The 908,774-nt window shown below is 67.8% G+C and carries 905 protein-coding genes, 8 tRNA genes, 2 pseudogenes and 1 riboswitch (1 of these 916 cut by a window edge); of the genes and pseudogenes, 392 read left to right on the top strand and 523 right to left on the bottom strand.

Going from position 1 to position 908,774, the window contains the following annotated elements; genetic code table 11:
• Positions 1-1,015: the 3' portion of a DUF3488 and transglutaminase-like domain-containing protein gene (locus D7252_RS00890; protein ID WP_120773680.1), read on the top strand. Its footprint begins 1,250 nt before the window's first position; 1,015 of the gene's 2,265 nt are visible here — the last part of the coding sequence; its start codon lies off the left edge, out of view; its stop codon occupies positions 1,013-1,015.
• A 3-nt stretch (positions 1,016-1,018) separates the two neighbouring features.
• On the opposite strand, the gene D7252_RS00895 is transcribed toward D7252_RS00890, so the two are convergent.
• The 12 genes from D7252_RS00895 to mpaB form a co-directional block, all read right to left on the bottom strand.
• Positions 1,019-1,909 (bottom strand): rhodanese-related sulfurtransferase, encoded by an 891-nt coding sequence (locus D7252_RS00895; protein WP_120773681.1) that lies wholly within the window; start codon positions 1,907-1,909, stop codon positions 1,019-1,021.
• A gap of 37 nt (positions 1,910-1,946) precedes the next feature.
• A complete protein-coding gene (locus D7252_RS00900; protein ID WP_120773682.1) occupies positions 1,947-2,681 on the bottom strand; it encodes a hypothetical protein in 735 nt (244 codons plus the stop codon).
• Positions 2,678-3,406, bottom strand: coding sequence for an ABC transporter permease (locus D7252_RS00905; RefSeq protein ID WP_120773683.1), 729 nt, complete (start codon positions 3,404-3,406; stop codon positions 2,678-2,680). Before D7252_RS00905 ends, D7252_RS00900 begins: the two co-directional genes overlap by 4 nt.
• Complete coding sequence (locus D7252_RS00910) at positions 3,403-4,125, bottom strand: ATP-binding cassette domain-containing protein (RefSeq protein WP_251050547.1); 723 nt, start codon at positions 4,123-4,125, stop codon at positions 3,403-3,405. The genes D7252_RS00905 and D7252_RS00910 overlap by 4 nt, the downstream gene beginning before the upstream one ends.
• Positions 4,112-5,812 (bottom strand): daptide biosynthesis intramembrane metalloprotease, encoded by a 1,701-nt coding sequence (gene mpaP / locus D7252_RS00915; RefSeq protein ID WP_308162431.1) that lies wholly within the window; start codon positions 5,810-5,812, stop codon positions 4,112-4,114. The genes D7252_RS00910 and mpaP overlap by 14 nt, the downstream gene beginning before the upstream one ends.
• Entirely contained in the window at positions 5,799-6,626 is an 828-nt protein-coding gene (mpaM, locus tag D7252_RS00920) for a daptide-type RiPP biosynthesis methyltransferase (RefSeq protein WP_120773685.1), read from the bottom strand. The genes mpaP and mpaM overlap by 14 nt, the downstream gene beginning before the upstream one ends.
• 64 nt (positions 6,627-6,690) lie before the next feature.
• On the bottom strand, positions 6,691-6,810 hold the full coding sequence (mpaA3, locus tag D7252_RS20500) for an MpaA3 family daptide-type RiPP (protein WP_308162432.1): 120 nt from the start codon (positions 6,808-6,810) through the stop codon (positions 6,691-6,693).
• Between the two features lie 27 nt (positions 6,811-6,837).
• On the bottom strand, positions 6,838-6,963 hold the full coding sequence (gene mpaA2 / locus D7252_RS20560; RefSeq protein WP_374225751.1) for an MpaA2 family daptide-type RiPP: 126 nt from the start codon (positions 6,961-6,963) through the stop codon (positions 6,838-6,840).
• Between the two features lie 42 nt (positions 6,964-7,005).
• Positions 7,006-7,137: an MpaA1 family daptide-type RiPP gene (gene mpaA1, locus D7252_RS20295; RefSeq protein WP_259461028.1), complete on the bottom strand. Its 132-nt coding sequence runs from the start codon at positions 7,135-7,137 to the stop codon at positions 7,006-7,008.
• A gap of 5 nt (positions 7,138-7,142) precedes the next feature.
• On the bottom strand, positions 7,143-8,327 hold the full coding sequence (mpaC, locus tag D7252_RS00925) for a daptide-type RiPP biosynthesis dehydogenase (RefSeq protein WP_120773686.1): 1,185 nt from the start codon (positions 8,325-8,327) through the stop codon (positions 7,143-7,145).
• On the bottom strand, positions 8,324-9,607 hold the full coding sequence (mpaD, locus tag D7252_RS00930) for a daptide-type RiPP biosynthesis aminotransferase (RefSeq protein ID WP_251050549.1): 1,284 nt from the start codon (positions 9,605-9,607) through the stop codon (positions 8,324-8,326). Before mpaD ends, mpaC begins: the two co-directional genes overlap by 4 nt.
• Positions 9,604-10,629: a daptide biosynthesis RiPP recognition protein gene (mpaB, locus tag D7252_RS00935; RefSeq protein ID WP_120776727.1), complete on the bottom strand. Its 1,026-nt coding sequence runs from the start codon at positions 10,627-10,629 to the stop codon at positions 9,604-9,606. Before mpaB ends, mpaD begins: the two co-directional genes overlap by 4 nt.
• 234 nt (positions 10,630-10,863) lie before the next feature.
• Between mpaB and D7252_RS00940 the strand changes: the two genes are divergently transcribed.
• Positions 10,864-10,951 (top strand) — tRNA-Ser (locus D7252_RS00940).
• Positions 10,952-11,002: 51 nt separating this feature from the next.
• Here D7252_RS00940 and D7252_RS00945 read toward each other — a convergent pair.
• The 8 genes from D7252_RS00945 to D7252_RS00980 form a co-directional block, all read right to left on the bottom strand.
• On the bottom strand, positions 11,003-11,614 hold the full coding sequence (locus D7252_RS00945) for a GNAT family N-acetyltransferase (protein ID WP_120773688.1): 612 nt from the start codon (positions 11,612-11,614) through the stop codon (positions 11,003-11,005).
• A 17-nt stretch (positions 11,615-11,631) separates the two neighbouring features.
• Entirely contained in the window at positions 11,632-12,273 is a 642-nt protein-coding gene (locus D7252_RS00950; RefSeq protein WP_251050554.1) for a phosphatase PAP2 family protein, read from the bottom strand.
• Between the two features lie 31 nt (positions 12,274-12,304).
• Positions 12,305-13,690, bottom strand: a complete 1,386-nt coding sequence (locus D7252_RS00955; RefSeq protein ID WP_374225752.1) for a multidrug effflux MFS transporter — start codon at positions 13,688-13,690, stop codon at positions 12,305-12,307.
• Between the two features lie 90 nt (positions 13,691-13,780).
• Positions 13,781-14,944, bottom strand: a complete 1,164-nt coding sequence (locus D7252_RS00960) for a cystathionine gamma-synthase (RefSeq protein ID WP_120773690.1) — start codon at positions 14,942-14,944, stop codon at positions 13,781-13,783.
• 60 nt (positions 14,945-15,004) lie between these two features.
• Positions 15,005-16,393, bottom strand: a complete 1,389-nt coding sequence (locus D7252_RS00965; protein WP_120773691.1) for a cystathionine beta-synthase — start codon at positions 16,391-16,393, stop codon at positions 15,005-15,007.
• 78 nt (positions 16,394-16,471) lie between these two features.
• On the bottom strand, positions 16,472-17,449 hold the full coding sequence (locus D7252_RS00970; protein WP_120773692.1) for a carbohydrate ABC transporter permease: 978 nt from the start codon (positions 17,447-17,449) through the stop codon (positions 16,472-16,474).
• On the bottom strand, positions 17,446-18,585 hold the full coding sequence (locus tag D7252_RS00975) for a carbohydrate ABC transporter permease (RefSeq protein WP_120773693.1): 1,140 nt from the start codon (positions 18,583-18,585) through the stop codon (positions 17,446-17,448). The genes D7252_RS00970 and D7252_RS00975 overlap by 4 nt, the downstream gene beginning before the upstream one ends.
• 99 nt (positions 18,586-18,684) lie before the next feature.
• Positions 18,685-20,004, bottom strand: coding sequence for an ABC transporter substrate-binding protein (locus D7252_RS00980; RefSeq protein WP_120773694.1), 1,320 nt, complete (start codon positions 20,002-20,004; stop codon positions 18,685-18,687).
• 281 nt (positions 20,005-20,285) lie between these two features.
• Here D7252_RS00980 and D7252_RS00985 point away from each other — a divergent pair, with 281 nt between their 5' ends.
• A complete protein-coding gene (locus D7252_RS00985; RefSeq protein WP_120773695.1) occupies positions 20,286-21,287 on the top strand; it encodes a LacI family DNA-binding transcriptional regulator in 1,002 nt (333 codons plus the stop codon).
• Between the two features lie 81 nt (positions 21,288-21,368).
• On the opposite strand, the gene rplL is transcribed toward D7252_RS00985, so the two are convergent.
• The 3 genes from rplL to D7252_RS01000 form a co-directional block, all read right to left on the bottom strand.
• Complete coding sequence (gene rplL / locus D7252_RS00990) at positions 21,369-21,746, bottom strand: 50S ribosomal protein L7/L12 (RefSeq protein WP_120773696.1); 378 nt, start codon at positions 21,744-21,746, stop codon at positions 21,369-21,371.
• Between the two features lie 48 nt (positions 21,747-21,794).
• Positions 21,795-22,283 carry a 50S ribosomal protein L10 gene (gene rplJ, locus D7252_RS00995; RefSeq protein ID WP_120773697.1) on the bottom strand — a complete coding sequence of 163 codons (489 nt, stop codon included), beginning with the start codon at positions 22,281-22,283 and terminating at the stop codon, positions 21,795-21,797.
• Between the two features lie 314 nt (positions 22,284-22,597).
• On the bottom strand, positions 22,598-24,391 hold the full coding sequence (locus tag D7252_RS01000; protein WP_120773698.1) for a glycoside hydrolase family 15 protein: 1,794 nt from the start codon (positions 24,389-24,391) through the stop codon (positions 22,598-22,600).
• Positions 24,392-24,461: 70 nt separating this feature from the next.
• On the opposite strand from D7252_RS01000, the gene D7252_RS01005 reads away from it, so the two are divergent.
• Complete coding sequence (locus D7252_RS01005; RefSeq protein WP_120776729.1) at positions 24,462-25,826, top strand: glucose-6-phosphate dehydrogenase; 1,365 nt, start codon at positions 24,462-24,464, stop codon at positions 25,824-25,826.
• 81 nt (positions 25,827-25,907) lie between these two features.
• The gene (locus D7252_RS01010; RefSeq protein ID WP_120773699.1) at positions 25,908-26,588 is read left to right on the top strand and encodes a YqaJ viral recombinase family protein; all 681 of its coding nucleotides are present in this window, start codon (positions 25,908-25,910) and stop codon (positions 26,586-26,588) included.
• Between the two features lie 34 nt (positions 26,589-26,622).
• On the opposite strand, the gene D7252_RS01015 is transcribed toward D7252_RS01010, so the two are convergent.
• Positions 26,623-27,501, bottom strand: a complete 879-nt coding sequence (locus tag D7252_RS01015; protein ID WP_183055126.1) for a LysR family transcriptional regulator ArgP — start codon at positions 27,499-27,501, stop codon at positions 26,623-26,625.
• Positions 27,502-27,571: 70 nt separating this feature from the next.
• Here D7252_RS01015 and D7252_RS01020 point away from each other — a divergent pair, with 70 nt between their 5' ends.
• Positions 27,572-28,237: a LysE/ArgO family amino acid transporter gene (locus tag D7252_RS01020; RefSeq protein ID WP_120773701.1), complete on the top strand. Its 666-nt coding sequence runs from the start codon at positions 27,572-27,574 to the stop codon at positions 28,235-28,237.
• 48 nt (positions 28,238-28,285) lie between these two features.
• Here D7252_RS01020 and D7252_RS01025 read toward each other — a convergent pair whose 3' ends face one another.
• The 6 genes from D7252_RS01025 to D7252_RS01050 form a co-directional block, all read right to left on the bottom strand.
• Positions 28,286-29,083 (bottom strand): amino acid ABC transporter ATP-binding protein, encoded by a 798-nt coding sequence (locus D7252_RS01025; RefSeq protein WP_120773702.1) that lies wholly within the window; start codon positions 29,081-29,083, stop codon positions 28,286-28,288.
• A complete protein-coding gene (locus D7252_RS01030) occupies positions 29,070-29,741 on the bottom strand; it encodes an amino acid ABC transporter permease (RefSeq protein ID WP_183055127.1) in 672 nt (223 codons plus the stop codon). The genes D7252_RS01025 and D7252_RS01030 overlap by 14 nt, the downstream gene beginning before the upstream one ends.
• 3 nt (positions 29,742-29,744) lie before the next feature.
• Positions 29,745-30,566 (bottom strand): transporter substrate-binding domain-containing protein, encoded by an 822-nt coding sequence (locus D7252_RS01035; RefSeq protein ID WP_120773703.1) that lies wholly within the window; start codon positions 30,564-30,566, stop codon positions 29,745-29,747.
• A 205-nt stretch (positions 30,567-30,771) separates the two neighbouring features.
• Positions 30,772-31,461, bottom strand: coding sequence for a 50S ribosomal protein L1 (gene rplA / locus D7252_RS01040; protein WP_120773704.1), 690 nt, complete (start codon positions 31,459-31,461; stop codon positions 30,772-30,774).
• Between the two features lie 11 nt (positions 31,462-31,472).
• A complete protein-coding gene (gene rplK / locus D7252_RS01045; RefSeq protein WP_053097443.1) occupies positions 31,473-31,904 on the bottom strand; it encodes a 50S ribosomal protein L11 in 432 nt (143 codons plus the stop codon).
• A 189-nt stretch (positions 31,905-32,093) separates the two neighbouring features.
• On the bottom strand, positions 32,094-33,128 hold the full coding sequence (locus D7252_RS01050; protein WP_308162533.1) for a WYL domain-containing protein: 1,035 nt from the start codon (positions 33,126-33,128) through the stop codon (positions 32,094-32,096).
• 87 nt (positions 33,129-33,215) lie between these two features.
• Here D7252_RS01050 and D7252_RS01055 point away from each other — a divergent pair, with 87 nt between their 5' ends.
• Positions 33,216-33,614 carry a VOC family protein gene (locus tag D7252_RS01055; RefSeq protein ID WP_120773706.1) on the top strand — a complete coding sequence of 133 codons (399 nt, stop codon included), beginning with the start codon at positions 33,216-33,218 and terminating at the stop codon, positions 33,612-33,614.
• A gap of 147 nt (positions 33,615-33,761) precedes the next feature.
• On the opposite strand, the gene nusG is transcribed toward D7252_RS01055, so the two are convergent.
• From nusG to poxB, 4 genes are all read right to left on the bottom strand, one after another.
• Positions 33,762-34,865, bottom strand: a complete 1,104-nt coding sequence (nusG, locus tag D7252_RS01060; RefSeq protein WP_120773707.1) for a transcription termination/antitermination protein NusG — start codon at positions 34,863-34,865, stop codon at positions 33,762-33,764.
• Positions 34,866-34,907: 42 nt separating this feature from the next.
• Positions 34,908-35,168 (bottom strand): preprotein translocase subunit SecE, encoded by a 261-nt coding sequence (gene secE / locus D7252_RS01065; protein ID WP_120773708.1) that lies wholly within the window; start codon positions 35,166-35,168, stop codon positions 34,908-34,910.
• A 40-nt stretch (positions 35,169-35,208) separates the two neighbouring features.
• Positions 35,209-35,281, bottom strand: a tRNA-Trp gene (locus D7252_RS01070).
• A 189-nt stretch (positions 35,282-35,470) separates the two neighbouring features.
• Positions 35,471-37,195, bottom strand: a complete 1,725-nt coding sequence (poxB, locus tag D7252_RS01075; RefSeq protein ID WP_120773709.1) for a ubiquinone-dependent pyruvate dehydrogenase — start codon at positions 37,193-37,195, stop codon at positions 35,471-35,473.
• Positions 37,196-37,344: 149 nt separating this feature from the next.
• Between poxB and D7252_RS01080 the strand changes: the two genes are divergently transcribed.
• The 3 genes from D7252_RS01080 to D7252_RS01090 are packed head-to-tail and all read left to right on the top strand — an operon-like array spanning position 37,345 to position 39,763.
• Positions 37,345-37,983: a DedA family protein gene (locus tag D7252_RS01080; RefSeq protein ID WP_120773710.1), complete on the top strand. Its 639-nt coding sequence runs from the start codon at positions 37,345-37,347 to the stop codon at positions 37,981-37,983.
• Complete coding sequence (locus D7252_RS01085; protein WP_120773711.1) at positions 37,980-39,119, top strand: sensor histidine kinase; 1,140 nt, start codon at positions 37,980-37,982, stop codon at positions 39,117-39,119. The genes D7252_RS01080 and D7252_RS01085 overlap by 4 nt, the downstream gene beginning before the upstream one ends.
• On the top strand, positions 39,107-39,763 hold the full coding sequence (locus tag D7252_RS01090; protein ID WP_120773712.1) for a response regulator transcription factor: 657 nt from the start codon (positions 39,107-39,109) through the stop codon (positions 39,761-39,763). The genes D7252_RS01085 and D7252_RS01090 overlap by 13 nt, the downstream gene beginning before the upstream one ends.
• 74 nt (positions 39,764-39,837) lie before the next feature.
• On the opposite strand, the gene D7252_RS01095 is transcribed toward D7252_RS01090, so the two are convergent.
• The 6 genes from D7252_RS01095 to gabT form a co-directional block, all read right to left on the bottom strand.
• On the bottom strand, positions 39,838-41,202 hold the full coding sequence (locus D7252_RS01095; protein WP_120773713.1) for an NAD-dependent succinate-semialdehyde dehydrogenase: 1,365 nt from the start codon (positions 41,200-41,202) through the stop codon (positions 39,838-39,840).
• Positions 41,203-41,227: 25 nt separating this feature from the next.
• Positions 41,228-42,694 (bottom strand): NAD-dependent succinate-semialdehyde dehydrogenase, encoded by a 1,467-nt coding sequence (locus D7252_RS01100; RefSeq protein WP_120773714.1) that lies wholly within the window; start codon positions 42,692-42,694, stop codon positions 41,228-41,230.
• Positions 42,695-42,722: 28 nt separating this feature from the next.
• Positions 42,723-44,267 carry an APC family permease gene (locus tag D7252_RS01105; protein ID WP_183055128.1) on the bottom strand — a complete coding sequence of 515 codons (1,545 nt, stop codon included), beginning with the start codon at positions 44,265-44,267 and terminating at the stop codon, positions 42,723-42,725.
• Positions 44,267-45,151, bottom strand: a complete 885-nt coding sequence (locus D7252_RS01110) for a universal stress protein (RefSeq protein ID WP_120773715.1) — start codon at positions 45,149-45,151, stop codon at positions 44,267-44,269. The genes D7252_RS01105 and D7252_RS01110 overlap by 1 nt, the downstream gene beginning before the upstream one ends.
• Positions 45,151-46,554 carry an NAD(P)/FAD-dependent oxidoreductase gene (locus D7252_RS01115; protein ID WP_120773716.1) on the bottom strand — a complete coding sequence of 468 codons (1,404 nt, stop codon included), beginning with the start codon at positions 46,552-46,554 and terminating at the stop codon, positions 45,151-45,153. Before D7252_RS01115 ends, D7252_RS01110 begins: the two co-directional genes overlap by 1 nt.
• 76 nt (positions 46,555-46,630) lie before the next feature.
• On the bottom strand, positions 46,631-47,992 hold the full coding sequence (gabT, locus tag D7252_RS01120) for a 4-aminobutyrate--2-oxoglutarate transaminase (RefSeq protein WP_120773717.1): 1,362 nt from the start codon (positions 47,990-47,992) through the stop codon (positions 46,631-46,633).
• Between the two features lie 95 nt (positions 47,993-48,087).
• Between gabT and D7252_RS01125 the strand changes: the two genes are divergently transcribed.
• Entirely contained in the window at positions 48,088-49,596 is a 1,509-nt protein-coding gene (locus D7252_RS01125) for a PucR family transcriptional regulator (RefSeq protein WP_120773718.1), read from the top strand.
• Between the two features lie 108 nt (positions 49,597-49,704).
• On the opposite strand, the gene D7252_RS01130 is transcribed toward D7252_RS01125, so the two are convergent.
• Complete coding sequence (locus D7252_RS01130) at positions 49,705-51,147, bottom strand: XRE family transcriptional regulator (RefSeq protein WP_120773719.1); 1,443 nt, start codon at positions 51,145-51,147, stop codon at positions 49,705-49,707.
• Positions 51,148-51,322: 175 nt separating this feature from the next.
• Between D7252_RS01130 and aceA the strand changes: the two genes are divergently transcribed.
• The 3 genes from aceA to D7252_RS01145 all read left to right on the top strand — a co-directional run bounded on the left by aceA (position 51,323) and on the right by D7252_RS01145 (position 54,906).
• Positions 51,323-52,663 (top strand): isocitrate lyase, encoded by a 1,341-nt coding sequence (gene aceA / locus D7252_RS01135; protein ID WP_120773720.1) that lies wholly within the window; start codon positions 51,323-51,325, stop codon positions 52,661-52,663.
• A 35-nt stretch (positions 52,664-52,698) separates the two neighbouring features.
• A complete protein-coding gene (gene aceB / locus D7252_RS01140) occupies positions 52,699-54,354 on the top strand; it encodes a malate synthase A (RefSeq protein WP_120773721.1) in 1,656 nt (551 codons plus the stop codon).
• A gap of 120 nt (positions 54,355-54,474) precedes the next feature.
• Positions 54,475-54,906, top strand: coding sequence for a hypothetical protein (locus D7252_RS01145; RefSeq protein ID WP_120773722.1), 432 nt, complete (start codon positions 54,475-54,477; stop codon positions 54,904-54,906).
• A gap of 19 nt (positions 54,907-54,925) precedes the next feature.
• Here the strand turns inward: D7252_RS01145 and D7252_RS01150 are convergent, their stop codons facing one another.
• Positions 54,926-55,444 carry an Lrp/AsnC family transcriptional regulator gene (locus tag D7252_RS01150; protein ID WP_120773723.1) on the bottom strand — a complete coding sequence of 173 codons (519 nt, stop codon included), beginning with the start codon at positions 55,442-55,444 and terminating at the stop codon, positions 54,926-54,928.
• Positions 55,445-55,549: 105 nt separating this feature from the next.
• Between D7252_RS01150 and ald the strand changes: the two genes are divergently transcribed.
• The 7 genes from ald (at position 55,550) to D7252_RS01185 (ending at position 65,010) form a co-directional block, all read left to right on the top strand.
• On the top strand, positions 55,550-56,644 hold the full coding sequence (gene ald / locus D7252_RS01155; protein WP_120773724.1) for an alanine dehydrogenase: 1,095 nt from the start codon (positions 55,550-55,552) through the stop codon (positions 56,642-56,644).
• 68 nt (positions 56,645-56,712) lie between these two features.
• Positions 56,713-57,966, top strand: a complete 1,254-nt coding sequence (glp, locus tag D7252_RS01160) for a gephyrin-like molybdotransferase Glp (protein ID WP_120773725.1) — start codon at positions 56,713-56,715, stop codon at positions 57,964-57,966.
• Positions 57,963-58,553, top strand: coding sequence for a molybdenum cofactor guanylyltransferase (locus tag D7252_RS01165; RefSeq protein ID WP_120773726.1), 591 nt, complete (start codon positions 57,963-57,965; stop codon positions 58,551-58,553). The genes glp and D7252_RS01165 overlap by 4 nt, the downstream gene beginning before the upstream one ends.
• A 193-nt stretch (positions 58,554-58,746) precedes the next feature.
• On the top strand, positions 58,747-60,141 hold the full coding sequence (locus tag D7252_RS01170) for an MFS transporter (protein ID WP_120773727.1): 1,395 nt from the start codon (positions 58,747-58,749) through the stop codon (positions 60,139-60,141).
• Between the two features lie 12 nt (positions 60,142-60,153).
• Positions 60,154-61,710 carry an FAD-dependent oxidoreductase gene (locus D7252_RS01175; protein ID WP_120773728.1) on the top strand — a complete coding sequence of 519 codons (1,557 nt, stop codon included), beginning with the start codon at positions 60,154-60,156 and terminating at the stop codon, positions 61,708-61,710.
• Positions 61,707-63,800, top strand: a complete 2,094-nt coding sequence (locus D7252_RS01180) for a molybdopterin oxidoreductase family protein (RefSeq protein ID WP_120773729.1) — start codon at positions 61,707-61,709, stop codon at positions 63,798-63,800. The genes D7252_RS01175 and D7252_RS01180 overlap by 4 nt, the downstream gene beginning before the upstream one ends.
• A gap of 10 nt (positions 63,801-63,810) precedes the next feature.
• Complete coding sequence (locus D7252_RS01185; protein WP_120773730.1) at positions 63,811-65,010, top strand: pyridoxal phosphate-dependent aminotransferase; 1,200 nt, start codon at positions 63,811-63,813, stop codon at positions 65,008-65,010.
• A 34-nt stretch (positions 65,011-65,044) separates the two neighbouring features.
• Here the strand turns inward: D7252_RS01185 and D7252_RS01190 are convergent, their stop codons facing one another.
• The 13 genes from D7252_RS01190 to D7252_RS01255 all read right to left on the bottom strand — a co-directional run bounded on the left by D7252_RS01190 (position 65,045) and on the right by D7252_RS01255 (position 77,307).
• A complete protein-coding gene (locus tag D7252_RS01190) occupies positions 65,045-65,446 on the bottom strand; it encodes a VOC family protein (RefSeq protein WP_120773731.1) in 402 nt (133 codons plus the stop codon).
• 49 nt (positions 65,447-65,495) lie between these two features.
• Positions 65,496-66,641, bottom strand: a complete 1,146-nt coding sequence (locus D7252_RS01195) for a UDP-N-acetylmuramate dehydrogenase (RefSeq protein ID WP_251050557.1) — start codon at positions 66,639-66,641, stop codon at positions 65,496-65,498.
• Positions 66,641-67,039 (bottom strand): MaoC/PaaZ C-terminal domain-containing protein, encoded by a 399-nt coding sequence (locus D7252_RS01200; protein ID WP_120773732.1) that lies wholly within the window; start codon positions 67,037-67,039, stop codon positions 66,641-66,643. Before D7252_RS01200 ends, D7252_RS01195 begins: the two co-directional genes overlap by 1 nt.
• Positions 67,039-67,497 carry a MaoC family dehydratase N-terminal domain-containing protein gene (locus tag D7252_RS01205; RefSeq protein WP_120773733.1) on the bottom strand — a complete coding sequence of 153 codons (459 nt, stop codon included), beginning with the start codon at positions 67,495-67,497 and terminating at the stop codon, positions 67,039-67,041. Before D7252_RS01205 ends, D7252_RS01200 begins: the two co-directional genes overlap by 1 nt.
• Before the next feature lie 38 nt (positions 67,498-67,535).
• The gene (locus D7252_RS01210; RefSeq protein WP_120773734.1) at positions 67,536-68,738 is read right to left on the bottom strand and encodes a glycerate kinase; all 1,203 of its coding nucleotides are present in this window, start codon (positions 68,736-68,738) and stop codon (positions 67,536-67,538) included.
• Positions 68,739-68,849: 111 nt separating this feature from the next.
• On the bottom strand, positions 68,850-70,433 hold the full coding sequence (locus D7252_RS01215; RefSeq protein WP_120773735.1) for an SLC13 family permease: 1,584 nt from the start codon (positions 70,431-70,433) through the stop codon (positions 68,850-68,852).
• Positions 70,430-71,089 (bottom strand): response regulator transcription factor, encoded by a 660-nt coding sequence (locus D7252_RS01220; RefSeq protein WP_120773736.1) that lies wholly within the window; start codon positions 71,087-71,089, stop codon positions 70,430-70,432. The genes D7252_RS01215 and D7252_RS01220 overlap by 4 nt, the downstream gene beginning before the upstream one ends.
• Position 71,090: 1 nt before the next feature.
• Positions 71,091-72,647: a cell wall metabolism sensor histidine kinase WalK gene (locus D7252_RS01225; RefSeq protein ID WP_120776733.1), complete on the bottom strand. Its 1,557-nt coding sequence runs from the start codon at positions 72,645-72,647 to the stop codon at positions 71,091-71,093.
• Positions 72,640-72,942 carry a hypothetical protein gene (locus tag D7252_RS01230; protein WP_120776734.1) on the bottom strand — a complete coding sequence of 101 codons (303 nt, stop codon included), beginning with the start codon at positions 72,940-72,942 and terminating at the stop codon, positions 72,640-72,642. The genes D7252_RS01225 and D7252_RS01230 overlap by 8 nt, the downstream gene beginning before the upstream one ends.
• 395 nt (positions 72,943-73,337) lie before the next feature.
• A complete protein-coding gene (locus D7252_RS01240; RefSeq protein ID WP_120773738.1) occupies positions 73,338-74,135 on the bottom strand; it encodes a sulfite exporter TauE/SafE family protein in 798 nt (265 codons plus the stop codon).
• 37 nt (positions 74,136-74,172) lie between these two features.
• On the bottom strand, positions 74,173-75,720 hold the full coding sequence (locus D7252_RS01245) for a tripartite tricarboxylate transporter permease (RefSeq protein ID WP_120773739.1): 1,548 nt from the start codon (positions 75,718-75,720) through the stop codon (positions 74,173-74,175).
• A complete protein-coding gene (locus D7252_RS01250) occupies positions 75,720-76,289 on the bottom strand; it encodes a tripartite tricarboxylate transporter TctB family protein (protein WP_251050559.1) in 570 nt (189 codons plus the stop codon). Before D7252_RS01250 ends, D7252_RS01245 begins: the two co-directional genes overlap by 1 nt.
• 1 nt (position 76,290) lies before the next feature.
• On the bottom strand, positions 76,291-77,307 hold the full coding sequence (locus tag D7252_RS01255) for a tripartite tricarboxylate transporter substrate binding protein (RefSeq protein ID WP_120773740.1): 1,017 nt from the start codon (positions 77,305-77,307) through the stop codon (positions 76,291-76,293).
• Positions 77,308-77,470: 163 nt separating this feature from the next.
• Between D7252_RS01255 and D7252_RS01260 the strand changes: the two genes are divergently transcribed.
• Entirely contained in the window at positions 77,471-78,688 is a 1,218-nt protein-coding gene (locus D7252_RS01260) for a PAS domain-containing protein (protein WP_120773741.1), read from the top strand.
• Between the two features lie 79 nt (positions 78,689-78,767).
• Here the strand turns inward: D7252_RS01260 and rplQ are convergent, their stop codons facing one another.
• From rplQ to D7252_RS01465, 42 genes are all read right to left on the bottom strand, one after another.
• A complete protein-coding gene (rplQ, locus tag D7252_RS01265; protein ID WP_120773742.1) occupies positions 78,768-79,331 on the bottom strand; it encodes a 50S ribosomal protein L17 in 564 nt (187 codons plus the stop codon).
• Between the two features lie 32 nt (positions 79,332-79,363).
• Positions 79,364-80,353, bottom strand: coding sequence for a DNA-directed RNA polymerase subunit alpha (locus D7252_RS01270; RefSeq protein ID WP_120773743.1), 990 nt, complete (start codon positions 80,351-80,353; stop codon positions 79,364-79,366).
• A gap of 148 nt (positions 80,354-80,501) precedes the next feature.
• A complete protein-coding gene (gene rpsK, locus D7252_RS01275) occupies positions 80,502-80,900 on the bottom strand; it encodes a 30S ribosomal protein S11 (protein WP_120773744.1) in 399 nt (132 codons plus the stop codon).
• A 32-nt stretch (positions 80,901-80,932) separates the two neighbouring features.
• Entirely contained in the window at positions 80,933-81,307 is a 375-nt protein-coding gene (gene rpsM / locus D7252_RS01280) for a 30S ribosomal protein S13 (protein ID WP_102191678.1), read from the bottom strand.
• Between the two features lie 129 nt (positions 81,308-81,436).
• Positions 81,437-81,553: a 50S ribosomal protein L36 gene (gene rpmJ / locus D7252_RS01285; protein ID WP_022893853.1), complete on the bottom strand. Its 117-nt coding sequence runs from the start codon at positions 81,551-81,553 to the stop codon at positions 81,437-81,439.
• Between the two features lie 82 nt (positions 81,554-81,635).
• The gene (gene infA / locus D7252_RS01290; RefSeq protein WP_017201569.1) at positions 81,636-81,857 is read right to left on the bottom strand and encodes a translation initiation factor IF-1; all 222 of its coding nucleotides are present in this window, start codon (positions 81,855-81,857) and stop codon (positions 81,636-81,638) included.
• A gap of 157 nt (positions 81,858-82,014) precedes the next feature.
• A complete protein-coding gene (locus D7252_RS01295) occupies positions 82,015-82,677 on the bottom strand; it encodes a thioredoxin domain-containing protein (RefSeq protein WP_120773745.1) in 663 nt (220 codons plus the stop codon).
• Positions 82,677-83,528: a type I methionyl aminopeptidase gene (gene map / locus D7252_RS01300; RefSeq protein WP_120773746.1), complete on the bottom strand. Its 852-nt coding sequence runs from the start codon at positions 83,526-83,528 to the stop codon at positions 82,677-82,679. The genes D7252_RS01295 and map overlap by 1 nt, the downstream gene beginning before the upstream one ends.
• 10 nt (positions 83,529-83,538) lie before the next feature.
• Entirely contained in the window at positions 83,539-84,135 is a 597-nt protein-coding gene (locus D7252_RS01305) for an adenylate kinase (protein ID WP_120773747.1), read from the bottom strand.
• On the bottom strand, positions 84,132-85,454 hold the full coding sequence (gene secY / locus D7252_RS01310; RefSeq protein WP_120773748.1) for a preprotein translocase subunit SecY: 1,323 nt from the start codon (positions 85,452-85,454) through the stop codon (positions 84,132-84,134). Before secY ends, D7252_RS01305 begins: the two co-directional genes overlap by 4 nt.
• A gap of 128 nt (positions 85,455-85,582) precedes the next feature.
• Positions 85,583-86,269 carry a 50S ribosomal protein L15 gene (gene rplO / locus D7252_RS20180; protein ID WP_120773749.1) on the bottom strand — a complete coding sequence of 229 codons (687 nt, stop codon included), beginning with the start codon at positions 86,267-86,269 and terminating at the stop codon, positions 85,583-85,585.
• A complete protein-coding gene (gene rpmD, locus D7252_RS01320; protein ID WP_046013417.1) occupies positions 86,269-86,454 on the bottom strand; it encodes a 50S ribosomal protein L30 in 186 nt (61 codons plus the stop codon). Before rpmD ends, rplO begins: the two co-directional genes overlap by 1 nt.
• On the bottom strand, positions 86,454-87,146 hold the full coding sequence (gene rpsE / locus D7252_RS01325) for a 30S ribosomal protein S5 (protein ID WP_308162433.1): 693 nt from the start codon (positions 87,144-87,146) through the stop codon (positions 86,454-86,456). The genes rpmD and rpsE overlap by 1 nt, the downstream gene beginning before the upstream one ends.
• 20 nt (positions 87,147-87,166) lie before the next feature.
• Complete coding sequence (gene rplR, locus D7252_RS01330; protein ID WP_120773751.1) at positions 87,167-87,526, bottom strand: 50S ribosomal protein L18; 360 nt, start codon at positions 87,524-87,526, stop codon at positions 87,167-87,169.
• 2 nt (positions 87,527-87,528) lie between these two features.
• Positions 87,529-88,065: a 50S ribosomal protein L6 gene (gene rplF / locus D7252_RS01335; RefSeq protein WP_120773752.1), complete on the bottom strand. Its 537-nt coding sequence runs from the start codon at positions 88,063-88,065 to the stop codon at positions 87,529-87,531.
• Positions 88,066-88,071: 6 nt separating this feature from the next.
• The gene (rpsH, locus tag D7252_RS01340) at positions 88,072-88,470 is read right to left on the bottom strand and encodes a 30S ribosomal protein S8 (RefSeq protein ID WP_120773753.1); all 399 of its coding nucleotides are present in this window, start codon (positions 88,468-88,470) and stop codon (positions 88,072-88,074) included.
• 152 nt (positions 88,471-88,622) lie between these two features.
• A complete protein-coding gene (rplE, locus tag D7252_RS01345; protein ID WP_120773754.1) occupies positions 88,623-89,213 on the bottom strand; it encodes a 50S ribosomal protein L5 in 591 nt (196 codons plus the stop codon).
• Positions 89,213-89,572 (bottom strand): 50S ribosomal protein L24, encoded by a 360-nt coding sequence (gene rplX / locus D7252_RS01350; protein ID WP_120773755.1) that lies wholly within the window; start codon positions 89,570-89,572, stop codon positions 89,213-89,215. Before rplX ends, rplE begins: the two co-directional genes overlap by 1 nt.
• A gap of 3 nt (positions 89,573-89,575) precedes the next feature.
• Positions 89,576-89,944 (bottom strand): 50S ribosomal protein L14, encoded by a 369-nt coding sequence (gene rplN, locus D7252_RS01355; RefSeq protein ID WP_025102399.1) that lies wholly within the window; start codon positions 89,942-89,944, stop codon positions 89,576-89,578.
• A complete protein-coding gene (gene rpsQ / locus D7252_RS01360; RefSeq protein ID WP_120773756.1) occupies positions 89,941-90,258 on the bottom strand; it encodes a 30S ribosomal protein S17 in 318 nt (105 codons plus the stop codon). The genes rplN and rpsQ overlap by 4 nt, the downstream gene beginning before the upstream one ends.
• Positions 90,258-90,575, bottom strand: coding sequence for a 50S ribosomal protein L29 (gene rpmC, locus D7252_RS01365; RefSeq protein WP_067121112.1), 318 nt, complete (start codon positions 90,573-90,575; stop codon positions 90,258-90,260). The genes rpsQ and rpmC overlap by 1 nt, the downstream gene beginning before the upstream one ends.
• Complete coding sequence (gene rplP, locus D7252_RS01370; RefSeq protein ID WP_120773757.1) at positions 90,575-90,994, bottom strand: 50S ribosomal protein L16; 420 nt, start codon at positions 90,992-90,994, stop codon at positions 90,575-90,577. The genes rpmC and rplP overlap by 1 nt, the downstream gene beginning before the upstream one ends.
• Complete coding sequence (gene rpsC / locus D7252_RS01375) at positions 90,994-91,752, bottom strand: 30S ribosomal protein S3 (protein WP_120773758.1); 759 nt, start codon at positions 91,750-91,752, stop codon at positions 90,994-90,996. Before rpsC ends, rplP begins: the two co-directional genes overlap by 1 nt.
• Entirely contained in the window at positions 91,752-92,150 is a 399-nt protein-coding gene (gene rplV / locus D7252_RS01380) for a 50S ribosomal protein L22 (protein WP_120773759.1), read from the bottom strand. The genes rpsC and rplV overlap by 1 nt, the downstream gene beginning before the upstream one ends.
• Positions 92,151-92,175: 25 nt before the next feature.
• Positions 92,176-92,457 (bottom strand): 30S ribosomal protein S19, encoded by a 282-nt coding sequence (gene rpsS / locus D7252_RS01385; protein WP_017201589.1) that lies wholly within the window; start codon positions 92,455-92,457, stop codon positions 92,176-92,178.
• A 12-nt stretch (positions 92,458-92,469) separates the two neighbouring features.
• Positions 92,470-93,309 carry a 50S ribosomal protein L2 gene (gene rplB, locus D7252_RS01390; protein WP_120773760.1) on the bottom strand — a complete coding sequence of 280 codons (840 nt, stop codon included), beginning with the start codon at positions 93,307-93,309 and terminating at the stop codon, positions 92,470-92,472.
• Positions 93,310-93,329: 20 nt separating this feature from the next.
• Positions 93,330-93,653 carry a 50S ribosomal protein L23 gene (gene rplW / locus D7252_RS01395; RefSeq protein WP_046013406.1) on the bottom strand — a complete coding sequence of 108 codons (324 nt, stop codon included), beginning with the start codon at positions 93,651-93,653 and terminating at the stop codon, positions 93,330-93,332.
• Complete coding sequence (rplD, locus tag D7252_RS01400) at positions 93,650-94,333, bottom strand: 50S ribosomal protein L4 (protein ID WP_120773761.1); 684 nt, start codon at positions 94,331-94,333, stop codon at positions 93,650-93,652. Before rplD ends, rplW begins: the two co-directional genes overlap by 4 nt.
• A 2-nt stretch (positions 94,334-94,335) precedes the next feature.
• Positions 94,336-94,995 carry a 50S ribosomal protein L3 gene (gene rplC / locus D7252_RS01405; RefSeq protein ID WP_120773762.1) on the bottom strand — a complete coding sequence of 220 codons (660 nt, stop codon included), beginning with the start codon at positions 94,993-94,995 and terminating at the stop codon, positions 94,336-94,338.
• A gap of 8 nt (positions 94,996-95,003) precedes the next feature.
• Positions 95,004-95,312 (bottom strand): 30S ribosomal protein S10, encoded by a 309-nt coding sequence (gene rpsJ, locus D7252_RS01410; RefSeq protein WP_017201594.1) that lies wholly within the window; start codon positions 95,310-95,312, stop codon positions 95,004-95,006.
• Positions 95,313-96,138: 826 nt separating this feature from the next.
• The gene (locus tag D7252_RS01415; RefSeq protein WP_120773763.1) at positions 96,139-96,351 is read right to left on the bottom strand and encodes a hypothetical protein; all 213 of its coding nucleotides are present in this window, start codon (positions 96,349-96,351) and stop codon (positions 96,139-96,141) included.
• Between the two features lie 140 nt (positions 96,352-96,491).
• Positions 96,492-97,682 carry an elongation factor Tu gene (gene tuf / locus D7252_RS01420; protein ID WP_120773764.1) on the bottom strand — a complete coding sequence of 397 codons (1,191 nt, stop codon included), beginning with the start codon at positions 97,680-97,682 and terminating at the stop codon, positions 96,492-96,494.
• Between the two features lie 148 nt (positions 97,683-97,830).
• Positions 97,831-99,948: an elongation factor G gene (gene fusA / locus D7252_RS01425; protein ID WP_120773765.1), complete on the bottom strand. Its 2,118-nt coding sequence runs from the start codon at positions 99,946-99,948 to the stop codon at positions 97,831-97,833.
• 90 nt (positions 99,949-100,038) lie between these two features.
• Complete coding sequence (rpsG, locus tag D7252_RS01430) at positions 100,039-100,512, bottom strand: 30S ribosomal protein S7 (RefSeq protein ID WP_028502477.1); 474 nt, start codon at positions 100,510-100,512, stop codon at positions 100,039-100,041.
• A gap of 5 nt (positions 100,513-100,517) precedes the next feature.
• Positions 100,518-100,886 (bottom strand): 30S ribosomal protein S12, encoded by a 369-nt coding sequence (gene rpsL, locus D7252_RS01435; RefSeq protein WP_046013400.1) that lies wholly within the window; start codon positions 100,884-100,886, stop codon positions 100,518-100,520.
• A gap of 237 nt (positions 100,887-101,123) precedes the next feature.
• Positions 101,124-101,771 (bottom strand): spermidine/putrescine ABC transporter substrate-binding protein, encoded by a 648-nt coding sequence (locus D7252_RS01440; RefSeq protein ID WP_183055129.1) that lies wholly within the window; start codon positions 101,769-101,771, stop codon positions 101,124-101,126.
• Between the two features lie 60 nt (positions 101,772-101,831).
• Positions 101,832-102,260: a hypothetical protein gene (locus tag D7252_RS01445; protein WP_251050561.1), complete on the bottom strand. Its 429-nt coding sequence runs from the start codon at positions 102,258-102,260 to the stop codon at positions 101,832-101,834.
• A gap of 71 nt (positions 102,261-102,331) precedes the next feature.
• On the bottom strand, positions 102,332-103,465 hold the full coding sequence (locus tag D7252_RS01450) for an ABC transporter (RefSeq protein WP_120773767.1): 1,134 nt from the start codon (positions 103,463-103,465) through the stop codon (positions 102,332-102,334).
• A 120-nt stretch (positions 103,466-103,585) separates the two neighbouring features.
• Entirely contained in the window at positions 103,586-103,738 is a 153-nt protein-coding gene (locus D7252_RS19885) for a hypothetical protein (RefSeq protein ID WP_183055130.1), read from the bottom strand.
• A gap of 49 nt (positions 103,739-103,787) precedes the next feature.
• Entirely contained in the window at positions 103,788-104,696 is a 909-nt protein-coding gene (locus tag D7252_RS01455; RefSeq protein WP_120773768.1) for a sugar ABC transporter permease, read from the bottom strand.
• A complete protein-coding gene (locus tag D7252_RS01460; protein WP_120776737.1) occupies positions 104,696-106,300 on the bottom strand; it encodes an ABC transporter permease subunit in 1,605 nt (534 codons plus the stop codon). The genes D7252_RS01455 and D7252_RS01460 overlap by 1 nt, the downstream gene beginning before the upstream one ends.
• A gap of 66 nt (positions 106,301-106,366) precedes the next feature.
• Complete coding sequence (locus D7252_RS01465) at positions 106,367-107,575, bottom strand: extracellular solute-binding protein (protein ID WP_120773769.1); 1,209 nt, start codon at positions 107,573-107,575, stop codon at positions 106,367-106,369.
• 188 nt (positions 107,576-107,763) lie between these two features.
• On the opposite strand from D7252_RS01465, the gene D7252_RS01470 reads away from it, so the two are divergent.
• On the top strand, positions 107,764-108,252 hold the full coding sequence (locus tag D7252_RS01470; protein ID WP_120773770.1) for a YajQ family cyclic di-GMP-binding protein: 489 nt from the start codon (positions 107,764-107,766) through the stop codon (positions 108,250-108,252).
• Between the two features lie 2 nt (positions 108,253-108,254).
• Here D7252_RS01470 and D7252_RS01475 read toward each other — a convergent pair whose 3' ends face one another.
• Both D7252_RS01475 and D7252_RS01480 read right to left on the bottom strand, forming a co-directional pair.
• Complete coding sequence (locus tag D7252_RS01475) at positions 108,255-109,376, bottom strand: site-specific integrase (protein ID WP_120773771.1); 1,122 nt, start codon at positions 109,374-109,376, stop codon at positions 108,255-108,257.
• Positions 109,351-110,016, bottom strand: a complete 666-nt coding sequence (locus tag D7252_RS01480; protein WP_120773772.1) for a helix-turn-helix transcriptional regulator — start codon at positions 110,014-110,016, stop codon at positions 109,351-109,353. The genes D7252_RS01475 and D7252_RS01480 overlap by 26 nt, the downstream gene beginning before the upstream one ends.
• Positions 110,017-110,131: 115 nt before the next feature.
• Here D7252_RS01480 and D7252_RS01485 point away from each other — a divergent pair, with 115 nt between their 5' ends.
• The 9 genes from D7252_RS01485 (at position 110,132) to D7252_RS01530 (ending at position 116,784) form a co-directional block, all read left to right on the top strand.
• A complete protein-coding gene (locus tag D7252_RS01485) occupies positions 110,132-110,314 on the top strand; it encodes a helix-turn-helix domain-containing protein (protein WP_120773773.1) in 183 nt (60 codons plus the stop codon).
• Between the two features lie 5 nt (positions 110,315-110,319).
• Positions 110,320-111,153, top strand: coding sequence for a hypothetical protein (locus tag D7252_RS01490; protein ID WP_120773774.1), 834 nt, complete (start codon positions 110,320-110,322; stop codon positions 111,151-111,153).
• A 966-nt stretch (positions 111,154-112,119) separates the two neighbouring features.
• Positions 112,120-112,440 carry a WhiB family transcriptional regulator gene (locus D7252_RS01500; protein WP_183055131.1) on the top strand — a complete coding sequence of 107 codons (321 nt, stop codon included), beginning with the start codon at positions 112,120-112,122 and terminating at the stop codon, positions 112,438-112,440.
• Entirely contained in the window at positions 112,440-112,778 is a 339-nt protein-coding gene (locus tag D7252_RS01505; protein ID WP_120773777.1) for a hypothetical protein, read from the top strand. The genes D7252_RS01500 and D7252_RS01505 overlap by 1 nt, the downstream gene beginning before the upstream one ends.
• A gap of 289 nt (positions 112,779-113,067) precedes the next feature.
• Positions 113,068-113,364 (top strand): hypothetical protein, encoded by a 297-nt coding sequence (locus tag D7252_RS19890; RefSeq protein ID WP_183055132.1) that lies wholly within the window; start codon positions 113,068-113,070, stop codon positions 113,362-113,364.
• A 242-nt stretch (positions 113,365-113,606) separates the two neighbouring features.
• Entirely contained in the window at positions 113,607-114,869 is a 1,263-nt protein-coding gene (locus tag D7252_RS01515) for a phage major capsid protein (RefSeq protein ID WP_120773779.1), read from the top strand.
• 137 nt (positions 114,870-115,006) lie between these two features.
• Entirely contained in the window at positions 115,007-115,645 is a 639-nt protein-coding gene (locus tag D7252_RS01520; protein WP_120776738.1) for a DUF3800 domain-containing protein, read from the top strand.
• 90 nt (positions 115,646-115,735) lie between these two features.
• Complete coding sequence (locus tag D7252_RS01525; protein WP_147406676.1) at positions 115,736-116,332, top strand: hypothetical protein; 597 nt, start codon at positions 115,736-115,738, stop codon at positions 116,330-116,332.
• Positions 116,333-116,358: 26 nt separating this feature from the next.
• On the top strand, positions 116,359-116,784 hold the full coding sequence (locus D7252_RS01530) for an AlpA family transcriptional regulator (RefSeq protein WP_147406677.1): 426 nt from the start codon (positions 116,359-116,361) through the stop codon (positions 116,782-116,784).
• Positions 116,785-117,004: 220 nt separating this feature from the next.
• Here D7252_RS01530 and D7252_RS01535 read toward each other — a convergent pair whose 3' ends face one another.
• Positions 117,005-117,433, bottom strand: a complete 429-nt coding sequence (locus D7252_RS01535; protein WP_120773782.1) for a hypothetical protein — start codon at positions 117,431-117,433, stop codon at positions 117,005-117,007.
• Positions 117,434-117,774: 341 nt separating this feature from the next.
• Here D7252_RS01535 and D7252_RS01540 point away from each other — a divergent pair, with 341 nt between their 5' ends.
• Positions 117,775-118,404, top strand: coding sequence for a GntR family transcriptional regulator (locus D7252_RS01540; protein ID WP_120773783.1), 630 nt, complete (start codon positions 117,775-117,777; stop codon positions 118,402-118,404).
• A gap of 7 nt (positions 118,405-118,411) precedes the next feature.
• On the opposite strand, the gene D7252_RS01545 is transcribed toward D7252_RS01540, so the two are convergent.
• From D7252_RS01545 to D7252_RS01570, 6 genes are all read right to left on the bottom strand, one after another.
• A complete protein-coding gene (locus tag D7252_RS01545) occupies positions 118,412-119,416 on the bottom strand; it encodes an alpha/beta hydrolase (RefSeq protein WP_120773784.1) in 1,005 nt (334 codons plus the stop codon).
• 39 nt (positions 119,417-119,455) lie between these two features.
• A complete protein-coding gene (locus tag D7252_RS01550; RefSeq protein ID WP_120773785.1) occupies positions 119,456-120,499 on the bottom strand; it encodes a hypothetical protein in 1,044 nt (347 codons plus the stop codon).
• Positions 120,500-120,564: 65 nt separating this feature from the next.
• On the bottom strand, positions 120,565-121,938 hold the full coding sequence (locus D7252_RS01555) for an FAD-dependent oxidoreductase (RefSeq protein WP_120773786.1): 1,374 nt from the start codon (positions 121,936-121,938) through the stop codon (positions 120,565-120,567).
• A 58-nt stretch (positions 121,939-121,996) separates the two neighbouring features.
• Positions 121,997-123,058 carry a polyprenyl synthetase family protein gene (locus D7252_RS01560; protein WP_120773787.1) on the bottom strand — a complete coding sequence of 354 codons (1,062 nt, stop codon included), beginning with the start codon at positions 123,056-123,058 and terminating at the stop codon, positions 121,997-121,999.
• A gap of 47 nt (positions 123,059-123,105) precedes the next feature.
• A complete protein-coding gene (locus tag D7252_RS01565) occupies positions 123,106-123,765 on the bottom strand; it encodes a ubiquinone/menaquinone biosynthesis methyltransferase (RefSeq protein ID WP_251050826.1) in 660 nt (219 codons plus the stop codon).
• A gap of 56 nt (positions 123,766-123,821) precedes the next feature.
• Positions 123,822-124,385: a hypothetical protein gene (locus D7252_RS01570; protein ID WP_120773789.1), complete on the bottom strand. Its 564-nt coding sequence runs from the start codon at positions 124,383-124,385 to the stop codon at positions 123,822-123,824.
• A gap of 54 nt (positions 124,386-124,439) precedes the next feature.
• Between D7252_RS01570 and D7252_RS01575 the strand changes: the two genes are divergently transcribed.
• The gene (locus D7252_RS01575) at positions 124,440-125,693 is read left to right on the top strand and encodes an isochorismate synthase MenF (protein ID WP_120773790.1); all 1,254 of its coding nucleotides are present in this window, start codon (positions 124,440-124,442) and stop codon (positions 125,691-125,693) included.
• 1 nt (position 125,694) lies between these two features.
• Here the strand turns inward: D7252_RS01575 and D7252_RS01580 are convergent, their stop codons facing one another.
• The 5 genes from D7252_RS01580 to arfB all read right to left on the bottom strand — a co-directional run bounded on the left by D7252_RS01580 (position 125,695) and on the right by arfB (position 130,248).
• Complete coding sequence (locus tag D7252_RS01580) at positions 125,695-126,537, bottom strand: polyphosphate kinase 2 family protein (RefSeq protein ID WP_120773791.1); 843 nt, start codon at positions 126,535-126,537, stop codon at positions 125,695-125,697.
• An 18-nt stretch (positions 126,538-126,555) separates the two neighbouring features.
• Positions 126,556-128,223 (bottom strand): 2-succinyl-5-enolpyruvyl-6-hydroxy-3-cyclohexene-1-carboxylic-acid synthase, encoded by a 1,668-nt coding sequence (gene menD / locus D7252_RS01585; RefSeq protein WP_120773792.1) that lies wholly within the window; start codon positions 128,221-128,223, stop codon positions 126,556-126,558.
• On the bottom strand, positions 128,220-128,570 hold the full coding sequence (locus tag D7252_RS01590) for a PLD nuclease N-terminal domain-containing protein (RefSeq protein WP_120773793.1): 351 nt from the start codon (positions 128,568-128,570) through the stop codon (positions 128,220-128,222). The genes menD and D7252_RS01590 overlap by 4 nt, the downstream gene beginning before the upstream one ends.
• Positions 128,571-128,621: 51 nt before the next feature.
• A complete protein-coding gene (locus tag D7252_RS01595; RefSeq protein WP_120773794.1) occupies positions 128,622-129,674 on the bottom strand; it encodes a sorbosone dehydrogenase family protein in 1,053 nt (350 codons plus the stop codon).
• A 133-nt stretch (positions 129,675-129,807) separates the two neighbouring features.
• The gene (gene arfB, locus D7252_RS01600; RefSeq protein ID WP_120773795.1) at positions 129,808-130,248 is read right to left on the bottom strand and encodes an alternative ribosome rescue aminoacyl-tRNA hydrolase ArfB; all 441 of its coding nucleotides are present in this window, start codon (positions 130,246-130,248) and stop codon (positions 129,808-129,810) included.
• A 310-nt stretch (positions 130,249-130,558) separates the two neighbouring features.
• Here arfB and D7252_RS01605 point away from each other — a divergent pair, with 310 nt between their 5' ends.
• Positions 130,559-131,938, top strand: a complete 1,380-nt coding sequence (locus D7252_RS01605) for a hypothetical protein (RefSeq protein ID WP_120773796.1) — start codon at positions 130,559-130,561, stop codon at positions 131,936-131,938.
• 82 nt (positions 131,939-132,020) lie between these two features.
• Here the strand turns inward: D7252_RS01605 and D7252_RS19895 are convergent.
• Positions 132,021-132,096: transfer RNA gene (locus D7252_RS19895), tRNA-Met, on the bottom strand.
• A gap of 176 nt (positions 132,097-132,272) precedes the next feature.
• A complete protein-coding gene (locus D7252_RS01610; protein WP_120773797.1) occupies positions 132,273-133,280 on the bottom strand; it encodes a YafY family protein in 1,008 nt (335 codons plus the stop codon).
• Positions 133,281-133,341: 61 nt separating this feature from the next.
• On the opposite strand from D7252_RS01610, the gene D7252_RS01615 reads away from it, so the two are divergent.
• Both D7252_RS01615 and D7252_RS01620 read left to right on the top strand, forming a co-directional pair.
• Positions 133,342-134,418 carry an ABC transporter ATP-binding protein gene (locus D7252_RS01615; RefSeq protein WP_120776739.1) on the top strand — a complete coding sequence of 359 codons (1,077 nt, stop codon included), beginning with the start codon at positions 133,342-133,344 and terminating at the stop codon, positions 134,416-134,418.
• On the top strand, positions 134,415-135,194 hold the full coding sequence (locus D7252_RS01620) for an ABC transporter permease (protein WP_120773798.1): 780 nt from the start codon (positions 134,415-134,417) through the stop codon (positions 135,192-135,194). Before D7252_RS01615 ends, D7252_RS01620 begins: the two co-directional genes overlap by 4 nt.
• A gap of 96 nt (positions 135,195-135,290) precedes the next feature.
• Here D7252_RS01620 and D7252_RS01625 read toward each other — a convergent pair whose 3' ends face one another.
• From D7252_RS01625 to D7252_RS01640, 5 genes are all read right to left on the bottom strand, one after another.
• Entirely contained in the window at positions 135,291-136,676 is a 1,386-nt protein-coding gene (locus D7252_RS01625; RefSeq protein ID WP_120773799.1) for a DUF6716 putative glycosyltransferase, read from the bottom strand.
• On the bottom strand, positions 136,673-137,545 hold the full coding sequence (locus tag D7252_RS20185; RefSeq protein WP_215110879.1) for an N-acetylneuraminate synthase family protein: 873 nt from the start codon (positions 137,543-137,545) through the stop codon (positions 136,673-136,675). Before D7252_RS20185 ends, D7252_RS01625 begins: the two co-directional genes overlap by 4 nt.
• Before the next feature lie 96 nt (positions 137,546-137,641).
• Positions 137,642-138,805 carry an acylneuraminate cytidylyltransferase gene (locus D7252_RS20190; RefSeq protein WP_215110881.1) on the bottom strand — a complete coding sequence of 388 codons (1,164 nt, stop codon included), beginning with the start codon at positions 138,803-138,805 and terminating at the stop codon, positions 137,642-137,644.
• The gene (locus D7252_RS01635) at positions 138,802-140,166 is read right to left on the bottom strand and encodes a polysialyltransferase family glycosyltransferase (protein ID WP_120773800.1); all 1,365 of its coding nucleotides are present in this window, start codon (positions 140,164-140,166) and stop codon (positions 138,802-138,804) included. The genes D7252_RS20190 and D7252_RS01635 overlap by 4 nt, the downstream gene beginning before the upstream one ends.
• The gene (locus D7252_RS01640; protein ID WP_120773801.1) at positions 140,163-141,173 is read right to left on the bottom strand and encodes a glycosyltransferase family 2 protein; all 1,011 of its coding nucleotides are present in this window, start codon (positions 141,171-141,173) and stop codon (positions 140,163-140,165) included. The genes D7252_RS01635 and D7252_RS01640 overlap by 4 nt, the downstream gene beginning before the upstream one ends.
• Positions 141,174-141,284: 111 nt before the next feature.
• Here D7252_RS01640 and D7252_RS01645 point away from each other — a divergent pair, with 111 nt between their 5' ends.
• Together D7252_RS01645 and D7252_RS01650 are read left to right on the top strand one after the other, a co-directional pair.
• Positions 141,285-142,199, top strand: a complete 915-nt coding sequence (locus tag D7252_RS01645; protein ID WP_120773802.1) for a hypothetical protein — start codon at positions 141,285-141,287, stop codon at positions 142,197-142,199.
• A gap of 4 nt (positions 142,200-142,203) precedes the next feature.
• Entirely contained in the window at positions 142,204-142,503 is a 300-nt protein-coding gene (locus D7252_RS01650) for a DUF4229 domain-containing protein (RefSeq protein ID WP_120773803.1), read from the top strand.
• A gap of 20 nt (positions 142,504-142,523) precedes the next feature.
• On the opposite strand, the gene D7252_RS01655 is transcribed toward D7252_RS01650, so the two are convergent.
• From D7252_RS01655 to D7252_RS01665, 3 genes are read right to left on the bottom strand one after another with little or no spacing between them, the layout of a single operon-like run.
• Positions 142,524-143,498 carry a 1,4-dihydroxy-2-naphthoate polyprenyltransferase gene (locus D7252_RS01655; protein WP_120773804.1) on the bottom strand — a complete coding sequence of 325 codons (975 nt, stop codon included), beginning with the start codon at positions 143,496-143,498 and terminating at the stop codon, positions 142,524-142,526.
• Positions 143,499-143,546: 48 nt separating this feature from the next.
• On the bottom strand, positions 143,547-143,837 hold the full coding sequence (locus D7252_RS01660; protein WP_120773805.1) for a DUF4287 domain-containing protein: 291 nt from the start codon (positions 143,835-143,837) through the stop codon (positions 143,547-143,549).
• A gap of 15 nt (positions 143,838-143,852) precedes the next feature.
• Complete coding sequence (locus D7252_RS01665) at positions 143,853-144,215, bottom strand: cupin domain-containing protein (protein ID WP_120776740.1); 363 nt, start codon at positions 144,213-144,215, stop codon at positions 143,853-143,855.
• Between the two features lie 45 nt (positions 144,216-144,260).
• Between D7252_RS01665 and D7252_RS01670 the strand changes: the two genes are divergently transcribed.
• Positions 144,261-145,286 (top strand): DUF5937 family protein, encoded by a 1,026-nt coding sequence (locus tag D7252_RS01670; RefSeq protein WP_120773806.1) that lies wholly within the window; start codon positions 144,261-144,263, stop codon positions 145,284-145,286.
• A gap of 11 nt (positions 145,287-145,297) precedes the next feature.
• Here D7252_RS01670 and D7252_RS01675 read toward each other — a convergent pair whose 3' ends face one another.
• Positions 145,298-145,756, bottom strand: a complete 459-nt coding sequence (locus D7252_RS01675) for an Lrp/AsnC family transcriptional regulator (RefSeq protein WP_120773807.1) — start codon at positions 145,754-145,756, stop codon at positions 145,298-145,300.
• A 73-nt stretch (positions 145,757-145,829) separates the two neighbouring features.
• Here D7252_RS01675 and D7252_RS01680 point away from each other — a divergent pair, with 73 nt between their 5' ends.
• Entirely contained in the window at positions 145,830-147,269 is a 1,440-nt protein-coding gene (locus tag D7252_RS01680; protein WP_120773808.1) for a DUF6421 family protein, read from the top strand.
• 99 nt (positions 147,270-147,368) lie between these two features.
• A complete protein-coding gene (locus tag D7252_RS01685) occupies positions 147,369-148,010 on the top strand; it encodes an SDR family oxidoreductase (RefSeq protein WP_120773809.1) in 642 nt (213 codons plus the stop codon).
• 7 nt (positions 148,011-148,017) lie between these two features.
• On the opposite strand, the gene D7252_RS01690 is transcribed toward D7252_RS01685, so the two are convergent.
• Positions 148,018-149,538 (bottom strand): MFS transporter, encoded by a 1,521-nt coding sequence (locus D7252_RS01690; protein ID WP_251050564.1) that lies wholly within the window; start codon positions 149,536-149,538, stop codon positions 148,018-148,020.
• Between the two features lie 95 nt (positions 149,539-149,633).
• On the opposite strand from D7252_RS01690, the gene D7252_RS01695 reads away from it, so the two are divergent.
• On the top strand, positions 149,634-150,701 hold the full coding sequence (locus D7252_RS01695) for a low specificity L-threonine aldolase (protein ID WP_120773810.1): 1,068 nt from the start codon (positions 149,634-149,636) through the stop codon (positions 150,699-150,701).
• A 35-nt stretch (positions 150,702-150,736) separates the two neighbouring features.
• On the opposite strand, the gene D7252_RS01700 is transcribed toward D7252_RS01695, so the two are convergent.
• Positions 150,737-151,342, bottom strand: a complete 606-nt coding sequence (locus tag D7252_RS01700; RefSeq protein ID WP_120773811.1) for a DUF4916 domain-containing protein — start codon at positions 151,340-151,342, stop codon at positions 150,737-150,739.
• Between the two features lie 70 nt (positions 151,343-151,412).
• Here D7252_RS01700 and D7252_RS01705 point away from each other — a divergent pair, with 70 nt between their 5' ends.
• Entirely contained in the window at positions 151,413-152,069 is a 657-nt protein-coding gene (locus D7252_RS01705; protein WP_259461029.1) for an alpha/beta hydrolase, read from the top strand.
• Here D7252_RS01705 and D7252_RS01710 read toward each other — a convergent pair whose 3' ends face one another.
• On the bottom strand, positions 152,070-152,345 hold the full coding sequence (locus D7252_RS01710) for a hypothetical protein (RefSeq protein WP_120773813.1): 276 nt from the start codon (positions 152,343-152,345) through the stop codon (positions 152,070-152,072).
• 330 nt (positions 152,346-152,675) lie between these two features.
• On the opposite strand from D7252_RS01710, the gene D7252_RS01715 reads away from it, so the two are divergent.
• The 5 genes from D7252_RS01715 to D7252_RS01735 all read left to right on the top strand — a co-directional run bounded on the left by D7252_RS01715 (position 152,676) and on the right by D7252_RS01735 (position 161,033).
• On the top strand, positions 152,676-154,292 hold the full coding sequence (locus D7252_RS01715; RefSeq protein WP_120773814.1) for an ABC-F family ATP-binding cassette domain-containing protein: 1,617 nt from the start codon (positions 152,676-152,678) through the stop codon (positions 154,290-154,292).
• Positions 154,293-154,338: 46 nt separating this feature from the next.
• Entirely contained in the window at positions 154,339-158,943 is a 4,605-nt protein-coding gene (locus tag D7252_RS01720; protein WP_120773815.1) for an ATP-dependent helicase, read from the top strand.
• Between the two features lie 36 nt (positions 158,944-158,979).
• Positions 158,980-159,771, top strand: a complete 792-nt coding sequence (locus D7252_RS01725; RefSeq protein ID WP_120773816.1) for an EI24 domain-containing protein — start codon at positions 158,980-158,982, stop codon at positions 159,769-159,771.
• Complete coding sequence (locus D7252_RS01730) at positions 159,771-160,544, top strand: DNA-formamidopyrimidine glycosylase family protein (RefSeq protein ID WP_120773817.1); 774 nt, start codon at positions 159,771-159,773, stop codon at positions 160,542-160,544. The genes D7252_RS01725 and D7252_RS01730 overlap by 1 nt, the downstream gene beginning before the upstream one ends.
• Before the next feature lie 81 nt (positions 160,545-160,625).
• Entirely contained in the window at positions 160,626-161,033 is a 408-nt protein-coding gene (locus D7252_RS01735) for a DapH/DapD/GlmU-related protein (protein ID WP_120773818.1), read from the top strand.
• Positions 161,034-161,055: 22 nt separating this feature from the next.
• Here the strand turns inward: D7252_RS01735 and D7252_RS01740 are convergent, their stop codons facing one another.
• Both D7252_RS01740 and D7252_RS01745 read right to left on the bottom strand, forming a co-directional pair.
• Positions 161,056-161,715: a response regulator transcription factor gene (locus D7252_RS01740; RefSeq protein WP_120773819.1), complete on the bottom strand. Its 660-nt coding sequence runs from the start codon at positions 161,713-161,715 to the stop codon at positions 161,056-161,058.
• A complete protein-coding gene (locus D7252_RS01745) occupies positions 161,708-162,925 on the bottom strand; it encodes an ATP-binding protein (protein WP_120773820.1) in 1,218 nt (405 codons plus the stop codon). The genes D7252_RS01740 and D7252_RS01745 overlap by 8 nt, the downstream gene beginning before the upstream one ends.
• A 113-nt stretch (positions 162,926-163,038) precedes the next feature.
• On the opposite strand from D7252_RS01745, the gene D7252_RS01750 reads away from it, so the two are divergent.
• Genes D7252_RS01750 through D7252_RS01765 form a run of 4 tightly spaced genes read left to right on the top strand, consistent with a single transcriptional unit; the run spans position 163,039 to position 166,520 of the window.
• The gene (locus tag D7252_RS01750; protein WP_183055134.1) at positions 163,039-164,622 is read left to right on the top strand and encodes a PspC domain-containing protein; all 1,584 of its coding nucleotides are present in this window, start codon (positions 163,039-163,041) and stop codon (positions 164,620-164,622) included.
• Complete coding sequence (locus D7252_RS01755; RefSeq protein WP_183055408.1) at positions 164,619-164,966, top strand: hypothetical protein; 348 nt, start codon at positions 164,619-164,621, stop codon at positions 164,964-164,966. Before D7252_RS01750 ends, D7252_RS01755 begins: the two co-directional genes overlap by 4 nt.
• A gap of 48 nt (positions 164,967-165,014) precedes the next feature.
• Positions 165,015-165,761, top strand: a complete 747-nt coding sequence (locus tag D7252_RS01760) for a LysR substrate-binding domain-containing protein (RefSeq protein WP_120773822.1) — start codon at positions 165,015-165,017, stop codon at positions 165,759-165,761.
• A gap of 42 nt (positions 165,762-165,803) precedes the next feature.
• A complete protein-coding gene (locus D7252_RS01765) occupies positions 165,804-166,520 on the top strand; it encodes a glutamine amidotransferase-related protein (RefSeq protein WP_120773823.1) in 717 nt (238 codons plus the stop codon).
• A gap of 12 nt (positions 166,521-166,532) precedes the next feature.
• On the opposite strand, the gene D7252_RS01770 is transcribed toward D7252_RS01765, so the two are convergent.
• Both D7252_RS01770 and D7252_RS01775 read right to left on the bottom strand, forming a co-directional pair.
• On the bottom strand, positions 166,533-167,000 hold the full coding sequence (locus D7252_RS01770; RefSeq protein WP_120773824.1) for a glutaminase: 468 nt from the start codon (positions 166,998-167,000) through the stop codon (positions 166,533-166,535).
• Positions 166,997-168,211: a cation:proton antiporter gene (locus D7252_RS01775; protein WP_183055135.1), complete on the bottom strand. Its 1,215-nt coding sequence runs from the start codon at positions 168,209-168,211 to the stop codon at positions 166,997-166,999. Before D7252_RS01775 ends, D7252_RS01770 begins: the two co-directional genes overlap by 4 nt.
• 84 nt (positions 168,212-168,295) lie before the next feature.
• On the opposite strand from D7252_RS01775, the gene purU reads away from it, so the two are divergent.
• The gene (gene purU / locus D7252_RS01780) at positions 168,296-169,147 is read left to right on the top strand and encodes a formyltetrahydrofolate deformylase (RefSeq protein ID WP_120773826.1); all 852 of its coding nucleotides are present in this window, start codon (positions 168,296-168,298) and stop codon (positions 169,145-169,147) included.
• A gap of 142 nt (positions 169,148-169,289) precedes the next feature.
• On the opposite strand, the gene D7252_RS01785 is transcribed toward purU, so the two are convergent.
• Entirely contained in the window at positions 169,290-170,336 is a 1,047-nt protein-coding gene (locus D7252_RS01785) for a nitronate monooxygenase family protein (RefSeq protein ID WP_120773827.1), read from the bottom strand.
• A gap of 123 nt (positions 170,337-170,459) precedes the next feature.
• Here D7252_RS01785 and D7252_RS01790 point away from each other — a divergent pair, with 123 nt between their 5' ends.
• Together D7252_RS01790 and D7252_RS01795 are read left to right on the top strand one after the other, a co-directional pair.
• A complete protein-coding gene (locus D7252_RS01790) occupies positions 170,460-170,732 on the top strand; it encodes a DUF6412 domain-containing protein (RefSeq protein ID WP_120773828.1) in 273 nt (90 codons plus the stop codon).
• 63 nt (positions 170,733-170,795) lie between these two features.
• Entirely contained in the window at positions 170,796-171,554 is a 759-nt protein-coding gene (locus D7252_RS01795; RefSeq protein WP_120773829.1) for a membrane protein insertase YidC, read from the top strand.
• Between the two features lie 188 nt (positions 171,555-171,742).
• On the opposite strand, the gene D7252_RS01800 is transcribed toward D7252_RS01795, so the two are convergent.
• From D7252_RS01800 to D7252_RS01810, 3 genes and pseudogenes are all read right to left on the bottom strand, one after another.
• The gene (locus tag D7252_RS01800; protein ID WP_120773830.1) at positions 171,743-172,660 is read right to left on the bottom strand and encodes a DMT family transporter; all 918 of its coding nucleotides are present in this window, start codon (positions 172,658-172,660) and stop codon (positions 171,743-171,745) included.
• An 87-nt stretch (positions 172,661-172,747) separates the two neighbouring features.
• Positions 172,748-173,459: pseudogene (locus tag D7252_RS01805) on the bottom strand (SDR family oxidoreductase).
• A gap of 103 nt (positions 173,460-173,562) precedes the next feature.
• Positions 173,563-173,910, bottom strand: coding sequence for an ATP-dependent DNA ligase (locus tag D7252_RS01810; protein WP_120773831.1), 348 nt, complete (start codon positions 173,908-173,910; stop codon positions 173,563-173,565).
• 73 nt (positions 173,911-173,983) lie between these two features.
• Here D7252_RS01810 and D7252_RS01815 point away from each other — a divergent pair, with 73 nt between their 5' ends.
• The 3 genes from D7252_RS01815 to D7252_RS01825 are packed head-to-tail and all read left to right on the top strand — an operon-like array spanning position 173,984 to position 175,392.
• Positions 173,984-174,352 (top strand): hypothetical protein, encoded by a 369-nt coding sequence (locus D7252_RS01815; RefSeq protein ID WP_120773832.1) that lies wholly within the window; start codon positions 173,984-173,986, stop codon positions 174,350-174,352.
• A 33-nt stretch (positions 174,353-174,385) separates the two neighbouring features.
• Positions 174,386-174,889 carry an FHA domain-containing protein gene (locus tag D7252_RS01820; protein ID WP_120773833.1) on the top strand — a complete coding sequence of 168 codons (504 nt, stop codon included), beginning with the start codon at positions 174,386-174,388 and terminating at the stop codon, positions 174,887-174,889.
• The gene (locus D7252_RS01825; RefSeq protein WP_120773834.1) at positions 174,886-175,392 is read left to right on the top strand and encodes a CinA family protein; all 507 of its coding nucleotides are present in this window, start codon (positions 174,886-174,888) and stop codon (positions 175,390-175,392) included. Before D7252_RS01820 ends, D7252_RS01825 begins: the two co-directional genes overlap by 4 nt.
• A 49-nt stretch (positions 175,393-175,441) precedes the next feature.
• On the opposite strand, the gene D7252_RS01830 is transcribed toward D7252_RS01825, so the two are convergent.
• The 6 genes from D7252_RS01830 to D7252_RS01855 all read right to left on the bottom strand — a co-directional run bounded on the left by D7252_RS01830 (position 175,442) and on the right by D7252_RS01855 (position 182,022).
• Positions 175,442-176,530 carry an alcohol dehydrogenase catalytic domain-containing protein gene (locus D7252_RS01830; RefSeq protein WP_120773835.1) on the bottom strand — a complete coding sequence of 363 codons (1,089 nt, stop codon included), beginning with the start codon at positions 176,528-176,530 and terminating at the stop codon, positions 175,442-175,444.
• An 11-nt stretch (positions 176,531-176,541) separates the two neighbouring features.
• A complete protein-coding gene (locus D7252_RS01835) occupies positions 176,542-177,252 on the bottom strand; it encodes an HAD family hydrolase (RefSeq protein ID WP_120773836.1) in 711 nt (236 codons plus the stop codon).
• Positions 177,249-178,388: a TIGR03364 family FAD-dependent oxidoreductase gene (locus tag D7252_RS01840; RefSeq protein WP_120773837.1), complete on the bottom strand. Its 1,140-nt coding sequence runs from the start codon at positions 178,386-178,388 to the stop codon at positions 177,249-177,251. Before D7252_RS01840 ends, D7252_RS01835 begins: the two co-directional genes overlap by 4 nt.
• Positions 178,385-180,085, bottom strand: coding sequence for a phosphonate ABC transporter, permease protein PhnE (phnE, locus tag D7252_RS01845; RefSeq protein WP_120773838.1), 1,701 nt, complete (start codon positions 180,083-180,085; stop codon positions 178,385-178,387). The genes D7252_RS01840 and phnE overlap by 4 nt, the downstream gene beginning before the upstream one ends.
• A 68-nt stretch (positions 180,086-180,153) precedes the next feature.
• Positions 180,154-180,981 carry a phosphonate ABC transporter ATP-binding protein gene (gene phnC / locus D7252_RS01850; protein WP_120773839.1) on the bottom strand — a complete coding sequence of 276 codons (828 nt, stop codon included), beginning with the start codon at positions 180,979-180,981 and terminating at the stop codon, positions 180,154-180,156.
• Between the two features lie 111 nt (positions 180,982-181,092).
• Complete coding sequence (locus D7252_RS01855; RefSeq protein WP_120773840.1) at positions 181,093-182,022, bottom strand: phosphate/phosphite/phosphonate ABC transporter substrate-binding protein; 930 nt, start codon at positions 182,020-182,022, stop codon at positions 181,093-181,095.
• 167 nt (positions 182,023-182,189) lie between these two features.
• Between D7252_RS01855 and D7252_RS01860 the strand changes: the two genes are divergently transcribed.
• The gene (locus D7252_RS01860) at positions 182,190-182,933 is read left to right on the top strand and encodes a GntR family transcriptional regulator (RefSeq protein ID WP_259461030.1); all 744 of its coding nucleotides are present in this window, start codon (positions 182,190-182,192) and stop codon (positions 182,931-182,933) included.
• A gap of 305 nt (positions 182,934-183,238) precedes the next feature.
• Here the strand turns inward: D7252_RS01860 and D7252_RS01865 are convergent, their stop codons facing one another.
• Positions 183,239-184,381 (bottom strand): sensor histidine kinase, encoded by a 1,143-nt coding sequence (locus D7252_RS01865; protein ID WP_120773841.1) that lies wholly within the window; start codon positions 184,379-184,381, stop codon positions 183,239-183,241.
• A gap of 227 nt (positions 184,382-184,608) precedes the next feature.
• On the opposite strand from D7252_RS01865, the gene D7252_RS01870 reads away from it, so the two are divergent.
• Positions 184,609-185,265: a response regulator transcription factor gene (locus tag D7252_RS01870; RefSeq protein ID WP_251050566.1), complete on the top strand. Its 657-nt coding sequence runs from the start codon at positions 184,609-184,611 to the stop codon at positions 185,263-185,265.
• A gap of 42 nt (positions 185,266-185,307) precedes the next feature.
• On the opposite strand, the gene D7252_RS01875 is transcribed toward D7252_RS01870, so the two are convergent.
• On the bottom strand, positions 185,308-186,171 hold the full coding sequence (locus D7252_RS01875) for an EamA family transporter (RefSeq protein WP_120773842.1): 864 nt from the start codon (positions 186,169-186,171) through the stop codon (positions 185,308-185,310).
• Between the two features lie 109 nt (positions 186,172-186,280).
• Here D7252_RS01875 and D7252_RS01880 point away from each other — a divergent pair, with 109 nt between their 5' ends.
• The 3 genes from D7252_RS01880 to D7252_RS01890 are packed head-to-tail and all read left to right on the top strand — an operon-like array spanning position 186,281 to position 189,611.
• Positions 186,281-187,582, top strand: a complete 1,302-nt coding sequence (locus tag D7252_RS01880; protein WP_120773843.1) for a M18 family aminopeptidase — start codon at positions 186,281-186,283, stop codon at positions 187,580-187,582.
• 35 nt (positions 187,583-187,617) lie between these two features.
• Complete coding sequence (locus D7252_RS01885; protein ID WP_120773844.1) at positions 187,618-189,060, top strand: cytosine permease; 1,443 nt, start codon at positions 187,618-187,620, stop codon at positions 189,058-189,060.
• On the top strand, positions 189,057-189,611 hold the full coding sequence (locus D7252_RS01890; RefSeq protein WP_259461031.1) for a cysteine hydrolase family protein: 555 nt from the start codon (positions 189,057-189,059) through the stop codon (positions 189,609-189,611). The genes D7252_RS01885 and D7252_RS01890 overlap by 4 nt, the downstream gene beginning before the upstream one ends.
• A 44-nt stretch (positions 189,612-189,655) precedes the next feature.
• On the opposite strand, the gene D7252_RS20300 is transcribed toward D7252_RS01890, so the two are convergent.
• Together D7252_RS20300 and D7252_RS20305 are read right to left on the bottom strand one after the other, a co-directional pair.
• On the bottom strand, positions 189,656-190,066 hold the full coding sequence (locus D7252_RS20300; protein WP_251050569.1) for an MBL fold metallo-hydrolase: 411 nt from the start codon (positions 190,064-190,066) through the stop codon (positions 189,656-189,658).
• Between the two features lie 65 nt (positions 190,067-190,131).
• Positions 190,132-190,365 (bottom strand): annotated as a pseudogene (locus D7252_RS20305) (MBL fold metallo-hydrolase); the annotation flags it as partial.
• A 75-nt stretch (positions 190,366-190,440) separates the two neighbouring features.
• Here D7252_RS20305 and D7252_RS01900 point away from each other — a divergent pair.
• Together D7252_RS01900 and D7252_RS01905 are read left to right on the top strand one after the other, a co-directional pair.
• On the top strand, positions 190,441-190,965 hold the full coding sequence (locus tag D7252_RS01900) for a TetR/AcrR family transcriptional regulator (RefSeq protein ID WP_120773846.1): 525 nt from the start codon (positions 190,441-190,443) through the stop codon (positions 190,963-190,965).
• A 62-nt stretch (positions 190,966-191,027) separates the two neighbouring features.
• Complete coding sequence (locus tag D7252_RS01905) at positions 191,028-192,083, top strand: alpha/beta hydrolase (protein WP_120773847.1); 1,056 nt, start codon at positions 191,028-191,030, stop codon at positions 192,081-192,083.
• A gap of 25 nt (positions 192,084-192,108) precedes the next feature.
• Here D7252_RS01905 and D7252_RS01910 read toward each other — a convergent pair whose 3' ends face one another.
• Positions 192,109-193,482: an aminotransferase class V-fold PLP-dependent enzyme gene (locus tag D7252_RS01910; protein ID WP_120773848.1), complete on the bottom strand. Its 1,374-nt coding sequence runs from the start codon at positions 193,480-193,482 to the stop codon at positions 192,109-192,111.
• Positions 193,479-194,147, bottom strand: a complete 669-nt coding sequence (locus D7252_RS01915; RefSeq protein WP_120773849.1) for a TetR/AcrR family transcriptional regulator — start codon at positions 194,145-194,147, stop codon at positions 193,479-193,481. The genes D7252_RS01910 and D7252_RS01915 overlap by 4 nt, the downstream gene beginning before the upstream one ends.
• Positions 194,148-194,225: 78 nt before the next feature.
• Between D7252_RS01915 and D7252_RS01920 the strand changes: the two genes are divergently transcribed.
• The 6 genes from D7252_RS01920 (at position 194,226) to D7252_RS01945 (ending at position 201,099) form a co-directional block, all read left to right on the top strand.
• A complete protein-coding gene (locus tag D7252_RS01920; protein ID WP_120773850.1) occupies positions 194,226-195,269 on the top strand; it encodes an agmatine/peptidylarginine deiminase in 1,044 nt (347 codons plus the stop codon).
• A gap of 86 nt (positions 195,270-195,355) precedes the next feature.
• Positions 195,356-197,065 (top strand): amidase, encoded by a 1,710-nt coding sequence (locus D7252_RS01925; RefSeq protein WP_120773851.1) that lies wholly within the window; start codon positions 195,356-195,358, stop codon positions 197,063-197,065.
• A 46-nt stretch (positions 197,066-197,111) separates the two neighbouring features.
• Positions 197,112-197,963 (top strand): tryptophan 2,3-dioxygenase, encoded by an 852-nt coding sequence (locus tag D7252_RS01930; RefSeq protein WP_120773852.1) that lies wholly within the window; start codon positions 197,112-197,114, stop codon positions 197,961-197,963.
• The gene (locus D7252_RS01935; RefSeq protein ID WP_120773853.1) at positions 197,963-199,012 is read left to right on the top strand and encodes an amidohydrolase; all 1,050 of its coding nucleotides are present in this window, start codon (positions 197,963-197,965) and stop codon (positions 199,010-199,012) included. Before D7252_RS01930 ends, D7252_RS01935 begins: the two co-directional genes overlap by 1 nt.
• 1 nt (position 199,013) lies before the next feature.
• Positions 199,014-200,267 (top strand): kynureninase, encoded by a 1,254-nt coding sequence (locus tag D7252_RS01940; protein WP_120773854.1) that lies wholly within the window; start codon positions 199,014-199,016, stop codon positions 200,265-200,267.
• A complete protein-coding gene (locus D7252_RS01945) occupies positions 200,257-201,099 on the top strand; it encodes a PaaX family transcriptional regulator C-terminal domain-containing protein (RefSeq protein ID WP_120773855.1) in 843 nt (280 codons plus the stop codon). Before D7252_RS01940 ends, D7252_RS01945 begins: the two co-directional genes overlap by 11 nt.
• On the opposite strand, the gene D7252_RS01950 is transcribed toward D7252_RS01945, so the two are convergent.
• Positions 201,068-202,069, bottom strand: coding sequence for a LacI family DNA-binding transcriptional regulator (locus tag D7252_RS01950; protein ID WP_120773856.1), 1,002 nt, complete (start codon positions 202,067-202,069; stop codon positions 201,068-201,070). The two genes, D7252_RS01945 and D7252_RS01950, sit on opposite strands and share 32 nt — an antisense overlap.
• Before the next feature lie 163 nt (positions 202,070-202,232).
• Here D7252_RS01950 and D7252_RS01955 point away from each other — a divergent pair, with 163 nt between their 5' ends.
• The 4 genes from D7252_RS01955 to D7252_RS01970 are packed head-to-tail and all read left to right on the top strand — an operon-like array spanning position 202,233 to position 207,676.
• Positions 202,233-203,525 (top strand): ABC transporter substrate-binding protein, encoded by a 1,293-nt coding sequence (locus D7252_RS01955; protein WP_120773857.1) that lies wholly within the window; start codon positions 202,233-202,235, stop codon positions 203,523-203,525.
• Positions 203,497-204,450, top strand: a complete 954-nt coding sequence (locus D7252_RS01960) for a carbohydrate ABC transporter permease (protein WP_374225782.1) — start codon at positions 203,497-203,499, stop codon at positions 204,448-204,450. Before D7252_RS01955 ends, D7252_RS01960 begins: the two co-directional genes overlap by 29 nt.
• Positions 204,447-205,325: a carbohydrate ABC transporter permease gene (locus tag D7252_RS01965; protein WP_120773859.1), complete on the top strand. Its 879-nt coding sequence runs from the start codon at positions 204,447-204,449 to the stop codon at positions 205,323-205,325. The genes D7252_RS01960 and D7252_RS01965 overlap by 4 nt, the downstream gene beginning before the upstream one ends.
• A 29-nt stretch (positions 205,326-205,354) precedes the next feature.
• Positions 205,355-207,676 carry a beta-glucosidase gene (locus D7252_RS01970; RefSeq protein ID WP_251050571.1) on the top strand — a complete coding sequence of 774 codons (2,322 nt, stop codon included), beginning with the start codon at positions 205,355-205,357 and terminating at the stop codon, positions 207,674-207,676.
• Here D7252_RS01970 and D7252_RS01975 read toward each other — a convergent pair.
• Positions 207,673-208,167, bottom strand: coding sequence for an FBP domain-containing protein (locus tag D7252_RS01975; RefSeq protein WP_120773860.1), 495 nt, complete (start codon positions 208,165-208,167; stop codon positions 207,673-207,675). The genes D7252_RS01970 and D7252_RS01975 overlap by 4 nt on opposite strands.
• Before the next feature lie 309 nt (positions 208,168-208,476).
• On the opposite strand from D7252_RS01975, the gene D7252_RS01980 reads away from it, so the two are divergent.
• Positions 208,477-208,824, top strand: coding sequence for a hypothetical protein (locus tag D7252_RS01980; RefSeq protein WP_183055137.1), 348 nt, complete (start codon positions 208,477-208,479; stop codon positions 208,822-208,824).
• 15 nt (positions 208,825-208,839) lie between these two features.
• On the opposite strand, the gene D7252_RS01985 is transcribed toward D7252_RS01980, so the two are convergent.
• Complete coding sequence (locus D7252_RS01985; RefSeq protein WP_120773861.1) at positions 208,840-209,241, bottom strand: hypothetical protein; 402 nt, start codon at positions 209,239-209,241, stop codon at positions 208,840-208,842.
• A 191-nt stretch (positions 209,242-209,432) separates the two neighbouring features.
• Between D7252_RS01985 and D7252_RS01990 the strand changes: the two genes are divergently transcribed.
• Positions 209,433-209,618, top strand: a complete 186-nt coding sequence (locus tag D7252_RS01990; RefSeq protein ID WP_120773862.1) for a CsbD family protein — start codon at positions 209,433-209,435, stop codon at positions 209,616-209,618.
• Between the two features lie 33 nt (positions 209,619-209,651).
• On the opposite strand, the gene D7252_RS19900 is transcribed toward D7252_RS01990, so the two are convergent.
• Entirely contained in the window at positions 209,652-209,816 is a 165-nt protein-coding gene (locus D7252_RS19900) for a hypothetical protein (protein ID WP_183055138.1), read from the bottom strand.
• A gap of 122 nt (positions 209,817-209,938) precedes the next feature.
• Here D7252_RS19900 and D7252_RS01995 point away from each other — a divergent pair, with 122 nt between their 5' ends.
• The 9 genes from D7252_RS01995 (at position 209,939) to D7252_RS19805 (ending at position 216,788) form a co-directional block, all read left to right on the top strand.
• Positions 209,939-210,205 carry a Rho termination factor N-terminal domain-containing protein gene (locus D7252_RS01995; RefSeq protein WP_120773863.1) on the top strand — a complete coding sequence of 89 codons (267 nt, stop codon included), beginning with the start codon at positions 209,939-209,941 and terminating at the stop codon, positions 210,203-210,205.
• A 7-nt stretch (positions 210,206-210,212) separates the two neighbouring features.
• Positions 210,213-211,301: a YbdK family carboxylate-amine ligase gene (locus D7252_RS02000; RefSeq protein ID WP_120773864.1), complete on the top strand. Its 1,089-nt coding sequence runs from the start codon at positions 210,213-210,215 to the stop codon at positions 211,299-211,301.
• Positions 211,302-211,682: 381 nt separating this feature from the next.
• Positions 211,683-213,080 carry an MFS transporter gene (locus D7252_RS02005; RefSeq protein WP_120776745.1) on the top strand — a complete coding sequence of 466 codons (1,398 nt, stop codon included), beginning with the start codon at positions 211,683-211,685 and terminating at the stop codon, positions 213,078-213,080.
• 58 nt (positions 213,081-213,138) lie between these two features.
• Positions 213,139-213,834 carry a DUF899 family protein gene (locus D7252_RS02010; RefSeq protein ID WP_120776746.1) on the top strand — a complete coding sequence of 232 codons (696 nt, stop codon included), beginning with the start codon at positions 213,139-213,141 and terminating at the stop codon, positions 213,832-213,834.
• A 44-nt stretch (positions 213,835-213,878) separates the two neighbouring features.
• Positions 213,879-214,688, top strand: a complete 810-nt coding sequence (locus tag D7252_RS02015; protein WP_183055370.1) for an endo alpha-1,4 polygalactosaminidase — start codon at positions 213,879-213,881, stop codon at positions 214,686-214,688.
• A gap of 86 nt (positions 214,689-214,774) precedes the next feature.
• Entirely contained in the window at positions 214,775-214,972 is a 198-nt protein-coding gene (locus D7252_RS02020; RefSeq protein WP_120773866.1) for a hypothetical protein, read from the top strand.
• Between the two features lie 78 nt (positions 214,973-215,050).
• Entirely contained in the window at positions 215,051-215,722 is a 672-nt protein-coding gene (locus D7252_RS02025) for a hypothetical protein (RefSeq protein ID WP_120773867.1), read from the top strand.
• Complete coding sequence (locus tag D7252_RS02030) at positions 215,719-216,306, top strand: hypothetical protein (protein WP_120773868.1); 588 nt, start codon at positions 215,719-215,721, stop codon at positions 216,304-216,306. Before D7252_RS02025 ends, D7252_RS02030 begins: the two co-directional genes overlap by 4 nt.
• Positions 216,303-216,788, top strand: coding sequence for a hypothetical protein (locus D7252_RS19805; RefSeq protein ID WP_147406678.1), 486 nt, complete (start codon positions 216,303-216,305; stop codon positions 216,786-216,788). Before D7252_RS02030 ends, D7252_RS19805 begins: the two co-directional genes overlap by 4 nt.
• On the opposite strand, the gene D7252_RS02035 is transcribed toward D7252_RS19805, so the two are convergent.
• On the bottom strand, positions 216,675-217,940 hold the full coding sequence (locus tag D7252_RS02035) for a hypothetical protein (RefSeq protein ID WP_147406679.1): 1,266 nt from the start codon (positions 217,938-217,940) through the stop codon (positions 216,675-216,677). The genes D7252_RS19805 and D7252_RS02035 overlap by 114 nt on opposite strands.
• A 133-nt stretch (positions 217,941-218,073) precedes the next feature.
• Between D7252_RS02035 and D7252_RS02040 the strand changes: the two genes are divergently transcribed.
• From D7252_RS02040 to D7252_RS02050, 3 genes are read left to right on the top strand one after another with little or no spacing between them, the layout of a single operon-like run.
• Positions 218,074-219,117, top strand: a complete 1,044-nt coding sequence (locus D7252_RS02040) for an iron-containing redox enzyme family protein (protein WP_120773870.1) — start codon at positions 218,074-218,076, stop codon at positions 219,115-219,117.
• On the top strand, positions 219,114-219,323 hold the full coding sequence (locus D7252_RS02045; RefSeq protein WP_120773871.1) for a CDGSH iron-sulfur domain-containing protein: 210 nt from the start codon (positions 219,114-219,116) through the stop codon (positions 219,321-219,323). The genes D7252_RS02040 and D7252_RS02045 overlap by 4 nt, the downstream gene beginning before the upstream one ends.
• A gap of 1 nt (position 219,324) precedes the next feature.
• Positions 219,325-220,128: an SDR family oxidoreductase gene (locus D7252_RS02050; protein WP_120773872.1), complete on the top strand. Its 804-nt coding sequence runs from the start codon at positions 219,325-219,327 to the stop codon at positions 220,126-220,128.
• A gap of 15 nt (positions 220,129-220,143) precedes the next feature.
• On the opposite strand, the gene D7252_RS20195 is transcribed toward D7252_RS02050, so the two are convergent.
• Complete coding sequence (locus D7252_RS20195; protein ID WP_215110883.1) at positions 220,144-221,916, bottom strand: ABC transporter ATP-binding protein/permease; 1,773 nt, start codon at positions 221,914-221,916, stop codon at positions 220,144-220,146.
• Between the two features lie 90 nt (positions 221,917-222,006).
• On the opposite strand from D7252_RS20195, the gene D7252_RS02065 reads away from it, so the two are divergent.
• Complete coding sequence (locus tag D7252_RS02065) at positions 222,007-222,714, top strand: TetR/AcrR family transcriptional regulator (protein WP_120773874.1); 708 nt, start codon at positions 222,007-222,009, stop codon at positions 222,712-222,714.
• Here D7252_RS02065 and D7252_RS02070 read toward each other — a convergent pair.
• The 3 genes from D7252_RS02070 to D7252_RS02080 form a co-directional block, all read right to left on the bottom strand.
• Entirely contained in the window at positions 222,658-223,812 is a 1,155-nt protein-coding gene (locus D7252_RS02070; RefSeq protein WP_120773875.1) for a hypothetical protein, read from the bottom strand. The two genes, D7252_RS02065 and D7252_RS02070, sit on opposite strands and share 57 nt — an antisense overlap.
• 80 nt (positions 223,813-223,892) lie before the next feature.
• Complete coding sequence (locus tag D7252_RS02075) at positions 223,893-224,552, bottom strand: response regulator transcription factor (RefSeq protein WP_120773876.1); 660 nt, start codon at positions 224,550-224,552, stop codon at positions 223,893-223,895.
• Positions 224,549-225,721 carry a sensor histidine kinase gene (locus D7252_RS02080; RefSeq protein ID WP_183055140.1) on the bottom strand — a complete coding sequence of 391 codons (1,173 nt, stop codon included), beginning with the start codon at positions 225,719-225,721 and terminating at the stop codon, positions 224,549-224,551. Before D7252_RS02080 ends, D7252_RS02075 begins: the two co-directional genes overlap by 4 nt.
• Positions 225,722-225,899: 178 nt before the next feature.
• On the opposite strand from D7252_RS02080, the gene D7252_RS02085 reads away from it, so the two are divergent.
• Positions 225,900-226,787, top strand: coding sequence for an aminoglycoside phosphotransferase family protein (locus tag D7252_RS02085; RefSeq protein WP_120773878.1), 888 nt, complete (start codon positions 225,900-225,902; stop codon positions 226,785-226,787).
• Positions 226,788-226,911: 124 nt separating this feature from the next.
• A complete protein-coding gene (locus D7252_RS02090; protein WP_120773879.1) occupies positions 226,912-227,862 on the top strand; it encodes a manganese catalase family protein in 951 nt (316 codons plus the stop codon).
• 12 nt (positions 227,863-227,874) lie between these two features.
• On the opposite strand, the gene D7252_RS02095 is transcribed toward D7252_RS02090, so the two are convergent.
• A complete protein-coding gene (locus tag D7252_RS02095; protein ID WP_215110885.1) occupies positions 227,875-228,471 on the bottom strand; it encodes a helix-turn-helix domain-containing protein in 597 nt (198 codons plus the stop codon).
• A gap of 69 nt (positions 228,472-228,540) precedes the next feature.
• On the opposite strand from D7252_RS02095, the gene D7252_RS02100 reads away from it, so the two are divergent.
• Both D7252_RS02100 and D7252_RS02105 read left to right on the top strand, forming a co-directional pair.
• Positions 228,541-229,530 carry an NAD(P)/FAD-dependent oxidoreductase gene (locus D7252_RS02100; RefSeq protein WP_120773880.1) on the top strand — a complete coding sequence of 330 codons (990 nt, stop codon included), beginning with the start codon at positions 228,541-228,543 and terminating at the stop codon, positions 229,528-229,530.
• The gene (locus D7252_RS02105; RefSeq protein ID WP_120773881.1) at positions 229,527-230,189 is read left to right on the top strand and encodes a cyclopropane-fatty-acyl-phospholipid synthase family protein; all 663 of its coding nucleotides are present in this window, start codon (positions 229,527-229,529) and stop codon (positions 230,187-230,189) included. The genes D7252_RS02100 and D7252_RS02105 overlap by 4 nt, the downstream gene beginning before the upstream one ends.
• Before the next feature lie 90 nt (positions 230,190-230,279).
• Here the strand turns inward: D7252_RS02105 and sigJ are convergent, their stop codons facing one another.
• Positions 230,280-231,185 (bottom strand): RNA polymerase sigma factor SigJ, encoded by a 906-nt coding sequence (gene sigJ / locus D7252_RS02110; protein ID WP_120773882.1) that lies wholly within the window; start codon positions 231,183-231,185, stop codon positions 230,280-230,282.
• An 86-nt stretch (positions 231,186-231,271) separates the two neighbouring features.
• Between sigJ and D7252_RS02115 the strand changes: the two genes are divergently transcribed.
• The 3 genes from D7252_RS02115 to D7252_RS02125 all read left to right on the top strand — a co-directional run bounded on the left by D7252_RS02115 (position 231,272) and on the right by D7252_RS02125 (position 233,230).
• Positions 231,272-232,225 carry an NAD(P)-dependent oxidoreductase gene (locus D7252_RS02115; RefSeq protein WP_120773883.1) on the top strand — a complete coding sequence of 318 codons (954 nt, stop codon included), beginning with the start codon at positions 231,272-231,274 and terminating at the stop codon, positions 232,223-232,225.
• Positions 232,226-232,236: 11 nt separating this feature from the next.
• Positions 232,237-232,506: a hypothetical protein gene (locus tag D7252_RS02120; RefSeq protein ID WP_183055141.1), complete on the top strand. Its 270-nt coding sequence runs from the start codon at positions 232,237-232,239 to the stop codon at positions 232,504-232,506.
• A 106-nt stretch (positions 232,507-232,612) separates the two neighbouring features.
• Positions 232,613-233,230 (top strand): GyrI-like domain-containing protein, encoded by a 618-nt coding sequence (locus D7252_RS02125; protein ID WP_120773885.1) that lies wholly within the window; start codon positions 232,613-232,615, stop codon positions 233,228-233,230.
• 394 nt (positions 233,231-233,624) lie between these two features.
• Here D7252_RS02125 and D7252_RS02135 read toward each other — a convergent pair whose 3' ends face one another.
• Positions 233,625-234,428 carry an inositol monophosphatase family protein gene (locus D7252_RS02135; protein ID WP_120773887.1) on the bottom strand — a complete coding sequence of 268 codons (804 nt, stop codon included), beginning with the start codon at positions 234,426-234,428 and terminating at the stop codon, positions 233,625-233,627.
• A gap of 137 nt (positions 234,429-234,565) precedes the next feature.
• On the opposite strand from D7252_RS02135, the gene D7252_RS02140 reads away from it, so the two are divergent.
• Both D7252_RS02140 and D7252_RS02145 read left to right on the top strand, forming a co-directional pair.
• A complete protein-coding gene (locus D7252_RS02140; RefSeq protein ID WP_120773888.1) occupies positions 234,566-235,468 on the top strand; it encodes a dihydrodipicolinate synthase family protein in 903 nt (300 codons plus the stop codon).
• Between the two features lie 43 nt (positions 235,469-235,511).
• Complete coding sequence (locus D7252_RS02145) at positions 235,512-236,339, top strand: zinc-ribbon domain-containing protein (protein WP_120773889.1); 828 nt, start codon at positions 235,512-235,514, stop codon at positions 236,337-236,339.
• A gap of 21 nt (positions 236,340-236,360) precedes the next feature.
• Here the strand turns inward: D7252_RS02145 and D7252_RS02150 are convergent, their stop codons facing one another.
• Positions 236,361-236,729: a hypothetical protein gene (locus D7252_RS02150; RefSeq protein WP_120773890.1), complete on the bottom strand. Its 369-nt coding sequence runs from the start codon at positions 236,727-236,729 to the stop codon at positions 236,361-236,363.
• A gap of 123 nt (positions 236,730-236,852) precedes the next feature.
• Between D7252_RS02150 and D7252_RS02155 the strand changes: the two genes are divergently transcribed.
• Positions 236,853-237,704, top strand: a complete 852-nt coding sequence (locus tag D7252_RS02155; protein WP_120773891.1) for a MerR family transcriptional regulator — start codon at positions 236,853-236,855, stop codon at positions 237,702-237,704.
• Between the two features lie 124 nt (positions 237,705-237,828).
• Positions 237,829-238,146, top strand: coding sequence for an HNH endonuclease (locus D7252_RS02160; protein WP_259461032.1), 318 nt, complete (start codon positions 237,829-237,831; stop codon positions 238,144-238,146).
• 4 nt (positions 238,147-238,150) lie between these two features.
• Here D7252_RS02160 and D7252_RS02165 read toward each other — a convergent pair whose 3' ends face one another.
• The 18 genes from D7252_RS02165 to D7252_RS02250 form a co-directional block, all read right to left on the bottom strand.
• Positions 238,151-238,351, bottom strand: coding sequence for a hypothetical protein (locus D7252_RS02165; protein WP_120773893.1), 201 nt, complete (start codon positions 238,349-238,351; stop codon positions 238,151-238,153).
• Between the two features lie 192 nt (positions 238,352-238,543).
• Positions 238,544-239,353 carry a DUF1206 domain-containing protein gene (locus tag D7252_RS02170; RefSeq protein ID WP_120773894.1) on the bottom strand — a complete coding sequence of 270 codons (810 nt, stop codon included), beginning with the start codon at positions 239,351-239,353 and terminating at the stop codon, positions 238,544-238,546.
• Positions 239,350-240,033: a phosphatase PAP2 family protein gene (locus D7252_RS02175; RefSeq protein ID WP_120773895.1), complete on the bottom strand. Its 684-nt coding sequence runs from the start codon at positions 240,031-240,033 to the stop codon at positions 239,350-239,352. Before D7252_RS02175 ends, D7252_RS02170 begins: the two co-directional genes overlap by 4 nt.
• An 87-nt stretch (positions 240,034-240,120) precedes the next feature.
• Positions 240,121-240,792 carry a response regulator transcription factor gene (locus D7252_RS02180; RefSeq protein WP_120773896.1) on the bottom strand — a complete coding sequence of 224 codons (672 nt, stop codon included), beginning with the start codon at positions 240,790-240,792 and terminating at the stop codon, positions 240,121-240,123.
• Entirely contained in the window at positions 240,789-241,973 is a 1,185-nt protein-coding gene (locus D7252_RS02185) for a sensor histidine kinase (RefSeq protein WP_120773897.1), read from the bottom strand. The genes D7252_RS02180 and D7252_RS02185 overlap by 4 nt, the downstream gene beginning before the upstream one ends.
• Before the next feature lie 20 nt (positions 241,974-241,993).
• Positions 241,994-242,839 (bottom strand): ABC transporter permease subunit, encoded by an 846-nt coding sequence (locus tag D7252_RS02190; protein ID WP_120773898.1) that lies wholly within the window; start codon positions 242,837-242,839, stop codon positions 241,994-241,996.
• Positions 242,836-243,762 carry an ABC transporter ATP-binding protein gene (locus D7252_RS02195; protein ID WP_120773899.1) on the bottom strand — a complete coding sequence of 309 codons (927 nt, stop codon included), beginning with the start codon at positions 243,760-243,762 and terminating at the stop codon, positions 242,836-242,838. The genes D7252_RS02190 and D7252_RS02195 overlap by 4 nt, the downstream gene beginning before the upstream one ends.
• A gap of 115 nt (positions 243,763-243,877) precedes the next feature.
• The gene (locus tag D7252_RS02200; protein ID WP_120773900.1) at positions 243,878-244,753 is read right to left on the bottom strand and encodes an arginase family protein; all 876 of its coding nucleotides are present in this window, start codon (positions 244,751-244,753) and stop codon (positions 243,878-243,880) included.
• A gap of 187 nt (positions 244,754-244,940) precedes the next feature.
• Positions 244,941-245,564, bottom strand: coding sequence for a DUF1684 domain-containing protein (locus D7252_RS02205; RefSeq protein WP_120773901.1), 624 nt, complete (start codon positions 245,562-245,564; stop codon positions 244,941-244,943).
• A gap of 55 nt (positions 245,565-245,619) precedes the next feature.
• Entirely contained in the window at positions 245,620-249,804 is a 4,185-nt protein-coding gene (locus D7252_RS02210; RefSeq protein ID WP_120773902.1) for a PQQ-dependent sugar dehydrogenase, read from the bottom strand.
• 108 nt (positions 249,805-249,912) lie between these two features.
• Positions 249,913-250,794: a sugar phosphate isomerase/epimerase gene (locus D7252_RS02215; RefSeq protein ID WP_120773903.1), complete on the bottom strand. Its 882-nt coding sequence runs from the start codon at positions 250,792-250,794 to the stop codon at positions 249,913-249,915.
• Entirely contained in the window at positions 250,791-251,993 is a 1,203-nt protein-coding gene (locus D7252_RS02220) for a DUF993 family protein (protein ID WP_120773904.1), read from the bottom strand. The genes D7252_RS02215 and D7252_RS02220 overlap by 4 nt, the downstream gene beginning before the upstream one ends.
• A 4-nt stretch (positions 251,994-251,997) precedes the next feature.
• The gene (locus tag D7252_RS02225) at positions 251,998-253,203 is read right to left on the bottom strand and encodes a Gfo/Idh/MocA family protein (RefSeq protein ID WP_120776748.1); all 1,206 of its coding nucleotides are present in this window, start codon (positions 253,201-253,203) and stop codon (positions 251,998-252,000) included.
• 41 nt (positions 253,204-253,244) lie between these two features.
• Positions 253,245-254,024, bottom strand: coding sequence for an ABC transporter ATP-binding protein (locus D7252_RS02230; RefSeq protein WP_183055142.1), 780 nt, complete (start codon positions 254,022-254,024; stop codon positions 253,245-253,247).
• Positions 254,014-254,778, bottom strand: a complete 765-nt coding sequence (locus tag D7252_RS02235) for an ABC transporter ATP-binding protein (RefSeq protein ID WP_183055143.1) — start codon at positions 254,776-254,778, stop codon at positions 254,014-254,016. Before D7252_RS02235 ends, D7252_RS02230 begins: the two co-directional genes overlap by 11 nt.
• The gene (locus D7252_RS02240) at positions 254,775-255,917 is read right to left on the bottom strand and encodes a branched-chain amino acid ABC transporter permease (RefSeq protein WP_251050574.1); all 1,143 of its coding nucleotides are present in this window, start codon (positions 255,915-255,917) and stop codon (positions 254,775-254,777) included. The genes D7252_RS02235 and D7252_RS02240 overlap by 4 nt, the downstream gene beginning before the upstream one ends.
• The gene (locus D7252_RS02245) at positions 255,901-256,785 is read right to left on the bottom strand and encodes a branched-chain amino acid ABC transporter permease (protein WP_120773906.1); all 885 of its coding nucleotides are present in this window, start codon (positions 256,783-256,785) and stop codon (positions 255,901-255,903) included. The genes D7252_RS02240 and D7252_RS02245 overlap by 17 nt, the downstream gene beginning before the upstream one ends.
• A gap of 10 nt (positions 256,786-256,795) precedes the next feature.
• Complete coding sequence (locus D7252_RS02250; protein ID WP_120773907.1) at positions 256,796-258,031, bottom strand: amino acid ABC transporter substrate-binding protein; 1,236 nt, start codon at positions 258,029-258,031, stop codon at positions 256,796-256,798.
• A 125-nt stretch (positions 258,032-258,156) separates the two neighbouring features.
• On the opposite strand from D7252_RS02250, the gene D7252_RS02255 reads away from it, so the two are divergent.
• A complete protein-coding gene (locus D7252_RS02255; RefSeq protein ID WP_120776751.1) occupies positions 258,157-259,176 on the top strand; it encodes a LacI family DNA-binding transcriptional regulator in 1,020 nt (339 codons plus the stop codon).
• A gap of 224 nt (positions 259,177-259,400) precedes the next feature.
• Entirely contained in the window at positions 259,401-260,600 is a 1,200-nt protein-coding gene (dinB, locus tag D7252_RS02260) for a DNA polymerase IV (RefSeq protein WP_120776752.1), read from the top strand.
• A gap of 21 nt (positions 260,601-260,621) precedes the next feature.
• Here the strand turns inward: dinB and D7252_RS02265 are convergent, their stop codons facing one another.
• Positions 260,622-261,158 (bottom strand): alpha/beta hydrolase, encoded by a 537-nt coding sequence (locus D7252_RS02265; RefSeq protein WP_120773908.1) that lies wholly within the window; start codon positions 261,156-261,158, stop codon positions 260,622-260,624.
• A 381-nt stretch (positions 261,159-261,539) separates the two neighbouring features.
• On the opposite strand from D7252_RS02265, the gene D7252_RS02275 reads away from it, so the two are divergent.
• The 3 genes from D7252_RS02275 to D7252_RS02285 all read left to right on the top strand — a co-directional run bounded on the left by D7252_RS02275 (position 261,540) and on the right by D7252_RS02285 (position 263,368).
• A complete protein-coding gene (locus D7252_RS02275; protein WP_120773910.1) occupies positions 261,540-262,610 on the top strand; it encodes a LacI family DNA-binding transcriptional regulator in 1,071 nt (356 codons plus the stop codon).
• Between the two features lie 83 nt (positions 262,611-262,693).
• Entirely contained in the window at positions 262,694-262,897 is a 204-nt protein-coding gene (locus D7252_RS02280) for a hypothetical protein (protein ID WP_120773911.1), read from the top strand.
• A gap of 144 nt (positions 262,898-263,041) precedes the next feature.
• A complete protein-coding gene (locus tag D7252_RS02285; RefSeq protein WP_120773912.1) occupies positions 263,042-263,368 on the top strand; it encodes a hypothetical protein in 327 nt (108 codons plus the stop codon).
• 24 nt (positions 263,369-263,392) lie between these two features.
• Here the strand turns inward: D7252_RS02285 and D7252_RS02290 are convergent, their stop codons facing one another.
• Positions 263,393-263,770 (bottom strand): helix-turn-helix domain-containing protein, encoded by a 378-nt coding sequence (locus D7252_RS02290; RefSeq protein ID WP_259461033.1) that lies wholly within the window; start codon positions 263,768-263,770, stop codon positions 263,393-263,395.
• 73 nt (positions 263,771-263,843) lie between these two features.
• On the opposite strand from D7252_RS02290, the gene D7252_RS02295 reads away from it, so the two are divergent.
• Complete coding sequence (locus tag D7252_RS02295; protein WP_120773914.1) at positions 263,844-264,254, top strand: RidA family protein; 411 nt, start codon at positions 263,844-263,846, stop codon at positions 264,252-264,254.
• Between the two features lie 83 nt (positions 264,255-264,337).
• Here D7252_RS02295 and D7252_RS02300 read toward each other — a convergent pair whose 3' ends face one another.
• Positions 264,338-264,844, bottom strand: coding sequence for a hypothetical protein (locus D7252_RS02300; protein WP_120773915.1), 507 nt, complete (start codon positions 264,842-264,844; stop codon positions 264,338-264,340).
• A 40-nt stretch (positions 264,845-264,884) separates the two neighbouring features.
• On the opposite strand from D7252_RS02300, the gene D7252_RS02305 reads away from it, so the two are divergent.
• Positions 264,885-265,154, top strand: a complete 270-nt coding sequence (locus tag D7252_RS02305) for a hypothetical protein (protein ID WP_120773916.1) — start codon at positions 264,885-264,887, stop codon at positions 265,152-265,154.
• A gap of 13 nt (positions 265,155-265,167) precedes the next feature.
• On the opposite strand, the gene D7252_RS02310 is transcribed toward D7252_RS02305, so the two are convergent.
• Positions 265,168-265,533: a helix-turn-helix domain-containing protein gene (locus D7252_RS02310; RefSeq protein WP_120773917.1), complete on the bottom strand. Its 366-nt coding sequence runs from the start codon at positions 265,531-265,533 to the stop codon at positions 265,168-265,170.
• 92 nt (positions 265,534-265,625) lie between these two features.
• Here D7252_RS02310 and D7252_RS02315 point away from each other — a divergent pair, with 92 nt between their 5' ends.
• Complete coding sequence (locus tag D7252_RS02315; RefSeq protein WP_120773918.1) at positions 265,626-266,480, top strand: SDR family oxidoreductase; 855 nt, start codon at positions 265,626-265,628, stop codon at positions 266,478-266,480.
• A 103-nt stretch (positions 266,481-266,583) separates the two neighbouring features.
• On the opposite strand, the gene D7252_RS02320 is transcribed toward D7252_RS02315, so the two are convergent.
• On the bottom strand, positions 266,584-267,891 hold the full coding sequence (locus D7252_RS02320; protein WP_215110889.1) for an Nramp family divalent metal transporter: 1,308 nt from the start codon (positions 267,889-267,891) through the stop codon (positions 266,584-266,586).
• A gap of 98 nt (positions 267,892-267,989) precedes the next feature.
• Positions 267,990-268,925 (bottom strand): dihydrodipicolinate synthase family protein, encoded by a 936-nt coding sequence (locus tag D7252_RS02325; RefSeq protein ID WP_183055144.1) that lies wholly within the window; start codon positions 268,923-268,925, stop codon positions 267,990-267,992.
• Between the two features lie 128 nt (positions 268,926-269,053).
• On the opposite strand from D7252_RS02325, the gene D7252_RS02330 reads away from it, so the two are divergent.
• Both D7252_RS02330 and D7252_RS02335 read left to right on the top strand, forming a co-directional pair.
• Entirely contained in the window at positions 269,054-270,082 is a 1,029-nt protein-coding gene (locus D7252_RS02330; protein WP_120773920.1) for a LacI family DNA-binding transcriptional regulator, read from the top strand.
• 91 nt (positions 270,083-270,173) lie between these two features.
• Positions 270,174-270,908, top strand: coding sequence for a CPBP family intramembrane glutamic endopeptidase (locus D7252_RS02335; protein WP_120773921.1), 735 nt, complete (start codon positions 270,174-270,176; stop codon positions 270,906-270,908).
• Between the two features lie 115 nt (positions 270,909-271,023).
• Here the strand turns inward: D7252_RS02335 and D7252_RS02340 are convergent, their stop codons facing one another.
• The 3 genes from D7252_RS02340 to D7252_RS02350 all read right to left on the bottom strand — a co-directional run bounded on the left by D7252_RS02340 (position 271,024) and on the right by D7252_RS02350 (position 273,397).
• Positions 271,024-271,599 (bottom strand): NADPH-dependent FMN reductase, encoded by a 576-nt coding sequence (locus tag D7252_RS02340; RefSeq protein ID WP_120773922.1) that lies wholly within the window; start codon positions 271,597-271,599, stop codon positions 271,024-271,026.
• A gap of 131 nt (positions 271,600-271,730) precedes the next feature.
• Positions 271,731-272,885 carry an epoxide hydrolase family protein gene (locus D7252_RS02345; RefSeq protein WP_251050576.1) on the bottom strand — a complete coding sequence of 385 codons (1,155 nt, stop codon included), beginning with the start codon at positions 272,883-272,885 and terminating at the stop codon, positions 271,731-271,733.
• A 53-nt stretch (positions 272,886-272,938) separates the two neighbouring features.
• Positions 272,939-273,397 (bottom strand): GNAT family N-acetyltransferase, encoded by a 459-nt coding sequence (locus D7252_RS02350; RefSeq protein WP_183055145.1) that lies wholly within the window; start codon positions 273,395-273,397, stop codon positions 272,939-272,941.
• Positions 273,398-273,588: 191 nt separating this feature from the next.
• On the opposite strand from D7252_RS02350, the gene D7252_RS02360 reads away from it, so the two are divergent.
• Both D7252_RS02360 and D7252_RS02365 read left to right on the top strand, forming a co-directional pair.
• Positions 273,589-273,942 (top strand): hypothetical protein, encoded by a 354-nt coding sequence (locus D7252_RS02360; RefSeq protein ID WP_120773925.1) that lies wholly within the window; start codon positions 273,589-273,591, stop codon positions 273,940-273,942.
• 73 nt (positions 273,943-274,015) lie between these two features.
• Positions 274,016-274,348: an NIPSNAP family protein gene (locus D7252_RS02365; protein WP_120773926.1), complete on the top strand. Its 333-nt coding sequence runs from the start codon at positions 274,016-274,018 to the stop codon at positions 274,346-274,348.
• On the opposite strand, the gene D7252_RS02370 is transcribed toward D7252_RS02365, so the two are convergent.
• Positions 274,338-275,120, bottom strand: coding sequence for an SDR family oxidoreductase (locus D7252_RS02370; protein WP_120773927.1), 783 nt, complete (start codon positions 275,118-275,120; stop codon positions 274,338-274,340). The two genes, D7252_RS02365 and D7252_RS02370, sit on opposite strands and share 11 nt — an antisense overlap.
• 77 nt (positions 275,121-275,197) lie before the next feature.
• Here D7252_RS02370 and D7252_RS02375 point away from each other — a divergent pair, with 77 nt between their 5' ends.
• Entirely contained in the window at positions 275,198-276,067 is an 870-nt protein-coding gene (locus D7252_RS02375; RefSeq protein ID WP_120773928.1) for a sigma-70 family RNA polymerase sigma factor, read from the top strand.
• Between the two features lie 27 nt (positions 276,068-276,094).
• On the opposite strand, the gene D7252_RS02380 is transcribed toward D7252_RS02375, so the two are convergent.
• Positions 276,095-276,733 carry a TetR/AcrR family transcriptional regulator gene (locus D7252_RS02380; RefSeq protein WP_120773929.1) on the bottom strand — a complete coding sequence of 213 codons (639 nt, stop codon included), beginning with the start codon at positions 276,731-276,733 and terminating at the stop codon, positions 276,095-276,097.
• Positions 276,734-276,828: 95 nt separating this feature from the next.
• On the opposite strand from D7252_RS02380, the gene D7252_RS02385 reads away from it, so the two are divergent.
• Positions 276,829-277,611 carry an alpha/beta fold hydrolase gene (locus D7252_RS02385; protein ID WP_120773930.1) on the top strand — a complete coding sequence of 261 codons (783 nt, stop codon included), beginning with the start codon at positions 276,829-276,831 and terminating at the stop codon, positions 277,609-277,611.
• 36 nt (positions 277,612-277,647) lie between these two features.
• On the opposite strand, the gene D7252_RS02390 is transcribed toward D7252_RS02385, so the two are convergent.
• A complete protein-coding gene (locus D7252_RS02390; protein WP_120773931.1) occupies positions 277,648-278,268 on the bottom strand; it encodes a DUF2867 domain-containing protein in 621 nt (206 codons plus the stop codon).
• 88 nt (positions 278,269-278,356) lie between these two features.
• On the opposite strand from D7252_RS02390, the gene D7252_RS02395 reads away from it, so the two are divergent.
• The 3 genes from D7252_RS02395 to D7252_RS02410 all read left to right on the top strand — a co-directional run bounded on the left by D7252_RS02395 (position 278,357) and on the right by D7252_RS02410 (position 281,352).
• On the top strand, positions 278,357-278,932 hold the full coding sequence (locus D7252_RS02395) for a TetR/AcrR family transcriptional regulator (RefSeq protein ID WP_120773932.1): 576 nt from the start codon (positions 278,357-278,359) through the stop codon (positions 278,930-278,932).
• A 107-nt stretch (positions 278,933-279,039) separates the two neighbouring features.
• A complete protein-coding gene (locus D7252_RS02400; protein WP_120773933.1) occupies positions 279,040-279,729 on the top strand; it encodes a uridylate kinase in 690 nt (229 codons plus the stop codon).
• A gap of 255 nt (positions 279,730-279,984) precedes the next feature.
• On the top strand, positions 279,985-281,352 hold the full coding sequence (locus D7252_RS02410; protein WP_120776754.1) for a D-alanyl-D-alanine carboxypeptidase family protein: 1,368 nt from the start codon (positions 279,985-279,987) through the stop codon (positions 281,350-281,352).
• A gap of 64 nt (positions 281,353-281,416) precedes the next feature.
• On the opposite strand, the gene D7252_RS02415 is transcribed toward D7252_RS02410, so the two are convergent.
• The 8 genes from D7252_RS02415 to D7252_RS02450 all read right to left on the bottom strand — a co-directional run bounded on the left by D7252_RS02415 (position 281,417) and on the right by D7252_RS02450 (position 290,230).
• Entirely contained in the window at positions 281,417-281,743 is a 327-nt protein-coding gene (locus D7252_RS02415; protein WP_120773935.1) for a metal-sensitive transcriptional regulator, read from the bottom strand.
• A gap of 7 nt (positions 281,744-281,750) precedes the next feature.
• Positions 281,751-284,006 carry a heavy metal translocating P-type ATPase gene (locus D7252_RS02420; protein WP_251050578.1) on the bottom strand — a complete coding sequence of 752 codons (2,256 nt, stop codon included), beginning with the start codon at positions 284,004-284,006 and terminating at the stop codon, positions 281,751-281,753.
• Positions 284,007-284,278: 272 nt separating this feature from the next.
• Positions 284,279-284,554, bottom strand: a complete 276-nt coding sequence (locus D7252_RS02425) for a YHS domain-containing protein (RefSeq protein ID WP_120773936.1) — start codon at positions 284,552-284,554, stop codon at positions 284,279-284,281.
• A 35-nt stretch (positions 284,555-284,589) separates the two neighbouring features.
• Positions 284,590-286,860, bottom strand: coding sequence for a cation-translocating P-type ATPase (locus D7252_RS02430; protein WP_120773937.1), 2,271 nt, complete (start codon positions 286,858-286,860; stop codon positions 284,590-284,592).
• Positions 286,861-286,928: 68 nt separating this feature from the next.
• Positions 286,929-287,894: a heavy-metal-associated domain-containing protein gene (locus D7252_RS02435; RefSeq protein WP_120773938.1), complete on the bottom strand. Its 966-nt coding sequence runs from the start codon at positions 287,892-287,894 to the stop codon at positions 286,929-286,931.
• Complete coding sequence (locus D7252_RS02440; RefSeq protein ID WP_120773939.1) at positions 287,891-288,103, bottom strand: heavy-metal-associated domain-containing protein; 213 nt, start codon at positions 288,101-288,103, stop codon at positions 287,891-287,893. The genes D7252_RS02435 and D7252_RS02440 overlap by 4 nt, the downstream gene beginning before the upstream one ends.
• A gap of 163 nt (positions 288,104-288,266) precedes the next feature.
• Positions 288,267-288,764 (bottom strand): universal stress protein, encoded by a 498-nt coding sequence (locus D7252_RS02445; RefSeq protein WP_120773940.1) that lies wholly within the window; start codon positions 288,762-288,764, stop codon positions 288,267-288,269.
• Between the two features lie 35 nt (positions 288,765-288,799).
• Complete coding sequence (locus D7252_RS02450; protein ID WP_120773941.1) at positions 288,800-290,230, bottom strand: MFS transporter; 1,431 nt, start codon at positions 290,228-290,230, stop codon at positions 288,800-288,802.
• A 274-nt stretch (positions 290,231-290,504) separates the two neighbouring features.
• Here D7252_RS02450 and D7252_RS02455 point away from each other — a divergent pair, with 274 nt between their 5' ends.
• The 4 genes from D7252_RS02455 to D7252_RS02480 all read left to right on the top strand — a co-directional run bounded on the left by D7252_RS02455 (position 290,505) and on the right by D7252_RS02480 (position 293,559).
• Positions 290,505-290,900 (top strand): hypothetical protein, encoded by a 396-nt coding sequence (locus tag D7252_RS02455; RefSeq protein ID WP_120776756.1) that lies wholly within the window; start codon positions 290,505-290,507, stop codon positions 290,898-290,900.
• Complete coding sequence (locus D7252_RS02460) at positions 290,881-291,690, top strand: hypothetical protein (RefSeq protein ID WP_147406681.1); 810 nt, start codon at positions 290,881-290,883, stop codon at positions 291,688-291,690. The genes D7252_RS02455 and D7252_RS02460 overlap by 20 nt, the downstream gene beginning before the upstream one ends.
• Before the next feature lie 5 nt (positions 291,691-291,695).
• Complete coding sequence (locus D7252_RS19905) at positions 291,696-292,715, top strand: hypothetical protein (RefSeq protein WP_183055146.1); 1,020 nt, start codon at positions 291,696-291,698, stop codon at positions 292,713-292,715.
• 214 nt (positions 292,716-292,929) lie between these two features.
• Positions 292,930-293,559, top strand: coding sequence for a hypothetical protein (locus tag D7252_RS02480; protein ID WP_147406682.1), 630 nt, complete (start codon positions 292,930-292,932; stop codon positions 293,557-293,559).
• Positions 293,560-293,931: 372 nt separating this feature from the next.
• On the opposite strand, the gene D7252_RS02490 is transcribed toward D7252_RS02480, so the two are convergent.
• The 7 genes from D7252_RS02490 to D7252_RS02520 all read right to left on the bottom strand — a co-directional run bounded on the left by D7252_RS02490 (position 293,932) and on the right by D7252_RS02520 (position 300,854).
• On the bottom strand, positions 293,932-294,288 hold the full coding sequence (locus D7252_RS02490) for a cupin domain-containing protein (protein ID WP_120773947.1): 357 nt from the start codon (positions 294,286-294,288) through the stop codon (positions 293,932-293,934).
• A 281-nt stretch (positions 294,289-294,569) separates the two neighbouring features.
• Entirely contained in the window at positions 294,570-295,100 is a 531-nt protein-coding gene (locus D7252_RS02495) for a TetR/AcrR family transcriptional regulator (protein ID WP_183055147.1), read from the bottom strand.
• 38 nt (positions 295,101-295,138) lie between these two features.
• Complete coding sequence (locus D7252_RS02500) at positions 295,139-296,782, bottom strand: amidohydrolase (protein WP_120773949.1); 1,644 nt, start codon at positions 296,780-296,782, stop codon at positions 295,139-295,141.
• A gap of 5 nt (positions 296,783-296,787) precedes the next feature.
• Positions 296,788-298,248: an APC family permease gene (locus D7252_RS02505; protein ID WP_120773950.1), complete on the bottom strand. Its 1,461-nt coding sequence runs from the start codon at positions 298,246-298,248 to the stop codon at positions 296,788-296,790.
• A 34-nt stretch (positions 298,249-298,282) separates the two neighbouring features.
• Positions 298,283-299,434 carry an NAD(P)/FAD-dependent oxidoreductase gene (locus D7252_RS02510; protein WP_183055148.1) on the bottom strand — a complete coding sequence of 384 codons (1,152 nt, stop codon included), beginning with the start codon at positions 299,432-299,434 and terminating at the stop codon, positions 298,283-298,285.
• 2 nt (positions 299,435-299,436) lie between these two features.
• The gene (locus D7252_RS02515; protein WP_120773952.1) at positions 299,437-299,634 is read right to left on the bottom strand and encodes a ferredoxin; all 198 of its coding nucleotides are present in this window, start codon (positions 299,632-299,634) and stop codon (positions 299,437-299,439) included.
• Between the two features lie 17 nt (positions 299,635-299,651).
• On the bottom strand, positions 299,652-300,854 hold the full coding sequence (locus tag D7252_RS02520) for a cytochrome P450 (RefSeq protein WP_183055149.1): 1,203 nt from the start codon (positions 300,852-300,854) through the stop codon (positions 299,652-299,654).
• A gap of 140 nt (positions 300,855-300,994) precedes the next feature.
• On the opposite strand from D7252_RS02520, the gene D7252_RS02525 reads away from it, so the two are divergent.
• A complete protein-coding gene (locus tag D7252_RS02525; protein ID WP_120773954.1) occupies positions 300,995-301,597 on the top strand; it encodes a TetR/AcrR family transcriptional regulator in 603 nt (200 codons plus the stop codon).
• Between the two features lie 149 nt (positions 301,598-301,746).
• Here D7252_RS02525 and D7252_RS02530 read toward each other — a convergent pair.
• Both D7252_RS02530 and D7252_RS02535 read right to left on the bottom strand, forming a co-directional pair.
• Positions 301,747-301,837, bottom strand: a tRNA-Ser gene (locus D7252_RS02530).
• 63 nt (positions 301,838-301,900) lie between these two features.
• Positions 301,901-302,947 (bottom strand): hypothetical protein, encoded by a 1,047-nt coding sequence (locus D7252_RS02535; RefSeq protein WP_120773955.1) that lies wholly within the window; start codon positions 302,945-302,947, stop codon positions 301,901-301,903.
• A gap of 108 nt (positions 302,948-303,055) precedes the next feature.
• Between D7252_RS02535 and D7252_RS02540 the strand changes: the two genes are divergently transcribed.
• On the top strand, positions 303,056-303,832 hold the full coding sequence (locus D7252_RS02540) for a hypothetical protein (RefSeq protein WP_120773956.1): 777 nt from the start codon (positions 303,056-303,058) through the stop codon (positions 303,830-303,832).
• Positions 303,833-303,853: 21 nt separating this feature from the next.
• Here the strand turns inward: D7252_RS02540 and cydC are convergent, their stop codons facing one another.
• Genes cydC through D7252_RS02560 form a run of 4 tightly spaced genes read right to left on the bottom strand, consistent with a single transcriptional unit; the run spans position 303,854 to position 309,610 of the window.
• A complete protein-coding gene (gene cydC, locus D7252_RS02545; RefSeq protein ID WP_120773957.1) occupies positions 303,854-305,524 on the bottom strand; it encodes a thiol reductant ABC exporter subunit CydC in 1,671 nt (556 codons plus the stop codon).
• Positions 305,521-307,155 (bottom strand): thiol reductant ABC exporter subunit CydD, encoded by a 1,635-nt coding sequence (cydD, locus tag D7252_RS02550; protein ID WP_120773958.1) that lies wholly within the window; start codon positions 307,153-307,155, stop codon positions 305,521-305,523. Before cydD ends, cydC begins: the two co-directional genes overlap by 4 nt.
• Entirely contained in the window at positions 307,152-308,180 is a 1,029-nt protein-coding gene (cydB, locus tag D7252_RS02555; RefSeq protein ID WP_120773959.1) for a cytochrome d ubiquinol oxidase subunit II, read from the bottom strand. The genes cydD and cydB overlap by 4 nt, the downstream gene beginning before the upstream one ends.
• A 14-nt stretch (positions 308,181-308,194) precedes the next feature.
• Entirely contained in the window at positions 308,195-309,610 is a 1,416-nt protein-coding gene (locus D7252_RS02560; protein ID WP_120776757.1) for a cytochrome ubiquinol oxidase subunit I, read from the bottom strand.
• 146 nt (positions 309,611-309,756) lie between these two features.
• Between D7252_RS02560 and radA the strand changes: the two genes are divergently transcribed.
• A complete protein-coding gene (gene radA / locus D7252_RS02565; protein ID WP_120773960.1) occupies positions 309,757-311,121 on the top strand; it encodes a DNA repair protein RadA in 1,365 nt (454 codons plus the stop codon).
• Between the two features lie 38 nt (positions 311,122-311,159).
• On the opposite strand, the gene D7252_RS02570 is transcribed toward radA, so the two are convergent.
• From D7252_RS02570 to D7252_RS02585, 4 genes are all read right to left on the bottom strand, one after another.
• Positions 311,160-311,570 carry a dehydrogenase gene (locus D7252_RS02570; protein WP_120773961.1) on the bottom strand — a complete coding sequence of 137 codons (411 nt, stop codon included), beginning with the start codon at positions 311,568-311,570 and terminating at the stop codon, positions 311,160-311,162.
• Positions 311,571-311,914: 344 nt separating this feature from the next.
• Complete coding sequence (locus D7252_RS02575; protein ID WP_120773962.1) at positions 311,915-312,559, bottom strand: hypothetical protein; 645 nt, start codon at positions 312,557-312,559, stop codon at positions 311,915-311,917.
• Positions 312,560-312,568: 9 nt separating this feature from the next.
• On the bottom strand, positions 312,569-313,072 hold the full coding sequence (locus D7252_RS02580; RefSeq protein WP_120773963.1) for an amino-acid N-acetyltransferase: 504 nt from the start codon (positions 313,070-313,072) through the stop codon (positions 312,569-312,571).
• 102 nt (positions 313,073-313,174) lie between these two features.
• Positions 313,175-315,703, bottom strand: a complete 2,529-nt coding sequence (locus D7252_RS02585; protein ID WP_120773964.1) for an ATP-dependent Clp protease ATP-binding subunit — start codon at positions 315,701-315,703, stop codon at positions 313,175-313,177.
• Between the two features lie 222 nt (positions 315,704-315,925).
• On the opposite strand from D7252_RS02585, the gene D7252_RS02590 reads away from it, so the two are divergent.
• The 4 genes from D7252_RS02590 to D7252_RS02605 are packed head-to-tail and all read left to right on the top strand — an operon-like array spanning position 315,926 to position 318,181.
• Entirely contained in the window at positions 315,926-316,543 is a 618-nt protein-coding gene (locus tag D7252_RS02590) for a DUF2975 domain-containing protein (protein WP_147406683.1), read from the top strand.
• A complete protein-coding gene (locus D7252_RS02595; protein ID WP_120773966.1) occupies positions 316,543-317,175 on the top strand; it encodes a DUF2975 domain-containing protein in 633 nt (210 codons plus the stop codon). Before D7252_RS02590 ends, D7252_RS02595 begins: the two co-directional genes overlap by 1 nt.
• Positions 317,175-317,948, top strand: coding sequence for a hypothetical protein (locus tag D7252_RS02600; protein ID WP_120773967.1), 774 nt, complete (start codon positions 317,175-317,177; stop codon positions 317,946-317,948). The genes D7252_RS02595 and D7252_RS02600 overlap by 1 nt, the downstream gene beginning before the upstream one ends.
• Positions 317,945-318,181: a helix-turn-helix transcriptional regulator gene (locus D7252_RS02605; protein ID WP_120773968.1), complete on the top strand. Its 237-nt coding sequence runs from the start codon at positions 317,945-317,947 to the stop codon at positions 318,179-318,181. The genes D7252_RS02600 and D7252_RS02605 overlap by 4 nt, the downstream gene beginning before the upstream one ends.
• A gap of 150 nt (positions 318,182-318,331) precedes the next feature.
• Here the strand turns inward: D7252_RS02605 and D7252_RS02610 are convergent, their stop codons facing one another.
• Positions 318,332-318,682 (bottom strand): YbjQ family protein, encoded by a 351-nt coding sequence (locus D7252_RS02610; RefSeq protein ID WP_120773969.1) that lies wholly within the window; start codon positions 318,680-318,682, stop codon positions 318,332-318,334.
• Positions 318,683-318,784: 102 nt separating this feature from the next.
• On the opposite strand from D7252_RS02610, the gene D7252_RS02615 reads away from it, so the two are divergent.
• Positions 318,785-319,132, top strand: coding sequence for a hypothetical protein (locus D7252_RS02615; protein WP_183055150.1), 348 nt, complete (start codon positions 318,785-318,787; stop codon positions 319,130-319,132).
• Between the two features lie 152 nt (positions 319,133-319,284).
• Positions 319,285-320,718 carry a dicarboxylate/amino acid:cation symporter gene (locus D7252_RS02620; RefSeq protein ID WP_183055151.1) on the top strand — a complete coding sequence of 478 codons (1,434 nt, stop codon included), beginning with the start codon at positions 319,285-319,287 and terminating at the stop codon, positions 320,716-320,718.
• A gap of 71 nt (positions 320,719-320,789) precedes the next feature.
• Here the strand turns inward: D7252_RS02620 and D7252_RS02625 are convergent, their stop codons facing one another.
• Both D7252_RS02625 and D7252_RS02630 read right to left on the bottom strand, forming a co-directional pair.
• Positions 320,790-322,520 (bottom strand): sodium:proton antiporter, encoded by a 1,731-nt coding sequence (locus tag D7252_RS02625; protein WP_120773971.1) that lies wholly within the window; start codon positions 322,518-322,520, stop codon positions 320,790-320,792.
• A gap of 38 nt (positions 322,521-322,558) precedes the next feature.
• Complete coding sequence (locus D7252_RS02630) at positions 322,559-322,873, bottom strand: MerR family transcriptional regulator (RefSeq protein WP_120773972.1); 315 nt, start codon at positions 322,871-322,873, stop codon at positions 322,559-322,561.
• Between the two features lie 126 nt (positions 322,874-322,999).
• Between D7252_RS02630 and D7252_RS02635 the strand changes: the two genes are divergently transcribed.
• The 4 genes from D7252_RS02635 to D7252_RS02650 all read left to right on the top strand — a co-directional run bounded on the left by D7252_RS02635 (position 323,000) and on the right by D7252_RS02650 (position 325,177).
• A complete protein-coding gene (locus D7252_RS02635; protein ID WP_120773973.1) occupies positions 323,000-323,422 on the top strand; it encodes an Hsp20/alpha crystallin family protein in 423 nt (140 codons plus the stop codon).
• 81 nt (positions 323,423-323,503) lie between these two features.
• The gene (locus D7252_RS02640) at positions 323,504-323,731 is read left to right on the top strand and encodes a DUF2795 domain-containing protein (RefSeq protein WP_120773974.1); all 228 of its coding nucleotides are present in this window, start codon (positions 323,504-323,506) and stop codon (positions 323,729-323,731) included.
• A gap of 74 nt (positions 323,732-323,805) precedes the next feature.
• Positions 323,806-324,846: an LLM class flavin-dependent oxidoreductase gene (locus D7252_RS02645; protein WP_120773975.1), complete on the top strand. Its 1,041-nt coding sequence runs from the start codon at positions 323,806-323,808 to the stop codon at positions 324,844-324,846.
• Between the two features lie 121 nt (positions 324,847-324,967).
• Positions 324,968-325,177, top strand: a complete 210-nt coding sequence (locus tag D7252_RS02650; RefSeq protein ID WP_120773976.1) for a methyltransferase — start codon at positions 324,968-324,970, stop codon at positions 325,175-325,177.
• 88 nt (positions 325,178-325,265) lie between these two features.
• Here D7252_RS02650 and pheA read toward each other — a convergent pair whose 3' ends face one another.
• The gene (gene pheA, locus D7252_RS02655; RefSeq protein WP_120776759.1) at positions 325,266-326,216 is read right to left on the bottom strand and encodes a prephenate dehydratase; all 951 of its coding nucleotides are present in this window, start codon (positions 326,214-326,216) and stop codon (positions 325,266-325,268) included.
• A gap of 130 nt (positions 326,217-326,346) precedes the next feature.
• Between pheA and pgm the strand changes: the two genes are divergently transcribed.
• Complete coding sequence (gene pgm, locus D7252_RS02660; RefSeq protein WP_120773977.1) at positions 326,347-327,990, top strand: phosphoglucomutase (alpha-D-glucose-1,6-bisphosphate-dependent); 1,644 nt, start codon at positions 326,347-326,349, stop codon at positions 327,988-327,990.
• A gap of 67 nt (positions 327,991-328,057) precedes the next feature.
• Here the strand turns inward: pgm and D7252_RS02665 are convergent, their stop codons facing one another.
• Both D7252_RS02665 and D7252_RS02670 read right to left on the bottom strand, forming a co-directional pair.
• Complete coding sequence (locus D7252_RS02665; RefSeq protein WP_120773978.1) at positions 328,058-329,155, bottom strand: glycerate kinase; 1,098 nt, start codon at positions 329,153-329,155, stop codon at positions 328,058-328,060.
• Positions 329,156-329,264: 109 nt separating this feature from the next.
• On the bottom strand, positions 329,265-330,272 hold the full coding sequence (locus tag D7252_RS02670; protein WP_120776760.1) for a LacI family DNA-binding transcriptional regulator: 1,008 nt from the start codon (positions 330,270-330,272) through the stop codon (positions 329,265-329,267).
• A 138-nt stretch (positions 330,273-330,410) separates the two neighbouring features.
• Between D7252_RS02670 and galT the strand changes: the two genes are divergently transcribed.
• The 3 genes from galT to galE are packed head-to-tail and all read left to right on the top strand — an operon-like array spanning position 330,411 to position 333,869.
• Positions 330,411-331,637, top strand: coding sequence for a galactose-1-phosphate uridylyltransferase (gene galT, locus D7252_RS02675; protein ID WP_120773979.1), 1,227 nt, complete (start codon positions 330,411-330,413; stop codon positions 331,635-331,637).
• A complete protein-coding gene (gene galK, locus D7252_RS02680) occupies positions 331,634-332,842 on the top strand; it encodes a galactokinase (protein ID WP_120773980.1) in 1,209 nt (402 codons plus the stop codon). The genes galT and galK overlap by 4 nt, the downstream gene beginning before the upstream one ends.
• Before the next feature lie 49 nt (positions 332,843-332,891).
• The gene (galE, locus tag D7252_RS02685; RefSeq protein ID WP_120773981.1) at positions 332,892-333,869 is read left to right on the top strand and encodes a UDP-glucose 4-epimerase GalE; all 978 of its coding nucleotides are present in this window, start codon (positions 332,892-332,894) and stop codon (positions 333,867-333,869) included.
• A gap of 20 nt (positions 333,870-333,889) precedes the next feature.
• Here galE and D7252_RS02690 read toward each other — a convergent pair whose 3' ends face one another.
• Genes D7252_RS02690 through D7252_RS02705 form a run of 4 tightly spaced genes read right to left on the bottom strand, consistent with a single transcriptional unit; the run spans position 333,890 to position 337,954 of the window.
• On the bottom strand, positions 333,890-334,273 hold the full coding sequence (locus tag D7252_RS02690; RefSeq protein WP_120773982.1) for a RidA family protein: 384 nt from the start codon (positions 334,271-334,273) through the stop codon (positions 333,890-333,892).
• 58 nt (positions 334,274-334,331) lie between these two features.
• Positions 334,332-335,063 carry an IclR family transcriptional regulator gene (locus tag D7252_RS02695; RefSeq protein ID WP_183055152.1) on the bottom strand — a complete coding sequence of 244 codons (732 nt, stop codon included), beginning with the start codon at positions 335,061-335,063 and terminating at the stop codon, positions 334,332-334,334.
• Between the two features lie 4 nt (positions 335,064-335,067).
• On the bottom strand, positions 335,068-336,696 hold the full coding sequence (locus D7252_RS02700; protein ID WP_183055153.1) for an amidohydrolase family protein: 1,629 nt from the start codon (positions 336,694-336,696) through the stop codon (positions 335,068-335,070).
• A gap of 7 nt (positions 336,697-336,703) precedes the next feature.
• Positions 336,704-337,954 (bottom strand): amino acid aldolase, encoded by a 1,251-nt coding sequence (locus D7252_RS02705; RefSeq protein ID WP_251050580.1) that lies wholly within the window; start codon positions 337,952-337,954, stop codon positions 336,704-336,706.
• Between the two features lie 88 nt (positions 337,955-338,042).
• On the opposite strand from D7252_RS02705, the gene D7252_RS02710 reads away from it, so the two are divergent.
• Both D7252_RS02710 and D7252_RS02715 read left to right on the top strand, forming a co-directional pair.
• Complete coding sequence (locus D7252_RS02710) at positions 338,043-339,002, top strand: sugar kinase (protein ID WP_120773986.1); 960 nt, start codon at positions 338,043-338,045, stop codon at positions 339,000-339,002.
• Positions 339,003-339,012: 10 nt separating this feature from the next.
• Positions 339,013-339,615 carry a bifunctional 4-hydroxy-2-oxoglutarate aldolase/2-dehydro-3-deoxy-phosphogluconate aldolase gene (locus D7252_RS02715; RefSeq protein ID WP_120773987.1) on the top strand — a complete coding sequence of 201 codons (603 nt, stop codon included), beginning with the start codon at positions 339,013-339,015 and terminating at the stop codon, positions 339,613-339,615.
• 87 nt (positions 339,616-339,702) lie between these two features.
• On the opposite strand, the gene D7252_RS02720 is transcribed toward D7252_RS02715, so the two are convergent.
• The gene (locus D7252_RS02720; protein WP_120773988.1) at positions 339,703-341,058 is read right to left on the bottom strand and encodes an MFS transporter; all 1,356 of its coding nucleotides are present in this window, start codon (positions 341,056-341,058) and stop codon (positions 339,703-339,705) included.
• A gap of 135 nt (positions 341,059-341,193) precedes the next feature.
• Here D7252_RS02720 and D7252_RS02725 point away from each other — a divergent pair, with 135 nt between their 5' ends.
• Positions 341,194-341,913, top strand: coding sequence for a transcriptional regulator (locus D7252_RS02725; RefSeq protein ID WP_183055154.1), 720 nt, complete (start codon positions 341,194-341,196; stop codon positions 341,911-341,913).
• A gap of 22 nt (positions 341,914-341,935) precedes the next feature.
• On the opposite strand, the gene D7252_RS02730 is transcribed toward D7252_RS02725, so the two are convergent.
• From D7252_RS02730 to D7252_RS02745, 4 genes are all read right to left on the bottom strand, one after another.
• Positions 341,936-343,276 (bottom strand): MFS transporter, encoded by a 1,341-nt coding sequence (locus tag D7252_RS02730; protein WP_259461034.1) that lies wholly within the window; start codon positions 343,274-343,276, stop codon positions 341,936-341,938.
• 26 nt (positions 343,277-343,302) lie between these two features.
• Positions 343,303-344,232, bottom strand: coding sequence for a polysaccharide deacetylase family protein (locus D7252_RS02735; RefSeq protein ID WP_120773990.1), 930 nt, complete (start codon positions 344,230-344,232; stop codon positions 343,303-343,305).
• 39 nt (positions 344,233-344,271) lie between these two features.
• On the bottom strand, positions 344,272-345,408 hold the full coding sequence (locus D7252_RS02740; RefSeq protein ID WP_120776762.1) for an ROK family protein: 1,137 nt from the start codon (positions 345,406-345,408) through the stop codon (positions 344,272-344,274).
• A gap of 288 nt (positions 345,409-345,696) precedes the next feature.
• Positions 345,697-347,220, bottom strand: a complete 1,524-nt coding sequence (locus D7252_RS02745; protein WP_120773991.1) for an HNH endonuclease signature motif containing protein — start codon at positions 347,218-347,220, stop codon at positions 345,697-345,699.
• A gap of 154 nt (positions 347,221-347,374) precedes the next feature.
• Between D7252_RS02745 and D7252_RS02750 the strand changes: the two genes are divergently transcribed.
• Positions 347,375-347,899 carry a GNAT family N-acetyltransferase gene (locus tag D7252_RS02750; RefSeq protein WP_120773992.1) on the top strand — a complete coding sequence of 175 codons (525 nt, stop codon included), beginning with the start codon at positions 347,375-347,377 and terminating at the stop codon, positions 347,897-347,899.
• Positions 347,900-348,077: 178 nt separating this feature from the next.
• Here the strand turns inward: D7252_RS02750 and D7252_RS02755 are convergent, their stop codons facing one another.
• Positions 348,078-349,529, bottom strand: a complete 1,452-nt coding sequence (locus D7252_RS02755) for a gamma-aminobutyraldehyde dehydrogenase (protein ID WP_120773993.1) — start codon at positions 349,527-349,529, stop codon at positions 348,078-348,080.
• A gap of 99 nt (positions 349,530-349,628) precedes the next feature.
• On the opposite strand from D7252_RS02755, the gene D7252_RS02760 reads away from it, so the two are divergent.
• The 3 genes from D7252_RS02760 to D7252_RS02770 are packed head-to-tail and all read left to right on the top strand — an operon-like array spanning position 349,629 to position 351,884.
• Positions 349,629-350,096 carry an Lrp/AsnC family transcriptional regulator gene (locus tag D7252_RS02760; protein WP_120773994.1) on the top strand — a complete coding sequence of 156 codons (468 nt, stop codon included), beginning with the start codon at positions 349,629-349,631 and terminating at the stop codon, positions 350,094-350,096.
• Positions 350,097-350,121: 25 nt separating this feature from the next.
• The gene (locus tag D7252_RS02765; protein ID WP_120773995.1) at positions 350,122-351,525 is read left to right on the top strand and encodes an FAD-binding oxidoreductase; all 1,404 of its coding nucleotides are present in this window, start codon (positions 350,122-350,124) and stop codon (positions 351,523-351,525) included.
• The gene (locus tag D7252_RS02770; RefSeq protein WP_120773996.1) at positions 351,522-351,884 is read left to right on the top strand and encodes a cupin domain-containing protein; all 363 of its coding nucleotides are present in this window, start codon (positions 351,522-351,524) and stop codon (positions 351,882-351,884) included. Before D7252_RS02765 ends, D7252_RS02770 begins: the two co-directional genes overlap by 4 nt.
• A gap of 115 nt (positions 351,885-351,999) precedes the next feature.
• Here D7252_RS02770 and D7252_RS02775 read toward each other — a convergent pair whose 3' ends face one another.
• From D7252_RS02775 to D7252_RS02795, 5 genes are all read right to left on the bottom strand, one after another.
• Complete coding sequence (locus tag D7252_RS02775; protein WP_120776763.1) at positions 352,000-352,869, bottom strand: site-specific DNA-methyltransferase; 870 nt, start codon at positions 352,867-352,869, stop codon at positions 352,000-352,002.
• Positions 352,870-352,976: 107 nt separating this feature from the next.
• Positions 352,977-354,026, bottom strand: coding sequence for a biotin/lipoate A/B protein ligase family protein (locus D7252_RS02780; protein WP_120773997.1), 1,050 nt, complete (start codon positions 354,024-354,026; stop codon positions 352,977-352,979).
• 52 nt (positions 354,027-354,078) lie between these two features.
• Complete coding sequence (locus tag D7252_RS02785; protein WP_120773998.1) at positions 354,079-354,816, bottom strand: DUF1684 domain-containing protein; 738 nt, start codon at positions 354,814-354,816, stop codon at positions 354,079-354,081.
• A 193-nt stretch (positions 354,817-355,009) separates the two neighbouring features.
• The gene (locus tag D7252_RS02790) at positions 355,010-355,873 is read right to left on the bottom strand and encodes an alpha/beta fold hydrolase (RefSeq protein ID WP_120773999.1); all 864 of its coding nucleotides are present in this window, start codon (positions 355,871-355,873) and stop codon (positions 355,010-355,012) included.
• Positions 355,874-355,907: 34 nt separating this feature from the next.
• Entirely contained in the window at positions 355,908-356,645 is a 738-nt protein-coding gene (locus D7252_RS02795; protein ID WP_120774000.1) for a copper homeostasis protein CutC, read from the bottom strand.
• A 169-nt stretch (positions 356,646-356,814) separates the two neighbouring features.
• Here D7252_RS02795 and D7252_RS02800 point away from each other — a divergent pair, with 169 nt between their 5' ends.
• Positions 356,815-358,143 (top strand): MFS transporter, encoded by a 1,329-nt coding sequence (locus D7252_RS02800; RefSeq protein WP_120776764.1) that lies wholly within the window; start codon positions 356,815-356,817, stop codon positions 358,141-358,143.
• 72 nt (positions 358,144-358,215) lie between these two features.
• Entirely contained in the window at positions 358,216-358,599 is a 384-nt protein-coding gene (locus D7252_RS02805; RefSeq protein ID WP_120774001.1) for a hypothetical protein, read from the top strand.
• 43 nt (positions 358,600-358,642) lie between these two features.
• Here D7252_RS02805 and rocD read toward each other — a convergent pair whose 3' ends face one another.
• From rocD to D7252_RS02840, 7 genes are all read right to left on the bottom strand, one after another.
• Positions 358,643-359,821 (bottom strand): ornithine--oxo-acid transaminase, encoded by a 1,179-nt coding sequence (gene rocD / locus D7252_RS02810; protein WP_259461035.1) that lies wholly within the window; start codon positions 359,819-359,821, stop codon positions 358,643-358,645.
• A 17-nt stretch (positions 359,822-359,838) separates the two neighbouring features.
• Positions 359,839-360,732, bottom strand: a complete 894-nt coding sequence (ddaH, locus tag D7252_RS02815) for a dimethylargininase (protein WP_374225753.1) — start codon at positions 360,730-360,732, stop codon at positions 359,839-359,841.
• A gap of 184 nt (positions 360,733-360,916) precedes the next feature.
• Positions 360,917-361,912 carry an NAD(P)-dependent alcohol dehydrogenase gene (locus tag D7252_RS02820; protein ID WP_120774003.1) on the bottom strand — a complete coding sequence of 332 codons (996 nt, stop codon included), beginning with the start codon at positions 361,910-361,912 and terminating at the stop codon, positions 360,917-360,919.
• Between the two features lies 1 nt (position 361,913).
• Entirely contained in the window at positions 361,914-362,129 is a 216-nt protein-coding gene (locus D7252_RS02825; RefSeq protein WP_120774004.1) for a helix-turn-helix transcriptional regulator, read from the bottom strand.
• Complete coding sequence (locus D7252_RS02830; protein ID WP_120774005.1) at positions 362,129-362,563, bottom strand: hypothetical protein; 435 nt, start codon at positions 362,561-362,563, stop codon at positions 362,129-362,131. Before D7252_RS02830 ends, D7252_RS02825 begins: the two co-directional genes overlap by 1 nt.
• A 93-nt stretch (positions 362,564-362,656) precedes the next feature.
• Positions 362,657-366,433: a proline dehydrogenase family protein gene (locus D7252_RS02835; protein WP_120774006.1), complete on the bottom strand. Its 3,777-nt coding sequence runs from the start codon at positions 366,431-366,433 to the stop codon at positions 362,657-362,659.
• A gap of 81 nt (positions 366,434-366,514) precedes the next feature.
• Positions 366,515-367,078, bottom strand: coding sequence for an acyl-CoA thioesterase (locus D7252_RS02840; RefSeq protein ID WP_120776766.1), 564 nt, complete (start codon positions 367,076-367,078; stop codon positions 366,515-366,517).
• Positions 367,079-367,208: 130 nt separating this feature from the next.
• On the opposite strand from D7252_RS02840, the gene D7252_RS02845 reads away from it, so the two are divergent.
• A complete protein-coding gene (locus D7252_RS02845) occupies positions 367,209-367,715 on the top strand; it encodes a GNAT family N-acetyltransferase (protein ID WP_120774007.1) in 507 nt (168 codons plus the stop codon).
• Positions 367,716-367,751: 36 nt separating this feature from the next.
• On the opposite strand, the gene D7252_RS02850 is transcribed toward D7252_RS02845, so the two are convergent.
• The 4 genes from D7252_RS02850 to D7252_RS02865 are packed head-to-tail and all read right to left on the bottom strand — an operon-like array spanning position 367,752 to position 372,349.
• On the bottom strand, positions 367,752-368,903 hold the full coding sequence (locus D7252_RS02850) for an acetyl-CoA C-acetyltransferase (RefSeq protein ID WP_120774008.1): 1,152 nt from the start codon (positions 368,901-368,903) through the stop codon (positions 367,752-367,754).
• Positions 368,904-368,938: 35 nt separating this feature from the next.
• Positions 368,939-370,594 carry a cytochrome b/b6 domain-containing protein gene (locus tag D7252_RS02855; RefSeq protein WP_120774009.1) on the bottom strand — a complete coding sequence of 552 codons (1,656 nt, stop codon included), beginning with the start codon at positions 370,592-370,594 and terminating at the stop codon, positions 368,939-368,941.
• A 5-nt stretch (positions 370,595-370,599) separates the two neighbouring features.
• A complete protein-coding gene (locus D7252_RS02860; protein ID WP_120774010.1) occupies positions 370,600-371,571 on the bottom strand; it encodes an electron transfer flavoprotein subunit alpha/FixB family protein in 972 nt (323 codons plus the stop codon).
• 1 nt (position 371,572) lies between these two features.
• Complete coding sequence (locus D7252_RS02865) at positions 371,573-372,349, bottom strand: electron transfer flavoprotein subunit beta/FixA family protein (protein ID WP_120774011.1); 777 nt, start codon at positions 372,347-372,349, stop codon at positions 371,573-371,575.
• 139 nt (positions 372,350-372,488) lie between these two features.
• Here D7252_RS02865 and D7252_RS02870 point away from each other — a divergent pair, with 139 nt between their 5' ends.
• Genes D7252_RS02870 through D7252_RS02880 form a run of 3 tightly spaced genes read left to right on the top strand, consistent with a single transcriptional unit; the run spans position 372,489 to position 373,940 of the window.
• Entirely contained in the window at positions 372,489-373,025 is a 537-nt protein-coding gene (locus tag D7252_RS02870) for a MarR family winged helix-turn-helix transcriptional regulator (protein WP_120774012.1), read from the top strand.
• Position 373,026: 1 nt separating this feature from the next.
• The gene (locus D7252_RS02875) at positions 373,027-373,497 is read left to right on the top strand and encodes an SRPBCC family protein (RefSeq protein WP_183055155.1); all 471 of its coding nucleotides are present in this window, start codon (positions 373,027-373,029) and stop codon (positions 373,495-373,497) included.
• Positions 373,494-373,940 carry a YdeI/OmpD-associated family protein gene (locus D7252_RS02880; RefSeq protein ID WP_120774014.1) on the top strand — a complete coding sequence of 149 codons (447 nt, stop codon included), beginning with the start codon at positions 373,494-373,496 and terminating at the stop codon, positions 373,938-373,940. Before D7252_RS02875 ends, D7252_RS02880 begins: the two co-directional genes overlap by 4 nt.
• Before the next feature lie 27 nt (positions 373,941-373,967).
• Here the strand turns inward: D7252_RS02880 and D7252_RS02885 are convergent, their stop codons facing one another.
• The 4 genes from D7252_RS02885 to D7252_RS02900 are packed head-to-tail and all read right to left on the bottom strand — an operon-like array spanning position 373,968 to position 378,435.
• Entirely contained in the window at positions 373,968-374,744 is a 777-nt protein-coding gene (locus D7252_RS02885; RefSeq protein WP_120774015.1) for an enoyl-CoA hydratase-related protein, read from the bottom strand.
• Positions 374,745-374,781: 37 nt separating this feature from the next.
• Positions 374,782-375,684 (bottom strand): 3-hydroxyisobutyrate dehydrogenase, encoded by a 903-nt coding sequence (mmsB, locus tag D7252_RS02890; RefSeq protein WP_120774016.1) that lies wholly within the window; start codon positions 375,682-375,684, stop codon positions 374,782-374,784.
• Positions 375,681-376,874 (bottom strand): acyl-CoA dehydrogenase family protein, encoded by a 1,194-nt coding sequence (locus D7252_RS02895; protein ID WP_120774017.1) that lies wholly within the window; start codon positions 376,872-376,874, stop codon positions 375,681-375,683. The genes mmsB (D7252_RS02890) and D7252_RS02895 overlap by 4 nt, the downstream gene beginning before the upstream one ends.
• Positions 376,875-376,914: 40 nt before the next feature.
• Positions 376,915-378,435 (bottom strand): CoA-acylating methylmalonate-semialdehyde dehydrogenase, encoded by a 1,521-nt coding sequence (locus D7252_RS02900; RefSeq protein ID WP_120774018.1) that lies wholly within the window; start codon positions 378,433-378,435, stop codon positions 376,915-376,917.
• Positions 378,436-378,851: 416 nt separating this feature from the next.
• On the opposite strand from D7252_RS02900, the gene D7252_RS02905 reads away from it, so the two are divergent.
• Positions 378,852-379,436, top strand: a complete 585-nt coding sequence (locus D7252_RS02905) for an antibiotic biosynthesis monooxygenase (protein ID WP_120774019.1) — start codon at positions 378,852-378,854, stop codon at positions 379,434-379,436.
• Positions 379,437-379,493: 57 nt separating this feature from the next.
• Here D7252_RS02905 and D7252_RS02910 read toward each other — a convergent pair whose 3' ends face one another.
• Together D7252_RS02910 and D7252_RS02915 are read right to left on the bottom strand one after the other, a co-directional pair.
• Positions 379,494-380,264, bottom strand: coding sequence for a GNAT family N-acetyltransferase (locus tag D7252_RS02910; RefSeq protein WP_120774020.1), 771 nt, complete (start codon positions 380,262-380,264; stop codon positions 379,494-379,496).
• A gap of 37 nt (positions 380,265-380,301) precedes the next feature.
• Positions 380,302-381,432 carry an ROK family transcriptional regulator gene (locus tag D7252_RS02915; protein WP_120776767.1) on the bottom strand — a complete coding sequence of 377 codons (1,131 nt, stop codon included), beginning with the start codon at positions 381,430-381,432 and terminating at the stop codon, positions 380,302-380,304.
• A gap of 166 nt (positions 381,433-381,598) precedes the next feature.
• Here D7252_RS02915 and xylA point away from each other — a divergent pair, with 166 nt between their 5' ends.
• Both xylA and xylB (D7252_RS02925) read left to right on the top strand, forming a co-directional pair.
• Entirely contained in the window at positions 381,599-382,789 is a 1,191-nt protein-coding gene (gene xylA / locus D7252_RS02920) for a xylose isomerase (RefSeq protein WP_120774021.1), read from the top strand.
• Between the two features lie 7 nt (positions 382,790-382,796).
• Entirely contained in the window at positions 382,797-384,107 is a 1,311-nt protein-coding gene (gene xylB, locus D7252_RS02925; RefSeq protein WP_120774022.1) for a xylulokinase, read from the top strand.
• 118 nt (positions 384,108-384,225) lie between these two features.
• On the opposite strand, the gene D7252_RS02930 is transcribed toward xylB (D7252_RS02925), so the two are convergent.
• The 5 genes from D7252_RS02930 to D7252_RS02950 all read right to left on the bottom strand — a co-directional run bounded on the left by D7252_RS02930 (position 384,226) and on the right by D7252_RS02950 (position 390,160).
• Positions 384,226-385,203, bottom strand: coding sequence for an aldose 1-epimerase family protein (locus D7252_RS02930; protein WP_120774023.1), 978 nt, complete (start codon positions 385,201-385,203; stop codon positions 384,226-384,228).
• Positions 385,203-386,717: an L-arabinose isomerase gene (araA, locus tag D7252_RS02935; RefSeq protein WP_120774024.1), complete on the bottom strand. Its 1,515-nt coding sequence runs from the start codon at positions 386,715-386,717 to the stop codon at positions 385,203-385,205. Before araA ends, D7252_RS02930 begins: the two co-directional genes overlap by 1 nt.
• A 10-nt stretch (positions 386,718-386,727) precedes the next feature.
• The gene (locus D7252_RS02940; RefSeq protein ID WP_120774025.1) at positions 386,728-388,311 is read right to left on the bottom strand and encodes a xylulokinase; all 1,584 of its coding nucleotides are present in this window, start codon (positions 388,309-388,311) and stop codon (positions 386,728-386,730) included.
• Positions 388,308-389,027, bottom strand: a complete 720-nt coding sequence (locus tag D7252_RS02945; RefSeq protein WP_120774026.1) for an L-ribulose-5-phosphate 4-epimerase — start codon at positions 389,025-389,027, stop codon at positions 388,308-388,310. Before D7252_RS02945 ends, D7252_RS02940 begins: the two co-directional genes overlap by 4 nt.
• A gap of 92 nt (positions 389,028-389,119) precedes the next feature.
• The gene (locus D7252_RS02950) at positions 389,120-390,160 is read right to left on the bottom strand and encodes a LacI family DNA-binding transcriptional regulator (RefSeq protein ID WP_120774027.1); all 1,041 of its coding nucleotides are present in this window, start codon (positions 390,158-390,160) and stop codon (positions 389,120-389,122) included.
• 57 nt (positions 390,161-390,217) lie between these two features.
• On the opposite strand from D7252_RS02950, the gene D7252_RS02955 reads away from it, so the two are divergent.
• Positions 390,218-391,057 (top strand): NAD(P)-dependent oxidoreductase, encoded by an 840-nt coding sequence (locus tag D7252_RS02955; protein ID WP_120774028.1) that lies wholly within the window; start codon positions 390,218-390,220, stop codon positions 391,055-391,057.
• A 157-nt stretch (positions 391,058-391,214) separates the two neighbouring features.
• Here D7252_RS02955 and D7252_RS02960 read toward each other — a convergent pair whose 3' ends face one another.
• Positions 391,215-392,240: a LacI family DNA-binding transcriptional regulator gene (locus D7252_RS02960; RefSeq protein WP_120774029.1), complete on the bottom strand. Its 1,026-nt coding sequence runs from the start codon at positions 392,238-392,240 to the stop codon at positions 391,215-391,217.
• Between the two features lie 173 nt (positions 392,241-392,413).
• On the opposite strand from D7252_RS02960, the gene D7252_RS02965 reads away from it, so the two are divergent.
• The 4 genes from D7252_RS02965 to D7252_RS02980 all read left to right on the top strand — a co-directional run bounded on the left by D7252_RS02965 (position 392,414) and on the right by D7252_RS02980 (position 397,464).
• Positions 392,414-393,712 (top strand): sugar ABC transporter substrate-binding protein, encoded by a 1,299-nt coding sequence (locus D7252_RS02965; protein ID WP_120774030.1) that lies wholly within the window; start codon positions 392,414-392,416, stop codon positions 393,710-393,712.
• A 61-nt stretch (positions 393,713-393,773) separates the two neighbouring features.
• Entirely contained in the window at positions 393,774-394,679 is a 906-nt protein-coding gene (locus D7252_RS02970) for a carbohydrate ABC transporter permease (protein WP_120774031.1), read from the top strand.
• A 5-nt stretch (positions 394,680-394,684) separates the two neighbouring features.
• A complete protein-coding gene (locus D7252_RS02975; protein WP_120774032.1) occupies positions 394,685-395,599 on the top strand; it encodes a carbohydrate ABC transporter permease in 915 nt (304 codons plus the stop codon).
• On the top strand, positions 395,596-397,464 hold the full coding sequence (locus D7252_RS02980) for a glycoside hydrolase family 127 protein (RefSeq protein WP_120774033.1): 1,869 nt from the start codon (positions 395,596-395,598) through the stop codon (positions 397,462-397,464). Before D7252_RS02975 ends, D7252_RS02980 begins: the two co-directional genes overlap by 4 nt.
• Positions 397,465-397,640: 176 nt before the next feature.
• On the opposite strand, the gene D7252_RS02985 is transcribed toward D7252_RS02980, so the two are convergent.
• From D7252_RS02985 to D7252_RS03015, 7 genes are all read right to left on the bottom strand, one after another.
• Entirely contained in the window at positions 397,641-398,678 is a 1,038-nt protein-coding gene (locus tag D7252_RS02985; protein ID WP_120774034.1) for an ABC transporter permease, read from the bottom strand.
• Positions 398,675-399,754, bottom strand: coding sequence for an ABC transporter permease (locus D7252_RS02990; protein WP_120774035.1), 1,080 nt, complete (start codon positions 399,752-399,754; stop codon positions 398,675-398,677). Before D7252_RS02990 ends, D7252_RS02985 begins: the two co-directional genes overlap by 4 nt.
• Positions 399,751-401,352, bottom strand: a complete 1,602-nt coding sequence (locus D7252_RS02995) for a sugar ABC transporter ATP-binding protein (protein ID WP_120774036.1) — start codon at positions 401,350-401,352, stop codon at positions 399,751-399,753. Before D7252_RS02995 ends, D7252_RS02990 begins: the two co-directional genes overlap by 4 nt.
• Before the next feature lie 84 nt (positions 401,353-401,436).
• Positions 401,437-402,441, bottom strand: a complete 1,005-nt coding sequence (locus D7252_RS03000; RefSeq protein ID WP_120774037.1) for a substrate-binding domain-containing protein — start codon at positions 402,439-402,441, stop codon at positions 401,437-401,439.
• 178 nt (positions 402,442-402,619) lie between these two features.
• A complete protein-coding gene (locus D7252_RS03005; RefSeq protein ID WP_120774038.1) occupies positions 402,620-404,167 on the bottom strand; it encodes a sugar ABC transporter ATP-binding protein in 1,548 nt (515 codons plus the stop codon).
• Positions 404,167-405,186 carry a LacI family DNA-binding transcriptional regulator gene (locus D7252_RS03010; protein WP_120774039.1) on the bottom strand — a complete coding sequence of 340 codons (1,020 nt, stop codon included), beginning with the start codon at positions 405,184-405,186 and terminating at the stop codon, positions 404,167-404,169. The genes D7252_RS03005 and D7252_RS03010 overlap by 1 nt, the downstream gene beginning before the upstream one ends.
• 221 nt (positions 405,187-405,407) lie before the next feature.
• Positions 405,408-406,667 (bottom strand): D-arabinono-1,4-lactone oxidase, encoded by a 1,260-nt coding sequence (locus D7252_RS03015; protein WP_120774040.1) that lies wholly within the window; start codon positions 406,665-406,667, stop codon positions 405,408-405,410.
• A 76-nt stretch (positions 406,668-406,743) separates the two neighbouring features.
• Here D7252_RS03015 and D7252_RS03020 point away from each other — a divergent pair, with 76 nt between their 5' ends.
• From D7252_RS03020 to D7252_RS03040, 5 genes are all read left to right on the top strand, one after another.
• Complete coding sequence (locus tag D7252_RS03020) at positions 406,744-407,790, top strand: LacI family DNA-binding transcriptional regulator (RefSeq protein WP_120774041.1); 1,047 nt, start codon at positions 406,744-406,746, stop codon at positions 407,788-407,790.
• Positions 407,791-407,884: 94 nt separating this feature from the next.
• A complete protein-coding gene (locus tag D7252_RS03025; RefSeq protein ID WP_120774042.1) occupies positions 407,885-409,219 on the top strand; it encodes an extracellular solute-binding protein in 1,335 nt (444 codons plus the stop codon).
• Positions 409,216-410,175, top strand: a complete 960-nt coding sequence (locus tag D7252_RS03030) for a carbohydrate ABC transporter permease (protein ID WP_120774043.1) — start codon at positions 409,216-409,218, stop codon at positions 410,173-410,175. Before D7252_RS03025 ends, D7252_RS03030 begins: the two co-directional genes overlap by 4 nt.
• The gene (locus D7252_RS03035; protein ID WP_120774044.1) at positions 410,175-411,086 is read left to right on the top strand and encodes a carbohydrate ABC transporter permease; all 912 of its coding nucleotides are present in this window, start codon (positions 410,175-410,177) and stop codon (positions 411,084-411,086) included. The genes D7252_RS03030 and D7252_RS03035 overlap by 1 nt, the downstream gene beginning before the upstream one ends.
• A gap of 79 nt (positions 411,087-411,165) precedes the next feature.
• A complete protein-coding gene (locus D7252_RS03040; RefSeq protein ID WP_120774045.1) occupies positions 411,166-412,689 on the top strand; it encodes an alpha-N-arabinofuranosidase in 1,524 nt (507 codons plus the stop codon).
• Positions 412,690-412,768: 79 nt separating this feature from the next.
• On the opposite strand, the gene D7252_RS03045 is transcribed toward D7252_RS03040, so the two are convergent.
• Positions 412,769-415,102, bottom strand: a complete 2,334-nt coding sequence (locus tag D7252_RS03045; protein ID WP_147406685.1) for a S1 family peptidase — start codon at positions 415,100-415,102, stop codon at positions 412,769-412,771.
• Between the two features lie 319 nt (positions 415,103-415,421).
• On the opposite strand from D7252_RS03045, the gene D7252_RS03050 reads away from it, so the two are divergent.
• On the top strand, positions 415,422-415,856 hold the full coding sequence (locus tag D7252_RS03050; protein ID WP_183055156.1) for an META domain-containing protein: 435 nt from the start codon (positions 415,422-415,424) through the stop codon (positions 415,854-415,856).
• Between the two features lie 8 nt (positions 415,857-415,864).
• Here D7252_RS03050 and D7252_RS03055 read toward each other — a convergent pair whose 3' ends face one another.
• From D7252_RS03055 to D7252_RS03075, 5 genes are all read right to left on the bottom strand, one after another.
• The gene (locus D7252_RS03055) at positions 415,865-416,998 is read right to left on the bottom strand and encodes a bifunctional 2-methylcitrate synthase/citrate synthase (RefSeq protein WP_120774048.1); all 1,134 of its coding nucleotides are present in this window, start codon (positions 416,996-416,998) and stop codon (positions 415,865-415,867) included.
• A gap of 91 nt (positions 416,999-417,089) precedes the next feature.
• On the bottom strand, positions 417,090-417,998 hold the full coding sequence (gene prpB / locus D7252_RS03060; protein WP_120774049.1) for a methylisocitrate lyase: 909 nt from the start codon (positions 417,996-417,998) through the stop codon (positions 417,090-417,092).
• On the bottom strand, positions 417,998-419,524 hold the full coding sequence (locus D7252_RS03065; protein WP_120774050.1) for an MmgE/PrpD family protein: 1,527 nt from the start codon (positions 419,522-419,524) through the stop codon (positions 417,998-418,000). The genes prpB and D7252_RS03065 overlap by 1 nt, the downstream gene beginning before the upstream one ends.
• A complete protein-coding gene (locus tag D7252_RS03070; RefSeq protein ID WP_120774051.1) occupies positions 419,521-420,219 on the bottom strand; it encodes a GntR family transcriptional regulator in 699 nt (232 codons plus the stop codon). Before D7252_RS03070 ends, D7252_RS03065 begins: the two co-directional genes overlap by 4 nt.
• A gap of 94 nt (positions 420,220-420,313) precedes the next feature.
• Entirely contained in the window at positions 420,314-421,279 is a 966-nt protein-coding gene (locus D7252_RS03075) for a DMT family transporter (RefSeq protein ID WP_120774052.1), read from the bottom strand.
• A 39-nt stretch (positions 421,280-421,318) separates the two neighbouring features.
• Between D7252_RS03075 and D7252_RS03080 the strand changes: the two genes are divergently transcribed.
• From D7252_RS03080 to D7252_RS03105, 6 genes are all read left to right on the top strand, one after another.
• Positions 421,319-421,855, top strand: a complete 537-nt coding sequence (locus tag D7252_RS03080; RefSeq protein WP_120774053.1) for a CGNR zinc finger domain-containing protein — start codon at positions 421,319-421,321, stop codon at positions 421,853-421,855.
• Positions 421,856-422,072: 217 nt separating this feature from the next.
• Complete coding sequence (locus D7252_RS03085; protein WP_120774054.1) at positions 422,073-422,651, top strand: glucose-6-phosphate isomerase family protein; 579 nt, start codon at positions 422,073-422,075, stop codon at positions 422,649-422,651.
• A gap of 9 nt (positions 422,652-422,660) precedes the next feature.
• A complete protein-coding gene (gene xylB, locus D7252_RS03090) occupies positions 422,661-424,151 on the top strand; it encodes a xylulokinase (RefSeq protein WP_120774055.1) in 1,491 nt (496 codons plus the stop codon).
• On the top strand, positions 424,127-425,116 hold the full coding sequence (locus tag D7252_RS03095) for an NAD(P)-dependent oxidoreductase (RefSeq protein WP_120774056.1): 990 nt from the start codon (positions 424,127-424,129) through the stop codon (positions 425,114-425,116). Before xylB (D7252_RS03090) ends, D7252_RS03095 begins: the two co-directional genes overlap by 25 nt.
• A complete protein-coding gene (locus tag D7252_RS03100; RefSeq protein ID WP_120774057.1) occupies positions 425,113-426,051 on the top strand; it encodes a shikimate dehydrogenase in 939 nt (312 codons plus the stop codon). The genes D7252_RS03095 and D7252_RS03100 overlap by 4 nt, the downstream gene beginning before the upstream one ends.
• On the top strand, positions 426,051-427,019 hold the full coding sequence (locus D7252_RS03105) for a phosphotriesterase (protein ID WP_120774058.1): 969 nt from the start codon (positions 426,051-426,053) through the stop codon (positions 427,017-427,019). The genes D7252_RS03100 and D7252_RS03105 overlap by 1 nt, the downstream gene beginning before the upstream one ends.
• A 55-nt stretch (positions 427,020-427,074) precedes the next feature.
• Here D7252_RS03105 and D7252_RS03110 read toward each other — a convergent pair whose 3' ends face one another.
• The 4 genes from D7252_RS03110 to D7252_RS03125 form a co-directional block, all read right to left on the bottom strand.
• On the bottom strand, positions 427,075-428,079 hold the full coding sequence (locus tag D7252_RS03110; RefSeq protein WP_120774059.1) for an ABC transporter substrate-binding protein: 1,005 nt from the start codon (positions 428,077-428,079) through the stop codon (positions 427,075-427,077).
• 88 nt (positions 428,080-428,167) lie between these two features.
• A complete protein-coding gene (locus D7252_RS03115) occupies positions 428,168-429,202 on the bottom strand; it encodes an ABC transporter permease (protein WP_183055157.1) in 1,035 nt (344 codons plus the stop codon).
• Entirely contained in the window at positions 429,202-430,704 is a 1,503-nt protein-coding gene (locus D7252_RS03120) for a sugar ABC transporter ATP-binding protein (protein ID WP_120776769.1), read from the bottom strand. Before D7252_RS03120 ends, D7252_RS03115 begins: the two co-directional genes overlap by 1 nt.
• A 152-nt stretch (positions 430,705-430,856) precedes the next feature.
• The gene (locus D7252_RS03125) at positions 430,857-431,777 is read right to left on the bottom strand and encodes a sugar phosphate isomerase/epimerase (protein ID WP_259461036.1); all 921 of its coding nucleotides are present in this window, start codon (positions 431,775-431,777) and stop codon (positions 430,857-430,859) included.
• Positions 431,778-431,916: 139 nt separating this feature from the next.
• Here D7252_RS03125 and D7252_RS03130 point away from each other — a divergent pair, with 139 nt between their 5' ends.
• Entirely contained in the window at positions 431,917-432,918 is a 1,002-nt protein-coding gene (locus D7252_RS03130; protein ID WP_120774061.1) for a LacI family DNA-binding transcriptional regulator, read from the top strand.
• Between the two features lie 22 nt (positions 432,919-432,940).
• Here D7252_RS03130 and D7252_RS03135 read toward each other — a convergent pair whose 3' ends face one another.
• Genes D7252_RS03135 through D7252_RS03145 form a run of 3 tightly spaced genes read right to left on the bottom strand, consistent with a single transcriptional unit; the run spans position 432,941 to position 435,662 of the window.
• On the bottom strand, positions 432,941-433,360 hold the full coding sequence (locus tag D7252_RS03135; protein WP_120774062.1) for an RbsD/FucU family protein: 420 nt from the start codon (positions 433,358-433,360) through the stop codon (positions 432,941-432,943).
• Positions 433,361-433,402: 42 nt separating this feature from the next.
• A complete protein-coding gene (locus tag D7252_RS03140; RefSeq protein ID WP_120774063.1) occupies positions 433,403-434,380 on the bottom strand; it encodes an aldo/keto reductase in 978 nt (325 codons plus the stop codon).
• A complete protein-coding gene (locus D7252_RS03145) occupies positions 434,367-435,662 on the bottom strand; it encodes an L-fuconate dehydratase (protein WP_120774064.1) in 1,296 nt (431 codons plus the stop codon). The genes D7252_RS03140 and D7252_RS03145 overlap by 14 nt, the downstream gene beginning before the upstream one ends.
• Before the next feature lie 124 nt (positions 435,663-435,786).
• Here D7252_RS03145 and D7252_RS03150 point away from each other — a divergent pair, with 124 nt between their 5' ends.
• The 3 genes from D7252_RS03150 to D7252_RS03160 all read left to right on the top strand — a co-directional run bounded on the left by D7252_RS03150 (position 435,787) and on the right by D7252_RS03160 (position 438,598).
• On the top strand, positions 435,787-436,647 hold the full coding sequence (locus D7252_RS03150; RefSeq protein WP_120774065.1) for a fumarylacetoacetate hydrolase family protein: 861 nt from the start codon (positions 435,787-435,789) through the stop codon (positions 436,645-436,647).
• Positions 436,644-437,396, top strand: coding sequence for an SDR family NAD(P)-dependent oxidoreductase (locus D7252_RS03155; protein WP_215110890.1), 753 nt, complete (start codon positions 436,644-436,646; stop codon positions 437,394-437,396). Before D7252_RS03150 ends, D7252_RS03155 begins: the two co-directional genes overlap by 4 nt.
• 230 nt (positions 437,397-437,626) lie before the next feature.
• Positions 437,627-438,598 (top strand): hypothetical protein, encoded by a 972-nt coding sequence (locus D7252_RS03160; protein WP_120774067.1) that lies wholly within the window; start codon positions 437,627-437,629, stop codon positions 438,596-438,598.
• A gap of 190 nt (positions 438,599-438,788) precedes the next feature.
• Here the strand turns inward: D7252_RS03160 and D7252_RS03165 are convergent, their stop codons facing one another.
• The gene (locus D7252_RS03165) at positions 438,789-439,754 is read right to left on the bottom strand and encodes an amidohydrolase (RefSeq protein WP_120774068.1); all 966 of its coding nucleotides are present in this window, start codon (positions 439,752-439,754) and stop codon (positions 438,789-438,791) included.
• 46 nt (positions 439,755-439,800) lie between these two features.
• On the opposite strand from D7252_RS03165, the gene D7252_RS03170 reads away from it, so the two are divergent.
• A complete protein-coding gene (locus D7252_RS03170) occupies positions 439,801-440,478 on the top strand; it encodes a FadR/GntR family transcriptional regulator (protein WP_120774069.1) in 678 nt (225 codons plus the stop codon).
• A 43-nt stretch (positions 440,479-440,521) separates the two neighbouring features.
• On the opposite strand, the gene D7252_RS03175 is transcribed toward D7252_RS03170, so the two are convergent.
• Entirely contained in the window at positions 440,522-441,196 is a 675-nt protein-coding gene (locus tag D7252_RS03175; protein WP_120774070.1) for a transaldolase family protein, read from the bottom strand.
• Between the two features lie 113 nt (positions 441,197-441,309).
• Here D7252_RS03175 and D7252_RS03180 point away from each other — a divergent pair, with 113 nt between their 5' ends.
• The 6 genes from D7252_RS03180 (at position 441,310) to D7252_RS03205 (ending at position 445,952) form a co-directional block, all read left to right on the top strand.
• Positions 441,310-442,272 (top strand): ribokinase, encoded by a 963-nt coding sequence (locus D7252_RS03180; RefSeq protein WP_120774071.1) that lies wholly within the window; start codon positions 441,310-441,312, stop codon positions 442,270-442,272.
• 9 nt (positions 442,273-442,281) lie between these two features.
• The gene (gene rbsD / locus D7252_RS03185; RefSeq protein ID WP_120774072.1) at positions 442,282-442,686 is read left to right on the top strand and encodes a D-ribose pyranase; all 405 of its coding nucleotides are present in this window, start codon (positions 442,282-442,284) and stop codon (positions 442,684-442,686) included.
• A gap of 1 nt (position 442,687) precedes the next feature.
• On the top strand, positions 442,688-443,503 hold the full coding sequence (locus D7252_RS03190; RefSeq protein ID WP_120774073.1) for a GntR family transcriptional regulator: 816 nt from the start codon (positions 442,688-442,690) through the stop codon (positions 443,501-443,503).
• Positions 443,504-443,829: 326 nt separating this feature from the next.
• Positions 443,830-444,336 (top strand): hypothetical protein, encoded by a 507-nt coding sequence (locus D7252_RS03195; RefSeq protein WP_120774074.1) that lies wholly within the window; start codon positions 443,830-443,832, stop codon positions 444,334-444,336.
• A gap of 22 nt (positions 444,337-444,358) precedes the next feature.
• Positions 444,359-445,417, top strand: a complete 1,059-nt coding sequence (locus tag D7252_RS03200) for a PLP-dependent cysteine synthase family protein (protein WP_120774075.1) — start codon at positions 444,359-444,361, stop codon at positions 445,415-445,417.
• Positions 445,418-445,436: 19 nt separating this feature from the next.
• Positions 445,437-445,952 carry a glycine cleavage system protein R gene (locus D7252_RS03205; RefSeq protein WP_120774076.1) on the top strand — a complete coding sequence of 172 codons (516 nt, stop codon included), beginning with the start codon at positions 445,437-445,439 and terminating at the stop codon, positions 445,950-445,952.
• Here D7252_RS03205 and D7252_RS03210 read toward each other — a convergent pair.
• Positions 445,939-446,628 carry a FadR/GntR family transcriptional regulator gene (locus D7252_RS03210; RefSeq protein WP_120774077.1) on the bottom strand — a complete coding sequence of 230 codons (690 nt, stop codon included), beginning with the start codon at positions 446,626-446,628 and terminating at the stop codon, positions 445,939-445,941. The two genes, D7252_RS03205 and D7252_RS03210, sit on opposite strands and share 14 nt — an antisense overlap.
• 165 nt (positions 446,629-446,793) lie before the next feature.
• Between D7252_RS03210 and D7252_RS03215 the strand changes: the two genes are divergently transcribed.
• The 4 genes from D7252_RS03215 (at position 446,794) to D7252_RS03230 (ending at position 451,288) form a co-directional block, all read left to right on the top strand.
• Positions 446,794-448,029 carry an aminotransferase class V-fold PLP-dependent enzyme gene (locus D7252_RS03215; protein ID WP_120774078.1) on the top strand — a complete coding sequence of 412 codons (1,236 nt, stop codon included), beginning with the start codon at positions 446,794-446,796 and terminating at the stop codon, positions 448,027-448,029.
• Between the two features lie 84 nt (positions 448,030-448,113).
• Positions 448,114-449,421, top strand: coding sequence for a sugar ABC transporter substrate-binding protein (locus D7252_RS03220; protein WP_120774079.1), 1,308 nt, complete (start codon positions 448,114-448,116; stop codon positions 449,419-449,421).
• Positions 449,422-449,423: 2 nt separating this feature from the next.
• On the top strand, positions 449,424-450,371 hold the full coding sequence (locus D7252_RS03225; protein ID WP_120774080.1) for a carbohydrate ABC transporter permease: 948 nt from the start codon (positions 449,424-449,426) through the stop codon (positions 450,369-450,371).
• Positions 450,368-451,288 carry a carbohydrate ABC transporter permease gene (locus tag D7252_RS03230; RefSeq protein WP_251050584.1) on the top strand — a complete coding sequence of 307 codons (921 nt, stop codon included), beginning with the start codon at positions 450,368-450,370 and terminating at the stop codon, positions 451,286-451,288. Before D7252_RS03225 ends, D7252_RS03230 begins: the two co-directional genes overlap by 4 nt.
• 91 nt (positions 451,289-451,379) lie before the next feature.
• On the opposite strand, the gene D7252_RS03235 is transcribed toward D7252_RS03230, so the two are convergent.
• The 3 genes from D7252_RS03235 to D7252_RS03245 form a co-directional block, all read right to left on the bottom strand.
• The gene (locus tag D7252_RS03235; RefSeq protein WP_120774081.1) at positions 451,380-452,393 is read right to left on the bottom strand and encodes an aldo/keto reductase family protein; all 1,014 of its coding nucleotides are present in this window, start codon (positions 452,391-452,393) and stop codon (positions 451,380-451,382) included.
• A 114-nt stretch (positions 452,394-452,507) separates the two neighbouring features.
• The gene (locus tag D7252_RS03240) at positions 452,508-454,022 is read right to left on the bottom strand and encodes a DUF4407 domain-containing protein (protein WP_120774082.1); all 1,515 of its coding nucleotides are present in this window, start codon (positions 454,020-454,022) and stop codon (positions 452,508-452,510) included.
• Between the two features lie 89 nt (positions 454,023-454,111).
• On the bottom strand, positions 454,112-454,684 hold the full coding sequence (locus D7252_RS03245; RefSeq protein ID WP_120776771.1) for a TetR/AcrR family transcriptional regulator: 573 nt from the start codon (positions 454,682-454,684) through the stop codon (positions 454,112-454,114).
• 66 nt (positions 454,685-454,750) lie between these two features.
• Here D7252_RS03245 and D7252_RS03250 point away from each other — a divergent pair, with 66 nt between their 5' ends.
• Positions 454,751-455,431, top strand: coding sequence for an NAD(P)H-dependent oxidoreductase (locus D7252_RS03250; RefSeq protein ID WP_120774083.1), 681 nt, complete (start codon positions 454,751-454,753; stop codon positions 455,429-455,431).
• Here D7252_RS03250 and rlmN read toward each other — a convergent pair.
• Positions 455,380-456,669, bottom strand: coding sequence for a 23S rRNA (adenine(2503)-C(2))-methyltransferase RlmN (rlmN, locus tag D7252_RS03255; protein WP_183055158.1), 1,290 nt, complete (start codon positions 456,667-456,669; stop codon positions 455,380-455,382). The genes D7252_RS03250 and rlmN overlap by 52 nt on opposite strands.
• Before the next feature lie 125 nt (positions 456,670-456,794).
• Between rlmN and D7252_RS03260 the strand changes: the two genes are divergently transcribed.
• Together D7252_RS03260 and D7252_RS03265 are read left to right on the top strand one after the other, a co-directional pair.
• A complete protein-coding gene (locus D7252_RS03260) occupies positions 456,795-457,433 on the top strand; it encodes a bifunctional 4-hydroxy-2-oxoglutarate aldolase/2-dehydro-3-deoxy-phosphogluconate aldolase (RefSeq protein ID WP_120774084.1) in 639 nt (212 codons plus the stop codon).
• Positions 457,433-458,182, top strand: coding sequence for a sulfite exporter TauE/SafE family protein (locus D7252_RS03265; protein WP_120774085.1), 750 nt, complete (start codon positions 457,433-457,435; stop codon positions 458,180-458,182). The genes D7252_RS03260 and D7252_RS03265 overlap by 1 nt, the downstream gene beginning before the upstream one ends.
• Positions 458,183-458,191: 9 nt before the next feature.
• Here the strand turns inward: D7252_RS03265 and D7252_RS03270 are convergent, their stop codons facing one another.
• Entirely contained in the window at positions 458,192-459,022 is an 831-nt protein-coding gene (locus D7252_RS03270) for an NAD(P)-dependent oxidoreductase (protein WP_120776773.1), read from the bottom strand.
• A 70-nt stretch (positions 459,023-459,092) separates the two neighbouring features.
• Entirely contained in the window at positions 459,093-459,851 is a 759-nt protein-coding gene (locus D7252_RS03275) for an SDR family NAD(P)-dependent oxidoreductase (protein ID WP_120774086.1), read from the bottom strand.
• A gap of 111 nt (positions 459,852-459,962) precedes the next feature.
• Between D7252_RS03275 and D7252_RS03280 the strand changes: the two genes are divergently transcribed.
• A complete protein-coding gene (locus tag D7252_RS03280) occupies positions 459,963-460,697 on the top strand; it encodes an aminoglycoside 3'-phosphotransferase (RefSeq protein ID WP_120774087.1) in 735 nt (244 codons plus the stop codon).
• A gap of 42 nt (positions 460,698-460,739) precedes the next feature.
• Here D7252_RS03280 and D7252_RS03285 read toward each other — a convergent pair whose 3' ends face one another.
• The 3 genes from D7252_RS03285 to D7252_RS03295 form a co-directional block, all read right to left on the bottom strand.
• Positions 460,740-461,519 carry an energy-coupling factor transporter transmembrane protein EcfT gene (locus tag D7252_RS03285; RefSeq protein WP_120774088.1) on the bottom strand — a complete coding sequence of 260 codons (780 nt, stop codon included), beginning with the start codon at positions 461,517-461,519 and terminating at the stop codon, positions 460,740-460,742.
• Positions 461,516-462,967, bottom strand: a complete 1,452-nt coding sequence (locus tag D7252_RS03290) for an ABC transporter ATP-binding protein (protein WP_120774089.1) — start codon at positions 462,965-462,967, stop codon at positions 461,516-461,518. Before D7252_RS03290 ends, D7252_RS03285 begins: the two co-directional genes overlap by 4 nt.
• Positions 462,968-462,969: 2 nt before the next feature.
• Entirely contained in the window at positions 462,970-463,632 is a 663-nt protein-coding gene (locus tag D7252_RS03295) for an ECF transporter S component (RefSeq protein ID WP_251050586.1), read from the bottom strand.
• Positions 463,623-463,734, bottom strand: a riboswitch (TPP riboswitch). (Overlaps the previous gene by 10 nt.)
• Positions 463,735-463,816: 82 nt before the next feature.
• Here D7252_RS03295 and D7252_RS03300 point away from each other — a divergent pair.
• On the top strand, positions 463,817-465,241 hold the full coding sequence (locus tag D7252_RS03300; RefSeq protein WP_120774090.1) for a D-alanyl-D-alanine carboxypeptidase: 1,425 nt from the start codon (positions 463,817-463,819) through the stop codon (positions 465,239-465,241).
• Positions 465,242-465,308: 67 nt separating this feature from the next.
• Here the strand turns inward: D7252_RS03300 and D7252_RS03305 are convergent, their stop codons facing one another.
• The 3 genes from D7252_RS03305 to D7252_RS03315 all read right to left on the bottom strand — a co-directional run bounded on the left by D7252_RS03305 (position 465,309) and on the right by D7252_RS03315 (position 470,675).
• Positions 465,309-467,579 (bottom strand): ABC transporter ATP-binding protein, encoded by a 2,271-nt coding sequence (locus tag D7252_RS03305; protein WP_120774091.1) that lies wholly within the window; start codon positions 467,577-467,579, stop codon positions 465,309-465,311.
• Complete coding sequence (locus D7252_RS03310) at positions 467,576-469,303, bottom strand: ABC transporter ATP-binding protein (protein ID WP_120774092.1); 1,728 nt, start codon at positions 469,301-469,303, stop codon at positions 467,576-467,578. Before D7252_RS03310 ends, D7252_RS03305 begins: the two co-directional genes overlap by 4 nt.
• Before the next feature lie 310 nt (positions 469,304-469,613).
• On the bottom strand, positions 469,614-470,675 hold the full coding sequence (locus tag D7252_RS03315) for an enoyl-CoA hydratase/isomerase family protein (RefSeq protein WP_120774093.1): 1,062 nt from the start codon (positions 470,673-470,675) through the stop codon (positions 469,614-469,616).
• A 112-nt stretch (positions 470,676-470,787) separates the two neighbouring features.
• Between D7252_RS03315 and D7252_RS03320 the strand changes: the two genes are divergently transcribed.
• Positions 470,788-472,893 (top strand): ATP-binding cassette domain-containing protein, encoded by a 2,106-nt coding sequence (locus tag D7252_RS03320; protein ID WP_120774094.1) that lies wholly within the window; start codon positions 470,788-470,790, stop codon positions 472,891-472,893.
• A gap of 103 nt (positions 472,894-472,996) precedes the next feature.
• On the opposite strand, the gene D7252_RS03325 is transcribed toward D7252_RS03320, so the two are convergent.
• On the bottom strand, positions 472,997-473,446 hold the full coding sequence (locus D7252_RS03325) for a hypothetical protein (RefSeq protein ID WP_120774095.1): 450 nt from the start codon (positions 473,444-473,446) through the stop codon (positions 472,997-472,999).
• A gap of 134 nt (positions 473,447-473,580) precedes the next feature.
• On the opposite strand from D7252_RS03325, the gene D7252_RS03330 reads away from it, so the two are divergent.
• Positions 473,581-475,023 (top strand): HNH endonuclease signature motif containing protein, encoded by a 1,443-nt coding sequence (locus tag D7252_RS03330; RefSeq protein ID WP_120774096.1) that lies wholly within the window; start codon positions 473,581-473,583, stop codon positions 475,021-475,023.
• Positions 475,024-475,047: 24 nt separating this feature from the next.
• Here the strand turns inward: D7252_RS03330 and D7252_RS03335 are convergent, their stop codons facing one another.
• The 10 genes from D7252_RS03335 to hemE all read right to left on the bottom strand — a co-directional run bounded on the left by D7252_RS03335 (position 475,048) and on the right by hemE (position 483,704).
• Positions 475,048-476,382: a glutamate-1-semialdehyde 2,1-aminomutase gene (locus D7252_RS03335; protein WP_120774097.1), complete on the bottom strand. Its 1,335-nt coding sequence runs from the start codon at positions 476,380-476,382 to the stop codon at positions 475,048-475,050.
• A gap of 8 nt (positions 476,383-476,390) precedes the next feature.
• Positions 476,391-477,368 carry a porphobilinogen synthase gene (hemB, locus tag D7252_RS03340; protein ID WP_120774098.1) on the bottom strand — a complete coding sequence of 326 codons (978 nt, stop codon included), beginning with the start codon at positions 477,366-477,368 and terminating at the stop codon, positions 476,391-476,393.
• Positions 477,365-478,159: a uroporphyrinogen-III synthase gene (locus tag D7252_RS03345; RefSeq protein WP_120774099.1), complete on the bottom strand. Its 795-nt coding sequence runs from the start codon at positions 478,157-478,159 to the stop codon at positions 477,365-477,367. Before D7252_RS03345 ends, hemB begins: the two co-directional genes overlap by 4 nt.
• On the bottom strand, positions 478,156-479,151 hold the full coding sequence (gene hemC, locus D7252_RS03350; protein ID WP_120774100.1) for a hydroxymethylbilane synthase: 996 nt from the start codon (positions 479,149-479,151) through the stop codon (positions 478,156-478,158). Before hemC ends, D7252_RS03345 begins: the two co-directional genes overlap by 4 nt.
• Before the next feature lie 8 nt (positions 479,152-479,159).
• Complete coding sequence (gene hemQ, locus D7252_RS03355) at positions 479,160-479,837, bottom strand: hydrogen peroxide-dependent heme synthase (RefSeq protein WP_120776775.1); 678 nt, start codon at positions 479,835-479,837, stop codon at positions 479,160-479,162.
• 47 nt (positions 479,838-479,884) lie between these two features.
• Positions 479,885-480,160: a hypothetical protein gene (locus D7252_RS03360; protein ID WP_120774101.1), complete on the bottom strand. Its 276-nt coding sequence runs from the start codon at positions 480,158-480,160 to the stop codon at positions 479,885-479,887.
• Positions 480,147-480,554 carry a phage holin family protein gene (locus tag D7252_RS03365; protein ID WP_183055159.1) on the bottom strand — a complete coding sequence of 136 codons (408 nt, stop codon included), beginning with the start codon at positions 480,552-480,554 and terminating at the stop codon, positions 480,147-480,149. Before D7252_RS03365 ends, D7252_RS03360 begins: the two co-directional genes overlap by 14 nt.
• Before the next feature lie 2 nt (positions 480,555-480,556).
• The gene (locus D7252_RS03370) at positions 480,557-480,976 is read right to left on the bottom strand and encodes a hypothetical protein (RefSeq protein ID WP_120774102.1); all 420 of its coding nucleotides are present in this window, start codon (positions 480,974-480,976) and stop codon (positions 480,557-480,559) included.
• Between the two features lie 140 nt (positions 480,977-481,116).
• Positions 481,117-482,658, bottom strand: a complete 1,542-nt coding sequence (hemG, locus tag D7252_RS03375; RefSeq protein WP_120774103.1) for a protoporphyrinogen oxidase — start codon at positions 482,656-482,658, stop codon at positions 481,117-481,119.
• Between the two features lie 23 nt (positions 482,659-482,681).
• Entirely contained in the window at positions 482,682-483,704 is a 1,023-nt protein-coding gene (gene hemE / locus D7252_RS03380; RefSeq protein WP_120774104.1) for a uroporphyrinogen decarboxylase, read from the bottom strand.
• 71 nt (positions 483,705-483,775) lie between these two features.
• On the opposite strand from hemE, the gene D7252_RS03385 reads away from it, so the two are divergent.
• Positions 483,776-485,113, top strand: coding sequence for a glutamyl-tRNA reductase (locus D7252_RS03385; protein WP_120774105.1), 1,338 nt, complete (start codon positions 483,776-483,778; stop codon positions 485,111-485,113).
• 32 nt (positions 485,114-485,145) lie between these two features.
• Complete coding sequence (locus tag D7252_RS03390; RefSeq protein WP_120774106.1) at positions 485,146-485,760, top strand: HhH-GPD-type base excision DNA repair protein; 615 nt, start codon at positions 485,146-485,148, stop codon at positions 485,758-485,760.
• Between the two features lie 2 nt (positions 485,761-485,762).
• On the opposite strand, the gene D7252_RS03395 is transcribed toward D7252_RS03390, so the two are convergent.
• Complete coding sequence (locus D7252_RS03395) at positions 485,763-486,914, bottom strand: epoxide hydrolase family protein (protein WP_120774107.1); 1,152 nt, start codon at positions 486,912-486,914, stop codon at positions 485,763-485,765.
• Between the two features lie 109 nt (positions 486,915-487,023).
• Here D7252_RS03395 and D7252_RS03400 point away from each other — a divergent pair, with 109 nt between their 5' ends.
• The 3 genes from D7252_RS03400 to D7252_RS03410 are packed head-to-tail and all read left to right on the top strand — an operon-like array spanning position 487,024 to position 489,459.
• Complete coding sequence (locus D7252_RS03400; RefSeq protein WP_120774108.1) at positions 487,024-487,875, top strand: metalloregulator ArsR/SmtB family transcription factor; 852 nt, start codon at positions 487,024-487,026, stop codon at positions 487,873-487,875.
• A complete protein-coding gene (locus tag D7252_RS03405) occupies positions 487,872-488,465 on the top strand; it encodes a dihydrofolate reductase family protein (protein ID WP_120774109.1) in 594 nt (197 codons plus the stop codon). Before D7252_RS03400 ends, D7252_RS03405 begins: the two co-directional genes overlap by 4 nt.
• A 28-nt stretch (positions 488,466-488,493) precedes the next feature.
• Positions 488,494-489,459 (top strand): YafY family protein, encoded by a 966-nt coding sequence (locus D7252_RS03410; protein ID WP_120774110.1) that lies wholly within the window; start codon positions 488,494-488,496, stop codon positions 489,457-489,459.
• Positions 489,460-489,469: 10 nt separating this feature from the next.
• Here the strand turns inward: D7252_RS03410 and D7252_RS03415 are convergent, their stop codons facing one another.
• Positions 489,470-490,855 carry a glycine--tRNA ligase gene (locus D7252_RS03415; RefSeq protein ID WP_120774111.1) on the bottom strand — a complete coding sequence of 462 codons (1,386 nt, stop codon included), beginning with the start codon at positions 490,853-490,855 and terminating at the stop codon, positions 489,470-489,472.
• A gap of 125 nt (positions 490,856-490,980) precedes the next feature.
• Here D7252_RS03415 and D7252_RS03420 point away from each other — a divergent pair, with 125 nt between their 5' ends.
• The gene (locus D7252_RS03420) at positions 490,981-492,450 is read left to right on the top strand and encodes a peptide MFS transporter (protein WP_120774112.1); all 1,470 of its coding nucleotides are present in this window, start codon (positions 490,981-490,983) and stop codon (positions 492,448-492,450) included.
• Here D7252_RS03420 and D7252_RS03425 read toward each other — a convergent pair.
• The gene (locus tag D7252_RS03425; RefSeq protein ID WP_120774113.1) at positions 492,431-493,129 is read right to left on the bottom strand and encodes a GNAT family N-acetyltransferase; all 699 of its coding nucleotides are present in this window, start codon (positions 493,127-493,129) and stop codon (positions 492,431-492,433) included. The genes D7252_RS03420 and D7252_RS03425 overlap by 20 nt on opposite strands.
• Positions 493,130-493,208: 79 nt before the next feature.
• Here D7252_RS03425 and D7252_RS03430 point away from each other — a divergent pair, with 79 nt between their 5' ends.
• A complete protein-coding gene (locus D7252_RS03430) occupies positions 493,209-494,648 on the top strand; it encodes an MFS transporter (RefSeq protein ID WP_120774114.1) in 1,440 nt (479 codons plus the stop codon).
• Here D7252_RS03430 and D7252_RS03435 read toward each other — a convergent pair.
• The 6 genes from D7252_RS03435 to D7252_RS03460 form a co-directional block, all read right to left on the bottom strand.
• Positions 494,634-495,050 carry a hypothetical protein gene (locus D7252_RS03435; RefSeq protein WP_120774115.1) on the bottom strand — a complete coding sequence of 139 codons (417 nt, stop codon included), beginning with the start codon at positions 495,048-495,050 and terminating at the stop codon, positions 494,634-494,636. The genes D7252_RS03430 and D7252_RS03435 overlap by 15 nt on opposite strands.
• Complete coding sequence (locus D7252_RS03440) at positions 495,050-495,991, bottom strand: serine hydrolase (RefSeq protein ID WP_259461037.1); 942 nt, start codon at positions 495,989-495,991, stop codon at positions 495,050-495,052. The genes D7252_RS03435 and D7252_RS03440 overlap by 1 nt, the downstream gene beginning before the upstream one ends.
• Positions 495,992-496,069: 78 nt before the next feature.
• Complete coding sequence (locus D7252_RS03445) at positions 496,070-498,034, bottom strand: M13 family metallopeptidase (protein WP_120774117.1); 1,965 nt, start codon at positions 498,032-498,034, stop codon at positions 496,070-496,072.
• A gap of 43 nt (positions 498,035-498,077) precedes the next feature.
• Positions 498,078-499,424 carry a hypothetical protein gene (locus D7252_RS03450; protein WP_120774118.1) on the bottom strand — a complete coding sequence of 449 codons (1,347 nt, stop codon included), beginning with the start codon at positions 499,422-499,424 and terminating at the stop codon, positions 498,078-498,080.
• On the bottom strand, positions 499,421-500,482 hold the full coding sequence (locus tag D7252_RS03455) for an NAD(P)-dependent oxidoreductase (protein ID WP_120776777.1): 1,062 nt from the start codon (positions 500,480-500,482) through the stop codon (positions 499,421-499,423). The genes D7252_RS03450 and D7252_RS03455 overlap by 4 nt, the downstream gene beginning before the upstream one ends.
• The gene (locus tag D7252_RS03460; protein WP_120774119.1) at positions 500,479-501,336 is read right to left on the bottom strand and encodes an MTAP family purine nucleoside phosphorylase; all 858 of its coding nucleotides are present in this window, start codon (positions 501,334-501,336) and stop codon (positions 500,479-500,481) included. Before D7252_RS03460 ends, D7252_RS03455 begins: the two co-directional genes overlap by 4 nt.
• 131 nt (positions 501,337-501,467) lie before the next feature.
• On the opposite strand from D7252_RS03460, the gene D7252_RS03465 reads away from it, so the two are divergent.
• Positions 501,468-502,670 (top strand): molybdopterin-dependent oxidoreductase, encoded by a 1,203-nt coding sequence (locus D7252_RS03465; RefSeq protein ID WP_120774120.1) that lies wholly within the window; start codon positions 501,468-501,470, stop codon positions 502,668-502,670.
• On the top strand, positions 502,670-502,924 hold the full coding sequence (locus tag D7252_RS03470; RefSeq protein WP_120774121.1) for a hypothetical protein: 255 nt from the start codon (positions 502,670-502,672) through the stop codon (positions 502,922-502,924). The genes D7252_RS03465 and D7252_RS03470 overlap by 1 nt, the downstream gene beginning before the upstream one ends.
• Here the strand turns inward: D7252_RS03470 and D7252_RS03475 are convergent.
• Genes D7252_RS03475 through D7252_RS03485 form a run of 3 tightly spaced genes read right to left on the bottom strand, consistent with a single transcriptional unit; the run spans position 502,886 to position 504,920 of the window.
• Positions 502,886-503,554, bottom strand: a complete 669-nt coding sequence (locus D7252_RS03475; protein WP_120774122.1) for a bifunctional 2-polyprenyl-6-hydroxyphenol methylase/3-demethylubiquinol 3-O-methyltransferase UbiG — start codon at positions 503,552-503,554, stop codon at positions 502,886-502,888. The genes D7252_RS03470 and D7252_RS03475 overlap by 39 nt on opposite strands.
• Entirely contained in the window at positions 503,551-504,225 is a 675-nt protein-coding gene (locus tag D7252_RS03480) for a DUF2064 domain-containing protein (RefSeq protein WP_120774123.1), read from the bottom strand. Before D7252_RS03480 ends, D7252_RS03475 begins: the two co-directional genes overlap by 4 nt.
• Complete coding sequence (locus D7252_RS03485; protein ID WP_120774124.1) at positions 504,216-504,920, bottom strand: glycosyltransferase family 2 protein; 705 nt, start codon at positions 504,918-504,920, stop codon at positions 504,216-504,218. Before D7252_RS03485 ends, D7252_RS03480 begins: the two co-directional genes overlap by 10 nt.
• Before the next feature lie 121 nt (positions 504,921-505,041).
• On the opposite strand from D7252_RS03485, the gene D7252_RS03490 reads away from it, so the two are divergent.
• Both D7252_RS03490 and D7252_RS03495 read left to right on the top strand, forming a co-directional pair.
• A complete protein-coding gene (locus D7252_RS03490; protein WP_120774125.1) occupies positions 505,042-505,761 on the top strand; it encodes a response regulator transcription factor in 720 nt (239 codons plus the stop codon).
• Positions 505,761-506,897: a sensor histidine kinase KdpD gene (locus D7252_RS03495; protein ID WP_183055160.1), complete on the top strand. Its 1,137-nt coding sequence runs from the start codon at positions 505,761-505,763 to the stop codon at positions 506,895-506,897. Before D7252_RS03490 ends, D7252_RS03495 begins: the two co-directional genes overlap by 1 nt.
• Before the next feature lie 8 nt (positions 506,898-506,905).
• Here the strand turns inward: D7252_RS03495 and D7252_RS03500 are convergent, their stop codons facing one another.
• Positions 506,906-507,463 (bottom strand): DUF1992 domain-containing protein, encoded by a 558-nt coding sequence (locus D7252_RS03500; protein ID WP_251050588.1) that lies wholly within the window; start codon positions 507,461-507,463, stop codon positions 506,906-506,908.
• 92 nt (positions 507,464-507,555) lie between these two features.
• Here D7252_RS03500 and D7252_RS03505 point away from each other — a divergent pair, with 92 nt between their 5' ends.
• A complete protein-coding gene (locus D7252_RS03505; RefSeq protein WP_120774127.1) occupies positions 507,556-508,878 on the top strand; it encodes an MATE family efflux transporter in 1,323 nt (440 codons plus the stop codon).
• Positions 508,879-508,884: 6 nt separating this feature from the next.
• On the opposite strand, the gene D7252_RS03510 is transcribed toward D7252_RS03505, so the two are convergent.
• The gene (locus tag D7252_RS03510) at positions 508,885-509,538 is read right to left on the bottom strand and encodes a TrmH family RNA methyltransferase (protein ID WP_120776779.1); all 654 of its coding nucleotides are present in this window, start codon (positions 509,536-509,538) and stop codon (positions 508,885-508,887) included.
• A gap of 113 nt (positions 509,539-509,651) precedes the next feature.
• Here D7252_RS03510 and D7252_RS03515 point away from each other — a divergent pair, with 113 nt between their 5' ends.
• The 6 genes from D7252_RS03515 to D7252_RS19910 are packed head-to-tail and all read left to right on the top strand — an operon-like array spanning position 509,652 to position 513,494.
• On the top strand, positions 509,652-510,950 hold the full coding sequence (locus tag D7252_RS03515; RefSeq protein ID WP_374225754.1) for an Nramp family divalent metal transporter: 1,299 nt from the start codon (positions 509,652-509,654) through the stop codon (positions 510,948-510,950).
• A gap of 21 nt (positions 510,951-510,971) precedes the next feature.
• A complete protein-coding gene (locus tag D7252_RS03520; RefSeq protein ID WP_120774129.1) occupies positions 510,972-511,274 on the top strand; it encodes a hypothetical protein in 303 nt (100 codons plus the stop codon).
• A 14-nt stretch (positions 511,275-511,288) separates the two neighbouring features.
• Positions 511,289-511,918 carry a metal-dependent transcriptional regulator gene (locus D7252_RS03525; protein ID WP_120774130.1) on the top strand — a complete coding sequence of 210 codons (630 nt, stop codon included), beginning with the start codon at positions 511,289-511,291 and terminating at the stop codon, positions 511,916-511,918.
• A 53-nt stretch (positions 511,919-511,971) separates the two neighbouring features.
• A complete protein-coding gene (locus D7252_RS03530) occupies positions 511,972-512,760 on the top strand; it encodes an HAD-IIA family hydrolase (RefSeq protein WP_120774131.1) in 789 nt (262 codons plus the stop codon).
• 3 nt (positions 512,761-512,763) lie between these two features.
• Positions 512,764-513,333, top strand: coding sequence for a YdeI family protein (locus D7252_RS03535; RefSeq protein ID WP_120774132.1), 570 nt, complete (start codon positions 512,764-512,766; stop codon positions 513,331-513,333).
• Positions 513,330-513,494, top strand: a complete 165-nt coding sequence (locus D7252_RS19910; protein ID WP_183055161.1) for a hypothetical protein — start codon at positions 513,330-513,332, stop codon at positions 513,492-513,494. Before D7252_RS03535 ends, D7252_RS19910 begins: the two co-directional genes overlap by 4 nt.
• 9 nt (positions 513,495-513,503) lie before the next feature.
• On the opposite strand, the gene D7252_RS03540 is transcribed toward D7252_RS19910, so the two are convergent.
• The 3 genes from D7252_RS03540 to pyrE are packed head-to-tail and all read right to left on the bottom strand — an operon-like array spanning position 513,504 to position 516,176.
• Positions 513,504-514,652, bottom strand: a complete 1,149-nt coding sequence (locus tag D7252_RS03540) for an anhydro-N-acetylmuramic acid kinase (protein ID WP_120774133.1) — start codon at positions 514,650-514,652, stop codon at positions 513,504-513,506.
• 40 nt (positions 514,653-514,692) lie between these two features.
• On the bottom strand, positions 514,693-515,598 hold the full coding sequence (locus D7252_RS03545; RefSeq protein ID WP_120774134.1) for an ROK family protein: 906 nt from the start codon (positions 515,596-515,598) through the stop codon (positions 514,693-514,695).
• Positions 515,595-516,176 (bottom strand): orotate phosphoribosyltransferase, encoded by a 582-nt coding sequence (pyrE, locus tag D7252_RS03550; RefSeq protein WP_183055162.1) that lies wholly within the window; start codon positions 516,174-516,176, stop codon positions 515,595-515,597. The genes D7252_RS03545 and pyrE overlap by 4 nt, the downstream gene beginning before the upstream one ends.
• A 54-nt stretch (positions 516,177-516,230) precedes the next feature.
• Here pyrE and D7252_RS03555 point away from each other — a divergent pair, with 54 nt between their 5' ends.
• The 8 genes from D7252_RS03555 (at position 516,231) to D7252_RS03590 (ending at position 524,063) form a co-directional block, all read left to right on the top strand.
• On the top strand, positions 516,231-517,079 hold the full coding sequence (locus tag D7252_RS03555; protein WP_120774136.1) for an exodeoxyribonuclease III: 849 nt from the start codon (positions 516,231-516,233) through the stop codon (positions 517,077-517,079).
• Between the two features lie 3 nt (positions 517,080-517,082).
• Positions 517,083-517,892 carry a Cof-type HAD-IIB family hydrolase gene (locus tag D7252_RS03560; protein WP_120774137.1) on the top strand — a complete coding sequence of 270 codons (810 nt, stop codon included), beginning with the start codon at positions 517,083-517,085 and terminating at the stop codon, positions 517,890-517,892.
• 66 nt (positions 517,893-517,958) lie between these two features.
• Complete coding sequence (locus D7252_RS03565; RefSeq protein ID WP_120774138.1) at positions 517,959-519,230, top strand: sensor histidine kinase; 1,272 nt, start codon at positions 517,959-517,961, stop codon at positions 519,228-519,230.
• Positions 519,227-519,988 carry a response regulator transcription factor gene (locus tag D7252_RS03570; protein ID WP_120774139.1) on the top strand — a complete coding sequence of 254 codons (762 nt, stop codon included), beginning with the start codon at positions 519,227-519,229 and terminating at the stop codon, positions 519,986-519,988. Before D7252_RS03565 ends, D7252_RS03570 begins: the two co-directional genes overlap by 4 nt.
• Before the next feature lie 17 nt (positions 519,989-520,005).
• Positions 520,006-521,178 (top strand): benzoate/H(+) symporter BenE family transporter, encoded by a 1,173-nt coding sequence (locus tag D7252_RS03575; protein WP_120774140.1) that lies wholly within the window; start codon positions 520,006-520,008, stop codon positions 521,176-521,178.
• A gap of 142 nt (positions 521,179-521,320) precedes the next feature.
• Positions 521,321-522,217: an ABC transporter ATP-binding protein gene (locus D7252_RS03580; RefSeq protein ID WP_120774141.1), complete on the top strand. Its 897-nt coding sequence runs from the start codon at positions 521,321-521,323 to the stop codon at positions 522,215-522,217.
• On the top strand, positions 522,214-523,308 hold the full coding sequence (locus tag D7252_RS03585; protein WP_120774142.1) for an ABC transporter permease: 1,095 nt from the start codon (positions 522,214-522,216) through the stop codon (positions 523,306-523,308). Before D7252_RS03580 ends, D7252_RS03585 begins: the two co-directional genes overlap by 4 nt.
• A gap of 167 nt (positions 523,309-523,475) precedes the next feature.
• The gene (locus D7252_RS03590; protein ID WP_120774143.1) at positions 523,476-524,063 is read left to right on the top strand and encodes a nitroreductase family protein; all 588 of its coding nucleotides are present in this window, start codon (positions 523,476-523,478) and stop codon (positions 524,061-524,063) included.
• A gap of 34 nt (positions 524,064-524,097) precedes the next feature.
• Here D7252_RS03590 and D7252_RS03595 read toward each other — a convergent pair whose 3' ends face one another.
• Positions 524,098-526,257: an ATP-dependent Clp protease ATP-binding subunit gene (locus tag D7252_RS03595; protein ID WP_120774144.1), complete on the bottom strand. Its 2,160-nt coding sequence runs from the start codon at positions 526,255-526,257 to the stop codon at positions 524,098-524,100.
• A gap of 58 nt (positions 526,258-526,315) precedes the next feature.
• Positions 526,316-527,512: a bifunctional phosphopantothenoylcysteine decarboxylase/phosphopantothenate--cysteine ligase CoaBC gene (coaBC, locus tag D7252_RS03600; protein WP_120776780.1), complete on the bottom strand. Its 1,197-nt coding sequence runs from the start codon at positions 527,510-527,512 to the stop codon at positions 526,316-526,318.
• An 86-nt stretch (positions 527,513-527,598) separates the two neighbouring features.
• On the opposite strand from coaBC, the gene D7252_RS03605 reads away from it, so the two are divergent.
• Positions 527,599-528,300, top strand: coding sequence for an NRDE family protein (locus D7252_RS03605; RefSeq protein ID WP_120774145.1), 702 nt, complete (start codon positions 527,599-527,601; stop codon positions 528,298-528,300).
• Positions 528,301-528,326: 26 nt separating this feature from the next.
• Here D7252_RS03605 and D7252_RS03610 read toward each other — a convergent pair whose 3' ends face one another.
• On the bottom strand, positions 528,327-529,307 hold the full coding sequence (locus tag D7252_RS03610; RefSeq protein ID WP_120774146.1) for a GlxA family transcriptional regulator: 981 nt from the start codon (positions 529,305-529,307) through the stop codon (positions 528,327-528,329).
• A gap of 88 nt (positions 529,308-529,395) precedes the next feature.
• On the opposite strand from D7252_RS03610, the gene D7252_RS19915 reads away from it, so the two are divergent.
• Both D7252_RS19915 and D7252_RS03620 read left to right on the top strand, forming a co-directional pair.
• Complete coding sequence (locus D7252_RS19915; RefSeq protein WP_183055163.1) at positions 529,396-529,569, top strand: hypothetical protein; 174 nt, start codon at positions 529,396-529,398, stop codon at positions 529,567-529,569.
• A 50-nt stretch (positions 529,570-529,619) separates the two neighbouring features.
• The gene (locus D7252_RS03620; RefSeq protein WP_147406686.1) at positions 529,620-530,138 is read left to right on the top strand and encodes a hypothetical protein; all 519 of its coding nucleotides are present in this window, start codon (positions 529,620-529,622) and stop codon (positions 530,136-530,138) included.
• Here D7252_RS03620 and D7252_RS03625 read toward each other — a convergent pair.
• Positions 530,131-531,372, bottom strand: coding sequence for a glycosyltransferase (locus tag D7252_RS03625; protein WP_120774149.1), 1,242 nt, complete (start codon positions 531,370-531,372; stop codon positions 530,131-530,133). The two genes, D7252_RS03620 and D7252_RS03625, sit on opposite strands and share 8 nt — an antisense overlap.
• A gap of 15 nt (positions 531,373-531,387) precedes the next feature.
• Positions 531,388-532,602: a glycosyltransferase gene (locus tag D7252_RS03630; protein WP_120774150.1), complete on the bottom strand. Its 1,215-nt coding sequence runs from the start codon at positions 532,600-532,602 to the stop codon at positions 531,388-531,390.
• A 121-nt stretch (positions 532,603-532,723) separates the two neighbouring features.
• On the opposite strand from D7252_RS03630, the gene D7252_RS03635 reads away from it, so the two are divergent.
• On the top strand, positions 532,724-533,311 hold the full coding sequence (locus D7252_RS03635) for a hypothetical protein (protein ID WP_120774151.1): 588 nt from the start codon (positions 532,724-532,726) through the stop codon (positions 533,309-533,311).
• A gap of 24 nt (positions 533,312-533,335) precedes the next feature.
• On the opposite strand, the gene D7252_RS03640 is transcribed toward D7252_RS03635, so the two are convergent.
• Positions 533,336-533,947 (bottom strand): YafY family protein, encoded by a 612-nt coding sequence (locus tag D7252_RS03640; RefSeq protein ID WP_251050590.1) that lies wholly within the window; start codon positions 533,945-533,947, stop codon positions 533,336-533,338.
• A gap of 957 nt (positions 533,948-534,904) precedes the next feature.
• On the opposite strand from D7252_RS03640, the gene D7252_RS03650 reads away from it, so the two are divergent.
• Both D7252_RS03650 and D7252_RS03655 read left to right on the top strand, forming a co-directional pair.
• Entirely contained in the window at positions 534,905-535,381 is a 477-nt protein-coding gene (locus D7252_RS03650; protein ID WP_120774153.1) for a MarR family winged helix-turn-helix transcriptional regulator, read from the top strand.
• Complete coding sequence (locus tag D7252_RS03655) at positions 535,378-536,058, top strand: hypothetical protein (RefSeq protein ID WP_120774154.1); 681 nt, start codon at positions 535,378-535,380, stop codon at positions 536,056-536,058. Before D7252_RS03650 ends, D7252_RS03655 begins: the two co-directional genes overlap by 4 nt.
• Before the next feature lie 35 nt (positions 536,059-536,093).
• Here the strand turns inward: D7252_RS03655 and D7252_RS03660 are convergent, their stop codons facing one another.
• Together D7252_RS03660 and D7252_RS03665 are read right to left on the bottom strand one after the other, a co-directional pair.
• Positions 536,094-536,504: an MmcQ/YjbR family DNA-binding protein gene (locus D7252_RS03660; protein WP_120774155.1), complete on the bottom strand. Its 411-nt coding sequence runs from the start codon at positions 536,502-536,504 to the stop codon at positions 536,094-536,096.
• A gap of 41 nt (positions 536,505-536,545) precedes the next feature.
• Positions 536,546-539,539, bottom strand: a complete 2,994-nt coding sequence (locus tag D7252_RS03665) for a glycoside hydrolase family 38 C-terminal domain-containing protein (RefSeq protein WP_120774156.1) — start codon at positions 539,537-539,539, stop codon at positions 536,546-536,548.
• A gap of 110 nt (positions 539,540-539,649) precedes the next feature.
• On the opposite strand from D7252_RS03665, the gene D7252_RS03670 reads away from it, so the two are divergent.
• Positions 539,650-540,681 carry a LacI family DNA-binding transcriptional regulator gene (locus D7252_RS03670; protein WP_120774157.1) on the top strand — a complete coding sequence of 344 codons (1,032 nt, stop codon included), beginning with the start codon at positions 539,650-539,652 and terminating at the stop codon, positions 540,679-540,681.
• A 222-nt stretch (positions 540,682-540,903) separates the two neighbouring features.
• Here D7252_RS03670 and D7252_RS03675 read toward each other — a convergent pair whose 3' ends face one another.
• A complete protein-coding gene (locus D7252_RS03675; protein WP_120774158.1) occupies positions 540,904-542,214 on the bottom strand; it encodes a glycosyl hydrolase in 1,311 nt (436 codons plus the stop codon).
• Between the two features lie 212 nt (positions 542,215-542,426).
• On the opposite strand from D7252_RS03675, the gene D7252_RS03680 reads away from it, so the two are divergent.
• From D7252_RS03680 to D7252_RS03690, 3 genes are read left to right on the top strand one after another with little or no spacing between them, the layout of a single operon-like run.
• Positions 542,427-543,728, top strand: coding sequence for an ABC transporter substrate-binding protein (locus D7252_RS03680; protein ID WP_183055164.1), 1,302 nt, complete (start codon positions 542,427-542,429; stop codon positions 543,726-543,728).
• 41 nt (positions 543,729-543,769) lie between these two features.
• Positions 543,770-544,657, top strand: coding sequence for a carbohydrate ABC transporter permease (locus D7252_RS03685; protein WP_120774160.1), 888 nt, complete (start codon positions 543,770-543,772; stop codon positions 544,655-544,657).
• On the top strand, positions 544,654-545,583 hold the full coding sequence (locus tag D7252_RS03690; RefSeq protein ID WP_120774161.1) for a carbohydrate ABC transporter permease: 930 nt from the start codon (positions 544,654-544,656) through the stop codon (positions 545,581-545,583). The genes D7252_RS03685 and D7252_RS03690 overlap by 4 nt, the downstream gene beginning before the upstream one ends.
• Before the next feature lie 73 nt (positions 545,584-545,656).
• Here D7252_RS03690 and D7252_RS20310 read toward each other — a convergent pair whose 3' ends face one another.
• The 3 genes from D7252_RS20310 to D7252_RS03705 all read right to left on the bottom strand — a co-directional run bounded on the left by D7252_RS20310 (position 545,657) and on the right by D7252_RS03705 (position 549,630).
• Positions 545,657-546,862: an endo-beta-N-acetylglucosaminidase H gene (locus D7252_RS20310; RefSeq protein ID WP_251050592.1), complete on the bottom strand. Its 1,206-nt coding sequence runs from the start codon at positions 546,860-546,862 to the stop codon at positions 545,657-545,659.
• 72 nt (positions 546,863-546,934) lie between these two features.
• The gene (locus D7252_RS03700; protein WP_120776782.1) at positions 546,935-548,575 is read right to left on the bottom strand and encodes a fucose isomerase; all 1,641 of its coding nucleotides are present in this window, start codon (positions 548,573-548,575) and stop codon (positions 546,935-546,937) included.
• Between the two features lie 71 nt (positions 548,576-548,646).
• Positions 548,647-549,630: a LacI family DNA-binding transcriptional regulator gene (locus D7252_RS03705; protein WP_120774162.1), complete on the bottom strand. Its 984-nt coding sequence runs from the start codon at positions 549,628-549,630 to the stop codon at positions 548,647-548,649.
• Between the two features lie 129 nt (positions 549,631-549,759).
• On the opposite strand from D7252_RS03705, the gene D7252_RS03710 reads away from it, so the two are divergent.
• Entirely contained in the window at positions 549,760-550,329 is a 570-nt protein-coding gene (locus tag D7252_RS03710; protein WP_120774163.1) for a hypothetical protein, read from the top strand.
• Here D7252_RS03710 and D7252_RS03715 read toward each other — a convergent pair.
• On the bottom strand, positions 550,277-550,861 hold the full coding sequence (locus D7252_RS03715) for a TetR/AcrR family transcriptional regulator (RefSeq protein WP_120774164.1): 585 nt from the start codon (positions 550,859-550,861) through the stop codon (positions 550,277-550,279). The two genes, D7252_RS03710 and D7252_RS03715, sit on opposite strands and share 53 nt — an antisense overlap.
• Positions 550,862-550,959: 98 nt before the next feature.
• Here D7252_RS03715 and D7252_RS03720 point away from each other — a divergent pair, with 98 nt between their 5' ends.
• A complete protein-coding gene (locus D7252_RS03720) occupies positions 550,960-552,366 on the top strand; it encodes a GH1 family beta-glucosidase (protein WP_120774165.1) in 1,407 nt (468 codons plus the stop codon).
• Positions 552,367-552,387: 21 nt separating this feature from the next.
• Here the strand turns inward: D7252_RS03720 and D7252_RS03725 are convergent, their stop codons facing one another.
• The 7 genes from D7252_RS03725 to D7252_RS03755 all read right to left on the bottom strand — a co-directional run bounded on the left by D7252_RS03725 (position 552,388) and on the right by D7252_RS03755 (position 561,230).
• Positions 552,388-554,865 carry a hypothetical protein gene (locus D7252_RS03725; RefSeq protein WP_120774166.1) on the bottom strand — a complete coding sequence of 826 codons (2,478 nt, stop codon included), beginning with the start codon at positions 554,863-554,865 and terminating at the stop codon, positions 552,388-552,390.
• A gap of 89 nt (positions 554,866-554,954) precedes the next feature.
• Entirely contained in the window at positions 554,955-556,388 is a 1,434-nt protein-coding gene (locus D7252_RS03730; protein WP_251050594.1) for an extracellular solute-binding protein, read from the bottom strand.
• A 4-nt stretch (positions 556,389-556,392) separates the two neighbouring features.
• Complete coding sequence (locus D7252_RS03735) at positions 556,393-557,346, bottom strand: carbohydrate ABC transporter permease (RefSeq protein WP_120774167.1); 954 nt, start codon at positions 557,344-557,346, stop codon at positions 556,393-556,395.
• Positions 557,346-558,341: a carbohydrate ABC transporter permease gene (locus D7252_RS03740; protein WP_251050596.1), complete on the bottom strand. Its 996-nt coding sequence runs from the start codon at positions 558,339-558,341 to the stop codon at positions 557,346-557,348. Before D7252_RS03740 ends, D7252_RS03735 begins: the two co-directional genes overlap by 1 nt.
• Before the next feature lie 260 nt (positions 558,342-558,601).
• A complete protein-coding gene (locus D7252_RS03745) occupies positions 558,602-559,201 on the bottom strand; it encodes a class II aldolase/adducin family protein (RefSeq protein ID WP_120774168.1) in 600 nt (199 codons plus the stop codon).
• Positions 559,198-560,481, bottom strand: a complete 1,284-nt coding sequence (otnK, locus tag D7252_RS03750) for a 3-oxo-tetronate kinase (protein WP_120774169.1) — start codon at positions 560,479-560,481, stop codon at positions 559,198-559,200. The genes D7252_RS03745 and otnK overlap by 4 nt, the downstream gene beginning before the upstream one ends.
• A complete protein-coding gene (locus D7252_RS03755) occupies positions 560,478-561,230 on the bottom strand; it encodes a DeoR/GlpR family DNA-binding transcription regulator (protein WP_120774170.1) in 753 nt (250 codons plus the stop codon). Before D7252_RS03755 ends, otnK begins: the two co-directional genes overlap by 4 nt.
• Before the next feature lie 70 nt (positions 561,231-561,300).
• On the opposite strand from D7252_RS03755, the gene D7252_RS03760 reads away from it, so the two are divergent.
• From D7252_RS03760 to D7252_RS03770, 3 genes are read left to right on the top strand one after another with little or no spacing between them, the layout of a single operon-like run.
• Positions 561,301-562,731 carry an FGGY family carbohydrate kinase gene (locus tag D7252_RS03760; RefSeq protein ID WP_183055165.1) on the top strand — a complete coding sequence of 477 codons (1,431 nt, stop codon included), beginning with the start codon at positions 561,301-561,303 and terminating at the stop codon, positions 562,729-562,731.
• On the top strand, positions 562,728-563,591 hold the full coding sequence (locus tag D7252_RS03765; protein WP_120774172.1) for a hypothetical protein: 864 nt from the start codon (positions 562,728-562,730) through the stop codon (positions 563,589-563,591). The genes D7252_RS03760 and D7252_RS03765 overlap by 4 nt, the downstream gene beginning before the upstream one ends.
• A complete protein-coding gene (locus tag D7252_RS03770; protein ID WP_120774173.1) occupies positions 563,588-564,229 on the top strand; it encodes an arylsulfatase in 642 nt (213 codons plus the stop codon). The genes D7252_RS03765 and D7252_RS03770 overlap by 4 nt, the downstream gene beginning before the upstream one ends.
• Positions 564,230-564,232: 3 nt before the next feature.
• Here D7252_RS03770 and D7252_RS03775 read toward each other — a convergent pair whose 3' ends face one another.
• Entirely contained in the window at positions 564,233-565,783 is a 1,551-nt protein-coding gene (locus D7252_RS03775) for a beta-N-acetylglucosaminidase domain-containing protein (RefSeq protein ID WP_120774174.1), read from the bottom strand.
• 30 nt (positions 565,784-565,813) lie between these two features.
• Between D7252_RS03775 and D7252_RS03780 the strand changes: the two genes are divergently transcribed.
• The 7 genes from D7252_RS03780 (at position 565,814) to D7252_RS03810 (ending at position 573,074) form a co-directional block, all read left to right on the top strand.
• Positions 565,814-567,595 carry a hypothetical protein gene (locus D7252_RS03780; protein WP_120774175.1) on the top strand — a complete coding sequence of 594 codons (1,782 nt, stop codon included), beginning with the start codon at positions 565,814-565,816 and terminating at the stop codon, positions 567,593-567,595.
• The gene (locus tag D7252_RS03785; protein WP_120774176.1) at positions 567,592-569,439 is read left to right on the top strand and encodes an MBL fold metallo-hydrolase; all 1,848 of its coding nucleotides are present in this window, start codon (positions 567,592-567,594) and stop codon (positions 569,437-569,439) included. Before D7252_RS03780 ends, D7252_RS03785 begins: the two co-directional genes overlap by 4 nt.
• Entirely contained in the window at positions 569,436-570,464 is a 1,029-nt protein-coding gene (locus D7252_RS03790; RefSeq protein WP_120774177.1) for a LacI family DNA-binding transcriptional regulator, read from the top strand. The genes D7252_RS03785 and D7252_RS03790 overlap by 4 nt, the downstream gene beginning before the upstream one ends.
• A gap of 4 nt (positions 570,465-570,468) precedes the next feature.
• Positions 570,469-571,128 carry a phosphotransferase family protein gene (locus D7252_RS03795; RefSeq protein ID WP_120774178.1) on the top strand — a complete coding sequence of 220 codons (660 nt, stop codon included), beginning with the start codon at positions 570,469-570,471 and terminating at the stop codon, positions 571,126-571,128.
• A gap of 121 nt (positions 571,129-571,249) precedes the next feature.
• Entirely contained in the window at positions 571,250-571,654 is a 405-nt protein-coding gene (locus D7252_RS03800; protein WP_120774179.1) for a VOC family protein, read from the top strand.
• Between the two features lie 53 nt (positions 571,655-571,707).
• A complete protein-coding gene (locus D7252_RS03805) occupies positions 571,708-571,950 on the top strand; it encodes a hypothetical protein (RefSeq protein WP_120774180.1) in 243 nt (80 codons plus the stop codon).
• An 11-nt stretch (positions 571,951-571,961) separates the two neighbouring features.
• Positions 571,962-573,074, top strand: a complete 1,113-nt coding sequence (locus D7252_RS03810; protein WP_183055166.1) for a hypothetical protein — start codon at positions 571,962-571,964, stop codon at positions 573,072-573,074.
• Positions 573,075-573,092: 18 nt separating this feature from the next.
• Here D7252_RS03810 and D7252_RS03815 read toward each other — a convergent pair whose 3' ends face one another.
• Positions 573,093-573,749 (bottom strand): response regulator transcription factor, encoded by a 657-nt coding sequence (locus D7252_RS03815; protein ID WP_120774181.1) that lies wholly within the window; start codon positions 573,747-573,749, stop codon positions 573,093-573,095.
• A complete protein-coding gene (locus tag D7252_RS03820) occupies positions 573,746-575,137 on the bottom strand; it encodes a histidine kinase (protein ID WP_147406687.1) in 1,392 nt (463 codons plus the stop codon). Before D7252_RS03820 ends, D7252_RS03815 begins: the two co-directional genes overlap by 4 nt.
• A 108-nt stretch (positions 575,138-575,245) precedes the next feature.
• On the opposite strand from D7252_RS03820, the gene D7252_RS03825 reads away from it, so the two are divergent.
• Positions 575,246-575,896: a DedA family protein gene (locus D7252_RS03825; protein ID WP_120774183.1), complete on the top strand. Its 651-nt coding sequence runs from the start codon at positions 575,246-575,248 to the stop codon at positions 575,894-575,896.
• A 10-nt stretch (positions 575,897-575,906) separates the two neighbouring features.
• On the opposite strand, the gene D7252_RS03830 is transcribed toward D7252_RS03825, so the two are convergent.
• Positions 575,907-576,317 carry a MerR family transcriptional regulator gene (locus D7252_RS03830; RefSeq protein WP_120774184.1) on the bottom strand — a complete coding sequence of 137 codons (411 nt, stop codon included), beginning with the start codon at positions 576,315-576,317 and terminating at the stop codon, positions 575,907-575,909.
• A gap of 135 nt (positions 576,318-576,452) precedes the next feature.
• Here D7252_RS03830 and D7252_RS03835 point away from each other — a divergent pair, with 135 nt between their 5' ends.
• The 3 genes from D7252_RS03835 to D7252_RS03845 all read left to right on the top strand — a co-directional run bounded on the left by D7252_RS03835 (position 576,453) and on the right by D7252_RS03845 (position 578,661).
• Positions 576,453-577,172 carry an SDR family oxidoreductase gene (locus D7252_RS03835; RefSeq protein ID WP_120774185.1) on the top strand — a complete coding sequence of 240 codons (720 nt, stop codon included), beginning with the start codon at positions 576,453-576,455 and terminating at the stop codon, positions 577,170-577,172.
• A 186-nt stretch (positions 577,173-577,358) separates the two neighbouring features.
• Positions 577,359-578,228: a hypothetical protein gene (locus D7252_RS03840; protein ID WP_120774186.1), complete on the top strand. Its 870-nt coding sequence runs from the start codon at positions 577,359-577,361 to the stop codon at positions 578,226-578,228.
• A 16-nt stretch (positions 578,229-578,244) separates the two neighbouring features.
• Complete coding sequence (locus D7252_RS03845) at positions 578,245-578,661, top strand: hypothetical protein (protein WP_147406688.1); 417 nt, start codon at positions 578,245-578,247, stop codon at positions 578,659-578,661.
• A gap of 15 nt (positions 578,662-578,676) precedes the next feature.
• Here the strand turns inward: D7252_RS03845 and D7252_RS03850 are convergent, their stop codons facing one another.
• Positions 578,677-579,600, bottom strand: a complete 924-nt coding sequence (locus tag D7252_RS03850; protein WP_120774188.1) for an alpha/beta fold hydrolase — start codon at positions 579,598-579,600, stop codon at positions 578,677-578,679.
• A gap of 164 nt (positions 579,601-579,764) precedes the next feature.
• Here D7252_RS03850 and D7252_RS03855 point away from each other — a divergent pair, with 164 nt between their 5' ends.
• The 5 genes from D7252_RS03855 (at position 579,765) to D7252_RS03875 (ending at position 586,532) form a co-directional block, all read left to right on the top strand.
• A complete protein-coding gene (locus D7252_RS03855) occupies positions 579,765-580,727 on the top strand; it encodes an ROK family protein (RefSeq protein WP_120774189.1) in 963 nt (320 codons plus the stop codon).
• Positions 580,720-581,298: an SIS domain-containing protein gene (locus D7252_RS03860; protein WP_120774190.1), complete on the top strand. Its 579-nt coding sequence runs from the start codon at positions 580,720-580,722 to the stop codon at positions 581,296-581,298. The genes D7252_RS03855 and D7252_RS03860 overlap by 8 nt, the downstream gene beginning before the upstream one ends.
• On the top strand, positions 581,295-583,901 hold the full coding sequence (locus D7252_RS03865; protein ID WP_259461038.1) for an alpha-mannosidase: 2,607 nt from the start codon (positions 581,295-581,297) through the stop codon (positions 583,899-583,901). Before D7252_RS03860 ends, D7252_RS03865 begins: the two co-directional genes overlap by 4 nt.
• A complete protein-coding gene (locus D7252_RS03870) occupies positions 583,898-585,754 on the top strand; it encodes a hypothetical protein (protein ID WP_183055167.1) in 1,857 nt (618 codons plus the stop codon). The genes D7252_RS03865 and D7252_RS03870 overlap by 4 nt, the downstream gene beginning before the upstream one ends.
• Positions 585,755-585,833: 79 nt before the next feature.
• Positions 585,834-586,532, top strand: a complete 699-nt coding sequence (locus D7252_RS03875; protein WP_120774192.1) for an alpha/beta fold hydrolase — start codon at positions 585,834-585,836, stop codon at positions 586,530-586,532.
• A gap of 7 nt (positions 586,533-586,539) precedes the next feature.
• Here the strand turns inward: D7252_RS03875 and D7252_RS03880 are convergent, their stop codons facing one another.
• Positions 586,540-587,577: a Gfo/Idh/MocA family protein gene (locus D7252_RS03880; protein ID WP_120774193.1), complete on the bottom strand. Its 1,038-nt coding sequence runs from the start codon at positions 587,575-587,577 to the stop codon at positions 586,540-586,542.
• Positions 587,574-588,563 carry a Gfo/Idh/MocA family protein gene (locus tag D7252_RS03885; RefSeq protein ID WP_120774194.1) on the bottom strand — a complete coding sequence of 330 codons (990 nt, stop codon included), beginning with the start codon at positions 588,561-588,563 and terminating at the stop codon, positions 587,574-587,576. The genes D7252_RS03880 and D7252_RS03885 overlap by 4 nt, the downstream gene beginning before the upstream one ends.
• Before the next feature lie 109 nt (positions 588,564-588,672).
• On the opposite strand from D7252_RS03885, the gene D7252_RS03890 reads away from it, so the two are divergent.
• Genes D7252_RS03890 through D7252_RS03905 form a run of 4 tightly spaced genes read left to right on the top strand, consistent with a single transcriptional unit; the run spans position 588,673 to position 592,519 of the window.
• Positions 588,673-589,833, top strand: coding sequence for a PP2C family protein-serine/threonine phosphatase (locus D7252_RS03890; RefSeq protein WP_120774195.1), 1,161 nt, complete (start codon positions 588,673-588,675; stop codon positions 589,831-589,833).
• A complete protein-coding gene (locus D7252_RS03895) occupies positions 589,830-591,797 on the top strand; it encodes a glycosyltransferase (protein WP_120774196.1) in 1,968 nt (655 codons plus the stop codon). The genes D7252_RS03890 and D7252_RS03895 overlap by 4 nt, the downstream gene beginning before the upstream one ends.
• Positions 591,778-592,110 carry an STAS domain-containing protein gene (locus D7252_RS03900; RefSeq protein ID WP_120774197.1) on the top strand — a complete coding sequence of 111 codons (333 nt, stop codon included), beginning with the start codon at positions 591,778-591,780 and terminating at the stop codon, positions 592,108-592,110. Before D7252_RS03895 ends, D7252_RS03900 begins: the two co-directional genes overlap by 20 nt.
• The gene (locus D7252_RS03905; protein WP_183055168.1) at positions 592,100-592,519 is read left to right on the top strand and encodes an ATP-binding protein; all 420 of its coding nucleotides are present in this window, start codon (positions 592,100-592,102) and stop codon (positions 592,517-592,519) included. Before D7252_RS03900 ends, D7252_RS03905 begins: the two co-directional genes overlap by 11 nt.
• Before the next feature lie 12 nt (positions 592,520-592,531).
• On the opposite strand, the gene D7252_RS03910 is transcribed toward D7252_RS03905, so the two are convergent.
• The 4 genes from D7252_RS03910 to D7252_RS03925 are packed head-to-tail and all read right to left on the bottom strand — an operon-like array spanning position 592,532 to position 596,539.
• Positions 592,532-593,401: a dihydrodipicolinate synthase family protein gene (locus tag D7252_RS03910; RefSeq protein ID WP_120774199.1), complete on the bottom strand. Its 870-nt coding sequence runs from the start codon at positions 593,399-593,401 to the stop codon at positions 592,532-592,534.
• On the bottom strand, positions 593,398-595,047 hold the full coding sequence (locus D7252_RS03915; protein WP_120774200.1) for a tripartite tricarboxylate transporter permease: 1,650 nt from the start codon (positions 595,045-595,047) through the stop codon (positions 593,398-593,400). Before D7252_RS03915 ends, D7252_RS03910 begins: the two co-directional genes overlap by 4 nt.
• A complete protein-coding gene (locus D7252_RS03920) occupies positions 595,044-595,562 on the bottom strand; it encodes a tripartite tricarboxylate transporter TctB family protein (RefSeq protein WP_259461039.1) in 519 nt (172 codons plus the stop codon). The genes D7252_RS03915 and D7252_RS03920 overlap by 4 nt, the downstream gene beginning before the upstream one ends.
• Positions 595,563-595,570: 8 nt before the next feature.
• Positions 595,571-596,539 (bottom strand): tripartite tricarboxylate transporter substrate binding protein, encoded by a 969-nt coding sequence (locus D7252_RS03925; RefSeq protein WP_120774202.1) that lies wholly within the window; start codon positions 596,537-596,539, stop codon positions 595,571-595,573.
• A 149-nt stretch (positions 596,540-596,688) separates the two neighbouring features.
• Here D7252_RS03925 and D7252_RS03930 point away from each other — a divergent pair, with 149 nt between their 5' ends.
• Positions 596,689-597,990 (top strand): cytochrome P450, encoded by a 1,302-nt coding sequence (locus tag D7252_RS03930; RefSeq protein WP_120774203.1) that lies wholly within the window; start codon positions 596,689-596,691, stop codon positions 597,988-597,990.
• 37 nt (positions 597,991-598,027) lie between these two features.
• On the opposite strand, the gene D7252_RS03935 is transcribed toward D7252_RS03930, so the two are convergent.
• The 6 genes from D7252_RS03935 to D7252_RS03960 form a co-directional block, all read right to left on the bottom strand.
• Positions 598,028-598,687, bottom strand: a complete 660-nt coding sequence (locus tag D7252_RS03935; protein WP_120774204.1) for a GntR family transcriptional regulator — start codon at positions 598,685-598,687, stop codon at positions 598,028-598,030.
• A gap of 49 nt (positions 598,688-598,736) precedes the next feature.
• Complete coding sequence (locus tag D7252_RS03940) at positions 598,737-599,165, bottom strand: heat shock protein transcriptional repressor HspR (RefSeq protein ID WP_120774205.1); 429 nt, start codon at positions 599,163-599,165, stop codon at positions 598,737-598,739.
• Between the two features lie 33 nt (positions 599,166-599,198).
• Positions 599,199-600,182, bottom strand: coding sequence for a DnaJ C-terminal domain-containing protein (locus D7252_RS03945; protein WP_120774206.1), 984 nt, complete (start codon positions 600,180-600,182; stop codon positions 599,199-599,201).
• 7 nt (positions 600,183-600,189) lie between these two features.
• Entirely contained in the window at positions 600,190-600,849 is a 660-nt protein-coding gene (locus tag D7252_RS03950) for a nucleotide exchange factor GrpE (RefSeq protein ID WP_120774207.1), read from the bottom strand.
• A gap of 2 nt (positions 600,850-600,851) precedes the next feature.
• Complete coding sequence (gene dnaK, locus D7252_RS03955; protein WP_120774208.1) at positions 600,852-602,720, bottom strand: molecular chaperone DnaK; 1,869 nt, start codon at positions 602,718-602,720, stop codon at positions 600,852-600,854.
• Between the two features lie 713 nt (positions 602,721-603,433).
• Positions 603,434-604,189: a phosphotransferase gene (locus D7252_RS03960; RefSeq protein WP_120774209.1), complete on the bottom strand. Its 756-nt coding sequence runs from the start codon at positions 604,187-604,189 to the stop codon at positions 603,434-603,436.
• 52 nt (positions 604,190-604,241) lie between these two features.
• On the opposite strand from D7252_RS03960, the gene D7252_RS03965 reads away from it, so the two are divergent.
• The 14 genes from D7252_RS03965 to D7252_RS04030 all read left to right on the top strand — a co-directional run bounded on the left by D7252_RS03965 (position 604,242) and on the right by D7252_RS04030 (position 617,621).
• Positions 604,242-604,856, top strand: coding sequence for an HAD family phosphatase (locus D7252_RS03965; RefSeq protein ID WP_120774210.1), 615 nt, complete (start codon positions 604,242-604,244; stop codon positions 604,854-604,856).
• A 17-nt stretch (positions 604,857-604,873) separates the two neighbouring features.
• Positions 604,874-605,551, top strand: coding sequence for a sirohydrochlorin chelatase (locus D7252_RS03970; protein ID WP_120774211.1), 678 nt, complete (start codon positions 604,874-604,876; stop codon positions 605,549-605,551).
• 147 nt (positions 605,552-605,698) lie between these two features.
• Positions 605,699-607,420, top strand: a complete 1,722-nt coding sequence (locus tag D7252_RS03975; protein WP_120774212.1) for a nitrite/sulfite reductase — start codon at positions 605,699-605,701, stop codon at positions 607,418-607,420.
• The gene (locus D7252_RS03980) at positions 607,417-608,172 is read left to right on the top strand and encodes a phosphoadenylyl-sulfate reductase (RefSeq protein WP_120774213.1); all 756 of its coding nucleotides are present in this window, start codon (positions 607,417-607,419) and stop codon (positions 608,170-608,172) included. Before D7252_RS03975 ends, D7252_RS03980 begins: the two co-directional genes overlap by 4 nt.
• On the top strand, positions 608,169-609,122 hold the full coding sequence (cysD, locus tag D7252_RS03985; protein WP_120774214.1) for a sulfate adenylyltransferase subunit CysD: 954 nt from the start codon (positions 608,169-608,171) through the stop codon (positions 609,120-609,122). Before D7252_RS03980 ends, cysD begins: the two co-directional genes overlap by 4 nt.
• Positions 609,122-610,435, top strand: coding sequence for a sulfate adenylyltransferase subunit 1 (locus tag D7252_RS03990; protein ID WP_120774215.1), 1,314 nt, complete (start codon positions 609,122-609,124; stop codon positions 610,433-610,435). The genes cysD and D7252_RS03990 overlap by 1 nt, the downstream gene beginning before the upstream one ends.
• Before the next feature lie 68 nt (positions 610,436-610,503).
• The gene (locus D7252_RS03995) at positions 610,504-611,571 is read left to right on the top strand and encodes an ABC transporter substrate-binding protein (RefSeq protein ID WP_120774216.1); all 1,068 of its coding nucleotides are present in this window, start codon (positions 610,504-610,506) and stop codon (positions 611,569-611,571) included.
• On the top strand, positions 611,571-612,425 hold the full coding sequence (locus tag D7252_RS04000; protein ID WP_120776785.1) for an ABC transporter ATP-binding protein: 855 nt from the start codon (positions 611,571-611,573) through the stop codon (positions 612,423-612,425). Before D7252_RS03995 ends, D7252_RS04000 begins: the two co-directional genes overlap by 1 nt.
• On the top strand, positions 612,415-613,335 hold the full coding sequence (locus tag D7252_RS04005; RefSeq protein WP_120774217.1) for an ABC transporter permease: 921 nt from the start codon (positions 612,415-612,417) through the stop codon (positions 613,333-613,335). Before D7252_RS04000 ends, D7252_RS04005 begins: the two co-directional genes overlap by 11 nt.
• Entirely contained in the window at positions 613,332-614,228 is an 897-nt protein-coding gene (gene cobA, locus D7252_RS04010; RefSeq protein ID WP_120774218.1) for a uroporphyrinogen-III C-methyltransferase, read from the top strand. The genes D7252_RS04005 and cobA overlap by 4 nt, the downstream gene beginning before the upstream one ends.
• Before the next feature lie 35 nt (positions 614,229-614,263).
• Entirely contained in the window at positions 614,264-615,649 is a 1,386-nt protein-coding gene (locus D7252_RS04015; protein WP_120774219.1) for an FAD-dependent oxidoreductase, read from the top strand.
• On the top strand, positions 615,646-615,963 hold the full coding sequence (gene fdxA, locus D7252_RS04020) for a ferredoxin (RefSeq protein ID WP_120774220.1): 318 nt from the start codon (positions 615,646-615,648) through the stop codon (positions 615,961-615,963). Before D7252_RS04015 ends, fdxA begins: the two co-directional genes overlap by 4 nt.
• Before the next feature lie 4 nt (positions 615,964-615,967).
• Positions 615,968-616,897 carry an NAD(P)/FAD-dependent oxidoreductase gene (locus D7252_RS04025; protein WP_259461040.1) on the top strand — a complete coding sequence of 310 codons (930 nt, stop codon included), beginning with the start codon at positions 615,968-615,970 and terminating at the stop codon, positions 616,895-616,897.
• Positions 616,898-616,940: 43 nt separating this feature from the next.
• Positions 616,941-617,621 carry a hypothetical protein gene (locus tag D7252_RS04030; protein WP_120774222.1) on the top strand — a complete coding sequence of 227 codons (681 nt, stop codon included), beginning with the start codon at positions 616,941-616,943 and terminating at the stop codon, positions 617,619-617,621.
• Positions 617,622-617,637: 16 nt separating this feature from the next.
• Here the strand turns inward: D7252_RS04030 and D7252_RS04035 are convergent, their stop codons facing one another.
• The gene (locus D7252_RS04035) at positions 617,638-618,099 is read right to left on the bottom strand and encodes a DUF3817 domain-containing protein (RefSeq protein WP_120774223.1); all 462 of its coding nucleotides are present in this window, start codon (positions 618,097-618,099) and stop codon (positions 617,638-617,640) included.
• A gap of 93 nt (positions 618,100-618,192) precedes the next feature.
• Here D7252_RS04035 and D7252_RS04040 point away from each other — a divergent pair, with 93 nt between their 5' ends.
• Entirely contained in the window at positions 618,193-619,110 is a 918-nt protein-coding gene (locus D7252_RS04040; protein WP_120774224.1) for a helix-turn-helix domain-containing protein, read from the top strand.
• Positions 619,111-619,152: 42 nt separating this feature from the next.
• Here the strand turns inward: D7252_RS04040 and D7252_RS04045 are convergent, their stop codons facing one another.
• On the bottom strand, positions 619,153-620,343 hold the full coding sequence (locus D7252_RS04045; protein WP_120774225.1) for an MFS transporter: 1,191 nt from the start codon (positions 620,341-620,343) through the stop codon (positions 619,153-619,155).
• 391 nt (positions 620,344-620,734) lie between these two features.
• Here D7252_RS04045 and D7252_RS04050 point away from each other — a divergent pair, with 391 nt between their 5' ends.
• Entirely contained in the window at positions 620,735-621,625 is an 891-nt protein-coding gene (locus tag D7252_RS04050; RefSeq protein ID WP_259461041.1) for an RIO1 family regulatory kinase/ATPase, read from the top strand.
• Between the two features lie 182 nt (positions 621,626-621,807).
• A complete protein-coding gene (locus D7252_RS04055) occupies positions 621,808-623,196 on the top strand; it encodes an MFS transporter (protein ID WP_120776786.1) in 1,389 nt (462 codons plus the stop codon).
• Between the two features lie 30 nt (positions 623,197-623,226).
• On the opposite strand, the gene D7252_RS04060 is transcribed toward D7252_RS04055, so the two are convergent.
• Complete coding sequence (locus tag D7252_RS04060) at positions 623,227-623,874, bottom strand: TetR family transcriptional regulator C-terminal domain-containing protein (RefSeq protein ID WP_120774226.1); 648 nt, start codon at positions 623,872-623,874, stop codon at positions 623,227-623,229.
• A gap of 76 nt (positions 623,875-623,950) precedes the next feature.
• Between D7252_RS04060 and D7252_RS04065 the strand changes: the two genes are divergently transcribed.
• Entirely contained in the window at positions 623,951-624,868 is a 918-nt protein-coding gene (locus D7252_RS04065) for a S9 family peptidase (protein ID WP_120774227.1), read from the top strand.
• On the opposite strand, the gene D7252_RS04070 is transcribed toward D7252_RS04065, so the two are convergent.
• Genes D7252_RS04070 through D7252_RS04090 form a run of 5 tightly spaced genes read right to left on the bottom strand, consistent with a single transcriptional unit; the run spans position 624,816 to position 631,443 of the window.
• A complete protein-coding gene (locus D7252_RS04070) occupies positions 624,816-625,811 on the bottom strand; it encodes a C-terminal binding protein (RefSeq protein ID WP_120774228.1) in 996 nt (331 codons plus the stop codon). The two genes, D7252_RS04065 and D7252_RS04070, sit on opposite strands and share 53 nt — an antisense overlap.
• Complete coding sequence (speB, locus tag D7252_RS04075) at positions 625,808-626,791, bottom strand: agmatinase (protein ID WP_120774229.1); 984 nt, start codon at positions 626,789-626,791, stop codon at positions 625,808-625,810. The genes D7252_RS04070 and speB overlap by 4 nt, the downstream gene beginning before the upstream one ends.
• Entirely contained in the window at positions 626,788-628,401 is a 1,614-nt protein-coding gene (locus tag D7252_RS04080) for a thiamine pyrophosphate-dependent enzyme (RefSeq protein WP_308162435.1), read from the bottom strand. The genes speB and D7252_RS04080 overlap by 4 nt, the downstream gene beginning before the upstream one ends.
• An 18-nt stretch (positions 628,402-628,419) precedes the next feature.
• Entirely contained in the window at positions 628,420-630,093 is a 1,674-nt protein-coding gene (locus D7252_RS04085; protein WP_120774231.1) for an amidohydrolase, read from the bottom strand.
• A 3-nt stretch (positions 630,094-630,096) separates the two neighbouring features.
• A complete protein-coding gene (locus tag D7252_RS04090; protein WP_120774232.1) occupies positions 630,097-631,443 on the bottom strand; it encodes an MFS transporter in 1,347 nt (448 codons plus the stop codon).
• Positions 631,444-631,634: 191 nt separating this feature from the next.
• On the opposite strand from D7252_RS04090, the gene D7252_RS04095 reads away from it, so the two are divergent.
• The gene (locus D7252_RS04095; protein ID WP_120774233.1) at positions 631,635-632,585 is read left to right on the top strand and encodes an Lrp/AsnC family transcriptional regulator; all 951 of its coding nucleotides are present in this window, start codon (positions 631,635-631,637) and stop codon (positions 632,583-632,585) included.
• 15 nt (positions 632,586-632,600) lie between these two features.
• On the opposite strand, the gene D7252_RS04100 is transcribed toward D7252_RS04095, so the two are convergent.
• Together D7252_RS04100 and dcd are read right to left on the bottom strand one after the other, a co-directional pair.
• Entirely contained in the window at positions 632,601-633,110 is a 510-nt protein-coding gene (locus D7252_RS04100; RefSeq protein ID WP_120774234.1) for a hypothetical protein, read from the bottom strand.
• A gap of 1 nt (position 633,111) precedes the next feature.
• Complete coding sequence (gene dcd, locus D7252_RS04105; RefSeq protein WP_120774235.1) at positions 633,112-633,717, bottom strand: dCTP deaminase; 606 nt, start codon at positions 633,715-633,717, stop codon at positions 633,112-633,114.
• A 78-nt stretch (positions 633,718-633,795) separates the two neighbouring features.
• On the opposite strand from dcd, the gene D7252_RS04110 reads away from it, so the two are divergent.
• Positions 633,796-633,869, top strand: a tRNA-Gly gene (locus tag D7252_RS04110).
• Between the two features lie 6 nt (positions 633,870-633,875).
• On the opposite strand, the gene D7252_RS04115 is transcribed toward D7252_RS04110, so the two are convergent.
• Together D7252_RS04115 and D7252_RS04120 are read right to left on the bottom strand one after the other, a co-directional pair.
• Positions 633,876-634,424, bottom strand: a complete 549-nt coding sequence (locus D7252_RS04115) for a DUF1508 domain-containing protein (RefSeq protein WP_120774236.1) — start codon at positions 634,422-634,424, stop codon at positions 633,876-633,878.
• A gap of 57 nt (positions 634,425-634,481) precedes the next feature.
• A complete protein-coding gene (locus D7252_RS04120; RefSeq protein WP_120774237.1) occupies positions 634,482-635,300 on the bottom strand; it encodes an NAD(P)H-dependent oxidoreductase in 819 nt (272 codons plus the stop codon).
• A 134-nt stretch (positions 635,301-635,434) separates the two neighbouring features.
• Here D7252_RS04120 and D7252_RS04125 point away from each other — a divergent pair, with 134 nt between their 5' ends.
• Positions 635,435-635,992 carry a TetR/AcrR family transcriptional regulator gene (locus tag D7252_RS04125; RefSeq protein ID WP_183055169.1) on the top strand — a complete coding sequence of 186 codons (558 nt, stop codon included), beginning with the start codon at positions 635,435-635,437 and terminating at the stop codon, positions 635,990-635,992.
• A gap of 75 nt (positions 635,993-636,067) precedes the next feature.
• Here D7252_RS04125 and D7252_RS04130 read toward each other — a convergent pair whose 3' ends face one another.
• Complete coding sequence (locus D7252_RS04130; protein ID WP_120774239.1) at positions 636,068-637,567, bottom strand: arylsulfatase; 1,500 nt, start codon at positions 637,565-637,567, stop codon at positions 636,068-636,070.
• 84 nt (positions 637,568-637,651) lie between these two features.
• Positions 637,652-638,545, bottom strand: a complete 894-nt coding sequence (locus D7252_RS04135; RefSeq protein WP_120776787.1) for a formylglycine-generating enzyme family protein — start codon at positions 638,543-638,545, stop codon at positions 637,652-637,654.
• Between the two features lie 116 nt (positions 638,546-638,661).
• On the opposite strand from D7252_RS04135, the gene D7252_RS04140 reads away from it, so the two are divergent.
• Positions 638,662-639,960, top strand: coding sequence for a sodium:proton antiporter (locus D7252_RS04140; protein WP_120774240.1), 1,299 nt, complete (start codon positions 638,662-638,664; stop codon positions 639,958-639,960).
• 31 nt (positions 639,961-639,991) lie between these two features.
• Here D7252_RS04140 and D7252_RS04145 read toward each other — a convergent pair whose 3' ends face one another.
• Together D7252_RS04145 and D7252_RS04150 are read right to left on the bottom strand one after the other, a co-directional pair.
• On the bottom strand, positions 639,992-641,158 hold the full coding sequence (locus D7252_RS04145; RefSeq protein ID WP_120774241.1) for a MalY/PatB family protein: 1,167 nt from the start codon (positions 641,156-641,158) through the stop codon (positions 639,992-639,994).
• A gap of 55 nt (positions 641,159-641,213) precedes the next feature.
• Positions 641,214-642,053 carry a sugar nucleotide-binding protein gene (locus D7252_RS04150; RefSeq protein ID WP_120774242.1) on the bottom strand — a complete coding sequence of 280 codons (840 nt, stop codon included), beginning with the start codon at positions 642,051-642,053 and terminating at the stop codon, positions 641,214-641,216.
• Between the two features lie 90 nt (positions 642,054-642,143).
• Between D7252_RS04150 and D7252_RS04155 the strand changes: the two genes are divergently transcribed.
• Both D7252_RS04155 and D7252_RS04160 read left to right on the top strand, forming a co-directional pair.
• Positions 642,144-643,514 carry an APC family permease gene (locus tag D7252_RS04155; protein ID WP_120774243.1) on the top strand — a complete coding sequence of 457 codons (1,371 nt, stop codon included), beginning with the start codon at positions 642,144-642,146 and terminating at the stop codon, positions 643,512-643,514.
• Positions 643,501-643,719 carry a multidrug transporter gene (locus D7252_RS04160; RefSeq protein ID WP_120774244.1) on the top strand — a complete coding sequence of 73 codons (219 nt, stop codon included), beginning with the start codon at positions 643,501-643,503 and terminating at the stop codon, positions 643,717-643,719. The genes D7252_RS04155 and D7252_RS04160 overlap by 14 nt, the downstream gene beginning before the upstream one ends.
• 2 nt (positions 643,720-643,721) lie before the next feature.
• Here the strand turns inward: D7252_RS04160 and D7252_RS04165 are convergent, their stop codons facing one another.
• The 3 genes from D7252_RS04165 to D7252_RS04175 form a co-directional block, all read right to left on the bottom strand.
• A complete protein-coding gene (locus D7252_RS04165; RefSeq protein WP_120776788.1) occupies positions 643,722-644,294 on the bottom strand; it encodes a cysteine hydrolase family protein in 573 nt (190 codons plus the stop codon).
• A 78-nt stretch (positions 644,295-644,372) separates the two neighbouring features.
• A complete protein-coding gene (gene corA / locus D7252_RS04170; RefSeq protein WP_120774245.1) occupies positions 644,373-645,389 on the bottom strand; it encodes a magnesium/cobalt transporter CorA in 1,017 nt (338 codons plus the stop codon).
• Between the two features lie 37 nt (positions 645,390-645,426).
• Positions 645,427-646,710, bottom strand: coding sequence for a serine hydrolase (locus D7252_RS04175; protein WP_120774246.1), 1,284 nt, complete (start codon positions 646,708-646,710; stop codon positions 645,427-645,429).
• A gap of 92 nt (positions 646,711-646,802) precedes the next feature.
• On the opposite strand from D7252_RS04175, the gene D7252_RS04180 reads away from it, so the two are divergent.
• Both D7252_RS04180 and D7252_RS04185 read left to right on the top strand, forming a co-directional pair.
• Positions 646,803-647,117 (top strand): DUF2470 domain-containing protein, encoded by a 315-nt coding sequence (locus D7252_RS04180; RefSeq protein ID WP_120774247.1) that lies wholly within the window; start codon positions 646,803-646,805, stop codon positions 647,115-647,117.
• Positions 647,118-647,183: 66 nt separating this feature from the next.
• Complete coding sequence (locus D7252_RS04185) at positions 647,184-647,831, top strand: heme oxygenase (biliverdin-producing) (protein ID WP_120774248.1); 648 nt, start codon at positions 647,184-647,186, stop codon at positions 647,829-647,831.
• A gap of 14 nt (positions 647,832-647,845) precedes the next feature.
• Here D7252_RS04185 and D7252_RS04190 read toward each other — a convergent pair whose 3' ends face one another.
• On the bottom strand, positions 647,846-649,243 hold the full coding sequence (locus tag D7252_RS04190) for an ATP-dependent RecD-like DNA helicase (RefSeq protein WP_183055377.1): 1,398 nt from the start codon (positions 649,241-649,243) through the stop codon (positions 647,846-647,848).
• A gap of 115 nt (positions 649,244-649,358) precedes the next feature.
• Between D7252_RS04190 and D7252_RS04195 the strand changes: the two genes are divergently transcribed.
• Positions 649,359-650,429, top strand: coding sequence for a hypothetical protein (locus D7252_RS04195; protein ID WP_120774250.1), 1,071 nt, complete (start codon positions 649,359-649,361; stop codon positions 650,427-650,429).
• A gap of 9 nt (positions 650,430-650,438) precedes the next feature.
• On the opposite strand, the gene D7252_RS04200 is transcribed toward D7252_RS04195, so the two are convergent.
• From D7252_RS04200 to D7252_RS04285, 17 genes are all read right to left on the bottom strand, one after another.
• Positions 650,439-652,385 (bottom strand): cytochrome c oxidase assembly protein, encoded by a 1,947-nt coding sequence (locus D7252_RS04200; protein WP_120774251.1) that lies wholly within the window; start codon positions 652,383-652,385, stop codon positions 650,439-650,441.
• A 155-nt stretch (positions 652,386-652,540) separates the two neighbouring features.
• The gene (locus tag D7252_RS04205) at positions 652,541-652,828 is read right to left on the bottom strand and encodes an HU family DNA-binding protein (RefSeq protein ID WP_120774252.1); all 288 of its coding nucleotides are present in this window, start codon (positions 652,826-652,828) and stop codon (positions 652,541-652,543) included.
• Between the two features lie 287 nt (positions 652,829-653,115).
• Positions 653,116-653,421 (bottom strand): 30S ribosomal protein S14, encoded by a 306-nt coding sequence (gene rpsN / locus D7252_RS04210; RefSeq protein ID WP_042540535.1) that lies wholly within the window; start codon positions 653,419-653,421, stop codon positions 653,116-653,118.
• 2 nt (positions 653,422-653,423) lie between these two features.
• Positions 653,424-653,594, bottom strand: a complete 171-nt coding sequence (gene rpmG, locus D7252_RS04215; protein ID WP_046014935.1) for a 50S ribosomal protein L33 — start codon at positions 653,592-653,594, stop codon at positions 653,424-653,426.
• Entirely contained in the window at positions 653,594-653,830 is a 237-nt protein-coding gene (gene rpmB, locus D7252_RS04220) for a 50S ribosomal protein L28 (RefSeq protein ID WP_120774253.1), read from the bottom strand. The genes rpmG and rpmB overlap by 1 nt, the downstream gene beginning before the upstream one ends.
• A 191-nt stretch (positions 653,831-654,021) precedes the next feature.
• Positions 654,022-654,765: a DNA-3-methyladenine glycosylase gene (locus D7252_RS04225; RefSeq protein WP_120774254.1), complete on the bottom strand. Its 744-nt coding sequence runs from the start codon at positions 654,763-654,765 to the stop codon at positions 654,022-654,024.
• 1 nt (position 654,766) lies between these two features.
• The gene (locus D7252_RS04230) at positions 654,767-656,521 is read right to left on the bottom strand and encodes a hypothetical protein (RefSeq protein ID WP_251050600.1); all 1,755 of its coding nucleotides are present in this window, start codon (positions 656,519-656,521) and stop codon (positions 654,767-654,769) included.
• Positions 656,511-657,317, bottom strand: coding sequence for a TIGR03943 family putative permease subunit (locus D7252_RS04240; RefSeq protein WP_308162436.1), 807 nt, complete (start codon positions 657,315-657,317; stop codon positions 656,511-656,513). Before D7252_RS04240 ends, D7252_RS04230 begins: the two co-directional genes overlap by 11 nt.
• Before the next feature lies 1 nt (position 657,318).
• On the bottom strand, positions 657,319-658,365 hold the full coding sequence (locus D7252_RS04245) for a permease (protein ID WP_183055170.1): 1,047 nt from the start codon (positions 658,363-658,365) through the stop codon (positions 657,319-657,321).
• The gene (locus tag D7252_RS04250; protein ID WP_120774257.1) at positions 658,362-658,778 is read right to left on the bottom strand and encodes a Fur family transcriptional regulator; all 417 of its coding nucleotides are present in this window, start codon (positions 658,776-658,778) and stop codon (positions 658,362-658,364) included. Before D7252_RS04250 ends, D7252_RS04245 begins: the two co-directional genes overlap by 4 nt.
• A 354-nt stretch (positions 658,779-659,132) precedes the next feature.
• Complete coding sequence (locus tag D7252_RS04255; RefSeq protein ID WP_374225756.1) at positions 659,133-660,032, bottom strand: metal ABC transporter permease; 900 nt, start codon at positions 660,030-660,032, stop codon at positions 659,133-659,135.
• Positions 660,029-660,859 carry a metal ABC transporter ATP-binding protein gene (locus D7252_RS04260; RefSeq protein WP_120774258.1) on the bottom strand — a complete coding sequence of 277 codons (831 nt, stop codon included), beginning with the start codon at positions 660,857-660,859 and terminating at the stop codon, positions 660,029-660,031. Before D7252_RS04260 ends, D7252_RS04255 begins: the two co-directional genes overlap by 4 nt.
• Positions 660,856-661,872, bottom strand: coding sequence for a metal ABC transporter solute-binding protein, Zn/Mn family (locus D7252_RS04265; protein WP_120774259.1), 1,017 nt, complete (start codon positions 661,870-661,872; stop codon positions 660,856-660,858). The genes D7252_RS04260 and D7252_RS04265 overlap by 4 nt, the downstream gene beginning before the upstream one ends.
• Positions 661,873-662,012: 140 nt before the next feature.
• Positions 662,013-663,695, bottom strand: coding sequence for a glycoside hydrolase family 13 protein (locus tag D7252_RS04270; protein ID WP_120774260.1), 1,683 nt, complete (start codon positions 663,693-663,695; stop codon positions 662,013-662,015).
• Positions 663,696-663,749: 54 nt separating this feature from the next.
• Complete coding sequence (locus D7252_RS04275) at positions 663,750-664,631, bottom strand: carbohydrate ABC transporter permease (RefSeq protein WP_120774261.1); 882 nt, start codon at positions 664,629-664,631, stop codon at positions 663,750-663,752.
• On the bottom strand, positions 664,631-665,572 hold the full coding sequence (locus D7252_RS04280; protein ID WP_251050601.1) for a carbohydrate ABC transporter permease: 942 nt from the start codon (positions 665,570-665,572) through the stop codon (positions 664,631-664,633). Before D7252_RS04280 ends, D7252_RS04275 begins: the two co-directional genes overlap by 1 nt.
• A complete protein-coding gene (locus D7252_RS04285; protein ID WP_259461042.1) occupies positions 665,569-666,906 on the bottom strand; it encodes an ABC transporter substrate-binding protein in 1,338 nt (445 codons plus the stop codon). The genes D7252_RS04280 and D7252_RS04285 overlap by 4 nt, the downstream gene beginning before the upstream one ends.
• A 102-nt stretch (positions 666,907-667,008) precedes the next feature.
• Between D7252_RS04285 and D7252_RS04290 the strand changes: the two genes are divergently transcribed.
• Positions 667,009-668,229: an ROK family protein gene (locus D7252_RS04290; protein ID WP_120774263.1), complete on the top strand. Its 1,221-nt coding sequence runs from the start codon at positions 667,009-667,011 to the stop codon at positions 668,227-668,229.
• 40 nt (positions 668,230-668,269) lie between these two features.
• Here D7252_RS04290 and D7252_RS04295 read toward each other — a convergent pair whose 3' ends face one another.
• From D7252_RS04295 to D7252_RS04310, 4 genes are read right to left on the bottom strand one after another with little or no spacing between them, the layout of a single operon-like run.
• A complete protein-coding gene (locus D7252_RS04295; RefSeq protein ID WP_120776791.1) occupies positions 668,270-669,610 on the bottom strand; it encodes a dihydrolipoamide acetyltransferase family protein in 1,341 nt (446 codons plus the stop codon).
• Positions 669,611-669,635: 25 nt separating this feature from the next.
• A complete protein-coding gene (locus D7252_RS04300; RefSeq protein ID WP_120774264.1) occupies positions 669,636-670,658 on the bottom strand; it encodes an alpha-ketoacid dehydrogenase subunit beta in 1,023 nt (340 codons plus the stop codon).
• Complete coding sequence (locus D7252_RS04305; RefSeq protein WP_120774265.1) at positions 670,613-671,740, bottom strand: thiamine pyrophosphate-dependent dehydrogenase E1 component subunit alpha; 1,128 nt, start codon at positions 671,738-671,740, stop codon at positions 670,613-670,615. The genes D7252_RS04300 and D7252_RS04305 overlap by 46 nt, the downstream gene beginning before the upstream one ends.
• A gap of 9 nt (positions 671,741-671,749) precedes the next feature.
• Positions 671,750-672,850, bottom strand: a complete 1,101-nt coding sequence (locus tag D7252_RS04310) for a histidinol-phosphate transaminase (protein WP_120776792.1) — start codon at positions 672,848-672,850, stop codon at positions 671,750-671,752.
• 102 nt (positions 672,851-672,952) lie between these two features.
• On the opposite strand from D7252_RS04310, the gene D7252_RS04315 reads away from it, so the two are divergent.
• Positions 672,953-673,357 carry a phage holin family protein gene (locus D7252_RS04315; RefSeq protein WP_120774266.1) on the top strand — a complete coding sequence of 135 codons (405 nt, stop codon included), beginning with the start codon at positions 672,953-672,955 and terminating at the stop codon, positions 673,355-673,357.
• A gap of 18 nt (positions 673,358-673,375) precedes the next feature.
• On the opposite strand, the gene D7252_RS04320 is transcribed toward D7252_RS04315, so the two are convergent.
• From D7252_RS04320 to D7252_RS04340, 5 genes are read right to left on the bottom strand one after another with little or no spacing between them, the layout of a single operon-like run.
• Positions 673,376-673,780 (bottom strand): PIN domain nuclease, encoded by a 405-nt coding sequence (locus tag D7252_RS04320; protein WP_183055171.1) that lies wholly within the window; start codon positions 673,778-673,780, stop codon positions 673,376-673,378.
• Complete coding sequence (locus D7252_RS04325) at positions 673,777-673,995, bottom strand: type II toxin-antitoxin system VapB family antitoxin (protein ID WP_120776793.1); 219 nt, start codon at positions 673,993-673,995, stop codon at positions 673,777-673,779. Before D7252_RS04325 ends, D7252_RS04320 begins: the two co-directional genes overlap by 4 nt.
• Positions 673,996-674,036: 41 nt before the next feature.
• Positions 674,037-674,339: a hypothetical protein gene (locus D7252_RS04330; RefSeq protein WP_120774268.1), complete on the bottom strand. Its 303-nt coding sequence runs from the start codon at positions 674,337-674,339 to the stop codon at positions 674,037-674,039.
• Positions 674,306-675,334 carry a hypothetical protein gene (locus D7252_RS04335; RefSeq protein ID WP_120774269.1) on the bottom strand — a complete coding sequence of 343 codons (1,029 nt, stop codon included), beginning with the start codon at positions 675,332-675,334 and terminating at the stop codon, positions 674,306-674,308. The genes D7252_RS04330 and D7252_RS04335 overlap by 34 nt, the downstream gene beginning before the upstream one ends.
• A complete protein-coding gene (locus D7252_RS04340) occupies positions 675,331-675,597 on the bottom strand; it encodes a hypothetical protein (protein WP_120774270.1) in 267 nt (88 codons plus the stop codon). The genes D7252_RS04335 and D7252_RS04340 overlap by 4 nt, the downstream gene beginning before the upstream one ends.
• A 177-nt stretch (positions 675,598-675,774) precedes the next feature.
• Between D7252_RS04340 and D7252_RS04345 the strand changes: the two genes are divergently transcribed.
• Both D7252_RS04345 and purB read left to right on the top strand, forming a co-directional pair.
• Entirely contained in the window at positions 675,775-676,224 is a 450-nt protein-coding gene (locus tag D7252_RS04345) for a low molecular weight protein-tyrosine-phosphatase (protein ID WP_251050969.1), read from the top strand.
• Positions 676,225-676,247: 23 nt separating this feature from the next.
• Positions 676,248-677,630, top strand: a complete 1,383-nt coding sequence (purB, locus tag D7252_RS04350) for an adenylosuccinate lyase (protein ID WP_120774271.1) — start codon at positions 676,248-676,250, stop codon at positions 677,628-677,630.
• 99 nt (positions 677,631-677,729) lie between these two features.
• Here purB and D7252_RS04355 read toward each other — a convergent pair whose 3' ends face one another.
• The 3 genes from D7252_RS04355 to D7252_RS04365 form a co-directional block, all read right to left on the bottom strand.
• On the bottom strand, positions 677,730-679,190 hold the full coding sequence (locus D7252_RS04355; protein ID WP_183055173.1) for an MFS transporter: 1,461 nt from the start codon (positions 679,188-679,190) through the stop codon (positions 677,730-677,732).
• 62 nt (positions 679,191-679,252) lie between these two features.
• Positions 679,253-679,609, bottom strand: coding sequence for a hypothetical protein (locus D7252_RS04360; RefSeq protein ID WP_120774272.1), 357 nt, complete (start codon positions 679,607-679,609; stop codon positions 679,253-679,255).
• The gene (locus D7252_RS04365) at positions 679,606-680,298 is read right to left on the bottom strand and encodes an acyl-CoA synthetase (RefSeq protein ID WP_120774273.1); all 693 of its coding nucleotides are present in this window, start codon (positions 680,296-680,298) and stop codon (positions 679,606-679,608) included. Before D7252_RS04365 ends, D7252_RS04360 begins: the two co-directional genes overlap by 4 nt.
• A 305-nt stretch (positions 680,299-680,603) precedes the next feature.
• Here D7252_RS04365 and D7252_RS04370 point away from each other — a divergent pair, with 305 nt between their 5' ends.
• Entirely contained in the window at positions 680,604-681,533 is a 930-nt protein-coding gene (locus D7252_RS04370) for a hypothetical protein (RefSeq protein WP_120774274.1), read from the top strand.
• On the opposite strand, the gene D7252_RS04375 is transcribed toward D7252_RS04370, so the two are convergent.
• Positions 681,521-682,357 (bottom strand): sulfurtransferase, encoded by an 837-nt coding sequence (locus D7252_RS04375; RefSeq protein ID WP_120774275.1) that lies wholly within the window; start codon positions 682,355-682,357, stop codon positions 681,521-681,523. The two genes, D7252_RS04370 and D7252_RS04375, sit on opposite strands and share 13 nt — an antisense overlap.
• An 80-nt stretch (positions 682,358-682,437) precedes the next feature.
• On the opposite strand from D7252_RS04375, the gene ribA reads away from it, so the two are divergent.
• The 3 genes from ribA to D7252_RS04390 all read left to right on the top strand — a co-directional run bounded on the left by ribA (position 682,438) and on the right by D7252_RS04390 (position 684,011).
• Entirely contained in the window at positions 682,438-683,097 is a 660-nt protein-coding gene (ribA, locus tag D7252_RS04380) for a GTP cyclohydrolase II (protein WP_120774276.1), read from the top strand.
• Positions 683,097-683,555 (top strand): MarR family winged helix-turn-helix transcriptional regulator, encoded by a 459-nt coding sequence (locus tag D7252_RS04385; RefSeq protein WP_120774277.1) that lies wholly within the window; start codon positions 683,097-683,099, stop codon positions 683,553-683,555. Before ribA ends, D7252_RS04385 begins: the two co-directional genes overlap by 1 nt.
• A gap of 102 nt (positions 683,556-683,657) precedes the next feature.
• Positions 683,658-684,011 (top strand): helix-turn-helix domain-containing protein, encoded by a 354-nt coding sequence (locus D7252_RS04390; RefSeq protein ID WP_120774278.1) that lies wholly within the window; start codon positions 683,658-683,660, stop codon positions 684,009-684,011.
• A 71-nt stretch (positions 684,012-684,082) separates the two neighbouring features.
• Here the strand turns inward: D7252_RS04390 and D7252_RS04395 are convergent, their stop codons facing one another.
• The 4 genes from D7252_RS04395 to D7252_RS04410 form a co-directional block, all read right to left on the bottom strand.
• Entirely contained in the window at positions 684,083-684,679 is a 597-nt protein-coding gene (locus D7252_RS04395; RefSeq protein ID WP_120774279.1) for a ClpP family protease, read from the bottom strand.
• Positions 684,676-685,290 carry a ClpP family protease gene (locus D7252_RS04400; protein ID WP_120774280.1) on the bottom strand — a complete coding sequence of 205 codons (615 nt, stop codon included), beginning with the start codon at positions 685,288-685,290 and terminating at the stop codon, positions 684,676-684,678. Before D7252_RS04400 ends, D7252_RS04395 begins: the two co-directional genes overlap by 4 nt.
• A gap of 78 nt (positions 685,291-685,368) precedes the next feature.
• Positions 685,369-685,767 (bottom strand): hypothetical protein, encoded by a 399-nt coding sequence (locus D7252_RS04405; protein WP_120774281.1) that lies wholly within the window; start codon positions 685,765-685,767, stop codon positions 685,369-685,371.
• 127 nt (positions 685,768-685,894) lie between these two features.
• Entirely contained in the window at positions 685,895-687,376 is a 1,482-nt protein-coding gene (locus tag D7252_RS04410) for an MATE family efflux transporter (protein WP_120774282.1), read from the bottom strand.
• 294 nt (positions 687,377-687,670) lie between these two features.
• On the opposite strand from D7252_RS04410, the gene chvE reads away from it, so the two are divergent.
• The 16 genes from chvE (at position 687,671) to D7252_RS04490 (ending at position 705,827) form a co-directional block, all read left to right on the top strand.
• On the top strand, positions 687,671-688,825 hold the full coding sequence (chvE, locus tag D7252_RS04415; RefSeq protein ID WP_120776796.1) for a multiple monosaccharide ABC transporter substrate-binding protein: 1,155 nt from the start codon (positions 687,671-687,673) through the stop codon (positions 688,823-688,825).
• Between the two features lie 67 nt (positions 688,826-688,892).
• Positions 688,893-690,434 carry a multiple monosaccharide ABC transporter ATP-binding protein gene (gene mmsA / locus D7252_RS04420; protein ID WP_120774283.1) on the top strand — a complete coding sequence of 514 codons (1,542 nt, stop codon included), beginning with the start codon at positions 688,893-688,895 and terminating at the stop codon, positions 690,432-690,434.
• Positions 690,431-691,609, top strand: a complete 1,179-nt coding sequence (gene mmsB / locus D7252_RS04425; RefSeq protein ID WP_120774284.1) for a multiple monosaccharide ABC transporter permease — start codon at positions 690,431-690,433, stop codon at positions 691,607-691,609. Before mmsA ends, mmsB (D7252_RS04425) begins: the two co-directional genes overlap by 4 nt.
• A gap of 37 nt (positions 691,610-691,646) precedes the next feature.
• Positions 691,647-692,825 (top strand): ROK family transcriptional regulator, encoded by a 1,179-nt coding sequence (locus tag D7252_RS04430; protein WP_120774285.1) that lies wholly within the window; start codon positions 691,647-691,649, stop codon positions 692,823-692,825.
• Complete coding sequence (locus D7252_RS04435; protein WP_374225759.1) at positions 692,822-693,613, top strand: ATP-binding cassette domain-containing protein; 792 nt, start codon at positions 692,822-692,824, stop codon at positions 693,611-693,613. The genes D7252_RS04430 and D7252_RS04435 overlap by 4 nt, the downstream gene beginning before the upstream one ends.
• 335 nt (positions 693,614-693,948) lie before the next feature.
• Positions 693,949-694,863, top strand: coding sequence for a DnaJ domain-containing protein (locus tag D7252_RS04440; RefSeq protein WP_120774286.1), 915 nt, complete (start codon positions 693,949-693,951; stop codon positions 694,861-694,863).
• Positions 694,864-695,001: 138 nt separating this feature from the next.
• A complete protein-coding gene (locus D7252_RS04445) occupies positions 695,002-696,006 on the top strand; it encodes a LacI family DNA-binding transcriptional regulator (RefSeq protein WP_120774287.1) in 1,005 nt (334 codons plus the stop codon).
• Positions 696,007-696,029: 23 nt separating this feature from the next.
• Positions 696,030-697,301: an extracellular solute-binding protein gene (locus D7252_RS04450; RefSeq protein WP_120774288.1), complete on the top strand. Its 1,272-nt coding sequence runs from the start codon at positions 696,030-696,032 to the stop codon at positions 697,299-697,301.
• Between the two features lie 4 nt (positions 697,302-697,305).
• A complete protein-coding gene (locus tag D7252_RS04455) occupies positions 697,306-698,202 on the top strand; it encodes a carbohydrate ABC transporter permease (protein ID WP_120776798.1) in 897 nt (298 codons plus the stop codon).
• On the top strand, positions 698,199-699,041 hold the full coding sequence (locus D7252_RS04460; RefSeq protein ID WP_120774289.1) for a carbohydrate ABC transporter permease: 843 nt from the start codon (positions 698,199-698,201) through the stop codon (positions 699,039-699,041). The genes D7252_RS04455 and D7252_RS04460 overlap by 4 nt, the downstream gene beginning before the upstream one ends.
• Before the next feature lie 15 nt (positions 699,042-699,056).
• A complete protein-coding gene (locus D7252_RS04465; protein WP_120774290.1) occupies positions 699,057-700,073 on the top strand; it encodes a glycoside hydrolase family 130 protein in 1,017 nt (338 codons plus the stop codon).
• A 4-nt stretch (positions 700,074-700,077) separates the two neighbouring features.
• On the top strand, positions 700,078-702,114 hold the full coding sequence (locus D7252_RS04470; RefSeq protein WP_120774291.1) for a hypothetical protein: 2,037 nt from the start codon (positions 700,078-700,080) through the stop codon (positions 702,112-702,114).
• Between the two features lie 78 nt (positions 702,115-702,192).
• Positions 702,193-702,849, top strand: a complete 657-nt coding sequence (locus tag D7252_RS04475) for a histidine phosphatase family protein (protein ID WP_259461043.1) — start codon at positions 702,193-702,195, stop codon at positions 702,847-702,849.
• A gap of 81 nt (positions 702,850-702,930) precedes the next feature.
• The gene (locus D7252_RS04480; RefSeq protein WP_120774292.1) at positions 702,931-703,353 is read left to right on the top strand and encodes a Fur family transcriptional regulator; all 423 of its coding nucleotides are present in this window, start codon (positions 702,931-702,933) and stop codon (positions 703,351-703,353) included.
• A 66-nt stretch (positions 703,354-703,419) separates the two neighbouring features.
• Positions 703,420-704,871 (top strand): catalase, encoded by a 1,452-nt coding sequence (locus tag D7252_RS04485; protein WP_120774293.1) that lies wholly within the window; start codon positions 703,420-703,422, stop codon positions 704,869-704,871.
• A 155-nt stretch (positions 704,872-705,026) separates the two neighbouring features.
• The gene (locus tag D7252_RS04490; protein WP_120774294.1) at positions 705,027-705,827 is read left to right on the top strand and encodes an alpha/beta fold hydrolase; all 801 of its coding nucleotides are present in this window, start codon (positions 705,027-705,029) and stop codon (positions 705,825-705,827) included.
• 56 nt (positions 705,828-705,883) lie between these two features.
• On the opposite strand, the gene msrA is transcribed toward D7252_RS04490, so the two are convergent.
• On the bottom strand, positions 705,884-706,426 hold the full coding sequence (gene msrA, locus D7252_RS04495) for a peptide-methionine (S)-S-oxide reductase MsrA (protein ID WP_120774295.1): 543 nt from the start codon (positions 706,424-706,426) through the stop codon (positions 705,884-705,886).
• Complete coding sequence (msrB, locus tag D7252_RS04500) at positions 706,423-706,914, bottom strand: peptide-methionine (R)-S-oxide reductase MsrB (RefSeq protein WP_120774296.1); 492 nt, start codon at positions 706,912-706,914, stop codon at positions 706,423-706,425. The genes msrA and msrB overlap by 4 nt, the downstream gene beginning before the upstream one ends.
• 153 nt (positions 706,915-707,067) lie before the next feature.
• Here msrB and D7252_RS04505 point away from each other — a divergent pair, with 153 nt between their 5' ends.
• Positions 707,068-707,985 carry a DUF808 domain-containing protein gene (locus tag D7252_RS04505; protein WP_120774297.1) on the top strand — a complete coding sequence of 306 codons (918 nt, stop codon included), beginning with the start codon at positions 707,068-707,070 and terminating at the stop codon, positions 707,983-707,985.
• 84 nt (positions 707,986-708,069) lie between these two features.
• Here the strand turns inward: D7252_RS04505 and D7252_RS04510 are convergent, their stop codons facing one another.
• Entirely contained in the window at positions 708,070-708,396 is a 327-nt protein-coding gene (locus D7252_RS04510) for a type II toxin-antitoxin system PemK/MazF family toxin (RefSeq protein ID WP_120774298.1), read from the bottom strand.
• Positions 708,393-708,599 carry an antitoxin MazE-like protein gene (locus tag D7252_RS04515; RefSeq protein WP_120774299.1) on the bottom strand — a complete coding sequence of 69 codons (207 nt, stop codon included), beginning with the start codon at positions 708,597-708,599 and terminating at the stop codon, positions 708,393-708,395. The genes D7252_RS04510 and D7252_RS04515 overlap by 4 nt, the downstream gene beginning before the upstream one ends.
• Before the next feature lie 256 nt (positions 708,600-708,855).
• Between D7252_RS04515 and D7252_RS04520 the strand changes: the two genes are divergently transcribed.
• Positions 708,856-709,383: a GNAT family N-acetyltransferase gene (locus D7252_RS04520; RefSeq protein WP_120774300.1), complete on the top strand. Its 528-nt coding sequence runs from the start codon at positions 708,856-708,858 to the stop codon at positions 709,381-709,383.
• 155 nt (positions 709,384-709,538) lie between these two features.
• On the opposite strand, the gene D7252_RS04525 is transcribed toward D7252_RS04520, so the two are convergent.
• Both D7252_RS04525 and D7252_RS04530 read right to left on the bottom strand, forming a co-directional pair.
• Entirely contained in the window at positions 709,539-709,718 is a 180-nt protein-coding gene (locus D7252_RS04525; RefSeq protein WP_120774301.1) for a hypothetical protein, read from the bottom strand.
• A 51-nt stretch (positions 709,719-709,769) separates the two neighbouring features.
• Positions 709,770-710,147 carry a DUF4406 domain-containing protein gene (locus D7252_RS04530; RefSeq protein ID WP_120774302.1) on the bottom strand — a complete coding sequence of 126 codons (378 nt, stop codon included), beginning with the start codon at positions 710,145-710,147 and terminating at the stop codon, positions 709,770-709,772.
• 56 nt (positions 710,148-710,203) lie between these two features.
• Here D7252_RS04530 and D7252_RS04535 point away from each other — a divergent pair, with 56 nt between their 5' ends.
• Entirely contained in the window at positions 710,204-710,953 is a 750-nt protein-coding gene (locus tag D7252_RS04535; protein WP_120774303.1) for a DeoR/GlpR family DNA-binding transcription regulator, read from the top strand.
• 105 nt (positions 710,954-711,058) lie between these two features.
• On the opposite strand, the gene D7252_RS04540 is transcribed toward D7252_RS04535, so the two are convergent.
• The 3 genes from D7252_RS04540 to D7252_RS04550 form a co-directional block, all read right to left on the bottom strand.
• Complete coding sequence (locus D7252_RS04540) at positions 711,059-711,922, bottom strand: Ig-like domain-containing protein (protein WP_147406689.1); 864 nt, start codon at positions 711,920-711,922, stop codon at positions 711,059-711,061.
• A gap of 217 nt (positions 711,923-712,139) precedes the next feature.
• On the bottom strand, positions 712,140-713,312 hold the full coding sequence (locus D7252_RS04545; protein WP_120774305.1) for an exo-beta-N-acetylmuramidase NamZ domain-containing protein: 1,173 nt from the start codon (positions 713,310-713,312) through the stop codon (positions 712,140-712,142).
• A gap of 4 nt (positions 713,313-713,316) precedes the next feature.
• A complete protein-coding gene (locus tag D7252_RS04550) occupies positions 713,317-714,183 on the bottom strand; it encodes a MurR/RpiR family transcriptional regulator (RefSeq protein WP_259461044.1) in 867 nt (288 codons plus the stop codon).
• Positions 714,184-714,332: 149 nt separating this feature from the next.
• On the opposite strand from D7252_RS04550, the gene D7252_RS04555 reads away from it, so the two are divergent.
• From D7252_RS04555 to D7252_RS04570, 4 genes are read left to right on the top strand one after another with little or no spacing between them, the layout of a single operon-like run.
• Positions 714,333-715,616 carry an ABC transporter substrate-binding protein gene (locus D7252_RS04555; RefSeq protein ID WP_120774307.1) on the top strand — a complete coding sequence of 428 codons (1,284 nt, stop codon included), beginning with the start codon at positions 714,333-714,335 and terminating at the stop codon, positions 715,614-715,616.
• 58 nt (positions 715,617-715,674) lie between these two features.
• Complete coding sequence (locus tag D7252_RS04560; protein ID WP_120774308.1) at positions 715,675-716,631, top strand: carbohydrate ABC transporter permease; 957 nt, start codon at positions 715,675-715,677, stop codon at positions 716,629-716,631.
• Complete coding sequence (locus D7252_RS04565) at positions 716,631-717,548, top strand: carbohydrate ABC transporter permease (protein WP_120774309.1); 918 nt, start codon at positions 716,631-716,633, stop codon at positions 717,546-717,548. The genes D7252_RS04560 and D7252_RS04565 overlap by 1 nt, the downstream gene beginning before the upstream one ends.
• A 10-nt stretch (positions 717,549-717,558) precedes the next feature.
• Positions 717,559-718,536 carry a serine hydrolase gene (locus D7252_RS04570; protein ID WP_259461045.1) on the top strand — a complete coding sequence of 326 codons (978 nt, stop codon included), beginning with the start codon at positions 717,559-717,561 and terminating at the stop codon, positions 718,534-718,536.
• 24 nt (positions 718,537-718,560) lie between these two features.
• On the opposite strand, the gene D7252_RS04575 is transcribed toward D7252_RS04570, so the two are convergent.
• Entirely contained in the window at positions 718,561-719,331 is a 771-nt protein-coding gene (locus D7252_RS04575) for a MerR family transcriptional regulator (protein ID WP_259461046.1), read from the bottom strand.
• A 62-nt stretch (positions 719,332-719,393) separates the two neighbouring features.
• On the opposite strand from D7252_RS04575, the gene D7252_RS04580 reads away from it, so the two are divergent.
• The 5 genes from D7252_RS04580 (at position 719,394) to D7252_RS04600 (ending at position 723,351) form a co-directional block, all read left to right on the top strand.
• Positions 719,394-719,834 carry a DUF6194 family protein gene (locus D7252_RS04580; RefSeq protein WP_120774311.1) on the top strand — a complete coding sequence of 147 codons (441 nt, stop codon included), beginning with the start codon at positions 719,394-719,396 and terminating at the stop codon, positions 719,832-719,834.
• A gap of 7 nt (positions 719,835-719,841) precedes the next feature.
• The gene (locus D7252_RS04585) at positions 719,842-720,387 is read left to right on the top strand and encodes a putative immunity protein (RefSeq protein ID WP_120776801.1); all 546 of its coding nucleotides are present in this window, start codon (positions 719,842-719,844) and stop codon (positions 720,385-720,387) included.
• 84 nt (positions 720,388-720,471) lie between these two features.
• Positions 720,472-721,149, top strand: coding sequence for a response regulator transcription factor (locus D7252_RS04590; RefSeq protein ID WP_120774312.1), 678 nt, complete (start codon positions 720,472-720,474; stop codon positions 721,147-721,149).
• Positions 721,142-722,461: a cell wall metabolism sensor histidine kinase WalK gene (locus D7252_RS04595; RefSeq protein WP_120774313.1), complete on the top strand. Its 1,320-nt coding sequence runs from the start codon at positions 721,142-721,144 to the stop codon at positions 722,459-722,461. The genes D7252_RS04590 and D7252_RS04595 overlap by 8 nt, the downstream gene beginning before the upstream one ends.
• 71 nt (positions 722,462-722,532) lie before the next feature.
• Complete coding sequence (locus tag D7252_RS04600) at positions 722,533-723,351, top strand: hypothetical protein (protein WP_120774314.1); 819 nt, start codon at positions 722,533-722,535, stop codon at positions 723,349-723,351.
• Between the two features lie 129 nt (positions 723,352-723,480).
• Here the strand turns inward: D7252_RS04600 and D7252_RS04605 are convergent, their stop codons facing one another.
• The 18 genes from D7252_RS04605 to D7252_RS04685 form a co-directional block, all read right to left on the bottom strand.
• Positions 723,481-725,274, bottom strand: a complete 1,794-nt coding sequence (locus D7252_RS04605; RefSeq protein ID WP_120774315.1) for a SpaA isopeptide-forming pilin-related protein — start codon at positions 725,272-725,274, stop codon at positions 723,481-723,483.
• Positions 725,275-725,536: 262 nt separating this feature from the next.
• Entirely contained in the window at positions 725,537-728,068 is a 2,532-nt protein-coding gene (locus D7252_RS04610) for a LuxR C-terminal-related transcriptional regulator (RefSeq protein WP_120774316.1), read from the bottom strand.
• A 76-nt stretch (positions 728,069-728,144) separates the two neighbouring features.
• Complete coding sequence (locus D7252_RS04615) at positions 728,145-728,345, bottom strand: hypothetical protein (protein WP_120774317.1); 201 nt, start codon at positions 728,343-728,345, stop codon at positions 728,145-728,147.
• A 164-nt stretch (positions 728,346-728,509) separates the two neighbouring features.
• The gene (locus D7252_RS04620) at positions 728,510-729,184 is read right to left on the bottom strand and encodes a class F sortase (protein ID WP_120774318.1); all 675 of its coding nucleotides are present in this window, start codon (positions 729,182-729,184) and stop codon (positions 728,510-728,512) included.
• On the bottom strand, positions 729,168-729,908 hold the full coding sequence (locus D7252_RS04625; RefSeq protein WP_120774319.1) for a hypothetical protein: 741 nt from the start codon (positions 729,906-729,908) through the stop codon (positions 729,168-729,170). The genes D7252_RS04620 and D7252_RS04625 overlap by 17 nt, the downstream gene beginning before the upstream one ends.
• Before the next feature lie 53 nt (positions 729,909-729,961).
• Positions 729,962-731,320, bottom strand: coding sequence for a glycosyltransferase (locus tag D7252_RS04630; RefSeq protein WP_120774320.1), 1,359 nt, complete (start codon positions 731,318-731,320; stop codon positions 729,962-729,964).
• A 15-nt stretch (positions 731,321-731,335) separates the two neighbouring features.
• Complete coding sequence (gene wecB, locus D7252_RS04635; protein WP_120774321.1) at positions 731,336-732,496, bottom strand: non-hydrolyzing UDP-N-acetylglucosamine 2-epimerase; 1,161 nt, start codon at positions 732,494-732,496, stop codon at positions 731,336-731,338.
• 100 nt (positions 732,497-732,596) lie between these two features.
• Positions 732,597-733,148 (bottom strand): exosortase/archaeosortase family protein, encoded by a 552-nt coding sequence (locus D7252_RS04640; protein WP_183055174.1) that lies wholly within the window; start codon positions 733,146-733,148, stop codon positions 732,597-732,599.
• The gene (locus tag D7252_RS19920; RefSeq protein WP_183055175.1) at positions 733,145-733,333 is read right to left on the bottom strand and encodes a hypothetical protein; all 189 of its coding nucleotides are present in this window, start codon (positions 733,331-733,333) and stop codon (positions 733,145-733,147) included. Before D7252_RS19920 ends, D7252_RS04640 begins: the two co-directional genes overlap by 4 nt.
• 206 nt (positions 733,334-733,539) lie before the next feature.
• Entirely contained in the window at positions 733,540-736,011 is a 2,472-nt protein-coding gene (locus D7252_RS04645) for a LuxR family transcriptional regulator (protein WP_120774323.1), read from the bottom strand.
• Between the two features lie 458 nt (positions 736,012-736,469).
• A complete protein-coding gene (locus D7252_RS20200; protein WP_215110892.1) occupies positions 736,470-738,989 on the bottom strand; it encodes a LuxR C-terminal-related transcriptional regulator in 2,520 nt (839 codons plus the stop codon).
• 112 nt (positions 738,990-739,101) lie between these two features.
• Complete coding sequence (locus D7252_RS04655) at positions 739,102-740,811, bottom strand: alpha-amylase family glycosyl hydrolase (RefSeq protein WP_120774324.1); 1,710 nt, start codon at positions 740,809-740,811, stop codon at positions 739,102-739,104.
• Positions 740,808-742,109, bottom strand: a complete 1,302-nt coding sequence (locus tag D7252_RS04660) for a glycoside hydrolase family 36 protein (RefSeq protein WP_120774325.1) — start codon at positions 742,107-742,109, stop codon at positions 740,808-740,810. Before D7252_RS04660 ends, D7252_RS04655 begins: the two co-directional genes overlap by 4 nt.
• Positions 742,106-743,215: a Gfo/Idh/MocA family protein gene (locus D7252_RS04665; protein WP_120774326.1), complete on the bottom strand. Its 1,110-nt coding sequence runs from the start codon at positions 743,213-743,215 to the stop codon at positions 742,106-742,108. The genes D7252_RS04660 and D7252_RS04665 overlap by 4 nt, the downstream gene beginning before the upstream one ends.
• The gene (locus D7252_RS04670; RefSeq protein ID WP_120774327.1) at positions 743,212-744,270 is read right to left on the bottom strand and encodes a zinc-binding alcohol dehydrogenase; all 1,059 of its coding nucleotides are present in this window, start codon (positions 744,268-744,270) and stop codon (positions 743,212-743,214) included. Before D7252_RS04670 ends, D7252_RS04665 begins: the two co-directional genes overlap by 4 nt.
• Positions 744,271-744,293: 23 nt before the next feature.
• The gene (locus tag D7252_RS04675) at positions 744,294-745,217 is read right to left on the bottom strand and encodes a carbohydrate ABC transporter permease (protein ID WP_120774328.1); all 924 of its coding nucleotides are present in this window, start codon (positions 745,215-745,217) and stop codon (positions 744,294-744,296) included.
• Positions 745,214-746,242, bottom strand: a complete 1,029-nt coding sequence (locus D7252_RS04680) for a carbohydrate ABC transporter permease (RefSeq protein WP_120774329.1) — start codon at positions 746,240-746,242, stop codon at positions 745,214-745,216. The genes D7252_RS04675 and D7252_RS04680 overlap by 4 nt, the downstream gene beginning before the upstream one ends.
• The gene (locus tag D7252_RS04685; RefSeq protein ID WP_259461047.1) at positions 746,239-747,627 is read right to left on the bottom strand and encodes an ABC transporter substrate-binding protein; all 1,389 of its coding nucleotides are present in this window, start codon (positions 747,625-747,627) and stop codon (positions 746,239-746,241) included. Before D7252_RS04685 ends, D7252_RS04680 begins: the two co-directional genes overlap by 4 nt.
• Before the next feature lie 105 nt (positions 747,628-747,732).
• Here D7252_RS04685 and D7252_RS04690 point away from each other — a divergent pair, with 105 nt between their 5' ends.
• Positions 747,733-748,905 carry an ROK family transcriptional regulator gene (locus D7252_RS04690; RefSeq protein ID WP_251050604.1) on the top strand — a complete coding sequence of 391 codons (1,173 nt, stop codon included), beginning with the start codon at positions 747,733-747,735 and terminating at the stop codon, positions 748,903-748,905.
• 43 nt (positions 748,906-748,948) lie between these two features.
• The gene (locus D7252_RS04695) at positions 748,949-749,176 is read left to right on the top strand and encodes an RNA-binding S4 domain-containing protein (RefSeq protein WP_120774332.1); all 228 of its coding nucleotides are present in this window, start codon (positions 748,949-748,951) and stop codon (positions 749,174-749,176) included.
• Positions 749,177-749,204: 28 nt separating this feature from the next.
• On the opposite strand, the gene D7252_RS04700 is transcribed toward D7252_RS04695, so the two are convergent.
• A complete protein-coding gene (locus tag D7252_RS04700; RefSeq protein ID WP_251050605.1) occupies positions 749,205-750,170 on the bottom strand; it encodes a DMT family transporter in 966 nt (321 codons plus the stop codon).
• A 33-nt stretch (positions 750,171-750,203) separates the two neighbouring features.
• On the opposite strand from D7252_RS04700, the gene D7252_RS04705 reads away from it, so the two are divergent.
• Both D7252_RS04705 and D7252_RS04710 read left to right on the top strand, forming a co-directional pair.
• A complete protein-coding gene (locus tag D7252_RS04705) occupies positions 750,204-750,803 on the top strand; it encodes a TetR/AcrR family transcriptional regulator (protein WP_120774333.1) in 600 nt (199 codons plus the stop codon).
• Positions 750,804-750,917: 114 nt separating this feature from the next.
• On the top strand, positions 750,918-751,436 hold the full coding sequence (locus D7252_RS04710; protein WP_251050987.1) for a cyclodeaminase/cyclohydrolase family protein: 519 nt from the start codon (positions 750,918-750,920) through the stop codon (positions 751,434-751,436).
• Positions 751,437-751,468: 32 nt separating this feature from the next.
• On the opposite strand, the gene D7252_RS04715 is transcribed toward D7252_RS04710, so the two are convergent.
• From D7252_RS04715 to D7252_RS04735, 5 genes are read right to left on the bottom strand one after another with little or no spacing between them, the layout of a single operon-like run.
• Complete coding sequence (locus tag D7252_RS04715; protein ID WP_120774335.1) at positions 751,469-753,907, bottom strand: glycosyl hydrolase 2 galactose-binding domain-containing protein; 2,439 nt, start codon at positions 753,905-753,907, stop codon at positions 751,469-751,471.
• Positions 753,908-753,953: 46 nt separating this feature from the next.
• Entirely contained in the window at positions 753,954-756,119 is a 2,166-nt protein-coding gene (locus tag D7252_RS04720) for an alpha-galactosidase (RefSeq protein WP_215110894.1), read from the bottom strand.
• A 48-nt stretch (positions 756,120-756,167) separates the two neighbouring features.
• Entirely contained in the window at positions 756,168-757,523 is a 1,356-nt protein-coding gene (locus D7252_RS04725) for a sugar ABC transporter substrate-binding protein (protein ID WP_120776805.1), read from the bottom strand.
• 53 nt (positions 757,524-757,576) lie between these two features.
• Positions 757,577-758,572, bottom strand: coding sequence for a carbohydrate ABC transporter permease (locus D7252_RS04730; protein WP_120774336.1), 996 nt, complete (start codon positions 758,570-758,572; stop codon positions 757,577-757,579).
• Positions 758,573-758,601: 29 nt separating this feature from the next.
• Positions 758,602-759,543 (bottom strand): carbohydrate ABC transporter permease, encoded by a 942-nt coding sequence (locus tag D7252_RS04735; protein WP_120774337.1) that lies wholly within the window; start codon positions 759,541-759,543, stop codon positions 758,602-758,604.
• Between the two features lie 231 nt (positions 759,544-759,774).
• On the opposite strand from D7252_RS04735, the gene D7252_RS04740 reads away from it, so the two are divergent.
• The 5 genes from D7252_RS04740 to D7252_RS04760 all read left to right on the top strand — a co-directional run bounded on the left by D7252_RS04740 (position 759,775) and on the right by D7252_RS04760 (position 765,476).
• Positions 759,775-760,929, top strand: coding sequence for an ROK family transcriptional regulator (locus D7252_RS04740; RefSeq protein WP_259461048.1), 1,155 nt, complete (start codon positions 759,775-759,777; stop codon positions 760,927-760,929).
• A 221-nt stretch (positions 760,930-761,150) separates the two neighbouring features.
• Complete coding sequence (locus D7252_RS04745; protein WP_120774338.1) at positions 761,151-762,626, top strand: FAD/NAD(P)-binding protein; 1,476 nt, start codon at positions 761,151-761,153, stop codon at positions 762,624-762,626.
• Positions 762,627-762,641: 15 nt separating this feature from the next.
• Positions 762,642-763,865, top strand: coding sequence for an MFS transporter (locus D7252_RS04750; protein ID WP_120774339.1), 1,224 nt, complete (start codon positions 762,642-762,644; stop codon positions 763,863-763,865).
• 80 nt (positions 763,866-763,945) lie between these two features.
• Positions 763,946-764,650: a spermidine synthase gene (locus D7252_RS04755; protein WP_120774340.1), complete on the top strand. Its 705-nt coding sequence runs from the start codon at positions 763,946-763,948 to the stop codon at positions 764,648-764,650.
• Between the two features lie 67 nt (positions 764,651-764,717).
• Positions 764,718-765,476, top strand: a complete 759-nt coding sequence (locus tag D7252_RS04760) for an MBL fold metallo-hydrolase (RefSeq protein WP_120774341.1) — start codon at positions 764,718-764,720, stop codon at positions 765,474-765,476.
• Positions 765,477-765,526: 50 nt separating this feature from the next.
• On the opposite strand, the gene D7252_RS04765 is transcribed toward D7252_RS04760, so the two are convergent.
• Positions 765,527-766,135, bottom strand: a complete 609-nt coding sequence (locus D7252_RS04765) for a small multidrug efflux protein (protein WP_120774342.1) — start codon at positions 766,133-766,135, stop codon at positions 765,527-765,529.
• 204 nt (positions 766,136-766,339) lie between these two features.
• Here D7252_RS04765 and D7252_RS04770 point away from each other — a divergent pair, with 204 nt between their 5' ends.
• Together D7252_RS04770 and D7252_RS04775 are read left to right on the top strand one after the other, a co-directional pair.
• On the top strand, positions 766,340-767,098 hold the full coding sequence (locus tag D7252_RS04770; RefSeq protein WP_120774343.1) for a MerR family transcriptional regulator: 759 nt from the start codon (positions 766,340-766,342) through the stop codon (positions 767,096-767,098).
• The gene (locus D7252_RS04775) at positions 767,091-767,825 is read left to right on the top strand and encodes a GPP34 family phosphoprotein (RefSeq protein ID WP_251050607.1); all 735 of its coding nucleotides are present in this window, start codon (positions 767,091-767,093) and stop codon (positions 767,823-767,825) included. Before D7252_RS04770 ends, D7252_RS04775 begins: the two co-directional genes overlap by 8 nt.
• A 22-nt stretch (positions 767,826-767,847) precedes the next feature.
• On the opposite strand, the gene D7252_RS04780 is transcribed toward D7252_RS04775, so the two are convergent.
• Positions 767,848-768,603 (bottom strand): MerR family transcriptional regulator, encoded by a 756-nt coding sequence (locus tag D7252_RS04780; RefSeq protein WP_120774344.1) that lies wholly within the window; start codon positions 768,601-768,603, stop codon positions 767,848-767,850.
• Positions 768,596-769,861 (bottom strand): MFS transporter, encoded by a 1,266-nt coding sequence (locus D7252_RS04785; protein ID WP_120774345.1) that lies wholly within the window; start codon positions 769,859-769,861, stop codon positions 768,596-768,598. The genes D7252_RS04780 and D7252_RS04785 overlap by 8 nt, the downstream gene beginning before the upstream one ends.
• A gap of 103 nt (positions 769,862-769,964) precedes the next feature.
• Between D7252_RS04785 and D7252_RS04790 the strand changes: the two genes are divergently transcribed.
• Positions 769,965-770,831, top strand: a complete 867-nt coding sequence (locus D7252_RS04790; RefSeq protein WP_120774346.1) for a helix-turn-helix domain-containing protein — start codon at positions 769,965-769,967, stop codon at positions 770,829-770,831.
• Here D7252_RS04790 and D7252_RS04795 read toward each other — a convergent pair.
• Positions 770,804-771,283 (bottom strand): hypothetical protein, encoded by a 480-nt coding sequence (locus D7252_RS04795; RefSeq protein WP_120774347.1) that lies wholly within the window; start codon positions 771,281-771,283, stop codon positions 770,804-770,806. The two genes, D7252_RS04790 and D7252_RS04795, sit on opposite strands and share 28 nt — an antisense overlap.
• 160 nt (positions 771,284-771,443) lie before the next feature.
• Here D7252_RS04795 and D7252_RS04800 point away from each other — a divergent pair, with 160 nt between their 5' ends.
• From D7252_RS04800 to D7252_RS04810, 3 genes are read left to right on the top strand one after another with little or no spacing between them, the layout of a single operon-like run.
• Complete coding sequence (locus D7252_RS04800; protein WP_120774348.1) at positions 771,444-772,121, top strand: DUF998 domain-containing protein; 678 nt, start codon at positions 771,444-771,446, stop codon at positions 772,119-772,121.
• Positions 772,122-772,155: 34 nt separating this feature from the next.
• On the top strand, positions 772,156-772,524 hold the full coding sequence (locus tag D7252_RS04805; protein WP_120774349.1) for a YciI family protein: 369 nt from the start codon (positions 772,156-772,158) through the stop codon (positions 772,522-772,524).
• Positions 772,521-773,753, top strand: a complete 1,233-nt coding sequence (locus D7252_RS04810; RefSeq protein WP_120774350.1) for an RNA polymerase sigma factor — start codon at positions 772,521-772,523, stop codon at positions 773,751-773,753. Before D7252_RS04805 ends, D7252_RS04810 begins: the two co-directional genes overlap by 4 nt.
• A 95-nt stretch (positions 773,754-773,848) precedes the next feature.
• On the opposite strand, the gene D7252_RS04815 is transcribed toward D7252_RS04810, so the two are convergent.
• Complete coding sequence (locus tag D7252_RS04815; RefSeq protein WP_120774351.1) at positions 773,849-775,012, bottom strand: PLP-dependent aspartate aminotransferase family protein; 1,164 nt, start codon at positions 775,010-775,012, stop codon at positions 773,849-773,851.
• A 94-nt stretch (positions 775,013-775,106) separates the two neighbouring features.
• On the opposite strand from D7252_RS04815, the gene D7252_RS04820 reads away from it, so the two are divergent.
• From D7252_RS04820 to D7252_RS04830, 3 genes are all read left to right on the top strand, one after another.
• Entirely contained in the window at positions 775,107-775,847 is a 741-nt protein-coding gene (locus D7252_RS04820; RefSeq protein WP_120774352.1) for an AraC family transcriptional regulator, read from the top strand.
• A gap of 125 nt (positions 775,848-775,972) precedes the next feature.
• Positions 775,973-776,701, top strand: a complete 729-nt coding sequence (locus D7252_RS04825; protein WP_251050609.1) for a haloacid dehalogenase type II — start codon at positions 775,973-775,975, stop codon at positions 776,699-776,701.
• 68 nt (positions 776,702-776,769) lie between these two features.
• Entirely contained in the window at positions 776,770-777,087 is a 318-nt protein-coding gene (locus D7252_RS04830; protein ID WP_120774353.1) for an NIPSNAP family protein, read from the top strand.
• A 134-nt stretch (positions 777,088-777,221) separates the two neighbouring features.
• Here D7252_RS04830 and dnaB read toward each other — a convergent pair whose 3' ends face one another.
• Positions 777,222-778,595 (bottom strand): replicative DNA helicase, encoded by a 1,374-nt coding sequence (dnaB, locus tag D7252_RS04835; RefSeq protein ID WP_120776809.1) that lies wholly within the window; start codon positions 778,593-778,595, stop codon positions 777,222-777,224.
• A gap of 671 nt (positions 778,596-779,266) precedes the next feature.
• Between dnaB and D7252_RS04840 the strand changes: the two genes are divergently transcribed.
• Complete coding sequence (locus tag D7252_RS04840; protein WP_251050611.1) at positions 779,267-780,232, top strand: hypothetical protein; 966 nt, start codon at positions 779,267-779,269, stop codon at positions 780,230-780,232.
• 323 nt (positions 780,233-780,555) lie between these two features.
• Here the strand turns inward: D7252_RS04840 and rplI are convergent, their stop codons facing one another.
• From rplI to rpsF, 4 genes are all read right to left on the bottom strand, one after another.
• The gene (gene rplI, locus D7252_RS04850) at positions 780,556-781,008 is read right to left on the bottom strand and encodes a 50S ribosomal protein L9 (protein ID WP_120774355.1); all 453 of its coding nucleotides are present in this window, start codon (positions 781,006-781,008) and stop codon (positions 780,556-780,558) included.
• Between the two features lie 11 nt (positions 781,009-781,019).
• Entirely contained in the window at positions 781,020-781,274 is a 255-nt protein-coding gene (gene rpsR / locus D7252_RS04855) for a 30S ribosomal protein S18 (RefSeq protein WP_017829850.1), read from the bottom strand.
• 68 nt (positions 781,275-781,342) lie between these two features.
• Entirely contained in the window at positions 781,343-781,864 is a 522-nt protein-coding gene (locus D7252_RS04860) for a single-stranded DNA-binding protein (protein ID WP_120774356.1), read from the bottom strand.
• A gap of 5 nt (positions 781,865-781,869) precedes the next feature.
• Positions 781,870-782,238 (bottom strand): 30S ribosomal protein S6, encoded by a 369-nt coding sequence (rpsF, locus tag D7252_RS04865; RefSeq protein WP_120774357.1) that lies wholly within the window; start codon positions 782,236-782,238, stop codon positions 781,870-781,872.
• Between the two features lie 252 nt (positions 782,239-782,490).
• Between rpsF and D7252_RS04870 the strand changes: the two genes are divergently transcribed.
• Positions 782,491-783,195 (top strand): hypothetical protein, encoded by a 705-nt coding sequence (locus tag D7252_RS04870; protein WP_251050613.1) that lies wholly within the window; start codon positions 782,491-782,493, stop codon positions 783,193-783,195.
• Between the two features lie 56 nt (positions 783,196-783,251).
• On the opposite strand, the gene D7252_RS04875 is transcribed toward D7252_RS04870, so the two are convergent.
• A complete protein-coding gene (locus tag D7252_RS04875) occupies positions 783,252-783,854 on the bottom strand; it encodes a GNAT family N-acetyltransferase (protein WP_259461049.1) in 603 nt (200 codons plus the stop codon).
• A gap of 120 nt (positions 783,855-783,974) precedes the next feature.
• Here D7252_RS04875 and D7252_RS20315 point away from each other — a divergent pair, with 120 nt between their 5' ends.
• Complete coding sequence (locus D7252_RS20315; RefSeq protein WP_251050615.1) at positions 783,975-784,592, top strand: hypothetical protein; 618 nt, start codon at positions 783,975-783,977, stop codon at positions 784,590-784,592.
• Positions 784,593-784,703: 111 nt separating this feature from the next.
• Positions 784,704-785,093, top strand: coding sequence for a hypothetical protein (locus tag D7252_RS20320; RefSeq protein WP_251050616.1), 390 nt, complete (start codon positions 784,704-784,706; stop codon positions 785,091-785,093).
• 223 nt (positions 785,094-785,316) lie between these two features.
• Here D7252_RS20320 and D7252_RS04885 read toward each other — a convergent pair whose 3' ends face one another.
• Positions 785,317-786,648 (bottom strand): GAF domain-containing protein, encoded by a 1,332-nt coding sequence (locus D7252_RS04885; RefSeq protein WP_120774359.1) that lies wholly within the window; start codon positions 786,646-786,648, stop codon positions 785,317-785,319.
• Between the two features lie 176 nt (positions 786,649-786,824).
• On the opposite strand from D7252_RS04885, the gene D7252_RS04890 reads away from it, so the two are divergent.
• From D7252_RS04890 to D7252_RS04915, 6 genes are read left to right on the top strand one after another with little or no spacing between them, the layout of a single operon-like run.
• The gene (locus tag D7252_RS04890) at positions 786,825-787,118 is read left to right on the top strand and encodes a hypothetical protein (protein ID WP_120774360.1); all 294 of its coding nucleotides are present in this window, start codon (positions 786,825-786,827) and stop codon (positions 787,116-787,118) included.
• Complete coding sequence (glgX, locus tag D7252_RS04895) at positions 787,115-789,328, top strand: glycogen debranching protein GlgX (RefSeq protein ID WP_120774361.1); 2,214 nt, start codon at positions 787,115-787,117, stop codon at positions 789,326-789,328. Before D7252_RS04890 ends, glgX begins: the two co-directional genes overlap by 4 nt.
• A complete protein-coding gene (gene treY, locus D7252_RS04900) occupies positions 789,325-791,673 on the top strand; it encodes a malto-oligosyltrehalose synthase (protein ID WP_120774362.1) in 2,349 nt (782 codons plus the stop codon). The genes glgX and treY overlap by 4 nt, the downstream gene beginning before the upstream one ends.
• On the top strand, positions 791,670-793,412 hold the full coding sequence (treZ, locus tag D7252_RS04905; RefSeq protein ID WP_120774363.1) for a malto-oligosyltrehalose trehalohydrolase: 1,743 nt from the start codon (positions 791,670-791,672) through the stop codon (positions 793,410-793,412). The genes treY and treZ overlap by 4 nt, the downstream gene beginning before the upstream one ends.
• A 52-nt stretch (positions 793,413-793,464) precedes the next feature.
• Positions 793,465-793,788: a FitA-like ribbon-helix-helix domain-containing protein gene (locus tag D7252_RS04910; protein ID WP_120774364.1), complete on the top strand. Its 324-nt coding sequence runs from the start codon at positions 793,465-793,467 to the stop codon at positions 793,786-793,788.
• A gap of 10 nt (positions 793,789-793,798) precedes the next feature.
• Positions 793,799-794,167: a PIN domain-containing protein gene (locus D7252_RS04915; RefSeq protein ID WP_183055177.1), complete on the top strand. Its 369-nt coding sequence runs from the start codon at positions 793,799-793,801 to the stop codon at positions 794,165-794,167.
• A gap of 31 nt (positions 794,168-794,198) precedes the next feature.
• On the opposite strand, the gene D7252_RS04920 is transcribed toward D7252_RS04915, so the two are convergent.
• Genes D7252_RS04920 through D7252_RS04930 form a run of 3 tightly spaced genes read right to left on the bottom strand, consistent with a single transcriptional unit; the run spans position 794,199 to position 797,768 of the window.
• A complete protein-coding gene (locus D7252_RS04920; RefSeq protein ID WP_120774366.1) occupies positions 794,199-795,626 on the bottom strand; it encodes a CCA tRNA nucleotidyltransferase in 1,428 nt (475 codons plus the stop codon).
• Positions 795,627-795,678: 52 nt separating this feature from the next.
• Positions 795,679-795,972 carry a hypothetical protein gene (locus D7252_RS04925; RefSeq protein WP_120774367.1) on the bottom strand — a complete coding sequence of 98 codons (294 nt, stop codon included), beginning with the start codon at positions 795,970-795,972 and terminating at the stop codon, positions 795,679-795,681.
• A complete protein-coding gene (locus D7252_RS04930) occupies positions 795,969-797,768 on the bottom strand; it encodes a glycoside hydrolase family 2 protein (protein ID WP_120776811.1) in 1,800 nt (599 codons plus the stop codon). The genes D7252_RS04925 and D7252_RS04930 overlap by 4 nt, the downstream gene beginning before the upstream one ends.
• 137 nt (positions 797,769-797,905) lie before the next feature.
• Between D7252_RS04930 and D7252_RS04935 the strand changes: the two genes are divergently transcribed.
• Positions 797,906-798,367 carry an ASCH domain-containing protein gene (locus tag D7252_RS04935; RefSeq protein WP_120774368.1) on the top strand — a complete coding sequence of 154 codons (462 nt, stop codon included), beginning with the start codon at positions 797,906-797,908 and terminating at the stop codon, positions 798,365-798,367.
• Between the two features lie 36 nt (positions 798,368-798,403).
• Here D7252_RS04935 and D7252_RS04940 read toward each other — a convergent pair whose 3' ends face one another.
• The gene (locus D7252_RS04940) at positions 798,404-799,459 is read right to left on the bottom strand and encodes an LLM class flavin-dependent oxidoreductase (RefSeq protein WP_120774369.1); all 1,056 of its coding nucleotides are present in this window, start codon (positions 799,457-799,459) and stop codon (positions 798,404-798,406) included.
• Between the two features lie 29 nt (positions 799,460-799,488).
• The gene (locus D7252_RS04945) at positions 799,489-801,012 is read right to left on the bottom strand and encodes a methyltransferase (RefSeq protein WP_120774370.1); all 1,524 of its coding nucleotides are present in this window, start codon (positions 801,010-801,012) and stop codon (positions 799,489-799,491) included.
• Between the two features lie 97 nt (positions 801,013-801,109).
• Here D7252_RS04945 and D7252_RS04950 point away from each other — a divergent pair, with 97 nt between their 5' ends.
• The 5 genes from D7252_RS04950 to D7252_RS04970 all read left to right on the top strand — a co-directional run bounded on the left by D7252_RS04950 (position 801,110) and on the right by D7252_RS04970 (position 807,135).
• Positions 801,110-803,311 carry a DUF6049 family protein gene (locus D7252_RS04950; protein ID WP_120774371.1) on the top strand — a complete coding sequence of 734 codons (2,202 nt, stop codon included), beginning with the start codon at positions 801,110-801,112 and terminating at the stop codon, positions 803,309-803,311.
• A complete protein-coding gene (gene murJ / locus D7252_RS04955) occupies positions 803,304-804,920 on the top strand; it encodes a murein biosynthesis integral membrane protein MurJ (protein ID WP_120774372.1) in 1,617 nt (538 codons plus the stop codon). Before D7252_RS04950 ends, murJ begins: the two co-directional genes overlap by 8 nt.
• 90 nt (positions 804,921-805,010) lie before the next feature.
• Positions 805,011-805,985, top strand: coding sequence for a thioredoxin-disulfide reductase (gene trxB, locus D7252_RS04960; RefSeq protein ID WP_120774373.1), 975 nt, complete (start codon positions 805,011-805,013; stop codon positions 805,983-805,985).
• A gap of 67 nt (positions 805,986-806,052) precedes the next feature.
• On the top strand, positions 806,053-806,376 hold the full coding sequence (gene trxA / locus D7252_RS04965) for a thioredoxin (RefSeq protein ID WP_120774374.1): 324 nt from the start codon (positions 806,053-806,055) through the stop codon (positions 806,374-806,376).
• A 111-nt stretch (positions 806,377-806,487) separates the two neighbouring features.
• Positions 806,488-807,135, top strand: coding sequence for a GNAT family N-acetyltransferase (locus D7252_RS04970; protein WP_147406690.1), 648 nt, complete (start codon positions 806,488-806,490; stop codon positions 807,133-807,135).
• A 32-nt stretch (positions 807,136-807,167) separates the two neighbouring features.
• Here D7252_RS04970 and D7252_RS04975 read toward each other — a convergent pair whose 3' ends face one another.
• The 12 genes from D7252_RS04975 to rpmH form a co-directional block, all read right to left on the bottom strand.
• Positions 807,168-807,698, bottom strand: coding sequence for a GrpB family protein (locus tag D7252_RS04975; RefSeq protein WP_120774376.1), 531 nt, complete (start codon positions 807,696-807,698; stop codon positions 807,168-807,170).
• A gap of 1 nt (position 807,699) precedes the next feature.
• Positions 807,700-808,035 (bottom strand): tryptophan synthase subunit alpha, encoded by a 336-nt coding sequence (locus D7252_RS04980; protein ID WP_120774377.1) that lies wholly within the window; start codon positions 808,033-808,035, stop codon positions 807,700-807,702.
• A gap of 9 nt (positions 808,036-808,044) precedes the next feature.
• Complete coding sequence (locus D7252_RS04985) at positions 808,045-809,493, bottom strand: sugar porter family MFS transporter (protein ID WP_120774378.1); 1,449 nt, start codon at positions 809,491-809,493, stop codon at positions 808,045-808,047.
• A gap of 62 nt (positions 809,494-809,555) precedes the next feature.
• Positions 809,556-810,521 carry a ParB/RepB/Spo0J family partition protein gene (locus D7252_RS04990; protein ID WP_120774379.1) on the bottom strand — a complete coding sequence of 322 codons (966 nt, stop codon included), beginning with the start codon at positions 810,519-810,521 and terminating at the stop codon, positions 809,556-809,558.
• Entirely contained in the window at positions 810,521-811,396 is an 876-nt protein-coding gene (locus D7252_RS04995) for a ParA family protein (protein ID WP_251050620.1), read from the bottom strand. Before D7252_RS04995 ends, D7252_RS04990 begins: the two co-directional genes overlap by 1 nt.
• 2,293 nt (positions 811,397-813,689) lie before the next feature.
• Positions 813,690-814,169, bottom strand: a complete 480-nt coding sequence (locus tag D7252_RS05000) for a GNAT family N-acetyltransferase (RefSeq protein ID WP_183055178.1) — start codon at positions 814,167-814,169, stop codon at positions 813,690-813,692.
• A gap of 450 nt (positions 814,170-814,619) precedes the next feature.
• Positions 814,620-815,246, bottom strand: a complete 627-nt coding sequence (gene rsmG / locus D7252_RS05005) for a 16S rRNA (guanine(527)-N(7))-methyltransferase RsmG (protein WP_120774381.1) — start codon at positions 815,244-815,246, stop codon at positions 814,620-814,622.
• Between the two features lie 42 nt (positions 815,247-815,288).
• The gene (locus D7252_RS05010) at positions 815,289-815,780 is read right to left on the bottom strand and encodes a R3H domain-containing nucleic acid-binding protein (RefSeq protein WP_120774382.1); all 492 of its coding nucleotides are present in this window, start codon (positions 815,778-815,780) and stop codon (positions 815,289-815,291) included.
• A complete protein-coding gene (gene yidC / locus D7252_RS05015) occupies positions 815,777-816,844 on the bottom strand; it encodes a membrane protein insertase YidC (protein WP_120774383.1) in 1,068 nt (355 codons plus the stop codon). Before yidC ends, D7252_RS05010 begins: the two co-directional genes overlap by 4 nt.
• A 3-nt stretch (positions 816,845-816,847) precedes the next feature.
• Positions 816,848-817,198: a membrane protein insertion efficiency factor YidD gene (yidD, locus tag D7252_RS05020; protein WP_120774384.1), complete on the bottom strand. Its 351-nt coding sequence runs from the start codon at positions 817,196-817,198 to the stop codon at positions 816,848-816,850.
• Positions 817,195-817,551, bottom strand: coding sequence for a ribonuclease P protein component (gene rnpA / locus D7252_RS05025; RefSeq protein ID WP_120774385.1), 357 nt, complete (start codon positions 817,549-817,551; stop codon positions 817,195-817,197). Before rnpA ends, yidD begins: the two co-directional genes overlap by 4 nt.
• Positions 817,552-817,557: 6 nt before the next feature.
• Positions 817,558-817,695, bottom strand: a complete 138-nt coding sequence (rpmH, locus tag D7252_RS05030) for a 50S ribosomal protein L34 (RefSeq protein ID WP_013584598.1) — start codon at positions 817,693-817,695, stop codon at positions 817,558-817,560.
• A 440-nt stretch (positions 817,696-818,135) separates the two neighbouring features.
• On the opposite strand from rpmH, the gene dnaA reads away from it, so the two are divergent.
• The 12 genes from dnaA (at position 818,136) to D7252_RS05090 (ending at position 831,366) form a co-directional block, all read left to right on the top strand.
• Complete coding sequence (gene dnaA / locus D7252_RS05035) at positions 818,136-819,404, top strand: chromosomal replication initiator protein DnaA (RefSeq protein WP_374225783.1); 1,269 nt, start codon at positions 818,136-818,138, stop codon at positions 819,402-819,404.
• A 492-nt stretch (positions 819,405-819,896) separates the two neighbouring features.
• Positions 819,897-821,039, top strand: a complete 1,143-nt coding sequence (dnaN, locus tag D7252_RS05040; RefSeq protein ID WP_120774387.1) for a DNA polymerase III subunit beta — start codon at positions 819,897-819,899, stop codon at positions 821,037-821,039.
• A gap of 67 nt (positions 821,040-821,106) precedes the next feature.
• Positions 821,107-822,327, top strand: a complete 1,221-nt coding sequence (gene recF / locus D7252_RS05045) for a DNA replication/repair protein RecF (RefSeq protein ID WP_120774388.1) — start codon at positions 821,107-821,109, stop codon at positions 822,325-822,327.
• Positions 822,324-822,827, top strand: a complete 504-nt coding sequence (locus D7252_RS05050) for a DUF721 domain-containing protein (protein ID WP_120774389.1) — start codon at positions 822,324-822,326, stop codon at positions 822,825-822,827. Before recF ends, D7252_RS05050 begins: the two co-directional genes overlap by 4 nt.
• A 118-nt stretch (positions 822,828-822,945) precedes the next feature.
• A complete protein-coding gene (gyrB, locus tag D7252_RS05055; RefSeq protein ID WP_183055179.1) occupies positions 822,946-825,030 on the top strand; it encodes a DNA topoisomerase (ATP-hydrolyzing) subunit B in 2,085 nt (694 codons plus the stop codon).
• A gap of 123 nt (positions 825,031-825,153) precedes the next feature.
• A complete protein-coding gene (gene gyrA, locus D7252_RS05060) occupies positions 825,154-827,703 on the top strand; it encodes a DNA gyrase subunit A (protein WP_120774390.1) in 2,550 nt (849 codons plus the stop codon).
• Entirely contained in the window at positions 827,700-828,104 is a 405-nt protein-coding gene (locus D7252_RS05065) for a DUF3566 domain-containing protein (protein ID WP_120774391.1), read from the top strand. The genes gyrA and D7252_RS05065 overlap by 4 nt, the downstream gene beginning before the upstream one ends.
• A gap of 130 nt (positions 828,105-828,234) precedes the next feature.
• The gene (locus D7252_RS05070) at positions 828,235-829,500 is read left to right on the top strand and encodes a sensor histidine kinase (RefSeq protein WP_120774392.1); all 1,266 of its coding nucleotides are present in this window, start codon (positions 828,235-828,237) and stop codon (positions 829,498-829,500) included.
• Positions 829,488-830,177, top strand: a complete 690-nt coding sequence (locus D7252_RS05075; protein ID WP_120774393.1) for a response regulator transcription factor — start codon at positions 829,488-829,490, stop codon at positions 830,175-830,177. Before D7252_RS05070 ends, D7252_RS05075 begins: the two co-directional genes overlap by 13 nt.
• Entirely contained in the window at positions 830,174-831,106 is a 933-nt protein-coding gene (locus D7252_RS05080) for a DUF4097 family beta strand repeat-containing protein (protein WP_120774394.1), read from the top strand. Before D7252_RS05075 ends, D7252_RS05080 begins: the two co-directional genes overlap by 4 nt.
• An 86-nt stretch (positions 831,107-831,192) precedes the next feature.
• Positions 831,193-831,269 (top strand) — tRNA-Ile (locus D7252_RS05085).
• A gap of 24 nt (positions 831,270-831,293) precedes the next feature.
• Positions 831,294-831,366: transfer RNA gene (locus D7252_RS05090), tRNA-Ala, on the top strand.
• Positions 831,367-831,427: 61 nt separating this feature from the next.
• Here the strand turns inward: D7252_RS05090 and D7252_RS05095 are convergent.
• Positions 831,428-832,375, bottom strand: a complete 948-nt coding sequence (locus tag D7252_RS05095) for a helix-turn-helix domain-containing protein (protein ID WP_120774395.1) — start codon at positions 832,373-832,375, stop codon at positions 831,428-831,430.
• 126 nt (positions 832,376-832,501) lie between these two features.
• On the opposite strand from D7252_RS05095, the gene D7252_RS05100 reads away from it, so the two are divergent.
• A complete protein-coding gene (locus D7252_RS05100; RefSeq protein WP_374225761.1) occupies positions 832,502-833,959 on the top strand; it encodes an MFS transporter in 1,458 nt (485 codons plus the stop codon).
• A 36-nt stretch (positions 833,960-833,995) separates the two neighbouring features.
• On the opposite strand, the gene D7252_RS05105 is transcribed toward D7252_RS05100, so the two are convergent.
• A complete protein-coding gene (locus D7252_RS05105) occupies positions 833,996-834,886 on the bottom strand; it encodes a sigma-70 family RNA polymerase sigma factor (protein WP_120774396.1) in 891 nt (296 codons plus the stop codon).
• 134 nt (positions 834,887-835,020) lie between these two features.
• Between D7252_RS05105 and D7252_RS05110 the strand changes: the two genes are divergently transcribed.
• Together D7252_RS05110 and D7252_RS05115 are read left to right on the top strand one after the other, a co-directional pair.
• Complete coding sequence (locus D7252_RS05110) at positions 835,021-836,349, top strand: FAD-binding oxidoreductase (RefSeq protein ID WP_215110898.1); 1,329 nt, start codon at positions 835,021-835,023, stop codon at positions 836,347-836,349.
• 73 nt (positions 836,350-836,422) lie between these two features.
• Positions 836,423-837,565: an AI-2E family transporter gene (locus D7252_RS05115; RefSeq protein WP_120774397.1), complete on the top strand. Its 1,143-nt coding sequence runs from the start codon at positions 836,423-836,425 to the stop codon at positions 837,563-837,565.
• 18 nt (positions 837,566-837,583) lie between these two features.
• On the opposite strand, the gene D7252_RS05120 is transcribed toward D7252_RS05115, so the two are convergent.
• The 5 genes from D7252_RS05120 to D7252_RS05140 all read right to left on the bottom strand — a co-directional run bounded on the left by D7252_RS05120 (position 837,584) and on the right by D7252_RS05140 (position 841,444).
• Positions 837,584-837,973: a hypothetical protein gene (locus D7252_RS05120; protein WP_120774398.1), complete on the bottom strand. Its 390-nt coding sequence runs from the start codon at positions 837,971-837,973 to the stop codon at positions 837,584-837,586.
• A gap of 78 nt (positions 837,974-838,051) precedes the next feature.
• Positions 838,052-838,906, bottom strand: a complete 855-nt coding sequence (locus D7252_RS05125) for an NAD(P)-dependent alcohol dehydrogenase (RefSeq protein WP_215110900.1) — start codon at positions 838,904-838,906, stop codon at positions 838,052-838,054.
• A 257-nt stretch (positions 838,907-839,163) separates the two neighbouring features.
• A complete protein-coding gene (locus D7252_RS05130) occupies positions 839,164-839,676 on the bottom strand; it encodes a DUF3253 domain-containing protein (protein WP_120774400.1) in 513 nt (170 codons plus the stop codon).
• A 79-nt stretch (positions 839,677-839,755) separates the two neighbouring features.
• Entirely contained in the window at positions 839,756-840,322 is a 567-nt protein-coding gene (locus tag D7252_RS05135; RefSeq protein ID WP_120774401.1) for a hypothetical protein, read from the bottom strand.
• Positions 840,323-840,424: 102 nt separating this feature from the next.
• Entirely contained in the window at positions 840,425-841,444 is a 1,020-nt protein-coding gene (locus tag D7252_RS05140; protein WP_183055180.1) for a LacI family DNA-binding transcriptional regulator, read from the bottom strand.
• 190 nt (positions 841,445-841,634) lie between these two features.
• Here D7252_RS05140 and D7252_RS05145 point away from each other — a divergent pair, with 190 nt between their 5' ends.
• Positions 841,635-847,664: a GH92 family glycosyl hydrolase gene (locus D7252_RS05145; protein ID WP_120774403.1), complete on the top strand. Its 6,030-nt coding sequence runs from the start codon at positions 841,635-841,637 to the stop codon at positions 847,662-847,664.
• 80 nt (positions 847,665-847,744) lie between these two features.
• Here the strand turns inward: D7252_RS05145 and D7252_RS05150 are convergent, their stop codons facing one another.
• A complete protein-coding gene (locus D7252_RS05150) occupies positions 847,745-848,194 on the bottom strand; it encodes a hypothetical protein (protein ID WP_120774404.1) in 450 nt (149 codons plus the stop codon).
• Between the two features lie 132 nt (positions 848,195-848,326).
• On the opposite strand from D7252_RS05150, the gene D7252_RS05155 reads away from it, so the two are divergent.
• Entirely contained in the window at positions 848,327-848,749 is a 423-nt protein-coding gene (locus D7252_RS05155; RefSeq protein WP_120776816.1) for an NUDIX hydrolase, read from the top strand.
• 3 nt (positions 848,750-848,752) lie between these two features.
• Here the strand turns inward: D7252_RS05155 and D7252_RS05160 are convergent, their stop codons facing one another.
• Both D7252_RS05160 and D7252_RS05165 read right to left on the bottom strand, forming a co-directional pair.
• Entirely contained in the window at positions 848,753-849,274 is a 522-nt protein-coding gene (locus tag D7252_RS05160; protein WP_259461051.1) for a YbaK/EbsC family protein, read from the bottom strand.
• Positions 849,271-849,777, bottom strand: coding sequence for a DNA helicase (locus tag D7252_RS05165; protein ID WP_120774405.1), 507 nt, complete (start codon positions 849,775-849,777; stop codon positions 849,271-849,273). The genes D7252_RS05160 and D7252_RS05165 overlap by 4 nt, the downstream gene beginning before the upstream one ends.
• A gap of 170 nt (positions 849,778-849,947) precedes the next feature.
• Here D7252_RS05165 and D7252_RS05170 point away from each other — a divergent pair, with 170 nt between their 5' ends.
• The gene (locus D7252_RS05170; RefSeq protein ID WP_120774406.1) at positions 849,948-850,505 is read left to right on the top strand and encodes a peptidylprolyl isomerase; all 558 of its coding nucleotides are present in this window, start codon (positions 849,948-849,950) and stop codon (positions 850,503-850,505) included.
• 21 nt (positions 850,506-850,526) lie between these two features.
• Positions 850,527-851,423, top strand: coding sequence for a rhomboid family intramembrane serine protease (locus tag D7252_RS05175; RefSeq protein ID WP_120774407.1), 897 nt, complete (start codon positions 850,527-850,529; stop codon positions 851,421-851,423).
• Between the two features lie 158 nt (positions 851,424-851,581).
• Here D7252_RS05175 and D7252_RS05180 read toward each other — a convergent pair whose 3' ends face one another.
• Positions 851,582-851,821, bottom strand: a complete 240-nt coding sequence (locus D7252_RS05180; RefSeq protein ID WP_120774408.1) for a cell division protein CrgA — start codon at positions 851,819-851,821, stop codon at positions 851,582-851,584.
• 67 nt (positions 851,822-851,888) lie between these two features.
• On the opposite strand from D7252_RS05180, the gene D7252_RS05185 reads away from it, so the two are divergent.
• From D7252_RS05185 to D7252_RS05190, 3 genes are read left to right on the top strand one after another with little or no spacing between them, the layout of a single operon-like run.
• Positions 851,889-852,683, top strand: a complete 795-nt coding sequence (locus D7252_RS05185) for a class E sortase (RefSeq protein ID WP_120774409.1) — start codon at positions 851,889-851,891, stop codon at positions 852,681-852,683.
• 28 nt (positions 852,684-852,711) lie between these two features.
• Positions 852,712-852,867 carry a hypothetical protein gene (locus D7252_RS19925; protein ID WP_183055181.1) on the top strand — a complete coding sequence of 52 codons (156 nt, stop codon included), beginning with the start codon at positions 852,712-852,714 and terminating at the stop codon, positions 852,865-852,867.
• Positions 852,864-853,496, top strand: coding sequence for an aminodeoxychorismate/anthranilate synthase component II (locus D7252_RS05190; protein ID WP_120774410.1), 633 nt, complete (start codon positions 852,864-852,866; stop codon positions 853,494-853,496). The genes D7252_RS19925 and D7252_RS05190 overlap by 4 nt, the downstream gene beginning before the upstream one ends.
• A gap of 55 nt (positions 853,497-853,551) precedes the next feature.
• Here the strand turns inward: D7252_RS05190 and pknB are convergent, their stop codons facing one another.
• The 7 genes from pknB to D7252_RS05225 are packed head-to-tail and all read right to left on the bottom strand — an operon-like array spanning position 853,552 to position 862,448.
• On the bottom strand, positions 853,552-855,264 hold the full coding sequence (gene pknB, locus D7252_RS05195) for a Stk1 family PASTA domain-containing Ser/Thr kinase (RefSeq protein ID WP_120774411.1): 1,713 nt from the start codon (positions 855,262-855,264) through the stop codon (positions 853,552-853,554).
• 44 nt (positions 855,265-855,308) lie between these two features.
• On the bottom strand, positions 855,309-857,051 hold the full coding sequence (locus D7252_RS05200) for a serine/threonine-protein kinase (RefSeq protein ID WP_251050627.1): 1,743 nt from the start codon (positions 857,049-857,051) through the stop codon (positions 855,309-855,311).
• Positions 857,048-858,502, bottom strand: coding sequence for a penicillin-binding transpeptidase domain-containing protein (locus tag D7252_RS05205; protein ID WP_120774413.1), 1,455 nt, complete (start codon positions 858,500-858,502; stop codon positions 857,048-857,050). The genes D7252_RS05200 and D7252_RS05205 overlap by 4 nt, the downstream gene beginning before the upstream one ends.
• Positions 858,499-859,884, bottom strand: a complete 1,386-nt coding sequence (locus D7252_RS05210; protein ID WP_120774414.1) for an FtsW/RodA/SpoVE family cell cycle protein — start codon at positions 859,882-859,884, stop codon at positions 858,499-858,501. Before D7252_RS05210 ends, D7252_RS05205 begins: the two co-directional genes overlap by 4 nt.
• On the bottom strand, positions 859,881-861,203 hold the full coding sequence (locus tag D7252_RS05215) for a PP2C family serine/threonine-protein phosphatase (protein ID WP_120774415.1): 1,323 nt from the start codon (positions 861,201-861,203) through the stop codon (positions 859,881-859,883). The genes D7252_RS05210 and D7252_RS05215 overlap by 4 nt, the downstream gene beginning before the upstream one ends.
• Before the next feature lie 7 nt (positions 861,204-861,210).
• Positions 861,211-861,735, bottom strand: coding sequence for an FHA domain-containing protein (locus D7252_RS05220; protein ID WP_120774416.1), 525 nt, complete (start codon positions 861,733-861,735; stop codon positions 861,211-861,213).
• Positions 861,732-862,448 carry a DUF3662 and FHA domain-containing protein gene (locus tag D7252_RS05225; protein WP_120774417.1) on the bottom strand — a complete coding sequence of 239 codons (717 nt, stop codon included), beginning with the start codon at positions 862,446-862,448 and terminating at the stop codon, positions 861,732-861,734. The genes D7252_RS05220 and D7252_RS05225 overlap by 4 nt, the downstream gene beginning before the upstream one ends.
• A 144-nt stretch (positions 862,449-862,592) precedes the next feature.
• Here D7252_RS05225 and D7252_RS05230 point away from each other — a divergent pair.
• Positions 862,593-862,675 (top strand) — tRNA-Leu (locus tag D7252_RS05230).
• A 119-nt stretch (positions 862,676-862,794) separates the two neighbouring features.
• On the opposite strand, the gene D7252_RS05235 is transcribed toward D7252_RS05230, so the two are convergent.
• The 9 genes from D7252_RS05235 to D7252_RS05275 all read right to left on the bottom strand — a co-directional run bounded on the left by D7252_RS05235 (position 862,795) and on the right by D7252_RS05275 (position 871,072).
• Positions 862,795-863,217: a hypothetical protein gene (locus tag D7252_RS05235; RefSeq protein ID WP_120774418.1), complete on the bottom strand. Its 423-nt coding sequence runs from the start codon at positions 863,215-863,217 to the stop codon at positions 862,795-862,797.
• A 26-nt stretch (positions 863,218-863,243) separates the two neighbouring features.
• Positions 863,244-864,233: a hypothetical protein gene (locus D7252_RS05240; RefSeq protein WP_120774419.1), complete on the bottom strand. Its 990-nt coding sequence runs from the start codon at positions 864,231-864,233 to the stop codon at positions 863,244-863,246.
• Positions 864,230-864,838: an RNA polymerase sigma factor gene (locus D7252_RS05245; RefSeq protein WP_183055182.1), complete on the bottom strand. Its 609-nt coding sequence runs from the start codon at positions 864,836-864,838 to the stop codon at positions 864,230-864,232. The genes D7252_RS05240 and D7252_RS05245 overlap by 4 nt, the downstream gene beginning before the upstream one ends.
• 31 nt (positions 864,839-864,869) lie before the next feature.
• Complete coding sequence (locus tag D7252_RS05250) at positions 864,870-865,322, bottom strand: hypothetical protein (RefSeq protein WP_120774421.1); 453 nt, start codon at positions 865,320-865,322, stop codon at positions 864,870-864,872.
• A gap of 137 nt (positions 865,323-865,459) precedes the next feature.
• Complete coding sequence (locus D7252_RS05255) at positions 865,460-866,746, bottom strand: family 1 glycosylhydrolase (RefSeq protein WP_120774422.1); 1,287 nt, start codon at positions 866,744-866,746, stop codon at positions 865,460-865,462.
• Positions 866,747-866,753: 7 nt separating this feature from the next.
• A complete protein-coding gene (locus D7252_RS05260) occupies positions 866,754-867,623 on the bottom strand; it encodes a carbohydrate ABC transporter permease (protein ID WP_259461052.1) in 870 nt (289 codons plus the stop codon).
• Positions 867,620-868,576, bottom strand: a complete 957-nt coding sequence (locus D7252_RS05265) for a carbohydrate ABC transporter permease (protein ID WP_120774423.1) — start codon at positions 868,574-868,576, stop codon at positions 867,620-867,622. Before D7252_RS05265 ends, D7252_RS05260 begins: the two co-directional genes overlap by 4 nt.
• A 64-nt stretch (positions 868,577-868,640) precedes the next feature.
• Positions 868,641-869,903 carry an ABC transporter substrate-binding protein gene (locus D7252_RS05270; protein ID WP_251050629.1) on the bottom strand — a complete coding sequence of 421 codons (1,263 nt, stop codon included), beginning with the start codon at positions 869,901-869,903 and terminating at the stop codon, positions 868,641-868,643.
• 134 nt (positions 869,904-870,037) lie between these two features.
• Positions 870,038-871,072 (bottom strand): LacI family DNA-binding transcriptional regulator, encoded by a 1,035-nt coding sequence (locus D7252_RS05275; RefSeq protein WP_120774424.1) that lies wholly within the window; start codon positions 871,070-871,072, stop codon positions 870,038-870,040.
• Positions 871,073-871,193: 121 nt separating this feature from the next.
• Between D7252_RS05275 and D7252_RS05280 the strand changes: the two genes are divergently transcribed.
• The gene (locus D7252_RS05280) at positions 871,194-871,661 is read left to right on the top strand and encodes a heme-binding protein (protein WP_120774425.1); all 468 of its coding nucleotides are present in this window, start codon (positions 871,194-871,196) and stop codon (positions 871,659-871,661) included.
• Between the two features lie 118 nt (positions 871,662-871,779).
• On the opposite strand, the gene manD is transcribed toward D7252_RS05280, so the two are convergent.
• From manD to D7252_RS05300, 4 genes are all read right to left on the bottom strand, one after another.
• Positions 871,780-873,009 carry a D-mannonate dehydratase ManD gene (manD, locus tag D7252_RS05285; RefSeq protein WP_120774426.1) on the bottom strand — a complete coding sequence of 410 codons (1,230 nt, stop codon included), beginning with the start codon at positions 873,007-873,009 and terminating at the stop codon, positions 871,780-871,782.
• Between the two features lie 76 nt (positions 873,010-873,085).
• Positions 873,086-874,483, bottom strand: a complete 1,398-nt coding sequence (locus D7252_RS05290; protein WP_120774427.1) for an MFS transporter — start codon at positions 874,481-874,483, stop codon at positions 873,086-873,088.
• Positions 874,484-874,538: 55 nt separating this feature from the next.
• A complete protein-coding gene (locus D7252_RS05295; protein WP_120774428.1) occupies positions 874,539-875,543 on the bottom strand; it encodes an L-idonate 5-dehydrogenase in 1,005 nt (334 codons plus the stop codon).
• The gene (locus tag D7252_RS05300) at positions 875,540-877,030 is read right to left on the bottom strand and encodes a mannitol dehydrogenase family protein (RefSeq protein WP_251050631.1); all 1,491 of its coding nucleotides are present in this window, start codon (positions 877,028-877,030) and stop codon (positions 875,540-875,542) included. Before D7252_RS05300 ends, D7252_RS05295 begins: the two co-directional genes overlap by 4 nt.
• 79 nt (positions 877,031-877,109) lie before the next feature.
• Here D7252_RS05300 and D7252_RS05305 point away from each other — a divergent pair, with 79 nt between their 5' ends.
• The 4 genes from D7252_RS05305 (at position 877,110) to D7252_RS05320 (ending at position 879,115) form a co-directional block, all read left to right on the top strand.
• On the top strand, positions 877,110-878,072 hold the full coding sequence (locus D7252_RS05305) for a LacI family DNA-binding transcriptional regulator (RefSeq protein WP_120774430.1): 963 nt from the start codon (positions 877,110-877,112) through the stop codon (positions 878,070-878,072).
• 109 nt (positions 878,073-878,181) lie between these two features.
• Positions 878,182-878,415, top strand: a complete 234-nt coding sequence (locus D7252_RS05310; protein ID WP_120774431.1) for a hypothetical protein — start codon at positions 878,182-878,184, stop codon at positions 878,413-878,415.
• Positions 878,412-878,675, top strand: coding sequence for a hypothetical protein (locus tag D7252_RS05315; protein ID WP_120774432.1), 264 nt, complete (start codon positions 878,412-878,414; stop codon positions 878,673-878,675). Before D7252_RS05310 ends, D7252_RS05315 begins: the two co-directional genes overlap by 4 nt.
• A gap of 2 nt (positions 878,676-878,677) precedes the next feature.
• On the top strand, positions 878,678-879,115 hold the full coding sequence (locus D7252_RS05320; protein WP_120774433.1) for an SRPBCC family protein: 438 nt from the start codon (positions 878,678-878,680) through the stop codon (positions 879,113-879,115).
• A 43-nt stretch (positions 879,116-879,158) separates the two neighbouring features.
• Here D7252_RS05320 and D7252_RS05325 read toward each other — a convergent pair whose 3' ends face one another.
• Both D7252_RS05325 and D7252_RS05330 read right to left on the bottom strand, forming a co-directional pair.
• Positions 879,159-879,848: an aspartate/glutamate racemase family protein gene (locus tag D7252_RS05325; RefSeq protein WP_120774434.1), complete on the bottom strand. Its 690-nt coding sequence runs from the start codon at positions 879,846-879,848 to the stop codon at positions 879,159-879,161.
• An 8-nt stretch (positions 879,849-879,856) separates the two neighbouring features.
• Complete coding sequence (locus D7252_RS05330; protein WP_183055183.1) at positions 879,857-880,678, bottom strand: shikimate 5-dehydrogenase; 822 nt, start codon at positions 880,676-880,678, stop codon at positions 879,857-879,859.
• Between the two features lie 537 nt (positions 880,679-881,215).
• Here D7252_RS05330 and D7252_RS05335 point away from each other — a divergent pair.
• Positions 881,216-881,422 carry a cold-shock protein gene (locus D7252_RS05335; RefSeq protein WP_046014597.1) on the top strand — a complete coding sequence of 69 codons (207 nt, stop codon included), beginning with the start codon at positions 881,216-881,218 and terminating at the stop codon, positions 881,420-881,422.
• Positions 881,423-881,523: 101 nt separating this feature from the next.
• Here D7252_RS05335 and D7252_RS05340 read toward each other — a convergent pair whose 3' ends face one another.
• The 3 genes from D7252_RS05340 to D7252_RS05350 form a co-directional block, all read right to left on the bottom strand.
• Positions 881,524-882,189, bottom strand: coding sequence for an HAD hydrolase-like protein (locus tag D7252_RS05340; RefSeq protein WP_120774436.1), 666 nt, complete (start codon positions 882,187-882,189; stop codon positions 881,524-881,526).
• An 80-nt stretch (positions 882,190-882,269) separates the two neighbouring features.
• Entirely contained in the window at positions 882,270-882,965 is a 696-nt protein-coding gene (gene nucS, locus D7252_RS05345; protein WP_120774437.1) for an endonuclease NucS, read from the bottom strand.
• Positions 882,966-882,974: 9 nt separating this feature from the next.
• Complete coding sequence (locus D7252_RS05350; RefSeq protein ID WP_120774438.1) at positions 882,975-884,201, bottom strand: MFS transporter; 1,227 nt, start codon at positions 884,199-884,201, stop codon at positions 882,975-882,977.
• 60 nt (positions 884,202-884,261) lie between these two features.
• Between D7252_RS05350 and D7252_RS05355 the strand changes: the two genes are divergently transcribed.
• Positions 884,262-885,323, top strand: coding sequence for a LacI family DNA-binding transcriptional regulator (locus D7252_RS05355; RefSeq protein WP_120774439.1), 1,062 nt, complete (start codon positions 884,262-884,264; stop codon positions 885,321-885,323).
• Between the two features lie 6 nt (positions 885,324-885,329).
• On the opposite strand, the gene D7252_RS05360 is transcribed toward D7252_RS05355, so the two are convergent.
• On the bottom strand, positions 885,330-886,829 hold the full coding sequence (locus tag D7252_RS05360) for a hypothetical protein (protein ID WP_120774440.1): 1,500 nt from the start codon (positions 886,827-886,829) through the stop codon (positions 885,330-885,332).
• A gap of 121 nt (positions 886,830-886,950) precedes the next feature.
• On the opposite strand from D7252_RS05360, the gene D7252_RS05365 reads away from it, so the two are divergent.
• Genes D7252_RS05365 through mnhG form a run of 6 tightly spaced genes read left to right on the top strand, consistent with a single transcriptional unit; the run spans position 886,951 to position 893,233 of the window.
• Positions 886,951-889,911, top strand: coding sequence for a Na+/H+ antiporter subunit A (locus D7252_RS05365; RefSeq protein WP_120774441.1), 2,961 nt, complete (start codon positions 886,951-886,953; stop codon positions 889,909-889,911).
• Positions 889,911-890,441, top strand: a complete 531-nt coding sequence (locus D7252_RS05370; RefSeq protein WP_120774442.1) for a Na(+)/H(+) antiporter subunit C — start codon at positions 889,911-889,913, stop codon at positions 890,439-890,441. The genes D7252_RS05365 and D7252_RS05370 overlap by 1 nt, the downstream gene beginning before the upstream one ends.
• Complete coding sequence (locus tag D7252_RS05375) at positions 890,438-891,991, top strand: Na+/H+ antiporter subunit D (protein ID WP_120774443.1); 1,554 nt, start codon at positions 890,438-890,440, stop codon at positions 891,989-891,991. Before D7252_RS05370 ends, D7252_RS05375 begins: the two co-directional genes overlap by 4 nt.
• On the top strand, positions 891,988-892,581 hold the full coding sequence (locus tag D7252_RS05380) for a Na+/H+ antiporter subunit E (protein ID WP_120774444.1): 594 nt from the start codon (positions 891,988-891,990) through the stop codon (positions 892,579-892,581). Before D7252_RS05375 ends, D7252_RS05380 begins: the two co-directional genes overlap by 4 nt.
• The gene (locus tag D7252_RS05385) at positions 892,578-892,847 is read left to right on the top strand and encodes a monovalent cation/H+ antiporter complex subunit F (RefSeq protein WP_120774445.1); all 270 of its coding nucleotides are present in this window, start codon (positions 892,578-892,580) and stop codon (positions 892,845-892,847) included. The genes D7252_RS05380 and D7252_RS05385 overlap by 4 nt, the downstream gene beginning before the upstream one ends.
• Positions 892,844-893,233 carry a monovalent cation/H(+) antiporter subunit G gene (gene mnhG, locus D7252_RS05390; RefSeq protein WP_120774446.1) on the top strand — a complete coding sequence of 130 codons (390 nt, stop codon included), beginning with the start codon at positions 892,844-892,846 and terminating at the stop codon, positions 893,231-893,233. The genes D7252_RS05385 and mnhG overlap by 4 nt, the downstream gene beginning before the upstream one ends.
• 61 nt (positions 893,234-893,294) lie before the next feature.
• On the opposite strand, the gene D7252_RS05395 is transcribed toward mnhG, so the two are convergent.
• The 6 genes from D7252_RS05395 to argG form a co-directional block, all read right to left on the bottom strand.
• Positions 893,295-894,056, bottom strand: coding sequence for an alpha/beta fold hydrolase (locus D7252_RS05395; RefSeq protein WP_120774447.1), 762 nt, complete (start codon positions 894,054-894,056; stop codon positions 893,295-893,297).
• Between the two features lie 30 nt (positions 894,057-894,086).
• Positions 894,087-896,771 carry a penicillin acylase family protein gene (locus D7252_RS05400; protein ID WP_120774448.1) on the bottom strand — a complete coding sequence of 895 codons (2,685 nt, stop codon included), beginning with the start codon at positions 896,769-896,771 and terminating at the stop codon, positions 894,087-894,089.
• A 127-nt stretch (positions 896,772-896,898) separates the two neighbouring features.
• Positions 896,899-898,725 (bottom strand): YhgE/Pip family protein, encoded by a 1,827-nt coding sequence (locus D7252_RS05405; RefSeq protein WP_120774449.1) that lies wholly within the window; start codon positions 898,723-898,725, stop codon positions 896,899-896,901.
• Positions 898,722-899,390: a hypothetical protein gene (locus D7252_RS05410; protein ID WP_183055184.1), complete on the bottom strand. Its 669-nt coding sequence runs from the start codon at positions 899,388-899,390 to the stop codon at positions 898,722-898,724. Before D7252_RS05410 ends, D7252_RS05405 begins: the two co-directional genes overlap by 4 nt.
• 17 nt (positions 899,391-899,407) lie before the next feature.
• The gene (locus D7252_RS05415; protein ID WP_120774450.1) at positions 899,408-900,040 is read right to left on the bottom strand and encodes a TetR/AcrR family transcriptional regulator; all 633 of its coding nucleotides are present in this window, start codon (positions 900,038-900,040) and stop codon (positions 899,408-899,410) included.
• Positions 900,041-900,165: 125 nt separating this feature from the next.
• A complete protein-coding gene (gene argG, locus D7252_RS05420; protein ID WP_120774451.1) occupies positions 900,166-901,599 on the bottom strand; it encodes an argininosuccinate synthase in 1,434 nt (477 codons plus the stop codon).
• 141 nt (positions 901,600-901,740) lie between these two features.
• On the opposite strand from argG, the gene D7252_RS05425 reads away from it, so the two are divergent.
• Positions 901,741-902,448 carry a ZIP family metal transporter gene (locus D7252_RS05425; protein WP_120774452.1) on the top strand — a complete coding sequence of 236 codons (708 nt, stop codon included), beginning with the start codon at positions 901,741-901,743 and terminating at the stop codon, positions 902,446-902,448.
• 23 nt (positions 902,449-902,471) lie between these two features.
• Here the strand turns inward: D7252_RS05425 and D7252_RS05430 are convergent, their stop codons facing one another.
• From D7252_RS05430 to D7252_RS05455, 6 genes are all read right to left on the bottom strand, one after another.
• Entirely contained in the window at positions 902,472-902,861 is a 390-nt protein-coding gene (locus D7252_RS05430; protein ID WP_183055185.1) for a hypothetical protein, read from the bottom strand.
• Positions 902,862-902,957: 96 nt separating this feature from the next.
• Positions 902,958-903,701: a hypothetical protein gene (locus D7252_RS05435; protein ID WP_120774454.1), complete on the bottom strand. Its 744-nt coding sequence runs from the start codon at positions 903,699-903,701 to the stop codon at positions 902,958-902,960.
• Positions 903,698-904,681 carry an ABC transporter ATP-binding protein gene (locus D7252_RS05440; RefSeq protein WP_183055186.1) on the bottom strand — a complete coding sequence of 328 codons (984 nt, stop codon included), beginning with the start codon at positions 904,679-904,681 and terminating at the stop codon, positions 903,698-903,700. The genes D7252_RS05435 and D7252_RS05440 overlap by 4 nt, the downstream gene beginning before the upstream one ends.
• A complete protein-coding gene (locus D7252_RS19930; protein ID WP_183055187.1) occupies positions 904,678-905,337 on the bottom strand; it encodes a hypothetical protein in 660 nt (219 codons plus the stop codon). The genes D7252_RS05440 and D7252_RS19930 overlap by 4 nt, the downstream gene beginning before the upstream one ends.
• An 806-nt stretch (positions 905,338-906,143) precedes the next feature.
• Complete coding sequence (locus tag D7252_RS05450; RefSeq protein ID WP_120774457.1) at positions 906,144-906,767, bottom strand: GNAT family N-acetyltransferase; 624 nt, start codon at positions 906,765-906,767, stop codon at positions 906,144-906,146.
• Positions 906,764-908,221, bottom strand: a complete 1,458-nt coding sequence (locus tag D7252_RS05455) for an MFS transporter (RefSeq protein WP_120774458.1) — start codon at positions 908,219-908,221, stop codon at positions 906,764-906,766. Before D7252_RS05455 ends, D7252_RS05450 begins: the two co-directional genes overlap by 4 nt.
• 60 nt (positions 908,222-908,281) lie before the next feature.
• Here D7252_RS05455 and D7252_RS05460 point away from each other — a divergent pair, with 60 nt between their 5' ends.
• Positions 908,282-908,740, top strand: a complete 459-nt coding sequence (locus D7252_RS05460) for a helix-turn-helix domain-containing protein (protein WP_183055188.1) — start codon at positions 908,282-908,284, stop codon at positions 908,738-908,740.
• Positions 908,741-908,774 lie beyond the last annotated feature (34 nt).

Consider the following 908,774-nt stretch of genomic DNA (forward strand, 5'->3'; position numbering starts at 1 on the left):
CGTGGAGTTGCCGGAGATCATCCCGCGTCTCGCCGAAGAGGTCACCGCCGCGGCGTCGAGCGACTACGACCGGCTGGTGGCATTGCAGAACTGGTTCCGGTCCCAGTTCGTCTACTCGCTGGAGACACCGGTCGACGAGGGCTTCGACGGAACGGGGGCCGACGCGGTCGCCGAATTCCTCGACGTGCAGTCGGGATACTGCGTGCACTTCGCCGGGGCCTTCGCCCTGATGGCGGAGAGCCTCGACATGCGCGTGCGCATCGTCGTCGGGTACCTTCCCGGATCGCTCACCGACGAGAAGCGCGGTGAGGAGTCGGTCTTCTCGGTGACGAGCGACCAGCTGCATTCGTGGCCGGAGGTGTTCTTCCCCGGGGTGGGGTGGGTGCCGTTCGAGCCCACCGCATCGCTGGGCGTACCGACCGAGTTCCAGACGGGCGCCACCGCGGGCGGAGAGACCGGCGGCCCGGCATCGCCGGCTCCCACTTCCGCGCCCCAGACCGAAGAGACATCGGGACCCGAGATCGAACGCGGGGATACCGAAGACGCGGAGGGAACCGCGGGTGAGCTGCGACAGCTCGACCCGACTCCGGTGGTGCTCACGTTCACCGGCATCCTGGTGGTCCTGCTCCTGCCCGCCATCCTTCGCCGCATCGAGCGCGGGCTGCGGATGAGCCGTGCGCGCCGCGGCGACGCGGGAGCGGCGTGGGCCGAACTCCGCGACACCCTGAGAGACCTTCACCTGCCGGTCTCGGATGCCGACTCTCCACGGATGCGCGGTGCGTCGCTCGTGCGCGAGAGCGCGGTCGATCCGGCGGCGATGCGCGTACTGACGGATGCCGTCGAGCGGGCGAACTTCGCGCGCTCCGCGGAGGACGGAGCCGATCTGGCCGCACCGCTCGCCGTCGTGCTCGCGGGTCTCGTCAGGAGTGTCGACCGTCCCACGCGGATCCACGCGCTGCTGCTGCCGCGCTCGTTGTTCGTGATGCGCGGAGCGGATGCCGTCCTGCCGGCCTGACGGTCAGGCCGCGTGTTCGGCGCAGGGAACGGCGTCGCAATCGCCGCAGACGACGAACTGTGCACGGCAGGACAGGTCGGTGCAGTTGGCCGTGCGGTTGGTCGGCGTGCCGCATCCGACGCAGTGCCCGACAACCTGGGCCTGATCGGAGAACTCGATGGAACCGCGCTTGTCGAAGACGTAGAGCGAGCCTTCCCACAGGCCCTCGTCGCCGTACTTCTCCCCGTACCGGACGATTCCACCCTCGAGTTGATACACCTCACCGAAGCCGCGGGCCGTCATCAGGCTCGACAGCACCTCACAGCGGATGCCACCCGTGCAGTAGGTGACCACCGGCTTGCCTTTGAGGTCGTCGTAGGCGCCCGAGTCGAGGAGCGCCACGAAATCTCGCGTCGTCTCGGTGTCGGGGACGACCGCGCCGCGGAAGCGTCCGATCTGCGCTTCGAGCGCGTTGCGACCGTCGAAGAACACGACGTCGTCGCCCCGTTCGTCGACGAGCTCGTGCAGGGCCTCGGGGGTCAATCGGATGCCACCGCCGACGACGCCGTGCTCATCGACACGCAGCTCCCCCGGGGCACCGAACGACACGATCTCGTCGCGCACCTTGACGCTGAGCTTGGGGAAGTCCAGGCTGCGGCCCTCCCCGTCGACACCGGTTCCGTCGCTCCACTTGATGTCGGCATCTTTGAATGGCGCATACGAGCGGAACGAACGCGCCCACTTCTTGAGCGCACGGATGTCGCCGCCGAGCGTTCCGTTGACGCCGTCCTTCGAGATGATCAGCCGGCCACGCAGGCCGAGCGCCTCGCCGAGGTCGCGCTGCCACAGCCGGACGGCCTCCGGGTCCGCGAGGGGCGTGAAGGCGTAGAAAAGGACGATCTTGGGTGTTGCCACCTAGGGATACTACGTCGAGTTCGCGGATGCGTGGCCGCTACCTCACGTCGCGGTTCATGAATGTGATCCCTCCCGCCAGAAGCGCGGCGAGCACCCAGCCGGCCGACACCAGGGCAGCCAGAGAGCTGCCGAGGCGGTCGTCGGGCAGGACTCCCACGGCGGTCACATCGAACCGGAAGGCTTCGAGCAGCGCAAGGACGGGGAGGTAGACGGCGCCGGCGCTCCAGAACGTCACGACGAGCATCGCCACGCCCATCGACATGGAAGCGACGAACAGGGCGACGAGATGAGCCTGCACGATCATCCCCAGTCCCATTCCCCAGAGGCCCGCAACGGCACCGACCGCGAGTGCGCCTGCGATGGACGACCAATCCACCGGGACAGTCCCCATGACGAGGGCGAGGGCTGTGTGACCACCAGCGAGACCGACGAGCGAGACGACCGCTCCGCCGAGCGCCGAGACGGGCAACCTGACGAGAAAGGTCGTCCATCGAGGCTGCAGCATCAGGCGCTGAGCGACGACACCATCACGCCGGTCGATGGTGTATCGGAACGAACCGTAGACGGCGGCGAGAACAGCGCCGTAGGTCGTGAGCACCGTGCCGAACGGCGCGGCGAGCGCCTCTCTGACCTCGAGCGGGGAATCCGCGAATTCCGGCGTGATGGTCATCGCCAACGACAGCGACAGCAGCAACGCCGCCGCACACACCCCGAGCAGGACGACGTCACCCGCCAAGCTGCGCGCCTGAGCTCGAAGAGCCCTGCCGATCACGCCCCCCTCCTGCGTCCCCGAACCCACGCGACCGCGACCAGGCCGACGGCCCACGCGAGCCCGACTGCGAGGGCGGGCCCGAACTGGAGCAGCCGACCCTGGTACCCGGGAACGCTCAAGGCAGCGAGGGCCAGACCGGGCGAGAATTTCGCCACCTCCGGAACTGTGCGCAACAACGCGAGCTCCACCGCCATCGGGAAAGCGAGAACGATGACCGCGGTCAGATAGTAGTTCCGAGCGATCCAGCCGATGGCGCCTCCGATGAGTGCGCCGAGGATCGCACCGGCCAGCGCCCCCGCATACGTTCGCCAGGCTTCCGGGGTGAGAGCGAGCGACATACCGTTCCGGCTCAGGATGAAGCAGACGCCCGCTGTCCACAGCGCCGAGACACAGACCGAAAGCGCGATCGCCACCAGCGCTCCCGCGACAAGTTTTCCGCAGAACGTACGACGGAAACCGACCCCGGTGAGCGTTCTCTCCATCGAGGCGTAGTAGTACTCGCGGGTCACAGCGTATGCACCGACGAACGCCGCCGAGATGGCGGACCAGGCGAGCGGCTCCAGCAGGCGGCTGGTGGCCGCGCCGGGCTCGAGGCCCGCGAGGTCGAAGCGCGAGCCGTCAGAGAAGAGCACGAACGCGGGCATGAGGAAGGCGACGAAGTAGATCGCCACGATGGACAGTCCGCTCACCGAACGCAGCACTTCGCTGCGAATCCCTCCCCTCATGCCAGCGCTCCTTCCACGAGATCGAAGTACTTGCTCTCCAGCGAATCGGCTCCGCTCGTCACGAGGTCGCCGAGACGCCCGGCGAAGAGCGCCCGCCGCTTGATGATCACGACCTCATCCACGACCTGCTCCAGCTCAGCCAGTTGATGGCTGGCGACCAGCACGGTTCCGCCGGCTTCGCGATAGCCGCGGAGGAATCTACGAAGCCAGCGGATGCCGTCCGGGTCCAGCCCGTTCGCAGGCTCGTCGAGGATGAGGGTTCGAGGCGATCCGATGAGGGCTGCCGCCAACCCGAGCCGCTGGGCCATCCCCGTCGAGAAGGTCTTCACGCGGCGGTGGGCATCGGAGGCGAGGCCCACTTCCTCGAGCACCTCGGCGACGCGGCTGCGCGGTGCGCCGGTCGCGAGTCGGGAGATCTCCAGGTGCCGCCGCGCAGTGATGCCCACTTCGAAGCCGAACCCGTCCATGTGGACACCGACGTGCGATGCGGGATTGTCGAGTGCGGAGAACGGCACGCCGTCGACGAGGCTGTCACCGCTCGTCGGCGTGAGCAAGCCGACGAGGGCTCGCAACGTGGTCGATTTCCCTGCGCCGTTCGGGCCCAGAAGCCCGACGATAGACCCCCGCGGCACGACGAACGACAGCTCCTCGACCGCGACCCGCCCGCCGTACTTCTTCGTGAGTCCTCGGACTTCAATCGCATGATCATTCATCGTCATCCCTTTCCTGCTTCTCCTTCTCGTTCTGCAGCCCTGACAGCGGCACCGTCACGCCGGTCGCCCAGAGGCTCTGCCACAGACTTCCCACGCCGAGCTCGACTCGCGCCTGCCCCGCGGAAGGCAAGATCCCGACCCCTGCGGATACGTCCACGCCGGCAACGACCGCCGCGGGAACCGACACACCTTCCGCCGCCACGGGAAACAGAGCATCGAGTGGAACCTTCGTCGGTTGCGGTCGCTGCGGGGTGACTGTGCCGTCACCCACCTGCTCATTCGCGAGAAGGCCGGTGTTCATCAGTACGACGCGGGCTCCCTCCGGCACGTCCGACTGGGCCTTCCCACCTGTGCGCACGAGGACCACACGGTCACCGTCAGTGATGAAACCGAGCGTGGTCACCAGGGGCACCGGAATCGAGGCTCCTGCGATCACGCCGCCGGCGACCAGGGCGGAGATGACGGCGAAGAATCGGGGGCGGGAAACACTCGACCGGAGGACTCGATGCAGCGCCCTGACGAGGATCACGATGCCGACGAGGACGACCACGGCTTCCAGTGCCACCACGAGCAGACCGAGAGCCGGCCCGCCTCCGGCGAGCGCCCTGCCGATGCGGGCGACGGCGAACAGCACCAGCGCGATCGGGGCGAGGAGGCTTGCAAGACCGAACGGGACGCTCCACCACCTGTCCACGTTCTTGCTCAGCTGCGGCCCGCCGAACAGGAAGCGGGTCAGGGAGTTCGCGCCGTCACGAATCGCTCGCCCCCGGAGATTCGGCTCGTCCAGTGCGCTCATCAGCGCGATGTAGCCGTCGAACCGCACGAACGGGACCAGATTGACCACGACGATGGCGATGCAGGACAGCGCGAGAAGCAGGAGGGTGTGGTCGACGGCCGGTTGAGGAAGCATCAGCGCGGCGAGGAGCGCGATCGCAGCGACGACGGCGTGCACTGCAGGTCCTGCCAGTGCGACGGCGACGCGTTGCCAGCGGCCCGGGAGGCGCCAGCCATCCGTCACATCGACGAAGAATGCCGGAGTGAGGTAGAAGAGCATGAAGCCGGCCCGGCGGGGTCTTCCGCCGAACCTCGTGAGAGTGAGTCCGTGCGCAGTCTCGTGAAGCAGGGTCATCAATGACAGTGCAGTGACGAGGATGACGAGGTCCGGTAGCGGCAGCGGCCGACTGAGGACGTTCAGCAGGTCTCTCACCTGCAGGATCGCGGCCACGAGCCCGAGGCACATCAGGACGGCAACTGCTGCCTGCAGCGGTCGACGTGACAGTGGGAAGACCAGGCGATCCAGACGGCGGAAGATGGCGGGCGCGCGGAGCGTGGCGATCTGCACGGTGAAAGGTGGCCGATAGGTCACTCGTCCGGGTGGGAGGTTCGTGTCACCTTCGAGAAGTCCACTGGCACGGAACCGCTGGACCAGGTGAAGGAAACTCTCCATCGATTCGGAGGCGGCGAAGCGCCTGTGCAGATCGCGCAGCCCGGTCTCGCCATCCATCGCTGTCAGCAGATCGACGACCGTCCGCGAGACCCTTGATGTGGGCACGTCATGGTGCACCGCAATCCACATACCCTCGTCTGCGGCTTCCTCGAACGCGACGCCGACAGCGAGAAGCGGGCGGGCGTCCGCAGTGAGTGGAGCGGAAGAGAGGGGCTTTCGTCGGCGAGCGGAACTAGGAGGAAGCATCGTCGCGCACCCCTCCCCGGCGTGCCGCGCACACCGTCTTGAGGAGAACGATGTCCACCCCGCGATGTGCTCGAATGGGAGAGATCTCGGGTGCGGCGAAGCCGGCGTCGACCAGCTCGTCCGAGAGCACCTCGGGGCTGAGCACTCGCAGGCGACTCGTGAACACCGTCACTTCGCGGCCGTCCGCGATGTCGGAGGCACGAACCCAGTTGACGAGACGCGCGGCGCCATCCTCCTCCATCTGCTGCGAGAACACGTAGGTCTCGTCCCCACCCGGCCCGGGGACGCTGATCTCTTCGTCTCTGGGCACTGCAAGGCTCGCCGCCGAGGCGCCTGTCGCGACGGTGAAAGCGAAGACCCCGTCAACGGCAAGGTGGCGTTGCACACTCGCGTAGAGGCGCGACCTTCCCGGACGGTCGAGCAACGTGATGGATGTCGCACCGATGACGACAAGCCCGTATCGACGCTCCAACGAGAAGTCCCGCATGTCCGCGACGGCACACTCCAGCCCCGCCTCATCCGGCAAGGCCCGACGGAGGTGAGCGAGCATGTCGTCGGAGAGATCGATCGCGGTCACCCGCCTGCCGGTTCTCACCAGGGGGACCGTCAGCCGGCCACCTCCTGCGGCGACGTCGAGAATCGGCCCCGCGGTATTTCTCGCGAGCGCCAGCACCTCTCTGATCTCCGCACGGTCGCAACCCACCAGCCGCTCGTAGAAGTCTGTGCCCGCTCCTGCGTACAGGTCTTGCTCCCGGGCAGCCGCCCCCGCCGTGTCGAGCCGCGCCGATATGGCGTCGGTGATCGAACCTGACATTCACTCATCACCTCTCATCGGGACCAATGGGGTGCGGGCGACCAGACCGCCCGCACCCCCTCGGTCAGGTCGCGATCGCTGCCGCACCACCGACGATGGTGATGATGTAGCTCACGTGCTCCCACCATTCAAGCGGCGCGTCGATTTGTTCGAGTTCCACGAACTCGAGCGATTTCTTCTGCAATTCCCACCTCCTTGCTGGCGGCCATTCCTACGTCAAGGCCAGGATTCCGATGATCACGCCCACGGCAAATCCTCGAACGAAATCATCGGTGTCATTCAGTGCTTCCATCGCCTCGAGTTCAGTGAACTCGAGCCTCGGCGACACAGCTTGCATCGCCTACCTCCTCTCTCCGTCTCGATCTCGGTCCCGGCGGGATCACGTCGCAGCGGCCGCGCCGATGCCTATCAGCACCAGCGCGCCAATCGCGCCTTTGTAGAAGCTCTCCCAACTGGGCGCTTCCATCTCGTCCAGTTCTTGGAACTGGATCTTCTCTACCCTTGTGTTCATTCGATTCACCCCCTTCGAACGGAATAGGAAGGTCGGCCGCCTTCGCCGACTTTCTGTCGGCTCCAGTGGGAATCACGGAGCACATCGCAGAAGTCTTCCGCCACGAGTTCGGCGAGCATCGGTTGGCGATTTCCCCATGCCTTCTCGGTGGCCACCGCGATACGGCAGATATGGTCGGCGTTCGGCGCTCTCGGAATGGGAATTCTCCAGCGTCGGATGAGGGCGGATATGCCCTCGGCTGGGTCCAGGGGAAGGTCCGCTCGTTGCGAGACGCCTGCCCAGAAGTTCTCGAGGCTCTGCCGATCACCCCACCGTCTGTCTCCGGAGCAGATCCGGCGCCAGACCGCAGCGATCACGGCTGCCGTCGCGACCATCTTGCGAATCCCGAGCAGGAACGAGACTTCGTTCGCCACGTACCAATGACGGGCACTGTACGGGTCTCGGCCCCGCAGAGCAGCGGTGCGCTGGGTGGCCGCACTCAGACGCGCGAGGCGCAGTCGTCCCGAAGCAGAAGCCGAGTCACGAGTCGCCGACTCGAGGAGAGCGCGCCCGAGAGCGACGGCATCGCTGTTCCCTCTCGGGCTTCTCTGTGAACTCGTGGATGCGCCCGCCAGACGGAGAAACGCCTCCAGCGCTCCCTCTTCGACCATGTCGGGCGTGAGAGTGCTCAGGTTGAGCGAATCGATGATGGCATGGCGCGGTCGCAGGGAACGTCCGACGATGAGCCGATGGCCTTCTTCGTTGGTGACGACGCCGACGCTGTTGGTTTCCGACGAGGTGCCCAATGTCGTCGGAACTGCGACGATATCGATGGGCGGCGGAGCATCGGGCAAGAAGGTCAGCGCCGACCGTGCGGCATGCCCCACGACGTAGTCGAGCACCCGCCCTCCGGCGAGCGCAAGAGAGGCGATCTTGCCGACGTCGAGAACACTGCCTCCGCCGACAGCCACGATGACGTCAGGCCGCCAGCGAGCGATCTTCCGTGCGATCGCGACCGCGATCGTGATGTCTGCTGACGACGCGTCGACCTCTATCCTCCTGGCCGGGCAACTCGCCAGGAACGGGACGGTGAGCGCCGCATCCGTGATCACGAGGGTCTCACGCCCTGCAGTGAGGCGCTCAGCCACTTGAGAGGCCACCCCGTGCCCGTGCCAGAGTGTGGGAACCCTTCCTGCAAATCCCGAGGTCACGCGAACTCCCCCTGGACCTGCGCCAGCCCGGCCCGCACAGCCGAATCCACTTCGAGTAGATCGCTGGCGGTGAATCCATACGCCGGAATCAGCCCGATGGAGCTCGGCCCGGGCTGCACGAGGACGCCGTTCTCGGCGATGGCGGCGACCACTCGGAGCACCTCGAGCCCGGAGAGCGGCGTTTCATTCTGGTGTCGAAGCCCCAGTCCGAGAAAGCAGCCACGTCCTGTCATCTCCGTCACGACACCGTCCGTCTTCCACGATCTCGCCAGGCGCAGCAGCTCCGCCGCAAGGGCTCGCGTGGTCGATTCCACGTCGATACGGCGAAGTTCGTCGATCACCGCGACAATGGCGGCCGCACAGGCCGGCGTTCCCGCTTGTGTCTCACCGTGGACGAAGGTCCAGCCACCGCGGACGAATTCGGAAGCGACACGGACCCCCACGAGGAGCGCCGCTGCCCCCATCGCGCCGTTGGTCAACGCTTTCGACAGGATGAGCACATCGGGTCCGGCAGCCCATTCGTCGGTGGCGAGCATCGACCCCGTGCGGCCGAACCCTGTGGCCACCTCATCCGCGACGATGAGGAACCCGTACTCGTCGCGCAGGGCGAGAAGGCGATCTATGAACACGTCCGACAGTGCGTGTGCACCGCTGCCCAGGATGGGCTCGACGACGATAGCGGCCACTCTGGAGCCTTCACGCTTCAACAGCGTTTCCAGCTCTTCTCCGTCGTCATCGTGCGCGACGTGCCTCACCGACCGGCGGTCGACCGAATAGACGGATTGCAGCAGTGCGTCTCCGCTCAGCGCGTGGCTGCCGTACATGGTGCCGTGGTAGCTGCCTGACAGACCGACGATGAGCGAACGGGACCTGGCGCCTTTCTGGAACCAATACTGTCGTGCGAGTTTCATCGCGGCGTCGTTGGCCGCGCCGCCCGACGTGGAGAAGACGACCCGGCTGTATCTGGTCGGGTCCGCGAGTTCGATGAGAGCATCCGCCGCAACTTCCGCGTACCGGTGCGGCGCTCTGAACAACGACAGGTAGGAGGCGTCGTGAGTCGCTTTGCTCACGGCTTCGGCCACCGCGAGGTTCCCAAAGCCGAGTGGAACATTCCACAGTCCGCTCGTCGCGCACAGACGTGTGGTTCCGTCAGCGAATTCGATGCGATGCCCGGCGGCGGAGACGGCGACACGATCACGCGTGAAGCTCGCGTCTGCAGGGAGCATCGAGGTCCAGAGCGCATGAGGGACTCTCGACGTCCGCTCTCCTTCGACCATCATGAGGCGTCGACTCGCCTTCCGAAGTGGGCGTCGAGCGCGGCGACAGCTTCGAGGCACAGCACGTTCGCCACAGGAGTACGCACACGAAGCTGCCGAGCCACTCGCTCGACCGCGATCTCCAGCGTGCTCGAGGTCTGAGTGGCGGCCACCACCGTGGCCGTCGACGGCGACAGCAGCTGGCGGCGCAGAGTTCGGGTGTCTGCGAACACGAAGCCCTCTGCCGTTTCCAGCAGGAATGGATCCGCGGTCAGCGGCTCGGCATCGGCGAGACCGTCGTCGAGAAGGGACCACCCGAATCCCGAGATCTTTGCGGCCCCGTTTGCAAGCCGGAGCATTTTCATGAGGTCCGTCGCGTTGAGGTACCGTTCGATCCGTTCGCGATTGCGCCCGTCATCCGTGAGCACCTCTCGCGGCGCACGATCTCCCCACGCCACGGCACGAGGGAGCGGGAGGGCGAGCAAGGCCAGCAGCTCGTCGACGCCGCCGAGGACCTCGCCCTGTACACCGACGCTGACCCTGCCTTCCGCGCTCACTCTGATGGCGGTCGGCTTCTCGAGCTCACCCGGTCTCGCCAGGGCGGCGCGATCCGCGAGGAGAACGCGCGGGTCGATCAATGCCGACGGAAATACTCCGGTTCGACGAGCCAGTTCGGCGTCGTCGAGAAAAGCCCGCCAGCTGGATGCGTCGAGGATGCACACTGCGGTGGGACCGACGATATGGACGAATGCCGCAGCGACATACTCCTGGAGTTCCACACCGCGTTCACCGATGAACAGCTCGTCGCCGACCTCATTCAGGGCGCCCCGGTACCGCACGACGCGGGCACGCCCCGCGAACGGTCCACTCTCCGCAGGCAGAAGAATCACGTCCTCCGCGCCTGCCACCTCCTCGACACCTTCTGCCGTGGCCCCGTTGTCGACCAGGAACACCCGCGGATACGACTCTCGGGCTCCGGTCAGCCATTCGCGCAGAGCCCGCGGTCCCACGAGTTCCGGCGCGGTCCCCTCTGCGTCTTCTCGCATCATGCGCCGCCTCGCGTGCGTCGCGCCCAGCTCGCGCTCCCCTGCATGCTTCCTCCCGCTGTCATAGCTCATCTGGCCTCGATACGTCCTCGTATGAGGCTATAGAGAAGCCCTACAAGGTGCAATATTCTGCGCGCAGGTCTCGCTGTCGAGCGCGCGTCGCGTCGGCACCCGCACCGGATGACCTGTCACTGCCCACCCGAGCCATCGGATAGGATGGACAGGTTGTTACCTGGTGACGTGTCCGAGCGGCCGAAGGAGCACGCTTGGAAAGCGTGTGTTGTGCAAGCAACCGCGGGTTCGAATCCCGCCGTCACCGCCAGAGAAAAAGGGCCCCGCATCAGCGGGGGCCTTTTCTGCATCGACCGGAGCGTCAGTCTCCGGCAGGCTGGAAGCGCACGCCGTAGCTCTGCGCGCCCGGAGCGGCGGGGAGCCGCGTCATTCCGAGACGCTCGTAGAACGCGGCAGCGCCGACGTTGTTCGGGTCGATACCCAGATGCAGCCCGGACACGCCTCGCCTCGTCAACTCGGCGAACAGCGTCTCCATCAGTCGGCGTCCGAGGCCTTGACCCTGCGTCTCCGGCAGGAGATCGATGTGCAGGTGAGCGGGGTACTCGGCCGCGTTCGGCTCGATGCCCGGCATCCGGGTGTAGCCGTAGTCGACCATGCGATCTTCCCGCGTGACGATCTCGGCCGGTCGGGGGTGGGCCGCGCTGCGCGTAGGCCACCATTCGTCGCGGAACCACGTGTAGAACGCATCCGTGTCGTCGGTCGCCACGATGTAGCCGATGGCGCGGCCGTCATCGGTTTCCACCACCCAGGCGAGGTCCGGATGCCGCTCGACGTAGGGGACGGCGAAGAGGTCGCCCCAGAGGCTGTCGTCGCTCAGGATGCCCGTCGCGTCGCCGCCCGCATCCGCGGTCTGCACACAGATCTCGGACACGGCGGCGCGATCTGCGGGGCGGTAGGGGCGGATGCTCGACATTGCGGACTCCTCGGGATCTATCGGGGCGCCGTCAGCTTATCGGCCGACATATCCTGCTGCGGCCCCCGCGCCCACGGCAGGAGCCAGGCGCCGAGCACCAGAACAACACCCGCGCCCACGAGCGCTCCACCCAGGGTGTCGGTCGCCCAGTGCACCGACAGGAACGTGCGCGAAAGGGCCATCCCGAGAATCCAGAGAGCGCCGAGGAGCGCCGTCCACACTCGGGGAAACAGGATCCAGAACACGAATGCGACCGTTGCGGCGTTGGCTGCATGACCAGAGGGGAACGAGCCGTAGTCGCTCAGCACCAGCATGTCGTCCGGTCGAGCGCGGCCGAAGAGCTGCTTCAGCAGCTGCACCACACCCGCGCTGACGGCGAAACAGATCGCGGCGAAGATGGCACTGCGCCATTGCCGTGTGAGCACAAGGGTGAGGATCGCCAGCAACGGCACCCCGAGGATGGCCACCCAGCCGCCGCCGATCCAGTCCATCGCGAGCGCGAAGGAGAGCATCCAATCGCCGCGGATGCCGGCGATCATCTGGTTCCACCACTGATCGAACCCGGGGGGCTCGGAGTAGCCGAACACGATCGCGGCGCCCAGCGCCGTCGCGAGGACGAGGCAGCCGACACCCCACCACAGCAGCATTCGCCTGTTCATCGTCTTATTCTGGCTGATGAATCCTGAACACTCAGGGATTGAGCATCGCCACAGTCCGCGGACGGACGATCAGCCACAGCGCGAGGATGCCGATCACGGCGCATCCCACCATGACCGAGGCCATGGTCGTCGCAGTGATGCCGGCATCATTGGACACCCATCCGACAACCGGCGACACCAGACCCGCGACACCGAAGTTCACCGCGCCGAGGATGGACGCCGCCGTCCCCGCTGCCTTCCCGTGACGGTCCAGCGCCAGCACCTGCACGTTCGGGAAGGTGAAGCCGCACGCGGTCATGAAGACGAACAGCGGCACGACCGTGCCCCACAGCCCGAGGCCGAGCTGGTCGGTGAGGATGATCGTGACGCCCGCGAGCAGCATCACGCCGGTCGAGTATGCGAGCACCCACTGCGGCCCGAACCGGGCGGCCAACCGAGACGCGGCCTGCACTCCCGCGACGACGCCGAGCGAGTTGACCGCGAACAGCAGGCCATACTGCTGGGCATCGAGGCCATGCGTCCCCTGGAACAGGAACGGAGATGCGGAGAGGTACGAGAACAGACCGGAGAAGGTCATGCCGCCGATGACCAGCACACCCAGGAACACCCGGTCGGAGAGCACTGAACGGTACCGCTGCAGCATGGTCGCGCCGCCGCGGTCCTGTCGTCGCGCGACGGGGAGCGTCTCCGGAACGAAGAGGACGGCCGACACCAGCATCACGATGCCGTAGGCGGCGAGGAAGCCGAAGATGCCCCGCCACGGCATCAGCGTCAGCAACCAGGAGCCGATCAGGGGGGCGATGACCGGCGCGACGCCCGAGACCAGAGCCAGCCGCGACAGCATGACCACCAGCCGGCGACCGCCGAACAGGTCGCGGACGATCGCCATCGCCACCACGCCACCCGCCGCCGCACCGATGCCCATCAGCACGCGCGCAGCGCTGAGCAGGGCCAGATCCGGCGCGAACGCCGCGCCGAGGCTGGCGAGGACGTGCAATGCCGTCACCGCGATCAACGGAACCCGTCGCCCGACCTTGTCACTGAGCGGTCCGACCACGAGCTGCCCGACCGCGAAGCCGATCATGGTCCCGGTGAGCGTCAGCTGGATCGCGGCCGCAGTGGTCTGGAAATCCTCCTCCAACACCGGGAATGCCGGGAGATACAGGTCGATCGTGAACGGCCCGAGCGCCGTGAGCGCCCCGAGCAGCACGATGTAGAGCGTCCGGCGCCCGTGCGAGAGCGCGTCGCCGGGGTGAAGCATGATGGGCGCCGTCGAGGGGTTCGCGCCGAGTGTCCGGATGGCGCCCGTCGCCGTGGACGTGCGGATGCTGCCGGTGACGGTGCGGATGCCGCCGGTGGTCGTGCGGCCCGGCTGCGGGGTCGAAGGAGTGGGGCCAGTGTGGGGAGCGTCAGGCACGACGGTCCTTCCGAATTCAGGAGGCGTGCGTGGTCGAAACGATTCGGCCAGGGGAAGCGTCCATGCTATCGGAGTCCGCAGGTGCGGGAATCAGTGAGCGAGCCGAGCGACCCGTGCGAGCCCTTCGTCGAGATCGGCGATCAGGTCGTCGACGTCTTCGATGCCGACCGAGAGCCGCACCACGTTCTCCGGAACGGCGAGCGCGGTGCCGCGCACCGACGCGTGGGTCATCTCCGGCGGATACCCGATGAGGGATTCCACGCCGCCCAGCGACTCGGCGAGCTGGAAGAGCGAGGTGCTCTCCGCGAATGCCCTCGCCGCGTCGGCTCCGGCGGCCAGCCCGAGTGACAGCATCCCGCCGAAGCCGCTCATCTGCCTCGCGGCGATGTCGTGTCCAGGGTGCGAGGCGAGACCGGGGTAGAAGACCCGCTCGATCTCATCGCGTCCCGCCGCCCATTCGGCGATGGCCTGCGCGTTGGCCGAGTGCTGACGCATCCGCACGGCCAGAGTCTTGATGCCGCGTGTCGTCAGCCAGGCGTCGAGCGGCGCCGAGACCGCACCGACAGCGAACTGCTGGAACTTCACCTGATCGAAGAAGCGCTCGTCGCCGAACACCACCGCTCCTCCGAGCACGTCGGAGTGCCCGCCGAGGTACTTGGTCGTCGAGTGCACGACGAGGTCAGCCCCCAGTGCGAGAGGCTGCTGGAGAGCGGGCGACGCGAAGGTGTTGTCCACCACGACGATGGCCCCCGCCGCGTGCGCGACCTCGGCGATCTGCGCGATGTCGACGACCTTCAGCAGGGGGTTGCTCGGAGTCTCCAACCAGATGATCTTCGTCTCCGGGCGGATGGCCGCGCGGATGACGTCGACGTCGGCGAGCTCGACGGTCGTGGTCTCGATGCCCCACGGCGTGAGGACCTTGGTGAGCAGACGGTACGTGCCGCCGTACACGTCGTTGCCCAGCAGCACGTGATCGCCGGGCTTCAGGATGCCGCGCAGCAGCGCATCTTCGGCGGCGAGTCCGGATGCGAAGGAGAGCGCACGGGACCCGCCCTCGAGCGCCGCGAGCTGCGTCTCGAGGGACGAACGCGTGGGGTTGCCGGCGCGGTTGTACTCGTACCCCTCGCGGAAGCCGCCGATGCCGTCCTGCACATGGGTCGAGGACTGGTAGATCGGCGGGATGATCGCGCCGGTCGTCGGGTCGGGCGCCTGGCCCGCGTGGATGGCTCGGGTGGCGAAGGCATGCTCGGACATGACCTCAGCCTACGACCGGGGCGCGCGCGGCATCCGTTCCTGTTACGTCCCGCGTCGTCGTCACCGCGACAGGTACGCCAGCAGGTCCTGCCGCGTGAGCACCGTGTGCGGCTTGCCATCTTCTGTCACGAGCAGCGCGTCGGCATCGGCCAGCGCCGCGCGCGCCTGTGCGACCGACGCGTGGATGCCGATCAGCGGGAGCCGCTCGCCGACATGGTCGCCCACGGCGTCCGTCGGGTTCGCGTCTCCGCGGAACAGGAGGTCGAGCAGCCCCTTCTCGTCGACGGTGCCGACGACCTCGCCCATCATCACGGGCGGCTCGGCGCTGAGGACGACCAACTGGGACACGTCGAACTCGGTCATCATCGCGATGGTCTCGAGCACGGTGTCGCTGGGGTGCGCGTGCACGAGGTCCGGAATCGCGGAGTGCGGTCCTCCGGCCCGACGATGCGCTCGAGCCGTGAGCACATCGGCGACGGTCTCGCCCTCCTCCACGTCGCTGAAACCGTAGGAGCGCATCCATCCGTCGTTGAAGATCTTGCCCAGGTAGCCACGGCCGCCGTCGGGGAGCAGGACCACCATCACCGCGTCCGCGGGCAGGTCTCGTGCGGTGCGGAGCGCGCCGACGACCGCCATGCCGCTGGAGCCACCGACGAGGATGCCTTCCTCCCTGGCCAGGCGCCGTGTCATCGCGAAGGCTTCGGCGTCGCTCACCGCCACCACCTCGTGCGGAACCGTGGGGTCGTACGCCCCCGGCCAGATGTCTTCGCCCACCCCCTCCACCAGGTAAGGGCGACCGGTTCCGCCGCTGTACACGCTCCCCTCGGGATCGACGCCGATGATGCGGACCCGATCGTCCGAGACGTCGCGGAGATAGCGCCCGGCGCCGGTGATCGTGCCTCCGGTCCCCACTCCCGCGACGAAGTGGGTCACGCCGCCGTCGGTGTCGCGCCAGATCTCCGGACCCGTGGTCTCGTAGTGGCTGCGCGGCCCGTTGGGGTTCTCGTACTGATTCGGCTTGAACGCACCGGGAATCTCGCGCGCCAGGCGGTCGCTCACGCTGTAGTACGACTCCGGGCTGTCCGGCGCGACCGACGTCGGCGTCACCACGACCTCAGCGCCGTACGCCCGCAGCACGTCGATCTTGTCGGCGCCGACCTTGTCCGGCACCACGAACACGCACGCATAGCCCCGCTGTTGCGCGACCAGCGCCAGACCGACACCGGTGTTCCCGCTGGTGGGTTCGACGATCGTGCCGCCGGGCCGCAGATCGCCGGCCTTCTCTGCGGCATCGATGATCCGCCGAGCGATCCGGTCCTTCGCGGAGCCCCCGGGGTTGAGGTACTCGAGCTTCACGAGCACCGTGCACGCGACACCCTCTGTGACGTGCTGGAGCTTCACCAGGGGCGTGTCGCCGACGAGGTCGACGATGGACTCTGCGTACTTCATGACTTCAGGGTACGGCGGCGGATGCCGCGGGTGGGGACATGTTGCACCCGCCCGCGGCTTCCCCCATGCACCGGAGGGTCAGCCCTTGGTCGAGCCGGCCAGCAGTCCGCGAACGAAGTAGCGCTGCAGGGCGAAGAACACGATCAGCGGAACGATGATCGAGACGAACGCTCCGGCGGTCAGCAGGTACCAGCCCTCACCGCGACCGGTGATCTCGGCCAGGACCTTCGTGATCGGCGAAGCGGCGCCGTCTGCGAACACCAGAGCGACGAGCAGATCGTTCCAGACCCACAGGAACTGGAAGATCGCCACGGATGCGATCGCCGGCATCGTCAGCGGCAGCACGACCCGGAAGAAGATCTGGCCACGGGAGGCACCGTCCACTCGCGCCGCCTCGATGATCTCGCCCGGAATCTCCGACATGAAGTTGTGCAGCAGATAGATCGCCAGCGGAAGCGCGAACATCGTGTGCGCGATCCACACCTGGGCGTATCCACCCGACGCATTCAGGCCGGTGGTCGTCTGCAATCCGAACAGGTTGATGCCGGTCGAGAACGACGTCAGCAGCGGCACCAATGCCATCTGGATCGGCACGATCTGCAGGGCGAAGACGAAGATGAACAGGGCGTTGCGGCCCTTGAAGTCGATCCACGCGAACGCATACGCCGCCATCGCCGCGATCATCAGCGGGATGAGGGTAGCCGGGATCGTGATGACGATCGAGTTGAAGAACGACTCCAGGATCGTCAGCTGCGTGGTTCCGGACTGCAGCACCGCCACATAGTTGTCCAGGGTGAACTCCGGGTTGGTGAAGGCTTCCCACCACCCGGAGCTGTCGATGTCGTCACGCGGCCGGAACGAGGAGATGAACAGACCCAGGGTCGGGATCGTCCACAGCACCGCGATCAGGATCGACGCTGCCGTGGCCCACGGGCGACTGAGACGCTTGCGCACGCGACCCGCAGAGGCGTCGAGGCGTCCCCCCGTGGTGATGGCCCTTGTGCTCGCGGCATCCGCCGTGGGCTCGGCCGTGCCGGAATTCGTCGAGGTGGTCATCGGATCTCCCGCTGCTTCTTGAGCTGGCGTGCGTTGTAGATGACGATCGGCAGCACCAGGATGAACAGGATGACGGAGAGCGCGGCACTGCGTCCCGCCTCGAACTTGGAGAACTGGGTGTACATCTCGTTGGCGAGCACCGAGGTTCCGTAGTTTCCACCGGTCATCGTGCGAACGATGTCGAAGACCTTCAGCGAGGCGATCGAGATCGTCGTCAAAACGACGATGAGGGCCGGCCGGATCGACGGGATCGTCACAGACCAGAACCGCTGCCACGCGTTGGCGCCGTCGAGTTCGGCCGCCTCCAGCAGTTCCGCCGGAACGCCCTTGATCGATGCCGAGAGCACGACCATCGCGAAACCGGTCTGCACCCAGATCAGCACCACGATCAGCGCCAGGTTGTTCCACGGCTCGTTGAGGAGGAACTGCTGGGGTTCGCCGCCGAACCAGACCAGGATCTGGTTGAGCAGACCGATCTGCTCGAACTCGGGACCGCGGTACGTGTACACGAACCGCCAGATGATGCTGGCTCCCACGAACGAGATGGCCATCGGCATGAACACGAGCACCTTGTAGATCTTCTCGCCGCGCGTGCGGTCGATGAAGACGGCGTAGGCGAGACCGATCAGCGTGGAGAGAGTCGGCACCAGCAGCACCCACACGATGGTGTTCACCACCGAGGTGACACCGTCTTCCTGCGTGAAGATCCAGATGTAGTTGGCGAAGCCGACGAAGTTCTGTCCGGTGGAGTTCCAGAACGAGGAGTACACCGTCTGCAGCGACGGAAGGATGAGTCCGACCAGCAGCAGCAGCAGCGCTGGCGCCATGAACGCGACGAGTTGGATCAGGTAGCCCGCGCCGTCGCGGGACCGGTAGTCCAGGAAGAAGAACAGCGCGCCGACCGCGACCGCCACTCCCATGGCCCAGTAGTAGGAGTTGAAGAACCACATCACCGCGAGCGGGATGAGAAGACACATCGCCAGCCGGATGCCGGTGTACAGCGCGCCCTTGCGCGGTGCGATGTCCACGAGAAGCAGGATGGCGACGACGACCACCGCGAAGGCGATGACCACCACCAGGGCCTGCAGGATCGGCGGGAGCGTGCCGATCCATTGGAAGAATACTGTCGCGTTCACGGATGCCCCTTCGTCACGCGTGCGGGATCTGCGGTCCGCACGAACGCGTGGGGACCGTGAGCGAGAAGGGCCGCCCCGCAGGGCGGCCCTCCTGCTCGATCAGCTGGCGGGCCAGCCGGTCTCGATCTGCGTGAGGACCTCATCGGTCGACGTGCCGTTGATCCAGGCGACGATGCCCTTCCAGAACGTGCCAGAGCCGACGGCGCCGGGCATCTGGTCGGAACCGTCGAAGCGGAAGGTGACCTCTTCGTCCTGGAGCAGCTTGATGGACTCCTGGAGGATCGGGTTCTCGACGGCTTCGATGTCGATGCCCTTGTTCGCCGAGGTCACACCACCGAGCGCGAGTCGGCTGTCTGCCCACTCCGGGCTGGAGAGGTACTCCAGCACCTTCTGGGTCGACTCGTCTTCGCTGAACGCGCCGACGATCTCGCCGCCACCGGTGATCATCGTCTCGTCTGCGCTCTCACCCGGGGTCATGAAGGCCCACACGTCGCCGTCTTCGGCGACGTTGGTGCCCTCGGGGAAGAAGCCGGAGAGGAACGATGCCTGGTGCGTCAGCGCGCATTCGCCCGCGGCCACCTTGGGAGCGACGTCACCGAACGCGGTGGAGTTGATCGAGCGCACGTCACCGAGACCGGCGTTGACGTACTCCGGGTTCAGGAGGATGGTGCCGACCTGCTCGAAGGCTTCCTTGATCTGCGGGTCGGTGAAGGGGATCTCGTTCTCGACCCACTGGTCGTAGACCTCGGTGCCGGAGTTGCGCAGCACGATGTCTTCGACCCAGTCAGTGCCGGGCCAGCCGGTGGCGACACCGGACTCGAAGCCCGCGCACCACGGTGCGGCACCGCTCTTCTCCTTGATGGTGTCGGTGAGGGCGATCATCTCGTCCCACGTCTTGGGAACTTCGACGCCCCACTCCTGGAACTTCGTCGGGGAGTACCAGATCCAGCCCTTGACGCTCGCCATCAGCGGCGCGCCGTAGAACTCGTCCTCGTAGGTGCCGAACTCGACCCAACCTTCGGTCCAGTACTCGTTCGCGTTCTCCTCGACCGCATCCGGTGCCGGCTTCAGCAAGTCGCGGGACGCGTAGTCCGCGAACAGGCCGGGCTGCGGGAAGATCGCGATGTCGGGCGGGTTCCCGCCCTGTGCGCGGGTGCCGAGCTGCGTCTCGAAGTCCTGGCTCCCCTCGTACTTGATCTCGATGCCGTTCTCTTCTTCCCAGTCCGCCCAGGACTCCTGAAGGAGTTCGGCCTCGGCGTCGACGATGGTGCCGTAGATCGTGACGCTCTTGTCGTCGTCACCCCCGCCACCTCCACCCTCGGGTGCACCGCCGGGTGCCCCGCATCCGGCGAGCGCGACGCCCGCGACCCCCAGCAGGGCGAGCGGCATGAGCCGCCGGGAACGCTGTGACAGAGTCATGTGAATTCTCCTCTTCGAGTACAAGGCCCCCTCGCCCGACGCCACCCCTGGTGTCGGTGAGGAACCGATTCCAGGCCAACCTACTTGGCTTCCGCTCCCCGACACAACAGTGCAGGGTCACAAGCTCGCAACCTTTCGCCCTCGGGAAAGGTTCGCCGTGGGAGCGCTCCCTCGGTGAGCGTATGGAACCGGTTCCCTTTCGCGTCTCGAACGGATACGCTGACACCCGTCACGCGTGGCGACGTCGCCCGAGCGCCGCGCGACCAGGTCGAGGAGGACCGATGAGCACGATCGCCGATGTCGCGGCACGTGCCGGCGTGTCGAAGGCGACGGCGAGCCGTGCGCTCAGCGGACGAGGCTACGTCTCCGAGACGACCCGTCGCCAGGTGGCGGATGCCGCCCGCGATCTCGCCTACGTCGCGCACTCCTCTGCGACCAGCCTCGCCACCGGCAGAACACAGACCGTCGGCGTGGTCATGCCCCCGGTCGACCGCTGGTTCCACGCCGAGCTGCTCGCCGGCATCCAGGAGTCGCTGCTGGCGCTCGAATACGACCTCTCGCTCTACGGCGTGCCGGAGAGCTCCCCCGCCAGGGAACGGCTCTTCGAGCGCATCCTCCCCCGCCGGCGGTTCGACGGGATCATCGCCGTGGGCATCATGCCGAGCACGGTCGAACTCGAACGCCTGCAGCGGTCGGGGCCGCTGGTGTGCGTCGGCCCTCACGCCGAGGAGTCCGACGCCGTCGGGATCGACGACTCCGCGGCCGCCCGCATCGCCACGGAACACCTGATCGAACTCGGGCACACCGCCATCGCGTTCCTCGGCGGGTCGACGGATGCTGCCACGCTGAGCGTCGGCGACGCCCGCCGCCTCGCCGGTTACGGCGAGGCGCTCCAGGCGGCGGGTCTCGGCGCCCACGCGCGCGTCGCCGGTGCTCTGCCGACGATGCCGGGCGGGTACGCCGGGGCGGCCGGGCTGCTCGGCGATCGGAGGAACCGACCCACGGCCATCGTCGCGGTGTGCGATGAGGCGGCGATCGGTGCGGTGATCGCCGCGCGGAGCCTCGGCATCGCCGTGCCGACCGAGCTGAGCGTGGTGGGTATCGACGACCACGAACATGCCGAGATGTTCTCGCTGACCACGATCGGGCAGTCGCCCCGGGAGCAAGGGCATGAAGCGGTCCGCCTGCTCACCCGCCGGATGGCCCATCCGGATGCACCGCTGGAGCCCGCCGCCGCAGCATCCGCCCTGGTGATGCGCAGTTCGACCGCCGCTCCGCGTTGACCCGGGCTCGGCGACCCGCGCCCGAACGCACGAAGGCCCCGGGACGAACCCGGGGCCTTCGGTGAAGCGGTGAGACGCTGATTACTTGAGGGTAACCGTGGCGCCTGCTGCCTCGAGGGCTTCCTTCGCCTTCTCGGCGGCTTCCTTGGTCGCGCCTTCGAGCACGGCCTTGGGGGCACCGTCGACGACGGCCTTGGCCTCGCCGAGACCCAGCGAGGTGAGCTCGCGGACGGTCTTGATGACCTGGATCTTCTTGTCGCCAGCAGCCTCGAGGATGACGTCGAAGGAATCCTTCTCCTCGACCTCTTCGACAGCTCCGCCGCCTGCGCCGGCAACGGCGACGGGGGCAGCAGCGGTGACCTCGAACTTCTCCTCGAACGCCTTCACGAAGTCGTTGAGCTCGACAAGGGTCAGGCCAGCGAACTGCTCGAGCAGCTCCTCAGTGGTGAGCTTCGCCATGATGTATCTCCTAATAGATGGGGTTTGTGAGAAAAGATCGCCGGCCGCTCACGCGGCTTCGGCGGTCTCCAGCTTTTCGCGAAGCGCGTCGATGGTGGCCGCAGCCTTGCCCATCGTCTGCTTCATCATTCCCGCAGCCTTCGCCAGCAGAACCTCACGGCTCTCGAGCGCGGCGTACTTGTTGACCTCGTCGGCGGAGAGGGCGTTGCCCTCGAAGACGCCGGACTTGATCACGAGAAGCGGGTTGGCCTTGGCGAAGTCACGCAGAGCCTTGGCGGTGGCGACGAAGTCACCGTGCACGAAAGCGACGGCCGACGGACCCTTGAGGTCGTCATCCAGCGCAGTGATCCCCGCTTTGTTCGCGGCGATCTTGGTCAGCGTGTTCTTCACCACGGCGTACTCGGCGTCCTGACGGATGCTGTTACGCAGCTCCTTGAGCTGGGCAACCGTCAGACCGCGGTACTCGGTCAGCAGGACGGCGTTCGAGTTCTCGAATGACTTCGTGAGCTCGGCGACCGATGCATCCTTCTGCGTCATGGTCACTCCTTGGTGTGTACGAGGCGCCGCACGGTGGTGGGGCGCCGACCTGGACCACCTGCAGAAAGAAAAAAGCTCCGGCGCAAGCGCACGGAGCTTTGAGAAGTTCGTGACACCTGCGCGGGACCCTGCTTCTGCAGAGCTTCGATCGCCTGACGTTTGCACGCACGACGATGACCAGCGGTCTTCGGTTGGTACAACTCTACCTCACCGCATCCGCCCTCCCAAATCACCGCCGTGCTCCGGTCGCGCTTCTGCAGCCACCCGGCGCTGAGAGAGGTGCAGAAGTGCGACGGAAGCGATGTCGGCGACCGTCAGTGACGGTCCGCTGCGCGACCGGTGTGACCGGCCAGCGCGTCTGCGGCGCGGATGAGCGTGAGATGCGAGAGAGCCTGCGGAGTGTTCCCGGCCTGACGATCATGGGGCACGTCGTACTCCTCGGCCAGCAGCCCCAGATCGTTCACCATCGCGAGGAGTCGGCGCATCAGATCCTCGGCGTCGGCGATGCGCCCGCTCGCCGCATACTGCTCCACGAGCCAGAAGCTGCACGCGACGAACGGATGCTCATCGCCGGGGAGTCCGTCGACCCCGCTCTCCGTGCGGTAGCGGAGGACGAAACCGTCGCGCAGGAGCGTGCTCTCGATCCGCGCGACCGTGGCCAGCATCCGCGGATCATCGGCGGCGCAGTAGCCGACCTGAGGCAGCACGAGCAGGGAGGCATCCACCTCTGCGGAACCGTAGTGCTGGACGAAGTATCCGCCGTCCGGGTCGACCCCTGCGTCGTCGATCTCCCGCCGAAGCGCATCGCGTGCGGCTTCCCATCGCTCCGCATCGCCCGCAAGCCCGTGCTCCCGGACAGCACGCACACCGCGATCCAGTGCGGCCCACATCATCACGCGGGAGTGTGTGAACCGCTGCGGTTCGCCGCGGATCTCCCAGATGCCGTTGTCCGGTCGGTCGAGCCCCGCGGTCACGCGCTCCACCAGGGCGCGCTGGAGAGGCCAGGAGAACGGGCCCTCCTCCAGGCCTGCGAGCCGTGCCGCCTCCAGTGCCACGAGGACCTCGCCGATGACATCGCCCTGGTACTGGTCGACGGCGCCGTTGCCGATCCGCACCGGCGCGGCACCCTCGTAGCCGGGGAGGCTGGTGAGCACCCGCTCTGCCAGGTCGCGCTCCCCCGCGATGCCGTACATGATCTGCACCTCGCTCGGCTCGCCGGCGATCGCTCGGAGCAGCCACTGGCGCCACTCGTGGGCCTCGGCGAGAAAACCGTGGGAGATGAGCACTTCGAGGGTGAGCGCGGCGTCGCGCAGCCAGACGTAGCGGTAGTCCCAATTGCGGGAACCACCGAACTCCTCGGGCAGCGAGGTGGTCGCTGCGGCGACGATGCCCCCCGTGTCACGGTTGGTCAATGCGCGGAGCACGAGCAGCGACCGGACGACCTCATCGCGATGCGGACCGTCGTGGACGATGCCGCTCGCCCATTCCCGCCACCACGTCTGCGTCGCCGTGAACGCGGCCTCCACGTCGAGCGGCGCCGGCGGTTGCTCGTGCGAGGGGAACCAGCTCAGCACGAGGTCGCAGTGCTCGCCGGCTTCGATCACGACGCTGCCGTGATGCGCGTGATTCTGGGCGGTGAGGCGCGTACCGCGGACGATCACGGCCTCCGGACCGGCCGCCGCGTGCAGAGCCGGCGCCGAGTGCGTGCCCACCTGCCGCACCCAGGGCAGCGAGCGCGAGTAGTCGAAATGCAGGCGCAACTCGGTGACGAACTCCACACGACCCGAGATTCCCACGATCCTTCGCACGACGTCGGTGCGGTCCGGCTCCAACGGCATGAACTCGTGGACTTCCGCGACGCCATCCGCGCTGTTCCAGCGCGTGACGAGGACGAACGTGTCAGAGAGATAGTGCCGTTCCGCCGTCGCGTCGGCGTCGCGCGGCCGGAGACTCCACCGTCCGTTGCTCGGCTCGCCGAGAAGCGCACCGAACAACGAGGGCGAGTCGAACCGGGGCAGGCAGAGCCAATCCATACTCCCTTCGCGAGAGACGAGAGCGCCGGTGCGGCAGTCGCTGAGAAGGGCGTAGTCCTCGATCGGTGCAGGCATTTGCTGATTGTGGCATGCGCGTTCGAGAGGACACATGCGCGGGCGACAGGTCAGCGATTACGGTGGTGCCATGACGGATGCGACCACGCTCGTGATCTTCGGTGCCGGCGGAGACCTGACATCCCGGCTCCTGCTTCCCGCTCTGGGCCAGCTGCTGACCCGTGAGCCCTCCCGCACGGTGCGCGTCGTGGGAGCCGATCGGGAGGAGCTGACCGATGCCGACTTCCAGACCGTCGTGCGGAGCGCCTTCGCGACCGTCGACGCCCAGAAAGCAGCATCCCGTGTGGAGGTCGAGTACCGCCGCACGGACATCACCAGCGCCGAGGACCTGACAGCTCTGTTCGGCGGATTCACAGGCCAGGTCGCGCTGTACTTCGCCGTGCCGCCGTCTGTGGCCGAGAAGTCCGTGCAGGTCATGACCGCCGAGATGCTCCCCGAGGGCGCGGTCCTGGTCATGGAGAAGCCGTTCGGCATCGACGAAGCGAGCGCCCGCACGTTGAACCGGACCCTCACGTCGCTGGTGCCCGAGAACCAGGTGTTCCGGGTCGACCACTTCCTCGGCAAGTCGACGACGCTGAACCTGCTGGGCGCGCGCTTCGCCAACCGACTGTTGGAACCGCTGTGGACGGCGGAGAGCATCGAGTCCGTGGACATCGTCTACGACGAGGCTCTCGCGCTCGAAGGCCGCGCTGGCTACTACGACGGGGCGGGCGCCTTGGTCGACATGATCCAGAGCCACCTGCTCCAGGTGCTGGCGGTGCTCGCGATGGACGAGCCCGCCACCCTCGACGAGATCGACTTCCGCGAGGCGACCAGCGCCGTCCTGCGGGCCACTTCGGTCTGGGGTGACGACCCGGTGTCCGCTTCACGCCGGGCGCGCTACACGGCCGGAAACGTGCAGGGCATCGACAAGCCCTCCTATGTCGACGAGCCGGGCGTCGATCCGGAACGCGGCACCGAGACTCTCGCGGAGGCGACCTTCGAGGTGCGCAACGCACGCTGGGCCGGGGTGCCTTTCCGACTCCGCTCCGGGAAGGCGCTCAGTGCGCCGGCGACCGAGATAGTCGTGCGCTTCCGTGCCGTGCGACACGTCCCCGCAGGCCTGACGGGCTCGGCAGACGGCGCCGTGCTGCGCTTCTCCCTCGGACCGGATCGGGTCTCCCTGGAACTCAACCTCAATGCCGCGGAAGACCCCTTCGAACTCGAACGGGCCACTCTCTCGGCAGAACTCGGCGAGGGCGCGTTGAAGGCCTACGCCGAAGTGCTCTCCGGCATCCTGGACGGCGATCCCCTGCTGGCCGTGCGTGGCGACGCCGCCGAGCAGTGCTGGCGGATCGTCGAACCGATCCTGAAGGCCTGGCGGCGTGGAGATGTGCCGCTCGAAGAGTATGCCGCCGGGTCTTTCGGGCCCGAGGGATGGTCGCCACGACACTGAAACCCGGTTCTCGGCGTCGGTCGATGCTGCGGCACGGCGTGTATGGACATCGACGTCGGCGGACGGGGTTAGGGTCGAGGAGTGAACCCCGAACTCGCCGCACGCATCGTCGCGGACTCGCGCGACCGGGTGGCATGGATGCGTGCGCGCTCTCGGGGGATCACCGCGACGGATGTCGCCGGGCTCACGAGCGAGAAGTCGATCGCGCGCGCGGCTGACGCCAAGCTCGGCGGGGGCCCGCGGTTCGGTGGCAACGCGTACACCGATCACGGTCGACGCCGTGAGCCGGAGATCGCCGCGTGGGTGGCCGCGACCCACGGCATCCTGCCGTCTTCCGCTCTCTTCCGCGCCGAGGTCGAGCACCGTCACCTCGCCACCCCCGACGGCGTCGCGGTCGACTCGGTCGGCCGGGTCAAGCTCGCCGAGATCAAGACGACGAACAAGCCGTGGAGCGGCATCCCCCGCACCTACCTCCGTCAGGTGTGGTGGCAGCAGCACGTGCTCGGAGCGGAACGCACCCTGTTCGTCTGGGAACAGCACGAAGACTTCTCGCCGATCCATGACGAACCCCGGTGCGTGTGGATCGACCGCGACGATCGCGAGATCGCGAAACTCGTCAGCCTCGCGACCGACCTCATCGACGAGCTGTACCGTCGCACCACCGGTCAGCAGCCGCCCACGCGTATCACCGACGCCGCGGCCAGCCGCCGCGAGCAGCTGCGCGAACGCGACACCTTCCGCGCTCTCGCGCTCGCCGACTGACGCACCCGTTCAGGCGGTACGGGTCCGGCCCCGCCTACCGCTGCAGAACACGCTCCGCTTCGGCGGCGATCTCGCGGGCGATCGAGTCGAGGAGATCCGAGGTCAGGTTCCACTGCTGCCAGTACAGCGGCACGCGCAGCGCCGCTCCTCCCAGCGGCACGAGGCCCGCGGGTTCCTGAAGCACGGGCAGCATTCCCCAGCCGAGGCCGAGTTGCACCGCAAGGGCGTAGTCGTGGGACGCCGGGACGTAGTGTCGCGGCACTTCTTGATGCGCGACCTTCCGAGAGCGCAGCCACTCATGCTGCAGGGTGTCGCGTCGATCGAAATCCACGAAGGGAGCACGGCTCAGCGCCTCTCGCGTCGCGCCGTCGGGAAACCAGCGTCGCGCGAACTCGGGAGCCGCCATCGCCCGGTATTCCAGAACGCCCAGCGGCGCCGCGGAGCAACCGGCGACCGGGTCCTTCTCGCTCGTGACCGCCGCCATCACGGTGCCGGATTCGAGCAGCCGCGCCGTGAAGTTCTGATCGTCCCGGTGGAGGTCGAAGTCGATCGCGCGGTCGGCGGAGAGCCGCGCGAGCGGCGCGAGAAACCACGTCGCCATCGAGTCGGCGTTCACCGCGAGCGGGATGCTGATGCGCGAGGCGCCCGCGCCGTCCTCCAGCCCGACGCCGGCGAGCGCGTCCTGCTCGAGCAACGCGATCTGTCGGGCCAGTCGGACCACCGCCTCACCCGCCGCGGTCAGCGTGACCGGCTTCGTGCGCACCACGAGGATGCGGCCGAGCTGCTGCTCCAGAGACTTGAGACGCTGACTCACGGCCGACGGTGTGACCTGCAGGCGCCGGGACGCGGCATCCAACGTCCCCTCATCGGCGACGGCTGCCACGGTGGCCGCCAGTTCGGGATCGATTCTCACATCAATGATGCTAATGGTTCGGTAGGAATCTTCGCTGGTGCTCATGTCTCTGTCTTCCTAACCTGGAACGATGTTCTCGGTTCTCGCCGGCTTCGGCCTCGGCCTCTCACTGATCGTCGCCATCGGCGCTCAGAACGTCTTCGTGCTGCGTCAGGGCATCCGCCGTGAACATGTGCTCGCCGTGGTCGCCATCTGCGCCCTGTCGGACGCTGTGCTGATCGTCGCCGGTGTCGCGGGCCTGGGTCTCGTCATCTCAGCCGCACCGTGGTTGATCGTCGTCGCCCGCTGGGCGGGGGCCCTGTTCCTGCTCGCATACGGCCTGCTGGCCGCCCGTCGCGCATGGACGGGAGGCGACAGCGTCCTGGACGGGGAAGGAACGGATGCCGCGGACGTGACGAACGCGGCGGCTGCGTCCGGCACCTCGACGCTCACGCGCACGCGCCTCGCACCTGTGATCCTCACCGTCCTCGCCCTCACCTGGCTGAACCCGCACGTCTACCTCGACACGGTGCTCATGCTCGGGTCCATCGCGACGACTCACGGCGAGGGACGCTGGCTCTTCGCCGCGGGGGCTGTCGCCGCCAGCCTGCTGTGGTTCACGGCGCTCGGCTTCGGTGCGCGCTACCTGGGCCGCTGGCTGCGCACGCCGCGTTCCTGGCGCGTCCTCGACGGCATCATCGCCGTCGTGATGATCGCACTCGCCGTGAGCCTGGTGCTGCCGGTGCTGGGCGGTTGAATCCCTGGACGAGCGGATTCAGGTCGATCCGGCCAGAAGTCGATCGGGTCAGGGGCCGTCGAGCTGACCGCCGTCGAGCGGACGCATGATGCGCGTGAGGAACCGCCGCGTGCGCTCGTGCTGCGGATTCGTGAAGACCTGCTGCGGGCTGCCCTGCTCGACCACTGCACCCTCGTCCATGAACAGGACGTGATCTGCGGCCTCCCGGGCGAAGCTCAGCTCGTGGGTGACGACGGCCATGGTCCACCCCTCATCCGCGAGCTCTTTGATGACCAGAAGCACCTCGCCGACGAGCTCCGGGTCGAGCGCGCTGGTGGGTTCGTCGAACAGCAGCAGATCCGGCTTCAATGCCAGCGCACGCACGATGCCGACACGCTGCTGCTGCCCACCGGAGAGCTGGTGTGGACGTGCGTTCTCTTTGTCGGACAGGCCGACACGGGCGAGAAGCTCTCGCGCCTCGGCCACGACCGCGTCCTTGGGCCGGCCGTGCACCCGCCAGGGCCCTTCGATCACATTCTCCAGCACGGTGAAGTGCGGAAAGAGGTTGTGGTGCTGGAAGACCATCGCCGAGCGGTCGCGAAGTGCGATTCGCTGCTTCGGGGAGGGCCGAGAGCTGAAGTCGATATCCGGGCCGTCCGCGACCGTGACGGTGCCGGCATCCGGCGTCTCGAGACCGTTGAGCGAGCGTAGGACGGTGGTCTTCCCCGAGCCGCTCGGGCCGATGAGCACGACGACCTCACCGCGATGCAGCGTCAGATCGATACCCCGGAGCACCTCGTTGTCCCCGAAGCTCTTGCGCAGACCGCGCGCGGTGAGCAGCGGTTCTGCGGATTCAGTTGGTGACACGGCTGTCGAGTCTCCTCTCCAGGGCGCTCTGCCCCGTCGAAAGCACCAGGCAGATCACCCAGTAGACCAGGGCGGCCGCCAGATACACCACCATCACCTGGTACGACGTCGCCGCGATCTGCTGCGTCACCCGGAACAGCTCGGTGACCAGGATCGTGGAGGTCAGCGAGGTGTCCTTGACCAGCGAGATGAAAGTGTTCGACAGCGGCGGCACCGACACCCGCGCAGCCTGCGGGAGGATGATCCGCGTGAGCGCGCGCGCGCGGTTCATCCCGACCGTGTACGCCGCCTCCCACTGCCCCTGCGGAACGGACAGGATCGCCGCGCGGACGACCTCTGCACCATAACCGCCCACGTTGAGCGACAGTGCCACGATCGCGCTCGGCCAGGGATCGATCACGATTCCGAGCGCCGGCATGCCGTAGAAGATCACGAAGAGCTGGACCAGGAGCGGCGTACCGCGGATCACCGAGATGTAGAACCGGGCGATCCCCGACAGCACCGGGTTGACCGAGATGCGCATCAATGCGACACCGATGGCGAGGACGAGCCCGAGCGCGAACGAGATGATCGCCAACGGAATCGTGCTCACCAGTCCCGCCAGGGCGATGGGCCCGAGCGATTCGAGGAACAGCTGCCAGGGGTCTACGGGGTCCACGGGCTACTCGGTGACGTCGGCGCCGAAGTACTTGTCGCTGATCTCGGCGAGGGTGCCGTCGGCGCGGAGCTCCTCGAGGGCGGCATCCACGGCCTCGACGAGGTCTGTCTTGTCCTGGGCGAACACGAACGCCTGCTCACCGGCATCCTCGGTCTCCGCGGCGATCTTCAGACCGGTCGGTCCGTCGGTCTGCTCGTAGTCGAGGAACGTGAGCTTGTCGTTGATGGTCGCGTCCACGCGGCCCTGACGCAGCAGGGCGACTGCCTGCGCCCACCCCTCCACCGCTTCGACCTTCGCACCGGACTCGGTGGCCAGCTCGTTCCAGTTGCTCGTGAGCGACTGCGCGGTGGTCTTGCCGGCGAGATCGTCGAAGGAGCTGATCGAGTCGTCATCCTCCGCGACCACGATGACGCCGGGAGACACCGTGTACGGGGCGCTGAAGAGGTACTCCGCTTCGCGCTCGTCGTTGATGGTGACCTGGTTGGCGATGACGTCGAATCGGCCGGCATCGAGGCCGGCGAAGATCGCATCCCACTGCGTCTCCTCGAACTTCACGTCGAGGTCGAGTTTCTCGGCGACGGCCTCGATGATCTCGACGTCGTAGCCGGTGAGGTCGCCGGTGCCGCCGTCGCCGTGGAAGCTGAACGGTCGGTAGGTGCCTTCGGTCGCCACCGTGAGCGTGCCCTCGGACACGAGACCGAAATCGGACGCCGACGAGCCGTCGCCGCCCGCTCCGGAGTCGGTCGGCGCGTCGGATCCGCTGCAGGCGGTGAGGGCAGCGGCCGTGAGGACGAGTGCGGTGGCGGCGATGAGGCGACGAGACATGGGGCGGGCCCTCCCGGGGTGCTGAGTGCGCGATGCTGTGGCGCGATGCAAGGAACCCACCCACAGTACGCGCCTGCCGCCGAGAGTCCACATCGGTGACGCCGGATGTCGCCGCGAACCACCGAGGATGCAAAAATGCCCCCGCCGAGGCGGGGGCATTTCCGAGTATGAACTCGTCAGCCGGTGGGCTGATGGTGTCTCAGCGTCAGATCGCGTTGACGTCCAGCGGGATGCCGGGGCCGAACGTGGTCGACACCGCACCCTTCTGGATGTAGCGGCCCTTCGAGCTCGACGGCTTGAGGCGGACGATCTCCTCGAGCGCTGCATCGATGTTCTCGTTCAGCTGCTCGGTGGTGAAGGATGCCTTGCCCACGACGAAGTGCACGTTGGCGTGCTTGTCGACGCGGAACTCGATCTTTCCGCCCTTGATCTCCTCGACGGCCTTAGCCGCGTTCGGGGTCACGGTGCCGGTCTTCGGGTTCGGCATCAGACCACGCGGGCCGAGCACCTTGCCGAGACGGCCGACCTGGCCCATGAGCTCCGGGGTGGAGACGGCCGCGTCGAACGCGGTCCAGCCGTCAGCGACGCGCTGGATCAGCTCGGCGCCACCGACCTCGTCGGCGCCGGCGGCGATCGCTGCCTCAGCAGCGGGGCCCGTGGCGAAGACGATGACGCGGGCGGTCTTACCCGTGCCGTGCGGGAGGATGACGGTGCCGCGCACCATCTGGTCGGCCTTGCGAGGGTCGACGGCGAGCTTCAGCGCGACCTCGATGGTCGAGTCGAACTTCGCCGAACCGGTCTCCTTCGCGATGGCGACTGCCTCGGACGGGGTGTAGAAACGGTCTGCCTCGATCTTCTCGGCGGCAGCCTTGTAAGCCTTGGACTTCGTAGCCATGATTATTCTCCTCAGCCCTCGACCGTGATGCCCATGGAACGGGCGGTGCCGGCGATGATCTTCGAGGCGGCCTCGATGTCGTTCGCGTTCAGGTCGGCCTGCTTGGTCTCGGCGATCTGGCGGACCTGGTCCTTGGTGATCTTCGCGACCTTGACCGTGTGCGGGGTCGAGGACCCCTTCGGCACGCCTGCGGCCTTCTTGATGAGCTCCGCCGCCGGCGGGGTCTTCAGGATGAACGTGAAGCTGCGGTCCTCGTAGACGGTGATCTCGACGGGGATGACGTTGCCGCGCTGCGACTCCGTCGCGGCGTTGTACGCCTTGCAGAACTCCATGATGTTGACGCCATGCTGACCGAGCGCGGGGCCGATCGGCGGCGCCGGGTTGGCGGCACCGGCGTTGATCTGAAGCTTGATCAGGCCGGTCACCTTCTTCTTCGGTGCCATTCTCTTTCCTTTCATCGAAGCGGATGCCGGAGCTTCCGTTTCTCCCGCGAACCCGGCATCTCCGGGCTGCGGTCGTCTGCGCGCGCCGAAGCGGCACACAAACCACGTAAGTCTACCCGACTCCCCGCTCTCCCGCGACCTGCACGGGGCCCCCCTCCGTCCTCCTCCCCCTCGGCCGCGCCGGCGAGGTCAGGAACGCCGCCGCCGGGGCGCACCCGGCTGTGTCTCTGGCCTCGCATCCTCGGGATCCGCGGTGCGGTACAGCGCGATCATCCGCTCACCGAGCTCACGGAGGGCGACGCGCACGGCGTCCGGTTCGATGACCTCGGCCACCCCGGTCCACCCCGCCAGCTGCTCGGCCAGGGCATCGGTCCGCTGCGCGCTGATCTCCATCGGCACGCGGCCGTCGTCGTTCGGAGGTTCATCGAGCATCCGCGCCTGTGCACCGAATCGATCCGCGATCGCCTTCACCGCCCACGGCTCCACGTGCACTGTCGCGTGCACGGCACCCCGCATCCCTTCGACCCGTTCGACCATCTCGGCCCACGCCCGCCCTCGGTCGAAGTTCGCGGGTGCGGTGCCGGGCAGCGACAGCATCCGAAGCTCGGTGATGCGATCGACGCGATACGTCCGCATCCGCGCGGCATCCGCGGCGTCGGTGCCCGCCGCCGCAGGCGCGGCGATCAGGTACCAGCGCCGCCCGCGGCTGCCGACCATCAGGGGCACGAGCTCCGTTTCGGCACCCCGCGAGGTGCCGTCGTATCGCACGCCCACGCGGAAGCCCCGCGCGATCGCGTCCTGCAGCGTCGACACGGCGGCCGGCGGCGAATCGTCATCGACCATGCCCCATGGCGCATCTCGGACGGTGGCCTCCGCCACGCGCTGGGCACCTTCGCGGAAGGACTCCGGCACCGCCCTGACGAGTTTCCGCATCGCGGCGATCCGCTCCGGTGTCGCGGCCCCGCTCTGAGCGAGTGCGACGAGCAGGGAATTCACCTCCCCACGGGTGAGTCCCGTGAGATCCGTGCGCGCACCGCCGATGAGGCGCCACCCGCCTCCCCTGCCGCGCGTCGGATAGATCGGCACGCCGGACATCGCCAGGGCTTCGAGATCTCGTCTTGCCGTCGGAACCGACACCTCGAGGGCGGCCGCGAGCTCGGCGGCCGTGATGTGCGGGCGTCCCTGCAGCAGCAGAAGTGCCTGGATGAGGCGGTCGGCTCGGATGTCACACCCCGTTTTCTGAAGTGATCAGTAGGTGAGCACTTCACCTCCAAGGATAGAAGAAACACCCCCCTTCAGAAGGAGAATCTCATGTTCCGTGGATTGGCCAATCTCAACCTCGTCGCCGAAGACATGGCGGCCGCCGTCGCCTGGTACTCGACGGTCTTCGACTCCCCTCCCTACTTCGTCCGCCCCGAGCAGGGACCCGTGCAGTACGCCGAGTGGCGCTTCGGCGACGATGAAGACGAGTTCGCGCTGATGGACGCCCGATTCCGCCCCGTTCTCGCGCAGCCCGGTGGCGCGCTGATGAGCATCCATGTCGACGACGTCCGCACCACCGTCGATCGCCTCCTCGATCTCGGCGCTGCACCGTTCGATCCGGTGACGCAGCGTGGCGAGGGGTGGTGGTCGGCATCCGTCAGCGATCCGTTCGGCAACCTGATCGGCCTGATCCAGAGCCCTCACTGGGCCGCACAGCACGGCGGTTGAGCCTACCTCCGCGTTCCGGTCGCACTTCGCGCCGCCTCAGGGCACGCAGGACGGCCTAAACTGCGACCGGAGCCCGGGAAGACACGACCGCCCGCACACACGAGAACGGCCGCCCCCGAAGGGACGGCCGTTCTTGAGAAGCGTGGGTCAGACCATCTTGGTGACCTGGTCGAACGACAGCTCGACCGGGGTCTCGCGCTCGAAGAGTGAGACAAGGACGGTGAGCTTGCCGCTCTCCGGCTTGATCTCGCTGATCGAACCCGGCAGGCCCGCGAACGAGCCTTCCTTGATGGTGATGGTCTCGCCGACCTCGAAGTCGACCTCTGCCGGCAGCGGACGAGCCACAGCGAGCCCACCCTTGGAGGCGATGTTCTTCGCCGTCGGGAGGTCCTTGACCTCGACGAGGGACTTCAGCATGTTGAAGGCCTCTTCGAAGCGCAACGGCGTCGGGTTGTGAGCGTTGCCCACGAAGCCGGTGACACCGGGCGTGTGACGCACGACCGACCAGGTGTCTTCGGTGAGCTCCATGCGCACCAGCACGTAGCCGGGGATGCGCACGCGGGTGACCATCTTGCGCTGGCCGTTCTTGATCTCGACGACATCTTCCATCGGGACCTCGACCTGGTAGATCTCGTCCTCGACCTCGAGCGTCGACTTGCGCTGCTCGATGTTGGCCTTCACCTTGCGCTCGAACCCGGCGTAGGAGTGGATGACGTACCACTTGCCGGGGAGCATGCGCAGGTCCATGCGGAACGCCTCGTACGGGTCTTCCTCAGCGTCCTCGTCAGCCTCACCTTCGGCGGCGGCATCTTCGTCGGCCTCGCCATCGGCGGCGGCGTCTTCGTCGGCGGCGTCGACCGCGTCGGCGTCATCCGCCGGAGCGTCGTCGTCGCCGTTCACGTCGGGGCCGTCGTACGGGGCGACTTCATCAGCCGCCGCAGCTTCGTTCTCTGCGGCCTCTTCGGCCACGGAGTCGTTGAGGACCTCTGCGGCAGCCTCGGTCTCGGCCGTTTCGTCCAGGTTGAGGGCGTCGTTCACGATCGCATCAGCCTCCGGGTCGTCGATGTCGATGTCGATGTCATCTTCGATGCTCTCCTCGTCGTCGTTCTCGACGTGGACGGCGACGTGCTCGGCCGGGGTGACCGAGAGCTCCTCCGCGGCGAGGACGTTGCCCTCCTGAGCCTCGTCCTCTTCGCTGGACTGCTCTGCGGCGGTCGCCCAGTCGGCGTCGTCGGAATATCGTTCAGACACGTTGTTTCTTCTCCATAGCTGCGGCGTGAGCCGCGGGCGTCATCAGTCGGGGATTCCGAAAACCCAATGCGTCACGAACGCGAACAGGGTGTCCAAGCCGTAGACGATGCCCATGACGATCACGACGAAGACGAGCACCACCGCGGTGAACTTGAACAGCTCCTTGCGAGTCGGCGTGACGACCTTGCGCAGTTCGGAGATGACCTGACGGATGAACAGGGCGATGCTGCCGAAGAAGCCGAGCTTCTTCTCACGGGTAGCGCCGGCCGCGGCCAGCTCGCCGCGCGGTTCGTCCTGATCCATCCTGAATGTACCTTTCGTGTGTCAGCGTTGCGCTGACGCGCAGGGCGGACAGGAATCGAACCTGCAACCTGCGGTTTTGGAGACCGCTGCTCTGCCAATTGAGCTACCGCCCTAGAGACTGTGAAGCCTCGGGGGTGTCCTCTCCACTCTGCCACCGAACTGCGACCGAAAGGTCCCAGGCACGGCGAAAGAATGCAGACAACAACTGCTGAACCAGCATACGGCATCCTTCCGGTGAAGCCGAACGGGGGCCGGGTGAGACTTCCCAACCGCCCGTCATGCCGGCAGGTGCCGCGGGGTCATCAGAAGAGTTGACGCCAGTTCGCGCGCGCGAGGTCCAGCAGTTCATCACCGCGACCCGACATGACGGTGCGGATGGCGTAGAGCGCGAAACCCTTGACCTGCGCGGCCTCGATCGCCGGCGGCATCGACAGCTCCTGCCGCTCGGTGACCACGTCGAGCAAGGCGGGCCCGTCGTGTGCGAGCACTTCGCGGACGGCGTCCGGAAGGTCCTCACTGCGCTCCACCCGACGCGCGAAGATTCCCATCGCCTCCGCGATCGCCGCGAAGCTGGGGTTCTGGAGTCCGGTCGCGTAGGTGACCAGGCCCGCGGCCTTCATCTCGAGCTCGACGAAGTTCAGAGAGGAGTTGTTCACCACGACCGTCTTCACGGGCAGGCCGTTCTGCGTGAGGGTCAGCAGCTCCCCGAGCATCATCGAGAGCCCGCCGTCCCCGGCGAGGGCCACGACCTGACGCCCGGGATGGGCGACCTGCGCCCCGATGCCGTGGAGCAGCGCGTTCGCCATCGATCCGTGGGTGAACGACCCGATGAGCCGGCGGTTCTCCGTCATCGACAGGTACCGGGCTGCCCACACCGTCGGGGAGCCGACATCGGCGGTGAAGATCGCATCGTCGGATGCCTGCTCGTCCAGCAGGCGTGCGAGGTACTGCGGGTGGATCGGGCGATCGCCCTTCGTCGGCACCGCGAGTTCGTCGAGCTTCGCCCGGGTCTTCCGGTAGTGCGCGATGGCGTCGTCGAGGTGGCCGCGGTCGTCCCTGGATGCCAACCGCGGGAGCAGGGCTTCTGCTGTGGCCCGCACGTCGCCGACGAGACCCAGATCGAGTGGATGCCGCTTGCCGAGCTGCTCGCCGCGGATGTCGACCTGGATGGTCGTGGCGTGCTCCGGATAGAACTGCTCGTAGGGGAAGTCACTTCCCAGCACGAGCAGCGCGTCGGCAGCCTCCATCGCTCGGAAGCCGGACGCGAAGCCGAGGAGGCCGGTCATCCCGACGTCGAAGGGGTTGTCGTACTCGATGAATTCCTTGCCGCGCAGCGCATGCACGATCGGAGCGCCGAGTCGGTCTGCCAGGGCGATGACCTCGTCGTGCGCTCCTTCGACGCCGGCGCCCGCCAGGATGGTGACCTTCTTCGCGGCGTTCAGCAGCGTCGCGGCCTTCTCGAGCTCGGCGCCGCTGGGAACGACCACGGGACGCGTCCGCTCGATCACGACACTGCGATTGTCGTCGATGTCGGAGAGGGCCACGTCTCCGGGGATGACGAGGACGGCGACGCCCCGCTTCTCGATCGCGGCTCGCATCGCGATCTCCAGCAGGCGCGGCATCTGCTTCGGGTCCGCGACGTACTCGACGTAGACGCTGCACTCGCGGAACAGCTCCTGCGGGTGCGTCTCCTGGAAGTATCCGGTGCCGATCTCGGTCGTCGGGATGTGTGCGGCGATCGCCAGGACCGGCACGCGCGAGCGATTCGCGTCGTACAGGCCGTTGATCAGGTGCAGGTTGCCCGGACCGCAGGAACCTGCGACGACGGCGAGCTGCCCGGTGGTCGCGGCATCCGCGGCGGCGGCGAAAGCCGCGGCCTCCTCGTGCCGCACGTGCACCCAGCGGATCGTCCCGTCCTTGCGGAGCGCGTCCGTGAAGCCGTTCAGCGAATCGCCGGGGAGCCCGTACACGTGCTCGATCCCGTTGGCGTGCAGAGTCTTGACGATGTTCTCAGCGACATTGGCCATGCTCCGACCCTACGCCCGGGCACCGGCCACGGCGCCGGTCCTGCCGAGACCACCGCACCGCGACCCGGCACCAGTATTACGGTTTTCCCCACCGTGCCGGGGTGCCATCCGCAGTGACGCCCGCGGCATCCGTCCGTAGCGTCGAGAGCATGGACAGCTCCGGGAATCTGAACGTCTTCGCCGAATGGGCGATCTCTCTCATGGAAGCTCTCGGCAGCGTGGGCGCGGGTGTGGCCGTCGCGGTGGAGAACCTCTTCCCGCCGATCCCCAGCGAGGTCGTCCTGCCGCTCGCGGGCTTCACCGCGAGTCAGGGGTCCATCGTGCTGTGGGAGGTGCTCCTCTGGACGATCGTCGGCTCGGTGGTGGGCGCCCTGGCGCTCTACGGTCTGGGCGCCTGGCTGGGTCCCGTCCGGCTCCGGCGAATCGTCGACCGGATGCCGCTGATGAAGGTGAGCGACGTCGATCGGGCCGACGAGTGGTTCGCCCGACACGGCAGGAAGGCGGTCTTCTTCGGGCGAATGATCCCGATCTTCCGCAGCCTCATCTCGATCCCTGCAGGAATCCAGCGGATGCCGCTGCTGCAGTTCACCCTTCTGACGGCAGCGGGCAGCGCCATCTGGAACACCGTGTTCGTGATGGCCGGGTTCCTGCTCGGTGAGCAGTGGCACCTGATCGAGCAGTATGCCGACGTTCTGCAGATCGTCGTCATCGCGACCGTGGTGATCGCCGTGTGCGCGTTCGTCCTGGTCAGGATCCGCCAGCGGACCCAGGGCACAATGGAGACATGACGTCTCCCGCCGCCGACGTCCCGCACCCCCGCCCGATCGGGCGGGACGTGGTGCGGATGCTCGTCGGCACGGCGGCGGGCGTGGGGATGCTGGTGCCGACACTGGTCGCCCTCGTCACGGCACCGCGACAACCCGCCCCGTGGGTCGTGCGAGCACTGGCGAGCCGGCTCACCTGGTCGGACGGCGTCCCGCGTCCGAGCGCGCCTCCGGCAGCCAGAGTGCGCGGGCTGCTCGCCCTCGTGGCACTGCTGCAGCTCGTGGCGCTGTGCATCCTCGTCCTGCTCGTGATGGGCGCGACCGTCAGCGTGCAGATGCTCGCGGCCGCAGCGACCGGCGGCCCGGTCGCGTTGTTCAGCGCCGCCCCTGGTCGGGTGACCTGGACCACCGTCGGCTTCTTCGTGCTCCCGGGTCTCGTGCTGCTCTTCCTCGGGCTCTCCGGGCTCGGCGGCATCGGCTGGCTCGAGCGGCGCGCGTGGCAGTCCTTCCAGCGCCCCGGAGCGGGCGAGCTCTCACAGGAGGTCGTGCGGCTGCACGCGACGCTGGACGAGGTCGTCGCGGCCGTCGATGCGGAACGCCGACGCATCGAGCGGGACATCCATGACGGAGTCCAGCAGCGTGTGGTGGCGCTGTCGATCCTGCTCGCCCGCGCGGAGCGAGCCGATGACGCGGACTCCCCCGGACTCCTGCGCACGGCACGGGCGGAGACTCAGCACATCCTCGACGACCTCCGCGGTGTGGCCTGGCGCACCTACCCGGCGATGCTGCAGCGCGACGGGCTCGTCGTCGCTCTGCAGGCTCTCCGGGACCGTGTGGCGATGCCGGTGCACCTCGACGTCGATGCGGAGGGCATCACCGCGGACCGCGCCGCCGAGACCGCCGCATACTTCGTCGCCAGCGAAGCGGTGACCAATGCGATCAAGCACGCTGAGGCCAGCGCGATCCACATCCGCGTGCACGGCGAGGCCGGCCGGCTGACGGTCGTCGTCGAGGACGACGGCGTCGGCGGCGCCGACCCGTCCGGGCCCGGGCTCTCGGGCATCGCCACCCGGGTCGCCGCCCGCGACGGCCTGCTTCGGGTGCGCAGCCCGGCGGGCGGCCCGACCACCATCGAGGCGGTGATCCCGTGCGCATCGTGATCGCCGAGGACTCTGCGCTGCTGCGCGAGGGCATCGCGCAGCTGCTGACTGCCGAAGGCCACCAGGTGGTCGCTGCGGTGGCCGACGCCGACGCGCTGATGCGCGCGCTGGGTGTCGAGGAGCCCGACCTGGTGATCGTCGACGTGCGGATGCCGCCGGAGTACGTGGACGAGGGCATCCGCGCCGCGCTCCAGATCAGAGAGCAGCATCCCGACGTCGCCGTCCTCGTGCTGTCGCAGCACGTCGAGCGGCGCTACGCCCGCGAGCTGCTCGACGGGCGCGGAGGCGTCGGGTACCTGCTGAAGGACCGGATCTCGGACATCTCCGGATTCCTCGACGCGATCGTGCGGGTCACGGAAGGGGGCGTGGCCTTCGACCCCGAGGTCATCCGCCGACTCATCGCCGACCGGTCCGGTCCCGATCCGCGCCTGTCGGCATTGAGCGAGCGCGAGAGCGCCGTGCTCGAACTCATCGCCGAGGGGCACAGCAACGCCGCGATCGCCGAGCGTCTGCACATGAGTCAGAGCGGTGTCGAGAAGCACATCAACACCATCTTCACGAAGCTCGGCGTGGCCTCCGGCTCCGGGGTCAACCGGCGCGTTCTCGCAGTCCTCGCGCACCTCGATCAGTCGGGCGACGACTGACGGCGCGCACCCGCTCGATCCGTGCACAGACGGAGGAAGGGCGGATGCCGAGCACCCGCCCTTCCTCTTCCGGGTCAGCCGATGCGGATGAGCTTCTTGTTGACGAACTCGTCGGCCGCGAGGTGTCCGAGTTCGCGCGCCGTACCGCTGCGCTTGATACCGCCGAACGGCAGCTCCGGGCTGTCGGCGAGGACGAGGTTCACGTAGACCATGCCGGCCTCGATGCGGTCGGCCACGCGCTCGGCCTGCTCGGCATCGGTCGTGAAGACGTAGGACCCGAGCCCGAAGGTGGTGTCGTTCGCGAGGGCGACCGCCGCATCCTCATCGGCGACCCGATAGACGACCGCAGCCGGGCCGAAGAGCTCTTCGCGGTACACGTTCATCGCCGGAGTGACGTCGGCCAGCACCGTCGGCGCGAAGAACGCCCCCTCCCGGGTTCCGCCGGTGAGGAGGGTCGCACCCTGTTCGAGAGCCTGGTCGATCTGCTTCTGCAGGTTCTCCGCCGCCGCTTCCGAGGAGACCGGTCCGAGCACGGTGTCTTCGAGCATCGGGTCGGTCGCTTCGATCGCACCCATCGCCGCGGTGAACTTCTCCACGAACGTGTCGTACAGCTCGTCGACGATGATGAAGCGCTTGGCCCCGTTGCACGCCTGACCGTTGTTGTCGAGGCGGGCATCGACGCCGGCCTGCACCGTCGCGTCGAGGTCGTCGGTGGACAGGACGATGAAGGGGTCGGACCCGCCCAGCTCCAGCGCGACCTTCTTGAGGTGGCGTCCTGCGACCTCCGCGACGGCGGCACCGGCGCGCTCCGACCCCGTGAGCGAGACGCCCTGCACGCGCGGGTCGGCGATCATCTTCGCGATCTGCTCGTTCGTGGCCAGGACGTTCTGGTACGCACCGGGCGGGAAGCCGGCCTCGTCGTAGATCGCCGCGATCGCGGTCGACGACTCGGGGCACTGCGGTGCCGGCTTCAACAGGATCGTGTTGCCCACGATCAGGTTGGGAGCTGCGAAGCGCACGATCTGGTAGGCCGGGAAGTTCCACGGCATGATGCCGACGAGCGGTCCGAGGGACGAGCGCCGGATGATCGCCGACCCCTCTCCGAGGATGTCGATCGGCTGGTCGGCCATGATCGACTCCGCGTGGTCGGCGTAGTACTCGGCGATGTCGGCGGCGAAGTCGACCTCTCCGAGGGCTGCCTCGCGGGGCTTGCCCATCTCCCGGACGAAGATGTCGGCGAGCTGTTCCCGGTGCTCCCGGTGCAGTTCCGCGACCCGGCGAACGAGGGCAGCCCGTTCGGCGACGGTCGTCGAACGCGACCACTCGCGGTGCGCACGATCGGCGGCCGCGACGGCCTCTTCGATCTGCGCGTCGGTGAAGGTGTCGAAGGAGGCCAGCGTCTCTCCGGTGGCGGGATTGACGACGGTGTAGTCGGTCATGTCATGTCCTCTCGTCGGATACCGGTCAGGAGACCGGGATCAGTGTGTACTTGGTGGACAGGTACTCGTGGATGCCCTCGAAACCGCCCTCGCGCCCGACACCGGACTGCTTCACCCCGCCGAAGGGGGCGGCCGCGTTGGAGACGACGCCCACGTTGAGACCCATCATGCCGGTCTCGAGCTTGTCGATCATCCGCTGCCCGCGCTGCAGGTTCTCGGTGAAGACGTAGGAGACGAGCCCGTACTCGGTGTCGTTCGCGAGCCGCACGGCCTCGTCCTCGGACTCGAAGGTGGCGATGGCGAGCACCGGACCGAAGATCTCCTCCCGGAGAATCGCCGATCCTGCCACGACGTCGGTGAGGACGGTCGGCTCGTAGAACGTGCCGGTGCCTTCGACCGCTTTGCCGCCGGCGAGAAGAGTCGCTCCGCGCTCGACGGCGTCACCGACCAGTTCGGCCGCTTTGGCGACGGCACCCGCATCGATGAGCGGGCCGATCGCCACGCCCTCTTCCGTGCCGCGACCGATCTTCATCTCGTTGACCCGGTCGGTGACGCGACGGGCGAACTCGTCAGCCACATCGACGTGCACGATGAAGCGGTTCGCCGCCGTGCAGGCCTGGCCGATGTTGCGGAACTTCGCCGCGAGGGCGCCGTCCACCGCCTTGTCGAGATCGGCGTCGTCGAACACCACGAACGGCGCGTTGCCACCGAGTTCCATCGACACCCGGAGCACGCCCTCCGCGGCCTGTGCGATGAGCTTGCGGCCGACCTCGGTCGATCCGGTGAAGGAGAGCTTGCGCAGACGCGGGTCGGCGATGATCGGTGCCGACAGCGCCGACGACTTCGAGGTCTGCACGACGTTCACGACACCGGCGGGGAGGCCCGCTTCCACGAGCAGCTTCGTGAAGAACATCGTCGTCAGCGGGGTCAGGGCCGGTGGCTTGATCACGACCGTGCACCCGGCCGCGAGCGCCGGAGCGATCTTGCGCGTCGCCATGGCGAACGGGAAGTTCCACGGCGTCACGAAGAACGACGGTCCGACCGGTCGCTGCGACACGACCATGTGCCCGGTGCCTTCCGGGTTGATGCCGTAACGGCCGCTGATGCGCACGGCCTCCTCGCTGAACCAGCGCAGGAACTCGCCGCCGTACCCGACCTCGCCGCGCGCCTCGGCGAGCGGCTTGCCCATCTCGAGCGTCATCAACAGTGCCAGGTCCTCCTTGTGCACCTGCACGAGGTCGAAGGCCCGACGGAGGATCTCGCTGCGCACCCGCGGTGCGGTCGCCGCCCAGGATTCCTGGGCTTCGACAGCGGCGTCCAGCGCGCGGATGCCGTCGGCCGGCGTCGCGTCGGCGATCGTGCGGATGACGGAGCCGGTCGACGGGTCCTGCACGTCGAAGGTGCCGCCGGTCTCGGCATCGGTCCACTCGCCGCCGATGAAGAGGCCGGTGGGGATGCTGTCGAGCAGGGTCTGCTCGGACTGAGTGCTCATGGATTCTCTTTCTGTGAGAGGAAGGTGGTCAGCGGCGGCGACGGCTGGGAGGAGCGTCCATCGCCAACGTCTCGCCACGGAAGAAAGCGGGGCGACGGATCGCCTGCCAGATCATGATCGCGATGCCGACGACGATGACGGTGACGCCCAGGACGAACACCAGCCCGAGGCCGCCGATGCTCGACCCGCTGCCATAGGCCGGATCCATCGAGTCGACCAGGGTGGTCACGAACAGGACCGCCAGGATGCCGCCGCCGACGAGCGGGAACAGGAAGGTGAAGAAGAAGTTGCGCGCGGAGTCGAACCACTGCTTGCGGAAGTACCAGACGCACGCGAAGGCCGTGAGCCCGTAGTAGAAGCAGATCATCATGCCGAGCGACAGGATCGTGTCGGTGAGGACGTTCTCGCTGAGCAGACGCATGACCGCGTAGAACGCCGACGCCACGACCGCGGCGACGATGGTCGCGTATCCCGGTGTGAAGAACCGAGGGCTCACGCGCGCGAACTTCGGCGGCAGGGCGCCGTAGTGCCCCATGGCGAGAAGGGTGCGCGCCGGGCCGACGGCGGTCGACTGCAGGGACGCCGCCGAACTCGAGAGCACGGCGAGAGACACCAGGAAGGCGAGCGGGCCGAGAACCGGATCGGAGAGCGCGAAGAAGACGTTGGCGGAGATGTCTTCGTTCGCGAGCCCCAGCGCTCCCGTGCCGACGCCGGCGAACATGATGAGGCCGATCGACAGCAGCAGGTAGAGGCTGACGACGATGACGACGGTCAGCATCGCCGCGCGACCCGGGGTCTTCTCCGGGTTCTTGGTCTCCTCGTTCATGGTGAGGACGACGTCCCAGCCCCAGAAGATGAAGATCGACAGCGACAGACCGGCGGCGAACGCGCTGAAGGAGGGGACCTCGAACGGGTTGAACCACGACCAGGAGAACGCGGTCGGCTCCGGTGCCTCGCCGTTCACGGCCTTGACGATGGCGACGACGGCGAACACCACGAGGACGACGAGCTGGAAGCTCACCAGGATGTACTGGAACTTCTGCGTGGTCTGCATGTCGCGATAGGACACGAGCGTCGCGCCGAGCATGAACAGCAGGCACACCACCACGTTGATGAAGGGGTTGAACGCGAGGTCCGCGATCTCCGGATTGCCGGTGAGTTGTGCGATCAGGAGGAAGAGGAACTCCACGGCGATGCCGGCGAGGTTCGACAGGACGATCACGGTCGCGGCGATGAGCCCCCACCCGGTCATCCAGCCGATCCACGGGCCGAATGCGCGCACGCCCCAGGTGAACGAGGTACCCGAGTCGGGCATCGCCCGGTTGAGTTCGCGGTAGCCGAAAGCCGTGAGGAGCATCGGGATGAAACCGACGAGGATGATCGCTGGCACCTGGGTACCGGCGACGGCGACCGTCGGGCCGAGCGATGCCGTCAGCGTGTACGCGGGGGCGATCGTGGAGATGCCGATCACGACGGCGCCCACGACGCCGACGGCACCCGCGCGCAGGCCCTTGGTGGAGATGCCGGTGGTGACTCCGGATTCGGGCGCCATCGCCCGGTTCGAGCTGCTCATCAGCGGACTCCTGCTTCGGCGCGGGTGCGCGGGACGACGATCATCGGGACGGGCAGTTCGTGCAGCATCTTCGCTGCCGTGGAACCCAGGAAGAGACGGCGCGGCTGCGCCAGGCGGCTGGAGCCGACGAGCACGACTTCTCCGGGCGACCACGAGAGATGCGCGACGGCGTCTTCCACACTGTCACCGGGGGCCTCCTCGACGACGGCGTCGAGCCCTTCGGGGAGCAGTCCTCTGGCGACTTCCAGCACGTCCTGCGCATGGGTGTCGCCGACGACGCGGATGGCGCCCGTGTCGAGACCGGGCGGGACGTCGAACGGGACCAGAGAGACCAGTCGCAGCCCGACGCCGCTGTCGGCCGCGAGGGCCACCGCTTCGTCGAGCAGCGCCTCCGCCCCCGGCCGAGTGCCGACGGCTGCGGTGACGCGCGGGATGACGTGGTCGTCCTCCTGCGCGCTGCCGGCCGGCGCCAACGCCACCGGGATGGTCGACGAATGCAGCAGTTCGGAGGCGACGCTGCCGAGCCGGTGCCGACCGAAGAGGCCACCGCCCGCTGCGCCGACCACGATCAGTCGTGCGCCGAACTCCTCACCGGCGGCGATCAGCCCTTCGGCGAACGACTCGCCGAAGCGCACGTGTCCGCTGCGAGTCAGTTCCTGCGGGAGACGCACGATCGCGTCGCCGAGCCATTTCTTCGCCTGCCCGCGGATGTGCTCCTCGTAGGCGCGCTCCGGCGGGACCGCGGCGCTGCGAGTGCCCTCGTTGGGGAGCACGATCACCAGGTGCAGGGTCGCCCCGAGACTGCGGGCGAGACGGGCGCCCAGTGCGGCAGCATCCGCTCCGGTGTCCGTCGCGGTGTACCCGACGACGATCGAGCCGGGCATCACTCGCCGCTTTCGGTGCCGCCGGCGTCACGGATCGCTGCGACGATGTTCGATGCGGCCAGCTGCCCCATCCGGATCGCGCCGTCGACGTGCTGGTAGCCGGCGCCCGCCAGGTCGCTGCAGGCGAAGTGGATCGGACCGACCGGGGTGCGCAGGTCGGCGCCGTACCGGTGCAGACCTCCCATGTCGAAGCTCGCGGCGTAGGCGCCGCGGGTCCACTCTTCGCTGCCCCAGTCGCTCTCGTAGTACACGACCGGGTTCTTCGCCTCGGGCCCGTAGTAGTGCGACAGCGACTCCAAGATGCGCTCCTTGCGCTCCTCGGCGGAGAGCTCGAAGACCCCGTCGGCGTTCGCATCCGACACGAACGCGACCAGGGTGCCGCGCTCGTCGCCGTGGTTGGAGTTGTCGTAGGCCTCGTGGGCGAGCTCGTACGGGCTGAACGCTGTGCCGCTCAGTCCCTGCTCGCGCCAGAACGGACGGTCGTAGACCGCGTGCACCTTGATCACGAAGCCCATCGACAGGTGCTGGTGCATCTGGTGCTGACGCCGGGGCAGCGGCGGGACGAACGAGATCCGGCTGTAGAGCACCGGGGCGTGGGCGAGGATCGCGTACCGCGCACGGACGGTCAGCTGGTCGGTCGTGGCGGTGACCTGTGTCGTCGCCGAGCCGGTGGACGCGTCAGCCCATTCCAGGGTGCGCACAGGCTGGTTCAGCAGCACATCGTCACCCAGTCGCTCGGCAAGACGCTCCGGCACCTGCTGCAGTCCGCCCACGACGCGCTTGTCGAGGATGAAGTCGGCGTCCACGAGGTTCGAATACGAACCTGCGGATGCCGCCATCAGCAGCGACTGCAGCAGCGAGAACGTGTGCGTCGGCTTGGTGAGCATCGCGGTACCGGTGGCGAACGCCAGGTTGCGAACGGCTTCGTCGTCATCGGTCTGTGCACGCAGCCAGGCGTCCCAGGTGACGGAGTCCCATTCCTCGGCCTTCGGGTGCGCCCAGGGACGATCCGGATCGATCTCGGAGACCATGGTGTCGAGCTTCTCGGTGATCTCGGCGATCGCGGCTTCGGTGGCCGGCGCCACGGGGAACATCTCTCCGGTGAAGCGGTGCGCCTCACCGTCGGGGCCGACGTAGACGCTGTCGCCTTCGCGGTAGCGGCTGTAGGTCTCGAGCCCGAGGTCCTCGATCGCGTCCTTCAGCGCCTCCTGATCCGGGGAGACCCACTGGCCACCGATCTCGAGCATCGCCCCCTCGATCACATCGGTCCACAGTCGGCCGCCGACGCGGTCGCGCGCTTCGAGGACCGCGACGGAGAGTCCGGCCTTCCGCAGGTCGTTCGCCGCGGTGAGCCCGGCGGCGCCGGCGCCGATGATCAGTACGTCGCGTGTGATCTCAGACAACTGCAACTCCTTTGTAGGGGGATGTGCCGACCGCGACCCGATATCCCCCGATACGGGTCGCGGCCGGACGTGGGTGTCAGGCCGCGGCGAGTGCCGCGGCGACGATGTCGAGTCCCTCGTTCAGCAGATCGTCGCCGATCGCGAGCGGAGGGAGGAAGCGGATGACGTTGCCGTAGGTGCCGCAGGTGAGCACGATGACTCCCTGAGCGATGCACGCCTTCGCGACCGCGGCCGTGAGCGCGGCATCCGGCGCGTTGGTCTCCGGCTCGACGAACTCGGCGGCGATCATCGCCCCGTGTCCGCGGATGTCGCCGACGCGTGCATCGCCCTCCTGGATGGCGGTGAGGCGCTGCGTGAGGATCGCGCCGATCTCGCGGGCGCGCTCGATGACGCCGTCGTTCTCGAACACGTCGATCGCGGCGAGCGCTGCGGCGCAGGCGATGGGGTTGCCGCCGTAGGTGCCGCCGAGGCCGCCGGCGTGGGCGGCATCCATGATCTCGGCGCGGCCGGTGACAGCAGCGAGCGGGAGACCGCCGGCGATCCCCTTGGCGGTGGTGATGAGGTCGGGTTCGATGCCGAAGATCTCGCTGGCGAACATGTGGCCGGTGCGGGCGAATCCGGTCTGGACCTCGTCGGCGATGAAGACGACGCCGTTGGCGCGGCACCATTCGACGATCGCCGGAAGGAAGCCGTCGGCTGGAACGATGAAGCCGCCCTCGCCCTGGATGGGCTCGATGATCACGGCGGCGAGGTTGTCGGCGCCGATCTGCTTCTCGAGCTGCAGGATCACCCGGGCCGCAGCCTCGTTGCCGTCGAGTCCATCGCGGAACGGGTACGACATCGGCGCACGGTAGATCTCGGGCGCGAAGGGACCGAAGCCGCTCTTGTACGGCATCGACTTGGCAGTGAGGGCCATGGTCATGTTCGTGCGGCCATGGTAGCCATGGTCGAAGGCGACGACCGCCTGGCGGCCGGTGTGCTTGCGGGCGATCTTGATCGCGTTCTCGACCGCCTCGGCGCCCGAGTTGAACAGGGCGCTCTTCTTGGCGAAGTCCCCGGGGGTGACTCGGTTGAGCGCCTCGGCGACCTCGATGTACGACTCGTAGGGCGAGATCATGAAGCAGGTGTGGGTGAACTGCGCTGCCTGCGCGGCGACGGCGGCCGCGACCTTGGGGTGCGAGTTGCCGACGGTCGTGACGGCGATGCCGGATCCGAGGTCGATGAGCGAGTTGCCGTCGGCATCCACCACGACGCCACCGCCGGCCGCGACTGTCGCGACAGGCACCGTGTGGCCGACTCCGGCGGCGACGGCATCGGCCTTGCGCGCGAGGATCTCGGCGGAGCGGGGCCCGGGGAGCTCGGTGACGAGGCGGCGCTCCTGGGGGAGCTCGGGTCCGCCGAGGGGAACTGCAACAGCTGTGGTGTCGAGGAGTGCCATGGACGCGAGCGTACGGTGGCGCAGAACACCACCGCACTCACCGACTTGTACAATCTGGGGAGAGATCTCGCCCGAATGTACAGGATGGACGTGCGATGACCGCCACCGACGAGCCGACGCTGCGTGCGCTGCTTCGACGACGCGACCTCGGTCTGGTGCTCGTCTCCGATGAGATCGACCTTCCGGACGGCGCGCTCGAACGGCCGTTGCGCTGGGTGCACAGTTCCGATCTCGCCGACCCGACCCCGTTCCTCTCCGAAGATCTCGCCCTGCTGACGACCGGCAAACAGTTCGACGACGCGGTCGACCCCGACGGCTACGTCGGACGGCTCACCGACCGCGGCGTGCGCGGACTCGGATTCGGCACGGAGGTTCACCGCTCCGGCATGCCCGCGGATCTGGTCGCCGCCTGCGCCCGCCATGGGATGCCGCTGTTCGAGGTGCCCTACCGCACACCGTTCATCGCCGTCGCCCGCGCGCACTCCGAGACCATCGCGGCGCAGGCGTACGCCCGGCGGTCCTGGGCGTTGGACACTCAGCGCGCGCTCGCTCTGGCAGCACTTCGCCCGCACGGCCTCGACGCGACCGTCGCCGAGCTCGGCAGGCGCCTCGGAGTCTGGGCGGGAATGTTCGACGCGGCCGGGGCGGTGCTGCTCGCCCATCCCCGTGACGCCGTCGCACCGGCGGTGCTCGACGAGCTCGCCGATCGCGTGGACGAGATCCTCACGCGAGGGCTGGAAGCGGGTCAGTCACTCACCATCGGCGACCAGACCTTCATGCTCTTCACCGTGGGTCGCGGCGGTCATCTGCGCGGGGTGATCGCGTTGGCGATCGAGGCGCTCGACCCGGAGGCGCGCGCGGTGGTCACATCGGTGATCGCGATGGCGGGGCTCGCGATGGAGCAGAGCGAGCAGCTCGCACGCAGCCGTCGTCGCCTGCACGCGCAGCTGCTCCGCTCCCTCCTGTCCGACGACCCGTCTCTGGCCCGGCGGGTCCTCGGAGCCCTTCCCCCCGCGCCGATGGTCGTCGCGGTGGCGGCCGACGCACCGGCCGGTCCGCTCACCGACTGGTGGGAGCGGCACCGGGCCGAGCAGTCCACGCCGTACTTCCTCGCCGAATCCCAGGAGGGGGTGACCGTCTGCCTTGCCGCTGCCGACGAACCCCTCCTCGATGAGGTCGCCGCGCGCTTCCGCATCCGCATCGGCATCTCCGAACCGGAGTCGTACAGTTCCTTCTCCCGCGCGCACGCGCAGGCGCTCACCGCACTGCGGCAGCAGGGCGAGCAGGGCGCGGTCCGATATGCCGACACGGTCGGGTCGAGCATCCTCACCGCTCTGGCGACCGACGAAGCGCGCCTCGTGGCGGAATCGCGCCTGGCTCCGCTCCGAGAGCACGACACCCGCAGCGGATCCGAGCTCGAGCATTCGCTTCGCACGTGGCTGGAACACGACGCGCGCTTCGAGTCGGCGGCGGCATCCTTGGGCGTGCATCGACACACGCTGCGGTCCCGCATCGCCCAGGCGGGGGCTCTGCTCGGCATCGACCTGTCGACCTTCCCCGCGCGCGCGGAGCTGTGGACGATCCTGCAGACCGCCCGCGACTGACGCGCGGTCAGCGGCACAGTTGTCGGGAGATGTCACGGATGTCGGGCCGATGCACGGCGTGTCGCCCTGCATCCGTGAAATCTCCCGACATCTGTACCCACGGCCCCCTCAGCGCGGGGCGTGGGCCTCGAGGAACTCGTACACGTCGGTGGTGTCCACCCCGGGGAACGCCCCGGTCGGCAGAGTCGCCAGAAGGGTGCGCGGAGTCTTCACGTTCGGCCAGGAGTTCTCCCGCCAGCGCTCCTCGAGCTCAGTCGGAGCGCGGCGGCAGCACACCTCCACCGAGTGCTTCGATACGCCGCGGTGCGGGGTATCGCGACCGACGAACCACTTCGTGTCGTCGAAGCGCACGCCCACGCTCACCGAGTGGAGCCCCTCACTCGACGCCTCGACGCGGGCCGTGCACCAGTAGGTGCCGTTGCCGGTGTCGGTGTACTGGTAGTACGGGTTGAAGCGGTCGTCCTCGTCGAAGACGACCCGGCTGGTCCAGCGGCGGCAGCACATCTGCCCCTCGATCGCGCCCAGGCGGTCGGTCGGGAAGTTGACGTCGTCGTTCTCGTAGGCCTTGGTGATGGTGCCGGATTCGTGGACCTTGAGGAAGTGCACGGGGATGTCGAGGTGTCGCGTCGCCAGGTTCGTGAAGCGGTGGGCCGCCGTCTCGTACGACACCGAGTAGGCGTCGCGCAGATCCTCGATCGAGATGGCTCGCCGCGACTTCGCCTCCTGCAGCAACGGCGCCACGTGGGCCTCGGGGATCAGCAGCGCACCGGTCAGATAGTTCGTCTCGACCCGCTGGCGCAGGAACTCGGCGTAGCTCCGCGGCTCCGAGTGCCCGAGCATCCGGCTCGACAGCGCCTGGAGCACCGCCGTGCGAGCGTCGCCCTTCGTCTGCACCTGACCCGAGAGGTAGAGACGGCCGTTCGCCAGATCGGCGACACTGCGGGTCGTCTGCGGCAGATCCGGCGCGTAGTGCAGGGTGAACCCCAGATAGGCGGCGATCTCGGATGCCGTGCGCTGGGTGAGCGGTCCGCCGGAGTGCCCGACCGCGGCGAGTATCTCGGATGCCTTCACCTCGAGGTCCGGGAAGTGATTGTCCTGCCGGCGCATCAGGTGACGCAGCTCCACGTTCGCCCGCCGCGCCTCCTCGGGCGTCGCGGCGCGTTCGTCCTTCAGACGGTCGATCTCCCCCTGCAGGGCCAGCAGCGCCCGGAGAGCATCCGTCGGCACCGACTTCGCGATGCGGAACGGCTCGATGCCCAGCGCCTGGAACGTCTGCCCCTTCATCGCGCGTTCCAGGGCGATCTCGAGCGCGCTGCGCTCATCCAAGGGCTCCCCCTCGATGAGAGCGTCGATCGTGACGCCGAGAGCGCGCGCGATCGCCTGTAGCTGCATCAGTTTCGGCTCACGCTTGCCGGTCTCGATCATCGAGAGCTGACTCGGGGCGCGGTCGACCGCGGCGGCGAGGTCTTCGAGCGTCATCCCCCTCGCCGTGCGCAGGCGACGGATGCGACGCCCGATCGTGAGCGCGTCGGTTTCCTCGGTGACGTCCATGGCACCCTCTTCGGTCGGATCGATGAAGCAGAGCCCGATTCTGTCACGGAAACAGAAATACGGGCGATCTTCTCCTCCGTATCGGTCGAAGCGAGCGGAGAAGTTGACACAGAGTGGATGCCACGCAGCGCTGAACGCTCGACAGGCTCAGCGACCATCTCACCGAGGAGACACGATGACGAACACCGCACACACCCCCACCCCTCGTCCCGTAGGTCTGCGCGCCGGCGACCAGGTGCAGACGGCGGCGGAGCTCCGGGAGATCTGGGAGACCGACCCGCGTTGGGACGGCGTCGAGCGCACGTACACCGCCGAAGACGTCATCCGCATCCGAGGCTCCGTCCGAGAGGAGTCGACGCTCGCCCACCGGGGTGCGGAGAACCTCTGGAACCTGCTGCACACCGAAGACTACGTCCGGGCGCTCGGCGCCTACGCCGGCGGTCAGGCCGTACAGCAGGTGCGCGCGGGCCTCAAGGCCATCTACCTCTCGGGATGGCAGGTCGCCGCCGACGGCAACCTCGCCGGCCAGACCTATCCCGACCAGTCGCTGTACCCGGCGAACTCGGTGCCCGCCGTCGTCCGCCGCATCAACAACGCCCTGATCCGACAGGATCAGCTGGAGCACGCCGAGGCCGTCGCCGGCACGGGCCAGATCACGCAGGATTGGCTGGCGCCCATCGTCGCGGATGCCGAGGCAGGCTTCGGCGGCCCCCTCAACGCCTATGAGCTCGCGCAGTCGCTCATCCAGTCGGGTGCTGCCGGCATCCACTGGGAAGATCAGCTTGCCAGCGAGAAGAAGTGCGGACACCTCGGCGGCAAGGTGCTGGTGCCCACACAGCAGCACATCCGCACACTGAACGCCGCCCGCCTCGCCGCGGACGTCGCCGGCGTCCCGACGGTGATCATCGCCCGCACCGACGCACTGGCCGCGGACCTGCTCACCAGCGACGTCGACGAGCGGGACCAGCGATTCACCACCGGCGAGCGCACCCCCGAGGGCTTCTACCGCATCCGCCGGGGGATCGAATCGGTCATCAGCCGAGGGCTCGCCTTCGCTCCGTACGCCGACCTGCTGTGGGTCGAGACGGGCGAACCCGACATCGCGCTGGCCCGCGAGTTCGCGACCGCCATCCACGCGCAGTTCCCTGGCAAGCTCCTCGCCTACAACTGCTCGCCGAGCTTCAACTGGAAGCGTCATCTGTCGGATGCCGAGATCGCCACGTTCCAACAGGAGCTGGCCGACCTCGGATACAAGTTCCAGTTCATCACCCTGGCGGGCTTCCACGCCCTGAACCACTCCATGTTCGACCTCGCCCGCGGCTACGCCGAGCGCGCCATGAGCGCCTACGTGGAACTGCAGGAGGCGGAATTCGCCGCCGAATCCGACGGCTACACCGCCACCAAGCACCAGCGCGAGGCGGGCACCGGCTACTTCGACGTCATCTCCACCGCGCTCAACCCCGACAGCGCCACCCTGGCCCTCGCCGGCTCCACCGAGACCGCGCAGTTCCACTGACTCCGTCCGCACCTCTTCGAAAAGGACTGAAGATCATGACCACTCCCACCACCACCACCGCCCAGACCCATCAGGGCCCGGCGATCACGATCACCGGACCCCTGCGCGACCGGTACGACGAGACCCTCACACCCGAGGCCATCGCCTTCCTGACCGAGCTTCACCATCGGTTCGCATCGCGCCGACACGACCGCCTCGCGGATCGGATGCGCCGGCGCTTCGAGATCGGCAACGGCCACGACCCCCGCTTCCGGGACGACACCGCGCACATCCGTGCGGACGCGCAGTGGCAGGTCGCAGGCGCAGGCCCCGGACTCGAAGATCGCCGCGTGGAGATCACCGGGCCGACGGATCCGAAGATGACCATCAACGCTCTGAACTCGGGTGCGCGAGTGTGGCTCGCCGACCAGGAGGATGCGACCAGCCCCACCTGGAAGAACGTCATCGAGGGGCAGCTGTCCCTGCGCGACGCGATCCGCGGCGAGTTGTCCTTCATCTCGCCGGGGACGGACTCCACCCCGGGTAAGGAGTATCGCGTCACCGCCGAGCGCACCCCCACGATCGTGATGCGTCCGCGCGGCTGGCATCTGCCGGAGAAGCATCTGGCCTTCACTGACCGCGCAGGGCGCCGCACCGCCGCATCCGGTTCGCTGGTGGACTTCGGCCTGTACTTCCTGCACAACGCCGAAGCGCTCATCGCGGCCGGCCGCGGCCCTTATTTCTACCTCGCCAAGCTCGAATCCAGCGAGGAGGCGAAGCTGTGGGATGACGTGTTCTCCTTCAGTGAGGAGTATGTCGGGATCGCCCACGGAACCATCCGGGCCACGATCCTCATCGAGACCCTGCCCGCCGCGTTCGAGATGGACGAGATCCTCTATGAACTGCGCGACCACTGCGCGGGGCTCAACGCCGGGCGGTGGGACTACATCTTCTCCATCATCAAGAACTACCGCGGCCGGGGTGCCCGTTTCGTCCTCCCCGACCGCAGCGAGGTGACGATGACCGTGCCGTTCATGCGGGCGTACACGGAGCTGCTGGTGCAGACCTGCCACAAGCGGGGCGCCTTCGCCATCGGCGGCATGAGCGCGTTCATCCCGAATCGTCGCGACCCGGAGGTCACCGCGCGCGCTATCGAGAAGGTCTCCGCCGACAAGAAGCGCGAGGCCGGCGACGGCTTCGACGGCACCTGGGTCGCGCACCCCGACCTCATCCCGACCGCGCAGGCGGAGTTCGACGCGGTGCTGGGCGATCACCCGAATCAGATCGATCGTCGACGCGACGAGGTCGACGTGCAGCCGCGCGACCTGCTGGATCTGCATATCGGGCGTCCGATCACCGCCCAGGGCGTGCGCGACAACGTCTCGGTGGCGATCCGCTACCTCGAGGCGTGGTTGCGCGGCCTCGGCGCAGTGGCCATCGACAACCTGATGGAGGATGCCGCGACGGCGGAGATCAGCCGGTCGCAGGTGTGGCAGTGGATCCACCAGGACCGCACGACGGAAGACGGCACGCCCATCACCGTCGAGTACATCGAGGGGCTGATCGCCGAGGTCCTCGGCACCGTGGAGCGACGTGCGGGCGACCGCTTCGACGATGCGGCCGAGGTCTTCCGAGACGTGGCGTTGCGGGAGGAGTTCCCCGCGTTCCTGACACTCGGCGCCTACAGCCGCTTCCTCGTCGACGAGGACTGATCCTCCCGAGGAAGAGCCCCCGGGCGCCCGCAGACCCGCGGGTGACCGGGGGCTCATCCTCTGCCATCGTGCGACGACTCGACATGGCCGCGCGCCGTCTGAGCGGCGTAGCCTGAGATCATGACCGACGTCTGGAACGGCGTCGCCGACGAGTTCCTGCACCTGTACCCCTCCGGAACGCGATTGCTCGCGGTGGCCGGCCAGGACGCGGAGCGCTCTCGCCATGCGGCGGACGCCGTCGCCACGGCGCTCACCGGAGCGGGCCAGCAGGTCGAGCGCGCTCACGCCGACGGTGACGAGGCTGCCCTCCGTGCCGACGTCATCGCCCCGTTCCGCCAGGCTCCGCGGACGGACCGTGTGCTCGTCGTCTCCGGCCCGGCGGCGTTGCTCAGCGAGAGCGCCCGCGGAATGTGGAACTTCACCCTGTGGCAGCTCGTCGGCAACGAGGCTCCGCACAGCGTGGCATCGGCCCTGGTCGACGTGACCGACCCCGAGAATCCGGTCCGACGGTTCGCGGACTACTGCGCCCTGCCTGCGTCGTTCGGGGCCTGACCTCGCTCCTCCGGCCGATTCAGTGGAACGACGCGGCCACGGAGTTGCGGTGGTAGTCGAACACGATGCTCGTGCGCGTGGAGGCGACACTGCTCTGGGCGGAGAGGTGTTCCAGCACGAACTCGCGCATCTCCGAGGAATCGGCGACCGCGATGTGCAGCAGGAAGTCGTCTTCACCACCGAGGAAGAACACCTGGATGACCTGCGGGAGCGCGCGCACGCGGTCGGCGAATTCGACGATGCTCTCCCGCCGCGCACTCGGTCGCAGACTCACCCCGATCACCGACTGGAGTCCGGCGCCCAGCTTCCGCTCGTCGACGCTCGCGTGGAAACCGGTGATCACGCCGCGGTCGACGAGGGCTCGCAGCCGCGCGTGCGCCGTCGACGGCGCCACACCGAGGTGGCCGGCGAGTTCGGCGTTCGTCATCCGCCCGTCGGCGGTGAGCAGCTGCACGATCCGGGCGTCGATGGGATCCAGCGCCGGCGCCCGAAGAGTGTTCGCCGTCGGGCCTGCAGACGTCGTCTCCATGCGAATCATTATTCAGGATGGCGGCCCAGAGCGAATCATCTTCACTGAATCTGTTTCACCGCCGACGTTTCTGCGATCCTGGTGGCATCCAGCTCACCCAGCCATGGAGGATCGATGAAGATCGGCGTACCCACCGAGGTCAAGAACAACGAGAACCGCGTCGCGCTCACGCCCGCCGGCGCAGACCGCCTCGTCAGCGAGGGCCATCGCGTGCTCGTGCAGGCAGGAGCGGGTGTCGGTTCCCGCATCGATGACGAAGCGTACCGCGCGGCCGGAGCCGAGATCGTGCCGTCGGCGGCGGACGCGTGGAACGGCGCCGACCTGGTGCTCAAGGTCAAGGAGCCGGTCGCACAGGAGTACGACTTCCTCCGCCCCGATCTGACGCTGTTCACGTATCTGCACCTGGCCGCCGACCGCCCGCTGACGACCGCGCTCGTGGATGCCGGGACGACCGCCGTCGCCTACGAGACCGTGCAGCTTCCCGACCGCTCCCTCCCCCTGCTCGTGCCGATGAGTGAGATCGCCGGTCGGCTCTCCGTCACCATGGGTTCGTACTCCCTGCTCCGCTCCAACGGCGGTCGCGGCATGCTGCTCGGCGGCATCGCCGGCACACCCCGCGCGAAGACCGTGGTGATCGGCGGGGGTGTCGCCGGTGAACACGCGGCCGCCAACGCGCTCGGCCTCGGCTCCCAGGTGACCGTGGTCGACGTCTCGCTGCCGCGGCTGAGGGAACTCGAGCACCGCTACGGCGGCGCACTGGAGACGCGCGCTTCGAGCCGCTACGTCATCGCCGAGGAGCTGGCGACGGCCGACCTCGTGATCGGATCCGTGCTGATCCCGGGTGCTGCGGCCCCCAAGCTCGTCACAGACGACATGGTCTCCACGATGAAGCCGGGTTCGGTGCTCGTCGACATCGCCATCGACCAGGGCGGATGCTTCGAAGGGTCGCGACCGACCACTCACGACGACCCCACCTTCGCTGTGCACGACTCGATCTACTACTGCGTGGCCAACATGCCCGGCGCCGTTCCCGAGACGGCGACGCGCGCGCTGACCAATGCGACCCTCCCCTACGTCGCGGCCATCGCCGGCAAGGGCTGGGAGCGCGCAGCATCCGACGATCCCGCACTCGCGAAGGGACTCAACGTGCACGACAGACGCATCACCCTGGATGCCGTCGCGCAGGCGCACGGGTTCGCCGGCTCCTGAGGGGCTCGCCCTTCGACTCCGCACGTCGCCGAAACTTCGCCGAAACGTCGCCGCCGTACGTTGGGCAGATGGCGCATACTCCGCCGGTCGACGCGGTGCCCGCATTCGCGGTCGACCACTACGTTTCCGGCGTCCTGGCCGCCGCCGCGCCGCTGCCACTCGAGCGCGTCCTCGTGACCGAGGCGGTCGGACGCACTCTGGGCACCGCGAGCAGCGCCCTCCTGCACATCCCGCCCTTCGATAACGCGTCGATGGACGGCTTCGCCGTGCGCTTCACCGATGTCGCCGAGGCGTCGCCTGACCACCCGGTCGCCCTGCGCGTCGTCGCCGACGTCGCCGCCGGCAGCGCCACCGACCCGGTGCTCGACCCGGGAACGGCCGCGCGCATAATGACGGGCGCGCCGGTGCCCGCGGATGCCGACACCGTAGTCCCGTTCGAAGGGACCGTCGGGGGCTTGTCCGACTCGCTCCGGGAAGCGGTCGTCGCCGATGCGCCCCGCTTCGTCGGCGCGCACATTCGGCGACGGGGTGAAGATCTCCGTGCCGGCGCCGAGGTTCTCCCGGCCGGCACACTGCTGGGTCCCCTGCAGATCGCGGCCCTCATCGCCGCAGGCGTGAGCCACGTGGAGTGTCGGCGTCGGCCGCGGACTCTGATCGTCTCCACCGGCGCGGAACTGGTTTCTCCGGGTGCGGAGCCCGGCACCGGACAGATCCCCGATTCGAATTCCGCTCTGCTGGCGCTGCTCGCCGCCGATGCCGGAGCCGAGGTGGTCGGATGTCGGCGAGCGGACGACGATCCGGCGACCTTCCTCTCCCTCCTCGACGATGCCCCGGCAGTCGACGTGGTCATCAGTTCGGGCGGCCTCAGCGCCGGCGCATTCGAGCCCGTCAAGCTCGCCCTGGACGGCATCGTCGCGTTCGAGAAGATCGCCATTCAACCGGGCAAGCCGCAGGCTTTCGGTCGACTCCCCGGTGGCGCACTGTTCTTCGGCCTTCCCGGCAACCCGGTCAGCGTCGCGGTGTCGTTCGAAGCGATCGTGCGTCCGGCGCTGCTCGCCCTGCAGGCGCGCACGCCGGTGCACCGGCCCACGCTGAAGCTGACGGCGGCCGTGCACTGGCGCTCGCCCCTCGGCAGACAGCAGTATCTGCCGATCACCGTCGACCGATCCGACTCCTCGTGGCGGGTGCGCCCCGCGACACCCGGCGGCTCCGGGTCGCATCTCGTGGGCGGCCTCGGCCGTGCGGAGGGCTATGCCGTCATCCCGCCGGAGATCACATCCGTGCGTCCGGGTGATCTCGTCGACACCCTGCTGACCTCATGACGGCGCGCCCCGCCGCACCGGATCCGTGGCACGCCCGGGTCGGCGTCGTACTCGCCGGTGGGCGCGCGACCCGCGTCGACGGAGAAGACAAGGCGATGTTCGAGGTCGACGGGGTGCCGTTGCTGGCTGCCGCGGTGACGGCGCTGTCCGCGTGCGACGAGATCCTCATCGTCGGTCCGCGCGCCGGGCGTCCTCGGTTCGACGACGTGCGCTGGATTCGTGAGGATCCGCCCTTCGCCGGACCCGTCGCCGCCCTGTCATGCGCGCTCGCCCACACCGGTGCCGCCGAGCTCCTGGTCCTGCCGGCCGATCTGCCCGGTGCATCAGACGCCGTCGCCCTGCTTCTGGATGCCGACCTCGGCGAGAACGGGGAGGGTGTCGTGCTGGTCGACGATTCCGGCATCCCGCAGTGGCTCACCGCGCGCTATCGGACAGCGGCCCTGAGCGCAGCGATCGCCTCAGCGGACTGGGCATCCGTGCGGGGTGTGGCCACACGTCTGCGTCTGCGCCAGCTGCCCGCCCCGGCGAGCGCGACGCGTGATGTCGACACCTGGGACGATCTGCGGCTCGCGACGAAGTCCGTCTGACCTCGCCACCTGGCGTCGCAGGACGGATGCCGTGTTACGACCGTGTTTCGTCGTTCTCTTCCGGGCGAGGAGGTCCCGGTGATCGAGATGTGATGTCCCCGTAAAGACCCCGCCGCACGACCGGAACACCGCCCCCTTAGCGTTACCGATACGCGAGCTCGCGTGCAGATCGAGATACGCCTGGAGGTCAGCCATGGCAACGCCCACCGACAGCATGAGCGTCACGAGTTCCCCGGCCGATGCGCTGGTCACCCGACCCGGGCGGTGGCTCGACGGCTGGAACGCGGAAGACGCCGAGCAGTGGGAGTCGCGGGGCCGGGCGATCGCGAAGCGCAACCTCGGCTGGTCGATCTTCGCCGAGTTCCTCGGTTTCGTCATCTGGCAGCTGTGGAGCGTGGTCGTCGTCATGTTGCCCGCGGCCGGGTTCTCCCTCACCAGCGGCGAGCAGTTCTGGCTCATCTCGGTGCCGACGCTCGTGGGCGCCACGCTGCGCATCCCGTACACCTTCGCGGTCGCCCGATTCGGTGGCCGCAACTGGACCATCGTCTCCGCGGGACTGCTCCTGATCCCCGCCATCCTCCTCGGCATCGTCGTGCAGAATCCGGGCACCCCGTTCGGAGTGCTTCTGCTGGTCGCCGCGCTCGGCGGCATCGGAGGCGGCAACTTCGCCAGCTCCATGGCGAACATCACCTACTTCTTCCCGCAGAAGGAGAAGGGCTGGGCTCTCGGCCTCAACGCCGCCGGAGGCAACCTTGGCGCTGCGGTGGCCCAGTTCACGGTGCCGATCGTGGTGACGCTCGGCGCGGTCGGAACCCTCAATCTCCCTCTCGCCGGGTGGCTGTGGGTCCCGCTCATCCTCGTGGCGATGTGGGGCGCGTGGAAGTACATGAACAACCTGTCCACCGCGAAGACCGACTTCGCCGGGGTGGCGGCGGCCCTGCGCGAGCCGCACCTGTGGATCATGGCGTTCCTCTACATCGGCACGTTCGGCTCCTTCATCGGTTTCGCCGGCGTCTTCCCCAAGTTGATCGCCGACCAGTTCCCGGAGTTCTCCACTCTGTCGATCGGCACGGCCAGTGTGTCGCTCGCCTTCCTCGGAGCGCTCACCGCCTCGCTCGCCCGCCCGTACGGTGGCCGGCTCGCCGATCGCCTCGGTGGAGCACGGATGACGATCGCCGCGTTCGGGTTGATGATCGTGGCGACGATCGCGCTGATCATCACCATGCCGGTCGGCAACTTCTGGCTGTACCTCGGCCTGTTCCTGGTGCTCTTCCTCGCGACCGGCATCGGGAACGGGTCCACCTATCGAATGATCCCCTCGATCTTCGCCGCCCGCGGAGCCGCGCTGGCCAGCTCCGAGCACGCGGTCTCCACGCAACGTCAGGGTGCGGCATCCCTCGGCATCATCTCTGCGATCGGCGCGTACGGCGGCTTCCTCATTCCCCAGGTCCTGAATGCCTCGCAGACGATCACGGGCGGGTACGCGGCAGCCTTCTGGGGGTTCGTGGGGATGTATTCGGTGATGGCCACGCTCACGGCCGTGATCTACCTGATCCCCCGCGCCTCTCTCGACCGACGCATCGTCTGAGGCGAGGACCGGATGCAAGACACTCTCGCGCATCGCGTCGTGCTGATCGGCTTCGGCCCGGTCGGCGCGCGGTTCGCCGAGGAGATGCTGCCGGCAGTGATGCAGGGCCGTGTCGATCTGACGATCATCGGCGCGGAGACGCACGACCCCTACAACCGGATCATGATCGCCGAGTATGCAGCGGGCGAGATCGGACGCGAGGCCCTCACCACCGCCGACACCGCCGATTTCGTCACGGCCGGAGCGCGGGTGGTCCGGGGGCGGCGGGTCGTCCGGATCGACCGGGCATCCTCCACCGTCGTCCTCGATGCCGACGAGCGGGTCGCCTACGACCGGCTCGTCATCGCGACAGGTGCCCGCTCGAACGTCCCGCTGCTGGACGGCCTGGAGAGAATCGACTCCGACGATCGCAGCGTCGATGATGCCCTCACGGCCGGCGTGTGCGTCGTCCGCTCCCTGGAGGATGCCGAGCGCGTGCGCCGCGTCGTCGCTGCGGGCGGCCGCGTGGTGGTGCTCGGCGCCGGTGTTCTTGGCATCGAGTTCGCTCTGCTGCTCGCGGAAGGCGGCGCCGCCCCGCATCTGGCACATTTCGGACCGATCCCGATGCCGCGCCAGCTCGATCGCGGTGCCGCACACGTCCTCACCGGCGCCCTGGATCGGGCGGGCGTCACCGTGGTGCCGAACATGCGAGCCGAAGCGATCGCGACGCACGAGGTCGACGGCATCCGTTCGTTCCGCGCCCTGATCTCCAGCGACGGCCGACGAATCGAGGGCGACCTCCTCGTGCTGTCGTGCGGCGTCCAGGCGCGCAGCGAGCTCGCGGCGGAAAGCGGCCTGCGCGTCGGCCGCGGCATCCTGGTCGATGACCATCTGCGGTCGTGGACGGATGCGCGGATCCATGCGATCGGCGACGTGGCGCATCTCGCCGATCCCGAGAAGTACGCCCACGACCGGGAAGTGCCGGGCGGGCCGTCCGGTCTCATCGGTCCCGGCTGGCGTCAGGCCGACTGGTTGGCCACGGCGATCGTCACCGAACTCGCAGGCGACGAGCCGCAGCCGTTCACTGAGGACATCCCCGGCGTCGTGCTGATGAAGGCGAGTCAGGTCGACCTGGTCTCCGCCGGCGAGGTCCAGCTCGATCCCTTCGCGCCGACACCGCTCGGCGAAGAGCCCCGCGAGGTGGCGCTCTGGGCCGACCCCCGACACGGCACCTACGTGAAGATGACGACGACGGCGGGCGTGCTCGACGGGTTCGTCGCCGTCGGGATGCCGAGGGCCGCCGCGGAACTCGCCGTGCTCTACCAGCGCCGCGGGGAACTCCCCAGTGACCGGTCTCTGCTGCTGCGCATGGACTCCGCCGAGGCGTCGCTGCCCGTGCCGCAAGGACGCGATGCGACCGTCTGCATGTGCAACGCGGTCACCGTCGGGCAGATCGAGGATGCCGTCGCCGAGCACTCCTGCCTCACGGTCGAGGACGTCGGCGCCTGCACGCGCGCGGGCACCGGATGCGGCGGATGCCGCGCCCGCATCGCCGAGATGCTCACTCGGCTCGAGGTCGCCCCCTCATGACCGCGCTCCCGACATCGACGCACTGTCCGTACTGCGCGCTGCAGTGCGCCATGACGCTCACCCCCACCCCCGCCGATCGTGTTCCCGTGGAGGTCTCCGGTCGTGAGTTCCCCACCAACCGCGGCGGTCTCTGCAAGAAGGGGTGGACGGCCGCCGAACTCCTCGCGCGAAGCGACCGGATCACCGCTCCGCTGCTCAAGCAGGACGACGGCTCCTTCGCCGAGACCTCCTGGGAGGAGGCCCTCGATAGGATCGCTGCCGGCGTGCGTCGGTTCACGGCCGAGAGCGGGACGGACGCGATCGGAGTGTTCGGCGGCGGTGGCCTCACGAACGAGAAGGCTTACCAATTGGGCAAGTTCGCCCGCATCGCCCTGCGAACCCGCCTGATCGACTACAACGGGCGGTTCTGCATGTCGTCGGCGGCGGCGGCCGCCAACCGCGCGTTCGGGGTGGACAGGGGCCTGCCGTTCCCGCTCGCAGACCTCGACACCGCCGACACTCTGTTCGTGCTGGGCTCCAACATGGGCGACACGATGCCCCCGTTCGTGCAGCACATGCAGGGTGCGAGGGCGAGCGGTGGATTGATCGTGGTCGATCCACGGCGGTCCACGACAGCCCGGCTCACGGCCGACGGCGCCGGCACACACGTGCAGCCGGTGCCCGGGACCGATCTCGCCCTGCTGCTGGGGATGACGCACGTCGTGATCGTCGAGGAACTCTACGACCGCTCCTATGTGGACACCCGCACCACCGGCTTCGAGGCGCTCCGTCGCTCCGTCTCCTCGTGGTGGCCGGCGCGCACGGAGTCCGTCACCGGCGTCCCGGCCGACACCGTCCGTGACCTCGCCCGGCGCCTGGCCGGATCCTCATCCGCATACATCCTCACCGGACGCGGCGTCGAACAGCACGTCGACGGCACCGACACCGCCACCGCCGCGATCAACCTGGCACTGCTGCTCGGGCTGGTCGGACGACCCGGATCGGGATACGGGACGCTCACCGGACAGGGCAACGGCCAAGGCGGGCGGGAGCACGGCCAGAAGTCCGATCAGCTTCCCGGGTATCGCAAGATCACCGACCCGGCGGCACGGGCGCACGTCGCAGCGGTGTGGGGCGTGCCCGCGGACACCATCCCCGGCCCCGGCCTCCCGGCCGTGGAGCTGCTCGCGAGATGCGGTGTCGACGAGGGTGTGCGGATGCTGCTGGTACACGGGTCGAACGTCGTCGTCTCGGCGCCCGATGTCTCCCAGGTGCGCGCGGCGCTCGGTCGCCTCGACCTGCTCATCGTCAGCGACTTCTTCCTCTCCGAGACGGCGCAGCTGGCCGACATCGTGCTGCCGGTGCTGCAGTGGGCGGAAGAGGAAGGAACGATGACCAACCTCGAAGGGCGGGTCCTTCGCCGGCGCCGCGCCCTCCTCCCTCCCCCCGGCGCCCGCAGCGAACTGTGGATCATGCGCGAGCTCGCCGCACGCCTCGACGCTCCCGGTGTCTGGTCGACCGATCCCGCCGAGGTCTTCGACGAGCTCGCCCGCGCATCCGAGGGCGGACTCGCCGACTACTCCGGTCTCTCGCATGCTCTCCTCGACACCGGGATCGCCGCGCATTGGCCGTATCCCTCAGGTTCCACGGGCACGCCGCGGCTCTTCGAGGAGCGGTTCGCGCACGACGACGGCCGCGCCCGACTCGTCTCCGTGCGGGCCCGAGCCCCGGAGTCGCCGCGGGGCGCGGAACTCAGCCTGATCACCGGGCGCATCCTGACCCACTATCAATCCGGAACCCAGACCCGGCGTGTGACCGAACTCAACGGGCCTCACCCCCGGCTGGTCGCGCAACTGCATCCGCTGACCGCCCGCGATCGCGGTGTCGCCGCCGGAACGCGCGTGCGAGTGGCGAACGGGCGCGGGGCGGTCGAGGCAGATGTCGAACTCAGCGACGACATCCGTCCGGACACCGTCTTCCTGCCGTTCCATTACGCCGGCGCCGAGAGCGCCAACCTGCTCACCAGTTCCGCGACGGACCCGCTCAGCTCGATGCCGGAGTTCAAGCACGCCGTCGTCACCGTCGACGCGATCCCGGCCGGCGCCGAGTAGCATTTGCAGGGTGACCGAACGCGCTCCTCTCTCCCGCAAGCTGTCCGCCATCGCCGAGTCCGCGACCCTCAAGGTCGACGCCAAGGCCAAGGCCCTCAAAGCCGAGGGCAAGGACGTCATCTCCTACGCGGCCGGCGAGCCCGACTTCTCCACGCCGCAGTTCATCGTCGATGCCGCTGCCGAGGCGCTCGCCGACCCGGCGAGCTACCGGTACACCCCGGCGCCCGGCCTCCCGGCGCTGCGCGAAGCCATCGCCGCGAAGACGCTCCGCGACTCGGGCCTCGAGGTCTCGCCCAGCCAGGTCATCGTCACCAACGGCGGCAAGCAGTCGGTCTATCAGGCCTTCCAGGCGGTGGTGAACCCCGGCGACGAGGTGCTGCTCCCGGCTCCGTACTGGACCACCTACCCCGAGGCGATCCGCCTTGCCGACGGCACGCCCGTCGAGGTCTTCGCCGGGGCCGATCAGGACTACAAAGTCACCGTCGAGCAGCTCGAGGCCGCGCGCACCGAGCGGACGACCGTGCTCGTCTTCGTCTCTCCCTCGAACCCCACCGGCTCGGTGTACACCGCCGACGAGACGAAGGCGATCGGCGAATGGGCGCTCGAGCACGGCATCTGGATCGTCAGCGATGAGATCTACCAGAACCTGACTTACGAAGGCGTCACCGCGACCTCGATCGTGCAGGCGGTTCCCGAGGTCGCGGGCCAGACGATCCTCGTCAACGGTGTCGCGAAGACTTACGCGATGACCGGGTGGCGGGTCGGCTGGATGGTCGGCCCCGCCGACGCCATCAAGATCGCCGGCAACCTTCAGTCGCATCTCTCGAGCAACGTGAACAACGTCGCGCAGAAGGCCGCCGTCGCCGCACTCAACGGCCCGCAGTCCGAGGCTCAGCAGATGCGCGAGGCCTTCGACCGCCGGCGGCGACTCATCGTTGCCGAGCTCTCGAAGATCGAGGGGCTGGTCGTGCCGAACCCGCTCGGCGCTTTCTACGTGTACCCCGATGTGCAGGGCCTGCTCGGCCGCACGTGGGGTGGAGTCACCCCGACGACCTCGCTCGAACTGGCCGACCTCATCCTCGACCAGGCAGAGGTCGCCGTCGTTCCCGGTGAAGCCTTCGGCCCCTCCGGCTACCTCCGCCTGTCGTACGCCCTCGGCGACGACGCCCTGCTCGAGGGTGTGCAGAGACTGCAGCGCCTCTTCTCCTGAGAGTTCTCGCTCGCCCTGTGCGACGGCATCCCCCTCAGCTTTCCGGGTGGTACCCGATGAGCCAGCGGATGCCGTAGCGATCGGTCACCGTGCCATCGAAGTCACCCCAGGGTCGCTGCTGCAGCGCATCGATCACGCGCCCGCCCTCGGCGAGCGCGTCGAACCAGCGCGTGAGAGTCGCGGCGTCGGCCGTTCCCAGAAGTGCGAGGAACATGCCGCTCATCTGCACCGCATCGCCGTCGGCCCCGGCATCCGCGCCGCTGAGCGCGACGGCCCCTTTCAATTCCCCGTGGGCGACCGCATCGCCGGGTCCGTCATGGCGACCGGCGTGGGCATAGTCGAGGATCTCGAGATCACCGCCGAACACGGACTGGTAGTGATGCAGAGCCTCAGCGGCGTTGCCGGGGAAAAGCAGGTACGGGGTCGGGGCGCTCATGCCGCGAGTGTAACCGTCGGCTCCGACGTCGACCAGAGTCCGACGTCGCCTAGAGTTCGACGCCGACCAGCACCGGCTCCGGTTGCAGCACGAGGCCGAATTCGGCGTGCACCCTGCTCTGGATGAAGCGCGCCAGCTCGGCGACTTCTCCTGCCGTCGCACCGCCGCGGTTCGTCAGAGCGAGAGCGTGCTTGGTCGACACCGATGCCCGAGACCGCGGGAGCTTGAAGCCCTTGCGGATGCCGGCCTGCTCGATGAGCCAGGCCGCGCTCACCTTGACGTCCGGCGCCTCGATCTTGGTCTGCGGCACGAGCCCGTCGTAGGAGGCCAGAGGGATCACGGTCATCGCGTCGAGATCGGGCGCCACCGGCCAGCGGGGGCACTCGGGAGGCAGTGCGCGCGCCACGCTCTCCGAGACGATCGCGTTCTGGAAGAACGACCCCACGCCGTGGGTGTCGGGATCGTCGGCATCCAGCAGCATCCCTTTGGACGCGCGGGTGGCGAGGATTCGCTCGCGCACCCAGCCGAGTGGCACGGGGGCGTCGTCGGACAGCCCGAGAGCGCGTCGCAGCTGCTCTCCCCGCACGACGCGCTGGTCGGCGACGAGCAGATCGAAGGTGACCGAGAGGATGACGGCCCGGCGCTGCGGTTCGCTTCCGTAATGGTGCTTGAGCACGGAGGTGCGGAATCCCAGACCGAGGTCGGATGCCGGGACGGTGGAGATCTCGCCGGTCGTCTCATCGATCAGGTCGACCTCGACCAGAGTCTCCTGGATCTCCTGCCCGTACGCGCCGATGTTCTGCACGGGCGCCGCACCGACGGTGCCCGGGATGCCGCTCATCGCCTCGAGGCCGGCGTAACCGCGTTCGACGGCGTAGGCGACGAGGTCGTCCCACCCGTGGCCCGCTTGCACGCGCAGCCGGATGCGCCCGGCGTGCGGCGAGGGAACCTCGTCGATGCCCTGCGTCCGGACCCGGATGACCGTTCCCTCGAAGGTTTCGTCGCCGACGAAGAGGTTCGACCCGCCGCCCAGCACGAACCACGCGTCGCGCCGCGCCCAGACGTCGCGCAGCGCGTCGACGAGCTCAGCGGTCGTGGTCGCCTCCAGCATCCGCTCGGGCGCGGCACCGGTGCGCAGCGTCGTCAGCGCCGACAGCCGGACCGGCTCGATCGTCCGCACCTCGGTCACCGCCATCAGACGGCGACGCGCAGCTGCGCCTTGACGAGGACGGTCGTGTCGCCCGTGGTGACTTTGAGGTCGATACGAGCGGAGTTTTCGTCGACGGCGCCGACTGTGGCGATGACGTGCACGTCGGCCCCGTCCGTCGCGTCGACGACGACCGGCTTCGTGAAGCGCACGCCGTAGTCGAGGATCACGGCAGCAGGGTCGAGGGCGCTGACGACCGCGGAGGAGGCGATTCCCATCGTGAGCATGCCGTGCGCGAGCACGCCCGGCAGGCCCACGGACGCGGCGACATCATCGCGATAGTGGATCGGGTTGAAGTCTCCGGATGCTCCGGCGTACCGCACCAGGGACTCGCGAGTGAGGTGAACGGTGCGTTCGGCAACCACTTCTCCGACGGTGTAGCCCATCAGGCGGCCTCTCCTTCGTCGGCCCCGACCAGCAGGACACTGGTGGCCGTGACCACATGGGCGCCGTCGGCATCGGTGATCTCGGCTTCGCTGGTGATCATCGCGTTCCCCGCCATCATCCGGATGCCGGTGACCCGCAGCCGACCGGTGAGCTCGTCGCCCGCCACGATCTGCTGCGAGTACCGGAAGCGCTGCTCGGCGTGGATCGTGCGGGCGAGCTCGATCCCCGAGTCGGGTTCGGCGAGGAGCTGCTGCAGCGTGTGATCCTGCACCACCATCGCGAACGTCGGTGGAGCGACCACATCCGTGAAACCGGCCGCGCGGGCCGCTTCGACATCGGTGTGCTGGGGGGCCTCGGCGAAGACGGCTCGTGCGAACTCGCGCACTTTCTCGCGTCCGACCAGGTAGGGGGCCGTCGGCGGGAACTCCCGGCCGACAAGATCTTGGTTCACTGCCACCCCTCGATCCTACCGAGGGGTGGCAGTGAACCGCCCGCTCAGGCCGCCCTGGCCGACATCGCCGAGCCCAGCAGCACCATCCGCATGCTCCGCTCCGCAGCATCGCGCAGCAGCGCTTCCCCCTGTTCCACCGCCTGCGCCAAGGGCATCGGCACCGTGATGATCGAGGCGATCGCGTCGATCCCGATATCGTGCACGTCCGGGGCGCCCTGGCCGAGCGAACCGGCGATGCCGAGCACCGGAACGCCGGCGACGCGCGCGCGCATCGCGATCTCCGCCGGAACCTTTCCGCGTGGGGTCTGAAAGTCGATCGCCCCTTCGGCGGTGATCACCAGGTCCGCAAGGCCCATCAATTCATCGAGCGCGTGCGGAAGCAGGCCGCTGTCGAGCAGCACCTCGAAGCGCGGCGCGAGGCGGGCGCCCAGGACCGCTGCCAGACCGGCGCCGAGTCCACCGGACGCGCCGGTTCCTCCTCCTGTGCGCACGTCCAACGCGGCCCCGAATGGACTCTCGTCTTCCAGAAGAGCAGCCCAGCTGTCCAGGGCGGACGCGAGCTGTTCGACCTGTTCCGGGGTGGCGCCTTTCTGCGGCCCGAACACCCGGGCGACTCCCCGAGGTCCGCACAGCACGTTGTGGATATTGCACGCGAGTACGATCTCGACCTCACCGATACGCGGATGGAGGCCCGCGAGGTCGAGACGGACCGCATCTCCGAGGTGGCGCCCGCCCGGTGCGATCGGACGGCCCTCCCGATCGAGGATCCGCGCTCCGAGGGCTACCAGCGCTCCTGCGCCGCCGTCGCTGGTGCCGGAGTCGCCGCATCCGACCACGATCCGCTGCGCCCCACTGTCGAGAGCGGCGACGATCAGCTCGCCGACGCCGCGCGTGGTGGTCTCGCCCGGGTCGCGCTGATCGCGCGGCACCAGGCGCAGCCCGGCCGCCGATGCCATCTCGACGACGGCGGTTCCGGTCGCATGTCCACCGAGCCGAGCCCAGTGCGCATCGACCGTCGCGCCGACCGGCCCCGTGACAGCGACCGGAACGAGCTCGCCACCGGTCGCCTCCGCGAGCGCGGCGGCGGTGCCCTCTCCACCATCGGGGACGGGGAACTCGTCGACCCGCACACCGGGGATGACGCGGCGGACGCCTGCGGCGATGGCCTGAGCGACCGCCTGGGCGCTCAGACTCTCCTTGAATCCGCTCGGTGCGACCAGGATTCGCTGGGGGATGTGGATGGACATGGTTCCTCCTTCTGCGCCCTCGGGGCGACGAGGCCCGAAAGGGCACGACGAGCACCGGTGCACCGGCGGTGCACGCGGAGAGAGTACGGATTGCGGTGAGACGGGAGCGCGTCAGCGCAGCAGCGGCAGCCCCATCAACGGCCAGATCCACAGCGCGAAGGCGGCGACCATCAGGAACATCGCCGGCGCCAGCAGCACGGAGAGCCGACGCAGATCGCGTCGCGAGAACCCGCCGGAGATCACATCCGGGTCGGCGAACATGGCCACCGGCTTGGCCGAGCTGGGGAGGGTGTGGCAGAAGCCGGCTGCTGCGGTCGAAGCCAACGCCGCCGCCATCGGGTCGACGCCGAGGGTGGGTGCGAGGGCGATCACAACGGGGATGATCGCCGCCGAACGGGCCGATCGCGAGGGGATCAGCAGGTGCGCGGCCGTCGAGATCGCGATGACGGCGAGCACGAACGTCACGGCACCCGATGCGCCCAAGCCCTGGATCGGCGCAAGGGCGGACGTGCTCAGCCAGGTGGCCGCGCCGGTGCGGGTGAGAGCAGACGCCAGTGCCAGCGTCGCGGCGAGGAACAGCAGCAGAGACCAGGGCACGCGTTTGATCGCCACGGGGAAGGTGGTGCAGCCGATACCGGGCGTCACGGCGGCGACCGCCCCGAGGAGGGCGACGAGAGCCGGCGGAAGGTGGTGCAACGGCTCGGTGCTCCAGAGCGCGATGACTCCGATGAGCAGGATCGCCGCGCGCCGCTCGTCCGCACTCAAGGCACCGGTGACCGTCGCCGAAGCGGACCGCTCGATGTCGACCGGATCGACGCGCAGGGGGGATCGACGATCTGCGCGATCCGTGAACCGCCAGAGGATGATCTCGCACGCGACGTGCGACGAGACGATTGCCAGCGGCAGTCCGAGCCAGAGCCACCCCAGGAATGTGAAGCCTGCTTCGCCGGAGGCCCGCAGCAGCTGGTCGGTGATGATGTGCGCACCGGCGCCGAGGAGAGACCCGACGGCAGACAGGAGCACGACCGTCGGCATCAGCAGCGAGAGCGCCCTGATCACACGCGCTCGGCCGGGAAGCACCCCCGAGACCGCCGTGAACACCGGCACGGCCAGCGCTGCGCGACCCGATGTGGCTGGTACGGCGAACGCGGTCAGCATGAGGGCGACGGTCGTCAAGTGGAAAAGGCTCCGCGGTCCTCGCGCGAAGCGCAGCAGATGCGAGGCTCCCCGAAGGGCAAGCCCCGATGAGGCGACCCCGGTGGCGATCACGAAAGCTCCGATGAGCAACCAGATCGTCTCATCGCCGAGGGAGGCGAAGAACGTGCTCGCCGGCAGCACACCGGTGACGATGAGAGCGATGGCCGCGAGGAAGGCGACGAGGGTGTCATCCAGCCGGGTCGCGCTCCACGCCCAGACCGCGAGGAGGAAGACAGTGACGGTCACGGCGATCGGGAGGGTCATCCCTCCCGGGTCGCCGGATGCCGGCTGCGCCTGGGCGGCCATCACGACGAAGCCGATCAGGATCGCCGCGATGATGGCGAGGCGGATGACGAGGCCGGGGTTCGGTGCAAGGAGGGCCCGGCGCGGTGCGGTGGTGCGCGGCGCCAGGGAGGGCATCGAACGCTGAGGCGGCACGGTGGCGAATCGGGCTCGTTCGGCACCGCCCGCTCGGATGCTGTCCGTGTGGGTGCTCATCGGAATCGGTATCCCGCCCCGCGGACCGTCTCGATGCGGTCTGCGCCGATCTTGCCGCGCAGAGCGCGCACGTACACGTCGACGACGTTGGAGGCGGGATCGAAGTCCATTCCCCACACGTGCCCGATCAGCTGGTCGCGCGACAGCACCTGCCCTGCGTTCTGCAGGAACACCTCGAGGAGGGCGAACTCGCGAGAAGTGAGCTCACGCATGTCGCCGGCCACGGTCACGGTGCGCGCACGCACATCGACGCGAACATCCTCGTGTTCCAGCACCGGACCGGCCGACCGGCCTTCGCCGTCACCGATGCGCAGTCGCACTCGCGCGGCGAGTTCGGCGAACTGGAAAGGCTTGGTGACGTAGTCGTTCGCGCCGCTCTCCAAGCCTCGTACCGTGTCGATGACGGAGTCCCGCGCGGTCAGGATGATCACCGGAGTCGCGACGCCCTCGCCGCGGAGATTGGCGAGTACATCGAAACCGTCCATCCCACCCAGACCGATGTCGAGCAGCACGAGGTCGAACATCCCGCCGCGGGCCATCAACAGGGCGGTATGGCCGTCGGCGGCTTCCGACGTGTCGTATCCCGCCGCACGCAGACCGCGACGGACGAAGGATGTGATGTGGGGATCGTCTTCAGCGATCAGGATGCTGCGCATCTCACTCGTTCCTCTCCGTTTTGGGGCCGTTGCTCACGCCGGCGGGCGCGGGGATGTCGATGCCGAACGTCGCGCCCTCCCCGAGGACGCTGTCGACCCAGGCCGAACCGCCGTGCCCGTCGGCGATCGCGCGCACGATGGCGAGGCCCAGGCCGGATCCGCGACGCACACCGGTGCTGTCCCCGCGAGCGAAGCGCTCGAAGATGCGCTCGGCATCGGCGGCCGCGACGCCAGGACCGGTGTCACGCACCCACAGTCGAAGTCGCCGCTCCGCGCCTTCCCCCTCGAAGCGCGAACCGATGTCGATCCGGTCCCCTGGTTCTGTCACCTGCACGGCGTTCGCCGTCAGTTGCAGCACTGCCTGCGTGACGCGTTGCGGGTCGAGGGCCGCGCTCCCCTCGGCGATCTCCATCAGCTGCCAGCGACGGTCGCCCAGCGCTTGCGCCTTCGCCTCGATGTCGAGGGTGAGGGTCGCGACCTCGCAGTTCGCGATGCGCACGAAGTCGGACTGCTCTGCACGAGCGAGCACCAGCAGGTCGGTGACGATACGGCTCATCCGATCGAGCTCACCGCTGACCAGGCGCAGGGTCTCTGCCCGTTCCTGGGGATCCTCGCTCAGCAGCTCGAGCTGTCCGCGCACGATCGTGATCGGAGTACGCAGCTCGTGGCCCGCATCGTCGACGAAGCGCTGCTGCGTCGTGTGCAGGGTTTCGAGCCGGTCGAGCATCTGGTTGAACGTCGTGGCGACCGCGGCGATGTCGTCGGTCCCCTCCACGGGAACGCGGGCGGTCAGGTCGTGCTCGCCGATATCCCGCGCCACCCGATAGACCTCTCGCACCGGGGCGAGGATCTGACCGGCGACGAGCCAGGCGACCCCGGAGCTCAGGAGGATCCCGAGCAGCGCGACCCAGGCGATCGTGGTGAAACTGGCGTCGACCTGCGAACGCGCGTTCTGCGTGTAGTTCACGATGACGAGAGCGCCCTCCCGATCCCCGGCGGTGAACTCCAGTCGCCCCCACCGCAGCGGCCCGGTCTCGGAGGTCTCCAGAGCGCCGGACGAGGCGCTGGTGCCCAGCAGCCGGCTGATCAGTGCGGCACCGCCCGGCACGGACGACAGATCCGTCGGCTCGGTCGCTTCGACTCGCCCGTCGGCGACGGAGACCACTTCACCGTCGACGCTGGCGACCACGACCTCGTCCTCATGTACCGACTGGCGCACGACATATTCGGTGAGCATCGCCTCCGGGGTCGCGTAACCGCTTGCCGCGGCATCCTCGGCGAACCGGGCGAACTCGGCGGCCTCCTGCTCGATCTGCGTGTTGGCGGTCTCCTCGACGCCGGCGAGGAAGATGCTGCGGCCCATGAGCCCCACGGCGATGAGGGTGATCACCGTACTCAAGATGATCCACAGGGTGATCCTCCAGCGGGCGGGGAGCGTGCGAGGGCGCAGGGTGCGCAATGGTGCCCCGGTGCGCGCCGCGGCCGACGAGTCCTTCTCCGCGCGCTTCGGCTGTTCCGTCGGGACGACCTCGATCGGCAGGGTCGGCGCGTCAGTCATCGTCGCCGCCGTCATCATCATCATCGTCATCGTCGTCGGGTTGCGGAGCCGGTGCGGGAGCCGGAGCGGGGGCCGGTGCCGGAGCGGGAGCCGGTGCCGGAGCGGGAGCCGGGGCGGGAGCCGGTGCCGGGGTGGGTGTCGCCGTCGGCTCGGCCGGGGCGAGCTGCACCACGAGCGGCTTCGACGGAATCTGCGGCGACGACGGCATCTGTGCCAGGGCGATGCCGCCCACCGCGAAGATCACCGGGATGGCGATCAGTGCGCCCGGGATCAGGATGCGTCGTGCGTTGCTCATGACACCATGATGGCGGTCGCGCATGATGCCCGGATGAGCCCTGGATGAAGATTGCTTCATACAACGGTCATGAGTCTCTCGCGGGAGAGCACGGGCTCGCCGTTGACGGGGTCAGCCCCTGCGGCGGCAGGGTATCTCGTCGGAGTCGTTGTCCCGTCGTCGCTGGTTGCGCAGCTGACCGGAAGCGTGCTCTACGGCCGTTCGTGGCCAGGGGGCACGCGCGGTTGGCTCGTCGGAGTGATCGCCTTCGTGGCTGTTGGCCTCGCGTCGGCGGCATTGACGAAGCAAGGAAAGGCCCCGCATCACCGGCTTTTGGGTCTCCAGAAAAGCTCGCTCAAGCAGAACGCACAGTGATCGGATCCAACCACGTCGCGCTCGTCGACACGGGCGCGTGGTCAATCCTTCCGGCGCCCTCTGATCGCTTTCATGGTCATCTGCACGGCGATGACCGCGAGGTATGCCGCGAAGAGCATGTTCCCTGCCGCGGGATCGACGATCGTCGCCAGCCAGGCTCCCAGAGCCGTCGTCGTGCATGCGGACACACCGATGATCGCGGCCGCGGCCAGGTCGACGTTGCGATGCCGGATGTTTCCGACGGTGCCGGAGATCGCCGTCGGGATCATCATCAGAAGCGATGTGCCTTTGGCGATCAGGTCGCTCGTACCGAACGCCAGCATCAGCACCGGCACGACGATCACTCCCCCGCCCACGCCGATGAGTCCCGCGAGGATGCCGGTCCCCACCCCCACGGCCACCAGGGCGATGCCGGTGAGCCAGGTGAGCTCGAACACGGCATCCCGGGAAGGAATGACGAGCAACAGGCTGACGATCACCACCACGAGGAACCCGACAAAGCCCCACCGCAGGGCTGTCTGCGAGATACGTGGCAAAAGACGCGTACCGATCTGCGCTCCGACGACCGCGCCGGCTGCGAGAACGAGCGCCGGGATCCAGGCGACGGAGCCCGACGCAGCGTAGGAGATGACACCGACGCTCGCCGTCGGGATGATGGCTGCCAGAGAGGTGCCCGCTGCGAGGCGCTGGTCGAACTGAAGAAGCAGCACCAGCAGCGGGACGATCACGGTGCCGCCGCCGACCCCGAAGAGTCCGGAGAGGAGGCCCGCGATCAGTCCGATCCCGATGAAGGCGGCATAGGCTCTGGGCCCTCGGCTCAGGGCCTGTGCGTCACTCACCGGATCAGCCTACTCGCGGCCTCCTCCCCTCCCGAACTCAGACCTCCGAGTCCGCTTTGATCGGCACCGAGATCGACTCGGTCAGGGCCTGCTCGTACCGTCGCTGCTTCCGGCGCAGCCACAGCCCGCCGATGATCAGAACAGCCAGCACGCCGTAGGCGACGGCGGCGAACGGCTGCATGACCAAGGTGCTCAGGTCGCCCTGACTCAGTTGCAGTGCCTTGCGCAGCTGCTCTTCAGCCATGGGTCCGAGGATCATCCCGACCACCAGAGGCGCCACCGGATAGCCGTACCGCCGCATGAAGTAACCGAGGATGCCGACGATCAACAGGATCACGATGTCCGACGGCGAGCTGTGCAGCGCGTACGCACCGAAGACGGCGAACAGAAGGATGCCGGCGTAGAGGTACGGACGAGGGATCTGCAGCAGCTTCACCCACATGCCGACGAGGGGCAGGTTCAGCACGATGAGGATGAGGTTGCCGATGTAGAGGCTTGCGACCAGCGCCCAGACGAGGCCTGACTGGCTCTCGAACAGCAGCGGCCCCGGTTGGATGCCGTAGGACTGGAAGGCGGTGAGGATGATCGCAGCGGTCGCCGTGGTCGGCAGTCCCAGCGTGAGCAGTGGTACCAGGACGCCGGCGGCTGCCGCATTGTTGGCCGACTCCGGGCCGGCGACTCCCTCGATCGCACCCCGACCGAACTCGTCGCGGTGCTTCGACAGCTTGCGCTCGGTCGCGTACGACAGGAAAGTCGCGACATCCGCGCCACCGGCGGGGATCGTGCCGATCGGGAAGCCGATCGCGGCTCCGCGCAGCCAGGGCTTCCACGACCTCCGCCAGTCGGACCTGGTCATCCACGACCGCCACCCGCGGGTGACGGGGATGACGTCGACCGTTCCGTGCCTCAGCCGGGCGGCGATGTAGAAGGTCTCCCCGACGGCGAACAGGCCGACGGCGACGAGGACGATGTCCACACCGTCCGACAGTGCCGGCAGGCCGAGGGTGTAACGCTGCTGCCCCGAGAGCCAGTCGGTGCCGACGAGGCCGAGGAAGAGCCCGACACCGAGCGAGAGCATGCCCCGAGAGATCGAACTGCCGATCAGGGCGCCGACGGTGATGAAGGCGATCACGATGAGGGCGACGTAGTCCGCCGGGCCCAGGTTCACCGCGAACTGCGCGAGCAGCGGAGCCAGCAGCGTCAGGCCGAGCGTCGCCAGGGTTCCGGCGATGAAGGATCCGATGGCCGCGGTCGCGAGCGCGGCGGCCCCACGCCCCATCCTGGCCATCTTGTTGCCTTCGATCGCCGTGACGATCGAGGCCGACTCCCCCGGTGTGTTGAGCAGGATGCTGGTGGTCGAACCGCCGTACATGCCGCCGTAGTAGATGCCGGCGAAGGTGATGAGCGCCGCAGTGGGGTCCAGGGTGTAGGTGAGGGGAAGCAGCAGCGCGACCGTCATGGCGGGGCCGATGCCGGGGAGCACACCGACCGCGGTGCCGACGAAGACGCCGAGGAACGCGAACGCGAGGTACTGGGGCTGAAGCGCGGTGGCGAAGCCCTCCATGAGCAGAGTCCAGCTGTCCATCAGAACATCCTTCCGAGCCAGCCGAGCGCAGGCCCCCACGGCAACGACAGACCGAGCAGGCCGCCGAACACGATCTGGATCACGAGTGCGACGACGATGCCGACCAGGAACGCCACCCACCACCGCTTGGCGGAGAGCGACCACGCGACGCCGCCGAAGAGCAGGGCGGCGGCCGGAGCCCAGCCGAGCGGTTCGATCAGAAAGAGGTGCGCGACCACCAAGCCCGCCAGCTTGGCGAGAGTGGTCCAGTCGGTCGGCAGGCTCTCGTCGATGTCCTCCGCCTCTTCCGGACCCCCTCGGTCACCGCGCAGCACACCGACGAGCACGGCGACCGCGGATGCCAGCAGAAGGGCGGCGACGAAGATCGGGAACACTGTCGGACCGGCCTTCATGCCGACCGGGACATGGATCAGGAAGATGCCGACGACGGCGAAGACGCCGAGCGCGACCATGATTGCGGCGAACACCAGCTCGCCGATGGGGGCGGAACGAGCGCGGTGTACGGGCCGGCCGTGATGGTCGGCCCGCACACCCCGCTTCTCGGCCCCCGGCGATGCGGGGACCGTCATGTCACTGCACCAGACCGATGTTCTTCAGCGTCGCGGTGACTTCCTCGATGTCGCCCGTGAGGAACTCATCGAATTCCGCCCCGACGAGGAACGCATCGGTCCAGCCCTTGGTCTCCAGCTGCTCCGTCCACGCGTCGGACTCGTGCAGTTCGGTGACGACGCGTACGAGCTCGTCCTTCTCACCGTCGGAGATGTCGCCGGGCGCGATCACGCCGCGCCAGTTGGTGAGAACCACGTCATAGCCCTCCTCCGTGATGGTGGGGACGTCCGGCAGCTGGGAAACGGGCTCCTCGCTCGACACCGCCAGTGCGCGCAGAGCGCCGCTCTCGATGTGCTGGGCGAACTCGCCCACGCCCGAGATGCCCGCGGCGACCTTGCCGCCGAGGAGAAGCGGGACGGCCTCGCCACCGCCGGAGTTCGGGGTGTAGTTCAGCTTCTCCGCGATCTGAGCGCCGTCGAGACCCGCCTCCTCGAGCATCAGCCCGGCGAGGATATGGTCGGCGCCGCCGGCGGATCCACCGGTGATCGTGACGGACTGGCCGTTGTCCACGACGTCCTCCACGAGATCCTCGAGCGTGTCGTACTTCGAGTCGTCCGGGACGACCACGACCAGTGGCTCGTCCGTGAGGCGGGCGATCGGCGTGGTGTCCTCGATCCGCACCGCGGAGGCGTTGGTCTCGACCGCGCCGACCATGACGAGCCCCATCACCATGAGCGTGTTCGGATCCTTCTCGTTGGCGAGCTGCGCCAGGCCGACGGTTCCGCCGGCGCCGCCCACGTTCGTCACGGGCGCGGACTTCACGATGTCGTCCTCGGTCAGCACCTGCGACATGGCGCGGCCCGTCTGATCCCAGCCTCCGCCGGGGTCCGCGGGGACGATGAGGGAGACGTCGGTCACGGTCGCCGCTTCCGCATCGCCTCCATCGTCGGTGGATGCGCTGCCGTCGGCGCACGAGGTCAGGGTGAGTGCGGCCACCGCCGCCAGGGCGGTGAGGACTCCGATGCGTGTGTTCTTCATGTGCGCTCCTCCTTGAGCGTTCGTGGTGCTGTTGCTCCACCCTGGAAGGTCGGGAGGCGCCGTTCAACCTTCGGAAACCATTGGTCGGAGTTTCGGAACTATTGGTCGCAACCCGTGTCCTTCCTCGCTCGCGCCGCGCTCGGTGAGGGACGACAATGAACAGGTGGCCTCGAAGATGACGCTGCGCGTGCAGTTGCTCGTGCTGCAAGCGCTGATCGTGTTCCTGGTGACCCTCGCGACCGGGATCGTCGCCGGGGCGTTCCAGGAGCAGGCTCTCCGCGAGGCGTACAAGGACCGGATGCAGGCCGTCGCCCAGTCGATCGCCGCGTTGCCGGTCGTGCTGTCCGCCTTCGATGATGAGCAACCGGCGACCACCATCCAGCCCATCGCCGAGGTGATCCGCGAGGCCTCCGATCTCGCCTATGTCGTCGTGGCCAACGAAGACGGCATCCGCTATTCGCACCCGAATCCCGATCGCATCGGTGAGAAGGTCTCCACCGATCCCTCGATCCCGCTCGCCGGGGAGGTGTATGTCGGCACACAGACCGGAACGCTGGGCACTTCCTGGCGAGTCAAGGTCCCCATCCGTGACGGCCAGGGCGAAGTGATCGGGACCGCGTCCGTCGGGATCCTCGAGTCTGAGCTGAATGAGGAATTCACCGCCAACCTGGCCTGGCTGATCTCGGCGATGCTGGCCGCTGCGGTGCTCGGAGTGTTCGGTTCCGCCTGGGTCACCTCGATCATCCGCCGCCGTATCTACCGTCTGGAACCTCACCAGATCGCCGCGCTCGTGAAGAACCAGGAGACCACGCTTCATGGGCTGAGCGAAGGCGTGATCACCGTCGACGGGTCCGGGCGGATCACGCTCGCCAACGACGCGGCAGCACGCTTCCTCGGCCGCGACGCTGCGGAACTCGACGGCGCAGCAGCCGCCGAGGTGTTGGGCGATGAGCTGACCAGAGTGCTCCGAGAGGGCGAGTCGGCCGGGCGGCCCGTGATCGTCGGCCCGCACGTGCTGGTCGCCCGCAGCACCGGCACCGAAGGCAGCAGCGGCGACATCGGGGCGACTCTGCTTCTTCGCGATCACACCGAGCTGCACGACGTCGTCCGCCGCGTCGAGGCAGCGGACGCGATCATCGCGTTCCGGCAGCGACTCGGCCTCCCCAAGGGACTCAGCGCCGAGACACTCGACCGCGTGTCGACCGCGCTTGCTGCGCGCCCGGCTGCCTCAGCGACCGAGATCGGCGAAGACCTGGACATCTCGCGCGTGAGCGCCCGCCGGTACCTCGAGCACCTGGCCGCTTCCGGCCGGGCCACGCGCGCGCTGGACTACTCGACGAAGGGCCGACCCAGCACCCGTTACCGGGCGAACGATGTCTGATCGGCACGCGTCGTCGCACTGATGCACGAAAAAGCCCGCCACCCCCCGAAGGGGCAGCGGGCTTTCGTGGAAGAGATCCTTACTCGGACTTCTTCTCCACGGCGTCTTCGGCGGCAGCCTCGGCTGCTTCGCCCTCGGCCTGCGACTCGGCGCCGGCGTCAGCGGCCGGCGCTTCCTCGACGGATGCTTCCTCGGCGGGAGCTTCCTCGGCGGGGGTCTCCTCAGCCGGCTTCTCCGCCTTGGGGGCGGATGCTGCCTTCTTCGTCGACTTCGCCTTCGGGGTGACGGGCTCGAGAACGAGCTCGATCACGGCCATCGGAGCGTTGTCGCCCTTGCGGTTGCCGACCTTCGTGATGCGGGTGTAGCCGCCCTCACGCTCGGCGACCAGCGGTGCGATCTCGGTGAAGAGGGTGTGCACGACACTCTTGTCACCGATGACGGACAGCACACGACGACGCGCATGCAGGTCGCCACGCTTGGCGAAGGTGATCAGACGCTCGGCGAGCGGACGCAGGCGCTTGGCCTTGGTCTCGGTCGTCTTGATCGACTTGTGAGTGAACAGAGCCGCCGCGAGGTTGGCGAGCAGCAGGCGTTCGTGGGCGGGGCCGCCTCCGAGGCGGGGTCCCTTAGTGGGCTTGGGCATAATCGTCTAGCTCCTGGTCAGAGAATCGGGTATCAGAAGGACTCGTCTTCGCTGCCGCCGTAGAAGTGGGCGCCGTCGAAACCGGGCACCGAATCCTTGAGCGACAGACCGAGCGAGATGAGCTTGTCGCGCACCTCGTCGACCGACTTCTGGCCGAAATTGCGGATGTTCATGAGCTGCGTCTCCGACAGGGCGACGAGCTCCGAAACAGTGTTGATGCCCTCACGCTTGAGGCAGTTGTACGACCGGACCGACAGGTCGAGGTCTTCGATCGGCATCGACAACTCACTGGAGTTGACGGCCTCGACCGGCGCCGGGCCGATCTCGATGCCCTCAGCCTCGACGTTCAGCTCGCGAGCGAGACCGAACAGCTCGGTGAGCGTCTTGGCGGCCGAAGCGACGGCGTCGCGCGGGCTGATCGACGACTTGGTCTCGACATCGAGGACGAGCTTGTCGAAGTCGGTGCGCTCACCCGCACGGGTGGCCTCGACACGGTAGCTGACCTTGAGGACCGGCGAGTAGATCGAGTCGATCGGAATCTGACCGGCCTCGGCGTACTCGTTGCGGTTCTGCGTCGCCGAGACGTAGCCACGGCCACGCTCGATCGTGAGCTCGAGCTCGAACTTCGCGGTCTCGTTGAGAGTCGCGATGACGAGCTCGGGGTTCTGGACCTCGACACCGGCCGGAGCCGAGATGTCAGCGGCGGTCACTTCGCCCGAACCGGTCTTGCGCAGGTATGCCGTGATCGGCTCGTCACGCTCGGACGAGACGACGAGCTGCTTGATGTTGAGGATGATCTCGGTGACATCCTCCTTCACGCCGGGGATGGTGCTGAACTCGTGCAGCACACCGTCGAGACGAACGCTGGTGACAGCGGCGCCGGGAATCGACGACAGCAGGCTGCGACGAAGCGCGTTGCCGATCGTGTATCCGAAGCCGGGCTCCAGGGGCTCGATGATGAACCGGCTCCGGTTCTCGACGATCTTTTCCTCGGTGAGTGTGGGACGCTGTGCAATGAGCACTCTGTGTTCCTTTCGATCACATGACCGCTATATGACATGTGGGTAATGAGGTCTTGAATTGTGAAGTTCGATGCCCGACCCCTGAGCGCGTCAAAGGCGGGCGTCGAGCCGCCCGGACCGTGAGGTGCGGGCGGCTCGACAAGCCGTGTCAGACGCGGCGGCGCTTCGGCGGACGGCAGCCGTTGTGTGCCTGCGGCGTCACGTCCTGGATCGAACCGACCTCGAGGCCGGCAGCGGTCAGCGAGCGGATCGCGGTCTCGCGGCCCGAGCCCGGACCCTTCACGAAGACGTCGACCTTCTTGACGCCGTGCTCCTGCGCCTGACGGGCAGCCGACTCGGCGGCCAGCCCAGCGGCGTAGGGGGTCGACTTGCGGGAGCCCTTGAAGCCCACGCCACCCGACGATGCCCAGCTGATGACAGCGCCGGACGGGTCGGTGATCGAGACGATCGTGTTGTTGAACGTCGACTTGATGTGGGCCTGGCCCAGCGCGATGTTCTTCTTTTCCTTGCGGCGCGGCTTGCGCGCGGCGGCCTTGGGTGCAGCCATGAAAGTGTTCTCCTAGTCCCTGGGGGCCGCGCTTAGCGGGCCTTCTTCTTGCCTGCGACGGTGCGCTTCGGGCCCTTGCGGGTACGGGCGTTGGTCTTGGTGCGCTGACCACGGACCGGGAGACCACGACGGTGGCGGATGCCCTCGTAGGAGCCGATCTCGACCTTGCGGCGGATGTCTGCGGCGACCTCGCGGCGCAGGTCACCCTCCACCTTGTAGTTGCCTTCGATGTGGTCGCGGAGGGTGATCAGCTGCTCGTCGCTGAGGTCCTTCACGCGGATGCTCTCGTCGATCTCGGTCGCCTTGAGGATCTCGACCGAGCGGGTACGGCCGACGCCGTAGATGTAGGTAAGGGCGATCACCACGCGCTTGTCGCGCGGGATGTCAACGCCGGCAAGACGTGCCATGCGGTTCTCCTGAGTTTGGTGGAGGTGTGGAGCAGGATCGGTGCTCGGGCCTCCGACCCGAGGTGTCCCCCGTTCTCACGGGATCTGATCCTGCCGCTTCGTATTGAGTTGTGTTTTTCTGAAGAGTGATCAGCCCTGGCGCTGCTTGTGGCGCGGGTTGCTCTTGCAGATAACCATGACGTTGCCGTGGCGGCGGATCACCTTGCAGTGATCGCAGATGGGCTTGACGCTGGGGTTGACCTTCATGATTTTTCCTGTTCGCTGTCTTCGTACTGTGTGGATCCCTGGGCGAGCCTGCGGACCCAGACAGCCGTTACTTCTCGACCGATCAGCGGTAGCGGTAGACGATACGGCCGCGGGTCAGGTCGTAGGGGCTGAGCTCCACGACCACGCGGTCTTCAGGGATGATGCGGATGTAGTTCTGCCGCATCTTTCCGGAGATCGTTGCAAGGACCTTATGTCCGTTGCTGAGCTCAACGCGGAACATCGCGTTGGGCAGAGCCTCGGATATGACGCCCTCGATCTCGATGACACCGTCTTTCTTAGCCATAGCCTCGCTGACGCTTCTGCAGACCGGTCGATCTGCGGTGGGTGGGTGGTGTGTTGGTGCCGCGCTTATCGGACACGCCGAATCAGGGCGCAAGGCACCAAAGATCTATGGTATCCGACCGCCGGGTATCCGGCAACTTGGGCCACAGGGCTCAGGTTCAGCCGAGCAGCTTCTCCAGCTCGGTGATCTCGCCCGCCTGGAGGTCGAGACGCTTTCCGTTGACCTCGACGGTGGGAGTGCCGGCGATCTCGTTCTGCTGGGTCTGGTCTCCGACGAAGTCCATGTAGGTACCGTCGGCGATGCAGTCGGCCGCGGCACCTGCGCCCGCCTGCTCGGCGAACGCGGCGAGCTCGTCATCGCTGAGACCCGGAGTGTTCTCCGCCGGCTGGTTCGCGAAGAGGAGGTTGAAGTAGTCGAGCGTCGCCTCAGGCGCGTTCTCCGCCACGCAGTACACACTGCCTGCCGCGCGCGTCGAGAAGTCCGTGTTCTGTGAGAAGCGGTCGAGGATCGAGACGGGGTGGATGTTCAGCGTGATCTTGCCGTCCGCCGCCGCATTCTGCAGAGCCTCGCCGTACTGCTGCTCGAAGTCGCCGCAGATGGGGCACATGAAGTCCACGTACGTGTCGACCTCGTCCTCAGCGTCGCCGAACGAGATAGCACCCGTTTCCTCGTTGATGATGTCGCTCTTCGGAGCGGCGCCGGGTGCGGTGGCCTGGTTGTTGAGGAACACCACGAGACCACCGAGTACGACCAACACCACGACGACGGCGATCGAGATGCCGATCGCGAACCAGTTGGTGTTGCTCTTCGCCGCTGCCATTACTTTCCGATCTCTCGAGGCTCGACCCCGAACGGGGCGAGTCCGGCTTTTCCGCCATCGGGCGCAGTCAGCACCCAGATGCCCCCATCATGCAGGGCCACGCTATGTTCCCAATGTGAGCCGTCTGTCCCGTCCACGGTGGTGACGGTCCAGTCGTCTTCCTCGACGTACGTGGCCTCACCGCCCGCTGTCACCATCGGCTCGATCGCCACGACGAGCCCTGGCTTGACCTCTGCGCCCGGGTCGGGAGTCCGGTAGTTGAACACACTGGGCGCCTCGTGCATCTTGCGGCCGATTCCGTGCCCGACGTACTCGCGCAGGATGCCGTAGGTGTCCCCCGACACCGCTGAGGGACCCTGGGCCTCGATGTAGCCCTGGATGGCGGCCCCGATGTCACCGAGGTGGGAAGCCGATGCCATGGCGGCGATTCCGGCCCAGAGCGAGCCCTCTGTGACGCGGGACAGCTCCTCGCGCTGAGCGACCAGCTGCGGTCGCTCCGGATCCGGTACGACGACCGTGATGGCGCTGTCGCCATTCCATCCCTGGAACTGCGCACCGCAATCCACGGACACGATGTCGCCGGGCTGCAGCACGCGATCCCCCGGGATGCCGTGCACGACCTGCTCGTTCACCGACACGCAGATGGTGTGGTGATAGCCGCGGACGAGCTGGAAGTTCGACTCGGCCCCTCGCTCGACGATGGCGCGGTTCGCTGCGGCGTCGAGCTCGAGCGTGGTGACTCCGGCCCTGATCAGTGGGCGAACAGCATCGAGTGCCGCCGCCGTGATGAGGCCGGGCTCGACCATGGCTCGTATCTGAGCCGGGGTCTTGTAGATCGACCGGCGGAACATCCGGGTCCTCTCAGGCCGCGAGACGCAGACCGCGAGCGGCCAGTGCTGCCGAGATGCGCTCGGTGATCTCATCGAGCGAGCCGACGCCGTTGATGCGGTCGACGATGCCCTTCTCGCTGTAGACCTCGATGATCGGCGCGGTCTCGTGCTCGTAGATGTCCAGACGATGCGCGATCGCCGCGTCGGTGTCATCGGAGCGTCCCTGCTCGGCAGCGCGCAGGCCCAGGCGGGTCAGGCTCTCTTCGCGAGGAACATCCAGCAGGATGACGGCGTCGAGCGCCTCACCGCGGCTGTTCAGGAAATCCTCCAGGTGCTTCACCTGTGCGGTGTTGCGCGGGTACCCGTCCAGCAGGAAGCCGTTGGCGGCATCATCCTGGGCCAGGCGATCGCGCACGATCTCGCTGGTGAGCTCATCCGGCACCAGATCGCCCTTGTCGAGGATCGCCGTGACCTGCTGGCCGAGCGGCGTCCCCTCCTTGATGTTCGCGCGGAAGATGTCGCCCGTCGAGACGACGGGGATGCCGTAGGACTCGGCGATGCGCACGCCCTGCGTGCCCTTGCCGGAGCCCTGCGGTCCGACGATGAGAAGACGAGCGGATGCTGTCATCGGAGAAGCCCTTCGTAGTGACGCTGCTGCAGCTGTGCATCGATCTGCTTCACCGTCTCGAGGCCGACGCCGACGATGATGAGGATCGAGGCGCCACCGAACGGGAAGTTCTGGTTGGCGCCCACAGTGGCCAGAGCGATCAGCGGGATGAGCGCGATCAGACCCAGGTACAGCGAGCCGGGAAGCGTGATACGCGTCAGGACGTAGTCGAGGTACTCGGCGGTCGGACGACCCGCACGGATGCCGGGGATGAAGCCGCCGTACTTCTTCATGTTGTCGGCGACCTCGACCGGGTTGAACGTGATCGCGACGTAGAAGTAGGTGAAGCCGATGATGAGAAGGAAGTACACCAGCATGTAGATCGGGCTGTTGCCCGTCGTGAAGTTGGCGCTCACCCAGGTGACCCACGCTGCGGGCACGGAGCCGTCCTGCGGGGTGTTGAACTGCGCGATCAGTGCCGGGATGTACAGCAGCGAGGACGCGAAGATCACGGGGATCACACCCGCCATGTTCACCTTGATGGGGATGTACGTGTTGGTGCCGCCGTAGGTGCGACGACCGACCATGCGCTTGGCATACTGCACGGGGATGCGGCGCTGCGACTGTTCGACGAAGACGACCAGCCCCATGACCACGATGCCCATGGCCAGGACGAGGAGGAAGACCTCGAAGCCCTTGGTCTGCCAGATGAGACCCATGGCGCCGGGGAACGTCGCGGCGATCGAGGTGAAGATGAGGAGCGACATGCCGTTGCCGATGCCGCGCTCGGTGACGAGCTCGGCGAACCACATGATGAGCCCGGTACCCGCTGTCATCGTCATGATGATGAGCAGCTGCGCCCACCAGACGTCGTTGGTCAGCAGCTGCTGGCACGCGGCCAGGTCGGTCGACCCGAAGAGTTGACCGCTGCGCGCCACCGTGACGAGAGTCGTCGACTGGAGCAGCGCGAGAGCGATGGTGAGGTAACGCGTGTACTGCGTCAGCTTGGCCTGGCCGGCCTGGCCTTCCTTGTGCAGCGCCTCGAAGTGCGGAATCACCACGCGGAGGAGCTGGGTGATGATCGTCGCGGTGATGTATGGCATCACCCCGAGCGCGAAGATCGACAGCTGCAGCAGTGCGCCACCCGAGAACAGGTTGACGAGGCCCAGCAGACCCTCGGTGCCCGCGTTCGCAGCGAGACACTCCTCGACGTTCGGGAAATTCACGAACGGCGCAGGGACGTTGGAACCGAGTCGGTAGATCGCGATGATGGCGAGTGTGAAACCGATCTTCCGACGCAGGTCGGGCGTGCGGAAGATCCGCGCGATGGCGCTAAACAAGAACGTTCCTCCTGAAAGGTTGCCGGTTCCCGAAGGACGGCTGAAAGACCAGGGTAACTCAAACCGAGACCCCGGGCCGTGTAACCACAAGAGGGGCCGGAGAATCTCCGGCCCCTCTTGTGTGGTGGTTACTTGACGGAACCGCCCGCTGCCACGATCTTTTCCTCGGCAGAACCCGAGACCTTGTCGACCGAAACGGTGAGCTTCACGGCGATGTCGCCGTTTCCGAGAACCTTGACCTTCTCGTTCTTGCGAACGGCACCCTTGGCGACGAGATCGCCGATGGTGACATCGCCACCCTTGGGGTACAGCTCCGCGAGCTTCTCCAGGTTCACGACCTGGTACTCGACGCGGAACGGGTTCTTGAACCCGCGCAGCTTCGGGGTGCGCATGTGCAGAGGCATCTGCCCACCCTCGAACCCGACGCGAACGGTGTTGCGAGCCTTGGTGCCCTTCGTGCCGCGACCGGCGGTCTTACCCTTGGAGCCCTCACCGCGACCGACACGGGTCTTCGCGGTGTTGGATCCGGGGACCGGACGCAGGTGGTGCACCTTGAGCACGCCGGGGCGGGATGCCGGAGCATCCTTCTTCGGCGCAGCCTTCTTGGCTGCCGGCTTCTTGGCAGCGGAGTCGGCCTTCGCGTCGGAAGCGGCGGACGTGGCCGACGCCTTCTTCGCAGCGGGCTTCTTCTCGGCGGCGGCCTTGGGAGCCGCTGCCTTCTTCGCTGCCGGCTTGTCAGCCGACTTCTTCTCAGCGGCAGCCTTGGGAGCCGCAGCCTTCTTCGGGGCCTTCTCGGCCTCGTTCTTCTCAGCCATTAGTCGATCTCCTCAACCTTGACGAGGTGGGCGACGGTCTTGACGTAGCCGCGCGTCTGCGCGTCGTCGGGGCGAACGGTGCTGTCACCGATGCGCTTCAGACCGAGGCTGCGCAGCGTGTCACGCTGGTTCTGCTTCTCGCTCACCTTGGACTTGACCTGCGTGACCTTGAGGCGCGAAGCCATCAGGCACCTACCTTCTGTGCGGCGATGGCGTCAGCCTCCGCACGGACGAGACGCGCCGGTGCGACCTGGTCGAACTCGAGGCCACGACGTGCGGCGACCGCACGGGGCTCCTCGAGCTGCTTCAGGGCGGCGACGGTCGCGTGCACGATGTTGATCGTGTTCGACGAGCCGAGCGACTTCGACAGCACGTCGTGGATGCCGGCGCACTCGAGCACGGCGCGGACGGGACCACCGGCGATAACACCGGTACCGCCTGCGGCCGGACGAAGCAGCACCACACCGGCGGCTGCCTCACCCTGCACGGGGTGCGGGATCGTGCTGCCGACGCGCGGAACGCGGAAGAAGTTGCGCTTGGCCTCTTCGACACCCTTCGAGATCGCCAGGGGCACCTCGCGGGCCTTGCCGTAGCCGACGCCCACCAGACCGTTGCCGTCACCGACGACCACGAGAGCGGTGAAGCTGAAGCGACGACCACCCTTCACGACCTTCGAGACGCGGTTGATGGTGACCACGCGCTCCAGGAACTGGTTGTCTCCACGGTCGCGCGAGTTGCGGTCGCGGCCGCCACCCTGGTTGCGATCGCGCCCGCCGCCGCGGCGGCCCTCGCGAGCAGGCTCACCCTGGGTCGTACCGGCGGCCGTCTCGGAGACGACCGGGGCCGTCTCGGGAGCGGCAGCAGCCGTTTCGGTCACTTCATTCTCCTTGTTGTCACTCACAGTGCCAGACCCCCTTCGCGGGCGCCGTCGGCGATGGCGGCGACACGACCTGCGTAGCGGTTGCCGCCACGGTCGAACACAGCCTCGGAAACGCCTGCGGCCTTCGCACGCTCGGCGAGGATCTCGCCGACCTTGCGAGCCTTGGCGGTCTTGTCACCGTCGAGCGAGCGCAGGTCGGTCTCGAGCGTCGAAGCCGACGCAACGGTGAAACCCTTGCTGTCGTCGACGAGCTGCACGAAGACGTGGCGAGCCGAACGGTTGACGACGAGACGCGGACGCGCCTCGGTGCCGACGACCTTCTTGCGAAGGCGGGCGTGACGACGCGCGCGGGCGTCAGACTTTGACTTGAGAGCCATGGTTACTTACCACTCTTTCCGGCCTTGCGACGCACGTTCTCGCCGGCGTAGCGCACACCCTTGCCCTTGTACGGCTCGGGCTTGCGGATCTTGCGGATGTTGGCAGCTGCCTCGCCGACAGCCTGCTTGTCGATTCCGCTGACGGTGAGCTTGTTGGTGCCCTCGACCGTGAGCGTGATCCCGGCGGGCGGGTCGATCAGGACCGGGTGCGAGAAGCCGAGGGCGAACTCGACCGAGCTGCCCTTCTGAGCCACGCGGTAACCGGTGCCGACGACCTCGAGACCCTTGGTGTAGCCCTGGGTCACGCCGATGATGTTGTTGCTGATGAGCGTGCGGGTCAGGCCGTGAAGCGACCGGGACTCGCGCTCGTCGTCGGGACGGGAGACCAGAACCTGGTTCTCCTCGATCGCGACCTCGATGGGTGCGGACACGGTGAGGTTGAGCTCACCCTTGGGTCCGGAGACCTTGACCTGACGGCCGTCGACCGAAACGGTCACGCCGGCAGGCACGTCGATGGGAAGTCGTCCAATACGCGACATGTTCGATTACCACACGTAGGCGAGAACTTCTCCGCCCACGCCCTTCTGCTCTGCCTGACGGTCGGTGAGAAGACCGGAGGAGGTGGACAGGATGGCCACGCCGAGGCCGCCGAGGACCTTGGGGAGCTCCGTCGACTTCGCGTAGACGCGAAGGCCGGGCTTCGAGACACGCTTGATGCCGGCGATGGAGCGCTCACGGTTGGGACCGTACTTCAGCGACAGGGTCAGGTTCGTTCCGACGCGAGCGTCAGAAGTCTCCCAGCCGGCGATGTAGCCCTCCTGCTGGAGGATCTCAGCGATGTGCGTCTTGAGCTTGCTCGACGGCAGCGTCACGGAGTCGTGGTGCGCCGAGTTCGCGTTGCGCAGACGGGTCAGCATATCTGCGACCGGGTCTGTCATTGTCATTGTTGTTTTCCTTTGTTCATGAGGTTCCGGCTGCCGTTACACGACAGACGGCCTGCGATGACACGCAATCTTCTATTATGCCTTACCGCGGGGAACCCGCGGAATCCGGCCGTTGAGCGAGCGGATGCTCGCCCAACGGCCGGAGAGAAGTGTTACGCCTTCGCGTCTTCCGAAGCGAACGGGAAGCCGAGGTGGCGGAGCAGTGCCCGACCCTCGTCATCCGTCTTCGCGGTGGTGACGACAGTGATGTCGAAACCACGAACCCGGTCGATCTTGTCCTGATCGATCTCGTGGAACACGCTCTGCTCCTGGAGACCGAAGGTGTAGTTGCCGTTGCCGTCGAACTGCTTGCCCGAGAGGCCGCGGAAGTCGCGGATACGGGGCAGAGCGAGCGAGACGAGACGATCGATGAACTCCCACGCGCGGTCACCACGGAGGGTGACGTGCGCGCCGATGGCCTGGCCCTCGCGCAGCTTGAACTGTGCGATGGACTTGCGGGCCTTCGTGACGATCGGCTTCTGGCCGGTGATCTTGGTGAGGTCGTCGACCGCACCATCGATCACCTTGCTGTCGCGAGCTGCCTCGCCGACACCGGTGTTCACGACGACCTTGACCAGTCCGGGGATCTGCATGACGTTCGAGTAACCGAACTCTTCCTGCATCGCCTTCTTGATCTCGGCGTTGTACTTCGCCTTCAGGCGGGGCTGGATCTTGCCAGCCACCGCGGCGTCGGTGGTTGCCATCAGAGGTCCTTACCTGACTTCTTCGCGTAACGCACGCGGACGGTGCGCTTGACGCCGTCCTTGGTCTGCTCCTCGACCCGGTGTCCGACCTTGGTCGGGTTCTTGGTCGAGGGGTCGACGAGTGCGACGTTCGAGATGTGGATGGAGGCCTCGACGGTCTCGAGGCCACCGGTCTTGGTGCCACGCTGCGTCTGACCGACGCGAGTGTGCTTGGTGACGTAGTTCACGCCCTCGACGATGACGCGGTTCTTGTCGGCCAGGATCTCGAGGACCTTGCCCTGCTTGCCGCGATCGCCGCCACGCTCCTGCGTCGCACCGGTGATGACCTGAACCAGGTCACCCTTCTTGATCTTCGCCATGACTTAAATAACCTCCGGCGCGAGCGAGACGATCTTCATGAACTTCTTGTCGCGAAGCTCACGACCGACCGGTCCGAAGATACGGGTGCCGCGGGGCTCCCCGTCGTTCTTCAGGATGACGGCGGCGTTCTCGTCGAACTTGATGTACGAACCGTCGGGACGGCGCGTCTCCTTCTTGGTGCGGACGATGACCGCCTTGACGACGTCGCCCTTCTTGACGTTGCCGCCCGGGATCGCGTCCTTGACGGTGGCCACGATGGTGTCACCGAGACCCGCGTAGCGGCGGCGCGAGCCACCGAGAACGCGGATGGTGAGCAGTTCCTTGGCGCCGGTGTTGTCGGCGACCTTGAGACGGGATTCCTGCTGGATCACTTGGCCTTCTCCAGAATCTCCACCAGACGCCAGCGCTTCGTGGCGCTCAGCGGGCGGGTCTCGTTGATCAGGACCAGGTCGCCGATGCCGGCGGAGTTCGCCTCATCGTGCGCCTTGACCTTCGAGGTGCGGCGGATGACCTTGCCGTAAAGCGGGTGCTTCACGCGGTCCTCGACCTCGACCACGACGGTCTTGTCCATCTTGTCGCTGACGACGTAGCCACGACGCGACTTGCGGTACCCACGGGCACCCGCATCGCGCACGTCATGTGCTGCGTGCTCAGCCTCGACGGCGGCTTCCTTCTTGGTGGCCATCACTCAGCCTCTTCCTTCACGGCGTCGTCAGCGGCATCCGCTTTCTTCGCCTTCGACTTGGTCGCCTTCTTCGCCGGAGCCTCGACCGGAGCGGGCGTCGCACGGATGCCCAGCTCGCGTTCGCGGATCACGGTGTAGAGACGCGCGATGTCGCGCTTCACAGCGCGGATGCGGCCGTGGCTCTCCAGCTGGCCGGTGGCCGACTGGAAACGGAGGTTGAAAAGCTCCTCCTTGGCCTTACGCAGCTCCTCGACGAGGCGCTGGTCTTCGAACGTGTCGAGCTCTGCCGGAGCGAGCTCCTTGGTGCCGATCGCCATTACGCGTCGCCCTCCTCGCGCTTGATGATGCGTGCCTTGAGCGGCAGCTTGTGAATTGCTCGGGTCAGTGCCTCACGAGCGAGTTCCTCGCTCACACCGGCGACCTCGAAGAGGACGCGACCCGGCTTGACGTTGGCGACCCACCACTCGGGAGAACCCTTACCGGAACCCATGCGGGTTTCGGCAGGCTTCTTCGTGAGCGGACGGTCAGGGTAGATGTTGATCCACACCTTTCCGCCACGCTTGATGTGACGGGTCATCGCGATACGAGCGGACTCGATCTGACGGTTGGTCACGTAAGCAGGCGTGAGCGCCTGGATGCCGTAGTCGCCGAAGGAGACCTTCGTGCCACCGGTGGCCTGGCCATCACGCTTGGGGTGATGCTGCTTGCGGTACTTGACCTTGCGGGGAATAAGCATCAGGCAGACGCTCCTTCTGCGACGGGGGCCTCGTTGCGAGGTCCGCGGCGACGGTCGCCACCGCGGTCGTCACGACCACGGGACTTCGGCGCGTTGGCCTGCTCGCGTGCGAGCTCCTTGTTGGTGAGATCGCCCTTGTAGATCCAGACCTTCACACCGATGCGGCCGAAGGTGGTCTTGGCCTCGTAGAAGCCGTAGTCGATGTTCGCGCGGAGCGTGTGCAGCGGCACACGACCTTCGCGGTAGAACTCCGACCGGCTCATCTCGGCGCCGCCGAGACGGCCGGCGACCTGGATGCGGATGCCCTTGGCACCAGCGCGCTGAGCGCCCTGCATGCCCTTGCGCATCGCACGACGGAACGCCACACGAGCAGAGAGCTGCTCGGCGACACCCTGTGCGACGAGCTGAGCGTCGGCCTCGGGGTTCTTGACCTCGAGGATGTTCAGCTGGATCTGCTTGCCCGAGAGCTTCTCGAGGTCGCCGCGGATGCGCTCGGCCTCGGCTCCACGACGACCGATCACGATGCCCGGACGGGCGGTGTGGATGTCGACGCGGACGCGGTCACGGGTGCGCTCGATCTCGATGTTCGAGACACCGGCGCGGTCGAGCTGCGTCTTGAGCAGGTTGCGGATCTTGATGTCCTCGGCCACGTAGTCGGCGTACCGCTGACCCGGCTTCGTCGAGTCAGAGAACCAACGCGAGACGTGGTCCGTCGTGATGCCGAGGCGGAAGCCGTACGGGTTTACCTTCTGTCCCATTACTTGCTCGCCTTCTTGTTGCTGTCGCCCGCAACGGCCGGAGCCGCCGGAGGCGTCGAGAGCACGACCGTGATGTGGCTCGTGCGCTTCTTGATCTGGAAAGCGCGACCCTGTGCACGGGGACGGAAACGCTTGAGCGTCGATCCCTCGTCCACGTACGCGTTAGCCACGTACAGGTCCTGCTCGTCGAGGTACTCGCCGTCACGATCCGCCTTGACCTGCGCGTTGGCCATGGCCGACGCGACAAGCTTGTAGATCGGCTCACTGGCGCTCTGCTGTGCGAACTTCAAGATCGCCAGAGCCTCCTGGGCCTGCTTGCCCTTGATGAGCGCGACGACACGACGAGCCTTCTGAGGGGTCACGCGGATGTGTCGCACGCGTGCGATGGACTCCACCATTTCTCTCTCCTCTATCGCCACCGCGTCAGCGGCGGCGGCCCTTCTTGTCGTCCTTCTCATGGCCGCGGAAGGTGCGGGTGGGCGCAAACTCGCCCAGTTTGTGACCGACCATGGTCTCGGACACGAACACAGGAATGTGCTTGCGTCCGTCGTGGACCGCGATCGTGTGACCCAGCATTGCCGGGATGATCATGGACCGACGGGACCAGGTCTTGATGACGTTCTTCGTGCCGGCTTCGTTCTGCACGACCACCTTGCGAAGCAGGTGCTCGTCGACGAAGGGGCCCTTCTTAAGACTGCGAGGCATCTTCTCTTACTCCTACTTACGCTTCTTGCCGGCGTTACGACGACGCACGATGTACTTGTCGCTTTCCTTGTTGGCGTGACGGGTACGACCCTCAGCCTGGCCCCAAGGAGTGACGGGGTGACGACCACCGGACGTCTTACCCTCACCACCACCGTGCGGGTGATCGACCGGGTTCATCGCGACACCACGGACAGTCGGGCGGACGCCCTTCCAGCGCATACGGCCGGCCTTGCCCCAGTTGATGTTCGACTGCTCGGCGTTGCCCACCTCGCCGATGGTCGCGCGGCAGCGCGCATCGACGTTGCGGATCTCGCCCGAGGGCAGACGCAGCTGGGCGTAAGGGCCGTCCTTGGCGACGAGACGGACGGATGCTCCGGCCGAACGCGCCATCTTCGCGCCGCCGCCGGGGCGGAGCTCGATCGCGTGGATGACGGTACCCGTCGGGATGTTCTTCAGCGGCAGGTTGTTGCCCGGCTTGATGTCCGCGCCGGCACCCGACTCGATGACGTCACCCTGCTTCAGCTTCGCCGGCGCGAGGATGTAGCGCTTCTCGCCGTCGAAGTAGTGCAGCAGCGCGATGCGTGCCGTGCGGTTGGGGTCGTACTCGATGTGAGCGACCCGTGCGTTGACGCCGTCCTTGTCGTTGCGACGGAAGTCGATGACACGGTACTGACGCTTGTGTCCGCCACCGATGTGACGGGTCGTGATGCGGCCCTGGTTGTTACGACCACCGGTCTTCGAGATCGGGCGCAGCAGCGACTTCTCCGGCGTCGATCGAGTGATCTCGGCGAAGTCAGCCACCGACGAGCCGCGACGGCCCGGGGTCGTGGGCTTGTACTTGCGAATAGCCATTATTGTCCTTATCCCCCGGATCAGCCGATTGCCGTGAAGATGTCGATGGTGCCCGACTTCAGGGTGACGATGGCGCGCTTGGTGTCCTTGCGCTTGCCGGTGCCGAAGCGGGTGCGGCGAGCCTTGCCGACGCGGTTGAGGGTGTTGACCCCAGCGACCTTGACGCCGAAGATCTTCTCGATGGCGAGCTTGATCTCGGACTTCGAAGCGCGCGGGTCCACGAGGAACGTGTACTTGCCCTCGTCGATCAGACCGTAGCTCTTCTCAGAGACGACCGGCTTCAGGATGATGTCGCGCGGGTCCTTGTTCAGAGCCGTCTGGAGAACAGATGCCTGCTCGCTCATGCGGAGACCTCCTGGTTGTCAGCCTTGCTCACGATGCCTGCATTGACCTTCATCGAAATGAAGCCCTCGAGAGCGGCCTGGGTGAAGACGATGTCGTCGGAGACGAGCACGTCGTAGGCGTTGAGCTGGTCGAACGTCAGGATGTGGACGTTGCTGAGGTTGCGCATGCTCTTCAGCGCCAGCTCGTCATCGCGCACGATGACCACGAGGACGTTCTTCGACGTGGCGACCTGCGAGAGGAAGCTGACGGCGGCCTTGGTCGAAGGCGCACCGTCGGTGCCGAAGGAGTCGATCGCGTGCAGGCGGTCACCACGGAAGCGGTCGCTGAGCGCGCCCAGCAGGGCGGCGGCGATCATCTTCTTGGGTGTGCGCTGCGAGTAGTCACGCGGCTTCGGGCCGTGGACGATGCCACCGCCGGTCATGTGCGGCGCGCGGATCGAGCCCTGACGGGCGTTACCCGTGCCCTTCTGCTTGAAGGGCTTGCGGCCGGCACCGGAGACCTCACCACGACGCTTGGTCGAGTGAGTACCCTGGCGAGCGGCAGCGAGCTGCGCGACCACGACCTGGTGGATGAGCGGAATGTTCGTCTTGACGTCGAACAGAGCGGCGGGAAGCTCGATGGAGCCTGCCTTGGTGCCGTCTGCCTTGAGGACGTCGAGCGCGAGAGTGGAGTCAGCCATGATCAGGCACCCTTCACTGCGTTGCGGACGTAGACGATGCGGCCACGAGCACCGGGGACGGCGCCCTTGACGAGCAGCAGACCCTTCTCGATGTCGACGGCGTGCACCGTGAGGTTGAGGACGGTCACGCGCTCGCCACCCATACGGCCGGCCATGCGCATGCCCTTGAAGACGCGGCTCGGGGTCGACGATGCGCCGATCGAGCCGGGCTTGCGGTGGTTGCGGTGCGAACCGTGGGATGCCGAGACGCCCTTGAAGTTGTGGCGCTTCATGACACCCGCGGTGCCCTTGCCCTTGCTCGTGCCGACGACGTCGACGAGCTGGCCGGCTTCGAAGGTGCCATCCACCGTGAGTTCCTGACCGAGCGTGTACTCGGCAGCATCCGCGGTGCGGATCTCGGTGACGTGGCGGCGCGGCGTGACGCCGGCTGCTTCGAAGTGAGCCGTGAGGGGCTGGTTCACCTTGCGCGGGTCGATCTGGCCGTACGCGATCTGCACGGCGTTGTAGCCGTCCTTCTCGGGGGTGCGGACCTGGGTGACCACGTTCGGTGCCAGTTCGATGACGGTGACGGGAACGAGCTTGCCGCTCTCGTTCCAGACCTGGGTCATGCCGAGCTTCGTGCCCAGCATTCCCTTGGAAACCTTGGAGTTGATGTCAGCCATGTCGAACCTCAGAGCTTGATCTCGATGTTGACGTCGGCCGGGAGGTCGAGACGCATCAGCGAGTCGACAGCCTTCGGCGTCGGGTCGACGATGTCGATCAGACGCTTGTGGGTGCGCATCTCGAAGTGCTCGCGGCTGTCCTTGTACTTGTGCGGCGACCGGATGACGCACACGACGTTCTTCTCGGTCGGAAGGGGCACGGGTCCGACGACGGTCGCACCCGCACGGGTCACGGTGTCGACGATCTTGCGTGCGGACGTGTCGATGACCTCATGGTCATACGACTTCAGGCGAATGCGGATCTTCTGTCCCGCCATTGTCTGCTCTCTCTCTTTAAGCGTCTTACCGTCCTGGGCCGGGTGACCCTGGGGCATTGGACGCACGTCGGCGCTGTTCGCGCCTCGGCACGAGAACGGCTCTTGCGAGTCGATCTGCTGCACCACTGTTCTTGTGTCAGCCGCGCACCTCGCGGCGCGCGGATTCCGACCTTCGCCGCGCACGGCGAACCTCCTCGGAAGAAGGTGTCCGGGGATTTGCTCTGCTACCCGCGGCCTAGAACCCTGCACCGTCCCGAAGGAGGCGCCGTCTATGCACTGCCCTGGCAGTGATCCATCACGCGCACAGCGCAGACGGAATATCGAACCTGTCTATTCTGCCACGGCTGATTTCACTTCTGCAAACCCGGGCGTGTCGCGCCACGGCCGAAGCCTCTGAAAGCGCGTCCTGACAGGTCAGATCGCCCGGGAGAACGGGGTGAGGCATCCCCATGCCTCACCCCGCCCGGGGAAGGCGTCCAGTGCGAGGGGGCACACTGAACGCGAGGATGCCGACGTGAAGGGACGCCGCCATCCTCGACCGTGGGCGCGGCGGAAGACCCGCCGCGCAGGCAGGGTGACGCTCAGGCGCACAGAGTGCGCGCGTCGCACGATGATCCCCAAGATCGCTTATCCCCAGTTTGTACGCGGAAGCCGCGTGTTTCGGGCGCCGAACCCCTTCGGCATACCCCGACCGCAAGATCCCCAGGCGGTCTCGATCATCCTACGTGGTCCGGTTCGTCTCGCGCGACTCCGGCACGAAGATTCCGCCACTCACACGAAAGCGGCGGTCCGCCGACTGGGGACCGCCGCTTTCGTTCGCGTCGGGTTACTGGTTGCCGACCGACTTGTCCGCGGCGTCGCGGATCTCATCGATCTTCTCCGCCGCGCCCGGGGCGAGCTTCTTGGCGAAGTCGGCGACGCCATCGAGGACCTTGTCGCTGATGTCCTCCGCCTGCTCGCTCTTGACGGCCTCGGCGATCTTGTCCTTGTTCTGCTCGTAGACGTCCTTGCCCTTGTTGACAGCGTCGTCGATACCCATGCTGATCCCCTCTGAGGTGTGGTGCCGACGGAAGAGCGTCGGCCACAATCATTGTGCACGGGCGGTCTGGGAAAACGGAACCCGGCAACGACAAAGGGGCCGGACCCGAAGGTCCGACCCCTTTGCGAGGAAGCAGATGCTTACTTGATGATCTTCGTGACCGTACCGGCGCCGACGGTGCGTCCACCCTCACGGATGGCGAAGCCGAGGCCCTCTTCCATGGCGATCGGCTGGATCAGCTCGACCGTCACGTCGGTGGTGTCGCCGGGCATGACCATCTCGGTGCCCTCAGGCAGCGTGATGACGCCGGTGACGTCCGTGGTGCGGAAGTAGAACTGCGGGCGGTAGTTCGTGTAGAAGGGGTTGTGACGGCCACCCTCGTCCTTGGACAGGATGTACGCGGTACCCGCGAAGTCGGTGTGCGGCGTGACCGAACCCGGCTTCACGATGACCTGGCCGCGCTCGACATCTTCACGCTTCGTGCCACGGAGCAGGAGACCACAGTTCTCGCCGGCCCATGCCTCGTCGAGCTGCTTGTGGAACATCTCGATACCCGTGACCGTGGTCTTGACGGTCGGACGGAGTCCGACGATCTCGACCTCGGAGTTGATCGCGAGGGTGCCACGCTCGGCGCGGCCGGTGACGACGGTTCCACGACCGGTGATCGTGAAGACGTCCTCGACAGGCATGAGGAACGGCTTGTCCTTGTCACGCACGGGGTCGGGAACGTTGTTGTCGACGGCCTCCATGAGGTCGAGGATCGACTGGACCCACTTCTCGTCGCCCTCGAGGGCCTTGAGAGCGGAGACGCGGACGACAGGAGCGTCCTCGGCGAAGCCCTGCGAGGCGAGGAGCTCGGAGACCTCGAGCTCGACGAGCTCCAGGATCTCCTCGTCGTCGACCATGTCGGCCTTGTTCAGCGCGACGAGCAGGTACGGCACGCCGACCTGCTTGGCGAGCAGAACGTGCTCACGCGTCTGAGCCATCGGGCCGTCAGTGGCGGCGACCACGAGGATCGCGCCGTCCATCTGAGCTGCACCGGTGATCATGTTCTTGACGTAGTCGGCGTGGCCGGGAGCGTCAACGTGCGCGTAGTGGCGCTTGGGGGTCTCGTACTCGATGTGCGAGATGTTGATGGTGATACCACGCTGGCGCTCTTCCGGCGCCGAGTCGATGGAAGCGAAGTCGCGCTGCACGTTGGTGTCAGACGGGAACTTGTCAGCAAGCACCTTCGAGATCGCTGCGGAGAGCGTGGTCTTGCCGTGGTCAACGTGACCGATGGTTCCGATGTTGACGTGCGGCTTGGTCCGCTCGAACTTGGCCTTAGCCACTGGGTCCTCCTCAGGACGTCGTGTAGAGGTGACCGGGCACTGGTTTGCGACCGGTTCTCTACGGGTGTGAATCTCAGTTTAGTAGAGAGGGAATGTGAAGTTGTAGGGGACCTGGGAGCCGGACCGGAGCCCGACTCCCAGGAAGTGATTACTCGCCGCCCTGGTGCTTCTGGACGATCTCGTCCGCCACGGCCCGGGGAACCTCAGCGTAGCTGTTGAACTCCATCGAGTAGACGGCGCGACCCGAGGTCTTCGAGCGCAGGTCGCCGATGTAGCCGAACATCTCGGACAGCGGCACGTGTGCACGGACGACCTTGACGCCTGCGGCGTCTTCCATCGACTGGATCTGACCACGACGGGAGTTCAGGTCGCCGATGACGTCGCCCATGTACTCCTCAGGCGTACGGACCTCGACGGCCATCAGCGGCTCGAGCAGCGCCGGGCTGGCACGACGGAGAGCCTCCTTGAAGCCCATGGAACCGGCGATCTTGAACGCCATCTCCGAGGAGTCGACGTCGTGCGCCGCACCATCGACGATGGTCGCCTTGACGCCGACGATCGGGTAGCCCGCGAGGACACCGACGTTCATCGCGTCCTGGAAACCGGCGTCGATCGAGCCGATGTACTCACGGGGGATGCGACCACCCGTGACAGCGTTCACGAACTCGTACGTCTTTTCGTCGTCGAGGTCGAGCGGCTCGATGTTGAACTGGATCTTGGCGAACTGACCCGATCCACCCGTCTGCTTCTTGTGGGTGTAGTCGTGCTTCTCGACGGCCTTGCGAATGGTCTCGCGGTAGGCCACCTGGGGCTTGCCGACGTTCGCCTCGACGTTGAACTCGCGCTTCATGCGATCGACGAGGATGTCGAGGTGCAGCTCGCCCATGCCCTTGATGGTCGTCTGACCGGTCTCGGGGTTGAGTTCCGTGCGGAAGGTCGGGTCCTCTTCAGCGAGCTTCTGGATGGCGACACCCAGCTTCTCCTGGTCGGCCTTGGTCTTCGGCTCGATGGCGACCTCGATGACGGGCTCCGGGAAGGTCATCGACTCGAGAACGACGGGCGACGCCGGGTCGGTCAGGGTGTCACCGGTGGTGGTGTCCTTCAGGCCGATGACAGCGTAGATGTTTCCGGCGGTCACCGAGGGAACCGGGATCTCCTTGTTGGCGTGCATCTGGAAGATCTTCCCGATGCGCTCCTTCTTGCCCTTGGTCGAGTTGATGACCGCGGAGCCGGAGTCGAGCTGACCGGAGTACACACGCACGTAGGTCAGACGACCGAAGAACGGGTGCACCGCGACCTTGAACGCGAGGGCCGCGAACGGGTCCTTCGCGTCGGGGTGACGCTCGATGATCGTGTCGTAGTCCTTGGGGTCGTGCGCTTCGATCGAACCGACGTCGAGCGGGTTCGGCAGGTAGTCGACGACCGCGTCGAGCATCGGCTGGACGCCGCGGTTCTTGAACGCGGATCCGCAGAGCACCGGGTAGATCTCGGAGGCGACCGTCAGCTTGCGGATCGCGCCCTTGATCTCGGCGACGGTGAGCTCTTCGCCACCGAAGAACTTCTCGAGCAGCGCGTCGTCGGTCTCGGCGACGGTCTCGAGGAGCTGCTGACGGTACTCGTCTGCCTTGTCCTTGAGGTCGGCCGGGATCTCCTGGATCTCGTAGGAGGCTCCCATGGTGACGTCACCCTTGGAGTCACCCGCCCAGACCAGTGCGCGCATCTCGACGAGGTCGATGACGCCGATGAAGTCGTTCTCCGAGCCGATGGGCAGCTGGATGACCAGCGGCTTCGCACCGAGGCGGTTGATGATCGTGTCGACGGTGAAGTAGAAGTCCGCGCCGAGCTTGTCCATCTTGTTGACGAAGCAGATACGGGGAACGTTGTACTTGTCGGCCTGACGCCACACGGTCTCGGACTGGGGCTCGACGCCCTCCTTGCCGTCGAACACGGCGACAGCGCCGTCGAGGACACGGAGCGAACGCTCCACCTCGACGGTGAAGTCCACGTGACCGGGGGTGTCGATGATGTTGATCTGGTTCTTGTTCCAGTAGCAGGTCACGGCGGCAGACGTGATCGTGATGCCGCGCTCCTTCTCCTGTTCCATCCAGTCGGTGGTCGAGGCGCCATCGTGCGTCTCGCCGAGCTTGTGGTTGACGCCCGTGTAGAACAGGATGCGCTCGGTCGTCGTGGTCTTGCCGGCATCGATGTGGGCCATGATGCCGATGTTGCGGACCTTGCTCAGGTCGGTGAGCACGTCTTGTGCCACAGGAGTGTCCTTATCTTTTCGTGCAGTGGTGCTGCGCGGAGGGGGGTGACAGGCTCAGGAACCGGATGGCTCCTGAGCCCGTCGAAGGTTTTACCAGCGGTAGTGAGCGAACGCGCGGTTCGACTCGGCCATCTTGTGAGTGTCTTCACGGCGCTTGACCGCGGCACCCAGGCCGTTCGACGCGTCCAGGATCTCGTTCTGGAGACGCTCGGTCATCGTCTTCTCACGACGACCCTTGGCGTAGCTCACGAGCCAGCGCAGCGCGAGGGTGTTCGCGCGGTGCGGCTTGACTTCGATCGGAACCTGGTAGGTCGAGCCACCGACGCGGCGGCTGCGGACCTCGAGGGTGGGGCGCACGTTGTCGAGCGCCTTCTTGAGGGTGGCGACAGCATCCTGGCCGCCGTTCTTCGCCTCGACGCCGCGGAGGGCGCCGTAGACGATCGACTCGGCCAGCGACTTCTTGCCGTCGACGAGGATCTTGTTCACCAGCGAGGTGACGATCGGAGCGCCGTATACCGGGTCGTTGACGACGGGGCGCTTAGGGGCGGGACCCTTACGAGGCATCTAACTCAACCCTTCTTCGCACCGTAGCGGCTACGAGCCTGCTTACGGTTCTTGACTGCCTGGGTGTCCAGGGCGCCACGGACGATCTTGTAACGCACACCGGGGAGGTCCTTGACACGACCGCCACGGACGAGCACCAGGGAGTGCTCCTGCAGGTTGTGGCCCTCACCGGGGATGTACGCCGTGACCTCGGCCCCGTTGCGGAGCTTCACACGAGCGACCTTGCGCATCGCCGAGTTCGGCTTCTTGGGGGTGGTGGTGTAGACGCGGGTGCAGACCCCGGCCTGCTGCGGGTTCGACTTCAGGGCAGGCGTCTTGGTCTTGGTGACCTTCGGCGAGCGACCCTTGCGAACCAACTGCTGAATGGTTGGCACGTTCTCTCCTCATAGTGCTGCACGGTGACAGCGTGATGGGTTTCACATCATGCCCCACCGGCAGGCCGGAATCGACGTGCCTTTGGTGTGGTGGGTATGCCGTGGGGGCGGACCGGCAAGGTGCCGACGCCCAGCGCGCACGTCGAGACGTGCACACACCTGACCAAGTGTAATGGTGCGTAACCTGGGGGTCAAATGATCGGCGGCCTCGCGCGACCGCGCGAGCGGCGAAGCGCGCTAGAGCGCGTCGGGGTCGAAGGGCGAATCCAGCGACTGGGTCAGTTCGGCCAGCAGCGCTTCGATCTGCGGCTCCACATGCTGTGAGATCGCCGCCTGGATGTGCAACCGGTGGCGCAGCAGGATGGCGCAGATCTCGCGGCCGACCATGTTGGCGTACTCGTCCGCGAGCGCTACCTCCTGGCGGAGGGCGGCCTTCGCCTCCTCGGTCAGCGGCGGGAGGGGCGGCAGTTGCGCCGCGGCGTCGTCGGCGAGCTCGGCGATCGTGAACAGGAAGGGCGCTCCGGGCACAGGCTCCGGGTCGAGCGGCAGCCCGTCGAACTCCGGATCCAAGTTCTCCGCCGGCCGGTAGCTGCGCGCCCGATTGCGTGCCGCCTGGTGATCCAACTCACGCTGAAGCACCGGAAGGTTTCGGGCCGTGTAGTCCGCGACGGCGTGGTCGACGATGGTCTTGATCCGCGTCGAGAGTCCGTGCTGCACGCCGTGCGGGGTGTTCGCCCCGATGCCGGCGGCGGAGAGGATCGGCGAGCCCAGGCATCGGCGGCACGGCGCGACACGTCCCCGGTGGGTGGCCGGCTCCCAGCGCGGCACCCAACGCAACCAGGACTCCACGGCCTGGTCCACCTGCGTCTCCAGCGAGCGCTCCACAGGTTCAGCGTACGGCGCGTCGGCTTCCGCCGCGGCGATTTCCTTCGGGACGGCGGGGCGTCATTCCTCCTCGTCGCGTTCCCACGGCCATCGCGGCTGCGCGGCCTTGGTGCGCCGCAGAGCGATCCCGCCCCATGCGGCGATCGCCGCCGCGAGCAGGAGAGCGACGCTGGCACCGCCGCGCACGAAGTCCCCCGCGACGGCCGTGGCGATGACGGCGTTCCCCGACCCGATCATCACGGCCAGCCAGATGCCCACGAGATGCACCAGTCCTGTGACGAGTGCGATGGCGAACGCGGACGTGAAGGACGGATGCGGCGTGCGCAGGGTCGACCACGACATCGCGGCGAACGCCACGATGCCCGACAGCATCCCGATGACCCCCGGCGCAGGCCCGAGTCCTGGCATCGCGATCAGATCGGCATCCGTCAGGAGACTGACCGCGCCGAGCCCGAACACCGCGAGCGCGAAGAAGCCGATGGTCGCCAAGATCAGCGCCAGGACAGCCGAAACCCCCGCGGACTCGGGCCCGCGGGGGTTCGGCGTGGTGGAGTTCGTGATTACCGCGCCAAGGTCGGGCCGGCTTCGAGGGTGCGCTCATACTCACGCTGCGCCTCGTCGTTCAGTTCGGTCTTGCGGGCACCGCTGCGCGCCACCCAGGCGCCGAACCAGATCGTCAGCTCGCGTGCGAACACGAAGGCCGCGATCGCCAGTGGTGCGAGCAGCTGCTCGCCGACCAGGTCGAGCCCCTCGGTGGGAGTCAGCTCCCAGAACGGCGCCTCGAACAGCTGACCGAGGATGTGGCCGGCGTAGGCGATGATGCCGACGATGATGCCGAAGACGACCCAGAGGCCCCAGCGGCCCCTGTTGATGATCGCGCCGAGCAGCCAGAAGCCGAGGAAGAACACCACGACGGGCGTCCAGTAGCCCCAGGTCATGAGCGGGGCGACGAGCGCCTCGCCGATGTTCTCTCCCGTGACGTCGCCGGCCAGTGCGCCGAGGCCCAGGGTGGCTGCGAGGTAGAGGATGGCGAAGGCCAGGGTGGCGAGGAGTCCGATCGCACCGGCGGTGCCGCGGTTGCCGCGGTCGCGCGGCGGCTCCGGGGCCTGCACGAAAATGGGCTGGGGCGTCTGCGAGGCCGGCGCCCAGGTGGGCTCCGACGGGACGACCCGTGTCTCGGTGTCATCGGCAGACGATGCGTAGGCGGCATCCGCAATGCCCGAGTCCTCGTGATGCCGCGCGGTGGGCGGGACGTAGGCGCCATTCGCATAATCGCGGTCCGTGCTGTCGCGATCGCTGTGGTCGCGGACCGTGTCGACGCGGGCAGTGCTGTCGCGATCGGTGTTGTCGCGGTCGGTGTTGTCGCGGTCCGAGTCGTCTCGGGAGACGGCGCCGCCGGCGACCGGTGCGACGAAGATCGGGCTCGCGTCGGACTCGCCGGAGGCACGGGTCTCGCTGGACGGAGCCGAGGAGTCCACAGGGGACGGCGATGAGAACAGGCCGGGGTGTTCCCGCTCGGCCGCTTCGAACGCGGCGAGATCGGGGTCGACCGGCTTGTTCGCCGGAGCTTCGGTCGTGCCGCCGGGGACGTCTGCACCCGCTGCGGCGGCGGCATCGAGACCGGCGTTGGCGTTGCCGACGACCTCGTCGACGTCTGTCGGCTTTTCGGGCTTGGTACCCTCGGGGTCACTCATGGGGTGCGCCTCTCGTCGATATGTGCACTGCGAGGCTACCGCCGCGCGCACGACCGCTCCCGGAGGCGTGCCGACGTGTCGTCATTCGGCCCGGATTCCCGGCCCTCCGGGCATCCGGATTCAGGGAAGGGCGCTGCGCAGCGCGTCGCCGGCGAACTCCGCGAGGAAGGGCACCAGGGGAAGCGACAGCCACAGGAGAGCTCCCACGATGCCGGCGCAGAGCACTCCGACGAACCAACTCAGTGCGAGGTTCCGCTCCGCCACGCGTGCCATGCCCCTCACCGTACGACCGCGGCGGACGACTTCCCGTCCGCAACGCCGATCAGCCCTTCGTCGCTCCGGCTGTGAGGCCTCCGACGATGTATTTCTGCAGGAACAGGAAGAGGATCATGACCGGGATGGCGGCCATGACCGCGCCGGCCGAGAACGCCGACCAGTCGGCGTAGCGGGGGTTCGCGACGAGCTTGGTGAGACCCACGACCAGCGTCTGCTGCTCGACATCGACGAGGATGACGCTCGCGATCACGTACTCGTTGACCGTTCCGATGAACGACAACAGGCCGACGACGGCGAGGATCGGCGCGACGAGGCGCAGGATGATCGTGAAGAAGATCCGTGCGTGGCCGGCGCCATCGATGCGCGCCGCCTCGTCGATCTCCTTCGGGATGGTGTTGAAGAACCCGTACATGAGGTACGTGTTCACTCCGAGCGCGCCGCCGAGGTACACGAGGATGAGCCCCGTGTGCGTGTTCAGTCCGATGTCCGGGAACCAATCCCCCAGCGTCGACATGAGCAGGAAGATCGCGACGACGGCGAGCAGCTGCGGGAACATCTGCACGACCACGATCGTGACGAGGCCCACTCGACGTCCGGCGAAGCGCATCCGAGAGAACGCGTACGCGGCGCAGGCGCCGATGAACACCGTCACCGCACCGGTGATGACCGCCACGACCAGGGTGTTCAGGAACCAGAGCCCGTACGGATTCTGCGGGTCGCTGAGGATGCGCACGTAGCTGTCGATGCCGACGGCCGAGAAGAGTCGATTCGAGCCGGTCAGGGTTCCCTGCGGATTGAGCGAGGCGGAGACCACGTACAGCAGCGGGAAGAGGGCGAAGGCGCTCACGATGATCGCCACCACGTGGCGCCATCCGGTGTCGGCGAACCATGCGCCGGCACTGCGGCGGCGCGGGGCACGGCTCTTCGCTGCGGGGGCGAGGGTGTCGGTGCTCATCAGTTCAGCTCCTCGAGGGCCTTGGTCTTGCGGAAGCTCACGATGGAGATCGTCGCGACCACGATGAAGATCAGGATCGTGAAAGCGGACGCCAGCCCGTAGTCGCGGGACTGACCGGTGAACGCGACCTTGTAGACCATCGAGATCAGAATGTCGGTGTGTCCGACCGGTATGGACACGTCGCTGAAGCGCGGCCCGCCCTTGGTGAGCATGTAGATCAGGTTGAAGTTGTTGAAGTTGAACGCGAACGACGAGATCAGCAGCGGCGCGACGGTCACCAGCAGCAAGGGCAGCTTGATGCGGCGGAAGACCTGCCAGGGGTTCGCGCCGTCCATGACGGCCGCTTCGTTCACGTCATCGGGAATTCCCTGCAGTGCCCCCATGCAGACGAGGAACATGTACGGGAAGCCGAGCCACAGGTTCACCAGCAGCACCGAGACCTTGGCGAGCGTGGGGTCGGTGAGCCAGGGAATGGATGCCCCGCCGAAGATCACCTGGTTGATGAATCCGAAGCTCTCGTTCATCATGCCGGCCCACACGAGTGCCGACAGGAACGCCGGGAAGGCATACGGGAGGATCAGGATGATCCGGTAGCCGTTGCGGAACCGCATCCGGGTGTTGTTGAACACCAGTGCCAGCAGCAGCCCGAGGAAGAAGGTCGAGGCGACCGAGATGAGGGCGAACGCGAACGTCCACACGGTCACCGAGATCAGCGGGCCGCGGATGGTGGGGTCGCTGACGGCGCGCACGAAGTTGTCGAAGCCGACCGTCGTCTGCCAGCCGGGCAGCAGCTCTTCGCCGCCGTCTGAGGTGAAGGCGCCCGTGCCGATGTCGGAGTAGACGGTTCCGGTGCGGGTGTCGGTGATCGCATCGGCATCCGCATCGACCTCGAGCGTGGAGACGTACAGATATCCGCTCTGCCCGTCGGGTGCGCGGAGGCTGCCGTCGTTGGGATCATCGCTGAACGGGACCGACAGCGTCTCGAGCTCTTCGGAGAGCGTGAACACGGTGGCGAGCGGGAGGGTGGTCCACCCGTCGACCGAGACCGCCTTTCCACCCTCGAAGTCCGCGTCGACCTCCTGCAGAGGCTGGTCGGCCGTGCCGAGGAGCGCGTCACCGCTGTCGGGGTCGGTGACGAGAAGGCCGTATTCACCGAACTGCTCGACGACTGTCACGGGGTAGGTGGGCGAGTCCTCCACGCGCTCCTGAGCCGAGGCGAGGAGTGAGGAGATCGCCTGGTCCTTGGTGCCGTTGTGACCGGTGCCGTAGTTCGTGAACCCGATGTATCCGGTATAGAGCAGCGTGAACACCTGGAACACCACGAGGAAGATGATGCCGGGGGTGAGGTACTTCGCCGCGATGCGCTTGCGAGAGAAGTACAGATAGTTGACGAGGACGGTGACCACGACGACGAGGCCGAGGATCAGCCATTCCTTGTGCATGAACAGCACGAAGGCCGCATACACGGCGATCGCGTCCACGATCGCGAGCAGGAGGATCTTCAACAGCATCCACCCGATCGGGCCGGAAGCTGCCTCTGCGATCTTCGCCGCCTGTCGCTGCCGCGGCGTCGGAGGAGTTGTGGGCTCAGCGGTGTCTGTCATGTCGTCCCCGTCATGGTCCTGCCGGGATGGGCGCGCGCCCATCCCGGCAGGGTTCGTGCTTGATCGTTACTTGATCGCGGCGGTCACGTCGTCGACGAGCTTCTGCCACGTCGACTTCGGGTCTTCGCCGTTGATGATCGCTGCCTCTGCGACGCCCCAGAACTCCCAGACGGAGCCCATCGCGGGGATGGCCGGCATCGGAACCGCGTCGGTACCGACGGCCTGGAAGCCGGCGATGATCGGGTCGGATGCTGCGGTGTCGGCAGCTGCGGTCAGCGCGGGCAGGATGTTGCCGGCCTCGAACAGGTCGAGCTGCACGTCTTCGGTGCCGATGTAGTTGACGAGGAAGTCGTTCGCGGCGACCTTGTTCTTCGACTCGGCGCTGACGAAGAAGCCCTTCACGCCGGCGAACGGCGAGGCGGTCTCGGCGGTCGGGCTGGGGATCGGGTCGATCTCGACGTTGATGCCGGCCTCCGTCGCTGCGCCGACATTCCAGGGGCCGGTCAGCCAGAAGGCCGCCGTGCCGTCGAGGAACTGCTGCTTGGCGATCTCGCCGTCGATGTCGGTGTTGAGCGTTCCTGCCGTGCCCTGGGCACCGAGCCAATCGGCGAAGGCGAAGCCGCCCTCGCTGCCCAGCTGCAGGTCCGCGGAGTCGTAGCTGCCCGAATCGTCGGTGCCGAAGACCGGAGCACCGAAGGCGGTCTGGAAGGGGTAGAGGTGGTACGGGTTGCCCTCTGCGCCCTGCTCGACGACGAAGGTGCCCTTGGCGATCATGTCGTCGAAGCCGGAAGCGGGTTCGGGGACGAGGTCGGCGTTGCGGAGCACGGCGATGTTCTCGACGGCGTACGGCAGCATGTAGACCGTGCCGTCGTAGGTAGCGGCCTGGAGAGCAACCGGCAGGTAGTCCTCGGAGCTGTCACCGAGCTCGAGGGGCGCGACGACACCGTTGGTGGAAAGCTCGCCGAGCCAGTCGTGGGCACCCATGACGACGTCCGGGCCCTTGCCCGTCGGCACCTGCTGGATGAAGTCGTCTTTCATGTCGTCGACGGACTTGCCGACGAGATCGACCGCGACGCCGGTCTTGTCCTTGTACGCATCCGCCGCGCTCTGCAGGGCGTCGACGCGCTCGGCGTCCACCCAGACGGTCAGCTTCCCGCCGCTCTCGGCGCCGGACGAGTCGTCACCGCTGGTCCCGGTGGAGCAGCCGGCAAGCGACAGAGTCGAAATGATGGCGATGGCGCCTGCGGCGACGATGCCCCTCTTGTTCACCTTCATTGGTGTGTGCCTCTCTCGATGCTGTTGTCCTGCAAGTACTGCAAGCGCTTACAGTATGCCTCGATTTCGGCTGCTCCCCCAGTGAATGAGAGCGTCGATATCAACCTGTGACCAGGAAGCTGCGGCAGGCAGGTCATGAAAACGCTTCCACGAGTCCGCGAGAACGGCAGGCTCGCTACACTTCCTGTATGGCTGACAGTTCCTTTGACATCGTCTCGAAAGTGGATCACCAGGAGGCGGAGAACGCCCTCAACCAGGCCCGCAAGGAGATCGAGCAGCGCTACGACTTCAAGGGCACCGGGGCATCGATCGCCTGGAGCGGCGAGTCGATCCTGATCATCGCGAACTCCGAAGAGCGGGCCAAGGCCGTGCTCGACGTGTTCCAGACCAAGCTCATCAAGCGCGGCATCTCACTCAAGAGCCTCGAGTCGGGCGAACCCTTCGCCAGCGGCAAGGAGTTCCGCATCGTCTCGACGATCAAGGACGGCATCTCCTCCGAGAACGCGAAGAAGATCAGCAAGATCATCCGCGACGAGGGCCCCAAGGGCGTGAAGAGCCAGATCCAGGGCGACGAGCTGCGCGTGCAGTCCAAGAGTCGCGACGACCTTCAGGCGGTCATGGCTCTGTTGCGAGGGTCCGACCTCGAGGTCGACCTGCAGTTCATCAACTACCGATAGAGCTACGTCCTGACCAGGGGTTTTCCTGTTTCAGTCCGCAGGGAGTCCGCAGGAGGCTCGATTTCTGCCATGAACGCGGCGGTCGCAGCTCGGGTCCGGTCCTCCGCGGACGGCCATAGGTGCGAATACACGTTCAGCGTGATCGACGGCTGAGCATGACCGAGAGCGCGCTGCACGGTGACGACATCGCACCCGTTCGCGATGAGGTTTGACGCGAACGTGTGACGCAGCGCGTGCAGCGTCACGTCCTCGGGGAGCCCCGCGGACGTGCGGATGCGGCGCCATTCTTCGCCGGCGTTGTTCCGATGCCACAGGCGGCCGAGCGACGTCCTGAACAGCTGCTCCCCCGGGCTTGTGAGCACCATCGTCGCAACGTGCGCCGACAGAGATCTCGTCAGACCGTCGGGAACGAAGATCGTGCGCTCACTGCCGGCCTTCGGGCCGACGAGCGTCGCGGCCTTGTTCGTTGAGCCCTGCGCCTGGCGACGGACGTTGATAGTCCGCCCGAGGAAGTTCACATCGCCGAGCTGCAGCCCGGCCGCCTCGCCGAGACGCAGGCCCGCGAACAGGCACACCTCGACGAACGGCCGGAAGTCTCCGGCTGCAGCGAGCACCGAACGCACCTGATCGGCGTCAAGCACCTTCATCGCTGCGTCGGCGCGCCGCGCACGAGGCCCGCGAACGCCGTCCGCAGGGCTGGCTGGGATCACCTTGTCGCGCACCGCGGCGCGGAAGGCCATCTGCACATAGTTCAGTCGCGTCCGGATCGTCGACGGCGCCAGCCCCCGCTTCCGCTCAGCAGTGACCCACGACAGCACCTCTGATGGCTTCACACCGCCGATCGGCGCATCCGCCCACGGGACGCTCCGCACGGCCGTCTGCGCGGCTTCCCGCGTCCCAGGCGTCCAGGACTGCCGGTCCATCCATTCGCGCACCCAGACCGCCCAGAGGACGCGGCCGGCTCGGGGATCCACGTACTGACCCGTTACGACGGATGCCGTCACCTCATCGAGCCACCTCTGCGCATCGCGTTTCAGTGCGAAATGCCGTGCGTGCTCCCTACCGGCGTCATCCCGGTACCGAGCGCGCCAGACCCCGTCAGTCCTCTGCTTGACGCTCGCCATCAGGCCATCTCCCCTTTATCAGTTTCGTAGCCGCGGCTTCGGCTTCGAGAAGATCCGGGGTGGGCTGACGGTTCTCTGACCGGCGCGGATGCTTCGCGTTGATCTCTGCGATCACGTCCGCGAGATTCGGGTTCGTGGCAGCCACTCTCCTCATCGCGTCGACGATCGAGTTCATTCGTGTCTGGTAATCCGCGATGATGTCGACGGTCTGAGCCATTTGGTCGAGCATCATCGTGCGCATCTCAGCGCGCCCCTCCTCCTCTCGGGCGAGGAGCCGGGTAAGGCTGTCGAATGGATCGAGACCATCGTCTTCCGACGTCGAATAGGCCATGAAGAAGACGGCACCCGGAGGCATCCGGAAGACATGCGAGAGGGCGTACATCTCAGCAACCCGGAGCGGTCGCGCGCCGGACTCCAGCTTCGCGATCGTCGACTGATGGAAATCGAACCCGTAGTCTCGGACCTTCTCTGCGAGCTCTTTCTGGGACCACCCGCGCTCCTCACGCAGCATGCGGAACTTATCGCACATGACGCGTTCGAGATGGAGCATCGACGCTCGACCCGATGCAGCGCCAGCATCGCGCAGCTCGTCCATCTGCGCCTGTAGCAGGCGTATGTAGTCGTCGTTCTCTTCCGTCATGTCCCCCAGCGTATGGAAGAGTCAAGCAATTCCACAAGGGGATGATATTGAGACTTGACGGGAATACTCGGTCTATCCCATGATGGGATCAGATCGATTCCGAGAAAGGATTATCATGGAAGACAAGCTGCTGTTCATCCCCGAGGTGGCCGACCGGCTCCGGAGGTCGCCCGATCAGATCCGGTGGATGATCGCCCAGGGCACCGCTCCGAGGCACGCGAAGATCGCTGGCCGGATCGTCTTCAAATCATCCGATGTCGAGGCGTTCATTGATCAGGCGTTCGAGGTCGCGAAATGAGACCGGTGACGAAGGAAGCCCCCGGCGCTGCTGGAACAGCGGCCGAGGGCGAAGATCAGAAGCCCGCCAAGGATTCGATCTGGGGCAAGGCTACACGCCGGGCTCGCGCCGGTGCAGCGACCCCTGGCACGATCGCCGCTGATCGCCGCGTCGCGATCGCCGACGGCGCGGACTGCGAGGCGACGATCCACCAACGGCCGCGACAGAGCACATCTACCCGTCGAGTTGCTCGCATCACGGATGCCGTGGTCGGACTGCCGATGATTGTTCGGCGTACGACCGTCGGGCGCCGTGCGCTCGTCTGGCGAACCGCAGACGGCAAGTGGTGGCGCAAGGGCGGCGTGGTCCAGATCCGGCAGCAGAGCAGCGGAGAGCGCGCATTCGTGCTCACCCTGTTCAAGGGCGCCAACGCGCAGGACGCACAATTCCTGACCGACATCGTCCGAGATGCGCGCAACGGGATCGCACTCGAGCTGTGGAGCCGCACCGAAGCCGAATGGGCCGACGAGATGACCTTCCTCTTCGATTCCTCCCGGCCATACTGCGATCCCTACACCTCGCACGACTACAGCGCCCCCGCTGAGGTATGCGCCGAACCGCTCTGTCGACACCCGTGGCACGGAGAGGCCGAGATAGTTCACGAACTCGATTCGGTCGGAGGAGAAGCGTACTCAATCACCATCTGCCGGCTGGACTACGAAGAGGAATGGTACGTCGACGTCGACGTACATCAGTCCGACTTCTCGCCTAGCCAGTTGCTCGGCTTCGTGAATGACCTGCAATGGATGCGCGCAGAGTGCGAGAAGACGAACGCCACCAAGATCAAGGAGCAGGAGTAATGATGGGCGCAGGCCTCGCCAAGGCGGCGTACGTGGCCGCCGCCCGAGCTGGAACGGACCACGCGCCAACTCGAGTCCTCGTATTCATGGCTCTCGTCGCGCTCGATGCCGACCCGGAGCCGAGCTACTTTGGCGGCCGCATCGCTCTCGCAGAGTCGCTGGGTGCCCCCTCGACGACCAGCGGATTCCGCGCTGTCGACCGAGCGATGGCAACGCTGTCGAAGCTCGGACTCACCGCGGTGGCCAGCAAGGGAGCTCCCGGTCGACACACCCGCTATCTCCTCCGCGATGGCACCGGTTCACCACTCTCCGCGGACACACCACGCTCACCGTCGGGCGTTGCACGAACAGACCACGCTGACCGTGTTGTGAATAACTCGGAACACACCACGGTCAGCGGCAGAACACACCACGGTGAGCTGTCAGAACACACCACGGTGAGCGTGGACCTGAGGAAGAGGGAGGAGAAAGAGGAGGAGACGCGCGCGAGCGCGCCCGCCCGAACCTGTCGACGGCATCCCAGCTGGGAGCACAGCGAACCGTGCCGGGCGTGCGCGATCGATCGCCGAGCTGCGGAGTCTCAGACCCTCGCGCAGACTCGCGGAACGATGAGCGAGAGACGCACCGACTGCGGAAATGGGAAGCATCGTCGATTCCCGGACGGCACCTGCATGCTCTGCGAGGACCGAGACCCGTTGGCGGACATCGCATGAGCGCCGTCAGCGAAGCGTACGCGGACCTCGGCGGGGGGCTGCAGAGTGCGCACACCCCTGCCGTCCGCCAGACGGACCCCAGGGGTGCGCACAGTCGCGTACCCCGTGGTGAGGTGCGCTCGGCGCAACCCGCTCTATGGGGTGGCGATTCACCACCTCCAGGCATCTGTGCGGACCACCTGTTCGATCCGGTGTCGGGCTGGTGCGGGTGCGGCATCCGCGACGACGGGAAGATCGCCGAGGGCTCCCCCGCATGGCGCGCAGCTCTCGAGCGGAAGATGCCGGAGGCGACACGGTGAGAGGCGGACAGCAGCTGGAGCAGCTGACTCAGCGGATGCTGACCAGCACTCCGGCATGCGCCAACGACGGCAGGTTCATCGAAGACAACCCGGACCCCGCGACGACGACCGCCCTGCGCCGCGTCTGCTTCGGATGCGACCTCCTCGCCGCCTGCAACGCATTCGCGAAGTCCGCGAAACCCGAAGCCGGATTCTGGGCCGGCACCGACTACTCGACCCGCCGACTCGGTCGACCGCCGAAGGAAGCTGCAGACGCAGCAGGAAGCAGGAGCTGATGACCACGGAGGGCTACCTGGTCGAGTACAAGGGCTACGAGTTCTACATGGCTTTCGACGACGCCGACTCGGTCGAGACGACCACGCTCGCTCCCACGCTCCGCGTCATCACGGGGCCCTGGAAGACCTGGCGGCTAGACCCCGGCACCGCGCCCGACTACGTCATCACACTGCGCCGCTCAGTCGCGCCGGGCAACCCAAGCGCGGAGCACCCCGCCGGTAACCTCACAACAGCCGAGAGTCAGACCGACGGATGGGTCCTCCTCGTCGACGAGAACGGACGCCTCGAGAAAGCTCCGATCGGCTATGCGGTCTACCAACGCCTTCCGCAGGGGTAGGGGCCATGCAAATCTCTATGGCAACACCCTCCCGCAGAGCACCGGTAGTGATCCAGCCCCCTCCCGGTGGCCATGTCCCATGTCCCACGTGTCCCACCTTCTCAACACGAGGGCACCGGCGGCCGCGGACGACGCGTCGTGCCGCACCATGGCGCGCTTACGGGCGGTGCCAGGTGCGTCGGCCGTCCGGCGAAAAGGTGGGACACAAGGTGGGACACAAGGTGGGACACAAGGTGGGACACAAGGTGGGACACAAGGTGGGACACAAGGTGGGACAGGAAGGATCGACATGATGGACAACCAACCGAGCACGAACGCTCTCCTCCGCGAGCAGCTCGGGCTACTCTCTCGGCACGCTGATCCATCGGCAGTCGCCGCGCTGACAGATCAGCTCGCCGCGTCGGCGCGCAATCATCCGGCCGACACGGTTGCTCGCGCCGGCGTGACCGTCGCCGGCGCCATCGAATCGCTCGCGAAAGACCGGACCTCAACCGAGGCGCGAGATCGCCTGAAAATCGGCCTTCGCGTCCTCCGAATCGTGTCGATAGAAAGTCCACCACGGACCGACGATGGCGCGTTAAGCTGATGCCAACGCAACTCGTTCGAGGCACCATCCGGCATCCAGCCGGCGCCCCCCGGAGAGACGCTTCCGGCGCTACCAAGCCCCCGTCGCGAATCTCCCGGCGGCCCCCGCCCAGGATCCCCGAGAAGCCCCGAGTGCGAAGCGGCAGAGACACATCACGCGACCCACGCTGCGTGACCGCCTCGCCGCGATCCCACCGCATCCGCGCGACTCTCCGCGCACCGATCCTTTGAGGAGTTCATCCCATGTCCGCACGCATCAAGGACTTGCAGCAGCAGATCACCGACGCATCCATCAAAGCCCTCGCCATCACCGAGGACCGCACGGTATTCAAGTCTCACGAGGAGCGGCTCGCTGCTCTCACACCCGTTGAGAAGCAGATCGACGCGCTGAAGGAGGAGCTCAAGAACCTCCAGTACGTCGAAGCGCAGAAGCGCTCGGTCAGCATGGACGCTCTCGGTGGACTCGACGAATCGCCCGAGCGCAGCTACGCCGGCGCCGACACGCGCAGCGCATTAGGGGCCGCAACCAAGTCCTGGGGCGAGCGGATCGAGCGGGTAATCCACCAGCGTGCGCAGCTCGCAGGCGGCGCCAAGGCGCTCATCAACGGCACGATCGATATCCCGAGCGTCCTCCGCGAGGTCGTACAGATGCAGGGTCGACCGACCTCGCTCCTGCAGCTGATCCCGCGGCGGCCGAAGACCTCAGGAGATGGTGCCGACGGCAACCACGGCAACACGTTCAGCTACCTCCGGCAGACCGCCCGCGATCTGAACGCCGGATCAGTCCCCGACGGTGCGAAGAAGCCGAACTCCGGCATCACCTTCGATGACGCCGAGGACCGCTATCGCGTCTACGCGCACCTCACCGAACCGATGCCGAAGCGCTTCCTCGACGACTATCGGAACCTGATCTCGATCCTGCAGCTGCAGCTCGGCCAGGGCCTCCTGGAGTCGCTCGAGCGAGACATCCTCTTCGGCACCGGCGTGCTCGTCCCGGAGGTCGTCGACGCGAACGGCGTCGTAATCACACAGGGCGAGGATCCCGTGCTCGGCATTCTCAACACCCCCGGCACCCTCACCGAGGACTGGGAACCCGGCTCCACACCCCTGCAGCAGCTAACGAACGCCCGCTACGCCCTCGAGGACACGTTCGTCACGCCCAACGCGTGGCTCATCAACTCGAAGGACTGGCAGGCGCTCACGCAGCTGCGCGAGGACGGCGCGACGGGCGCGCTGCTGTTCGGCTCCGGCCGCACGTCGATCGATCAGTTCCTCGGCGAGTACGACCGCATCATCACCCCGCTGATCCCGCAGGGGCGCGCGCTGCTCGGCGACTTCACCCAGACCGAGCTGCTCATCCGCGAGGACGACCACCTCGACATCGACGGCTCCGGTCCCCTGTTCGACCGCAACCAGGTCAAGTTCCGCCATGAGGGACGCTACGGCTTCGCCACCACGAAGCCCTCCGCGTTCATCGAGGTCGAGCTCGACGACCCAGGAGCGTAACCCAGGCCCGGCTTGGCCCTGCAGTGCGGGGACTTCTCACCCCCGTAGCCAGCCGACCGCGCGGCCCCCTGTCCCACTCCTGGCAGGGGGCCGCGTCTACGCCAAGCCCAGCAATTGCCCGCGATAGAGTGCGATCCGTGGCCCGCATCTATCTCTACGCCGACGAAACCGGCAACCTCGACTACAACAACACGTCCGAGTCGGGGTTCTTTGGATTCGGCACGGCCACATTCCCTGACGGGCACGGCGCAGAGCTGTGGGCCGGTCTGCAGCTGCGCGCTGGGCTCAGCGCCAAGGGCCTCGACCTTCCCCGTGGGTTCCACGCGAAGAACGACAGCACTCCTACGAAGAACGAGATGTTCGAAGTGCTCGGCGAGCTCGGTCCCCGATTCGACACCACGTTCCTCTACAAGCCCAACGCATACGGGAGCGTGCGAGCCCGCGGAGATATGTACCTCTACAAACTCGCCTGGTACCTCCACTTCAAGGAGATCGCCCATCGCGTCTCAAACCCCGGCGACACGATCGTCGTAGTAGCAGGAAGCTTCGGAACCAAGAAGCGTCAGACGCAGGCGCGGGCGGCACTCACGGACGTCTGCGACCAAGTGAACCGCGACATCGAGCTGTGCGTCTGGGAAGCCGCAACTTCGTGGGGATTGCAGGTTGCGGATTATGCGCTCTGGAGTACGCACCGGGCGCTGCAAGGCAAGGGTGGCCAGTGGCACGACCAACATGTAAAGCCCACCTTGCGGACAGTGTTTCGCCCCTGGGGGTAAGAGTGTGCCAGCTATCCCGAAAGGGAAGAGGACCCCTGGACCTCTTTTCGCTGGCACCGCCAGAGTACACCAGATCAACGACAATGCCTCGTGTCGGAAGCGAGCCCTACGATATCTCTCATGACAGACGAAACGGCAAGGGCGCTGCGCGACGCGATCGCGGCTGAGAGCGCGGCAGAAGCTCACGCGGACGAGCTGAAGCGGGAGTGCCTCGAGAAGATAGCTGGTGAGCTTCCAGCTCGAGCCGAGGCGATCGCAAGGCGGCTGGCTCAGGAGCAGCCGGACGTTACGAAGTCACTCGGCCGCGACGGAGTCGCGCAACTTCGAGTAGACGTCTCACACGCTGCGACCGAGCTTGGCGAGCAATTTGTGGCCGCGATCGATGAGATCGAGTGGCCAGCGAAGACTTCGACCTTCGACAAGATCTCCCCGCGCCACATCCATGCCGCGCTGTTCGGTCGGTTCTTCCGCGAGACGGGGTCTCTCGCGGCGGCGATCGCGTCCCACGGGTACTCGTTCGGCGAGAAAGACATCAAGGTGGCGATCTTGCCGCAGGAGCTGTACGAGGAAAAGAGCTTTACCTCCGTCGCCGGCGCCCTGGAAGACCTGGCGCGCGCGCGTGCGGCGACAGCGTCTGCCCGCAAAGAAGACGACGAAGCTACGGTGTCTGATCTATGGGGGAACTGAAGCAAGGGGATGGCGAAGTTCCCGCGATGGCATCGGAGCCTTCCGACGCCGCATGGCGTGAGTTCGGGGATCTCGCAGCGGCCGCACTGGTGCGACTTGCCGAGCGAGATGCGGCCCAGTCGGGAACGGACATGACGCGTTCTGAACGAATCACGGCGGCCGCGATCATCATGCGTGACGCCGTAGAGGAGATGGGGGCAGCGGAACCTGCCAGTCACCCACCGATCCATAGCGGTGAGCGGCGTGCGCCGATACTAACCACACGTGATGCGGCGAAGTACTCGGGTCTCGCCTACCAGACGTTCCGCAACCTGCTCGCCGCAGGCAATGGACCGAGGCGATTCAAGCAGGGGCGCTTGAACGTCTTCTACGCGGTCGATGTCGATGGATGGCTGGCAGGCCGAGTCACGGATCCTGATGCAGCTACGATCGGAAAGCCCGCTCGGTTCTGAGTCCGCAGAAAGTCCGCAGAATGCTCCACCAGTACCGACTCCTCCCATCAGCAGACACCCACAGATCCGCGAGAATCCGGGCCTCACACCGCTAGCCATCGTCGACCATCCATCCCGGTGCGATTCATCAACTACCGGTAAAGCTACCCGCTGACCTGGGGTTTCCGAGGAGATCCTTCTCGGCGGGCCGAAGACCCAGGATGCGCCGAGCGCCGCGCCGTCACCCGTTGGGGCTGTAGATGAAGCCCGATATGCCGCTCACATCGGCGGATACTCGAGTGGTGGAAGCGTGGTTGATAGTGCTGGTGAAGCAGACCGAAACACTGTTCGCCGCGATCCCCGACGCCTCACAGGTCCCCGACGTCGCCCCAAAAGATAGAACCTGATACACGCTCGTGATGACCTGGCTGGAAGTGCGGTTGCGCACGATCGTGGCAGCCTGAACATAGTTCCCGCTCCTCACAAGGCATGCTTGCGCGCTCACCGCGGGCCCGTTGCTCGTCGGGCCGCAGTTCCAGTTTGACGGCGCACTGAACCCGCCGGGATAGGGCTGCCAGTTGCCGGTCGGAGCAGCGCTGGCTGGCTGAGCCGTGAAGACCCCGACGAGCAGGAGGACGACAGCTGCGAGGGCGGTAGAACGCTTCTTCATGTCAGCACCTTTCGTGGACTTCTCCGGTCCGTCGGGTCAAAGATATCGACCGACGGGAGCCGAGCGCTGTCCCCCTTTCGGCCTACATGCCTCGTCACCCGCGCCTCGGAGGGTCACCCGTCGCTGAACCGTGACCGCGGCCCCTCCCCCGCCGCACTACGCACGCGCACCTCCATCACTACTGAGTGTCCCCACAGAAACACTCAAAGCACCTCCTCCGGATACGGCACTTCCCCCAGCGCCCCCGTCTTTCGTCGGCCGCCTTTCGCATTCGTGGTGAAGTGGGCCCTTCCGGGCGCAACAGGCGCGCCCGCGTGACGCATTCAACGGGGAGCGAGTCTGTGAACAGACGAACGAAGAACAGTGGTACCGACAAGCGGCTACTCGCCGACGAAGCGTTCCGCTACATCGGTGCTCGGATCCTCGACGGCGCCTTGCCGGCGGGGCAGCGCATTCGCGACCTCGACGTCGCCGAGCACCTCGGCCTTTCGCGCACCCCGGTGCGCGAGGCACTGCAACGCCTGGAGCGCCTCGGCATGGTGAGCATGTACCCGAGTCGCTACACCGAAGTCACCGCGGTGACGGAGGACGTCACCGCGCAGGCGCTGGCCTTCGCCGGATATCAGGCCGGCATCGCCGCCCGGACGGCCGTCCCCCGCCTGACCGCGCCACAACGTGAATACCTCGCGGCCCTCGTGCAACCGATGTGCAGCGCGCTCGACGGCAGCGAGCCGGCCGTCGACGCTCGCTGGAGTGTCTTCTCCTACCTCGGAGAGCACTGCGGCAACGTGCCGCATCGTGCCCTGATGGCAGAGTCCGCCCTGGCGATCCGCCGGAATCTCCGCGAGTGGTCGGTGCCTCCGGAGGACGAGCGACGGATGCGGGAGATCTACGCCGACTTCCGTGACGCTGTGCTCGTCGGCGACGGCGTCGAGGCCGAACGTCTCGCCCGGGAGATGCACTACCTCTGACGAGCGTTCAGGTCACCGCGCGCCAGCCGGTGACCCAGTGCGCGAGCCTCCGATACGCGTCTTCCCTCGCCGCCCGTCGGGAGAGGAAGACGTCGTGCAGCGCTCCGTCGATCCGCTCCACCGTCACCGAGGGACCGAGCCGCAGCGCCGCGCGGGCGATGTCGTCGACGACGAGCACGGAATCGGCGGCGGTCAGTTCGTCGGTCCAACGCGTCGGGGGCACGAAGCGCGCCGAGAGGAGTACGCAGACCGGAGCGGGGATGGACAGCCCGTCCGCCACCGCCTTGTGACCGGAGAGGATCGCGTGCAGCCACCCGGCGTACACGGCCATCGTCTGCGCAGGTCGCCACACCGGATTCACGTCCATCGGATCATCCGGGTCGGCGACCATCTGCTGCGCCCTCGTGTAGAAGCCAAGGTCTATCTGCGGGGCGACATCCAGCGGTCGGACCCGCGCCTGGAACTCGACCATCGGCGCGATCGCTGCCCGCACCGGAGCCACCTGGAACTCCAGCCACGGGCTGTTCAGGATGACGGCATCCGCCGCTTTCGGATGCCGTGAAGCCCACAGGCTCAGCGTCAAGCCGCCCGTCGAATGCCCGAGAAGCACCAGCCGGCGCCCCGAGGTGCCTTCCGCGGAATGCCCCATCGTCGCAAGGGCCGCGGCGATGTCCTGGTCGTACGTGGCCAGGTCGGCGACGTAGCCCGGGGTCTGCCCCTCGCGGAGGCTCCGGCCGTACTTCCGCAGATCGAGCGCGAAGAAGCGCGCCCCTCGCGCAGTCCAGAATCGGGCGAGGCGCTTCTGGAAGAAGTAGTCGGACCAGCCGTGGATGTAGAGCACGTCGACGCCCTCCAGCATCGGCCGGAGACCGCGCATCCGCTGCCACCGACTGTGCTCCTCGGGCAACGCCCGCACGAGAGTCGCGACGACCGGGCCCTGCTCGTCGGCTCCGAGGTCGAGGGTGAGCTGCTCGAACTCGTCGCCGAGAACATCAGGCACCCATTCGTCCATGCGTCCCTCCCGAACGTCTCGCTGCGCGGATCGGTCGACTCACGGCGCAGCCGGACGGCCCACCGTGTAGTTCTGCACAATCAGCTCAGCCACGGGCGTGAGGTCGCGGACCCCCGAGCCTTCGTAGGTGGTGAGTCGGATCCAGTCAGGACCCACCCGAAGGTCGAGGACCGGGCGGTCGAACTCATCGGTGCCGGACAACGCGGCATCCGCTCCCTCGACATCCACCTCGCTCCCACCCTCGATCCGTTCGAAGGCCCAAGCGCCTCCCGGCAGGGTCGTGACCATCAGGTATCCCTGCGACTCGTACTCACTCTCGCCGGACGCGTAGTAGCAGATCCGCGCGCCGTTGACGGTCTGGTACACCTCGGACGGGATGCCCCAGCCGCCGAAGGTGTCGATGAGGAACACCTCCGTGTCGAGCTCGGTGGCGAGCTCATCGGTGGTGAGGAACCGGGCACAATCCGCGCCGACGATGTCGCTCGGCGGCAGTTCCACGTCTTTCACGGTCTCCGTCGCCGAAGCGCCGAGACGCCGAAGAGCGGCAGCGATGGGCTCCGCGTCGTCCGCCGTCAGCTCGGGATCGGCCACTTGGCCGGAGACCAGGATGTCGCCGTCGATGACCTGGAAGAAGCACATCCCACTCTCTTCGCACCGGGCCTCTTCACCCCAGTAGCCGCCGCGATTCGCAGCCCCCTCCGTCACCGCCTGCGCGCCGGGAAGAATGGTGACTTCCCAGCTGCGTTCCTCGTCCCCCGCGGAGCACGCCACGCCGCCTGCCCGCGAGAAAGCGTGACGCGCCGGCCCGGGGTACCAGTTGGGCATGGAGACGCTGGACAGGGCCGCTTCGACCTCGCCGGCCACCTCTCCGACCAGCGGCGCCATCTCGGCGGCCACGTCATCGCAGGTGACGTCGAACGCCGTCTCCGGCTCCACGATCGGCTCCGGTGTCGGTGTCGGTGTGGTCGCCGGATCGGCGGATTCCGATGTCGACGGCGTGGGCTCCGGCTCGGGCGTCGGCGCACAGCCCGACAGCAAGAGCAGCGCCACCGCACTGAAGACGAGGAGAGAACGCGGTCGCATGCCCTCAGCTTAGGAGTGCGCTCCCCGAGAAGCGGGAGCGCACCGCAACGATCCGGTGAAGCTGGTCACTCACCGCGCGAGACGCGCACCATCTCTTCGCGGGGAACGACCTTGACCCTGGCCCGCTCCTCCGGCGCGCCCAGCGCGACCTCGTGCTCGTCGAGGCGATGCCAGCCCTCCACGTCGGTCCACTTCACACCGCGCTCCTGCAGAAGCGCCGGGATCGACTCCTCCGAGGGGTCTTCCGGACGCCACCACGAACCCTGGTCGTTGATGATGTGCCGCACGGTCTCCATCGCATCGGACTTGGTGTGACCGATGAGTCCGACCGGTCCGCGCTTGATCCACCCGGTCGCGTAGATGCCGGCAACGTTCTGGTTGGAGTCCTTGGCGAGCACCTGCCCCTCGCGGTTCGGGATGACGCCGTGCTTCTTGTCGAACGGCACACCCGGGAGCGGGGACCCGAAATAGCCGATCGCCCGATATAGCGCCTGGATCGGCACTTCACGCATCTCGCCGGTGCCGACCGCACCTCCTTGCCCGTCAGGCCGGGTGCGCTCGTAGACGAGCGCCGCGACGCGACCGTTCTCGTCCTTGCGAACCTCGACCGGACGCGCCCAGAAGTGCAGGTGCAGCCGCCGCGACGCAGTGCCGCCCGCGTTGTTCACCGAGTCGCGTTTGCGCCACGACTGCAGGATCCGGTCGATGACCATGACCTGCTTGTTACTGGCGACGGCATCCTTCGAAGCCTCGTCGTAATCGAAGTCCTCGTCGTAGACGACCATGTCGACATCACGCAGTTCGCCGAGCTCGCGCAGCTCCAGAGGTGTGAACTTCACCTGCGCCGGACCCCGACGACCGAAGACATGCACGTCGGTGACAGCGCTCGCCTTGAGGCCTTCGTAGACGTTCACCGGGACCTCGGTGACGAGGAGATCCTCCGCGTGCTTCGCCAGCATCCGCGAGACGTCGAGGGCCACGTTGCCGTTGCCGATCACGGCGACGGATGCCGCATCCAACGGCCATTCGCGCGGGACGTCGGGGTGGCCGTCGAACCAGCTCACGTAGTCCGCTGCCCCGTAGGACCCGACGGCGTCCATGCCCGGGATGTCCATGGACGTGTCGCGGATCGCACCGGTGGCGAAGATCACGGCGTTGTAGTGGCGCTTGAGGTCTTCGAGGGTGATGTCCTCGCCGAAGCGGACGTTGCCGAACAGGCGGATGTCGCCGCGGTCGAGCACTTCGCGGAGCGCACCGATGATCCCCTTGATGCGGGGGTGGTCGGGTGCGACGCCGTAGCGGACCAGGCCGTACGGTGCCGGGAGCTGCTCGAACAGGTCGATCGAGACGTCGAACTTGCGCTCCGCCTTCAGCAGGATGTCCGCGGCGTAGATGCCGGCGGGGCCTGCGCCGACGATGGCCAGTCTGAGCTTGGTCATGGAGGTCCTTTCGTATGCCGTCGCATCCGTCGCGCGACCGTCAGGCCGCCCGTGCAGATCAGCTGGAGCGGTCGGCGAGGGTCTCGGCGAATCGGGTGAGTGCGTCGCGCACGGTGCCGCGGGGAAGCGGTGCGAGCGCATCGACCGCATCCCGGGTCCAGGTGTGCGCGAGTTCGAGGGTCTTCTGGGTGACGGCGTGATCTCGCAGTTCGGTCAGCGGCCCGTCGAGGATGGCCGGGTCGGCGCCGTCGGCGATGCGGGCGACGCCGTCGTCGATACGTGCGGCGAGGTCGGCGGAAGCCGCGTCGGACTCGGCCTTCAGCAGCAGATACGGCATGGTCGGAACACCGGCGCGCAGGTCGGTGCCCGGCACCTTCCCGGTGTCTTCCGGCTTGGCCGACAGATCGATGACGTCGTCGAGCAGCTGGAACGCGACACCGATCTTCTCGCCGTAGCCGCGCATCGGCTCTTCATACTCGCTGGACGCGTTGGAGAAGATGACACCGGCCTGCGTCGCCGCGGCGATCAGCGAACCGGTCTTGTCGGCGAGCACCTGGATGTAGAAATCGATGGGGTCGTCGTCGGGCTGCGCACCGATCGTCTCGTGCATCTGACCGAGCACGAGGCGCTCGAAGGTGTCGGCCTGCAGGCGGATGGCACGCTCGCCGAGCCGCGACATGAGCTGACTGGCGCGGGAGAACAGGATGTCGCCGGTCAGGATGGCGATGCTGTTTCCCCAGACGGCGTGCGCGGCCGGCACCCCCCGCCGACGATCGGCGCCGTCCATGACGTCGTCGTGGTAGAGCGAGCCGAGGTGGGTGATCTCGAGTGCCTTGGCGACATCGATGACCTCGTCGGTGTTGCCGTCGCCCAACTGCGCGGCGAGCAGGGTCAGAACGGGTCGGATGCGCTTGCCCCCGGCCTCGTAGAGGTACCGGCTGGCTGCGTCGGCGAGGGGGTCGGCGACGCGCACGTCCTCCGCGAGACCCGTCTCGACCCGCTCGAGGCCGTTCTCGATTTCTCGGGCCACACGGCGGGCGGCGGGGCCGATGAAGACGCGGTCGCTGAAGCCGAGACGGCTCGCCAGTCGCGAACCCGGCGCGATGGGGCTCGAAGTCACGGTCTCAGCCTACCTTCGTCGTGTGCGGCGATCTGCGCCCGAGATGTTCACTCGGGCTTGCGTGCTCTGTGCAGGGCGACGATGCCGAACGACAGGTTGCGGTACGCGACGTCGGTCCAGCCGGCCTCGCGGATCCAGGCGGACAGTCTCTTCTGGTCGGGCCATTCGCGGATCGACTCGTTGAGGTAGTCATACGCGTCGCCGTTCGTGCCCGCCACACGGGCGACCCGCGGCAGCACCTGCGAGTTGTAGAAGCGGTATGCCCCGCGGAAGAACGCGCCCGGAGGTGTGGAGAACTCGTTGATGACGAGGCGCCCGCCCGGCTTCGCGACTCGAAGCAGCTCCCGGAGGGCCTTCTTCGGCTCGTTCACGTTGCGCAGGGCGTATGACATCGTGACCGCATCGAACTCTGCATCGGCGAACGGCAGGTCGGTGGCATCCGCTTGGACGAACGAGAGATTGCGCATCGTTCCGTGGCGGCGCTGCCCCTCGGCGAGCATTCCCGGGGAGAAGTCGGCGGCGACGACCTGAGCGCCGCTCCGCGCGAGGGATGCCGACGACGACGCGGTTCCCGCACCGAGATCGAGGATGCGCTCACCCGGTTTCGGAGCGACGGCGCGCGTCGTGGCGGCGCGCCACAGGGCGTCGTTCCCGACGGTCATCGCCGTGTTCGTGCGGTCATAGCCGGCAGCGACCTGGTCGAACATGCCGCTGACGCGCGCAGGGTCCTTGCCGAGATCGGCGCGGTTCTTCTCGTTCGAAGTCACGGGTTCAGTCTAGGCGCGAGGCCCAGCGCTTCCAGCCGGTCGAGCCAGGGGTCGGCCGTGGCGTCGTCGAACGGGGCGACGCGGGCGCGAACGCGCTGTTCGAGGTCGAGGGCGAGTGCTTCCAGGCGGGTCATGACATCGGCCGGATAGCCGTATAGCGCGCTGTGCTCCTCCCACTCGTCGCGGTCGTCGACCCACGTGCCACGGTCCCCCTCGACCCGCACGACGTCGAGGTCCATGTCGATGCCGGTGGCCAGCAGCGGATCGTCCGACCACCGGATGTCCCACCCGAGGTCGATGTAGATGCGCATCCCGCGAGGGTGATCGCGGTTGACCGTGAGGGCGAAGTCGGTCTGCCTGGGCACGAGGGTGACATCCGGCGCCTGTGCGATGAACTCCGCGCCGGGGCGCGCACTGTGCCACCCGACGGGCTGTCCGATCCAGTCACCCCACTGATCTGCACCGAGGTACACGCTCTCATGGCGCCAGTGCGGTGACCCGTCCCATTTGCGCCACTGGAAGATCATCTCGGTGCCGGTTTCGGGACGTGCATCGCTCATCCGCCCACCCTAGACGGCCGCTCCCCCGCCACCGCCGCGGCCTAGGCTGGAGGCGTGCATTACACCCACCTGGTCGTGGAGACCCGAGAGATCGACCCGGTCGAGGATCTCCTGGCCTACGCGGACCCGTCGCGTCCTCTCGCGTGGCTGCGGCGCGGAGACGGAATCGTGTCTGTCGGCGAGCCGTTCGCGGAGATCCGACCACCGGCAGGAGCCGACGTGTCGCGCGCTGCCGCCTTGGCGACCTTCTGGCGAGGCATGGCCGCCGAAGCGGAGATCGATGACCCGATCGGCCTTCCCGGAACAGGTCTCGTCGCCTTCGGAGCATTCACGTTCGACGAGGAATCGGCCGCCGACAGCGTGCTGATCCTGCCGACGCAGATCATCGGACGCCACGGCGGACGGTTCTGGCGGACGCGCATCCGCCTCGCCACCGACACCCGACGCGCTGAGGAGCTCCCCACGCAGCCCTACGGACCGCACTGGGCCGGGACGGTCGGCCCGGGCGCGCAGAGCCCCCAGGGCTACCAGGACTCGGTACGCCACGCTCTCGCCCGCATCGCCGACGGTGAAGTCAGCAAGGTTGTTCTCGCGAGAGACCTCACCGGCAGCATCCCCGCCGGTTCCGACCTCCGTCGTCTCGTGCGTGCGCTCTCGAGCGGCTACCCCGACACCTGGGCGTTCGCCGTCGACGGCCTGATCGGCGCGAGCCCCGAGACCCTGGTGACCGTTCGCAGCGGCACGGTGACCGCGCGGGTGCTCGCCGGGACGATCGGCAGAGGCGCCGACGCGGATGCCGACACCGCGGCATCCGCCCACCTCGCGTCGAGCACCAAAGACCTCGACGAGCACCAGTACGCCGTGCAGAGCGTGCTCGCCTCGCTCCGGCCGCATACGCGCGCCCTCGCTGCGAGTGAGCAGCCCTTCCTCCTGAAGCTGCCGAATCTGTTCCACCTGGCCACCGACGTCGAAGGCGAGCTGGCAGACGGCGAATCGGCGCTCGATCTCGTGCGCGTTCTGCATCCGACCGCCGCCGTCGCGGGCACGCCCACCCCCGCAGCGATCGCCGCGATCCGCGACCTGGAGCCGTTCGACCGCGGCCGCTACGCGGGCCCCGTCGGATGGGTGGATGCCGCCGGCAACGGCGAATGGGCGATCGCGTTGCGGTGCGCGCAGTTCACGACCGCCGAAGACGACATCCGCGTCACCGCGTACGCCGGCGCCGGGATCGTCGCCGGCTCGGATCCGGAATCCGAACTGCTCGAGACGCGCGTGAAATTCCGCCCCCTGGTGGACGCGCTGGCCTGAGTCAGCTGGCGGCGAGGCGCTTCTTCTCGGCCTCGACGTCGAAGTCCGCCACCGGCCATTGCGGGTCGATGTCTTCGAGGGCGGCGAGCAGCAGTTCCTGCACGGCGAGGCGCGCGTACCACTTGGCGTTCGCCGGCACCACGTGCCAGGGCGCAGCCTCGGTCGAGGTGCGCTCGAACACGGCCTGGTAGGCGTCCATGTATCGCGGCCACAGCAGACGTTCGTCGACGTCGCCCGGGTTGTACTTCCAGTGCTTGTCGGGGCGTTCGAGCCGCTTCATGAGCCGCTCCTTCTGCTCGTCGGCGGAGATGTGCAGCATCACCTTGATGATGCGGGTGCCGGATGCCGCCACTCTGGCTTCGAACTCGTTGATCGCGTCGTACCGGCGCTCGATCTCGGAGGGGTCCGCGAGTTCGCGCACCCGACCGATCAGAACGTCTTCATAGTGGGAGCGGTCGAAGACGCCGATGAAGCCGGGCTCCGGGAGGCGCTTCTCGACGCGCCACAGGAAGTCGTGGGCTCGCTCCTCCTCGGTGGGCGCCTTGAACGCGGCGAGCGATATCCCCTGCGGATCGACAGCGCCGACGACGTGCCGCACGATTCCGCCCTTGCCCGCGGAATCCATCGCCTGCAGTACCAGCAGCACGGAATCGGCGTCCGTCTCCACCCGACTCTCGGCGTACAGGCGCTCCTGCAGCTCGTTCAGCTTCTCGAGGCCCGCGGCGAGGTCTTCTGCACCGTGCGCCTTGCCCTTGTCATAGCCGGGCTTGCTGTCGGGGTCGAGGTCAGCGAGGCGGAACCCGTCGTCGATCCGCAGCAACTGCGTCCAGGAGTGCGCGTTCATACGCTCATCCTGCCAGCGTCACCGCGCCAGCGGGACCTCGATGAGCTGGCGTCCGCCGCGGGGCGCGGTCAGCGCCTGGTCGAGCGCCGTGCGAGTCGTGATCTGCTGATAATCCCAGCCGTACGCGAGCGCGAGTTGTTGCAGCTGCACCGAGTGGGGTGTGTAGAACGCGCGATCGAGATCGGTCGGGCTCGCGGATGCTGCGACCTCGAGCGAATCGAAGATGGTCCCGCCGCCGTCGTTCCCGACGATGACCTGCAGCCTCGGTGCGGCCTCGTCCGGCGGAAGCAGCAAGGCACCGACATCGTGCAGGAACGCGAGATCGCCGAGAAGCACCCGCGTGACGCCGGGGGCCCCAGCGGCCTGACTGGCGAGAGCGATGCCGGTCGCGGTGGCGATGGTCCCGTCGATCCCGGCGAGCCCACGGTTGGCGTGCACCGGCACCTTCTTGCCGCCGAGCACGCCGTCGGCCACGCGGACCAGTCGGGACGAACCGAACATCAGTCGGTCGTGCGGCCAGGTCGCCCGCCAGACGGCGTCGACCAGGAGCTCGCGGTCGAGCGGCCGGCGCACCGCGTCCAGTTCGGCCTTCACCGCCTCACGGCGGGCCGCGAAGTCCGTGGAGGCGAGTCCCTCCGGATCGGGAGCGTGCTCGCTGAGGTCGACGGCCTCTTCGGCGGATGCCGCGAGCCACGCTCCGAGCCACTCCCGGTCGGCTGCGCCGGACTCGACGGTCACCGCAGGGACTCCCCGGGTGCGGCCGTTGAGGTCGAGTTGCTCGCCGCCTCGATGCACGGCGACGACCTCGACCTCGGCGCGGGAGAGGAGGGCGGCGACTTCCCGGCTGAGTGTCGGATGCCCGAGCACCACGGCCCGCTGGATGCGGCCGCCGAGATCGTCGCGCCGCAGGAGGCGGCGGTAGCCGTGGACGAGCTGCCGCCCGAACCGCGCGCCGCTGACGACCTCCGCGATGAGTGGCCAGCCGCCGTCGTGGGCGACCTGCTCCGCGTCGGGGCCGGCGTCGGCGCCGGCGATCACGACGGTCAGCGGACCGCGGGCGAGGGGGAACGGTGCCGCGGCGGGCGGACGGGGCGCGTCGCCGGCGACCACGGCGACATCGGGTGCCTCGCCGGAGAGCGGCTCCCGGGACGGCAGGTTCAGGTGGACCGGACCACCGACACCCGGCAGATGCCGCTCGACCTGCCGCTCCCCCACGGCCGTGGCGACCGCGAGCGCGCCGAGCCCGTCCCAGCTGCCCTCGCCGGGGACGGGTGCATCGATCTGCGCGCGCACGAATCGATCGAAGATGCCCTCTTGGATGGTGGCCTGGTTCGCTCCGACGCCTAGCAGCTCGGGCGGCCGGTCCGCTGTGAGGAGCAGGAGCGGCACGCCGGAGTGGTAGGCCTCCATGACCGCCGGCAGCAGGTTCGCCACAGCCGTTCCCGAAGTGCAGATCACCGCGGCCGGCACACCCGTCTCGCGGCCGATGCCGAGCGCCGTGAACCCCGCTACCCGTTCATCGATGCGAACGTGCACGCGCAGTACTTGAGCGTCGGCGGAGCGGACCGCGGCGAGCGCGAGCGCCTGGGAGCGTGATCCCGGAGAGAGGACGATGTCGCGTACGCCGTGCGCGACGAGTTCGGCGATCAGGGTTGCCGCAGCACCCGTCGCCGGAGATGAGGTCACGGGCGCGGATCCGCGGTGGGAGGTTCGTCGGTTTCGTCGTCGAGGCGAGCGAGTTCCTCTTCGAGGCGGCGGATGCGGGCATCCTGCTCGGTCTTGCTGATGCTCTGCAGGAAGGCGGGGTCGTCGTCGGGTGCCACCTCGCGGCGCGCTCCCTTGTCGTTCCCGCGGCGGCGGCCGATGGTGAACCAGAGCACCCCGCCGATCACGGGGATGAGCACCACGATCGCGATCCACGCGGCTTTGCGGACGCCACGATGCCGCGTCGGCGGCTGCACGGCGCAGTCGACGATGCTGAACACCCAGAACACCGCGGCCAGGAAGCCGCCGATGATCAGTAGTCTCGCCACCCTTCCAGTGTAGGCGCGTCAGGGAACCCGCGGGTTCCGCGGACGCAGACGTCAGTCGCCGTCGAGGCGGATGATCCGGTCGTCGCCGTCCGACGGACTCCCCCGCCCGTCGGTGTTGTTCGTGAGGACCCATACCGCGCCGTCGGGCGTGACGACCACGTCACGCAGCCGACCATAGTCTCCGACGTGTCGTTCCGTGTTCGTCGTGGGGTCGTCGAGCGGGACGACGCGGAGACGCTCACCCCTGAGGTTCGCGATCAGGACCTCGGAGGACGTGACGGCGATACCGCTGGGACTGGCGGCGTCGGGCGCCCACTGCTGTACCGGGTCGATGAAGTCGTCGTCCTCCGCGATGCCTTCGACGATCGGCCAACCGTAGTTGCCTCCTGCCTCGATCACGTTGAGCTCGTCCCACGTGTCCTGCCCGAACTCGCTCGCGTACAGCACGCCCTCGGCGTCCCAGCCGAGCCCCTGCGGGTTGCGGTGGCCGTAACTGTAGACGGGCGAGTCGTCGAAGGGGTTGTCGGCGGGCACGTCGCCCTCCGACGTGAGGCGCAGGATCTTGCCGGAGACGGCATCCAGGTCCTGTGCGCTGTCGCGGTCTCCGGCATCACCGGTCGTGACGTACAGCATTCCGTCGGGGCCGAAGGCGATGCGTCCGCCGTTGTGATTGCCCGCCGAGGGGATGCCGTCGATCACGGTCGTCGGGCGACCGAGTGTCAGCCCCCCGGCTTCTCCGCCGATGTCGCGCCTTTCGAGGCGGTTGCCGTCCTGCGCGGTGAAGTACGTGTAGAGCCGTCCGTCACTCACGGCGAGCCCGAGCAGACCACCCTCGCCCCCGGCCGCGACGCCTTCGATGCGGGCGACCTCGCGCGTCGTGCCGTCATCGCCGAGTTCGAGGATGCGGCCGCTGTCCCGTTCGCTGATCAGAGGAGTGCCCTCGTGGAAAGCGATCGACCACGGGGCGTCCAGGTCTTCGGCGACCGTGTCGGCGGCGGGCGGCGGCTCGGGCGGCATCGCGGACGCGCAGGAGGCCAGCGCCAGGACCGATACCGCGGCGAAGACGGCGGCGGACCGGCGGCGAACCGGGGCGAAGCGACTCATGTCTCCATCCAACGCTGTCTTGCCCTCCGTGGGAAGGGCGGCCCCGCCGTTCGGCAGGCCCACTCGGCTGGCTGCGTGGAGGCCCACTCGGCGGGCGGCGTGGCCGTAGCGATCGAGGTCTCGTGTCGAGCGTTCAGGAGTCGCGAGGCGGCCGGCGCAGCTGCTTGACGTCGGTGCGCCGTTGCTTCGCCTTCAGGCGTCGCTCCTTCGACCCTCGGCTCGGCTTTGTCGGTCGTCGCGATGGCCCCGGCGGTTGGAGCGCTTCGGCGAGGAGGATGACCAGCCGCTCCCGCGCCGCCTCGCGGTTGCGGAGCTGCGCGCGGTGCTCGGATGCCGCGATCGTCAGCACGCCGTCCACCAAGCGGTTGCCGAGCCGAGCGAGGAGTCGATCGCGCTGCGCCGACGACAGGGCGGCCGAGTGAGCGGCGTCCCACACCAGCTCGACACGCGAATCCGCGGTGTTCACGCCCTGACCGCCCGGGCCTGACGACCGCGAGAACCGCCACGACAACTCCGACTCGGGGAGGGTGACCCCCGAGGTGATCCGGAGGCCCGGGCGGTGGGAAGCGGGCATGCCTCCATCATCCCTCGTGGAGCGCCTCCACGGGCTCCCTCGTGGCATCGCTCGGGATGGTCGGCACAGGTGTCGGAAGAACGGACGGATGCCGGGCCGATGAGCGGCATGTCGCCCTGCATCCGTGATTTCCCCCGACATCTGTACTGCGACGCGCCCTGTCCACCAGGTGAACGCCGACACCGCCTGCTTGAAGGCTTGATGAACACCTGGGTGCACCCATGCACCGCCGGCCCGCGCGCTCCTAGGTTCAAGATGGGTAGGGCGACCGCCCGCCCGATCGGGTTGTCTCAAAACTGGGGATGCACACATGGGAATCAGGAAGACGACGGGCTGGGCCGCTGCAGGACTCGCTGCCGTGATGATCGCGGCGCCGCTGCCCGCGCTCGCCGAGGACGCGGACGCCGCCACCGGCACGCTCACGGTCACGCGGTTCGACGACCGCTACGCCGACGGGCTCTACGACACGACCAAGACGGCTCCGGGCGGAGACGTCGACCGGCTGAACACGTCGCACGCGGCGCAGCTCATCGACGTCAACGGCACCCGGCACTACCTCAGCGCGGACGAGGACGGGCTGTACCGATTCACCGACGTTCCGGTCGGCCCGGCGAAGCTCTACCTCGGCTACCCCAACAACCCTCCCGGCGAGGTGCTGTTCGACGCGACGGGAGCGACGGACGCCACCCAGATCACGCGCCTCGCGACGGCCGAGTACTTCGGACCGCAGGGCGTGCTCGACATCACCATCGACGAGGACGGTGAGGAGCGCCTGATCGGCATGTCGGCTCTGCGACTCGTCGCCGACGTCGTGAACGCCGACGGCACGCCCACCGCAGGACTGGCGACCGTGGAGCTCGGCTCCGGAGACGACTGGTACCCCGCGACGGAGTACAGCTTCCAGCCCGGCACTTACGAGGCGTTCCAGCCTTCGGGCTACGTCCGCCACCTTCCCGGCGAGCTGGGTGTGCGCGTGACACCTCCCGCGGGTTTCCAGGTGGCCGAGGTCACGGCGGGCGACGTCAACGCGTTCACGGTGACCGAGCGCGACGGCGCCTACTGGTTCTCCTCCACGCAGGTGCTGAACTACTTCTGGAACCCGGCGTTCACCGTGACGCTCGAGCCGGTTCCCGACAAGCACAAGCCGACGGCGACGCTGGTCTCCCCGACGACGGCCGGTCCGTTCCGGGCGCTGTCGGTGCAGGTGGATGCCACGGACGACACCGGTCTCACGCGCATCGTCGCGAACATCTACAAGGACGGCACTCTCGTCAAGAGCACCCAGAGCGCGGTGAGCGGAACGAGTGCGTCGCACACGGCGACGGTGACACTGCCCGACGGGGACTACACCGTGAAGTACAACTCGCAGGACGCGACGGGCAAGATCTCCAAGACCACCTCGTTCGCATTCACCATCGACGCCACGGCTCCCAAGGCGACGGTCAAGTCCGGAGAGAAGTTCACACTCGGAGCGGATGGCGTCTACGACCTCGTGAGCTTCAAGCTGTCGGATGCCGGCAAGATCGACAAGGTCTCGATCAACGGCAAGGTCAAGGACCTCACGAACAACGCCTGGTCCGACGTCAACTTCATCAAGCCGGGCACCTTCGGCGCGGTCGAAGGCACCAACACGCTGGTCGTCTACGACGTCGCCGGCAATACCCAGACGACCACGTTCACGCTGAACTGACCGCCTGACCGCCTGACCGCCTGATCGGACGACAGAGCCGCGATCCCGGGTTACACGGGGTCGCGGCTCTTTCTGCTGCCAGTGGACGCGACGGCGGGAGTCGAACCCGCAACGCCACCGGATATGAGCCGGGGCCCGGGACCGCCCGGATCGCCGCGATGAGGATGACGCTACCGGTCCCCGACCCAGGGCGCCAGGATCGTTGCCTGGGATAACCCCATGAGTCAGACGATGACGTCGCGTTCCAGGGGCCGCGCGCCCGATCGAGGCGTTTCGTCTCGTCGCTTCGCTCCTCGCTCAACGAACAGGGTGGGTCGAGGCGTTTCGGTTTTCGCTACGCGCCACTGCGGGGTGGCGCGCTGCGGGGCGGCGGCGCGGGCGCGTCGATCGCGCGCAGCAACCGCTGCACCGCTTCGCGCAGCTCCGCGCGGTCGGGCTCAGGGAAGGTCATCGCGTACTCGACGCCCTCGGGAATCCAGAGGAAGGCGTACATCGCCTCGCGCCAGTCCGAGCCGCCGATCGGCCACCGGGTGTGGTCGGGACCCTCCGCCGTCGCTCCCTGCGACCATGGGCCGAAACGCTCGTGCATCTCAGCGAGCGACAGCTCCATGACGGCATCTCCTTCGACCTTCTGCGGTGACCAGGACGAGGCGATGAGCACGCGCTCCTCGATCTCGGCCTCCGTGATGTCGCGTCGCGGGAACAGCACGCGGGTGTGCTCGACCGACGCGATCCGGTCGACGCGGAAGGTCCGCCAGTCCGCACGGTCGAGGTCCCAGCAGAGCAGGAACCACTTGCGTCCCGAGGGCGCCAACGCGTGCGGCTCGACACGGCGGATGCTCTCCTCGCCCGCAGCATCCACGTACCGCATCCGTAATCTCTCGGTGTCACGAGTGGCCATGGCGATCTCGCCGAGCACGACCGGCGAGACGACCGGCGCATCACCGATGCGCGGGGGCTGCACGGATGCCGCGAGCGCATTCACTCGCTGGCGAAGCGCCGACGGCAGCACCTGCTCGAGCTTCGCCAGGGCGGTGAGTGTGACCTCCGGGCCGCCGACAAGCTGCTGGGTGGCCGCGACGCGGAGTCCGATCGCCATGGTGACGGCCTCGTCGTCGGTCAGGAGCAGGGGCGGTACGGCACTCCCGGCCTCGAGTCGATAGCCGCCGGCGGCTCCCGGCGACGACTCGACCCGATAGCCGAGTTCGCGCAGCCGGTCCACGTCGCGGCGTACGGTGCGCTCTGTCACGCCGAGCCGTGCCGCAAGCTCGGTGCCCGGCCAGTGGCGGTGCGTCTGGAGAAGGTTCAGGAGTGCGAGCGCTCGGGTGGTCGTATCGGACATGCGTCAAGATTGCCAGACATCGCGGACAGGATCTGTCCGCATGGCTTCGTACTCTCAGTCCATGACGAACCAACCCATCATCGAAACCGAGGGCCTGACCAAGGTCTTCACCGTCAAGAAGACGCCGGTGCACGCGGTCACCGACCTCTCCTTCGCCGCGACAGCCGGAGAGCTCGTCGCGTTCCTCGGCCCGAACGGTGCCGGCAAGTCCACCAGCCTCCGGATGCTCACCACTCTCATCCCGCCCACCTCCGGATCAGCCAGGGTCGTCGGCCACGACATCCGCACGGATGCCGCCGGCGTGCGTGCGCGCATCGGCTATGTCGGCCAGCTCACCAGCGGCAGCTTCTCGCAGCGGGTGCGCGACGAACTGCTCAGCCAAGGCTCCTTCTACGGGATGTCCAAGCGCGACAGCGTCCGCCGGGCAGACCAGCTGATCGAGTCGCTCGACGTCTCGTCCTTCGCGACGCGCACCGTGCAGCAGCTCAGCGGCGGTCAGAAGCGGCGGCTCGACATCGCCCTCGGACTCATGCACGCCCCGCCGCTGATCTTCCTCGACGAACCCTCGACCGGACTCGACCCGCAGAGTCGGGCCAACCTGTGGGAGCACATCCTCGACCTCCGCACCCAGCACGGCACGACCGTCTTCCTCACCACCCACTACCTGGAGGAAGCCGACCGCTACGCCGAACGCGTCATGGTCATGGACAAGGGGCGCATCATCGCGGACGACGACGCCACCGCCCTCAAAGCGACCCTGGCGGGCGACGTGCTCACCTTCGGCTTCGCGGATGCCGCGGCGGCAGCGAGCGCCCAGCCGATCGTCGCGCGGCTGAGCACGGCAGAGGTCTCGCTCGACGGCGACGCGGTCTCGCTCGCAGTCCCCGACGGTGACGCGCTGCTGCCTGTGATCGTGCGTGAGCTCGATGCCGCCGGCATCCTCGTCCGCCGCGCGACGGGCGTGCCGCCGACCCTCGACGACGTGTTCCTCGCACTGACCGGTCGCACCCTCCGCGAGGCCGGGGAAGGGACGGATGCCGCAGGCGAAGCATCCGATCCCGGCGCGAGCACGGCTGACGCCGACCAGAGCGCCGCGACCGCGGCATCCGACACCCGCAAGGCAGGAGCCCTCTCATGACCGCTGACAACACGTTGGTGCGCCCGAACCTCGCACGCGACACCAGGAATGTCCTGACACGCGAGCTGAAACCCGTGGTCCGCGACCCGTTCACGCTGATCTTCAGCCTGCTGCAGCCGCTGGTGTTCCTCGGGCTGTTCGCTCCGCTCCTGATCGGCGGGTCAGGCGAACCGGCCGGCGAGACGCTGGCGTGGTTCGTGCCCGGAGTGCTGGTGATGATCGTGCTGTTCGGCACCGGCGCGACCGGATCGAACCTGCAGTACGAGATGATGACCGGATCTCACGAGCGGACGCTCGTCGCCCCACTCGCCCGCTCGTCGCTGCTGATCGGCCGCGCGCTCAAGGAGATCGCGCCCATCGTGATCCAGGCGCTGGTGATCGTGCTGATCGCCTGGCCGTTCGGCTTCGCCGCCGACATCCCCGGCCTGCTCATCGGACTGGCGCTGCTCGCCGTCTTCGGCGTCGGCCTCGGCTCGCTGTCGTACTCGCTCGCACTCGCGACGAAAGACCGCGAATGGCTGTTCTGGGGTGTGCAGCAGGCACTCATCTTCCCGCTGCTCATCCTGTCGGGGATGCTGCTGCCGCTCGACGACGCCCCGGAGTGGATGCGGGCCGTCGCGGCGGTCAACCCGGTGAACTGGGTCGTGCAAGCCGAACGTGCCCTGTTCGCCGGTGACCTCGGAGACGTGACCGTGCTCTGGGGCTGGGTGTCGGCGCTCGCCGTGGCGGTCGTCGGACTCGTCGTCGGGGTGCGCGCGATCCGCCGCAGCAGCTGATCCGGCGGCCCGGTGCGCCGTTGTGCTGGGAAAACCCGGATGCAGCGGCGCACCGTCGACGCGCCTCCGTTTCTCACCCGAGGATCGGGAGCGACCTCAGCGCCGGATCGAGTCGTGGAACGGGTTCGGCTCGAGCGTGTAGTCGGTCGAGGCGTCGGCCCAGGTTCCCAGGTCGGTTGCCTGACCACGCCGACGGAAGGCAGCGAGGGCCTTCGTCGCCGGAGCGCCCAGAGCCAGCGCCGCAGCCCCCACGACCGACCGCTCCTCGGATCCGAGCACACTGGAACGCTGCCAGGCCTCATGCGCCGCGCCGCCCCGGGCAGCGGGCACCCGACGCGCCGGCAGCGCGCCGGACCGGCGAAGCGCGACGAGTTCCTGCACACGGTCCCACCAGTTCGACTCCGCCTCGGAGTGGAAGTAGTTGTCGCGCAGCCAGTCGGAGTGCGGATGCCGGAACCGACCCGCGATCACTTCGCTCCGCCCGCCGAGCAGCCCGCTTCCCACGAACACCGTGTTCAGGAGGCTCTTGCTCACCCCAAACGAGTCGAGCGCGATCACCGGCACGTCGACGGCGGTGGCCTCGATCGCGGCGGTCGAGCTCACTGTCACCAGCCCGGCGGCCGTCTCCAGGGCGGACGCCATCGAGTCGTACGAGAACACCAGGTTGTCCGGGCGCCTGCTCGGCAGGAACTGCGCGTACGGGTCGCGCTCGAGGTGGGTCTCGGACTCTCCGGGCCGTGACCGCAGCTTCACCACGACGCGACGGTCGGGGTCGGCCTCGGCAGCGCGAACGAGAGTGGCCGCGATCTCTGCACGCTCTTCCCGGGCGACCGGGACGAGCGCCTGCGCCGCGAAGACGATATCGGTGGCCGGAGGCCGCACGGCGACCGGCTGCTCTCGACCCACGGCCACGGCCACGCCACCCGAGCGGCCGGCCATGGCGTCGACGCGGACACGCTCCGGGCGCAGCATCCGCTGCTTCCGGGCGAAGGGAAGGGTCGCCAGCGCCGTCGGCATCGACACGCCGATGCGGCGTCCGAGTTCGGCGAAGGCGCGGGTCTCGCGATGCGAGTGCACCACCAGCAGGTCCGTGTGCCTGCGGTATTCCAGCGCCCCGCGCTGCGCGGGGATGGCCATACCGGGAAGTCCGGAAACCGTCACGGGACGATGCGTCAACGAGTCGATCACCCGTCCCATCAGCCGCACGAACGGTCCCCGGCCGGCGAGCAGCACCACGTCCGGTCGCTGCCCTTCGAGCCATCCGGCCGCTCTGGCGAAGTCGATGCGGGTGACATCCTCAGGCTGCACCCCCGTGCCGGCGAGCGCCGTGCGCTGCTGCTCGACGCTGGCCGTCAACGGTGTGCGCACCAGCAGCAGGTGAGGCCGGAGCCCCGGCACCGAGCCCATCAGCGCGGCGGCCCACTTCACGAAGGAATCGGCATCCGCGATCGCGACGACGCGGAGGCCGGCGGCATCCGTCATGCGGGAACGCGGCGGAGCTTCGCCATCGGCGCGCGCTCGCTGTCGAACACGCGCTTGACGCCGTCGCCGAGGGCGCTCTCGATCACGCGGATGTCACGCACGAGGTGCTCGAGTCCGGCCGGCTCGAGGGATGCCGCGTGGTCGGAGCCCCACATGGTGCGATCGAGCGTGATGTGGCGTTCGACGGCGACGGCGCCGATGGCCACCGCTGCGAGGGAGATCTGCAGTCCACGCTCGTGGCCGGAGTAGCCGACGGGGATCCCGGCGTAGCGGTCGCGCAGCGTGGCGATCACCCGCAGGTTCGCCTCTTCCGGCTCCAGCGGGTAGGTGGAGGTCGCGTGCATCAGCACGACGCGGTCGGTGCCGAGGGTGTCGAGCGCGCGGTCGATCTGCTCGATCGTCGACATGCCGGTGGACAGGATGACGGGCTTGCCCGTCTCGCGCAGCGCGACCAGCAGGTCGGTGTCGGTGAGGCTCGCCGAGGCCACCTTGTGGGCCACGACGTTGAGGTCTTCGAGGAACGCGACGCTGGGCACATCCCACGGCGAGGCGAACCAGTCCAGGCCGAGCATCGTCGCGTGGTCGCCGATCTCGACGTACTCGTCGCGACCGAATTCGACCCGGCGGCGGTACTCCAGGTACGTCATCGTGCCCCAGGGGGTCTCCCGCGGGACGTCGCGCATGTGCTCGGGAGTGGAGATCTCCGGGGTGCGCTTCTGGAACTTCACCGCGTCGGCGCCGGCACGCGCGGCGACGTCGATGAGACGCTTGGCGATGTCGACGTCACCGTTGTGGTTCAGGCCGATCTCGGCGATCACATAGGCGGGACGGCCGCCCCCGATCACTCGCGAGCCGATGCTGACAGTCATGATTCCTCCGGTCGTCGAACGTGGGGCAGAAATGCCTTCCCTCCTGACTACGGGCCGATGGTGAACACCGCGCAACAGGAGGGTTACCGGAGTCGGTCAGCTCGACAACACCCGTTCGATGAGCTCCCGCACGGCACCCTCTCCGCCGCGTCGACGCAGCACCACCCGCGCCTCCTCGAGCACGAGTGGATGCGCGTTCGCGACGGCGATCGGCCAGCCGACGATCCGCAGAGCCGGGAGGTCGTTGACGTCGTTGCCGAGGTAGGCGACGTCGCCGAGATCGAGATCATGCTCGCGGGCCCATGCGCGAAGCGCCGCCTCCTTGTCGTCGATGCCGTGGAGGACGGGAACGCGCAGCTTGTCCGCCCGCGCCCGGACGACCGAGTTGACCTCGGTCGAGAGGATGAGCATCGGCACCCCGGCTCGGCGGAGCAGTGCCACTCCCATGCCGTCTTCACGGCTGACCCGTACCCGTTCGCCGCCGTCGGCATCGATGATCGCCGTGTCGTCGGTGTGCACACCGTCGAAGTCGGTCACCACCGCCCGCACCGGGATCGCCTGCGGCGCTTCATGGAGGGCAGCCAGAGAGCGTGCGATCCGGAGCTGCTGCTCGTCGTCGATCTCGATCGCTGTCCACTCCGGCACCTCCACGATGCGGGTCCGGCCGAAGAAGCGGTGCCGACTTTCGCGGAAGCCCTCAGCCCGGAAGACGTAGAAAGCGCCCGTCTCGAGGTGGTGCGGCTCGCGATCCTGACGTCGAGGCCGATGCGCGGCGTCGTGGTTGATGGCGAGCGCCCCTCCGTCGTCGCCGTGCCGCCAGAGGAAGCCGTACGTCTCGAAGGCCGCGAACGCACTGTCGGCACGGTCGGCTCGCACCTCTTCGACAGCCTGCCCGAGAGCGTCACTGGGGATGAACGGCGACGTCGCCTGCAGGAACGCCACCACCTCGAACCGCTCGCCCTGCTGCTCGAGCTGGTCCAGCGCATGCAGGATCGCGCTCTCCGAGGTGGCGGTGTCGCCGGAGATCTCGGCGGGGCGACGGATCACCCGTGCGCCGGCCGCGGTGCTCACCGCCGCGATCTCATCGTCGTCGGTCGACACCACGACCAGGTTGATTCCCGCCGCGGCGGATGCTGCGCGCACGGCGCGCTCGACCAGCGGCACCCCACCCACTCGCTGCAGGTTCTTCCGGGGAACCTGCTTCGATCCGCCGCGCGCCGGAATGATCGCCACCGTCTTCATCTCGATCGTCATCGTCATCTCCCTCTGATCGCCCGCCACGCCCGCCCGGCTCGGCGTCGCGCTCCGATGGCGGTCAGACGCCACTCCTCCATCCTTCCCACCCCTCCCGCGGGGCGCAGCATCCGTTCCCAGATCTTCTCCCTCGGAGCGTCGGGAAGCCGCAGCTCGGACAGTCGCCGAGGGCTGAAGTAGCGGTCGCGCTCGGCGGGATCCAGTGCAGCGAGCAACTGCTCCGCCCGCGACCTGAGGTGACCGGCGATCTCCGGCTGCATCGCGTAGCCGACGGCATCGATCAGCAGCTGGAGTCGATCCGGCTCGGTGTACGGTGACCGCTCCCGGGTGATCGCATCGACGATCGTGGCGGGGATGCGATTGCTGTTCTCGAAGGGGGTGAGCATCCGCAGTACCGTCTCGGTGCCGGCTGCGCCGATCGCTCGACCGAACAGGGTGTGCACCGTGGGGAGCGCGGTGGAGAACCCCGCGACCACCGCCACCGCGTCGAGCCGCTCCGCCAGCAGCTCTGCCGCGAGCGGACCGCGATACTCGACGAACTCGATGCCGTGTGTCGTCGCCCGTTCACGGATCGCGTCGGTGAGCAGGGGCGGGGCGGCCGGATGCGGTTTGAACACGATCCGCTCCGGAGACCATCGAGCCGCTCGGTCGATCATGTCGCCCTGCAGAGCGATCTCCTCGGCGGGACTCATCAGGCCGAGGGCCGACAGATATTGTCCGAGCACGAGGACCGTCGAGCGCTCCGCGTCTGCTTCCGGTGTCGGCTCGCCGGCATCGGTCTCCCGCAGGCTCGCGGCGAACCGCTCCGGAGGCACCGGGACGAGTTCGGCCGTGGGCGACCCGACCAGCGGACGCACGCCGGGGACGACGTCGGCATGCACGACTCGTTCGATGCGTGCGGCCACGGTGTGCGGCATCCGCACCCGCATCGGCGAGTACGTCATCAGCCCGTCGCCGATGATCGCGATGCGCGCCTGCGGGAACAGCGACATCAGAGTGCGTGCGGGGGCGACCTGCGGACTCTGTACGAACAGTTCCAGATCGTGCGGGTCCAGATCCCAGGCACGGATGAAGAGGCGCTCGAGGACCAGGAGGTCGGCCTCGGCCGGCTCCCACGAACTCGGATGCAGGGGCCCGACGACGTCGTCGAGGTTCTCGATGCGGTCGAACCGTGCCCGGAGAGAGTGCAGGGCCGGATCTGCGGCGATCCCGACCGTGGTCTCCGGAACCCGCGACGACGTGAACGGTACGAGGATGCGCTCGCCGACACCGCCCGACGGGCCGCTGTCGCCGAGGAGCCCGGCGTCGATCGCGGCTGCGGCCGTGGCGAGTCCGTAGGCGCTGTGCAGCGCGAAGAGCTGGGTCATGCCGTACGCCCCGCCTGCCGGAGGGTCCGTGCGAGCACCCGGCGGCGCGGCCCGTCGAAACGACCGAGCACGGCGGCCACCTCCGCATCCGGGAGCGTGCCGAGCATCTCACGGATGCCGGTCCGCATCTGCGCACGCAATGCCGGCCGCATCCGTCGCGAACGCACGAGGTGGTGGGAACTCAGTGCGAGTGCCGTCCACACGGCCTTGGCGCGGAACCGCTCCGCCTCCGGGTCGGCCTCGACGATCTCGAGGACCTGATTCATGGCCTTCGCGAAATCGAGTTGACGACGATCGTGCGCCTGCGTCAGCGAGTTCGCCACACCACGCCGGTAGAGCAGCGCGGGTGCGTCGACCACCGCGAACGAGTCCGCCTGAAGATGCAGGCGCCAGATCCACGGGCGATCCTCCGCCGTGAAGAGACCGGGCGGGAACTCCGCCAGCCCGCGGTCGATGATCCGGCGATGGAAGATCCCGGCCCACGCGTATGGGTAGTCCACCATCGTCGACTCGTTCTCGGGCAGGATCGCCTCCCGCGGCGAGACGCTCCGCTCACGCCAGGGGTGCGGTGCGCGCACGAGGGCGCGCCGCCCTCCGGTGACGGTGACATGGTCGGTCCGCAGGAAGTCGCACCCCAGTTGGGCGAGGCGCCCGGCCAGCACCTCCAGCCGCTTCGGCTGCATCCAGTCGTCGCCGTCGAGGAAGCAGAAGGCCTCGCCCTCGACATGCGCGAGGCCCTGGTTGCGGGCACTGGCGAGACCGCGCGGCGTCGGATTGCGCACGACCTCCGCGTGCTCGAACCGCTCGGCGTAGCGCCGCATGAGCAGACCGGTGTCATCGCGCGAGCCGTCGTCGATCGCGACGAGCTTGAGCGCCCCGGGATCGTCGAACTGACGGGTGAGGGTCTCGAGCGTCGTCGCGATGTACTCGCCGGCATCCTTGGCGGGCAGGATGACGGTGACCAGGGGTGTGCGCACGGATCTCCCGGGGGTGGACGGTGTGGGCATCGTGCCATTCGTTCGTTGCCGGACGGGGACGCGGAGGTGAACGCAGGGTGTCGTGGGTCCACCCGTCCACCGGACGTCCTCGGTTCGCGTCGACGCGTCCGATCCGCGACCATGGACACCATGCTGTGGCCCTTCGGAACGACCTGGCGCCCGGTGCGGCAGAAGCGGCGCGACACCGTGGATCTGCGCTGGCTGAGCGCGCGCTCCTGGACTCAGCGGTGGTACCCGCAGGGCGTCGACCTCGGCCTCTGGCACGGCCGGCGCACTCTCGCCGTGAGCTGGTTCCGACAGGACCGGTCGCGGAAGCACCTGGCCTCGAGGATCGCGTTCGTCGATCTGGAGCGCTCACGCCACCTGGACGTCTTCCTCGCGGTCGAGGATGGCGACGGCGAACTCCTGCCCGCGCCGATCCACGCCGGCGGCCTCGCCTGGTTCGACGACCGATTGTTCGTCGCGGCGACCGGGCAGGGCATCTGGGAGTTCGACCTCTCCGACATCCGGCGTGTGCGCGGCCAGGTCGCCCGGCGTCTCGCTGGTGCTCGCACCCGCGGCTGGCGCGCGACGGCGCTGGTCGTCGTGCGCACGCGCGTGCATCCGGTGGCTCTGCGCTGCTCGTACCTCGGGCGCGTCTTCGACGACCGCGGCGAACCACTGCGCCGGGTCCTCATCGGCGAGTACCGTACCGACGAGAAAGGCCGGATCGGCGAGTTCTCGATTCCGGACGGAGAGGACTCCGGGTTCGTCGAACAGGACCGCTTCTCCCCCGGCATCCCCTCGATGCAGGGCGCCGTCCGCTCGGGTGACCGGTACTTCGTGTCGCAGTCGGATCGGATGCAGCCGGGAATCCTGTGGAGCGGAAGCCGCGGGGCGCTCGAGCGCGATTCGTTCCGCCTCCCCGTCGGATGCGAGGACCTCGCGCTCGACATCGACGCAGGGCTGCTCTGGTCGCTCGGCGAGCATCCGTGGCGTCGCGTGGTGCGCGGCATCCCCCTCGCCCGCCTCGGTGTCGACGCGAACGTAGACTGAGGGAGTGAAGAAGCCCGCACCTCTCCTCGTCTACACCGTGCTGCGACTGCTGGCGTTCCTCGTCCCGCTCGCGATCCTGTGGTTCTTCTTCCCGATCTTCCGCGAGTTCTGGTGGTTGGCAGCGGTCTTCGCCGCGCTCATCGGCATGAGCATCTCGCTGCTCTTCCTGCGCACTCCGCTGTCTGACGCCTCGTCACGCCTGCACGAGCGGCGAGCGACGCGAACGTCGGGCCGCCAGGCAGATGCGGATGCCGAGGACGACGCGATCGACCGCGACGGCGACGAGCCTTCAGCGAAGGACTGACGCGGACTCGTGCACTGCGTTCAGGCGGCGAACGCCCAGAAGAGCGCGCCGGCGTAGAGAAGCGACGTCAGCGAGGTCAACGCCAGAGCGACGACGAGCTCGCGCGGCTGACGGTAGGTCCAGACGATCAGGATGGCGGGCAGTCCCGCGAGCAGCGCCAGGAGCGCGAGCCACGCGATCGGGAACAGCAGCGCGAGGAACGCGGCGATGCCGAAGGGCACCAGCACGAAGAGCGTGAACAGCACCTGGGTCGCGCGGCGACCGATCAGCACCGTCAGCGTGCGCTTGCCGACCTCGCGATCCTGGTCGATGTCGCGAAGGTTGTTGGCCAGCAGCACCGCACAGGCGAACAGTCCCGCCGCGATCGCTCCGAGCCACGCCTGCTGCGGCAGCTCGAAAACCTGCACCCAGGTGGTGCCGAGCGTGGCCACGAGCCCGAAGAAGACGAAGACGAAGACCTCGCCGAGACCGTAATAGCCGTAGGGGCGCTTGCCACCGGTGTAGAACCACGCGGCGACGAGACACGCGGCGCCGACACCCAGCATCCACCATTGCCCCGTGCGCACCACGATCGCGATGCCGACGGCCGCGGCGAGCGCGAAGAAGACCAGTCCGATGATCAGGACCGTCCTCGGGTTCACCCTGCCGGATGCCGTGAGACGCGCGGGTCCCACTCGATGGGCGTCCGTGCCCCGGATGCCGTCGCTGTAGTCGTTGGTGAAGTTGACGCCGATCTGGAGCAGGACGGCGACGGCGAGGCACGCGAGCGCGATCACCCAGTGGAACTCGGGCCCCGTGCTGCGCGCTGCGCCGGTGCCGATGACGACGGGTGCGACGGCGAGCGGCAGCGTGCGAAGTCGAGCGGCTCCGATCCAATCGGATGCCGTGACGGGCCCTGCTTCGACGACCGGACGCTTCGCCGGGTTGCCGCTGGTGCGCGCGGGCGCACGCTTCACGGTCGTGCTCTTCTTCTTGCGCTGAGAGGATGCTGCCACGCAGGGAATCCTACTGCGACGGGACCGCGCCCCCTGTCCGAGACCGGATCAGGCGTTGGGGTTGCTGTCCTTCCCATCGAGCCAGAGCGTGTCGGAGGCATCTCCGTGCGTGCCGTCCTTCCCGACGTGCTTGCCGCTGATCTTCGGCCCCTTGAGGATCACGTGCACCATCGCCTGGGCGTGACCGTGCCCGAGGCCGTGGTCCTGCTTCAACCAGTTCAGCACCACCGTGGATTTGGTGCTCTCGTCGAACCCCTGTTCTTGCGCCAGCGCGATGAACTGGCGCGGTGTGAGGCCGGTCTGGGTCTCGACCTTGTCGAGGTATGCCTGGAAGGACATGGTGTCTCCTGCTCTTCAGTCCTCGTCGAGGAATGTCTGGATGATCGTGGGTGAGGCGTGGATGCCGATGATCTTCAGCACACCGTCGCCGATGTTGATGAATTTGTGCGGCGTGTAGGCCGGCCCCGTGGCGGTGTCTCCGGGGCCGGCGACGAAGTCCTCCTCGCCGATCGTGATCCGAGCGGTGCCTTCGAGGACGACCCAGGTCTCGGAATAGGGGTGCCAGTGCAGTCCCGGCCCCTCGCCGGGCTGATTCTCGACGTAGAAGTACGACAGATCCGCGCCGTGTTCGGCTCCGACGAACTTGCGGCTGCGGCCCGTGCCGATGCGGATGCCGGCAGCAGCGACGATTCCCGGGAGGGGTGATGTGCTGTTCATGTCTTCAGTCTCGACAGCCACAGCACGTCCCTCTATAGTTTCGCTGTGAGTCGAAACTCCGCTCCGATCGAGGGCCGGGAGCACCCTGATCACCGCGTCGAGTTCCATCTCAGCCCCGGCGACATCCAGGCGGTGCGCTTCGGCATCTCACCCGGGCACGAGTTGGCGCACGCCGTGCGCGTGCTGCTGCGACCCGAACAGCATCCGCTGCAGTGGGGGTGGCTCCGAGCCGTGCGCGACCGGCTGCCCGAGCGCAGCTTCGGCCTCCTCGCGGCAGTGATCGGCGACGACGGATACATGCCCGATTTCCTCACCGCCGCGCCACGGTGGGACATGACTCCGGATGCCGAGCTCGACGCCCTCCGCGGCGCCCCGCTCCCCCCGATGCGCGTCGACTTCGGCAAGATGGTGCAGCGTTCGAGCGGGGCGAGACAGCAGGCGCTCGCGAGGATGCAGGACGACCCGGGTCGCGCGCGCACCCTCATCGCCGACGCCTGGTCGGAGGTGTGGGAGTCGACGCTCGCCCCGGTGTGGCCGCAGCTCGAACGGTTGCTGCGCGCCGACATCGCCGTGCGCGCCCGCACCATTGCGACCGCCGGCATCGGGAGCATGGCCGGCGGCCTGCATCCGCAGGTGACCTGGGGTGAAGGAGCGGTGCGCGTCTCGCTGCGCCGTCACAGCGAGCAGGTCGACTGCCGCGGCAGCGGACTCGTGCTGGTGCCCTCGGTGATGTCGTCCTGGGGATGCATGGTGCTGACGGAGCCTCCCGCGCAGCCGACGCTCTTCTATCCGGCGCGCGGCGTGACCGCAGGGTGGGCTCGGAACGCGACCGAGACCACCGCCGCCCTCGCCGCCCTGCTCGGACCGGCGCGCGCGGACATCCTTCTGCGCGCGGGGACGTCGCGGACGACGTCGCAGGTTGCCCGCGACACTTCGATCGCCCTGTCCACCGCGTCGCACCACCTCACGGTGCTCCGCGACGCCGGACTCATCCACAGCGAACGCGACGGCGCCAGAATGCTCCACCTGCGCACACCCCTCGGCGAGGCCATGGTGGGTGCTTCGCCCTGACGCGAGACCGACTACTGATCCGCGGGCACGGGAATGATCGGTCGATGCTCGTAATAGGTCTGCAGCACGACAGTGGTGCGGGTGCTGACATTGGCTGCGGTGCGGATGTCGCGCACCAGCTCCTCGAGGGCACGCGGAGAAGCGACCCGCACGAACAGCATGTAACTGGCGTCTCCGGCGATCGAATGGCAGGCTTCGATCGCATCGAGGTGCTCGAGAAGCTCGGGCGCGTTGTCGGGCTGAGCAGGGTCGAGGGGGGTGATCTCGATGAAGGCCGACAACGGAGTCCCCACCTTCTCGGGGTCGAGGATCGCGCGGTAGCCGGAGATCACACCGCGCGTCTCGAGGCGCCGGAGGCGAGACTGCACGGCCGAGACCGAGAGGCCGACGGCGTCCGACAGGTGCGACAGGGTCGCCCTTCCGTCGCGAGAGATCTCCGCGATGATCGCGCGGTCGACGGAATCGTCCATGGATGTAAGATTATCGTCAGTATTCCGTTATCGCCGGAAAGTTTCCGGTGTGCCTCGAGGATCGGAGGTCCCGATGTCCATCTTCACCGCCAACAGCTCCGCTGCACAGGCCATCGTCGGCGAACCCGAGGTCGTCGAGGACGCGTCGATCGCCGCGGAAAGCGCCGCCTGGGCTCAGCTCAAGGACGCCGCAATCGCGATCCGCGAACTGCAGGTGAAAGACGGCTCGATCCCCGACGGTTCGCACCACGCGACGGCGCGCGAGCTGGTGGCCGCGATCACGGGTGGCATCCGTGCCCTCGCGCCCGCCTTCCCGCACGATGCCGAGTACCTCTCAGCTTCCGTCGTCGACTTCGAGCGCTGGGCCCGCGAAGGGTTCGGCGTTCCCGACTTCCTCGATTCGCTCCTGGCCTTCCAGCCCCAGCAGCACCGTGTCGACGGCATTCGTCACCTCGTCGTGTTCCCGATGTACACGCAGAACGGATCCAGCGACCGCCTGGTCGAAGCGCTCATCGTCGAGACGATCTGGCCGGAGTTCATCTCCGCTCTCGAAGCAGGGGACTACGGCAACAAGCTCTTCGTCTCGCTGCGACTGATCGACTTCACGCCGGGCTACGACACGAACTCCGCGGTGCTCTTCCCCGAGACGGTCGCGATGCGTGAGATTCCGACGTTCACATGGGGTGCGATCTTCCAAGACCGTGAAGCGGCCCGCTACCGCCGTGTCACCCGCGCCGCCGCGGAGATCACCAAGCTCGATCTCCCGGAGCGTGCGGCCGAGATGCTCGACGACCAAGCCCTCACCGAGCGGGCGTTCGTGATGTGGGACATCATCCACGACCGCACGCACATGCGCGGCGACCTCCCGTTCGACCCGTTCATGATCAAGCAGCGGATGCCGTTCTTCCTGTACTCGCTGGAGGAACTGCGCTGCGACCTCACCGCATTCCGCGAGTCGGTGAAGATCGAACGGTCGCTCTCGGCACGCGCCGAGGCCGACGATGACCTGACGCCGTCCGAGCGGGAGATGCTCGAGCACGCCGGCCTGGTGCAGTACGCCGTGATCTTCGACCGGATCTTCCGCTTCGCGATCACGGGTTCGCGTGTGCGCAACTACGACGGACTCGGCGGGCAGCTGCTGTTCGCGTGGCTGCACCAGCGCGGAGTGCTCCACTGGACCGACACTCAACTCGCGTTCGACTGGGACGGAGTACCGGACGCGGTCGTCGCCCTGGGCGATGCGATCGACGAGTTGTACTGGCGTTCGATCGACCGGCCCAAGACCGCGCACTGGCTCGCTGCCTACGACCTGGTCCGGAGCGTCCTCACCCCGCACCCCGCGTCGAACTGGGCTCGGGGCCTGTCGGATGACATTCTCTCCGGCGCACCGAAGGGCTTCACCGACGCCGTGCTGGACGACGAGTTCCCGCTGTCGATGTTCTTCGAAGCTCTCGACAAGAAGATGAAGCCCGTGATCGCGTCGACCGTCGGCATCCGCGGTACCGACGACTGAGCCGATCTCGCCGCAACTTCTGCGGCCGATTCCACCTTTTGCGGCCACAGCCGACGGGATCGGCCGCAGAAGTTCGGACTATCCGCGAAAGTTGACCCTATGAACTTCGCTGACCGCACCATCGTCCTCGCCGGGGCCACCAGCGCATCCGGTCTCTCGGTCACCCGTGCCTTGGTCGGCGTCGGCGCGCGGGTCGTCGCCACGGGGCGCTCCGCTGAGCGTCTTGCCCCGCTGAAGGACGCCGGCGCGGCCGTCGAGGTCGCCGATGCGACCTCGCTGTCGTCGATGACGGATCTCGCCCACCGCCTCGGCGCCGTGGATGCTGTCGTCCCGCTCGTGGGCGGGTGGCGCGGGGGCGGCGGTCTCACCGGACAGTCGGACGACGACTTCGCCGCCCTTCTCCCCGCGCTCGCTGCGGTGCGCGCGACCAGCCGCGCATTCGACGACGCTCTGCGCGCGTCGGAGGCGGGGCGGTTCGCCATCGTGTCGTCGACGGCCGTAGGTCGCCCCCTCGCCGGCGGCGCGAACTACGCAGCGGTCAAAGCGGCCAGCGAAGCGTGGACGAGGGCCGTCGCGCAGGGGTATGCGAAGGCGGCGCGAGACGCGGAGGCACCGCTTCGCGCGGCATCCGTCGTCTTCCGCGTGAAGGCGCTCGACCCTGAGGTGCTCGCCCCCGCGATCATCTCCCTGTGGGACGAGGATGCCGCGCAACTCAACGACCGGATCATCGACCTCGGCTGACTCGCGGCTAGCCTCGACGGTCGGGGATCTCAGGCGGCTGCCCCCGCAACGGCGGAGGAGCGTCGAAGACCCGTTCGCCAGCCTTGATCTCTCTGGCTGTTGCGCTCCCCGACTCTGCGTCGACCGCTGCCCCCGCCGGAGCGTCGGCACCGGCGTCGTTCGCGGCGGAGTCCGGACCTCCCGTCGGCGTGGCGATCTCGTCCTGCGGGTTCTGCTCCGGCGCCGTCGCATACAGCTCGGTGAGCCGGCGGTACGAGCGGGTGAAGAAGGCCAGCGTCGCGGCCACCACCATGATGAGTCCGGCGAACAGGCAGATCAGCGCGATACCGCGTGCTTCCCCCTCACCGAGCAGCCACCCCCACTGCTGCTGCCCTTCGCGTGTGTTCATGTACGGGATGATCAGGAACTCGGCGATGGGAGCGATGAGGAACGCGGTGATGGGAGCGGCGGCGGCCTCCATAGCCGCCGCGACGCCGAAGACGCGCCCCTGCCGCTCGTACGGCACGACCTTCTGGATGACGGTCTGCTCCGCGGCTTCGACGGGCGGCACCAGTGCCATGTAGAGCCACATGCCGATCACGTACAACGGCCACCATTCGCGCAGCATGAAGACCGCGCCGAGCAGGCCCATCGCGATGACGACGAGCAACATCGTGCGCATCGGCTTGGGGCCGAGTCCGAACTTGGCGACCAGCCCGCCGCCGATGAGGAAACCCGTCGAAGCGAAGGCGAGCGCGAAGCCCCACGTCTGTGCGTCGAACAGCGTGAGCCCGTACGGGTCCATCAGCGCCATGTAGACCCCGCCGATGAGGTTGTTGAACGTGGAGAAGACGATCAGCGCGAACAGGCCGGGCGCGAGCCGGATCGCCTGCACGCTGCCTCGGAAGTCGAGCGCACTCGCGCCGTTCGGATCGGGCTTGGGCGTTCCCTCGGGAATCCGGATGAACAGGAGGTGCGCGAAGGTGAGCGCCATGGCCGCGATGGCGATCGCCAGAGTCCATCCCATGCCGAGGAAACCGATCGAGAGCCCGGAGAACACGCTGGTCACCAGGAACGCGAGGCCCTGCACGGTGCCGACGAGCCCGTTCGCGTTCACGCGCTTCTCTTCGGGGATGAGCAGAGTCACCGTCGTGGACAGCGCGATGTTGCGCAGCTGCTCGATCACCCCGCCGAACAGGATGACGCCGGAGAACAGCCAGAACCACGGCCCGCCGAGGTCGAGCAGGGCCGATTCGGGCTGCCAGAGATAGAGGAGCCCCGCGATCAGGAACGCCACGGCCGAGATGACGCTCGACAGCAGCATGACCCGGTGCTTGCGGTGGCGGTCGACGATCGTGCCGAAGAACATCGCGAAGAACGCGACGAACAGCATGTACGCGCCGCCGATGATGCCGGTGGCGAGCACCGACTGGGTCTCGATGTAGACCCAGAAGGTGAGGGCGAACCAGAGAAAACTCGTCGTCACGTTGGCGATCAGCGTGTTGACGAGGACGTTCGCGAAAGCAGTGCTTGCTGCGGTGCGCTCCATGCCTAAGAGGGTAGGGCGACCCTCCGACATCCGATAGACCTCGGCCTCGGTCCGCTCGAGCCGCCCGCGCTGCCCCGGGGCAATAGGCTTGTGCGGTGAGCCATACGCATGACCCCGCGATCCGGGGATTCGCCAGTGACAACTACTCCGGCATCCACCCCGAGGTCCTCGCCGCGATCAGCGCGGCGAACGGCGGTCACCAGGTCGCCTACGGCGAAGACGCCTACACGGCGCGGCTCCAGGAGGTCTTCCAGGCGCACTTCGGTGAGGGCGTGCAGGCCTTCCCCGTGTTCAACGGCACGGGCGCGAACGTCACCGGCCTGCAGTCGATGCTGCCGCGCTGGGGCGCCGTGATCGCCGCGTCCTCCGCACACATCAACGTCGACGAGGGCGGTGCTCCCGAGAAGATCGGCGGATTCAAGCTGCTCACCGTCCCCACCGACGACGGCAAGCTCACCCCGGAGCTCATCGACCGCGAGGCCTGGGGGTGGGGCGACGAGCACCGTGCGCAGCCCTTGGTCGTCTCCATCACGCAGTCGACAGAACTCGGCACGCTCTACACGGCGGATGAGATCCGCATCATCGCCGACCACGTGCACGACCGCGGCATGAAGCTGCACCTCGACGGCGCCCGCCTCTCCAACGCCGCGGCCGCGCTCGATCTGCCCCTGCGTGCTTTCACGCGCGATGCCGGCGTCGACGTGCTCAGCTTCGGCGGCACCAAGAACGGCGCGATGCTGGGCGAGGCCGTGGTCGTCCTGAACCCGGCGGCATCCGACGGACTCGTCTACTCGCGCAAGTTCAACATGCAGCTCTCCTCGAAGATGCGCTTCGTGTCAGCGCAGCTGATCGCGTTGCTCGAAGGCGACCTGTGGCTGCGAAACGCCCGCCACGCCAACGCCATGGCCGCACGGCTGCGTTCCGCCGTCGAGGCCGGCATCGTCGAGGGCTCCATCCGCGGTGTCTCCTTCACGCAGACGACCCAGTCGAACGGTGTCTTCGCGACGTTGCCCGACGGCGTCGCCGACCGGTTGCGCGAGTCCTTCCGTTTCTACGACTGGGATGCCGCCCGCAACGAGGTGCGCTGGATGTGCAGTTTCGACACCGAGGAGTCGGACGTCGACGCGTTCGTCGCTGAGCTCTCGCGCCTGACCGGCGCCTGACCAGCACCGGAGCGCGACGGCCAGCTCACCGGGGCTCAGCGCAGCAGTCCGAGGTTCGCGAGAGCCAGGCGGATGAGCGTGCCTCGTCCGCCCTCCATCTCCGCGGCGACGGCGTCGGATGCGGCGGCCTCCGGCGGGAACCAGGTGACTTCGAGCGCGTCCTGGCGAGGCTCGCACGTGCCGGTGACCGGCACGACGAACGCCAGGGACACCGCATGCTGCCGATCGTCGTGGTAGGCGCTCACGCCCGGGATCGGGAAGTACTCGGCCACCGTGAAGGGCAGCGGCTGCGGCGGGAGCAGGGGGAAGGCCATCGGCCCGAGGTCGTTCTCGACGTGACGGAAGAGAGCATCCCGGATGGTCTCGCCGAAGCGGACGCGCCCGGAGACGATCGTGCGGGTCATCTCCCCCATCGGCGTCGAGCGCAGCAGGATGCCGATCTCTGTCACCTGTCCGGAGCCGTCCGTGCGCACCGGGATCGCCTCGACGTACAGCATCGGGAGGTGTCGCCGCGCCTCCTCGAGCTCGACGTCGCTGAGCCAACCCGGGTTGGAACCGGGTTGCGGAGTGTTCGCCTCACGGAACGCGCCGAGACCTTGGTCTTCGGGTTCCGGCTCGGGATCAGGTGTGCGGACCGACATGCCTCCTTTCTACCAGCCGCACCTCCGGTCCGACATGGGGCGTGTCGGACTCCGCTGGCAGGATGAGAGTGTGAGCGAGAACCTGATCATCGACGACGGTGCGACCAGATGGTCGTCGGACGAACGTGGGCGCATGCCGCTGCTGGTGCTGCTGCACGGCTACGGCGCGGACGAACATGACCTCTTCGGTCTGATCCCTCATCTTCCCGAGGGGATCGCGGTGGCCTCCGTCGCCGCCCCTCTCGCGCCGCCGTGGCCGATGCCGGGGCGCTCCTGGTATCCGATCGAAGGCCTGGAAGGGCGCAGCGCGCACGCGGTGACCGCCGCCGCCGAAGCGTTCCTCCGCTGGCTCGACGCCACAGCGGGCGACGCGCCTTCCGTGGCGCTGCTCGGGTTCTCACAGGGAGCGGCGGTCTCGCTGCAGGCACTTCGTCTGGCGCCGGAGCGCTTCGGCGCCGTGGTGGCCCTGAGCGGGTACGCGACACCCGGCGACCTTCCGCACGACGAGACCCTCGCCGAGCTGCGCCCGCCGGTCTTCTGGGGGCGCGGCACGAACGACGACGTCATCCCCCCTGAGCTGATCGACCACACCGCGCAATGGCTGCCGGATCACTCCGAGCTGTCCGGTCGCGTCTACACCGGTCTGACCCACAGCATCTCCGAAGACGAACTCGCCGACGTGCGACTGTTCCTCACGAAGTGGCTGGACGGCCTCGAAGCATCCTGATCAGCGACCCGGATCGGGGTCGTCGGCGAGCGGTTCGTCGGTGGGCAGTTCGTCCGTCGACTGCTCCCCCGCTCCGGGCTCGCCACTCGGCGACTGAGCGAAGGCCCCGCTGAAAGCTGCACCGAAAGCCGTGCCGATCGCGACGCCGATCCCGAGGCCGAGCCCCCAGTTGTCCATGGCGAGGCCACAGCCCACGCCGATGCTCATCCCCAGAGCGAGACCGATCGCGAACCCTGACCGCGTGCGCATCTCATTCGGGCTCATGTCTTCTCCCATGTCTCCACGCTAGGAGCACCCGCGAGGCACGGCATCCCCCGCACGGCGGATCTCCGAGCGACACCCCGGGGTTGCGAACTCTCGACACGCCCGGGTATCGTCATGGAGTCCTGTCCGCCGTGTCTGGAAGTCCTTTGATCTGATTCGTCGCCTCCGCGCCCTTCTTTCCGCGCGCTGACCCGACGAACCCTCGACACGCTCAGGGAACCACCCCGGCCAGGAATCGGCCCGCTTGGTGACCCGCTCCTCGAGGACCGCTCCGCCCGCTCCGGCCACCCGGCCGACCGAGGCTCCGGTGTCAGTGCGACCTCGCACTCGACAGGAGACACCATGTCACACCCCACCTTTCACCAATCGATCGTCCTCGATCGCGTCACATTCACCTGGCCCGACGGCACCACCGCCCTCGACGGCGTCTCCGGAGCGTTCGGCACGGGGCGCACCGGCCTCGTCGGCCGCAACGGCGCAGGCAAATCGACTCTTCTGAAGCTGATGGCCGGCGAACTCGACCCGACGTCGGGCGTCGTCGCGGCGTCCGGCGAGATGGCGTATCTCCCGCAGCGATTGACGCTCGACGTCGACCGACGCGTCGCCGACCTCCTCGGCGTCTCGGACGCGCTCGATGCCGTGCGTGCCATCGCGGCCGGCGACGCCGACCCCGCGCACTTCGACGCCGTCGGCGACGACTGGGACATCGAGGCGCGCGCCGAGGCTTCGTTGGCGGAGGCGGGTCTGGCCCCGGAGTTCCTCGACCGGACCGTCGGCGAACTCTCGGGCGGGGAAGCGGTGCTCGTCGCCATCGCGGGAATCCGCCTCGGGGGCGCTCCGATCACGCTGCTCGACGAGCCGACCAACAACCTCGACCGCCATGCCAGGGCGAAGCTCGCGACGATGGTGCGCGCCTGGAAGGGCACGCTCATCGTCGTCAGCCACGATCTGTCTCTGCTGGAGCTGATGGATGACACGGCCGAGTTGTACGCGCAGACCCTGAGCGTCTTCGGAGGTCCGTATTCGGAGTGGCGCGCCTGGCTCGACTCCGAGCAGGATGCGGCGAAGCAGGCGGAGGTCTCGGCCGCGCAGACGCTGCGCAAGGAGAAGCGGCAGAGAATCGAAGCGGAGGTGAAGCTCGCCCATCGCGCCCGCACGGCGAAGAAGGCGGAGATCGAGAAGCGGGTTCCGAAGATCGTCGCCCACGGACGCAAGATGGCGGCCGAGGTGTCCGCCGGCAGGCTCCGCACCGAGGTCGGCGCCAAGGAGGATGCTGCGCGCACGGCGCTCGATGCGGCAGGGCGACGCGTGCGCTCGGATGACTCGATGAAGATCGAGCTCCCCGACCCGCAGGTCTCCCGCGCGCGGCGCATCGCGATGCTCGGGGGCGAGGAGCGGTCGTGGGTCATCCAGGGCCCGGAACGCACCGCCCTGATCGGACGCAACGGCGCCGGCAAGACGACGCTGCTCGAGAAGTTGGTGGCTGCGGACGTCACCCCGACCGTGGGCGGGCTGCGTGCGGAGCGATTCACCGATCGAGTGGGCTATCTGCCGCAGCGGATCGACGGACTGGATGAGAGCCGTTCGGTGTTCGCCAACATCGCCGACGTGGCCCCGGAGGTGCCGGAGAAGGAGTTGCGCAACCGACTCGCGCGATTCCTCATCCGCGGCGCGACGGCAGAGCGCCCGGTGTCGGCGCTCTCCGGCGGCGAGCGCTTCCGTGTCGCGCTGGCGAAGCTGCTGCTCGCCGACCCGGCTCCGCATCTGGTGGTGCTGGACGAGCCGACCAACAATCTCGACCTCGACACGGTTGATCAGCTGGTCGAGGCGCTTCGCGCTTACCGCGGTGCCGTGCTCGTGGTCAGCCACGACGACGCGTTCCTCACCCGCCTCGACCTCGACCTGACGCTCGAGATCAGCGCGGACGGCTCACTCGAGGAGGGCATCGTCGTGGGGTGAGACGAATCCCGACCCCGATGTCGGCTGCCTCGACCAAGATGGAGGGATGAGCGATGTGCTCGAACGCTTCACCCCCGCCACGCACGACTGGTTCCAGGGGGCGTTCCCCGCGCCCACTCCTGCCCAGATCGGCGCGTGGGACGCGATCTCGGCGGGAAAGCACGCACTCGTCGTCGCGCCGACAGGGTCGGGAAAGACCCTGTCGGCGTTCCTCTGGGCGATCGACAGCGTCTTCCGGGAGCGCATCGAGCACGCGGACGCGGCGCCGCAGAAAGACCGCTCGCGCACACGCATCCTCTACATCTCGCCGCTGAAAGCACTCGGCGTCGACGTCGAACGCAACCTCCGTTCGCCGTTGATCGGCATCGGACAGTCCGCCAGAAGGCTCGGCTTGCCGGCACCGTCGGTCACCGTCGGTGTGCGATCCGGCGACACCACCTCGAGCGATCGGCGCAAGCTGGTCTCCGATCCTCCCGACATCCTCATCACGACGCCCGAGTCGCTGTATCTGATGCTCACGAGTCGCGCGGGCGAGACCCTGCGAGACGTGCACACGGTGATCATCGACGAGGTGCACGCCGTCGCGGCCACCAAACGCGGCGCGCACCTCGCGCTGAGCCTGGAGCGGCTCGACGCTCTGCGCCGGTCGCATGGCACAGAGGCGGCCGCGCAGCGCATCGGTCTGTCGGCGACCGTCCGGCCGATCGACGAGGTCGCCCGGTTCCTCGGCGGCTCGGCACCGGTCGAGATCGTCGCCCCACCGGCATCGAAGACCTTCGAACTCGGCGTCATCGTCCCGATGGACGACATGACCAACCCTCCTCCCCCACCCGGCACCTCGTCCGACGCTTCCGGCGGCGACGCGGAGTACACCGAGGTCACCGGCTCCGTCTGGCCGCACGTCGAAGAGGCGATCGTCGATCGCATCCTCCAGAACAACTCCACGATCGTCTTCGCCAACAGCCGCCGCCTCGCCGAGCGGCTGACCGGACGCCTCAACGAGATCTACTCCGAGCGGATCGGCGTGCCCGTCCCCGAAGCATCCGTGCCCGCCCAGATGATGGCGCAGGCCGGTGCGACGGCGGGCGCCGACCCCGTGCTCGCGAAGGCGCATCACGGTTCCGTCTCCAAAGAGCAGCGGGCGCAGGTCGAAGAAGAACTCAAGTCCGGGATCCTGCGCTGTGTCGTCGCGACCAGCAGCCTCGAACTCGGCATCGACATGGGTGCCGTCGACCTGGTGATCCAGGTGGAGGCACCGCCGTCGGCCGCGTCGGGTCTGCAGCGCGTCGGACGCGCCGGGCACCAGGTGGGCGAGATCAGCCGAGCGGCGCTGTTCCCCAAGCATCGTGGTGACGTCCTGCACACCGCGATCGTCACCGAGCGGATGCTGCAGGGCAAGATCGAGGCGATCCAGGTGCCGCGGAATCCCCTCGACATCCTCGCCCAGCAGACAGTGGCGGCGAGCGCGCTCGGAGCCATCAGCGTCGAAGAGTGGTTCGAGACGGTTCGCCGGTCTGCACCCTTCCAGTCACTGCCGCGGTCTGCCTACGAGGCGACGCTCGACCTGTTGGCCGGACGTTTCCCCTCCGACGAGTTCGCCGAGTTGCGCCCGAGACTCGTCTGGGATCGCGACGCGGGCACCCTCACCGGGCGGCCGGGGGCGCAGCGGATCGCGGTGACGAGCGGTGGCACCATTCCCGACCGCGGCCTGTTCGGGGTGTTCGTCGCCGGTGAGACGACCGGCGCCAGGGTCGGGGAGCTCGACGAGGAGATGGTCTACGAGTCCCGCGTCGGCGATGTGTTCACTCTCGGCACGACCAGCTGGCGCATCGCCGAGATCACGCACGACCGTGTCAACGTCATCCCCGCCTACGGCCAGCCGGGCAAGGTGCCGTTCTGGCACGGCGACGGCATCGGCCGACCGTTCGAACTCGGCGAAGCGCTCGGCAGATTCTCCCGCGAGGTATCGGCCGCCACCCCTGAGAAGGCTGCGCAGCGCCTCATCGACGCCGGCCTCGACGAGCAGGCCAGAGCGAACCTGATGGCACATCTCACCGAGCAGCGGGAGGCCACCGGAACCCTCCCGACCGACCGCACCCTCACGGTCGAGCGCGGTCGCGACGAGGTGGGCGACTGGCGGGTCATCCTGCATTCCCCCTACGGGATGAAGGTGCACGCGCCGTGGGCTCTGGCGATCAACGCCCGCGTGCGTGAGCGACTGGGGGTCGAAGGGTCGGCCGTGGCGAGCGATGACGGCATCATCGTGCGTATCCCGGATGCCGAGGCGGAGCCTCCGGGGGCCGAACTGTTCGTGTTCGACCCGGAAGAGCTCGAACACCTCGTCACCCAGGAGGTCGGCGGCTCCGCGCTGTTCGCCTCCCGGTTCCGCGAATGTGCGGCGAGAGCTCTGCTCATGCCCCGCATGAACCCGAACAAGCGCACGCCGCTGTGGCAGCAGCGACAACGCTCCGCGCAACTGCTCGAGGTCGCCCGGCGGCATCCGACGTTCCCCGTGATCCTCGAGACGCTGCGTGAGGTGCTGCAAGACGTCTACGACCTGCCGTCGCTGCGACGACTCGCGACGTCGATCGCCGATCGGCGCATCCGCCTCGTCGAGACGCAGCCGGGGCAGCCGTCGCCGTACGCACGGGATCTGCTGTTCGGGTACGTCGGAGCCTTCATGTACGAGGGCGACTCGCCACTCGCCGAGCGCAGGGCCGCCGCGCTGTCGGTCGACCCCGCTCTGCTCGGCGAACTCCTCGGCACGGTCGAGCTTCGAGAGCTGCTCGACCCGGAGGTGATCGCCCAGTTCGAACGCGAGGCGCAACGCCTCGACCCTGAGCGCCGCGCCCGTGGGATCGAGGGCGTCGCCGATCTTCTTCGACTGCTCGGCCCGCTCGACGCCGACGAGGTCACGGCACGCCTCGACCCCGACACCGTCGGCGAGAGCACGGCAGCCGATCTGCTCGATGACCTGATCACCGCTCGGAGGGCGATCCGGGTGACGATCTCCGGTGTGGGCCGCGTGGCGGCGATCGAAGACGCCGGACGCCTGCGCGATGCGCTCGGCGCGGCCCTCCCGACCGGCATCCCCGTGGCTTTCCTCGAACCTCTGGCCGACCCGCTCGGCGACATCGTGGCCCGCCACGCGCGCACCCACGGACCCTTCACGACGGATGCCGTCGCCACCCGCTTCGGCATCGGCGCGGCCGTCGCCCGACACACCCTGCAACGTCTCGAGAATGCCGGCCGCCTCACCAGCGGGTACTTCCTGCCGGAAGCGACCGGTCCTTCGACGGGCACCGGCGCGCACGAGAACATCGAGTGGTGCGACACCGAGGTCCTGCGGCGCCTCCGTATGCGCTCGCTCGCAGCGATCCGGGGCTCGGTCGAACCCGTTTCCCCCGAGGCGTACGCGCGGTTCGTGCCCGACTGGCAGCATCTGGGCAGGCCTCTGGAGGGCCTCGACGGTGTGATGACCGTGATCGAGCAGTTCGCGGGCGTGCCGATTCCCGCGAGTGCCTGGGAATCACTGGTCCTTCCCTCCCGAGTGCGCGACTACACCCCGGAGATGCTCGACGAACTGACGACCGCCGGCGAAGTGATCTGGTCGGGGCATGGCACCCTTCCCGGGCGCGACGGCTGGGTCTCGATGCACCCCGCCGACCTCGCCCCGTTTACCCTTCCGGAGCCCGACCCCGAGGTCGCGAGCGACTCCCTGGAGGCACGCCTGCGCAGTGCGCTCCAGGCCGGCGGCGCATACTTCGCCAGCCAGTTGAAGGAGATGGCCACGGCCGACAACGAGCAGTCCGTCCTGGAGGCCCTGTGGTCGCTGACGTGGTCGGGCCACGTCACCAATGACACGTTCGCACCCATCCGGTCTCTGCTCGCCGGCGGCTCCCAAGCCCACAAGGTCACCCGGCGCGCTCCCCGTGCACGCACCTACCGGGGCATGTCACTCACGCGCACCGCACCACGGCCGACGTCGATCGGCGGGCGCTGGTCGCTCCTCCCGACGGCTGAGAGCGATGCCGCCCGCCGCGCGACCGTCACCGCCGGGCTTCTCCTCGACCGCTACGGAGTCGTGACCCGTGGCGCCGTGCAGTCCGAAGGCATCCCCGGCGGATTCGCGCAGGCGTACCGGGTGCTCGCGGGATTCGAGGAAGCGGGGCACTGCCGCCGTGGGTATGTGATCGAAAGGCTCGGAGCGGCGCAGTTCGCCGCATCGGCGACCGTGGATCGCCTGCGGACATACGCCGGGCTGGCCGACCCCCCGCCACGGAATGCCGTCACCCTGGCCGCCACAGACCCGGCCAACCCCTACGGTGCCGCGCTCGGCTGGCCCAAACGCGACGACGTGTCGCATCGTCCCGGCCGTAAAGCCGGTGGCCTCGTGGTGCTGGTCGACGGCGCACTGGTGCTCTACCTCGAACGCGGCGGACGCACCGTGCTGTCGTTCAGCGACGACACCGATGTGCTGCGCGCCGCGGCATCCGATCTCGCGGGGACCGCCCGCGCCCGCCGGCTCGACACGCTCACGGTCGAGAAGATCAACGGCGAGGGTGTGTACGGGACCGAACTGGCGATCGCCTTGCAGGAGGCCGGCTTCGTCGTCACCCCGCGCGGCTACACCCTGCGCAAGGCCGTGTGACGCGGGATACCACTGCTCACGCCTACGCTGGGAGCCATGATCCGCGAGTTCAGCATCGGCGTCCGTACCCTGTTTCGCGGATTCGGGCTGTGGCGCACTCGCCCCGGGCTGATGAACCTCGGCCTGATCCCCGCCGTCATCACCGTCATCCTGCTCGCGGCCCTGCTGCTTCCGTTGATCCTCAACATGGGGTCGATCACGACCTGGGTGACACCCTTCGCCCAAGGATGGACCGAACCGTGGCGGGGTCTGGTGCGCGGAGCGATCGGCTTCGTGATCATCGTCGCGGCGCTCGCGCTTTCCAGCGCGACATTCACCGCCCTGACCCTCACCATCGGCGACCCGTTCTACGAGCGCATCTGGCGTGCGGTCGAGGTCGACCTCGGTGAGGCCCCACCCGCCGAAGGCGGCAGCTTCTGGACGACTCTCGGCGAGGGACTGCGACTCATCCTGCTGGGTATCCTGATCGCGATCACGGTGCTTCTCTGCGGCCTCATACCGGCGATCGGTGGCATCCTCGGGCCGGTCACCGGCGTGATCCTCACCGGCAGACTCCTCGCAAGGGAGCTCACCGGGAGGGCATTCGACGCACGTGACCTCTCGCCCGCCGCCCGGGCCTCGCTGTTCTCCGGCAGTCGGGCCCGAGTGCTCGGTTTCGGGGTCGCGACGCAGCTCTGCTTCCTCATCCCGGGCGGCGCTGTCCTGGTCATGCCGGCCGCCGTCGCGGGGAGCACCATGCTGGCCCGCGACATGCTCACGCGCCGCGCGCCGACACCGTCGACACCGCCACCTCCCTCGCCGCCTTCCCCCGGCACTGGAGGACACTGATGCCCGAAGGCGATACCGTCTTCCGCACGGCGCAGCGCCTGAACGACGCACTTGCCGGCGGCGAGGTCACGCGTTTCGATCTGCGTGTCCCCCGGTTCGCGGCGCTCGATCTGACCGGCCAACCCGTCCACGGCGCCGCGTCGCGCGGAAAACACCTGCTGCTTCGCATAGGCGACAGCACGGTGCATTCGCATCTGCGCATGGACGGCGCATGGTTCCTCTACCGCCCTGGCGAGAAGTGGCGGCATCCGGCATTCAAGGTGCGCGCGATCGTCGGGACGGCCGAGCGTGAAGCCGTCGGCGTCGACATCGCCGAGGTCGAAGTGGTGCCGACCCGCGACGAAGACCAGCTCGTCGGATATCTCGGCCCCGACCCCCTCGCACCGGACTGGGACATGGCCGAAGCGATCCGTCGTCTCAGCGGCGATACGCGCAGCATCCACGTCGCCCTCCTCGATCAGCGAAATGTCGCCGGCTTCGGCAACGAATACGCTGCTGAACTGCTGTTCCTGCGCGGGATCCTCCCGACCACACCGACTCCTGAGGTCGACATCGCCGCCCTTCTCGAGCTCGGGGTACGAACCATCAGAGCCAATCGAGATCGCTCTCGGCGCACGTTCACCGGCATCAATCGTCCGGGTCACGCCGCGTGGGTATACGGTCGGGCCGGTCAACCCTGCCGACGCTGCGGAACAAGAGTCCTCCGGGGGGAACTCGGCGCCGATCCGACCCGTGAACGCCTCACTTTCTGGTGCCCGTTCTGTCAGCGATGACGATCATCCATCCGCGGGAATGAATCCGCGGCAGGCGTGGTTGTTGATATATCCGGAGAACTCCGGAACACGGGAGGAAACGTGGGCAAGAACTACGTCGACATCGAGAACGACCAGGGCGCGACGCTGCGGTATCGCAAGCACGCCAATGGCCGCGGTCTCGTCGCGCACGGCGCGAAGGTGCATCCGAAGGCACACATCGAAGCGGGCGCGTACATCGAACCAGGAGCACGCATCGGCGCCGGGGCGACGATCGCGCGTGGAGCATGGGTGGAACCGGATGCCGTGATCGGCGAAGGCGCGCACATCGACGCACACGCGCACATCGGCCAAGGTGCCGCAGTGGGCGACAACGCGCACGTCGGTGTCCGCACCGAGGTGGGAGCAGGCGCACGGATCGTACGCGGTGCACGAATCGGAGACGACGAGACCGTCGCCGCCGGGCTCACCGTCGCGACGAACCCGAAGGGTCTGTGGCTCGCGGCCTGAGCCGGCAGCTGCGGCTGGTCGCTTACAGGAGGCGGCGTTCCGACGCCCAGACGGTGAGTTCGTGCCGGGAAGACAGCTGAAGCTTGCGCAGCACGGATGACACGTGCGTCTCGACCGTCTTGATCGAGATGAACAGCTCGGACGCGACCTCTTTGTAGGCATACCCGCGAGCGATGAGCCGCATGACCTCCTGCTCGCGCGCGGACAGACGGTCGAGTTCGTCGTTCGCCGTGGCGATCTCTCCTGCGACAGCGCCGAAGGCATCGAGCACGAAGCCGGCGAGACGCGGTGAGAACACCGCGTCTCCGCCGGTGACCGCGTGCACGGCGCGGCTCACTTCACCTCCGGACGACCCTTTCGTGATGTACCCGCGCGCGCCCGCCCGGATCACCCGGACGACATCGGCGGCTGCATCCGACACGCTCAACGCGAGAAAGCGGGATGCCGTCGGCGCCGAGCCGCGGATGACGGCTTCGCCGCCGGTGGAATCCTCTCCCGCCCCGCCCGGCAGGTGCACGTCGAGCAGGACGACGTCGGGATGCGCCTCGGCGATCACAGCGATCGCGGAGGGCACGTCGGCCGCCTCACCGACGACCTCGATGCTCGTCTCCAGGTCGGCACGGAGGCCTGCGCGGAAGATCGAATGGTCGTCGACGATCACGACGCGGATGCTGTCAGCCACGGCTCTCCCGTTCCTGGAAGGTGCTCGTGGTGATGTGCAGATGCACCTCGGTGCCGTTCGCCTCACTGCGAACGGTCCCCGAGCCTCCGGCCCGTCGCATGCGCCCGACGATGGATTCCCGCACGCCGAGGCGGTCGCCCGGGACATCGTCGAGTCGGAACCCCGCGCCGCGGTCGCGGACGAAGACATCCACACCCGTGGCGCTCCCTTCGATGTACACCGAGATCTCGCCGCCGGCGTGACGTGCGGCGTTCAGCATCGCCTCTCTGGCTGCGGCGGCCAGCTCCCCGCTCGCCCGTTCGGCGGAGAGCCCGGCGGAGACCACGTCGATCCGCACCGGGTAGTCGAGTTCCAAGCCACCTGCGTAGTCGCGGAGATCCGTCGCGAGGTCGCTGTCTGCCGGAGCATCGCCGTCGTACAGCCACGCGCGGAGCTCCCGCTCCTGCGCTCGCGCCAGCCGCGCCGCCTCACTGGACGCCCCCGCTCTGTTCTGGATCAGCGCGAGGGTCTGCAGCACGGAGTCGTGCAGGTGCGCGGCCATCTCGCTGCGCTGCTCCTCGCGGATGCGACGCACGCGCTCACCCGCGAGGTCACGCCACCGCGGGATCATCGTCGACAGGATGACGGCGAGGAGACCCGCGAGCGGAACCAGCACGAGGGCGACCCCGACGCTCGCGCCCGGGCGCGCCAGCAGGAGAGCGAACATCAGCCCCAGGAGCGCAGTCGCAAGGACCCGCACCGTCATGGTGTGCCGTGGCCCTCGAGCGGTGTCGGTGCTGTCGATGAGGGTGGCCCAGAGACCGGCACCGGTCGCGAACGCGACGGTGCCGCCCACGACCACGGCGGCGGCATCCGAGGGGATCGTCCCGCTCAGCCAGTCGGTGCCCCCGCGCCAGAACAGCACGAGGAGCGTGCCGACGACGGCCGGGACGAGCAGCAGCCAGGCCACCGGCATCCGTCTGGTCGGGCTGGCATCCCCGTCCTCCCATGAAGTGAACATCCAGCACCAGGTGTAGAGCAGGATGCCGGCTCCCCCGCACAGCGCGAGGCCGATGAAGAGCGCCCGCACCATCCACACCCGAGCGCCCAGATGACGCGCGAGCCCGGCGCTCACACCCGACACCAGACATTCCCGGTCACGGGTCAGCGGCGGGCGCGGCGGGGCGGCCACACGAACAGGTCGCACCGAGACGCGGGCCGAAGAGGACATGTCGCCATCCAACCATCCACTGCACGGGTTCGGGGTCCACCCCTGCGAGGATCAGGGGCCACTCAGGGGTTCACCCCATGGTCGCGCCCCGCGGATACCGTCAGGATCGAAGCATGACGATCCCCACTGCGCCACCGCCTCCTGCCGACCGCGCCGACTCCGGCGTCGGCGCGCCGCCGACGCCCCCGTCGTCGGGTCGAGAGGTCCCGCAGGGCGCCGAGCGGTTCCTGCTGTGGGTGGCCGGCATCGGCGTGGCCCGCTCCGAAGGATGGCTGGGCGGCGTGGCGGCCGGTATCGCCGCGCGGCTGCGGATCGACCCGCTGATCGTCCGCGGGGTGCTCGTCGTCGCTGCTCTCTTCGGGCTGCCGGTGATCTTCCTCTACGCACTGGCGTGGGCGCTGCTGCCCGACCTTGACGGGCGGGTGCACGCTCGCGACCTGCTGCAGCGGAACTACCAGCCGGTGCAACTCGGCATCCTTGGAACGGCAGTCGTGGGACTCCTGCCGACCGCTCCCCTCACCGGCCGTCTCTTCGGCCTCGGCTACGACAGCTGGTCGGCGTTGTCGACGTTCGGCTGGATCGTCGGGCTCGTCATCGTCGGTGCCCTGCTCTTCCTGATCGTGCGTGCTGCGCGCCGCACCCCGGGTGCCTCTGCGCCTGATCTGCCGGTGGCTTCCGCAGATCACGCGGCCCCGGGCGCGTCCGTCCCCCTCCGCGGTTCGGGTACCGCCGAGGGGGCGGACGCCACATTCGCGGCCGCGCCCGTCGCATCGGATGCCGCTTCCGACGCCGCTTCCGACGCCTCCGTGCCACCGTCTCCCCCTGCTCCGCTGCCGTCGGGAGTCCAGGACCCCGCCGACATCGCCGCATGGCGCGCGCAGCACGCCGCCTGGAAGGAGCAGGATCAGGCCTGGCGGCGCGAACAGCAGGATGCCGAACGCGCCGTTCGCGACCGGTTGCGACAGGAACGCCATGCCGCCGCCGCCGTGTTCGCCGCAGAAGCCGCCGAGCGTCGGCGCATCCGCCGCGCATGCAACCCGCGCGCCGGCTTCGCCTTCGTCGCGGCAGTGATCGGACTGGCCATCGTCGCGGGTGCCGGCATCGGGCTCTGGAGCGATGCGAGCACCGGCGTCGCCGCCGCCCTCGGTCTGCTCACTGCGGCCCTGGTGCTCTCGCTGGGGATGATCGTCGCGGGCGCCTTCCGTCGGCGGAGCGGCTTCCTCGCCTTCGTGACGCTTCTCACGCTCGTGGGTGGGCTGGCAGCGGGAGCGGTCTCGTCGACTCAGGGCCTGACGCTCGGCTACGCCTCCGTCTCGAACAATGCCCCCGCGGACATCCGTCAGCCGTTCGGCGACCTGTACATCGCGCTGAATGCGCACGACGGAGCACCGAGACCGATCACCGTGGAGAAAGGCTCCGGCCCCACGCACATCTCGGTCGAATCCGGTGTGCAGCTCCAACTGCGGGCCACCTCGGCCACACCGACGACGGTCAGCTGGACTCGCATCGAGTGGCCGAGCCAGACCATCATCGACAGCGGTGTCTGGACACCAACCGAACGCCTCGGCGAATCGGTCGTCGTCGAGGCCGTCTCCTCGGAGCGCACGCCCACGACCACCGTGCAACCGGTGACCATCGAACAGAACAGCGGTGACATCTCCGTCATCATCATGGAACCAGCAGAGGACGAGCGATGAGCACCCAGGAGACGACCACCGACACGATCACCGCGCCACGCACCCGGTGGGCCGCCATCATCTGGGGAGTCCTGTTCGCCGGCATCGCTGCGGGCTCCCTCTGGCTCATCGCCGACGACGACCGGCGCGCCGGGGTCACGGACTGGGTCACCACCCTCACGCCGGCGACCATCACCACGCTCGCGATCCTGGGTGTCGGCGTGCTTCTGTTGGTGGCCGGAGCCGCCGGCCTCGTCCGTCGCGCTCAGCACCGCGCGCCCGCCGCCCCCGCGCCCGCCGTCCCCGCACCCGCGCCCGCCCCCGGCGCCCCAGCGCCGACGCACAGCCCGTTCGCCGCGGAGTGACCGCTCCCCCGAGGGCCGGCACCCGCCCGGCCGAGTAGCCTGGACCACATGGCGAACGGACGACGACCGGCGAAGCGGGCCGGCAAGGGCACACCGGTACGCCGGAACAAAGCCGCCCCCGCCGAGCGGTTCCCGCCCCGGAAGCCCGGGCAGAAGACGGCCAAGAAGAACGAACCGGTCGTCTTCGATGCCTCCCCCGAGTCCGAAGAACCCCGCACCTTCCGCCTCGGTGTCGTCCCCGGCGCCACCCCGGGGAAGTGGATCGGCGCCTGGAAGCAGCGGATGCCGCAGGTGCCGCTCGAACTCATCCCGGTGGACCCTGCCGAGCAGCGAACCGCCATCGACGCGGTCGACGCGGCCCTCGTGCGCCTGCCGCTCGACGATCCCTCGCTGCACATCATCTCGCTCTACGACGAGGTCTCCGTGGTGGTCGCCGCCGTCGACTCTCACCTGATGGCGGCCGAAGAGCTCACCGCCGCGGATCTCGAGGGCGAAGTCGTGATCGCGCTCACCGACGATGTCCTCGGCCCCGTCGACCTCCCGGGGACCACGGCGGCCCGATTCGCCGCCCTTCCCACCGACGAGGCGATCGCCACCGCGGCGACCGGAGTCGGCATCGTGATCGTGCCGATGTCGCTGGCCCGCCTGCACCACCGCAAGGACGCCGATCAGCGGCGACTCGTCGACGGCCCGCTTTCGACCGTCGCCCTGGTCTGGCCGCGTGAGCGCACCACACCCGACGTGGAGACTTTCGTGGGCATCGTCCGCGGCCGCACCGCGAACTCGTCGCGGTGACGCCGGCGCAGGAGCACCCTGCGCGATCGTTAGAATCTCCTGATGGCCTCGCTTCTCTACGTCTGCGTGCGACCCGAGACCGGGGCGGCGGATGCTGAGCACGCCTCCTTCCGGCGCGCACTCGGCGTCGACGTGGTCGATCGGCTCGATCTGCTGCAGACGTCACTCGATCCTGCCCATCTGCGGGGCTATCGCGGGATCGTCGTGGGAGGCTCGCCCTTCAATGTCACCGACGAGGAGAAGTCCCCGGTGCAGGCGCGCGTCGAAGCGAACCTGGAGGCGCTCGCCCGCGCCGCGATCGCCTCGGACATCGCCGCCTTCTTCACCTGCTTCAGCATCGGTGTCGTCACGCGGATGCTGGGCGGGACTGTCGTCACGGACATGCCCGAGTCCGCCAGCGCGACGGTGATCGACACCACTCCCGAGGGTTCCGCAGACCCGGTCTTCGGCCCGAGCGCACCGGCGCTGACCGTGTTCACCGCCCACAAGGAGAGCGCGATCGACACCCCGCCCGGCGCTGTGCTGCTCGCGACGAACGCCGCCTGCCCGGTGCAGGCCTACCGCGTGGGAACCCACCTCTACGCGGCGCAGTTCCACCCCGAGCCCACGCCGCGCGACTTCGCCGACCGCATGACGTTCTACCGCACGACCGGCTACTTCGACCCGACGGAGTTCGATCGGGTGCAGGGGCAGGTGCTGGCGGCATCCGTCACCGAGGGTGCCGCACTCCTGCGTCGCTTCGCCGAGGCGTTCGGCTGATCCGGCCGCGACTCAGGCGCCGGAGCCGAGCAGCAGCGGCACGCGCTCACGGAGGTAGTCCGCCAACGGCATGAACCCGCCCGCCGCGCTCCACCGCACCGACGGCACCCCGTCCATCATGGCGAGCGGACCGGACGAGCCCCCGGCATCCACCGCGGCGACGTCGATCACACTCCACCCCACGTGGACGACGTCGCCCTCGCCGAATCCACCGCGAAGCGCCTCGGCCCGACGCTCAGCCCTGGCACGCGCCGACTCCGCCGTGTAGCCCCGGCGTCCGGGATCGGCGGCGCGGAGCACTTCCGCCGTCGACAGCACCTTCGTCTCGGTCAGCAGCAGTACGCCGAGGTGCCATGCCGATCCGACGGGTACGATGCGTCGGCCCCCCCAGCGCGATTCACGCTGCTCGCCGAGACCTTCGCGGGGTGCACCAGCCAGGTCGCGCGCAGCCTGCGCCAGGAGATCGGATGCGGTCGTCACAGTTCTCCCTGCGGCACCTCACGAGGCGGCGGTGGGCCGACGAACAGCTCCGGCTCGCCTCGCAGCGTCATGCCGATCAGCGGATACAGGAGGACCGACAGCATCCCGGCGCCGACGAGCGCGGCTGCGGTGCCCGTGTCGAGCATGTCCTGGTCGACACCGATCGCGGTGACGGCGACGATGATCGGCAGCCCGGTCGCGGCGAGCAGTCCTAGAGAGGCGCGATCGCGCACCGACGACCCCGCCGGCGCAGAGAGCTGGGCCGCCGACCCGCGGATGATCAGCAGCGCGATCAGGAAGACCGGCACCAGGCCGAGCGCGGCGGGGGAGGTGACAAGCGCCTCGAGGTCGAAGGTGACTCCGGTGTAGAGGAAGAAGATCGGGACGAGGAAACCGAACGCGATCGCCTCGATCTTGCTCTCGATCTCCTCCGCATCCTTCTGGGGCGCTCGCGCCATGATGATCCGCCACACCGCCCCCGCCACGAACGCACCGAGCAGCATGTCGAGGTCGAGCATCACGCTGAGGCCCACCAGCGCGGCGATCAGCAGCACCACGAAACGCACACCGAACTGGTCGGATGTGTGCAGCGTCGCACGGACGAACCGGTGCAGTCGTCCGTGCGGCATCCGGTGGGCGACGAGCACGGTGAGCCCCGCCAGCACCACGAAGGCCAGCAGAACGGCGGTTGCGAGAGGTGTTGCGCGCGTGCTCAGGAAGATCGAGATCGCGATGAGGGGCAGGAATTCTCCCACGGCGCCCACGGCGCTGATGGCCTTTCCGAAAGGCGTCCCGAGCTCTCCGGCATCGCGCAGGATCGGCATCAGCGTGCCGAGCGCCGTGGAACTCAGCGCGATGCCGATGACGACCATCCCCTCCCCGGGGGCGAAGAAGAAGCCGACCCCGATGCCCAGGATCACGCTGAGGAGCCACCCGAGCGACGCGCGCGCCAGCGGTTTCCCGGACACGGCGCGGAAGTCGATCTCGGACCCGGCGACGAAGAACAGCACCGCGAGTCCGAAGTCGCTGAGCTTCTCGAGAAGCTCGCCCGGCTCGACCCAGCCGAACACTGCAGGACCGACGAGGATGCCGAGCAGGAGCTCGAACACGATGATCGGCACCCGTACGATCCGACGCATTCCTCGGGCGAGGAGCGGCGCAGCGACAGCCAGCAGGGGGATCAGCACCAGGGCCACGTCGCTCGCTTCCACGGTCTCAGAGTAGCGAGTCGGTGGCGCGATTCGCCCGCCCGCCGCATCCACGGCAGAATCGATGCACACCCTCGAGGAGCCCCCATGTCACAGCCCGATACCGCCCGCCTCCTGATCGCCTGCGATGATCAGCCCGGCATCGTCGCGGCGGTCGCCGGAGTGCTCGCCCAGCACGGTGCCAACATCATCTCGCTCGACCAGCATTCGACCGACTCCGAGGGTGGTCGCTTCTTCCAGCGCACGGTGATCCACCTGGATGGCCTCGCCGCCGCCCGGCCTGCGCTCGAGGCGGACCTCTCCGTCGTCGCCGAGCGTTTCGGCATGGAGTGGTCGCTGCACGACGTCGCCCGGCGCAAGCGGGTCGCGATCTTCGTCTCGAAGTACGACCACTGCCTGATGGAGCTGCTGTGGCGCACGCAGCGCGGACAGCTCGACGTCGACATCACCATGGTCGTGTCCAACCACCCCGACCTCGCCGGCGCCGTGCGGTCGTTCGGCGTTCCCTTCGTGCACATCCCGTCCGGTGACAAGGCGGCCATGGAGCAGCGTCAGCTGGAACTGCTCCAGGGCAACGTCGACCTCGTCGTCCTGGCCCGCTACATGCAGATCCTCACCGACGACTTCATCGGGCGGCTCGGCGCCCCCGTGATCAACATCCATCACTCGTTCCTGCCCGCGTTCATCGGCGCGAACCCCTATGCGCGCGCCAAGGAACGGGGCGTCAAGCTGATCGGCGCGACCGCCCACTATGCGACCGCCGACCTCGACGAAGGACCCATCATCGAGCAGGACGTCACCCGCGTCACGCACTCCGAGTCGGCGGCCGAGCTGCAGAACCGCGGCGCCGATGTCGAGCGCCTCGTCCTGGCCCGTGCCGTGCAGTGGCACGCCGAGGACCGCGTGATCGTCCACGGGAAGTCGACCGTCATCCTGTAGAGACGTCGTTCCGGTCAGGCCCGGCGCTCTTCCAAGCCCGCTGGCCCCTTCGGGTCGCAGTTCTGGCCGTCTGACGAGCCTGGAAGCGGCGAAAACTGCGACCGGAACCAGCGGGTCGCGGCAGAAACTGCGACCCGAGCGACTAACGACCGTCCGGCACCCCGGCGAGAAGCTCCGCGAACACGGCGGCGGCAGTCTCCGCTGTGGCGAGCGGAGCGGCCTGTCCCATCCACAACGACTGCATCTCGCTCAGCCCCTGCTCCCCCGCGGCGGCGCGGAAGCGGCCGGTCAGCCAGTTCTGCATCGGGAACGGAGCGATCGTGCCGCTCGCCTCGATCGCCCGCACCGTTCGGTTGCGGGCGCCTCGCGCGAGCCGGCCGCTCATCGCCCGAGTGAGCACCGTCTCATCGGCGGCTGTTGCGCGAATCGCCGCCCGGTGCGCGTCGGTGGCCGCTGATTCGACGGTGGCGAGGAACGCGGTGCCGACCTGGACACCGGAGGCTCCGAGCGCCATGGCCGCAGCAACGCCCCGCCGATCGGCGATGCCGCCGGCGGCGATCACGGGCACATCGACCGAATCGACCACCTGCGGCACGAGCGCGAAGGTGCCGACGAGGGAATCCTCGGCGGGGCGAAGGAAGGACACGCGATGCCCCGCCGCTTCCATGCCGGTCGCGACGATCGCATCGACGCCGCCCTCGGCGAGCGCGACCGCTTCAGCGACGGTGGTGGCCGTTCCGACCACGCGGATGCTGCGGCGTCGAGCCTCGTTGATGAGCTCGGCGGACGGGACCCCGAAGACGACGCTGAGCACCGCGGGAGCCACGTCCCAGATGGCCTCGAGCTGCTCGTCGAGAGGCGGCAGGTACCGTTCCGGCCGGGCAGGCACCTCGACGCCGACCGCTTGGAAGAAGGGCTCCAGCGCCTGAGCGAACATGGTGTGCTGCGGGTTCGGGACGACCTCGTCGCCCCGGGGCAGCCAGATGTTCAGTCCGAAGGGCCGGTCGGTCGCGGCGCGCAGCGCGGCGCCGGTCGCGCGGATGCGGTCGGCGTCGTAGCCGTACAGCCCATAGGAGCCGAAGCCACCCGCGTCGCTCACGGCGGCGGTCAGTGCCACGGACGAGAGCCCGCCGTACGGGCCGAGGAGGATCGGATGCTCGACGCCGAACAGGGCGCGCAGGTCACTCATGCTTCGAGGCTAACCGGGACCGGGCGCCCGGGCGCCGTTTCGAACCGCGCGCCCGGGCCCGCCCTGGCGTCGAACGCGACCGTTCGCACGATTCGGAACAGCGGGAACTGTTACCCTCGCTGCATGAGCGAGTGGTTCGGGCAGGTGATGAGTTTCGTCGCGACCGCGCTCGGGCTCGTCGCGATGCCCGATGCCGCGGCCCTGGGTGTCGCGATCGCGCTCCTCGCCGTGACCGCTCTCACGCTCGCCGTCGTGCTGAGCGTGCGCCAGGTCCCCCGCGCCGATGAGCCACATCCGTTGCGCGCCATCGACGTCGGGGCGCTTCTCACTCAGAGCGATCCGGATGCCGCCGGGCATCCGCGTCCGCGGGCGCCGGGAGTCGCGGCCGCCGCGTAGTCCGTTCGTACGGGATTGCGCGGCCTTCGCCGACCCTTCCCCTTTCGTCTCGAACGGACACTCATGGACCCCTTTGCCTTTCCCCCTTTCGCCGCGCTCCTCGATGCCGCCTACGGTGCGCTGCTCGGCCTCTCCGACCTTCTCGAACCTCTCGCCGAAGCATCCGCTGCCGCCCTCGCCGTGGTGCTGGTGACGCTGCTGGTGCGGGCTCTCCTCATCCCCGTCGGCATCTCGCAGGCCAGGGCGGAGCAGACCAGAGCGCGCCTCGCGCCGCGGCTGCGCGAACTTCAACGCCGCTACAAGAAGAACCCGGAGCGCCTGCAGAAGGAGACTCTCGCGCTGTACCGCGACGAGAACACGTCGCCGTTCGCCGGGATGCTGCCGGTGCTGGCGCAGGCCCCGGTGCTGGGCATCCTCTACACGCTGTTCATCCGGCCCGACATCGCCGGTCACGCGAACGAGCTGCTGACGCAGGAGCTGTTCGGCGCACCTCTGGGAACGAGCCTGGTCTCGGCGGTGTTCGGCGGAACGGCCGATCTCGCCACCCTCGCCGTCTTCGGCGCGCTCCTCGCCGTGATCATCGCCGTCGCCGAGGTGACGCGCCGGGTGTTCCGCCCTGCGCCGGTCGAGGGTGACGATTCGCCGCTGAGCTCTCCCGCGATGCTGCGAGCCATGTCGGCCCTGCACTACCTGACCGCGGTGTTCGCGGTGTTCGTTCCGCTCGCCGCCGCGCTGTACCTCACCGTGACGGTCATCTGGACGCTGGTGCAGCGGGTCATCCTGCGGCGACGGTTCCCGCTTCCCACGCCCGTCCGGGCGTGAACACCATCGCGCTTCCGGGATGAGTGCGGCAGGATGGGCTGATGTCGCAGCGTGGGGGCGGCATCGGGATGAGCGGAGGCAGCGGCACCTTCGAAGTCGTCCCCGACGGGCTGACCCCACCCGGGGAATGACCCGCATCTCGGAGAACGTGTACGCCGAGTAGACGCGACCGGCGACCGAGCGCGCTTTCAGTCGGGCAGTGGGATGGGGGCGGTGAACGGCCCGGCCTCGTCGTCGCGTCGACGCTCACGCCGGACGCCGAGGGTGGTCCCGACGCTGGCGGCGATCACGAGCGCCACGGCCAGCATCCGCAGCACCGTCGCATCCTGCCCGAGGATGAGCCAGCCGGCGAGGGTCGCGAAGGCCGGCTCGAGACTGAGCAGCACACCGAACACCCGCTGGGGCAGGCGTCGCAGCGCCGCGAGCTCGAAGCTGTACGGAATGACGGATGAGAGCACCGCTGTGACGGCGGCGAGCAGAAGCAGCTGCATGTCGCCCGCGACGACGGACACCGTCGGGACGCCGACCGGCAGCAGGAGCACAGCCGCGACCACCAGGCCCATCGCCAGCCCGCTGTTGCCCGGGATGAGGGCGCCGACCCGCGCGCTCATCCGGATGTACATCACCCAGAACCCGGCCGCCACCAGCGCGAAGGCCACGCCGAGCGGGTCCAGCGGATCCGAGCCGATCACGCCGTCGACGCCGAGCAGCGCCATCCCCAGGAGAGCGACACCCACCCAGACGGCGTCGCGGAGGCGGCGGGTGAGGACCGCGGCGAGCACGAGCGGTCCGAGGAACTCGATGGCGACGGCGGGTCCCAGCGGGATGCGATCGATCGCCGCATAGAAGAACCCGTTCATCGCGGCCAGCGAGACGCCGAAGAGCGTCGCTGCCAGCCACTGCGAGCGGGACCAGCGCCCGGGACGCGGGCGCACGATGACCACGAGCAGCAGTGCCGCGATCGCGACTCGCAGAGACGTGACGCCCCACGGGCCGAGCACCGGGAACAACTGCGCCGCGACGGCGGCTCCGAACGGAAGGGAGAGGCAGGAGGCGACGACGAGTGCGACTCCGACGAGGGAACCGGATGCCGCGGGCTTCTGCACCCGCCCAGCCTATGCGGCGACGACGGGCTGTGCGGAACGGGGAGCGCCGCCGACCGGCGAGCGCTCCCCGTCAGAGACGTCTGGGCGTCAGAGCGGCTTGCCGCCGGTGACCGCGACCACCGTGCCGGAGACGTACGACGACTCCGCCGAGGCCAGGTACACGTACGCACCGGCGAGTTCCGCCGGCTGTCCCGCGCGCCCCAGGGGTGTGTCCTCGCCGAAGGTCGCCAGCCGTTCGGCATCCCAACCGGTCGCGGGGATCAGCGGCGTCCAGATCGGGGAAAGCCGCGCGTGCCGTGAACAGCAGCCCGACGAGGTTGGTGTCGAAGACCCGGCGCATCCGCTCGGTGGAGAGCTTGTCGAAGCTCTCGATGTCGTGCTGATAGCCGGCGTTGAGCACGAGGATGTCGAGACCTCCGAACTCGCGGCGGGTCTCGGCCACGATGTCCGTCGCGAACGACTCGTCGCGCACGTCGCCTGCCAGGCTGAGGCCTTTGCGCCCCGCTTCGCGGACCAGGGCGAGGGTGTCGTCGGCGTCCTTCTGCTCTTCCGGCATGTGGGCGATCGCGACGTCGGCACCCTCACGGGCGAAGGCGATCGCGACGGCCCGGCCGATGCCGGAGTCGCCGCCGGTGATGAGTGCGCGGCGACCTTCGAGGCGTCCGTGCCCCACGTAGGACTCTTCGCCGTGGTCGGGCCCCGGTCGGGTCTCGTCGGTCAAGCCGGGCTGATCCTGCTGCTGGGCAGGGAAACCCTCTTCGCGGTGCGCGGTCCGGGGGTCGGGGGTGCTGTCGGTCATGCTCGCTCCTCGTCTTCTCGATGCGTCACGCATCTCGATGTCGTGGTCGGAGCCTTCCCGACCGCTCTGATCGACGGCAGGGGGTTGACAGCAACGCGGGAGGTCAGCCCTGGGGTGCGCCCGCCGACTCGGTTGCGCCGGGGTCTTCGGCGACCTCGGAGGGCTCCGGAACCACGTACAGACCGCTGGGCGCGTTCGCCGTGAATGCCAGCGCTTCGATCCATGCACGGTTGATCGACGGCTGTCGGCTGCCGAAGTACTTGAAGACCAGCGAGCTGCCCGGCTGAATCCAGACGGTGGTGCGCCCGCCGCCGACACTCGCGTCTTCGCGCCAGCTGAACGGGAAGGGCTCACCACGACGCAGCTTGGCCGTGATGACGAGCTGAAGGTGCGTGAGAGCGCGATCCTCGATCTCGGTCTTCACTCCACCTTCGTAGATGAACTTTCCCATGTGCTCCTCATTCGGCTCTACGGGCGTCCCGGGCAACTTGTCCGAATCGTTCCCTGTAAGTAGCGTATGGCCTATGGGCATGCTGTACTACGGCGACGCGAAGAATCCGATCCAGATCGATGATCTGGCGTTGGCTCACCTCAAGGTGGTCATCGCGACCAAGCTTCGGCGGAACGAGAGTTTCACCCTGTCGTGGCGGCATCCGGAGGGAACGCCCGTCGGAAGATCCACGATCTGGTTGCATCCGTCGATCCCGCTGCGCTTCGTGTTCGACGAGCCGGTCGCGCCGGAGCTGCGCCCCGAATGGATCACCACCATGGCTCAGTCGGCGAACTCCAGCGGCGGCATCAACCTGGTGACGGTCGATCCGACATTGAGCGCCACACCGGCGGCCCCGATCGACGAAGTCAACCCCTTCAGCGCATCAGCCGCAGCCCTCTAGGCTGGTGATCCCGACTCCGAGGAGGGCCTTGCCATGAACGCACGACACATCGACGATCGCCCCGATGAGGGCAACACCCCGACCACCACCCACGCGGAGTGGGGCGCCGGCAATCCGCTGCTGCGCATCACGCGCGACGGTGAGCGCATGGAGTTCCCCCTGGATGCCGAAGTCGTCCACATCGGCTCCGCCGCAGGCAATGAGCTCCGACTCGCCGAGACCGACCCGGTGCACGCCACGGTCACCCACGACGACCGCGACGAGTACGTGCTGACGCTGCACGGCGCGGGCGAGATGAACGCGAACCCCGGTGCGGATGCCACCCACCCCGGCGACGCGACCCAGACTCTCCGCACGGGCGCCCGGTTCACCGCGGGTCCGTGGACTCTCGTGTTCAACCGCGAGGAGTTCGCCGATCACGGCCGTCCGTTCGGCGGACGCAAGGGCGGGGAGTACTCCGACCAGCCACTGCAGAACCCGCGCCCGGATTACGACCAGGGCTCCCCCGCTCCGGCCGAAGACTCCCGCGACTCGTGACAGCGGATGTCGCCCGCCTCAGCGAGCTCGCGCAGTCGCGCGGACTGCGCGTCGCCGTCGCGGAATCGCTGACGTCGGGACGGCTCGCCAACGCCGTCGGCGCCGGGGAATCCGCCTCGGAGTGGTTCGCCGGGGGTGTCGTCGCATATTTCACCGATGTGAAGGAGCGCGTGCTCGGCCTGACGCCGGGCACCGATCCGTGCTCGGCGGAATGCGCCCAGCAGCTCGCCACCGGTGCCCGCAAGCTCCTCGACGCCGACATCGCCGTGTCGACGACGGGTGTCGGCGGCCCGGGGCCGGAGGGCGGACACCCGCCGGGCACTGTCTACCTCGGCTGGGCGACCGCCGACGGCGCGGGCCACCGCCGCCTCTCTCTCACCGGCGAGCCGGATGAGGTCATGGATGCCAGCGTCGAAGCGGCACTGCGCCTGCTCGCCTTCCATGCCGAAGGCCTTCGTCCCGCGGGCCCGCGCCGCGGTGAAAGCAGCAGCCCCGCCTCCTGAGCTCCGCCCTGCACCGTGGCCGTGACCGGCTGCACGCGGGAGCGTGGCGTCAGCGCCCGGGGACCAGTCCGATCCGGGGCGGTGCTCCGGGCGCTGCGGCCTCGACGAGCGCGGCATCGATGTCGAGGAGCGGGCGGACCGCACCGACGGCATCGGCGAACGGATACGCACGGCCCCGCCCGGCGAGGAAGGCCACGGCCTCGGCGAGTTCCGCTCCGGTGTAGTTGTGGATGCCGGCGACCGTGACCAGTCGGCGCACGATGCTCTCGGCGTTGAAGGGCACCGGGTCACTCGGGAACACACTGCCGACGAGCACGACCGTTCCGCCCACTGCGACTCCTTCGAGCGCCTCGGCGACGGCGTGGCCCGACGCCTCGATGACCACGTCCGGCTCTCGATCGATCTCACCGGCTCCGAACCGCGCGGACAGTGCCCGCCGGTCGGGGTTCGGGTCGAGGACTTCAACTGCGGCGCCGTGTTCCGCGGCGATCGCGGCCGCCGACAGTCCGACCAGCCCTGCGCCGTGGATGCGCACCGCGGCACCCTCGAGATCGCGATCCCGCCCCGCGCGGGCCACTGCCGCCCACGCGGTCGCCGTGGCACATGATGCCGGCGCCAGCACGGATGCCGGCAGAGCTTCCGGAACCCGAACGATGGCGGTGCCGTCCCGCAACTGCACGTGCGTGGCGAAGGCTCCGGTGAGATCGCCGTGGGTGCCCACGCGGTCATGCCCGTATTTGCCGAGCTTCCGACACTTCTGCGGCATCCCCTGCAGGCAGCGGTCACAGTTCGCGCAGGAGATCGTCACCGACCACACCACGCGATCGCCGATGCGCAGCGGGGTCCCGTCGACGGCGAGTGCGCCGGCATCCCCCGTCGCGATCACCCGCCCGACGCTTTCATGTCCGAGCACCAGCGGAGCCGGAGCCGCACGGCGGCCCTGCACGGTGTGCACGTCCGAGCCGCAGATCGTCGACATCTCCACCGCGACAAGCACGTCACCGTCTGCGAGCGCGACGCCGGGCACCGCGATCGTCTCATGCGGGTGCCCCTCGCCCACCCACACCATGGCCGTCGCCGCAGGACGCAGAGTGACATCTCTGCGGTGGCCGGGGGGACGGATCAGCAGCGTGCCCATCTCGCGCCGCCTCAGGAAGACGCGACGAGTCGGAGCAGGCCGCGCTCGGCGAGCACAGCGCGAAGCGCGGTCACGTCGTCCAGCACGGCATCCGCACCGGCCGCACTGAGTGACGGCCGGTCGTGGGCTCCGCTCAGGACACCGGCGACGAAGCCGGCGCCGGCCCGACGACCGGACTCGACATCGCTGACGGTGTCGCCGACGACGGCCACTGCGGCGACGGCAGAGGCCCCCGTGCGAAGGAGCGCCGTGAGCACCAGATCCGGCGCGGGACGCCCTCGACCGGCATCCACCGGCGACAGCACGAGATCGACCAGACCGTGCCAGCCGAGGCCGTCGATCAGAGCGTTCCTGGTCACGGGGGCGAATCCGGTCGTGAGCACGACGGTGAGGCCGGCATCCTTCAGCCCTTGGATGGCGTCGGCCGCACCGGGGATCTCGGCGACACCCTGCTCCGCGACGATCTCCGCGTAGGCGCCCTCGAACGCGGCCGTGGCGCGCTCCGCAGCGGCGACATCGCCGCCGGCGAGATGCGTGAACACATCGATCTTGGACTGTCCCATGGTCACGCGCACGTGGTCGAGGGCTTCCTCCCACGGCATCCGATCGGCGACACCGGTGCGCTCCGCAGCGCGCTGGAACGCCTGCTCCACGACGCCGTCGTCGAGCACCGTGGTGCCGGCCATGTCGAGGACGACGAGTTCGAGCGGAATGGTGGTCATGATGTTCCTTCCATAGCGGGTGCCCACCCGAAGGCGGCGGTGAGATTCTCTTCGGCGAGCCCCAGACCCGTTGTCATTCCGATACCTGTCGTCGCTGCCAGGACCAGCGCGCCCTCATCTCCCCGGTCGATGAGGAACTCCTGCGGGCCCTTGGCGTAGACGCCCTGCCACCGCTCGAGCACGCGCGGCGTCGGCATGTCGAACAGCGCCTCCGCCTCGGCGAGGAAGGCGGAGAACGCCGCCTCCGGCTGAAACGGCGGTGGCGTCACGGCGGTCGCGTGCGAGTCGCCGATGATGAGAGTCCCGTCCGGCAGCTGCGTGTACATCTGATTGAGGTCGAGCGCGGCCAGATCCGGGCGCTCGACGTGCAGGCGCTCACGCAGGACTGCGCCTTCGGGGGTGCCCGCGAAGCGTCCGTATCGCACCAGAGACCAACCGGTGAGGAGCGGAGCCATGAGCGGATGCGGCACCGTCACGGCCGCGCGCATCATGTCCAGTGCACAGCGGACGATGCCGTGCCGTTCGGCGACCTCGGGCAGCAGCTGGTCGAGGTCGTGGCCTGCCGCGACGACGATGTTCTCGCTGCGGATGATGCCGCGCGTGGTGTGCACGGCTTCGGTCGACAGCGACGAGACGGCGGTGCGGAATCGGAAGTCCACGCCGAGAACTGCGAGATGACGCACGATGGCGGATGCCGCGGAACGCGGATCCGTCTGCAGGTCGGTCTCGATGTGCGCGCCGCCGCGGAGCCCTTCGCGGCGGAGCGGGGCCGCGCGCAGAAGCTCGTCGACGTCCAGCATGCGGATGCCGCCGTCGCGCGAAGCCGCTTCGAGCACGGCGATCTCGTCGTCGTGGCGCGCCGCGACCAGGGTGCCCGATTCACGCAGCCAGAAGCCGGCGTCGACGGAGAGCCGCAGCCACAGGTGCCGCGAGGTGTCGGCATAGCGCCGCGCCTCGCCGCTCTGCGCGCCGATGCAGAGGTGACCGAAGTTGCGGATCGTGGCGCCGACCGGGGCATCGGCCCGATCCACGACGATCACCCTCAGCCCACGGCGGACCGCCGCGTAGGCGGCGCCGAGCCCCACGATCCCCGACCCGACCACGACCAGGTCCGCCGTGTCCTGCGCGCCGCTCACCGGAACACCTTCCTCATCCACATCGCCAGCCCTTCGACGACGAGCACGGTGACGAGGATCATCAGCACGATCGCCGTCACGGTCTCGTATCGTGAGCCCTGGCTGGCATTGAGCAGGTAGTAGCCGACCCCGCCGCCACCGACGATGCCGAGGATCGTGGCGGCACGGATGTTCGTGTCGAGCATGTAGAAGCTGTGCCCGATCAGCGCCTGCATCCCCTGCGGGACGGTGGCCGAGGCATAGGTCTGGAGACGTGTGGCGCCCACGGCGCGCAGGGCGCGTTCCGGTCCGCCGGCGACCTCTTCGAACGAGTCGGCGATGAGTTTGCCGAGCAGTCCGATGCCACCGAAGGCCAGCGCGATCACGCCCGCTTGCGGACCGAGTCCGGTGATCACCACGAGGACGATCGCGAGGATGAGTTCGGGAACACCGCGGATGCCGACCAGCAGGAACCGGGCCGCTCCGCGCGCGCCCGAGCTGGGCGCGACGTTGCGGGCCGCGAGCGAGCCGAGCACGATCGACGGCAGGAGCGTGAGCACCGTCGCGGCGAGGGCGATCGCGACCGTGTCGCGCATGGCCTCCAGCATGGCGGTGGCGTCATAGCTGCCGAAGGACGGGGGCCAGAACTTGGACGCCACCTCGGGGAGCTTGCCCCAGAACGTGAAGAAGTCGAGCCAGTTGATCTGGCTCACGACGATGCTTCCCACCACGATCGACACGGCCAGGATGCCGGCGATCGTGTGACGCACACGTTGCACGGTCCACGGGCGGCGCACTGCCGTCTCCGGGTTGGCCGCCCATGCCGGGCGCGTGGCGGCGGATGCCGTCGCGGCGGTCTTCAGCCGGGGGTGCAGCAGGCGGTCGATCCAGGAGCGGGTCTGCTTCTGCCGGCCCAGCATCGCTCCTCGCACCATGCTGGAGACGATCTCCATCACGATGCAGAGGATGAAGATGACCACGGCGATCCCGAGACCTTTGCCGTAGTTGAGCGCCTTGAACGCGTACGACATCTCCAGGCCCAGCCCCGCGACGCCCACGTAGCCGAGCACGACGCTGCCGCGCAGATTGATGTCGTTGCGGTGGAGCACGGTGGCGACCCAACTGGGCAGCACCTGCGGAAGGATGCCCGCCGAGAACTCCTGCATCTTCGACCCGCCCGCGGCGCGGATCGCGAGCCGCGGGCCCTCATCGATCTGTTCGATGGCATCGGCGAACATCTTCGAGATCATGCCGATCGAGTGGATGCCGATAGCAAGGATGCCCGGGAGCGTGCCGAGCGAGAACATCAGCACGAACGCCATGGCGAGGACCACATCCGGAAGGGAACGGGTGAGCACGCCGATGAACCGCGCGGCGGCACGCCAGCCGTTGCCGGGCGTCGTGTTCGACGCGGCGAGGTAGGCGATCGGTACCGACAGCACCGCGGCGAGGAGGGTCCCTACGAGCACGAGCCCGACGGTCAGCGCGATCAGCCAGGCGAGATCGGCGGGTTCCGGGAAGGACAGTCCGCCGACGCGGGCCATGAAGTTCTCGGCATTGCCCCAGCTCTGCGCCATCGCGGGGAGCGAGATTCCGACCTCGTTGACCGCGAAGACGCCGACCACGACCAGCGCGACCAGGGTGAGCGATGCGGCGATCCGCTCGGGCGAGACGGGCCGCTTCGGCGCACGGTCGGCGACGCCGCCACGGCCGTGCATGCCGGTCCCGTGGCTGCCAGATCCTGTCGACGGACCGCGGGTCCCCGACCTCGCATCGCGCACGACGGTCATGGCGTCGCCATCTCAGCCGCGGCATCCGCCAACTCGAGCGTCAACGCGGCCATCTCGGCGGTCGTCGTGGCGACCCGCCCGTAGATCTCCATGACCTCGGCCTTCGTCAGGTCCGTGGTCGGGGTGTTCAGCACCACTTCGCCGTGCCGGAGGCCGACGATCCGGTCAGCCCAGCTGATGGCCAGGTCGACCTGGTGAAGACTGCAGACCACGGTCAGGCCCTCGTCTGCGGCGATCTCGCGGATGAGAGCCATGACCTGGTCGCTCGACTCCGGGTCGAGGGAGGCGACGGGCTCGTCGGCGAGCAGGATGTCGGGCTTCTGCATGAGCGCGCGGGCGATGGCCACACGCTGCTGCTGTCCGCCGGACAGAGTGTCGCTGCGCTGGTAGGCGCGGTCGAGCAGGCCCACTCGGTCGAGATGTGCAAGGGCCGTGAGCTTCGACGCCTTGGAGTAGCCCCAGAGCCCGAGCCGCGGTCCGCGGACGCCCGAGAGCGAACCGGTGAGCACGTTCTCCAGCACGGTGAGCGAGGGGACGAGCTCGAACTGCTGGAAGATGAAGCCGACGCGACTGCGCAGACGGCGCAGCGCCTTGCCCTTCAGTGAAGGGACCGAGGAGCCCAGGACCTCGACCGTTCCCGCCGTCGGGATCTCCAGTCCGTCGATGTGGCGGAGCAGGGTCGACTTGCCGGAGCCGCTCAGGCCCAGCAGCACGACGATCTCGCCCTGCGAGACCTGCAGCGATGCGTTGTGCAGCGCAGTGGTCGAACCGAACGTCTTCGTCACGCCCTCGAGGCGGATGAGGGGATCGGATGCCGCGTTCATGGTTTCTCCTAGGACTCGTGGGGAAGCGGTTCCCCGGTCGTTGAGCGAGCGAAGCGAGACGAAACGCTTCCGGTCGTTTCGTCTCGCTCGCTCAACGACCGAGGAGACGGATCAGCCCTGGCACTGCTCGGCTTCGGTTTCCTTGCAGATGTCGCGGATCAGGTCGTAGTAAGCGTCGTCGACCGGCTTCGTCTCGTAGAAGACGCTGCGGAAGCCTTCGGAATCGGCGCTGTCGATGCCGGCGGCGATGATGTCGTCGATCGTGACCTCGGCGAGACCGTCGATCAGCATCTGGGACACCTCGTCAGGAAGAGCCGAGGAGTACACCAGAGGTGCGCCGGGCACCATCGTCTCGTCGATGACCTTCACGGCGTCCGACTTCTCGACCTCGGAGTCCTCGGCGAAGCCCGCCTCGCACTCGACACCTTCGCCGGTCTTCTGGACGCTGACGTCGTGCTTGCCGGCGAACACCGGGGTGATGTCGGCCTTCGGGTCGATGTCGGCCTCGAGCAGGTTGAACGACGGGAAGAGATAGCCGGAGGTCGACGACGGATCGACGAAGCAGACCTTCTTACCCTTGAAGTCGGCGATGCTCGAGATGTCGCTGTCCTTGGGGACGATCGCCTGCGAGTAGTACCCGGGCTCCTGACCCTCTTCGGTGACGATCGAGGAGATCGGCGTCAGTTCCGCGCCGTTGTTGGTGGCGGTGACGTACGTGAAGCCGGAGAAGGATGCGACATCGACCTTGCCGGCAACCGCAGCCTCGATGAGCGCGGCGTAGTCGGTCGACTCGTGGTACTCGACCGTCTTGCCGCTGATCTCGGCGATGTAGTCCATCAGGGGCTGGTAGTTCGTCTCGGTGTCGACCGAGTCGGGGACGACGCCGAAGACGAGGGTGCTCTCGTCGACCGCGAAGCCGCTGCCGGAGGAGGAGTTTTCCGACCCGGCGGTGTTGGTGGCCTCGGCCGTGCCGGAACAAGCAGCCAGGCCGAGTGCGAGGAGCGCGACGCCGGCGAGGGCGGGAAGAGCGCGAAGCTTCATGAGGACCTTTCAGGGGTGAGGGGTGATCCAGAGAAACTCTCGCAGAGGCGAGATCGAGAAATATACCTAACTTGGAAGTGTTCAACGGTCGTTTACCCAGGATTCGCCTGAGTGAACACGGGCGGAACGGGCGAGCAGACAAACGAATGGTCAAGTAATCTACCTATGTGGCCGAAGCTGTGTACACCCAGATTGCCGATGACCTTCGCGCACAGATCACCGCAGGCGCACTCCGCCCCGGCGACGACGTGCCGACCGAGGCGGAACTCGCCGAGCGATGGCACACGTCGCGCGGCCCGATTCGCAACGCTTTGGCAGCACTGCGCGGCGAGGGGCTCATCGAGACCAGCCGCGGTCGCCCCGCGCGCGTGGTCGCGCGGAAGGCGAATCAGGCTGTGGACGTGTCCGTACCGTTCACGGCCTGGGCGAGGGAGCTCGGCGTCACCCCCGGGGCGCAGACGCAGGAGCTGAGCCTGCGTCGCGCGGGCAGCATGGCAGCTGCGCTCGGCGTGGCGCCCGAGGACACCATCGTCAGCGTCGTGCGACTGCGACTGCTCGAAGGACGCCCGACGATGCTCGAACGCCTCAATTACACCGAGGTCGTGGGAAGGCAGCTGTTCGACGTGAACCTCGACGACGTCTCGATCACGCAGTACCTGTCATCCGTCGGTCACCCGATCGTCAGCCTGCAACACGTCATCGACGCCGTTGCGGCGGACGAACAGGATGCCGCACTGCTGCGCGTCCCTCGGGGCACCCCCATCCTGCGGCTGAGTCGCACCTCTCGCGACGCGGAGGGACGCATCTTCGAGGCGTCCGAGGATCGGTACCTCAGCGAGGTCGTACGCTTCACCGTGGCGGCATCCGGGATCTCGAACGATGGCCACTACATGCGGGCGGTGGGCGGCTGACCCGGCGACCGGCTCGTACTCCGGACTGTCCTGAGGGACGTCCTCCCCCGGGCAGCGGAGAGCTGCGGTGCCGACATACGGCGGAAAGAAAAGGCGATCGCGAGCGCGCAAGTGTTTCAGAAGCCAGAAAGACCGCGCTCGCGATCGCAGCGCTGGGGACGCTTTATTCTGGGGAGCCTTCAGGATATTTCCGCCGAGGGCTCTCTTTACAGAGACGAACGTCGAGACTCAAGTGGACTTTCGTCCAGTGTTTGACGGCGGCGGGGCCGGAGTCTCGCGGTATTCCCTCAGTTTAGCCGTCGTCGTCACGCGATCGGCAGACGCGCCGACACTTCCCAGTGCTCGTCGACTTCGCCGGCGCTGAATTCTCCGCGCGCGCCGAGCACGCGCTCGGCCATTCGCCCGAGACCCGTACTGCTCGACGAAAGTTGACGCCGCGGCGTGGTCGGAAGCGGACTCCGCAGCGTGAGGGCCGCCGTGTCATCGTCGAGGTCGAGTCGGATGAGGACTTCACCGGGTCCGGCGTACTTCAAGATGTTCGTCGCCGACTCACGGACGATGCGCGCCAACACGATCTCCGCGGCGCGCGGTATGCGCTCATCGCGGGCGTCTCCGACGATGCGCACGGAATGTCCGGCCGATTCGAACTCCTGGCGCGCCTCATCGATCGCGTCGGCGAGGTCGCCGGTCTGCATTCCGGCCGAACGGGGTCCGTCGTCGGCGATGTCGATGACGAACCGGAGGTCGGCCATCGCCTTGCGCGCTGCCACGCGGATCGCTTCCCGCGAGCCGAGGCTCGTCTCCGGGTCTTCGAGCATCTGCACGTGCAGAGCCACCACAGTGAGGTGGTGGGCGATACTGTCGTGCAACTCGCCGGCGATCCATCGTCGCTCGGCGAGAACTGCCTGTCGTTCCTGTTCCGTACGTTCCGCGAGCTCGAGCTCCAGGCGCCGCCCGCGAGCGGAGGCGATTCGAAGCGCGAAGCCGACGGCACCGGCAACTGCGGCGAAGATGAGGAAGAGGCCGACGTTCACATCGACATCGGCGTCGCCGTTGGCGACAACCGCCGCTGCGACCAGAAAAGCGCCGGTGTACGACAGGATCAACGAGGTCCACCCCAGCCTCATGACCAGACCGGCCGCCACAGCGGCGGCGGTCAGAACCTGAGACTCGGAACCTACGAGAAAAGACAACGCGAACACGACGCCGAGGGCGCCTGTCGCGATGAGGGGATTCCAGATATAGAGAGCGAAAACGGCTGTGGAGGAAATGCTCACCAGTACGGCGAGCGGACTCACACCCGGAGTCGCAAAGAAGGAGATGAGGTCGAGGACGATGGTGATGGAGATGATCGCCAGGATGACGATGCGCTCTACAGCGCTGAGCCTTTCGCCTCGGCCTAACCGGAGTGCATCTGCAGAATCCCCGGTCGTGTGGTCGAAGGCCATGGTTCACTATCTCCTATTCGCCAGGTACTCTAGCGGACGAGACCAAAAAACTTGCCAACCTGCTGCCAGAAAGTCATAGCGTTCACCTCTCTTTGCTAGTCGAACGTCGAATGCGATACCCCATCTTCTCGGCGATCAAAACTGAGCACATCTGTCTCAAGTTCAGACCTCGCTAGCCAAAGGTCTACGTCTCCGCGATCGAAAGCCACCGCCGTTAGGCTTCCTCCATGCCTGATATCCGTGTCGTGATCGTCGACGACGACCCCTTGGTCCGATCTGCGCTGTCGCACTTCGTCTCCCGCGACCCGGAGATCACCGTCGTGGCGCAGGCGGAAGACGGTCTCGAGGCGATCGAGACGGTGGAGCGCGAACAGCCCGACATCGTCATGATGGACGTGCAGATGCCGGAGATGGACGGCATCACCGCAACGCGGGCGATCGTCGATCGGTGGCCCGACGTGCGCGTGCTCGCCGTCACGACCCTTGACGGCCGTGACACCGTGCTCCCCATGCTGAGCGCCGGCGCATCCGGCTACCTGCTGAAGGATTCCACCGCGGAGGAGATTCTCGCGGGGGTGCGCGAGGTACACAGCGGAGCGAGTTCCCTGTCGCCGCGGATCGCGTCCATGCTGATCCGGCACGTGCGCGACACCGAACCGGCCGCCGTGGACACCGCGGCGCTGGAGCCGCTGACGGAGCGCGAAGCAGAAGTGCTCCAGTGCCTCGCGAAGGGCATGTCGAACGCGGAGATCGCGCGCACGCTCATCGTGTCCGAGGGGACGGTGAAGGCGCACCTCGGCCGGATGATGTCGAAGTGGCACCTGCGCGATCGCGTGCAGATCCTCGTCACGGCTGCGCATGCCGGGCTCGTGAGTTTCCGCTGACCGGATACCGGCTCCTCGACCCGTCTCCGGCGCCACGCCTCGTCAGACGGCCAGCAGAACGATCCCGAGCACCACGACCAGCGATGCACCGATCCGCCAGCCGGGTCGCGATTCACGCAGCGCGAACACGCCGAACAGGCTCACCAGCACCACGCTGACCTCGCGCAGCGGCGCCACCAGCGCGACGGGCGCGATCTGAATGGCGTTCAGCACGAGGATGTACGACAGCGGCGAGAGGATGCCGAAGGCGAGGATCCGACGCCACTGCGTGCGGCCGAGCGCCCACACGGCGCTCCAGCGCCGACCCACCGCCAGAGAGTAGAACGGCACCTGCAGCAGTGTCGTCCCCACCATGAACGCGACCGGTGAGACGTCCCAGGTGCGCACGACGTGCGCGTCCCAGATCGTGTAGACCGCGATGGCCACCCCGGTGAGCAGCCCGAACAGCAGCCCTGGGTCGATGCGACGCGTGGCTTCGCCGCGTCCGCGATCGACCAGGCCGATGGCCACGACACCGACGATGATGGCGGCGACTCCGACGAGAGCGACCGGGGAGGGCCTCTCCCCGAGCAGCAGCACGGCCACGATCACCGACAGGAACGGTCCGGTGCCGCGAGCGGTGGCGTAGACGGTCGACAGGTTGCCCTCACGGTAGCCGCGTTGCAGCACGGCCATGTACAGGACGTGCAGCACGGCCGATACACCCACCCCGAGCGCGAACGAGCCGAGGTCGTCGGTGCCGAGACCGCCGGTGAACGGCACGACCCCGATCCAGACGATGACGCTGCTGACCGCGCCCCACCACAGGAACGGCGATCCCGCGCGACTGACACCGTGGGCGATGATGTTCCAGGCGGCGTGCGCGACGGCGGCCCCGAAAACCAGGGCAAACGCGAGAGCAGACACGAGGAGACACCTTAGTCGAGGCGAGCGAACGCCCCGCAGACCGCAGGGCAGGATCGTCCCGATACCGCGACTACGCTCGAATCACGCCCCGTCTTCAGGAAGGCCCCGCATGCCCGTCACCCCGGTCGCACTCGCCCATGCCGACGATCTCGCCGATTTCGTAGCCGCCTCCCCGTCGAGCTATCACGCCGCCGCCGAGGTCGCCCGCCGATTGGAGGCGGTCGGCTTCACGCGGCTGCGCGAGGAGGAGGCCTGGCCGACGCAGGCCGGAGGCCGCTTCGTCGTGGTCCGCGATGGTGCGGCGATCGCCTGGGTGGTGCCGACGGATGCTGCGCCGACGACACCCGCCCACATCTTCGGCGCACACACCGACTCCCCCGGCTTCAAGCTCAAGCCGCAGCCGACGACCGGATCCCGCGGCTGGCTCCAGGCCGCGGTCGAGGTGTACGGCGGACCACTGCTGAATTCCTGGCTCGACCGGGAACTGCGCCTCGCGGGTCGCCTCGCGCTCGCCGACGGCCGTGTCGTGCTCGCCGACACCGGCCCACTGCTGCGCCTTCCGCAGCTCGCCATCCATCTCGATCGCACCGCCAACAGCAGCCTGGCCCTCGACAAGCAGACCGAGACGCAGCCGGTGTGGGGCCTGGGCGAGGCAGCCCAGGCCGACATCCTCGCCGAGCTCGCGGCATCCGCGGGCATCGGTGCATCCGACATCCGGGGGTACGACGTGGTGCTCGCGGACTCCGCCCGCGGCGCCGTCTTCGGCAAGGACGATGCGTTCTTCGCCGCCGGCCGACTCGACGATCTCGCCTCCGTGCACGCGGGCCTCGTCGCCCTCGAGGCTCTCGTCGACGCCGGTACCTCCGACGGTGCGAAGGGAGCCCCGATCGCCGTGCTGGCCGCTTTCGATCATGAGGAGCTCGGCTCAGCCTCCCGCTCCGGTGCCGCCGGCCCGTTCCTGGAGGACGTGCTGGAGCGGGTCTACGCGAATCTCGGAGCTGATGGATCCGCGCGCCGCCAGGCCTACGCCTCGTCGTGGTGCCTCTCGAGCGACGTGGGCCACTCGGTGCACCCGAACTACGTCGCCAAGCACGACCCCGTGGTGCAGCCCGTGCTCGGTTCCGGCCCGATCCTCAAGCTCAACGCCAACCAGCGTTACGCGACAGATGCCGTGGGCACGGCGTCCTGGCGAACCTGGTGCGAGCGTTCCGGCGTGCAGCCGCAGGAGTTCGTCTCGAACAACGCCGTGCCGTGCGGTTCGACGATCGGTCCGATCACGGCCACCCGTCTCGGCATCCGCACGGTCGACGTCGGCATCCCGATCCTGTCGATGCACTCCGCCCGCGAGCTCGCCGGGGTCTCCGACCTGCACGATCTGACTCGCGTGACCGGGGCGTTCTTCGTCGGCTGAGCCCGACGCCGCCCAGGCGGTGCCAAGATGTGCTCATGACGGACATCAAGCCGGCTCTCATCGAGCGTGCGGGCATCGAGATCATCCCCGAATCCGAACGGACGGCCCGACCGCGCGATCTCTTCTGGCCGTGGTTCGCGGCGAACGTGTCGGTGTTCGGCATGTCGTACGGGTCGTTCGTGCTCGGTTTCGGCATCTCCTTCTGGCAGGCGACCCTGGTTTCGGTCATCGGCATCGTGGTGTCGTTCCTGCTGTGCGGGCTCATCGCGATCGCGGGCAAGCGCGGCTCCGCGCCGACCATGGTGCTCTCCCGCGCGGCCTTCGGCGTGCAGGGGCAGAAGGTCCCCGGAGTCGTCTCGTGGCTGACCTCGATCGGGTGGGAGACCTTCCTCGCGATCATGGCCGTGCTCGCCACCGCCACCGTGATCACACAGCTCGGCGGTGACGGCGACAGCATCGCGCTGAAGATCATCGCGACGGCGATCGTCGCGGCGCTCATCGTCGCGGCGTCCGTTCTCGGCTACCACACCATCATGCGGATGCAGTCGGTGCTCACCTGGATCACCGGAGTGGTGACCATCCTGTACGTCGTGCTCGCGGCTCCCCGCATCGACCTCGCAACCGTCATGGCCCTTCCGGCCGGTGGACCCGGCCCGGTGATCGGCGCTCTCGTGATGGTGATGACCGGATTCGGGCTGGGGTGGATCAACATCGCCGCCGACTGGTCCCGGTATCAGAAGCGCACGGCATCCGACGGAGCGATCGTCGCGTGGAACACGATCGGCGGCTCCCTCGCCCCGGTCGTCCTCGTCGTGTTCGGACTGCTGCTCGCGGGATCGGACCCCCAGCTGATGGAGGCCATCGCCGGTGACCCGGTGGGCGCTCTGGCGACGATCCTGCCGGTCTGGGTGCTCGTGCCGTTCCTCCTCACCGCCGTGCTGGCGCTGGTCTCGGGCGCCGTGCTCGGAATCTACTCGTCGGGGCTGACGCTGTTGAGCCTCGGCATCCGCATCCCCCGCCCGACCGCTGCCGCGATCGACGGCGTGATCCTCACGATCGGAACAGTGTTCGTCGTCTTCTTCGCGACCGACTTCCTCGGACCGTTCCAGAGTTTCCTGATCACCCTGGGCGTGCCGCTGGCCTCGTGGGCCGGGATCCTCATCGCCGACATCCTCCGCCGCCGGAAGGACTACGACGAGGACGCCCTGTTCGACAGTCGCGGACGTTACGGCGCCTGGGACTGGACCTCGATCGTCACGATGGTCGTGTCCAGCGTCATCGGGTGGGGTCTGGTGGTGAACAACTTCGCCGATGCCGCCCCCTGGAACAACTGGCAGGGCTACCTGCTGTTCCTGATCGGCGGGCGGGACGGCGAATGGGCGTACGCGAACCTCGGAGTCTTCGTCGCTCTCGTGCTGTCGTTCCTCGTGACCTACTTCGCCCGGGCGGCGAAGATCCGCCGCCAGGAGAACGCGTGAGCCCTTCGGCGAGCTGGTTGGTCGTCATCGATCCGCAGACCATCTTCGCCGCGCCGAACTCCGCCTGGGGGTCGCCGTTCTTCGCCGAAGCGATGCCCCGCATCCGGGCGCTCGCCGCGGCGTTCGGCGAGCGCGTCGTGGTCACGCGGTGGATGCCCACAGCCGACCGATCGACGTCGTGGGGTGAGTACTTCGCTGCGTGGCCGTTCGCCGATCGTCCCGCCGACGATCCTTTGTTCGACCTCGTACCGGATGCGGCGGACCTCTCGCCGCATCCGACCCTCGACCGGCCGACGTTCGGCAAGTGGGGGCCGGAGCTGGAGGCGATCGTCGGCCGTGGCGGTCACATCGTGGTGGCCGGCGTCGCGACCGACTGCTGTGTTCTCTCGACGGCTCTGGCGGCAGCCGACGCCGGTGCGCACGTCACCGTGGTCGCCGACGCGTGCGCCGGGTCGACGCCCGAGAATCATGCCGCCGCGGTGCACGTGATGGGCCTGTACCCGCCGCAGATCACGATCAGCGATACAGCAGCGGTGCTCGCGGACCGCTGAGGTCGCGCGCTCCTCAGCCGACGCTCCGCAAGGGGCCGGGACGGTCAGCCCGACTCGCGCACGGCCGCGGCGATGTCGGCGGGCGAGCCGTGCCAGGGGGCGCCGTGCCCCGGCAGCACCCACGACGCCGGCACCTGGGCGAGTCGATCGAGCGACGCGCGCGCTGTCTCCGGCTCATCCGTGAAGGGTGCGGGCTGGGCGCCGACGCGTCCGGTCAGCACATGGCGGGTGGTGAGCGCGTCGCCCACGAAGACCACGTCGGCGGCGGGGACGTGGATGGCGATGCTTCCCGGCGAGTGTCCCGGCATCCCGATGACCACAGGCGCTCCGGGGAGGTCGAGCACGTCTCCATCGGCGACTTCGACGACCGTGCCGACCTGGCGCGTTCGCAGCGCATTCTTGCGGATGCTGTAGGCGAAGAACCCGAGGGTCGCTCCGAGTCTCGCAGGACCCATCGCGGTCTTCGGCTTCTCCCGGTGCGGACGCGATGGGCGTCGTCCGCGTGGATGAAGACCGGCACCCCGGCCTCGCGGCGCAGACGCTCGGCGAAGCCGATGTGGTCGCTGTCACCGTGAGTCAGCACGACACCGCGGATGTCGGCCATCGGTCGCCCGATCTCGGCGAGCGTGCGCTGCAGGTCGTTCCAGTGTCCGGGAAGACCCGCATCGATGAGGGTGATCCCCTCCGGCAGGTCGACCAGGTAGGAAGCGACGATGTCGTTGCCGAGGCGGTGGATGTGCGGGGCGAGCTTCATGGTTCCTCCAGATGTTTGCAATGGCTACGTTACGTAGCTATCATGGCTAATGTCAATAGCCATGAAGGAGTTGCCATGCCGACACCCGATCGCACGTCGCTCGCACAGATCGTCACCGCCGGGCGGCAGATTCTCGATGCCACCGGGCCGGCCTCCGTCACGATGCAGGCGGTCGCGACGCGCGTGGGAGTGCGTGCACCCTCGCTCTACAAGCGCGTCCGTGACCGGGATGCCCTCCTCGCGGCCGTCGCGGAAGCCGTGATCGACGACCTCACCGCGCACCTCGACGAGGCCGGCGAAGGCCTCGCCGACCTCGCTCGGGAGTATCGCGCGTTCGCGCACCGGCATCCCGAATCGTTCCGGCTCATGTTCACCGACGCCGCGCCCTATGCGGCACTGCAGCGGTCGGCGACACCGATACTCCGTGCCGCCTCCGCCCTGGTCGGAGACGACGAGGCCCTCGACGCCGCCCGGCTCTTCACAGCCTGGTCGACGGGCTTCCTGCAGATGGAACTCGCCGGTGCCTTCCGGCTCGGCGGCGACGTCGACCAGGCGTTCGACTACGGGCTGCAGCGACTCATCGCCGGACTGACCGCCTGACACGCAGCATCGACGAGCCGCGGACGCCGCGGTTGCTGGCACACTGATCGGTGGGAGGGTCCATGAGCACTGCGCCGCGCGCCGAAGAATCCGATCGACCGAAGAAAGCCCGCCGACCCTGGCACCGCACGAAGATCGCCATCGCCGCCGTCGCCGCCGTCGCGGCCCTGGTCGCGATCATCGGCTCCCTCACTCCCTGGCCCTCGGCGATGGTGATCCGCGCCGTCTTCACCAAGGGCGGCGACGAGACCGCGGCCGAGATGGACAAACACGTCCCGGAGACGAAGCTCACCGAGCGCCTCGACGTGGGGTACGGCGACGCGGGCGCGGACACCACGATGGACGTGTTCCGTCCGGCAACCGCCAGCGAGCCCCTGCCCACCGTCGTCTGGATCCACGGCGGCGCGTGGATCTCAGGGGCGAAGGAGAACGTCGACCCCTACCTCCGGATCCTCGCCGCCGAGGGCTACACCACCATCGGCGTCAATTACACGATCGGCCCGGAAGGCGTGTATCCCCTCGCCGTGCACCAGCTCGACGATGCCCTCGCCTACATCGACGAGCACGCCGACGAGCTCGGCGTCGACCCGGACCGCATCGTGCTGGCCGGCGATTCCGCGGGAGCACAACTCGCCAGTCAGATGGCCACGCTCATCACCAACCCGGACTACGCCGACATCATGGGAATCAGTCCCTCGCTCGCTGCCGACCAGGTCGTCGCGACCGTGCTGAACTGCGGCGTGTACGACCTCGCCCGGCTCGCCCAGCTCGACGGCATCGCCGGCTGGGGATTCAAGTCGGCGATGTGGGCGTACTCCGGGACGCGCACCTGGGCCGAGGATTCCACCGGAGCCACGATGTCGACCGTCGACTGGGTCACCGCCGATTTCCCGACCACGTACATCTCGGGCGGCAATGGAGACGACCTCACCTGGCTGCAGTCGATCCCGATGGCGCAGCGGCTGGAAGACCTCGGCGTCGACACCACGACGCTGTTCTGGCCCGCACACCACGAGCCTGAGCTTCCCCACGAGTACCAGTTCCACCTGGACATGCCGGACGCACGGACGGCACTCGAGAAGACAGTCGAGTTCCTCAACGCGCACACCGGCCGCTGACGGCATCCGACGGGGGCCCGGCGCGCTACTTCATGGTGTCGAGGATGCCCACCAGGTCGTCGAAGGTCGTCAGCGGATTGAGGATGGCGAAGCGGGTGTTCGGACACCCGCGGTGCGAGCTCGGCACCACGAAGGCACGTTGGGAGTCGAGCAGCGCCGCGGACCAGCGGTCGTAGTCGACGCGCTCCCAGCCGTCTCGCTCGAACACGACCACGGACAGTTGCGGGTCGCGAACGAGCCGCAGCTCGGGCCGGCGTGCGATCTCCTCGGCGATCTGCTTCGTCAGCGCTATGGTGCCGCCCACGGCTTCGCGATAGGCGTCCACCCCGTAGGTCGCCAACGAGAACCACATCGGCAGGCCGCGGGGGCGACGGGTGAGCTGGATCGAGTAGTCCGAGGGGCTGAACTCGTCGGCCTCGGTGAGAGTGTCGAGGTATTCGGCATGCTGGGTGTGGGCCCGGCGTCCGTCGGCGGGGTCGCGGTAGATGAGCGCACAGCAGTCGAACGGGGCGAACAGCCACTTGTGCGGGTCGACGATCACCGAGTCGGCGCGCTCGACACCCGCGAAGATCGGTCGCGCCTCCGGCGAGAGCATCGCCGTGAGGCCGTAGGCGCCGTCGATGTGCAGCCAGAAGGCGAACTCGTCCTTGAGCGCGGCGATACCGGCGATGTCGTCGACGATGCCGAAGTTCGTCGAGCCTGCGGTGACGACCACCGCGCAGACCTCGTCGCCGTGCTCGGCGAGCGCCTCCCGGACGGCATCCGCTCGCAGCACTCCGTCCTCTCCGGCCTGCACCAGCACCACGTCGGCATCCATCACCTTCGCGGCGGACTTGTTCGACGAATGCGCTTCGACGCTGCAGACGATCTTCCAGCGCGGAGGGAGCTCCTTGCCTGAGCCGACCAGCCGGGCCTTCGCCGCCTCGCGCGCCGCGACGAGCGCGGACAGATTGCCGATCGTGCCGCCCTGCACGAACACGCCCCCGGCCGTGTCGGGGAGCCCGAACTCCCGTGCGAGGAACGAGAGCACCTCGTTCTCGGCGTGCACCGCGCCCGCGCCTTCCAGCCAACTGCCGCCGTACAGTCCGGATGCCGACACGACGAGGTCGAAAGCGATGGCCGCCATGGTCGGCGCCGTCGGGATGAACGACAGATACAGCGGATGACTCGTGGTCAGGCACGCCGGCGCGAGGATGTGCTCGAACACGCTCAGCGCGCGGTGCGCCCCCAACCCGCTGTTCGTGATCGTGGCGCCGACCAGCCGATGGAGCTCGGCTTCGGTCTGCGGTTTGTCCAGCGGGACGTCGGTCGCCAGCATCCGCCGACGCGAATAGTCGAGCACGGCGTCGACGATCGCGGTCGATTCGGGCGAAGCGGCGTGCATGCGGTCGGCGCTCATGGTCGGTCCTCACTTTTCGAGATGGCAGGTGCCCCGAGGGGACGCGTGGAGGCGGCGGGGAGTTCTGGTCGGTCGAGCGCGGCCGAGACGGTTCGTCTGGCGAGATCCGCGCGGTCCTGTGGTGCCCATTTCACGAGTGCGTGGGCGCTCATCCCGTCGACCATGGCGAGCAGCATCCAGGCTGCCGAGGAGGGATCGACGAGCGCATCGTCGGCGGATGCGGCACCGGCGATCACCTCGTGCAGGCCGCTCTGCCACCGGTCCATCTCGGCGCGGACCCGTGCTCCGAGAGGCTCGTTGCGCACACCCAGCGCCCAGGCCTGCACCCAGATCAGGGCGACGTCGTCGCGCGCGTCATCGAGCAGGGTCTCCACGAGCCGCTGCAGTCCGGACCGCAGGCCCTCTGCAGGCGAGAACGCGGCGAGGACCTCGTCGCGTTCGGCGGCGACGATGGCGCCGAACACCTCGGCGACGAACGCGTCCATGACCGGTCGGTAGTGGGCGACGAGGGCGGGGGTCACACCGACACGGGCGGCGACCGCGCGCACCGTGAGGCTCTCTATCCCGCTCTCCTGCGCCAGGGCGACGGCGCCCTCGACGATCGAACGCTCGCGCTCTTCGGGTGGCATCCGCCGCGGAGCGGGTGCTCTTGACGTGGTGTTCATCGAGGGATACCGTAGCACTCGTTGATCACCTGTTCAATAGCTCGAGGCTCAGCGGGGATCAGCAGCGAGGAGATCACGATGAGTTGGCGCATGCCTGCGGAGACCGCACGCCACGACCGCACCTGGATGGCGTTCCCCGCCGAGGGTCAGACGCTGGGCGAGACCGCCGCCGAACGCGAAGAGGGCTACGCGACCTGGACGGCCGTCGCTCATGCCGTCGCCGAGTTCGAGCCGGTGTCGATGCTCGTCGACCCGGCAGAGGTCCCCCGCGCACGGCGGATGCTCAGTGGCAGCATCGACCTGATCGAGGCGCCCGTGGACGAGTTCTGGATGCGCGACTCCGGACCGACCTTCGTCGTGGACGACGCGCGCCCCGACGTGTTGGGCGCCGTCGACTGGATCTTCAACGGCTGGGGCGCACCCGACTGGGCCGAATGGCACAAGGCCGCCGAGCACGCACGCATCGTCACAGGCGCTGTGGGAGCAGAACTCGTCAGCTCGACGCTCGTGAACGAAGGCGGCGGCATCCACGTCGACGGGGAAGGAACCGTGCTCCTCACCGACACGGTCCAGCTCGACCCCCGCCGCAACCCGTTCGCCGATCGGTCGCGCGTCGAAGCCGAGATGGCACGGACCCTCGGAGCGACGAAGGCCATCTGGCTGCCGCGAGGACTCACCCGCGACTACGACGACTTCGGAACCAACGGCCACGTCGACATCGTCGCAACCCTGGCTGCCCCCGGACGCCTGCTGCTTCACGATCAGCGGAATCCTGAGCACCCGGACCACGCCGTTTCCCGCGAACTGCGCGCCCACCTCGAGCAGCAGACGGATGCCGCGGGGCGACGCCTCGACGTCGTGAGCCTGCCCGCACCCACGATGCTGCGCGACAACGAAGGTTTCGTCGACTGGAGCTACGTCAACCATCTGGTCACCAACGACGGCGTCATCGCCTGCGGCTTCGGCGATGAGAGGGCGGATGCCGAGGCGCGCGACCTGCTCGCCGGCGCGTACCCCGGACGCCGCGTCGTCAGCGTCGACGCACGACCGCTGTTCGACCGCGGCGGCGGCATCCACTGCATCACCCAGCAGCAGCCCGCCCTCCCCAGCCCCGGTCGCTGAGGGCTCCTGGCCGCGACGTTTCGTCTCGCTCCGCTCGCTCAACGACCGACACGCCCCACGGCTCGCCCTCTCCGGAAGGACCTCCCATGTTCGACGTCGTCGAAGCCACCATCGCCGAGCTCCGGCACGCTCTGAAGACGGGCGCGACCTCCGCGGTCGAACTCGTGGATGCGTATCTCGAGCGCATCGAGGCCTACGACGGCGCCGATACTGCCACGGCGTTGAACGCGGTCGTCCTGCGGAACCCGGCCGCACGTGACGAGGCCGCCGCCTCCGACACTCGCCGGGCGCAGGGTGAGACTCGTGGCCCACTCGACGGCATCCCGTACACCGCGAAGGACAGCTATCTCGTGGCGGGCCTCACGGCGGCTGCGGGCAGCCCGGCGTTCGACGACCTCATCGCCCAGCGCGACGCCTTCACGATCGAGCGTCTGCGCGCGGGCGGTGCGATCTGCCTCGGATTGACGAACATGCCGCCCATGGCCAACGGCGGCATGCAGCGCGGCGTCTACGGCCGGGCAGAGAGTCCGTACAACGCCGACTTCCTCACCGCGCCGTTCGCCTCGGGTTCGTCCAACGGCTCCGGCACCGCCACGGCCGCGAGTTTCGCCGCCTTCGGTCTCGGCGAAGAGACCTGGTCCAGCGGCCGCGGTCCGGCGACCAACAACGCCCTGTGCGCGTACACACCGTCCCGTGGGATCATCTCGACCCGCGGCAACTGGCCGCTCGTACCGACGATGGATGTGGTCGTGCCGCACACGCGGACCATGGCCGATCTGCTCGAAGTACTCGACGTCATCGTCGCCGACGACGCCGATACGCGCGGAGACTTCTGGCGGGTCCAGCCGTGGGTGCCCATCCCCGCCGCATCCTCGATCCGGCCCCGGTCCTACCCGGCACTGGGTCGCGACGCCTCTCTCGTCGGGGCTCGGATCGGCATCCCCCGGATGTACATCAACGCCGATCCGGATGCCGGCACCGCCGCGTCGGGCGGAATCGGCGGGCCGACCGGCCGCCGGATCGAGACGCGCGCGTCGGTGGTCGAGCGCTGGGAAGCAGCCCGCCGCGACCTCGAGGCAGCCGGTGCGACCGTGGTCGAGGTCGATTTCCCCGTCGTGTCGAACTACGAGGGCGACCGCCCCGGAGCTCCGACCATCGCCACCCGCGGGCTGGTCGCTCCCGAGTATCTGCACCGGGAGATCATCGACCTGTCGGCCTGGAGCTGGGAGGACTTCCTGCAGGCCAACGGCGATCCGGCGCTCGACACTCTCGCGAAGGTCGACGGGTCGACGATCTTCCCGCACCCCGACGGCGCCCTCCCCGACCGCTACACCGGGTTCGACGACGACATCGCCGAGTATCCGGAGTGGGTTCGTGCGAACCCGGGAGCGGGCCTCTCCGACATGCCCGAGCTCGAAGCAGGGCTACGAGGCCTCGAAGAGACGCGACGCCTCGACCTCGAGGCCTGGATGGACGACCTCGGTCTCCACGCGGTGGTGTTCCCTGCGGTCGCCGATGTGGGACCGGCCGACATGGACACGAACCCCGCATCGGCCGACCTCGGCTGGCGCAACGGCACGTGGATCGCCAACGGCAACCTGGCTGTCCGCCACCTCGGCATCCCGACGGTCACCGTCCCGATGGGCCTGATGAGTGACATCGGCATGCCGATCGGCCTGACCTTCGCCGGCCGGGCGTACGACGACGAAGCCCTCCTGCGGCTGGCCGTCGCCTTCGAGGCGAGCGGGGCACCGGGGATGCGCCGCACATCGCCGCCCAGGACTCCTGCGCTCTGACATTTCATATCTATGACGCTCGCCACCGAAGTGATATGTTCGGCGGATGAGCGAAGAGAACGAGCGCGCCCTCGAGTCCGGCATCGTCACGGATCTGTCGGGGAAGATGACCTACGGCTCGTATCTGGCCCTCGACCAGCTGCTCACCGCGCAGCATCCGGTCAGCGACCCCGAGCATCACGACGAGATGCTGTTCATCATCCAGCATCAGACCACCGAGCTCTGGCTCAAACAGCTCCTGCACGAGCTGTCGTCCGCCCGCCGGCTGCTCGCCAGTGACGACCTCCGCGAAGCACTGAAGCGCGTCGCGCGCGTCAAGCGCATCCAGGACGTGATGACGCAGCAATGGGCGATCCTGGCCACTCTCACTCCGACCGAGTATGCGCAGTTCCGCGGATCCCTCGGCAACTCGTCCGGATTCCAGTCCGTCCAGTACCGCGCGGTGGAATTCGCGCTCGGCAACAAGAACGAACGGATGCTGCAGGTCTTCCGCGACCACCCCGCGAACCTCGCACTCCTGACCGCGGAGTGGGAGAAGCCCACCCTCTACGACGAGTTCCTGCGCTTCGCCGCCCGCCGCGGGCTGCCCGTCCCGGCGGAGATCCTCGAGCGGGATGTGCGCGAACCGTACCGCGAGACGCCCGCGCTGGTGCCGGCCATCCGCGAGATCTACCAGAACCATCAGGAACACTGGGACCTCTACGAAGCCTGCGAGGACCTCGTCGACCTCGAGGACAACTTCCAGTTCTGGCGCTTCCGCCACCTCAAGACCGTCGCCCGCACGATCGGCATGAAGGTCGGCACCGGCGGATCGAGCGGCGTCGGCTTCCTGCAGCGGGCACTCGATCTGACCTTCTTCCCCGAGCTGTACACCGTCCGCACCGAGATCGGCCGCTGATGCACGCGGCGACCTACTTCGACGGCGAGGGATGGCGCGACGGGGTCCTCACCGTCGACGACGAGGGGCGGATGCTGCTGCGCGCGGAGAATCCGTCGGCGGAACTCCCTCGGCTCGACGGGGTCGTCGTCGGCGGGTTCACCGACCATCACGTACACCTGCAGCTCGTGGATGCGACAGCACTGGCGGACTCCGGGCTCGGGCGCGTGGTCGACCTCGGCGGGGACCCGGGTGTGCTCCGTGAGCTGCGGTCGAAGGCCCGAAGGGCGGAGCGTTTCGTCTCGCTCCGCTCGCTCAACGACCAGGAGGCCGAGCAGCGATCGTTGCGCGAGGAGCCACGCGACGAGACGCAAGACAGGAGACCCACGATCGAGTTCGCCGGCGCGTTCCTCACGCCGCCCGGCGGCTACCCGTCCGACCGCGCCTGGGCTCCGGCCGGCTCGTTCCGGGAGATCGCCGACGAGGCAGCAGCCGTGGCGGCGGTCACCGAAATGGCGGATGCCGGAGCATCCTGCATCAAGGTCGCCAGCAATCGTGCGGCCGGCCCGGTGTTCGGCGACGCGCTGATCCGCGCCATCGTCGCCGCTGCGGGCGCACGTGCACTCGGGGTCGTCATGCATGCCGAAGGTGCCGGCGAGGCAGAGCGTGCAGCGCGTCTCGGCGCGACGACACTCGCCCACGCTCCCTTCACCGAGCGCCTCGACGATGACGAGATCGCGGAGCAGGCGGCCTCCGTCTCCTGGATCTCGACCCTCGCCATCCACGACGGCACCGACCGCGCGACGGCTGTCGACAACGTCGGTCGTTTCCACGCTGCCGGCGGCACGGTCCGGTACGGCACCGACATGGGCAACGGCCCGACACCGGTGGACCTGCATCCGGGTGAGATCGCCGCGCTGCACGAAGCGGGCATCGCCGGTCCCGCCCTTCTCCGCGTCCTCGCTCCCTGCGACGCGCTCGACCCGGCTTCCGTCCTGCTGCTTCTCCCCCACGCGGATGCTGACCCGCTCTCCGCCCGCCGCCTCGCCCCCTCCGATCTGAAGGTGTGACATGACCGACCTCCGCGACACCGCCCTCCTCGCGACCGCACGCTCGCTCGATGCCTCCGATCCGCTGGGCGAGTACCTCGGCGCGTTTCTCGACGCTCCGGGTGTGACCGCGTATCTCGACGGCAACTCACTCGGTCGACCCCTGCGTGACACCCCCGACAGGCTCGCCGCCTTCGTGCGCGAAGACTGGGGCACGCGGCTCATCCGCTCGTGGGACGAACAGTGGATGATGCTGCCGATGGAGCTGGGTGACCGCATCGCCGACGTCGCGCTCGGCGCTGCGGCGGGGCAGACGGTCGTCGCCGACTCGACGAGCGTGCTCATCTACAAGCTGATGCGCGCCGCGCTCGACGGATCCCGACGCCCCGGCTCCGTGGACCGCACCGAGATCGTGATGGAGCGGGGCAACTTCCCCACGGACCGGTTCCTGGCCGAAGGCGTCGCCGCGGAGACCGGCATGACGCTGCGCTGGCTCGACCCTGACCCCGTCCACGGCGTGACCGTCGCCGACGTCGAGGCCGTGCTGTCGGAGCGCACCGCCCTCGTGTCCCTCAGCCACGTCGACTATCGCTCCGGAGCACTGGCCGACATGCGCGCGATCACGGCGACCGTGCACGACGCCGGCGCCCTGATGATGTGGGACCTCTGCCACTCTGCGGGACTCATCCCGATGCACCTCGATGACTGGGGTGTCGACATCGCCGTCGGCTGCACGTACAAGTACCTCAACGGCGGACCCGGTTCACCGGCGTTCGCGTACCTCCGCCACGACCTGCACGGTCTGCTGCGCCAGCCGATCCAGGGCTGGTGGAGTGCCGCGGACATCTTCGCGATGGGCCCGGAGTACGCGCCGGCGGGCGATATTCGGCAGTTGCTGAGCGGCACACCGCCGGTGACGTCGATGCTGGCGATGCAGGGGATGCTGGACCTCATCCAACAGGCGGGCATCGACGCGGTGCGGGCGAAGTCGACGTCGCTGACGGAGTTCGCGATCCGCGCTTTCGACGACGTGCTCGCCCCGCTCGGAGTGCGGCTGCTCAGCCCCCGCGACGCGGCTCTGCGCGGGGGGCACGTGACGATCGGCCACCCCGACTTCCGAGACGTCACCCGACGGCTCTGGGCGGACGGCGTCATTCCCGATTTCCGCTTTCCCGACGGCATCCGCCTCGGGCTGTCCCCACTCAGCACCTCGCACGTCGAGACCGTCACCGGGATCCTCGCCGTGCGCGATGCCCTGGAGTCCGATGATCGCTGACCCCGTCCCCGGCGCCGTGCTGGATGACATCGACGCCCGTCCTGGCAGCACGTCCTCCCTGCTGCGGACGGTCATCGGGCTGTTCCTCCGCCCGCTCGGCGGATGGATCTCGGCGGCCGACCTGGTCGCCCTCGCCGGCGATCTCGGCATCTCCGCGGCTCGGGCACGCACGGGGATCACGCGACTGAAGCAGAAAGGGCTCCTCCTCCCGGAGCGCGACGAGACCATCGGCTACCGCCTCGATCCGGCGGCGCTGCTGATGCTGGAGCGGGGAGACCGGCGCATCTTCGAGATGCGCGAGATGACGGATGCCGACACCTGGTGCCTCGTGTCGTTCTCGATACCGGAGAGTGCGCGCAGCATCCGTCACCAGCTGCGGCGTCGTCTGCAGTGGATCGGCGCGGGCATCGTCTCACCGGCGCTGTGGATCTGCCCGGGGCATCTCCAGGACGAGGCTCTCGAGATCATCGACGACCTCGGTGCACGCGACTGGGTGACGCTGTTCGAGGCCTTCGCTCCCCTGCCGTCCGGCTCGCTGGTGGACGCGGCTGCACAGTGGTGGGATCTGACGGCGCTGCGTGCCGAGCATCTCGCGTTCCAGGATTCCCTGAACGATCTCCCCACTGAGCCCTTCGCCGCGTACGTGCACCTCATCGACCGCTGGCGGGTGCTCCCCTACACCGATCCTGGCCTGCCACCGTCGATGCTGCCTGCGGACTGGCCAGGCCGCCGCAGCTTCGACGAGTTCGCGCGGCGATCGGCCGCACTGCAGGGCCCTGCCTGGGAGCACGTGCGGGCCCTCACCTTCCCGGCGGCGCCGTCGTCGCCCTGACCACCAACCGCGTCGGCAGGATGACGTGCGTCTGCTCGATCTCCTGACCCGCGAGCAACGTGAAGACCATGTCGGCGGCGACGGCCCCGAGCTTGCGCATCGGCTGCTGGATGGTCGTCAGCGGCAGTGCGCGTCGCGAGGCCTCCGGCACGTCGTCGAAGCCGATGACCGAGAGATCCTGCGGCACGCGCAGCCCCAGCTCCTGGGCGACCTCGACGACCGCGATCGCGGAGAGGTCATTCGCGGCGAAGACCGCCGTGGGTCGCGCTTCGGTGGCGAGCATCCGCCGAGCCGACTCCCGTGTCGCGGCGAGTTCGTAACGCCCCGCCCCCACCAGCGCCGGATCGACGGGGATCCCGGCATCGGACAGCGCCCGACGATACCCGGCATCGCGGAGCCCGGCCGAACGCAGATCGGGGCGACCGGCGAGGAACCCGATCCGGCGATGACCGAGCTCGATGAGGTGCCGGGTGGCCGCGAGCGCGCCGCCGAAGCTGTCGGATTCGACCGTCGGCAGATCTGCGCGCCCGGTGTGCGGATCGATCGCCACGACGGGGATCTCGGTCGCGGCGCTGACCACCGTCGGGGTGACCATGATCGCGGCATCGATCAGCGTGCCGGACAGCCGACTGAGGGACCGCCGTTCCCACCCGTCGCCCGCTCCATGGTGTGAACCGCTGTAGGCCAGCAGATCGAACGCGGTGTCGTGCACCGCGGACCCGACCCCTTTCAGGATCTCGGCACTGAACGGCTCGAAGTCCGCCAGCAGCACCCCGATCACGCCGGTCCTGCGCGCCCGCATGCTGCTGGCCACGAGGCTCGATTCGTAGCCGAGCTCGCGCACGGTCTCGAGGACCCGCCGAACCGTGGAGTCGGCGATTCCGTATCGACCGTTCACGGCCTTCGACACGGTCGACACCGACACCCCCGCCGCCTTGGCGACATCGTGGATCGTCGTTCGTCCGCTCATGTCTGGTCAGCGTAGACCCCTGAGGTCCTCATCTGGAAACTGTTTTCGAAAACGTTTGACGACTCCGACGGACCGCAGAAGACTGCTCCCACCGCGGTCTCACCTGAGCCGCCGCGGGCGCCCGCATCGTCGCGGCGCGCAACTCGATGAGGAGAACAATCACATGAACAGCAGAAGGCTCCCCCTCGCCTCCGCCGCGGCTCTCGCGGTCGGGGCGCTCGCACTCTCCGGCTGTACGGCCTCCGACTCCGGTTCCGGAGAGGACGGATCGGCCAGCATGACCCTCTGGCACAACTCGACCACCGGACCAGGCGTCGAGTTCTGGGAGGCGACCGTCGCGGACTTCGAAGAGGAGAACCCCGGCGTCAGCATCGAGATCCAGTCGATCCAGAACGAAGACCTCGACGGCAAGCTGCAGACCGCGCTCAACTCCGGCGACGCTCCCGACATCTTCCTGCAGCGCGGCGGCGGCAAGATGGCGGCCATGGTGAAGGCCGGCCAGCTCAAGGATCTGACGGACGCGATCGAAGGACCGGCCGCGGAAGAGATCCCGGATGCCGCGTACTCCGCGAACAGCCTCGACGACAAGATCTACGCGATGCCGGTCGCCGTGCTTCCCGGTGGACTCTTCTACAGCCAGGATCTCTTCGACGAGGCGGGCATCACCGAGACGCCGACCACTGTCGACGAGCTCACGGAGGCGACCGAGGCCCTCCGCAGCGCCGGCGTCGAGCCCGTCGCCCTCGGTGCGAAGGACGCCTGGCCGGCAGCCCACTGGTACTACTGGTTCGCGCTCCGCGAATGCAGCCCCGAGACTCTGGCGAAGGCCGCCGACGAGATGAGCTTCGACGACGAGTGCTGGGTTCGTGCCGGCGAAGATCTGGAGGAGTTCGCCTCGACCGAGCCGTTCAACGCGGGGTTCCTCACCACCCCGGCGCAGCAGGGCGCCGGCAGCTCCGCAGGACTCATCGCCAACCACCAGGCGGGTATGGAACTCATGGGCGCGTGGAACCCGGGCGTGATCGCCGGGCTGACGCCGGACGAGAAGCCGCTCCCCGACCTGGCGTGGTTCCCGTTCCCCGAGGTCGAGGGCGGCGACGGCCTCCCCGGTTCGATGATGGGCGGGGTCGACGGGTACTCCTGCTCGGTCGACGCGCCTGACGCCTGCGTCGATTTCCTGAACTACATCGGCACGTCGGACGTGCAGACGGCGTACTACAAGGCTTTCAACGCTCCTCCGGTGAACACCGTCGCCCAGGAAGCGGTCACGGAGCCGTACCTGCAGACGATCCTGGAGGCATACAACGCGGCCCCGTACGCGTCGCAGTGGCTCGACACGGTCTACGGACAGAACGTCGGCAATGCGCTGAACGTCGCCGTCGTGAACATGCTGGCGGGGAAGGGCACTCCGGAGGACATCGTCAAGGCTGTCAAGGATGCTGCCGCGAAGGCGTGAGGTAGGGGCCCGGCTGGAGGTCATCCTTCTGGTCGGGCCCGCCCTCCTCGTCTTCCTCGCCTTCGTGATCTTCCCCGTGCTGATGGCCGCGTACTACGGCTTCTTCAGCTGGCAGGGATACGGCCCCGCGACGGACTTCATCGGCCTGAAGAACTATCTGACGATCCTGCAGGATCCGCTGTTCCACGACGCTCTGGCCCACAACGGCATCATCCTCGTGATGTCGCTGGTCCTGCAGGGCCCGGCCGCGATCCTGCTCGCGCTGCTGCTGAACCGGCGCATGCGCGGTCAATCGCTCATCCGCGTCCTGATCTTCGTGCCGTACGTGATCTCGGAGGTGGTCGTCGGAACGGGTTGGAGTCTGATGCTCCAGACCAGCGGTGCCCTCAACGCGCTGCTGACGAACATGGGATTGGGCTTCCTGGCGAACGACTGGCTCTCGGACCCCGACATCGCCATCTGGACCCTGATGGCGATCATCACCTGGAAGTACGTCGGCTTCGCCGTCATCCTCTTCCTCGCAGGGCTCCAGGGCATCCCGGAGGAGCTCCATGAGGCCGCGGCCATCGACGGCGCGTCCTACTGGCAGATCCAGCGCCGGATCACCCTCCCCCTGCTCGCACCGACCCTGCGGATCTGGGCGTTCCTGTCGATCATCGGCTCACTGCAGCTGTTCGACCTCGTCTACATCATCTGGGGGCAGTACATCGCCTCCACCGCCGGCACCTCCACGATGGCGACCTACATGGTGTCCGAGGGGCGCAATGCCGGGAACTTCGGCTTCGGAAACGCCGTCGCCGTCGTGCTGTTCCTGATCTCGCTCGTGGTGGCGCTGATCTACCAGCAGGCCGTGCTCCGACGCGACACCGACGGAGCGCTCACCGGAGCCGGCGCGGGCACCGCCAAGAAGAGGAAGAACCGATGACCGCCACATCCGTACTCGTCACCCAGCGGCTCGACGGCCGCCGTCGCGCACGGCCACGACTGCCGTGGGCCAACCCCGCGGTCTATGTCGTCGCGGCGGTCGTCGTGGGTCTGATGCTGGCCCCCATCGCCTACATCATCATCGGCGGATTCCGCACGAACGCCCAGATCACGACCGATCCAGCCGGACTCCCCCAGCCGTGGGTGCTCTCGAACTACGTCGACGTGCTCACGGGCGGCATCTTCTGGCGGCAGGTGCTCAACTCGCTCATCGTCGCCCTCGCGACGACCATCGGCGTCGTCGTGCTCGGGTTGATGGCGGCCTACGTCCTGGCCCGCTACCGATTCGTCGGACGAGGCGTCCTCTACGCGTTCTTCGCCGCGGGACTCATGTTCCCGCTGACGGTGGCGATCACCCCGCTGTACATCGTGGTGCGCAACCTGGGCTTGATGAACTCGCTGGGCGGAGTGATCCTGCCCCAGATCGCGTTCGCCCTGCCGACTACGATCATCATCCTCGTGCCGTTCCTCCGCGCGATACCGGATGAGATCCAGGAGGCGGCCTTCATCGACGGATGCAGCCGACTCGGATTCTTCTGGCGGATGGTGCTGCCGCTGTCGCTGCCGGGCGTCATCACCACCGGCATCCTGGCCTTCATCGGGAGCTGGAACGGCTACCTGCTTCCGCTGTTCATCCTCAACGACGCGGCAGCCTTCACCCTGCCCCTCGGCGTGCAGTCGTTCGCCTCGCAGTACTCGGTCGACACGGCGAAAGTGCTGGCCTTCACCTCACTGTCGATGATCCCGGCGCTGATCTTCTTCAGCGTGTTCGAGCGGCGCATCGTCGGCGGTCTCACCGGGGCGGTCAAGGGATGAACGGCAAGACCCTCAGAACAGAGAGAACCATGAAACAGAGCACCGTGTCAGAGCAGAGCATCCGCCTGTTCTCCCCGCGCGTCGAGGCGCTGATCGCGCAGATGACCCTCGAGGAGAAGCAGGCGCAGCTCGTCGGCTTCTGGGTCGACCAGGGCGATGAGGTCGTGGCTCCTCTCGCCGGTGAGATGAAGAGTTCCACGAGGTACGAGGAGGCCGTGGCGAATGGCATCGGGCACCTCACGCGCGTCTACGGCACGCGACCGGTCGACCCGATCGAGCGCGCCCGTTGGCTGTGGGCGGAGCAGGCGCGACTGCAGCGGGAGACGCGCCTCGGTATCCCGGCGATCGTCCACGAGGAGTGCCTCACGGGTCTCGCCGCCTGGAAGGCCGCGACCTTCCCCACACCGCTCGCGTGGGGTGCGTCGTTCGACCCGGATCTCGTCGCCGAGGCCGGGGCCGCCATCGGCGAATCGATGCGAGCGTTGGGCATTCACCAGGGCCTGGCGCCGGTGCTCGATGTGATCCGCGATCCGCGTTGGGGTCGGGTCGACGAGTGCATCGCCGAAGACCCGCTCGTGGTCGGTTCGATCGGGACCGCCTATGTGCGGGGCCTGCAGTCCGCGGGCGTCCATGCGACCCTGAAGCACTTCGTCGGCTACTCCGCCTCGCGCGCCGGTCGCAATCACGCACCTGTGCACGCCGGACCGCGAGAGATCGAGGACATCCTGCTCCCGCCGTTCGAGATGGCGATCCGCGAGGGCGGGGCTCGCAGCGTGATGAACTCGTACACCGACATCGACGGCATCCCTCTCACCGCAGACCCGCGGTACCTCACGGGAGTGCTGCGCGAGCGCTGGGGATTCGACGGCGTCGTCGTCTCGGACTACTTCGCCGTCGACTTCCTGCGGAGCATGCACCGGGTGGCGGCCGATTCCGCGGATGCGGCGCGGCTCGCGCTCAGCGCGGGCGTCGATGTCGAGCTCCCCTCCCCCGATGCCTACGTGACGCTTGCGGAGCAGGTGCGCGACGGCAGGATGCCGGAGAGCACCCTCGACCGTGCGGTCGGGCGCGTGCTCTCGCAGAAGGAGGAGTTGGGTCTGCTGGATGCCGACTTCAGCAGCCCGCCGACGTCGATCGACCTGGATGCTCCGGCCCACCGTGCGATCGCCCGGCGCCTCGCCGAGGAATCCGTGGTGCTGCTGAGCAACGACGGAGTGCTTCCTCTCGCGGCCACGACGCGCTCACGGATCGCCGTGATCGGGCCCAACGCCGACAGCCCCGAGGCGTTGATGGGCTGCTACTCCTTCGTCAACCACGTGCTCGCGCATCACCCCGGCGTGCCCGCCGGCATCGCGCTGCCGACGGTGCTCGAGGCGCTGACCGCCGAGTTCCCGGATGCCGAGATCACCCACGCTCCCGGCGCAGATGTCGAGGGCTCCGACCGCACCGGGATCCCCGTAGCTGCCGCTCGCGCGTCCGAGGCCGATGTCGCGATCGTCGTGGTCGGCGACCGCGCGGGCTTGTTCGGCCGCGGCACCGTCGGCGAGGGGAACGACGTCGAGACCCTGGAACTTCCCGGCGTGCAGCGCGAACTCGTCGAAGCGGTCGTCGCCACCGGGACCCCGGTGATCCTCATCGCGATGACCGGGCGGCCATACGCCCTGGACTGGGCGCTTCCGCGGCGAGCGGGTGCCGTCGGGACGATCGTCGGTCTCGGCGCAGTCAATTCGGCTGCTCCTGAATCGACCGTCGACCCGTCGCGACCCGCCCACCCTGCTGCCGTGCTCCAGGCTTTCTTCCCGGGCGAGGAGGGCGGGCCGGCGATCGCCCGCCTCCTCAGCGGCCGCGTCTCACCGTCCGGACGCCTCCCGGTATCGCTGCCGCGCTCTGCCGGCGCGCAGCCGTACTCGTACCTGCACCCGGTGCTCGGCGGGCGAACCGACGTGACCAGCGCCGACCCCACCCCCGCCCGGCCGTTCGGCTTCGGGCTCGGCTACACGACCTTCGCGCACGAGGATCTGACGGTGGCACCGACCGCCACGGCCGGCGACATCCTGCGCGTCACCGTGCTGGTGCGCAACGTCGGCACCCGGGAAGGCGCCGACGTCGTGCAGCTCTACGCGCATGATGAGGTCGCCAGCGTCACCCGCCCGGTGGCGCAGCTGATCGGCTTCCGCCGCATCAGCCTCGCCGCAGGGGGCGAGGAACGCGTGACTTTCGACGTGCCGCTCGAGCGCCTCGCGTTCACCGCGGCCGACGGCATCCGAAGAGTCGAAGCCGGCAAGGTCCGGCTGTGGGTGGGCGAGGCGTGCGACCACGAGGACGCGGTCGCCGTCTTCGACATCGTCTAGGCCGTCTGCCCTGCCACCTCGGCGAGGAAGCCGGTGACGTGCTCCTGCAACCGCAGGATGCGCATGTCGCGAGCCAGCTCACGGTCGTACCCCTGGTAGGCGAGGGGCGGCAGCATCCGGACGTTTCGGGAACAGCCGAACTCGGCGCAGACGAGGTTGCCGATGGAGTCGCCCTTGCGGCCGGCCGCGCCCGCCTTTCGCGCGACGAAGAGCTGCACGTCGTCGCGGAGGGTGACGTCTTCGCACCACGAGCATTGCGCGCGAGCGAGCACGCGCTGCTCGGCACGCTGCAGCACCGCACCGACCGGGGCGGCGTCGACCCAGGCGACGACGTACGCGCGACGCGGGAGCTTGGGGTCGGTCCAGCCGAGAAAGTCGAGCTTGTCGAACTCGATGTCTGCGAAGGCGGCGGGAAGGTGGACGTCGGAGACCTCCTTGCGGGAGGCGTTGAGGAAGGAGGCGCGGATGTCGCGCTCGTCGATGGGACGCATGAGAAGAGGTGCTTTCGGAGTGGTCGCCGCACGGGCGAGTCGATCAGGATGAGGGGCTCCGGCTCGGATGCCGGGTACGACACAGCGCCGGGGACGGGGGTTCCGCCTCCGGCTGGTCCTCAGCCTCTGTCCGCGGCGCTGAAGGCGCCTGCGGCTCCGTTCTGCGCCCGAGGGGCGCTCATCGACGACAGCACCCGGCGAGCCTACACCCCTTTGTTTCACTCCGTGTCGATGCGCTTTCCACCGGCGCGAAGGCCGACCTACGCTTTCGGAAACGCCGATTCCGGCCGACCATCTGAAGGAGACCACGTGTCCACGCCGCTGAACCACCTTCCGCCCCTCTCGGTGCGTGAGCGTTCGGCGTGCATGTGCGAGCACGGAGATCGGTGCTCGTCGTTCGCGCCGGGCCATGCGCTGCATCTGATTCAGGCACGCATCGCCGCGGCCACTCCCGCTGAGTGGGTGGACGGCATCGTCGAATCCGCGGATGCCGTGTCCGGCGATCTGGTCGTTCGTGGACTGGACGGCCGAGCTCACGCGCTCTGGAACGGATCCGGTGCGGCGCTCGAGGCTCCGACCGGCTCGCCCGTGGCGCTGCACCTGCGCTACGGCGTGCTCAGCGTCGGGCGCACGCAGTTCAACGTCGCCGGGGAGTGATCTTCGGCGTGCGTCTCAGGCGCTCGCCATCATCATGTTCTTCACGTTCATGCACGCCTCCATGCACGCCTGGCACGCCTGAGCACACATCTTGCAGACCTCGCTGTGGTCGGCGTGCTCCATGCACTCGTCCATGCACATCTGACACAGCGCGATGCACGCGTCGAGCATCGCCATCATCGAGGCCGGGGTCATGCCCTGCATCCGCATCATCGATCGCATCATCGTGTTGCACATGTCCGCACAGTTCATGCACGCCGGCGCACAGTCCATCATCTGCGTCGAGCAGACGGTGCAGGCCTGCTCGCAGGCCGAGCACGCGTCCATGCACGCCTGCAGCACGGACATGTCCATCATCGCCATGTCGGGCATCGATTCCATGTTCTTCGACATCGCGCCCATCATCATCGAGTCCATCGCACACCGCTTCCTTCGTCGAGATCCGCGGGCAGGACCACCCGCCTGGCGCCAGGCTAGTCGTTCACCCGGGCGACGTCGATGGCGTCGGACGCTGGCACGCGGAATATCGATTGTCAATCCCGTGGCCGTCCGGGGAATGGTTTGCGAAGGTATGAGTGTCAATGATCCGTCGATGAGAGGAGCCCCACATGAGTGGTGCAGATGACATCAAGAACAACGCCGAAAAGCTGGCCGGTAAGGCCAAGGAAGGCGTCGGAAAGGCTACGGACAACGAGCGTCTCGAGACCGAAGGCCAGACGGACCAGGCGAAAGCCTCGACCAAGCAGGCCGGCGAGAACATCAAGGACGCGGCCAAGAACGTCTTCGACAAGTGAAGTCCGCCGGCGGGCGTACCTCACCTGGTGGGGCTACGACCGCCGGCTTTCGCTGATCGCTCGGATCACCCAGGCGATGACAGCGATGGCGAGCAGAACCAGCCCGACCCATAGCAAGAATTGAAGCGACTGCACGAGCCCACCGGTGATCGCCAGAATGATGGCGATCACGATGACGATGATCAGAAGAATGTTCATCAGTTTTCCTTCCGGAGGGGCATGGCACGCCCATTTGGTGGGCATCAACGTAGCCGCGCGCGTGCGGCCCCCGGAGGGGGTTGACTCGGCCCGTTCACGGTGCCATCGGGAGGAGCGACATCATGCCAGGATCACGGAACAATTCGTTGAAGGACCCCGAGCTGTACGAGGAGCTCCGCGAGGATGGAGCGTCCAAGGAGAAAGCGGCACGTATCTCCAATGCCGCCGCGAAGCAGGGGCGCAGCACCGTCGGCCGCAAGGGCGGAAAAAGCGGCGACTACGAAGACTGGACCGTCGCCGAGCTGCGTGGGCGAGCCAAAGAATTAGGACTGACCGGATACAGCGGAAAGCGGAAATCAGAGTTGATCTCCGCGCTCAGGAACCACTGAGCTGGCGATGACTCGATTCGGCATCGAGGAGGAGTTCATCCTTCTCGACAGGGACGCCCTTGTCCCCCTTTCCATGACGCCCGCCACACGCAAGAGCCTTCTGGGGATTGAGCCCGCCGGTCGCGTCACCACCGAGTACCTCGCCTGCCAGTTCGAGTCCGCCACAGACCCGCTGCATACGAGAGCGGGTGCCGAAGAGCAGTTGCGCGCATTGCGCAGCGAGGTGGGTCGGCTTGCTCGGGCACAGGGAGTGATCGCCGCCGCGACCGGGAGCCCGTTCACCACCACGCGCGCCCCGATGATCTCGCCGTCTGCGCACTATGACGATGTGTCGCATCGGCTCGCGCACCTCACCCGAGAGCATGAAGTCAACGGCCTCCACGTCCACGTCGAGGTCCTTGACCCGGAGGACCGCATCTGGGCACTCAACCGCCTTCGAGGGTGGCTTCCGGCGCTGCTTGCCCTCACCGTCAACAGCCCGTTCGCGAACGGCGTCGACGCGGGGTTCGCGAGCTGGCGGACCATGTTGATCCGCAGATTGCCGTCGTCTTGGTGCCCACCGCGGTTTCAGGACTACGACGCTTACGACGCGTACCTCCGACAGTTGCTTTCTGTGGGCACCATCGGGGAGGCGACCTCGCTCTCGGCCGCGATTCGGGTCTCCGAGCGGTATCCGACGGTGGAGGTGCGGGTCTTCGATGCCCAACTCGAGCCTGCGGACTCGGTGCTCGCGGCCCTTCTCTGCCGTGCGCTCGTGCTGTCCGACGATTCGTCTCTCACGAGCGACCACATCGACGGCATCGACGCCTCGCTGTGGTCCGCTGCCCGCTCCGGAATGGACGCGCGCATCATCGACCCCACGACCGGTGAGGTCGCCGACGCCTGGCAGGTCGTAGAGCGGATGCTGACAGCGAGCGCCCCGGCGCTACAAGAGTTCGGCGACGAGGAGTTCGTCGCCGCCGGAATCGAGCGGCTGCGCGCGCACGGCACCGGGGCCGTGCGGCAGCGGCGGGCGTTCGAAGCCGATGGAACGCTGGGGCTGGCTCGGCTGTTTGAAGCCGGGACCGCGACGGCCAATGAAGCCGCTCCCGGATAGCATTCCGAACCACTCAAGTCGCCACGCCGAACCCCTAAAGCCGCCGTTGAGTCAACGTAAATTCCGCTCGGATCCCACTGAACATCCGCCCCGGAGTACTTAATCTCGTTCCAAGCCCACCTTTGCTCACCATGCGGGGCGCGGAGTCCCTACCTTGTGAACACGGCATCCGGCAGGTGCCGCGACCAACAGGGATTGGAGCTTCGAGAAGATGCTCGGCACCATGATGTCGATGATGCTCTTTCTGCTGGTATTCCTCACCCTCGCTGATCCCGCGCGAAGAAGACAAAAACGCGACCGAACGAACAATCGCGACTAGCTGATCCGGTGGCCCTCGGCGGAACCGGCCCCGACGTCTCCAGCCGGGAGTATCGTCAGCCTGTGGCCTCCTTCGCCCCTCTCCAGCGGCTCGTCATCTCGATCGCCGTCCTCGCCTCCTTCGTGACCTTCCTCGACGGCACCGTGGTCAACGTCGCACTGCCCGCGATCAGTGAAGACATCGGCGGCGGAATCACGACGCAGCAGTGGGTCGTCGACGCTTACCTCATCACGCTCAGCGCCCTGATCCTGCTGGCAGGGTCGGTGTCCGACGCGTACGGCCGGGTGCTGGTCATGCGCATCGGGCTCATCGCCTTCGGCGTGGCATCCGTCGCCGTCGCAGCGGCCTTCGATCCGGTGACGATGATCCTCGCGCGCGCGGCTCAGGGCGCGGCCGGAGCTCTGCTCGTGCCGAGCTCGCTGGCGCTGATCACGGCGACCATGCGCGCCGACGTGCAGTCGAGAGCCATCGGCGTCTGGACGGCCTTCACGACGGGGGCGATGCTGGTCGGTCCGCTGCTCGGCGGGCTCTTCGTCGACTACCTCTCGTGGCGCCTGGTGTTCCTCATCAACGTCGTTCCCATCGCGATCACGCTGGTGCTGCTGCAGCGGCTTCGCCTCCCGAAACACGAGCGCCGTGTGAACGTCGACTGGTGGAGCGGAGCACTCTGCGCACTCGGACTCGGCGCCGTCGTGTTCGCTCTGATCGAGCAGCCGAACTTCGGGTGGCAGTCGCCGGCCATATGGCTGCCCGCCCTCGTCGGAGCCGTGCTGTTCACCCTGTTCCTGGTGCGTCAGCGCACGTCCGCCGCGCCGCTGATGCCGCTCTGGCTGTTCCGTGTTCGCGACTTCGGCTGGGGCAACCTCGCCACCCTCTTCGTCTACGCCGCACTCTCACTCAACGGCTTCGTCGTCGGCGTCTATCTCCAGCAGGGCGCCGGCCTGAGTGCGACCGCCGCGGGGTTGGCCAGCCTGCCCATGACCATCCTGATGATCCTGTTGAGCTCGCGTGCCGGAGCGTGGGCCGGACGCTGGGGGCCGCGCATCTTCATGACCGTCGGTCCTCTGGTGATGGCAATGGGCGCGCTGATGCTGCTCACGGTGGCTGCCGACTTCGACTACTGGTGGCAGGTGCTGCCGGCGATGATCGTGATGGGCCTCGGACTCTCGCTCACGGTGGCTCCACTGACCGCGGCGATCCTAGGTGCTATCGACGAGGATCACTCCGGCATCGCCTCCGCCGTCAACAACGCCGTGTCCCGCGTCGCCGGACTCCTCGTCATCGCGTTGCTGTCGACCATCGTCGGCGGCTCGCTCGACCTCGACGGCTTCCACAACGCCGCCTGGGTGACCGCGGCGCTCCTCGTGCTCGGCGGTGTCGTGTCGTGGATCGGTATCCGCCGCAACCCGAAAGAACCCGCAGCGGCCGATGCGGCGGCATCTGTTCCCGAACCGCATTGACCGTGTCGGTGGCCGCGCGCACACTGGAGGCACCGCTCCCCAGCCGCCGGAGGTCACCGTGAGCACAGTCCAGACGCCCCTTCCGCCCATCGTCGACGCAGAGACGTGGCAGCGCGAACTCGAAGCACTGCGCATCAGGGAGAAGGCTGCGACTCGAGAGCTCGACGCGATCGCTGCGGAGCGGCGACGCCTGCCGATGGTGCAGCTGCCGGAGTACACCCTCGTCGGCGCCGAGGGTCCTGTGCGGCTCGCCGACGTCTTCGACGGGCACTCGCAGCTCATCGTCTACAACCACATGTGGTCCGACGGCAACGAGTGGCAGTGCCCGGGGTGCACCGGCTTCACGTCGCAGTTCACCCGCCTCGACGACCTCGAGCGCTACTACGACGCACGCTTCGTCATCGTCACCAACGGTCCGATCGACGAAGCTCTCGCGTACCGTGCGCGCGTCGGCAACACGATGTCGTGGTATTCGAGTGCCGACAGTTCATTCGGGTCGGATGTGGATGCCCCACCGAACGCCGGGTTCGCGGTGAACGTGTTCCTCCGTGACGGCGACACCGTGTACCGCACCTGGCACACGAACGGCCGCGGCACAGAGCGTCTGAGCCACCTGCACGGTCTGGTCGACCTGCTCCCGTACGGCCGCCAGGAGGAATGGCAGGATGTTCCGGCGGGGTGGCCGCAGCACCCGACGTACTCTCAGGGTATGAGTTCGAAAGAGGTCGCGGAGTTGTACGGAGCCTCCCGCTGAGCCGCATGCTCCGGGTCGCGGCGTTGTCGGTGTCGACTGTCGTCATGCTGACGGCCTTCACCGGATGCCTGGCGACCCCGGCTTCGCCATCGCCCGCATCGTCGACGGACCCGAGCTCCGCCGCGGGCGTTGCACTCCCACCTGTCGGCGCGATCCCCGACTATCAGCTCGGGGGTGCATACGACCCCGCGCCAGGGGTCGGGATCGTCGGGCGAGATCGGTCGGAGACGCCCGCCTCCGACGCGTACTCGATCTGTTACGTCAACGGCTTCCAGACCCAGCCCGGCGAACTCGGCGAGTGGCCCGCCGAACTGCTGCTCCACCGCGACGGCGAACCGGTGTTCGACCCGGACTGGCCCGACGAGGTGCTCCTCGACACGTCCACCGCCGACCACCGTGACCAGATCGCCGCGGGGATCATCCCGTGGATCGCAGGCTGCGCGGATGCCGGCTTCGACGCGGTCGAATTCGACAACCTCGACTCGTACACCCGCTCCGGCGATGCACTCTCTTTCGACGACAACCTGGCATTGGCGACGCTGCTGGTCGATACGGCGCACGCGACGGGTCTGGCGGCCGGGCAGAAGAATGCGGCAGAAGATGCGGTCGCCCTTCGAGAACAGGCAGGCTTCGACTTCGCACTGACCGAAGAATGCGCCGTGTTCCGAGAATGCAGCGTGTACACCGACGTGTACGGCGACGCGGTGATCGACATCGAGTACACCGACGCCCTGCCTCGACCGTTCGCCGAGATGTGCGCCGACGAGGAATCGCCCGCCTCGATGGTGCTGCGCGACCGCGACCTCGTCACCCCGGCCGATCCCGCCTACGCGTTCGAGACCTGCACGGGCTGACGCCCAGGCGCGCCTCCGCCTGTCAATGGGCGGGCGGCCGACGGGGAGATGCGCCATGCTGGACCTTCGACGAGAGAGGACCTCCCATGAGCGGCCCCAGCCCCTACCCCGAAGATTCCGGGCCCTTCGACGCTGCCGCGCAGACACCTGCCGGCGAGAAGGTGTTCACGGCAGACGACGGCATCGACCACGAAGCCGGCGAGACGGATCCGCTCGAACAGGGCGACGAAAGCGGCCACGAGCAGGACGACGCACAGCGCGACCAGCCCTCCCCCGGCGCCTGAACGACGAGGGCGCACGCCCCTCACAGACCAATCCCGCATGGCGGCAGCGCCGACGACGGCCGGGGCTAGGCTGGCGTCGTGACGAGGACGCGTGGGGTCGCCGATGCGCGCAGCACGGCGGGTGCTGCCCGGCGAATCGCGCTCCGTCGTAGAGCGATCCCCTTCCTGGTCGGTATCGCCGGAGTCATCGTGCTTCTCGCGGTGTTCATCGGCACGGGCGGTCTTGCAGATGGCGACACCGTTCCCGCGGTCGTGCCGATCGGCACGGAAGCGCGCACATCGCTGTACACCGCCACCGTGATGGATGCTGAGGTCACCGACGCCGTCGAGAGCCAGTTCCTCGAAGCCGAGCCAGGCGAGATGCTCGTGGTTCTGACACTCGAGATGGAGAACCTGTCCGGCCACGCCATCGGCCTCGAGCGTTCGGCCGACCGCGTGGAGTCGAGGATGATCAACTCGGGCGAACCCCTGCTCGAGCTCTCCGGTGTGACCCCGACCGGGCCTGCGCGTTCCTGGCGCGCCGATGACACCGCGCCCGCGGTCATCCTTCAACCGGGGGTGCCCGCCGAAGTGAAGATCGCCTGGTCGGTCGCGGATGACGAGCTCGACGACGCCGTGTCGGAGAAGGCGGTGCGCCTGAACGTGTATGACGCCGTGGAGCAATCGGGTCAGGTGATCCTGTCGGCATCCACGACCACGTGGCGTCGAGCCGAACTGGGCGCTCAGATCCCGCTGGCGGTGAGTCGGTGAGCGTCCGGGGCGCGAAGCTCCCGGCGGCCGCACGGGTCGCACCGTGGCTGGTCGGAGCAGCGCTCGTCGTCGCTGCCGGTGCCGTGACAGCGATGACGCCGCTGGCGGCCGCGCTCTTGGATCCGTTCGCCGTGCGAGGCGCGGCCGGCGACCCGATTCAGTCCCGCACCCTCGTCGCGGACGTGCGGGACCTGTCGTTCGCCGACCAGGTCACGGTGTCGGACGCCGACTGGACCGCTGACGGCAACTGGCTGGTGGTCGGGCTGACGGTGTCCGCGCCGACCACCGAGGTGGATGCCGCGATCGGCGTTGCCAGCCTGGAGATAGACGGCCGCGTCTACCAAGCGAGCGAACGCCCCTCGACGTCGCTGGTCGATGTGGATCTCCGCGTGGGCACCGAGACCGTCGGGGTGCTGGCCTTCGAGTTGCCCGACGACATCGAGAGCGGGACCGCCGAGCTGAAGCTGTCGGGGCGCTATCCGACTCCGGAACTCGACGACGTGGTCGCTTTCTCCGTCGACCTCGACGCGGCCTCGACCCGGCCGAGCATCGAGCTGGAACCGCCGCACCTGGGATCGCCATGACCTGGTGGCAGCGGCAACGGCTCGCACTGACCGCGCTGGCCGTGGCCGCGGTGGCGGTGGTCGGAGTGCACGTATGGCTCGACGTGCTGCCCGCGGCCGAGAGCAGCACCCAGATCATGACCGCTGAGAACGGCCGCGCCGAGATCGCCGGCCAGACACTCACCCTGAGCTCCGTGCGCTGGGGCGAGTTCGAGGCTCCCGACGGTTCGCGAACGATGAGCATCCGACTCGATTCCGACGGCGGCCCCGATGCCGAATCGTGCGGGCTGTTCACGCTCGCCGAGGTCGAAGGCGATCGTGTGTGGAGCAATGCGCGTACGGGGCTCGATGTTCCTTACGATGCGGGAGCGTCCTACTGCCAGGAGGAGTCAGGGCCCTACGTCATCCTTGCGGTCTTCGTGCTGCCCGATGGCGTTGACGGCCCGTTCCAGCTCGAGGTCCCGGGAGCCGACCGGAGCGCCCGGTTCGCTGTCGACCCCTGACGCGCGCGTGCCCATCGCCGCTTCCGGGCGACCGATGACGGCATCGAATCCCGTCGCGATGATGGCGACGCGGAGTGGTTCCGCGATCGTGGCCACAGCCACCAGGATGAGCGGGAGGAATGCCGACCAGAACGCGGTCTCGTGTCCGCCGATGAGCTGCAGCACCGTGCGCGACCCCAGCCCCTCCGCCGCTGCCCAGAGCGCGTAGGCGAGCGCCGTGCATCCGAAGACCACCGGCCCGCCCCTCCAGACCAGTGCCACAGCCGCCCAGAGCTCCTCGAAGCGCCGCATCACCACCTTCCTGAGCCGTGAGGCCGTGCCGCTCGGCGCGCCGTCGATGCGACGGAGGACGATCGGAGTGGCGTCGAAGGATGTGCCGTAGATGACACCGGCGACCGTGAGCCAGGCGGCGGGCACGACGACCGCAGCGACGATGATGCCGAACAACCACAGGGATGCCTCCCACAGGGCCGCCACCGGCACGATGTTCGCGGCGAACCAGTCGCCGAGGTCCTGCAACCGGATGAACCCCGCGCGGCCGGCGATCCAGTCCTGAGCCCGCGCCCACCACTGTCCCACGAGCGTGACCAGCATGAACGTCCACAGCAGTTCGGCGTAGGCGGCGAGCGCCACCGTCCACGACGGCAGCCGTTCACCGAATCGGGCGAGGACGAGCCGTGCTGCGAGGGCGACGACGAGCACCACGACCGGTAGCAGTCCGACGGCGACGATCCCCCCTCGATCGCCGAGCTGCTCAAGGTCGTAGCCGGCGTCGCGGAGGGCGATGCTGCTGGCGATCCGGAAGAACTCGATGAGATCGGCGTCCAACATGCCCCAGGCGGCATAGAAGATCGAGAACGGCAGGATCGCCGTCAGCGTGGCGTGGGCGAATTGACGGTGACCTCCGTCACGATCCGGCGAACGGTGTCGCAGCGACGACTGCACCGTGAGATACATGGCGACGTACGAGATCAGCCGGGCAGCCACCGCGAGCGGCAGGAGAAGCAGACCGCCCAGCGTGGTGAGTCCGCCGACGAAGCCCGCGAGCTGCACGAGTAGCTGATGTGCGGCCTCCCCACCCAGGTACCACGCGGCGAGCGCAGGCCAGTGCCGTGCGAGGATGCGCCCGAATGTGCGGAGGGCCTGGAGCATGCCCCCACCGTAGCGGTCGCGCGTGGTCGGACAGCGCTGCATGCCCCTCCGGCGTGCGCGCGTCAAGACCCTTTGATTCCCCGGTTCCCTGGGCCAGGATCGAGGCGTACGCACCGATGGGAGCCCCCGAAACATGACCGCATCCGCCCTCGTCTCTGACACCCTCGTCCCCTTCCGCGCCCGTGGATCGTTGAGCGATGCGATTCTCACGCGCCTGCGCGGAGACGGAGACGACTCCGATCACTCGGCTCTCGCCGCCGACGCTGTCGCCGCCAGCAGCGACATCCTCCGCGATGACGACATCCAGCTCGCTCTGTTCCTCCTGTACGCCAGTGCGTACGGGTCGCTCCCGCAGCTCGACGCGGAGCTCGAGTGGGACCCGGAGCTGATCGCGACACGGCGCATCCTGGAGGACGCCTTCGAGCGGACTCTGCGCGATGTGGTGCCGATGCCGGACCTCCCCGAGCCGACCGTCGACGCCGTCGGCCGGGCGCTGTTCGCACTGGCCGCCGCCGACACCGGGCCGAGCCTCTCCCGGTATATCGCGAAGAAGGCGACCAAAGAGCAGGCCGAGGAGATGCTCATCCTGCGGTCGGTCTACACCCTGCGTGAAGCCGACCCGCACTCGTGGGCGATCCCGCGGCTGGAGGGACGTGCGAAGGCCGCGCTCGTCGAGATCCAGTCCGACGAGTACGGCGGCGGGCGACCACATCGCGTGCATCAGGAGATCTTCGCGGCTGCCATGCGCGCCGCCGGACTCGACTCCACGTATGGCGTCTATGTCGACGACGTGCCGGCGATCAGCCTCGCCTCGTTCAACATGATGTCGCTGTTCGGACTCAACCGGCGGCTCGTCGGTGCGATCGTCGGGCACCTCGCCGCGTACGAGATGACGTCGTCGATCCCGTGCCGGCTGTATGCCGACGGTCTTCGCCGCCTCGGCTTCCACGAGGACGTCGCGGACTACTTCGCGGAACACGTGGAAGCGGACGCCGTGCACGAGCAGATCGCGGGGCGCGACCTCGCCGGAAGCCTCGCCGAGGACCACCCGGAGCTCCTGTCCGACATCATGTTCGGGGCCTCGGCCTGTCTCCTCGTGGACGGCTGGGTCGGTGGCCACATCCTGGACGCCTGGTCGGCAGGCTTCTCGGCTCTGCGTCAGGAGGCCGCATCGTGAGCACGGGGCACGAGCCGACGACGATCACCCCCTATCCCGACGGCCCGTTGCTGGTGAGGGGGGAGATCGAGCTGCGCACGCCGGAGGGCGAACTCATCCGGCCGAACCGCCGCACGATGGCTCTGTGCCGGTGCGGGCTCTCCGTCATCAAGCCGTTCTGCGACGGCACCCATAAAGCCGCGGGATTCCGCACCGAGGAGGACTGAGATGAACACCGAAATCGAACCGCGCCGAGCCATCGTCACCGGCGCCGATTCCGGCATCGGCCGCGCGGCCGCGGTCGCACTCGCCGCGGCGGGCCTGGACGTCGGGATCACCTGGCACAGCGACAGCGAGGGCGCCGAGGCGACGGCAGCGGAGGTGCGCAGCCACGGCGCCAGGGCGGTGCTCGCCCAGCTCGACGTCTCGGACATCCCCGCCTGCGGAGACGTGATCGATGCGCTGGCCGATGAACTGGGCGGGCTCGACGTCTTCGTGAACAACGCCGGGACCGGCACGAACACCCCGTTCCTCGAGATCACCCTCGAGGAGTGGAACCGGGTGTTCGACACCGACCTCACCGGGGCCTTCATCTGTCTGCAGCGCGCGGCCCGCCGAATGGTCGCCGCACGCCGTGGTGGCCGCCTGATCGCCGTGACGAGCGTGCACGCGCATCAGCCGATGGTCGGAATGAGCGCGTACGACGCCGCGAAGCACGGCCTCGACGGTCTGATGAAGAACCTCGCGCTGGAGTTGGGCTCGGCGGGAATCAGTGCGGTGAGCGTCGCCCCGGGCGAGATCGCGACGCCCATGACGGATCAGACCGACACCGATGCCTTCGCGGAGGACCGACCCGGGATCCCCCTGGGCCGACCCGGCGATGCACGGGAAGTCGGTGCGCTGATCGCGTTCCTGGCGTCCCCGGAAGCGGCATACATCTCCGGAACGTCCATCGCGATCGATGGCGGCATGCTTCAGATGGGCCCGCAGGCAGGAGCAGCCGTGCAGAGCCACGACTGGCGGAGCGTCTGACGCGCGCCGCTGACATCAGCCCCGCCGGACCATGGCGCGGATGCTGATCGCGAGCGCGACGGCGCACCACACCGTCAGAACGACGAAGTCGCGCCAGCCGGCGGTATAGGTGTCGGCCAGCAGCCCGGCTCTGATGAGATCGGCGGCCGGTCGGAACGGCAGCACGTCGTGGACCGCTTGGAACCAGTCGGGAAGCTGGCTCGCGGGGAAGGTGACCGGCGAGAAGAGCATGACGAAGAACACGAGCACCTGGGTGACGAGCTGCGTGAGCATCGGTGGCAGGGTGACGGCGATCGCGTAGCCGATCCCGGTCGCGGTCACGGCCGTCAGGGCGGATGCGACCAGGAGAAGCGGCCAGTCGATGGAATAGCTGAAGCCGTACCGCAGCTGTGCCACGATCACGGAGACGGCGACGCCGGGCAGTGAGACGGCGAGCCACACGGTCAGATCGGCGAGGAGGACGAGAGCCCGCGGCACCGGCAATGCGCGCAGATACGTGAAGGTGCCGCTGGTCCGCGCCTGGGCGACCCCGGTCGCGACCATCACGAGACCGACGATCATGAGGAGCACCGTGGGAGCCCCGGTGGACAGGAACTGCGCGGTCGCGGTGTCGATGCCCGGGATCAGCAGGCCGAATCCGATGATGATCCCGGCGGCGAGCACCGACTGGACGACGATGACGAACGGAAGCATGGGCCCCACCTGCGCCATCGTCCAGCGCAGCAGCGCGCTGTAGCCGACCCAGACTCCGGCGTGCGGCACGACCGTCGCGTGTGCGGTGGGGCGTGAGGCGGTCGCCTGCTCGGTCATCAGTCGTCTTCTTTCTTCCGGGCGATCGCGCGGGTGTCGGCGGATGCTGTGGCGGCGAGATAGGCATCTTCCAAGGTCGCGGGGGCCAGCGCATAGCTCTCGACGCGATCCGCCCTTCGGAGCTCTGTGGCCCAGCGGACCGCCGCTTCGGCGTCGACGGCCGAGAGCGTCAGCAGCACCCGTCGGCCCGCGCGGACGGCGCGTGATCGGGACCGATATGGCCGACGGCGACACGGACGGGTCCTCGCCCTCGGGGTGCAGAGAGAGCTCGAGTTGCAGATCCTGGTCACCCGACCCCCGGAGACGGCTGGGGGATCCCGTCGCGACGACGGCACCCCGATCGAGCACGACGAGGGAGTCGACGACGCGCTCGGCTTCCACGACGTTGTGGGTGACCAGCAGCACCCCTGCACCCTCGTCTCCGAGGCGGCGAACGATCTTCCACAGGCGTCGACGTCGCGCCGCGTCGACGTCGTTGGTGGGCTCATCCAGGACGACCAGCGGCACCGGGGCGACAGCGGCCATCGCGAAGGCGGTGAGGCGTCGCACACCCCCGGAGAGGTCGCCGTCGGGGGTCGCTCGACGGTGGAACCACTCACCGATGTCGAGCTCCTCAGCCAGTCGTCGTGCTGATGCTCTGGCGTCGCTGCGTGACATGCCCCGCAACCGGCCGGCGATCTCGATCGCGGCTTTCGGAGTGAGACCGTCGAGCGGCGCCTGCGCCTGGGGCTGGAGCGCGACGCGACGGCGTGCGGCGGCTGGGGCCGCGACGGCATCGATGCCCGCCACACGGATCGATCCGCTGTGCGGTCGCAGCAGGCCGACGATCTGCGAGACCAGCGTCGTCTTGCCCGCACCGTTGTGCCCGAGCAGACCGACCACCTGCCCCGCGTCCACTCTCATCCCGATCCCTGCGTTGGCCACGACCTTGCCGAATCGTCTCGTGAGGTCGTCTACTTCCAGCACTGCTTCGTTCATCGCGACCGCATTCCATTCGCATACCGTTGGTATTTCACATACTGACGGTATCCGAATACTCACGGTACGTCAATCAATAGAATGAACAGCATGGATCCCCGCCGATCAGCTCCCCGCTCGCCGCGAACCCGCGCGGAACGCCAGCGCGAGACGCGCGAGGCGCTCGTCATCGCGGCACGGGAATCCTTCGCCCGGGACGGCTATCACGCGGCGAGCTTGGAGGGCATCGCCGCCGACGCCGGATTCTCCAAGGGGGCCGTCTACTCGAATTTCGAGGGCAAGGCCGCCCTTTTCCTCGCGGTGATGGACGACAACCTCGAGAAGCTCCGCGGCTCAGGGTGGGACCCGCTGTCGGCCGTCGAAGCAGACGGCACGGGGGAACCGAAACCTGCCCAGGACCCGCACGCCGCCCGATTGGTGCGAGGAATCGGCCTCGCAACGCTGGAGTTCATCGCGACGGCCGCTCGGGATGACGATCTCATCTCTGCACTCCGGGAGCGGATGCAGGTGATGATCGGGGCGTACGAGCGTCTCGCCACGGAGGCACGGCCGGCCGGCGAGAACCTTCCTGCCGACGACGTCGCCCGGCTGATGACCGCCCTCGATCAAGGCGTTTCGGTGCTGGCACTCAGTGGAATCACCTCGATGGACACCGACCTGATGCGCGCGGGACTTCGCCGACTCTCGGATCCCGCCGCCGCCGCATCCGACCCGGCCCCGGAGCGGCACGACGGGCCGGTGTCATTCCCCGGTGTGGAGCTGGTGCATCGGCTGATCCGTGAGGCCGACGGCGCCTGACCCGGAAGCATTCTTGCGAGCACCTGCCGGGGGAACGGGAGCACTTCGGTGCATCGTGTAGCCCCAGGCGGCGAGACCGAGGAGCGGGCCCCAGAGCCAGAACGGGAACATCAGCAGCAGGAACGACGTGTCACCCATACTGCCGGCCCCCTCCAGCACGAATTCGATGCCCGCGGCCGTGAACAGGACGCTCACCACGCTCGCCGGGATGAGGGCAAGAGCAACCGGGACAGGCCGCCCTCCGACACCCGCCAGGAATCGCGGGAACCGCTCCCCCCACCGCATGATCAGACCAAGCGTCAGCACGCCGCCGACGAGCATCGCCAATCCGAGCGCCAGGCCCAACAGGCGCACCGCCGGGTCCTCCGAGAAGACGTCGCCGCCCCCGCCGAACAGCGGCCAGGGCGTGAGCCAGGTGGCGCGGACGAAAGCGTAGGGCACGGCACAGGCGGCGGCGACCAGGGTGATCGGAGTGCGATGACGGAGGACGAACCGCGCGAACACGCTGCGGGAGCCAGATGCGTCGCTGATGGCCCAGACGAGGAGCCCGGCCGCGGCGATCACATGGGCGAGCGCGAGCAGCATCTGCGGGAGGATGCCGGCCATCGCGCCGAACACAGACGGCACCAGCCGTCCCGCCTGAAGGTTGACGACAGCGAAGATGAGGAGGCCGGTCGCCGCCGCGGCAAGCGGCAGGCCCACCCACGGTCGACGGATCGCGGTGAGGGTGATGAGCACCACGATTCCGACGATGACGACCATCGCGAAGGTGTACCCCGCAGCCGGGATCACCCCTCCGGGCATCGTGACAGCAGCCAGCACGCCGCCGATGAGGCCGGTGACCCGCAGGGCGCGGCTCGCACCTGCATGTTTCGCGTCTCGACCGGTGGCCAGGGCGATGATCGAGACCGCGATCACGGCGAGTGCACCCGTCAGGGACACGGCGAGTTCGACACCACTGCCCAGCCGACCGATCAGACTCTGCGGGAGGGCGTCGAGGAAGCCGGGGACGAACATGCGCACGAGGCTGACGATCGCGATGGTGAGGCCGCTGACCGCGGCGGCGAGGAGGGCGAGATTCTGACTGCGAATGGACATGATCCCACGCTAGGAACGCGCCCTTCGAGGCACATCGCCCGCGAGGGTGTGATCGCCGCCCGCGCGGGTGATTCCCCGGCTCATCCGCCGGGGCGCAGCACACCCGTCTCGTATGCCCAGATGACCACGTGCACCCGATCCGGGACACCGAGTTTGGCGAGTACGGCTTTCACGTGAGTCTTCACCGTGTTCGCCGAGAGGAACAGTTCCCGAGCGATGTCATCGTTGGACGCGCCGGTGGCGAGCGCGCGCGCGACGTCCTGCTCTCGTGCGCTCAGAAGGGCGAGAGGATCGCCGGATGCCGTGACGGGCGGCGGTCCGGAGCGCACGAAGGCGATCAGCGCCGCCGTCGCCCTCGCCGACATGACCGACTCCCCGGCGGCTACGGCGACCGCCGCGTCGGCGAGGTCCGCCGCGCCGGAGTCCTTCGTCAGAAATCCGCTGGCGCCCTCCCGGATGGCGGCGAAGACATACTCGTCGAGGTCGAAGGTGGTGAGGATGAGAACTCGAATGGATGGCCGCACCCGCAGCACCTCACGGGTGGCGGCGATCCCGTCCATCTCCGGCATCCGGATGTCCATCAGCACGACATCGACACTGTTCGCGCGCACGTGTTCGATGGCCGCCTCACCCGAGGCGACGGCCGCGACGTGGGCGATGCGCTCGTCGCGCGCGAGCATCACCGCGACGGCTTCACGGAACAGAGCCTGATCGTCGACGATCAGCACACGAACGCTCATCCGACGCTCCCTTCGGTGGGCAGGTCCACTGTGACGACCCATCCGCCGGAATCGCCTTCTTCTGCCGTGAGCGCTCCACCCGCGAGCCGGACGCGCTCGCTGATGCTGACGAGACCGACCCCGCTGCCCAGATCGCTCCTGGTGGGTCCCTGTCCCCCGTCGTCGGCGATCCTGGCGAGGACGGCATCCGCTTTCCACTCCAGACGCACGTCGACGCGCACCGGGGGCGTCGCATGTCGAACGGAGTTCGTGAGCGCCTCCCGCACCGAGTGATGCAGCGCGACGGCAGCATCCGGGCGGAGCTCCGTTCGCGCACCCGACTCCTCGACGCGCACATCGACCGACGGGCTGCGTACGCTCGCGAAGAGCGAGTCGAGCGATGCCACGGTGGGGAGCGGCTCTCGTGGCGCGTCGTCTGCGACGACCGACCGCATGCCCCGAAGCGCTTCCCGACCCGTGTCGATGACGGTGCGCAACGCGGCTCGACTGATCTCCGGATCCTCATCGCGCAGGGCCTGCGCGACCTCCGCCTGCGCGATCATGACGGTCATCGAATGGGCGACGATGTCGTGCAGGTCACGGTTGATCCGAATCCGCTCGTCGGCGATGGCCTGGGAGACGCGCGCCGTCAGCCGCTCCTGCGCCTGCACCCGACGCATCCTCACCAGCAGCCCGATCGCCCATGCCGCAGCGATCGCGCCACTGAGTCCGACGAACGCACCCACCCGCAGCATGGGGTCTTCGAACTGCGTCTCCGCCGCTGCGACGACCAACGCGCCGAACACGCCACTGGCGAGGGCGACGGTCCGAAAGACCCGTCCCGTCTGGATCGCGACCTGCGCGATGACGAGCAGATAGGCGGCAGCCGAAGGAAGCAGCGCGCCCGAGATGGCGCGGATACCGGGCACGAGGACGAGCGCGCACATCACGGCACTGGCGACCGCGATGGCGAGGACGGGCCGCCGCACCGCGACCAGGGAAGCCAGGTGGAGAAAGACGTACAGAATCGCGGTGAGCGCGACGATCGGCACCGCAGGGCGGGCGGACGGGTCGGTCATCAACGCGATGGTCGAAGGCAGAAGAATCACCAGTGCGATGAGTGCGACGACGGTGTCGATGCGCGGCCACGCGCGCCAGCGGTGACGCGCTGGCGGGGTCTCGGGCGACATGGCCCTCATGTTCTCATGCGCTGACCCGCTGCGGATCGCCCGCACGGGTGAGATCTCTCGAGTCGGTTCGAGACGTCGCGTCGTGCGCTAGCTTCGAAAGGACCATGCGAAACCTCACTGCACGCTTCTCGGCGCCGGCTCTTCTCCTCCAGATCGGAAGCGGCGAGGTCGAGCGGCCGTGATCGACTCCCCGCTGGTCGAAGCTCTCATCGCCGAGCAGTTCCCCCAGTGGCAGGATCTGCCGGTCCGGCAGGTGCTCCCCGGCGGCTGGGACAATCGCACGTTCCGGCTCGGCGACGACCTCAGCGTGAGGTTGCCGAGCAGCGAAGGGTACGTGCTGCAGGTCGAGAAGGAGCAGCGCTGGCTTCCCGTCCTCGGCCCTCGACTTCCGCTCGCGATTCCGGAGCCGGTCGGCATCGGGCGAGCGAGCGAGCGGTTCCCGCATCCGTGGTCCGTGTACCGCTGGCTGCCGGGCCGGCCGCCGGAGCGGGAACAGGTCGCCGACGATGTCACGCTCGCGGCAGCGCTGGCCGATTTCCTCGTCGCACTGCAAAGAGCGGATGCCGCGGGCGGGCCGCTCCCGGGACCGCACAACTTCCTGCGCGGCGACTCCCCTCGGGTGTACGAGGCGGACACGCTTCGCGCCATCGAAGCCCTCGGCGCCACGATCGACGCGCCCGCCGTGCGCGAGGTCTGGCAGGCCGCGACGGCGACGACCTGGCAGGAGCCTGCGGTCTGGTTCCACGGCGACGTGAGCGAGGGCAACCTTCTCGTCGACGACGGCGGCCGGCTCAGCGCGGTCATCGACTTCGGGACGGCAGGCATCGGAGATCCGGCCTGCGACCTCGTGGTCGCGTTCACGACGATGCGCGGCGAGGCCAGGGAGGCCTTCCGCGAGCACCGCGGACTCGACGGCGACACGTGGGCGAGAGCACGGGGCTGGGCGATCTGGAAGGCGCTGATCGTGGCCGCAGGCTTCGCCGGCTCCCATTCGCCCGAGTCCGAGGTGCGGCGCGCGCGACGCACGATCGACGAGGTGCTCGAGGACCATCGACGCACGCGCTGAGCAGCGATCCCGCTTCGCGACCGAATACTAGGGCTTAACGCGGGATCGGTCGAGGGGGGTCTGAACGACGTGCCGCGAGGCGCACCATGGGCACACAACCCATCAACGCCACCGGAGGAGCGACATGTATTTCCACGTTCAGGAGTTCATCAACGAGATCGCACAGGACGAGCCGGATCCCGCCGCGGCCAACGCACTGCAGGAAGGGCTCGGCGGTCAGTTCGGCGAGATGCGAACGATGATGCAGTACCTGTTCCAGAGCATCAACTTCCGGGGACCGTCGGCCAAGCCGTACAAGGACCTGATCCAGGGGATCGGCACCGAGGAGATCAGCCACGTCGAGCTCATCGGCACGACCATCTCGCGGCTCCTCGACGGCTCACCCGAGTACAAGGGCAAGCCGACCGATCCGGTCGACAAGCCGGGATCGGGTGGCGCAACGCCCCTGAACATCGCGCTCGACACGAGCAACATCCACCACTACCTCGTGGGCGCACAGGGTGCACTTCCCGTAGACGCCGCCGGTAACCCATGGATGGGCAGCTACGTCTACAACTCGGGCAACCTCGTGCTCGACCTTCTCTACAACCTGATGCTCGAGTCCACCGGACGTCTGCAGAAGTGCCGCCTGTACGAGATGACCGACAACAAGATGGCGCGGAGCACGATCTCCTACCTGATCGTGCGCGACCAGGCTCACGAGAACGCCTACGCGAAGGCGCTCGAAACCCTCGGAGTGAGCTGGCGTACCGCGCTGCCGATTCCGAAGACGAATGCCGAGAAGTTCCCTGAGGTGAAGAAGCTTCTCGACCTGGGACTGCACAGCAAGCAGTACTCGTTCGACCTCACCTCGCAGTCGGAGGCCGGGAAGATCTTCCAGGGTGCGTCGCCGTCGAACGATGGGACGATGCTGGACGCGACAGAGCAGGCTCCGGTCGGCGCTCCGATGACGATCTCCCCCGCGCGGCTCGAAGAGTTCTCTCCCGGTGCGGATGCCGACCTGCGAGCGCTCATCGAGGCGACCGCAGCGATGGAGATGGCCGACATCGACGAGACGTTCGGCCGCATGAAGTGATGTGGAACGGGGTCAGGAGCGATCTGGCCCCGCAGTAGAGGAGGGGCGAGCGCGGAGATGGATGCGCTTGCCCTCCTTGCTGAAGATCGACAGCACCTCGGCCGGTCCCGCCCCGGTCGCCGACAGCCAGTGCGGAACCCGCGTGTCGAATTCCGCGGCTTCCCCGGGCCCCAAGGTGAGATCCTGCTCCCCCAGCACGAGGCGAAGATGCCCCGAGAGCACGTACAGCCATTCCTGCCCGTCGTGCACCTTCGGGTCGGGGACGGCGGTGATCCCGGCCGGGTTGGCGGGGAAGGTGACCTTGTAGGTCTGCACGGGGCTGGTGTCGGGCGACAGCGTCTCGTACCAGGTCTCGCCGCTCCGCCGGGTGGTGCGCGTCACGCGGGGGTCCGGCGCCTTCCGCGGAACGATGTCGTCGAGTTCGAGGCGCAGGGCGTGAGCGATGGGGACCACCAGTTCGAGGTTCGGTGCGCGCTTACCCGCCTCCAGTCGCGACAGGGTGCTCGACGAGATGCCGGTCGCCTCCGACAGCTCGGCGAGCGTCATGCTGCGCTTCTGTCGCCAGCTCTTCAGACGCGGTCCGATGAGAGCAAGGGATCCATCGGGCACGACACCCTCCTTTTTGCCATTTCAGCACTGTTATTTGTCAATACGGTATCAGGTCTGCACTCTGGAAACATGACCCACCACTCCGCAGCATCCATCCCCGGCCTCACTTCTTCGAGCTGGGACGTCATCATCCTCGGCGGTGGCGCCGCCGGCCTGAGCGCCGCCCTCATCCTCGCTCGCGCTCGCCGTCGCGTTCTCGTACTCGACGCTCAGGAGCCGCGCAATCGGTTCGCGCCCCACATGCACGGAGTGCTGAGCCGCGACGGCTACTCCCCTCTCGATCTGGTCGCTGACGGCTACCGCGAGGTGCGCGCGGCGGACGGCGTCATCGAGAACGCGCGCGCCGTGGAGGCACGCGCCCTCCCCGAAGGATTCGAGGTCGTCACCGACACCGGTGCCCGCATCACCGGACGCCGCCTCATCGTCGCGACGGGGTCCCGCGACGTGTTGCCGGACATCCCCGGCCTGAGCGAACAGTGGGGTCGCGGTGTCGTCGCCTGCCCGTACTGCGACGGATACGAAGCATCCGGCCGCGCAATCGGCGTACTCCTCGGGTCGACGATGGGTGTGCACAAAGCACACATGTTGCGCTCCTACTCGAGCGACATCACGGTGTTCACCGCATTGACGGGGCCGCTCCCCGACGCGGAACGACGGGTCCTCGAGCAGCGCGGGATGCGACTGGAGGACCGGGCGGTCAGCCATGTCGTCACCGACGGCGACCGATTGACCGGGCTCGCCCTGTCTGACGGCGAGATCGCGCCGGTCGACGTGGTGTTCGCCGAGCCGACGCTGGTCGCGCTCGACGAGCCGTTGCGGCAACTCGGCGCAGCGACCACCGAAACACCTCTCGGCCCGTGGACTGCCGTCGACGCCTTCGGACGGACGAGCGTTCCCGGGGTCTGGGCCGTCGGCAACTCCGCCAACCCCGGTGCGCTGGTTCCGATCGCGATGGGCTCCGGCGCGACCGCGGCGCTGACCGTGAACGGCGAGTTCATCGCCGAAGAGGTGGCTGCAGCATCCGCTTCGCTCACCGAAGATCAGGAGGTTCACGCATGACGCACGCACATGATGACGCGATCACCGACCCGGAGGAGTTCTGGGAGACGCGGTACCTCAACCGGCGCGGAGAGAGCGGGCGAATGTGGAGCGGTCGCGTCAATGCGACCATCGCCCACCAGGTCGCCGACGTGACCCCCGGCACCGCACTCGAGCTCGGAAGCGGCGAGGGGGCGGATGCCCTGTGGCTCGCGGCCGAGGGCTGGACGGTGACCGCGGTCGACATCTCGGGCAGGGCTCTGGCGGTCGGGGCCGCCGAGGCCGAGCGGCAAGGACTCGCCGACCGCATCGAGTGGGTGCAAGCCGATCTGGCCACGTGGCAGCCACCAGCCGAGTACGACCTGGTGACGTCCGCATTCCTGCACTCCCCCGTCGAGTTGCCGCGGGAGGCGATCCTGCGCCGGGCTGCGGCCGCCGTCGCACCGGGCGGACGGCTGCTCGTCGTCGGCCATGGCGCCTTCCCGCCCGGATCGCATCCCGAGCACGACGTCGAGGATGCGCCACCGCTGCCGACCCCCGACGAGGTGCTCGCAGCGCTCGAACTCCCCCGCGGCTGGGAAGTCGAGACGAACGCGCTCGTCGACCGGGTGGCGAAGTGGCGAGACGGAACTGATGTGACGCTGACCGACAGCGTGCTGCGGGTGCGGCGAGTGCGATAGCCGGCTCCTCACGTCTTCCGGTCGCAGTTCGCGCCGTCATACGCGCGCGGAAGCGGCGAAAACTGCGACCGGAAAGGCCGGGGGTAGCCGTCAGGCGCCGAGCAGGGCGTACATGTCGCCGACCTCGCCCAGGTGGCCGAGCTTGTCGGGGTTCAGCTGATTCGTCAGCATCGTGATCGCGCCCGGCTCGACGTGCACGGTGAGGACGGAGAGCACCCGGCCTTCGGCGTCACGAGCGATGAGTCCGTGTTCTCCGTTGACCACCACCGGTTCGAGGGTGACTCCGCGCGCGTCGGCGACGCGGGCGAGACCGAGAAGGAACCGTGCGACATTCACCGCGCCGGTGATCGGCTTACGGATGGCAGGAGCGCGTCCGCCGCCGTCACCGAGCGCGACGACGTCGGGCGCGAGCGTGGCGACGACGGCGTTCACGTCACCAGAACGAAGGGCAGTGGCGAAGGCCGCCATGACTCGGTCACGCTCATCCTGCGTCGCATCGAACCGCGGTTTCCCTCCGTCCAGACGCTGGCGAGCCCGACGCATGAGCTGTCGGCAGGAGGCGTCGGTCTTACCGACGATCTCGGCGATCTCGGTGTAGTCGAGGTCGAAGGCGGAACGCAGCACGAAGACGGCTCGTTCCGTCGGGCCGAGACGCTCGAGCAGCGTGAGCACCCCGACCGAGAGCGCCTCGTCGTGTTCCAAGCGGTGTGACGGGTCATCGTCGTCGACGAGCAGCGGCTCCGGAAGCCAGGGTCCGACGTAGACTTCGCGCACCCGCCGCGCCGAGCGGAGCGCGTCGATCGCGAGCCGGGAGGTGACGGTCGTCACGTAGGCGTCCATGTTGTCGATCGGGCCGCTCTCCGACGACCGCTGATGCATCCGCAGGAACGCGTTCTGCACGACGTCTTCGGCTTCGACGACGCTCCCGAGCATCCGGTACGCGATGGAGAACATCAATCCGCGAAGGTGAGGAGCCGCCACATCGAGAGTCGCCATGGGCTCATGGTGGCACAGCGCGATCCCGCGGTGTCACGTTTCGACCGCGTCGATCGTCGGAGGGGATGAGAGAGAAGAGGACACTCATGAAGATCTTCATCGCCGGAGCGACGGGAGCCATCGGCTCCCGACTCGTTCCCCTGTTCGTCCGCGCTGGACACGACGTCGTCGGCACTTCCCGCAGCGCTGCGCGCGCACGAACGGTGGATGCCACGGGCGGACGCGGCATCGTTCTCGACGGTCGCGATCTGACCGCCGTGCGCGACGCCGTGCACGACGCCCGCCCCGACGTGGTGATCCACCAGTTGACCTCCCTTTCGACCGGGCTCGACTACAAGCACTGGGACCGGGGCTTCGCCGAGACCAACGATCTGCGCACACGAACCACGGATGCGCTCGTCTCGGCTGCGGGCGAGGTCGGGACCGAGCGGATCATCGTGCAGAGCTACACCGGTTGGACCAACGAGCACGTCGGCAGCCTCGTGAAGACCGAGGAGGATCCTCTCGAACCGAACCCCTCACCGGCATCGCGACGCACGCTGGCGGCGGTCGCTCATGCCGAGCAGGCCGCGGTCGCCGGCGGCGGCATCGCGCTCCGGTACGGGACGTTCTACGGACCGGGCCAGGCCATCGGACACGGCGGGCAGGTCGTCGAGTCGATCCGCAAGCGCCGTCTTCCGATCGTCGGAGACGGCGCGGGGGTGTGGTCGTTCCTCCACGTCGATGACGCCGCCACCGCCACCCTCGCCGCGACGACCCGCGGCGAGCGCGGCATCTACAACATCGTCGACGACGAACCCGCCGCCGTATCGGAGTGGCTGCCTGACCTGGCTCAGGCCGTCGGCGCGAAGCCTCCGCTCCGCGTCCCCGCGTGGGTCGCACGCGCCCTGATCGGCGAGTTCGGGGTCGCCCAGATGACGACAGCCCGCGGATCGTCGAACCAGAAAGCGAAGACGCAACTGTCCTGGGAGCCGCACTACGCGACCTGGCGCGACGGATTCCGCACGGGCCTGGGTTCGCCGGTCGCGGTGGGTCGGTGACGGATGTGACCGTGGAGATCGCCCTCCTCCCCGACCCGGTCTGGCCGGTGATCGTGCTCGCGCTGATCCAGCTGGTCGACGGGATGCTGAGCCTTCGGCCGGTTTCGTTCATCGCCCGGTGCTTCGAGGCGGTCAACTGGCCGCGGCCGCTGTGGTGGATGATGCCGGCGGTGAAGTTCGCGGCCGTCGCCGGGCTCATCGCCGGCATCTGGATCCCTTACCTCGGCATCCTCACCTGTGCGGCTCTCATCGCGACAGCAGGCTTCTGTTTCGTCATGTGAGGCGGGCGCATCTTGCCGCGGGTTCCGGTCGCAGTTTGTGCCCTCATGGGCGCGGGGAGACGGCGAGAACTGCGACCGGAACCACTGGAGTACATTCGGGAGCACCATGCAGAAGGTCGACTTCAAGAAACAGATCGACACGTACAGCGCGACCCGCGGACGGTTCGATGTCGTCACCGTCCCCGCGATGCAGTTCCTGATGATCGACGGCCACGGTGACCCGAACACGTCTCAGGCATATGCGGATGCTCTGGCGACGCTGTATCCCGTCGCGTACAGCCTGAAGTTCCTCAGCAAGAACGACCTCGGCCGCGACTACACCGTCATGCCCCTGGAGGCACTGTGGTGGGCCGACGACATGGACTCGTTCACCGCCGTCCGCGACAAGTCGCAGTGGCATTGGACAGCGATGATCATGACGCCGGAGTGGATCACGCCGGAGCACTTCGAAACCGCGCGGGAGCGCGTCGAGCACAAGGGAGGCGCCCCGGCCCTCGACGCGATCCGCCTGGAGACGCTCGATGAGAGCCTCTCGGTGCAGACGCTCCACATCGGTGCGTACGACGACGAAGCACCCGTCCTCGATGCGCTGCACCACGAGGTCATCCCCGCGCACTCGTTTCGGATGACTGGCAGGCATCACGAGATCTATCTCAGTGATCCCCGCCGGACTGCGCCGGAGAAGCTGAAGACGATCCTTCGCCAGCCCGTGGCCGCCGCATGACGTCGCGCCGGGCGCCACGGCCCGGTGCGGTATCACTGCAGCGAGCACACGCCGGAGAAGACCGAGTTCGTCTTCGACTCCATCCTCGGGTCACGACGCATCGAGGGCACGCACACGGTCTGGATCGACGCCCACGGCCCATCCACGGTCCTGCGGCACGAAATCGTGGCGGTCCTGCCCCTCCGCCTGCGACTGGTGTGGACCGTCGTCGTGCGGCCGCTCCATGATTCGCTGCTGGAAGACCTCCTTCACGGAGCGCAGGTCCGGGCCGGCGCCTCCTCCGACGCACCCCGCTGGTCTCTTTGGGTCCGACTTCTTCGACGGCTCTCCCTCGACGTGCGGGGCGTAACGTCACCGGAGGACAGACGGCCCGCCACGGAAGGATCGACGACGGCTATCCGGGAGTGACGTCGCGCTGCCCAGCGGTGTCCACCAGGTTCAAGATCTCCTCCACTGTGCGCGGGTGACCGACGATGACGAGGTCGCCGGTGGAGTCCGTGTGCACTCGGGCTCCTGCTTCCGCCGCGATCAGTGCGCCTCCCACCAGGTCCCAGGCGGCGTTGCGATAGGCGACGATGGCTCCGAGGCGACCGGTGGCGAGCAGGCCCCAGTCGGCCGAGGGCGCCCAGGTTCGCAGAACACGTTTGGTCTGCCGCTCGAGCGCGGCAAACATCCTGTTCCGGCGATCGTCGTCATGACCCACGCCGTATCCCTGGGTGAGCGAGACAGTCGTATGCGCGAGCGCTTCCGCCCCGGTGAGGAGAAGTCGCTGGGCGGGCCCTCCCTCTCTGGAGAGCCACGCACCCTCCTCGATGATCGCCCAGTACGTGCGCCGTCGTGGAGAGTCGTGCACCACCGCCATCACTGGGGCGTCGCGATGGCAGAGCGTGATGCAGACGCCGTACACGTCGAGTCCGAGGACGTAGTTGTTGGTGCCGTCCAACGGGTCTATGAGCCAGCGATACTCTGACTGCTCGGCGCCTTGTTCGCCTTCTTCTTCCCCGAGTATCGAGTGATCGGGGTAACGAGCGGCGATGGCGGCGACGATGCCACGTTCGGCTTCGCGATCGACATGTGTGACCAGGTCCGTTCCGTCGCCTTTCGACTCGACTCGTGCCTGCTCCCGCTCGGCGACCGCGAACTCACCGGCATCCCGCGCCAGCCTGATAGCGAGGTCGGCGGCGCTTCGGATGTCCATGCGGCCCACAGTAGCGAGTCGGTGCCGGGCGAACGGCGGTTGACGGCGTGGGTCCGACTTCTTCGACGGCTCTCCCCCCGACGTGCGGGGCGTAAAGTCGCCGGAGGACAGACGGCCCGCCTCGGAAGGATCGACGAATGACGGTGTTCACCGGATTGAGCGCGTTTCCCCTCGCCCCGCTCGTTGACGACGCGATCGATGACGCCGCGTTCACGAAGCTGGTCCGTCGGCTCGCGTCGGCCGGTGTCGACTCGATCACCGCGCTGGGATCGACGGGCTCGTACGCATACCTCGACGCCGAGGAGCGCGCCCACGTCGCGAGGCTCGCCGTGGACAACGCCGGGTCCGTTCCGGTCTTCGTCGGGGTCGGTGCCCTGCGGACGTCGCACGTGTTGAAGAACGTCGAATCCGCGGAACGAGCGGGCGCAGCGGGCGTGCTCCTCGCGCCCCTGACCTATCAGCCGCTCACACCGGAAGACGTGTTCGAGCTGTTCCGGACCGTCACCGAGAACACCGACCTCCCGGTGATCGTCTACGACAACCCGCGCACGACGCACTTCACGTTCACGAACGAGCTCTACGCCCGCATTGCAGAGCTTCGTGGCATCGGGTCGATCAAGATTCCCGGAGTCCCCGCGAGTCCAGCGGATGCTCGTGAGCACGTCGCATCCATCCGCGCGGTGATTCCCGAGCACGTGACGATCGGCGTGTCCGGCGATGCCTCAGCAGTGGCCGGTCTGAGTGCCGGATGCGACGCCTGGTATTCCGTCATCGGCGGCACGCTCCCGGAGCTTGCGGTGAGCCTGACCCGCGCTGTGCAGCAGGGACGCATCTCCGACGCGGTGGCAGAGACGGAGCGATTGGGCCCGCTGTGGGACCTGTTCACCGAGTTCGGCGGCAGCCTGCGCGTCGCCGCCGCGATCGCCGAGCACCTCGGCCTCGCCCCGCACCGGTGCCTGCCGCTGCCGATTCAGGGGCTCGACGACGCCCAGCGTGCTCACGTGACTGCCGTGATCGATCGACTCGCTCTCGCCGATTGACTGCCGCATCAGCAATGTCGGCAGCTGCGATTAGCGTCGCCGTGTGCCAGAGCCCGTGCAGCAGTGGTGGGCGAGAAGACAGTTCTCGCGGGGCGTCGCCGTGCCCTACGAGGTGGGCACGTTCCGCACGGCGTGGGCGGCGTACCCCGAGCTGATCCGCCAGTACCACCCCGAGCTCAATCACGGCGTGGTTCTTTCGCAGGTGCCGCTCGCCGCCGACGTGCTGCTCTGCTGGGAATGCAGCGTCGGGCATCGGTTCGCCGCGACGCCGACGGAGCAGCGCGAACGCCCCGGTCGTGTGCGCCGGCAGTCGGCCTGGTGTCCCGAGTGCTCCCGCCTCGCCAGACCGCAGCCGGTGATCCTCGGCGAAGCGCGAGCGATCCCGAGACGATCGCCGAAGCCCGCACCCGCGGTGTGCACGAAGACGCCGGATCTCCCGAAAGGCACCGCGTTCTTGAGCGCGTGCGCACCGAAGCCGGCATCTGCGGCAGAAGAGAGACTGCGCGCGGCGCTGGCCGACCGGCTGATCTTCAGCAACGGGGTGAACGCCGTCAAAGTCGCGCGTCCGTTCTTCCGCCATACCGAGGTCTGGCCGGACATCCTGCTCCCGGAGCTGCGAGTCGCGATCGAGTACGACACCATCGGGCGACACGGTCTCGAGCACGTCGGCAAGCGCGAGGAGACAGACCGCCGCAAAGACCGTGCACTGCGGAGCGCCGGGTGGGAGGTCATCCGCGTTCGGACGGGCACGCTCGAGCTGCTCGGGCCGTTCGACCTGCAGATGGCCGTCAGCGCGAAGGGCGTGAGCCGCATCGTCGACACTCTCCGCGAGATCAGAGGCTCGCTGATGGTCGACGCCTATGTGCGGTAGCCGAGCGGTCAGTCGGTCGCCTCAGCCGCAGAAGGTGGAGACCGAATCCTTGAGCTGCTCGACCGCCTCGATCGCTTCCGGCGACTGCAGGTCGTCGATGCCGGCGAGTTGCTGAGAGCCCGACCGGATGAGGTCACCCAGCTGACCGCCGACATCGTCGGCGGCGCCGTCCAGAGTCGTGACGAGTTGGTCACGAGCCGACTTGACCTGCTCCTCGGTCGCCTCTCCCTGGCCGAGCGCGCTCTCGTACTGACCGTAGGCGTCGTCGAAGGTCGCACAGACCTCATCCACCGGCACCCCGGCCGCATCGCCGGCCATCTGGGCGACCTGCGAGCATCCGGTGAGCAGACCGGCGACGAGGACGATCGGAACGAGGGCGAGTCGGCGCATGACTCGAGGGTAACCGCGCGACCTGAGTGCACGCGGAGCCGACGCCACAGGATGCTGCCTCCACGAACGGTTCGTCCAGCACTCGGGTCTCCCGTTGACCCTCTCACTGTGTCAGGGTGAAACGTGGTCTCCATCATGTACAACATCGGAGAGTTCGCGGCTCACGGGCGCGTGAGCGTGCGGATGCTGCGGCATTATGACGCGATCGGGCTCCTGAAGCCCGCGCGCGTGGAGGAGCATTCCGGGTATCGGCGTTACGAGCCCGGGCAACTCAGACGGCTGTTGCAGATCGTCGAGTTGCGGGACCTCGGGTGCTCTCTGGAGGACGCCGCCGAGGTCCTCGGCGCCCCCGACGAGAGCGACGCTCTTCGCGTCGTGCTCATGCGTCGGCGCGCAGAGCTGGAGGCGTCCCTTGCCGCAGATGAAGCACGGCTCGCGCGTGTGACGGCGCGACTCTCCTCACTCGAAGGAGAACCACCCATGTCTGAACTCATCTTCCGCACCCTGGAACCCGTAACGGTCTACGCAGCCCGTGGCACCGCCCCGGGTATGGGGCCGGAGAACGTGTCACCGGTGATCGATCGCATCCTTCCCCCACTGGAGGCCGCGTTGAAGGAGTCGGGCGTCGACTACAGGGAGCCCGGGATCTTCTGGTACGAACCGATCGAGGGAACGGAGGATCTCGGCGTCAACGTCTCGTGGATCGCCGGCGAGAATCCGCAGCCCGGGGGCGGGTGGGAGGTCGTCGATCTTCCCGGGGCCGAGCGCGTCGCGGTGTGGAGATACGAGGGTGACATGCCGGGCATCGGCCGCGCCTGGCACGAGTTCATGGTGGCGATGGCCGCCGCAGGGTGCGAGCCGGTCGGGCCTTCCCGGGAGGTGTACCTCGACGCCGAGGGCCCCCAGACCGAATGGGTCACCGAACTGCAACAGCCTGTCAGGACGACGTCGGACGGTGTCGCGACTGACGGGTGAATGCCCGCGCGCGGAGTGCCTCGCCGCGGCAGCGAGGCACTACGGTGAGCATGTGTCTCCTGGTCGCAAGTTCCCTGCGAAGAGGTCACCTGCGACCAGCGCCAGGTACGCCAAGCGCCGGAAAGTGCGTTTGGCGCGTGTCGACAATGACCTCACGGCCGACGAATGGGCGAGCATCCGCGACGCGTGGGGCGGCTGCGCTTACTGCCAGGTGACGGGTGTCGCCATGCAGCGCGATTGCATCATGCCCGTCTCTCGCGGTGGCCGCTACACCTTGGCGAACGTGGTCCCCGCCTGCGCGTCCTGCAATGCGAGCAAACACAACGGTGAGGTCACCGCGTGGCTTCGCCGGAAGAAGTTGGACGAGCGAACCTTCCTCATCCGCCAGGCGACGATTCTGAAGGCGCTCCTCGCGGCAGACGATCCAGGTCTCGCGAGCTGACCCGTCAGCGACGAATCGAGCGAATCGCAGCGATCAGGATGCCGAACGCAAAGACGGGGACCGCGCCGAAAACCGACCGCCAGTTCCCGTTGAGGACCGGGATTCCGATCGCGACAAGCACCCCGATCACGAAGATCGAGATGATGATGGCGCGCCACAGCGTGTCCGTCGTCGTTCTGGTCGTCGCCCGTTCCGATTCGCTCATGACTACAGTCTGTCTCTTCGCGACCGGCATGGATGTAGGCCGTTCGGCGGACAACGGCCCGGAGTTCTCGGGCCCGCATCCGCAGCCCGACCACGGCACACTTGTCGGGGGTTTTCACGGATGCCGGGACATACGCCCCGTGCCGGCCTACAGGTGTGAAAACTCCCGACAGGTGTACCCGTTCGCCGGCGATCACATCTTCGCGTAGCGCGCGCGGGCGAAGCAGTACGCCCCGTACAGGGCCAGTCCGGCGCCGACGGTCCACAGGATGAACGCGCCGAAGGGCAGCCCGGCCAGGGTGCGAAGCCCTGCATCCAGTCCCCCGGCCTTCTCGGGGTCGTGCGTGAATGCGGCGACGACGAAGAGCACGCCGGTCACCGCGACCGCGATGCCCTTGGCGATGTAGCCCGCGATTCCGAGGGCGATGATGCCCTTGCGTGCCGCGCCGGCGGGAAGCTGCAGCTGCTTGGTGAAGGCCCGGGTCACGCCACGCACGATGAACGCGATGCCGACCGCGGCGACGATGAGCCCGACCAGGACGAGGAGCGCCACGCCGGCAGGCGCAGCCAGCAACTGAGCGCTGAACGACTGCGACGATTCGGAGGACTGCGACTGGCCGCCCAGCGCATACACCAGGGCGGTGCCGGCGATCGCGAGGTAGGCGACGGCCGTGCCGATGAACTTGATCCGGAGCCCCCACTTCTTCTTCGAGTCGGGGTTGCGCTCGATCAGCGCCTCGGCGATCTGCCACACCGCCAGGGCCAGGAGTCCGAGGACGATGACCCACAGCAGCGCGACGCCCGCCGGTGATTGCTGGATCTGCTGCAGCGCACCACCCTGGTCGGCATTGCCGCCTCCCCCGGTGGCGATCGAGATCGCGATGAACCCGATCAGGACATGCAGGATGCCGAGAACGACGTAGCCGACGCGGGCGAGCGTTCGGAACACGGTGGAGTCCTGAGCCGCGCGGGCCGTGGACTTCGCGGAATCAGTGGAGTTCATGAGGTCGTGGACCCTTCGATCGTTGATGCGCGGGAAGAGGCGACAGCGCGTGCGGCGTGCCGGTCGCGCGCTGCTTCGACAGCGACCCAGACGAGCGTCGCGACAGCGATGCCCTCGAGCATCCCCGCCACCACGTCACTGAGCCAGTGGGCGTGAAGGTATGTGCGGCTCCACATCATCGTGACGACCCACACCGCCCCCGACGTCCACACGTACCAACGCCGGAGCACGAGACCGAGGATGACGACGACCGTGGTCGCCACCGCCGTGTGCCCGGACGGGAACGAGGTCGCGACGCTCTCGGCCAGCGAATCCGAGGGGCGCGTGCGTCCGATCACCGCAGCCATCGTCGCTCCGATCGCCACGACGGTGACCATCGCGATCGCGAGGGTGGCAGCATCCCACCGCCGTCCGCGCCACAGGAGCAGCAGGATCAGCACGGCCCCGACGATGATCATGCCGATCGTGCCGCCGACGACGGCGGGCACCCAGGCGACGACCAGTCCGATCTCGCCGGTGGCGGCATCCATCAGATCGTGCCACCAGATGTCGACCGCGAGCGGCTTGTGGTCATCGAGCGCGACGACGACACGGAGAACCACGAAAGCGACGCTGGCGGCGATCCCGATCAGGAGGCCGACGGACCGAGCCCGGGCGCTCGGAACATCGACCGCGCTCACGAGGTCAACTCCATCGTTTCGGGTTCACGATGCGCCTTTCGCCGTCTTGATCCTATCCAGCCGAGACCGGCGAAGCGGGCATCTCGCTCACCCGCCGACGACCCCCAACTCGTACGCTCGGATGACCACGTGGACGCGGCTTCGGAGGTCGAGCTTCGAGAGCACTCTGCCGACGTGAGCTTTGACGGTTGATTCGCTCAGGTGAAGGGCCGCCGCGATCTCCGCGTTGCTCTCACCTCGCCCGATGAGCACGAAGATCTCGCGCTCACGCGGAGTGAGAATCGACAGCGCCCCCTCGGCGTCGTCCTCCCGACGTGCTCCGAAGTGCGGTCCCGCGATCTCGATCAGCTTCGCCGTGATGCGCGGAGACACGACCGCGTCTCCCGAGTGGACGGCGAAGACCGCCGAGATCAGCTCGTCCGGGCGGGTGTCCTTCAGAAGGAAGCCCGCCGCCCCGGCCTCGAGCGCGCCGAAGGCGGCATCGTCCAGGTCGTAGGTCGTGAGAACGAGCACGCGCGTGTCGGGGAGCACGTCCGTCAGCTGCCGTGTGGCCTCGATCCCGTCGAGCACGGGCATCCGCACGTCCATCAGCACCACGTCGGGGCGGAGGCGCCGCGCGGCGCCGATCGCCTGCAGTCCGTCGGCCGCCTCGCCCACGACCGTCAATCCCGGCGCAGCATCGAGCACCAGGCGCAGACCGTAGCGGACGAGTTCCTGATCGTCGACGAGAAGAATGCGGATGCTGTCTGTCGCACTCATTCGTCCTCCCAGTGCAGGTGTGCGCAGACCCGCCAGCCGCCGCCTTCGCGAGGACCGATCTCGAGAGATCCGTCGAACATGGCCACCCGCTCCTTCATACCGAGGATGCCGCGACCGGCGTCCTGCTGGTCGAGATTTCGTGACACCGACGCCGCGGCGTCTTCGACGCGAATGGTCACGTCGTGCTCCGCCCATTCGAGTGCGACCGAGACGGAATCGACGCCTTGCGCGTGGCGGAGCACGTTGGTGAGCGACTCCTGCACGATCCGGTAGACGGTGATGCCCACTGCGGGGTCGGCCGTCGCCGTTCCTGTCTCGGCGAACTGCACCGGCAGTCCGGCCGCCGCGAAACCGTCCACCAGTGCGGCGATCTGCGTGGCATCCGGCTGCGGTGCGTGCGACGGCTCCGTCGGCTCATCCGGCTGGCGGACCGCGCCGAGTAACCGACGAACCTCGCCGAGGGTGCGCCGACCTGTCTCAGCGACGCGGGCGATCGCGATCTTCGCTTCGTCGGGGCGCTCATCGGCGGCAGCGCGAGCACCGTCGGAGATCGCGATCATCACGGTCAGGCTGTGCGCGATCACGTCGTGCATCTCCCGTGCGATGCGCTCGCGCTCACGTGCGACGGCGATCTCCGCCAGCTGCTCCCGCTCACGAGAGAGCTGTTCGGCCCGCTCCACGAGTGCGTCGAGGGAGCGTCGCCGCTGCCCCGCGCTCGTCCCGAGCAGGGCGGTGATGAGGAGCACGGCGGCGATCGCGCCGAACACCACCAGCCCGTCGACGAACGGGTCCCTCGGCGTCACCGGCGGGGATCCCCACAGCGACGGCCCCCGCGCCAGCCGCGCGGTGAAGGTCGCTGCCCCCAGCACTCCGAACGCCATCGCTGCGCCGAACCAGCTCCACGCTCCGACCGCCGTTCTCGTCGCAGCGACGCGATACAGGGTGATCACGACGAGGATCGACTCCGCGCCGGTTCCGACCGCGAGGGAGAAGATCGTCAGCAGCAGCGCTGCCGCCAATGCCACCCTCGGATGCCGACGGCGCACGACCAAGACGCCCACACCGCAGACTGCCGACCCCGCGGAGATCCACAGCGGCGTGCCGAAGCGCGGCTCGGCCGAGATCACGAGCAGGCTGACGGCCACGAGGAGATAGCTTCCGGATGCCGTCGCGCTCAGCATCCGCCGCTTCCGACCGGAGTTCAGGCGTCCCTCCGACGAAGCGCGATCAGCCCCGCGGTGAGCGCGACAGCCGCCCACGCCATGGCTGTGATCCACCCGGCGGCCGGGCTGAGGTACTGCTGAGTCGCGTCCGCGAAGCCGAGCGACGGGTCTCCGAGCCGCACCATCGAATCGCCGGCATGCGACAGCAGATACAGCCGAACCGTGCGGACGAGCTCGGAGGTGGGAAGCACCGACAGGAGCACGGGACCGAGCAGCGTCGTACAGAACACGACCAACGATCCTCCCACCGCCGAACGGAGCAATGCGCCGACGCCCAGACCGAACACCGCGCACAGTCCAACATAGATCGCGCCTCCGACCAGAGCGAACGCGAACCCCGGCGCCGCGAGGTCGGTCTCGATCCCGAAGCCGGAGTACAGCGGATAGGTAATGGCCCAGGAGCCGAACACCGAGATGAGGGCGGTGACGACCATCACCGGGAAGACCACCACTGCTTTCGCCGCGAGAACGAGGCCTCGGCGCGGGGCGGCGATCAGCGTGGGTTGGATCGTCCCCGAGGAGTACTCCGAGGTGATCGCGAGGACACCCAGGACACCGGCGATGATCTGACCGAACAGGAGCGTTCCCAGAGTGATCGAGTCGAGGGTGAAGGCGACGGAGGCCACCGAGGGGACGCCGGCGGATTCGAGCGTCAACACGAACAGGAGGCTCACCCCGATACCGAAAGCGAGCAGGGCGGCGAGCAGGAAGCCGGTCGAGCGCAGGCTCATCAGCTTGACGAACTCCGACCGCACGACGTTGGCGAAGCGCAGCCGGTCGTCAGCCTGGACGTACGTGGAACGCTGCAGGGTGGGGGTGGTCATCGGTCGACTCCCGTTCGTGAGGGTGTTGAGCGGTATTCGACCGCTCCGGCGGTCAGGGCGATGTAGGCGTCTTCGAGGCTCCCGGAGAGGGAAGCGACCTCGTAGAGGACGACCCCCGCCGTCGCGGCGGCGTTCGCGACCTGTTCTGGCGTCAGCCCGGTGACGTCGACGGCCCCGTCCGTGCGGGGCACCACGGTGACTCCCGGTGCGGCGAGCGCTGCCGTCAGGCCGGCGAGATCATGGGTCCGCACGCGGACAGCAGACTCGGTCACTTCCGCGATCACCTCACTGATCGGTCCGTCCGCCAGGATCCTGCCTCTGCCGATCACGATGAGGTCGTCGGCGGTCTGGGCCATCTCGCTCATCAGGTGTGAGGAGAGCAGGACGGTGCGGCCCTCGCCCGCCAGCCGACGCATGAGCTGGCGCACCCAGAGGACGCCCTCGGGGTCGAGCCCGTTCACCGGCTCGTCGAGGATGACGGTCGCGGGGTCGCCGAGCAGCGCGGCGGCGATGCCCAGCCGCTGTCCCATCCCCAACGAGAATCCGCCCACACGCTTGCCCGCCACGGCGTCGAGGCCGGCCATCCCGATCACCTCACGCACCCGCGCGGTGCCGATGCCGTGGGTCAGCGCGATGGCCTGCAAGTGCTTGTAGGCGGTGCGCCCCTTGTGTGCGGCCTTCGCATCGAGCAGAACGCCGACCTCCCGTAGCGGTGCGGCATGTCCGGCGTACGGACGTCCGTTCACCTCGACGACTCCGGACGACGGCCGATCCAGGCCGACGATCATCCTCATGGCCGTGGACTTCCCGGCCCCGTTCGGACCCAGAAACCCGGTCACGCGTCCCGGTCTCGCTGTGAAGTCGACGCCCTCGACGGCGACCTTGTCCTTGTAGCGCTTGGTCAGCGCGCGTGCTGTGATCATGTGAGATCCCTTCCGTCGGCACTCACGCTAAGACGGAGCCATCGGCCGGCACATCGGACGGCGGTACTCACTTCCCGACCACCCGGTACTCAGGTACCGGTGGTGCGCCTTTAACTCACGCGGGCCGTGCGGATTCGGCGATGTGCGACAACAGCCCGAGGGCGGTTTCACGCAGGGTGCCGTCCGGGTCGAGCGACGGATCGTAGGAGGCCAGCGTGGCGGATCCGACAGGCACGGCGCTGGCGGTCCGAGCGACGATCTCGCGCACGTCCTCAGCGGAGAATCCGCCGGGCGCTGCGTAGTCGTTCGCGGGGGCGATGGAGGGGTCGTAGACGTCGAGGTCGACGTGAAGATGAACGACATCGGCACGTCGCACCAAGGCCTCCAGGGCGGCCGACAGCGCGTCGGGCTCTGTCGCTTCGCCCACCGAGAGCACGGACACTCGCGACGCATCCAGCACCAGACGCTGCGCCTCCGTCAGGTCACGCGCCCCGATGTGGATGACGTTCTCTTCCGGAAGCGCCCGGAATCCGGGAATGCGCCCGGTTGCGGCCTGCCAACATCGCCCGACCGCCATGGCCAGGCCCTGACCGTCGAGGAATCCCGTGCCATCCTCATCCGGGGTGTTGAAGTCACCATGAGCATCGAGCCAGACGAGTCCGACCCGCTTCCCCTCGGCGGTCAACGCCGCGAGAGCCCCCACGGTCGCGTTGCAGTTCCCGGCCAGCACCAGCGGCAGTGAGCCACGCTGCCGGGCGTTCGCCACCTGTTCTGCGAGGGCGCGCTGCAGCTCGAATGCGGTTCGGAGTTCGGACCGCCACGAGGAGGTGGGCTCGACCTCCGTCTCCTGCACGACGAATCCACGGCTGTGCAGCATCGGCGCCGCGCCCGCCGCGCGCAGCGCACGGGGCCCGGCCCCCATGCGCTGGTCGTAGTGACCCGAGTCGTACGGGGAGTAGAGGAGCTGAACCGAGGAGAACCGCTCAGGCATGCGATACTCTAGGCGAGGCCGTGGGCGACCGAGTCTGGAGACGCGTTTCGTCTCGTCGCTGCGCTCCTCGCTCAACGACCGAAAGCGGGCGCTGCGCTCCTCGCTCGACGACTGAGCACCGGTCGTTGAGCGAGCGGAGCGAGACGAAACGCCCCGAGCACCATCACATCAGGGCGCTGCGGTGCACTCAGGAATAGAGCTCGCCCACGGGCACCGCCACCGGGAGCACATTTCCCGGCGGAGCGAGCGGGCACGCCCACGCCGGATCGTAGGCGCACGAGGGGTTGTAGGCGAAGTTGAAGTCGAGCACGATCGTGCCGTTCACGGCATCCGAGCCGAGATCGGCCCCCTTGATCGTGTCGATCAGATAGCGCCCGCCTCCGTACGTGCCGTCCGGCTTCCCGGCGAGCGTGTCGCGCACCGGGATGAACAGTCCGCCACCGTAGGACCTCAGGCGCCAGACGTCGAGCGAACCGGCATCCGGGATCTCGACTCTGCCGATGCGCTCGAACGGCACGACACCGTCGGTCCCCGTCTCGAAGTCGAAGCCGGCGGGCTCGGCGGGGAGTATCGGCAGTTCGAAGCGCCACTGCGCGTCATACGACGCGATCGGCAGCCCTTCGAAGAGCGTTCGATCGGCATCCAGCAGCGGGGTCGCCGGGTGCCACAGCATCAGGTCATCCCGTTCGATGCGCCAGAGCTCGTGCGCTTCCTCGGGATCGTCCGCACGACGCACCGCGTCGTACAGGGCGAACACACGACGGCGCCAGTCGACGACCTCCGTGGCGATCCGTGCGGAGGCGTCTGTCATGGGCCCCAGGCTACGCGGGCATGGGCGCCGTGGCGGCACCCATGCCCGCGGTGCACTATCCGGCGGCCTTGAGGGTGAAACGAACGGTGCGGGCGTTCCCCGCCACGTCGTACACGATCAGTGTGTTCTCACCCGCGACGGCACCGAACGCGCCAGGCGTCACGGCGTTGAGATCCGACCAGGCGTTGTCCGAGAGATCCTTCGCCACACCGTTGAGCGTGAGGCGGTCGATCTTCCCGGCATCGTGGAGCTTGAACGACACCTTGCTGTAGACGCCTTCGGCACCGACCGTGAACTCGGCGCCGGGCTTCACCGTCGCGGTGGGAGCCGTGACGTCCAGCGTGAAGCGGACGGTGGTGGGGTTTCCGGCCACGTCGTACACGATGAGCGTGTTGGCCCCGGCGACAGCCCCGAACGTGCCGGGCACGACGCCGTTCAAGTCGGACCAGACGTTGTCCGTCAGATCCTTCTCGACGCCGTTCAGCGTGAGACGGGCGATCTTCCCCTCATCGTGGAGCTTGAACGACACCCTGCTGTAGACGCCGTCTCGACCGACCGTGAACTCCGCGCCGGGCTTCACGGTCACCGCCGGAGCGGTCGCATCGGCCGCATCCCCCGTGACCGACAGGTCGCGGAGGCGTCCGAAGTTGTCGAAGGAGCCGAAGCCCACCCGGCCCGTGCCGAAGGTGTCGTCGTTCGCGGTCATCAGTGGCGCATCGAGCCCATCGACGTAGACGGCGATGTCGCCCGTCTCGACGCACCGCACGACACGGACGTCATGCCATTCCTCGTCCGTGACCGCCGGCGGTGCGCCGACAGTGCCGTCCCACTGGTCGTCGATCCGCTCGCGGTCGGCCTTGTTCACCTTGAAGATGCCGTTGTGCGGGTAGATCGTGTTGTCCTGCGAGAGGTGGGCGTAGTAGTACTCCGTGTCGGACTGCCATCCGAAGACGATGATGACGTCGCGGTTGTTCACCGACGCTTTCTCGTCGAGGCGCACCTGACCCTTCAGGTCGAAGGAACCCAGTTCCGGCCCGTCGGTCAGGACGGCGTATTCGAACGGTCGACGGATGCCGTCATTCGGGTTCGTGCCCGCCTCGGTGAGAACCACCTCGTCACCCGGGAAGTCCCACTTGGCGGGGGTCCGGGGCGCCCAGTCCTCGGCGCTCGTGACGTCGGTGATGACAGTGCCGTCCGGCGTGCACGGGGGCGCTGTGGGCGGCTCTGGCGTCTCGGCCTTGTACAGCGCGTACTGTGCGGCGATCTGCTCAGCCGTCGGCACCTTGTCGAGCAGCATCACGTCGTCCATCCGCCCGTTGAAGGGGTTGGATTCGCGGGTGTTCTGCGGGAAGCTTCCGCCGATCTTGATCCCGGCGGGCGCGGTGTCGGACGTCGCTCCTTCGCCCCACGGGTTGGATGCCGTGTAGTCGCCCTCGAGTTCCTCGCCGTTCATGAACAGACGCATCTCTCCCTTGGCGAAATCGAAGGTCGCGGCGAGGTGAACCCATTGCCCTTTCTTCAGGATCTCGTCCCACGGAAGGTCCGCAGCGAAGGTCCACGAGCCTGCGCCGTCGACGCGTCGCCCGAGAGCGACGAGCTTGAGTTCGCCGTTCACGGTGATGACTTCGAGCAGGGCCCGCACCGCATGGCCGTCGGATGTGCCGGTGAGTACACCTGCCAGGCCGATCGCGTTGTATCGGTCGTCGGGGTTCGCCGTTCCGGAGTTCAGCGCAGGGTGATCGCCGGTCGGCTTGAACCAGCCCATGACGGAGATCTCCTCCGCGCCGGCGAGCGGCTGGAGAGAGTCGACACCGGATGCGTCGTAGACCCCTGCCTTCCAGTCGTCGTTCGACGCGGTGCGCGGACTCATCTGCTGCGTCTGCAGCGCTTCTCCGGCACCCGGGTAGGCACGATCGGCCACCCGCATCTCCACACCGCCGTTGACGAGCGAGATGTCGGTGCCCGATCGCCCCTGATCGACCTCGATCGAAGGCTTCGCCGCATCCGGGTGGTCGAAGTCATGGTGGGTGACGAGGTTCGACGCGAGTGCGGGAAGGACGAACGGTGAGCTCGGTTCGTCGACGCTCCGCGCTCCGGTGACCTTCCAGATCTTCCCGTTCGCCTTGGACACGAGGTAGAGCTCGCCGTCGGCATCCGACCCGAACCGCAGATCGACGCGCTTGTCTCCGACGAGATCCTGGAACGTCGTCTCCACACCGTCATGGAACACCCGGAGCTGTTGGATGGTGGCGAGGTCGTCGATGTCGCCGTCGTTTCGCACCATCTCATCGGCCTGGGTCGACAGCACCCATCCACGCACCAGATCGGTGAAGAGGTAACGCCCCTGCAGCTCCGCGATGTCGCCGCGGTAGACGAACCCGCCGTTCACGGCGACGCCGGCATCGCCGGTCTGCCCAGGATCGCGATTGTGGTCGTATGCCGCCACCGGATACGTGAAGCCGTTCTCGGCGTCGTCCGCCGGGAGCGGGAAGATCTGCCGGTTGTCGGCGAGGAACGAGCCCTCCCGCACCGACCAGCCGAAGTTGTCCCCCGGTTCGACGGCGTAGACGGATTCGACCTGCCACTCGCCGATGTGGGCCATGTACATCGTGTGGTCGCCCGCGGGGTCCCAACTGATGCGGTGCGGGTCGCGCATGCCGACGGCGTAGATCTCCGGCAGGGCGTCGGCCTCCTCCACGAACGGATTGTCGGCGGGCACGCCGTACTCGCCGTTCGCGCTGTCGTCGCCGGTGGGGTTCACTCGCAGGATCTTGCCCTGCGGAGTGGCCAGGTCCTGCGGGTTGCCGTTGCCGACACCGTTCCCGCCGTCACCGACGAGCACGTACAGGTTGCCGTAGTCGGCATCGCCCGAAGACACCGTGGGGTTGAACGCGATCTGCTGCACCGTGTGCACTCGGCCGGCGAACGGGATCCGCATCAGCTCACGCTGCGTGCCGGCGAACGTCTCGGCCGCGGGGTCATCCGCCTTCCATTCGGTGATGACGCTGTGGAACGCCGTGTTGCCGAAGGCCGGGAAGTCGGGGGTGTCCTCGGTCAGTGCGGTGCCACCCTCGGTGTGCACGGTGTAGAACAACCCGTTGTCGGCGAAGTCCGGGTGGAACTCGGCCGATCCGAGCCCGGTGCCCAAGCCGGCGCTGTTGTGGAAGTTGTCGATGAATTCGTTCCGGACGTTGAGATACGGCACATGCGCACCGGACTCCTTGTCGACGAGATAGAGGATGTCGTTGTTGTCGGGGACCATCAGTCGCCCCGAGCCGTCCGGAACCTCGTCGAGATGGGTGATCCGGTTGTGGCGCACGAGACGCTGATCCTGTGTCGCCGGTGTGGTCGTCGACTTCGGAAGCTGTGCGAGCTCGGTCACCTCGATGCCGAGGTCCGCGAGAGCGGGGTCGGGCAGCGGGTTGAGGAGCGGTTCGTTCGCCGTCCCGCCCGGAGCGCAGTCACCCGGGTTGCCGGTGGCGATCGCGAGGTTCTCGCCGGTGTTGTCGACGGCGACGTCGTCGAGCAGCAAGCGCCCGGCGCTGGAGGCACCGTTCTTCCAGAAGAAGCGGTCGAGCGCTCCGTTCACCGCCTGGCGGAAGCCGAACTGCTGCTCGGTGCCTTCGGGAAGCCGGGTGATCTCCTCATAGGGTCCGCCCTGGCTGTACACCGACACCTTGTCCGCCGCGTTGTCGGCGACGATCCAGACGCACTGCCACGCGTCTCGCGACCACACGCCGGCCGGCTTGAAAGCGCCCGCGTCACGGACACGCAATACGTCGTCGTTCTGGTTGTTCACGTAGGCACGGCTGTTGACGTAGTCATTCGGCGCGTCCACGTCAGTGAGCCCGAAGGAGGTGTCCACGCTGCCGGTGCGCAGGAACCGGAAGAAGAGCGTGCCGGTGTCGCCCTCGGCGATGGCCGGGATCGCACGATACGACTGCTGCCCGCCTCCGACGGATTCGACGACCTGATTGTTCCCGTTCAGCGGGTCGGCGATCACCTTGGGCGCGGCGGACGACGTCCAGCCGTCCTGTCCGTGGAGAGCGATGCGCTCGTACTGTTCGAAATCGATCACCTCGGTGAAGGGTTCCGCCGCCGCCGCGGGCGCAGCGGCGAGCAGTGCCCCGGCGATGGCCATCGTGGCCACCGCCGCGATACTGCGCCGCACACCGAATCCCTGAGGGGGTGGGGCGGATCGGCCGTTCGAGCTCGTGGATCGCGTGGTCTTGTCGTGCATCAGAAACCTCTCAACGTCATCGTCGTGCGGTTGTCGTGCCGATGGGTCCTGCCATCTCCCCGGGGCGGCACTGCAGCGGGGCGAGCGAGGGGGCGGTGTCGGGTCGGGTCACCCGCCGCCGGAGGCGCCGAGGAAGGGCGAGACGCTCTCGCCGAACGCATCCGCTGTCCGCCGGACGACGGTCTCCGGGTCGCCGGCCCAGATGTCCGCGTTGAAGATCTCGACCTCGATGTCACGGTCGTATCCGGTGGCGATGACCGCTTCCGTCAGACTGCGGAAGTCGATGACCCCGTCGCCCGGGTAGTGCCGACTCAGCAGCACGTCCGCAGGGAGCGGCGTCTTCCAGTCGCAGACCTGGTAGGTCGCGATTCGCCCTTCGCGGCCCGCGCGAGCGATCTGTGCGAGCACATCCGGATCCCAGAAGATGTGGAAGGTGTCCACCGCGGCGCCCACCACCTCCGCATCGAAGTCGCCGGCGATGTCGAGCGCCTGTCCCAGTGTCGAGACCACGCAGCGATCGCTCGCGAACATCGGATGCAGCGGCTCGATCGCCAGTGTCACGCCGGATGCGGCCGCGTGGGGCGCCAGCTCACCGATCGCGTCGCGAACCCGCTCGCGCGCGCCGGCGATGTCTCGTGAGCCCTCGGGAAGCCCTCCGGCGACGAGGACGAGAACGGCCGTGGAACCGGCCGCACCCGCCTCGGCGAGCGCGGCGGTCTCATCGATCGCCACGCGGTTGTCGTCGATCGACGTGCGGCGGATGCTGCCCTCTGCGGCGGTGAAGAAGCCGCCGCGGCAATGCGTGGTGAAGCGCAGTCCGGAGTCGCTCAACATCGATGCCGCCGTTGACAGTCCCACCGCGTTCACGGGTTCACGCCAGAGCCCGATCGCCTGCACGCCGACGCGTCGTGTGGCGTCCAGCGCGGTGCGGAGGTCGGCGTGCTTGATCGTGGCCTGATTGATCGAGAGCCGAGGATCGGGGGCGTTCATGCCGACACCCCGTTCAGACGGAGCATGCCATGCCAGCGTTCCGCGGCGAGGTCCGGCTGCTCCAGTGCCCGGGCGGAGTTGGCGAGCTCGACGATGCGGGAGAGGTGCGGGAGGCTGCGCGCGGAGTGGAGGCCGCCGACCATCTGGAAGGCCGGCTGGTGCCCGTTCAGCCACGACATGAACGCGACACCGGTCTTGTAGTAGAACGTCGGGGCGGCGAAGATCTGCCGACTCAGCTCCTCGGTGGGGCCGAGGATCTCCAGGTACCGGTCGGCGTCGTCGGTGTCCAGCGCCTGGATCGCCGCCGAAGCGGCGGTGGTGAGTGCCGCGAACGCGCCGAGCAGGGCATCGGAGTGGCGGCGCGGCGCGGCGGATTCGCTCGTGGGCTGCTGCGCCTCGGGAACGTCGGCCCCACCGATGAGGCCGACGTAGTTGAAGTCGTCGCCGGTGAACATCCGCACGGTGTCGGGCAGCCGGTCGCGCACCGCCACCTCGGATGCCGCATCCAGCAGGCTCATCTTCACGCCCGCGACCTTGTCGGGGTGCTCTTCGATGATCTCGAGCAGCACATCGGATGCGGCACGCCAATCGACGGAGCCGAAGTATCCTGCGAGCGCCGGATCGAACGCGGTGCCGAGCCAGTGGAGGACGACCGGAGTCGTCGCAGCGTCCAGGACCTCGCGGTACACCCGGCGGTAGTCATCCGCCGACTCCGCCACCCGCGCCAGGTGCCGTGATGCCATGAGGACGGGACCCGCGCCCTGCTCCTCGGTGAAGTGCAGCTGCGACTTGTAGGCGTCGATCACCTCGTCGAGGGATATCCGCTCGTCGTCGACGTGGTCGGTGTTCACTCCGACGACGACTGATCCGCCTTCTTCCTGCGCGACCTTCGCGGAGCGCGAGATCAGTTCGCGCGTGGCCACCGCGTCCAGCCCCATGTTGCGCTGTGCCGTGTCCATCGCATCCGCGACGCCGAGACCCCAGGAGTACGCATGGCGACGGAAGGCGAGAGTCGCATCCCAGTCCACGTCGGCCGGACGCCCCGGGGTGTTGTCCGCGTGCACCTGGGGGACGACGTGGGCGGCGGCATACGCGACGCGACTGCGCAGCGCGCCCGCGGGTCTGGTGTACTCCGGGGCATCGGCGAGTTCTGCCTCGGTGGTCAAGCCATCCGAAGCGAGCAGCGTGAGGCGAGCCATTCGATCAGTCCAGCGTCAGAGGGTTCAGGTCGACCTTGCGCCCCTCGCGCGCGGACTGCAGCCCGGCCTCGGCCAGCTGGACGCCGCGCGCACCGGCGAGCAGGTCGAACTCGTAGTCCGTGCCGAGCACATACGACTCGAGGAACTCCTCCCATTGCTGACGGAAGCCGTTCTTGAAGACGTCGTTCGTGGGGACATCCGCCCAGTCCGCGTCGTAGTCGTGGTCGTCGGCGAGGTCGGGGTTCCAGACCGGCTTCGGTGTCGCGTTGCGGTGCTGGATCTTCGCGCCGAACAACCCGACCACCGCCGATCCGAGGGTGCCGTCGACGTGGAACTCGACGAGCTCGTCCCGGTGCACGCGGACGGTCCAGGAGGAGTTGATCTGCGCGACAACCCCATCCTCCAACTCGAAGATGCCGTAGGCGGCGTCCTCGGCGGTCGCGGTGTACGGTTCGCCGTTCTCATCCCACCGCTCCGGGATGTGCACCGACGCCTGCGCATACACGCTCTTGACCTCGCCGAACAGGTTCTCGAGCACGTAGTTCCAATGCGGGAACATGTCGACGATGATGCCGCCGCCGTCCTCGCTGCGGTAGTTCCAGCTCGGGCGCTGCGCCGGCTGCCAGTCACCTTCGAAGACCCAGTAGCCGAACTCTCCGCGCACCGACAGGATGCGGCCGAAGAACCCGGAATCGATGAGCCGCTTGAGTTTCTGCAGTCCCGGGAGGTAGAGCTTGTCGTGGACCACTCCGGTCTTCACACCGGCGTCGCGGGCGAGGCTCGCGAGCTCCAGAGACTCCGCGAGTGACTCGGCCGTCGGCTTCTCGGTGTAGATCGTCTTCCCTGCGGCGATCGCCTTCCGAAGAGCCGCCGCGCGAGCCTTCGTCACGAGGAAGTCGGCGTAGATCTCCCAGCGGGGGTCGGCGAGCGCAGCATCCAGATCCGTCGTGTAGTCGGAGATGCCGTGGCGCTCGGCGAGCTCAGCCAGCTTGGCTTCGTTGCGTCCGACCAGCAGCGGGGTCACCGTGACCCTCGTGCCGTCGGAGAGCTCGATGCCGCCCTCGTCACGGATCGCGAGGATCGAGCGCACGAGGTGCTGACGGTAGCCCATGCGACCGGAGACGCCGTTCATGATGATGCCGATTTCGCGGGTCGCGGGGAGCGCCGGGGGAGGGAGAACCTGCGTCGAGGCGGTGGTGGTGACTGACATCTCGTTCCGTTCTTCGATCATGAGTGTTCTGTGCGTGCGCGTCAGATGCCGGTGCCCGGCGAGGTCGCCGAGGCATCGTCGGTGGTGGCCGGCTTCCCGCCGAGGTACAGCGCCGCGAGCGTGGGGTCCGCGAGCAGCTCCGGCGCGGGACCGGAGATGTGCACCCGCCCGAGGTCGAGGACGCAGCCGATGTCGGCGGTCTCCAAGGCCCGGCGTGCGTTCTGCTCCACGAGCAGAACGGCGGTGCCGGCGTCCCGCATGCGGGCGACCTGCTCGAAGACCTTCGCCGTCGTCTTCGGGTCGAGACCCATCGACGGCTCGTCGAGGAGCACGACCTTGGGGCTCACCATGAGCGAGCGGGCGAATTCGACCTGCTTCTGCTGTCCGCCGGAGAGGAGCCCGGCCAGCTGCTTCCACCGCTCCCCCACGATGGGAAAGAGGTTCTGCACGAATTCGACGCGCTCCTGCACCACCTTCTGGTCCTTGACCGTGAAGGCGCCGAGCATGACGTTCTCGCCGACGGTCATCTCGCGGAACACGCTGTGTCCCTGCAGGACGTGGGCGAGCCCGTTCTCCAGCATCCGCTGCGGCCCGTGCCCGGTGACGTCCTGCCCATCGATGCGGATGCTGCCCGAACGCGGCTTCAGCATCCCGCTGGCGACCTTCAGCACGGTGGATTTTCCGGCCCCGTTGGGCCCGACGAGGCAGACGACGGACGCGGGCGGGACGACGACGGTGAGGCCTCGGAGGACCAGTGCCGCGCGACCGTATCCGGCCTCGATGTCTCGCAGTTCCAGCAGGTTCGTCGACTCAGACTCCAAGGTATGCCTCCAGAACTCGTGGATCCTGCTGAATGATCTCGGGGGTGCCCTCGGCGATCGGACGGCCGCGGTCGAACACGACGACGTGATCGCAGAGGCTCATGACCATCTCCATGTTGTGTTCGACGATGATGAACGTCTTGCCCTCATCGTTGAGCTCCCGCACCAGGGTGGCGATGCGCCCGATGAGTGCGGGGTTCACGCCACCGGCCGGCTCGTCGAGCATGATCGTGTCGGGTTCGCCCATGAGGACCCCCGCCAGCTCGAGCAGCTTCTGCTGGCCGTAGCTGAGGTTGCGGGCCTCGGCGTGCTCGAGGTGATCGATGCCGACCCGGCGCAGCCAGCCTCGTGCTCGCTCGAGTTCATCCGGGTCGTTCGCCGAGCGGAGCTGCTGGCGGATGCTCGTGCTGCGCACGGCCACCAGCAGGTTCTCCATCACCGTCATCCGCGGGAAGACGCGGCACAGCTGGAAGCTGCGTCCGATCCCCGTGCGCGCGATCCGGTCGGGTGACTGCCGAGTGATGCTGCGGCCGCGGTATCTGACCTCGCCGGAGTCGGGTTTGATCATGCCGGTGACGCAGTTGAAGAAGGTCGTCTTGCCCGAGCCGTTCGGCCCGATCAGTCCGTTGACCTTCCCCTCCTGGAATGTCACCGATGCTGCGTCCACGGCGGTGACGCCGCCGAAGGACTTGGTCATCTCTACCGTGCTCAGGCTGTCCTGCAGCACGGTGCCGTGTGCGGTGCGAGCATTCATGATGTCGTCTCCTCTCCGGACGCGTTCGTGCGTCGTGGGGACTCCTGGGCGGCGCTTCGGACGGCGTTCTGTTCGAGCAGCTCTCCCGCCGTGACCTCCCGGATGGAGGCCGCATTCGACGACCGTGTGAACAGGCCTTTCACCGCCGGGATGATGCCGTCCGGCATGAAGAGGACGACGACTCCGAGCAGGATTCCGGTGGCGATGAGGTGGAACTGCGTGTCGCCGAACTCGAGCTTGAAGTACTCGAGTGCGACGCCGACCACGACCGCACCCAGCAGCGGACCGAAGAGGTTGCGCACTCCGCCGAGCAGGGCCATGAGCACCATGTACGAGCCGATGAGGATGGAGAACTGGAAGATCGGATCCAGGTCGCCGAACCACAACGCGTAGAGTCCGCCGCCGAGCGATACGAACAGCGCCGAGAGGATGTACGCGATGAGCTTGTACCGGGTGGTCGGGACGCCGAGGGACTGCGCCTTGTCCTCGTCCTCGCGGATGGACTTCAGTGCGGTGCCGAATTTGGACCGGTCGATGATCCACCAGACGACCAGCGCGAAGACCAGGAGAGCCACGAACAGGTAGTAGAAGACGCGGTGGTGCTCGGGACGCAGCATGTCGGGGAACGGACGCGGGACGTTCAGTCCCTCGGAGCCGCCGGTGACGTCGCGCCAGCTCTGGAAGACCAGCAGCATGATCAGGACGAAGGCGATCGACACGATCACGAACGACGCACCGCGCACCCGCAGCGCCGCGATGCCGATGGGGATCGCGATGACGGCGACGAGGATCGCGGCGACGATCCACGCGACGAATCCGGGGAGCGCCAGGTACTTGATCAGGAGCGCGGTGCCGTAGGCGCCGAGTCCGAAGTAGGCGGCGTGACCGAGGGAGATGTATCCCGTGAAGCCGCCCATGAAGTTCCACCCCGTCGACAGCACGGCGTAGTTGAGGATCACGACCCCGGCGGACAGGATGTACGGGTTCGGTGCGATGGTGGGGAAAGAGAGCACCAGCACCGCTCCGACGATCAGGAGCGCGATGGTCACCCACTTCGCTGCGGGCCGCCTGCGAGGTGCGGGCGGCGCGATCACCACCGTCTCGGTGGCGATCGGCTCTCTGCTAGAAACGCTGGGCAAGACGACCTCCGAAGAATCCTTGCGGGCGGAACATGAGCGTCGCGAACAGTGCGACGTAGAAGACCGTCTGCGCCCAGGTCGGTCCCAACGGAAGTTGCAGCAGGCTCTGTGCGATCCCGAGGACGAGAGCCGCGATGGCGGCACCGGGGATGCTGCCGAGTCCGCCGACGACGATGATCGCCATCAGCGGGCCGATCCAGTGCCAGTGCAGCGAGGGGTAGATCGTGGCGTCGAGCGAGAGCGCAGTGCCGCCGATCGCCGCCGTCGCGAGCCCCAGGCCGAACCCGTAGCCGGCGACGCGGTCGGTGTTGATGCCGACGAGTCGCGCAGCCTCGGGATGCTGGATGGTCGCGCGGAGGGCCTGTCCGAACCTCGTGTACTTCAGGAGGACGAAGAGCCCCGCGAGAGCGAGAGCGGCCAGTCCGAACGCGATCAGCTTCACGACCGGCACCTGGGCACCGAAGAAGTTCAGGCTCTCACTCGCGTACGGCAGAGGGATGCGGCGTTGGGTGCCGGTGAACAGGAAGCCGAGCGTCCCCTCGATCACCAGCGCCACGGCGAAGGTGAGCAGCACCGACATCATGGTCAGCGTGAGTGGCTTCAGCCTCGACACCAGCAGCCGCTGCATCAGGACGCCGGTCACGAAGAACAGCGGCACCGTGACGATGAGCGACACCAGGGGGTCGATGCCCGTCTGCTGGTTGAACCACCAGGCCAGATAGGCCGCCAGGATGAGGAAGGCGGAGTGCGCGATCATCACGACGCGCATGATTCCGAAGTAGAGGGTGAGCCCGGCCGCCAGGAGGGCGTAGAGCCCTCCCAGCAGGATGCCGAGGATCAGACTTTGCAGCAGCAGTGCTCCACTCACGATGTGCGGATCACCACGCCGGCTTCGGGAAGAGGAAGTCGGCTTCCTTGACGTCCTCGGGGAGGACGATCAGAATCTCGCCGTCGATCCACTGCTGCATGAGGTGCGCGCCCGTGGGCTTGCCGGTCTCATCCCAGCTGAGCGGTCCGACCACGGTCTCGACCTCGTTGTCGCGCAGCCAATCGATGAGCTCCTGCTGGCACTCACCCTGCTCGGCGCAGCCGACGGCCTCGACCGCCGCCGCCACGACCTGACCGGTGGTGTAGGCGTTCGCCTCGTCCTCCGACGGCGGATTGCCGTGCATCTCGGTGTACTTCTCGACGAACTCGACGTTGCTGGGGAACTCGGACTTGGGCGAGTAGCCCGTGGGGGCGAGGATGCCCTCGGTCGCGCCGCCGATCGCTGCCGCGAACTCCGGGTTCGTGGGTGCGGTCGAGAAGGCGGCGAGCTCGGGCTGATAGTCGAGCTGCTGGAGGGCGATGATCAGGTTGACCGCATCCTGATACTGGGTGCCGCCGATCACGATGTCCGCGTCCGACTGCGCGATCTTCGCCGCGATGGTGGAGAAGTCGGTGGTGTTCGGCGGGTAGACCTCGTTGACGAGGATCTCGACCCCCGCCTCCTCGAGCTTGTCGCGGAGGCCGTAGGCGGTTCCCTGTGCGAACGGGTCGTCCATCGCGGCGACGGCCGCCGTCTCGGGACGCTCGCCCTCGGGGAGAGCGAGAAGGTAGTCGGCGAGGTTGTTGTAGTGGTCGTTCGCGATGGCGGGTGCGGCGTAGAAGAGGTTGTCGAATCCCTGTTCGAAGACCTCTTCGGCGGCTCCGGCCGGCTCGACGAACAGCATCCCGTACTCCTGCGCGACGCGGGCGGACGGCACCACCAGTCGGGTCGAGAAGGGGCCGAACACCAGATCGACGCCGTCTTGTGCGATCAGCGACTCGTAATCCGAGACGACCCGATCGGCGTTCGACTGGTCGTCGAGGATCTTCAGTTCGACCTGGCGGCCGAGAAGCCCCCCGTTTTCGTTGACGATGTCGCGCCAGGCCTCATAGCCTCGCTCGACACCCTTGCCCGGTTCGGAGAAGTCGCCGGTGAGCGGAAGCGAGATGCCGATGACGATGGGGTCGTCGGTGCCACCCCCTTCTGCCTCGCCGGCGGTTCCGGAACAGGCCGTAACCGTGAGTGCGGCGATCGATACCAATCCGATCGCCGCGGCAATCCGTCGACCGTGTCGGGGTGCAGTCATCCGAGTCTCCTACGTCATCGTAGCGAAAGCGCTTTCGTAAGCGCTTCCGCCACTATAGTTGCGCTAAGGAACGAGAGCAACCCTCAACGCCATCCGCGTCGATTTTGCTCGCAGGGGGAGGTTTCGTGAAGCGTGAAGGTGCGCCGCGACTCATCGACGTGGCCGAGGCCGCAGGCGTGTCCCTGGCCAGCGCATCGCGGGCGATCACCGGGGGCTCTGGCATATCCCCCGAAGTGGCCGCACACGTCCGTCGCATCGCGCAGCAGCTCGGATACGAACCGAACATGCATGCGCGCGGGCTCGCCGGCGGCCTGGTGCCCACGATCGGCCTCGTCGTCCATGAGATCGGCGACCCCTACTTCGCCGACATCGCCAGCGGGGTGATCCGCAGCGCGACGCTCGAGAACAGGTCGGTCCAGATCGCCCAGGCCGAGCGGACCCCCGGGAGCGAGCTCACGCAGGTCAAGGCACTGCTTCGCCAGCGAATCGGCTCGATCATCATCGCGGGCTCCGGCTACGCCGACGCGAGCAATGAGAAGGGGATGGCCGACGCTCTCGTGGAGTTCACGATGGCGGGCGGGCGGGCGGCCGTGATCGGTCGCCACCACCTTCCCGTCGACTCGGTGCTGCCCGACAACCACCGCGCCGGCGCCTCGGTCGGAAAGCACCTGGCTCAACTCGGACACCGCCGCATCGGCGTCGTCGCGGGCCCGCTCGAACTCAACACCGTCTCCGACCGCATCGCGGGACTGCGCGAAGGCACGAGCGATGCCGACGTGGAGTTGACCGTGGTGTCGCAGGCGTTCACCCGCGAGGGCGGCATCGCCGGAGCGCGCGAGCTGCTCGACCGCGACCTCACCGCCATCGTCGGCCTCAACGACGCGATGGCGATCGGCATCTTGAGCGAACTGCGTCAGCACGGCATCCGCGTGCCGGAGGACGTCTCCGTCGTCGGATTCGACGACATCGCCGTCGCGGCGGATGTCGCTCCGGCGCTCACCACGGCACGCATCCCCATGTTCGACATGGGCCAGCACGCCGTCTCGCTCATCCTCCGCCCCGCGAGCGACGAGGCGCGGACGATCGAGACCACGCACGAGCTCATCGTGCGGCAATCCTCCGGTCCGCCCCGCCCCGCTCGCTGAGCCAGCCCCCCTCGGTCGTTGAGCGGACCCGCCACTCGCTCGTTGAGCGAGCGAAGCGAGACGAAACGCCCCACCCCTCCGTCGTTGAGCGGCGTTTCGTCTCGTCGCCGTGCTCCTCGCTCGACGACCGCGGGGGGTCCTCGCTGCGCTCCTCGCTCAACGACCGAGAAGCGGCCGGGATGTCCCTGGTGCGTGCGACGATCTCCTCGACGACGGGAGGCGCGATGCACGGAGAAGCCACCGTGCTGCACGCCGACCTCGATGCGTTCTACGCCTCGGTCGAGCAGCGCGATTCGCCGGCGCTGCGAGGCAGACCCGTCATCGTCGGCGGTGGAGTCGTCCTGGCGGCGAGCTACGAGGCGAAAGCCCGCGGAGTGCGCACCGCGATGGGTGGGCGTCAGGCACTTCGGCTGTGCCCGGACGCGGTCGTCGTCCCGCCGCGGATGGATGCTTACTCCCAGGCCAGCCGCGATGTGTTCGCCATCTTCCGTGACACGACACCACTGGTCGAGGGCCTGTCGATCGACGAAGCCTTCCTCGAGGTCGGCGGTCTGCGACGACTCGCGGGCACGCCTGAGGAGGTGGCGATGCGGTTGCGCGAGCGAGTGCGCACCGATGTCGGGCTCGCGATCTCGGTCGGAGTCGCGCGCACCAAGTTCCTCGCCAAGGTCGCGAGCGCGGTGAGCAAACCCGACGGCCTGCTCGTGGTGGCGCCCGAGCGCGAAGAAGCGTTCCTGCTGCCCCTGCCCGTCGAGCGCCTCTGGGGCGTGGGGGCCGTGACAGCCGAAAAGCTTCACGGGCTCGGCATCCGCACCGTCGGTCAGCTCGCGGAACTCGAAGCGGCGACCGCCGAACGCATCCTGGGCAAGGCGGTGGGCGGGCACCTGCACGCGCTCGCCCGCCTGCGCGACCCGCGCCCGGTCGACACGACGCGCCGCCGCGGGTCCATCGGGTCGCAGCGCGCTCTCGGAAGCAGACCGCGGTCGGTCGACGAGCTCGACCTCATCCTCACGCAGATCGTCGATCGGCTGGCGAAGCGGCTGCGCGACGGTGGCCGAGTCTGCCGCACCGTGGTGCTACGGCTCCGCTACGGTGACTTCTCGAAAGCGACAAGGTCGCGCACCGTTCGCATGCCGACGGATCGCACGGAAGTCCTTCTCGGGATGGCGCGGATGCTGCTCGCTGCCGCACAGGCCGAGATCACGGAGCGTGGGATCACCCTCATCGGCATCTCCCTCTCGCATCTCGATCGCGCCGATCAGGTGCAGCCCGAACTTCCGATCGACTGGGATGACGACGGGGAACGCATCGACACGGTGCTCGATGCCGTACGCGATCGTTTCGGTTCGGCATCCGTCGCCCGCGCGGCTCAACTCGGGCGCGACCCAGGCTGGTCCTCCCCCGTGCTGCCCGAGCACGAGTGACCGCGACGGTCCTTCGGACCCTCAGCGGATCAGTCGATCCAGCAGCTCGAACGTGTCGAAAGGTTGGTCGTGATCGCCGAAGTGACCGTCGTTGCGAATGATCTGGGTGCCGCCGAGATGGTCGAACATCAGCCGCCCCTGGTCGGCGTCGCAGCCGTACGGGTCGACGACGGAGTTGAGGAAGACGAAGTCACCGCCGAGGGCACGGATGCGGCCCCAGTCGTACTCTTTCTGCAACACCGGCTCATCGGAGTCGCCGAGTTGCGTCGCATATCCGGCGACCAGGACGGTCTGGGCGATCGGGGCCTGGAGGTTCTCCACGAGCGCGAGCAGCAATGCGGCGCCGCCGGAGTGTCCGATAAGCACCGTCTCGGCGTCGAAGTCGTGGGCGGAGAGCACCGTCGGCAGGAACTCTGCGATCGGCTCGACGTTGATGCCGGGGTGGTGCGGACGCTCGACGCGGTAGCCCCGTCCGGTCAGCGTGCGGTCAAGCCACGGGTACCACACCGCGTCAGGATTCCCGCCGGTGCCGTGGAAGATGATCGCGTTCTTGGTCATCGCCTGATCGTAACCGCCTGGAGCGGTCTGCACTGATGTGCCCTTGCGGCTTCTATACCGGTACAGTACCGTGGCCTCTGTACCGATACAGAAAGGGTAGGACGATGGAACATATGGTGATCGCAGTCCTCGACGAGACGAATCGTCGCGCATCTTCGCGGACGCACTCTCTGCAAGAAGCGCGCAGACGTCAGGCGCTGTCCGACCGCACGAGGCACTATGCCACCCAACGTCGACGGGCGACCCGCGACCGCATCCGAATCGCCTTCGCTGCAGCGCTCCGGCGCGCAGCGCGTGCCATCGAACCTGCTGCGCCCTGTGCGTGCCCTTCGCCCGCCCAGGTCACCTGAAAGGCAGGGCACAATGGACCAGGGAGGTGCGATGGCACGCGTCACGCTGCAGACGGTCGCCGACGAGGTCGGTGTGAGCCGGATGACGGTGTCGAACGCATTCTCCCGCCCCGACCAGCTCTCCGCCGAGCTCCGCGAGCGGATCCTGAAGACGGCCGAGAGGCTGAACTACTCAGGTCCGGATCCCTCCGCTCGCGCGCTGGCGCGCGGGCGCACCGGGGTGATCGGCATGCTGCTCACGGAATCGCCCCGCGATGCATTCACCGATGATGTCGCGGTGGGGTTCGTCGGTGCGGTGGCGGGCGAGCTGGCCGATGCCGGGTACTCACTCGTCCTGCTGCACACGGAGTCGCGCAGTGGTGTCGTGCCTGTCCGCGATGTCGCGATGGATGCCGCGATCATCTTCTCCTGCACGCCTCGCAGCGCCGAGGTCTCGATGTTGCTCGAGCGACAGATCCCCTTGGTTTCGGTCGAAGGAACACCGATCGAGGGTGTCCCGCTGGTGCAGATCGACGATGAGGGCGGTGCGTACGCCGCCGCCAAGCACATCGCGGAGCTCGGGCATGCGGACGTCGTGCTCGTCGTCACCACGGTCGATGTCGACGATGAGCTCCTCGAGCCGTCCCATATCGCCGAAGCGGAGCCGACCATCGCGGGTCGCCTGACGGGATGGGGCCGGGCACTGACGGAGGCTGGCCTCCGCCCGCGTGTCGTCGGCACTCCCACATCGACCATCGACGACACGCTGCGGGCGCGGATGGGGCGGATGCTCGATCATCCGCCGAGCGCCGTGCTCACGTTCTCCGACCTCGCCGCGATCGAGGTCATCGATCAGGCCGCCGCGCGCGGCATCTCCGTGCCGGACGACCTGTCGGTCGCCGGCTTCGACGACAACCCGTTGGCGGCACGCGTGTCTCCCGCGCTGACGACCGTGCGTCAGGACACTCACGGCAAAGGCGTCGCCGCGGCGAGCGTTCTGCTCGCCCTGCTCGACGGCCGAGAAGCCCCCGCGCGGCAGTCGCTCCCCACGGAGCTCGTCGTCCGCGATTCGACGCGTGGTCGTCTCGCCGCGAGCTTGCACTCGCCTCGGCTCGCTGACTGAGCATCCGGGCAGCGCCGCAACCACATCGACGGCGCGTTGACAACCCCCTGGCTGCCCGACGCATCACGCGGAAACCTGGCGACATGGCACACCCCGACGACATCAAACAACCGCTTGACCACCTGCCTCCGCTCGACGAGCGCGATAAAGCGATCGAGATCGAAGAGCCGAACTACCCGACCTCGGAGCCTCCGACCGGGACCACGCACGCGTCGCCCGACACGGCTGCCGAGCCGGACAAGCCGAATCGTCACGGCGTCGACAAGCTCCCGCCGACCTCCCGTTGAGCCCGACCCCGCCGTTGTGCACGGTCGCGACGGCGAGCGACGGACCCAGCACTGGCCGTGGCTCTGCGTCCTTCCCGTTTACCAACTGTCGGGCGCCGAGGCAAGGGGCGTGTCAAGGGATCTGCAGTGTTCTAGAACGGAGATATGCAGACGATCATGTACGCCGGAGACGAATATCTGACCGGAGACGAGATCGCCTACGCGCTCTTGAACTACAGTCGCGCTCTGGGGGAAGAGAATCACGCGCAGGTGGTCGAGATTCCGGTTCGCGAAGAAGACGGCTCGATAGCCAGGGCGAAGTTCCTGATCGGGCCGGCAAGCCAGATCGTCGCGAAGTCCACCCCTGGTCACGGCCCCGAGCTCGAAGATGAGGAACTGGTCCGGCAGCTGAAGGAGTTGACGCGCAACGTGGAGTCTCCGAGAAGCCTGCCGATGGAGGCTCCTGAAAACCCGACGCCCGACGTCGACTGAGGCGCCGCCGCGGCGCCCGTCTGCCTACACCGTCTCGTCGTCGAACCGACGGCGTGCGTCCTCGATCAGAGGCATCTGTGTGTCCGCCCATTCGAGGATCGCGTCGATCGGACCCCTGAGAGTCTTTCCCAGCGGCGTGATCCGGTATTCGACGGCGATCGGGCGCGTGCCGACGACCTCCCGCTCGACGATGCCGTTGCGCTCGAGGCGCCGCAGGGTCGCGGTCAGAGATTTCTGGGTGACGGCGGGGATAGCGCGCCGGAGTGGGCTGAATCGCAGAGGCCGCACGCACAGCTCGTTCAATACTGCGAGCGACCACTTGTCGAGCACTTGATCGAGCAGCTCCCTGTGCGCAGCAGCGATGGCGAGTTCGCGAAAATCGTCTGTGGTGGTATCCGTCACGCCCCCTAGTCTCGTTGAAGTTCCCGCGGGATACCAGGTAGTCATGAGGTACTCACCTATTCGAGGAGCAGCCATGACCGTTCATCTTTCTTCCCCCGCCGCGCTGATGCAGGGCGTCCCGTACCACCACGTCGCGGTCGCGACCGGCACCCGGCACGTCCACGTCTCGGGGCAGATCTCTCGACTCGCCGACGGCGCGCACGTCGCTTCGGACGATCTTGCCGGCCAGGTGGCGCAGGCGCTGCGCAACACCCATGCCGGATTAGCGAGCGCGGACGCGAGTTTCGACGACGTCGTGCGCCTGACCTTCTACGTCACCGGCTGGAGCCCTGAGAAGATCGGGGACTTCATGGCCGGAGTGGACTCCGTGGCGGCGGAGGTCGGACTTCCGCTCCCGATGCCGCCGGCATCTCTGATCGGCGTCGACTATCTCTTCGAGCCCGACGTTCTCGTCGAGGTGGAAGCCACGGCCGTCACGGACTGAGGCCGCGACGCCCGGGCCGAGCGGGCTACGAGTGGGCGCGGCCCGCCCGACGGACGCAAGACCGACTTCGACCAGCGGTTTCGTCACTGCTCCCAAAAGGGTCGGGCGCGGGCCGCGAGCTCAGGCACCATGCTCGCGTCGATGGTCACACGCGTCTCGGCGATGCCGAGTGCCGGCGATTGCATGACCAGCTCGATCGCCCCGGCCGGCGGAAGGGGCCACAACCACAGGTGGTCCGCCGAGGAGTACGTGCTCCCTCCTCCGCCGCCTCCTTGCTCCCGACGGCTGAGGGTGTGCCCATCGGGTTCGACCATCGGGTCGACGCCGCCGAACCACGGGGACGGGTCGGTCACGACCTTCTCGCCGTCTGCGAGCACGGCGCCGAATCGCAGTCGACCGGCCACGTCGACGAGGCCCCCTTGCGACATGTACCCCATGAAAGTCCCGCACAGCTGGTTCCACTCGGTCAGGGGGAGGCCGTTTCGGCGGAGGCGCCGCTCCACCCGGAGCTGGACGCCCTCGCGGTAGACGTCGATGCCGACGAGCGCGAGCGCGAGGTGCTCCGGGCGCGACCGGACCGCCGAACCCATTCACGTAGTGCTTCCGTCTGCGAGTCCGTAGTGTTCAACCATGGATGAGACGAGAGTCCCCGAAGTCACTCGCGGCTATCGCGTGGTCGCCTGGATCGTCGCCGTGCTCATCGGCGCAGCTGTCGGCGTCGGACTGGGACTTCTCACGCAGCAGGTCTGGACCGGCATCATCGGAGGCGCGGCCGCCGTTGCGCTGATCGGTCTCTCCATCGTCTTCGCCGCTCGCCGAGAGGGTCGAGGAACCATCGAGGGCGCCCCGCCGTGGACCGGCGACGCGGGCGTACGACACCACGGCGGCGGATCGCTCTGACGTCGGGGAACCGTCAGCTCGGTTTCGTGATGTCGTCGGCGTTGTCGATGATCCATCCGAGCAGAGGGAGCATGACCTCCATCAGCTCCCGCCCGCGAGGGGTGAGGCTGTACTCGACCTGCGGGGGAACCGTCGAGAACGACTCGCGCGAGACCAGCCCATCGGCGGTGAGTGTTCTCAGAGTCACCGAGAGCATCTTCTCGCTGATGCCTTCGACCTCACGGCGCAACTCGCCCCAGCGTTTCGTCTCGTCGGAGAGCGCGTAGAGAACGAGTACTCCCCAGCGGCTCATCACGTGATCGAGCACAGATCGCAGAGGGCAGTCCGCGGTGAAGACTCCGGACCGAGTTGCACGCAATTCCGCAAAACTAACCGTCACGTATGCACCCTACCAAAAAGTGGGTACCCGCCGCCTGGAATGCGGGTCGAGCAGATGACCTTGAGTCCAGGGAAGCACTTGAAAGGAGCCTCATGACAATCCTCGTCACCGCCGCCAGCGGCAACCTCGGTCATCTCATCATCCGCGCCCTCATCGCCCGCGGCACGGCACCAGCGCAAATCGTCGCGGGTGCCCGCACACCCGGCAAGGCAGCCGATCTCGCCGACCTCGGAGTACGTGTCGTCCCGTTCGACTACGACCAGCCCGACACCCTCGCGGCCGGGCTCCAGGGCGTCGAGCGGCTCGTCCTCGTCTCCGGCCCCGAGGTCGGAAACCGCGCGGCGCAGCATCAGAATGTCATCGACGCTGCGAAGAACGCAGGGGTGAGCGCGCTCGCCTACACGAGCGTCTACCAGGCGACGACGAGTCCGCTGCCCCTCGCCGGGGAGCACGCGGCGACGGAGCACGCGCTGGCCGAGGCCGGGATCCCCCACGTGCTGCTTCGCAACGGGTGGTACATCGAGAACTACGAACCCGAGATCGAGCGCGCCCGCCGATCCGGCATGATCGCGGCCGCCGTCGGCGATGGCCGCGTCGCTGCCGCAGCACGGGTCGACTACGCCGAGGCTGCCGCTATCGCGATCGCTGACGACACTTATCTCGGCCGCACGCTCGAGCTCGTCGGAGACCATGCGTTCTCCTACCGGGAACTCGCGTCCGCGATCGGTGTTCTCCTGGGCACTGACGTGACCTACCAGCCTTTGACGAGCGAGCAGCTGGTAAATGCCCTCCGCGACGCAGGTCTCGACGAGGGAACCGCAGGTTTCGTCGCCGGACTCGACGCCGGGATCGCCGCCGGTGCGCTCGACTCGACGGATCGCACTCTGGCGGGGATCCTCGGTCGACCGACCACCTCGCTGATCGACGGACTCCGCGCCGCCGTCTAGTTCAACGCCGACGTCCTGCGGCCGTCGAGGAATCGTTCTCGTCCTGTGCGGGTGGGTCGCCAGGCCGTCTCCGATAGCGGCATCGTCATCTCCACGCGCCCACTCAGGCGATCAGTGTCAGGAACAGCCGGACGGAGAGGGCCAGCACGGCGAGCAGGCCGATCACCCCGGCGGCGTTCTGCCACCAGGCGTTGCGCATGTCCCCCATGAGCTTCACGCGGTTGGCCATGATGATGATCAGCGCCGCAAGCACCGGGGCGACGAACACGGTGAGGGCCTGGGCGATGACGATCAGCTGCACGGGCGACTGCTGGAACGTGATCGTGACCAGGATGCCGAAGGCGAGGATGCCGGCGCTGACGAGCTTTGCCGTGATCGAGCTGGACGATGCTCCGCGGCCGAGACTGTCGGAGAGCATGGTTCCTCCGGCCGTGGCGTTGGCGATCATGGACGAGAACGCGGCACCGAAGAAGCCGACCGCGAAGACAGTCGAGCCGACGGGGCCGGCCAGCGGTTCGAAGATCCCGGCGAGGGCGACGATGGTCGGTGCGGCCTCACCGGTGCGCCCCAGCACGGATGCCGCGACCACGATGACCAGCGCGGTCATGATTCCGGGGGCGACGATGCCTGGAATGGTGTCGACGATCGTGACGTCCCGGTAGTCGGCCTCGGTGCGGCCCCGTTCTTTCGTGCCGTAGGCCGTGTAGAAGGCGGCGTTGATGGAGAAGTTGGTGCCGACGAGCGCGACGATCAGCAGCCATGCGCCGCCAGGGAAAGTCGGAAGCAGTCCGACGCCTGCGGCGGCCCAGTCGGGGTTGGAGATGAACGCCGAGGCGATGAAGGCGATCGACATCAAGGCCACGGCGACGACGAGCACCTTCTCGACGACGCGGTAGACATTGCGCAGCAGCAGGAGCGCTGCGACGGCCGCGGTGCAGATGACCGTCCACATGATGGGGCTGCCGCCGAAGAGCATCGACAGTCCGAGCCCGGCCCCGACCGCATTGCCGACCGAGAAGCAGAGCGTGATGAGGAAGACGCCGATGCCGGCCAGCACACCCACCCATCCTCCGAGATGCTCCTTGATCGACGAGATGAGCGATGCGGGCGACTTGATGCCGAGCCGCACCGCCATGTCGGTGAGGAAGATCATGAGAATCGTCGAGACCACGATCACCCAGATCAGGGCGTACTGGTAGCCGCTGCCGGCCTGGACCGCAGTCGTGAGATTGCCGGGTCCGAACTGCCAGGCGCCGGCGACGAACGCCGGACCGATGAGGGCCATGTGCTGCCAGAACGGGCGCCGCTGCTTGCGTGAGGTGACGATGTTCTTCATCGTCTCAGTGGAGACCCTCCCGTAGCCAGTGCCGGGTGTGGTGGAGGCGTGTCGGGCCGTGGTTCGGTCGTTCATGATCGTGTCCTTCGAGTCGTCGTTGACTGCAGGGTGTCGCCCACTCGGGCGCGGGAGCAGAGGGGGCGGGGCGGCCTTGAGCCGCCCCGCCTCGGTCGTCAGGCGGGGACGGCGACCTTGCCGAGTTCCGCCAGCGCAAAGGCGTCCGCGATCTCGGATTCCGCTCCGTCTGGGAGGGGAAGGAGCGGGGTCCGCACGGTGGCGTGATCCAGGATGCCGCGCTGCACGAGGCCCCACTTCAGCGCGACGGTGCCCTCCATGTGCGAGCCACGGTGGTAGACGTTCTGGGTCACCGGCAGCAGGCGTTCGTGGATGGCGTGCGCTGCCTCGTAGTCGCGCGCCTTGCCTGCCGCGATGAGTTCGATGAGGGGCTCCGGGGCGACGTTGCCGTAGCCGACGAGCAGCCCGTCGACGTCGAACATCGTCGGGAGCAGGTACTCGTCGTGGCACGACAGGATCTGCAGCTCGGGGTATGCGGCGCGCAGCGCAGGGATCTCGGTGTACCAGCGGCGCATGTTCCGTACGCCGTTCTTCGTGGCGAACACGCCCTCTTGCCCGGCGATCTCGAGCTGGGTGTCGAGGTCGTAGGTGGCCTTGGTGTTGTCCGGGTACTGGAAGAGAATGAGCGGCAGGCCGGACTCCTCGTGGATCTCGCGGTAGCGGGACTGCGGGGCACCCTGCTGGTAGCCGAAGCGCAGCCAGCCGTGCGAGGGGTAAACGAGTCCGGCAGCGGCCCCGGCCTCGACGGCGGCCCTCGCCTCGAGAGCGGCCGTCTTGTTGCCCTCCTTGGTGATGCCGGCGATCACCGGGATGCGGCCGTCGGTCGACGCCACGAATGCCCGGATGACGTCGAGCTGCTCTTCCTCAGTGAGGAAGGTGCCCTCCCCGGCGTGGCCGAGGACGACGAGACTCTTGACGCCGTCGATGGATCCGAGCCAGGAGCCGAGGCGTTGGATCGCGTCGTAGTCGACGGCGCCGTCCTCGGTGAACGGGGTGACGGGGGCGGGGTTGAGGCCGCGGAGGTCGAGGGTCATGATCGGTCCTTTCCTTGGAGCTTCTTTGCTGCAGCTTCTCGGCTTCGAGAGGGTGGGAACGTTCGCGGGAACGTTTGCAGGAACGATTGCAAGTATTATCGAAGAAGCCGGGGCTGTCAACACCCCGGTTGTCCGAGATCAAGGGGGATGCCGTGGAGCCGGAACGACACGTCGTCACACTCAAGGACGTGGCCGCAGCGTCCGGAGTCAGCATCTCCACCGTCAGCCGCGTGCTCGACGATCGCACTCCCCCGTCACGTTCCTCCACCGCCGAGAAGGTCCGCCGTGTCGCCGACGAACTCGGCTACCGTCGCAACATGTTCGCTTCGGGGCTGCGCCGCGGAGCCACCGGGACCATCGGCGTCCTCGTCCCCCGCCTCACCGACCACGTCATGGCGCTGATGTTCGAAGCCGTCGAGCGCACCGCCCGCGCTCGCGGCGCGTTCGCTGTGGTGGCCACGTGCGGTGACGACCCGGTGGAGGAGCGCCGGGCGACAGAGACGCTCCTCGACCGGAACGTGGATGGTCTCGTACTCGCGACCGCGCGACTCGACGACACGCTTCCGGCGTCTCTCCGCGAGCGTGGAGTGCCGCACGCCCTTGTGCTCCGCACCGATGGGGTCAGCCCTTCAGCGCTCGGCGACGATGAGGCAGGCGGGTATTTCGCCGCCCGGCACCTCGTCGACCTCGGACATCGCGACATTGCCGTCATCACGGGGCCGTGGTTCACCTCAAGTGCCCGGGACCGCCTCGCCGGTGCGCGCCGCGCACTCGCTGAAGGCGGCATCGACCTTCCTGACGCGCGGGTGATCTCCACCGGCTACGGCATCGAGTCGGGTCACATCGCAGGGCGCATGCTTCTCGCCGAAGCCGCATCTCGTCCGACCGCGATCTTCGCGGCAAACGACAATCTCGCGATCGGAGTCGTCGCGGCAGCATCCGCCGCCGGCCTGACCGTGGGACGAGACCTCTCGGTCGTGGGGTACAACGACATCCCGCTCGCGGCCATGCTGCCCGTGCCGCTGACATCGGTTCGCACAGCGTTCGACCAGATCGCGGCCAGTGCACTCGACCTGCTGGAAGGGCCGGCGGAGTCGCTCACCCGAGCACTGCCCACCCTCATCCCGCGGTCATCCACAGCCGCGCTGCGAGGCTGATCCTCGCCGCCGTCGCACGGGCCGCCCTGCGACGGCAACGGCTGGGCAGAGCGTTCACGAACACGTCGCTGCGGCCCGGTAGGGTGCGCGGGTGACAGCTGATCGTTGGCAGGCGCTCGGATTCGGCGCGGCAGTGCACGTCCTGCGCTTCGGCGTGATCATGGGAGCCCTCGCGTTCGCGCCGCTTCTGGGAATCTCGGGCTGGTACCTGGGACTGTTCGCCAACCTCGCCTGCGTCTTGTTCGCCGTCGTGCTGGTGACCGTGCGTGGCCTGTGGCGCGTTTCCGGTCTGTTCTCGGCGTGGCGAGGGAGGACCGCTGCATTGCTCCTCGTCCCGTTCATCATCGAGGTGCTGCTGTGGGTGGTGCCCAACGGTCTCGTCGAGCGACCGCCCGGGTTCGGGCTCTGGGCCCTCACGCTGTTGCTCGTCGGTGTGAACGAAGAACTCATCAGCCGTGTCGTCGTTTTGGAGCGGATGCGGCGCTCCTTCGCTCCCGCCAGTGCCGTCGCGCTCACCGGCGCCCTCTTCGGCCTGCAGCACCTCTCCGCCTTCGCGACGACCGGCCGCGGAGTTGACGACGTGCTCCTCAACGTTCTCGTCTCCGCGTGCTACGGCATCGGCTTGGCGGCCTTCCAGTACCGATTCCGCTGGGTGCTTCCGCTGATCCTCATCCACGCGGCCACGGATTTCACGACGATCCTCTCCGCGAATCCCCTGCCAGACCCGGTGGTCGCGATCACATGCCTGGCGTTCCTCGCGACCGCGGCTGTGATCCTGCGCCCTCTCGTCAGTAAGAAGCTGGCCGGGGCGCCGCGCCTGGCGTGACGGCCCGCGAGAAGTACGGTCATACGCGCGAGGTGGGCTCCGGCGGCTGATCGAAGAACAGGTCACAGAGCGGCGCGAGGGTCGCATCCGGGAACTTCGCCTGGCGCGGAGCCGCTCAGGCCTCGGTCGACCGGGGCAACACCGTGAGCACACGCTGGATGTGATCACGGAACTCCTGCATGTAGTCCCGCAGGAACTTCTCCGTCCCGGGGTTCGTCACCGAGCCGTCCGCAGAGTAGTCCTCCCCTGCGAACTGGATGTATGCCTCGGGAGCAGTCATCTGGCGCGCGTTGCAGAAGCTGAGCACTCCTCGCAGGCTCTGCTGCGCGACAGCCGTGCCGATCGAGCCGACCGATGCGCCGATGACCGCAGCAGGAATGTGGTCGAAGGAGTTCTGTCCCCATGGTCTCGAAGCCCAGTCGATCGCATTCTTGAGCCCGCCGGGTATCGAGCGGTTGTACTCCGGGGTGACGAACATCACCGCATCCGCCGACGCGATCGCCTCCTTCAAAGCCACGGCGACCGCGGGATAGTCCTCGTCGTAGTCCTGGCTGTACAGCGGAAGGTCTCGGATCGGGATCTCGAAGAACTCGAGATCATCGGGGGCGAGCCCGATGAGCGCCGTCGCGAGGGTGCGGTTGATCGAAGTCGATGAGAGGCTTCCGACGAAGTAGCCGACGCTGTATGCCATGACAGATCCTCATTTCCGGTGACGGTGACGGTGACGGTGACAGTGAGATCAGTCTCGTCCGAGCGCGCTGTCGAGTCCAGTCCCCGGCGACACGAGCGTGACGCGCCGTCTACGGAATCCGCTCCCGTGGGTTACCGCAGCGATCGGAAGAAGGTCCGTATGTCGCCGACCAAGAGATCGGGAACTTCCATGGCCGGGAAGTGACCGCCTCGATCGAACTCCGACCAGTGCACGACGTTGTCGTCGCGCTCGGCGATGGTTCGGATGCCGAAGTCGCCGGGGAACACGGCGACTCCCGAGGGCACTTCCGACCGTGCCGTCTGCTGCCCCCAGGCCGCCCTGCCCTCACGGTACAGCCGTGCCGACGAGGTGGCGGTGCCCGTGAACCAGTAGACACTGATGTTCGTGAGCAGCGCATCGCGATCGACGGCCTCCTCGAGTGACGCAGCACGAGGATCGGTCCACTCCTGGAAACGGTCCACGATCCACGCCAGTTGCGCGGCCGGCGAGTCGGAGAGGCCGACGCCTACCGTCTGGGGTCTCGTGGACTGCACGATTGCATAGCCCGACCCCTCCTCCATCTGCCGCTGCAGGGCGCCGAGGCGAGCTCGTTCCGGCTCTGTCATGCGCGCGAACTCCTCCGGGTCCCCCGATGGGAACCCGAGGCCGCCGTTGACGTGCACGCCGACGACCCGCTCGGCGTCGAATCGCCCGAGCAGGGGCGAGATCACCGCACCGGAGTCGGTGCCCTGGGCGCCATATCGTTCGTAGCCGAGTCGGTGCATGAGTTCCGCCCACGCGTGAGCGATGCGCGCCATGTTCCAGCCGGCCTCGCGCGTCGGCCCGGAGAACCCGAACCCGGGCAATGACGGGATGACGACATGGAACGCATCAGCCGGATCTCCGCCGTGGGCAGCAGGAGCGGTGAGAGGTCCGATCACATCCATGAACTCCACGATCGATCCCGGCCATCCATGCGTCAGGATCAGTGGCATGGCATCCGGTTCGGGCGATCGCACGTGAAGGAAGTGGATGTTCTGCCCGTCGATCGTCGTGGTGAACTGCGGGAACTCATTGAGTGCCGTCTCGTGTCGCCGCCAGTCGTACGTCGTGCGCCAGTACTCGGCCAACCCGCGCAAGTAGCTCGAGGGCGTGCCGTAGCCCCACCCCACGCCCTCCAGCTCGTCAGGCCAGCGAGTCCTCGCCAACCGATCATTCAGATCGTCGAGGGCCGACTGCGGGATATCGACGTGGAACGGGCGGATTCCGATGCTCTGTGTGGCCATGGTCATGACACTACGAAGCATTCAGGACAGGTCCTGTCCTGAATGAGACGCGGTCAGAACCCGTCGGCTTCGGAGGTTCGAGAATAGCGACTCACCCACAGCCCGGGAACCGGCTCGAAATCCGATTCGTGCAGGAAACCGAGGGACTCGTACAGCGCGCGAGCGGGTACATTGTCACGCCCGGTCGACACGACCGTCCGGGGGGCGAGGGACATGACCTCCCTCACCAAGGCGGCACCGAGGCCTTGTCGGTGATGTGACGGACTGATCATGAGACGGTCGAGGTCGACCACTTCCTGGTCGAGCGCGTATCCCACTGCACCCGAGATCAGGTGGCCGTCGAATGAGGCGATCCATTCCAAGCCAGACGAGAGCAAGTCCGACTCCGTCTCATGCAGCGGCGGAATACGGCTGTCACCGATCAGTTCCGCTTCGACGGCATATGCACTGTGCTGAATCGCGAGCAGCTCGGAGGCGTGATCGCGGACTTCTTCCGCTGTCAATCTGCGCATGCACATGGTCCAGTACTCCGGTAGCGGTGTCATCTCTTACGCGAACAGGCGATGACGGTAACCTTCGGCGACCGCTGAGGCGCGGTCCCGGAGGCCGAGTTTGTCATAGATGTACTGCCGGTGCGTCCTCACATTGTCTCCGCTTCGTCAAGGGGTTCCGGCGCCGTCGTCGTCCGTCTTACCGTTTCGGTATGGCTATCGAAGTGAACCGACCTGCCCTGAAGCACGCTCGTTCGCTCGTCCGCGACGGCAAGGTCGTCAGAGACGAGCGTGACGACTGGTCCGAGGCGGCGCCCAGCGCCGAAGAAGAGAACGAGTTCATCGAGGAGCACGGGTGGACTCAGTTCTCGCACTGGCACCTCGGCGTCGACAGGAGCGTGAATCCCGAGACGAAACAGGCCTACAGCTTTCCCTTCGGCGACTTTCGCAAGGTGCGTCGCTCGGGTGTCATCTCGGCGGAGAGCCGCGCCGGACAGTATGACCACACCGAGATCAGGGATGAGCTGCGCAAGCTTCTCGAACTCATCGACTCCTCGGATGACTGACTCACGGTGCCCGCTTCGGTGAACACACCGTTGCGCGTCGAACCGATCTCGGCGCCCTGAGAAGATGAATGACATGATCACCGTTCACCTGCGCTACGAGATCGACCCGGACAAGCTCGACGACTTCACCGAATACGGACGCACATGGATCCGACTGGTGGCGAAGCACGGGGGAAACCACCACGGCTATTTCCTGCCGAGCGAGGGCGACAGCGACGAAGCATTCGCACTGTTCACGTTCCCTTCCCTGGCTGAGTACGAGCGGTACCGCATGGCGTCGAAGACCGATCCCGAATGCGTGGAGGCGTTCGCACTGGCGCGCCGGACCCAGTGCATCCGCCGTTACGAGCGCCGCTTCCTCAGCCCCGTCTTCTCCGCAGACGACGGCGGAGACTTCACGCTTTGATGAGTGCGGTCTGCGGCTTGTCGAGATAGCTTTTCCAGGTGCCGGAGCCGCGTTGGGCGTCGGGGCCGGCGAGGTTGTCGCCGGCTCGATATGCACGACCGATGCCGCCCGGCAGGCGGATAGGGAGGCGTCCGCGTCGCAGGCCTGCACCCGTGGCGTCTCGGAACGCGGAGACCAGCTGGGTGACGTCGAGCACCTCGGGGCCTGCGAGATCAGCAACGCGCCCCGCCGGCGCGCCGAGCGCGAGCTCAGCGAGACGTGCCGCGACCTCGTCACCGTCGACCGGTTCGAAGCGCAGTCCTCCGGGAACCGGGAGGATCGGCATCCGTGCCATGCTGCGGGCGACGGGAAGGACGAAGTCGTGCAGCTGGGCTGCACGCAGAACCGTCCACGGCACCCCCGACTCGGCGATCGCCTGTTCGGCCGCGGCCTTCGCCCGGAAATACCCGATCGGCATCCGGTCGGCGCCGATCACCGAGATGAGCACAAGGTGCTTCACTCCCGCCTCGCGAGCGCCCCTTGCGAGGTTCCGTGCCGCGATGTCGTCGCCCTTGGCCCCGCCGGCCAGGTGCAGGACGACGTCGACGCCGTCCAGTGCTGCGGCGAGTCCGTCCCCGGCTACCGTGTCCGCCACGACATGCTGGATCGCGGGAACGTCGGGGCGCGCATGCCGCGACACGATGCGGATGTCTCGACCAGCCGCACGCAGGAGCGGGACGACGCGGCTGCCGATGTTTCCTGTGCCGCCAGTCACGAGCAGCGGTGCGTTCATGGTGATGTTCCTCTCATGTCACAACCGAGGGTTTTCCCTCGTCGACATATTGACGAACGAACTCGAGGAGATGTGACATGACCGACCAGAGAATTCTTGCGAGACGCTTCGAGACCGAGCGGCCGCGGCTGCGAGCGATCGCCGCACAGCTGCTGGGCTCGTCCGCAGACGCCGATGACGCGGTGCAGGAGACCTGGCTGCGACTCGAGCGCGTGGACGACGAAGACATAGACAATCTCGAGGCATGGCTGACGACCGTGGTCTCGCGCGTGAGCCTCGACATGCTGCGCGCCCCCCGACGCAAACGAGAGCACTCCTGGCAGGTCGAAGAGTGGCGCGACGAGCCGGCTGCGCTGGAGGACGACCCCGCCGAAATCGCCGCGGCGAGCGATCGCGTCAGCGTCGCACTGCTCGTGCTGCTGGAGATCCTCAGTCCGGCAGAACGCATCGCATTCGTGCTTCACGATGTCTTCGGCCAGTCGTTCGAGGAGATCGCCGTCGTGCTCGATCGTTCGCCCGCAGCCGTTCGCCAACTCGCCTCCCGAGCACGGCGGCGCGTGCGCGGTGCCGAGGAGCCCGCACGCCCGAACCGCGAGAACGGCCGACGCATCGTGAATGCCTGGCTCGCCGCAGCACAAGACGGGAACATCGGCGCACTCGTCGAGCTTCTCGATGACGGTGCAGTACTGCGTGCCGATTACGGCACGTCGATGCAGCTCGTCGAGGGCGCCAACGCGATCGCGGAGCAAGCTGCACTCGCGGGGCGTCTCGCGGCACATTCGACGCCGATCCTGATCGATGGGCGTCCCGGTGTTGCGGCAGTCCTCGCCGGAACAATCGTCTCGATCATGGCGTTCGACATCGTCGGCGACAGCATCATGCGGCTGGAAGTTCTCGCCGACCCCCGACGGATCGAAGCGCTCGGGGTGGACCAGATCCTCCACTGACGACATGGGATGCCTGCTCGGAGCGACCTAATTCACGCTCCCGTATGCGGCGAGGAACACGCGTACCGCTTCGGCTGCGTGGTGCGATTGCGCAGATGCCGTGGGGATCGCGCCGTCGCCGAGCAACATCGCTTCGTTGATCGCAGCCGCCAGCACGAGCCAGTTGAACGTGCGCGCCGCGAGTTCCGGATGCGGCGCGACGAGCAGGCCGTTATCGGCGAGCCCGGAGATCAGGGCGGTAAGAGTGCGGATGGACCGCTCCGGTCCGTTCTCGGAAAGCGCTGCGGCCAGCTGTGGGAATCGACCTACCTCGCCGATCACCAGCCGTCTCAGCTGCATCAGCCGCGGAGTCAGGACTGCCCGGAGCTGTTCCTCGGCGTATCGGGTGAAATACGGGGCAAGCTCGGAGGGCACTGCGGGCGGGTTGCCGAGCGCCGCGAGCGTGTCGCCGGCTCCGGTCGTCATCGACGTCACCAGTTCGACGAACAACCGGTCCTTGCTGCCGAAGTGGTTGTAGACGGTCTGCTTGCTCACCCCGGACTTCTCGGCGAGTTCATCCATGCTCACGCCGGTGTAACCGTCTCGGAGGAACTGGACCTCGGCGGTATCGAGGATCGCGCGGTGCTTCCGAGCGGAGCTTGATTCGGGACGCGCCTGGTCGGCCATTTCCCTCACCTCCGGGGTTGATGTTTTGGACTATCCAGTCTATGTTTTCACAACAAGACTCATCAGTCCAATCTGTGCGAGAGAATCGAGGACGCATGTCCAGCTTCACAACGACCGCGATGAATGACCGAGTCGCCTTCGATCACCGCGGTTCCGGGCCTGCGATCGTGTTCGTCGCCGGTGCCGGACCATGGCGCCAGATCGACCCGACGACAACTCGCACCGCCGAGCTTCTCGCGGAACGCGGCTTCACGACGATCGTCTATGACCGAGTGGGTCGGGGAGAAAGCATCGCATCGGGGCCGATCGGCATGGACAGGGAACTGGCTGCGATCGCCGCGATGATCGAGACGGCAGGTGGTCGCGCAATCGTCTGCGGACATTCTTCCGGATGCGCGCTCTCGCTGCGCGCAGCCGTCGATGGTTTCGGCGTGGCGGGACTTGCCCTCTGGGAGGCGCCGCTGGCACCTCCGGACAGCGGCGCGCGAGAACTGTCGGAGGAGCTCCGCGGACTTCTCGCTCGGAATCGCCGGGACGAAGCGCTGGCGCTGTACATGCGGGACATGCCGCCCGAGATCCTGGAGATCGTCACCTCGATCCCGGCGATGATCGACCAGGCCGACAGCCTTCAGCCGGATGCGGACGCACTCGCATGGGCGGAATCAGCGCCGCATGAGGAACTCTTCGCAGGCATCGTCGCGCCGGTCATCGCGATGATCGGCACTTCGAGCTACGACGACGTGATGGTTCCCGCTGCCGAATCGATCGTCTCGTCGATCCCTCAGGCGAGCTGGACACGCGTGGCGGGAGCGGAGCACGACTGGGAACCTGAAGCGATGGCCGAGGCGCTCGCTTCCTTCGCGGCAGCGACGCGATGAGCGCTCCGGTCTCCGCGCACCGGTTCCCCGGCATCCTCAGGCACGCGGGTCGGCGAATCCGTCGACGTGAGGATCGACCTTCCGCAGCGAAGGTGCCGACTCGTGTCCGAAGTCGGCGCTCGAGCGATCCAGCGCAGCCGCTCGTCGTGATTGATCAAGGTCGCATGCCTTGACCGCATCCCGAAGCACGCCGGGCACCAGCCGGCGATGCACAAGGGAAAGCACCGTCCAGAGGATGCGTCCGACGCCCCGGTCGTAGCGCACGAAAGTGGTCAACGCCACGCGTCCCTCGGAAGTCCTGACCACGAGATTGGCGCTGATGAGCCGGGACTCGGTTTCAAGGCGGATCCACCGCTCACCCCGCTCTGCGATCCGCCACCCCGCGACGGTATGAGGCGATCGCGCGCTCATCAGACGAAGACCGAGCAGGCGGCGCCAGATGAACCTCTGAGCGGGGCTCGGGATGTCGCCGAACATCGCTCTGGCCCAGCGCTCGGGGGAAGCGTCGGCGTGCGTGGGCATCGAGAACGTGTCGGCGTAGTCGGCGTCCGGCAGCGAGCTCAACGCTCGATCGTCCTCGGGGATCGCGGTCATCCCGACGGCACGGGTCAGCGCAGCTGCCGCGCGCCGGCCGCGGCTGTGCTCCGTCTGCTTCATGCTCGGGAGTCCCCTCATCGTTATACGCAGCTGTATAACGATGACGGTAGCAGAGGTTGTACGCTGGCGTATAGATCGAGATCAGAGGATGGGAACACTCATGGGGGCACTCCGCACACCGCGTGACACCTGGGTGGAAGAGGGTCTGCGCGCGTTCGCAGAAGGCGGTGCGGATGCCGTGCGAATCGAAGCGCTGGCCAAAAGCATGGGAGTCACCAAGGGTGGCTTCTACGGATACTTCCGCGACAGGGAGTCCCTGCTCGAGGCGATGCTCGACAAGTGGGAACAAGAGAGCACGGATGCAGTACTCGAGCTCATCAGCGACGAGGGCGATCCGAGGACCAGGATCCAACGCGCGGGCAGGCTCACCTTCTCAAACGACCGCTTGCGGCCTATCGACCTCGCCGTCCGCAACTGGGCTCGCCACGATGAACGCGTCGCCGAGCGTCTGCGACGTGTCGACAGCCGGCGGATGGAGCTACTGCGCGAGATGATCGGCGCGCTCTGCACAGACCCGGACGAAGTCGAAGCCCGAAGCCTTCTCGCGTTCTGTCTGGCCATCGGCGAGCACTTCCTCGCCGCGGATCACGGGAGTCGCGCGAGGTCGGAGGTGCACAGCCGCGCAGCGGCGATCATCCTCAGTGCCGACGCCGACAGAAAATGAGGAAGCCGTAGCCGGGTGGTGTCGACCGTCTGGACCCGCGCAGCCGCAGACACCTGCAAGGAGCTCGCCTCGGCTTTCGCAGGCGCAGCGAAAGCTAGCCTGAGAGGATGAGTGCTCGACAAGCCAGTGTCCGTGACATCGCCCAGCGCCTCATCGCTGTCTCCGATGGTACGAACATGAGAGTCGCGATCGATGGACGCACCGCCTCTGGGAAGACCACGTTCGCAGACGAGCTCGGCGAAGAGCTTGCGGCTCTCGGACGCACGGCCATTCGCGCCTCCGTCGACGGTTTCCATCGCCCGCGGGCCGAACGCTACCGTCGCGGCCGCATGTCAGCCGAAGGCTACTACCGAGACGCTCGAGACCACGACGCGATCGTCTCGCTGCTGCTTCGACCACTCGCGCCCGGCAGCGACCGGCTCATCCGAACGCAGTCCTTTGACCTGGCGAGCGACGAGCCGCTGAACGAGGAGCCCCAGCTGATCGACGCCGACGCGATCCTCATCGTCGATGGAACCTTCCTCCAGCGCCCCGAACTGGCAGAGCACTGGGACGCTGTCATCTTCATCGACACCGATCCCGCTCTCTGTCTCGAAAGAGGCGTGCAACGCGACGCCGACGGCCTCGGAGGGCAAGCGCCGGCCCGACTCTCCTATGAGAGCCGGTATCAGCCGGCATACGAGCTATACGAGACCGAAGCTCAGCCCGAGCGCACCGCCGATGTGCTGGTCGACAACAACAACCCGGCAGATCCCCACACCACGATTCGTCCCGATGGGCGGCTAGGCCCGCCGTGAACACGGAGTACCTCATGGGCGTGCTCGGACAGGGCGAGATGGCGGCACCCCGCGCCCTGGGCACGCTCACCGAACGCGAGGTGCTCACCGAAACGACCGGTTGGGCCGTAACGGCGTCTGGCAGCACCGCGGCATCTTCGAGATGGCTCGACAGCGTGTCCCCCGAACGGCCGATACCGAGGGCAGCGGACATACGCGAGGATGGCCTTTTCTGAGGATTACGAGCGACAGGTGGGGCGCGATGCGGGGCTCTCGATGACGGCACCCGATCAGTCGGTGGACGGGCTGTCGGATTTCGCTGAGCTCATGGCGCACGACCAGGAGCTCAGCGGTGATCGGATCGATCCCGCGGTGCGCAGAAAACGCAGGCGACGAGGGCTCATCATCACCGCCGCCTGCATCGTCCTGCTGCTGGCCGCGACCGCAGGCTACGTCGGGTGGGCTCTCACGGCACCGGTGAATCCGCCCGCGGTGACCACCCGCACACCGCAGGCCCCGGTCGGCGACACTGTTGCCATCGCGACACCCACGGCCGCGGCAACAGCTGTCAGCATCACCGGCGGCGACGCCTATCTGGGCGAGGCGGCAAGCGGGACCTGGTCGGCGACAGGGTCGGGCGAACCGCTCCCCATCGCGAGCATCACCAAGCTCGTCACCGCCCTCGTCATCCTCGACGCGGCGCCGCTCACCTCCGCCGACGACCCCGGGCCGACCATCACGTTCGGCAAGTCCGACCACGATCTCTACGACCAGTACTACGTGCAGGGCGCGACCATCGCTCCGATGCCCACCGGCACCTCGATGTCGCTGCACGATGCGCTGGCCGTCATGCTCATCCCCTCCGCGAGCAATTACGCCGAGGCGCTTTCATCGCGGATCTTCGGATCGCAGAACGCGTTCCTCGGCGCGACGCAGAACTGGCTCGCATCCCACGGGCTCACTGGAACGACGGTCACAGAGCCGACGGGCATCAGTCCGCGCAACATGAGCACGCCCGCCGACCTGCTGGCCATCGCGAAGCTCGCCGCCGCGCATCCGGCGATCGCTCAGATCGTCGCCACCCCGTCGGTCTCGGTCCCCGGCGCCGGCCAGCTGTACAACACCAACGGCCTCCTCGGCACCGCCGGGATCACGGGGCTGAAGACCGGGAACCTGGGCGAGGGCACTCACAGCCTGCTGTACACGTCGACACTCGAGGTGGGCGCGGCCGACCCGCTTGCGATCACCGGCGTCGTCCTCGGGGGATCGTCGCGCGAGTCAGTGAACGCCACCGTGATCGCCACACTCGAAAGCATCCGCTCCGGTTTCCACGAGGTGTCCGTCGCGACCGATGGTCAGGAGGTCGGGTCGATCTCGACACCCTGGGGATCCACCGCCACGCTGGTCATCGGAGAGAGCGCATCGATCTTCACCTGGTCGGACACGCCGATCGAGCTGACGATGGACATCGAAACCCCGCCCACGTACCGCGACGGCACGGTCGTGGGAAGTGTCACCTGGACAGCCGGGCCGAACACCGTCACCGCTCCCGTGAAGATCGCGGGGAACATCGACCCACCCACCGAGTGGTGGAGACTCACTCACCCATCCGAGCTCGGCTCCTTGACGGATGCCGGGGACTGATACGGTCTCGGCCGAAACTCCTCCAGCGTGCTGAGCATCGGGGATGAAGCGTCTGGGTGATGCTTCAGGAGCGAACGAGACGTGTGATGGCGTCGGTCGCTTCCTTGATCTTCGCGTCCGCGCTGGCGCTGTCCATCCGAGCCGCGTCGACGACGCAGTGTTTGAGGTGGTCGTCGAGGAGTCCGACGGCGACCGCCTGCAGGGCGCTGGTGAGTGCGCTGATCTGCGTGAGGATATCGATGCAGTACTTTTCCTCATCGACCATCTTCGTGATCCCGCGCGCCTGGCCCTCGATGCGGCTCATGCGGTTCAAGTACTTCGCCTTGTCGGTGATGTATCCGTGCTCGTGTGCGTCGGTGGTCGTGTGAGTGGTCATGTCCACGTCCTTCATTCTGTGGTCAGGGGTCAACGGTCAAGGAGTGACCGTGTGTGCTTGCCTCGGGTGTGAGGTCGATGCGTCGCAGCAACTGGGCGTTGAGGGCGACGACGACGGTCGACAGGGACATCAGGATAGCGCCGACAGACATCGGCAGGACGAAGCCGACCGGGGCGAGCACGCCGGCGGCAAGCGGGACTGAGAGGAGGTTGTACCCGGCTGCCCACCACAGGTTCTGCTTCATCTTGCGGTACGAGGCACGGGACAACTCGATCACGGAGATCACCGACCGCGGGTCGGAACTCGCGAGGATCACTCCGGCCGAAGCGATGGCGGCATCCGTTCCCGCCCCGATGGCGATGCCGACGTCGGCCTGCGCGAGAGCGGGAGCGTCGTTCACGCCGTCGCCCACCATCGCGACCTTCTTTCCCTCGGCCTGCAACTCCGCGACCTTGGCCGACTTGTCCTCGGGGCGTACCCCGGCGAAGACGCGGTCGATGCCGAGCTCGGCAGCCACCGACTCGGCTACGGCCTGGGCATCACCCGTGATCATCACAACCTCTACGCCGAGGCGATGAAGCGCGTCCACCGCCTGCTGAGATTCGGGACGCACTTCGTCGGCGAGCTTCAGGCCTCCGACGACCTCGCCGTCGACGACCACGTGCAGGATGATGGCGCCTTCGCCGCGCCACTCGTGCGCGGCTGCGATCTCCTTGCCGCCGATCTCGTCGAGGAGCTTCGGTCCTCCGACCCGCACCTCGCGGCCGTCGACGGTCGCCGTCACGCCGACTGCGGGCGATGAGGTGAAGCCGGACGCCTGCGCGACGGCGACACCCTTGTCCTTCGCTGCCCGCACGATGGCGCGCGCCAGCGGGTGCTCACTGTCAGCCTCGGCCGATGCGGCGAGAGCCAGCAGTCGGTCGGCGTCGACAGCTGCCGTCGCATCGACGCCCGTGACCGTCGGCGCTCCCTTGGTCAGCGTGCCGGTCTTGTCGAACAGGACGGCATCGACTTTGCGCATGCTCTCCAACGCCAGGCGGTCCTTGATGAGCACACCGCCGCGGGCCGCGCGCTCCGTGGCGATCGACACCACCAGCGGAATCGCGAGGCCCAGCGCGTGCGGGCAGGCGATGACGAGCACGGTGATGCTGCGTACGACGGCAGCATCCGGGTTGCCGACGAGGGTCCAGACGAGCGCCGTGAGTGCGGCCGAGAGCAGAGCGAACCAGAACAGCAATGCCGCGGCACGGTCGGCGATCCGCTGCGCGCGAGAGGACGAATTCTGAGCCTCGGTGACCAGGCGCTGGATGCCCGCCAGCGCTGTGTCCGCGCCGATGGCCGTGATCTCGATGCGCAGCCCCGAATCGGTCGCGACCGTCCCCGCCGTGACGGTGTCGCCGGAGGTGCGGGTGACCGGACGCGACTCGCCGGTCACCATCGACTCGTCCATCGCAGCGGATCCGTCGATGATGCGGCCGTCTGCCGGGACGCTGCCTCCGGGGCGTACGACGACGACATCGCCGACGACGAGGTCGGCGGGTGCGACCTTGACGATCTCATCGCCGTCGAGTCGCTCAGCCTCGTCGGGAAGGAGGGCGGCGAGAGAGTCGAGCGCCGAGGTCGTTTGCGCGAGCGAGCGCATCTCGATCCAGTGCCCCAGCAGCATGATGACGATGAGGAGGGCGAGTTCCCACCAGAACTCGAGCTCATGATGAAGGATGCCGAGGGTGGCGCCCCACGATGCGAAGAACGCCACCGTGATGGCGAGGCCGATGAGGAGCATCATCCCGGGCTTGCGCGCCTTGAGCTCGCTGACAGCGCCGGTGAGGAAAGGCCAGCCGCCCCACACGTACATGACCGTGCCCAGCACCGGTGCGATCAACCGCGCCCAGCCGGGCACGTCGTATCCGAGGATCATCGCGAACATCGGCGAGAACGCCACCACGGGTACCGCGATGAGGAGATTGATCCAGAACAGACGTCGGAACTGCCCGACATGGTCACCATGTCCGCCATGGCCCTCATGGCCCTCATGGCCCTCATGGCCACCATGGCCACCATGCCCCTGATGCCCGGCATGCCCGGAATCACCGGCATGCCCGCCGTGGCTGCCGGTCCCCGCATGGCCGCCATTGCCCACATGACCGCTGCGCGCTTCGTGACCGCCATGGTCCCGAAGGCCGCTGCGCTCTTCATCGCCGCCGCCGTGGCCGGTCTGATTCTGCTGGTCGTGGGCAGCGGATGTGGGCGTTTCGTCGTGCACGTGCGGCTCAGACATGAGACTTCTTCCAGGGGCTCGCGACCGTGAGACGGTCAGGCTTTGCGGAACGGGCGGGTTGTCCGATCGCCGACGTCATCAGCACTGGCATCAGCCGACTCCTCGTCCTCACTTGCAGTTGGGCACGCATCTAGGGTATACCCCGTGCGGGTATTGGTCCACGTGCTCTCATTTACGCGTGCGGTGATTGTGTGACCTGGTGGCCGGACACCGGGCAAGTCACTCCGCGGGGCTCACGGCACCTGAGGATGGCCGTGAACCCCGCGCCCGTGTCAGGCCATGTTGGCGGCGTATTTGGCGGGGTCTGAGTCGAAGGCCGGCCCGCATCCGGCGCAGCAGAAGTAGTAGCGCTCGCCCTCGTGGTCCCGGAAGAGCCCCACGGCTTCCGCGGCCTTCTTGCTGACAGGGCTGCCGACCATGACCGGGCAGGTCGTCAGGTCGTCACTGGTGCCGCCTGCCAGCAGGTTCGCACGCCCGTTTCCTGCCGCGGCAGGGTTCGGTGCGCTGGTGCTGCAACAGCTGGCGGTGGCCTCGGTGTCGTTCGTCATGCTGGGCGATTCCTCTCTCATTTCTTCGGGGAGCGTCACTGCTTGGCGACGCTCTTGAACCCGCGCAAGCGCAGGCTGTTGCCGACGACGAAGACGCTGGACAATGCCATCGCTGCGCCGGCGAGCATGGGGTTGAGCATTCCTAGAGCCGCGACGGGGATGGCCGCGACGTTGTAGGCGAACGCCCAGAACAGGTTGGTCTTGATCGTTCCGAGGGTCTTGCGCGACAACCGGATCGCATCGACAGCACTTCGGAGGTCGCCGCGCACCAGGGTGATGTCGGACGCTTCGATCGCGACATCCGCTCCCGTCCCCATCGCCAGTCCGAGATCGGCCTGGGCAAGGGCGGGGGCGTCGTTGACACCGTCCCCGATCATCGCGACCGTCTTTCCTTCGCGCTGCAGCCGGGTGACGACATCCACCTTGTCCTTCGGAAGAACTTCGGCGATGACCTCCTCGATTCCCACTTCTGCGGCGATCTGCCGGGCCACCGCTTCGTTGTCGCCGGTGAGCAGGATCGGGGTCAACCCGATCTCTTTGAAGCGAGCGATCGCCTCCGCGCTACTGGGCTTGACGGTGTCGGCCACGACGAGGACGCCGCGTGCCTGCCCGTCCCAACCGACCGCGACGACGGTCTTGCCCTCGCCCTCGGCGCGGGCCTTCGTCGCGGCGAGCTCGCGGCTCAGCTTCTGCGACCACTCGGCCAGGAGCGAATCACGACCCACGAGAACAGCGTGGCCGTCGACGATCCCCTGAACTCCCTTGCCTTCGATGTTCGCGAAGCCCTCCGGCGTCCGCAGCGCGCCGACTTCTTGGGTCGCCCCCTTGGCGATCGCCTGCGCGATCGGGTGTTCCGAGGCATCCTCCAGCGCACCGGCCAGTCGCAGCAATTCCCCGCGGTCCACGCGATCTTCCGTGAACACGCCGACGAGCGTCATCTTGCCCGTGGTGACCGTACCCGTCTTGTCCAGCACGACGGTGTCGATCCTGCGGGTGGATTCCAGTACCTCCGGGCCCTTGATGAGCACGCCCATCTGCGCGCCGCGTCCGGTGCCGACCAGCAGGGCGGTGGGCGTCGCCAACCCGAGGGCGCACGGGCACGCGATCACCAGCACGGCGACCGCCGCCGTGAACGCCGCCGTCACCGGGAATCCGGCGCCCAACCAACCGCCGAGCGCGACGAACGCGATCACGATGACGATCGGTACGAACACTCCCGAGATCCGGTCAGCGAGCCGCTGCACCTCCGCCTTCCCGGTCTGTGCATCCTCGACCAGCTGGGCCATCTGTGCCAGCTGGGTGTCGGAGCCAATCCGGGTCGCGCGGACCACGAGCCGACCTCCGACGTTCGCCGTGGCACCGGTGACGGTGTCACCTTCCGCGACCTCGACCGGGACTGCTTCGCCGGTGAGCATAGAGGCGTCGACGGCCGACGTGCCGGAGACGACGACACCATCGGTGGCGATCTTCTCCCCGGGGCGCACGATGAACTCATCACCCACCTGCAGATCCTCGACGGGGATCTTCGTCTCCACACCCCCGCGCAGCACGGAGACTTCTTTCGCGCCGAGCTCGAGAAGCGCACGCAGGGCCGCGCCGGCCTGCTTCTTGGAGCGCTTCTCGAAGTACCGTCCAGCGAGAATGAACATCGTCACCCCGGCGCCCACCTCGAGGTAGATGTTCGCCGCCCCGTCGGAGGGCGCCAACGCGAACTCGAACGGGTGCGTCATCCCGGGCGTGCCCGCTGTGCCGAAGAACAGTGCGTACAGCGACCACAGGAAAGCGGCTGAGGTCCCCATCGAGATCAGGGTGTCCATCGTCGCCGTGCCGTGCTTGAGGTTCGTCCATGCCGCCTTGTGGAACGGCCACGCCGCCCACAGGATCACGGGAGCGGCCAGTGCCAGCGAAGCCCACTGCCAGTATGTGAACTGCAACGCGGGGATCATCGCCATCGCGATCACAGGCACCGTCAGCACGATCGCGCCGATCAGCCTGTTGCGCAGCGACAGCAGTTCCGGATCCGCATCGTCGGCATCACCGGTCGTCGCGGAATCCTTCTTCGTGCCCTTCGGGGCCGGCAACACTGCGGAGTACCCTGTCTTCTCGACCTCGGTGATCAACACCGCGGGGTCGTAGCCGTCAGGGACCGTGATCTTCGCCTTCTCCGTCGCGTAGTTGACGGTGGCAACGACACCCTCGAGCTTGTTCAGCTTCTTCTCGATCCGCATCGCGCAGGAAGCGCAGGTCATACCGCCGATCTCCAACTCGACGCCTGACCCCACGCTCGGGGGTGCTGATGTACTCATGTGCTTTTCCTTCTCTTTGCTCTGGTGGAGGGGCTGTAACCGTCAGCGGGAGTGGAGATGAGGCTGGGTCAGTGCCCGTCCTCGTGCGACCCGCTGCCGGACTCTGTCGCGCCGTCATCCTGGTGCGCGGCCTCGAGGACGAATTCGGCGGTGTGCACCTGACCGTCGACCTGGAAGTCCAGGTACAGCAGATAGCGGCCCGCGCTCGGCGCCTCGGCTGCGAACGCGATCTCCGGTCCAGACGTTTCTCCGGCTTCCGGCTCGTCGCCTTCGGCATGCACGTGCAGGTAAGCCAGGTCGCCGTCTCGCAAGGCGACCAGGTGACCGAATGCCCCCAGATACGGTTCCAATGTCGTGACGGGCTCACCCTCACGCGTGACGGTGAGAATGAGATCGCTCGCCGACCCCGCTTCGAGGTCACCGTCAAGGGAGACGGTGAAGCCATCGACGTGTGCGACCCGAGTCGGCTCCGGCACCACAGGAGTGAAATCGCCTGCGACCTGGACGGTGCGGGTCAGGGTGAGCGAGGGCGCATCCGTGCCTGCCGGCGTGAAGTCGGCGAAGACGCGGTACGTGCCGGCCTCAGTCCATTCCCATGGCAACGACCACGTTCCGGTGGACTCGTCCAGCGTCGGGTGGACGTGGCGGAACTCGCTCCCGTCCGATCGCGCCACGATGAGATGCAGGTCCTTGTCGTGCGCAGTCGCGTACTCGGTGACCGGCGTTCCTGCGGCGTCCTGGATCTGGAAACTCAGCTCACCGGCCGCTCCCACTTCCGTCGGAGCGTCGACCGGCGACAGGACGTACCCGTCGATGCTGAGCGAAAGGCCCTTCAAAGCGGCCGCTGCCGCGTGGGCCGAATCTTCGGTCGCTGTCGCCGGCGTCCCGTGATCGCCATGATCCTTCATCTCCGCACCTTTCGTCCATTCGCCGACGACGCTCGCCGGCACGATGACCTGCGCAAGCCCGAAGGCCCCACCGAAGGCCACGACGAGCCCGAGGCCGTAAACAGCGAGTCGTGCGCCGGCGTTCATACCGTCCGCACCGCCGAGTATCCTGCTTCCGCTACGGCGGCCAGGATCTGCGCATCGTCAAGGGCCGCTGAGCCGGTGACGACGAGCTTGCCGGTCTGGGCGCTCACCTGGATGTCGTCGACACCGGGCACTTCTGCCACTTCCTCGCGGATCGACATCTCGCAGTGCCCGCACGTCATCCCCGTCACCTGAAACTCGTTCGTCGTCACGATTTCTCCTACTCTCGTTGGAATTACCCCTAGGGGGTACTTGTATCAAGCGTATACCCGCGCGGGGTATTCCACATGTCTCTTTCTTTCTGCGGGGAGCTCACTGCCGGATCTGTCGCGCATTTCTACGCGGCAGATCCGGCACGAGCGCAGGCGTCGCTCCTTACTGGGCGGGTGCGGTCTCACGGGTGCTGCGGCGAGCCACAGCGACGTCGTCGGACGGAATCACGAGGGTGGGGCGAGTGGCATGGTGGAGCACATTTGCGGAGGTGCTCCCGAGCAACGTCGCCTTGATTCCCCGCAGACCTCGAGATCCGAGGACAATCAGATCGACGTTCAGTTCTTCGGCGGCGTCGACGATGGCCTCCGAGGCAGTGGCCATCGTGGACGAGATGAGTGGATCGGCGTTCAGGCCGAGGTCGCGGGCCAGCTGCGCGCCATCCGCAGCGATCTTCTCCGACACGTCAAGCGCTGCAGCGTCGAGCCCCTTCAGCTTCTCCAGTGCCGGATGGCCCTCGAGGTGAGCGGCGAAGCCTTCGAGAGGTTGGCGGGCATAGAACACGACGGTGGTGGCGCCCGGGAACAGTCCGGCCACCGTGTGTATCGCGCTCTGCGCATTCCGCGATCCGTCGTACGCGATGAGCAATTTCGGGGAAGACATCAGTATTTCCTCACTAATCATTGGTTGGGCGGTCGCTAGACCGAGATGGTCTCGTCTGAGGTGACCGCAGCAGTCCTGGGCTTTGTCATGGTGATGGCCGTGATGATCGCGCCGAAGAGCGCAAGCATCGCTGCGCCGATGAAGGCCGCCGAGTACCCCTGGGTGAGTTCCACCTTGGAGGCGTCGGTGCCGGCAATGCCGTAGACGATCGCCGTGAGCACGGCAAGCCCGAGCGCGGATCCGATCTGGTAGCTGGTACTGACCAGGCCCGAGGCGACGCCGGTCTCCGCCGGAGGCGCCGCGTTGATGGCTGTGCCGAGCGAAGGGACGAAAGCGAGCGACATGCCGAGCGCGGCCAAGAGCGAGGCGGGCAGCACATCCACCACGTAGTTTCCGTCCGGGCGGACGAAGGCCAGCCATGCCAGACCTCCCGCTAGCAGCAGGAGGCCGCTGACGATGAGCGACTTCGCGCCGAATCTCTCCTGGAGCCGCGGCGCCAGAGCGATCATCACGAGGACGACCAGGCCGGTCATCGGAAGCAACGCGGCACCCGCGGCGAAGGCGCTGGCGCCGAGAACCTGCTGCAGGTACAGGTTCAGGAAGAACCACATCGACACCCAGGCGGCACCGAGCATCAGCTGTGCGCCGTTCGCGGCCCCGAGAAGAGGCGCGCGGAGCAGGCTGAGGCGCAGCAGCGGATTGCGGCTGCGTGCCTGGATGATGACGAAGATCACCAGCAAGACGATTCCTGCGGCGAGCATGCCCAGGGTCGACCAGGTGAGCCAACCGACCTCCGGAGCGTTGACGACGGCGTACACGACGGCGGCCAGTCCGACGGTCACGGTGACAGCCCCGGCGATATCGATCGAACCCGTCGCTCCTCGGAAAGTGCGAGGAAGGGCTGTCGCTGTGAAAGCGAGCACGAACAGCGCGATCGGAACCGTGACGTAGAACACCCACGGCCAGCTCACGTACTCGGTCAGGACGCCTCCGAGGAAGACGCCCGCGGTGCCGCCGATCGGAGCAGCCGCTCCGTAGACGGCGAACGCCTTGGGAAGGTCGGACGTCCCGCCGAACAGCATCATCAGGAGGGTCAATGCGGCAGGGGCGATCATCGCGGAGCCGGCGCCTTGGATCGCGCGACCCGCGATCTCGACACCCACGTTGCCGGCGGCTCCCGCCATGATCGAGCCGACGATCAGGACCAGCCAGCCGAGCACGAAGATCTTGCGTGCCCCGAACGCGTCAGACAGGCGGCCTCCCAGCAGCAGCAGTCCACCGAAGGCGACGACGTAGGCGTTGAACACCCAGGACAGCGATTCCGGGGTGAAGCCCAGAGCGCGCTGGATATCGGGCAGGGCGACGCCGATGATCGATGTGTCCATGATGACGACGAACTGCGCAGTGGCTATCAGTACGAGACCGAGCCACCGCTTCCCTCGTGACATGGGTACGGGTGTGGACATGTTTCATTCCTCCTCTGAGGCTGCGCCGGACTGTCCGGTCGCGGTGTAGCCTATACCCATAGGGGGTACCCGTGTCCTGCAATCTCATCGGAGCCAGAGAGCACACGCCCTCGTCCGCGAAGGAGACGACGAGCTCACTGCGTTGAGCATCGCTCGAGCTGAGATTGATGATCTTGCAGTGTCGACGTAGTGGGTTTCTAGTGGCACAACCGTAGCCTTCCCAGTGTCACCGGAGTAGAGTGTGACTACGAGTCACGGAAGAGGAGGTCGGATGATGAGCGGCAAGACGATCGCGACGGCCACGAAGCACAGCGCGCACAAGAGAGTGATCAAGCTCGACGTTCGCGAGGTCACCCGTCGCCTGAACGCGGCGCTCGGCGGCACGCTGGTCTCCACCCTGGCAGGTTCCAAGGACACGAAGGCTTCGTACAAGTGGGCCAAGGAAACCGGCCCCCAGCCGGGTCCCGAGGTCGTGAAGCGTCTCGTGTTCGCATACGAGCAGTGGCAGAAGGTCGCCGAGGTCGAAGGCGAGCACGTCGCTCGCGTCTGGTTCATCGGCGCGAACCCCTGGCTCGAGTACGACACCCCGATTATGGCCATCCGAGAGGACCGCCTCAAGGACGTGGGGAACGCCGCCCAGGCCCTAATCGATGACAGCTTCAGTGGCTGAGCCGGGCACACGGCGCATCTGCCAGGACACCGGACTCGCACTCGTTGCGGGTCCGGTGTCCTCGTTCCGGATCGCCCGAGAGTCGTACGGGGCACTCGCGCCGAAGCCTCGAGAAGCCAGCGATGACCCCGGCAACTGGAGTCGCTACGACACCATCGGACGAACCATCTACAGCAGCGCTGACCGCGTCACGGCGTTCATGGAACTGCTAGCGACCTACCGCACCGACATCAACGCCGAACGCCGCGCGCTGCAGCCGGCCGCAGATGCCATGGGGAAGAGCCTCGACGACTACTGGAACGAGATCGTCACCGAATGGGACGAGTCTGATCACATGAAGGCCTCATGGCTCCCCCGCACCTTCCGCGATGGACGTGCGCTGTACACGATCAAATATCCGGATGGCTGGTGGATCGACGCCTCAGCAACGGAGACGATCGCTGCCATCCATGACCTCTTCACCGGCCCCTGGCCCACAAAGGACGGCGAGTCAGAGAAGCCGCTCACGCTGTCCGACCTCACCGGGGACGACCGTGTGCTCACCACAGCGATCGCCGCCGCGATTCGAGAGCACGTCCAGCTCGACGATGGCACGTTGCCGCTCGGCATCCAGTTCCTCTCCAAGCACGGCCGCCCGGCGGACGGGTCTGGTCTGTGCTGGGCGTACTGGATGCGTCAGGTCGACAGCGGACTGGACGAGCCAGCGAAGGTGATCCGCACCGAGCCGATCCTCGATGACGACGCGGCCTTCAAGGCGGCTCAGGTGCTCTGCAAGATCAAGTCACGGTGATCGCGATGGAACTCGAGGTCACCGTCACGCCACGCGAGACCCATGTGTGGGCGCCGCGGCCCCAAGCAGCGCAGGATCTGCGTCGGGAGCTCACCGATGCAGGCTACCTCGTGCGCGACGCTGACCCGTGGGGTCTGGACGCCGCAGGTCTCATCCCTGACGGCGAGCACCTAGAGTTCGACCGCGCCCGCATCTTCGATGTCGGCATCGGCGCTGATGCGAACGCGACCCTGAATGCGCTGGTCGACTCCGGTCACACGCTCATCTGGCATCGCTGGCAGACACGCCTCTCTCGGAAGGCCTGGGGTGTCCCCGTAGCGATCCCTCGCCGAGGTCGACCCCGCGCCGGAGGCATTGAGAGAGCCACGCACTTCGGCACCAAGGTGCGCAGCAACGTCGGCCTCGGCCTGAAGATCTCCCGCGACACATACGCGACCATCAACAAGCGATCCTCAATGCCTCGCTGGTCCCGGGATGACAACCCGGAGGCGTGGGACCGGGAGAGTCGCTTCTTCGACGACGACGAGCACCGCATCCTCACCGATGAGTGGTGCGAAGCGCACCAGGCAGACGTGCTGGCGAACTTCGACATGAACATGGCCCATTTCGCCTCGCTTGACCCGGTCGAGTTCGAAACCACTCTGCAGCTGGCTCTCGACGGCCACCCGGACATGGCCGAGGTGACAGATCTCACTGAATGGGTTGGCGTGCCTGGGGTCTACATCATGGTGCTCGACGAGTACCGGCAGGTCTACGTCGGTGCTTCATCCGAGTCCGCGGGGATCGCCAAGCGCATCCGCCAGCATTGGACCAACCAGAAGCAGTTCGACCGACTCATCTTCGGCAGCGTGAAGACATCGATCCTGTCGATCGACAGCTTCCGGGCCCTGGACACCACGCGCATCTTCGCCATGATGACCGGGGACTACTTCAACGAGGAGATCTCCGTCCTCGCGCAGTTTCCACCGAAGTTCGCTCTAACGCGGAGATCGCTGAGAGTCTCCACTACGCGGAAGGGACAGTGAAGGCCGATATTCGTCACATCAACCAGCTCTGGAACGTCGAAAACCGACTTCAGGTTGTTCTTCGCGCCACCGAGCTCGGGATCATCAGCCTCTAGCCCAGCCCTGCGGATCACGATCGTGACCCCAGGGCTATGAAGCCCTTCACTAACGTGCGTTGGAACGTAGCGTGATGGAGCGGTTCAATCTCTGAACGGCAAGACACGGAGGAGCAACGATGAAGCTTAAAACCGCTGTAGTGGGCGTAGTCACCGCGCTCGCCCTTGGCATGTTGGGATCACCCGCACATGCCTCGGAGCCATTGCCGGACGATTCGATGTTCTTCTCATCAGAGGATCTCAACGAGATGGCACCGAACGGAGGTGCCGCGCTCGACCCAGACGTGTTCCTGCAGGGATTGGAAGAGCTCGAGGCTTCGCCTGCACACAGAAATGAGATCACGGAAGACGGATACACGTTCTATCAGTACGTCGTCCCGGAAGGATCACTGACCCTGCCGAGTGCTGCTGATGTGCGCGCCGCAATCGAAGCGGATTCGGCTGCTGAGGTCCCGAGTGACGTGATCACACCGTTCCTGGAAGTTCGCTTCTCGGGCATCAAGATGGCCGTCGGGTTCAACACCGTCGACCAGCAAGCTCTCGCCGCTGGTGGCGGGGCTGCGGTAGCCGCCGCGCTTTGCCTGATTCCAGCTGTGGGATGGGCAGCGTGCACCGTCATCGGCATCGTCGTAGGGGTAGCGACGACGTATCTCGTCGCCAACGGGATTTGCAGCGGTGGCCGGACCCTCTGGTGGTATGACGTCGACGGCGGATCTGTGATCAACTGTCGTTCATCCGCACCGTTCTGAGCAGTCGACTGAAAGGACTCTCCATGCGTTCATGGCTGATCTACATCATTCTCGTCGTGGCTGCGATTGCGGCCCTGGCGCTGCTTGCAACCTCCTTCCCATCGGTAGCCTCAGGGGTGTTCCTCATCGGGACTCCGATTGTCGTGGTCGCCGCAGGGCTGGGCGCTAAATTCGTCCAACGCAGGAACAAGTCCGCGCGCGCCAGGACGTCATAAGCCGAGGCGCAGACAAAGAGCTAACGGCACCCACGAGTCCTTCTCGTGGGTGCCGTCGTCATGTCCAAAGCAGTGAAGCACGCGACGTTAGCGGCGTGTGGTCTTCTGCACGGGTTAATGGGACCGTGCGGAAGTCACGCTATTCGAGGCATGCGCCTCAAACCGCGAGGTCGACGGGACGTCGGTCTCCTCGGGTATTCGGAGTGCTGATCACCAGAAACCGCGTTCCCGCGGGCCCGGGGTTGAAGAAGCGGTGTGCGAGGCCGGACGGAATCTCGACGCCCTGTCGGGCGGCTAAGTCGACCGCGCCCTCGGCAGTCTGCATCTGAGCGGTTCCCTCGAGCACGTAGAAGAACTGCGTCGCCGTGTCGTGCACATGCCACTCTTCACCGGCGCCGGCCGGCACTCGCTCCTCGATCACGGACAGCCCGGGGCTGTCGAGCAGTCGCCACCCATCGGATACCTCGCCCCAGATGTAGTGATCAGCGGTGGTGACATCGACAGGTTCGGGCATTCCTCGATCCTCGCAGACGCGTCTACTTTGCAGACGCTCGCGCCTCGTGATCCCGCTTGAGCACTGATCAGACGCCGGATACCTACTCAGCCCCATCTCACTTCAACGTCTGGCCCTTTGGCCACGATAAGACCACTTATCCGGACTATCGGCGCAGGCGACAGAGGTGAAAATGATCACCTGCCTTGACCGAGAAAAGAGTTACCCAGGACGGTTCGAACCGCCGCTAGAAAGCGGGCGGCGAACCTAGGCACGGCCCTGCCACAGGTGGATGATGTGGCTCATGAAACGGATTCGCCCCGGTGGACGGCCGTTTCGATCATCGTGAGAAGCTCGAGCCGGATGAGGTGCAGTTCCTTTGCGTCGATGTAGCCCTCCGCGGCCGCGGTCGCAGCGCCTTCTGCACTGTGGCGGATCACGAGCGATCGGCGTTGCTCGACCCCGTCACTGTCGAAGGCGCGGCGCCACCTGTCTGCATCATCGCGAAGCACGTCGATCGCAGCGGGCGTCTCGTTGAAAAGTGGCGCGAGCGCGCTGGGGGCGAAGATTCGCGCCGCCTCAGCGCTGTCGCCGGTGAGCGCGCGGACGTACGCGGACAACAGCACGCCACCACCTCGGTCGGGCTCCTCGACCAGCTGGTGAACCACACTCCAGAGACGGTCGACCACCTCCCGGCAGACGGCGGCGCGAAGCTCTTCCTTGGTGGCGAAGTGATAGAGCAGGCCGCCTTTGGAGACCCCGGCGGCGGCGGCGATCTGCTCAAGGGTCGCCGCATGTCCGCGTTCGACGAACAGCTGCTCAGCCGCCGCCACGATTGCAGGTCTGGTAGATGGTCTCGGCATGGGGCGAATCAGTGCTCCGGGGCGGTCCACACCCGGCTGCCACCCACGTAGGTCGACACGGGAGAGATCGTATGCAGGTCGAGCGGCGGAGTGGCGAACGGGTCGCGGTCGAGAATGGTGAGGTCAGCGAGCATTCCCGGTGAGATCGAGCCGGTCCGATCCCAACGATTCACGTACGCCCCTCCTGCGGTGTAGGCGGTAAGCGCCTCGGCAAGGGAGAGCCTCTGCCGCTCGATGAAGACCGGCGCGTCAGGTCCACACCCCGGTGCGACGCGGTTGACAGCGACATGAATGGCGTTGATCGGCGAGGGGTCGCTGACGGGCCAGTCACTCCCTGCTGAGAGCCTGGCTCCCGCCCGGGTGAGGTCGGCGAAGGGGAACTGCTGGTCGGCCCGTTCCGCTCCGATGAGCGGGATGCACAGGTGGTCCATCTGCTGTCCGTGAGCGGCCCACAGCGCCTGGATGTTCGCGGTGACGTTCAGTGGGGCGAATCGCGGAATGTCATCCGGTCGCACGGATTGCAGGTGAGCGATCTGGTGACGGAACAGCTTTGACTGGGACGCTGTCTCGAGCGCATCGAGCACCTCTGTGAGCGCCCGGTCGCCCATGGTGTGGAAGTGCATGTCGAACCCGGCAGCCTGCAGCTCATCGACGACCTCGAGGAGGACGTCCGGAGCGATGAGGGAGTCGCCCACGATATCGGTGGGAAGCCCGGTGACATCGAGATAAGGGGCGTGCATGGCGGCCGTGTGATTCTCGGGGATGCCGTCCTGCATGATCTTAACCGTGCGCGTGGTGAAGAGTCCTGAGGCCGCTTCCCTTTTCGCAACCATCCCAGGGATCTGACCGGTACCGAGTGCCGGATCGTAGAACAGGGCACCGTTTACGCGAGCCGTGAGGCGGCCCTCGGCTGCAGCGCGCCGGTAGGTGTCATAGACGTCCGCAATGTCCCCGAAACTCCCGACGAGCGCGTCCTGCCAGCCAGTGACGCCGTGTGCGTGCAGAGTTCGCTGCGCTGCGATCAGGGCGGTGTCGAGATCCGAGGGCGTCGGCGTCGGCTTCACGCCTTCGAGCAGCGCCATCGCAGCCTCGTGCAGCACTCCGGTGGGAGCGCCGGACCGGTCTCGTTCGATGCGTCCTCCGACCGGGTCCGGCGTGGCGGAGGTGATGCCGGCTAGGTCGAGGGCGGCGGTGTTCACCCACACGGCATGCTCGTCGCGCACCACCAGCGCGGCGGGACGGTCGCGGCAGATGGAGGCCAGAACTTCTCTGCGAGGGCCACCGTCAGGGAAGGCTGCGAAGGTCCATCCGGCCCCCGTCACCCATGGTCGGTCTGGATGGGTGCTCGCGTACCTAGCGATCTCGTCGAGGAACTGCTCCGCAGTATCCAAGGCATGCAAGGTGCATTCCTGCATGTGTACGCCCGCCATCACGGGGTGGACGTGCGCGTCCTGGAAGCCGGGCAGAAGGAGCCCTTCGCCGACGTCGATGACTTCTCCCGCAGAGGAGGTGAGTTCGTCGATCGCAGCTGGCGTGTGCGCGACCGCGATCATCACCTCGCCCGCGACGGCGACGGCGCCCGTCACCGGCGAAGCCATCCCCGCGGTCCAGTAGGAACCGCGAAACACGACATCGAGGGGCGACGAAGCCATAGCGGTCATACTCCTTCGACGTATTCGACCGTCTGAGCCGACGGCTCCGACTCGACGGATCGGCGCGATCGGCGACGGGTCAGACTGCCGATGAACGCGGCGACGAAGACCACCGCGGGGGTGAGCACCACGATGGTGTTCAGGGTACCGCCGGCTCCGGTCAGCAGTTCGATGTTGAGGATCATCATCACCAGGACCCCGATCAGCAACGCGGCGGCGATTGCGGCGATAACGCTGAACAGCACGCGGCGCGCCGTGGTGATGTCTGGACGGGGACGGGCGAAGAACACCGCGACGGCGATGGAAGCCAACGCCATCAGGCAGATCAGTCCCAGGGTTCCCGGGCTGGAGAACCAGACTGTCAGCTGTAGGTAAGGGTCCAACCCGAGCAGGCCGAAGATCAGCACGAACGCGGCAGTGACGAGGCCTTGGACGTTGCCGAAGGACGGCGACCGGTACTTGTGGTGCACACGCATTGCCAGACGGGGAAGGATGCCGTCGGAGCCCATGGAGTGTCCGTAGCGGCTGACGGCGTTGAAGTAGGCGATTCCTGAGGCGATTGAGCTGGTTACGAGGAGCGCCTGGGCGGTCAGTCCTGCCCACGGCCCGAGGTAGTAGTCCCCGATGATGTAGATCAGCGCCGTCGGGTTCTCGCCGATTGCTGCGGCCAGATCTGGGACGCTGAACGCTTGAGCAATGGCCCACGCCACGAAGCAGTAGAACACGGCGAGGAACACCAGTGAGATGACCGTGGCCCGCGGGATGGTCCGCGCGGGGTTCTTCGCTTCCGCGCGGTAGATGGTGGTCGACTCGATGCCGAAGTACGCACCGAACCACACCAGAGCCGCGGCGGCCATACCGGGGGTGAACACGTTGGAAGGCTCGAAGGATGCGAAGCTGAGCTCCGCCGGGCCGGTGCGAGCCAGCACGGCGAAGGCGATCACGACCAGAATGCCGACCTCGGCGACGAGGAGCAGCACCAGCACTTTGACGCCGACGTCGATGCCACGACGGCAGACGTACCAGATCAGTGCCGTGATGATGAGGCCGAGAACCCACCAGGGAACGTCGATACCGGTGCTGACAAGGATGAGATCTCGTGTGGTCGCACTGACGATGCCCATCCCGCCGATGTTGATGGTGAGATACGCGGTGATGGCCAATGCGGCCGCAGCGGTTCCGGCCGCCGGTCCAAGTCCTTCGCCGATGTAGGCGTAGAACGTGCCGGGTTTGGCGACGAAGCGGGTCATCGCGAGGATGCCGACGACGAACATGGCCAGGACAACCCCGGCGACGAGGAACCCTGCGGGGGCACCGATGCCACCGACGAGGAACCCGATCGGGCCGTATCCGGCGATGAGGCTGAGCGGCGCGGCGGCCGCAACGACGATGAGGGCGATGCCGCCGGCGGTCAGCACCCCTGACTTGAGGGTGACGACGGGGACAGGGGAATCTGCTTGAGTCATGACGTGCTCGACAATCTGGATCGGGTAGTGAATGTCAGCGGATAGGAGTGGACGCGGCGTGCTGTTCGACGTCGGCCCGGGCGGCCATGAAGCCTTGGGGGTGATTGATGGCGACGGCACCGACGAGTTCGCCGTCGACGAGATAGCGGGCAAGAAGCCCGGGCTTGGGCCCGGACCCCGCGGTCACCTCGATGTCAGAGATCTGCGGGTCGACGTGCCCGATTCCCTGCAGCAGGCTGCCGTGCTGCATCGACCAGAAATACGGCGGTTCGAGGAACGGTGTGCGGGTTCCGGCGGCGAGGTCGACCGCGATATGACGGCCATGCGACCGCGCCGTGGTCCAGTGTGCCGATCGCATCACGGAGCCGTCGAACCCGATCCAACTGACACTGTCCCCTGCGGCCATCACGCCTGAAGCGGACGTGTGCAGGCAGGCGTCAGTACGGATCGTGGCATCGTCAGCGAGCAATCCGCTGTCGCTGAGCCACGCTGTGTCGGGGTGGGAGCCGATTCCCGCGACGACCAGATCGGCGCGGAGGGTCGTCCCGTCCGTGAGGTGGATGTGGGCGGGTTGTCCGGCGTGAACGTCTGCGACCGTCCCGTTGGGGATGAGCGTCACGCCGGCGTCGGTGTGGAGGCGGTTGAGGAGATCCGAAGCGGCTTCTCCGAGGCGGTTGCGGAACAGGGCGTCTTCACGGAACACGAATGTGGTCTGTACGCCCGCGCTCACCAGCGACGCCGCCAGTTCTGCCCCGACGAACCCGCCGCCGACGACAACGGCCGAGCTCGCGGCGGCCACCGCCTGCCGCAGACGACGACTGTCCTGCAGCGAGTGCAGGGCATGGACCTCATCGGAGACCCACGCGGGCCGGTGTGGGCGCGATCCCGGAGCAAGCACGAGCTCGTCGTAGCTGAGGTCGCCTCCGCTGGTGTGCAATAGCCGGTCTCGGACGTTCGCGCCGAGCGCGGTGCCGAACACGACGTCGATGCCCGCGCCCTTGAGCTCCTCCGTGCCGCCGCTGACGGCTCCGGTGCCGCTCAGCGCTTTGGACAGCGGAGGGCGCTCGTACGGGACATCGCGGTCCTTGTCCAGCACGGTGATCGCGCGGGTTTCGTCAAGCTGTCGGAGTTGCTTGGCGCAGGTGAGGCCAGCGGCACCTGCCCCGACGATGACCGTCCTGGTCATGGCTAGCTCTGAGCCCATGCCAGCGCTTGCGCCGGGCAGATCGCGATGGCGGCGTCCGTGGCTTCCACGTCCGCGGGATCCACATCGACGGTACGCAGCCGCACGAGGCCGCTGTCGTCGAGGTCGAACACGGTCGGTGCGGTGTTCGTGCAGATTCCCGCGCCGATGCAGCCTTGTGTATTGGGATTGAGAGTAGGCATGAGGGTTCCTTCGGGGTTCAGACGGCTTCGGGTTCTGGAGCGCGATGCACACGCAAGGGCAGTTGCTGTTGCACCGCCAAGTACGGGGCGGTGGCAGCTGCGGCGGGGTCCTGGTGCTCGATGCGCTCCCAGCGCCGCGAAGTCGCGAGGAGCATCTCCTCGAGTTCCATGACCGCGAACATCCGGCCCATGCAGAAGTGGCGTCCGACTCCCCAGTTCAACGGCATCCGCCCCGAGCGGCCGATGTCGAATCTGTGAGGGTCGGTGAAGACGCGCTCGTCGCGGTGCGCGGCGCCGATCAAGGCGAAGACGTGATCACCTTCGCGCACCGGAACGTCGTCGATCTGGGTATCAACGGTCGCGACGCGGAAGATCCATGCATCGCCCGGGCGGTACCGAGCGGATTCGGTCACTGCTGAAGACGCCAGCTCAGGGTTCTCCCGCAGCCGCTGCCACTGGTCGGGATTCTGCGCGAACGACCAGAACATCAGCGCCGCGAGGATCTGCGTGGTATCCGTGCTGGCGGCCAAGAGCGTGACAAGGGCCGAGCGGATGTCGTTGGCGGTGACGTTTCCGGCCGCCTGCTGGGCAAGCAGATGGTCAATGACGTTGCTGTCCGGCGTGCCAGGCGTGTGGATCGCGATCAGGTCGTCGACCCAGTTCGTCAGCTCGGTCCACGCGAGAGTGACATGCTCGCCAAGTGTGGGGTCCATCTCGAACACTCGGACGGACTCTTCGGAGATCCGGCTGATGAAGCCACCGTCCGCGATCGGATCCACGCCGAGCAGGCGAGCGAACACTCCCGCCGGAACGTCGCGGATCAGTTGGTCGACGAGCTCGACTTCTGTTGCGTCACCGATCTCGTCGAGTGCCGCCTCGATGTCGGATCGCACATCGTCGCGCATCCCTGCGACCCGCGCCGGGGTGAAGAACGAGCCGATCGCTGCACGCAGCCGTGTGTGTGCAGCGCCCTCGACATAGTTCACGCTGCTCTCGACGAGATCACGGAACGTCACGTCTTCCACACCCGAGTGATCGAACAGCTCGAGCAGACCGGTGCTGAAGTCGGTGTTCCGCAAGAGAGCGGAACTCGCGTCGTAGCCGATCACCTCGATCCCGCGCTCCGTCCGCAGGACATTCGTCTCGGGGGTCACCCGCTCCCACGGAATCCAGGGCGTCTCGACCAGCTCATCGACGGTGAATGCTTCGTGTGAAACCATCATTTCCTCCTTGAAATATGACAGTGTCATATATAAGCACGGTTGCGAGGCATTAGACAAGACTTGTAACAAGCGATTTACATCCGCGACACACTGCGGATCGCGTCGGTCGACGCCGACGAAGGGAAACGAGGACCCGAGTGCCAAAGATCGTGGACTACGAAAAACGACGCGAAGAGCTGGCTACAGCTCTGCTCGAGGTCCTCGCGCGGGACGGGATCGAAGGCGTCTCCGTCAGGAGCGTTGCCGCACACGCCGGCTGGACTCGCGGGGTCATATCGCACTACTTCTCAGACCGTGACGAGCTGCTGCTGTACGCCTACCGACTCGCCCTGCAGCGTGAGCATGCCGCAGTCGAGAGCCACGAAGGTGATCCGGTCGCCGCGCTCATCGCCCTTCTCGTCCGCGCCCTCCCCATCGACGAAACGAGCTCACTCGACTACCGCATATTCCTCGGTCTGCTCGGCCGCCTGGCTGATCGACCCGACCTCGCCGCCTCACTTGCGACGGATCACGCCGAATACGAAGCGACGGTCCTCAAGGCCGTTCGTCTGGCCATCGAGACCGGCGCGATCCGCAGCGCACTTCCCCCTGAGTCGCTCGCACACATGCTCTCCGTTTACGTCGACGGCCTCACAGTCGGATGCGCCATCAACCCAGAGCAGATCTCCCCGGCAAACCTCGAAGAGAAGATCGCCTCTTTCATCCGCGCACTGACGCAAGCGAGTGCGGCCACCCACTGACGGCCCGCCCCTCACGTTGGCGCGACACTACGCGACGGTTCCGTTGGGTAGATCACCGCGCAGTTACCGCTGCGTTACCGCTGGCAGGCAAGCGAACATGACGAAGGCCCCGCATCCCAGTGTTTCCAAGGGAGTCGGGGCCTTCGTGGTGGCGGTGACGGTGGGATTTGAACCCACGGTAGGGGGTTACCCTACACAACTTTTCGAGAGTTGCACCTTCGGCCGCTCGGACACGTCACCGCGGAATAGCTTACGCGAGAGCGGCCGGGCGCGCGAATCGGCCTCTCCCCAGGGACCTGCGCCTCACCAGGCTGCCGCAACCTCAGCGTGCGTGCGCAGGATGCCGTCGGTCGACCCGGCGGGTGCCCGTCCGATGCCGCATTCCGTCGCGACGCCGAACTCCGGCGCGAAGGCCGCGGCGGCGGCGATCCGCTTGGCCGCACCGTCGGCGCCGTCTTCGCGGTGAACGAGCCCGAGATACAACTCCTCCACCGGGGCCAGATCGGCGAGCGGAGCGAAGTAGTCGGCGTCGTCGCGTCCGATCGGCACGGGCAGGTGCAGCCACGTGAGCGGACGGGCGGATGCCGCCACCACGGCGTTGGCGTAGCGCACGAGGTTTCCGGCATCCGTCGGTTCGATGAAGTGCTTCTCACCCGCGTCTCCGTAGCAGAGGTGCACGCCCACCTCGACGTCGACGGGCACGGCGTCGACCAGCGCCGCGAGGCGCGACACGAGTCCGTCGAACGGGTCTCCCGGCCACCACGCCTCCATGACGCTGCCGTATCCGGCCGCCCGCTCGATGATGCCCATCTCGCTGGCGACATCCCACTGCACGGCGAGGTCGTCGCGGGGGATCGCGGCGAGGATCTCGTCGAGCTCACGGAGGATGGCTGCGGTGTACACGGGCTCGATCGCGGCGCGGTCGTCGCCGTGGAAGAATGATGAGATGACCGCGAGCGGCGTCGGCAGCGACACCTGGAAGCGGATGCCGGCGGGCACGGCACCCTCCTCACGAAGCCGTACGAAGATCGCATAGGACTCGATCGCCGCCGACGCGTAGCCCAGGGGCGGAAGCTCGAGGGCTTCCGCAGCCGCCCCTTCCGCGATGCGCACGCCGCGTGCGTCGATGCCGGCGGGGAACGGGATCGGCTGGTCGCCCACCCGCTCGATGCCGTCAGCCTGGCCGAGGACGTCCGGCTGGAACATGATCCAGTGGAACCTCTTCCCGACCTCGCCGTCGGGGAGGCGGCGGAGGTGCGTGCCGAGCGTTTCTGCGGCAGTGCGCATGGTGGTCTCGGCATCGTCGAAGTTCACGCTGCCCACGAGAAGGGCGCCCTGCGGCTGAGTCATTCACCCAGGGTATCGGCGCTTGCCATCCCGGTCCTGCCCCGCGACCTCCCGCCCTCCGGCGGGCGTCCGAGTTAGCATGGCCTCAGCACCCGAAGAAAGGATGCGCAGATGGCCTTCCTCACCTCCGACGCCCTCGCCGACACCGGCTACGTCGTCCTCGACGACGAGGTCGTCGCCGTCGATCCGGCAGAGTGGCTCGATCTCGAGTACGTGCGGTGGCGTTCTTCGGGCGTGACCCGCTTCGCCCCGCTCACGAGCTACGCGGGTGACGTCGACTGCAACGGCTTCTGGAATCACACCCCGCCCCGCACCGACAAGGACGGTGTCTGGATCCCCTCGCAGGTGGCGACCGCCCCGAGCCTGCAGCGGTGGGCCCTCGAGCCGGGCGCCGGCGTCGGCCGCTGCCGCGTGATCGAACTGCAACCCAATGAGTACGCCGACGCGATCTACAATCTCCACCAGGACGACAACAACCGCCTCAACGAAGAGGGCACCGGCTGGGTGGTGCGCGGGTTCTTCAACCTCTCGGACGACGCCGATTCGATGCTGATCCTGCGGGCCGACCGGTTCGATCCGGCCACCGAGATCCGACTGCCGCTTCGCGCGGGATCCCGCATCATCGTCGACACGCAGCGCTTCTGGCACGCAGTCTGGCACCGGGGCACTGCCCCGCGCTACGCACTGATCACGTCGTGGACGAGCGGTCCCGAGCTCGACGCCTACATCGCGGTGCACCACGGCGACGCGCATCCTGCCACCGTTTCGCTCGACCCGCAGTTCGTCAACGACGCTCAGGTGGAACTGCACCGGCGGATCGAGGAACGCCGCCGCGCCTTCGAAGCACAGGGCATCGTGATGGAACCACCCACCCCGCTCAACCGCTGAGACAGCTCCGCCACGGCGCACTCAGACCGTTCGCCCTGCCTCCAGCCTCACCGTGCGATCGACCATGCCCTCCGGCGGTGCGACGTGCGAGATCAGCAGCACAGATCGCTCCCCGGTCGCACCGAGCAGATCACGCAGCAGCGCATCGGATGCCGCAGGGTCGACGCCCGCCGTCGGCTCATCCAACACCAGCACGGGGAAGCCGCGCAGCAGCGCACGGGCGAGTGCGATGCGCTGCGCCTGCCCGCCCGACACCAGGATGCCGCGGTCGCCGACGCGCGCGTCCAGCCCGCCGCGCTCACGCACCCACTCCCCCAGACCGACCCGGTCGAGCACCTGCATGAGTTCGTCATCGGTCGCCGTGTCGCGTGCGAACAGCAGGTTCTGCCGGATGTCCTCGTCAAACAGTTGCGGGCTCTGTTCGCACAGCCCGACGGTGCGCCGAAGCGCGGGGCCGGACATCGCGGTCGCGTCCCGCCCGTCGAGCAGATACTCGCCATCCGCCCTCAGGAACCCGACGAGCACCGCGGCGAGCGAACTCTTGCCGGCACCGCTCGGACCCGCGACCAGCACACGTTCGCCGGGGCGCAGATCGAGGTCGACGCCGTCCAGCGCTGAGGCGCCGCCCGGCCAGTCGGCCCGCACGCCGCGCAGCCGCACACCGGGTACGCCTGCGATCTCGGCATCCTCGCCTTCGTCGCCTCGAAGCTCGGCCGGCCTGTCGGCGGGCAGCACGTCGACGATGCGTTCGGCGCTCGACCGCACACTCCGCCAGGATGCCGCCGCCACCGGCACCGCACCGAAGACCTCGAACACCACCATCGGCACGAGCACCGCGACCGCGAGCCAGGGGCCGTCGATCGCACCGGTGACGAGGCCTGGCGCCGCGGCGGCGAGCGCCCACGCCGACGCGGCTCCCGCGACCGCGGAGACGATGCCCGCCGCAAGGGCCTGCGCGAGAGAAGCTCGTGAGACGACTCGTCGCAGCGCAGCATCCGCCTCCGCGATACGTGTGCGCGCCTGCGCCTCTGCGCCGTATGCCAGGAGAACATCGAGGCCACCGAAGTAGTCGACGAGGGCGGCCGAGAGATCGGCCCGCCGGGCGGAGACCACCGCTTCCGCGCGGGATCCGAAGACCCAGCCGAGACCGATCGAGCCCGCCGCAGCGACGAGCAGGCAGACAGCCAGGGTCACGGCGGCCGGAGGCGAGACGAAGGCGATGAACCCGACCGCGCCGACGGCGACCACACCCGCCACGGCGAGCGGCTGCACCACACGGAGTGGAAGGTTCTGCAGGTTCTCGACGTCGTCGACGAGCGCGGCGAGCATCCGACCCCGGTCCGTGGTGCCGAGGCCGGCAGGCGACAGCGGAGTGAGCCGGCGCACCATGTCGGCACGCGTGGCGGCGAGTTGTCGCAGAGCGGCATCGTGGCCGCTGAGCCGTTCCAGATACCGCGTCACCGCGCGCGAGACCGCGAAGAATCGCACACCCACAACCGCAATGGACAGCGGAACGAGAGAGTCGACGATGGAGGCGCTGACGATCAGCCAGCCGCTGACGGCCAAGAGGCTGACGGCAGCGGTCGCCGACAGCACCCCCCAGATCAGACCGGGAAGGAACCGGCGGATCGGCGGTTGGGCGAGGCTCAGCGTCGCTCGCACCCTGGATATCTGAACGGATCGAGCGGTCATACGCGCACCCCCAACCCGATCACCTGGTCGGCGATCTCCCGCGCGGACCGCCGGTGCGAGACGAGCAGGATCGTCGCTCCGGCATCCGCCCGCTCCCGCAACGACTGCCACAGGCGACGTTCGGTGTCGGCGTCGAGCGCACTCGACGGTTCGTCCAGGGCGAGCACCCGACCGGGAGCAGAGGCGTGCCGATACAGCGCCCTCGCGACGGCGACCCGCTGCGCCTGGCCGCCCGACAGTCCGCTGCCCTGCACGCCGAGCATCCGATCCGCGCCGATCGTGTCGGCGCACGCGGCATCCAGCGCGGCGCGGATGCCGTCGGCATCGGGCGTCGGATCTCCGAGCGCCACATTCTCGCCGACGGTGCCGCGCAGCAGGCCGGGCGATTGCCCCGACCAGGCGAGCCACTCCGCGGGCGAGAGCTCGCGCACATCACGATCGGCGAAACGAGCGGCGCCGTCGAAGTCCACGGCGCCGCGCAGCGCCGCGAGCAGACTCGATTTACCCGCACCGCTCGGCCCTTCGATGAGGGTGATGGTTCCGGGTGCGGCCGTGAACGTCACAGCAGGCAGGTCGCGAACCCGCAGGTCTGCCACGACCAGGGCCGGGTCGCCGGCTCCCTCGTTCAACGACCGGGACGAACCGTCGCCGACTCTTTCGCTCAACGGCCGGGGAGAAGAGGCCTCGCCCGCCGCATCCAGCACCTCGAACACGTCCTCGGTCGCCGCCACGCCCTCTGCTGCCGCGTGGAACTGCACCCCCACTTGGCGGATCGGCAGGAACGCCTCGGGCGCGAGCAGCAGCACGAAGAGCCCGACTTCGAGCGACAGGTCACCGGCCAGCAACCGGAACCCGACGGCCACAGCGATCAGCGCGACCGCGAGTGAGGCCAGCAGCTCCATCGAGAAACCCGACAGGAACGAGAAGCGCAGCACCTTCATCGTCTCGCGGCGGTAGTCATCGGCGGTCGACTCGATGCGGTCGGCGGCCCGCCGCTCCCGGCCGAAGAGTCGCAGCGTCGAGAGCCCCTGCACGGTGTCGGCGAACCGTGATGCCAGCTGCTGCAGCGTCTGCCACTGGCGCTTCTGCACGGTCCGCGTCGCCATGCCGATGAGGATGAGGAACAACGGGATGAGGGGCAGGGTGACCACGGCGGTCAGCCCGCTCGGCCAGTCCTGCCACCACATGACCGCGACCAGCACGGGCGTCGCGATCACGGTGAGCACCAGTTGGGGGATATAACGTGCGAAGTACGCGTCCAGCGCCTCCAGCCCGTGTCCTGCGGTCACCGCGAGCGCTGTCTGGTTCCGCTGCGACAGCCACCCTGGCCCGAGCCGGCCGACGGCGGCGATCAGCGCAGAGCGCAGTTGCGCGCCGGTCTTCGCCGCGGCACGCGTGCCCGCCGCATCCGATGCCGCGATCAAGATGCCGCGCAGCAGCGCCGCTGCCAGCAGCCAGACCGGGGATGCGGTCACATCCCGCCCGGCGAGGGCGCCGGTCACGGCATCCGTCAGAAGCCAGGCGAAGGCCACCGTCACTGCCGTCTGCACCATACCGATCAGAGCGGATGCCGCGAGAAACCCCCGTGCCGCACCGGCGTACCGCAGAAGTCGCGGATCGACGGGTTTCATGCGTGCGCCGGCGCACCCTCGATGGAGCTGCGTGTCACCCGCTTGCGGAAGATCCAGTAGGTCCACGTCTGGTACGCGAGCACGAGCGGCAGGGCGATCAGCGCGGTCCAACTCATGATCTGCAGCGTATACGGCGTGCTCGACGCATTGGCGATCGTGAGGCTGTACGCGGGGTCGATCGTCGACGGCATGACGAAGGGGAACAGCGCACCGAACAGCATCACGACCGCCAGCATCACGGTGGCCGCGCCCGCGGTGAACGCCCGACCGTCGCGGCCGAGAACCGAGAAGACGACGGCGGCGATCAGGCAGACCGCGGCGAGCGCGCCCGCTGCGAGCACCATCCACAGCAGCGGCGCCTCCCGCTGCAGTGCGATGACCGCTGTCCACAGGACCGTCGTGGCCGCGGCGAGAATCGTCGGCAGGGCCGCGATCTTCACGAGCCGCCGCGCATCCTCATGCACCTGGCCGTCGGTCTTCAGTGCGACGAAGAGCACCCCGTGCAGGAAGAACACCAGCAGGGTGGTGATGCCGACCACCAGCGCGTACGGGTTCAGCAGCGCGAAGAAGCCTCCGACATAGATGTGGTTCTCGTCGATCGCGACGCCCTGGACGATGTTCCCGAACGCCACGCCCCAGAGGAAGGCCGGTACAGCGGAGCCGATGATGATCATCCGGTCGAAGCGTCGCTTCCACGCCGCGTCCTCGCGCTGATGCCGATATTCGAAGGAGACCCCGCGCAGGATCAGCGCGAGCAGGATCAGCAGCAGCGGGAGATAGAACCCGCTGAAGAGAGTGGCGTACCACTCCGGGAACGAGGCGAAGAGCACGGCGCCGGCGACGATGACCCAGGTCTCGTTGAGATCCCAGACCGGTCCGATCGTGTTGATGACCTGTCGGCGGGAGACATCGTTCTTACCGAGGAACGGCAACGACATGCCGACGCCGAAGTCGAAGCCGTCGAGCACGAAGTAGCCGACGAAGAAGAAGGCGACGATCCAGAACCAGAGTGTGGCGAGATCCATGATGCTCCTCCCCCTCAGTAGACGACCGACGGCAGTTGGGCCGTCTCGTCGTGTGGTTGTTCTTCGGTGTCGGGCCCCTTCTGCGCGGCCCGGATGATGAGGCGGATCTCGACGATGGCGAGAGCCGCGTAGATGGCGGTGAACGAGATGAGCGAGATGAGGACCTCGACCCCGCTGACGCCCGGCGAGACGCCGTCCTGCGTGGTCATCAGACCGAAGACGATCCAGGGCTGCCTGCCCATCTCGGTGAAGACCCAGCCCATGATGTTGGCGCCGAGCGCGAGCGGGAACGACCAGATCGCGAGCTTCCACATCCACGCGGTCGGCGGCTTCTTCGCGCCCTTGCGGGTGAGCCACAGACCGGCGACGGCGACGAGCGCTGCGGCGATGCCCAGGCCGATCATCCAGCGGAACGCCCAGTAGGTGACCCAGAGGATCGGGGCGAACTCGGTCAGTCCGGTCGCGGCGAAGGTCTCGGCGTATTCACCGTTGAGGTCGTTGATGCCGTGCACGCAGGCGTCGAGGGAGTGCGTCGACAGGATCGACAGCAGGTACGGCACCCGGATCGAGAAGAGCTCCGAGCTGCCGTCGGGGGTGCCGAGGGTGAACAGACTGAACGAGGCGTCGTACCCGCAGACGGTGTTGAAGGTGGCTTCGGCGGCGGCCATCTTCATGGGCTGCGCCGCGTACATCGCCAGGCCCAGCTGATCACCGGTGAGCAGTACGCCGGCGGTGGAGACGAGCATCGCCCAGAGGCCGAACTTCAGCGAGATGCGCATCGTGTCGAAGTGCTGGCCCCGCGCGAGGTGCCACGCGGAGACGGAGATGACGACCCCGGCGGCGAACATCAGCGCGCCGAAGATGGTGTGCGGGAAAGCGGCGAGCGCGACGGGGTTGGTCAGCAGGGCCCAGAAGTCGGTGAGCTCGGCACGGTTCGTCTCCGGGTTGTAGATGTATCCGACCGGGTTCTGCATGAACGCGTTGGCCGCGATGATGAAGTACGCCGAGAGGATGCTGCCGATCGACACGCACCAGATGGTGGCGAGGTGCAGCTTCTGCGGAAGCTTGTCCCACCCGAAGATCCACAGTCCGATGAAGGTCGCCTCGAAGAAGAACGCCAGCAGCCCTTCGAAGGCGAGCGGGGCTCCGAACACGTCGCCGACGAAGCGCGAGTAGTCCGACCAGTTCATGCCGAACTGGAACTCCTGCACGATGCCGGTGACGACCCCCATCGCGAAGTTGATGAGGAAGATCTTCCCGAAGAACCTCGTCAGGTGCAGGTACTGGACCTTGCCGGTGCGCACCCACGCGGTCTGGAAGATCGCAGCCACCAGGGCCATGCCGATCGTGAGCGGGACGAACAGGTAGTGGTAGACGGTGGTGAGACCGAACTGCCATCGGGAGAGGATGAGCGGATCGAGCCATTCCATGAGGATCACCTGTTCTGTCGGACCGGTTGCGCGGCCCCGTTGCCCTCTCTTCGATTATCCCGGCGCCGTCGCCGGCGACGAAGGAGATCCGGCGGGAAAATCCCCTGGTTGATAGGGATGTCAGATGCCGCCGATAGCCTGGCTGCATGGCCACCCGCAAACCCGCTCCCCCCGCCTACGTCTGCACCGAATGCGGGTGGACGACGGCGAAATGGGTCGGCCGCTGCGGGGAGTGTCAGCAATGGGGCACGGTCCAGGAGCAGGCCGCGCAGACGGGCATCCTCCGACGCGTCACCGCGCTCGCCCCGACCGCCGATCGCGCCGCGCGCCCCATCACGCAGATCACCACGCAAGACGCTCCCCGGCGCACGAGCGGCGTCGGCGAGTTCGACCGCGTTCTCGGCGGCGGGATCGTGCCGGGGGCGGCGATCCTGCTCAGCGGCGAACCGGGCGTGGGCAAGTCGACGCTCCTGCTCGAGGTGGCGGCGCAGGCCGCCCGGTCCGGACGACGCGTTCTCTACGCGAGCGCCGAGGAGTCGCCGGGGCAGGTGCGACTGCGCGCCGAGCGCACCGGGGCACTTCACGACGAGCTGTATCTGGCGAGTGAGACCGACCTCTCGACGATCCTCGGCCATATCGACGAGGTGAAACCCGAGCTCGTGATCGTCGACTCGGTGCAGACCGTGTCGTCTTCCTTGACCGACGGCGCAGCCGGTCAGCCGAGTCAGGTGCGCGAGGTCGCGTCCACGCTCATCCGGGTGGCCAAAGACCGCGACCTGCCGATCATCCTCGTCGGACACGTCACGAAAGACGGTCAAGTGGCCGGGCCCCGTGTGCTCGAGCATCTCGTCGATGTCGTCTGCCACTTCGAGGGCGACCGACAGACGTCGTTGCGCTTCATCCGCGCGCTCAAGAACCGGTTCGGCCCGACCGACGAAGTGGGGTGCTTCGAGATGACCGGTGACGGGATCGCCGAGGTCCCCGACCCGTCGGGCCTGTTTCTCTCACAGGCCACCGCCGAAGGCACCTGTGTCGCGATCTCGCTCGAGGGTCGCCGGGCGCTGCCCGTCGAGGTGCAGGCGCTGACCGTGGTGACCACCGCTCCGAACCCCCGTCGCGTGGTGCACGGCCTCGATGCGTCGCGGGTCGCCATGGTGCTCGCCATCCTCGAACGACGCGCGCACATCAAGACGAGCAACCTCGACGTGTACGTCTCGACCGTCGGAGGGGTGCGCTTCACCGAGCCTGCCGCCGACCTCGCGATCGCGATCGCCGTCGCCGGGTCCGTCCAGCGCACGTCGGTCCCACGAACGGTCGCCGCGGTGGGCGAACTCAGCCTGGCGGGCGAGATCCGCCCCGTGACGCAGTCCGCCCAGCGACGCTCCGAGGCGGCACGTCTCGGGTACGAGCAGGTCGTCGACGATCGATCGAAGACTCTTGTCGGCGCTCTGGGCGACGTCCAGGCGCGACACCCTCGCCGCCGCGACGAGCGAGAGATCCCGCCGTTCTGATGCAGACGTGACGCGGCCCGTGCTCGGGCGACCGGGTGCTACGCGTCGAGCGCCTTGAGCAGCTCGACAGGATCCGCCTGCATGGGGTGGGGCCCGGCGATGTCGAGGAACACGGTCGTGATGGGGTGGGCGGCGAGGAACTTCCGCAGCCAGTCGGCCGTGTAGATGCCCACGCCGGGCGGAAGGTTCTCGGGCTTGTTCTTCGCGTCACTGAACAGCAGGAGCGCGAGATCGCCGGTGTTCGGGTCGCGGTAGGTCCAGACCTCACCGCTGTCGCGAGGGTTGTCCCGCGCGCCGGGCTTGATCAGCGGGACGATGGTCGTGCCATGCCGCAGCGCCAGCGCGACCGCAGCGACGTCCTGCTTCTCCAGGGCCAATGCCAGAGCATCCGACCGAAAATCCTCCGGTGCCGGCTTCTTCTTGGCGGGCTTCGCCTTCTTCGCTGCCATGAGTCCAGCTTATTCAGCGCAGCGATGGCCAGGGACATCCCGTCGCCGAGACGATAAGGGGCCCTCTCGAGTCATCCATTGGGGACTGGGGTACTCGAGAGGGCCCTCGGACTCTCGAGCGGCGGTGTCGAAGCGCTGGGGACGCTGTAAGTTCGACGCCATTGGGGATGGCTTATGCCGCTGATGCGGAGAGTCGCTTCAATGGTATCCCAAAGAATGCGCGGTGTCTGCCCCGCGTGCTCACAAGGCCCGCAGTCGCCGCGATCCGCATCAGCACGGGCGAATGACGATGAATTCCGAAGGCGGCAAGGGCCGTTCGCTGCGGGTACGAGCCGTACGCCTGGTCAGTGAAGCAGGATCTGCTTGGTCGTCGCACTCGTGAACCCGCCGATGGACACGGCCACGTGGTACGACGAGCCACCGGCAGGAGCACGCTGACGGTTCTCCTGATCGCACGTCTCGACGCTCGAGCGGGTGCGATCCCAGGTGACGGGCTCCTTGCTGGTGACGGTCGTCCCCGCAGCCAGCGTCGCGATCATGCTGCTCGGGTTCTCCTGGCAGTCGGTCGAGCGCCACCACACGTCGGACCCGCTCGACACCGTCATCACCTGCGTTGTCGAACCGACGTCGATCGTGCAGTCCGTCGTGCCCTTGTTCTTCAGCGAGATCGACAGTTTCGGCAAGGCATCCGCCGCGTAGGTGTCCGAGTCAGTCACCGCCGTCACCTCGACGTCCTTCGCCGCGCAGGCGACGATCGCAGGCGTCTGCTCCGCTGCAGGTGTCGGCTCAGGCGAATCGGTTCCCGGGCTCTCGTCGGGTGTCGGCGACGGAGACTCCGATGCGGAGGGCGTCGGATCGGACTCGGCGGCCGCCCCGGCCCACGGCTGAGCGACCAGCAACCACACGCCCACGCCGATCGCGGCGAGTACCAGGATCAGGCCGCCGACGACCGCAAGTCGTCGACGGCGGTACACGGCTCGGGAGGGCATGCTTCCAGGTTAGTTCAGCCTCTTGAGCATCCTGGTGTTGCCGAGCGTGTTCGGCTTCACATGCGCGAGGTCGAGGAACTCCTCCACACCGGCGTCGCCACTGCGCAGCAGCTGCGAGTACACGTCGGGGTCGACGACCTGTTCCCCGATGGGCGTGTATCCGCGGCGGCCGAAGAAGTCGACTTCGAAGGTGAGGCAGAACAGTCGCGTCAATCCGAGCGCTCGGGCAGTCGCTTCGAGGTGGTCGACGATGCCGCGGCCGACGCCGTGATGAAGCCAGTCGTCACGCACGAGCAGGGAGCGGACTTCGCCGAGATCCTCCCAGATCACGTGCAGGGCCCCGCATCCGATCAGTTCGCCATCCGCCTCCGCGACGACGAACTCCTGCACGGCGCCGTACAGGACGGCGAGATCCTTGCCGAGCAGGATCCTCTTCTCGACGAGCGGCTGCAACAGATTCCGGATGCCGGCGATGTCGGCGCTGCGCGCCGGCCGGACGATGTACTCGCTCACGGGTCAAGCCTAGAACCCGCCGCCTCCGGAGGGCCTGAACACGGGCCGGACACAGGAAAGGGCGGATGCCGAAGCATCCGCCCTTTCCCGTATGTCGCGAGGTCACTCTCCGCTGGCGACCGCCAGATCGGGGGTGCCCGAGATGGCCCCGCCGGTGTTCACTCCGACGGACACCTTCTCTCCGCGCGGACCGTGCTCGAACAGGAACTGGCCGTCTGCAGCATCCACCTTGACGTGGTCGCCGGGGTTGAGCTCGCCGTGCAGGATCTTCTCCGACAGGCGGTCTTCGACCTCGTGCTGCATCGCGCGACGCAGCGGACGCGCACCGAGCGACGGGTCGAACCCGATCTCGATGAGACGCTCCTTCGCCGCCTGCGACAGCTCGATCGTCATGTCGCGGTCGAGCAGACGCTCGCCCAGGCGCTTGGTGAACAGATCCACGATCTGCACCAGCTCCGGCTTCGACAGCTGCGGGAACACGATGATGTCGTCGACACGGTTGAGGAACTCGGGCTTGAAGTGCCGCTTGAGCTCTTCGTTCACCTTGCCCCTCATCCGGTCGTAGCTGGTCGAGTCGTTGCCCTCGACCTGGAAGCCGACCGGGCCACCCGCGATGTCGCGGGCACCGAGGTTCGTGGTCATGATGATGACGGTGTTCTTGAAGTCCACCACCCGACCCTGACCATCGGTGAGACGACCTTCTTCGAGGATCTGCAGCAGCGAGTTGAAGATGTCCGGGTGGGCCTTCTCGATCTCATCGAAGAGCACCACGCTGAACGGCTTGCGGCGCACCTTCTCGGTGAGCTGACCGCCCTCTTCGAATCCGACGAACCCGGGAGGGGCACCGAACAGACGCGAGACGGTGTGCTTCTCACCGAACTCACTCATGTCGAGCGAGATCAGGGCGGCTTCGTCGTCGAACAGGAACTCGGCGAGAGCCTTGGCGAGTTCGGTCTTTCCGACGCCCGTGGGGCCGGCGAAGATGAACGAGCCCGAAGGACGCTTCGGGTCCTTGAGTCCGGCGCGCTGGCGACGGATCGTCTTGGACAGAGCGGCGATCGCCTCTTCCTGACCGATGACGCGCTGGTGCAGGGCCTTCTCCATGAAGACGAGACGGCTGGTCTCCTCCTCGGTGAGCTTGAACACCGGGATGCCGGTGGCCTGAGCCAGAACCTCGGCGATCAGACCCTCGTCGACGACGGCCGACGTGGCGACGTCGCCGGCACGCCACTGCTTCTCGAGGCGCAGGCGCTCCGCAAGGAGGCTCTTCTCCTCGTCACGCAGGGATGCCGCCTTCTCGAAGTCCTGCTCCTCGCTGGCGACTTCCTTCTGCTCGCGGACCTTGGCGATCTTCTCGTCGAACTCCCGCAGCTCGGGCGGGCTCGACAGGATCGACAGGCGAAGGCGTGCGCCGGCCTCATCGATCAGGTCGATCGCCTTGTCCGGAAGGAACCGGTCGGAGACGTAGCGGTCGGCGAGGTTCGCCGCGGCCACGATCGCGCCGTCAGTGATCTGCACCTTGTGGTGCGCCTCGTAGCGGTCGCGCAGCCCCTTGAGGATGTTGATCGCGTGCGGCAGCGTCGGCTCGTTCACCTGCACCGGCTGGAAGCGACGCTCGAGTGCAGCATCCTTCTCGAAGTGCTTGCGGTACTCGTCGAGCGTGGTCGCACCGATCGTCTGCAGCTCTCCGCGGGCGAGGAGCGGCTTCAGGATGCTGGCGGCGTCGATCGCGCCCTCGGCGGCACCGGCACCCACGAGGGTGTGGATCTCGTCGATGAAGACGATGATGTCGCCGCGGGTGCGGATCTCCTTGGTGACCTTCTTCAGGCGCTCCTCGAAGTCTCCGCGGTAGCGGGAACCGGCGATGAGCGAGCCGAGGTCGAGCGAGTAGAGCTGCTTGTCCTTCAGCGTCTCTGGCACATCACCCTTGACGATCGCCTGGGCGAGGCCCTCGACGACAGCGGTCTTTCCGACGCCGGGCTCACCGATCAGGACCGGGTTGTTCTTGGAACGACGGGAGAGGATCTGCATGACCCGCTCCGCCTCCTTCTCGCGGCCGATGACCGGGTCGAGCTTGTTGTCGCGCGCGGCCTGGGTCAGGTTGCGACCGAACTGGTCGAGCACCGCGGAGCCGCCCTGCGTGCCGGCGGGCGAGTCGTTGGTCTGCGCGCCGACGGATGCGGTCTCACGACCCGGAGCGCCGGAGAGCAGCTGGATGACCTGCTGGCGGACCTTGTTGAGGTCGGCGCCGAGCTTGACGAGCACCTGCGCGGCGACGCCCTCGCCCTCGCGGATCAGGCCGAGGAGGATGTGCTCGGTGCCGATGTAGTTGTGGCCGAGCTGCAGCGCCTCGCGGAGGCTGAGCTCGAGCACCTTCTTGGCGCGCGGGGTGAACGGGATGTGACCCGTCGGCTGCTGCTGCCCCTGGCCGATGATGTCCTGTACCTGCTCACGCACGGCGTCGAGGGAGATGCCGAGGCTTTCGAGGGCCTTGGCGGCGACGCCTTCACCCTCGTGGATGAGACCGAGCAGGATGTGCTCGGTTCCGATGTAGTTGTGGTTGAGCATCTTCGCCTCTTCTTGGGCGAGGACGACCACTCGACGGGCTCGGTCCGTGAATCTCTCGAACATGCTGTGACTCCTTATTCGCACGGGGCGAAGCGCTGATGCCGGTGACGGATCTCTGCGCCTGTACATCGAGAGTAACCACCGCCCGGCGGGTGTATGCCCGTGTTCGCCCTGGGCATAGCGGCGTGACAACGTGCCGTTTCTGCCGCGCAGGGTTGACGGGGTTTATCGACAAGCGTTATGTTAACGATTATCGCTAACAACGACTATCGATAAGGAGTGATCGTGACTTCGACCGAGCAACGGACATTGACCCGTGGCGACACCGCCGCGCTGGTTGCTTTCTGCATCGCGGGCCTCGCCATCGCGGCGAACTTCGTCGTGTACTCGATCTTCCGCATCGTCGAACTGGCCCGCGGAACCGATGTTCCCGTCATCGTCGAGTTCGTCGGGCAGCCGGTGCAGGCGCCCCTCGGCGACGGGACCGACACCATCACGCTCGGCCTCGATGAGGCGACCATCACCGCGGCCCAGCTTCCCCCGATCGCCGCCGTACCCGGCATCATCGGCCAGGTCAGCCAGATGATCACGATCATCGTGGTCATCGGCTGCCTGATCCTGTTGGCACGGAGCACGCTCAGCGGTCGCGTCTTCAGCCGTCGCAACACGGCACTCGTGATGACAGCGGGGATCACCGGTCTCGTCGGCTTCGCCGCCGTGCGGTTCTTCGAGAACATGCTCGCCAACGCGACCGTATCCGTGATCACCGACAACGCGATCGAGAACTCGATCATCACCGTCGAACCCGTGGCGTTCATCCTCGCCGCGTTCATCATCGCGGTCATCGGCACGGCCTTCGTCATCGGCGACAAACTGCAGCGCGAGACGGAAGGGCTCGTCTGATGACGACGACATCGAACCGGTCGGAGAAGGCGGATGCCGTCACCGTCATGTTCCTCAGCGCTGCCGCACTGGTGATCGTGGGCATCGCCACGCAGCTCCGAATCCTCAGCACGTTCCGCGACGTCGGCATCGCCTGGTCGATCCCCATCGACGAGCAGCCGATATCCGCGACCACCAACTCCGGCGCGGTGACGATCGAGGGCATCGCGCAGCACGCGATGGTCTTCGCCACCGACGTCAACCCGGTTTCCGTCGCCGCCATCATCGGAGCGATCGCGCTCTGGGCAGTCGCTGCCGTCGTGGTGATCGGTGCCGTGGCCCTCGTCGCCTGGAACCTGCTTCGAGGGCGGGTGTTCGTCCCTGGCAACGCACGCGCATTCGATGCGATCGGCTGGACCCTCGCGGCAGCTCCCGTACTCATCGTGATCCTCGAGACCATGGGCCGGAACGGGGTCACCGCCGCGCTCGGGATCGGAGCCGGCGAACCCGTGCACCCGCTCGAGTTCTGGTCGGTCCTGCCGATCTTCGGCGCGGGTGTCGCGACGGGTCTCATCGCGGTCGCCTTCCGCCGCGGCATCCGGATGCGGCAGGAGAAGGACCTTCTCGCGAAGGACACGGAAGGACTCGTCTGATGCTCACCTTCGGATCATCCGAACTCTGGCCGTCGCTGGCGAACATCGGCATCGCACTGGTCGTCACGGCAGCGATCATCGCGGTCGTCGTCTGGCGCGGCAAGAAGCGCGGGAGCCGCACCATCGCGTTGGATGCCGCACTCACGGTTTCGGGTTGGTGGGTGATCATGGCGGTCGTCGGCGCCCTGTTCATCGTCATCAAGGCGTTCTCGGTCAGTTGGGCGGAACTCGACGGAACCACCAATGTGTGGGTGGACTGGCCGGCCGCGCTGCCCTGCTCCGAGTTCGGCGACAGCGATGACACGATACTGACGTGCGGGGGCGAAGCCCTCACCCGATTCACGGTGGGCAACGCATCGCTCGGACTCCGCCTTCTCGCCGCTGCCGCGCAACTCAGCACGCTCGCTCTGTCGACGATGCCTGCCGTCATCCTGATGATGATCTGCTTCCAGACGCTGCGCGGACGCACTTTCTCGCGCACCGTGACGCGGGCGTTGAACGGTGGCGCGATCGCGGTTCTGCTGATCGGCGTCGCCGCCGACCTTCTTCAAGGAATCGCCGCCACCACGGCCCTGCGGGAGGTCTTCCCTTCTGACAGCGAGTGGTTCCCGTCGGCCTATCAGCTGACCGTCACCCCGCTGCCCTTCGTCGGCGCCCTCGCCCTCGCCGCCCTCGCCGCGGTGTTCCGCGAAGGGTCGCGCCTTCAGCAGGAGCGGGAGCACCTGCAACGGGAGACGACGCGCCTCCAGAAAGACACGGAGGGCTTGGTATGAGCCCGGCCGAGAACGACGAGGAGTTCACCGGCATCCACTGCCGGCTCGACGAGCTGCTGGCCGAACGCGGGATGACGCTCACCGAGCTGAGCGGGCTGGTGGGGGTGAGCATCGTGAATCTGTCGGTGCTGAAGAACGACCGCGCGCGGGCGATCCGCTACTCGACGCTCCGTGCGATCTGCGACGCCCTCCACTGCGAGGTGGGCGAACTGCTGGTGCTGGCGCCCCGCTGAGCACCGGTCGCAGTTTCGGCCGGGTGCGGAGAGCTCCGGTCGCAGTTTCGGCCGAATTCCGTGGCCTGAGGCGGCACGGACTGCGACCGGAAGGAGAGCGGACGCGGCGGCGGGAACTGCGACCGGAAGCCGGCAGCCGATCCCTGAGGGTCAGTGCGCCGCCGGTGCGGACGGCGCCGGCGGCTGCAGCGGCTCGACGACCACGGCTGTGCCGTACCCGCACACCTCGCTGAAGGTGCCGATCGATCCGGTGTCGAACCGCATCGCGACGACGGCGTTGGCGCCGCGCTGCTGCGCCTCGACCCACATCCGCCCCATGACGACCTGGCGGCTCTCGTACATGACCTGGGTGTACTCCGGGATCTCGCCGCCGCCGAGGGCCCGGAACCCCGCGGTGAAACTCTGGCCGAAGTCGGTCGAGCGCACCGTCAGCCCCATGACCTCTCCCAGCACGCGGGTGATGCGGTAGCCGGGAACGTCGTCGGTCGTCACTATGAACATGACCACATCGTCGCAGAGCGGGCCCTCCGGCGGGAAGGGGTGGGCATCTCTCCCCATGCAACCCCCTCTATGAATTCTCTGTGGAGCGTTAGCGTGAGCATCATGATCATCAACGACCGGAACCCGCGCACCTCGACCCGCCTCCTCCTCGCCCTTCCCATCGCCGCACTCGCCTTCTCCCTCGCCGCGTGCGGCGGCTCGAGTCGCCCCTCCGAAGGGGAGGTCGCCAAGGGACTCGTGCAGTTCTTCGAGTCGCAGGGGCAGGCCGACCTTCTGACCGAGGATGCCTCCGAATGCCTCGCCGAGTACCTCGTCGACTCCGAGCTGAGCAACGAGACCCTGACGTACCTCGCGAACGGCGAGGACAAGCAGAAGGATGAGGCCGACAAGGACCTCACGACGAAGATCATCCAGGAACACGCGCAGGAGTGCACCACCGCTCCCGAGTAAGACCGTCCGACGGCGGGACCGAAGGATGACGGATGCCGTGAGCATCCGTCATCCTTCGTCATATCGGCCCTCGGAATGAAACGGCGCTCCTAGCGTTAGGCGTTATGGCGTGCACTCGGCGCGCCGCGTCTTTTCCTGGAGTTCCCCACCACATGAGCACCACCGCACGCGCCCAGAAGGCGCCAGACACCCGCGGCCCTGTCCGGAAGCTGCTGACCTCGTTCGGCTTCCAGATCCTCGCCGCCCTCGTCCTCGGCATCGCCGCCGGTCTGATCGCCCGCCAGCTCGGCGCGACAGCGGACAGCCCGAACGGCCTGTCCGCGACCCTCGACACCATCGGCAGCTCGTACGTGACGCTGCTGCGCGCGGCCGTCGTTCCGCTGATCTTCACGGCGATCGTCGCCAGCATCTCGAACCTGCGTCGTGTTCAGAACGCCGCACGCCTCGCCGGCCAGACGCTGCTGTGGTTCGCGATCACCGCGTTCATCGCCGTCAGCATCGGCATCGCGCTCGGCCTCGTCATCCAGCCGGGCAACCGCGCCGGCGAGGGCCTGGAGCCGGGCGAGCCGTACACGGTCGGCACCTGGTGGAACTTCCTTCTGGGTCTCATCCCGCAGAACTTCCTCGGGCTCTCGGTGAGCAGCTCGCTGGACCCCGAAGCGGGATCGGTGACCTCGTCCGTCAGCTTCAACATCCTGCAGGTCATCGTCGTCGCCGTCGCCGTCGGCATCGCGGCCCTCAAGGCCGGCAAGAAGGCGGAGCCGTTCCTCGCGTTCACCGAGTCGCTGCTCAAGGTCATCCAGCGCGTGCTGTGGTGGATCATCCGCATCGCCCCGCTCGGCACCTTCGGCCTCATCGGCGCCGCTGTCGTCGAGTACGGGTGGGAGAAGCTCGCCTCGCTCGCGTGGTTCGCGGCGGCCGTCTACATCGGCCTCGCGCTCGTCATCTTCGTGGTGTACCCGCTCCTTATCAAGACCAACGGCCTGTCGATCAAGCAGTACTTCTCGGGTGTGTGGCCCGCGGTGCAGCTGGCGTTCGTCAGCCGCTCGTCCATCGGCACCCTGCCGCTCACCGAGCGCGTCACCGAGCGCAACCTCGGCGTGCCCCGGTCGTACGCCTCGTTCGCGGTGCCGTTCGGCGCGACCACGAAGATGGACGGCTGCGCCGCCATCTACCCGGCCATCGCCGCGATCTTCGTCGCACAGTTCTTCGGCATCGAGTTGAACATCGTCCAGTACCTGCTGATCGTCGTGGTGTCGGTCGTCGGCTCGGCCGCCACGGCGGGGACGACGGGTGCCACCGTGATGCTGACGCTCACCCTGTCGACGCTGGGCCTGCCGCTCGAGGGCGTCGGACTGCTGCTCGCGATCGACCCGATCCTCGACATGGGCCGTACCGCGGTCAACGTCGCCGGCCAGGCACTCGTCCCGACGATCGTCGCCAAGCGCGAGGGCATCCTCGACGAGGAGCTCTACAACGCACCCCGCGAGGGCCTGCCCTTCGCGGACGACTCGGGCGAGGAGAGCGCCGACGACGCACCGGAGACGGATGCTGTCACCGGCAAGGAGCCGGTCGGCACGCGCTGACCTCCGACCGCTTCACTGGAGCGCCTCGTCCCGTTCTCGGGGCGGGGCGTTCGGCATCCGGGGGTCGCGCGCTACGCCCGCCCGTGGTGCTTGGTGGCGCTGCGGGTGTCGAGAGCGAGTTCTTCGGCATCCATCGCCGTCAGCAGCTCGCGCATGACCTCTTCGTCGAGGTTTCCGGCGTTGCGCTCCGCAAGCACGATCTCGCGCCGCACCTGCAGCCAGCCTCGGGACAGCGCGGCCAGTTGTTCGTAGGACGGCCGACCGGCGACATCCGACACCTCCTGCGCATCGTCGGTGTCCTTCTCCACCCGGGTCATGCGCTGCGTGAACGCGTCGAACATGTCCATGTCGACGGACCCGTGTTCCGCCTCCCACTCCGTGCGCTTCGCGGCGAGGAACGCCCTCCCCGCCTCGCGGCTCTTCTCCCGCACGGCGGCCAGCGCGAGTTCGTCCTCCGCGTGGTCGGCATCGCTGGCGATCCCCAGGCGGGTGATCAGCAGAGGCAGCGTCAGACCCTGGAGCAGAAGCGTCGCGACCGTCACGATGAAGGCGACCACCACGATCGCGTGCGAGGCTTCGTCATCCAGCGCCGCGAGGTCGGCGGCGGCCAGTGCGGTCGCCAGCGTGACGACGCCGCGCATCCCCGCCCAGGAGATGACGGCGTTGTCCTTCCAGGTGAGCTGCAGTCCGGCCATCCGCTCGCGGACGACGTGCGAGCGCAGTTCGTCCGTGCTGAACTGCTGGAAGCGCACGACCTGCTCACGGCGTCGGTCGAATTCTCCGGAGGCGATGCCGCGGTCCAGGCGAGCGAGTCGGCGCCGATCCTGGAAGTTGGACCAGGCGCTGGTCGGGTAGATGTACAGCGGGCGCACGACGATCACGACCAGCAGTACCGCCCCGGAGAGCAGGAGGATGTCTCCCACCGACTCGCTGCCGAGGTCGCTGAGCACACGGGGGAACTGCAGACCGATGTAGGCGAACACGAAGCTCTCCAGCAGCAGGTCGGCCGACAGCCACAGCGGCGCCTCCTGCTGACGCGTGGTGTAGTCGGTGCGCGGCGCGTTGTAGCCGACGTAGAGCCCCATCGCGACGACCCCGAGCACTCCCGACCCCAGCAGATGCTCCGCGATCGCATAGGCGCCGAACGGGGCGAGCAGCCCGAAGGTGCCGATGACGACCGGGTCGCTGATGCGCATGCGCAACTGATGCAGCACGACGCCGAAGACGAGGCCGACCGCGACGCCGACGCCCACGGCGAGCAGGAACTGCCAGATGCCGTCCCAGACGGTCAGAGTCGCGCCGGCCAGGATCGCCGCGAACACCCGGTACAGGGTCAGCGAGGTCGCGTCGTTGATCAGGCTCTCCCCCGAGAGCACCGTCATGATGCGCCGCGGGAGCCCGAGCTTGCGACCGATGGCGGCGGCGGAGACGGCATCCGGCGGCGCGACGATCGCTCCCAGCAGCAGCGCACCGGGAAGGGTCAGCGAGGGGAAGATCCACCAGGCGACGAAGCCGACGGCGAGGGCGGTGAGCAACACCAGCGTGACGCCCAGTCGTCGGATCTGCGGCAAGCTCCGCTTGAACCCGACGAACGAGACGTCGAGCGCCGCCGAGTAGAGCAGCGGTGGCAGCACCAGATTGAGCAGGAGGTGCCCGTCGATCTCGAGTTCGGGGACGAACGGCAGGAAGGATGCCGCGAGCGCCACGATCGTGACGAGAAGAGGTGCCGGCCACCCTCGCCATCGGGCGACGGCCGCCACGGCGACCGATCCGACGAGCACGTAGAAGATCCCGGCATCCATGGAGGAAGCGTAACGCGGCGGTGGCGTGCGACCGGGGCTCAGACCGACGACGATCCGTCCTGCGATGATCGCGGGGTCGGGGCGTCGAGCGCTTCGCGCAGGTCGGCGTTCTCGTCCTGCAACTCGAGGACACGGGCGATTCCTGCGATGTTGAGTCCGTCGTCACGGAGTTGCGCGGCACGGCGCAGTCGCTCGACGTCGTCGTCGCTGTAGCGCCGGGTGCCGCCGTCGCTGCGTGCGGGAGTCAGCAGGCCTTTGCTCTCGAACAGGCGGAGGGTGGCCTCAGGCAGGTCGACCAACTGGGCAGCGACGGCGATGCCGTACAGGGGTGTTCGCGAGTCACGACGCTCCATGCTGAGAGTTTCCTTGGATCGAGTTGCGAGATGGGCTGTGCTTGTTCTATAACAAATCTATACCCAGTGATGCAGATAACCTGCATCCAATCACAGCCCACCCGGGCCGCACGAAAGGAGAACCTCATGGCAATGACCTTCGACCCCTTCAGTCAGCTCGATCGCTTCGCCGCGAGCGTGCTGGACTCCGTTCGCGCACCCCGGCTGATGCCGGTGGACCTGTACCGCGACGGCGACCGCTACATCCTGCACGCCGACCTTCCCGGGGCTGATCCGGGTTCGATCGACGTCGGCCTCGACGGCGGCCAGCTGACGATCCGCGCCCAGCGCACCGCGGACAGCCGAGAGGGTGTCCGCTGGTTGGCCCGCGAGCGCGGCGCCGGTTCGTTCCTGCGTCAGTTCTCGCTGGGCGAAGGCATCGATCTCGAGGGCATCAGCGCGTCATACGAAAGCGGCGTGCTCTCGGTGATCATCCCGGTGAGCGAACGCGCCAAGCCCCGCAAGATCGCCGTGGAGTCCGGCGAACAGCGCCAGGCCATCGACGCCTGACCCCCGCTCCCCCGGGTGCCGGGGGACGGCATCCGTGGCCGTCCCCCGGCACCCCGCCCCTTCGAACGGAAAGGAAGTCCCATGCCCCTCTCCCCCGCGCTCCACCGCTTCCTCGCCGACATGGAGTATCCGGCGACGCGTGACGATCTGCTGCGCGAGGCCGCGCGCGACGGCCTCAGCCGCGAGGACCGCGCACTTCTGTCGGAGCTCCCCGAGCAGAGCTACAGCGCCGCCTGGCATATCCGCTACCGGCTGGCGAGCCCCTCGTTCGCTGACGTGTTCGCTCCGTCGTCTCCAGTCGTCGCCTGATCGGAAGTCGGAGATCGCACAGCTCCACCCCCGCGACGGGAATGCGGCGCCCCGCCGGCCGGTTACACCGGGAGATGTCTGAACTCGCTCTCTCCGTCCTCGACCTCGTCCCGGTGTCCACCGGCCAGACCAGCGCCGAGGCGATCGCTTCCTCCCTCACCCTGGCGCAGACGGCCGACCGGCTCGGCTATCGCCGCTACTGGTTCGCCGAGCACCACAACATGCCGGCTGTGGCCTCCACGACTCCCCCGGTCCTCATCGCCGCGGCGGCGTCGCGCACGACCCGGCTGCGCCTGGGCTCGGGTGGGGTGATGCTTCCGAACCATGCCCCGCTGATCGTCGCGGAGCAGTTCGCCGCACTCGAGGCCATCGCTCCCGGCCGCATCGACCTCGGTCTCGGTCGCGCCCCCGGAAGCGACCCGGTGATCACGCAGTTGCTCCGAGGTTCGGGCACGACGAGTGACGTCGAGCAGTTCCCCCGGCATGTGCAGGACATCGCCGCGCTGGTCTCCGGCGAGGGCGCGACGGTTCGCTTCACGTCGGGCGGCGAGTACACCGTGCGGGCGACTCCGGCACCGGTCGGCGCCCCGGAGATCTGGCTCCTCGGCTCAAGCGACTACTCAGCCCAGCTCGCAGCTTCCCACGGTCTGCCGTACGTCTTCGCCAATCACTTCTCCGGTCAGGGTCTGGAGCGGGCGCTCGACCTGTACCGCACGGGATACCAGCCGAGCGAGGCGCATCCGCAGCCGCGCACGTTCCTCACGGTGAACGTGGTCGCCGCGCCGACCGCCGAGGAGGCAGAGGCCCGCGCTCTGCCGCAGCTGCGCATGATGGCGCGGTTGCGACTGAACAAGCCGCTCCTCGCGTTGGAGACGGTCGAGGAGGCCGCCGCCGCAGAGACGGATGCCGCCACCGACCAGGCCATCCAGGCCGCGCGCTCGCGCTGGTTCGTCGGCACCGGCGACACGGTCGCGGCAGAACTGCGGGCATTCGCCGAGAAGTACGGCGTCGACGAGGTCATGCTCTCCCCCGTCGCTGCGCCGTACGAGTCCGAGCCTGCCGACAGCGCTCCCGGCCGCACCCAGACGCTGGAGCTCATCTCCGCGGCACTCTGAGGGATCGGCACTCTGAGGGATCGGCACTCTGAGGGCTCGACGGTCGCGGGCAACACCCCTCCGGGGGTGGCGACTCCGGCGCGCACGGCGTAGCCTCGGCCTCAGCGGAAGGAGTTCGACGATGAGCACCACCAGGACACTCGCCCTCTGGGTCGCCTACGGACCCAACGGAGTGGCCGGCAGCATTCGCCACGACGACAACGGCTATGTGGTCACGATGGCGGGATCGGATGCTGCCACCGGCACCTACCCGAACCTGGCGTCCGCGAAGGGCGCCCTGCACTCGCACATGCCGCCCGGCAGCGCCTGGCCGCAGTTCCAGGAGCACTGAGTCCGAGCTCTGCTCGACCACGATCCCGCGGGTCGACGGCCCGGGATCGGCCGTGCCCGGCCGACCGCTGCGGGTCAGCCGTGCCGGTTCACTGCTCGGGTTCGCCGGAGAGGATGCCGCGCAGCCAGTCCCGGGCCTCGACGAAGATGTCGTCCGAGTACCGCTCGGGATACTGCACGATCTGCCGGTCGGCGCGCGGGTACGAGCCGAGGAACACGACGCGTGGGCTGAAGCGCCGGATGCCGAGCAGCGCGTCCGCCATCCGTTCGTGCTCGATGTGGCCGTCGGCGTCGATGACGAACCGGTAGCGACCGAGTTCGTCGCCGATGGGCCGCGACTCGATCAGTGACAGGTTGATGCCGCGGGTCGAGAACTGTTCGAGCATCTCGAGGAGGGATCCGGGGTGATCGTGCGGGAGCTCGACGATCAACGAGGTCTTGTCCGCACCGGTGGGAGACGGCGGTGCCGTCGTGCGCGTGACGAGCACGAAGCGCGTGACGGCCTGCGCGTTGTCGCCGATGCCTTCGGCGAGCACCTCCACGTCGTAGTGCGTGACGATACCGGGGGCTGCGATGGCCGCCTGCGCGGGAAGTGAACCGTCGAGCACGCCGATGGCGGATGCCACGTTGCTCGCGGCCGGGATGTGCGAGTGCGACGGCACGTGCTCGCCGAGCCAGCCGTGACACTGGGCATATGCGACCGGGTGCGCCGCGATGACGCTCACCTGGTCGAGGGTGGTTCCCGGGGCGGCGACCATCACGAAGTTGACCGGGACGAGGTACTCCCCGATGATCCGCAGACCGGGGAGCGTCGCCAGAGCATCCTGGGTGGTGGACACTCCGCCCTCGATGGAGTTCTCGATCGCGATCATCGCCGCGTCGCTGCGCCCCTCGAGCACGTCGGCGAGCGCCTCTCCGACGTTGTGCACGGGGCGCCACTCGTGACCGCGAGCCTCGGCGACCTGGTCGAGTGCCGCTTCCGTGAAGGTTCCGGCAGGGCCGAGGTAGCTGTAGGTGCGGCGTTCAGTCACGGCGTTCAGCCTATCCCTCGTCCTTCCTCCCCACAGACTTCCTCGCACAGGCTCTCTCGCCACAGACGGTCGCCGCAGACCTGGGCGATATATCTCAGCCGCGGATGCGATCCTGCGCCGCAGGGGGCAGACTGAGAATATGACGAGCCGTGCCGGCCTCCCCGCGGAGGAAACTGACCTGATCGACGTCGACGAGCTGATCGCCGCATACTACGACCGCGTGCCGAACCCGGAGGTTCCGGCCGAGCGGGTCGTGTTCGGCACCAGCGGTCACCGAGGATCCTCGCTGTCGAACAGCTTCAACGAGACGCACATCCTCGCCACCACGCAGGCGATCGTCGACTACCGGGCGTCTCAGGGCATCACCGGCCCCCTGTTCCTCGGTCGCGACACCCATGCGCTCTCTCTGCCGGCGGAGCGCAGTGCGATCGAGGTGCTGCTCGCGAACGGCGTCGACGTGCGCGTCGACTCTCGCGACTCGTGGGTCCCGACGCCCGCCCTCAGCCATGCGATCCTCACCCACAACCGCCGCACCGACACCGCCACCACCGGGCAGGCCGACGGCATCGTCGTGACGCCGTCGCACAACCCGCCGCGCGACGGCGGCTTCAAGTACAACCCCCCGCACGGTGGGCCGGCCGACACGGATGCGACGGGGTGGATCGCCGACCGCGCGAACGAGCTGATCGCGAAAGGCCTCGAAGGAGTGAAGCGCGAACGCTTCGCCGACGTCGACTGGGATGCGATCACCGGCTACGACTTCCGTGATGCCTACGTGCGCGACCTGGCCACGATCATCGACATGGATGCCATCCGCCGCGCGGGCGTGCGCATCGGCGCCGATCCGCTGGGCGGAGCATCCGTCGAGTACTGGTCGCTGATCGCCGAGGTTCACGACCTCGACCTCACTGTGGTCAACCCGGATGTCGACCCGACGTGGCGCTTCATGACGCTCGACTGGGACGAGAAGATCCGCATGGACCCGTCCTCCCCCTCGGCGATGGCGTCATTGGTCGAGAAGAAGGCCGACTACGACGTGCTCACCGGCAACGACGCAGACGCCGATCGACACGGCATCGTCACCCCGGATGCCGGTCTGATGAACCCGAACCACTACCTCGCCGTCGCGATCGACTACCTCTTCTCGCATCGTTCGCAGTGGCCGCGTGATGCGGCCGTCGGCAAGACCCTGGTGTCGTCGATGATCATCGATCGCGTCGCCGAATCCCTCGGACGTCGACTGCTCGAGGTGCCGGTCGGGTTCAAGTGGTTCGTGCCCGGACTGCTCGACGGGTCGGTCGCGTTCGGCGGCGAGGAGTCCGCCGGTGCCTCCTTCCTCCGCCACGACGGGTCGGTGTGGTCGACCGACAAGGACGGCATCCTTCTCTGCCTGCTTGCCGCCGAGATCATCGCGGTGACGGGCAAGACGCCGTCCCAGCGGTACGCCGAGCTCGAGCAGGCCTTCGGATCATCTGCGTACCAGCGGGTCGATGCACCTGCGACACCCGAGCAGAAGGCGACGCTGTCGAAGCTGGCACCGGATGCGGTGACGGCGACCACCCTCGCGGGCGAGGAGATCTCGGCGAAGCTGTCGCACGCACCCGGCAACGGCGCGGCGATCGGCGGCCTCAAGGTGCAGACCGAGCATGCGTGGTTCGCCGCCCGCCCCTCCGGTACGGAAGACGTCTACAAGCTGTACGCCGAGAGTCTGCGTGGCCCCGAGCATCTCGCCGAGGTGCAGGCCGAGGCCCGCGCGGTGGTGTCGGCAGCACTCGGCAGCTGAACGGAGTCGCTCGACGCTCGTCGAGCCGCGGCTCAGCGGGTGAAGCGCTCTGCGGGCGAAATGCGGCTCAGCGGGCGAAGCGCTCTGCGAGCCCGGCTCCGGCCGCATGAAGCCAGCGCGCGGGTGCGGCGAGAGAGTTCTCGGCACTGCCGGCGAGTTCGGTGAGGGAGACCGCTGCGGCGAATCCCGTGGTGTCGGCATCCGCCGTGATCCGCCCCGCGACGAGCGCCACCGGCACGCCGGCCGCCCTCGCGATATCGGACACGAAGGACGGGACCTTGCCCGCCGCCGACTGCCCGTCGAACGACCCTTCCCCGGTCACGACGACGTCGGCGTCACGCACCGCGGCATCCAGCCCCACCAGCTCGGCGACTTCGGCCGCACCAGGGGTCAGGGTCGCGCCCCACAGGTGCAGCGCGAAGCCGGCACCTCCGGCGGCTCCCGCCCCGGAGATCGTCGGGTCAGCGGGGACCAGGGCGGCAAGGCGCGCGAGGCCGGCGTCGGCTCGCGCGATGTCCTCGTGGCCGAGCCCCTTCTGGGGTCCGAACACGGCCGCCGCACCGGCGGCGCCGAGCAACGGGTTCGTGACGTCGGTGAGCACCACCGCTCCGCCATCGGGAAGGCCCCGCATCTCCTCGAGGTCGACGGACGCCAGGTCGTCCAGCCCGCGCGCACCCGGTGCGATCAGTGCGCCGGCCGCGTCGAGGAACCTGCCCCCGAGCGCGGTGAGCAGACCGACGCCGCCGTCGGTCGAGGCACTCGAGCCGATGCCGAGGGCGAGCCGGTCGACGCCGTGGTCGAGCGCGGCGACGATGGCCTGGCCGAACCCGGTCGTATCGGCATCCCAGGGGCGGCGCTCGTCGCCCAGCAGTTCGATCCCTCTCGTCGACGCGAGCTCCACCACCCCGGTGCCGTCTGCGAGGAGGAGCCAGTACGCCTCCACATCCTCACCCCGCGGTCCGGTGACGGTGACCGGCATCAGGCGCGCGGTGTCGTCGGCCGCCGCAAAAGCGGCGACCGTGCCCTCCCCGCCATCGGCCATGGGACGCAGCACGATCTGCGAGGTCGCGGCGACGGCTCGCCACCCGGCGGCCACGGCGGATGCCGCCTCCGCCGCGGTGATGGAGCCCTTGAAGCTGTCCAGAGCGACGACGACCCGAGTCATGACGGCATCCGGGTCCTGGTTCGCGACACGGAGTACGGGCGGGGAACAGGAGCGTCGTCGATCACACCCGAGAGTCTAAACGGCCGGGTGCAGCTGCACCCGACGCGCGTCAGCGGCGGGCGGCGCTCCGACGCTCGATGAGGTGCGTCGGGATGATGTCCGGTACCGGATCCGCGGCGGCTCCGGCGGCTCCGGCGGCTCCGGTGGCTCCGGTGGCTCCGGTGGCTCCTGCGGCTTCGATCTCACCGACCAACGCGTCGACGGCGGCGACCGCCAGCGCGGCGAAGTCCTGCCGGATGGTCGTCAGCGGGGGACGGTAGTTGGCGGCATCCGGCACGTCGTCGAACCCGATCACGCCGACATCCTCCGGTACCCGCCTGCCGTTCTCCGCGAGCGCACGGATGAGTCCGAGCGCCATCTGGTCGTTCGCGCAGAAGACGGCGGAGGCCTCGTCGAGCTCGACGGCGGCGGCGAACCCGGATTCGGCCGTCCAATCGCCGCGGATCGGGGGCAGCGGTTCGATCCCGGCCGCCTCGAGCGCCGCCCGCCACCCGCGCTCGCGTTCCGCCGCGGCGAACGAGTTCTCGGGGCCCGCGAGATGTCGGACGCTCTCGTGCCCCAGTTCCAGCAGGCGCCGGGTCGCCGCGGCCGCGCCGCCCGCGTGATCGCTGTGCACCGCCCGGGACCCGTCTCCGGCCGGAGCATCGACCACGACCAGTCGCAGACCCTCCGGTCGATCGTCGGCGCGGGCCAGCGCGGACGCCTCGTTCAGCACGATGGCGCCGTCCACCCCCTGATCCTGCAACCGCACGAATGCTTCGGCCACGGATCGGCCGGCGGTGACCAGGAGCAGGGCGTACCCGCGGACCTCGGCGGCTTCGGCGGTGGCCTGCAGCATCCGCGAATTGCCGACGGTGGCGAGCGTCGTCACGACCAGGCCGATGGTCTGGGAGCGTCCGGTGCGCAGGGCGCGGGCCGCGCGGTGCGGGCGATAGCCCAACTCTGCCATCGCCTGCTCGACGCGCATCCTGGTGTCGGGATCGACCCGGGGACTGTCGTTCACGACCCGCGACACGGTCTGTCCCGAGACGCCCGCCAACGCGGCGACGGCGGCCATCGAGACGCGACCGGTGGCGGGGCGCCCGTACGAGCGCCGCGCGCGGACCGATGGGTCGCGGCGTTCCTCCGTCATCGGCATCCTCTCGGTCTCAGCTGAATGTTGACGTTATCACGCTGATGCGCCTACCATGTTTACGTGAACACGCCCGATCTTCCCGCCCTTCGCGCAGAGACACTCGCCGCCGGAGTCGTCAAACGCGCCACGACACTCGCCGACGGTCGCGACCTCATCTACTACGACGACCCCGACACCAACCTCGGCGCCGAGCGCGCGGTCGATGCCCGCATCCTCGATCCGCGACCGGGCACCGCTTCCATGCGCCTCGACATTCTCACCGGCGACTGGATCACCGTCGCCGCGAACCGGCAGAACCGTGTCATGATGCCGAGCGCTTCCGCCGACCCGCTGGCCCCGCAGACCCCCGACAACCCGTCCGAGGTGCCGTCGCGCTATGACGTGGCCGTGTTCGAGAACCGCTCCCCGGCGTTCGGCCCGGCGCTGACCGAAGCGTTCGGCACCGTCCCGGAAGCGGCGAACCCACCCCGTGGCCTCGACGACCTCGCCGCCCTCGGCCTCGGACGCACCCGCACCTCCGTCGGCCGCTGCGAGGTCGTCTGCTTCAGCCCGGAGCACTCCGGCTCATTCGGCACGCAGACCGTCACCCGCGCACGCACCGTGATCGAGGCCTGGGCAGACCGCACGGCCGCCCTGTCGACCATGCCCGGCATCGAGCAGATCTTCCCGTTCGAGAACCGCGGGGAAGCCATCGGAGTGACGCTCCCGCATCCGCACGGCCAGATCTACGCCTACCCGTACGTGACACCGCGGACGACGCGCCTGCTCGACTCCATCGACCGCACGGCTCCCGACCTCTTCGCGCGCATCCTCGAGTTCGAGCAGGGATCCGAACGGGTGGTGTTCCGCGGTGAGCACTGGACGGCCTTCGTGCCGTTCGCCGCACGCTGGCCTCTCGAAGTGCACCTGATGCCGCATCGTCAGGTTCCTGACTTCGCAGCGACGACGGATGCCGAACGCGACGAGCTCGCTCCCCTGTACCTGCGCCTGCTGCGTGGCGTGGACGCACTGTACGACACCCCGACCCCGTACATCGCCGCCTGGCATCAGGCGCCGGTGAACGTCGGTCGCGACACGGTGCGCCTGCACCTTCAGCTCACCAGTCCCCGCCGCGCCGCGGACAAGCTGAAGTTCCTCGCCGGGTCCGAGGCCGCGATGTGGGCCTGGGCGGCTGAAGTCACCCCGGAGCAGGGCGCCGCTCGCATCCGCGAAGCGATCGAGCGCGCGTCCGCGCCCGCGACCGAGGAGTCTCCGGGCACGTCGACCGGGCAGGAGGCCTCCGCATGACCGACACGCAGGATGCCGTCCGCGCCCTGTTCGCCGAACTCACCGGCCGCGAGCCCGACGGCGTGTGGTCCGCGCCCGGCCGGGTCAACCTCATCGGCGAGCACACCGACTACAACGACGGGTTCGTCCTCCCCTTCGCCATCCCGCATCGCACGGTCGCCGCTGTCGGCCTCCGCGACGACGATCGCGGACGCGTGCGTGTCGCCTCGACCTTCGCCGAGGATCCCGTGGAGGTCGGGCTCGACGAGCTGGACGACCTGTTCCCTTCCGCCACCGCGACCGCCGACGCCTCCCGCGTTCCCGAATGGGCGGCGTACCCGCTCGGTGTCGCCTGGGCGCTGCGGCAGGCAGTCAGGGGCATCGGTGCCACGGGAGCCTTCCGCGGAATCGACATCGCGATCGCCTCGGATGTGCCCGTCGGGGCCGGGCTCTCCTCCTCGGCGGCGATCGAGGGCGCCACGGCATCCGCCCTCAACGACCTGTGGAGCACCGGGCTCGACCGCACGGCCCTGGCTCGCGTCGGCCGGCGCGCCGAGAACGAAGCTGTCGGCGCCCCGACCGGGATCATGGACCAGATGGCGTCGATGCTGGGCGAAGCCGACGCCGCCATCTTCCTCGACTGCCGCTCTCTCGAAGCGAACCTCGTTCCGCTCGGGGTCGCCGAAGCCGGTCTCGCGATCCTCGTGATGGACACGCGCGTGAAGCACGCGCATTCGACCGGCGGCTACCGAGAGCGGCGCGCGTCCTGCGAACGCGGCGCCGAGATCATGGGCGTCCCGGCGCTGCGCGACGTGTCGGTCGACGACCTCCCCCGCGCGCAGGAGCTGATGGACGACGTCACCTTCCGACGCGTGCGCCACATCGTCACCGAGAATCAGCGGGTACTCGACACCGTCCGGGTGCTCCGCGAGCAGGGGGCGCGAGCGATCGGCGACCTGCTCGTCGCGTCGCACGCCTCGATGCGCGACGACTTCGAGATCTCGGTGCCCGAACTCGACACCGCCGTCGATGCCGCCCTGGCCGCGGGGGCATTGGGGGCGCGGATGACCGGTGGGGGTTTCGGTGGAGCCGCGATCGCGTTGATCGAGCAGGATGCCGTGGCCGACGTCTCGGATGCCGTCACCACGGCTTTCGCAGCATCCGGCTTCACGGCCCCGCTGCTGTTCACCGTCATCCCGTCCGCGGGTGCGCATCGCGACGCCTGACAGAATGAGTGATCGAGCCGCGACGGTCATGCGGCAGGAAAGGGAAGCAATGTCCTGGATCGTCACCGGCGGCGCCGGCTACATCGGAGCCCACGTCGTCCGTGCCCTCGCCGACGCCGGCCTCACCCCTGTCGTGCTCGACGACCTCTCCAGCGGAGTCGGGACCTTCGTGCCCGAGGGCGTGCCCTTCGTGCAGGGCAGCATCCTCGACCGCGATCTCGTCGAGAAGGCGCTGCGCGAGCATGACGCGGACGGCGTGATCCACGTCGCCGGGTACAAGTACGCCGGGGTCTCCGTGCAGCGTCCACTGCACACCTACGCGCAGAACGTCGAAGGCACCAGGGTGATCCTCGAGGCGATGGAAGCCGCGGAGGTTTCGAACATCGTGTTCTCGTCGTCGGCCGCCGTGTTCGGCACGCCCGACGTGGCCCTGGTCGAAGAAGACACCGCCAAGCGGCCCGCGAGCCCCTACGGTGAATCGAAGCTCATCGGTGAATGGCTGCTGCGGGATCAGGCCGTCGCGACCGCGGACTCCGCGCATCCGCTGCGGCACACGTCTCTGCGGTACTTCAACGTCGTCGGATCAGCCGACCCGACGGTGTACGACGTGAGCCCGCACAACCTCTTCCCCATCGTGTTCGAAGCACTGATCGCGGGCAAGACACCCAAGATCTTCGGCGACGACTACGACACCGAAGACGGCACGAACGTGCGCGACTACGTGCACGTCGGCGACATCGCGGCAGCGCACGTCGCCGCGGCCCAGCGCCTCGCCGGCGGCCAGTCGATCGAACCGGCCTACAACCTGGGTTCCGGAGACGGTCTCAGCGTGAAGCAGATCATGGACGCCGTGGCCCGCGTCACCGGCATCGACTTCGAGCCCGAGATCGGCCCGCGCCGCCCCGGCGACCCCGACCGTATCGTGGCCACCGGGGAGCTCGCGGCCCGCGACCTCGACTGGAAGATGCGGTACTCGGTCGACGAGATGGTGCGGACGGGCTGGGAGGCGCGGCGCAACGCAGGCTGAGCCGCGCTCGGCCCGTCGCGTCAGGCCTGCGGCAAGGCGGCGACGACGTCGATCTCGACGAGGATGTTCGCCAGTTGCGAGCCGACCGTGGTGCGCACGGGGTACGGCGCGGTGAAGAACTCCTCGTAGGCCTCGTTGAACGCCTCGAAGTCGGCGAGGTCCTGCAGGTGCACCGTCGACTTCACCACGTCGTCCATGGTCAGGTCGTGCACGGCGAGAACCTTCTGGATGTTGCGGAGCACCTGACGAGTCTGGTCGCCGACGCTGTCGGGCACGGCATGGTCGTTCGACGCATCCTGCGGCCCGAACCCGGCGGTGTACAGGAATCCGTTCGCAACGACCCCGTGGCTGTACGGGCCTGCGGGGTTGGGGGCGCCCTCGGCGTGGTAGCCAGTCTTCGGCATGATGTGTTTCCCTTCGGTTGGTTTCGGCTGGTTTCGGACGGATTCGGGTCGGATGGGTCTATCCCAGTTCGCGGGAGATCTCGGCGGCGGTCTCGCGCAGCATCGGAACGCGCTGTTCGAGCTCGGCCAGGCTCTGCGCGACGCGCAATGCGGTGATGGACAGCGCCCCCACCACGCCGGCGGAGGAGACGATCGGAACGGCCACGCAGGCCACGAAGTCCTCGAACTCCGCGTCGTCCGCGGCCCAGCCCCGTCGGGCCGCCACCGCAAGGTCGGCATCGAGCGCGGTGCGGCTCGTCAGCGTGTTCGCGGTGTATCGGCGCCAGTCGCAGTCAGCCAGCACAGCATCACGTCGCTCGACGGGCAGCGCGGCGAGCACGGCCTTGCCGATACCGCTGCAGTAGGGCCGGACCGACGCCCCGACACGGGAGTACATGCGCATCCCGCCGGCATCCTCGACCTTGTCGACGTAGACGATCTCGTCGCCGAGGAGGGCGGCGACATGCACGGTGTTGCCGACGATGCCGTGCAACCGTCGAACATGGGCGTAGGCGGCCCCGCGCAGGTCGAGCTGCTCGAGCGCCGCGCCGCCGAGCGCGGCCAGACGCATGCCGACGACGAATCGGCCGTCGGCATGTCGGCGCACGAAACCGACCTGTTCCAGGCTCTGCAGCTCCCGGAACATCGTCGACCGATGGATCCCGAACTCCTCCGCGAGTTCGGCCACGGTGCGAGGCTCCGCGGCGACCGCGGTCAGGATGGCGGCAGCCCGCTCCACACTCTGCGACATCCGCTCACACCCCTTCCGTGGTGCGTCGCAGCCCGCGGCCAGGCATCGCGCCGGTGAGCTCGCCGTCTGCGAGGACTCGAACGCCGGCGACGAACACGTCGTCGATGCCGATCGCTCGGCCTCGCGGACTCTCGTAGGTCGCCGTGTCGGTGACCGCGTCTGGGTCGACGAGCACCACATCGGCGACGGAACCGGGTACCACCGCACCACGTCGCCCCAAACCGAAGCGCCGGGCCGGCAGCGTCGACAGATGGTGCACGGCCTCGGCCCAGGTCCAGGTGCCCCGCTCGCGGACGTACCCCCGGAGGTACGCGGCGAAGGTGCCTGCGGCACGCGGATGCGGGTGGGCGCCGATGAAGATCCCGTCCGAGCCGCCCATGTGCGCCGGATGCGCGAAGATGCGGGCCAGCTCCGAGTTCGGTCGCGGGTGGCGGACGGCCATGACGGCGCTGCACTCCAGACCGGATGCGGCGAGCACGTCGAGGGCGAAGTCCATCGGCGATGTCCGTGCCCGGTGCGCGGCGGCACGGAGCGTGAGCCCGTGCGCCCAGGCGTACTCCGGTGCCGCGATGTGAGCGAGGGTGACCATGTCGGGCCAGTCGGGCCCGAGGCTGGCACTGGCGGTGGCTCTCGCCGCGCCGGCTTCGCGCAGGACGGCACGCTGCGCGGGATCGGCGAGGACGGCAGCGGCTTCGCGCGCCGGGAGCAATGACACCTCGGGCGGCAGCAGCGGCATGCCCAGGAGCGTGCAGCCGCGGACGTACGGGTAGGCGTCGAACGTGGCATCCACTCCGGCGGCATCGAGCTCGGCGAGCTGGCCGAGCAGGATGTCGGCGTCGGCGTGGAAATGCGAGACATGCACGGCAAGAGGTGCGGCAGCTTCCGCTGCCGCACGGCGGGCTATGTCGGCCATCTCGGAGATGCCGACGGCCGTGTTCGCCTCGTATCCTCCGCGCATGTGGGTGACATAGACACCTCCGGCGCGAGCGACGGGCACGCAGAGGTCCGCGATCTCCGCGCCATCCTGGAAGACGCCGGGGACATAGTCGAGTCCGGTGGACAGTCCCAGGGCTCCGTCGGCCATACCCCTTTCCACGAGTGCCGCCATGCGCCGCCGCTCCTCAGGCGTCGCGGGGCGGTCGGCGCGTCCGCACACCTCGAACCGCACGGTTCCCGCGGGGATCAGATACCCGGCGTTCAGCGGGGACGCGCCGTCGACGCCCTCCAGATACGCGTCGACGCCGCCGCCGCGATACGTCGGGTGCGGGCCGTTGATCGCGGCGAAGTATTCGGACGCGTACGCACCGTCACCCGGCGCATACGACACCCCGTCCTGACCGACGATCACCGTCGTCACTCCCTGGCGAAGGAGCGTTCCGGTGACGTCGGGATCGGACAGGAGAGCGTCGGCGTGGGAGTGCGCGTCGACGAGGCCGGGAAGGACCAGGCGGCCGGATGCATCCACCACGGCATCCCCGGGCTGGAGGTCGACGTCGCCCACGCCGACCACGACTCCGGCCTCGATCGCGACGTCCGCGCGCACGAGGCCGTCCGCGCGCACGAGGCCGTCCGCGCGCACGAGGCCGTCTGCGACGACAACGGATCCGCCGCGAAGGATGGTTCGGCCTGTCACGTTCGCCTCAGAAATAGGTTCGGACGAGATCGATGACCAGGTCGGACTCGGCGGACTCGACGACGGGCAGCACCCGCCACTTGTCGAATGCGGTGCACGGGTGCGAAAGACCCAGCCGCACGACGGAACCGATCGGGAGCGGCTGGTCGGACCGCACGTACGAGTGCTGGTCGTTCATCGCGGACACCTGCGCGGCCAGCGAAGACCACGGCCCTGTCAACTCCGCAGCCGCCGCGCGCGGAATCGGCAGCCCCTCGTCGTAGGGGAGGTCGCGCTTGCCGCCGTCGACGAGCGCGAGCCCGGGCTCCGGGCTCGACACGACGCGAACGAGCGCATGCATCGCATTGACGAACTTCGGAGCGCCATCCACTCCGTCGCTTCCCTCGTCGAAAGGCGAGATCCCGCGGTAGAACCCGTCGTCGTGCACGATGTAGGCGCCCGAGCGCAGCACGAACCGGGTGCGCTCATCGCGCTCCGCGTCGGCCCACACCTCCGCCACGATGTCGAAGTAGGCACTGCCGCCGGCGGTCACATACAGGTCGCCGTCGCCGTACAGCGGGGTGATTTCGGCATGCAGGTCGAGCTGCGCCATCAGATAGCTGCGCACGGCGGCGACCGTGTCCGGCGACCGGTCGTGTCCGAGGCTGCCCTCGTAACCCGCGACGCCGGCGAGTCGCAGGACCGAGGACTGCGCGATCCGTTCCGCGATACGCACACCTTCGTCGACGGTGCGCGCTCCGGTCCGGCCGCCTGCGGCACCCAGCTCCACGCACACGTCCACTGCCCGCGATGCGCCTGCGGCGAGCAGTCCGCGCTCCATCGCCTCGACGGTGACGAGGGAGTCCGCCCAGCACACGAAGCGGAACCCCGGGTCGCTCAGCTCCTCGGCCAGCCAGGCCAGGGACCGGGGGTCGACCGCAGCGTTGGCGAGCATGATCGAATCGAGTCCGAGATCGCGCCCGGTGCGGACCTGCCCCATGGTGGCGAGCGTGATGCCGAAGGCACCGGCATCCGTCTGCCGCTTCCAGAGCACGGGAGCCATGGTCGTCTTGCCGTGCGGCATGATGTCGAGCCCATGTTCCGCACACCAGCCGGCCATCGTCGCGACGTTCGCCGACATGGCCGCATCGTCGAGCGCGATGAGGGGCGTCCAGAATTCGCTGAGCCGTGGGCCGGTGGCCAGGAACTCGGCGGGCGTCATCCCGATCGCGCGTGCGGGGAGCCCCTTGTCTCTCGCTGTCAGAAGCTCATCGTCCATAACGGCCATTCTGATCCCTTCCCTCGTGGTTGTGCAAATGTCGCAACCTCGGTTGCACGATACGCACACCGGTGGTCATCATGAAGACATGCCGGATCGTTCTTCCCCCCGCCTGATCACCATCGGCGAGACCATGGCCCTCATCACGCCCTCCCGCGTCGAACCACTCGCCACCGCGACCGACGTGCGGTTGCTCATCGGCGGCGCGGAGTCGAACGTCGCGACACACGCCGCGCTCCTGGGCGTTCCCAGTGCCTGGGTCAGCGCCGTCGGCGACGACGCTCTGGGTGTGCGCGTCCGCGACGGCGTGGCGCAGCACGGAGTCGACGTCCAATGGGTCAGCAGCGATCCTGCTGCCCGCACCGGGGTCTATTTCAAGGACCCCGGAAACGGCGTGCTTTACTACCGGCAGGACTCCGCCGCCTCCCGCATGAGCCCGGAGAGCATCGCCGACGTGCCCCTCGAGCAGGCCTCGGCCGTGCATATCTCCGGCATCACGCCCGCACTGTCGACCTCGTGCGCGGCACTCATCGACTCGATCATCGATCGGGTCGCGCCAGGTCCCGGCATCCTCAGTTTCGACGTCAACCACCGGGCCGCACTCTGGGCATCCGGTGAGGCGGCGCCCGCTCTGCTCAATCTGGCCCGTCGCGCCGACCTCGTGTTCGTCGGGCTGGACGAAGCCGAAGGGCTCTGGGGCACGGCCGACGCCGATGCCGTGCGCGCACTCATCCCCCAGCCCGCCCGCATCGTCGTCAAAGACGGCGATGTGGGTGCGACCGAGTTCCACCGCAGCGGCGCGGGCGGCGACACCGACCTCCACACGGATGCCGACGTGCGCACCTTCGCGCCCGCCATCCGGACCGAAGTCGTCGAAGCAGTGGGCGCCGGAGACGCTTTCGCCGCCGGATACCTCGCGGCGCTCCTCGACGGTGCCACCGCCGCCGAGCGTCTCGTCGCCGGGCATCGCCGCGCCCATCTCGTCTTGCAGTCCACCAGTGACCTCATCCCCGATGACCACGGAGATCTTCTCCCCGATGACCACTGAGAGGTCAGCTATGACAGACAACGCCGCTTTCGACGACATCCTCCGTGAAGCTCCGCTGATGGCCATCCTGCGCGGCATGGGCGTCGAGCGCACCCTCGCCGTGGCCACGCGCGCCTGGGATCTGGGCATCACCGCCGTGGAGGTGCCCGTGCAGACCTCCGTCGACGTCGAGGCGCTGCGCGTCCTCGCCGCAGCGGCGCGCGAACGCGGCCTGACGGTGGGGGCGGGCACCGTGGTGACACTCGAGCACGTTCGCCAGGCGAAGGATGCCGGAGCCGCCTTCACCGTGAGCCCCGGGTTCGACCTCGACATCGTCCGCGCCTCGCACGAGGCGGGGATGCCTTCGCTTCCCGGTGTCGCCACGGCGTCCGAGGTCCAGCAGGCGCTCGGCGCCGGGCTCACCTGGCTGAAGGCCTTCCCCGCCTCCCTGCTGGGCCCCGGCTGGTTCCCCGCGATGCGTGGTCCGTTCCCGGGCGCGAGGTTCGTCGCGACCGGGGGGATGGATTCCTCGAACGCACGAGAGTTCCTGGATGCCGGTGTTCGGGTCGTCGCCGTGGGATCCGCACTCGAAGACGAGAAGCAACTTCCCGCCCTGGCGGCGCTCATCCGCTGAGCGGCGTGACCGATCCGGGACGGAGCAAGCGCCCGTCCCGGATCGGTCATCGTCACGTCGATCGTCACCCGCAGTGGGTCCGCCGGCTCAGGCCGGCGTCTTGATGGTCGATGTCGCGGCAAGCTCGTGCAAGCGCCCGGCGCCCTCGACATCCGGTCGGACCGACGCCAGGAGCGTGGCGATCACACCGACGATCGAGATGACCGCCGCGTAGATCACCACGGGCCAGATGGCACCACCGGCGGCGGCGACCAGCGCGACACAGATGAGCGGAGCGAGTCCGCCGCCGAGTGTGTTGGACAGCTGGTAGCCGAGGTTGACACCTGTCGTCCGCGCCTCCGGGTCGAACATCTCGACCAGCATCGTCGCCAGCGTCGCCTGCATGGCCACACCGAACACGACGAACCCCAGAATCTGGCCGAGCCAGATCAGCCACATGTTGCCCGTGTCGAAGAGCGCGAAGGCCGGGTAGACCATCGCGGCGAAGCCCAGGCATCCGATGATGTAGACGGTGCGACGGCCGATGCGATCCGAGATCGCACCCCAGAGCGGCGCGACGACGATCTGCAGCAGACCGACGATCATGGTCCCCGCGAAGCCGAACCAGACGGGCGTCTCGTGGTCGGCCAGCATGTAGGTGAGGCCGTAGGTGAGCACGACATAGCCCGCGATCGACTGCGGAAGACCGATGAGGATTCCCATGATGGCGTTCTTCGGGTGCCGGAACACCTCGACCAGCGGGTTGGCCTTCTTGCCCGCCGCAGCCACCTGCAGCGCCTGGGTCTCGGTGAACTCCTCCGACTCCTCCAGCTGGCGCCGCAGCAGCACGGCCGCGATCGCAAGCACGATGGAGAGCACGAACGGGATGCGCCATCCCCACTCCAGGAACCACGACTCGGGGGCGAGTCCGAGACCTGCCATGAGTCCGCCGGAGAGCACGTTCGCGATGCCCGCACCACTGATGAGGAAGGCTCCGTAGAGTCCGTGCTTGCCGGTCGGCGCGGCCTCGACGACCATCGTCGCCGCGCCGCCCATCTCGCCACCGACGAAGAATCCCTGGAACATGCGGAACGTCAGCAGGAGAAGCGGCGCCACGATACCGATCACCTGGTCGGAGGGGATCAGGCCGATGCCCGTGGTGGCGAGACCCATGCCGATGACGGTGCTCATCAGCACCACCTTGCGGCCGACCCGGTCGCCGATGATGCCCCAGATGATGCCGCCGACCGGGCGGAGGAAGAATCCGACGGCGAAGGTGGCGAAGGAGTTCAACTGGGCGATGAGCGGATCGTTCGAGGAGAAGAACACCGCGGGGAAGACAGCCGCGGCGGCGAGGCCGTACAGGTAGTAGTCGTAGTACTCGATCAGAGTGCCGATCGAGCCACCGGCGATCGTCTTGCGCTGCCTGCGGGTCAGACCGCCCTTCGGGGTGACAGTCGTCATCCGAGCCTCCTTGCTTCGGTCGGGCTGGGCGGGTGTGAACAGCCTCGACGATCCTGAATGATTGTCGATAAGCTAGCAGGGAGACGAACGATCTGTCTACGCGATGAACTTTTTGTCAGATTGGATGCCGCGACGATGACGACGCCGAACACGGAAGACCCCGGCGTGATGGCCGTGGGCGAGATCACCCCCGGGACCTTCGAAAGCGCAGAAGAGGTCCTCCGCCTGTACGGCCCCGTGATGCGAGCACTCGCCACCGCCGCCGGACCGTCGGTCGAGGTCGTGCTCCACAACCTCGACGGTGCCGACATCGATCTGGGGCACACGATCATGGCGATCGAGAACGGTCACGTGACCGGACGCAAGGTCGGCGGGCCGTCCACCTCCCTCGGTCTGGACGTCATGAAGCACCGACAGAAGAACCATGACGCGTTCGGCTACGCCGGATTCACGCCAGACGGACGAGAACTTCGCTGCTCTTCGGTCTACTTCCACAACTCCGCGGGCGACATCATCGCGTCGCTGTGCATCAACGTCGACAACAGCCGAATCCAGCAGGCGCGGAGTCTGCTGGATGCCCTGCTGCCCGCTGTCGAGCACTCCGAGACGGCACCCCGTGAGCACTTCGGCGAAGACCTCGTGTCGGTGATGGCATCGATGATCACCGACACCATCGCCGAGATCGGGCGTCCCGTCGACCAGATGTCCAGAGACGACAAGATCGCCGTGCTCGAGCGTCTCGATCAGCGGGGTGCGACGCAGATGCGCAAGTCGGTCGAGGCGATCGCGCAGCGTCTCGGCATCTCACGGGTGACCGCGTACGCCTATCTCGAGGAGGCCCGCGCCCGCGGATGAGGTGACCGTCCGGGCTGTCGCCTCAGCGCACGTCTCGCGAGCGGATCGGGTACAGCCAGAAGCAGAGCCAGGCGAGCGTTGCGAAGCCGAGCGGGACCACCGCGAGCATCAGACGGATGCCGCCGTCGACGGCATCCGGCTGCACGTCCTCGAGCCTGGCATCGAACCCGGATGCCGTCAGCACCCAGGCCGCGACCACCGCCTGCAGCACGACCGAACCACGCACCACGAACCCGTTCACGCCGAAGTAGGCGCCTTCGCGGCGGTGGCCGGTGCGCGCGGCGTCCTCGTCGATGATCTGTGCGAGCATCACCTCAAGCAGCTGCAGCAGACCGCCTACGCCCACACCCACTCCGACGCCGACAAGCACCGCGCCGAGGACGTCCGCCGCGAAGAGGAAGCCGAGGACCGTCACACCGCAGATGGCGACGCTCCACAGCACCGCGGTCCGCGGGCTCGTTCGTCGCACGACCGCGCTCCACAGCACGATCGAGGGGATCGCGGTGACGAAGATCGCACCGAGCAACAGGCCGGCCTGGCCCTCCGGCACCCGCAGGGAATAGCGCACGTAGAAGGGGACTGCCGCGAGGATCACGGCGAGCGCCGTCTGGACGAACAGGGAACCGAGCACGTAGGGCACGAAGGCGCGGTTGCGGAACGTGTAGCTCAGCTGGTGACGCCAGCGCATCGCCTCGGCGGCGGCTTCCGGAGCGCGTCGCTCGATCATTCCGCCGAGGAACGACCAGCTGAACAGCACCAGACACACCCCGCTGAGCACGAGAGCCATGCCCGGCCACCCGATGGTGCCGTAGAGCGCAGGGGCGCCGGCCGTGCCGAGCACGATGCCGAGGATCGCGAAGATCTGCCGTGGCACGTTCCCCCGGGACCGCTCCTCCGTGGTGCGGAAGATCTCGGGAAACAGCGCCGAGATGTTCAGCACCACCACCACGAAAGCCACGTCGTAGACGGCGACGATGACCAGGAACCAGACGATGAGGCCGGCCACGGGGAGGTCGGGTGGCATCCAAACCAACGCGAAGGCGACGACCAGCGGCACGACGCCGATGCCGATCCAGGGAACCCGCCGCCCCCAGGAGGTTCGCACGCGATCGGAGAGTGTTCCGACGATCGGATTCAGGATCGCATTGAGGATGCCGTGGCCGATCATCGCCGCCGCCACCCAGCCGGCGGGCACGGCGAGATGGGAGACGTAGAAGTAGACGACGAAGGCCGAGAAGGTCTGCGACATCAACTGCGTCGGGAACCCGGAGAGACCGAACGCCATCGACTGCGCTCGCGACGGCGCAGCATCCAGTCGGCGGTCGCGTAGTCGCTCGCGCAGTCGCTCGTGCAGCGAGGTCACCGGGTGCGGCTCTGCGGGAGTCCGCTTCACTGCGGCCGGTCCCGCTGCAGTCGGCGAAGATCGCGCCAGCCCACCCGCACGAGTGACTCGTCGACCATTGTCTGGAGCACGACGGAGTCGGACAGGAGGCGCAGTTCGTATCCGCGCTTCGCTGCGCCGATGTCGACCGCGTGGCGCAGTTCCTCGTCGTCGACCATCGGATGCAGGTAGATCTCGGTGACACCCGCCGGCACCGCCCGCAGCAGAGCGACGAAACCATCGCGGATCTGCTCGTAGCTCTCCTCGTCGGGCGTGCCTTCACCCGCGAGCTCGAAGGGATGACTCCACAGCCGGTCGATGATCTCGACGCCGAGGGAGTCTGCCACCGCGGCAGCCCCGTCGAGTTTCGCCTGGAGCGCGGGGTCGGCTCCGGTGTCGTCCATGCTGCGCGGGAGGCGGAAGGGAAGTCCGTGACGGACGGCGACGTCGAACACCTGACGCATGAAGTCCCGGCCCGTGGCCAGCCCGTAGACGGAGCCCATGTGATTGTCGAGGTGGGTCACGTCGACACCGGCGTCGAGTGCGGCCTGCAGCTGAGCGGCGATCTCGGCGGCGACGTCGTCATCGGTCGCGTTCGTTTCGACGGCGGCGACGGCCGTCGGGAAGAAGCCGTGCTCGTCGACGAGACTCGTGCACGTGCCGGTCAGCGGACGCCAGCGGTACCGCGTCCATTCGCTGGTGAGGACCAGGTGGACGCCGACGTCCAGGTCGGTGCGCGAGGCGGCGAACGCGAGGGCCTCCGGCGACCAGCCGCACGGGACCATGATGGTCGCCGAGTCGATACGTCCGGCGGTGAGCAGGTCGATGATGGCGGTGTTGGCGGCGTGACACATGCCGAAGTCGTCGGCATTGAGGATGATGGCGCGCGCGCCCGGTGGGAGCCCGAGTCGGTCGGCGAGATCGGAGGTGGGCGTCATCGGCGACTCCTGTCGGGTCCTGTCGGTCCTGTCGGGCGATCAGCGGCCGGTGCCGGCGGACGGCGTGAGGATACGGGTGAACAGCGCGGCGCGGAGGGTGGATGCGGCCTCGCCGATGGCCCCGACCAGTGGCGCTTCGGGGCCGAACGACGAGGCGACGAACCTCAGGGGCAGTTGGGCCGCCAGGCTCTCGGCGTAGCGCTCGATGGCGTCGCGGAGAACGGGGTGGGCGGCGTCGCCGCCGAGGACGAACGCTTCAGGGTCGAGCACCAGTCCGACACTGCCCGCGACGAGCACGATGCGCTTGGCGACCTCGGCCACGAGTCGTCCGGCGGCTTCGTCCCCGCGTCCTGCGGCTTCGAGGTGGGTCAGCAGGGGAGCGTCGACGTCCAGGCCCAGCCCGAGGGCGAGGTCTCCGACCACCGCCTCGTTGACGATCGGGGCGCCGATGGGGAGCGGGGTCTGCGGCAGGTACATCACTTCACCGGCAACGCCCGAGAAACCGCGGTGCAGCGCACCGTCGAGCACGATGCCCGCTCCGAGGGCGTCGTCGAGAACGAGGAGGGCGAAGCTGGCGAATTCGCCGCCGACTCCCGCGGTGAGCTCTGCCAAGGCTGCGAGGTTGACGTCGTTCTCGACGCGGACGGGGCAGTCGAGGGTCGCTCCGAGGGTGCCACGGAAGGCGCCTCCGTCGGGGCCGAGGTCGTCGCGGATGCCGCCGTCGGGCGTGACGATTCCGGGGACGCCGACGACGACCAGATGCACGGGTGCGTTCGCGGGGCGGCATCCGTCGATGAGGGCCGCGATGTGTGCGACCCGGTCTTCTCCTGCGGGGAACGCCGCATGCTGTTCCGCGCGGACTGCTCCGGTGGCGTCGACGAGTGCGACGTGGGCGGCATGGTGATCGATGTGCACGGCCGCCGCGAACCCGAGCCGCGGGTGGAGTTTCACGCGCCCGGCGGCAGGTCCCCGGGTGTCGCGGTCGACCCCCGCCGCAGCGATGGCGCCGGCGCTGTCGAGCATCCGAATGACCTGAGTCACCGCGGTGCGGGAGAGTCCCGTGGCAGCCATCAGTTCGGTGCGCGTCTGGGCTCCGCTCCGTGCGAGGGACTCCAAGACTGCGCGGCCGTTCAGGGTGCGGAGCAGGCTCTGCGGTCCCGCGAGTGGTCTTGACAAGATGATCCCTCGGTCGACGTCTCGCCCAGCCTGCCACACCGGGTCGCCGGCCTGCCAGACCGGGTCGCACACGTCGGGACTTCGCGTGGCGCGTGGGCCGTGGCGCGTGGGACGTGGGCCGAGGGCCGTGGGCGGAGGGCCGTGGCGCGTGCGACGACGTGCCGGGGGCGGACGGACGGGTACCTGGCTTGGCGTGCTGGGTGCGAGCGACATGCGCGGTGCGGATGGACGGGTACGCAACTGGCGTGCTGGGTGCGCGCGCGGGCGGGCGTGGGGTGCGACGTGTACCTAGCTGGCGTGCTGGGTGCGTGCGCGGGCGTGGTCGTGGATGTGGTCGTGGGTGTGTCGTGGTGTGCGCCAGCGTTGGTGTGGGTCCCACCAGGCGGGTCCGCGGACGGAGGGGATGCCGTTGTGCATGCGGATTTCCCACCCTGATGTGTCGAGGGTGCGGTGGTGGTGCCAGCACAACGCGACCCCGTTGTCGGTACTGGTCGGCCCGCCTCGGGCGTGCTCTTGGACATGGTGGATCTCACACCAGGATGCCGGAACATGACACCCCGGGATCAAGCATTCTTTGTCTCGGAGGGTGATCGCGCGCCTCTGGTGGACGGTGAAGATCCGTTCGGTCGATCCGATACCGATGATCCGCCCTTCCGGGTCGAACAGCACGCGCTGCACCGTGCCCCCGCAGGCGGTGTGTCGGGCGGTGCCGACGGTGACCGGGATGTCGGTGCCGTCGACGTGGGCCCACCCGCGCCCGGTCGCATAATCCTCCGCGGTGACAGACACCACGAGGGTCGGGGCGGCACCACCGAGGCGGGGCATCTCGTCGTGGCGGGCCGCGATACCGAGCGCTGCGGCGAGGGCGTCGTGCTGTTTCTGTGCGCGGGTTCTCGTGTCGACCATTCCCCCCGGGTCGCCGGCGGGAAGGTCATCGCCGGCCAACGCAGTCCGATCATCGGACCCGGCAGCATCGTCATCCGCACCGTCGCCGGAGCGTGCGAAGTGCACGCCGGGCAAGGGTGGTCCGTCGACCTTCGGGTTCAGATACGCGTCCCAGATGCGCTGCAACTGGGCGGCGACTTCGGGGAGCAGGCGCCCGCTGAGGGGGATGAGGCCATCTTTCGCGCGCCCGAGGCTGACCCCGCGGCCGCGCATCGCGATGTCTTCTGCGGGTTCGGCACCATCGGGGTCGAGATACGCCAGGATCACCCGCGCCAACAACCGCAGATCCTCCGGCGTCGCCGCCGGCGCCACATCCGCATCCCCGTCCGCCTTATCCGCATCGGCATCGGCATCGGCATCGGCATCGGCATCGGCAGCCTGGTGGAGTCCGCGGGCGAAGTCAGCCAACTGCGCATCCGCCCGCAACCGGTCTTCCGGGCTGATCCGCCGCCCGGCCTGCAGCAACGGCCCCGTCGCCGCCAACAACCCCTCGACCCCGATCACCCCGTCCAGCAGCGCCTCCCGCAACTGCGGCCACCGGGCAGGCAACGGCGCCCCCGAGGTGAACTCCACATCCCGCTCCACGACCTTCGCCGCCCTCACCACCCGCCCCGCACCCGCAGCATCCGTGCGCACCACCCGCTGCAGCACCTCGTTCATCGACCGGCACCCGAAGCCCCCAGGAAACTCCACATCCGCCGACGCGACCGTCTCGACCACCACCGCATCCACCCGCCGCGCCACCTCACCCGCGACCCGCAACAACTCCACCTTCTCGACATCACTCAACCCCGCCACCACCTCCGCATGCAGCACCCGGTCAAGGTCGACACTGACCTGCCCGAGGGATCCGATGAGGTTGTCCATACCCCCTATCCAACCCACCACCACCGACATTCAAACCCGAAAAACCACCAGATCAGGGGAGTATTCTGGCATACTTCAGAAACCCACTAACCCTCCACAACCCACCCACAAACCCGACCCACCCACACACGCGCACCCTCACTACTCTGGACGAATGACAGCCGTGCAGATCCGTGACGCCGTGTCCCGCGACGCCGACGACATCGCCTCGATCCACGTGCGCTCTTGGCGCGCCGCCTACCGCGGACTCATCGACCAGGAAGTCCTCGACGCGATGTCGATCGCCGATCGCACCGAGGGATGGCGGCGCATCATCGCCGAGCCGCTCCCCTCGACGCTCGGCCTGCTGGTCGCCGCCCGGGATGCCGCGGTCGTCGGATGGACGTCCTTCGGCTCGGGGCGTGACGATGACGGCGCAGGAGACGGCGAGGTGTACGGCATCTACGCAGATCCCGATGCGTGGTCGACCGGCGTCGGGCACGCTCTGCTCGCGGCAGCAGAGTCACGCATGACGGATGCCGGACACAGCCGCGCATACCTGTGGGTGCTCGACGGCAACGACCGCGCGGACATCTTCTACCAGCGGCACGGCTGGGTCATCGACGGTGCGACGAGAGTCGAACAGCGCCCGGGGCTGACCCTGCCGGAGCACCGGCGGGTCAAGCTGCTCCCGCGCTGACCCGCCGATGTCGCGTCAGCGCTGATCGCCCGCCTTCGCGCGGGCGCTGATCACCCGAGGCCTCGCCCGTCGCGCACCCTCGTCGGCCGCACCCTCGTCAGCCGCGCCCACAGCCCCGCACCCTCGCCCGCCCCGCAGCTTCAACCCGCACCCCCGCGACCAAGCCCCCACCCGCGCCTCAGTCCAGCGCGCTCATCACGTGCTTGATCCGCGTGTAGTCGTCGAAACCGTACTGCGAGAGGTCTTTGCCATACCCGGAATGTTTGAAGCCGCCGTGCGGCATGTCGGAGACGAACGGGATGTGGGTGTTGATCCACACGCATCCGAAGTCCAGATCGCGCGAGAACCGCATCGCCCGCGCATGATCTGTCGTCCACACCGATGCGGCGAGCGCGTACGGAACGTCGTTGGCCATCTCGAGCGCCTCTTCCTCGGTGTCGAACGGCTGCACGGTGAGTACGGGCCCGAAGATCTCCCCTTGCACGACCTCGTCGTCCTGGCGCACCCCCGAGACGATCGTCGCCTCGTGGAAGTAGCCGCGCTCGCCCTGTCGGTGCCCGCCGGTCTCGATGGTCGCGTGTGCGGGGAGGCGGTCGATGAACCCCGACACCTGAGCGAGCTGTGCGGCGCTGCTCAACGGGCCGTAGAGCACGCCGTCCTCTTCCGGGCCGCCGGTGCGCGCATCCGCCTTCGTCGTTTCCACCAGCGCCCTGACGAACTCATCATGAAGAGAGGAGTGCACGAGCACCCGGGTCGCCGCCGTGCAGTCCTGCCCGGCATTGAAGAAGGCTCCGTTGACGATGCCCTGCGCCGCCTTCTCGACCGACGCATCCGGGAACACGATCGCCGGAGCCTTGCCGCCGAGTTCCAGATGCACGCGCTTGACGTCGTTCGCGGCCGAGCGCGCGACCGCCATCCCGGCTCGCACCGAACCCGTGATCGCGACCATCTGCGGCGTCGGATGCTCCACCAGCGCGACACCGGTGTCGCGGTCGCCCAGGACGACGTTGAAGACCCCCGTCGGTGTGTGCATGGCGACGATCTCGGCGAGCAGCAGCGTGGTGAGCGGCGTCGATTCGGCGGGCTTCAGCACCACCGTGTTGCCCGCGGCGATCGCCGGCGCGATCTTCCACACCGCCATGTTCAGCGGATAGTTCCACGGTGCGACCTGGCCGATCACGCCGACCGGCTCGCGCCGCACGAACGACGTGTGACCGGCGAGGTACTCTCCCGCCGCTCGACCTTCGAGACTTCGGGCGGCGCCGGCGAAGAACCGGAGCTGATCGATCGACTGCATGATCTCGTCGGCGACGAGGTTCGCGCGCGGCTTGCCCGTGTCGCGCGACTCGAGGTCGGCGAACTCCTCGGCGCGGGCCAGCATCTCGTCGGCGATGCGGAACAGAGCGAGTTGCCGGTCGGCGGGGGTCGTGTTGCGCCACACCGGAAAAGCAGCGGATGCCGCGGCGTAGGCAGCATCCACGTCTCCCGGCCGGGAGAGCGGGATCGCGCCGTAGGCTGCTTCGGTGACCGGGTCGATGAGCGGCATCTGCCCCGTGCCGCCGGCGGGGACGAAGCGTCCGCCGATGAAGTTCTGCAGCGGCGCGGAGTCCTTCAGGAGGGTGCTGAGCATGGCGTCAGCGTAGCGCCGCCATCACGAATACGGAAGTCATTTCGACACCAAACAACGGAATCGGTTGCTTGCACGGATCACGCCTGTCAATATCGACATATGAGCACGAAGCCGAAGCAGCCCGCACTGGATGACATCTCGAAGCGGATCGTCGAGCTCTTGCAGGAGGACGGCCGCCGGCCCTACGCCGAGATCGGCCGCGAGGTCGGACTCAGCGAAGCCGCGGCCCGCCAGCGCGTGCAGCGGATGACCGAGTCGGGCATCATCCAGATCGTCGCAGTCACCGACCCGATGCAACTCGGCTTCCACCGCATGTCGATGATCGGCATCCGCGTCTCCGGCGACCCGCGCGCGATCGCGGAGGAGCTCACCAAGATCGACGAGCTGGCGTACGTCGTCGTCACCCTCGGCACTTTCGACATCCTCGTCGAAGCGGTGTGCGAAGACGACGAGCACCTGATCGACCTGATCGCCACCCGTATCCGCACCATTCCGGGAATCGCGCACACCGAGAGCCTCCTGTACGCCGGCCTCTACAAAGACCTCTACAACTGGGGCACGCGCTGACGCGCGGCAGACCACGGAGATCACCATGGGAACCACCGTCTTCGAACGCCGCCGACCCGCGGATGCCGTCATCGAAGCCGCCCTGAAGGACACCTCTCTCGGGGTGTTCTGGCTCGAGGACGTCGCTCGGCCCGAGCATCCGCCCTTGGCCGGCCACCTGACCGCCGATCTGGTCGTGGTCGGTGGCGGGTACACCGGCCTGTGGACGGCACTGCGCGCCAAGGAGCGCGACCCCGAGCGTCGCGTGGTGCTGCTCGAGGCGTCGCGGGTCGCGTGGGCGGCATCCGGTCGCAACGGCGGATTCTGCGAGACGAGCCTCACCCACGGCCACGAGAACGGGGTGAGCCGCTGGCCCGAAGAGATCGACCGCCTCGAAGAGATGGGTTCGGAGAACCTCGACGGCATCGAGCAGACCATCGCACGCTACGACATGAAGACCGACTTCGAACGCACGGGTCAGCTGGCCGTCGCGGTCGAGCCGCACCAGGTGGACTGGCTCCGCGAAGAACCCGGTTTTCTCGATCGGGATGCGGTGCGCGCCGAGGTCCACTCCGACACGTTCCTCGCCGGGGCCTGGGATCGCGACGGCTGCGCGATGGTGCACCCGGCGAAGCTGGGCCTCGAGCTCGCGCGGGTCGCGGAGGAGTTGGGCGTGGAGATCTTCGAGCACAGCCTCGTCCGCGGAATCGAGGGCGACGGATCCGGCCCGATCACTCTGACCACGGCGGGTGGGCGGGTGACGGCGGATGCTGTCGCCCTCGCGACGAACGTGTTCCCGTCTCTCCTCAAGCGCAACCGCCTGATGACCGTCCCCGTCTACGACTACGTGCTGATGACCGAACCGCTCTCGGCGGAACAGCTCGCCTCGATCGGCTGGTCGAACCGCCAGGGCCTGGCCGACAGCGCGAATCAGTTCCACTACTACCGCCTCACCGCCGACGACCGGATCCTGTTCGGCGGCTACGACGCGGTGTATCACTACGGCGGCAAGGTCCGACCCGAATACGAAGACCGCATGGAGAGCCACCGCAAGCTCGCCTCGCACTTCTTCACGACCTTTCCGCAGCTGGAGGGCCTGGCGTTCACACATCGCTGGGCCGGAGCGATCGATTCCTCGAGCCGGTTCTGCGCGTTCTTCGGCACCGCCCGTCGCGGCCGAGTGACCTACGCCACCGGATTCACCGGCCTCGGCGTCGGCGCGGCCCGATTCGCTGCCGATGTCATGCTCGACAAGTTGTCCGGCGAAGAAACCGAACGCACTGAGCTGCGAATGGTGCGGGAGAAGCCGATCCCCTTCCCGCCGGAGCCCGCCGCCTCTATCGGAGTGAACCTCGTGCGCGCCTCGATGGACCGGGCCGATCACAACCAGGGCAGACGCAACCTCTTCCTGAAGACGCTCGACGCCGTGGGCATGGGGTTCGACTCGTGAACGGTGCGGCCGCCGCCGGGCTCCGACCGGGAACGGCGACGGATGCCGCAGCCCTCGACCTGGTCCACGCGCCGCTGCCGTCCGATGAGGTGATCGCCGGGACGCCGACGACGGCGACGCGCATCCTCAGCACCCTGGGCGACACCGAGATCGGCGTCTGGGAGATGACCCCCGGCACAGCATCCGATGTCGAGGCCGACGAGGTGTTCGTCGTTCTCACCGGGCGCGCGACGATCGCGTTCGAGGACACGACCCTGCCCGCGATCGGGATCGGCCCGGGGTCGGTGGTTCGCCTGGTCGAGGGGATGCGGACGGTCTGGACCGTCACAGAGACCCTGCGGAAGGTCTACGTCGCCTGACGCACCTGGCTGGCGCGGCATCCGCGGTACACCTGCCGGGCGTTTTCACGGACGTCGGCCCGGATACCCGGTTTTGGCCCGACATCCGTGACTTCTCCCGACAAGTGTGTCGGTGTCAACCGAGACGCGTCACTTCGGCGTGCGGCATCCGCTCGCTCATCACCCGGACCGCCTCGGGATTGTCGTCGACGAGCACGGCGTCGCGGCCCAGCGCCGAAGCCACAGCCCCTGTGGTGCCGCTGCCCGCGAACAGGTCGAGCACGCGGTCGCCCGGTCTGCTCGACGCGGTCACGATGCGACGGAGGATGCCCTCGGGCTTCTGCGTCGGGTAGCCCGTCTTCTCGCGGCCGGTCGTGGGCACGATCGTGTGCCACCACACGTCGGTGGGCAGCTTGCCGCGCGCTGCCTTCTCGGCGGTGACGAGTCCCGGCGCCATGTACGGCTCGCGGTCGACCTCCTCCGAGTTGAAGACGTACGTCCGCGGGTTCTTCACGTAGACGAGGATCGTGTCGTGCTTCGTGGGCCAGCGACGACGGGACTTCGCGCCGTAGTCGTAGGCCCAGATCAGCTCGTTGAGGAAGCACTCGCGCCCGAACACCGCATCGAGCATCACCTTCGCGTAGTGCGCCTCGCGGTAGTCGAGGTGCAGGTACAGCGTGCCGTCATCGGCGAGGAGACGCCACGCCTCCTCCAACCGGGGCATCAGGAACACACCGTAGTCGTCGAAGCTGTCGTCGTAGGTGCGCAGCATCCCGCGGACCCGCTCGTACTCATGCCCGTGGAAACCGTGGCGGACCTCGGATGCCGCGTCGCGCTCCACATCGTCCGCCGTACGCCGCGCCGTCACCACCTGACGCTCCTGCGCGCGCCCGGTGTTGAAAGGCGGATCGAGGTAGACGAGTGTGAAGGATGCCGAGGGCAGACTTGCGGCGACCGCGAGGTTGTCGCCCTCGAGGATCGTGACGGCGCCCGGAACCTGCGGCATGAGCGTCGGAGAATCGCGCTTCCGTCGGCCGGAATCGACCGAATCGACCGATTCGGCCGAAGCTGCGGCAGTCGTCCGAGTTTCGGATCCGTCCGTCGACAGGTCGGTCACGGCACCCGTTGCAGCCATGCGTCGGTCGCGAACTTCGACTCCACGAGCGCTTCGGCGGCAGCGTACTCGTCGGGGGTGATCGTGCCCGCCTCCGCGTCGGTGAGCGAGCGGAACGTGTCGATGAAACGCTCGATGATCTCGGCCCGGGTGAGCCCCGTCTGGCGGCGCAGCGGGTCGACGCGCTTGGCCGCCGAGGTCGTGCCCTTGTCGCTGAGCTTCTCCCGGCCGATACGCAGCACCTCGGTCAGCATCTGGCCGTCGATGTCGTACGAGAGGGTCGCATGGTGCAGCACTCCCCCGTTGGCGAGACGCTTCTGCGCGGCGCCGCCGATCTTTCCGGTCGGGCTGGCGATGTCGTTGAGCGGCTGGTACACCGCGTCGATCCCGAGGGAGCGCAGCGCCTGCAGCACCCAGTCGTCGAGGAACGCGTACGAGTCGGCGAACGTCATGCCGGCGACGAGGGATGCCGGAACGTACAGCGAGTAGGTGATGATCTGCCCCGCGGCCATGAGCATCGCTCCGCCACCGGAGATGCGGCGCACCACGTCGAACGAGTGTCGCGCCGCGCCCTCGGGGTCGACCTCGTTCTTGTACGACTGGAAGGATCCGATCACGACGGCCGACTCGTCCCACTCCCAGATCCGCAGGGTCGGACGGCGACGTCCTTCTCCCACGCGCGTGGTGAGCACCTCGTCGAGAGCGAGGTTCATCCGCGGAGAGACGGCGCGGTCGTGCACGATCTCCCAGTCGAAGTCGCGCCAGCCGGGAGCGGTCACCAGGGCACGGCGCACCGCGGTTCCGACGGCTTCCGGCGTGAACCCGAGCAGCTGCGCCCCCTCGGGCAGGGCGCCGCGCACGGCCGCCGCGATCGCCGTGGCATCCGCTTCCACGGGCAGCCCGTTCACCGCCGCGTTGATGTCATCGAGCGCGGTGTCGGGCTCGAGGAAGAAGTCGCCGGCGAGACGGAAGCGGGCGATCCTGTCGTCCTCCACCTCGAGGTCGACGACGACGAGCTTTCCGCCTGGGACCTTGTATTCACCGTGCACGCCTCCAGCTTAAGCCGCGCAGGGCCGGAGAGGCGGGAGGAAGGGCTGCTTCTCAGCCGCCGAGCACCACGACGCGCTCCCCCGCGCGTATCGGGGTCGAGTACCGGTTCTCGGCCGGCGGCAACGGGCAGATGAACTGATCGGAGAAGGCGCAGGGAGGCAGGTACGCCCGCGTGAAGTCGATGACGGCGGAGCCGTCCGCCGTCGGCTCCTCGAGAGCGAGGAAGCGGAAGCGGTACGTCTCGAGGCCGTTTGTCCCATCGGCGAACACCGCCCGAAGGACACCCTTCGAGTTGCGGGTCGCCGTGAGGGTGTGCGGTGCGCCCGCGAGCTCGAATCGGAACCGACCTGCGACCGCTGTCTCCCGCGTCTCGCCGTCGACCGCGCTGACCAGCATCCGCTCCCCGGGGGTCTCCTCGAAGGTGGCGGGCAGCCGCCACCGTTCGTCGGGCGCGTAGGCGTCGATGGCCGTGAACCACTGCCGTTGCGGGCGGGCGGGGTCGAGCACGCGCAGCGCGAGCGTTCCGTGCCGGTTGAAGACCCGCAGTTCCCGCCGTCCGATGCGGATGCTCTCACCGCCCCTCAGGGTCACCGTCTCGCCGTCGATGCCGAGGTCGGTCCCCCGGATGCCGCCGTCGCCGGTCAGCGCCCAGAGCCCGGGGATGCCGTCGACCGCCGCCGGCATCGTGATGAGCCAGTTCGTCGACTCCAGCGCGGAAGGTCCGTACTCCGACCCCGCGAGACGTTCGCGCTCCGCATGCCACTCGCGCCATTCGCTCACGAAGCTCATCCGGCCCCCTCACCTCACCGCGGAATGATGATCCGAATGTAGGGCGAGCGCGCGGTCGGGCGCGCGGATGACGTCACGCGCATTCACCGCACGTCATGCGGCGACTTCGGAGGAAACATCGCGGGCGCCCGGATGCCGTCGGCCGTCGCCGGCCGCTGCGACCAGCTCTCTTCGCGATCAGGGCTGGTCGGGGTCAGGGCTGGTCGCGCCGAGCGATGCGTCGATCGAGCCACGCGAGCACGTCGGCTCGCACCTCGTGCTGCTGAGTCTCGTTGAAGATCTCGTGGCGCGCGTCGGGGTAGACCAGGGTGGTGACGTCGGAGAGACCTGATCGGGTGCGGTACTCGTCGGCGAGCCTGTGCACACTGCGCGGTCCGCCGACCGGGTCGTCGCGGCCGACGAGGAGCAGCACCGGGATGTCTCGTCCGAGGTTCCTGGCGGGCCGTCCGTACAGGCGCGCGGCCTCGATCGGCCCGAACAGCTTCAGCAGCGGCACATCGGTGGTGAGCGGATCGTCACCGAACGACTGCCAGATGGCGGGATCGCGGCTCAGCCACTCGAAGCCGGTGGCGTCGAGCCCCGCCCACCGCGCGTTCAGCGGGGCGGCGTTGAGAGAACCCGGCATCCGCAGCGCCGAGCCCGAGAGGATGACGGCATCCCACGCCTCCGGGTGATCGTTGACCAGCATCTGCGCCAGGAACGAGCCCCACGAGTGGCCGAGCAGGACGAGGGGAAGATCGGGGTTCTCGTCGCGGATGATGCCTGTCAGCCGCCAGATGGCATCCTTGGCCGCACGGAGTCCACCCTTCCCGAGGCGGCCGAGCTTGGCAGGGCCACCGTGCTGGCGGATGCCGGTGCGGCCGTGACCGCGGTGATCGTCGGCGTAGACGGTATAGCCGGCGCCGGTGAGGTCCTGCACCAGCGCCGCGTAGCGACCGGCGTGTTCGCCGACCCCGTGCAGCAGCTGGACCACGCCGCGCGGGGTCGTCGAGGCCGGGTGGACGTCATAGACGATGACGACGCCATGGGCGTCGGTGAATTCGCGGGTATCCGTCACGGGGAGAGCCTACCGACGGTTGGCATGCGGCACCTCACCGGCCGAGCGCAGCGCAGACGGCGAGCGCGGTGGCGTGATCGGTCACCTCGTACCCTCCGACGCCGTCGGCGGCCGATCCCATGCGCACCCCGCCGGTCTCGCTCACCGCGCGTTTGGCGGAGAAGTGGATCGCGTCGACACCGATCGCCGCGAGCGCCGGGGCGCTGACGGCATCCACGCCGCTCCCTGCCATGATCTCGATGTCGCCCTCCGCGGCGGCGACGAGCGCACGAAGGGTGTCGATGCCGCCGATGGCGGTGGATGCGCCCCCGGAGGTGAGGATGCGCCGGAGTCCGAGACCACGGGCGGCGTGCAGGGTGGCGAGGGGGTCGACGGTCATGTCGATCGCCCGATGCAGCGTGACGGATGCTCCGCTCGCGGCATCGCGCAGGCGACTCATCGCCTCGACATCCAACAGGCCGCCGGCGTCGAGGGCGCCGATCACGACTCCCTGGGCGCCGGCCCCGATCGCGCGGCGGACATCGCGCTCGGAGACGGCGAGCTCGTCGGCGTCGTAGTGGAAACCGCCGGCGCGGGGGCGGATCAGCACGTGCACCTCCGGTCCGTCGGCACCCGCCGCCTCGAGCGCGAGTTCGAGTGTGGCGGGTGACGGGGTGAGGCCGCCGAGGGCGAGGGCCGACGCGAGTTCGACGCGCGCGGCACCGACGTCTGCGGCGATGCGCACGCCCGCGGGGTCCTGCACGGCGATCTCCAGGGCGAGCGTTCGATTCACCTCTCCATTGTGCCGCCCCTGGCCTCTCCCCACCTCTTCGCCGAGAGATTGGATAGCCTGGAAGAGCAATGTCCGCGTCCGAAGAGAACCTGCCCCCGCTCGATGCCGAGCCCGCGGTGCATGGTGGATCGAGCGCGACGAGCGGGCGGGTGATCGAGCCATGAGCGCCATGTTCCGCTCCTTCGCGAACGTGAACTACCGCATCTGGTTCTTCGGCGCCCTGGTGTCGAACGTCGGCGGCTGGATGCAGGCCACCGCCCAGGACTGGGTCGTGCTGACCGAACTGACCGACAACGACGCCGCCGCCATGGGCTTCACGATGGCCCTGCAGTTCGGCCCGCCCCTGGTGCTCGTCAGCCTCACCGGGTGGGTGGCCGACCGCTTCGATCGGCGCCACATCCTCTTCGTCACGCAGGCCGGACTTCTCGCACTGGCCGTCGCCGTCGGAGTGCTGCTGCTCGGCGGAGTGATGACGCTGCCGATGATGTTCGGCTTCGCACTCGCGTTCGGAGTCGTGAACGCGTTCGACGCTCCGGCGCGGCAGGCCTTCGTCTCCGACATGGTGTCTGCGGGCGACACCTCCAACGCCGTCGCCCTCAACTCGGCATCCTTCAACCTGGCGCGCATGATCGGCCCGGCCGTCGGTGGACTCCTGATCGTGGCCATCGGCTCCGGCTGGGTCTTCATCGTCAACGCGGCGACGTTCCTCGCGATGATCCTCGCCCTGATGCTGATGCGGCAGAGCCTGCTCGCCCCCCGCCTGAAGAACCGCAATCGAGGCGGCCTGGCGGCCGGCTTCCGGTACGTCTGGGCGCGCAGCGATCTCCGCGTCGTCTTCGTGACGGTGTTCCTCGTCGGCGCCTTCGGGATGAACTTCCCCATCTTCGCCTCGACGATGGCGATCGAATTCGGGTCGGGCGCCGACGGGTACGGCGTGCTCAGCTCCATCCTCGCGATCGGGTCTCTCGCCGGCGCCCTGCTCGCGGCCCGGCGGGACCGGGCGCGCGTGCGGGTCGTGATCCTCGCCGCCGGGGGCTTCGGCATCGCCGCGTTCGTGTCGTCCGCGATGCCGACCTATGCCTCGTACGCCGTCACGCTGATGTTCACCGGGTTCATGATCGTGACCCTGCTGACCACGGCGAACGGCTACGTGCAGATGACCACCGACCCTGCTCTTCGCGGACGCGTGCTCGCCCTGTACATGGCGGTGATCATGGGCTCGACACCCGTCGGTGCGCCCATCGCCGGGTGGGTGGCCGACACATTCGGCCCTCGGGCGGCGATCATGCTCGGCGGAACTGCGGGCCTCGTCGCCTGCGCGATCGGCGCGGTCTGGGTGTTCTCCTCCGGCCGCTTGCATCGCGACGAGAACCGGCGGTTCCTGCTCACTCTCGACGAGACGCGCCCCCTCGACATCATCGACCGGCCCGACCCCATCGAATTCAGCGACGAGGCGGCCGTCACCACACCCATCCGCACATCGAAGAAGAGCGACTGACGCTCCCGCACGAACAACGGTGCGCTTGTCAACACCCTTTGCCGTCGGCGTCCCGGATCGTAGGGTCTTCGCATGGACGAGAACATGGAAAGCACCCCGCACCCCCAGGATCCCGCTGAAGGCGCTCCCGGCGTCGACACGAGCACGGAAGACGAAGGCCACCAGGGTGGCGACGAAGGCGCCATCCAAGGCGATGCGTCCCGTGGCGAGTCGACCGGAGGGGCGATTCAGGGCGACGCCAGTTCGCACGACGGTCTGGTCGCAGACGGTGAGGGCGGCGCCATCCAGGGAGACAGCTCCCGCGGCGAGTCCACCGGCGGCGCCATCCAGGGCAGCTCAGGCCCGGGGGACGCTCCGCTGGGCGGCCACGAGACCACCGAGAACCAGCTCGGGGCAGACAACGCCGCAGAAGAGGATTCGCTGAAGACCCTCGACCCGGACTCCCCTCCGGCCTGAACCGATTCCGAGCCGGCCCCGCCAAGGGCCGACTCGGAGGGCTTCAGGCTCCGAGCACGAGCTTGAGCTGCTCGACCGCCCAGTCGATCTCCGTCGCACGGATGACCAGGGGCGGTGCGATGCGGATGGTCTGGCCGTGGGTGTCTTTGACGAGCACGCCGCGCGCCAGGAGCTTCTCCGCGATCTCGCGACCGGTCCCGCGAGCGGGATCGATGTCGACGCCGGCCCACAGCCCTGCGATGCGGATGGCCGTGACGCCGTGTCCGACGAGCGGCTGCAGCGCCTTGTCGAGGTGGGCGCCGAGGGCGCGCGCACGCTCCTGGAACTCACCCGATTCGAGCATCTCGACCACACGCAGCCCGACGGCTGCGGCGAGCGGGTTGCCGCCGAACGTCGAGCCGTGCTCGCCGGGGCGGATCACGCCGAGCACGTCCGCGTCGCCGACGACGGCGGAGACGGGAAGGATGCCGCCGCCGAGCGCCTTGCCCAGCAGATACAGGTCGGGCACGACGCCTTCGCGATCGCACGCGAACGTCTCGCCGACGCGCCCGAGGCCGGACTGGATCTCGTCGGCGATGAACAGCACGTTCTTCTCGTCGCAGATCTCACGGATGCGGCGGAGGTATCCCTCCGGCGGGATCACGACTCCCGCTTCGCCCTGGATCGGTTCGATGAGCACGGCCGCCGTGTCGTCGGTGATGGCGGCGGCGATCGCATCCGCATCTCCGTAGGGGACGACATCGAAACCGGGCGTGTATGGCCCGAAGTCGTCACGCGCTGACTCGTCGTCGCTGAAGCTGACGATCGTCGTCGTACGTCCGTGGAAGTTGCCGGCAGCGACGATGATGCGGGCGCGCCCGTCGGCGATCCCCTTGGACCGGTACCCCCAGGCACGGGCGACCTTGATGCCGGTCTCGACCGCTTCGGCGCCGGTGTTCATCGGCAGCACCATCTCTTTGCCCGCCAGTTTCGCGAGCTCGGCGGCGAACATCTCGAGACGATCGCTGACGAACGCGCGGCTGACGAGCGTGACGCGGCCGAGCTGCTCGGTGAGGGCTGCGACCAGAGCCGGATGCCGGTGGCCGAAGTTCACCGCCGAGTAGGCCGAGAGCAGGTCGAGGTACCGCTTGCCCTCGACGTCGGTGAGCCAGGCGCCCTCTCCGCGGGCGATGTTCACCGGCAGCGGGTGGTAGTTGTGCGCCACGTGCGGTTCAGCCGTCACCGCTGCCGGCAGGGTCGTCACTTGGCACCGCGGAGTTCGAGCGTGCAGCACTTGATGCCGCCGCCACCGAGGAGAAGCTCGGAGAGGTCGACCATGATCGGGTTGTAGCCCCGCTCGCGCAGCTGCTGCTCGAAACCCTTCGCCCGCGGGGAGATGACCACGTTGTAGCCGTCGCTGGAGGAGTTCAGTCCGAACACCGATCCGTCTTCGTCGGAGACCAGGATCGCCTCGGGGAAGCGCTCTTCGAGGATCGCCCGGCTCGCGTCGTCGAAAGCCCCGGGGAGGTACGCGATGTTGGCGCGCTCCGGGCCGCCGTTCTCGACGCCCTGCACCGGGTCGAGCACCGCGATCGCGGTGTCGAGGTGGTAGAACCGGGGATCGACGAGGTTCAGCGAGAGCACCTCGCGGCCGAACACCTCGCCCACCTCGCGGTGGCTGTCACCGGTCGAGCGGAATCCGGTACCGGCGAGGATCACGTCGCCGACGAGGAGGAAGTCGCCCTCACCCTCGTTGACCTCCTCGGGGATGACCGTGTCGTAGCCGGCGTCGCGGAACCAGTCGGCGAAGGCCGGGGACTCGCCCTGGCGCTCGACGAAACGGAACTTCGGGACGTAGGCGCGGCCGTCGATGAGGAACCCGCCGTTGGCGGTGTAGACCATGTCGGGGAATCCGGCGAGCGGCTCGATCAGTTCGACCGTGTGCCCGAGCTCGACGTAGAGATCGTGCAGTTTCTTCCACTGCTCGACGGCCTTGGCGGTGTCCGTGGGCTTGCTCGGCTCCATCCACGGGTTGATGGAGTAGTTCACGGTGAAGTGGGACGGCTCGCACATCAGGTAGTGGCGACGGTGCGCCGTGCGAGCGGGGCCGGCGGTCGTGGTCTCCGACGTGGTCATGGTGTTTTCGAAAGACATGGGTGCTCCTCGGAACAGGGCGCGGCGGACGCTGTCCAGGGGCCCGGCGGTCCTTCGACCCGCTGCTCCTTCGAGCAGGCGCGGGGAAGATGCGACTCGGGCACGCCACCGTCCATTGTGGCACCCGCCCCCTGTACGTCGCCAGGGGGCGGGCGTGAGGGGCCGGCCACGAGCGGATTCCGCCTCACTCCGCGCGGACCACCACCTTGCCGACCGTGTGCCCGGCCTCGATGTGCGCGAGGGCGGCGGACGCCTTGGCGAACGGATACTCGCGCTCGATCACGGGCGCGATGCGGCCGTCTGCGGTGAGTTCGAGGAGTTTGGCGAGGATCTCCGGCCGCGGTGTGGCGACGAAGGAGCGGATACGACGCGAACCGATCGAGAGGAATCCCGCCTGGAGGATACGGGGGATCGGCCCCAGCACGCGACCTCCGTCCCCTCCTACCAGCACGATGGTGCCGCCAGGCGAGACGAGCCGCTGGAGTTCTCGCAACGGCAACCCGCCGGCGATGTCGATGATCGCGTCGAAGCGCTCCGCGGGCAGGTCGGCCAGCGGCGACTGACGGTGGTCGAACGTGCGGACGGCACCGAGGTGTTCGACGAGTCGCGCATTGCGCTCACTGCAGCTCGCCCACACCTCCGCGCCCCGAAGCGCCGCGAGCTGCACGGCGAACGTGCCGACGCCTCCGGAGGCCCCCAGCACCAGAATCCTCGACGTGCGGCCCGCGCGCAGTCCTACGCCGGCGAGGTCGAGCGCCTGCCATGCCGTGCCTCCGGCGACGGGGAGGCACGCGGCGACGGCGTGCTCGACGTCCGGCGGGATCGGCACCAGCCGCGAGGCGGGTGCCCGCACGTAGGTGGCGAGTCCACCGCCGTACTCAAGCTCCCCGACGACGTCTTCGCCGATCTCGGCGCCGACGACGTCCCGCCCGACAGCGACGACCGTGCCGGACACCTCGATGCCCCGCACCGGATGCTTCGGCCGTGTCAGGCCGAACACGGGTCGCACGAGAAGAGGATCTCCGAGCAACAGGTGCACATCGCCGGCGTTCAGCCCGGTCGCGTGCACCCGCAACACCACCTCGCCCCGGCCAGGGACGGGAACAGGAATCTCTTGAAGCGTCACTCCGGCGGCGGGCCCGTAGGTGTCGCGACGCCAGGCGTTCATCATCTCGGTCATGTCAGTTCTCCGGGTACTGGAAGAGGTCGTCGAGTCCGACGCCGAAGGCGCGGGCGATCTGGAACGCGAGTTCGAGCGTGGGCGAGTAGCGCTCCTGTTCGATCGCGATGAGTGTCTGTCGGGTCACGCCGACGGTGCGGGCCAGCTCGGCCTGCGTCATCCCGGCGGACTCACGATGGGCGCGGATACGGTTGGAGACCAGTGTCGGTCTGACCATCAGATGAGCCCTCGGCGGTACGCGATGACGCGAGCGATGCCTCCGACGATCGCGGCGACCACGAAGCCGACGAACATCGTGGTGGCAATCCAGAACACGTCGGCACCGAAACCGCAAAGCGCGATGACGCCGAGGCCGGCGATGACGACGAAGGCCTGCTCGACGCGGCTCCCCATGCGGCCGATGTCACGATCACGGATGTCGGAACGGCCGACGCCGTCCGGGTCCTTCGCTCCCGCGATCATGCCCCAGAGGATGCTGAGAATGATGCTCGCGACGATGCTGCCGCCGATGACCCACAGCATCAGCGGGAACCAGTCGACGGCCGTCACCGGGCCGCCGGCAGCCTGCTGCAGGACCAGTACGACATAGGCGAGGAGCGTGAGGGGGCTCACGACGAGGCCCGCCCAGGCGTTGCGTTCTTCGTAGACCATGATGCCTCCGATGTAAAAGATTGTTGACACGCTCAGAGTAGGCCTGCTGGCTCACGTGTGTCAAGAATCTTTTACATCAGAGCGGCGCGACTCTCAGATCACCTCACTGAAGGTCCGATCCGGGTTCCCGTAGCGGTGCGCGGTGATCGTTATCGACTGCTCGTGCACGAACGGCAGCAGTTCGATGCGCCCGGCCGCGGTCACCTCGCCGTCGTAGACCGCGAGGTCGGGGTCCCCCTGCGTCGCCGCCGCCAGAGCTGCGTGAGCTGCAGCGACCGCATCGCGGGGGCCGACCAGACGCACCCTGTCGCTGCCCGGGTCCGACGCCGACCCGTGGGCGTCCGCCCCATTCGAGCCGGGCCCGCTCGAGTCCGGCCCGCTCGAGTCCGGCCCGCTCGAGTGCGAGTCCGAGTCGGAGACGAGTCGCCGCATCCGTCGCATCCACTCCTCATCGCTCTCGAGGAACACCACGGCATCGAGATCACCGAGCGCGCGCCGCACCTCGGCCGGCAGCCCTGTGGGCGTCGAAAGCACGAAGTCCGCACCGGCTCGCACGCCGGCGATCACGACCCGCAGCAGATCCTGGAGGTCGGCGTCATCGGTCGCACGGATCTCGACGGGCACCGGTCGGTAGCGCAGCAGGTTGCGTTCGACGCCCAGGTGCGACACGTCGCGCACCTGGCCGAACTCCCGATCCCAGGCGAGAGCATCCGACAGCGCCGAACGGCGCAGCCACTCGAACGCTTCGTACTCGAGCGACGGCTGAGCGGATTCGATCAGGGCGGTGATTCGCGAGTCGAGGCCACGGAGGTGCAGGGTGCTCGACGCCGCTCCCCCGGGTCGCGAACGCCAGGAACCGAGCCCGATCAGATAGTTGGGTCCGCCTGCTTTCGTGCCCGGCCCCACCGACGAACGCTTCCACCCGCCGAAGGGCTGGCGCTGCACGATCGCGCCGGTGATCCCCCGGTTGACGTAGAGATTCCCGGCCTGCACGTGCTCCAGCCAGTGGGCGAGGTCGTCGGGGTCCTGCGTGTGCAGGCCGGCGGTCAGCCCGTAGGCGACGGCGTTCTGCAGCTGGACGGCCTTCGCGAGCGTCGGCGCATGCATCACGCCGAGCACGGGCCCGAAGAACTCCTCCATGTGGAACCGCGACCCCGGCTGCACGTCGACGCGGACGCCGGGGCGCCAGAGTCGCCCGCTGCCGTCGTCTTCGGGGGCGAGCGATGGCTGGACCAACCACTTCTCGTCGCCTTCGAGTTGCGTCAGCGCCCAGGCGAGCTTGCCGTGCGGCTTCTCGATCACGGGACCGACCTCGGCGAGTGGGTCCGTGGGCCAGCCGACATGCAGCGAGCGCACCGCGTCCGCCAGCTGCCGGGCGAACCGCTGCGAGCGGCCCACCGGACCGACGAGGATCGCCAAGGATGCGGCGGAGCACTTCTGCCCCGCGTGACCGAACGCGCTCTTGACGAGGTCGGCGACGGCGAGATCGAGGTCCGCCGACGGGGTGATGAGGATCGCGTTCTTGCCGCTCGTCTCGGCCAGCAACGGCAGGTCGGGTCGCCACGATCGGAACAGCGCTGCCGTGTCCCATGCCCCCGTGAGGATCACGCGATCGACGGCATCGTGGGTGATGAGCGCTCGACCGAGGTCACCTTCTTCGATGTCGACGAGGGCGAGCACGTCGCGCGGTACGCCCGCCTGCCACAGGGCCTCCGCGATGACGGCCGCGCACCGCCGGGCCTGCGGGGCCGGCTTGAAGATCACACCGGATCCGGCGGCGAGCGCGGCGAGCACTCCTCCGGCCGGGATCGCGAGAGGGAAGTTCCACGGCGGGGTGATGACGGTGACCTTCGCGGGCACGAACGCCGCACCGGCGACCGCATCCAGCTCGCGTGCTTTCGCGGCGTAGTAGCGGGCGAAGTCGACCGCCTCGCTCACCTCGACGTCGGCTTCGGCGAAGATCTTCCCCGTCTCGGATGCCGCCACCTCGATCAGTTCACCGCGGCGGGACTCGAGTGCCGCGGCCGCGCGCAGCAGTACTTCGGCGCGCTCTGCCGCGGGGCGTCCGCCCCACGCGGGGGCAGCGTCGCCGACCCCCTGGACGATGCGCTCCAGAGCGGCGGAGTCGTCGACCAGAGCTGTGGCGAGGGTGTCGTCGCCGGCGGTGGAGTCGCGGATGCTGTCGCGCACCGCCCGCGCCCAGTCCCGGTTCACGGGGAGCGCGGGGTCGCTGTCTGCGGTGTTGGTGAAGCCGGGTGCACCACCGGCATCCTCGCCGACCTCTCGCGCCGAGTAGACCGCCGTCTCGAGGTAGGCCTCGGCCCCGGTGTCGTCCGAGCCGCGGGAGATGCCGAGCACCGCCTGGGTGAGATCCGTCTCCGGCACGGGATCGACGGGTGCTGGGCGCAGCGACTCGTGCACCGGCGCCAGGCGGTTCTGCGTGCGACGCGGGCCGATCCACAGCGACGGGTCGTTCGAGCGCTCGAAGGCGTCGAGGAAGCGATTCTGCTCGCGGGTGAACAGCGTCTCGTCGTGGTCGAGCTGGAACGCCGCCGACAGGAAGTTGTCGGCCGACGCGTTCTCTTCGAGGCGGCGCACCAGGTAGCTGATGGCGACGTCGAATTCGGCCGGCGCCACCACGGGCACATAGAGCAGCACTTCCCCGACCTCGCGCGAGACGGCCTGCACCTGCCCCTGGGCCATTCCCAGCAGCATCTCGAACTCGATGGCCTCGCGGACACCTCGTTCACCGGCCAGCAGCCAGGCGTAGGCGATGCCGAAGAGGTTGTGACCGGCGATGCCGAGCCTGACGGCGGCGGTGTGCTCCGGGCGCAGGGCCCAGTCGAGGCAGCGCAGGTAGTTCGCGTCGGTGTCGAGCTTCGAGTCGTACGTCGCGACCGGCCAGCCGTGCAGTTGCGCCTCGACGTTCTCCATGGCGAGGTTCGCACCCTTCACCAGGCGCACTTTGATGGGTGCCCCGCCGTGCGCGACGCGGTCGTCCGCCCAGGCGGTGAGTTCCTGCAACGCGGGCAGCGCGTCGGGCAGGTAGGCCTGGAGCACGATCCCGGCTTTCAGCCCCTGCAGCCGCGGGTCTTCGAGGATGCGCGTGAAGACCGCGATGGTGAGGTCGAGGTCGCGGTACTCCTCCATGTCGAGGTTGATGAACGTCGTCTCCCCCAGGGCTCCCGGGCCCGTCGAAGGGCTCGCAGCGGTCAGGTAGAGCGGCATCAGCCGATCGACGACCTGATCGACAACCTCGTCGAAAGCCCACATCGAGATGTGACTCATCACGGCCGACACCTTCACCGACACGTAGTCGACGTCGGTCCGGCGGATCAGATCGTGGATGCCGTCAAGTCGGCGCTTCGCTTCGGCCTCACCCAGCACGGCTTCACCGAGGAGGTTGAGGTTCACGCGCACCGCACCGGCCCCCGGCGCAGGCGTGCGGATCTTCTCGAGCGCCGGGCCGAGCTTGGTCGGCCGCGCATCGACGATGAGATGCCCGACCATCTCGCGCAGCACCCGCCGCGCGATCGGCACGACCGGTGAAGGCAGGATCTGCGCCACACCGCCGCCGAGGCGGACAGCCGAACGGAGGTACCAGGGCAGGAACTCCGGCACGATCGGCGCGATCCGGTGCAGCTGCGCCGCTGCGGCCGACAGACTCTCGGGGCGCATCACCCCGTCGACGAAGCCCAGAGTGAACGGCAGGCCGTTCTCGTCCTGGAGCACACCGGCGAGGCGTGCAGCCGCGGGGTCGACCTCGGCCGCCGCGGCCTCGATCACCCACCGACGCGCAAGCTCGACGGCACGATCTGCAAGGGAGGAGGATGCCACGGCATCCGACGGCGCTGACGACGACTCTGCCATGAGGTCAACCCTAAGTCGCGTTGCCCGTCATGGCGCGCAGGCGGCCCGGTTCGTGGGCGGTCGAGTCGCAGCGCCGGCGACTCAGTCGACCCAGACGCTCGGCGCGGGCATTCGGACAGGCGGAAGAGCGGAGGCCGCAGCCCAGTCGTGCACCCACGGATCGATCTCCGGGAGGCCCTCCGGCTTGCCGACCGCGGCGAAGAGCTCGTCGTGGCTGACGGTGCCGCCGGTGCGGCGCAGCATCCGCGCCCGCACGATCGCTTTGGCATAGACCTCTCCGTCGACGACCGCCCGGTGCTCCATGAAGAGGGCCTTCTCGTCGTGCCCGATGAAGCGCGTCTGCACCTCGAAACGCTGCCACAGCTGCAGCGACTTCCGGAATGTGACCGTCTCGCTGGAGACGACCGCGTACCAGCCGCGTTCGTTCATCGCGGCGAAGAGGCCGGAACGGATGAGCTGGTCCCAGCGCCCCAGGTCGAACAGGGACAGATAGCGGCCGTTGTTCATGTGGCGCAGGATGTCGATGTCGGTCGGGAGCGTCGTCAGGCGGATCCTGCCGACGGCCGTCGGATCGAGCGTCTTTCCTCGTCGCACGCGGCGGCGAGCACGGAGGATCACGAGGAGGGTGCGCCAGATCACGTTCACGAGGATCGATCGTAGCCATCGATGCACGATCGGCGAACTTCATTGTCTGAATCCTCCAGCGGTTCGACACGGCGCAAACCGATATACCGCTCGATTTCTTGATCGCCGATGCCGCGCGTAGAGTCGCGGCATGAGCGCCGAAGCCCAGCCAGAAGTCATCGTCCGTCCGGTCCGTGATGTGGATGCGGAAGCCCTCGGTCGCGTGCATGCCCAGTGCTGGCACGAGACCTACGACCACCTGATCAGCAAGGCAGCGCTCGAGAAGGTTTCCCCTCGGCGCATGGCCGAGCTGTGGACGCACTGGGCCGCACAGGGCCCCGACTTCAAGATGAGCGCCGCGCTCGTCGACGGTGAGATCGTCGGCTTCGCAGGCTCGGGACCGGCGCGCGACAAGGACGCCCCCGCATTCCGCGAGCTCTACTTCATCTACCTGCTCGACGCGTGGCACTCGACCGGCATCGGTCAGAAGCTCTTCGACGCCGCCGTCGAGAAGGAAGAGCCGCTCTACCTCTGGGTCGCCGAAGACAACCCCCGCGCACACCGTTTCTACACGCGCAACGGCTTCACGCTCGACGGAGCATCGCACACCGAACCTTTCCTGGGTGAGACGCTCACCGAGGTCCGCTTCGTCCGCTGATCACGGCCACGCCTTCGCTTCCGGCGGCGCGTTCTGTCAGAGCCGTTCGAGGATCGTCACGTTGGCGACCCCGCCGCCCTCGCACATGACCTGCAGGCCGTAGCGTCCGCCGGTGCGCTCGAGCTCATGCAGCATTGTCGTCATGAGCCGTGCGCCGGTGGCTCCGATCGGGTGACCGAGTGCGATCGCGCCACCGTTGACGTTGACCTTCTCGTGCGGGACGTCGAGTTCGCGCATCCAGGCGAGCACCACGGAGGCGAAGGCCTCGTTGACTTCGAAGAGATCGATGTCGCCGACGATCATGCCGGCACGTTCCAGCGCGTGCCTGGTCGCCGGGATCGGTGCTGTCAGCATGAGGACCGGGTCGTCACCACGTACGGCCATGTGGTGGATGCGGGCGCGCGGGGTGAGTCCGTGGTCTTCCACTGCCCGCGCGCTCGCGACGAGCACGGCGCTGGAGGCGTCGCTGATCTGAGATGCCACCCCCGCGGTGATCCGACCGCCCGGCCGTAGCGGCTGCAGTCCCGCCATCCGTTCCAGCGACGTGTCACGCCGCACGCCCTCATCGTGGGCGAGACCGTTCAACGGAGCGATCTGGCTCGCGAAGCGACCCTCATCCTGCGCGACGGCCGCCCGGCGATGACTCTCCAGGGCGAACTGCTCCATCTCGTCACGCGAGATGTCCCACCGCTCGGCGATCAGCTCCGCCCCACGGAACTGCGAGGTCTCCTGCCCCCCGTAGCGCGCCAGCCACCCCGGCGACTCAGCCTGCGGTGTCGTGAAACCGAAGGGCTCGCCGACGACCGCCGAGGAGGAGAGCGGCACTTGCGACATGTTCTGCAACCCGCCGGCGATCACGACGTCGCTCACACCGCTCATCACCGCCTGCGCCGCGAAATGCACCGCCTGCTGACTCGACCCGCACTGACGGTCGATCGTCACGCCCGGGACATGCTCGGGGAATCCGGCCACCAGCAGCGCCGTGCGGGCCACGTTGCCGGCCTGCCCGCCGATCGCGTCGATCGTCCCGAGGATGACGTCGTCCACCACTCCCGGATCGATGCCCGTGCGTTCGACGAGGGCACTCAGGCTGTGCGCGCCGAGATCAGCCGGATGGATGCCGGAGAGCGAGCCGCCCCGCTTGCCGACCGGCGAGCGAACCGCGTCGACGATGTATGCCTCTGCCATGTCTCTCTCCTGACCTCGTCTGAGGATGCTGGGTGTCAGCGTCCCGACACGTTGCCGAACACCTTCGCGATCGGTGCGAGCACGAGCGGCCGCGCCGCGACCCACGCGATCGCCACCACGACCAGGGATGCGACGAACACCCAGAAGCCCGTCCAGGTGACAGCATCCTGCAACGCGTACATGTGGTTGAGGTTCCGCAGGAAGCCGGTCAGCATCACCAGCGCCACGTGGGCGATGATGAACGCCACGAAGTACAGCATGATCGGGAAGTGCAGGGCACGAGCCCACTCGACCGGATACGCCCTCGAGAGGCGCTCGGCCTTCTTCGGCCACAGGCCGGACATGCGGAAACCGGTGATCGCCGCCAGCGGTGCCGCGATGAAGACGGTGACGAAGTACGCGAGCTGCTGCAGGCTGTTGTAGTTGTTCCAGCCGTTCTCGTGCGGCCAGTCGAACGAGACGTACTGCAGTGCGGCGGACAGCGCGTTCGGGAACACCTCCCAGCTGGTCGGCACGATGCGCACCCAATGACCGGTCACGAACAGCAGCACCACGAAGGCCACGCCGTTCACCAGCCACAGGATGTCGAGCGCCTGATGGAACCAGAGGGTGAGGCTGATCTTGCCCTTCTGCTTTCCGCGGGGGGCCCAGAACACGGTCGGTCGCTTCTCGGTGCGCACCCGCAGCCCTGACCGGATGATCAGCACGATCAGGAACATGTTGAAGAAGTGCGCCCAACCGACCCACGGCTCGAATCCCGGCTCGACCGAGATCGCCGGCTCGTACTCACCGGGGAATGCCGCGAGGAAGTCCTGCATGAACGGGACGCTCAGCAGCGTCCGGACGAACGCGATCGCGGCGGCGGCGATCAGACCGAGAGCAGCAGCTCCCACGAGGGCCGCGATGGCCTGGGGCCACGTCGGTCGGCGGCGGTCGGATGCCGGGGCGGCGGTGTACCGGCGCGGTGCACGACCGTCCCACACGGTTCGCGTCCACGGCAGCGGCGTGTCGACGTCGGCGGCGGGTGCGTGCACCACGGCCGTCGTTCTCGGCTGAGTGGGGGCGGCAGCGGCGTCGGTTGCGGTGTCGGGTGCGGTGCCGGTTGCGGTGGTGGGTGCTGTTGCTGTCGCTGTTGCGGCATCGGTTGCGGTTGCGGTTGCGGTTGCGGTTGCGGTTGCGGTTGCGGTTGCCAGCAAACTTCCTGCGGGAGGCCAGGGCTCCCCACCCGGGACTCGGGGAAGTCCGCGGCGAGCCGACACCCGCGCCGACGACACCTCTGCCACCGAAGCCTGCGCGGTCGGGGCCTGCGCGGCAGGGGCCTGCGCCGCAGCCACCAGCACCTCCTCCGCGGCCACACGAGGGGCCGACGTCGCGGCGGCCGGAGTGGGACCGTCACCCCGGACTCCCGCATCCGCGGGGGGCCACGGCTCGCCGCCAGGAACGCGGGGCAGCCCGCGCCGCACACTCGTGGAACCTCCTCGGCCCGAGTTCGCCGGGGATGCCGGGGTCGCCGCAGCAGCGACCGATGCAGCATCCGTCGTTCCCGAAGCTACGGGGAGGGTGGCGGTGGTGGCGGTGGGGGCGGTGGCGGCGACGGAACCGTCTCCCAGGACGCCTTCCGCATCTGCGGGAGGCCAGGGCTCGCCACCGGGGACACGCGGGAGACCGCGCCTCAGCATCCGCGTCGCCATCGCGGCTACTTCTTCCGCGCCTCGAGCGCCGCGATGATCTGCGGGACCACGGTGAACAGGTCGCCGACGATGCCGAAGTCGGCCACATCGAAGATCGGGGCTTCGCCGTCTTTGTTGATCGCGACGATGGTCTTCGACGTCTGCATGCCGGCGCGGTGCTGGATGGCCCCGGAGATTCCGAGAGCGACATACAGTTGCGGCGACACGGACACACCGGTCTGCCCGACCTGATACGACTGCGGGACATACCCGGCATCGACGGCTGCGCGCGAGGCGCCGATGGCCGCACCGAGGGCATCGGCGAGCTGCTCGACGAGCGCGAACTTCTCCTTCGATGCCAGACCGCGCCCGCCAGACACCACACGAGTCGCACCGCGGAGATCCGGGCGAGAGGACGCGACCTCGACGGTCTCCACCGGTCCGGCGGTCGCCACGACGACGCCGGACGGCGTCACCGACAGCTGCTCGACCGTCGGTGACGCGACGGCTTCCGCTCGGGCGTCGACCGCTCCCTGGCGCACCGTCACCACGAGCGTGCCGAACGTCGCGGCGGCATCGACGAGATAGGACCCGCCGTAGACGGAATGGTGGGCCACGATGCCCTCATCGTCACGCGACACACCCACGGCATCGACAGCCAAGGCACTCTTCGTGCGCACGGCGAACCGTCCCGCCACGTCGCGCCCGGTGATGGAATTCGAGACGAGGACGGCATCCGGCCGCAGCTTCTCGAAAGCCGCCTGGAGCGCGTCGACGATGGGGACGGTGAGTGCTCCGGCATCCGCCTCCGCGGTGAGCACGACGGATGCTCCGGCCGCTGCGGCCTGCGCGACGGCACTCTCGCCACCGCCCGCCACCAGCGCGACCGGGGTGCCGATGGTCGCGGCGGCGCCGATCAGGGCGGCGGTGCTGCTCGCCACCTCGCCGGAGGGGTCGAGGTCGATGAGCACCAGGATCGGGTTCTCGAGGGAGGTCATCTCACACCAGCCTGTTCTGCACGAGGTACTCGACGAGTTTCTCGGCGGCGTCGCCTTCGTCGGTCATCTTCACTCCGGCGGCCCGCGGGGGTTTCTCCGACACTGCGGTCATGATCGTCCGGGGTGCCGCGCCGGGGTCGGCCGACACGTCGAGATCGGCGAGGGAGAGCACCTCGAGCGGCTTCTTCTTCGCCGCCATGATGCCCTTGAAGTTCGGGAACCGCGCGTCGGGCAGCGCTTCGGTGATCGAGATCACCGCGGGAAGCGGAGCCGAGACCTGTTGTGCGCCGGCATCCGCGGCGCGCGTACCGGAGATGCCGTCCGCGGTGATCTGCACGGCGGTGAGCGCCGTCGCCTGCGCGAAGCCGAGGTGCTCGGCGAGCATCGCGGGGATGACGCCGCCCGAGCCGTCCGTCGACAGGTTTCCGGTGATCACCAGGTCGGGTGCGCCACGTCGGATCGCGGCGGCCAGCACCTCTGCGGTGAGTCCGAGGTCGGCGCCGACCAGCTGCTCGTCCGCGATGTGCACGGCAGATCCGGCACCGATCGCGAGCGCGCGACGCACCGATGCCGTCGAGGTCTCCGGGGCCATCGAGAGGGCCACGACCTCGGTGCCCTCGTTCTTGTCGGCGAAGCTGAGGGCGACCTCGAGGGCGCGCTCCGTGATCTCGTCGAGCACCAGGTCTCCGGCCGCACGATCGGCAAGGCCTGTCTCGAGGCTCAGCTTGCGATCGCCATAGGTGTCCGGCACCTCTTTGACCAGGACGAAGATCTTCATCGATTGCTCCTCACGACTGCTGCAATTCTAGACGGCGATACTGAGTTTCACAGCCACTGCGACTGAGGCCCAGGGCGATGTCGACGCCGGGGCGCGCGCCGCCGCCGGGTCTCGCCCCTGCCCCCGCTACCGTGGAGTCGTGGTCCGATCCCGCCCGCTCCCGATGGATCCGCTCGCCGAGGCGAAGCGGCAGTGGCTCGCGCACGGCTGGACGGACGCCGCCGACGGAATGGCCGTGGTCACGTCCGTGATGCGAGCCCAGCAGCTGCTGCTCGCCCGGGTCGACGCGACCCTCAAGCCGTTCTCCCTGAGCTTCGCCCGCTATGAGGTGCTGCGCCTGCTGGCGTTCAGCCGGGCGGGCAGCCTTCCCCTGTCGAGCGTGGTCGCTCGACTCCAGGTGCACGCGACGACCGTGACGAGCACAGCCGAGCGTCTCGTGCGCGACGGCCTCATCGTGCGCGAACCGCACCCGCACGACGGGCGCGCAGCGCTTCTCACCCTCACCGATGCCGGACGCGACCTCGTCGAGCAGGCGACGGAGACTCTGAACGCCGAGGTCTTCGCTGATCCGGGACTCAGCCGCGACGACGCCGCGGAACTCGTCGCGATCGTGGCACGGATGCGGAAGAACGCGGGTGACTTCACCGACCCGCGTCCCCAGCCCGAGGCGCTCTGAGGTGGCACAGTTCATCCTCGAGACGATCGTCGCTGCGCCGCCGGAAGACGTGTTCGCCGCATCGCTCGACCCCGAACTGCACCTGCGGACGATGGCCCGGTACGGCGAGACCATGGTGGAAGCGCCCGCCGGTGGCGCTTTCGCCGAGGGCTCGACCGTGACATGGCAGGCACGACACTTCGGCATCCGGTTCCACCTTCGCTCGGTGGTGTTCGACATCGATCCGCCGCGGGCGTTCTCCGACCGGCAGATCGCAGGGCCGTTCGGCGCATTCCTGCACGAGCATGCGTTCACAGAGCATCCGGTCGGTACGGTGATGCGCGACACCGTCACCTTCCGGTCGCCTCTGGGACTCATCGGGCGGATCGTCGACGCCCTGGTGATGCGCGCATACCTGGGGCGCCTCATCGCGGAACACAATGCGGTGCTCGCCGCCGAGGTCGAGGGCCGCGGGCGTACCCTGTCGGGATGAGTGAACTGCGCCTGCACACCGTCCTGGTCGGCCGCGGCCCGGGAGCGGCGATCCTGCTCAGTGACGAGCAGGTCGCGTCCCTCGGCGCCGGCAAGTCCTTCCCTGTCGTCGTCACCATCGCCGGACGCACCGCCCGCCTGCGGCTCGCACGCATGAGTGGCGAGAACATGATCGGCTTCAGCAAAGCGATCCGCACCGATCTGGACGTCGAGATCGATCACGAGGTCGACGCCGTGATCCGGGTGGACTCCGCCGAACGCACCGTCGACGAGCCGGAACAGCTCGCCGCGGCGCTCAATGCCGAGCCCGCATTGCGCGCCGCTTTCGACGCCCTGTCGTACACGGCGCGCAAGGAGCACGCGCGCAGCATTGCCGACGCGAAACAGGAGGCGACCCGCGAGCGCCGCATCGCGAAGATCGTGGAAGGCCTCCGCGGCACGTAGCTCACGCGACCTCATCGGACCGTGACCTCATCGGTTGACGAACTTCGGTGGCCGCTTCTCGCGGAAGGCCGACATCCCCTCTTTCTGGTCCGCTGTGTCGAAGAGGGCGGCGAACGCCTTCTTCTCGTGCGCGAGACCGTCGGACAGGGTCGTCTCCATCGCGGCATCCAGTGCGGCCTTGGCGGCGTAGACCGACGGCAGCGACCTCGACGCGATGGTCTCGGCGAGCTTCTCGGTCTCGGCGAGCAGGTCGGATGCCGGCACCACCCGCGACACCAGGCCGGAGCGCTCGGCTTCTTCGGCGCCCATGAACCTGCCCGAGAGCACGAGCTCTGCCGCCTTGTAGTAGCCGACGGCGCGGATGAGTCGCTGCGTGCCGCCCATCCCCGGAATGACGCCGAGGTTGATCTCGGGCTGCCCGAACTTCGCCGTATCGGACGCGAGGATGATGTCGCACATCATGGCGAGTTCACAGCCGCCGCCGAGGGCGAAGCCGGACACGGCGGCGATCACCGGGGTGCGCACAGCGGCGAAGTCGCTCCAGACACCGAAGTGGTCGGTCTCGAGCATCCGGGCTGCCGACATGCCCTCCATCTCCTTGATGTCGGCGCCGGCGGCGAACGCCTTCTCTGAGCCGGTCACCACGATGGCGCCGACGCCGTCGTCGCGGTCGAAGGCGAGGGCTGCGGCCGTGACCTCTTCGGCGAGCCGGCCGTTCAAGGCATTGAGAGCCTCCGGACGATTCAGCGTGATCCAGCCGACTCGTCCGCGCTGTTCGACCAGGATCGTCTCATACTCGGTCATATCGCCCTCTCCGTCGTGGTGGTGTTCAGTATCTCGCTCAACGACCGGGGCCAGACGCTCTGCCGTCGCGGATATCCGTGATGATGCCCGAGAAATCCCGACCGGCGCCGTCGCCCGCGGCGAAGGATGCGTAGATCTGCTGGGCCAGCCGCCCCATCTGCGCGTCCGTCGAGGTCTGCTCGATCGCCTGCAGCGCGAGACCGAGATCCTTCGCCATCAGCGCCCCGGCGAATCCCGGCTGGTAGTCGCGATTCGCGGGACTGGTCGGCACCGGACCCGGAACGGGGCAGTTCGTGGTGATCGACCAGCATTGCCCGGAGGCCTGGGACACGACATCGAACAGCGCCTGGTGTTCGAGCCCGAGGCGCTCCCCCAGCACGAACGCCTCAGCGACGGCGATCTGCGAAACCGCGAGGATCATGTTGTTGCACACCTTGGCCGCCTGACCGAGCCCCGGGCCCCCGCAGTGCACGATGCGCGTGCCCATCACCTCGAGCAGCGGGAGAGCGGCGGCGAAGTCGTCGTCCGAGCCCCCGACCATGAAGGCGAGAGTGCCCTTCTCGGCGCCGACGACCCCGCCAGACACCGGGGCATCGATGTTGCGGTGCCCGGCGGCGAGCGCGAGAGCGTGAGCGGCTCTGGCCTCGTCGACGGCGATCGTGGACGACTCGATGAACAGGGTCCCTGGCTGCGCGGCGGCGAGCAGTTCCGTCCGGTAGGCCTCGATCACATGCTTACCCGCCGGGAACATCGTGATGACGACGTCCGCGTCGGCGACGGCATCCACCCCGCTCGCTGCCACGGGGATACCGGCAGCCTGCGCAGCCTCGACGGCCGCGGGCACGAGGTCGAAACCGTGAACCTCGTGCCCCGCGGCGACGAGGTTCTTCGCCATCGGCAGGCCCATGTGACCGAGCCCGAGGAAGGCTACGCGTGTCATGACGCACTCCGCATCGACGACGATCCGGCGGGACGGAGCATTTCGCGCCCGACGATCAACCGCATGATCTCGTTGGTCCCCTCGAGGATCTGGTGCACTCGAAGATCGCGGACGACCCGCTCGATGCCGTAGTCCTGCAGGTACCCGTAGCCGCCGTGCAGCTGGAGCGCGCGATTCGCGACGTCGAAGCCGGCATCGGTGGCGAAGCGTTTGGCCATGGCGCAGCGCATCGTCGCGTCTGGCGCCTGCTCGTCGACGGCCTGCGCACCGTCGCGCACCATCAGGCGCGCGGCCTGCAGGTCGGTGCGCATGTCCGCGATGGCGAACAGGATCGACTGCTTCTCGGCGAGCGGCTCCCCGAAGGCGACCCGTTCGTGCACGTACTGCACCGCCCGGTCGAGTGCCCACTGCGCCCCACCGAGGGAGCAGGCGGCGATGTTGAGCCGGCCGCCGTTGAGCGCGGACATCGCGATCGCGAACCCCCGACCCTGGTCACCCAGGAGAGCGGATGCCGGAACCCGCACTCCGTCGAGGATGACCTGCCGGGTGGGTTGCGCGTGCCAGCCCATCTTCTTCTCGGGGGCGCCGAAACTGAGCCCGTCGGCGTCGCCGGGGACGAGGAACGCGCTGATCCCTCGCGCACCGCTGCCGTGTTCTCCGGTCCGCGCCATCACGACGTAGACGGCGGCCTCGCCTGCCCCGGAGATGAACTGCTTGACCCCGGTGAGCACGTAATCGTCGCCGTCGCGGACCGCGCTGGTGGCGATGTTCGCCGCATCCGATCCGGCACCCGGTTCCGTGAGGCAGTACCCGCCGAACTCCTGCATCGCCGTCAGCGGAGGAAGCCATGTTCCGCGCTGCTCGTCGTCGCCGTAGGTGTCGATCATCCAGACGACCATGTTGTGGATGGAGATGTATGCGGCGACGGCGGTGTCCCCCTTCGCCAACTCTTCGAAGATCGCGACGGTGTCGCTGCGACTGAGGCCGCTGCCGCCGAACTCCTCGCGCACGTATATACCGCCGAGGCCGAGTTCGCCGCCGCGATTGAGGGATTCGCGGGGAAACAGGTGCTTCTCGTCGCGCTCAGCGGCGTACGGGGCCAGTTCGGTCTCGGCGAACTCGCGGACGGCGTCGAGAATGGCTTCCCGCTCTTCGGCGGTGGTGGTGGTGGTGACGCTGGTGATTGTCATTTCCGTGTCCTGGTTCGTGGGGATCAGCGCATCGTGAGGATCAGTGCATGGTGGGGATGACGAAGCTGGCGCCAGCCGAGGGGCCCTGCGACTCTCGGAGCGAGCTGGACGGCCACCGGCTCGTGACCGTCTTGGTCTTCGTGTAGAACCGGAAGGCGTCTGCGCCGTGCTGATTGAGGTCGCCGAATCCGCTGCGTTTCCAGCCCCCGAACGTGTAGTACGCGATCGGCACCGGAATGGGGACGTTGACGCCGACCATGCCGACCTCGACCCGGGCCACGAAGTCGCGGGCCGCATCCCCGTCGCGGGTGAAGATGGCGACGCCGTTGCCGTATTCGTGCTCGGATGCCATCCGGAGCGCTTCTTCGTAGTCGGCGGCGCGCGCGATCACCAGAACCGGACCGAAGATCTCCTCTCGGTAGATCGCCATGTCGGTGGTGACGTGGTCGAACAGCGTCGGGCCGAGGTAGAAGCCCTCCTCATAGCCGTCGACGCGGAAGCCCCGCCCGTCGGCGAGGAGGGTTGCTCCCTCGTCGATCCCCTGCTGGATGTAGCCCTCGACGCGCTCGACGGCCGCGCGGGTGACGAGCGGCCCGTAGTCGACGTCGGCGGACAGCGAGGGACCGATCCGCAGCTGCGCGACCCGCTCCACCAGCTTCGCCGCCAGCGCGTCGGCGGTCTCCTGCCCGACGGGGACGGCGACCGAGATCGCCATGCACCGCTCGCCTGCCGAACCGTAGCCCGCGCCGATGAGAGCGTCGGCGACCTGGTCGAGGTCGGCATCCGGCATCACGATCATGTGGTTCTTGGCCCCGCCGAAGCACTGGGCACGCTTGCCGTTCGCTGCGGCCGTGGAGTAGATGTATTCGGCGATCGGCGTCGAACCGACGAACCCGATGGCCCGGATGCGGTCGTCGGCCAGCAGCGCGTCGACGGCCTCCTTGTCGCCGTGCACGACGTTGAGCACGCCGGCGGGGAGCCCCGCCTCGAGGAACAGCTCAGCCAGGCGGACCGGCACGGAGGGATCGCGTTCGCTCGGCTTGAGGACGACCGCGTTGCCTGCGGCGAGGGCGGGACCCGCTTTCCACAACGGGATCATCGCCGGGAAGTTGAATGGCGTGATCGCCGCGACGACCCCGAGCGGCTGACGCATCGAGTACACGTCGATCCCGGCACCGGCTCCCGTCGAGTACTCCCCTTTGAGGAGATGCGGCGCTCCCGCCGCGAACTCGATCACCTCGAGGCCGCGCTGGATGTCACCCTTCGCGTCGTCCACGGTCTTGCCGTGCTCGCGGGACAGCAGCTCAGCGAGAGGCGTCATCTCCCGCTGCACCAGGTCGAGGAAACGAAGCAGAACCCTGGCCCGCTTCTGCGGGTTCGTCGCGGCCCATGCGACCTGGGCTGCTTCGGCGTTCGAGATCACGTTCTTGACCTCTTCGGCCGAGGCGAGCGGCACCACCGCCTGCACGGCGCCGGTGCTGGGATCGAACACGTCTGCGAAGCGACCCGAGTCAGGAGTGAGGTGCGAACCGCCCACGAAGTGCGGGATTGTGCGTGTCATTGTGTGATGTCCCTTCGTACCGTCGTTGGCACAGTGGAAGTCTACTCCGGGATCCGAATATTTACTAGGACGCCCTTCTAAATCACGTGCGCCGACGTTCATCGCCGCCTCCGAGATGTTTGCGCCGCGTTCACCACCCGTCTATGTCGGCCGATTAGAACTGCATATGCGCGGACAGAGACTCAGACCGGATCGGGGCAGTCACAGCATCCGCGCCACGGTGAGCATCTCTTTGCTCCCGTTGCGGTGACAACACCGCGAGACCCCCGCCGAATCGGGTCGGCGGGGGTTCTCCTTGTCTGGCGGCCGCGGGAATCCGACGTGTCCCGGCCGAAATAGAATCGACGATGCGCCGTGACCCTGGCGCGCCCACCACAGCGCCCGAGATCCGGGTCGCCCGTCGCAGAGGACTGCCCGTGTCCGAACCCATCACCGTGTCCATCCGCCGCGAAGTCGACCCCGAGAGCATCGCCGAAGCGACCGCCTGGGTGCAGACGGGGCTGAACCTCGCCGCGAAGTATCCCGGCTTCCTCGGGTCCGGCTGGGTGCGCGCCGGCGAGGACTCGCAGGTCTGGCACATGCTGTACCGGTTCGCGAACGAGGAGTCCCTCGTGGCCTGGGAGACCTCCGAGGAACGCGAGGGGTGGCTGTCGAAGGGGCAGGGCTTCGTGCGCAGCGAGCGATCGAAGCGTCGCACCGGCATCGAGGGCTGGTTCGACGAGCCGTCCACCGGCACGATCACCGTCCCGGTCGCGGATGGCACGACGACGACGGTCGCCATCGGCACCGCACCGCCGCGCTGGAAGCAGGCGGTTTCGATCTGGCTCGGGTTCTTCCCTCTCAACGTGGCCTTCACCTATGCGCTGAGCCCGGTCCCCGGGTGGGACACGCTGCCGATCTGGCTGCGCGTGCTGGGTATGACCCTCGTACTGACGCCGATCATGACCTACTGGGTGCTCCCATGGGTCACCCGGATGCTGCGAGGGTGGCTCGCGCGCTGATCGAGGTCGCGTGGTGAGCGGGTCACCCCGAACGCCGCGTTCCGTCGACGCGGTGCGTCACGCCGGGCGCTCCCACAGCCAGGGAACGGTCTCGGTGACCTTCACGAGGCCGGCACGCTCGAGAATGGGCCGGGATGCTTCCGTCGAGTCGGAGTGGATCCAGCGGACACCCCGCGACATCATCGAACGCACCCGTGCGGCGGTGAGCGCGCGGTAGATGCCGCGACCGCGGTACTCGGGGAGAGTCGCCCCGCCCCATACGCCGGCGAACGCGGTTCCGACGACGGGTTCGATGCGCCCGGCGCTGACGATGAGTCCGTCGGCCTCCGCCACCCACACCTCGACGGATCCACCGTCGCGGTGTTGCTGGAGGATCGCGGGCAGCATGCGCTCGGCCTTGGGGTCGCCACCGAAGACCGAATCCTGCATGTCGAGCGCCGCCCGGATGCCATCGGGCGTAGTGACCTTCCGCACCGTCACGCCGTCGGGAACCTCTGCGGCGACGAGTGTCGACGCATCGCCGAGCATCACCGACTCCGCCTCGTCGGCGACGAAGCCTGCCGCGGTCAGGGCATCCGCGAGACCGGGAGCATGATCGTGCGTTCGGGTCTTCCACTCCGCGTTGCGGATGGAATCGTCCTCCGCCAGGAGAGCGGCCACTTCGCTGACGCGCCGGACCGGATCGTCGAGCTCCTGATACGTGACGAAGAGGTGCCCGCCGTCGAATCTGGCGATCCACAGAGGGCCGCGGCGTTCGACATCGGCAGCGCCGTGCATCTCCGCTTCGGTCCGGAGTCGGGTGTCGTATTCGGCAAGCAGGTCGGACATCGACTCAGGTTAGCGGCGGCAGCCTCGACCAGACGCGTCAGATCACCCCGGCCGACGTGAACGCGATCTCCGCAGCACCCAGGAGGAGCCGATCGGCGGCGAGGGATGCCGGAAGGATGCGCAGCCCCTCCACGTTCTCCGCCATCGCACCGGCGGCCACGGCTTCGGCGAATCCTTCCGGGTCGAGCTCCTCGAGCTGCGCGAGGAACCCGCCGAGCACCACGACAGACGGGTTGAGGATGTTCACGGCGTCCGCGATCGCCTGCGCGAGGAGCCCGCGCTGACGCAGGCTCTCCTCGCGGACGGGGTCATCGTCGGATGCTGCCGCGAGCGCGTCCGCGAGGGTCGCGTCGTCGGCGACGCCGAGTCCGAGCACGTCGAGGAGCCTGGTGCGGCTGACCTCGTCTTCGAGGACTGTCGCGCTCCCCGGGCCGACCCTGTTCTGGCCGAACTCCCCGGCGTATCCTCCGACTCCGCCGACGGGCGCGCCGTGCACGATGATCCCGCCGCCGATCCCGGACGGCCCGCCGTTGAGGTAGACGACATCGTTCGCACCCTCGGCCGCGCCGAACAGGTGCTCGGCGAGCGCACCCAGACTCGCGTCGTTGCCGACGGCGACCGGGAGACCGGTCGCCCTGGCGATGAGATCGCCCAGCGGAGCATCCGTCCACCCGAGGTGCGGCGCGTTGCGCACCAGACCGTCCGCGGCTCGGACGAGACCGGGGACCGCGACTCCCACGGCGACGAGTCGCGCATCCGCCAGTGCACCCTGACGCCAGCGGTCGATGACGTCGGCCACGAGTTCGGCGACATCCGCTGCCGTCAGCACGGATGCCGATTCGATCCGCTCGCGCACCGCGGTCGTGCGTGCAAGGTCGATCGCCGCGATCTCGACCGCATCGATCTCCGGGTTGACCGCGATCACGACGGTGTTCGGTGACGCTTCGACGACGGGCGACGGGCGGCCGACCCGACCGACTGAATCCGGCTCGCGTTCGACGACCCAGCCCTCGCTCACCAGTTCGGCGACCAGATCTGCGATCGTCGACCGATTCAACCCGGTCGCGCTCGTCAGCTGCGCGCGGGATCGGGACCCGCCCACATGCACGAGCCGCAGGACCCTGGCCAGGTTGCGCGCCCGCACTCCGTCGCCGGACTCTCGCGGCATCGCCGTCCCGCCGACCGCGATCGAAGCATCCGTCGTCGTCACATCGCCCTCGCATTCGGTTCGGCGTCCCAGTCTAGGAGGCTGGACATCGCCTTCTCCAGGTTATATGTTGTTGCTCACAACATTTCTGCAGCGCGCGCCGCGCGGCACTATGCGAAGGAGCATCATGAGCCTCACCCCGACCCGCGACGACAAGTTCTCGTTCGGCCTCTGGACCGTCGGCTACAACGGCGCCGACCCCTTCGGCGGGCCCACTCGTCCGGCCCTCGATGTCGTGCACGCGGTCGAGAAGCTCGCTGAGCTGGGTGCCTACGGCCTGACCTTCCACGACGACGATCTGTTCGCCTTCGGCTCCACCGACGCCGAGCGGCAGACCCAGATCGACCGCCTCAAGGGCGCACTCGACGACACCGGCCTCATCGTGCCGATGGTCACCACCAACCTCTTCAGCGCCCCCGTCTTCAAAGACGGCGGCGTCACCTCCAACGACCGTCAGGTGCGGCGTTTCGCCCTGCGTAAGGTGTCCCGCCAGCTCGACCTCGGCGCCGAACTCGGAGCCAAGACGTTCGTCATGTGGGGCGGCCGCGAGGGTGCCGAGTACGACTCGGCGAAGGACATCCGGGCAGCGCTCGAGCGCTACCGCGAGGCCGTGAACCTGCTCGGGGACTACGTCACCGACAAGGGCTACGACATCCGCTTCGCGATCGAGCCGAAGCCGAACGAGCCGCGCGGCGACATCCTCCTGCCGACGCTCGGACACGCGATCGCCTTCATCGACTCCCTCGAGCGCCCGGAGCTCGTCGGCGTCAACCCCGAGGTCGGACACGAGCAGATGGCCGGTCTGAACTTCGCCGCCGGCATCGCCCAGGCTCTGTACCACGGCAAGTTGTTCCACATCGACCTCAACGGCCAGCGCGGCATCAAGTACGACCAGGACCTGGTGTTCGGCCACGGCGACCTGCACAACGCGTTCGCCCTGGTCGACCTGCTCGAGAACGGCGGCCCCGGCGGGGTGCCTGCCTACGACGGCCCGCGGCACTTCGACTACAAGCCCAGCCGCACCGAAGACGAGAAGGGCGTGTGGGAGTCGGCGTCGGCGAACATGCGCACCTACCTGCTGCTGAAGGAGCGGGCGGCCGCTTTCCGCGCCGACCCCGAGGTACAGGAGGCTCTGGCCGCCGCCCGCGTCGATGAACTGACGACCCCGACCCTCAACCCGGGCGAGAGCTACGACGACTTCCTCGCCGACCGCAGCGCGTATGAGGACTTCGACGCCGACGCCTACTTCGGCGGTCACGGCTTCGGATTCGTGCGTCTGCAGCAGCTGGCGACCGAGCACCTGCTCGGCGCGCGCTGATCATCTGATGGCCCTCGTTCTCGGCGTCGATTCCTCGACGCAGTCGTGCAAGGTCATCGTGGCGGATGCCGCGACCGGTGCGGTGGTGCGCACCGGCCGCGCGCCGCATCCCGACGGCACTTCGGTCGACCCGGAGGCGTGGTGGCACGCCCTGAAGGCCGCGATCGCGGATGCCGGCGGGCTCGACGACATCGAGGCGTGGGCCATCGGCGGGCAGCAGCACGGCATGGTCGCGCTCGATGCCGAGGGGCGGGTGATCCGTGACGCGCTGCTGTGGAACGACACACGATCAGCGGATGCCGCGTCCGACCTCGTCGTCGAGTTCGGCGCCGAGACTCTGGTTCAGCGGAGCGGGCTCGTGCCCGTGGCCTCCTTCACCATCTCGAAGGTGCGCTGGCTGCGCGATCACGAGCCGGAGAACGCTGCACGGGTCGCCGCCGTGGCCCTGCCGCACGACTGGCTCACCTGGAGGCTCCGCGGGTTCGGGCCGGTCGGGGCGGATGGGGCTTCGCGCGGGCCGATCCTCGACGAGCTCGTCACCGATCGCTCCGACGCGTCCGGTACCGGTTACTGGAACCCGGCGACCGGCGAGTACGACCGCGACCTGCTCACCGCCGCACTCGGCCACGACGCGGTGCTCCCCCGGGTGCTCGGCGCCGATGAGTCGGTGACGGATGATGCGGGTCGGCGGGTCGCTCCTGGCGCGGGAGACAACGCCGCGGCGGCACTCGGCCTCGGCGCGGGGCCCGGTGACGTCGTCGTCTCGATCGGCACCAGCGGAACGGTCTTCGCCGTCAGCGAGACGCCGTCCGCGGATGCATCGGGAATCATCGCGGGGTTCGCCTCTGCCGACGGGCACTTCCTCCCGCTGGTCTGCACTCTCAATGCGGCCCGCGTGCTGGACGTGACAGCGGCGCTGCTCGGGGTCGACCACGCGGAGTTGAGCCGACTCGCGCTGGCCGCGCCCGCAGGCGCTGCGGGACTCGCGCTCGTGCCGTATTTCGAAGGCGAACGCACACCCAACCTGCCCGATGCGACCGCGACGCTGAGCGGCATGACCCTGGCGTCGACGACGCGCGAGAACCTCGCGCGCGCCGCGGTGGAAGGGATGCTGTCCGGCCTCGGCGCCGGTCTCGACGCGCTGCGAGAGAGCGGGGTACCGCTGCGGCGGGCGCTGCTGATCGGCGGAGGGGCCCAGTCGCCCGCCGTGCGAACAATCGCGCCGGAGGTCTTCGGCATCCCGGTCGAGGTGCCCGCCGCCGAGGAGTACGTCGCGCTGGGCGCTGCGCGCCAGGCGGCATCCGTGCTCTCCGACTGACCTGCGTCCCGGTCGCAGTTGCTGTCGCCGGCGCTCCCGGCGCTTGCGTTCCGGTCGCAGTTGCTGCCGCTCGGAGGGCCGCGAGACGGCAGAAACTGCGACCGGAACAAACGGAGCCCTACACCGCCCGGATGCTCCAAGCCGCGGCGTGCGTCGCTCCCGGCGCGAGAGTCACGAGGTCGGCACCCGAGTTGAAAGCATCCGGGGGGCACGTCATCGGCTCCACCGCGAGGCCGATCCGGTGCGTCGACGGCTCCGCGGGGGTGTCGGCGGTGTGTACCTGCACCCAGGGGCAGCGTTCGTCCCAGGTCATCGCCACTCCGGTGCCGTCATCCGTCACGAGCCGCACCTCTGCGAGACCGTCGGTGCGCTGCAGTCCAGTGAACGCGTGGTCGATGAAGACGTCACCGATCGGGCGAGCGTTGCGGAAGTCCCACTCCGGATGCTCCGACACCGACTCGACCGCGATCGGGCTCAGCCGGTCGGGGGTGACCGTGAGGACCTCGGATGCGGGGAGCGTGAGGGTCCACGCGTCGAGGCGTTTCGTCTCGTCGCTGCGCTCCTCGCTCAACGACCGGGAGAGGCTGCGCTCCTCGCTCAACGACCGGGGGCCCGCCACGAGATACGGATGCGGACCGGTACCCCAGGGCGCGGCATCCGCCCCGATGTTGCGCGCGGTCACCGTCTGCGTCAGGCCATCCTCAGAGAGGCGATACTCGGTCTCGACCTCGACACGGAACGGGTATCCGGTCTGCGGCTCGATCACCGCGGCGAGCACCACCCGATCGTCGAGCACGAGACGGTCGGAGAACTCCGTCCAGGCGAGCAGACCGTGGAGGGCCTGACCGCGCTCCGGTTCGGTCAGCGCGAGCTGGTGCTCGCTTCCCTCGAAGCGGTACCGCCCGTCGACCACCCGGTTCGGCCACGGTGCGAGCGTCGTGCCGCGGTATCCGGGGCGCACCTCATCGGCGTCGAACGGCACGACCAGGTCGCGTCCCTCGAAGGTGAGCATCCGCAGTGTGGCACCGACGCTCGCGATCGCCGCCTCGTAGCCGTGCGCGGCGAGGCGCAGCTGGCGTCCGGAACGTGGGAGCATCACAGTCCCTGGGCGAGGCGGTAGTAGGCCTGGTTCCAGCGCACCTGCTTCTGGAACTCCGGCAGTGTCGTGCTGTCGTCGATCACGAGCAGCTCGACCTCCGCCATCTCGGCGAAGTCGCGGAACGCCTCGATCCCCACCGCGGTCGACATGACGGTGTGGTGTGCGGCCCCCGCGGTCAGCCATGCGGCAGCGCTGGTGTTGAAGTCGGGCTGCGGCTTCCACACCGCACGCCCCACCGGCAGCTTCGGCAACGACGCCCGCGGCGGGACGTTCTCGACGACGTTGGCCGTCAGACGGAATCGGTCGCGCATGTCGCTCAGAGCCACGACCACCGCAGGCCCGGGGTCTGCCGTGAAGACCAGACGCACCGGGTCGTCCTTGCCGCCGATGCCGAGCGGGTGGACCTCCAGCGTCGGCTTCGCGGTGGTCAGCGAGGGCGACACCTCGAGCATGTGCGCGCCCAGGATGAGCTCGTCGCCGGGAGTCATGTCGTAGGTGTAGTCCTCCATGAGGCTCGCCCCACCGGGGAGGCCGGCACCCATGACGTTCGCGATGCGGACGAGGACAGCGGTCTTCCAGTCACCCTCCGCGCCGAAACCGTACCCTTCAGCCATCAGGCGCTGCACCGCGAGTCCGGGCAGCTGCTTCAACGCACCGAGGTCCTCGAACGACGTGGTGAAGGCGCCGAAGCCGCCCTCCTCGAGGAACGAGCGCAGGCCGAGCTCGATCGCGGCACCGTCCCGCAGCGACGAGTGCCGATCGCCGCCGACGCGGAGTTCCGCAGCCACCTCGTACAGCTCTTCGTACTCGGCCACGAGCGCGTCGATGTCGGAGTCGGATGCCGCAGCGACGGCATCCGCCAGCTCGTTCACACCCCACGTGTTCACCTGCACGCCGAACCGCAGTTCCGCCTCGGTCTTGTCACCCTCGGTGACCGCGACGAAACGCATGTTGTCGCCGAAGCGGGCGAGCTTCAGCGAACGCGACGCGGCGAGACCGGCGGCCGCCCGCTGCCAGGTGCCGAGTTCACGGCGAACCCGGGGGTCGCTGGCGTGCCCGACGATCGTCTTCCGCGGAACGCCGAGGCGCGTCTGGATGTACCCGAACTCCCGGTCGCCGTGCGCGGCCTGGTTCAGGTTCATGAAGTCGAAGTCGATGTCGGCCCAGGGCAGTTCGACATTCGCCTGCGTGTGCAGGTGCGCGAGCGGCTTCTGCAGCGCGTCGAGACCGGCGATCCACATCTTGGCGGGGCTGAACGTGTGCATCCAGGCGACGAGCCCGATCACCCGGTCGTCGGCGTTCGCCTCCAGGGCGGTGCGCTTGATGGCGGCGGCATCCGTCAGCACCGGCTTCCAGACGACCTTCACCGGCACCTCGGACGACTCATCGAGGAGACGCGCGATCTCCTGCGACTGTTCGGCGACCTGGGCGAGAGTCTCCGGGCCGTAGAGGTGCTGGCTGCCGGTGAGGAACCAGACCTCGTAACCGTCGAGGGAGGTGGTGAGAGCCATGGTGCGCCTTTCAGAGGGATGTGACGGCGGCGGCCTCGATGGCGAGGCCCGCCCGGTAGCGGTCGAGGTAGGACGCGAACCCGGCGACGTCGGCCGGATCCGGATCGACGGTGGCGAGCGATGCCGCGGCGAAGACGTGCCGCGCGAGGTAGTCGCCCAGCGAGAGCTCCTCGGCGTGGGAAAGGTAGGACGCGAGCACCGCGATCCCCCACGCCCCGCCCTCTGCAGCCAGCTCGCCCACGACGACGGGAGCGTCGAGCGCTCCGGCGAGGAATCGTTGCGCGACGCCGGCCGTGCGGAACATCCCCCCGTGCGCGAACATCCGGTCGAGGTGCACGCCCTCCGCCGCCAGCACGTGCATACCCAGGGCGAGGGTGCCGAAGACGCCGTAGAGCTGCGCGCGCATGAAGTTCGCGAGCGTGAAGGCGCTGTCCGGTGTCCGCACGAACAGCGGACGCCCTTCGGTGAGGCCCGCGATCGGCTCCCCGGCGAGGTGGTTGTAGGCGATCAGGCCCCCGGCATCCGCTTCGCCCTCGAGCGCTTCACGGAAGAGCGCGTCGAACACGGCATCGTCGCTCAGCGGCTGACCGGCCGCGACGGCGAAACGGGTGAACAGTCCCGCCCAGGCGGCGAGTTCGCTCGCGCCGTTGTTGCAGTGCACCATGGCGACGGCATCACCCGCCGGCGTGGTCACGAGATCGAGTTCGTGGTGCACCTCGGCGAGCGGATGCTCCAGGACGACCATCGCGAAGATGCTCGTCCCGGCGCTGACGTTCCCCGTACGCGGGGCTACCGAGTTCGTCGCCACCATTCCGGTTCCCGCGTCGCCCTCGGGCGGGCAGAGAGGGATGCCGGGTCGCAGCGCACCCGTCGGATCGAGCAGTGCGGCCCCCGCGGCGGTCAGTTCGCCCGCCGCGGCTCCGGCAGGGAGCACGGTGGGAAGAAGGTCCGCGAGAGGGAGCGGCAGCCGGTCCCCGGCCTGCGCGTCGTAGGCCCGCAGCATCCGCTCGTCGTAGTCCCGTGTCGTCGAATCGATGGGGAACATGCCCGAGGCGTCGCCGACGCCGAGGACTCGTTCGCCGGTGAGCCGGTGGTGCACGTGGCCGGCGAGCGTGTTCACTGCGGCGATCTGCCCGATGTGCGGTTCGGAGTCGAGGACGGCCTGATGCAGGTGGGCGATCGACCAGCGCAGCGGGATGTTGACGCCGAAGAGATCGCCCAGCTCGGCGGATGCGGCGCCGGTGTTCGTGTTGCGCCACGTGCGGAACGGGACCAGCAGCTCGCCGCTCTGGTCGAAGGCGAGGTACCCGTGCATCATGGCCGAGATCCCGATGGCGCCGAAGGTCTCCGGACGCACGCCGTGCTGCGCCTCGGCATCCGCGGCGAGCTCGGCGTATGCCGCTTGCAGGCCCTGCCACACCTCGTCGAGATCGTAGGTCCAGAGGCCGCCCTCGAGCCGGTTCTCCCAGGCGAACGATCCGGTCGCGAGCACCTCCGTGGCGTCGGATCCGATCAGGCAGGCCTTGATCCGGGTGGAGCCGAGCTCGATGCCCAGGCTCGTCCGGCCGTCGCGGATGTCATCGGTGCCACTCATCGCCGCGCGTCCTGACTCTGGCCGTACACGTTCTGATATCGGTCGTACAGGCTGTCGATCGCCTGCTGCGGAATCGGGATGAGCGGACCGGCTTCCCGGGCGAGGTGCACGGTGCGGGCGACGTCTTCGACCATGACCGCGGCTTTGACGGCATCCTTCGCGTCGGCTCCGATCGTGAACGGCCCGTGATTCTGCATGAGGACCGCCCGGGAGCGGTGCCCGCTGAGCGTTTCGACGATCCCTCGCCCGATGGAGTCGTCGCCGATGATCGCGAACGGACCGACCGGAATCGGACCCCCGAACTCATCCGCCATGGCCGTGATCACGCACGGGATCTCCTCACCACGGGCGGCCCAGGCGACGGCGTAGGTCGAGTGCGTGTGCACGACACCGCCGACATCGGGCATGTTGCGGTAGACGTAGGCATGCGCGGCGGTGTCGCTCGACGGGGAACGATCACTGCCCGGAGTGCCCGGGATGACGCCGCCGTCGAGGTCGCAGAGGATCATGTTCTCCGGGGTCAACTCGTCGTACGAGACACCCGACGGCTTGATCACGAACAGATCTGCACCCGGGACTCGTCCGGAGACGTTGCCGCCGGTCCAGACCACCAGGCCGTAGCGGACCAGCTCGCCGTGCAGGCGGGCGACGTCGGCGCGGACAGCGGCGATGGCTTCTTCGACGGCGGGGCTGAAGGTGGGGGCTTCGTTGCTCACAAGGACCTCAGGGGTTGGCTACCGGTCACTGTGACCGGTCACAGAAGTGTGTCACGCCGCCTCCTCGCCCGTCAAGGACTCGCGTGGTCCGCTTAGCGGGGCGGGGCGACCGAGGCGCGCGAGATCAGCACCGGTGCGACCGGCGCCAGAGCGGATGCCGCGGAGCCCGGGACTGTGGGGCCGGACCCGGCGGGGGCGACCCCACCCACGACCGCGTCGATCGCCCGGCGTGCGAGCTCGTCGAAGTCCTGTCGCACGGTGGTGAGCTTCGGCCAGTAGTAGGCGGCGTCCGGGATGTCGTCGAAGCCCACGACACTGAGGTCCGCCGGCACCGAGAGGCCGGCCTCCTGGAGCCCGCCCAGCAGCCCCAGCGCCATCTGGTCGTTCGCGGCGAACACCGCGGTCACCCCGGCAGTGCGGATGTCGGATGCCGCGGCGTAGCCCGAACCGGCCGACCAGTCGCCGACGATGACGGGCCCCGCCGGGAGCCCCCGCGCAGCGAGCTCGGCGGCGAAGCCCTCGGCGCGGGACTCCGCCTCGAGCCAGTCCGGCGGGCCGGCGAGGTGCGCGATGCGGGTGTGCCCGGCATCCGCGAGTGCGGCGACCGCCAGCCGGGCACCCGCGGCCTGATCGACCGAAAGCCCCCGTGCTCCCTGTCCCGCCGAGTGCAGCGTCACCACCGGAACCCCGATCCGCAGCGCGTCCAACGCGTGGAGGGTGCGGGCATGCGGAGCGACGACGACGATTCCCTCCACCCCCTGCGCGATGAGGTGGTCGACGGCCGAGACGACCGCCTCGGCATCCCCCGCGTCGGCGAATGCCGCGCTGACCCAGTAGCCCGACCCTCGGGCCGCGGCCTCGAGCGCCGCGATGCTGCGCGAGGGCCCGTACTGCAAGGCGTCGGAGGCCAGCACGCCGAGCGTCCGGGATCTGCGCGTACCGAGTGCCCGGGCGGCGTTGTTCATCCGATAGCCGAGTTCCGCCATCGCCGACCGCACGCGCTGTTGAGTCGCGGCGGCGACGTCCGGGTGGTCGTTGAGCACTCTCGACACCGTCTGGCGCGACACTCCGGCGAGCGCCGCGACGTCTCGTACGCCGACGGTGCGGTCCGGGGTGCTGCGCGACTCACTCACGCGGTTGAGTGTACGACGCCCGGCCCTTCCTACTCGTCGACGTGGCACTCTGGTGACATGCGCATCGCTCTCACCGGATCATCGGGCAAGCTCGGCCGCGTCGTCGCTCGCGAACTGCGGTCGAACGGCCACGACGTCATCGGCATGGACATCTCGGGCACCCGCGGGCCGGGTTTCGTCCAGGTCGATCTGACCGACTACGGCCAGGTCATCGACGCCTTCACGGCCGTCGGAGACCAGCATGACGGCGTCGACGCGGTCGTGCATCTCGGTGCGGTGCCGGCCCCCGGCATCCGGACCGACGTGGCCACCTTCCACAACAACATGCCCGCGACGTTCAACGTGTTCTGGGCGGCCGTGCGGCTCGGCATCCGTCGCGTCGTCTACGCGTCCAGCGAGACGGTGCTGGGCCTCCCGTTCGACGTGCCGCCGCCGTACGTCCCGGTCGACGAGGACTACCCCGCGCGCCCCGAATCGGTGTACTCGCTGGTGAAGACGCTCGAGGAGCAGCTGGCCACCGAGCTCGTCCGCTGGCATCCGGACCTGTCGATCACGGCCCTGCGATTCTCGAACGTGATGAACCCGGAGGACTACGCCGAGTTCCCCTCCTTCGACGCGGATGCTCAGCGGCGCAAGTGGAACCTGTGGGGGTACATCGACGCCCGCGACGGCGCCCAGGCCGTGCAGCGTGCGCTCGAGGTGGCCGCCCCCGGGTTCGATCGGTTCATCATCGCGGCCGCCGACACGGTCATGTCACGTCCCAACGCCGAGCTGCTCGCCGAGGTCTTCCCCGACGTGCCCGTGCGGCGGGAGTTCGGTCCGAACGAGACGCTGCTGTCGATCGACAAGGCGCGGCGGATCCTCGGTTTCGACCCGCAGCACTCCTGGCGGGACTAGCCTCAGGCCGTCCGGTCGCAGTCGGGTTCCTCCCCGTGTTCCGGTCGCAGTTGCGGCCACTTCAGGGGCGATATGACGGCCGAAACTGCGACCGGAGCACGGCAGGGCGGTCCTTCGACGGCAGATACTGCGACCGGAGCGACCCCCGGAACCGCGACTACCGGCGGGCGATCGTCGACCCGCGGATGACCAGCCGCACGGGCAGGTGATGCGACCCCTCGCCGATGTCGACACCGTCGATCGCGTCGAACACTCGCTGCGCAGCCTGTCGTCCGAGCTGCTGCAGGTTCGCGTCGATGCTGGTGAGCTCCGGGCGGGCATTGGTGGCGAGCACTTCCCAGTTGTCGTAGCCGATCACGGCGAGATCGTCGGGCACGGAGCGTCCCAGATCTCTCGCCGAGTCGAGCACCCCGCGGGCGATCTGGTCGGAGCCGCAGAAGATCGCATCGATGTCGGGATGCCGCTGCAGCAGGAGCGCGCCGGCATCCCTCCCCCAGTGCTCGGTCCATTCCGACAGCATCGGTTCGCCGACCAGTTCGAGCCCCGCTTCGGCGAGCGCCGCTCTGGCTCCGGCGAGACGGTCCTGCGCCGCGGCGTAGGACGGCTCCCCGGAGATGTGGGCGATGCGCCGCCGGCCGCACGCGAGCAGATGCTCGATCGCGAGGCGTCCGCCGGCGTAGTTGTCGGGAGTCAGGGACAGGTCGCGCGGATCGTCTGAGGGCGCGTAGGCGTAGACGACCGGAACCGGAAGATCCTGTCCGAGCGACGGGCGCGGATCGGTCTGGCGCCCCACCACGATGATGCCGTCGACGCGGCGGCTGAGCAGCTCCTTGAGGTGGTGCTGTTCGCGGATGGCATCGCCACGGGCATCACAGAGGAAGACGTTGACGCGTCCCGCTCCGAAGGCATCTTCCGCCCCCATGAGGATCGGGATCATGAAGCGGCCTTCGAGGTCGCTGGTGAGCAGGCCGACGGTGCCGGTGCGTCCGGCGAGCAGCCCCCGCGCCATCGCGTTGGGAGTGAACGCCAGCTCATCGGCGGCGGCGAGCACGCGGGTTCTGGTGGCCGCCGCGACGTCGCCACGATCGTTGAGCGCCTTGGAGGCGGTCGCGATCGACACCCCGGCCCGACGCGCGACATCGCTGAGCGTCGCTGCCTTGCTTCCTGATTCGCCGCCTGCCATCGCACCCCCTGAGCGTTGCTGAAAGGTTATCGGAGCGATCCTTGACCGCTGCCACCATTCACGATATACCTTTTCGAAAGGGGTTTCGGAGTTTTCGAAACGGGCCCCTCAACCAGACAACGCCGTCGCTCGGCGACAGCATCCGCTCACCGAAGAGTCCAGGAGGCCATCCCATGCACACCACCCGACGCCGTGCGTTCCGACGCACCGTCACCGCCCTCGCCGCCACGGCGCTGCTCGCCGCACCCCTCGCGGCGTGCGCCTCGGGCGCCGGCGCCGAAGGTCAGGGCGAACCGATCACCGGGGAGGGTGTCGACGACGGGACCACGCTCACGCTGTGGACCCGCGCCCCCATCGAGCGTCAGGCGAATCTCCTCGTCGACGCCTACAACGCCTCGCACGAGAACCAGGTCGAGCTCACCGTGGTCCCCAACGACGACTACGTCGCGAAAGTCGGCGCCGCCGCCGGCTCCGGAGGCCTCCCCGACCTGTTCGCCGCCGACATCGTGTACGTGCCGAACTGGGCGCAGCAGGGTCTGTTCGCCGACATCTCCGAACAGATCGACGGCCTCGACTACAAAGACGAGATCAACCAGGGCCATCTGGCAGCCGGCACCGTCGACGACAAGGAGTATGTGCTGCCGTTCGCCCTCGACCTCTCGATGCTGTTCTGGAACAAGGAGCTCTTCGCCGAGGCCGGACTCGACCCCGAGAAAGCGCCCGCCACACTCGACGAGTTCGCCGATGCCGCGAAAGCCGTCCAGGCGCTGAACAAGCCGGACACCTACGGCACCGCGACCGGACTGAACTGCGGCGGCTGCCTCGTCTTCACCTGGTTCCCCTCGGTGTGGGCCTCGGGCGAAGAGGTCATGAACGAGGACGGCACAGAGGCCCTGCTGGCGGGAGACGCCGCGCAGGAGGTCTACGACACCTGGGCCGATCTGCAGGAGTCGGGCGCCGTGCTGCCGAGCTCCACCGACGAGGCAGGACCGACGTGGACCGCCGCGTTCAGCGAAGGAAAGGTGGGCGTGATGCCGTTCCCCGCGACGCTCCTCCCCTCGATCGAGTTCGACGCAGGCGTGGCCGGCATCCCCGGGGTCGACGGCGGCGTCTCCACGTTCGTGGGAGGCGACGGCATCGGCATCTCGAAGGACTCCGAGAAGGCCGCCCAGGCGTGGAACTTCCTCGACTGGATGATGTCGGAGGAGGCTCAGGTCGAGGTCCTCGCGAAGGACGGGAACGCCGTCTCACGTGGCGACCTCGCCGACAACGAGTACGCGGCGGAGGATCCGCGACTGGTCACCATCAACGAGGTCGCCGCGGAAGGCAGCACGCCCGTGGCACTGAACTTCCAGCAGGCGTTCAACGCCCCGGGGAGCCCCTGGCTGACGCTCATCCGCAACCAGGTGCTCGACGGCGAAGACACGGCCGACGCCGACAACGACGAGATCACCGCGATCCTCTCGCAGTGATGACGCCGGTGGGGGCGGCGCCGCTTGCGCCGCCCCCACCCCTCGACGGAAAGAGAACGAGATGACCTCGACTGCACCTCCGCTGCGCCGCCGACGGCGCCGCACCGGACTCGGCGGACCCGTGCAGGGGTGGCTGTATGCCGCACCGACGGCGATCTTCGTGGCCCTGCTCTTCGTGGTGCCGCTGGTGCTCGTGCTGCAGATGTCGGCATCCGAGTGGCCCCTGCTCAGCGGCAACCAAGGACCCAACTTCCCCGAGAACTACGTGGATGCCGTCAACCACCGCCTCTTCTGGGACTCGATCCGCTTCACACTGCTGTACACCCTCATCACGACCGTGATCCTGATCGGTCTCGGCCTCGGGCTCGCACTCCTGGTGCAGGAGTCGACCAGATGGAAGGGGTTCCTGCGCACGGCATTCCTCATCCCCAGCGCGCTCGGCCTGGCCTCCGCTTCTCTCCTCTTCTACGTGCTGTACTCACCGATCGCCGGCCCCTTCGCCGACCTCATGAAATCGTGGGGCGTCACCTTCCTCGGCACGCCGGAAGGCGCCCTGTGGTCGACGATCTTCCTGATCGTCTGGCGCTACGCCGGGTTCTACATGCTGCTCATGCTCGTGGGACTCCAGGGGATTCCCGACGACATCTACGAGGCCGCCCGCATCGACGGAGCGAGCCGCTGGCAGACCTTCCGCGACATCACCGTGCCGCTGCTGAAACCGACGTTCGCGCTCACGACCGTGATGTGCGTGACGGGTTCGCTGCTGGCGTTCGAGCAGTTCTACATCCTCACCAAGGGCGGTCCGGACAACAGCACCATGACCGTCGTGCAGCTCATCTACAACGTCGCCTTCCAGGGGCAGAACAGCCTCGGCATCGCCGGTGCACTCTCGGTGATCGTGCTGCTCGCCCTCATCGTCATCAACGTCTTCCAGTTGCGCGCCTTCCGGCGTCCGGATGAGAGCTGAATCCCATGTCGCAGAATCGAACGCTGTCGCAGAATCAGACCCTCACACGCACGATCGTCGCGCCGAACTCGCAACCCACGACACCGCGCTACCGGTCCAAAGCCGCCCGTGTCGTCTACGGCATCCCGTACTGGGTGTTCACCACCGCGCTCGCGGTGATCTTCCTCTACCCGCTCATCTGGACAGGCGTCTCGTCGGTCAGCCCTCTCGCGGGCACCAGCCAGACCGACAGCTGGGGGTTCGGCAACTACGTCGCCCTCGCCGAGTATCAGGCCGGCATCTGGGTGTACCTGGGCAACTCGTTGTTCGTGTCGGTGCTCACCGTCGCACTCACCCTGTTCATCTCACTGCTGGGCGGCTACGCGTTCGCCCGGTTCTCGTTCCCGGGGAAGAACGCGCTGTTCCTGCTGACCCTCGCCATCCTGATGGTGCCGTACGCCACCCTGCTCATCCCGCTCTACGTCATCCTCAACGCCGTCGGGCTGCAGAACTCGCTCGTCGGGGTCGCGCTGGTCATCACCATGTTCCAGCTGCCGTTCTCGATGTTCATGATGCGCATCTCCTTCGAGTCGATCCCGAAGGAGATGGATGAGGCCGCGATGGTCGACGGATGCTCCAGCTGGGGCGCCCTCTGGCGAGTGCTGCTGCCGGCGGTCAAGCCGGGCCTGGTGACCGTCGGGCTGTTCGCGTTCCTCACGGCGTGGAACGACTTCATGGCTCCCCTGATCCTCATCAACGACACCAACCGGATGACGCTGCCGCTCGCGGTCGCCAACCTCCGCGGACAGGTGCAGGGTGTCGTCGACTACGGCGCGACCGAGGCCGGCGTGGTCGTCCTGGCCCTCCCCTGCATCCTGCTCTTCCTGATCCTCCAACGACACTACGTGCGCGGCTTCATGTCCGGCGCCTTCAAAGGATGACGATGTTCGACACCACTGCACCGGCCGCCCCTGTCGTCCCTTCGCGCGGCCGACTCCGACCGCTCGGTCTCTCCGAGGTCCGCATCGTCGGAGGATTCTGGGGGGAACGCCAGCAGGTCAACGGCACGGCGACCCTCGACCACATCGAGTCCCGCCTCGAGTCCGAGGGCTGGCTGCCGAACTTCGACCTCGCCGCCGCGGGCGTACTGCCCGAGGGGCGCCGCGGGAGGGAGTTCGCAGATTCCGAGATCTACAAATACCTCGAAGCTCTGGCCTGGGAGATCGGACGGACGGATGCTGCGGCCGACTCCGCTCTGGAATCACGGTTCCGTGGCGTCGTCGACAGGGTGGCGGCCGCTCAGGAGCGGGACGGGTACCTGAACACGCGGTTCGGGCGGCCGGGGCAGGGTGCACGGTGGTCCGACCTGGAGTGGGGGCACGAGCTGTACTGCCTCGGGCATCTCTTCCAGGCCGCGGTCGCGCGGCACCGCACCCGCCCTGAGGCAGACGACGGTCTCGTGGAGATCGCCCGCCGGGCTGCCGAGCTGGTGTGCCGGGAATTCAGTGCCGACGGCAGGGACGCGGTCTGCGGCCACGCCGAGGTCGAAGTCGGACTCGCCGAGCTCGGGCGCGCCCTCGTCGAGCCGCGGTTCCTCGAGCAGGCGGCACTGTTCGTGGAGCGACACGGCCGCGGTTCGCTGGGCGAGATCGAATGGGGACAGGAGTACTTCCAGGACGATGTGCCGGTACGCGAAGCCGAAGCGCTGCGGGGGCACGCCGTGCGCGCGAACTATCTGTCGGCCGGGGCGACGGACGTCGCTGTCGAGGGATCGGATGCGGCACTGCTGAGCGCACTGCGGGGGCAATGGGATCGCACGGTCGAGCGGCGCACATACGTCACCGGCGGACAGGGCTCTCACCACCAGGACGAGGCCTTCGGAGCGGATTGGGAGCTGCCCGCCGACCGGGCGTACTCCGAGACCTGTGCGGGCATCGGCTCGATCATGTTCTCCTGGCGCCTGCTGCTCGCAACCGGCGAGACGCGGCACGCCGACCTCATCGAGCGGACGCTGTTCAACGTCGTGGCGACGTCGCCCGGGTCGGATGGGCGCTCCTTCTACTACGCCAACACGTTGCATCAGCGGGTTCCCGGGGTGGAAGCCGACCCGGAGGGCACGTCCAAGCGCGCCTCATCGTCGCTGCGGGCACCCTGGTTCGAGGTGTCGTGCTGCCCGCCCAATGTGGCCCGCACCTTCGCCAGCCTCGCCGCCTACGTCGCGACCGCTGACGACGACGGCGTGCAGTTGCACCAGTACGCGCCGGCACACGTGCGGACGACACTGCCCGACGGGCGGGTCGTCGCGTTCGATGTCGACACCGGCTACCCGGTCGATGGCGGCATCCGCGTGACGGTCGTGGAGGATGCCGCATTCACACTGACGCTTCGCGTGCCGACATGGGCCGAGGGTGCCGTGCTCCGGGTGCAGGCGGCCGGTGACGTCACGGAGCAGGTGGCGGAGCCCGGTACCTGCGATGTGCGCCGTGAGTTCCGTGCCGGCGACGTCGTCGAGCTGCAGCTGCCGATCGTGGCGCGGACGACGAACCCCGACCCGCGGGTGGATGCCGTGCGCGGATGCGTCGTGATCGAACGGGGTCCCGAGGTGCTGGCACTGGAGTCGCTCGACTTCGGAGCGGACGTCGTCGATGCGGTCGTCGCCGGGCAGCCGGTCGACCGCGAGGGCCGGGTACGTCTGCCGCTGCGGCATCGCTCGTCCGGCGAGGTCGCGGACGCCGCGCTCGTGCCGTACCACGAGTGGGCGCGCCGCGGACCCTCGACGATGCGGGTCTGGCTCCCGACGAGCTAGCCGTGACGGCAGGTCGCCGTCTGCCTTGCGGTCGCCGTTTCGGCCACTTCGTTCAGCCCCGGTCGCAGTTTCGGCCGCTTCGAGGATGTCGAGACGACACGAACTGCGACCCGAACCGCGTCGCCCGCTCGGCAGACGGCACGAACTGCGATCGGAAGCCGGCCATCCCGGCGCCGCTACTCCTTCTTGCGGGTCACCGCCCGCTGCAGCAGCACGAACACGAGCAGGATGCCGCCGGTGATGATGGTCGTCATCTCCGGCGGGATGCTGCCGTCCCGGGTGATGAGGACGTTCATGAGCCCGAGCACCAGCGCACCGACGACCGACCCGAGCACGTAACCGTACCCGCCGGTCAGCAGCGTCCCGCCGATGACGGCCGCGGCGATCGCGTCCAACTCCCAGCCGATGCCGGTGATGTTCTGTGCCGTGCCCAGACGTGCGGTGTAGAGGACGGCGGCGATGCCGGCGAGTGATCCGCTGATGACGTAGACCATCACCTTGGTGCGGGCCACCGGCAGCCCCATCAGCAGCGCCGAGCTCTCCGACCCGCCGATCGCATAGACGGTGCGGCCGGTGCGCGTGCGGTGGAGGACGAAGAACGCGGCGAGCACGACCAGAACCGCGACGATCACGGCCGGGGTGATGACGAGGTCGTTGACCTTCGGGCCATCGATGACCTTCAGCTGCGTTCCGATCCAGCGGATGGGCGAGTCTTCTCCGAGCTGCTCCGGCTTCGTGCTGAGGAGCGAGGCGAGGCCGCGACCGAGGAACATCATCGCCAGGGTCGCGATGAACGGCTGCACGTTGAAGTACCGGATCAGCACACCGGACACGACTCCGAAGAGGGCGCCGATCCCGACCATGGCGACCATCACGGCAATGGCGTTCCATCCCGCGTTCGCGAGCATCACCCCCGCGAGAGACGAGAACGCGATGATGGAGCCGACCGACAGGTCGATGCCTCCGGTGATGATGACGAAGGTGAGCGCCACCGCGAGAACGATCAGGTGGGCGTTGTTGATCAGCAGGTTCGACAGCGTGCTCGCCTGCACGATGCGCCCGTAGGCGACCTCGCCGTAGACGATCATGCCCACGAAGATGACCACCGAGGCGAAGGTCGGCAGGACCGACGGGTTCGCCTGGATCATGCGGCGGATCCGGTCGGGGACACTCACGGACTCGTTGCGCGCCGAGGGTGCGATCAGGGCCGTCATGCCGGCACCTCCTCTTTCGGGGTCTCCTGCGTCGGTGTCGAGGGCGTGACCCTTCGTCGAGTGCGGAACCAGCTTCGTACGCGCTCGGACTGCAACAGGCAGAGCACCACGATCACGATCGCCTTGAAAGCGGGCGTCGCAGATGACGAGATGCCCAGGAACAGCACCGTCTTGTCGAGGGTCGCGATGAGCAGTGCGCCGACGAAGGCGCCGCTGAGCGAGAACTTCCCTCCCGCGAGAGAGGCGCCGCCGATCACCACTGCGAGGATCGCGTCGAGTTCGAGCTGGTAGCCCGTCCGGGAGGTGTCGACCGTCATCACCGTCCCCACCGACATGATGCCGGCGATGCCCGCGAGGATTCCGCTCAGCACGTAGGTCGTCAGCAGCAGTCCCTTGGGCTTGATGCCCGCCATGCGGCTGGCTCTGGGGTTGATCCCGATCGCTTCGATCATGAGGCCGAGCGCGCTGCGGCGCACCACCCAGCCGACGATGAGCACGATGAGGACGGCGAGGATGAAGACCACGGGGATGCCGATCAGGTATCCGTTCGCGATCCACCGGAAGGGGTCGTTGGACGCCGCGGTGTTCCGCCCGCCCGTGATCACCTTCGCGATGCCGCGGCCGGCGAGCATGAGCACCAGCGTCGCGATGAACGGCTGCAGCCCGACGTACGCGACAAGGATGCCGTTCACCGCGCCGAGCACGGCGGTGATCAGCAGCGCGAGGCCGACGGCGGCGAAGGCGGCGCCCGCAGATCCGGAGTCGCCGGCAACGCTCAGGAACTCCATCGACACCGCACCGGCGACCGCCATCAGCGATCCGACGGACAGGTCGATGCCGCCGGTCGCGATGACCAGCGACATCCCGATGGCGATCATCATGATGGGTGCCGCTTGGCGCAGGATGTCCACGAGGTTGCCGACGAGGTTGCCGTTGTTCGGATTCACCGACAGCGCGAGGTACGTCGGGTCCTTGAGCACGTTCAGCGCCAGCAGCGCGAGGATCGCGACGATGCCCCAGAAGAACGGCTTGTGGATCAGTTCACGCCACAGTGATGTGCCGGATGCCGTGGTCATCGTGCCTCCTCGGTGATGTGGGCGATCGTATCGGGCGCCGCGCCGTCGGTCTCCTCGAGCGTCTCGGCGGCCGCTGCCACACCGTGAGCGGCGATCACGTCGATGATCTCCTGCGCCGTGACGTCTGGTCCGTTCTGGATCTCCCCGATCTTGCGGTGATCCTTGAGCACGACGATGCGCTCCGCGAGGCGGACGACCTCTTCCAGCTCGGAGGAGATGAACACCACGGCGACGCCTTCCTCGGCGAGCGCGGCGACCGCTTCCTGGATCTCGGCCTTGGCGCCGACATCGATCCCTCGCGTCGGCTCGTCGAGGATCAGGAGGTCGGGCTCCGTCGCCAGCCAGCGCCCGAGCAGCACCTTCTGCTGGTTGCCGCCGGAGAGATTCTTGATCGCCCGGTTGGGGTCGGCGGGTCGCACATTGAGTTCGACGATGTACTTGTCGACGATGGCGTCCTGCTCCTTGCGCGACATCGGCCGCGCCCAGCCGCGCTCGGCCTGTACGGCGAGGATCATGTTCTCGCGAACGGTGAGGTCGGCGATGATGCCCTCGTCACGACGGTTCTCCGTGGAGAACGCGATGCGCCGGGCAAGGGCGTCAGCCGGCGACTTCAGGTCGGTGCGGCGCCCCTTCACCGAGATCGTGCCCTCGTCGGTGCGGTCGGCACCGTAGAGGAGCCGGGCGAGTTCGGTGCGTCCGGAACCGAGGAGGCCGGCGAAACCGACGACCTCTCCAGGGCGGATCTCGAGGTCGGTGGCCTCGACCGCTCCGCTGCGGGCGATGCCGGATGCCGAGAGGACGGGCACTTCGTCGGGATCGCGGGGAGCGCGACGACGGTTTCCTCCGAGGGATGCGAGAGTGTCGAGATCTTTGCCGATCATCCGGGAGATGAGGTCGTGTCGGCTGAGCTGGCGGGTGAGGTACTCCCCCTCGTATCGTCCGTTGCGAAGCACCGTGAGACGGTCGCTGATCGCGTAGATCTGATCGAGGAAGTGGGAGACGAAGAGGATCGCGACGCCCTGGTCGCGGAGGGTGCGGATGACGGTGAAGAGGCCGTCGACCTCGGCGGCATCGAGGCTCGAGGTCGGTTCGTCGAGGATCAGCACCTTCGCCTTGATCGCCATCGCCCGGCTGATCGCGACCAGCTGCTGCAGGGCGATGGAGAGGGCGGACAGCGGCTTGTGCGTGTCGAGATGCTCGAGTCCGAGACGGGCGAGGGCATCGGTCGCCGCGCGGTGGGTGGCGCGCCAATTGATGCCGAAGGGCCCACGGACCTCGTGCCCGAGCATCACGTTCTCGCCGATCGAGAGGTTGGGCGCGAGATTGACCTCCTGGTACACCGTGGAGATCCCTGCCTCCTGCGCATCCGCGGTGCCGGCGAAGCGCCGCTCCGCACCGGCCACGAGGATCGTTCCGGAGTCGATCTGGTAGACCCCCGTGAGGGCTTTGATCAGTGTCGACTTGCCCGCGCCGTTCTCGCCCATGAGCGCGTGGACTTCGCCGGGGAACAGGCGGAAGTCGACACTGTCGAGGGCTTTCACCCCCGGGAACTCGATGGAGATCTCGCGGAGCTGGACGAGGGGTGGTTCTTCGGTCATCGCTGTCTCTCAGTCTCGGAGAATCCGAGGTGGCGGAGATCCTCCGCCACCTCGGGTCGACGCCGGATCGCTCCGGCAGACGATTCAGTACTTGCGGTCGGCCAGAACAGCCTTGGCCGCTTCTGCGGAATCGAACTCCTCGCTCGGGACGACGATGTACGACTCGACCTCTTCTCCTTCGAGCGCCTTCTCGACGACCTCGAGCGCGGTCTCCCCGAACAGCGGGTTGTACTCGTGCACGTAGCTGAGCTGACCGTCGGCCAGGGCCTGCATGGCGTTCTTGGTTCCGTCGATGGTGGCGATCTTGACGTCCTCGCCCACGACCAGACCCGCTTCCTCCGCTGCCTGCGCGGCTCCGAGCCCCATCTCGTCGTTCTGCGCGAAGACCAGCTGGATGTCGTTGTTGTTGGCCTTCAGCATCGTCTCGAAGACGCTCTTGCCCTCTTCAGCCGACCAGTTCGCGGTCTGCGCGTCGAGCTTCGTGAGCGCAGCGTCACCGAGGCCCTCGTCGAAGCCGGTGTTGCGCTCGTTGACGACGCCGACACCCGCGGGGCCCTCGAGCACGACGTACTTGCCGCCGTCGGGGAAGGTGGACGCAGCCCAGGCGCCGACCTGCTTGGCGACCTCGACGTTGTCGGGGGCGATGCGGGTGACGTAGAGGCTGTCGTCGTCGGGCTCGATTCCTCGGTCGAGCAGGATGACCGGGATCTCTGCTTCCTGCGCGCGCGTGAGCGAGTCCTCCCAGCCGGAGGCCTCCGTCGCGGAGAGCAGGATCACATCGACACCCTCGTCGACGAACGACGTGAACGCGTCGATCTGCGACTTCTGGTCGAGGTTGGTGGCGGGGGCGTACTTGAGCTCGTACCCGGCATCCTCCGTGAAGGTGTCCTGGATGTTCTGCTCGTTGGCCTCACGCCAGGCCCCCTCGGGCCCCACGGCCACGAAGCCGACGGTCGTCAGCTCCTCGGAGCCGCCGTCACCGCCGGAGCCACCGTCTGTTCCGCCGCCGGAGCAGGCGGCCAGGCCGATCGTGAGTGCGCCGACCGCGACCAGGCCGAGCGCGGTACGGATGCGCGTGTGTACGGACATGTTCTCCTCCTTGAGACGCCGGGAACGCTCCGGCAACCGGGGACCGCCTTGGTCCCTTCCGTGATTGCAGGACACGGTGTGACCCCTGTCCTGCGGCGATGTTACCGGGAACAATTCACGGAACACAAGAGAAGTCCGTCAAGACGGTGATAATCGTGACCTGTGGGAGTGTTACCGATCACACTTGGTCGGACGGTGCCGGATCGGCGGCGATCATCTCCACGACGCTGTCGACCGTGACGCCGGGCCCGTTGCTGAGCTCGCCGATCTTCTCGCGGTCCTTCAACACGAGGATGCGGTCGCTCAGCCGAACGACCTCCTCCAGTTCCGACGAGATGAAGACGATCGCGACACCGTCGGCGGCCAATTGACTGATCCGTCGCTGGACCTCGAGCTTCGCGGCGATGTCGATGCCCCTCGTGGGCTCGTCGAGGATCAGCACATGGGGGCGGGTCGCGAGCGCGCGAGCGAGGAGCACCTTCTGCTGCGCCCCTCCCGAGAGCAGCTTCGCCGGACGGTCGAGATCCCGCGGGTCCAGATGCAGGGTCTCCACGAAAGCGTCGACGAGCGCGGCCGTCTCTGCGGGTCCGATCGGATGCGTCCACCCCCGGAGCGCCTGCAGGGAGAGCACGATGTTCTCCCTGGCGGTGAGGTCGCCGATGACCCCCAGGGTGCGCCTGCTCTCGGCAGAGAACGCGATGCGATGGCGCAGCGCCACCGACGGGCTGCGCAGATCCACACGCTCGCCCTCGACCCAGACCTCTCCGCTGTCGGCCCTCACCGTCCCGCTCAGCAGCGATGCGAGCTCGGTGCGCCCGGAGCCGCGCAGACCGGCCAATCCGACGATCTCGCCCCGCTGGACTTCGATGTCGGTCCTGTCGAGTTCGCCGCGTCTGCCCAGCGCCGACGCGCGCAGCATCGGCTGCCCGTCCGACGCGTAGTGGTGCGCCTTGCGCTCCGAGGTGAGAGCGCGCAGACCGTCGAGATCCTTCCCGAGCATCTTCGAGATCAGGTCCGCGCGCTCCAGATCCCGGGTGGCGTACTCGCCGATTCGTTTGCCGCCGCGCAGCACCGTCATCCGATCGCTGATCGCGAACGCCTGCTCGAGGAAATGCGAGATGAAGAGGATCGCCACCCCGCGCTCCCGCAGCCCCCGGATCACGCGCATGAGCGTGGCCACCTCCGCCTGGTCGAGACTGGAGGTGGGCTCATCGAGCACGAGCACCTTCGGCTCGTCGACGACGGCCCTGGCCAGCGCGACCAGCTGCTTCTGGGCGGGTGACAGCAGCGACAGCGGCGTGCGAGGGTCGAGGTCATCCAAACCCAGCCAGGCCAGGGCTTCCGCGGCATCCGCCCACGTGCGCCGCCAATCGATGCCGAAGAACCCCCGCCGCTCGCGCCCGAGCATGACGTTCTCCGCCACGTTCAGGTTCGGGCTGAGCTGTGCCTCTTGGAACACGGTCGCGATCCCGGCCGCCCGGCTCTCCGCCACGCCGGCGAAGCTGCGCTCCTCACCCGCGACCCTCACCACACCGGCCGCCGGTGTGCGAGTGCCGGTCAGCACGGCGATGAGCGTCGACTTCCCGGCGCCGTTCTCCCCCATGACGGCGTGGACCTCGCCCGGGAAGAGACGGAAGTCGACGCCGTCGAGCGCACGCACTCCGGGGAAATCGACGGTGATGCCCTCGAGGACCACCACCGGCTCAGCCGTACGAAGGCGGTCCATCAGGGCACCCGCCGCGGAGGAGCTGATGACGCGCGCGGGACGATCTCCGTCGGAATGCGCGTGAGCGGCGGAATCTCGCGCCCCTCGATCGCGGCGCGGAGCATCTCCACCACCGCGACACCCAGCGCGTCGAAGTCCTGACGGACCGTCGTCAGCGGGGGCAGGAAGTGTCGGGCGAGTGGCACGTCGTCGAAGCCGACGACACTCAGGTCGCCCGGCACATCGAAGCCCTTGTCGTGCAGGCCGTGGATGAGACCGATCGCCATGTCGTCGTTCGCCGCGAAGATGGCCGTGTAATCGGGGAGCCGGTTCAGACCCATCGCGAAGTCATAGGCGAAATCCGCTGTCCAGTCGCCGACGACGATCGGTCGTTCCCGGATGCCCCACGACTTCGCCCGCGAGTGGAAGGCGCGCTCGCGCGCTCGCGCATCCAGCCAGTCCAGCGGGCCGGAGATGTGCAGGATGTCCCGGTGCCCCAGCGCCACCAGGTGATCGACCACGAGGGTCGTGCCCGCGTGCTGGTCGATCGACACCGTGAGGAAGGTCGGATCGGCATCCGCCTTCACGACCAGCATCGGCACGTTGATGGCGATCCTGCGAAGGGCAGCGACCGACGAGGAGCGTGGAGCGATCACGCAGAGCGCGTCGACACCCTGGGTGATGAGGTTGTCGACGGCATCCTGGGGCGAGAGCCCGTCGTTCTCGTGCAGCGCGATGGGGGTGACCGAGTATCCGGCCGCGCGGGCGGACAGTTCGACCGCACGCAGGATGCTCGTGGGGCCGAAGGCCACGGCACTCTCGACGATCACGCCGATGCGCCGGGTGCGTTGCGTCGCCAGCGCCCTCGCGACGAGATTGGGGCGGTAGTCGAGCTCTTCGATCGCCTCGAGCACGCGTCGACGAGTGTCGGGCTTGATGTTGGGATGGTCGTTGAGCACTCGCGACACTGTCATGTGCGAGACACCGGCGATCGTGGCGACCTGCCGGATGTTGGGCTTGTCCGAGCCGACGTTCACCATGCGCACCTCCGTCGGCCTGCTGGGCGATGTTACCGAGAACACGCGGCCGCGTGCAATCGGTCGCGTCGGCTCGCGGTCGCAGTTTCGGCCATGTCACGCTGCTCCGGTCGCAGTTTCGGCCGCCCTGGCTGCATCGAGGAGGCAGAAACTGCGACCGGAACCGGAGCGGATGCCGAGGAGCAGGCCAGAACTGCGACCCGAGCGGGCCGGTTCGGCCCTTGCTACAGTCCGAGCCGCTCCAGGTACGGGTTCACCAGGCGGCGCTCCGGGTCGAAGCGCCGGGCGAGCGCGGCGAAGTCATCCCACCGCGGGTAGCGCGAGCGCACCTCGGCGGGGTCGAGCGCGAACACCTTGCCCCAGTGCGGACGCGCCGTCGCCGGCAGTGCCGCCTCGATCGTCGGAAGCAGGGCCCGCACCGCAGCCTCCTCGGGCTTCCAGGTGAAGTGGAGGCCGACGGCATCCGTCCCGTATGACGAGCTGAGCCACAGATCGTCTGCCTTCACCGTGCGGATCTCGTTCACGAGCAGCAGGGGCGCGATCTGACCCGCGAGCGTGCGCACCGCCTGGATCGCTGCGACCGCATCGGCACGCGGCACGAGATACTCGCTCTGGATCTCCGCCCCGGCCGACGGGGTGAAGTCGAGCTTGAAGTGCGGCAGGCGCTCGAACCACGGGCCACCCACTCCCTGCTGCTCGGTGCAGGCGATCGGATCGACACCGAGGATCGGATGCCGTTTGCTGGTCGCCGGTTCGGCACCGAGCCGCTCGAACAGCGACTCCCGCGCTGCCTCGTGCGCCTCGGGCAGGCGCTGCTTCACCCAGATCTGGTCGGCGATGTCGGTGCGCTGCCACGTCGAGAAGATGCTCACGCTGGTGCCCACGCCGGTGACCTCGTCGAGGCCGGCGAGGATCGAGTCCCAATCCGGATGCTCGAACACGTGCTGGGCGATCGCGTAGGTCGGCTCGACGTCGAGTGTCACATCGACCACCGCGCCGAGGGCTCCGAGACTCACCACTGTTCCGTCGAAGTCGGCGTCGCCGCGGTGCAGGGCTCGCGTCTCGCCGGCGGGCGTGACGATCGTGAGGGCGCGCACCGCACTCGCCAGCGAGCCGATCACATCACCCGAGCCGTGGGTGCCGGTCGCGACCGCGCCGGCGACGGAGATGTGCGGCAGTGAGGCCAGGTTCGACAGGGCGAGTCCCTCGGCTTCGAGCAGCGGGGCGATGTCGCCGTAACGCATGCCCCCGGCGACGCGCACGGAATCCCGCGCCGGACTCACCTCGAACACGGGCGGGAGCTGGTCCAGCCCGATGAGCACCCCGTCGGTGTCGGCCACGTCGTTGAAGCAGTGCCTCGATTCGAGCATCCGCACCGCACCGCCCTGCGCGAGCAGTGCCCGCAGGTCGTCGAGCGTCGAGGGGTGCTCCACCCGTGCTGCCCGATACGTGAGGTTGCCCGCCCAATTGCGTTCGATGCCCATGGCGCCATGATAGCCAGGAGACCGTTTCGTACATCGATGTAGCGCGGGCCCCGAAGCGCCCGGCTAGGCTGACCGGATGACCGCGATGCCGCTTCCCCGAGCGACGATGAAGGACGTCGCCGCTCTCGCCGGGGTCTCGCCGAAAACCGTTTCCAACGTCGTCACGGGGACGGTGGCGGTGCGCGAGGAGACGCGCGCCAAGGTCCAGGAAGCGATGGCTCACCTCGACTTCGTCCCCAATCTGAGCGCTCGTGGACTGCGGAAAGGACGCTCGGGGATCATCGCGGTCGCACTGCCGGATCTCGCCACCGCATTCTCGGCGGAGCTGGTGCACCGCATCGTCGAGGCCGCCCATGAGCGCGGTCTCGCCGTGCAGGTGGAGGAGACCGCGTCGTCGCCGCAGCGCGAGAGCGAACTGGTCGCGCGAGCCAGAGCCCACCTCGTCGACGGGCTCATCCTCAACCCGATCCGCCTCGAAGACAGTGTGTTGAAGTACTCGAACCGACTGCCCCCGCTCGTGGTCATCGGCGAGGTGGAGCAGCACCGCGCCGATCACGTCCGCATCGACAGCCGCGCGGCCGCGGCGGATGCCACGCGACACGTGCTCTCCCGCGGCGCGACGCGCATCGCCGTCGTGGGGGCCGACAGCGACCCGTCGGTGGCGACCGCCACCAGCAGGCTCCGCCTCGAGGGGGTCCACGACGCGCTGCGCGAAGCCGGCATCTCGCGTGACCCGGCCCTCGAGATCAACCGACTCCCGTGGTCGATGGCGGGGGGCGCCGAGGCCATGCGCGTGCTGCTCGAGCGGCGGGTCGCGTTCGACGCGATCGTCGCCTTCACCGACTCGCTGGCTCTCGGTGCGCTGCACGAGTTGCACGACCACGACATCCGCGTGCCGGACGACGTGATCATCACGGGCTTCGACGACGTCGAGTTCTCGAAGTTCACGTCGCCGTCACTGACGTCGGTGGCGTTCGACCGACACGAGTTCGCCGAGGCGGCCCTCACTCTGCTCGAGTCGCGCATGGATGACCGCGGCTTGCGCCCTCGGTCGGTGACGCTGTCGCACCATCTGCTCGAACGCTCGAGCACTGCCGGTCGTCCCCGCGGCTACCGCCCCTGACGCGCCGGGCACGCGGTTCCGGCGAAACGCTTGCGCTCGGATTACTACGATGTAATGATGGGGCAACCCGCCCACCGGTCACGAAGGAGTGACGATGACGCCCCCGCTCGATCTGTCCCGCAGGCAGTTCCTGACTGCCACCTCGCTCGCCGCCGGCGCAGCTCTGCTCGCCGGCTGCGCTCCCGGCACCACCGCCTCCGCCACCCAGACGCTGCAGTTCTGGCATCTGCTCAGCGGTGGCGACGGTGTCACGATGTCGCAACTGCTCGACGAGGTCAACGGCGCCCAGAGCGCCTTCCGCATGCGCCCCACCGTCCTCGCCTGGGGCACCCCGTACTACACGAAGCTCGCCATGGCAGGAGCCGGCGGCCGCGCCCCGGACGTCGCGATCATGCACGCCACACGCACGGTCGGCTGGGCCCCGGGCGGGCTGCTCGACCGCTGGGACGTCGACAAGCTCGCGTCGCTCGGCATCGAGGAGTCGTCCTTCCCGAAGCCGATCTGGGAGAAGGGCTTCGTCGGCGAGGGCATGTACAGCATCGCTCTGGACGCGCACCCCTTCGTCATGATGTTCAACACCGACATCTGTGACGCTGCCGGTGTGCTCGACAGCGACGGCAAGCTCGCCGAGACCTCCTCCCCCGAGGAATTCGTCGAGCAACTGCGCACGGTCGGAGGCTCGGCCGAGGGACACGCACTCTCGTTCGGCTACCTCGGTGACGGCGCGCAGATGTGGCGCCTGTTCTACACGTTCTACTCGCAGCACGGTGCCGCGATGGAACTTCCGATCGGCGGCAAGGCGGTCATCGACAAGGAGGCCGCCGTCGAGTCGCTCACGCTGATGCAGACGCTCCTCGACGGGGAGATCGCTCAGGCCCAGGCCGACTACGGCAGCGCGATCGCCGAGTTCTCCACCGGCAAGAGCGGGATGCTGTTCACCGGTGTCTGGGAACTGCGCACCATGCAGGCCGCCGGCATCCCGTTCGACGCCACGATGATCCCGAACCTGTACGGGACACCGGCCGTCTACGCCGACTCGCACTCCTTCGTGCTTCCGAACCAGACGAACGCCGATCCGGTCAAGCGCGACCTGACCTACGAGTTCGTCGCCGACATGCTGAAGAACTCCTTCGGCTGGGCCGAGGCAGGGCACATCCCCGCCTACCTCCCGGTCACCGAGTCGCCCGAGTACTCCGAGCTCATCCCCCAGGCCAACTACGCCGAGGCGGCGCAGCACGTGGTCTACGACCCGACCGCGTGGTTCACCGGCTCCGGATCGAACTTCCAGTCCGAGTTCGGTGCCGCAGTGCAGGAAGTCCTGCTCTCGGGCGCCGACCCGGCCGCGGCGATCGATCGCTTCGAAGCACGCGTCAACACTCTGCTCCGACAGCCGAACCCGGCCGATCCCGAAGGGACGTTCACGTCATGACGACCACGACCACGGCCACAGACTCCACACGGACCATCGTCACCGGATCGAAGAAGAAGGCCACGCCCGACCGCCGTGCCGGCTCCCGCAATCGCGAGCAGCTGATCAGCTGGGCCTTCCTGGCACCCTTCCTCATCGCCTTCCTGCTGTTCCTCGTCTGGCCGATCATCCACGGCATCATCCTCAGCTTCACCGACCAGTCCCTCACCGGTGCCGGCGGAGCCTTCGTCGGCTTCGCGAACTACACCGAAGCGCTCAGCGACCCCAAGATGTGGCAGTCGCTCGGGAACACCGTCTGGTTCACCCTGCTCTCCACCGTTCCGCTAGTGCTCATCGCCCTCGTGATGGCAGCACTGGTGGACCGCGGCATCCCCGGTCAGTGGCTGTGGCGACTGTCGTTCTTCATGCCGTTCCTGCTCGCTTCGACCGTCATCTCCCAGATCTGGGTCTGGATCTTCAACCCGCAGGTCGGTGCGGCCAACAACATCCTCGAGGCGTTCGGACTCGAACCGCTCGCCTGGCTGCAGAACCCCGACACCAACATGATGTCGATCGTGATCGCCACGGTCTGGTGGACGGTCGGGTTCAACTTCCTCCTCTATCTGGCGGCGATGCAGAACATCCCGCCGCAGCAGTACGAGGCGGCGTCGCTCGATGGCGCGGGCCCGTGGCGCCAGTTCTGGTCGATCACGCTTCCCCAACTCGGGCCGGCGACCGTCCTGATCCTGATCCTGCAGATCCTCGCCTCGCTGAAACTGTTCGACCAGGCGTACCAGATGCTCGGCGGGGTCGCGAGTGACACCACCCGCTCGATCGTCCAGTACATCTACGAGGCCGGATTCGTCAGCTACCGGTTCGGCTACTCTGCCGCCATCTCATACGTGTTCTTCGCCATCATCGTCATCCTGGGCGTCGCGCAGGCCCTGATCATGCGCCGCCGGAAGGAGCAGCTCTGATGTCCACCGCCACCGCCACCCGCACCGAGGCGATCACCAACGCGAAAGCGCGCGGTCCTCGCCACTCGCACCTCCCCGGCCAGAAGCCGTTCGGGCCCCTGCGCATCACCGCGTTCGTCATCCTGCTGATCATGGCCATCGGCTGGCTGCTGCCCTTCCTGTGGGCCGTCGCCACCGCCTTCAAGACCGAGACGGATGCCGCATCCGGCGACCCGGGCTGGATCGGGCAGAGCGGCCCGACGATCGAGGCGTTCACCGCGATCCTGTCGCAGGGCAACGTCTACGTCTGGGCCTTCAACAGCCTGTGGACGTCGGTCGCGATCACTCTGATCACCCTGACGATCTCGGCGCTGGCCGCCTATGCGTTCTCCCGGTTGGACTTCACCGGTCGCAAGTGGCTGTTCGTCGTCATCATCGCCTCGATCGTGGTCCCGCCGCAGGTGCTGATCATCCCGCTGTTCTACGAGATGCTCGCCTTCAACCTCATCGACACGTACTGGGGTCTGATCCTGCCGCAGGTCGTCGCACCGGCGATGGTGTTCATCCTGAAGCGGTTCTTCGACGCGGTCCCGATCGAGCTCGAAGACGCCGCCCGCGTCGACGGCGCCGGACGACTGCGCATCTTCTGGTCGATCGTGCTGCCGCTGTCGCGCCCGATCATGGCGTCCGTCGGCATCTTCGTCTTCATCGCCGCGTGGAACAACTTCCTCTGGCCGTTCCTCGTCATCAACGACACCACCCTGATGACGCTGCCGGTGGGACTCCAGACCGTGATCAGCGCCTACGGCGTGCAGTACGCCCAGGTCATGGCGCAGGCCGTGCTCGCGGCGCTTCCGCTCATCGTCGTGTTCCTCATCTTCCAGAAGCAGATCGTCAAGGGAGTCGCGACCAGCGGCTTCGGCGGTCAGTAATCCCCACCGCAGTCCCGCCCCGGGGCGCATGCCCCGGGGCGCATCCGTCCCCACCCACGGCCCACTCCTAAGGAGAGCTATGTCTCAGGCCCGCATCACCATCGACCGCGACTTCACGATCGCCGACGTCCCCCGGAGGCTCTTCGGGTCGTTCGTCGAGCACATGGGTCGCTGCGTCTACACCGGCATCTACGAACCCGGCCACCCCCAAGCCGACGAGCGCGGATTCCGCCAGGACGTGCTCGCGCTGGTGAAGGAGATGGGTCCGACCGTGATCCGGTACCCCGGGGGCAACTTCGTCTCCGGGTACCGGTGGGAAGACGGCGTCGGCCCGGTCGAGGACCGCCCCGTGCGCATCGACGGCGCATGGCACACGATCGAGACGAACGCCTTCGGCCTCCACGAGTTCATGGACTGGGCGAAGGATGCCGAGGTCGAGGTCATGGAGGCGATCAACCTCGGCACCCGAGGTGTGGAGGAGGCTCGCGCGCTCGTCGAGTACGCGAACCACCCCTCCGGCACGTACTGGTCGGACCTGCGCCGCAAGAACGGTGCGGAGAAGCCGTTCGACATCAAGTTGTGGTGCCTGGGCAACGAGCTCGACGGTCCGTGGCAGATCGGCGGCAAGACCGCGGCCGAGTACGGGCGCCTGGCCCAGGAGTCCGCCAAGGCGATGAAGCTGGTCGACTCGTCGATCGAGCTCGTCGCGGTGGGTTCGTCGGCGCGGTCGATGCCGACGTTCGGTTCGTGGGAGCACACCGTGCTCACCCACGCCTACGACGAGGTCGACTTCGTCTCGATGCACGCCTACTACCAGGAGCACGACGGCGACGCCGAGTCGTTCCTCGCCGAGTCCGTCGACATGGATGCGTTCATCGAAGGCGTCATCGCCACCGTCGACGCGGTCAAGGCTGCGGGGAAGCACACCAAGCAGGTCGACATCTCGTTCGACGAGTGGAACGTGTGGGACCAGGTGAAGTACAACGACGTGGAGGCCGGCGAGATCGCCAAGGCCGGGTGGCGGCAGCATCCGCGGCTCATCGAGGACACGTACTCGGTGACGGATGCCGTCGTCGTCGGCACCCTGCTCAACAGCCTGCTGCGTCACGGCGACCGCGTGAAGATCGCCAACCAGGCGCAGCTCGTCAACGTGATCGCCCCGATCCGCTCCGAAGAGGGCGGGGCCGCATGGCGTCAGACGAGCTTCTGGCCGTTCGAGCGGATGGCGCGTCTCGCGAAGGGACGTATCCTGCGTCTCGCGGTGTCCGCGCCGCAGATCGAGACGAAGCGCTACGGCGGTGTGGATTCGGTGGATGCCGCCGCCACCTACGACGAGGAGACGGGCCGGGTGGTGCTGTTCGTCGCCAACCGCTCCCTCGACGAGGAGAGCGACCTCACGGTCGACCTGCACGGGCTGAGCGGTCTGCGGGTCACGAACGCCGAGACCCTGACGATTCCCGAAGGCGGCGACCGCCACACCGCCAACCTCGAGACCACGCCGGACAGCGTGCACATGGTGCCGCTCGCCGGCACCGAGGTCGTCGACGGCGCCGTCCGTGCGAAGCTGCCGCCGCTGTCGTGGTCGGTGATCGAGCTCGCCTGAGCCCGGAACAGGAAGAAGCCCGGTATCAGTCGATACCGGGCTTCTTCGTGTCAGACGTCAGGCGTCAGACGTCGAGGTGTCAGACCTCGAGCATCTTCCGACGACGCACCGCGAGCAGCATTCCAGCGGACAGCAGCGCAAGGGCGAAAGCCCCGGCCGTGAGCGGGACGAACATGTCGACACCCGTCTCAGCGAGTCCGCCGTCGTCGTCCGGTGCGGCACCGCCGCCACCGCCGACGCCGCCGTCACCCTCGCCGCCGTCACCCTCGCCGCCGCCACCGGCGCCCGGTGCGGCCAGCACCGCGAACGCCAGGGTGGTCGCAGCGGAGGAGACGTCGTCGACACTCTGCGTTGCCGCGACCGAGTAGTCACCCGATTCGAGAGCGGCACCGAAGTCGACGCTCCATGCACCGTCGACGACGGTCGCCGTGAAGACACCGCTCGCCGCGTCGAGCGCGCTGAGCTGTGCGGAGGTGGGCTCTTCGCCGGTGAGCTTCACGGTGACCGTGGCGCCGTCGATACCCGTGCCCGAGAGCTGCGTCGGTCCACCGTCATGCGGGAACGTGTCGCCGTCCTGGATCGAGGTCACAGCCGGAGCGACCGGAACGACCTTGAAAGCTGACGTCGCTTCCGGAGAGACCTCCGCGAGGCGGGTCTGCGTGACGACGATGCTGTGCGAGCCGTAGCCCAGGTCGACCCCGGTGACCGTCCACTCGCCCGTGGCGCCGACCGTGGTCGTGCCGAGCTCGTTGCCCTCAGCGTCCTCGACGACGATGCCCGCGGTCGGGAGACCGGTGCCGCTGATCTGCGTGACCGTCGCGGTGACCGTCGAGCCGTCAGCCGGCGAGGTGATCACCGGTGCGACGAGCGGAGCGGGAGCGACGAGCACGTTGATCGTGGTCGCCTCGGACTGGCTCATGCCGTTGACCGAGGTGATCGAGATCGTTGCCGGGCCCAGGTTGACCGGGCCTGCGAAGGAGAACTTTCCACCCTCGACAGCCACAGTCTGCGGCTCAGCGGTTCCGGTCTGCGTGACGGTCACCTCGGTGGCGCCGGGAGCGGTGCCGGTGACGGTCTGTCCGGGGGTGACGGTCGCGCCGTCGGCCGGGCTGGCGACAGCAGGAGCGTCGAGGTCGAGCGCGACCTCGTAGCCGCCGGTCTTCGGAAGCGCCGTCACGAGGGACGCTGCCCAGGTGAACTGCTCTGCGCCGGTGTCAGGATCTGCCGGGGAGCCACCACTGATGACGCCGACGGCCTTGTTGCCCTGGAAGACCGCTCCACCGGAGTCACCGGGAGCTGCCAGCGTGTCGCTGGAGAAGCCCTGGACGAACTGTCCGCCGATGTTCGCCCAGCCGTTGAGGATGTCGTCCGAGCCGATCGCTCCGGTGGTGAAGCCGGTCGTGCGGCCGCTCTTGGAGACGGCGCCAACCTGCGGAGCGCCGGCGGACTTGATGGGAATGGTGCTGGCTGCGAGCGAGTCGAGCGCTGCTCCGGCCGTCGTCCAGTCGGTCACGGCGGGAAGAGGGTTCCAACCACCCGCGGCGTCGAGGTCGATGACCGAGATGTCGGTCGCTTCGGTGTCTCCGGCCTCTCCGGGTTCGTTGCCCGTGCTGCCGAACTGCGCGAAGCCGTAGGTTCCGAGAACCTCGGGGTCGGCCGGGAGGACGAAACCTTCGCCGCCGACGGCCGGCTCCTCGCCGGGGACGGTCAGCGTGGTGAACGCGTACTTGTTCCAGTCGTCGTCGAACGCACAGTGACCTGCACTGAGCAGAGCCGGGGTGCGGCCGGGTCCCCAGGCAGCGAAGCCGACGGAGCAGGCTCCACCGATGAGGTCGGCGTCAGTCACGGTGACGTATCCCTGACCGCCGACGACGTCGCCCTCGGCGAACTTGGTCAGAGTGGACGCTGCGGTCGCGACCTCAGCGATTTCCACTCCGGACGTCGAGGAGAATTCCTCGGCGAACTTCTCCTCGGCGGCTGCGCCTTCCGGCGCGGTCTCCTCGGTGACGACGACGACGCCCTCTTCTGCGGCGTTGTCACCGACGGCGACGACTTCCACACCGCTCTCAGCGGCTTCCTCCACAGCGTCGAGGAGCTCGACGGGAGGCTGCGCGGCGGGAGCCTTGGCCGCCGGGGCAGCCTTGAGCGCCTCGGCCTGAGCCGGCGCTTCGGTCTCGGCCGGCGCTGCCGGCGCTTCGGTCTCGGCCGGTGCCTCGGTCTCCGCCGGCGCGGTGGGCGCTGCGGTCTCGGCCGGGGCTGCCGGTGCGGCGGTCTCCGACGTCGTTGCCGGATCGACCGGCTGTCCTGCCGTGTCGTCGGCGAACGCCGGAGTCGAGACGAAGAGCCCCGACAGGGCGATCGTCGCGGCGGCGGTCAACGCCAATGGGCGTCGTGCTGTCCTTCTGTGCTTCATGTGATGTGGGTCCTTGCTCGTCACGGATCGTCGTTTCACCTGACAGCGGCTGCGCGTAGATACGCGCAACCGGCCTGCGTCCCGGTCGAGGGCGCATAGTGCGACGCTGGTTCCCCCGAGCAGCAGAGATCCCGCGCCTCAGTGGGGTGCAGGATCAACCGAAATACTAGTCAGCGAATGCACAGGAAAGCGAGCGTTTTCACCGGAAGTTCATAAGAGATGGGCAGATCTGCCCACTTTGCTCCACCGAATCGAGGAAAACAGGAAGAAAAGACTCCTTCCCGATTGCTGCAGAGGTGCGGCGACTAGCATGGCGGTCATGAGCCGACACTTCGCACGAACCATCCTCGGCGTGACGATGCTCGGCATCCTCGCCCTGACCGCCACCGCATGCGCGCCGGCATCCGACGGCGAAGGCACCGCCCCCACTTCCACACCCACGGATGCTGCGACGTCTGGTGATGCGGCCGCGGACCTCGTGGGCATATGGGGTGATGAGGCCACGGGGAAACCGCATCTCGAGTTCACCGCCGACGGAGCTGTCCGCGGCAGCGACGGCTGCAACCGCATCGCCACGACGTACACCGTCGAAGGCGACCGCATCGAGCTCGCGTCCTTCGCATCGACCCTCAAGGCGTGCATGGGAGTCGACGACTGGCTGCGCGGCGTCCGCGCCGCCGAACTCGACGGCGACCTCCTCATCGTCCTCGACTCTTCGGGCGGACGACTCGGAGAGCTCCCGCGCGCGAACTGACCGGCGGCTCAGCCCTGGATGTGCCGCTCGTCGGGACCGTCGTAGTGCGACAGCGGACGGATCAGCGCGTTCGCCCCGGCCTGCTCGATCACGTGCGCCGTCCACCCCGTGACCCGCGCCGCGACGAACAGCGGCGTGAAGGTGAGGGTGTCGAAGCCGATCAGGTTGTAGGCGGGCCCTGACGGGTAGTCGAGGTTGGGGTGGATGCCCTTCCGCTCGACGAACTCCGACTCCAGCGCGTCGTACAGCGCCGCCACGTCGGTCTTGCCGTAGTGCTCGACGAGCGTGTCGAGTGCGGCCTTCATCGTCGGGACGCGGGAGTCGCCGCTCTTGTAGACGCGGTGGCCGAAGCCCATGATCTTCCGCTTCTCGGCGAGCGCCTTGTCGAGCCAGGCCGTGACGTTCGAAGCCTCCCCGATCTCGTCGAAGATGTGCAGCACCGCTTCGTTCGCCCCACCGTGCAGCGGGCCCTTGAGCGCACCGATCGCGCCGACGACCGCCGAGTACAGGTCGCTGAGGGTCGAGGTGATGACCCGCGCGGTGAACGTCGACGCGTTGAAGGAATGCTCGGCGTAGAGGATCATCGAGCGGTTGAACGCGTCGACGACCACCGGGTCCGACTCTTCACCGAACGTCATCCAGAGGAAGTTCGCCGAGTAGTCGAGGTCGTCTCGGGGCGCGATGATCTCCTCACCGCGGCGGCGCCGCTGCCCGTAGGCGACGATCGCCGGCAGCGCGGCGAACAGGCGGATGCTCCGAGCGAGGTTCTCTTCGGGGGTCGCACTCGCGTCGAGGACTGAACGGGACGCGGCGGCATCCGAGGCCCCGATGAGGCTCACCGCGGTGCGGACCTCGTCCATCGGGTGGGCGTCGAGCGGCACCAGGTCGATCGCCGCCTTGACGTTGTCGGCGAGGGCACGGTGCGTGCGCTCGGTCAGTCGGAACGCCGCCAGCTCCTCCGCCGTGGGCAGCTCGCCGTGCCAGAGCAGATACGCCACGGCCTCGAACGACTGCGTGGCGGCGAGCTCCTGCACGGGGTAGCCGCGGTAGAGCAGGCTGTTGGTCTCCGGGTTGACCTTCGAGATGGCCGTCGTGTCGACGACGACGCCCGCGAGGCCCTTCTTGATGTCCGGCTCGGTCATGGTCACTCCTTCGTGTCTTTCGGTCGTCGAGCGAGGAGCGAAGCGACGAGACGAAACGTGCTGCGAGAGCGTTTCGTCTCGCTTCGCTCGCTCAACGACCGGGGGTGTCGATGGTGAAGTTGAAGACGCCGGAGTCGAAGTGGTTGTACGACTCGTAGTCGATGAGTTCGTAGAGATCGGCGCGGTGCTGCATCTCGCCGAGCTTCGAGGTCAGATGCCCCTCGTCGTTCAGCGTATCGAGCGCACGCCCCGCGGCCCCCATCGACAGTCGCAACAGCGACACCGGCCAGATGACCATGCGCACGCCGGCACTCTGCAGCTGTGCGGTCGAGAACAGTTCGCTCTTGCCGAATTCGGTCATGTTCGCGAGGATCGGCACGTCCAGCGCATCCGCCATCGCCTCGAACTCCCCGAGGGTGCGCATGGCCTCCGGGAACACCGCATCCGCTCCGGCATCCACGAGCGCTTTCGCTCGATCGATCGCCGCATCGAGACCGTCGATGGCGCGGATGTCGGTGCGCGCCATCAACAGGAAGTTCTCGTCGCGCCGGGCGTCGGCCGCTGCGCGGATGCGCTTGATCGCCGTGTCCTCATCCACCACGGTCTTGCCGTCGAGGTGGCCGCAGCGCTTCGGATTGACCTGGTCCTCGATGTGCATGCCCGCCAGGCCGGCATCCTCGAGCTCCTGGATCGTGCGGGCGACGTTCATCGGCTCACCGAATCCGGTGTCGGCGTCGACGATCGCGGGGAGATCGGTCATGCGGGCGATCTGCTTGGCGCGGCCCGCGACCTCGGTGAGGGTCGTGAGCCCGATGTCGGGAAGGCCGAGGTCGGCGGCGAGCACGGCACCGGAGATGTACACCCCCTCGAACCCCTTCTGCTCGATGAGTCGGGCACTCAGGGGGTTGAACGCGCCGGGGAAGCGCAGCAGCTCACCGGTCGCGAGGCGCTCGCGGAAGAGTCGACGCTTCTCGGCGGGAGTGACGGTCGAGTACAGCATCAGAACAGACCCTTCGGCGCCGCGGCACCCTCGAGCAGTCCCGCCTTCGCGACGATCGACAGCTCGCCGACCTCCGCCGCCGTGAGCTCGGGCAGCCGCTGCACGAGCGCGAGGAAGCGTTCGATCTCGGCGGACTCGAGCACGGGCGCCGCCAGCAGGCGGAACTTCGCGATGTAGTTCTCCCGCGCGAACGGACGAGCGCCGAGGGGATGGGCGTCGGCGACGGCGATCTCCGCGACGACGGTCGAGCCGTCGGTCAGGTGGACCTCCACGCGTCCGCCGAACGCCTTCTCCGCGGGGTCTTCGGAGTGGTAGCGGCGCGTCCACTCGGCATCCTCGGCGGTGGTGATCTTGTGCCACAGCGCGACGGTGTCTTCCCGAGCCGCCCGCTCCGGCGCGTACGAGTCGACATGGTGCCAGCCGCCGTCCTGCAGGGCGACGGCGAAGATGTACGGGATCGAGTGGTCGAGCGTCTCGCGCGACGCCGTCGGATCGTACTTCTGCGGATCGTTCGCCCCCGAGCCGATCACGTTGTGCGTGTGGTGACTGGTGTGCAGCACGATCGCTGCGATGTTGCGCGGGTCGCGGAGTCCGGGGTTCTCCGTGCCGAGCCTGCGCGCCAGGTCGATCCACGCCTGCGCCTGATACTCCGCCGAATGCTCCTTCGTGTACGAGTCCAGGATCGCGCGCTTCGGCTCCCCCGGAGCGGGCAGCGGCACCTCATACGCGGCATCCTTGCCGTCGAGCATCCAGGCGATCACACCGTCTTCGCCTTCATAGATCGGCGCGGGGCTGGTCTGCCCGCGCATCGCCCGGTCGACCGCCTCGACGGCCATCTTGCCGGCGAACGCGGGCGCGTGCGCCTTCCACGTCGAGATCTCGCCCTTTCGGCTCTGCCTCGTGGCGGTCGTCGTGTGCAGGCCCTGACCGACGGCCTGGTAGATCGTCTCGACGTCGAGACCGAGAAGGGTGCCGATGCCGGCAGCGGCCGACGGGCCGAGGTGGGCGACGTGGTCGATCTTGTGCCGGTGCAGGCAGATCGCCCGCACCAGGTCCATCTGGATCTCATAGCCCGTCGCGATGCCGCGGACGAGCGCGCGGCCGTCCTTGCCGGTGTGCTGGGCGACCGCGAGGATCGGCGGGATGTTGTCGCCGGGATGCGAGTACTCCGCCGCGAGGAACGTGTCGTGGTAGTCGAGTTCGCGCACGGCGACGCCGTTCGCCCAGGCCGCCCACTCCGGGCTCGTGCGCCGGTCGAGGGCTGCTCCGAAGAGGTTCGCGCCGATGCCGCCGGTCGACACGCCATGGCTGAACGCCTGGGCGCGAGCGGCGTTGATCGGCTCGCGAGTGAGGGATGCCGCGGCGACCGCCGCATTGTCGATGATCCGGTTGATGATCATGTCGACGACATCCTGGTCGACGCCCACCGGGTCGGCGGCGACCTCGGCGATCTTCCAGGCCAGCTGCTCGGAGCGTTCGAGGTTCTCGTCGCTGCGGTGAACGCGGACGTGATGGGTGACGGTCATGACTTTTCCCTACTGGTCGAGGAGTGAGCGGAGCGGTCCGAGACGTGTTCGGTCAGTGTCTCGAGGATGCCGGCGAGAGCGTTGTGCAGGTGCACGTGCGTCGCGTGAGCGGCGAGGTCGCCGTCACGGGCGGCGAGCGCGTAAGCGATGGTGCCGTGTTCGGCGGCGGATGCGGCCAGCCGCGCGGGCTTGTCGCGCGCCATCCGCCGAACGCGCACGAGGTGTGTGCGCACGGTCCGGAGGGCGGAGGAGATGTAGTCGTTGGCCACCGCGGTGTCGAGAGCGGCATCGAAGCGAGCGATGAGAGCGTAGTAGTCGTCTCGCCCGTCGGCGACGGCGAGGTCGACCCGGGCGAACTCGTCGGCGAGAGCGGCGAAGACCCGCGTGTCTCCGCGACTGGCCGCGAGGCGAGCGGAGGTCTCCTCCAGTGCGCGGCGGATCTCGAAGAGGGAGCGGATGTCTTCGGCATCCAGGTCGGCGACCACGGTGACGCGCGGCGACTGCTGCACCACGAGGCCGTCGGCGGCCAGGCGTCGCAGCGCCTCGCGCATCGGCGTGCGGCTCACGCCCAGACGTGCGGCCTGCTCGACCTCGCCCAACACGGTCCCGGCCGGGAGTCGTCCCGACTGGATGCCGTCGAGCAGGCTCGCATAGGCGCGGTCGCTCGCGGAGCTGCGTGCTGGTGCCAGGGTCACGCCCTCAGTGTATACATACTGCGGATCGTTCGTGGCATTGAGGGGGGTTCAGCATACTGTCGTATACATTCGGGTTCTTCCGTCATGCTGCAGGTCACGGGCGCGGCTGAGGCTCCTCGACCGGCGCAGGCTCCCCCAGCTTGACCACGATGACCCCGGCGAGAACGAGCGCGCCGCCGAGCGCTTGCAGCAGATCCGGCAGCTGACCGAGCAGCAGCCACCCGAACAGCATCGCGGCCACCACCTCGGCGAGCGCGACGAACGACGCCAGGCGCGACCCCAGCATCCGGGTGGAGGCGATGCCGAGCACGTAGGCCAGCGCAGTCGCCAGCACGCCCATCGCCAGGACGGGTACGAACCACGGCACGCTGCCGAATCGATAGACGATGTCGTCGGTGGTCCAGGCGATGGGGAGCACGCCGACGAGTCCCGCCGCAGTGAGGCCGAGCGCCCCGAGGAGCAGCCCCGATCCGGCGAGCGCCAGCGGCGGCATCCCCGTGTCGGCTTTGGCGGAGAGCAGGAAGTAGGTGGCGGCACCGACCATCGCGCCGAGTGCCCACAGGATGCCGGGGATGTTCGCGTCCGCTCCGGTGACGATGTCGAGCATGAGCACGAGGCCGACGAACGCGATGACGGCACCGAGGATGCTGCGCCGGCTGGGCCTTTCCCCTCGGCGGATCCAGAGCCACAGCACGACGGCGATCGGTGCCGTGTATTCGATGAGGAGCGCGATGCCGACGTCCATCACCGCCACCGCCTGGAAGTAGAACAGCTGCGTCGCCGCCACCGCCAGGAGACCGTACGCGGCGATCATCCCGATGTTGCGGCGGAGCAGGCTCCAGCGCCCGCGCAACGACAGGATCATCGGGATGAGCAGCACCAGTGCGGCGACCCAGATGCGGGCCATCACTGCAGCTCCCGGCGTCCAGCCGGCGTCGATGAGGCCGCGCGCCCAGCCGCCCGACATGCCGAAGGCGAAGGCTGCACCGATCGCGAGCGGCAGCCCGAGGCGCACACCGTGCGCGGCCGTTCGGGCCTTGTCATCTATCAGACTGCTCATGAGATGTGACGCTACGCGCATCCGTTGTAAGATGTCAACATGATCTTCACAGATGACACGGAGGAGGCCCTGCGGGCGGCCGTCTGGCTCGTGAACTCCGCCGAGGCCCCGGAGACCCTGGCAGATCTCGGCGACCTGGACAGATTTCTCACCGCGTTCCCCTACACCGGACGCCTCGACCGCGACGAGCACGAACTGCGTGCACTCCGCTCCCTCCGTCCCCGCCTGCGCGCGATGCTGTCGGCTCCGCGTGACGAGATGGTGCCACTCGTCAACGCCGCGCTCGCGCAGGTTCCACTAGCCCCGCGGCTCGTGCGCCATGACGACACCGACTGGCACCTGCATGCCGTCGACGACGATCGCCCGCTCGCCGAACGAGTCCTCATCGAGACCGCGATGGCGCTCATCGATGTGATCCGCGCCGATGAAGGATCACGCATCTCGGTGTGCGACGACGACACCTGCCTGGCGCTCGCGCTCGACCTCTCCCGGAACCGTTCGAAACGCTACTGCTCCGCCACCTGCGCGAACCGCAACGCCGTCGCCGCGTACCGCGCTCGCCGCGCCGGAGCCTGACCCCCGCCAGCAGTTCCGGTCGCAGTTTCTGCCGCCTTACTTCCGTTCCGGTCGCAGTTTCTGTCGCCTCCGAGCCGATCAGACGGCATCAATCGCGACCGGAACCGGCACCGGGGCTCACCCAGCGGAGACCGGTCTGGACGCAACCTGTCATCACAGGTACAGTGAACCTGTCATTACAGGTTGCGCAGCGCCGCAGCATCCGCAAAGGAGCACGATGCCCGAATTCCAGAGCCCGCCGATATCCCCCCTGGCGATCGCCTTCGATGCCGAGAAGCTGACCTTCCTCCCCGAGGGCCCCACCCTCACCCGCCGGATGTCCGACCTCGAGGGCCTCTTCCTCGACACGGACGCGTGGGCCGCCGCCGCCCAAGGCGATGACCCGATCGTGTACACCGTCGTGAGCTCCCCCGTCCCGGAGGTCGACCGCGAGCTCCCCCAGTCGATCACCACGATCATGCCCGGCGACACGGCGGGCGAACTCTGGATGACCAAGGGGCATCAGCATCCGAATCACCAGGGCGAGATCTACCTGGCACTGAAGGGCCGCGGGGGGCTGCTCATGTTCGACGGGGAACGCACCGAGTGGCTCGACATGCTGCCGGGCACCATCGGCTACATCCCTCCCGGCTGGGCGCATCGCTCGGTCAACACCGGGGAAGAGCCCTACTCCTTCCTCGCCGTCTATCCCGGCGGCGCCGGCCACGACTACGGCTGGGTGCTCGAGCACGGCATGGGATCGCGGGCCTATCGCCGTACCGACGGTGCGGTAGACCTCCGCCCGTACTCGAAATAGGCTCCGCGCATGATCATCGCCCACGACCTGGGAACGACCGGCGACAAGGCCTCCCTCCACCACGACGACGGACGGCTGGTCGCCGCGGTCACCGTGCCGTACCCGGCGCACTTCGCCGCCGGTGGCATCGCCGAACAGGATCCGGCGGACTGGTGGGATGCCGTCGTCCGTGCCACACGCGACCTGATCGCCCGCACAGGCACCTCTCCGGCCGACGTGGCGGGCCTCGTCGTGAGCGGGCAGATGATGGGCGCGGTCCTGCTCGATGCCGACGGTGAACCCGTCCGGCCGGCGATCATCTGGGCCGACACCCGCGCCGGCGCTCAGCAGCGCGAACTCGAGCAGGCGCTCGGCGCGGAACGCGCCTACGGGATCCTCGGGCACCGACTCAACCCGACGTACTCTCTCGAGAAGATCATGTGGGTGCGCGACAACGAACCCGACACCTGGGCCCGCGTGCGCCGGGTCTGCGTGGCGAAGGACTTCATCGTCCTGCGTCTCACCGGCCGCCTGGCCACCGACCGCTCGGATGCTTCCGGCACGAACGCCTACGACCAGCGCGCCGGCACCTGGTCTGCCGACGTGCTGCACGCGGCCCGTCTCGACGCGGCCCTGTTCCCGGAGATCCTGGAGTCGACGGCCATCGCAGGCGGACTGACGGATGCCGCCGCCGAAGCGCTCGGCCTCCCCGCGGGTGTACGCGTCGTGATGGGCGGCGGAGACGGCCCCCTTGCCGCCGTCGGCTCTGGCATCGTGGCACCCGAGGACGGTGCCTACGTCTGTCTGGGCACTTCCTCGTGGATCTCGTTCGCCGCGGACGCGCCTCTGCATGACCCGGCGATGCGGACCTTCACCTTCGACAACGTCGTACCGGGCTCCTTCGTGCCGACGGCGACGATGCAGGCCGGCGGAGCATCCGTGCAGTGGATCGCCGAGGCGCTCTCCCCCGATCCGACGCGCCCCGAGACGGGCCGGCTCACGGCAGAGGCCGCAGGCGACCTCGACACCGACGACCTCTACTTCCTTCCCTACCTCCTCGGTGAGCGCTCTCCGCTGTGGGACCCGGACGCGCGCGGCGCGTTCGTCGGCCTCGCCCGTCACCACTCCAGGGCGCACCTCGTGCGTGCCGTACTGGAAGGAACCGCGTTCAACCTGCTCACCTGTCTGCAGGCGTTCCGGGACTCCGGCGCCGTCATCGACCGCATCGACGCCGTGGGCGGCGGGGCGCAGAGCGACGCGTATCTGTCGGTGCTCGCCGACGTGTGGGGCGTACCGGTGCGTCGCCGCACCATCGTCGAAGAGGCGAACAGCCTCGGGGCTGCGGTCACCGGCGCGGTCGGCCTGGGGCTCACGGATTTCTCGGCCGCCCGCGCCCTCAGTGAGGTCACGGCGGAGTTCGTCCCGGATGCGGCACGCCACGCGGTCTACGCCGAGCGTCACGCGCGGTTCGCCGACGCGTACGCGGCGTTGGCACCGTGGTTCGCCGGACGGCCGCGCTGATGGGTGTGATCCTCGTGACCAGCCGCTCCTTCTCCGACGGCGATCTCGACCTCGTCGGCAGGGCGGCGCAGGCGGGGCACCGCATCCTCCGAGGACCGGCCCACCACGACCTCGACGAGTTGCGACCGCTGCTCCACGGCGCCGACGCCTGGATCGCCGGCACCGGGGCCGTGACCGACCAGCACCTCGGCGCAGCGCCGAAGCTCAAGGTCGTCGCCCGCTACGGGGTCGGAACCGAGTCCGTCGATCTTGACGCCGCCCGCCGCCGCGGCATCCCTGTCACGAATACCCCCGGCGCCAATGCGGATGCCGTCGCCGATCACGCGGTCGCGCTGATGCTCGCTGCGCTCCGCTTCGTCTCGGACGGTGACCGTCGGGTCCGCGCCGGCGACTGGGGCGTGCGTCGCGGACGCGAGCTCGGTGCAGCGGTCGTCGGCATCGTCGGGTTCGGCCGGATCGGCCAAGGCGTCGCCCGGCGGCTCGCGGGGTTCGGACCGCGCATCATCGCCACCGATCCTTTCCTTCCCACCACCCTGATCACCGCGAACGGCGCCGAGCCCGTCGATACGGACGAGTTGTTCCGCATCGCCGACGTCATCACGCTGCACGCACCAGGGGGCCGGCTGCTCGTCGACCCTGCCCGGCTCGCCCGCACGCCCCGAGGTACCGTCCTCGTGAACACGGCCCGCGGGGACCTCGTCGACGAGGCGGCTGTCGCGGAGGCGCTGCGCGAGGGCATCCTGTCCGCCTATGCGGCCGATACGCTCGACGGCGACACCGCGGCGCACGACAGCCCGCTGCTCGCCGCCGACCTCGCCGACCGAGTGATCGTCACTCCGCACCTGGGCGCGCAGACCACACAGGCCGTCGACAACATGGGCGCGCTGTCGCTCGACGATGTGATCGCCGTGCTCCGCGGCGGTGAGCCCCTCCATCCGGTGACCATCAGCGAGGAGCCCCGATGACCGCCACTGCCCCGCCCGGCGCCGCCGACCACATGGGATTCGTCGGCGTCACGACGGCCTCATCGTCGATCATGAAAGTGTTCCCCCTCTGGGCCGACATCCTGGGGCTGCCGACGCGGACGCTGATCGGCCACGACCTGCCGATGGATGCCGAGCCGGCGCAGTACCGCGCGATGGTCGAGCAGATCCGCGACGACCCGCACCACCGCGGCGCCCTCGTGACCACGCACAAGATGAATGTCTACGCGGCAGCATCCGACCTCTTCGATGAACTGGACCCGTTCGCCGTATCGTGCGCCGAGATCTCGAGCATCGCCAAGCGCGGCCCCCTCCTGTCCGGCCGCGCCAAAGACCCGATCACGGTCGACCTCGCCCTGAACGACTTCCTTCCTGCCGACCATTTCTCCCGCACCGGTGCCGAAGTCGTCATCCTCGGCGCCGGCGGATCGGGGACGGCTCTCAGTTGGGCACTCGCCGAGCGCGACGATGCGCCCCGCCGGATCACCGTGACCGCCCTGACTCAGCCACCACTCGACCACTTGCGCGAGGTGCACCGTCACCACGGAACGCGCGAAGGGCTGATCGACTACGTCGTGACCGCGACGCCCGCGGACGCCGACGCCGTGGTGGCCGCCGCTCCCCCGGGTTCCCTCGTGGCGAATGCGACCGGGCTCGGCAAAGACCGCCCCGGCTCGCCGCTGACCGACGCCGTCTCCTTCCCCCGTGACGGGTTCGCGTGGGAGTTCAACTACCGCGGCTCGCTCGAGTTCCTCCATCAGGCCAGAGCGCAGGAGCAGGCGAGATCGCTGCACGTCGTCGACGGCTGGCGCTACTTCATCCACGGCTGGTCGCAGGTGGTCGCCGACGTCTTCGAACTCGACCTCACACCCGAGATCGTGGAGCGCCTCGCGGACGCCGCGGAATCGGTGCGCTGATGCCCGTCGTCCGGACGGTGCGGGGCGACATCGCTCCCGCCGAACTCGGTCGCGTCGACTATCACGAGCACCTCTTCCAGGTGTCGCCGCTGTTGCCGGGAGACGAGCTCGACGACGAGACCGCGTCGGGCGAGGAAGCGGGACTGCTGCGGGCGAGCGGGTTCGAGACGATGGTGGATGCCACGCCGTTCGGCCTCGCCCGCGACCCGGCGGCGCTGGCACGGATCAGCGGGGCGACCGGTCTGCGGATCGTCGCGACGACCGGTCGTCACCGCGAAGCGCACTACGGCGCCGAGCATCCGATGCAGGTCTGGACGGTCGAGCGCCTGACGGCGATGTTCGTCGCCGACATCACCCGCGGCATGCCCGCCCTCGACGCGGCCGTGTTCGAGACTCCCGATGTGCCCCTCGCCGTCGCACCAGACGGACGCCCCGTGCGCGCCGGGATGCTCAAGGGCGGCGTCGATTACTGGCGTATCAGTCCGTTCGAACGCACCACTCTCCTCGCTGTCGCCGCCGCGCATCGCGCGACCGGCGCGCCCGTGATGGTGCATCTGGAGTTCTGCACCGCCGCGCACGAGGTGCTCGACCTGCTCGCGGCCGAGGGCGTGGCATCCGATCGTGTCGTTCTCGCCCACGCCGACCGCGACCCCGACCCTGGGCTGCACGTCTCTCTCGCCGAACGGGGCGCCTACCTCGGCTACGACGGCTTCGCACGCCAGCGCACCCGCTCGGATGCCGAGCTGCTCGCGTTGACGGCCGCCGTCGTCGAGCGGGGCGCCGGCGACCGCGTCGTGCTGGGCGGCGATGTCGCTCGGCGCTCTCGCTACGTCGCGTACGGCGGGATGCCCGGACTGGCGTACCTCGGCGAACGGTACCTCCCCCGGCTCCGAGCCGCGGTCGGCGACGAGGCGGTCGACCGGATGCTGGCCGCCAACCCCGCGCGCCTGCTCACCCTCTCGGCCTGACATCCGGCCGGACGAAAGGCCCCTCACCCGAAGGTGAGGGGCCCGTATCACCGAGTCACTCGTAGAGGACTGCGGCGATCTCTTCGTCTTCGATGTTGTCCTTGTCGTACCAGTAGGAGCCGGTGTCGTAGAACTCGTCGACATCGTCGCCGTTGGCCGCATCATAAGCCGCCTGGACGACCTGTTCGCCGATGCCGATCGGGTCCTGCGTGATGGCGCCGGCCATGGTGCCGTCCTTGATGGCGTTGATCTGCGCGGCGCCGGAGTCGAAGCCGACGATCGTGATCTTGCCCTTCTCGAGGCCCAGCTCGTTCACCGCGTTGACGACGCCGATGGCGGAGCCTTCGTTGGTGCCGTAGATCCCCTTGAGGTCCGGGTGCGCGGCGAGCAGCGTCTTGGCGATGTCGGCCGACTTCAGGTGGTCGCCGTCGCCGTACTGGATGTCGACGATCTCGACGTCGGGGAAGTCGGCTTCCATCTTCTCGACGAACCCGTCACGACGCTCGACACCGGTCGAGTTGATGTTCGAGTGACCGACGATCGCGACCTCGCCCTCGCCGCCGATCAGCTCGGCCATGTGCTCGGCGGCGAGCGCACCCGCGACCTTGCTGTCGGTCGCCGACAGGCTGAGTCCGACGTCACCGTTGCACGGCGCATCGAAGTACACCACGGGGATGTCCTTCGACTTGGCCTGCTCGAGGGGCGCCACGCACGCCTCGGGGTCCAGGGCCGCGTAGGCGATGGCATCCGGGTTCTTGTCGATGGCGGTGGTGAGCATCTCGAGCTGCTGCGCGATCTCGGTCTCCGCCGCGGGGCCTTCGAACGTGATCTTGACGCCGAGCTCGTCGGCCTTCTGCTCCGCGCCCGTCTTCACGGCCTGCCAGAACTGGTGCTGGAAGCCCTTCGAGACGAGAGCGATGTACATCTCGCCGTCGCCGCTGCCGCTGTCACCGCCGCTGCCGCCTTCTTCGATCACGTCGCCGCCGCCGGCACAGCCGGCGAACACCAACGCGGAAGCGGCCACGAGTGCCGCAAATGCGGTCTTCTTGCCGTATTTCATGGAAACTCCATTGTTCTGTGAATGCCGGCCGGAGCCGACGGGGTGGGACATCTCGGGTTCCTCTGTGTGCAGGACAGGGGTTCAGGGGTCAGGTGCGCTGGCGGTTGCGCAGCGAGTCGAGGAAGACCGCGAGCAGCACGACGACGCCGACGACGATGTTCTGCCACTCGGGCTGGATCGACATGATGCGCAGACCGTTGACGAGCACGCTCATGATCAGGGCACCGATGACGGTGCCGAGGATGGATCCTCGGCCGCCCAGCAGCGAGGTTCCGCCGATGATGACGGCGGCGATCGCCTGCAGTTCGTAGCCCATGCCGATCTGGGGCTGGGCCGAGTCGAGGCGGGCGGCGATCACGATGCCGGCGATGCCGGTGAAAGCTCCGGCGAACATGTAGATGAGGATCGTCCAGCGGCGCGTGTTCACGCCGGAGAGGCGCGTGGCCTCTTCGTTGGAGCCGATCGCGAACGTGTAGCGCCCGAGCAGCGTCTTCGACAGCACCAGCCAGGCGACGACTGCGAGGAGTGCGGTGATCAGCACGGCGTTCGGGATGCCGGGGATGATGACCCCGAGGGCGATCTTCTTGAAGTCGGGGGCCGATGTCGAGAAGTAGATCGGCGAGACGTTCGAGATCACGAGGGCGAGACCGCCGGCGATCATCATCATCGCGAGCGTGGCGATGAACGGGGGAAGCCGGAGGAACGTGATGTTCACGCCGTTGACGAGTCCCATCAGCACACCGGTGAGGATGCCGCCGATCACACCGACCCACACCGGAAGCCCCATGTTGGTCACGAAGACACCGGTCATCACCGCGCAGAGCGCCATACCGGTACCGATCGAGAGGTCGATGCCGCCGGTGATGATGACGAAAGTGGTGCCGAGTGCGAGGATGCCGATCACCGCGGTCGACAGCAGCACGGTGGCGATGTTGCTGAAGGTGAAGAAGTTCGGGCTGGCGATCGAGAAGAAGATCACCAGGACGATGAGGGTGCCGAACGCCAGCGACTGCTGGACCTGGCGCTTCAGGAACGCCCCGATGTCGCGCTTGTCGGTGTTCTCGTTCACCGCGGTCTGGATGATCGTCGTCGTCGACGATCCGGGCTGCTGCGGGGTGCTCATCAGTCTTCCTCCCCGTGGGCTGCGAGTTGCATGATCTTCTCCTGGCTGGCTTCCTCGTTGCGGAGCGTGCCGGTGATACGACCGTTCGCGAAGACCGCGATGCGGTTCGCGACACGGAGGATCTCCGGCAGCTCGGATGAGATGACGATGATGGACTTCCCCTGATCAGCGAGCTGCTGCATGAGGCGGTAGATCTCCTCCTTAGCTCCGACGTCGATCCCTCGGGTCGGCTCGTCGAAGATGAGGATGTCGCAGTCGCGCATCAGCCACCGGGCGATGACGACCTTCTGCTGGTTGCCTCCGGAGAGCAGCTTCACGACCTGATTGACGGAGGGCGTCTTGACCCGCAGCTGCTGCACGTACTCCTTGGTGCGGTTCTTCGCCTTGGCGTCGCCCATCCAGCCGATGCCGTTGGCGTACGACCCGAGAGAGGCGAGAACGGTATTGAAGGTCACGTCCTGTTCGAGCATGAGCCCCAGGAGCTTGCGGTCTTCCGAGAGGTAGCCGACCCCGTGCTTCACGGCATCCGCTGGTTGGCCGATGCGCACGGTCTTGCCGGCGATCGCGATCGTTCCGCCGTCGCTGTGGTCCGCCCCGATGACGGCTCGCGCGGTCTCGGTGCGTCCGGCGCCCATGAGCCCGGCGAAGCCGAGGATCTCGCCCTTGTGCAGCTGGAACGACACGTCTTTGAGCAGGTTCTTCGTGGTCAGCCCCTGCACGTCCAGGACGATCGGATCGTTCAGGTGCTCGCGCGCCTGCGGCCGCGTGCCCTCGTCGATCACACGGCCGACCATCATCTCGATGATCTTCGGGATGGTCGCGTCGGCCCGGTCGAGTGATCCGATGTATGCGCCGTCTCGGAGCACTGTCACGCGATCAGCGAGTCGGCGGAGTTCGTCCATCCGGTGGGAGATGTAGACGATGCCGGTGCCCCGCGCCTTCAGCTGCTCGATGAGCACGAACAGCGTCTCGACCTCGGTGTCGGTGAGTGCCGATGTCGGTTCGTCCATGATGAGGACCTTGGCGTTGAACGACAGCGCCTTGGCGATCTCGACCATCTGCTGCTCAGCCACGGTGAGCTCGCCGACGAGCTGGCGCGGGTCGAGCCGGATGTCGAGGCGCTGGAGGAGTTCGGCGGTCTGCGCGTTCAGCTTGCGCTCGGACAGGAACGGGCCGGATGTGGGTTCACGACCCACGTAGATGTTCTGCGCGACCGTCAGGTCGGGCATCAGGTTGAGCTCCTGATGGATGATCGTGACACCGAGCTCCTGCGCCTGGAGAGGGCTGGTGAGCTCGACCTCGCGACCTTCGAACCGGATGGTGCCCTCGTCTTTGGTGTAGATCCCGGAGAGGATCTTCATCAGCGTCGACTTGCCGGCGCCGTTCTCCCCGACGAGGACGAGCACTTCTCCGGCACGCACTTCGAGGTGTACGTCCTTGAGCGCCTGCACACCGGGGAACCCCTTGCTGATGCCCTCCACTGTGAGGATGGGGTCGCTCATGTGCTCACCTGCTTCCTTGAAGGTCGTGTTGCGATCCGTCGATGCCAATCGCAGTAAACATCGGATCAATTCTGCGGCTTGGATCGGTTTCGCGCAAGTTGTATCTAAATGTATCTAACGACTTCCCGGTTGGGAAGACCTGTAATGACATCTCAGTGAAGCCGGATGCTCTCGACCGCCACGAGCTTGTCCCGGATGTAGGCACTGGCGTGTGCACCGAGTTCGTCGTTGTCGGTCCAGAGATTCCGCCAGATCCCGAGCATCCGACTGAGATCGGGAGCGACCACGGCGGAGGAGAACGATTCGAAGACGATGGGCCCGTCGTAGCCGATCCGGCCGAGCGCCTTGAAGAACGTGTCGAAGTCGACGGTGCCCGTGCCGAGGTACCCCCGATGACTCTCGCCGATGTGGACGTAACGCAGCGCCGGCGCCGCATCCAGAACCGGCGCGAACATATCCGACTCCTCTATGTTCATGTGGTACGTGTCCAGGTGGATGCCGAGGTTCGGCCGGTCGATCTCGGCGAGGTAGGAGAGCGCTTGGCGAGCGGTGTTCAGCACGTTCGTCTCGTAGCGGTTCACCACCTCGAGCGACACCGACACCCCGCGCTCAGCGGCGTGGTCGGCGACTCGCGCGATGGCCCGACGACTGCTCGCGAGGCCCTCCGGGGTGGCGGGGGCCATGTACTTCTGCATGGCGCTGTAGATCACGCCGCAGAAGTGGCGCCCACCGAGTTCGGCCAGCACGTCAACCGCCTTGATCAGCAGCGCCTCCCCCGCTGCCACGATCGCGGGGTCGGAACTGGTGACATCGGTCTTCTCCGACAGTCCGAGCGAGGCGCTGACGTCCAGACCGTGTTCGGCGAGAGCGTCTTTCGCGGCGGCCACGTCGAACGCGAACGGGTCCATCAGCGGGAACTCGATGAGGTCGAATCCCGCCTTCTTGGTCTGCTCGACAGCGAGACGGATGCCGTCGGCATCGAAGTCTCCGGTCCAGACGAGTCCATGGCAGCCGATGTTCATCGAGACCTCTCCGGGCGGGTGTGCGGCACCATCGCCTCCGCGACTTGGCACGTTCCAAGTCAACTGCGAGCCACGCTACGTCGCAGTCCGACCTGGTGTCAAGAGCTTTCTTGGCACGTTGCAATCGCTGAGCTAGCCTGGGGGACGCCGCTGCATCCGCTGCCGTCGGCCTGAAGACGAAGGAGCCGTCATGCCCGCGAGCGTCAAAGACGTCGCCGCCCTCGCCGGAGTCTCGTCCTCGACCGTCTCCAACTATCTCAACCACCCGCACGTGCTGGGTGCTGCGAGTCGCGAACGAGTGCGAGCGGCGATCGAGCAGCTCGGGTACGTTCCGAACGAGTCGGCGCGTCAGCTGCGCGCCGGATCGAGCAAGGCCCTCGCGCTCATCCTCCTCGACGCCTGGCTTCCGTACTTCAACGAGTTGTCCCGCGGCGTCGACGATGTCGCGCGAGAAGGCGGCTGGTCACTGTTCTTCAGCAACAGCAACCGCGACAGCGCGCAGGAGAGCCGCAACATCGACATGTTCGAGGCCCACCGCGTGCAGGGCATCGTCATCTATCCGCTGGGAGACGTGGTGCCGCGTCTCGAGCAGCTCGCACAGCGCGGCATCCGGTCCGTGGTCGTCGGGCCGATCCGAGATTCACCCACGGTGGCGTCCGTGCTCTTCGACGATCGAGGCGGGGGCCGGCTCGCGGGCGAGCATCTGCTCTCGCTCGGACGGCGCCGGATCCTCTTCCTCGGCAGTGCGGCCGTCGATCAGTCCAACGACCGGCTGGCAGGAATCCAGGATGCCGTGGCCGACACCGACGCGACGATCACCGTGACGGACGTGGCGCATCTCGCCACCGAGGACGGATTGCGCGCGGCCGAACAGATCATCGCGCTGCCGGAAGCGGAGCGTCCCGACGCCGTCTTCGCGGCGAACGACCTGGTGGCACTCGGCGTGCTCACGCAGCTGCTGCGGCACGGCATCCGCGTGCCGGAGGAGATCGCGCTCGTCGGCTTCGACGACGTCGATCAGGCGCATCAGGGTGTCGTGCCTCTCACGAGCGTGCGCCAGCCCGGCTACGCGATCGGTCGTGCCGCCGGCGCCGCGCTTCTGCAGCAGCTCGCCGACCCCACCGGACCCCCGCCGGCGACGACGCCGTTCCCGGCGGAGCTCATCGTGCGCGAGTCGACGGTCGGGCGCTGAGCTGCGAACGCGTCGGCAGGCATCACGCCGACGCGTGACCGACGACGCCCTTCCGCAGCAGCGCATTGCCGTACTTCCTCGTCTCGCCCGTTCGCACCATGAGGTACGCGCTCTTCGCGACCTCGTAGTACGCGAAGCGCTCGACGAACCGGGTCGTGTCGATGCCTGTGCCGGCGGCCTTCATCAACTCGCGCTGCACGTCGAGCACCTCGCCGTCGGCGGAGGTCATCAGGTCGATTCCCGGCGCATCGTCGAGCGGCAGGACAGAGCGGATCGCGGCCACCACCTCCGGCGTGCTGGTTCCGGGAAGATCGATGACGCGCGCGCCCAGACCCCAGGCCGGGAAGTGCGCGTCGGCGATCACGACGGCGTCCGAGTGGCCCATCCGATCGAGGTGCAGCAGCAGCTCGCCGGTGAGCAGGGGGTGGATTCCTTCGAGCACGGTCGCTCCTTCGCGTTCGGGGTGAGATCGATCGTGGGAAGCTCAGCCGGGGATGAGCCGCTCGGCCGCCAGGTGCTCCCAGAGCGCAGTCGAGATCTCCCGGGCAGCGTACTCCGCATTCTGCTGGAGCTGCGCGGGACGGCTTCCGCCCACGACGACCGATCGCACCTCCGACGCCTGCAGCGGGAACTGGATAGCGGCCGCCGGCAACGGGACTCCGTGCTGGTCGCAGATCGCGGCGATGCGCACGAGGCGGTCCCACAGCTCGTCGGGCAGCTGACCGTACTCGTACCGGCCGTCGCGGCGCGGCACGCTCGACGCCAGCAGACCCGAGTTGAACACGGATGCCGCGACGATGCCGGTGTCGCGCTCCCGGCACGCGGGCAGGACCTCGGCGGCTGCGGGCTGCTCGAGCAGCGTGTAGCGGCCGGCCACCATGATCAGGTCGAGGTCGGCCGATCGCACGGCCGCGGCCAGAGCATTCGACACCATCGATCCGATGCCGATCGCTGCCGTCTCGCCCTCGCTGCGCAACTGCTCCATCGCGGGCAGCGCCTCGGCGAGCGCGAGATCGAGATCGTGGCGCTCTGGGTCGTGCAGGTACAGCAGGTCGATGCGGTCGATGCCGAGGCGCTCGCGCGACTCGTCCAGGCTGGTGCGGATGCCGTCGGCCGAGAAGTCCCACACCCTCTGCAGATCGTCCGGCACGTGGAAGTCATTGGCGGTGTCGAGGCCACCGTCGTGCGCGGGATTGGGACGCAGCAGGCGGCCGACCTTGGTCGACAGCACGAACTCGTCGCGCGGCTTCGTCTGCAGGAATGCCCCGAGTCGGCGCTCGGACAGGCCGAGGCCATAGTGCGGAGCGGTGTCGAAGTAGCGGATGCCACCCTCCCACGCCGCCTCGAGCACAGCCCACGCCTCGTCGTCGGTCAGCGGGCGGAAGAGGTTGCCGACGTTCGCGGCGCCGTATCCGAGCGCGGGGATGTCGAGGCGGGGAGCCCGCGCCTCAGGCGCCGACATGGGCACCCGTCCAGGTGTAGGTCGAGACGCTGTCGGCCTTCATCTCCATACCGGTGCCGGGGGCCGAGGGCGGCATGTAGGAGCCGCCCTGGATGTCGGTGGGTACGACGAAGTGCTCGTGCAGGTGGTCGACGTACTCGATCATCCGGCCATCGCGGCTCCCGCTGACGGCGATGAAGTCGAACATCGACAGGTGCTGCACCGCCTCGCAGAGTCCGACGCCACCCGCGTGCGGGCACACCGGCACTCCGAACTTCGCGGCGAGCAGCAGGTTGGCGATGTTCTCGTTGACGCCAGCCACCCGCACCGCGTCGATCTGCATGACCGAGATCGCGTCGGCCTGCAGCAGCTGCTTGAAGATCATCCGGTTCTGTGCGTGCTCGCCGGTCGCCACCCGGATCGGAGCGATGCCGCGGGCGATCTCCGCATGCCCGAGGATGTCGTCGGGGCTGGTGGGCTCTTCGACCCAGGCCGGGTGGAACTCGGCGAGCGCGTTCACCCACTCGATCGCCTCCGACACCTCCCAGCGCTGGTTCGCGTCGATCGCGATGGGGAAGTCGGGTCCGCAGACCTCGCGCGCCTTGCGGAAGCGACGGATGTCGTCATCGAGGTCAGCGCCCACCTTGAGCTTGATCTGTGTGAAGCCGTCGGCCATCGCCTCCCGCGCGAGGCGCTCGAGCTTCCCGTCGGAGTAGCCGAGCCAGCCGGGACTCGTCGTGTATCCGGGGAATCCTGTCGCGAGAAGCTGCTGTTCCCGTTCGACTCGTCCCGGTTCGGCGGCACGCAGGATCGCGAGCGCGTCGTCACGGGTCAGCGCATTGGTGAGGTAGCGGAAGTCGACCAGATCGACGAGCTCCTCGGGTGTCATCCTCGCGAGCAGCTGCCAGAGCGGGAGCCCCGCGCGCTTGGCCTTGATGTCCCACAGGGCGTTGATGGCCGCGCCGATCGCCATGTGCATCACGCCCTTCTCGGGGCCGAGCCAGCGCAGCTGCGAGTCGCCGATGATGTCTCGGAACGTCGTGCCCATGTCCGCGAGCAGCGGCTCGAGCTCGCGACCGACCAGGTGTCCGGCGAGGGCGTCGATCGCTGCGACCTGCACGTCGTTGCCTCGACCGATCGTGAAGACGAACGCGTGGCCGTCGATGCCGTCCTCGGCGTCGGTTCGCACGACCACGTACGCCGCCGAGTAGTCGGGGTCGGGGTTCATCGCGTCGGACCCGTCGAGGCTGAGCGACGTGGGGAAGCGGATGTCGGTGGTGTCGAGGGCGACGATGCGGCTCACGGAATTCCTCTCGCTGCACGATGGGATGTCGTCGTGCGGATCACTTGGAGTGTAAACATCGGATGTCTATACTGTCAACGAGAAGCGCCGTCGTGAGGCGGCATCCCGACCGATCAGGAGAATCATGAAGTTCGCGCGGCTCGGCACCCCTGGGACCGAGGTCCCCGTCCTCGTGGAGGGCGATCGCTACCTCGATCTCCGCTCTGTGACATCCGATGTGAACGGCGACTTTCTTGCCGGCGACTTCCGCTCCCGTGTCGCCGCGGCGCGCGACGCCGGCGAGCTCCCCGAACTGACGGGAGCCGGCGCACTGCGCGTCGGAGCCCCGATCGCCCGGCCGAGCGCCGTGATCTGCATCGGGATGAACTACGCCGCCCACGCTGCCGAATCCGGTTCGGAGCCGCCGAAGATCCCGATCATCTTCCTGAAGACCCCGAACACCGTGGTCGGGCCCAACGACGCGGTGACCATCCCCCGCGGCAGCGAGAAGACCGACTGGGAGGTGGAGCTCGGCATCGTGATCGGAGCCCGCGCCTCCTATCTCGACTCCCCCGACGAGTCGATGGCGCACGTCGCCGGCTTCGTCCTGGCCAACGACGTCTCCGAACGCGCCTTCCAGATCGAGGTGTCCGGAGGGCAGTGGTCGAAGGGCAAGATCGCTCCCGGATTCAACCCGACCGGTCCGTGGCTCGTCACGCCCGACGAGATCGACCATCATGTGCTCGGGCTGCGGAGTTTCGTCAACGGCGAGCCCCGGCAGGACTCGAACACCAGCGACATGATCTTCTCGGTGGAACACCTCGTTCACCACCTGTCGCAGTACGTGGCGCTCGAGCCGGGCGACCTCATCCTCACCGGCACCCCGCAGGGCGTGGCCCTGTCCGGCAACTACCCGTACTTGACCGCGGGAGACGTCGTCGAGGTCGAGATCGACGGCTTGGGTCGTCAACGACAGGAGTTCGTGGCATGGGAGGCGCAGCGATGAGCGGCACGCTGGAGGGACTGGTGGCCATCGTCACCGGCGGAGCATCGGGGATCGGCGCGGCCGTCGCCCGCCGACTGCACTCCGACGGTGCGGTGATCGCCGTGCTCGACCGCGACATCACGGGTGCGGATGCCGCGTTCGCCGCCTTCACCGCCGACGTGTCCGACCGGGCGAGCGTCGACGCTGCCGTCGACGCCGTCGCGGAGAAGTTCGGTCGCGTCGACATCGTGGTGAACAACGCCGGCGTCGGAGCCCAGGGCGACATCGCCGCGAACGACGACGACGAGTGGGCACGCGTGCTGTCCATCAACGTCACCGGCATCGCCCGGGTGACCGCGGCCGCGCTGCCCTGGCTGCGGAAGTCTCCGGCGGCGGCCGTCTGCAACACCGCATCCATCGCATCGACCACGGGCCTGCCGCAGCGGGCGCTGTACAGCGCATCCAAGGGCGCCGTCTCCGCGCTGACCCGTGCGATGGCCGCCGACCATCTGCGGGAAGGCATCCGAGTCAACGCCGTGAACCCTGGCACCGCGGACACCCCGTGGGTCGGTCGGCTTCTCGACGCGGCATCCGACCCCGCCGCCGAGCGCGCGGCCCTCGAAGCACGGCAGCCGCACGGACGCCTGGTGAGCCCGGACGAGGTCGCCGCGGCCGTGGCCTACCTGGTGTCGCCCGCCGCCGGTTCCACCACGGGCACGTTCATCGAGGTCGACGGGGGCATGGCGCAGCTGCGCCTGCGGCCCGAGTAGCCCCGCGCGCGTCTGCGCCCGCCCTTCCGGTCGCAGTTGCCGCCGGTTTACAACCGTCACTTCCGTTCCGGTCGCAGTTGCCGCCGGTTCTCCACTTCCGCGACGGCCGAAACTGCGACCGGAACGCCCGACGACGCGCAGCGGACGGCAGAAATTACGACCGGAAGCCGCGAACACTATTCCTGTGGATAACGGAAACGCGGCATCCGCACACCTGCCATCGTGACGCCATGCCGCACCCTCGCCCTCTTCCTCCGCACCTGGGATCGCTCTTTTCCGTACGCGAAGCCCAGAAAGCCGGCATCGATGCCGGCCGGCTTCGACGCGCCGACCTTCGAACCCCGTTCCGCGGCGTGCGCGCCACGTCGACCACAGCTGACGACGACGTCCTCGATCCATTCGAGCGGCAGCGCGTCGAACGGCGCATCCGCGCATATGAGTACGGTCCGCGCCTCCGTTCGCACCAGTTCCTGAGCCATGAGAGCGCCGTTGCCCTGTGGGGCGGCCCCATGCCGTTGACTCTCATCGGAGGGCGACCGGCGGATGGTCGTGCGCTCCCGGTGCATGTCAGCACCCTCGGCGACGGCCCGCTCGTCCGCGTTGTCGGCGTGCAGGCGCACCGACAACGCGCCGCGTCCACTCGCCTCGTCGGGGCGCCCGGTCTGGTCGTCGCAAGCCCTGAAGACACGTTCGCGGCGCTTGGTCGATGGGAGCTCATCCATCTCGTCGCCCTGGGCGACTTCTTCTGCCGCGCCTGGCGGACAGGGCACGGTCGCCCGGATGCCGGCAAGAGTCCGCACTCAACCGTGGCCCGACTGCGTGCAGCGATCGACGATCACCGCCGGACCGGAGCGAATCGTCTGCGCCAGGCGCTCGAGCTCATCCGGGAGGACTCGTGGTCGCCGCGCGAATCCGAACTGAGGTGCCGCATCGTCGGGGCCGGACTCCCGGAGCCGGAGCTCAATCGCGACATCTATGACGCCGACGGTCGCTTCCTCGGCTGCTTCGATCTCACGTATCCCCGACACAAGGTCGCGATCGAGTATCACGGGATGCTGCACGCCGGACGCTATGCGGAAGACGTCGAGCGGATCGCCGCGCTCCGCGCCGCCGGCTGGACGGTGATCGAGGTCACCAGCGCGCTGTTCGCGCGACCCGACGAGCTGATCGCCCGGATTCGCCACGCGCTCGCGGCCGGCTGACCCTGCTCTCCGGTCGCAGTTGCTGCCGCCGCACCGTCGCCCCCTGGCGCTCCGGTCGCAGTTCCTGCCGCTGCACCGTCGCCCTCTGGCGCTCCGGTCGCAGTTGGTGCCGCTGCACCAGCCTCAATCCGGCAGAAACTGCGATCAGAGGTACCAAGCCCGGCCGACCGAAACCACGACAAGCGGCGCCTCACGCCCCTCGCAGCCACCCGAGGATGCCACGGCGCGGACGCTCCTGCTCCACCGGACGCACGGCGCCCACGCGGTAGAACTCCTCCGCGTTGGTCCACATGATCGCGGCACGGTCGTGGCTGCGGTCCCGCGCCCAGGACGCCACCATCCCCGCCCAGCGCGTTCGGGCCGTCGGCTGATAGGTGTCGGAGCCGTCGGCGGGCGCGTAGGGGTCGTCGGGCTCAGCGGGGCCGATCACCGACACCGGCCAGTCGCTGCCCCACATCAGCCGTTCCGTGCCGAACGCGTCGACAGCGGCATCCAGGAACGGTTCGATCTGCGCGCGGCTCCACGATCCGCCGGCTTCGGCGGGGAGCCCCGAGAGCTTGCAGAACGCGTTCGGATGCCGTGCCAGTTCGGTCAGGTCGCGCACCCATTCCGGGGTCGGCGCGTGCGGAGCATCCGCTGTCCCGACGTCGGGCTTGCCGAGGTGGTCGAGCACGATTCGCAGGTCAGGGATGGCGCCGGCAAGGCGCGCGATCTCCGGCAGCTGCTCCGCTCTGATACAGGCATCGAAGCTCCACCCGCGCGCGGCGACCTCGCGCGCACCGGTGACGAAGTCGGTCGACATGGCGAGCCCGTCGTGGTCGTCCTGCAGGTCATGACGGACGCCGACCACGAGCGGGTGGGTCGCCAGTTCTTCGAGGTGCGTGATGGTGTGGACGCCGCGGTCGAGACGCGCACCGGCGACGATGCCGATCACACCGAGATCGTCGGCGAGGGATTCGACCCAGCGCACCTCACCGAGGAAGTCCTCTTCCACGGTGCCGGCCTGCACGAACACCACCTTCTCCCCCGTCGCGTGCTCGATCCGGGCGTGCTCGAGCTCCGTTCCCGCGAAGAGCGCGGCGAGAGGTCCGTCGAGCCACGGATAGCGCAAGAGCTCCGGATCCCACAGGTGCAGGTGCGAGTCGAGTGCGTACATGAGTACATCCTGCCTCAGACATCCGATCAATCGCTAGGATGACCCCATGGCCGTGACCGACGAGGCGATCGAGAAGATCAAAGCGATGATCGTGTCGGGCGAGCTCTCTCCCGGCGACCGCCTCCCTCCGGAGAAAGAGCTGTCGGAGCGGCTCGGCCTGTCGCGCAACTCGATGCGCGAGGCGGTCAAAGCGCTGGAAGTCATCCGAGTTCTGGATGTTCGCCGCGGTGACGGCACCTACGTGACGAGCCTCGAGCCCCACCTCCTGCTCGAAGCGATCTCGTTCGTGGTCGACATGCACGACGACGGCTCGATGCTCGAGATCTTCGCTGTGCGGCGGATGCTCGAGTCCCAGGCGACCGGTCTCGCCGCCACACTCGGCACCGCGGAGGCGATCGCCGACCTCGAACGCGAGATCGATTCGGTTGACGCGTCCGTCTCGATCGAGGAGCTCGTGGAGCACGACATCCGCTTCCACCGGGACATCGTGCGCATGGCGGGCAACTCGTACCTCGCCAGCCTCATCGAGCATCTGAGCAGTCAGACGGTCCGGGCGCGTGTCTGGCGTGGGCTCACGGAGGGCGGCGCCGTGGAGCGCACGCTGTCCGAGCACCGCGCGATCGCGGAGGCGATCGCCCGACGCGACCCCGGCCTCGCGACCTCTCTGGCCACCGCGCACATCGCCGGCGTCGAGCGCTGGCTTCGCCAGGCGGCATCCGCCTGATCCGGGAGGGCGCCATCCGCGAGGGCGCCGTCCCCCGCAGCCGTCAGGCCCCGAGCCGACCCATCGCCGCGTCGAACTCGACGGCCGAGCTGTCACTGACCTCGTGGAAGAGCATCCGCTCGATGACGTCCGGTGCGGCGGTGAAGTAGGGCACTCCGCGGAGGCGCAGGGCCACGATGTCGGCGGGCGACCGCAGCGAGGCCGCCAGCACGTTCGTGTCGCTGCCCGCACAGACGTCCTGCATCCGTGCGATCACGTCTTCGGCACTGCCCTCTGCCGACGGTCCGGCATCCCGCATCCGCCCGAGGTAGGGCGCGATGTACCGCGCGCCGATGCTCGCGCAGGCGAGCGCCTGCGCGACGGAGTACACGGCCGTGACCAGCACGGTCGCACCGTCGCGGACGAGAGCGGATGCCGCGGCGAAGCCCGCTGCCGTTGCAGGGACCTTCACCACCACCTGCTCCCCCAGGCCGCGGATCGTCTCGGCGTTGCGGAGGAAGGATGCCGCATCCTCGCCCCAGGTCTGGAAGAAGATCTCCCGCGCCCCCTCCGACAGCCAGCGCGCGTAGAGATCGGGGATCTCGGCGGCTGTCCTCCCACCCCGCTCGAGGATCGTCGGATTGGTGGTGACGCCGTGCACGACGCCGGCATCCAGAAGCCGGGAGACGCGCTCGATGTCTGCACTGTCGACGTAGAGCCGGGGCGCGATGGCCGTCATCGGGATCTCCTCACGGGCAACCTGTCGTTACAGGTTGGGGTTCGGCTAATGTAATGACAGCCACGGACGATTGTCAAAGGCGCGCAGTGCTGCCGAGGAAGATCAGGAGCGACATGACCCCCGCACACCCCGGAGATCGCTCCGGCGTCGTCATCGTCGGCAGCGTCACCGCCGATGTGACGACCTTCTCCCAGCGGCTCCCCGCTCGGGGCGAGACGATCCTCGGTGATCAGTTCACGCTCATGCTCGGCGGGAAGGGTGCCAACCAGGCGGTCGCCGCCGGACGCTCCGGCGCCCGCACCAGCTTCGTCGGCTGCGTCGGCGACGACCTGTTCCACGATCTCGTGGTCGGCGGGCTCAGCGAAGCCGGCGTCGACCTCACGCACCTGCGCACCGTTCCCGGGCCCACCGGCATCGCCCATATCCGTGTCGACGCGTCGGCGCAGAACGACATCGTCATGGTGCCCCTGGCCAATGCCGCCCTGAGCACCGAGCAGATCGACGCGGCACTCGCCGCGCTCGCGCCGACGACATCGGTGCTGCTGACCCAGCTCGAGACGCCGTCCGCCCTCACCGCGCACATCACGGCGCGGGGGCGCGAGCACGGTATGACCGTCATCCTCGATCCCGCGCCCGCCGCCGAACTCGCCGCCGAGATCTGGCAGAGCGTCGACATCGTCACCCCGAACGAGACCGAGGCCACCCTGATCAGCGGCATCGAAGTGACGGATGCCGCGTCCGCTGCCCGCGCCGGACGCTGGTTCCTCGACCAGGGCGTCGGGGCCGCTGTGATCACGCTCGCCGGACAGGGTTCCTGCGTCGTGACCTCGGAGGGAGCATCCGTCGTCCCGCCCTTCCCCGTCGAGGCCGTCGACACGACCGCGGCAGGCGACGCCTACGCCGGCTACCTCGGTGCCGCGCTCGCCAACGGCAGATCCCTTCCGGATGCTGTGCGCCTGGCGACCGCCGCCGGCGCGCTGACCGTCACCAGGCAGGGCGCCTCGCCGAGCCTGCCGCATCGGGCCGAGGTCGATGTCTTCCTCGACGCCCGTGAATCCGCACCCGTGACGAACTGAAGGGGACTCATGCGCAAGTCAGCCACCACGATCAATCCCGCCCTCTCCCGCGTCATCAGTGAGACCGGGCACACCGATCTGCTCGTCGTCACCGATGCCGGGCTGCCCATCCCGCCGGGGGCCGAGCGCATCGACCTGGCCTACCGACCCGGCGCACCGGCGTTCCTCGACGTGCTCGACACCGTGCTGGCCGAACTCGTGGTCGAGGGGGCGACGGTCTCGGCCGAGGTGGCCGAGAAGAGTCCGCACATCCTCGAGGCGCTGCGCGAGCGGTTCGACCGCTTGGGCATCGACATCCATCTGGTCCCGCACGTCCAGTTCAAGTCCCTCACCCACGGTGCCCGCGCGTTCGTGCGCACCGGCGAGTTCACACCGTACGCGAACGTCATCCTGCACGCGGGAGTGGCGTACTGACATGGCGGGAACCGTCGCAGACACGATCGATCGGCACTCCGCAGCCCCGATGTACGACCAGCTGCGTCAGCTGATCGTCGACGGCATCGCACGGGACGGGCTCCAGCCGGGCGATCCCCTGCCGGGCGAGCACCGCCTGTGCGAGCAGTACGGCATCTCGCGCACCGTCGTGCGCCAGGCCCTGGCACAGCTCGAGCACGAAGGTCTCGTCGAGCGGGTCAAGGGGAAGGGCACGTTCGTCTCGCGGCCCCGGACGAGCGAGAGCCTCGTGCACACGCTCGTGGGACTCTACGACGACGTGGAGCGTCGCGGCGGTCATGTGCACAGCGATGTGCTGCGCCACGAGCAGACCACAGCCGACGACGAGATCGCCGTCGCCCTGGAGATGCCGGTCGGGTCGCCCGTCGTCGCTCTGGAGCGCCTGCGCCACGTCGACGGCGAACCCTGGTCGTTGTCGACGACCTGGATGCCGGATGCCGTGGGCGCCGTCACCCTCGGCGCCGATCTCGCCGAGGGGTCGCTGTACCGCCTGCTCGCCGAGAACGGGATCGTCGCGACGCACGGCGTCCGCTCGGCCGAGGCGACCGTCGCGACGCACGAACAGGCGCAGCTCCTCGGGGTCAGTGCGGGTTCGGCGCTGCTGCGGCTGCGCAGTGTGAGCCGGAGCGCGGACGGCACTCCGATGGAGTACTTCGTCGCGTATCACCGTGGCGATCGCTCGCGCTTCGAGTTCCAGTTGCAGCAGGAGCAGTCGCAGGCCTCGTTGCTGCACGTCGATGGCGCCGGCGGCACCTCGCCCGCCGGTACTGTCGGCTGAGACGCCGAGCAGCAGGGGGACGCATGATGACCGACACGAATGGGGCCGGGGCAGAGCCGGAAAGGGTCATCCCGCCCCCGCCACCAGCCCCGGTCGGCGCAGGACTGCCTGGCTCGACCTTCCCGCCGGTCACGCCACTCGCACCCCCACTCAGCGGGCCGCCGGCTCCGCCCGGGCCCCCGACGCCACCCTTGCCGCCGTACGCGGCGGGGTATCCGTCATCGCCGCCGCCGGGACCGCCGGGGTCTGGCACGCACCCGGCGAGCAGTCTCCCGCCGGGTCCGCCGCCGGCATCCGGTTCGAATCGACTCGGGATCGTCCTCGCGGTGATCGGCGGATTCGTCGTACTGTCCGTCGTCGGTGTGGCGGTGGTCGTCGGAATGCTGCTCGCGGCCCGCGAGGAGCCCGCAACAGCGCCCCCGCCGTCGGTGATCACGGAAGACCCGGCTGCTCCCCCCGCCGACCCCGCCGACCCTGCGGAGCCCGCGGAGCCTGCGGAGCCCGACGCCTCGTACATCGAGGCGCAGCTGGAAGCGAAGATCAACGAATACAAGAGACTGCGCGGTTCGGGAGCGCTCTGGGAGAGCATCCCCGACAACGAGTACAACCGCACCGCCGTCTCGGCGTTCCTGTACCTGCTGACCGACATGAAGGTCGCCACGATCTGGGGCGTGACCGACGAGCAGGCGCAGGAGTACGAGGAGCGGATGCTGATGCTCGAGGAGCGTCTGCTCGCCGAGGAACCGCTCGGCGACGACATCACCATCACGCTCGAGGACGAGGTCTTCACCTACGACGGCGATACCGGCGAGGGCGGCTACACCCCGAAGTGACCGCAGGGGATACGCTCGAGCGGTGACCTCCTGGACCAGCGCTGCGATCGTCCTGCTGGAAGCCGACGCCAACCGCAGCGCCGACACGCACCTGCACCTTTTCCCGTTGCCGCCCGAGTGGGGCATCGACCTGTATCTGAAGGACGAGTCGGTGCATCCGACCGGCTCGCTGAAGCACCGCCTCGCGCGCTCCCTGCTCCTTTACGGTCTCGTGAACGGCCGCATCCACGAGAACACCACGCTCGTCGAATCGTCCAGCGGTTCGACGGCCGTCTCCGAAGCATATTTCGCGCGGATGCTGGGGCTGCCGTTCGTCACAGTCGTTCCCCGTTCGACGAGCCGGGAGAAGATCGAGCTCATCGAGTTCTACGGCGGACGCTGCCACTACGTCGACCGGGCCGAGGACATGTCGCCCGAAGCGCAGCGCCTTGCAGACGACTGCCACGGTCACTACCTCGATCAGTTCACGTTCGCGGAGCGGGCGACCGACTGGCGCGGCAACAACAACATCGCCGAGAGCGTGTTCAGCCAGCTCGCGCAGGAGCGGCATCCGATTCCGACGTGGATCGTCGTCGGAGCCGGCACCGGCGGCACGAGCGCGACGTTCGGCCGCTATGTGAAGTACCGGATGCACCCCACACAGATCGCCGTCGTCGACCCGGAGGGGTCCGCGTTCTACGACGGCTGGGCAGGCACTCCCGATGCTCCGGCCGGGCGTCCGAGCCGCATCGAGGGCATAGGTCGCCCGCGTGTGGAGCCGTCGTTCGTCCCCGGCGTGATCGACGAGATGCTCCGCGTCCCGGATGCCGGGTCGATCGCTGCGATCCGGATGCTGCGCGAGCGCACCCTGCACTGGGCCGGAGGCTCGACGGGCACGAACCTGTACGGGGCGTTCCAGCTGATCGCGCGTATGCGCGCCGCCGGGGAGACGGGCAGCGTCGTGACGCTGATCTGCGACAGCGGCATCCGCTACGCCGGCACGTACTACTCCGACGAGTGGGTCTCGGAACAAGGGTGGGACCTCGCCCCGCATCGCGCGCGGCTGGAGTCGTTCCTGGAGACGGGCACCTGGGACGAATGACCCTCGCTACGCTGGCCGCATGACTACTCTGATCCTCACCGTCGCCGGAGCCGACCGCCCCGGCCTGGTCGCCGCCGTCGCCGATGTCGTCGATGCGCACGGAGGCAACTGGGAGAACAGTTCTCTGGCCGAGCTCGCGGGCACCTTCGCCGGAGTGATCGAGGTTTCGGTCGCCGTCGAGCGCGCCGCCGAGCTGGAGTCGGCTCTGCGTTCGCTGCAGGGACAAGGGCTGCTGACCCTCGCTGTCCTCACCGGGACCGCCGAACCGGCCACCGACGACGAACAGCTCCTGAGCATCCAGGTGCTCGGCAATGACCACCCCGGCATCGTCCGCGAAGTCTCGGCCGTGCTGAGTGCGCACGCCCTCAGCATCGAGGAGCTCGCCACCGAGACCCGCGATGCCGCGATGGCGGGCGGCCGGCTGTTCGAAGCATCCGTCACGGCGAAGGTTCCGGCATCCGTCGATCTCGAGAAACTGCGTGCAGACCTCGAGAAGCTGGCGGCCGAGATTCAGGTCGACATCACGCTGGGGTGACCCCATCGGTGTACCGGCGCACCCAATACTCCGTGTAGGCGACGTGCGATGATGCTGCCGCAGAGGCAGCCACCGGGTCGGCGTCGGCCAGCCCGCGCAGGATCGCGCGGTGCCCGGCATCCGAGTGCAGTTTGAGTTCGGCGGCGTCACCGGCATCCGGGATGCGATACGCCCGCGACCGCGACCGCAGCACGTCGATCAGGCTCGTGAGCGCGTCATTGCCCGCGACCCGCGAGATCGTCATGTGGAACTCGTGGTCGAGCCGCGAGTGGTCCTCGAAGTCGTCGCTCGCCTCGATCTCATCAAGCACCCGCCCCAGCGTCTCGACGGTGTCGGTGTCGATGCGTGCCGCGGCGAGCGCCGCCGCGTGCGGCTCGAGCACGCGGCGCAACTCCGTGAGTTCAAGCACTCCGGCCATCGGCAGCAGGCCGACCGTGAGAGACAGGCTCCCGATCAGGTCGGCGGCACGCAGGTCACTGACATAGCTGCCCGACCCGTGGCGCGTCTCGAGCACACCCAGGGCGGCCAGCATCCGGATCGCCTCACGCAGTGACCCGCGCGAGACGCCGAGCCGTTCACAGAGCTCGCCTTCGCTGGGCAATCGGTCCCCCGGGCGGAGCGCCCCATCGGCGATGAGCGCCCGCAACCCGTGCAACGCCGTGTTCAACGCGCCCATCGTCGTCCTCCCTGACGTCAGCTGACTCTTCGTGAAGTCTGTCGGAAGTCGACCGTGACCCCAATTCGTATGACAACTCTGTCATATTCTCAGAAAAAGCTCGCGCGATGCCACCCGCTATGGCAAAGTTGTGCAACAACTCGCCCCACGCACTGATGAGGATCCATGCAGGCCACCGCTTTCCCCGCACCGCTCCGACTGAAGTCGTTCGATCGCGCGCGGGACGCCTGGCCGCTGGATCCGGCGATCGTCCACCTCAACCACGGATCGTTCGGCGCGGTGCCTACTGCGGTCGTCGACTACCAGAACTCCCTCCGCGCTCAGGCCGACCAGAGCCCGGTCGGCTGGTTCCCCCGCATCGGCGAGCGCGTGGGCGAGGCGCGAGAGAAAGTGGCTCCGTTCGTCGGTGCCCGCGCAGAGAACAGCGCCTTCGTCCCCAATGCCTCGGCGGCCGCCACCGTCGTCTACAACGCCCTCCGCCTTGCTGTCGGCGACGAGATCCTGGTCACCGACCAGGGCTACGGGGCGGTGACGATGGGCGCCCAGCGCCTCGCCCGCCGATTCGGTGCGACCGTTCGCGTCGTCGAGCTTCCGCTGCTCGCCTCCGACGACGAGGTCGTCCAGCGGTTCGCCGATGCACTCACCGCGCAGACCCATCTGATCGTCGTCGATCAGATCACCTCCCCCACGGCTCGCGTCCTCCCGACACGGCGCATCGCTGAGACCGCTGCACTCCGGGGCGTGCGCACCCTCGTCGACGGGGCCCACGCGCCGGGACTCATCCCCGATGCGGCCGCGGCGGCGGGCGGCGACTGGTGGTTCGGAAACCTGCACAAGTGGCCCTGCGCTCCGCGGGGATCCGCGCTCCTGGTGACGGAGGCGCACGACCGCCACGACCTCTGGCCGCTGATCGACTCGTGGGCGGCATCCGAGCCCTTCCCGGTGCGGTTCGACACCCAGGGCACGATCGACGCGACGACCTACCTGAGCACCCCGGCGGCGATCGACTTCATCGAGCAGGAGTTCGGTTGGAACGAGGCCCGGGCCACTCTGGCCGAGCGGGCGGATGCCGGCGCCGAGCTCATCGCCGACGCGCTGCGACCGCTCAGCGACGAAGACCCCCTGACCCCGCTCCCCTCGCCCGTGCCGTCGATGCGACTCGTGCGCCTGCCCCAGGGCCTCGGCGCCTCGCGCGAAGATGCCGACGAGCTGCGGATGCAGCTGCTCGACGAGATCGGTGTCGAGACGGCGTTCACCAGCTTCCGCGGCATCGGCTACTTCCGCCTCTCCGTGCATCTGTACACCGAGGCATCCGACATCGAGGCGTTCGTCGACCGCGGCATCCCGGCGGTCCTCCGGCGTGCCGGCATCCGCTCTGCCGAACCCGTCACCATCACCTGACCCACCCGAATCACCCACCGGAAACGCACCACCCCACCCGAATCACCCGAACCCTGCACCATCCACCACATCGAGAGGCACATCGTGAAGAACAAGATCTTGACGACAGCGGCGGGAATCGGCACCGTCGCCGTCCTCGCGCTCACCGGCTGCTCCGCCGGCGGCGGCCCGTCCGCCGACGGCACCGTCACCCTGCAGATGGTCGAGAGCCTGACCAACCCCGCCCGTACCGACCTGATCCGCGGTCTCCTCGACGAGTTCGAGAAGGAGAACCCGAAGATCAAGGTGAACCTGGTCTCGCCACCCACCGAGCAGGCTGACGCCAAGATCCAGCAGATGCTGCAGTCGGGCAAGGGCGTCGACCTGCTCGAGGTGCGCGACATCACCGTCGGTCCGTTCGCCAACAACGGCTGGCTGTACGACATGGGCGACGACGTCAAGACGTGGGACGGCTGGGACGCCCTCACCGAGAACGCTCAGGCCGCGTCGGTCGCGGAAGACGGCAAGACCTACTTCGTCCCCTACGGCTTCTACGGCCTTTCACTGTTCTACCGCACCGACCTGGTCGAAGAGGCCGGCTTCGACGGCCCGCCGCACAGCTGGAAGGACCTGCTGGAGCAGGCATCCGCCATCCAGGACCCGTCGAACAACATCTACGGCTACGCGTTCCGCGGCGGACCGAACGCGAACAGCAACGTGGTCGCCGCGATCGAGGCGTACGTCATCGACGACCTCAACGTCGACGACGCTTTCCTGATGGAAGACGGTTCGACGATCTTCGCCGCGCCGGAGGCTCAGGACGCGGTCGACGACTACTTCGAGCTCTTCAAGAAGGCATCCCCGCCGTCCGCCGTCTCCTGGGGCTACCCGGAGATGGTCGCCGGCTTCACCAACGGCTCCACCGCCTTCCTGCTGCAGGACCCCGAGGTCATCGCGACCGTGCAGGACTCGAACCTCACCGAAGACCAGTGGGACACCGCCCCGCTTCTGGTCGGACCGACCGGGAAGGCCGCGCAGCCGCTGGCCGTCGCCGGCTGGGGTGTCGCCGAGAAGAGCCAGAACAAGGAAGCGGCCGTCAAACTCATCGAGTTCCTGTCGTCGGCCGAGCCCGCCACCGAGTTCGCCCAGGCGAACAGCCTGGTGCCGATCATCGCCGACGCGGCGGACGACGAGTTCTACTCCTCGGGCCCGTGGACGAGCTACGTCACCATGACCGAAGACCCGGAGACTTACATCAACGTGCGCCAGCCGCGCGGCGTGAGCTGGTGGACCGAGTGGATCCAGAAGTCCGACGAGGATGTGCAGCGCGTCCTCCTCGGCGACATGAGCACCAGCGACCTGCTGGCGTCGTGGGATGAGTTCTGGACCGAGAAGTACGCGGAGCAGGGCTGACCGTGGCCCGCACCGTCCGTGAAGGAGGCTCCGTCGGCACTGCCGGCGGGGCCTCCCCGGCATCCCGTCGGCGTCCGTTCCGAAGCCGCCAAGCGCTGACCCTCCTGGCGTTCCTCACGCCGGCGATCATCTTCGTGTGCTGGTTCACCTACTGGCCGATGCTGCAGGGTGCACGCATGGCCTTCCACGACTGGAACCTGTGGGACCTCACGTCGACGCCCTTCGTCGGCTTCGAGAATTTCGTCACCGTGTTCCAGGACCCGTCGTTCCCGGTGGTGGCGTGGAATTCGGTGCTATGGGTCGTCGGCTCTCTCGTCCCCCAGCTCGTCATCGGATTCCTCATCGCGCTGGCCCTGCGCAAGCGGTTCCGGTTCCGCGGCGTCTACCAGGCTCTCGTCTTCTTCCCGTGGGCGGTCTCCGGATTCCTCATCGGGATGCTGTTCCGCTGGATGTTCAACGCTGAGTTCGGAGTCGTCAACGACCTGCTCATGAAGGCGGGGCTCATCGACGCGCCACTTCCGTGGCTGGCCGATCCGAAGCTCGCGATGTTCGCGGTGATCGTCGCGAACATCTGGTACGGCGTGACGTTCTTCGCGATCATGATCCTCGCGGCGCTGCAGTCGGTGCCCGAAGAGATGCTGGAGGCGGCGAGCATCGACGGTGCCGGCAAGGCCCGCCAGCTCTTCTCGATCATCATCCCGTACATCTCGATGACGCTGCTGCTCACGGTTCTGCTGCGCGTGATCTGGATCTTCAACTTCCCGGACATCATCTACGCGATGACCAACGGAGGCCCGGCGAACCAGACCCACATCGTCACGACGTGGATGATCAACTACACCCAGCAGGGCAACTACGGCATCGCGAGTGCGATCGGTCTGATCGTCGTGGCGTTCCTGTTCGTGTTCTGCGCGTTCTATCTGATGGCGATGCGGAGGGTCCAGCGATGACCATGACCGGAATATCCACGCCGGCGCCGCCGTCGTCCGAGACCCGCCGGATCACCGTTCCCGAGGGTGCCGCACGGGGGTCGTCGAAGCCGCGCGTCACGGTCGGCGGCGTGATCCGCGTCGTCGGGCTCGGGCTCTGGCTCATCATCACCCTGTTCCCGCTGTATTGGATCGCGCTGACGTCGCTCAAGTCGTCCGGCTCCATCAACGCGTATCCGATCGAGTACTGGCCCAGTGAGCCGACGCTCGCGAATTACACCAGCCTGTTCGAGCAGAGCTCGTTCGGCGTCTTCCTCGCCAACTCCGCTCTCGTGGCCGTCGTCGGTGGCGCGGTCGCGACGCTCATCGCCCTGCTGAGCGCGTATGTGCTGGCACGGTTCGAGTTCCGGGGCAAGGGCGCGATCCTCATCGCCTTCCTGCTGACGCAGATGATCCCCGCGTTCATCGCGCTGGGACCGCTGTACGCGATGATGACCGACCTGGGTCTGGTCGACACGAAGCCCGGGCTCATCCTCGTGTACATCGCGATCTGCATCCCGTTCTCGACGGTGATGCTGCGCGGGTTCTTCGAGAACGTCCCTGACGCGCTCGAAGAGGCAGCGATGATCGACGGGTGCTCCCGCCTCGGCGCCCTTTTCCGGGTGCTCGTCCCCGTGATGACGCCCGGCATCATCGCCGCGTTCATCTTCAACTTCGTGAACTGCTGGAACGAGCTGTTCCTGTCGGTGGTGCTGATGAACACCGACGCGAACCGTACGGTCCCCTCGGCGTTGAACGGCTTCATCTCGACGTTCAACATCGACTGGGGCTCGATGAGTGCCGCAGCGGTCCTGACGATCCTGCCGACCATGGTGATGTTCGCGCTCGCGAGCAAGTGGATCGTCCAGGGCCTGACGGCCGGAGCGGTGAAGGAGTAGCCGTCACCTGCTTCCGGTCGCAGAAAAGCTCCCATCCGCCCGGCAGATGGGAGCTTTTCTGCGACCGGAACGTGTCGTCAGGAGTCGGGTGTCAGACCAGACGCTGCTTCGGAGAGACCCCGTACGTGTGCTCGGCGTCACGGTTGACCGTGTCGCCCAGCGCGGTGTCGATGGCGGCAAGGGTGTCGGCGTCGAGCTTCACGCCCGAGGCCTTGACGGTCTCGGCGAGCTGCTCCGGACGGGATGCTCCGACGAGCGCAGCGGCGACGTTCGGATTCTGCAGCACCCAGGCGATCGCGAGCTGCGGCATCGACAGGCCCGCCTCCTCGGCGATCGGCTTGAGCTTCTGCACGCCCGTGAGGATGTCGTCCTGCAGGAAGCTCTTGATGAAGTCGGCGCCGCTGTGCGGGTCGGTCGCGCGCGACCCCTCGGGCACCGGCTGACCGGGGAGGTACTTGCCGCTGAGGACGCCCTGCGCCATCGGCGACCAGACGATCTGCGAGATGCCGAGCTCTTCGGATGCCGGGACGACCTTGCCCTCGATGACCCGCCACAGCATCGAGTACTGCGGCTGGTTCGAGATGAGCTGGATGCCGAGCTGCTTCGCCAGCGCGTGGCCTTCGCGCAGCTGCTCCGCCGTCCACTCGGAGACGCCGATGTAGAGCGCCTTGCCCTGACGGACGACGTCGGCGAACGCCTGGAACGTCTCCTCCAGCGGCGTCTCGTAGTCGAACCGGTGCGCCTGGTAGAGGTCGACGTATTCGGTGCCGAGGCGCTTCAGCGAGCCGTTGATCGATTCGAGGATGTGCTTGCGGCTCAGGCCGGTGTCGTTGGGGCCCTTCGGGCCGGTCGGGAAGTAGACCTTGGTGAAGATCTCCACGCCCTCGCGGCGCTGGCCTTCGAGCGCCTTTCCGAGCACGACCTCCGCCGCGGTGTTCGCGTAGGTGTCGGCCGTGTCGAAGGTGGTGATGCCGGCTTCGAGCGCCGCATGGACCGTCTTGACGGCTGCGTCGTCGCCGACCTGCGAGGCGTGGGTGACCCAGTTGCCGTAGGTGATCTCCGAGACCTTGAGACCGCTGTTACCGAGATAGCGATAGTTGACCATGATTCCACGCTACTGCTTCGGATGCGGGTGGAGGCCAGGATTCCGTGACCGGTCTCAGGTGACCTGAGCGGATGCGCCCGAGAGTCTCCCGGACTCCTGCGTCGCCGGGGTGGCTCAGGTCGCCTGAGCCGAAGCCGCCGGTGGCGACGGCGTCACCGGCGTCGTCACTATGTCCGCGCGGTCTCGGAACCCCTCGGCGGTCACCTTGTCGAGCGCGACCTGCCGGCGGATGGCGGCGGCCTTCTCGTACAGGCTCGGGTCGCCGTAGCTGGTGAGCACCTTCACCAGGACGGGGAGCAGCTCGATCATGAAGAACAGCGCGGCGATCAGGATGTGCGCCCACAGGATCGTCGGCTCCTTCTCGCTGAGTCGGTTGAGACCGCTGATCTGACTGAGGAGGCCGACAGCTCCGGCGTTGCCCTGGGCCACGGCATCAGCCCTGGCGTTGTACGCGGCGAGCGCCTGGTCGTACGAGTCGCGCGCGGCAGGGAGTTGCGACTGTGCCTGCTCGCGGTTCTGCGACTCGGACGACGAGGTGTTCTCCTTTGCGGCGGTGCCGGCGGCGGCGAGCTCTTCGTTCGCCGTGCGCAGCTGCGCGGCGAGGGCATCGTAGGTCTGCTGCGCCTCGGCGAGCTGCGCCTGGGCGGCATCCGAACTGGCGCCTTCGCCGTTGACCCCGGTGCAGCCCGGCACGGTGCCCGCACCCTCGCCGGTGAGTTCGCACTGGTACAGCGCCCGCGCCTGGTCGATGACGGCCTGCTGCTCGGTCATCTTCGCCGTCACGTCGTCGACCGTGGCCTGTGCCGCGGACTCCGTCGCCGACGACGACTCGGTGCCGGCGACGATCCCCGTCGCGGCCTGGTTATCCAGTTCGGCGACCCGAGCGGTTGCCGCGTCGAGAGCGATCTTCTCCGGGCCGGTCTCCAGCGCCTCCTGGTCGGACTGCGACTGCGTGATGTTGGTCGCCGCGACCTCGCGCGCGATGTCGTTGTGGAAGATCTGCAGCACGAGCGGCTCCGCGACCACGAAGCCGATGATGGCGGCCATGATCACACGCGGGATGGCGAGACCGATGAGCTTGAAGACGTTGCGCGTCGAGGTCATCGTCGACGTGAGGAACCGGTCGAGGTTGAAGATGATGAGCGCCCACACCATCGCCAGCGGCACGGCGAGCCAGATCGCCGCCTGCACGCCGGTCGTGAGCGCGAACAGCATCGAGATGGCGGAGACGAGCGCGGTGCCTGCGAGCACGAAGAACATCTGCACGAATCGGGGTGTCTCACCGGGAACGCGGTCGAGGATCTCGCCCTCGGCCCCGCCGAGGATCGCCAGCGTGCGAGCGCGGGAACCGGGAGTGCGGGGAGGACGCGGCTTGCGGACACGCGGTTCCCGGACACGCGGTTCGCGGACGGGCTTCTCTGCGCGTGGTGCTGCGGCGGCAGCGTCCGGCTCGGCGGACGCCGGGGTCGCCTCGGAGCTCGCGGAGTCGGCGAGCGGCTCCGAGTCGGAGCCCGAGGGCTCGAACTCGCGCAGGAAATCGAGATCGTCCGTGTCAGCGTTCGGGTCGCTGTCGAGGATGATCCGACCCTGCGAGTCGAAGCGACCCGGTCGGTGGGCGGAATAAGGCATCCCACCAGAGTAGAGAACGGTGTCTGTGGGTCCCGTGGAAGAGTGCTCGGAGTCGCTCCCAGGAACACGTCTGCCCCGGGCGTGGAGGCTCAGCTATCCCCGAGGACCCGATCCACGGTCGAGCCGAACGCCGCGAGCGCCGCGTCGAGCGTGAAGTGGCCCGCCGCGGCGAGGGTGCCCAGCCCGTGGATGAGGCCCCACAGCGCCACGACATCCTCGGGTCGGTCGAGTCCGACGGCCACCGCCGCATCGGCGAGTACGCTCTCGAGTCCGTCGATCAGCGGCGCCATGGTCGCCGTCGGGGACCCGGGAACGCAGACGGTCGGGTCGTAGATCGCATCGAACGCATGCGGATGCTCGATCGCGAAGCGCACATAGGCCGCGCCCCCGTCGACCAGCGCGCTTCGCGGAGAGTCTGCTGCGCCGACGGCCGCGCGCACCTGAGTCAGCAGGTCCGCCATGCTCCGCTCGGCAAGAACCTTGAGCAGCCCCAGCCGGTCGGCGAAGTGGTGGTAGGGCGCGTTATGGCTGACATCGGCGGTCCGCGCGACCTCACGGAGGCTGATCTCGGCCGCCGGCATCCGCTCGAGCAACTGCATCGCCGCATCCTCCAACGCCCGTGGGAGGTCCCCGTGGTGATACCCGCCCTTAGAACTTGACATGAGCAACATTCTCTCCTATCTTGACAGTGTCCACCAGCTTGACACTGTCCAGATTGGAAAAAGCTCATGACCGCTCTCGTGATCGACGGCCACCCCGACGCCCGCTCTCTGACCGCAGCTCTCGCCCAGCGCTACGCCGACGCTCACGGCGGCGCCCGGGTTCTGGCGCTTCGCGACCTCGACTTCGACCCGCATCTGCGCTTCGGCTACCGCGAGCGGATGCTGCTCGAGCCTGATCTCGCAGATGCGAAGCGCGCTCTCGCTGAAGCAGACACCGTGGTCGTCGCGATGCCGCTCTGGTGGGGCTCGGTGCCCGCGGTACTCAAGGGATTCTTCGATCGAGCGCTGCTTCCGCAGCAGGAGTACCGCTACACCAAGCTCGGGCTGCCGCAAGGACTTCTGTCCGCCCGTCGGGGTCGTCTGCTGCTGCTCGCCGACACCCCCTGGTTTGCGGCACCGTTCACCGGACTGCCCGCTCAGACCCAGGTCGCCCGCAACACGATGCGACTGTGCGGCATCCGATCTGTGCGCACCCACCGGATGCTGGGCGTCAAAGACGCGTCAGAGGCGACCATCGCGCGTTGGCTCGACCGCGCCGCCCAGCTCGGAACGAAAGACGCCCGAGCCGCTGTCGCATCTTCTCCGCGGTCCGAGCCGGAATTCGCGGCTTCCTCGCGACCGGAAGCCTCGAACGGTCAGGCCATGGCGGCGGAGGCAGCCTCGTCCTCGGTCGTCGCGACCAGTTGACCGCATGCCCCGTCGATCTCCTTGCCGCGTGTGTCGCGGAGAGTCGTCGGGATGCCGGCGTCGTTCAACCGGCGTACGAACTCGTTCTGGGCTTCGCGCGTCGACGAGGTCCAGATCGATCCGGGGGTCGGGTTCAGCGGAATCGGGTTCACGTGCACCCAGCCGCGGCCGCGCTCGTTGAGCTTGTCGGCGAGGAGGTCCGCGCGCCAGGCATGATCGTTCATGTCCTTGATGAGGGCGTACTCGATCGACACCCGGCGTCCGGTCTTCTCGTAGTACTCGCGCGCCGCGTCGAGGGCCTCGTCGACCTTCCATCGCGAGTTCACCGGGATGAGCTCGTCGCGGAGATGATCGTCAGGCGCGTGCAGCGAGAGCGCGAACGTGATGGGGATGCCCTCGTCGGCCAGCTTCTTGATCGCGGGAACCAGCCCGACGGTCGAGACGGTGATGCCTCGAGCGCTCATCCCGAGGCCGTCCGGCTGCGAGGCCACCATGCTGCGAACCGCATCCATGACGCGCTTGTAGTTCGCCAGCGGCTCACCCATGCCCATGAAGACGATGTTCGAGACGCGCTCCATGCTGTGGTCGTCGGACTTCTTGCCGCCGAGCCCACCCTCGGCGATCAGCCGGTTCGCCCGCACGATCTGCTCGATGATCTCGGCCGTCGACATGTTGCGGGTGAGCCCCGCCTGGCCGGTCGCACAGAAGGGGCAGTTCATTCCACAACCCGCCTGGCTCGACACGCACAGCGTGATGCGCCCCGGGTAGCGCATGAGCACCGACTCGACCAGCGCGCCGTCGTGCAGTCGCCACAGGAACTTGATCGTGTCGCCCTTGTCGGTCTCGAGGCGCCGCACCTCGGTGAGCAGCGGCGGGAGCATGCCGGTGACGAGCTCTTCCCGGATGCCGGCGGGCAGATCGGTCATCTCGGCGGCGTCGGACGTGTAGTGGCGGAAGTAGTGCGTGGAGAGCTGCTTGGCCCGGAATCCCGGCAGCCCCAGCTCCTTCACCTTCGCGACACGCTCGTCGGGAGTGAGGTCGGCGAGGTGCACGGGAGGCTTGCCCCGCTTGGGACTGGCGAACTGCAGCAGCGGACGCCCCTCGGCATCCTTCTGCTGGGTCCAGCCTTCGGTCTTCGGGCGCACCTGCGCCGGCTTGGTGGATCGCACTTCCCCCGAACGGGACGACGCGGGCGCTGTCGCGGGGCGCGTCTCGCGCGTGCGGGGAGAATCGGTCATGGATACCAGGGTACGCGGTGACGGGTGGGAGCGGCCTGGGTCGGCTGTCGCGGCAACGGCGAGCGAGGTTGTCCGTACAGGTGGCCGTCCGCGAGAATGGACACACCCCACCCCAAGGAGCTTCGATGTCCGACCGTCTCGACCGCGCCCGCACCACCGGCATCCTCGCCGTACTCCGGGCACCATCCCCCGAAGCAGCGCTGGAGGCGTCCGAGGCGATCATCCGCGGCGGGGTCACGGGCATCGAGGTGACGTTCTCCACTCCTGACGCGCCGTCGGTGATCCGTGAGCTGATCGCGCGACACGGCGACACGGTCTATGTCGGAGCAGGCACCGTGACCGCTCCGGAGCAGGCGACTCTCGCCGCGGATGCCGGCGCGGAGTTCCTCGTCAGCCCCGGGACTCTCCCCGCCCTGACCCGTGCGATGCTCGACACCGGACGCGTCGTCATGACGGGAGCGATGACGCCCACCGAGGTGATGGCCGCTCTAGAGCTCGGTGTCGACGTGGTGAAGATCTTCCCCGCCTCGCTCGGCGGTCCGTCGTACCTGGGTTCGCTGCGCGGACCGTTCCCGGACGCCCCGCTCATGCCGACCGGCGGGGTGACCCCCGACAACCTCGCGGCCTGGTTCACGGCCGGTGCGGTGGCCGTGGGCGCCGGCGGCGACCTGGCGAACGGCGCCTCCATCGCAGCAGCCGACTGGGCTGACCTCGAGCAGCGCGCCGCCCGCTTCAGCGCGGCCCTCGCCGCCGCGAAGGGGTGATGCCCGACCTGCTGCCCTGGGCCTGGGCGGCGCTCGGGCTGGCCGCGGTCACGATCGGCATCTCCAAGACGGCGCTTCCCGGCGGCAGCATCCTCGCCATCGCCCTGTTCGCGGCGGTACTCCCGGCTCGCACGTCGACGGCCGCGATGCTTCTGCTCCTGATGGTCGGCGATGTCTTCGCCTTGATCACGTACCGTCGCCACGCGCATTGGCCGACTCTGCTTCGTCTCGCGCCCGCGGTGATCGCCGGTCTCATCGCCGGGTTCGCGTTCCTCGCGCTCGCCGGCGACGGGATCGTCCGGCGCGCGATCGGCGTGATTCTGCTGCTGATGATCGCGGTGACCCTCTGGCGGCGATGGCGACAGGACAGAGCGGATGCGGTGGCGACCGCACGCGGCGGCATCCTGCTGTCCGGCGTCTACGGCACCCTCGGCGGGTTCACCACGATGGTCGCGAACGCCGGCGGTCCGGTGATGTCGATGTACTTCCTCGCCACCCGCACCCCCGTGCAGGTCTTCCTCGGCACCTCGGCCTGGTTCTTCGCGATCATCAACCTGATCAAAGTGCCGTTCCTCGCCGGACTCGGACTGTTCGAGGGACAGGTCCTGCTGATGGATGCCGTGCTCGCTCCCTTGGTCGTCGTCGGCGCGCTCGCCGGCATCCGTCTCGCGAAACGGATGGATCAGCGCCTTTTCGACCGCATCGTCATCGTCCTGACCGTGCTCGGCGCCCTCTACCTGCTGTTCTGACTGCCGCGCTCAGTCGAGGAAGATATCCGGGAACAGGGCGTTGTCGGGGGTACCCGGGATGGCCGCGTACCCGGAGAAGTCGGTGATGCCGTCCGCCTCCAGCACGTCCTCCACGATGAGGGAGCGTCCGCTGTAGGTGTCGGCCGGCTTGAGCAGCACGGAGTACGCGGCATCCGCGTAGATGTCGGCCGTGCGGCTCGCCGCCATGACCTTGTCGCCGCCGAGGAGGTTCTGCACGGCCGCCGTCGCGATCGTCGTCCGGGGCCAGAGCGTGTTCGCGGCGATGCCGTCTCGGGCGAACTCTGCCGCCAGCCCGAGCGTGACCATGGTCATGCCGAACTTCGCGAGCGTGTACCCGGTGTGCGCTCCGAGCCATTTGGGCGTCGGGTTCAGGGGCGGGGAGAGCGAGAGGATGTGCGGGTTCTGCGCATCCTTCAGCATCGGAACCGCGGCACGCGAGAGCATGAAGGTGCCGCGGACGTTCACGTCCTGCATCAGGTCGTACTTCTTCGCGTCGAGGTCGAGCGAGCGCGACAGGTCGATGACACTGGCGTTGTTGATGACGATGTCGATGCCGCCGAACTCGCCCTGCGTCTTCATCACCGCCTCGGTGATGTGGTCGTCGTCGCGCACGTCGCCGACGATCGGCAAGGCCTGCCCACCCGCTTCCCTGATCAGTTCGGCGGCGCTGTGGACGGTGCCTTCGAGCTTCGGATGCGGAGTGTCGGTCTTCGCGAGCATCGCGATGTTCGCACCGTCTCGGGCCGCGCGCAGTGCGATCGCGAGGCCGATGCCACGGCTGCCGCCCGACATGAGGATGGTCTTGCCTGCCAGTGTCATGAGTTCTCCTTGGTTCGGTGCGTTCCGGTCGCGGCTCATCCTGCATCCGCACCGGAAAAGCGTGCGGGGTCTACTTCGGTGCCATCCGGATGGCACCGTCGAGTCGGATCGTCTCGCCGTTGAGGTACGGGTTGGCCACGATGTGCTCCACGAGGGCGGCATATTCGTCGGGGCGGCCGAGGCGCGAGGGGAAGGGCACCTGCTGACCGAGCGAATCCTGCGCCGCCTGAGGCAGCCCCATCAGCATCGGCGTCCCCATGATCCCGGGGGCGATGGTGCACACGCGGATGCCGTGACGTGCGAGTTCGCGGGCGACCGGCAAGGTCATCGCGTGCACTCCGCCCTTGGATGCCGCGTAGGCGGGCTGCCCGATCTGCCCGTCGAACGCGGCGACGCTCGCGGTGTTCACGATCACGCCGCGCTCCTCGTCCTGCAGGTCGTTCTTCGCGATCACGGCGGCTGCCTGCGACAGGACGTTGAAGGTGCCGACGAGGTTGATGCGGACGACCCGCTCGAAGTCGGCGAGCGCGACCGGATTGCCGTCGCGGTCGAGCACCTTCGCGGGCGGCGCGATGCCGGCGCAGTTGATCACGACACGCAGCGGTGCCGCGGCCTGAGCTGTGGCGACCGCGGCGTGCACGTCTTCTGCGCTCGTGACGTCGGCGGCGACGAAGAGTCCGCCGAGTTCGTCGGCGATCTCCCCCCCTTTCGACGAGGCGAGGTCGACGATGGTGATGTGCGCGCCAGCAGTGGCGAGTCTGCGCGCCGTGGCGAGGCCGAGGCCGGAAGCCCCGCCCGTGATGAGCACGCCCTGTTCGCTGATCTGCATCTGAAGTTCTCCCTCGAACGTCGACGTGCGGCTCGCTGTCGTGAAACGCAGTCTCAGCCTACGTGGTCTCGGGTGCGCGCCAGAAGCCGAGTGCTGCGCCAGGATGGAACGATGTCGATCCCCGCCGAAACCGTCGTGGTACCCGAGCAGGTCCGCCTCCTCGCGCACGGCGCCGACCTCGTCTGCGTCTGGCACAACAACCTCGGGGGCCTGACGTTCCGAGCCACGGGGGCCGATGAGCCTTTCTACATCAAGTGGGGCCCGAGGAACGCCGAGTCCACACTGGAAGACGAGGCCGAGCGCCTCACCTGGGCATCTCGGTGGATCACCGTGCCCACCGTCCTCGACCACGGTCACGACGACACCCACGAGTGGCTGGTGACCGCCGCGGTCGAGGGTCTCAGCGCCGTGGATCCCGTCTGGGTGGCTCAGCCCGAGACGGCCGTTCGGGCCGTGGGGGCGGGCCTTCGGGTGCTCCACGACAGCCTCCCGGTGGCGGTGTGCCCCTGGGACTGGAGCGTCGCCTGGCGCATCGCGAACGCAGAGGAGCGCGGCATCGAGATACCGGCTGCCCTGCACACCCCTCCCCCGATCGATCGCCTGGTCGTCAGTCATGGCGACGCCTGCTGCCCGAACACTCTCCTGGATGCAGAGGGCCGCCCGCTCGCACACGTCGACCTGGCCCTGCTCGGGGTCGCCGACCGCTGGGCCGACATCGCCGTCGCCGCCATGAGCACCGAATGGAACTACGGGCCCGGCTGGGAGGACACACTCATCGAGGCGTACGGCGTCGAGCCCGACCGCGAGCGCCTGGCCTACTACCGAGACCTCTGGAACGCGGGCTGAAAGGCACCCTCCGCGTCGCGTGGCCGGCAGGCCACCGCTCCTTCAACTCCAGACGAAGCGGAAGGTGCCCAGAGCCGCAGCCGCAGTGAGCGCCAGCACCATGATCATGGCCCCGCCGAGCAGCGCCCCGCCATCGCGTGGATGCAGCCGCGACGGTCGTGACCAGGTGCGCGGAATGTCTGACCCGAAGCCCCGCGCTTCCATGGCGAGAGCCAGCTTCGAGCCGCGGCGCACGGCGAAGACCAGCAGCACGAAGGCCATGGAGAAGAACCGCCGAAGCACCCCGCGGTCTCCGACACCGCGTGCGCGGCGGGCGAGACCCATGGTGCGCCAGTCATCGAGGAACAGTCCCAGCATCCGGGTGCCGGCGAGGATGCCGAGAACGAAGCGACTGGGAAGCTTCGCCACCTGCGAGAGAGCATCCGCGAGCTGCGTCGGGTCGGTCCCGCCGAACAGGAGGATCGTCGGCAGACCGAGCGCGATCACCCGCAGGCTCACGGCGATCGCCAGCGAGATCGAGTCGTCGCTGATGGTGGCGAAGCCGAACGTCCAGTAGACCTCGCCCGCCGGTTCCGCGTACAGCAGCATGCTGATCCCGGCTACCGGCGCGAAGACAGCGATCGGCAGCAGCCGTTTCAACACGGTGATCAGACGCAGCCCGGTCAGCGGGAGACACAGAAGCTGAAGGGCGATCGCGACGAGGGCGCTGACGATGTCGATCGATGCGAACAGCGGCACCGAGAGGAGCACGGCGAGCACGATCTTCGTCACCGGATTGACGCCGTCCAGCCACACCGACCGTGCTGTCTCGGTCACCGTCACGATGCGGTCTCCAGTTCGATGCGGTGTCCGCCCAGGTGCCGGATCACCGCGTCGTCGTGCGTGACGGCGACGATCGAACGACCTCGGGCGATCTCCTCCTGCAGCAGGGCGACCAGGGAGATCCAACCGCGACGGTCCTGTCCGAACGTGGGTTCGTCGAGAACGATGATCTCGGGTGCGCCTGCGAGCACCGTGGCCACAGACAAGCGTCGTTTCTGGCCCCCCGAGAGCGTGAAGGGATTGGCCAGAGCGAGCGAGGTGAGGCCGAGACGCTCCAGCAGCTCGTCCACGACAGCATCCGTGCGTGCCTTCGTCCACCCGAGCGCGCGCGGCCCGACAGCGAGTTCGTCACGCAGGGTCTGGGCGAGGAACTGATGCTCCGGCTCCTGAAACACCATCCCGATGCGGGTGAGCAGTTCGCGGGATGTCCAACGGATGGGTCGCAGACCGCGGCGCCCAGCGAGTTCCGGCGCTGCGCGCACCTCACCGGTGTACTCCGGGATGAGGCCGGCGAGCGTCAGCGCCAGGGTGGACTTGCCCGTGCCGTTGGCGCCGGTGATCACCGTCGCGTTCGCGCGCGGTACGTGCACCTCGAGACCCGATCGCACGGCGACGCCGGGCTCGCGGGCGACCGAGAGGTCGGACGCCGAGAGCGCGTCGGATGCTGTCACCTGCTCCAGCACGGGCAGGTCGATGCCACGGCCCGGCACCCAGACGCCGGCATCGGCGAGTGCGGCGCCGTGCTCGCCGAAGACCCGGTCCGGCGCCCCGTCCGCCAGGAGACCTCCGTCCGCGGCGAGCACGATCACCCGAGTCATCAGGTCGACCCAGATCGGGGTCCGATGCTCGACCACGACGAGCGTGGCGCCCGTCGATGCGACAGCGCGTTCGACGCTCGCCCGCACCTCGCGCACACCGTCGGGGTCGAGGTTCGCTGTCGGCTCATCGAGCAGAAGAAGGCCGGGGCGCATCGCCAGGACTCCGGCGAGCACGAGCCGTTGCTTCTGACCTCCCGACAACGCCTTCGTCGGCCGTTGCAGCGGCACATCGAGGCCGACCGCATCCATCGCCTCGCTAACGCGTCCAGGGATCTCGGACGCCGGAACGCCGAGATTCTCGCAGCCGAAGGCGATGTCATCCGCGACCTTGGACAGGACGATACCGGCATCCGGATCCTGCAGAACGAGCCCCACCTCGCCGCGGCGCGACTCGGGTGCGGCGCCATCGACCAACAGGGTGCCGGTCCGATCGCCTTCGTCGGCATCGCCCAGCACACCGGCCAGGCCCGCGAGCAGGGTCGACTTCCCTGCCCCCGATGCGCCGAGGAGGAGCACCCTCTCCCCGGGTTCGATGGAAAAGCTCACGTCGGCGACCGCTGGGCGCTTCCGTCCGGCGTACCTCCACCCCCAGCCCGCCGCCTGCACGCGGGCCGGGGATGCCACGGTCATGCTCAGACCTCGCGCATGTGCTCTCGCCCGACGGCGAAGCGGCTGAGGGCACCTGTGACCGCCAGCGCCCGCACCAGCAGCCAGCCGACGAGGCCGGCCAGGATCGCACCGGAGATGACGACGCACACCAGGTAGATGGTGTTGAACTCGAACGACTTCAGGATGTTGGGCGAGCTGCCGTAGAAGAGCTCGAAGATCCACGCGGCAGCCGCCGCGCCCATCCCCGCGAGCGCGGCGACGACGATCCCGAAGCGGCGGTAGAGGAACAGGGCGAAGATGAGCTCCGCGCCGAGCCCCTGCACGAGACCGGAGAGAACGGTCGAGATGCCCCAGACGTTGCCGATCAGCATCGAGACGATTGCTGCGACGAGTTCGACGACCAGCGCGGCACCGGGCTTGCGGATGACGAGGCCGCCGACGACTCCGCCGAGCAGCCAGATGCCCACAGCGATCCCGCCGAGTCCCGGCGTCAGCGCGTCGGCCGCGCCGAACCATGCATAGCCGATCGTGTTCCAGCCCCAGAAGACGAGGCCGATCGCGACACCGAGAACAGCAGCGACAACGATGTCGACGACGCGCCAACGCCAGAGCTGCGGGTCGCTCAGCCCTCGATGCGTCGTGGCAGAGACCCGATCCTTGGCGGACGGGGACGTGGATGTACTCATCTGAACTCCTCCCTGCGCTGGCATTACCCAGATCAGGTTCGACGGTCGAAGCGCGATTCGCTCCCTCTCAGCCCGGCTCGCCGGACTCCCGTGGTTGTGCTGACGATACTACCGCGGACACGACACCCCGTGTCGCGGCGGCCCGCGCAGCAGATTCTCGCCCGGGATTCGGTACCGTAAGCGAGTGACCGCCCCAGATCCCGTCGAGGATGCCACCGCCATCCTTCAACCTGACGCCCGGTGGGCGGACGACGAGGTCCCCGCGACGGCACTGACCTGGGTCGACCCGGCCGCTGTGGCCGCGCATTCCCCCGGCGCGACGCTCGACGAGACCGCGAAGAGCGAGAAGGTGGTCAGCGTCATGAGCGGAGCACGGTTGCAGCCGCCGCTCGCCCGTCCAGGCGTGCTCATCCCCCTCGGCCTGCTGGCGACGCTGGCCGTCGCTTACACCGGGACGACGCTGCTGTGGCCGCTGCACGAAGTCGCGCCCACCGTGCAGGCGGTCGGGTTCGAGACGATACCCGCGCCCGCCGCGGCGATGACCTGGCCGGCGCAGGGCAGCGCCTCCGTGGGTATCGCCGGGGTCGGCGCCTCGGCATCCGCCGCCGAAGCCGTGAGCATCGCGAGCATCACGAAGGTCGTCAGCAGCCTCATGGTGCTCGATCGGATGCCGCTGGCGCTCGGCGAACAGGGCCCCGAGTTCTCCTTCACCTTCGGCGACAGCATCGACTACTGGAACTACCGCCGGGCCGATCAGTCCGCGCTGGATGTTCCGGTCGACGGCGTGCTCACCGAGTACCAACTGCTGCAGGGCACTCTGCTGGGATCGGCCAACAACTACATCGACCGTCTGGTGGCGGAGATCTGGGGATCCGAAGAGGAGTTCGCCAGTGCCGCCGCGATCTGGCTGAATGACCGGGGTCTCGACGGCATCACCGTGGTGACGCCGTCCGGCTTCGACGAGCGCAACGTGGCGACACCCGAGGCGTTGATCGACCTCGGCGAGTGGGCCATGAAGAACCCGGTGTTCGCCGAGATCGTCGGCACGAAGTCCGTCGATCTGCCCGGCGCCGGACGGGTCGAGAACACGAACGGGATGCTGGCCGACCCTGGAGTCGTCGGCATCAAGACCGGCACCCTCGTCGGCTGGAACCTGCTCACGGCGAAGGACGTGCAGATCGACGACACCACGGTGCACCTGTTCGCCGCGGCCCTCAATCAGGACGACGACAAGCAGCGCCTCGCCGCGACGCGCTCGTTGTTCGCCGAGATGGAGGCGGCGCTGCAGGCACAGGAACCTGCGGTCGCCGAGGGCACGATCGTCGGCGAAGTCACCACCGTGTGGGGCGAGAAGGTCGACGTCGTCACGGATGCCGATGCCGAAGTCGTGCTGTGGAACGGCGCCATCGCGACGGCGACTCCCGTTTTCGAGTTGGGCGACGAGACGGCGGAGGGCGCAGAGGTGGGGTCGCTGACCACCGCCGGGCCGATCGACACGACCACCACCGCGCTCACCCTCGCAGAGGAGCTCGAGGGGCCGAGCCCGTGGTGGCGCCTGACCCATCCACTCGAACTGCTCGGCATCGACGCCGACGCCGACGGATCGTGACGCCCGGTCGCTGAACGTGAGACGCCCCGCTCCGGCTGACCGGGGCGGGGCGTCTCACTGGGGGATGTCAGGCCCGAGAGCCCGAATCGTCTGCCCCGTCTTCGATCACGGCCTTGGCGGCCGCGGCTTCTGACGCCGGCGCCTGGGCTCCGACGGTGACGCCGCGAACCGCGTCACTCGCCTGTTCCTGTGCGCTGTCCGACCCGTCAGCGTCGCCGGTGACGACGACAGGCGTCGTCCCGGTGAGAGCTTCTTCAGCGTCGATGTCCGTCGCCGCCTGCTCGAACTGCGACTGGTACAGGCGCCAGTACGCACCCTGCGCGGTGATGAGCTCGTCGTGCGTGCCCTTCTCGACGATGTCACCGTGCTCCATCACGAGGATGAGGTCGGCGTCACGGATGGTCGACAGTCGGTGCGCGATCACGAACGACGTGCGCCCGTGACGGAGCGCCGCCATCGCGTGCTGCAGCAGCAGCTCGGTGCGGGTGTCGACCGCCGACGTGGCCTCGTCGAGGATGAGGATCGACGGCTGCGCGACGAATGCCCGCGCGATGGTGATGAGCTGACGCTCACCTGCGGAGACGTTCGAGGCGTCTTCGTCGAGCACGGTGTCGTAACCCTCGGGAAGAGCGTGCACGAATCGGTCGACGTAGGTCGCCTTCGCCGCTGCGAGAACCTCTTCGTCGGTCGCGGTGGAGCGACCGTACCGGATGTTCTCGCGGATGCTGCCGGCGAACAACCACGGGTCCTGCAGCACCATGCCGGTGCGGGAGCGCAGGTCGTCGCGGGTGATCTCCGAGATGTCCTGCCCGTCGAGCAGGATGCGGCCGCCACTGAGCTCGTAGAACCGCATGATGAGGTTCACGAGCGTCGTCTTGCCCGCGCCCGTCGGACCGACGATCGCGACGGTCTGCCCCGGCTCCACCCGGAACGACAGATCGTTGATGAGCGGACGCTCGGGCGTGTACGAGAACGTGACGTTCTCGAACTCGATGACACCCTTGCCGTCGGCGAGTGCCGGAGCATCCGAATCGTCGGCCTCCTGCTCATCGGCGTCGAGCAGCTGGAAGACCCGTTCGGCCGACGCGGTGCCGGACTGCACGACCGCGGCCATGCCACCCAGCTCCGACAGCGGCTGCGTGAACTGCTGCGAGTACTGGATGAACGCCTGCACGTCACCGAGTCTGAGCTGCCCACTGGCGACCATCAGACCGCCGAGCACGGCGATTCCGACGTAGCTGAGGCTTCCGACGAACATCATCGCCGGCATGATGATGCCGGAGAGGAACTGCGCCTTGAAGCTGGCCTGGAACAGCTCTTCGTTCTCGACCTGGAACTTGTCCAGCGCGTCTTTCTCGCGGCCGAAGACCTTCACGAGCGCGTGGCCCGAGAACGCCTCTTCGACACGAGCGTTCAGCCGGCCGACCTTGCGCCACTGCGAACCGAACGCCTTCTGCGACCGCGGTCCGATGACGCCGAAGATGACGGCCATCAGCGGGAGCGTGACGAGCGCGACGAGCGCCAGCTGCCACGAGATCGTGAACATCATGAACAGGACGCCGATGACCGTGAGCACCGAGGTGAGCGCTCCCGACAGCGATTGCTGCATCGTCTGGGTGATGTTGTCGATGTCATTCGTGACGCGCGAGATCAGCTCGCCGCGCTGCACCTTGTCGAAGTAGGACAGGGGCAGGCGGTTGATCTTCGCCTCGACCGCCTCACGCAGGCGCCACATGGTGCGCACCATGATGACGTTGATGACGTAGCCCTGGATCCAGGTGAGGAAAGCCGCCGCGACGTAGATCGCGAGGACTGCGGCGATGATCCATCGCAGCGCACCGAAGTCGACGCCGTCACCGACGCGGAAGTCGCCCAGTGCTCCGACCTGGTTGGCGAAGTCGGTCTGCCCCGCGCCGTTGAGCGCATCGACGACGACGTTCTGCGGAGTCCCCGCGGGGAAGCCGGGGAAGTCGCCGTTGGGCTGACCGAGCTGGATGGAGATGAATCCCTTGTAGACGAGGTTCGTGGCCTCGCCCAGGACTTTCGGTGCCGCGACCGTCAGCACGACTCCGATGGCGCCGAGGATCGACACGAAGATGAACCACACCGCCGACGGCTTCAGCAGCCCGATCATCCGCGCGAAGCTCGGCCCGAAGTTGTCGGCCTTGCCGGGTGCGACGCTGTCCCAGTCGCCGGAGTTCTGGCGCGCCTGTTCGGCGAGCTCCAACTCGTACTTCTCTTCTTCGGTCAGTTCCGGCTCGACGACCGCGGTCGTCGAGCGATTCTTCCTGGACCGAGCCTCTGCGCCCTTCGTGGGGCGCTTCTCGTTCTCGCTCATGCGTCCGCCCCCAGCTGCGATTCGACGATCTCTCGGTAGGTCTCGCTCGTCTCCAGCAGCTCCTGATGGGTGCCGGCGCCGACCATGGTCCCGCCGTCGAGGACGATGATGCGGTCGGCATCCGTGATGGAGGAGACGCGCTGAGCCACCACGATCTTCGTGACGTGCGGCAACTCGCGCCACAGTGCTTGGCGCAATCGGGCATCCGTGGTCAGGTCGAGGGCCGAGAACGAGTCGTCGAACACGAGGATCTGCGGCTGGTGCACGATCGCACGCGCGATCGCGAGTCGCTGGCGTTGCCCGCCGGAGACATTCGTGCCGCCCTGCGCGATGCGCGACTCGAGTCCGTCGGGCATCTCCTCGACGAAGTCGCGGCCTTGCGCGATCTCGAGCGCGTGCCAGAGCTCTTCGTCCGTTGCTTCTTCTCGCCCATAGCGCAGGTTCGAAGCCACCGTCCCGGTGAAGAGGAACGGGCGCTGCGGGACCAGACCGATGCTGTCCCAGAGCGCCTCGACGTCGGCATCGCGCACGTCGGTGCCGCCGACGTGCACGGAACCGCCGGAGACGTCGAACAGGCGCGGGATGAGGGAGACGAGCGTGGTCTTGCCTGAACCGGTGGAACCGACGATCGCGACCGTCTCGCCCGGCTGAGCGGCGAAGCTGATGCCCTTGAGCACGGGGGCGTCGGCTCCGGGGTAGGTGAACTCGACGTCATCGAGCGCGACAGAGCCCGGTGTCGGGAAAACGGTGACGCCGTTCTCCGGGCGGACCATCGTGGACTCCGAGTCGAGCACCTCGCCGATGCGCTCGGCCGAGACCGCGGCGCGCGGAATCATCATCGCCATGAAACTCGCCATGATGACGCCGCCCATGATCTGGCCGATGTACTGCATGAAGGCGAAGAGGGTGCCGACCTGGACAGTGCCGTTGTTGACCTCGATGCCGCCGAACCAGATGACCGAGACGACCGTGACGTTGAGGATCAGCATGAACAGCGGGAACAGCAGCACGAACAGGGAGCCCACCTTGCGACCCACCACCATGATGTCGGTGTTGGCCCCTCGGAAGCGTTCCTCTTCGATGCGCTCCCGGACGAACGCGCGGACGACGCGGACGCCCGTGAGCTGTTCGCGCATGATGCGGTTCACGTTGTCGAGCTTGCCCTGGTAGGTGCGGAACAGCGGAACCATGCGACCGATGACGAGCGCGGCGAGGATCAGCAGCAGCGGCACGGAGACGGCGATCAGCCAGCTGAGGCCGACATTCGTCTGGACGGCGAAGATGATGCCGCCGATCGCGAGGAGGGGCGCAGTGACGAGCATGGTCGCGCCCATCATCGCGAGCATCTGCACCTGCTGGACGTCGTTCGTGTTGCGCGTGATGAGTGAGCCGGCGCCGAACTGCGAGACTTCGCGCTCGGAGAAGCCGCTGACCTTGCCGAACACGTCGGCGCGGATGTCGCGCCCGGCGCCCATCGCAGCCCTGGCGGCGAAGTAGGTCGCGGTCACGGAGGCGACGATCTGCCCCAGCGACACGGCGAGCATGAACAGACCTGTGTTCCAGATGTAGCCGGTGTCGCCCATGGCGACACCCTTGTCGATGATGTCGGCGTTCAGGCGGGGGAGGTACAGGGTCGCCGCCGCACTGGCGAGCTGGAAGACCAGCACACCGAGCAGGAGCCACCTATAGCGAGACAGGTAACGGAGGAGGATTTTTCCCAGCACAGGCGCACTTTCTAGGAAGGGTGGAACGGCGGATTTCTCGGCAGACGGATGCCGACCGACAATCGGCCACACCAAAGGGTGCCACGAAGCGCGGACATTCGTATCCCTCTTGAGGCGTACCTTCGCTGACAGCGAACCATTTCGCCTGCGGCCAGCGGTTTCTAGACCGGGACGAAGAAGTCGAGCCCACACAGTTGGCGGGGATTTTCACACTCCGCGGGCCGATTCGGGATGTTTCATCCGACATCCGTCAACACTCCCGACACGTGTACCGAGCGGTCTGACAGTTGTCCGCGGGCGACGCCCGGACTCAGAAGAGCGGATGCTCCGGCACATAGTCCCGCGCGGCCGCACCGGCATCCGCCGGCAGCTCGGCGAGAGTCGGCGGATCCCAGCGCGGAGTGCGGTCCTTGTCGACCAGCTGCGCGCGGATGCCCTCGACCAGGTCCGGATGCTCGTTGACGAACCAGAGCACGCGTCGGTATTCACCCTCCAGCGCTTCCCGCAACCCGGCGGCCTCGCGGGCCTCGCGCACGGCATCGAGCGTGACCACGAGGGCGGTGGGAGCGAGCCCCTCCAGGACGTCGGCGGCGGCCGCAGCATCCGGAGCCTGCGATGCGCGCAGCCGCTCGACGATCCCGACGACGTCGGGTGCCGAGAACGCCTCGTCGATCCATCCCTGCGATGCGGGAAGCCGGCTCGGATCCGGCGTCTCGTCGAAGAGCAGCACGATCTCGCTGGGCCCGGTCGGATCGGCACGGTAGGCGAATGCCTCACGAAGAGCGTCGAGCCGTTCGGACGGCACGAAGTGATCGGCGAAACCCAGGTGCACCGCATCCGCCCCGCTCATGCTCGCGCCCGTCAGTCCGAAGTACTCGCCGAACCGACCGGGGGCCCGGCCCAGCAGCCAGGTCCCACCGACGTCGGGCGTGAAACCGATGCGGGTCTCCGGCATGGCGAGCTTCGAGCGCTCGGTGACGATGCGGATGGCGGCGTGACCGGCCAGGCCGATCCCGCCACCCATGGTGATGCCGTCCGCCAGCGCCACCACCGGCTTCGGATACTCGGCGATCAGCGCGTTCAATGCGTATTCCGCCCGGAAGAACTCCGCGGTCCGCTCCGCCTGCCCCGCGACGATCTGCCCATGCAGCGCCCGCACGTCGCCGCCGGCGCACATCCCACGCTCCCCCGCCCCGTCGATCAGGACGATCTGCACGTCTGTGTCGTCGACCCACGCGGTGAGCGCCTGAGTGAGGAGTTCGATCATGCCGAGATCCAACGCGTTGATCGCCTCGGCACGGTTGAGGGTGAGCCTCCCGAGGGCCCCTTCCGTGCGGACGAGGACACGGGGCGCGGAGGTCGAATCGGTCACGGATGCCAGGCTACTCCGTCGCCCCGACGGCCCGGCATCCGCACGAAATACGCGATCCGAGCGCTTTTCCGGCAGGATAGGGGGAACTGTTCATTGCAACGAGAGGTCGCGGATGCCCGACGGACAGGTGCTCGAGTTCACGAATGTGACGAAGCGCTTCAATGAGGTGACCGCTGTCTCGGACTTCTCCGCACGCGTCGAGCCCGGTGCTGTCACCGCCTTCCTCGGCCCGAACGGGGCGGGCAAGACCACATCGCTCCGGATTCTGCTCGGCCAGATTCGCGCGACGTCCGGAACGGCCACGATCGGTGGCATTGCATATGCGGAGCTCCGTCAGCCGCTGCGCACGATCGGTGCAGTGCTGGAGGAGACGGCCTACCGGCCGCGGCGCACCGCCAACCGCCAGCTCACGATCGCGGCGAAAGCCAACGGCATCCCGCTCTCGCGTGTCGACGAGGTGCTCTCGCTGGTCGGCCTCGAAGGAGAGGGCGATACGCGCATCGGCGGGTACTCGCTCGGCATGCGCCAGCGGTTGAGCGTCGCGCACGCCCTTCTCGGTGATCCCGGGGCGCTCGTGTTCGACGAGCCCGCCAACGGGCTCGACCCTGAGGGCATCCGGTGGATGCGACTGCTGATGCGGCGCCTGGCCGACGAAGGCCGGACCGTCCTCGTCTCCTCCCACCTTCTCAGCGAGGTCGAGCAGGTCGCCGACAACGTGCTCGTCCTGTCCAAGGGGCACCTCGTCCTGGCGAGCGGCATCGAGAAACTCGCCGACCCGAACGCAGGATCCGTCGTGGTCGACGCCAGCGACCGGGGCGCGCTCACCTCCGCCCTGTCGGCAGCCGGATTCGACGTCGAGGTGCTGCGCTCCGGGCTCACCGTGCGAGGTGGCGACGCCGGAACGGTCGGCGCCGTCGCCGCTGCAGCCGGCATCGCCCTCAGCACACTCGTGCAGCGAGGGCCCACCCTCGAGGACGTCTTCATGGACCTGGTGCGCGGCGGCAAGCTCAGGCCGCGCGTCGAATCCGCCGCATCACAGCTGATGGCCCCGGAGAGCTCTGGCTCGGTGGCCACTGTCGCGATCGGCGCGGACAACGAGGGTACGGCGGACTCGGATGAGGCTTCCGACGCGTCGAAGCTGCCGGATGCGACAGCCGCGTCGCACGACGTCAGCAGCGACACGGACGGCGGGGCACCGAGTTCTGAGAAGACGCCGCTCGCTGATCACGCTTCGGTCCAGGTCAGCCTGGTCGAGGAGATCACCGAGAGGGCGTCCGCGACGGAGGCGACCGTCGAGCAGGACGCCGGATCCACGACAGCGAGGTCGTTCGACGAGATCCTCTTCGGTGCGGCCTCCGACACCGCCGAGACACCGGCGCCCGAGCAGGCGCACCACAGCCTCGCAGCGGTCTTCGAGGAGTCTGAAGCACCCGCGGAGTCGGCGACAGCGGAAGAGCCGGTACCGGTCGATGAGGGCGTCGGCGTCGGTGACGCGACCGACGAGACCGCGCGGGTCGACGAGACCGGTGCAGTCGACGAGACCGGTGCGGTCGACGCAGCCCTCGCGGTCGATGAGGCCGGCACTACCGACGAGACTGTGGCGGTCGACGAGGCACCTGAAGCCGGCGAGGCCGGCGAAGATGATGAGTCCGGCGAGGCCGACGACGACAGCAACCCGACAGACGACGGCAGCCTGACGACGGGCGAGATCGAGTCCGTGGGGGTGGAGTTCTTCGCCGAGCTCGACGAGACGGATGCTCCCGGCGAAGCCGAGAGCGAAGCCGGGGGCGAAGCCGAGAGCGAAGCCGGGGATGCAGGCGACGCCGACAGCGACGCACCGGGGGCAGCAGAGCGTGCGGACTCGATCGGAGACAGCCCCACGCAGGAGGGCGAGGACGACCCTCGCTCCGCCGCCGTGACCTCGATGCTCGCCGCCGCCGCTCGCGCGTATTACGACGACGAGCCGAAGGACTATCCGCTCGGCGGCGCAGAGTCGTCGGTGGACGGCGGCGCGTCGCACGAGGGTGCAACCACCGACGACGGCCGTCAGTGGAGCGTCGCATCGACGGGCGTGATCGACACGGTCTCGAGCGCCGAGGCGGTCGAGACTTCAGAGGATCACGAACCGCACGACGAGCACGACCCTCACAACGAGCACCATGAGCACAACGAGCACAACGAGCACGACGAGCACGACGGTGACCATCACCCGCAGTGAGCGCGTTCTGCGCTGACGACAACGCCCTCCCCACCCGAAGGTGGCGGAGGGCGTTCCGTTGTCAGGATGCCGTTGTCAGGATGCCGCAGTCAGGATGCCGCAGTCAGGCCGGCCGTGGGCGGATGACCGGGCGACGGCTTCCTTTCGACACAGGGACCGGGGCGGTCGCGACGATCTCTTCGACAGTGGTCGGTTCGTCGGAGACGTCGAGTCGAAGGGCATGGGTGAGGGCGAGACCGTGCCGCGTGGTCAGGATCAGCCGACCATAGTGCTCGTCGCCCTCGAGGTCGATCACCACGCTGGGGCGGCGACGGCGGATGAGCACGAAGTCGAGACTCCCCGCCGCCTTCCAGCTCCCCGCGGCGAGGACGCCGGGGATGTGCGTACCCGGGTTCGGCACCCCGCGCAGCCACGTCCAGGCATCTTCGATGAGCTGCACCTTGGCGATGGTCTCGCGCGCGACGCGAACATTCTGCCGATGGAAGGTGGCGGCACGCTCGATCGGGGAGAGCACGATCTCCAGTTGCGTCTGATCCAACAGCAACGTCACCATGCCCCCAGTCTGCCAGCGCGGGCCTTCCCGTTGTCTGGAAGTTGCTCACAGGAAAGCAACGATCCGTTGTGGCGCGCCCCGTGTTGCACAAATCGCCTCTTTCGGTATTCGAACATATGTTCTATACTAGAGGCATGGCCACCCACTCCGACGACACCATCGAGCAGCGTCGCGAGCTGCTCGATGCGTGGGTCGAGAAGCGGCGTCAGATCGCCATCATGGAGGCCGAAGCGTCGACGCTTCTCGCTGACCGCGTGCGCGATCTCGACGCCGACGTTCGGGAGCACCCGCATCACCGGGAGGCGATTCATCGGTCGATGATCGCCGAGTACTCGGCCGCCGGCCGTGTCGCCAAGGGCAGCGTCGAGTACGCGTTTTCCGACGCCTACTTCCTCGACGATGCGCACCCGGCCATCCGCGAGTCCTTTGGTCGCGGCGACATCACCGCCGCGCACGTGCGAGAGATCGTTCGGGCAGCGATGATCGTCCGGCAGGCGGTTCGTGAGGGGCGGGCCGTTCCCGAAGCCCTGAGTCTCTACGACACGGCGGCTCTCGTGGTGGCCGAGCGCGAAACTCCGGGTCGCACACGAGCGATGGTGCGTCAGATCGCTGCGTCCCTCGCCGGCGAGACGCTGAACGATCGCCATCGCCGAGCCCGCGGCGAGCGTTCGGTCACGATGCGTTCGCTCGATGACGGCCTGGCCATGCTGCAGATCGTGCTCCCCGAGCACCTCGCCGCCGCCATCCTCGACCGTCTCACCCGGCTCGCTGAGAAGCTGATCGCCACCCGCGACGATCACACGCCTGCTCTCACTTCCGACGCCCTCGATGCTGGACCAGACCCGATCTATCTGCACGATCTGGCGCCCGACGACCCGCGCCGCGACGATCCCGCCCTCAACGAGCACCGGTTCGATGACCACGTGATCTTCGGAGAAGACGGTACCTTCACCCTCGATCCGTGTTCTCCCGACCTTGAGCACCTGCCGTCCGACGAGCGCACCGTCGACCAGGTTCGCGCCGATCTGCTGAGCGACCTCCTCCTCACGACCGATCCGTCCGAGGCGAACGGCACCGGGCTCGACGGGGTGCAGGCGCGGGTGCAGGTCACCATCGCCGCTTCTTCCCTGATCGGTGCCGATGATCGCCCCGCAGAGCTCGATGGCGTCGGCCCTCTGCACCCCGACATCGCCCGAGATCTCGCAGGTCGGTGCCGCGGATGGTCGCGCCTGTTCCTCGATCACTCCGGCATGGTGACCGCCACCGACACCTACTCCCCCACCGAGGCGATGCGGCGGCACTTGCGTGCCCGAGATCAGCACTGCCGGTTCCCCGGGTGCCGTATGCCCGTCCATCGCTGCGAGATCGATCACAATCACGACCATGCCAAGGGCGGCAGAACTTCGACAGACAATCTCAGTCACTTCTGCATCGGGCACCACACGTTGAAGCATCCCGATATCCACGAGCGATATCGATGGACCGCCCGACAACTCCCCGGCGGGGACATCGAGTGGATCAGCCCGATCGGGCGCAGCTACACCGATGCAGCGCCGCGCAGAGTCATGTTCGTCTGAATAGCCGCCGCAGCCGCACCGGTCTCACGCCGGAGCAACGGCGACGGCAGCCGCCGCGGCCGCAGCCGCGGCTGGCAGGGCCGCTTCGATGATCTGAAGCTCCTCGTCGCCGTGCGCAGCCGTGAGGAACCACGCCTCGAAGACACTCGGCGGCAGCGCCACACCCTGCTCCCGCATCGAGTGGAAGAACGGCGCGTAGCGGAACGACTCCTGCGCCTGCGCTTCGTCGTAGTCGCGGGGAGCAGAAGCACGGAAAGACGCGTTGAACAGACTGCCGGCCTTCGCCACCGCGTGGGTCACTCCCGCGTCCGCGAGAGCCCGATCGAGCGCCGTGGCCAGCCGCGAGGATGCCGCATCCACGGTCGCGTACACCTCCGGCGTCGCCCCGCGCAGCGTCGCGAGCCCCGCAGCGACCGACAGCGGGTTCCCCGAGAGCGTCCCCGCCTGATACACCGGCCCGAGCGGCGCGAGAAGATCCATGATCTCCGCCCGACCGCCGAGCGCGGCCAAGGGCATCCCGCCGCCGACGACCTTGCCGAAAGCGATGATGTCGGGCACGTACTCCTCCCCCGCAGCAGCCTGCAGCCCCCAGAACCCGGCAGCATGCACGCGGAACCCCGTCAGGACCTCATCGAGGATCATCAGGGCACCGTGGGCGTGCGCGGTGTCTGCGATGAGGCGGTTGAACCCCGGCAACGGCGCGACGACGCCCATGTTGGCAGCCGCCGCTTCGACGATGACCGCCGCGATGCGGTGCCCGTGCTCGGCGAAGACCGCGGCGAGAGCATCCGGGTCGTTGTAGCCGATGACCAGCGTCTGTGCGGCGATCGGCCCCGGGACCCCCGCGGACCCGGGAAGTGCCAGCGTCGCCACGCCGGAACCCGCCTGAGCCAGAAGCCCGTCCGAATGACCGTGGTAGTGCCCCGCGAACTTCACCAGCAGATCGCGACCGGTCGCCCCGCGCGCCAGGCGGATCGCGGTCATCGTCGCCTCGGTGCCCGTCGAAACCAGACGCACCCGCTCCACGGGGCGAACGTCGCCGAATCGGACACGATCCGCGATCAGGGTCGCCAGTTCGACCTCACCCTCGGTCGGAGCGCCGAACGACAGTCCTCGCGCTGCGGCCTCCTGCACGGCCGCCACGACCTCGGGATGCGCGTGCCCGAGGAGAGCCGGCCCCCATGAGGCCACCAGGTCGACGTACCGCCGGCCGGAAGCATCCGTGACCGTCGCTCCCTTCGCCGAGGCGAGGAACCGCGGTGTGCCGCCGACGGAGCCGTAGGCGCGCACGGGCGAGTTCACCCCACCGGGGATGACTGCCCTGGCAGCCGAGAACAGGTCGTCATTGCGGTCGGTCATCAGACTCCTCAGTCGTCGAGCCAGCGGGCAGCCTCGGTCGCCCAATACGTCAGCACCGCGTCCGCGCCCGCTCGGCGAATGGAGAGCAGCGACTCCAGGATCGCGGCACGACGGTCGATCCAACCGTTCGCCGCGGCGGCCTCGATCATCGCGTACTCGCCGGACACCTGGTACGCCCACACCGGGACGTGCACCGTGTCGCGCACCTCGCGCAGAACGTCGAGGAAAGACATCGCCGGCTTCACCATGACGATGTCGGCGCCTTCCGCCTCGTCGACGACGGCCTCACGCACGCCCTCCCGACGGTTGCCGGGATCGAGCTGATACGTGCGGCGGTCGCCCTGCAACTGCGAGTCGACGGCCTCGCGGAAGGGCCCGTAGAACGCACTCGCGTACTTCGCGGCGTACGCGAGCAGCAGCGCGTCCGTGAAACCCTCCGCGTCGAGAGCGGCGCGGATGACGGCGACCTGGCCGTCCATCATCCCCGAGAGCCCCAGCAGCTGCGAACCGGCGCGCGCCTGGGCGAGCGCCATCGATGTGTAGCGTTCGAGCGTCGCATCGTTGTCGACCGCCCCGTCGGCGGTGAGAACTCCGCAGTGACCGTGGTCGGTGAACTCATCCAGGCAGAGGTCGGTCTGCACGACCAGCGCGTCGCCGACTTCGGCGGCCAGCGCCTCGGTCGCGACATTCAGGATGCCGTGCGGATCATCCGCCCCGGACCCTCGCGCATCGCGCACAGCCGGAACACCGAAGAGCATCACGCCGCCGACACCGGCCTCCGCAGCCTCCACAGCTGCGGCGCGCAGCGAATCGACCGAGTGCTGAAGGACGCCCGGCATCGAACCGATCGCGGACGGCTCGGTCAGCCCCTCGCGGACGAAGAGCGGTAAGACCAGTTGCGCCGGCCGCACCGACGTCTCGCGCACGAGGTTGCGAACCGCCGGCGACTGACGAAGACGCCGCAGCCGGACTTCCGGGAAGCTCACGGCGCGAACTCGTCAGCGGAGTGCGGGAGCGTGAACTGCGAGACGGCGTCGATCAGCGCATCGACGGTCTGCTTGTCTGCGACGACGGAAACCGACAGGCCCGCCTTGCGCGCGTCCTTCGCCGTACGCGGGCCGATCGCGGCGAGAAGGGTGTCGTCGGGGATGTGCGGGAACTGCGCGCGCACCTGCTCCGCCACGGAGCCACTGGTGATGAGGATGGCGTTGATCCGGCCGTTCTCGACGTCGCGCCGGATGCGCTCGGTCACGGGAACTCCGACGGTGCGGTAGGCGACGACGCTCGCGACGTCGTGCCCGGCCTGCGAGAGCAGCTTGCTGAGCACGGGCTTCGCGATCTCGCTGCGGAGGGCGAGGATGCGGCGGGGCTGCGTCTCCAGAGCGATCAGCTGCTCCGCCATCCCCTCAGCGGAGTTGTCCTGGTCGGGAACCAGCGCGACCTCGTACCCCACGGCCTGCAGAGCCGCCGCCGTGGTCTCGCCGACCGCAGCGATCTTGGTCGAACGGGGAACCACCGCGCGATGCGCGAACAGCACGTCGACGGTGGTCGCGCTCGTGACGGTCAGCCAGTCGAACGCCCCTGCAGCCAGCTGCTCCAGCGCGACGTCCAGACCCGCCTGGTCGGTCGTCGGCGCGAAGTTGATCAGCGGAGCCACCACCGGCACGGCTCCGTGGGAACGGAGGCTCGCGGCGACGCCATCACCCCAGGGGCCTCCCCGGGGCACGAGGATGCGTCGTCCGTCCAACGGTCGGTCCTGCTTCGAATCGGGTGTCATGAGGAATGCTCTCGGGAGACGAGTCCAGCCGCCCCTTGATCGAGCAGCCGACGGGCAAGAGTGAACCCGAGCTCGCGTGCTGCGCGCATCGGGTCTGCACCATCGGCAGTATCCGCTCCATTGCCACTGCCGTTCCGACGAATATACTCCCCGCTCAGCGGTTCCGTGACGTCGAGGCCGATCCTGTTACTGCCGTCGGGTGCGTAGACCACCGTCCTGACGCGGATCGACCCTTCTTCGACGACCGCGTGTGCGGCCATCGGCGCCTGGCATCCGGCGTCGAGGCCTTCCAGGACTGCGCGCTCGACCGTGATCGCCAGTCGAGTGTTCCAGTCGTCGAGTTCGGCGAGCGCGGCGAGCAGGTCGGCGGGAGCATCCGCTCGCGTCTCGACGGCGAGCGAGCCCTGCCCTGGGGCGGTCGGCCACTCGGCGAGCCCGAGCTCCTCGCGTTGCAATGGCGTGTTCGTGTCGAGCCGCGACAACCCCGCGGCCGCGAGGATCACCGCATCCAGCTCTCCCGACGCGACGCGTGCGAGGCGGGAGTCGACGTTGCCGCGGATGTCGACGACCTCCGCATGCGGTGCACGGCGATGCACCTGGGCGATGCGGCGCGGCGACCCGGTGCCGACGGTGCTGCCGGGCGCCAAGTCGTGCAGCGCGACGCCGCCGCGGGTGAGGACCACGTCTCGCGCGTCTTCTCTCGTCGGAGTCGCGGCGATCACGAGTCCGGCCGGGATGGCGGTCGGCAGGTCTTTGAGCGAGTGCACCAGGAAGTCGCACTCGCCCGCCAGCAGCGCCTCGCGAAGCCGGGTGGCGAAGATTCCCAGACCGCCGATCTCCGAAAGAGAGGCGCGGTTCGTGTCGCCTTCGCTGGTGATCGGGACCAACTCGACAGGGCGCCCCGCGATCTTCTCGAGGGCGGTGGCGACATGACCGGACTGCGCCTGCGCGAGAGCGCTGCGGCGGGTGCCCAGACGGATCGGGATGCTCATCCGCGCGCCTACTGCAGCACGTCCGCGATCTCGTCGAAGCGCAGGCGGCGCCCCGTGTAGAAAGGCACCTCCTCCTTCACATAGAGACGCGCATCGGTGTAGCGGAGATCGCGCATGAGATCGACGAGTTCCGTGACGTCATCGGCCTCGAGCGGGAGCAGCCATTCGTAGTCGCCGAGCGCGAACGCAGCGACGGTGTTGGCGATGACGCCCTTGAAAGCCGCCCCCTTGCGACCATGGTCGGCGAGCATGCGGCGGCGGTCCTCTTCGGCCGCCAGGTACCACTCGGGAGTGCGAACGAAGGGGTACAGGCAGAGCCAGTCCTTCGGCTCCACCCCGCGGAGGAAGCCGGGAACGTGCGACCGGTTGAACTCCGCATCGCGGTGCACGCCCATGACGTTCCACACGGGGATCAGCGAGCGAAGAAGGTCGGTCCGGCGCAGGCGTCGCAGCGCCTTCTGCAGCTCTTCGGCGGTCTCACCATGGAGCCAGACCATGAGGTCCGCGTCAGCCTTCAGTCCGGACACATCGTAGAAGCCACGCACAGTGACGCCGGAGTCTTCGACGTGAGAGACGATCGTCTCGAGTTCCGTCGAGTCGTTCTCGGTGACGGGCACCCCGGGATCGCGTCGCCAAACTGCCCACAAGGTGAAGCCGGACGGGTTCTCTTCGCGCTCTTCGGACATGTCTCCAGTCTGCCCCTTTCGCGCGGGAGCCGCGAATGCGCGAGTCGTCAGCGGGCGACCGCGCGGGCGATCGCCCACACGACTCCGCCTACCACCGCCGCGATGCCGACAGCGGCCGCGATCGCCGCGATCGGGTTGCGATCGGCGAAGACACGAGCATCGGCGACGGCGCGAGTCGACGCCTGCTCCACGCGCCGCGGAATGTTGCCCTTGATCTCGATCGCGGCCAGGGCGGCCTTCAGTTCAGCGCGCGCCGACTCACGAGGATCGAGGATGCCTGCCGGGACGACGGTGCGGGGTAGCAACGGCTCAGAGATTGTCATTGCCGGCCTCCTTCACGATTCGGATGTCCTGCGCGACAGCCTGTCCCGGGTTCTCGCGAGCGAGGACCTTGCGGAACTTCAGGATGCCGAGCAGGGCGAACAACAGGACCACGACGAGGAGGATGCCGAGCACGGCGACTGCCGACAGCCAGACCGGCCACCAGGAGGAAAGCCCCGCGATGGCGAAGACGAGGATGACCGGCACCGCCCAGAACAGGAAGAACAGCGCGATGAGGAACCAGACCGAGCCGATTCCGGCATCCTTCGCCGTCTTCGAGATCCAGACCTTCGCCGCGTCGATCTCTGCCTTGACGAGCTTGGTGACGAGTTCGGGCAGGTCGCCCAGAACGGTCAGCAGACTGTCGTCGGCGCGATCCCGGTATCCGCGAGCCATGATCAGACGCCGGGCTTCTTCGGAGCCGGCTTCTTGCTCGTGACGCTGGCAGTCGTGGCACCGGCGCCGGCGGGACCGGCGTTCCGGGACTTGGCTTCCTCGACCGCATCCTCCGTGGCCTCGGATACGTCTTCTGCGGCTTCCTTGCCGGAGGAGATGACGGCGTCGAGCTTCTCGCCCGCGCTCCCCTCGCCCGTGACCGACTTGACGACCTTCACGGCCCCGGTCCACAGGACCCCGGGGACAGCGGCGGCCTTGTCACCGACGAAACCCTTGACCTTGTCGACCTGATCCTGCACCTGGTCCGTGTTCCAGACCTTCTGCCACTGCGTCTTCAGCTGCTCGTAACGCTCCTGTCCTGCACGAGTGCCGAGCACGTAGCCGACGCCGAGTCCTACGACGAGTCCGATTTTCCCCTTCATGGGGTCTCCTCACGTTGTTCCGGCCTGATTCGCCCTATGCGGACGATGATCGAAGGTCTGCTCCCCCGGTCAGGTCTCCAGCGTAGCCCCGTATGCCGATTTCGGCATCTGTACCGCCAGGGGTTGACACCGGCGATTCATCAGTGCCAGAGAAGGGCTCGACGGAGGCGGTCGGCCTCGTCCTTCGCGTCCGGGATCACCTGCGCCAGACCCGTGCCGGCAAGCCAGGAGCCGACCGCCGCGAGACCGGGCGCGGCCTGTACTGCGGCGCGCGCGGCGGCGCGGCGTTCACCCGATCCGATGATCGAGGCCGGCTGGGACTGCACGAAACGGGAACGGTGCGCGGCCACGAGCGTCTCCGCGCCGAGCGGCACTCCGAGCAGAGCGGACGCCTCGCGCAGTGCGAGGGCGGCGGCGGCATCGTCGTCCAACCCGGCGGTGGCCGCAGCCTCTCCCTGAGCGCCGAACGACACCCGTACGACGTGGCGATCGCCCGCAGCGTCACGAACCCAGCTCCACTTCGCCGTGGAGTGAGTCAGCGCCTTCGCCGTGTGACTGCCCGGCACCGTCAGGACGCCCGTTCCCCGAGGGGCACCCTGCAGCCGTGGTGCACGGAGAAGCAGGGTGATGATCTCGACCTCTGGTGACGACGACGATTCGGCGGCGGCGAGCGCAGGGACCACGGGTGCGAGAAGGGAGCGGGCAGCGGATTCGGCGGTCGCGACGATGACGGCATCCGCCGTGAGGTCGACGAGCTCGGGTTCGGACTCCGGATCTGCTTCCGGATCTGCTTCCGGTTCTGCCCCCGACTCGATCGCCGTCTTCGCCGCGATCCGCCACGTCGCGTCGGTCTTCGCGATGCTCTGCACCTCGACGCCGGTGCGCACGTCCGCACCCAGCTGGACCAGGTCGGCGACGAGCGCGTCGACGAGCACGCCCATCCCGCCGCTGAGCCCCTCGACGGCAGCGCCCGGCGCCTTCGCCTCGGTCGGGCCGGCCGTGGCGCGCGCCGCCGCCTCCGCGCGGAGAGCCTGCACCGCACCCGACAGCGATCCGACGCGAGTGAGTGCCGCATTGAGCCCCGGAGCCGCGACATCCACATCGACGTCATCCGGGGAGGCGGAGTAGACGCCCGTCGTCACCGGTGCGACGAGCCGGTCGCGCACCTTGTCGCCCATGCGTGACGAGACCAGCCTGCCGAGGCTGAGCTGGTGTCCGATGGTCAACGGAGGACGTACACGGTCGAGATACGCGCGCCAGGCACCCGACCAGCCGATGATCCGCCGGACGTCATCCTGAAACGGATTGCCCGGGATGCCGAGGATGCCTCCGACCGGCAGCGGTGCCGCTCCCACGCCGGGGATTCCCGCCAGCCACGCCTTCCCCGCATCCGGGGCGACGATCCGGTCGGTGAGGCCGAGTTCGCCCAGGAGCTCGCGAACGTGTCCGCCGCGGGTGGCGTAGCTCTCGGCGCCCGCATCGACGACGACACCGTCGAGTTCGACCCGACGGATCGCACCGCCCACGGCATCGGCCGATTCGAGCAGGGTCACGCGCATGCCGACCTTCGCGCACTCACGGGCGGCGATCAGTCCGCCGACGCCGCCGCCGATGACGACGACGTGCTTCTCGGCGGCGCGGGCAGCCAGTTCGGGGGGCGCAGCTGAGGGTTCGGCGGTCATGCCGTCAATTCTTCCACTCGGGGTCAGGTCGAGTGGACGAGTTCGACGATGCGGGTGAGCTGATCGGGGTCTGTCTCCGGAGGCACCCCGTGCCCGAGATTCACGATGTGCGCGCGTGCCGCACGGCCGCGCTCGATCACGTCGCGCACGTGCGTCTCCAAGACGGGCCATGGAGCTGAGAGCAGCGCGGGATCGATGTTGCCCTGCACGGTCACGTCCGGGCCGAGGAGTGCCGCCGCCTCATCGAGCGGCTGGCGCCAGTCGACACCGACGCCGTCGGCCACGCCGCCCAGGCGCATGTCGGCGAGGAACGGTCCGGTGCCGACTCCGAAGTGGATGGTCGGGATGCCGATGCCCTCCAGCGCCGCATGCGAATGCGGGGCGACGAAGGCGCGATAGTCGGCCGGGTTGAGAGAGCCCGCCCAGCTGTCGAAGAGCTGGACCACGGATGCGCCGGCGTCGCGCTGCGTCTCCAGGAAGCGTCGCGAGACCCGCGCCAGCCATCCGGCGAGGCGGTTCCAGGCGTCGGGGTCGGCGTGCATCATCGCTCGAGCGCGCAGGTGCTCCTTCGACGGGCCGCCCTCGACCAGGTAAGCGGCGAGGGTGAACGGGGCGCCGGCGAACCCGATGAGCGGGGTGTCGCCGAGTTCGGCGGTCACGATCCGCACCGCTTCGGCGATCGCGGTGCCATCGAGCGAATCCGGGTCGATGGCCGTGATCCGATCCACGTCGGATGCCGAGCGCACGGGGTTCGCGAAGACCGGGCCGCGTCCTGGTTCGATCTCGACGTCGACGCCGGCGAGCCGCAGCGGGATGACGATGTCGCTGAAGAAGACCGCGGCGTCGACGCCGTGTCGACGCACGGGCTGCAGGGTGATCTCGGCCGCCAGATCGGGGGTGAGGCAGGCATCCAGCATCCGCGTTCCCACCCGCAGTTCGCGATATTCGGGCAACGACCTCCCGGCCTGACGCATGAACCACACCGGGGCGTGGGCAGGACGGGAGCCGGCGAGGGCGCGCAGCAGCGGGGCGTCGGAAAGGGCCATGCTCTCATCCTCCCATCCGGTTGTTGTGAGCCTGCGGAGATACCCCGCCGGGGCTCGGGTAGAATCGACGGGTGCTGCTGTGTGTCACGGCGAGTCACAAGACCGCCTCCTTCGAATTGCTCGAACGCCTGAGCCGCACCCCCGACGACGTCGCCTCCACCGTGGTGGACATGACGCCGTGCGTGCAGGGTGCGGTGGTTCTCGCGACCTGCAACCGGTTCGAGGCGTACGTCGAGATGGACGAACCCGTCACCGCCGCCGGCGCGATCGGCGTCGAAGCCGTGCTCGAGGCCGTCGAGTCGGTGACCGGCGTCTCGGCCGAGGAGTTCGACGGCGCGTACGAGGTGCACTCGGGGCGCCGAGTCGCAGAGCACCTCTTCTCCGTGGCATCCGGCCTCGAATCGGTCGTCTCCGGCGAGGGCGAGATCGCCGGCCAGGTACGTCGCGCGCTGAAGTCGGCCCGCACCGACGGCACCACCTCTCCCGAGCTCGAGCGCCTCTTCCAGCGCGCCAGCCAAGCGCAGCGCAAGGTCAAGAACGTCACCGCGCTCGGTCGCGCCGGTCGCTCCCTGGTGCGCCTCGCGCTGGAGCTCGCCGACAGCCGGATCGCCGACTGGTCCACCGAGCGCGTGCTGCTGGTGGGCACGGGCGCCTACGCCGCCGTGACACTCGCCACCCTGCGCGAGCGCGGCGCTGCCGACATCTCGGTGTACTCCCCGTCCGGCCGTGCCGAGGTGTTCGCCGCGAAGCACGGCATCCGCCCGGTCGCAGCCGCCGACTACGCCCGGACCGCCGCGCACTCGAGCCTGCTGATCACCTGCACCAGCGCGACCGAGCCGGTCCTCGGCCCGGAGCATCTTCGACTCCCTGCGGCCATCGAAGCCGTCGGCTGCCCCGTCGGCCCCTCGATCGGCTCGAGCACGCATTCGACAGGTTCACCGTCGCGACTGGTCGTCGACCTCGGTATGCCGCGGAACGTCGACCCCGCCATCGCGTCGCTCGAGGGCGTCGCTCTCCTCGATCTCGAGACGATCCGCCTGCACGCTCCGCTCGAAGAACTCCAAGCGACGGATGCGGCGCGCACCGTCGTGCGTGAGGCCGCAGACACCTTCCACGTCGTCGGGGCCCGACAGAGCGTGACTCCCTCGATCGTCGCGCTGCGCTCGCACATCTTCTCGCTGCTCGACGCCGAGATCGGTCGCGCTCGTGCTCGCGGCGACGAAGACGGCCGCGTGGAGCAGGCTCTCCGTCACCTCGCCGGAGTGCTGCTGCACACGCCGACGACCCGCGCCCACGAACTCGCCGCCGCCGGCCGCGCCGACGAGTTCACCGCCGCCCTCGCCGCCCTGTACGACATCGCGCCGGCGAATCCGGTGTCCGAACTGGGTTCGGAATCGTCGATCGCCTGACGAGTCGGCGCAGCCGGTGCGAAAATGAAGCCATGGCTCTTCACATCACCGGCGACACCGCTGCCGATGCACTCCTGACCGACAACCCGCTGGCTCTGCTCGTCGGGATGCTGCTCGATCAGCAGATCCCGATGGAGACGGCGTTCGCCGGTCCGCTCAAGATCGAGCAGCGCACCGGAGCGACGGATGCCGCCACCATCGCCGCGATGGAACCCGACGAGTTCCTCGAGGCATTCCGGCAGGCTCCGGCCGTGCACCGCTTCCCCGGGTCGATGGCCACCCGCGTGCAGACACTGTGCCAGACGCTCGTCGACGACTGGGGCGGCGATGCGGCAGCTCTCTGGACCGAGGGCGACCCGTCCGGTGCCGAGGTGCTGAAGCGACTGAAGGCGCTCCCCGGATTCGGTGAGCAGAAGGCGAAGATCTTCCTGGCACTGCTGGGCAAGCAGTACGGGTTCAGCGGCCCGGGATGGCGCGAAGCCGCCGGCGTCTACGGTGAGGAAGGTTCGTTCCGCAGCGTCGCCGACATCGTCTCGCCCGAATCGCTGACGAAGGTGCGGGAGCACAAGAAGGCGATGAAGGCGGCGGCGAGAGCAGAGGCGACGGGCGAGACCGAAGCCCTCCCTGTGCCGAGCGAGCAGAGCTAGCCTCAGCGGAGCTCCGCGAAGAACTCCCGGATGTCGCCGGCGAGAACCTCAGGACGCTCCAGCGCGGCGAAGTGGCCGCCCTCCTCGAAGCGGCTCCAGTGCACGATGTTCGAGTTGTCGCGCTCCGCGAAGACCCGGATCGTCTGGAAGTCGTCCTTGAACACCGCGACCCCGGTCGGAGCGGCGTTGATCTGCGGCTCGGCATCCTCGCCGCCGTCAGCACGCGCGTTCTCGAGGTAGCTGCGGCTCATTCCCGATGCGGCGTTGGCGAACCAGTTGACGCTCACCTCGAGAAGGATCTTCTCCAACGGCACCAGGGACGTTCCGTTGCCGAAGGAGTTGAACAGCTCGCTGTAGGCGAGGAGCCCGACAGGGGAATCGCTGATGCCGACGGAGACCGTCTGTGGGCGCGACGCGTTCATCGTGTTGTAGCCGCCCACCGACTGGAACCACTGCATGTGCTCGAGCCCGGCGTAGTCGGCCGGCTCCAGCTTCTCGAACTCGGACGGGTCGCCCGAGGGGAACGAGAACAGCTGCAGCACGTGCAGCCCGAGAAAGCCCGCGGGGCTGAGCAGCCCGAGTTCGCGGGCGACCATCGCACCGTTGTCGGAGCCGTGGATGCCATAGCTGTCGTAACCGAGGGCACGCATCAGTCGGTCATAGGCCGCCGCGACGCGTCCCACCGTCCAGCCCGGAGACGCGAGCGGCTGCGAGAAGCCGTAGCCGGGAGCATCCGGGATCACGACGTCGAAGGCGTCCTCGGCCCGCCCGCCGTACGCCACCGGGTCGACGAGGATGTCGATCATGTCGAGATAGTCGACGCTCGACCCGGGGTAGGTGTGGGCCAACAGCAGCGGAGTGGCGCCCGCGTGCGCGGAGCGGACATGGATGAAGTGGACGGTCTGCCCGTCGATCTCCGTCTCGAAATGCGGGACGGCGTTGATCCGCTCCTGGGCGGCCGCCCAGTCGAAGGACCGCCAGGCGGCGATCGCCTCGCGAAGGTACGAGTTCGGGGTGCCGGCATCCCAGTCGTCCGTGGGTGCGGGCTGCGGAAGGCGGGTGCGGGCGAGGCGGTCGTGTAGGTCGGCGACCGCGGCGTCGGAGACGGAGACGAGGAAGGGGCGGATGCTGAGGGAGGAGGTTGTGTTGTTCATGTCTCCGACGATATGAGACTAATAGGTCGGATATGTTCCTAATCAGTTGGACCGACCCGTTCAAAATAGTCATTGACAGGAATATTCTTTTGCGCGAATACTTGACACCATGATCGAATGGCTCACGGCACTCGCCGATCCGGCACGATGGCGAATCGTGCTGCTCCTGGCCGACCGCCCGCAATCGGTCGGCGTCATCGCCGAACTCTCCGGACTACGCCAGCCGCAAGCCAGCAAGCACCTCCAGACCCTGGAACGCGCAGGAGTCGCGGTGTCGCGGCGCAGCGGACAGCGGAGGATCTATGCGCTCGAACCAGAGGCGCTGCGCGCGCTGGCCACCGAGATCGCTCGAATCGGCGAGCGCGCAGCGTCCGGTCGCGTGCAGTTCGACCAGCACTCGGCCGCCGTCGTAGCCGAGACCGAAGCCGCCGATCGCGACCGCTGGGCGGACGGTCGCGAGTACGTCTTCCGGCGCCCCCTCGTGGCTGACCTCGCGACCACCTGGGAGCATCTCACCGAGCCGGACCTTCTGCGCCGGTGGTGGGCACCCTCGGGTCTGCGATTGGCTCACATCGAGTTCGGCACGCGAGTGGGCGACCCCATCGCCCAGGTGTACGTCGACGCTGCGGACACGCGTGGAACCGGCGTCGTCGTCGGTGAGGCGACCGGCGTGATCGACCACGTCGCGCCGCACTCCCGCATCGACTTCACCCTGTCGCCTCGGCTGGCCGACGGTACGATCGGTTTCACCGGTCATTACCGCTGGGACATCGCCGACGCCGACGAAGGCACGCAGCTGGAGGTCCGCCTCCTCCTCGACGACACCGTCATACCGTCCGCCGAGTTCGTCGCCGGGATCGAGCTCGGTTGGAACGAGTGCCTCGACGAACTGGCGGCGCTTCTGACCGCGGCCACATCATCCACCTCCACCTCCACCTCCACCATGAAGGAATCGCAATGAGCACCAACGAACGTCGCGTCGTCGCGAACATCGCCCTGAGTCTGGACGGTTTCTACCAAGGGCCGGGAGACCCGGCAGACATGTCCTGGCTCATGCCCTATGCTCTCAGCGACGTCTCCCGTGACCATCTGACCGGCCTCTGGCAGAACGCGACGACCGCCCTGCTCGGTCGCACGAACGCCGAAGGATTCTTCGCGTACTGGCCCACGGTCGCCGACGATGAGAACGCAGACTCGCGAGACCGCGCATACGGAGCCTGGATGCGCGACGCGGAGAAGGTCGTGCTCTCACGATCCCTCGAATCGGCACCCTGGTCGAACGCCCGGGTCTTCGACGAACCCGCCGCCGACGTGGTCGCCCGCCTCAAGGGCGAACCAGGCAGCGACATCGTCGTCTTCGCCAGCGTCAGCGTGATCAGGGCCCTCCTGGCGGCCGACGTCGTCGACCGCCTCTCACTGACGGTGTTCCCACAGATCCTCGGCGGCGGCGCGCGTCTGTTCGACGGCGAGATCCCGCCATCAGCGTGGACGCTGGCGAGCGCGGAGTCGGGCGACGGCGTCGTGGCCCTGACATACGACCGAGTTCGCTGATCGCGACCGCCGACCGGACCGAGTCCTCATGACCGACCCCACCGCCCGCCTCCTGTCTCTGCTCTCGCTCTTGCAGACCGGTCCGGAACGCTCTGGACGCGACCTGGCCGAGCGCCTCGGAGTCTCGACGCGCACGATCCGCCACGACGTGGACCGCCTGCGCGACCTCGGCTACCCGGTGGATGCCGCACGTGGCCCCGTGGGCGGCTACCGTCTCGGCGCCGGCGGCAAGCTGCCACCCCTGCTGCTCGACGATGAAGAGGCCGTGGCGGTGACGGTGGGCCTGCGCGCCGCCGCGGGAATCGCCGGAGTCGCCGAGTCGGGGGCGCGGGCCCTCGCCAAGCTCGAACAGGTGCTGCCCTCCCACCTGCGCCCCACCGTCGACGCACTGCGATCGAGCGTCGACAGGGCGCCCGAGAACAACGACACAGATGCGCCCGATCCGGAAGTCGACGCCGCGACGCTGCAGGCCATCGCGGGTGCCATCCGGAACACGGAGTGGCTGCGCTTCGACTACCAGGATGCGCAGGTCCTGGTAGAGCCGTACCGGCTGCTCACCTGGCATCGGCGCTGGTACCTGGTGGGGCGAGACCCGCAGACGGATGAGTGGGCGACGTACCGCGTCGACTGGATGACACTGCGGATGCCGACGCGGCGGCGCTTCGACCCGCAACCCCTTCCGGGCGGCGACTACACGGCGTTCGCGATGCGCACGATCGCCGTGAGCGGGTGGGTCGTCCACGCGCGGTTGCGCATCGATGCCCCCGCCGAGGCCGTGCTCGACCGGATCCACGCCGCCGTCGGTGTCGTGGAGCCGGTCGACGATGAGCACTGCATCCTCGTCACCGGCGCCGACAGCCTCGATACGGTCGCCGCGTACATCGGGATGCTGATGATGGACTTCACCGTCGAATCGCCGCCGGAGCTCATCCCTCGTCTGCAGGTTCTCTCCGAGCGCTACGCCCGCGCGGTCGCCGGCTCTCCGCGCCCCTGAGCTCCGGCGGTCAGGCGCCCTTCAGGCGCTCCGCCAGGTAAGCGTGCAGCCCGTCGATCGACACGCGCTCCTGTGCCATCGTGTCGCGGTCGCGCACGGTGACGGCACGGTCGTCGAGCGAGTCGAAGTCGACCGTCACGCAGAACGGGGTGCCGATCTCATCCTGTCGGCGGTAGCGTCGCCCGATGGCGCCGGCATCGTCGAAGTCGACAGCCCAGGAACTGCGAAGCGTGTCGGCGACCTCGCGCGCGAGCGGAGACAGCTTCTCGTTGCGCGACAACGGCAGCACTGCAGCCTTGACCGGGGCGAGGCGCGGGTCGAGCTTGAGCACTGTGCGCACGTCGGTGCCCCCCTTGGCGTTGGGCACCTCCTCTTCGCGGTACGCATCGACGAGGAACGCCATCATGGCCCGGGTGAGGCCGAACGACGGCTCGATCACGTACGGGGTATAACGCTCGCCGGTGGCCTGGTCGAAGTAAGTGAGGCTCTGGCCCGACGCTTCGCTGTGGCTGGAGAGGTCGTAATCGGTGCGGTTGGCGACGCCCATGAGCTCGCCCCACTCCTTGCCGACGAAGCCGAATTTGTACTCGACGTCGATCGTCCCGGCGGAGTAGTGCGCCCGGTCATCCTCGGGCACATCGAACTGACGCATGTTCTCGGCGTCGATACCGAGATCGATGAACCAGTTCCAGCACGCCTCCACCCAGTGCTCGAACCACTGCTGCGCCTCGGCGGGAGGGGTGAAGAACTCGATCTCCATCTGCTCGAACTCGCGCGTGCGGAAGATGAAGTTACCGGGGGTGATCTCGTTGCGGAAGGCCTTGCCGACCTGGCCGATGCCGAACGGCGGCTTCTTGCGGCTCGCGGTGAGCACGTTCGAGAAGTTGACGAAGATGCCCTGAGCCGTCTCGGGACGCAGGTAGTACAGGCTGGATTCGTCGTCGACCACGCCGAGGTACGTCTTGATCAGACCCGAGAACGACTTCGGCTCGGTGTACTGGCCCTTGGTGCCGCAGTTCGGGCACGGCACGTCGAGAAGACCGTTCTCGGCCTTGCGTCCCTTGCGCGCCTCGAAGTCCTCGACGAGGTTGTCGGCGCGGAAGCGCTTGTGACACTGCAGACATTCGACGAGCGGGTCGGTGAAGGTGGCGACGTGACCGGACGCTTCCCACACCCGCTTGGGCAGGATGATGCTCGAGTCGAGGCCGACCATGTCGCCACGGCCGCGGACGAAGGTCTGCCACCACTGGCGGCGGATGTTCTCCTTGAGCTCGGTGCCGAGGGGACCATAGTCCCAGGCCGATCGCGAACCGCCGTAGATCTCACCCGCTTGGAACACGAACCCGCGGTGGCGGGCGAGGGCGATGACCTTGTCAAGACGGGACTGTTCGGCCACGGTGGCTCCAATGGTCGGCTGTGGGAGAACCCGTGAGCACGGGCATCTCCAGTGTATCCGCGCGAAAGCTGCCTGCTTGAGCCTCCGACTGGGACCCTCAGCCGGTCGGAGGGTACCGTCGATGCATGAACACCGAGCAGCCGACCCGTCACACCCGCGACGAAGACACCCGCTTCTTCGGCCAGCCTTGGTCGCTGGTGCATGTCTTCGGCGTCGAGATGTGGGAGCGGTTCAGCTTCTACGGCATGCAGGGCATCCTGCTGATCTACCTGTACTACTCCGTCACCGACGGCGGACTCGGCATCCCTCAGGCGATCGCCGGCGGCATCGTCGGCGCATACGGCGGCTCGGTCTACCTGGCGACCATCCTCGGCGCCTGGCTCGCCGACCGGCTCTTCGGGTCGGAGCGCGTCCTGTTCGCCAGCGCGATCGTGATCGTCGCCGGCCACCTCGCCCTCGCGCTGATCCCCGGTGTGCTCGGAGTCGGTGTGGGCCTCGTGCTCGTGGCCCTCGGATCGGGTGGGCTCAAGGCGAACGCCACATCGGTGGTCGGCAGTCTCTACAGCGCCGACGACACCCGACGGGACGCCGGCTTCTCGCTGTTCTACCTCGGGATCAATCTCGGGGCATTCCTCGGCCCCATCCTCACCGGGCTGCTGCAGTCGTCGCTGGGCTTCCACTACGGCTTCGGCCTCGCCGCCATCGGCATGACGCTTGGACTGGTGCAGTATTCGTTCGGTCGCCGCGCCCTGCCCGACACCGCTCGACAGGTGCCGAACCCGCTCCCCTCCTCGCGATATCCCCTGGTCGCACTCATCGCTGCAGCGGCCATCGCGCTGATCGTCGTGCTCGTGCTGCTCGGCGTCATCCGCGCAGACAACCTGTCCCTCATCGTCATCCTCGGCACCGTGGTCGCCGCGATCGCCTACTTCGCCGTGATCCTCGGCAGCCGACGGATCGACAGCACCGAACGCTCCCGCGTCTGGGGATTCCTCCCGCTGTTCGTCACGAGTGTGGCCTTCTGGTCGCTGTACCAGCAGCAGTTCACCGTGCTCACCGTGTATTCCGACGAGCGCCTCGACCGCAACCTGTTCGGCTGGGAGATGCCGGTGTCGTGGGTGCAGTCCATCAACCCGATCTTCATCATCATCCTGTCGGGCGTCTTCGCCGCCGTCTGGACGCGTCTGGGCGCACGCCAGCCGTCGACCCCGGTGAAGTTCGGCCTGGGCGCGATGATCATGGGAGCCGCGTTCCTGCTGTTCCTGCCGTTCGCGGGAGGAGGGGCGAACTCGACGCCGCTGCTGGCGATCGTCGGCATCCTCTTCGTGTTCACGGTGGCGGAGCTGCTGATCTCGCCCGTGGGGCTCTCCGTCACGACGAAGCTCGCGCCTGCCGTCTTCCACACACAGATGGTGGCGCTGTTCTTCTTGTCGGTGGCCCTGGGCACCGCGATCTCGGGCTGGCTCGTGCAGTTCTACGACGCCGACAACGAGGTTCCCTACTTCTCGATCCTCGGCGGTATCGCGATCCTCGTCGGCATCGGCCTGCTGCTGTCCGTCAAGCCGGTGCTGCGGCTCATGCGCGGGGTGCGCTGAACAGGTACCCTCTGGCCACGTCGAAGCCGGTGATCTGCAGGCCGCGGGCGAGCAGGCCCTCCATCTGAGCCCGCAGGCGCGTGCGCCACTCGTGGGCCGCGGCGGGGTCTGAACCGCGCAGAGCCTCGATGTCAGCGGGGATCTCGAGAGTCTCGGCCACCGCCTCGTCGGCGGGAGCCTTGGCGATGTCGGCAAGCGCCCACTCGACGTCGAGGCGATCGCTCTCATCACCGGCATCCCCGCCGCCGAAGATTCCGTAGCGGTTCACCGAGTAGCCGGTCACTCTCGCTCCGAGCACGCTCAGGAAGAAGTGGGCGTTGCGGGCGACCAGCGGATCGAACGTCCAGGTGATGCGCCCCACGTCGCGGGAGAACGCCCACTGACGCTGGTGCTCCTTCAACTCACGCCCCCAACCGCGCCCACGGTATTCGGGCAGAAGCGCCGTGATGTGCGAGTGCATCGCACGCCGGCCCGGCTCACCGAAGAACGCGATCGACGCGCCGACCATGTGTTCGTCGCCTCCTTCGCCGTCGAAGAGGCCGACGACGTAGTTGCCTGACTGCTGCAGGGCGCGCAGGGTGCCGGCATCGACGACGCGCTGCGGACCCCGGATGGAGTCGAGCAGGCCCTGCGCGTCGATGATGAGTTCAACGGTGTCGAGATCACGGATGGTTCGCACGAACCCAGTCTGCCCCTCCTCGCCGCGTTCGAGGAATCGTCCGGCCCCGAGTCCGGGAGAACGCCGATAGCCTGGATCGGTGAGTGCGAGTGACGACAGGGCAAGAAGGCGTCTCTCCCGAACCTCGCCGAAGTGGGCGATCGTCGCCGTTCTCGCCTTCGCCGGCCTGTGCTCCTCGTTCATGTTCACCCTCGTGGTGCCGCTCCAGGCAGAGCTGCCTCAGCTGTTGAACGCCTCGCGCGAGGACACCACCTGGGTCGTCACGATCACGCTGCTCGTCGCCGCAGTCGCCACCCCGATCTCGGGCCGTCTGGGTGACATGTACGGCAAGCGACGCGTGGTGATCGTGCTGCTGGTCCTGCTCATCGTCGGGTCGGTCATCGCGGCGGTGTCGGCATCCATCGTCGGCGTGATCATCGGGCGCGCTCTGCAGGGTGCGGTCACCGGCGTCGTACCGCTCGGCATCGCGATCATGCGTGACGTGCTGCCGACCAACCGTCTCGGAACCGCCGTCGCCCTGATGAGCGCCACGATGGGCGTCGGCGGCGCGATCGGGATGCCGGTGGCAGCCCTTCTCGCCCAGAATGCCGACTGGCACATGCTGTTCTGGCTCGCCGCGGCACTCGGCGGCGTGGGGCTCGCCCTCGTCGTCGCGGTCATCCCCGAGGACGTGCTCCGGTTCCCCGGTCGCCTGGACGTGCTCGGCGCCCTCGGCCTCGCGATCGGTCTGACCGGTGTGCTGCTGTTCGTCTCACGCGGTGCGGAGTGGGGCTGGGCCGCGCCGCTCACCCTCGTCTGCGGCGTGGGCGGACTCGCCGTCCTGCTGCTGTGGGGCTGGTATCAGCTCCGCACCGACGATCCTCTCCTCGACCTCCGGGTCGCCGCCCGCCCTGCGGTGCTGTTCACCAACATCGCCGCGATCGGCATGGGCTTCGCGCTGTTCGCCTCCAACGTCACCTTCCCGCAACTGCTCGAACTGCCCGCAGACGGAGGCGGGTTCGGTCTGGACATGGTCGCAGCGGCGCTCGTGATCATGCCCGCCGGTCTGGTGATGATGGTGATCTCCCCGCTGTCCGGCTGGCTGGAGCGCACCGTCGGCCCTCGTCCGCTCTTCACCGTGGGCGCCGTCGCCATCGTGCTCGCCTACGTGTTCGTCCTGCTCTGGTCCAGCGAGGTGTGGCACATCCTCATGGCGAACCTGCTGATCGGTGTGGGCATCGGGTTCACGTTCGCCGCCATGCCGATGATCATCATGCGATCGGTCCCGACGAACGAGACCGGGGCATCCAACGGACTGAATGCGCTGTTCCGCTCGGTCGGCACGTCCGGCGCCTCCGCCGTCATGGGCGGGGTTCTGGCCGCGATGAGCGTCGAGGTCGACGGAGTCGCCGTGCCCACTCGAGCAGCATTCGAAGTCTGCTTCTGGCTCGCCATCGCCGCGGGGATCATCGCCGTGGTGCTGTCGCTGTTCATCCCGAAGCAGCGCTCCACCGAGCAGCATCCGTCACTGCCGAGCTGACTCCGAGATCGTTCGCGGGTCGGGGTCGCCGTCTCGCGGCGGGCGAAGGCGCGCGGGGATGGGCCACTCGAGCACGAACTGCGCGGTCGCCGGCCGGGTCATGTCACCGAAGTCATCCAGCTTCACCACGATCCTGCCCGGCGCTCCGGCCTCGTCGGGTGTCACTTCGAGGATGCGCACGCGCAGGGGGCGCCGGCCTTCACCGTCGAGCATCCACGGGTCGGCGAGCCAGGCGATTCCGTGCTCTTCGAGAGCATCTTCGGCGTCGAGCCATTCGGTGGGTTCAGAGACCTGACGCCCGAGCACATCGACCGCGACCCACTCGTCGCCGTGCGGATGGATCCAGCCGAGCAACTCACCGTCGTCACGGCGGTGCGGGGTCCAGTCGGTGGTCGGTGCCATCAGTGCGTGTACTCCATGAGTTCGACACCGAGCACGCGGAACGCGTCGTGAGCGCGCAGTCGATGTGTGATCGACAGATCGTCGAAGCAGACGATGAGCGAGTACGCGACTCCCGCCCTGGGCCCCGCGAGCACCCCGGCTTCGGCGCGCACCCCGCGGTCCCGACCGGTCTTGTTGACGAAGAGGAGGCCGTGCTGGTCATGATCGTGCGCGAACGGGTCGAGTCCGGTCGAGGCGCCGACCAGACTGAGGTCGTTGTTGAGGCCGAGCCACTCCGAGACCTGCGCACTCACCGCGGCGTCGACGGCCTGGGAGTTGACCAGCGCCGAGAAGAGACCGGCGAGCTCACGCGCGGATCCGACGGCAACCTGCGGTGCATCGTCAGGCCCCCGATGGTCGCGGAACCGGTCGAGCAGAGCCGTGTGCCGCAAGCCCAGCGATTCGATGCGTTCGCGCACCCGGTCGTGCCCGACCTTGTCCAGCAGCACATTGACCGCGACGGGGTCGCCCGACGAAGCGGCCAGCACCGCGAGGTCTTCGAGCGGAAGCGCCGGAGCGTGCAGGTGCCGCCACACCCCCGCGGTCTCCACCGCCTCGACGCTGGACCGCTCCACGATCTCGAACGGATCGAGGGTGCCGCCCTCGAAACCGGCGGCCACCTCCACCAGCAGGGGGACGACCCCCAGGCCCGCGATCGGCAGGGTCACGTGATCGTCACCCGCCAGCACATGCATGTGTGTGTCGAGGTCGACCACGTGCACCGAGACCTGCGCCCCGGACTCCGTCAGATCTTCCAGCGAGCGCAGAGTGGAGGGGAAGGACCGGCGTTGTGGTGCCGCGCGACGTGGCAGGCGCCGGCCGGCGCGCTGCGACCGCCGCCCTTCCGCCCGGGCCGGGGCAGAGGACTTGCGGGACCCATCGAAAGGCTCGGGAACGCTCACTCGTGATCCTTCAGGAGAGGAGATGTGCCGATATCGTAACCCCGCCGACGAGTGGGAACCCGTGAGTGCGTCGATCGGTCACCAGATGGTCACCCGCGACTCCTCCGGCAGCCATAGGGCGTCTGCATCCGTCACCTCGAACGCCTCGTAGAAGGCGTCGATGTTGCGCACGATCTGGTTGCAGCGGAACTCGTTCGGAGAGTGCGGGTCGATCGTCAGCAGTCGCAGGGTCTCGGCCTCGCGGCTCTTCTGCTGCCACACCTGCGCCCAGGAGAGGAGCAGCCGCTGCACACCCGTGTACCCGTCGATGACCGGCGCCTCCCCGCCCTCCAACGACAACTCGTACGCCTTCAGCGCGATACCCAGACCTCCGAGATCCCCGATGTTCTCGCCGATCGTGAGGGCGCCGTTCACATGGTGCTCCGCCCCCAGCCCCTCGGGGACGAGCTCGTCGTACTGCGCGATCAGCGCTTTCGTGCGCTCTTCGAACGCCGCACGATCAGCATCCGTCCACCAGTCCTGAAGCCGACCGTCGCCGTCGTAGCGGCTGCCCTGATCGTCGAACCCGTGCCCGATCTCATGGCCGATCACCGCGCCGATCCCGCCGTAGTTCGCCGCGGCGTCTCGGGAGGCGTCGAAGAAGGGGTACTGCAGGATCGCCGCGGGGAAGACGATCTCGTTCATCGAGGGGTTGTAGTAGGCGTTGACCATCTGCGGCGGCATGTGCCACTCGTCGCGATCGATGGGCTTCCCGACCTTCGCGACATGACGGTCGTGCTCGAAGATCGCGGCACGACGCACGTTGCCGAACAGGTCGGCGCGGTCGATCGTCAGGCTCGAGTAGTCGCGCCAGACCGTGGGATGCCCGATCTTGGGCGTGAACGCGTCGAGCTTGGCGAGCGCCCGCTCACGGGTCTCGGCCGTCATCCACTCGAGGTTCGTGATGCTCTGCCGGTAGGCCTCGACGAGATTCGCGACGAGTTCGTCCATCGCAGCCTTCGCCGTCGGCGGATAGTGCCGCTCGACGTACACCTTGCCGATCGCTTCGCTCAGCGCCCCCTCGGTGACCGAGACGCCGCGCTTCCAGCGCTCGCGGATCGTCGGCACTCCGGTGAGCTCGGTGCCGTAGAACGAGAAGTTCTCCTGCACGAAGTCGTCGGTGAGATACGGAGCAGCGGCGTGCACGACCTGGGCACGCAGCCACGCCTTCCAGTCGTCGAGGCGGTCGACGCTGAGGAGCGAGCCGAGACCCTCGAGGAAGCTCGGCTGCGAGACCACGACCTCGTCGAAAGCGTCGGGGGCGGACGGGGCGACCGCGTCACGCCACGGGGTCAGGTCGACACCGGCGAGTTCCTGGATCTCGTTCCAGGTCTTCAGGTTGTAGGTCGCCACCGCATCGCGGCTCTTCACGTTGTCCCAGTGGTGTCCGGCGAGCTCGGTCTCGAGGGCGATCGCCCGGTCGGCCTGCGCCGCGGCATCGGTCACCCCGGCGAGCTCGAGCAGACGCTCGAGGTGTGCGCGATAGGCGGCGCGGGTGTCGACGAAGGTGTCGAGGCGGAAGTAGCTCTCGTCGGGCAGCGACAGGCCGGACTGCACGAGAACCGGGACGTAGCGCTCGGGGTTGCCGGGATCGCCGTCGACGTAGAACCCGATCAGGTGTGCACGGCCGTCGCGATCGTACGCTCCGACGGTGCGGAGGAAGGCGGGGATGCCGTCGATCGCGTCGACCTCGGCGAAGGTCTCGGCGAGAGGCGTGGCGCCGGCGGCGGCGATCCGGTCGGTGTCCATGAAGCTGGCGAACATGTCGCCGATCTTCCGCGCGAGAGTGCCGTCGTCGGCATCCTGCGACTCTTCGATGATCGCCCTGACGTCTTTCTCCGCCTGCTCGGCGAGGAGGTGGAATGCGCCCCAGCGCGCCTTGTCTCCCGGGATCTCCGTGCGCGCGAGCCAGTTGCCGTTGACGTGGCGATACAGGTCGTCCTGCGGGCGGATGTCGGAGCTGAACTCATCAAGGGCGAGGCCCACGGGAAGAACGTCAGTCATGCGTTCCACCCTATGACCCCGCGCAGACACCGCACCCGACGGCTCACCACCCGGTGTGCAGCAACGACTGCACGACGATGGCGAAGACGATCTGCACGCCGAGCAGCCAACGGCGCGTCGATGGGCCGAACAGTGCGAGTCCGAGGGTCGCCCACGGCACGAACGGCAACCAGATCCGCTCGACCTCCGCCCTGCTCATGTTCGACAGGTCGGCGGCGAGCACCATGAGCCAGCCCGCCGCTGCCAACAGCAGCACCACCCGGTTCCGGGTGCGACGCGCTTCGGACCGCGCGCCGACCATGCCCGAGCCGACGGCCGCGATCGAGGCGCCGATCGCCGGACCGGCGCTCACGGCGAACGCGGCGAGGTTGCCCCACAGCCAGTACTGCGGGGGCCGCCGGGAGGCGACTCCGTCCCAATAGCGCTCCTGCAGGACGGGAAAAGCCTCCCACCAGCTGAAGCCGTTCACCGCGAACAGCAGCACCACGCCGAGGGCGGATGCCGCGGCGATCGGCAGCGGAACCCAGGACCGCCCTGCCACCAAGACGGCGACGGCCAGGATCCCGAGCAGCGGCAGGCCGTAGGACAGCATCACGCAGTACCCGAGCAGCAGGCCGGCGAGGATCGACCAGCCGACGCGCCGACTCGCCCGTGCGGCGGTGGCGAGCGCCAGCGCGGCGATCCCCCAGGCCGCGACAGCCATGAACATGCCGTCACCGGATACCGCCACCCAGATCGCGGCGGGGCTGAACACCAGGAAGGGAGCAGCACGTCGGGCGGATTCCTCCGCCCCGAGCGCCCGCAGAGCGATCATGACAGCCATGACGGTGGTCGCTCCGAGCAGAAGCACCACCGTGCCGGCGGCGAGCGCGCTGCCCAACCCCAGACGCGCGAGGACGACGAAGAACAGCAGAGCGCCGGGCGGATGACCGGCGATGTGCACAGGCCAGTTGTCGCTGTGGGCGTAGGGGATCCGCTCGACATACTCCCGGAGCGTCGCACCGAAGTCGTCGACCTCCCGCGCCGTGCCGAGATACTCGTACCGGTGGTCGAGGATGGTGCCGATACCGTCGAGCCCGTCGACCGTCGCGAGCGCGAACAGCCACAGCGCCGAAGCCGCGAAGGCGATCAGCAGCAGTCGCCCCCATCGCGCGGATGCCGCCAGTCGAGGCCCCCAGATGATTCCGGCGATGCCCAGTGCGACCGCGAGCGCGGTGCCCGGCCCGAGCCGTGGCATCCATTCGGCGTGGAGGGGCGGGAACGACTTCACGCGCACGTTCCAGCCGGTCAGAGCAGGGACTGCGATCGCCGCCGTGATGAGGGCGAGCGCCGCGGCCACTCCCCACACCGCCGCCTTGGATCCTGGCCGCTCCAGCCCGGGCGCGCTCATCCGGTCGCCTTCTCGCGAAGCGGTGCGCGCGCGAACTCGCGGACCCCCTCGTCGAACCCGATCTCTGCGGTCCACCCCAACTCGGCGCGGATGCGATCGGCGGATGCCGTGATGTGCCGCACATCGCCCAGACGGAACTCGCCCGTTCGCAGGGGTGTCCGCTGCCCGAACGCCGCCGCCAGACCGTCGGCGAAGTCGCCGATCGTGTGCGGCACCCCCGTTGCGACGTTGAAAGCGCGCGCCGTCTCGGGCTCGATCGTTCCGGTCCAGTCGAGCGCGGCGAGGTTCGCGCGGGCGACATCGCGGACGTGGATGAAGTCGCGGCGCTGATTGCCGTCTTCGAAGACGCGCGGAGACTCGCCGCGCTCCAGTGCCGAGCGGAACAACGACGCGACCCCCGCGTACGGAGTGCCCTGCGGCATGTCCGGTCCGTACACGTTGTGATAGCGGAGCATCGCCGCGCGGCCACCGCCCTGCACCCAGGCGCGGGCAAGCAGCTCCTGCTCGAGTTTCGTCGCCGCATAGACGTTTCGTGGGTCGCATGGCTGCTCCTCACGGATCGAGATCGGCTTCAGAGCCGCGCCCGTGCGAGCGGAGAGCGGCTCGAAACGCCGGGCCTCGAGGTCGGCTCTGGTGCGGGGTGGAGGCTGAACGGGGCGATCGTCGTCGAGGTAGAGACCCTCCCCGTAGACGACCATCGACGAGGCGAGCACCAGGCGCTGCACCCCCGCGTCGGCCATCCCGGCGAGAAGGACGGCTGTGCCGAGAGAGTTGGAGGAGACGTAGTCCGGTGCATCGCCGATGCCGACCCCGAGACCGACCTTCGCCGCCTGATGACAGACCGCGTCGACGCCCGCGAGCGCACGCCGGACCGTGTCGTCGTCGCGGACGTCCCCGTGCACGAGCTCGATCTCCGGCCGAGGAGCACCCATGGCGGGATGCACGTCGGGGCGCAGGGAGTCGAGCACGCGCACGCGCCACCCCGCGGCGAGCGCCTCGCCGACGACCGCCGAACCGATGAAGCCGGCGCCGCCCGTGACCAGGAGCACGCCGCTCATCCGCGCGACCACAGGAGGGCGTCGACCACATCCGGGGCCAGCTTCGGCTCGGGAGAGCAGTGCGACGGAATCGCATCGATGATCGCGGCGACGGCGGCGCTGAGACGCGGCTGCGCCTCAGCCATCACGGCGAAGACCCGTTCCGCGGTCGCGGACGTGTCGGTGTCACCCTCGCCGCGCTCGGTGTCGGTGTCGGTGACGATCGCGAGGTTCACATGCGCGAAGCCGACTTCGGCGGCGAGCGCCGCTTCGGGCAGCTGCGTCATGTTGACCAGGTGCGCGCCCATCGCGCGGTGCCAGTCGGCCTCTGCCGCGGTCGCGAACCGTGGCCCCTGAATGACGACGCTCGTGCCACCGGGATGCACGCGCTCGCCGAGGTTCCGGAGCGCCTGCAGCGCGATCCCGCGGAGCTCCGCGTCATAAGGCTCGGCGAACGGCAGATGCTGCACGCCGATGCCGTCCTGGCCTCCGTCGAAGTAGGTGTCGGGTCTGCCGTGCGTCCGGTCGATCAGCTGATCGGTGAGCACGAAGTCGCCGGGACGCAACGGATCGGTGAGTCCGCCGACGGCGTTGGTCGACAGGAGTATCCGCGCGCCCAGCCGACGCAGACCCCACAGGAGCGGCCGCGGATCGACACGGTGCGGCGGCACGCGGTGCCCCGCGCCGTGCCGAGGCGCGAAGGCCACGCGACGGCTGCCCAGCCGCCCGGTCACGACCTCCGGGATCTCCCCCCAGGGCGATTCCCGCGGCGGGAGGACCGCTCGATCGGCGAGGTCGAGTGTCTGGAATCCCGATCCTCCGATCACGGCGAACTCGACATCCGGGCCATCACCGTTGCGCGCTGCATCCGTCATGCACCCAGACTGCGCGAGCGGCGGACGTGGCGGCGGGTGATTTTCTTACACCGCGGTGACATCTCACGCCCGTCACCGTTCTGTAAGGGGATCGCGGTCCCAGACTTCGCCTCCCTTCCCATACTGGGGGCATGAGCAACGCTCGCACTCCCGACTCCGTGACCGAGAGGCTGTCCCTCGCGCTGCAGGAGCGATCGGGGCGCGTCCGCGAGGCCCTCGGCTCCCCTGTCCGGACGACGCGCATGGCGGTCGTCGTGGGCCGCCTGCTCGGGCTCGGCTTCGCGATCTGCTTCGTGACGGGTGTGTACAGCCACCTGCTGCAGGATCCGCTCCCCTGGCTGCCGCTGCCCGTGGGGCCGGCGTATCTCTATGCCTCGACGCAGGGCACGCATGTCGTCGTGGGGTCGGCGCTCATCCCGCTCGTCCTCGCGAAGCTGTGGATCGTCTTCCCGAGGCTCTTCACCTGGCCGCCGGTGCGCAGCCTCCCCCATCTCCTCGAACGGGTGAGCGTGGCCGTGCTCGTCTCGACCGCACTCATGGAACCCGTCACGGGGTTGCTGAACAGCCTGCAGTGGTACCCGTGGGGTTTCTCATTCCGTCGCACGCACTTCGCTCTCGCCTGGGTGCTCATCGGGGCACTGGTGGTGCACATCGCCGTGCATCTCCCGGCCATCGCGAGAGCATGGCGAGCGGATGCCGCTGACGAGAGTGGGACGAAGAAGACGCCCGAGGAGCGCGCGGACATCTCGCGGAGGGCCTTCCTGTGGGGCGTGGGTGGGAGCGGTGCACTGCTGGGAACCGCAGCCGTCGCGCACGCGACGACACCGATCGGGCCGTTCAGCCTGAAGAGTCCTCGGTCGCGCATCGGCAGCCCCCAGGACCTGCCGGTCAACCGATCCGCACGCCAAGCCGACGTCACGGCGCTCGCGCTCGATCCCGGCTGGCGTCTGCATCTCGCCGCCGGAGACGCCGCCGTCGCGCTCACGCTCGCCGACCTCGACGCCCTGCCGCAACGGACCGAGGTTCTCCCGATCGCCGGCGTGGAGGGGTGGACCGTCGATGCGACGTGGCAAGGCGTGCGACTTCGGGATCTGCTCGCACTCGTGGATGCTCCGGCCGACGCGACGATCCGCTTCCGCAGCATGCAGCGGCGCGGGGCATTCCGTGAGACGACGATGCCCCCGGCCTACGCCCGCGACCCGCGCACCCTCGTCGCCCTGCGCGTCAACGGCGAGCCACTCGACGTCGACCACGGGTATCCCGCCCGCGTGATCGCCCCGGGAAGACCGGGCGTGCTGCAGACCAAGTGGCTCGAATCCATCGAGGTCGCCTGATGCGCGCGACTCGCTTCGTCCTCGCCGCCGCCGGTGCGCTTCTTCTCGGATGGGGTATCTGGCTGATGCTCAGCCGACAGGATCTCGACCAGCTGGCCAGTGCCGCGCTCTGGCTCATCGCGGTCGTCGTCGTGCACGACGGGCTGGTCGCGGCGATCGGCGCCGTGCGTCATCGGCGTCGGCGGGGGCGGGGGCGAGGGCGTCCGCGAGGGCGATCACACCGCGCGGGAGAGGCGAACGAAGGCTCGATCTGAGACGGCCCATTCCTCGATGAACCTCAACCCCGTGTCCGTGACTCGGTCGCGCAACGCCGCGGCACCGATGTCGTGCCAGGGGAACGGCGAGCTCGAGCGCCCATCCTCATCGACCACGGTGGCCTCGAATCCACGGTCGACGTCCGGGTCGGGGTCGACCTCGACGACGATGGTGCCGCGCGACGAGATGATCTGCGCGCAGCGCGCCAGCAGCACCGCCGGATCCCCGCCGATGCCGATGTTCCCGTCGAGCAGCAGGAGCGTCTCCCACGAGCCCTCCTGCGGAAGAACATCGAACACCGACAGCTGCAGAGCAGGGAGACCGCGCTCTCTGGCGTGTTCGACCGCGGTGTGCGAGACGTCGACTCCGAGCGCGAGCAGGCCGGCGCGGATCGCCGCGTGCAGGATCCGGCCCGGGCCGCAGCCGACGTCGAGCAGAGGGCCACGAGCGCGCGAGATCACCGAGTCATCCGCCGCATCCGCCGCAGCGAGGAAGCGAGCGATCTCGACGCGCCGCCCGGCTCCCGCCGCGAGTTCGACGAGGCGGAGTGTGCCGCCGCCGTTGCGGAGCGCCACATCGTAGGGCGCATCACCGCCGGCGCCGAAATGCGCTACCCGCGGGGCGCTCATGATGCGCCTCCTCGTCGGTCGATCCCCAGCTCCACGAGCAAGGTCGCGAGATGACCCCCGCGTGGCAGGCTGTCGGACACCGCCCGCAACGACTCGATGTCGTCGATGTCCGTGAGGGGCGGAGCATCCGTCACGCGCAGCCACGCATCGGCGAGGCGCTCACGCTGCCGCGCCCCCGTCTCCACCGAGGACATCGGCACGCCGCGCACCAGGTCGCCCCGCGATCTGCCGCCGAGTCTGCACGGCGAGAGATCGTCGAGACCCAGCAGCCAGAACCCGCCGTCGTCGGCAGGGCCGAACCAGCCGTCGATGTCATCGGGCCACTCCTCGGCGAAGCTCCGCAGAAGCAGCGGATCGACCTGGGGCGTGTCCATGCCGATGAGCAGCACGCGTCCCGCACACTCCTCGACCGCGGCGGCGATGCGTTCGTCCAGGCCGCCATCGACCTGCGGAATCGATCGCATCCCGGCGCGCACCGGAACGTCGCCCTGAGCGCAGACGACGACGGGCAGTCCCGACGCCTCGGCGGCGTCGAGCGTGTCGGCCAGGCTCGCGGCAGCGACACGGGCGGCGTCCGCCAGGGTGAGCGGCGGATGCAGCCGCGTCTTCACTCGGCCCGGGAGGCACTCCTTCGCCATCACCATGATGGTCGTCGTCTCGCTCATGCCCATGTCCGGCTCCTTGCCCCTGCGTGTCCCGCCCCGCCGGCGTGCCGTCGCAGCATCCGCTGCATGTCGGCCACCGCCGTGATGGTTCCTCGTACCGTGCCGGTGACCTTGGAGCGCCCCAATCGCGGCCGGTAGTCCACGTCGACCTCCCCGATTCGCAACCCCTCCTGCCAGGCGCGCAACAGCAGCTCGAGCGGGTAGCCGCTGCGGCGATCCTCCAATCCGAGAGCCAGGAGTTGCTCTCGTCGCCCGGCGCGGAACGGGCCGAGATCGCGCACGGGCAACCCCGTCCGGCGTCGCACCGACGCGAGCAGCACGCTGTTCGCGAACCTGGCGTGCACCGGCCAGGCTGCGGCACTCACCACGCGGCGCCGACCGAAGACGAGGTCGCTCTCGTCGCGGTGGACCGGCCCTGCGACCCGGTCGATCTGGCTGAGATCGAACGAACCGTCGGCATCGCAGAAGACGACGACGGGAGCGGTCGCGGCGCAGAGCCCCGCGTGCACCGCGGCACCGTAACCGCGCAATGGCGCCTCCACGACCAGCGCCCCCGCGTCGCGGGCGACCTCGGCCGATCCGTCGGTGGATCCGTTGTCGACCACTATCGCCCTGACGTCTCGCGGGAGCGCGGCGAGCACGCCGGGGAGTGCGGCCGCCTCGTTCAGGCACGGCAGGACGACGTCGGTGCGGATGCTCATACCGAGACGCTAAACAGCATGGCCGCCGCCCGGCACGCGAAGTCCTTACGAACCGAGGAAGGATGCCCCTGGAGGCCGGATTCGCCCCCGCGCGGCGACAGCCCGAACCTACGATGGGACCATGTCCCAGCCGCCCGCGGAGTCCGCCGAGCTCACCGACCGTCGCGTGCTCGTGATCGAGGACGACGCGATGGTCAGCGAGGTCGTGCACACGTATCTCCGCGCCGCGGGCTACCTGGTGGACAGCGCGACCGACAGCTTCTCCGGCCTCGCCGCGGTCGCCGAACTCTCCCCCGATCTGATCGTGCTCGATCGGATGCTGCCGGGTTTCGACGGTGCCGAGGTGTGCCGCCGCATCCGGGCCGTCTCGACCGTGCCGATCATCATGCTCACCGCCCTCGGATCCGAAGACGACCGCATCGACGGTCTGGAAGCGGGCGCCGACGACTACATCGTCAAGCCGTTCTCACCGAAGGAGCTGGTGCTGCGCGTCACGTCCGTGCTGCGGCGGAGCCTGCCGGAGTTCGCCCGAGAGGCCCCGTTCGACCTCGGACCCTTCCATCTCGATCCTTCTGCACGGATCGTGACGAAGGACGGCGTGACGCTGGAGTTGTCGGTGCGGGAGTTCGATCTGTTCTGCTTCTTGCTGAAGCATCCGCGGCAGACCTTCGACCGGTCCACCCTCCTGCGCAGCGTCTGGGGGTGGGAGATCGGCGACCTCTCGACGGTCACCGTCACGACCCGGCGGCTCCGCGAGAAGATCGAGGAGGACCCCGGCAACCCGGCGGTGCTCGTCACGGTCTGGGGAGTCGGCTACCGCCTGGAACTGGGAGGCCCCTGATGCCCTTCGCCGACGTCGCCGCGATCGCCGGCATCGCGCTCGCGTGGGCCCTTCTGATCGGCGGTCTCGGGCTCCTCGCCCTGTGGATGCTGCGCCGACGCTCCCTGATGCTGCAACTGTGCGTCGTCATCGTGGCGGTCGTGGGGTCGTTCGCCGCCGGGGTGCTCGCGGTGGCCGAGGCGATGTACATCTCGCAACACGACCTGCTGGTCGTCGTGGTCGTGACGGCCATCTCCGCGGTGGTGGCACTGGCCGTGGCCGTGCTGCTGGCGACCCGACTCGTGCGCGGGGTCCGCTCCCTCCAGCAGCTGACGCACTCCGTCGGTGACGGCGAACGACTCGACGGCACCCGCGCGCCCGTGGTGAACGCCGACTTCGCGCGCGTCGCCCAGGAGCTCGTCGCCACCAGCGAGCGTCTCTCCGCCGCCCGAGAAGAGGTGCAGGTCCTCGACCGCTCGCGGCGGGAGCTGATCGCCTGGATCTCGCACGACCTGCGGAGTCCGCTCGCGGGACTCCGCGCGATGACCGAGGCTTTGGACGACGGCCTCGCGGACGACCCCGCGCGCTTCCACCGGCAGATGCGGCGGCAGGTCGATCACATGACCGATCTGGTCGACAGTCTCTTCCAACTGTCGAAGATCACCTCGGGCACGCTCGTGCTCCGGCCCGAACCGATGTCGCTGCACGATCTGGTCAGCGACGCGGTCGCGGAGCTCGCTCCGATCGCCCGCGCCAAGCAGGTCACGCTCATCGAGCTCACCAGTCCCGATCACACCGTCGTCGGCGACTCGAGGGAGTTGTCGCGCGTGATGATCAACCTCCTCGCCAACGCCATCGAGCACACGCCGACCGGAGGGACCATCCGCACCAGCACCGCCCGCGAGGGCGAGACGATGGTGCTCTCGGTCGAGGACTCCGGAACGGGCATCGCCGACGACGATCTGGCACGCGTGTTCGAGCCGGGCTGGCGCGGCACCGACGCCCGCACCCCGGGGGCCGGCATCCACGGCACCAGCGGGGCGGGGCTCGGGCTCGCGATCGCCCGGGGCATCGTCGAGGCGCACGACGGAGTGATCAGCGCCCATCGCGCCGACGGCGGTTCCCGGTTCGACGTGCGCCTTCCCCAGGCGATGTGACGGCAGACTCAGCGCTGCCGACGCGGGAAGCCGAGACGGCGGCGACGAGGCGGTTCGGGGTCGGATGCCGCGGGTCTGGCGGCCCTGCGCTGCGCCCATGCTGCGACGGTCTCCTCGATGTCGCGCGGTGCCGTGACGACCGGAGGTCCGCCCTGGAGTTGTCGGCGCGCTTCGATCAAGCGACGGTTGAAGTCCTCGAGCACGTCGCGCACATCCGCCTCGCGGCCGAGCAGGTCGAGCTGGTCGTCGAGCTCCCGATCCTCGTTGCGCAGCAGAATGGCGGGCGGGCCGAGTCCGGTGAGGTTCTCGGTCTCGATCTTCCGACGGATCCACCAGTCCGGGTCATGGTGGTCACCGAGGCCCTCGAGGGGCTTTCCGGCGCCGGGCAGATCGTCGAAGTCGCCGCGGCGGATCGCCACCTGGATCGCGCTCTCGATGAAGGCGGCTCGATCGACAGCGGCAGCAGACCCGGGGGCAGCGCCGGCCTCTTCGTCGGACTCACCCGCATCCTGCGGGGCCTGCTGACGAGCGCGGTACCGCGCCGCCGCTTCCCGTGGGTCTGTCATGATGCACCTCCGCAGCATCCGATACCTCCCATGTTACGAGCGACGTCCCGCGGCCGCGCGGGGGAGTCGGCGGCACGCCATAGGCTCGGAGGATGACCGCGCGCCTGTCCCTCAATCGAGAGATCCTGCGCCTCGCCGTCCCCGCGCTCGGGGCCCTCATCGCCGAACCCGCGTTCCTCATCGTCGACGCCGCGCTGGTCGGCCACCTGGGTACGACGCCCCTGGCGGGGCTCGGAATCGCCGGCGCTGTCCTGCAGACCATCGTCGGACTCATGGTGTTCCTCGCGTACTCGACCACCCCGGCGGTCGCGCGACGTTTCGGTGCCGGCCGACCAGGCGAAGCCGTCTCCGTCGGGGTCAACGGCATGTGGCTCGCGCTCGGTTTGGGCTCCGTCCTCGCCGTCATCGGCGCCGTGTCCTCCCCGTGGCTCGTCTCGCTGTTCGGTGCGGGAGAGGCCGTCGCCGCCGACGCGGAGGCGTACCTGGTCATCTCGATGTGGGGCCTGCCCGCGATGCTCATCGTCTTCGCCGCAACAGGGCTGCTGCGCGGCATGCAGGACACGATGACTCCCCTGTGGATCGCCGGTCTCGGCTTCGGGGCGAACGCACTGTTGAACTGGGTGTTCATCTACGGTTTCGGCTGGGGCATCGCCGGCTCCGCCGCCGGCACCGTCGCCGCCCAGTGGGGCATGGTCGCCGCCTACGCGCTGGTCGTCCGCCGCCTCGCCACACGGCACAGCGCATCGCTGCGAGCTCAGCGCGACGGCATCCGCAGCACCGCGACCTCCGGCGGATGGCTGTTCCTGCGCACGGTGAGCCTTCGCGTCGCCCTGCTCGCGACGGTCGCGGTCGCCACCGGCATCGGCACCGAAGAGCTCGCCGGGTGGCAGATCGTCTTCACGATCTTCTCGGCGGCGGCCTTCGCCCTCGACGCGCTGGCCATCGCCGCCCAGGCCCTCATCGGCAAAGAGCTCGGCGCCGGAGACGAACGGCAGGTGCATCGGGTGCTCGGGCGCACCGTGGCGTGGGGCGTGTGGTTCGGAGTGATCGTCGGCGCCCTGATCGCGGCGCTCTCCGGAGTGCTCGGCATCGTCTTCACCGGCGACCCCGAGATCGCGGCGCTCGTGCAACCGGCGCTGCTCGTGCTGGCGGTCGCCCAGCCGGTCGCCGGCGTGGTGTTCGTGCTCGACGGAGTGCTGATGGGGGCCAACGACGCCCGCTACCTCGCGATCGCCGGCGTCCTCAACCTGGTGCCGTTCCTTCCGGTGCTGTGGCTCATCGTCACGCTCGGGGTCGACGGCAGCACCGGTCTGATCTGGCTCGGCGTCGCGTTCTTCGGCGTGTACCTGCTCGCGCGTCTGGCGACGCTCGGCTGGCGGGTGCGGTCGGGCCGCTGGCTCTCCGCCACCGCCTGAGCAGACCTACGGTCGCTTCGCGTACCTGCGGCACCACTCGTACATGATGACGGCCGCGGCGGCGCTCGCATTGATGGATCGGGTCGACCCGTACTGCGTGATCTCGACATGAGCGGATGCCGCGGCGAGCGCCTCGGCCGACAGGCCCGGCCCTTCCTGACCGAACAGCAGCACGCATCGCTCGGGGAGGTCGGCGGCGTCGACGGGCACGGACCCCGGGACGTTGTCGACCGCGATGATCGGGAGGCCTTCTCGCGCCGCCCAGGCCGCGAACACCTCGACGTCTTCGTGGTGCACGACGTGCTGGTAGCGGTCGGTGACCATCGCACCGCGTTTGTTCCAGCGGCGTCGCCCGATGATGTGCACCGTGTCGGCGAGGAACGCGTTCGCGCTCCGCACGATCGAGCCGATGTTCATGTCGTGCTGCCAGTTCTCGATGGCGACGTGGAACGGATGGCGTTGCGTGTCGAGGTCGGCGACGATCGCCTCCATCCGCCAGTAGCGGTAGCGGTCGATGACGTTGCGGGTATCGCCGGCCGCGAGCAGTTCGGGGTCGAACTCGTCCCCCTCCGGCCATGCGTCCGCACCGCCGGGCCAGGGACCGACGCCGTATCCCGGCTGCGCGGCAGACCCACCGCGCGTCGGGGATTCGCCGGGCATTCGTGCCTCGGCGCGAGCCTCCGGGGTCTGATCGTCCATCTGCCCAGGCTATCCGCCGGCCCAGGTGTCGAAAGCACCTTTAGGCATACCGAAAAATCGAGTACGGTTTCGGTGTGCCTAAAAATCCTGCACCATCGTTGACGACCTCGTCGACCGCACCAGCCCGCCCGCGCGCGCCGCGGGTGCTGTGGCTCCTGGGCCCGGCCCTCGTGGCCGGCGTGGCATACCTCGACCCGGGGAACGTCGCGAGCAATATGACCGCCGGCGCCCAGTACGGATACCTGCTCGTGTGGGTCGTCGTGGCCGGCAACGTGATGGCCTGGCTCATCCAGTACCTCTCCGCGAAGCTGGGCGTCGTCACCGGCCGCAGCCTGCCGGAGATGCTGGGCACCCGGTTGAAGCGCCCGTGGGTTCGCCGGGCGTACTGGCTGCAGGCCGAGCTCGTGGCGATGGCGACCGACCTCGCCGAGGTCATCGGCGGGGCCGTCGCGCTGTATCTTCTGTTCGACATCCCGCTGCTGCTGGGCGGCCTGATCACCGGCGCCGTATCGATGATCCTGCTCGCGGTGCAGAGTCGGCGCGGCGCCCGCCCTTTCGAGTTCGTCATCGTCGGACTGATGCTGATCATCACCGTCGGCTTCGTCGCCGGCGTGTTCGTGGCGCCGCCGGATCCCGCAGGTGTGCTCGGCGGCCTCGTGCCGCGCTTCGACGGGACCGGATCAGTGCTGCTGGCCGCATCCATTCTCGGCGCGACGATCATGCCGCACGCGATCTACGCCCATTCCTCACTGACCCGTGACCGCTTCGGCGCCGCGACCGCCCACATCGGCGACGAGGCGGTCCGCACCGAGACGTCGCGTATCCGACGGCTTCTCACCGCCACCCGGTGGGACGTGTCGATCGCGATGGTCATCGCCGGTTCCGTGAACCTCGCCATCCTGCTCCTCGCAGCCGCCAACCTCGCCGGTGTCGAAGGCACTGATTCGCTGGAAGGGGCGCACGCGGCCCTGTCCGCTGGGCTCGGCCCGGTGGTCGCGACGTTCTTCGCGGTCGGGCTCCTCGCGTCGGGGCTGGCGTCGACCTCCGTGGGCGCCTACGCCGGTGCCGAGATCATGCACGGTCTGCTGCGCGTTCGCATCCCCCTGCTGGCACGCCGGCTCGTCACCCTGATACCCGCGCTGGTGATCCTCGGAATCGGCGTCGACCCCACCCTCGCACTGGTCCTGAGCCAGGTGGTGCTGTCGTTCGGCATCCCGTTCGCGCTGATCCCCCTGGTGGCACTCACCGCACAGCGGCGCACACTCGGCGCGTGGACGAACCGCCCCTGGACCACGGCGGCGGGCATCACGGCGTCCGTTCTGCTGATCTCGCTCAACGGCGCGCTGCTCTGGCTGGTGCTCAGCGGCGCGTGAGGCCCGGATAGGCTCGACGACATGCCTGCCGAAACCGCCCGCCGCTCCGTCCGCATCCTCACCTGGATCGGTATCGCGACGGGTGTCGCCGGGGGCCTGCTCGTCACCTTCCCGAACGCACTGCCGGTGGGCGGCCCCTGGGTGCAGCTCGCCCTCGGCATCGCCACGCTCGTCCTGGCATTCCGCGCCCGCAAAGTCGGCATCGCCGAGATCCCAGGGTTCGACGGCCGCCTCTCGCTCCTCGCCGCACTGCTCGGCTTCCTCGTGGTGTTCTTCGCCGGACAGGTCGCGTTCGTCCTCCTCGTGGCCGCAGCGGGCTCCTGATTTACACTGGGCTGGTGGCATCCCCGGCGGCAGACGACTATCTGAAGACCGTCTATGCGCACACCGAGTGGCAGGATGCGCCGATCACCCCGTCGGTTCTCGCCGCGAAACTCGGCATCGCCCCTTCGTCGGTGACGGAGATGGTGAAGAAACTGGCCGCGGCCGGCCTGGTCTCGCATGTGCCTTACGGCGCGGTGCGACTGACGGAGGCCGGCACCCTCCGCGCGCTCGCGGTGATCCGCCGCCACCGTCTGATCGAGACCTGGCTGGTGCAGGAGTTCGGCTACGGGTGGGACGAGGTGCATGACGAGGCGGAGATCCTCGAGCACACGATCAGCGACCGCCTGCTGGAGGGCATCGACGCACGCCTGGGCCGACCGCGGTTCGACCCGCACGGCGATGCGATCCCCGATGCCGCCGGTACCGTCGACCGGGTCCCGTTCGTGCTGCTCGCCGACGCACCGGGCGATCATGTCGGACGGGTGCTCCGTGTCGACGACCGCGATCCGGAGCTGCTGCGCACGCTGGAAGCGGCGGGCGTGACCGTCGGAACCGAGTTGCGCGTCCGCGCGACCGGACTGTCCATCGGCGAGCACGAGATCGACATCGAGGGTGCGTCCGGCGCCGTGTGGATCACCGCCTGACCCCGATTCGAGGCGGCGTACACCACGTCACCGGCTCCCTCTAGGCTGTGCACATGGGACACCGCGACGACATCGAATGCTGGCTCACCGACATGGACGGCGTGCTCGTCCACGAGAACGACGCCGTGCCGGGAGCATCCGAACTCCTCGCCGGGTGGGAAGCCGCCGGCATCCCGTACCTGGTACTCACGAACAATTCGATCTTCACCGCACGTGACCTCGCCGCCCGCCTGCGCGCAAGCGGGCTCACCGTGCCGGAAGATCGCATCTGGACATCGGCGCTCGCGACCGCCGACTTCCTCGCACAGCAGCTCCCCGGCGGCTCGGCGTTCGTCATCGGCGAGGCCGGCATCCTCACCGCCCTGCACGAGGCCGGCTTCATCATGACCGAGACCAAGCCCGACTTCGTCGTCGTCGGCGAGACGCGCAACTACTCGTTCGAGGCGATCACCAAGGCGATCCGCCACATCAACGCCGGGTCGCGCTTCATCGTCACGAACCCGGATGCCACGGGCCCGAGCGCCGACGGTCCGATGCCCGCCACCGGCGCGATCGCGGCTCTCATCACGAAGGCCACGGGCAAGGAGCCGTACGTGGTCGGCAAGCCCAACCCGATGATGTTCCGTTCGGCCTTGAACAAGATCGGCGCCCATTCGAAGAAGACCGGAATGATCGGCGACCGGATGGACACCGACATCGTCGCCGGCATCGAGGCGGGCCTGCACACCGTGCTCGTACTCACCGGAATCAGCGACGAGGCCGAGATCCAGAAGTACCCTTTCCGCCCCGACGAGGTCGTGGACTCGGTCGCCGATCTGCTTCCCACAGCGTACGAGGGCTGACCGATGGGCGTTCTCGATGACGGCGAGCGGGTCACTGCGGCGGATGCTGCGGACTGGCGCTCCTGGCTCGAGGACAACCACGCGCGAACGGCGGGTGTCTGGCTGCTGAGCGTGCGCGGCAAAGACACCGGCGGTGTCGGCTATGAGGATGCCGTGCGACAGGCACTCTGCTTCGGCTGGATCGACGGGCCCGTGCGGACGTTCGACGATCAGACGGTGGGCCAGTGGTTCTCACCGCGACGCCCCACCAGCGGGTGGGCAGCGACGAACAAGGCGCGCATCGCTCTGCTCGAGGCGGAGGGCCTGCTCGCACCGGCCGGAATGCGGGCCCTCGATCTCGCGAAGGCGAACGGCTCATGGACGATGCTCGACGGCCCGGAGGCCGGAATCGAGCCCGACGAACTGGCCGCGGCCCTCGACGCTGTTCCCGCGGCACGCGCGAACTGGGACGCCTTCCCCAAGTCGGTCAAGAAGTTCGGACTCACTCACATCGTGACGGCGAAGAAGCCGGAGACCAGATCGGCCCGCATCGCGAAGATCGTCGCGGATGCCGCGGAAGGGAGACGCCCATGAATCAGAGCGACGTGCTCTTTCTCGTCATGTTCCTGATCCTGCTCAGCACGCTGGTGGTGTTCGTCGTGCAGTTCGTGCGCTCGCGCCGCGGGCGCGGTTCCGACGACGGGCGCGGCGGATGGTGGGAAGGCCCGTGGGACGAAGACGACCAGAAGCGCTGACGGCGCTCCTCAGTCGAGGGCGAGGCTGCTCACCGCGGCCACCGGCTCGGGCAGGCGAAGCGGCCCTGCGCCGGGGGTGATCGTCCCGAGGATGCGGGGTGCGCGTGCGCCGGTGGCGGATGGCAGTACGGCCGGGACACCGTGCAGGGTGCACCATCCGATCAGTGCGAAGAGAATCGCTTCCTTGCTGTCGACGGATGCGCCGAGCTCATCGGCGAGGACCACCTCGACCTCGGGAAGGGCGGCTCGCAGGCCGTCCATGATCAGCGGGTTGTGGCATCCGCCGCCCGACACCGCGAGGTAGCCGACACCGGCGGTGCGCACGTCGCGGGCCACGGCCTGCACCGTGAGTTCGGTGAGGGTGCGGACCAGGTCGGGCGTCGAGATCTCTCTACCTGCTGTGTGGGCACGGACATAGTCGAGGTGGAAGTGCTCCTTGCCCGTGCTCTTCGGCGCGGGGAGGGCATAGTACGAGTCATCGAGAAGCGCCGCGAGCAGCGACTCGTCGATGGCGCCGGTGCGGGCGATGGCAGCATCCGCGTCGTAGCTCCGCGCGTTGAGGGCCTCTGCGGTGACGACCGCGTCGACCAGCGCGTTCGCCGGACCGATGTCGTACGCCGACACGGCTTCGCCCACGATGGTGATGTTGGCGATTCCGCCGAGGTTCACTGCCGCGGAGACACCTGCGCGTCCGCGTAACAGCAGCTCGTCGAGGAAAGACACCAGTGGGGCCCCGTGCCCTCCGGCGGCGATGTCGCGGATTCGCACATCGGACACGACCGGGGCACCGACTGCCTCGGCGATCCAGGCGGGCTGTCCGATCTGCAGGGTGCCGCGGGCGTGGTCGCCTTCGACCCAGTGAAAGACGGTCTGTCCGTGCGTGCACACCGCGTCGACGCCACCCACGGCCGCAGCGGCATCGGCGGCCACCTGTGCGAACGCCTGCCCGATCAGGGTGTCGAGTTCGCACACCTCCGCGAACGTGGTCGGGCTCGGAGGCAGAGCGGCGACCAGGCGAGTGCGCAGCTCGGGAGCGTACGGGTGGCTGCCCTCGTGCAGAACGGTGCCCCGCAATGCGCCATCGCTGACGGTGAAGTCGACCACGGCGACGTCGATGCCGTCGTGAGAGGTGCCCGAGAGCAGTCCGAGTACACGCATGGAGGATCCTTACCGCGAGTGGCTGAGGAGGAGCGGCGCGCTACCGCAGCAGCACGAGGGCGGCGGCGCCGATGAGCGGTCCCTCGTCGCCCAGCCCGGAGCGGACGACGCGCGCCCGACGAGAGTATTCGTGGGCGGCGCTCGCGGTGAGCGCCTGCTGCACGAGGTCGATGTAGTCGGTCGAGACGCGCGAGAAGCCGCCGCCGATGGCAACGGTGTCGAGGTCGACGAGGGTCGCGGCATCCGCCAGCGCCTCCCCGACCGCCTTCGCCGATCGCTCGATCGCCGCGCGAGCGACGGCGACCCCGGCCGACGCGTCACGCGCGAGGTCTTCGCCGGTGGCACCGTTCCACCCCTGCTGCTGCGCCCACGCCGCGCTGGCTGGGCCGGAGGCGATCTCCTCGAGAGTCAGCCCGCCCTCGCGGCGCACCTGCCCGAGGTGGCCCGCGTTGCCTGTCGCGCCGGGGATGTACGCGCCGTTGACGACGAAACCGCCGCCGACGCCCGTCGAGACGACGATAGAGAGCGAGGCACCGGCATCCTGCGTCGCCCCCAGCCACGACTCGGCGAGGGCCAGCGCTCCACCATCGTGTCCGAGGACGGTCGGGACATCGCGACCCAGACCGGCGGATGCCGCGACGCGCACAGCATCCGCAAGGCCGAAGCCGTGCGCCAGCGGCATGTTCACGGGCATGATCGCCCCGGCGATGCGGTCGATGGGGCCGGCGCTTCCGGCACCCGCTCCGACGATCTCGCCGCCGTCGGGGAGTGCGGCGAGCGCGTGCGCGACGATGGCCTGGACGGCGGCGGTCAGCGACTCAAACGTCGCCTCGCGCCCTGTCGCCTGTCGGCTGCGGCTCCCCGCGACGAGGGCGCCATCCTCTCCGACGAGCGCAGCCTCCATCTTCGTGCCGCCGACGTCGACGGCCAGAGCGTAGCGAGTCACTGCGGGTCGAGTCCGAGGTCGTCGAGGTCGAAGGCGGCCCGCCATTCGAGCCCCTCGGCTTCGATCGCGGCCTGGGCTCCGGTCTTGCGGTCGACGATCACGGCGACGGCGACCACCTCAGCACCCTCTCGGCGCAGAGCCTCGACGGCTTTGAGCGCGGATTGCCCGGTCGTGGAGGTGTCTTCGAGTACGACGACGCGCTTGCCCTTGACGTCGGCGCCCTCGATCTGACGCCCGCGTCCGTGATCCTTGGGCTCCTTGCGCACGACGAACGCATCCAGCGGGCGATCGGCGGCGACCGAGGCGTGGAGCACGGAGTTCGCGATCGGGTCGGCGCCGAGGGTGAGCCCGCCGACGGCGACGATGTCGAGGTCTCCGATGAGGTCGAGCATGATGCGCCCGATCGCGGGAGCCGCACGGTGGTCGAGGGTGAGCTTTCGCATGTCGACGTAGTACGTCGCCTTCTTGCCGCTGGAGAGGGTGAAGTCGCCGTGGAACACCGCCTCATCCTTGATCAGGTCGAGGAGGGACTGGCGGTCTGTGTCGAGTGCGGTCACGGCATCCAGTGTAGAAGGCATGGGGGCCGAATCACGCGGCGAGTCGGTGTCGGACGCCGCAACTAGGCTGGGCACATGCGCTTGGCAACCTGGAACGTGAACTCCATCCGCACCCGCGTCACCCGCACCGTCGAATTCGCCGTCCGCGAAGACATCGACGTGCTGGCGATGCAGGAGATCAAGTGCAAACCCGAGCAGTTCCCCTACGGACCGTTCGAAGAGGCCGGCTATCACGTCGAGGTGCACGGGCTGAATCAGTGGAATGGCGTCGCGATCGCGAGCCGCCTCCCGATCACCGATGTGCGCACGGCGTTCGACGGCATGCCGGGCTTCGCGAAGGGCCACGAGGGCCCGGATGCTCCGCTTGAGGCGCGCGCGCTCGGAGTGCTCGTCGACGGCGTGCGCGTATGGAGCCTGTACGTGCCCAACGGCCGTTCGCTCGACGACCCGCACTACGTCTACAAGCTGCACTGGCTCGAAGAGCTGAAGAAGGCGACGGCCGCCGAGCTCGCGGCGAACCCCGACCTGCCGCTCGCACTGGTGGGCGATTTCAACATCATCCCGTTCCCTCACGACAACGGCGACCCCGCCATCGTCGAAGGAGTGTCGACGCACGTGTCGCCGCTCGAGCGCGCGGCGTTCTTCGCCTTGGAACAGGCCGGCGTGACCGACGTGGTGCGCCCGCTGCTTCCCGAGGGCTTCACCTACTGGGACTACCAGCGCCTCAAGTTCCCCCGCAACGAGGGCATCCGCATCGACTTCGTGCTCGGCTCCCGCACGCTCGCCGACGCCGTGACCGGTGCGTCGATCCATCGGAACGAGCGCAAGGGCGGGCAGCCCAGCGACCATGTGCCGGTCGTCGTCGACCTCGACTTCGGCGGGAGCGTCGACGAAGACGACGACCTCCCGATGATCTTCTCCTGACTCATGCCCGTCCGGCTGATCGCCACCGATCTCGACGGGACCCTGCTCGATTCGGCCTCCGCGGTGTCGGCTCGCACACGCCGCGCGTTGGATGCGGCGCGCGCACGCGGAATCCACGTCGTGCCGGTCACCGCCCGCCAGCCGATCGGTCTGCGCGCGATCGCCGCTGATGCTGCTTTCGAGGGGTGGGCACTCTGCAGCAACGGCGCCTACGCCGTGCACCTGACCGACGGGCGGATGCTGTTCGCCGAAGAACTTCCGGCCGAGACGATCCGCACGCTCGTCGAAGCGCTGCGCGCCAGCATCCCCGGGCTGTTGTTCGCCAGCGTGCGCGAGGGTGGTGAGACGTTCGTGGCGCAGCACGGCTACGCGGAGATCGCCGACCTGTCCGACCACAAGCGCGATCCGAAGACGATGGGCGGGGTGCCGCTGGAGAAGGTGCTCGCCGCTCCCAGCCTGAAGCTCGTGATCCGGCATCCGGAGCTCGCCCCGGCCGCGCTGTTCGACATCCTCCGCTCTCTCGGTCTGACCGGATTCGAGGCCACGCTGTCAGGGGCTCCCTTCGTCGAGGTCATGGCCGAGGGCGTGACGAAGGCCACCGGGCTCGCACGACTGTGCGAGCACCTCGGCATCGACCGCGCCGACGTGGTCGCGTTCGGCGACGCGCTCAATGACGTCGAGATGCTGCGGTGGGCAGGTCGCGGCGTCGCGATGGCCGGCGCCGAGCCGCTGGTCAAGGACGCGGCCGACGAGACCACGACCTCGAATGACGAAGACGGGGTCGCACGCGTGGTCGAGCGGTTGCTCGGCTGACGCCGGCACTCGCCGATCCGCCGCGCGGGGGATGCCCCCGGCATCCGCTCCCCATACGGTGGGAGGATGCCCGCCGCAGACTTCCACCGCGCCCCGACGGCCCGAGAGAGCCGCAGCGACATGACCCTCGCGGTCGTGCTCTTCGTCGGAGCGATCCTCAGCGCAGCGCTCTCCGCGATCTCCGAGATCTACGGCGACGAGCAGGCGGAACTCTGGACCGCCCTCGTCTACGCCGGCTTCGCCACCCTCCCGCTGGCTTTCCGCCGACGCTGGCCCGGGCTGGTGGCGATCGTCATCGCTCTGGCGTACTTCACCGCGGTCACGATCCGGGTCCCGGAGATCTATGTCGGCAACATCGCCATGTTCATCAGCCTGTACTCCGTGGGCGCCTGGATGAACGACCGGCGGCGGGCACTGCTCGTCCGCGTCGGGATCATCGTCGGCATGTTCGTCTGGCTCCTCATCACCATGTACCGCGACGCGATCAGCGAGGCGGACAAGGCCGACGTGGTCGCCGGAGCGATGTCGCCGTACGTCGCCTTCATGCTCATCCAGATCCTGTTGAACCTGCTGTACTTCGGCGGCGCGTACTACTTCGGGGAGCGCTCATGGATCGCGGCCTCCGAACGCGCCGTGCTCGAGCAGCGCACCGTCGATCTGGAGCGCGAGCGCGAGGTCACCGCTGCCCAGGCGGTCGCGCTCGACCGGGTGCGCATCGCCCGGGAGCTGCATGACGTCGTCGCCCATCACGTCTCCGTCATGGGCGTCCAGGCGGGAGCGGCACGCCTGGTGATCGAGCACGATCCCGAGCAGTCTGCACGCATCCTCGCCGGCATCGAGGCATCGGCGCGCGACGCCATCCACGAGTTGCGCCAGCTGCTCGAGACGCTGCGCACTCCCGGTGACGCGACGGCCGACGGCCCCTCCACCCTCACCCTCGATGACATCGCCGAGCTGACCCGTGCGTCCACCGAAGCCGGACTCCCGACGGAGTATTCGGTCATCGGCGAGCCTCTGCCGGTCCCGTCGATCGTGGCCGTGAATCTGTACCGCATCGCGCAGGAGTCGCTCACGAACGCCCGCCGTCATGCCGGTGCCGGTGCGACGGCCGACGTCCGGGTGCGCTACGACGACGACGGGGTGGAGGTGGAGATCGTGAACACCGGACGAGCGGTCGGCGCGCTGCGCCCCGGCCTCGGTCAGCTCGGCATGCGTGAGCGGGCCGCAGCATCCGGGGGAACGCTCGAAGTGACTCCCCGCCCGCTCGGCGGCCTGCGGGTCCGCGCACGCGTCCCTCTGCCTGCCATGGCCTCGGCCTCGGCGAGGAGCATCTCATGACGGACCAGCCGATCCGCGTGCTCCTGGTCGACGATCACTCGATGCTGCGTGCCGGGTTCCGCACCATCCTCGACATCCAGCCAGACATCACGGTGGTCGGCGAAGCCGCCACGGGAGCGGATGCCGTGGCGCAGGCATCCGCCCTTCAGCCCGACGTGATCACGATGGACGTGCAGATGCCGGATATGGACGGCATCGAGGCGACCAGACGCATCGTGGCCGACCCGACCGTGAATGCCGCGATCGCGATCGTCACGACCTTCGACCAGGATGACTACCTCTACCAAGCGCTGGATGCCGGCGCCAGCGGCTTCCTGCTCAAGAACGCGGGAGCCGAAGACCTGATCGCCGCCGTACGGGCGTTGGCCGCCGGCGACGGGATGCTCGCACCCGAGGTCACCCGCCGCGTGCTGGCACGGTTCGCCGCCGCATCCGCCCCCGCCCCCGCCCCCGCCTCGGCTTCTGCCGCAGCCTCGGCTTCGGCCCCTCCGGTCGCACCCGCCGCCGCCCGCCCCCGAACCGACCCGGCACGAGCTGTGACCGGACCGACCAGGACCCCGCTCCCCGAGCCGCTCACCGACCGGGAGGCTGAAGTGCTGACGCTCCTGGCTGACGCACGCAGCAACGCCGAGATCGCCGGCGCGCTGTTCATCGGCGAGGCGACCGTCAAGACCCACGTCTCGCGCATCCTGCAGAAGCTCGGCGCGCGCGACCGCGTGCAGGCGGTCGTGCTGGCCCACCGGATGGGCCTCGCCTAGCCGATACCCTCGGATCCATGCCTGACCGCGTTCCCCTGTCCCGCCCGATCCTGGCGGGAGTCGTCACGGCGCTCGTCGGGTTCACCAGCTCCTTCGCCGTGGTGCTCACCGGGCTCGACGCCGTCGGGGCGAGCCACGCGCAGGCGGCGAGCGGACTCCTCGCCGCGAGCCTCACGATGGGGCTCGCCTGCGTGGTCCTGGCGTGGCGGTACCGGATGCCGATCACCGTCGCATGGTCGACGCCCGGCGCGGCACTCCTGGTCGCGACCGGCGCTGTGGAGGGTGGGTGGTCCGCCGCAGTCGGGGCTTTCCTCTTCGCGGCCGGCTTGATCCTGCTCACCGCGCTGTGGCCGACACTCGGCGCCCTCATCGCCCGCATCCCGCCGTCCATCGCGCAGGCGATGCTCGCCGGGGTTCTGCTGCCGCTGTGTCTCGCGCCGATCACCGGCATCGTCGCGAACCCGTGGGGCGTCATCCCCGTGGTGCTCACCTGGCTGCTCTTCGCCCGCCTCGCTCCTCGCTGGGCCGTGCCGCTCGCTTTCGTCGCGGCGACCATCGTCGTCTCCGTCGCGCTGATCGGCGAGGGAACACCGTTCGACCCGGCTCTCCTGCTCCCCCGGATCGAGCTCACGGCACCGACCTTCACCCTCGGTGCACTCGTGGGACTGGCCCTGCCGCTGTTCATCGTGACCATGGCGTCGCAGAACGTCCCCGGCATCGCGATCATGCGCAGCTTCGGCTACGAAGTCCCGTGGCGGCCGGCGATGCTCGTCACCGGTGTCGGCACGGCTCTCGGCGCCCCCGCCGGAGGACACGCGATCAACCTCGCCGCGATCAGTGCGGCACTCGCCGCTTCACCGGACGCCGATCCCGACCCGAAGCGCCGCTGGGTCGCGGGGGTCTCCACCGGCGGGTCATACCTGGTGCTCGGCGGGTTCTCCGCCGCGTTCGCCGCACTCGTCACTCTCGCGCCGACGGCAGTGATCCCCGCCGTGGCCGGACTCGCCCTGTTCGCGGCGTTCGGGTCATCCGTGCAGCAGGCGATCGACGACCCCGGCGAACGCCTCTCCGCGGTCGTCACCTTCCTGGTCGCCGCATCCGGGATCGCGGTGCTCGGCGTGAGCGCCGCTTTCTGGGCCCTCGTCGCAGGCCTCGTCGTTCGCAGTGTGCTGCACGCCGGGCGACGCTGAGCCTCCGGCGGGCCCAGAGCCATCCCGCTCCGTCCGTCGTGGGGAGGACGGCCCAGGATCAGTCATAGGGGGGATGCCACCGGGTACGCCGCGTCCCTAGCCTGAGAACATGCGATGCACTGAGCGAACGGAGTGAGCCGAAGTGACGACAGGAAAGCTCGAACTGACGGGCATCACCAAGAGCTACGGCTCGCGACGCGTGCTCGATGACGTGTCCTTCACGGTCGCCCCCGGGCGGCTGACGGGGTTCGTCGGCGGCAACGGTGCGGGCAAGACCACCACCATGCGGATCATCCTGGGGCTCCTCACCTCCGACGGCGGACGCGTCGACCTCGACGGCACACCGATCACGACGGCCGACCGCCGGCGTTTCGGCTACATGCCCGAAGAGCGCGGCCTCTACCCGAAGATGAAGGTGCTCGAGCAGATCGTCTACCTCGCGCGCCTCCACGGGTTCAGCAAGACGGATGCCGCAGATCGGGCCACGGCGCTCCTCACCGAGCTGGGTCTCGGCGAGCGCTTGGACGACACGATCGAGTCGCTCTCGCTGGGCAACCAGCAGCGCGCGCAGATCGCCGCCTCCCTCGTGCACGACCCTGAGGTGCTGATCCTCGACGAGCCGTTCTCCGGGCTCGACCCGCTCGCCGTCGATGTGGTCGCCGGCGTCCTGCAGTCGAGCGCGGCCAGGGGCGCCTCCATCCTCTTCTCCTCGCACCAGCTCGACGTCGTCGAGCGGCTCTGCGACGACCTGGTCATCCTCGCCGGCGGCACGATCCGCGCGGCGGGGCCCCGTGACGCGCTGCGCGCCGAACACGCCAGCGACCGGTACGAGCTCGTCTCGGCCGGCGACGCCGGATGGTTGCGCACCGAGCCCGGTGTCACCGTCATCGACTTCGAGGGCGGCTATGCACTGTTCGACGCGGACGGGGCGGAGACCGCGCAGCGCGTGCTGCGATCCGCCGTGGAGCGCGGCGACGTCGCCAGCTTCGCACCCAAGCATCCCTCGCTCGCCCAGATCTTCAAGGAGGTCATCCAGTGAACGCATCGACGCCCGCACCTCTCCGTTCCTCCAACGGCATCTGGCTCGTCGCGGAGCGCGAGATCGGCTCCAAGCTGCGTAGCAAGACGTTCCTGATCTCCACCGGCGTCCTGCTGCTGCTCACCCTGGCCGGAATCGTGATCGGCGGTTTCGCGAGCAAGAACACCGATGCGATGCCCGTCGCCGCCACCTCGCAGACCGCGGGTGTGGTCTCGGCGTTGCCGAACACCGAGGTCATCGAGGTGTCCGACAAGGCAGAAGCCGAAGACCTGATCCGATCGGAAGAGGTCGAGGCGGCCGTGCTTCCCGGAGACGGAGCGACGGGCTTCACCATCGTCGCTCTGAAGGACGCGCCCACCGGTCTGGTGTCGGCGCTGTCGCAGGCACCGGCGATCGAGATCCTCGAGCCGGCGACGACGAATCCCGGGCTGAGGTACCTGATCGCCCTCGCTTTCGGCGTCGTGTTCATGGGGGCTGCGGCGACATTCGGCGGCACCATCGCCCAGAGCGTCGTCGAAGAGAAGCAGACGCGCGTGGTCGAGGTTCTGCTCTCCGCCATCCCCGCGCGCACGCTCCTCGCCGGCAAGGTCATCGGCAACACGATCCTCGTGATGGGTCAGATCCTCGCCCTGGCTGCGATCGCGACGATAGGGCTGATCGTGACAGGTCAGCGGGAGGTGCTGTCGACTCTGGGGGCGCCGATCATCTGGTTCGCGGTGTTCTTCCTGTTCGGGTTCATCCTGCTCGCGGCACTGTTCGCCGCCGCGGCGTCCTTGGTCTCCCGGCAGGAGGACATCGGCGCGACCACGACCCCGATCACGATGCTGATCATGGCCCCGTACGTGCTCGTGATCCTCTTCAACGACAACCCGCTGGTGCTGACGATCATGTCGTACGTGCCCTTCTCGGCCCCGGTCGGGATGCCGATGCGGCTGTTCGTCGGCGAGGCGCAGTGGTGGGAGCCGCTGCTGAGCCTGGTGATCCTGCTTGCCAGCTGCGTGGCCGCGATCGTCATCGGCGCGAAGATCTACGAGAACTCGCTGCTGCGGATGGGTTCGCGCGTGAAGCTCCGTGAGGCGTTGCGCGCCTGACACCGCGTCATCCGTCGCGTGAGGCCCCTGCCTTCCCAGGCAGGGGCCTCACCCTTTCGCCCGCAGCCGAGCCCACGTCGCAGGGAATATGCATGCACATACATGCGTTCGAGCCCCCTGTACGCCGGACGAAGGAGTCCGATCCACTCCCTCCGAAAGGCACTTCTGTGAGCACGCCCGTGATCGACCGCACCGCCCCGACCGAGCACCCTGTCCTCGACGTTCTCGCCGGCCGCTGGAGCCCCCGCGCCTACGATGCGCAGAACCCGATCGACGAGGCGAAGCTCGCCACCGCTCTCGAGGCCGCCCGCTGGGCACCGTCCGCCTACAACATGCAGCCCTGGCGCTTCATCGTCGCCCGTCGCGGCTCGGCGCTCCACGCTCAGGTCGTCGACGCGCTGGTGGGCTTCAACCAGGCGTGGGCCGACAAAGCCGCGGTCCTCGTCGTCGCGATCGCCGAGACCGCGAGGGAAGACGGCGCCCCGATCACGCACGCCGTGTACGACCTCGGTCAGGCCGTCGCGCACTTCTCGGTTCAGGCGCACCACGACGGTCTCGTCGTCCACCAGATGAGCGGCTTCGATCCCGAGGCGATCCGTGAGTTCGCCGACCTCGAGCCGCGCTTCGTCCCGACCACCGTCGTCGCCGTCGGCGAGTTCGGTGACGTGGAGACCCTGCCGGAAATGCTTCAGGAGCGCGAGGTCGCGCCGCGCGTACGCCGCCGCATCGACGAGACCGTGATCCTCAGCGCCTGAGCCGCGCCGGCGCGCTACGCGGCGGCGCCGCGCCCTACGCGGCGCCGCCGGTCAGCACGAGCCCCGAGCCGTCGGCGGCGACATCGACCCGAACGGTGTCGCCGTCGTGAACCCCGCCGGAGAGCAGCGCCGTCGCCAGCTTGTTCTGCACTTCGGACTGGATGAGACGGCGCAGCGGGCGGGCTCCGAACATCGGGTCGTAGCCGCGTTCTGCCAGCCAGGAGCGGGCGCCAGGGGTGACCGCGAGCGTGAGCCGGCGATCGCGGAGGCGCTGGTGCAACTGGTCGACCGACAGCTCCACGATCTGAGCGAGGTCATCTTCGGTGAGCGCGGCGAACATGACGATGTCGTCGAGGCGGTTGAGGAACTCGGGTCGGAAGGCCTGCCGGACGAGTGTCATGACCTGCTCGCGCTTCTCGTCGGGCGAGAGCACGGGGTCGATGAGAATCGGCGAGCCGAGGTTCGACGTGAGGATCAGGATCACATTGGTGAAGTCGACCGTGCGGCCCTGCCCGTCGGTCAGGCGCCCGTCGTCGAGCACCTGCAACAGGATGTCGAACACCTCGGGGTGCGCCTTCTCGACCTCGTCGAGCAGGATCACGCTGTACGGACGCCGCCGCACCGCCTCGGTCAACTGACCGCCCTGTTCGTAGCCGATGTAGCCGGGAGGGGCACCGACGAGCCGCGACACCGAGTGCTTCTCGCCGTACTCCGACATGTCGATGCGCACCATGGCGTGCTCGTCGTCGAACAGGAACTCGGCGAGCGCCTTCGCCAACTCGGTCTTGCCGACACCGGTCGGACCGAGGAAGAGGAACGAACCCGTCGGACGGCCCGGGTCGCTGATGCCCGCGCGCGACCGCCGCACAGCATCCGACACCGCCTTCACGGCATCCTTCTGCCCGATCAATCGCTTGCCCAGCTCGTTCTCGAGGTGGAGCAGCTTCTCGCTCTCACCCTGCAGCAGACGACCGACGGGGATGCCGGTCCAGGCGGCGATCACAGCGGCGATGTCTTCTTCGGTGACCTGCTCGTTGACCATGCGACCTTCGGACGAGGTCGTCGCCTCGGCCTGCTCGGCTTCGGCGATCTCGCTCTCGAGGCGCTTGATGGTCTCGTACTCGAGCTTGGATGCGCGGGTGTAGTCGGCCTCGCGCATGGCCAGGTCGCGCTGCGTGACCGCATCGTCGAGCTTCTTCTTGAGATCGCCCACGCGGTTCAGGCCCTGGCGCTCGCGCGCCCAGCGCTCCTCGAGGGCGGCCAGCTCGCGCTCCTGCTCCGCCAGCTGCTCACGCAGGGTGCCGAGACGCTCTTTCGAGGCGGCATCCTTCTCTTTCTTCAGAGCGAGCTCTTCCAGCTTCATGCGGTCGACCTGTCGCTTCAGCTGGTCGATCTCGACCGGGGACGAGTCGATCTCCATCTTCAGCCGCGACATCGCCTCGTCGATGAGGTCGATGGCCTTGTCCGGCAGCTGGCGCGCAGGCAGGTACCGGCTCGAAAGTGCCGCCGCGGCGACCAGCGCACTGTCGGCGATCGTCACTCCGTGGTGGGCTTCGTAGCGACCCTTGAGACCACGGAGGATCGCGATGGTGTCCTCGACCGTCGGCTCACCGACGTACACCTGTTGGAAGCGTCGCTCGAGAGCGGCATCCTTCTCGATGAACTCGCGGTACTCATTCAGCGTGGTGGCGCCGATCAGGCGCAGCTCCCCGCGGGCGAGCATGGGCTTGAGCATGTTGGATGCCGCCACCGACCCTTCACCGCCGCCGGCGCCCATGAGCACGTGCAGCTCATCGATGAAGGTGATGACCCGGCCGTCGGACTCGGTGATCTCCTTGAGCACCTGCTTCAAGCGCTCTTCGAACTGCCCGCGGTACATGGCGCCCGCGACGAGGGCCGAGATGTCGAGGGTGACCAGTTCCTTGTCTTTGAGCGACTCGGCGACGTCGCCGGCGACGATGCGCTGGGCGAGACCTTCGACGACGGCCGTCTTGCCGACGCCGGGCTCGCCGATCAGGACCGGGTTGTTCTTCGTGCGCCGGGTGAGCACTTGGCTGACCCGCCGGATCTCGCTGTCGCGCCCGATCACGGGGTCGAGCTTGCCCTGACGCGCGCGGTCGGTGAGGTTGATCCCGAACTGCTCGAGCGCGGACTGCTGGTCGCCGCCTGCGGCGCCGGTGTGCGGATTGCTCATGCGTCCCTCCTGAGGAAGCTCCCTCTGAACAAAGTTGAGTGTTGTTGACTCAAGTTTATCATCGGTCTCGGATCATGTTCCAGATCGCCGCGGCGACGCGACGTTTCGAGCCGGATGCCGAACCCGCCACACGTCCGTCGGTGCCGAGGATGTGCACGGCGTTCTCCGCGCTCTCGAAGCCGCGATCCCAACCCACCTCGTTCACCACGAGGAAGTCGACACCCTTCCGCTGCTGTTTGCGGCGAGCGCGGGTGAGCAGCTCGCTCTCGTCCCGCGGCGTCTCGGCGGCGAACCCGACCACCACCTGCCCGGGGCGACGCGCATCGACCAGGGCCGCCAGGATGTCCTCGTTCTCGACCAGTTCGATCGACGGGACCCCACCGGACTCCTTGGTGAGCTTGCGATCGGCCACGGTGACGGGGCGATAATCCGCCACGGCCGCAGCCATCACGACGACATCGGCGGCGGAGGCCTCTTCCTTCATCGCCTGCGACAGCTCTGCGGCGGTCCCGACGCTGACGACCCGGACCGACGGATGCTGCGCCACGGCGAGCACATCGCCCGAGACGTTCGCGGTCACCAGGGTGACATCGGCGCCGCGGGCCGCCGCCTCCGCCGCGAGCTCGACGCCCTGCCGTCCGCTGGAGCGATTGCCGAGGAAGCGCACCGGGTCGATGGGCTCGCGCGTCCCGCCGGCCGACACCACCACCTGGAGACCCGCGAGGTCTCCGGGCGACAGCAGGGCCTGTGCGGCATCCGCGATCTCTTCGGGCTCCGCCATCCGCCCCGGACCGCTGTCGCCGCCGGCGAGTTCGCCGTCTGCCGGACCGACGACGCGCACGCCGCGCTCACGGAGGGTCGCGACGTTCGCGCGCGTGGCCGGATGCCGCCACATCTCGGCATGCATCGCCGGAGCGATCAGCACCGGCGATTCGGTCGCGAGAAGCGTCGTGCCCAGCAGGTTGTCGGCGAGGCCGGCTGCCATCTTCGCGATGGAGTTCGCGGTGGCCGGTGCGACGATGACGAGGTCGGCGGCCTGCCCCAGGGCGACGTGGCGCACCTTCGCCACGTCATCGTGAACGCTCGTGGTGACCGGATGCCGGCTGATCGCCTCCCAGGTCGGCAGGCCGACGAAACGCAGGGCGTCCTCTGTGGGAACCACCGTCACATCGTGACCGGCCTTCGTGAGCAGGCGCACCAGGTGCACGGACTTGTAGGCGGCGATACCGCCAGTGACTCCGACGACGATGTTCACGGTTCTGATTCTGCCCCACCCTGCCCCGCCGAGGGCCATCACCTTCTCCACGACGGACGAGTTCTTCGCGACTTAGACTGGCGGATGTGTGCACCGTGGTGATCGACGTCGATGATTCCGGTTCGGCCCGTCTGCTCGCCGTCCGCGACGAAGACCCGCTGCGGGAGTGGGATGCTCTCGGGGCCTGGTGGCCGGAACGGTATCCGGGAGTGATCGGCATCCGTGACCGCCGAGCGGGCGGCGCCTGGCTCGCCGCGGACCCTGCGCAGGGACGTCTGGCCGTGCTGCTCAACCGCGCGGATGTCCGTGACCTGCCCGAGGCCCGCGCAGAATCCCGCGGCTCTCTCGCCCTCCAATCCGTCGCGGGGCGATCGCCGAAGGGCCCCGTGCCGATGCACGGCTTCAACCTGCTCGAAGTGGGCCCGACCAGGGCGAGAGTGTTGTCGTGGGATGGCGTCGACCTCCGCGAGACGCCGGTCGGCTCGGGCACGCACATGATCGCCCACGACGATCTCGATGACGCCGCGACCCCGCGCATCGCGACATGGCTGCCCAGATTCCGCGCGTTGGGCCCCGCGTCCGCCAGCGCGGACTGGAGCAGCGAGTGGGTGTCGCTGCTGGCGGAATCCGCCGCGCTCTCCCCCGAAGACGACCGCGCGATCATCCGCGACAACCGTCCGCACGGCTATCCCACCCAGTCACTGCTCTACTGCGTGGCGACCGTGACGGGGCACGGCGTCGAGGTTCGCGACGTCACGCTCCCCTCACCCGCGCACTGGCCCGCCTGACACTCGCCCCTCCGGTTGGGGGGGCATCACGCCGCGGGAGCATCGGCCACGGGCTCGTCGATGCACGAGAAGCGCGTCCGGTACGCGGTCGGCGTGAGCCCGAGCACCCGCGCGAAGTTCTGGCGCAGCACGGCCGCTGAGCCGAAGCCGCACTCGTCGGCGATCTGCTCCAGGGGCAGGTCGGTGCGCTCCAGCATCCGCTGCGCATGGATGATGCGCTGACGAGCGAGCCATGCGGCGGGTGTCGCGCCGTACTCGGCCTTGAACCGCCGCGCGAAAGTCCGTGGCGACATCAGCGCTCGCGCGGCGAGCTGGTCGACGCCGAGATCCTCACGAAGATGCTCGACCGCCCAGTCGGCCACTGCGGCCAGGGAATCGCTCGGGACCTGCGGGATGGGCCGGTCGATGAACTGGGCCTGCCCGCCGTCGCGTTGCGGGGGGACGACCATGCGCCGCGCGATGCGGTTGGTGAGCTCGGCCCCGACCTCCTGACGCAGCAGGTGCAGGCAGGCGTCGATGCCCGCCGCCGTACCCGCGCTGGTGATGATCTTTCCGTCCTGCACGAAGAGCACGTCGGCGTCGATCTCGATCTCCGGGTACATCCGCGCCATCAGATCCGAGTACATCCAGTGCGTGGTCGCGCGACGCCCGTCGAGCACGCCGGCGGCGGCCAAGATGAACGATCCGCTGCAGACGCTCATCACCCATGCGCCGCGGGCGACGGCGTCGCGGGCGAGATCGAGCAGCAGCGGGTCTATCAGCGACCAGCTCTCGCGCGGGAGTGGGCAGAACACGACGAGGTCGGCCTCGTAGGCGAATGTCAGGTCGTGCTCGACATTGAGGGAGAACCCGATCTTGGACTGCACCACTCCGGGAACCGGAGCGACGATGCGGAAGTCGAAGTTCGGCACTCCATCCGCCGAGCGGTCGAGCCCGAACGCTTCGCAGGCGACGCCGAACTCGAACGGGGCGAACCCGTCCTGGATGACACAGGCGACCGTTTTCATCAGAACTCCCGGGGTTTGGCAGATTTCCTTCGATTGGCGTCCATTCTGCCACTCGTGGCGGTTCGACGTCGACCGTAGCGTTTCTGCCATGATACTCATCATCGCTCTTCTGGCCCTCGCCGCGTGGGCCACCGTCGCCACCGTCGCCACCGTCGTCGAACTGCGCCGCGACGGGCTCCGCCGCACTCCCACGGATTGGAGCCGCGTCGCCGCCCGCGATGACGCGCTCCGGCGCGCAGAGTCGAGCCACGGCTACCGCTGAGACGGAACAGGGACTCCCGAAGGTCACGCCACCCGGCTACGCTCGGCGTCATGAGCGAGCCCCAGCAGCCTCCCGTCCCGCCGCACCTGCCAGCGACGCCGCAGCATCCAACCGGGCAGCCGGGCGCGGGCCAGCAGCCAGGCGCAGGCCAGCAGCCGGGCGCAGGTCAGCAGCCCGGCCAGCATCCGCAGTACCCCGGCCAGATGCAGGGCCAGCATCCCGGATATCCCGTTCAGACCCCCGCACCGAGGTCGGGTCGCGAAGGGAGAGGGCTCGGCCTGATCGCCGTCCTGATCGCCGGGGCCACCTTCGCCCTCAACCTTCTGGTCTCGCTGCTGGCACCGCTGCTCTACTCGTCGGCCGGCGGATTCGAGACCTTCAACGCGGTGAGCGGCGTCGTCGCCGTCGTGAGCTTCCTGGCCTATGCGGCAGCGCTCGTCCTCGGACTGCTCGCCGTGAAGCGCGCCGGTTCCCCGCTGCTCGCAGGTGTCGCGATCGGTATCGCGGGCGCGGGCCTGCTGGGCCTCGTGGTGAACTTCGTGGCCTCGTTCTTCTACCGTTTCATGTGAGCGAGCGGGCTCCGAGCACTCGCTCGTAGACCTCGATCATCGCGGCGGTGCGTGACGACTGCCGGAAAGCGGCTGCCACTTCGGGAACCGGCGCCGGTGCGACGCCGGCGGAGATGTCGGATGCCGCGCGCCGCAGCGTTGCCGCGAGCGCTGCCGTCCGCTGCGCTTCACGCGTCTTACCGTTCACCGCATCCTCGGCATCCGGCACGCTCCACAGCCCGCCGCCGAGTTCCGCGGCGATGTCCGGGTCGCAGATCACGGCGGGTGTCCCGAGGGTCGCGGCTTCGAACGGGGTCATCCCCTGGGTCTCGAAGCCGATCGACGTCTGCACGAGCGCGTCGGCGGCGGCGATGCGTGCAAGCGTCTGCGGGTACGTCAGACGCCCCGCGAAGCGGACACCCGAGCGCCCGCCCACGATCTTCTCCGCCGCCGCGCGCTGTGCACCCCCGCCGATGATCTCGAGTTGCGCGTCGATGCCGGACGCGACGAACGCCTCGAGGAACGGGAGGAGTCGCTTCTCCGGACTCATCCGTCCCAGCCAGACGAAGCGCGGACGGCCGGGCTCGCGATCAGTCGGTGCGTTCGCGACGGTGGCATCGCGGACGTCGTCATCGATGCCGTTCCAGATGACGTCGACCGGCACGAAGACCTCGTGCTGCTCCAACCGCCGGGCGAAGTGCGTCGACGGTGCGGTGACGGCCGAGGCGCCGACAGCGAGGCCGCGCAGGAACGCCCAGCCGTCAAGACCTCGCACCGGAGCGCCGATCCCGCGCATCGCAGCACGTCGCCACAGGTTGAGGACGGCGAGCACGGGGCGATGAAGCGGAGTGACTGCGGCGATCCCCACGTCCACGCGGTTGTGCATCGTGTGGACCACGGGGATGCCGTGGCGTCGGGCGAAGCGGTGGCCGATGAACGCCCCCCAGAAGTCGGCTTGCACGTGCACGAGGTCGACCGGCGGTCGGTGTGTCATCTCCCTGTCGAGGAAACGATCAGTGCGGCGTCCGGGCCAGCTCATCGAGTACTCGCGGTCGATGGTGATCGGGAGGGACGGCAGGTCGAGGTTCGCCGCCGACGGCGATGCGGGCATCGACGCGCGCGACCCGTGCATCTTCGGCGCCACGACGGTGACCGTGTGACCGGCGCGTTCGAGGAAGTCCCGCTGCAGCCGCATCGACACCTGCGCTCCGCCCAGGGAGTCGAGGTGCTGATCGCCGAAGAAGACGATGTGCATGTCGGACTGCTCCGCCTACTCGGGAAGCGGCTCGCCGCGGTACAGCGCCTCGAAGGTGTCGAGGGTGCGGTTGATGTCGTGAATCGCCACGCCGTCGAGCGACGCCCGCTGCATCCGCTCGTATTCCCCGGGCGATGCGGTGAGCACGTCCGTCAGGCGCGCGGCGAGCTCGTCGACGTTCCCCGGTTCGAACAGGTGGCCGTTCTCCCCGTCGTGCACCAGGTGCGGCAGGGCGACGGCGTCGGCGGCCACGATCGGCAATGCCGAGGCCATGGCCTCCATGGTCGCGATGGACTGCAGTTCGGCGATCGACGCGATCACGAACAGGCTGGCGCGCGACAGCAGCGCCCGCAGGTCTTCGTCGCTCGTACGACCATGGAAGACGACGCGATCCGCGAGCCCGAGCTGCTCGGCGAGGTGCTCGAGCTGCTTGCGCTGATCGCCGCCGCCCACGATGTCGAAGGTCGTGTCGAGTGCCGGGTCGAGCTTCGTCATGGCCTTGAGGATGACCTCGACCTGCTTCTCGGCGGTGAGGCGACCGACGAAGATGATGCGGTTCTTGTCGCGCGGTGCGATCACCGGGGTGTACTGGGTACGGTCGATGCCGCAGCTGACGGGGATGACACCTTCGACTTCGACCGTCTTCTCGAGGAAGTCGGCTGCGCGGCGGGTGGGAGTGGTTATCTCGCGCACCATGTCGAAAGTGCGCTTGGCATCCGCCCAGGCGAACTTCAGGATCAGGTTGTCGATGAAGTCGGGAAAGATCGAGTGGTCGAGGATGTTCTCGGCCATGACGTGGTTCGTGGCGATCACCGGGATGCCACGCTCGTGAGCGATGTGGGCCAATCCTCGCCCGATCACGATGTGCGACTGGATGTGCACGATGTCGGGCTGCACCCTGTCGAGCACGATACGTGCGTAGTGCTTCGAACGCCACGGCCAGACGAACCGGAGCCAGTCGTGCGGCGCCCAGCGCACCGACGGCAGACGGTGCAGGGTCATCGGTTCCTGCTCGATGACCTCGGTGCGCGGCTCAGCACGACGGTACGCCTGGTTGGGCGCGACGACGTGGACATCGTGACCACGCTGGACCAGACCGGCAGCGAGCCTCTCCGCGAAACGCGCGGCGCCGTTGATGTCAGGGGCGAACGTGTCGCAGCCGAGCAGGACTTTCAACGGACGGGGCGCGGGTTCCGCAGAACTCGTCGGGTCGGAGGGAGAGGAAGACATTCTGCCTTACGGTACGGCGGCCAAGGGAGCCCGGCGGGCGCTGGCCACTCTACCCGAGGGGCCTGCCGAGTCAGCCGAGGCGTACCGGCATCCCACAGGCTCACGGATTAGCGTGGAGGACATGCGACTGACTGCCGACGCCGATCCGCGGCTGTGGATTCCCGTGACGGACTCGCTGGGCTGGCGGGGGCGACGGCACCGCAAAGCGGCTATCCGGATGCTGCTGGGGCAGGTCAACGCGGCCGTCGGTGCGACCGAGCGGCCGGGTTCGCGCTTCGGTGCGTGGGCGATGAGTCAGGCGGCGCCGATGCTCATGAAGCAGGCGAACGGTCGAGTGCTGGTGTGGACGTGGAAGGCGGAGCCCGAGCTGATCGTCGCCATGGCATCTGCACAGGCCCTCACGCCGGAGCTCCGCATAGCTCGCGCGTCGATGCCGATGGAGCACGACGACACCCAGTCGTTTCCGACCCGGCTCGGAGTGGGCGAGAAGCTGCTCGTCCCCCTGCCCACCTCCGAGAAGTCGCCCCCGTTCGCGACCTATACGTGGGACACCGGCACGCATCTGGTCACGCTCACGGCTGTCTGCAGCGACCGGGAACGATTCGGGACGGTGACCGCCGCCCTCGACGACCTCGCCCGCAGCATCCGCATCGCCGATGACCTCACAGGCGGGGAGTCACACGAGGTCTTGCGGCTCGACCCGGCCTGAGCCTGGCGCCTTCGCGTTGCTTCGTCATTCCGGCTCGGCATAGCGGGTGGCGATCGCAGCCGCTCGGTCTCGGAGAGTCGCGCGTAGTTCTGGCGGCTCGAGAGCCTCCGCGCTCATGCCGAGCTGCCAGACGGCCCATACCGCATGACGGAGGTCTTGGAAGGTCACATGCATTCGAAGCCAGCCGTCCGGGTCCCGGGTTTCTTCCAGGATGGCGACCGCCGTCTCGGCGATTTCGTCCCGTCGCAGCGGGTCGGCGCGAACCACGGCGGTGAGCGCGGCGTCGCCGGCACGGAACCGCGTTCCTCGCGCCCGCCACAGCTCTTCGAGGTCGACGGAGAGGGTCCGTCGAGCCGGCTCGACGAGTTGCTCGGCGTCGAGGATGCGCGACAGTCGGTAGGTGCGGTCTTCTCCGTCGACGGTGGCGAGGAGGTAGCCCGTGTCGCGCACGGTGACGAGCCCGATCGGGTCGACCGTGCGCCGGATGGGCTCTCGATCCGGCGCTGCGTAGCGGATCCGCAGCCGACGGCCGTCGAGGACTGCCCGACGGACCTCGCCCATGATCGGTTCAGGGATGACCTTCAACGCCGTCGGTATCGGCTTCACTGCCGGCGTGCGGTACGCGGTGAGCGCCAAGTTCAGTTGGTCGAATTTCGGAGGAGGTGGGGGCAGCAGCAGCGGAAACTACTCCTCACAGACAGCTAGCGCCGGCGGATTCGTCAGCACCCCGACGTACTATGGGGTCGATAGCACGAACCGCGAAACCTACACAGTCAAGGTCACTATTGGCGGCGTTACCGGCACAGACAGCGCGAACTGCGACTAGGGGTTCTCATGAAAGAATCTGATTGGACGGAATCTCCAAATGCTCGCCCCGGCGAGCCGCTTCGCTCGTGGCTCGTACCGACGGACGTCGTTGAGCATGATGCTCGCTCGGTCGTGGTCTTTTCAGATGCTCGGGGTCCGCTCGCTCGGATCATCGCGCGGGAACCGCTGTCTCTCGAAGATCAGGTGGCCCTCGGGCGGCTAAATTCCTTCTGCGTGGCGCAGTGGTACGAGCCCGTCGTGACCATGCTCAAGGAACCTCACATTGACCCCGCCGTTGCCGACTTCTTCGAACCGCTTCTGACGGGTCTTCGATAAGGATCAGGATCACATAGCACTGAACGGGAGTGCCGCGGGAAATCCCAGGGCACTCCCGTTCAGCCGTTCTCCGTTCAGCAGTCTTGGAAGGCCGAGACAGTTCTGTCCCGGCCTTCAGGCATCGACCTGTACGTCCATCGGGCGTGGCCCAAACGGACAGCAACACGCGGCGATAAGGCCCGTCGATGACGACACCCGCGCCGGCGTCTCAGGAACGCATGCTCAGCGGCTGGAAATTCAACCCGGGGCCACCGACATTCAGACCCGGTAATCCCCAGATCAAAGCAATATTTTGGTATTTCACAGTCCCACGCCAACAGTGGTCGCCTGACAGGCAGAAGACGCGCCGGGCGACCACAGCAACCGAGACTCAGAGTCGGCCATGATCATCCGCGCTCTGCATTCCGTCAAACTAGTGAAGTTAGGTAACTATGTAGTATGATCTCAATCATGTATTCGCTCCTCCTCGACCGCCTGCTGCAGATCGGCGACCTCTTCCAGCGCGACATGGCGCGGGCGTTCGAGGGAACCGGACTCACGACAGCTCGGGTTCACTTGCTCTGGATGCTGCAGCACGCCGGCCCGTCGACGCAGCAGACCCTCGCCCGACTGTGCGAGGTCACTCCGCGCAACATCACCGGTCTCGTCGACGCTTTGGAGCAGTCGGGTCACGTGCGTCGGAATCCTCATCCGACCGACCGTCGTGCCGTGCTCGTCGAGTTGACCGACAGCGCCGCAGAAATCATGACTCGGATGCAGCGCGAGCACGCCGAACTCAACGACACACTGCGGGCATCCGTCGATCCCGACGACCGCGCGGCGGTCGAACGCGGCATCACGGCCATCGCCACACACCTCGAGGACCTGGTGACGGCGGCCGCTGATGAGAAGACGGCGGACGCAGCCGCGAAGAAGAGCGCCCCGTGAGCACCGAGATGGAGACGCGGCGGGCGCAGCATCCCACTCGCACAGCGCGAGCTCTCAACTTCCTCCACCGCGCGTGGATCGCCGAACTCCGCGTCTACTCCAGCGTCGGTCGAGCGATCGCGCGCCGCCCCGCCGTCCCGGCTGGCGCCACCGGCATCGGCTACCACCAGCCGGTGCTGACCGTCCTCATCATCTTCATCGTGCTGTCCGCAGTCGAGATCCCGATCCTCGACCTCATCGTCCACCAGTGGCCCGCCGTTCGCATCCCCATCCTGATCCTCGGGATCTGGGGGCTCACCTGGATGATCGGGCTGCTCTGCGCCATGCTCATGCGTCCGCACGCCGTGGGGCCTGACGGCATCCGTGTCCGGAGCGGTCTGGAGATCGACGTCCCCGTGTCGTGGGACGACATCGCCTCGGTGGCGATCGCGAAGCGCGTCGACGAGCCGAAGCAGCCGCGGATCACCGAGATCAGCCCCGAGGACGGTTTCGAGTATGCGGAGCGGATGCAGGACGAGACGAACATCGAGATCGAACTCGAACGCCCCGTCAGCATCCGACTGCCGGGACTGCACCCCCGCGGCGGCGCCCACCCGGTCACCCGGATCCGCCTCTGGGCCGACGACCCGCGCGCGTTCCTCGCTGCCGCCCGCCCCTTCCTGACCGCCCCTTCCTGACCGCTGCCGCCTGAACCTACGCAACGACCCGACGGTCATTCCCAGCCGTGCGCGCTGAGCCACTCCTTCGCGACTCGCGCCGGCGCGCGCGTCAGCCACGCATCGGTGATGAGCTCGACCACGCGCTCCTGTGCCACCTTCTCGAGAGGCACGAGCACTGCCGGATAGCCGTCGAAGTGCGGGATGGTGAAGACGATGTCGGGCTCGGCGGCGAGCAGGGCCTCTTTCTCCTCCACACTCGCCACCCGCACGGCGAGCACGTCCCCTGCCGGCCACTCGCGCCCGAGCTCGTCGAGCTGCCGTCGATCCGTCGCGCTCGGACCGCGCAGCCAGGCGAACTGCCCGCTGCGCAGGCGCCAGGTCGCTTCCCCGGTGTGCCCGCCCGTGCTCTCGGTCACACCGGGGAGCGCCAGAGCGATCTCGCGCACGTCGTCGACGCTGACCATCGGGCCATCGTCCCGCGAACGCCAGACGTCCGCAAGACGCGTCAGCGGGCGATGCGAACCGTCCTGACCTCGAACGGCCGCAGCCGCAGCTCGCCACCGCGACGAGGCTCGTCCAGCTCATCCTCGATGAGGCTCACCTCTCGCAGCTCGCGGTGTGGGAACCCGACCGTCAGGGCGCCGACCGTCCGCCTCCCGAGCGACTCGTAGACACGCACGATCACGTCGCCGGAGCCGTCATCGGCGAGCTTCACCGCGGACACGATGATCCCCTCGCCGTCGACGGACACCAGCGGCTCGACCTCGCGCGCGCCCCGGATGACGGTCGGCGTCGCATTCATCCGGATGCCTTCGGTCGTCGCAATCGCCGCATCCGCCCCGATCACGAAGCCGACCTCGATCTCGTGGTGCCCATGGTCGGTGTCCGGGTCGGGGAAGCGCGGTGCGCGCAGCAGCGACAGTCGCACCGTCGTGGTCACCGCCTCGCCCTCGACGTCACGCGTCGTGTCGTACCCGTAGATCGAGTCGTTCACCAGAGCGACACCGAAGTCCGCCTCGCGCACGAGCACGAAACGATGCATCGAGGTCTCGAACTTCGCCGCCTCCCAGCTCGTGTTGGTGTGCGTGACGCGCGCCTGGTAGCCGAACTGCGTCTCGGCTTCGGTGTGCGAGGCCTGGATGTCGAGCGGGAAGGCCAGCTTGAGCAGCTTCTCGGTCTCGTGCCAATCGATGTCGTTGCGCAACAGGACGGTGCGCCCGCCGGGCGTGAGCAGGATGGTCTGCTGAATGGTCGACTCCGAGAACACGCGGGTGACCACCACTGTCGCGACGCCGTCGACCACGGAAGCTTCGATCGACGACACCTCGGTGAGGTCTTCGACGCTGTTGCGGTAGTACTTGTCGATGTCCCATGCGTCCCACATGTTCGGGAAGTCCTGATGCAGCTGGAACAGGTTCGCGGCGCGACCTTCGGCGACGGCCTCACGCCCGCTCGCCCGATCGACAGCCGAGACGATCAGCCCCTCCGCCGAGATGAGGACCGACACGAGGTCGTTCTCGAGCCGCCATCCGCCCGCCTCTTCGGTGAGGGTCACCGGCGTCTCGGCGCGCTCCGGAACCCAGGAGGCACCCAGCGCACGTCCTCGGCCGACGGACGTGGGCTCGAAGAGCAGCTCCCGGTCGCCTTCGCCCGCGAGCGAGCGGCGCGCAGCCACGGCGATCTCCTCGGCATCCGACAGCACGTTCGTGAGAACCTCGACGGCCTCGCGATGCACCCAGGCGATGGACGTGCCGGGGAGGATGTCATGGAACTCATGCAGCAGCACGATCTGCCAGAGCCGATCGAACTCGCTCTGCGGGTAGGCGGCGCCGGTGCGCACGGTATCCGTCGCCGCCCACAGCTCGGCCTCGATGAGCGCATGCTCGGCCCAACGGTGCAGCGCCTTGGTCGCGTGCTGGCTGGTGAGCGTGCCGCGATGCAGCTCGAGGTAGAGCTCCCCGACCCAGACAGCCGGGTGCGGCAGTTCGGCACGAGCGGCCTCGAAGAACGCGTCCGGATGCTCCCACACGACCTTCGCGCTGCCCTCGAGGTCCTGCAGTCGGCGAGCGCGACCGGTCATCTCGCGCGTGGTGCCACCGCCGCCGTCACCCCAGCCGACCGGGGCGATCGAGCGGGAGCTCAGCCGGTTCTCCTTGAACTGGCGCGACGCCTTGGCGACCTCCATGCCACTCAGCTGCGAGTTGTAGGTGTCCATGGACGGGAAGTGCGTGAACACCTGCGAACCGTCGATGCCCTCCCAGAGGAAGCTGTGGTGCGGGAAGACGTTCTGCTGGTTCCAGGAGATCTTCTGCGTGAAGAACCACTCGAACCCCGCGCGGCGCATGAGCTGCGGGAGCGCGGGCGAGTACCCGAAGCTGTCAGGCAGCCAGACGCCCTTCGAACGGATGCCGAACTCCCGCTCGAAGAACCGCTGCCCGTGCGAGAACTGACGCACCAGCGACTCCCCCGTCGGCATGACGGTGTCGGATTCGACCCACATGCCACCCAGCGGCAGGAACCGCCCGTCCGCGACGGCGGCCTTGACCCGCTCGAAGACCTCGGGGCGATGCTCCTTCAGCCAGGCGTACTGCTGAGCACTGGACATTCCGTAGAGGAAATCGGGCTGCTCGTCGATCAGCGCGGTCATCGACGAGGAGGTGCGCGCCACCTTGCGGATCGTCTCGCGCAGCGGCCACAGCCACGCCGAGTCGATGTGCGCGTGACCGATGGCCGAGATGCGGTGTGCGCTGGCCTCCGCGGGAGCCGCGAGGACATCTGCCAACTGCGCACGGGCGGCCCCGGCGGTCTCGGTGATCCGCTGCAGGTCGAGCGCGTCGAGCGCGTCGTCCATCGACTGCAGGATGCGCATGCGGCGAGGAGAGGTGGCAGGCAGCTCGGCCTGGAGCCCGAACAGCACTTCGAGGTCGAGGGAGAGTTCGAAGACCTCCTCCTCGAACACCGCCAAGTCGATGCGACGCGTGCGGTACAGCGGCTCCGGGGAGGACGTCAGGATGTCGCCCTCCTGGGTGGGCAGGAAGGGGTGGTAGTCCAGCAGCACGGGGTTCGCCGCCGCCTCGAGATACAGCTCCACCGGCTCCTCGCCGTGCGCGCTGTCGGCGATCGGGACCCATTGGTTGCGCGGGTTGATGCTCTTCACCGGCGAGCCGTCTGGGCGGTAGGCGAGCGCCTCGCACTGGAAGCCGGGCATGTTGATGTCGAAGCCGAGGTCGATGACGGCTTCGACGGGGCGTCCTGCCCATTCCGCAGGGACGTGTCCGCTCAGGCGGAACCAGGTGGTCCCCCACGCCGGCCCCCACGGTTCGCCGACCCGGGCGGGCGAGTATTCGAGCGCGAGTCCCTCGGCGACCGGAATCGGTTCGCCGGGCAGCTGGTGCACCTCGACGGTCAGCGGAACGGAGTCCGAATGGATGGCCGGGCGGATCCGCTCATCGAGCACCCGCGTGACGCGGCCGACGGTGAGCGAGGTGTCATCATGCATGGAAATCAGTCTCCGGCTCGACGGTGAGGCACTAAAACGGTCTAGTGAGCGATTCTAAGGCACATGCACGCGCCTCGACCCAGACTAAAACGATCAAGTATGGTGATGCTATGACTCCGGCGAAGCGCGTCACGATCGCGGACATCGCGCGCATGGCGGGCGTCTCTCCCGGCGCGGTCTCCTTCGCTCTCAACGGTCGGCCCGGGGTCAGCGACGACACGCGGCAGCGGATCCTGACGATCGTCCAGGAGAACAACTGGCAGCCGAGTTCCGCGGCCCGCGCTCTCGTGGGAGCCCGCGCGAACACGGTCGGGCTGGCCCTCGCCCGCCCGGCGCGCTCACTGGGATCCGAGGCGTTCTTCACGGACCTCATCGCCGGCATCGAGTCACGCCTGTCGGAGAGCAAGGTGAGTCTCCAGCTGCGGCTCGTGGCCGATCTCACCGAGGAGATCGACGTGCATCGGCAGTGGCGGTCGTCCAACCAGGTCGACGGGATCATCCTCATCGACCCGCGCGATGACGACCCTCGCGGGGCGCACATCGACGCACTCGACGCCCGTGCTGTCATGATCGGCTCGAAACCGGCACCGGCCGGAGCCGTGCCCAGCGTCTGGATCGACGACGGAGACGTCGCCGAGACCCTCTTCTCGTATCTGGCCGCACTCGGACACACGCGGATCGCGTATGTCGCCGGCCCTGAGGATCTCGAGCACACGCGCCTCCGTGCCGATGTGCTCACCGGCATGACCGCCGACGGCGTCGAGGGCGAGGTCATCACCACCGACTTCTCGCCGGCGCGTGCGTCCGCCGTGACACGCACGCTGCTCAGCGGGCGCCGTCGACCGACCGCCATCGTCTACGACAACGACGTGATGGCCGTGGCCGGGCTCCGCGTCACGCAGGAGATGGGTCGCGTGGTACCCCGCGACGCCTCGCTCGCCTCCTTCGACGACTCGGTCATCGCGGGGCTCATCAACCCGTCGATCACGGCGATGACTCGCGACACGTTCCAGCTCGGCGAGCAGGCGGCCACTCTGCTCCTGCAGCAGATCGACGCCGGCACGACTCTTCCGAGCATGGGGGGACCGACCCCCACGCTCAGCGTCCGGGAGAGCACGGCTCCGCCGCTGTCGGGGGCCTGAGGGGCCGCGCGTCGCGGGCGGCGCACGCGAACGCCGCTGTCGGCGATAAGCGCTTTTCCTAAGCGCGGGACTTGAAGATTGCGAAAGGCCGATCTTCTCTCATTCAGGCGCGTTCGTATCCTCATCCCGGCCCACCCGGGGACTAGCACTGTGCGGTGCACCAGCTGTCCGGCCGAGGCCCGCAGGCTTTCGGCTATGTCAAGCTTTTATGGGCCCCACGCCTCAGGGCTGCACGACCGTGTTGACCGAGCCGTACCGCTCGACCCCCGACGCGGCGGCCTCAGGGCGCACGAGACGACGGATGCCGCGAGCGGCGAGAGCATCGGCATCGTCCGCGGTCCGCGACGTGACGAACGCGGGGTCGAGACCCTCCGTGCACGCATCCACCCAGGCCTGGAACACAGCACCGCCGGGGCTCAGCGCGGTGCGGCTGGTCGGCAGATCGTGCTCATCCACGTCGATCACGATCGCGGTCTCTCGCGCCGGCGCGGCGACTCGCTCACGAAGCTCCGGGATGATCTCGGCAAGACGCCGTCCGATCGGTTTGGCCTCGCCCTCGCTGTCGATCAGACCGAGCGAGTACTCCAAGTCGGGGAAGTCGCCGAGGTCACGGCTGACGTCGTGCGAGCACCACCAGGTCACACCCCAGAGGTTCTGCGTACGCACCGTGGAGCGCACCGTCGCCTCGAGGAACCCGGGCATCTCCGCCGGCTCGAGACAGTTCGACGGCGCACCGACCTCCTGCAGCCAGATCGGGCGGTCGGCATCCGTCGCGAAGGCACGTGACACCTCGATCAGGTACTCGGCGTGACGATCGGAGGCCATGGATCGGCCGCCGTACCGCTGGGCTGTCCCGTTGAAGATCCAGGAGTGGATCGTCGTCATGGCCCCCAGGCGGGAGGCGTGCGCGGGTGTGAAGCCGTGCTGGTCCATGTACCAGACCGCGTCGTACTCGCTGTGGACGTGCGGGCGGCCCGGGGCTGCCACCGCGGCGGCGTCGAGCAGCGTCGTGATCCAGCGCTCCGCTTCGTCGGCCGTGACCGGCCAGGGCGACGGGTGCGTCTCGGCGGAGAACTGGTTCGTCTCGTTGCCGAGGGTCAGCCCGAGGAAGTTGGGGGCGTCGCGCAGCGTCTCGCCGAGTCGCCCGACGAGCGCGACCTGCCCCTCGAGGGCCTTCGGATCGGTGAACATGTTCCGGTCGTGCCAGGTGTGCAGCCAGGCGGGCACGAAGTCGAAGCTGGACAGATGGCCTTGGATGACGTCGACGCTCGCGTCCATCCCGAACTCGCCCGCGATGTCGACCGCGGACCGGACGTCATCGAGCGCTTTGCCCCTGATCAGGGTGCGATTGGGCTGGAGGATCGTCCACAGCGGAAAGATCCGGACGTGGTCGAGACCGAGTTCTGCCAGTGCGGCGAAGTCCCGGCGCACGTCGTCAGGCGTGAAGTCGAGCCAGGAGTGCATCCAGTCCTTCGACGGCGTGTAGTTCGCCCCGAATCTCACCGGAGCTTCCAGTGCGCCGCGCTGCGTCATCCGTCCGACCTTTCCGAGGGGACCCCGTGCCGGGGTTGCGTCGGATCACTATAACGCTTGAGTTCCGTAGCTGCATCCGCACCGTCCTGGAGCGTGTCGATCGGCGACGGCCACCTTGACACGGGCACGCCAGGGTGCTTTCATCTGCTAAAGCGCTGTAGTCCATGACGGACTCCCCTGCGCCGATTCGCCCGCCTCGAGGAAGAAGCACGATGAAAGTTCCCACACGCATTGTCGCTCTGGCAGCATTCACGATCGGCGCCCTCGCGCTGACCAGTTGCACGGGAGGTGGGGAGACCACCGGCGCCGGCGGCCCCATCGACACCTCCGGGGAGTTGAGCGGAACCATTCAGTTCCAGACGTGGTCGCTGAAGAACGAGAAGTTCACGCCCTACTTCGAATCCGTCATCGACGCCTTCGAAGAGGAGCACCCCGAGGTCACCGTGGAGTGGCTCGACCAGCCCGGAGACGGCTACCAGGAGAAGATCCTCAGCCAGGCGAACGCCAACACCCTCCCCGACGTGCTGAACCTGCCGCCGGACATCGCCTACCCGCTGGTGGCGGCCGGCAAGCTCGTCAACCTGGAGGAAGCGGACCCCGACCTCAAGGCGCAGTACAACGCGGGCGCATGGGATTCCTACAGTCAGTACCCGGGCGTCGAAGGCACCTACGGCCTGCCGTGGTACCTCTCCAGCGACGCGTCGTGGTGGAACCTCGAGCAGCTCGCGCCCTTCGGTGTGACCGAGGAGAGCCTCCCGACGACCGTCGACGAGCTTCTCACCCTCGCGCAGGACGTCGCACAGGAGTCCGACGGCAAGGTGCAGCTGCTGTCCTCCATCCCGGCGCTCGACACCTTCACGTCCGCAGGCATGGAGGTCATCGACGAGGAGGGTGAGTTCGTCTTCAACACCGACGAGGCCGCCGCGATCATCGAGAAGTTCGCCGATGCCTACGCCGCAGGGGCCATGCCCGCCGAAGCTCTCACGGGCGACTACGGCGGAAACGCCGAGGCGTACATCCAGGAGAAGGTCGCATTCACCACCGGAGGCACCGGCTTCACGACCGACCTCGCGAAGGATGCTCCGGCACTGCTCGAGAACACCGTCGCGACGCAGCGACTGGGCATCCCGCCGCTCTACGTCCAGGGACTGAACGTCTCGGCGGAGTCGGACAACAAGGAGGCAGCCCTCGCGTTCGCGGAGTTCGTGACCAACGAGGAGAACCAGGTCGAGTTCTCCACCCTCGCCGTGGGCACCGCCCCGGGCACCGCCGGTGGCGGTGACGCGGTGGTCGACAACATCGCCTCCTCGGTCACCGATGAGAAGCAGCTCGCCGCCATCGACACCGTGTTCACCGCGATGGAGGACGCCAAGGCCACCCCGTTCCAGTGGACCTCCGACATGGCGACCTACATGACGCAGCAGATCGCCCTCGCGATCAACGGCGAGGCGGACGCCAAGGGACAGCTCGACAAGATCGTCGAGTACGCCAACGCGAACCGCGTGGACCAGTAAGCCGTGCACGCGAACACCAGCACCCGGAGCGGGAGACGACGATGAGATCGCATAAGTGGTTCACGCCCTGGCTTCTACTCGCTCCTGCGGTCATCTGGGTGCTGGTGTTCGCGCTCTGGCCGTTCCTGAACACGGTCATCCTGAGCTTCACCGACGCCCGCCCCCTGCGCACGCCTGCGTTCGTCGGCGGCTCGAACTACGAGCGCATGTTCGGCGACGAGATGTTCTGGAACGCGCTGACCACCTGCATCATCTACGTGGTCGTGTGCGTGCCGCTGCTCACGGTCCTTCCGCTGCTGCTGGCGCTGCTCGTGCAGAAGAACCTTCCAGGGATCTCGTTCTTCCGCACCACGTTCTACTTCCCGGTCATCGCGTCGGTCGTGGTCGTCGCTCTCATCTGGACCTGGCTGTTCGACAGCCGCGGCATCGTCAATCAGACCCTGGAGTTCCTGGGCATCGTCGACAAGCCGATGGCGTTCCTCGTGGATCGCTGGCTACTGCTGGGCTGCGCCATCCTGCTCACAGTGTGGAAGGGGCTCGGCTACTACATGGTCGTGTACCTCGCCGCCCTCGGCAACGTCGGCAAGGAGCTGCACGAGGCGGCGATGCTCGATGGCGCCGGCGCCTTCCGACGGTTCCTCTCGGTGACGATCCCGTCGGTCCGCGGCGCGATGCTCCTCATCGCCATCCTCATCGCCGTCTCCGCGATGCGGGTGTTCGCCGAGCTCGATGTGCTCTCCAAGAGCACGGGAGGCCCCGGCGGCTACGACATGTCGCTGGTGATGCTGATCCGGCAGGTGGGCTCCGGGCTCAACGGGAACATCGGCTACGCCTCGGCCATCAGCGTGGCACTCTTCCTGCTCACCCTGATCCCCCTGGCTGCGATCGCGTTCATGAACCGCGAGAAGAAGGCGAAGGTTTCCGCATGACCACGCTGACCAAGCCCCCAGCCGACAACGCGCAACGCTCGGAAGATTCCAAGGCCACCCGTGAGCGCGTGTTCCGTCGCCGCGGTTCCGGGGACTTCAGCAAGCCGACGCTCGGAGGCCTGATCGGCCGCTACGCCCTTCTGGTTTTCGTGCTGGTGCTGGTCATCGGCCCGTTCATCTGGCAGCTGTCGACCTCGTTCAAGGGGCCGCAGGAGAACATCTACTCTTTCCCGCCGAATCTGATCCCCACGGACCCGACTCTCGAGAACTACGCGACGGTCGCCGACATCGTGCCGGTCTACCTGTACGCGTGGCACTCCCTGCTGGTCTCGGTCGGAACCGTCATCAGCAACGTCGTACTGGCCACGCTCGCCGGCTATGCGCTGGGGTGCATGAGGTTCCGCGGCAAGTGGATCGTGATGGCCATCCTGCTGTCCACGCTGCTGTTCCCCGGAGAGGTCACGGTCACGAGCAACTTCCTGACGATCCGCGCACTCGGCCTCGCCGACAACCTCTGGGGCGTGTTCCTCCCCGGGGCCATCAGCGCGATGAACGTGCTGCTCGTCGCCACGGCGTGCCGCATGATCCCCAAGGACGTGCTGGATGCCGCCACCGTCGACGGCGCGACCACCTGGCAGCGCATCCGCCACATCGTCTGGCCGAACATCCGCGGCATGGTCTCCGTCGTCGCGATCTTCGCCTTCATCGGCGCCTGGGACGACTACCTCTGGCCGCTGATCGTCCTCTCGGACCCCGCGAAGTACACCCTGACCGTCGGCATGGCCTACCTGAACAGCAGCTTCTCCGTCGACCCTCGGCTGATCGCTGCCGGCACGATGATCGCACTCGTCCCCATCGTCATCATGTTCTCGTTCACGCAGCGGTTCTTCTTCAAGGGCGTCCAGGAGGGCGCCGTGAAGGGATGACGCGAAACCGAGAGGGACAGCGAAAGAAGGGGGCGGATGCCGCAGCATCCGCCCCCTTCTCCCTGCTCGGTGGCTACTTGCGCGAGAGTGTGAACACCACCTCGGTGACGTTGCCGGCGACATCGGCGACCTCGAGGGTGTTCTCGCCCAGGACGGCACCGAAAGCGCCCGGCTTCACGAAGTTCAGATCGCTCCACTCGTCGTCGGTCAGGTCCTTGGGCACTCCGTTGAGAGTCAGCCCGTCGATCTTGCCGGCGTCATGCAGAGCGAAGCTCACGCGGCGGTACTCGCCGTCTGCGCCCTTCGTGAACCGCGCCCCTTCCTTGACGGTCACCGTGGGCGGAGTGGTGTCGGCCGACGCCCGGTAGACGGTTGCCCGGCCGTTGAGCTCCTGCGTGATGCCGGACAGATACGCCGAGTGGTCGCCGCCCGTCAGGTTGTAGGCGACGTAGATCCCGTAACCGTCATCCACGGTCCGCGCCGCGAAGTTCGCGGCGGTCGCCGCATCGGTGTTGACGAGGTCGATCGCCGCCGCTCCCAGGCGAGCAGTGTCCTCCAGGCCGGGCACAGTCGGGGCGTCGTACGTCGGGTAGTACGGGTTCCACGCGTAGTCGATCGTGCCGGACGCGTCGAACCGCGCGAAGTCGGTCGTCGTGTACGACGGCCCGATCGCATACAGGCTGATGATCTTGTCCGGTCCCAAGCGGTCCCGGAGAGCGGTCGCCAACCATCCGAACGACCTGTCGTTGGGCTGTGGCGTACCGTTCGCGCCGTAGTTCGTCCACTCGTCGTCGAAGTCGATGCCGTCGAGACCGTACGTCGTGACCGCGTCGGCCAGTTGCGCGGCGAACGCGTCGGCGGCCTCGAACGAGGTGAAGTTCGCGAAGCCCGCCCCCTGGTGGTTGCCGAGCACCGAGAGCAGAACTTTCGTGCCCTGCGCCTGAACGGGACGAATCTGGTTCTCCGCGTCCTGCAGCGTCTCGGTGACCCGCTCGTTGAAGTGGAGGTAGGCGTTCTGGCCGTCGTAATTGATGTTGGCGGCGAAGATCATCGCCATGTCGATGGCTGCTTCGCCCGATCCCTCGAGCGTGTAGTCGGCCACGTTGGCTAAATCGTTCGAGTTGACCTCGACGTAGACGGCGAGCTTCGGATCAGTCGGCTCTTCGTCGGCCACCGCCCCCGCCGACCCGGCGAGAATGCTTGCGGCGACCGTGGCGAGGGCAGCCGCTGATGCGAGCCCTCGTCGATACGGGCGGGGATGGGCGTTCCGTTGACTCATGACAGATCGTCTCCTTTGGCGCTTCGATCACAACCAGGCCGCAACACCGCGGCCTGGCTGCGACTATAGCGCTTAAGCTCCGATCTCGACATCCCCTACGAGGTTCACCCTGATGCCCATGCCCGCGAACATCGCCGCCTTCGCGATCAGCGCCTTGTCTGCAGTCTCGGCGTCGGGCGCGTAGACCAGTTGCGCGTGATTCGCCTTGTGACGGGCCATGAACTGGTCGCGCGAGATGCCGTGCAGCACGACATGCGCGATCGGCCACTCGGGGTTCGTGGCCTCCTTGCGACGCTGGGTCTCGTCGTCCGGCAGTTCCACGACGGTCGCCCGGAAGATGTCAGCCTGCAGGATGCCCTCGGCGATGAACACCCGAGACAGCACGATCTCACCCGGCTTCGACACCCCGTTGATGGTGGCACCGCCCGCCGGGAAGAACACGTGCCCCTGACGCCACCCCTCGGCGTTCTGCCATCCACCCAAGTGCGAGGCGGGGACCGATCCAGAGATCTCGTAGACCCAGACGAACTGTCCGTCGAAGTCTTCACCCCAGCGGACGTCGTGCAGGGTGTTGTCGGGCACGAGCCCCATCGCGCGCCAGACCCGGTCGGTGACCAGCGCGTCGACGGCGACGCCCTCGTCGGCCTCGTTGAAGTGCGGGAAGGCCCGGCCTTCGTGCAGCACGCGCGATCCATCACGAGAGGTCACCGGCGGACGCTCCGTGGAGTTCAGGATGCCCTCGGCAAGGTCGGACGCCGGCACCAGATCCTTCAGCCCCTGCTGATATTGGATGCCCACGGCGTCGAGTCCGAAGTCATCGGCGATGCGGAGTGCGGCGATGTACATCTTCAGCTGCCACTGCACCTGCTCCCGGGTGAGTTCCGTCGCGGCATCCTCGCCGTACCGGAAGGTCATGCCCTTCTCGATGAGCCAGTCGTAGGCGGCATCCGCTTCTTCTTCGCCGACCTCGAGCATCTCGGCATAGAGCGCCGACTGCGAGAGGCGCTCTTTGTAGATGCCGGTCTCGTTGAGCAGCTCGTCGTCGAAGATCGCGTTGTACATGCCCATGCAGCCCTCGTCGAAGACGCCGATGATGGCCTTCTCCGCGAGCAGTTCCGCAGCGAGCGCCTCCCCCAGCTGTTTCTCGGGACTGTCGGGCAGTTCGGGGAGCGCGCGCACGTGGGAGGCGTCGTGCGTGATCGTGCCCTTCTCGGTCCATTCCTCGATGCCTGCCCGGAACCATTCGTCCCGGAAGTCGACCGACCAGATCGTCGCGTACGGCTTGTCCATCTTGGTGAGACCGGCGTTCAGGCCCAGGAGTCCGACGAGGCCCGGCCAATCGCCCGCGAAGTTCGCGACGGTGAGAATGGGGCCCTGGTGCGTGCGCAGGCCTGCGAGAACGTGATGCGAGTATTGCCAGACCGCTTCGGCGACGATGAGCGGAGCATCCGTCGGGATGTTCTTGAAGACGTCCAGGCCCATGCGCTGACTCGAGATGAATCCGTGGCCGGTGGCAGGGTCGACGTCGTTGGCACGGATGACATTCCAGCCGAGATCGTTGAAGACGCCGATGACACCCGCTTCCAGCTCGACCTGGACGGGCCAGCCGCCCGTGTTGGCGGCCTCGCGCAGGTCGCCCGACGCGATGAGATAGGCGGTCTTCGGGGCAGAAGCCGGACGGGATGCCGGAGCCGGCACGGTGTAGGTGGTCATGAGCGACACTGTACGCGAAATCGATTTCATGGCACAAGGAACTGACCACTCGACCTCCGCACAGCTCTGATTCAGCGCCGCGTACTGGCCGGCCGCACCTCGTCGCGCAACACGATGGTTCGCGCCGGCTGGGTGTCACCCTTGATGCGTTCGAGCAGCATCTGAGCCGCGGTCACTCCCATGTGACGAGCCGGAAGTCGCACCACTGTCACCGCATTCGGGGACAGCGTCGTGAACGGCAATGAGCCGATCACAGCCACCCCCACCTGCGGCGGCGTGAGGCCATGCTCGCTGAGCACCTGGATCGCACCGACACCGATGAGATTGTTGCCGGCGACGACCGCGTCGGGTGGCTGGGGCAGCGCGAGGAGCTCCTCCATCGCGGCGCGACCCCCTTCGACGCGGAAGGTGGCGAAGCGCGCAAGCGCATCCAGCTCCTCGGAGGGAAGCGCACCGTCGAGCGTCGAACGCCATCCCGCCGCGCGCTCGGCGGCCGTGTCGATGTGCTCCGGACCACCGATGTAGGCGATGCGACGATAGCCGGCATCGAGCAGTTCCTTCGTCGCCGACGCTCCGGCGACGCGGTTGGCCATCACGACACCGTCGATGTCATAGTTCGTGCGACGATCGACGGCGACCACCGGCCGCCCGGTCGCGAGGATGCCGTCAAGGCTGGACGTCTCGGATGCCGTGGCGATGATCACGCCGGACATGTTCTCCGCGACCGCGATCTGCAGGTACGTCGCCTCCTTCTCCGTCTGCGAATCGGAGTTGCAGAGCACGACCGAGTAGCCGGCCGCCGACGCCGCATCCTCGACGCCGCGGGCCATCTCGGTGAAGTACGGGTTCTCGATGTCGGGAATGACGAGAGCGATGACCTCCGAGCTCTGCCGCCGAAGCGTGCGCGCGGTGCGGTTGGGAGTGAAGTTCAGTCGCGCGGCTGCCGCTCGGACGGCGACGACCTTCTCTTTCGACACGGGCGTGCCGTTGAAGACGCGAGACACCGTTGCGGGCGAGACCCCCGCGAGCGCTGCGACGTCGTAGATCGTGGCCATGCATCCTCACTGCCTGTCCGACCGCGCCGAACGTGAGGCAACAGTATCGCGCGGGCCCGTACACACCATTGCGCCTCACCGTACGGCGGCGTATGGTGAGCACGTACGCGACCGTATGGAGGCAGAGCGATGATCCGCAACCTCGCAGTGAACGCGACCCGCGCCCACGTCCGGCGGTGGGTCGGACGAGCCGAGGTGCCGCCTGCTCTGGCGTCCCTGGCCACCCTTCCGGGCTACCACTACGTCGACGCCTTCACCCTCGACTGGGAGGGCGCCGACGAGTGGACTGCCGGAGAGTGGGCACGCGCCATGTTCGAGGACGATCGCCCCATCCTCGCGCGCGCTGCGACTCGGGGGCTGCTCGGCGTGATGCTGAATCGGCCCGACCCGAGAGGACTGATCAATGGATTCACGATCGCATTGCCCGACCGTGCAACGCTGCGTGGAGATGTGCGGTCGAACCTCAGCGCCGATCAGATCGTCGTCAGTGTGACGCCCGCACAGGTCTCCCTGGTCACGGCCGTCCGCCACAACACCCCGATCGCCAAGGCGATCTGGACGGTCGTCTCGAACCTGCACCGGTCGTTCGCGCCACGAGTACTGCGGTACGCGGCCACAGAGCTTCGCGGCCTCAGCGGCTCCCGCGTCAGCGCGGGTCAGGGAAGAGGTCGTCGAGGAGGCCGATCGTCGATCGCATGAGGCGTCGGTGCTCATCCGGCGTCGAAGGCATCAGCGACGGAAGCGACGCCTGCAGCCGGATCAGCCCCAGCCACATCGCGTACATCTGAGTGGCACGGTCTCTCGCTGTTCGCTCAGGAAGACCCGTGGCGGCGAACGCCTCGGCCATGAACGCGACCCGTCGGGCACTGACCTTCTCGAGGACTTCTGCGACGACAGGGTCATCCGCTCGATGAAGGAGGTCGACCTCCGACCGGTCCTGCGATACGTTCGCGAACGCGCGTTCGAACAGGGCGCGGAGCTGCGCGCGAGGATCGTCGATCCGGGCGACGCCATCGATGATCTCTTCCGTCTCGATGAGCCAGAGGTCCAGGACCGCCGCGAGCAGTTCGCCCCGGTTCCGGAAATGCCAGTAGAAGCTTCCTTTGGTCGCACCGAGCCGCACGGCGATGCGTTCGATCACGACAGCATCCACCCCGGACTCGCCGAACATCTCGAAACCGGTGCGCGCCCAGTCATCGCGTCCGAGCTTCGCCTTCCCCTCCTGCGCCATGTCAGTACGGTACCGTACGGCCACGTCGTCCGGTTCGGTCCTCACGCCGCTCGGAATCGCTTGTGGCAACGATCCCACATCTGCGCCAGACTGAACGCATGACTGCCTTTCCCGCCGACTTCCTCTGGGGTGCGGCCACCAGCGCCTATCAGATCGAGGGGTCCCTCGACGTCGACGGTCGGGGACGCTCGATCTGGGACACCTTCGCCGAACAGCCCGGCGCGATCGAGGGCGGCGGCGACGCCCGCGTCGCCTGCGATTCCTACCGGCGCTGGAAGGACGACCTCGAAATCCTCAGCGAACTGGGCATGAAGGCCTACCGCTTCTCCCTCGCCTGGTCGCGGATCATGCCCGACGGGCGCGGTCGCGTGAACTCCCGCGGGCTCGACCACTACGAGCGGATCATCGACGAACTGCGACGCCGGGAGATCGAGCCGATCGTCACACTCAACCACTGGGATATGCCCGAGGCTCTGATGGCGGACGGCGGCTGGATGGGCCGCGGAACCGTCGACGCGTTCACGGAGTACGCCGTGGCGGCATCCGAACGTCTCGGCGATCGCGTCGACTGGTGGGTCACGCAGAACGAGCCGTGGATCATCCAGCTGCTCGGGTACCAGCTCGGCCTTCACGCACCAGGGATCCACGATCTGCGCGGCGCCGTCACCGCCGGTCACCACCTTCTCCTCGCCCACGGCAGAGCCGCTGATGCCATGCGAGCTTCCACGACCGGGAACATCGGTGTTGCCCTCAATCTGCTGCCCTGCGTGCCTGCCACGTCGAGCGCCGCCGACGCCGACGCCTCCTGGGGTTCGGACGGCTATGTCAACCGCTGGTTCCTCGACCCGCTGCTCCGGGAGGGCTACCCGGACGACATGCGCAGGCATTGGGAGCGAGCGATCGGCGGTTCCCTTGACGACGTCATCCTGGCCGGCGATGAGGCCGCGATCGCCGGTCGCAGCGACTTCCTCGGCATCAACTTCTACACGCACCGGGTGATGGCAGCGGCAGAACCCGGTCCGCGGCATCCCTTCCCCTGGCAGGTCGTCGGCTCGACGGGTGAGGTCGAGCGTACCGACGAAGGAACCGAGATCGTGCCCGACGCCTTCCGCGACCTGCTCATCCGCGTGCACCACGACTACCCCGGCGTTCCGCTCATCGTGACGGAGAACGGTGCGATCTCGGGCGACTCCCCCACCCACGACGGCGAAGTCCACGATGTCCGGCGCACGCGGTACCTGCGGTCGCACGTCGCGGCGATGGCCGAGGCGATCGAGGCGGGCGCCCCGGTGGTCGGCTATACGCACTGGTCCTTGCTGGACAACTTCGAATGGGCGCTCGGCTACCGACCGCGCTTCGGCCTCGTCTACGTCGACTTCCGAACCGGCGAACGCATCGTCAAAGACAGCGCCCGCGAGTTCGCGCAGATCGTGCGCGACGTCGGGCTGACGCAGCAGGCCGCCGCACGAGGACCACAGGTGGACAGCCTGGGCGCCTTCGGCTGACAGCTCCGGCCGTCGACGCCATCACCGGCCGGGGATCACGACATCGGCGACGCCGAAGGCCGCGACCTCGACCGTGTGCGGACCGGCATCGCCGTCCACCCGGATCTCCGCCGTGACATCCGACTCCGAGATGTTGCGCACCCGCACGCAGACGTCTGCGCCGACCGGTCGGAGTTCGACGAGCAGAGCCTCGGCGGGCGAGACGCGGATCGGCGGCGCCGGCATCGCGGCCGGCGCGACAGGCAGGTGCCGGGCCTGCAGCGGCTCCAGCAGGTCGCGTCCGTACCGGCCCACATCCGCGGCAGTGACCTCGGCGACCGGGCGGAAGCGGTAGCGGAATCGACGCGTGATCTCCTGGCGCGCCTGGAAGTTCGTGAAGTGCAGGTTGTTCATCAGCCAGCTCCCGATCTGACCGAACGACACGTCGAGCTGCTCCGCCCACTTCCCGGTATGGAAACCGCCGACCTGCACGAGCGGCGCGTCCATCGAACCCCACAGCATCCCTCTGCCCGTGCCGGTGATGCCCACCGCATGCTGGATCGAATACCAGTCCTTGCTGGTGTCCGGCAGCTGTTCGCGATCGGCCTCGAACACCGCGCCCGCCGTCTCGAGCAGGAAGCGCGGGTGCCGGACCTCGAACGGGAACGCGACGAAGACGCTTTCCGGCTCGAAGCGCTCCGGCTTGGTGAGCCAGACGTCGAGTCCGATCTCCGCACTCTCCTCCGCAAGCACCAGGGTCGTGACCACCTTCGGGATGCCGGCCGTCGCGGTCTCCCAACTCACCTCGGTGACGGATCCGAAGCGCTTCACGCGCACCTGCCCATCCCCGACCGCGATCTCGTGCCGGAAATCGGGCCCCGGATGCTCGGGATGGAACAGCTTCGGCGACTCGACGATCATCGGATGCACCGAGCCGTCGACGACCCGCTCGTCCACCAGCGCGCCGAGCGGACTCGAAGCGGTCGCATCCACCAGCTCCCGACCGTCGGTGCTGTCGATCAGTGAGACGATGCCACCGCGTGCGGGATCGACGATCACCCGGTAGCGTCCGACGGCGATCGGCCCCCGCACGACCTCTTCCACCGGCGCGTCGGGCGTCGGCGCGACGAGGATGCCGAACGGCCCCACGTCGGCGAGCAGACGTGCCCGCCGGACACCCGACACCTCCACATCGACGACCTCCGTACGCCGCGACTCGGTCGGGTTCACGACGACGATCGCATCGGCGACGGCGGTGTCGGCGACGGCATCCACTCCACCATCGCCATCCGCCCCCACGTACCGGAACCACCCCTCGATGGCGAGGTCTCGTGCGTGATCGAAGGCGTCGTAGGCGAATCCTGCCTTGGCGTTGTGGTGCGAATGACTCAGGGTCGAGTGCGGCTTGGAGTACGTCTCCCAGCTCCCCCAGGTGTGCTCGCCGTAGAGGAGAAGCTGCTCGTCGATGTGGCCCATGGTCTGCGCCACCTCCTCCGAGGAGCGGTGACGCACGGGTCCGCGGCGGTAGCCGAGAACATCGAAGCCCGGGCGACTCCGGTCTCCGGCGAGCCGCGCCAGCGACAGGGAGGCCTGTGCCGCCCGCGCGAAGCTCCGGGCCTCGCGATACACCGCCACCTCGCGAGCCGTCGATCCGTGGCCGTGGGACCACCAGTCCGCCCATTCGCCGCGAACCGTCGGGACCGGCAGATCCGTCGCCTGCTCTTCGAGGTCGTCGAGCGCCTCATCGATCGTGGCTGTGCGCATCAGCAGTTCCGGATGCCGGGCGTTCCACGTCCGCACCACCTCGAGGAAGAGCGCGGTCGGCCAGCGGTTGTCGTTCCCCGCGTGCACGACCGCCGTGGTCCACGGATAGTCGTCGCGGCTCTCCAGGTCGCGGACGAAGTCCTCGATGTGCTGCTCAGCTCTGTCCGCGTCGCCGTCGACGATCCCCCACTCCTCGCCGAAGCCGTAGTGCGTGGACAACCAGACGAACACGCGCCTGCCTGAGGGCGCCTCCCACCAGAACCCGCTGGGCTGGACGAAGGGAGCCCGGCCGTGATCCGGATTCAGCGCCATGACGAGTCGTCCGATGCCGGCATCCCGCATCTGGTCGACGGTGCCCCACGAGAGCCCGTTCACGTCACCGTGCTGCTGCGTGCGCACCTCGATGCCGAGGTCGCGGATCTTCGCGAGCTGCGCATAGGCGGCGTCGAACTCGAACGTGCTCGGCAGCTGCGTCATGTTCAGGTACCCGCCGGTGACCGACACGGTGCCGGACTTCGCGAGCGCGGCCAGCCGTTCCTTCTGCGCCGGGCTCGCGGTGCGCAGGAAGTTCAGCACAGGTCGTGCGACTTCGAAGGTCCAGCGAAAGCCATCCGGTCCGTCCGCGGGCGATTCCGCCGCGAGCTCGAGCACGCGGTCGACGATGCGGGCGTGCTGCGCATCGATGATTCGCGGGCTGTTGGTGTAGCCGACGTCGTGGTGGGTATGTCCGATGAGAAGGATCTGTCGGATCGTCATCGTGTCTCTCGCCTGTTCTTGTCTGTGTGCGGTCCGTGCGCGGAAAGGGCGGGCCGACCGAAGTCGACCCGCCCCGGGGTGCGGGAGGATCAGCCCGCGGTGGCGTTCTCGTATGCCCGCATCGCTGCCTGCTGCGCGTCGGCGAGCGCCTCTTCCGGTGTCTTGTCACCGAGCAGGGCTGCGGTGACGGCGTTGTTCAGCTCGTTCTGGATCTCCTGACCCGCGGGCGACGACCCGAACGACTGTCCGTAGTCGACGACCTCGTAGAACGTGGAGATCACCTGGTCGAAGCCGGCGTTGCCGGTCTCGACGACGAACTGCTCGCGGATCGCCTGGTCGGCAGCGGGCGACCCGGTGAACAGACCGGTGTTCAGCCCGCCCTCGTCCTTCAGGGTCTGCGCACGCGCCTCACCGGCGGCCATCCAGGCGTCGTCCGAGGTCAGGTTCACCATCCAGGCGCACGCACCTGCCGGGTTCTCCGCCCCCATCGGTACGACGAACGCCGTGCCGGATGCCACGGAGAAAGGCTCGCCGTTCGAGTCGCGGAACGGCACCGCCTCGATGTCGATCTGGTCGGCGTACGGGCCGAGCACGTTCGGGTACCACTGCGCATTCACCTGTGCGCCGACCTGACCGGCGACGTACTGGTTGTTGTCACCGAAGGTGTCGAACGAGTCGGTGAAGCTCTTCACCCCAGCGAAGCCGCCCTGGGCGTCGGTGATCTGCTTGAGGAGCTCGATGCCGGCGATGTTGCTCGGGTCGTCCAGTGTCGGAGCGCCCTTGTCGTCGTTGAGCTGGCCGCCGGTCGCGAGGAGCCACAGACCGCTCTGCCCGGTCGCGACCGGATCGAACCCGAGACGCGAGGGAACACCGCCGGACTCCTGATAGATCTTTCCGATCGCCTCGAGCAGCACGTCGGGCTTCGACGTGTCGAAGTCCTCGGGACTGACGCCGGCCTCGTCGAGGACCTTCTTGTTCACGATGATCGCCGGCGGCTGATAGAACTGCGGCACCGCCCAGATCTCGTCCTCGTAGGTGACGTCGTCCACGACCGAGGGGTACCAGTGCTCGTCAGGAGTGACGTCCTGCTCGGCGAAGCACTCGTCGAGGGGCATGATCAACCCTTGCGCGGCGTAGGTCGTGACGTAGCGGCGGTCCATCTGCACCACGTCGGGGACGTCGCCGCTGGCGATGCGGGTGGTGAACTTCTGCGCGTCGAATGCCGTCGCGTCGAGATCGATCTCGAGGTCGCTCAGCTGCTCGGCGGCGTGGTCCATCCGGGAGGTTCCGACGTCGTCGGCGTTCTCGAACCCCCAGGCTTTCAGCGTGCCGGTGGGCTCGGCACCGAAATCGGCATCGCCGCCGCCTTCGGCAGCCCCTCCACCGGAGCATCCGGCGAGCACGATTGCGGATGCCGCGGCCATCGCGGCGAATCCCAGAATGCGCGTGCGCATGTCGTTCCCTTTCGATTGGGGCGGGGCGATGCCGCCGCCGGGGTCTTGCTGGTTGGTGAGATGCGTCATGACTTCAGCCCTTCCGGCCCTGGGTCGCCACGCCCTCGATGAAGTAGCGCTGCCCGAAGGCGAACAGGATGAGCATGGGGAGTGTGACGATCAACGACGCCACCATCACGTACTGGTAGTCGCCGTGGCCGCCCGCGGTCGGGCTGTACTTGGTCATCGCGTAGGCGATGCCCAGCGGAGCCGTGAACTCGTCGACCGACCCGGCGTTGAGATAGATCAGGGCGGCCTGCAGGTTGTTCCAGCTCGCCTGGAACTCGAACAGGAAGACGATGATGAACGACGGGATCGACAGCGGCATCGCGATCCGCCAGAAGAGCCCCCAGTAGCTCGCACCGTCGAGACGCGCAGCCTCGAACAATTCCTTGGGAAGACCCAAGAAGAACTGTCTCTGCAGGAAGATGTAGAACGCCGAGCCGAAGAGGTTCATCCCCCACAGCGGCACCCAGGTGCCCAGCATCCCCGTCTCTTTCCAGATGAGGTAGATGGGGATCATGGTGACCGCGCCGGGCAGCATCATCGTGGCCAGCACGAGACCGAACAGCACGCCTCGCCCCGGGAACCGGAAGTACGCGAACCCGAACGCCACGATCGAACTCGAGATCGCCACGGCGCCCGCGGCCAGCAGCGCGATGGCGACGCTGTTCCACATCCAGCTCAGCAGCGGCAGCTGGTTCCACACCTCGACGTAGTTCTCGGGCATGAAGGTCTTCGGGATCAGCGAGTTGTCGAAGACCTCTCCGCGGGGCTTGAAGCTCGCCGCGAGGAGCCAGAGGAAGGGATAGAGGAACAGCAGCCCGAATCCGATGAGCACGATGGCCAGGACGATCCGACCGACCAGCGTCTTGGGCTGCGAGACGGCTCGTCGCCATCTCGAGCGCTTCGGCACGGTGATGTTCCTGGTCTCTGACTCCAGCCCCGGCACCGCTGCGGGAGGCACCTGCCGCAATGAAGACGACATCAACGGTCTCCCTCGTAGTAGACGAATCGGTTGCCGAACTTCACCTGGATGACGGTGATGACCATGATGATGACGAAGAGCAGCCAGGCCATCGCCGCGGCGAAGCCGAAGTTGAACTGCCGGAAGGCCTGCTGGAACAGGTAGATCGCATAGAACAGCGACGCCTCTGGCGAAGAGTTGCTCTGATCTCGCCAGAACAGCAGATACGCCTGGTCGAAGATCTGGAACGCCGCGATCGAGAGCACGATCACGTTGAAGAACATCGCTCCGGAGATCATCGGAAGGGTGATCGAGAAGAACTTGCGGATGGGACCTGCGCCGTCGAGCGATGCCACTTCGTAGAGCTCTGTCGGCACGTTCTTCAGAGCTGCGAGGAAGATGACCATGGTTCCGGCGACCGTCCACAGCGTCATGATCACGATGCTCGGCTTCACCCAGTCGGGATCGACGAGCCACTGCGGTCCCTGGATGCCGAAGAGGCGGAGGAACTGGTTGATCGCACCGGAGTTGCCGTTGAGGAGGAGGAAGAAGACGGCGGCCGTCGCGACTGCCGGGGTCATCTTGGGGAGGTAGTACAGCGTGCGGAAGAACCCTGCACCCTTGCTCACCCGGTTGAGGAGCATCGCGAGGATCAGAGCGAAGATGATCTCCAGCGGCACCGCCATGACCACGTAGAAGAGGGTGTTGGCGAGCGAGACGCCCACGCGGGGATCCTCGAACAGCCGCGCATAGTTCTCGAGGCCGATCGGGCGCGCCGTGTTGGTCGCCAGGTTGTAGTTGCTGAACGAGATGTAGAGGCTGTAGACCATCGCGCCGGCCGTGAAGACCAGAAACCCGATGAGCCAGGGGGTGATGAACAGGTAGCCGGCCAGCGCTTCGCGCTTGTTGTAGTGCTGCTTGACCTTCGGCGCCTTCGCACGGCGTCGCCGCCGCCCGCTTTGATCCTTCTTGGCGACGGTCAGAGTACGAGTCTCCGAGTCGGATCCGAGGCTCATCGCCCACCCTCTCTCACAGAGGGGCGCAAACGGTTCGTGTCTGCCATGTCGCTTCTCCTGTTGGCCTGTGGCATCGTTACCACATGGCTGTGACTATACGGGTCGAGTTCCCCTCCTCGCAAGCAATAGTGCTGTTTCATGCCGCGATGTTAGATGCCGGGCAGAAGTTACTGAGCACCCTTGCGCACGCCGACCGCGATGTGCTTCCCGGGAGCGGGCGGCGATGAGCGCGAGTACGGCCATGACCACGGGTACGGCGATCACTCCCAGGCGGTCGCGGGGTCGAGCGTCCTGGCCACATGGCCCTGCAGGGTGAGCGTGAGCTCAGCCGCAGCCTCGAGCTCTTCGCAGAGGTCCACAGCGCGGTCGATGTCGGTCGCGCAGACCAGGCTGCCGTGGTTGGCGAGCAGCAGGCAGTGGCTGCGCGATGCCGCCGCTTCGACACCTGCGGCGAGCGCCGCAGACCCCGGCGCCGCGTAGTCGACGAGCTCGACGCGTCCGAGCATCCGGATCCGGTAGGGCGTATACGCGGGGAGGGGGTCGTCGTCGCCCGCTCCCGCCAGGCACGACACGGCCGTCGCGGCGCGGGAGTGCAGGTGAACCACGGCCTCGATGTCCGGACGTGCGCGATATGCGGACAGGTGCATCGCCCATTCCTTCGTGGGTGTGGGGCCGGCGAGACGCGCGCCCGCCACATCGAGCACGGCGATCTCGTCGACGGTGACGCGGCCCATGGCGGATCCGGTGGGTGTGATCAGGATTCGGTCGCCGACACGCACGCTCGCATTGCCGGAGCTGCCCGGAGAGAGTCCCGCCGCGGAGAGCGCGCGGCACGCGTCCACCAACCGCTCCGCACTCATGACTCGTCCTCCACCCAGGCGCCCCCGAAGAGGTGCTCGTCACCGAAGTTCCCCGATTTGAAGCAGAGGTCGAGCTCACGGCCATCGGCATCCGTCGCCGTGGTCCACGCCACGCCGGGAGCGACGACCCTGCGCACCCGGAGGGTGGCGACACCGAGCGCTGCGGCGACAGCGCCGGATGTCTCGCCACCGGCCACGAGGATGCGGCGGACGCCGTGGCGTTCGACCGCGCGCACGGCGATCCGGGCGAGAGCGTCTTCGACGAGTTCGGCGGCGCGTTCGCGGCCCCAGTGCTGCTGCGCACGGCGGACCTCGCCGGGGTCGGCGGTCGCCGAGATCAGCGGGACACCGGATGCTGTGTCCGCGAGCGCTGTGTCGATGAAGGCGAGGGCAGCGGCGACGACGACATCCGCGTCGAGCGCGAGCGCGTCCACATCGAGGGTGAACGGCGGGCCGTCGTGGGCGGCGACCTGGGCCCGTGTTCGCTCGGAGCCGCTTCCGGACAGGATGAGCGACTCACCGTGCGGTGGCCGGTGCGGCGCGGGTGAGGTCGCAGTGCCGATCTGCCGCGCGAGTGCCACGGCGAGCCCTGCCGCACCACCGAGGAGCACACCGTCGGTGGCGGACTCTTCCGCGAGAGTGCGCGCGACGGCGTCGAGGTCAGCATCTTCCACGGCGTCGAGCAGCACGTGGCGCACACCGTCGGCTCGGAGATCGGCAAGCCGACGGGAGACCTCCTCCGCCCCCCGATGCACCTCTTCGATGCCCACCGATGCGACGGTATGCGGTGTCTGCCGGCTCAGCACCCGGACGAGGTCCGGATCGCGCATGGGGGTGAGCGGATGCTCTGCGAGCGACGATTCGGACAGCAGCCGGTCGCCGACGAAGAGGTGACCGCGATGCATCGTTCGCCCGGCGGCGGGGGTGGCCGGTGTGCCGACCGAGATCGCGCCCTGAGGCAGTTGGGCGAGTAGTGCGTCGGCGACCGGGCCGATGTTGCCGGCATCCGTCGAATCGAAAGTCGAGCAGTACTTCTGATAGAGCCGGCGCGCTCCCCACCGGCGGAGCACATCTGCGGCGGCGATGCTCTCCGCCACCGCCGCCGCGACCGGTGCGGTACGGGACTTCAGCGCCACGATCACGCAGGACGCGTCCGGAGCTTGCTGCGCATCCGGCACGCCGATCCGGATCACGACGTCGAGGCCGGCCGCTCCGACGCCTGCCGCGACATCGCACGCTCCGGTGATGTCGTCGGCGATGACACCGAGCTCGATGCTCATCCCGCGATCCTGATCTCGACCCCGGCGTCTTCGATGCGCGCCAGCGCTTCGGCGTCGGCGCTGGAGTCGGTGATCAGTGCGTCGATGAGGTCCAGGCCTGCGATGCGCACGGCCGCGCGCTGAGTGAGCTTCGTACCATCGGCGAGCAGAACGACCCTGGCGGACTGCTCCGCCAGCACGCGCTTGATTGCCGCGTCCAAGGCATTCGCCCCCCAGAGACCGTCGGCACCGACCGCGGTGGCCGAGAGGAAAGCGACGTCGCAGCGCACTCCGCGCAGCAGCTCCTCGGTCAGGGGACCCGCGAAGCTGCGGGTGTCCGGCTGATAGTGCCCACCTGCAGCGATGAGACGCGGAGACCCCGCCCTGGTGAGCGCCTCGATGATCGGGAGGGAATGCGTCACGACGGTGCTTCGAGGGAGCAGCGGGACGAGCGCGGCGACGGTCGTGCCGGCGTCCAGCGCGATCATCTCAGCGGTGGCCGCCTCCGCCGCGGCGAGCTCCGCGATGGCCTTCTTCTGCGCGGCACCCAGGGCGTCGCGGCCTTCGAACGGCACGCCTCCCGAGACGACGGTCGCCCCACCGGCCACCCGGCGCACGGTTCCCTGCTCTTCCAGCATCCGCAGATCACGCCGCACGGTCATCTCGGAGACTCCGAGTTCCTGGGCAGCGGCGATCGAAGACAGATAGCCGTCGGCGGCGATCCGCTTCTCGAGGTGAGCGCGGCGTTCGGGGGCATCGGTGTAGCGCATGGCGTCCTTCCGTCATGGCAATTATCGAACACATTTGCCTTTTCTGTTCAAAATGTCACAAACTGGGCGGGTGACACTCGTCCTGGGATTGGACATCGGCAGCACGACGACGAAGGCTGCCCTCGTCGACGTGACCGATGCGGTGACCGTCGTGCGCGTCGCCCGTCGCCCGACCCCGACGAGTGTGAACGAGCTCATCGAGACCGCCGCGGCGGTCTCGCGCGAGTGCCTCGCCGCCACGGGCGCGCCGGTCGCGGCTGTCGGCATCGCCTCGATGGCCGAGAGCGGCGCGGCCCTCGATGGCGAAGGTCGCCCCCTGACGACCTTGCTGCGGTGGAATCGCCCCGTCGACCGCGCCCACCTCGCCACCTTGCTGACCGCGCACCCGTCGCTCCCGGTCGACACCGGAGTTCCCCCGACGACCAAGCCGGCCGCGGTCACCCTGATAGCCCTTCGTGACGAAGACCCCGAGATCCACAACAGCATGCGCCACTGGGCAGGCGTCGCCGACCTCGTCGCTCATGCGCTCACGGGTGTGCGTGCGACCGATCACACCCTCGCAGCGCGGACCATGCTCGCCGGACGCGGAGACGCCTGGAACACCGAGATCGTCGAGAACCTGGGTCTGCGAGAGCACATGCTGCCGGCACTGCGCGCGCCGGGCGAACGCGTCGGCCACACGTCGGCGGAGGCCACCACCTTCGGCCTCGGCCCGGGAACGCCCGTCTACGTCGCCGGCCACGACCACACGGTCGGAGCATGGGCGGCAGGCGCACGTGGTCCAGGAGACGCCGCGGATTCCCTCGGCACATCCGAGGCGATCGTGCGCATCACCGATGCCGTCGACATCGCGCGGGCGGTCGCGGAGGGCTACTCCGTCGGCAGCACCGTGGACGGGAGGGGCACGACCATCCTCGGGGGCTCCCCCGCGTGCGGCGCCCTGCTCGCCGAGTGGGACACCGAGCATCCCGCCGATCACCTGACCCAGCGACTCGCGGCTCTCACACCCGAGTCGTGGTCGGCCTCGTCGATGATCGTGCTGCCGTACCCATCCGGGCGACAGTGCCCGGCGCCTCAGCCGCACGCGTGGCTACAGGTCTTCGGAACGGGCGACGCCGAGGAGCGGACCCGCGGGGTGCTGCAATCGCTCGTCGCACACGCCCGGTGGATGCGAGAGACGGCGGATGCACTGGCCGGCTCACCCACTGCTTCACTCACCTTGATCGGTTCGCTCGCTCTGCACGTCCCGGTCTGGGCGCCGCTCGCTGCGGCATCCGTCCCCTCCGCGTTCCGGTGCACGACCGGCGAGCCCGTCGCTGCCGGCGCCGCCCTGCTCGCCGGGGTTCGGGAAGGCATCGCATCGCCCGACGCCTCGATCCTTCCGCGCGGCACGGTGCGCCCGCTCCACACGCCCGACGGCGATGGCGACCATCGACGGTTCCTCGCGGCCGTCACCAGCCAACTCGTCACGACACACGTCACGTCACAAGGAGAACCATGACAACGCTCGATGCCATCGCCCGCCCCTCCGGCGCCTTCGCCATGGTCGCCATGGACCAACGCGAGAGCCTCCGGCACATGTTCGACGTGGCGGGACACGGCCGCCCGGCTGACGAGGTGCTCATCGACTTCAAGGTGGCGGTCGCCGAGGAACTCGCGCCCCACGCGTCCGGCTTCCTCGCTGATCGACGGTTCGGTTTCGACCGTGTGCGCGCGGCAGTTCCCGACTCGACCGGTCTGATCCTGGCCGTCGACGCGCTGGAGCAGGCCGACGGCGGGCCCGTCGAAGACACCGGACTCGACTTCGACGCCCTGAGCGACCTTCCCGATCAGGTCGACGCCCTCAAACTCCTGCTCATCTGGCGGCGCGACGCACGGCGCGACGACCGCGTGGCTCTCGCTGCGCGATTCGTCGAGGCGGCGCGTGAGCGGGGAGTGCTCTCCGTGCTGGAGCCCGTCGTTCGCGCCGCCCCCGGCGAGACGGGCTTCGACCCGGATGCCGCGATCCGTGAGGCTGCGCGCGAGCTCTCGGCGCTGTATCCGGATCTCTACAAGGCGCAGGTCCCGTTGACGGGCACCGGCGTCGAGGCCGAGCAGCGCGCCGCGAGCGCCGCGCTGAACGAATGCATGACCGGACCGTGGGTGGTGCTGTCGCAGGGCGTGGAGCGGGAGCGATTCGCGGATGCCGTGCGCGCCGCGTGCCTCGAGGGAGCGAGCGGCTTCCTCGCCGGACGAGCCTTGTGGAGCGATGTCGTCGGCAACTCCGACGTACGCGGCGAGTTGCGGGCGCGTTCGGTCGACCGGCTCACCGCGCTCGCGGAGATCGTCGACACCCACGCCCGTCCCTGGCAAGACGCATGAGCACGCGCGTCGGCGTCCTGCACACCGTCCCTGCGCTCGTGCCCGTGTTCCACGGACTGCTGGCCTCGGAGCGGGAGGACACGGAGGTCGTTCACATCGCCGACCCGACGCTCCTGTCGCGGGCGGTCGCCGCCGGCATCACGGCAGACGTCGAGGCCGACCTTCGGGTGCACCTCGCCGCGCTGCGAGACGCCGGAGCAGCCGCGGTGCTCGTGACCTGCTCGTCCATCGGCGAGGCGGCGGTGGATGCCGCGGCCGCGGTCGGGGTACGACTGGTGCGTGTCGACGCGGCGATGGCGCGCGCAGCCGTCGAGCGGGCCTCGGCCGGCTCTGGGCGCATCCTCGTGCTGGCCACCCTGCCGGCCACACTCGGTCCGACCGGCCGGCTGGTGCAGGCCGAGGCTGTCGCCGGAGAAGGCATCGAGGTCACCGCCGTGGTGGTCGAGGATGCTGCCGCCGCCCGCGCAGCGGGAGACCTCGCGCAGCACGATCGACTCATCGCCGAGGCCATCGAGAAGGCAGGTGACGTCGACGTGATCGTGCTCGCTCAGGCCTCCATGGCGACGGGCGCCGGGGGCGACGCCCGGGTGCTCACGTCTCCCGAGTCCGGCACCGCGGACTTCCTGCGAACGGTGTGAGCGTCAGCCGCGGTCGAGCACCGCACGCACGAAGGCGGGGATGACGTCTGTCGCGACTTTCGCGGCGTGCTCCTCGGCCCGGATGAGCGCCGCTTCCACGGCGGCAGCATCCGCCCCGGGCAGCCTCTCCCACAGGTCGAGTGCGCGGAGTCCGGCATCCGCCATGTCTTGCGCGGCTCGCAGCCACGGTGCGAGCGACCGTGCCGGCTCCTCCTCGGACAGGTGCGGATTCTGCCACTCGCCGAGCCGCCGCCGCAGCTCCACGGCCGCACCGGCAGAACCCGCCAGAACTTCTTCCGTCGACGCGGCGAGCGCGGCATCCATCGGCGCAGACGGAGGCCACGACGACAGCGTTCGCACGAGCGGCGCGAGCTGCGCGGCCTGCGCGTCCGCGACCAGCGGCAGAGCTGACACCGCACTTCGCGACGGCGAGTACCCCTCGGGGTTCCAGGCCCAGTCCGCGAACGCGGCGATACCGAAGCCTCCGGGCGCGTACTCGACCATCGGGTTCGTCCATGCGCCGCGGAGCCCCGATCCGGCGACGTCCGCCGCCCGGCCGGTGAGCGGCCCGAGGAACGCGCGCCCGCGGTCGAAGTCGTTCACCGGGAAGTTGTCCCAGAGCACGATCCGATCGCCGAAGACCTCCGCCGCGGCGTCGATGTCGTCACGAGAGATGTCGCCGACCACGATGTCACGGCCCGTCCACCACACGAGCACCCCGTCCGGCAGGCCGGAGGCGAAGGCGGTGCGGTAGTCCGACGCCTGCACGCCCGCGTAGTCCATCGGAACCACCAGCAGATCGCCACCGAGACTCTGGCCCACCGACTCCGCGAACCGGCGGATCGTCAGCGCGTGAGCCTCCCCGAGTCCCGCACCGTGGTCGCCGAATCGGTCTCGATCGGCGGCGTTCGTCGGGGCGGGCGGGACGTCGTCGAACAGCAGGGCGACATCGGGAATCCCGGCATCGAGCAGCTGAGTCGCCTTGGCGGCGAGACGGTCGTGTTCGGCGTCGTCGGAGAACACCATCGACCCCGCCGGATGCAGCGCGATGACGACGTCGACCCCCTCATCCCGGCCGACCCTGGCCAGCTCGACGAGCCGCGCCAGGTCGTCGTCCGGATACGGCTCCCGCCAGCGTTCGCGATGATACGGGTCGTCTTTGGGTGCGTAGACGTAGGAGTTGAGCTTCAGTCGCCCGGCGAGGCGCAGGGCAGCGAGTCGCTCGTCGTGCGACCACGGTTCACCGTAGAAGCCCTCGATGATGCCTCGACGCGGGAGCGTGGGCGAATCCTCGATCCGCACGGTCGGCACGCGCCCTTCGGCGTCGGCGAGCTGCGCGAGGGTGGCCCGCGCGTGCCGAAACCCGCGGTCGGCCGAGGCGTCGATGGCGACACCCGAAGCATCGACGTCGAGGCGGTACCCCTCGGGCGGGATCGTGTCATCCACGCGCTCGGTGATCGTGAGGTCGACGAGCGGGTGACGCGCTTCACCTCCGGAGAGGAGACGGGGAAGCGGGAGCAGGGCGAGGTGATGGATCACGGCATCGGCGTGCATGTGGGAACGTTATCACATAGAATTCTGGACATGGAAGCCGCCCCCTCGATGACGAGTGACACCGACCGGCGAACGATTCGCGGAGCCGACTACACCCTCTCCTGGCGCATCGGCGCCCGCGGGCTGGTGCGCTCCCCGTACTTCGAGTTCGCAGACGGGCAGGGCGCGCGCTGGATGCGATTGAGCGCACTGTCCAGCATCCACACCCGCGCGGCCAGGGATGAGGCCATGCGGGTCTTCGAACCGGAAGTGCGCGAAGAACCCGACGCTGTCATCGTGACGGTCCGCACGGAGTCGAGCGCCTGGCGGGACCGGATCCTCGAGATCCGCTGCACCCGCGAGGGCATCGAGGTGACGCTCGAGGCCGAGGGCGAGGGCGACCTCACCGATGTCACGCTGCTCGGCGGCGACGGCATCCTCCCCACCGGCGCGAGCGGCACGTTCCGCTCCGGGTTCGATGCGCAGTCGCTGTCGGTGCCCAGCCCGACCGAGCCCGTCGCGTTCATCCGGCCGATCTGGTCGGCCGCGTCGGTCGGGGTCGTGGGGGACGCGGATCCCGGGCGGCTCAACGGCATCTTCTCACCGCCGCCGCTCGCTCTGGCCTTCGGCCGAAGCCCCGCCACCGACCCGTTCACCCCGGGAGACGGTCCATGGCTGGCGAGTTGGCTGCGCGACGCGGTCCAGCGCCTCACGTTCACGATGATGCGTTTCGACCCGGTCGACGACGGCGCCCTGCTGCGCCTGACCTACGACGGGCACACGACCGTCTCGGGCCGGTGGCGTTCGCCGACGGTGGTGATCCGCCCGACTGCCACGCCGACCGACGCGCTTCTCGAATATCGCGCCGACCTCATCCGGCACGGATTCGCCCCGGAAGACCCCATCCATACCCAACGTTGGTGGCTGGAACCGATCTTCTGCGGCTGGGGAGCCCAGGTCGCGCGCGGCGGTGAACCGGCGCCGGAGCTCTGTCGTCAGGAGATCTACGACGAGTTCCTCGAAACGCTGGACGCCGCCGCGCTCGACCCCGGAACCATCGTCATCGACGATCGCTGGCAGGCGGAGTACGGCACGGCCGAGCCCGACACCGAGGCATGGCCCGACATGCGGGGATGGATCGACCGCCAGCACGCCGCCGGGCGCAAGGTCCTGCTGTGGTGGAAGGCCTGGGACCCCGCCGGGCTCCCGCCAGAAGAATGCATCACGGATGCTGCGGGGCGACCGGTCGCCGTCGATCCCGGCAGCCCTGCGTACACGGCTCGCCTCGCGCGGATCGTGGAGCACCTCCTCTCGCCGGACGGGATGGACGCCGACGGGTTCAAGGTCGATTTCACCCAGCGCACCCCGAGCGGAATGACGATGAGGTCAGCGCCGGACAGCGACGGGCCGTGGGGCATCGCGGCCCTGCACCGACTCGTCGCACACATCCATGACACCGCGACCCGCATCAAGCCGGACGCCCTGGTCATCACGCACACCGTGCATCCGTCGTTCGGCGCCATCGCGGGCATGATCCGCACCAACGACGTGCTCGAACATGACACCGCAGGCCGGCCGGTGTCCGTGGCAGCGCAGTTGCGCGCTCGGCACGAGATCGTCGCCGCGGTGCTGCCGCAGCATCCTGTCGACACCGACCAGTGGCCGATGCCGAGCCGCGACGAGTGGCTCGACTACGCGCGGGCTCAGGGTGGTTTCGGCGTCCCGGCTCTGTACTACCTGGAGCGGGTGGGCGAAACCGACGAGCCGATCGACATCGAGCATCTCGCCGAGATCGGACGCGTCTGGGAGCGCTATCGAGAGACCCTCGCGTGACCGCGACACAGATCGCCCGAGGTGTGTGGCGCATCGACGACACGTGCCACGTCTATCTGCTGACCGACCCGGATGAACCGTTCGGTGCGCGCGACGCCGTAGCCATCGACTTCGGCGCCGGACGGGCATTGGAAGACCTCGACGGACTCGGCATCCGTCGGGTCACCGACGTCCTGATGACGCACCACCACCGCGATCAGGGGCAGGGGCTCCCGCTCGCGGTCGAGCACGGGGCGCGCATCCACGTGCCGCCGGTGGAGCGCGAACTGTTCGACCGGGTGGAGGAGATGTGGGAGGGGCGCTCCCTCGACAATGACTACAACCTGCGTCAGGACCGCTTCTCGCTGCTCGAGTCCGTGCCGGTCCATGCGACCGTCCCGGAGTATCGGGAGCTCCTGGTCGGGCCGGTGCGAGTGCGCGTGGTCCCGACACCCGGTCACACGATCGGATCCGTCAGCTATCTGCTCGAGCGCGACGGCGAGGTGATCGCCTTCTCCGGCGACCTGATCTACGCCCCGGGCAAGGTGTGGTCCCTCGCGGCGACCCAGTGGTCGTACACGCAGAACGAGGGACCGGCGATGACGGCCCTCAGCGCGCGGATGCTGGCACGGGAAGGCGTCACGCGGTTGGCCCCGTCGCACGGCGAGGTCATGGGCGACGCGGTTCGAGCGCTCGACCTGCTGGCCGACACGATGCAGGAGTATGTCGACTCACGGCGCTCCTATCCCTGGGATCTGATGGCGCGCCTCGACGATCCCTTCGTGCCGCTCACCGAGCATCTGCTCATGAACCGCACGTCGATGTCGTGCTCCTATGTCGTGCTGTCCGAGAACGGCGAAGCGCTCATCGTCGACTACGGGTACGACATGACGACCGGCCTCGTCCCGGGCCAGGAACGCGCGAGTCGGCGGCCGTGGCTCGCGTCGCTGCCGGCGCTTCGGCGCGACCACGGCGTCACCCGCATCACCGTCGCGCTGCCCACGCACTATCACGACGATCACATCGCGGGGATGCCGCTGCTGCGCGACGTGGAGGGCACCGAGCTGTGGATTCCGGAGAACGTCGCGCCGACCATGGCGGACCCCTGGTTCGAAGACCTGCCGTGCCAGTGGTACGACCCGATCGTCGCCGACCGGGTGCTCGCACTCGATGAACCGTTCACATGGAACGAGTACACCTTCACCGCCCACGCCCAGCCCGGACACACGCTCTACGCGGTCGCGTACTCCTTGGAGATCGACGGCATCACCGTCATGTTCACCGGCGACCAGCAGGAGGGACTCGGCGGACGCGACGGGCGTCGCGACATCATGAACTATCAGTACCGGAACCTGTTCCGGTTGGGTGACTACGCGCAGAGCGCGGCGCTCTATCGCAGGATCGGGCCGGGGCTGATGGCGAGCGGGCACTGGGAGCCACGCCGCGTCGATGACGAGTACCTCGACTACCTGGCCGACTCGGGACGGACGGTGGATGACCTGCACGAACGCCTGCTGCCGCTCGCCGACGTGGGGATCGGCCCGGACGGGCAGGCCGCACGGCTCCTCCCCTACCGGCGTGCCGCGGTCGTCGACGAGCCCGCCGTCTATTCGGTGCGGCTGCGCAATCCGCTCGCGGAACATGCCGAAGCCCGAGTGTCGCTGGTGTTGCCAGTAGGCTGGCGCTCGTCCCGGCGCGAGATCGATCTTGCGCTCGGACCCCATGAGGAGGCCGACGTGCAAGTGACTGTGACACCGACTTCCGCCGGGCGGCGACACCGCCTCGCGATCGACGTGACGATCGGGCACCTGCGTCTCGGTCAGCATGCGGAGGCTCTGCTCGACGTCACGGAAGCGCACTCGTGAGCGACCGGCCGCGCCCGCCGATCGAGCGACCGACCATTCGAGAAGTCGCGCTCGCCGCGGGGGTCTCCCGTTCGACCGCCTCCCGCGCGCTGTCCGGCAACGGGTATGCCGCGCCGGAGGTGCGCGAGCGCGTGCGCGCCGTGGCGAAGGAGATCGGCTACGTCGTCGACGTCACGGCCCGCAGCCTCAAGCAGCGCACCAGCCGATCGGTCGGTCTGCTCGTCTCCGACCTCCGCAACGTCTTCTACGCGGAGCTGGCGTCCGGCATCGGCGAAGAGGCCCGCGCGCACGGCCGCACCGTGGTGCTCGTCGACCTGCGCGGCAACAGCCCCGACGAGCTCGAGGCGGCCGAGACCCTCGTGGGTTCCCGGGTATCGGGTGTGATCGCGACGCCCGTCTCGGGTGAATTGAGCGCGTATCTGAGCCGCATCGGCGTGCCGCTCATCGAAGTGGACCGCCGGTTCGATGCCGAGGGCACTGATGCGGTCGTGGTCGACAACCGGGCGGCGGCGCGCGACACGACCCTGCGACTGCTCGACGCGGGGCACCGCCGCATCGCCCTGCTCATCGACGAGACCGAGTGGACGACGGGTGACGAGCGTCAGCGCGGGTACCTCGACGCGCTCGAAGCCCGAAAGGTGCGGTCCGACGAGACGCTCATCGTGCAGGCGGGCTGGGATGCCGAGGAGGCGAAGGCTGCGGCCCTCGCGATGCTCTCGCGTCCCGATCGCCCCACGGCGGTCTTCGCGGCGAACAACGTGCTGACCGAGGGGACCTGGCGCGCAGCATCCGATCTGGGTCTTCGCGTACCCGACGATGTCAGTGTCGTGGGCTTCGACGATGCTCCGTGGATGAGCATGGTGCAGCCCGGCATCTCCACCCGGCTGCAGAATGCCGGGGCCTTGGGCGCCACCGCGCTGCGCGCTCTGCTGGAGCGGATCGAGACGCCGGATGCACCCGTGCGCACGATCGTGATGCCGACGCTCTTCCTCGACCGCGGATCGGTCGCCGCGCCCGCGGAGTGATCTCATGCCCGCCGACCGGATCCTGCAGGGCGCCGTCGGCCAGGTGCGTCTCGTGGAACGGGACGGCCGCACGCTCCTGGAGAAGCGGATGCCGGATGCCCGGCGTCACGACACCGAGGTGCGAGCGCTGCAAGCGTTGCAGGGGTCCGGCCTTCCGGTACCGGAGTTGGTGTCCGTCGAACCGGGCGCCATTCTGATGACGCTGCTGCCCGGCGAACGACTGGACGCGGGCAGCGCCGGTGAGCGTCTCGCACGGCTTCGCGCGTCGGCGCCGGTGCTGCGCCGCCTGCACGAACTGCCACCGCCTCCCGGGTTGGCACCGGCACCCGACGACGAACTCATCGTGCGGCGGTATCGGGCCGCCGGTGGCCCACCGGTGCCGCTGACGATCCCGCCATCGCAGAGTCCGGCGTTCTGTCACGGCGACTGGACCGACGGGAACGTGCTGGCCGTCGGTCGCGAGATCACCGGGTTCATCGACTGGGAAGCAGCGCACGTCGGCGATCCTCTGCGCGAACTGTCGCGTGCCGCCTGGGGTGCATCACGGAAGGATCCGCGCTCGTTCGATGCCCTGGTCGATGCGTATGGGGCCGACCGTGAGGCCGGGCCGCCGGAGTATCTGGAAGAGCTGACCGCTGATCTGGAGGGGTGGACGCAGGGCTGACGCCGAGAGGGTTGTTCGCGCGTGCGGATCTCGGCGAAACCGGCCGAGTGACGAGCCCCCTCTGGGTCACGCCGATGAGCGAGCGGACTGACAGACTGACCACGCGGCGGGATTTCATCACGTGGAGATTTGGGTCGACGATCTGTCGACCGCTCGCGCCGAGTGGGGCTGGCTGCTGCGGGCGCTCGACTTCACGCGCGAGACCGACTGGCCCGAGGGCGAGTCCTGGGCGGCCGGAGGCGCATATCTCACGTTCACCACGTCGCCGAACATGACGCCGACGACGCACGATCGCAGGGCGCCCGGCGTGAACCACCTCGCGTTCACAGCGCCGTCTCGAGACCGGGTGGACGCGATCATGTCCGGCGCCGAGGAGCACGGTTGGCGACCTCTGTACCAGGACCGGTACCCGCATGCGGGCGGACCGGACCACTACGCCGGCTGGTTGGAGAACTCCACCGGCTTCAAGGCCGAGGTCGTCGCGGAGGACGCTTCGCCGCGAACGGAGAAGCCGAAGCATGTCTGAGGGCGGATATTGCATCTTCGCGCGGCCTGCTCGGGACCACCACGACGAACTTCTTGCAGGCCGGCGCCGAGGTGCAACCGCTCGCCCTCGCGCCTGTCGGCTCCGTCGACCGCATCATCTTCACGCTGCTGGCAGGTTCCGGCGGAGCAGAAGAACTGCAGCGGATCGAGAAGCAGCTGTCCGCCTGGTCCGAGCTACCCGATCCACCCCGAATCATCGATGCGTCGACGCCGCACGACGAAGTCGCACTGCGCGTTGACGGAAGATCAGAGCACTCGCGCCGCCCTGCGCCGTGAGGCAAGCTGGCATGACCATGACCATCGCCGATGAGTTGCTGCGAGGACCGCGAGGACGTCGGCTGTGCCTCGCATACGCCACCAGGATGGACGAGCAGCTGCGTGTTGCCGTGTTCTGGCTCGGCCACGAACTCGATCCGCATCCGGGAACGATCATTCGCTTCAGAGGCGAAGACGACGCCGAAGAGGTCGAAGAGGTCCAAGACCCCGCTTTCACCGAAGCCGAGGTCGCTGAGTTCATCCGAGGGCTTGATCTGACCTCGATCTCCGCGGATGCTGCCCGCGAGGCGATGTGCGAGACGGTGGACCACGCGCGGTACTGGCAGGAACCTGACGGCGACGATGCAGTGGCCGCGCTGCCGGCGGTACGCGACGCGCTGTCATCGATTGCCGCCCGACTGGTCACCGTCCTCCCCGACCTGACAGCGCCGTCTGCACCGGCTCAGTGGGCGGTCGATTGGCGCGTCGCCTCGGACAGCGCACCCATCGAACGGTCCCCCGCTGCGCTTCTCGCCGCGTGGACCGTAGAGCAACGGGAGGACGAGGAGCGGGCCGCCTGGGAGCGTCCCAGAGACCCGCACGCCAACTTCTCAGGAACATGGTGGTCGGTGCCGTACCAGCTCCTCGCTACACGAACGAACGTGATGGATGCACTCCAGCTGGTCGAGGATTCTCTCGGCTGGGAGGTGGCGACCGTCATCCCGGTGCGCGGAACGGGGCGAATTCTCGAGCTCCGAACGGCCGACGACTGGGCGGGCCTGTGCCGCGAGTACCCCATGGAGGTGACAGCTTCTCGTCGCCACGACTGGTTCCGTGTCACGGGCCGCGACGGCACGTGGCTCATCCCTGATTGGGAACGGGTCGCCCAGCAGTGGGATGCCGTCCACCTCACGACGCTGGCCTATCTTTCCGCGGCCACGAGGCTGATCGAGGTCGATACCGAACGCGCGACCGTCATCGCCGGGTGGGGTCCGGACGCCACGGTCTGGTTGACCGACGTCGCACGCGAATGGCACGAACCACGTCAGCAGTGGAGACGAGTCGAGGGCGAGAACCTCTGGGCGCCGGAAGAGGTCGCCACCTCAGGACGCTCGGAGCGACCGATGCCTACGGCGCCGGCCTAGGGGCGACTCGAGCCTCCGTCATCCCGCCTCGACGAGGCCTGCGCGGTGCGCGAGGACGGCCGCTTCTACCCGGTTGCGAACGCGCAGCTTGATCAGGATGGCGCTCACATAGCCTTTGACCGTGCCTTCGACCAGGTGCAGACGGCGACCGATCTCGGCATTGGAGGCCCCAGCCCCGATGAGCGCGAGCACCTCGCGCTCACGATCGGACAGGACAGACGCTGCTTCGCGTGCCTCGGTGCTGCGGATCCGGTCCCCCTCGCGGTATGGGGCGATCACGTGACGCGCGATGACAGGCGAAAGGTACGCTCCGCCTGCCGCGACCGCACGAACCCCGGCGATGAGTTCTCGAGGATCTGCCGCCTTGAGGAGGAAGCCGAGCGCCCCGTCCTCGAGAGCGCGCTCGACGTAGTCGTCCTCGCCGAAGGTCGTCAACATCACGACGCGCGTGGCCGGCGCAGTGGAGCCGATCTCGGCGGCGGCGCCAAGGCCGTCAAGGCCGGGCATGCGGATGTCGAGCACGGCGATGTCGGGACGATACCTTTGCACGCCACTGATGGCCTCGTGCCCGTTCGTCGCCTCGAACACGACCTCGATATCTGGGTCAGATTCGAGAATCGCCCGCACACCGGCGCGCATCATGGCCTCGTCATCGGCGATCAGCACGCGAATCATGTCGCCCCCAACAGCATCTTCTCAACCAGCACACCATGGATGAAGCACAGCCGATATGTGGCGTCGGTGAAGTGCAGCCAGCCATCGCGCGCTGCGAAGTACTCGCACTGTGCGCCATCGGGAGCCGGGGGCTCGGTAACGACGGGGACGGGGCGGGGCGTACCGCCGGGGAGTACCGTCGCGAGCTCGTCGCGCGTCGCGCCCAAGTGGATCTCGTCGTACACGTCCGACGAGATCGCCGTCTGCGTGACCGTGATCGCTTGCACCACGATGAATCCGACGAGCGCGAGCGCGATGATCGCCGCGGGGAAGGCCGCGGTCTGCAGGAGACGGCGCCGCGCGGAGTGCGCGTTGGTTCGCACGCCGAGATCCGTCACGCCCGTGTCGGGGCGCCGTGGTTGGAGGGATGCGCGCAGTCGCAGCTCGAACCCGGTGTCGTCGGGGCCGGCGTCAATGGTCGCGCCGAGAAGTTCCGCGCGTCTCCGCAGGCTCGGGATACCGTGGCCCCCGCCCGGCGACTCAGTCCGCGTCAAGCGCGTCGAGCGCACGCGGACGATGACTTCGTCCGGCTCGCCCGGCATCACGCTGATGCTGACAGCGGAGCCTGGCGCATGGCGTGCGGAGTTTGTGAGGCCTTCGCGAACTGTGCGCACGACGAGTTCTGCGACGAGCGGGTGCGCCATGGAAAGAGTGGACCGGTCGACGTCGGCGTTGATGGTGATGCCCGCCTCGCGCGCGCCCATCACCAGTGCGTCCAGCCCATCGGCGCCGATGGGGTCAAGCCGGCCTGGACCATCATCCGGTCTGGTCATCTCCACGACATCGCGAAGTCGGCCGCTTGCGCGCACCGCCGCTTCCCGCAGCTCGCGGAAGCGTTCGAGCTGCCGCGGACTCAGATCACGCTCCAGCTCGAGCGCTCCCGCCTGTACCGCGATGAGGGCAAGCTCATGGCCGATGGTGTCGTGGAGGTCGTCGGCGATTCGCGCGCGCTCCTCGGCCTGAGCACGGTCGGCCATGAGCGTCACATCCGCTGTGCGCTGTTCGGCCCGCAATAGACGGTATCGGCCGAACCACCACGGCGAGACGATGGTCAACAGCGCGATAGCCACACTCGTCATCCAGTCTCCGAGGGGCGCGCTACCGGGAACGACGAACGACATAGGAAGAGAGAAGGCGAAGACCATCGAGAACGCCACGACTGCCGGAGCGAGTGCGGCCATGCGACGCCCGACGAGGTAGGCGGCGACGCCGGCCGGGACGAGGATGAGGACGAGCGGCGAGTCGCCCCAGCGAGCCATGGGCAAAGCGGTGGACGTCGCGACGATCAGGAGCACGACGCCAAGGGGTGTCGGCCACGCCCATTCCTTCACACGATCTCGTCGAAGCACGCTCTCATCCTAGGAACCGCAGCACTGCGACATACCTGACGAAAGTAAGGCGCACACCTGCCTTCGGTGGGATGCTCCGACCAACGGGCGGCCCGTACCGTCACAGGAATGGACCTGATCGGACTGCTCACCACTATCGTGACCGACCTCGCGGCATCACCGTGGATCTACCTCGTGGTGTTCGCCGTGTGCGTGATCGATGGGTTCTTCCCCCCGGTGCCCAGCGAGACCGTCGTCGTGGGAGCGGCGACCATCTCCGTGGCCACCAGCGAGCCTCACCTGCTCCTCCTCATCGGTGCCGCAGCGGCTGGAGCGATCGCCGGGGACAACATCGCCTACCAGCTCGGGAGGGCGCTCGGAACAGAACGCTTCACATGGATGCGCACGAATCGCGTCGTGTCGGTGGTCACGTGGGCCCGAAGAGGCCTCGATCAGCGCGGAGCCGTCCTCATCTTCGCCGCCCGCTACATCCCGGTCGGCCGCATCGCCGTCAACATGACAGCCGGAGCGACCGCCTATCCGATCCGGCGATTCCTGCCGCTCTCTGTGGCGGCGGGCATCACATGGGCCGCCTACTCAGCGATCTTCGGCATCTTCACCGGGCAATGGCTGCACGACCAGCCACTCCTAGCCATCGCGATAGCCATCGTTTTCGCGTTGCTTGTCGGCGCTGTCATCGACATCGTCATCCGCCGCTTCATCGGCCGCGGCGCGGTGACTTCAGAGCAGCATGAGATCTCCGGTGCACGTCTGCCCTGAGACGCATGGTCTATCTTCGAGCCCGGCCAGGCTCGTGAGGTGACCACGCGGGCGAACGAAGCGCCGGGCAGTGCTCAGGCGTGGGGTGATGCGCGATGTGGATCATGCTGTCGAGCGCATCACGAGCGGCGGCGAGTTCTTCCATCGCCCTGCTGATCCGGAGCCGCTCGGATTCGAGCAGCTCGAAGATCTCCGGCGATGCGGTCGCGGTATCGACGCACGGCAGGATCTGCAGGATCGTGCGGCTCGGCAACCCGGCGGTGAAGAACTGCTGGATCAGGCGCACGCGTTCCACAGCGGAGGCCGGATAGGTGCGCTGACCGGAGTCGCTGCGCTCGGACGTCAGCAGTCCCTGCTCTTCGTAGTAGCGGAGTGCTCTCGCGCTCACCCCGGCCTCTCGGGCCACATCGCCGATGCGCATCCGTTCCCCTCCTCTGTCCGGTCACGACGTACACGCGGACTTGCCCTTGACGTCAACGTCAAGGTTTAGCGTAAGCGATACCGGCGGCACACAGGTCGTCGGATGCCGAATCGCTCGAATGGAACACGAACCCGCATGCACATCACCGACCAGATCGCCCTCGTCACGGGAGCCAACCGCGGCATCGGCCGCCAGTTCGTCCTCGAACTCCTCGACCGCGGCGCGGCCAAGGTCTACGCGACCGCTCGGCGCCCCGAAACGCTCGATTTCAACGACGCCAGAGTGGTGCCGCTGCGCCTCGACCTGCTCGATCATGAGTCGGTCGTCGCTGCGGCTCGAGCAGCGCAGGACGTGACCATCGTCGTCAACAACGCCGGAATCTCCACCGGTGCCGAGCTCGTGACCGGCGATCTCCGCGACATCCGCCGAGAGATGGAAACGCACTTCTGGGGAACTCTGGATGTGATCCGCGAGTTCGCTCCCGTTCTCGGCGCACACGGCGGCGGGGCGATCGTGAACATCCTCTCCGCGCTGTCCTGGTTCGCAGCGCCCGGAACCGGGTCCTACGCCGCTGCCAAGGCAGCCGAATGGAACATGACCAACGGCGTGCGACTCGAGCTGGCTGCGCAGGGAACGCTCGTCCAGGGAGTCCTGCTCGGCGCCGCGGAGACCGACATCGCCGCCGGGTACGACGGGCCGAAGATCGATCCGCGCGACGTGCCGCGCACCTCGCTCGATGGTCTCGAGGCCGGCTCGATCGAGATCATCGTCGACGGCTGGACGGCCATGGTGAAAGCCTCCCTGGCTAGTGACCCTGCCCCGTTCTATGAAGAGATGGTGCGGCTACTCGCCTGAGCGGCCGGGCCGGCGTGCTCAGGCGCGCCGGCCTGGGTCGGTCGGACCAATCGCCATGCCGAGCCCGGGCCTATCGACCAATCGATCCTCGACGTCGAGGCGCAAGCGGATGGCGAGGGGCCGCGTCTCGCTCTGAATACCGGGAGCCTACGCCAACCTTCCACTCGACGAAGCACCACACCTGGGATGGATGTTTCCCCGACGCTCAGCCTCGAGCCGACCTACCTGACCCGTGAGCGCGAAAGCGAGTCCGACCTCGCAGTCTGGGAGACGGAATCGCCCGCGGTCGCCGCCTACATCCAGCCGGTGGCCGCGGGCGCCCGCATCTACACCGTATTGGCCGACCAGTCCGCACCGACACGATACGACTACGAGTTGGACGTCCCAGAGGGTACGACCTTGCGCGAAAACGCACTCGGCTTCATGATCTTGGACCCAAACGGCAACAGCCTAGGTCAACTGCACTCGCCATGGGCTAGAGACTCCTCCGGAAGAGAGCTCCGCACGGGGTACGAGTGGGAGGACGGCACGCTCACCCAAGTTGTCGATCTCTCCAGCCCCGGTATCGACTACCCGGTTTTGATGGATCCTGCGTGGTCTTACACTCACACGAAGAACATTACGAACCGCACACCGTCGGAGATCAGGAGCAAGCTTCTGAGTTGCTTCAACTGCTACTTTCCTGTCGAGGGGGCCCCCGACAAATTCCCGTCGTTCAAACTGTACCTCCCCCTTGTCGTAAGGCTTTTCGTCGCTTCTCCAGTCACGTGGGACTTCAGTTGCTACATGGACACGCATCATTACGAGACTCAGGGCAACCTGTCCTGGTTCGGGTACCGATTCCTCGCCTCCTCCACGCACGTAGACGGCCAGGGATCGTCGATCGCGTTCGATTTCAATCCGCATTGGACCACCACGGACCCGACCATCCGCACTCAATTGGTTGTTTCTGCGTACATCGTGAATGATGACCCTGTTGGGCTGGGCCAGCCTGCGTACACCATCGCTGCCACTTCGACCTGGAACGGATTCGCTGCAAACCTTGACTTCAGTTGAATCGCCGATGAGGCCCATGAAGCCCTCTCTCTGGCGCATATGGCTCTTGTCCGGCTCCGTCACGGTGGGAGTCATGGTGCTCGGTGGGGCGGTCGCCGGCCCTTTCGGCTTCGCGATCATGGCGATGGGAGCGCTGTTCCTCAGCGTGCCCCTCGCGATCGTTGCTGGCGGCACTTCCCTCTTGTCTAAGCGTGGAACGCGACGATCCGACCTCACCTCCCTCGTTGCTGGCTGGCTTGCTGCCCTGCTCGCAGGGGCAGGCATCGCTGCGGCAATCGCAGCCTTACCCGGGAACGCCACCTCCGATTTGACTCCGTTCCTGACATGGCTCTTACTCCTGCTCCCGTTCGCCCTGCTCGGCGCGGGGATCGCCATCAGCGCTTGCCTGCGGCGGTGGCGCCGTTTCACGAAAGGCACCCGCTCCGGCGCTTGACTACCGCAGGTTGCGTTACGTGCGCGCTTCCTCGGCGAGCTGGTCATCAAGGTCGGCCAAATCGCCGCGAGTCCGCTCCATCAGCCTCGGAGTGAAGCGAATGATCTGCATTGACAGAACAGCGTCAGCTTCGACCGAACCGAGTCCGAACGCATCCTGCACCGCCTCCCGAGTCGCATCCCGATCACCGTTCACCTCCGCACAGACGGCGAGCAGCTCATCGGCCCGATCGAACACCGCGACATATGCGGCGAGGATCGAGCGGCGCATGCGCAGCTCCCTGGCGGCAGCGGTCTCCGTCGCGACATCGAGCAGCGCGGCGGCGACGGCATCCGGATGCGTCAGCGTCACGTAGTGACCACCGGGCACCTCGATCGGCTCGACTCCCAGCCGGTCCCGGATCTGTCGGCGCATGAACGGCGCGGGGAAGAACCGGTCATCGGCCGCCAGGATCGCGCGCGTCATGACTTTCGGATGCTGCGCCCCCGGCCACGGCTCAGACAGCCACTCTCCCTGCTGGTCTCGCTCTCGTGCGCGGGCTTCGTCGACCAACGGCGCCGGCACTCCCTCGAAGAAGGCCACCGCAGGATCGCTGTCGATCTCCTCCTGGTCGTGCCCGGTGGCGGTCCACCACTCACCGAAGGACTCCCCCGGCAGCGGGATCATGGCGGCGAGATAGACGAGTCCCGCGGCGTCGACCGCCTCGCACACGAGCGGCGCCGTGAACCCGCCGAGCGAGTGACCGACGACGATGACATGCCCGCGCTCTCCGACGGCATCCGCCACCACACGCACATAGTCGTCGAGTCCCGCCGCCGGATCCTCGATCGGCAGGTCGACGGCCACCACCTCGTGATCGGCAGCCTCCAGCAGCGGAGTGACCCGATGCCAGTCCCAGGCCGTCGAGCCGCCACCGTGTATCAACGCGAACGTCGCCATCCGATCCTCCGTCTGTTGCGCCTACGACAGCATGGCCTACACGTAAACGCAAGAGAGCTGCGCGCGTTCTCGCGAACAGAGAGCTTTGCAAACATGTGGGAACGATGTCACACTGTCTGTGAACGGTGGACGCACACCGCGGACACGGCAGGCCGGAGGAACGAATGGCAACGCAACGGAGCGTGCTGGCGCTCGACATCGGGGGCACGAAACTCGCCGTCGCCGTCGTGACACCGGACGGCCGCACACATGCTTTCCTGTCGGAGCCGACAGAGAAGCACCGCGGGCCCGAGGCGATCATCGCGCACCTGTTCGACATGGGACACCGCAGCATCGCCACGGCCGGCCTCGGCGCTCCGTCCTCGGTGGGCATCAGCTGCGGCGGGCCGCTGGACGCTGGCGCCGGAGTTCTGACGCATCCGCTGCATCTTCCCGGATGGATCGACATCCCCATCGTGGCCATGGCGGCGGCCGAGTTCGGCGTCCCCGCCGTGGTGGAGAACGACGCCACCGCAGCGGTGCTCGCCGAGCACCGCTTCGGGGCTGCGCGCGACGCGGAGATCGCGCTCTACCTGACCCTCTCCACGGGCGTCGGCGGCGGCTCCATCATCGACGGACAGCTCCATCGCGGCGCCGCGGGCAACGGAGGCGAGTTCGGCCACATCACCGTGCGCCCCGGCGGTCGGGACTGCCTGTGCGGGCGACGCGGATGCCTGGAGGCGTATGCCTCCGGCACGTCGATCGCCGCACGCGCGAACGAGCTGCTGTCGACCACAGACCGACCTTCCGCCCTGCGCGACCTCTCCGTCGTCCGCGCGGAAGACGTCTCCGCCGCGGCCCTCGCCGGCGACGCGCTCGCCACCGAGCTGTGGCAGGAGACCACCGACGTGCTGGGCCAGGCGGTGACCGACCTGGTCAACCTCTTCGAACCGCACGTCGTCGTGCTGGGCGGCGGCGTCACCCGCTCCGGGTCCCAGCTCCTCGATCCCGTGCGCGCCATCGTGCACACCACCGCCATGCCCCCTGCCGCGCGTGCCACCGTGACGCTCGCCGGCCTCGGTGACGAGGTCTGCGTCGTCGGCGCCGGTGCGCTCGCCCTCGACCTCCTGGAGGAATCCTTTGTCTGATTGGCTCGAGAACCAGCTCGACGCCCATATCCGCACCGCGACGGATGCTGCACAGTTGCTGCCCTCCGTGCGGGCGGTTGGAGCCGTGCTCATCGACGCGTTCGAGCGCGGCGGCACGCTGTACACGCTCGGCAACGGAGGAAGCGCCGCCGACGCCCAGCACTTCACCGGCGAGGTCATCGGACACTACCGTCGCGACCGACGCCCGCTGCCCGCGGTGACCCTGACGACGGACGCCACAGTGTCGACCTGCATCGCCAACGACTACGCCTTCGAGGACATCTTCTCCCGTCAGGTCGAGGCCCTCGCCCGCCCGGGTGACGTCGTGGCAGCCTTCACCACCTCCGGCCGGTCGCAGAACATCATCGACGCGCTGTCCGCCGCTCGGGCGAACGGCGCCACCACACTGCTGTTCGGCGGGGGCGACGGCGGCCCGTCACTGGCGCTCGCCGACCATGTGCTGCTCGCACCGTCAGACCAGACCCCGCGAATCCAGGAGTTGCACACCTTCCTCCTGCACGCGCTGTCCGAGATTCTGGACGCCTGGGCCGCGGGCGAGGAGCCGACGTGAGTACTGCCGAGAGCACACCCGACCCGAGTGCACCGATCGCCAACGCCCCGTCGGGGGCGCAGCCGGAAGGCCTTCCCCGCGGCGTGCGGCCGGCCGCGACCCCCGACCGCACCCTCCACATGATCGGCAACGCGCACCTCGACCCGGTGTGGCTGTGGCCGTGGCAGGAGGGATACCAGGAGGCCAGGGCGACGTTCGCGAGCGCTCTCGACCGGATGGACGAGTACCCCGACTTCGTGTTCACGTGCGATCAGATCGTGCTGCTGTCGTGGGTCGAGGAGCAGGATCCCGTCATGTTCAGCCGCATCGCCGAACGTGTCGCCGAGGGCCGCTGGGTCAACGTCGGCGGTTGGTGGGTCGAGCCCGACTGCAACATGCCGATGGGCGAATCGTTCGCCCGCCAGGGCCTCTACGGCCAGCGATTCCTCCAGTCCCGCTTCGGGCGGATCGCCACGGTCGGCATGAACGTCGATCCGTTCGGGCACAGCGTCGGCATCCCCCAGATCCTCCGCGGGCACCGTATGGACTCGTACACCTTCCTGCGCCCCGGCCCGCACGAGGGCGACCTCGACGAGACGCTCTTCCATTGGGAGTCTCCTGATGGGTCGCGCGTGCTCGCCTACCGGATCCCGTTCGAGTACTGCAGTCCGCCCGGAGACGTCTCCGGACAGACGGAGAAGTCCCTCGGCCAGCTCGACCGGTCACTGGGCTCGATGATGGTCTTCTACGGCGTCGGCAACCACGGCGGCGGACCGACGAAGGCGAACATCGACTCGATTCACCGCTACGACCGGATGGGCACCTTCGGGAGGATGACGATGTCGTCACCGCGCACGTACTTCGACGAGATGCTCACCCGCGGCGAGGGTTTCCTCGACGCGCTTCCCATCCGTCGTGACGACCTGCAGCACCACGCACCCGGGTGCTATTCGGCACACTCGGGCATCAAGGCCTGGCAGCGCAAGGCACAGCACGCGGTGCTCTCCGCCGAGCGCTGGGCCGCGGTCGAGGTCGCTCTCGGCGCCGAGGATTCCCCGCGCGGCGACCTCGAGCGGGCGTGGAAGCAGATCCTGTTCAACCAGTTCCACGACATCCTGCCAGGGTCCGCGATCGAGTCGTCCTACGACGACGCCCGCGACCAGCTCGGCGAGGCCATCGCCATCTCGAAGCGCATCATCACCCGCGCACACAACCGCATCGCGCGCCGGATCGACATCCCCATGGATGCCGCCACGCAGCCGCTCGTCGTCTTCAACCCGCATCCGTGGGCGGTCTCGACCGACGTCGACTTCCAGTTCGGTGCCCAGCCGCACGGCGTCCGCGTGGTCGACGACCAGGGCGTCGAGGTCTTCTCGCAGGCGACGCAGTCGACCGCGACCACCGGGGACCGCAGCCGCGGCGCCGTCACGTTCCGTGCCGAACTGCCCGCATTCGGGTACGCGCTGTACCGCCTGTTGCCCGGCCCCGCCCTCCCTCGCGCCTCCTCCCTGTCGGTGTCCGAAGACGGCACCGTCATCGAGAACGCGCACCTGCGCGTCGAACTCGACCCGCAGACCGGCGACGTGATCTCGCTGCGCGATAAGACCACCGGCGTCGACCCGCTGGTCGGCACGCAGGGGCAGCCGCGAACGGCGGTATGCGACGACCCGACCGACACCTGGGGTCACCGGGTCATCTCCTACGCGTGGCCAGGAGCGGCGATGACACTCGACCGCATCGTGGTGCGCGAGACCGGACCGCTGCGCTCACGCGTGCGAGTCGAGCGTTCCTGGGGCGCGAGCACTCTGGTCGAGGAGTACCTGCTGGGGCACGACTCCCGGGAACTCCGCGTCGACGTCACGCTCGATTGGCGCGAGAAGGCGCACCTGCTCAAGCTGCGGTTTCCCGTCGGCCTCGACGACCCGTCCGCCACGTACGAGGTGCCCTACGGCACGATCGAGCGTCCGGTCGACGGCGCGGAAGAGCCGGCGCAGTCCTGGGTCGATCTCACCGGCACGGTCGGCGGCACGTCCGCCGGACTGACGGTCGTCGCCACCACGAAGCACGGGTGGGACGTCTCTCCTCGTGGCACCGCCGGGATGGAGACGGCGAGCATCGGCATCACCGCGGTGCGCAGTCCGGTGTACTCCTGGCACGACCCGCGGCTGCTCGACCCTGACGGGATCTACTCGTTCCAGGATCAGGGTGTCCAGAGGTTCAGCCTCGAGCTCATCCCCCACGCGGGTGACTGGCGCAGCGCGCAACCCACTCGACGAGCAGCCGTGCTCGGCGCTCCCGTTCGCGCGCAGCAGGAGTCGTTCCACCCCGGCGATCTCGCACCCCGCTCGAGCTTCGCCGACGATGGCGCCGGTGCCGTGATGGTCACCGCGATCAAGGGCAGCGAGGATGTGCCGGCTGCGGGAGCCGCGGACATCATCGTCCGTGCGGTCGAGACGACCGGGCGACCCGCGACGGCGCGCATCGCGTTGCCCTTGATCGACCGGACGATCGAGGGCGAGTTCCGGGCGCATCAGGTCCGCACCTTCCGCATTCCGCTCGCGCCGGATGCCGAGATCGTCGAAGTCGATCTGCTCGAGTGGCCACTGGGCGAGCCGCCGGTGTGAGCGGGACGATCAGCGCTCGGATGCTGACCACCGAGATCCTGGATGCCGACCCCGCCGACTTCCGGGTCGATGTGAGGGCCGCCGGGGACCTCCGTCACATCTCGGTTCGATATGACGGCATCGCTCCTGCGAACGCGGCCCTGCGGGTGTCGGTCCGCGTGCCCGATGCGTCGAGTCCGTGGTGGCTCATCCCAGGCCTCTTCTACGGCGACAACCGCCCCGCCGACAACGACCGACCGTATCCGCGGTTCGAGGTCGCCCCGCGCGCCGACGGTCGGGGCGACGCGTTCATCAGCGACGAGTGGCATTTCCGATCGGACCGGGCGGCGACCCCGGTGGTCTTCGTCTGGCCCGACCGCTCGCTCCCGGGATTCGCGCTGTCTGCGCCGCCGGTCACCTCCCTCGGACTCACCGGTCTGGGTTTCGCCGCCGAGGGTGGCGAGGCGATCCTCAGCGCCACGTTCCCGGCACGGGAGTTTCCGGTCACCTACTATGGCGACGCCGAGCCACGCGACCCGGAGGTGCTGCGGCATCGCTTCGCCTCGGGTGACGTCGTCGCGATCACCGTCCGGCTGCACGAGCTCACGCCGGATCGTCATGACTACACGCGGGTGCTGCGGGAGATCCGCGCCGACAGCATCCGTTCGTCACCCCTCCGACCCTGGATGGACATCCCGTCCGCTGCCGCGCTGAGTGCGGAGGGCCTTCACCGCTGGCACTACGACCCCGATCCGGGCGTGCTGCTGGAGACCGTCGGCTTCGATCGTGAGGTCTCCGGGCGCGACGGCCACCCGGTCGATCGGCAGGCGATGCACGTGGGCTGGGTGTCCGGCATCCCCTGGGCCTACGCGATGCTCCGTCACGCCGAGCGGACCGACGACAGTGCGCTGCGGGAGTCCGCTGTGCGCGTCATCGACTTCTGCACCGCCGACCTGTCGCCCAGCGGCACGTTCTGGGGGGTCTGGTACCGAGATGGCGGGTGGACGCAGAGCTGGACGCCCCACCGCCGCGGGCTGCACGGTCGCACTCTCGGTGAGGGGACCCAGTTCCTCATCCGCGCGGTCGCTCTCTCCGAGCGCGACGAATGGCGGCGCGCGGTGATCTCCAATCTCGACGCGGTGGTCGCCCGACAGCGGGAGGACGGAAACCTCGGCAGCATCCATCACGCCGAAACCGGCGAAGTGCTCGTCTGGGACGGTTCGGCGGGTCTCGCCTGGGTGGGTGCCCTGGCCGAGGCGGCGGACTGGGACGAGCGCTATCTCGCCGCCGCCGTGCGTGCGGGCGAGTGGTACGCGCGTCTCGTCCTCGAGGAGGCGCTTCACGGAGCCCCCGAAGACGTCGACCGGGCGGGCACCAGTGAAGACGGGTACGTCGCGGTGATGGCCTATATGGCGTTGCACCGCGCCACCGGCGATGCGCACTGGCTCGATCTCGCCCGCCGTGCCGCCGACTTCGCGCTGTCATTCCGGTACACGTACGACGTCGAGTTCCCGGCCAGCTCGATGCTCGGGATGTTCGACTTCGGCACTCGAGGAGCCGACCAGGCCTCGCCCTCGAATCAGCATCTCCACGCCTACGGACTGGTGATGACCCGAGAGATGCTGCAGCTGGCGGATGCCCTCGGCGACCCGCACTATCGTGAGCGGGCCCTGGAGTCACTCGCCTGCTTCCGGCAGTTCGTCGCTCGTTTCGACGGCGACTTCAACGCGTATCGCGGCATGGTCACCGAGCGGTACTACCAGACCGAGTGTTTCCAGCCGAAGGGGATGCTGCTCACGCTCTCGCACGCGTGGAGCGCCGGCGTCCTGCTGCTGGGCTGTGAAGACGCGATCGCCGCCCACGTCACGGACTGAATCGCGAACGCCTCCTGTCAAGCCCCTCGGCGGGTGTCGCCGCTCGCCGCAGGATGGGGGCGACCCCGAAGGAGGCGCGATGGACGTCATTCTGGTGCCCGGCCTGTGGCTGGACGGTTCGTCGTGGCAGGACGTGTCGGCAAAGCTGCGTGCGGCGGGTCACGTACCGCATCCGTTGACGCTTCGGGGACTGACCGCACGCACCGCCGACCGCTCGGGGGTGATGCTCGCCGATCACGTCTCCCTCATCACGAACACCATCGACCAGATGGGCGGACCGGTGGCACTCGTCGGACACGCGGAGGCGTGCGGCCTGGTCCACGCAGCCGTCAATCGTCGCCCCGATCGCGTGGCCCGCGCCTTCCACATCGGCGGTCTGCCGAGCGCGGACGGGACCTACGTCTTCACGGGATTCGCTGCCGAAGCGCACCGCGAAACCGCCGACCTCGAGCGCCGGTGCACGCACGATGCGGCCTTGGCAGCCCTGCGCGAGCGTCAACGAGCGGGATACGGCAACGGCATCGACTCTCGACAGCGCCTGACCGATGAACGGCGCTTCGATGTTCCAGCCACCGTCGTCGCCACCCAATACACGACGGATGACGTGCGGCGCTGGACGACGGAGAACGACGATCCCGCGCGCGAGTTGACCCGCATGCGTGACCTCACCCTCATCGACCTCCCGGCAGGGCACTGGCCTCAGATGGAGTGCTGTGACGACGTCGCGCGCATCATCATCGAGGCCCTCCCGACGGGCACGCACTCGGCCGCCGCGTGACCCGAGGTCAGGCGATCGCCTGCACGCGTGCCGCGTTGCGGACCTCCACGACGGTCTTGTTCTCTGCGGACTCGTAGGCGGCGAGGATGACGCCGAGCACGTCGATGCCTTCGACGTGCGTCTGGATCGGGCGACGTCCGTCGCGGAGGCACTCGGCGAAGTGCGCGACCTCCGCGGCGAACTCGTGCACGGGTTCGAACGTCGTGGTCACCGGGTCTTCCCCGCGCACTCGCGAGACGAGGGTGGTGCCGTCCGAAGTCAGCGACCCCTTCTCTCCCACGAGCGAGAACTTCTCGGTCCCCACCGCCGCCTGGTACGCCCAGCTGGTCGTGACGTGACCGACGACGCCGTTGTCGTACCGGACGAGCACCTGGGCCGAGTCTTCGCCCTCCATGAACGCCAGCCGGTGGCGCGACAGGATCGCCGTCACCTCCAGGGGCGTTCCGCCGGCGAGATGCTGCAGCAGGTACAGCGGGTGGTAGCCGGTGTCGATGAGTTCGCCGCCGCCCGCCGTCGCGGCGTGCGCCCGCCAGCCCATGCTCTCGACTGTGAAGTCGTTGAAGAAGCTGTCTGTGGTGCGCACCTCGTACACGCGACCGAGCACCCCACTCTCGACCAGTTCCTTCGCGGCGGCGACAGCCGGGAGGAAGAGCTGATTGTGTGCGCACATCACGGTCACGCCGCTGCGTTCGACAGCGGCGGCGATCGCCTCCGCCTCCTCGAGCGTCAGGCACAGCGGCTTCTCGCACAGCACATGCAGTCCGGCATCCGCGGCGGCGATGACAGCCTCCGCGTGGAGATGGTGTGGCAGGCAGATGTCGACGGCATCCAGACCGCCGTCCGCGATCATGTCGCGATAGTCCCTGTAGATGCGTACGTCCGCGTCATCGCCGCGTCGCTTCTCGGCGTTCGCCACCACCGGGTCTGCGATCGCCGCGAACGTGACGGTGTCGGGATTGCGACGGTAGCCCGCCACGTGCGCGCCGGCGATGCCGCCGGCGCCGATGAGGCCGATCCGGACCTTGGCGGTGGTGGAGGTGGTCATGACTGTCCTTTCCCTGCTTCGGTGGATGCTGCCTGATTCGCGGCGACCACGAACCGGGTGAGATCGATGGCGGCCTGAAGGTTCTGCGTGGTGTCGGCATCGCCGCGGATCGCATCGACCCAGAGCTCGAAGGGACTGGCCGCGGCCGCGTCGAACGGCACCGGCGTCCACTCCTCGCCGAAACGACCGCCCTTGGCGATGAGCGTCTCCTGGCCGAAGCCGTACAGCAGCGACGCGTCGGTCCCGCGCAGTTCGAGCGCGAAGGAGCCGGGCGTCGTCACGAAGCTCGCCTCTGCGACTCCGAGCGCCCCGCCCGGATAGCGTGCGACGACGACGGCGTTGTCCTCGACGGCGCGGCCTGTGACGTGGCCGTACGCCGCGGTGATCAGGTCGGGGTGCGCGCCGAGGAAGCGCTGCACGAGATATGCGGGGTGACAGCCGAGGTCGGCGAAAGCTCCGCCGATGGCCGCGACGGGGTCGGCGAAGCGCTCGGGCAGCCATCCGCCGAGCCACCCGTCGTGCGCCATGCGCACCCGGGCGTAGGTCAGGTCGCCGAGAGCGCCTGCCTCGATCAGTCGCGTCGCCGTCGTGACGACGGGTTCCGCAAGCCGGGGAAGGGAGACGGCGAGAGCCACCCCCTGCTCGCGCGCGGCATCGACGAGTGCCGCCGATTCCGCGACGGTCGGGGCGAGGAGCTTCTCGGTGAACACGTGCTTTCCGGCGGCGATCGCCCGACCGATCACGTCGGTGTGCTCGTTCGTCGCCGTCGTCACTGTGATGGCGTCGACGTCGGAGCGCGCGAGGAGAGCATCCAGGCTGCCGGCACGGTCCACATCCAGCCGCTGGGCTCCCTCGATCCCGCGTTCGACATCCGGGTCCCAGGCGGCCACCAGACGTGTGGCCGGGTGCTCGGTCGTCTCCCTCGCATAGTCGTCCGCATGGACATGCCAGAAACCGACGACGGCGACGCCAATGGTGTCAGTCAAGAATCACTCCTTCGTGAGAATGTGGCAACGTTACCATGTGCTCCCAGACTGCCCGAAGGATCGCGGCGCGTGCCAGGATGAAACGAGCTGACCGGGGAGGGTGAAGCCGATGTTCGACGAGCGAAGACGACAAGAAGCACTCGAGGAACTGGGGATCCTCGATACACCGCGCGACGAGCGCATCGATAGAGTGGCACGACTGGCCAAAGAGATGTTCGGTGTGCCCATGGTGAGCGTCTCGCTACTCGACCGTGACCGGCAGTGGCGCAAGACCGAGATCGGCCTCGGCGGATCGGAAGCTCCTCGCCAGGATTCGTTCTGCGACTACACCGTCCGACAGGACCGCACCGTGGTCATCGAAGACGCCAGCACGACCGACATCTTCGCCGACAACCCGTTCGTCATGGGCGACCCCCACCTCCGATTCTACGCCGGACATCCGCTGCACGCCCCGGGCGGAGAGCCCATCGGGACGCTGTGCGTGCTCGACACCAAGCCGCACACTCTCTCGGACGCGCAGCTCGGTCTGCTCCGCGATCTGGCCTTCTGGGTGCAGACCGAACTCGCCAACGACGCCGAGCTCGACCACGCCGCTGTGATCCAGAGCGCACTCCGCCCGCACACCCATCCCGAGATCGACGGCTACACGATCGCCGGCGGCGCCGCCTCCCTGGGCCGCCTCGCCGGCGACTACTACGACCTCAACGTGCACCGCGGAGCACTGCGCATCACACTCGCCGATGCGATGGGCAAGGGCACCGGCCCGGCGCTGATCGCCGCCAGCGTGCGTGCGTCGTTGCGCACGGCTCCGGATCGCACGCTGGCCGAAGCGATCGCCGACGCCGACCGACTGCTCGAGGAAGACCTCGCCGACACCGCGATGTTCGTCACCGCGGTGCATGCGGAACTGCAGCCGAAGACGGGCGAGCTGCAGGTCATCGACGCCGGCCACAGCTTGGCCTTCATCGTGCGGGCGGACGGCTCGTGGGAGCATCTGCGCTCCACCAGCCTGCCACTCGGCATGGGGATGGGACTGGATCCGCCGGAGGTGCGCGCACCACGCACCACGCACCTCGGACCCGGCGATGCCTTCATCTGCTGCAGCGACGGACTCCTCGACGTGCTCGATCCCGATGATCCGTTCGCGCACGTCTACCGCGTGTTGACGACCCTCGGCCCGGACGGGGCGATCCGAGAGGCGTTGCGGCTGGCGAGCGACGACCGGGCGACCGACGACATCACCGTCGTGGTGGTGCGGAGGGATCGGTGACCGCCCGCTTCGCGACGATCCGCGTCCTGGCGCTGCTGTCCGTCCTGCTCGGGGTCAACTACGTCGCCTGGCGATGGCTCGAATCCGTGAACTGGTCGGCGTGGTGGATCGCGGTCCCGCTCGTGATCGCGGAGACGTACAGCCTGATCGACACCTTCCTGTTCTGCCTGACGATGTGGCGTGCCCGCGAACGTCCGGCGCCGGTGTCGCCTCCACAAGGCACCGTCGACGTCTTCATCGCCACATACAACGAGCCGATCGAACTGGTCATGACGACGGCGCGCGCCGCGCGCCGCATCGCCTACCCACATTCCACCTGGATCCTCGACGACGGGTCACGTCCCGAGCTCGAAGCCGCAGCCCGCGAGGCCGGCGTCGGCTATCTGACCCGCTCGGAGGATTGGGAGGGGAAGCCGCGGCACGCCAAGGCGGGAAACCTCAACAGCGCGCTCTTCCAGACCGACGGCGAGTTCCTGCTGATCCTGGACGCCGACCAGATCCCCGACCCGCTCATCCTGCACCGCACCCTCGGCTACTTCGCCGACGACCCGGCAGTCGCGGTCGTACAGACCCCGCAGTGGTTCTTCAACGTCGACGAGGCAGACCCCCTCGGGGCCCAGGCTCCCCTCTTCTACGGTCCGATCCAACAGGGCAAAGATGGCTGGAACGCCGCATTCTTCTGCGGATCGAATGCCGTGCTGCGGCGCGAGGCCCTCATGCAACTCGGCATCATCGGGTACGTGCGCACCGTCACCGATTCGGCGGCCCGCGCGCTGAAGGCCGCCGAGACGCTGATCACGCGCGAAGCCCAGGCCGCGAAAGACGGCAACCTCGGGCTGGAGCTCAGCGCCCTGCGCATCGCGATCACCCGTGGACGCAAAGACCTCGCCGCCGGCCAGCCGGTCTCGGATGTCGCGGATCGCGTACGACAGGCAGTCGATCACGCCTCCCGCATCCTGGTCGCGCAGGACCTCGATTCCATCCGCGCCGACCTGGAAGAGATCGGCCGACTGCCGCTGCAGCACGACGCCGAGCTCGATTCGGTGATCGTCGACGAAGCGGGGCTCGACGCGCTCGCGGCATCCCACCTGTCCCCGGTCACCGCGGTCGACGCCGTTCGGGGCCTCCTCGACGAGCTGCGCCTGGATCGGGGCGCCGAGGCGCAGCCGATACTGCCGCTCGCGACGATCTCGGTCACCGAAGACATGGCCACCGCGATGCAGCTGCACTCGCTGGGCTGGCGCAGCGTGTATCACCACGAGATCCTGGCCAAGGGGCTCGCGCCGGAGGATCTGCGGACGATGCTCACCCAGCGCCTGCGATGGGCGCAGGGCACCCTGCAGGTGATGCTGCGCGACAATCCGCTGGTCAAGCGCGGACTTTCGGCCGGCCAGCGCCTGATGTACTTCGCCACGATGTGGAGCTACCTGTCGGGGTTCGCAGCGATCGTGTACCTCGCCGCGCCCGTCGTCTATCTGGTCGGGGGCATCCTGCCCGTGACCGCCTGGTCGGTCGACTTCTTCGTCCGGTTCCTCCCGTACTTCATCGTCAACCAGGTGCTGTTCCTGGTCATCGCGAAGGGCGTGCGCACCTGGCGCGGGCAGCAGTATTCGCTGGCCCTCTTCCCGGTGTGGATCCGCGCCTGCTGGACGGCGTTCGCGAACGTCGTGTTCGGGCGACCGCTGTCGTTCGCGGTGACGAAGAAAGACGGTCGTGACACCCGCGGCGTGCCATGGCGTGAGATCTGGCCGCAGTTGACGGCCATCGCCGTGCTGAGCATCGCCCTGGTCATCGGAGTGATCCGTGTGTTCGCCGGCACGGCGGACGGCATCGGGACGCTGGTCAACACCGCATGGGTCCTCTACGACCTCCTCGTCCTCAGCGTGATCATCCAGGCCGCGCGGTATCGCGGACCTTCCGCACAGATCCTCGAAAAGGAGTCGAATGAACATCACCACGGATGACAGAGGCGGATACGCCGTCATCGCGATCGCCGGCCGCTTGACGGCATCCGGCGCCTCCCTGCTGCGCAACGCTGTGAGCGACCTCGTCACCGCCGGGCAACCACGAATCGCGGTCGATCTGAGCGGGACGGAATTCGTGGACTCCTCCGGACTCGGTGCGCTCATCGGCGGCCTCAAGAGCGCACGGGTCGCGGGTGGAGATCTGCGGATCGCAGCGGTGCCGGATGCCGTGCGCACGGTGCTGCACCTCACGAACCTCGATCGGGTGCTCCGGGACTACCCCACGCCGGACGCGGCGTTCGATGAACACTGACCAGCCGGGCTTTCACATCGACGGACCCGCCGGGCTCGCCATGGTCGATCGCGCGCTCGACCAACTCGACCTGCTGTGGGCACGCAGCCCTGAGGTCTCGGCGGAGGACCGGACCCTCTTCACCCTGGCGGTGAGCGAGGTCGCGACGAACGTCGTCCAGCACAACGGGACGGCTCCGGTGACGATGACCGTGGACGTGCGGGTCGCGGGTGACGTCCTCTGCGCCGACATCACGGACTCGGCCCCGCCGGCATCGATCGAATGGCGGGACGTCGCGATGCCCGACGCGGACAGCGAGAGTGGCCGAGGGCTCGCCCTCGCGCGGGCCGCACTCGACGAGTTCAGCCACACGTTCGACGAGCACGGAAACACCTGGACTCTGCGGCGCCACCTCACCCTGGCGAGCTGAGCGTCAACACCCTCAGCGGTACGCGGCCACGACCTGTGCCACCGCGGCGCGCTCGGCCTCCGTCGGCTCGGCGATCGCCATCCGGCAGTGCGTGTCCACGACATCGAGGACGCGATACGCCTCCTTCATCCGCGCCATGTCGCCGCCGATGAGCGACACCACGTCGTCGACCGCGTCCTGGGCGGCGGCGATCGCGAGCGTTTCTCCGGAACGCCCGGCATCCGCCAGCGCCCGGAACGGCTTCGGCGTGACGGAGGAGACCCCCGAGACCACACCCTGCGCACCGACCTCGACCGCCGCGATCAGATCACGGTCGGCTCCGGTATAGAGCTCGAAGTCGGCGGGCACCGCGGCCCGGTAGGCGGCGATGTCGCCGAGCGAGAGTTCGCTGATCTTCGCACCGACGACGTTCGGCAGCGCCGACAGACGCACCAGCAGCTCGGGCGACACCGGATTTCCACTTCGGGCCGGGTAGATGTACACGTACAGCCGCCCGTCGCCGACGGCATCCGACACCGCGCGGTAGTACTCGAAGATGGCGTCGTCCGCGGACGGAAGGTAGTACGGGGTGAGGGCGGCGAACTCCGTGGCGCCCAGCTCTCGCGCGGTGCGGGTCAGACGCACGGCCTCGAACGCGCTCGGTCGCCCGACATGAACGATCACGCGCATCCGGTCCTTCAGCTCGTCGAGTGCGGCCCCGACCAGAGCCGCGAACTCCTCAGCATCCACAGCGGGGAACTCGCCTGTGGTGCCGAGGACGAACGCCCCCTCGTTACCCGACTTGCCGACGAACCGGAAGATCGCACGCGACCCCTCGAGATCGAGGGTCCCGTCGCGGTGGAACGCAGTGGGGACGGCGGTCAGGATGTCGTAGCGGGTCACTTCTTGTTCTCCTTGGAGTTCTTGCGGGACGTGCGGCGGGTGGGCGCTTCGACGTTGCGGACGGTCGAGGTGAGCAGGTCGGGGTCGGCGGCGAGTTCACCGTGCGCCTTCTCGATCTGCACGACGCTCTCGGTGTGGAGGATCGAATCCGCCAGCGCAGCCCGCTCGGCCCGCGGCCTTCGCGCGGCACGGATCGCCGGCATCACGATCGACAGGATCGCCAGTGCGAGCAGGATGATGGCGATCGGGCTGACCACCTCGAAGAACGGCCGCGTCGGCAGGATGGCCAGCGTCCTGGCGAGGTTCTCCTCGGCGAGCGGGCCGAGGAGAAGCCCGAGCACGACGGGGCCGGCGGGGACCTGCATGCGCTTGAACAGCACGCCGATCACACCGAAGACCAGCATCGTCACGACCGTGGAGAGGCTGTTCGACGTGGCATAGGTGCCGATGATGCAGAAGATCAGGATGCCGCTCCACAGATACGGTTGCGGCACGTCGAGAAGCTTCACCATGCCCTTCATGCGCACGAGGCTCAGCACCAGCGACAGGATCGTCGCGACCAGCATGATCCCGACGATCGACACGACGAGGTCGGGCCGGTTGGTGAAGAGCGTCGGGCCCGGCGTGATGCCCCAGATGATCATGGAGCCGATCATCACCGCCATGACCGAGTCGCCGGGAATACCGAGCGCCATGGTCGTGGTGAGCGATCCGCCGAGGGTCGCGCTGGATGCGGTGTCACTGGCCGCGACGCCCTCGATCGAGCCCTTCCCGAACATCTCGGGATGCTTCGAGACCTTCCGCGCACGCTCCCAGCCGATGAGTCCGGCGATGTCTCCGCCGGCGGCCGGGATGAGCCCCACTCCGAGGCCGACCGCACCGCCGACGGCGGTCGCGCGTCCGCTCTGCTTCAGCTCCGAGCGGTTCGGCCACCAGCGCCCGAGACTCGAGATCGGTCGCACGTTCGAGGCGCGATGAGTGAGCAGCTGATCGAACAGTTCCGCGATACCGAAGAGTCCGATGATGACCGCGATGAAGTTCACGCCTTCGACCAGTTCGAGCACGTCGAACGTGAAACGCTGGTCGGCGGTCGCGGCGTAGGTGCCGACGGTGCCGAGCATCAGCCCGAAGAGCCCGGCGAAGATGCCCTTGAGCATCGACTTCGACGAGATGCCGATCATGATGGCGATGCCGAAGACGACGAGGGCGAACAGCTCCGGCGACTTGAAGTAGTCGCGGGCGAAGCTGGCGATGGGCACCGCGGCGACGGCGAACAGCACGAGCGAGGCGAGCATGCCGACGGCCGAGACGAGCGCGGAGATGGTGAGCGCCAGGCCGGCACGACCCTGCTTCGCCATGGGATAGCCGTCGAGGGTGGTGGCGATGGATGCCGGCGTGCCCGGGGTGTTGATGAGGATCGAGGGCACCCGGTCACCGAAGTTGGCGGCGACATAGATGGTCAGGAGTACCGCGAGTCCCTGCACCGGTTCGAGCGTCATGGTGAAGCCGGCGGCGAGCGCCACCGCCATCGTCGCGGTGATGCCGGGGAAGGCCCCGACCATGAAGCCGAGCACGAGCCCGACGAGCATGTACAGCAGGATGGAGATGTCGAGGAGCGAGTTGAGCCCCTCCATGAGTGCGTTCACAGCGGAATCCTCAGGAGCATTCCGAACACGATGTAGACGAACGCCGTGACGGAGACGCAGTAGATGACGAGGCTCACCCAGCGGCGGTGGCCGTAGACGACCATCAAGGCGGCCATGAGCAGGGCTGCGGCGATCGGGAAGATCTCGATGCGGTAGCCGAAGAGGATCACGGAGCCCAGCGACCACAGGGCGATGAAGGCACCGGTGATCCCGAGAGTGGCGACGACGCGGACGTACCCGCCCGGCTGGATGCGCTCGAGATCTTCCCGCCCGGGCGCCGGGCGGGTGAGGGCGACCGCGAGGATCGCGAGGGCGACGACGACGCCGCTGACTCCGATGACCATGGGCCAGAAGCGTGCGTCGATCTGGCCGGCCGCCGCCTCACGACGCAGCGGGATCTGCGTCGTGAGGAACAGGTATCCGGCGGTGAAGGCCAGAGCGGCGACGCCGAACGTGATCTCGAGCGGTCGCGAGGCAGGTGCCCCCTGATGCTCGTCCGGTACGGCGGCGTTCACGGGATGCCTCAGCCCAGGAGGTCTTGGAACAGCGTGAACTGCTCGTCGACGTAGGTGGTCCATTCGGCCGAGTCGCGGTAGACGACCAGGTTTCCGGCATCCTTCTGGAACTGCTGGTACGCGTCGGAGTCGACGGCCTCCTTCACGGCGGCCTCGAGCTTCTCCTTCACGTCGTCGGGCAGACCCTTCGGTGCGTAGATCCCGCCCCAGCCACCGAAGGCGACGTCCTCACCGAGGGCTTCTTCGACCGTGGGAACGTCTGCGGCGTCGGGGTGCCGCTCACCGTGCATGACGCCGAGGATGCGGACTGCTTCGCCCTGCGCGAGCGCTTCTCCGAGTCCGGAGACAGCGGCGACGGTCTCACCCGATGCTGCAGCCGCGACAGCGGTCGCGCCGCCGTCGTAGGGCACGGGGGTGAATTCGGCTCCGGTGGCTTCGCCGAGTCCGACGGTCGCGGCCTCCCAGATGGAACCGGCGCCGGAGTTCGCGACAGTCACGGCCCCCGACTCCGCCTGTGTGACGAGGTCTTCGAGGGACTCGATACCGCTGTTCGCGCCGACGGTGATGACGCCGGGGGCGAGCATGATCTGACCGAGCAGATCGAAGTTCTCGGGAAGCACGTCGGCGCTCTGAGTCGTGTTGAGCATCGCGATCTCGACGGGCGCGAAGCCGATGACGTATCCGTCCGGGTCCTGAGAGCCGACGTACTCCATGGCGAGCGCTCCGGCAGCCCCGGGCATGTTCTCGGGGATGACGCTCACGCCGAGGATCTTCTCGAGCTCGGTGGCGAGGGCGCGCGAGGACAGGTCGGATCCCCCGCCCGGGTTGGCCTGGATGATCAGGCGGATGTCCTTCTCGGGGAAGGACGACTCCGCGGTGTCACCCTCTTCGACCTTGGTGCAAGCCGACAGAACCAGAGCGGTGGCGGCGAGAGCGGCGATGGCGGCGGCCGCTCGAGTGATGCGCGTGCGGGGCATCTTTGCTCCTCTACGTTGATCGACCGTGTTGTCGACATCGCGAGAATAGCAGTGTTGACTGTTAACAGTCAACACTGGTACGACTAGCACAGATGGAGCTACATCGCCTCCCCCTGGAACGGTTTCGGGCAGGCTGGCACCGTGAAGGCATGACAGATCTTCTGCGCGATGACTCCCTGTCCCTGCTGACTCGCGGCTACGGTTTCGGCGCGCGCATCTGGCAGCGCGTTCACACCGGCGCACGGTCGGCTCCCATGCGCCTGCTCGGACGCGAGGCCTTGTTCGTGCGGGGAGCCGAAGGCGTCAGTCTCTTCTACGACGAGTCGCGCATTCGCCGCCACGGCGCGATGCCGGCGTTCGTGCAGGAGACGCTGTTCGGCCACGGCTCGGTGCACAGTCTCGACGGCGACGAGCACCGCCACCGGAAATCCACGTTCCTCGACGTGGCCTACGAAGACGCCCAGGTCGAACGACTGACGCCGCACCTGGAGCGCGAGTGGCAGGCGGAGCTCGACGCGTGGGCCGACGGCACCAGCCAGCGCAGCGCCTACGACGCAGCCGTCGGCGCACTGGGGCGCGCCATCATGCGCTGGGCGGGGCTGCCGGGGACCACCGCCGCCAAGACTCGTTGGGCGGAAAGACTCGCACAGGTCGTCGACGGCTTCGGCACCCCCTACTCCCCGAGCTTCCTTATGGCGGTGTTGAACCGCGGTTGGTCCGACCGTCATGCGATGCACCTCATCGAGGCGGTGCGTGCGGGTGAGCTCGAAGCCACGGAGGGCACCGCTCTGCACGAATGGGCCTGGCACCGCGGAGAGGATGGCGCTCTGCTGTCGCCGCGACTCGCGGGCATCGAACTGCAGAACGTGCTGCGACCGACGATCGCGGTCGCGCGTTTCGTCGCCTTCGCGGCGAAGGAGCTGCACGACCGTCCCGAGTGGCGCGCACGGATCGCGGTCGAGACGGAAGAGCGTGGCGCGCTTGTCGGCGGCCCCCTGGCCACTGCCTTCGCGCAGGAGATCCGCCGTACGGCACCCTTCGTGCCGATGCTGCCGGGATGGGCGATCACCGACATCGAGCTCGACGGTGAGCAGGTCTCCGCCGGCGGGCGGGTCGTGCTCGACATCCTCGGGACCGACACGGATGCGCGCTCGTGGCGGCACCCGGAGAAGTTCGACCCGGAGCGTTTCGTCGGCCTCGACGACTACGAGGCACTCCGGGTGTTCATCCCCCACGGCGGCGGCGACGTGGCCACCGGACACCGCTGCCCGGGCGAGAAGCTCGCGATCGCGGGTCTCGCCGCAGCGGTCGCCGCGATGAGCGACCCCCGCGTGACGATCCTCGACGACGGACTCGACGTGAATGAGAGGCGGCTTCCGACGAAGCCGCGGTCGGGCGGGCGCGTGCGCGCCGCGGGGGCGACCGGGGAATCCCGCTGCCCGTTCCACTGAGTCAGCGGTCCGGGGCGCGTCAGCGGTCGGCGTCGCGTCAGCGGTCCGCGATCTCGCTCAGCATTCGATCCCTGGCTCCGTCGAGGTGGGCCGACAGCACGGCGGCCGCCTCTGCCGGTTCACCGACGCGCATGACCTCCATGAGCCGCGCATGATCGGAGGCCGACTCGTGCAGATCCTCGTCGTGATTGATCGTGACCTCCAGGAGAGCGGCGAAGGTGGGTGAGTACTGATCCCACGCGCCATGCAGACGCGGATGGTCGGCGAGTGCGTAGATCTCGGAGTGGAACTCGAGGTCGGCTGTGACGAAGGCGGCGTGGTCACCGGCATCCGCTGCTTCGCCCATACGGGTGACGGCCGCAGCCATCGCCCCCCATCGCGCGTCATCCTCGACCCGCATCGCGCGAGACAACGCGAGTTGCTCGAGAGCGCCCCGCAGGCTGTAGAGCTGGTCGACATCGTCGCGCGTGAGACCGGTGATGTACACGCCGCGCGGGCGCTGCACCTCGACGAGCTTCTCGAAGCTGAGCTGGGTGAGCGCATCGCGGATAGGACCGCGGCTCACGGCGAACTCCTCGGCCAGCGCCTCTTCGGTGAGGCGGGCGCCCGGGGCGAGGTCTCCGCGCACGATCCGCTGCCGCAGCACCTGGGCCACCTGCGCGCCGAGGGATTCGCCCCGCTTGACGGTCTGGCTCACGGTGACCTCCTGTTAACTGTTGACAGGATACACACCTGGTGCCGACACTCTAGTCGCGGTCGCGCGGGTTCCAGAGCACGACGTCGGTGGAGCGGCGCATGCGGCGGCCGGACGCCATCGGGAAGACTCCCGCGGAACCTGCCGCGAACACCCGCACGCCCGGGCGGTTCTCGCGCTCCGCCCGCAGCGCGCTCTCAAGGGCCGAGATGCGGCCGCGCAGCATCCGGTTCTCATCCTCGAGGTCGAGCAACCGCGCGATGGCGGGAAGGCTGACCCCCTCGGAGGAAAGATGGGCGACCTGTCGGAGCTGTTCGATGTTGCGGGTCGAGTAACGCCGCGACCCGCCGGACGTGCGCCCGGGCACGACGAGTCCGATCCTGTCGTACTGCCGCAGAGTCTGCGGGTGCATGCCCGCGAGCTCGGCCGCCACGGCGATCGCGAACACCGGGGTGTCGGCGTCGATGCCTCGCTCAGCCACGGCACCCCACCCCCGCCCCGGTGTCGCGCATCGTCATCGTCGGGCCTTCGCCATCAGGTCGGCGCGAGGGTTCTCGGCAGGCTCGAGAGCATGGAACTTCTCGAGCGCTTCGCGGGCCGCTTCGTCGAGGTGCGTCGGCACGGCGACCTGGAGCTCGGCGAGCAGGTCGCCGGTGCCCTTCGACGTCGTGACACCGCGGCCCTTGACCCGCAGCACCCGCCCGGAGGGGGTGCCCGGCGCGACGCGCAGCTTGACCACGTCGCCACCGAGCGTGGGCACCTCGATGGTTGCCCCGAGGGCGGCTTCCGTGAAGGTCACCGGCACGACGACGCGAAGGTTGAGACCCTCGCGCGTGAACACCGGGTGCGGACGCACGGCGATCTGCACGACGATGTCGCCGCTCTCGCCGCCGTCGGGCGAGGGACGACCTCGCCCGCGCAACCGGATCTTCTGCCCATCGGCGACGCCGGCCGGGATCTTCACTTTGAACGGCTTGCCGTCTTCGCCCTGCAGAGAGATGGTCTCGCCCTGCACCGCGGTGACGAAGTCGAGGGTCGTTCGGGCGGTGACATCGGCGCCCTTCTGCGGACCGCCGAAGCCCCGGTAGCCGCCGGACGTCTGCCCGAAGCGACCGGAGCCGAAAGTCCCGCCCTGACCCTGGTTGAACATCGCGAAGATGTCTTCGAAGTCGGCGTTCTGCGCCCGGCCCTGCTGACCGAATCGGCTGAACACGTCTTCGAAGCCGCCGGCGCCCGCGCGGCTCGCCGTGAAGCGGGCGCCCGAGCCCATCGCGCGGATCTCGTCGTATTCCTTGCGCTGGTCGGCGTCGGAGAGCACCGAGTACGCCTCGCTGATCTCCTTGAACTTCGCCTCGGCCGCAGCATCCCCCTGATTGGAGTCTGGGTGATACTTGCGGGCGAGCTTGCGATACGTCTTCTTGAGATCGGCGTCGCTGACGTCCTTCGCGACCCCGAGGGTCTTGTAGAAGTCCTTGTCGAACCAATCCTGGCTGGCCATCGATCCCCTACTCGGCAGGTACGGCGACGACGACCTTCGCGGGACGCAACTCGATGTCACCGAGGCGGTAACCGACCTCGACGACCTCCAGCACCGTGGTCTTGTCGGTGCCCGGGGTGGGCTGCTGGAAGATCGCCTCGTGACGCTGAGGGTCGAACTCCTCGCCCTTCTCGCCGTACGAGACGACACCCAGGCGCTCCACGACGGCGCGCACCTTGCCGGCGATCACGGCGAAGGGCGTACCCTCCACGAGGTCACCGTGCTGAGCCGCGCGGTCGAGGTCGTCGAGCACGGGGATGAGCCCCTTCGCGGCCTCACCCTTCGCACGTTCGATCTCGACCTGGCGCTGCTCTTCCGTGCGTCGCCGGTAGTTGGCGTATTCAGCCTGGAGGCGCTTGAGGTCGTTGAGCAAAGTGGATTCGAGGTCAGCGAGGACAGCGTCTTCTGCTGCCGCCTCCCCGGTCTGCGTCGCACCGAGGATGTCGTCGACCGTGAGGTCTTCCGGCGCATCGGCGACAGGGCTCTCGTCGGAGCCCTCTGCCGCAGCGGCCTCGGTGGAGTCAGCGTTGCCGAGATCCGGCTGAGGGCCGGACGCCTGCGCGCCCGACCCCTCGCCCTGACCTTCGACAGGCTCGGGGGCCTGATCGTCGAAGTTCTTGTCCGTCATGGTTACTTCTTCTCGTCCTCGTCGTCGACAACCTCGGCGTCGATGACGTCTTCCTCGGAGGAGGAAGCGTCGTCGGCCGTGGGGGCCTCACCGTCGGAAGGTGCACCGGCTGCAGCATCCGTCTGCGACGTGGCGTAGAGCGCCTCGCCGATCTTGGACTGCGACTGGCTCAGTTTGTCGAAGGCGGTCTTCACGGCCTCGTCGTCGTCACCGGCGAGAGCCGTCTTCAGAGCGTCGACATCGGCCTTGACCTCGGTCTTGACCTCTTCGGGCAGCTTGTCGTCGTTCTCGGTGAGGAGCTTCTCGATCGAGTACGCCATCGTCTCCGCCTGGTTGCGGACCTCAGCGGCCTCGCGGCGCTGCTTGTCTTCGGCGGCGTGCTCCTCGGCCTCGCGGACCATGCGCTCGATGTCTTCCTTCGACAGCGACGAGCCGCCGGAGATGACGATCGACTTCTCGGTGCCGGTGCCCTTGTCCTTCGCGGACACGTGCACGATGCCGTTGGCGTCGATGTCGAACGTGACCTCGATCTGCGGGATGCCACGGGGAGCCGGGGCGATACCGGTCAGTTCGAACGTACCCAGCGGCTTGTTGTCGCGGGTGAAGTCGCGCTCACCCTGGAACACCTGGATCGCGACGGACGGCTGGTTGTCGTCTGCCGTGGTGAAAGTCTCGCTGCGCTTGGTCGGGATGGCGGTGTTGCGCTCGATGAGCTTGGTCATCATGCCGCCCTTGGTCTCGATACCGAGGCTCAGCGGGGTGACGTCGATGAGCAGCACGTCCTTGCGCTCACCCTTGAGGACACCGGCCTGGAGGGCCGCGCCGACGGCGACGACCTCGTCCGGGTTGACGCCCTTGTTCGCTTCCTTACCGGTCTCGCGCTTGACGAGTTCGGCGACGGCAGGCATACGGGTCGAACCACCGACGAGCACGATGTGGTCGATCTCGCTGACCTTGATGCCGGCCTCGCGGATGACATCTTCGAACGGCTTCTTGGTGCGGTCGAGGAGGTCCTTGGTGAGGTCCTCGAACTTCGCGCGGGTGATCGTCTCGGAGAGCGACACCGGGCCGGACTCCGTCAGCGACAGGTACGGGAGGTTGATGCTGGTGCTGGTCGAGGAGGAGAGTTCCTTCTTCGCCTGCTCCGCTGCTTCCTTGAGACGCTGCAGCGCGATCTTGTCGCCGGAGACGTCGACACCGGAGGTCTCTTTGAACTGCTTGATCAGGAAGTCGACGACGCGCTGGTCCCAGTCGTCGCCACCGAGGCGGTTGTCACCGGAGGTGGAGCGCACCTGGATGGTCGAGAAGTCGTCGTCCTTGCCCACCTCGAGGAGGGAGACGTCGAACGTTCCACCACCGAGGTCGAACACCAGGATGAGCTCGTCTTCCTTACCCTTGTCGAGGCCGTAAGCGAGAGCGGCCGCGGTGGGCTCGTTGATGATGCGCAGCACGTTGAGGCCGGAGATCTCGCCGGCTTCCTTGGTGGCCTGACGCTCGGCGTCGTTGAAGTACGCGGGAACGGTGATGACGGCGTCCGTCACGGTGTCGCCCAGGTAGGACTCGGCGTCGCGCTTGAGCTTCATGAGGATGCGCGCGGAGATCTCCTGCGGCGTCCACTTCTTGCCGTCGACGTCGAAGCTCCAGTCGGTGCCCATGTGGCGCTTGACCGACGAGATCGTGCGATCGACGTTGGTGACGGCCTGGCGCTTCGCGGTCTCACCGACGAGCACCTCGCCGTCTTTGGTGAAGGCGACAACGGAAGGGGTGGTGCGGAAACCCTCGGCGTTGGCGATGACCTTGGGCTCGCCACCCTCGAGGACGCTGACGACGGAGTTGGTGGTTCCGAGGTCGATACCGACAGCACGTGCCATGTGTTTTCTCCTTTGTTGAAAGTCTGAGCGGATCGGAAATCCGGAGCGAACAGGGAAACCTGAGTCGCGATGACTCAACTGTACTCCGGAGGTCGAATGCTGTCAAACGAAGTTGATAGGAGACGGCTCAACTTTGCTCAAGCCACGGTACGACGTCAGAAGGGTGGCGTGGTGTTGTCTTCGGTGAATGTGACGGTGTTCGGGGGTGGAGGTTTGTCGATGTAGAGGCGGCCGCTGGGGCTGGTCCAGGCGTAGAGGCCGTCGGTGAGGGGTTCGACGTGCCAGTGCCATGAGCCGGTGCCGCGTCGGCGCGCCGATTCGAGTCGGCGGCCGACCCGAACGCACTCCCGGAGGCGCTGCCCTCGGCATCCGCCTGATCCCGCGCCGCCTGATCCCGCGCCGACTGATCCCGCGCCGACTGGTCTCGCGCCGCCTGCCCTTGCACGGTCTTCGCCATCGCGCTGAGCCGTTCGAACGCCCCATGCACGAGCGCGGCGGGCCCGAGGAGGCCGAGCTCTGCCATCCCGTCGGGGCGGTCTTTCACCCAGACGCCCCGCTTCTTGCGGGCATGCTTGTGACGGTCGTCGATCGGCCTGGCCTGAAAGCGTTGACTCTGACACTGTGGCAGGCGGGAGAACTGAGACATGTTGTCCATCGGAGCTGCAGCAGCCCGTCAGGCGCGGATGACCGATCCTGAGCATTCTTCCGGATGCTCAGGATCCTCCTTCCACCAGCGCCCGGGTCCACAGCGCCTGATGCTCTCGCACGTAACGCAGAGCATTCGTCCACTGTTCGCCGTGGCCATCGGCGTACATCGACGCCCACGGCTCCAGCCCGGTCGAGGAAGCCCGTTCCAACAGCGCCAGCATCGCCGCGGTCCTCTGCTGCATGGCACCGGGGAGCGCTTCGCGCATCGACCGGTCCGCTCCGTACCCGGCGATCAGAGCAGCCAGATCTCGTGCCGCGCTCTCGGGCTCACGGTCGACGTCGGACAGCGTGAACGCCTGCGCGGCGTACGCCAGATCCCACAGGCGAGTGCTGGGCGCGGCAGCATCCCAGTCGATGAAGACCCAGCGCTCGCCCCTGACGAGGTTCCAGGGGGCGAGGTCGTTGTGGCAGACGAGCTCGTCGCCCGGCGCAGGAATCGCGGTGAGCCAGGACGCATCTTTCGGCGGCGCATAAGAGGCGCTGGCCTGGTGGATGCTCCGGATCAACGCGCCGACGCGCCGCAGGTCACTCGTCATCAGCGGGGCGTCACCCAGAGCCAGGGTTCCCGGCACGAACTCGATGACCTGACGACCCTGCTCATCGCGACCGCGCGGCTCCGGGGCATCGACCCCGTGCGCCCGAAGCGCCGTGACGAAGTCGTGCACACTCGGTGTCGCCGCAGACCACTGCTTGCGCACGGTGCCGCCGACGCGCACGACCGCGCCGCTCGCATTGCCCCCGGTGAGCACCTCTTCGTCCATCCGTCGACGCTAGCGCGTCCCCGGACCGCCCGGACCCCGGCAAGATGGACCCATGATCCGCGCCGTGCTCTTCGACCTCGATGGCGTCATCCGCCATTTCGATCATGACCCCGCCCTGGAGGGGCGACACGGACTCGAGGACGCAGCACTCGCGCAGGCCGCGTTCGCCGCGCCGCTCATCGACGAGGTCACGACCGGACGCATCACGCGCGCCGAGTGGATCCGGCGCGTCGGCGAGCAGACGGGTGCACCGGAGGCCGCCGAAGAATGGGGGCGCACGCCCTTCCGGGTCGATCGCGCGATGACGACCCTGGCCGACGAACTCCGGGCGCTCGGCGTCACCTGCGCCATCCTGACCAACGGCACCGACACCATCGCGGAAGAAGTCGAAGCCTGCGGGCTCACCGACCATTTCGACCCGATCTTCAATTCCGCCGACATCGGCCACACCAAGCCCGACCCTCGTGCATTCGCGCACGTCGCGCAGGCGCTGCAGATTCCCACCGACGAAATCTTCTTCACCGACGACTCCCCCACGAAACTCGCCGGTGCCGACGAGTTCGGCATGCGCACGCACCACTTCACCGGCGTCCGCAGTCTGCGGTCAGCGCTCCGGGACGCGGGACTCCCGGTCGCTCCCGTCTCCGAAACACACCCGTCACAGTGACCCCTTAGAGTCGCATCATGCCTCGGCCCACCCTCCTCGCCGTCTCCCACGGCACGTCCGACGCGGACGGCGCCCGAGCGATCGCCGAACTCGTTCACGCCGTCGCCGAGCGGCTATCCGACGTCGACGTGCGAGCCGCGTTCGTCGACGTGCAGGAACCGGATGCCGTCGACGCTCTCGCCGCCGTCGTCGGCCCGGTCGTGATCGTGCCGCTCCTGCTGTCGAGCGGGTTCCACGTGCACCACGACCTGCACGGAATGGCCGACCCGAGAGCGGATGCCGTCGTCGCCGCGCCCCTGGGACCCGACCGGAGGCTCGCCGCCGTGCTCGCGGAGCGACTGCCCCCGGCGTCCGACCAGCCGGTGATCCTGGCCGTCGCCGGGTCCCGCGACCCTCGATCGTTGACGGATGCCGAAGCCATGGCCACCGTGCTCCGCGAGCACCTCGGCCGGCGGATCGAACTCGCCTATCTCGCCGCGCGCCAGCCCGATCTGCCGACCGCTCTGGCGGAGCATCCGGATGCCGTCGTCTCGACCTATCTCCTGGCTCGCGGCTACTTCTTCGACCTCGCCGAGCGGGTATCGGCCGACCGGCCGCTCGCCCTGCCACTCCTCGACGGCGGGCCGGTCCCTGGAGCCCTCGTCGACCTCGTGGTCGCGCGCTACGAAGAGGCCGTGGATCGCCTCAGCGACTGAGCACTCCCCTCCGACGCGCCGCACCGTGTCAACGGTCCCGCACCAATGTGTCGCAGCGTGACGCTCGCTGACGCCCCGTGTCATCGAGGTTCTTGAACTGCGTCCAGGCTTCTACTTTGATCCGAAGCCATCCCAGGGAGCAGGGTCATGACCATTCAGCAGCCGACGCCGATCCGCGGTGCCCGCACGCGCACCAATCGCGCGCCGACCAAACCGCACGGCCAGTGGGCGGTCGACGGCCACGAGCCGCTCAACGCGAACGAGGAGTTCAAGCTCGCCGACGACGGGCTCAACGTTCGCGAGCGCATCGAAACGGTGTACGCACAGGGCGGCTTCGCCTCGATCGACCCGACCGACCTGCACGGGCGGTTCCGCTGGTGGGGTCTCTACACCCAGCGCAAGCCGGGCATCGACGGCGGACGCACCGCCCAGCTCGAACCGCATGAGCTCGAGGACGAGTACTTCATGCTGCGGGTCCGCATCGACGGCGGGCAGCTCACCACGCAGCAGCTCCGCGTGATCGGTGAGATCTCCACGGAGTTCGGGCGCGATTCCGCCGACCTCACCGACCGCCAGAACGTGCAGCTGCACTGGGTGCGCGTCGAAGACGTTCCGGAGATCTGGCGGCGCCTCGAAGATGTCGGCCTCAGCACCACCGAAGCCTGCGGAGACGTTCCGCGCGTGGTGCTCGGCTCTCCTGTCGCCGGCATCGCCGACGACGAGCTCATCGACCCGACGCCGCAGATCCGTGAGATCACCGACCGCTTCCTCGGCGACCCGACGCTCGCGAACCTGCCCCGCAAATACAAGACCGCGATCACCGGGCACCCCAGCCAGGATGTCGTTCACGAGATCAACGACTGCGGGTTCGTCGCCGTGGAGCATCCGGAACTCGGCGTCGGCTACGACCTGTGGGTGGGCGGCGCCCTCGCCGCGGTACCGCGACTGGGCGAACGTCTCGGGGCCTTCGTCGCTCCGGATCGCGTGGCCGAGGTCTGGCACGGCGTCACGCAGATCTTCCGCGATTACGGCTACCGTCGGCTGCGGAACAAGGCCAGGCTGAAGTTCCTGCTCGCCGACTGGGGGCCCGAGCGCTTCCGCGAGGTGCTCGAGACGGAATACCTCGACCGTCCGCTTCCCGATGGCCCCGCCGCACCGAAGCCGAAGGGGCAGGGCGATCACGTCGGCATCCACCGGCAGAAGGACGGCCTGTTCTACGTGGGCGCGGCACCCCTGGTCGGTCGCGTCTCGGGCACGATCCTGACCCGTCTCGCCGATCTCGCCGAGGTGCACGGGTCGCACCGCATCCGTACGACCCCGCATCAGAAGCTCCTCGTCCTGGACGTGCCCGAGGCGGAGGTCGAGGCTCTCGTCGACGGGCTCGACGCTCTCGGCCTCTCGGCCCGGCCGAGCCTGTTCCGTCGGGGCACCATCGCCTGCACGGGCATCGAGTACTGCAAGCTCGCGATCGTCGAGACCAAGGTCAACGCCGCAGACGCCATCCGCCAGCTCGAGGAGCGGCTCGGGGCGCTGGAGCCGGAGATCGGCCGCCCCGTCACCATCCATGTGAACGGATGCCCGAACTCGTGCGCGCGCATCCAGGTCGCTGACATCGGACTCAAGGGTCAGCTCATCACCAATGCGGCCGGCGAACAGGTGCCGGGATATCAGGTGCACCTCGGCGGAGGACTCGCCAGCCAGGACCGCGAGGAGGCCGGCCTCGGGCGCACGGTGCGTGGCCTCAAGGTCACGGCCGACGGCATCGCGGACTACGCCGAACGTGTCATCCGCCGCTATCTCGCCGACCGTGAGCACACCGAGACGTTCGCCCAGTGGGCGCACCGGGCCGACGAGGAGGCGCTGCAATGAGCATCCCGATCTCATCGACCGTCCGCGCGACCCGTGCGTCTCGCCGCTCCGTGGACGAGCTGCGCGCGCTCGCGGAACGGGGAGCGGTCGAGTTGCGCAGCCGGAAGCCCGGCGAGGCGACCCCCGCCGAGGTCATCGCGTGGGTCGCCGAGAACTTCGACGTGTCGCAGACGACGGTGGCCTGCTCGATGGCGGATGCTGCACTGCCGCACCTGGTCGCGCAGGGCCTTCCCGGGGTCGACGTCCTCTTCCTCGACACCGGCTACCATTTCGCCGAGACGACCTTCACCCGCAACGAGGTCGCCCGCACCCTGGACGTCCGCATCGTCGATATGAAGCCCGCGCAGACGGTGCAGGAGCAGGATGCGGCACTCGGCCCCGACCTCTTCGCGCGCGACCCCGGCCGGTGCTGCGCGCTCCGCAAGGTCGAACCGCTGCAGCGGTCGCTCCGCGACTACGAACTGTGGTTCACCGGCGTCCGGCGTGAAGAAGCCCCCACCCGCGCCGACACCCCCCTCATCGCCTGGGATGAGCGAAACGGCCTTGTGAAGGTCAACCCGGTCGCCGCCTGGAGCTTCGACGACCTCATCGACTACGCGACCGTGCATGAGGTTCCGGTGAACCCGCTGATCGCGAACGGCTACCCGTCGATCGGCTGCGCCCCGTGCACGAAGCCGGTCGCCGAAGGAGAAGACCCCCGGTCCGGCCGCTGGGCCGGCCTGGCCAAGACAGAATGCGGGTTGCACCTATGAGCACACCGATCACGGAGGGCGTTTCGTCTCGCTCCGCTCGCTCAACGACCGGGGACGCAGGCCTGTCCGCGCTCGACCTGCTCGAGGCCGAGGCCATCCATATCATCCGTGAGGTCGTCGCTGAATTCGAGCGCCCCGTGCTGCTGTTCTCCGGCGGCAAGGACTCCGTCCTCGTCCTGCATCTCGCCACCAAGGCGTTCGCGCCAGGGCGCGTGCCCTTCCCTGTGCTGCACGTCGACACCGGCCACAACTTCCCCGAGGTGATCGCCTTCCGCGACGAGACCGTGGCCCGGCTCGGCATCCGGCTGGAGGTCGCGAGCGTGCAGTCGTACATCGACGACGGCCGACTCGCCGAGCGGCCCGACGGCACCCGCAACCCGCTGCAGACGCAGCCCCTGCTGGACGCGATCGCCACCGGGAAGCACGACGCGGTCTTCGGTGGTGCTCGCCGCGACGAGGACAAGGCCCGCGCCAAGGAGCGCATCATCTCCCTGCGCGACGAGTTCGGTCAGTGGGACCCGCGCAACCAGCGACCGGAGCTGTGGAGCCTCTACAACGGCCGCCACCTCCCGGGTCAGCATGTGCGCGCCTTCCCGATCTCGAACTGGACCGAACTCGACGTCTGGCGCTACATCGAGCGCGAAGGCATCGCGCTGCCGCCGCTCTACTACGCGCAGGAACGCGAGGTCTTCCGCCGCGACGGCATGTGGTGGGCGATCGGCGAACACTCGCGGCCGCGCGCCGGCGAGCAGACCGAACGCCGCGTGGTCCGCTACCGGACCGTCGGCGACATGAGCTGCACGGGCGCCGTGGAATCGGATGCCGCCGACACGGCATCCGTCGTCGCGGAGATCGCTCGATCGACCCTCACCGAGCGCGGTGCGACGAGAGCGGACGACCGCATCAGCGAAGCCGCCATGGAGGACCGCAAGAAAGACGGGTACTTCTGATGAGTGACACGATCACCGACACGACGCTGTTCCGGTTCGCCACTGCCGGGTCGGTCGACGACGGGAAGTCGACCCTCGTCGGACGGCTCCTGCACGACGCGAAGGCGATCCTCGCCGACCAGCTCGCTCAGGTCGAGACGACGTCACGGCAGCGGGGCTTCGCGCACGGCGACTTCGACTTCGCCCTGCTGACCGACGGTCTGCGCGCCGAACGCGAACAGGGTATCACGATCGACGTCGCATACCGTTACTTCGCCACCGACCGACGCAGCTTCATCCTCGCCGACTGCCCGGGACACGTGCAGTACACCCGCAACATGGTCACCGGTTCTGCCACCGCTGACGCCGTGATCGTGCTGGTCGACGCCCGCAAGGGGATCGTGGAGCAGACTCGCCGCCACCTCGCCGTCGTGTCCCTCCTCCGCGTCGCGCACGTGATCATCGCGGTCAACAAGATCGACCTCATCGACCATGACGAAGACCGTTTCGTCGAGATCGAGCTCGAGGCGGCGCGCGTGGCCGAACAGCTGGGACTGCACGGCATCCACGTGCTCCCCGTCTCCGCGTTGGAAGGCGACAACATCGTCGACCGCTCTGTGCGCACGCCCTGGTACGACGGTCCGACGCTGATCGAGCTGCTCGAGGCGCTTCCGCGTCAGGATGAAGCGGATGCCGCCGCATCCGCTTTCCGCCTTCCGGTGCAACTCGTGCTTCGTCCGCAGGGCGGACTCTCCCCCGAGATCGACCGGGCCGACGCCGAGGACTACCGCGACTTCCGTGGCTTCGCCGGCCGGATCGCGGCCGGAGCGGTGCGCGTCGGCGACCGCGTCGACGTCTTCCCCGGCGGACTCGAGACGACCGTCACCGGCATCCATGTCGCCGGAGAGGTGGCGGATGCCGCCATCGCACCGCAATCCGTGACGCTGACCCTCGCCGACGACGTCGACGCGGCGCGAGGAGCAGTGATCGCTGCGAGCGGCACCGCGCCGACCGGGACCCGAGAGGCCGTGGTGGAGCTGTTCCACCTTGATCCGCGGGCCGTGACCGGCGGCACCAGAGTGCTCGTCAAGCACGGAACCGCGACCGTGCAGGCCCTCGTCACGGAAGTTCTGTCGCGACGCGACCTCGAGACCCTCGACCTGCAGGAGGCGAGCCTTCTCACCGCGAACGAGATCGGACGCGTGCGGTTGCGGTTCGCCGCCGATCTGCCGCTCGAGCCGTACGCGCGCGACAGGTCGAGCGGCTCGCTGCTGCTCATCCACCCCGCCGACGGGGCCACGCTCGCCGCAGCGACCGTCATCGACGACCACTGACCATCCGCACCACCGACCATCCGCACCACCGACCATCCGCACCACCGAAACGCTGAGGAGGCGAAACCGTGAAGACACTCCGCACCACGACACTCACTGCCCTGGGACTGAGCGCGATGATGCTCGCCGGCTGCGCCTCCGCCTCGGCGACCGGCAACGCGGGGGGAGAATCCGACACCCTGGACGAGGTGCGTGTGGGGTACTTCGCGAACGTCACCCACGCGCCGGCACTGGTCGGTCTCTCCGAAGGGCTGTTCGATGAGGCACTGGGCGGTGTGGATCTGACGACGGAGGTGTTCAACGCCGGCCCTGCCGCCATCGAAGCACTGTCGGCAGGCGCGATCGACGCCACCTATATCGGCCCCAACCCGTCGATCAACACGTTCATCCAGTCCGGAGGCGCGTCGGCGAAGATCATCGCCGGCGCCACCTCGGGCGGCGCGGCTCTCGTGGTGCGCGAGGGCATCGACGAGCCCGAAGATCTCGAGGGGGCGAACATCGCGACTCCGCAGCTCGGCAACACGCAGGATGTCGCGCTCCGCAGCTGGCTGGCCGAGGAGGGCTTCGAAACCTCGACCGCGGGGGCGGGAGACGTGACGATCACACCGACCGAGAACGCACAGACGCTCACGCTCTTCCAGCAGGGCAAGCTCGACGGCGCGTGGCTGCCCGAGCCGTGGGTCTCGCGGCTCGTCGTCGAGGCGGACGCTCACGTCCTCGTCGACGAAGCAGACCTCTGGGCCGACGGCGCATTCCCGACCACCGTGCTGCTCGTGCGGGCGGAGTTCGCCGCGCAGCATCCGGAGATCGTCGAAGACCTGCTCGCCGGGCACGTCGCCGCGGTGTCCTGGCTCGATGAACATGCCGACCAGGCCCCCGCCGTCATCAACGACGTGCTGGAGGAGGCGACCGGCAAGCCGCTCGCCCACGACGTGCTCGCCCGCGCCCTGGAGAACGTGTCCTTCACCGTGGATCCGCACGCGGAGACGTTCGAGACTCTCGTCGCCGACGGCCTGGCGGCCGGCACTCAGAAGGAAGGCTCGATCGACGGACTCTTCGACCTGCGGGCACTCAACGCGCTGCTCGAAGAAGACGGCCAGGAACCCGTCTCCGCCGCAGAACTCGGAGAGCAATGATGAGCGCGGCAACGGGGCAGGCACTGCCGCACCAGGTATCCGCGACGGGCATCACCGCCCTGCGTCCGAGCTTCGACGGCGTGACGCCGCCGGCGATCACCGCGCCCGCGGTCGACCCGGCCGTGCGGCTGTCGAAAGTCACGAAGCGCTACGGCTCGGGGCCGCTCGTCCTCGACGACGTGTCCCTCGACATCGCTCCGGGCGAGTTCGTATGCCTCCTCGGCGCCTCCGGGTGCGGCAAGTCCACGCTGCTGAACCTCATCGCGGGCCTCGAACCGCTGACTTCCGGGGCGATCGACACCAGTGCCGCGTCGCCAGGGGCGGCGGTCATGTTCCAGGAGTCGGCTCTCATGCCGTGGCTGACCGCGCGCAAGAACGTCGAGCTCGCCCTCCGGCTGCGCGGTGTCCCCCGCGGCGAGCGCCGTGAAGAGGCGCAGCGGCTGCTCGCGACGGTGAACCTCGAAGAGGCGGGCGACAAGCGGCCGCACGAGCTGTCCGGAGGCATGCGTCAGCGGGTCGCGCTCGCCAGGGCACTGGCTCAGGATCGACCGGTGCTCCTGATGGACGAGCCGTTCGCCGCACTCGACGCGATCACCCGCGATCTCCTGCACGAGGAACTCGAGCGGGTGTGGCGCGCCACCGGCCGCACCATCGTCTTCGTCACCCACAACGTGCGCGAGGCCGCTCGTCTCGGCCAGCGCGTCATCCTGCTCTCGAGTCGTCCCGGCCGCGTCGTCGGGGAATGGCGGGTCGCCGCCACCACCGGCCGACGCATCGAATCGCCCGAGGTCGCCGCCCTCGCCACCGAGATCACCGCAGAGCTGCGAAAGGAGATCCGCCGCAATGCCTCCTGAAACCACCGCACCCGCACGGGCGACCGCACCGGTCGAGACGAAGGACGCCGACGACCTGCGCACGCTCTCCGCCGGCCTCGATCGGCTTCAGAGCGCCGAAGGTGATCGGCGTCCGCGATGGCGCGCCACCGTGTCGAAGGTGCTGCCCCCGATCGTCCTGTTGCTGGCGCTCGTGGCGGCGTGGCAGTTCGCCGTCGTCATCGCCGCTCCGCGCCCCGACATCGCCCCCGGTCCGGTGCACGTGGCCGGGGCCTTGGGCGACGCATGGGAGTCCGGCCGCCTGCAGGAAGCGGTGCTCACCAGTCTCGAGCGTGGCGTCATCGGCTTCCTCATCGCGATCGCGATCGGAACTCCCCTGGGGCTGCTCCTCGCCGAGTGGAAGCCGCTGCGCCGTGCCGCAGGCCCCCTCATCTCCGGGCTGACGGTGCTGCCGTCGGTCGCGTGGGTCCCCGCCGCCATCATCTGGTTCGGACTGTCCGACGCCACGGTCTACTTCGTGATCCTGATGGGCGCGATCCCCTCGATCGTCAACGGCCTGCTCTCCGGCATCGATCAGGTGCCGCCGCAGTTGCGCCGGGTCGGGACGGTGTTGGGCGCGAGCCGTTGGCAGCTCGCCACCGTCGTCGTGCTTCCGGCGGCGCTGCCCGGCTACGTCGCGGGGCTCAAGCAGGGGTGGGCGTTCTCCTGGCGGTCGCTGATGGCGGCGGAGATCATCACCGTCGGAGGCTCCATCGGGTTCGGGCTCGGATCGATGCTCAATCAGTCGCGGGAGCTCGCCGACCTCGCCAGCGTGCTCGGTACGATTCTGCTGATCCTCGCGATCGGCATCCTGATCGAGCTGGCCATCTTCGGTCCGCTGGAACGACGGATGCTGCGCAGCCGCGGTTTCGTCGTGGGAGGCGACCGATGACCGGAACAGTCACACTGGTGGGCGCGGGCCCCGGCGACGCCGGCCTGCTCACCGTGCGCGGACTCCGCGCCCTGCAGGACGCCGATGTCATCGTCGCCGACCGGCTCGGCGCCCGCGCCGTCCTCGACCAGCTGGCCGCGGACGGGGTGCAGCTCTCCGCCGAGGTGATCGACGTCGGCAAGCTGCCCGGTCACCACCCGGTGCCGCAGGACGGCATCAACGCCCTGCTGGTCCAGCTCGCCTCCGCCGGTCGCCGAGTCGTGCGACTGAAGGGCGGCGACCCCTTCGTCTACGGCCGCGGTCGTGAAGAGCAGCAGCACTGCGAGGATGCCGGAATCCCCGTCGAGGTCGTGCCGGGGGTCACCAGTGCCGTGTCGGTGCCGGCCGTTGCGGGAATCCCGTTGACGCACCGCGGCATCGCGGCATCCTTCACCGTCCTCAGCGGACACGACCAGATCGATCAGGTTCCCGGCGGCAGCGACCATACGGTGGTGCTGCTGATGGGCGTGAACACGCTCGGGCACTCCGCGCATGTGCTCAGCGCGGGCGCCCGCGGCGTCGACTGCCCGGTCGCGATCACCGAAGACGGGTACGGCGAGCGCGAGCGTGTCACCATCGGCACACTCGGCACGATCGCGCATCTCGCCGCCGGCCGTCAGGTGCGCTCGCCTGCTGTGGTGGTCGTCGGCGAGGTGGTGCGGTTGAGTCCGCATGCGGCATCGGCCCTGTCCGGGTCGGCGCCCGCCGCTGATCGTGCGCCGCGACCGCACTGGGCCGACGCTCTCGATGCCGGGCTCGCCGTCGACACCGGGCTGATCCAGGCAGTCGATTCTCTGTCACCGGCATCCGCCCGCCGCTCTCCGCTCACCTCACTGTTCTCGCGCTCCCGCTGACCCTGCGCCCCTGACCCGCCCTCCGAAAGGCCGTCATGACCTCCTCCGCTCCTGCCCTGCGCGTCGCCATCGTCGGCGCCGGGCCCGCCGGCATCTACGCCGGCAACCTGCTCGCCAACGCGCACGCCGGTGTCGAGATCGACCTGTTCGAGTCTCTCCCGGCGCCCTACGGGCTGATCCGCTACGGCGTCGCCCCCGACCATCCCCGCATCAAAGGCATCGTGAATTCGCTCCACGAGATGCTCGACGCCTTCCCTTCCGAAGGTGCCGCCAGGCGCACGATCCGGTTCATCGGCAACGTCGAGGTCGGTCGGGACATCGCCCTCGACGAGCTTCGCGAGCGCTACCACGCGGTCATCCTCGCGACGGGTGCGATCCGCGATGCCGCGCTCGACATCCCCGGCGTCGACCTCCCCGGCTCGTACGGTGCGGCCGACTTCGTGGCCTGGTTCGACGGCCACCCCGACGTGTCCCGCACCTGGCCCCTCGATGCCTCGTCGGTCGCCGTGATCGGAAACGGCAACGTCGCCCTCGATGTCGCCCGGGTGCTCGCCAAGCATGCCGTCGATCTGCGCACCACCGAGGTACCGGACAACGTCCTCGCCGGTCTCGAGTCGTCTGCGGTGACCGACGTGCACGTGTTCGGTCGTCGCGGTCCTGCCGACATCAAGTTCACGCCCATCGAGCTCCGGGAGCTCGGCGAGGTGAGAGACGTCGACCTCGTGGTCCACGGCGAGGACTTCGACGGTGTGGATGCCGCAACCGCCCCGACGAACCAGCTCAAGGTGATGCTGCGGACGCTGAACAGTTGGCGTGATCGCCCCGTCGGCGCAGCATCCCGTCGGCTCCACCTGCACTTCTGGCACCGCCCGGTCGAGATCATCGGTGAACGCGAGGTCGAGGGCATCCGCTTCGAGCGCACCCGGATCGAGAGTGCGGGAACGGATGCCGGCAAGCTGGTCGGCACCGGCGAGTTCCGCGACTACGCGGTGCAGGCGGTCTATCGTGCCGTGGGCTACTACGGCACGAGAGTGGCGGGAGCTCCGTTCGACGAGGCCCGCGGCGTCGTCCCGAACGACGGCGGTCGGGTCGATGGCGAGGCCGGGCTGTATGCGACGGGGTGGATCAAGCGCGGCCCTGTCGGACTCATCGGGCATACGAAGTCCGATGCGCTCGAGACCGTGACCCACCTGGTGGCGGATGCGGCGGCGGGGATCCTCACGTCCCCGGCCGTGGAGGGCGATGTGCTCGATCTGCTCGACGCCCGCGAGACCGCGTACACGACGTGGGACGGCTGGCTCGCTCTCGACGCGCACGAGCGGCGCCTCGGTGAGACGCACACGCACGCCCGTGAGCGCGTGAAGGTCGTTCCGCGCGAAGAGCAGGTGGCGGTGTCGCGCGACGAAGTCCTCGTCCGATGACCTACGTCATCGCGCTGCCCTGCGTCGATGTGAAGGATCGCGCCTGCATCGACGAGTGCCCCGTCGACTGCATCTACGAGGGTGAACGATCGCTCTACATCCACCCCGACGAGTGCGTGGACTGCGGCGCGTGCGAGCCGGTGTGCCCGGTCGAGGCGATCTACTACGAAGACGACCTCCCCGACGAGTGGCAGGACTACTACAAGGCGAACGTCGAGTTCTTCGACGAGATCGGTTCCCCGGGTGGTGCTGCGAAGGTCGGCGCCTATGACTTCGACCACCCCGTCATCGCGGCCCTTCCGCCTCAGGGGTGACGCTGTGACCGACATCGCTCCCTACGACGTGCTGATCGTCGGCGGAGGCCCCGCCGGGCTCTCCGCCGCACTCAATCTCGGCCGTTCGCTGGCGCGAGTTCTCGTCGTCGACGCGGATCGTCCGCGGAACGCAGCGACCCTGAATTCGCACGGCTTCCTCACGCGCGACGGCGTTCCGCCGCACGAGTTACGCCGCATCGCCCGCGCGGAACTCGACGCCTACCCGAATGTCGAAGTGCGGACGCGCGTGCGGGTGGTGGCGCTGCGAACGGCGGATGCCGGGTTCGAAGCCGAGATCGGGCGACGCACCTCCGAGACGACGGTCTCGGCGCGCACGGTGCTGCTCGCGACCGGGCTGCGGGAGACGCTTCCCGACGTGCCGAATCTGCGCGGATTCTACGGCATGAGCCTGTTCAGCTGCGCGGCCTGCGACGCCTGGGAACTGCAGGGGCGCCGCCTGGCACTCATCGGCGAATCGTCGGATCTGGCTGACCGTGCCCGCCTGATCGGGCGGTGGACGCAGACACTCACCGTCTTCACGAACGGCTCCGACGTGGTGAGCACGGCGGAGGAGGCCGAGCTCGCCGCGTCCGGGGTGACGGTCAAGCGGCATCCGATCGTCGAACTCGTGGGCGATCGGGGGCGCCTGGAAGCGGTGCGCCTCGCCGACGGAACGACACACGCGGTCGACGGCGGTTTCGTCCGCCCGGAATGGGAGACCGAGCTGTCCTTCCTCGACGGGATCACCCCCGCGGTCGACGACGCAGGGAATCTGATCACCGACCGCTCCGGACGCACGCTCGTTGCGGGACTGTACGCCGCCGGTGATGCCGCGGCTCCCGGCCCGCAGCAGCTCATCGTCGCCGCGGGCGCCGGTGCGCGCGTGGCCGCCGTCATCGTGCATGACACGATCGGCGTCGCCACCGCGCACTGAGTCTGCGCCGGACACCGCTCACGGCGGGACTAGGCTGACCGGCATGACGCGCCACTCGCAGGTCTCACCGCTGTCCCGTATCGCCGCCGCCGCGGTGGTAGCCGTCGCCCTGCTCCCTCTCAGCGGCTGCCTGTCCGCTCAGATCCCGACGACTCAGCCCTCGGAGACCACCCCGTCGAGTGAACCCGAAGCCACCGGGGAGCCCACCGACGATCCTGCCGGCTCAGCGACGGTCACGTTCGATGAAGGCGCCGACCTTCCGACCACCGCATACATCGAGTGGGGCGACGGCTTCATGGCCGACGAAGCGTGGAAGACGGTGTCACCTGACGACGGCAACGGCGGATGGACGTATGGCACGGCCGACGACAGCTGCACCGCGCAGTTCTGGCAGGGCCGCATCAGCGACGTTCCCGTGGTCGAGGGCGATGACAGCATGTCCTCCGACGCCATCCTCGGTGTGCTCCTGGACAGCCCGACGGAAGAGATCACCGCCGTCGCCACGACCGGCGAGTTCAGCAACCAGATCGGCGGCACCGGGGGCGTCGAAACCCGTCAGGTCATCGGCGCAGAGGGCGACCGCACCTGGCTGATGGCCGCGCGAGCGTTCACCAACGTCGGTGTCGGTCTGTATGTGATCGTCGACTGCACCGGCGCGGGAGCGAATGCAGAAGCGACCATGGAGCTCGTGAACGAAGCGAACGCGGTCGTCATCACTGACTGAACCGGCGCCGGAGCGCTCACTTCCCGCCGGGCGGGCCGACGAGCAGCAGGATCACGTACAGGGCGACGATGCCGACCGCGAGCAGCACCGCCAGCATCCAGGGGCGCCGCAGGAACCATCGCATCAGTCGGTCGTACCACCGGCGATCGCGCGGGTCGTCGGTCGCGTCGAGACGCCATGATCCGTCGAGCCGGCCGGTGCGGTGCAGCCAGATCTCCGTGGGGATCGTCGCATAGGGGACGACCGCACTGATGACGGCGAGCGCTGCCACCCCGAGGTGCCACCGCTGGTTCACGGCGACGAGCAGGGCGGTGGCGGCGTAGGCGAGGAAGACGAACCCGTGGATACCGCCGCCGACGGTCACCACGATCCCGGGCGCACCGACGGCCCTGGCGATGATCGCAGCGATCAAGATCGTCCAGGTGATGGCCTCCGCGATGGCAAGAACTCGGAAAAGGCGGTCGGGGGTGCGGAACACGGGACTCCTCGGGTGGGGTCCTCCCAGCGTATCCGGGGCGGAAGCGTGGAGTCGCCGGGGAATAGGGAGTCCGGGGGCGATGTTGCCGAAGGCATGGTGACAGTGGACGCAGACGCGCTCTCGCAGGTGCTCGGCGCCGTCGATCTGCGCGTCGGCGTGGGCCGGGGAACGACGCTTGCGGCGGGAGCGCTGCTGCCCCTCCCGCTCGGCCGCGTCACCCTCGTGTACATCGCGGAGGGCAGCGTGCACGGCCAACCGCCCCTCGCCCGCGGATGCCGTCTCGATGTCGACTCCGACGGAGACACGCTCACGGTCGAACCTTTCGCGCGTCCTGAGCCACTCGTCGCCGGCGATGCATTCCTCACTCTGGGCCGCTCACCGTTGGGACTCGAGGCGGAGGAGGCCACCAGCCTGATCGTCGTCGACCTGGAACTGGCCGATGCCGGTTCTCCGCTGCACGCTGTGCTCCCCGACTCCATCACCGTCACGGGCTTCGACGCGCTCGAACCGGCCGCAGCGGCGCTCGCTCGGAACATGGGCACGGTGGACGCATCCACGAAGCCCGTCCGCAACGGCGACCCGGTGATCTGCCGCATGATGGCCATGACCGTCCTCCTGTCGGTCATCCGCGCCTGGGCGGCGAACGGCTGCGCACCGGCGGGCTGGCCATCGCTCTCGAACGACCCGTTCCTCGACCGCGTGATCGACGCGATCCACGAAGAGCCGGGGCGTGACTGGACGGTCGAGCGCCTCGCGGGCGTGGGTGCCATGTCGCGCTCGACGTTCGCGGAACGCTTCCGCACCGTCATCGGCCGCTCCCCCGCCGACTACGTCACCGAGGTGCGCATCGAGGCGGCCAAGCGGATGCTCGACACCGGCCGAACCGTGAGCGATGTCTCCCGCGAGTTGGGCTACGCCTCGGACGAGGGTTTCAGCCGGGCGTTCCGCCGCCGCACCGGCATGACTCCGTCGTCCTGGCGCATGGCGCACCGCGCGCCCGTACCGGCGTAGAAAGCCGGGCGGACGGCATCCACCCGGCTTCCCGACAGGCCGTCAGACTCTGGCGCGATTCGACGCGCCGAACAGGACCGCGCCGATCACCAGCGCACCCGCTCCGAGAGCGTAGACGAGCTCGACGCTGAGGGTGTCGACGAGGAATGCGCCCAACCCGGCGGCGATCATGATCGCCCCCTGGAAGCCGACCACGACGAGGCTCCCGCCGGCTTCCAGGCGGTCCGGCATCCGGTGGCCGACCCAGGTGTTCACCACGATCAGCCACGACGCGAAGAACAGACCCCAGACGAAGACGACGATGCCTATCCCGACGACCGAGCCCGAAAGCAGGATCATGGCGGCGACGGCCACGGCGATGACCGTCGGCGCCAGCACCGCGAAGAAGGCGAACGAGCGGTCGATGACGAGTCCGATGACGATGTTGCCGATCAGGCCTCCGGCACCGAACAGCGCCAAGAGCACGACGATCGTCGACGGGTCGACGTCGGGGATGCGTTCCAGAGCGAGGCGCACGTACGTGTAGGCCAGGAAGTGTCCGAGCACCACGAACACGTGCCCGATGAGACCGAGCGAGACACCGGGCCGGCGGATCGTGTCGATGAGCAGCGCGATGCTCGACGCCTGCGCCGCGGGAACCGGCGGAAGGAGCACTCTCAGGGCGATCGCCAGAAGCCCGGTGACGATGCCGGCCAGCGCGAAGGTCGTCCGCCAGTCGACGAGTTCGCTGAGCATCACGCCCAGCGGCACTCCGGCGACGGTGGCGAGAGATGCTCCCGCCGAGGTGAACATCACTGCACGGCCGAGACGCTCCGGACCCGCGACGCGCACGGCGACGGTGATCGACATCGACCAGAATGCACTGATGGCGGCGCCCAGCAGGAAACGGGCGAGGAGAACGATCACGAGGTTCGGGGAGATCGCCACGATGAGGTTCGACGCGGCGGCAGCGAGCGCCATCCAGACCAACAGCGACCGGCGGTCGAGTCGCGGAAACATCAGACCGATCGTCGGAGCGACGAGGAGCCCCACCAACGCGGTGACCGTGACGGTCTGACCTGCCTGCCCGGGGGTGACGTTCAGCGCGTCCGCCATCTCGGTGAGGATCCCGTTGGGAAGGAACTCCGCCGTCACGAGCAGGAAGCTCATCATCATCACGACGATGAGGCCGCCGTAGCGAATCTTCTCGGTCCGAGAGGTCGCCACGGTGGGCGTGGGCGCTGTGGTTGTCATGGTTCCACCGTGGCAGCATCCGGATGTCGTCGCCCGACCGGTCGTCCGCGGCATCCGACGATTCGTCCGGACGGATGGGGCGCTTCCGGTCGCAGTTCGCGCCGAGCTCGGCCCGCGATGCCCGCTCCGGTCGCAGTTCGCGCCGGGATCCACGCGCGACGACGGCCGAAACTGCGACCGCAACAGCCACCGGCGGCCGAAACTGCGACCGGAGGATCCGCCCGGGCACCGAGCCAGTTCGCTCTGGACAGCCGGACCGTCACCCCCTTAAACTCGACCAACGCACCGGGATGAGCCCGGAAGGCAGAGCGAGAGGAGCGAGACATGAACACCGTCTTCGTCGCGCTTCCCGCCGACCTTCCCTTCGAGGCCACCCGCTCCTGATCCTGGTGTGGCCTCCCACCCTGGAGCCACACCTTGTCTGATCTCTTCGCTTCCTCGGAAGCCGCGTCCATGGACGCATCCCCCTTCGACACCACGACCGACCTGTTCTTCGCCGACGTCGAACCGGGCGAGAACCAGCGCTGGTCGACCTGGCCGGCGGTCACACCGACGGAACGCGGACCAGCTCCCTGGCCGGACTGGCTCGTCACCTCCGCCGGCGCTCTCGACACCGAACTCGGCGTCCTCAAGACGGGCAAGGAGGCCGACGTCTTCCTGCTGGAACGCGCCGTGCCGGACGACCCCGCGCAGCGCACGCTGCTTTGCCGCGAAGCGCTATCGCTCCCCGGAGCATCGCAGCTTCCACCGCTCGGCGGTCTATACCGAGGGGCGGAGCACGCGGAACACCCGCGACACGCGCGCCCTCGCCAACAAGTCGACGCATGGTCGGGCGGTGGCGGCGGCGCAGTGGTCGTTCGCCGAGTTCCAGGCGCTGAGTCGGATGTGGCAGCTCGGAGCGCCGGTGCCGTATCCCGTGCAGGTCAACGGCACCGAGGTGCTCATGGAGTTCCTCGGGGATGCCGATGGCACGGCCGCGCCGCGACTCGCCCAGGTGCGCGGCGCCCGCACGGAACTCGCCGACCTCTACGCGCAGGTCGTCGAGATCATGCGGACGTTCGCAGCCGCCGGGTTCGCCCACGGAGACCTGTCGGCCTACAACCTGCTCGTCCACGAAGAGCGGGTGCGGGTCATCGACCTCCCGCAGATCGTCGACATCATCGCGAACCCGCAGGGGCTCGACCTGCTGCACCGCGACTGTGTGAACATCTGCGACTGGTTCGCGCGGCGGCGGCTGGAGTGCGACCCCGAGGCACTGTTCGCCGAGCTGCTCGCGGCCTGAACCGGGTCGGCGAGTCACGTCGCGGTCGCACTTCGTGCCGCTCGCGGGCGGTTCCGGCGGTCGAAACTGCGACCGGAACGGTCGAGCGCCCGGGCCCACCGACCGAAACGGCGACCGGAAGGGCAAACCAGCGCGCGGCGCGGCGTCACCGGGTGTTCACCGGGCAGCAGCAGAATTCGAGCATGAGCGAACACCCCCAGCCCTCGGCCACCGCGAACAGCGGGGCCGTCGGCGTGATCGGCCTCGACCTGCGGGGCGAGACACCGGCCCCGAAGAAACAGGTCTATTCCTGGGCGCTGTGGGATTGGGCGACGCAGCCGTTCAACACCGTCATCCTCACCTTCATCTTCACCGCGCTGTACCTCACCACCGAGGCGTTCCTTCCCGCCGACATCGCAGCGCTCGACGAAGAGGACGCGGTCCGTGTCGCAGCGGAGGCGGGTCTGGCCTCGGGTCTGGGCCTCGGCTCCACCATCGCCGCGCTCGCGATCCTGCTCCTCGCGCCCGTTCTCGGCCAAAGAGCGGATGCTGCGGGACGTCAGAAGCTCTGGCTCGGAATCGGCACCGGCGCACTCGCCCTGTGCATGGCGCTGCTGTGGTTCGTCGAGCCCACCCCGTCCCTGTTCTGGCTCGGCGTCGCCCTGATCTCGGCGGGCTCGGTGTTCGGCGAGATCGCCGCGGTGAACTCGAACGCCATGCTCATCGGGATCGCCAACCCGAAGACGGTGGGCCGCATCTCCGGACTCGGCTGGGGATTCGGCTACCTGGGCGGCATCGTCGCCTTGATCATCGTCGTCGTCTTCTACGCGCTGGACTGGTTCGGCCTCTCCGCCGACGACGGCCTCCCGTTCCGCATCATCGCGCTGGGCTGTGCGATCTGGACAGTGGTCTTCAGCATCCCGATCTTCCTGAACGTGCCGGAGCCGTCACTCGGACGGCCCGAACGCAAGGTCGGGTTCTTCGCGTCGTACGGCTTGTTGGCGAAGGACGTCAAAGGCCTGTATCGAAACTCCGAGACGCGTCCGACGTTCTGGTTCCTCCTGGCCAGCGCCGTCTTCCGCGACGGGCTCGGCGGCGTCTTCGCGTTCGGCGCGGTGATCGCCAGTCAGGTGTTCCGCTTCGAGTTCCTGGAGATCGTGGTCTTCGGCATTGCTGCCAATCTCATCGCGGGGGTTTCGACGATCATCGCCGGACGCTTCGACGACAGGTTCGGTCCGAAGCGCATCATCCTCACGGCGCTGGCGTCGATGATCATCGCGGGGCTGGCGGTGTTCTTCCTGGTGGATGCCGGCACTGTCGTCTTCTGGATCGGCGGACTCGTTCTCTGCGCGTTCGTCGGACCGGCGCAGTCGGCCTCCCGCTCATTCCTCGCCCGGGTCACCCCGGCCGGCCGCGAAGGCGAGATCTTCGGCCTCTACGCGACGACGGGCCGGGCGGCGAGTTGGATGGCCTCCGCCGCGTGGACGCTGCTGATCGTGCTGACCGCGCAGACTGCCTACGGCATCCTGGGCATCGTGCTCGTGCTCATTCTCGGCTTCCTGCTGCTGCTCCCGGTGAAGGCGCCGCGCTGACCCGCCCCGCTCCGCTGAGCCGCCCCGTCCTCAGAGTTCGAGCAGCGCGAGCACGTCCGCACGGGCCCCGGCCGCGTGAAGCCTGTTGCGCATGGCGGCGGCGGCCAGCGTGTACGGACGCTCGTCGCCCATGAGCAGCGAGCGCGAGTTCGCCTCCTCGTAGAGCGCCACCAGTTCGAAAGCGAGCACCTCGACATCGTCGACGTCGAGCTCATCGGCCGGGATCGCGTGACGCAGCTGAGCCTCGACGTATCCGTGCCACTCGACCATCGCCGTCCGCACGGCGTCACTCACCGGGCCTGACTTGGAGTCGACGTCGGCGGCGGTGGCGGCGAAGAAACAGCCGCCGGTGAAGACGCGATCCCGTGAGTAGATGAGCGCGCTGCGCAACAGCACGGCGAGCCGATGCGCACCGCGCGAGTGCGCCCGAGCGGGCTCGACGACGTGAGCGAGGAAGATCTCGCGGGCGGCCGCGACAGTCGCCAGCTGCAGGCCCTCCTTGCCCTGGAAGAGGGTGGCGATGCTGCTCTTACTGTGCCCGGATGCTGCGGCCAGTCGCCCGATCGTCAGCCCGTCGAGCCCTTCGACGGACGCGAGGTCTGTCGCGCTGTGCAGCACGACGCGACGCGAGGCGTCGCCGCGGGCCCGTCGCCCGTCGAGAACTGTCGGATCTGACATCTCTCTAGTATACGAACGATCGTTCGCGTACTATACGAATGATCGTTCGTATACTTTTCTCGGCCCAGGAGAACTCATGCCATCCCTGTCCGCACTGATCGCCCACAGCATCCGCACCATCGCCCTCGTCTCCCCCGCCCTGGCCGGCGCTCTCGCGTACCGCGCGTTCTTCTCGACCGCCCCGCGGATGCCGGTTCGACCTGCGGATGCACCCACCCACGCGGATGGGCGCCGAGACACCATCGTCGTGCGCGGCACCGACGTCACCACCTATGAATGGGGCCGAGGCGATCGCACCGTGCTGCTCCTCCACGGCTGGCGGGGACGCGCTTCGCAGTTCGCCCCGCTCGTGCGGGAGCTCGTCTTCGAGGGCTTCCGCGTCGTCTCTTTCGACGCCCCCGCACACGGTGCATCGAAAGGGCGTCACGCCGACGTCCGCGATTGGGTCGCGGCCGCCGAGCAGCTGCAGGCCGTGCACGGACCGTTCGCCGCGATCGTCGGGCACTCGTTCGGCGGCTTCGCCGCGTTGACGGCCGCTCGCTCGAGCGTCCCGGTGCCGGCGGTCGCCGTGATCGCGGGCGGGGCCGGACCCGCGGCCTTCATCGCGGAGTTCTCCCGTCAACTCGGGCTCGACCGTGCGACCACTGCTCACATGACGGCGCAGTTCCGTCGGCGCCTCCAAGTCGACGAGACGACCATCGGTGCGCGGTACGACGCCGCCCAGCATCCGCTGCCCCTCGACACGGCGCTGTTGGTCGTGCACGACCGCGGGGATCGACGGATGCCGGACGACGACTCCCTTCGTCTGCACGCCGCCCACGGCGGCCGTTCGCGCCTGTTGCGTGTCGAAGGGTTCGGTCACACCCGGGTGCTGTCGGCGGATGCCACGATCGATGCCGTCGTCGCCCTCGCGGTCGGCGGGCTCGACGCTCTCGACGACGTCAGACCGGCCGGTTCACCGGCGTATCCGGCGCACCTGTCTCGAGCATCGTGATGGCGTTCTGCGCCTGAATACGCACGTACTCGGCCTCCGTGTACGTCGACAGGTAGGCGATGTGGGGCGTCAGGACGACGTCGTCACGACCGAGCAGCGGATGCCCGGGTGTCGGCGGTTCCTCCTCGAGCACATCGAGTGCAGCCCCGGCCAACCGCCCGCTGTCGAGGGCTGCGGCGAGCGCCGCACTGTCGACCAGCGCGCCTCGGGACACATTCACGAGGAACGACCCGGCGGGCATCTCGGCCAGGAACTCGGAGTCGATCATCCGATCGGTCTCGGCGGTCAACGGCAGGTGCAGCGACACGACGTTCGCTCCGCGCCGCAGCTCTTCAAGTCCCACCCTGGCCACTCCGAGGCCCGCCAACTCCGCCTGGGTCTCCGCCGAGTCCGGAAGCATGGGGTCGTAGCCGAGCACCCGTCCGAAGAGCGGGGTCGCGAGCCGGGCGAACTCCTTGCCGATCCGCCCGAGGCCGATGACCCCCAGCGTCAGCTCACTCATCCGCGGCGGCGCCTTGAGGGAGCGGTCGTTCCAGCCGGTCGGGGTCGCCGATGCCGTGTAGAAGCGCAACTGCCGGACGCTGGCCAGCACGATCGCGAGGGCGTGTGTGGCGACCTCCGGCGTCGCGACACCGGGCAGATTCGTCACCCAGACGCCGTGCTCTGTCGCCGCGTCCACGTCGACGTAGTCGAAGCCCATCGACATCAGGGCGATGACCTTGAGGTTCGGGAGCTGCTCGATCATGGCGCGCGTCACCGAGGCGTACCCGGGCAGCAGTGCGTCGGCATCCTGCGCGCCGGCGATGATCTCCGCCGGGTCGCGAGTGCCGAGCACGCGGACCTCGAAACCGTGGGCCTCCAGGAGTGCGATGCCGGCGGCCGGGTCGGTGTCGTCGACATCCGTGTAGATGGCGACAGGCCGGCGCCCCGTGTTCTCGGTCATGCGTCGCCCGCCTTCGTCGCGGCCGCACGCTCGCGCACGATCCCCTGTGCCATCGCCGTCATCAGCTCGTAGGCCACGTGACTCGCCGCGATCCCCGTCACCTGCGCATGGTCGTAGGCCGGCGCGACCTCGACCACGTCGCAGCCGACGATGTGCAGATCGGTGAGCCCGCGCAGGAGCCGGAGCAATTCCCGGCTGGTCAGCCCACCGGCCTCGGGAGTGCCCGTACCCGGAGCGTGCGCCGGGTCGAGCACGTCGATGTCGATGGAGATGTACAGCGGCCGGTCTCCCACCCGCTGACGAATGCGATCGAGCGCCGCGGGAACGCCGTGCTCTTCGATGTCTTCGCTGGTGACGATCGCGAAGCCGAGGACCTCGTCGTCGTCGAGATCCTGCCGGCTGTAGAGCGGACCGCGGGTGCCGACGTGCACGGATGCCGTCCGATCGAGGTACCCGTCCTCCGATGCACGCCGGAACGGGGTGCCGTGGGTGATCGGCTCGTCGAAGTAGGTGTCCCACGTGTCGAGGTGCGCGTCGAAGTGCAGCACCGCGACGGGTCCGTGCTTCTCGCTGATGGCCTTGAGCAGCGGATAGGCGATCGTGTGGTCCCCGCCGATGGTGAGGATGCGGTCCACACGGCTGCCGAGCTCGGTCGCCGCCTCGGCGATCTGGCGCACGGCCTCCTCGATGTGGAAGGGGTTGACCGCGATGTCTCCGGCATCCGCCATCTGCACCGCTTCCCATCCGGCGAAGTCCTGGGCCGGATTGTACGGGCGCAGGAGGCGGCTCGATGCACGGACGTGCTCCGGCCCGAAGCGGGCACCGGGGCGGTAGCTGACGCCGGAGTCGAAGGGGATGCCGACGATCGCGAGGTCCACGTCACCCACGTCTTCGATGCGCGGCAGTCGGGCGAACGTGGAGAGCCCCGCGTATCGCGGCGTCTTCGAGGCGTCCGCCGGGCCGATGGGTGTGGTGCTCATGCTGCGTCCTCGAAGGTCGACTGCGGGATGTGGATGACCTGGAGACCGCCGGCGGTCTCGGCCGCCGAGACGGCGTCGGCCAGTTCGCGGGCGGATGCGACGCGGCGGCCCGTGCCGCCGAACGCCGTCGCGACCGCCGCCCAGTCGGGCTGGACGAGGTCGACGGCGATGGGGGCGATCCCCGCGTCGATCTCGTTCTGCTTGATCTCGGCGTAGCCGCCGTTGTCGACGATGATCACCGTCACGTCGAGACGCTGCTCGACGATCGTGATGAATTCCTGCATCGAGAACATCAGCGCACCGTCGCCGACCACCGCGAACGACGGACGGTCGGGCGATGCGATGCGGGCGCCGATCGCAGCCGGCAGGCCGTAGCCGAGTGTCGCGTACGTGGCCATGTAGGGCATCGAGTTCGGCGAAGCGACCTCGAGCACGTTCACGAGGCCCCAGTACGCGATCTGGGACGAGTCGGTGGCGACGATCGCGTTGTCGGGAAGGACCGCGGCGATGGCCTCGGCGAGGCCGGTGTTCACGGCGGACAACTCCCGGCACTCGGCACGAACAGCATGCAGCGTCTCGGCGACCCTGGCTTCGGGAAGCGGCTCACCGTCGCCCAGCGCTGCCGTGATCGCGGACAGTGCGGCGGCGGCATCCGCGACGATCCCGATCTCGGCATCCTGATTCTTGTCGAGCTGCGACTCCACCAGGTCGATGCGGATGACCGTGCCGCGCGCCTCGAGCCGATCGACCCAGAGCTCGGCGGCGCCCAGCTTCGAACCGACGACCAGCAGCACGTCGGCGTCCCGCGCTCGGTTCCTGGCCGCCGCGAGCCGCAGGTTCGACCCGAGCGAGAGCGGATGCTGCTCATCGAGCACCCCCTTGGCGTTGAGCGTCGTCACGACCGGTGCACCGAGGCGCTCGGCGAGCATGCGCAGCTCGGTACCGGCGCGACGCGACCCGCCGCCGGCGAGGATGACGGGATCGGTCGCCGACGCGAGCAGGCGTGCCGCGGCATCCGTCGCATCGGCATCCGGAGCGGATGGCGAGGGCACGACGCGAGAATCGAGCAGAGCCGCGTCGATCGGCGTCTCCTGTTCGAGAAGGTCCAGCGGCACTTCGATGTAGACCGGCCGAGGACGACCCGTGGTGAAGAGCGCGAACGCGTCGTGCACCGCCTGCACGGCTTCCTCGGCGGACCCCACCCGTCGGCCCCATTCGACGATGGCGGATGCTGCGGCCAGCTGATCCTTCGTCTCGTGGAGGCTGCCGACATCGGCGAATTCGGCTCCGCGCGCCGGGCCGGGCGACAGGATGATCATCGGCCGCGACTCGCAATACGCGGTGCCTGCCGCCGACAGCGCGTTCAGCAGGCCAGGGCCGCTGGTCGTGATGACCACGCCCGGCTTGCCCGTCTGCAGCGACCAGCCGTCGGCGGCGTAGCCGGCGCCCTGCTCGTGCCGCGTCGTGACGGGGCGGATGCCCAGGGCCGTCAGCGGCCGGTAGAACTCCAGGTTGTGGGTGCCAGGGATGCCGAAGATCGTGTCGATGCCGTAGCCACGGAGGGTCTCCATGACCACCCAGCCGGTCGTGCGTTCGGTGCGTGTCTGCATGCTGTCCATACTCCGCTGTCAGTTCTGTTCGGCCCGGTACCGGGGGGTGCCGTCGACCCAGGTCTCGAGGACGTCGATCTGCGCGATGTCCGCGCCGTCGACCGTGAGGGGGTTCGCGCCCAGAACCACGAAGTCGGCGCGCTTGCCCGGTGCGAGCGAACCGAGTTCGTGCTCCCGCCCGATCGTGATCGCCCCTTCCAGAGTGTGGGCACGGAGCGCCGCCTCGGCGCTGATCCGCAGCGAATCGGGTCCGAGCTTGCGGCCGCGTCGCGTGATGCGGGTCACCGCGGCCTGGATCGCCTCGAGAGGACGCGGCTCAGCGACGGGAGCATCCGAGGAGATCGTCGCCGGCACACCCGCTTCGAGGAACTCCCCGAGCGGATTGAACCGCTCGCCCGGGGTGCCGATCGCCTGCTCGACGCCCTCGCCCCAGTTGTAATAGTGCTGCGTCTGATTCACGGGACGGATGCCGAGGGCCGCCATCCGCGTGATCTCCGCAGGATCCGGCAGTCCGCAGTGCTCGATGCGGTGGCGGGCGTCGGAGTCGGGCCGCTCGATGAGGGCCTGCTCGATGGCATCCACGACCATGGCGATCGCGGTCGGGGACTGCGCGTGCGTCGCCGTCTGCAAGCCGGCGCCGTGCGCCCGACTCACCAGCTCGGTGTACTCGGCCGGCTCGTGGTAGAGCTGCCCGGTGCGGCAGGGATCGCCGAGATACCCCTCGGGGAAGTACGCCGTCCACCCGCCGAGCGTGCCGTCGGCGTAGAGCTTGATGCCCGCCGCCGACAGGAATGCGTTGCCGAACGGTCCGGTCAGGCCCAGGGCGAGCACCTGGTCGAGCAGGTGCGAGAGGAAGTACATCGACACGCGGACCGACAGGGCCCCGCGCTCGGCCATCGCCAGGTACGCCGCGAACTCGCGCTTCGACACCTGGGCATCGCCGATGGCGGTGACGCCGCCGGCGAGGAACTGGTGCTGCGCGATGTCCATCTGGCGCTGATGCTCGGCCGGCTCATCGCCCAGGTGGAAGTTCGGGCCGTGGTGACCGATCTTCACGCCATGCAGGCCGGTGAGGATGTTGCACGCCGCATCGGAGAGTTCCCCGGTGAGCTCACCCTCTGCGTCGCGGAAGAACTCGCCGCCCTCGGGGTTCGGGGTGTCGCGGGTGATCCCGTACTTGGCGAGCGTGAAGCTGTTCACCACGCCGCCGTGACCCGAGGCGTTCATCACGTACACCTCACGGTCGGAGGCGATCTGGTCGAGCTCCTCCTTCGTGGGGTGGCGCCGCTCGGCGAGGTTCCGCTGCTCGTAGCCGTAGCCCCGCACAGGGACACCGGCGGAGAGCTTGCTCGCCCCTTCGTTCATCAGACGGACGATCTCCGGGATGGAGCCGGCACGCTCTGGGCTGATGTCGACCCAGGTGAGCATCTGACCGTACATCAGCGGATGGGCGTGCGCGTCGATGAAGCCCGGGACGATGGTGGCTGCCGGGTAGTCCTTGCGCTCAGGGCTGAGGCCGGCGGCGTTCGCCACCTCCTCCACCTCGGTCAGAGAGCCGACCGCCACGATCTTCCCGCCGGCGGTGAGCATGGCCTCGGCGTGTGGTCGATCCCCGTCGACGGTCAGGATGGCGTCGGCGGTGATGATCGTCGGTGCGGAATCGCGGTCGTCGAATGTCGTCAGACGGTGCACGGGTCACTTCCTCCTGGTCTTGACCGCGGTGGTGTCCAGGCGCGGGTTGAACGACGCTGTCACCGGCGCGAGGTCGGAGTGCTGCGGAGCGAACCAGGTGCCGAACAGGGCCACGGCGGCGAGAACTCCGAAGAAGGCGATGACCGACCAGAAGTTGCCGGTCGCCAGCAGCAGCGCCGTCGCGATCGCCGGGGACAGACCGCCCCAGACTGCGGCGCCGACCCCGTACGAGAGGGACATCGACGTCGTGCGCGCCTGCGGCCGGAACATCTGCGCCATGACGGTCGACAGCGGTGCCCACGCACCGCTCAGAGTGACGCGGATGACGGAGACGAGAAGGAAGATCAGCGCGATCTGCTGGTTTCCGATCACGATGACCAGCGGCACCATGACGACGGCGGACAGCAGGATGCCGGTGAACATGACCCTCTTCGCGCCCCACTTGTCGCCCAGCCAGGCCAGCGGGAGCGTGACCAGCGCCTCGATGAAGGAGGCGAGAGTCATCGCACCGAGGATGAGGCCTGCGGAGAGTCCGACCTCCGGGCTGGTGGCGTAGCTCTGCACGAACGATGTCGCGATGACGTAGCCGCCCGACGACATGGCGATGATGCAGAAGCCGAGCAGCATCGGCCAGCCGTTGTTCTTGAGGGCGAACAGCAGAGGGGTGGACTGCTTCTGGCCCTGAACCTTCTCCTCGAAGACCGGGGTCTCCTCCACCCGGTAGCGCACCCACATGCCGACACCGATGAGCACGATGCTGAAGAGGAACGGCACGCGCCAACCCCAGCTCAGGAGAACGTCGTCACCCTGGGAGGCGAGGATCCAGAAGGCGCCGGAGGCCATCAGCGCTCCGAGCGGATTGCCCAGCTGCGTGAAACCGCCGTAGAAGGTCTTGTACTTCTCCGGCGCGCTCTCCACCGCCATCAGGCTCGCACTGCCCCACTCGCCGCCGACGGCGAGTCCCTGAGCGATGCGCAGCACGACGAGCAGGATCGGCGCCGCGATGCCGAGGGTGTCGTAGCCGGGAAGGCAGCCGACGAGCACGGTCGCGATGCCCATCACGAAGAGCGTGATCGTCAGAGCTTTCTTGCGTCCGAGTGTGTCGCCGATGTGGCCGAAGATGATCCCGCCGAGCGGACGCATGAAGTACGCCACGGCGTAGGTGCCGAAGGACGCGAGCGTTCCGAGCCCCGGATCGATGTCGGGGAAGAAGATCTGCGGGAACACGATCGCGGCAGCGGTCGCGTAGATGTAGAAGTCGTACCACTCGATGGTGGTGCCGACCACTGCGGCGACTCCTGCCTTCATGGCTCGGCGGTGCCCCAGGGGTGGTGCCGTGGAAACGGACATGTGCAAGCTCCTTCGCTTGGTCGGTGCGGGGAGACTCTACGCGCACTCCGCTCGGCCAATCTTCCGTTGGTGCTCCGTGTTTCCGTCGTTTCATGCAGTATTACGGCGATTTCGCGTGAATCGACCTCTGGTGAGCGCTTTCATTCGTCGAAAATCGGCGTGGGGCACGCAGATCCGGGTATTCTCACGCTGTGATCATCCATTCCCCGCAGGCGGCCCGAGAGCGCGACGTGAGCGCTCTCGACGACCGGCTGATTCGCGCACTCCAATCGGATGGCCGCGCCAGCGTCTACGAGCTCGCCCGAGTGCTGGGCACGTCCCGTGATCTCGTCTCTCGCCGACTCAGCGCATTACTCGAAGGGGAGCGCCTTCGAGTGGTCGCGGCGCTCACGCCGCGCTTCGCCGGGCTTCATGTGCTGATCCACGGCGGCGTCCTCGTCGACGGTCCGGCGGCTCCGGTCGCCGAGCAGATCGCCGACCTTCCCGGAACCGTCTTCGTGTCGCGAGTCGCGGGCGTCTACCCGATCGTGTTCGAGTCACGCCACAGCGACGCCGACGAGCTGCACGCGACTCTCGAACGCATCCGCACCATTCCTTCCGTCCGCCAGATTCGCGTCAACACCTACGACGCACTGCTCAAGGAATTCATCACGGCGAGTTCCACTCCGGATGTCGGTACGAGCGTGGCGCTGGACGGCATCGACCAGGAGCTCATCGCGATCCTCCAGAACGACGGCCGGACCAGTTACCGCGCTCTCTCGGAGGCCGTGCGACTCTCTCCCTCGTCAACTCGCGCGCGCGTGCAGAGGCTGATCCGTGCCGGCGTCATCCGCATCTCAGCCATCAACACCGGCGGCCTCTCCCGCAATCGGGTGGCCATCGGGATCGGCATCACTCTCCGTGGAGACGCCACCCCGGTGCGCGACCTTCTCGTACGCGCCCCCGCGATCGATCTCGTCGCCCGCTCGCACGGAACATACGACTTCATCGCCACGGCGGTGGGTACGGCATCCGCCGGCATCCTGGCTCTCATCGAAGAGCTCCGGGCGCTGCCGGAGATCGGCTCCCTCGAGACGTGGGCGCACCTCGACATCGTGAAAGAGGACTACACCCGAACGCTGGGTCCGGCGATTCGCTCGTGACGTGCTGGTGGGTGTCTAGCGTGCGAGGTCGACGGCGTGCCCGAGCGCGACGACGGCCATCTGTCCTCCGAAACCTTCGGATGGCGTGAAGTCCAGGCTCGTGCTGGTGGCGAGGTAGATGACGGCAGCGACTGCGGCCACGAGCAACAGCAGCAGGAAGGCGAAGATCACGGCGCTCAGGCCGCGGTATCCGCCGGACGTCGGAACCTCAGGGGCGACGGACGGCTGCGCCCAGTCGGCGGCCGCTGCAGGGGGCGGCGGGGTTTCCAGGAGCGACGGCTTCGGGCGATCGGTACGGCGCCGCGTGTCGGTCGAAGCCGGCGGGATGACCTCCGACGCGGGCGGGATCTCCATGGCGGGCGGAGCCAGCAGCCCGTCGGGGATCGGCGTCTCCGGAGGAGGGGGCGGGATGACCACATCGGCGGGCATCGCCGCATCCGCAGGCTCGATCGCCGGTTCGTCCGGCGCGCTCACCGGCTCGTCGGGCCTGCCCGGCTGATGCGGATTCACGCTGCCGTCGCTCATGTCAACCTCCTACTGCTCCCACATCGGTCACTCCGACGTCGGTCTTGTGGAAATTCTGGAACGAACGGGATGCCGTCGGCCCCCGCTGCCCCTGATACCTGTTGCCGTACGGGCCGGAACCGTAGGGGTTCTCGGCCGGGGACGTGAGACGGAAGAAGCAGAGCTGCCCGATCTTCATGCCCGGCCAGAGCTTGATCGGCAGAGTGGCGACGTTGGCCAGTTCGAGCGTCACGTGCCCGGTGAAACCCGGATCGATGAACCCGGCCGTGGAGTGCGTGATCAGCCCTAGACGGCCGAGGGACGACTTGCCCTCGAGGCGGGCGGCGACATCGTCGGGCAGGCTGACCTGCTCGTAGGTCGCGCCGAGCGCGAACTCGCCGGGGTGGAGGATGAACGGCTCATGCGGGGCGACCTCGATCAGACGCGTGAGCTCGGGCTGATCCTCCGCGGGATCGATGAACGGGTACTTGTGGTTGTCGAAGAGACGGAAGTACCGGTCCAGGCGCACGTCGACACTGGACGGCTGGATCATCTCGGGATCCTGCGGCTCTAGGCCGACGCGGCCGGATGCGAGTTCTGCCCTGATGTCGCGATCACTGAGAAGCACGGGTTCAGCCTACTGCGCGCACTTTGTCCATCGGTGGAACGGCAGGTAGGCTGGCTCCACCCGCTCTCGAGTGGGTACGGGGCTGTAGTTCAATGGCAGAACTTCTGCTTCCCAAGCAGATAGCGCGGGTTCGATTCCCGTCAGCCCCTCCACATCGGTCACACGTTTCCGAGTTCGCGCCGGGCGAGTTCCATCGAGTTCAGGGCCGCCCGCTCCGTCGCGTGACCTTCGCTCACCGCCAGGAATTGTCCATCCGCCGCCTTCAGGCGCCAACGGTAGTCACCGGCACCATCTCGGTACAGTTCGAATCGACCTTTCGCTCCGGCCGTGACCTTGGCGAGTTCGGCGGCGACTGCCGGATTCGTGACGTCCGCGAGGATCGTGGCACGAAGCTCTGCAGCGGGAGCCTGGATCGCGTGGGTGAATGACGACAGGATGCTGAGCGCAGTCGCTCTGTCCTCGTCCGTCACCCACTTCTCGCTCGCCAGCGCCTCGATGAGCTTCAGACCCGTCGCCGCCTCCTTGAGGTCAGTGCTGAGGGCGAGTGCGTGGGCGTGCTCGAACCGACGCGACCATTCCTGGCGCGCATCGGTGGCGCGCTGAGTGCGCCTTGTGATGGCGAAGCTGATGACAGACCAGACGAGCCCCAGCCCGGCCACCGCGGCTGCGATGACGGCCGCGAGAAGCGTGGCGGTGGGGTCGGTCATGGGCCTCACGATAGTGCGTGCCCGACACCGGTGGCGAGGCTGGTGGCGGCCGGAAGATCAGCGCACGTGGTCGACTGACCGCTGGAAAGCAGCGGCGGGGGCGACGCGGTGGATGCCGAGGTCGGTGCGGCCGGGCAGGATGTCGGCGCGCAGCGCCCGTGTTCCCCGGTACTCACCGTCGCGCAGGGTGCGGTACGGCTGCGAAGGCACCTCGTCGTGAATGCCGGCGAGCCTCGCGGTCAGCCGATCACGCTCCGCCTTCACGGCGTCGTCGTCGAGCGTGTCGGCGTCGTAGATGACGTGGAGGTCGAGCGACTCGATTCCGGTGTACCAGAGCGTGCCGTGCGTGAGCGGGAACAGCAGGGCGTCCAGGTCACCACTGATGCCTCGGGAACCGATGCTCCTGGGATCCTCACCCGCCGTCACGATGATGAGCGCCCGCTTGCCCGTCAGACCGCCGTCACCGTACCGCAGCGGCAGCCCCGTGACCGCATCGACGCCGCCGTAGGCGAAGCCGTTGGTGAACACCCGGTCGAACCAGCCCTTGAGGATCGCCGGTGCGCCGTACCACCAGAGGGGGAACTGGAACACGAGCAGCTCCGCGGCCTCGAGCTTCTGCTGTTCCAGCCGCACGTCGTCCGGAACCAGTCCGCTCTCGTTGACCTCGCCCATCAGGTCGACGATGTTGCCCGGGCGGCCGGCGATGTCCCGCTGGCTCAACAGCGGATCGAACCCCTGGCCGTACAGATCCGAGGTCTGCACTCGGTAGCGGTCCGCGAGCGCCTCCACTCCCGCGTCGAACAGCTGCCGATTCAGCGAGGCGGCCTGCGGATGTGCGTAGACCCAGTGTGCGGCGGAGGTCTGGGCGGTGGTCATGATTCTCCTTGGCTGACGGGTGCAGTGGTCGTACGCTGGGATAAGGTTGTTACCTACCAACGGTAACTTACACATAGTAGGTATGGGGCGCAACGACGACTATGACAGGCGCGAAAGAGGGCGCGCGACAGCGGATGTCAAAGGCCGACCGCCGCGCGCAGCTGCTGAGCGTCGCGCGCGAGATGATCCGCAGCGACGGCGCAGACGCACTCACCCTGGGCACCCTCGCAGACCGCGCCGGCATCACGAAGCCCGTCGTCTACGAGCACTTCGGCGACCGCTCAGGGCTCCTCGCCGCGCTCTACCGCCAATTCGACGAACGCCAGCGCGCCTCGCTCGAGACAGCGCTCGCAAGCGCCGGACCCGACGCCGAAGGGGTGGTGGCCGTCGTCGCCGCGAGCTACCTCGACTGCGCACGCGCCGAAGGCGCCGAGATGGGAGGAGTGGTCGCCGCCCTCAACGGCACGCCCGTGCTCGCGCGGATGCGGCAGGAGTCGGTGGCGGCTTATGTCGAACGCTGCCGCGCCGCCCTCACCGAGGTCGTCGGAGCCGACCGTGTCGAACCGATCGCCCTCGAGGCCGCCGTCGCCTCGGCCGACGCGCTTGCGGGCGCCGTGCTCGCCTCCCGCATCGACGAAAGCGCAGCCCTGCAGACGCTCAGGCGGTTCCTCCTCGCCGCGGTCACGGGCTGAGGCCCCTTTCCGAGACGATGGATTCTGGACCCGAATCTGCATTCTGGATCCAGAATCGTGAGCCGTTGCGTCCGGTCAGGAACTCCCGATCGTCGACTTCAGCTTCGCCATGACCTGGTTGATCGTGAACGACGCAGACTCCTGACGTGCCGGGAACTCGACGAGCGTCTGCAGGATCTTCCCGACGTACGCCTGCGCCGGCACGAACAGGAACACGTGCTCCAGCACCCAGTCCCAGTAGGTGTTCGACGTGATGTCGGCTCGCTCGAACGGATCGGTGCGCAGATTGAACAGCTTCGGGAACCGCAACTCGATGTACGGCTCCTGCCAGACCTGAAGTGTGCCGGCAGCGCGCTGCTCGAGGAACACGACCTTCCAGTTCTCGAAGCGCATCGCCGTGAGGTCGCCGTCGTCGGAGACGTAGAAGAAGTGCCGGCGAGGGCTGTGCTCCACGGCACCGGTGATGTAGTCGAGCTGATTGTGGCCGTCGAGATGCACCTTGTACTCGGTGCCGTGCAGCTCGGTGCCCGACTTCAGCCGGTCGGCGATGTCCGCGTCGCCGACCGCCGCCAGCAACGTCACGAACCAGTCGTTATGGCTCACGATGCCGTTGAGCGTCGTCTTCTCCGGGATACGCCCAGGCCAGCGCACCATCGCGGGAACGCGGTACGCACCCTCCCAGTTGGAGTTCTTCTCGTTGCGGAACGGCGTCATGCCGGCATCCGGCCAACTGTTCATGTGCGGGCCGTTGTCGGTCGAGTACATGACGATCGTGTTCTCGGCCAACCCCAACTCGTCGAGCAGGTCGAGCAGGCTGCCCACCACGTCATCGTGGTCGAGCATCGTGTCGTGGTACTCGGACTGCCAGCGCCCGGCTCTGCCTTTGCTCTCTTCCTTCGTGTGGGTGCGGAAGTGCATGTGCGTCGAGTTGAACCAGACGAAGAACGGGGTGTCGTCGTCGGCCTGCTGGCGGATGAAGTCCGACGCCGCGTCGCGGAACTCCTCGTCGACCGTCTTCATCCGCTCCTTCGTCAGCGGCCCGGTGTCTTCGATTCGCTGAGTGCCGTCCTCGTTCGCCCACGAGTGGATCACACCGCGAGGCCGGAACTTCTCGCTGAAGCCGGGGAACTCCTCGTCGGTCGGATAGTCGGGGTGCTCCGGCTCCTCCTCGGCGTTGAGGTGGTACAGGTTGCCGAAGAACTCGTCGAAGCCGTGTGCGGTCGGAAGATGCTCATCCCGGTCGCCCAGGTGGTTCTTGCCGAACTGGCCGGTGGCGTAGCCGTGGTGCTTGAGCGCGTCGGCGATCGTGGGGTCCTCGGGCTGCAGGCCCAGCCCCGCACCCGGCATTCCGACCTTGGTCAACCCCGTGCGGTAGGGGTTCTGCCCGGTGATGAAGGCCGCGCGCCCGGCCGTGCAGCTCTGCTCGCCGTAGTAGTCGGTGAACTTCACGCCCTCGTCGGCGATGCGGTCGATGTTCGGCGTCCGGTACCCCATGAGACCGTCGGTATAGGTGCTCAGATTCGAGATGCCGATGTCATCGCCCCAGATGATCAGGATGTTGGGCTTGTCAGCCATGAAGACTCCTTCGTTCACCGATGAGATCGGGCGGACGCCCGCGGTCGAAGCCAAGCACGACGAGGATCAGAAGCCCAGGGGCCCTCACTCGGAACGGGTGAGGCGGAACCCGATGTGCGACATACCGGTGTCCTCAGCCTGCGGCGAGCGCGCGGCCGGACGGAAACGCAGGCAGTAGTCCGGCGAGCAGAGGTGCGACCCGCCTTTGAGGACGCGCCTCGGGATGTCGGGGAATCCCTCCTGGGCACTGGCCGCCGCGAGGAGATTCGCCCGCTTCCCGGCATCCACGGGCTTGTCCGACAAACGGATGTGCCGCGGTGTGTAGAAGTCGGTCGTCCACTCCCACACGTTGGCGATCATGTCGTGGAGTCCGTAGCCGTTCGGCGGGTACGAACCGACGGCGGCCGTGCCGCCCACGCCCTGATTGTCGTACGGGAAGCGCCCCAGCCATGAGTTGGCCTGAGCCACGCCCTCCGGATACGCCTCATCACCCCAGGCGAAAGCGGCGCTCTCCCGTCCTCCGCGTGCGGCGTACTCGAATTCGGCTTCGGTCGGAAGCCGCATGCCCGCCCAGTCGGCGTAGGCCACGGCATCCTCGAAGGCGATGTGCACGACCGGATGCTGCAACCGGTCGTCGATCGACGATTCCGGGCCGAACGGGCGGCGCCAGGACGCCCCCGGCTGCCAGCGCCACCAGTTGCGCCAGTTGCGCAGATCCGTGGGTCCTGCCGTCGGGGTGAACACCATCGACCCGGGGACGAGGTCGGCGGGGTCGGCCCCGGGATACGCGGAGACGTCGAGAGGGCGTTCGGCGACCGTCACGTACCCGGTCACGTCGACGAACTCGGCGTACTGCGCGTTCGTCACCGGATGACGGTCGATGAAGAACTCCGCGACCTCCCGCTCATGGACCGGCCGTTCATCCGGATAGAAGTCCTCGGAACCCATCAGGAACGTACCGCCGGGGATCCGGACCATGTCGCGCTTCTTCGTCACGATTTTCAGCGTAGTCCGGCGCCCACGAGAAGGTACTCCGGCATCAGCTGTTCCCGCAACCCGCATCAATTCCGCGACGGCGCGAGTACGTTCTAGGAATGACCCTCGACCCGGTAGGGCTGCTGTATCTCGCCGCCAGCATCGCCACGCTGGTCGCGGCACTTCTTCCGCGCCTGCTGCGGCGGGCGCCGATCTCCATGCCCATCGTCTTCGTGGCCGCCGGCGTCGGTGCCTTCGCGCTGTTCCCGGACCTGCCGGATCCGGACCCGCTCGAGCATCCGGAGTTCGCACTGCATCTCACCGAGCTGTGCGTCATCGTGTCGTTGATGGGCGCGGGGCTGGCGATCAATCGCCGGTTCCAGTGGCGCACCTGGTCGACCACGTGGAGGCTCCTGGCGATAACCATGCCCCTGTCGATCGTGGCCGTCGCCTTCCTCGGATGGTGGGGCCTGGGGCTCGGGGTCGCCGGGTCGGTCCTTCTCGCGGCGGCCCTCGCCCCCACCGACCCGGTACTCGCGAGCGAAGTGCAGGTCAGCGAACCTCTCACCGGGGATGACGACAACGACGACGACGAGGCCCGCTTCGCCATCACCTCCGAGGCCGGCCTCAACGACGGCCTCGCGTTCCCCTTCACCTACGCGGCGATCGCCATCAGCCTCGTCGGCTTCGCACCCGGCGGGTGGCTCGGCGAATGGATCCTGGTCGACGTGCTCTGGCGGCTCGCGGTCGGCACGGCCGTCGGATTCGGCGCCGGATGGCTGCTCCGACGCCTGTTCTTCTCGGAGTTGTCGCAGCGGGCCGGCTTCGCCGATCGCGCCGACGGCTTCATCGCGCTCGGTGCCACGTTCCTCGCCTACGGGGCCGCCGAGGTCGTGGAAGGGTACGGCTTCATCGCCGTCTTCGTCTGCGCCTGCACGATCCGGGCCGGCGAGCAATCGCACGGCCTTCATTCGGTGCTGCACACCTTCGTCGAACAGGTCGAACGGCTGCTGACCGTTGTCGTGCTCGTCCTCCTGGGCGGGGCAGTCGCCCGCGGGCTGCTCGACTCACTCACGCTCGCCGACTATCTCTTCGCCGCCGTCGTGCTCCTCGTCATCCGCCCGTTGGCGGGATGGATCGGTCTGACCCCGGGCAAGACCGGCCCCCGAGAGCGCGCCGTGATCTCGTTCTTCGGAGTACGCGGGGTGGGCTCGCTCTTCTACATCGCCTACGCGCTGCAGAACGGCGACTTCGCCGGAGGGGATCGCCTGTGGGCCGTCGTATCCCTCGTGATCCTCGGATCCGTCCTCATCCACGGAGTCGCGGCGACCCCGACGATGGCCGCGCTCGACCGCGCACGGCACCGACGCGCGGCTCGCCGCGGCCATCCGGACGAAGAGATCGACACCCCGGTGTGACGGATGCCGCGTCGAGGCCGTGGCGTGCCGGTCAGCGCCGTGCCAGGGCCTCCGCCATCCGGTCCACGGCCTGCTCGATGATGGGTCGCGGGGTGGCGAAGACGAACCGCATGAAGCCCACGCCCGCCACCCCCGTGGCCGAGCCGTCGGTCAGAGCGACGCCGGCATTCTCGCGGAAGAAGTCCGCGGGCTGCGTGCTGAGATCGAGGGCACGGGCATCCAACCACCCGATATAGGTGCCCTCAGGCGCCCGGTAGGCGATCTCGGGGATGCGTGCAGCGAGGGCCTCGCCGAGGAAGCGGCGGTTGCCGTCGAGGTACTCCACGACATCGGCGAGCCAGGTGCGGTCGTCGCGATAGGCGGCAGTGTTCGCGATGACGCCGAGGTTGCTGGCGCCGTGCGACGCCATCATCCCGATGCGCTCCCAGATCTCGCGGTCCCCGTCATTGGTGATGATGATCTGCGCCGTCTTCAACCCGGGCAGATTCCAGGCCTTCGACGCGGAGGTCGCGGTGACGGTGTGGGCGGCCGCGGCATCCGAGATCGACGCGTACGGGATGTGTGCACCGGGGGCGTAGACGAGCGGCGCGTGGATCTCGTCGGAGAAGACCCGGCCACCGTGACGCGCGACCACTTCGCTGACGGCGAGCAGCTCTGCACGATCGAACACTCGCCCGACCGGATTGAACGGGTTGCAGAGGATCAGCAGGGTCGCGCCCGCACGGAACGCGGCGTCGATGCCCTCCAGGTCGAGCGTGTAGCGGCCGTCCGTCACGGTCATGGGCACCTGGATGACTTCGCGCCCGGCCGCCGGCGGCACCGACAGGAACGGCATGTAGGCCGGCGTGGGAACGATGACCGGAGCGCCCGGCGTCGAGAAGTGCGCCATCGCGAGCTCGAGGGCGTGGATGACGTCGGCGATCGGATGGACGTCGGATGCCGGAACGGTCCAGCCGTACACGTCGCGGAGCCAGTCGGCCGTGGCCTGCGACATCTCGTCAGAGACCGCCGTGGGCAGGTAGCCGAACAGTCCCTGGTCGACGGCGGAGTGCAGCGCGCGGGAGATGCCCGGGGCGACACCGAAGTCCATCTCGGCCACGAACGCCCCCACGGTGTCGGGGAACATCGACCATTTGAGTCCGCCGATCCGGCGAAGATGGTCGACCTCGATGGAGTCGAACGGTGAGGCGAGTGTCATGGGAGCTCCTGTCCTGGGTGCGGCGGGGCGCGCTCCTTCCATCTTCGCCCGGATTTCAGCCCCGCGGCTCTCCCGAGATCATCTCCGCATAGCCCTCGACATAGGTCGGGTACCGGAGGGTCCCCAGCAGAGCGACCAGCAGCGATCCATCGTGCACCAGGCCTCTCGCCTGGGCGGACGGGTCGTCGGGCGGCGCGTCCACGCCGAGTTCCCGCGCGATGTGGTCGACCACTTCGCCGAGGGGAACGGGGACCTGATCGACGGCGTGCACGAGCGCGGGTGGCTCCGGCATCCGAAGAAGCAGATCCAGAGCGCGCACGAGATCGACTTCGTGGATGCGGTTCGTGCGCCGACGGTGGTTGACCGTCGCGTGCTCCCGCACCTGGCGCAGCAGGAATCCTCGGCCGGGTCCGTAGATGCCGGCCGGCCGCACGATGATCGCTGAGAACAGCTCGATGGCGGCCTGCTCCCCGTCGCGGAGCCCTCGTGACCGGTCTGACGCCGGCACGGGTTCGTTCTGCTCGGTGACCGGATGCTCCGACGCCGATCCCTCGAACACCCCCGTCGAAGAGACGAACACGGTGCGCGCGGGAACGGCCGGCAGCGCCTCGGCCAGATGAGTCAGCGCGATGCGGTAGCTGTCGACACCGCCGCCCGGCGGGAGGGTCACGACCATGGCGTCGACCGCGGGCAGCGCCTCGGGCAGCGGCGCCGCCAGATCCGCCCGGATGCCGACCACGCCGTCCGGCAGCACACCGTCGCTGCGGCGGAGCGCGAAGACCTCGCCGCCGTCCGCGCGGAGGCGGCGAGCGAGGCGCGCACCGAGTTTGCCGAACCCGACGAGCAGGGTGCGCGCGGGCGGAGCGGCGTCGCCCACGGAAGCTGTGGTGTTCATCGTCACAATCTCTCACACCCGGGCTTCCGAGATCGCTGCTACCGTGTCAACCCCTCGCCGGTTTCTGCGCGCGCCCGATAGGTTTCCAGGATGACCACCGAGACCGCGCCCGACGGGCAGGCCCCCACACGCTTGCGACGGGCCATCACCGGCCCCCTCCTGTTCGCCTTCATCCTGGGAGACGTCCTGGGCGCCGGCATCTACGCGCTCATGGGCGTCCTCTCCGGAAAAGTCGGCGGGATGCTGTGGGCGCCGATGCTGCTCGCCCTCTTGCTCGCGCTCCTCACCGCCGGCTCCTACGCCGAGTTGGTGACCAAGTATCCGCGGGCGGGTGGATCGGCGGTCTTCGCCGAGCGGGCTTTCCGCAATCCACTGGTGTCGTTCCTCGTGGGCTTCAGCATGCTGGCGGCGGGCGTCACCAGCGCGGCGGGTCTGGCCATCGCCTTCGCGGGCGACTACTTCAGCACCTTCATCGACCTCCCGACCATCCCGGTCGCCATCGCCTTCCTCGCCGTGGTCGGGCTCCTCAATGCCCGCGGCATCCGCGAATCCATGGGCGCGAACCTCGTGATGACCGCGATCGAGTTGAGCGGTCTGGTGATCGTGATCGCGGTCGTGGCGATCTTCGTCGGCGGTGGTGGCGGTGACGTGTCACGCGTCACGCAGACACCTGAGGGCACCAGCGTCGGAATCGCCGTGCTCTCCGGCGCGGTGATCGCGTACTACTCCTTCGTCGGTTTCGAGACCTCGGCGAACATGATCGAAGAGGTGAAGAACCCGCGTCGCACGTACCCCCGCGCCCTCTTCGCGGCCCTGTTCACGGCGGGCGCCGTCTACGTGCTCGTGGGCCTGGCGAGCTCCGTCGCCCTCCCGGCATCCGAACTGCAGGAGTCCAGCGGCCCCCTGCTCGCCGTGGTGGAGGCGACCGGTGTGAGCGTGCCTTCCTGGCTGTTCAGCCTGATCGCTCTGATCGCGGTGGCGAACGGCGCGCTGCTGACGATGATCATGGTCAGCCGCCTGACCTACGGGATGGCCGAGCAGAACCTGCTGCCGCCGGTGCTGGGCCGCGTGCTCCCCAACCGCAAGACGCCGTGGGTCGCCATCCTCACCACGACCCTGGTGGCCATGGGCCTCACCCTCGTCGGCGACCTGGCGACACTCGCCGAGACGGTCGTGCTGCTGCTGCTGTTCGTGTTCCTGAGCGTGAACATCTCGGTGCTGGTGCTCCGTCGCGACAAGGTCGAACAGGATCACTTCCGGGTCTGGACGTTCGTACCGGTCCTCGGCGTGGCATCCTGCATCCTGCTGCTCACCCAGCAGCGCCCCGTCGTCTGGCTGTTCGGCGCGATCCTCCTCGCTGTGGGAGTCGCGCTGTACTTCCTGGCACGCTGGGGACGCACCCGCGCGGAGAACCGCACCCCGCACACCGACGGCACGAAGGAGAACCATGAGCACGCCTGATCACACCCCCGACGACGAGATGACGAGCGAAGAGAAGCGTCACGACCAGCTGACGTCCGCCCCGGATGCCACCGAAGCAGATGCTGCCCCGCGCATCGAGGTCAGTGAGCACGACGGCAACACGCGCATCGACATCGCGCCGGATGCTCCGGTGCGCCCCGGGCCCGGACCGGGTGTGGAGATCGACGAGGACGAGTCGCGCTGACGCTACGACGAGGACGACGTAAAGCGCTGCGCCGTCGTGATCGCGGCGAACCCACGGGCGGAGAGGATGCTCTCGGTGCGGCGCATGATGTCCTGACCGGACACGGCCACGAGCGAGCCGCTTTCCGCAATGGACGAGGTTGTCGTGGCATCCGTCACGAACTCCACGTCGAAGCCGAGGTCATTGGCGACGCGGGCGGTCGTCTCGCAGCACTGTTCGGTGCGGATGCCGCAGACGACCAGGCGCCGGATGCCGGCTGCGCGCAGTCGCTCCTCCAGGTCGGTGGAGGTGAACGCGTTGATGGACGTCTTCGTCACGGCGAGTTCGGAGTCCAGAGGGCCGAGTTCGGCGATCACGCGGACGAACCCTCGGTCAGGATCGAAGACGCCTCCGCTGCCGGGCTCGGAGTGAGTGATCCAGATGACTCGGTCCCCGCGGGTTCGCGCATGCTCGACCAGCAGCGCGATGCTGTCCAGTACTGACGGATTGGCGGTGGCCGCCCACTCCTCGGGACGCTGACGGAAGGACTCCTGCGCATCGATGACGAGCAGGGCGGTGTCGGTGGAGCGGTTCATCCGCTCAGCGTCCCGCCGGATGCCCGCCATCACAAGGCGTTCTTCTGCCAACCTTCCGCGCACCTCGGCCGAATCAGCTCACAGCCAACCCTTGCGCTTGAAAACGGCGTAGAGGCCGACCCCCATGCCGACCATGAGGGCGACGGCCATCGGGTACCCGAGAGCCCAGTGCAGTTCGGGCATGTGGTCGAAGTTCATGCCGTACACGGTGCCGACGAGTGTCGGTGCGAACAAGATCGCCGCCCACCCGGAGATCTTCTTGACCTCGTCGTTCTGACGGATGCTCAGTTCCGTCATCCGCCGCATCTCCTCGTTCTGACGCCTGGCCACGATCGTCGACTCCACCGTGAGCGCGTTGTCGAGCACCGTTCGGAACGTCGTGGCGCGATCCGTGACGCGCAGCGTGTGGTCGAGGACGTCTCGCAGGTATCGCTGCAGTTCCTCGCTCACGCCGTACTTGTCGGCACCGCGGAGCAGGGCGTCCAGCATCCCGGAAAGCGGCTGCGTCGCGCGCTGGAAGTCGATGACCTCCCGCCCCAGGTCGTAGATGCGCTGCGTCGCATCGACGTCTTCCTCGAACAGCTCGCTCTCGATCTCGTCGATGTCGTTCTCGAGGCCGACGAGCACCGGGGCGTACTCGTCCACGACCTCATCGAGGATGGCGTAGAGCACCGCCTGGGGCCCGTGACCGAGCAGAGCAGGATCGCCCTCCAGCCGGCGGCGCACGCGGCCGAGGTCGGGCGACTCCGCATGCCGGATCGTCACGACGAAGTCGGGTCCGACCAGGATGTGCACCTCGCCGAACTCGACCTCCTCGATGTCATCGAGATAGCGTGCCGGACGCAGCACCATGAACAGCACGTCCCCATAGCGCTCGAGCTTGGCGCGCTGATGTCCGGAGAGCGCGTCTTCGACGACGAGAGCGTGGATGCCGAACTCGTCGGCGACCTCGCGGATCTCCTCTTCGCTCGGTCGGTAGAGCCCGATCCAGCTCATGCCTCCGCGCTCGCGCATACGCTCGAACGTCTCACTGAGGCTCTGCGGGTTCTCGGTCCGAGAACCGTTCACATAGATCGCGTTGTCGATGATCGCCATTGCAGACCCTTTCGATGTCGTCCGGGCTGCGCGCCGATCACCCCGCGGGCGGGGCGACGCAGGTGATCGCGGAGTCGGTGATCGCCTGGTGGTACTGCTCGGCCGTGAACGGCAGGCCGAACTCGGGTGCGGTCTGCCCCGATGCCGCCGGGGCTTTCGACGCGATCGCCGCGAGCTCCCAGGAGAGGTTCCTCGCGAGGTTCGAGCCGGCCGTCGAGTCGTTCAGTGTGACCGCGACGGTGAAGCCGGTCGCGGGATCCGCGTAAGCGGCCGTGATATAGCCGGGGGTCCAGCCGTGCTGACCCACCATCGATCCCACGAGGTAGCCGCCACCCGTGGCCTGGAACCACGATGCGGACTTCTTGCTCACCGGCAGCGGCGAACCGTAGCGGTCCGGCTCGTCCTGTGTGCGCAGCACCTGCGCGGCCTGAGCCTGCGCATAGCGGCCGAGGTCGGTGATGGTCGAGACCACTCCGGAGTCGGTGTAGCCGTTGCTCGACGACACCGTGGTGATGTCGCGGGGTGCCGCGCAGTTGAAGCCGCCTTCCGCGGTCGGCAGGTAATGCCCCTTCATCACCGGACCTGTCGAGGGCGGTGCAGCGACGGGGCTCGGCAACGAGGTGTCTTGCAACCCGAGGGGCTCGGCGACGTACTCCTGGATCAGTTCGGCAGCCGACATTCCGCTGGCGCGCTCCAGCGCGAGCCCGAGCAGAAGGTAGCCGGCGTCCGAATCACGGAAGGCGGTGTGAGGGGCGACCCGGTCGCGGCCCAGTCCGAAACTCGCCAACTCCAGCGGCGCCCAGACCCGCTCCGGCGTGTTGAACCACGCGCTCTTGGCGGTCGTTTCCGACGACGCGGCACCACTCGTTCCGTTGCAGAGATCGAGCAGAGTCACCTCTTGCATGTCGGCGACGCCCGACACATACTCGGGAACCTTCGCGTCCAACTCGACGGTTCCTTCGTCAGCGAGCGCGTAGAGCACGTCGCACGTCATCAGCCGGGTCACATCCGCGATGCGGAAGGACATGTCGGTGCTCAGCTCATCTCCGCCGTCGCGCTCCTGCGTGCCGGTCGCGGCAACCCAGCTTCCGCTCCACGGCACCCACACGCCCACGATCGCGCCCGATGCGCCCGATGCCGCGATGGCGTTGTCGACCGCCCCCTGCATCGCCGTGACGGTGGCTTCCGGAAGCGCGGCATCGACCTGGGCGGGCGGCGTGTACGTGAACGACTCGTCAGCGGAGCATCCGGTCAGGACGAGGCCGAGCATGGCCGCACTGGCGGCTGCGGCGCGCCACCGGCGCGACGAGAGAAGCTGCATGGAAAGAACCCCCGGAAGACGTGTCTCCCGAGTCTAGAACGCGGATGCTGAAAGATGGCCCTCCCCGACACGACGCGCCTTAGTGTGTGCATGTGCCGCATATCTTCGAAGCTCCCGTGGTCGCGGCGGTCCTGCGCCATATGAACGGGGACCACGCCGACGACAACGTCCTGATCGCCCGTGCCTTCGCGGCTCCCGACGACGAAGAGGCGACGTCCGCGAGGATGATCGGCTTCGACGGCGATGGCGGGGTGTGGGAGGTCTCTCGGGCCGCTGAGGTCTTCGAGCTGCGCGTGCCGTGGCCGGGCGGCCCGATCGACGATCGCCCCGCTGTGAGACGCGAGGTCGTCGCGATCTACGACGCCGCTTGTGCGCGCCTGGGCGTCGACGCGCGACCCCAGGACTGACTCATCTTCGGTCGGGTTCGCGCCACCCCCTTCCCCGCAAGGTTAGGTCACCCTTACACTGAAGCCATGCCCGCGATCCTCTCCTTCTCCTCGGCCCTGCGCGAGCGTTCCTCCGGATCGCACTCCCGCAGCGAGGGCGCCGGCTTCATGTCCGACCTCATGAAGGGCGACGGGTCTCGCGACGACTACATCTCTCTCGTCGCGCAGCACTACTTCATCTACGAGGCCTTGGAGGGCGCCGGAGAGCGCATGCGGCAGGATCCCGTGGCATCCGTCTTCCTCAGCGACAAGCTCACGCGTCTCCCGGCGCTCGAAGCCGATCTCGAATTCCTCCTCGGGCCGGACTGGCGGCAGCGGATCGCACCGTTGCCCACGACGCAGCGCTACGTCGAGCGCATCCGTCAGGTCGGGGCGACGTGGCCTGGCGGCTTCGTCGCGCACCATTACACCCGGTACCTCGGCGATCTCTCCGGCGGCATCTTCATCGGGCGCGTGATGTCGCGGCGCTTCGGCTTCGAGACCAACGGCATCGGCTTCTACCTGTTCGACGACATCGCCGACCCGGCCGCGTTCAAAGACGTCTACCGGGAACAGCTCGATCACGCCCCGTGGGACGACGACGAGCGCGAGCGCGTCATCGACGAGGTGCTTCTCGCCTACCGCTTCAACACCGAGCTCTTCGAAGACCTCGACCGTGCCCGCGCTGCGGCCTGAGCCGGACCGGCGCCTCAGGCCTTCGGCAACTCCGGAGTCGACGCCGCCAGCCACGCATCGCGCATGAACCGCCGCACGTCCTCATCGACGCGGATGTCGCTCGGACGCAGCGGACGCGACAGGTACAGACCGTTCAGCGACGTCAGTCGGCTCAGCGCGACGTAGGTCTGGCCGGGAGCGAAGGCTCCGGAGCCGAGGTCGATGATCGCGCGTTCGTAGGTCTTCCCCTGGGACTTGTGGATCGTCACCGCCCAGGCAAGGCGCAGGGGGAACTGGGTGAACTCGGCCACGACGTCACGAGAGAGCTTCTTCGTGTTCTGGTCGTACGCGTACCGGAACCTCTCCCAGACGGCCGGCTCGACGTCGACCTCCTCCCCGTCGATGTCCACACGCACCGCCCCCCCGAGGATCCGGGTCACCGTGCCGATCGTTCCGTTCACCCACCGCGGCGGCTCACCTGACATCGCCGTGTCGTTGCGGAGGAACATGACCTGCGCTCCGACCTTCAATTTCAACTCCGACTCCGCCGGCAGCGAGGCCTCGCCCCGGCCGAAGTCCCCACTGACCTCGGCCCGTGCGGTCTGCTCCTTGCCGGGCAGCGCCTGAAGGTGCCGGCTGTTGATCCCGTTCACGATGTCGTTGCGCGTCGCGAGCGTGATCATGGGCACTTCACCCGGTTCGGGCTCCGGAGGCGTGCGCGCACCCTGCGCGTTCAGCACCCCCGCGATCTCTGCCGTGACCCGGCCGTACCGGACGGCATTGAGCATCGCCTTGAAGCCGTCGTCGGACTGCCGGTGGATCTGCACCAGCTCCCGCACATGCAACTCGGCCCTGGTGTCGACGTCGAACAGCCCCTCGTTCGGAGCCCCCGATCCCGCGCCTCCCGAGCCGCCCGCCCAGACCTTCGCGTCGAAGAACCAGAACGACCGATAGTGGTCCTGCACATAGCGTGCCTCATCGCCGCGCGGTGGCACGGGTGCCAACTGGTACGGGTCGCCGAACATCACGACCTGGACACCTCCGAACGGCTCGCCACGCCGACCTCGCGCCTGCCGCAGCGACCGGTCCATGGCATCCATCAGGTCGGCGTTGACCATGGAGATCTCGTCGATCACGAGAGTCTCGATGGCGTTGAGGATCCGGCGCGTCGCATCGTTCTGATCGATGTCGGCGTCGCCGATGAGGCCGATCGGTAACCGGAACAGCGAATGGATCGTCTGCCCCTCGACGTTCAGGGCCGCCACCCCGGTCGGAGCGCAGATCGCGATCTGCTTCTTCGTGTGCCAGGCGAAATGCTGCAGGAGTGTCGACTTGCCGGTCCCCGCACGACCGGTGATGAACACGTGCTCGCGAGTGTCCTCGATGAGCCGGAACAGCTCATCCTGCTCTTCGGACAGGGCGGGAAGGGACACGTTTCTCACAGGGGCAGCGGACGGACACGGGCAGCCCACCCATGCTATGTCTTGCCGTCCGCCGACAGCAGCCGACGCTCGGCGTCATCCCAGGACGCAGACCTAGACTGGCGCCATGCAGCAGGTCGAGACGAAGGCGCCCCGCCGCGCCCGTCTTGCTGCGGATCTGGCCATCCTCATCGTCGTCGGCCTGATGCTCATCGCGGCGCTCGGCGCCGGCGGAGCCACGCTCTACCAGCAGTTCTACGGCCCCTCCGCCTTCGTGTCCCGCTACCTCGACCTCCTCGCCGCGGGCCGCGCGGCAGACGCGTTGCGCGTGCCAGGCGTCAGCGTCGACCACGAGATCCTCGAAGCGGCAGGCATCGACCCTGCAGCTTCCGAAGCTATGCTGCGCCACGCCGCTCTGGCCCCGCTCACGAACGTCGAGATCGAGTCCGAGGAGCCCGCCGACGGGAAGACCGCCGTCACGGTCACCTACCGGGCCAGCGGCCACGCGGGAACCACCACCTTCCTCATCGAGCAGGACGGGTGGGCGGGCATCACCCCCAACTGGCGCTTCACGACCAGTCCGCTGGCCGTGATCGAGCTCACCGTGCGGGGTGCGGATCGTTTCGCGGTCAACGGGTTCGAAGTCGACCGGCGACAGGTCTCGGCGGCAGGGGCGGATGCCGAAGCGCTCGATCCCCTGTCGCTGCTGGTCTTCACGCCCGGACTGTATTCGATCACCGTCGACACGCCGATCTCGCAGTCGTCGGGCAACGGCATCCTGGCCGACGCTCCGCTCGCGATCACGCCCCTGGATGTGCAGACCACGCCGACCGAGGATTTCGTCGGCGTCGTGCAGCAGCGGGTCGAGGAATTCCTCACCCAGTGCACGGAACAGGAAGTGCTGCAGCCGACGAACTGCCCCTTCGGCCTCGAGGTGGTGAACCGGATCACGTCACCGCCGAAGTGGTCGATCGCGTCGCAACCTCAGGTCACCGTCGCCCCTGACGGCGGCCAGTGGCAGATCCCACCCACGGATGGCGTGGCTCACGTCGAGGTCGAGATCCAGTCGTTGTTCGACGGTTCCATCGATCACGTGTCGGAGGATGTGCCGTTCCAGGTCAACGGCACCATCGCGATACTGCCGGACGGATCTGCATCGATCCGCGTGGGCTCCCCCAAGGACCCGACCGACGACTGACGCGGGTCGCTAACGGCTCTCGTGCACCTCGTGGCGGCGGTCGCGCTCGGCGAGAGCGGCGAGCCGCGCGTTGTACTCCTCGAGTTCGGCGTCACCGGTGCGGTCGGCGTGCCGGTCACCGCGGCGCTGCAGCTTCGTGTCGCTGCGGCTCCACTGGATCGCCACAGTGATCGCAAGGACGAGGGTGGGGATCTCGCCGATCGACCAGGCGATGCCACCGCCGACATACTGATCGTCGAGCGGGCTGACACCCCAGTCGCGGCCCATCGCCCCGAACCAGTCGGCGACCATCAGCCCCTCCTGCATCATGATCGCGATGCCGAAGAACGCGTGCATGGCCATGACGGCGATGAGCGTGATGAGACGTCCGGGGTACGGCAGCCGGTACGGCACCGAGTCGGCGCCGATCAGACTCATCACGAACAGATAGCCCGAGAGCAGGAAGTGGATCACCATCCACTCATGGCCGAGATGCTCGTACATCGACCAGCGCACGAGGTCCGTGAAGTAGAAGGCCCACAGCGACAGGATGAAGTTGGCTGCCGCGAAGAACGGATGCGTCACGACCCGGGCGACCGGCGAGTGCACAGCCCACATGATCCATTCGCGACCGCCCCGGGTGCCGTCATCGCGCTTGTGGATGGCCCGGAGGGCGAGAGTGATCGGCGCACCGGTGACGAGCAGCAGCGGAATCGCCATCGACAGCATCATGTGCCCGAGCATGTGCACGCTGAACAGGTACTCCTGATAGGCGTTGATCGGTCCGCCGGTGACCCAGACGAGCATCAGCATCCCCAATACCCAGAACACGGTGCGGTGGATCGGCCAACGGTCGCCCCGGCGCTGCAGGCGGAAGACGCCGGCGAGGTAGAAGAACAGACCCAATCCTGCGGCGACGAGCCAGAGCACATCGATGTTCCACGCGGTGAACCAGCGCTCGAAGGTCAGTTCCGGCGGCAGGGTCGTTCCGGTGAGGATCTCGGCCGGGGTCTGTGCGAACGCGGCGGTCTCTCCTGTGGGCGGGGGTGTGCGGGCGAGGGCGGCGGCCGCTCCGGAGGCCAGCCCCATCAGGGCGACTTCGCACAGCACGAGCAGCCAGAACCACCGGGCGGCCCTGTCGCCCTCGAGTCGGGAGATGAGTCGGGTGCGATACCAGGCGCCCAACAGCCCCATCGCGACGAGCAGCGCGACCTTCGCCAGCACGATCGCCCCGTACGGGGTGGTCCACAACGCAGCCCAATCGCCGACCGCCACCACCGACCGGGTGACCCCTGAGACCGCCACGACAGCGAAGGCAACGATCGCGAGCGACGAATACCGCGCGACCAACCGGGGCGTGTCCGCCCCCTCGCGACCGCGCAGGAGCACGAGGAGGATGAGTCCGCCGAGCCAGACCGCCGCGGCGATCATGTGCAGCAGGATCGAGTTCACGGCGACGTTGTGTCCCGCCAGGTCGCCGGCGTGCCCCTGAGTGGCCAGAGGAAGGAACGAGGCTGCGGCCAGGATCGCTGTGACAAGGGTCGGCGTCCACGTGCGCCAGGCGAAGGCGAGCACCGTGATCAGGGCGCCGAAGATGGTGGTGATGAGCCAGGACTGCCCGAGCGGGAGTTCGAGCAGGAACCGTCCCAGCTGCGTTCCGAACTCGCGCTCGATGCTGAGCCGCGGATTGAACGCGGCCATGAAGGCGAGGAAACCGGCGAGCCCCGACGCGACCGTGAACACGGCGGCGCCTATGGAGGCGATGTTCAGCGCCGTGTCGAAGATCCGCTCCCCGGCACGCAGGGCGAACAGCGCAAGCACCAGCGAACCGAGCATCACGGCACCGGCGAGGTTCATGACCACCCTGGCGATCGGCGTACCCCAGAGGACGAAGGGCCCAGGGTCCTGCAGAAGGGGCGGTTCCGCTCCTCCGCCGACCATGAGGGCCACGATCGTGCCGAAGAGGGCGGCGACCATGAGTATCGTCACACCGGCGAGACGATACGCCGAAGCCCGGCTGGTCGTTTCGGCACGGAGGGTCACCCCTCAAGCCTAAGCCGCGCCGAAGGACTGCGCCCACGCAGAAGGCCGCCACCCCGAGGGGCGGCGGCCTTCTGGAGGTGCGGTCCGAATTACTTGACGGCAGCCTTGAGCTTGGAGCCAGCGGTCACCTTGACGCGCTTGCCGGCCGGGATCTTGATCTCGGCGCCGGTCTGCGGGTTGCGGCCCGTGCGGGCAGCGGTGTCGACCTGCTCGAACGAGATCCAGCCCGGGATCGAGACCTTGCTGCCCTTGGCAACAGCATCGGAGACCGAGGAGAAGAGCGAGTCGAGGACACCGGAGACGGTGGCCTGGCTCTGGCCCGTGGCGCTTGCGATGCTCGCGACGAGCTCGGTCTTGGTGATGGACTTGTCAGCCATGTCATCCTCCAGCGACGAGATCCCGTCGCATCGTTGTGGGTGTCGGAGCGGATGCTCCTGGTCTAGTGACCGCCTCGAATGTATCAACGCCAGCCGACATTTCCGCGTCATTTCGCGGGTTTTGGGCATATCCGGGGCGTGTCGGGCCACATTTGTCACTCCAGCCACAGGTTTCGGACCGTTCCGGCGTCTCACGCCGTCGCTTCGGAGGGGATCTGCGCACGGCGGCGCGGGGACGCGAAAGGGGCGAGGATCCGAAGATCCTCGCCCCTTTCGTCTGCCGGTGATTACCAGCTGGACTTGGTCACGCCGGGCAGCTCGCCACGGTGTGCCATGTCACGGAAGCGGACGCGCGAGACGCCGAACTTCGTGAGGACACCGCGGGGGCGGCCGTCGATGACGTCGCGCGAACGCACGCGAGCCGGCGACGCGTTGCGCGGCAGCTTCTGCAGGCCGACGCGTGCGGCCTCACGGGCCTCGTCGGTGGCGTTCGGGTCGACCAGGGTCTTCTTCAGCTCGGCGCGACGCTCGGCGTAACGCTCGACGATGACCTTGCGCTGCTCGTTGCGAGCGATCTTGCTCTTCTTCGCCATGATTAACGCTCCTCGCGGAATTCGACGTGCTTGCGAACAACCGGGTCATACTTCTTCAGCACGAGGCGGTCAGGGGTGTTGCGGCGGTTCTTCTTGGTCACGTACGTGTAACCCGTACCCGCCGTCGAACGCAGCTTGATGATCGGACGTACGTCCTGAGCCTTCTTGGCCATTAGAGCTTCACACCCTTCGCCTGGAGGTCCTTGACGACGTTCTCGATGCCGCGGACGTCGATCACCTTGATGCCCTTGGCGGACACGTTGAGCGTGATCTTACGACCCAGCGACTGAACGAAATAGGTCTTCTTCTGCACGTTCGGGTCGAAGCGGCGCTTCGTCCGGCGGTGCGAGTGCGAGACGTTGTGACCGAAACCGGGAACAGCTCCGGTCACCTGGCACACTGCTGCCATGATGGTGACTCCTTCTATACCGTGAGGCCGGACGGCCTCACCCAAGATCCCTTGTCTGCACGCGACCCCACCCGCCGATCGCTCGGCCGCAGAAGGGGAAGCATGCGAACTGCGCACAGGAGTGTGCGCAGACAAAGAGTCAGTGTAGCACGCGGTGGGAGCCGCCCCTCGCAGCGCGCGTGCCCTCGAGATCAGTCCAGTGAAGAAGGATCTGGGCGAGCGGAAGCCTGAGCATCGGCGGCACCGCGCCCCCAGCGGAACACCGAGACCGTCGGGTCACCATCGATCCAGAAGCGCCACGGGAACGCGTCCGTGCCGGCGATCCCCGCGACCCCCACGCGCGGGCCACGCGCGATGTCGTCGCGCGGTTGCGCGAGCCAGAGTTCGGCGCGTGCGCCCTCCCGCTCCTCACCGGTGATCGCGTCGATTCCGTCGTGCAGAGAATGCCGGAGCCCCACAGCCTGGCCCAGTCGCCCCGGTCCGCGTGCGAGATCTCGCAGAGCCGTACGGCCGAGTGGGAGCAGCGCACCGCGGCGACGGGCGGCGACGTCCGTGCCGAACACGACCTCGCCTGCGCGAAGCAGCACGCCGTCGCCTTGACCCTCGGGGCCGCAGGCCACGTTGACGCACGAATGGATGCCGTGGCTGAGGTACACGTAGAGATGCCCTGGCTCGCCCCACATCGTGGCGTTGCGTGCCGTGGGGCCCATGCGCGCGTGCGAGCCGGGGTCGGCGAACTCCCCCGTCCCCTGCCCGTGATAGGCCTCGACCTCCGTGACGCGGAGCCTCACCTCGAACCCCCGGTCGGCGTCGGACGCCGAGGGATCGACCACGAACGTCCGCAACTCCGCCCCGAGGAGCCGCGGTGCGACCTCGAGGGCGGACCGGTTCAGATCGGCCCGGGTCGCGCGCCGCGCAGCATCCGTGTGGTTCATGTCAGAATCGCGGGGCCGTCTGGCACCAGGACGCGTCGAATCCGGTGAGGGGAACGATCTCCTCGCCGGAGTCCATGTCGATCAGGTGCGTCTCGACCGTCTCCGGCAGCGGCAGCAGCATCCCGTCGTACGGATTGCCGGCCATGTCGGGCGCGATCACCACCGCGGCGTACTGCCCACTCGGAGAGGCGCAGGCCTGAAGGATCGAGTCCGTCGCCCCCACCTCGACGAGCGGGGTCGCGGCACCCTCGTCGTCGACGCGGATGACAGCCTGCCCGATCGGGATCCCGGAGTCATCCCTCGCGACGACGTGGCGCAGGGTGCCGCCGGGGAAGGGTGTGATCGTGGTGGCGGGACCGTAGTCAGGATCGGATGCTTCGAGCGGCACCTCCGACCCGTCGGCCAGGTTGAGTTCCATGATCGACCCGTCGAGGCGTTCCACGATCGCGGTGTACGTCCCCCGGGATATCCCCTGGATGGCGGCCGCCAGACCCAGCGACTGCACCCCCGAGTCACCCGTCCGGTCGAGGAGCGACAACGCTCCGTCGAAGTCGATGAACAGCACGGCGGCGCTGTCGGGCACGAACTGCCAGGCGAAGACGCTCGCCTCCTCGCCCGATACTTCGATCACCTGCGGTTCGTCCTCGCCGCTGAGTGACTGGGTGACGAGGACGCTCGCGCGACCCTCGGTGTCGCTGAGTTCGCGGTCGGAGTAGTTGTAGCCCACGAAGCCGCCGCGGTCGGACACCTGGATGGCGCTGACGAACCCATCACCGGGGAGGTCGAGTTCGCGCTCGTTCTTCCCTTCGCGGTCCATCACCAGGAGGCGCGACCCGTCATCCGTCTCGACCGCGACGACGAGCGCGTTCGACGTCGCGCGGAAGTCGTTGATCTTGTCGGCCGAGAAGACGGGCACCGCCTCCTCGCCGCTGAGGTCCGTGCGGAAGATCGTGTCCGCCTCGGCGGCGTCCCGACGCAGGAGGAAGATCTGCGAGTCCGGAGTGGTGAAGCTCGTGGTCAGGTCCGTCGACGGCCCGCCGCCGACGCCGGCGACACCCGCGACGCGCACGGTGTACTTCGTCGAGTCGTCGAGCGGGACGGTGAAGCGGATGCCGACCCCGCGTCCGGATGCGTCGACCGTGAACGGCACAGCCGGCTCCACCGTCACCTGCTCGGCAGCGATGTCGTCCAGCGCCTGGTTGGCGGTGAGGATGACCCGGCTTCCGGATGATTCGATCGCCTGCGCAGGGTCGACCTGCACTTCGGAGAGCCGCGGCCCCTGCAGCAGGCTGACGACACCGAGACCCGTGCCGACCAGCACCAGGACGCCGAGCACCGCCGCGAGCGTGAGCAGGAATCGTCGAGACGGCCCGGGTTTGCGAGGCGCCGGGTCGACTGGCGTCGGCTCGGCGGGCGCCGTGTCGGCAGGCGCCGGGTCGGCAGGCGCCGGGCCTGCTGGTTCAGCGGCGGGTGGGACGTAGGCCGTGTCGGCCGCGGGCCCGACATCGGTGCTTCCGCCCGATATCCGCGCCGGCTCGGGCGTGGTCGGCTCGGGTGCGGTCGGCTCCGGCGTGGTCGGCTCGGGCGTGGCCGGCTCGGGCGTGGTCGGGTCGGGTGCGGCAGCGGTCGGGTCGGGTGCGGCAGCGGCTGCCTCACGGTCCGCGCGCTCCTGCGCCTCACGAGCGGCGCGCACCTCCGCACGCGTGCGGGGAACCGGAACGGCGGGCGCGTCAGCGCGCTCGTCGTCAGTACTCATACGGGTCCTTCGGCTCGTCGATCGCGACGACGTCCGTCGGTTCGACGTGGAGCTCGCCGTCGGCATCCGCACGAACCGTGCCGGTGATCTCGACCCACTGACCGGTCGGGTAGTCGCCGGGATCGACGGAGACCGGCAACGCAGCGGTCTGCGCATCGATCACACAGTGCGTGATGACCAGGCGCGTGAGATTCACGCCTTCGTCGTCCGACTCGCCCGGCGTCACGAAGCCGGTGAGGGTGACCTCGGCGCCGTCGTATGCGGTGGTGTTGGTCGCCGTGGCGAAGACGCTGGCCCAATCACCGACGCCGAAGGTCGACGTGTCCGCGACGCCCAGAGCAACGGTGTCGGACCCCGCGAACAACGCGGTCTCCTCGCCGGCACGAGACACCGCGAGCTCGACGGAAAGCGACGCGGGCGGCAGCACCAGGCCGGCGACCACGACGCCGCTGGCGACCACACCGCCCGCCACAGCACCGACCACGGCGAGCGTGCGCCGCGGGGAGGCGGTCGAGTCATCTGAGGAATCCGCGGCAACCGACTCAGCCGCGGCACCCGCAACGTGCCCGTGGTCGTGCCCATGATCGCCCTCGGCCCCGAGCGGCAGGGTGCAGGACCAGATCGCACCGACGAGCGTGACCACGGCTGCGGCGCAGGCGAACCACACGGTCTCCGGGCTGATGTAGAGATTCAGCTGCCCCGTGATGCCGAGGCTGAGGGTCACGACGGCGATGACGGCGGCGAGGCCGACTCCGAGCCAGCGGTTGCCGAGCGCGCGAGTTCGGGGAGAAAGCACGTCAGACAAAGACGTTCACCCCGATCCCGATCGCGAAGGCGGATGCCAGCACGACGCCCACGATGCCTGCGAGGGTCCGTGCCGTGAAAGTGGTGCGCATGAGCGCGAGCATCTTGATGTCGACGAGCGGCCCGACCAGCAGGAACGCGACCAGGGCTCCGGACGAGAAGGTCGACGCGAACGACAGGGCGAAGAACGCGTCGACGTTGGAGCAGATCGCGACCGTCATGGCCAGGGCCATCATCGCGACGATCGACAGCACGGGGTTCGACCCGATGGCCAGCAGCATGTCACGCGGGATCAGCACCTGCACCGCCCCGGCGAGCGCCGAGCCGATGACCAGCGCCGGCATCACGGCGCGCAGCTCCACGAGGAACTGCGTGAGGCTGCGGCGCACCGGCGTCCCGGGCTCGTGGGCCACGTGGTCGCAGGTGTCGATGAATCGCTGGGTGAGGAGCGAATCGGGCGACGGGTGGCGGCTGTAGATCCAGCCGATGAGGTTGGCGATCAGGTAACCGCCGACCAGCCGTGCCACGAGGATGCCGCCATCCCACCCGAACGCCGCATGCGTGGTGAGGATGACGATCGGGTTGACGATCGGAGCCGCGATCAGGAAGGTCAGCGCTTCGGCGGGAGCCAGCCCGCGCATCATGAGCCCTCGGGCGAACGGCACGTTCCCGCATTCGCACACCGGGATCAGCATCCCGAGGAGCGACAGGACGGCTCGACGCGCCCACGCACGCTGCGGCAGCCAGCGGTGGATGACGTCGGCCGGCAACCACACCTGTACGACGATCGACAGCAGGACGCCGAGGATGACGAACGGCAGCGCCTCGATGAGCACGCTGAGCGCGAGGGTCAGACCGTCCTGGGCGCGGGTCGGCAGCGATGCCGGGAACAGCGTCGGCAGGAACAGGTCGACGAGGAAGAGCGCCGCGATGAGGGCGACGCCGAGACCGACGCCCACCCATGCGGAGCGGGGCGATCGGGTCGGACCATGCGTGTGGCGCTGGCCTGGACGGGACGCCGTACCTGCCGAGAAGCTCACGCGTTCGCTGCCCGCTCAGCGTCGCGCCTCTTGGTGCAGGGGGTGCAGAGACCGAAGATGTCGACCACGTGGGCGGCATCGCTGAACCCGTGCAGAGCCGCGGTGCGGTGCGCCCACTGCTCGACGTCTTTCGCTTCGATCTCGACGGTCAGTCCGCACGACCGGCAGATGAGGTGGTGATGGTGCCCCTGAGTCGTGCAGGCGCGGTAGAGCGCCTCGCCCTCGGGGCTCTGCAGCGAGTCGGCGTCTCCGGAGGCGGCAAGCCCGGACAGGGCGCGGTACACGGTGGCGAGGCCGATGCCGGTGTTGTCCTCACGCAGAGAGGCGTGGAGGTTCTGCGCGCTCACGAAACCGCGCGCGTCGGCGAGTGCTTCGCGCACGCGTTCTCGCTGCCAGGTGTTCCGCTGAGCCATGCGTCGAGTCTAAACCGCGGGGGTTGTAACGGGCTGGGTACGAGGTGCGAGCTCCAAAGCAAGCCGTCTGGCCTATTGCCAAGTGCCTCGCGAGCGCCGGTGTACCTGCATGGATTCTGGCGGGATTGTCCATTGTGTGTGGCGCTGCGTGCGCGCGGCGAAGACGATAGCGCGCGATGACAGCTCTTGAGCGTTCAGAAACGATACTGCTGGGTAGTTCGGTCGGGCGCTCCGGATATGCGAGCGTCACCACGCGCGTCCAACCACGGCAGCTCTGCGAGAGAGACGATGACGGCGACGGCGACACGGTCCAGCCGTGGAGCGCACGAACCCAGCGACGCGGTTCGCCACCGCTCAGTTCTGGACCGCCGCCGCCTGCCCGACCACCCGCCGCACACGCGCTCGCACCTTCTGCACGATCCAGCAGACGACGTAGATCGTGAACGACAGGGTCGTGATGTACGGGCTCACCGGCAGCGTTCCCGCGAGTGCGAGGAGGATGCCACCGACCGCAGACACGAATCCGAACAGAGCCGAGAGCAGCGGCACGGCCACGGGCCCCGCCGACACCCGCATCGCCGCAGCCGCCGGGGTGACCAGCAACGCCATCACCAGGAGCGCCCCGATGATGTGCACGCTGACGGCGACGATGAGTCCGAGCAGCACCATGAACATCAGACTCACGGCGCGCGTGGGCACACCTCGAGCGGCGGCCGATTCCGGGTCGAGCGAGTCGAACCGCAACGGGTTCCAGATCAGCAGCAGCCCCAGCAGCACGACGAGGCTGATGCCCACCAGCCAGCCGAGGTCGGGGCTCGACACCGACACGATCTGGCCGGTCAGCAAGCTGAAGCGGTTGGCGCTGCGCCCGTCGTAGAGCGACAGGAAGAGGATGCCGAGCCCGAGGCCGAACGGCATCAGCACCCCGACGATCGAGTTGCGGTCGCGTGCTTTCGCACCGAGGATGCCGATGAGGATCGCGGCCACCAGCGCTCCGCCGAGTGAGCCGACGACGACGCTGCCGCCGAAGAGGAGTGCCGCTGCCGCTCCGGCGAAGGAGAGTTCGCTCACACCGTGCACTGCGAATGCGAGGTCGCGCTGCATGACGAAGACGCCGATCAGGCCTCCGACGATGCCGAGCACCGCGCCCGCGATGATCGAGTTCGAGAGCAGAGCGACGAGATCGCCGTAGTCCTGAAAGGAGAAGACGTCGTTCCAGTCCACCATCGGGACCATCCCGGCCCGCGCGATCATGCGGCGCTCCCGTGATCGTGACCGTGCTCGTCGTCGTGCAGGTGATGGGGCTCGGCATCCGGAACGCCGACCACTACCAGGCGGTCTCCCGCTCGGAGCACGAACACCGGCGTCCCGTACAGGTCGGTCAGCACCCGGGTCTGCAGAACCTCTTCGGGGGTGCCGAGCACGAAGCGTCCGCCGGCGATGTAGAGGATGCGGTCGACGCGGTTCAGGATCGGATTGATGTCATGCGTGACGAAGAGCACCGCGGCGCCGCGCTCGCGACGCTGGCGGTCGATGATGTCGGTGACGCCGAGCTGATTCGCGAGGTCGAGGTTCGAGAGCGGCTCGTCGCACAGAAGCAGCGACGGCTCATCCGCGAGCGCCTGTCCGACGCGCAGCCGCTGCTGTTCACCACCGGAGAGCAGCCCGACCCGGCGGTCTGCGTAGTGCGAGGCGCCGACGGACGCGAGCAGCCGATCGACTTTGGCCCGGTCTCCGCGGTGCGGGATGGGAAATCCGAATCGGCTCCCCTGCACCCCCAGCGCGACGAGGTCGCGTGCTCGCATGCTCGTGTCGGGTGCGAGCGAGCGCTGCTGCGGGATGTAACCGATGCGCGGGTTGCCGCGGTGCACCGGGGCGCCGGCGACCTGGATGGTGCCCGACGACAGGGGCTGAAGACCCAGGATGCTGCGCAGCAGAGTCGTCTTGCCCGAGCCGGACGGCCCGAGCACGGCGATGAACTCGCCGGGCTGAACCGTCAGGTCGAGCCCTGACCAGAGTTCCCGGCGACCGTGCTGCAGCGCAGCGCCCGAGATCTCGAGGACCGGGGCGGGCGCGCTCACTGCTGGACGGCGGCGGCGAGGCTCTGAATCGCGTCACTCATCCACTCAGAGTACGACGATCCGTCCTCGAGCAGCTCGGTGAAGGCGACGACGGGGATGCCGGCGTCTTCGGCGGCCGTCTCGACGCGGTCCGTCTCGGCACCGCCGGTCTGCGCGTTGGTGAGCAGTGCGCTCACGTCGCCGCCTTCGATGACCTGGAGCGCTTCGAGGAGGACGGCGGGTGCGACATCGCTGCCTTCTTCCACGGCCTCGGCGAAGCCCTCGGGCGTGACGTCGGTGAGACCGGCGGCTTCGGCGAGGTAGCCGGGAAGCGGCTCGGTGATGAAGACGTTCGCGCCGGCAGCATCCGTCTTGAGCGTCTCGAGGTCTGCTTCGGCCGTTTCGAGGTCGGCGATGATCTCGTCGGCAGCGGCGGTGAAGTCAGCCTTGCCCTCGGGGTCGAGTTCGGCGAGGTGAGCCGCGATGTCCTCGACGACGTGGATCATGGTGCGCGGATCGAACCAGACGTGCTCGTTGAAGCCTTCGATGTGGTCGTGGCCCTCGTGACCCTCTTCGTCAGCGTGCGCTTCTTCCTCAGCGTGCGCTTCTTCCTCAGCGTGGTCGTGGCCCTCTTCTTCGGCGTGGGCGTCTTCTTCGTGACCTTCGTTGCCGGGGAAATCGTGCGAGAACTCGACTGCGGTGAGCACCGCGGCATCCGAGCCTTCGAGCAGTGCCTCGATGAAGCTGTCGTATCCGCCGCCGTTCTCGATCACGAGGTCGGCCTCCTGCACGGTGAGGCGATCGCGCGCGCTGGCCTCGTAGGAGTGCGGGTCCTGCGTCGCCGAGGTGATGATCGAGGTGACCTCGACGCGGTCACCGCCGATCTGCTCCGCGATCGAGCCGTACACGTTCGTGCTCGCCACGACGGTGATCGTGTCGTCGCCTGCACCGTTCGCCTCAGGAGTGGTCGCGCAGCCGGCGAGCATCAGCGCAGCAGCGGACGTGAGGGCGAGGGCAGGGACGAACTTCTTCATGTTCCCACCCTACGCGCTAATGAGAACCATTATCAAATCGTCGAGCCCGGCGACAGATGTCGGCCTTGGGCACAGATGTCGGGCGCGTGCACGTGCTCACGCCCGACATCTGTGCGAAGTCCCGACAGGTGTGTCGAAACTCAGGCCAGGACGCCTGCCGGAGCGATCCAGACGGTACTCTCCCCGGGTACGGCGCCGTCGACGACAGCTCCGAGCACCACGTCCGATGCGGCTGCGCCGAGGTCGAACGGCTCCGACCCGAAGTTCGTCACCACCTGCCAGCCGTTCGGGCGAGCGAAGTGCAGCACGTCGTCGCGTCCCGACTCGATCCACTCCATGCGCTCGTCGGTCTGCAGCAGATGACGAAGTCGCAGAGCCTCGCGGTACAGCGACAGGGTCGACGTGGGATCGCTTTCCTGGACATCGACCGCGTAGTCCGCGAACCACGCCGGCTGCGGAAGGTGGGCGTCAGCCGACCCGAAGCCGAAGGACGAACCGGATGCCGTCCACGGCAGTGGCACGCGGCATCCGTCGCGCCCGAGACCGTCGAAAGCGCCCTCGCGCAGGAACGCCGGGTCCTGGCGCTGCTCGGGCGTGATCTGCGCGACCTCGTGCAGGCCGAGCTCCTCCCCCTGGTAGAGGTACGTGCTGCCGGGGAGCCCGAGCAGCATCAGGGTGGCGGCGTGCGCCCGGCGGAGTCCTCTGTCGCGGTCCAACGCCTCGGCCGGGCCACCCGCGGCGACCCATTCGGTGCCCTGCTTGACCGGCCGACCGTCGAGCGGGGGCAAGCCGTACCGGGTGGGGTGACGCGTGACATCGTGATTGGACAGCACCCACGTCGTCGACGACCCGGTGGCCTCGGCCTGCCCGAGGTTGTCCGCGATGATGCGCCGGAACTGTCCGGCATCGAACTCGGCGACCAGCAGATCGAAGTTGAACGCCTGCCCGAGCCCGTCGGCAGAGGCGTACTTCGCACGACGCTCCGGGGTGTCGACCCAGGCTTCCGCGACGGCGGTGCGCGGCGGGTCGTACTCGTTGAACACCGCGCGCCACTCCGCGTAGATCTCGTGCACTTCGTCGCGATCGAGAAGCGGGTGTCGACCCGAGGTGCGATCCATCGCGTCGAGTTCCACTTGGCTGGGCAGCGGTTCCGTCAGATCTTTGGTGAGCATGTGCGCGACGTCGATGCGGAACCCGTCGACACCGCGGTCGGACCAGAAGCGCAGCGTCTTGAGGAAGTCTTCGCGCACCTCCGGGTGGTCCCAGTTCAGGTCGGGCTGCTCCACGGCGAAGCTGTGCAGGTACCACTGCCCGTCCTCGACGCGCTGCCAGGCGCTGCCGCCGAACGCCGCGCCCCAGTCCGTGGGCGGCTCCGAGCCGTCCGGCCCCTTCCCCTCGCGGAAGATGTAACGGTCACGCGCCGCGGAACCGCGCCCGGCGGCGAGCGCCTCCTGGAACCATTCATGCAGATCGGAGCTGTGGTTCGGGACGATGTCGACGATGACGCGGATGCCGCGCGCGTGCAGCGCCTCGACCATGGCGTCGAAGTCGCCGAGCGTGCCCAGACGCGGGTCGATGTCGCGGTAGTCGGCGACGTCGTATCCGCCGTCGGCGAGCGCCGAGGGGTAGAACGGGCTGAGCCACACCGCGTCGATGCCGAGGTCGGCGAGATAGTCGGCGCGCGAGACGATGCCGGGGATGTCACCCAGACCGTCGCCGTTCGCGTCGGCGAAGCTCCGCGGATAGATCTGATAGACGGCGGCCTGTCTCCACCAGGCGGCGGCGTCGGTCGTGCGGGTCTCGACGAGAAGCGCGTCGGTCATAGAGAAGAACTCCTTCTTTCTTGCTTTTTCTGCGGTGGTCGTGCGGGCAGTGCGTCAGCCCTTGACGGCGCCCTGCGTGACGCCTTCCATGACGAACCGCTGCGTGAACAGGTACGCCAGGATCGCGGGCGCCATCGCCATGAGGTACGAGGCGAATGAGATGTTGTAGTTGTTGGCGAACTGACTCTGGAACAGGTTCTGCCGCACCGGCAGCGTCTGCAGCGCCGGATCGGAGATGATCAGCGACGGCATCATGAAGTCGTTCCAGGCGTAGAGGAAAGCGAAGATGCCCACGGTCGCGCTCATCGGGGCGAGCAGCGGGAAGATCAGCTGCCAGAACGTCTGCCAGGTGGTGGCTCCGTCGATCCGCGCACTCTCCTCGAGCTCGATCGGGATCGAACGGAGGAAGGCGGTGAACAGCAGCACGCTGAAGCTGAGCTGGAACATGGTCGCGAGGATGATCACCCCCATGGGGTTGTCGAGCCCGACGCGACCGGTGAGCTGGATCTGCGGCAGGGCGACCACCGGGAAGGGGATGAACATCGCCGCGAGCAGGTAGAAGAACGAATAGCGGAAGAACCGGCGGTCCCAGTTGCGCACGATCGCGTACGAGGCGAAGGCCGCCAGCACGATCGTCGCGACCACGGTGCCGGCGGTGACGAAGAACGAGATCGCGGCGCCCACGGGGAACTTCGTCAGATTCCAGGCCTCGACGAAGCCGTCGATGCTGAACGGCGCAGGGAGGGAGAAGGCGTTGCCGTCGACGGCCTGCTCGGTCGTCTTGAAGGCCATCGAGATGGTGACGTACAGCGGCAGCAGCACGGTGACGGCGCACAGGATCAGGATGATCGTGCCCGACCAGTTGACCCGCTCCATGCGGGTGCGCGGCTTCCGGCCCTTCGTGTGGGCGGTGGTGATCGTCTCGGTCGCGGACATCAGAGTGCGCTCCTTCCGCGAGTCATCGAGAGTTGCAGGAGCGAGATGAGCACGGCGACGATGAAGAAGATCGTCGCGTTCGCCATCTGGTAGGCGTAGTCACCGGCGTTGAAGCCGGCGATGATCGTCATCGCGACGCTGCGCGTGGCGGTGCCCGGGCCGCCGTTGGTGAGGCCGACGATGATGTCGTACGCGTTCAGGAAGCCCTTGAAGCCGAGGATCACGTTGATCACGACGTAGCCGGCCACCAACGGGATCGTGATGCGGGTGAGTTGCTGCACCTTGCCGGCGCCGTCGATGCTCGCCGCCTCGTACACCTCACCCGGCACCGAGAGAAGCCCGGCGATGTAGATGAGGAGCGTGCCGGGAACCGCCTGCCAGGCGGTGACGATGACGATCGCGACCCAGGCGAGGTCGGGGTTGGCGAGCAGGCTCGTCTCCAGCCATGGGATACCGGTGGCTGCGCCGGCCGCGGGGATCGAGTTCGAGAACAGGAAGTTGAAGACGTAGGCGATGATGATGCCGGAGATCACCATCGGGATCACGAAGATCGTGCGGAGCCCGGTCTTGAAGCGGATACGGGAGGTGAGCCCGACCGCGAGCATGAAGGCGATGACGTTGACGACGATGACCGTCGCGATGGAGAACCCGAACGTGAACAGGTAGCTCTGCAGGATGGCCGGATCGCTGAACATCGCGATGTAGTTGGTGACGCCGTTGAAGCTCCACTCGCCGATGCCGATCGAGTCGGTGAAGCTGAAGAAGATGCCCATGACGGCGGGGAGCGTGATCGCGAGAGTGAAGATCACGAGCGTCGGCACGAGGAACAGGTAGTAGATCGGTTCCACGCGGCGCGTATGCCGTCGGATCTTGCGATCCTGCCCGGTGAGGATCGTCGTGGTGCTGGTGTTGGCCGCCTTCGTGGCGGTGCCGGTGCTCATCGTGCGGACTCCTCTGTCTCGCCGGATGCGGAACTCTCGCCTGTTTCGTCGCTGGAGGGGATCGGGGCTCGGAACGCGATACGTGCCCAGTCGGCATCCATCGTGCGCAGCATGCTCTTCGGGTCGGCACCGAGAACCATCGCCTGCGAGTAGTTGAAGACCGGCAGCGTCCGGGGCACGAGCACCGAGGGGCCCTGATAGACACGACCGTCCTCGTAGTAGGCGATCATGCCCTCGATTCGAGGATCGTCCGGCGGCGGAGCATCCTTCGTCGGGGTGAAGCCGAGCTGCGAGGCGTTGTATGCCTCGATGTTCTCGGGCAGATACAGGAACTCGAGGAAGTCGCGCGCCGCCTCCTGGTGCCGGGACTCCTCGGGGATCATCGCGCCGAGGTCCGTGTTGACGCGCACGGCCAGGTCGGCCGGATCATCGGTCATCGGCAGCGGGAACGTACCCAATTCCAGGTCGGGTGACGTCTTCGCGATCTCGCTGAAGGCCCAGGGTCCCTGCAGATACATCGCCGCCTCGCCCTTGGCGAAGGCGAGGTTTCCGTCACCGTAGCCGCGGCTCTCGGCATCCTCGTTCGTGTATTCGGTCGCGAGCTGCATCATCTTGTCCATCGGCTCGGCGAAGTCCTGCTCGAACGACACGTCCGAGCCGGAACCGACCTCGCTGCCTTCGGCCGCGAGCTGATCGAAGAACTCGAGCACGTCGAGCGAGCCGCCGATCGTGTAGTCGTACCAGCCCTGAGCGACCGTCCAGTCGTCTTTGAAGGTGCCGTAGAACGGGTCGATGCCCGCCTCCTTGAGCTGGTCGCACACGGCGATCAACTCGTCCCACGTCTGCGGGACCTCGAGGCCCTGCTCCGCGAAGATCTCCTCGTTGTAGATGACGGATGCTCCCATCACCGAGTACGGCAGGGCGCTGGTCCGGCCTTCGCAGGTGCCGTACTGCGCCATCAAGGGTCCGAGGTCTTCGCGGATGCTGGCGGCGGCATCCGTCTCGGAGAGGTCGGTGAGCCCGCACCGCTGCACGAACCGCGCGATCTCGTAGTTGTAGTTCGCGAGCATGATGTCCGGCGGATTGCCGCGCACGAAGCTCGCGGAGATGACGTCGGGACCCGAGGTGTCCATTTCGACGCGCACCTTGTCCTGCGACGAGTTGTACTGGGCGACCAGTTCGTTCATGAACCCGATGGCTTCTCGTTTGTTGAACGTGAAGCGGATCGTCTCCTGCCCGCCGCCCGCCGCGCAGCCTGCCAACGCCGTACCGAGCAGGCCGAGCGCGGTCGCTCCGGCGACCAGTCGTCGCCGTCGTGAAGATCTCGCAGACACCGTTGTCCCTTTCATCCCGTAGATCCGAAGACTAAATCTAGTCAGCGAATTTACTCCGATGAACGGTACTCTCTCATCTGAGGAAGAGTGAGGTCAAGGGCCGTGGCAGAAGTATCCGCCGATCTCGGCACCGGACGCGCCAGCGTCGGCGCCGTGCTCGATTTCGCCTGGGCGGCGGGCGAGTTCACCGCCACCGAGGTGATGGCGAGCACCTCGCTGACCCGCTCCACCGCCATCGATGCGATCGACACCCTGCTCAGCGCCGACGTGCTCCGTGAGCTCCCGAACGCCCGCGCCGTGGGCAGCTACCGCTCCGGTCGGCCCGCACGGCGCTTCGCCCTCTCCCCCGACCTCGGGGTCGTCATCGGCGTGGATGCCGGCGACACCCACCTCGCCGTCACCGTCGCCGACCCCCTCGAGACGACGCTGGTGCACCATCGCGCCGAGCTCGACCCGACGCAGTCCGCGACCGAACGTCGGCAGACGAGCCTGGACCGGCTCTCGGAAGCTCTCGCCGAGACCGGAGTATCGCGAGATCGCGTGCTCGCCCTCTGCGTCGGCGTCGCGGCACCGGCGAACCGCGACGGCATCTCGCCACCTCATCCGGACGGCTTCTGGGAGCGCACCAACCCGGGGCTCGCGGCCGCCCTCCGCGACTGGGCACCGGTCGTCGAGATCAAGAACGACGCGCAGCTGGCCGCGGTCGCCGAGGGCGCGGTGGGTGCCGCGGTCGGATGCCGTGACTACGTCGCCCTGCTCGCGAGTGAACGCTTCGGTGGCGGGGTCGTGGTCGACGGACATGTGCTGCACGGTGCGCACGGCGGCGTCGGCGAGGGCGTCGTCTTCGACCACATCATCGGCGTCGGCTCGGCCGTCGGACTGAAGTACGCGCTTCAGGACGAGGCGGTCGCGGTGGTGGAAAGCGGAGAGGTCGAGCGCGACGGGGCGATCGGTCGGCTCGTCTCAGACGGTCGGGTCGCCCCTCGCACGGTGCTGATGCTCGCGGCATCCGGCGACGCGGACGCGCTGCTGGTCGCGTCGCGCGTCGGTGGCACGCTCGCCCGCGTGGTCGGTGTGCTCGGCAGCATGTACGACCCTTCGCGCGTGATCGTATGCGGGGCGGTCGCCGAGAGCATCGAACCCGTGCTCGACGCGGCCCGACGGCTCGTGCCCGGCGAACTGCATCTGCCGGCGCCGGAGCTGCTGGCCTCGACGCTCGGTGCGGAAGTCGTGTCGGTGGGTGCCGTGGTGACGGCACGGCGTGCGGCGCAGGAGCGGGCCGTACCCCTGCTCGCCCAGCGGCGGTTGCGGTTGCCGGCGTAGACGTCGTTTGCCTGAGGCCGGGGGAGCTGACCGCGGTAGATCAGTCGACGAGCAGCGCGGGCTCCTCCAGCACGGATGCCACGTCGGCGATGAACCGGCTCATGCCGTCGCCGTCGATCACGCGGTGGTCGAAGGAACCGGCGACCGTGGTCACCCAGCGCGGGCGCACCTCGCCGTCGACGACCCACGGCTTCTGACTGATCGTCCCCATGGCCACTATCCCGGCCTCGCCGGGGTTGATGATCGGGGTGCCGGCATCCATCCCGAACACGCCGATGTTGGTGATGGTGATCGTGCCGCCCTGCTGATCGGCGGGTGACGTCTTGCCCTCGCGGGCGGTGAGCGTGAGGCGGTTGAGCGCCCGTGCGAGGTCCTTCATGCCGAGATCCTGCGCGTCCTTGATGTTCGGGACCAGCAGCCCGCGAGGCGTCGCCGCGGCGATGCCGAGGTTCACGTAGTGACGCACGGAGATCTCGGCGCCGTTCTCGGTCTCCACCCACGCGGCGTTGACCATCGGGGTGCGTCGCGCCGCCCAGATCACGGCTCGCGCCATGATGAGCAGCGGTGAGACGCGGATCTCAGCGTAGTCCGGAGAAGCCTTCAGCCGCTTCACCAGCTCCATGGTGCGGCTCGCGTCGATCTCCTTCCAGACCGTCACGTGCGGTGCGGAGTAGGCGCTCTGCACCATCGCCGAGGAGGTCGCCTTGCGCACACCCTTGACGGGGATCGACTCCGTGCGTCCGTCGTCATCGGAGGCTGCCGCCGAGGGAGTCAGTCCCCGGGCCAGCCCCGCAGGTGCGTTCTGCGGCGCAGGCACGGTCTCTTCGCGCACCTCGCCCCAGGCGGGGGTCTCGATGTTGCGGAACACGCTCGCCTGCGACGCGTGCTTGACGACATCGTCACGGGTGACCTCGCCGTCGGCGCCGGTGGGCGTCACGACCGTGAGGTCGACGTCGAGGTCCCGGGCGAGCTTGCGGATCGGCGGCTTGGCGATGACGCCGACCGACGAACGCACGGCACGCTCAGCCGGGCGCTTGCGCCGAGAGGTCGCGCCACCACCGGTGCCGTAACCGACGAGCACCGAGCCGCCGCCCTCCTCCGGCGCGGGAACCACTGCGACGGCGGGTTCCGCGGAAGCGTCGGCGGTGGTGAAAGTGATGATCGGCGCCCCGACCTCCACCGTGGCACCCTCGGGTGCGAGCAGCTCCCCGACGATGCCGGCGTGCGGCGACGGGAGCTCGACGAGCGACTTGGCCGTCTCGATCTCACAGATCACGTCATTGATGGCCACGCTGTCACCGGGCGCGACCTTCCAGGCCACGATCTCCGCCTCGGTCAGCCCTTCCCCGACATCCGGGAGGTTGAAGTTCTGCGTGCTCATGAGTGTGCCTTTCGGAACGACGAGGTCAGTATGCCAGCGAGCGATCGACGGCTTCGAGGATGCGGTCGGCATCCGGAAGGTATGCGCCCTCGAGCTTGGCGGGCGGGAACGGGGTGTCGTAGCCGGAGACGCGCAGCACCGGCGCTTCGAGCGCGTAGAAAGCACGCTCCATGACGGTCGCGGCGATCTCGCTGCCGACGCTCGAGAACCCCTGGGCTTCCTGCGCGTAGATCATGTGGCCGGTCTTGCGCACAGAGTCGAGGATCGGCTCGTAGTCGACCGGCGACAGCGAACGGACGTCCACGACCTCGCAGCTCGTACCCTCACCCTCGGCGAGCGCGGCCGCCTGCAGCAGTGTCGTCACCATGGCGCCGTGTCCGACGAGAGTCACGTCGCTGCCGGTACGCACGACCCGGGACGCGTGCAGTGGGACGGCGGAGGCGTCGAGCTCGACCTCGCCCTTCTGCCAGTACCGGCTCTTCGGCTCCATGAAGATGACGGGATCGTTCGAGGCGATGGCCTCCTGGATCATCCAGTACGCGTCGTTCGGAGTCGATGGCGAGACCACGCGCAGACCCGGGGTGTGCGCGAAGTAGGCCTCCGGGCTCTCCTGGTGGTGCTCGACCGCTCCGATGTGTCCGCCATACGGGATGCGGATGACGATCGGCATCGACAGCCGACCCTCGTGCCGGTTCGTGAGCTTCGCCAGTTGAGTCGTGATCTGGTCGAATGCGGGGAAGACGAACCCGTCGAACTGGATCTCGATGACGGGACGGAACCCGGTCATCGCGAGCCCGATGGCGGTACCCACGATTCCCGACTCCGCCAACGGGGTGTCGATGACACGTCGGTCACCGAAATCGCGCTGCAGATGCTCGGTGACGCGGAACACTCCGCCGAGTTTGCCGATGTCCTCACCCATGAGCAGGACCTTCGGGTCGTTCTCCATCGCCTTGCGCAGACCGGCGTTCATCGCCTTGCTGAGCGGCATCGTCTCGAGAGTCACTTGCTGCCTTCCTCGAACGACGCCTCGTAGCGGGCGTGCCATGCCTTCTGTTCCGCGATCAGCGGGTGCGGCTCGCTGTAGACGTGGTCGAACATCCTGCTGACCGGTGGCGGACCGAGCTCCACTGTGCGGGCGCGCAGATCTTCGGCGGCATCCGCGCCTTCCGCATCGACATCGGCGAAGAAGGATGCCGCCGCGCCACGGCCCTCCAGGAACGTGCGCATCCGCACGATCGGGTCGCGCAACGCCCAGGAATCCTCTTCGTCGCTCCCGCGGTACTTCGTCGGATCGTCGCTCGTCGTGTGCGCCCCGAGACGGTACGTCACCGCTTCGATGGCGCGTGGGCCACCGCCGGCGCGCGCCTCCTCGAGAGCCACACGCGAGACGGCGTAGCTGGCCAGCACATCGTTGCCGTCGACGCGCACGCTCGGAATGCCGTAGCCGGCGCTGCGCTGCACCAACGGCACACGGGACTGCGTCGACACCGGCACCGAGATGGCCCAGTGGTTGTTCTGCAGGAAGAAGACCGCGGGGGCCTGGTAGCTCGCCGCGAACACCATGGCCTCGTGCACGTCACCCTGACTGGAGGCGCCGTCGCCGTAGTAGACGACCACTGCCTCGTCGCGCTCCGGGTTCCCCGTACCACTGCGGCCATCGAAGGCGAGGCCCATCGCGTAGCCGGTGGCGTGCAGCACCTGCGAGCCGAGTACCAGCGTGTACAGCCGGGTGTTGCCGTTCTTCGGATCCGTGGGGTCCCAGCCCCCATGCGAGACGCCCCGCATGAGCTTGATGATGTCGAGCGGATCGACGCCACGGATCCGGGTGACCGCGTGCTCACGGTACGAGGGGAAGATGGTGTCCTGCGCACGGCTGGCGAGAGCGGAACCCACCTGCGCCGCCTCCTGCCCCCGGCTCGGCGGCCACAGCGCGAGCTGCCCCTGCCGCTGCAGGTTGGTGGCCTGGGTGTCGATGGCGCGGATGATCACCATCTCGCGGTAGAACTGCTCGAGCTCGGCGTCACCGATCGCCTCGATCAGTGGCAGGTACTGCTCGGCGGCAGGACTGGGCGCGAAGCGACCGTCCTGATCCAGGACGCGGACGAGTTCAGTCTCTGACGAGGTCACCGTTCCACGCTATCCGAGGTTCCGAGGGTCGGCCTGGAGAGTCCGCACAATGGATTCGGAAACCTGTAGGACCTTGTCCACGGATTCATGCTCGCCGACGGATATGCGGATGCCGTCGCCGGAGAAGGGACGCACGATGAGGTCGGCGTCGACGAGGGCCGCCGCGACGTCGTCGGTCTGCCCCTCGGTCGGCAGCCAGACGAAGTTCCCCTGGGCGTCCGGGACGTCCCAGCCCTGCGCGCGCAGCCCCTCGACCAGGCGCGTCCGACGCTCGACGATGTGTGCGACGCGCTCGAGGAGCTCCGCTTCGGCGTCAAGGCTGGCGATCGCTGCGTTCTCAGCGGCAGAGGTGACCGAGAGCGGCACCCCTGTCGCCCTCGCCGCGTTGAGAACGGTGACGTTGCCGATCGCATATCCGATCCGGAGTCCGGCGAGACCGTAGGCCTTGGAGAAGGTGCGCAGGACGACCACGTTCGGATGCTGCTCGAAGACGCGCTCCGCGAGACCGTCGACCGCGTCCGGAGCGGTCACGAACTCGGCGTACGCCTCATCGAGGATGACGAGCACGTCCTTCGGCACACGGGCGATGAAGGCGGCGAATTCAGCGCTGGTGATGATCGGGCCGGTGGGATTGTTGGGCGTGCACAGGATGATCGTGCGGGTGCGGTCGGTGACGGCATCCGCCATCGCGTCGAGATCGTGCCGGGCGTCGGTCGTCAGCGCGACCTGCACCCCGGTGGCCCCGGCGACCAGCGGAAGGCTCGGGTAGGCCTCGAAGGAGCGCCACGCGTAGATCACCTCATCGCCGACGGATGCCGTCGCAAGGATGAGCTGGTGCAGGATCGACACGCTTCCGGCGGCGACGTGCACCTGGTCGGGGTCGACCTCGTAGCGGGCACCGAGTCGCTCACGCAGCCGGCCGGCGGTGGCATCCGGGTAGCGGTTGATCGGCGTCGTGTGCTGCAGCGCCTCGACGACCGACGGCAGGGGGTCGAACGGGTTCTCGTTGCTGGAGAGCTTGAAGGCCGCGGGGCCTGCCTGCTTGCCCTGACGGTACGGCGCGAGGGCGGCGATGGCAGGGCGGATGCGGGGCAGGATCGGGTCGGTCACGTGGATGAGTCTACGAGTGCCGTCGAGCGCGTCGGAGAGCACATCCGCTGACTCCCTGGAATCACTGACAACGCGGGCCTCTCATGCGAGACTGATGGCACTATGCGCTTCATCATCCGTGTCGTCGTCAACGCGTTCGCCATCTGGGTCGTCACCCTGATCCCGGTGCTGCAGGTGACGCTTCGCGCCTTCCCTCCCGGTGAGACGCTGCAGGTCGTGCTGACCCTGCTCGCCGTCGCCGCGATCTTCGCGCTGGTGAACACCATCATCGGCACGGTCGTGAAGATCGTCGCCTTCCCGCTGTACATCCTCACCCTCGGGCTCATCGGCTTCGTGATCAACGGCTTCCTGCTCTGGCTCACTGCCTGGATCACGAGCGGATTCGGCTGGGGACTCGAGGTCGGCCACTTCTGGTGGAGCGTCGTCGCCGCCCTCATCATCTCGGTCATCAACGGCGTCTTCGGCTTCATCCTGCGTCCGCAGAACAAGAAGTCGCGCCGCGACTGAGGAGGTCTGCGTTCGCGGTCAGGCCTCGAACGGATGCAGGCGCAACGGGCTGATCGCGGCGAGGTAGGCGAAGTCGCGGTCGTGCTGCAACAACGACATCCGGCGACGAATGGCGACCGCGGCGATCACACAGTCGGTCATGCTCCGGATCGGGTGTCCGTTCGCCGCGGATGCCCGATACAGCCCCGCAGCATCCCGGTAGTCGCTCGCGGGCTCGATCGGAATCAGTGGCAGCCCGTTCGTGAGAGCCTCGAGCCGCGCCAACTCGGCGGGCCTTCTCGCGCCGGCGAGCAGCTCCATCACGACAGGTTCCGTGATCGCCACTTCGGTTTCTGAGGAGAGCAGAGTCTCAAGCGCTTCAACCACCGCAGAGTCGGCGTCTCGGAGGTACGCGATCCAGACGGATGAGTCGACGAGGATCACTCCGCAGTCGATCCGGTCGGCGGATCATCCCGCATCGCATCAAGGTCGCCACTCCAGCCGCTTCCTCGCAGGCCCAGGAGGAAGTCTTTGGTAAGAGGCACCCCCACGAGACGGCGGAGCGCGAGGTCGACCGCTTCCTTCTTCGTGGAGAGGTCGAAACGTCGCATGACCTCGCCGACGAGATCATCGTCGATGTCGATGTTGGTGCGGGTCATACACCGACCGTACACCTCTGACAGACCCGTGGCGAGGATGGTCATTCAGTGGGTTCCAACCGCTCGGCCCGATACTCCGTCCGCTCGACCGACACCGCCTCGCCGAGCTTCGCCCAGTGCTTGTCGAGCGCTTCCGCACGGGGGTCGTGTGACGCGTCGACCATTGCCGCCGTCTCCCGGTACGTCTCGAGCGCGTGCGTACGCAGCGACATGTCTTGGATGCCCGCGTTCGGGTCGCCCACCCTCGTCGCCGTGAAGCTGTCCGGCGACCCGGTGCCGGCAGGCGAGCCTCCTCCGGCCATCGACCTGATCACGTCGTCGGTGTGCGCGAGCTGGACGAGCATCTGGTCATCGCCCAATGTCGGCTCGGTGGGCTGCCCGCCGTCACCACGAGAGGAACCTCGTAGTCGCTCTCCATCGCGAGATGAGTGGCGATCATGCCCGCCTGGGAGTGACCGAAGACATCGACGCGGTCTCCGGGCTTCGCGCCCGCCGCCGCCAGCGCATCGAGCGTCGCCTGATACGACGCCGACATCTCACCGGTGTACAGCTCCGCGTTCGACTTCATGTCCCACGGCTCCGCGCCACCGGCATCATTGAGCGCGAAGTTCTGCGTCCCGACGATGTACGCCGTGTAGGAGGTCGAGCCGTCGGCCATGGTCGCCTTCTCGACAGCGATCTGTGCGCCCGGAGTCGAGGGCATCCGCCCGAGCGCGCCCTTGAGGCTCGCCGGCGGGGCGGCCGGGGCAGAGGACTTCACCGGTGTGACCCTGACCGGCTCGGACTCTCCCTTCAGCGTCATGCCCGGCAGCACCTTTCCCACCCCGGCTGTGACACCGACGAGCGCGCCCGCCAGGAAGATCGGCGGCAGCAGCCCACCCATGTTCCACTGGCTGCCCAGCCCCTCGAACCTCTCCAGCTTCCAGCCCGCCACGAGCCAATCCGCCATCTTCCCGATGCGCTCATCGGCCGCCACCATCCGGTCGATCCGCGCCTGAAGCGCCTGGGCGGCGGCGGAGTCGGTGACCGCCAGCGCTTCTGCTTCGGCCCGCAGCTCGACGACCTCGAACGCATCCGCCATCAGGAGCGTCCCCGCACTCGCCTCCTCGATCTCGGTGCTCAGAGCGCGCACACGCTCGCCGCTGACTCGCAACGCAGCCGTATCGACGTGCTCCCGCAGAGCAGGAGTGGCATCGATCACCGCGTAGGCGCTCTCGATCGCCGCGCGCGCCTCGTCGTAATGCGAGACGATCGCCGCCATTCGGGCACCGACGTCGCGCAACTGATCGGTGTCCACGGCGATCGCGCCGCCATGATCGATCTCGAGTTCGCCGCTCACGCGAGGACCGCCGCTTCCAGCTCCCACTCACGCACCGACAGGTCTCCCACCTGCGAGCCCGTGCGATCGCCCAGCTGCAGCAGAAGGTCGTGCAGTGCGCGCATCCCGTCGGACTGCCAGTTCGCTGCATCGGCCAGCGGCCTCAGCTCAGCTCCTGCTGATTCCACCGCCGCGATCGCACCACGAAGGTCTTGTCGCGCGGACACCCAGGCCCACAGATCTGTCGAGACGCCGCCACCGCCGGCGGGAAGGAAGGAGTGCATGGATCCAGCATCCGCGGGCGGCACTCTTCTCACGCAGCCGATTCACCCGGCCGGTGGAGAGCGGGCGTCCGGACGCGTCTGTGCAGGACAGCCCCAGAGGGGCAGAATGGGTGAGTGTCGTCCCCGGTTGTCTTCCGCGTGATCTTCGTCTGCACGGGGAACATCTGCCGCTCTCCCATGGCCGAGGCCGTGTTCCGCGACCTCGCGGAGCGCCAGGGACTCGGCGCGCGGATCGTCTCCCGCAGCGCGGGAACCGGCGACTGGCACCTCGGGGAACGTGCCGACCACCGCACGGTCGATTCCCTCGCCCGCCACGGGTACGACGGCTCCCAGCACCGAGCACGCCAATTCACCGCGGCATCCTTCGCCGAGAACGATCTGGTCGTCGCCCTCGACCGCACCCATGAACGCATCCTCCGCGAGTGGGCGCGCGACGAAGACGAAGAGGGCAAGGTCACGCTGCTTCTGGCCTTCGACCCGGACGCATCGACCCACGACGTCCCCGACCCCTACTACGCGGGCGCGGAAATGTTCGATTCAGTGCTCAGTATGATTGAGACGGCGACTCGGGGCCTGTTCCGCCAGCTCGAACCCGCTCTGCGTCTCCCCCGCACGCCCCGCCTCTGAGGGGCCCGATCAGGAGGACTCCCCTGACTTTCCAGCCTTCGCTCCCGCCCCAGCCTCTGAGCCCGCTCGACGGTCGCTATCGTGGCGCCGTCACCGGACTCGCCGACTTCCTCTCCGAGGCCGGTCTGAATCGCGCGCGGGTCGAGGTCGAGGTGGAGTGGCTGATCGCACTCACCGATCGCTCCCTGTTCGAGACGAGCCCGCTCTCGGATGCCGATAAGGAGCGCCTGCGCGCTCTCTACCGCGACTTCGGGCAGGACGAGATCGACTGGCTCGCCGAGAAGGAAGCAGTCACCCAGCACGACGTGAAGGCGATCGAGTACCTGGTGCGCGACCGTCTCGCAACGCTCGGACTCGACGCCGTCGCCGAACTCACCCACTTCGCCTGCACGAGCGAGGACATCAACTCGGCGTCGTACGCGCTCACGGTGAAGCGAGCTGTCGAAGAGGTCTGGCTGCCCGCGCTCGACACCGTCATCGCGAAGCTCCGCGAACTCGCCGTCGAGCACGCGGATGCCGCGATGCTCGCACGCACGCACGGTCAGCCCGCGACGCCGACGACGATGGGCAAGGAACTGGCCGTCTTCGCCTGGCGCCTCGAGCGCGTGCGCGGTCAGATCGCGGCCTCCGACTATCTGGCGAAGTTCTCCGGCGCGACCGGGACCTGGTCGGCTCACCTGGCGGCCGACCCGGACGCCGACTGGCCGACCATCGCCCGCGAGTACATCGAGGGTCTCGGGCTCGGCTTCAACATCCTCACCACGCAGATCGAATCGCACGATTGGCAGGTCGAGCTCTACGACCGCGTACGCCATGCCGGCGGCATCCTGCACAATCTCGCCACCGACATCTGGACGTACATCTCCCTCGGCTACTTCGCGCAGATCCCGGTCGCCGGAGCCACCGGCTCGTCGACGATGCCGCACAAGATCAACCCGATCCGCTTCGAGAACGCCGAGGCGAACCTCGAGCTCTCCGGTGCGCTGCTCGCCTCGCTCGGCCAGACGCTCGTCACGAGCCGCCTGCAGCGAGACCTCACCGACTCGACCACGCAGCGCAACATCGGCGTCGCCTTCGGCCACTCGCTCCTCGCGCTCGACAACCTGCGCCGGGGTTTGAACGCCATCTCGCTGTCGCGCGATGTCCTCCTCGCCGACCTCGACGTGAACTGGGAGGTGCTCGCCGAGGCGATCCAGACCGTCATCCGCGCCGAGGTCGTCGCGGGCCGCTCGACGATCAGCGACCCGTACGCCCTGCTCAAAGAACTCACCCGTGGCCACCGCGTCGGTGGCGCCGACCTGGCGGCCTTCGTCGAGAAGCTGGAGATCGGGGATGCTGCGAAGCAACGCCTCCTCGCCCTGACTCCTGCCACCTACACGGGCATCGCCGAGCGTCTGGCCCGCTGAACGAGTCTCCGCAGCGTTACACCTGTCGGAGGAAATCACGGATGCAGGGACGGAACGCCGGAAGTCTCCCGACATCTGTGCAAACTACCGACAGGTGTATCAGCGTAGTTCGGGTTGTCCGGCACCACTGCCGCCGGCGCCGCCGGAAAGGCTCTCCGGGTCATCCTTCGGCATGAAGACCGCCGCGAGCAGTGTGAGAGCCGCGGTGATCGCCACCGCGATGAACACCCAGACCGAGGCTCGGATGATCGTGTCCGGGTCTTCCGGGCCCCCGCCCTGGGCGATCACCGTGTTCGAGATCGCCCCGAACACGGCGACCCCGACGGCACTGCCCGCGGACCGCGCGAAGGCGTTCATGCCCGTCACGGCGCCGCGCTCGCCCCAGCCGACCGACGCCTGAGCGGCGATCAGCGTCGGGGCCGCGCTCCAGCCGAGCCCGAAGCCGAACACGAATGCGACCGCGGCGACGACGAACACGTTCGGCCAGGAGGACACCGCCGCGAGGGTGATGGCCGCGATCGTCGCGATGCTCATGCCGATCAGCGTGGTGCGCCGGAAGCCGATGCGGAGATACAGCCGTCCTGCGTTCGCGGCGGACAGGGGCCAACCGAGGGTGAGGGCGGCCACGGCGAGCCCTGACAGCAGGGGCGCGATGCCGATGGATCCCTCCAGGTAGGCCGGGGCGAAGCTCGTCACGCCCATCATCAACGCTCCCACGCCCATCGAGACGATGGTCGTGGTCAGGATCAGCGGACGCGCAGCGAGTCGGAGATCGACGACCGGCTCGACCGTGCGCCGTTCCACAGCCGCGAAGACCGCGAGAGCAGCCACGCCGACTCCGAAGCAGAGCGCACTCTGCACCGAGAACCACGCCCAGGCGTTCCCTCCCTCGAGCATGCCGAGGATGAGCGCGGTGAGGCCGACGGTGAGGAGCAGCGCACCGGCATAGTCGATGCGGTGACGCTTCGTCTGCTTCTCCTCGTGATACTTGCGCAGCAGCATCCACCCCGCGATCAGGCAGAGCGGGACGTTGACCCAGAAGATCCACCGCCACGCCTCGAGCTGGGCGAAGATGCCGCCGAGCGCAGGCCCGACGACCGATGAGATCGCCCAGACGCTCGCGATGTAGCCCTGCACCTTGGCGCGCTCGGCGACCGTGTAGATGTCGCCGACGATCGTCATGGCCATCGGCGCGACTGCCCCGGCGCCGAGCCCCTGGACGATGCGGAACACGATGAGCGCCGGCATGCTCCAGGCGAGACCGCAGAGGACCGAACCCAGAAGGAAGAGGGCGATGCCGAGGAGGATGATCGGCTTGCGTCCGATGGTGTCGGCGAACCGTGAGTAGATGGGGACGCTCACCGCCTGCGCAAGCAAGTAGACGGAGAACAGCCAGGGGAACTGCTGATAGCTCCCGAGATCGCGCACGATGCTGGGCACGGCCGTCGCGAGGATCGTGGCATCGATGGCGATCAGCCCGGTCGCGAGCATCAGCGCTCCGAGAATGGGCCCTCGCGCCGACCGGAACCCGATGGAGGCGCGTTCGACGGAGGCAGTCACCTCAGAGACAAGCTGATCCTCCCTGCCTCTATTCCGGAACACGGAAGAGCGCCGAGGATGCCTCACGAGGACGCGGGACGGTCCGATGCTTCGGAGTCGGGAGTCTCGTCGTCAGGCTCGGGGTCCAACAGCACCGGACGATCGATCGTCTTCGTGACGTCGGCCGGGTCGACGGCGAGGATCAGCATCGCGAGGATCAGCAGCGTCACGATGAAGGCGCCCCCGCCCACCACGAGCCCCAGCACCACGGGCGTGAGCCCGTCGTAGGAGCCGTCGGCGATCGCCGTGTTCACGTTCAAAGTGAAGGCACCCGTCGAGATCAGGGTGACGATCATCGCGAAGATCCCGCAGCCCAGGGCGATGGCCAGCAGGTGCAGCGGTCGCAGGATGTCCCGGCGGGTCGGCTTCTCGTCGCTCATCGGTCTCCTCCGCGCTCGGCCGAGGCTGCGCTGTGATCGGTGTCGGAAGCGTTCGGGGCGGCGACACCGGTGTCGGGCAGTGCGGATCGTTCGTCGACGACGGCATCCGCGTTCTTCGGCGTGAGACCGGCGATGCCGAGGAACACCGCGACGATCGCCGCATAGCCGCCGAACATGCCGACCCCGAGGATGATGCCCGAGAGCACGAAGGTGCCGGCCTGGTCGATCGTGTATTCCTGCACGAACCCGGACGGGATCAGCAGAAGCAGGATGCCGAGCAGAACACCGAACGCGCCGACGGTGATCGCATCGCGCGCCAACGGGTCGTTCGTGCGCCGTGCGCGGATGCCGGCAAGGAGCTCGATGCCACCGCTGACGACGGCCCACCCGATGACGACGATGAAGAACAGGTCATCTGAGCGCCAGACGGGGATGCCGCTGACCATGCCGGCGACGATCCCGACCGCGGCGAGCAGCACGGACGACCACCGCGACCCCGCCGGCAGCACGAGCCAGGCGGCGAGCACCTGGACCAACGCCGTCACGAAGACGAAGCCGCTGAAGACGGAGAGGCCGACCGGCGCGGAGTGGTCGGACGAGAACGTGATCATCACGGCGGCGATCGCCGCGAACAGCGCGCGCAACAGCTGAACGTGTCGCATGGTGAATGCGCGAGCAGGGGCAGACATGACTGGCCAGAGTCCTCCGAGGGTGTTCCCCCCAGTCTACGCGGGGGTTCAGGGCCGTCGAACCTGAGGTCGGGCAGGGCGTTCGTGAAGCCCGGCGGATCTCCCCAGATCGCACGCCGGGCTTCACGATGCACGCGGCGAGGGGGGCATCACCGCGTCAGACTGTTCGTTCGCAGAGTCGGGCACCCTGCCCTTCGACGACGCAGCCATCGGACCTGTTCACTCACCTGGTCCCCTGAGGTGCGCGAACTCAGTCGTATGCTCACTCTAAGGCGGTGTGTTTCACATACCGGAGGGGGCCTGTGATGAGTTTCGACGACGATGCCGGCATGACGCAGACGCAGGCTTTCGCGACAGCGCTGCGCGACGCCATCAACTCCAAGCGGGTGACGCTGTCGTGGTTGCGCCGCCGCCTGGAGGAGCGCGGGAATCGCGTGTCGATGGCCACTCTGAGCTACTGGCGTTCCGGCGCCCGTCGTCCCGAGGGGGTGCAGTCACTCTCGGCAGTGGCGAGCATCGAAGAGATCGTCGGCCTCGATGACGGCGCGTTGACGACGCTGCTCCGCACGTCGAACCGAACGGGCCCGTTGGGCCCCAATCTGTTCCCCATCGACGAACGGGAGATCGAGAGAGCAGTGCGAGACGCGTACGCGTCGCTCGACTCTCCGTACCCCGACACCACCCGAGAGGTGACCACTCATTCGGTGACCGACGTCGGGCGCGACGGCTCGGTGTCGTCCTCGATCACACGGTCGGTGCTCCAAGCCACCGTCGGAACGATCACCGCCACTCCTTTCCTCGAGATCTCGCCGGGTGTGCGCACCCCGGCTCCCACTTTGGAAGCAGTGTCGGGCGGGCGGATCGCCGCCCGATACTCGCACCCGGGTGGGCAGGTGCACGGCGTGCTCTTCGAACTCGAAGCGCCGTTGACCGCTCCGGCGACGGCGATGATCGAATGGTCGGCCCAATATCCGGCCGACTACCCGCCGACCCGGGACACCGGCCACGCGGTGTCCCGCCAGTGCAGGGAGCTGCTCATCTGGACGCGGTTCCATCCCGACGCACTGCCCGACTGGTGCGAGGAAAGAGTGGAGACGCCGTCCGGGATCACGGTCACCCCGCTCTCGCTCAACGGGGGAACATCCGTCCATCGCCTCCACCGCGCTTTCGGTCCCGGTGCGGTTCAGGTGTTCTGGGGCTACGGTCCCCGCGACGGCGGAGATCAGCCCGGCTGATCTCCGGTGGCGACCGGCCGGCCCGGGGTGTTCGACCACTGACTCCACGATCCCGGGAACACCTTCGCCTCGATGCCGATCTCGCTGAGGACCAGAGCGGTGTGCGCTGCGGTGACGCCCGATCCGCAGTAGGCGGCGACAGGGGCCGCGCCTGTCACACCCACCCCGGCGAAGTTCGCTCGCACGGTCTCAGGATCGAGCATCCGTCCCTCGGCATCGAGGTGGAGCATGGTCGGGAGGTTGCGCGCGCCAGGGATGTGACCTGCGAGCGGGTCGAGCGGCTCGGTCTCCCCGCGATATCGCTCCGGCGCGCGCACATCGAGCAGCACACCGGATGCCGGGAACGCGGCCACCTCATCGATGGAAAGGGCATCGCGACCGATCTCTTCCAGCACGACGTCTCCGCTGTCGGGGGACACGTCGTCCGTGGCGAGGGGGAGCCCGGCGGACTTCCAGGCGCGGATCCCGCCGGCGAGAACACGGACATCGACGCCGGCCTGGCGCAGCAGCCACCATGCCCGAGCGGCCGACACGCCCTTGGCATCGTCGTACGCGATGACGGTGTCGCCCGTACGCACGCCCCATCGACGAGCGGCGGCCTGGAGCGTCTGCGTCGAAGGCAGCGGATGGCGCCCTTCCACCGGTTCCCCGTGCGTGGAGAGCTCTGCGTCGAGCGGAACGAACACGGCACCGGGGATGTGCCCGGCGAGGTAGTCGTCGCGGCCGTCCGGACGGTCCAGCCGCCATCGCACGTCGATCACCCGCACGGGAGCGCCCTGGGAGAGAAGATCGTTCAGGTCGGTTGCGGTCACGAAGCTGCTCATCCGGTCAGGCTATCGAGGCCGCCGACAGATTCCGGACGACATCGAGGGAATAGCGCTCCGGCGAGCGTGTTGCACCGGTCATGATTGAAATTTCAACCGTCGCACCGAGCGCCACGGAACGGACCCGCGTTCGGGTGCCGCTGCGTTTCGCGGACGGGTTCGCGGCGACCGCGGACGTCATCACATTCGAGGGCCTCGTCGATGGCCGAGAGCATCTGCTGCTGGCTCTGGGCGACTGGTCGGCGGCACTGGAACGCGCGCAGGACGGCGGCGAGGCGCCGCTGGTGCGCCCGCACAGCGAATGCCTCACCGGCGATGTCTTCGGTTCCGAGCGCTGCGACTGCGGGCCTCAACTCCGCGAGGCGGTGGAGCGTATCGCCGACGAGGGCGGCTTCCTGCTGTACCTGCGTCAGGAAGGTCGCGGCATCGGCCTCTACGCCAAGCTCGACGCTTACGCCCTGCAGGACTCCGGACTCGACACCTATGAAGCCAACGTCGCTCTGGGCCATGGCGAGGACGAGCGCGACTACACGGTGGCGGCGCAGATGCTTCGGTCCGTCGGCGTGGACGGGATCCGCCTGCTCAGCAACAACCCCGACAAGGCGAGGCAGCTCGAAAGCCTCGGCATCCGCGTGACGGATCGTGTGCCCACGGGAGTGCACCTGTCGGACGCGAACTCGCGCTACCTGGAGGCCAAGCGCGATCACACCGCGCACACCCTCGACCTGTCCGCGGCGTGATGAGCGATCGGCGACTCGACGACGCGGAGATGGCGACCTGGCTGCCGGCGATCCGCTTCGTCCAGCTGCTCCCCCAGGTGCTCGACCGCGCGCTCAAGGCGGAGATCGGACTGAAGCACGCGCACTACGCGATCCTCGTCACGCTCGCCGGCGGTGGTGATGGCGCGGTCACGATGACCGAACTCGCCCGCATCGCCGGGCTCAGCCGCTCCCGCCTCAGCCACGCTCTTGACTCACTCGAGGCGCACGGCTGGGTCGAGCGGGTCACCTGCGGCAATGACAAGCGGACGCTTTCGGCGACACTGACGGACGCCGGACGCGAGCTCCTGCGCTCGGCCGCTCCGGTTCACGTCGCGCAGATCCGCGAACTGGTGCTCGATCCGCTCACCGACGAGGAGCGCAGCCAGCTCGCCGCCATCCTGTCGAAGCTCCTCCCCGGCATCACGGCCGCCCTGTAGCGCCACGGACGCCCGAACGGGCGCCCCTCTCGACGACACCACAGGGTTCTGCTCTGAGCAGAACCACTCGAAGCCGTCGGATGCCGCGGCTTATCTTGAGGCATGGCCGATATCGTCTCGCTCCCCCGCGCACCCCGAGTCCGCCGCCCGCAGCCGAGCGAGCCCGAGCCGCTGTGGCGTCAGTTGCTGGGTGAACAGCTGCGACGACGACGACACGAGCGGGAGGAGACCCTCACCGAGACGGCGGACAAGGCGGGAGTCTCGCCCCAGTACCTCTCCGAGGTGGAACGCGGGCTGAAAGAGCCGTCGAGCGAGATGATCGCGGCGATCAGCGGCGCACTCGAGACTTCGCTGATCGAACTCACGAGTGCCGTGGCCGACGAGCTCCGTTCCACCGTGGTCCCGGCATCCGCCGCGGTCTCGGCTGGGCGTGCTGCCTTCATGCTCGCCGCCTGAACGGGCTCCCGCGTCAGCGGCGCTGCCGCGGAAGGATGGCGCTGTCGGCATCCGTGGGCGGCAGCACCCGCTCAGCCGGCGGAACGCTCCCCCAGCACCGTATCGACCAGCCCGTATGCCAGGGCGGCCGGTGCGGTGAAGACCCGATCCCGGTCGGTGTCGACGCGCAGCTCCTCGAGCGTGCGACCGCTGTGTCTGGCCAGGATCGCCTCCATGTCGGCACGCACACGCACGACCTCGTCGGCCGCGAGGATGAGGTCGGGGATGGCCCCACGCGATTGCCCGGCAGGTTGATGCAGCACGATCCGCGCGTGCGCCAGAGCTGACCGCTCGCCGGCAGCTCCCGCCGCGACGAGTAGCGCTGCGGGGCCGATCGCCTGGCCGACGCAGGTCGTCGCGATGCGCGGACGGATGTGCTGCATCGTGTCGTAGATCGCCAGCGCCGCACCGGGATCGCCGCCCTCGCTGTTGATGTAGAACTGAACACCGCTCTCCGGGCTGTCGGCGTCAAGGTGCAGCAGTTGCGCGATGAGCGCGTTGGCGACACCCGCATCGATCCCCGTGCCCAGATAGATGACGCGCTCGGCGAGCAGGTGCGAGTAGACGTCCATGATGCGTTCGCCACGCGGATGCTGCGCGATGACGTTGGGGATCGAGTAAGTGCTCATGCTCCCGCCCCCAGTCCGACGCGTGCGCGGCGCCGCGGCATGATCTCGGCCAGCGACTCGACGATCTCGTCGATGAAGCCGTACTCGAGCGCCTCCGCCGCCGTGTACCAGCGGTCGTGCAGCGAGTCGTCGAAGATGCGCCCGACTGGCTGGCCGGTGTCCTCGGCGATGAGGCCGAGGACGGTGTCACGCATGTGGCGGAGGTCGTCGGCCTGGGTCTCGATCTCGCCCGCCGAGCCGCCGATGCCGGCGGATCCCTGATGCATGAGGATGCGTGCGTGCGGCAGAGCACGGCGTTTCCCCGGGGTTCCGGCGGAGAGGAGGAACTGACCTGCACTGCAGGCGAGGCCGAGCGCCAGGGTGGATACGTCGTTCGGCACCAGTTTCATGATGTCGCGGATCGCGAGCATCGACGGCACCGAGCCGCCGGGCGAGTGGATCCACAGGGCGACATCGGCGGCCGGATCCTCCGCCGAGAGGGCGAGCAGCTGTGTCATCAGCAGCGTGCCGTTGTCGTCGTCGAGGGCGCCGTCGAGTACGAGGACGCGGTCATGGAACAGCGCCCGACGGGCCTCGGGACCGAAGTGCGGGATGGGGTTGTCTTCGCTCATGTCCCCAGCATCCGCTCGTCAGGGGCGGTGCGCGCCGGTATCTGCCCCCAGCGGATCAGCCCTGAGCAGAGCTGCGCCTCACGCCCTGGCTCCGGTCGCACTTTCGGCCGGGCGAAGGACAGGTCTGGCGGCAGAAGTCGCGACCGGAGCGCTGATCTTCGTAGCGGCCGAGGCACGCTCGGGCGAACGTCCGGCATTCGCCAGCACCACTCCCCGGACCACGCAGCCCACCACGAGCATGGCGACCAGAGCGAGGCAGGCGGCGAGCACGGGCACCCACTGGTTGGCGAAGGAAGCCGTGAAGCTCATGAGTGCGAACACGATCCACAGCCCCACGGCTCCTCCGCTGAGCCCTCCGGCGCCGCGGATGATCGCGATCCCCGCCACGACGGCGCAGACGGCTGCCAATCCGGCGCCGATGTACCCGATCGGCACCAACACCTCGGCAAGTTCATTGGCCAATCTGAAGCTCGTCATGGTCCCCCCTCTTCCACGGATCTCCCGCACCTTCCACACTAGGAAGGCATCGCCCGCAGCCCATCCGCCCCTGGTCCGATCCGCGTCATCCTTCAGAGGGATCTTTCGCCCGCTCCGGTCTACGCGCCTACCGGCGCCGGGTCAGGGAGAGGCGGCGCAAGCGCGACGCGCGGACCGTCGGGATCGGTCGCGTGATCACAGCGTCGACGACCATGGAGCCGTCAGTCGGGCCGACGATGGCCATGGTGGAGGTCGCAGTGGCCTCGGCGGGATCGACGAGCTGGCGTCCGAGCTCACGGTGAGCGCGGACATACGCGGGCACCAGCAACACGATGGCCCCGACCCACGCGAGCGGATTGCTGAGCGCGACGCCGTCGAAGCCGATCATGGCTCCGAGCACGACGGCGGCCCCCACGCGCATCACGAGCTCGACGACGCCGGTCAGGGTGGGGATGAACGTGTGGCCGAGTCCTTGGAGGGCGCCGCGCAGCACGAAGAGCATTCCGAGCGCCCAGTAGCCGAATCCGTTGATGATGAGCATCCGATGCGCGAGCTCGACGACCTCGTCCGACCCCTCCCCCACGAACAGACGCACCATCGGGGTGCCGAACGCGATCAGGAGTCCTCCGAGCACGACACCCGCGATGACCGACATCCAGACGGCCTCCACGACTCCACGACGGATGCGGTCGGGTCGACGACCGCCATGGTTCTGCGCCGCGTACATCGACACCGCGAGGCCCAGCGACGAAAGCAGTGCGACGGCGAGGCTGTCGACGCGCGCCCCGGTCGTGTATGCGGCGACGGCGTCGGCGCCGAGAGTGTTGAGCGCGACCTGGACCGTGAGCGTGCCGATGGCGATGATCGACGCCTGAAAGCCCATCGGGAGCCCGAGTCGCAGATGCTCGGCGATGTCGGCGCGGCTGATCCGCCAGTCGGCGCGACGCAGGTGCAGCATGGGGAGGCGGCGGCGAACGAACTCGAGGCACAGTGCCACCGAGACCGCCTGGGCCACGACGGTCGCGAGCGCGGCGCCGCCGACACCCCAGGCGAGCGGTCCGACCATGAGGATGACCAGGCCGACGTTGAGCGCGCAGGACACAGTGAGGAACACCAGCGGCGTTTTGGAGTCGCCGATCGCGCGGATGATCGCCGAGAGGTAGTTGAAGAACATCGTGGCGCCGGCGCCGAGGAAGCTGATCTGGGTGAAGACGGTGGCCTCGGCCATCAGCTCAGACGGCGTCCGCAGCAACTCGAGGATGGGTGCCGCGATGAGCGGTGCCACGACTGTCAGGATCACGCTGGTGATGCCGGTGAGGAGCACCCCGGTCGCGACCGACCGTCGCACTGCGGCGTCGTCCCGTCCGCCGAAGGCCTGCGCGATCGGGATGGCGAATCCGCTGGTCAGACCCCAGGCGAAGCCGAGCAGCAGGAACAGCAGGCTTCCGGTCGCACCGACAGCCGCGAGCGACTCGACGCCGAGGTGTCTGCCGACGACGATCGTGTCGACGAACTGATACAGCTGCTGGACGACGTTGCCGATGAGCAGCGGGATCGAGAAGGAGAGGATGACGCGCCACGGACGACCCGTGGTGAGGGAGGTGGCCATGAGAAAGGGGCTCGCAGAACTGGGGAATGAATCGGGGGAGGCCACCAGCTTATCGAATCGATTCGGTGAGCGGAATGGCGGGTTTCGGGCGCCTCCGATATGCCAGTATCTTCGAGACTCGAACATTCGAACCCCAATACTTGCGGTTTTCTCCGACTGTCACGAAGTGATCACGAACTATTGACTTCGGATCTCGAACTCAAGGAAAGTGTCTCCGAGCGGATCGGATGGACTCGTCCGGATTTCGCTCTGGCGTCAACAGCGACGCTGCCGTTCACAGCGAAGGAGCTCGGAATGAAGAAGAAGTATGCAATCGCCGCCCTCGGCCTTGCGGGAGCGCTCGTGCTCTCCGGCTGCGGAGGAGGCGGTGCGGGGTCGTCCGCCGGTGGCGGCGATGAAGCCGCGGCGGACAAGGGCGACATGCTCATCGGCGTCTCCATGCCGACCGAGACCTCTGAGCGCTGGATCGCCGACGGCAGCGCCGTCGAATCCGGACTCGAGGAAGCCGGATATCAGGTCGAGCTTCAGTACGCCGGCGATGACATCCCCACCCAGGGCCAGCAGATCGACCAGATGATCACCAAGGGCGCAGACCTCCTGATCATCGCCGCGATCGACGGCACGGCACTCTCGTCGCAGTTGGATGCCGCGGCCGCCGCGAACATCCCGGTCATCTCCTACGACCGACTCATCCGCGACAGCGAGCACGTCGACTTCTACGTCACCTTCGACAACTACAAGGTCGGCGTGCAGCAGGCGACCTCGCTCCTGGTCGGTCTCGGCGTCCTCGACGCCGAGGGCGAGGAGACCGGCGAGAAGGGCCCGTTCAACGTCGAGCTCTTCGCCGGATCGCTGGACGACAACAACGCGCACTTCTTCTGGGACGGCGCGATCGACACCCTCCAGCCGTTCATCGACGACGGCGTGCTCACCGTGCCGTCCGGGCAGACCGACATCGAGCAGGCGGCCATCCTGCGCTGGCAGCAGGAGACGGCTCAGAAGCGCATGGAGGACCTGCTCACGTCGACCTACGGCGGCGGCACCGAACTCCACGGCGTCCTCTCGCCGTACGACGGCCTCTCACGCGGCATCATCACCGCACTGCAGGGCACCGGAGGATTCGGCGCAGACATCGAGGCCGGCCTTCCCATCGTGACCGGCCAGGATGCCGAGATCGGCTCGGTCAGCCTGATCGACCAGGGCGTGCAGTTCGCATCGATCTTCAAGGACACGCGCAAGCTCGCCGAACAGTCGGTCGTCGCCGCAGAGGCGATGCTCGAGGGCGACGAGCCGGAAGCGAACGACACCGAGACGTACGACAACGGTGTGAAGGTCGTCCCGTCGTTCCTGCTGCAGTCCGACATCGTCTACAAGGACAACATCACGCCCCTCCTCGTCGACTCCGGGTACTGGACACAGGCCGAGGTCGACGCAGGCGTCGCCGAATAGTCCCTGACCGTGGGGCGCGCTGCCGGAAGGCGGCGCGCCCCACGCCTTGACCGGAAGGACACCGCTCATGACGACAGCCATCCTGGAGATGCGCAACATCGAGAAGAGCTTCCCGGGGGTGAAGGCTCTCCAAGGCGTCAACCTCGACGTACGGCCCGGCGAGATCCTCGCCATCTGCGGAGAGAACGGAGCGGGCAAGTCCACGCTCATGAAGGTGCTCTCGGGCGTCTACCCCCACGGCAGCTACGAGGGAGAGATCGTCTACGAGGGCGAGGAGGCGACCTTCGCGTCGATCAACGATTCCGAGCGGGTCGGAATCGTGATCATCCATCAGGAGCTGGCGCTGATCCCGCACCTGAGCGTCGCCGAGAACATCTTCCTCGGCAACGAGCGCCGCGGTCGCAGCGGCTTGATCGACTGGGATCGTGCGAACGCCGAAGCCTCCGGACTGCTCGCCCAGGTGGGACTCGACGAGGATCCCACCACACCGGTGTCTCAGCTCGGCGTGGGAAAGCAGCAGCTCATCGAGATCGCGAAGGCGCTGTCGAAGAACGTGCGGCTGCTGATCCTCGACGAACCCACGGCGGCCCTCAACGACACCGACTCGGCGCACCTGCTCGATCTGCTCCGACGCCTGCGCGACGGGGGGATGACGTCGATCATCATTTCGCACAAGCTCAACGAGATCGCTGCCATCGCCGACCGCACCACGGTGATCCGCGACGGCAACACGATCGTGACGCTCGACATGAACGACCCGGACTCGACGCAGGAGACGATCATCCGCGCCATGGTCGGTCGCGATCTCGCGAACCGCTACCCGGAGCGCACCCCGAACCTCGGCGAAGAGGTGCTCCGCATCGAGGACTGGACCGTGCACCACCCCACGCAGCCGGGGCGCGTGATGGTCGACAGCGCCTCCCTCACGGTCCGCGCCGGTGAGGTCGTCGGCATCGCCGGCCTCATGGGCGCCGGTCGCACGGAGCTCGCGATGAGCGTCTTCGGGCGCACTTACGGCCGGAACGCCAGCGGGAGAGTGTTCGTCCGCGGCAAGAAGGTCGACACGTCGACCACCAGCGCCGCCATCCGCGCCGGCATCGCCTATGCGACGGAGGACCGGAAGAAGTTCGGCCTCAATCTCATCGATGACATCCGCCACAACATCACCATGGCCTCGCTCCGGCTCATCAGCCCGGGCGGCTGGGTCGACTCCAACCGAGAACTGCAGGTCGCCGAGCAGTACCGCGCCGAGATGAACATCAAATCGCCCACGGTGCTCCAGATGGTCGGCAACCTGTCGGGCGGGAACCAGCAGAAGGTAGTGCTCAGCAAATGGATCCAGACCGGGCCCGACGTCCTGATCCTCGATGAGCCGACCCGCGGGATCGACGTGGGGGCGAAGTACGAGATCTACACCATCATCAATCGACTGGTCGCCGAGGGGAAGGGCGTCCTGGTCATCTCGTCCGAGCTGCCCGAACTCCTCGGCATCTGCGACCGCATCTACACACTGGCTTTCGGCAAGATCACCGGCGAAGTGCCGATCGCCCAGGCAACCCAGGAGAACCTCATGCATCTCATGACTGTCGAAAGGACGGCCGCACCATGACCGGCGTCAGCAACCTGTTGAGTCTCGCGACGCGGAATCTGCGTCAGAGCGGCATCCTCGTCGCGTTCGTCGCGATCGTCGCGTTCTTCGCGATCCTGAACCCGACGTTCCTGTCTCCCGGGAACATCACCAACATCATCCTGCAGTACTCCTACATCCTGATCCTCGCGATCGGCATGGTGATCATCATCATCGCCGGCCACATCGACCTCTCGGTCGGCTCGGTCGTCGCTCTCACCGGCGCGGTCGCCGCGGTGGTCGTGATCCGCGGTCAGTACCCGTGGTGGGTGGGTGTGATCGCGGCGATCGCGGTCGGCCTCCTCGTCGGAGCCTGGCAGGGCTTCTGGGTCGCCTTCGTCGGCATCCCGGCCTTCATCGTGACGCTCGCCGGGATGCTGCTCTTCCGCGGGCTCACGTTCCTCGTGCTGAACAACGTGTCGCTCTCGCCCTTCGGCGGAACCTACTACCAGATCGCCAACGGATTCCTCAACGGGTTCTTCGGCGGGTACGGCGTCGATGTCTTCACCCTCGTGATCTTCGCCATCGGTGTGGTGGGCTACGCCGTCTGGCAGGTGCGCACCCGTCGCTCGAAGATCGCGCACCAGCAGACGATCGAGGCCCTCCCCTGGTTCATCGTGAAGATCGCGCTCGTCGCGGCCGTCGTCATGTGGTTCGGCTACCAGCTGTCGATCAGCCGAGGGCTGCCGTTCGTCCTGATCATCCTGGCCGTGCTGATCATCACGTATTCGGTCATCACGCAGAAGAGCGTGTTCGGTCGCCATGTCTACGCGATCGGCGGCAACCTGCACGCCGCGCTGTTGAGCGGTGTCAACGTGCGCAAGGTCAACTTCTGGATCTTCGTCAACATGGGTCTGCTCGCCGGGGTCGCCGGAGTCGTCTTTTCGTCGCGGACCAACGGTGCGCAGCCCGGCGCGGGGAACATGTTCGAACTCGACGCGATCGCGGCCTGCTTCATCGGCGGGGCCGCGGTGACCGGTGGCGTCGGTCGAGTGGGCGGCGCGATCATCGGCGGACTCATCATGGCCGTCATGAGCAACGGGATGCAGTTGATGGGGCTCGACCAGGCGACGCAACAGGTCGTGAAGGGTCTCGTCCTGCTGATCGCCGTCGCCTTCGACGTCTGGAACAAGCGGAGAGCCGGGGCTGCACGCTGACCTCGGTCGTGACGAGTCGGCGCTGTAGGCTCCCGCTATGAGCAGATGGTCGGGCGGGTCCCAGTCGGGACTCCGCGAGGCCAACGCCGCGAAGATCGTCGACGCTGTCAAGCGCTTCGGCGGGCTCACGCAGGTCGAGCTCGCCGAAGCGACCAGCCTCTCGACCGCCACCGTCTCCGCGATCGTGAAGGAACTGTCGCTGACCGGCCTGATCGAGACGCATCCGACGTCGCGCAGTGGGCGGCGCGCGCAACTCGTCACCATCGCACGCCGCGCCGGGCTCGTCGCCGCCGTGCAGATCGGCAGCCGCAGCATGCGCGTGCGCCTCTCGGATGTCGGTCAGGACGTTCTGGCCGACCGCGCGATGCCGCTGCCCGTCGACCACGCCGAAGACACGGTTCTCGATCGGATCGCGCTTCTTCTGGTCGACATGCTCGCCATGATCGCGGCCGAGGCCGGCGACCTCATCGGGGTGTGCATCGCGATGCCGGCGCCCGTGGATCCGGCATCCGGTCTGGTCGCCTATCGCGGAGTGATGCGCCGGTGGGAGGACCAGCCCGTCGCCGAGGTCGTGGCGCAGCGCCTGGGGTGCACGGTGATCGTCGAGAAGGATGCGAACCTCGCCGCTCTCGCCGAGGCCACCCTCGGCACCGCCCGCGACGTCGCCGACAGCATGTTCGTGCAGGCGTCGCACACGACGAGCGCCGGCGTGATGCTCGGATCCCAGATGTATCGCGGGCGCTCCGGCACCGCCGGTGAGATCGGTCACGTGCAGGTCGACCCCGCCGGTTCCATCTGCGCCTGCGGTCAGCGCGGCTGCCTCGAGACTCGCGTCGGAGCGGAAGCCATCACGGCGCCGTTGCGTGCCACCTACGGACGCATCACCTTCCGCGACGTCATCGCGCAGGCGGCGGCGGGCGATCCCGGTTGTGCACGGGTGATCGCGGACGCCGCCACTCTGCTGGGCCGGGTCGTCGCCGGCGCCTGCCAATCGCTGGCACCGGAGGTCATCACGGTCGGCGGCGAACTGGTCGATGCCGGGCCCATCTTCCTGTTGCCGTTCGCCACCGCGGTCCGCGAGCACGCCCCCCACGGTCGCACTCCGCGCCGGGATCCGGTGCCGTCGTCGTTCGGGAAGGACGCGGTGCTCGTCGGCGCGACCATCCACATCCTGCAATCCACCGACCCGTCTCAACTCCTGGAGGAGCGGTCGTGAACGTCACCGCGTCGCAGGCCGAACCGCTGCTGACGATGCGCGGGGTGACGAAACGCTTCGGCGCGGTCGAGGCACTCATCGACGTCGACTTCACCGTCAACGCGCGAGAAGTGGTGGGACTCGTCGGCGACAACGCGGCGGGCAAGTCGACCCTCGCGAAGATCGTCGCCGGAGCGTTGGCGCCGACCGACGGCGAGATCCACATCGCCGGCGAGCGGGTCGAACTCTCTTCCCCCGCCGATGCATACCGCCACGGCGTCGCGACCGTCTTCCAGGACCTTGCGGTATGCGAGAACCTCGATGTGACCGCCAACGTCTTCCTCGGCCGCGAGCTCCGGACCGCCAAAGGCATGATGCGCGAGGGCGACATGGAGGCCGCGACTCGGCAGGCGCTCCACGACCTCGGCGCCAGCATCCCTTCGACTCGCGCACCGCTGTGGTCGCTCTCCGGTGGCCAGCGGCAGGCTGTCGCCATAGCCCGGACCCTCATCAGCCAGCCTCGGCTCGTCGTGCTCGATGAGCCGACCGCTTCGCTGAGCGTCGCGCAGACCGCCGATGTACTCACGCACATCGAGCACCTGCGCGACCTGGGACTCGGCGTGATCTTCATCAGCCACAACCTCGGCGACGTGCAGGCGGTCTCGGATCGGATCGAGGTGCTCAGACACGGGCGCAACAACGGCTCGTTCGTCGCGCAGGACACGGAGTACTCCGACCTGATCGCCGCGATCATCGGGGCGCCACGAGCGTCGCGTCCGCCGCGGGGGCCGGGCGACGGCCTGATCTGAGCCGAAGGGTGCGGCGGTCCGGTACGTAACGGCTGGCGCACGCGTACTTAACCCGAGCGCCAGGTGCTGAACCTGCGGCTGAAACGAGCCGTCAAGTACGGAGCCGACCGCGTATCGGTACTTAACCGCGCTCACTTCCCTAAAGTCGCTGCGGCGACCAACGAGGCTTCCGTGATCGCTCATCGACGAGCGATGACGGAGGTAGTGCTCGCCTTCTACCTCACAGAGGTGAGGTACTCGCGAGCCCTGGAGCACGCGTTGAGCCGAAGATAGGTAACGGGCGGGAGCACAGCATCCGCGGATATCCTGGGTGCCGCGGTCGCGGAAGGAGAGCGATGTTCGACAGTCCGCTCTCGGCTTCGGCCTACGAGATCCTTGAGGTCGACCCCGCGGTCGATGACGCCGCGCTGCGGCGCGCCTACCGTCTGCGGCTTCGGCAGACGCACCCCGACACCGGCGGCGATGCGGCAGTCTTCATCCAGGTCCAGCGCGCGTGGGAACTGGTCGGCACACCCGAGGGCCGCGCCGCCTACGACCGTCGCACGGGCGTGACCGCCGATTCTCAATGGAGCGGATGGCGTCCGCCGGCGGCTCGGGCCGACACTCGGCCCCGCGCTCGGTCGTACGGCCACCCTGGCGGGTGGCGGCGGGAGCGCTACCTCATGCTCATCCGCGAGTGGGCCGGCCGCGGCGTCGAGGTTCCCGACCCCTATGACCCGGCGCTCGTGCGCGCAGCGCCACGTGAACTGCGACGGATGCTGGCGGATGCTCTCGCCGAAGAGGCCACGGCCCGCACGGTCTCCGACCTCGGCATGGGCTTCACCGTCTGGCATGACGTGGTTGCAGGACCGGATGCCGACGACAAGCTCGACCACGTCGTGCTCGGTCCTTCCGGGCTCTACGGGGTGATGTCGGAGGACTTCGGCGGTGTCGTCGGCTTCCGCCGCGGCGAGATCACCGGTCCGAGTCTGGGCACCCGGGCTCCCGTGACGACGGCTCTCGCCCGGATGCGCGTCGTCGCCCGCGCAGCGAAGGTGCGGTTCGGCGGGGCGATCATCGTGCTCCCCGACGACGACCTCGCCCAGGCGGTCACGCCACTCGGCAGCATCCGAGGGGTCCCCGTCGTCGTGGTTCGACGCAGTGCTCTGTCACGGGTGCTTCGCACAGGTGTCCCGCGTGCGCGAGCCATCGGGGGCAACGAGCTCTTCGATGTCCGCACTCGCCTGCAGCAGACCGTCCGCTTCGTCTGACAGCGCGATTCGCAGAGGCGCTCGTCTGCGGCATCCGACTTCTGCCCGACCATTGACACGTTGCGCAAACCGGTTTACGCTCGCACAAACCGGTTCAACCGACGTCCTTGAGCCGACGCGAATCCACGAGGAGGTGGCATGAGCCGCACGACGATCGCCGATGTCGCCCGAGAAGCGGGTGTGACGAAGGCCACGGTTTCGCATGCGCTGAGCGGCAACCGACCCACCTCGGAGGAGACCAGAGCGAAAGTGCTGGCCGCCGCCGAGAAACTTCACTGGGTGCCGAGTCAGAGCGCCCGCGCACTCGCCACGAGCAAGGCCAACGCCGTCGCCGTCGTGCTCGCACGCGACCCATCGGTCATCGCGAACGACTCGTTCTTCCCGGCCTTCATCTCCGGCGTCGAGTCGGTGCTCGCCGAGACCGAGACGGCGCTGCTCCTTCAGGTCGTGTCGGGCCGCGACGCCGAAGAGCGCGCCTACCGCACACTCAGCAACGGCCGCGCCGACGGCGCACTGCTCCTCGACCTGCGATCCGACGACTGGCGCGTCCCTTTCCTCGACACGCTCGGCCTGCCCACCGTCCTGGTCGGAGCCTACGAGCAGCCCACGAGGTTCTCCTGCGTCCGCACGGACGACGCCGCCCCCGTCCGAGAGATCGTCGCCCACCTCCGCGCCGCCGGGCATGAGCGCATCGCCCACATCTCGGGCCCTCTCGACTACGTGCACTCGCGTGCTCGGGCGGATGCCTACACGACGGCGATCGGCAGCGACGAGCTGCTTCGCGAAGGCGATTTCACTGCCGCGAGCGGGCGCGACCTCACCGAGGAGCTGCTCGCCGTCCGCGACCGTCCCACCGCGATCCTCTACTCGAACGACACGATGGCCATCGCCGGCCTCTCCTACGCCCGCTCGCAGGGCCTTGTCATCCCCCGCGATCTCGCGATCTCAGGGTTCGACGACGATCACCTCTCGGCCCACCTCTCCCCCGCGCTGACCAGCGTCTCGTCCGACCCTGCCGCACGCGGGCGTGCGGCCGCCCGTCTGCTGCGGGAAGACATCCTCGGCACGCCTCCGCGGACCGAGGTCGTCGACTGCAATGTCGTGCACTTCCGAGAAAGCACTGCTCCCTCAGCATCCGCATAACCCAACGTGTCGAGGAGGACACCATGAAGAAGATCCGCGCAGCAGCACTCATCGGCGTCGTCGCCCTCGTCGCCACCGGATGCTCGTCGGGCGGGGGTGGCGGAGGCGACGAGGGCGCGGCCGAGGGCACCGGACCCATCGACGTCTGGCTCTCGAACAACGAGCAGGAGGTCGCCTGGGGCACCGCCGTCGTCGAAGCCTGGAACGCCGAGCACCCGGACGAGAAGGTGACGGCGCAGGAGATCCCCGCTGGTTCCTCTTCGGAGGAGGCCATCACCGCGGCGATCACCGCCGGCACCGCCCCGTGCCTGGTCTACAACGTCGCGCCCGCTGCCGTCTCCGGGTGGGTCAAGCAGGGCGGCCTCGTCGACCTCAGCTCGATCGAGGGCGGCAGCGACTACATCACCGAACGCGGCGGAGACGTCGACGCCTACGCGAGCGACAGCAGTTTCTACCAGCTGCCGTGGAAGTCGAATCCGGTCATGGTCATGTACAACAAGGCGCTCTTCGAAGCCGCCGGAATCGACCCGGAAGACCCGCAGATGAACACGCACGAGGCGTTCCTCGAAGGTTCGCGGGCGATCGTCGAGTCGGGCGTGCAGAGCGCGATCTGGCCCGCGCCGACGAGCGAGTTCTACCAGCCGTGGTTCGACTTCTACCCGCTGTATCTCGCCGAGACCGACGGAACGATGCTCGTCGAAGACGGTAAGACCACGGTCGATTCGGATGCCGGTCGCACGGTCGCCGAGTTCTGGGCGACGATCTACGAAGAGAAACTCGCCCCCAACGAGGCCGCCACCGACGACGCGATGTCAGCGGGGACGACAGCGATGCAGCTCGCAGGACCGTGGGCGATCCCGTCCTACGCCGAGACCGTCGATGTGGGCTTCATGCCTGTGCCGACGAGTGACGGCCGCGAGAACCCGATCACCTTCGCCGACTCCAAGAGCGTGTCGATGTTCACCGCGTGCGAGAACCAGGCGACCGCATGGGAGTTCCTGCAGTTCTCGACGAGCGTGGAGAACGACGGAGAGTTCCTCGAGCTCACCGGTCAGATGCCGATGCGCACGGACCTCACCGAGACCTACGCCGACTACTTCGAGTCGAATCCGAACTATGTGGCGTTCGCGGAGCAGGCCGAGGCGACCGCCGACGTCCCCAGCATCCCGAACTCCGTCGAGGCGTGGCAGGCCTTCCGCGACGAATACTCTCCTGCAGTGATCTTCGCCAAGAACTCGATCGACGACTTCCTGAAGAACGCGTCGTCGAAGATCGATGACCTCGTCGCCGAGTGACGTCATGACCGAGAACCGGCGGTTGCGCACCCGATGGCTGGGTGCGCAACCGATCGGCGGCCTGTTCGCGCTGCCGTACTTCGTGTTCGTGATCGCGATCTTCGCCTACCCGCTCGCGTTCGCGATCTACATCGCCTTTCACGACTACTTCTTCACCGCACCAGGCACCGAGGTCGAGCGTCCGTTCGTCGGTTTCGACAACTTCGTGGCGGTGCTCACGGATCCGCGCGTGCTGGGGTCGTTCCGCAACACGCTGGTCTTCCTCGTGATCAACGTGCCGCTGACGGCGGTGCTCTCGCTGATCCTCGCGGCGGCCCTCAACACCGGCATCCGCTGGGTGGCTGCGTATCGCGTCGCCTTCTACGTGCCGTACCTGACCGCCAGCGTCTCGCTGGTCGGCGTCTGGATGCTGCTGTTCTCCGGAAACGGCCTGATCAACACCATCCTCGGGCCACTCGCGCCCGATCCGTCGTGGCTCGTGAACAGCGGACTCGCGATGCCGATGATCGCTCTCTACGTCACCTGGAAGCAGCTCGGTTTCTACATCCTGCTCTACCTCGCCGCGCTGCAGAACGTGCCCAAGGAACTCTACGAATCGGCGGAGACCGACGGCGCCGGCGCGTTCAAGCGGTTCCTCCACGTGACGGTTCCCGGGGTGCGCAGCGCGACGACCCTGGTGCTGATCCTGTCGATCATCACGGGCGCGAATCTCTTCACGGAGCCGTACCTGCTGACCAACGGCGGCGGACCGGACGGCGCCTCCTCCACTCCCGTGCTGCTGATCTATCAACTGGGCATCCAGCAGCAGAACCCCGACACCGCAGCAGCCATCGGCATGATCCTCGTGGTCCTCGTCGGGATGCTGTCACTCGCGGCCAACCGTGCAACCAGGGAGCGATGATGAAGCGCCGACGTTCACTGCCCCGCATCCTCAGCATCGTCCTGCTCACGGTCGCGGCCATCGGGTTCGCGTTCCCGTTCTACTTCATGCTGATCGGCGCCTTCCAGGAGAGTCCGACGAACTCTCCCAGCGAGCTCTTCCCCACCAGCGGCTGGACCGTCGACAACTTCGTGGCGATCGACTCGCGCATCGACCTGGCCGGCTCGCTGTTGAACTCTCTCATCTTCACCGCGGGCGTGCTGCTGGGAACCGTGGTCTTCGGCCTGCTCGCCGGGTATGCGATCGCTCGTCTCGACTTCCGCGGACGCGGCACGGTCTGGGTGCTCATGCTGCTGGTGCAGATGGTGCCGTTCCAGCTGCTGATGATTCCGCTCTACGTGCAGATCACTCGCAGCTATGGTCTCGGCGACTCGTATCTCGGCATGATCCTGCCGTTCCTCATCAACACCACGGCGGTGTTCATCTTCGTGCAGTTCTTCAAGGCTCTGCCGGTGGAGATCTTCGAAGCGGCGCGCATCGACGGCGCCGGCGAGATCCGGCTGCTCACCTCGGTCGCGATCCCGCTCATCCGTCCGGTGCTGGTGACGGTCGTCCTCGTCACGTTCATCGGCCCGTGGAACGAGTTCCTCTGGCCGTTCCTCATCACGAAGGATGCGACGCTGCAGCCGCTCGCCGTCTCCCTCGCGAATTACATCTCGAACGTGGCGCAGTCCACGGCCAATCCGAATGGGGCGATCCTCGCCGGAGCCACGGCGCTCGCGTTCCCCGTCGTCATCCTGTTCATCGTCTTCCAACGCTTCTTCCGAGCCACCGACCTCGGCGCGGCCGTCAAAGGCTAGCCAGAAAGGGCATTCATGTTCACCGGAGCCTCCTTCCCTCTCGGTCCGTTCACCCCGTATGCGAACAACCCGATCATGCGACCGCGCGGCGACAGCTGGGAGTCAGCCAACCTCTACAACCCCGCCGCTCTCGTCGACGGCGACGAGGTCGTGCTGCTGTACCGGGCGCACGCCGACGACATCATCTCCCACATCGGCATCGCCCGGTCGCGCGACGGAGTGAACTTCACGAGAGAGGATGCGCCGATCCTGTCGCCGTCCGAGGACTACGAGCGATTCGGGTGCGAAGATCCGCGCATCGCACTCATCGACGGGACGTACTACCTCACCTACACCGGATGGGACCGGCGCAGCGCCCAGCTGTGCCTGGCGACCTCGACCGACCTGCGCACCTGGACGAAGCACGGCCCGCTCTTCGACGACTTCGACACGTTCAAGACCATGGACCCACGCGGGTTCAACTGGTCGAAGGCCGGCGTGATCGTGCCGCAGAAGATGCACGGCAAATGGTGGATGTACTTCGGGGAGGGCGCCATCTACTGGGCGACCAGCGACGACCTCATCCACTGGACTCCCGGCACGACGGACACCGAGCCGATGTACTCGCCGACACCGGGCACGTGGGACGAGGCGCTCGTCGAGATCGGCACATCGCCGGTTCTCGCCGACAACGGGTTGCTGGTGTTCCTCACCAACGGCGCCACCCGGACCGTGCACGACGACGGCTCCGTCGACGTCGACTACCGTTGCGGCCAGATCGCCATCGACCCGGACGAGCCGACGAAGGTGATCGCCCGTCTGCAGGAGCCGTGGCTGCGTCCGCAGACCTTCGAGGACATGAATGGGCTGGTGTCGAACGTGACTTTCGTGGAGGGACTCGTGAAGTTCCAACGCAAGTGGTTCGCCTACTACGGGCAGTCCGACACGACGCTGGCGGTCGCCATCTACGACCCGACCGAGCCGTGGGGTCGCGCGCTCCGGGATTCGGCGCCGGCCGGCAGCGGCGAGTCTTCCGGCAGCGGCGAGGAGTGACGTCATGGACGCTTCCCGTCGCGCATTCCTTGCCCTCGCGGCAGCGGCACCCGCGCTCGCTCTCCTCCCGGTCGACGCTGCGGTCGCGCAGACCGAGGCCTCGACTTCCACAGCCAGCCGTCCCGCTGAGGGAACGCATGGCGCGCGGCTGACGAACCTCAGCCACCTGCGATTCCTCCTCGCCGAGGTGCCCGTCGCGACGAGCGCGACACACACGACGTTCGGCATCGAGAGTCGTCCGACGGTGCTCGCGCCATGGACGTACGCCGACACCGACGGTGCGGGCGGGTACCGCCCGGTCGGAGGCGGCACACGCGACGCGGCGACCGGCCACTGGACCCAGGGCGCGTACAACGCCGACGACATCGCGCGCGCCGCCATCGTCTTCATCCGTGACTGGAAAGCGACCGGAGACGCGCAGAGCCGCGACGAGGCGAAGGACGTCCTGCGCTCACTCGCCTATCTGCAGACCACGAGCGGGCCGAACGCCGGGCGTGTGGTGCTGTGGCAGCAGGAGGACGGCACGCTCAATCCGAGTGCGATCCCGGTGGAGCTGCCGGACCCCTCGGACTCGGCCGAGTCGTACTGGCTCGCGCGCACTGTCTGGGCGTTCGGAGAAGGTCACGCGGCTTTCCGCCGCACCGATCCGGAGTTCGCCGCTTTCCTGCGCACGCGTCTGCATCTGTGCCTCGACGCGCTCGCGCGCGAGTCGCTTTCGCGCGCCGGCCAGTGGGTGATCAGCGATGGGCGGAACCTGCCTGCCTGGCTCATCGCCGGAGGAGCGGATGCCACGGCCGAGGCCATGCTCGGGCTCGCGGCCGCGACCGAAGCCGGCGACGCCCGGAGCAAGAAGGCGCTCCAGTCATACGGTGCGGCCGTGGCGGCGATGGCGACCGACCCGGCCGCAGGGTGGCCGTTCGGAGCGGTGCTGCCGTGGACGGGGTCGCTCGGATTCTGGCACGCGTGGGGCGCTGCAGCTCCGGAGGCGCTGGCTCGCGCGGGCGCGCTGCTCAGGCAGCGAGCCTGGTCCGCCGCCGCCGCCGCCGACTCCGGGCGGTTCACACCGCAGGTGCTCGCATCCGGTGGTCCGCACAATGCCTGGGCGCCGTTGCCGGCCGAAGCGCAGATCGCTTACGGCGCGCACGGACGGGTCGCCGGCGCGCTGCAGTCCGCCGCCAAGGGCGGTGAAGGCTTCCGCGCACTCGCGGGCCTGGCGGCCGGATGGTTCTTCGGCGCGAACACTGCCGGCATCCCGGTGTACGACCCCGCGACGGGCGTGACCTTCGACGGCGTCGAGACCGATGGGCGCGTGAACCGCAACTCCGGCGCCGAGTCGACGATCCACGGCCTCCTCACGATGCTGCTGCTCGACGCGAACCGTGACGTGGCGCAGATCGCGACGTCGATCACGGGGCTGACTTCGTTCTCCGGCCTTCGGGTCCTCGACGCGGAAAGCGCACGTCTGTCCCCCGGCTGCGTCGTCGAGCGACCGGACGGTGGGGCCTGGACGGGCGAAGGAAACCTCTCCGGCGGGTCGTATGTGCGGGTGCCGACCGGCGAGTCCGTCGAGTTCGACGTGACCGAGGCCGGCGGCATCCTGCACGGTCTCGTCTGGCGCCAGGCCGCGGATGCGGGCGAAGCAGTGTGGGAAGTCTTCCACGGGTCGCGGAAGCTGTGGAGCACGCGCACCGCGGCCGGGGCCACCGGCGATCGCGGGCTGACGGAGGCCGACGGAATGCTGGTGCCGCAGCTGCTGGGCGGCGATCTGCCCGACTCCGCGGTGACGGTGCGCTGCACCAGTCGCGGGGATGTGCGCCTCGATGCTCTGATCGTTCAGCCTCGAGTCGTGAACGCGGTGTACGCGACGAAGGCGGGCGCAGCAGTGCTCTACGCCAGCGGAGCGCGGCGCGATGAGCGCGTACCGGCTCTCGCCGCAGGGACGGGCCGGGCGTACGACGCGGATGGTCGGCAGCGGGGCCAGGCCGTTCAGGGCGGGAAGGTGCGAGTGCGTGGAGGCGGCTTCACGATCACCCGCGGGTGAGGTCAGTGGGCCGGGCCTGGTGGCTGAATCCTGCGACCGCCACTGACTCCTGCGGCCATCACGACTACGGTGTCGTTTGTGCGTGCAGACGATCAGACACCCGGCAGACAGATTCCCGACGCCCCGACGGGAAAGCTGATCCTCCTTCGCCACGGCGAGACGGAGTGGTCGAAGTCAGGACGGCACACCGGCCTGACCGACATCCCGCTCACCGCGCGCGGGGAGGAGCTGGCACGACGCGCGGGTGCCCTGGTCTCCGACTACGACTTCTCGCTCGTGCTGACCTCTCCGCTGCTGCGCGCTCAGCGGACGGCGGAACTCGCCGGGCTCCGCGCCGAGGTCGACCCGCATCTCGTCGAGTGGGACTACGGCGGGTACGAGGGCCGCACGACGAAGGACATCCGCGCCGAGCTCGGCTATGACTGGAGCACGTTCACGCACGGCGTGGTGCCGGGGCGCACGCCCGGGGAGACCGTGGAGGAGGTCGCCGCACGCGCGTCGCGTGTGCTCACCCGGGTGCTGCCGGCGATGGCCGAGGGCGATGTCGCCCTCGTCGCCCACGGACACTTCTTGCGGATCCTCACGGCCGTATACCTGCGTCAGGCACCACGGTTCGGGGCGCAGATCAGCTTGGATGCCGGATCGGTCTCGGTCCTCGGCTTCGCCCGCGAGCAACCGGCCATCCTGTCGTGGAACTACGGTCCGCAGCTGCCCTCGGCACCGGCGGAGTCCTGATCCGCACGGCTCATCCGCCTCGCGACACGCCCGCAGCATCCGTTCTTTTGAACAACTCAAAATAACGAGTAGGGTCGAAGCATGGAAACGGTACTCGACTCGGCACTTCGCGAAGCCGGATTGAAGGTCACCGCAGGACGGGTCGCCGTCCTCGAGGCGCTCGACTCCCTGCCGCACACCGACGCCGAGCGGATCTTCCACACCGTGTCCGACGGGCTGCCGACCACGTCGATCCAGTCGGTGCACAACATCCTGTCCGATCTGACCGCGGCGGGCCTCCTCCGCCGAATCGAACCGGCGGGTTCCGCAGCTCTCTACGAGCGCCGCATCGGCGACAACCACCACCACGTCGTGTGCACCTCATGCGGCGCCGTCGGCGACGTCGACTGCGTGACCGGAGAAGCACCATGCCTGACCCCGTCTTCCGCCGGGGGATTCACCGTCCAGACAGCCGAAGTCACCTTCTGGGGTCTCTGCCCCAGCTGCCAGAACGTCGCTCAGTAGTGCCATGAGTCCCTGCCCGCCCGGGTAGAGGTACTCGTCGCGCCTGCGCGCAGAAGGAGAAGTAAAATGACGAAACCGAACACCACCACCCAGACCGGCACCCCGGCACCGAGCGACGCGCATTCGCTCACCGTCGGCGCCGACGGCCCCACCGTCCTCCACGACCGCTACCTGGTCGAGAAGCTCGCCTCGTTCAACCGCGAGCGCGTGCCGGAGCGCAACCCGCACGCGAAGGGCGGCGGCGCCTTCGGCGAGTTCGTCGTCACGGAAGACGTCTCGGCATACACCCGCGCCGCAGCCTTCCAGCCTGGGGCCAAGAGCGAGACCCTGCTGCGATTCTCGTCGGTCGCCGGCGAACAGGGCTCCCCCGACACCTGGCGCGACGTGCGCGGCTTCGCGTTGCGCTTCTACACGACCGAGGGCAACCTCGACATCGTCGGCAACAACACCCCGACGTTCTTCCTGCGCGACGCCATGAAGTTCCCGGACTTCATCCACTCGCAGAAGCGCCTCGGCGACTCCGGCCTGCGCAACTCCGACATGCAGTGGGACTTCTGGACGCTGTCGCCGGAGACCGCCCACCAGGTCACCTACCTCATGGGCGACCGCGGGCTCCCCCGCAGCTGGCGCCACATGAACGGGTACGGCTCGCACACCTACCAGTGGGTCAACGCCGCGGGCGAGCGCTTCTGGGTGCAGTACCACTTCCTCTCCCACCAGGGCGTGGAGGCCATGGGCGCCGCCGAAGCCGAGCAGCTCGCCGGATCGGACGCCGACTTCTACCGTCGCGACCTGTTCGACGCGATCCGCCGCGGCGAGCACCCCTCCTGGGACGTCTACGTGCAGATCATGCCGTACGAGGAGGCCAAGGAGTACCGCTTCAACCCGTTCGACCTCACCAAGACCTGGTCGAAGAAGGATTACCCGCGCATCAAGGTCGGCACGTTCACGCTGAACCGCAACCCGGAGAACTTCTTCGCCGAGATCGAGCAGGCCGCGTTCTCCCCCGGCAACCAGGTTCCCGGCACGGGCATCTCGCCCGACAAGATGCTGATGGCCCGTGTCTTCGCGTACTCCGACGCGCAGCGCTACCGCATCGGCGCGAACTACAACCAGCTGCCGGTGAACCAGCCGCATGCGACCGAAGTGCGCAACTACATGCACGAGGGTCAGATGCAGTACAAGTTCAACCCGGCCGAGCACCGCGTGTACACGCCGAACTCCTTCGGCGCTGCCGGCGGACCTGAGGCCGATCCGGCCGCCGGCGTCGAGGCGAGCTGGGAGTCCGACGGCGAGCTGATGCGCACCGCGGCGACCCTGCACCTCGACGACGACGACTTCGGCCAGGCCGGAACGCTTTACCGCACCGTCTTCGACGACGAGCAGCGCGCCCGGTTCCTCGAGACCCTGACCGGTCAGGGTCGCTCGATCACGATCGACGAGATCCGCGAGCGCTTCTTCCAGTACTGGACGAACGTGGATGCTGCACTCGGAGAGTCGCTGCGCCGCACCGTCTGACCGCTGAAGTGAACCGAAGAGCGGATGCCGTGGTCAACGGCATCCGCTCTTCGCGTCGGGGGGGATCTGCCCTCGGGGGGCGGATGCGCGGTGGCAGCCCTCCGCAGCGCCGATCTCCTTCGCAACGCATCTGCAGACAGGGCCATGATGGAGGGGTGGCAGTCTCTCTCTCCGACCTGACCAGCATGCCGGAACCGCAGCAGGTGTACGCCCCCGACGGCACTCGCCTTGCGACCTACACCTGGGGTGAACTCGACGCTCCTGTCGTCGTCGCCGTGCACGGCTTCGCTTCGAACGCCCGCGACAACTGGGGGCTCACCGGCTGGGTGCGCGAGCTCACCCGTGCCGGGTACCGGGTGCTCGCCCTCGACCAGCGCGGCCATGGGCACAGCGCGAAGCCGCACGAGCCGGGCGGATATGGCATCCGCACGCTCGTCACCGACGTCGAGACCGTCATGGACACGTACCTCGTCGACGATGCCTTCTATCTCGGCTACTCGCTGGGCGCCCGCGTCGGCTGGGAAGTGGTGCGCGATCTTCCGCATCGCATCGGCCGCGCGGTGCTCGGCGGCGTGCCCGACGGCATCCCGCTCGCGAGGCTGAACCTCGATCAGGTGCGGGCGTACATCGCCGACGGCACGCCCGTCACCGACACGACCACGCAGAACTACATCACGCTGACCGAGCGGGTGCCGGGGAACGACCTGCAGGCCCTCGTCGCGCTGGCGGAGGGCATGCGGGCGTCGGGCACGATCGACCCGGATCCGGAGGATGCCCCCACCCGCCCGATCCTGTTCGCGACCGGCTCGAAGGACGGGATCATCGAAGGCTCACGCGCCCTTGCATCCGCCGCGGCGGACGGCCGCTTCTTCGAGATCCCGGGTCGGAACCACTTCAACGCCCCCGGCTCACGCGACTTCAAGGCCGCGGCGTTGGCGTTCCTCGCCGAGGCCTGACCCCGCCCGGGAGTCTGCGAAGAAACCGGGGCAGGGCCAGACCGCGCGTCCGTGCGTCAGACCGTGGCATCCTCCCGCTTGGGCAGCACCCATCCCGCGCGAGGGAAGTGGCAGGTGTAGCCGTTCGGGTAGCGGATCAGGTAGTCCTGATGCTCGGGCTCGGCCTCCCAGAACGGGCCCTCGGGCTCGATCGTGGTGACGGCCTTCGCGGGCCACAGACCCGACGCGTCGACGTCGGCGATCGTGTCGCGGGCGACGGTCTCCTGCTCAGGGGTGAGCGGGAAGATCGCCGAGCGGTAGCTCGAGCCGATGTCGTTGCCCTGACGGTTCAGCGTCGACGGGTCGTGGATCTGGAAGAAGAACGCCAGAATGTCGCGGTACGAGGTCTTCGACGGGTCGAAGACGATCTCGACGGCCTCCGCGTGACCGGGGTGATTGCGGTAGGTCGCGTGGTCGTTCGTGCCGCCGGCGTAGCCGACGCGAGTGCTGAGCACGCCGGGCTGACGACGGATCAGGTCTTCCATGCCCCAGAAACAGCCGCCGGCGAGGACGGCCGTCTCGGTGCCGGGGGTGCGGGTGATGGTTCCGGTGTCGGTCATGACAGCTCCTCAGAGGTGTTGGTGTGGGTGGTGTCTCCGGTGCTCGGGTCGAAGAGACGGCTGTAGCGACCGTACCCCTCTTCCTCGAGCCTGTCTGCCGGGATGAATCGGAGGGCGGCGGAGTTCATGCAGTACCGCAGTCCGCCTGCGTCGCGGGGCCCGTCATCGAAGACGTGCCCCAGGTGGCTGTCGGCGCGCGCCGAACGCGCCTCGGTGCGCTGCATCCACAGGGTCCGGTCGGTCTTGGTGGTGACGGCATCCGCCTCGATGGGCTTGGTGAAGCTCGGCCAACCGGTTCCGCTCTCGAACTTGTCGGTCGACGAGAACAGCGGCTCGCCCGAGACGACGTCCACGTAGATGCCGTCGTCGTGGTTGTCCCAGTACGCGTTCCGGAACGGTGGCTCCGTGCCGTCCTGCTGCGTGATCTTGTACTGGGTGGGGGTGAGGGCGTTGATCGCCTCGGCGGTCTTGCCGTGGTCGTTCGACATGATCTGACTCCTTGTCCGACGTCGCTGGCTGCGCCGTCATAGAGGAGAACGGATGCCGGTCCCGATTTGGTCCCGTGGGGCTGGGAGCGCGCTGTGAGTTTCCGGACTCGGTAGAGTTGCTCCGCACCGCACACCGCTCGAGGGGACCTGCACATGTCGGTTGGATTGCTTGCCGTCGTCGACGATATTCTGAGCGCCGCGATGAAGGCCTCGGCGAAAGCCGCAGGCGTCGTGATCGACGACGCCGCCGTGACCCCGCAGTACGTGCAGGGCATCACGCCAGCCCGTGAGCTTCCGGTCGTCGGGAAGATCGCCCTGGGCTCGCTCGCGAACAAGTTCCTCATCATCATCCCGGTGGCGCTGCTGCTGACCGCGTTCGCCCCGGGTGTGCTGCCCTACCTGCTGGTGCTCGGTGGCGCGTACCTCTGCTTCGAGGGCGCCGAGAAGGTGCTGGAGTGGTTCGGCATGCAGCACGGCCACGCCGACGAGAGCGTGCGCGATGAGAAGAAGCTCGTCTTCGGTGCGATACGCACCGACCTCATCCTGTCGACCGAGATCATGCTCATCTCGCTCGCCAGCCTCGAGAAGGGCCTCGACTTCTGGTCGACGCTGGCGATTCTCGCCGTCATCGCCCTGATGATGACGGGTGTCGTCTACGGCGCGGTCGCCCTGCTGGTCAAGATCGACGACATCGGGCTGAAGATGGCGAAGAACCCGGTGCAGCGCGTGCGGCACACCGGCACGCGAATCGTACGTTCGATGCCGGCGGTGTTCCGGTTCATCAGCATCCTCGGCACGGTGGCCATGCTCTGGGTCGGTGGCCACCTCGTGCTCGTGAACCTCGGCGAGGTCGGTGTGCACTTCGGTGCCGACATCCTGCACAGCATCGAGCACTTCCTCGAGCCGCTCGGCGGCGTCATCGTCTGGATCGGAGACACCCTGTTCTCGGCGATCGCAGGCCTCGTGTTCGGGCTGATCATCGTCGGCATCGTGCTCGGCATCGGACGGATGCTGGGCAAGAAGCCGAACTTCCACGAGGGCGAGGAGTCTCCCGCCGCCGTGCACGTCTGATGAGCTGACGTCTGACGCCCGCTTCGCTGGGGTCCGGCGGCGGACTGCGACGCTCGGAAGCCTCCTGTCGACCCCGGACGGTTGTCAGCGCGCCAGCCCGAGGAAAACCATCGACGAGCGCTCGATCTCGGCCAGCTCCGACGCCGTCAATCTGCCGACGCGAGCAGTCACGTTCTGTCGACGCACGATGGTCATCTTGTCCACCATCACGTCGCTGTCGCGCTCCAATCCGTTGATGTCTCCCTTCGGGATGCGGATGCGCAGGAGCGGCGCATCCACGAGTTTCGTCGTGAGCGGGAGGACCGTCACGGAATCGGTTCCGGAGAAGACATCGTCTTGAAGGATCAGCGCAGGGCGGGGTTTGGATGCGTATACGCCGCCTGCGACGGTCCAGAGTTCTCCTCGGATCACTCGTCGTCCCACGGAGCCGAGATCGACTCGACGTAGGTCTGCTCTTCGTGAGCCTGACGCCCCGCTGCCACCATCTCGCTCTGGCGCCGCGCCTCGGCTGCGAAAGAGGGAGTCCGCACGTCGGGTACCCATACCTGGACAGGTCGCAGCCCACGTTCGCGCATTCGACGCCGGTACTCGGCGACGCGGGTTCTCACGGTCATGCTCCAGAGTGTTACATGTAACAAATCGTGGGTCAAGGGACGAGCGCGATGATCACTCATCGGCGCCACGGGCGTCTCGATCGGGCATCTCACACGATCATGCCGCCGCAGACGCATTCAACCGACCGGGATCAATGCGGTCGCACGCGCGATGTGGAGAATCAGCCCGGTACCGTGGGCGTGCAGAGCATGTTCGGCGTCGGCATCCATAAGCCTCGGCGATGCGCGCGCCGCAGAAGAAGGAGACCATTCACCGATGACCCCCGTGCAGATCAGAGATGCAGAACCCGCCGACCTCCCGACGATCACTGAGATTCACAATCATGCCGTGGTGCACACCACCGCGATCTGGAACGAGGATGCCGTCGACGTCGACGACCGCGCTGCCTGGCTCGCCGACCGCACGGGCCGCGGGTACCCGGTCATCGTCGCGGCAGACGAGACGGGCGTGGTCGGCTATGCGTCCTATGCGCAGTGGCGCCCGCACAGCGGCTACCGGCACACGGTCGAGCATTCGGTGTACGTACGGGGCGACCAGCGCGGGCGCGGCATCGGCACGACAGTCATGACCGCGATCATCGAGCGCGCCCGCGCCTCCGGCATCCACGTCATGATCGGGGGCATCGAAAGCGCGAATACCGCCTCAATCGCACTGCACGAACGGCTGGGGTTCCGCGAAGTCGGACGGATGCCGCAGGTCGGAGCGAAGTTCGGACGATGGCTCGACCTCAGCATGCTCCAGCTCACGCTCGACGACCGGGCTGCACCGCCCGTGCTCCCCTGACGAGGCCCCCTGACCGCCACCTGCGAGGTACACCTGTCGGGAGTCCGCACGGATGTCGGGCCGAATCGACCGAAAGTCCCGACAGGTGTGTTTCAGGCCGACATGTGTGATGCCCAGGCCCCGGATGCGCGCAGCGGCGAGTCAGCCCAGACGCGTCAGTCGGCGTCGCGGCGGAAGACGTTCCGAAGCACCAGGTACACGCCGATGGCGACGACCGCGACGATGACGAGCTTCACGATGAACCAGAGCACCGAGAACAGAGCGCTCACGATCCACCAGGCGATCACCACAGCGAGGATGACACCGACGACGGTCCAGAGCGAGTTCTTGTTCATGGACCCAGCCTACGGACAGTGCGCACCGGCGTCCGACCGTCTCCGTCTGCGTCACTCGGCGAGAGGATCTGTCGAGGCATCCGGGATCTCGTCGGTGGAGAAGTAGACGGGCAACCCGCGCTCACGGGCGATCTCGACATCCTTGTCTGCCCCAGCAGAGGCGCCGGGTAGACGGAGCACCGCATCACAATGCTGCAGCAGCCGGTGCGCGGTCTCGTACATGACATCGCCGGTGACGGCATCCGCCTCGTTCAAAATGCGCAGAATCGGCAGGGCGACCCATTCGCCGATCATCGGGATATGCCCACGACGGTAGATCGGTGCGGATGCCTCCTCCAGTCGTTCGAGATTGGCGGCGATGCGATCGGGGTCGCCACCGGTTCCGGAGCGGTAGGGACCAGCGATGAGGATCAGCAGTGGCTTCTTCATGGAGATGACTGTAGTCTCAAACGTGCAACAACGCGCAACTTCGTGAAGGAAATGCCATGCTCGGTGCTCAGCGCAAGACTCACCTCCTCGACATCCTCAGCCGCGAGGGACGCGTCGTCGCGAAGAGCGTCGCTCGCCAACTCGGCGTCTCCGACGACTCGATCCGCCGGGACCTGCGTGAACTCGCCGACGCAGGGAGGGTGATCCGCGTCTACGGGGGCGCCCTCCCGGTGCCGGCTGCCGATCGACCCGTCGGTGAGCGCCGCACGCTTGCGACGGCAAGCAAAGAGCGCGTCGCGCGTCGTGCCGCGGAGCTGATCCGTCCGGGATCCACGATCGTGCTGGATGCCGGAACCACCACCCTCGCCATGACGCGCCTCCTGCCGCACGGCGCGAACCTCACCGTCATCACCCCCAGCCCGACGATCGCCCTCGCTGTCGCCGACCACTCCGAGGCGCGAGTGATCATCATCGGCGGCGAGCTCGACCGATACTCCTCAGTGGCCGGAGGAGCCCTGGCGATGGAGGCGATCCGTCACATCGCGGCCGACACCTTCTTTCTCGGCGTCACCGGCGTCGACCCCGAGCAGGGCCTCACCACCGGCAGCCTCGACGACGCCGTCACGAAGCGCGCCATCACAGAGCGCTGCGCCGACACGATCGTGTTGGCGAGTGAAGAGAAGATCGGTGCCGTCTCGCGCTTCCCCGTGATCGGCTTCGACGCGGTCACCGAGATCATCAGCGACCCGCACGACCAGAACAGTCTCATCCCCGAGCTGATGGGAAGGATCACCGGCCGGCAGTGACGCTCGGGGTCGGTATCGCCCGTCCCGCTGGGAAGGCATGAGAAAGGGGGCTCTCCACCTGGAGAGCCCCCTTCAGAGGTGCTGCGTGCTGACTCGAGAGTCGAATCAGGCGTTGGCGCCGGCCTTCTGGCGGCGACGGAGCATGACGCCACCGAATCCGACACCACCGAGCGCGAGTGCGCCCAGGGCGATCGGAGCAGCGATGATCGGAGCATCGGCGAACACGATGTCGAACGAGTCCTCGGTCAGACCGTCGGTCGCGGTGACCGTGGTGTTCTCGGTGATGTTCGACGGAACGGACCAGTTGCCGTCCTCGTCGACCGTCGTCGTGCCGATGACACCGTTCGCGTCGGAGACGGTGATCGTCGAACCGGGCTCACCCGTGCCGTTGATGGCGGTTGCAGTGTTGTCCTGCACGGTCGCGCCGGTGATGTCCGTCGGCGCCGCGTCCTCAACCGGAACGAATGCGCTGGCACCGCTCAGCGACGAGGCGAACGCGCGATCACCCGAGCTCAGCTGCGCATTTGCTGTCGAGGTGCTGATGACATAGCTGTCGACCTGGTTGTAGATGTAGTCGCGCCCGTCCTTGGTCGTGATCTGGAACTGCTGGTCCACACCACCGTCGCACGCCTCCCAGTTGGTCAACCGGTTCCCGTACGTCAGGCAGAGGTCGGGGTTCGATGTCGGCTGGATCGGGCCGACGGCACCGATCGCGGGGAAGAGGAACTCTCCGGCCACGGCATCAGCCTCTGCCGCCGTCGCGTAGCGCGTCGGCGCCGACATCGCGGGGCCCGCGCCACTCGGCTCGAGGATCGGGTAGAACCCGCCGGCGGCCTGCGACCGGCTCTCGAGCGTGAACTTGCCGACCACCTGATCGGTGTCGGCCGCGCTCGCGGGCACGGCCACCATTCCGGCGAAAGCGGCACCGGCGATGGCAGCGCCCAGGCCGATCTTCAACATTTTCTTCATTCGACATTCTCCAGTCGGGTCTCAGTGATGCGGGCCAATCTCAATCCGACCCGCGGGGCAAACGCCTGAAGATAGTCAATGTGACGCGTGCGGCCCGAACCGGCCGGATCTGCACTTCTGAGTGACGACCCGAACGCCTTGCGTGGCGCGCCACAGCTCCTTGAGTACCGAAGAGACGCCGCTAGGTGGTGTCGCGTCCCCGCACCGAGACAGCTGGTCAGGAGTAAAGCAGGTCCGCGGCTACGGCATCCGCCCACTCGGGCACCGCGAACCGTGCCGGATCATTCCACTCCCCGCCCGTGATCTGCGCGAACGCGCCCCGCACGCCGAACAGCTTCTCGAGCGGCGACCAGTCCGACTCCCCCGGCATCGGGATGAGCGATCGCTCCTCGAGCGTGCCGGGATGGAGCTCTTCGATGAGTGACAGCAACCGCACCCCCGCGTGCACCGGACGAAGAGCATCCGCATCGGTGATGTGCAGGATGACGCCCTCGCAAGGCTCGCCCGCGTGGTCGCGCACCAGCGGAGTGAAGCCGTACGGAACGGCGGCGATCCCCGCCAGGTCGGCTGCGGCAATCGCTGCGGCATACCGCTCACCGTCGATGAAGGGCGCCGCGATCACGCGGAACGGCACGGCGGTGCTCCGTCCTTCCGACACATTCACGCCTTCCGCCAAGCACGTACCCGGGTACAGGAGCGCCGTCGTCGGGCTCGGAAGGTTGGGCGACGGGGGCATCCACGTGCGCTCCCCACCGCCGATCGCCGCGTCGCGCCTCAGCCCGGATACCTCGACCACCTCGAGCTCGACGTCGATTCCGCGGGTCCGCACCCAGTGCCGTGCGAGCTCGCCGATCGTGAGACCGTGACGGATCGGGATGCTCCAGCGCCCGACGAGCGACTGCGCCGCCTCGTCGAGCATCGGCCCTTCCGCGCGCTCGAGACGCCCGCCCAGGGGATTGGGCCGGTCGAGAACGACGACCGCGACGCCCGCATCGGCGCACGCTTCGAGCACGTGGCTCATGGTCCAGATGTAGGTGTAGAAGCGTGCCCCCACGTCGGGCAGGTCGATCAGCATGACGTCGAGATCGGCCAGATCGCTCGCGGCCGGGCGCACCGCGTCGCCGTAGAGACTCCGAACCTCGACACCCGTCACCGGGTCGCTCAGGTCAGCGACCAGCTCCCCTTCCCGCGCCCGCCCGCTGAGTCCGTGCTCCGGACCGAAGAGGCGCGTGAACCGCCATCCGGTCTCGGCCATCGCCTGGCGTCCGCGCAACAAGTCGGAGGTGAGGGCGAGGTCGTTCGTCAGCATCCCCAGCCGGCCGCCGGTCAGGCGAGGAAGAAGGCCGGGAGGGATGTCGTGGCGGATCAGACGGTCGATGCCGAGCAGCATGGGATCAATCGATTCTGTGGTCGGTGACGGCGTTGTAGGTGCGTTGGAGGTTGTCGGCGATGGTGTCGTAGTCGGCTTGGGCGATGCGCGTGAAAAGGAAGTCGACGACGGCGAGTTGCGCGATGCGGCTCGCCATCGCGCCCGAGCGGAAGGTCGACTCCGAGACGGCCGTGACCAGCACGAGGTCGCACACCCTGGCCAGCGGCGAGCGCGGATTGTTCGTGATGGCGATCGTGGTCGCCCCGGCGCGGGCAGCCACCTGCGCCGACTGCACGATCTCGAGAGTGCGGCCGGAGTGCGAGATCGCGATCGCCACGTCGCGTTCGTCGAGGAGCGCGGCACCGGTGAGCGCGACATGCAGGTCAGTGCGCGACTGGGCGAAGAGTCCGGCGCGGTGCAGTTTCAGTTCGAGATCCTGAGCGGCGAGTCCGCTGGATGCCGCTCCGTAGATGTCGATGCGGCGAGCGCCGCGCACGGCCGTGACGCAGCGTTCCAGTTCGTCGATGTCGATCTGGCGCGCGGTGCGCTCGATGGCGGATGCTTCAGCGAAGGCGATCTTGCGCACTGTGGTGATCGCGTCGTCGTGGCGACTGACATCTCCTTCCGACACCTGGAACCGTTCGCGATCGGAGGCGCTGCGGTCCAGTTCTGTCGCCAGCGCGAGCCGCAGCTCCGGGTACCCGGAGAACCCGAGGCTCTGCGTGAATCGGGCGATGCTGGCGACGGAGGTCTCGCACGCTGTCGCGAGCTGCGTGATCGACGCGTCGACCGCGCTCTGCGGGTCGGCGAGCACGTACTCCGCGATCCGACGTTCCGTGGGAGTCAGCGCGGACAGGCGCTGATGGATGGCGGTCATCGCACTGGTGGGCACAGCAACAGGATCGCATACCGGTAACGACTCTGTAAGTAATTTTCAGAAAGGGGTTGAGTTTTCGTAACTGATTGCCCAAAGTGGGCAGGAGCCACACTGCGAAGAGGCCGCGGCTCGTCACCCGGCCCTCCCCACCGAGAGGAAACCCCATGCGAAATCGCACCACCCGACTAGCCCTCACCGCAGGTCTCGTCGCCACGGGCCTCGCCGTGGCCGGTTGCGCGCCTGCAGCATCGAGTGGAGAAGGCGGCGAAGACGTCACCCTCACCATCTGGTCATGGCAGGCGTCGTCGTCCCCCAAGTGGGAGGCCGTGTTCGACGTCTACGAGGAGTCGCACCCCGGTGTGACGGTCGAGTTCGAAGGCTTCCAGCCCACCGAGTACAACCAGATCCTCGCCACCGGCCTCGAAGGCAGCGACGGTCCCGACATCGCCATGCTCCGCGCCTACGGCGGCATCCAGCCCGCGATCCAGTCGGAGCAGATCGTGCCGATCGATGACGTCGTCGACGGTCTCGACCAGTTCGACCCGACGGTGCTCCGCGCCGCTCAGGGCAAGGACGACGGCAAGACCTACGGCGTCCCCTTCGCGTACCAGACGATGCAGATGTTCTACAACAAGACGATGTTCGACGAGATGAACCTCGAGGAGCCGAAGGACTGGGACGAGTTCATCGAGCTGCAGGAGAAACTGCAGGCCGAGGGCGTCACCCCGATGGCGCTCGGCGCTCGTGAGGACTGGGTGCTGCCGATGTTCCACGACATCGTGGGATCGGCGAACTACGGCGGGGCTGACTTCGAAGAGAAGGTGCTCAGCGGAGAGGCCGACTTCACCGACCCGGCTTACGTGTCGTCACTGCAGATCGTCAAGGACATGCAGAAGTACCTCGACAAGAACGTCAACGCCATCGCCGTAGCCGACGCCGTACTCCAGTTCACCTCGGGCCAGGCGGCCCAGTGGCCCGGCGGATCATTCGATCTGCCGACCTTCCAGAACTCCGCCCCCGACACCGAATGGGGCGTGTACGAAGTGCCGCCGGCACCGGGCAGCGCGCTCGATCACGCCGTGACCCCCGGCTACGCCGACGGCAGCTTCGGCATCAACGCATCCAGCGACCAGCAGGAGGCCGCCACCGAGCTCCTCAACTGGATGACGACGACCGAGTTCGGTCAGCTCGTCGCCGACGAGGTCGACCAGTTCTCGGCCCTCCCGGACGTGAAGTACTCCGACCCGCTGATGCAGGAGATGAACGAGGCGTACACCGCGAACCCCGCGCCGTACCTGCTGCTCGTCGACTTCCGCTACGGCGACCCGACCGGCACCGCAGTGCTCGGCCCGGACATCCAGGCGATGTTCCTCGGCGACAAGACACCGGAGCAACTCGGCGCCGACCTGCAGTCCGGGGTCTCCACCTGGTTCACCCCGGGTTCCTGATCCGTCCGCGAAGGGGGTGCCGCACTCGGCACCCCCTTCTCGCAGCGAAAGACACCTCATGGCTCTGACCCTTCCCGTCCGCCGGGAGAAGACGCGGCGCCCGCGCACCGGTATCGCCCTCACGACGCCCACCGCGCTGCTGTTCGTCCTCCCCGCTGCGGCGCTGTTCGCCGTGCTCATCCTGTATCCGATGCTCGCCGCGCTCAGTTACTCGTTCTTCGACTGGCAGGGAACCAAGCAGGGTGGGTTCGCCGGTGTCGGCAACTACATCACCCTCCTGACCACGGAGCCCTACGCCTCCGAGCTCTGGAACGCGTTCGGCCACAACCTGCTGCTGTTCGCCGGCGCCCTCGTCTTCCAGAACTCACTCGGCCTCGGCATCGCCACCCTGCTGCATCGCCGCAAGCGCACCAAGCGCTTCTTCCAGACGATCTTCGCGCTGCCCTACCTGGTGAGCCCGATGGTCATCGGCTACCTCTGGTCACTGATGCTCTCGCCGCTGTTCGGCCCGGTGAACGCCATCCTCCGCGGGGTCGGACTCGAGAGCCTCGCCCTTCCCTGGCTCGGTGACCCGCAGCTCGCCATCTGGGTGATCGTGCTGGTGAGCGCCTGGCAGTGGATCGGCTTCCCGATCCTGCTCTACGGCGCCGCACTCGGCGGCATCCCCGAAGAGATAGAAGAGGCCGCCTCCCTCGACGGCGCCACCGCCGGCAAGCGCTTCCGCTACATCACGCTGCCGATGCTCACGCCCACGATCGGCATCATCACCGTGTTGACCTTCATCGGGAGCATGGAGGCGATGGCCATTCCGTTCGCGCTCGCCGGGTCCAACGGTGCTCCCGCCGGATCGACCGACGTGATGATGCTGCTCTTCTACCGCACCGCTTTCGAATCGGGGAACCCCAACTCGATCGGGGTGTCGTCCGCGCTGGCGACCGTCCTGTTCATCTTCATCATGGTGATCTCGGTGGTCATCACCTCCACGATGCGCCGAGCCGAACGAAAGCTGTTCTGATGAGCACCACCACCGAACTCCGTACCGAACCGACCACCGAGGCGATCGTCTCGGGTCGCCGTCCTGCGCCACGTCGCAGGACGACTCGCACCTCGGACACCCCGTTCATCGGACGCCTGTTCGCGAACATCTTCCTCTGGGGCTACGCGCTGATCGCCATCGGCCCGCTCCTGCTGATGGTCAACAGCTCCCTGCGCACCCAGCAGCAGATCGCGACGGAGCCGCTGGGGCTTCCGGTACCCCCGACGTTCACGAGCTTCCAGAGCGCGTGGATCACAGCATCCTTCGACACGTACTTCATCAACTCGATCGTCGTCACCGTCGGTTCCGTCATCGTCACCACGGTCGTGTCCGTCTTGGCGGCCTACGCGTTCGCACGAGCGCGGGCGAAGTTCTTCCGCGGCATCGAGGCGGTCTTCCTCTCCGGGCTCATGCTTCCGGTGCACCTGGCGATCCTGCCGCTGTTCTACCTGCTCGACTCGCTCGGCATGACGAGCAACATCTTCAGCCTCATCCTCGTGTACGGCGCCCTGGGCATCCCGTTCACGACGTTCGTGCTGACGGTGTTCTTCCGCGCGCTGCCGATCGAGCTCGAAGAGGCGGCGCGCATCGACGGCGCAGGTCCCCTCCGGACGTTCCTGCAGATCCTGCTCCCGCTGGTGCGACCGGCACTCGCGACCGTGATCGTGTTCCGCTTCGTGCCGGTGTGGAACGACTTCTTCTACCCGCTGATCTTGCTGCGCGACCGCGACTCGTACACGCTGCCCGTCGGTCTCACCCGCTTCTTCGGCGAGTACTCCACCGACTGGCCGCAGTTGTTCGCGGGGCTCACGATCGCGACGATCCCGCTGGTGGTACTGTTCCTGCTGGCGACGAAGCAGATCATCAACGGACTCACCTCGGGAATGAGCAAGTGAGCCTACGGTGGTGAACGGCGCCCCCGGTTCGGCCTGGGCTTCGCTCGTCAGCGATCCCGGGACAGACGCCGAAGAGGTGGTCGTACTCGGCGCTCCGGCGAACGACGACCCGGCACCCCTGACCGCCGATCACCTGTTCGACCTCGCGTCGCTGACGAAGATCTTCACGACGGTGGCGGCCCTGCGGCTCGTCGACGACGGGATGCTCGACCTCGACGCGCCGGTCGTCGGCGCGCTCCGCGTCGGGACCGGAGCCGGGCGCGAGCGCATCACTCTGCGACACCTTCTCACACACAGTTCCGGGCTTGTGGCCGAAGGCGGCGCCTGGCGGGGCGGACTCACCGGCGAGGAGCTTCGGGCCGCCGTGCTGCGCAGCGAACTGCGGGCCGAGCCGGGCGGCGCGCACCTGTATTCCGACGTCGGACTCATCGCCGTCGGCGAGCTGCTCGAGCGGGTGTCGGGCCGCTCACTCACCGACCTCGTCGCGGATGCGGCGGCTCGGATGGGGGCCGCCACACTGACCTGGGCGCCTTCGCCGGAGTCGGCAGTCGCCACCGAGATGCAGCGACATCGGGGACCCGTGCGGGGCGAGGTGCACGACGAGCTCGCGCATGCGCTCGGCCGTCCCGCGGGCCACGCCGGACTGTTCGGAACCGTGCACGACGTGGCCGCTCTGGCGCGAATGGTTCGCGACGAGGGCGTCGGCGAATCGGGGCGGGTCATCTCGGTCGAGAGCGCCCACCTGCTCATCACTCCGGTCATGACCGCCGACGACGGATACGGCCAGGCGCTCGGCCTGCGGGTGCGCGATAAGTCGTGGATGGGTGGGGCGGATGCCGCCGGCCACACCGGCTTCACCGGGACGGCCTTCGCGGTCGGGCGGGCGTCGGGCGCCTATGCCGTCCTGCTCACGAACCGTGTGCATCCGACGCGTGAAGATGCGGATGCCAACCCCGCCCGTCGGGAGTTCTTCCGGGTTCTCGGCTGATGCCCGCAGGCGCTTTCGAGTCGCTCACAGTGTCGTATCGGCGCCCGGAACTCGGCCATTCGCGCGATTCGTAAGCCCCCGCGAGCCTTCGCGGAGGAGCTCGTGAAGATCACCGGCCGCCGCGAGCAGGGCGAGGCTCTGGCGCGTCAGCGCAGCGAGACGGTCGGCGAGGATCCGCTCGGCATCCGCCGTCAACGCCTGGCCGCGGAGCTGATCGAGGATGCGGGTGATCCCCGGGATGCCGTAGCCGCCGGCGCGCAGGGCCGCAACGATTCGCGCCTCGGTGACGGCTCTGGCGCCGTATGTCCGGGTGGTGGATGCGGCCGAACGCAGCGGATGGACGAGCCCTTCGCGCTCCCAGTGCCGCAGAGCCGACGTGCGGACGTCGAGCGCATGCGCGAGCTCGCTGATCGTCATCGCGTCATCGTCGCGGAAGACGTCGGCGGATTCCCGGACGGCGACGTCGAGCCCGCGGAGTGCCTCTTTGACGCGGGCCCGTTCACTCGCCAGCCCGGCGTGGATCTCGTCGATGCGCTCGGCCGCGTCATCGACCGTGCCGCTGACGAGAGCGGGCATCAGTCGCCGCGCGGGCACCGGACCGAGCGCCGTCGCGAGGGCTTTATAGGCGCGGAGCGCCACGACATGCCGGCCCTCGTAGCGGCGGTAACCGTTCGCGCCACGCTCGGCCGCCGGGATGACACCGAGCCGCTCCAGATCGCGCACCTGCTGGGTCGAATAGTCGACGTGGCGTCCGAGATCTGCCGTCGTCATCGCGAGCACTTGAGGGTTGGGCACAGGAATCCTCTCGAATATGCGGCCTAGCTCCACATAAGCACTTCAACCTCACCATTGAATGCATGAACATGCAGCAGATCATCGAGACCGTCCGAGAATTCGACGGCGCGCTTGTCGTCGCGCCCGAAGCGGGCAGCGCCTTCCCGGAGATCGCGTGGGGAGACGCGTACTTCTACTACGCCCCCGACGGCCGGATGCCGGAGCGCACCCAGCCGTACGCCACCATCGTCACCAAGAACTACCCCGACGACACCTCGTCTCTCCTCGACGACCCTGGGCGCTCTCGCGTGAACATCCACGTCGGGAACGACCGTGCCGACGTCCTCGTCCCGGGGACGGCGGACCCTGTGCAGACGGATGTGTTGTTCCGGCATCCGCTCTACGGCACCGCTGGCTGGGTCTGCGTGATCAATCCGGGCGAGGAAACGGCGGAGACTGTGCTGGCACTCCTGCGAGAAGCGCATGACCGTGCTCAGGCGCGTACCGCGCGGCGAACCCGGTGAGGTCGAGATGACTGTTCGCAGCTCACCGCAAGCGCTGAGCGAAGCCGAACGGCGGATCGTCGCTGCATGGGCGGCTGACTGCGCCGAACGGGTGCTGCCTCTCTTCGAGGCCGAGGCGCCGGGCGACGACCGGGCCCGCGATGCCATCGCCCGTGCGCGGGCCTTCTCGCGCGGTGAACTCAGCGCCGCCGGTGAGATCCGCCGACGCTTCGTCGCGGGACGCGCCGCATCCGCCGCCCGGACTCCGGCGGGGAGGGCGGCCGCTCGTTCCGCGGCCCAGGCCGCCGGAGTGGCTCACATGGGAGCCCATGCGCTGGGTGCGGCCGCATACGCCGCGAACGCGGTGGGCCTGGCGCGGCCGGAAGAATCGGATGCCGTCGCAATCGAGACAAGTAGGCAGCTCGCGATCCTCTCTCCGGAAGCGACCATGGCGCTTCGCCGCCTGCCACCTCTGGGCGAGGATACGGCGGGCCCCCTCGGCCCCGGCCTGCTCGCCGCCGGCACCCTCGGGGCCGTCATCCGGGTGATCCAGGGCCGTCTCGCCGATGGCTGACGCCCTGTTCCCGGCGTCGCCGAGACCGGAACGCCACCGCAGCGCTTCAGCCCGGATTCAGCGGGCGACCACCACACTGGGAAGATGCGGATCCTGGTGGTGGACGACGAGGTGCGCCTGGCCGACGGCGTGCGCCGCGGACTCGAGGCGGAGGGCTTCGCCGTCGACGTCGCGCACACCGGCGTCGACGGGTTGTGGCGGGCGCGCGAGAACCGTTATGACGCGATCGTGCTCGACCTGATGATGCCCGGAATGAGCGGCTGGAAGGTGTGCGAAGCGCTGCGCGCCGAGGAGAACTGGACGCCGGTGCTCATGCTCACCGCCAAGGACGGCGAATGGGATCAGGTCGAGGCCCTGGAGACCGGCGCCGACGACTACGTCACCAAGCCGTTCTCCTTCGCGATCCTCGTCGCGCGCATCCGAGCCCTCGTGCGACGAGGAGCCGTCGCGCGGCCCGCGATCCTCGAGGCGGGCGACCTGCGACTCGACCCCGCCGCGCATCGAGTCTGGCGAGGCGATACGCCTGTGTCGCTGACGGCGCGTGAGTTCGCCGTACTCGAGCACCTCATGCGCCATCGCGGACAGGTCCTCTCCAAGCGCGCAGTGATCGACGGCGTCTGGGACGACGATTTCGACGGAGATCCGAACATCGTCGAGGTCTACGTCGGACACCTCCGTCGGAAGCTCGACAAACCGTTCGGCCGCGAGGCGATCGAGACGATCCGCGGCGCGGGATACCGGTTGGCGGCCGACGGTGGCTAGCCGCTCCTGGCGGTCCGTCCGTGCGAGGACGACGCTCGCCGCGACCCTCGTGGTCGCGGTCGCACTTCTCGTCGGCGCGATCTCGTTCTATGCCGTGCTCAGCGACAGTGTGCACCGCAGCACCGAGCAGGCGGCGGAGCAGCGTCTCGATGAGCTCAGTGATCGTGCCGGCGGACCGGCGGGCGGTGCCGGCCTCGCTTCGTCGGACGACGACTTCGTACAGATCATCGGTGCGGACGGCAGCGTCACCGCCGCCAGCGAAGACGCCCGCGAGGCCCTGGGTTCGGTGCCGCTGCCCGTCTCCGACGAACCTCACACGATGACCATCGACGGCGAACCGATGCTCATCGTGTCGGACGACCTCAACGACGATCGGACGCTCGTCCTCGCCGTCGCCGCCGAGGACGATGCGGAGACTCTGGCGACGGTCGCGACGCTGCTGGCCGTCGCCGTTCCGCTGCTTCTCCTCCTCGTCGCGGGGACGACCTGGCTCGTCACGGGGCGCGCTCTTCGGCCGGTCACCCGTATCCGCCGGGAGGTCGAAGGCATCACTGCCGAACGTCTTCATCAGCGTGTCGCCGTGCCCGATTCCGCCGACGAGGTCGCCGCTCTCGCGACGACGATGAACAGGATGCTGGATCGCCTGGACGCGGCCGCCACCGCGCAACGGCGCTTCGTCTCGGATGCGTCGCACGAGCTGCGCTCTCCACTCGCGACGATCCGCCAACACGCGGAGCTTGCGCAGGCGCATCCGCACGCGACCAGCATCGGCGAACTCGCGGAAGTGGTCTCGGAGGAGGGCCTGCGGCTCCAGGGAATCGTCGAATCGTTGCTGCTCCTCGCAAGACTCGACGAGCGGGTGGACCTCCGCGCCGAGCCGGTGGATCTCGACGATGTGGCGCTGAGTGAGGCCCGCCGGCTGCGCGCTGCGGGACTCGACGTGGACAGCACGGGTATCGAGGCGGCTCGCACCGAAGGTGACAGCCGGCTTCTGGGGCAACTCCTCCGAAATCTGGCCGACAACGCCGTGCGGCACTCCCGTGGACGCATCGCGATCGGCGTGAAGCGCGCGGGCGAGCACGTGCACATCGCCGTCGAGGATGACGGCGACGGGGTCCCGCTGGAAGAACGCGAGCGGGTATTCGAGCGATTCGTCCGGCTCGACGAGGCCCGCAGCCGCGATGCCGGAGGCAGCGGGCTCGGACTCGCCATCGCACGCGGCATCGTCACCGCGCAGAACGGGACGATCGTCGTCGACGATTCCCGGTGGGGCGGCGCGCGGTTCGTCGTCACGCTGCCACTCACCTCCTGACCCGACGTTCGCTGAAGATCTCTTCAGGAGGCTTCAGGATGGCTTCAGTGCCCGCGCGGGAGCATCGTCATATGGACGACAAGACACCCACCCCTGACCAGACTCCCGACCACCTCCCCGACGCTGCGACCACGCCCGTCGCTCCGGCAGCGGATGCTGCGCCGCAGGCGCCGTCCGCACTCCACGATCCGTCGGCTCAGAACGGATCCTCCGCGGCAGCAACCGCGCACGGCACGCCTCGGCGTAAGCGCGGACTCCTCATCGGTGGCGGCATCGCGGCCGCCGTCGTCCTGCTGGGCGGCGGAGTCGCGGTGGGCGCGGCAATCGGCGACGAGTTCGGCGAAGACGACGACAGGCCCTCGATGTCTGACGACGCGCACCACGAGGACGGCGGCGATGGCGACGACCGCGGCACCGACACGAAATCCGACGCCGGCGACGCCGACGACACGAACGCCGCATCAGGCGGCCAGGGTTCCGCGACCGAGATCGGCACCGCTTCCGCAGATGAGCTCGTCGAGATCGCCGAGGCGGCGCGGAGCGCTGCGGCGGGCGAGGTCACGGCGATCGACGCGAAACGCGACGGCACGTGGGAGGTCCAGCTGACGACCGACGCAGGCGAGGAGACCGAGGTTGCTGTGAACGCCGACCTCGCGGCGACCGTCATCTCGATCGAAGCTGCAGAGGACGACGACACCGGCCCCACGCTGACACTGGATGACGAGACGATCCGCTCGCTCGTGTCTGCTGCTCTCGCCGAGGCGGAAGGGACGATCACTGACCTCGAGATCGATGACGACGAGGTCAGTCCCTATGACGCGTCGGTGCTCACGTCAGACAAGCGCTTCGTCGACATCAACCTGTCGGCGGACTTCGCCGTCATCGGCTGACCTCCCCTGGCAGTTCCGGTGGGCGACGACCCGCACAAGGCGCCGCTCGGCGATCGGAACAGGCGGATGCCGTGAGCAGAGGCGGGGCTCGTGACGACGGGCCCCGCCTCTGCTGCATGCCGCCGAGTGCTACTCGGTGTGTTCCACCTGTCGACGGCGCACGGCGATCGCGACCCCGCCGAGTCCGAGCAGTGCAGCGAACACGGCCCCGCCGATCCAGAGTGGTGCAGGACCGGTTTCCGCGAGCGTTCCGCCGGTGTGCACCGACGGTCCTTCCGCAGGCGGAGGCACGGTGCCACCGTCGCTGGGCGGCGTCACGTTCTCACCGTCGGTGGGCGGCGTCACGTTCCCGCCGTCGCTCGGCACTGCCGCGTTGACGATATCTCCGAGCGCGACGTCCAGATGGCTGCCGTCGATGACGGCATCGAACGTCTCATCGGTGCGCACGTAGCCCTCGGGCGCCTGAGTCTCGGCCAGGACGTAGGTATCCCACGCGAGGCCGGAGACGGAGAGAGCACCCTCGGCCGGGTCCGCGTCGTTCTCGCCGTTGTCGACGACGACGATCGCAGCGCCGCCGGCGCTCGGCGTCAGCGTCCACTCGGATCCGGCGAGCGTCTTGCCGCTGTCATCCGTCTTTCCCCAGGACAGGGAGCCGTTGTACAGGAGGGTGTTGGCGATGTCGCCGAGGGCAACCGTCAGATGGGTGCCGTCGATGACGGCGGAGAACGTCGCATCCGTCTGCTGGTAACCCGCGGGAGCCTTCGTCTCGGCGAGGACGTAGGTGTCCCACCCGAGACCCGTCACCGTCAGCGCACCGTCGGCGGGGTCGGCGTCGTTCTCACCGTTGTCGACGACGACGATCTCAGCGCCTCCGTCGCTCGACGTCAGCGTCCACTCTGAACCTGCGAGAGCATTGCCCACGGCATCCGTCTTCCCCCAGGACACGGAGCCGTTGCGCTGATCGCCGTCGCCCTGCCCGCTTCCGCCCTGGTACTCGATCTCTTTCGACAGCATGTCCACCCCGTCGGCGGTCACGGTGTTCACGAAGACCGTTCCGTTCTCGGTCGCCGGCGGGATGTCGGTGTAGTAGACGACCTGGTAGAAGGCCTCGGGGTCCGGCTGGTGGAACTGCAGGGTGAAGGTGTTCTCCGCGAAGCTCACGTCGTACTGCCCCGCAGAGGGCCCTTCGACGAGCCGATCCCACGCGCCGGCCATCAGGGCGTCCGCATCGGGCGCGACCCGCACCGTGAAGTACTTGGGGTCGAGGGTGGGGAGGCGGCCGTCGTAGGTGTCGACGAGCGTCACATCGTTACCACCGGGCGTGACCACGTCGCTTCCCAGCAGCGAGAGCACCCATTCGATGTTTCCGTCCGGCGTGGTTGCCGCTCCCTTCCGGCTCTCGGTGGGCACGTGCGGAACGTACGGACCGACACCTCCCGCGACAGGTGTCTCGTATTCGAACCCAGAATCATCGGTCCACGTCCAGCGCTCTTCGCTCGTCTCCTTTGTCGCTTGTGCATAGAAGCTCAGAGTGCCGGTGACGTTCTCGTACTTCTCGATGAAGTCGGAGAAGGTGCAAACGATCTGCCGCGCCTGCACGACGCAGGTTCCGACCGCGTCGCCCCGGCTGCTGACGACGTCGAACTGCCCGTCCCGCCCCCTGATCATCTCGGGAAGGTCGAGACTGAAGCTGTCCCCCGCCGCTGCGGTGTCGGGGGCTTGCCACTTCACCTGCACCTCGATGCCGTCGTAGAGGCTGATCGGCCGGTCGGGCCTGTCGGGGTTGATCTGTATGTCTGTGACGGCGTCGACGACAGCGGCGCTGGCGGGCTGGATGCCCAGAAGGGCGATCACGATGGCGAGTAGCGGTGTGAAGACGGCGAGTGACTTGCGCCACGGCCGGATGTGCGGACGATTGTTCATACGGGTCAGATTCCTCCTGCATGCGCCCCAGCGCACGCGGTAGCGGCGGCCGGAGCTTCGTGTCACGCTTCAACGCACGCGGAGCCCCGACGACCTGTTTGGGCCCTCCCAGACTCTGCGTCGTCAGGGCCGCTTGCCGTTCGACAAGCGGTGTTCAGTACGTGCGAGGCGAGCGTTAAGTGGTGCCCGCCCTCCGCCTTAAGTGGTGCGCGCCCCCGCCTTAAGTGGTTCGCGCGCTATCGCTACGTGTTTCCTGGACGCTCTAGCGAGCCGTGTCGGAGAGGAATCTCGACAGCGCCCGTCTGTTCGACGTCACCGTCTTCTTCATGATGCGATGCAGATGGCTCTCGACGGTGCGCACGCTGAGCACGAGCTCGTCGGCGATCTGCTGGTTGGACCACCCCTTCGCTGCCAAGCGTGCAAGCTGGATCTCCCTCGCGCTCAGCAAGAGCTCCGCGCTGTGAAATCGACCGGCGTCGAAAGACCCGGGTTCGAGAGAGTCGACCAGGGCTTCAGCACGGTTCCGCAGCCGTTCCGCGTCACTGCGTTTCCCTGCACTCTCATAGAGTTCCGCGGCGTGATCGTACGCATTGATCGCGAAACCCGCGCGCCCCGTCGAGATCATCCGCGGACCGGCTCCCTCCAGTCGTATCGGATCGTCGTGCACCAGCCCTTCCACATATTCGCGGAGCGCGTCGACCAGCTCGCCTTCGACGGCATCGAATCTGTCCGCCAGCGCGGCAAGACGCTCGACGTCGGGCCACAGTTCGAGTTCGATCAGGTGCGCCATGGTGGCCGACCAGCGGGCACCGCGCACCCACAAGCGCTCGGCACCGTCTCTGATCTCCTGACGAGCAGCGCCCGCGCGTCCTTCTCCGAGGAGTATCTGGGTGCGGGCCCAGCTCGCCGACATCCCCGGAAGGGGTCCGTCCGAGATCAACAGCCGGTTGACCTGCTCGAGGCGTGCGGCGGCGAGCCCGACGTTGCCGGATCGGCCCGCAGCGATACTTCCGATGCACAGCACTCCGAGCAGGGAGGACGGCGCCGTCGCTTTGGGCGATCCCACCGCGAGAACCGTCTCGACGAGATTCGTGACCTCGCTGTAGTTGCCCTGGACGACTTGGCAGAAGGCGGCGAGATACGCGGTGGACCGGATCGCCGCAGCATCCGAGGTGGCACGGGCACGCTCGAACGCTCCATAGGCCAGCATGGTCGCCTCTGCATGCTCGCCCTTGGCGAGGCGGATGAACCCGCGGATCACCTCGTGCTCTGCCCACTCTGCCTCCAGGCTGGACGGATCGACGGCCGAGACTTCGTCTTCTGCGGCCACGATGCGACCCTGGCCGAGCAGAACCGCCGCACGGATGACGTGCACACACCCGGCCACATCCCGCGCCAGGTCGCCAGGCTCGTCGATGTCGGCGTAGACATCGCCGGTGTACCCCTCGTACAGCCAGGCGAGCCGCACCCGGGCTGCCTGCAACAACGGCCTCAGGGACGTGTGCTGGTCCGCCTCCTTCCGAAGCAGCTCGGTCGCCGAAGCGAGCTGGCCGTGGGCCGCGAGCCATGCAGCGTGCCAAAGCGTGAGTCGCGCCGCGTCGAGATCCGAATCCGGAGTCGCCTTCGCGATGACAGCACGGATCTCCGGAAGCGCGACGTCCGAATCCACCCGCGAATCGAGATACGCGAGAGCGTTTTTCGCGCTCGCGTCGTCCCGCCACGCCGCGCTGGCTTCGGCATAGCGGATTCGAGCGCTGTCCTGCACGGCGCGCACGAACACGGCGTTGGGTTGAGATGCCCGAAATTCGGAGGCATCGGCAGGAGTCATCGACCTGCCGGCGACCAGGAGCGTCTTCTCTCCCTGCATCATCCGCGCGGATCTCGCCGGCAGCGCCAGGTGCCGAAAATATTCCGCGATCAACGGTGGAGTGATCGCGGCGCGTTGTTGGCCGTCGAGCATCTCGAACGTCAGCAGAGCTTTCTCTTCGAGTCGCTCGACCGCTCGGCGTCCGAGCAGGGACACCACTCCGGCCATATCGATTGTGGGCGACAGACTCAGCGTCTCCAGAGCCTCGCGCTCACGCCGCCGCAAGGGACCGATATGCCGCTCGACCAGTCGACCGAGCGTCGAACTCCACAGATCATCGCAGGCGGCCCAGTACCCGTCCTCTTGGAAGATTCGACCTTCCTGCACGCCGACGTCGACGATCCCGATGGCGAGTCCGGGGAGGCCGCCGGACTTTCCGAAGATCCGACTCACCGTCGTCGGATCGACCGGGCCACCACAGCGTGCGACGAGCAGCCTCTCCATCTCGTCGAGCTGCAGTGGCTGTAGCCCGATCTGATAGGCACGCGCGAGGTGCGGGTTACGCGCGCCCTGAAGGATCTCTTTGGCTCGCGTATGGCTCGTCACGACCGGAAACGGACGGCGGTGTTGCGCGGCGCGGATGACTCCCCACGAGACGTCGTCCAGACGATCCGCGTCGTCGATTATCACGGCGAAACTTCCATCTGCGGCTTCGTCGACCAGCCTCTGCATGAAGGCGGCGACGGCGACGCTGCGCGACGTCAGGACGGGATCAGGAAAAGCACCCGCGAGTCCGGCGAGGTGGACGTGTGTCAGACCCGCGATGCCCGTCACTCGGACGATGCGATAGTCGATGCTCTTCAGCTCGGAACCCAGCCGCTGCAAGAAGACGGTGCGTCCGCTGCCGGGTCGCCCATAGATTGCGACATCCACTCCGGCGCGGACGTACGCGAACGAATCATTGAGCGCGTTCTCGTTCCCGATCATGCTTCCCTCCGCGTTCGGACTCGCATCGAGCTGTCACGTTCGGCACGCGCGCGAAGGGCGCCGGGCACTCTGTCCATCACGGCGCGACCGTAGGCGCCTCGAACACGAACGTCGTTGCTGCAGCCTCGGGTTCGATCGAGAGAGACCACACGCCCAGAACAAGCCACCCCGCCACCACCAGCAGCACCAGACCCACGAAGGCGATGAACCGCGGCAACGGTGAACGGTGAATTGGCTTGTCAGCCGCGGGGCTCTTGCGAAACAGTGACTGGGTCATGGGTCAACCTTCTCGGTGAAACTGGTCCCACCAGAGTCAGAACACCGGATGCAGTAGTGACGACCGCTCGTGAAGTACTGATGACTTCTCCGCTAAGTAGTGCAGCGGATGCTCCTCAGTACAGAACCGACGGACGAGGTGGTGGATGACAAGTTGACCTGCTTTCAACGAGTCGGGTCCAGGGTCGCCGTCACGACGAGATTCTGCGTCGACGGCGATCCGTCCGCGTGCTGGAGACATGTGATGACGACGAGCCGGTCCGGCGTATCCGCCCATATTTCCTGCACGTCCGGCAGTTCGGACTTGCTGATGAGGTGCGATTCGTCAACGGTGTAGCGCGTGCCGTCGACGTCGATCGCATCGCCGGAACTGAGCTTGCTCTGCTGGTTCTCGACGTCTGTGATGTAGTTGCCGGGCCCGACAGCGCCTCCGCGGAGAGCGTGCATCACCACGTAGACCGTGCCGGTCGCCGCGTCTGCTGTGGACACGCCGCGGTTGCGGACCCAATAGGCGGAGGTGAAGCCGGGAGGAACGATCACACCGTCGGCCTCATTCATCGAGCCGAGCGGCACGTCCAGGCCGACGGACTCCACGATCAGGCGACCACCGTCATCGGGGGTGGCGGCAACGACCTCAGCGGGAGGCGGCGTGGGCCCGGACTCGAGTTGAACGGTGTTGCCTCGCAGGTCTTCAGCGGTGATGACCGGCGTCTGATTCGACGGCAAGAACGCCATGGTCGCGGCCCCCGCTGCGACGAGGAAAGCGATCATGGCGAACACGAACGCGCCGCGCGATGCGCGACGGCCGGTCCCCCGCGCGGATTCAGACGTTGCTGGCATCGATCGTTCTGCTTCCGCCGGATCGGCGCGGACTGGTTCTGGTCTCGGCAGTCTGCGGTTCGAGCGGGCCCGCTTCTCCGGGCGCAGGGTCGCCATCGACGGTTGCGACGGCGTCTGGTGCGACCTCCGCTTTCGTTCCATCGACGACGCGCTCCGGCGTCTCGGACTGACTGCGGAACAGCACGGCTCGACCCACGACTCCGATGCCGACGCCGACGGCTGCTGTCAGGAGGGACACGTTGAGGATGGGCAGGTTCCATTGGTGGATGGTCGATGTCACCACAAACCCTGCGCCTGCGCTGAGGATGACGAAGAACCGGATGAAATCCGCCACCACGACGTTCCTGACGGTGGTGCGCGCGCGACCTGCTGCGACGCCGAAGAGCTCGAAGATCCCCATCACTAGGAGAAGGGCTGAGCAGTAGGACACGACCCATCCGAGGAAGTAGGCGTTCTGAATCTGCCACAGCAGCGCGACCGCTGCCGTGAGCACCACATCCCCGACCAGGACGCACTCGATCACTGCGGGCCGGCCGCGGCTGAGCCCGAGCACGGCATAGCGCACGATCACCAGGAACGCGGAAGCCAAGACCACGATGACATAGGACATCGTCGGAGCGTCCGCCACGGACGTCACGCCCGACTCCCAGAGGAGACGCGCGCCTCCGAACGCGATGATGACGTCACACGCCAGAGCTCCGATCACACTGACGATCACCCGCACGACAACGCCTTTCTCTTCACTCCGTGCATCCGCACTCCTTCCTCGGGTTGCGCTCACTGCTCGACCGCCACCGATCCAGCCACCACGACATGAGCCTCGGCATTCCGTCGTGTTTTCGACCAGCCGTTCTTGCCGCGCGCCACACGGACGAACGCCCGTGCGATGCAGATGTAGATGTTGTAGACGTAAAGCCACACCTCGAGACCCCAGAAGAGTGCCCGAGCCCACGAGGCCTCAGGCTCGCACTTGAGCTTGTAGACGATGCCCCAGATAGCGAACGGTGTGACCGAGAAGATGATGTTGAGGGCCAGAAGGCCCCAGACCTGTCCGATATTCGACTCGATGACGTCCGGGTGCTGAATACCGAATGCGATTGCGGTGCCCGTAAGGATCAGGAGAGCGATTCCGCCCAGTATCTGCAGGAACGGCAGCAGGAGGTAATACGCCGATTCGATGACGCCGCCGGTGTCGACGTTGCTCGAGTTGAAGATGTCCTTGAGGTACTTCACGCACTGGATGTTCCCCTGGGCCCAACGCGTGCGCTGGGTGAGCAACCGCCGAAGGCTGGGGAGCGCCTCCTGTGAGACATGAGTGTCGTACACGTGGCGCACCTCGTAGCCGGCGAGCATGACGTGAACGCCGAGTTCGTAATCTTCGAGGAGTGCACCGTGCCACGGCCGCCCGTAGCCCCGGCCGATCGCATCCAGCACGTCGAGTCGTGTGAACTGGCCGTTACCGCCGAGGCCCACCGTGCCCGTCCGCGCCCGCAGCGCCTGCATTCCCGAAATCACCGTACGGAATTCCAGGTCCTGCATGCGAATGAGATTGCGGGCGAAGGCGTTCGCAAGGCGACCCTGGTCGGGAAGCGGACGAGGGTCGTCGCGATTCTTCATCCACACCGCTATCTGAGCGGCACCGGTCTTGGACTCTCCGAAGATCTCCGGAGAGGAGACGACCTCGAGCGCGTTGGGGGCGAGTTCTCCGTCGGCATCGACCACCGCGACGATCACGCGCGAATGGTCCGCGTCCGCTGGGAGCCACTCCTGAAGTGCGTCGTATGCCGAGTTCAGCGCATCTCCTTTACCCGTCCGGGCATTCGGACGGACCCGCCGTACGAGGTGGACGTGGTCGTCGACCAGGGCGTGCGATTCGGTGATCGCCGCAGTCTCGTCGTCACTGTCGTCGTCGATCACCCACACGTGCGCCATGGGGAAATCGTTGCGCGCACGGGCGATCGTCTGATCGATGACCACCGCCTCGTCACGGCAGGGAATGAAGATGTGCCACTCGAACTCGTGCGGGTTTCCCTCTGCGACGGGCCGATGACGCAGGAATGGCACCAGGATGCTGACGACGTATGCGACGAACGTCACACCGAGAAGAAGCGTGAAAGCGCTGAGAATAGCGATCATTTCGATGTCCGTCCCTCAGGCTGCGCGACGAGCGACGCGGGCATCTGCCGCACTGCGGACAGCAGCGGAGGGAGACGCGCCGTCGGCGAGTGCGAAGGCGACCTGAGCGATGCGGCTGCTGGCGTGGCCGTCTCCGAACGGGCTCGGCGCATGGTGCACCGTCTCGCGAAGACGTTCGTCGGCGAGCATCGCGTTCGCCTCGTGTGCGAGGTCGAGGTGCGGCGGCACCAGACGAGCGAATCCGGCCTCGACGGCTTCAGGGCGCTCGGTGCTGCGGCGGACGACGGCCAACGGCACGCGGATGATCGTGCATTCCTCCTGGACGCCTCCGGAATCGGAGATCAGCAGCGAGGCGTTCCTGGCGAGCGCGAGGAACTCAGCCGAAGCAGGGGCGCCGCGAACGATCAGCCCCCAGAGCAGGTCGGTCAACCCGAACCGCTCGATCGCATTGCGGGTGCGAGGGTGCGCCAGGAAGAGCACCGGAGCGTCGACGTGCCGGAGCCCTTCGAGGATGCGTCGGAGGGCCGGCTCGGTGTCGGTGTTCTCGGGACGGTGGATCGTCGCCAGGACGTAACGGTCGGGGAGGATTCCGTCGGGGAACCAACTTGCGATGTCTTCCGAGCCGCGTTCGACAGCGGCAAGTGTCGCCTCGACGACGGTGTTCCCGGTGTGGAACACCGCCTCGGGCGTCACCCCTTGATCGAGAAGGGCGTCGGCGTTGAGTTCGGTGGGAGCACAATGCACGTCGGCGAGTGCGCTCGTCACGAGACGGTTGATCTCTTCCGGCATCCCCCGGTCGTTCGACCGGAGCCCGGCTTCCACATGGATGACGGGGATGTCGAGGTAGTTCGCCGCCTGGGCGCCCGCCGAGACAGTATTGGTGTCTCCCTGGACGATGACCGCTGCGGGTCGGCGTTCTACGAAGATCTCGGTCAGCGCCGACAGCATTCGCGCGATCTGCTTGCCGCGACCGCTACCGCCGACGCCGGTGAGCCGGACGTCGGGTTCGTCGAGGCCGAGCTCAGCGAAATGCTGCCCGGCGAGTTCCCCGTCATAGTGCTGGCCGGTGTGGATGACCCACGCCCTGTCGCCGAGCTCTTTGATGACGGGAGCGAGTTTGATGATTTCAGGTCTTGTACCGAGCACCACCGCGATGTCTTGCCCACGATCGTTCATTGCGTTGCCCTTCGGAATTGGTTCGGGTAGAGAGTGTGATTCGGGTTCGGAACGTGATTCGGGTGAGGAGATGGCCCGTCCCGTGGCCGGTCGTGATGAGTCAGCGCCGCTTTCGGCGGACGCCCATGATGAGCAGCGCCGCCAACAGAGCACCGACGAAACCGAGGATGCCGATGAGGGAGCCCACGAGGACGTGGCTCAGTTCGTAGCCGGGATCCATGCCCCAGACGTTGGTGGCCACCGCGATCACGCCGAGGCGGATCTGGTTGACCAGGAAGAGCCCTGCGATCGTGACGAGCGCGGCGAGGATGACCCGGGGCAACGGCGTGCGGCCGTGCAGCGCGAAGAAGCTGAGGATCACGAGGATCGGGATGATGAGCAGGAGCACAGAGCACTCGGGACTCACTCGCAACAGCACCGCGCCGGTGTCGCCGATCGGGACCAGATAGTGGGGACCGGACGAGGTCACCGGGCCCAAGAAGAGGTTGAGCCACGACGCGGCCGCAGCGGCTTCGAGCGTGCGGAACGCGGCCTCTGTCCAGAGCATCCCTGCGCTGACAAGCAGCAGCAGCGCGAAGACACCGATGCGGACTGGTGTCTTCCGGACCCCGCCCTCCCGCCTGCCTCGGCGGGTCGCCGTGATAGCGGTCACAGCGAGCTGCCCGCTTCGGCCTCGCGTCGCGCGAGCATCCGAGTCCGATAGAGCATGAGCGTGCCCAGACCGACGGCGATCGTTGCGACGATCAGCGCGAGGCTCGAGTTGACGCCCGAAGCGACGAGCGCGCCGCCGGTCGATACCAGGGCGCCGGGTGTTGAACCACCACCAGGTGCGTACATAGTTCCCCTCCAGTCGGCGCGGCATCGTTCGGATTTCACGGTGCTCCGCGCCTTAAATGAATTGACGTGTTTGTGCTGTCCATCCTTTTTGAGAGCCGTAGCCCCGCTCGGCCGAACGGCAGTATTTGAGTGGCCAGAATCTGCGGTGCAGTAGTTTCGCCGGGCGCCTTGAGTAGTGGACGAGACGTAGGATGCGGCGAACGCCATCAGCGCACTCCGTCGTCCTGAACCACGACCATCAGGTCGGCGCGGCGGGTTCCGCCTGTCTTGCGCAACGCGCGGTGCACGTGGTTCTCCACGGTCCGCGGGCTGAGCGTCAGGCGTTGCGCGATCTGCTGATTCGAGAGCCCCTGGGCGATGAGACGTGCAACCTCCACCTCGCGATCGCTCAGCCGAGGGCGCACCTGGCGGAACTCGAATAGGTCGTGAGCGTCGGCGCCCGCGGGTTCGTCGCCGATCAGGTGCAGGCGAGGCACGGCGATATCGCGCACGTCGGCATCCTGCTCCCGGAGCATCTCCACGGAGTCCGCCTGCGCCTGCAGGAGCGGAGAATCGATGAGATCCACGCGCGAGCGAAGAGCGTCCAGCCAGTCGCGCCGGGGGTTCAGGCCGACGGCTGCGATCTGACTCAGCAGGGCGGACAGGCGCCCACCGCGGGACCAGAGGTCGGCGGCATCGTCCCAGAGCAGGGCGGCCGCCGCCGCCGAGTCATCGTCGGCGAGCACCAACTCTTGAACCTCCGGCCACCGGGTGAACGGCAGCAGAGTGTCTCGCGTGGGCAGCTTCTTCATCGCGCCGACGAACGTCGTTGCCGTCTCCGTCTTGCCTCTCCGCATGGCGACCACGGCTCCGATGGCGAGCATGCCCGAGTGCACGCGTTGCGGGAAGTGCGGCGGCTCACCGAGGGCGAGCACCATGTCGACGAGCGGCTCGACCTCGCGGTAGCGCCCCGAGAGGAAGAGGCTCAAGGCAGTGAGATACGAGTGTGCACGCAGGGCGCGAACATCGAGTTCATCGCGCGCCTCAGCGAACGAGATGTCCGCGAGCTGAAGCGCGCCGTCGAGATCGCCTTCGAAGACGAGGAGAAGACCTTCGATCAGGTGTCGCGGATGCGTAGCCTCTCCGGCTAGGTCGCTCGACCGTCGTTCCAGGACGCGTCGTGCTTCTTCGACGCGACCGAGCGTCAGAAGTTGAATGGCACGACACTCAGCGACGGCGAGGAACACGACGGGCGGCATGTCGGCGCGGAGTTCGAGGAGCTCCTCGAAATCCTCGGGCACCTGGCGCAGATGAGCCAACAGGTCGACCCGTGCGACATCGAGCAGGCCGCTGTACGGACCATACGACTCCGGATCCTCGGCCAAGAGCTCCAGCGCTCCGTCGAGATCGTGGCCGTGGTACGCACGCCACCAGGCTTCGAAGACCTTGAACCGCGCGCGACTCGCTCGATCGCCGCTGTCCGCATCGGTCCGCGCGAGAACGTCTCGAATCTCGTCCGGATGGGCGTGCTGTTCGTTCAGCAGTCGCAGGTACTTCGCGCCGGTCTTGCAATCGAGCCCCCGTTCCCATTGCGCGCGCGCGATCTTCAGATCCGACCGCGATTTCTCAGACAGCATCCGCACGAAGAAGGCATCGGGCTCACGCAGATTCGGGACCTTCTCGTCGACGTCAGGCTGAAGGTGCCCGAGGAGATTCTCGAGCTTGCCCAGCTGGTCGGTCATGCGAGAGCGACGGGATGCGCTGCGCTCGTGCCCGAGGTACTCCGCCACCAGCGGCGGGATGATGTTGAGGAATGTGCGCGATCCCGACCGGTGGAACCGCACGAGCGCGCGGTCCTCCAGGCTTTCCACGGCGGCCCAGTCCAGCGCTTCCCGCGCGGTGTCGACATCCAGAGCTCCGACAAGCGCGAGAGCCTCGAGGGTGTCGAGCTCCGCCAACGACACGTCGCTCAGGTACGACTCGACGATGCGCGCCAGTTCCGGAACCCACAGTCCTTCGACCACGGTCCACACCTCGTCGACGAATCTGAGCGCGCCCTGCGATCGGGCCGCGACGACGATGCTCACCGCGAGGCCCACGATGCCCGCGGACTTCCCGAAGACCCGTGACACCAGAGATGCCTCGACAGGGCCTCCGAGCACCTCGACCAAGACCTCCTCCAGCTCGTCGATACGCAGGGGCACGAGGTCGATCGCGAACATTCGCGGCGATGTGGTCGCCTCCCGTCCGGTCGGGGTGAGGCGTCGGTCACGGCGGCGGAGCGAGGTGCGGGCGATCGGGATGCGGGCGATCTCCTGCGCGGCGGTGATGACGCCCCACGTCGTCTCGTCGAGGGCGTTCCAGTCATCGACGAGCACGACCGTGCGTCGGGTCTTCGCGAGCTCCACCAGCGCCATCACTGCAGCCCGTACGCCCGACCCGGCTCTCGGGTTCGACACGAGTCCGGCGATGTCGAGCGCCGCAAGAGGCGTACCCTGCAGCGACGACACGCCCGCGACGGTGACCACCGCCCAGCCGTCGTCCTCGAGCTCCTCGCGAAGCTTGGCGAGGAAGTGGCTGCGGCCGGAGAAACGCCGTCCGTAGATGTCGACGCTTTCGCCGCTCTTCACGAGCCCGAGAGCTCGCTGCAGCGTCTGTGCGCGGCTGGAATCAATTCTGTCTCGGCCGTTGAAGACCATGTCTCGCTCCTCCGATGATGAGGCATGCTCGGGCGATGCCTCGTGAACGTGAAAGTGGCCTGCGGTGCGCGGTCGTCACTGGGGAAGGACGGGTGGGAGCGCGCCGCAGGCCGACGCCGGTTGGGGTGACTGACGTGGTGCTTCGGGCAAAAAGCCGGAAGCGTCTGGGTGCGACTATCTTCTAGAGCGCGCTATCCGTCCGACATACGTAGGTATACGTACGTCGTGGACGGGTATCAGCGGGTGCCGCGGGTGCCGCGCTGCCGATATGCGGTCGCAGACCGCTGGACTCGAACGAACGGTGAAAATCCATGGTTCCCCCAAGATTTCGGTATTCCGGTTCTCGAGGTACTAATGTCCCATCGGCAGCGTCGGCGCGCGCTACGTAGGTCTACGTACAATCCGTCTTTCGTCTACGTACACGTCGACGAAAGTTCAGTGCCGGATCAACGGCACATTCAGGCGCCGATAGCGCCGTGCCTATCCGCCAGATCGGCCGTGAGCGCGTGCCGATTCGGAAGCCCGAGCTTTCGCAGGATGCGACTGACGTGCACGCCGACCGTTCGCGGCGAGCATTTCAACGCCTGGCCGATCTCCCGGTCGGTACGCCCTGCGGCCACCAAGGCTGCCACTTCGCGCTCCCGTTTCGTGAGAGCGGTCGATCCTTGCTCGCTGCGTCGGAAATCGAACCGTGCCAGGCGGGCGACGGCTCGGCGCGTGGTCTCCGGGAGCTCCGCAGCAGCATCCCGGATCAAGCGCATCGCGAGCACCTTGCTGTCCTGGATCAGACCGGCCCCCTGAAGCCGCTGGAAGACGGTGATGAGGCGACGGAGGTCGCGCTTCTCCATCGCCGAAGCCATCTCGGCGAACAAACCGGGCACACCGTCCGTCGGCTCATCCGCAACGTTGAGCTCAGCGAGTCCGCGCAGCAACGCTGATCGCCGGCCTTCGCCCAGCTCGTGCGCGAGTCGGTAGGTCGCCAGCATCCCGAGCAGCGGGAACCGCAGACGGCGAGCCGCGTCAGCGGCAGCGCGGTAGGCGATCACGCCGTCGTCGTGGCGGGACGGATTCAGCTGAGTGGCCGCGATACCACGGATGTGGAGTGCGGCTGCCGCGGTGATCGATGAGTTCGTCGTCCGCCCGAGCGCGCGCTCGTACTCCGCGTGCGCACGGGAGGTTTCGCCGAGCATGGAGCTCGCGATCGAAGCGATCGCCCAGGCGAGCGAGTCCAGACCGGCGCCACGATCTCCCTCCTCCTCGATCAACCGGGAGATGTCCAGCCAGGCATCGGCGATGTTGCCGGCGTAGACGTCGTGCCCCGCCGCGAGCAGGGTCGTCAGCCCATCGGTCGCACCCGCCTCCCGCGTCGCCATCAGAGCGTCCATCGCCCCCGGGAGATCGGGCGCCAGCAGCCGTGTCGTGAAACGCAGGAACCGGTCGACGTCGCGGTCGACAGCGAATTCGAAGCTCGAAGGCGGGGAGATCAACATCGATCCTGCCGCCACCGGGCGTCCTCTCAGCAAGGCCCGAGCAGCGGCGGCCGCATTCACCCGGCGCGAGTTCTCCCCCGAGCCGAGCGGTATCGCGCCCTCGCCGCTCCCGCGATCTCCTGGAACGAGCAGGTCGTACCACGCGCTGACCGCGCCTCTCGTGGTGGTCGCGAGATCGTCACGGGAGAGGAAATCGCCGACGGCGGCTGCGCAGCTCCCGTCCACCCCTTCGCGCAGGGTTCCCAGGACGACGGCCAACCAGGCCGCGCCCGTCGCTGCGCGTTCGTCGGCGGCGATCGCCTTCGCCACTGCGACGGCTTCGTCAAAGCGGCCCGTGGCGACGTAGGCCAGAGCCAGGTCCGCCAGCGCGCGCGGGTCGTCGATCTCTGTTCCGGCGTGCAGCTCTGTGGCTTCCTCGTGCCTGCCGAGATAGACGAACCATCGGATCGCCGGAGCCCGGTAGCTGAGCGGTAGCGGAACACCCGTGGTGCGACACCAGTCCGCGAGCGCTCCTGCCGTGAGCGGCGCTATCTCGCCGGCCTCCAGAGCCTCGACGATCGCTGAGAGCGTTGCGTGGCGGGCGACACCGCCGAGCCGGGACGCGACGTCTTTCACGATCGCCGGGGAGGGAAGCCGGACGAGACCGTCGATCACGGCAGTCAGACCGGCCGCTTCCAGATCGGCACACGCCTCCACGAGATCCAGCCGTGTGAGCTGCGCGACGGTGAGTCCTCCGGCGAGCGCGAGCGCCGTCGCGGCGGGATTTCCATGCAGGCTGGGTTCGATCGACCAATCCGGGACCGCCTCCACCTGATCTGGCCGGGGAACGAGGACTCGGACGGCTCCATGCTCGCGTCGGATGCCGTCGTGAAGCTTCGACAGCTCGATGAGCCACAGCACCGAGCGGAAGTTGCCGCGCGAGCGGATCTCCATCGTCGCCACCGCGGTCGCCGTAGGGCGCGCACCACAGGCTCGCTCCATGACGTCCGCGATGGCGGCTTTGTCGAGCGGCTCGAGCACGATCCGCGGTATACGAGCCGTGAGATCGGTGGACTGCAGCGCCGCGATCGATCGATCCATCTCGGCGATCAGCCGTACGTCGTCGCGGATCCGCACGAGCGCCATCAATGCCCGGAGGCTCAGCGCGTCGACGTACTCCGCGTTCTCCAGCACGAGGGTGAGCGGGGGTACTGTGCCGGCGATCGTTCGCGCGAGCCCCTCGGGTGCGACCGCCGGGTCCGCCGAATCGACGAGCCCCAGAGCGAGCAGAACCGTGTAGGGGTCTCGCTCGTCAGCGAAGGACCGTGAGCGCCGCACCTCCGCCGTCCTGCCCCGGCGACGGACGATCTCATCGACCACGTCGCTGCGTCCCGAGCCGTGGTCGCCCACGACGATGAGAGAGCGCTGGTGCGCCCAATCGCGCGCTACCCTCGTCAGCTCGACGCCCGTCAGCGGCGTGAGCGGTGCCGTGGATTCCGGAATCCCCATGGGTCCTCCCCCGCACTGGGTCGCGGTTCGCAACATCCTACGTGGGCACCCGAACGGCCGCCCACGTTCGCCGCACGCGGCGAGTGATCACCGGGTCGGCTCTCCGACCTCGTCAGAACGATCCCTGCGCGAGCCAGACATAGCCGAAGGGCTCGAGTTCGACGCCCGCGTGAGCCAGGCCGGTGAGCAGGTCCGTCCCGCGGAGCGACTCCAAGCGCACCGTCTGATCGCTGACATTCACGGCCGCGACCACCTCATCCGCCGTGGCGGCGGATCGGCGGATGACGATGACGCGAGGATCGAGCTGCTCTATCCGCTGCGACGCGAACGGCGAGAATCCGGGCGTAGTCCGCCGTACGGCGAGCATCGCCCGTATTCCTTCGAGCATCCCGCGCCGACGACGCGACACGTGGAGTTCTTCGCGCAGGCGGTCGGCGTCGAGGACCTCGCGGTTGATCCGCCGGGGGATATCGCTCTCCTCCAGCCCCTGTCGGTCTTGCTCGGATCCCAGGAGCGAATGGTGGTAGATCGCCGGAACGCCGACGAGTGAGAGCAGGATCGCATGCGCCGCGAGGCCGCGGCGCACCGCCGAGACGTCGGAATCGGAATCAGCGGGATCGACGAGCGCGTCGAGGAAGTTGGTGTTGAGCTCGTAGACGCCTTCGCTGCCGTCGGGGCGTCGGGCCATCGACACCCTGCCGCCGCGCGCAAGCGTTCTCTCGACGAGGAGGTCTCGGTCGGCATCCGTCAGCAGCCCTTCGGTGGGGCGCAGGCCGATGCCGTCGTGGCTGGCCAGGAAGTTGAACCAGGTGGCTGTGTCGCTGACCGGCCCCACACCGCTCGCCCATTCCGACAATGCGGTCGCTCTGCCCGTGACGAAGGCGTGCAGCACCAGGGGCGGCAGGGCGAACTGGTAGACCATGTGTGCTTCGTCGCTGCCGTCGCCGAAGTACGTGATGTTGTCAGCGTGCGGGACGTTCGTCTCGGTGAGCAGCAGCGTCCCCGGGGACAGCTCGTCGACGAGGATCCGCCAGATCCGGATGATCGCGTGCGTCTGCGGCAGGTGGATGCAGGTGGTTCCGGACTCTTTCCACAGGTACCCGATCGCGTCCAGACGCACCGTCGTCGCGCCGTGCCCGAGATACCCGAGCAGGATGTCGGTCAGGTCGAGAAGCACCGCAGGAGTGCTGGGGTCGACGTCGACCTGGTCGGGCCCGAAGGTCGTCCAGGCCCTGGCGGTCGTGCCGTCGGGGCGACCGTACTCGTGCACCAGGGGGCTGACCCGGGGGCGCACGACCCGGGAGACGTCGAAGTCGGGGCCCGGATCGAGGAAGTATCCGTCGTAGCGCCCATCGCGGGCGAGCCAGGCGCGGAACCACGGCGATGAACTCGAGATGTGGTTCGCGACGAAGTCCAACGCCAGCGCGTACTCGCCGCGGAGGTCCGAGATGTCGTCCCAGGTGCCCAACGAGGGGTTCACCTGACGATGGTCGACCACTCCGAACCCGTCGTCGGACGTCCACGGATAGATGGGCAGCAGATGCACGTCGCTGATGACATCGCCGATGTGCTCGCGCAGCACCCCGGCCAGCGTGTGCAACGGCGTCTCGCCCTGCCTGCGGAACGAGTCTCCGTAGGTGATGAGGTAGGCAGTGCTCTCATCCGGGCCGACATGGCCGGCGTTCCCGCGGGCCGGAGACAGGCGTGCCCGCCACCTCTCGGCGAGATCGACGAGGTCGGTGAGCACCTCGTCCACGGCATCCGGGTAGAGCTGCTGCACCAGCGGCGCGAGGCGATCCCTCATGGTGTTCTGCTCGTTCATACCGGTGTCTCCTTCAGAAGTTCGCGAACGAGATGAATCCCTCGCGCGTCCAATCCGCCGATGCGGTCCGAGAAACCGCGGATGCCGGGGGCGGCCTGCACGACCTCCGCCCATTCCTCACGAAGCGCGAACTGGGGGCGGGCGACGAGGCAGTCGGGGTCGTTCGTCCAGAACCGGTCGTGCTGCCACGACCTCGCCTCGAGCGACATCCGTCCTCGCAGGCCCTGCGAGCCGTCTTCGCCGCCCTCGTGAAACGTGTCGCCGGACACGCGCATCGCATCGACCAGCCCGACACTGGGGAGGATCGGCGCACCGCAGCCGAGGAGGAACGCCTCGTCGCCGAGCACGTCGCGGATGAGGGCCAGGCCCGAGCGGTAGGCGGAGATCGGTGTGGCGTCGGCGTCCCAGCGCGTGCCCGGCAGCGCTCCCGAGTACAGGAAGTCGAGTTTGACGTAGTCGATGCCGAGCTCGCGGATGTCGGTGAAGACGCGAGCGAGATAGTCGCGGACGCCAGGGTGGGTGAGATCGAGGCCGCGCAGATCGTCGCCCCAGTTACGGCCGGCGTCACCGAGGACCCACTCCGGATGCTCCGTGGCGACGGTCGAGGTCGCGGCCACCGAGAAGGGGGCCGCCCAGATGCCTGCCCGGCGGCCCGTCGCTCTGATCGCCTCGACGGCGTCGGGAAGCGACCCGAATCGCGGGTTCGGCGCGGTCCACTCGCCGGTGCCGAGGCTCCAACCGTCATCGATCTGCACCACATCGACATCCAGGCCGGTCTCGTCGATCGCCGTCAGGTTCTCGATGACATCCGAGGCACCAACCTCTTCGAAGTACTGGTACCAGGTGCACCACACCCGCGGCGAGCGCGGCTGGAGCCGTGCGCCGGATGCTGCGCCGAAGCGGTCTCCGAAGGAGGCGAGAGCCGTGGCGCGCGCATCCGCCCCGTCCGCTTCCTGCGTCCACGACGCGAGACCGTCACCGGTCCCCTCAGTCTCGACGACGATCCTGTCGCCCTGCCAGGAGGCGCGAAGAGTGGGCACCTCGCGGCTCGCATCGAGAGTGCCGAAGACTCGAGCCGCGCTGCCCTCTCCGGGGTCGACGACCAGCAGACCCTCGCCCTGCACCGCACCCTCTGCGACATCGGTGCCAGGACGGAACCTCATCGCGTGTTGCCAGGGTTCCTCCGGACGGTGCACCGCGTCGCCCCGGGCATACCAGGTCGTCGGGCTCCAGCTCTGCCATCCCTCCGCATACACCCGAGCGTCGGGGCCGACGGGGATCTCATCCAGGACGGTCACGCTTCTCCACTCCGCACGGGGGCAGTGGGTTCCCCGGCTGTCGTCAGTTCGAGGTCGATCGGGTGCACGGGGGTTCCTCCCTGCTCGGCGGATTCCACGGCCGCGAGAGTCATGCGCACCGTCGCCACAACATGGGCGGCCGAGTTCTCCGGCTCTCGCTGTCCATCGATCGCGGTCTGCAGTTCCCCCATCGCGCCCGCGAACCCGTCGGTGAACCACTCGCCGGTGAGGGGAAAGCCGACGCTGTCACCGTCGCGCTCGAGCGTCAGATGATCGGAGCCGACGAGGAGACTTCCGCGCAGTGTTCCCTCGGTCCCGTGGATCCAGAACGGACAGCCCATGCTCCGCGCACGGGCATCGCCGACGATGCGGATCGCCGCACTCGCCCCCGTCGACGTATCGATGCGGAGGTCCGCGCCCCACGGGTTGCGGGCCCCGTCCGGCTGACCGGGGACACGATGATCGGATGCCGTGACGGCCATGACTCTCCCGCCCTCGAGCCAGCAGCGGGTGATGTCGATCCAGTGCACCAGGTAGTCGCTGAGCAGCATGTGCGGCACATCGTCGAACGGCGTCCCCACCAGCGGCGGCAGGGGCTTGTCGTGCAGGTGGGTCACGCCGACGACTTCGCCGATGCGCCCTTCGCGGATCAGCAGCGTGGCGAGGCGCCAGGCCGGTGCCCACCGCGCGTTCTGGTTCACGGCGACCCGCACACCTCTCGCCCGCGCCTCATCCAGCACTGCAGCGAGCCGCGGCAACTCGGACGGGTCGTTCACCAGCGGCTTCTGTGCGAGAACGTGTTTGCCGGCAGCGACCGCGGCGGCGATGAGTTCGATACGGCCCGCGGGCCCCGTCGCAAGGTCGACGATCTCGACACGGGGGTCGGCGAGCATCGCATCGAGCGACTCGTGCACCGTCTCGATCCCGAAATCGGCGGCGAGCGCCTTCGCGTCCTCCACAGTGCGAGAGGTCACCGCGACGACGGGTACATCCCAGCCCCGGTATGCGGGCAGGTGGGCTGTTCGTGCGATCGCACCGGCGCCGACGATTCCCACACCGCGACGCCGTTCGGGAAAGTTCGGGCGGGAGGAGAGAACCGCTGTCACGGCATCCGCTCCGGAGCCGCCTCGAACCGCAGCACAGCCTGCAGGATCTCGGGGTCACCGGCATCCAGCCGCTCGAAGACCCCGGCGACATCGGCGACGGGGACGACGTCCGAGATGAGCGCCGCCGCATCCACGTCGCCCGCGAAGATCAGCCGCATGACGGTGCGCACGAGCCGCGCCTGGTCCCAGCGCCCCCCGAGTGAGACCGGAACGCCGGAGATCTGGCTGGCCACGATGCGCACCCGGTTGTGGTGGAACTCCTCGCCGAGACGGAGGTTCGTCGCACCCCCCTGATAGAAGCCGGATGCCGCCACGAGCCCCTCGGGCACGACGGCGCGGATCGCCTCATGCAGGGCACGATCGGTGCCCGACAGTTCGATCGCACTGTCGGCTCCTCCGCCGGTGAGCTCTCGGATCATCTCGCCCGCGCCGCCCTGCCGGAGCGCATCGACCGCGTGCGCCGCCCCGAATGTCGTCGCCATCGCCAGGCGGGTCGCCAGTGTGTCGACGGCGATGACGCTGCCGCCGGAGAGGGTGGCGAGGCGAGTCGCGAGGAGCCCGATGACACCCTGACCGAAGACGGCGACCTGCTCGCCGAGTCGCACGTCGGCCGCGAGGACGGCGTTGAGCCCGATGGCTCCGACGCGCGCGAACGTCCCGAGGACGGGATCGACGCCGTCCGGGACGCGACGTCCGGCGACCTGTACCGCCGCCACGACCGCATCGCTGCGATGCCCCCAGATGCCGTGCACGACGTCGCCGACGTGCACGCTCGTGACGTCGTCCGCGACCTCGACGACCTGCCCGACCTCCGAGTACCCCCACCCGCTCACCGGATATCCGAAGCTCGGCTCCCCGGGAACGAACATCCGTCGCTCCGTGTCCCAGGTCGACGTCAGGTACGGGTTGGTGCCGCGATAGGCGGTGAGTTCGGTGCCGGCGGAGATCCCCGAGTACCAGGTCGCGATGCGGACGCTTCCCGGAGTCAGCGGCTGCGCTTCGATCTCGACCAGCTCGACCTCTCGGACGGCGGAGAACTGCACGACTTGGGGCACGGGCGTGCCTTCCTTCCGAAGGGTCAGCCCTTCTCCGCACCGGCAGTGAGGCCTCCGACGAGGAGGCGCTCCGATGCGAAGAAGAGCAGGATGATGGGGAGAGTGAGGATGACGGACCCGGCCATGAGCACCGTGGTGGGGACCTCGATGCTCCCCGACAGCTGCGACAGGCCGAGCGAAACCGTCCAGGCGTCACGCTTCTCGACGAGGAACAGCAGCGCGAACAGGAACTCGTTCCAGGCGATCATGAAGATGAACAGACCGTTGGAGACGATGGCGGGCATCGCCAGCGGGATGCTGACCTTGCGCATGATCTGGAAGCGACTGCATCCGTCGAGGGCCGCCGCTTCTTCCAGCGAGACCGGGATCGTCGCGAAGTAGTTGCGGAGCGTGTAGATCGACACCGCCGCGACTTGCGAGACGTAGACCAGGAGCAGCCCGAACAGCGACCCTCGCAGCCCGATCTGTGTGAAGAACACGAACAGCGGCACCGCGAGCAGGATCGCCGGGAAGAAGTACACCACCAGGAAGAGACCCGAGACCTGTCGGCGACCGAAGAACGCCAGCCGGCTCACGGCGTAGGAACCGGGGATCGAAACCAGGAGGGTCAACGCGACCGTCGCGAGGGCGACCAGCAACGAATTGCGCATGAAGACGATGAAGCCCTGCCCGCCGGCATCCACCGGGGCGAGGACCTGGAGGTACGTCGAGAGGTCCAGCTCCTCGATCGAGATCCACAGCGCCCCGGGATTCTGCAGCAGCGAGTCCAACGAGCGGAAGCTCATCAACACCATGTAGTAGAACGGCACCACGGCGGCGAGCACCAGCAGCACGATCACCACCGGGCGGAGGATTCTCAAGACGCCGTTCTCGATGCGGTCACGGTCGAGGCCCCGACGCGAGGTGCGGTCCGTCGCGCGGGCGGAGGTAGTCGTCTGGACGCTCATGCCTGCTCCTCCTGCTTGCCGAAGAACTTCAGGTAGATGCCGACGAGGACCGCCAGGATCGCGGCGAGCACGAGGGCCTGAGCTGCGGCCGCGCCGATGTCGCCCCGCGCGGTGAGGAGGTCGAACACCCGAACCGAGACGACCTCCGTGCCGGCACCACCGCCGGTGAGCAGGTAGATGTCGTCGAAGTTGTTGAAGGTCCAGATGAAGCGCAGCACGCACAGCACCGCGATCGTCGGCAGGAGCTGCGGCAGCAGGATGTGACGGAAGCGCTGAGTGGGCGTGGCCCCGTCGACGCGTGCAGCCTCGTCGAGCACGCCCGGCACTGCTTCGAGGCGGGCCGTGAGGAAGAGGAACGCGAAGGGGAACGAGCGCCAGGCTTCGAAGAGGATGACGGTGATGAGCGCGATGGGCAGGTCGACCTCCCAGCCGAAGATGCTCACCGGAAGCGCGCGATCCGACAGGAAGGCGACCGGGTCGTCCCATCCGAGGACGTTGACGCCGAACCAGTTGACGATACCGAACTGCGGATTGAGCATCGTCGACCAGACGAAGGTGGCAGCGACCACCGGAGCGACGTAAGGCAGCAGGAGCGAGGCGCGGATGAGCCCGCGTCCGCGGAAGGGCTTGCGCAGAGCGAGAGCGGCGAGGAGCCCGATGCCGATGGCGAGCGCGGTGCCGCACACCGAGTACACGATCGTCGTCCACAACGCGCTGAAGAAGCCGGGCGAGGTGAGCACTTCGACGAAATTGTCGAGCGTGTAGTCGCCGATGATGCCGGTGCCGCGGATGTTGATCAGGCGGACGTCCTGGAAGGCCAGGGAGATCGCCCAGATGATCGGCAGCACCACCGCGACCAGGATGATGAGGAAGGTCGGGGAGATGAGGAGCAGACCGGTGCGGTTCTCTTCGCGGTTGTGCCGCGAGCGTCGACGCTGTTTCCCGCCGCCCGAGGGCTTCCCGGGCGTGGTCCCGGGTCCGGGGCGAACCGCCCCGGACCCGGTGCCTTGTGCGACCCTGCTCATTCCAGCGACTCGCCGATCGAACGCACCGTCTCGGCGGCGCTCGCAGCGGCATCGGCGGGGTCTCCACCCTGCGCGACGTCACTGACGGCCGTCGACACGGGAAGCTCGCCCTGGAGCGCTCCGAGCAGGTTGCCCTGCCCCTGCGTGATACCCCAGCGAGCGAGATCCTGCGGGCCGGCGGCAACGGCTTCGAGAACCTCGGGTGCGTAGAAGTCGGACAGCGGAGCCTTGGTGTCGACTCCGGCGGGGAGGGTCCCCCACAGGTCGGAGTAGAGGGTCGGCTCGTCGGCGGTGCCGGTACGGACCGGAACCTTGCCCTCCGGGGCGATCGCGATCCAGGGCTCGTAGCCGTCGCTCATCATGTACTCGATGAACGACTGCGATGCCTCGGCGTTCGCGCCCTCGGTGACGGTCCACGAGGTGATCTCACCGAACTGCGCGGCGGTGTCGGCATCCGGACCGGCGATCGAGGTGACGACCCCCGTGTTCGCCGCGAGGAAGGCCGGGTCGGCGACGCATTCGGGGCATGAGGGCTTGGCGTCGTCGCGAAGCCCCGCCATCTCGTCCAGCACGAAGCTCGACCAGATGAACATGGCCGCACCACCGGCGAAGTAGGTCGCGCGGGTCGTGTCGACGTCTTGGGCACCGGGCACGGAGTAGTTCTGGGTCAGGTCTCCGTAGAACTCGAAGGAATCGACGCAGGCGTCGGAATCGAGCCCGACCTCGCCGTCCTTGTTCACGAGCTCGCATCCGTTGCCGAGGGCGATCTGCTCGAAGGTCTGCTCGGTGAAGGCGTCGCCGGGAGCCGTGGCGCCGACGAATCCGGCCACCTCGGGAGAGTCGAGCTTCTTCGCTGCGGCGAGGATGGACTCGTACGAGTCCGGGGCTTCCAGGCCGGCCGCCTCGAACAGGTCGGTGCGGTAGAACAGCATCTGCGTCCAGGACTCGCTCGGGACGGCGAGGTGCGTGTCGCCGTCTGACGTGAGCGCCAGGGCGTTCTCGGAGAACGTCGAGGGGTCGAGCGTTTCGATCACCGATGCGACCGCGTCGGTGTCGACGAACTCGTTGGACGACAGGGTGCGCACCTGTGGGAGTGAGATCCCACCGATCACGTCGGGGAGGTCCCCGGCTGCGGCGGACGAGGTGATGAGCTGCGAGAACTGATCTTCCGCGACGGAGACGAGTTCGACCTCGATCCCGGTCTCTTCGGTGAACGCGTCGACGATCTCCTGCGTCGCCGCCACCCGGTCAGGAAGGTCTTCCTGCAACCAGAACGTGATGCCTTCGTCGCTCTGACTGTCGTCGCCGGAGGAGGTGCACCCCGAGAGCACGAGTGCTGTCAGGCTCACCATGGCGATTGCTGCTGCGGTACCTCTGGTCTTCACTGGGCGCCTCCTTGCGCTGGATCCTGCAGGGCTCAGCCGTCGGGTCGACTGTCATTAAGACTAAAACCTAGACATAACTCGCCTAGCTGTCAAACATTATGCTGAATGGGACCCCTGGAGGTGGAGATGCCCGGTCCCGGTGACGTGCTCGAGCTCATTCGCGAACGCCGCGCTCTGACGCGCGGCGACGTCCTCGACGTGACCGGGCTGTCCCGGATGACCGTCGCGACGCGCATCGACGCGCTGCTGGAGGCGGGTCTCATCGTCGAGTCGGGCACCGAGAAGGTCGCAGCGGGTCGACCGTCGCGCCGGCTGGAGTTCAACACCGGGCACGCCCACGTGCTGGCGGCGAACGTCGACACCACGCACACCACCGTGGCGCTCACCGACCTGGCCGGTCGGGTGATGGTCGAGGAACGCGTGGACGTCGCTGTCGCCGACGGACCCGACGTGACGCTCAATGCGATCGCCGAGCGCGGAGGCCGGCTGCTGCAGCGTTCCGGCATCACGCGCGACCGCGTGGCCGCCATCGCCCTCAGCATCCCCGGCCCGGTCGACCCGGACACTCAACGCCCGTCCCAGCCGCCGATCATGCCGGGGTGGGACGCGTACCCGATCCCCGACCATCTGGACAGCGCCCTCGGAGTCCCCGTTCTCGTGTCCAACGATGCGGATGCCGCCGCCCTCGGCGAACAGCGCGCGGCACATCCGGACTCTCGTGCCCTCTGCTTCCTCAAGGTGTCATCGGGCATCGGAACCGGGATCGTGTTGGGCGGGCGCGTCTATCGCGGAGCAGACGGCGGAGCCGGAGACATCGGACACGTGAAGATCTCGGGACACGGCGACCTCCTGTGCCAGTGCGGAGCGCACGGATGCCTCGCCGCGGCGGCATCGGGGCGGGCCGTGGCCCGGGCGCTCACCGCGCTGGGGAAGGAGGCGTCGTCGGCTTCCGATGTCGGGGCGTACCTCGCCGACGGGGATCCGGACGCCGCGCGGCTCACTCAGGAGGCAGGTCGCGTGATCGGCGAGGTCGTGGCCACCGTGGTCTCCCTGCTCAATCCTTCCGAGGTGGTGGTCGGCGGCAAGCTCGCATCGCCGGCACTGCTGGCCGGCGTACGGGAGACGTTGTACCCGCGGTCACTCCCCCGGGCGACGCGGCATCTCACGATCAGCCAGTCGACCCTGGGTGACAGAGCGACAGCGGTCGGGCTCGCCGCGATGGTCGTCGAGCGAGAGTACTCGGCGTCTGCGGTCGACCTGGCTCTCGCGCGCATCTGACGCAGGGAGATCATCCGTGGCCGGCGACGGCTAGCATTCTCACATGACCAACCCCGACCCGATCGACGATGTCTCCATCGGCGGAGACGTCATCCGCCTCGGTCAGTTCCTGAAGTACTCCGGCCTCCTCGACTCCGGAGGAGACGCGAAGGAGGTCGTCATCGACGGCTACGTGACCGTCAACGGCGAGGTGGATCGGCGGCGCGGCCGCCAACTCCACGACGGAGATCTGGTCACCTTCGAGGGGCGGACGGTCCGGGTCCGACCCTGACCCTGGCCTTCGAATCGCCCGATCGGTCTCATCGGTGGCCGGAGTGGGACACCTCGTGTGATTCGAACGCGTTCGAGCGTGATCGAGGGGTGACCGCACGGCTGCGCACCTCACTCGCCAGCACGGCGGCGACTCCGACCCCGCAGAGCACGAAGCCGAGGACCGTGACGATCGTCAGCGGCTCACCCAGGAGAACAGCTCCGGCGAGCGCGGTCGCGGGGGCTATGAGGAAGAGCAGCGCGTTGAGGATCGTGATGCCCACCCGCGCCAGCAGCCACCAGTAGAGGCCATAGGCGGCGAGCGTCGGGAACACCGCGGTGAGTACCGCCGCGAGCCAGAACGATGCGGATGCCGGGGGCACGAGCGACCCGGTCAGCGCGCCGATCACGAGCAGCAGGGCCGCGCTCACGGTGACATGGATGGTCAGGGTCACCAGCACTCCGGTTCGCACCGATGAGCGTCGCTCGACGAAGGTGCCCACGATCAGGCAGGCCATCGCGACCGCCGGAAGCAGGTAGGCGGCAGGCTCGGCGGTCGACGCCCCGAACTGCGAGCGCACCACGAGCAGCACACCCAGGGCGCCGACGACGAGGCCGGCCCACTGCGCCCAGCGAACCCGGATGCCGAGGAGTGGGCCGACGAGCACGGCGACGACCAGGGGCTGAACGGCGTCGATCAGCGCGACGGTTCCGGTGGCGATGCCGGCGGCGACTGCTCCATACACCGCCGTGCAGTAGCCGAACTGGGCGAACAACCCGATCACGGCCTGTGTCCGGAGCGCTCGACCCGTCAGCCCCTTGGCGCTCCCGGTGATGCCGACGACGACGAGAAGGACGGCGGCGAGGGGGACGAATCGCCAGACCAGGAGCGTGATCGGCGAGACGTCGACGGTGGCGATGGCCGCGATGAGGAAGCCGGAGCTCCACGTGAGGACGAACGCGGCGGCAGCCGCGACCGTCACGATCACTGAAAGTATACCGACCTGTTTACTCATGCTTTCGACTATACAGGTTGGTATAGTTTTTGCATGCCCCTTCCCGTTCCCGAACTCGCTCCGCTCACTCCCGGCGCCCGCCGAGTGCTCGATGCCGCGTCGCACCTGTTCTACAAGGGCGGCATCCACGCGGTGGGCGTCGACACGATCGCCGAAGCCGCGGGCGTGACCAAGAAGACCCTCTACGACCGCTTCGGCTCGAAAGAGGCGCTGGTGGTCGCGTACCTGCAGCACCGGGACGCGCGCTGGCGCGATCACGTCACCGAACACCTGGCCCGGGTGCCGGAGCCGGGCGCCGAGCGCGTGCTGGCCATCTTCGACGCCGCCATCTCCTGGTCGGACGAGAACAGCCCGAAGGGATGCAGCGCCATCAACGCGCGTGCCGAACTCGGGGAGGGCGCGGAAGGACACCCGGTGCTCCCCGAGGTGTCCCGCCAGAAGATCTGGCTGCTCGACCTCTTCGAAGAACTCTGCGCCGAGGCCGACCTGCGCGATCCGCGTGCCACGGCGCAGGTGATGATGCTGCTCTACGAAGGGGCCATCGTCACGGTGGGGATGGCGACGTTACCGGAACCCTTCCAGGCGGCTCGGCGGTGGGCGGCGGTGCTGCTGGCGCAGGACCCGGCGAGATAAGGTGGCGCGCATGGCGGAGCGCGCAGACATCCCGACGTCCACCCCGCTGGACGGATGGCTCGCTGCCCTCGGTCAGCCGACCGGCGATCCTGGCGGCGGGGCGGCATCCGGGTGATGCTGGGGATCGCGGCATCCCTCTTGCGGATGGTCGCCGAGTACACCGCCGACGACCCGGGGGCGACGGAGTGCGGCAGCCGCCTCACCGCCCTTCGCTCGGACGCATTGGACGCCGCCGAGGCCGACGGGGTCACGTCCGCGGACTTCGGCGCCGCTCTCGCACTGTCGACAGAGGATCCCGACCGGGAGCCTCGGGTGCGGAAGGCAGCGGTCGACGCCGCAGCGTCGTCCGCTCGACTCGGAGACGTCGGCATCCGCCTGCTGCCGGAGGTGCGACTCCTCGCCGAGATCGGGAACCCGCATCTTGCGGCCGACCTCGCCGTCGCCGCCGAAGCGCTCGGTGCCGGCCTCGCCGGAGCCGTCATCAACCTTCGCGCCAACCTGCAGATCGCCCGGAGACACGACGCTGCCGCCTCGGACCTGGCCGATCTCGGTGCGCAGGCCTCCCGCCTCGCCGAAGCAGCTCGGGCGGCACGACAGATCGCCGAAGAAGCCTCGTCACGCTTCGAGGACTGAGCTCCCCGTCAGGGCCCGCCACGAGAGCCGCCTCACACGCCGCCCTGCACCAGGTCGTTGAGCGTGCGCAGCACGGGTGTCATGGCGAAGTCGGATGCCGCGGCATCCGTCGCTCCGCTCACCGTGAGTGTCGCGCGCTCGCCGGGAAGGAGCGTCACGAGGGCGTCGTCCGCGATCGCTTCCGGGTCGAGGCGATCCACCAGGAAAGTGAGTTCACGCACGAGCGAATGGGCGGTCACCTCGAGAGTCCATCCGGTACTCGTCGGGTGTGCGGCCACATCGAGCTCCGCCGCTGCGAGCTGTGAATCACGTGCCTCGGCGAAGAAGGCGTGCGCGACGTCGTCCTCCAGGCGCGCGACGACGAGTTCCTGCGTCGGATCGCCGGCGGTGCTGATCGCGTCGGGCAGGGCATCTCGCCAGGCGGAACGCGGTGCGACATCGATCGCGATCCGCTCCGTGGCGAGGACTCCCCCGACGAACGACCGACGTTCGACGACCACCTCTCCCGTCCAACGGTCAGCGGTGTCGTTCACGGCGGACAGCACGAGAGCGCCGCCGTCGGGTTGAACCGTCAGCAGGCGTTCTCGATGTGCGTGCTTGAGAGCGTAGAGCAGGGGCTTGCGCCGTTCGGCGCCATCAACGGCCGCCCAGGAGGTCACCGGCCAGCAGTCGTTCAGCTGCCACATGATCGTGCCGGTGCAGTGCGGGGTCAAGGACCGCCACCACTCGATGGCCGTTCGCACGGCGACCGCCTGGTTCAGCGACATCGCCCAGTGCCAGTCGGCCATGTCGTTCGGCAGCGGCACATGAGCTGTCAGACCGTCGGTGAGCTTGTCATTCCCCTTGGCGGCCTTCTGGTGCACGAGCATCCCCGGCGACTCCGGCGTGAGCGGATCGTCTCCGATCGCCGCCACGAGCGCGCTCCACGTGGGCGGCCCCTGCCACCCGAACTCCGCGACGAATCGCGGCCGGTGGTCTCGGTAGTGGGGCCAGTCCTTGACGTTCCAGAGGTCCCACACATGGGTCGTGCCGTTCGATGCGTCGTTCTGGTGCATGTCACGGTCGGGCGAGAACGGACTGCCGGGCGTGTACGGCACATGCGGCGCGATATCGGCCACCAGCTTCGGGAACAGGTCGTAGTAATAGCCCGCTCCCCACGTGCGCCCATCCAGACGCTGCGGCCAGTTCCAGTCCTGATAGCCCCAGATGTTCTCGTTGTTGCCGTTGAGGACCACCAGCGACGGGTGGGCGCCCAGGCGCGCGATGGCCTCGGCCGCTTCGGCCTCGAACTCGCTCCACAGGGGCTCTTCCTCGGCATACGCCGCGCACGCGAGCAGGAAATCCTGCCAGGTGAGGATGCCGCGCTCGTCGCACTCGGCGTAGAAATCCTCGGACTCGTAGATGCCCCCACCCCAGACGCGGATGAGGTTGATGCCCGCGAACTCGGCCTGAGCGAGGCGCCGCGCGTATCGATCCCGGTCGACGCGGTGCGGGAACGCGTCCTCAGGGATCCAGTTCGCGCCGCGCACGAGGATCGGACGGTCGTTGACCACGATGGTGAAGGCGGTGCCGTCGGCATCCGGCTCCAGCCGCACTTCGGCGCTGCGGAAGCCGATACGCCGTGTCAGGCGGTCCAGGACTTCACCGGCCGACGAGAGCAGGTCTACTTCCAGGTCGTACAGCGGCTGCGCGCCGTGACCTCGTGGCCACCACAACTCGGCACCGGGCACGGCGATGTCGACGCGGGCCCAACCGTCGACGATGTCCGCCTCGTGTACGACACCCGCGACGCGCAGCCGAATCCGGGAGGCCGTGCCGCGCACGGGCACCGCCACCTGCAGCCTCGCCTCGCCGTCGATGCGGACTCCCGCGATCCGGGCGTCGCCGAAGCGGGCGTCCGACCAGCTCTCCAGGGTGACCGGACGCCAGATTCCCGACGTCGACGTGTCGATTCCCCAGTCCCATCCGAAGCTGCAGGCCATCTTGCGGATGGCGTTGTACGGGTGATGGTTCGTATGCGGACGATAGCCGAGCGCGAGACTGGCCGCATCCGCCGCTCGAACCGGCGATGCGAACTCCACCACGAGCTCGTTCGACCCGTCGACGACAGAGGCCGAGACGTCGAAGCGGTGTGTGCGATGCATGTTGCGCGTCTCACCGAGCTCGACGCCGTTCAGGCGAACCTTCGCGATGGTGTCGAGGCCCTGGAAGACGAGTTCCTGGTGCGCGTCACCCGGCTGCACATCGAAGACCGTCCGATAGGTCCAGTCGGTGATGCCGATCCACGCCTGGGTCTTCTCGTTCTCATCGAGATACGGGTCCGGAATGAGTCCGCCGGCCAGGAGATCGGTGTGCACGGAGCCCGGGACGGATGCCGGCACGGCACCGGCGTCGCGAATGTGATCCGGCACCGGGCCGCGGCCCGCGGCGACCGTCCACCCCTCGTGCAGCGTCTTGCGCTCGAGCATCATCGAAGTTCTCCCTGCAGGTTCGGACGGTGGCTATGGATGCATCCACTCACGTGGTCGCACTCACGTCGAGGAGGATCGCCGATTCGGGGTACATCGCCGGCGTGTGCAGCCCGGCCGTCATCAGCGCACGCCCGCTCAGCTCCACCCCGTTGTCATCGTCGCCGAACCAGGGCGGCGCGATGAGACCGCGCGGGGCGCCGCCCGGGGTGACGGGTCGCACCCGGTAGCGTCGATCGGGGTCGAGACCGCGAAGCGTGAAGCGGCCGAGCGGCGCGACTTCCGACCTGCCGACGCTGGCAAGCACGAACAACGCCGCGCTCCTGTCGCTCGCGACGGCACCGTAGAGATTGAGGGTCGGGTCGGAGGTGTCGACCCGAACCATGTCGCCGGTGTGGAGGAGTTCACGGTACGACTTGTGAGCCTCGATCCACGCGCCGAGCTCGCGCACCTCGTCCTCCGTGGCGGCCGCGAGGTCCCATTCGACCCCGAAGTGCCCGTACATCGCCGATGCGGCACGGAATCCCAGGGTGTGCGAGCGACCGGTCGAGTGCGAGACGCCGGATGCGACGTGCGAGCCGAGCATCTCCGGCGGGAGCAGCTGCATCGTCCACCGATTCATCTGCTGGCGGTCCAGCGGGTCGATGCAGTCCGACACCCAGACGCGGTCGGTGTGTTCGATGATGCCGAGGTCGACGCGCGCCCCTCCGGAGGAGCACGACTCGATCTCGAGGGAAGGGAATCGCCTCTTCAGTTCGGCCATCAGACGGTAGGTCGCCAGGGTCTGCGCATGGACGCCCGGCACCCCGTGCACGCCATGCCCCGCGTCGACGAGATCGCGGTTGTGGTCCCATTTGATGTAGGACACGGCGGTGGCCTCGAGGACGGCGGTCATCCGCTCGAGCACATGCTCGTACGCCTCATCCCGGCCCAGATCGAGAACGAGCTGGTTGCGTGCGAGCACCGGTGTTCGTCCCGCCACCGCAAGGATCCATTCCGGATGCTCGCGTGCCAGGTCGGAGTCGGGGTTGATCATCTCGGGCTCGAACCACAGACCGAACTCCATCCCCAATTCGCGGACGTGCTCGGCCAGGGGTGCCAAGCCCTCTGGCCAGACCTCCTCATCCACGTACCAGTCGCCGAGCCCGGCGGAATCGTCCCTGCGACCGCGGAACCAGCCGTCGTCGAGGACGAAGCGCTCGATGCCGAGCGGCGCCGCCCGCTCTGCCAGATCGAACAGGCGGTCGCGGTCGTGATCGAAATACACGGCCTCCCACACGTTGAGAGTCACCGGGCGCGGATGCCGCGGGTGCACCTCCCGGGCCCGCAGCATCCGGTGCAGCCGTGACGCCTGCTCGTCGAGCCCGTTCCCGTACACGCCGTAGATCCACGGCGAGAAGTACTCCTCGCCGGTGCGCAGCCGAACTTCACCGGGGAGGAGAAGCTCGCCTCCGCCGACCACCTGCACGCCGGAGAACAGCCGCTCGGCGTACGACCGATGGTTCCCGCTGAAGCCCACGTGGACCCCCCAGACCTCACCCGCGCCGAAGCCGAAACCCGGCACGCCGACAGAGAGCACCGTCGCGGCATCCGCACCGGTCCGCCCCTTCCGGCCCTCACGCTCGTGGATGCCGACGACCAGCGGGCTGCGCTGGGGCACGCGCTCCTTGCCCCAGCGACCGGCGAAGTCGAGGATCTCCCGCGCCACGGGCGGGATCGGAAACGCGACGTTCAGCGCCGCGACGTCGTAGTCGCCCGCCCCGGTGTTGCGCAGCACCGCCTTTGCCCGCACCACTCCCGACTCGGTGAGTTCGAGGTGCAGGGCGAGGGCGAGCTCCGCTTCGGGATCCACCGCTTCGACGATGATGACGCCCGCGGCGACCTCGACGAGCCCCGGCGCAACGGGAGCATCGTCGAGGCTCACCTGCGTGGGCCGGAACCTCGGCGACCAGTCGGAACCGGCCCGATGCCCCTCGATCCCCGGTTTGCCCGTCCACCCGCGCCACCCCTCGGGGATGACGGCGAGTCGGATCGGGACGTCGATCGCGTTCGGGACGACCGGCTCGATCGACGCCGACGCGAGCGTCCGCGCCTCCGCATCCGTGAGGGGGCCCAGGGCCGCACCCCAGTGGACGATGGCGGGAAGGTCATCGCCTCCGACATGCACAAGGAGTGACATGCCCGCTGACGAGAAGTGGATGAGGGAATCGTGCATTGCTTCTCCGGTCGGGGAGGATCTGACGGACGGGTATCGGGCGCGCGCCTAGCGGAAGAGATCGTTGACCTGTTCGTTGGCTTCGACGAGGGTCGACGCATCAGCCTGCAGGCTCAGGATGGCGTCCATCGCCGGGCCCATGATGGCCTGAAGTTCCGCCCAGTTCTCTGCGACGGGTGCCAGGTAGGTGCTGCCCTCTTCGATCGGCACCTCGAACGGCGCAGTGTCGATCCCTGCGTCAGCGAATGCCTCGCGGGAGATGTCGGCCGAGGATTCCACGGCCGGGAAGGCGATTCCCTTCGCGGCGGTGATGTCCTGGCACTCCTTCGATGCGAGGAACACGGCGAGCTGCTTTGCCTCCTCCGGGTGGGCGGTCGTCGCGGCGACGGAGTCGGCCAGGCCGTTGAACATCGATGCGCGCTCGCCGTTCGGCCCTGCCGGCACCGGGGCGATGGCCGTCGTGACGCCCTCGAGGCCGACGTACGCGCGGGTGTTCCACGATCCCTCGGTCACCATCGCGTACTTGCCCGCGCCGTATGCGTCGATCTGGCCGATGCCGGACGACGCGATCTGGAACGTGGGCATGTACCCCTTCTCAGCGAGCGACTGGAACCAGCCGATCGTCTCGACGAACTCCGGGTCGCCGTAGTTGAACTCTTCACCCCACGGGTTCTCATCGGTGTGGGTCCAGTCGTTGCTGAACGCGTACTGGCTCCACTCGGTCTGACCGTTTCCTCCTCCGGAGGCGTTGAGGCCCAGACCGTAGACGGCGATCGAGTCCTTGTCGAACCCGGGCTCGTTCCCATGGACGCCGTTCGTGTCGACGGTCAGGCTGGCGATGATCTGCTCCCATGTGCCACCGTCTTCCGGGTTCCACTCCGCAGCGTCGAGCTGCTCCTTCGTGACCCCGGCACTCTCCAGCATCTCGCTGTTCGCGAAGACGGCGACCGTGTCGTAGTCCTTCGGCAGTCCGTAGCGCTTGTCGTCCTGACCTACCCACAGCTCCGCGAGGCCCTCGCGATAGATGGCCAGGTCGACGTCCTCCGCCTCGACGGCATCGTCGATGGCGAGCAGCTGGCCTTTGGCGGCGAGGCCCGGGTAGTAGCTCAGATGGTTGACGAACACGTCCGGCCCGTCGCCGGAGACGAGTCCGGCGGTCAGGGTCGACCAGTAGTCGTCCCAGCCGTACTGCGTCGTCTTCACGCTGATGCCGGGGTTCGCCTCGGTGAATGCGGCGACACATTCCTCGTAGCCGGGCTGCTGGTTGGCATCCCACACCCAGTAGTCCAACTCGACGGCGGCGCCATCGCCTCCGCCGCCTGCCCCGCTGCTGCAGCCGACGAGAACGATGGTGGATGCCGCGACTGCGGCTGCCGCAGTGAACAGACTTCTTTGCCGTGTCATGGTGCGTCCTTTCGGTGATGAATGGGTGATGGTGCGCGAGCGCGCGATGGTGCTCACTTGAGACCGGAGAACCCGATCGAGTTGATGACGCGCTTGCCCATGAGCGCGAAGAGGATGATGATCGGGAGCGCCGAGATGAGTGTCGCGGCCATGAGTCCAGCCCAGTCGGGGCTGCCCTGAGGTGTCTGCGATCGGAAGACCCCGAGTGCCACGGTCAGCACCCGCACCTCTTCGGATCGGCCGACCAGCAGCGGCCAGAAGTACTCGTTCCAGGTGCCGATGTAGGTGAGGATCGCGAGAGTCATGATGGGCGCACTCGAGATGGGCGCGACCACCTGGAAGAAGGTGCGTGCATATCCCGCACCGTCCAGTCGTGCCGCTTCTTCGAGCTCTTTCGGGATGCCCAGGAAGAACTGCCGCAGGAAGAAGATCGAGAACGGCGCCATGAGCAGCGAGGGCAGCATGATCCCGAGGAAGGTGTTCAGCAGTCCCAGGTCGCGGATGAGGATGAAGTTGGGCAGCGTGGTGAAGATCGGCGGGATCATGAGGGCTGTCAGGAACAGGAAGAGCATCGCGTCCCGCCCCGGCCAGCGCAGGCGCGCGAAGGCGTAAGCGGCGAGCGCGCAGAAGAACGTCTGGACGACGGTGGTGATCGTCGCCACGATGATCGAGTTGCGCAGGTACAACCAGAAGTCGAGGGATGCTCCCGACCCGCCATCGGCGAGCGCCTCCTCCGGCGTCGCCAACCCGAGGACGCGCTTCCACCCGCCGAGGCTGAATTCTGCGGGCAGCAGGTTCCCGGAGTTGGCGGCGAGAGCGGCGTTGGACGAGAACGACGTGCGCAGCATCCAGTAGAAGGGGAAGAGCGTCAGCACGAGCGATGCGATGAGGAAGGCCCAGGCGAGGACGCGGCCGATGCGACCACGCAGCCTCGGCCGCCCGCGGACCGGCGAGGAGACGGTGCCGATCGGCTTGGTCGGGGCGGGGTCGGTGTCGTTCACAGGGGCGAGCGGCGCCGGTTCGATGGGAAGGGTGGGCGGGACGGACATGGTCGACCTCCTAGCGGGCGATGCGGCGCTCATGCCAGATCCGACTGGTTCGCACGGGTCAGCCGCAGTTGCAGCAGGCTGACTCCCGCGAGGATGAGGAAGAGCGCGACGGAGACAGCGGACGCGTACCCGAACTCGTAGCGGTTGAACGCGAGATCGTAGATGTAGTAGTAAATGACGCGCGTGGCGTTGACGGGTCCGCCCTGGGTCGTGACCGCGACCGTGTCGAAGATCTGGAACGATCCGATGATGCTGACGACGAGAACAACGGCGAGGACCGGACGCAGCAGTGGCACGGTGATCCGCCAGAAGGTCTTCCACTCGCCGGCACCATCGATCGCGGATGCCTCGTACATTTCCTTCGGGATCATCTGCAGCCCGGCGAAAATGAGCAGTGCGGTGTAGCCCACGTGACGCCAGACGTTGATGAAGGCGATCGTCGGGATGGCCAGGGCGGGGTCGCCGAAGAACGCGAGCCGATCCAGACCCAGCCACTCGATGAACTGGTTGCCTATGCCGATCTGGTAGTCGAGGATCCAGAACCAGACCAGGGCGACGATGACGTTGGCGACCAGGTAGGGGCCCAGGATGATTCCACGGACGACCAGCGATTGCGTGAGGCGGTGCATCAAAACGGCGAGCACCAGAGCGAAGATCGTCTGGAAGACGATGTTGATGACGACGTACTGCAGGGTCACCACCAGGGAGTTCCAGAAGACCGGGTCGGCGATCATCCGTTCGTAGTTGGCAGTCCCGACGAAGCTCTCCGGCTGGAAGACGTCGTAGTCGGTGAACGAGTAGTAGAACCCGCGGATGGCGGGAACGAGCGTGAAGACCGCGAAGCCCAGGGCGGCCGGTGCGACGAAGAGCATCGCGACGAGGGCCTCTCTCGACCATCTGCGGCGGGGCCGCGCGGGGTGCGCGGGCCTGCGGGTGTGCTCTCGCGCCGGCGACGTCATCGTCGTTGCCATCAACGGCTCCTGTTCTCACGTCTTCGTGGGTGGCGACGGAGGCAGCGGCTCGCTTCCGTCGGGCTTTAGTTTCGTATAGTTACTATGTGGCGTCAAGACCTTCCGGAATATTGGGAGGTCGGATGCTTTTTCGAGATACTTCGTTACGCTATGAAGCGAAAGGTGGTGACCGTCATGGCCGCTGCGAAGGGACGCGCCGACGCGCCACCACGAGCGCACTACCCTCGAACCGTGATCGCACGCGGCAGACCCGGGGCGTGGCCGACGATGTCCGCGGCCAGTCGCGCGGTGCTGCGGGAGATCGTCGTTCACGGCGCTCTGCCGCGCGCTGAGCTCGCCGCCCGCCTCGGCCTGTCGAAGCCGAGCCTCACCCGCATCACGCGCTCGCTCGTCGACGAGGACTTTCTGCTCGAGGGCGGCACCGAACTGCGGAGCGGTCTGGGACGCCCGTCGGAGCTGCTCCACCTCAAGGCGGATTCTCGACGGTTCGTCGGGTTCAAACTGACAGGGGACCATCTCTACGCCGTGGTGAGCGACCTGGGCGCGACGGTGGTCGACACGCACGACGAACCGCTGGTCGACCGCTCGGTGCCGAGCGTACTGAATCAGATCTCGCAGGTGGTCGCAGCCTTCGAGAAGGAATGGGGGCCACTCACCGCTCTCGGCGTGGCCCTCGCCGGAACGATCCAAGGGGCTGGTCGCTCACGCATCGTGCGCGAGTCGGCGTTCCTCGGCTGGGCGGACGTCCCTCTTCTCCGCCTGTTGGAGGATGCGACGGGACTCCCCTGCTCCGTCGACAACGACGTGCAGGCACTCACCGCTGCTGAGCACTGGTTCGGGGCGGGAGCGGGACTGCGCACGATGGCGGTGATCACCGTCGGTGTGGGCATCGGGTGCGGGTTGGTGGTCAACGACGAACTCGTCGAGGGCGCTCACGGAACGCCCGGCAACATGAGCCACATCATCGTCAACCCCGCCGGGCCCTACTGCGACCGCGGCCACCGCGGCTGTGCCTCGAGCTACCTGACGAGCTCGGCGATCGCGGGCGCGCTCCCCCGTGACGCGGGCGGGGAACGGACGTACGAGCACGCTCTCGAGCAGGCTCGCGCCGGACGGCCGTCAGCGCTCCAGGCATTCGCCGACGCGGGTTTCGCGTTGGGTTGCATCATCGGCACCGTGGCGAACCTCATCGACCCGGCGAAGGTCATCCTCTCCGGTGATGGGCTGGCCGTGTTCGAGTTCGCGGACGCGGACGTGTGGCGCGGCATCCGTCAGACCTATCACGAGGACCTCGACCAGGTGGACGTCGACGTGCAGCCCTTCGACTTCGGGGAGTGGGCGCGCGGGGGCGCGGTCCTCGCCATCCGCAACGCCATCAGCCCGTAGGGCGGCGCGGTCGCAATCGCGCGTCGAGGCAGGCATCGGGTCTGCGCGAATGCGTAGCCGTCCAAACACTGCATCGGCGCTGACGGCCACTTAAGAACTCGATCACGAGTACTCAATGCGACGGTGTTGCCCGATCGCCAGTACGTAACACGATGCTGACGCTGCTGCGGCCCAACCGTCCCCGTCCATGATCGGAAGCCATCGGTCGCGCGTTGGACAGCATGTTCGTCCCGAAGCGCGCCCGGTCAGGTTCCCTTTCGAAGGGAAAGATCAGAGAGGGTGATTTGCGTATTGCTGTAGTGGGTGTGGGAGCTGCTGGTCTCGCGACTGCTCTCTCTTTGTCGGAAAGTGCGCCCGAGTCGCTCGACCTCACACTTTTCGACCCGGGACTCGGTGATCCTCGGCGGTCGGGGCGGGGCCTTGCCTACCAAGAGGATCACAGGGAACCGTTACTCAACGCTCCCAGTTCGATGATGTCCGTCCGCGCGGGTGACGAAGCCGACTTCTCGCGATGGCTACGCCGCACTGGGCGCGATCCGGACGGCTTCGTGCCGCGTCCCGTGTTCGGAGCGTACTTGGCGGACACCTTTGAGTCGCTGAAGCGCCAATGGATCCCCCGAAACGGGACGCTACACTGCGTGCCTTTCCGAGTGACGTCGGTCGCACGGTCGGTTGACCGGGGCCTTGCGGTCTCGACTGCGACCGCGCGGTTCGAGTACTTCGACGCTGTTTTTCTCTGCGTCGGCTGGGACGAGAGCGGAACCACCGATGGTGTCACCATCCCTGCCTATCCGCTCGACGACACCGTGCTCCGGGCGCTCGGCACGTCACATGTCGGCATTGTCGGCACCGGCCTCACGGCGGTCGATGTCGCGCGCGCCCTCCTATCGCATGGATATGGCGGACGAATCACACTCGCTTCACGGCGGGGGATGCTTCCAGGGACGCGGGCGGCAGGACAAATCACGCCGAAGGTCTTGACTCGAGACCGCCTGCGAACGATGTCCACTCTTGACTTGCGAACCCTCCTTCAACAGATTCAGTTCGAGGCAGACGCTCATGGGATCTGCCTCGACACGCCGCGGCGTATTCTCCACGGAGACCTCACGCCGCTACAAGCACTCCAGGCCGACTCTCGAACGGAACGCAGCTGGCGCAGCCTCTTCGTCGCGCTCTGCGACGAAGCCATGGCTGACGCGTGGAACCTGCTTGACCACGAAAGTCGCAAGGCGTTTCGGCGGTGGTTCCATCCCTACTTTCAATCTTGGTGCAACCCGATGCCACCCTCGACAGCGAAGGAACTCACTGACGCGATGATCTCGGGTCAGCTGAGCGTGAAAGCGGGACTACGTCGAGTCGAGAGCAAAGCTCTGAGTTGCCGGAGCGGAGACGTTCAGGCCGCCGATCTGGTCATCTCGGCACACCGCAACGCGGCCCGAGGCTTCGCCGACACGCGTAGCCCGCTTATCCAGAGCTTGATTGACGCAGGCCTCGCCCGGCGAGACACCTTCGGGGGGCTGCGCGTGAGATACGGAACATGGCAACTGATCGGGGAGGGCGGTGCCTGGTCACCGATCTACGCAGTGGGGAGTCTTGCTCAGAGTGCCAGGTACTACGTCAATGCTCTCGATGGCATCCTCCGCACTGTGCCTGAAGCGGTCAGCGATGCGATTCGGGCCCTCGGCGCTGCAGCTTGACCGCGAGGCGAGCGAATGGCGACGACAAAGAAGCAGAAGCGGACGGCGAATCGCTGGATCATCTTCGCGATCGGCATCGCTTCACAAATGGTGTTCAGCGCGACGTTTCTCGGCCTGCCCGCGGCGTCGTTGCTCCTCCAGGGATCGCTCGATCTTTCGACGGGTGGGCTCGCACTAGTGCTGGGCGGAGCCAGTATCGCGGTCGTCGTGACGGAATTACCCTGGGGAATGGCGGCCGATCGCTTGGGCGAACGTCGCGTCCTGCTCATCGGCGTGGTGGGGTCGATGCTCTCACTCGTCACCGTTGCGGCAGTGACCTCGATGGCCCGACCATCAGTGTCAGCAATCGCCACTCTGCTGTTCGTTGCGGCGGGCGCCGGAGGCGCCGTTACCGGGCCTAGCGGAAGCTCCATTCTCGGATGGTTTGCGGAGCGCCGCCACGGCACTCTCGTCTCACTGCGGGTGGCGGCTGTGTCAGCGGGCGGGGCGGCCGGCACTCTGGCGTACTCGGCGCTCCTTGCACGCTGGGGGCCTCCGTTGACGTTCGTCGTCTTCGCGGTGGCGTGCGGCATCTGTGCGGCGCTCATCTGGGTCTTCGTCTTCGAACCAGCGGTCGTCACAGCTCAGCCCGCCAGCGCCGACACACAGCAGATCCGGGTACGACCCGCGCTGCGTCAGCTGTCCGTGTGGCGCGTCGCCGCGAGTGGGCTGCTCCTCGATGTCGTGCAGTTCCTCGTGCTGACCTTCACTGCCGCGATCCTCGCCGAACGTCACGGTTATCCGCCGGCTGCCGGCGTTGCCGCCGTCGCCGCAATGCAGTTCGTCGGCGGCGCCCTTCGTGTCGCGGCAGGCGTCAGCACCGATCTGATCGGATGGCTCAGCCGGACGATCGTCGTCCGGTTCCTGGCCGTCGCCCAGGCGTCCTGTCTGATCGTGGTAGCGCTCGGGGAGGATCTCCCTCTGCTCGCGACTTTCCTCGCTCTCGTCGTGGCAGGTGTCGCCAGCTGCGCTTGGCAGGGTGCTCACTTCGCCCAGATCGCCGCTCTCGCCGGACCGGGACACGCAGGAACAGCGCTCGGACTCAACAACGCAGCCACCTCGCTCGGGGCGTTCATTCCGCAGGTCTTGGCGGGAACACTTGCCGCAGTTCTCGGCTGGGGGAGCGCGATTCTGCTTCTGGGAGTCATCCCGGCGATGCTCGCCGCCTTCCTCTTCCCCCGCATGACCGCCCGCCGCTGATCGGTACGAGGAAGACTCCACAGCATTCTGAACCTCGCCGAGTGCGTAAGGTGAGAGGTCTGCGGACGAGAGGTACCGGAATGATCGCACGGTTCGAAGAGCTCGACTGGCAGGAGACGCGGATGGGCGAGCTCATCCTGCGTCGCCGTGAAGATCCCGCGACGGGCGAGATGATCTACGAGGTGAAGCTCAAGGACGAGTACTTGATGTCCAGCCTCTTCACGGTCGCCGAGGAGGAACTCGCGACCATCGGGCTCGCCGCCGCGACGGGCGTCCGGCTGAGCGTGCTCGTCGGCGGACTCGGTCTCGGATACACCGCCGCAACCGCCCTCGAGGACGAACGCGTGGCGAGACTCGAGGTGATCGACGCGCTCCCCGCAGTCATCGGATGGCACGAACGCCGTCTCCTGCCCGTGTCCGCTCGGCTCGTGGGAGATTCGCGGACCACGCTCACCCACGACGACTTCTTCGCGGTGGTTCGTCGTGCACCGGATGACGGGACGCGACGTCACGATGCGATCCTCCTGGACGTCGACCACTCACCGCGCCACACGCTCGATCCGAGCCACGCCGACCTCTACACCGAGGCGGGATTGACCGCACTCGCGAAGCACCTCGCCGACCGCGGTGTCTTCGCGCTGTGGTCCGACGATCCGCCCGATGACGCCTTCATGGCCACCCTCTCGGCGGTCTTCGACGACTGCCGCGCCCACATCGTCGACTTCGCCAACCGCCTCACCGGGGGCACCTCGTCCAACACGGTCTACGTCGGAGTCCGGCGCTGAAGTACCACCAACTCCGCAGACGGGCAAGGCTCCTGCGCTCCCTCGGCATCCGTCGCACTGTGTGGCGATGAGCGCACGCGGAAAAAGATGGAACGAGGTCGTACCCGGGGTGTATCGCCTGGAGGTGGCGGATGTGAACTGCTATCTCGTGGCCACCTCTGGCGGCCTGACACTGGTGGATGCCGGGCTCCCCGGCACACTGCCGGTGCTGGACGATCTGCTCGCGCATCTGGGCGCGAAGCGAAGCGACATCGACGCCATCCTCTTCACGCACGGCCACTTCGACCACGTCGGTATGGCCCATCGGCTGCGCGCAGACCACGCGACACCCCTGTACGTGCACCCACGGGATCAGCGGCTCGTGCGCCATCCGTACCGCTACGCTCACGAGCGGGCACGGATCGGCTACCCGTTCCGGTACCCGAAAGCAGTCCCGACCCTGCTCGCCATGACCGCGAAAGGCGCCCTCACCGTGCGAGGGGTGAATGCGGCGCCGAACCTCCACCACGGGTCTCCCGTCGAGGTACCGGGCAGACCGATCGTCCTCTGGACGCCCGGTCACACCGACGGACACTGCGGGCTGTGGTTCGAGGAACACGATGTGCTGATGACCGGCGACGCCATCGTCACCCTCGACCCCTACACAGGTGACGTCGGCCCGCGGATCGTCGCCGGGGCGGCGACCGCAGACAGCGAGCGCGCGCTCACCTCGATCGACGCGTTCACCGCGTCGGACGCGCGCGTGCTGCTTCCGGGGCACGGCGAATCCTGGACAGACGGCGTGAGCGCAGCGGTCGCCCAGGCGCGCCGCAACGGACGCCGCTGACGTGTCCCGGCAGGCCGCACGCGTGCCCTCAGCGCGGGGAGTTCCGGAAGTCACCAGCCGAGGAGGGAGAGGACGCCTGTCGCGACAACGGCGACCGCCCCGGTCCACAGCACGATCGCAACGATCTGCCACAGGATCACCCACTCTTTGCGAACGCCCGATGCGACGAAGAAGGCCGCCGTCAGCATGGTGGGAAGCGCGATGGGGGCGAAAAGGCTCGCGCCGGGCACGCCGAACTTCACCAGCCACCGCCCCAGCTTCTCCCGACCTTTCGACGGGCGCGCGTCCGAGTCATCGCCGGAAGCGACGACGGTACCCGTGCCGCGTTCGGTCATCGCGGTGGCGGTCGACAACGAGACGAGACGCGACTCGTCCCTCACGGTGGCGATCGACGACGACTCCCGCCGCGCTGCGCGACGCGCGACGACCCCGCCACGGATGCGCGACCCCAGAAGCACCACGCCGATGACGCACAGGATGTTCCCCGCCATGGCGGCGAGCGCTGCAACGATCGGGTTGATGCCGGCGAGGATACCGAACGCTGCGGCACCCTCGCCCTCGATGTAGGGGATGGCAGCGACTGCAGCTACCATCAGCGGCTGGAGGATCTCGGGGACCTGGTTGATGAAGTCCTGCAGCCAGGGGTAGGGGTTGTCCATGTCTCTTCTCTTCGGATGTCGGATGCTGCGTGGCCGGACGGCTCTCCCGGCCGGGAGTCATCAGTAAAGACCGTGTTCTCACGACACGGTCAAGTGCGCGGAGGATTCGCATGCCGAGCCCTTGACCCTGTTCCGGGAACAGGGTCTTGAATGGGGTGACGCGGCGGGAGAGCTTCTCCCCGGCGGACGACGGGGAGAACGGCTATGGCGTGGAGCACGCGAGAACTGGCGGACCTCGCCGGCACGACCGTCAACACCATTCGGCATTATCACCGGGCCGGGCTCCTCGAGCAGCCGGAGCGGATGTCGAACGGGTACAAGCAGTATCGCGCGCGCCACCTCGTGCGCCTGCTGCAGATCCGGCGGCTGCGAGATCTCGGGGTTCCCCTGGCTCAGATCGAGGCGGTGGGTCTCGACAACGGTGCGGGTGCCGCTCCGGCGCTGCTCGCGATCGACGCCGACCTCGCGTCGAGCATCGAAAGGCTGCAGCGCGCACGAGCCGAGATCCGCGCGATCCTCGAGGGGACCACGGCCACCGACGTCCCGGCTGGTTTCGAAGACATCGCCGGGAAGCTCTCCCCTCCCGAGCGTTCCCTCATGCTCGTCTACTCGCAGCTGTACGACGAGTCGGCCATGGCCGACCTGAGGAAGATGGTCGACGCGGATCCCGACGACGTGAGCGCCGCGTTCGATGCCCTCACGCCCGAGGCCGATGACGCGACACGGCAGCGCATCGCCGAAGTCATGGCACCCCAACTCGCCCAGCACCTCACGGACTACCCGTGGCTGATGCGGCCGGAAGAGCATCTGCCGTTCGGACCGAGGCTGACACAGGAGACGTTCGTCGAGACGTTCGTCGAGCTGTACAACGAGGCCCAGCGCGACGTGATCGTGCGCGCGAGCATCCTGGCCGCCCCGAAGCCGAACGACGACCCGAACGATGAAGGAGACCGACATGGCTGACGACCGAGAACTCCGCATGGCACCGGAGCAGCAGCAGACGTCGGGCGGCGGGGATCGGATGTCAGCCGAACCTCTGCTCGTCGAAGACACGCTGCTTCTGCTCTTCCAGCCCGACTCAGGAGCGATCGCGGGCGAGAACATCCTGTTCTACGTGCTCGGCGGTGCCGTTCTCGCCGACCTCGCGCTCGCCGGGTCCGTCGAGATGGAGAAGAAAGGGCTCTCCACCCTCGTGCACGCGACCGGCGACGGTGCAGCACCTGACGCCCTCCTCGACCCCGCCTGGGCCTACATCACGGAGAAGCCGCGGGGCGTGCAGACCGTGCTCGCCGCGGTCGGACCCGAGCTTCGCGGACCGGTGCTCGACCGCCTCGTCGAACGCGGCGACCTCACCCGCACCGAGGGCAGGACCCTGGGCATCTTCCCCTCCACGAAGCTGGCGCTGGGGAGCGACCGCCGTGCGGCGCTGATGACGCAGGTGCGGGCCGCGCTGGTCGACGGGGAAAGCGCCGACGCCCGCACCGCCGCGAGCATCGCGCTCCTCTCGGCGAGCGGCACGCTCCCTCAGTTCCACAGGGAGATCCCATGGAGCGGCGACGTGTACACGCGCGGCAAACAGTTCGAACACGGCGACTGGGGCGCATCGGCTGCGGCGAGCGCCGTGAACCGCACGATGAACGCGGTCGTCATGAGCGCCGCCATCGCGGCCACAGTGCTCCCGCGCACCTAGGGTGAATCGGGCACCCGGCCTCTCACTGTGCGATGTCGGCGAGGTGCTCTTCGAGAAGGTGGAGCGCCTGCCGCTGCGCCCGGTTCAGCACGGCATCCGTGTGTGAGGTGAGGAGCGCCCCGACCGCTCGGCCGTCCAACGCGGGAACGGCCTCGACGAAATCGGCGATCAGCGGCTGGAGCGCCGACCCGAAACGTGCGACGACGGCCGCGACCTCATCGTGCGGGGAGTCATCCTCGAGGGCGCCGAAGCCGTCCATCGCCGCGGCGATCTCACCGATCGCCTCGGGTGCCGTGAGCTTCTCGTAGACACGGGCCAGCTGCGCCATCCCCTCGTCTCCCGCCAGCTGAGCGAGCAGCAGAGCTTGATCCCGATCGATCCGCGCCGCCTCACGGGACAGCCCTGCGGCCTCCATCGCTGCCTGGAACGGAGCGAGCTCCGGCGGCAGGTCAGGGAACGCGCGGTGGGCCCGCAGCCTGCCGAGCATCTCGCGCTGTCGGGTGAGGTGAGCGATCTGACCGACCAGTTCCGCATCGAGATCGTCGAGAAGCACGTCGGTGTCGGAGTCGGACTCGTCGAGGATGGTCGGCATGCGTTCCAACGGGATGCCGAGGGCGGCGAGTCGTCGGATCCGGAGCACACGGATGAGGTCGTGCACGTCGTAGTCGCGGTAATCGTTCGCGCCGCGTTCCGGCTCGTCGAGCACGCCGATCTGGTGGTAGTGCCGGAGCGTCCGCACGGAGACACCGGCGAGCCGGGCGAGTTCGCCGCTAAGCATGGTTCACCGCCACCGTCTCCTCCACGCCGACGGGGTCGGGGTCGACGATCGGATCCAGATTACGCAGAGAACGGGCGAACAGAGCGACGGCGAGCGCGATGATCCACAACGCCGCGACCGCGATCGCAGCCACGCGGACGTCGGAGAGCTCCGTCAGGACGGCGGCCGCCATGATCCCCAGCGCCGGTGCCACCGTCGTCAGGGCGTTCTGTGTACCCATGATGCGCCCACGCATCCGTTCGGGGATCCGCTCGATCATCAACACGCCCATGAGGGAGCTGAACAGACCGGTCGCCGCTCCGGTGACGAAGCCACCGACCAGCACGACCCACACCGATGCCAGCGAGGCGATCACCGCGAAGCCGATCGTCATCCCGATCGCTCCCACGACGAACCACACCCGTCGGCGCCCGCGGGAGCCGAAGAGGGCGTAGATCATTCCGCTGATGAGCATGCCCGCTGCCATGGCGGTGAGCACGAAACCGAGCATCCCCGGCTGCTCGACCAGAGTGAAATAGACCGGGAGCAGCAGACCTTGCAGCGCGGCGAGCACGGTGACCGAGAGGGTCCCGAGGATCGTCGTGGCGACCAGGAAGCGGCTGCGCAGCAGCACCCGCCATCCGTCTCGCAACTGTGTCCATCCGTTCGAGCGCGGTGCAGCGGCATCCGCCTCTCGATCCCTGTCGATCGCGCCGACCCGACGCGGAATGAGGAGTGTCAGCAGAGCCGCCGCGAGCGACGTCGCTGCGGTGATCCAGAGCACGGCCGTTCCGCCCACGAGCACGATGAGCGTGCCCGCGGCCGCCGGGCCGAGGAGCAGTGCGACAGCCCCGAGCGATTCGCGAATGCCGGTCAGTCGCTCGGCCGGGATACCGCTGCGCCGCACCACAGCAGGCAGGAGCGCCTCGCGGGCCGTCATGCCGGGCACGTCGCCGAGCGAACCCAGGATGCCGAAGAGCACGAACCACCCCAGCGACAGGCCGGAGATCAGGTCGACCAGCGGAAGTGCCGCGATGCACAGGGCGGAGATCAGGTCCGTGATCACGGACGAGGTACGCCGGTTGATGCGGTCGATCACGACACCCATGAACAGTCCGGCCAGCAGGGCGGGGATGGCGGTGGCAGCGGAGACGATGCCGGCGCCGAGGACGCTGCCGGTGACCTGGAGCATCAACAACGGCAGGGCGATGGCAGCGAGCGAGTTGCCGAGCAGCGAGAGCAGGTAGGACGCGAGATACGCGAAGGCGGTGAGGTTCATGAGCCCAGCCAAAACCACGACGTTACGTCGGGGTCAAGAGAGACTACCAGCCGGGGTGCGCCACGCCCTGTCGGCAACGGCTCAGGACGGGCAAGCTGTCTCTATGGCGAACACCGAACTCGGACTCTTCCTCGCGGCCCGGCGCGCGGCGATCAGTCCGGATGCTGCGGGCATCCGGTGGAGCGGCGTGCGGCGGGTGCCCGGCCTCCGCCGCGAAGAGGTGTCGATCCTGGCCGGAGTCAGCGTCGACTACTACACGCGACTGGAGCAAGGACGGGAGGAGAACCCGTCGGCATCCGTCCTCAACGCGCTCAGCCGCGCGCTCGCGCTGCCCGCCGACGCCCGCGAGCATCTCTACCGACTGGCCGGGGCCGTCCCCTCCGCTGCCCCGACGCCCGCCGTCGAGCGGGTGGACCCCGCCCTGCAGCGGCTGATGGAGGCATGGCCGGACACCCCGGCGTTCGTGCTGAACCGGCGATTGGACATCCTCGCGCTCAACCCGTTGGCCCGGGCTCTGTATTCGGCGTTCGAGAAAACGGGCAACCTCGCGCGGATGGTCTTCCTCGACCGTGCCGCGGCCTCGTTCTTCGACGACTGGGATCGGTCGGCCGAAGCGAGCGTCGCCAACCTTCGGCTGACGCTCGGCTTCGACGCCCACGACAGCGCCACCTTCGAGCTGATCGACGAACTGCGGACCGGCGATCCGCGCTTCGCGGTGCTCTGGGCGCGGAACGACGCTCGGGGCAAGACGCAGGAGGCCAAGGTCTTCGTCCACCCGGAGGTCGGGCGTCTCACGCTCGAGTTCAGCGCCTTCGACGTTCGTAGCGCGCCCGGGCAGCAGCTGATCGTCTACCAGGCGGAACCCGCATCGGCATCTGGCGACGCTCTGCGATTGCTGGCGACGATCGCCGCCACGCGCGGGCCCCGCCCGGCGACATTCGGTCAGCGGCGCGTCATCGTCGACGCATAGCCGCCATCCCCTGGATACACCCACGCGCCGTCGAGCTGACGGTCGTCGTCACTGAACGTGCCGCGGAAATACGCCGGGCTGCCCTTCGCCCCTGCCCAGATCGTCAACGTATCGCCGTCCAGCTCGTAGACGTAGTCGAGCGTGTTGCCCATGGAGTCGTAGAACCGGGAGACGACGTCCGTTCCGACCGGCTCGCCGAATGGATGCAGCTGCCCGATCACTTCCATGCCTGTGATCGCCTGGCCGAACTGTTCCAGTTCGACGTGCTGCAGCAGGAAGAACCGTCCGGCCATCCACTCGTATCGAACGAGGCCTTCCGCGCCTCCGGTGATGGTCCACTCCCCGACGAGCCGGTCGAGCACGGTGACCGCACTGCTGGGCGTGGGCTGCTCGCCGAGGCCATACCCATCGATCTGCTCTGCCGACGTGTTCTCCAGCTGGTTGTCGTTCATGATGCGTCCTTTCGTTGGCGTCCCGGCGGGTCACCGTCACAGATACCTCGGAGCCCGATTCCCCCGATTGACATCCCGGCGGAGAAAGTCGATGTCAAGGTGCGGCATCCGGCTCCGAGGTATCTGTACACGTCGTATCCATCAACCTGAGGAGTACCCAATGAATGCGTTCCACATCACACCGGCGGTGACGGAGCCCAGCCGAGTCGAGACGTCGCGATCCCGTACCCGGACGCTGTTGATCGCAGGTGCGCTTGCCGGCCCGCTGTTCTACCTGTCGGCCATCGCGCAGATGCTCACACGACCAGGCTTCGACCTTCGCGTCCATCCGATCAGCCAGCTCTCGACGGGAGACCTGGGATGGATCCAGGTGGTCACCTTCGCACTGACAGGTCTCGGCCTGATCTGCCTGGCGGTCGGACACCGGAGAGTCGTGTCGAGCGGTCGTGGCCGCACAGCGATCCCCCTGTTCATCGCGATCGCGGGGATCGGCTTCATCGCCGCGGGCGTCTTCCCCCAGGATCCCGCCTACGGGTTCCCTCTCGGAACCGCTGACGGCCCTGCAGCGGAATCGTCGTGGCACGCGCTCGTCCATATGGGCGCGGCGATCCTGGCCTTCACCGCATTGGCGGTGGCTGCGGTGATCGCTCTCGTTCGTGCGATCAGCAATCGTCGCCCGCTCGCCGCCGTCGGCAACGGCATCGTCGCCCTCGCGCTGCTGGCTCCTGTCGTCCCCGATGTCGCCAGCATGCAGGTCGCCGTCACCGGGCTCTTCGCTTTCGGGTGGTGCACCCTCACGGCGACCACACTGCTGAAGTCGCCCATTGCCGCTCGATAGCCTGAACCCGCAGTCCGACTCAAGGAGAAGAACCATGAAATTCCTCATCCTCGGCTACACGCCGAGCAACAGCTGGGATGCCGCCACCGCGGACACGCCCACCGAAGACGCCCTCGCCGCATTCGCCGCCTACCAGGAGTTCGAAGCCGAGCTGCGCGCCAGCGGCGAATTCGTCAGCACGGAGGGCCTGGGACATCCGGCTCTGTCGACGACCGTGCGCAAAGCGGACGGGAGCATCGTCATCACCGACGGCCCGTTCGCCGAGCTCAAGGAAGTACTCGCGTCGTTCGCCGTCATCGAGGTGTCCGGCCTGGACCGCGCGAAAGACATCGTCGCAAGGATGGTGGAGATGCTCGGGGAGCCGATGGAGATCCGCCCCATCATGGGCGACGACTTCGCGTGACCGATCGCGCCGACGCGATCGAGCATCTGCTGCGCAGCGAGGCGCCGCAGGTGCTCGGCGCGCTGGTGCGCCGCTTCGGCCACTTCGACATCGCGGAAGAAGCGGTGCAAGACGCGCTTCTCGCCGCCAGCGCGCAATGGCGGAAGAGTCTCCCGGAACACCCTCGGTCGTGGTTGATCCGCGTCGCCTACCGTCGGATGGTCGATGCTCTCCGATCCGAGTCGGCGGATCGGAGACGCGCGGAAGAGTATTCGATCGCGGCATCGGCGTCCCCGTCGTCAGCCTCCGAGCACGACGACAGCTTGAACCTCTTGCTGCTGTGCTGTCATCCCGCACTGTCGCATGCGTCGAGAGTCGCCCTGACGCTGCGTGCGGTGGGCGGATTGACCACCGTGGAGATCGCGCATGCGTACGGGGTGACCGAACAGACCATGGCCGTGCGGATCAGTCGGGCGAAGCAGCAGATCCGCAAGGCCGGCGCCCGGTTCGAGTTCGCCGACGACGACGACCTTCCGGGCCGCATCTCCGCAGTCATGCGGGTGCTGTACCTGATCTTCAACGAGGGGTACACCGCAACGACCGGCGCGCAGCTCACGCGCACCGACCTGACGGCTGAAGCGATCCGTCTTGCCAGGCTCTTGCGCACACTCCGGCCCGACGATCCCGAGCCTGCGGCACTTCTCGCGCTCATGCTGTTGACGGATTCACGCCGCGCCACCCGCGCAACGCCGAGCGGCGAGCTCGTGCCGCTGGCGGATCAGGATCGTGGGCGCTGGGATGCGGGGATGATCGCGGAGGGATCTGAACTCATCCGTTCAGCGTGGTCTCGCGGCTCCGTCGGCACCTACCAGCTGCAGGCCGCCGTCGCCGCCGTCCACGCCTCTGCGCCGGTCGCCGCGGAGACCGATTGGCGCCAGATCGCAGTGCTCTACCTCGCGCTCGAACAGGTCGAGCCCAGCGGACCGGTCATGCTCGCGCGGGTCGTCGCCGTGGCCCACGCCTACGGCCCTGCACAGGCGAACGCTCTGCTCGAACAGCTCGACCGCGAACACGGGCTGCTCCAGCATCCGCTGACCCGGCACCGCGCGCATGCGATCCGTGCGCATCTCAATGAAGCGGCGGGAGATGAGACAGCGGCACGAGCCGATTTCCTTGCCGCGGCCGAGATGACCCAGAACGAACCCGAATCCCGGTATCTGTCTCGAAAGGCGGGCGGCGGGACCTCCTAGCCGCTTCCCGCCGCGGGGGGCGAAAGGTCGGAGCCACCGCGCACCTCACGGCCTAGCGGGTCGCGCCGCCCGGTGGGCCCCGCTTGCAACCACTGTCACGTGACCATTCCGGCGGCAGAGAAAGCGGAGTCGAGATCCTCGATCAGGTCCCCCGCGCTCTCCAGCCCAACGTGGAGCCGCACGAGGCGAGGGGCATCAGGAGCGCCGTCGTCCGCTCGGAGGTGATGGGGTTCAGCGGGCATGATCAGGCTCTCGAAACCTCCCCAGCTGGTCCCCAACCCGAAGAGCTGGAGGTGGTCGATGAACACCGCGAAATCCGCTTCCGAGCATGGCGGGAGCTCGATCGTGAACGGGCCGGCCGCTCCGGTGAACTGAGAACGCCAGAGTTCGTACCCCGGATCGCCCTCCAGCGCCGGAAAGAGGACGCGTCGGACGCCCGGGTGGTGCTGCATCCACACGGCCACAGTGAGCGCGCTCGCCTCATGGCGTTGCATCCGGAGGGCGAGAGTGCGCAGACCTCGGAGCGCGAGCCAGCAAGTGTCAGGCGCTGCGTGCGTGCCGTTGCGGTCGCAGTACTCGCGCACGCGCTCGAGCGCGTCGGATGAGCCGGTGACCAGACCGAGCAGCAGGTCGGAGTGGCCGTTGATGAACTTGGTTGCGGAGTGGACGGAGATGTCCACACCCAACGAATGAGCGTCGAAGAACACCGGGGTTCCCCAGGTGGAATCGGAGGCCAGCGGCACCCCGTGAGCATGCGCAGCCTCACTGATCGCGCGGATGTCGAGCATCTCCATGGTCAAGGACGCCGGCGTTTCGACGAAGACGAGTGAAGTGTCGTCACGCAGGAGCGCCGACAGGTCATCGTCACGCGCGAAGTACTCGACTTCCGTGCCGGCCGGTATGAGCTCACGGTCGCAGAACACTCGCGTCGGACCGTAGACGCCCGCGCTCACGAGAATATGACGCCCGGCCCCGGCGTGGGCGGAGAGGACGGCCGTGATCGCGGCGAGGCCGCTGCTGGTCGCGATGGCGGTCTCCGCCCGGGAGATCTCGGCCATCGCCTGCTGCAGCTCGAAAGTCGTCGTCGTGCCGGAACGACCGTATCGTGGCGCTGCGAACACGACGCCGCGCTGCGCTCGTCTGTAGTCGGTGAGAGAGGCGAACACGGTGGTCGACGTCCGGACCAGGGGTGGGCTGATCGCGTGAGCGGCGGCCGCAGTGGTGCGGCCGATTCGAGTCAGTCGAGTTTCGAAGTCCATTGCGCTTCTCCCTTCGTGGAACGGGACTGGCCCGGCCGCTGGAGTCCAGCCTGACGCGATACGCTGCGGCACGCTTTCGATAGAGTGACACTCCATGTCAGAAACTCGCCACGTTCGTGTCGCGCCGACCGAAACGCGCATCCTTGCGCGCGGCGCCGAGGCGACGCCGCACCGCCATGACGACCATCAACTCATCTACGCCAGCTCCGGTGTTCTCGAGGTCACCGTCCCGGACGGCATCTGGTTCACTCCGTCTGTGCGCGCGGTCTGCGTACCAGGTGGCACAGTCCACAGCTGGCAGGTCCATGGGGCCACCACGGTGCATCTCATCGGAATCCCCCGCCCGCTCTTTCCATCGACAGACAGTGCACCGACGCTCGTCGCCGTCGACGCCCTCGCTCGCGCACTGATGATCGCCTGCGCCGAGAACGGTCCCGCACACACTCCGGCGGAGCGGCGGCTCCTCCGGGTGCTCGTCGACCAGATCCACCCGGTGTCAGCGGCATCGACCATGATTCCGTCTCTCCGAGACGAGCGTCTGCAGAAGGTCCAGGCGATCGTCGAATCGGACATGACCGTAGCGCCCGGCCTTGCAGAGCTCGGGCCACAGGTTGGCGCGTCGGCGCGCACGCTCTCCCGCCTGTTTCGAGACGAGGTGGGAATGGCGTTTCCGGTGTGGCGGACGCAGTTGCGGTTGCACCGGGCGACGCTCCTGCTCGCCGCGGGGCGAACCGTCAGTCAGACCGCCGGCGCCTGCGGCTGGTCATCACCCAGTGCCTTCGTCACGACGTTCCGTCGGGCCTTCGGACAAACACCCGGGTCACTGTACCGATAGCGCAATCGAAATCTAGACTCGCCTGATGACCGCTTGGCGTTCCGACCGCTTCTTGTCGTGGCAGGATCGCACGGACGCGACCTGAGGCGATCCCGCCTCATCGACATTTGTCTCTACATCGACAGATGTCAGGACTCAGTAACTCGAGGGGCTCCATAGTGGATATCAATGAGATCGAGGCCGTCGTTTTCGACGTGCTCGGCACCCTCGTCGACGAGCCAGGCGGACTTCACACCGCGATCGGGGTAGCGGCGCCCCCGCTCAGCCATGCGGAGGTCGACGCGCTGGTCGCCGAGTGGCAACAGTATGTCGAGGCCGAACAGCGCCGCATGGCCCAGGGCACGCGCCGCTATGCCAACACCGAAGTCGTCGACTTCGAGGCCGCGCAGCGGGTGGCCAATCGAGTCGGCCTCACCGACCCGACGACGATTGCGACACTGGCGACGGCCGGCGAGCGCTTGACGCCGTGGCACGATTCGGTAGCGGCGCTCAAGCGACTTGCGCAGCGGTTCCCGGTGATCGGGCTGTCCAATGCCAGCTCTACGGCGCTGCTTCGACTCAGCGCCAACACCGGGCTCCCTTTGCAGCATGCACTCTCCGGCGAGAGCGTCTCCGCGTACAAGCCGGCCGCCGAGGTGTACCGGCTTGCCGTTGAGACTGCGAGGCTCCCTCCGCGACATGTTCTGATGGTCGCGGCACACGCGTGGGATCTCCGTGGCGCCCAAGCGATCGGCATGAGCACCGCGTACGTGGAGCGGCCGGGAGGAGACCCGCCGGCAGGCGTCGACGCCTTCGACTGGGAATTCGACGAACTGACCGATCTCGTCGACGCGCTCATGACCGCAGCGCGTTGACCTGAGCCCGCTCGGCAGCGCTGCAGCTTTCAGGTGCGGGACGCAGAAGGTCGCCGTATCGTGGCCACGTGATCACTTGCGTTGTGACGTACACGGTCGACCCCGTCCGCATCGAGGCATTCGAGGAGTTCGCCCAGGCATGGATGGAGCTCGTATCCCGGCATGGCGGCATCCACCACGGTTACTTCCTGCCCTCGGAGGGAAAGAGCGACGAGGCCTTGGCACTGTTCACCTTCCCGTCCTTCGCCGACTACGAGACGTACCGCGAGCGGTTCGGCATCGACCCGGAGTTCATCGCAGCAGACCGGATCCGCGACGACAGCGGATGCGTCATCCGCTACGAGCGCACCTTCATGCGCCCGCTGCTTCCCGACACCGCCCTCTGACGGCTCTCACTCCCGCCGAAGACGCCCACGGCGACGAGCAGTCCGGTGCGGAGCGCCCCCGCGGGTCTGCCGCAACCGTGACGGGCCATTGCTGGATACCGGGCGCTGCCGCTTTCTTCACGCGGAACCTGCACTCAGTTGAAGTCGCCACCAGGGGCCATGTCGCGGAACCGGGAGTAGTGACCCTGGAACGCCACCGTGATGGTCGCGGTCGGACCATTACGGTGCTTGGCGACGATGAGGTCGGCTTCTCCCGGACGCACGTCCTTGTCGTAGACCGAATCGCGGTGCAGGAGGATCACCATGTCGGCATCCTGCTCGATCGAGCCGGATTCACGCAGGTCGCTGATCGCGGGCTTCTTGTCTTGCCGCTGCTCGGGGCCACGGTTCAGCTGTGACAGTGCGATGACCGGAACCTGCAGCTCTTTGGCGATGAGCTTCAGGCTTCGCGAGAACTCCGACACCTCTTGCTGGCGAGACTCGACACGCTTGCCCGAGGTCATCAGCTGCAGGTAGTCGATGATGACCATGCGCAGACCTTCGCGCTGCTTCAGTCGACGGCATTTGGCGCGGATCTCGACGAGCGTCATGTTGGGGCTGTCGTCGATGTAGAGGGGGGCATCGTTGATGCGGCCGCGGGTCGCGGCGACGGTGGTCCAGTCGCGCGGGTCGAGCGTTCCCTTTCGCATGTTCTGCAGCGGGATGCCGCCCTCGGCACTGAGCAGACGCATGGCGATCTCGCTCTTGCCCATCTCGAGAGAGAAGAAGATCGAGGGGAAGTCGTGGCCGATGGATGCTGCGCGGGCGAAGTCGAGCGCGAGGGTCGACTTACCCATGGCGGGACGAGCGGCGACGACGATCATCTGACCACCGTGCAGGCCGTTGGTGAGATCGTCGAGTTCCTTGAAGCCGGTGGGGATGCCGGTCATCGAGCCGTCGCGCCCGTTCGCGGCCTCGATCTCTTCGATCGCCGCATCGACGGCGGTGGTGAGCGGAACGTAGTCTTCGGCCGTCTCGGTGCCGGTGACGGAGTAGATCTCCGCCTGGGCGTTGTTGACGATATCGGTGGCGTCGCCCTCACCCGCATAGCCGAGCTGCACGATACGCGTTCCCGCATCGACGAGTCGGCGGAGGATGGCACGTTCCGAAACGATGCCGGCGTAGTAGCCCGCGTTGGCCGCGGTCGGCACGATGGAGGTCAGTGAGTGCAGGTAGTCGGCGCCGCCGGCCCTGCCGAGTTCGCCCGTCTTGATGAGCTCGTCGGTGACGGCGACGACGTCAGTCGGCTCACCGTGTGAGTAGAGCGACAGGATCGCTTCGAAGATCAGCTCGTGCTTCGGCACGTAGAAGTCGGCGCCCTTGAGCGTCTCGATCACGTCGGCGACGGCATCCTTCGACAGCAGCATTCCACCGAGCGCGCTCTGCTCGGCGAGGAGGTCGTGAGGAGGGGTGCGTTCGGGGTGGCGCTGCCCGCCCATGCGCTCCTGCGAGATGTCCGCGATCGACACACTGTTCCCTTCGATGCGACGTTTCCGATGCGCCGCCTCGGTGGGCGGTGCCGTGCTGGTTCCGGTTGTTCGGCCGTCGTGCACAGCGAATCAGGAGCCCCCGACATTCGGTCGCTCGACCACGCTACGAGCGGCCCGACCAGCCTGCAACACAGCCTGTGGATAACCCTGTGGAGAGCGTGCGAACAAGATCGGAGAGTCTGTGCAGAACCTGTGTGGATAACTCCGTGGATGGCCGCCCCCGAGACTTTTTTAATCCCGTCTGACCTGGGCTTAGGTGTTTCTACAGGCTGTGGATGAGAACCTGCTTAAACAGGTGATTGAAGGTTGTTGCCTGTCGTGGGGACATGTGTAGAACTTGGGGAAAGTCAAGCCGAGATTTCTCCGGGCGAGTCTCGCCCTTGCACCAGCTACGTTCGTCGATAAGGGGCTGGACAATAGGCCATCCCGCGAGTAGCGTGCAGCCCATCGATCCCTGTGTGGGGTCGGTAAACGTTGCTTCTGAAGGGGGAGGGTGGCGTGGACACTCGGGCGACCTGACGCGGCAGTTCTGCCGTCGTCATCTGGGGTGGCCTCTGCGCGCTCATCTGGGCGGCCTTCACCGTTCTCTTCGGTGGCGGTCCGCTCACGCTGACGATCAGAAGGACGGTCCCCTCGAAGGGGTCACGACTTTGGTCAGCACGACTGTCACCGCGGTGACCGCGCCCGTGACGTCCCCGCCTCCGGCGCCGCCGGCTCCGCCACCCGCTGCAGCGCCGAAGGTCGTGAACGTCGTGGCGCCGGTCGTGAAAGCCCTCGCTCCGGTCGCGAAGACCGTCGTGGCGCCCGTCGTCGAAGCAGTGGCCGCTCCAGTGCAGCAAACAGCGCCGGCGGTCGTCGAGACCGTCACCGACACCGCGGCGAAGGTTCCGGTCGTCGCTCCCGTTGCGGCGCCGGTCGTAGAGGTGGTGACAGACACCGCTCAGGGCGTCGTCACGCCGATCGCGGAGGGAATCACCGACTCCCCGGTCTCTCGGATCACAGACCCGGTGCTCGACGCCGTCAGCGGCCTCCCTGTCATCGGGAAGGTCGTGGACGGCACGGGGGTCATCGATGTGGTGGACGAGGTCGTCGGCATCATCGACGACACCACGGAGGCGATCGGCGGGGTCATCGATGAGACCGTTCCGCCCGTGCTCGGCGGCGTGGACCCGACATCGCCCGACGGCTCCGACGGGGCGACGGGGCCGACCGCGCCCAACCCGAGTTCCGAGTCGCCCTCCGCTCACGACTTGCTCGCCATCCCATCCGTTCGCTCCGCTGCTGTCGTCTCAGGAAGCGCGTTCGCTTCGCTCGCCCCCGCGTCGACGTTCCAGGATGCAGGGACGATTCCCGCTCTTCTCGGCTCGATGTCCTCAGCGGATGCCGGTGCGGCACAGCTGCGAGACACGGCTGACCCGTCAGCTTCTCATGCCCCACCCGGGGCTCCGGTCTCCCCGACTTCCTCCGCCGGTCCCGGTGGAGCATCTGCCCATGCTCCCGCTCGCCTCAGCGACGTCGGCACGGATTCGCTCGGCGCCGGGGAACGCGTTCCCGGTGCATCCGACGACTCTTTGCCGGTGTCGCCGGTCTCCGGCACCGACGTCTCTCCTGACTGACTGACCGTCGCGCCGTCCTTTCTCATGGACGGCAGATGCTGTGCTGCGCGCGCACTCCACATCGCGCGCACCCATCGAGACTAGTGCCGGCGAGTAGACCGTCGTCTCCGGATGTTTCGGCAGCATTGGCGGCCGTCGCGCTGAACAGGGTGATCCCGCCGGCGATGAGCGTGCCCCACAGGGCCCGCTTCACAGATGTACGCATGATGATTCTCCTGACTGAACTGGGCGCAGCATGCAAGCTCGAGCGAGCACCCGGAAACGCCGAACGCCCCCTGTCCCGAAGGACAGAGGGCGTTCCGACAGGCGCAGTGCCGGTCGAATTACTTGGCGGCGACGACCTGCAGCGTGATGACTGCGGTGACGTCGTCGTGCAGACGAACAGTCGCCTCGTGATCGCCGACCTGCTTGATCGGCGCCGTGATGTGCACCTTGCGCTTGTCGATCGCGCCGATACCGGCAGCCGCGACAGCGTCGGCGACGTGCTCGGTCTTGACCGAACCGAACAGGCGACCCTCGGAGCCGGCCTTGACGGCCAGACGCACCTTGGTGCCCTCGAGAGCGTTCTTCAGTGCCACAGCGTCGTCGCGATCGTGGATCGCGCGTGCCTGACGCGCAGCCTGGATCGAAGCGACCTGCTTTTCGCCACCGCGGGTCCACGCCGTAGCGAAACCCTGGGGGATGAGGAAGTTACGGGCGTACCCGTTCTTGACCTCGACCACGTCACCGGCACTACCGAGCCCGGCGACCTCGTTCGTGAGAATCAGCTTTGCCATCTCGATACCCCTTACCGGCCAGCGCCAGCGTAGGGCAGGAGCGCCATTTCACGGGCGTTCTTGATCGCCGTGGCGATCAGACGCTGCTCCTGCACCGAGACACCGGTGATGCGACGGGCACGGATCTTGCCGCGCTCCGAGACGAACTTGCGAAGGGTGGCGACATCCTTGTAATCGATGACACCAACCCGGATGGACTTCGCGGGAGCGGTGGGCTTGCCACCCTTCCGCGGCTTGCGGCGGTCGCCGCTCGACTTTCCAGCCATTGTTTTTCCTTAGTGATGAGACGGATGCCGGCGCAGAGACAGGCTCTGCCGCCGGATCCAGAAGTTGATCAGAACGGGGTGTCGTCGCCGAAGCTGCCCGGAGTGCTCCAGGCATCTGCGCTGGTCGACGAGCCGGGCGTTGACCACGGCTCCTCCGACACCTGCTGCTGCTGAGCGGGACGAGACTGTCCGCCGCCGCCACCGGCACCGCCGGCACCGCCGGTCGAGGCCGCACGGGTGACCTGCGCGGTCGCGTACCGGAGCGAGGGGCCGATCTCGTCGACCTCCAGCTCGATCGCGGTGCGCTGGTTGCCCTCACGGTCCTGGTAGGAGCGCTGACGCAGACGGCCCTGCGCGATGACGCGCATGCCCTTCGTCAGCGAGCCCGCCACGTGCTCGGCGAACTCGCGCCAGACGGACGCGCGAAGGAACAGCGCATCGCCGTCCTTCCACTCGTTCGCGGCACGATCGAAGTTCCGAGGCGTCGAAGCGATGGTGAAGTTCGCCACCGGCAGCCCGTTCTGCGTGTAGCGCAGCTCGGGGTCGGCCGTGAGGTTGCCCACCACGGTGATGACGGTTTCGCCAGCCATGTTCCTTAGGCCTTCGCTGCCTTGGCGGCCTTGCGAGCAGCCTTCTCTTCGGAGCGCTTCGCCTCGAAGGCGACCATGGCCTGAGCCTCTTCCGAACGAAGGACCTTGGTGCGCATGATCTGCTCGTTCAGCTTCAGCTGACGGTCGAGCTCCTGCGTGGCCTCGCTGGTTGCGGTGAAGTTGACGACGGCGTAGATGCCCTCGTTCTTCTTCTGGATCTCGTAGGCCAGACGGCGCTTACCCCAGATGTCGACATTCTCAATCGAGCCACCATCGTTGGTGATGACCTTCAGGAACTTGTCGAGCGTAGGTGCGACCTGGCGCTCGTCGATCTCGGGGGTCAGAATGACCATGAGTTCGTACTGGTGCGTCACTTACCCACCTCCTTCGGACTAGAACGGCTTCCGGGGCTTTCCCGGAAGCAGGAGGGTGTGTGAACGTGTCGACCCGAGCAACCCGAATGGATGCCGGAAGGCAGACAACCTTGACAGTCTAGCCGAATACCCACCGCGACGCGCACATCCCTCGCGGGCAGCGCTGCGCGCCGCCTTCCTCGCACTCCTTTGGCATGCTGGAGGCATGCCCCGGTGACCGACATCGGGGCATACGACCGAAGGGGGGACGCCATGCGCGTCAACAAATTTGGGGTCGGCGTCGTTCTCGCCGCCTCCGTCCTGCTCACGGGCTGCGCGGCCGGAGGCTCTGACGAGCCGACCGAGGACAAGCCCAGTGGCGCCGCTCAGGAGGAGAGCGCAGCTCCGGCATCCGACTGCCCCGAACTGGCAGACGGCGCGACCATCGACGGCGCCGACCTCGGCACCTGCGTGGCCGACGCGATGTCCGACACGGCGGGCTACGCCGCCACGACCACCGTGATGGGCATGGAGACCACGGTCCGTTTCAACCCGGCTGAAGACGCCATCGCGTCCGAGTCACCCGCCGGCTCGCTCATCGTCATCGGCGAGGAGACCTGGGTGAAGTCACCGACCAGCGAGTGGCAGCCGGCCGACACGGAGTCCAGTGACCCGATCATCGCCGGCCTCAGCACCGGTGCCGCATCGGTGGCCAACGTCGACCCCTCGTCCGTCGCCGCCGGGATGACCGGTGAGTTCACGGTCGACGGTACGTCGGAGCGCCTCGGTCAGGAGGTCTTCCTGGTGAGCGGCACCGCCGAGCAGCAGGGCGTCTCGGTCGACGTCGTCTTCGAGGTCACCGCAGATTACGTCACCCTCGCATCGATCAGCTCGACGGAGGCCGAGGGCCAGCCGATCGAGGTCACCATGGAGATCACCGAGTGGGACGTGAAGCAGGACATCGTCGCACCCGTCTGATTCGACTCTGACACTGCGGGCCGGGGCTGCTGCCTTGGCCCGCAGTTGTTTCGTCGTCAGGACACCGCCGAGCCGGCCTTACCCGTGCCCGCGCTCTCGCGCCACTCATCTTCCAGCAGCGCGTAGACGAGCATCGTGGTCCACTCACCTTTGAACCATTCGCTCTCAACGAGGCGGGCCTCGCGGCGGAAGCCCAGGCGTTCCGCGACGCGCGCGGAGGACGCGTTCCGGTCGTCGAGCCGCGCGGTGATCCGATGCAGGCCCAGCCCGTCGAAGCCGATGCGGAGCAGCGCCTCGACCGCTTCGGTGGCATACCCGCGCCCGGCGAACCGCGGGTCGAAGATGTAGCCGACCTCACCCGAGCGGCTCTCCTCGCTGCGCCAGAACAGCACGACGTCCCCGACGAGCGTGCCCGTCGACCGCTCTTCGACGGCCAGGCACACGGCGTCGCCTTGCTGCGCGAAGCGAGTGGGTGCCCACGTCGTGGCGATCTTCTGCTCGACCTCCTGGCGGGACAGGGGTCCGTAGGGCACGTAGCGCACGACGTCGGCGACGGACTTGTACGCGTGCATCGCCTCGGCGTCGTCGAGAGTGATCGGACGAAGGTTCAGCCGTGGGGTCTGGATCGGGTAATCGGGAGCGTGGACCGTCTGCAGCACGGCTTCACTGTACGCCGGTAGCGTGGGCCGCATGGAGTGGATCGCGGGCACCGGAGCCGGAGACTGTTTGCGAGAGCGTCTCGACGCTCGTTCGACGACGACGCACACGGTCGTGAACCGATGACCACGCCGCACACACCGACCACTTTCGACTCCCGGCCGCTGACCGATCCGGTGGATCCGGCCGCGGTGCGGGCCTTCGCGGCAGAGCTGCGCGCGCGTCAGTCCACGGGGATCACCGCAGCGACGGTCATCGGAATCGTCGTCGCCGTCGTCGTCGGTGTCGTGATGATCCCCCTCTTCGTCTCGGTCGTGCTGGGTATCGCCTTCTCCAGCGGGTCCCCCGCTCTTGCCGCGATCCCGCTCGTGCTGATCGGACTGGTCCTGGCCGGCGTCGTGACGATGATCTGGATCGGAGTGCGCAACGCCAGAACCCGGCGTTACCGACTGAGCCGATTCGCCCAGGCCAACGGCATGACCTACGAGGGTCAGATCGCCGACCCTCCGCTGCCCGGGATGATCTTCAGCCTCGGTCGCTCCCGTCAGTCGACCGATCTGATCCGTGGCACGCGCCCCCGCTTCGTCGAGTTCGGCAACTACCAGTACACGGTGCAGTCGGGGAAGAACTCGACGACCTACCGCTGGGGATATGTGGCGGTGAAGCTCGACGTGCCGCTGCCGAACATCGTCCTCGACGCCAAGGGCAACAACGGCTTCGGCTCGAACCTGCCCGCATAGTTCCAGAAGGAGCAACGTCTGTCGCTGGAGGGTGACTTCGACCAGCACTTCACCCTGTACTGCCCTGTCGGCTACGAACGGGATGCGCTCTATCTCTTCGCTCCGGACATCATGGCGCGCTTCATCGACAACGCCGCCGAGCTCGATGTCGAGATCGTGGACGACTGGCTGTTCCTCTACACGCCCCGCAAAGTCTCGACGCTCGACCCGGCCACGTGGGCGTGGCTGTTCGGAGCAGTCGGTGCGCTGCTGATCAAGTTCGACCAGTGGGCGCGCTGGCGCGACGAGCGGTTGCTGGTCGAAAGACCGGATGCTGCAGCTACAGCATCCGGTCCCGCTCCGACGCGAGACCCACGGCTGCCGTTCGCGCCGCCCGTCGGCATGCTCACGCCGCCTCCCGGCGTCGCATCGGAAGGGCGCCGGCTGAAGCGCAGCGGAACGTGGTTGCCGATCGTGATCGTCATCGGCTTCGTCATCTTCTGGTTCTTGCGGATGCACTGAGCAGACGTCGCGACGCGGAGCCGATTGTGGGGGTGGGTGCTGGCTGGGGACCGAGCGCCCACCCCATCCCCCCTCGGGATCGAAAGAAGATCGACTCTCCCTCCGCATGACGGCTATCGCCGTCGCGCCGGCGATCAGCTGGGGACTGACAACGCGCGGCGCATAGCCAGATGGTATACCGGCGAACGTTGCACTCTGTTGCGTCTATGCGTCCGGATGGGTCTCACTCTGCGGCGAGGTGCTCGATCCACGTGACCAGAATGCTGCGCTTCGGCGAGCGTGCCGGCAGCATGCGCAACGCGAGCTGCAGCACCTCGAGATCGTCCCGACCGTCAGGGGTCTCCGCGTAGACCAGCAGCGCGTCGAGACTCGCCTCGGAAAGCATGGTCTCGCGGAGCGCGCCCCGAACGATCTCGCGGAACTCTTCGACACCGGGAGAGGTCGACTCGGGCAGCACCGGTCCGCGGTAGGCGCTGAGGGCCACGCGGTGCGCGCCGCGGTCGAGCAGCGACAGCACATCGTGAGCGTCCGTCGCCACCCGCACCGGCAGCCGGTACGGGCGGGAGTCCGGCACCAGGCCGGGCGCGGATCGCTCGAGCACCTTGCGCAGCCGCACCATCTCCGGGCGCAGGGTGTCGGTCGAGACGCCCTCTCCGTACACCAGTTGGCAGAGCCGCTCGGCCGACAGCCCCTCGCGGTGCACGGCGAGCATCAGCAGGATGGCGGCGTGCCTCGCGCTCAGCTCGATCAGCGACTCCTCGCGGTCGGACTGCGTCTCCAGCCGCGCCCGATCCCGGCCGAGAACATGCAGACGAGCGTGCGTCGTCGGCTGAGGCGGTGAGGCGGAGGGTGAGGGGGTGGTCCGGTGCTGTTCCTCGCGCCCGCGGAGTCGGGCGACCATCAGCTCCGCCTCGACGGTGCGGGCGGTGGCATCGACGAGCATGCGCGCCTGTGAGGTCACCACCTCCACACCACCGGTGATGTCGATGACGCCCAGCACGCGATTCGTCTCGGGGTCGCGCACCGGCGCGGCAGAGCACGACCAGGGGTGAACGAGTCGGTTGTAGTGCTCGGCTCCGCGGATCTGCACGGAATGCCCGAGGGTGAGGGCGGTCCCCGGGGCGCTCGTTCCGACAGCACCCTCGGACCAGTTCGCGCCGGCCACGAATCCCACGTCCTCGATGTGCGCCCGCAACCGACGGTCGCCTTCGATCCACATCAGCCGCCCTGCCTGATCACCGACCGCGACGACGACACCGCCGTCTTCATCGTCCCCCGGCAGCAGCAGGGCGCGAATGGTGTCCATGGCCGTCGCGAGCGGATGCGCACGCCGGTACTCGTCCAGCTCGTCACTAAAGAGATCGAGCGGCGGAACGCCGGTCGGTGCGACGCTCCCCCGCCAGGAACGCTCCCACGACGCGCGGATGAGCGGTCGCACCTCGTCCAACCGGTGGTCGCCCAGATTGCCGGCGATGAGCTGTTCCTGTGCGCGCTCGAGAAGAAGTCGCGATGCCTCGAAGGGCGACGCGCGCGGAACCTGCTCCGGTGCAGACACACTGTCTCCGATCGTCGAAGATGACGCGTGGTCTCAGTGTAGGAGCCGGATGCCGCGGGCGGAACCGGCTCATCCGCGACGATGTGTAGCGGTAAACACCGGACTTGGCAATATGGTTTCCACTTTTTCTGTCCCCTCCTAACGTGAGCAGCACCGCCACGACAAGGAGGCCTCCCATGGCTGTCAGAACCACCGCTCCGCCTCGGCCCGCCACCCATGAGGCCCACGGATCGGTCGTAACGGACGACGCCGAGCCGACGACGCACCACCTGGTCGACTTCGACCGCTATGTCGTCAGCCAAGACGGCCCGGTCGGGTACGTCGAGGTCGTGGCCCACGTGTTCGTCTGCTATCTCGGCCACCCGTACGCCAAAGCCGAGGAGATCGCTCAGGTACTGGACTTCGAGCGCGCAGTGCAGATCGTGGCTGGACGAGCGAGGGCCGCACGGCGGCATAAGCTCGCCACATGAGTCTCGAGACCTGGCCTGGATCGGCATACCCGCTCGGAGCGACCTTCGACGGACAGGGCACCAATTTCGCCCTGTTCAGCGAGGGCGCAGAACGGGTGGAATTGTGCCTCTTCGACGATGACGGCGGTGAGCAGCGTGTGCCGCTCACCGAGTTGGACGCTTTCGTCTGGCACGCGTACCTGCCCTCGGCGCAGCCGGGGCAGCTGTACGGCTACCGCGTGCACGGCCCGTTCGACCCCGCACAAGGCAAGCGGTTCAACCCCAACAAGCTGCTCCTCGACCCTTACGCCAAGGCTGTCGCCGGTCGCATCGAATGGGGCCAGGCCCCGTTCGGATACAACTTCGGCGAGCCCGATTCACGCAACGACGACGACTCGGCGTCGTCGATGGTCAAGGGCGTCGTCGTCAATCCCTACTTCGAGTGGAACGGCGACCGACTCCCCAAGACGCCGTATGCGCAGACCGTGATCTACGAGGCGCACGTGAAGGGCCTCACCGAGCGGCATCCGGGCGTTCCGGAGGAGTTGCGCGGGACGTACGCCGGTATCGCGCATCCCGCGGTCATCGACCATCTCGTCCACCTCGGAGTGACCGCACTCGAACTGATGCCGGTGCACCAGTTCGTCAACGATTCGGTGCTCGAGGACAAGGGCCTGTCGAACTACTGGGGATACAACACCCTCGGGTTCTTCGCACCTCACAGCGGCTACTCCTCCAGTGGCGAGCACGGGCAGCAGGTGCAGGAGTTCCGCGCCATGGTGCGCGCACTGCACAGCGCCGGCATCGAGGTCATCCTCGACGTCGTCTACAACCACACGGCGGAGGGAAACCACCTCGGGCCGACGATCTCCATGCGCGGCATCGACAACGAGGCGTACTACCGCCTCGAGGAAGACCGCCGGTACTACACCGACTACACCGGCACGGGGAACAGCCTCAACGCCGGCAGCCCGCACGCCCTGCAACTCCTCATGGACTCGCTGCGCTACTGGGTCACCGAGATGCACGTCGACGGCTTCCGCTTCGATCTCGCTTCGACTCTCGCCCGCGAGTTCTACGACGTCGACCGGCTCTCGACCTTCTTCGAGCTCGTGCAGCAGGACCCGATCGTGTCGCAGGTGAAGCTCATCGCCGAGCCCTGGGACGTCGGTCCCGGCGGATATCAGGTCGGCAACTTCCCGCCGCAGTGGACCGAATGGAACGGCAAGTACCGTGACACGGTTCGGGATTTCTGGCGCGGAGAGCCGCAGGCTCTCGGTGAGTTCGCCTCTCGCCTCACCGGCTCGGCAGACCTGTACGAGCATTCCGGGCGTCGCCCCGTCGCGTCGATCAACTTCGTCACCGCGCACGACGGCTTCACATTGCGCGACCTCGTCTCGTACAACGAGAAGCACAACGAGGCGAACGGCGAGGACAACCGCGACGGAGAATCCCATAACCGCTCCGACAACATGGGCGTGGAGGGGCCGACGGACGACGAAGCCGTGAACCGGCGTCGTGCCCGCCAGCAGAGGAACTTCCTGGCCACCCTCCTCCTCTCGCAGGGTGTGCCGATGATCTCGCACGGCGACGAACTCGGACGCACTCAGGGCGGCAACAACAACGGGTACGCGCAGGACAACGAGACGACCTGGATCGATTGGGATGCCGCTGACCTGCCCCTCGTGGAGTTCACGGCGGCCGTGGCGCGGCTTCGCAAACTGCATCCGACCTTCCGGCGCAGCCGATTCTTCAACGGTCGTCCGGTGGTCGTGGAGGATGGCGAGCGCATTCCCGACGTGGTCTGGCTCCGGCCGGACGGGAGCCCGATGACGCCCGAGGACTGGGATTCCGGCTTCGGACGACTGGTCGGGATGTTCCTCAACGGACAGGGGATCCGCGAGAAGGATCTGCGCGGGCGCCCCGTCACGGATGTGAACTTCATCGTCTACTTCAACAGCGGAGATGAGCACGTGGACGTGACGCTGCCCGATGCCCGGCACGGCGACCGCTGGCACGTCGCGGTCGATACGGCGGGTGAGATGGCGGACGGATCTGAATTCGGGGCGGCCGCACCGTTGACCGTCGCCGGGAAATCTCTCCTGGTGCTGCAGGAAGTCGACGGCGTCGAGCCGTCGACGGACGATTCGGTCGACGCATCCCTCCGCGTGCAGGTCGAGCAGTCCGAGGGCGTCGCGCCCGCGCCGAAGGCGGAGCATCCGACCTCATGACCCGGCGTCCCGACTCGACTTATCGGCTGCAGATCAGCGCGCAGTTCACCCTCGACGACGCGGCCTCGGTCACGGAGTACCTGCGCGACCTCGGGGCGAGCTGGGCCTACCTGTCTCCGCTCCTGGCGGCCGTCCCGGGGTCGAATCACGGGTACGACGTCGTGGATCACTCGCGCGTCGACGAGGAGCGCGGTGGCGCGGACGGCCTGGAGCGGTTCACTGCAGCCGCCCGCACCGCGGGCCTCGGCATCCTGGTCGACATCGTGCCCAACCACGTCGGTGTCGCCGTGCCCCGTCTGAATCCGTGGTGGTGGGAAGTGCTGCGCCTCGGGCGCGAGTCCCGGCACGCGGTCGCGTTCGACATCGACTGGGAGGCGGCGAACGGCCGCCTGCGGCTGCCGATCCTGGGCGGTGAGCCGCAGGAGACGATCGCGCGCGGAGAGCTCGTCGTCGACACGACTCCGGCCGACGACGCTCCGGACGGCACCCTGACCTACTTCGATCACGTGTTGCCTCTGGCGCCCGGATCCGGCGACCACGCCGACGACCTGCCGGCGCTCCTCGCAGCACAGCACTACGAGTTGCAGTACTGGGAGAAGCAGAACACCGAGCTCAACTACCGCCGGTTCTTCGCGGTGGTCGAGCTCGCCGGCATCCGTGTCGACCTGCCGGACGTCTTCGCCGAATCGCATCGAGAGATCGTTCGGTGGGTGCGCGACGGCCTCGCCGACGGCATCCGCGTGGACCACCCTGACGGTTTGGCCGACCCGGCGGGATATCTGGAGCAGTTGGCGGATGCGACGGGCGGGGTCTACACCCTGGTCGAGAAGATCCTCGAGCCGGGCGAGCCGTTGCCCTCGTGGTGGCGCACCGACGGCACGACCGGATATGACGCCCTGGCCGAGATCGACCGCGTGCTGGTCGATCGCGACGGCCTGGAGGAACTGACGCGTCTGGATTCGCAGTTGCGCTCCCAGACCGGACTCCCGGAAGCTCTGGATTGGCCCGACCTCATCCACGCCACCAAGCGCATGGTGGCCGACGAGATGCTCGGCTCGGAGGTGCGCCGCCTCATCCGGACCCTCCCGCGCGGGGTGGTTCAGGCAGAGGATGCTCTCGCCGAGCTTCTGGCCGGCTTCCCCGTCTACCGGTCGTACCTCCCGGAGGGGCTCGCTCATCTGCAGCATGCCTTCGCTGAAGCGCGGCGGCGGCGGCCCGACCTCGAGGCGGCGTTCGCGGATCTCGAACCGCTGCTCTCGGACCCTTCTCTCGAGGTCGCGCAGCGGTTCCAGCAGACCAGCGGCGCCGTGATGGCGAAAGGAGTGGAGGACACCGCGTTCTACCGGTTCACCCGCCTGGGTTCGCTGACCGAGGTGGGTGCCGATCCGTCGATCGCTGCGCTCTCCGTCGACGAGTTCCACGAAGCGCAGGCCGCGCGCCTCGCGGCCTGGCCTCATTCGATGACCACCCTGTCGACGCACGACACCAAGCGCTCCGAGGACGTGCGGGCGCGACTGGCGGTGCTGTCGGAGATCCCTGAGCGGTGGGCCGAGGTCCTCGGTCAGCTGCGCGGGGTCGCCAGCACGGGGCATGGCCCCCTGGACGCACTGATCTGGCAGGCCGCGGTCGGCGCGTGGCCGCTGTCATCGGAGCGCCTGATCGCCTACGCGACGAAGGCCGCCCGCGAGGCGGCGGAGTCGACGACGTGGCAGCATCCGGATGCGGACTTCGAGGCGGGTCTCGCCGAGATCGCACGCTCGATCGAAGGAGACGCGCGCGCGGTCCTCGACGGCTTCGTCGCCGAGATCGTGGATGCCGGACGCTCCAACTCGCTGTCGGCGAAGCTGCTGCAACTCACCGGCCCCGGAGTGCCGGACGTCTACCAGGGCTCCGAACTCTGGGACCTGTCTCTCGTCGATCCCGACAACCGTCGGCCGGTCGATTTCGCCGCACGGGCACGGCTGCTGTCGGAGCTCGATGCGGATCTCACGCGCGGAGTCCTCCCGCCGATCGACGACTCGGGGCGGGCCAAACTCCTCGTCACTTCACGCGCTCTGCGCCTTCGCCGCGACAACCCCGAACTCTTCCGCATCCATCGCGCTGCGGTCGTCGAGGGTTCGGCCGCAGCGCACGCGGTCGCCGCCCATCGCGGGGGTGTGACGGCTGTGTCGACGCGGCTCCCGGTCGGGTTGGTGCACCGTGGCGGCTGGGGGGACACGATCCTGATGCGCGCGGATGTGGCGGGGATCGATGTTCTCACGGGGCGCAGGATCGAACCGGGGCCTGTCCGTCTGGCCGATCTGCTCGCGACGTACCCGGTGGCGTTGATCGAGGACGCACGATGATCGAGGTCTGGGCTCCGAAGGCCCGACGGATGCGTGTGCGGCGGCTCGGTGAAGAGGGCGCGACAGTCGAGGAGCGGGATCTGGACTCCTCGGCCGACGGCTGGTGGCGCAACGACCTCACCCTGGCCGAGGGGGATCTGTACGGATTCCTCATCGACGACAGCGACCAGCTGCGACCCGATCCGCGGTCCCGACGCCAACCCGACGGTGTGCACGGACCGTCGGCCGTCTTCGATCCGGATGCGTTCTCGTGGACCGACCAGGCCTGGACCGGTCGTCAGCTCGCGGGCGGGCTGATCTACGAACTGCACACCGGCACCTTCACGCCCGGGGGAACGCTGGACTCCGCCGTCGAACGCCTCGATCATCTGGTCGACATCGGGGTGACCCACGTGGAGCTTCTGCCCGTGAACGCCTTCAACGGGCAGTGGAACTGGGGATACGACGGGGTGCTCTGGTACGCGGTGCACGAGGGCTACGGCGGACCGCGGGCGTACCAGCGGTTCGTCGACGCGGCCCATGCACGCGGGCTCGCCGTCATCCAGGACGTCGTCTACAACCATCTGGGCCCGAGCGGCAACTACCTGCCCGAGTTCGGCCCGTATCTGCGCGAGGGCAGCGACACCGGATGGGGCGAGTCGGTCAACCTCGCCGAACCGGCCGTCCGGGAGTTCATCCTCCAGAACGCTGCGATGTGGCTGCAGGACCTGCACGTCGACGGGCTGCGGCTGGATGCCGTCCACGCGCTGCACGACGAAGGGCCGGTGCACATCCTCCGCGAGCTCGCCGAGCGGACCGACGCGCTCTCGGCGCAGTCGAACCGGCCGCTCACGCTCATCGCCGAGTCGGACATGAACGACCCGACCCTGATCCTGCCGCGGGAAGCAGGCGGCTACGGACTGACTGCGCAGTGGTCCGATGACTGGCACCACGCCGTGCACGTCGCCCTCACCGGCGAGACCGTCGGCTACTACGCCGACTTCGCGGCCCCGGATGCCGTCGCCAAGGTGTCCGAGAGTGGGTTCTTCCACGACGGAACGTTCTCTTCTTTCCGCGGTCGGACGCACGGCAAGCCGATCCCCGCGGAGGTGCCGGCCTGGCGGCTGGTGACCTTCGCGCAAGATCACGATCAGATCGGGAACCGTGCCGCAGGCGACCGTCTGTCGGCGACGCTCTCGATGGATCGGCTGGCTGTGGCCGCCGTCCTCACGCTGACCGCTCCGGGAACACCGATGCTCTTCATGGGCGAGGAGTGGGGCGCGTCGACTCCGTGGCAGTTCTTCACCTCGCACCCAGAGCCCGAGCTCGGCCGCGCCGTCTCGGAGGGGCGCATGGGTGAGTTCGCCCGGATGGACTGGGACACCGACGCGGTGCCCGATCCTCAGGACCCGGCGACCTTCGAGCGCTCGCACCTCGACTGGAGCGAGCTCGACGAGGCGGATCACGTTCGCCTGCTGGCGTTGTACCGAGACCTCGCGGCGCTGCGGCGGGCGCATCCGGAGCTGACCGACCCCGATTCGACTCGCACGTCGGTGACCGTGCGGGAATCGGACGGCGCGCCGGATTCCCGCGTCTACCGGATCGATCGTGGCGCGCTGTCCGTGCTCGTGAACCTCTCATCCGAACCGGTGGAGTGCACGGTCACCGCGGATGCAGCGGTGGTGCTGTCGACCAAGCCCGTCGACGTCGCGTCGGGTCGTCTGGTGTTGCCGGCAGAATCGGCCGCCATCCTCCGCTGATCTTCCCTCGCCAACCCCAGCCTGCTAGCATTCTGCTGTCAGGAGGTGCGACGTGGCCACGGTTACCATTCGGAATCTGAGCGATGAGGTCGTCGACGCCCTCAAGACGCGCGCTCGACGGAACTCGCGGTCAATGGAGGCGGAAGCGCGCGAGGCGTTGACGAGGCTAGTGGACAGCGGTGACGGCGAGAGCGGCGTCGAGTCGCTTGTGGCCCAGTCCCGACTCCGATGGTCGGTTCCTTGGAGTGAGGTAGCGGCACGGCTCGCGCAGAGTCCCGCGCCCGACGTCGACGGCGAATCGTGGCTCGCTGACATCCGCGATGATGGCGACGTCGAGGACTTCGGGGACCCCTGGGAGCACCGTGCTCCTGCTTGACACTTCAGCCTTGATCGACCTTCCACGCGTCCATGTCCCCGAAGAGCCCATCTCTCTCAGCGTCATCACGTATGCAGAACTGAGTTTTGGGATCGAACAAGCCGCGACTGCTGAGGAGCGGCGCCAGCGTACGGCGCGGCTTGCATGGCTTCGGGACACCCTCAAGACCGAATGGTTGCCGTTCGACCGCGCCGCCGCGGACGGCTACGCCCGGCTAGCAGCGCTCGTCGCGCCCCGGCGCCCCGGCCACGCGCGGAGCAAGGACATCATGCTCGCAGGCCATGCTCTGTCGATCGGGGCGAAGCTCGTCACGTTCAACGCCAGAGACTTCGAACTCATCGCGGGCGAGGTGGAGATCGTCGTGCCCGAGCTCCGTTGACTCCGCCGGCTCGCCCTGCGTGGCTGCTGCCTCAGCTGCGCGCGGCCCACCACTCGCGCAGACGCTCTTCGGCGGCTTCCGCTCCCAGCACGCCTTCGTCCAACCGCAGCTCCAGCAGGAATCGATAGGCCTCGCCCACCTCGCGCCCCGGCTTGATACCCAGCACCTCTTGGATGCGGTTGCCGTCGACCTCGGGCCGGATGGAGTCGAGCTCCTCCTGCTCGCGGAGAGCGGCGATGCGCGACTCGATGTCGTCGTAGGCGCTCGAGAGGCGGTGCGCCTTCCGCTTGTTCCGGGTCGTGACGTCCGCACGGGTGAGGATGTGCAGCCGCTCCAGCAGATCGCCCGCATCGCGCACGTAACGCCGCACCGCGGCATCCGTCCATGTTCCCTCGGCGTAGCCGAAGAAGCGCAGGTGGAGTTCGATGAGGGTGGCGACGGCATCCGTCGTGTCGGTGTCGAAACGCAGGGCCTGCAGCCGCTTGCGCGCCATCCGCGCGCCGACGATGTCGTGGTGATGGAAGGTGACCACTCCCCCGTCTTCGAGCTTGCGGGTGCGGGGCTTGCCGATGTCGTGCAGGAGGGCGGCGATGCGCAGCGGAACGTCCGGGGCCGCGTCGGGATGCCGGGAGTGCTCCAGGGAGATCGCCTGGGTCAGGACGGTCAGTGAATGCTCGTAGACGTCTTTGTGGTGGTGGTGCTCATCGACCTCGAGCCGCAGGGCGCTCACCTCGGGGAGGAACTCCTCGATCAGTCCGGTCTCCACGAGTACGCGGATGCCGCGCACCGGATCATCGGTCTGCATGAGCCGCACGAGCTCCGACTGGATGCGCTCCGGGCTCACGATCTCGAGCGTCTTGCGCAGCTGCTCGATCGCGTCGAAGGTCTCGTCCTCGACGCGGAAACCGAGCTGCGCGCTGAAGCGGGCGGCACGCAGCATCCGGAGCGGATCGTCGCCGAACGAGATCCGAGGGTCGGCGGGGGTTCGCAGGACTCCGGCGATGAGGTCTTCGACGCCGCCGGTCGGATCGACGAGCTTCACGGCCGGCACCTGCAGCGCCATCGCGTTGACCGTGAAGTCGCGGCGGACGAGGTCGCCCTCGATCGCGTCACCGAACTCGACGGTCGGCTTGCGGGTCACACCGTCGTAGCTGTCGGCCCGGTAGGTGGTGATCTCGGCCTGCTCGCCCTGCACGCGGGCGCCGATCGTCCCGAAGGCGCGGCCGATGTCCCACTGCGCGGTCGAGACCGGCTTCACGATGGCCAGGATCTCGTCGGGCGACGCGTTGGTGGTGAAGTCGAGGTCATGGATCGCGCGTCCGAGCAGAGCGTCGCGCACCGGACCGCCGACCACGGCGAGGTCGAATCCGGCCTCGGCGAACGACGTGGCAAGGGTGCGGACGACCGGGTGCTCGGCGAGCGCGCCGAGACGGACGAGGCCATCGGCCATGTTGAGCATGGGTTCCAGCGTAGCGGGAGGGTGTGGGAGGCAGCGGATGCTGCCGCCGAGGTCAGAACAGGGGGTTGTCGCCCTTGGCCTGGGCGATGGCGCGGGTGCGGGCCTGCATCAACCGCACGAGGAGCATGCTCAGCAGGAATCCGCCGATCACGGCGACTCCCGCGAGGTACCAGACGCCGATGTCGGGGTCGATCATCCCGAACCCGAAGATGGCGACGGCCAACAGCAGCAGCACGGCGCCCTCGATGAGCGCGAAGGTCACGAAAAGCCGTGTCTGGCGGCGGCCGAAGTCCGCCACGACTGCGCGGACCCTGGCGTCGATCGAGGATTCGCCGGCGTAGGTCATGCGCTCACGGTACCGGTGATGAGAGCGCGCAGCACCTCGATCGGCAACTTGGGTGAACGGTCGGCGCGCAGCAGACCGTTCGCCTCCTGCATGGTGTCGGTGAGCTGGGTGTAGCAGAAGCCGGCGACGACCGGGCTCGCGTGCAACGCCGCGAACAGGTCGCCCACCTCACGCTCGTAGTCTTCGTCGGAGGTGACGACCGCATAACCCCAGGTGCCCTCGCCCGCGTAGGAGATCCCGCCGAACTCGGTGACCATGAGTGGGCGGCCGTCGTCGATCGACGCGCGATTCTCGTCGAGCACGGGCCGCCGCCCCACCGGACCGTGCCCGGACAGCAGCGTGCGGACGGCATCCAGCGATTCGTAGTGCGCGGCGAGCCGGGCAGCATCCGTCGTGTAGTCGTGCACCGCGATGATGTCGCTGTCGATGTGCTCCCAGCCGTCGTTCGACACCACCGGCCGCGAGGGGTCGAGCGCGCGCGTGAAAGAGGCGATCGCCTGGACGAACTCGCGCTGCTGCCGCGAGCCACCCATGTCCTGCACTCCCCAGCTCTCGTTGATGGGCACCCAGGTCACGATGCTGGGGTGACCGCGGTACTGCTCCACGATCTCGGACCACTCCGACATGAGGGTGGCGGCGGCGCGAGGCGTGTACTCGTACGCACCGGCCGTCTCGCCCCAGAGCAGCAGGCCCAGGCGATCCGCCCAGTAGTGGAAGCGCGGGTCCTCGACCTTCTGATGGATGCGTGCCGCGTTGAAGCCCAGCGCGCGGATGGCCTCCACCTCGGTGCGGTAGTCGTCCGGCGAGGGGGCGGTCAGGTGGCTGTCGGGCCAGTACCCCTGCTGAAGCACGGAGCGCACGAAGTACGGCTGGCTGTTCAGCACGAAGCGCCCACGGTCGACCTCTGTCGTACGGAGCCCGACGTAGCTGCCGACCTGATCGAGGAGGCCGTGGTCCCCGTCGAGCACGTCGATGGTGACATCGAGGAGCGTCGGGCGCTCGGGCGACCAGAGGAAGTGTTCGCGCTCCTGGGCGTTGCGCAGGGCCGGGAGTTCGATCGAACCCGCGACGCGCGTGGTCAGCGCGTCGAACACCGCCGAACCCAGCGGAAGGTCGCCGCGGTGGAGTGAGATCCGAACGCGCTGTCCGTCGATCGGCGCCTTCGCGAGGACGACGTGCACGCCGACGGTGGCCCGGGTGCTCTCGAACGTCGAGTCAAACGAGACGACATGCTGGTCGGCCACCTCCTCCGACCAGACGGAGCGCCAGATTCCGGTGCTGCGTTGGTACCAGATGGCGTGCGGGGTCTCGCGCCAGTCCTGCTTGCCCCGCGGAACCTCGGCGTCGTGCGGGTCGTCATGGGCGCGCACCACGACGACGTGCTCCTCCGCCTCGCCGAGGGCATCCGTGATGTCGGCGCTGAAGGCGGTCTGGCCGCCGCGGTGTTCGGCGACCTGAAGGCCGTTCACCCACACGCGTGCCTCATGATCGATCGCGCCGAAGTGCAGGATGACGCGGGAGCCGGGCCTGCGGCGAGCGCTGATCACCCGGCGGTACCAGACGACGGCGTGATACCCGGTGTCACCGATACCCGATGCCGTGCTCTCCGGCACGAAGGGCACGGTGATCGTCAGAGGGAAGGCTGTCGCATCGGCTGCGGCGAACCACCGATCACGGAGTCCGACGTTCGAGTCGTCGTACGCGAACTTCCAGTCGCCGTCCAACGACGTCCAGTTCTCGCGCACGAGACGAGGTCGAGGGTAGCTGCCGTCCTGGGTGGTGGCGCGAAGCGTCATCCGTTCGTCTCCTTCGATCGTGACCGGAACCACCGAGGCTACCGAGGGCTCACGTCCTGGCCAAAGTCGATGCCGTGCGCCGAGAGCTCGCAGCTCGTGCCGCGAGGCGGAGCAGCCTCCGCGGATAGGCTGGTCCGGTGCATGACACGACTTCGATCGAGCGGTTCTGGCAGCAGTGCCGTTCCGTGATCTCGGGTCTGCCTGAGACACCCCCGGAAGCATGGGCATTCGGCGCGACGCCCGACCACGCGGACGACCTGCTGGCTCTGGTGCTGGCGGGCACGAAGACAGCGACGGCGTCGTCCCTGTGGGATTACGACCACACCGGGGAGGCGCTCCCTGAAGCGGGTCTGCTGAACATCATCCTCGACGGTGGCGGCTCACCGCGCGCGCTCTTGGAGACGACCACTGTCGAGGTGATCCCCTTCGATGCCGTCCCGGAATCGCACGCCTTCGCCGAGGGAGAAGGCGACCTCTCACTGCCCCACTGGCGCGACGTCCACGAGCGGTACTGGCGCGAGCACTCCGAGAGTCCGAAGGGCTTCGCCCCGGACATGCCCGTGGTCTGCGAGGGCTTCCGCCTGCTGCATGCGGTGTAGCTCCCCACCCACACGGTCCGCGCCGAAACGCCCGTCCTAGACGTCGTCGCCCTGTACAGGCCCTTCGGTGTTCGGCTTCCACCCCAGCGCGGGCGCCACATGCTTGGCGAACGACTCCAGCACATGAAGGTTGTAGTCCGGGCCGAGCTGGTTCGGGATCGTCAGCAGAAGAGTGTCCGCTGCCATCACGGCTTCGTCGCGCAGCAGCTGCTGGATGAGCACGTCGGGCTCGGCGGCGTAGGTCTTGCCGAAGGTCGAGCGGAACCCGTCGATGATGCCGACCTGGTCGCCGTTCTCCTCGCTGCGCAGACCGAAGTACGCCCGGTCCATGTCGGAGATGAGCGGGAATACGCTGCGGCTGACCGAGACACGGGGCCGACCGGTGTGACCGGCCTCCTTGTACGCGGCGCGGAACAGCTCGATCTGCTCACGCTGCAACTCGTGGAACGGCTGTCCTGTCGCCTCGGTGATCAGTGTCGAGCTCATCATGTTGAGCCCCTTGCGGCCGGTCTCCTCGGCGGTCGCACGCGAACCGGATCCCCACCAGATGTGATCGCGAAGCGTCGGGGACTGCGGTTCGATCGCGAGGTACTGCCCTGCCCCCACCATGCGGGGGTCTCCTGGCGCGATGCGCTCCCCGTCGATGGCCCGAAGGAAGATGTCGAACTTCTCGCGCGCGAGCACGCTGCCGCGCTCGGTGTCCTCCTGATCGACGTACCCGAACGTCTCGTACCCGCGCAGTGCCGTCTCGGGTGAACCACGGCTCACGCCGAGCGCGACGCGTCCGTCCGCGATGAGGTCCAGGGCGGCCGCTTCCTCGGCGAACTGCAGCGGGTTCTCGTAACGCATGTCGATGACACCGGTGCCCACCTCGATTCGCTGGGTGCGCGCCGCCATGGCCGCGAGCAGCGGCATCGGGGACGCCGCCTGCCGTGCCCAGTGATGCACGCGCACGGAAGCGCCGTTGACGCCGATCTCGTCTGCGCCCTCGGCGATCTCGATCGTCTGCTTGAGCATGTCGCCCGCTGTACGGGTCGCCGATCCGGGGACATCGGCGTAGTGCCCGAACGAGAGGAATCCGAAAGCCTTCATGGTCTATGCGAACGTATGGATGCTCCGGGCTATTCCGCCGGAAGCAGGAAGCCGTCGAACATGAGCGAGCGGAGGCGTGGCTCGAGTTCCGCCCAGAGGTCGTGCAACGGCACGTCGAACAGGTCGGCGAGGGCCGCGGCGATCTGCCCGACGGTGAGCTCACCGTCGCACGCGCCGACGAAGGCGGCGAGCGCAGGATCGACGTTCACCGTGCGGGCGAAACCGCCACCCTGGCGCAGCTCGATCACACTGGGATCGTCGTTCCCGGGCAGCAGGTGCCGTGCTTCGGTGACATCGGATGCCGTCACCAACGTCGCGGGCAGCTCGTCGGACAACCGGTCGTGAGCGGCGAGGCTCGTCGCCAGCGCTGCACCGACATGGGAGAGCGGCCCGCTGAGCCTCTCCGTTCGGCGGATCGGCACGCCGGGCCCCGAGCCCGTCGGAGGACGTCGCAGCAGAACGTACCCGAATCCGACCGACGACACTCGCCTGTCCGCGAAGTCGTCCAGCCAGGCCGTGAGCAGAGGCGTGAAGTCCGGGTCGCGCGGCGTCGTCCCGCCGTCACGGATCCACAGTTCCGCATATCCGAGAGGGGACAACTCCTCCCGTTCGATGACCCAGAGGTCGAGGTCGGTCGGCACCCAGGCATCCACGCGCGCCAACCCGGCGACTCCCGCGCGTGATTCCCAGTTGCCGAGGAGCTGCGCGATGCCGCCCTCGGTGAGGAAATCCGGAGCTGCGCGGACGAACTGCTCGACGAGCGCGTCGCCGACGAGTCCGCCGTCGCGGTACTCGTAGGCGGGAACGCCGTCGGTGCGCGGGGTGATGACGAACGGCGGATTGGAGACGATCAGGTCGAACGCCTCGCCCTGCACCGGTTCGAACATGCTGCCGAGACGGAACTCGATGTTGCCGACGCCGTTGAGTCGGGCGTTGATCTCGGCGAACGCGAGCGCCCGCGCCGAGATGTCGGTCGCGATCACCGCGCGGGCGCGACGTGCGGCGAGAAGGGCCTGGATGCCGCAGCCGGTGCCCAGATCCAGAGCGCGGTCCACTTCGATCGGAACGATCGTCTCCGCGAGGGTGCGCGACGCTCCGCCGATCCCCAGCACGTGATCGGGAGGAAGCGGGCCGTCGAGAGCCACCTCGTCGAGGTCGCTGGCGATCCACCACTCCCCCACGCCGTCCGCGTCGACGAACGACTGCGGGCGCAGGAGAGCGGCTGGGGTGACGGTCTCGGCGTCTGCCGTGGCGAGGCCGAGGGCGACGAGGCCCTCGACCCGCAGCTGCCGCAGCGCAGCGTCGACGAGGGTGCGCGGCTGCGGCATCCCGAGCACGAGGAGGCGGCCGAGCGTGGCGAGAACACCGGAATCTCCGGCGATCGCGCGCAGGATGGGCTCTCGCATACCGCGGGCGAGGGCGTCGTCCGCCTCCGCGCCCCAGAGCCGCCGGAGTGGCTCCGAACGCAGGTCCGCCGCGTCGAGATCGGCGGCGAATGCGGCGATGTGCACCGGGTCAGGACGGGGCTCGGGGGTGGCAGACACGGCCGTCACTCTACGCGTCTTCAGGGTTCTCCTTCACTGACCCTCCTAGAATCGCAAGGTCAGTACTCACGATCAGCCCTGTCTCGGGGCGTTCGAGGAAGACTTCATGTCCGTGATCCCCCCCGAAACCGGCCCCCGTGCGCGTCCTCCGCGACTCGCGCGCAGGACCGCCGTTTTCGCGATCGTGTTGGGATTCTGCGGCCTCACCGCCCCCAGTACAGCCACGGCCGACAACCTGCCGGCCGACGACGCGCAGAACATCGAACTCCACGTTGCTGCGGGGCTCCGCGGCACCGTGGCACCGGGCGAGCCCACCTCGACGATCGTCACGCTCGAGAACGAATCCGAATCGGAGTTGTCCGGGGGGCGGGTGAGCGTCGAACTCAACCGCACACCGCTCGCGGACAAAGCGGCGATCACGCGCTGGCTCGGCGAGGAGAAGGCGTCCGGAACCTTCAGTCCTCTCGGCACGGACACCACCAAACCGGTGGTCGCGGGTGAATCCTCCTCGACCACGATCGTCGTGTCCGAGAAGACTCTCGGCGACCTGACACCGGGGGTGTACCCGCTGCGCGCGGAGTTCACCGACCCGGGGTCCGGGAGCGTCGCGTCAGCGGGCGGGGAGACCGGCGAGGTGACGGCGTCGAGTGTTCTCGTGGTGACCGAGACCCAGGCGTCGCAGGTGGGCGTGCTTGTCCCGATCACGGCGACTCCCGCCGACGGCGTGCTGCTCACCACCGAAGAGCTCGTGGCGTTGACAGCTCCGGACGGCGCGCTCACCGCCCAGCTCGACGGTGTTGCCGGGACGACGGCGGTGCTGGCCATCGACCCGTCGATCATCGCGTCGATCCGCGTGCTCGGCACGGCAGCGCCGACGGAGGCCGTCGAGTGGCTCACCCGCCTGGACGACCTCCCGAACGCCCGCTTCGCGCTGCAGTTCGGGGATGCGGATGCCGCGGTCCAGGCGCAGGCGAAGCTTCCCGCGCTCCTCCAGCCCACTACTCTCGCCCCGTTCCTCGAACCGACGAACTTCCCGCTCGCGCGAGCCACCCCGGCGGCGACGGATGCTCCGGAAGCCACCCTCGGTGCGACGCCGACGCCCACCGAGGCCCCGGCCCTGCCCGACGACGAGCAGCTCACCGAGATCGAGGGCGCTCTTCCCGGCATCCTCTGGCCGCGCGAGACCGTCACGCCGGCCGACCTGGCAGCCTTCGAGGGATACCTCGGCGAGAACACGACGGCGATCGTCTCCTCCGAGAGTGTCGGCGGTCGAAGCGCGGCGAATGCGACGACCGAAGGACACGATCTTCTCGTCACCGAGTCCAGCGCCTCCGCATCTCTCTCCGCCGCAGCCGCCGAAGCCGACGCGGTCGCCCGTCAGCGACTTCTCGCCGAGGCGGCGGCCTACCTGTTCCTCGCGAGTGAGCAGTCGCCGGGTGCGCCCGTGCTGCTCGGTCTCGATCGCGATGAGACCCGGACGCCCGATGGTCTGCGGGCAGCGATCTCGGCGGCGGACTCGCTCGGATTCGATCTGTCGGCTCTGCGGGCGACCACCCCCGTGCCCGCGAAGATCTCGGTCGAGGCGGGCACGGCCGGCGCCGCGGACCTGACCACCCTGCTGACCGACGAGCAGACCCTCGGGGCCTTCTCCAGCATCCTCGCCGACCCGCAGGTGCTGCTCAGCCCGGAACGCATCCGGATCATGCGCATCCTGGCGGTCGGCACCCCGCCCGACGCGTTCTCCGCGAACGTCGCCGCGCACTTCGCCCAGACACGCGAGACGCTCGGCTCGGTCAGCATCCCGGCATCCAGCACGATCCAGCTGCTGACCGCCAACGCCGATCTCCCCATCGGCGTTCGCAACGACCTTCCCTGGCCGGTCACCGTGCAGCTCGACGCCGCCCCCACCGACCCACGCCTCGACGTGCAGCCCCGCACCGAGGCCATCGTGCAGGCGAACAGCACCACCCGCGTCCGCGTTCCGGTGTCCGCGCGCGTCGGCAGCGGAGAGGTCGATCTGCGTCTGAGCCTCTACAGCCCGACCGAAGTGCTCATCCAAAGCGAACAGACGGTCCGGGTGGCGGTGCGCGCGGAGTGGGAGACCATCGGGCTCGGCATCTTCGGCGGACTCACGGCACTGCTCATCGGGCTCGGGGTGGTCCGCACGGTGCTGCGCAAGCGTCGTGAGGCGGCCGAGGAAGCGGCCGGCACCGCAACAGGCGCACAGCAGGCGGATGCGGTGGACTCGCCGTCGAATGTCGAGACGACGACCGCAGCTCCCGAGCCGAAGGACGGCCGACGTGAGTAGTCTCGGGCGCGCCAGCGCCATCATCGGTGCGGGGACCATGGTCTCCCGCCTCACCGGACTGCTGCGAAGCATCGTGCTCGTCGGTGTCCTCGGGGCAGTCGCCTCGGAGGCGGCTGACGCGTTCACCTACGCCAACACCCTCCCCAACAGCGTCTTCTCCTTGATCTCGGTGGGCGTCCTGACCGCGGTGATCGTCCCGCAGATCGTCAAGGCGACCGCCGATGCCGATGGGGGCAACGCCTTCATCTCCAAGCTGTTCACGCTCGGCACCGTCGTCCTGATCGTCGTCACGACGCTGGCCACCATCGCGGCTCCGTGGCTCGTGGTCCTGGTCGCCGGGCGAGCACCGCTCGAAGCGCAGGCCATGGCCACCGCCCTGGCCTACTGGTGTCTGCCGCAGATCCTCTTCTACGGTCTGTACGCGATGCTCGGCGAGGCGCTCAACGCACGGCGGATCTACGGTCCGTTCACCTGGGCCCCCGTCGTCAACAACATCGTCTCGATCATCGGCTTCCTGCTCATCGGGGCCGCTTTCGCGCCCGTCCCCACCAAGGCAGCGGAGTGGACGCCGGCGATGATCGCGGCGCTCGGCGGGACGGCGACCTTCGGCATCGCCCTCCAAGCACTCGTGCTGCTGGTCTTCTGGCGCCGTACAGGACTCGCGCTGAAGCCCGATTTCCACTGGCGGGGCGTGGGCCTCGGTGCCGTCGGGAAGCTCGCCGGGTGGACTTTCCTGATGGCATTCGCGAGCCTTGCCGCCGGCGTTCTCCAGGGAAACATCGTCAGTGCCGCGACGGGTGCGGGGGCCTCAGCGACGGTCACGGGTAACGCGTGGCTCATCTTCATGCTTCCGTACTCCGTGATCGTGCTGTCGATCGGCACCCCCTACTTCACACAGATCAGCGAACACGCGGCGGCCGGACGGGACGATGAGGTCCGCTCGGACATCTCACGCAGCATCCGGACCCTCCTGTTCTTCATCGTCGCGGCCGTCGCTGCGGTCGCGGCCGCGGCGATCCCCGCTTCCCGCGTCTTCACGGACTCTCCGTCGGATGCCGAAGCGGCAGCCCTCGTCCTGCTCTGCTACCTGATCAGCCTGATCCCCCTGACGATCCTCTTCATCGTTCAACGCACGTTCTACGCCTACGACGACACGCGGACACCGTTCTGGTTCACGATCTTCCAGTGCGCCCTGATCGTCGCCACGGCTCTCATCGCCGGCGGACTCTACGACGCGGGAGTGATCCCGATCACCGTTCTCGCCGCCGCAGTCGCACTGGGTCAGTCAATCGCCAGCACCCTGCAGACGATCGTCGCGACCTGGCTGCTCCATCGCAAGATCGGTGGACTCGGCATCCGCTCCTGGCTCACCGCCGTCGCGCGTTTCGCTGTTGCGGCGATTCCCGCAGGCCTGGCGGGCTGGGGCGTCTTCCTGCTTCTCGGAGGCAGTGACGGCTGGGCCGTGGCCGACAAACTCCTGGGGGCGCTCGGCACCGCCGTCATCGGTTTCGTGGTCATCGTCGTGTACGTCGGCATCCTCGCGCTGCTGCGGGCACCGGAGCTCAAGGCCGCGTCGGGTCTGATACGCCGCTTCCTTCCTGGGCGCTGAGCCCGCGCGCCGGGAATGCCCCGCGGTTACCATGGGTTGAAGCAGTCGGACGTCTTTCGACGGCACCGCATTTCTAAGACGGAGAGCACAATGCGCCAGGTCATCATCATCGGCTCCGGCCCTGCCGGATTCACCGCCGCCATCTACGCGGCGCGCGCGAACCTCAAGCCGCTGCTCATCGCGAGTTCGGTCGAGGTCGGCGGCGAGCTGATGAACACCACCGAGGTCGAGAACTACCCCGGTTTCCCAGACGGCATCCAGGGCCCGGAGCTGATGGCGAAGTTCCAGGAGCAGGCCGAGAAGTTCGGTACCGAGGTCCTCTACGACGACGTCACCGAGCTCGAGGTCGACGGGACCGTCAAGCGCGTCACGCTCGGCAGCGGTGCCGTTCACGAAGCGCACACGCTCATCTACGCGACCGGTTCCGCCTACCGCAAGCTCAACGTCGAGGGCGAAGAGCGCCTCTCCGGCTACGGCGTCTCGTGGTGCGCCACCTGCGACGGGTTCTTCTTCCGCCAGAAGACGATCGCGGTCGTCGGCGGTGGCGACTCAGCGATGGAAGAGGCGACGTTCCTCACCCGTTTCGCCGACAAGGTGTACGTCATCCACCGCAAGGACACCCTGCGTGCGTCGAAGATCATGCAGGAGCGCGCGTTCGCGAACGAGAAGATCGAGTTCGTCTGGAACAGCGAGGTCGCCGAGGTCCTCGGTGCCGATGCGGTCACCGGTGTGAAGCTGCGGTCGACCGTCGACGGCACTCTCACCGAGATGCCGCTCGATGGCCTGTTCGTCGCGATCGGCAACGACCCGCGCACCCACCTGGTGCACGACAAGCTGAAGCTGACCTCCGAGGGCACGATCTGGGTCGACGGACGCACGTCGGTCACCTCGGTCCCCGGTGTCTTCGCCGCCGGCGACGTCATCGACCCCTCCTACCGTCAGGCCATCACGGCTGCCGGTTCGGGTACGGTCGCGGCCCTCGACGCGGAGCACTTCCTCGCGGATCTGGAAGACGCATCCGTGGAGGTCCCGGCCGCGGAGGCGGCCGAGATCCTCACCGCCTGATCGGCGGGAACAGTTTCACCTCGTCCGCTGTTGTAGCAGGCGAACCTCGAATCAAGGAGAGACTCTGATGAGTGCAAAGGCAACGAGCCAGGCGACCTGGGAACAGGACGTTCTGCAGGCCGACGGTCCCGTGCTGGTGGACTTCTGGGCTGAGTGGTGTGGTCCCTGTCGTATGGTGTCGCCGGTTCTGGACGAGATCCAGGCCGACAATCCCGACAAGATCACCATCCTCAAGCTCAACGTCGACGAGAACCCTGAACTGGCGATGAAGTACCAGATCACGTCGATCCCGGCGATGAAGGTCTTCGCCGGCGGCGAGGTCAAGACGACCATCATCGGCGCCAAGCCCAAGTTCGCCCTCGAGAAGGACCTGGCCGCATTCATCGGCTGATCCTCGGAGATCGCAGAGGCCGCCACTTCTTCGGAAGTGGTGGCCTTTCTCGTGTGCGAAGAGGCGCGGCGGACATTGCAGCGCTCTGCCGTCGCGGGTCACAATGGCGGGGTGCACAGACAGGTCGCTCCCGCTCTCGCCGCCGACATCCTGACGTGGACGGAAGGATGGGCCCGGTCGCGCAGCCATGCGTCGCCGACGCCGATCCACGGTGGGGTGCACATCCATGTCGGTTCGGCTGCCGAATCGGCGCGGTACGTGTTGACGGCGCCGAACACCGAACGTGCGCGTGAGCTGGCGTCAGGTGTCACCGAGCCGAGATTCTGGATCAAATGGCCGGCGGCGGTCAACGAGGCCGAACCGCGGATACCCGGCGGCTGGACACTCATCGAGCCTCAGTTCCTCATGGGCACGCAGCTCACCGCAGCCACCCCGCTCCTGCCGGACGGATACCGTCTCACGCTGGATGACGAAGGTGACGCGCTCGAGGCGCGCGTCACCACCGACACCGGGATTCTGGCCGCGCGCGGCCGCCTCGGGTTGTCCACGGTCGCCGTCCCCGACCAGATCCGCACCCAGCTCGAGCATCAGCGCCGCGGACTGGGGAAGGCGATCATGAGCACGCTCTCGAATGCGGCGTTGGATCGGGGGCGGTCCGACGCGGTGCTCCTCGCCAGCGATCAGGGCCGTCGCCTCTACTCCACACTGGGGTGGCGTGTGATCACGCCCTTCTGGGCGGCGGTTCATGCCGGTCGCTGACGGTCCTGTCCTCGGCTTTCCCCTTGAAGCCGTCACGCCTTGTCCGACACAGGAACCGACGGGAGGCCCCGTGCCGCTCGTGCTCGGTCGACCATCTCTTGGATCACGGGCGTCTTGGCCGCGTTGTACGAGGCGTTTCCACGCGCTGCAGCAGCGACGGCGTCGCATTTGGCGTGCGTGTAACGGGCGACGTCGTCAGGATGGGTTCTGAGCCAGTCCCGCAGGAGACGTTGGTTGGCAGCATCCCACTCGGACGCATCGAAGAAGTGAGCGATGCGCGTGCGGATCCCGTTCTCCTCGAACACCAGCACGGGATGGCTCCGCACTCCGCTGCCGACCCGCCACCCCACAGCCTCGAGCGCGGGTCGGTGGCGCTCGAAGTCGACTGGCGACCCGAGCCGCACGGCAAGGTCGATGATCGGTTTGGCACGCATTCCGGGGATCGCGGTCGATCCGACGTGTTCGATCACCCACTCCGGGTCGGCGTGGGTGCGCAACTCGTCCGCGATCTGCTCGAACCGATCCGGCCAGCTCGGGTCGTACGCCACGAGCATCCGGGGCATGTCAGGAGGCGTCGGCGACGGTCGGATCCCAGCGGCGGTGTCGTTGCTTCTCGTCGAGGAGGCCCCACACCGCCGGCGTGAGTTCGGGATACTCCAACGCGATCTGGCGCAGCACTCGATAGTGTCGCGCCGCATTGGGCCGGACACCGTCGTTCGCGTTGATGTTGTCTGCACGGAGCAGGAAGACGACCAGTTCGTCGACGCTCGGCAGGTCTTCCATGAACTCCCATGGATCCTCGCCGCCGAGAAGGCGTTCCTGGATCAGCACGGCGAGCTCGTCGGATGCTTCGGCGCGCAGTACTTCCAGACTGGCGCGGCGCTGGACGGACTCGGACATGCTTCAAGCCTACGTCCGTTGCGGCCGCCGTCGGCGCTCGACCTTCGTGTCTTCCCGCATCTCCTCGAGCTCTTTGCCCTTGGTCTCGGCGACTTTGAAGTACACGAAGAAGAACGACAGGAGTGCGAAGAACGCGTAGAAGCCGTAGGCGAACGTCAGCCCGATCTCGGCGAATGCGGGGAAGGTCGTCGAGATGAAGAAGTTCGCGGCCCACTGTGCGGCAGCGGCGACAGCGAGCGCTCCGGCTCGGATGGAGTTCGGGAACATCTCCCCCAGGAGAACCCAGACCAGCGGTCCCCAGGTCGCTCCGAAGAAGACGACGAAGCCGTTCGCGCAGATCAATGCGACGGTGGCCCACGGATCGGGCAGGCTGACGGCGCCCGCGGCGTCCAGTGTCCCGAAGGAGAAGGCGACAGACATCAGCCCGAGCGTGACGGTCATGCCCACCGAACCGACCAGCAGCATGATGCGGCGACCGACGCGGTCGACGAGGGCGATCGCGATGATCGTGACGACGATGTTGGTGACCGATGTGATGACCGTGATCAGCAGGGCCTGTGATTCACCGAAGCCGACCGACTGCCACAGGGTGGTGGAGTAGTAGAAGATCACGTTGATGCCGACGAACTGCTGGAACACCGATAGCAGGATGCCGACCCAGACGATCGGCTTCAGACCGAGCCGGTTCCCCCGCAGGTCCCGCAGAGTTTCGGTTCGCTCAGTGTTGAGAGTTCCGGTGATCTCGGTGATCTTCGCCTTCACGTCTACAGCGCCGGTGACTGTCGTGAGCACCTCGGACGCCTTCTCGTAGTCACCCTTGGCCACGAGATAGCGCGGAGATTCGGGGAGACGCAGGGCCATGACGCCATAGACGATGGCGGGAATCGACTCCGCGATGAACATCCACCGCCACGCGTCGAGGCCCCAGAGCGGCTTAGCTGCTCCCCCGGCCACGTTCGCAAGCAGGGCGTCGGACAACAGCGCGGTGAAGATACCGGTCACGATGGCCAGCTGCTGCAGGGATCCGAGCCGCCCGCGCATGTGCGCCGGTGAGACCTCGGCGATGTACGCGGGGGCGATGACGGATGCGGCACCCACGCCGAGTCCGCCGACCACACGCCAGATGATGAGGTCGATGACGCCGAAGGCGAGTCCGGACCCGATCGAAGACAGCAGGAACAGGACGGCCGCCGCGAGCATGATCGGGATGCGTCCGTAGCGGTTCGCCATCGGCCCGGCGAACCATGCGCCCACGGCGCAGCCGATCAAGGCGGACGAGACCGCGAAGCCCTTCAGTCCGGCGTCGAGATCAAAGCCGGAGACATTGCCGGCGAGGGCATCCACCGCCCCGTTGATCACTGCGGTGTCGAACCCGAACAGGAATCCGCCGAGTGCGGCCGCGATGCTGATCGCGATCACACGTCCTCTCAGCGCGGAACCCGATGCTGTCGCTGACATGTTGTCCTCCCTCGGCGTCGATTGCCGTGAGTCTAGGCCTGCCGTCCCCTCTCGGGAACGGGTCAGCCTCGCCCGTAGCTCTCTTCACCGATCTCCGCAAGGATGCGGTTCAAGTCCTGGATAGATGCGAAATCGATCGTGACCTGCCCTTTTCGTGCACCGAGGGCAATCTTCACGCGGGTGTTGAGCCGGTCACCGAGTTTTCCTGCCACCTCGTCGAGGTAGGCGCGGCGCGCACCGGGTGTGGCTTTGGCCGTCTTTCCGGCCGCGGCGGGTTGCGACTTGGCCGCCTCTTCGGTGGCGCGCACCGAGAGGTCTTCGTTCACGACCTTGTCCGCGAGGCGCTGCATCGCCTCAGGTGTGTCGAGGCTGAGGATCGCGCGAGCGTGTCCTGCGGTGAGCACGCCGGCTGCAACTCGCTGCTGCACCGGGACAGGGAGCTTCAGGAGTCGGATCGTGTTGCTGATCTGTGGACGTGAGCGTCCGATCCGCGTTGCGAGTTCTTCCTGGGTGATACCGAAGTCCTCGAGCAGCTGCTGGTACGCCGATGCCTCTTCCAGCGGGTTGAGTTCGGACCGGTGGAGGTTCTCGAGCAGAGCATCACGAAGGAGGTCTTCGTCGGCAGTTTCGCGGACGATGGCGGGGATGGCCTTAAGGCCGGCTTCCCGGGCGGCGCGGGTGCGCCGCTCACCCATGATGAGCTCATACTCGCCGTCGGCATTCTTGCGGACCACGACCGGCTGCAGCACGCCGAATTCGCGCACGCTGTGCACGAGCTCGGCGAGGTCGTCCGGGTTGAAGTGGGTTCGCGGCTGACGGGGGTTCGGAACGATCGAATGCGGATCGACCTGCACCAGATGGATGCCGGGAACGACCTCGAGCTCGGCTTCCGGTTCGACCGTGCTCACCTGAGGCTCGCTCGGGCGGAGGTTCGCCCCCGGGAAGAACACGTCAACGGGACGCTCCGACTGATCCGCCGTGGGGATGAGGGCACCGATGCCCCGACCCAGTCCAGTGCGCTTCGCCATCATTTCTCCTTGCTCTTCGTCGCCGTGCGCGACGCGATCTCCACGGCAGCTTCGCGGTACGCGATGGCCCCGGCGGACTGCCCGTCATAGGCAATCACTGTCTGTCCGAAGCTGGGGGCCTCCGAGACCCGCACCGATCGTGGGATCACGGTCTCCAGCACCTGCGTCGGGAAGTGTGTGCGCACCTCGTCGGCGACCTGCTGGGCCAGTCTGGTGCGCCCGTCGAACATCGTCAGCAGAATCGTGGAGAGATGCAGCGTGGGATTGAGGTGCTTCTGAATCATCTGGATGCTGCCGAGAAGCTGGCTCAGTCCCTCGAGCGCGTAATACTCGCACTGAATCGGGATGAACACCTCGGATGCTGCGGTGAAGGCGTTGATGGTGAGCAGTCCGAGGGAGGGCGGGCAGTCGATGATGACGAAGTCCATCGGACTGTCGACGAGGTATTCTTCGAGGGCGCGACGGAGGCGGTGCTCGCGCGCCACCTGTGCGACGAGCTCAATCTCGGCACCGGCGAGATGGATGGTGCTGGGGGCGCAGAAGAGGTTGGGGTTCTCAGGGCTCGCTTGGATGATGTCCGCGAGCGGGAACTCCTCGATGAGGACGTCGTAGACACTGGGAATCTCTGCGCTGTGCGGCACCCCGAGGGCGGTCGAGGCGTTCCCCTGCGGGTCAAGGTCGATGACCAGGACCTTCGCACCGAGGCCGGCCAGGGCAGCGGCGACATTAACCGCGGTGGTGGTCTTTCCCACGCCGCCCTTTTGATTCGACACCGTGAGGACGCGCGTCTCCCCCGTGAAGTCGACGGAGGTGGCCTCGAGTGCGCGTCGCCGAGCGGAAAGATCCGCGAGCTCCCGCGCGAGCGGTGTATCCATCCCGAACGCTCCGTTCGATGATGCTTTTTCGGATTGTTTCACGTGAAACATCCACTCCTTTCGGGGCCGCGTTCCACTCTAATCGCTGGCGCGGACGTTGGCGGTCAGAGGCGCCGCGGAGGTCTCCACTCTGTGTCTTCCTCGCCGCGGCTGCGTCCGCTCGTCGGGCGGAAGATCCGGGCTGCGAGCATGGGCCGAGCCGCGGAGTGTGCTGCGATGTGGTGAGTGTGTGGTTTCGGCGCTTCCGCACGGGAGGTGACCTCCCGCACAGGAGGTGGCCTCTCCCACACGGTTTGTGAGCCTCCCACATGTGACTCGCGGCGTTCACAGCGCCCCAATGCGGATGCGAGCTTCACACCGGCGATCGAAGCCTTCCCTGTCTCGACGCACGAAACCCGTGACCGCCCGCGTGCGGCACTGGCGGCCTGCGCCAGGAGTAGGGCTCCAACCTGCTGCCGGGGCGTTTCCCGCGAAACCGCCGTGCCGCGTCCCCGTCGCGCGTCCGCACACCCCAGGGTGTGTCGCCCCCGATGCATTGGCCGGCTCCGCCTCAGCGGGCGCGACCTTGCACACGCGTTTCCCGTGAAACATCGCTCTGTAGGCTGCACCGGCGAGGCGCATGTCCGCCCGCGGCGCTCACCGCAAGGCGGGTTTCACGTGAAACGCTGCCCTGCAGGGCGCACCGGCGTGCGTGATCGCCCGGGGCTCTCACCGCAAGGCGCCGTTGACCGACCCGGCCGGATTCTGTCCCGCAAACCACAAACCCGCCCGCGCGTTTCACGTGAAACATCGCGTGTCGGTTCAGTGCGAAGCACGAGCCACCAACCCCTGAACCGCTCCGGTGACGTGTCGATGATGCGATCACCTCCTCGGGGGCGCGCCCTGGGAACCACCCCCTCCTCCGGCAGCCCGGGCGGATGTTGCCGGGGTATCGAGTTACCCACCGTGGTCAGCCTTCCCACCTCGCTGCGCCTGCCCCTGCTGAACCCGCGCCACGCATCAGCTGCCGCAGCTGCGCCAGATGCCCCACGTGTTCCTCGGATCCCTCACCACCCCCTGGAACCCTCACCGCACTCCTGCGATCTCTCACCGCACTCCCCCGGTGTCGCCATCAACCGACCTCGTCCTCGCCACCGCAACTATTCAGACAACTCGGCCTTCCCGGCTCCCGACCGCCCGGTCACCGAGAACCGCAGGGGCTCCACGCCTCCACTCCCTTTGACTCTGGCTAGCCGAATAGACGATTCCGGATAGACGACTAGGCGACTCCCGATAAACCACTCCGTCTAGACGGCTGGGCCTACACGACCCGGTCTAGACGACTCCGTCGAACCCTGCCATCCCGATTCAGCCAAAGAGCGGCCATACCTGGGCCCAGCCCGGGGTTCTTGTCTCGCGACCACGAAAGTTCTTGCCTCAACCCAACCCTGGCTCTTGTCTCGAGACCATCCGGTCTCTTGCCTCGAGAGCCTGCAGGGTCTTGCCCGAGGCCAATCGAGTTCCCTTGGCTGCAGCATCTGCAGCATCGCGACACACGCCGCCGCCAATCAGCCCGCTGTTCCCCTGAGCTCCGCGCCGCCGCCGTGACCCGATGAAAGGCCCGGGTCAGTCACTCGACGGCCGACCGGCGGCGCCAGTCGCCACTTTCACCGCTCAACAGCTGCCATGGCATCCCATGGTGATCGTTCGGCCCCGCGGTTTCCGAGCAATCAATGCCTCTCTGGATCCGTCCGCTCGCCGCCAGGTTGAGGTTGAATCAGCCATTCTTCTTCGGTCGACGGTTTGCACACGCTCCCGGTCTGAAGACTCCAGCCTTCCGGCGCCTGCGGTCTTCCCTTCGCCCCACCGCCTGTCGCGCGTAGCTCTCGCGTTTCACGTGAAACATGACCTGGCCGCCGGTCCCTCAACCCGATTTAGGGCTTAGGGGGACGTTTCACGTGAAACATCCACGAAGAGCATCGGTGTGGCGGGCCCTCCCAGGCGGCTCGCACTGCGATCCCGCGACAGCGACCAGTGCGCCAGCACCGCGCTGGAACGGAACGAACGCGAAAGATTCTGTCTAAGACCAGCCCTACCCCGCAGCGCGGGGTGACAGATTTCGGACGGATTCCCCTGCTGATCATCCCTCGAGCGTCAGGGTTGACTGAGTTCGCGACACCGGGTGCAGCGCTCAACCGCATCACGCGTGATCTCTCGTGCTCACCAGCGACTGCAGCATTCGAGCAAGGGACGGGGCGAGCGTCACGCGAAGAACCCCGCGGCGCCTGTGATTGCGCCAACCAAAGGGGCTGGTTCAGGAGATTGCCCCCGTCGATCTCCGGCGTGCGGGAGCGCGAGGGCGGCGAATCATGTACACATCGACCGAGTCCTCATCCTCGGCGGTGAATCCTTGGTCTTCATAAAGACGCCGGGCACGGCTCCCTTGCAGAACATGAAGTCGGAACGACATGTCGCCACCACCACTGTCGAGGGCGTGCATCAGCACTTGGCGGCCGACTCCCCTCCCTTGCGTCGGAGGGTCCAGGTAGAAATGCTCGATCCAGAAGCAGTCCGCCTCTCGCCGTACGGCGATTGAACCAACATCCTGGCCATCGACGCAGATGATTCGCGTGTTTCTCGGCACGAAGGCGTCCAGAAACCGCCTGCGGACCCTGACCGGGTCGTACCTTCCCAACCGCTTGAGGTCGGGGCGCATCACCTCGGCGCGAAGCTCAGCGATCCATTCCGCGTCTGCCTGCACGCTCTCTCTGAGACTCCACTGCACAACCACCATCCAATCACCCGTGCGCTCTCTCGATGGGCGCACTCCTTACGGCATCTTCTCGGGCGCCGGCCCCGCGACCAGAGATCGGGCCCGGGTGGCCACGTGGGCTGGTGGTACCTGCACCCGCGCGGTCGAGATGACAGCATTCAGTGATCGACGCTGTCGCCGACGCGTCCCAGAGAGTTTCACGTGAAACATCGTCCGGGGAAAACCTCTCATTGGCGAACTGTCGCCGCGCTGACTCCCGCGGTCGACGCCGCACACACGGCATGGCTACCGCGGATGACCTACCGAACAAATCACGTCGTCCGCAGCCGCGTAACTCGAGAGGCACGCATGGACACCCGCGCAACTTGTCGCTCATATCCGGACATCGCCTCGTGGCAACCATGGAAGCCGTCCAGCTGGACGCAGCCGCGTCCAGCTCAATGTTTCACGTGAAACATCCTGAGCGCGGGACTATCGAACGGTCGCCCGAACAACTCGCGTGGTCTCCGCCATGATTCCTTCGCCCAAGACCTCGACCCGCACGTTCGTCAATCGGAACTTCTTGATCTGCTTCTGCGCCGCGTCGATCTCATTCGAGGCGTTCAAGCCCTTCAGTAGCGTGAGTTCCCCACCATCCCGCACCAGCGGGGCAGTCAGAGGGATCAGGGTCCGCAGAGCGCTGACGGCCCGGGCAGTGACGATGTCGTATCCCGCCAGCGGCCGGACATCCTCCGCGCGGGACCGCACAACGACCACATTCTCGAGATTCAAAGCCCGAACCTGCTCAGTGAGCCAGGTGACCCGGCGCTCCATCGGCTCGACCAGGGTCAATCGAATGTCAGGACGCGCGATTGCCAGGACGAGTCCGGGCAGTCCGGCGCCCGATCCGATATCTGCGACGGACCCACGAAAAAGAGGTGCGGCAATCGCGCTGTTCAGAATATGACGCGTCCACAGCCGAGGAAGCTCCAACGGACCGATCAGGCCGCGCTCCTCCCCCTCCCGGGCGAGAGCTTCTGTGAAAGCGCGAGCCATCTCGATGCGATCGCCGAAGAGATCGGTCGCAACATCGGGTTCGGTCTCAAGGTCAGTCGTCATCGCGGAACACGCCGTCCGTCGAACTACGTTTCACGTGAAACATCAGCGACGACGGAGCACCGTGTGCCGGTCTGCACCTTCACCGTACGACTCCGACACGAGGCCACGATCGGCCGCAATATCGTGCACAAGCTTCCGCTCGTAGCTCGACATCGACGGAAGCGACGCCTGTGACGACCCCTCATCGAGTTTGGCGGCCGCGGCATCCACCAGCGTCTCCAGCTGACGACGTCGCACGTCACGCGATCCACCGATGTCGAGGATCAACCGGGAGAATCCACCGGTCTTGTTCTGCACGGCCAGGCGCACCAGCTCTTGCAGAGCCTGCACGGTGTCGGGAGCCGACAGGAGTGCGAGCCCGTCACCCTCCGCTTCGACCGACACGTATGCGCGGCCTTGACGAACATCCAAGTTCAGGTCGCCATCGATGTCTGCGATGTCGAGCAGCTCTTCGAGATAGTCAGCGGCGATGTCGCCCTCGTTCTCGAGCTGAGCCACCGTGGGTTCGCTGGATTCGGTCACTACCTCGCTCATGAACCGGTCCCCTTCTTCTTCGCGCGCTTCTTGCCCACCGGCTGCTGACGCTTCGGTGCCTGAGCCTTTGCCTTCTCGGCTTCTTCGAGCAGACGCTGCTGCTCCGCTTCGTACGCCGCCATCGGGACGACCTTGCCCGACGAGTCGATGGCCTTGCCCTTGCGAGCGAGGCGCTCTTCCCGCGCCTTGGCGGCCTCGGAGCCGGGTGTCGGCATCTCACGGATGACGAGGAACTGCTGACCCATGGTCCAGAGGTTCGAGATGAACCAGTACACGACGACGCCGAGCGGGAAGAAGATACCCGAGAAGATGAAGCCCAGCGGCAGCACGTAGAGCATGATCTTCTGCATCTGGTACGCCTGGCCGGTCTTGGCCTCGGGCGACAGGTTCTTCGAGATGATCTGCAGCTGAGTGAAGAACTGCGAGCCGATCATGAGTACGACGAGCGTGACCAGGATGACGATCGCGGTGGTGTTCTGCGCGTCGACAGCGTCACCGAGTGTCTCATGCAGAGACGCGACGCCGAACAGCTTGGCGTCGTAGAACTCCTGGGTGAGCTCGGGGCTCATGAGCCCCACTCCACCGACACCGTTCTCGGCGTGCTTCTTCACGTCGCTCAGCACGCTGAACAGCGAGAAGAAGATCGGCATCTGCACCAAGAGCGGAAGGCAGCTCGACATCGGCGTCGTGCCGTGCTTCTTATACAGCGCCATGGTCTCGCGGCTCATGGCCTCACGAGAGAGCTGATCCTTCTTACCGCGATACTTCTCCTGAACTTTACGGAGTTCAGGAGCGATTTCCATCATCTTTCGCTGGCTCTTGATCTGCTTGACGAAGAGCGGAATCAGCGCAGCACGGACGACGATCACGAGTCCGACGATCGACAGAACCCAGGTGAGGCCGGAGGCGGCGGGCATGCCGACCGCAGTCAACAGCGCATGCCAGGCGACGAGGATGAGCTCGACGACCCACTTCAGCGGCCAGAGGATGGTGCCGATCAGGTCGAACCCACCCCCTGCATCGGGGCTCGGAGTGTTGCTGGCGAGCAGAAGGTCAAGACCCACCGATCAGTCCTTTCGGGAAGGGACGACGAAACCGTGAGCAGTCAGGTCGTAGCGGAAGTGTTCGTGCGGACGGACGTCATCGACGCCGCCGTGGCTCCAGGGATTGCAGCGGAGGATGCGCCAGGCGGAGGCTATGGTCCCCCGCACGGCACCGTGCTGCTGCACCGCACCTACAGCGTAAGCGGAGCAAGAGGGATAGTACGCACAGACGTCTCCATACAGCGGAGAGATGACCCTGCGGTATCCGGCCAGAAAGCCGAGGACGAGATTGCGGGGTACCAGCGGGATGCTGCGCAACAGATCCCGCGACTGCATCCGCGCCGTCCCGATCGAGGACGCCGGCAGCGCGGTCACGGAGTGCTCGCAGCGGAAACCGGCGAGAGTCTGCTCAGACACCGCGTCACGTCCGCGCGCAGTTCAGCGAACGACGCGGTTGCGGACGCAGGAAGGGCACGGATGACGACATCCGTGCCCTTCGGAACCGTCGGGAGCGCTTCGGCGCAGACGGCCTTCAGCCGTCGACGTACCGTGTTGCGCACCACAGCGGTGCCTACCTGCTTGCTGATGATGAAACCGAATCTCGCGGCCCTGTTCTCGCCCGTCGAAAGCATCGACGTGAGTACCCGCGACCCGCCACAACGGGAACCGCGACGAACGACCAGGCGATAGTCGCTCCCGCGGGTCAACCGATACGGGCGGGCGAGCACAGCGGACTACGCAGAGAGCTCGGTGCGGCCCTTCGCGCGGCGAGCAGCAAGGATGCCGCGGCCGGCACGCGTACGCATGCGGGCACGGAATCCGTGCTTCTTGGCGCGACGACGGTTGTTGGGCTGGAAAGTACGCTTCGACATGGAATCACTCCGGGAATACTGCCACCGGGTTCACTGCGACCGGAGACATGGGGAACTGCCAAAAATGGCATAAGTCAACCGACTTAGGGTACGTCTTTGCGGCGCACAGAGCAAATCTGCGCGCTCACAGGAACCACGCCCGGTGCGGACCGCACAGCCATTATCCACAACCGACCGGCTGTCGGCGTACACAACACGCGCGAGGATTCTCTAGGGCGGCTTGCCGTTCACAGCCGCGGTGACTACCGTGGCAACCGAAGTTATCCACAGGGGGCACGACATCTCGACCCCGCCTCGATCCCCCGTTCCGGAGCGTCATGTCCTCACCCGCCCAGCCTGACGTACCCATCTGGACCACGGTGCAGGAATTGCTGGTCGATGACGACCGGGTCACGCCGCAGCTGCAGGGCTTCCTGAGTCTCGCCGTCCCGGCCGGCGTGATGTCCGCGACGCTCTATCTCGAGGTTCCGAATGACCTCACCGCAGCCCAGATCAACAAGCGACTGCGGTTGCCGATCATGGAAGCTCTCTCCCATATCGGCGAAGAGGTCACGTCGTATCGCGTGGTCGTCAATCACGAGCTCGCCGAACAGGCCGCAGCTCCCATGGCTGTCGCCGACTACGGCCGGCACGAGCAGATCCGCGTCGAATCGCCCATGGAGCAGCCGACGCAGCTGCGGCACGAATCTCGGCTGAACCCCAAGTACACCTTCGACAACTTCGTGATCGGTCAGTCCAACCGTTTCGCCCACGCCGCTGCGGTCGCGGTCGCCGAGGCGCCGGCCAAGGCATACAACCCGCTGTTCATCTACGGCGACTCGGGGCTGGGCAAGACTCACCTGCTCCACGCGATCGGCGACTACGCCCAATCGCTCTACGCAGGAGTCAAGGTCCGGTATGTGTCGAGCGAGGAGTTCACCAACGACTTCATCAACTCGATCGCCAACAACCGTGGTGCCGCGTTCCAGGCCCGCTACCGCGACGTCGACATCCTCCTCATCGATGACATCCAGTTCCTTCAGGGGCGAGCCGAGACGCAGGAAGCCTTCTTCCACACCTTCAACACACTTCACGATCACAACAAGCAGGTGGTGATCACCAGTGACGTCGCTCCCAAGCATCTGACGGGCTTCGAGGATCGCATGCGCAGCCGCTTCGAGTGGGGCCTCATCACCGATGTGCAGGCGCCCGACCTGGAGACACGCATCGCCATCCTCCGCAAGAAGGCACAGAGCGAAGCGCTGCACATCCCCGACGAAGTGCTCGAGTACATCGCGACGGTCGTCTCCTCGAACATCCGCGAACTCGAAGGAGCGCTGATCCGCGTCTCCGCCTTCGCGAGCCTGAACCGTTCCGCCCTGGACATCTCCCTGGCGCAGACCGTCCTCCGCGACATCATCGACACGGCCGAGGACAACATCATCTCGCCGACCGACATCATCACCGCCACCGCGCAGTACTTCAAGCTCACCGTCGACGACCTCTACGGCTCGAGCAGATCGCAGCAGATCGCGACCGCGCGACAGATCGCCATGTACCTGTGCCGCGAGCGGACGAGCCTGTCTCTGCCGAAGATCGGTCAGTTGTTCGGCAACCGCGACCACACGACCGTCATGTACGCGTACAAGAAGATCAGTGAGCTCATGAAGGAGCGCAGGTCGATCTACAACCAGGTCACCGAGATCACGACGCAGCTCGGTCGGCGCTGAACCCGAGCGGTCCGAGAAGGGGCCCGGAGCATCCGCCAGGGGTGTTTCGGGCCCCTTCTCCGTCCCCTGGCAGCGATCGCTGCCTCGGATAAATGCCTCTATGCACATGTGGATAACTTGTGGATGGATGCCTCCGAAATCGGGACGGATGTGTGGCAAACCACGAAACCTGTGGATAACTCCGGGAGGTACCCCGAATCGATGGATGCCGTATACCCGCGGATTCCTCAGGGATTCCACAAGTGACAACCGTGTAGTTCCTTACTCGCGCCTGCTTTCCACCGACTTATCCACAGAATCCACAGCGGTTAACACCGTTAAGGAGTTAAGTCATTCAAGGGTGATCCGATCACCAGACGGTGGGGAGAATCGAGGGACGAACGACAAAACCCTCGAACGTAGGGCGAGACGGGACTGTGGGGCTAGCATGGGAAGCCCTGCACCGGCAGGACCGACGACGACAAGTCACAGATCGACGACAAGGGAGCACCCGTGAGGTTTCAGGTCAACCGCGATGTCTTCAGTGAGGCTGTGTCGTTCGTCGTCAAGCTTCTGCCGCAGCGCAACCCTCAGCCGATCCTCGCCGGAGTTCTGATCGAGGCAGACGGTTCCGGTCTGACCCTCTCGGCCTTCGACTACGAAGCCTCGGCGCGCACCACCATCGAAGCCACCGTCGACACTCCGGGCACGATCCTCGTTCACGGCCGGTTGCTCTCGGACATCGCCAGCCGACTCCCGAACGCTCCGATCGAGATCGCCGTCGAAGACGACGGCGGAATCTCCGTCACCTGCGGCTCTGCCCGATTCACGCTGGCCGCCATGCCGGTCGAGGAATACCCATCGATCCCCGAGGTCTCCGGCTCGTCGGGTGTCGTCCCGGCCGACGACTTCGGTACCGCGATCGCCCAGGTCGGTTTCGCCGCTTCCCGCGACGACGTCACCCCCGTGCTGACCGGTGTCCAACTCGCCGTATCCGGCCAGAGCCTCAGCCTCGTGGCCACCGACCGCTACCGGGTGTCGATCCGCGACGTCCCGTGGGACGGCGAAGCCGTCGAGGCGAATGCTCTCGTCCCGGCGCGCACCCTGGTCGAGGTCGGAAAGACGTTCGGACACGCCGGCACGATTCAGATCGCGTTCTCCGGGGCTGGCGAGCGCGAGATCATCGCCTTCACCGCCGGGAACAAGACGGTGACGTCGTTGCTGATCAAAGGAAACTTCCCGCCGGTCCGACGGCTGTTCCCCGAGCAGACCGATCACTACGCGGTCGTCAACACCGCAGACCTGGTCGAAGCGGTCCGTCGCGTGTCGCTCGTCCTCGACCGGGCTGCTCCCCTGCGTTTCACCTTCTCGAACGACAGCGTCACGATGGATGCTTCCGGCAGCGAGCACGCCCGGGCATCGGAGTCTGTCGACGCGATCCTTTCCGGCGGCGAAGAGGTCACCCTGGGCCTCAACCCGCAGTACCTGATCGAGGCTCTCGGCGCGGTAAAGAGCGAGTTCGTCCGAGTGACCTTCACCTCGAGCGACAACGCGAACAAGCTCAGCCCGGTGCTGATCACGAGCCAGACCTCGGTCGACAAGGCGGGGCTGGACTCGTTCAAGTACCTGCTGCAGCCGAACCTCCTCCTCCGCTGATCGGCACGGCTCTCCGTCCGTGTCGTGCGCTCAGGGGAGTGTCCGACCCCGAAGGTAGGCTGACCCCGTGATCGTGGAGCACCTGAGTCTGGTCGACTTCCGCAATTACGCGACCGCAGAACTCGCGCTCCATCGCGGTCCGAATGTCTTGGTCGGTCGTAACGGGCAGGGCAAGACGAATCTCGCCGAAGCCGTCGTCTTCCTTGCGACGCTCGGCTCGCATCGGGTCTCGACAGACGCACCGATGGTGCGCGACGGAAAAGAGAATGCGATCATCCGCGCGCGGCTCGCTCATGGGGAGCGCACCGTGCTGGTCGAGGTACAGGTCAACCGACAGGGTTCCAACAAGGCCCGAATCAACGGTTCACCCTCCAAGATCAACGAGCTTCCGCGATATGCGCACGTGGTGCTGTTCGCTCCCGAAGACCTCCAGATCGTCCGAGGCGACCCGTCTGCTCGCCGCCGTTTCGCCGACCAGCTCCTCATCCAGAGAACACCGCGTCTGGCTGCCGTTCTCGGCGACTACGACAGGGTCCTCAAGCAGCGGAATGCACTGCTCAAATCGGCGCGAGCACGAGGTATCCGCGGTGAAGGTCTGAGCACGCTCGAGGTGTGGGACGAGAAGCTCGTCGCTCTGGGATCCGAGATCATCACCGCACGTCAGCGCCTGGCCGTCGATCTGCAGCAGCCGGTGTCCGATGCATACGCGGCGATCGCCGGCGCCGACCACCGCCCCGAGTTGGACTGGGCGCTGTCGGTGAGCGGTGGCGATCCTGAAGACGGAGAGGATGCCGATCACGCGACCGAGACCGACCGGGAAAGCGGGCCGAATGCCGACAAGGCCGGCACTCGCCACATCGCGGAGATGTTCCGCGCTTCTCTGGCTGCGAAGCGGACGAAAGAGCTCGACAGAGGGCTCACGCTCACCGGCCCGCACCGCGACGACCTGGTGCTGCGGGTGCGTGATCTTCCGGTCAAGGGATACGCGTCGCACGGGGAGTCCTGGTCGATCGCGCTCGCGCTGCGGCTCGCCTCGGCAGAGCTTCTGCGAAGCGAGTCCCCGGCGGGCGACCCCGTGCTCATCCTCGATGACGTCTTCGCCGAGCTCGACGCCGACCGTCGCCAACGGCTGGCCGGTCTGACCGCAGGGTACGAGCAGGTGGTCGTCACCGCTGCCGTCGAGGAGGACATCCCCGAGGTTCTGCACGCCCACGTCGTGCAGATCGACGCCGGCACGATCCGCGACGAACGCACACCAAAGGCTGATGAGGGGGGGAGAAACGGATGACTGATCCGACCCCGAAGCCCGCCACACCCGACGTACCGGAGACCGTGGCGACCTACTTGCGCCTGCGTGGATTGAAGCCGAGCTCGACCTCGTGGAAGCGCAAACGTCGCATCGTCGATGACGACAATGCTCCGTTCACTCCAGGACGCGATCCCGGCTCTTTGGGCGCCGTGCTCGACAGGCTCAGCCGCGACTCGGGCTGGCAGATCACTCTCGCGCGCGAAGATCTGGTGCGGCAATGGGCCGATCTCGCGGGCGCAGACACGGCGAAGCACTCCGAGCCGGTTTCACTTGAGCGCGGTCTGCTCACGGTGAAATGCGATTCGACCGCATGGGCGAAGAACCTGCAGTTCATGCGTGCGACGATCCTCACGGAGATCGGTCGACGCTACCCGGATGCCGGGGTGGAGAACCTCCGCTTCATCGGACCCGACGTCCCGTCGTGGAAATGGGGTCCCAGAGCCGTTCCAGGACGGGGCCCGCGCGATACCTACGGGTAGGGCACCACGCAAGGGGTCTGAAACGCTCAGAGGGCCACACGCGGCCGTTTAGCCGCATGTCGTGACGAAACCCGGCTAGAATGGGAGTTCGTGATATCGATGTGGAGAATGCCCTCTGATGACGCCTGAATCCCCCGCAGACGAGACGGAATCGACCAACGGAGGGAACCCCGCGAACGGTTCTCAGAACGAATCCACATCCGTGACACCGCAGGCGAAGCAGACCGGCGAATACGGTGCCAACGAGATCCAGATCCTCGAAGGCCTCGAGGCGGTACGCAAGCGTCCCGGCATGTACATCGGGTCGACGGGTCCGCGCGGTCTGCACCACCTCGTGCAGGAGATCGTCGACAACTCCGTCGACGAGGCCATGGCCGGCTACTGCGACACCATCATCGTCAGCCTCCTCGAGGACGGCGGTGTGCGAGTGATCGACAACGGCCGCGGCATCCCGGTCGACCCGCACTCCTCCGACCCATCCAAGTCGACGGTCGAGGTCGTCCTGACGATTCTCCACGCCGGCGGAAAGTTCGGCGGCGGGGGCTACGCGGTCTCGGGTGGTCTGCACGGCGTCGGATCCTCCGTCGTGAACGCGCTCTCCACGCGTTTCGACATCGCGGTCAAGCGTCAGGGGCACGTCTGGCGCCACAGCTTCGCCGACGGCGGACAGCCGCAGCAGGAGCTGGAGAAGGGTGAAGCCACCGACGAGACCGGGACGACCATCACGTTCTGGCCCGACCCCACGATCTTCACCGAGGGCGTCGAATTCGACTACGAGACTCTGCGCACCCGGTTCCAGCAGATGGCATTCCTCAACAAGGGCCTGCGCATCGAGCTGCATGACGAGCGCGAAGGCCACACCGAGGTCATCGAAGAAGAGGGCACCGGCGTCGAACAGCAGCGCAGCGATATCTTCCTCTACGAGCGCGGACTCGTCGACTACGTGGAGTACCTCAACAAGGTTCGTCACGCCGAGGTCGTCAACGACGAGATCATCGACTTCGCCTCCGAAGACACGGTCCGGAAGATCTCGGTCGAGATCGCGATGCAGTGGACCACGTCGTACACCGAGAACGTCTTCACCTACGCGAACGTGATCAACACGCACGAGGGCGGCACCCACGAGGAAGGCTTCCGTGCGGCGCTGACCACCCTGGTGAACAAGTACGCACGCGCGAACAACATCATCAAGGAGAAAGACGACAACCTCTCCGGCGACGATGTGCGCGAGGGACTCACTGCGGTGATCTCGATCAAGCTCGCCGAGCCGCAGTTCGAGGGTCAGACCAAGACCAAGCTCGGCAACACCGAGGCGAAGGCGTTCGTGCAGAAGGTCGTCGGCGATCAGCTGGGCGACTGGTTCGAGCGCAACCCGATCCAGGCGAAGAACGTCATCCGCAAGGCGATCGATGCGGCGACCGCGCGTCTCGCCGCGCGCAAAGCGCGAGAGACCGCTCGCCGCAAGAGCGTCTTCGAGTCTGCGGCGATGCCCGACAAGCTCAAGGACTGCACGAGCAAAGACCCGTCGATCAGTGAGATCTTCCTCGTCGAGGGTGACTCCGCAGGCGGATCGGCCGTGCAGGGTCGCGATCCGCACACGCAGGCGATCCTGGCTCTCCGCGGCAAGATCCTCAACGTCGAGCGAGCGCGTCTCGACAAGGCGCTGGGCAACAAAGAGGTCCAGGCGATGATCCAGGCCTTCGGCACGGGCATCGGCGAGGAATTCGACATCGAGAAGGCGCGATATCACAAGATCGTGCTGATGGCGGATGCCGATGTCGACGGTCAGCACATCACCACGCTGCTGCTCACCCTGCTGTTCCGGTACATGCGCGGGCTCATCGAAGCCGGCTTCGTCTACCTGGCCATGCCGCCGCTGTACCGCCTGAAGTGGACGAACTCCGCCCACGAGTACGTCTTCAGCGACGCCGAGCGCGATGCTCTGCTCAAGTACGGGCTCGACAACGGAAAGCGCATCCCGAAGGACGCAGGCATCCAGCGTTACAAGGGTCTCGGCGAGATGAACGCCAAGGAGCTGTGGGAGACCACCATGGACCACAGCACTCGCACGCTCCGCCAGGTGACCATCGAAGATGCGGCGGCCGCCGACGAGATCTTCAGTGTGCTGATGGGCGAAGACGTGGAGTCTCGACGCAGCTTCATCCAGCGCAATGCCAAGGACGTCCGCTTCCTCGACATCTGACATGCGTTTCGTCTCGCTTCGCTCGCTCAACGACCGTGATTCTGCTCCGGTCGTCGAGCGAGGAGCGAAGCGAAGAGATGAGACGCCACACGTGGATACCTCCTCATAAACGAGAGACTGACTATGACTGACGAACAACGCCCCGAGCCTGAGCACGACCACGGCAAGATCGACCAGGTCGACCTGCAGTCCGAGATGCAGCGCAGCTATCTCGACTACGCGATGGCCGTCATCGTCGGCCGTGCCCTCCCGGATGTGCGCGACGGACTGAAGCCCGTGCACCGCCGTGTGATCTACGGCATGTACGACGGCGGCTTCCGTCCCGACCGCTCGTTCTCCAAGTGCGCCCGTGTCGTCGGCGAGGTCATGGGTCAGTACCACCCGCACGGCGACTCCGCGATCTACGACGCGCTGGTCCGCCTGGTGCAGCCGTGGTCTCTGCGGTATCCGCTGGCGCAGGGTCAGGGCAACTTCGGCTCCCCCGGCAACATGGGTGCCGCGGCTCCCCGTTACACCGAGACGAAGATGGCTGCCCTCGCGCTCGAGATGGTGCGCGACATCGAAGAGAACACCGTCGACTTCCAGGACAACTACGACGGTCAGACCCAGGAGCCGACGGTTCTCCCCGCTCGGTTCCCGAACCTGCTCGTCAACGGGTCCGTCGGTATCGCGGTCGGCATGGCCACCAACATCCCGCCGCACAACCTGCGCGAGATCTCGGAGGCGGCACTCTGGGCGCTCGACAACCCCGGCATCAGCCGCGAAGAGCTGCTCGACGGTCTGATCGCCCGAGTTCCCGGTCCTGATTTCCCGACGGGCGCGCAGATCCTCGGCACCAAGGGTGTGCAAGAGGCATATCGCACGGGCCGCGGTTCGATCACGATGCGCGCGGTCGTCAACGTCGAAGAGATCCAGGGCCGCACGTGCCTGGTCATCACCGAGCTCCCCTATCAGGTGAACCCCGACAACGTGGCGGTCAAGATCGGTGACCTCGCCCGTGACGGCAAGATCACCGGCATCGCCGACATCCGCGACGAATCGTCGGACCGCACGGGTCAGCGTCTCGTCGTCGTCCTCAAGCGGGATGCTGTCGCCAAGGTCGTGCTGAACAACCTGTACAAGCACACCCAGCTGCAGGAGAACTTCGGCGCGAACATGCTCGCCATCGTCGACGGCGTGCCGCGCACGCTGGCGATCGACGGCTTCATCACGAACTGGATCGCTCACCAGATCGACGTGATCGTGCGCCGGACGCAGTTCCGCCTCAGCGAGGCTGAGAAGCGGATGCACATCCTGCGTGCGTACCTGAAGGCGCTCGACGCGCTGGATGAGGTCATCGCGCTCATCCGTCGCTCACAGACCACGCAGGACGCGAACGAAGGACTGCAGAAGCTCCTCGACATCGACGACATCCAGGCGGACGCGATCCTGCAGATGCAGCTCCGTCGCCTGGCCGCGCTGGAGCGTCAGAAGGTCATCGATCAGGCCAACGAGCTCGAGATCCAGATCGCCGACTACAAGGCGATCCTCGCCGACGAGGGGCGCCAGCGCACGATCATCCGCGAGGAGCTCACGGCGATCGTCGACCGCTTCGGCGATGAGCGCCGCACGCACATCCTGCACGGCTTCGACGGCGACGTGTCGATGGAAGACCTGATCGCCGAAGAGGAGATGGTCGTCACCGTCACGCGTGAGGGCTACATCAAGCGCACGCGCAGCGACAACTACCGCTCCCAGCACCGTGGCGGCAAGGGCATCAAGGGTGCTCAGCTGCGTGCCGACGACATCGTCGAGCACTTCTTCGTGACGACGACCCACCACTGGCTGCTCTTCTTCACCGACAAGGGCCGCGTGTACCGGGCGAAGACCTATGAGGTGCCGGAGGCGGGTCGTGATGCGAAGGGCACGCACGTCGCGAACCTGCTTGCTCTGCAGCCCGACGAGAGCATCGCCCAGGTTCTCGACATCCGCGACTACGCGGTCGCCGACTACCTCGTCCTCGCGACGCGTGACGGGCTGGTGAAGAAGACGCGTCTCGATGCCTATGACACCAACCGCCAGGGCGGCGTGATCGCGATCCGTCTGAACGACGAGGACGAACTGGTCAGCGCACTCCTGGTCGACGCTTCCGAAGACATCCTCCTGATCAGCAGCCGCGGGATGTCCGTGCGGTTCAGTGCGACCGATGAGGCGCTGCGCCCGCTCGGCCGTGCGACCGCCGGCGTCAAGGGAATGAAGTTCCGGGAGGGCGACAGCCTGCTGTCGGCATCCGTAGCCGTACCGGGCCGGTTCGTGTTCGTGGTCACCGACGGGGGCTACGCGAAGCGCACCGCCGTCGAGGAATACCGCGTGCAAGGACGTGGTGGATACGGCATCAAGGTGGCCAAGCTGCACGACGAGCGAGGCACCCTCGCCGGCGGTCTCATCGTCTCGGATGACGACGAGGTCTTGGTGGTTCTCTCCAGCGGCAAGGTGGTACGCTCTGCCGTGGCCGAGGTGCCCGCGAAGGGCCGAGATACCATGGGAGTGGTGTTCGCACGCACGACGGAAGCAGACCGCATCCTCGCCATCGCCCGCAACGGTGAGCGTGGCCTCGCAGAAGACGAGGCCGAGACGGACTCCGACGAGGCCACCGAGACGACACAGACCCCTGAGGAAAGCACGGACGAATGAGCACAGTAGCCGACAAGCTGGCGAAGAAGTCCACACGCAAGACCAGCGGCAAGCAGGTCCGCCTGCGCCTGGTGTACGTCGACTTCTGGTCGGCCGTGAAGCTCTCCTTCCTCGGCGCGGTCGCCCTCGCGGTCGTCACGATGGTGTCGTTCTTCCTCATCTTCCTGGTGCTGCAGGCGACGGGCATCATGGCCACCGCTGACGAGTTCGTCCGCAGCTTCACCGACGGAGCGATCCCGCTCTCCGAGGTCGTCGGTCTGCCGCAGGTGATGGCGTTCGCCGCCGTCGTCGCGATCCTCAACCTCATCGTCTTCACCGTGCTCGGCGCCGTGATCGCCGGAATCTACAACCTGGCCGTTAAGGTCACGGGCGGATTGCTCGTCGGCTTCATGTCGAACTGACCGAGTCGAACGGAGGGGCGGGTGCTTCGGCATCCGCCCCTTCGCTGTCTCCTGACCTTCCGGAAAACCCGAACTCGAGAGTCCGGTTGCCTCGGTGTCGGGGCGATGCACGCGCCCGCACCTTGGAACCATGACCACACAGACAGCGCCCACGCAGCCGGAGTCGGCCGCCAAACCGCCGCTGCGCATCGTCCTCACGATCCTGCATCTGGCAGGCATCGGAGTCATCGGCGGCATCATCTTCACCATGCTCGGGGGTCTTCTCGGTACCGGCCTCGGGCTTCTCTTCGCCGCCGGCATCGGCCTGGTCCTTCTTGTCGGCCTCGTGTACGCGCTGTTCGGCGTCGGCTGGTTCGAGATCGCCCGCGTCGGTGCGCTCTACCGCACGCCGATCGCTCCGCTGCGGTTGCGGCCGCGCGAGCGCCCGGGATTCGGCGGCTGGTTGCGGTCGCTCGGACGGCAGGCGATCGATGGCCGGATGTGGCGCGCAGTCGCCAACTTCGCGATCGTCGCGATCATGGGTGCCATCGTCCTCCGTCTCTTCTGGAGCATGGTCTGGTCCGTGTTCATCGCCTTCGCGCCTCTGACCGACGCCGACGTGGTGTCGGGACCGTTCGGCGGCAACATCGCCGTGGAGTGGGCGCCGCTCGTCGGCATCCTGGGTCTGGCGGCGTCGGCGGCCGGCATCCTCGGCCTCGCTCTGCTTCACCGCACGCTCTCCCTGGCTATCGTCGTCCACAGCCGCGAAGCAGAGCTGACCGAGCGCGTCCGGACCACCACGGCTCAGCGTGCGGGCGCGGTGCGCGCCGCGGATGTCGAGCGCACCCGCATCGAACGAGACCTGCACGACGGGGTCCAGCCGCGCCTGGTCTCAGTGGGCATGACGCTCGGCCTCGCGCAGCAGAAGATCGACAACGACCCGGATGCCGCCAAAGAGCTCATCTCCGAGGCGCACACCTCCACCAAGGCCGCGATCACCGAACTGCGACAGCTCGCCCGCGGAATCCATGCTTCGGTGCTCGACGACCGGGGGCTGGACGCGGCACTGTCGGCCCTCGCCGGACGCTCGCACATCCCCGTGCACCTCGATGTCCGGATGGACGGGCGGTGCAGCCGCGAAGCGGAAGCTGCGGTGTACTTCTCGATCGCCGAGTCCCTCACCAACGCCGCGAAGCACTCGCGGGCGAGTGAGGCCAGAGTGATGGTCCGACTGCGCGAGGGCAACACCCTCTGGGCACGGGTCGAAGACAACGGCATGGGCGGCGCGCAGGTGCAGCCCGGCGGCGGTCTCGATGGGATCGCCAACCGCATCCTCGCGGCCGGCGGCACCTTCCGGCTCGACAGCCCGATCGGCGGACCGACGTCTCTGGAGGTGAACGTACCGTGCGCATCCTGATCTGCGAGGACTCAGTCCTCCTTCGCGAAGGTCTCGTCCGTCTGCTGGAGGACGCCGGGCATGAGGTCGTGGCCGCCCTTCCCGACATCGAGGGTCTCACCGAGGCCGTCGCGACGACGGATCCTGAGCTCTGCATCCTCGACGTTCGACTCCCGCCCACGTTCACCGATGAGGGGATCCGCGCCGCGCTCGGACTGCGGTCCACCCACCCGACGCTCGCGATCCTCGTGCTCTCCCAATACGTCGAAGAGCGATACGCGTCGGATCTGATCGCCGCTCAGGGCGGTCCGCTCGGTTATCTGCTGAAGGATCGCGTCGCCGACGTGGCCGAATTCCTCGGCTCGGTGCAGCGCATCTCCGAAGGAGCGACCGTGCTCGACCCCGAGGTCGTCGCGCAGCTTCTCACCCGGCGTAATCGCGACGATCGGATGCTGCGCCTTACGGAGCGCGAGCGCACCGTCCTGGCATTGATCGCCGAAGGGAAGTCCAATCAGGCGATCGCCGCTCTCCTCTTCCTCTCGGAGGCGAGCGTGGAGAAGCACATCACGTCCATCTTTCAGAAGCTGGGCTTCGAGCAGGGCGAATCGGGTAACCGCCGTGTGCTCGCCGCCCTCGCACACATCGAGAACAACGGTGGCCCCACGCCGCCGACCGGCCAGACAGGAGTGGCACGATGACCACCGAGCAGAACGACTTCCGGGGCGAGCACACGCCGCCCACTCCCCCGCCGCCGGCACCCGCAGCGCCCGTGGGAACGCCGCCGGCACAGTACGCTCAGCCCGCCGTGTCAGGTCCGTCTTCCGGCGGAACGTCCGGTACGACGGCGATCGTTGTGCTGACCGCTGTGGTCGGCGGCATCGCCCTCCTGGGGTCCGGTGGTGCCGCTGCGGCCGCTGCCGCCGGTGACCTCATCAGCTCGAGCCGGCCCGGGTCGACGCAGACGATCGATATGGATGGCATCTCGGGGATCGACCTGGACGTCGATGCGAGCGACATGCGCATCGAGTTCGGCGACGTGGATGAAGCGGAGCTCGCCATCACGAACGGACGTGGTCCCGCCTGGACCTTCGAGACCGACGGGGACGAGCTGATCGTCCGCAGCCCCGACACATGGGGCTGGTGGTTCGGCAACTGGTTCGAAGACGACGAGATAGCCGTCCTCACCCTGCCGGAGGGGCTGAGTGACGGGAGCCTCGACGGTGATCTGCGTCTGGATGCCGGAAGTCTCGATGTCGTCGGCGAGTTCCACCACCTCGGGGTCGAAGTCAACGCCGGAGCGCTCGATGTGGAGGGTGCCGCCGAGAGCCTCGATGTCGACATGAGCGCGGGTCGCGCCGACATCATGCTCGATGGGGTCGATGAAGCCGTTCTGGGCGTCGCTGCAGGCGATCTCAACGTCGAGCTGACGGGTGCGCCGCCGTCGCAGACCCTCATCGATGTGAGTGCCGGATCAGTGGACCTGACGGTGCCGGATGTGTCATACCTGATCACGCAGGACGTGAGTGCGGGCTCTCTCAACGCGAAGGTCGACCAGTCCGGAAGCGGGAACCGCACGATCGACGTGAGCCTTTCTGCGGGCAGTGCGACGATCCGTCCTGGGCGCTGAGCGCGACCGAGCGCGGGGACTCTCCCAGGGTCCTCGCGCTCGATTCGGATTTTCCGTCTTTCTCCGGTAAAGTCTTGGAGGTTGACGGGGCTATAGCTCAGGCGGTTAGAGCGCTTCACTGATAATGAAGAGGTCCCAGGTTCAAGTCCTGGTAGCCCCACCATTCAACTCAAGAAAAACCCCTCACGGGGCCTTAGCTCAGTTGGTAGAGCGCCTGCTTTGCAAGCAGGATGTCAGGAGTTCGAATCTCCTAGGCTCCACAGATACGACGCCCGGCCGCTGCTTCCCGCAGCCGCCGGGCGTCGTGCATGAGGCCGGTGTTCACAGGCCGGTCTTCCAGCTCTTCTCCCGAGACGGCGCTGTTTCCACACCTGTTAACAAAGGTGTTAACAACTCCGCAGATGGGGTCAGCGTTTCCGATTCGCGGAGGTCTCGACCCAGGAGCTGCAGCGCCTCTTCCGCCGGTGAACCTGCTTCTGGCGTGAACAACAGCACGCGGTGCAGCGAATCATCCGGCGGAGTGAGCACTTCGAACGCGAGCTCGAAGTCGCCCACGTCGGGGTGGTGGAACAGTTTGACGCCCGACACGCAGACGGCGACCGGATGCCGCGACCACAGCGCGCAGAACTCCGGACTCTTCAGGGTCAGCTCGCCGACGAGCGCGGCCAACTCCGGGTCATCGGGATTCTTTGCCGCGAGCACGCGAAGCGAGGAGACCGCACGTTCGGCCTCTTCGCCCCAGCGGCCGTACAGCTCACGAGTGTGTGCGTCAAGAAAGATCATGCGGGTCATGTTGGGCCGGTCGTTGGGCCCGTCCGGGCTGTCGACATCGAAGTGTCCGGCGACGAGCCGATGGCCCAGCGCGTTCCACGCGAGAACCTCACTGCGACGTCCGATGATCACGGCGGGAATGTGGGGGAGCGAGTGGATGAGGCGCAGGGTGCCCGGCCGAGCATGGTCGGCTCTGGCGGCTGCCTTTCGTCGGGGTGAGCCCTGAGGTCTGGCCAGATCCATGAGGTGGGTGCGCTCGTCGGCAGTGAGGTTCATCGCCCTGGCGATGGCGGAGATGACGGATTCGGATGCGTTGACGCTGAGTCCCTGCTCAAGGCGGGTGTAATACGTGGAGCTCACGCCGGCGAGCATGGCGAGCTCTTCTCGTCGCAGGCCGGGAACGCGTCGGATGCCGTACCCCGTCAGCCCGACATCCTCGGGCTGCAACACGGCTCGTCGGACGCGGAGGAACTGCCCCAGTTCGCTCTGGTTCGTCATGCCCTCATTCTGCTCCACGTCTCGGGCAATGTGCCTATCCCTGCGAGTGGTACCCATGAGCGGGTCTCGTTGCCACGAGCGCGGAGCGGAATGGTTGCAGAAGTCGTCACGAAAGAGAGGCTTCTCATGACCACCGATGCATTCGCCGCCCCGGCGTCCCCCGCCGATGAGCAGTCGCCGGAGCACACACCCACGATGTCGAGGCGACAGCGCATCGCGCTGATCGTCCTTCTCACCGCCGGCTTCACGCTGGCAGTCGACTTCTCGATCCTCAACGTCGCGCTTCCGACCATCGGCGCCGAAGTGGGGTTCGCCCTGGAGAATCTGCAGTGGATCGCCACCGCTTTCGCACTTTTCTCCGCGGGCTTCACTCTGTTGATGGGTCGCGTCGCCGATCTGGCCGGTCGCCGGCGGATGTTCCTCATCGGCATGGCGCTCCTCGGCGCCGGGTCGCTCGCCGGTGGCCTCGCCACGTCGCCCGAGCTGCTGCTGATCGCCCGAGTCGCCCAAGGATTCGCCACCGCCATCGTCATCCCCGCTGCGCTCGCTCTTCTTCTCGGCGCGTTCCCGGAGGGGAGAGCCCGTGCCAGGGCACTCGGCATCAACGGCTCTCTCATGGCTGCCGGCTTCACGACCGGCGCCATCCTCGGTGGCCTGCTCACCGACCTGCTCTCCTGGCGCTGGGCCTTCCTCATCAACGTGCCCATCGCCCTGGCGGTACTGATCGTCGCACCGGTCGTGTTGCGCGAGAGTCGCGCTACCACGCGCACGAGACTCGATGTCCCCGGTGCGATCACGGTGACGCTGGGTCTGCTCGCCCTCGTGTTCGGTCTGACCTCCGCCGCGGAGGAGTCCTGGACGAGTCCGCGCACGGTGGTATCGCTCGCCGCTGCCGCCGTGCTGCTCGCCTCGTTCGTGCTCGTGGAACGCCGGGCGGCGTTCCCGCTGGTGCCGCTGGACATCCTCACCAGGTCCAGTGTCTCCTGGGGAAATGCGGCAGGTCTCCTGGCCTTCGCGACCGAGACCTCACTCGTGTTCCTGCTGACGATCTACCTGCAGGAGGTCCTGCACTACACACCTCTCGCGGCGGGCCTTTCGTTTGCCGTGCTCGGGGTCGGAACGGTGATCGGTGGACTGCTCGGCCCGAGGATCATCGCGCGGTTCAGCAGCAAGACCGCGATCGTCGGTGGTTTGGTCGTGCAAGGACTGTCGACCCTGCCGCTGGTGCTGTTGTCCGATGACCCGGCCTCCATCTGGCTCGTGCTGAGCGCCACGTTCGTGGGAGGCGTCGCCAACCTCGTCGTCATCGTCGGTTTCATGGTCACCGCCACCTCTGGCCTGGGTGCGAACGAGCAGGGCCTGGCCACCGGCCTCACGACCATGAGCCAGCAGGTCGGAATCACGCTGGGCACCCCGATCATGAGCGCAGTACTCGCTGCGGTCGTCCTGGGCAGCACCGTGGCCTCCGAGAACGCAGTCCTCGCGGGCGTGTCGGCGGCCATCTGGGTGAACGGCGGGTTGGCGCTCGCCGGGGCGCTCGCTGTCGCCCTCTTTCTGCGGCAGAGCACCCACCGACTGCGGTGACCGCGGCAGGATCGCGATGTGCTCGGCGAGGTCGGGTCAGATGGTGATGTCGAGTTCGCGCACGTCGGCGGGATTTCCGACGACTTCCATGCCGACGATCCTGCCGTCTCTGAACCGGATCACGTACGCGGCGTGCACTTCGCCATCCGGCGCGTAGACCGCTCCCGGCCATCCGCCGATCAGAGCCAGTCGCGCCTGCTCGGCGCGACCCGCGAACACGCGGGCGACGGCGTCGGCGCCGCGAACGACAGGTGCGAGCAGGGGTGCTCCGGCATCGACGTAAGGGGATGCCGCGGAGATGACGGCGGCGTCCGCGCGAAGTTCGACCTCGGGGTCGAGGAGTTGGAGCAGTTCGCCGAAGTCCCCTTCGCGGGAGGCCTTGAGGAAGGCGGTGACCGCGTCGGCCCGCTGCATCCGCTCAGCATTCACGTCGACACTCCGCACCCGCCGCCGCGCTCGTGACGCCAGCTGCCGCGCCGCGGCGGGGGAGCGTTCCACGATGGGCGCGATGTCGTCGTAGGAGAGCGCGAACATGTCGTGGAGGACGAATGACAGCCGCTCGAGCGGGGTCAGGTAGTCGAGGACGACGAGCATCGCCTGACCGATCTCTTCGCTTCGGGCGGCGGTCGTCTCGGGGTCTGCCTCGTGGCCGTCATGCAGGGGGAGGTCTTCGTCGAGTTCGTCGCGTGGCGCCCCTCGCCCGCGGAGGATGTCGATGCTCACGCGCGACACGACGGTCGTGAGCCACGCATCGAGGTTGTCGATCTCATCGGCATCCGCCCGGTCCAGTCGCAGCCAGGTCTCCTGCACGGCGTCGTCCGCGTCCCAGAAGGAGCCCAGCGTCCGGTAGGCGATGGCACGGAGGCGGGGCCGTTGAGCGTCGAAGACGCTCGCGAGCCGGGATCCGCGGGTGGCGACGTCGCTCATGGGCACTCATTCTCTCGGTGCTGATCGGATCTGTCACGTTTCGTGCATCCGAAACGACTCATCAGTGAAGGACGTTCTCGCATCGGCGTGACGCCCGTGACCACTCCAGCATCCTCTGACCGGAAGGTATTCCCGTGAACGCGCGAATCGCATCGACTTCATCCCCCCTCGATCTCTCACCGCTGCGGCGTGCCGTCCGCGGACAGGTCACGCTTCCGGGCGACCCCGGGTTCGATGAACTCCGTCTGCCGTGGAATCGCGCCGTGGAACAGCGGGTGCGGGCAGTGGTCGAAGCGGTGGATGCCGACGATGTCGTCGCGCTCGTCCGCTTCGCCGACGAGGCGAACATCACCATCGCGACGCAGCCCAATGGGCACGGCGCTTCCGGTCGTACGACGGATACGATCCTCCTTCGCACCGGACTGCTCGACGAGATCCACGTGGATGCCGAGGCGCAGACGACGCGGATCGGCGCCGGCGTACGGTCGGGGCAACTGCAGAAGGCGACTGCCGAGCACGGCCTCACGGCACTGCCAGGCAGCTCAGCGGTGGTCAGCGTGACCGGGGTCGCTCTCGGCGGCGGGTTGAGCTGGTTCGGGCGTGCATTCGGCTGGGTCGCCGACAGTGTGCGGGCGTTCGACGTGGTGGATGCTGACGCTCGCCTGCGGACGGTCACGGCGGTCAGCGATCCGGACCTGTTCTGGGCGCTGCGCGGCGGGGGAGGGGACTACGCCATCGTCACCGCGCTGGAACTCGACCTCCACCCCGCCCCCGAGGTCTTCGGTGGTCGTCTGTTGTGGTCGGGTGAGCACGCGCGCGCCGTTGTCGACGCGTTCCGCGCGGCGACACGTACCGCACCCCCCGAACTCACCCTGTGGCTCGAACTGCTGCACTTCCCGGGTGGAGAGCCGCTCGTGGCGATCGACCTCACGTACCTGGGCGGAGAAGAAGAGGCGCGTTCTCACCTCGGGGCGTTGGGCGCCCTCCCTGCTCCGCTCTCCGACACGCGCCGACGGATGAGCGTCGCCGAGCTCGGCACCATCACCGGAGAGCCGACCGACCCGGGGGCTGGCCTCTCCCGGGGCGAACTCGTCGAGAACCTCGACGACGACACGGTCGAGGCCCTGCTCTCGTCGCCGATCGCGCCGTTGATGAGCGTCCAGGTGAGACACCTCGGGGGCGCCTTCTCCCAGCCGTCCGACACCCCGCACGGGCCACTCACCGCCCCGTTCGCGGTGTACCTGTTCGGCGTTCCGGGCGTGACGGGGTCGGCAGACGAGATCACCGAGAAGCAGGCGCTGGTGGCCCACGCCCTTCCGGTGACGGGTCGGAAGCCCGTGACGTTCCTGAACCCCGCGGAGCGGCTCTCCGATGCGCTCCCTCAGGAGAGCATCGGACGCCTGCGTCGCATCAAGGCCGATCAGGATCCGCGCGGGCTCTTCCGCAGCAACTTCCCGGCGTAGTCCCGGACCCGGCAGACGGCCCAGATGCTGTCAACCCGGTGATTCTTTCGGCATCCCTCCCTAGAGTCGAACCATGTGGAAACGGACGCCGCCCAGGCTTGAGACTCAGACGAAGCTGACCCCGGGGGTGTGGTCGGATTCTCTGGGCCGGGTGGGTGCCCGTTGCGCGCAGGTGATCCTGATCCTGATCCTGGCCACCGCTGCCGTCTACGCGATGGTGCAGTTGAAGCTCGTCGTCATCCCCGTCCTGATCGCCCTGATCATGGCTGCGGCGGTGGGCCCGCTGGTGAATTTCCTCCACCGTCGCAACGTCCCGAGGACGCTGGGTACGTGGATCGCACTGCTCGGCGCCCTGGTGATCTTGGGCGGGGTGATCACCGGGATCGTCTTCGCCGTCCGGTCCCAGTGGAGCGAGCTGGTCGACCGCGCGGGCGAGGGTCTCGAGGACCTGCAGACGTGGTTCGCCGGCCTCAATCTCCCGATCGATCAGGATCAGATCACCGAAGTGCGAGAAGGCATCATCGGGTTCTTCACCACGAGCGAGTTCGGCTCCGGCGCACTTGCCGGCGTCACCGCGGTGGGCGAAGTGCTCGCCGGGTCGGTGCTGGTCGTGGTGATCCTCTTCTTCTTCCTCAAAGACGGTGATCGCATCTGGGCATTCCTGACCGCGCGGTTGCAGGGCTCCACCCGGCGCAAGACGCTGAAGGCGGGATCGCGAATCATCGAGGTGCTCGGTGGTTATGTTCGCGGCACCGCGATCGTGGCGGCAGTGGATGCCATCGTCATCGGAGCGGCGCTGCTGATCCTGCAGGTACCGCTCGCTCTGCCGCTCGCCGTGCTCGTGTTCATCGGCGCTTTCATCCCGATCGTCGGCGCCACCGTCGCCGGCATCCTCGCCGCTCTCGTGGCTCTCGTCGCCAACGGGCCTGTCGTCGCTCTGATCGTCATCATCGTCGTCATCGCGGTCAACCAGCTGGAGGGCGACCTGCTGCAGCCGGTCGTGATGGGCAAGTCGCTCAAGCTGCACGCCCTCGTGATTCTGCTCGCTCTGACGATCGGGACCATCCTCGGCGGCATCATCGGTGCCGTCATCGCCGTGCCGATCGCCGCCTCCGCATGGGCCGCGATCAAGATCTGGTTCGGAGAAGACGAGACCGCCTCCGCGACGGACGCCCGGCGGGTTCCCCCGCGAGCGGGACCGACCGCAGTCTCGTGATCAGACCGCGCCTCGTGATCAGAAGAGCAGGGGCATCAGCGAGGCGATGAGCCCGAGAACGCCCACGCTGCAGAACACGATGCCGAGGGTTACGAGCACACGTCGCAGATGCGGCGGCTCGCCCAGCCGAGCGCGCTGCGGGTCGTTCGAGCTGACGAACCCGGCGTGCCATCCGGGCTCGGCGTAGGGCGATTCCGAACGCCGCAGCGGTCGTTCGTGGAAGTCGCCCTGCGCGAACCAGCGGGCGAGCGAGTAGCCGTCGCGGTCGACGACGGCGATCTCGATCTCGTCCCAGCGCCCGTCGAGCGCCCCGACCACCGCCGCGAAGAGCAGTGCGGGTATGCCGATTCCCAGTCCGAACCAGGACAGCACCTCACCGACGAGAGAGAGCGCGTCCACAGCCTGCATGACTTCAGCGTAGGGCCGCTGGACTCCCACTCGACCACAGCGGAGGGCAGCCGCCTCTCGGGAACGTCGTTCGTGTCGTCACAGAGCGAGCACCACGCTGCCGCGCTTGCGGCCGGAGTCGACGTAGCGGTGCGCTTCGACGACATCGTCGAGTGGAAGGACGCGGTCGATGACGGGTCGCAGCGCGCCGTCCTCGACGAGGGCGGCGACACGTTCGAGGTCTGCGTGCACGATGCGGCCCAGCCCCATGTTCCGCACATGTCGGCCCCCCGGGCGCAGCAAGCCACGGCACGCGCGCGGTGTAGACAGGCCCACCGCGTCGTAGACGACGTCGAATCGTGGACCGAGGCGCGTGAAGTCCCCGACCGTGTAGTCGATCACGGCATCCGCACCCAGACCTTCCACCAGTTGCCGATTGCGCCCGCTGCAGACAGCTGTCACTTCGGCGCCGAGATGCTTGGCGAGTTGGACCGCGTAGGTGCCGAGGCTGCCCGAAGCGCCATTGATCAGGATGCTCTGTCCCGCGCCGAGGCGGGCCTTGTGCAGATTCTTGAGCGCGGTCACCGCTCCCGTGGGCAACGCCGCGGCTTCCTCGAAGCTCAGTGACGCGGGTTTGCGCACGACAGCACCCGTCTTCTCCGCATTGTCACCGGTGACCGAGAGGCACCGGTAGTCAGCGTTGCCGCCCAGGTCGAACCCGCAGAAAGCCATGACTTCGTCGCCCGGAGCGAACGTCGTCACGCCAGGGCCGACGGCATCCACCACACCGGACAACTCCATTCCGAGGATCAGGTTCCGGCGCGGCCGGAGCAGCCCGAACTTCAGGCGTGCCAGGAACGGATCGGCGCGGCGGATGCGTGCGTCACCGACGTGCGCCGTTGTCGCGATCACCCGGATCCGCACCTCGCCGGCACGCGGCTTCGGCTTCGGCACGTCACGGACCTCGAGCACCTCCGGTGACCCATACGCCGTGCACACCACGGCCCTCACCGAAGACGCCCTTCGGTGAAGACGGCGCGGCGAGTGAGGATATCGGGAGTCATGCAACCAGCATCCACGGGGAGGCCGACCGACACATCGGCCGATCGGCGGAGATCGATGATGGTCGGACCGATCGAACCACGGACTCACCCGCCAGTTCGCTGTCGCCGGTATCTTCGCGGGCGCGCTTGCCGCCGTTGCTCCTGACGTCAGAGCGCAGGGCCGCGGATGATCCGCACGGGCCCGCGAGCCGACTCGATGCTCACGGGTTCGCCCTTCTGGGTGACGACAACCTCGTTGCGGGCGGCGAGTTCGGCGGCGACCCGACGGACGTCGTCCATCCGAGACCGCCACGACGCTCCACCGATCGCGCGGGCGACATCGCTCGGGCAGATCGATGACTCCGCGCGCTTGCGCGTGAGGGCGCGGACCGCGGCAGCGATCCGTTCATCGAAATCCTGGCCGCGCCCCTCTTCCCACCATGGCGCGCCGCGCTCGCCGAGGGCGGTCTTCGCGTCGTGCACGCGCCTCCGTGCACCCGACTCCGAGGATTTCACGGCGCGGCGCGCCGACATCAACTCGTCCACCAATTCCTGGCGGAAGGTATCGGGGATCGAGGGGTCCGTGGCCCGCCACTTGCGCCCGTTCACGATGATGTGGTGGCCGTCCTGAGTGCGTTCGGGCCTCTTTTCGTCGGGTGCGTCGGCTTCTTCGGGACTCATGTGAGCAGTCTCTCGGCGTCTCCGTCGTCGGCCAAGGGTCTTGACGGCGTCGGAAGCGTCGCTCTCGAGCGCCTGGACCTCATTTGACTCGGCGTCTCCGCGCGCGTGCCCCGAAATCGTCCAGCGCCCGGGGGACGTCTGTGGCCTGGAAATGCCGATTCCGTCGCCCCGCGCTGGATTGCGACAGCACACCCGCATCGACCAGCTTCTTGATCGCGGAGTCAGCGGCGGGGAAGCTGACGCCGATCTCGGTAGCAGCCAGCGTGCTGGTGATCACCGGCCGTCGCAGCAACAATTGCTTGAGTGCATGTACCGAGGAGTCGCTGCGCGCGCGAACCGCGTCGTCCCAGCGCTCTCCGATCCGCCGGATATCGTTCGCCAGGGAGCGGCCGTTCGCGACCGCTGAGAACGCAGCATCCGACACGGTCTCGATGATGGGCCCGGCATCCCCCGCGCGGTAGGCGGTCAGGGCGGCAAAGTACCGCTCGGTGTCGCCCAGAAGGCCGGCCGACACGGGGACGGTTACGCTCCGGGTGACACCGCCGGCCCGCAGCATGCCGGCGAGGGTGCCGACTTCCGTGTCGAACCGGGCCAGCTCACGTCCGGCGTCATCGCTCAGAGCAGCGAGATCCGCAGACAGCGCCACATCGACTTGGGCGATGCAGGGGGGGTACGACCGCGTTGTACGGACCGTCGCCGGCGCGCAGACGTCGCCGCGATCCGACTTCATCGCCAGTGCGCTGCCAAGTCACCCTTCTGGGTCGGCGGTCGACTGCCGGGCGATGAGCCGCATCGGCAGGACGACGTTCTCGATGCTCCGCGTCCGGTCGTTCAGACGGGCGACAGCCAGGCGCGCGGCCTGGCGGCCGAGTGCCTCCACATCACCGGTGACGACGCTGATGCCGAGGACCTGGGCCCACTCCGGCTCATCGAATCCGATCACGGCCGGCGTGGCCGCGGCATCCGCAGTCGAGATCTCTTCCATCACCCCGAGCAGGATGCGGTTGTTCCCGGCCACGACGGCGGTCGGTGGGTGGGGGAGAGCCAGCAGTTCACGCGCGCACGCCCGAGAGGACGCGACATCGTGTGCATCCGTCCGCAGCAGGTCGCGCCAGCCGGCGTCCGTTCCGTCGAGCACATCTCCCATGCCCGCGAGGCGCTGCCGATACGTGGGGAGCCAGGCGTAGTCGCCGATGAACGCGATGCGGCGGTGGCCGGCATCGATCAGGTGTCGGGCCGCAAGTCTGCCACCCGCACGGTTGTCGAACACGACCGAATCGGCGTCGAGGTTCTCCGCGGGACGATCGACGAAGACCACCGGGATGCCACGGGACTGCAGCTGTCGGTAGTCGGCGTGATCGTCGGTCGCCGAGACGGTGATCACGGCCTTGGTCTGCCGATCCGCGAGGTCGAGGGCGACCCGCAGCTCCTGGTCGGCGGACTCGCGGGAGTTCGCGACCGAGAGGTGCATGCCGTGCGGACGGATCTCGTCTTCGATCGCTTGCGCGAGGGCGGAGTAGAACGGGTTGGTGAAGTCGCCCGTGATCAGACCGATCGAGTCCGCGAGGCGCCCGCTCGCCAGAAGACTGGCGGCGGAATTGCGCTGATAGTCGAGCTCCGCCGCGGCGGCCAGCACGCTGGCGAGCGTCTTGTCGCTCACGTACGACTCGCCGCCCAGGGCCCGGGATGCCGTCTTCAGGCTGACCCCTGCGCGCGCGGCGACGTGGGCGAGCGTCGCACGCGGTGCGGTGTCGTCTGGCCTGTTCATGCGTCCCCCTGTCCGCCGTGCCGGCGGTAGCTCATTATCTCGGCGCGGAATACGAAGTGCATCTTCCACTCGACGAGAGCCCTGTGATAGCGTCCTCAGCATATGACAGCGGTGTCATATCGTCGCGCGAACCCCCCAATGACTCGCGCAAGACGGACGACACAGAGCAGTGAAGTTTCAAGGAGCAACGATGAGGGTCCCCAGCCCCAAGCCCGCACGCCCCACCCGCCACTCGTGGGCCGCCGCCGGAATGGCCCTCGCGGTCACTGCCGCCATGCTCACGCCGATGCCGGCCGCTGCCGCCGCCGCAGTGACGGCCTTCGGCTCTTCCTTCGAGACGGACGACGCGGCGCCCGTACTGACGGGAACCGGCGAGGCGGTCAATGTCACCGGCAGCCAGTTCGGACCCGGCAGCGTGCTGGGAGACGTCACCGCGGTGACGGCATCCGCCGAGAACACACCCAACGAAGCGGCCGCGTTCGTCGCCGACGGCAACGCCGGCTCGAAGTGGCTCGCGTTCACCAACGCCGCCTGGGTGCAATACGAGCTCGACGAAGCCCAGCCCATGGTGCGGTACACCCTCACTTCAGGAAACGACGCTCCCGAGCGCGACCCGCGCGACTTCCGCGTGCAGGCGTCGAACAACGGCACCGACTGGGTGACCGTCGACGAGCGCACCGGCGAGCAGTTCTCCGCGCGAGGAGAGACGCGCACCTTCGAACTCGCGACCCCCAGCGAGCCGCACCTCTTCTACCGCCTCGATGTGCTCGCCACCCGGACGCCGAGCGCCAACATCGTCCAGCTCGCGGACTGGGAGCCGATCGCCGTCGACGGCGCGACTCCCGAGCCGGCCGACCTCCTGCTTCAGATCGGCAACGGGCCGACCAGCTCCGACACCGCCAAGACGGGTGTCGGCTTCACCGGTACCAAGGCGCTGCAGTACGTCGGCCGCCACCTGGCCGCAGGCCCCGCCTCGTCGACGAGCGTGCTCTACGACGACGCCGGCATCGCCGTGCAGGACGACAGCGAGCTCTCCTACCTCGTCTTCCCCGTCCTCGACGGCGAGCAGACGTATGCCGCGACCTTCGTCGCGGTTGATCTGCTCTTCGACGACGGCACCACGCTCTCCACCAGCGGCGCGGTCGACTCCTACGGCTTCGGCGCGCAGGCACGCCAGCAGGGTCAGTCGAACGTCCTCTGGCCGAACCAGTGGAACAAGGTGACGGTCGACCTCGGCCAGTTCGCCGGCCGCACGGTTCAGCAGATCCTCTTCCGCTACGACCACCCGGGCGCCGACGTCAAGAACATCGAGGTCCCGACCGGTTCGACCGCGTTCAGCGGGTGGCTCGACGACGTCTCGATCGACGCGGCCGAAGAGCGCGACACGTCTGACGGACTCGTCTCCTACGTCGACACCCGTCGCGGTACGAACTCGACCGGCGGATTCTCGCGCGGCAACAACCTGCCCGCCACCGCATGGCCCAACGGCTTCAACTTCATCACCCCGATGACCAACGCCGACAACGTCGGAACCATCTACCAGTACCAGCGGGCCAACAACGCGCAGAACCTGCCCGCGCTGAACGGCATCGGACTGTCGCACCAGCCGAGCATCTGGATGGGCGACCGCAACCAGATCGCGGTCATGCCCGCGGCGAACGCCGACCCGACGTCATCGCTCAACGATCGCAAGCTCACGTTCCGCCACGAGAACGAGACGGCGCGCCCGGACATCTACGGCGTCGAGTTCGACAACGGCATCCACACCGAGGTCACCGCCACCGACCACGGAGCGATCTACCGCTTCGAATTCGCCGGCGATGCGAGCTCGGTGCTGATCGACCAGCTCGTCGACTCGTCGAAGCTCACCATCTCCGGTGACACGGTCAGTGGCTGGGTCGACGGCGGCTCCGGATGGCCGGGACGCACCCGCATGTACGTCTACGGCACGTTCGACCGGCAGCCCACCAACGCAGGGGCCACCACGCGCGGTGACCGCAACGGCACCGCCCGCTTCGCCGCCTTCGACACGACGGATGACCGCTCGGTCGAGCTGCGCCTGTCATCGTCGTTCATCTCGCAGGACCAGGCCAAGGCCAACCACGGCTTCGAGCTGGCCGATGTCTCCTTCGATGCGGCCCATGCGGCCGTGCGCGACGCGTGGAACGAACGACTCAGCGTCGTCCACGATGTCGAGGGCGCGACGGACACTCAGCTGGTCACCCTCTACTCCAGCCTCTACCGGCTGAACCTGTACCCGAACTCGCAGTTCGAGAACACCGGCACCGAGGCCGACCCGGTCTACAAGTACGCGAGCCCCGTCTCGGCGACGACCGGAGCCGCGACCGACACGCAGACCAACGCCAAGATCGTCGACGGCAAGATCTACGTCAACAACGGCTTCTGGGACACGTATCGCACAGCCTGGCCGCTCTACTCACTGCTCTACCCCGACGTGACCGAAGAACTCGTCGACGGGTTCGTGCAGCAGTACCGTGACGGCGGCTGGGTCGCCCGGTGGTCTTCTCCCGGCTACGCCGACCTGATGACCGGCACCAGCTCGGACGTGGCGTTCGCCGAGGCCTACCTCGCCGGTTCGCTCAGCACGGAAACCGCCCTCGAGGCCTACGACGCCGCTGTCAAGAACGCCACCGTGCTGCCGGCATCCAACGCCGTCGGGCGAAAGGGCCTCGGCCAGTCGATCTTCCTCGGCTACACCGAAGCGACCACGCACGAGAGCGCGTCGTGGGGCCTTGAGGGTTACATCAACGACTTCGGCATCGCACAGATGGCGAAGGCGCTCGCCGAGGACCCGAAGACCCCGGCCGATCGGGTCGCGCAGCTCGAAGAGGAAGCGACCTACTTCGAGGCCCGCGCCGCGCACTACGTCGAGATGTACAACCCTGAGGCGGGCACGTTCACGTCACGCAACGCCGACGGCTCGTGGACCGCGGGCGCGGAGTTCGATCGCAAGGCCTGGGGTGGCGCCTTCACCGAGGCCAGCGCCTGGACCTTCGCGTTCCACGCCCCGCACGACGTCGACGGACTCGCCGCCCTCTACGGCGGCCGTCAGGGCCTCATCGACGAGATGCGTGAGTTCCTCACCGTCCGCGAGAAGGCCGACTACTCCGGCATCCATGAGGCTCGTGAGGCACGCGACGTGCGTCTCGGAATGCTGGGCATGTCGAACCAGATCGCCCATCACATCCCCTACGTGCTGGCCGAGGCGGGCGACCCCGCGGGGGCGCAGGCGCTGATCCGCGACATCCAGGACCGTCTGTTCGTCGGCTCCGACATCGGTCAGGGATACCCGGGCGATGAGGACAACGGCGAGTTCTCGGCCTGGTACCTCTTCTCGGCTCTCGGCTTCTACCCGCTGGAGGTGGGTTCGGGCAACTACACGATCGGCACGCCGCTGTTCGACAGCGCGACGCTCTCGATCGGCGACAAGGAACTCGTGATCAACGCACCCGGAGCCGCCGAGGGCAACGACTACGTCGCCGGAGTGAGCATCAACGGCGAGGCGATCACCGAGACCACGTTCAACGGCGATCTGATCCGCGAGGGCGGGCAGGTCGACTTCACGATGAGCGCGACTCCCACATCATGGGGGGCGAAGGACCTCGGTGAGAAGCTCGAGGCGCCCGCCAGCCTGGTGGATGCGACGAAGCCGGGCCGCGGGTCCCTCACGGCGACCGACGGCACACCCGTCGGATCGCTTGTGGACGACAACATGAATTCGAAGGTGGCCTTCCCGGGCAACAAGGCCGAGCTCGTGTGGACGTCGCAGTCCGGACCGGTGTCGATCGGTCAATACACGCTGACGAGTGCGGCGAAGGCGGATGCCCCCACGAGCTGGACCCTCGAGGGTTCGGTCGACGGGTCCACATGGACCGAGATCGACAGTCGCGACGGCGAATCCTTCCTGTGGGACACGCAGACTCGGCCCTTCACCGCCAAGAACGGCGACGGGTTCACGAGCGTGCGGCTGACGCTGACCGGTGAGAGCGCCGCGCTCGGTTTGTCCGAGATCGAGTTGTTCGCCTCGTCCGCCGCGGCGGAAGGGCTGTCGATCTCGGCGGCTTCTCCGCAGCGCGTCGCGGTGGACACCGAGTTCGCCGGGCAGCTCGCCACGATCGTCGGGACCGAGACGGATGCTGCGGGCTACGACGTCACCGTCGACTACGGCGACGGCTCCGAGGTGACCGAGGGCACGCTTGTCCGCGACGACCTCGGCGGATGGAAGGTGAGCGCACCGCACACCTTCACCGCCCCCGGCACGTATTCGGCGCTCGTGACAGTCCGCGACTCGAGCGGCGCGGTCGCTCAGACCACCGCCACGGTCGCCGTCTACCGTGACGAGACGTTCGTGGGTGCGCTCAACAACGTCTGCATCGGCGACCTCGGCGTGACCGCAGCCAACTGCGACTCGCAGGGTCACGGCTACTACCGCGACAAGCTGGCGGCTGACGGGTTCGTGCAGGGCGAGACCTTGACGATCCCGGGCACCGAGCTCACGTACGACCTCCCTGCGGTGGAACCGGGCGCGCCCGACAACATCACCGGCGAAGGGCAGAGCGTGAAACTCTCCCTGGGCACCGACGCCACGCAGATCTCGTTCGTGGGAACGGCCACCGAGAGCAACCGCGACTCCGAGGCCGTGCTGCACTTCACCGACGGTTCCGAGCAGCCGGTGACCATCAGCCTCGGCGACTGGGTCGGAGCATCCGGCAACCCGTACAAGGGCAACACGGTGCTGACGGTCTCCGAAGGCCGCCTCTCGGGCACCGGAGCGGAAGGTGGCGGACCCAAGAACACCGCCATCTACGCCACGGCGCCGATCACACTCGATGTCGACGAGGCCGGCGCTCCGAAGGTCGTCGAGTCGCTGACGATGCCGAAGGAGCCGGGTGACCTCGGCGACGGTCGCGTGCACTTGTTCGCGATCGCCTCCGACGGGGATCGCGCCGCCAGTGCGCCGCTGGCCGTCGAGCCCGGCACGGTGTCGGAGCAGATCGCCGGAGAGGCATTCGAGGCCACCCTCGCCACCGTCGCCGGCGGCATGGGTGAGACGACCGCGAACGTGAACTGGGGCGACGGATCTCCCGTCTCCGCGGTCGACATCACGGACGGCGTCGTCGCTTCAGGCCACACCTACGCGACAGCGGGTACTTACACGGTGACCGTCACGGCGGATGACGGGGTGCAGTCGGCAGACGCGCAGCTCGAGATCGTGGTCGTCGAGCCGGAACCTGAGTTCGACCCGCAGATCGTCGTGCCGGCGGAGGCGCGACCGGGAGACACGGTCACCGTCACCGGTACCGGCTTCGCTCCGGGCGAGAAGATCTTGATCCGCATCGACGACGAGAAGCCGACGAAGGCGAAGGCTGAGGAGGACGGCACATTCAGCGCCAAGCTCCGCGTGCCGAAGGATGCCGTAGACGGCGATCACCCTGTCGTGGCGGTCGGCGAGATCTCGAAGATCGAGGCCAGGGCGTCGCTGCGAGTCGCCGCCGAGGCCCCGGCGCCGCAGGAGACCTCGGTGAAGCTGAAGGCAGGCTCGAAGAAGCCGGTAGCCGGTGAATCGGTCGCGTTGACCGCGTCGGTGAAGCCGAAGGATGCTGACGGCACGGTGCAGTTCCTCGAGGGCGACACCGTCGTGGGCTCGGCCACCGTCACCGCCGGCACCGCCACCGCCGACGTGGTCATCGCGACCTCGGGGAAGCACACGTACGTTGCTCGCTTCGTGCCGTCCGATGAGAAGTCCTACGCGGGCTCCGAGTCGTCACCGCTCACGCTCGACGTGCGCAGTGCGCCGGTGCTGGATGCCGAACTCGAGATCACCCAGAAGAAGGTTGTTCAGGGCGGCAGTGTCGAGATCGCCGGTCGCGGTTTCGCGGCGGGGGAGACGGTCGCCTTCACCCTGCATTCGGACCCGATCCGGCTCGGCGAGGTCACAGCAGACGGCACCGGCGCGTTCCGGGTGGACCTGGCCGTGCCGGCATCCGCTCCGGCAGGTGCGCACACGCTGGTCGCCGAGGGCGCGGAGTCGGGCCTGAGCGCAGAGGTCGCGCTTCAGGTCACGGCCGCAGCGTCAGCGAGCGGTGGCGGACTGGCCGGGACCGGGGGTGCGATCCCGTACGCACTCCTCGGCCTGATCCTGGTACTGGTCACCGTCGGCGGCGTGCTGGTGTTGCGGCGACGTCGCCAGGCGGACTGACCGCGGCCGAACGCGAAGAAGCCGCCCTTTCCGACATCGGGAGGGCGGCTTCGTCGCGTCGGGAGAGGCTCGCGACGGCGTCAGCTCACGGCGAGCCGGATCCGTTCTGTCAGGAGCTTGCGGTTCACCGGCGTCAGATCGAGGACGGCGTAGGACGTCGGCCACATCGTGCCGTCGTCGAGGTTGGCGATGGGCTCGAAGCCGAAGGTTCCGTAGCGCACCTTGAATTTGCTCGCCGGCTGGAAGAAGCAGAGCACCTTGCCGTCCTTCCCCCATGCCGGCATTCCGTAATACGTGCGGGGCATGAGGACGGGCGCGACCTCGGACACGAGCTTGTGGAGGCCGGTGGCGAGCTCTTTGTCGTTCTCGTCCGGCAACTTGGCGATCGCCTCCATGAGATCGGCCTCGCCGGCGGCACGCTGTTCCTCGGGCGTCTTCTTGGAACGCGAGCGCTTGGCTTTCGCTTCCTTCGCGGCGGCCTGCATGGCCTCGCGCTCTTCCTTGCTGAAGTTCTTCTCGTTGTCAGCCATGGTCGTCCTTTCCTGCGGTGGTCTGTGTGGATCTCAGGTTACGGATGCCGTGCACAGGGCGCTTCTTGATTCGTGATCGATCTCCCGCGCAACCAACGTGTGGTCACCCGCCGCGCCACTATGGTGAAGTCCATGGACCTGCGTGTGGCGGCATACGCGGTCGTCACTGATGACGACGACCGCCTGCTGCTCGCGCGCTGGACCGAGGGGCGCCGAATGGCGTGGACGATGCCCGGTGGCGGGCTCGAACCCGGGGAAGCACCGGAAGACGCGGTGCGCCGCGAGGTGCGCGAGGAGACCGGCTACACCGTGAAGGTCGGCGAGCTCCTCGGCATCCACTCGCGGGTGATCCCCGCGAGTCGGCGTGTGCAGAAGTCGGGCGAGCCGCTGCACACCCTCCGGATCGTCTATCGCGCGGAGGTCACAGGAGGAAAGCTGCGCTTCGAGACGGATGGCTCCACCGACATGGCGGAGTGGTTCGCGCTCAGCGCTGTCGCTGAACTGCAGCGCGTCAAGCTCGTCGACATCGCGATGCGGATGGCCGGCATCCTCTGAAGTTCAGCCTCGCGGCTGCTCTGGCACGGAGATGTCGGCGACCGTGGCACCGTAGGCCGCGATCAACGCGTCGGCGTCGACGAACAGGCTGTGGCCGTGGGTCCCCGCGCCCATAGCGATGCGCTGACCCGCGATCGACTCGTCCGCGTAGACGGGCCAGTCCGTGGTGCTGCCGATCGGAACGATGGTGCCTCGCTCATAGCCGGTCGCCGCCAGCGCCAGATCCGGTTCGGGCAGACGCAGTTTGTTCACGCCCACCACGGCGCGGAGCTTCGGCCACGAGATCGAGCGGCCTCCCGGCACCAGCGCGAAGAGGTAGGTGTCGTCGGATCTCTTGACCACCAGGGTCTTCACGATGCCGGACGGCGGGATGCCGAGGATCTCCGCTGCTTCGAAGAGGCTGTTCGCCGCCGGTCGCTTCTGGATGTCGACGGTCAGGCCGCGGGCGGCCGCCGCTTCACGGACCCGGGCATGCTGATCGCCTCCGCCGCTCGAAGCGACGGAGGCGGGATCAGACGGAGTCACGCGTCGGGTGCGGAGAGCGGGTCGTCCGCGACCCAGAGCTCGTCGTCGGCACGCAGCGCCCGCCACGCGGCGTAGAGCACGCCGAGGGCTGCGGCAGCACCGAGGACGATCGCGACGATCGAGCCGAGGCCTGGTCCGCTCTTCTTCTGCTTGCCGAACGGGCCGCGGGGGGCGGGCGCGGGCTGGCCGTGGCGCTTCGCGTTCGCGAAGTCCCACGCGGTGAGAGCGCTGCCGACGACACCGCCGACGATCGGAACGACCTTGTCGTCGACCACGTGGCGGCCGACCTGGACGGTGCGGTCGACGACGGGGGCGAGGCGACGGTTGTAGGTGTCCTGCACTACAGGAACCACCTGCTCGCGGCCGAGGCTGCCGAGCTGACGGCTGGCCTCACGCGCGACATCGGCGGCGTGACCGACGACAACCTGCTGCGACTCCCAGAGCTGGGTCGCTTCCTTCTGCAGTCTGCGCAGTTCTTTCTTCCGCTTGCGGCTGAGGCTCACGATGTTCTCCTGTCCATTGCGTGCGGGCTCCCCATCTTGCCAGACGAGCCTGGATGCGCGGCAGGAAAACATGAACCCTTGCCAACGGGAATCCCGCGCGCTAACGTACCTCGCGCCTGCGTGCGGGTCGGAACGGGCGAACTCATGGGAAGCTCTGCGAGAATGAGGGTATGGCTCACGCTTCCCACGTCGCAACCCTGCACACCAACCACGGTGACATCGTCATCAACCTCTTCGGCGACCACGCTCCGAAGACGGTCAAGAACTTCGTCGGCCTCGCCGACGGCACCCAGGAGTGGACCGACCCCGCCACCGGCAAGCCGGGCGAGGGTCCCCTCTACACCGACATCATCTTCCACCGCATCATCCCCAACTTCATGATCCAGGGCGGAGACCCGCTCGGTCAGGGTGTGGGCGGCCCCGGCTACAACTTCGACGACGAGATCAACATGGAGCTCGACTTCAACTCGCCGTACATCCTCGCCATGGCGAACGCGGGCCTCCGTCGCAACGCCATCACCGGCAAGCCCGAGGGCACCAACGGATCGCAGTTCTTCATCACCACCGACCCCACCCCGTGGCTTCAGGGCAAGCACACGATCTTCGGCGAAGTCGCGGATGACGCTTCGAAGGCTGTCGTCGACGCGATCGCTGCCGTGCCGACCGCTGCCGGCGACCGCCCGGTCGAGCCGGTCGTGCTCCAGTCGATCGACATCGTCGCCGCCTGACGACTGCTGCGGCCGATCCGGATGACCACGCCTGAGTTCGCGGGCAACCGCGACAACTTCTGCTACCGGCATCCGGATCGGCAGAGCTTCGTGCTCTGCCAGCGCTGCCTCCGCACCATCTGCCCGGAGTGCCAGACCCAGGCGCCCGTCGGCGTCATCTGCCCGGAGTGCATGAACGCAGAGCGCAAGAACCGCACCCCCGCGCAGAAGCGCGCGGAACGACGCTGGTCGGGCCGCGCAGCAGGCACCGTCATGGCTTCCGCCCGCAGCGGCAAGCCCGTCGTCACCTATGCCCTGCTCGCGGTGACCTCGTTCATCGGGCTGCTGCAGCTGATCCCCGGCATCGGCGGGCAGATCACGAACGCCCTGCTCTTCGCTGCGCCCTACCTCTACCCGAACCTCTCGATCTACCCGTTCGAACCGTGGCGACTGGTGACGGCGATGCTGGTGCACGGCGGCTTCATCCACCTGGCGCTGAACATGCTCGCCCTATGGATGCTCGGGCAGAGTCTCGAGCCGATGCTCGGCCGTGCCCGGTTCCTCGCGCTGTATCTCGTCAGCGGTCTCGGCGGCTCCGTGATGGTGGCCTGTCTCGCGCCGAACACCGCGACTGTCGGCGCTTCCGGAGCGATCTTCGGCATGATGGCGGCCCTCCTCATCATCGGGCGGCACATCGGGGCGAATGTCACCGGTCTGCTCGTGATCCTCGGGATCAACTTCGCGCTCGGGTTCTTCATCGGCAACATCGCCTGGCAGGCCCACCTCGGAGGCGCGATCGTCGGCGCGCTCATCGCGCTGATCTACACCCGGACGCGGCGCCGAGAACAGCGCACCTGGCAGATCGTTCTGCTCGCGGCGCTGGTCGTGCTCCTGCTGGTCGTCGTCGCCTTCGTGCCGCCACTGATCATTTTGTCCTGATCCACGGTTGTTAACAGGGTTGTCGATCTCTGTGAATAACACCGGTGTAATTCTCCCCAGGCTGTGCACAAGTCTGTGGATAACTTTGCGAGGCACGCGCGGCGGCAGAGAAAAGGCCCCCCGCATCGCGGAGGGCCTCGAAAAGCAGGAGCGACTGGTCAGCGCCAGCGCGTGGTCATGAGGAAGCCGATCAGGGCGATGCCGAGGCCGATGGCCAGGTTCCAGTTGTCGAGCCCCGGGATCGGGAACTGCATGCCGGAGATGTAGAAGACGAGGATCCAGGCGAGGCCCAGCAGCATGAAGCCGACCATCACCGGCTTGAACCACACCGCGTTGGGGGCCGCTTCGCCTTCGGCGCGCTCGACGACGGGTTCTTCACTCTTACGCTCACGGGCCATGCCGACATTCTACCCATGACGCCCTCTGCACACCCAGTCGTTCAGCGCCTGCCGATAAGATCGCGCCATGACTGCATCCGCCGTGCCCGGGGCGCGGCGCCCACGCCGCCGGCGTCCGCGCTCGCGCGCGACGTTCGCGAGCGTCCTGGGCGAGCTGCTCCTGACCGCCGGAGTGGTCGTGATGCTGTTCGTCGCGTGGCAGATGTGGATCGGTGACATCATCATCAGCGCTCAGAAGAACGATGAGGGCGCAGCGATCTCGCAGGAGCTGGCCCAAGGCGAAGCTCCGCCCCCGCCACCGCTGATCGAGACCGACGACGGGACGACGCAGTACCAGGCTCCGGTGGCGAAAGCGCCCGGCGACGCCGAGCTGTTCGGGTCGATGCAGATCCCCCGTTTCGGCGAGAACTACAACTTCCCGATCTACGGGGGCACCAGCAGGGCGCGCACGCTCGACCAGAAGGGCATCGGCGTCTACGAAGACTCGAAGATGCCCGGTGAGGTCGGCAACTTCTCGTTGGCCGGACACCGGACGACGTGGGGGAAGCCCTTCAATCAGCTCGACAAGCTCCACCTGAACGATGCGATCGTGGTCGAGACGCCCGACGGGTGGTACGTCTACCGCTTCCGCACGTTGGAGTACGTCACTCCCACCCAGACTGAGGTGCTCGCAGACGTTCCGCAGATGCCGGAGCAGCAGACCGGCGAGCAGTTCATCACGCTCACCGCCTGCTCCCCGCTCTACTCCCTCGCCGAACGCATCATCGCGTACGGAGTGTTCGAGAGCTTCCAACCGCGAGCCGAGGGCCCGCCCTCAGCCCTCACCGACCCGCCACCACCGCCGGCCTCACCATCGCTGTGACCATGGCTGCCGACAAGGGAGATGACTGATGTACGCCGCACTCTGGCGCCTGCTGCCCGGTCCGGCGTGGCTGCGCGTGATCATCGTTCTGATCCTGCTCGCTGCCGTGCTGTACGGACTGTTCTGGTACGTCTTCCCCTGGGTGAGTCCGCTGATCACCCCGGGCGAGGTCGACGTCGAATGACGCGAGTTCTCGTCGTCGACAACCACGACAGCTTCGTGCACACCCTGGTTGGCTACCTGCACGAGCTGGGCGCCGAGACACGGCTCATCGAAGCGGACACGACGGATGCTGTCGAGCTCGAGCAGCTTCTCCCGACGTATGACGCCCTCCTGCTCTCTCCCGGCCCGGGAACCCCCGCGGAGGCAGGTTCGTCGCTGGACGCCGCGCGCATCGCCGCACGGCTGCGGATGCCGACGCTCGGAGTCTGTCTCGGACACCAGACGATCGGCGAGTTGTTCGGCACTCCGGTCGGCGAGGCCCCCGAGCTCATGCACGGCATGGTCTCGGCCGTGACGCACGACGGGTCGGCTCTGTTCGCCGGCATCCCGTCACCGTTCGACGCGGGGCGATATCACTCGCTGGCGCTCCCCGCATCCGGCCTCTCCGCCGATCTCATCGCGACCGCCTGGACCGAGACAGGCACGGTGATGGCGCTCGCGCACAGGGACCTTCCGATCCACGGGGTGCAGTTCCACCCGGAGAGCGTGCTCACCGAGGGTGGCTACCGTCTTCTCGCGAACTGGCTCGAACTGTGCGGCGACCAGGATGCTGTGGCGCGCTCTGAGCGCCTGCATCCGCTCAGCCGCTGACGCCCGCGACGCTACCTCTGGCTGCCTGCTCTACCGCTGGCTGCCGCGCGGACCGCTACTCGCCGGTGCAGAACCGCAACTCGACCGTTGAGCCCACCGGTACGTCGCCGGGCGCCACCGACATCGAGTGCACGGTCGCCGGGTCGGTGGCAGGGCAGTCCGCGCTCTCGACCGGCGTGGCGGTGAGTCCGAGATCGGTGAGGTTCGCGGTGGCCGCGTCCACGGTCCAACCGACGAGGTCGGTCAGAGTCACCTTGCCGCTGGCCACGACCAGGTTGACGACGGTGTCGGGCGGCACCTCGGCGTCGGCCTTCTCGCTGGCCGAGATCACCGTGTCGGCGCGGAGCGCCTTGTCGTTGCGCTGGATGACCGTACCGAGTTCGAGCCCGGCGCTGGTCAGCGCCTTCTTGGCGTCGACGAGGGACATACCCTCCAGGGTCGGCACGACGACCTTCTCTTCGCCCGACGAGACATAGAGCGTGATGGTGTCGCCCTCTTCGACGGCGACACCCGCTCTCGGGTCGGTGCGGATGACGTTGCCCTCGGCGGTGTCGGAGCTCGGCTCGACGGTGATCGTGGCGGTGAGGTCGAGTTTCGCGAGATCTTCCTGCGCGCGCTCGGACGAGACGTTGACGAGGTCGGGGACCATGCGCGACGTGTCAGGCACTTCGGCGGGGCGCATGCTGATCGTGACGACCCAGAAGAGCACGGACGCCAGGAGCACCGCGAGCAGGGCGACCCCGGCCCAGATCCACGCCACCGGAGGGCCGGACTGGGTACGCGCCATCGTCGTGTCGGTGCTGAGCTGGCGCAGGGACCGCGCCGTCTCCTGGGCCTGGCGAGGACTCGGACCGTAGAGTTCGCTGGTGAGCGCGCCGATCTCCTTGCGGGTGGGCGCGTTTCCCGTGACCGCCGCGTCGAGAGCGGAACGGAAGTGTGCGGCATCCGGGAAGCGCTGGTACGGGTCTTTCGCGAGGGCGCGGAGGACGATCGGGTCGAGTGCACCGGGGGCCTCTTCGTTGACCTCGGTCGGCGGCACCGGCGTCTCACTGACGTGCTGGTAGGCGACCGCGACCGGGGACTCACCGCGGAATGGCTGGCGTCCGGTGAGCAGTTCGTACAGGACCACGCCGGTGGAGTAGAGATCGGCGCGCGCGTCGACGGGCTCGCCCTTCGCCTGCTCCGGAGAGAAATACGCCGCAGTTCCGAGGATCTGTGTGGTCTCGGCCACGGTCGACGAAGAGTCGGACACCGCGCGGGCGATGCCGAAATCCATCACCTTGACCTGGCCCTTGTCGGTGACCATGACGTTGCCCGGCTTGATGTCTCGATGCACGACACCGGCGCGATGCGAGTAGTCGAGCGCCTCGAGGATGCCGTCGACGTAGCGAACCGCGTCGGCTACGGGAACCGGGCCCGAGGCGATGATGTCCTTCAGCAGAGTGCCGCTGATGAGCTCCATCACGATGTACGGAGGGTCGGCATCGGACGGAGTGCCGGAACCGTTCGTCGGCGCGTTCGACGACGAGTCTCCCGCATCGTAGACGCGGACGATCGACGGATGCGACATGCGCGAGGCCGCCTGCGCCTCGAGACGGAATCGCGTGCGGAACGCGGTGTCCCTGGCGAGCTCGGGATCGAGGATCTTGATGGCGACATCGCGCCCGAGTGTCAGGTCACGACCTCGGTAGACCTTCGCCATCCCGCCGTGCCCGATGAGCTCGTCGACGCGGTACCTACCCGCGAGAACGCGTGGCTCTGTGGACACGGACTACCCCCCTGGAAATGACGATGACTGAGCTGACGTTAAGGCTACTCTTCGGGTTCGCCCTCGCCGTCACCCTCGCCGGGGTCAGCCGGAGCGGTGATCGTGACCGACAGCGGAGGCGAAGCGGCGGACGTGCGCTGATCGCCGCCCGAGCATGTGCCCTGATACGTCACGATGAGCTGCTGGCCCTCGGCATCCGCCACCTGCACCTGCGTGTTGCGCTGCGTCGGCTGGAAGTTCGGTCCGCCCGAGAGGAAGGTTCCGTTCTGCAACGACACCGTGTAGCCGGAGAGGGACGTGCCGCTCGGGCAGGTGAATCCTGCACCCCAGGCGACCGTCACCGTGCCGCCGGCCACCGGGTCACCCGTGATGGTCGGGGCGTCGCTGGGAGTCGGCAGAGGCGCGCGGGCGGCGTACACCGTCAACGCGATGGGCTGCGTGGTCGCGACGTTACCCGACGGCTGCACGGCGTAGACCTTGCCGACGTCGCCGTCCGTGGGAGCCTGGTCGCCCTCCGGGCAGGTGATCTCGCTCGTGAAGCCCGCGTTCGTGAGCGTGGACGTGGCGGTGCCGCAGTCCATCCCCTCAAGGCCGAGGGCGGTGACGTCGACCCGGGTCTCTTCCGGCTCCGGTTCGGGAGTCGGCGTCTCGACCGGCGGAGGCGTCGTCGTCTTCGAAGTGCTCGGCGTGGCCGATGACTGGGGATCGTCGTCGTTCCCCTGCATCATCGCCCAGATCGTGCCGCCGAGGACGAGCAGGAGCAGCACGATGAGCGCGATCAGCGGCCATGTCCATGGGCTGCGCTTCTTCTTCTTCGGGTCGGCCGTGGATTCTTCGGTCGCCAGCTGCGCCGTCGTCGGAAGGATGCGTGTCGCGCCGTCGTCGGTGGCGAGCATCCGTGTGGCGTCGTCGTTGCCCGCGATACCGCCGGTGGCGATGGCCGGAACCGCGATCGCTGCCGAGTTGAGATCTCCGCGGCGAAGCGCCTGCGCAGCGCGCGCGACCGTCGCCGAAGACGACGGACGGTCAGCCGGCTTCTTGGCGATCATCGCCATGACGAGGTTCTGCACCGGAATCGGGACAGTGGGCGGCAGCGGCGGCGGCTGCTCGTTGATCTGCGCCATGGCGATCGCCACCTGCGACTCGCCCGTGAACGGACGCTTGCCGGCGAGCGACTCGTACGCCACGATGCCGAGCGAGTACGTGTCGGTGGCGGGGGATGCCGCGTGACCTGACGCCTGTTCGGGCGACAGGTACTGCACCGTTCCCATCACCTGACCGGTCGCTGTCAGCGGAACCTGGTCGGCGATGCGGGCGATGCCGAAGTCAGTGATCTTGACGTGTCCGTCGGGCGTGATCAGCAGGTTGCCCGGCTTGATGTCACGGTGCACGAGGCCCGCAGCATGCGCCGCCTGCAGAGCGGATGCCGTCTGCGCGACGATGTCGAGAGTCTTGTCGGCGCTCAGAGCACCATCGCGCTCGAGCACGGTCGACAGCGCTTCGCCGGGCACGAGCTCCATGACGAGGTACGCGCTGCCGTTCTCCTCGCCGTAGTCGAAGACGCTGGCGATGCCCTCGTGGTTGACGAGAGCAGCGTGCCGCGCCTCAGCACGGAATCGCTCGAGGAACCCTGGGTCCCCCATGTACTCGTCTTTGAGGATCTTGATCGCGACGGTACGTCCGATGACGTGATCCGTCGCTTCCCACACCTCGCCCATGCCGCCGATCGCGATTCGCGACTGCAACTCGTAGCGACCACCGAACGACACACCCTGCGTCGGTCTCATCTGCCCAGCACCGCCTCTATGACTTTCTTCGCAATCGGAGCGGCGATGGTGTCGCCGCTTCCTGATTGCCCCTGTCCGCCGCCGTCTTCGACGACGACCGCTACTGCGACCGCGGGGTCGTTCGCCGGTGCAAAACCGGTGAACCACAACGTGTGCGGCCTGTTTCCGTTCTCTGCGGTCCCGGTCTTACCCGCCACGTCGATCCCGTCTATTCTTGCACCCTGCGCAGCTCCGTTTGAGACGCTCGCAACCATGGCCGCCGTCACCTCATCCGCCACTTCGGCGTCCATCGCGCGCCCGAACTCGCTGTTCTCGAAAGCGCGGATGACCGAGAGGTCGTTGCCGATCACGGCATCCACCATCTGGGGATTCATCACGATGCCGTCGTTGGCGATTCCGGCCGAGACCATGGCGATCTGCAGCGGCGTCGCAGTGACCTTGCCCTGACCGAAACCGGTCAGCGCGGTCTGAGCGTCGTCGAGCCCGGTCGGGTAGCTCGAGGGAGTCGATTCCAGCGGAGTGGTGAAGCTCTGGTTGAACCCGAACTTCTCAGCCATTTCACGGATCCTGTCGTCGCCGAGCTCTACCGCGAGTTCCGCCATCGGGATGTTGCAACTGAGGCGGATCGCCTCGGCGATGGTGACGGTCGGCCCGGATCCGCACGTTCCGCCCCAGGCGTTCGCGACGCGATTCGATGACCCGGGCAGCGTGTACGAAGCCGGGTTCGGCAGGGTCGACTGCGGCGTGTAGTCGTCGCCCGCGAGAGCTGCGGCCGCCACGACCAGCTTGAAGGTCGAGCCAGGAGGGTTCAGGTCGCCGGCGATCGCGCGGTTGGACAGCGGCTTGCCCGGGTCGTCGACCAGCTGCTCGTACGCGGCGTTGGCGGCATCCGCATCGTGCGTGGCCAGGGTGTTGGTGTCGAAACCGGGAGTGGAGACCATCGCCAGGATGCGTCCGGTCTTCGGGTCCATCGCGACGACCGCGCCCTGGAGGTCGCCGAGCGCGTCGTACGCGGCTTTCTGTGCGGCGGCGTCGAGCGAGAGCTCCACGCTGAAGCCGCGCTGCGGCTGGCCGGAGAGGATGCGCTCGACCTCGGCGAGGAAGGCGTTGGAGCCGGTGCCGGAGAGGTCGGCGTTCATCGCCTCCTCGATGCCGGTCTGCGAGCCCAATGCCGGGTTGAAGTAGCCGGTGACCGGCTCCCACATCTGGGCGTCCTTGTAGACCCGCTGGAACTGGTAGGTGTCATCGCTGGCGACGGACGATGCGACGGCGTCCCCGTCGACGATGATCGACCCGCGCTGAATCTCGTAACTGTCCAGACGGGTGCGCTTGTTGTGGTCGTTCTGGGCGAGGGTGTCGGCCTCGACGACCTGGATCCAGCTCGTCGCGGCGAACAGCGCGAGGAACATGAACAGCATGACGATGCTGAGGCGGCGGAGTTCTTTGGTCATCCGATCACCACCCTGGGTTGGCGACGGACACCGTCGGAGATTCGCAGCAGCAGCGCCACGATGAGCCAGTTGGCCACGAGTGAGGATCCGCCGGCGGCGAGGAACGGGGTGGTCAGACCGGTCAGGGGGATGAGACGTGTGACACCGCCGACCATGATGAACACCTGCAGCGCGATCGTGAACGACAACCCGGTGGCGAGGAGCTTGCCGAAGTCGTCCTGGCCGGCGAGCCCGATGCGCATGCCGCGGCTGACGAACACCATGTACAGGCAGAGGATCGCGAAGAGGCCGATCAGTCCGATCTCCTCACCCAGGCTGGTGATGATGTAGTCGCTGTGAGCGAGGGGTGTGACCTCGGGGCGTCCCTGGCCCCAGCCGGTGCCGATGAGGCCGCCGCGGGCGAGTCCGAACAACCCCTGCATGGGCTGGTAGCCGGCGACGTCCGGGTCGACCTGCGAGGAGTCGAACAGGAAGAGCCAGTTGATGAAGCGTCCGCGTACGTAGCTGAGGATCTGCGTGGCGACCGCGACGCCGGCGACGACGAGGGCCAGGCCGATCAGCACCCAGCTGGTCTTGCCGGTGGCGACGTAGAGCATCGCGACGAACATGCCGAAGATCAGGGTTCCGGTGCCGAGGTCGCGCTGGAACACGATGATGCCGAGCGAGATCACCCAGACGACGAGCACGGGCCCGAGTTCGCGCATCCGCGGCCAGGTGATGCCCAACACCTTCTTGCCCACCGAGGTGAGGCTCTCGCGGGTTCGCACGAGGTATCCGGCGAAGAAGATCGCCAGGCAGATCTTCGCGAGCTCGCCCGGCTGGAACGCGAAGACGCCGCCGAGCGACACCCAGACGGCCGCGTTCGCATCCGCGATGCGCAGGCCGGGAACGAAGGGCAGAAGCAGGAGCAGGATGCCGGCGAGGCCGAAGATGTACGTGTACCGGAAGAGGATCCGGTAGTTGCGGAGCATGATCACCACGGCGATGGCGCCGGCGAGGGAGATCGCCGTCCATGCGAGCTGCTTAGTGGAGTAGGCGTTCCACCCGGTGTTCTGGAAGGCGATGTCGATGCGGTAGATCATCGCGATGCCGATGCCGGTCAGGAGCGTGGCGATCGGCACGACGAACGGGTCGGCGTCCGCCGCGACGATCCGCAGGACGAAGTGCAGGGCGAACGCCAGCACCGCGAGTCCGCCGCCGATGCCGAGGACGACGGGGTCGATCGTGCCCAGGGCGCCGAGCTGCACGAGGGTCAGCGCGGCACCGCTCAGTGCGCAGGCGAAGAGCAGCAGCCAGAATTCGCGGTTGCGCTGCTTCTGCGGCGTCCGGATGCGCTTGAGGGCCTTGATGACGCTCGTGTCGGCCGCGACGTCGGTACTCATCCGGCACCTCCTGCGGGGGTCTCACTCGGAGTCGGCATCGGAGTCGGGAGCTGCGTCGGAGTCGGCAGTGGCGTCGGCTCGATGGTGGCGGCGTCGGCCCCGGCACGGAGACGGTCGACGATCGCCATCGCGTCGGAGAGCGAACGTGCACTGATCGTGTTCTCGACCGATGCCCGCTGGTACGGGGGGAGATTCGCGAGCAGGATGTCGGTGTCTTCCACCGGGGTGGACAGCGTGATCGGGCCGATGTTCTGCTGCACACCCTGGAAGATCACGACACTGTCGTCGTCAGCGCCGATGAAGTATCGCGTCTGCGTCCAGCTGTACGCGGCGAAGGCGGCGACGCCGAGCATCGCGAGCACCAGCAGCACACCCGCGATCCAGCCGATTCGGCGGCGCTTCGCACGCCGGCGGTCTTCTTCGATGAGTTCCTCGAGATACTCGGGGGCGGGCTCGAAGTGGCTCGGTTCGTTCGCGGCCTGACGGACCGGGTGCAGCCAGTTGCCGCGCGGTGCGCGCACGGGCGGGACGAGCACGCCGGGGGGGTTCGACGCCGATCCGACGACGGTGGGGGTGCCCGAATGCACCGGATGCTGTCCGCCGACGTCGACCAGCACGATCGTGACGTTGTCTGGCGCTCCGCCGTCGAGGGCCTGCTTGAGCAGGATGTCGGCGGTGCGACCGGGAGCGAGGCCGAGTTGCATCGCCTTGAGCATGCGGGTCTCGTCGACGACGCCGGAGAGTCCGTCGGAGCACAGCAGCCACCGGTCGCCGGGCTGCGTGTGCATCACGAAGGTGTCGAGCTCGGGGTCGGAGTCCATGTCGCTGAGCACCCGCATGAGCACCGAGCGGCGCGGGTGGTAGCGGGCCTCTTCGGGGGTGATGCGGCCGGAGTCGACGAGCCGCTGCACGAAGGTGTGGTCGGCGGTGATCTGCGTCAGGGCGTCGTCACGGTACAGGTAGATGCGGGAGTCGCCGATGTGGCCGATGACGGCGTACTCGTCGACCATGATGATCGCGCTGACCGTGGTGCCGAGACCGGCGAGTTCGGGGCGGTCCTTCGCGGCGCGGATGAGGTCGCCGGCGGCGGTCGTCGCGGCGGCCTGCAGGGAGGCCTGCGCGTCATCGATCGAGGCGTACGGCTGGTCGAGGGGCTCCAGGCGGTGGATGGCCATGCTCGAGGCGACGTCGCCGCCCGCGTGTCCGCCCATGCCGTCTGCGACGACGAACAGGTTCGCTCCGGAATAACCGGAATCCTGGTTGTTGGAGCGGACCTTCCCTGTGTGGGAGATCGCGACGCTCGAGCCTTCGAAGACCATGCCGGGGTCAGGCTCGCAGCTCGAAGGTCGTGGCGCCCACCTTGATGGGGGTGCCGAGCGAGAGGTTGACGGGGGCGCCGGAGACGCGCTGCCCGGCCACGAACGTGCCGTTCGTGGAGTCGAGGTCTTGGATCGCCCAGCTGTCGCCGCGCAGCATCAGGCGGGCGTGGTGGCTCGACGTGTAGTCGTCGCGGATGACGAGGGCCGATTCGCTGGAGCGGCCGATGGTCATCGAGTCGGCACCGAGAGGGAGTTCGAGGCCCGCCTTCGGTCCGGAGGTGATCACGAGGCGCTTGGCCGTCGCGACGGTCGCCGGTCCGGTCGAGGGCTTCGCGGACGCGGGCCGGGCGGATGCCGGTTTCGCAGCGGGGGTGGCGGCGGGGGCGGATGCTCCGGCCGCAGCCTCGGCGGGGAGCTTGCGCACCTTCACGCCGAAGAGGTCGGCGCGCAGCGAGTAGACGACGCCGAACACGAAGAACCAGAGGATCAGCAGGAACCCGACGCGCAGCAGCAGCAGAATCAGTTCACTCATCCGAGACCTCCGAACGCGCGGGTCGAGTCGTCCACCCGACGCGACGGCGAAGCGACCGGAACGATGCGGAACACCAGATCTGTGCGGCCGATCGTGATGGTCGTGTCGGTGGGGAGTGCCGCTTCGCGGAGCTTCTGCCCGTTGACCTTGGTGCCGTTCGTGGAGCCGAGGTCGCGCATCATGGCGCGCTCGCCGTCCCACAGCACTTCGACGTGCTTGCGACTCGATCCGGCATCCGCGATCGTGATGTCGGCATCCGTCCCGCGACCGATCACCGTGCGGGCACGGGTGAGGGAGTGACGACGGCCGTCGACGTCGATCACGGCCTGCCAGCTGACGCGGCTCTCGACGGAACCGGAGCTCACCCCGACCGTGCCGGTCGCGACCTTCTCATCGGGCTCGATGGAGATCGACAGGGCACCGGCGAAGCTGTAGCCCTGCGCCTTGGCGTGCTTGGTCAGCAGCGCGTGCAGTTCGTCGGTGAGGGTGCCGCCGAGGGCGCGCATCCGTTCTGCGTCGTCGGTGCTGAGACGCACGACGAAGTTGTTCGGGGCGATGATGCGGTCGCGGCTGACGACCGCCGCCTTCGTGTCGGCTTCGCGCCGGACCGCCGACGCGATCTCCACCGGCTGGATGCCGCTGCGGAAGGTCTTCGCGAACGCGCTGTTCACAGCGCGCTCGAGACCCTTCTCAAAGCTGTCAAGTAGTCCCACTGGGCTCCTCTGGCATGGCGACCGGTAGGGACATCGTAGCCAGATGACCTGGGGGAACGCCGCCGACCACCCGTTCACGGTGTGCGAACAGGCCGAAAACGCGTGATATCTTAGGGAAGTTGAGTTCTTCGGAGCGAGACACTCGCGCGAGTGGCGGAATGGTAGACGCGCTGGCTTCAGGTGCCAGTGTCCTTATGGACGTGGGGGTTCAAGTCCCCCCTCGCGCACAGCGAGAAGAAAGAGGCCGGGCCCGGAGGGTTCGGCCTTTTCTCATTCTCGGCACGAGTGCGACTGCGGCACATTCACAGATTGAAAGGGCCGGGCGGTGGGCTCGAAGCGACGCGTCTCAGCCTCGCACCTGGCGGCATGCGGCTTCGAGGCGGACCCAATCGCTGTCTGATGGCGGGGTGAGTTCCCACTCTTCGATGGGCCCGCTTTCCCATGCTGTGGCGACGACGGTGCCGCCGGCGTCGGTGATGTCGGCGACCGCGTTCGCGTCGAGACTGGCGCCGGCCAGAACCTTGCGACGCGTTGTTTCACGGATGCTGCCCCACCATCCCGGTTCGGTACCGCGAGACAGGATCTCTCCCTTCTTCAGCACCGCGGCGACGACATCCCCTGCGGCGGGGGGAACGGTGCTCGCGTCGTCGACGATGAGGACGGGCGGCCGCTTGACGCCCAAGGCTGCGAGGAGCGCGTCACCCTGCGTCGGGAACTCGCCGGAGCTGTGGTGGCGGCCGTTCAGCGTGTGCTCGATGTGGAAGCTCATGCGATGCAGCGTAGCGAGCCGCGAACCTACTCGTCTTCCCAGAGTGTGTACCCGACGACACCGGCGGGGATGAAGTCCTGTGGTGCGGTGAGCTCGTTCTCCATGCCGACGATGCGGCCGGTCTCTTTCGAGATGAGCACGGTGTCGAGGTAGGGAGTGGTCTCGTCTGTGACGCGAAGCCCGATGACCTCGCGGTCGATGCGGTCCGTGGTCTGCCCCAGGACCGAGACCCCGCCGGCATCCACCAGCATGTCGATGAGGGTGGCGTGCTGTGCGTCGGTGAGGGTCCAGTAGCTGAACAGGTGTCCGATGGAGACGAGCACCTGTCCCGACGATGCGTCTTCGTCGGCACCGAACGCTTGCAGGGCCGGGGCCAGGTCATCCTCGGACGACCCCTCGAGGGTGATGAGGGCTTCTGGCGCATTGACCTCGGCGGCTGACATCTCTGTCCTGCTGATGACCTCACCGGGTTCGTATTGACTCGGGGCGACGCCGGCGGGACGGTTGTTCTCTTCCCAGTAGGACTCACCCGCGGTGATGGTGGTCACGGCGCCTCCTCCGGGAGTCCAATCGGAGGCGATCTCCTGCGGGACCACCTCGATGTGCTCGGTGGCCATGTCGATGCTCCACCCCCACGTGAGGTACTCGACGTGGCTCTCCTGCTCGGGTCCACCCGGTGTGCGGAGTGCGTTCTGCGCGTCTTCGACGACCTCTGACAGACTGCCGGCCTCGGCATACTCCAGGCGAGGGGGTGTCAGCTCTGCCACCGCCTGCTGCGTCGGCGAGAAGACGTTGACCGCGACGACGGCGGCAACGGCGACTCCCGCGACGGCTGTGGCGGCGCCTGCCCAGGTTCGAGATCGTCGGGGCGCCGGGCGGCGGCGCGGAGCGACCCTTCCGCGGATGATGTTCTCGCGCAAGGCGATGTCCTTGGCCCGGAGGGCCTCGAAGTCTTTCGCGGGCGCGGGGTTCGCTGCGCGGAAGAGGCGGTCGAGCTCGTCGTCGCGGATGCTCATGCCCCGACCCCCGGTGTCTCCAGCTGTGCGCGCAGTTTGGCACGGGCCCGGGTGAGCGTCGTCCACACTGCCGCTTGGCTGCAGCGAAGGACGTCAGAGACCTCAGCGGCCGTGAGACCGTCCCAGTAGGTGAGCACGACGACCTGGCGCTCCCTCGCGTTAAGGTCGTGCAGGGCCTGCCGCAGGGCGATGACTTCCAGGGGGTGCAGTTCCGAGTCCTCCTGCATCCGACGTGTCAGCGCATCGACGACGTTGCGCTTCGACCTGTCACGGCGAGCGACGTCGCGGAGCTTGTTGTCCGCGGTGCGAAGGAACCATTTGAGGCCCATGGGTTTCGACGGGTTGAGTTTCCGCCACGCGACGACGAACACCTCGGCGGACACCTCGTCGACTTCATCCGGGTTCTCGAGGTAACTGGCAAGGTGGCGACGCACGCGCGGCCAATACTCGTTGAAGAGGATGCGATAGACGACCTCTTTGCCGTTCGGCGTCGACTCGGGCGTCGCGGAGGTGCCCTTCGCCGGAGACGGGATCTGGTCCACGCCCGCGAGGGCGATCTGCAAGCGCGCGAAGATGCCGATGCCTCGCACGGTTACCTCACTCACATCTGCCAGCGCCTCTCACACTATCGAGCGTTCACAGCGCACAGCGGAGGCCGACGGTGGTTCCTGACACGCTCGCTGAGCTGTTCGCGAATGCGGTCGCCAGCACCTGGCCGGCGGAATTCCGGGCTTGAACCATTCCTGACGAACGGGCGTTGGCGATGGACTTGACGGTACGCAACGGCGCCGTGCTCACAGTGGTGCAGATGGTGAAGGCGAGCCTCGTTCCGGTCATGCCGCTGCCGGAGTACGCGCAATACGACCCGGTGGCGCAGCTCCCGACACTGCGCGCGAACCGCGACGAAGCCGTGAGCTCCATCCCGAGTTCCGGCCAGACCGCCTGATGGGTGCCGATCGCAACGCCGCCGGGGAGCGTTTTGAGAGCGTAGACGACGTCCGGATGCAGTTCGTCGGTCGACGCGTCGGCAGCCGTCGGTGTGGCCACGAGCAGCAGGGTCGCAGCGAGTGCGGCAAGGAACCTCTTCATAGTGCTCTCCCGGGCGGTCACACGTCGGACAGGGCGCTGCACTCGGGCGGTAGGCGGCAACGAGATCCCTGCGTGATCTCAGTATCCGCTCGCTGTCGAGCACTTTCGGGTGGCCCTTTGCGGCTGGGAGCAATTCCTTACATATCTTTTGCGCCTCTTTCTCGAAGGGTCCGCCCCGCCAGTTCCGGCCCGCCCGCGTAGGCCGCGAACCGGTCCGCGACAGGATTGCGTCGCCGCTCCAGCCCCGATGGTCCCTCGACCAGATCGAACAGCCCCATGGTGAGCAGGTGGTCCGCGCGCGGACCCCTGCTCTGCCGATAGGTCCACTCGTACATGTCGAAGAGCGGCCACCAGGTGTAGCCGACCACGTCCGTGCCCTCGGCGCGCAGTTCCTCGACAGCCTGCACAGACGCATCCATCCACGCGATGCGGGTCTCAGCGTCGTCGGTCACGCAGGTCTCGGCGAGCATGACGGGCGCGCCGTAGCGCTCGGCATAGAGCTTAAGCATCTCTTTGAGCCCGTCGACGCCGTCGTCGCGTGTCGGGCGGGGGTCGGCGAACCCACCCCCGTGGTGCACGCCGGCCTCGAACAGCTCCGTGGAGTGTCGTGGGTAATAGTTCACACCCATCACGTCGGGGCGCACCGCGTTCTCGCTGAACCAATCGAGACGCTCGCTCGAGACGCCGTGTCCACGGAGAAGAGAAGCGAGCGGATGCCGGTCATCGACCTTCCCGGTGACGAGGTCTTCGGCGAGAAATCCCTGATGGGCGTACCGCGTCGCGGTCTCCCGGTGCTCGGGCGCATCGATGTCTCCGGCGTACCGCATCGAGGCGTCGACGTGGACGAAGGTCGCGCGCTCGCCGAGGACGTCCGCGATCGCCTGCTGCGTCAGCACGAACCCCTGAGCGAGGGCCGTCGCGATCTCCACGAGGCCCTCGGTCCCGCGCCGGTACGGCGGCCAGTAGGCGTACTCGCCGCTGAACAGGGAGTGCAGCATGGGCTCGTTCACGGGCGTGTAGTCGGTGGCGATGTCGCGGTACCGCTCCGCGGCACGCGCGGCGTACTCGGCGACGAACTGGGGATAGTCGGGATGCGCGAACTGGTCATCGATCCACAACGGCGTCCCGTAGTGGAGGATGTCGACGATCGGACGGATGCCGAGCTCGCCGAAGCGGTCCATCACGCGGTCCGTCCACGACCAGTCCCACCGTCCGCGTTCGGGGGAGACGACATGCCACGGGATCCCCCACCGCATGAACTCTGAACCGACGGATGCCGCCAGCCCGAGGTCGTCGCGCCACCGGTCGTAGTGCTCGGTCAGTGCGTACTCGTCGATGGCGCGCTCGCCCGCCCGTTCCTGAGGGATGAAGGTGTTTTCGATGCCGAGCCCGAAGTGGAGGCGGCCGTCGCGGTACCAGGTCATAGGGGTGTCACTTCAGTCCGGTCGAGGCGATGCTTTCGACGAAGCGTCGCTGGATGAGCAGGAAGACGATGGCCAGGGGCAGGACCGCGATCAGCGAACCGGCCATCATGACGCCCTGCGGGATGATCCCGCCGGGGCCGGTGAGCAGGGTGAGTCCGGAGGTGACCGTGCCCATCGAGGCATCCGTCGTGAAGACCAGTGGCCAGAGCAGGTCGTTCCAGTTGTTCACGAAGATGTAGATGCCGAGGGTGAGCAGCGCCGGCACCGCATTGGGCAACACGACGCTGCGGAAGATGCGGAACTCGCTCGCGCCGTCGATGCGGGCGGCGTTGTCGAGATCGCGCGGCAGGGAGAGGAAGAACTGCCGCAGGAAGAAGATGCCGAACGCGTCGGCGGCCCGAGGCGCGATGAGTCCCGCATAGGAGTTCACCCACCCGAGATCGGAGACGAGCTGGTAGATCGGGATCAGTGTCGCCTGGAACGGGATCATGAGGCTCGCGATGATCGCGATGAGAAGGATGCGGCTTCCTCGGAAGTCGAGCCTCGCCAGCGCATATGCCGCAAGCGAGTCGAACACGAGCGCGAACAGGGTGACCCCGCCGGCGAACACGAAGCTGTTCAGGATCAGCCGTGCGAAGGGCAGTTCGGTGAAGATCCGCGTGAAGTTGTCGAGCGTCCAGGCGCCGGGGAGAAGCGTGGGCGGGTAGGCGTTCACTTCGGAGACCGGTTTGAAGGCGGTGAAGACGATGATGAGGATGGGGAGCATCACCGCGACAGTCGCGGCGGCGGCGACGAGCAGCAGCGCGACGGACGCGATCCGACGCCGGGTCGCGTGAGGTGAGCGACGCAGAGTGGGAGTCGAGGCGAGCGTGGTCACGAGGCGTCCTTCTCTCCGCGCGAGAAGAAGAGGAACTGCACGAGGCTGAGCACCAGGGTGATCAGCAGCAGCACGTATGACAGTGCTGAGGCGAAGCCGAGCTCGAGCTTGCGGAAGCCCGACTCGTAGATCTCCATCACGATGGTCTGCGTGCTTCCGTACGGGCCGCCCCCGGTCATGACATAGATCTGGTCGAAGGCCTGCAGCGCGGCGATGAGCGCGACGATGAGGACGAACCCGAGCGAGTTGCTGAGCATCGGCAGCGTGATGCTGCGGAATCGCTGCCAGGCGCTCGCACCGTCGACCCGAGCAGCCTCGTACAGGCTCCCGGGGATGTCCTGGAGGCCGGCGAGGAAGATGACCATGTAGAACCCGAAGCTCTTCCACACCGCCACGAGGACGACAGTGGGCATCGCCAGCACCGGATCCTGCAGGACGTTGCCGAGCTGGATGCCGAATCCTTGCAACCAGTAGTTCAGCAGGCCGATCTGCGGGTCGAGGAGATACGACCAGGCGAAGGCGGCGACGGCGAGGGAGACGATGAACGGCAGAAACAGGAAGGTCCTGAAGATGCCGCGGCCCGGGAGGAGGCGGTTGTTCAGCAGCAGCGCCAGCGCCAGCGCCAGAACGACGACCAGCGGGGTGAAGAGCAGCGCATAGACGGCGGTGTTGCCCATCGCGGTGACGACGCCGGAGTCGGTGAAGACGTCGGCGTAGTTCTGCAGACCGACCCACTCCTCGTCACCGAAACCGCTCGCGTCGGTGAACGACAGCCGGAGGGCGGCGATCATCGGCCAGGCGACGAAGACCGTGAGGATGACGATCGCGGGAAGCAGGAAGGCGATCACCGTCAGCCGGTACCTGTTGCTGCGCCGGAGCGGCGTCCGTCCCCCCAGCGGGGCGGGCGGGCGATAGGGGGTGCGGGTGGGTGGTGCGGCTGTCTGCGTCGTCATCGGCGCTCTCTTCTCGATCAAGGACGTGGGAGGGGCGACGTCGGCGCCCCTCCCACGAGTTCGGTCACTCGATGGCCTGCTGGATCTCGCTCTGCGCTGCGGCGAGCAGCTCGTCGATGTCGCCGCCGGCCACGGCCTTCTGGGTGAGAGTGTCGATCGCGGCGAGCACGTCGACGCTGTTGACGACTCCCGGCAGGAGCGCCCGCCCGGTGGGGGCGATCTCGGTGAGCGACACGACGACCGGGTTCGACTCGACCGACTCCAGCGGGATGTCGGTGCGCAGCGGCGGCCACCCGGACGCGAGCGACCATTCGGTGGCCACATCCTCCTGGAAGAAGTAGGAGAAGAACGCCTCGGCGCCCGCGACCTGGGCGTCGGAAGCCTGCTCGGTGATGCCCATGGACACCCCGATGGCGGATGCCGCCTGCTCCTCGGGACCGGCGGGGATGGCCGCGATGCCGTAGTCGATGTCGTTGTCGGCCGAGATGAACGACATCCACGGGCCGCCGACGTGCATGGCGGCCTTGCCGGAGCTGAAGAGCTCGTCGGCGCCGATTCCGTCGAGGCCGGTCGGAGAGATCTTGTCCTTCGTGACGGCGTCGACCCAGTAGGCGAGCGACTCCGCATTCTCGCTCGAGTCGATGACCGCTTCGGTCGACCCCTCGACGATCTCTCCGCCGCCGCTGAGGAGCAGGCTCGGCCACAGGCCGTTCGCCACCGTCGCGTGGTCGGGGAGGGCGAGACCGTACTGTTCCGGGGTGCCGTCGCTGTTCGCGTCGATGGTCAGAGCCTTCGCGGCGTCGACCCATTCGTCCCACGTCGTGGGGAACTCGTCGATGCCCGCGGCGGTGAACAGTGCCTTGTTGTAGAACACCGACAGCGGCACGAAGCCGGTCGGCACCCCGTACGGTGCTCCGTCGACGGTGACCATGTCGACGGACTGCTCGGCGAGTTCGGAGGTGTTGCTGTCTTCCGACGCGTAGAAGTCCGTCAGGTCGACGAATGCGCCGCGGTCGGCATACACCGGCATCCGCTCGGCGGGCATCGCCACGATGTCGGGGCCTTCGTCGGACGACAGTGCGGGAAGCAGCGTGTCGTCGATGACCGCCCAGGTCTTCGTCTCGGTCTCGATGACGTAGTCGTCCTGCGAGTCGTTGAAGTCGGCCACGATCTGGTCGAGGACCTCGCCGTCGGCCTCGGTGTAGCCATGCCAGAACGTGAGGGTGGCCGGGCCTTCGGAGTTGTCGTCTGCGGGAGCCGTGCATCCGGCGAGGGCGACTGCTGTCGCGCTCGCCGCGGCGACGGCCATGATCGCTCGTTTCATCATCTTTGATGCCCTTCTGTGACTGCATTGTCTGTTCGGCGCGGATGCCGGAGTGCGCAGGTTTACAACGATGGAGGTAAACGTTGTAAATGGATGATCGCCCGTTGCGCGGCCGATGTCAAGCGTTGCCCGGAAGGTTACGGGCGGGCCGTGGTGGACTCGCGCGGGACGAGCAGGAAGTCGGTGGAGACTTCGCGCGGAGGCCCGGCATCCGTGCCGGTGATCCGCGCGACGAGGAGTTCCACGGCGGTCCGGGCGATCTCGGACCGCCCCGGGTCGATCGTCGAGAGGGCGGGGAGGCTGTAGCGGCTCTCATCGAGATCGTCGAATCCGATCACGGCGACCTCGTCGGGCACGCGGATTCCCCGCTCGAGGAGAACGCGCAGCGCACCCAGCGCGAGGGAGTCGTTGAAGGCGACGACACCGTCGAAGTCGACACCCGCGTCGAGGACGGCACGCATCGCGTCGGCGCCATCGACACGGTGCCACAGGTCGACCGGGACCACGAGGGAGTCATCGAGCGGGATGCCGGCCTCGGCCAGAGCGTCGGTGTACCCGCGGAGTCGCAACCCGGGCGATCCGAGTTCTTCGCCCGGATGCGAGCCCAAGGCGAGGATGCGGCGTCGCCCGTTTTCGAGCAGATGGGTGGTGGCCGCCCGTGCGCCGTCGGTGTTGCGCATGGTCACGTGGTCGCGGGATGAGTCGAAGATGCGCTCGCCGAGCAGGACCATCGGCACGGGCACGCGCTCGAGCAGTGCGGCATCACCCTGCTCCAGGGTCAGGACCGAGTGGAGGATGCCGTCGAGGCCGCGAAGGTGCGCATCGCGCAATGCGGCGAGTTCGCTGTCGCGGTCGAGGTCGAACTGTTCGATGAGCACCGAGAAGCCGCGCTCCCGGGCCGCCCGCATCACATCATCGGCGAGCTCTGCGAAGTACGGGTTCCGCAGGTCGGGCACGATCAACCCGATCATGTCCGTGCGCCCGGAGCGCAGGCTGCGCGCGGCACGGTTGGGCTGATAGTGCAGCGAGGCGATCGCCACCTCGACACGTTCGCGCGTCTCGGGGCGGATATGCGGGTAGCCGTTGATGACGTTCGAGACGGTCTTGATCGACACGCCCGCCGCGCGGGCGACGTCGTGCAGAGTCGCCGTCGCCTCTCCTCCTGCTTTCATTCTGGGCACTCTACAACGTTTCCCCACGCGGCCCGGTCGCGGTCTCAGACGTGCGAGTTCGCCGCAGTTCGCCGGTCGCATAGTCTCAGGCGAAGAACCTCCCGAAAGGACGACCAGACAGATGGATGCTGACGCATGGCTGGCCCGGCTCGAAGCAGAGCACGTCGAGCTCGAGCTGACCGGATTCGACCGGCGTGACGCGTGGCGCCTCGGCAGCTCCCTCGCGGAGCGGGCGCTGGCGGAGTCTCTGCCGGTGGCGATCGACGTGCGCACGGCATCCGGCATCCTGTTCCACGCCTCGATGCCGGGCGCGACCGGCGACAACGACGAGTGGGCTCGGCTCAAGGCCGCGACAGCTCTTCGCTTCGAGACGAGCACTGCACTGCTGGAGGCGCGCATGGCCGCCGGCGGCCGCGACATGTTCGAACCCGGATGGCTGAGGCCCGCGGAGTACGCCGTCGCAGGGGGCGCGGTCCCCGTGCGGGTGACGGGCGTCGGTGTCGTCGCCGTCGCGACCGTCTCCGGGCTTCCGTCTGCCGAAGATCACGACGCCGTCGTCCAGGCGCTCAGTGAGCTGCGCGGGCGGTAGGTGAAACGCGCCATCTCGGCCCGCACCACTTGATCCTCGCCCGGCGAGTACTCGAGGCTCACTGCACCCCACTTGATCCGAGCAGGACCGGCAGTTCGGCTGTGCAGCCGGACCTACCTCACCAGTCGTGGACGGTCCCGTCGAGCAGACGGTTCACGGGGAGGTACGCCTTGGTGTACTCGTGTCCGGCGGCAGCAGCCTCGTCGAGTTCGACGCCGAGGCCGGGCTGCTCGCCCGGGTGCAGGAAGCCCTGGTCGAACGTGAACGACGTCTGGAACACCTCGAGCGTCTGCTCGTTGTGCGGCATGTACTCCTGGATGCCGAAGTTGTGGATCGCGAGATCGAGGTGCAGGGCGGCGGCCATGCCGACGGGCGAGATGTCGGTCGGGCCGTGGATGCCGGACTTGATGCCGTAGATCGCCGCGAAGTCGAGCAGCTTCTTCATCGCCGTGATGCCACCGGTGTGCGTGACGGCTGAGCGCACGTAGTCGATGAGACGCTCGGTGATCAGCGTCTGGTAGTCGTACACCGAGTTGAACACCTCGCCGATCGCGAGCGGAGTCGTGGAGTGCTGGCGAACGAGGCGCAGCGCTGACTGGTCTTCGCCGGGCGTGCAGTCCTCGAGCCAGAAGAGGTCGTAGGGCTCGATGTCCTTCGCGAACCGGGCGGCCTCGATCGGCGACATCCGGTGGTGACCATCGTGCAGGATGCGCAGATCGGTGCCGAACTCCTCGCGGATCTGTGCGAAGACACCGGGCATGTGATTCAGGTAGTTGCGGGTGTCCCACGTCTCTTCGCTGGGCCGACCGTTCTCGGCGCGCTTGGCGGGTTCGTAGTCATAGCGCACACCGGGTCCGGCGGCGGAGACTCCGTAGATCTGGCCGAGCCCCGGCACGCCGGTCTGCACACGTACCGCGGTGAAGCCGAGCTCCTGGTAGCCCGTGATCGCATTGGAGAGCGCGGCGTAGTCGGTGCCGGAAGCATGGGCGTACACCCGAACACCTTCACGGCTGGCCCCGCCGAGCAGCTGGTACAGGGGCATCCCCGCCTTCTTCGCCTTGATGTCCCACAGCGCCATGTCGACCGCGGCGATCGCGGCCATCGTGACCGGCCCGCGGCGCCAGTACGGTCCGCGGTACAGGTACTGCCAGGTGTCTTCGATCCGGTCCTCGTCGCGGCCGATCAACGTCGAGGCGACGTGGTCTGCGAGGTAGGAGGCGACCGCGAGCTCGCGGCCGTTGAGGGTCGCGTCTCCCCAGCCGACGATCCCGTCGGACGTGGTGATCTTCAGCGTCACGAAGTTGCGGCCGGGACTGGTGATGTTGACGTCGACGAGCTCGATGGTCATGTCGGATTCCTCGTTCTCGGGGGTGCGGCCACGGTTCGCGGCCGCACCCCGGATGGTGGTGGCGGTCGTCGCGGGGTCACATGGCGGCGCGCGGATCGGTGAGATCGCGTCCCGTCCACTCGGGGGCCCAGATGGCGGCAGCGAGAGCCGAAGCGGTGAAGATGCCCATCAGGACCATGACCGGAACGATGCTGCCGGTCGTCGCCGAGACCCAGGCCGCGACGATGATCGGACCGATGCCGGTGGCGATGATCGCGGCGATCTCTCGCACCATGGCAGTCAGGGTGTAACGGTTGCGAGCACCGAAGATCTCGGGGATGGAGATGTTCTCCATCGACGCCAGACCCAGGACCGAGATGTTGTGGATCAGGGCGTAGCCGACGAAGACCCAGACGAGTTCCGCCGTGTTGATCATGAGCAGAGTCGGCACGATCAACAGGAGCGACAGCGACGTCATGACGATGTACATCCGGCGGCGGCCGAAACGGTCACCGAGGAGGCCCATGAGCGGGATCGTGAGGAACCCGATGAGCGACGAGACGATGACGACCTCGGGGCCGACCTCCTTCGACATCGCGAGCGTGATCGTGATGAACGAGATGAGGTACGTCTGCACGAGACCGGAGTTGCCGGCCTGCCCGAAGCGCAGGAAGAACGAGACGATGATCGCCTTGATCGGCTTGCGCTCCAGGGACTGCAGGGTACGGATGTCGTTGGTCTCGGTGGCGAGCTTCACCACTTCGTCGCGCGAGAGGGCCTTGCCGTCGACGACGTCGGTGCGCTCCTCGAAGACCGGGCTCTCCTTGAGGTTGAACCGCACCCACAGGGCGAAGAGCATGATGACGGCGCTGCCGATGAACGGGATGCGCCAGCCCCACTCGATGACATCGCTCTCGAGCATCACGGCGAGCAGGATCGCCCAGATCGCCGAGGCGAAGAGCGTGCCGCAGTTGGTTCCGAGTGCCACGAGCGAGGCGATGACACCGCGCCGGTTGGTGGGGGCGTACTCCGAGAGCATGACGCCCGCTCCCGAGATCTCGGCTCCGGCGCCGAAACCCTGCGCCAGACGCAGGATGACGAGGAGGATCGGAGCCAGGATGCCGACCTGCTCATAGGTGGGCAGGAAGCCGATCAGCGTGGTTGCCGCACCCATCAGCAGGATCGTGTAGAACAGCACCTTGCGGCGGCCGATGCGGTCGCCGATGCGAGCGAACACGAAAGCACCGATGGGTCGTGCGATGTAGCCGACGCCGTAGGTGGCCATCGCCAGGACGACGGCCATCGCCGGGTCCTCACCGGCGAAGAACAGCTGGCTGAAGACCAGTGCCGCCGCCAGCGAGTACAGCTGGAAGTCCATGAACTCCAGCGCGGTTCCGAGCCAGCCGGAGACGGCAGCGCGGACCAGGTCGCCCATCGAGCGCTGGGCGGTGGGTGGCGCGGACGCATCCACACCGGAGACGGGGGAACTGCTCATCGGAATACTCCTTCGTAGTGATGTGCGCAGGGCGGCGCGGGGCAGCGGTTTTCCGCTAGAGAGCCAGCAGGACCTTGGCCGAGGCGGACGAGTCGCGAGCGAGTTCGAACGCGTGGACGGCATCGGATGCCGGGACGACATGGGAGACGACGGAGGCCAACGACTCGGACGCGGCGAGCATCCTGATCGCGTCGTCGATCTCGGTGGAGAAGCGGAATGCGCCCCGGATCGTGAGTTCTTTCGAGAGCACCGGAGCGAGGTTGACACCGATCTCGGCGTTCGGGAGCATCCCCACCTGCACGATCGTGCCGGCTCGCCGCGCTGCGCGCACGGCCTGGGTGAGCGCCACTCCGACACCGGAGCACTCGAAGACGACGTCGTACGACTCATCGTCGATCGGATCGTGGCCGACGAGGTGGGATGCGCTCGCGCCGAGCGACCGGGCACGGTCGAGCGGTTCGGCGCGCACGTCGCTGACGCCGACCATGCCGGCACCGGCGTCGAGGGCGGCGGCGACCACGAGGAGGCCGATGGGGCCGGCGCCGATCACCAGGACGCGACGGTCGGTGATGTCGCCGGCGAGGGTCACCGCATGGATCGCGACCGCGAGCGGCTCGGCGAGGGCCGCTCGCTCGAGCGGCAGCGACTCGGGGAGGACCCGGATCATGTGGTCTTCGACGATCAGCAGCTCGGATGCCCCGCCCTGACGGTGCGGGTCGGCGGCGGCGCTGCCGAAGTAGTCGCCGCCCGGGCGGAGGTGCGGGTGCTCCTCGAGACCGGCGACGGCGGGGCCGTAGCGTGCGGGATGCACGGTGACCGGCGTGCCCGGGGCCAGGCGGCCGGACGGGTCGAGGTCGACCACTCCGGACAGTTCATGCCCGGGGGTGAGCGGCTCGCGGATCGTGTACTCGCCGTTCGCGCCATGGAAGTAGTAGTGCAGGTCCGAGCCGCAGATGCCCACGAAGTTCACGCGCAGGCGCACCTCTCCGTCGCCGGGTGCCGGGACCTCGCGATCTTCCCACCGGATGTCTTCTTTGCCGTGGACGGCGAGAGCCTTCATGGCTGCATCTCCTTCGTGACGTTCTCGGATGCCATGACAGCGTCGGCGATGGCGGTGTCGACACCCCGACGCTGGATCGTATCGATCAGCTCTCCGGTGCGGATGATGAAGGGGTCGTGGCCGGCGAGCCCGTCGCCGAAGAGCTGCAGCTCAGCGATGACGCGCTCGGCGAGCTCACGCCCGTCGCGTGCCGTCGAGGCCAGAGCAGCGAGACGCTCGCGGGCGGGATCGGTCATCGCAGCGGCGTGCGCTCCGGGCTCGAAGCCGGAAAGGGGGGCGAGGCAGGAGAGGTATGCCGCGACCGTGAGTGCGATCAGGTGCGGCATCTCGCCGCGGCCGAGGGCGAGCAGCGCGGGTTCCGGTATGCGTTGGCGCAACTTGACGGAACCGTCGGTGCCGACCTGACTGGTGCGGTGACCGAGTGCGCTGTTGCCCCAGCGTTCGAAAAGCTGTCGCTCGTATTCGCGGATGTCGATGCCGGAGGGGACTTCGATCGACGGTTCGTACTCCGTGCGGAGTACGGCGAGAGCCGCGCTCGCGATCTCGTCTCCGGCGATGGCTTCGGGGATGGTTCCGGCTCCGCGGAGAGCACCGAGGTAGGCGATCAGGGAGTGGGTGCCGTTGAGCAAGCGCACCTTCATCTGCTCGTAGCGCCCCACCTCGCTCGTGAACACTGCGCCGCCGAGCTCCCAGGCAGGGCAACCGCCGGCGAACCGGTCTTCGATGGCCCACATGGTGAACGGTTCGGCGGGGACCGGGATCTCGTCGTGCGCACCGAGGAGGGCACCGACGCGCGCCCGCAGCTCCGGCGTCGTGGACGGCACGATGCGGTCGACCATGCTCGAGGGGAAGGAGACGGCTCGGTCGAGGAACGTCAACGTGTCGGCGCTCTCTGCAGCGGGCAGCGCCTGGAGGAACTCGCGGACGAGCTTCTCGGTGTGTGCGCCGTTGGCGGAGAGGTTGTCACAGCTGAGGACGGAGATCGGCGCTCCGCCCGATGCCGCGCGAGCCTGCAGGCCCCGAGCGAGTTGGCCGATCGTGGAACGAGGAGCGCCGCCGCCGAGGTCGGAGCGGACCGCGGGGTCGTCGAGGTCGAGGCGCTGTGTCGCGGGGGAGTAGCTGTAGCCGTTCTCGGTGACGGTCAGGGTGACGATGCGGATGCCGGGATCGGCGATCTGCGCGATGACACGGTCCGGCCGCTCGGCCCCGACGAATGCGTCGGTGTGTACGCCCGGGACCATCAAGGAGGTGCTGTCGGGTGCGATCGTCGCGACGGAGTACAGCATGTCCTGCGCGTGCATCGCGTCGACGACCGTGCGGGAGCGCGAGGCGACCCCGATGATTCCCCAGTCACCGCCCGAGGTGGCCAGCGCGGCGGCGGTGTAGACGGCCTGGTGCGCTCGGTGGAAGCTGCCCAGACCCAGGTGGAGGATACCGGCGCGTTCCGGAGCCGGGTGATCGGCGATGATCGACATGTAAGAGATCATGTAGCAGTTGTACAAACTTGTCAACTCTTTTCACAACGCGATGCACGATCATAGAGAGACGAGAGAGCGGAAGGCGAACGTGACAGCGACATTGACCGACGTGGCACGGCGAGCGGGTGTGTCCATCGCCACCGCGTCGCGCGCATTCGGCGAGCCCGACCGCCTCGCCGGTGGAACACTCGAACGAGTGCTGCAGGCCGCCACCGACTTGGGCTATTCGAACCCGCAGAGCGCCGTCGCCACCCGAACCATCGGGGTCATCGTGCCCGACGTCGCGAATCCCGTCTACGGGATGCTCCTCAAGGCGATCCAGGGCCAGGCCTGGCACGGCCGCCACCGCATCGTGCTGTTCGACGCCGACGAGGACCTGCGCCGTGAGCGCGAGCAGATCGAGCAGGCGCGCAAGCTCGACGGCATCCTGCTGTGCTCGCCGCGCCTCCCCGACGACGAAGTCCTCACCCTCGTCGGCGGTACCGCCCACGTCGTCGTCAACCGCCAGATCGACGGCGCGCCCTGCGTCGTGATGGACACCGAGCACGGTCCGACTCAGGCGGTCGAACACCTCGTGGCCCTCGGGCACCAGCACGTGGCCTATGCCTCGGGGCCGCGCGGCTCATGGGCTGACGCCCGACGGTTCGACACGATCGCACGCGCATGCGAACGTCACGGCATCCGGCTCACTCGCCTCAGCCACCAGGCGGCGTCGATCCAGGGTGGTCGCGCCGCGGCCGCGCTCGCCGCTGCCAGCAACGCCACGGCTGTCGTCGCGTACAACGACCTCGTCGCGCTGGGGCTGGAAGCCGGCATGTCGGAGCTCGGTCGCCGCACGCCGGAAGACATCAGCATCGTCGGCATCGACGACATCGACCTCGCGGGCGCCGTGACGCCGGGGTTGACGACCGTACGGATGCCGATCGAACGGTGCGGCGCGCTGGCTGTCGATCTTCTCCTCCAGGCGATCTCGGGAACGGCCATCACCGACGTCGTCACGCTCGGGTCGCAGCTGATCGTGCGCTCATCGACGGCGGTCCCCGCAGCCTGAGTTCGCGGTCGCCGGGGTACCGCCGTCGGGGCCCGGTGTCAACGGGCCTCCCTTCTGCGGTCATCCGGTCGATGCTGGTGTTCTCGTACACCGATCAGAGGAGCGCACGATGTCGAACCCCCAGGCTTTCGCCAACAACCAGGACCCCCTCGACGGCACTTTCCGGGCGGGCACCTTTCCGACCGACACGTACGCCGAGGATGCGCTTCAGCCGGAGACGCAGGGTGACGAGCCGCTCGAGGCGGAACTCGGTGAAGACGGTGAGGGTGACCTCGCACCCGAGGACCAGGGCACCGGGCACAGTGGTGACGCCCCGACCGACCTGCGGGACGGCACCGAATGAGCGATGGCGACCGCGAGTCGGGCCGCGAAGACGCCGGTGCTGCCGGCGACGCTGACTCGCGGGCACGTATCTCCGAGCACCTGGCTGAGCGCGGCGGGGATGACCCGGACCTGATCGAGGACGTCCCCGCCGGGGGAGGCGGGGCGGATGCCGGAGCCGGTGGAGCAGCGCGCGTCGAATCGCCGTCCGGCGACCCCGATGCCTACGAGTCGACGCACAACGACGAACCCGGCATCGGCGCGCGTCGCCCGGGGGAGTAGCGATGGCCACCAATGTCCGCGCGATGGCGTGCACGCCCGAAGACGTGTTCCGAGTGCTCGGGAACGGTTGGCTCTACCCGGGCTGGGTGGTGGGGGCCTCGCGGATGCGCGATGTGGATACTTCGTGGCCGAGCCCCGGCGCGCAGCTCAGTCACTCTGTCGGCGTCTGGCCGGCGCTGCTGAATGACACTACCCAGATCGAGGAGTGGGATCCGCCGCGGCGGGCTGTGCTTCGCGCGCGCGGCTGGCCGGTCGGCGAGGCCACGGTCACCATTCGGGCCAAGACGATGGGCTCCGGGTGTCAGGTGCGGATCGACGAGGAGCCGGTGAAGGGGCCGGCGACGCTGCTGCCGAGCCTGATCACGACGCCGATGCTGCGCTGGCGCAACGCCGAGACGTTGCATCGCCTCGCCTATCTCGCCGAAGGTCACGCGAGCTGAATCGGCTCAGGCCGCCCGCGTCAGCAGGTCATGGTCTCTGCTGCTACCCGAGTGCAGCGGCGACCGCCGCGTCGACGTGCAGAGCCGTCGTCGGAAAGACGGCGACCGGTGAGTCCGCGGCTGTGATGAGCAATTCGATCTCCGTGCAGCCCAAGACGATCCCCTCGGCGCCGCGGGCGATCAGGCGCTCGATGACCCGGACGTACCTGTCACGGGATTCTGTGCGGATGACGCCGTGCACGAGCTCGTCGTAGATGATCGCATGGACCTCGGCCCGGTCGTCCGCGTCGGGGACGAGGGTGCGGATGCCGTGGGCGGCGAGGCGGTCAGAGTAGAAGGCCCGCTCCATCGTGAAGGCGGTGCCGAGCAGGCCGACCGTCTGCAACCCCGCCCGGGAGATGGCCTCGGCAGCGACATCGGCGATATGGAGGAACGGGATGTCCACGGCATCCTGGATCCGGTCAGCGACGAGATGCATCGTGTTCGTGCAGAGCACGAGCAACTCGGCCCCGGCGTGCTCGAGAGCGCTGGCGCGTTCGGCCAGCAGCGCGCCCGCCGCCTCCCAGTCGTCTCGGGCCTGCATCGCCTCGACCTCGGCGAAGTCGAGGGAGTCCAGCACGATCCGTGCCGAGTGGTGCCCGCCGCGCAGGGCTCTCACCCGCTCATTGGCCAGGCGATACCACTCCAACGAGGATTCCCAGCTCATGCCGCCCAAGACGCCGATCGTCTTCATCGACGCGCTCACTGCACAGCGCGCATGAGGTCTTCTGCCGCTCGCACCTGCTCGGTCGTCGGTCGGATACCGGTGTAGAGCACGAACTGTTCGAGCGCCTGCAGCGTCGCGACCTCGGCGCCGGTGATCACGATCTTTCCCGCAGCCCGTCCGGCCTGGACGAGGGGTGTCTGGGCGGGAAGGGCGACGACATCGAAGACGACGGAGGCCGCGGCCACCGCCTCTGCCGAGAATGACAGCGTGTGCGCATCCGCTCCGCCACTCATACCGATCGGCGTGACGTTGACGAGGATGTCAGCCGTCGCGTCTCCGGCATCCGGCGTCCAGGAGAACCCGTACAGTCCGGCCAGTGCTCGCCCGTTCTTCTCGTTGCGGGCGACGAGGGTGACCCGGGTGAAGCCGGCGTCGCGGAACGCCGCAGCCGTCGCTTTCGCCATTCCGCCCGACCCCCGCAGCAGCACGGAAGACTGCGGGTCGAGTCCGTTGCGAGCGATCAACTGCGCGATCGCGGAGTAGTCGGTGTTGTATGCGGTCAGCACGCCGTCGTCGTTCACGATCGTGTTCACCGAATCGATGGCGCTCGCCGACGGATCCATCTCGTCGACGAGGGCGATGACGTCTTCTTTGTAGGGCATGGAGATCGCGCACCCGCGGATGCCGAGCCCGCGGACGCCGCTGATCGCCTGTTCGAGGTTCGTCGGCGCGAACGCCTTGTAGATCCAGTTCAGCCCGAGCGCCTCGTAGAGGAAGTTGTGAAAACGAGTCCCGTTGTTGCTGGGTCGCGCCGACAACGAGATGCAGAGGGTCATGTCTTTGTTCAGCATCGTCACTGCCTCAGGTTAGCGCGACGTGCCGTGCGAGATCCCGCATCCTCCCCTATGGTGAAAGTGCATGCACAGGGGATCGATCGTCTCCGTCTTTCCCCAGAAGACGGACAGCCTTCCCCAGAGGCAAGACGGTCCGTGCATGCGATTGGCCCCCTCGAGCAGTTCAGTCCCCAATGGGCTGCTCGAGGGGGTCGCTGGCATTTTCGCGACCGCTCGAATTCTTGTCCCCCAAATGGGGGACAAGAAGGCCGAAGAGGGGGTAGGCTGTCTCTGACGCACCCTCCGGTCGTCTTCGGCCCTCATCGCTCCCCCCGCGGTGAGGGCCACACCATTTTTCGGACGGCTGCCGTCGGCCCACCACGCGCCGACCACGTGCCCGGGAGTATTCTCCGCCATCGCGGCGATCACCGGCGTGTGCCGCTCATGCAACATTTGGATTACCTTCTCGCACACTCTGTTCCGCTGGGGGCCTCCTCCACTAGCGTTAGCGATGTCGGGGCATACCTGCGTCGGCTTTTTCACCAGCAGAACAGGCAGTACATGAGCACCCAGGGCACGGTCAAGTGGTTCAACTCGGAGAAGGGCTTCGGCTTCATCTCCCCCGACGACGGCGGCGCTGACGTTTTCGCGCACTACTCCGCCATTGAGTCATCCGGCTACCGGTCTCTCGACGAGAACCAGCGAGTCGAGTTCGATGTCGCGCAGGGCCCCAAGGGCCTGCAGGCAGAGAACATCCGCCCGCTCTAAGCGCGGGCGATCTCAGAACTCCCCGTCCGGATTCGCCGCGTGCGACATCCGGCGGGGAGTTCTGTGCTTTTGACGGGTGTGACCCTGTCTGCCGAAGGCTTTCAGGCGAGGAGAAGCGCCCGCAGGTCATCGACGGACGTCACGCGGAACGCCGCGTCGTCACCTTCGTGGTGGTCGCTGAAACCCCATTCGACGAAGATCACGGGCACCCCGTTGGCGTTGCCGCCCTCCACATCGTGATGCCGATCGCCGATCAGCACGGGTCGTGAGGTGTCGGCGCCCAGGACCCGCAGTCGACGGAGTGCTTCTGCGACGATGTCGGTCTTCGTCGCCAGCGTCGCCTCATCCGGCGTCGCTCCTACCGTCGTCGTGAACGATGGGCGCAGTCCGAAGTGATCGATCAGCGCATCGACCTGGATCTCGGGCTTGGAGCTCGCCGTCGCCTGCGGGATGCCGACGGAATGCAGGTCGTGGATCAGGTCGGCCACCCCCGGATAGGTGGCGACGTCGGTCGTGTAGCCATCCGCTTTGCCGAGCGCGCGATAGAAGCTCACGGCCTCGGTCGCCTGGTCCGGCGTCATCCCTGCCTGGTCTTGGAAGGAGTCGAACATCGGCGGTCCGATCCAGTGGATCAATTGCTCGCGGGTCGGCGCGGGGTGGCCGAAGTGGGGAAGTGCGATGTTGAGGCGACGGAGGATGCCGACGGATGCGTCGACGATGGTGCCGTCGACGTCCCACAGCACACAGGAGTAAGGGGAGGAGGGCATCCCTTCAGCCTATGGGCCCGCGGCGCCTCGACCGTTTCTCCTGCACAGGTGTGCAACGGAGCGCGTGAGCGGCGCGCCGGTCAGAACAGGCGCGGAACGCCGGACTCGATGCCCTTCATGTCGTCGTAGTCGAGCACGAGACAGCGGATGCCGCGGTCTTCGGCGAGAACTCGCGCCTGCGGCTTGATCTCCTGCGCGGCGAAGACGCCCTGGACCGGCGAGAGGTGGGGGTCGCGCCCGAGCAGTTCGAGGTAGCGGGTGAGCTGCTCGACGCCGTCGATGTCCCCTCGACGCTTCACCTCGACGGCGATCGCGACACCGGCGGCATCCCGCACGAGCAGATCCACCGGACCGATCGCGGTCGGGTACTCGCGTCGGACGAGCGTGGCGCCGTCCGCGATGAGGTCGACCTGCTCGGCGAGCAGTCGCTGCAGATCTGCTTCGACGCCATCCTTCTGCAGTCCCGGGTCGATGCCGAGCTCGTGATTCGAGTCGTGAAGGATCTCGTAGATCTGCACGCGCAGCGCGTCGCCGGTCTTCTTGTGGACCACGCGCCAGACGTCGATGACACCGGCGATCGCCTCTTCCTCGCCAGGTTCCTGTCGCGACAGGGAACACGGAGGACTCATCCAGTTCAGCGGCTTGTAGCTCCCGCCGTCGGAGTGCACGAGCAGACTCCCGTCTCCCTTGTGCACGAGCAGACGAGTGGCGAGGGGGAGATGGGCATTGAGTCGACCGGTGTAGTCCACCGAGCAACGGGCGATGACGAGACGCACCCGTCGAGCCTACTTCGTGACCGGGGTCTTCTCGTCCTCGCGGAGCGGCCGCGCCGCGCCGGAGAACAGCCCGGAGGCGACGACCAGGCCGACGAGGATGAACAGGGTGTTGAGCAGGCCGATGTGCTCGCTGATGACGCCGAGCACCGGGGGGCCGCCGAGGAACGCGACGTAACCGATGGTCGCTGCCGCGCTCACGCGCGCGGCAGCCTTCGCCGGGTCGTCGGCTGCGGCCGACATGCCCAGGGGGAAACCGAGGGAGGCGCCGATGCCCCACAGTGCCGCACCGACGAGGACCAGCGGCAGGTTCGGCGCCAGGATGAACAGCAGGATGCCGGATGCTGCCGCGACCGAGAGGATCCGCAGCACGGTCACGCGCCCGAACCGGTCCACGAGCGGTCCACCGAAGAGTCGTACGACGGTCATGCCGATCGAGAAGACCGCGAGCGACACCGCGCCTGTTCCTTCGGGGAAGCCATGCCCCTGCTCCGTGCCCAGGGCGATCCAGTCGTTGGCGCCGCCCTCCGCGAAGGACATCCCGAGCATCACCATCCCGAGCAGGTAGGTGCGCGGTTCGCGCCAGGCCTCGAGCGCGACGTGCATGCGCTCGCGGAATGCCGGCTTCTCGTGATCCTGCGGGTCGAGCGCTGCCTCGCGCACGGGCACCTGGAAGAAGCAGACGACGGCGACCGCCGCGATCACGACTCCCATGATGGTGGCGTGGGTGGCGACGTCGATCGACAGCGCAGCAGCCAACGCTCCGATGCCGGCGCCGATCACCGTGCCGAAGCTGAAGAAGGCGTGGAAGACCGGGAGGATGGTCTTGCCCATCTGCTGCTCGATCGCCGTCGCCTCCACGTTCATCATCACGTCGACGCAGCCGTTGCCGAAGCCGAACAGCACCATGCCCGCGAGCACGATGGGCACCGATCCGAAGACGTTCGCACCGAGGCCGACGAGAGTGATGCCGAGGGCGAAGGTCAGCATCGCCAAGAACATGCCGCGTCGTGCGCCCGTGCGTGCCATCACGGCCGGACTCGTGGAGATGCCGAGGATGGATGCCACGCCCATGCCCAGCAGGATCATGCCGACCTGCGCATTGTCGAGGCCGAGAGCCTCCTTGATTCCCGGTACTCGGGACGCCCACGTCGCGATCGAGAGGCCGCTGGCGAAGAAGATGGCGAAGATCGCTGCGCGCCAGCGCACGAACTGCGAACGGGTGAGGGCGTTGTCCATGCCGGACAGCCTATCGAATCGATTCGACCGCGCGGAACCCAGGCGAGCTATCCTCGGAGTATGAGCACCCAGGAGACACCGCGCCGGGCGACCATCGCCGACGTCGCGCGTGAGGCGGGCGTCGCGACATCCACGGCATCCGTCGTCTTCAGCGGCAAGGCCAAGGTGGCGGCGGCGACCCGAGAACGGGTCCTCGCAGCGGCGGCGGAGCTCGGCTACACGGGGCCCGATCCCCGCGCGGCATCCCTTCGACGAGGTCGGAGCGGCATCGTCGCTGTCGTGCTCGAAGGCCATCTGCGTGCCGCGTTCCTCGATCCGGTGGCGATTGCGCTGATGGACGGCCTCACCGACGGCCTCGCCGACCTGAGCGACGGCATCCTGCTCATGCGCGATGAACCGGGCGAGGACGGATCGGCGCTCGCGAACGCGCCCGTCGATGCGTTCGTCCTCATCGGATGCTCCGGGCGCACGCGGGCGTCGTTGGAAGTGGTGCGCGGACGGGGACTCCCCGTGGTCGTGATCGAGGGCGATGCCGGAGACGGGGTCCCACGGATCAGCCTCGACAACACCGCGGCCTCCGCGGATGTGGCCCGGCATGTGTACGATCTCGGTCATCGCGATGTCGCGCTGGTCACGCTTCCCCTCGACGCCGAGCGAGAGCGCGGCGTCGTGACCGCGGAACGACTCGCTCGCGCCACGGTCGACGTGACGATCGATCGCTTGGCCGGCTTGCGGGAAGTCTTCCCCGTCGCTCCCGCGATCTCCGCGTCGGGCAGCCTGATCGACGAGGGTGTCATCGTCGGGCGGATGCTGCTGGCCGATGCCGCAACGCGCCCGACGGCGGTCCTCGCGCAGAGCGACCTGCTGGCTGTGGGCGTGATCCGGGCCGCCGAAGAGCTCGGGCTCCGGGTGCCCGAGGATCTCTCCGTCGCCGGATTCGACGGGATCGCGGTCGACGGTCTCGCCGACGTGACACTCACCACGAGCGTGCAGCCCGCCGTGGAGAAGGGGCGTGCGGCTGGAGAGCAGGTCGCGCGGATGCTGCGCGGTGAGCCCGGTGAGACCCAGCACCTCACGTGTCGGTTCCGTCCAGGCACGACCACGGCTGAGCCCCGCAGCTGATGGTGCTCAGCTGCGCTGCGGACCGATCGGCAGCGTGACGGCGCCGAAGTCGAGGATGCGGTAGCGACCGCAGTCGACGATCTCCTCGGGGACGGCAGGCCGGGGAAGCTGCCACGGCACGGTCTGCGCGTCCTCGACGAGGAACGACACCTCACCGACCGCGAAGTCGTGGCGGTTCACCAGCCATGCGTAGCCGCGCAACTGATGGTCGACCTGCACGAGGCGCGCAGGATCGTCGAGGTGCAGCTTCGGCAGGCGCACGGTCCAGAACTGCCCGGCGCCGGTCCGTCCGGACGCGTCCACCCAATTCGTCACGCACGTGAGGTCCTGGTCCGCGGCCGTCGCCGCTCCCGCGACCCGCGGCACACTCAGCGCGGTTCCGATCACGGCCAGCGCGGCCAGCACCCCCACCGACGCTCGTGCCACCCGTCGCGGCAGCGGCACCGCACGTGGACAGGCGACGAGGGCGAGCACCGGAGCGAACGCCGCCGGCTGCAGGTACCTGGCGGCGTGCGTTCCCAGCGCGATCGCTCCGATGACGACCACAGCCGGCATCACCCAGGCGATCGAGGCCACCAGGCGAGACCCGGAGTGCTCCGCCCGCACGGTGCGGACGACCGCCCACGCCAGGAGCGCCAGCGACAAGAGAACGCCCAGCGTGCCGAGCGGTGTCGCGAGTCGATCGCCGAAGAGCTGCGAGTAGTAGGCCAGCGACTCCCTCCACAACTCGGGTCGGGCGTAGCCGGTGCCGGCGTTGGCGATCCATGCTTCGAAAGGAATACGGACGATGAATCCCACCACCGTGCCCGAGAGCAGGATGCCGAGGAGCGTCAGCATCCGCCGCTTCTCCGCCGACCTGACTGTCGCCAGGAGAAGGACCACCGTGAGGGGAACCGTTGCCCAGACCGCGTACAGCGGGTTGGACAGTGTCGACACCGCAGCCACCGCGGCGAGTATCACCAGACGCCACGCGCCGCCCCGAGGATCGTCGAGGGCGCGCCGTACGAGCCCGACCGAGAGGACGACGGCGATGACCGTCGCCGAGTAGTAGGTGGTGGTCGATGTCAGGGATGCGAGTTCCAGAGCGTCGCGAGAGGCCGACGTCTCGGTCGCGGCGACGGCCGAGAACGCGACGAGTGCCGCCAGGGACCACGCCACCGGCGCGGTGCCGCTGCGGCGCCGACCGGCGACCAGTCGCACCGCCCCGTAGAAGGCGACGAGGTTGATCACCGCATTCATGGCCAGGATGCCGTTGACGTCGAACGGCAGGAGGAGGTCGAGGGCGGTGAAGAGCGCCGTCTCGGGCAGGAAGAGGACGCTGGACATCGCCCACCCGAGTGGTTCGCCGGAGAGCAGCGAGCGGGCCGACAGCGCCACGATCAGCGAGTCGCCGTCGCGGAACAGCAGCTCGGCACGGTCGGACGCCGCAACCTGCCCGGTGAGTATGACCGCGACCGCCAGCGCACCGACCCAGCCGGCCAGTTCCCGCATCCACGCCCCCCGCATGCGACAACTCTGGCACGCTCTGTTCACTCGCCGGAGCGGAGGGGCCCAGCGCACCGGTAAACTCGAAGGACACCCGCCCGCCTGAGCCGTATGGCCGACGAGCCCCGAGGGAGCCGCGCATATGCTGACTCTCCTCGCCGTGTTCCTTCTCGGATCGCTGCTGATGCCCGTGCTGGTGCGGTGGTTGGGGTCGATGGCCTTCGCCGTCGCGGCACTCATTCCGGCCGCGGCATTCATCCATGCGCTGGTGCTGACACCACAGGTCATCGACGGCCCCGCACCGTTGGTCGCCATCTCCTGGATCCCACAGCTCGGGCTGAATCTCTCCATGCACATGGACGTGCTGGCGTGGGTCATGACCCTGATCGTCACCGGTGTCGGGTCGCTCGTCCTGCTCTACTGCCGCTGGTACTTCCTTGACGACGCTGCCGGCATCGGCGGTTTCGCCGGAGTGCTCCTCGGTTTCGCCGGCGCGATGTACGGGCTCGTCCTCACCGACGATCTCGTGGTGCTGGTGATGTTCTGGGAAGTCACGAGCATCCTGTCCTATCTCCTCATCGGGCACTATCGCCGTCGCGCCGCGAGCCGTCGTGCTGCCCTGCAGGCCCTGCTCGTGACCACGCTGGGCGGGCTGGTGATGTTCGTCGGCGTCGTCCTCCTGGTGGTGGATGCCGGCACGTCGAGCATCCGGGAGATCCTCGAACTCGCACCGACCGGACCCATCGTCGACGCCGCCGTCGTGATGCTCCTGATCGGTGCCGTCAGCAAGTCGGCGCTCTTCCCGTTCCACTTCTGGCTCCCCGGCGCGATGGCCGCTCCCACCCCCGTGAGCGCCTACCTCCACGCCGCCGCGATGGTGAAGGCCGGAATCTATCTGATCGCCCGCTTCGCCCCCATCTTCGCGTTCAGCGCGCCATGGCGACCGATCGTCATCTCGCTCGGCATCCTGACGATGCTGCTCGGGGGCATTCAAGCGCTGCGCGAGACGGACCTCAAGCGTGTCCTCGCGTTCGGCACGGTCAGCCAGCTGGGGTTCCTCGCTGTCGTCACCGGGTACGGGACCCAGGCCGCCGCGCTCGCCGGACTCGCCCTCGTGATCAGTCACGCTCTCTTCAAGTCCGCGCTGTTCCTCATCGTCGGCGTGATCGACCGCCAGCTCTCCACCCGAGACATCACGGAACTCTCCGGGGTCGGTCGTCAGGCTCCGGTCATGGCGACCGCGGCATTCATCTCGATAGCGTCGATGGCCGGCGTCGCGCCGACCATCGGATTCGTCGCCAAGGAGTCCACGCTCACCGCGCTCCTCGACGATGCCCAGGGTGGCTCGCCCTGGGGGTTGATCGCGATCATCGGTGTGGCACTCGGGTCCATGCTCACCGCGGCATATGGGGCACGCTTCCTCTGGGGGGCGTTCTGGACCAAGCGGGACGCGCAGGGGCAGCGGATGCCGGACACCGCCTGGCCCGACCCGCCCGTCGGCTTCCTCTCCGCTCCGATCGTCCTCGCCGGAGTCACGCTCGCCGCAGGGATCGGCTCCTCCGCGCTGGACATTCCGCTGCAGGGTTACGCCCTCACTGCGGCTCCGGGGCTGGATGCCGCGGGCGAGGCCGTCGAGGGTCCCGGCCACCTCGCCCTCTGGCACGGATTCGAACCGGCGCTGGGCATCTCGGTCCTCACGATCGTGCTCGGGCTCGGTCTGTTCGTGCTGACCCGGCGCACCGGCTGGGACCGCAAGTCGAGGGTGCTCCCGTTCACCGCTGCCGATGCCTACTACCTCGTCATGCGCGGGATCGACCGACTCTCCGTGCTCAGCACCACACTCACCCAGCGTGGTTCGCTCCCCGTCTACGTCGGCACGATCTTCGTGGTCTTCGTCGCCGCGGAGGCGACCGCGCTGATCGCGAGTGACGTCGACCGATACAACCTCTCGGCCTGGCACACGCCCGCTCAGATCGCCGTCGCGCCCATCATGGCCGCTGCCGGACTCTTCGCGGTCCGAGCACAGAAGCGGTACACCGGCGTCGTGCTGGTCTCGGTCACGGGCCTCGGGATGGTCGTGCTGTTCGCGACCAGCGGCGCGCCCGACCTTGCCCTCACCCAGATCCTCGTCGAGACCGTCACGATGGTGGCGTTCGCCCTCGTGCTCCGCCGGCTTCCCGCGCGGATGGGCCAGCACAACGCCTCCGTCGGCCGCATACCTCGTGCGCTGCTCGCGATCGGGGTCGGTGTGACGATGGCCTTCGTGGCGGTGGTCGCGACCCAATCCCGCATCGCGGAGCCGATCTCGACGGCGTTCCCGAGGCTCGCCTACGACATCGGGCACGGCAAGAACGTGGTCAACGTCGCCCTGGTGGATATGCGTGGGTGGGACACGATGGGCGAGCTGTCCGTGCTGGTGCTCGCGGCGACCGGTGTCGCCTCCCTCGTGTTCGTCACACATCGCGCCGACCTGCTCGCCGCCACCCACACGCTGCCGCGGGCGACACGGAAAGCCGCTCGCAGCCGGCCGCTCGTGGAGACGACCGACGGCATCCGATTCCAGACGTCGGAGAACGAAGACAGCCCGCGTGCCTGGCTCGTCGGCGGGCAGAGGATGAAGCCCGAGAATCGGTCGATCCTGCTCGAAGTGATCGTCCGCATCCTCTTCCACACCATCATCGTGGTCTCGATCTTCCTGTTGTTCGCGGGCCACAACCTTCCCGGCGGCGGCTTCGCCGGCGGTCTGGTCGGTGGGATGGCGCTCGTCATGCGTTACGTCGCCGGTGGTCGCTGGGAGCTGGGCGCTGCGGCGCCGACGGACGCCGGCCGGCTCCTGGGTGCCGGCCTGATCCTCGCCGTCGGCACGGCGGTGATCCCCCTGTTCTTCGGGCTCGCCCCGCTCACCAGCAACTTCTGGGAATGGGAGATCCCGGGCATCGGCCACATGGAGTTCGTCACATCCACGATCTTCGACATCGGCGTGTACCTCGTCGTGATCGGACTCGTCCTCGACGTGCTTCGCAGCCTGGGCGCCGAGGTCGATCGACAGGCGTCCGTGCGGGCGACGTCGAACCCGACAGCACACGGGGAGGTGGCCCGCTGATGGACGTCTCGCTCACCCTGATCGTCGTGATGGCGGTGCTGTTCGCGTGCGGCGTCTACGCGATGCTCGAGCGCAGCCTCACCCGTGTGCTGATCGGGTTCCTGCTGTTGGGAAACGCCACCAATCTCCTTCTGCTCATCGTGATGGGCGTACCCGGAGCCGCGCCGTTCTACGGCGTGGAAGGGGAAGTGAGCGATCCGCTCCCACAGGCGCTCACCCTCACCGCCATCGTGATCACGTTCGCCGTATCGGCGTTCCTCCTCGCCCTGATCTACCGTTCGTGGCAACTCGGTCAGGCTGACATCGTCCTCGACGACGAGGCCGACATCGCCCTGCGTGCCCGTACCGACGCCGACGAAGACGTCATGGACGACGAGGCGGATGCCGATGACGAGGCGACCACCGACTTCGTCGGAGTGCAGACCGCGCCGATCACGGTGTTGCAGATGCGTGACCACCCCGCCATCGATGACGATGCGCCGTTCGACGCGCAGGATGCACCGACCGAGGGAACGGAGGACCGGCCATGACCGCGCTCGTCCCCCTGCTCGTCGCCCTTCCGCTGCTCGGCGCGGCCGTCACCCTCATCTTCGGACGGAACGCGCGGTTGCAGGTGTTCGTCACCATCGCGACCCTCGCGGCGGTCTCGGTCATCGCGGCCGTCCTGCTCGTCGTCGTCGACGTGGGTCAACCGCTGGCTGTCTCGGTGGGCGGATGGCCGGTGCCGTTCGGGATCGTGCTCTACGTGGATCGCCTCGCGGCCCTGCTCGTGCTCGTCTCGAGCATCGTGCTCCTGGCGGTGCTGCTGTTCTCCGTCGGTCAAGGAGTCGCAGACGGCATAGAAGAGACGCCGACCTCGATCTTCAACCCGTCGTACCTGATCCTCGCCGCCGGAGTCTTCAACGCCTTCATCGCGGGCGACCTGTTCAATCTCTACGTCGGCTTCGAGATCCTGCTGGTCGCGTCATACGTGCTGATCACTCTCGGCAGCACCGAGTCGCGCATCCGCACCGGCGCCGTCTACATCGTCGTGTCGCTCGTCTCCTCGATCCTCTTCCTCGCCTCCATCGCGATGATCTACGGGGCGCTGGGCACCGTGAACATGGCGCAGATCGCCGAACGGATGGCGGAACTCCCCCAGGAGACGCAGCTCGTGCTGCACCTGATGCTGGTGATCGCGTTCGGTATCAAGGCGGCGATCTTCCCCGTCTCCTTCTGGCTTCCCGACTCCTACCCGACCGCCCCCGCGCCGGTGACGGCGGTCTTCGCCGGCTTGCTGACGAAGGTCGGCGTCTATGCGCTGATCCGCACCGAGACCCAGCTCTTCGCCTCCAACAGCATCGACACCGTCCTGCTCATCATCGCGCTGGCGACGATGATCGTCGGCGTGCTGGGCGCGGTCGCGCAGGCGGAGCTGAAGAGAATCCTGTCGTTCACGCTGGTGAGCCATGTCGGTTACATGATCTTCGGGCTTGCCATCGCCACGCCGGCCGCGATCGGCGCGACGGTGTACTACATCGTGCACCACATCGTCGTGCAGACGACGCTCTTCCTCGCCGTCGGCCTCGTGGAACGTCGAGCAGGCAGTACGTCGATCCTGCGGGTGAAGGGGCTTCTCAAGGTCGCCCCGGTGATCGCCGTGCTCTACTTCGTTCCGGCGATCAACCTCGGCGGTATTCCCCCGTTCTCCGGGTTCATCGGCAAGTTCGCGCTGTTCGAGGCCGCGGCATCCGTCGGCACACCGCTGATGATCACTCTCATCTTCGGCGGCATCGTGACCTCGCTGCTGACGCTCTATGCGCTGATGCGTGCCTGGAACCTGGCCTTCTGGCGAGAAGAAGAGGATTCCGTCGAAACCGACGGCCGCATCTCCCATCTCGGCAACGCCCCCGCGGCGGACGAACAGCAGAAGACCCGCCGCATCCCCAAGATCATGACCCTCGCGACGGCGGGAATGGTGAGCGTGACTGTCGCGCTGACGATCTTCGCGGGCCCGCTCTATGCACTCTGCGACCGCATCGGCGCGGCTCTCCTGGAGCCGGTCAGCCTCGTGCAGCTGGAAGACGAGGTGAACGGATGAGAGACACCCGTCGACACCTCTGGCGCGACGTCCGCCTGCAGTTGCCGTTCCTGGCTTGGCTCGTCGTGCTGTGGATGCTGCTGTGGGCGCAGTTCACGCCGCTGGCCTTCCTGACCGGGCTCGTGGTCGCCGTCTTCGTCACGCGAGTCTTCCGTCTCCCCACTGTCGCCCTCTCGGGACGGGTCAACCTCTGGTACGCGGCGCTGTTCGTCGGGAGGTTCCTCTTCGCCGTCCTGCGCGGCGCGCTGTCCGTGACCGCGCAGGTCTTCGACTTCCGCCGTCAGCCGGGAACGGCGATCGTCGCGGTACCTCTCAGATACGCCGACGACCTGGTGATGACCCACGTCGCTGTCACAGCTTCACTGATCCCCGGCTCGCTCATCGTCGAAGCCGATCGCGACCGACGGATCCTCTACCTGCACGTCATCGGTGTGCGGACCACTGCGGATGTCGACAAGCAGCGCGCGGGAGTGCTCCGCTGGGAGCGCCGTATCGTGCGAGCGCTGGGCGACCCCACGCAGTACCGTGCCCTCAAGGCCGACGAGCGGGCCGCAGCCGGCAAGGCGTCGATGAAGGGGGCCGATAGATGAACATCCTGCTTCTGACGATCTCGATCGTCTTCGGCATCGCCGCCATCCTCACGGTGGTGCGCATCGTGCAGGGGCCCTCGATTCTGGACCGCGCGGTGGCATCCGACGTGCTGCTCACCGAGGTGATGTGCGTGATCGGCGCCGAGATGGCCATCAACGGGCACACCCGCAACATCCCGGTGCTGTTGATCATCGCCGCGATCGGAGTCTTCGGGTCGATCTCGGTCGCCCGGTTCGTGGCGCGAAGGGACAACACGACATCATGAACGTCTTCGGTCTGGTGATCCCGGATGCCGTCATCGATGCGACGGTCCTCATCCTCATCCTTCTGGGGGCCATCCTGTGCCTTTCGGCGGCGGTCGGGCTGCTTCGTTTCCGCGATGTGCTCTCCCGTCTGCACGCGGCCACGAAACCACAGGTGCTCGGGCTCGTGCTCATCTGCATAGCCATCGCCCTGTCGCAGCGTTCAGTGAGCGGTTTCCTGGTCGGGCTCGCTCTGGTCGCGCCGGTCGTCCTGATGCAGTTCGCCACCGCACCGCTGTCGGCGCATATGGTCGGGCGCCAGGCGTATCGCAACGGTACCGCCGATCAGCGGGGTCTCGTCGTCGACGAACTGGCCGAGTCGAAGCAGACCCCGCCCGCCGCGGGCTGAGTCATCCCCGCACCATCCGGTGCGCTCGCCTGCTCTCGTGGAACCAGACGCCTCAGACGCCTCAGACGCGGCCGACGAACTCGTGGATCAGGCGTGCTGCGGGCTCCGAGTCGTTGATCAGGGTCCCGTGACCGTGGTCGGGGATGACCTCCAGGTCGGCACCGGGAATCGCGTCGATGATCTCCCGACACCAGCTCATCGGAGCGAGCGGGTCGTCTTCGCCACGCAGCACGAGCACAGGACAGTCGATCCGGACGAAGGCATCCTCCGGCTCGTGCACGATGGTCGCACGGATCTTCCGCAGCAGATGCGGTCCGCCGCGGAGATACTCGCGCGCGCCACGCCAGATCACCAGTGGTCGCTCACCCACGAGATCGACGAGAAGGTACCGCGCCTGCGCCCAGATGTTGCGGGTCGCCTTGTTCACGGTGGGGCCGGCGAGCACGACGGCTTCGACGAGAGACGGATGCCGGGCGGCGAGCTCAGCCGCGATCTGACTTCCCATCGAATGTCCGATCACCACCACCGGGCCGGCATCGACATGTCGCAGGTACGCCGCGACGAAGTCCGCGTGCCGCTCCATCGTGAAGGTGCGCTCGGGCTCGGGTGCTTCGCCGAACCCGGGCAGGTCCATCGCGATGACACGACCCCGCAGGCGCTGCGCCAGGTCGAGGTACACGCTGCGTCCCATGCCGATGCCATGGAGCAGGAGGAAGGTGTGGTCGCCGTCGCCGAACGTCTCGGTGATGAGGGTCGCCCCGCTGCGCTCGAATTCGAGCAGTGTGACCGGGGTGCCCTTCGGGGCGAGATAACTGGATGGCACCCGTCAACGGTAGTCGAGCTGCCTCCGAGGTCACCCCTTCGGCGTCAGGACCAGCGTGTCGACCGTCGAAGCTTTCACTGCCTTCGCAGAGAATGCCCAGGGAGCCTGGGTGCCGGTGGCCCAGTCGGCGGCTTGGTCGACGTAGTGCTCGTGGAACGCGTGGCCGGAGGCGCCGGTGAGGTGGTGCCAGGTCGAGTCGTCGAACTCGGCGAGGTCGACGACCATGCGCATCGACGGGACCGTCGTGGTCGCGTACCCCGCGCCGATCTCCCACCCGGTCGCGTTAACGATGGAGGCGCCGCCACCGACCGGGATCGGACCGCGGTTGAAGAGTGCCTCGATCGGCGCGATCCCCGATGTGCCGAAGGTGTCGCTGGTCAGCGTGATCGCGTGCAGGTCGCCCCAGTTCCAGCGGACGACATCCGGTCCTTGCATCGCGGAGAGCTCGTCGTACGCCTCTTCGGCCGACAGGGCCAGCATCTCCGTCATCCCCTCGACCTCGATCCTCTCGTTCGTCCACAGGGGGTCCTCTGGATCGTCGAGCATCGTCGAGACGACCGTGAACAGGCGCGCGTGACCGTCGATCGGCAGCGGCTGCTCGCGCTCGGCGAAGATGTTCCGCACAAGGTTCGACCAGAGGACGTTCGCGTACGCCGCCGCGGGCGAGGATGCCGTGTTCTGGGCATCCCACGATCGGAGAAGCTCCACCGCCTCCTCGGGGCCGGCTCCGGAGACGTCCACGTCCCCCATCGCCGTCGCCAGCTGCTTCCCGATCCACATCTCACTGTCCATCTGGATGCTGCGCATGTCCTCGGCGGTCAGCGGTGCGACGGCGGCGCGGCGCTCGATGAGATGGGTGATGCGAGCCGCCCGGTAGCCGTCGTCCCAGTCGCGTGAGAGGAAGTACTCGTAGTCGTCGGCGACGATGGCGTTGTTCGCGGTGACCACGTATCCCGATTCCGGGTTGTACGACACCGGCAGCTCCTCGAAGGGGATGAAACCGGTCCAGTCATAGCTGCTGTCCCACCCGGGTTGCGGCATCCATCCGTCGCCTGCACCGCGGATGGGAAGACGCCCCGGCGTCTGGTAGCCGATGTTGCCCTCGGTGTCGGCGTACACCAGATTCTGCGCCGGCACGTCGAACAGCGAAGCGGCGTAGCGGAACTCGTCGAAGTCCTGGGCTGTCGCCAGCGCGAAGATCGCCGTCGCGGCAGTGCCGGGATCGAGGGCCGTCCAGCGCAGGCTGACGGCGTGCGCGGTCTCACCGTCGGTCTCCGCGGTGTCGGCTCCGGGCGATGCGCCGGAGGCGCCGCCGGCTTCGAGGGCGGGCGCCGGGTCTTCGGCGATGTCAGTGAAGTCACCGGTCAACCCGGAGACGATCGGGCCGTGCACCGTGGAGCGGATCGTCAGCTCGATGTCTTCACCGCCGGCGACCTTGATCGTCTCGGTGCTCTGCTCGAGCGGCACCAATGCTCCGTCACGCCAGTACTGATCGCCCTCGACACGTTCGATGTAGAGGTCGGTGACGTCGGTCGTGAGGTTGGTGAAGCCCCACGCCACCGTCTGGTTGTGTCCGATCACGATGCCGGGCAGGCCCGAGAACGAGAATCCGCCGACGTCGAACGGGCAGCTCTCGTCGACGGTGGAGCACTTCAGCTGCACCTGGTACCAGACCGAGGGGAGTGAGGCGCCGAGGTGCGGGTCGTTGGCGAGCAAGGGCATGCCCGACTCGGTGAGGTCGCCGGAGACGACCCAGGAGTTCGAACCGATGCCCTCGCCGACGTCGCCGATGAGCACACTCACCGCCTCGACCACGTTCGATGTCTCCTGCCACTCGACCGTCGAGGCGGCGGACTCGAACTCGGTGTCCCTCTCTTCCGAGGTGAAGGCGGCGGGTTCGGCATCTGTGCTCAGTGCGGGCACCGTCGAAACCTTCGGCACGATCACGGGGTTCTCGTCGAACGGGTAGTCCGGGTAGAGCTTCTGCAGCAGCGCGGTGGTGTCGCCCGCGGCATCCGGCTGATCGGAATCCGTTGCCGCGGCTCGGGTTTCCGCCGCGAGCAGCGATCGGTCGATCTCGTCCTCGACGTTGCCGCGGAGGTCCCAGGCCATCGCCTTCAGCCAGGCGACGGAGTCCGCCGGCTGCCAGGGCTCGGGTGTGTAGTCCGCGTTCTGCAGTCCGAGAACGGCGTACTCGAGGGAGAGCTCGGCGCCGGATCGCGACTGCAGGTACTCGTTCACGCCGTCGGCATACGCCTGGTAGTAGCTGAGGGTGACGTCATCCATCGCCTCGACCTCGGCTTCGGCCACCTTCCGCCACCCGAGGGTGCGGAGGAAGGCATCGGTGCCGGCCTGTGACTCGCCGAACATCTCCGCCACCCGACCCGCGGTGACATGCCGCCGGAAGTCCATCTCGAAGAAGCGGTCCTGCGCGTGCACGAACCCCTGGGCGTAGAACAGGTCGTCGGTCGAGTCCGCGGTGATGGTGGGGATGCCGCGTTCGTCGCGTTGCACCGTCACCTCGGCCGTCAGCCCGTCGAGTTCGGCCGTTCCGTCGGTCTGGGGGAACGATCGCTGGATCGTCCAGGTCACGAAGAATGCCGCGGCCACCGCGATGACCACGATCGCGGCCACGACGAGGAAGGCGATGCGCCCGATCCGAGCACCCCGTGAGGGTCGGGAGGGAACGGCGGACGCCGGCGAATCGGTTGTCATCGTCGAGAACTCTTTCGGGTAGCACGGAGGAACTCAGTTCCACCGAGCCCCAGTGCGCGTCTCAGGGTCGCGCCCTCGCATCATATCCGCATGACGCGTGCGGCGGGCGCTGTCCGGCGCCTCCCGCTCACCCGATCAGGCTGGGTTGCAGGTCGCGCAGCGTGCGGCGGTGCGTCATCCGCGTCACCCCGATCATGGCGAAGATCAACGCGCCGATCAGCCAGATCCCGAGAACCACGAGGTCGCCCCCCGCGCGAGCGAGGTCGCCGCCGTACATGAGCTGGCGCATCGCATCGACCACATAGCCCAGGGGGAGCACGTGGTGAAGGGCGGCGAGCGGTGCCGGCAGAGTCTGCCACGGGAAGGTGCCACCGGCGGTGACCAGTTGGAGGACCATGAGCACCAGGCCGAGGAACTGACCCACCGATCCGAGCCAGACGTTGAGCGCGAGGATGATCCCCGCGAACGTCGCCGAGGCGAACATCATGATCCCGAGCGTTCCGAGCGGATTGTCGAACGTGAACCCGAGCGTGATCGCGAGGACGCCCATCAGTCCGAGCATCTGCACGGCGCCGAGCGCGGCGGGGGTGAGCCAGCCGGCGAGAGTGATGCGGATCGGAGAGTGGAGCGCCGTGATCGCGCGCCGGGAGATGGGTTTCACGATCAGGAAGAGGGCGTAGATCCCTATCCAGGCCGAGAGCGCGGCGAAGAACGGGGCAAGGCCTGCGCCGTAGTCTTCGGCGGAGGCGACCTTGTCGCTGGACACCGCGACCGGGTCGGCGATCGTGTCGGCCTGGAGGGAGCGGAGGTCGGGCGTGGATGCCGGAATCGCCTCGACGCCGTCGGCCAACCCGTCGCGCAGTTCGGTGGTGCCGGAGGCGAGAGTGCCCAGACCGTCACGCAATTGTGCGGCGCCTGACTCTGCGGCCGCCGCGCCCGTGGCGACCGTGTCGGCTCCGCTGGCGAGGTCGGCGGCACCCGAAGCGACGGCTGCCGCGCCCGCTGCCAGCGCGTCGACCTTGTCGACCGCGCCCTGCACCTGGGTGTTCCCGTCCTGGAGTCGCGCCGACACCGGGTCGAGGCGGGCCAGGACCTGAGTGATCTGCTCGTCGGTCAACCCTTGTTCGGCGAGAGCTGTCGTGATGTCGGTGCGCGCCTCCGGCAACGCATCCGTCGCCTGCTGCACGGCGGAGCCGGCGCGGTCGGCGACATCGGCGAGCTGACGGTTGCCGTCGCTGACCTGCTGCGCGCCGTCGGCGAGGGTCTGCGCGCCGGCTGCGAGCTTCGAGGTGCCGTCGGCGAGCTGTGTCGTGCCGTCGGCGAGGGTGGAGCTGCCGGATACCGCGCTGTTGGCTCCGTCGGTGAGCTGCGTGGCGCCGTCGGTTGCCGTGGAGAGTTTGTCGCGCACATCGCTGAGGCCGGTGAGCAGGCGCTCTGCGGCCTCGCTCCCGACCATCTCCGCGACCGAACTGCGGATCTTCTCCACGGCCTGGGTGCCCATGGACGAGGCGAGGTAGTTGTTGGCGTCGTTGGTCGCCAGTTCGATGCGGGCTTGCTGGGGCTCGTCGCCCGAGGCGGACGTCAGGGCGCTCGAGAAGTCGGAGGGGATGGTCACGGTGAAGTCGACGGCACCGTCGCGCAGCGCGTCGGCGGCTCCGTCATCGGTCATCCGCTGCCAGTCGAAGGCGTTGCCCTCGATGAGGTTCTCTGCGACGTCTTCGCCGTAGTTGACGGTCGCGGGCTCTGCGCTCGCGGATGGGTTCGGCGCGCCCTCATCGTCGACCACGAGGGCCACGGGCACGTCGGGGAAGTTCGCGTACGGATCCTGGTTCGCCCACAGGTAGAGGCCGCCGTAGAGGATCGGGACGCAGACGAGTGCCACGAGCGCGATGAAGCCCATCTTGCTGGCCGTGAGCCGCCGCAGTTCGGCGGCGATCATCGACGGGACCTTCACTGCAGGCCTCCGTTCCGGGTCCTGTCGGCCCCTGATGTGGATGCCGCGACCCGCAGCGGCTTCACCGCGCCGGAGGCGTTGATCGCGTCGAACTCCTGCATCCGCTCCAACGCGACCGCCGCGGAACCACCGACGATGACGAGCATCGCGTAGCCCCGGTCGGCGAACTCGCCGGCGATACGCCACCAGCCGTCGGGGCTCCCGCCATGGCGGTCGGGGGAGACCAGCACGATGCCGTCGACCCCATCACGCAGCACCGCGAGTTCGCAGAGGATCCGTACGCGCGCGGCAGGATCGACGTTGCCGATCGGCACGGCGGCGAGTTCGGCGAACCCGAGTCCGGTGAGCCAGCGCCGCGCATTCAGAGGAGTGGCAGCCATCCCGGCGAACATCAGCTCTTCGCCCACGACGCCGGCGAGGGTGATGTCGGCGTGCGGGTCGCTGGCGTCGGGCGCGTCGACGAGGGCGACCCGGCGCCGCAGAGCTTTTGCGTTCTCGGCGCCGTCGAGGGTCACCAGGCCGCTGTCCGAGCGCATCCGACCGCTCGCGATGAGCCCGAGAACGGTGGGACGCTGCTCGGTTTCGGCGATCGCGTAGCGCACAGCACCGGTGTGGAACTCGAGGCTCGTCTTGGGAAGAGCCTCTCCGCCGCGTCCTTTGCTCACGTCCTGCAACGTGACTCTCACTCTGACGCCCCCTGGGCGGCGTCGGGCGCCACGATGTCGGGGTGCGCGGCGAGCAGCTCATCGGTCTCACGCCACGAGAGTCCGGCGATGCTCAGCACCGTGCGGACCGCCAGATTCGAGGCTCCCGTGCTGGCAGCATCCGTGCGGGCGACGACGGTGCGCGCCATCTCTTCGATCAGGCGGGCGAGGGTGGGGGCGGCGAGATCGGTCCGGAAGCTGCCGTCGTCCTGGCCACGGCGGGCGAGAGTGGCGACCGTGCGGCGCAGCGGGGCGAGTGCGTCGGCGGTGTGCTCGACATGTGCCTCATCGAGGGCGAGCGCGGCGGCGACCTGCACGTGCGACGCCTCTTGCCAGAGCAGCGCGGTCAGGCGGGCGAGCGCGATGCGCGAATCCGCGTCGTCCACGGAGGCGGCGATTGCGTTGAAGCGCTGCGCGCCGCTGGAGATGAGCTCACGGATCAAGGCGTCACGGTCGATGAAGTGGCCGTAGAGCGTGCGGCGGGAGAGGCCGGCGCTGCGCGCGATGACGTCGACGGAGGCGAACGGGTCGCTCGCGAGGGTGGTGCGGGCCGCGGAGAGGATGCCGGCGCGATTCTGCACGGCGTCGCGTCGGATCGGGCGAGTGGTCATGCCTCCATGGTACGTATCATGCACAGCACTGTGCAAGATAGTTCGTCGACTCTCAGCATCCTCTGATCGAGAGCACATGAAAGGGGGCGGATGCCGCAGCATCCGCCCCCTTGATCAACGTACGGTCAGTCGGTGCCGGAGTCGAAGGCCGCGCCCTCGGAAGCCGTGTCCACCGCACCCGCGAAGGTTTCGTCGATGTCTTCCACCGACCCGGTGATCTCACCCGACTCGCCCGCGGTCACGCGGCCGACCAGCTCGCCCGTGGCTCCGCCGACCAGGCCGAGTCCGGCATACTGCTCGAGGCGGGCACGCGAGTCGGCGATGTCGAGGTTGCGCATCGTGAGCTGGCCGATGCGATCGACCGGGCCGAACGCGGCATCGCCGACGCGCTCCATCGACAGCTTCTCCGGACCGTAGGACAGGTTCGGCGAGACGGTGTCGAGGATGGTCCAGTCGTCGCCGCGGCGCAGCCGGATCGTGACCGAACCCGAGATGGTGAGGCCGACCCAGCGCTGGATCGACTCACGCAGCATGAGCGACTGCGGCTCGAGCCAACGTCCCTCGTACATGAGGCGACCGAGTCGGCGACCCTGCTCGTGGTAGGTCGCGAGGGTGTCTTCGTTCAGGATGCCGTTGACCAGCCGCTCGTAGGCGATGAACAGCAGCGCCATCGCCGGAGCCTCGTAGATGCCACGCGACTTCGCTTCGATGATGCGGTTCTCGATCTGGTCGCTCATGCCGAGGCCGTGGCGTCCGCCGATGGCGTTGGCCTCCTGCACCAGCGCGACCGGGTCGGTGTATTCGACGCCGTTGATCGCCACCGGGCGACCGGCTTCGAAGGTGACCGTGACCTCTTCGGTCTCGATCGCGACCGACGGATCCCAGAACTTGACGCCCATGATCGGGTTGACTGTCTCGAGCGAGACATCGAGGTGCTCGAGCGTCTTCGCCTCATGGGTGGCACCCCAGATGTTCGCGTCGGTCGAGTACGCCTTCTCCGCGGAGTCGCGGTAGGGGAAGTCATGGGCGACGAGCCAGTCGCTCATCTCCTTGCGCCCACCGAGCTGGGTGACGAAGTCGGCGTCGAGCCACGGCTTGTAGATCCGCAGACGCGGGTTCGCCAGGAGGCCATAGCGGTAGAACCGCTCGATGTCGTTGCCCTTGTAGGTCGAGCCGTCGCCCCAGATGTCGACGCCGTCTTCCTTCATCGCGCGAACCAGAAGCGTGCCGGTGACCGCCCGGCCGAGCGGCGTGGTGTTGAAGTAGGTCCGCCCGCCGGAGCGGATGTGGAACGCACCGCAGGAGAGTGCCACGAGGCCCTCTTCGACCAGGGCGGTCTTGCAGTCGATGAGCCGCGACTTCTCGGCGCCGTACTCCAGCGCGCGCCCCGGGATCGACTCGATGTCGTCTTCGTCGTACTGCCCGAGGTCTCCTGTGTACGTGTAGGGCACGGCGCCCTTGTCGCGCATCCACGCGACGGCGACGGAGGTGTCGAGTCCTCCGGAGAAAGCGATGCCGACGCGCTCGCCGACGGGCAGGGACTGGAGGACCTTGGACATGCTTTCCAGTCTATCCGCGGGCGGCGTGTCGCCCTGTGCCGCATGACGGATGGGGGTCGGGGCGGTCGGCTCCGGCTGCGGGCCCGTCTGCGTCTCCCGCCGAGCGCCGCGTCGTGCAAGAGTGTTCGGCGGAGGTGGCAGATGGCTGAAGCGGTGCTGTGGGGAGTGGTCGCCGCATCACCCCTCTTCGTCGGTGCGGTGCTCGCCCTCATTCGGAAGTGGCCGCCGCGGTGGTTGGGCATCGTCCTCGGCTTCGGTGCCGGGGCGCTGATGGCGTCGATCGCGTTCGAGCTCTGGGAGGAAGGCATCGAACTCGCTGGCCCCGTCCCACTCCTCATCGGAGTGGTGGCCGGAGCGTTCAGCTACTACATCGCTGACCGCATCCTGGAGGCTCGTGAGGCGAAAGCGAAGGGTCAGGCGGGCGGAGGGCAGCTCGCTGTCGGCGCCCTGCTCGACGGCATCCCCGAGCAACTCGTGCTCGGCATCGGGCTCGCGTCGGGAGAGCCGGTGAGTGTCGCGCTGGTGGTCGCCATCCTCGTGTCGAACCTGCCGGAATCGATCGGCTCGGCATCCGACCTGCGGGAGTCCGGCATGTCCCGCGGCAAGGTGCTGCTCCTCTGGGGCGCGGTCGCGGTGGTGTGTGCGCTCGCGACCGTCGGTGGCTTCGCGGTGGCGAGCGTGACCGGCGACGCCTTCCGTTCCGCGGCGAGCGGCTTCGCCGCCGGCGCCCTTCTGGTGATGCTGGTCGACTCGATGATCCCCGAGGCGCAATCCAAGGCGAAACAGGCGACCGGCCTGGCGACGGTGCTCGGCTTCGCGCTCGCCGCGGGGCTGTCCCTCGCATCCTGACGATTCCGCAGATCTGTGCCCGCCTAGAGCACCTGCTCTGATGCGCCTTCGCGAGCGATGCGCCGCTCGTGAACCTTCCACACCGCGACGCCCGCGGCAGCCCAGGCGCCGCCCAGTGCGATGCCGAGAAGGAGCTCGAATGCTGCAGACGAAGCACTCCCGGCGGACATGATCGTCCTGGCGGCGTTGGTCATATGTGTCAGAGGCAGCCACCCGAAAATGACCTGAGCGGGCACGGGCAGCAGTGCGATCGGCGCGATGACGCCACACACAAGAGGCAGCAGATACCCCGCGATATTCGACGCAAGGAGTGGGTCTCGCATCCCGAGGCTCAGCCCGCCGACGACCAGACCCATTCCCGCGCTGGCGAACACTGCGGCCGACACGAACAGCGGGACCAGGAACCATGTCACCGGCGACAGCGGTGAACCGGTCAGCAGGAGCAGGGCGTAGGAAGACGCCGGGGAGGGAGACGTAGGAGATGCGGGCGCCGACACCGAAAGCCGTGTTCACGAGATCGCCAGTGTGCCGTTGACGCGAGCACGCTTTATGGCACCGCGCAGTCCGAAACCGGCCAGCACGAACCACGCCGCAGAAACGGCGACAGACAGCCCGGCCCACCGCACCGCAACCTCCACGGACTCAGCGTGCCCGGCCAGAACGGCGCTGGTAAGAGGGTGCGCCAACGCTACGGGCGCGAGCCAGCCGGGAAGGGCCATATAGGGCACGACGATACCCACGAGCATCCAGACCGGAACGATGATGAGCGGTTCGATGGCGACTGCTGCGGGGTTGACGACGAAGAGTGACGAAAGCAAGGACGCGGATCCGATGCACGCAATGAGGGCCGTCACGATCCCGATCAGCGAGCGGATGTTCACAGCCAGTTCCTGAGCGATCATCAGCTGCAGTGCGAGCGCGAGTGGGATTCCCACCACTCCGATGAGAGCAGCAGAGGCAGTCAACGCGCCGAACACGATTCCCGGCCTGTGGATGCTGAGCACTTGCGGTTCGAGGGTCCCCTGAAATCGCTGATACATGATCAGGCCCGCGGCCGTCGTCGTCGTCGCCCAGATGCCGGCGAAGGTCGCGTCAAGCCAGGCCGATTGCGCGAGAGCAGTCTCCGTATTCAGCGAACCGAGCGCACGCAGGATGAGGAAGCTTGCCGGCGCTAACAATGCGGTCTGCAGGAAGAAGGGCACGCGCAACAGTTGTCGAGCATGGAATGCGGCAAGCAGGAAGAACGTGCTCATGCGTCGGTGTCTTGTTCGCGCGCGGGCTGGCGGTTCTTGGCCAGGAATGCCAAATACGACTCCTCCAGGGTCGGCTGCCGCAACCCGAGGGGCTCGAGTCCCAATTCGGTGGCGAATGCCGAGTGCGGCTCCGTCCGGGACCACGCGACGTCCACATTCCACCCCCCGTACGTCTGTGTCGTCAAGACTTCGACGACACCCGCGACCCGTCGCAAAGATGCCTCGAGGTCAGCGGAGATAGCGGGAGTCCGAAAGCTCGCGACCCCACTCAAGCCGGCCGCTGAAGCGATGTCGTGAACGCTGCCTTCGACAGCGATCAGCCCCTGATCGACGATCGCGACACGGTCGGCCAGTTCTTCCGCTTCTTGCATGTAGTGGGTGGTGAGGAGGACGCCGGTGCCCGCCGCACTGAGAGTCCGAACGAGTGCGCGCAGTTGCCGTGCACCCTCCGCATCGATCCCGATCGAAGGCTCATCCAGCAGGATGAGTTCCGGGTCGCACACGACCGCTCGTGCGATATGGAGCCGCTGCCGCATGCCCCGCGAGAACTGTTCCACGCGGTCCTTGCGTCTCCCCGAAAGGCCGACCATGTCCAGCGCGTCGGCGATGCGGTTTTCACGCTGGCTGCGCTGGACGCCTTGCAGTTCGGCGAAAAAAAGGAGGTTGTCCACGGCAGATGCGCGCATGTAAAAGCCGCGATCGCCGCCGAGGACCAGGCTCATCCGGGATCGAACGTGCTGATGGTGCTTGGTGACGTCTAGGCCCTGGAAGAGAATGCGGCCCGCGGTCGGGGTCAGAAGCGTGGAGATCATCTTGATGAGAGTGGTCTTGCCTGCGCCATTCGGCCCCAGGTAGCAGACGACCTCGCCCGCACCGATAGTGCCAGTGATACCCCGGACGGCATGGACACTCTGACCGCCCTGACTGTACGTTCTCTTGACGTTCTCCAGCGCGAGGAGAGTCGTGTCGCCACCGCTCACCAGTCTCTCCCTCCCACCCAGGCCTTGAGACCGACGGGATCGTTCTCCAAAGAGTCGTACACGGACTGAGCCATCTCGATTTCGCCTCTTTCGTGGTGAATGGAGAGGAGGAGTTTCCTCGTAGCGGCGATCTGGGTGACCGCGCCGTCGCGGCACACGATTGTCTCGGCTTGCTGAGCCAGGGCCAGCGCCTCGGGATGTGACTGAGCTCGAAAGGCCATATACCCGCACAGAATGATCGCCTCGGTGCCTGAGCCACGATCATCACTCAGCGCCCATTCCATATGTTTCTGCGCCATTCGGTGTGCGGTGTTGATGTCGCCGTTCATGGCTTCGAGTTGAATGAGATTGACGTTCGCCTGGGCCCGATACCGGTTGCGCTCGTCTTCCCCGACACGGAGCAACCCAGTAGCGCGCAGCATCTCCGTCGCCCGTTCCAGCGCCTTGCGAGCCTGTCCACTCTCTCGACGCTTCGTCCAGATCAGCCCCCGCAAGTTCTCACCGACGCCGAGCATCACCTCGCTGTCCCCTTGACTGATCTGGCGCTGGGTGGCGAGATCGTGAATCGTCCGCGCCCGCTCATCGAGAACCGCCTCACCAGCGCTGAGGTCGTTCGCCCGCTTGACCAGCCACGCCGCTTTCCGGATCAGGGCCATGCTTCACCGAAATGGACCACGGGCGAAGCGCGCAGAAAGGTCGAAAGCGTCTCCCGCCCTACGATCTCCGACACCGGACATCGCCGATGCTGCATATGTGATGGCACCACCGCCATGCGTTTGAGGATCGTCGATCACAAGAGGAGCGACCTGCGCGGCGAGCTCCCAAAGCCCCGCGAAATTGATCGCGGCATCCAGATGAGACTCGGCAGCACCCCAGCGTGGGCAACCCTTTGAGATGCTGCGGTGCAGCGCAGCAGGAGTTGCTTCGGTGAGGTAAGCACCCGGATTATCGGGTTCACGGTGTGCCTGGGAACCTTGAGTGCGCTGTTGTTGATGACTACTTCCCTTTGTCCAACACGGCAGGGCCGCGAGCACGATCGAGCTTCACTCGCGGGCCTGCCGCCTGCAGTTGTTGCGAACTCAAACAGTCGCTACTCCGCCGCCGTGGTTCCAGGTGAACGTGATGGTGCTGACGAACTCCGGCACGCTGCTCTTGACTTCGGACACGATGCTTTCGATGGGAGACATGCTTTATTTCCTTCCAAGTTTCGAGGCGCTGTCGCGGCGCCTGTTCAGCGGTCGATGCCACCGAAACGATGGCGCCACCAATCGTGTCCGAGTGCGACGAGCGCCTCTGCGCTATTCCGGTGGTTAAGTACCGTGCCGTCTCCACCTGCGTAGTCGGAGCCACCGAAGCATCGTCAGCGGTCACCGCGGCGGGCTCGTTAAGCGGCGGCACAACGCGCTTGCCGTGTTTTCGAGGGGACGACTCAGTAGTGACGAAAACTCGAAGGATCGCCCCTCTAGATGCCTGCCCGCCCCGACAGCGTCACGACCGGCGCCACTTCCTGCCAGCCGAGGCTGCGGTAGAGCTGCTGCCCCTCGACGCTGGCCAGAAGGAGACCCGTCGTTGCACCGTTCGCCGCGGCCCAGCCGGAGAGGCCGCCCATGACGAGCCGGCCAAGACCGCGCCGGCGGAACGGTGGAGAAGTCTCGATGCGATCGAAGATCACGTCAGTCCCTCGAACGGCCGCTTGACCCCGGGCGGCGATCTCTCCATCGATCGCGATCCGGGCATGCCCGACGCGCCCCTCTTCGTCGATACGGACCTGGGCGGGTATCGGGGTGGGACCCAGGGCCGAGGTCATCAGGCGCTCATCACGATTGACCACGGGGAGCCCGGCGGCGGCATCCCGCAGCCATGGATCGAGGCCGCCGACGATCGTGAGCCAGATGTCGGGCGCCGTCATCTGGCTCACGAGTCCGTGAAACACATCGCGTGACGGCGAGGCGGCGACATACTCCCGAGTGCGCAGGGCGCTCGCGACCTCGACGGTCCACGTGTCGCCGTTGCGGCGACGTGTCATCCCCCGCGAATCGCCCCAACCCTCGACCCATCGATCGACCAGGATGCTCAGTTCCGTCATCCTCCGAGGCTAGGCGAACGTCGACCTGCTCGGCGCGACGCGATGACGCCAGAGATCGCGGCCAGGACTCCGATCACGGATGCCGCCAGCGGCACGGCCAGAGCGAGCCGGGTGGCGTCGATCGGGGCAGCACTGTCCTCTGCGGCGAGCGTCAGCACTGCACTCGTCGCCGCCAGACCGATCGCCGCACCGAACTGGAACGCCGTGTACAGCAGTCCGCCACCGAGCCCCTGGTCTTCGTCGGGCACCCCGTCGGTCGCAGCCACCGTCAACGGGCCATATGCGAGCGTGAAAGCGAGGCCGAGAGCGAGGAAGCTCGGGAACATCGCCGCGTATGTCCAGTCGTCCGTCACCGGGAGGAAGAGCAGGAACGATGCCGCGGCAGCCCCCAGCCCGACCAGCGTGACAGGCCAGAGGCCGAACCGTGCGACCAGCCGGGGCGTGAGAAGAGGGGCGAGGATCGCATCGATGCCGAGGACCAGCAGGGCCAGTGACGTCACCAGGCTGTTCCATCCGCGCTGCTCCTGCAGGTAGAGGACGACGAGGAACTGGAAGCCCATGAAACCGGCCGCAAGGGAGGCGGCACCGGCGTAAGCGCGCAGTTGCGGGATCTGGCGCAGGAACGACAGACGCACCAGAGGCGCGGCGGCGCGGCGTTCGACGGCGACGAAGGCGGCCAGCAGCAGAGCGCTCGCGCCGACGAGTGACCAGGTGACGAGTGGCTCCCCGTGCGAGGAGCGCTCGATGGCCGTGATCAGGGTGAGGAAGGCCACGGTCACGAGCACCGCACCGGCGACGTCGGCTCGGCCGCGTGGTGCCCGGGCCTGGTCCGGCGTCGGCCGAGGAATCAACGGGATGGCGAGTGCCAACAGGATCGACGACACGATCACCGGTGCGAAGAAGACCCACCTCCAGTCGAACACGGTGAGCAGGCCGCCGATCACGAGGCCGATCGAGAAACCGGCAGCACCGATACCGGCGTAGATGAGCAGTGCGCGGGTTCGCACTGGCCCTTCCCGGAACCCGGTCGTGATGATCGAGAGTCCGGCGGGCATCATGAAGGCGGCAGCCACGCCGGTCGCCGCGCGGGCGGCGAGTAGGAGCCAGGACTCGGTCGCCAGCCCGCCCAGGCCGGAGAACACGATGAAGACGCCGAGGGAAACGTGGAAGACCCGGCGACGGCCGAGAAGGTCGGCTGCTCGGCCGCCGAGGAGGATGAAGCCTCCGTAACCCACGATGTACGCGCTCACGACCCACTGCAGCTCGCCGGTGGTGAGGCCCAGATCGGCACGGATGGCCGGAAGGGCGACGCCGAACATCGCGATGTCCACGCCCTCGAGGAAAGCGGCACCGCAGAGGACGATGAGCAAACCGAGCGCTCGCCCCCGGATGCGCTCGTCGAAGCGACCGGCAGGTGGCGGGGTGCTGGGGAGGGAACTCGTGCTGGTCGACATCTGCGACTCCTTGATCGGTTACTTCTTGATACTGACCACATCATGCGTCACCATTGAGGTATGGCGGAAGAAGGCACTATCAAGTCACTCGGTCACCACGAAGGAACCGACTGGAACGACGCGTTCCAGTGGGATTCCCGGGAGGACTGTGAGGTACGCCAGATCCTGGACCGGATCGCCGACAAGTGGTCGCTCCTCGTGATCGCGTTGCTCGACGACCGGACGATGCGCTTCACCGAGTTGAAGCGCCGCATCGACGGCGTCAGCCAGCGGATGCTGACGGTCACCCTGCGACAGCTCGAACGCGACGGCATGGTCCAGCGCACCGTGCACCCGGTGGTTCCCCCTCGCGTCGACTACGCCCTCACCGAACTCGGTCGCTCGCTCCACGCCACGGTCCAGTCTCTCGTCGTCTGGACCGAGAGCAACCAGGACGCCATCGCCGCAGCCCGCAGCACCTATGACGGCGGGCCGGACGCTCGCGATTCAGGAGTGACTTCGGCTCCCGCCGGCGCGTAGCGGCATCCGTCCGCTCGCGCACTATCGGTCGGCG

The sequence above is a fragment of the Microbacterium sp. CGR2 genome, from assembly GCF_003626735.1.
GTDB lineage: Bacteria > Actinomycetota > Actinomycetes > Actinomycetales > Microbacteriaceae > Microbacterium.

Bases quoted from the DNA above. Each gene is read 5' to 3' on its own strand.
- D7252_RS03970 (WP_120774211.1), top strand. From the start codon at position 604,874: ATGCCTCGGCCCACCCTCCTCGCCGTCTCCCACGGCACGTCCGACGCG.
- D7252_RS03230 (WP_251050584.1), top strand. From the start codon at position 450,368: ATGACCATGACCGGAATATCCACGCCGGCGCCGCCGTCGTCCGAGACC.
- D7252_RS01020 (WP_120773701.1), top strand. From the start codon at position 27,572: ATGTTCTCGGTTCTCGCCGGCTTCGGCCTCGGCCTCTCACTGATCGTC.
- D7252_RS02040 (WP_120773870.1), top strand. From the start codon at position 218,074: ATGACCGCATCCGCCCTCGTCTCTGACACCCTCGTCCCCTTCCGCGCC.
- D7252_RS03660 (WP_120774155.1), bottom strand. From the start codon at position 536,504: ATGGTCAGCGTCGACGACGTGCGCGAGATCGCTCTGGCGCTCCCCGGT.
- poxB (WP_120773709.1), bottom strand. From the start codon at position 37,195: ATGGCCAATGTCGCTGAGAACATCGTCAAGACTCTGCACGCCAACGGG.
- D7252_RS20320 (WP_251050616.1), top strand. From the start codon at position 784,704: ATGGCGCGCTTCATCGACAACGCCGCCGAGCTCGATGTCGAGATCGTG.
- D7252_RS02820 (WP_120774003.1), bottom strand. From the start codon at position 361,912: ATGACCGAGATGATGAACGCCTGGCGTCGCGACACCTACGGGCCCGCC.
- D7252_RS01180 (WP_120773729.1), top strand. From the start codon at position 61,707: ATGACCGCGCTCCCGACATCGACGCACTGTCCGTACTGCGCGCTGCAG.
- D7252_RS01505 (WP_120773777.1), top strand. From the start codon at position 112,440: ATGACCACGGAGGGCTACCTGGTCGAGTACAAGGGCTACGAGTTCTAC.
- D7252_RS04785 (WP_120774345.1), bottom strand. From the start codon at position 769,861: ATGAACCTCACCGCCTTCGCGTATCTCGCGTCCTACCTGCTCTCGCTG.
- D7252_RS03735 (WP_120774167.1), bottom strand. From the start codon at position 557,346: ATGTCGTCTTCATTGCGGCAGGTGCCTCCCGCAGCGGTGCCGGGGCTG.
- D7252_RS05415 (WP_120774450.1), bottom strand. From the start codon at position 900,040: ATGACCACTCGCCCGATCCGACGCGACGCCGTGCAGAATCGCGCCGGC.
- D7252_RS03330 (WP_120774096.1), top strand. From the start codon at position 473,581: ATGGCCACCCACTCCGACGACACCATCGAGCAGCGTCGCGAGCTGCTC.
- D7252_RS05050 (WP_120774389.1), top strand. From the start codon at position 822,324: ATGACTGATCCGACCCCGAAGCCCGCCACACCCGACGTACCGGAGACC.
- D7252_RS04295 (WP_120776791.1), bottom strand. From the start codon at position 669,610: ATGAGCACGCAGAACTTCAACCTCCCGGATGTCGGGGAAGGGCTGACC.
- D7252_RS02645 (WP_120773975.1), top strand. From the start codon at position 323,806: ATGTCTGAACTCGCTCTCTCCGTCCTCGACCTCGTCCCGGTGTCCACC.
- rplQ (WP_120773742.1), bottom strand. From the start codon at position 79,331: ATGCCCAAGCCCACTAAGGGACCCCGCCTCGGAGGCGGCCCCGCCCAC.
- D7252_RS02300 (WP_120773915.1), bottom strand. From the start codon at position 264,844: ATGGGTTCGGCGGTCCGGTCGCGCCCGGAGCACCTCGCGCTCGCGCTC.
- D7252_RS04605 (WP_120774315.1), bottom strand. From the start codon at position 725,274: ATGAACAATCGTCCGCACATCCGGCCGTGGCGCAAGTCACTCGCCGTC.
- D7252_RS02800 (WP_120776764.1), top strand. From the start codon at position 356,815: ATGTTCCGCTCCTTCGCGAACGTGAACTACCGCATCTGGTTCTTCGGC.
- D7252_RS00980 (WP_120773694.1), bottom strand. From the start codon at position 20,004: ATGACTCTGTCACAGCGTTCCCGGCGGCTCATGCCGCTCGCCCTGCTG.
- mmsA (WP_120774283.1), top strand. From the start codon at position 688,893: ATGACGACAGCCATCCTGGAGATGCGCAACATCGAGAAGAGCTTCCCG.
- D7252_RS04455 (WP_120776798.1), top strand. From the start codon at position 697,306: ATGACCGAGAACCGGCGGTTGCGCACCCGATGGCTGGGTGCGCAACCG.
- D7252_RS01095 (WP_120773713.1), bottom strand. From the start codon at position 41,202: ATGACCGACTACACCGTCGTCAATCCCGCCACCGGAGAGACGCTGGCC.
- D7252_RS04535 (WP_120774303.1), top strand. From the start codon at position 710,204: ATGCTCGGTGCTCAGCGCAAGACTCACCTCCTCGACATCCTCAGCCGC.
- D7252_RS03265 (WP_120774085.1), top strand. From the start codon at position 457,433: ATGCCCGACCTGCTGCCCTGGGCCTGGGCGGCGCTCGGGCTGGCCGCG.
- D7252_RS01760 (WP_120773822.1), top strand. From the start codon at position 165,015: ATGGCGAACGGACGACGACCGGCGAAGCGGGCCGGCAAGGGCACACCG.
- D7252_RS04980 (WP_120774377.1), bottom strand. From the start codon at position 808,035: ATGTCCGAGTCCGTCCAGCGCCGCGCCAGTCTGGAAGTACTGCGCGCC.
- D7252_RS04725 (WP_120776805.1), bottom strand. From the start codon at position 757,523: ATGACACGGCAAAGAAGTCTGTTCACTGCGGCAGCCGCAGTCGCGGCA.
- rplC (WP_120773762.1), bottom strand. From the start codon at position 94,995: ATGGCTGACATCAACTCCAAGGTTTCCAAGGGAATGCTGGGCACGAAG.
- D7252_RS05240 (WP_120774419.1), bottom strand. From the start codon at position 864,233: ATGAGCATCCGCGACGACGAGCTCGACCGCCTCTTCCGCGCAGCGAAC.
- D7252_RS03150 (WP_120774065.1), top strand. From the start codon at position 435,787: ATGAAGTTCGCGCGGCTCGGCACCCCTGGGACCGAGGTCCCCGTCCTC.
- D7252_RS01790 (WP_120773828.1), top strand. From the start codon at position 170,460: ATGAGCGAGTGGTTCGGGCAGGTGATGAGTTTCGTCGCGACCGCGCTC.
- D7252_RS02695 (WP_183055152.1), bottom strand. From the start codon at position 335,063: ATGTCGCAGAGTGTGGAGCGGGCTGCCGCCATCCTGACCGCGGTCGCC.
- cobA (WP_120774218.1), top strand. From the start codon at position 613,332: ATGACCGGAACAGTCACACTGGTGGGCGCGGGCCCCGGCGACGCCGGC.
- D7252_RS00970 (WP_120773692.1), bottom strand. From the start codon at position 17,449: ATGACCACCTCGACGAATTCCGGCACGGCCGAGCCCACGGCGGATGCC.
- D7252_RS20200 (WP_215110892.1), bottom strand. From the start codon at position 738,989: ATGGGGATTCCGGAATCCACGGCACCGCTCACGCCGCTGACGGGCGTC.
- D7252_RS04940 (WP_120774369.1), bottom strand. From the start codon at position 799,459: ATGAAGGCTTTCGGATTCCTCTCGTTCGGGCACTACGCCGATGTCCCC.
- D7252_RS03245 (WP_120776771.1), bottom strand. From the start codon at position 454,684: ATGTCAAGTTCTAAGGGCGGGTATCACCACGGGGACCTCCCACGGGCG.
- D7252_RS02725 (WP_183055154.1), top strand. From the start codon at position 341,194: ATGACGACGCCGAACACGGAAGACCCCGGCGTGATGGCCGTGGGCGAG.
- D7252_RS03370 (WP_120774102.1), bottom strand. From the start codon at position 480,976: ATGAAGGGGAAAATCGGACTCGTCGTAGGACTCGGCGTCGGCTACGTG.
- D7252_RS02955 (WP_120774028.1), top strand. From the start codon at position 390,218: ATGCGCATCGCTCTCACCGGATCATCGGGCAAGCTCGGCCGCGTCGTC.
- D7252_RS02975 (WP_120774032.1), top strand. From the start codon at position 394,685: ATGTCGCAGAATCGAACGCTGTCGCAGAATCAGACCCTCACACGCACG.
- rpmC (WP_067121112.1), bottom strand. From the start codon at position 90,575: ATGGCGATCGGCACCAAGGAGCTCGCTCCGGCAGAGCTCGACACGTTC.
- D7252_RS03855 (WP_120774189.1), top strand. From the start codon at position 579,765: ATGGCAACGCAACGGAGCGTGCTGGCGCTCGACATCGGGGGCACGAAA.
- D7252_RS01255 (WP_120773740.1), bottom strand. From the start codon at position 77,307: ATGAAGAACACACGCATCGGAGTCCTCACCGCCCTGGCGGCGGTGGCC.
- D7252_RS05300 (WP_251050631.1), bottom strand. From the start codon at position 877,030: ATGATCTCTTACATGTCGATCATCGCCGATCACCCGGCTCCGGAACGC.
- D7252_RS02220 (WP_120773904.1), bottom strand. From the start codon at position 251,993: ATGGCTCGCCTCACGCTGCTCGCTTCGGATGGCTTGACCACCGAGGCA.
- D7252_RS03035 (WP_120774044.1), top strand. From the start codon at position 410,175: ATGTCCACCGCCACCGCCACCCGCACCGAGGCGATCACCAACGCGAAA.
- D7252_RS02480 (WP_147406682.1), top strand. From the start codon at position 292,930: ATGAAGCTTAAAACCGCTGTAGTGGGCGTAGTCACCGCGCTCGCCCTT.
- D7252_RS03215 (WP_120774078.1), top strand. From the start codon at position 446,794: ATGCAGGCCACCGCTTTCCCCGCACCGCTCCGACTGAAGTCGTTCGAT.
- glgX (WP_120774361.1), top strand. From the start codon at position 787,115: ATGAGTCTCGAGACCTGGCCTGGATCGGCATACCCGCTCGGAGCGACC.
- rpsN (WP_042540535.1), bottom strand. From the start codon at position 653,421: ATGGCGAAGAAGAGCAAGATCGCTCGCAACGAGCAGCGCAAGGTCATC.
- D7252_RS01200 (WP_120773732.1), bottom strand. From the start codon at position 67,039: ATGGGCTACACCGTCGGAGAAGTGGTTGCCGAACGCACCGTTCACCTC.
- D7252_RS01475 (WP_120773771.1), bottom strand. From the start codon at position 109,376: ATGGCGAGCGTCAAGCAGAGGACTGACGGGGTCTGGCGCGCTCGGTAC.
- D7252_RS03320 (WP_120774094.1), top strand. From the start codon at position 470,788: ATGCCCGACGGACAGGTGCTCGAGTTCACGAATGTGACGAAGCGCTTC.
- D7252_RS02605 (WP_120773968.1), top strand. From the start codon at position 317,945: ATGAGCCCGGCCGAGAACGACGAGGAGTTCACCGGCATCCACTGCCGG.
- D7252_RS03260 (WP_120774084.1), top strand. From the start codon at position 456,795: ATGTCCGACCGTCTCGACCGCGCCCGCACCACCGGCATCCTCGCCGTA.
- D7252_RS03455 (WP_120776777.1), bottom strand. From the start codon at position 500,482: ATGAGCGGCGTGCTCCTGGTCACGGGCGGCGCCGGCTTCATCGGTTCG.
- D7252_RS04160 (WP_120774244.1), top strand. From the start codon at position 643,501: ATGAGCACGCCTGATCACACCCCCGACGACGAGATGACGAGCGAAGAG.
- D7252_RS05450 (WP_120774457.1), bottom strand. From the start codon at position 906,767: ATGACGGAACTGAGCATCCTGGTCGATCGATGGGTCGAGGGTTGGGGC.
- xylB (WP_120774055.1), top strand. From the start codon at position 422,661: ATGATCATCGCCCACGACCTGGGAACGACCGGCGACAAGGCCTCCCTC.
- D7252_RS01680 (WP_120773808.1), top strand. From the start codon at position 145,830: ATGTCCATCTTCACCGCCAACAGCTCCGCTGCACAGGCCATCGTCGGC.
- xylB (WP_120774022.1), top strand. From the start codon at position 382,797: ATGGCCCTCGTTCTCGGCGTCGATTCCTCGACGCAGTCGTGCAAGGTC.
- D7252_RS03170 (WP_120774069.1), top strand. From the start codon at position 439,801: ATGGCCGTGACCGACGAGGCGATCGAGAAGATCAAAGCGATGATCGTG.
- D7252_RS02370 (WP_120773927.1), bottom strand. From the start codon at position 275,120: ATGAACGCACCGCTGCTCGTGACTGGCGGCACAGGAAACATCGGCAGC.
- D7252_RS01570 (WP_120773789.1), bottom strand. From the start codon at position 124,385: ATGAGCGATGCACGTCCCGAAACCGGCACCGAGATGATCTTCCAGTGG.
- D7252_RS01085 (WP_120773711.1), top strand. From the start codon at position 37,980: ATGACGTCTCCCGCCGCCGACGTCCCGCACCCCCGCCCGATCGGGCGG.
- D7252_RS03745 (WP_120774168.1), bottom strand. From the start codon at position 559,201: ATGAGTGCGGAGCGGTTGGTGGACGCGTGCCGCGCGCTCTCCGCGGCG.
- D7252_RS03325 (WP_120774095.1), bottom strand. From the start codon at position 473,446: ATGGTGACGTTGCTGTTGGATCAGACGCAACTGGAGATCGTGCTCTCC.
- D7252_RS02325 (WP_183055144.1), bottom strand. From the start codon at position 268,925: ATGACCCTCGACCTCCGCGGCCTCAACCCCGCCCCCGTCACCCCGTTC.
- D7252_RS05360 (WP_120774440.1), bottom strand. From the start codon at position 886,829: ATGCGGGGGGCGTGGATGCGGGAACTGGCCGGCTGGGTCGGTGCGCTG.
- D7252_RS01940 (WP_120773854.1), top strand. From the start codon at position 199,014: ATGACCGACCTCCGCGACACCGCCCTCCTCGCGACCGCACGCTCGCTC.
- D7252_RS04120 (WP_120774237.1), bottom strand. From the start codon at position 635,300: ATGACCACCGCCCAGACCTCCGCCGCACACTGGGTCTACGCACATCCG.
- D7252_RS04695 (WP_120774332.1), top strand. From the start codon at position 748,949: ATGACCAACCCCGACCCGATCGACGATGTCTCCATCGGCGGAGACGTC.
- D7252_RS03480 (WP_120774123.1), bottom strand. From the start codon at position 504,225: ATGGGCATGAGCGAGACGACGACCATCATGGTGATGGCGAAGGAGTGC.
- D7252_RS03840 (WP_120774186.1), top strand. From the start codon at position 577,359: ATGGATGTTTCCCCGACGCTCAGCCTCGAGCCGACCTACCTGACCCGT.
- D7252_RS03045 (WP_147406685.1), bottom strand. From the start codon at position 415,102: ATGAAGCACAGAAGGACAGCACGACGCCCATTGGCGTTGACCGCCGCC.
- D7252_RS04405 (WP_120774281.1), bottom strand. From the start codon at position 685,767: ATGACGAGCTTCAGATTGGCCAATGAACTTGCCGAGGTGTTGGTGCCG.
- D7252_RS01880 (WP_120773843.1), top strand. From the start codon at position 186,281: ATGCCCGTCACCCCGGTCGCACTCGCCCATGCCGACGATCTCGCCGAT.
- hemQ (WP_120776775.1), bottom strand. From the start codon at position 479,837: ATGTCCGAAGAGCGCGAAGAGAACCCGTCCGGCTTCACCTTGTGGGCA.
- D7252_RS02185 (WP_120773897.1), bottom strand. From the start codon at position 241,973: ATGCTGAGCGCGACGGCATCCGGAAGCTATCTCCTCGTGGCCGTCAGC.
- D7252_RS02210 (WP_120773902.1), bottom strand. From the start codon at position 249,804: ATGCACGACAAGACCACGCGATCCACGAGCTCGAACGGCCGATCCGCC.
- D7252_RS04815 (WP_120774351.1), bottom strand. From the start codon at position 775,012: ATGGACTTCGAAACTCGACTGACTCGAATCGGCCGCACCACTGCGGCC.
- D7252_RS04735 (WP_120774337.1), bottom strand. From the start codon at position 759,543: ATGGCAACGACGATGACGTCGCCGGCGCGAGAGCACACCCGCAGGCCC.
- rplP (WP_120773757.1), bottom strand. From the start codon at position 90,994: ATGCTTATTCCCCGCAAGGTCAAGTACCGCAAGCAGCATCACCCCAAG.
- D7252_RS04560 (WP_120774308.1), top strand. From the start codon at position 715,675: ATGGCTCTGACCCTTCCCGTCCGCCGGGAGAAGACGCGGCGCCCGCGC.
- D7252_RS05170 (WP_120774406.1), top strand. From the start codon at position 849,948: ATGGCTCACGCTTCCCACGTCGCAACCCTGCACACCAACCACGGTGAC.
- D7252_RS03390 (WP_120774106.1), top strand. From the start codon at position 485,146: ATGGCTCTTCACATCACCGGCGACACCGCTGCCGATGCACTCCTGACC.
- D7252_RS02860 (WP_120774010.1), bottom strand. From the start codon at position 371,571: ATGACCTCCCTCGAGAACCCGATCCTGGTGCTCATCGACCTCGACCCC.
- rplI (WP_120774355.1), bottom strand. From the start codon at position 781,008: ATGGCAAAGCTGATTCTCACGAACGAGGTCGCCGGGCTCGGTAGTGCC.
- D7252_RS01170 (WP_120773727.1), top strand. From the start codon at position 58,747: ATGGCAACGCCCACCGACAGCATGAGCGTCACGAGTTCCCCGGCCGAT.
- D7252_RS03270 (WP_120776773.1), bottom strand. From the start codon at position 459,022: ATGACACTGGCAGGCAAGACCATCCTCATGTCGGGCGGCAGCCGTGGC.
- D7252_RS05190 (WP_120774410.1), top strand. From the start codon at position 852,864: ATGACGCGAGTTCTCGTCGTCGACAACCACGACAGCTTCGTGCACACC.
- D7252_RS01745 (WP_120773820.1), bottom strand. From the start codon at position 162,925: ATGTCCTCTTCGGCCCGCGTCTCGGTGCGACCTGTTCGTGTGGCCGCC.
- D7252_RS02265 (WP_120773908.1), bottom strand. From the start codon at position 261,158: ATGACCAAGAACGCGATCATCTTCCACGGCACCGGCGGGAATCCTGAC.
- D7252_RS05220 (WP_120774416.1), bottom strand. From the start codon at position 861,735: ATGAGTGAACTGATTCTGCTGCTGCTGCGCGTCGGGTTCCTGCTGATC.
- D7252_RS04270 (WP_120774260.1), bottom strand. From the start codon at position 663,695: ATGACCGACGCGCTTCTCGTCGAGACCCGCACGACCGACGCCGCCGCC.
- D7252_RS01645 (WP_120773802.1), top strand. From the start codon at position 141,285: ATGGACACCATGCTGTGGCCCTTCGGAACGACCTGGCGCCCGGTGCGG.
- D7252_RS04790 (WP_120774346.1), top strand. From the start codon at position 769,965: ATGGCGAACACCGAACTCGGACTCTTCCTCGCGGCCCGGCGCGCGGCG.
- D7252_RS01220 (WP_120773736.1), bottom strand. From the start codon at position 71,089: ATGCGCAGCATCCTGATCGCTGAAGACGATCCCCACATCACATCCTTC.
- D7252_RS01465 (WP_120773769.1), bottom strand. From the start codon at position 107,575: ATGAAGGTGAACAAGAGGGGCATCGTCGCCGCAGGCGCCATCGCCATC.
- D7252_RS03175 (WP_120774070.1), bottom strand. From the start codon at position 441,196: ATGACGGCCATCGCGCCCCGGCTCTACGTCGACAGTGCAGACATCGAG.
- D7252_RS01195 (WP_251050557.1), bottom strand. From the start codon at position 66,641: ATGGCGGTGACCGAGGTGCGGACGATCGAGCCGGTCCGGCTGTCGGCG.
- D7252_RS03770 (WP_120774173.1), top strand. From the start codon at position 563,588: ATGAGCACGCGCGTCGGCGTCCTGCACACCGTCCCTGCGCTCGTGCCC.
- D7252_RS03075 (WP_120774052.1), bottom strand. From the start codon at position 421,279: ATGAGCAGTCTGATAGATGACAAGGCCCGAACGGCCGCGCACGGTGTG.
- rplF (WP_120773752.1), bottom strand. From the start codon at position 88,065: ATGTCGCGTATTGGACGACTTCCCATCGACGTGCCTGCCGGCGTGACC.
- D7252_RS02575 (WP_120773962.1), bottom strand. From the start codon at position 312,559: ATGCCCTCCCGAGCCGTGTACCGCCGTCGACGACTTGCGGTCGTCGGC.
- D7252_RS02720 (WP_120773988.1), bottom strand. From the start codon at position 341,058: ATGACGACTGTCACCCCGAAGGGCGGTCTGACCCGCAGGCAGCGCAAG.
- D7252_RS03710 (WP_120774163.1), top strand. From the start codon at position 549,760: ATGATCCGCAACCTCGCAGTGAACGCGACCCGCGCCCACGTCCGGCGG.
- D7252_RS03015 (WP_120774040.1), bottom strand. From the start codon at position 406,667: ATGGGCATCGAACGCAATTGGGCGGGCAACCTCACGTATCGGGCAGCA.
- D7252_RS02420 (WP_251050578.1), bottom strand. From the start codon at position 284,006: ATGTCTGAGCCGCACGTGCACGACGAAACGCCCACATCCGCTGCCCAC.
- D7252_RS03120 (WP_120776769.1), bottom strand. From the start codon at position 430,704: ATGAGCGACCCCATCCTCACAGTGGAGGGCATCAGCAAGGGGTTCCCC.
- D7252_RS01785 (WP_120773827.1), bottom strand. From the start codon at position 170,336: ATGAGTGACCTGCGCGCCCTGTTCGGCGTCGAGCATCCGATCCTCCTC.
- D7252_RS03780 (WP_120774175.1), top strand. From the start codon at position 565,814: ATGGAAGCCGCCCCCTCGATGACGAGTGACACCGACCGGCGAACGATT.
- D7252_RS03105 (WP_120774058.1), top strand. From the start codon at position 426,051: ATGCCCGTCGTCCGGACGGTGCGGGGCGACATCGCTCCCGCCGAACTC.
- D7252_RS02020 (WP_120773866.1), top strand. From the start codon at position 214,775: ATGAGCGGCCCCAGCCCCTACCCCGAAGATTCCGGGCCCTTCGACGCT.
- cysD (WP_120774214.1), top strand. From the start codon at position 608,169: ATGAGCACACCGATCACGGAGGGCGTTTCGTCTCGCTCCGCTCGCTCA.
- corA (WP_120774245.1), bottom strand. From the start codon at position 645,389: ATGGCGATCATCGACAACGCGATCTATGTGAACGGTTCTCGGACCGAG.
- D7252_RS04590 (WP_120774312.1), top strand. From the start codon at position 720,472: ATGCGGATCCTGGTGGTGGACGACGAGGTGCGCCTGGCCGACGGCGTG.
- D7252_RS02760 (WP_120773994.1), top strand. From the start codon at position 349,629: ATGAGCACGAAGCCGAAGCAGCCCGCACTGGATGACATCTCGAAGCGG.
- D7252_RS01815 (WP_120773832.1), top strand. From the start codon at position 173,984: ATGGGCATGCTGTACTACGGCGACGCGAAGAATCCGATCCAGATCGAT.
- D7252_RS02070 (WP_120773875.1), bottom strand. From the start codon at position 223,812: ATGTCCATTCGCAGTCAGAATCTCGCCCTCCTCGCCGCCGCGGTCAGC.
- D7252_RS04990 (WP_120774379.1), bottom strand. From the start codon at position 810,521: ATGGCGAAGCGCACTGGACTGGGTCGGGGCATCGGTGCCCTCATCCCC.
- pgm (WP_120773977.1), top strand. From the start codon at position 326,347: ATGACGAGCCGTGCCGGCCTCCCCGCGGAGGAAACTGACCTGATCGAC.
- D7252_RS05140 (WP_183055180.1), bottom strand. From the start codon at position 841,444: ATGAACAGGCCAGACGACACCGCACCGCGTGCGACGCTCGCCCACGTC.
- D7252_RS02910 (WP_120774020.1), bottom strand. From the start codon at position 380,264: ATGTCCGACCTGCTTGCCGAATACGACACCCGACTCCGGACCGAAGCG.
- D7252_RS02090 (WP_120773879.1), top strand. From the start codon at position 226,912: ATGTATTTCCACGTTCAGGAGTTCATCAACGAGATCGCACAGGACGAG.
- D7252_RS04775 (WP_251050607.1), top strand. From the start codon at position 767,091: ATGGCTGACGACCGAGAACTCCGCATGGCACCGGAGCAGCAGCAGACG.
- dnaA (WP_374225783.1), top strand. From the start codon at position 818,136: ATGTCCGCGACGCTCTATCTCGAGGTTCCGAATGACCTCACCGCAGCC.
- D7252_RS04805 (WP_120774349.1), top strand. From the start codon at position 772,156: ATGAAATTCCTCATCCTCGGCTACACGCCGAGCAACAGCTGGGATGCC.
- D7252_RS01755 (WP_183055408.1), top strand. From the start codon at position 164,619: ATGAGCACCCAGGAGACGACCACCGACACGATCACCGCGCCACGCACC.
- D7252_RS05250 (WP_120774421.1), bottom strand. From the start codon at position 865,322: ATGAAGAGGTTCCTTGCCGCACTCGCTGCGACCCTGCTGCTCGTGGCC.
- D7252_RS01595 (WP_120773794.1), bottom strand. From the start codon at position 129,674: ATGAGTCGCTTCGCCCCGGTTCGCCGCCGGTCCGCCGCCGTCTTCGCC.
- D7252_RS04760 (WP_120774341.1), top strand. From the start codon at position 764,718: ATGAGCGCACGCGGAAAAAGATGGAACGAGGTCGTACCCGGGGTGTAT.
- D7252_RS20195 (WP_215110883.1), bottom strand. From the start codon at position 221,916: ATGAACGAAGCAGTGCTGGAAGTAGACGACCTCACGAGACGATTCGGC.
- D7252_RS03530 (WP_120774131.1), top strand. From the start codon at position 511,972: ATGGGACACCGCGACGACATCGAATGCTGGCTCACCGACATGGACGGC.
- D7252_RS02250 (WP_120773907.1), bottom strand. From the start codon at position 258,031: ATGACTGCACCCCGACACGGTCGACGGATTGCCGCGGCGATCGGATTG.
- galE (WP_120773981.1), top strand. From the start codon at position 332,892: ATGTCCTGGATCGTCACCGGCGGCGCCGGCTACATCGGAGCCCACGTC.
- D7252_RS02100 (WP_120773880.1), top strand. From the start codon at position 228,541: ATGACCCACCACTCCGCAGCATCCATCCCCGGCCTCACTTCTTCGAGC.
- D7252_RS05400 (WP_120774448.1), bottom strand. From the start codon at position 896,771: ATGACAACCGATTCGCCGGCGTCCGCCGTTCCCTCCCGACCCTCACGG.
- D7252_RS01100 (WP_120773714.1), bottom strand. From the start codon at position 42,694: ATGAGCACTCAGTCCGAGCAGACCCTGCTCGACAGCATCCCCACCGGC.
- D7252_RS01545 (WP_120773784.1), bottom strand. From the start codon at position 119,416: ATGGACGAATGGGTGCCTGATGTTCTCGGCGACGAGTTCGAGCAGCTC.
- D7252_RS02880 (WP_120774014.1), top strand. From the start codon at position 373,494: ATGAGTGAACTGCGCCTGCACACCGTCCTGGTCGGCCGCGGCCCGGGA.
- D7252_RS04860 (WP_120774356.1), bottom strand. From the start codon at position 781,864: ATGGCTGGCGAAACCGTCATCACCGTGGTGGGCAACCTCACGGCCGAC.
- D7252_RS02500 (WP_120773949.1), bottom strand. From the start codon at position 296,782: ATGGCTTCGTCGCCCCTCGATGTCGTGTTTCGCGGTTCCTACTGGACC.
- hemG (WP_120774103.1), bottom strand. From the start codon at position 482,658: ATGACCGCCGAACCCTCAGCTGCGCCCCCCGAACTGGCTGCCCGCGCC.
- D7252_RS03040 (WP_120774045.1), top strand. From the start codon at position 411,166: ATGTCTCAGGCCCGCATCACCATCGACCGCGACTTCACGATCGCCGAC.
- D7252_RS00945 (WP_120773688.1), bottom strand. From the start codon at position 11,614: ATGTCGAGCATCCGCCCCTACCGCCCCGCAGATCGCGCCGCCGTGTCC.
- D7252_RS02105 (WP_120773881.1), top strand. From the start codon at position 229,527: ATGACGCACGCACATGATGACGCGATCACCGACCCGGAGGAGTTCTGG.
- D7252_RS01910 (WP_120773848.1), bottom strand. From the start codon at position 193,482: ATGAGCGCCGACCGCATGCACGCCGCTTCGCCCGAATCGACCGCGATC.
- rpsS (WP_017201589.1), bottom strand. From the start codon at position 92,457: ATGCCTCGCAGTCTTAAGAAGGGCCCCTTCGTCGACGAGCACCTGCTT.
- D7252_RS02215 (WP_120773903.1), bottom strand. From the start codon at position 250,794: ATGAACGCCCCCGATCCTCGGCTCTCGATCAATCAGGCCACGATCAAG.
- D7252_RS02425 (WP_120773936.1), bottom strand. From the start codon at position 284,554: ATGACGAACGACACCGAGGCCACCGCCAGCTGTTGCAGCACCAGCGCA.
- D7252_RS02065 (WP_120773874.1), top strand. From the start codon at position 222,007: ATGGATCCCCGCCGATCAGCTCCCCGCTCGCCGCGAACCCGCGCGGAA.
- D7252_RS02620 (WP_183055151.1), top strand. From the start codon at position 319,285: ATGAGCACCACCGCACGCGCCCAGAAGGCGCCAGACACCCGCGGCCCT.
- D7252_RS01990 (WP_120773862.1), top strand. From the start codon at position 209,433: ATGAGTGGTGCAGATGACATCAAGAACAACGCCGAAAAGCTGGCCGGT.
- msrB (WP_120774296.1), bottom strand. From the start codon at position 706,914: ATGTCGAACGACCACGGCAAGACCGCCGAGGCGATCAACGCCCTCACC.
- D7252_RS02775 (WP_120776763.1), bottom strand. From the start codon at position 352,869: ATGCCGCAGGTTCCGGGCGCCGTCACGATCCTCGAGGGCGACAACCTC.
- D7252_RS03100 (WP_120774057.1), top strand. From the start codon at position 425,113: ATGACCGCCACTGCCCCGCCCGGCGCCGCCGACCACATGGGATTCGTC.
- D7252_RS03610 (WP_120774146.1), bottom strand. From the start codon at position 529,307: ATGAAAACGGTCGCCTGTGTCATCCAGGACGGGTTCGCCCCGTTCGAG.
- D7252_RS05235 (WP_120774418.1), bottom strand. From the start codon at position 863,217: ATGAGCTTCCACATCGAGCACACGCTGAACGGCCGCCACCACAGCTCC.
- D7252_RS01675 (WP_120773807.1), bottom strand. From the start codon at position 145,756: ATGGACGATTCCGTCGACCGCGCGATCATCGCGGAGATCTCTCGCGAC.
- D7252_RS01995 (WP_120773863.1), top strand. From the start codon at position 209,939: ATGCCAGGATCACGGAACAATTCGTTGAAGGACCCCGAGCTGTACGAG.
- D7252_RS19900 (WP_183055138.1), bottom strand. From the start codon at position 209,816: ATGAACATTCTTCTGATCATCGTCATCGTGATCGCCATCATTCTGGCG.
- D7252_RS02460 (WP_147406681.1), top strand. From the start codon at position 290,881: ATGACAGCTTCAGTGGCTGAGCCGGGCACACGGCGCATCTGCCAGGAC.
- D7252_RS03830 (WP_120774184.1), bottom strand. From the start codon at position 576,317: ATGCGCATCGGCGATGTGGCCCGAGAGGCCGGGGTGAGCGCGAGAGCA.
- D7252_RS19925 (WP_183055181.1), top strand. From the start codon at position 852,712: ATGTACGCCGCACTCTGGCGCCTGCTGCCCGGTCCGGCGTGGCTGCGC.
- D7252_RS04125 (WP_183055169.1), top strand. From the start codon at position 635,435: ATGTCAAAGGCCGACCGCCGCGCGCAGCTGCTGAGCGTCGCGCGCGAG.
- cydB (WP_120773959.1), bottom strand. From the start codon at position 308,180: ATGGATCTCGCCACACTCTGGTTCTGGATCGTCGCCTTCTTCTTCGTC.
- D7252_RS02135 (WP_120773887.1), bottom strand. From the start codon at position 234,428: ATGGACATCCGAAGCGCCGCCGACCTCGCTATCAGGCTGGCGCGGGAT.
- treZ (WP_120774363.1), top strand. From the start codon at position 791,670: ATGATCGAGGTCTGGGCTCCGAAGGCCCGACGGATGCGTGTGCGGCGG.
- D7252_RS01810 (WP_120773831.1), bottom strand. From the start codon at position 173,910: ATGGGAAAGTTCATCTACGAAGGTGGAGTGAAGACCGAGATCGAGGAT.
- D7252_RS02115 (WP_120773883.1), top strand. From the start codon at position 231,272: ATGAAGATCTTCATCGCCGGAGCGACGGGAGCCATCGGCTCCCGACTC.
- D7252_RS02635 (WP_120773973.1), top strand. From the start codon at position 323,000: ATGGCAATGACCTTCGACCCCTTCAGTCAGCTCGATCGCTTCGCCGCG.
- D7252_RS02855 (WP_120774009.1), bottom strand. From the start codon at position 370,594: ATGGCGACGCGGATGCTGAGGCGCGGTCTCCCGCGTGTCCCCGGTGGC.
- rpmD (WP_046013417.1), bottom strand. From the start codon at position 86,454: ATGGCTTCGCGCCTCAAGGTCACGCAGGTCAAGTCCAAGGTGAGCGAG.
- D7252_RS01920 (WP_120773850.1), top strand. From the start codon at position 194,226: ATGAGTTGGCGCATGCCTGCGGAGACCGCACGCCACGACCGCACCTGG.
- D7252_RS05290 (WP_120774427.1), bottom strand. From the start codon at position 874,483: ATGAGCAGTTCCCCCGTCTCCGGTGTGGATGCGTCCGCGCCACCCACC.
- rplL (WP_120773696.1), bottom strand. From the start codon at position 21,746: ATGGCGAAGCTCACCACTGAGGAGCTGCTCGAGCAGTTCGCTGGCCTG.
- dnaK (WP_120774208.1), bottom strand. From the start codon at position 602,720: ATGGCACGTGCTGTCGGTATCGACCTCGGAACCACCAACTCCGTCGTC.
- rplB (WP_120773760.1), bottom strand. From the start codon at position 93,309: ATGGCTATTCGCAAGTACAAGCCCACGACCCCGGGCCGTCGCGGCTCG.
- D7252_RS01460 (WP_120776737.1), bottom strand. From the start codon at position 106,300: ATGACAGACACCGCTGAGCCCACAACTCCTCCGACGCCGCGGCAGCGA.
- D7252_RS03680 (WP_183055164.1), top strand. From the start codon at position 542,427: ATGAAAGTTCCCACACGCATTGTCGCTCTGGCAGCATTCACGATCGGC.
- D7252_RS03360 (WP_120774101.1), bottom strand. From the start codon at position 480,160: ATGACAATCTCTGAGCCGTTGCTACCCCGCACCGTCGTCCCGGCAGGC.
- D7252_RS03250 (WP_120774083.1), top strand. From the start codon at position 454,751: ATGACCGCTCTCGTGATCGACGGCCACCCCGACGCCCGCTCTCTGACC.
- D7252_RS01535 (WP_120773782.1), bottom strand. From the start codon at position 117,433: ATGAAGAAGCGTTCTACCGCCCTCGCAGCTGTCGTCCTCCTGCTCGTC.
- D7252_RS04700 (WP_251050605.1), bottom strand. From the start codon at position 750,170: ATGAGTAAACAGGTCGGTATACTTTCAGTGATCGTGACGGTCGCGGCT.
- D7252_RS03555 (WP_120774136.1), top strand. From the start codon at position 516,231: ATGCGCTTGGCAACCTGGAACGTGAACTCCATCCGCACCCGCGTCACC.
- D7252_RS05315 (WP_120774432.1), top strand. From the start codon at position 878,412: ATGAGCGATGGCGACCGCGAGTCGGGCCGCGAAGACGCCGGTGCTGCC.
- D7252_RS02830 (WP_120774005.1), bottom strand. From the start codon at position 362,563: ATGGTCTACGAAGAACGCAACGCCTGGGCGGGCCTCGTCGTGAGCCCC.
- D7252_RS04525 (WP_120774301.1), bottom strand. From the start codon at position 709,718: ATGAACAAGAACTCGCTCTGGACCGTCGTCGGTGTCATCCTCGCTGTG.
- D7252_RS02345 (WP_251050576.1), bottom strand. From the start codon at position 272,885: ATGGCCACACAGAGCATCGGAATCCGCCCGTTCCACGTCGATATCCCG.
- rpsJ (WP_017201594.1), bottom strand. From the start codon at position 95,312: ATGGCGGGACAGAAGATCCGCATTCGCCTGAAGTCGTATGACCATGAG.
- D7252_RS03725 (WP_120774166.1), bottom strand. From the start codon at position 554,865: ATGACGATCCGACAGATCCTTCTCATCGGACATACCCACCACGACGTC.
- D7252_RS05065 (WP_120774391.1), top strand. From the start codon at position 827,700: ATGAGCACAGTAGCCGACAAGCTGGCGAAGAAGTCCACACGCAAGACC.
- D7252_RS01145 (WP_120773722.1), top strand. From the start codon at position 54,475: ATGACCGACGTCTGGAACGGCGTCGCCGACGAGTTCCTGCACCTGTAC.
- D7252_RS03190 (WP_120774073.1), top strand. From the start codon at position 442,688: ATGGCGGGAACCGTCGCAGACACGATCGATCGGCACTCCGCAGCCCCG.
- D7252_RS02650 (WP_120773976.1), top strand. From the start codon at position 324,968: ATGAGCACCACCAGGACACTCGCCCTCTGGGTCGCCTACGGACCCAAC.
- cydD (WP_120773958.1), bottom strand. From the start codon at position 307,155: ATGAAACCCGTCGATCCGCGACTTCTGCGGTACGCCGGTGCGGCACGG.
- D7252_RS04480 (WP_120774292.1), top strand. From the start codon at position 702,931: ATGGAAACGGTACTCGACTCGGCACTTCGCGAAGCCGGATTGAAGGTC.
- D7252_RS19905 (WP_183055146.1), top strand. From the start codon at position 291,696: ATGGAACTCGAGGTCACCGTCACGCCACGCGAGACCCATGTGTGGGCG.
- D7252_RS05200 (WP_251050627.1), bottom strand. From the start codon at position 857,051: ATGAGACCGACGCAGGGTGTGTCGTTCGGTGGTCGCTACGAGTTGCAG.
- D7252_RS02915 (WP_120776767.1), bottom strand. From the start codon at position 381,432: ATGCCGCGAGAGTCCGGCGACGGAGTGCGGGCGCGCAACCTGGCCAGG.
- D7252_RS02080 (WP_183055140.1), bottom strand. From the start codon at position 225,721: ATGTCGCCCGAGACCCCGCCAGCGCGTCACCGCTGGCGCGCGTGGCCG.
- D7252_RS05355 (WP_120774439.1), top strand. From the start codon at position 884,262: ATGAGCACCCAGGAGACACCGCGCCGGGCGACCATCGCCGACGTCGCG.
- D7252_RS04930 (WP_120776811.1), bottom strand. From the start codon at position 797,768: ATGACGCTTCGCGCCACCACCCAGGACGGCAGCTACCCTCGACCTCGT.
- D7252_RS01165 (WP_120773726.1), top strand. From the start codon at position 57,963: ATGACGGCGCGCCCCGCCGCACCGGATCCGTGGCACGCCCGGGTCGGC.
- D7252_RS02900 (WP_120774018.1), bottom strand. From the start codon at position 378,435: ATGACACGCACAATCCCGCACTTCGTGGGCGGTTCGCACCTCACTCCT.
- D7252_RS02630 (WP_120773972.1), bottom strand. From the start codon at position 322,873: ATGGAGCGTCGTGACTCGCGAACACCCCTGTACGGCATCGCCGTCGCT.
- D7252_RS04230 (WP_251050600.1), bottom strand. From the start codon at position 656,521: ATGAGTACTGACGACGAGCGCGCTGACGCGCCCGCCGTTCCGGTTCCC.
- D7252_RS01905 (WP_120773847.1), top strand. From the start codon at position 191,028: ATGAGCACTGCGCCGCGCGCCGAAGAATCCGATCGACCGAAGAAAGCC.
- D7252_RS04155 (WP_120774243.1), top strand. From the start codon at position 642,144: ATGACCACCGAGACCGCGCCCGACGGGCAGGCCCCCACACGCTTGCGA.
- D7252_RS01690 (WP_251050564.1), bottom strand. From the start codon at position 149,538: ATGGAGCGCACCGCAGCAAGCACTGCTTTCGCGAACGTCCTCGTCAAC.
- D7252_RS03700 (WP_120776782.1), bottom strand. From the start codon at position 548,575: ATGACCACCTACACCGTGCCGGCTCCGGCATCCCGTCCGGCTTCTGCC.
- D7252_RS02785 (WP_120773998.1), bottom strand. From the start codon at position 354,816: ATGAGCTTCGTGAGCGAATGGCGCGAGTGGCATGCGGAGCGCGAACGT.
- D7252_RS04255 (WP_374225756.1), bottom strand. From the start codon at position 660,032: ATGATCGCGCGGGCCGGGATGGTCCCGATGGTGGACTGGAACGACGTC.
- D7252_RS00910 (WP_251050547.1), bottom strand. From the start codon at position 4,125: ATGACGATGAATGATCATGCGATTGAAGTCCGAGGACTCACGAAGAAG.
- D7252_RS03290 (WP_120774089.1), bottom strand. From the start codon at position 462,967: ATGACCGTGGCATCCCCGGCCCGCGTGCAGGCGGCGGGCTGGGGGTGG.
- D7252_RS02415 (WP_120773935.1), bottom strand. From the start codon at position 281,743: ATGAAGGACGTGGACATGACCACTCACACGACCACCGACGCACACGAG.
- D7252_RS02390 (WP_120773931.1), bottom strand. From the start codon at position 278,268: ATGAAGCAGACGGAGCACAGCCGCGGCCGGCGCGCGGCAGCTGCGCTG.
- D7252_RS03110 (WP_120774059.1), bottom strand. From the start codon at position 428,079: ATGAAATACGGCAAGAAGACCGCATTTGCGGCACTCGTGGCCGCTTCC.
- D7252_RS00960 (WP_120773690.1), bottom strand. From the start codon at position 14,944: ATGTCCGAGCATGCCTTCGCCACCCGAGCCATCCACGCGGGCCAGGCG.
- D7252_RS02125 (WP_120773885.1), top strand. From the start codon at position 232,613: ATGCAGAAGGTCGACTTCAAGAAACAGATCGACACGTACAGCGCGACC.
- D7252_RS03020 (WP_120774041.1), top strand. From the start codon at position 406,744: ATGACCGCGATGCCGCTTCCCCGAGCGACGATGAAGGACGTCGCCGCT.
- D7252_RS04070 (WP_120774228.1), bottom strand. From the start codon at position 625,811: ATGACCGAGAACACGGGGCGCCGGCCTGTCGCCATCTACACGGATGTC.
- D7252_RS03490 (WP_120774125.1), top strand. From the start codon at position 505,042: ATGTCCCAGCCGCCCGCGGAGTCCGCCGAGCTCACCGACCGTCGCGTG.
- D7252_RS02395 (WP_120773932.1), top strand. From the start codon at position 278,357: ATGGGAACACTCATGGGGGCACTCCGCACACCGCGTGACACCTGGGTG.
- msrA (WP_120774295.1), bottom strand. From the start codon at position 706,426: ATGACCGACACCGGAACCATCACCCGCACCCCCGGCACCGAGACGGCC.
- D7252_RS01515 (WP_120773779.1), top strand. From the start codon at position 113,607: ATGTCCGCACGCATCAAGGACTTGCAGCAGCAGATCACCGACGCATCC.
- rplE (WP_120773754.1), bottom strand. From the start codon at position 89,213: ATGGCAACCACCGACGCCGCGGTGGCTGGCAAGATCCAGCCCCGCCTG.
- D7252_RS03505 (WP_120774127.1), top strand. From the start codon at position 507,556: ATGACCGCGCGCCTGTCCCTCAATCGAGAGATCCTGCGCCTCGCCGTC.
- D7252_RS02670 (WP_120776760.1), bottom strand. From the start codon at position 330,272: ATGGCCGCCGTCGCCGCGTTGGCGGGCGTCTCGGGACAGACCGTGTCG.
- D7252_RS01605 (WP_120773796.1), top strand. From the start codon at position 130,559: ATGGGAATCAGGAAGACGACGGGCTGGGCCGCTGCAGGACTCGCTGCC.
- arfB (WP_120773795.1), bottom strand. From the start codon at position 130,248: ATGCCCGCTTCCCACCGCCCGGGCCTCCGGATCACCTCGGGGGTCACC.
- D7252_RS03365 (WP_183055159.1), bottom strand. From the start codon at position 480,554: ATGGCTCGCGGATACCGGGATCGCGCCGACGACAGTCTGCTGACCGTT.
- galK (WP_120773980.1), top strand. From the start codon at position 331,634: ATGACCGACACGCAGGATGCCGTCCGCGCCCTGTTCGCCGAACTCACC.
- D7252_RS05100 (WP_374225761.1), top strand. From the start codon at position 832,502: ATGACCACCGATGCATTCGCCGCCCCGGCGTCCCCCGCCGATGAGCAG.
- D7252_RS04200 (WP_120774251.1), bottom strand. From the start codon at position 652,385: ATGGTCGCCGCCCTCTTCGGCACGATCGTGGCCCTCATGGTCGGCGGA.
- D7252_RS05080 (WP_120774394.1), top strand. From the start codon at position 830,174: ATGACCACCGAGCAGAACGACTTCCGGGGCGAGCACACGCCGCCCACT.
- D7252_RS04065 (WP_120774227.1), top strand. From the start codon at position 623,951: ATGCCATCCCTGTCCGCACTGATCGCCCACAGCATCCGCACCATCGCC.
- D7252_RS04485 (WP_120774293.1), top strand. From the start codon at position 703,420: ATGACGAAACCGAACACCACCACCCAGACCGGCACCCCGGCACCGAGC.
- D7252_RS03305 (WP_120774091.1), bottom strand. From the start codon at position 467,579: ATGAGCGAGAACGAGAAGCGCCCCACGAAGGGCGCAGAGGCTCGGTCC.
- D7252_RS05115 (WP_120774397.1), top strand. From the start codon at position 836,423: ATGTGGAAACGGACGCCGCCCAGGCTTGAGACTCAGACGAAGCTGACC.
- D7252_RS04345 (WP_251050969.1), top strand. From the start codon at position 675,775: ATGGCCGAGGCCGTGTTCCGCGACCTCGCGGAGCGCCAGGGACTCGGC.
- D7252_RS04800 (WP_120774348.1), top strand. From the start codon at position 771,444: ATGAATGCGTTCCACATCACACCGGCGGTGACGGAGCCCAGCCGAGTC.
- rlmN (WP_183055158.1), bottom strand. From the start codon at position 456,669: ATGACCGATTCTCCCCGCACGCGCGAGACGCGCCCCGCGACAGCGCCC.
- D7252_RS01870 (WP_251050566.1), top strand. From the start codon at position 184,609: ATGCCTGATATCCGTGTCGTGATCGTCGACGACGACCCCTTGGTCCGA.
- D7252_RS05380 (WP_120774444.1), top strand. From the start codon at position 891,988: ATGAGAGACACCCGTCGACACCTCTGGCGCGACGTCCGCCTGCAGTTG.
- D7252_RS02510 (WP_183055148.1), bottom strand. From the start codon at position 299,434: ATGACCAGGACGGTCATCGTCGGGGCAGGTGCCGCTGGCCTCACCTGC.
- D7252_RS01930 (WP_120773852.1), top strand. From the start codon at position 197,112: ATGAGCGAAGAGAACGAGCGCGCCCTCGAGTCCGGCATCGTCACGGAT.
- D7252_RS02610 (WP_120773969.1), bottom strand. From the start codon at position 318,682: ATGTTCATAGTGACGACCGACGACGTTCCCGGCTACCGCATCACCCGC.
- D7252_RS03975 (WP_120774212.1), top strand. From the start codon at position 605,699: ATGACCATTCAGCAGCCGACGCCGATCCGCGGTGCCCGCACGCGCACC.
- D7252_RS04720 (WP_215110894.1), bottom strand. From the start codon at position 756,119: ATGCACGATTCCCTCATCCACTTCTCGTCAGCGGGCATGTCACTCCTT.
- D7252_RS02850 (WP_120774008.1), bottom strand. From the start codon at position 368,903: ATGGCAGAGGCATACATCGTCGACGCGGTTCGCTCGCCGGTCGGCAAG.
- D7252_RS03210 (WP_120774077.1), bottom strand. From the start codon at position 446,628: ATGGGCGCGTTGAACACGGCGTTGCACGGGTTGCGGGCGCTCATCGCC.
- mpaP (WP_308162431.1), bottom strand. From the start codon at position 5,812: ATGCTTCCTCCTAGTTCCGCTCGCCGACGAAAGCCCCTCTCTTCCGCT.
- D7252_RS03670 (WP_120774157.1), top strand. From the start codon at position 539,650: ATGACTCCGGCGAAGCGCGTCACGATCGCGGACATCGCGCGCATGGCG.
- D7252_RS01480 (WP_120773772.1), bottom strand. From the start codon at position 110,016: ATGACGGAAGAGAACGACGACTACATACGCCTGCTACAGGCGCAGATG.
- D7252_RS20315 (WP_251050615.1), top strand. From the start codon at position 783,975: ATGACCACGCCGCACACACCGACCACTTTCGACTCCCGGCCGCTGACC.
- mpaM (WP_120773685.1), bottom strand. From the start codon at position 6,626: ATGTCAGGTTCGATCACCGACGCCATATCGGCGCGGCTCGACACGGCG.
- rplV (WP_120773759.1), bottom strand. From the start codon at position 92,150: ATGGTGGAGTCCATCGCACGCGTGCGACACATCCGCGTGACCCCTCAG.
- D7252_RS03400 (WP_120774108.1), top strand. From the start codon at position 487,024: ATGATCGAATGGCTCACGGCACTCGCCGATCCGGCACGATGGCGAATC.
- D7252_RS03740 (WP_251050596.1), bottom strand. From the start codon at position 558,341: ATGAGCCTCGGATCCGACTCGGAGACTCGTACTCTGACCGTCGCCAAG.
- D7252_RS01685 (WP_120773809.1), top strand. From the start codon at position 147,369: ATGAACTTCGCTGACCGCACCATCGTCCTCGCCGGGGCCACCAGCGCA.
- D7252_RS04680 (WP_120774329.1), bottom strand. From the start codon at position 746,242: ATGAGCAGGGTCGCACAAGGCACCGGGTCCGGGGCGGTTCGCCCCGGA.
- D7252_RS02940 (WP_120774025.1), bottom strand. From the start codon at position 388,311: ATGAGTGGCACCGATGACATCCGCGACGGCCGGACGAGCCTGGGCATC.
- D7252_RS01150 (WP_120773723.1), bottom strand. From the start codon at position 55,444: ATGATTCGCATGGAGACGACGTCTGCAGGCCCGACGGCGAACACTCTT.
- D7252_RS03980 (WP_120774213.1), top strand. From the start codon at position 607,417: ATGAGCATCCCGATCTCATCGACCGTCCGCGCGACCCGTGCGTCTCGC.
- D7252_RS04300 (WP_120774264.1), bottom strand. From the start codon at position 670,658: ATGGCACGCCCGCTACGAGGCGTCGTTCGAGGAAGGCAGCAAGTGACT.
- D7252_RS02455 (WP_120776756.1), top strand. From the start codon at position 290,505: ATGAGCGGCAAGACGATCGCGACGGCCACGAAGCACAGCGCGCACAAG.
- D7252_RS03540 (WP_120774133.1), bottom strand. From the start codon at position 514,652: ATGCGTGTACTCGGACTGCTCTCGGGCACCTCTCACGACGGCATCGAC.
- D7252_RS04275 (WP_120774261.1), bottom strand. From the start codon at position 664,631: ATGTCCGCGACCGAGACGATCACCACCGCCCACACGAAGGGCCGGAAG.
- D7252_RS03765 (WP_120774172.1), top strand. From the start codon at position 562,728: ATGACAACGCTCGATGCCATCGCCCGCCCCTCCGGCGCCTTCGCCATG.
- D7252_RS04265 (WP_120774259.1), bottom strand. From the start codon at position 661,872: ATGAAGAAGTTCGTCCCTGCCCTCGCCCTCACGTCCGCTGCTGCGCTG.
- D7252_RS03420 (WP_120774112.1), top strand. From the start codon at position 490,981: ATGAACACCGAGCAGCCGACCCGTCACACCCGCGACGAAGACACCCGC.
- D7252_RS05280 (WP_120774425.1), top strand. From the start codon at position 871,194: ATGGATGCTGACGCATGGCTGGCCCGGCTCGAAGCAGAGCACGTCGAG.
- D7252_RS03565 (WP_120774138.1), top strand. From the start codon at position 517,959: ATGCCCGCCGCAGACTTCCACCGCGCCCCGACGGCCCGAGAGAGCCGC.
- D7252_RS01855 (WP_120773840.1), bottom strand. From the start codon at position 182,022: ATGAAGCTTCGCGCTCTTCCCGCCCTCGCCGGCGTCGCGCTCCTCGCA.
- D7252_RS00985 (WP_120773695.1), top strand. From the start codon at position 20,286: ATGAGCACGATCGCCGATGTCGCGGCACGTGCCGGCGTGTCGAAGGCG.
- D7252_RS01970 (WP_251050571.1), top strand. From the start codon at position 205,355: ATGAAACAGAGCACCGTGTCAGAGCAGAGCATCCGCCTGTTCTCCCCG.
- map (WP_120773746.1), bottom strand. From the start codon at position 83,528: ATGTTCCGCCGGTCGATCTACAAGACCCCGGCTCAGATACGAGCCATG.
- D7252_RS01665 (WP_120776740.1), bottom strand. From the start codon at position 144,215: ATGAACAGCACATCACCCCTCCCGGGAATCGTCGCTGCTGCCGGCATC.
- D7252_RS03500 (WP_251050588.1), bottom strand. From the start codon at position 507,463: ATGACAGACCCACGGGAAGCGGCGGCGCGGTACCGCGCTCGTCAGCAG.
- D7252_RS05180 (WP_120774408.1), bottom strand. From the start codon at position 851,821: ATGGCCCGTGAGCGTAAGAGTGAAGAACCCGTCGTCGAGCGCGCCGAA.
- D7252_RS04765 (WP_120774342.1), bottom strand. From the start codon at position 766,135: ATGGACAACCCCTACCCCTGGCTGCAGGACTTCATCAACCAGGTCCCC.
- D7252_RS03880 (WP_120774193.1), bottom strand. From the start codon at position 587,577: ATGACCACCTCCACCACCGCCAAGGTCCGGATCGGCCTCATCGGCGCC.
- D7252_RS01945 (WP_120773855.1), top strand. From the start codon at position 200,257: ATGATCGCTGACCCCGTCCCCGGCGCCGTGCTGGATGACATCGACGCC.
- D7252_RS02750 (WP_120773992.1), top strand. From the start codon at position 347,375: ATGACAGCCGTGCAGATCCGTGACGCCGTGTCCCGCGACGCCGACGAC.
- D7252_RS05385 (WP_120774445.1), top strand. From the start codon at position 892,578: ATGAACATCCTGCTTCTGACGATCTCGATCGTCTTCGGCATCGCCGCC.
- D7252_RS02540 (WP_120773956.1), top strand. From the start codon at position 303,056: ATGGCCTTCCTCACCTCCGACGCCCTCGCCGACACCGGCTACGTCGTC.
- D7252_RS01620 (WP_120773798.1), top strand. From the start codon at position 134,415: ATGACCGCTGACAACACGTTGGTGCGCCCGAACCTCGCACGCGACACC.
- D7252_RS01865 (WP_120773841.1), bottom strand. From the start codon at position 184,381: ATGGCCTTCGACCACACGACCGGGGATTCTGCAGATGCACTCCGGTTA.
- rplD (WP_120773761.1), bottom strand. From the start codon at position 94,333: ATGGCTGACTCCACTCTCGCGCTCGACGTCCTCAAGGCAGACGGCACC.
- D7252_RS02985 (WP_120774034.1), bottom strand. From the start codon at position 398,678: ATGACGGCCCTGATCGCACCCTCGGCGCGCAACGAGTCCGTGAGTGTC.
- D7252_RS04505 (WP_120774297.1), top strand. From the start codon at position 707,068: ATGTCGGTTGGATTGCTTGCCGTCGTCGACGATATTCTGAGCGCCGCG.
- D7252_RS02280 (WP_120773911.1), top strand. From the start codon at position 262,694: ATGGCACACCCCGACGACATCAAACAACCGCTTGACCACCTGCCTCCG.
- D7252_RS03405 (WP_120774109.1), top strand. From the start codon at position 487,872: ATGAGCACCAACGAACGTCGCGTCGTCGCGAACATCGCCCTGAGTCTG.
- D7252_RS02385 (WP_120773930.1), top strand. From the start codon at position 276,829: ATGTCCAGCTTCACAACGACCGCGATGAATGACCGAGTCGCCTTCGAT.
- D7252_RS03080 (WP_120774053.1), top strand. From the start codon at position 421,319: ATGATCTTCACAGATGACACGGAGGAGGCCCTGCGGGCGGCCGTCTGG.
- D7252_RS02715 (WP_120773987.1), top strand. From the start codon at position 339,013: ATGACAGACAACGCCGCTTTCGACGACATCCTCCGTGAAGCTCCGCTG.
- D7252_RS03990 (WP_120774215.1), top strand. From the start codon at position 609,122: ATGAGTGACACGATCACCGACACGACGCTGTTCCGGTTCGCCACTGCC.
- infA (WP_017201569.1), bottom strand. From the start codon at position 81,857: ATGGCTAAGAAAGACGGTGTCATCGAGATCGAGGGCGTCATATCCGAG.
- D7252_RS02895 (WP_120774017.1), bottom strand. From the start codon at position 376,874: ATGACAATCACCAGCGTCACCACCACCACCACCGCCGAAGAGCGGGAA.
- D7252_RS05095 (WP_120774395.1), bottom strand. From the start codon at position 832,375: ATGACGAACCAGAGCGAACTGGGGCAGTTCCTCCGCGTCCGACGAGCC.
- D7252_RS02825 (WP_120774004.1), bottom strand. From the start codon at position 362,129: ATGGTCAGACCGACACTGGTCTCCAACCGTATCCGCGCCCATCGTGAG.
- gyrA (WP_120774390.1), top strand. From the start codon at position 825,154: ATGACTGACGAACAACGCCCCGAGCCTGAGCACGACCACGGCAAGATC.
- D7252_RS02410 (WP_120776754.1), top strand. From the start codon at position 279,985: ATGACGGCACCCGATCAGTCGGTGGACGGGCTGTCGGATTTCGCTGAG.
- cydC (WP_120773957.1), bottom strand. From the start codon at position 305,524: ATGACCGCTCGATCCGTTCAGATATCCAGGGTGCGAGCGACGCTGAGC.
- D7252_RS04675 (WP_120774328.1), bottom strand. From the start codon at position 745,217: ATGAGCGTCCAGACGACTACCTCCGCCCGCGCGACGGACCGCACCTCG.
- D7252_RS04920 (WP_120774366.1), bottom strand. From the start codon at position 795,626: ATGCTCAACATGGCCGATGGCCTCGTCCGTCTCGGCGCGCTCGCCGAG.
- D7252_RS05340 (WP_120774436.1), bottom strand. From the start codon at position 882,189: ATGCCCTCCTCCCCTTACTCCTGTGTGCTGTGGGACGTCGACGGCACC.
- D7252_RS05255 (WP_120774422.1), bottom strand. From the start codon at position 866,746: ATGACCTGGTACCGCGACGGCCGCCTCCACTTCGGGCTCGGCATCGAA.
- D7252_RS04755 (WP_120774340.1), top strand. From the start codon at position 763,946: ATGATCGCACGGTTCGAAGAGCTCGACTGGCAGGAGACGCGGATGGGC.
- D7252_RS04460 (WP_120774289.1), top strand. From the start codon at position 698,199: ATGATGAAGCGCCGACGTTCACTGCCCCGCATCCTCAGCATCGTCCTG.
- wecB (WP_120774321.1), bottom strand. From the start codon at position 732,496: ATGAACGATCGTGGGCAAGACATCGCGGTGGTGCTCGGTACAAGACCT.
- D7252_RS04540 (WP_147406689.1), bottom strand. From the start codon at position 711,922: ATGAAGAAAATGTTGAAGATCGGCCTGGGCGCTGCCATCGCCGGTGCC.
- D7252_RS02705 (WP_251050580.1), bottom strand. From the start codon at position 337,954: ATGGACGATGAGCTTCTGACAGCGAGAGACAAGGGGCTCCCCGCACGC.
- D7252_RS03450 (WP_120774118.1), bottom strand. From the start codon at position 499,424: ATGAGCGCGCCCGGGCTGGAGCGGCCAGGATCCAAGGCGGCGGTGTGG.
- prpB (WP_120774049.1), bottom strand. From the start codon at position 417,998: ATGCTGTACTCGACCGTCACTCCCGCCGAGAAGCGTCGACTCTTCCGC.
- D7252_RS05460 (WP_183055188.1), top strand. From the start codon at position 908,282: ATGGCGGAAGAAGGCACTATCAAGTCACTCGGTCACCACGAAGGAACC.
- rpmJ (WP_022893853.1), bottom strand. From the start codon at position 81,553: ATGAAGGTCAACCCCAGCGTCAAGCCCATCTGCGATCACTGCAAGGTG.
- D7252_RS04145 (WP_120774241.1), bottom strand. From the start codon at position 641,158: ATGACACTCGCCTCACCGTTCGACTCCATCGAGGTCGACCATCTTCGC.
- mmsB (WP_120774016.1), bottom strand. From the start codon at position 375,684: ATGACACGCGTAGCCTTCCTCGGGCTCGGTCACATGGGCCTGCCGATG.
- D7252_RS05155 (WP_120776816.1), top strand. From the start codon at position 848,327: ATGGACCTGCGTGTGGCGGCATACGCGGTCGTCACTGATGACGACGAC.
- D7252_RS04165 (WP_120776788.1), bottom strand. From the start codon at position 644,294: ATGAACCGCTCCACCGACACCGCCCTGCTCGTCATCGATGCGCAGGAG.
- D7252_RS01455 (WP_120773768.1), bottom strand. From the start codon at position 104,696: ATGAGCACCGACACCCTCGCCCCCGCAGCGAAGAGCCGTGCCCCGCGC.
- rpmH (WP_013584598.1), bottom strand. From the start codon at position 817,695: ATGTCGAAGCGTACTTTCCAGCCCAACAACCGTCGTCGCGCCAAGAAG.
- D7252_RS04370 (WP_120774274.1), top strand. From the start codon at position 680,604: ATGAGTTTCGACGACGATGCCGGCATGACGCAGACGCAGGCTTTCGCG.
- gabT (WP_120773717.1), bottom strand. From the start codon at position 47,992: ATGGCACTCCTCGACACCACAGCTGTTGCAGTTCCCCTCGGCGGACCC.
- D7252_RS01915 (WP_120773849.1), bottom strand. From the start codon at position 194,147: ATGAACACCACGTCAAGAGCACCCGCTCCGCGGCGGATGCCACCCGAA.
- D7252_RS01210 (WP_120773734.1), bottom strand. From the start codon at position 68,738: ATGTCCATCCACATCCCCCAGCGAATCCTGGTCGCACCGAGCGGATTC.
- D7252_RS04750 (WP_120774339.1), top strand. From the start codon at position 762,642: ATGGCGACGACAAAGAAGCAGAAGCGGACGGCGAATCGCTGGATCATC.
- D7252_RS02515 (WP_120773952.1), bottom strand. From the start codon at position 299,634: ATGCCTACTCTCAATCCCAATACACAAGGCTGCATCGGCGCGGGAATC.
- rbsD (WP_120774072.1), top strand. From the start codon at position 442,282: ATGCGCAAGTCAGCCACCACGATCAATCCCGCCCTCTCCCGCGTCATC.
- D7252_RS03470 (WP_120774121.1), top strand. From the start codon at position 502,670: ATGCGCGCGACTCGCTTCGTCCTCGCCGCCGCCGGTGCGCTTCTTCTC.
- D7252_RS04330 (WP_120774268.1), bottom strand. From the start codon at position 674,339: ATGCTCGTCCAGCTCGCGCACACCGACGACGTGATCAGGTCGATGGCC.
- D7252_RS04645 (WP_120774323.1), bottom strand. From the start codon at position 736,011: ATGGTCTTCAACGGCCGAGACAGAATTGATTCCAGCCGCGCACAGACG.
- trxB (WP_120774373.1), top strand. From the start codon at position 805,011: ATGCGCCAGGTCATCATCATCGGCTCCGGCCCTGCCGGATTCACCGCC.
- D7252_RS03345 (WP_120774099.1), bottom strand. From the start codon at position 478,159: ATGACACCCGATTCGAAGCAGGACCGACCGTTGGACGGACGACGCATC.
- D7252_RS04340 (WP_120774270.1), bottom strand. From the start codon at position 675,597: ATGCACTCCTTCCTTCCCGCCGGCGGTGGCGGCGTCTCGACAGATCTG.
- dinB (WP_120776752.1), top strand. From the start codon at position 259,401: ATGCACGGAGAAGCCACCGTGCTGCACGCCGACCTCGATGCGTTCTAC.
- D7252_RS04040 (WP_120774224.1), top strand. From the start codon at position 618,193: ATGGTGACAGTGGACGCAGACGCGCTCTCGCAGGTGCTCGGCGCCGTC.
- D7252_RS19885 (WP_183055130.1), bottom strand. From the start codon at position 103,738: ATGGCACGCGTGGCGGAGCGGAACCTCGCACTGAGTTGGTTCGTCGGA.
- D7252_RS03930 (WP_120774203.1), top strand. From the start codon at position 596,689: ATGACAGATCTTCTGCGCGATGACTCCCTGTCCCTGCTGACTCGCGGC.
- D7252_RS04690 (WP_251050604.1), top strand. From the start codon at position 747,733: ATGGGACCCCTGGAGGTGGAGATGCCCGGTCCCGGTGACGTGCTCGAG.
- D7252_RS04925 (WP_120774367.1), bottom strand. From the start codon at position 795,972: ATGACCTACGCCGGCGAATCCTCGATCGACGCCAGGGTCCGCGCAGTC.
- D7252_RS01555 (WP_120773786.1), bottom strand. From the start codon at position 121,938: ATGACCAAGCTCAGACTGGCCATCGTCGGCGCAGGCCCCGCCGGCATC.
- D7252_RS02225 (WP_120776748.1), bottom strand. From the start codon at position 253,203: ATGTCAGTCACCACCACCGCCTCGACGCAGGTTCTCCCTCCCCCGGCG.
- D7252_RS03460 (WP_120774119.1), bottom strand. From the start codon at position 501,336: ATGACGGATGCAGCGCGCAACGGTGATGGCCCGGATGTCGAGTTCGCC.
- D7252_RS02765 (WP_120773995.1), top strand. From the start codon at position 350,122: ATGGGAACCACCGTCTTCGAACGCCGCCGACCCGCGGATGCCGTCATC.
- D7252_RS02320 (WP_215110889.1), bottom strand. From the start codon at position 267,891: ATGAACGACCGAACCACGGCCCGACACGCCTCCACCACACCCGGCACT.
- D7252_RS03010 (WP_120774039.1), bottom strand. From the start codon at position 405,186: ATGGTGAACGTCGGCTCGGACAAGCCCAACATCCGGCAGGTCGCCACG.
- D7252_RS03730 (WP_251050594.1), bottom strand. From the start codon at position 556,388: ATGACGCATCTCACCAACCAGCAAGACCCCGGCGGCGGCATCGCCCCG.
- D7252_RS02980 (WP_120774033.1), top strand. From the start codon at position 395,596: ATGACGATGTTCGACACCACTGCACCGGCCGCCCCTGTCGTCCCTTCG.
- D7252_RS04140 (WP_120774240.1), top strand. From the start codon at position 638,662: ATGACCCTCGACCCGGTAGGGCTGCTGTATCTCGCCGCCAGCATCGCC.
- D7252_RS04325 (WP_120776793.1), bottom strand. From the start codon at position 673,995: ATGACCCGCACCAACATCGACATCGACGATGATCTCGTCGGCGAGGTC.
- D7252_RS03085 (WP_120774054.1), top strand. From the start codon at position 422,073: ATGCCCGAATTCCAGAGCCCGCCGATATCCCCCCTGGCGATCGCCTTC.
- rsmG (WP_120774381.1), bottom strand. From the start codon at position 815,246: ATGACGACTGACCTTGAGACCGAACCCGATGTTGCGACCGATCTCTTC.
- D7252_RS19910 (WP_183055161.1), top strand. From the start codon at position 513,330: ATGAATCAGAGCGACGTGCTCTTTCTCGTCATGTTCCTGATCCTGCTC.
- D7252_RS05455 (WP_120774458.1), bottom strand. From the start codon at position 908,221: ATGTCGACCAGCACGAGTTCCCTCCCCAGCACCCCGCCACCTGCCGGT.
- D7252_RS04655 (WP_120774324.1), bottom strand. From the start codon at position 740,811: ATGAACGAGCAGAACACCATGAGGGATCGCCTCGCGCCGCTGGTGCAG.
- D7252_RS04620 (WP_120774318.1), bottom strand. From the start codon at position 729,184: ATGCCAGCAACGTCTGAATCCGCGCGGGGGACCGGCCGTCGCGCATCG.
- D7252_RS03875 (WP_120774192.1), top strand. From the start codon at position 585,834: ATGGACGTCATTCTGGTGCCCGGCCTGTGGCTGGACGGTTCGTCGTGG.
- D7252_RS19930 (WP_183055187.1), bottom strand. From the start codon at position 905,337: ATGGCCCTGATCCGGAAAGCGGCGTGGCTGGTCAAGCGGGCGAACGAC.
- D7252_RS03485 (WP_120774124.1), bottom strand. From the start codon at position 504,920: ATGAGCATCCGCACCGACGTCGTCCTGCCGTGCCTGAACGAGGCGGCC.
- D7252_RS04360 (WP_120774272.1), bottom strand. From the start codon at position 679,609: ATGAGCGACGAGAAGCCGACCCGCCGGGACATCCTGCGACCGCTGCAC.
- D7252_RS01835 (WP_120773836.1), bottom strand. From the start codon at position 177,252: ATGACCACCATTCCGCTCGAACTCGTCGTCCTCGACATGGCCGGCACC.
- rpsK (WP_120773744.1), bottom strand. From the start codon at position 80,900: ATGGCTGCACCCAAGGCCGCCGCGCGCAAGCCGCGCCGCAAGGAAAAG.
- D7252_RS01730 (WP_120773817.1), top strand. From the start codon at position 159,771: ATGCCCGAAGGCGATACCGTCTTCCGCACGGCGCAGCGCCTGAACGAC.
- D7252_RS05325 (WP_120774434.1), bottom strand. From the start codon at position 879,848: ATGAAGACGATCGGCGTCTTGGGCGGCATGAGCTGGGAATCCTCGTTG.
- D7252_RS01035 (WP_120773703.1), bottom strand. From the start codon at position 30,566: ATGTCTCGTCGCCTCATCGCCGCCACCGCACTCGTCCTCACGGCCGCT.
- D7252_RS03410 (WP_120774110.1), top strand. From the start codon at position 488,494: ATGACCGACCCCACCGCCCGCCTCCTGTCTCTGCTCTCGCTCTTGCAG.
- D7252_RS03825 (WP_120774183.1), top strand. From the start codon at position 575,246: ATGGACCTGATCGGACTGCTCACCACTATCGTGACCGACCTCGCGGCA.
- D7252_RS04030 (WP_120774222.1), top strand. From the start codon at position 616,941: ATGACGCGCCACTCGCAGGTCTCACCGCTGTCCCGTATCGCCGCCGCC.
- D7252_RS02165 (WP_120773893.1), bottom strand. From the start codon at position 238,351: ATGAGCGAATCGGAACGGGCGACGACCAGAACGACGACGGACACGCTG.
- D7252_RS04470 (WP_120774291.1), top strand. From the start codon at position 700,078: ATGGACGCTTCCCGTCGCGCATTCCTTGCCCTCGCGGCAGCGGCACCC.
- mnhG (WP_120774446.1), top strand. From the start codon at position 892,844: ATGAACGTCTTCGGTCTGGTGATCCCGGATGCCGTCATCGATGCGACG.
- purU (WP_120773826.1), top strand. From the start codon at position 168,296: ATGTCACAGCCCGATACCGCCCGCCTCCTGATCGCCTGCGATGATCAG.
- D7252_RS02490 (WP_120773947.1), bottom strand. From the start codon at position 294,288: ATGCCCGAACCTGTCGATGTCACCACCGCTGATCACTACATCTGGGGC.
- aceA (WP_120773720.1), top strand. From the start codon at position 51,323: ATGACGAACACCGCACACACCCCCACCCCTCGTCCCGTAGGTCTGCGC.
- D7252_RS03295 (WP_251050586.1), bottom strand. From the start codon at position 463,632: ATGAGTACATCCACGTCCCCGTCCGCCAAGGATCGGGTCTCTGCCACG.
- D7252_RS04280 (WP_251050601.1), bottom strand. From the start codon at position 665,572: ATGAGCACCGGCACCGCCACGAAGGCGGCCAACACCAGCACCACGACG.
- D7252_RS04205 (WP_120774252.1), bottom strand. From the start codon at position 652,828: ATGGCTGACAAGTCCATCACCAAGACCGAGCTCGTCGCGAGCATCGCA.
- D7252_RS03000 (WP_120774037.1), bottom strand. From the start codon at position 402,441: ATGTCCGTACACACGCGCATCCGTACCGCGCTCGGCCTGGTCGCGGTC.
- D7252_RS01715 (WP_120773814.1), top strand. From the start codon at position 152,676: ATGTCACACCCCACCTTTCACCAATCGATCGTCCTCGATCGCGTCACA.
- D7252_RS20190 (WP_215110881.1), bottom strand. From the start codon at position 138,805: ATGACGATGACGATCGAGATGAAGACGGTGGCGATCATTCCGGCGCGC.
- D7252_RS04090 (WP_120774232.1), bottom strand. From the start codon at position 631,443: ATGTCCGTTTCCACGGCACCACCCCTGGGGCACCGCCGAGCCATGAAG.
- phnE (WP_120773838.1), bottom strand. From the start codon at position 180,085: ATGCACGGCCGTGGCGGCGTCGCCGACCGTGCGCCGAAGCGGCCCGTC.
- D7252_RS01105 (WP_183055128.1), bottom strand. From the start codon at position 44,267: ATGAGCAGCTCGAACCGGGCGATGGCGCCCGAATCCGGAGTCACCACC.
- D7252_RS03535 (WP_120774132.1), top strand. From the start codon at position 512,764: ATGGGCGTTCTCGATGACGGCGAGCGGGTCACTGCGGCGGATGCTGCG.
- rplA (WP_120773704.1), bottom strand. From the start codon at position 31,461: ATGGCTACGAAGTCCAAGGCTTACAAGGCTGCCGCCGAGAAGATCGAG.
- ald (WP_120773724.1), top strand. From the start codon at position 55,550: ATGAAGATCGGCGTACCCACCGAGGTCAAGAACAACGAGAACCGCGTC.
- D7252_RS01055 (WP_120773706.1), top strand. From the start codon at position 33,216: ATGTTCCGTGGATTGGCCAATCTCAACCTCGTCGCCGAAGACATGGCG.
- D7252_RS01955 (WP_120773857.1), top strand. From the start codon at position 202,233: ATGAACAGCAGAAGGCTCCCCCTCGCCTCCGCCGCGGCTCTCGCGGTC.
- D7252_RS05150 (WP_120774404.1), bottom strand. From the start codon at position 848,194: ATGGCTGACAACGAGAAGAACTTCAGCAAGGAAGAGCGCGAGGCCATG.
- D7252_RS02560 (WP_120776757.1), bottom strand. From the start codon at position 309,610: ATGGAATGGCTCGATCCGCTCATCCTCTCCCGATGGCAGTTCGGTCTC.
- D7252_RS05370 (WP_120774442.1), top strand. From the start codon at position 889,911: ATGGACGTCTCGCTCACCCTGATCGTCGTGATGGCGGTGCTGTTCGCG.
- D7252_RS02640 (WP_120773974.1), top strand. From the start codon at position 323,504: ATGCCCCTCTCCCCCGCGCTCCACCGCTTCCTCGCCGACATGGAGTAT.
- D7252_RS03650 (WP_120774153.1), top strand. From the start codon at position 534,905: ATGTATTCGCTCCTCCTCGACCGCCTGCTGCAGATCGGCGACCTCTTC.
- D7252_RS04135 (WP_120776787.1), bottom strand. From the start codon at position 638,545: ATGGTCCGGATCCCCGGCGGTACGTTCCTGATGGGTTCCGAGGACTTC.
- D7252_RS04520 (WP_120774300.1), top strand. From the start codon at position 708,856: ATGACCCCCGTGCAGATCAGAGATGCAGAACCCGCCGACCTCCCGACG.
- D7252_RS04395 (WP_120774279.1), bottom strand. From the start codon at position 684,679: ATGAGCACTTACTCGATCCCCAACGTCATCGCGCAGCATCCGCGTGGC.
- rplX (WP_120773755.1), bottom strand. From the start codon at position 89,572: ATGGCGAAGATCAAGAAGGGTGACCTGGTTCAGGTCATCACCGGTGCG.
- D7252_RS02200 (WP_120773900.1), bottom strand. From the start codon at position 244,753: ATGCCTGAGCGGTTCTCCTCGGTTCAGCTCCTCTACTCCCCGTACGAC.
- D7252_RS01295 (WP_120773745.1), bottom strand. From the start codon at position 82,677: ATGGCAGCGGCGAAGAGCAACACCAACTGGTTCGCGATCGGCATCTCG.
- D7252_RS01000 (WP_120773698.1), bottom strand. From the start codon at position 24,391: ATGCCTGCACCGATCGAGGACTACGCCCTTCTCAGCGACTGCCGCACC.
- D7252_RS04995 (WP_251050620.1), bottom strand. From the start codon at position 811,396: ATGGATACACCGCTCGCGCGGGAGCTCGCGGATCTTTCCGCTCGGCGA.
- D7252_RS02435 (WP_120773938.1), bottom strand. From the start codon at position 287,894: ATGAACGCCGGCGCACGACTCGCTGTTTACGGCCTCGGGCTCGTCGTG.
- D7252_RS03235 (WP_120774081.1), bottom strand. From the start codon at position 452,393: ATGGTCAACTATCGCTATCTCGGTAACAGCGGTCTCAAGGTCTCGGAG.
- D7252_RS04975 (WP_120774376.1), bottom strand. From the start codon at position 807,698: ATGCCCCGGATGCTCGTGGCGTACGACCCGAGCTGGCCGGATCGGTTC.
- D7252_RS02990 (WP_120774035.1), bottom strand. From the start codon at position 399,754: ATGACCACGGCATCCGGCACATCACTGTGGCGTGAACTGATCCACAAG.
- D7252_RS02315 (WP_120773918.1), top strand. From the start codon at position 265,626: ATGACAATCCTCGTCACCGCCGCCAGCGGCAACCTCGGTCATCTCATC.
- mmsB (WP_120774284.1), top strand. From the start codon at position 690,431: ATGACCGGCGTCAGCAACCTGTTGAGTCTCGCGACGCGGAATCTGCGT.
- D7252_RS04445 (WP_120774287.1), top strand. From the start codon at position 695,002: ATGAGCCGCACGACGATCGCCGATGTCGCCCGAGAAGCGGGTGTGACG.
- D7252_RS01830 (WP_120773835.1), bottom strand. From the start codon at position 176,530: ATGGGCACGCTGCTGATCCGTCCCCCCGGCCACCGCAGAGATGTCACT.
- D7252_RS02180 (WP_120773896.1), bottom strand. From the start codon at position 240,792: ATGAGTGCGACAGACAGCATCCGCATTCTTCTCGTCGACGATCAGGAA.
- D7252_RS02195 (WP_120773899.1), bottom strand. From the start codon at position 243,762: ATGATCACAGCACGCGCGCTGACCAAGCGCTACAAGGACAAGGTCGCC.
- D7252_RS01820 (WP_120773833.1), top strand. From the start codon at position 174,386: ATGAACGCACGACACATCGACGATCGCCCCGATGAGGGCAACACCCCG.
- rpsQ (WP_120773756.1), bottom strand. From the start codon at position 90,258: ATGGCCACCAAGAAGGAAGCCGCCGTCGAGGCTGAGCACGCAGCACAT.
- D7252_RS04195 (WP_120774250.1), top strand. From the start codon at position 649,359: ATGCAGCAGGTCGAGACGAAGGCGCCCCGCCGCGCCCGTCTTGCTGCG.
- D7252_RS03890 (WP_120774195.1), top strand. From the start codon at position 588,673: ATGTTCGACGAGCGAAGACGACAAGAAGCACTCGAGGAACTGGGGATC.
- D7252_RS03155 (WP_215110890.1), top strand. From the start codon at position 436,644: ATGAGCGGCACGCTGGAGGGACTGGTGGCCATCGTCACCGGCGGAGCA.
- hemE (WP_120774104.1), bottom strand. From the start codon at position 483,704: ATGGCCCTTTCCGACGCCCCGCTGCTGCGCGCCCTCGCCGGCTCCCGT.
- xylA (WP_120774021.1), top strand. From the start codon at position 381,599: ATGAGCCTCACCCCGACCCGCGACGACAAGTTCTCGTTCGGCCTCTGG.
- D7252_RS02595 (WP_120773966.1), top strand. From the start codon at position 316,543: ATGACGACGACATCGAACCGGTCGGAGAAGGCGGATGCCGTCACCGTC.
- mpaD (WP_251050549.1), bottom strand. From the start codon at position 9,607: ATGATGGTCGAAGGAGAGCGGACGTCGAGAGTCCCTCATGCGCTCTGG.
- phnC (WP_120773839.1), bottom strand. From the start codon at position 180,981: ATGAACGCGGCATCCGATCCCCTCATCCGCCTCGAGGGCGTGACGAAG.
- D7252_RS01635 (WP_120773800.1), bottom strand. From the start codon at position 140,166: ATGACCCAGCTCTTCGCGCTGCACAGCGCCTACGGACTCGCCACGGCC.
- D7252_RS01965 (WP_120773859.1), top strand. From the start codon at position 204,447: ATGACCGCCACATCCGTACTCGTCACCCAGCGGCTCGACGGCCGCCGT.
- D7252_RS02275 (WP_120773910.1), top strand. From the start codon at position 261,540: ATGGCACGCGTCACGCTGCAGACGGTCGCCGACGAGGTCGGTGTGAGC.
- D7252_RS05215 (WP_120774415.1), bottom strand. From the start codon at position 861,203: ATGGTCTTCGAAGGCTCGAGCGTCGCGATCTCCCACACAGGGAAGGTC.
- D7252_RS03065 (WP_120774050.1), bottom strand. From the start codon at position 419,524: ATGACCGTCACCCATCACGTCCGCGTTCACCGCAGCGACGAGAACCTC.
- D7252_RS03620 (WP_147406686.1), top strand. From the start codon at position 529,620: ATGAGCGAGCCCCAGCAGCCTCCCGTCCCGCCGCACCTGCCAGCGACG.
- D7252_RS03165 (WP_120774068.1), bottom strand. From the start codon at position 439,754: ATGTACGCACTCGACTCGCACCTGCACCTGTGGGATCCGGAGCTCTTG.
- mpaB (WP_120776727.1), bottom strand. From the start codon at position 10,629: ATGCGAGAAGACGCAGAGGGGACCGCGCCGGAACTCGTGGGACCGCGG.
- D7252_RS01415 (WP_120773763.1), bottom strand. From the start codon at position 96,351: ATGGGTATCGACGACGCTGTCAACAAGGGCAAGGACGTCTACGAGCAG.
- D7252_RS02505 (WP_120773950.1), bottom strand. From the start codon at position 298,248: ATGACTCAAGCAGATTCCCCTGTCCCCGTCGTCACCCTCAAGTCAGGG.
- D7252_RS05435 (WP_120774454.1), bottom strand. From the start codon at position 903,701: ATGAGCACGTTCTTCCTGCTTGCCGCATTCCATGCTCGACAACTGTTG.
- D7252_RS04870 (WP_251050613.1), top strand. From the start codon at position 782,491: ATGCGCGTCAACAAATTTGGGGTCGGCGTCGTTCTCGCCGCCTCCGTC.
- D7252_RS01925 (WP_120773851.1), top strand. From the start codon at position 195,356: ATGTTCGACGTCGTCGAAGCCACCATCGCCGAGCTCCGGCACGCTCTG.
- D7252_RS05270 (WP_251050629.1), bottom strand. From the start codon at position 869,903: ATGATGAAACGAGCGATCATGGCCGTCGCCGCGGCGAGCGCGACAGCA.
- D7252_RS03960 (WP_120774209.1), bottom strand. From the start codon at position 604,189: ATGGACGAAGAGGTGCTCACCGGGGGCAATGCGAGCGGCGCGGTCGTG.
- D7252_RS04015 (WP_120774219.1), top strand. From the start codon at position 614,264: ATGACCTCCTCCGCTCCTGCCCTGCGCGTCGCCATCGTCGGCGCCGGG.
- D7252_RS03495 (WP_183055160.1), top strand. From the start codon at position 505,761: ATGCCCTTCGCCGACGTCGCCGCGATCGCCGGCATCGCGCTCGCGTGG.
- D7252_RS01765 (WP_120773823.1), top strand. From the start codon at position 165,804: ATGGCCTCGCTTCTCTACGTCTGCGTGCGACCCGAGACCGGGGCGGCG.
- D7252_RS04440 (WP_120774286.1), top strand. From the start codon at position 693,949: ATGTTCGACAGTCCGCTCTCGGCTTCGGCCTACGAGATCCTTGAGGTC.
- D7252_RS02805 (WP_120774001.1), top strand. From the start codon at position 358,216: ATGGACGAGAACATGGAAAGCACCCCGCACCCCCAGGATCCCGCTGAA.
- D7252_RS01250 (WP_251050559.1), bottom strand. From the start codon at position 76,289: ATGACGGTCCCCGCATCGCCGGGGGCCGAGAAGCGGGGTGTGCGGGCC.
- D7252_RS02625 (WP_120773971.1), bottom strand. From the start codon at position 322,520: ATGGATGCCGGGATCTTCTACGTGCTCGTCGGATCGGTCGCCGTGGCG.
- D7252_RS05130 (WP_120774400.1), bottom strand. From the start codon at position 839,676: ATGAGTCCCGAAGAAGCCGACGCACCCGACGAAAAGAGGCCCGAACGC.
- D7252_RS01625 (WP_120773799.1), bottom strand. From the start codon at position 136,676: ATGACGGATGCCGCCGGCCTCCGCGTCGTCGCGATCGCGGATGCCGAT.
- D7252_RS03240 (WP_120774082.1), bottom strand. From the start codon at position 454,022: ATGCCTTATTCCGCCCACCGACCGGGTCGCTTCGACTCGCAGGGTCGG.
- rpsC (WP_120773758.1), bottom strand. From the start codon at position 91,752: ATGGGACAGAAGGTAAACCCGTACGGCTTCCGCCTCGGCATCACGACG.
- D7252_RS02190 (WP_120773898.1), bottom strand. From the start codon at position 242,839: ATGACCACCCCCACCCTGCAGCGTTCCACGTACGTCCAGGCTGACGAC.
- D7252_RS03570 (WP_120774139.1), top strand. From the start codon at position 519,227: ATGACGGACCAGCCGATCCGCGTGCTCCTGGTCGACGATCACTCGATG.
- D7252_RS03050 (WP_183055156.1), top strand. From the start codon at position 415,422: ATGAGCCGACACTTCGCACGAACCATCCTCGGCGTGACGATGCTCGGC.
- D7252_RS03965 (WP_120774210.1), top strand. From the start codon at position 604,242: ATGATCCGCGCCGTGCTCTTCGACCTCGATGGCGTCATCCGCCATTTC.
- D7252_RS04315 (WP_120774266.1), top strand. From the start codon at position 672,953: ATGCGCTTCATCATCCGTGTCGTCGTCAACGCGTTCGCCATCTGGGTC.
- D7252_RS01950 (WP_120773856.1), bottom strand. From the start codon at position 202,069: ATGAGCGGACGAACGACGATCCACGATGTCGCCAAGGCGGCGGGGGTG.
- D7252_RS05010 (WP_120774382.1), bottom strand. From the start codon at position 815,780: ATGAGCGAGGTAGTGACCGAATCCAGCGAACCCACGGTGGCTCAGCTC.
- D7252_RS01500 (WP_183055131.1), top strand. From the start codon at position 112,120: ATGGCGCGCAGCTCTCGAGCGGAAGATGCCGGAGGCGACACGGTGAGA.
- D7252_RS03435 (WP_120774115.1), bottom strand. From the start codon at position 495,050: ATGGCACCGACCACCGACTGGACCCCGCACCGCCGTGACGACGGTGAG.
- D7252_RS04730 (WP_120774336.1), bottom strand. From the start codon at position 758,572: ATGTCCGTCCCGCCCACCCTTCCCATCGAACCGGCGCCGCTCGCCCCT.
- D7252_RS03665 (WP_120774156.1), bottom strand. From the start codon at position 539,539: ATGCATGATGACACCTCGCTCACCGTCGGCCGCGTCACGCGGGTGCTC.
- D7252_RS04250 (WP_120774257.1), bottom strand. From the start codon at position 658,778: ATGGCTCAGCGGAACACCTGGCAGCGAGAACGCGTGCGCGAAGCACTC.
- D7252_RS03630 (WP_120774150.1), bottom strand. From the start codon at position 532,602: ATGTCTTCCTCTCCCTCCGACCCGACGAGTTCTGCGGAACCCGCGCCC.
- speB (WP_120774229.1), bottom strand. From the start codon at position 626,791: ATGAGCACCACACCCATCGGCCCGGCGGACGCCTCGAAGACGCCGCGA.
- D7252_RS01975 (WP_120773860.1), bottom strand. From the start codon at position 208,167: ATGCGTCCCATCGACGAGCGCGACATCCGCGCCTCCTTCCTCAACGCC.
- rpsM (WP_102191678.1), bottom strand. From the start codon at position 81,307: ATGGCACGTCTTGCCGGCGTTGACATCCCGCGCGACAAGCGCGTGGTG.
- D7252_RS03835 (WP_120774185.1), top strand. From the start codon at position 576,453: ATGCACATCACCGACCAGATCGCCCTCGTCACGGGAGCCAACCGCGGC.
- rpmB (WP_120774253.1), bottom strand. From the start codon at position 653,830: ATGGCAGCAGTGTGCCAGGTGACCGGAGCTGTTCCCGGTTTCGGTCAC.
- D7252_RS05335 (WP_046014597.1), top strand. From the start codon at position 881,216: ATGAGCACCCAGGGCACGGTCAAGTGGTTCAACTCGGAGAAGGGCTTC.
- D7252_RS01610 (WP_120773797.1), bottom strand. From the start codon at position 133,280: ATGTCCGATACGACCACCCGAGCGCTCGCACTCCTGAACCTTCTCCAG.
- D7252_RS01900 (WP_120773846.1), top strand. From the start codon at position 190,441: ATGCCGACACCCGATCGCACGTCGCTCGCACAGATCGTCACCGCCGGG.
- D7252_RS01125 (WP_120773718.1), top strand. From the start codon at position 48,088: ATGACCGCCACCGACGAGCCGACGCTGCGTGCGCTGCTTCGACGACGC.
- D7252_RS03690 (WP_120774161.1), top strand. From the start codon at position 544,654: ATGACCACGCTGACCAAGCCCCCAGCCGACAACGCGCAACGCTCGGAA.
- D7252_RS01710 (WP_120773813.1), bottom strand. From the start codon at position 152,345: ATGGGAGAAGACATGAGCCCGAATGAGATGCGCACGCGGTCAGGGTTC.
- D7252_RS03445 (WP_120774117.1), bottom strand. From the start codon at position 498,034: ATGACTGACGTTCTTCCCGTGGGCCTCGCCCTTGATGAGTTCAGCTCC.
- D7252_RS03335 (WP_120774097.1), bottom strand. From the start codon at position 476,382: ATGACCGACCGCAATGACGACCTGTTCTCGGCTGCCAGGGCAGTCATC.
- D7252_RS02205 (WP_120773901.1), bottom strand. From the start codon at position 245,564: ATGACAGACGCCTCCGCACGGATCGCCACGGAGGTCGTCGACTGGCGC.
- sigJ (WP_120773882.1), bottom strand. From the start codon at position 231,185: ATGGCGACTCTCGATGTGGCGGCTCCTCACCTTCGCGGATTGATGTTC.
- D7252_RS04100 (WP_120774234.1), bottom strand. From the start codon at position 633,110: ATGAGCGACGGCAGCGTGAATCCGCATCAGCCGGGCAGGCCCGACGAG.
- chvE (WP_120776796.1), top strand. From the start codon at position 687,671: ATGAAGAAGAAGTATGCAATCGCCGCCCTCGGCCTTGCGGGAGCGCTC.
- D7252_RS05275 (WP_120774424.1), bottom strand. From the start codon at position 871,072: ATGAAAGCAGGAGGAGAGGCGACGGCGACTCTGCACGACGTCGCCCGC.
- D7252_RS04375 (WP_120774275.1), bottom strand. From the start codon at position 682,357: ATGAGCAGCTTCGTGACCGCAACCGACCTGAACGATCTTCTCTCCCAG.
- D7252_RS05365 (WP_120774441.1), top strand. From the start codon at position 886,951: ATGCTGACTCTCCTCGCCGTGTTCCTTCTCGGATCGCTGCTGATGCCC.
- D7252_RS04780 (WP_120774344.1), bottom strand. From the start codon at position 768,603: ATGCTTAGCGGCGAACTCGCCCGGCTCGCCGGTGTCTCCGTGCGGACG.
- D7252_RS02735 (WP_120773990.1), bottom strand. From the start codon at position 344,232: ATGACGCCCACCTCCGATCTCGCCGACCGACTCGGGCTCCCACCGGGC.
- D7252_RS02170 (WP_120773894.1), bottom strand. From the start codon at position 239,353: ATGAACTCCACTGATTCCGCGAAGTCCACGGCCCGCGCGGCTCAGGAC.
- D7252_RS19915 (WP_183055163.1), top strand. From the start codon at position 529,396: ATGATACTCATCATCGCTCTTCTGGCCCTCGCCGCGTGGGCCACCGTC.
- D7252_RS03705 (WP_120774162.1), bottom strand. From the start codon at position 549,630: ATGGCCACGATCTACGACGTCGCAGCGCTCGCGGGGGTCTCGCCCGCA.
- D7252_RS01720 (WP_120773815.1), top strand. From the start codon at position 154,339: ATGAGCGATGTGCTCGAACGCTTCACCCCCGCCACGCACGACTGGTTC.
- D7252_RS01080 (WP_120773710.1), top strand. From the start codon at position 37,345: ATGGACAGCTCCGGGAATCTGAACGTCTTCGCCGAATGGGCGATCTCT.
- D7252_RS02845 (WP_120774007.1), top strand. From the start codon at position 367,209: ATGAGCGCCGAAGCCCAGCCAGAAGTCATCGTCCGTCCGGTCCGTGAT.
- rplR (WP_120773751.1), bottom strand. From the start codon at position 87,526: ATGGCTCTCAAGTCAAAGTCTGACGCCCGCGCGCGTCGTCACGCCCGC.
- D7252_RS03575 (WP_120774140.1), top strand. From the start codon at position 520,006: ATGCCTGACCGCGTTCCCCTGTCCCGCCCGATCCTGGCGGGAGTCGTC.
- D7252_RS04795 (WP_120774347.1), bottom strand. From the start codon at position 771,283: ATGAACGACAACCAGCTGGAGAACACGTCGGCAGAGCAGATCGATGGG.
- D7252_RS04630 (WP_120774320.1), bottom strand. From the start codon at position 731,320: ATGATCGCTATTCTCAGCGCTTTCACGCTTCTTCTCGGTGTGACGTTC.
- D7252_RS20185 (WP_215110879.1), bottom strand. From the start codon at position 137,545: ATGACTGTCAGCATCGGCTCGCGAGTGATCGGGGGCGGCCGTCCCGCC.
- D7252_RS01660 (WP_120773805.1), bottom strand. From the start codon at position 143,837: ATGTCCTTCCAGGCATACCTCGACAAGGTCGAGACCCAGACCGGCCTC.
- D7252_RS02965 (WP_120774030.1), top strand. From the start codon at position 392,414: ATGCACACCACCCGACGCCGTGCGTTCCGACGCACCGTCACCGCCCTC.
- D7252_RS02520 (WP_183055149.1), bottom strand. From the start codon at position 300,854: ATGGTTTCACACGAAGCATTCACCGTCGATGAGCTGGTCGAGACGCCC.
- D7252_RS04600 (WP_120774314.1), top strand. From the start codon at position 722,533: ATGGACGACAAGACACCCACCCCTGACCAGACTCCCGACCACCTCCCC.
- D7252_RS03925 (WP_120774202.1), bottom strand. From the start codon at position 596,539: ATGCCCCGCACGCGCATCACTCGAGCGGCCGCCGCCATCGCCGCTCTC.
- fdxA (WP_120774220.1), top strand. From the start codon at position 615,646: ATGACCTACGTCATCGCGCTGCCCTGCGTCGATGTGAAGGATCGCGCC.
- D7252_RS03675 (WP_120774158.1), bottom strand. From the start codon at position 542,214: ATGACGCAGCGCGGCGCACTGGAAGCTCCGGTGAGATTCGGGGCGAAC.
- D7252_RS02285 (WP_120773912.1), top strand. From the start codon at position 263,042: ATGCAGACGATCATGTACGCCGGAGACGAATATCTGACCGGAGACGAG.
- D7252_RS02835 (WP_120774006.1), bottom strand. From the start codon at position 366,433: ATGGCAGAGTCGTCGTCAGCGCCGTCGGATGCCGTGGCATCCTCCTCC.
- D7252_RS01190 (WP_120773731.1), bottom strand. From the start codon at position 65,446: ATGAGCGCCCCGACCCCGTACCTGCTTTTCCCCGGCAACGCCGCTGAG.
- rplK (WP_053097443.1), bottom strand. From the start codon at position 31,904: ATGGCACCGAAGAAGAAGGTGACCGGCCTGATCAAGCTTCAGATCAAC.
- D7252_RS05105 (WP_120774396.1), bottom strand. From the start codon at position 834,886: ATGAGCGACGTCGCCACCCGCGGATCCCGGCTCGCGAGCGTCTTCGAC.
- manD (WP_120774426.1), bottom strand. From the start codon at position 873,009: ATGACCATCGAGCTCGTCGACGTCAACATCACCAGTCCCGGCCGCAAC.
- D7252_RS01305 (WP_120773747.1), bottom strand. From the start codon at position 84,135: ATGACAGCATCCGCTCGTCTTCTCATCGTCGGACCGCAGGGCTCCGGC.
- D7252_RS04150 (WP_120774242.1), bottom strand. From the start codon at position 642,053: ATGAACACCACAGCTTCCGTGGGCGACGCCGCTCCGCCCGCGCGCACC.
- D7252_RS03030 (WP_120774043.1), top strand. From the start codon at position 409,216: ATGACGACCACGACCACGGCCACAGACTCCACACGGACCATCGTCACC.
- D7252_RS02035 (WP_147406679.1), bottom strand. From the start codon at position 217,940: ATGCTCCAGGCCCTCCGCACATTCGGGCGCATCCTCGCACGGCACTGG.
- D7252_RS03775 (WP_120774174.1), bottom strand. From the start codon at position 565,783: ATGCACGCCGATGCCGTGATCCATCACCTCGCCCTGCTCCCGCTTCCC.
- rplW (WP_046013406.1), bottom strand. From the start codon at position 93,653: ATGAGCGAGCAGGCATCTGTTCTCCAGACGGCTCTGAACAAGGACCCG.
- D7252_RS02305 (WP_120773916.1), top strand. From the start codon at position 264,885: ATGGATGAGACGAGAGTCCCCGAAGTCACTCGCGGCTATCGCGTGGTC.
- secE (WP_120773708.1), bottom strand. From the start codon at position 35,168: ATGGATCAGGACGAACCGCGCGGCGAGCTGGCCGCGGCCGGCGCTACC.
- D7252_RS04390 (WP_120774278.1), top strand. From the start codon at position 683,658: ATGGCCGATATCGTCTCGCTCCCCCGCGCACCCCGAGTCCGCCGCCCG.
- gyrB (WP_183055179.1), top strand. From the start codon at position 822,946: ATGACGCCTGAATCCCCCGCAGACGAGACGGAATCGACCAACGGAGGG.
- D7252_RS02445 (WP_120773940.1), bottom strand. From the start codon at position 288,764: ATGTCTTCCCCGAAATTGCTCATCGCGTACGACGGATCGCGGAATGCG.
- D7252_RS02235 (WP_183055143.1), bottom strand. From the start codon at position 254,778: ATGAATGCTCGCACCGCACACGGCACCGTGCTGCAGGACAGCCTGAGC.
- D7252_RS01450 (WP_120773767.1), bottom strand. From the start codon at position 103,465: ATGAGTGACCCCGAGGGTACCAAGCCCGAAAAGCCGACAGACGTCGAC.
- D7252_RS02340 (WP_120773922.1), bottom strand. From the start codon at position 271,599: ATGGCATACAGCGTCGGCTACTTCGTCGGAAGCCTCTCATCGACTTCG.
- D7252_RS03950 (WP_120774207.1), bottom strand. From the start codon at position 600,849: ATGACGGACAAGAACTTCGACGATCAGGCCCCCGAGCCTGTCGAAGGT.
- D7252_RS04465 (WP_120774290.1), top strand. From the start codon at position 699,057: ATGTTCACCGGAGCCTCCTTCCCTCTCGGTCCGTTCACCCCGTATGCG.
- D7252_RS03720 (WP_120774165.1), top strand. From the start codon at position 550,960: ATGACTGCCTTTCCCGCCGACTTCCTCTGGGGTGCGGCCACCAGCGCC.
- D7252_RS04005 (WP_120774217.1), top strand. From the start codon at position 612,415: ATGCCTCCTGAAACCACCGCACCCGCACGGGCGACCGCACCGGTCGAG.
- D7252_RS03625 (WP_120774149.1), bottom strand. From the start codon at position 531,372: ATGCACATCGTCTTCTTCGGCGATCAGCACCTCGACTCCCTGGGCGGA.
- D7252_RS03140 (WP_120774063.1), bottom strand. From the start codon at position 434,380: ATGTCGGCGCCTGAGGCGCGGGCTCCCCGCCTCGACATCCCCGCGCTC.
- D7252_RS01615 (WP_120776739.1), top strand. From the start codon at position 133,342: ATGACGAACCAACCCATCATCGAAACCGAGGGCCTGACCAAGGTCTTC.
- D7252_RS01700 (WP_120773811.1), bottom strand. From the start codon at position 151,342: ATGTCGGTCCGCACACCTGATCCCGAGCCGGAACCCGAAGACCAAGGT.
- D7252_RS04410 (WP_120774282.1), bottom strand. From the start codon at position 687,376: ATGGCCACCTCCCTCACCACGGGTCGTCCGTGGCGCGTCATCCTCTCC.
- D7252_RS04055 (WP_120776786.1), top strand. From the start codon at position 621,808: ATGAGCGAACACCCCCAGCCCTCGGCCACCGCGAACAGCGGGGCCGTC.
- D7252_RS04080 (WP_308162435.1), bottom strand. From the start codon at position 628,401: ATGCAGACACGCACCGAACGCACGACCGGCTGGGTGGTCATGGAGACC.
- hemC (WP_120774100.1), bottom strand. From the start codon at position 479,151: ATGAGCATCCCGATCCGTCTGGGCACCCGCCGCAGCGCTCTCGCGCAG.
- D7252_RS01580 (WP_120773791.1), bottom strand. From the start codon at position 126,537: ATGAACGCGCACTCCTGGACGCAGTTGCTGCGGATCGACGACGGGTTC.
- D7252_RS03905 (WP_183055168.1), top strand. From the start codon at position 592,100: ATGAACACTGACCAGCCGGGCTTTCACATCGACGGACCCGCCGGGCTC.
- D7252_RS20310 (WP_251050592.1), bottom strand. From the start codon at position 546,862: ATGAGTCAACGGAACGCCCATCCCCGCCCGTATCGACGAGGGCTCGCA.
- D7252_RS05000 (WP_183055178.1), bottom strand. From the start codon at position 814,169: ATGGTGGTTGTGCAGTGGAGTCTCAGAGAGAGCGTGCAGGCAGACGCG.
- rpsR (WP_017829850.1), bottom strand. From the start codon at position 781,274: ATGGCTGGAAAGTCGAGCGGCGACCGCCGCAAGCCGCGGAAGGGTGGC.
- D7252_RS05265 (WP_120774423.1), bottom strand. From the start codon at position 868,576: ATGACGACGCAGACAGCCGCACCACCCACCCGCACCCCCTATCGCCCG.
- D7252_RS00905 (WP_120773683.1), bottom strand. From the start codon at position 3,406: ATGAGGGGAGGGATTCGCAGCGAAGTGCTGCGTTCGGTGAGCGGACTG.
- D7252_RS03395 (WP_120774107.1), bottom strand. From the start codon at position 486,914: ATGAACAACACAACCTCCTCCCTCAGCATCCGCCCCTTCCTCGTCTCC.
- D7252_RS04385 (WP_120774277.1), top strand. From the start codon at position 683,097: ATGAGCGATCGGCGACTCGACGACGCGGAGATGGCGACCTGGCTGCCG.
- D7252_RS02690 (WP_120773982.1), bottom strand. From the start codon at position 334,273: ATGCCGAAGACTGGCTACCACGCCGAGGGCGCCCCCAACCCCGCAGGC.
- D7252_RS02015 (WP_183055370.1), top strand. From the start codon at position 213,879: ATGCTGACGGCCTTCACCGGATGCCTGGCGACCCCGGCTTCGCCATCG.
- D7252_RS02970 (WP_120774031.1), top strand. From the start codon at position 393,774: ATGACCTCGACTGCACCTCCGCTGCGCCGCCGACGGCGCCGCACCGGA.
- mpaA1 (WP_259461028.1), bottom strand. From the start codon at position 7,137: ATGAACACAAGGGTAGAGAAGATCCAGTTCCAAGAACTGGACGAGATG.
- D7252_RS01885 (WP_120773844.1), top strand. From the start codon at position 187,618: ATGACGGACATCAAGCCGGCTCTCATCGAGCGTGCGGGCATCGAGATC.
- D7252_RS04450 (WP_120774288.1), top strand. From the start codon at position 696,030: ATGAAGAAGATCCGCGCAGCAGCACTCATCGGCGTCGTCGCCCTCGTC.
- D7252_RS19890 (WP_183055132.1), top strand. From the start codon at position 113,068: ATGATGGACAACCAACCGAGCACGAACGCTCTCCTCCGCGAGCAGCTC.
- D7252_RS04045 (WP_120774225.1), bottom strand. From the start codon at position 620,343: ATGACAACCACAGCGCCCACGCCCACCGTGGCGACCTCTCGGACCGAG.
- D7252_RS01795 (WP_120773829.1), top strand. From the start codon at position 170,796: ATGGACCCCTTTGCCTTTCCCCCTTTCGCCGCGCTCCTCGATGCCGCC.
- D7252_RS05375 (WP_120774443.1), top strand. From the start codon at position 890,438: ATGACCGCGCTCGTCCCCCTGCTCGTCGCCCTTCCGCTGCTCGGCGCG.
- D7252_RS01530 (WP_147406677.1), top strand. From the start codon at position 116,359: ATGGCATCGGAGCCTTCCGACGCCGCATGGCGTGAGTTCGGGGATCTC.
- otnK (WP_120774169.1), bottom strand. From the start codon at position 560,481: ATGAGCATCGAGCTCGGTGTCATCGCCGACGACATCACCGGAGCGTGC.
- D7252_RS01470 (WP_120773770.1), top strand. From the start codon at position 107,764: ATGGCTGACAGTTCCTTTGACATCGTCTCGAAAGTGGATCACCAGGAG.
- D7252_RS02000 (WP_120773864.1), top strand. From the start codon at position 210,213: ATGACTCGATTCGGCATCGAGGAGGAGTTCATCCTTCTCGACAGGGAC.
- D7252_RS02755 (WP_120773993.1), bottom strand. From the start codon at position 349,529: ATGCTCAGCACCCTCCTGAAGGACTCCGCGCCGCTGCAGAACTTCATC.
- D7252_RS04565 (WP_120774309.1), top strand. From the start codon at position 716,631: ATGAGCACCACCACCGAACTCCGTACCGAACCGACCACCGAGGCGATC.
- D7252_RS05425 (WP_120774452.1), top strand. From the start codon at position 901,741: ATGGCTGAAGCGGTGCTGTGGGGAGTGGTCGCCGCATCACCCCTCTTC.
- D7252_RS04715 (WP_120774335.1), bottom strand. From the start codon at position 753,907: ATGATGCTCGAGCGCAAGACGCTGCACGAGGGGTGGACGGTCGCCGCG.
- D7252_RS02745 (WP_120773991.1), bottom strand. From the start codon at position 347,220: ATGGACAACCTCATCGGATCCCTCGGGCAGGTCAGTGTCGACCTTGAC.
- D7252_RS01550 (WP_120773785.1), bottom strand. From the start codon at position 120,499: ATGCGACCGCGTTCTCTCCTCGTCTTCAGTGCGGTGGCGCTGCTCTTG.
- rplO (WP_120773749.1), bottom strand. From the start codon at position 86,269: ATGGCTGAGAAGAACGAGGCCGAGAAGGCCCCGAAGAAGGCTGCGGCT.
- D7252_RS05210 (WP_120774414.1), bottom strand. From the start codon at position 859,884: ATGAGTACCGACGTCGCGGCCGACACGAGCGTCATCAAGGCCCTCAAG.
- D7252_RS02570 (WP_120773961.1), bottom strand. From the start codon at position 311,570: ATGGCAGCGAAGAAGGCGAAGCCCGCCAAGAAGAAGCCGGCACCGGAG.
- D7252_RS03595 (WP_120774144.1), bottom strand. From the start codon at position 526,257: ATGAGCAATCCGCACACCGGCGCCGCAGGCGGCGACCAGCAGTCCGCG.
- D7252_RS01565 (WP_251050826.1), bottom strand. From the start codon at position 123,765: ATGTTCGACCAGGTCGCTGCCGGCTATGACCGCACGAACACGGCGATG.
- D7252_RS04890 (WP_120774360.1), top strand. From the start codon at position 786,825: ATGGCTGTCAGAACCACCGCTCCGCCTCGGCCCGCCACCCATGAGGCC.
- D7252_RS05295 (WP_120774428.1), bottom strand. From the start codon at position 875,543: ATGAAGGCTCTCGCCGTCCACGGCAAAGAAGACATCCGGTGGGAAGAT.
- D7252_RS02665 (WP_120773978.1), bottom strand. From the start codon at position 329,155: ATGACTCGGGTCGTCGTCGCTCTGGACAGCTTCAAGGGCTCCATCACC.
- D7252_RS02930 (WP_120774023.1), bottom strand. From the start codon at position 385,203: ATGCTCCCACGTTCCGGACGCCAGCTGCGCCTCGCCGCGCACGGCTAC.
- D7252_RS04555 (WP_120774307.1), top strand. From the start codon at position 714,333: ATGCGAAATCGCACCACCCGACTAGCCCTCACCGCAGGTCTCGTCGCC.
- D7252_RS02995 (WP_120774036.1), bottom strand. From the start codon at position 401,352: ATGACCGAAGAACCACCCCTCGTCCAGCTCCGCGAGATCTCCATCGAG.
- rpsG (WP_028502477.1), bottom strand. From the start codon at position 100,512: ATGCCTCGTAAGGGTCCCGCCCCTAAGCGCCCCGTCGTCAACGACCCG.
- D7252_RS01175 (WP_120773728.1), top strand. From the start codon at position 60,154: ATGCAAGACACTCTCGCGCATCGCGTCGTGCTGATCGGCTTCGGCCCG.
- D7252_RS03160 (WP_120774067.1), top strand. From the start codon at position 437,627: ATGCCGCACCCTCGCCCTCTTCCTCCGCACCTGGGATCGCTCTTTTCC.
- D7252_RS03685 (WP_120774160.1), top strand. From the start codon at position 543,770: ATGAGATCGCATAAGTGGTTCACGCCCTGGCTTCTACTCGCTCCTGCG.
- D7252_RS03180 (WP_120774071.1), top strand. From the start codon at position 441,310: ATGACCCCCGCACACCCCGGAGATCGCTCCGGCGTCGTCATCGTCGGC.
- D7252_RS04115 (WP_120774236.1), bottom strand. From the start codon at position 634,424: ATGACCGACCCCACCGCCACGCTTCTCGCGGCCGTCATCGCAGCCGCG.
- D7252_RS03755 (WP_120774170.1), bottom strand. From the start codon at position 561,230: ATGCGCTACACCGATGCCCCCGAACGCCGCGCTCACCTCGAGAAGCGG.
- D7252_RS02350 (WP_183055145.1), bottom strand. From the start codon at position 273,397: ATGCGCAGATTGACAGCGGAAGAAGTCCGCGATCACGCCTCCGAGCTG.
- D7252_RS03635 (WP_120774151.1), top strand. From the start codon at position 532,724: ATGCGACTGACTGCCGACGCCGATCCGCGGCTGTGGATTCCCGTGACG.
- D7252_RS03115 (WP_183055157.1), bottom strand. From the start codon at position 429,202: ATGAGCACCCCGCAGCAGCCCGGATCGTCGACGACGACGATCATCCAG.
- D7252_RS01245 (WP_120773739.1), bottom strand. From the start codon at position 75,720: ATGGACAGCTGGACTCTGCTCATGGAGGGCTTCGCCACCGCGCTTCAG.
- D7252_RS01110 (WP_120773715.1), bottom strand. From the start codon at position 45,151: ATGCCCGGCTCGATCGTCGTCGGGTACACCGCGACGGACACCGGAGCG.
- D7252_RS03850 (WP_120774188.1), bottom strand. From the start codon at position 579,600: ATGGCGACGTTCGCGTTGATACACGGTGGCGGCTCGACGGCCTGGGAC.
- ddaH (WP_374225753.1), bottom strand. From the start codon at position 360,732: ATGTCTTTCGAAAACACCATGACCACGTCGGAGACCACGACCGCCGGC.
- D7252_RS01750 (WP_183055134.1), top strand. From the start codon at position 163,039: ATGACGATCCCCACTGCGCCACCGCCTCCTGCCGACCGCGCCGACTCC.
- glp (WP_120773725.1), top strand. From the start codon at position 56,713: ATGGCGCATACTCCGCCGGTCGACGCGGTGCCCGCATTCGCGGTCGAC.
- D7252_RS02075 (WP_120773876.1), bottom strand. From the start codon at position 224,552: ATGAGCGTTCGTGTGCTGATCGTCGACGATCAGGCTCTGTTCCGTGAA.
- D7252_RS05120 (WP_120774398.1), bottom strand. From the start codon at position 837,973: ATGCAGGCTGTGGACGCGCTCTCTCTCGTCGGTGAGGTGCTGTCCTGG.
- pyrE (WP_183055162.1), bottom strand. From the start codon at position 516,176: ATGCCTTCTACACTGGATGCCGTGACCGCACTCGACACAGACCGCCAG.
- D7252_RS01640 (WP_120773801.1), bottom strand. From the start codon at position 141,173: ATGCCCACACCGTCCACCCCCGGGAGATCCGTGCGCACACCCCTGGTC.
- D7252_RS05205 (WP_120774413.1), bottom strand. From the start codon at position 858,502: ATGACCAAAGAACTCCGCCGCCTCAGCATCGTCATGCTGTTCATGTTC.
- D7252_RS05145 (WP_120774403.1), top strand. From the start codon at position 841,635: ATGAGGGTCCCCAGCCCCAAGCCCGCACGCCCCACCCGCCACTCGTGG.
- D7252_RS03560 (WP_120774137.1), top strand. From the start codon at position 517,083: ATGCCCGTCCGGCTGATCGCCACCGATCTCGACGGGACCCTGCTCGAT.
- ribA (WP_120774276.1), top strand. From the start codon at position 682,438: ATGATTGAAATTTCAACCGTCGCACCGAGCGCCACGGAACGGACCCGC.
- rplJ (WP_120773697.1), bottom strand. From the start codon at position 22,283: ATGACGCAGAAGGATGCATCGGTCGCCGAGCTCACGAAGTCATTCGAG.
- D7252_RS02615 (WP_183055150.1), top strand. From the start codon at position 318,785: ATGATCATCAACGACCGGAACCCGCGCACCTCGACCCGCCTCCTCCTC.
- D7252_RS03475 (WP_120774122.1), bottom strand. From the start codon at position 503,554: ATGAGCGCCCCGCGGGTAGCGCATTTCGGCGCCGGCGGTGATGCGCCC.
- D7252_RS03945 (WP_120774206.1), bottom strand. From the start codon at position 600,182: ATGGCCAGCCAGGATTGGTTCGACAAGGACTTCTACAAGACCCTCGGG.
- D7252_RS01215 (WP_120773735.1), bottom strand. From the start codon at position 70,433: ATGAGCACCCACACGGACAGCATCCGAGCGGGCGGTGCCGAACGAGCC.
- D7252_RS01485 (WP_120773773.1), top strand. From the start codon at position 110,132: ATGGAAGACAAGCTGCTGTTCATCCCCGAGGTGGCCGACCGGCTCCGG.
- D7252_RS03845 (WP_147406688.1), top strand. From the start codon at position 578,245: ATGAAGCCCTCTCTCTGGCGCATATGGCTCTTGTCCGGCTCCGTCACG.
- D7252_RS03025 (WP_120774042.1), top strand. From the start codon at position 407,885: ATGACGCCCCCGCTCGATCTGTCCCGCAGGCAGTTCCTGACTGCCACC.
- D7252_RS03795 (WP_120774178.1), top strand. From the start codon at position 570,469: ATGCCCGCCGACCGGATCCTGCAGGGCGCCGTCGGCCAGGTGCGTCTC.
- D7252_RS03055 (WP_120774048.1), bottom strand. From the start codon at position 416,998: ATGACCGAGCCGGACATCAAGAAGGGCCTCGCGGGCGTCGTCGTCGAC.
- D7252_RS03715 (WP_120774164.1), bottom strand. From the start codon at position 550,861: ATGGCGCAGGAGGGGAAGGCGAAGCTCGGACGCGATGACTGGGCGCGC.
- radA (WP_120773960.1), top strand. From the start codon at position 309,757: ATGGCCACCCGCAAACCCGCTCCCCCCGCCTACGTCTGCACCGAATGC.
- D7252_RS03810 (WP_183055166.1), top strand. From the start codon at position 571,962: ATGACCATGACCATCGCCGATGAGTTGCTGCGAGGACCGCGAGGACGT.
- D7252_RS04580 (WP_120774311.1), top strand. From the start codon at position 719,394: ATGAACATGCAGCAGATCATCGAGACCGTCCGAGAATTCGACGGCGCG.
- D7252_RS02885 (WP_120774015.1), bottom strand. From the start codon at position 374,744: ATGACCGAGTATGAGACGATCCTGGTCGAACAGCGCGGACGAGTCGGC.
- D7252_RS02375 (WP_120773928.1), top strand. From the start codon at position 275,198: ATGACCGACCAGAGAATTCTTGCGAGACGCTTCGAGACCGAGCGGCCG.
- D7252_RS01230 (WP_120776734.1), bottom strand. From the start codon at position 72,942: ATGAGCAACGCACGACGCATCCTGATCCCGGGCGCACTGATCGCCATC.
- D7252_RS05310 (WP_120774431.1), top strand. From the start codon at position 878,182: ATGTCGAACCCCCAGGCTTTCGCCAACAACCAGGACCCCCTCGACGGC.
- D7252_RS04705 (WP_120774333.1), top strand. From the start codon at position 750,204: ATGCCCCTTCCCGTTCCCGAACTCGCTCCGCTCACTCCCGGCGCCCGC.
- D7252_RS03900 (WP_120774197.1), top strand. From the start codon at position 591,778: ATGAACATCACCACGGATGACAGAGGCGGATACGCCGTCATCGCGATC.
- D7252_RS20300 (WP_251050569.1), bottom strand. From the start codon at position 190,066: ATGGGTCCTGCGAGACTCGGAGCGACCCTCGGGTTCTTCGCCTACAGC.
- D7252_RS03130 (WP_120774061.1), top strand. From the start codon at position 431,917: ATGCCCGCGAGCGTCAAAGACGTCGCCGCCCTCGCCGGAGTCTCGTCC.
- D7252_RS03510 (WP_120776779.1), bottom strand. From the start codon at position 509,538: ATGCCCGGCGAATCCCCGACGCGCGGTGGGTCTGCCGCGCAGCCGGGA.
- D7252_RS19805 (WP_147406678.1), top strand. From the start codon at position 216,303: ATGACCTGGTGGCAGCGGCAACGGCTCGCACTGACCGCGCTGGCCGTG.
- D7252_RS04225 (WP_120774254.1), bottom strand. From the start codon at position 654,765: ATGAACCACACGGATGCTGCGCGGCGCGCGACCCGGGCCGATCTGAAC.
- D7252_RS02295 (WP_120773914.1), top strand. From the start codon at position 263,844: ATGACCGTTCATCTTTCTTCCCCCGCCGCGCTGATGCAGGGCGTCCCG.
- D7252_RS04610 (WP_120774316.1), bottom strand. From the start codon at position 728,068: ATGATCGGGAACGAGAACGCGCTCAATGATTCGTTCGCGTACGTCCGC.
- D7252_RS01130 (WP_120773719.1), bottom strand. From the start codon at position 51,147: ATGGACGTCACCGAGGAAACCGACGCGCTCACGATCGGGCGTCGCATC.
- D7252_RS04175 (WP_120774246.1), bottom strand. From the start codon at position 646,710: ATGCAGCTTCTCTCGTCGCGCCGGTGGCGCGCCGCAGCCGCCAGTGCG.
- D7252_RS04430 (WP_120774285.1), top strand. From the start codon at position 691,647: ATGAGCAGATGGTCGGGCGGGTCCCAGTCGGGACTCCGCGAGGCCAAC.
- D7252_RS02050 (WP_120773872.1), top strand. From the start codon at position 219,325: ATGAACACCGAAATCGAACCGCGCCGAGCCATCGTCACCGGCGCCGAT.
- mpaA2 (WP_374225751.1), bottom strand. From the start codon at position 6,963: ATGCAAGCTGTGTCGCCGAGGCTCGAGTTCACTGAACTCGAGGCGATG.
- D7252_RS02360 (WP_120773925.1), top strand. From the start codon at position 273,589: ATGGCTATCGAAGTGAACCGACCTGCCCTGAAGCACGCTCGTTCGCTC.
- D7252_RS02140 (WP_120773888.1), top strand. From the start codon at position 234,566: ATGACGGTGTTCACCGGATTGAGCGCGTTTCCCCTCGCCCCGCTCGTT.
- D7252_RS00950 (WP_251050554.1), bottom strand. From the start codon at position 12,273: ATGAACAGGCGAATGCTGCTGTGGTGGGGTGTCGGCTGCCTCGTCCTC.
- D7252_RS05320 (WP_120774433.1), top strand. From the start codon at position 878,678: ATGGCCACCAATGTCCGCGCGATGGCGTGCACGCCCGAAGACGTGTTC.
- D7252_RS03205 (WP_120774076.1), top strand. From the start codon at position 445,437: ATGACTACTCTGATCCTCACCGTCGCCGGAGCCGACCGCCCCGGCCTG.
- D7252_RS01725 (WP_120773816.1), top strand. From the start codon at position 158,980: ATGATCCGCGAGTTCAGCATCGGCGTCCGTACCCTGTTTCGCGGATTC.
- argG (WP_120774451.1), bottom strand. From the start codon at position 901,599: ATGTCCAAGGTCCTCCAGTCCCTGCCCGTCGGCGAGCGCGTCGGCATC.
- D7252_RS04530 (WP_120774302.1), bottom strand. From the start codon at position 710,147: ATGAAGAAGCCACTGCTGATCCTCATCGCTGGTCCCTACCGCTCCGGA.
- D7252_RS04545 (WP_120774305.1), bottom strand. From the start codon at position 713,312: ATGCTGCTCGGCATCGACCGTCTGATCCGCCACGACATCCCTCCCGGC.
- D7252_RS01005 (WP_120776729.1), top strand. From the start codon at position 24,462: ATGACGGATGCGACCACGCTCGTGATCTTCGGTGCCGGCGGAGACCTG.
- D7252_RS04745 (WP_120774338.1), top strand. From the start codon at position 761,151: ATGTTCGTCCCGAAGCGCGCCCGGTCAGGTTCCCTTTCGAAGGGAAAG.
- aceB (WP_120773721.1), top strand. From the start codon at position 52,699: ATGACCACTCCCACCACCACCACCGCCCAGACCCATCAGGGCCCGGCG.
- D7252_RS02450 (WP_120773941.1), bottom strand. From the start codon at position 290,230: ATGTCCACACCCGTACCCATGTCACGAGGGAAGCGGTGGCTCGGTCTC.
- D7252_RS04820 (WP_120774352.1), top strand. From the start codon at position 775,107: ATGTCAGAAACTCGCCACGTTCGTGTCGCGCCGACCGAAACGCGCATC.
- D7252_RS01935 (WP_120773853.1), top strand. From the start codon at position 197,963: ATGCACGCGGCGACCTACTTCGACGGCGAGGGATGGCGCGACGGGGTC.
- D7252_RS02150 (WP_120773890.1), bottom strand. From the start codon at position 236,729: ATGCGCCGACTCGCCCTCGTTCCGATCGTCCTCGTCGCCGGTCTGCTC.
- D7252_RS04400 (WP_120774280.1), bottom strand. From the start codon at position 685,290: ATGAGCGAAGACAACCCCATCCCGCACTTCGGTCCCGAGGCCCGTCGG.
- D7252_RS02710 (WP_120773986.1), top strand. From the start codon at position 338,043: ATGCCGGATCGTTCTTCCCCCCGCCTGATCACCATCGGCGAGACCATG.
- D7252_RS04770 (WP_120774343.1), top strand. From the start codon at position 766,340: ATGGCGTGGAGCACGCGAGAACTGGCGGACCTCGCCGGCACGACCGTC.
- D7252_RS03280 (WP_120774087.1), top strand. From the start codon at position 459,963: ATGTCGATCCCCGCCGAAACCGTCGTGGTACCCGAGCAGGTCCGCCTC.
- D7252_RS04130 (WP_120774239.1), bottom strand. From the start codon at position 637,567: ATGGCTGACAAGCCCAACATCCTGATCATCTGGGGCGATGACATCGGC.
- D7252_RS04365 (WP_120774273.1), bottom strand. From the start codon at position 680,298: ATGTCTGCCCCTGCTCGCGCATTCACCATGCGACACGTTCAGCTGTTG.
- D7252_RS03275 (WP_120774086.1), bottom strand. From the start codon at position 459,851: ATGCAGATCAGCGAACAGGGCGTGCTCATCACGGGCGGGGCTTCCGGC.
- D7252_RS05350 (WP_120774438.1), bottom strand. From the start codon at position 884,201: ATGGACAACGCCCTCACCCGTTCGCAGTTCGTGCGCTGGCGCGCAGCG.
- D7252_RS02535 (WP_120773955.1), bottom strand. From the start codon at position 302,947: ATGACTCAGCCGCAGGGCGCCCTTCTCGTGGGCAGCGTGAACTTCGAC.
- D7252_RS02400 (WP_120773933.1), top strand. From the start codon at position 279,040: ATGAGTGCTCGACAAGCCAGTGTCCGTGACATCGCCCAGCGCCTCATC.
- D7252_RS00965 (WP_120773691.1), bottom strand. From the start codon at position 16,393: ATGAAGTACGCAGAGTCCATCGTCGACCTCGTCGGCGACACGCCCCTG.
- treY (WP_120774362.1), top strand. From the start codon at position 789,325: ATGACCCGGCGTCCCGACTCGACTTATCGGCTGCAGATCAGCGCGCAG.
- D7252_RS02365 (WP_120773926.1), top strand. From the start codon at position 274,016: ATGATCACCGTTCACCTGCGCTACGAGATCGACCCGGACAAGCTCGAC.
- D7252_RS04710 (WP_251050987.1), top strand. From the start codon at position 750,918: ATGCTGGGGATCGCGGCATCCCTCTTGCGGATGGTCGCCGAGTACACC.
- D7252_RS04585 (WP_120776801.1), top strand. From the start codon at position 719,842: ATGACTGTTCGCAGCTCACCGCAAGCGCTGAGCGAAGCCGAACGGCGG.
- D7252_RS01225 (WP_120776733.1), bottom strand. From the start codon at position 72,647: ATGACTGACGCGCCGACCCTGCCGATCGAGGTCGTCCCGACGGAACAG.
- D7252_RS03465 (WP_120774120.1), top strand. From the start codon at position 501,468: ATGAGCAACGCTCGCACTCCCGACTCCGTGACCGAGAGGCTGTCCCTC.
- D7252_RS05070 (WP_120774392.1), top strand. From the start codon at position 828,235: ATGACCACACAGACAGCGCCCACGCAGCCGGAGTCGGCCGCCAAACCG.
- D7252_RS04615 (WP_120774317.1), bottom strand. From the start codon at position 728,345: ATGACCCAGTCACTGTTTCGCAAGAGCCCCGCGGCTGACAAGCCAATT.
- D7252_RS02585 (WP_120773964.1), bottom strand. From the start codon at position 315,703: ATGTTCGAGAGATTCACGGACCGAGCCCGTCGAGTGGTCGTCCTCGCC.
- D7252_RS04060 (WP_120774226.1), bottom strand. From the start codon at position 623,874: ATGTCAGATCCGACAGTTCTCGACGGGCGACGGGCCCGCGGCGACGCC.
- trxA (WP_120774374.1), top strand. From the start codon at position 806,053: ATGAGTGCAAAGGCAACGAGCCAGGCGACCTGGGAACAGGACGTTCTG.
- D7252_RS03815 (WP_120774181.1), bottom strand. From the start codon at position 573,749: ATGATTCGCGTGCTGATCGCCGATGACGAGGCCATGATGCGCGCCGGT.
- D7252_RS02430 (WP_120773937.1), bottom strand. From the start codon at position 286,860: ATGAGTACATCAGCACCCCCGAGCGTGGGGTCAGGCGTCGAGTTGGAG.
- D7252_RS04185 (WP_120774248.1), top strand. From the start codon at position 647,184: ATGCCCGCGATCCTCTCCTTCTCCTCGGCCCTGCGCGAGCGTTCCTCC.
- D7252_RS02380 (WP_120773929.1), bottom strand. From the start codon at position 276,733: ATGGCCGACCAGGCGCGTCCCGAATCAAGCTCCGCTCGGAAGCACCGC.
- D7252_RS04000 (WP_120776785.1), top strand. From the start codon at position 611,571: ATGAGCGCGGCAACGGGGCAGGCACTGCCGCACCAGGTATCCGCGACG.
- D7252_RS03520 (WP_120774129.1), top strand. From the start codon at position 510,972: ATGCCTGCCGAAACCGCCCGCCGCTCCGTCCGCATCCTCACCTGGATC.
- D7252_RS02865 (WP_120774011.1), bottom strand. From the start codon at position 372,349: ATGAAGATCTTCGTCCTGGTCAAAGAGGTGCCGGACACCTATGGCGAT.
- D7252_RS19920 (WP_183055175.1), bottom strand. From the start codon at position 733,333: ATGTACGCACCTGGTGGTGGTTCAACACCCGGCGCCCTGGTATCGACC.
- D7252_RS04985 (WP_120774378.1), bottom strand. From the start codon at position 809,493: ATGTCAGCGACAGCATCGGGTTCCGCGCTGAGAGGACGTGTGATCGCG.
- D7252_RS03005 (WP_120774038.1), bottom strand. From the start codon at position 404,167: ATGGACCGCCTTCGTACGGCTGAGCCGGTGGTGGTCCTCGAGGGCATC.
- D7252_RS04515 (WP_120774299.1), bottom strand. From the start codon at position 708,599: ATGACCGTGAGAACCCGCGTCGCCGAGTACCGGCGTCGAATGCGCGAA.
- araA (WP_120774024.1), bottom strand. From the start codon at position 386,717: ATGGCTCTCACCACCTCCCTCGACGGTTACGAGGTCTGGTTCCTCACC.
- D7252_RS01985 (WP_120773861.1), bottom strand. From the start codon at position 209,241: ATGGACTCGATGATGATGGGCGCGATGTCGAAGAACATGGAATCGATG.
- D7252_RS04825 (WP_251050609.1), top strand. From the start codon at position 775,973: ATGTCAGGACTCAGTAACTCGAGGGGCTCCATAGTGGATATCAATGAG.
- D7252_RS02960 (WP_120774029.1), bottom strand. From the start codon at position 392,240: ATGGCAGGCGGCGAATCAGGAAGCAAGGCAGCGACGCTCAGCGATGTC.
- D7252_RS05185 (WP_120774409.1), top strand. From the start codon at position 851,889: ATGACTGCATCCGCCGTGCCCGGGGCGCGGCGCCCACGCCGCCGGCGT.
- rpsH (WP_120773753.1), bottom strand. From the start codon at position 88,470: ATGACAATGACAGACCCGGTCGCAGATATGCTGACCCGTCTGCGCAAC.
- D7252_RS05175 (WP_120774407.1), top strand. From the start codon at position 850,527: ATGACCACGCCTGAGTTCGCGGGCAACCGCGACAACTTCTGCTACCGG.
- D7252_RS04950 (WP_120774371.1), top strand. From the start codon at position 801,110: ATGTCCGTGATCCCCCCCGAAACCGGCCCCCGTGCGCGTCCTCCGCGA.
- rpmG (WP_046014935.1), bottom strand. From the start codon at position 653,594: ATGGCCAAGAAGGCTCAGGACGTACGTCCGATCATCAAGCTGCGTTCG.
- D7252_RS02600 (WP_120773967.1), top strand. From the start codon at position 317,175: ATGCTCACCTTCGGATCATCCGAACTCTGGCCGTCGCTGGCGAACATC.